Annotated in this window: 792 protein-coding genes, 14 tRNA genes, 3 rRNA genes, 1 other RNA gene, 11 pseudogenes and 2 riboswitches (1 of these 823 only partly in view); of the genes and pseudogenes, 357 read left to right on the top strand and 464 right to left on the bottom strand. The window is 71.6% G+C overall.

Annotated elements, in window-relative coordinates:
• Positions 1–64: 64 nt before the first annotated feature.
• Positions 65–925 (top strand): hypothetical protein, encoded by an 861-nt coding sequence (locus OIU81_RS24295; RefSeq protein WP_329151253.1) that lies wholly within the window; start codon positions 65–67, stop codon positions 923–925.
• Positions 926–988: 63 nt separating this feature from the next.
• Here OIU81_RS24295 and OIU81_RS24290 read toward each other — a convergent pair whose 3' ends face one another.
• The gene (locus tag OIU81_RS24290) at positions 989–1402 is read right to left on the bottom strand and encodes a GIY-YIG nuclease family protein (protein ID WP_329151251.1); all 414 of its coding nucleotides are present in this window, start codon (positions 1400–1402) and stop codon (positions 989–991) included.
• Between the two features lie 216 nt (positions 1403–1618).
• Between OIU81_RS24290 and OIU81_RS24285 the strand changes: the two genes are divergently transcribed.
• The 42 genes from OIU81_RS24285 (at position 1619) to OIU81_RS24080 (ending at position 36768) form a co-directional block, all read left to right on the top strand.
• A complete protein-coding gene (locus OIU81_RS24285) occupies positions 1619–3223 on the top strand; it encodes a pentapeptide repeat-containing protein (protein WP_329151249.1) in 1605 nt (534 codons plus the stop codon).
• A 260-nt stretch (positions 3224–3483) separates the two neighbouring features.
• A complete protein-coding gene (locus OIU81_RS24280) occupies positions 3484–3690 on the top strand; it encodes a hypothetical protein (RefSeq protein WP_329151247.1) in 207 nt (68 codons plus the stop codon).
• Positions 3691–4179: 489 nt separating this feature from the next.
• Positions 4180–4434 (top strand): hypothetical protein, encoded by a 255-nt coding sequence (locus OIU81_RS24275; RefSeq protein WP_329151245.1) that lies wholly within the window; start codon positions 4180–4182, stop codon positions 4432–4434.
• Positions 4431–4727, top strand: a complete 297-nt coding sequence (locus tag OIU81_RS24270; RefSeq protein ID WP_329151243.1) for an HNH endonuclease — start codon at positions 4431–4433, stop codon at positions 4725–4727. The genes OIU81_RS24275 and OIU81_RS24270 overlap by 4 nt, the downstream gene beginning before the upstream one ends.
• 86 nt (positions 4728–4813) lie before the next feature.
• Complete coding sequence (locus OIU81_RS24265; protein ID WP_329151241.1) at positions 4814–5368, top strand: hypothetical protein; 555 nt, start codon at positions 4814–4816, stop codon at positions 5366–5368.
• Positions 5369–5641: 273 nt separating this feature from the next.
• Positions 5642–6220 (top strand): bifunctional DNA primase/polymerase, encoded by a 579-nt coding sequence (locus OIU81_RS24260; protein ID WP_329151239.1) that lies wholly within the window; start codon positions 5642–5644, stop codon positions 6218–6220.
• A 107-nt stretch (positions 6221–6327) separates the two neighbouring features.
• On the top strand, positions 6328–6777 hold the full coding sequence (locus OIU81_RS24255) for a phage terminase small subunit (protein WP_329151237.1): 450 nt from the start codon (positions 6328–6330) through the stop codon (positions 6775–6777).
• On the top strand, positions 6767–8458 hold the full coding sequence (locus tag OIU81_RS24250) for a Terminase (protein ID WP_329151235.1): 1692 nt from the start codon (positions 6767–6769) through the stop codon (positions 8456–8458). The genes OIU81_RS24255 and OIU81_RS24250 overlap by 11 nt, the downstream gene beginning before the upstream one ends.
• 19 nt (positions 8459–8477) lie before the next feature.
• Complete coding sequence (locus OIU81_RS24245; protein WP_329151233.1) at positions 8478–9884, top strand: phage portal protein; 1407 nt, start codon at positions 8478–8480, stop codon at positions 9882–9884.
• Positions 9881–10702, top strand: coding sequence for a hypothetical protein (locus OIU81_RS24240; protein ID WP_329151231.1), 822 nt, complete (start codon positions 9881–9883; stop codon positions 10700–10702). Before OIU81_RS24245 ends, OIU81_RS24240 begins: the two co-directional genes overlap by 4 nt.
• A 52-nt stretch (positions 10703–10754) precedes the next feature.
• Positions 10755–11480 (top strand): hypothetical protein, encoded by a 726-nt coding sequence (locus tag OIU81_RS24235; RefSeq protein ID WP_329151229.1) that lies wholly within the window; start codon positions 10755–10757, stop codon positions 11478–11480.
• A 16-nt stretch (positions 11481–11496) separates the two neighbouring features.
• Positions 11497–11886, top strand: coding sequence for a head decoration protein (locus tag OIU81_RS24230; protein ID WP_129296346.1), 390 nt, complete (start codon positions 11497–11499; stop codon positions 11884–11886).
• 16 nt (positions 11887–11902) lie between these two features.
• Entirely contained in the window at positions 11903–12937 is a 1035-nt protein-coding gene (locus OIU81_RS24225; protein ID WP_329151226.1) for a major capsid protein, read from the top strand.
• Positions 12938–12951: 14 nt separating this feature from the next.
• Positions 12952–13290, top strand: coding sequence for a hypothetical protein (locus tag OIU81_RS24220; protein ID WP_329151223.1), 339 nt, complete (start codon positions 12952–12954; stop codon positions 13288–13290).
• Positions 13291–13293: 3 nt separating this feature from the next.
• The gene (locus tag OIU81_RS24215) at positions 13294–13701 is read left to right on the top strand and encodes a hypothetical protein (protein ID WP_329151222.1); all 408 of its coding nucleotides are present in this window, start codon (positions 13294–13296) and stop codon (positions 13699–13701) included.
• Positions 13698–14051: a hypothetical protein gene (locus OIU81_RS24210; RefSeq protein ID WP_329151220.1), complete on the top strand. Its 354-nt coding sequence runs from the start codon at positions 13698–13700 to the stop codon at positions 14049–14051. The genes OIU81_RS24215 and OIU81_RS24210 overlap by 4 nt, the downstream gene beginning before the upstream one ends.
• A 2-nt stretch (positions 14052–14053) precedes the next feature.
• Positions 14054–14332 (top strand): hypothetical protein, encoded by a 279-nt coding sequence (locus OIU81_RS24205; protein ID WP_129296341.1) that lies wholly within the window; start codon positions 14054–14056, stop codon positions 14330–14332.
• On the top strand, positions 14332–14736 hold the full coding sequence (locus tag OIU81_RS24200; protein WP_329151217.1) for a hypothetical protein: 405 nt from the start codon (positions 14332–14334) through the stop codon (positions 14734–14736). The genes OIU81_RS24205 and OIU81_RS24200 overlap by 1 nt, the downstream gene beginning before the upstream one ends.
• Positions 14737–14809: 73 nt before the next feature.
• Positions 14810–15469: a phage tail tube protein gene (locus tag OIU81_RS24195; protein WP_329151215.1), complete on the top strand. Its 660-nt coding sequence runs from the start codon at positions 14810–14812 to the stop codon at positions 15467–15469.
• Positions 15470–15573: 104 nt separating this feature from the next.
• The gene (locus tag OIU81_RS24190) at positions 15574–15897 is read left to right on the top strand and encodes a hypothetical protein (RefSeq protein WP_329151213.1); all 324 of its coding nucleotides are present in this window, start codon (positions 15574–15576) and stop codon (positions 15895–15897) included.
• A gap of 38 nt (positions 15898–15935) precedes the next feature.
• Positions 15936–16367 (top strand): hypothetical protein, encoded by a 432-nt coding sequence (locus OIU81_RS24185; RefSeq protein WP_329151211.1) that lies wholly within the window; start codon positions 15936–15938, stop codon positions 16365–16367.
• 6 nt (positions 16368–16373) lie between these two features.
• Positions 16374–20639: a phage tail tape measure protein gene (locus OIU81_RS24180; protein ID WP_329151209.1), complete on the top strand. Its 4266-nt coding sequence runs from the start codon at positions 16374–16376 to the stop codon at positions 20637–20639.
• Positions 20640–20643: 4 nt separating this feature from the next.
• A complete protein-coding gene (locus OIU81_RS24175; protein ID WP_329151207.1) occupies positions 20644–21537 on the top strand; it encodes a hypothetical protein in 894 nt (297 codons plus the stop codon).
• Complete coding sequence (locus OIU81_RS24170) at positions 21537–22685, top strand: phage tail protein (protein ID WP_329331161.1); 1149 nt, start codon at positions 21537–21539, stop codon at positions 22683–22685. The genes OIU81_RS24175 and OIU81_RS24170 overlap by 1 nt, the downstream gene beginning before the upstream one ends.
• Positions 22682–23611 (top strand): hypothetical protein, encoded by a 930-nt coding sequence (locus OIU81_RS24165; RefSeq protein WP_329151203.1) that lies wholly within the window; start codon positions 22682–22684, stop codon positions 23609–23611. Before OIU81_RS24170 ends, OIU81_RS24165 begins: the two co-directional genes overlap by 4 nt.
• 12 nt (positions 23612–23623) lie before the next feature.
• The gene (locus tag OIU81_RS24160) at positions 23624–24247 is read left to right on the top strand and encodes a hypothetical protein (protein ID WP_329151201.1); all 624 of its coding nucleotides are present in this window, start codon (positions 23624–23626) and stop codon (positions 24245–24247) included.
• Positions 24248–24262: 15 nt separating this feature from the next.
• A complete protein-coding gene (locus tag OIU81_RS24155; protein ID WP_329151199.1) occupies positions 24263–26698 on the top strand; it encodes a right-handed parallel beta-helix repeat-containing protein in 2436 nt (811 codons plus the stop codon).
• Between the two features lie 72 nt (positions 26699–26770).
• A complete protein-coding gene (locus tag OIU81_RS24150) occupies positions 26771–27010 on the top strand; it encodes a hypothetical protein (RefSeq protein ID WP_329151197.1) in 240 nt (79 codons plus the stop codon).
• On the top strand, positions 27007–27939 hold the full coding sequence (locus tag OIU81_RS24145) for a CHAP and LysM peptidoglycan-binding domain-containing protein (protein WP_329151195.1): 933 nt from the start codon (positions 27007–27009) through the stop codon (positions 27937–27939). The genes OIU81_RS24150 and OIU81_RS24145 overlap by 4 nt, the downstream gene beginning before the upstream one ends.
• A 22-nt stretch (positions 27940–27961) precedes the next feature.
• Positions 27962–28243, top strand: coding sequence for a hypothetical protein (locus OIU81_RS24140; protein WP_329151193.1), 282 nt, complete (start codon positions 27962–27964; stop codon positions 28241–28243).
• 40 nt (positions 28244–28283) lie between these two features.
• Positions 28284–28616 carry a hypothetical protein gene (locus OIU81_RS24135; RefSeq protein WP_329151191.1) on the top strand — a complete coding sequence of 111 codons (333 nt, stop codon included), beginning with the start codon at positions 28284–28286 and terminating at the stop codon, positions 28614–28616.
• Positions 28613–29287, top strand: a complete 675-nt coding sequence (locus tag OIU81_RS24130; RefSeq protein WP_329151189.1) for a collagen-like protein — start codon at positions 28613–28615, stop codon at positions 29285–29287. Before OIU81_RS24135 ends, OIU81_RS24130 begins: the two co-directional genes overlap by 4 nt.
• 226 nt (positions 29288–29513) lie before the next feature.
• On the top strand, positions 29514–30755 hold the full coding sequence (locus OIU81_RS24125; RefSeq protein ID WP_329331160.1) for a helix-turn-helix domain-containing protein: 1242 nt from the start codon (positions 29514–29516) through the stop codon (positions 30753–30755).
• Between the two features lie 120 nt (positions 30756–30875).
• Entirely contained in the window at positions 30876–31106 is a 231-nt protein-coding gene (locus tag OIU81_RS24120) for a hypothetical protein (protein WP_329151184.1), read from the top strand.
• Positions 31103–31645: a hypothetical protein gene (locus tag OIU81_RS24115; RefSeq protein WP_329151182.1), complete on the top strand. Its 543-nt coding sequence runs from the start codon at positions 31103–31105 to the stop codon at positions 31643–31645. The genes OIU81_RS24120 and OIU81_RS24115 overlap by 4 nt, the downstream gene beginning before the upstream one ends.
• A complete protein-coding gene (locus OIU81_RS24110; protein ID WP_329151181.1) occupies positions 31642–32199 on the top strand; it encodes a hypothetical protein in 558 nt (185 codons plus the stop codon). Before OIU81_RS24115 ends, OIU81_RS24110 begins: the two co-directional genes overlap by 4 nt.
• 26 nt (positions 32200–32225) lie before the next feature.
• Positions 32226–32801 carry a hypothetical protein gene (locus OIU81_RS24105; RefSeq protein ID WP_329151180.1) on the top strand — a complete coding sequence of 192 codons (576 nt, stop codon included), beginning with the start codon at positions 32226–32228 and terminating at the stop codon, positions 32799–32801.
• A 178-nt stretch (positions 32802–32979) separates the two neighbouring features.
• A complete protein-coding gene (locus tag OIU81_RS24100; RefSeq protein ID WP_329151179.1) occupies positions 32980–33441 on the top strand; it encodes a hypothetical protein in 462 nt (153 codons plus the stop codon).
• Between the two features lie 84 nt (positions 33442–33525).
• Positions 33526–33822, top strand: a complete 297-nt coding sequence (tgmA, locus tag OIU81_RS24095) for a putative ATP-grasp-modified RiPP (protein ID WP_329151178.1) — start codon at positions 33526–33528, stop codon at positions 33820–33822.
• The gene (gene tgmB, locus OIU81_RS24090; protein WP_329151177.1) at positions 33819–34790 is read left to right on the top strand and encodes an ATP-grasp ribosomal peptide maturase; all 972 of its coding nucleotides are present in this window, start codon (positions 33819–33821) and stop codon (positions 34788–34790) included. The genes tgmA and tgmB overlap by 4 nt, the downstream gene beginning before the upstream one ends.
• A complete protein-coding gene (locus OIU81_RS24085; RefSeq protein WP_329151176.1) occupies positions 34777–35967 on the top strand; it encodes a methyltransferase in 1191 nt (396 codons plus the stop codon). The genes tgmB and OIU81_RS24085 overlap by 14 nt, the downstream gene beginning before the upstream one ends.
• Positions 35968–36210: 243 nt before the next feature.
• Entirely contained in the window at positions 36211–36768 is a 558-nt protein-coding gene (locus tag OIU81_RS24080) for an NUDIX domain-containing protein (protein WP_329151175.1), read from the top strand.
• Between the two features lie 625 nt (positions 36769–37393).
• On the opposite strand, the gene OIU81_RS24075 is transcribed toward OIU81_RS24080, so the two are convergent.
• The 17 genes and pseudogenes from OIU81_RS24075 to OIU81_RS23995 all read right to left on the bottom strand — a co-directional run bounded on the left by OIU81_RS24075 (position 37394) and on the right by OIU81_RS23995 (position 49191).
• Entirely contained in the window at positions 37394–38629 is a 1236-nt protein-coding gene (locus tag OIU81_RS24075; RefSeq protein WP_329331158.1) for a tyrosine-type recombinase/integrase, read from the bottom strand.
• A gap of 152 nt (positions 38630–38781) precedes the next feature.
• Positions 38782–38985 (bottom strand): helix-turn-helix transcriptional regulator, encoded by a 204-nt coding sequence (locus tag OIU81_RS24070; protein WP_329151173.1) that lies wholly within the window; start codon positions 38983–38985, stop codon positions 38782–38784.
• Positions 38982–40133, bottom strand: coding sequence for an AAA family ATPase (locus OIU81_RS24065; protein ID WP_329151172.1), 1152 nt, complete (start codon positions 40131–40133; stop codon positions 38982–38984). The genes OIU81_RS24070 and OIU81_RS24065 overlap by 4 nt, the downstream gene beginning before the upstream one ends.
• Entirely contained in the window at positions 40130–41029 is a 900-nt protein-coding gene (locus OIU81_RS24060) for a bifunctional DNA primase/polymerase (protein ID WP_329151171.1), read from the bottom strand. Before OIU81_RS24060 ends, OIU81_RS24065 begins: the two co-directional genes overlap by 4 nt.
• 281 nt (positions 41030–41310) lie before the next feature.
• Positions 41311–41919 (bottom strand): hypothetical protein, encoded by a 609-nt coding sequence (locus OIU81_RS24055; RefSeq protein ID WP_329151170.1) that lies wholly within the window; start codon positions 41917–41919, stop codon positions 41311–41313.
• 10 nt (positions 41920–41929) lie between these two features.
• Positions 41930–42118 carry a hypothetical protein gene (locus tag OIU81_RS24050; protein ID WP_329151169.1) on the bottom strand — a complete coding sequence of 63 codons (189 nt, stop codon included), beginning with the start codon at positions 42116–42118 and terminating at the stop codon, positions 41930–41932.
• A gap of 21 nt (positions 42119–42139) precedes the next feature.
• Positions 42140–42382, bottom strand: a complete 243-nt coding sequence (locus OIU81_RS24045; protein WP_329151168.1) for a hypothetical protein — start codon at positions 42380–42382, stop codon at positions 42140–42142.
• An 11-nt stretch (positions 42383–42393) separates the two neighbouring features.
• The gene (locus OIU81_RS24040) at positions 42394–42645 is read right to left on the bottom strand and encodes a hypothetical protein (protein WP_329151167.1); all 252 of its coding nucleotides are present in this window, start codon (positions 42643–42645) and stop codon (positions 42394–42396) included.
• Positions 42646–42785: 140 nt separating this feature from the next.
• On the bottom strand, positions 42786–44984 hold the full coding sequence (locus OIU81_RS24035; protein WP_329151166.1) for a cell division protein FtsK: 2199 nt from the start codon (positions 44982–44984) through the stop codon (positions 42786–42788).
• A 91-nt stretch (positions 44985–45075) separates the two neighbouring features.
• Entirely contained in the window at positions 45076–45318 is a 243-nt protein-coding gene (locus tag OIU81_RS24030) for a hypothetical protein (RefSeq protein WP_329151165.1), read from the bottom strand.
• 95 nt (positions 45319–45413) lie between these two features.
• Positions 45414–45728, bottom strand: a pseudogene (locus tag OIU81_RS24025) (RRQRL motif-containing zinc-binding protein); the annotation flags it as partial.
• A complete protein-coding gene (locus OIU81_RS24020) occupies positions 45728–47044 on the bottom strand; it encodes a hypothetical protein (protein WP_329151164.1) in 1317 nt (438 codons plus the stop codon). The gene OIU81_RS24020 and the pseudogene OIU81_RS24025, both read right to left, overlap by 1 nt.
• On the bottom strand, positions 47041–47706 hold the full coding sequence (locus tag OIU81_RS24015; protein ID WP_329151163.1) for a GGDEF domain-containing protein: 666 nt from the start codon (positions 47704–47706) through the stop codon (positions 47041–47043). The genes OIU81_RS24020 and OIU81_RS24015 overlap by 4 nt, the downstream gene beginning before the upstream one ends.
• A complete protein-coding gene (locus OIU81_RS24010) occupies positions 47703–48017 on the bottom strand; it encodes a hypothetical protein (RefSeq protein WP_329151162.1) in 315 nt (104 codons plus the stop codon). The genes OIU81_RS24015 and OIU81_RS24010 overlap by 4 nt, the downstream gene beginning before the upstream one ends.
• 79 nt (positions 48018–48096) lie before the next feature.
• On the bottom strand, positions 48097–48567 hold the full coding sequence (locus tag OIU81_RS24005; protein WP_329151161.1) for a transcriptional regulator: 471 nt from the start codon (positions 48565–48567) through the stop codon (positions 48097–48099).
• A gap of 162 nt (positions 48568–48729) precedes the next feature.
• Entirely contained in the window at positions 48730–48888 is a 159-nt protein-coding gene (locus tag OIU81_RS24000; protein WP_329151160.1) for a hypothetical protein, read from the bottom strand.
• Between the two features lie 129 nt (positions 48889–49017).
• Complete coding sequence (locus tag OIU81_RS23995) at positions 49018–49191, bottom strand: hypothetical protein (protein WP_329151159.1); 174 nt, start codon at positions 49189–49191, stop codon at positions 49018–49020.
• Positions 49192–49647: 456 nt separating this feature from the next.
• Between OIU81_RS23995 and OIU81_RS23990 the strand changes: the two genes are divergently transcribed.
• From OIU81_RS23990 to OIU81_RS23970, 5 genes are all read left to right on the top strand, one after another.
• Entirely contained in the window at positions 49648–50013 is a 366-nt protein-coding gene (locus OIU81_RS23990; RefSeq protein ID WP_329151158.1) for a winged helix-turn-helix domain-containing protein, read from the top strand.
• 170 nt (positions 50014–50183) lie between these two features.
• On the top strand, positions 50184–51407 hold the full coding sequence (locus OIU81_RS23985) for a helix-turn-helix domain-containing protein (protein WP_329151157.1): 1224 nt from the start codon (positions 50184–50186) through the stop codon (positions 51405–51407).
• A gap of 19 nt (positions 51408–51426) precedes the next feature.
• Entirely contained in the window at positions 51427–51909 is a 483-nt protein-coding gene (locus OIU81_RS23980) for an NUDIX hydrolase (RefSeq protein WP_329151156.1), read from the top strand.
• Positions 51910–52501: 592 nt separating this feature from the next.
• Entirely contained in the window at positions 52502–53272 is a 771-nt protein-coding gene (locus OIU81_RS23975) for a DUF4231 domain-containing protein (RefSeq protein WP_329151155.1), read from the top strand.
• A gap of 656 nt (positions 53273–53928) precedes the next feature.
• Positions 53929–54894: a hypothetical protein gene (locus OIU81_RS23970; protein ID WP_329151154.1), complete on the top strand. Its 966-nt coding sequence runs from the start codon at positions 53929–53931 to the stop codon at positions 54892–54894.
• A 1444-nt stretch (positions 54895–56338) separates the two neighbouring features.
• Here the strand turns inward: OIU81_RS23970 and OIU81_RS23965 are convergent.
• The 7 genes from OIU81_RS23965 to OIU81_RS23935 form a co-directional block, all read right to left on the bottom strand.
• Positions 56339–57790, bottom strand: a complete 1452-nt coding sequence (locus tag OIU81_RS23965) for an HsdM family class I SAM-dependent methyltransferase (RefSeq protein ID WP_329151153.1) — start codon at positions 57788–57790, stop codon at positions 56339–56341.
• A gap of 53 nt (positions 57791–57843) precedes the next feature.
• The gene (locus tag OIU81_RS23960) at positions 57844–59073 is read right to left on the bottom strand and encodes a hypothetical protein (RefSeq protein WP_329151152.1); all 1230 of its coding nucleotides are present in this window, start codon (positions 59071–59073) and stop codon (positions 57844–57846) included.
• 354 nt (positions 59074–59427) lie between these two features.
• Positions 59428–61368, bottom strand: coding sequence for a DNA/RNA helicase domain-containing protein (locus OIU81_RS23955; RefSeq protein ID WP_329151149.1), 1941 nt, complete (start codon positions 61366–61368; stop codon positions 59428–59430).
• A gap of 625 nt (positions 61369–61993) precedes the next feature.
• The gene (locus tag OIU81_RS23950) at positions 61994–62545 is read right to left on the bottom strand and encodes a hypothetical protein (RefSeq protein WP_329151147.1); all 552 of its coding nucleotides are present in this window, start codon (positions 62543–62545) and stop codon (positions 61994–61996) included.
• Positions 62546–63125: 580 nt separating this feature from the next.
• Positions 63126–63377: a hypothetical protein gene (locus OIU81_RS23945; RefSeq protein WP_329151145.1), complete on the bottom strand. Its 252-nt coding sequence runs from the start codon at positions 63375–63377 to the stop codon at positions 63126–63128.
• A gap of 748 nt (positions 63378–64125) precedes the next feature.
• Complete coding sequence (locus tag OIU81_RS23940; protein WP_329151143.1) at positions 64126–64461, bottom strand: hypothetical protein; 336 nt, start codon at positions 64459–64461, stop codon at positions 64126–64128.
• A gap of 106 nt (positions 64462–64567) precedes the next feature.
• Complete coding sequence (locus OIU81_RS23935) at positions 64568–65545, bottom strand: helix-turn-helix domain-containing protein (protein ID WP_329151142.1); 978 nt, start codon at positions 65543–65545, stop codon at positions 64568–64570.
• A 652-nt stretch (positions 65546–66197) separates the two neighbouring features.
• Here OIU81_RS23935 and OIU81_RS23930 point away from each other — a divergent pair.
• Both OIU81_RS23930 and OIU81_RS23925 read left to right on the top strand, forming a co-directional pair.
• A pseudogene (locus tag OIU81_RS23930) lies at positions 66198–66427 on the top strand (transposase); the annotation flags it as partial.
• 530 nt (positions 66428–66957) lie between these two features.
• Positions 66958–68925, top strand: a complete 1968-nt coding sequence (locus OIU81_RS23925; protein ID WP_329151138.1) for a SpoIIE family protein phosphatase — start codon at positions 66958–66960, stop codon at positions 68923–68925.
• Positions 68926–69319: 394 nt separating this feature from the next.
• On the opposite strand, the pseudogene OIU81_RS23920 reads toward OIU81_RS23925, so the two are convergent.
• A pseudogene (locus tag OIU81_RS23920) lies at positions 69320–69844 on the bottom strand (MarR family winged helix-turn-helix transcriptional regulator); the annotation flags it as partial.
• Between the two features lie 250 nt (positions 69845–70094).
• Between OIU81_RS23920 and OIU81_RS23915 the strand changes: the two are divergent.
• The 6 genes from OIU81_RS23915 to OIU81_RS23890 all read left to right on the top strand — a co-directional run bounded on the left by OIU81_RS23915 (position 70095) and on the right by OIU81_RS23890 (position 78171).
• Complete coding sequence (locus tag OIU81_RS23915) at positions 70095–71165, top strand: alkene reductase (RefSeq protein ID WP_329151136.1); 1071 nt, start codon at positions 70095–70097, stop codon at positions 71163–71165.
• Positions 71166–71249: 84 nt separating this feature from the next.
• On the top strand, positions 71250–72155 hold the full coding sequence (locus tag OIU81_RS23910) for a quinone oxidoreductase family protein (protein ID WP_329151134.1): 906 nt from the start codon (positions 71250–71252) through the stop codon (positions 72153–72155).
• 124 nt (positions 72156–72279) lie between these two features.
• On the top strand, positions 72280–72867 hold the full coding sequence (locus OIU81_RS23905; RefSeq protein WP_329151132.1) for a helix-turn-helix domain-containing protein: 588 nt from the start codon (positions 72280–72282) through the stop codon (positions 72865–72867).
• 468 nt (positions 72868–73335) lie between these two features.
• On the top strand, positions 73336–75768 hold the full coding sequence (locus tag OIU81_RS23900; RefSeq protein WP_329151130.1) for an Orn/Lys/Arg decarboxylase N-terminal domain-containing protein: 2433 nt from the start codon (positions 73336–73338) through the stop codon (positions 75766–75768).
• Between the two features lie 199 nt (positions 75769–75967).
• Positions 75968–76414: a TerD family protein gene (locus OIU81_RS23895; protein ID WP_443074034.1), complete on the top strand. Its 447-nt coding sequence runs from the start codon at positions 75968–75970 to the stop codon at positions 76412–76414.
• 362 nt (positions 76415–76776) lie between these two features.
• A complete protein-coding gene (locus OIU81_RS23890; protein ID WP_329151128.1) occupies positions 76777–78171 on the top strand; it encodes a transcriptional regulator in 1395 nt (464 codons plus the stop codon).
• 277 nt (positions 78172–78448) lie between these two features.
• Here OIU81_RS23890 and OIU81_RS23885 read toward each other — a convergent pair whose 3' ends face one another.
• From OIU81_RS23885 to OIU81_RS23860, 6 genes are all read right to left on the bottom strand, one after another.
• Complete coding sequence (locus OIU81_RS23885; RefSeq protein WP_329151126.1) at positions 78449–78889, bottom strand: ATP-binding protein; 441 nt, start codon at positions 78887–78889, stop codon at positions 78449–78451.
• Positions 78890–79526: 637 nt separating this feature from the next.
• The gene (locus tag OIU81_RS23880) at positions 79527–85877 is read right to left on the bottom strand and encodes a type I polyketide synthase (protein WP_329151124.1); all 6351 of its coding nucleotides are present in this window, start codon (positions 85875–85877) and stop codon (positions 79527–79529) included.
• Positions 85878–85913: 36 nt separating this feature from the next.
• The gene (locus tag OIU81_RS23875; RefSeq protein ID WP_329151122.1) at positions 85914–87248 is read right to left on the bottom strand and encodes a beta-ketoacyl synthase N-terminal-like domain-containing protein; all 1335 of its coding nucleotides are present in this window, start codon (positions 87246–87248) and stop codon (positions 85914–85916) included.
• 79 nt (positions 87249–87327) lie between these two features.
• The gene (locus OIU81_RS23870; RefSeq protein ID WP_329151120.1) at positions 87328–87534 is read right to left on the bottom strand and encodes a DUF5988 family protein; all 207 of its coding nucleotides are present in this window, start codon (positions 87532–87534) and stop codon (positions 87328–87330) included.
• Between the two features lie 383 nt (positions 87535–87917).
• Positions 87918–88184 carry a hypothetical protein gene (locus OIU81_RS23865; RefSeq protein WP_329151118.1) on the bottom strand — a complete coding sequence of 89 codons (267 nt, stop codon included), beginning with the start codon at positions 88182–88184 and terminating at the stop codon, positions 87918–87920.
• A 137-nt stretch (positions 88185–88321) separates the two neighbouring features.
• The gene (locus OIU81_RS23860; protein ID WP_329151116.1) at positions 88322–89029 is read right to left on the bottom strand and encodes a hypothetical protein; all 708 of its coding nucleotides are present in this window, start codon (positions 89027–89029) and stop codon (positions 88322–88324) included.
• A gap of 844 nt (positions 89030–89873) precedes the next feature.
• Between OIU81_RS23860 and OIU81_RS23855 the strand changes: the two genes are divergently transcribed.
• A complete protein-coding gene (locus OIU81_RS23855) occupies positions 89874–90923 on the top strand; it encodes a tyrosine-type recombinase/integrase (RefSeq protein ID WP_329151114.1) in 1050 nt (349 codons plus the stop codon).
• A gap of 50 nt (positions 90924–90973) precedes the next feature.
• Here the strand turns inward: OIU81_RS23855 and OIU81_RS23850 are convergent, their stop codons facing one another.
• The gene (locus OIU81_RS23850; RefSeq protein WP_443074160.1) at positions 90974–92296 is read right to left on the bottom strand and encodes an FAD-dependent monooxygenase; all 1323 of its coding nucleotides are present in this window, start codon (positions 92294–92296) and stop codon (positions 90974–90976) included.
• A 127-nt stretch (positions 92297–92423) separates the two neighbouring features.
• Between OIU81_RS23850 and OIU81_RS23845 the strand changes: the two genes are divergently transcribed.
• A complete protein-coding gene (locus OIU81_RS23845; protein ID WP_329151110.1) occupies positions 92424–93215 on the top strand; it encodes a TetR/AcrR family transcriptional regulator in 792 nt (263 codons plus the stop codon).
• Here OIU81_RS23845 and OIU81_RS23840 read toward each other — a convergent pair.
• Entirely contained in the window at positions 93212–94333 is a 1122-nt protein-coding gene (locus OIU81_RS23840; RefSeq protein ID WP_329151108.1) for an alpha/beta fold hydrolase, read from the bottom strand. The genes OIU81_RS23845 and OIU81_RS23840 overlap by 4 nt on opposite strands.
• Before the next feature lie 397 nt (positions 94334–94730).
• Between OIU81_RS23840 and OIU81_RS23835 the strand changes: the two genes are divergently transcribed.
• The 3 genes from OIU81_RS23835 to OIU81_RS23825 all read left to right on the top strand — a co-directional run bounded on the left by OIU81_RS23835 (position 94731) and on the right by OIU81_RS23825 (position 96521).
• Entirely contained in the window at positions 94731–95108 is a 378-nt protein-coding gene (locus tag OIU81_RS23835; protein WP_329155319.1) for a PadR family transcriptional regulator, read from the top strand.
• A complete protein-coding gene (locus tag OIU81_RS23830) occupies positions 95105–96121 on the top strand; it encodes a hypothetical protein (RefSeq protein WP_329151106.1) in 1017 nt (338 codons plus the stop codon). Before OIU81_RS23835 ends, OIU81_RS23830 begins: the two co-directional genes overlap by 4 nt.
• Before the next feature lie 106 nt (positions 96122–96227).
• Positions 96228–96521 carry a hypothetical protein gene (locus tag OIU81_RS23825; protein WP_329151104.1) on the top strand — a complete coding sequence of 98 codons (294 nt, stop codon included), beginning with the start codon at positions 96228–96230 and terminating at the stop codon, positions 96519–96521.
• Between the two features lie 126 nt (positions 96522–96647).
• Here the strand turns inward: OIU81_RS23825 and OIU81_RS23820 are convergent, their stop codons facing one another.
• Both OIU81_RS23820 and OIU81_RS23815 read right to left on the bottom strand, forming a co-directional pair.
• Positions 96648–97727, bottom strand: coding sequence for a rod shape-determining protein (locus OIU81_RS23820; protein ID WP_329151103.1), 1080 nt, complete (start codon positions 97725–97727; stop codon positions 96648–96650).
• A gap of 148 nt (positions 97728–97875) precedes the next feature.
• Positions 97876–100038 (bottom strand): FUSC family protein, encoded by a 2163-nt coding sequence (locus OIU81_RS23815; protein WP_329151101.1) that lies wholly within the window; start codon positions 100036–100038, stop codon positions 97876–97878.
• Positions 100039–100306: 268 nt separating this feature from the next.
• On the opposite strand from OIU81_RS23815, the gene OIU81_RS23810 reads away from it, so the two are divergent.
• Positions 100307–101326 carry an alpha/beta hydrolase gene (locus OIU81_RS23810; RefSeq protein WP_329151099.1) on the top strand — a complete coding sequence of 340 codons (1020 nt, stop codon included), beginning with the start codon at positions 100307–100309 and terminating at the stop codon, positions 101324–101326.
• A gap of 69 nt (positions 101327–101395) precedes the next feature.
• Here the strand turns inward: OIU81_RS23810 and OIU81_RS23805 are convergent, their stop codons facing one another.
• The 8 genes from OIU81_RS23805 to iolC form a co-directional block, all read right to left on the bottom strand.
• On the bottom strand, positions 101396–102256 hold the full coding sequence (locus tag OIU81_RS23805; RefSeq protein WP_329151097.1) for an ABC transporter permease: 861 nt from the start codon (positions 102254–102256) through the stop codon (positions 101396–101398).
• The gene (locus OIU81_RS23800; RefSeq protein ID WP_329151095.1) at positions 102253–104949 is read right to left on the bottom strand and encodes an alpha/beta fold hydrolase; all 2697 of its coding nucleotides are present in this window, start codon (positions 104947–104949) and stop codon (positions 102253–102255) included. Before OIU81_RS23800 ends, OIU81_RS23805 begins: the two co-directional genes overlap by 4 nt.
• A gap of 122 nt (positions 104950–105071) precedes the next feature.
• Entirely contained in the window at positions 105072–105695 is a 624-nt protein-coding gene (locus OIU81_RS23795; RefSeq protein ID WP_329151093.1) for a GNAT family N-acetyltransferase, read from the bottom strand.
• A gap of 206 nt (positions 105696–105901) precedes the next feature.
• Positions 105902–107395, bottom strand: coding sequence for a CoA-acylating methylmalonate-semialdehyde dehydrogenase (locus OIU81_RS23790; RefSeq protein WP_329151091.1), 1494 nt, complete (start codon positions 107393–107395; stop codon positions 105902–105904).
• Between the two features lie 37 nt (positions 107396–107432).
• On the bottom strand, positions 107433–109316 hold the full coding sequence (gene iolD / locus OIU81_RS23785) for a 3D-(3,5/4)-trihydroxycyclohexane-1,2-dione acylhydrolase (decyclizing) (protein ID WP_329151089.1): 1884 nt from the start codon (positions 109314–109316) through the stop codon (positions 107433–107435).
• The gene (iolB, locus tag OIU81_RS23780) at positions 109313–110215 is read right to left on the bottom strand and encodes a 5-deoxy-glucuronate isomerase (protein ID WP_329151087.1); all 903 of its coding nucleotides are present in this window, start codon (positions 110213–110215) and stop codon (positions 109313–109315) included. Before iolB ends, iolD begins: the two co-directional genes overlap by 4 nt.
• A 30-nt stretch (positions 110216–110245) precedes the next feature.
• On the bottom strand, positions 110246–111133 hold the full coding sequence (locus tag OIU81_RS23775; protein WP_329151085.1) for a Cgl0159 family (beta/alpha)8-fold protein: 888 nt from the start codon (positions 111131–111133) through the stop codon (positions 110246–110248).
• A 68-nt stretch (positions 111134–111201) separates the two neighbouring features.
• Positions 111202–112203, bottom strand: a complete 1002-nt coding sequence (iolC, locus tag OIU81_RS23770; RefSeq protein ID WP_329151083.1) for a 5-dehydro-2-deoxygluconokinase — start codon at positions 112201–112203, stop codon at positions 111202–111204.
• 373 nt (positions 112204–112576) lie between these two features.
• On the opposite strand from iolC, the gene OIU81_RS23765 reads away from it, so the two are divergent.
• From OIU81_RS23765 to OIU81_RS23745, 5 genes are all read left to right on the top strand, one after another.
• Positions 112577–113497 carry a sugar phosphate isomerase/epimerase family protein gene (locus OIU81_RS23765; protein WP_329151081.1) on the top strand — a complete coding sequence of 307 codons (921 nt, stop codon included), beginning with the start codon at positions 112577–112579 and terminating at the stop codon, positions 113495–113497.
• Between the two features lie 326 nt (positions 113498–113823).
• Complete coding sequence (locus OIU81_RS23760) at positions 113824–114843, top strand: Gfo/Idh/MocA family protein (protein ID WP_329151079.1); 1020 nt, start codon at positions 113824–113826, stop codon at positions 114841–114843.
• A 317-nt stretch (positions 114844–115160) separates the two neighbouring features.
• On the top strand, positions 115161–116570 hold the full coding sequence (locus tag OIU81_RS23755) for a sugar porter family MFS transporter (RefSeq protein ID WP_329151077.1): 1410 nt from the start codon (positions 115161–115163) through the stop codon (positions 116568–116570).
• Between the two features lie 93 nt (positions 116571–116663).
• The gene (locus OIU81_RS23750) at positions 116664–117032 is read left to right on the top strand and encodes a peptidoglycan-binding domain-containing protein (RefSeq protein ID WP_329151074.1); all 369 of its coding nucleotides are present in this window, start codon (positions 116664–116666) and stop codon (positions 117030–117032) included.
• 372 nt (positions 117033–117404) lie between these two features.
• Entirely contained in the window at positions 117405–117599 is a 195-nt protein-coding gene (locus tag OIU81_RS23745; protein ID WP_329151072.1) for a helix-turn-helix transcriptional regulator, read from the top strand.
• Positions 117600–117672: 73 nt separating this feature from the next.
• Here the strand turns inward: OIU81_RS23745 and OIU81_RS23740 are convergent, their stop codons facing one another.
• Positions 117673–118767 carry a LacI family DNA-binding transcriptional regulator gene (locus tag OIU81_RS23740; protein ID WP_329151070.1) on the bottom strand — a complete coding sequence of 365 codons (1095 nt, stop codon included), beginning with the start codon at positions 118765–118767 and terminating at the stop codon, positions 117673–117675.
• A 233-nt stretch (positions 118768–119000) separates the two neighbouring features.
• Here OIU81_RS23740 and OIU81_RS23735 point away from each other — a divergent pair, with 233 nt between their 5' ends.
• On the top strand, positions 119001–120032 hold the full coding sequence (locus OIU81_RS23735) for a Gfo/Idh/MocA family protein (RefSeq protein WP_329151068.1): 1032 nt from the start codon (positions 119001–119003) through the stop codon (positions 120030–120032).
• 8 nt (positions 120033–120040) lie between these two features.
• Here the strand turns inward: OIU81_RS23735 and OIU81_RS23730 are convergent, their stop codons facing one another.
• Complete coding sequence (locus OIU81_RS23730; protein ID WP_329151067.1) at positions 120041–120694, bottom strand: DedA family protein; 654 nt, start codon at positions 120692–120694, stop codon at positions 120041–120043.
• A 259-nt stretch (positions 120695–120953) separates the two neighbouring features.
• On the opposite strand from OIU81_RS23730, the gene OIU81_RS23725 reads away from it, so the two are divergent.
• Entirely contained in the window at positions 120954–121241 is a 288-nt protein-coding gene (locus OIU81_RS23725; protein WP_329151065.1) for a heavy-metal-associated domain-containing protein, read from the top strand.
• A gap of 663 nt (positions 121242–121904) precedes the next feature.
• On the opposite strand, the gene OIU81_RS23720 is transcribed toward OIU81_RS23725, so the two are convergent.
• From OIU81_RS23720 to OIU81_RS23700, 5 genes are all read right to left on the bottom strand, one after another.
• Positions 121905–123194: a citrate synthase gene (locus tag OIU81_RS23720; RefSeq protein ID WP_085928007.1), complete on the bottom strand. Its 1290-nt coding sequence runs from the start codon at positions 123192–123194 to the stop codon at positions 121905–121907.
• Between the two features lie 177 nt (positions 123195–123371).
• Positions 123372–125663: an SF1B family DNA helicase RecD2 gene (gene recD2 / locus OIU81_RS23715; protein ID WP_329151061.1), complete on the bottom strand. Its 2292-nt coding sequence runs from the start codon at positions 125661–125663 to the stop codon at positions 123372–123374.
• Positions 125664–125899: 236 nt separating this feature from the next.
• Positions 125900–126757, bottom strand: coding sequence for a sugar phosphate isomerase/epimerase family protein (locus OIU81_RS23710; RefSeq protein WP_329151060.1), 858 nt, complete (start codon positions 126755–126757; stop codon positions 125900–125902).
• Positions 126754–127938 (bottom strand): dihydrodipicolinate synthase family protein, encoded by a 1185-nt coding sequence (locus OIU81_RS23705; RefSeq protein WP_329151057.1) that lies wholly within the window; start codon positions 127936–127938, stop codon positions 126754–126756. The genes OIU81_RS23710 and OIU81_RS23705 overlap by 4 nt, the downstream gene beginning before the upstream one ends.
• A complete protein-coding gene (locus OIU81_RS23700) occupies positions 127935–129101 on the bottom strand; it encodes a Gfo/Idh/MocA family protein (protein WP_329151054.1) in 1167 nt (388 codons plus the stop codon). Before OIU81_RS23700 ends, OIU81_RS23705 begins: the two co-directional genes overlap by 4 nt.
• A 243-nt stretch (positions 129102–129344) precedes the next feature.
• Here OIU81_RS23700 and OIU81_RS23695 point away from each other — a divergent pair, with 243 nt between their 5' ends.
• The 3 genes from OIU81_RS23695 to OIU81_RS23685 all read left to right on the top strand — a co-directional run bounded on the left by OIU81_RS23695 (position 129345) and on the right by OIU81_RS23685 (position 133587).
• A complete protein-coding gene (locus OIU81_RS23695; protein ID WP_329151052.1) occupies positions 129345–130325 on the top strand; it encodes a bifunctional helix-turn-helix transcriptional regulator/GNAT family N-acetyltransferase in 981 nt (326 codons plus the stop codon).
• Positions 130326–130685: 360 nt separating this feature from the next.
• On the top strand, positions 130686–131606 hold the full coding sequence (locus OIU81_RS23690) for a sugar phosphate isomerase/epimerase family protein (protein ID WP_329155317.1): 921 nt from the start codon (positions 130686–130688) through the stop codon (positions 131604–131606).
• 145 nt (positions 131607–131751) lie between these two features.
• Positions 131752–133587, top strand: a complete 1836-nt coding sequence (locus OIU81_RS23685) for a glycoside hydrolase family 3 protein (RefSeq protein ID WP_329151050.1) — start codon at positions 131752–131754, stop codon at positions 133585–133587.
• Positions 133588–133717: 130 nt separating this feature from the next.
• Here the strand turns inward: OIU81_RS23685 and OIU81_RS23680 are convergent, their stop codons facing one another.
• From OIU81_RS23680 to OIU81_RS23670, 3 genes are all read right to left on the bottom strand, one after another.
• On the bottom strand, positions 133718–135136 hold the full coding sequence (locus OIU81_RS23680) for a S28 family serine protease (protein ID WP_329151047.1): 1419 nt from the start codon (positions 135134–135136) through the stop codon (positions 133718–133720).
• Between the two features lie 215 nt (positions 135137–135351).
• Positions 135352–139302, bottom strand: a complete 3951-nt coding sequence (locus OIU81_RS23675; protein ID WP_329151045.1) for an ABC transporter ATP-binding protein — start codon at positions 139300–139302, stop codon at positions 135352–135354.
• A 154-nt stretch (positions 139303–139456) separates the two neighbouring features.
• Entirely contained in the window at positions 139457–142270 is a 2814-nt protein-coding gene (locus OIU81_RS23670; protein ID WP_329151043.1) for a discoidin domain-containing protein, read from the bottom strand.
• A gap of 246 nt (positions 142271–142516) precedes the next feature.
• On the opposite strand from OIU81_RS23670, the gene OIU81_RS23665 reads away from it, so the two are divergent.
• Genes OIU81_RS23665 through OIU81_RS23655 form a run of 3 tightly spaced genes read left to right on the top strand, consistent with a single transcriptional unit; the run spans position 142517 to position 146119 of the window.
• A complete protein-coding gene (locus OIU81_RS23665; RefSeq protein ID WP_329151041.1) occupies positions 142517–143365 on the top strand; it encodes an ATP-binding cassette domain-containing protein in 849 nt (282 codons plus the stop codon).
• Positions 143337–145457, top strand: a complete 2121-nt coding sequence (locus OIU81_RS23660) for a YhgE/Pip domain-containing protein (protein WP_329151039.1) — start codon at positions 143337–143339, stop codon at positions 145455–145457. The genes OIU81_RS23665 and OIU81_RS23660 overlap by 29 nt, the downstream gene beginning before the upstream one ends.
• On the top strand, positions 145454–146119 hold the full coding sequence (locus OIU81_RS23655) for a TetR/AcrR family transcriptional regulator (RefSeq protein WP_329151037.1): 666 nt from the start codon (positions 145454–145456) through the stop codon (positions 146117–146119). The genes OIU81_RS23660 and OIU81_RS23655 overlap by 4 nt, the downstream gene beginning before the upstream one ends.
• 46 nt (positions 146120–146165) lie before the next feature.
• Here OIU81_RS23655 and OIU81_RS23650 read toward each other — a convergent pair whose 3' ends face one another.
• The 3 genes from OIU81_RS23650 to OIU81_RS23640 all read right to left on the bottom strand — a co-directional run bounded on the left by OIU81_RS23650 (position 146166) and on the right by OIU81_RS23640 (position 151222).
• Positions 146166–147734, bottom strand: coding sequence for a YncE family protein (locus tag OIU81_RS23650; protein ID WP_329151035.1), 1569 nt, complete (start codon positions 147732–147734; stop codon positions 146166–146168).
• 226 nt (positions 147735–147960) lie between these two features.
• Positions 147961–149634 (bottom strand): thiamine pyrophosphate-binding protein, encoded by a 1674-nt coding sequence (locus tag OIU81_RS23645; protein WP_329151033.1) that lies wholly within the window; start codon positions 149632–149634, stop codon positions 147961–147963.
• A gap of 76 nt (positions 149635–149710) precedes the next feature.
• Entirely contained in the window at positions 149711–151222 is a 1512-nt protein-coding gene (locus OIU81_RS23640) for a sodium:solute symporter (protein WP_329151031.1), read from the bottom strand.
• Between the two features lie 199 nt (positions 151223–151421).
• Between OIU81_RS23640 and OIU81_RS23635 the strand changes: the two genes are divergently transcribed.
• Positions 151422–152984, top strand: a complete 1563-nt coding sequence (locus OIU81_RS23635) for a PucR family transcriptional regulator (protein ID WP_329151029.1) — start codon at positions 151422–151424, stop codon at positions 152982–152984.
• A 191-nt stretch (positions 152985–153175) separates the two neighbouring features.
• Positions 153176–153568 carry a WXG100 family type VII secretion target gene (locus OIU81_RS23630; protein WP_329151027.1) on the top strand — a complete coding sequence of 131 codons (393 nt, stop codon included), beginning with the start codon at positions 153176–153178 and terminating at the stop codon, positions 153566–153568.
• Positions 153569–153686: 118 nt separating this feature from the next.
• Here the strand turns inward: OIU81_RS23630 and speB are convergent, their stop codons facing one another.
• The gene (gene speB / locus OIU81_RS23625) at positions 153687–154664 is read right to left on the bottom strand and encodes an agmatinase (RefSeq protein ID WP_329151025.1); all 978 of its coding nucleotides are present in this window, start codon (positions 154662–154664) and stop codon (positions 153687–153689) included.
• Positions 154665–154890: 226 nt separating this feature from the next.
• Here speB and OIU81_RS23620 point away from each other — a divergent pair, with 226 nt between their 5' ends.
• Positions 154891–155691, top strand: a complete 801-nt coding sequence (locus OIU81_RS23620) for a phosphatase (protein ID WP_329151023.1) — start codon at positions 154891–154893, stop codon at positions 155689–155691.
• Positions 155692–155740: 49 nt separating this feature from the next.
• Here the strand turns inward: OIU81_RS23620 and OIU81_RS23615 are convergent, their stop codons facing one another.
• Positions 155741–156274, bottom strand: a complete 534-nt coding sequence (locus tag OIU81_RS23615) for a GNAT family N-acetyltransferase (RefSeq protein ID WP_443074033.1) — start codon at positions 156272–156274, stop codon at positions 155741–155743.
• Complete coding sequence (locus OIU81_RS23610; RefSeq protein WP_329151021.1) at positions 156271–157554, bottom strand: XRE family transcriptional regulator; 1284 nt, start codon at positions 157552–157554, stop codon at positions 156271–156273. Before OIU81_RS23610 ends, OIU81_RS23615 begins: the two co-directional genes overlap by 4 nt.
• A gap of 405 nt (positions 157555–157959) precedes the next feature.
• On the opposite strand from OIU81_RS23610, the gene OIU81_RS23605 reads away from it, so the two are divergent.
• The 6 genes from OIU81_RS23605 (at position 157960) to OIU81_RS23580 (ending at position 161228) form a co-directional block, all read left to right on the top strand.
• Entirely contained in the window at positions 157960–158157 is a 198-nt protein-coding gene (locus tag OIU81_RS23605) for a hypothetical protein (protein WP_329151019.1), read from the top strand.
• Positions 158158–158204: 47 nt separating this feature from the next.
• The gene (locus OIU81_RS23600) at positions 158205–158618 is read left to right on the top strand and encodes a hypothetical protein (protein ID WP_329151017.1); all 414 of its coding nucleotides are present in this window, start codon (positions 158205–158207) and stop codon (positions 158616–158618) included.
• Positions 158615–159307: a hypothetical protein gene (locus OIU81_RS23595; RefSeq protein ID WP_329151015.1), complete on the top strand. Its 693-nt coding sequence runs from the start codon at positions 158615–158617 to the stop codon at positions 159305–159307. The genes OIU81_RS23600 and OIU81_RS23595 overlap by 4 nt, the downstream gene beginning before the upstream one ends.
• Complete coding sequence (locus tag OIU81_RS23590; protein ID WP_329151013.1) at positions 159232–160086, top strand: hypothetical protein; 855 nt, start codon at positions 159232–159234, stop codon at positions 160084–160086. Before OIU81_RS23595 ends, OIU81_RS23590 begins: the two co-directional genes overlap by 76 nt.
• Positions 160083–160559, top strand: a complete 477-nt coding sequence (locus OIU81_RS23585) for a GNAT family N-acetyltransferase (RefSeq protein WP_329151012.1) — start codon at positions 160083–160085, stop codon at positions 160557–160559. The genes OIU81_RS23590 and OIU81_RS23585 overlap by 4 nt, the downstream gene beginning before the upstream one ends.
• Positions 160560–160670: 111 nt before the next feature.
• A complete protein-coding gene (locus tag OIU81_RS23580; RefSeq protein WP_329155315.1) occupies positions 160671–161228 on the top strand; it encodes a flavoprotein in 558 nt (185 codons plus the stop codon).
• 12 nt (positions 161229–161240) lie between these two features.
• Here the strand turns inward: OIU81_RS23580 and OIU81_RS23575 are convergent, their stop codons facing one another.
• Together OIU81_RS23575 and OIU81_RS23570 are read right to left on the bottom strand one after the other, a co-directional pair.
• Positions 161241–162155, bottom strand: coding sequence for an acyl-CoA thioesterase (locus OIU81_RS23575; RefSeq protein ID WP_329151010.1), 915 nt, complete (start codon positions 162153–162155; stop codon positions 161241–161243).
• A gap of 20 nt (positions 162156–162175) precedes the next feature.
• A complete protein-coding gene (locus tag OIU81_RS23570) occupies positions 162176–163333 on the bottom strand; it encodes an acyl-CoA dehydrogenase family protein (protein WP_329151008.1) in 1158 nt (385 codons plus the stop codon).
• Between the two features lie 242 nt (positions 163334–163575).
• On the opposite strand from OIU81_RS23570, the gene OIU81_RS23565 reads away from it, so the two are divergent.
• Positions 163576–163899: a hypothetical protein gene (locus OIU81_RS23565; RefSeq protein WP_329151006.1), complete on the top strand. Its 324-nt coding sequence runs from the start codon at positions 163576–163578 to the stop codon at positions 163897–163899.
• 71 nt (positions 163900–163970) lie between these two features.
• On the opposite strand, the gene OIU81_RS23560 is transcribed toward OIU81_RS23565, so the two are convergent.
• The 5 genes from OIU81_RS23560 to OIU81_RS23540 all read right to left on the bottom strand — a co-directional run bounded on the left by OIU81_RS23560 (position 163971) and on the right by OIU81_RS23540 (position 167937).
• Positions 163971–164975, bottom strand: coding sequence for a sporulation-delaying protein SdpB family protein (locus OIU81_RS23560; protein WP_329151005.1), 1005 nt, complete (start codon positions 164973–164975; stop codon positions 163971–163973).
• Positions 164975–165553: an SdpA family antimicrobial peptide system protein gene (locus OIU81_RS23555; RefSeq protein ID WP_329151003.1), complete on the bottom strand. Its 579-nt coding sequence runs from the start codon at positions 165551–165553 to the stop codon at positions 164975–164977. Before OIU81_RS23555 ends, OIU81_RS23560 begins: the two co-directional genes overlap by 1 nt.
• 137 nt (positions 165554–165690) lie before the next feature.
• Positions 165691–166293, bottom strand: coding sequence for a hypothetical protein (locus OIU81_RS23550; RefSeq protein WP_329151000.1), 603 nt, complete (start codon positions 166291–166293; stop codon positions 165691–165693).
• A 270-nt stretch (positions 166294–166563) separates the two neighbouring features.
• On the bottom strand, positions 166564–166944 hold the full coding sequence (locus OIU81_RS23545) for a hypothetical protein (RefSeq protein WP_329150998.1): 381 nt from the start codon (positions 166942–166944) through the stop codon (positions 166564–166566).
• A gap of 375 nt (positions 166945–167319) precedes the next feature.
• Positions 167320–167937: an SACE_7040 family transcriptional regulator gene (locus OIU81_RS23540; protein WP_329150996.1), complete on the bottom strand. Its 618-nt coding sequence runs from the start codon at positions 167935–167937 to the stop codon at positions 167320–167322.
• A 134-nt stretch (positions 167938–168071) separates the two neighbouring features.
• Here OIU81_RS23540 and OIU81_RS23535 point away from each other — a divergent pair, with 134 nt between their 5' ends.
• Genes OIU81_RS23535 through OIU81_RS23520 form a run of 4 tightly spaced genes read left to right on the top strand, consistent with a single transcriptional unit; the run spans position 168072 to position 173831 of the window.
• Complete coding sequence (locus tag OIU81_RS23535) at positions 168072–169703, top strand: carboxyl transferase domain-containing protein (RefSeq protein WP_329150994.1); 1632 nt, start codon at positions 168072–168074, stop codon at positions 169701–169703.
• A 17-nt stretch (positions 169704–169720) separates the two neighbouring features.
• Positions 169721–171733, top strand: a complete 2013-nt coding sequence (locus OIU81_RS23530; RefSeq protein ID WP_329150993.1) for an acetyl-CoA carboxylase biotin carboxylase subunit — start codon at positions 169721–169723, stop codon at positions 171731–171733.
• Entirely contained in the window at positions 171730–172671 is a 942-nt protein-coding gene (locus tag OIU81_RS23525) for a hydroxymethylglutaryl-CoA lyase (protein WP_329150991.1), read from the top strand. The genes OIU81_RS23530 and OIU81_RS23525 overlap by 4 nt, the downstream gene beginning before the upstream one ends.
• 5 nt (positions 172672–172676) lie before the next feature.
• Positions 172677–173831: an acyl-CoA dehydrogenase family protein gene (locus OIU81_RS23520; RefSeq protein ID WP_329150989.1), complete on the top strand. Its 1155-nt coding sequence runs from the start codon at positions 172677–172679 to the stop codon at positions 173829–173831.
• A 44-nt stretch (positions 173832–173875) separates the two neighbouring features.
• On the opposite strand, the gene OIU81_RS23515 is transcribed toward OIU81_RS23520, so the two are convergent.
• Complete coding sequence (locus OIU81_RS23515; RefSeq protein ID WP_329150987.1) at positions 173876–175477, bottom strand: beta-N-acetylhexosaminidase; 1602 nt, start codon at positions 175475–175477, stop codon at positions 173876–173878.
• 201 nt (positions 175478–175678) lie between these two features.
• On the opposite strand from OIU81_RS23515, the gene OIU81_RS23510 reads away from it, so the two are divergent.
• Together OIU81_RS23510 and glmS (OIU81_RS23505) are read left to right on the top strand one after the other, a co-directional pair.
• On the top strand, positions 175679–175969 hold the full coding sequence (locus OIU81_RS23510) for a hypothetical protein (RefSeq protein WP_329150985.1): 291 nt from the start codon (positions 175679–175681) through the stop codon (positions 175967–175969).
• Positions 175970–176030: 61 nt separating this feature from the next.
• On the top strand, positions 176031–177860 hold the full coding sequence (glmS, locus tag OIU81_RS23505) for a glutamine--fructose-6-phosphate transaminase (isomerizing) (RefSeq protein WP_329150983.1): 1830 nt from the start codon (positions 176031–176033) through the stop codon (positions 177858–177860).
• A 505-nt stretch (positions 177861–178365) separates the two neighbouring features.
• Here the strand turns inward: glmS (OIU81_RS23505) and OIU81_RS23500 are convergent.
• On the bottom strand, positions 178366–178887 hold the full coding sequence (locus tag OIU81_RS23500; protein WP_329150981.1) for a universal stress protein: 522 nt from the start codon (positions 178885–178887) through the stop codon (positions 178366–178368).
• 1021 nt (positions 178888–179908) lie between these two features.
• Between OIU81_RS23500 and OIU81_RS23495 the strand changes: the two genes are divergently transcribed.
• From OIU81_RS23495 to OIU81_RS23485, 3 genes are all read left to right on the top strand, one after another.
• Positions 179909–181195: a GlxA family transcriptional regulator gene (locus tag OIU81_RS23495; RefSeq protein ID WP_329150979.1), complete on the top strand. Its 1287-nt coding sequence runs from the start codon at positions 179909–179911 to the stop codon at positions 181193–181195.
• Between the two features lie 5 nt (positions 181196–181200).
• Positions 181201–181821 carry an oligoribonuclease gene (gene orn, locus OIU81_RS23490; RefSeq protein ID WP_329150977.1) on the top strand — a complete coding sequence of 207 codons (621 nt, stop codon included), beginning with the start codon at positions 181201–181203 and terminating at the stop codon, positions 181819–181821.
• A 159-nt stretch (positions 181822–181980) separates the two neighbouring features.
• Positions 181981–182056, top strand: a tRNA-His gene (locus OIU81_RS23485).
• A 393-nt stretch (positions 182057–182449) separates the two neighbouring features.
• Here the strand turns inward: OIU81_RS23485 and OIU81_RS23480 are convergent.
• The 3 genes and pseudogenes from OIU81_RS23480 to OIU81_RS23470 form a co-directional block, all read right to left on the bottom strand.
• A pseudogene (locus OIU81_RS23480) lies at positions 182450–183349 on the bottom strand (chitinase); the annotation flags it as partial.
• Positions 183350–183683: 334 nt separating this feature from the next.
• Positions 183684–185090 carry a sensor histidine kinase gene (locus OIU81_RS23475; RefSeq protein WP_329150976.1) on the bottom strand — a complete coding sequence of 469 codons (1407 nt, stop codon included), beginning with the start codon at positions 185088–185090 and terminating at the stop codon, positions 183684–183686.
• A complete protein-coding gene (locus tag OIU81_RS23470) occupies positions 185087–185779 on the bottom strand; it encodes a response regulator transcription factor (protein WP_329150975.1) in 693 nt (230 codons plus the stop codon). Before OIU81_RS23470 ends, OIU81_RS23475 begins: the two co-directional genes overlap by 4 nt.
• Positions 185780–185898: 119 nt before the next feature.
• Here OIU81_RS23470 and OIU81_RS23465 point away from each other — a divergent pair, with 119 nt between their 5' ends.
• Complete coding sequence (locus OIU81_RS23465; RefSeq protein WP_329150973.1) at positions 185899–186447, top strand: hypothetical protein; 549 nt, start codon at positions 185899–185901, stop codon at positions 186445–186447.
• 64 nt (positions 186448–186511) lie between these two features.
• Here the strand turns inward: OIU81_RS23465 and OIU81_RS23460 are convergent, their stop codons facing one another.
• On the bottom strand, positions 186512–187372 hold the full coding sequence (locus tag OIU81_RS23460) for a spermidine synthase (protein WP_329150970.1): 861 nt from the start codon (positions 187370–187372) through the stop codon (positions 186512–186514).
• Between the two features lie 193 nt (positions 187373–187565).
• Positions 187566–187916, bottom strand: a complete 351-nt coding sequence (locus OIU81_RS23455) for a chaplin (protein ID WP_329150968.1) — start codon at positions 187914–187916, stop codon at positions 187566–187568.
• Positions 187917–188475: 559 nt separating this feature from the next.
• On the opposite strand from OIU81_RS23455, the gene OIU81_RS23450 reads away from it, so the two are divergent.
• The 5 genes from OIU81_RS23450 (at position 188476) to OIU81_RS23430 (ending at position 194919) form a co-directional block, all read left to right on the top strand.
• Positions 188476–189105 (top strand): hypothetical protein, encoded by a 630-nt coding sequence (locus OIU81_RS23450; RefSeq protein WP_329331157.1) that lies wholly within the window; start codon positions 188476–188478, stop codon positions 189103–189105.
• Between the two features lie 173 nt (positions 189106–189278).
• Positions 189279–190814, top strand: coding sequence for a sugar transferase (locus tag OIU81_RS23445; protein WP_329150965.1), 1536 nt, complete (start codon positions 189279–189281; stop codon positions 190812–190814).
• Positions 190815–190962: 148 nt separating this feature from the next.
• Positions 190963–192237 carry a glycosyltransferase gene (locus OIU81_RS23440; protein WP_329150963.1) on the top strand — a complete coding sequence of 425 codons (1275 nt, stop codon included), beginning with the start codon at positions 190963–190965 and terminating at the stop codon, positions 192235–192237.
• A gap of 108 nt (positions 192238–192345) precedes the next feature.
• Entirely contained in the window at positions 192346–193518 is a 1173-nt protein-coding gene (locus OIU81_RS23435; protein WP_329150961.1) for an ATP-grasp domain-containing protein, read from the top strand.
• 147 nt (positions 193519–193665) lie between these two features.
• Positions 193666–194919, top strand: a complete 1254-nt coding sequence (locus tag OIU81_RS23430) for an NAD(P)-binding domain-containing protein (protein ID WP_329150958.1) — start codon at positions 193666–193668, stop codon at positions 194917–194919.
• A gap of 151 nt (positions 194920–195070) precedes the next feature.
• Here the strand turns inward: OIU81_RS23430 and OIU81_RS23425 are convergent, their stop codons facing one another.
• Positions 195071–195538 (bottom strand): hypothetical protein, encoded by a 468-nt coding sequence (locus OIU81_RS23425; RefSeq protein WP_329331156.1) that lies wholly within the window; start codon positions 195536–195538, stop codon positions 195071–195073.
• 245 nt (positions 195539–195783) lie between these two features.
• On the opposite strand from OIU81_RS23425, the gene OIU81_RS23420 reads away from it, so the two are divergent.
• Positions 195784–197244, top strand: coding sequence for a tetratricopeptide repeat protein (locus tag OIU81_RS23420; protein ID WP_329150955.1), 1461 nt, complete (start codon positions 195784–195786; stop codon positions 197242–197244).
• Positions 197245–197323: 79 nt separating this feature from the next.
• On the opposite strand, the gene OIU81_RS23415 is transcribed toward OIU81_RS23420, so the two are convergent.
• Entirely contained in the window at positions 197324–197917 is a 594-nt protein-coding gene (locus OIU81_RS23415; protein ID WP_329150953.1) for a histidine phosphatase family protein, read from the bottom strand.
• Between the two features lie 196 nt (positions 197918–198113).
• On the opposite strand from OIU81_RS23415, the gene OIU81_RS23410 reads away from it, so the two are divergent.
• The 6 genes from OIU81_RS23410 (at position 198114) to OIU81_RS23385 (ending at position 203809) form a co-directional block, all read left to right on the top strand.
• Positions 198114–199394, top strand: a complete 1281-nt coding sequence (locus OIU81_RS23410) for a hypothetical protein (RefSeq protein WP_443074032.1) — start codon at positions 198114–198116, stop codon at positions 199392–199394.
• On the top strand, positions 199385–200932 hold the full coding sequence (locus tag OIU81_RS23405) for a hypothetical protein (protein WP_329150951.1): 1548 nt from the start codon (positions 199385–199387) through the stop codon (positions 200930–200932). The genes OIU81_RS23410 and OIU81_RS23405 overlap by 10 nt, the downstream gene beginning before the upstream one ends.
• Positions 200933–200972: 40 nt before the next feature.
• Positions 200973–202355, top strand: a complete 1383-nt coding sequence (locus OIU81_RS23400; RefSeq protein WP_329150949.1) for an AAA domain-containing protein — start codon at positions 200973–200975, stop codon at positions 202353–202355.
• Between the two features lie 124 nt (positions 202356–202479).
• Positions 202480–202863 (top strand): hypothetical protein, encoded by a 384-nt coding sequence (locus OIU81_RS23395; protein ID WP_329150947.1) that lies wholly within the window; start codon positions 202480–202482, stop codon positions 202861–202863.
• A 195-nt stretch (positions 202864–203058) separates the two neighbouring features.
• Complete coding sequence (locus OIU81_RS23390) at positions 203059–203679, top strand: bifunctional DNA primase/polymerase (protein ID WP_329150946.1); 621 nt, start codon at positions 203059–203061, stop codon at positions 203677–203679.
• 56 nt (positions 203680–203735) lie between these two features.
• A tRNA-Lys gene (locus OIU81_RS23385) sits at positions 203736–203809 on the top strand.
• Positions 203810–203879: 70 nt separating this feature from the next.
• On the opposite strand, the gene OIU81_RS23380 is transcribed toward OIU81_RS23385, so the two are convergent.
• On the bottom strand, positions 203880–205121 hold the full coding sequence (locus OIU81_RS23380; RefSeq protein ID WP_329150944.1) for a M6 family metalloprotease domain-containing protein: 1242 nt from the start codon (positions 205119–205121) through the stop codon (positions 203880–203882).
• A 361-nt stretch (positions 205122–205482) separates the two neighbouring features.
• On the opposite strand from OIU81_RS23380, the gene OIU81_RS23375 reads away from it, so the two are divergent.
• The gene (locus tag OIU81_RS23375) at positions 205483–207297 is read left to right on the top strand and encodes a putative bifunctional diguanylate cyclase/phosphodiesterase (RefSeq protein WP_329150942.1); all 1815 of its coding nucleotides are present in this window, start codon (positions 205483–205485) and stop codon (positions 207295–207297) included.
• A 45-nt stretch (positions 207298–207342) separates the two neighbouring features.
• Here OIU81_RS23375 and OIU81_RS23370 read toward each other — a convergent pair whose 3' ends face one another.
• The 3 genes from OIU81_RS23370 to OIU81_RS23360 form a co-directional block, all read right to left on the bottom strand.
• Positions 207343–208482, bottom strand: coding sequence for an LLM class flavin-dependent oxidoreductase (locus OIU81_RS23370; protein ID WP_329150940.1), 1140 nt, complete (start codon positions 208480–208482; stop codon positions 207343–207345).
• Positions 208483–208604: 122 nt separating this feature from the next.
• Positions 208605–209330 (bottom strand): maleate cis-trans isomerase family protein, encoded by a 726-nt coding sequence (locus OIU81_RS23365; RefSeq protein ID WP_329150939.1) that lies wholly within the window; start codon positions 209328–209330, stop codon positions 208605–208607.
• Positions 209331–209496: 166 nt separating this feature from the next.
• Positions 209497–210402 (bottom strand): maleate cis-trans isomerase family protein, encoded by a 906-nt coding sequence (locus OIU81_RS23360; RefSeq protein WP_329150937.1) that lies wholly within the window; start codon positions 210400–210402, stop codon positions 209497–209499.
• A gap of 209 nt (positions 210403–210611) precedes the next feature.
• On the opposite strand from OIU81_RS23360, the gene OIU81_RS23355 reads away from it, so the two are divergent.
• Both OIU81_RS23355 and OIU81_RS23350 read left to right on the top strand, forming a co-directional pair.
• On the top strand, positions 210612–211577 hold the full coding sequence (locus tag OIU81_RS23355) for a D-2-hydroxyacid dehydrogenase (protein WP_329150935.1): 966 nt from the start codon (positions 210612–210614) through the stop codon (positions 211575–211577).
• Between the two features lie 85 nt (positions 211578–211662).
• Positions 211663–213087: an amidase gene (locus OIU81_RS23350; RefSeq protein WP_329150933.1), complete on the top strand. Its 1425-nt coding sequence runs from the start codon at positions 211663–211665 to the stop codon at positions 213085–213087.
• Here the strand turns inward: OIU81_RS23350 and OIU81_RS23345 are convergent.
• Complete coding sequence (locus tag OIU81_RS23345) at positions 213068–213568, bottom strand: DUF3830 family protein (RefSeq protein WP_329150931.1); 501 nt, start codon at positions 213566–213568, stop codon at positions 213068–213070. The two genes, OIU81_RS23350 and OIU81_RS23345, sit on opposite strands and share 20 nt — an antisense overlap.
• Positions 213569–213702: 134 nt before the next feature.
• Between OIU81_RS23345 and ehuB the strand changes: the two genes are divergently transcribed.
• The 6 genes from ehuB (at position 213703) to OIU81_RS23315 (ending at position 218205) form a co-directional block, all read left to right on the top strand.
• Positions 213703–214614 (top strand): ectoine/hydroxyectoine ABC transporter substrate-binding protein EhuB, encoded by a 912-nt coding sequence (ehuB, locus tag OIU81_RS23340; RefSeq protein WP_329150930.1) that lies wholly within the window; start codon positions 213703–213705, stop codon positions 214612–214614.
• Positions 214611–215342, top strand: coding sequence for an ectoine/hydroxyectoine ABC transporter permease subunit EhuC (gene ehuC / locus OIU81_RS23335; RefSeq protein ID WP_329150928.1), 732 nt, complete (start codon positions 214611–214613; stop codon positions 215340–215342). The genes ehuB and ehuC overlap by 4 nt, the downstream gene beginning before the upstream one ends.
• Before the next feature lie 32 nt (positions 215343–215374).
• On the top strand, positions 215375–215992 hold the full coding sequence (gene ehuD, locus OIU81_RS23330) for an ectoine/hydroxyectoine ABC transporter permease subunit EhuD (protein WP_329155311.1): 618 nt from the start codon (positions 215375–215377) through the stop codon (positions 215990–215992).
• Positions 215982–216815: an ectoine/hydroxyectoine ABC transporter ATP-binding protein EhuA gene (ehuA, locus tag OIU81_RS23325; RefSeq protein ID WP_443074031.1), complete on the top strand. Its 834-nt coding sequence runs from the start codon at positions 215982–215984 to the stop codon at positions 216813–216815. The genes ehuD and ehuA overlap by 11 nt, the downstream gene beginning before the upstream one ends.
• A 452-nt stretch (positions 216816–217267) precedes the next feature.
• Positions 217268–218026, top strand: a complete 759-nt coding sequence (locus tag OIU81_RS23320) for an IclR family transcriptional regulator (RefSeq protein WP_329150926.1) — start codon at positions 217268–217270, stop codon at positions 218024–218026.
• Between the two features lie 105 nt (positions 218027–218131).
• Positions 218132–218205: transfer RNA gene (locus OIU81_RS23315), tRNA-Lys, on the top strand.
• Positions 218206–218371: 166 nt separating this feature from the next.
• Here OIU81_RS23315 and OIU81_RS23310 read toward each other — a convergent pair.
• Together OIU81_RS23310 and OIU81_RS23305 are read right to left on the bottom strand one after the other, a co-directional pair.
• The gene (locus OIU81_RS23310; RefSeq protein WP_329150923.1) at positions 218372–219574 is read right to left on the bottom strand and encodes a hypothetical protein; all 1203 of its coding nucleotides are present in this window, start codon (positions 219572–219574) and stop codon (positions 218372–218374) included.
• A 59-nt stretch (positions 219575–219633) separates the two neighbouring features.
• A complete protein-coding gene (locus OIU81_RS23305; RefSeq protein ID WP_329150921.1) occupies positions 219634–220053 on the bottom strand; it encodes an SsgA family sporulation/cell division regulator in 420 nt (139 codons plus the stop codon).
• Between the two features lie 537 nt (positions 220054–220590).
• Here OIU81_RS23305 and OIU81_RS23300 point away from each other — a divergent pair.
• Positions 220591–220664 (top strand) — tRNA-Lys (locus tag OIU81_RS23300).
• Positions 220665–220952: 288 nt separating this feature from the next.
• On the opposite strand, the gene OIU81_RS23295 is transcribed toward OIU81_RS23300, so the two are convergent.
• Complete coding sequence (locus tag OIU81_RS23295) at positions 220953–221309, bottom strand: hypothetical protein (protein WP_329150919.1); 357 nt, start codon at positions 221307–221309, stop codon at positions 220953–220955.
• A gap of 637 nt (positions 221310–221946) precedes the next feature.
• Here OIU81_RS23295 and OIU81_RS23290 point away from each other — a divergent pair.
• Positions 221947–223758 (top strand): annotated as a pseudogene (locus OIU81_RS23290) (glycosyltransferase family 2 protein); the annotation flags it as partial.
• A gap of 503 nt (positions 223759–224261) precedes the next feature.
• Entirely contained in the window at positions 224262–226214 is a 1953-nt protein-coding gene (locus OIU81_RS23285; RefSeq protein WP_329150915.1) for a kelch motif-containing protein, read from the top strand.
• Between the two features lie 290 nt (positions 226215–226504).
• Here OIU81_RS23285 and OIU81_RS23280 read toward each other — a convergent pair whose 3' ends face one another.
• The 4 genes from OIU81_RS23280 to OIU81_RS23265 all read right to left on the bottom strand — a co-directional run bounded on the left by OIU81_RS23280 (position 226505) and on the right by OIU81_RS23265 (position 230228).
• Positions 226505–227575: a glycoside hydrolase family 6 protein gene (locus OIU81_RS23280; RefSeq protein WP_329150913.1), complete on the bottom strand. Its 1071-nt coding sequence runs from the start codon at positions 227573–227575 to the stop codon at positions 226505–226507.
• A 138-nt stretch (positions 227576–227713) separates the two neighbouring features.
• Positions 227714–228451 carry a class F sortase gene (locus OIU81_RS23275; protein WP_329150911.1) on the bottom strand — a complete coding sequence of 246 codons (738 nt, stop codon included), beginning with the start codon at positions 228449–228451 and terminating at the stop codon, positions 227714–227716.
• 361 nt (positions 228452–228812) lie between these two features.
• The gene (locus OIU81_RS23270; protein ID WP_329150909.1) at positions 228813–229313 is read right to left on the bottom strand and encodes a hypothetical protein; all 501 of its coding nucleotides are present in this window, start codon (positions 229311–229313) and stop codon (positions 228813–228815) included.
• A 135-nt stretch (positions 229314–229448) separates the two neighbouring features.
• The gene (locus OIU81_RS23265; RefSeq protein WP_329150907.1) at positions 229449–230228 is read right to left on the bottom strand and encodes an HAD-IIA family hydrolase; all 780 of its coding nucleotides are present in this window, start codon (positions 230226–230228) and stop codon (positions 229449–229451) included.
• 603 nt (positions 230229–230831) lie between these two features.
• Between OIU81_RS23265 and OIU81_RS23260 the strand changes: the two genes are divergently transcribed.
• Both OIU81_RS23260 and OIU81_RS23255 read left to right on the top strand, forming a co-directional pair.
• Complete coding sequence (locus OIU81_RS23260) at positions 230832–231374, top strand: UTRA domain-containing protein (RefSeq protein WP_329150905.1); 543 nt, start codon at positions 230832–230834, stop codon at positions 231372–231374.
• Positions 231375–231379: 5 nt separating this feature from the next.
• Entirely contained in the window at positions 231380–232153 is a 774-nt protein-coding gene (locus tag OIU81_RS23255; protein ID WP_329150903.1) for a GntR family transcriptional regulator, read from the top strand.
• A gap of 115 nt (positions 232154–232268) precedes the next feature.
• Here the strand turns inward: OIU81_RS23255 and OIU81_RS23250 are convergent, their stop codons facing one another.
• The 8 genes from OIU81_RS23250 to OIU81_RS23215 form a co-directional block, all read right to left on the bottom strand.
• Positions 232269–233348 carry a 2-aminoethylphosphonate ABC transporter substrate-binding protein gene (locus OIU81_RS23250; RefSeq protein ID WP_329150901.1) on the bottom strand — a complete coding sequence of 360 codons (1080 nt, stop codon included), beginning with the start codon at positions 233346–233348 and terminating at the stop codon, positions 232269–232271.
• 41 nt (positions 233349–233389) lie between these two features.
• A complete protein-coding gene (locus OIU81_RS23245) occupies positions 233390–234187 on the bottom strand; it encodes an ABC transporter permease (RefSeq protein ID WP_329150899.1) in 798 nt (265 codons plus the stop codon).
• Positions 234174–235154, bottom strand: a complete 981-nt coding sequence (locus OIU81_RS23240; RefSeq protein ID WP_329150897.1) for a 2-aminoethylphosphonate ABC transporter permease subunit — start codon at positions 235152–235154, stop codon at positions 234174–234176. The genes OIU81_RS23245 and OIU81_RS23240 overlap by 14 nt, the downstream gene beginning before the upstream one ends.
• Positions 235147–236310, bottom strand: a complete 1164-nt coding sequence (locus tag OIU81_RS23235; RefSeq protein WP_329150895.1) for an ABC transporter ATP-binding protein — start codon at positions 236308–236310, stop codon at positions 235147–235149. The genes OIU81_RS23240 and OIU81_RS23235 overlap by 8 nt, the downstream gene beginning before the upstream one ends.
• Before the next feature lies 1 nt (position 236311).
• Positions 236312–237034 carry a phosphonatase-like hydrolase gene (locus OIU81_RS23230; RefSeq protein WP_329150893.1) on the bottom strand — a complete coding sequence of 241 codons (723 nt, stop codon included), beginning with the start codon at positions 237032–237034 and terminating at the stop codon, positions 236312–236314.
• Entirely contained in the window at positions 237028–238149 is a 1122-nt protein-coding gene (locus tag OIU81_RS23225; protein ID WP_329150891.1) for a TIGR03364 family FAD-dependent oxidoreductase, read from the bottom strand. The genes OIU81_RS23230 and OIU81_RS23225 overlap by 7 nt, the downstream gene beginning before the upstream one ends.
• A 153-nt stretch (positions 238150–238302) precedes the next feature.
• Positions 238303–239073, bottom strand: a complete 771-nt coding sequence (locus tag OIU81_RS23220) for a GntR family transcriptional regulator (protein ID WP_329150888.1) — start codon at positions 239071–239073, stop codon at positions 238303–238305.
• Positions 239074–239160: 87 nt separating this feature from the next.
• Positions 239161–239427, bottom strand: coding sequence for a GntR family transcriptional regulator (locus OIU81_RS23215; RefSeq protein ID WP_329150886.1), 267 nt, complete (start codon positions 239425–239427; stop codon positions 239161–239163).
• 221 nt (positions 239428–239648) lie between these two features.
• Between OIU81_RS23215 and OIU81_RS23210 the strand changes: the two genes are divergently transcribed.
• Positions 239649–239972 (top strand): hypothetical protein, encoded by a 324-nt coding sequence (locus tag OIU81_RS23210; RefSeq protein ID WP_329150884.1) that lies wholly within the window; start codon positions 239649–239651, stop codon positions 239970–239972.
• Between the two features lie 7 nt (positions 239973–239979).
• Here OIU81_RS23210 and OIU81_RS23205 read toward each other — a convergent pair whose 3' ends face one another.
• Entirely contained in the window at positions 239980–241143 is a 1164-nt protein-coding gene (locus OIU81_RS23205; RefSeq protein WP_329150882.1) for an ROK family transcriptional regulator, read from the bottom strand.
• Between the two features lie 56 nt (positions 241144–241199).
• Here OIU81_RS23205 and OIU81_RS23200 point away from each other — a divergent pair, with 56 nt between their 5' ends.
• Positions 241200–242333 carry a Gfo/Idh/MocA family oxidoreductase gene (locus OIU81_RS23200; RefSeq protein ID WP_329150880.1) on the top strand — a complete coding sequence of 378 codons (1134 nt, stop codon included), beginning with the start codon at positions 241200–241202 and terminating at the stop codon, positions 242331–242333.
• Positions 242330–242845 (top strand): heme-degrading domain-containing protein, encoded by a 516-nt coding sequence (locus tag OIU81_RS23195; protein WP_329150878.1) that lies wholly within the window; start codon positions 242330–242332, stop codon positions 242843–242845. The genes OIU81_RS23200 and OIU81_RS23195 overlap by 4 nt, the downstream gene beginning before the upstream one ends.
• Positions 242846–242930: 85 nt before the next feature.
• On the opposite strand, the gene OIU81_RS23190 is transcribed toward OIU81_RS23195, so the two are convergent.
• A complete protein-coding gene (locus OIU81_RS23190) occupies positions 242931–243677 on the bottom strand; it encodes an AraC family transcriptional regulator (RefSeq protein ID WP_329150876.1) in 747 nt (248 codons plus the stop codon).
• A gap of 54 nt (positions 243678–243731) precedes the next feature.
• Between OIU81_RS23190 and OIU81_RS23185 the strand changes: the two genes are divergently transcribed.
• Positions 243732–244934, top strand: a complete 1203-nt coding sequence (locus OIU81_RS23185) for an MFS transporter (protein ID WP_329150874.1) — start codon at positions 243732–243734, stop codon at positions 244932–244934.
• A gap of 640 nt (positions 244935–245574) precedes the next feature.
• On the opposite strand, the gene OIU81_RS23180 is transcribed toward OIU81_RS23185, so the two are convergent.
• The 3 genes from OIU81_RS23180 to OIU81_RS23170 form a co-directional block, all read right to left on the bottom strand.
• Complete coding sequence (locus OIU81_RS23180; RefSeq protein WP_329150872.1) at positions 245575–246432, bottom strand: fumarylacetoacetate hydrolase family protein; 858 nt, start codon at positions 246430–246432, stop codon at positions 245575–245577.
• A 200-nt stretch (positions 246433–246632) separates the two neighbouring features.
• Entirely contained in the window at positions 246633–247565 is a 933-nt protein-coding gene (locus OIU81_RS23175; protein WP_329150870.1) for a YidC/Oxa1 family membrane protein insertase, read from the bottom strand.
• Between the two features lie 96 nt (positions 247566–247661).
• Complete coding sequence (locus OIU81_RS23170) at positions 247662–247967, bottom strand: DUF6412 domain-containing protein (protein ID WP_329150868.1); 306 nt, start codon at positions 247965–247967, stop codon at positions 247662–247664.
• Between the two features lie 162 nt (positions 247968–248129).
• Between OIU81_RS23170 and OIU81_RS23165 the strand changes: the two genes are divergently transcribed.
• The 3 genes from OIU81_RS23165 (at position 248130) to OIU81_RS23155 (ending at position 252489) form a co-directional block, all read left to right on the top strand.
• Positions 248130–250025 (top strand): AMP-dependent synthetase/ligase, encoded by a 1896-nt coding sequence (locus OIU81_RS23165; RefSeq protein WP_329150866.1) that lies wholly within the window; start codon positions 248130–248132, stop codon positions 250023–250025.
• Between the two features lie 213 nt (positions 250026–250238).
• Positions 250239–250886: a DUF4142 domain-containing protein gene (locus OIU81_RS23160; protein WP_329150864.1), complete on the top strand. Its 648-nt coding sequence runs from the start codon at positions 250239–250241 to the stop codon at positions 250884–250886.
• Positions 250887–251028: 142 nt separating this feature from the next.
• The gene (locus OIU81_RS23155) at positions 251029–252489 is read left to right on the top strand and encodes a DUF1996 domain-containing protein (RefSeq protein ID WP_329155308.1); all 1461 of its coding nucleotides are present in this window, start codon (positions 251029–251031) and stop codon (positions 252487–252489) included.
• A gap of 459 nt (positions 252490–252948) precedes the next feature.
• Here the strand turns inward: OIU81_RS23155 and OIU81_RS23150 are convergent, their stop codons facing one another.
• On the bottom strand, positions 252949–253749 hold the full coding sequence (locus tag OIU81_RS23150) for a PucR family transcriptional regulator (protein ID WP_329150863.1): 801 nt from the start codon (positions 253747–253749) through the stop codon (positions 252949–252951).
• Between the two features lie 576 nt (positions 253750–254325).
• On the opposite strand from OIU81_RS23150, the gene OIU81_RS23145 reads away from it, so the two are divergent.
• The 3 genes from OIU81_RS23145 (at position 254326) to OIU81_RS23135 (ending at position 257786) form a co-directional block, all read left to right on the top strand.
• Positions 254326–255081 carry a hypothetical protein gene (locus tag OIU81_RS23145; RefSeq protein ID WP_329150861.1) on the top strand — a complete coding sequence of 252 codons (756 nt, stop codon included), beginning with the start codon at positions 254326–254328 and terminating at the stop codon, positions 255079–255081.
• Entirely contained in the window at positions 255078–256625 is a 1548-nt protein-coding gene (locus OIU81_RS23140) for an NADH-ubiquinone oxidoreductase-F iron-sulfur binding region domain-containing protein (RefSeq protein WP_329150858.1), read from the top strand. The genes OIU81_RS23145 and OIU81_RS23140 overlap by 4 nt, the downstream gene beginning before the upstream one ends.
• Positions 256626–256817: 192 nt before the next feature.
• Positions 256818–257786: an SCO0930 family lipoprotein gene (locus tag OIU81_RS23135; RefSeq protein ID WP_329150856.1), complete on the top strand. Its 969-nt coding sequence runs from the start codon at positions 256818–256820 to the stop codon at positions 257784–257786.
• Here OIU81_RS23135 and OIU81_RS23130 read toward each other — a convergent pair.
• From OIU81_RS23130 to OIU81_RS23115, 4 genes are all read right to left on the bottom strand, one after another.
• Complete coding sequence (locus OIU81_RS23130; protein ID WP_329150854.1) at positions 257764–259395, bottom strand: sodium:solute symporter family protein; 1632 nt, start codon at positions 259393–259395, stop codon at positions 257764–257766. The genes OIU81_RS23135 and OIU81_RS23130 overlap by 23 nt on opposite strands.
• Complete coding sequence (locus OIU81_RS23125) at positions 259392–259625, bottom strand: DUF3311 domain-containing protein (RefSeq protein ID WP_329150853.1); 234 nt, start codon at positions 259623–259625, stop codon at positions 259392–259394. The genes OIU81_RS23130 and OIU81_RS23125 overlap by 4 nt, the downstream gene beginning before the upstream one ends.
• A gap of 32 nt (positions 259626–259657) precedes the next feature.
• Entirely contained in the window at positions 259658–260452 is a 795-nt protein-coding gene (locus OIU81_RS23120; protein ID WP_443074030.1) for a class E sortase, read from the bottom strand.
• A 69-nt stretch (positions 260453–260521) separates the two neighbouring features.
• Positions 260522–261859 carry a DUF445 domain-containing protein gene (locus OIU81_RS23115; protein ID WP_329150852.1) on the bottom strand — a complete coding sequence of 446 codons (1338 nt, stop codon included), beginning with the start codon at positions 261857–261859 and terminating at the stop codon, positions 260522–260524.
• 282 nt (positions 261860–262141) lie between these two features.
• Between OIU81_RS23115 and OIU81_RS23110 the strand changes: the two genes are divergently transcribed.
• Entirely contained in the window at positions 262142–263452 is a 1311-nt protein-coding gene (locus tag OIU81_RS23110; RefSeq protein WP_329150850.1) for an SGNH/GDSL hydrolase family protein, read from the top strand.
• A gap of 24 nt (positions 263453–263476) precedes the next feature.
• Here the strand turns inward: OIU81_RS23110 and OIU81_RS23105 are convergent, their stop codons facing one another.
• The 4 genes from OIU81_RS23105 to OIU81_RS23090 all read right to left on the bottom strand — a co-directional run bounded on the left by OIU81_RS23105 (position 263477) and on the right by OIU81_RS23090 (position 266887).
• Positions 263477–264157, bottom strand: coding sequence for a DUF1707 SHOCT-like domain-containing protein (locus OIU81_RS23105; RefSeq protein ID WP_329150848.1), 681 nt, complete (start codon positions 264155–264157; stop codon positions 263477–263479).
• A 9-nt stretch (positions 264158–264166) separates the two neighbouring features.
• Positions 264167–265231, bottom strand: a complete 1065-nt coding sequence (locus OIU81_RS23100) for an ABC transporter ATP-binding protein (protein ID WP_329150846.1) — start codon at positions 265229–265231, stop codon at positions 264167–264169.
• A gap of 11 nt (positions 265232–265242) precedes the next feature.
• Positions 265243–266007, bottom strand: a complete 765-nt coding sequence (locus OIU81_RS23095) for an ABC transporter permease (RefSeq protein WP_329155306.1) — start codon at positions 266005–266007, stop codon at positions 265243–265245.
• Between the two features lie 85 nt (positions 266008–266092).
• A complete protein-coding gene (locus OIU81_RS23090; RefSeq protein WP_329150843.1) occupies positions 266093–266887 on the bottom strand; it encodes an ABC transporter permease in 795 nt (264 codons plus the stop codon).
• 384 nt (positions 266888–267271) lie between these two features.
• Between OIU81_RS23090 and OIU81_RS23085 the strand changes: the two genes are divergently transcribed.
• Positions 267272–269470, top strand: a complete 2199-nt coding sequence (locus OIU81_RS23085; protein ID WP_329150841.1) for a transglycosylase domain-containing protein — start codon at positions 267272–267274, stop codon at positions 269468–269470.
• 41 nt (positions 269471–269511) lie between these two features.
• Here the strand turns inward: OIU81_RS23085 and OIU81_RS23080 are convergent, their stop codons facing one another.
• From OIU81_RS23080 to OIU81_RS23070, 3 genes are all read right to left on the bottom strand, one after another.
• Positions 269512–269832, bottom strand: a complete 321-nt coding sequence (locus OIU81_RS23080) for a DMT family transporter (protein WP_329150839.1) — start codon at positions 269830–269832, stop codon at positions 269512–269514.
• Positions 269833–269864: 32 nt separating this feature from the next.
• A riboswitch (guanidine-III (ykkC-III) riboswitch) is annotated at positions 269865–269925 on the bottom strand.
• 101 nt (positions 269926–270026) lie between these two features.
• Positions 270027–270329 (bottom strand): GroES family chaperonin, encoded by a 303-nt coding sequence (locus OIU81_RS23075; RefSeq protein WP_048828920.1) that lies wholly within the window; start codon positions 270327–270329, stop codon positions 270027–270029.
• A 169-nt stretch (positions 270330–270498) separates the two neighbouring features.
• Entirely contained in the window at positions 270499–270816 is a 318-nt protein-coding gene (locus OIU81_RS23070; protein ID WP_329150836.1) for a DUF3618 domain-containing protein, read from the bottom strand.
• Between the two features lie 227 nt (positions 270817–271043).
• Between OIU81_RS23070 and bcp the strand changes: the two genes are divergently transcribed.
• Entirely contained in the window at positions 271044–271511 is a 468-nt protein-coding gene (gene bcp / locus OIU81_RS23065; protein WP_329150835.1) for a thioredoxin-dependent thiol peroxidase, read from the top strand.
• A 27-nt stretch (positions 271512–271538) separates the two neighbouring features.
• Here the strand turns inward: bcp and OIU81_RS23060 are convergent, their stop codons facing one another.
• The gene (locus OIU81_RS23060; protein ID WP_329150834.1) at positions 271539–272813 is read right to left on the bottom strand and encodes a sensor histidine kinase; all 1275 of its coding nucleotides are present in this window, start codon (positions 272811–272813) and stop codon (positions 271539–271541) included.
• Entirely contained in the window at positions 272813–273319 is a 507-nt protein-coding gene (locus OIU81_RS23055) for a hypothetical protein (protein WP_329150832.1), read from the bottom strand. Before OIU81_RS23055 ends, OIU81_RS23060 begins: the two co-directional genes overlap by 1 nt.
• Positions 273320–273659: 340 nt before the next feature.
• Between OIU81_RS23055 and OIU81_RS23050 the strand changes: the two genes are divergently transcribed.
• The 4 genes from OIU81_RS23050 (at position 273660) to OIU81_RS23035 (ending at position 276932) form a co-directional block, all read left to right on the top strand.
• Positions 273660–275198 carry an MFS transporter gene (locus tag OIU81_RS23050; protein WP_329150831.1) on the top strand — a complete coding sequence of 513 codons (1539 nt, stop codon included), beginning with the start codon at positions 273660–273662 and terminating at the stop codon, positions 275196–275198.
• A gap of 148 nt (positions 275199–275346) precedes the next feature.
• Positions 275347–275973 (top strand): HNH endonuclease signature motif containing protein, encoded by a 627-nt coding sequence (locus tag OIU81_RS23045; protein WP_443074159.1) that lies wholly within the window; start codon positions 275347–275349, stop codon positions 275971–275973.
• Entirely contained in the window at positions 275970–276845 is an 876-nt protein-coding gene (locus OIU81_RS23040) for an HNH endonuclease signature motif containing protein (protein ID WP_443074890.1), read from the top strand. Before OIU81_RS23045 ends, OIU81_RS23040 begins: the two co-directional genes overlap by 4 nt.
• A 12-nt stretch (positions 276846–276857) precedes the next feature.
• Positions 276858–276932, top strand: a tRNA-Leu gene (locus OIU81_RS23035).
• Positions 276933–276994: 62 nt separating this feature from the next.
• On the opposite strand, the gene rdgB is transcribed toward OIU81_RS23035, so the two are convergent.
• The 5 genes from rdgB to OIU81_RS23010 form a co-directional block, all read right to left on the bottom strand.
• The gene (rdgB, locus tag OIU81_RS23030; RefSeq protein WP_329150826.1) at positions 276995–277627 is read right to left on the bottom strand and encodes an RdgB/HAM1 family non-canonical purine NTP pyrophosphatase; all 633 of its coding nucleotides are present in this window, start codon (positions 277625–277627) and stop codon (positions 276995–276997) included.
• A 9-nt stretch (positions 277628–277636) separates the two neighbouring features.
• A complete protein-coding gene (locus OIU81_RS23025; protein WP_329150824.1) occupies positions 277637–277930 on the bottom strand; it encodes a hypothetical protein in 294 nt (97 codons plus the stop codon).
• A gap of 109 nt (positions 277931–278039) precedes the next feature.
• A complete protein-coding gene (locus tag OIU81_RS23020; protein ID WP_329150822.1) occupies positions 278040–278177 on the bottom strand; it encodes an SCO1431 family membrane protein in 138 nt (45 codons plus the stop codon).
• 163 nt (positions 278178–278340) lie between these two features.
• Positions 278341–279072, bottom strand: a complete 732-nt coding sequence (gene rph, locus OIU81_RS23015) for a ribonuclease PH (protein WP_329150819.1) — start codon at positions 279070–279072, stop codon at positions 278341–278343.
• Between the two features lie 99 nt (positions 279073–279171).
• Positions 279172–279411 carry a glucose PTS transporter subunit EIIB gene (locus OIU81_RS23010; RefSeq protein ID WP_208683897.1) on the bottom strand — a complete coding sequence of 80 codons (240 nt, stop codon included), beginning with the start codon at positions 279409–279411 and terminating at the stop codon, positions 279172–279174.
• Between the two features lie 231 nt (positions 279412–279642).
• Between OIU81_RS23010 and OIU81_RS23005 the strand changes: the two genes are divergently transcribed.
• Both OIU81_RS23005 and OIU81_RS23000 read left to right on the top strand, forming a co-directional pair.
• Complete coding sequence (locus OIU81_RS23005; RefSeq protein ID WP_329150816.1) at positions 279643–280953, top strand: PTS transporter subunit EIIC; 1311 nt, start codon at positions 279643–279645, stop codon at positions 280951–280953.
• Positions 280954–281313: 360 nt separating this feature from the next.
• Positions 281314–282585: a PTS transporter subunit EIIC gene (locus OIU81_RS23000; RefSeq protein WP_329150814.1), complete on the top strand. Its 1272-nt coding sequence runs from the start codon at positions 281314–281316 to the stop codon at positions 282583–282585.
• Between the two features lie 97 nt (positions 282586–282682).
• Here OIU81_RS23000 and OIU81_RS22995 read toward each other — a convergent pair whose 3' ends face one another.
• The 8 genes from OIU81_RS22995 to clpS all read right to left on the bottom strand — a co-directional run bounded on the left by OIU81_RS22995 (position 282683) and on the right by clpS (position 288813).
• A complete protein-coding gene (locus tag OIU81_RS22995; RefSeq protein WP_329150812.1) occupies positions 282683–283435 on the bottom strand; it encodes an MBL fold metallo-hydrolase in 753 nt (250 codons plus the stop codon).
• 427 nt (positions 283436–283862) lie between these two features.
• Complete coding sequence (locus tag OIU81_RS22990; RefSeq protein WP_329150810.1) at positions 283863–284813, bottom strand: PLP-dependent cysteine synthase family protein; 951 nt, start codon at positions 284811–284813, stop codon at positions 283863–283865.
• A 1-nt stretch (position 284814) separates the two neighbouring features.
• Positions 284815–285123, bottom strand: a complete 309-nt coding sequence (locus OIU81_RS22985) for a MoaD/ThiS family protein (protein WP_329150808.1) — start codon at positions 285121–285123, stop codon at positions 284815–284817.
• Between the two features lie 140 nt (positions 285124–285263).
• Positions 285264–285437, bottom strand: a complete 174-nt coding sequence (locus OIU81_RS22980; protein WP_329150806.1) for a putative leader peptide — start codon at positions 285435–285437, stop codon at positions 285264–285266.
• Between the two features lie 84 nt (positions 285438–285521).
• Positions 285522–285947, bottom strand: a complete 426-nt coding sequence (locus tag OIU81_RS22975) for a M67 family metallopeptidase (protein ID WP_329150804.1) — start codon at positions 285945–285947, stop codon at positions 285522–285524.
• Between the two features lie 154 nt (positions 285948–286101).
• Entirely contained in the window at positions 286102–287571 is a 1470-nt protein-coding gene (locus tag OIU81_RS22970; RefSeq protein WP_329150802.1) for an amino acid permease, read from the bottom strand.
• Positions 287572–287890: 319 nt separating this feature from the next.
• On the bottom strand, positions 287891–288487 hold the full coding sequence (locus OIU81_RS22965) for a DUF2017 domain-containing protein (protein WP_329150800.1): 597 nt from the start codon (positions 288485–288487) through the stop codon (positions 287891–287893).
• Positions 288484–288813, bottom strand: a complete 330-nt coding sequence (clpS, locus tag OIU81_RS22960) for an ATP-dependent Clp protease adapter ClpS (protein WP_329155304.1) — start codon at positions 288811–288813, stop codon at positions 288484–288486. The genes OIU81_RS22965 and clpS overlap by 4 nt, the downstream gene beginning before the upstream one ends.
• A gap of 176 nt (positions 288814–288989) precedes the next feature.
• On the opposite strand from clpS, the gene OIU81_RS22955 reads away from it, so the two are divergent.
• Both OIU81_RS22955 and OIU81_RS22950 read left to right on the top strand, forming a co-directional pair.
• Entirely contained in the window at positions 288990–290318 is a 1329-nt protein-coding gene (locus tag OIU81_RS22955; RefSeq protein WP_329150798.1) for a nicotinate phosphoribosyltransferase, read from the top strand.
• A 160-nt stretch (positions 290319–290478) separates the two neighbouring features.
• Complete coding sequence (locus OIU81_RS22950) at positions 290479–291075, top strand: isochorismatase family protein (RefSeq protein WP_329150796.1); 597 nt, start codon at positions 290479–290481, stop codon at positions 291073–291075.
• Between the two features lie 61 nt (positions 291076–291136).
• Here the strand turns inward: OIU81_RS22950 and OIU81_RS22945 are convergent, their stop codons facing one another.
• Complete coding sequence (locus tag OIU81_RS22945; RefSeq protein ID WP_329155302.1) at positions 291137–291463, bottom strand: hypothetical protein; 327 nt, start codon at positions 291461–291463, stop codon at positions 291137–291139.
• 164 nt (positions 291464–291627) lie between these two features.
• Complete coding sequence (locus OIU81_RS22940; protein WP_329150794.1) at positions 291628–294018, bottom strand: immune inhibitor A domain-containing protein; 2391 nt, start codon at positions 294016–294018, stop codon at positions 291628–291630.
• Positions 294019–294414: 396 nt separating this feature from the next.
• Between OIU81_RS22940 and OIU81_RS22935 the strand changes: the two genes are divergently transcribed.
• The gene (locus OIU81_RS22935; protein WP_329150792.1) at positions 294415–294771 is read left to right on the top strand and encodes a hypothetical protein; all 357 of its coding nucleotides are present in this window, start codon (positions 294415–294417) and stop codon (positions 294769–294771) included.
• Here OIU81_RS22935 and OIU81_RS22930 read toward each other — a convergent pair.
• Positions 294763–295578 (bottom strand): RDD family protein, encoded by an 816-nt coding sequence (locus OIU81_RS22930; RefSeq protein WP_329150791.1) that lies wholly within the window; start codon positions 295576–295578, stop codon positions 294763–294765. The two genes, OIU81_RS22935 and OIU81_RS22930, sit on opposite strands and share 9 nt — an antisense overlap.
• 182 nt (positions 295579–295760) lie before the next feature.
• Positions 295761–297323 (bottom strand): RDD family protein, encoded by a 1563-nt coding sequence (locus OIU81_RS22925; RefSeq protein WP_329150789.1) that lies wholly within the window; start codon positions 297321–297323, stop codon positions 295761–295763.
• 237 nt (positions 297324–297560) lie between these two features.
• Between OIU81_RS22925 and OIU81_RS22920 the strand changes: the two genes are divergently transcribed.
• Positions 297561–298034: an SsgA family sporulation/cell division regulator gene (locus OIU81_RS22920; RefSeq protein WP_329150787.1), complete on the top strand. Its 474-nt coding sequence runs from the start codon at positions 297561–297563 to the stop codon at positions 298032–298034.
• A gap of 74 nt (positions 298035–298108) precedes the next feature.
• Here OIU81_RS22920 and OIU81_RS22915 read toward each other — a convergent pair whose 3' ends face one another.
• The 5 genes from OIU81_RS22915 to hppD all read right to left on the bottom strand — a co-directional run bounded on the left by OIU81_RS22915 (position 298109) and on the right by hppD (position 302934).
• Positions 298109–299554 carry a dihydrolipoyl dehydrogenase family protein gene (locus tag OIU81_RS22915; protein WP_329150785.1) on the bottom strand — a complete coding sequence of 482 codons (1446 nt, stop codon included), beginning with the start codon at positions 299552–299554 and terminating at the stop codon, positions 298109–298111.
• An 81-nt stretch (positions 299555–299635) separates the two neighbouring features.
• Positions 299636–299929, bottom strand: coding sequence for a hypothetical protein (locus OIU81_RS22910; protein ID WP_329150783.1), 294 nt, complete (start codon positions 299927–299929; stop codon positions 299636–299638).
• Positions 299930–299938: 9 nt separating this feature from the next.
• Positions 299939–300262, bottom strand: a complete 324-nt coding sequence (locus OIU81_RS22905) for a hypothetical protein (RefSeq protein WP_329150780.1) — start codon at positions 300260–300262, stop codon at positions 299939–299941.
• 74 nt (positions 300263–300336) lie between these two features.
• Positions 300337–301701, bottom strand: coding sequence for an FAD-binding oxidoreductase (locus tag OIU81_RS22900; protein WP_329150778.1), 1365 nt, complete (start codon positions 301699–301701; stop codon positions 300337–300339).
• Between the two features lie 66 nt (positions 301702–301767).
• Positions 301768–302934 carry a 4-hydroxyphenylpyruvate dioxygenase gene (gene hppD, locus OIU81_RS22895; RefSeq protein WP_329150776.1) on the bottom strand — a complete coding sequence of 389 codons (1167 nt, stop codon included), beginning with the start codon at positions 302932–302934 and terminating at the stop codon, positions 301768–301770.
• A 129-nt stretch (positions 302935–303063) separates the two neighbouring features.
• Here hppD and OIU81_RS22890 point away from each other — a divergent pair, with 129 nt between their 5' ends.
• The 5 genes from OIU81_RS22890 to OIU81_RS22870 are packed head-to-tail and all read left to right on the top strand — an operon-like array spanning position 303064 to position 307384.
• Positions 303064–303531 carry an Lrp/AsnC family transcriptional regulator gene (locus tag OIU81_RS22890; protein ID WP_189102208.1) on the top strand — a complete coding sequence of 156 codons (468 nt, stop codon included), beginning with the start codon at positions 303064–303066 and terminating at the stop codon, positions 303529–303531.
• 14 nt (positions 303532–303545) lie between these two features.
• Positions 303546–304193 (top strand): ABC transporter permease, encoded by a 648-nt coding sequence (locus OIU81_RS22885; RefSeq protein ID WP_329150773.1) that lies wholly within the window; start codon positions 303546–303548, stop codon positions 304191–304193.
• Positions 304186–305460, top strand: coding sequence for a betaine/proline/choline family ABC transporter ATP-binding protein (locus OIU81_RS22880; RefSeq protein ID WP_329150771.1), 1275 nt, complete (start codon positions 304186–304188; stop codon positions 305458–305460). The genes OIU81_RS22885 and OIU81_RS22880 overlap by 8 nt, the downstream gene beginning before the upstream one ends.
• A complete protein-coding gene (locus OIU81_RS22875) occupies positions 305457–306341 on the top strand; it encodes an ABC transporter permease (RefSeq protein ID WP_443074029.1) in 885 nt (294 codons plus the stop codon). The genes OIU81_RS22880 and OIU81_RS22875 overlap by 4 nt, the downstream gene beginning before the upstream one ends.
• A 2-nt stretch (positions 306342–306343) precedes the next feature.
• Positions 306344–307384, top strand: coding sequence for a glycine betaine ABC transporter substrate-binding protein (locus OIU81_RS22870; RefSeq protein ID WP_329150769.1), 1041 nt, complete (start codon positions 306344–306346; stop codon positions 307382–307384).
• A 67-nt stretch (positions 307385–307451) separates the two neighbouring features.
• Here OIU81_RS22870 and OIU81_RS22865 read toward each other — a convergent pair whose 3' ends face one another.
• From OIU81_RS22865 to OIU81_RS22850, 4 genes are all read right to left on the bottom strand, one after another.
• Positions 307452–308237: a S16 family serine protease gene (locus OIU81_RS22865; RefSeq protein ID WP_329150767.1), complete on the bottom strand. Its 786-nt coding sequence runs from the start codon at positions 308235–308237 to the stop codon at positions 307452–307454.
• A gap of 141 nt (positions 308238–308378) precedes the next feature.
• Positions 308379–309020 (bottom strand): IclR family transcriptional regulator, encoded by a 642-nt coding sequence (locus tag OIU81_RS22860; RefSeq protein WP_329150765.1) that lies wholly within the window; start codon positions 309018–309020, stop codon positions 308379–308381.
• Between the two features lie 337 nt (positions 309021–309357).
• Complete coding sequence (locus tag OIU81_RS22855; protein WP_329150763.1) at positions 309358–311154, bottom strand: DEAD/DEAH box helicase; 1797 nt, start codon at positions 311152–311154, stop codon at positions 309358–309360.
• Positions 311155–311405: 251 nt separating this feature from the next.
• Positions 311406–312923, bottom strand: a complete 1518-nt coding sequence (locus OIU81_RS22850) for an MFS transporter (protein WP_329150761.1) — start codon at positions 312921–312923, stop codon at positions 311406–311408.
• 141 nt (positions 312924–313064) lie between these two features.
• On the opposite strand from OIU81_RS22850, the gene OIU81_RS22845 reads away from it, so the two are divergent.
• On the top strand, positions 313065–313928 hold the full coding sequence (locus tag OIU81_RS22845) for an alpha/beta fold hydrolase (RefSeq protein WP_329150759.1): 864 nt from the start codon (positions 313065–313067) through the stop codon (positions 313926–313928).
• Positions 313929–314112: 184 nt separating this feature from the next.
• Positions 314113–314187 (top strand) — tRNA-Cys (locus OIU81_RS22840).
• Between the two features lie 91 nt (positions 314188–314278).
• Here the strand turns inward: OIU81_RS22840 and OIU81_RS22835 are convergent.
• From OIU81_RS22835 to OIU81_RS22795, 9 genes are all read right to left on the bottom strand, one after another.
• Positions 314279–315817 (bottom strand): hypothetical protein, encoded by a 1539-nt coding sequence (locus OIU81_RS22835; protein WP_329150757.1) that lies wholly within the window; start codon positions 315815–315817, stop codon positions 314279–314281.
• The gene (locus tag OIU81_RS22830; RefSeq protein WP_329150755.1) at positions 315814–317898 is read right to left on the bottom strand and encodes an ATP-binding protein; all 2085 of its coding nucleotides are present in this window, start codon (positions 317896–317898) and stop codon (positions 315814–315816) included. Before OIU81_RS22830 ends, OIU81_RS22835 begins: the two co-directional genes overlap by 4 nt.
• Before the next feature lie 502 nt (positions 317899–318400).
• Positions 318401–320728: a xanthine dehydrogenase family protein molybdopterin-binding subunit gene (locus tag OIU81_RS22825; protein ID WP_329150753.1), complete on the bottom strand. Its 2328-nt coding sequence runs from the start codon at positions 320726–320728 to the stop codon at positions 318401–318403.
• Positions 320725–322803, bottom strand: a complete 2079-nt coding sequence (locus tag OIU81_RS22820) for a 2Fe-2S iron-sulfur cluster-binding protein (RefSeq protein WP_329150751.1) — start codon at positions 322801–322803, stop codon at positions 320725–320727. Before OIU81_RS22820 ends, OIU81_RS22825 begins: the two co-directional genes overlap by 4 nt.
• 100 nt (positions 322804–322903) lie before the next feature.
• A complete protein-coding gene (locus OIU81_RS22815) occupies positions 322904–323800 on the bottom strand; it encodes an FAD binding domain-containing protein (protein ID WP_329150749.1) in 897 nt (298 codons plus the stop codon).
• 405 nt (positions 323801–324205) lie between these two features.
• Positions 324206–325858: a beta-N-acetylhexosaminidase gene (locus tag OIU81_RS22810; protein WP_329150747.1), complete on the bottom strand. Its 1653-nt coding sequence runs from the start codon at positions 325856–325858 to the stop codon at positions 324206–324208.
• 433 nt (positions 325859–326291) lie between these two features.
• Positions 326292–326585, bottom strand: coding sequence for a DUF3039 domain-containing protein (locus tag OIU81_RS22805; protein WP_078568732.1), 294 nt, complete (start codon positions 326583–326585; stop codon positions 326292–326294).
• Between the two features lie 92 nt (positions 326586–326677).
• Positions 326678–327358 carry a hypothetical protein gene (locus tag OIU81_RS22800; RefSeq protein ID WP_329150745.1) on the bottom strand — a complete coding sequence of 227 codons (681 nt, stop codon included), beginning with the start codon at positions 327356–327358 and terminating at the stop codon, positions 326678–326680.
• 204 nt (positions 327359–327562) lie between these two features.
• Positions 327563–328243 carry a YqgE/AlgH family protein gene (locus OIU81_RS22795; protein ID WP_329150742.1) on the bottom strand — a complete coding sequence of 227 codons (681 nt, stop codon included), beginning with the start codon at positions 328241–328243 and terminating at the stop codon, positions 327563–327565.
• A gap of 298 nt (positions 328244–328541) precedes the next feature.
• Between OIU81_RS22795 and murA the strand changes: the two genes are divergently transcribed.
• Positions 328542–329888 carry a UDP-N-acetylglucosamine 1-carboxyvinyltransferase gene (gene murA / locus OIU81_RS22790; RefSeq protein WP_329150740.1) on the top strand — a complete coding sequence of 449 codons (1347 nt, stop codon included), beginning with the start codon at positions 328542–328544 and terminating at the stop codon, positions 329886–329888.
• A gap of 568 nt (positions 329889–330456) precedes the next feature.
• On the opposite strand, the gene OIU81_RS22785 is transcribed toward murA, so the two are convergent.
• From OIU81_RS22785 to OIU81_RS22765, 5 genes are all read right to left on the bottom strand, one after another.
• Positions 330457–330738 (bottom strand): HU family DNA-binding protein, encoded by a 282-nt coding sequence (locus OIU81_RS22785; protein ID WP_006605312.1) that lies wholly within the window; start codon positions 330736–330738, stop codon positions 330457–330459.
• A gap of 306 nt (positions 330739–331044) precedes the next feature.
• Complete coding sequence (locus OIU81_RS22780) at positions 331045–332478, bottom strand: NAD-dependent malic enzyme (protein ID WP_329150738.1); 1434 nt, start codon at positions 332476–332478, stop codon at positions 331045–331047.
• A gap of 515 nt (positions 332479–332993) precedes the next feature.
• The gene (locus OIU81_RS22775) at positions 332994–335501 is read right to left on the bottom strand and encodes a HelD family protein (RefSeq protein ID WP_329150736.1); all 2508 of its coding nucleotides are present in this window, start codon (positions 335499–335501) and stop codon (positions 332994–332996) included.
• Between the two features lie 220 nt (positions 335502–335721).
• Complete coding sequence (locus OIU81_RS22770; protein ID WP_329150734.1) at positions 335722–336468, bottom strand: anti-sigma factor family protein; 747 nt, start codon at positions 336466–336468, stop codon at positions 335722–335724.
• Complete coding sequence (locus OIU81_RS22765; RefSeq protein ID WP_129278968.1) at positions 336465–337004, bottom strand: sigma-70 family RNA polymerase sigma factor; 540 nt, start codon at positions 337002–337004, stop codon at positions 336465–336467. The genes OIU81_RS22770 and OIU81_RS22765 overlap by 4 nt, the downstream gene beginning before the upstream one ends.
• A gap of 434 nt (positions 337005–337438) precedes the next feature.
• Here OIU81_RS22765 and OIU81_RS22760 point away from each other — a divergent pair, with 434 nt between their 5' ends.
• A complete protein-coding gene (locus OIU81_RS22760) occupies positions 337439–338593 on the top strand; it encodes a N(5)-(carboxyethyl)ornithine synthase (protein WP_329150728.1) in 1155 nt (384 codons plus the stop codon).
• Positions 338594–338651: 58 nt separating this feature from the next.
• Here OIU81_RS22760 and OIU81_RS22755 read toward each other — a convergent pair whose 3' ends face one another.
• The 3 genes from OIU81_RS22755 to OIU81_RS22745 form a co-directional block, all read right to left on the bottom strand.
• Positions 338652–339284, bottom strand: a complete 633-nt coding sequence (locus OIU81_RS22755; protein WP_329150726.1) for a CGNR zinc finger domain-containing protein — start codon at positions 339282–339284, stop codon at positions 338652–338654.
• 207 nt (positions 339285–339491) lie between these two features.
• Complete coding sequence (locus OIU81_RS22750; protein WP_329150724.1) at positions 339492–340676, bottom strand: uroporphyrinogen-III synthase; 1185 nt, start codon at positions 340674–340676, stop codon at positions 339492–339494.
• 203 nt (positions 340677–340879) lie between these two features.
• Positions 340880–342310, bottom strand: coding sequence for a nitrate/nitrite transporter (locus OIU81_RS22745; protein WP_329150723.1), 1431 nt, complete (start codon positions 342308–342310; stop codon positions 340880–340882).
• Positions 342311–342622: 312 nt separating this feature from the next.
• On the opposite strand from OIU81_RS22745, the gene OIU81_RS22740 reads away from it, so the two are divergent.
• Both OIU81_RS22740 and OIU81_RS22735 read left to right on the top strand, forming a co-directional pair.
• Positions 342623–343408 (top strand): helix-turn-helix domain-containing protein, encoded by a 786-nt coding sequence (locus OIU81_RS22740; protein ID WP_329150721.1) that lies wholly within the window; start codon positions 342623–342625, stop codon positions 343406–343408.
• Complete coding sequence (locus OIU81_RS22735) at positions 343405–343659, top strand: DUF397 domain-containing protein (RefSeq protein ID WP_329150719.1); 255 nt, start codon at positions 343405–343407, stop codon at positions 343657–343659. Before OIU81_RS22740 ends, OIU81_RS22735 begins: the two co-directional genes overlap by 4 nt.
• Before the next feature lie 6 nt (positions 343660–343665).
• Here the strand turns inward: OIU81_RS22735 and OIU81_RS22730 are convergent, their stop codons facing one another.
• On the bottom strand, positions 343666–344178 hold the full coding sequence (locus tag OIU81_RS22730) for a DUF4232 domain-containing protein (RefSeq protein WP_329331155.1): 513 nt from the start codon (positions 344176–344178) through the stop codon (positions 343666–343668).
• A 141-nt stretch (positions 344179–344319) separates the two neighbouring features.
• On the bottom strand, positions 344320–345294 hold the full coding sequence (locus tag OIU81_RS22725; protein ID WP_329150715.1) for a LysR family transcriptional regulator: 975 nt from the start codon (positions 345292–345294) through the stop codon (positions 344320–344322).
• A gap of 131 nt (positions 345295–345425) precedes the next feature.
• Between OIU81_RS22725 and OIU81_RS22720 the strand changes: the two genes are divergently transcribed.
• A complete protein-coding gene (locus tag OIU81_RS22720; protein WP_329150714.1) occupies positions 345426–346682 on the top strand; it encodes an MFS transporter in 1257 nt (418 codons plus the stop codon).
• Positions 346683–346744: 62 nt separating this feature from the next.
• On the opposite strand, the gene ssrA is transcribed toward OIU81_RS22720, so the two are convergent.
• From ssrA to ftsE, 5 genes are all read right to left on the bottom strand, one after another.
• Positions 346745–347114: a transfer-messenger RNA gene (ssrA, locus tag OIU81_RS22715) on the bottom strand.
• 123 nt (positions 347115–347237) lie between these two features.
• Positions 347238–347729: an SsrA-binding protein SmpB gene (gene smpB, locus OIU81_RS22710; protein WP_329150712.1), complete on the bottom strand. Its 492-nt coding sequence runs from the start codon at positions 347727–347729 to the stop codon at positions 347238–347240.
• 18 nt (positions 347730–347747) lie between these two features.
• Entirely contained in the window at positions 347748–348968 is a 1221-nt protein-coding gene (locus tag OIU81_RS22705; protein WP_329150710.1) for a S41 family peptidase, read from the bottom strand.
• A 68-nt stretch (positions 348969–349036) separates the two neighbouring features.
• Complete coding sequence (gene ftsX / locus OIU81_RS22700; protein ID WP_329150708.1) at positions 349037–349948, bottom strand: permease-like cell division protein FtsX; 912 nt, start codon at positions 349946–349948, stop codon at positions 349037–349039.
• A gap of 9 nt (positions 349949–349957) precedes the next feature.
• On the bottom strand, positions 349958–350647 hold the full coding sequence (gene ftsE, locus OIU81_RS22695; RefSeq protein WP_168479372.1) for a cell division ATP-binding protein FtsE: 690 nt from the start codon (positions 350645–350647) through the stop codon (positions 349958–349960).
• Between the two features lie 250 nt (positions 350648–350897).
• On the opposite strand from ftsE, the gene OIU81_RS22690 reads away from it, so the two are divergent.
• Positions 350898–351089 carry a hypothetical protein gene (locus OIU81_RS22690; protein WP_329150706.1) on the top strand — a complete coding sequence of 64 codons (192 nt, stop codon included), beginning with the start codon at positions 350898–350900 and terminating at the stop codon, positions 351087–351089.
• Positions 351090–351224: 135 nt separating this feature from the next.
• Here OIU81_RS22690 and OIU81_RS22685 read toward each other — a convergent pair whose 3' ends face one another.
• The 4 genes from OIU81_RS22685 to OIU81_RS22670 form a co-directional block, all read right to left on the bottom strand.
• The gene (locus OIU81_RS22685) at positions 351225–352097 is read right to left on the bottom strand and encodes a hypothetical protein (RefSeq protein ID WP_329150704.1); all 873 of its coding nucleotides are present in this window, start codon (positions 352095–352097) and stop codon (positions 351225–351227) included.
• A 320-nt stretch (positions 352098–352417) separates the two neighbouring features.
• Positions 352418–353524 (bottom strand): peptide chain release factor 2, encoded by a 1107-nt coding sequence (prfB, locus tag OIU81_RS22680; RefSeq protein WP_329150702.1) that lies wholly within the window; start codon positions 353522–353524, stop codon positions 352418–352420.
• 121 nt (positions 353525–353645) lie between these two features.
• Positions 353646–354977 (bottom strand): serine/threonine-protein kinase, encoded by a 1332-nt coding sequence (locus OIU81_RS22675; protein ID WP_329150700.1) that lies wholly within the window; start codon positions 354975–354977, stop codon positions 353646–353648.
• A gap of 196 nt (positions 354978–355173) precedes the next feature.
• Entirely contained in the window at positions 355174–356817 is a 1644-nt protein-coding gene (locus OIU81_RS22670; protein WP_329150699.1) for a serine/threonine-protein kinase, read from the bottom strand.
• Between the two features lie 489 nt (positions 356818–357306).
• On the opposite strand from OIU81_RS22670, the gene OIU81_RS22665 reads away from it, so the two are divergent.
• The 5 genes from OIU81_RS22665 to OIU81_RS22645 all read left to right on the top strand — a co-directional run bounded on the left by OIU81_RS22665 (position 357307) and on the right by OIU81_RS22645 (position 365916).
• Positions 357307–360621 carry an FHA domain-containing protein gene (locus tag OIU81_RS22665; RefSeq protein ID WP_329155298.1) on the top strand — a complete coding sequence of 1105 codons (3315 nt, stop codon included), beginning with the start codon at positions 357307–357309 and terminating at the stop codon, positions 360619–360621.
• 260 nt (positions 360622–360881) lie between these two features.
• Positions 360882–362261 (top strand): ABC transporter substrate-binding protein, encoded by a 1380-nt coding sequence (locus OIU81_RS22660; RefSeq protein ID WP_329150696.1) that lies wholly within the window; start codon positions 360882–360884, stop codon positions 362259–362261.
• Positions 362262–362306: 45 nt separating this feature from the next.
• Positions 362307–363665 (top strand): carbohydrate ABC transporter permease, encoded by a 1359-nt coding sequence (locus OIU81_RS22655; protein WP_329150695.1) that lies wholly within the window; start codon positions 362307–362309, stop codon positions 363663–363665.
• Positions 363662–364576 carry a carbohydrate ABC transporter permease gene (locus tag OIU81_RS22650; protein WP_329150693.1) on the top strand — a complete coding sequence of 305 codons (915 nt, stop codon included), beginning with the start codon at positions 363662–363664 and terminating at the stop codon, positions 364574–364576. The genes OIU81_RS22655 and OIU81_RS22650 overlap by 4 nt, the downstream gene beginning before the upstream one ends.
• 389 nt (positions 364577–364965) lie before the next feature.
• Complete coding sequence (locus OIU81_RS22645) at positions 364966–365916, top strand: class I SAM-dependent methyltransferase (protein WP_329150691.1); 951 nt, start codon at positions 364966–364968, stop codon at positions 365914–365916.
• A gap of 45 nt (positions 365917–365961) precedes the next feature.
• On the opposite strand, the gene OIU81_RS22640 is transcribed toward OIU81_RS22645, so the two are convergent.
• The gene (locus tag OIU81_RS22640) at positions 365962–366648 is read right to left on the bottom strand and encodes a class I SAM-dependent methyltransferase (protein WP_329150688.1); all 687 of its coding nucleotides are present in this window, start codon (positions 366646–366648) and stop codon (positions 365962–365964) included.
• Between the two features lie 255 nt (positions 366649–366903).
• On the opposite strand from OIU81_RS22640, the gene OIU81_RS22635 reads away from it, so the two are divergent.
• From OIU81_RS22635 to galE (OIU81_RS22625), 3 genes are all read left to right on the top strand, one after another.
• Complete coding sequence (locus OIU81_RS22635) at positions 366904–370527, top strand: bifunctional glycosyltransferase/CDP-glycerol:glycerophosphate glycerophosphotransferase (RefSeq protein WP_329150686.1); 3624 nt, start codon at positions 366904–366906, stop codon at positions 370525–370527.
• 265 nt (positions 370528–370792) lie between these two features.
• Positions 370793–372439 (top strand): glycosyltransferase family 2 protein, encoded by a 1647-nt coding sequence (locus tag OIU81_RS22630; RefSeq protein ID WP_329155297.1) that lies wholly within the window; start codon positions 370793–370795, stop codon positions 372437–372439.
• 53 nt (positions 372440–372492) lie between these two features.
• On the top strand, positions 372493–373470 hold the full coding sequence (gene galE / locus OIU81_RS22625) for a UDP-glucose 4-epimerase GalE (protein WP_329150684.1): 978 nt from the start codon (positions 372493–372495) through the stop codon (positions 373468–373470).
• A 57-nt stretch (positions 373471–373527) separates the two neighbouring features.
• On the opposite strand, the gene OIU81_RS22620 is transcribed toward galE (OIU81_RS22625), so the two are convergent.
• Both OIU81_RS22620 and OIU81_RS22615 read right to left on the bottom strand, forming a co-directional pair.
• Positions 373528–373800: a DUF1876 domain-containing protein gene (locus OIU81_RS22620; protein ID WP_329150682.1), complete on the bottom strand. Its 273-nt coding sequence runs from the start codon at positions 373798–373800 to the stop codon at positions 373528–373530.
• A gap of 99 nt (positions 373801–373899) precedes the next feature.
• The gene (locus tag OIU81_RS22615) at positions 373900–375867 is read right to left on the bottom strand and encodes a glycosyltransferase family 2 protein (protein ID WP_329150680.1); all 1968 of its coding nucleotides are present in this window, start codon (positions 375865–375867) and stop codon (positions 373900–373902) included.
• Positions 375868–375983: 116 nt separating this feature from the next.
• On the opposite strand from OIU81_RS22615, the gene OIU81_RS22610 reads away from it, so the two are divergent.
• From OIU81_RS22610 to OIU81_RS22600, 3 genes are read left to right on the top strand one after another with little or no spacing between them, the layout of a single operon-like run.
• Positions 375984–378629, top strand: coding sequence for a YfhO family protein (locus OIU81_RS22610; RefSeq protein ID WP_329150679.1), 2646 nt, complete (start codon positions 375984–375986; stop codon positions 378627–378629).
• A gap of 60 nt (positions 378630–378689) precedes the next feature.
• A complete protein-coding gene (locus tag OIU81_RS22605) occupies positions 378690–379664 on the top strand; it encodes a glycosyltransferase family 2 protein (protein ID WP_329150677.1) in 975 nt (324 codons plus the stop codon).
• Positions 379664–380092: a GtrA family protein gene (locus tag OIU81_RS22600; protein ID WP_329150674.1), complete on the top strand. Its 429-nt coding sequence runs from the start codon at positions 379664–379666 to the stop codon at positions 380090–380092. The genes OIU81_RS22605 and OIU81_RS22600 overlap by 1 nt, the downstream gene beginning before the upstream one ends.
• Here the strand turns inward: OIU81_RS22600 and OIU81_RS22595 are convergent.
• Positions 380059–382254 carry a PIG-L family deacetylase gene (locus OIU81_RS22595; protein ID WP_329150672.1) on the bottom strand — a complete coding sequence of 732 codons (2196 nt, stop codon included), beginning with the start codon at positions 382252–382254 and terminating at the stop codon, positions 380059–380061. The two genes, OIU81_RS22600 and OIU81_RS22595, sit on opposite strands and share 34 nt — an antisense overlap.
• A gap of 204 nt (positions 382255–382458) precedes the next feature.
• Between OIU81_RS22595 and OIU81_RS22590 the strand changes: the two genes are divergently transcribed.
• Positions 382459–384819, top strand: a complete 2361-nt coding sequence (locus OIU81_RS22590) for a bifunctional glycosyltransferase/CDP-glycerol:glycerophosphate glycerophosphotransferase (protein ID WP_329150670.1) — start codon at positions 382459–382461, stop codon at positions 384817–384819.
• Positions 384820–384906: 87 nt separating this feature from the next.
• Here OIU81_RS22590 and OIU81_RS22585 read toward each other — a convergent pair whose 3' ends face one another.
• A complete protein-coding gene (locus tag OIU81_RS22585; protein WP_329150668.1) occupies positions 384907–385530 on the bottom strand; it encodes a TetR/AcrR family transcriptional regulator in 624 nt (207 codons plus the stop codon).
• A gap of 147 nt (positions 385531–385677) precedes the next feature.
• Between OIU81_RS22585 and OIU81_RS22580 the strand changes: the two genes are divergently transcribed.
• Complete coding sequence (locus OIU81_RS22580; protein ID WP_329150666.1) at positions 385678–386613, top strand: ABC transporter permease; 936 nt, start codon at positions 385678–385680, stop codon at positions 386611–386613.
• Positions 386606–387409 (top strand): ABC transporter ATP-binding protein, encoded by an 804-nt coding sequence (locus tag OIU81_RS22575; RefSeq protein WP_329150664.1) that lies wholly within the window; start codon positions 386606–386608, stop codon positions 387407–387409. Before OIU81_RS22580 ends, OIU81_RS22575 begins: the two co-directional genes overlap by 8 nt.
• A gap of 88 nt (positions 387410–387497) precedes the next feature.
• Here OIU81_RS22575 and OIU81_RS22570 read toward each other — a convergent pair whose 3' ends face one another.
• From OIU81_RS22570 to OIU81_RS22560, 3 genes are all read right to left on the bottom strand, one after another.
• A complete protein-coding gene (locus tag OIU81_RS22570; RefSeq protein ID WP_329150662.1) occupies positions 387498–392459 on the bottom strand; it encodes an NAD-glutamate dehydrogenase in 4962 nt (1653 codons plus the stop codon).
• Between the two features lie 545 nt (positions 392460–393004).
• Positions 393005–393667 carry an HAD family hydrolase gene (locus tag OIU81_RS22565; RefSeq protein WP_329155296.1) on the bottom strand — a complete coding sequence of 221 codons (663 nt, stop codon included), beginning with the start codon at positions 393665–393667 and terminating at the stop codon, positions 393005–393007.
• A 93-nt stretch (positions 393668–393760) separates the two neighbouring features.
• The gene (locus OIU81_RS22560) at positions 393761–394267 is read right to left on the bottom strand and encodes a DUF6912 family protein (protein WP_329150660.1); all 507 of its coding nucleotides are present in this window, start codon (positions 394265–394267) and stop codon (positions 393761–393763) included.
• Between the two features lie 296 nt (positions 394268–394563).
• Here OIU81_RS22560 and OIU81_RS22555 point away from each other — a divergent pair, with 296 nt between their 5' ends.
• Positions 394564–395391, top strand: a complete 828-nt coding sequence (locus OIU81_RS22555; protein ID WP_329150658.1) for an Rv3235 family protein — start codon at positions 394564–394566, stop codon at positions 395389–395391.
• Positions 395392–395492: 101 nt separating this feature from the next.
• Here OIU81_RS22555 and secA read toward each other — a convergent pair whose 3' ends face one another.
• Complete coding sequence (gene secA / locus OIU81_RS22550; RefSeq protein ID WP_329150656.1) at positions 395493–398321, bottom strand: preprotein translocase subunit SecA; 2829 nt, start codon at positions 398319–398321, stop codon at positions 395493–395495.
• Positions 398322–398572: 251 nt separating this feature from the next.
• Here secA and OIU81_RS22545 point away from each other — a divergent pair, with 251 nt between their 5' ends.
• Positions 398573–399196 carry a GNAT family N-acetyltransferase gene (locus OIU81_RS22545; protein ID WP_329150654.1) on the top strand — a complete coding sequence of 208 codons (624 nt, stop codon included), beginning with the start codon at positions 398573–398575 and terminating at the stop codon, positions 399194–399196.
• Between the two features lie 180 nt (positions 399197–399376).
• Positions 399377–400609 (top strand): winged helix-turn-helix domain-containing protein, encoded by a 1233-nt coding sequence (locus tag OIU81_RS22540; RefSeq protein ID WP_329150652.1) that lies wholly within the window; start codon positions 399377–399379, stop codon positions 400607–400609.
• A gap of 77 nt (positions 400610–400686) precedes the next feature.
• Here OIU81_RS22540 and OIU81_RS22535 read toward each other — a convergent pair whose 3' ends face one another.
• From OIU81_RS22535 to mtnA, 7 genes and pseudogenes are all read right to left on the bottom strand, one after another.
• Positions 400687–401448, bottom strand: a complete 762-nt coding sequence (locus OIU81_RS22535) for a response regulator transcription factor (protein WP_329150650.1) — start codon at positions 401446–401448, stop codon at positions 400687–400689.
• Positions 401449–401680: 232 nt separating this feature from the next.
• Entirely contained in the window at positions 401681–402367 is a 687-nt protein-coding gene (gene hpf / locus OIU81_RS22530) for a ribosome hibernation-promoting factor, HPF/YfiA family (protein WP_329150648.1), read from the bottom strand.
• A 293-nt stretch (positions 402368–402660) separates the two neighbouring features.
• Positions 402661–403388 (bottom strand): annotated as a pseudogene (locus OIU81_RS22525) (ComF family protein).
• Positions 403389–403612: 224 nt separating this feature from the next.
• Positions 403613–405448, bottom strand: coding sequence for an LpqB family beta-propeller domain-containing protein (locus OIU81_RS22520; protein ID WP_329155295.1), 1836 nt, complete (start codon positions 405446–405448; stop codon positions 403613–403615).
• 28 nt (positions 405449–405476) lie between these two features.
• The gene (gene mtrB, locus OIU81_RS22515) at positions 405477–407594 is read right to left on the bottom strand and encodes an MtrAB system histidine kinase MtrB (RefSeq protein WP_443074028.1); all 2118 of its coding nucleotides are present in this window, start codon (positions 407592–407594) and stop codon (positions 405477–405479) included.
• A 1-nt stretch (position 407595) separates the two neighbouring features.
• Positions 407596–408273, bottom strand: coding sequence for a two-component system response regulator MtrA (gene mtrA, locus OIU81_RS22510; protein ID WP_128511972.1), 678 nt, complete (start codon positions 408271–408273; stop codon positions 407596–407598).
• On the bottom strand, positions 408270–409439 hold the full coding sequence (mtnA, locus tag OIU81_RS22505) for an S-methyl-5-thioribose-1-phosphate isomerase (RefSeq protein WP_329150645.1): 1170 nt from the start codon (positions 409437–409439) through the stop codon (positions 408270–408272). Before mtnA ends, mtrA begins: the two co-directional genes overlap by 4 nt.
• Before the next feature lie 152 nt (positions 409440–409591).
• Between mtnA and OIU81_RS22500 the strand changes: the two genes are divergently transcribed.
• Genes OIU81_RS22500 through OIU81_RS22480 form a run of 5 tightly spaced genes read left to right on the top strand, consistent with a single transcriptional unit; the run spans position 409592 to position 415376 of the window.
• Entirely contained in the window at positions 409592–411181 is a 1590-nt protein-coding gene (locus tag OIU81_RS22500) for a hypothetical protein (protein WP_329150643.1), read from the top strand.
• Between the two features lie 4 nt (positions 411182–411185).
• Entirely contained in the window at positions 411186–411887 is a 702-nt protein-coding gene (locus OIU81_RS22495; RefSeq protein WP_443074027.1) for a DUF4129 domain-containing protein, read from the top strand.
• A complete protein-coding gene (locus tag OIU81_RS22490) occupies positions 411884–413110 on the top strand; it encodes a DUF4350 domain-containing protein (RefSeq protein ID WP_329150640.1) in 1227 nt (408 codons plus the stop codon). Before OIU81_RS22495 ends, OIU81_RS22490 begins: the two co-directional genes overlap by 4 nt.
• Positions 413091–414056 carry an AAA family ATPase gene (locus OIU81_RS22485; protein WP_249638831.1) on the top strand — a complete coding sequence of 322 codons (966 nt, stop codon included), beginning with the start codon at positions 413091–413093 and terminating at the stop codon, positions 414054–414056. The genes OIU81_RS22490 and OIU81_RS22485 overlap by 20 nt, the downstream gene beginning before the upstream one ends.
• Positions 414057–414065: 9 nt before the next feature.
• On the top strand, positions 414066–415376 hold the full coding sequence (locus OIU81_RS22480) for a DUF58 domain-containing protein (protein WP_329150636.1): 1311 nt from the start codon (positions 414066–414068) through the stop codon (positions 415374–415376).
• A gap of 421 nt (positions 415377–415797) precedes the next feature.
• On the opposite strand, the gene rrf is transcribed toward OIU81_RS22480, so the two are convergent.
• From rrf to OIU81_RS22460, 4 genes are all read right to left on the bottom strand, one after another.
• Positions 415798–415914 (bottom strand): 5S ribosomal RNA (rrf, locus tag OIU81_RS22475).
• 74 nt (positions 415915–415988) lie between these two features.
• Positions 415989–419107 (bottom strand): 23S ribosomal RNA (locus tag OIU81_RS22470).
• Positions 419108–419409: 302 nt separating this feature from the next.
• Positions 419410–420938, bottom strand: a 16S ribosomal RNA gene (locus OIU81_RS22465).
• The 16S, 23S and 5S rRNA genes sit together here, the layout of an rRNA operon.
• Before the next feature lie 734 nt (positions 420939–421672).
• A complete protein-coding gene (locus tag OIU81_RS22460) occupies positions 421673–422680 on the bottom strand; it encodes a stage II sporulation protein M (RefSeq protein WP_329150633.1) in 1008 nt (335 codons plus the stop codon).
• 112 nt (positions 422681–422792) lie between these two features.
• Between OIU81_RS22460 and OIU81_RS22455 the strand changes: the two genes are divergently transcribed.
• Positions 422793–423908, top strand: coding sequence for an RDD family protein (locus tag OIU81_RS22455; RefSeq protein WP_329150631.1), 1116 nt, complete (start codon positions 422793–422795; stop codon positions 423906–423908).
• Positions 423909–424006: 98 nt separating this feature from the next.
• Here OIU81_RS22455 and OIU81_RS22450 read toward each other — a convergent pair whose 3' ends face one another.
• Together OIU81_RS22450 and ahcY are read right to left on the bottom strand one after the other, a co-directional pair.
• Positions 424007–424621, bottom strand: coding sequence for a hypothetical protein (locus tag OIU81_RS22450; RefSeq protein WP_329150629.1), 615 nt, complete (start codon positions 424619–424621; stop codon positions 424007–424009).
• 169 nt (positions 424622–424790) lie between these two features.
• Positions 424791–426248, bottom strand: a complete 1458-nt coding sequence (gene ahcY, locus OIU81_RS22445) for an adenosylhomocysteinase (RefSeq protein ID WP_329150628.1) — start codon at positions 426246–426248, stop codon at positions 424791–424793.
• A gap of 497 nt (positions 426249–426745) precedes the next feature.
• Here ahcY and OIU81_RS22440 point away from each other — a divergent pair, with 497 nt between their 5' ends.
• Positions 426746–428914, top strand: coding sequence for a fructose-specific PTS transporter subunit EIIC (locus OIU81_RS22440; protein ID WP_443074158.1), 2169 nt, complete (start codon positions 426746–426748; stop codon positions 428912–428914).
• Between the two features lie 288 nt (positions 428915–429202).
• On the opposite strand, the gene OIU81_RS22435 is transcribed toward OIU81_RS22440, so the two are convergent.
• The 6 genes from OIU81_RS22435 to OIU81_RS22410 form a co-directional block, all read right to left on the bottom strand.
• The gene (locus OIU81_RS22435) at positions 429203–430162 is read right to left on the bottom strand and encodes a cation diffusion facilitator family transporter (RefSeq protein ID WP_329150624.1); all 960 of its coding nucleotides are present in this window, start codon (positions 430160–430162) and stop codon (positions 429203–429205) included.
• A 167-nt stretch (positions 430163–430329) separates the two neighbouring features.
• Positions 430330–431535, bottom strand: coding sequence for a mannose-6-phosphate isomerase, class I (gene manA / locus OIU81_RS22430; RefSeq protein WP_329150622.1), 1206 nt, complete (start codon positions 431533–431535; stop codon positions 430330–430332).
• 79 nt (positions 431536–431614) lie between these two features.
• Positions 431615–432751: an SIS domain-containing protein gene (locus OIU81_RS22425; protein ID WP_329150620.1), complete on the bottom strand. Its 1137-nt coding sequence runs from the start codon at positions 432749–432751 to the stop codon at positions 431615–431617.
• Between the two features lie 73 nt (positions 432752–432824).
• Positions 432825–433022 (bottom strand): Trm112 family protein, encoded by a 198-nt coding sequence (locus tag OIU81_RS22420; RefSeq protein WP_329150618.1) that lies wholly within the window; start codon positions 433020–433022, stop codon positions 432825–432827.
• A gap of 205 nt (positions 433023–433227) precedes the next feature.
• Positions 433228–434586: a phosphomannomutase/phosphoglucomutase gene (locus tag OIU81_RS22415; RefSeq protein ID WP_329150616.1), complete on the bottom strand. Its 1359-nt coding sequence runs from the start codon at positions 434584–434586 to the stop codon at positions 433228–433230.
• 83 nt (positions 434587–434669) lie between these two features.
• The gene (locus OIU81_RS22410) at positions 434670–435116 is read right to left on the bottom strand and encodes a DUF3499 domain-containing protein (RefSeq protein WP_329150614.1); all 447 of its coding nucleotides are present in this window, start codon (positions 435114–435116) and stop codon (positions 434670–434672) included.
• Positions 435117–435375: 259 nt separating this feature from the next.
• Here OIU81_RS22410 and OIU81_RS22405 point away from each other — a divergent pair, with 259 nt between their 5' ends.
• Positions 435376–435834, top strand: coding sequence for a metallopeptidase family protein (locus OIU81_RS22405; protein WP_443074026.1), 459 nt, complete (start codon positions 435376–435378; stop codon positions 435832–435834).
• Positions 435835–435867: 33 nt separating this feature from the next.
• Here OIU81_RS22405 and OIU81_RS22400 read toward each other — a convergent pair whose 3' ends face one another.
• From OIU81_RS22400 to OIU81_RS22390, 3 genes are all read right to left on the bottom strand, one after another.
• Positions 435868–437469 carry a DUF5719 family protein gene (locus OIU81_RS22400; protein ID WP_329150610.1) on the bottom strand — a complete coding sequence of 534 codons (1602 nt, stop codon included), beginning with the start codon at positions 437467–437469 and terminating at the stop codon, positions 435868–435870.
• Positions 437466–441284 carry a glycosyltransferase family 2 protein gene (locus OIU81_RS22395; protein ID WP_329150609.1) on the bottom strand — a complete coding sequence of 1273 codons (3819 nt, stop codon included), beginning with the start codon at positions 441282–441284 and terminating at the stop codon, positions 437466–437468. Before OIU81_RS22395 ends, OIU81_RS22400 begins: the two co-directional genes overlap by 4 nt.
• A gap of 313 nt (positions 441285–441597) precedes the next feature.
• Positions 441598–441861, bottom strand: coding sequence for a WhiB family transcriptional regulator (locus OIU81_RS22390; RefSeq protein ID WP_003983763.1), 264 nt, complete (start codon positions 441859–441861; stop codon positions 441598–441600).
• 715 nt (positions 441862–442576) lie between these two features.
• On the opposite strand from OIU81_RS22390, the gene OIU81_RS22385 reads away from it, so the two are divergent.
• The 3 genes from OIU81_RS22385 to OIU81_RS22375 all read left to right on the top strand — a co-directional run bounded on the left by OIU81_RS22385 (position 442577) and on the right by OIU81_RS22375 (position 445487).
• Entirely contained in the window at positions 442577–443107 is a 531-nt protein-coding gene (locus tag OIU81_RS22385; RefSeq protein ID WP_329150607.1) for a cysteine dioxygenase, read from the top strand.
• Between the two features lie 80 nt (positions 443108–443187).
• Positions 443188–444162, top strand: coding sequence for a 2-phospho-L-lactate transferase (gene cofD / locus OIU81_RS22380; RefSeq protein WP_329150605.1), 975 nt, complete (start codon positions 443188–443190; stop codon positions 444160–444162).
• Positions 444159–445487 carry a coenzyme F420-0:L-glutamate ligase gene (locus OIU81_RS22375; protein ID WP_329150603.1) on the top strand — a complete coding sequence of 443 codons (1329 nt, stop codon included), beginning with the start codon at positions 444159–444161 and terminating at the stop codon, positions 445485–445487. Before cofD ends, OIU81_RS22375 begins: the two co-directional genes overlap by 4 nt.
• An 11-nt stretch (positions 445488–445498) precedes the next feature.
• On the opposite strand, the gene OIU81_RS22370 is transcribed toward OIU81_RS22375, so the two are convergent.
• The 3 genes from OIU81_RS22370 to OIU81_RS22360 all read right to left on the bottom strand — a co-directional run bounded on the left by OIU81_RS22370 (position 445499) and on the right by OIU81_RS22360 (position 449283).
• The gene (locus OIU81_RS22370) at positions 445499–446404 is read right to left on the bottom strand and encodes a DNA-3-methyladenine glycosylase family protein (RefSeq protein WP_329150601.1); all 906 of its coding nucleotides are present in this window, start codon (positions 446402–446404) and stop codon (positions 445499–445501) included.
• Between the two features lie 74 nt (positions 446405–446478).
• Positions 446479–447561, bottom strand: coding sequence for an NDP-sugar synthase (locus OIU81_RS22365; protein WP_329150599.1), 1083 nt, complete (start codon positions 447559–447561; stop codon positions 446479–446481).
• A gap of 378 nt (positions 447562–447939) precedes the next feature.
• Positions 447940–449283 carry a peptidoglycan recognition protein family protein gene (locus OIU81_RS22360; RefSeq protein ID WP_329150598.1) on the bottom strand — a complete coding sequence of 448 codons (1344 nt, stop codon included), beginning with the start codon at positions 449281–449283 and terminating at the stop codon, positions 447940–447942.
• 139 nt (positions 449284–449422) lie between these two features.
• On the opposite strand from OIU81_RS22360, the gene OIU81_RS22355 reads away from it, so the two are divergent.
• The 4 genes from OIU81_RS22355 (at position 449423) to OIU81_RS22340 (ending at position 455332) form a co-directional block, all read left to right on the top strand.
• The gene (locus OIU81_RS22355) at positions 449423–450184 is read left to right on the top strand and encodes a TIGR03089 family protein (protein WP_329150596.1); all 762 of its coding nucleotides are present in this window, start codon (positions 449423–449425) and stop codon (positions 450182–450184) included.
• A gap of 171 nt (positions 450185–450355) precedes the next feature.
• Entirely contained in the window at positions 450356–451582 is a 1227-nt protein-coding gene (locus OIU81_RS22350) for an LCP family protein (RefSeq protein WP_329150594.1), read from the top strand.
• A gap of 223 nt (positions 451583–451805) precedes the next feature.
• The gene (locus OIU81_RS22345) at positions 451806–453572 is read left to right on the top strand and encodes an LCP family protein (protein ID WP_329150592.1); all 1767 of its coding nucleotides are present in this window, start codon (positions 451806–451808) and stop codon (positions 453570–453572) included.
• Positions 453573–453643: 71 nt separating this feature from the next.
• Entirely contained in the window at positions 453644–455332 is a 1689-nt protein-coding gene (locus OIU81_RS22340) for an LCP family protein (RefSeq protein ID WP_329150591.1), read from the top strand.
• Positions 455333–455470: 138 nt separating this feature from the next.
• Here OIU81_RS22340 and OIU81_RS22335 read toward each other — a convergent pair whose 3' ends face one another.
• A complete protein-coding gene (locus tag OIU81_RS22335) occupies positions 455471–456502 on the bottom strand; it encodes a glycosyltransferase family 2 protein (protein ID WP_329150589.1) in 1032 nt (343 codons plus the stop codon).
• 320 nt (positions 456503–456822) lie between these two features.
• On the opposite strand from OIU81_RS22335, the gene OIU81_RS22330 reads away from it, so the two are divergent.
• Genes OIU81_RS22330 through OIU81_RS22320 form a run of 3 tightly spaced genes read left to right on the top strand, consistent with a single transcriptional unit; the run spans position 456823 to position 459408 of the window.
• Entirely contained in the window at positions 456823–458286 is a 1464-nt protein-coding gene (locus tag OIU81_RS22330; RefSeq protein WP_329150587.1) for an LCP family protein, read from the top strand.
• Between the two features lie 55 nt (positions 458287–458341).
• Complete coding sequence (locus tag OIU81_RS22325; RefSeq protein WP_329150584.1) at positions 458342–458797, top strand: hypothetical protein; 456 nt, start codon at positions 458342–458344, stop codon at positions 458795–458797.
• A 29-nt stretch (positions 458798–458826) separates the two neighbouring features.
• Complete coding sequence (locus tag OIU81_RS22320) at positions 458827–459408, top strand: VanZ family protein (protein WP_329150582.1); 582 nt, start codon at positions 458827–458829, stop codon at positions 459406–459408.
• Here the strand turns inward: OIU81_RS22320 and OIU81_RS22315 are convergent.
• The gene (locus tag OIU81_RS22315; RefSeq protein WP_329150580.1) at positions 459359–459913 is read right to left on the bottom strand and encodes an acyl-CoA thioesterase; all 555 of its coding nucleotides are present in this window, start codon (positions 459911–459913) and stop codon (positions 459359–459361) included. The two genes, OIU81_RS22320 and OIU81_RS22315, sit on opposite strands and share 50 nt — an antisense overlap.
• Before the next feature lie 271 nt (positions 459914–460184).
• Between OIU81_RS22315 and OIU81_RS22310 the strand changes: the two genes are divergently transcribed.
• Positions 460185–461480, top strand: a complete 1296-nt coding sequence (locus tag OIU81_RS22310; RefSeq protein WP_329150578.1) for an LCP family protein — start codon at positions 460185–460187, stop codon at positions 461478–461480.
• A 75-nt stretch (positions 461481–461555) separates the two neighbouring features.
• On the opposite strand, the gene OIU81_RS22305 is transcribed toward OIU81_RS22310, so the two are convergent.
• Complete coding sequence (locus tag OIU81_RS22305; RefSeq protein WP_329150576.1) at positions 461556–462731, bottom strand: acyl-CoA dehydrogenase family protein; 1176 nt, start codon at positions 462729–462731, stop codon at positions 461556–461558.
• Positions 462732–462989: 258 nt separating this feature from the next.
• Here OIU81_RS22305 and OIU81_RS22300 point away from each other — a divergent pair, with 258 nt between their 5' ends.
• Positions 462990–464330: a UDP-glucose dehydrogenase family protein gene (locus tag OIU81_RS22300; protein WP_329150574.1), complete on the top strand. Its 1341-nt coding sequence runs from the start codon at positions 462990–462992 to the stop codon at positions 464328–464330.
• Between the two features lie 914 nt (positions 464331–465244).
• On the opposite strand, the gene OIU81_RS22295 is transcribed toward OIU81_RS22300, so the two are convergent.
• Genes OIU81_RS22295 through OIU81_RS22285 form a run of 3 tightly spaced genes read right to left on the bottom strand, consistent with a single transcriptional unit; the run spans position 465245 to position 468164 of the window.
• Positions 465245–466417 (bottom strand): dipeptidase, encoded by a 1173-nt coding sequence (locus tag OIU81_RS22295; RefSeq protein WP_329150572.1) that lies wholly within the window; start codon positions 466415–466417, stop codon positions 465245–465247.
• Positions 466414–467010, bottom strand: coding sequence for a 5-(carboxyamino)imidazole ribonucleotide mutase (gene purE / locus OIU81_RS22290; RefSeq protein WP_329150570.1), 597 nt, complete (start codon positions 467008–467010; stop codon positions 466414–466416). Before purE ends, OIU81_RS22295 begins: the two co-directional genes overlap by 4 nt.
• Positions 467007–468164, bottom strand: a complete 1158-nt coding sequence (locus OIU81_RS22285; RefSeq protein ID WP_329150568.1) for a 5-(carboxyamino)imidazole ribonucleotide synthase — start codon at positions 468162–468164, stop codon at positions 467007–467009. The genes purE and OIU81_RS22285 overlap by 4 nt, the downstream gene beginning before the upstream one ends.
• 163 nt (positions 468165–468327) lie before the next feature.
• Here OIU81_RS22285 and OIU81_RS22280 point away from each other — a divergent pair, with 163 nt between their 5' ends.
• Both OIU81_RS22280 and OIU81_RS22275 read left to right on the top strand, forming a co-directional pair.
• Positions 468328–468756, top strand: a complete 429-nt coding sequence (locus tag OIU81_RS22280) for a protease inhibitor I42 family protein (protein WP_329150567.1) — start codon at positions 468328–468330, stop codon at positions 468754–468756.
• Positions 468757–468891: 135 nt separating this feature from the next.
• Complete coding sequence (locus tag OIU81_RS22275; RefSeq protein ID WP_329150565.1) at positions 468892–469401, top strand: GtrA family protein; 510 nt, start codon at positions 468892–468894, stop codon at positions 469399–469401.
• A 21-nt stretch (positions 469402–469422) separates the two neighbouring features.
• Here OIU81_RS22275 and OIU81_RS22270 read toward each other — a convergent pair whose 3' ends face one another.
• Together OIU81_RS22270 and OIU81_RS22265 are read right to left on the bottom strand one after the other, a co-directional pair.
• The gene (locus OIU81_RS22270) at positions 469423–470676 is read right to left on the bottom strand and encodes an ATP-binding protein (protein WP_329150563.1); all 1254 of its coding nucleotides are present in this window, start codon (positions 470674–470676) and stop codon (positions 469423–469425) included.
• Positions 470677–470682: 6 nt separating this feature from the next.
• Positions 470683–471363, bottom strand: coding sequence for a response regulator transcription factor (locus tag OIU81_RS22265; protein ID WP_006605209.1), 681 nt, complete (start codon positions 471361–471363; stop codon positions 470683–470685).
• Positions 471364–471875: 512 nt separating this feature from the next.
• On the opposite strand from OIU81_RS22265, the gene OIU81_RS22260 reads away from it, so the two are divergent.
• The gene (locus tag OIU81_RS22260) at positions 471876–473381 is read left to right on the top strand and encodes a peptide MFS transporter (protein WP_329150560.1); all 1506 of its coding nucleotides are present in this window, start codon (positions 471876–471878) and stop codon (positions 473379–473381) included.
• 83 nt (positions 473382–473464) lie between these two features.
• Here OIU81_RS22260 and OIU81_RS22255 read toward each other — a convergent pair whose 3' ends face one another.
• The 6 genes from OIU81_RS22255 to OIU81_RS22230 all read right to left on the bottom strand — a co-directional run bounded on the left by OIU81_RS22255 (position 473465) and on the right by OIU81_RS22230 (position 479089).
• Complete coding sequence (locus OIU81_RS22255; RefSeq protein ID WP_329150558.1) at positions 473465–474907, bottom strand: hypothetical protein; 1443 nt, start codon at positions 474905–474907, stop codon at positions 473465–473467.
• Positions 474907–475998: a hypothetical protein gene (locus OIU81_RS22250; protein ID WP_443074025.1), complete on the bottom strand. Its 1092-nt coding sequence runs from the start codon at positions 475996–475998 to the stop codon at positions 474907–474909. The genes OIU81_RS22255 and OIU81_RS22250 overlap by 1 nt, the downstream gene beginning before the upstream one ends.
• Positions 475999–476081: 83 nt before the next feature.
• Complete coding sequence (locus tag OIU81_RS22245) at positions 476082–476969, bottom strand: COG1470 family protein (RefSeq protein ID WP_329331154.1); 888 nt, start codon at positions 476967–476969, stop codon at positions 476082–476084.
• A 106-nt stretch (positions 476970–477075) separates the two neighbouring features.
• Complete coding sequence (locus OIU81_RS22240; RefSeq protein ID WP_329155289.1) at positions 477076–477798, bottom strand: LPXTG cell wall anchor domain-containing protein; 723 nt, start codon at positions 477796–477798, stop codon at positions 477076–477078.
• Between the two features lie 251 nt (positions 477799–478049).
• Positions 478050–478550: an ATP-binding protein gene (locus OIU81_RS22235; RefSeq protein ID WP_329150554.1), complete on the bottom strand. Its 501-nt coding sequence runs from the start codon at positions 478548–478550 to the stop codon at positions 478050–478052.
• 170 nt (positions 478551–478720) lie between these two features.
• On the bottom strand, positions 478721–479089 hold the full coding sequence (locus OIU81_RS22230) for an STAS domain-containing protein (protein ID WP_006605202.1): 369 nt from the start codon (positions 479087–479089) through the stop codon (positions 478721–478723).
• Positions 479090–479338: 249 nt separating this feature from the next.
• Between OIU81_RS22230 and OIU81_RS22225 the strand changes: the two genes are divergently transcribed.
• Positions 479339–480289, top strand: a complete 951-nt coding sequence (locus OIU81_RS22225) for an RNA polymerase sigma factor SigF (RefSeq protein ID WP_329150552.1) — start codon at positions 479339–479341, stop codon at positions 480287–480289.
• 145 nt (positions 480290–480434) lie between these two features.
• Here OIU81_RS22225 and hutI read toward each other — a convergent pair whose 3' ends face one another.
• From hutI to hutU, 4 genes are read right to left on the bottom strand one after another with little or no spacing between them, the layout of a single operon-like run.
• Positions 480435–481616, bottom strand: a complete 1182-nt coding sequence (gene hutI, locus OIU81_RS22220; protein ID WP_329150550.1) for an imidazolonepropionase — start codon at positions 481614–481616, stop codon at positions 480435–480437.
• 17 nt (positions 481617–481633) lie between these two features.
• Positions 481634–482992 (bottom strand): formimidoylglutamate deiminase, encoded by a 1359-nt coding sequence (locus tag OIU81_RS22215; protein ID WP_329150547.1) that lies wholly within the window; start codon positions 482990–482992, stop codon positions 481634–481636.
• On the bottom strand, positions 482983–484200 hold the full coding sequence (locus OIU81_RS22210) for an allantoate amidohydrolase (protein WP_329155287.1): 1218 nt from the start codon (positions 484198–484200) through the stop codon (positions 482983–482985). Before OIU81_RS22210 ends, OIU81_RS22215 begins: the two co-directional genes overlap by 10 nt.
• Positions 484201–484217: 17 nt before the next feature.
• A complete protein-coding gene (gene hutU / locus OIU81_RS22205) occupies positions 484218–485882 on the bottom strand; it encodes a urocanate hydratase (protein WP_329150545.1) in 1665 nt (554 codons plus the stop codon).
• Between the two features lie 219 nt (positions 485883–486101).
• Between hutU and OIU81_RS22200 the strand changes: the two genes are divergently transcribed.
• The 5 genes from OIU81_RS22200 to OIU81_RS22180 all read left to right on the top strand — a co-directional run bounded on the left by OIU81_RS22200 (position 486102) and on the right by OIU81_RS22180 (position 490881).
• Positions 486102–486608, top strand: coding sequence for a hypothetical protein (locus OIU81_RS22200; RefSeq protein ID WP_329150543.1), 507 nt, complete (start codon positions 486102–486104; stop codon positions 486606–486608).
• Positions 486605–486991 carry a transcriptional regulator gene (locus tag OIU81_RS22195; RefSeq protein WP_329150541.1) on the top strand — a complete coding sequence of 129 codons (387 nt, stop codon included), beginning with the start codon at positions 486605–486607 and terminating at the stop codon, positions 486989–486991. Before OIU81_RS22200 ends, OIU81_RS22195 begins: the two co-directional genes overlap by 4 nt.
• The gene (locus tag OIU81_RS22190; protein WP_329150539.1) at positions 486988–488019 is read left to right on the top strand and encodes an ABC transporter ATP-binding protein; all 1032 of its coding nucleotides are present in this window, start codon (positions 486988–486990) and stop codon (positions 488017–488019) included. Before OIU81_RS22195 ends, OIU81_RS22190 begins: the two co-directional genes overlap by 4 nt.
• 11 nt (positions 488020–488030) lie before the next feature.
• Complete coding sequence (locus OIU81_RS22185) at positions 488031–489050, top strand: ABC transporter permease (protein WP_329150537.1); 1020 nt, start codon at positions 488031–488033, stop codon at positions 489048–489050.
• Positions 489051–489546: 496 nt separating this feature from the next.
• Positions 489547–490881 carry a diaminopimelate decarboxylase gene (locus tag OIU81_RS22180; RefSeq protein WP_329150535.1) on the top strand — a complete coding sequence of 445 codons (1335 nt, stop codon included), beginning with the start codon at positions 489547–489549 and terminating at the stop codon, positions 490879–490881.
• Between the two features lie 68 nt (positions 490882–490949).
• Here OIU81_RS22180 and OIU81_RS22175 read toward each other — a convergent pair whose 3' ends face one another.
• From OIU81_RS22175 to OIU81_RS22165, 3 genes are all read right to left on the bottom strand, one after another.
• On the bottom strand, positions 490950–491579 hold the full coding sequence (locus tag OIU81_RS22175; RefSeq protein WP_329150533.1) for a hypothetical protein: 630 nt from the start codon (positions 491577–491579) through the stop codon (positions 490950–490952).
• 129 nt (positions 491580–491708) lie between these two features.
• The gene (locus OIU81_RS22170; RefSeq protein ID WP_329150531.1) at positions 491709–492659 is read right to left on the bottom strand and encodes a MurR/RpiR family transcriptional regulator; all 951 of its coding nucleotides are present in this window, start codon (positions 492657–492659) and stop codon (positions 491709–491711) included.
• A gap of 167 nt (positions 492660–492826) precedes the next feature.
• Positions 492827–494320, bottom strand: coding sequence for an aromatic amino acid ammonia-lyase (locus OIU81_RS22165; protein ID WP_329155285.1), 1494 nt, complete (start codon positions 494318–494320; stop codon positions 492827–492829).
• Positions 494321–494505: 185 nt separating this feature from the next.
• On the opposite strand from OIU81_RS22165, the gene OIU81_RS22160 reads away from it, so the two are divergent.
• From OIU81_RS22160 to OIU81_RS22145, 4 genes are read left to right on the top strand one after another with little or no spacing between them, the layout of a single operon-like run.
• Complete coding sequence (locus OIU81_RS22160; protein ID WP_329150529.1) at positions 494506–495681, top strand: ABC transporter ATP-binding protein; 1176 nt, start codon at positions 494506–494508, stop codon at positions 495679–495681.
• A complete protein-coding gene (locus OIU81_RS22155; protein ID WP_329150527.1) occupies positions 495678–496352 on the top strand; it encodes an ABC transporter permease in 675 nt (224 codons plus the stop codon). Before OIU81_RS22160 ends, OIU81_RS22155 begins: the two co-directional genes overlap by 4 nt.
• Positions 496353–496359: 7 nt before the next feature.
• A complete protein-coding gene (locus OIU81_RS22150; protein ID WP_329150525.1) occupies positions 496360–497031 on the top strand; it encodes an ABC transporter permease in 672 nt (223 codons plus the stop codon).
• Positions 497032–497075: 44 nt separating this feature from the next.
• Positions 497076–498002, top strand: coding sequence for an ABC transporter substrate-binding protein (locus OIU81_RS22145; RefSeq protein ID WP_329150523.1), 927 nt, complete (start codon positions 497076–497078; stop codon positions 498000–498002).
• 21 nt (positions 498003–498023) lie between these two features.
• Here OIU81_RS22145 and OIU81_RS22140 read toward each other — a convergent pair whose 3' ends face one another.
• Together OIU81_RS22140 and OIU81_RS22135 are read right to left on the bottom strand one after the other, a co-directional pair.
• Positions 498024–499055 (bottom strand): sigma-70 family RNA polymerase sigma factor, encoded by a 1032-nt coding sequence (locus tag OIU81_RS22140; protein ID WP_329150521.1) that lies wholly within the window; start codon positions 499053–499055, stop codon positions 498024–498026.
• A gap of 155 nt (positions 499056–499210) precedes the next feature.
• Positions 499211–500254 (bottom strand): LacI family DNA-binding transcriptional regulator, encoded by a 1044-nt coding sequence (locus OIU81_RS22135; protein WP_329150520.1) that lies wholly within the window; start codon positions 500252–500254, stop codon positions 499211–499213.
• Between the two features lie 217 nt (positions 500255–500471).
• Here OIU81_RS22135 and OIU81_RS22130 point away from each other — a divergent pair, with 217 nt between their 5' ends.
• The 4 genes from OIU81_RS22130 (at position 500472) to OIU81_RS22115 (ending at position 503968) form a co-directional block, all read left to right on the top strand.
• On the top strand, positions 500472–501386 hold the full coding sequence (locus tag OIU81_RS22130; RefSeq protein WP_329150518.1) for an amidohydrolase: 915 nt from the start codon (positions 500472–500474) through the stop codon (positions 501384–501386).
• Complete coding sequence (locus OIU81_RS22125; RefSeq protein ID WP_329150515.1) at positions 501383–501940, top strand: cysteine dioxygenase; 558 nt, start codon at positions 501383–501385, stop codon at positions 501938–501940. The genes OIU81_RS22130 and OIU81_RS22125 overlap by 4 nt, the downstream gene beginning before the upstream one ends.
• A 145-nt stretch (positions 501941–502085) precedes the next feature.
• Positions 502086–503501 (top strand): purine-cytosine permease family protein, encoded by a 1416-nt coding sequence (locus OIU81_RS22120; RefSeq protein WP_329150513.1) that lies wholly within the window; start codon positions 502086–502088, stop codon positions 503499–503501.
• A 41-nt stretch (positions 503502–503542) separates the two neighbouring features.
• On the top strand, positions 503543–503968 hold the full coding sequence (locus tag OIU81_RS22115; RefSeq protein ID WP_329150511.1) for a hypothetical protein: 426 nt from the start codon (positions 503543–503545) through the stop codon (positions 503966–503968).
• Positions 503969–504308: 340 nt separating this feature from the next.
• On the opposite strand, the gene OIU81_RS22110 is transcribed toward OIU81_RS22115, so the two are convergent.
• Positions 504309–505697 (bottom strand): cystathionine beta-synthase, encoded by a 1389-nt coding sequence (locus OIU81_RS22110; RefSeq protein ID WP_329150510.1) that lies wholly within the window; start codon positions 505695–505697, stop codon positions 504309–504311.
• A gap of 197 nt (positions 505698–505894) precedes the next feature.
• On the opposite strand from OIU81_RS22110, the gene OIU81_RS22105 reads away from it, so the two are divergent.
• The 3 genes from OIU81_RS22105 (at position 505895) to OIU81_RS22095 (ending at position 510000) form a co-directional block, all read left to right on the top strand.
• Positions 505895–506908, top strand: a complete 1014-nt coding sequence (locus tag OIU81_RS22105; RefSeq protein WP_329150508.1) for an SGNH/GDSL hydrolase family protein — start codon at positions 505895–505897, stop codon at positions 506906–506908.
• A 232-nt stretch (positions 506909–507140) separates the two neighbouring features.
• Positions 507141–508361, top strand: coding sequence for an acetyl-CoA C-acetyltransferase (locus tag OIU81_RS22100; protein WP_329150506.1), 1221 nt, complete (start codon positions 507141–507143; stop codon positions 508359–508361).
• 691 nt (positions 508362–509052) lie between these two features.
• A complete protein-coding gene (locus OIU81_RS22095; protein WP_329150504.1) occupies positions 509053–510000 on the top strand; it encodes a hypothetical protein in 948 nt (315 codons plus the stop codon).
• A 19-nt stretch (positions 510001–510019) separates the two neighbouring features.
• Here OIU81_RS22095 and OIU81_RS22090 read toward each other — a convergent pair whose 3' ends face one another.
• Entirely contained in the window at positions 510020–510379 is a 360-nt protein-coding gene (locus tag OIU81_RS22090; RefSeq protein ID WP_329150502.1) for a hypothetical protein, read from the bottom strand.
• Between the two features lie 98 nt (positions 510380–510477).
• Here OIU81_RS22090 and OIU81_RS22085 point away from each other — a divergent pair, with 98 nt between their 5' ends.
• Positions 510478–510705, top strand: coding sequence for a DUF4287 domain-containing protein (locus tag OIU81_RS22085; protein ID WP_006605171.1), 228 nt, complete (start codon positions 510478–510480; stop codon positions 510703–510705).
• Between the two features lie 116 nt (positions 510706–510821).
• On the opposite strand, the gene OIU81_RS22080 is transcribed toward OIU81_RS22085, so the two are convergent.
• Entirely contained in the window at positions 510822–511652 is an 831-nt protein-coding gene (locus OIU81_RS22080; protein WP_329150498.1) for a Bax inhibitor-1/YccA family protein, read from the bottom strand.
• A gap of 605 nt (positions 511653–512257) precedes the next feature.
• Here OIU81_RS22080 and OIU81_RS22075 point away from each other — a divergent pair.
• From OIU81_RS22075 to OIU81_RS22065, 3 genes are all read left to right on the top strand, one after another.
• The gene (locus OIU81_RS22075) at positions 512258–515104 is read left to right on the top strand and encodes a bifunctional glycosyltransferase/CDP-glycerol:glycerophosphate glycerophosphotransferase (RefSeq protein ID WP_329155283.1); all 2847 of its coding nucleotides are present in this window, start codon (positions 512258–512260) and stop codon (positions 515102–515104) included.
• The gene (locus OIU81_RS22070; protein WP_329150496.1) at positions 515104–516273 is read left to right on the top strand and encodes a glycosyltransferase; all 1170 of its coding nucleotides are present in this window, start codon (positions 515104–515106) and stop codon (positions 516271–516273) included. The genes OIU81_RS22075 and OIU81_RS22070 overlap by 1 nt, the downstream gene beginning before the upstream one ends.
• Before the next feature lie 207 nt (positions 516274–516480).
• Positions 516481–517203: a class I SAM-dependent methyltransferase gene (locus OIU81_RS22065; RefSeq protein ID WP_329150494.1), complete on the top strand. Its 723-nt coding sequence runs from the start codon at positions 516481–516483 to the stop codon at positions 517201–517203.
• 848 nt (positions 517204–518051) lie between these two features.
• On the opposite strand, the gene OIU81_RS22060 is transcribed toward OIU81_RS22065, so the two are convergent.
• Positions 518052–518136 (bottom strand) — tRNA-Leu (locus tag OIU81_RS22060).
• Positions 518137–518606: 470 nt separating this feature from the next.
• Between OIU81_RS22060 and OIU81_RS22055 the strand changes: the two genes are divergently transcribed.
• Together OIU81_RS22055 and OIU81_RS22050 are read left to right on the top strand one after the other, a co-directional pair.
• Complete coding sequence (locus tag OIU81_RS22055; protein ID WP_329150492.1) at positions 518607–519389, top strand: ABC transporter ATP-binding protein; 783 nt, start codon at positions 518607–518609, stop codon at positions 519387–519389.
• A 49-nt stretch (positions 519390–519438) separates the two neighbouring features.
• Positions 519439–522003: an ABC transporter permease gene (locus OIU81_RS22050; protein WP_329150490.1), complete on the top strand. Its 2565-nt coding sequence runs from the start codon at positions 519439–519441 to the stop codon at positions 522001–522003.
• Positions 522004–522072: 69 nt separating this feature from the next.
• On the opposite strand, the gene OIU81_RS22045 is transcribed toward OIU81_RS22050, so the two are convergent.
• Both OIU81_RS22045 and OIU81_RS22040 read right to left on the bottom strand, forming a co-directional pair.
• Positions 522073–523413, bottom strand: coding sequence for a cyclopropane-fatty-acyl-phospholipid synthase family protein (locus OIU81_RS22045; RefSeq protein ID WP_329150488.1), 1341 nt, complete (start codon positions 523411–523413; stop codon positions 522073–522075).
• 199 nt (positions 523414–523612) lie between these two features.
• A complete protein-coding gene (locus OIU81_RS22040; RefSeq protein WP_329150486.1) occupies positions 523613–525001 on the bottom strand; it encodes an NAD(P)/FAD-dependent oxidoreductase in 1389 nt (462 codons plus the stop codon).
• 710 nt (positions 525002–525711) lie between these two features.
• On the opposite strand from OIU81_RS22040, the gene OIU81_RS22035 reads away from it, so the two are divergent.
• A complete protein-coding gene (locus tag OIU81_RS22035) occupies positions 525712–526776 on the top strand; it encodes a peptidoglycan recognition protein family protein (RefSeq protein WP_329150484.1) in 1065 nt (354 codons plus the stop codon).
• Positions 526777–527038: 262 nt separating this feature from the next.
• Here OIU81_RS22035 and OIU81_RS22030 read toward each other — a convergent pair whose 3' ends face one another.
• From OIU81_RS22030 to OIU81_RS21995, 8 genes are all read right to left on the bottom strand, one after another.
• Entirely contained in the window at positions 527039–527983 is a 945-nt protein-coding gene (locus tag OIU81_RS22030; protein WP_329150482.1) for a Ppx/GppA phosphatase family protein, read from the bottom strand.
• Positions 527980–528552, bottom strand: a complete 573-nt coding sequence (locus OIU81_RS22025) for a DUF501 domain-containing protein (RefSeq protein WP_329150481.1) — start codon at positions 528550–528552, stop codon at positions 527980–527982. Before OIU81_RS22025 ends, OIU81_RS22030 begins: the two co-directional genes overlap by 4 nt.
• 95 nt (positions 528553–528647) lie before the next feature.
• Positions 528648–529100: an FtsB family cell division protein gene (locus tag OIU81_RS22020; RefSeq protein ID WP_329150479.1), complete on the bottom strand. Its 453-nt coding sequence runs from the start codon at positions 529098–529100 to the stop codon at positions 528648–528650.
• 158 nt (positions 529101–529258) lie between these two features.
• Positions 529259–530545: a phosphopyruvate hydratase gene (eno, locus tag OIU81_RS22015; protein ID WP_329150477.1), complete on the bottom strand. Its 1287-nt coding sequence runs from the start codon at positions 530543–530545 to the stop codon at positions 529259–529261.
• 339 nt (positions 530546–530884) lie between these two features.
• Positions 530885–531559: a transglycosylase family protein gene (locus tag OIU81_RS22010; RefSeq protein WP_329150475.1), complete on the bottom strand. Its 675-nt coding sequence runs from the start codon at positions 531557–531559 to the stop codon at positions 530885–530887.
• Positions 531560–531566: 7 nt separating this feature from the next.
• Positions 531567–531733: riboswitch (cyclic di-AMP (ydaO/yuaA leader) on the bottom strand.
• Positions 531734–531984: 251 nt separating this feature from the next.
• Complete coding sequence (locus tag OIU81_RS22005; protein ID WP_329150473.1) at positions 531985–533061, bottom strand: transglycosylase family protein; 1077 nt, start codon at positions 533059–533061, stop codon at positions 531985–531987.
• Between the two features lie 238 nt (positions 533062–533299).
• Positions 533300–534658, bottom strand: coding sequence for a cytochrome P450 family protein (locus OIU81_RS22000; protein ID WP_443074024.1), 1359 nt, complete (start codon positions 534656–534658; stop codon positions 533300–533302).
• A 70-nt stretch (positions 534659–534728) separates the two neighbouring features.
• Positions 534729–535604 carry a LysR family transcriptional regulator gene (locus OIU81_RS21995; protein WP_329150471.1) on the bottom strand — a complete coding sequence of 292 codons (876 nt, stop codon included), beginning with the start codon at positions 535602–535604 and terminating at the stop codon, positions 534729–534731.
• 140 nt (positions 535605–535744) lie between these two features.
• Between OIU81_RS21995 and OIU81_RS21990 the strand changes: the two genes are divergently transcribed.
• Positions 535745–536992, top strand: coding sequence for an MFS transporter (locus OIU81_RS21990; protein ID WP_329150469.1), 1248 nt, complete (start codon positions 535745–535747; stop codon positions 536990–536992).
• A gap of 6 nt (positions 536993–536998) precedes the next feature.
• Here the strand turns inward: OIU81_RS21990 and OIU81_RS21985 are convergent, their stop codons facing one another.
• Positions 536999–538012 (bottom strand): nucleoside triphosphate pyrophosphohydrolase, encoded by a 1014-nt coding sequence (locus tag OIU81_RS21985; RefSeq protein WP_329150467.1) that lies wholly within the window; start codon positions 538010–538012, stop codon positions 536999–537001.
• A gap of 91 nt (positions 538013–538103) precedes the next feature.
• On the bottom strand, positions 538104–538742 hold the full coding sequence (locus OIU81_RS21980; protein WP_329150465.1) for a SurA N-terminal domain-containing protein: 639 nt from the start codon (positions 538740–538742) through the stop codon (positions 538104–538106).
• 290 nt (positions 538743–539032) lie between these two features.
• Here OIU81_RS21980 and OIU81_RS21975 point away from each other — a divergent pair, with 290 nt between their 5' ends.
• On the top strand, positions 539033–540589 hold the full coding sequence (locus OIU81_RS21975) for a DUF2079 domain-containing protein (protein WP_329150463.1): 1557 nt from the start codon (positions 539033–539035) through the stop codon (positions 540587–540589).
• 17 nt (positions 540590–540606) lie between these two features.
• Positions 540607–541143: a chloramphenicol phosphotransferase CPT gene (gene cpt / locus OIU81_RS21970; RefSeq protein ID WP_329150461.1), complete on the top strand. Its 537-nt coding sequence runs from the start codon at positions 540607–540609 to the stop codon at positions 541141–541143.
• Between the two features lie 502 nt (positions 541144–541645).
• On the opposite strand, the gene mfd is transcribed toward cpt, so the two are convergent.
• Positions 541646–545188, bottom strand: coding sequence for a transcription-repair coupling factor (mfd, locus tag OIU81_RS21965; protein WP_329150459.1), 3543 nt, complete (start codon positions 545186–545188; stop codon positions 541646–541648).
• A 215-nt stretch (positions 545189–545403) separates the two neighbouring features.
• Here mfd and OIU81_RS21960 point away from each other — a divergent pair, with 215 nt between their 5' ends.
• The gene (locus OIU81_RS21960; protein ID WP_443074023.1) at positions 545404–547011 is read left to right on the top strand and encodes an MFS transporter; all 1608 of its coding nucleotides are present in this window, start codon (positions 545404–545406) and stop codon (positions 547009–547011) included.
• Between the two features lie 16 nt (positions 547012–547027).
• Here the strand turns inward: OIU81_RS21960 and OIU81_RS21955 are convergent, their stop codons facing one another.
• From OIU81_RS21955 to OIU81_RS21940, 4 genes are all read right to left on the bottom strand, one after another.
• Complete coding sequence (locus tag OIU81_RS21955; RefSeq protein WP_329150456.1) at positions 547028–548044, bottom strand: cellulose-binding protein; 1017 nt, start codon at positions 548042–548044, stop codon at positions 547028–547030.
• Between the two features lie 99 nt (positions 548045–548143).
• Positions 548144–549079, bottom strand: a complete 936-nt coding sequence (locus tag OIU81_RS21950) for an LCP family protein (protein ID WP_329155278.1) — start codon at positions 549077–549079, stop codon at positions 548144–548146.
• A 267-nt stretch (positions 549080–549346) separates the two neighbouring features.
• Positions 549347–552184 carry an SUKH-4 family immunity protein gene (locus tag OIU81_RS21945; protein WP_329150454.1) on the bottom strand — a complete coding sequence of 946 codons (2838 nt, stop codon included), beginning with the start codon at positions 552182–552184 and terminating at the stop codon, positions 549347–549349.
• Between the two features lie 5 nt (positions 552185–552189).
• Positions 552190–553197: an SMI1/KNR4 family protein gene (locus OIU81_RS21940; RefSeq protein WP_329150452.1), complete on the bottom strand. Its 1008-nt coding sequence runs from the start codon at positions 553195–553197 to the stop codon at positions 552190–552192.
• 320 nt (positions 553198–553517) lie between these two features.
• Between OIU81_RS21940 and OIU81_RS21935 the strand changes: the two genes are divergently transcribed.
• Together OIU81_RS21935 and OIU81_RS21930 are read left to right on the top strand one after the other, a co-directional pair.
• Entirely contained in the window at positions 553518–554030 is a 513-nt protein-coding gene (locus tag OIU81_RS21935) for a YwqJ-related putative deaminase (protein ID WP_329150450.1), read from the top strand.
• 8 nt (positions 554031–554038) lie between these two features.
• Entirely contained in the window at positions 554039–554593 is a 555-nt protein-coding gene (locus OIU81_RS21930) for an SUKH-3 domain-containing protein (RefSeq protein WP_329150448.1), read from the top strand.
• A gap of 10 nt (positions 554594–554603) precedes the next feature.
• Here the strand turns inward: OIU81_RS21930 and OIU81_RS21925 are convergent, their stop codons facing one another.
• A complete protein-coding gene (locus tag OIU81_RS21925) occupies positions 554604–556106 on the bottom strand; it encodes a sensor histidine kinase (protein ID WP_329150447.1) in 1503 nt (500 codons plus the stop codon).
• 314 nt (positions 556107–556420) lie between these two features.
• Here OIU81_RS21925 and OIU81_RS21920 point away from each other — a divergent pair.
• The 6 genes from OIU81_RS21920 to OIU81_RS21895 all read left to right on the top strand — a co-directional run bounded on the left by OIU81_RS21920 (position 556421) and on the right by OIU81_RS21895 (position 561245).
• Positions 556421–556492: transfer RNA gene (locus OIU81_RS21920), tRNA-Gln, on the top strand.
• 132 nt (positions 556493–556624) lie between these two features.
• Positions 556625–558082 carry a bifunctional UDP-N-acetylglucosamine diphosphorylase/glucosamine-1-phosphate N-acetyltransferase GlmU gene (gene glmU / locus OIU81_RS21915; RefSeq protein WP_329150445.1) on the top strand — a complete coding sequence of 486 codons (1458 nt, stop codon included), beginning with the start codon at positions 556625–556627 and terminating at the stop codon, positions 558080–558082.
• A 73-nt stretch (positions 558083–558155) separates the two neighbouring features.
• Complete coding sequence (locus OIU81_RS21910; RefSeq protein WP_329150443.1) at positions 558156–559130, top strand: ribose-phosphate diphosphokinase; 975 nt, start codon at positions 558156–558158, stop codon at positions 559128–559130.
• Between the two features lie 190 nt (positions 559131–559320).
• Positions 559321–559914, top strand: a complete 594-nt coding sequence (locus OIU81_RS21905; RefSeq protein WP_329150441.1) for a 50S ribosomal protein L25/general stress protein Ctc — start codon at positions 559321–559323, stop codon at positions 559912–559914.
• Between the two features lie 139 nt (positions 559915–560053).
• Positions 560054–560641 carry an aminoacyl-tRNA hydrolase gene (gene pth, locus OIU81_RS21900; RefSeq protein ID WP_329150439.1) on the top strand — a complete coding sequence of 196 codons (588 nt, stop codon included), beginning with the start codon at positions 560054–560056 and terminating at the stop codon, positions 560639–560641.
• Between the two features lie 79 nt (positions 560642–560720).
• The gene (locus OIU81_RS21895; protein ID WP_329150437.1) at positions 560721–561245 is read left to right on the top strand and encodes a hypothetical protein; all 525 of its coding nucleotides are present in this window, start codon (positions 560721–560723) and stop codon (positions 561243–561245) included.
• A gap of 70 nt (positions 561246–561315) precedes the next feature.
• On the opposite strand, the gene ppc is transcribed toward OIU81_RS21895, so the two are convergent.
• On the bottom strand, positions 561316–564078 hold the full coding sequence (gene ppc, locus OIU81_RS21890) for a phosphoenolpyruvate carboxylase (RefSeq protein WP_329150435.1): 2763 nt from the start codon (positions 564076–564078) through the stop codon (positions 561316–561318).
• A gap of 300 nt (positions 564079–564378) precedes the next feature.
• On the opposite strand from ppc, the gene OIU81_RS21885 reads away from it, so the two are divergent.
• The 6 genes from OIU81_RS21885 (at position 564379) to OIU81_RS21860 (ending at position 569793) form a co-directional block, all read left to right on the top strand.
• On the top strand, positions 564379–565383 hold the full coding sequence (locus tag OIU81_RS21885; protein ID WP_329150433.1) for an acyl-CoA desaturase: 1005 nt from the start codon (positions 564379–564381) through the stop codon (positions 565381–565383).
• A gap of 22 nt (positions 565384–565405) precedes the next feature.
• Positions 565406–566092 carry a TetR family transcriptional regulator gene (locus OIU81_RS21880; protein WP_443074022.1) on the top strand — a complete coding sequence of 229 codons (687 nt, stop codon included), beginning with the start codon at positions 565406–565408 and terminating at the stop codon, positions 566090–566092.
• A 346-nt stretch (positions 566093–566438) separates the two neighbouring features.
• Complete coding sequence (locus OIU81_RS21875; RefSeq protein ID WP_329150431.1) at positions 566439–566729, top strand: WXG100 family type VII secretion target; 291 nt, start codon at positions 566439–566441, stop codon at positions 566727–566729.
• Between the two features lie 44 nt (positions 566730–566773).
• Entirely contained in the window at positions 566774–567958 is a 1185-nt protein-coding gene (locus OIU81_RS21870; RefSeq protein ID WP_329150429.1) for a putative T7SS-secreted protein, read from the top strand.
• A gap of 61 nt (positions 567959–568019) precedes the next feature.
• Positions 568020–569147: a hypothetical protein gene (locus OIU81_RS21865; protein WP_329150427.1), complete on the top strand. Its 1128-nt coding sequence runs from the start codon at positions 568020–568022 to the stop codon at positions 569145–569147.
• A 13-nt stretch (positions 569148–569160) separates the two neighbouring features.
• Positions 569161–569793, top strand: coding sequence for a hypothetical protein (locus tag OIU81_RS21860; protein ID WP_329150425.1), 633 nt, complete (start codon positions 569161–569163; stop codon positions 569791–569793).
• Between the two features lie 21 nt (positions 569794–569814).
• Here OIU81_RS21860 and OIU81_RS21855 read toward each other — a convergent pair whose 3' ends face one another.
• Both OIU81_RS21855 and OIU81_RS21850 read right to left on the bottom strand, forming a co-directional pair.
• The gene (locus tag OIU81_RS21855) at positions 569815–570183 is read right to left on the bottom strand and encodes a VOC family protein (RefSeq protein ID WP_329150424.1); all 369 of its coding nucleotides are present in this window, start codon (positions 570181–570183) and stop codon (positions 569815–569817) included.
• 37 nt (positions 570184–570220) lie between these two features.
• Positions 570221–571045 carry a trans-aconitate 2-methyltransferase gene (locus tag OIU81_RS21850; RefSeq protein ID WP_329150422.1) on the bottom strand — a complete coding sequence of 275 codons (825 nt, stop codon included), beginning with the start codon at positions 571043–571045 and terminating at the stop codon, positions 570221–570223.
• Between the two features lie 163 nt (positions 571046–571208).
• Between OIU81_RS21850 and OIU81_RS21845 the strand changes: the two genes are divergently transcribed.
• The 3 genes from OIU81_RS21845 to OIU81_RS21835 all read left to right on the top strand — a co-directional run bounded on the left by OIU81_RS21845 (position 571209) and on the right by OIU81_RS21835 (position 575025).
• Complete coding sequence (locus OIU81_RS21845) at positions 571209–571706, top strand: MarR family winged helix-turn-helix transcriptional regulator (RefSeq protein ID WP_329150420.1); 498 nt, start codon at positions 571209–571211, stop codon at positions 571704–571706.
• Between the two features lie 403 nt (positions 571707–572109).
• Positions 572110–572904, top strand: coding sequence for an SDR family NAD(P)-dependent oxidoreductase (locus tag OIU81_RS21840; protein WP_329150418.1), 795 nt, complete (start codon positions 572110–572112; stop codon positions 572902–572904).
• Positions 572905–572955: 51 nt separating this feature from the next.
• Positions 572956–575025, top strand: a complete 2070-nt coding sequence (locus OIU81_RS21835) for a beta-galactosidase (protein ID WP_329150416.1) — start codon at positions 572956–572958, stop codon at positions 575023–575025.
• A 64-nt stretch (positions 575026–575089) separates the two neighbouring features.
• On the opposite strand, the gene OIU81_RS21830 is transcribed toward OIU81_RS21835, so the two are convergent.
• The 4 genes from OIU81_RS21830 to galT form a co-directional block, all read right to left on the bottom strand.
• A complete protein-coding gene (locus tag OIU81_RS21830; protein WP_329150413.1) occupies positions 575090–575857 on the bottom strand; it encodes a response regulator transcription factor in 768 nt (255 codons plus the stop codon).
• Positions 575858–576126: 269 nt separating this feature from the next.
• Positions 576127–577371, bottom strand: a complete 1245-nt coding sequence (galK, locus tag OIU81_RS21825) for a galactokinase (protein WP_329150411.1) — start codon at positions 577369–577371, stop codon at positions 576127–576129.
• Positions 577371–578345: a UDP-glucose 4-epimerase GalE gene (gene galE / locus OIU81_RS21820; protein WP_329150407.1), complete on the bottom strand. Its 975-nt coding sequence runs from the start codon at positions 578343–578345 to the stop codon at positions 577371–577373. Before galE (OIU81_RS21820) ends, galK begins: the two co-directional genes overlap by 1 nt.
• Entirely contained in the window at positions 578342–579406 is a 1065-nt protein-coding gene (galT, locus tag OIU81_RS21815; RefSeq protein ID WP_329150406.1) for a galactose-1-phosphate uridylyltransferase, read from the bottom strand. The genes galE (OIU81_RS21820) and galT overlap by 4 nt, the downstream gene beginning before the upstream one ends.
• Positions 579407–579655: 249 nt before the next feature.
• Here galT and OIU81_RS21810 point away from each other — a divergent pair, with 249 nt between their 5' ends.
• Positions 579656–581335, top strand: a complete 1680-nt coding sequence (locus tag OIU81_RS21810) for a sodium:solute symporter family protein (RefSeq protein WP_329150404.1) — start codon at positions 579656–579658, stop codon at positions 581333–581335.
• 30 nt (positions 581336–581365) lie between these two features.
• Positions 581366–581674: a hypothetical protein gene (locus OIU81_RS21805; RefSeq protein ID WP_329150402.1), complete on the top strand. Its 309-nt coding sequence runs from the start codon at positions 581366–581368 to the stop codon at positions 581672–581674.
• Positions 581675–581716: 42 nt separating this feature from the next.
• On the opposite strand, the gene OIU81_RS21800 is transcribed toward OIU81_RS21805, so the two are convergent.
• A complete protein-coding gene (locus tag OIU81_RS21800) occupies positions 581717–582439 on the bottom strand; it encodes a response regulator transcription factor (protein ID WP_329150400.1) in 723 nt (240 codons plus the stop codon).
• A 1381-nt stretch (positions 582440–583820) separates the two neighbouring features.
• Here OIU81_RS21800 and OIU81_RS21795 point away from each other — a divergent pair.
• Positions 583821–584312, top strand: a complete 492-nt coding sequence (locus tag OIU81_RS21795) for a hypothetical protein (protein WP_329331153.1) — start codon at positions 583821–583823, stop codon at positions 584310–584312.
• Positions 584313–584479: 167 nt separating this feature from the next.
• Here the strand turns inward: OIU81_RS21795 and OIU81_RS21790 are convergent, their stop codons facing one another.
• The gene (locus OIU81_RS21790) at positions 584480–586279 is read right to left on the bottom strand and encodes an ABC-F family ATP-binding cassette domain-containing protein (protein WP_329150397.1); all 1800 of its coding nucleotides are present in this window, start codon (positions 586277–586279) and stop codon (positions 584480–584482) included.
• A 121-nt stretch (positions 586280–586400) separates the two neighbouring features.
• Here OIU81_RS21790 and OIU81_RS21785 point away from each other — a divergent pair, with 121 nt between their 5' ends.
• Entirely contained in the window at positions 586401–587753 is a 1353-nt protein-coding gene (locus OIU81_RS21785) for a VOC family protein (protein ID WP_329155275.1), read from the top strand.
• A gap of 254 nt (positions 587754–588007) precedes the next feature.
• The gene (locus tag OIU81_RS21780; RefSeq protein ID WP_329150395.1) at positions 588008–588763 is read left to right on the top strand and encodes an alpha/beta hydrolase; all 756 of its coding nucleotides are present in this window, start codon (positions 588008–588010) and stop codon (positions 588761–588763) included.
• A 421-nt stretch (positions 588764–589184) separates the two neighbouring features.
• Here the strand turns inward: OIU81_RS21780 and OIU81_RS21775 are convergent, their stop codons facing one another.
• Positions 589185–589334 carry a hypothetical protein gene (locus OIU81_RS21775; RefSeq protein ID WP_329150393.1) on the bottom strand — a complete coding sequence of 50 codons (150 nt, stop codon included), beginning with the start codon at positions 589332–589334 and terminating at the stop codon, positions 589185–589187.
• 205 nt (positions 589335–589539) lie between these two features.
• On the opposite strand from OIU81_RS21775, the pseudogene OIU81_RS21770 reads away from it, so the two are divergent.
• Positions 589540–589737, top strand: a pseudogene (locus tag OIU81_RS21770) (helix-turn-helix domain-containing protein); the annotation flags it as partial.
• Between the two features lie 236 nt (positions 589738–589973).
• Entirely contained in the window at positions 589974–590831 is an 858-nt protein-coding gene (locus OIU81_RS21765; protein WP_329150391.1) for a maleylpyruvate isomerase family mycothiol-dependent enzyme, read from the top strand.
• 151 nt (positions 590832–590982) lie between these two features.
• Here OIU81_RS21765 and OIU81_RS21760 read toward each other — a convergent pair whose 3' ends face one another.
• The 7 genes from OIU81_RS21760 to rsmI form a co-directional block, all read right to left on the bottom strand.
• The gene (locus tag OIU81_RS21760) at positions 590983–591348 is read right to left on the bottom strand and encodes a hypothetical protein (RefSeq protein ID WP_329150389.1); all 366 of its coding nucleotides are present in this window, start codon (positions 591346–591348) and stop codon (positions 590983–590985) included.
• 226 nt (positions 591349–591574) lie between these two features.
• Complete coding sequence (locus tag OIU81_RS21755; RefSeq protein ID WP_329150388.1) at positions 591575–592513, bottom strand: 4-(cytidine 5'-diphospho)-2-C-methyl-D-erythritol kinase; 939 nt, start codon at positions 592511–592513, stop codon at positions 591575–591577.
• Entirely contained in the window at positions 592510–593424 is a 915-nt protein-coding gene (gene rsmA, locus OIU81_RS21750; protein ID WP_329150386.1) for a 16S rRNA (adenine(1518)-N(6)/adenine(1519)-N(6))-dimethyltransferase RsmA, read from the bottom strand. Before rsmA ends, OIU81_RS21755 begins: the two co-directional genes overlap by 4 nt.
• A 22-nt stretch (positions 593425–593446) precedes the next feature.
• Positions 593447–594601 carry a ubiquitin-like domain-containing protein gene (locus tag OIU81_RS21745; protein ID WP_329150384.1) on the bottom strand — a complete coding sequence of 385 codons (1155 nt, stop codon included), beginning with the start codon at positions 594599–594601 and terminating at the stop codon, positions 593447–593449.
• A gap of 157 nt (positions 594602–594758) precedes the next feature.
• Positions 594759–595664 carry a TatD family hydrolase gene (locus tag OIU81_RS21740; protein WP_329150382.1) on the bottom strand — a complete coding sequence of 302 codons (906 nt, stop codon included), beginning with the start codon at positions 595662–595664 and terminating at the stop codon, positions 594759–594761.
• A 33-nt stretch (positions 595665–595697) separates the two neighbouring features.
• Positions 595698–596150 (bottom strand): hypothetical protein, encoded by a 453-nt coding sequence (locus OIU81_RS21735; protein ID WP_329150380.1) that lies wholly within the window; start codon positions 596148–596150, stop codon positions 595698–595700.
• Positions 596151–596323: 173 nt separating this feature from the next.
• Complete coding sequence (gene rsmI, locus OIU81_RS21730) at positions 596324–597229, bottom strand: 16S rRNA (cytidine(1402)-2'-O)-methyltransferase (protein ID WP_329150379.1); 906 nt, start codon at positions 597227–597229, stop codon at positions 596324–596326.
• A 117-nt stretch (positions 597230–597346) separates the two neighbouring features.
• Between rsmI and OIU81_RS21725 the strand changes: the two genes are divergently transcribed.
• The 4 genes from OIU81_RS21725 to OIU81_RS21710 all read left to right on the top strand — a co-directional run bounded on the left by OIU81_RS21725 (position 597347) and on the right by OIU81_RS21710 (position 602388).
• Positions 597347–599092: a dolichyl-phosphate-mannose--protein mannosyltransferase gene (locus tag OIU81_RS21725; protein WP_329150376.1), complete on the top strand. Its 1746-nt coding sequence runs from the start codon at positions 597347–597349 to the stop codon at positions 599090–599092.
• 155 nt (positions 599093–599247) lie between these two features.
• Positions 599248–600903, top strand: a complete 1656-nt coding sequence (locus OIU81_RS21720) for a penicillin-binding transpeptidase domain-containing protein (RefSeq protein ID WP_329150374.1) — start codon at positions 599248–599250, stop codon at positions 600901–600903.
• An 88-nt stretch (positions 600904–600991) separates the two neighbouring features.
• The gene (locus OIU81_RS21715; protein ID WP_329150373.1) at positions 600992–601546 is read left to right on the top strand and encodes a YbaK/EbsC family protein; all 555 of its coding nucleotides are present in this window, start codon (positions 600992–600994) and stop codon (positions 601544–601546) included.
• On the top strand, positions 601543–602388 hold the full coding sequence (locus tag OIU81_RS21710) for an EamA family transporter (RefSeq protein WP_329150371.1): 846 nt from the start codon (positions 601543–601545) through the stop codon (positions 602386–602388). Before OIU81_RS21715 ends, OIU81_RS21710 begins: the two co-directional genes overlap by 4 nt.
• A 505-nt stretch (positions 602389–602893) precedes the next feature.
• Here the strand turns inward: OIU81_RS21710 and OIU81_RS21705 are convergent.
• From OIU81_RS21705 to OIU81_RS21680, 6 genes are all read right to left on the bottom strand, one after another.
• On the bottom strand, positions 602894–604093 hold the full coding sequence (locus OIU81_RS21705; RefSeq protein ID WP_329150369.1) for a serine hydrolase domain-containing protein: 1200 nt from the start codon (positions 604091–604093) through the stop codon (positions 602894–602896).
• Between the two features lie 103 nt (positions 604094–604196).
• Positions 604197–604976, bottom strand: a complete 780-nt coding sequence (locus OIU81_RS21700) for an energy-coupling factor ABC transporter ATP-binding protein (protein WP_329150367.1) — start codon at positions 604974–604976, stop codon at positions 604197–604199.
• Positions 604964–605725, bottom strand: coding sequence for a cobalt ECF transporter T component CbiQ (cbiQ, locus tag OIU81_RS21695; RefSeq protein ID WP_329150364.1), 762 nt, complete (start codon positions 605723–605725; stop codon positions 604964–604966). Before cbiQ ends, OIU81_RS21700 begins: the two co-directional genes overlap by 13 nt.
• Before the next feature lies 1 nt (position 605726).
• Entirely contained in the window at positions 605727–606857 is a 1131-nt protein-coding gene (locus OIU81_RS21690; RefSeq protein WP_329150362.1) for an energy-coupling factor ABC transporter permease, read from the bottom strand.
• Positions 606858–607249: 392 nt separating this feature from the next.
• Positions 607250–609481, bottom strand: coding sequence for an MMPL family transporter (locus OIU81_RS21685; protein ID WP_329150360.1), 2232 nt, complete (start codon positions 609479–609481; stop codon positions 607250–607252).
• A gap of 110 nt (positions 609482–609591) precedes the next feature.
• The gene (locus tag OIU81_RS21680; protein WP_329150358.1) at positions 609592–610167 is read right to left on the bottom strand and encodes a TetR/AcrR family transcriptional regulator; all 576 of its coding nucleotides are present in this window, start codon (positions 610165–610167) and stop codon (positions 609592–609594) included.
• A 248-nt stretch (positions 610168–610415) separates the two neighbouring features.
• Between OIU81_RS21680 and OIU81_RS21675 the strand changes: the two genes are divergently transcribed.
• Positions 610416–613802, top strand: coding sequence for a S41 family peptidase (locus tag OIU81_RS21675; protein ID WP_329155274.1), 3387 nt, complete (start codon positions 610416–610418; stop codon positions 613800–613802).
• A gap of 125 nt (positions 613803–613927) precedes the next feature.
• Here the strand turns inward: OIU81_RS21675 and OIU81_RS21670 are convergent, their stop codons facing one another.
• From OIU81_RS21670 to OIU81_RS21655, 4 genes are all read right to left on the bottom strand, one after another.
• Positions 613928–614170 carry a hypothetical protein gene (locus tag OIU81_RS21670; protein ID WP_329155273.1) on the bottom strand — a complete coding sequence of 81 codons (243 nt, stop codon included), beginning with the start codon at positions 614168–614170 and terminating at the stop codon, positions 613928–613930.
• A 136-nt stretch (positions 614171–614306) separates the two neighbouring features.
• Positions 614307–615188, bottom strand: coding sequence for an SDR family oxidoreductase (locus OIU81_RS21665; RefSeq protein WP_329150356.1), 882 nt, complete (start codon positions 615186–615188; stop codon positions 614307–614309).
• A complete protein-coding gene (locus OIU81_RS21660; RefSeq protein ID WP_329150354.1) occupies positions 615185–616162 on the bottom strand; it encodes an alpha/beta fold hydrolase in 978 nt (325 codons plus the stop codon). Before OIU81_RS21660 ends, OIU81_RS21665 begins: the two co-directional genes overlap by 4 nt.
• Positions 616159–617685, bottom strand: a complete 1527-nt coding sequence (locus OIU81_RS21655) for a flavin-containing monooxygenase (protein ID WP_329150352.1) — start codon at positions 617683–617685, stop codon at positions 616159–616161. Before OIU81_RS21655 ends, OIU81_RS21660 begins: the two co-directional genes overlap by 4 nt.
• Positions 617686–617918: 233 nt before the next feature.
• Here OIU81_RS21655 and OIU81_RS21650 point away from each other — a divergent pair, with 233 nt between their 5' ends.
• A complete protein-coding gene (locus OIU81_RS21650; protein WP_329150350.1) occupies positions 617919–618722 on the top strand; it encodes a MerR family transcriptional regulator in 804 nt (267 codons plus the stop codon).
• A gap of 73 nt (positions 618723–618795) precedes the next feature.
• On the opposite strand, the gene OIU81_RS21645 is transcribed toward OIU81_RS21650, so the two are convergent.
• The gene (locus tag OIU81_RS21645; protein WP_329150348.1) at positions 618796–619599 is read right to left on the bottom strand and encodes an exodeoxyribonuclease III; all 804 of its coding nucleotides are present in this window, start codon (positions 619597–619599) and stop codon (positions 618796–618798) included.
• Positions 619600–619666: 67 nt separating this feature from the next.
• On the opposite strand from OIU81_RS21645, the gene OIU81_RS21640 reads away from it, so the two are divergent.
• The 10 genes from OIU81_RS21640 to OIU81_RS21595 all read left to right on the top strand — a co-directional run bounded on the left by OIU81_RS21640 (position 619667) and on the right by OIU81_RS21595 (position 627077).
• Entirely contained in the window at positions 619667–620155 is a 489-nt protein-coding gene (locus tag OIU81_RS21640; protein ID WP_329150346.1) for a GNAT family N-acetyltransferase, read from the top strand.
• Between the two features lie 134 nt (positions 620156–620289).
• Entirely contained in the window at positions 620290–621219 is a 930-nt protein-coding gene (locus tag OIU81_RS21635; RefSeq protein ID WP_329150343.1) for an ABC transporter ATP-binding protein, read from the top strand.
• Positions 621216–622226, top strand: a complete 1011-nt coding sequence (locus OIU81_RS21630) for an ABC transporter permease (RefSeq protein WP_329150341.1) — start codon at positions 621216–621218, stop codon at positions 622224–622226. The genes OIU81_RS21635 and OIU81_RS21630 overlap by 4 nt, the downstream gene beginning before the upstream one ends.
• 152 nt (positions 622227–622378) lie before the next feature.
• On the top strand, positions 622379–622774 hold the full coding sequence (locus OIU81_RS21625; protein WP_329155271.1) for a GntR family transcriptional regulator: 396 nt from the start codon (positions 622379–622381) through the stop codon (positions 622772–622774).
• A 149-nt stretch (positions 622775–622923) separates the two neighbouring features.
• A complete protein-coding gene (locus tag OIU81_RS21620) occupies positions 622924–623703 on the top strand; it encodes a MerR family transcriptional regulator (RefSeq protein WP_329150339.1) in 780 nt (259 codons plus the stop codon).
• Positions 623704–623829: 126 nt separating this feature from the next.
• Complete coding sequence (locus OIU81_RS21615; protein ID WP_329150337.1) at positions 623830–625092, top strand: glycosyltransferase; 1263 nt, start codon at positions 623830–623832, stop codon at positions 625090–625092.
• A gap of 141 nt (positions 625093–625233) precedes the next feature.
• Complete coding sequence (locus OIU81_RS21610; protein ID WP_329150335.1) at positions 625234–625785, top strand: M23 family metallopeptidase; 552 nt, start codon at positions 625234–625236, stop codon at positions 625783–625785.
• 66 nt (positions 625786–625851) lie between these two features.
• Positions 625852–626427, top strand: a complete 576-nt coding sequence (locus OIU81_RS21605) for a TetR/AcrR family transcriptional regulator (RefSeq protein WP_329150333.1) — start codon at positions 625852–625854, stop codon at positions 626425–626427.
• Positions 626428–626505: 78 nt separating this feature from the next.
• Entirely contained in the window at positions 626506–626817 is a 312-nt protein-coding gene (locus OIU81_RS42385) for a hypothetical protein (RefSeq protein ID WP_443074021.1), read from the top strand.
• Positions 626814–627077: a hypothetical protein gene (locus OIU81_RS21595; RefSeq protein WP_329150331.1), complete on the top strand. Its 264-nt coding sequence runs from the start codon at positions 626814–626816 to the stop codon at positions 627075–627077. Before OIU81_RS42385 ends, OIU81_RS21595 begins: the two co-directional genes overlap by 4 nt.
• Positions 627078–627319: 242 nt before the next feature.
• Here OIU81_RS21595 and OIU81_RS21590 read toward each other — a convergent pair.
• The 7 genes from OIU81_RS21590 to galU form a co-directional block, all read right to left on the bottom strand.
• A tRNA-Ala gene (locus tag OIU81_RS21590) sits at positions 627320–627392 on the bottom strand.
• A gap of 75 nt (positions 627393–627467) precedes the next feature.
• Positions 627468–628511, bottom strand: a complete 1044-nt coding sequence (gene sepX / locus OIU81_RS21585; protein WP_329150329.1) for a divisome protein SepX/GlpR — start codon at positions 628509–628511, stop codon at positions 627468–627470.
• A gap of 151 nt (positions 628512–628662) precedes the next feature.
• Positions 628663–629277, bottom strand: a complete 615-nt coding sequence (locus OIU81_RS21580; protein ID WP_329150327.1) for a GNAT family N-acetyltransferase — start codon at positions 629275–629277, stop codon at positions 628663–628665.
• A 14-nt stretch (positions 629278–629291) separates the two neighbouring features.
• Positions 629292–629795 (bottom strand): MogA/MoaB family molybdenum cofactor biosynthesis protein, encoded by a 504-nt coding sequence (locus OIU81_RS21575; protein WP_329150325.1) that lies wholly within the window; start codon positions 629793–629795, stop codon positions 629292–629294.
• Entirely contained in the window at positions 629792–630274 is a 483-nt protein-coding gene (gene moaC / locus OIU81_RS21570) for a cyclic pyranopterin monophosphate synthase MoaC (RefSeq protein WP_329150323.1), read from the bottom strand. Before moaC ends, OIU81_RS21575 begins: the two co-directional genes overlap by 4 nt.
• 59 nt (positions 630275–630333) lie before the next feature.
• Positions 630334–631674: a molybdotransferase-like divisome protein Glp gene (gene glp, locus OIU81_RS21565; protein WP_329150321.1), complete on the bottom strand. Its 1341-nt coding sequence runs from the start codon at positions 631672–631674 to the stop codon at positions 630334–630336.
• A 4-nt stretch (positions 631675–631678) separates the two neighbouring features.
• Positions 631679–632581 carry a UTP--glucose-1-phosphate uridylyltransferase GalU gene (gene galU, locus OIU81_RS21560; protein ID WP_329150319.1) on the bottom strand — a complete coding sequence of 301 codons (903 nt, stop codon included), beginning with the start codon at positions 632579–632581 and terminating at the stop codon, positions 631679–631681.
• Between the two features lie 110 nt (positions 632582–632691).
• Between galU and OIU81_RS21555 the strand changes: the two genes are divergently transcribed.
• Positions 632692–633294: a 5-formyltetrahydrofolate cyclo-ligase gene (locus OIU81_RS21555; protein WP_329150317.1), complete on the top strand. Its 603-nt coding sequence runs from the start codon at positions 632692–632694 to the stop codon at positions 633292–633294.
• 93 nt (positions 633295–633387) lie between these two features.
• Here the strand turns inward: OIU81_RS21555 and OIU81_RS21550 are convergent, their stop codons facing one another.
• Positions 633388–636111, bottom strand: coding sequence for a penicillin acylase family protein (locus OIU81_RS21550; protein WP_329150315.1), 2724 nt, complete (start codon positions 636109–636111; stop codon positions 633388–633390).
• Positions 636112–636294: 183 nt separating this feature from the next.
• Here OIU81_RS21550 and OIU81_RS21545 point away from each other — a divergent pair, with 183 nt between their 5' ends.
• The 5 genes from OIU81_RS21545 to mscL all read left to right on the top strand — a co-directional run bounded on the left by OIU81_RS21545 (position 636295) and on the right by mscL (position 642087).
• Complete coding sequence (locus OIU81_RS21545) at positions 636295–637812, top strand: potassium/proton antiporter (protein ID WP_329155269.1); 1518 nt, start codon at positions 636295–636297, stop codon at positions 637810–637812.
• Positions 637813–638119: 307 nt separating this feature from the next.
• The gene (locus OIU81_RS21540; RefSeq protein WP_329150313.1) at positions 638120–639421 is read left to right on the top strand and encodes an MFS transporter; all 1302 of its coding nucleotides are present in this window, start codon (positions 638120–638122) and stop codon (positions 639419–639421) included.
• 114 nt (positions 639422–639535) lie between these two features.
• Complete coding sequence (locus OIU81_RS21535) at positions 639536–639886, top strand: FmdB family zinc ribbon protein (protein ID WP_329150311.1); 351 nt, start codon at positions 639536–639538, stop codon at positions 639884–639886.
• A 115-nt stretch (positions 639887–640001) separates the two neighbouring features.
• The gene (locus tag OIU81_RS21530) at positions 640002–640835 is read left to right on the top strand and encodes an S-methyl-5'-thioadenosine phosphorylase (RefSeq protein WP_329150309.1); all 834 of its coding nucleotides are present in this window, start codon (positions 640002–640004) and stop codon (positions 640833–640835) included.
• Between the two features lie 754 nt (positions 640836–641589).
• Positions 641590–642087 carry a large conductance mechanosensitive channel protein MscL gene (gene mscL / locus OIU81_RS21525; protein ID WP_329150307.1) on the top strand — a complete coding sequence of 166 codons (498 nt, stop codon included), beginning with the start codon at positions 641590–641592 and terminating at the stop codon, positions 642085–642087.
• Between the two features lie 41 nt (positions 642088–642128).
• On the opposite strand, the gene OIU81_RS21520 is transcribed toward mscL, so the two are convergent.
• From OIU81_RS21520 to OIU81_RS21505, 4 genes and pseudogenes are all read right to left on the bottom strand, one after another.
• Entirely contained in the window at positions 642129–642377 is a 249-nt protein-coding gene (locus OIU81_RS21520; RefSeq protein ID WP_329150305.1) for a hypothetical protein, read from the bottom strand.
• Between the two features lie 159 nt (positions 642378–642536).
• On the bottom strand, positions 642537–643106 hold the full coding sequence (locus OIU81_RS21515) for a MepB family protein (RefSeq protein ID WP_329150304.1): 570 nt from the start codon (positions 643104–643106) through the stop codon (positions 642537–642539).
• A gap of 435 nt (positions 643107–643541) precedes the next feature.
• Positions 643542–644093, bottom strand: a pseudogene (locus OIU81_RS42380) (MFS transporter); the annotation flags it as partial.
• A gap of 1151 nt (positions 644094–645244) precedes the next feature.
• The gene (locus OIU81_RS21505; RefSeq protein WP_329150303.1) at positions 645245–645778 is read right to left on the bottom strand and encodes an AMP-binding protein; all 534 of its coding nucleotides are present in this window, start codon (positions 645776–645778) and stop codon (positions 645245–645247) included.
• Positions 645779–646127: 349 nt separating this feature from the next.
• Between OIU81_RS21505 and OIU81_RS21500 the strand changes: the two genes are divergently transcribed.
• Positions 646128–647705 (top strand): MFS transporter, encoded by a 1578-nt coding sequence (locus tag OIU81_RS21500; protein WP_329150302.1) that lies wholly within the window; start codon positions 646128–646130, stop codon positions 647703–647705.
• A gap of 51 nt (positions 647706–647756) precedes the next feature.
• On the opposite strand, the gene OIU81_RS21495 is transcribed toward OIU81_RS21500, so the two are convergent.
• A complete protein-coding gene (locus OIU81_RS21495) occupies positions 647757–649238 on the bottom strand; it encodes a rhodanese-like domain-containing protein (RefSeq protein WP_329150301.1) in 1482 nt (493 codons plus the stop codon).
• 237 nt (positions 649239–649475) lie between these two features.
• Here OIU81_RS21495 and OIU81_RS21490 point away from each other — a divergent pair, with 237 nt between their 5' ends.
• The 3 genes from OIU81_RS21490 (at position 649476) to OIU81_RS21480 (ending at position 652464) form a co-directional block, all read left to right on the top strand.
• Positions 649476–650276 carry a GntR family transcriptional regulator gene (locus tag OIU81_RS21490; RefSeq protein WP_329150298.1) on the top strand — a complete coding sequence of 267 codons (801 nt, stop codon included), beginning with the start codon at positions 649476–649478 and terminating at the stop codon, positions 650274–650276.
• Entirely contained in the window at positions 650261–651154 is an 894-nt protein-coding gene (locus OIU81_RS21485; RefSeq protein WP_329150296.1) for a sulfite exporter TauE/SafE family protein, read from the top strand. The genes OIU81_RS21490 and OIU81_RS21485 overlap by 16 nt, the downstream gene beginning before the upstream one ends.
• Before the next feature lie 95 nt (positions 651155–651249).
• Positions 651250–652464 (top strand): NAD(P)/FAD-dependent oxidoreductase, encoded by a 1215-nt coding sequence (locus OIU81_RS21480; protein ID WP_329150294.1) that lies wholly within the window; start codon positions 651250–651252, stop codon positions 652462–652464.
• Positions 652465–652626: 162 nt separating this feature from the next.
• Here the strand turns inward: OIU81_RS21480 and OIU81_RS21475 are convergent, their stop codons facing one another.
• On the bottom strand, positions 652627–652881 hold the full coding sequence (locus tag OIU81_RS21475) for a hypothetical protein (RefSeq protein ID WP_329150292.1): 255 nt from the start codon (positions 652879–652881) through the stop codon (positions 652627–652629).
• A 686-nt stretch (positions 652882–653567) separates the two neighbouring features.
• Here OIU81_RS21475 and OIU81_RS21470 point away from each other — a divergent pair.
• Both OIU81_RS21470 and OIU81_RS21465 read left to right on the top strand, forming a co-directional pair.
• Positions 653568–653888, top strand: a complete 321-nt coding sequence (locus tag OIU81_RS21470; RefSeq protein WP_329150290.1) for a putative quinol monooxygenase — start codon at positions 653568–653570, stop codon at positions 653886–653888.
• Positions 653885–655120: a helix-turn-helix domain-containing protein gene (locus tag OIU81_RS21465; protein WP_329150288.1), complete on the top strand. Its 1236-nt coding sequence runs from the start codon at positions 653885–653887 to the stop codon at positions 655118–655120. Before OIU81_RS21470 ends, OIU81_RS21465 begins: the two co-directional genes overlap by 4 nt.
• A gap of 77 nt (positions 655121–655197) precedes the next feature.
• Here the strand turns inward: OIU81_RS21465 and OIU81_RS21460 are convergent, their stop codons facing one another.
• Together OIU81_RS21460 and OIU81_RS21455 are read right to left on the bottom strand one after the other, a co-directional pair.
• Entirely contained in the window at positions 655198–656274 is a 1077-nt protein-coding gene (locus OIU81_RS21460; RefSeq protein WP_329150286.1) for a MerR family transcriptional regulator, read from the bottom strand.
• Between the two features lie 95 nt (positions 656275–656369).
• Complete coding sequence (locus OIU81_RS21455; protein ID WP_329150284.1) at positions 656370–657731, bottom strand: amidohydrolase; 1362 nt, start codon at positions 657729–657731, stop codon at positions 656370–656372.
• A 244-nt stretch (positions 657732–657975) separates the two neighbouring features.
• On the opposite strand from OIU81_RS21455, the gene OIU81_RS21450 reads away from it, so the two are divergent.
• Positions 657976–659010, top strand: a complete 1035-nt coding sequence (locus tag OIU81_RS21450; protein ID WP_329150282.1) for a methyltransferase — start codon at positions 657976–657978, stop codon at positions 659008–659010.
• A gap of 375 nt (positions 659011–659385) precedes the next feature.
• On the opposite strand, the gene OIU81_RS21445 is transcribed toward OIU81_RS21450, so the two are convergent.
• From OIU81_RS21445 to OIU81_RS21435, 3 genes are all read right to left on the bottom strand, one after another.
• On the bottom strand, positions 659386–659586 hold the full coding sequence (locus tag OIU81_RS21445; protein ID WP_329150280.1) for a DUF397 domain-containing protein: 201 nt from the start codon (positions 659584–659586) through the stop codon (positions 659386–659388).
• A 193-nt stretch (positions 659587–659779) separates the two neighbouring features.
• A complete protein-coding gene (locus OIU81_RS21440) occupies positions 659780–660100 on the bottom strand; it encodes a hypothetical protein (RefSeq protein WP_329155266.1) in 321 nt (106 codons plus the stop codon).
• Between the two features lie 184 nt (positions 660101–660284).
• Positions 660285–661520, bottom strand: coding sequence for a helix-turn-helix domain-containing protein (locus tag OIU81_RS21435; protein ID WP_329150278.1), 1236 nt, complete (start codon positions 661518–661520; stop codon positions 660285–660287).
• Between the two features lie 191 nt (positions 661521–661711).
• Between OIU81_RS21435 and OIU81_RS21430 the strand changes: the two genes are divergently transcribed.
• The 3 genes from OIU81_RS21430 (at position 661712) to OIU81_RS21420 (ending at position 665268) form a co-directional block, all read left to right on the top strand.
• Positions 661712–662869 (top strand): low temperature requirement protein A, encoded by a 1158-nt coding sequence (locus OIU81_RS21430; protein WP_329150276.1) that lies wholly within the window; start codon positions 661712–661714, stop codon positions 662867–662869.
• A gap of 451 nt (positions 662870–663320) precedes the next feature.
• Positions 663321–664154 (top strand): L,D-transpeptidase family protein, encoded by an 834-nt coding sequence (locus OIU81_RS21425; protein WP_329150274.1) that lies wholly within the window; start codon positions 663321–663323, stop codon positions 664152–664154.
• Positions 664147–665268 carry a P1 family peptidase gene (locus OIU81_RS21420; protein WP_329155263.1) on the top strand — a complete coding sequence of 374 codons (1122 nt, stop codon included), beginning with the start codon at positions 664147–664149 and terminating at the stop codon, positions 665266–665268. Before OIU81_RS21425 ends, OIU81_RS21420 begins: the two co-directional genes overlap by 8 nt.
• A 91-nt stretch (positions 665269–665359) precedes the next feature.
• Here the strand turns inward: OIU81_RS21420 and OIU81_RS21415 are convergent, their stop codons facing one another.
• On the bottom strand, positions 665360–666076 hold the full coding sequence (locus OIU81_RS21415) for a VIT1/CCC1 transporter family protein (protein ID WP_329150273.1): 717 nt from the start codon (positions 666074–666076) through the stop codon (positions 665360–665362).
• Positions 666077–666161: 85 nt separating this feature from the next.
• Between OIU81_RS21415 and OIU81_RS21410 the strand changes: the two genes are divergently transcribed.
• Positions 666162–666785, top strand: a complete 624-nt coding sequence (locus OIU81_RS21410) for a hypothetical protein (protein WP_329150271.1) — start codon at positions 666162–666164, stop codon at positions 666783–666785.
• A gap of 30 nt (positions 666786–666815) precedes the next feature.
• Here the strand turns inward: OIU81_RS21410 and OIU81_RS21405 are convergent, their stop codons facing one another.
• Positions 666816–667145, bottom strand: a complete 330-nt coding sequence (locus OIU81_RS21405) for a hypothetical protein (protein WP_329150270.1) — start codon at positions 667143–667145, stop codon at positions 666816–666818.
• Between the two features lie 271 nt (positions 667146–667416).
• Between OIU81_RS21405 and OIU81_RS21400 the strand changes: the two genes are divergently transcribed.
• Positions 667417–668697: a CaiB/BaiF CoA transferase family protein gene (locus tag OIU81_RS21400; protein WP_329150268.1), complete on the top strand. Its 1281-nt coding sequence runs from the start codon at positions 667417–667419 to the stop codon at positions 668695–668697.
• An 82-nt stretch (positions 668698–668779) separates the two neighbouring features.
• Positions 668780–670123, top strand: a complete 1344-nt coding sequence (locus OIU81_RS21395; RefSeq protein WP_329150266.1) for a L,D-transpeptidase — start codon at positions 668780–668782, stop codon at positions 670121–670123.
• A 279-nt stretch (positions 670124–670402) separates the two neighbouring features.
• Here the strand turns inward: OIU81_RS21395 and OIU81_RS21390 are convergent, their stop codons facing one another.
• The 4 genes from OIU81_RS21390 to OIU81_RS21375 all read right to left on the bottom strand — a co-directional run bounded on the left by OIU81_RS21390 (position 670403) and on the right by OIU81_RS21375 (position 675669).
• The gene (locus OIU81_RS21390) at positions 670403–672502 is read right to left on the bottom strand and encodes a PTS fructose transporter subunit IIABC (RefSeq protein ID WP_329150264.1); all 2100 of its coding nucleotides are present in this window, start codon (positions 672500–672502) and stop codon (positions 670403–670405) included.
• 118 nt (positions 672503–672620) lie between these two features.
• The gene (gene pfkB / locus OIU81_RS21385) at positions 672621–673568 is read right to left on the bottom strand and encodes a 1-phosphofructokinase (protein ID WP_329150262.1); all 948 of its coding nucleotides are present in this window, start codon (positions 673566–673568) and stop codon (positions 672621–672623) included.
• Positions 673565–674347 carry a DeoR/GlpR family DNA-binding transcription regulator gene (locus tag OIU81_RS21380; protein WP_329155261.1) on the bottom strand — a complete coding sequence of 261 codons (783 nt, stop codon included), beginning with the start codon at positions 674345–674347 and terminating at the stop codon, positions 673565–673567. The genes pfkB and OIU81_RS21380 overlap by 4 nt, the downstream gene beginning before the upstream one ends.
• Before the next feature lie 320 nt (positions 674348–674667).
• Positions 674668–675669: a sigma-70 family RNA polymerase sigma factor gene (locus OIU81_RS21375; RefSeq protein WP_329150260.1), complete on the bottom strand. Its 1002-nt coding sequence runs from the start codon at positions 675667–675669 to the stop codon at positions 674668–674670.
• Positions 675670–675856: 187 nt separating this feature from the next.
• Here OIU81_RS21375 and OIU81_RS21370 point away from each other — a divergent pair, with 187 nt between their 5' ends.
• A complete protein-coding gene (locus tag OIU81_RS21370) occupies positions 675857–676456 on the top strand; it encodes a GNAT family N-acetyltransferase (protein WP_329150258.1) in 600 nt (199 codons plus the stop codon).
• Between the two features lie 157 nt (positions 676457–676613).
• On the top strand, positions 676614–677177 hold the full coding sequence (locus OIU81_RS21365; protein ID WP_329150256.1) for a hypothetical protein: 564 nt from the start codon (positions 676614–676616) through the stop codon (positions 677175–677177).
• A 102-nt stretch (positions 677178–677279) separates the two neighbouring features.
• Here OIU81_RS21365 and OIU81_RS21360 read toward each other — a convergent pair.
• Positions 677280–677381: pseudogene (locus OIU81_RS21360) on the bottom strand (pyridoxamine 5'-phosphate oxidase family protein); the annotation flags it as partial.
• Positions 677382–677843: 462 nt separating this feature from the next.
• On the opposite strand from OIU81_RS21360, the gene OIU81_RS21355 reads away from it, so the two are divergent.
• A complete protein-coding gene (locus OIU81_RS21355) occupies positions 677844–678341 on the top strand; it encodes a MarR family winged helix-turn-helix transcriptional regulator (protein ID WP_329150254.1) in 498 nt (165 codons plus the stop codon).
• Positions 678342–678644: 303 nt separating this feature from the next.
• Here OIU81_RS21355 and OIU81_RS21350 read toward each other — a convergent pair whose 3' ends face one another.
• The gene (locus tag OIU81_RS21350) at positions 678645–680171 is read right to left on the bottom strand and encodes an MFS transporter (protein WP_329150252.1); all 1527 of its coding nucleotides are present in this window, start codon (positions 680169–680171) and stop codon (positions 678645–678647) included.
• Positions 680172–680365: 194 nt separating this feature from the next.
• Complete coding sequence (locus OIU81_RS21345) at positions 680366–681028, bottom strand: TetR/AcrR family transcriptional regulator (RefSeq protein ID WP_329150249.1); 663 nt, start codon at positions 681026–681028, stop codon at positions 680366–680368.
• A gap of 464 nt (positions 681029–681492) precedes the next feature.
• On the opposite strand from OIU81_RS21345, the gene OIU81_RS21340 reads away from it, so the two are divergent.
• The gene (locus tag OIU81_RS21340; RefSeq protein ID WP_329150247.1) at positions 681493–682740 is read left to right on the top strand and encodes a M6 family metalloprotease domain-containing protein; all 1248 of its coding nucleotides are present in this window, start codon (positions 681493–681495) and stop codon (positions 682738–682740) included.
• 84 nt (positions 682741–682824) lie between these two features.
• Here OIU81_RS21340 and OIU81_RS21335 read toward each other — a convergent pair whose 3' ends face one another.
• Entirely contained in the window at positions 682825–683460 is a 636-nt protein-coding gene (locus OIU81_RS21335; RefSeq protein ID WP_329150245.1) for a TetR family transcriptional regulator, read from the bottom strand.
• A 67-nt stretch (positions 683461–683527) separates the two neighbouring features.
• Here OIU81_RS21335 and OIU81_RS21330 point away from each other — a divergent pair, with 67 nt between their 5' ends.
• From OIU81_RS21330 to OIU81_RS21320, 3 genes are all read left to right on the top strand, one after another.
• Complete coding sequence (locus OIU81_RS21330) at positions 683528–683728, top strand: hypothetical protein (RefSeq protein ID WP_329155620.1); 201 nt, start codon at positions 683528–683530, stop codon at positions 683726–683728.
• Positions 683725–684048, top strand: a complete 324-nt coding sequence (locus OIU81_RS21325; RefSeq protein ID WP_329150243.1) for a hypothetical protein — start codon at positions 683725–683727, stop codon at positions 684046–684048. The genes OIU81_RS21330 and OIU81_RS21325 overlap by 4 nt, the downstream gene beginning before the upstream one ends.
• Positions 684049–684333: 285 nt before the next feature.
• Positions 684334–684406, top strand: a tRNA-Arg gene (locus tag OIU81_RS21320).
• Positions 684407–684612: 206 nt separating this feature from the next.
• Here the strand turns inward: OIU81_RS21320 and OIU81_RS21315 are convergent.
• From OIU81_RS21315 to OIU81_RS21295, 5 genes are all read right to left on the bottom strand, one after another.
• Positions 684613–684822, bottom strand: coding sequence for a hypothetical protein (locus OIU81_RS21315; protein ID WP_329150241.1), 210 nt, complete (start codon positions 684820–684822; stop codon positions 684613–684615).
• A 401-nt stretch (positions 684823–685223) separates the two neighbouring features.
• Positions 685224–685556, bottom strand: coding sequence for an antibiotic biosynthesis monooxygenase family protein (locus tag OIU81_RS21310; RefSeq protein ID WP_329150239.1), 333 nt, complete (start codon positions 685554–685556; stop codon positions 685224–685226).
• Between the two features lie 150 nt (positions 685557–685706).
• Complete coding sequence (locus tag OIU81_RS21305) at positions 685707–687185, bottom strand: 3-deoxy-7-phosphoheptulonate synthase (RefSeq protein ID WP_443074889.1); 1479 nt, start codon at positions 687183–687185, stop codon at positions 685707–685709.
• A gap of 81 nt (positions 687186–687266) precedes the next feature.
• Positions 687267–687968 (bottom strand): O-methyltransferase, encoded by a 702-nt coding sequence (locus OIU81_RS21300; protein ID WP_329150235.1) that lies wholly within the window; start codon positions 687966–687968, stop codon positions 687267–687269.
• Between the two features lie 52 nt (positions 687969–688020).
• The gene (locus OIU81_RS21295; RefSeq protein ID WP_329331152.1) at positions 688021–688764 is read right to left on the bottom strand and encodes a hypothetical protein; all 744 of its coding nucleotides are present in this window, start codon (positions 688762–688764) and stop codon (positions 688021–688023) included.
• 657 nt (positions 688765–689421) lie between these two features.
• Between OIU81_RS21295 and OIU81_RS21290 the strand changes: the two genes are divergently transcribed.
• Entirely contained in the window at positions 689422–691113 is a 1692-nt protein-coding gene (locus OIU81_RS21290; protein WP_329150231.1) for a class I adenylate-forming enzyme family protein, read from the top strand.
• Positions 691114–691130: 17 nt separating this feature from the next.
• Here OIU81_RS21290 and OIU81_RS21285 read toward each other — a convergent pair whose 3' ends face one another.
• Positions 691131–692006 carry a LysR family transcriptional regulator gene (locus tag OIU81_RS21285; protein WP_329150229.1) on the bottom strand — a complete coding sequence of 292 codons (876 nt, stop codon included), beginning with the start codon at positions 692004–692006 and terminating at the stop codon, positions 691131–691133.
• Positions 692007–692173: 167 nt separating this feature from the next.
• On the opposite strand from OIU81_RS21285, the gene OIU81_RS21280 reads away from it, so the two are divergent.
• From OIU81_RS21280 to OIU81_RS21265, 4 genes are read left to right on the top strand one after another with little or no spacing between them, the layout of a single operon-like run.
• Positions 692174–693595, top strand: a complete 1422-nt coding sequence (locus tag OIU81_RS21280; RefSeq protein WP_329150227.1) for an MFS transporter — start codon at positions 692174–692176, stop codon at positions 693593–693595.
• A gap of 49 nt (positions 693596–693644) precedes the next feature.
• A complete protein-coding gene (locus tag OIU81_RS21275; RefSeq protein WP_329150225.1) occupies positions 693645–694271 on the top strand; it encodes a VOC family protein in 627 nt (208 codons plus the stop codon).
• Complete coding sequence (locus tag OIU81_RS21270) at positions 694268–694525, top strand: hypothetical protein (RefSeq protein ID WP_329150223.1); 258 nt, start codon at positions 694268–694270, stop codon at positions 694523–694525. The genes OIU81_RS21275 and OIU81_RS21270 overlap by 4 nt, the downstream gene beginning before the upstream one ends.
• Complete coding sequence (locus OIU81_RS21265; RefSeq protein WP_329150221.1) at positions 694522–695760, top strand: FAD-dependent monooxygenase; 1239 nt, start codon at positions 694522–694524, stop codon at positions 695758–695760. The genes OIU81_RS21270 and OIU81_RS21265 overlap by 4 nt, the downstream gene beginning before the upstream one ends.
• Before the next feature lie 85 nt (positions 695761–695845).
• On the opposite strand, the gene OIU81_RS21260 is transcribed toward OIU81_RS21265, so the two are convergent.
• Together OIU81_RS21260 and OIU81_RS42375 are read right to left on the bottom strand one after the other, a co-directional pair.
• Complete coding sequence (locus tag OIU81_RS21260) at positions 695846–696088, bottom strand: hypothetical protein (protein ID WP_329150219.1); 243 nt, start codon at positions 696086–696088, stop codon at positions 695846–695848.
• Positions 696079–696693, bottom strand: a pseudogene (locus OIU81_RS42375) (LysR family transcriptional regulator); the annotation flags it as partial. The gene OIU81_RS21260 and the pseudogene OIU81_RS42375, both read right to left, overlap by 10 nt.
• A gap of 474 nt (positions 696694–697167) precedes the next feature.
• Here OIU81_RS42375 and recQ point away from each other — a divergent pair.
• Entirely contained in the window at positions 697168–699210 is a 2043-nt protein-coding gene (gene recQ / locus OIU81_RS21255) for a DNA helicase RecQ (RefSeq protein ID WP_329150217.1), read from the top strand.
• Positions 699211–699249: 39 nt separating this feature from the next.
• Here recQ and OIU81_RS21250 read toward each other — a convergent pair whose 3' ends face one another.
• Positions 699250–700521, bottom strand: a complete 1272-nt coding sequence (locus OIU81_RS21250; protein ID WP_329150215.1) for a sensor histidine kinase — start codon at positions 700519–700521, stop codon at positions 699250–699252.
• Positions 700518–701189, bottom strand: coding sequence for a hypothetical protein (locus tag OIU81_RS21245; RefSeq protein WP_329150213.1), 672 nt, complete (start codon positions 701187–701189; stop codon positions 700518–700520). The genes OIU81_RS21250 and OIU81_RS21245 overlap by 4 nt, the downstream gene beginning before the upstream one ends.
• A gap of 352 nt (positions 701190–701541) precedes the next feature.
• Here OIU81_RS21245 and OIU81_RS21240 point away from each other — a divergent pair, with 352 nt between their 5' ends.
• Positions 701542–701826 (top strand): hypothetical protein, encoded by a 285-nt coding sequence (locus OIU81_RS21240; protein WP_329150211.1) that lies wholly within the window; start codon positions 701542–701544, stop codon positions 701824–701826.
• Positions 701827–701869: 43 nt separating this feature from the next.
• Here OIU81_RS21240 and OIU81_RS21235 read toward each other — a convergent pair whose 3' ends face one another.
• The 3 genes from OIU81_RS21235 to OIU81_RS21225 all read right to left on the bottom strand — a co-directional run bounded on the left by OIU81_RS21235 (position 701870) and on the right by OIU81_RS21225 (position 707780).
• Positions 701870–702697, bottom strand: a complete 828-nt coding sequence (locus OIU81_RS21235; RefSeq protein ID WP_329150209.1) for an isocitrate lyase/PEP mutase family protein — start codon at positions 702695–702697, stop codon at positions 701870–701872.
• A gap of 221 nt (positions 702698–702918) precedes the next feature.
• The gene (locus OIU81_RS21230) at positions 702919–704352 is read right to left on the bottom strand and encodes a glycosyltransferase family 39 protein (RefSeq protein ID WP_443074157.1); all 1434 of its coding nucleotides are present in this window, start codon (positions 704350–704352) and stop codon (positions 702919–702921) included.
• 356 nt (positions 704353–704708) lie between these two features.
• Positions 704709–707780 carry a D-alanyl-D-alanine carboxypeptidase gene (locus OIU81_RS21225; protein ID WP_329150205.1) on the bottom strand — a complete coding sequence of 1024 codons (3072 nt, stop codon included), beginning with the start codon at positions 707778–707780 and terminating at the stop codon, positions 704709–704711.
• A gap of 241 nt (positions 707781–708021) precedes the next feature.
• On the opposite strand from OIU81_RS21225, the gene OIU81_RS21220 reads away from it, so the two are divergent.
• The 3 genes from OIU81_RS21220 (at position 708022) to OIU81_RS21210 (ending at position 710340) form a co-directional block, all read left to right on the top strand.
• Positions 708022–708783, top strand: a complete 762-nt coding sequence (locus OIU81_RS21220) for a GOLPH3/VPS74 family protein (RefSeq protein WP_329150203.1) — start codon at positions 708022–708024, stop codon at positions 708781–708783.
• 315 nt (positions 708784–709098) lie between these two features.
• Positions 709099–709962, top strand: a complete 864-nt coding sequence (locus OIU81_RS21215) for a helix-turn-helix domain-containing protein (protein WP_329150201.1) — start codon at positions 709099–709101, stop codon at positions 709960–709962.
• Positions 709963–710130: 168 nt separating this feature from the next.
• Positions 710131–710340 (top strand): DUF397 domain-containing protein, encoded by a 210-nt coding sequence (locus OIU81_RS21210; RefSeq protein ID WP_329150198.1) that lies wholly within the window; start codon positions 710131–710133, stop codon positions 710338–710340.
• A 125-nt stretch (positions 710341–710465) separates the two neighbouring features.
• On the opposite strand, the gene OIU81_RS21205 is transcribed toward OIU81_RS21210, so the two are convergent.
• On the bottom strand, positions 710466–711305 hold the full coding sequence (locus tag OIU81_RS21205) for a hypothetical protein (protein WP_329150196.1): 840 nt from the start codon (positions 711303–711305) through the stop codon (positions 710466–710468).
• Between the two features lie 246 nt (positions 711306–711551).
• Between OIU81_RS21205 and OIU81_RS21200 the strand changes: the two genes are divergently transcribed.
• Both OIU81_RS21200 and OIU81_RS21195 read left to right on the top strand, forming a co-directional pair.
• Positions 711552–712775 (top strand): aminotransferase-like domain-containing protein, encoded by a 1224-nt coding sequence (locus OIU81_RS21200; RefSeq protein WP_329150194.1) that lies wholly within the window; start codon positions 711552–711554, stop codon positions 712773–712775.
• A 166-nt stretch (positions 712776–712941) separates the two neighbouring features.
• Positions 712942–713727: an SDR family oxidoreductase gene (locus OIU81_RS21195; RefSeq protein ID WP_329150192.1), complete on the top strand. Its 786-nt coding sequence runs from the start codon at positions 712942–712944 to the stop codon at positions 713725–713727.
• A gap of 48 nt (positions 713728–713775) precedes the next feature.
• Here the strand turns inward: OIU81_RS21195 and OIU81_RS21190 are convergent, their stop codons facing one another.
• Positions 713776–714894, bottom strand: coding sequence for an ADP-ribosylglycohydrolase family protein (locus OIU81_RS21190; RefSeq protein ID WP_329150190.1), 1119 nt, complete (start codon positions 714892–714894; stop codon positions 713776–713778).
• A gap of 209 nt (positions 714895–715103) precedes the next feature.
• Between OIU81_RS21190 and OIU81_RS21185 the strand changes: the two genes are divergently transcribed.
• Both OIU81_RS21185 and OIU81_RS21180 read left to right on the top strand, forming a co-directional pair.
• Entirely contained in the window at positions 715104–716063 is a 960-nt protein-coding gene (locus OIU81_RS21185; protein ID WP_329150188.1) for a D-2-hydroxyacid dehydrogenase family protein, read from the top strand.
• 114 nt (positions 716064–716177) lie between these two features.
• On the top strand, positions 716178–716435 hold the full coding sequence (locus tag OIU81_RS21180) for a hypothetical protein (RefSeq protein WP_040900550.1): 258 nt from the start codon (positions 716178–716180) through the stop codon (positions 716433–716435).
• 112 nt (positions 716436–716547) lie between these two features.
• On the opposite strand, the gene OIU81_RS21175 is transcribed toward OIU81_RS21180, so the two are convergent.
• From OIU81_RS21175 to OIU81_RS21165, 3 genes are all read right to left on the bottom strand, one after another.
• Positions 716548–719094: a bifunctional FO biosynthesis protein CofGH gene (locus OIU81_RS21175; RefSeq protein WP_443074156.1), complete on the bottom strand. Its 2547-nt coding sequence runs from the start codon at positions 719092–719094 to the stop codon at positions 716548–716550.
• 234 nt (positions 719095–719328) lie between these two features.
• On the bottom strand, positions 719329–719730 hold the full coding sequence (locus OIU81_RS21170; protein ID WP_329150180.1) for a VOC family protein: 402 nt from the start codon (positions 719728–719730) through the stop codon (positions 719329–719331).
• A gap of 341 nt (positions 719731–720071) precedes the next feature.
• Positions 720072–720896 carry a TIGR03619 family F420-dependent LLM class oxidoreductase gene (locus OIU81_RS21165; RefSeq protein ID WP_329150178.1) on the bottom strand — a complete coding sequence of 275 codons (825 nt, stop codon included), beginning with the start codon at positions 720894–720896 and terminating at the stop codon, positions 720072–720074.
• A 168-nt stretch (positions 720897–721064) separates the two neighbouring features.
• On the opposite strand from OIU81_RS21165, the gene OIU81_RS21160 reads away from it, so the two are divergent.
• From OIU81_RS21160 to OIU81_RS21130, 7 genes are all read left to right on the top strand, one after another.
• Entirely contained in the window at positions 721065–722585 is a 1521-nt protein-coding gene (locus OIU81_RS21160; RefSeq protein WP_329150176.1) for a CehA/McbA family metallohydrolase, read from the top strand.
• A 387-nt stretch (positions 722586–722972) separates the two neighbouring features.
• A complete protein-coding gene (locus OIU81_RS21155) occupies positions 722973–723662 on the top strand; it encodes a DUF3159 domain-containing protein (protein ID WP_329150174.1) in 690 nt (229 codons plus the stop codon).
• Positions 723659–724879 carry a cytochrome P450 gene (locus OIU81_RS21150; RefSeq protein WP_329150172.1) on the top strand — a complete coding sequence of 407 codons (1221 nt, stop codon included), beginning with the start codon at positions 723659–723661 and terminating at the stop codon, positions 724877–724879. Before OIU81_RS21155 ends, OIU81_RS21150 begins: the two co-directional genes overlap by 4 nt.
• A 52-nt stretch (positions 724880–724931) precedes the next feature.
• Positions 724932–725126, top strand: a complete 195-nt coding sequence (locus tag OIU81_RS21145; protein ID WP_329150170.1) for a ferredoxin — start codon at positions 724932–724934, stop codon at positions 725124–725126.
• Positions 725127–725134: 8 nt separating this feature from the next.
• Complete coding sequence (locus OIU81_RS21140) at positions 725135–726310, top strand: NAD(P)/FAD-dependent oxidoreductase (RefSeq protein ID WP_443074155.1); 1176 nt, start codon at positions 725135–725137, stop codon at positions 726308–726310.
• Between the two features lie 155 nt (positions 726311–726465).
• Positions 726466–727686, top strand: a complete 1221-nt coding sequence (locus tag OIU81_RS21135) for a sensor histidine kinase (RefSeq protein ID WP_329150166.1) — start codon at positions 726466–726468, stop codon at positions 727684–727686.
• Positions 727687–727688: 2 nt separating this feature from the next.
• Positions 727689–728360 (top strand): response regulator transcription factor, encoded by a 672-nt coding sequence (locus OIU81_RS21130; protein ID WP_329150164.1) that lies wholly within the window; start codon positions 727689–727691, stop codon positions 728358–728360.
• A gap of 35 nt (positions 728361–728395) precedes the next feature.
• Here the strand turns inward: OIU81_RS21130 and OIU81_RS21125 are convergent, their stop codons facing one another.
• The 9 genes from OIU81_RS21125 to OIU81_RS21085 form a co-directional block, all read right to left on the bottom strand.
• Positions 728396–729856 carry an aldehyde dehydrogenase family protein gene (locus OIU81_RS21125; protein ID WP_329150162.1) on the bottom strand — a complete coding sequence of 487 codons (1461 nt, stop codon included), beginning with the start codon at positions 729854–729856 and terminating at the stop codon, positions 728396–728398.
• Positions 729853–731592: an N-acyl-D-amino-acid deacylase family protein gene (locus OIU81_RS21120; RefSeq protein WP_329150160.1), complete on the bottom strand. Its 1740-nt coding sequence runs from the start codon at positions 731590–731592 to the stop codon at positions 729853–729855. Before OIU81_RS21120 ends, OIU81_RS21125 begins: the two co-directional genes overlap by 4 nt.
• Positions 731593–731752: 160 nt before the next feature.
• Entirely contained in the window at positions 731753–732877 is a 1125-nt protein-coding gene (locus OIU81_RS21115; RefSeq protein WP_329150158.1) for an LLM class flavin-dependent oxidoreductase, read from the bottom strand.
• A gap of 113 nt (positions 732878–732990) precedes the next feature.
• Positions 732991–733776: an SDR family NAD(P)-dependent oxidoreductase gene (locus OIU81_RS21110; RefSeq protein WP_329150156.1), complete on the bottom strand. Its 786-nt coding sequence runs from the start codon at positions 733774–733776 to the stop codon at positions 732991–732993.
• A gap of 69 nt (positions 733777–733845) precedes the next feature.
• Positions 733846–734814: a TIGR03619 family F420-dependent LLM class oxidoreductase gene (locus OIU81_RS21105; protein WP_329150154.1), complete on the bottom strand. Its 969-nt coding sequence runs from the start codon at positions 734812–734814 to the stop codon at positions 733846–733848.
• A gap of 105 nt (positions 734815–734919) precedes the next feature.
• Positions 734920–736044 (bottom strand): ATP-grasp peptide maturase system methyltransferase, encoded by a 1125-nt coding sequence (tgmC, locus tag OIU81_RS21100; RefSeq protein WP_329150152.1) that lies wholly within the window; start codon positions 736042–736044, stop codon positions 734920–734922.
• Positions 736037–736744: an MvdC/MvdD family ATP grasp protein gene (locus OIU81_RS21095; protein ID WP_329150150.1), complete on the bottom strand. Its 708-nt coding sequence runs from the start codon at positions 736742–736744 to the stop codon at positions 736037–736039. Before OIU81_RS21095 ends, tgmC begins: the two co-directional genes overlap by 8 nt.
• Positions 736745–736754: 10 nt before the next feature.
• On the bottom strand, positions 736755–736976 hold the full coding sequence (locus OIU81_RS21090; RefSeq protein ID WP_329150148.1) for a putative ATP-grasp-modified RiPP: 222 nt from the start codon (positions 736974–736976) through the stop codon (positions 736755–736757).
• A gap of 146 nt (positions 736977–737122) precedes the next feature.
• A complete protein-coding gene (locus tag OIU81_RS21085; RefSeq protein WP_329150146.1) occupies positions 737123–737455 on the bottom strand; it encodes a hypothetical protein in 333 nt (110 codons plus the stop codon).
• A gap of 490 nt (positions 737456–737945) precedes the next feature.
• Here OIU81_RS21085 and OIU81_RS21080 point away from each other — a divergent pair, with 490 nt between their 5' ends.
• On the top strand, positions 737946–739283 hold the full coding sequence (locus OIU81_RS21080; RefSeq protein ID WP_329150144.1) for an XRE family transcriptional regulator: 1338 nt from the start codon (positions 737946–737948) through the stop codon (positions 739281–739283).
• A 2-nt stretch (positions 739284–739285) separates the two neighbouring features.
• Here OIU81_RS21080 and cutA read toward each other — a convergent pair whose 3' ends face one another.
• Both cutA and OIU81_RS21070 read right to left on the bottom strand, forming a co-directional pair.
• Positions 739286–739609: a divalent-cation tolerance protein CutA gene (gene cutA / locus OIU81_RS21075; RefSeq protein WP_329150142.1), complete on the bottom strand. Its 324-nt coding sequence runs from the start codon at positions 739607–739609 to the stop codon at positions 739286–739288.
• 82 nt (positions 739610–739691) lie between these two features.
• Positions 739692–740918, bottom strand: coding sequence for an amidohydrolase family protein (locus OIU81_RS21070; protein ID WP_329150140.1), 1227 nt, complete (start codon positions 740916–740918; stop codon positions 739692–739694).
• Between the two features lie 255 nt (positions 740919–741173).
• Here OIU81_RS21070 and OIU81_RS21065 point away from each other — a divergent pair, with 255 nt between their 5' ends.
• The 5 genes from OIU81_RS21065 (at position 741174) to OIU81_RS21045 (ending at position 747214) form a co-directional block, all read left to right on the top strand.
• On the top strand, positions 741174–744110 hold the full coding sequence (locus tag OIU81_RS21065; RefSeq protein ID WP_329150138.1) for an AfsR/SARP family transcriptional regulator: 2937 nt from the start codon (positions 741174–741176) through the stop codon (positions 744108–744110).
• A 212-nt stretch (positions 744111–744322) separates the two neighbouring features.
• On the top strand, positions 744323–744493 hold the full coding sequence (locus tag OIU81_RS21060; RefSeq protein WP_329150136.1) for a hypothetical protein: 171 nt from the start codon (positions 744323–744325) through the stop codon (positions 744491–744493).
• Positions 744494–744630: 137 nt separating this feature from the next.
• A complete protein-coding gene (locus OIU81_RS21055; protein WP_329150134.1) occupies positions 744631–744783 on the top strand; it encodes a hypothetical protein in 153 nt (50 codons plus the stop codon).
• A gap of 126 nt (positions 744784–744909) precedes the next feature.
• Positions 744910–746484, top strand: a complete 1575-nt coding sequence (locus OIU81_RS21050) for a class I adenylate-forming enzyme family protein (protein ID WP_329150132.1) — start codon at positions 744910–744912, stop codon at positions 746482–746484.
• A 115-nt stretch (positions 746485–746599) separates the two neighbouring features.
• Positions 746600–747214 (top strand): TIGR03086 family metal-binding protein, encoded by a 615-nt coding sequence (locus OIU81_RS21045; protein WP_329150130.1) that lies wholly within the window; start codon positions 746600–746602, stop codon positions 747212–747214.
• Between the two features lie 39 nt (positions 747215–747253).
• On the opposite strand, the gene OIU81_RS21040 is transcribed toward OIU81_RS21045, so the two are convergent.
• Positions 747254–748891, bottom strand: coding sequence for a FadD3 family acyl-CoA ligase (locus OIU81_RS21040; protein WP_329150128.1), 1638 nt, complete (start codon positions 748889–748891; stop codon positions 747254–747256).
• Positions 748892–749003: 112 nt separating this feature from the next.
• Here OIU81_RS21040 and OIU81_RS21035 point away from each other — a divergent pair, with 112 nt between their 5' ends.
• Genes OIU81_RS21035 through OIU81_RS21025 form a run of 3 tightly spaced genes read left to right on the top strand, consistent with a single transcriptional unit; the run spans position 749004 to position 751486 of the window.
• Complete coding sequence (locus OIU81_RS21035; protein ID WP_329150126.1) at positions 749004–750152, top strand: lipid-transfer protein; 1149 nt, start codon at positions 749004–749006, stop codon at positions 750150–750152.
• A 60-nt stretch (positions 750153–750212) separates the two neighbouring features.
• Positions 750213–750695 (top strand): Zn-ribbon domain-containing OB-fold protein, encoded by a 483-nt coding sequence (locus tag OIU81_RS21030; RefSeq protein ID WP_329155260.1) that lies wholly within the window; start codon positions 750213–750215, stop codon positions 750693–750695.
• Positions 750692–751486: an enoyl-CoA hydratase/isomerase family protein gene (locus tag OIU81_RS21025; RefSeq protein WP_329150124.1), complete on the top strand. Its 795-nt coding sequence runs from the start codon at positions 750692–750694 to the stop codon at positions 751484–751486. Before OIU81_RS21030 ends, OIU81_RS21025 begins: the two co-directional genes overlap by 4 nt.
• 35 nt (positions 751487–751521) lie before the next feature.
• Here the strand turns inward: OIU81_RS21025 and OIU81_RS21020 are convergent, their stop codons facing one another.
• Positions 751522–752076, bottom strand: a complete 555-nt coding sequence (locus OIU81_RS21020) for a hypothetical protein (RefSeq protein WP_329150122.1) — start codon at positions 752074–752076, stop codon at positions 751522–751524.
• Between the two features lie 202 nt (positions 752077–752278).
• Between OIU81_RS21020 and OIU81_RS42370 the strand changes: the two genes are divergently transcribed.
• A complete protein-coding gene (locus tag OIU81_RS42370; protein ID WP_443074020.1) occupies positions 752279–753319 on the top strand; it encodes a hypothetical protein in 1041 nt (346 codons plus the stop codon).
• An 84-nt stretch (positions 753320–753403) separates the two neighbouring features.
• On the opposite strand, the gene OIU81_RS21010 is transcribed toward OIU81_RS42370, so the two are convergent.
• A complete protein-coding gene (locus OIU81_RS21010) occupies positions 753404–756025 on the bottom strand; it encodes an outer membrane protein assembly factor BamB family protein (RefSeq protein WP_329150120.1) in 2622 nt (873 codons plus the stop codon).
• A 946-nt stretch (positions 756026–756971) separates the two neighbouring features.
• Here OIU81_RS21010 and OIU81_RS21005 point away from each other — a divergent pair.
• Positions 756972–757619 carry a TetR family transcriptional regulator gene (locus OIU81_RS21005; protein WP_189100982.1) on the top strand — a complete coding sequence of 216 codons (648 nt, stop codon included), beginning with the start codon at positions 756972–756974 and terminating at the stop codon, positions 757617–757619.
• Positions 757620–757874: 255 nt separating this feature from the next.
• Here the strand turns inward: OIU81_RS21005 and OIU81_RS21000 are convergent, their stop codons facing one another.
• The 3 genes from OIU81_RS21000 to OIU81_RS20990 form a co-directional block, all read right to left on the bottom strand.
• Positions 757875–758345 carry a nitroreductase family deazaflavin-dependent oxidoreductase gene (locus tag OIU81_RS21000; RefSeq protein WP_329150115.1) on the bottom strand — a complete coding sequence of 157 codons (471 nt, stop codon included), beginning with the start codon at positions 758343–758345 and terminating at the stop codon, positions 757875–757877.
• Positions 758345–759748, bottom strand: coding sequence for an acyl-CoA dehydrogenase family protein (locus OIU81_RS20995; protein WP_329150114.1), 1404 nt, complete (start codon positions 759746–759748; stop codon positions 758345–758347). Before OIU81_RS20995 ends, OIU81_RS21000 begins: the two co-directional genes overlap by 1 nt.
• Before the next feature lie 191 nt (positions 759749–759939).
• Entirely contained in the window at positions 759940–760449 is a 510-nt protein-coding gene (locus OIU81_RS20990; protein ID WP_329150112.1) for an allene oxide cyclase barrel-like domain-containing protein, read from the bottom strand.
• A 613-nt stretch (positions 760450–761062) separates the two neighbouring features.
• Between OIU81_RS20990 and OIU81_RS20985 the strand changes: the two genes are divergently transcribed.
• Positions 761063–762247 carry a thiolase C-terminal domain-containing protein gene (locus tag OIU81_RS20985; RefSeq protein WP_329150110.1) on the top strand — a complete coding sequence of 395 codons (1185 nt, stop codon included), beginning with the start codon at positions 761063–761065 and terminating at the stop codon, positions 762245–762247.
• A 28-nt stretch (positions 762248–762275) separates the two neighbouring features.
• Here OIU81_RS20985 and OIU81_RS20980 read toward each other — a convergent pair whose 3' ends face one another.
• On the bottom strand, positions 762276–763049 hold the full coding sequence (locus OIU81_RS20980; RefSeq protein WP_329150108.1) for a VOC family protein: 774 nt from the start codon (positions 763047–763049) through the stop codon (positions 762276–762278).
• 224 nt (positions 763050–763273) lie between these two features.
• Between OIU81_RS20980 and OIU81_RS20975 the strand changes: the two genes are divergently transcribed.
• From OIU81_RS20975 to OIU81_RS20965, 3 genes and pseudogenes are all read left to right on the top strand, one after another.
• A complete protein-coding gene (locus OIU81_RS20975) occupies positions 763274–763891 on the top strand; it encodes a LysE family translocator (protein ID WP_329155258.1) in 618 nt (205 codons plus the stop codon).
• Positions 763892–764025: 134 nt separating this feature from the next.
• Positions 764026–764394 (top strand): annotated as a pseudogene (locus tag OIU81_RS20970) (MOSC domain-containing protein); the annotation flags it as partial.
• 129 nt (positions 764395–764523) lie between these two features.
• Entirely contained in the window at positions 764524–765261 is a 738-nt protein-coding gene (locus OIU81_RS20965; RefSeq protein ID WP_329150105.1) for a pyridoxine/pyridoxamine 5'-phosphate oxidase, read from the top strand.
• A gap of 18 nt (positions 765262–765279) precedes the next feature.
• On the opposite strand, the gene OIU81_RS20960 is transcribed toward OIU81_RS20965, so the two are convergent.
• Together OIU81_RS20960 and OIU81_RS20955 are read right to left on the bottom strand one after the other, a co-directional pair.
• On the bottom strand, positions 765280–765768 hold the full coding sequence (locus OIU81_RS20960; RefSeq protein WP_329150103.1) for a GNAT family N-acetyltransferase: 489 nt from the start codon (positions 765766–765768) through the stop codon (positions 765280–765282).
• Between the two features lie 62 nt (positions 765769–765830).
• Complete coding sequence (locus OIU81_RS20955; protein ID WP_329150101.1) at positions 765831–766304, bottom strand: Zn-ribbon domain-containing OB-fold protein; 474 nt, start codon at positions 766302–766304, stop codon at positions 765831–765833.
• 257 nt (positions 766305–766561) lie between these two features.
• Here OIU81_RS20955 and OIU81_RS20950 point away from each other — a divergent pair, with 257 nt between their 5' ends.
• Positions 766562–768817 carry an acetate--CoA ligase family protein gene (locus tag OIU81_RS20950; protein WP_329150099.1) on the top strand — a complete coding sequence of 752 codons (2256 nt, stop codon included), beginning with the start codon at positions 766562–766564 and terminating at the stop codon, positions 768815–768817.
• A 49-nt stretch (positions 768818–768866) separates the two neighbouring features.
• Positions 768867–769763, top strand: a complete 897-nt coding sequence (locus OIU81_RS20945) for an enoyl-CoA hydratase/isomerase family protein (RefSeq protein WP_329150097.1) — start codon at positions 768867–768869, stop codon at positions 769761–769763.
• A gap of 104 nt (positions 769764–769867) precedes the next feature.
• Here the strand turns inward: OIU81_RS20945 and OIU81_RS20940 are convergent, their stop codons facing one another.
• Both OIU81_RS20940 and OIU81_RS20935 read right to left on the bottom strand, forming a co-directional pair.
• The gene (locus OIU81_RS20940) at positions 769868–770497 is read right to left on the bottom strand and encodes a hypothetical protein (RefSeq protein ID WP_329150095.1); all 630 of its coding nucleotides are present in this window, start codon (positions 770495–770497) and stop codon (positions 769868–769870) included.
• A gap of 8 nt (positions 770498–770505) precedes the next feature.
• On the bottom strand, positions 770506–771081 hold the full coding sequence (locus tag OIU81_RS20935) for an RNA polymerase sigma factor (protein WP_329150093.1): 576 nt from the start codon (positions 771079–771081) through the stop codon (positions 770506–770508).
• A gap of 195 nt (positions 771082–771276) precedes the next feature.
• Between OIU81_RS20935 and OIU81_RS20930 the strand changes: the two genes are divergently transcribed.
• Positions 771277–771891 carry a flavin reductase family protein gene (locus tag OIU81_RS20930; protein WP_329150090.1) on the top strand — a complete coding sequence of 205 codons (615 nt, stop codon included), beginning with the start codon at positions 771277–771279 and terminating at the stop codon, positions 771889–771891.
• Positions 771892–772017: 126 nt separating this feature from the next.
• Here the strand turns inward: OIU81_RS20930 and OIU81_RS20925 are convergent, their stop codons facing one another.
• The 3 genes from OIU81_RS20925 to OIU81_RS20915 form a co-directional block, all read right to left on the bottom strand.
• The gene (locus tag OIU81_RS20925; RefSeq protein ID WP_329150088.1) at positions 772018–773088 is read right to left on the bottom strand and encodes a Zn-dependent alcohol dehydrogenase; all 1071 of its coding nucleotides are present in this window, start codon (positions 773086–773088) and stop codon (positions 772018–772020) included.
• Positions 773088–774278 (bottom strand): acyl-CoA dehydrogenase family protein, encoded by a 1191-nt coding sequence (locus OIU81_RS20920; protein WP_329150087.1) that lies wholly within the window; start codon positions 774276–774278, stop codon positions 773088–773090. The genes OIU81_RS20925 and OIU81_RS20920 overlap by 1 nt, the downstream gene beginning before the upstream one ends.
• 69 nt (positions 774279–774347) lie before the next feature.
• The gene (locus OIU81_RS20915) at positions 774348–775256 is read right to left on the bottom strand and encodes an SDR family oxidoreductase (RefSeq protein WP_329150085.1); all 909 of its coding nucleotides are present in this window, start codon (positions 775254–775256) and stop codon (positions 774348–774350) included.
• 106 nt (positions 775257–775362) lie between these two features.
• Here OIU81_RS20915 and OIU81_RS20910 point away from each other — a divergent pair, with 106 nt between their 5' ends.
• A complete protein-coding gene (locus OIU81_RS20910) occupies positions 775363–776289 on the top strand; it encodes a cyclase family protein (protein WP_329150083.1) in 927 nt (308 codons plus the stop codon).
• Between the two features lie 83 nt (positions 776290–776372).
• Here OIU81_RS20910 and OIU81_RS20905 read toward each other — a convergent pair whose 3' ends face one another.
• From OIU81_RS20905 to OIU81_RS20885, 5 genes are all read right to left on the bottom strand, one after another.
• A complete protein-coding gene (locus tag OIU81_RS20905; RefSeq protein WP_329150081.1) occupies positions 776373–776858 on the bottom strand; it encodes an ATP-binding protein in 486 nt (161 codons plus the stop codon).
• Between the two features lie 469 nt (positions 776859–777327).
• Positions 777328–778314, bottom strand: coding sequence for an acyl-CoA dehydrogenase family protein (locus OIU81_RS20900; RefSeq protein ID WP_329155256.1), 987 nt, complete (start codon positions 778312–778314; stop codon positions 777328–777330).
• Between the two features lie 8 nt (positions 778315–778322).
• Positions 778323–779507, bottom strand: coding sequence for an acyl-CoA dehydrogenase family protein (locus OIU81_RS20895; protein ID WP_329150079.1), 1185 nt, complete (start codon positions 779505–779507; stop codon positions 778323–778325).
• 282 nt (positions 779508–779789) lie between these two features.
• Positions 779790–782150, bottom strand: coding sequence for a protein kinase (locus OIU81_RS20890; protein ID WP_329331151.1), 2361 nt, complete (start codon positions 782148–782150; stop codon positions 779790–779792).
• A gap of 207 nt (positions 782151–782357) precedes the next feature.
• Positions 782358–784535: a serine/threonine-protein kinase gene (locus OIU81_RS20885; RefSeq protein ID WP_329150074.1), complete on the bottom strand. Its 2178-nt coding sequence runs from the start codon at positions 784533–784535 to the stop codon at positions 782358–782360.
• Positions 784536–784724: 189 nt separating this feature from the next.
• On the opposite strand from OIU81_RS20885, the gene OIU81_RS20880 reads away from it, so the two are divergent.
• The gene (locus OIU81_RS20880) at positions 784725–786044 is read left to right on the top strand and encodes a serine hydrolase domain-containing protein (protein WP_329150071.1); all 1320 of its coding nucleotides are present in this window, start codon (positions 784725–784727) and stop codon (positions 786042–786044) included.
• 46 nt (positions 786045–786090) lie between these two features.
• On the opposite strand, the gene OIU81_RS20875 is transcribed toward OIU81_RS20880, so the two are convergent.
• Positions 786091–787797: a glycerol-3-phosphate dehydrogenase/oxidase gene (locus OIU81_RS20875; RefSeq protein WP_329150069.1), complete on the bottom strand. Its 1707-nt coding sequence runs from the start codon at positions 787795–787797 to the stop codon at positions 786091–786093.
• A 217-nt stretch (positions 787798–788014) separates the two neighbouring features.
• On the opposite strand from OIU81_RS20875, the gene OIU81_RS20870 reads away from it, so the two are divergent.
• Positions 788015–789262: a nucleotide sugar dehydrogenase gene (locus OIU81_RS20870; protein ID WP_329150067.1), complete on the top strand. Its 1248-nt coding sequence runs from the start codon at positions 788015–788017 to the stop codon at positions 789260–789262.
• A gap of 473 nt (positions 789263–789735) precedes the next feature.
• Here OIU81_RS20870 and OIU81_RS20865 read toward each other — a convergent pair whose 3' ends face one another.
• From OIU81_RS20865 to OIU81_RS20850, 4 genes are all read right to left on the bottom strand, one after another.
• Positions 789736–790851: a GuaB3 family IMP dehydrogenase-related protein gene (locus OIU81_RS20865; protein ID WP_249633899.1), complete on the bottom strand. Its 1116-nt coding sequence runs from the start codon at positions 790849–790851 to the stop codon at positions 789736–789738.
• 115 nt (positions 790852–790966) lie between these two features.
• Positions 790967–792469: an IMP dehydrogenase gene (gene guaB, locus OIU81_RS20860; protein WP_329150060.1), complete on the bottom strand. Its 1503-nt coding sequence runs from the start codon at positions 792467–792469 to the stop codon at positions 790967–790969.
• Positions 792470–792608: 139 nt separating this feature from the next.
• On the bottom strand, positions 792609–793184 hold the full coding sequence (locus OIU81_RS20855; RefSeq protein ID WP_040899000.1) for a sigma-70 family RNA polymerase sigma factor: 576 nt from the start codon (positions 793182–793184) through the stop codon (positions 792609–792611).
• Between the two features lie 279 nt (positions 793185–793463).
• Positions 793464–794075, bottom strand: coding sequence for a response regulator transcription factor (locus tag OIU81_RS20850; protein ID WP_003948568.1), 612 nt, complete (start codon positions 794073–794075; stop codon positions 793464–793466).
• A 380-nt stretch (positions 794076–794455) separates the two neighbouring features.
• Between OIU81_RS20850 and OIU81_RS20845 the strand changes: the two genes are divergently transcribed.
• A complete protein-coding gene (locus OIU81_RS20845) occupies positions 794456–794788 on the top strand; it encodes a WhiB family transcriptional regulator (RefSeq protein WP_235450787.1) in 333 nt (110 codons plus the stop codon).
• A 193-nt stretch (positions 794789–794981) separates the two neighbouring features.
• Here OIU81_RS20845 and OIU81_RS20840 read toward each other — a convergent pair whose 3' ends face one another.
• Positions 794982–795893: a LysR family transcriptional regulator gene (locus tag OIU81_RS20840; protein WP_329150053.1), complete on the bottom strand. Its 912-nt coding sequence runs from the start codon at positions 795891–795893 to the stop codon at positions 794982–794984.
• A gap of 170 nt (positions 795894–796063) precedes the next feature.
• Between OIU81_RS20840 and OIU81_RS20835 the strand changes: the two genes are divergently transcribed.
• A complete protein-coding gene (locus tag OIU81_RS20835; protein WP_329150051.1) occupies positions 796064–796729 on the top strand; it encodes an MOSC domain-containing protein in 666 nt (221 codons plus the stop codon).
• A 180-nt stretch (positions 796730–796909) separates the two neighbouring features.
• Positions 796910–797683, top strand: coding sequence for an SDR family NAD(P)-dependent oxidoreductase (locus OIU81_RS20830; RefSeq protein ID WP_329150049.1), 774 nt, complete (start codon positions 796910–796912; stop codon positions 797681–797683).
• A gap of 143 nt (positions 797684–797826) precedes the next feature.
• Here the strand turns inward: OIU81_RS20830 and OIU81_RS20825 are convergent, their stop codons facing one another.
• Positions 797827–799791: a DUF2264 domain-containing protein gene (locus OIU81_RS20825; protein ID WP_329150047.1), complete on the bottom strand. Its 1965-nt coding sequence runs from the start codon at positions 799789–799791 to the stop codon at positions 797827–797829.
• 292 nt (positions 799792–800083) lie between these two features.
• Between OIU81_RS20825 and OIU81_RS20820 the strand changes: the two genes are divergently transcribed.
• Positions 800084–801142: a hydroxyacid dehydrogenase gene (locus OIU81_RS20820; RefSeq protein WP_329150045.1), complete on the top strand. Its 1059-nt coding sequence runs from the start codon at positions 800084–800086 to the stop codon at positions 801140–801142.
• A gap of 393 nt (positions 801143–801535) precedes the next feature.
• Here OIU81_RS20820 and groL read toward each other — a convergent pair whose 3' ends face one another.
• Both groL and groES read right to left on the bottom strand, forming a co-directional pair.
• The gene (gene groL / locus OIU81_RS20815) at positions 801536–803161 is read right to left on the bottom strand and encodes a chaperonin GroEL (RefSeq protein ID WP_329155255.1); all 1626 of its coding nucleotides are present in this window, start codon (positions 803159–803161) and stop codon (positions 801536–801538) included.
• Between the two features lie 134 nt (positions 803162–803295).
• Entirely contained in the window at positions 803296–803604 is a 309-nt protein-coding gene (gene groES, locus OIU81_RS20810; RefSeq protein ID WP_329150043.1) for a co-chaperone GroES, read from the bottom strand.
• Positions 803605–804106: 502 nt separating this feature from the next.
• Between groES and OIU81_RS20805 the strand changes: the two genes are divergently transcribed.
• Both OIU81_RS20805 and OIU81_RS20800 read left to right on the top strand, forming a co-directional pair.
• On the top strand, positions 804107–805465 hold the full coding sequence (locus tag OIU81_RS20805; protein ID WP_329155254.1) for an FtsW/RodA/SpoVE family cell cycle protein: 1359 nt from the start codon (positions 804107–804109) through the stop codon (positions 805463–805465).
• A gap of 590 nt (positions 805466–806055) precedes the next feature.
• A complete protein-coding gene (locus OIU81_RS20800) occupies positions 806056–807369 on the top strand; it encodes a class I SAM-dependent methyltransferase (RefSeq protein ID WP_329150042.1) in 1314 nt (437 codons plus the stop codon).
• Here OIU81_RS20800 and OIU81_RS20795 read toward each other — a convergent pair.
• From OIU81_RS20795 to tsaB, 4 genes are all read right to left on the bottom strand, one after another.
• Positions 807353–807718 (bottom strand): hypothetical protein, encoded by a 366-nt coding sequence (locus OIU81_RS20795; RefSeq protein WP_329150039.1) that lies wholly within the window; start codon positions 807716–807718, stop codon positions 807353–807355. The two genes, OIU81_RS20800 and OIU81_RS20795, sit on opposite strands and share 17 nt — an antisense overlap.
• Before the next feature lie 130 nt (positions 807719–807848).
• Positions 807849–809003, bottom strand: coding sequence for a tRNA (adenosine(37)-N6)-threonylcarbamoyltransferase complex transferase subunit TsaD (gene tsaD, locus OIU81_RS20790; protein ID WP_329150037.1), 1155 nt, complete (start codon positions 809001–809003; stop codon positions 807849–807851).
• A 5-nt stretch (positions 809004–809008) separates the two neighbouring features.
• Positions 809009–809566, bottom strand: a complete 558-nt coding sequence (rimI, locus tag OIU81_RS20785; protein ID WP_443074019.1) for a ribosomal protein S18-alanine N-acetyltransferase — start codon at positions 809564–809566, stop codon at positions 809009–809011.
• The gene (gene tsaB / locus OIU81_RS20780; RefSeq protein ID WP_329150035.1) at positions 809563–810237 is read right to left on the bottom strand and encodes a tRNA (adenosine(37)-N6)-threonylcarbamoyltransferase complex dimerization subunit type 1 TsaB; all 675 of its coding nucleotides are present in this window, start codon (positions 810235–810237) and stop codon (positions 809563–809565) included. Before tsaB ends, rimI begins: the two co-directional genes overlap by 4 nt.
• A 137-nt stretch (positions 810238–810374) precedes the next feature.
• Between tsaB and OIU81_RS20775 the strand changes: the two genes are divergently transcribed.
• Positions 810375–810941, top strand: a complete 567-nt coding sequence (locus OIU81_RS20775; RefSeq protein WP_329150033.1) for a hypothetical protein — start codon at positions 810375–810377, stop codon at positions 810939–810941.
• Between the two features lie 40 nt (positions 810942–810981).
• On the opposite strand, the gene OIU81_RS20770 is transcribed toward OIU81_RS20775, so the two are convergent.
• From OIU81_RS20770 to OIU81_RS20730, 9 genes are all read right to left on the bottom strand, one after another.
• Positions 810982–811266, bottom strand: a complete 285-nt coding sequence (locus tag OIU81_RS20770; protein WP_329150031.1) for a hypothetical protein — start codon at positions 811264–811266, stop codon at positions 810982–810984.
• A 186-nt stretch (positions 811267–811452) separates the two neighbouring features.
• The gene (gene tsaE / locus OIU81_RS20765; RefSeq protein ID WP_329150029.1) at positions 811453–811971 is read right to left on the bottom strand and encodes a tRNA (adenosine(37)-N6)-threonylcarbamoyltransferase complex ATPase subunit type 1 TsaE; all 519 of its coding nucleotides are present in this window, start codon (positions 811969–811971) and stop codon (positions 811453–811455) included.
• 136 nt (positions 811972–812107) lie between these two features.
• Entirely contained in the window at positions 812108–813445 is a 1338-nt protein-coding gene (locus tag OIU81_RS20760; protein ID WP_329150026.1) for an alpha/beta fold hydrolase, read from the bottom strand.
• The gene (alr, locus tag OIU81_RS20755; protein ID WP_329150025.1) at positions 813442–814629 is read right to left on the bottom strand and encodes an alanine racemase; all 1188 of its coding nucleotides are present in this window, start codon (positions 814627–814629) and stop codon (positions 813442–813444) included. Before alr ends, OIU81_RS20760 begins: the two co-directional genes overlap by 4 nt.
• 59 nt (positions 814630–814688) lie before the next feature.
• Complete coding sequence (locus OIU81_RS20750; protein WP_329150023.1) at positions 814689–815525, bottom strand: L,D-transpeptidase family protein; 837 nt, start codon at positions 815523–815525, stop codon at positions 814689–814691.
• A 109-nt stretch (positions 815526–815634) separates the two neighbouring features.
• Complete coding sequence (locus tag OIU81_RS20745; protein WP_329150021.1) at positions 815635–817059, bottom strand: NAD(P)H-hydrate dehydratase; 1425 nt, start codon at positions 817057–817059, stop codon at positions 815635–815637.
• 115 nt (positions 817060–817174) lie between these two features.
• On the bottom strand, positions 817175–817543 hold the full coding sequence (locus tag OIU81_RS20740; protein ID WP_329150019.1) for a holo-ACP synthase: 369 nt from the start codon (positions 817541–817543) through the stop codon (positions 817175–817177).
• A complete protein-coding gene (gene glmS, locus OIU81_RS20735; protein WP_329150017.1) occupies positions 817540–819387 on the bottom strand; it encodes a glutamine--fructose-6-phosphate transaminase (isomerizing) in 1848 nt (615 codons plus the stop codon). The genes OIU81_RS20740 and glmS (OIU81_RS20735) overlap by 4 nt, the downstream gene beginning before the upstream one ends.
• A gap of 80 nt (positions 819388–819467) precedes the next feature.
• The gene (locus tag OIU81_RS20730) at positions 819468–819746 is read right to left on the bottom strand and encodes a hypothetical protein (protein WP_329150015.1); all 279 of its coding nucleotides are present in this window, start codon (positions 819744–819746) and stop codon (positions 819468–819470) included.
• 195 nt (positions 819747–819941) lie between these two features.
• Here OIU81_RS20730 and coaA point away from each other — a divergent pair, with 195 nt between their 5' ends.
• Positions 819942–820925 carry a type I pantothenate kinase gene (gene coaA / locus OIU81_RS20725; RefSeq protein WP_329150013.1) on the top strand — a complete coding sequence of 328 codons (984 nt, stop codon included), beginning with the start codon at positions 819942–819944 and terminating at the stop codon, positions 820923–820925.
• 13 nt (positions 820926–820938) lie between these two features.
• A complete protein-coding gene (locus tag OIU81_RS20720) occupies positions 820939–821880 on the top strand; it encodes a DUF389 domain-containing protein (protein ID WP_329150011.1) in 942 nt (313 codons plus the stop codon).
• A 28-nt stretch (positions 821881–821908) separates the two neighbouring features.
• On the opposite strand, the gene glmM is transcribed toward OIU81_RS20720, so the two are convergent.
• The 4 genes from glmM to OIU81_RS20700 all read right to left on the bottom strand — a co-directional run bounded on the left by glmM (position 821909) and on the right by OIU81_RS20700 (position 826371).
• Complete coding sequence (gene glmM, locus OIU81_RS20715; protein ID WP_329150009.1) at positions 821909–823267, bottom strand: phosphoglucosamine mutase; 1359 nt, start codon at positions 823265–823267, stop codon at positions 821909–821911.
• Positions 823268–823405: 138 nt separating this feature from the next.
• Entirely contained in the window at positions 823406–823918 is a 513-nt protein-coding gene (rpsI, locus tag OIU81_RS20710; protein ID WP_018090882.1) for a 30S ribosomal protein S9, read from the bottom strand.
• Between the two features lie 42 nt (positions 823919–823960).
• Positions 823961–824404: a 50S ribosomal protein L13 gene (gene rplM, locus OIU81_RS20705; RefSeq protein ID WP_329150007.1), complete on the bottom strand. Its 444-nt coding sequence runs from the start codon at positions 824402–824404 to the stop codon at positions 823961–823963.
• 332 nt (positions 824405–824736) lie between these two features.
• On the bottom strand, positions 824737–826371 hold the full coding sequence (locus OIU81_RS20700) for an ABC-F family ATP-binding cassette domain-containing protein (RefSeq protein WP_329150006.1): 1635 nt from the start codon (positions 826369–826371) through the stop codon (positions 824737–824739).
• Positions 826372–826427: 56 nt separating this feature from the next.
• Here OIU81_RS20700 and OIU81_RS20695 point away from each other — a divergent pair, with 56 nt between their 5' ends.
• A complete protein-coding gene (locus OIU81_RS20695; RefSeq protein WP_329150004.1) occupies positions 826428–827297 on the top strand; it encodes a hypothetical protein in 870 nt (289 codons plus the stop codon).
• 64 nt (positions 827298–827361) lie between these two features.
• Here OIU81_RS20695 and truA read toward each other — a convergent pair whose 3' ends face one another.
• The 47 genes from truA to OIU81_RS20460 form a co-directional block, all read right to left on the bottom strand.
• A complete protein-coding gene (gene truA, locus OIU81_RS20690; protein ID WP_329150003.1) occupies positions 827362–828216 on the bottom strand; it encodes a tRNA pseudouridine(38-40) synthase TruA in 855 nt (284 codons plus the stop codon).
• A gap of 138 nt (positions 828217–828354) precedes the next feature.
• Positions 828355–828831 carry a 50S ribosomal protein L17 gene (gene rplQ / locus OIU81_RS20685; protein ID WP_329150002.1) on the bottom strand — a complete coding sequence of 159 codons (477 nt, stop codon included), beginning with the start codon at positions 828829–828831 and terminating at the stop codon, positions 828355–828357.
• A 188-nt stretch (positions 828832–829019) separates the two neighbouring features.
• Complete coding sequence (locus OIU81_RS20680; protein ID WP_003956430.1) at positions 829020–830042, bottom strand: DNA-directed RNA polymerase subunit alpha; 1023 nt, start codon at positions 830040–830042, stop codon at positions 829020–829022.
• Positions 830043–830151: 109 nt separating this feature from the next.
• Positions 830152–830778 carry a 30S ribosomal protein S4 gene (rpsD, locus tag OIU81_RS20675; protein WP_329150000.1) on the bottom strand — a complete coding sequence of 209 codons (627 nt, stop codon included), beginning with the start codon at positions 830776–830778 and terminating at the stop codon, positions 830152–830154.
• A 28-nt stretch (positions 830779–830806) separates the two neighbouring features.
• Positions 830807–831211 (bottom strand): 30S ribosomal protein S11, encoded by a 405-nt coding sequence (gene rpsK / locus OIU81_RS20670; RefSeq protein WP_004571845.1) that lies wholly within the window; start codon positions 831209–831211, stop codon positions 830807–830809.
• Between the two features lie 64 nt (positions 831212–831275).
• Positions 831276–831656, bottom strand: a complete 381-nt coding sequence (rpsM, locus tag OIU81_RS20665) for a 30S ribosomal protein S13 (RefSeq protein ID WP_129295752.1) — start codon at positions 831654–831656, stop codon at positions 831276–831278.
• 197 nt (positions 831657–831853) lie between these two features.
• Positions 831854–831967 (bottom strand): 50S ribosomal protein L36, encoded by a 114-nt coding sequence (rpmJ, locus tag OIU81_RS20660; protein WP_003956441.1) that lies wholly within the window; start codon positions 831965–831967, stop codon positions 831854–831856.
• A gap of 60 nt (positions 831968–832027) precedes the next feature.
• Positions 832028–832249 carry a translation initiation factor IF-1 gene (gene infA, locus OIU81_RS20655; protein WP_003956442.1) on the bottom strand — a complete coding sequence of 74 codons (222 nt, stop codon included), beginning with the start codon at positions 832247–832249 and terminating at the stop codon, positions 832028–832030.
• A gap of 216 nt (positions 832250–832465) precedes the next feature.
• The gene (gene map / locus OIU81_RS20650) at positions 832466–833308 is read right to left on the bottom strand and encodes a type I methionyl aminopeptidase (protein WP_329149995.1); all 843 of its coding nucleotides are present in this window, start codon (positions 833306–833308) and stop codon (positions 832466–832468) included.
• A gap of 178 nt (positions 833309–833486) precedes the next feature.
• Entirely contained in the window at positions 833487–834140 is a 654-nt protein-coding gene (locus OIU81_RS20645; RefSeq protein ID WP_329149992.1) for an adenylate kinase, read from the bottom strand.
• The gene (gene secY / locus OIU81_RS20640) at positions 834140–835453 is read right to left on the bottom strand and encodes a preprotein translocase subunit SecY (RefSeq protein ID WP_329149990.1); all 1314 of its coding nucleotides are present in this window, start codon (positions 835451–835453) and stop codon (positions 834140–834142) included. The genes OIU81_RS20645 and secY overlap by 1 nt, the downstream gene beginning before the upstream one ends.
• 226 nt (positions 835454–835679) lie before the next feature.
• Complete coding sequence (rplO, locus tag OIU81_RS20635) at positions 835680–836144, bottom strand: 50S ribosomal protein L15 (RefSeq protein WP_329149988.1); 465 nt, start codon at positions 836142–836144, stop codon at positions 835680–835682.
• A gap of 1 nt (position 836145) precedes the next feature.
• A complete protein-coding gene (gene rpmD, locus OIU81_RS20630) occupies positions 836146–836328 on the bottom strand; it encodes a 50S ribosomal protein L30 (RefSeq protein WP_329149986.1) in 183 nt (60 codons plus the stop codon).
• A complete protein-coding gene (rpsE, locus tag OIU81_RS20625) occupies positions 836328–836930 on the bottom strand; it encodes a 30S ribosomal protein S5 (RefSeq protein ID WP_006604888.1) in 603 nt (200 codons plus the stop codon). The genes rpmD and rpsE overlap by 1 nt, the downstream gene beginning before the upstream one ends.
• Before the next feature lie 46 nt (positions 836931–836976).
• On the bottom strand, positions 836977–837360 hold the full coding sequence (gene rplR / locus OIU81_RS20620; protein WP_189101098.1) for a 50S ribosomal protein L18: 384 nt from the start codon (positions 837358–837360) through the stop codon (positions 836977–836979).
• A gap of 3 nt (positions 837361–837363) precedes the next feature.
• Positions 837364–837903 (bottom strand): 50S ribosomal protein L6, encoded by a 540-nt coding sequence (gene rplF, locus OIU81_RS20615; protein ID WP_329149983.1) that lies wholly within the window; start codon positions 837901–837903, stop codon positions 837364–837366.
• Between the two features lie 22 nt (positions 837904–837925).
• On the bottom strand, positions 837926–838324 hold the full coding sequence (gene rpsH / locus OIU81_RS20610; RefSeq protein WP_189101102.1) for a 30S ribosomal protein S8: 399 nt from the start codon (positions 838322–838324) through the stop codon (positions 837926–837928).
• A gap of 239 nt (positions 838325–838563) precedes the next feature.
• The gene (locus OIU81_RS20605; protein WP_003956452.1) at positions 838564–838749 is read right to left on the bottom strand and encodes a type Z 30S ribosomal protein S14; all 186 of its coding nucleotides are present in this window, start codon (positions 838747–838749) and stop codon (positions 838564–838566) included.
• Between the two features lie 5 nt (positions 838750–838754).
• Positions 838755–839315 (bottom strand): 50S ribosomal protein L5, encoded by a 561-nt coding sequence (gene rplE / locus OIU81_RS20600; protein ID WP_046927447.1) that lies wholly within the window; start codon positions 839313–839315, stop codon positions 838755–838757.
• Positions 839315–839638: a 50S ribosomal protein L24 gene (gene rplX, locus OIU81_RS20595; protein WP_329149978.1), complete on the bottom strand. Its 324-nt coding sequence runs from the start codon at positions 839636–839638 to the stop codon at positions 839315–839317. The genes rplE and rplX overlap by 1 nt, the downstream gene beginning before the upstream one ends.
• A gap of 3 nt (positions 839639–839641) precedes the next feature.
• Positions 839642–840010: a 50S ribosomal protein L14 gene (gene rplN, locus OIU81_RS20590; RefSeq protein WP_003998823.1), complete on the bottom strand. Its 369-nt coding sequence runs from the start codon at positions 840008–840010 to the stop codon at positions 839642–839644.
• Between the two features lie 104 nt (positions 840011–840114).
• On the bottom strand, positions 840115–840396 hold the full coding sequence (gene rpsQ, locus OIU81_RS20585; protein ID WP_006604882.1) for a 30S ribosomal protein S17: 282 nt from the start codon (positions 840394–840396) through the stop codon (positions 840115–840117).
• Positions 840396–840620, bottom strand: coding sequence for a 50S ribosomal protein L29 (rpmC, locus tag OIU81_RS20580; RefSeq protein WP_030074787.1), 225 nt, complete (start codon positions 840618–840620; stop codon positions 840396–840398). Before rpmC ends, rpsQ begins: the two co-directional genes overlap by 1 nt.
• Complete coding sequence (gene rplP, locus OIU81_RS20575) at positions 840620–841039, bottom strand: 50S ribosomal protein L16 (protein WP_006604880.1); 420 nt, start codon at positions 841037–841039, stop codon at positions 840620–840622. Before rplP ends, rpmC begins: the two co-directional genes overlap by 1 nt.
• A 5-nt stretch (positions 841040–841044) precedes the next feature.
• Positions 841045–841872, bottom strand: coding sequence for a 30S ribosomal protein S3 (gene rpsC, locus OIU81_RS20570; RefSeq protein WP_329149974.1), 828 nt, complete (start codon positions 841870–841872; stop codon positions 841045–841047).
• A complete protein-coding gene (gene rplV, locus OIU81_RS20565) occupies positions 841872–842219 on the bottom strand; it encodes a 50S ribosomal protein L22 (protein WP_037839423.1) in 348 nt (115 codons plus the stop codon). Before rplV ends, rpsC begins: the two co-directional genes overlap by 1 nt.
• A gap of 43 nt (positions 842220–842262) precedes the next feature.
• Complete coding sequence (rpsS, locus tag OIU81_RS20560) at positions 842263–842544, bottom strand: 30S ribosomal protein S19 (protein WP_018090899.1); 282 nt, start codon at positions 842542–842544, stop codon at positions 842263–842265.
• A gap of 12 nt (positions 842545–842556) precedes the next feature.
• Positions 842557–843393: a 50S ribosomal protein L2 gene (gene rplB / locus OIU81_RS20555; protein ID WP_018090900.1), complete on the bottom strand. Its 837-nt coding sequence runs from the start codon at positions 843391–843393 to the stop codon at positions 842557–842559.
• A gap of 39 nt (positions 843394–843432) precedes the next feature.
• Positions 843433–843756, bottom strand: a complete 324-nt coding sequence (gene rplW / locus OIU81_RS20550; protein ID WP_069567068.1) for a 50S ribosomal protein L23 — start codon at positions 843754–843756, stop codon at positions 843433–843435.
• On the bottom strand, positions 843756–844409 hold the full coding sequence (gene rplD / locus OIU81_RS20545) for a 50S ribosomal protein L4 (protein ID WP_329149967.1): 654 nt from the start codon (positions 844407–844409) through the stop codon (positions 843756–843758). The genes rplW and rplD overlap by 1 nt, the downstream gene beginning before the upstream one ends.
• 8 nt (positions 844410–844417) lie before the next feature.
• Entirely contained in the window at positions 844418–845062 is a 645-nt protein-coding gene (rplC, locus tag OIU81_RS20540) for a 50S ribosomal protein L3 (protein WP_030986140.1), read from the bottom strand.
• Between the two features lie 14 nt (positions 845063–845076).
• Positions 845077–845385 carry a 30S ribosomal protein S10 gene (rpsJ, locus tag OIU81_RS20535; RefSeq protein WP_003948644.1) on the bottom strand — a complete coding sequence of 103 codons (309 nt, stop codon included), beginning with the start codon at positions 845383–845385 and terminating at the stop codon, positions 845077–845079.
• A gap of 763 nt (positions 845386–846148) precedes the next feature.
• Positions 846149–846571, bottom strand: coding sequence for an aspartate 1-decarboxylase (gene panD, locus OIU81_RS20530; RefSeq protein ID WP_329149965.1), 423 nt, complete (start codon positions 846569–846571; stop codon positions 846149–846151).
• 215 nt (positions 846572–846786) lie between these two features.
• Positions 846787–847980 carry an elongation factor Tu gene (gene tuf, locus OIU81_RS20525; RefSeq protein ID WP_189101110.1) on the bottom strand — a complete coding sequence of 398 codons (1194 nt, stop codon included), beginning with the start codon at positions 847978–847980 and terminating at the stop codon, positions 846787–846789.
• A 158-nt stretch (positions 847981–848138) separates the two neighbouring features.
• Complete coding sequence (gene fusA, locus OIU81_RS20520) at positions 848139–850259, bottom strand: elongation factor G (RefSeq protein WP_329149961.1); 2121 nt, start codon at positions 850257–850259, stop codon at positions 848139–848141.
• A 39-nt stretch (positions 850260–850298) separates the two neighbouring features.
• A complete protein-coding gene (gene rpsG, locus OIU81_RS20515; RefSeq protein WP_030986135.1) occupies positions 850299–850769 on the bottom strand; it encodes a 30S ribosomal protein S7 in 471 nt (156 codons plus the stop codon).
• A 2-nt stretch (positions 850770–850771) separates the two neighbouring features.
• Positions 850772–851143, bottom strand: a complete 372-nt coding sequence (gene rpsL / locus OIU81_RS20510; RefSeq protein ID WP_003948652.1) for a 30S ribosomal protein S12 — start codon at positions 851141–851143, stop codon at positions 850772–850774.
• Between the two features lie 391 nt (positions 851144–851534).
• Positions 851535–852014 carry a DUF1707 and DUF4190 domain-containing protein gene (locus OIU81_RS20505; RefSeq protein WP_329149958.1) on the bottom strand — a complete coding sequence of 160 codons (480 nt, stop codon included), beginning with the start codon at positions 852012–852014 and terminating at the stop codon, positions 851535–851537.
• A gap of 236 nt (positions 852015–852250) precedes the next feature.
• On the bottom strand, positions 852251–856150 hold the full coding sequence (locus OIU81_RS20500) for a DNA-directed RNA polymerase subunit beta' (protein WP_329149956.1): 3900 nt from the start codon (positions 856148–856150) through the stop codon (positions 852251–852253).
• 100 nt (positions 856151–856250) lie between these two features.
• Positions 856251–859736, bottom strand: a complete 3486-nt coding sequence (gene rpoB, locus OIU81_RS20495; protein WP_329149954.1) for a DNA-directed RNA polymerase subunit beta — start codon at positions 859734–859736, stop codon at positions 856251–856253.
• A 622-nt stretch (positions 859737–860358) separates the two neighbouring features.
• Complete coding sequence (rplL, locus tag OIU81_RS20490) at positions 860359–860745, bottom strand: 50S ribosomal protein L7/L12 (protein ID WP_189101118.1); 387 nt, start codon at positions 860743–860745, stop codon at positions 860359–860361.
• A gap of 81 nt (positions 860746–860826) precedes the next feature.
• Positions 860827–861378 carry a 50S ribosomal protein L10 gene (gene rplJ / locus OIU81_RS20485; protein WP_329149949.1) on the bottom strand — a complete coding sequence of 184 codons (552 nt, stop codon included), beginning with the start codon at positions 861376–861378 and terminating at the stop codon, positions 860827–860829.
• Positions 861379–863346: 1968 nt separating this feature from the next.
• The gene (gene rplA / locus OIU81_RS20480; protein WP_329149947.1) at positions 863347–864069 is read right to left on the bottom strand and encodes a 50S ribosomal protein L1; all 723 of its coding nucleotides are present in this window, start codon (positions 864067–864069) and stop codon (positions 863347–863349) included.
• Positions 864070–864151: 82 nt separating this feature from the next.
• Positions 864152–864586 carry a 50S ribosomal protein L11 gene (gene rplK / locus OIU81_RS20475; RefSeq protein ID WP_030074757.1) on the bottom strand — a complete coding sequence of 145 codons (435 nt, stop codon included), beginning with the start codon at positions 864584–864586 and terminating at the stop codon, positions 864152–864154.
• A gap of 166 nt (positions 864587–864752) precedes the next feature.
• The gene (gene nusG / locus OIU81_RS20470) at positions 864753–865652 is read right to left on the bottom strand and encodes a transcription termination/antitermination protein NusG (RefSeq protein WP_329149945.1); all 900 of its coding nucleotides are present in this window, start codon (positions 865650–865652) and stop codon (positions 864753–864755) included.
• A gap of 73 nt (positions 865653–865725) precedes the next feature.
• On the bottom strand, positions 865726–866022 hold the full coding sequence (gene secE, locus OIU81_RS20465) for a preprotein translocase subunit SecE (RefSeq protein ID WP_329149943.1): 297 nt from the start codon (positions 866020–866022) through the stop codon (positions 865726–865728).
• A 107-nt stretch (positions 866023–866129) separates the two neighbouring features.
• Positions 866130–866202: transfer RNA gene (locus OIU81_RS20460), tRNA-Trp, on the bottom strand.
• Positions 866203–866385: 183 nt separating this feature from the next.
• Between OIU81_RS20460 and OIU81_RS20455 the strand changes: the two genes are divergently transcribed.
• On the top strand, positions 866386–867621 hold the full coding sequence (locus OIU81_RS20455; RefSeq protein WP_329149941.1) for a pyridoxal phosphate-dependent aminotransferase: 1236 nt from the start codon (positions 866386–866388) through the stop codon (positions 867619–867621).
• 150 nt (positions 867622–867771) lie between these two features.
• A complete protein-coding gene (locus OIU81_RS20450; RefSeq protein WP_329149939.1) occupies positions 867772–868815 on the top strand; it encodes an adenosine deaminase in 1044 nt (347 codons plus the stop codon).
• A 42-nt stretch (positions 868816–868857) separates the two neighbouring features.
• Here the strand turns inward: OIU81_RS20450 and OIU81_RS20445 are convergent, their stop codons facing one another.
• From OIU81_RS20445 to OIU81_RS20420, 6 genes are all read right to left on the bottom strand, one after another.
• Positions 868858–869913: a UDP-N-acetylmuramate dehydrogenase gene (locus tag OIU81_RS20445; protein ID WP_329149937.1), complete on the bottom strand. Its 1056-nt coding sequence runs from the start codon at positions 869911–869913 to the stop codon at positions 868858–868860.
• A gap of 70 nt (positions 869914–869983) precedes the next feature.
• On the bottom strand, positions 869984–870418 hold the full coding sequence (locus OIU81_RS20440) for a MaoC family dehydratase (protein WP_329149934.1): 435 nt from the start codon (positions 870416–870418) through the stop codon (positions 869984–869986).
• A gap of 1 nt (position 870419) precedes the next feature.
• Positions 870420–870872, bottom strand: a complete 453-nt coding sequence (locus OIU81_RS20435; RefSeq protein WP_329149932.1) for a MaoC family dehydratase N-terminal domain-containing protein — start codon at positions 870870–870872, stop codon at positions 870420–870422.
• Positions 870873–870956: 84 nt separating this feature from the next.
• The gene (gene rpmG, locus OIU81_RS20430) at positions 870957–871121 is read right to left on the bottom strand and encodes a 50S ribosomal protein L33 (protein WP_006604855.1); all 165 of its coding nucleotides are present in this window, start codon (positions 871119–871121) and stop codon (positions 870957–870959) included.
• 86 nt (positions 871122–871207) lie between these two features.
• A tRNA-Met gene (locus tag OIU81_RS20425) sits at positions 871208–871280 on the bottom strand.
• A 46-nt stretch (positions 871281–871326) separates the two neighbouring features.
• Positions 871327–871399, bottom strand: a tRNA-Thr gene (locus OIU81_RS20420).
• Between the two features lie 182 nt (positions 871400–871581).
• Between OIU81_RS20420 and OIU81_RS20415 the strand changes: the two genes are divergently transcribed.
• Together OIU81_RS20415 and OIU81_RS20410 are read left to right on the top strand one after the other, a co-directional pair.
• Positions 871582–872844 carry an amidohydrolase family protein gene (locus tag OIU81_RS20415; RefSeq protein ID WP_329149930.1) on the top strand — a complete coding sequence of 421 codons (1263 nt, stop codon included), beginning with the start codon at positions 871582–871584 and terminating at the stop codon, positions 872842–872844.
• A gap of 90 nt (positions 872845–872934) precedes the next feature.
• Entirely contained in the window at positions 872935–873597 is a 663-nt protein-coding gene (locus OIU81_RS20410; protein WP_329149928.1) for an SDR family oxidoreductase, read from the top strand.
• 158 nt (positions 873598–873755) lie between these two features.
• Here OIU81_RS20410 and OIU81_RS20405 read toward each other — a convergent pair.
• Positions 873756–873837, bottom strand: a tRNA-Tyr gene (locus OIU81_RS20405).
• A gap of 189 nt (positions 873838–874026) precedes the next feature.
• Between OIU81_RS20405 and OIU81_RS20400 the strand changes: the two genes are divergently transcribed.
• Positions 874027–874515: a YajQ family cyclic di-GMP-binding protein gene (locus OIU81_RS20400; RefSeq protein WP_329149926.1), complete on the top strand. Its 489-nt coding sequence runs from the start codon at positions 874027–874029 to the stop codon at positions 874513–874515.
• 76 nt (positions 874516–874591) lie between these two features.
• Here OIU81_RS20400 and OIU81_RS20395 read toward each other — a convergent pair whose 3' ends face one another.
• The 14 genes from OIU81_RS20395 to OIU81_RS20330 all read right to left on the bottom strand — a co-directional run bounded on the left by OIU81_RS20395 (position 874592) and on the right by OIU81_RS20330 (position 889681).
• The gene (locus OIU81_RS20395; RefSeq protein WP_329149924.1) at positions 874592–874984 is read right to left on the bottom strand and encodes a YccF domain-containing protein; all 393 of its coding nucleotides are present in this window, start codon (positions 874982–874984) and stop codon (positions 874592–874594) included.
• 131 nt (positions 874985–875115) lie between these two features.
• Entirely contained in the window at positions 875116–875979 is an 864-nt protein-coding gene (gene htpX / locus OIU81_RS20390) for a zinc metalloprotease HtpX (protein ID WP_329149922.1), read from the bottom strand.
• Between the two features lie 239 nt (positions 875980–876218).
• A complete protein-coding gene (locus OIU81_RS20385) occupies positions 876219–877763 on the bottom strand; it encodes an NADH-quinone oxidoreductase subunit N (RefSeq protein ID WP_329149921.1) in 1545 nt (514 codons plus the stop codon).
• Positions 877763–879466: a complex I subunit 4 family protein gene (locus tag OIU81_RS20380; RefSeq protein ID WP_329155251.1), complete on the bottom strand. Its 1704-nt coding sequence runs from the start codon at positions 879464–879466 to the stop codon at positions 877763–877765. The genes OIU81_RS20385 and OIU81_RS20380 overlap by 1 nt, the downstream gene beginning before the upstream one ends.
• Positions 879467–879579: 113 nt before the next feature.
• Positions 879580–881577, bottom strand: coding sequence for an NADH-quinone oxidoreductase subunit 5 family protein (locus tag OIU81_RS20375; RefSeq protein ID WP_329149919.1), 1998 nt, complete (start codon positions 881575–881577; stop codon positions 879580–879582).
• Complete coding sequence (nuoK, locus tag OIU81_RS20370) at positions 881574–881936, bottom strand: NADH-quinone oxidoreductase subunit NuoK (protein ID WP_329149917.1); 363 nt, start codon at positions 881934–881936, stop codon at positions 881574–881576. The genes OIU81_RS20375 and nuoK (OIU81_RS20370) overlap by 4 nt, the downstream gene beginning before the upstream one ends.
• Positions 881936–882559: an NADH-quinone oxidoreductase subunit J family protein gene (locus tag OIU81_RS20365; protein ID WP_329149914.1), complete on the bottom strand. Its 624-nt coding sequence runs from the start codon at positions 882557–882559 to the stop codon at positions 881936–881938. Before OIU81_RS20365 ends, nuoK (OIU81_RS20370) begins: the two co-directional genes overlap by 1 nt.
• A complete protein-coding gene (locus tag OIU81_RS20360) occupies positions 882556–883146 on the bottom strand; it encodes a NuoI/complex I 23 kDa subunit family protein (protein ID WP_329149912.1) in 591 nt (196 codons plus the stop codon). The genes OIU81_RS20365 and OIU81_RS20360 overlap by 4 nt, the downstream gene beginning before the upstream one ends.
• The gene (locus tag OIU81_RS20355) at positions 883143–884111 is read right to left on the bottom strand and encodes a complex I subunit 1/NuoH family protein (RefSeq protein WP_329149910.1); all 969 of its coding nucleotides are present in this window, start codon (positions 884109–884111) and stop codon (positions 883143–883145) included. Before OIU81_RS20355 ends, OIU81_RS20360 begins: the two co-directional genes overlap by 4 nt.
• Positions 884108–885436, bottom strand: a complete 1329-nt coding sequence (locus tag OIU81_RS20350; RefSeq protein WP_329149909.1) for an NADH-quinone oxidoreductase subunit C — start codon at positions 885434–885436, stop codon at positions 884108–884110. The genes OIU81_RS20355 and OIU81_RS20350 overlap by 4 nt, the downstream gene beginning before the upstream one ends.
• Positions 885433–886071, bottom strand: coding sequence for an NADH-quinone oxidoreductase subunit B (locus OIU81_RS20345; RefSeq protein ID WP_329149907.1), 639 nt, complete (start codon positions 886069–886071; stop codon positions 885433–885435). Before OIU81_RS20345 ends, OIU81_RS20350 begins: the two co-directional genes overlap by 4 nt.
• Positions 886062–886463, bottom strand: a complete 402-nt coding sequence (locus tag OIU81_RS20340; RefSeq protein ID WP_329149905.1) for an NADH-quinone oxidoreductase subunit A — start codon at positions 886461–886463, stop codon at positions 886062–886064. The genes OIU81_RS20345 and OIU81_RS20340 overlap by 10 nt, the downstream gene beginning before the upstream one ends.
• Positions 886464–886695: 232 nt before the next feature.
• Positions 886696–887736 (bottom strand): hypothetical protein, encoded by a 1041-nt coding sequence (locus tag OIU81_RS20335; RefSeq protein ID WP_329149903.1) that lies wholly within the window; start codon positions 887734–887736, stop codon positions 886696–886698.
• Positions 887737–888337: 601 nt separating this feature from the next.
• A complete protein-coding gene (locus tag OIU81_RS20330; protein ID WP_329149902.1) occupies positions 888338–889681 on the bottom strand; it encodes an EsaB/YukD family protein in 1344 nt (447 codons plus the stop codon).
• Between the two features lie 236 nt (positions 889682–889917).
• On the opposite strand from OIU81_RS20330, the gene OIU81_RS20325 reads away from it, so the two are divergent.
• The 6 genes from OIU81_RS20325 (at position 889918) to rarD (ending at position 898106) form a co-directional block, all read left to right on the top strand.
• Positions 889918–891180 carry a sensor histidine kinase gene (locus OIU81_RS20325; RefSeq protein ID WP_329149900.1) on the top strand — a complete coding sequence of 421 codons (1263 nt, stop codon included), beginning with the start codon at positions 889918–889920 and terminating at the stop codon, positions 891178–891180.
• Between the two features lie 200 nt (positions 891181–891380).
• Positions 891381–892694 carry a sensor histidine kinase gene (locus OIU81_RS20320; RefSeq protein ID WP_329155250.1) on the top strand — a complete coding sequence of 438 codons (1314 nt, stop codon included), beginning with the start codon at positions 891381–891383 and terminating at the stop codon, positions 892692–892694.
• A gap of 151 nt (positions 892695–892845) precedes the next feature.
• Positions 892846–893505 (top strand): response regulator transcription factor, encoded by a 660-nt coding sequence (locus OIU81_RS20315; RefSeq protein ID WP_329155248.1) that lies wholly within the window; start codon positions 892846–892848, stop codon positions 893503–893505.
• A gap of 295 nt (positions 893506–893800) precedes the next feature.
• Positions 893801–895753 carry a 2-oxoacid:acceptor oxidoreductase subunit alpha gene (locus tag OIU81_RS20310; protein ID WP_329149898.1) on the top strand — a complete coding sequence of 651 codons (1953 nt, stop codon included), beginning with the start codon at positions 893801–893803 and terminating at the stop codon, positions 895751–895753.
• On the top strand, positions 895746–896840 hold the full coding sequence (locus tag OIU81_RS20305; protein ID WP_329149896.1) for a 2-oxoacid:ferredoxin oxidoreductase subunit beta: 1095 nt from the start codon (positions 895746–895748) through the stop codon (positions 896838–896840). Before OIU81_RS20310 ends, OIU81_RS20305 begins: the two co-directional genes overlap by 8 nt.
• Before the next feature lie 228 nt (positions 896841–897068).
• Complete coding sequence (rarD, locus tag OIU81_RS20300) at positions 897069–898106, top strand: EamA family transporter RarD (RefSeq protein ID WP_329149894.1); 1038 nt, start codon at positions 897069–897071, stop codon at positions 898104–898106.
• On the opposite strand, the gene OIU81_RS20295 is transcribed toward rarD, so the two are convergent.
• The 6 genes from OIU81_RS20295 to OIU81_RS20270 all read right to left on the bottom strand — a co-directional run bounded on the left by OIU81_RS20295 (position 898096) and on the right by OIU81_RS20270 (position 905469).
• A complete protein-coding gene (locus OIU81_RS20295) occupies positions 898096–898968 on the bottom strand; it encodes an ABC transporter permease (protein ID WP_329149892.1) in 873 nt (290 codons plus the stop codon). The genes rarD and OIU81_RS20295 overlap by 11 nt on opposite strands.
• On the bottom strand, positions 898955–900013 hold the full coding sequence (locus tag OIU81_RS20290; protein WP_329149891.1) for an ABC transporter ATP-binding protein: 1059 nt from the start codon (positions 900011–900013) through the stop codon (positions 898955–898957). The genes OIU81_RS20295 and OIU81_RS20290 overlap by 14 nt, the downstream gene beginning before the upstream one ends.
• Before the next feature lie 95 nt (positions 900014–900108).
• A complete protein-coding gene (locus tag OIU81_RS20285; protein WP_329149889.1) occupies positions 900109–901371 on the bottom strand; it encodes a LolA family protein in 1263 nt (420 codons plus the stop codon).
• 249 nt (positions 901372–901620) lie between these two features.
• A complete protein-coding gene (locus OIU81_RS20280) occupies positions 901621–902634 on the bottom strand; it encodes a polyprenyl synthetase family protein (RefSeq protein WP_329149887.1) in 1014 nt (337 codons plus the stop codon).
• Between the two features lie 355 nt (positions 902635–902989).
• Positions 902990–904192: an FAD-dependent oxidoreductase gene (locus tag OIU81_RS20275; protein ID WP_329149884.1), complete on the bottom strand. Its 1203-nt coding sequence runs from the start codon at positions 904190–904192 to the stop codon at positions 902990–902992.
• A complete protein-coding gene (locus OIU81_RS20270; RefSeq protein ID WP_329149882.1) occupies positions 904189–905469 on the bottom strand; it encodes a carboxylate--amine ligase in 1281 nt (426 codons plus the stop codon). The genes OIU81_RS20275 and OIU81_RS20270 overlap by 4 nt, the downstream gene beginning before the upstream one ends.
• A 273-nt stretch (positions 905470–905742) precedes the next feature.
• Here OIU81_RS20270 and fahA point away from each other — a divergent pair, with 273 nt between their 5' ends.
• The 3 genes from fahA (at position 905743) to OIU81_RS20255 (ending at position 908314) form a co-directional block, all read left to right on the top strand.
• A complete protein-coding gene (gene fahA, locus OIU81_RS20265) occupies positions 905743–906945 on the top strand; it encodes a fumarylacetoacetase (protein WP_329149881.1) in 1203 nt (400 codons plus the stop codon).
• On the top strand, positions 906942–907586 hold the full coding sequence (locus tag OIU81_RS20260) for a GOLPH3/VPS74 family protein (RefSeq protein ID WP_329149879.1): 645 nt from the start codon (positions 906942–906944) through the stop codon (positions 907584–907586). Before fahA ends, OIU81_RS20260 begins: the two co-directional genes overlap by 4 nt.
• 242 nt (positions 907587–907828) lie before the next feature.
• Positions 907829–908314 carry a hypothetical protein gene (locus OIU81_RS20255; RefSeq protein ID WP_329149877.1) on the top strand — a complete coding sequence of 162 codons (486 nt, stop codon included), beginning with the start codon at positions 907829–907831 and terminating at the stop codon, positions 908312–908314.
• 87 nt (positions 908315–908401) lie between these two features.
• Here OIU81_RS20255 and nuoN read toward each other — a convergent pair whose 3' ends face one another.
• The 11 genes in view from nuoN to OIU81_RS20200 are tightly spaced (at most 35 nt apart) and all read right to left on the bottom strand, a layout consistent with a single transcriptional unit that may run on beyond the window.
• The gene (gene nuoN / locus OIU81_RS20250) at positions 908402–910054 is read right to left on the bottom strand and encodes an NADH-quinone oxidoreductase subunit NuoN (RefSeq protein WP_329149875.1); all 1653 of its coding nucleotides are present in this window, start codon (positions 910052–910054) and stop codon (positions 908402–908404) included.
• Positions 910051–911709: an NADH-quinone oxidoreductase subunit M gene (locus tag OIU81_RS20245; protein ID WP_329149872.1), complete on the bottom strand. Its 1659-nt coding sequence runs from the start codon at positions 911707–911709 to the stop codon at positions 910051–910053. The genes nuoN and OIU81_RS20245 overlap by 4 nt, the downstream gene beginning before the upstream one ends.
• 3 nt (positions 911710–911712) lie before the next feature.
• Positions 911713–913596, bottom strand: coding sequence for an NADH-quinone oxidoreductase subunit L (nuoL, locus tag OIU81_RS20240; RefSeq protein WP_329149870.1), 1884 nt, complete (start codon positions 913594–913596; stop codon positions 911713–911715).
• 13 nt (positions 913597–913609) lie between these two features.
• Complete coding sequence (nuoK, locus tag OIU81_RS20235) at positions 913610–913909, bottom strand: NADH-quinone oxidoreductase subunit NuoK (protein ID WP_018090964.1); 300 nt, start codon at positions 913907–913909, stop codon at positions 913610–913612.
• Positions 913906–914778 (bottom strand): NADH-quinone oxidoreductase subunit J, encoded by an 873-nt coding sequence (locus tag OIU81_RS20230; RefSeq protein WP_329149868.1) that lies wholly within the window; start codon positions 914776–914778, stop codon positions 913906–913908. The genes nuoK (OIU81_RS20235) and OIU81_RS20230 overlap by 4 nt, the downstream gene beginning before the upstream one ends.
• Positions 914775–915359 (bottom strand): NADH-quinone oxidoreductase subunit NuoI, encoded by a 585-nt coding sequence (gene nuoI, locus OIU81_RS20225; RefSeq protein ID WP_329149866.1) that lies wholly within the window; start codon positions 915357–915359, stop codon positions 914775–914777. The genes OIU81_RS20230 and nuoI overlap by 4 nt, the downstream gene beginning before the upstream one ends.
• A complete protein-coding gene (gene nuoH / locus OIU81_RS20220) occupies positions 915352–916737 on the bottom strand; it encodes an NADH-quinone oxidoreductase subunit NuoH (RefSeq protein WP_443074154.1) in 1386 nt (461 codons plus the stop codon). Before nuoH ends, nuoI begins: the two co-directional genes overlap by 8 nt.
• Complete coding sequence (locus tag OIU81_RS20215; RefSeq protein WP_329149862.1) at positions 916737–919313, bottom strand: NADH-quinone oxidoreductase subunit G; 2577 nt, start codon at positions 919311–919313, stop codon at positions 916737–916739. The genes nuoH and OIU81_RS20215 overlap by 1 nt, the downstream gene beginning before the upstream one ends.
• Positions 919310–920692 (bottom strand): NADH-quinone oxidoreductase subunit NuoF, encoded by a 1383-nt coding sequence (gene nuoF / locus OIU81_RS20210; RefSeq protein ID WP_329149861.1) that lies wholly within the window; start codon positions 920690–920692, stop codon positions 919310–919312. Before nuoF ends, OIU81_RS20215 begins: the two co-directional genes overlap by 4 nt.
• On the bottom strand, positions 920692–921543 hold the full coding sequence (gene nuoE / locus OIU81_RS20205) for an NADH-quinone oxidoreductase subunit NuoE (protein WP_329155246.1): 852 nt from the start codon (positions 921541–921543) through the stop codon (positions 920692–920694). Before nuoE ends, nuoF begins: the two co-directional genes overlap by 1 nt.
• 35 nt (positions 921544–921578) lie before the next feature.
• Positions 921579–922746: the 3' portion of an NADH-quinone oxidoreductase subunit D gene (locus tag OIU81_RS20200; protein WP_329149858.1), read on the bottom strand. 209 nt of this gene lie beyond the right edge of the window; only the last 1168 of its 1377 coding nucleotides appear in the window; the start codon falls outside the window, past its right edge; its stop codon occupies positions 921579–921581.

Genomic DNA, 922746 nt, shown 5'->3' with positions numbered 1-922746 from the left:
CAATCCGGGGCCCCTCGCGGTGTTGATCACGATACGCCCTAACGCATCATCAGGAGCGCTCACCATGCAGAACACCGCCCGCCCCACCCGTGCCGCCGCGGACGACCTTCGGATCGTCCTCGACCACTGGCAGCACATGCGAGACCTGATCGACACCACCACGCCCGCCCCATGGCCGCCCGCCATGGGCACCGACTACCTTCGCGCCCTCGATGAGCACGACGCGGCCGAGGTCGCCGCCCCCGCGGCCGCGGCCGAGCGCGAGCACCTGGTGCTCGCCGAGCAGCCTGCCCCGCTGCGACTGCACGTCGTCGACGCCTGCCGAGCGGTCGAGGTCGCACTGTGCTCGGTCGCCGACGAGGTCGCCGCCGATGTGCAGCGCGCAAAGGTCGCCCCGCCGCGCCGACCGAACCCGACCGACCCGGTCGGTCGCGACCTCGCACTGCTCGCCGCTCGCGACGAAGCAGACCCGCAGCGCTGGCACTACAACGTCGGCGGCCGCAGCGCGCCGCGAGCGGCCGCGTGGCTGCTCGCACGGCTCACCGACAAGCCCGGCCCGTGCCTGCCCATCAACGGGGCGCACCGCGACCGCATCAGCCGTATCGCCTGCGAGGCGGCGCGGCGTATCGAGCGGACGGTCGGGATCGAGCAGCGCCGTGCCTTCCCCATGGACGACCGGCCGTGCCCGTGGTGCGGCGCCACGCTCACGATGCACCGCGGCGGCTCTGATGCGCCGGCTGTGACGTGCGAGAACGGTCTCGACTGCGGCGCCCCGGTGCAGGTGCTCGACGGTCGCCGCACGTGGGCGACGCCTCACGAGCTCGCCGCCCTCGAAGTGGCGCTCGATACCGCCACTCGCCGCCGCAAGCGGGCCGCGGACCGGCGCCGGCAGCGTACCGCCGAAAAAGCACGCGCCACGGCCTAGGTCGGATGCAACGAGCGCCCACCCGCTGCGCCCGGGTGGGCCTCGCGATTCGCGCCACTACGCCTACTCAGACCGCACGACGCGCGCCGCCGAAAAGAAAGCTGCCATAGCGATACCCACCTCGCTGCGCGGCGTCCCTAGGACGTTGTGGGCAGGCTTGTCATCATGAATCGTCTGTAATTCAACACTGAGCGCTGCCTCACGCGTCGGGTGCCACTCGACCGTGAACTGCGAGACCTGCGCCCACCAGTGCCTCTCTGCATGCTCGGCCCACCGAGCCATGGGGTTACGACTGATGCCGACGTATAGCAACTCATCACCTTCATTGAACAGCCGATAGACCGCCGTTTCAGTGCTGCCTTTACCTGCCACCCCTGGATGGGGCATCGACCCCTTCACTAGCCGTTGTAACACCCGAGCCCTCCTCTTGCTTCGTTTGTTGGGGCCGGCCGTCTCGCCCGCGAAGATCTGCCGCATACGCCCGACTCGCGGCTGCGCCGCACCGAGCAACTGCCTTGACCAGCATCTGTATAGAGCATGAGGCCGATGCCGACGCATCCATGGTGTGATCAGCCCATGACCACGTCGACACCTCCGGACTGGCCACACTGCGGACACGGAGCCAATCCCGACACCGACCCGGTTGGGTGCCGAGGCATCCATGTGCCCGGTCACACCCGGTGCTTCCTTCATATGACCGTGGGCGATCGGGACGGCTACCTGGACAGCCTGCATACGCGGGACGATATAGATCTTCGAGGAACTACATTCGGTCCAGAGTTGCTCGAATTGCTGCTTAGCAGCATGTGTGACGCGATCGATAACGTCTGCCGCATCGGGAATGCCGACTTCTCAGAGGCGTACTTCCTTGAGCAGTGCGACTTCAGTGATGTCATTTTCACGCAGTCGGTTAATTTCTCTCAGGCGTGGCTTGAAAATCCCAACTTCACTCGCACGGAGTTCTCAGGGGTGGCAAGCTTTATTGCTGCAACATTCCCCACGGGAGCATTCTTCGGCGAAGGGATTTTCAGGGATCGAGTGGAATTCAACAATGCAAAATTCACACAGGACATGCTATTCATCGAATGCGCCATCGCTGAGGGAGCCTCATTTTGGGATGCGACCTTCGGCGGCCAGGTGTCATTTGCCCGAACAGTAGCAAGGAGACTCGACTTCACTCGATCTCAATTCAATGCCCACACCGGGCAACTGGGTCCATTCTACTGCCCCGGCAGCGCAAGCTTCAGGCAAGCAGTATTTGCAAGGCCCGTCGAAATAGACGCCATGGCCACATACGTATACTTCCACGGAACCCGCTGGGAGTCAGCAGCTACGATTCGTCTGAGGCATGCCCAAGTGAGCCTGGATAACGCCACGCTAACTCAACCGGTTTCAATTAAGTCGCATCCGACTCACTTCGCAGATTTCGACGCTTCAATCGACTGGCCTGTGAAGAGAGCTCAGCTGACTTCACTCCGCGGAGTAGACTGCTCCTTCCTCTCACTGGGGGATGTGGATCTTTCGCAGTGTCAACTTTCGGGCGCCTTCCACCTCGATCTAATAAGACTGGAGGGCCACAGTACGTTTGCAATACCCCCAGCAGGATGGAAGCTTCGTATCGGGTTTCCGTTCAACTGGACTCGGCGTCAGGTCATCGATGAAGAACGCCAATGGCGTGCCCTGCCGAGTCACTCCGCCGCCCTTCGTCGCGGCTGGGGAGACCCTCCCGAAAACGAACACGATATCCCTGGCCTTGCCGCCCTGACAGTCATCTACCGCCAACTGCGAAAGGCACGCGAGGACGCAAAGGACGAACCGGGCGCTGCGGATTTCTACTACGGCGAGATGGAGATGCGCCGTCACAGCCACACATGGAGGCAGGCTGAACGCTGGCTGCTCCAGGCGTACTGGCTGTTGTCCGGCTATGGGCTGCGCGCCTCCCGGGCCCTCGGCTGGCTTGCCACCGCCATGCTCACAACGATCGTGCTAATGATGGGCTTCGGCCTACCCAACGACCCCCCGAAGCAGACGGCAACCGGCACCGTCCCGGCTGACGGCGGCAAGGTGGCGTTCAAATTCGACAAAGAAGACCCCCGCAACCCGACCGGCGACCGCTTCACGGGCAAACGCTTCGAGAAAGCACTGAACGTCACTCTCAACTCCGTCATATTCCGCGCCAGTGGCCAAGACCTCACCACCGCCGGCACCTACATCGAAATGGTCTCCCGCCTCGCCGAACCAGTACTCCTCGGTTTCGCCGGGCTCGCGGTCCGAGGGCGAGTCAAGCGAGGAAGCTGATCGCGCCGGCGGAGGAGGGGCGCCGCGGCCGGCGTACCCCCGGCAGCCCGAGCTAGACGACTCCCGTCGAACCGAGCGCATCGTCGACGAGGCGCTCGCCGGCGCCGGGCTCTCAAAGGCTGACGAGGTTGCGCACGCGTACGTGATGCGCTGCCCACGCTCAACGCCGTGCAAGCCGCCAGCCGCGCCGCGGTCGACGTCGACCGGCCCCTATCTCTAACCACTGCCGAGCGCGGCACCCGTACGAGAGGATTGATCGCATGTCGAAGAAGATCGAGCACGTACCCGCGGGCAAGTTCACGACCCTCGACGAGATCGCGGCGTTCGTGGCTGACGCGCTCGCCGCCGGCGCGAAAGGCAGCGACATCCCGCATGGGCGCCTGTCGTTCAGCGGGAAGTTGCAGCGGCTCGATATCGCCGTCGCTGACGCTGCCCCGGCCAAGGATGCGGACACGAAGAGCCAGTAATCGGCGGGCGTTTCGCGCACGATCCGACGACGAGTCGCAGTCGATTCGTGCGCGAAATGTTCGCGAGTCTCAGGCGAGTACGCACGTCAACGCGTTGTGTCCTCGGGGGACTCCCTCGGGACTCGCGCGCGTGCTCCACTCCAATCCACTCCTGTACGTGGGGGGTTACTGAGAGAGCAGTACGTACCGGTCGTACCGTGCCAGCGCACGACACGGCTCTCTCTTTCACCGCCCGTGACTTGACGCCCGACGATCACGTGTCGCACTCTTGTCGGCAAGTCCGCTATGCCCGGATGCAGAAGCCACGCCAACGCCCCTCGCACAGCGGGGGGCGTTCGCATTTCCCCCACGCGCCCCGCCCGGCGCCGCCATCACCGCGCAGCGCGGAGCCACACGAGACAAGTGCGGGTTGCTGGCTGCGACCCCGCGCTGCGCGGCGCCCCCACGTCCTACCCCACACACCGGACCCGCCGAGAGGGACTGTCACCCATGCGCGTACGGCTCACCGACGGGCAGCGCGAGGTAGAGATCAGAGCCGAGGGCGACGACCCGAGACTGCTGCGCCAGATCGAGCGCACCGCGCGCCGACTCCTCGTCGACCTCGCACCACAACCGAGCCCGAGCCCGAGTGTGTTCGGGTTCGGCAAGCAGCTCGACCTCGACCGCGTCGCCCTCGACTCGACGATCGAGCGAGCCGACCAGGACGACGAGCCTGATCTCGACGATGAGGACGACGAGACATGACCGGCCGGTGGGAAGGCAGCACACGGCACGACGAGCTGCCCGCGGACTGGCCGGCCATCCGTGCGGCAGTCCTCGCACGGGACGAGCACCGGTGCCGACAGATCAACGAGGGCAGGGTGTGCCGGCGCTGGGCGAATCAGGTCGACCACATCAGGCGCGGCAACGATCACCGGCCCGAGAACCTGCAATCGCTGTGTGCCGAGTGCCACGCGATCAAGAGCAGCCGCGAGGGCAACGCCGCCCCGCGCATCACCCGATGGCGGCCGACCGAACGACATCCTGGGCTGCTGTAGAGCCGATCACCCAATTGGACCACCCGGCGGGCAATGCTCACTCGGTCCGAGTTCCCTCGCAGTAGGAACTCGATCGGGAGAAGGCTATGGACAGCTCGGATGTACAAATCGACCTCGCGGCGCAAGGGTGGCTGTCCGCCGCGCTCGACGCGCTGACGGCGGACCACCTATGGACCCGGCAGCTAGAACGCCAACACCTGCCAGTGAACGAGATGAAGCAGGTGGCTAAAGTCGGCGAGCACCTACGTTCCCAGTGGGATCACCTGACGGAACCTGGCTCTCTGAAAGTGCACAGCGACTGGCTTCACGCACACTCCATTCTCGCCCGTGATGTCGCCTATAGATCAACAGGGTTCCGCAACGAAAAGCAACAACACGACTGGGCCGAAGGCAACCACGTCTTGCGGGGCGTGGAGACTCTCCATGAACGCCGGGACAGCGAGCTTGCGACGCTCCAACGCAAGATCGACGCCCTAAATGACGGCGAGTGGACGCCGGGTGACCTACCAGCTCCTGCCATTTGCGGAATGCTGGCCGTAGCTGCTGGCACCGCATTCGGTCTGCGACAGCCATATTTTGGAGGTTTCCTCACCAAGTGGTTCTACGACGTGGATTGCCCGACGATCATGATGACGATCTGAACCAGATGGTGGGCCGGGGGGGACTCCCCCTCCCGGCCCCGTCTGAGCCCCGGGAGGTGCTGCGGCTCTCCGCGCGTATGAATCCCCGGGATTCTGGGGCATGGCGCCCCCTGTGCTGCCCGTGGGCGGACGGGCAGGGGTCGGGGAGGGTGATTCGATGGCGCGGCGACTGGGCATCGCACAGCACCTCTCACCCCCTCACCCCCATCCTGCAGAACGCATAACCGCAGGCCAGAGCACATATTGCCGTTACATCTGCGGTATGATGGGGGCATGAAGACGCGCCGCTGTGAGCGCTGCGACGAGCAGCTCGGCGCCCGGCACGCGCATAACGCGCGGTACTGCTCGGGCCGCTGCCGCGTGGCGGCGCATCGTGCCCGTCGCACACTGCCCGACGAGCTCACGAGCCGGCCCCGTTGGGTGCGCCGCACCTCGCGGAAGCTGCCGATCACGGTCGACGGCGACACGGCGAGCAGCACCGACCCCGAGACGTGGTCGCGCTACCGCGACGCCGCCCGCTCGACGGCGGGCGCCGGGCTCGGGTTCGTCCTCGACGGCGACGGGCTCGTGTGCCTCGACCTCGATCACTGCCTGTACGGCGACCGGCTCGCCCCGTGGGCGCAGCGCATCGTCGACGCCGCCGGTCCGACATGGGTCGAGCGATCGGTGTCCGGCGACGGGCTGCACGTCTGGGGACTCGGCGAGCTGCCGCATGGCCGGCGCATCAGCGTCGGGACCGGGACGGTCGAGCTGTACGGGACCGGCCGGTATATCGCGGTCACGGGCGACACCTGGGGCGACACACCTCGGCGGCTCGGCGATCTGTCCGCCGTCATTCACGAACTGCTGTAGCGGTCCCCGACACGGGGCGCTGCTGCGTACCCGACACGGGAGGTAGACCGATGGCTGTCGCCGGGCGGAAGCCAAAGGGCGGACCGAAGCGGAACAGGGTCTCCGCGGTGCACGAGTGGACGACCGTCGCCGACGAACGGTACGAGGGACCGCGGCCCGAGCTGCCCGAAGCGCGGCGGGTCGAGTGGACCGATCGCGAGCTCGGGCGCTGCTCGGAAATGCAGCCGTTGCAGCAGCTCACCCGCGTGTGGTGGGAGCGCATCACCGGTATGCCGCACTGCGTTCTCTGGGATGACGGCGACTGGCAGTTCGCCATCACGACCGCCATGGTCGCCGACGCCGTGTTCTCCGGCGACGTCCGGCTCGCCGGCGAGCTGCGGCAGCGCGAGCGTGTGATCGGCACGACCCTCGACGCCCGGCGAGATCTCCGCATCCGGTACGTGCCGGTCGAGGACAACGACCAGGACGACGAGCAGCCGGCCGCCGCGGCCGCCGATGCGCGGCCGGTGACCCGGCTCGCCGACCGTCGGCGCCGGTTGACCGCCGATGCCCCGTGAGCTCGTTCGCGCCCGGGACCATGACCGCACCCTGTCGCTAGGTTGGCTCGCGCTCGCGTGGAAAGAGCATTTCTGCGTGCACGGGCCCGGCGATATTCAGGGCCGGCCGCTCGACCCCGACGACCCCGACGGCGTTCCGCTCGACGACGAGCTCGCGGCGCTCACGGTCGATGCCTACGCCCTCGACGGGTCCGGGCGCCGGCTGTACGACTCGACGTTCTTCTCTCGGGCGAAGGGGCGCGACAAGAGCGGCACCGCCGGGCGGTTCGTGCTCTTCGAGGCATTCGGGCCGTGCCGGTTCGCCGGCTGGGCCGAGGGCGGCGAGCGGTTCCGGTGGCGCGACTTCGAGTACGTCTACGAGCGCGGCGAACCCATGGGTCGCCCGGTCGTGTATCCGTTCATTCGCTGCCTGGCCACGGAGGAGGGGCAGGCAGGGAACACGTACGACAGCGTCCTCTTTAACCTCACCGACGGGCCGCTCGGCGAGGATCTGCCGGGCGACGCCGCGGGCGTGACCCGGGTCATCCTTCCGGACGGCGGCGAGATCGTCCCCTCGACGGCGTCCAACGCTGCGAAGGACGGCGGTAAAGAGACGTTCGTCGTGTTCGACGAGACGCACCTGTACGTGCTGCCCGAGCTGCGCCGCATGTACGCGACGGTCCGGCGCAACATGGCGAAGCGCAAAGAGGCTTCGCCATGGTCGCTGGAGACGTCGACGATGTACGCGCCGGGCGAGGGGTCCGTCGCCGAGGAGACGCACACGCTCGCGAAGCTCATCCGGGAAGGCAAGACCCGGCGCGAGCGGCTGCTCTTCGATCACCGGCAGGCGCCCGAGGGCGTCGACCTCACCGACGAGGCTGCGGTGCGCTCGGCGCTCGTCGAGTCGTACGGCGACTTCGCCGCGGTGATGGACCTCGATCGGATCGTCAACGAGATTTTCGACCCGCGGAACTCGCCGAGCGACAGCCGGCGGTACTTCTTCAACTTGGCGGAAGCGGCCGCCGATGCGTGGCTCGCCGAGCCCGAGCTGATCGCCGTAAGCGACCTCGACAAGGTGATCGCCGACGGCGACATGATCACGCTCGGATTCGACGGCTCACGCAAGCGCTCGCGGAAGGTCACGGACGCGACGGCTCTCATCGGCTGCCGCGTATCCGACGGGCACCTCTTCGAGATCGGCGTATGGGAGCAGCCGGCCGGCGCCGCGGGCGAGCAATGGGAGGTGCCGAAGGCCGAGGTTCTCGCGGCGATCGAGACGGCGTTCGAGCGGTACACCGTCGTCGGGTTCTTCGCGGACCCGGCGAAGTGGCAGGAACACGTGACCGGTTGGGAAGCGCGCTACGGCACGCGGCTCGCGGTCAAGGCGACCCGCGATCACCCCGTCGAGTGGTGGATGACCGGCGGCCGCGCGATTCACATCGTGCGGGCAACGCAACGCCTACTCGACGCGATCCTCGAACGCGAGGTGACCTACGACGGGTCGTACGCCATGACCCGGCACTTCCTCAACGCCCGCCGCCGAGAGGGGCGTACGGGCATCCAGATCATGAAGGAGAACCCCGACTCGCCGCGCAAGATCGATGCCGCGGTCGCGAGCATCCTCGCGTTCGAAGCGCGGTCGCAGGCGGTCGCAAAGGGGCTCGCCGAAGCGGCCGCCCCGATGGGCGGGTTCACGTTCTGAAAGCCCGAGAGGGGGCGACATGCTGAGTGACGAGGTCGACTCTCCCGACTGGTGGCTGCTGCGGCTCGGGCGTCAGATACGTGACCGGACGACCGAGCTTGATCTGTGGTGGGACTACTACCGCGGGCGGCACCCATTGCCCGAGCTGCCGCGGAACGTCGGCGACGCTTTCCGCGCGTTCCAGCGCAAGAGCCGTACCAACTTCATGGGCACGGTGGCGAACTCTCCCGTGCACCGGCTGCGGGCGCTCGGGATCACCGACGGCGACGGGAATCCGGACGACGACGCGGCCCGGTGGTGGCAGCTCAACCGACTCGACTCGCGGCAGAAGCAGGTGTACCGCACCGCGCTTACGCAGTCAGTCGGCTACATGATCGTCGGGCCGCACCCGACCCGGGTCGAGGAAAACAGTCGCCCCTCGCCGCTCATCACCGCCGAGACGCCGCGCGAGTGCATCGTCGAGCACGACCCGGCGACCGGCGAGCGCCGAGCCGGGCTCAAGGCTTGGTACGACGACGTCGAGCGGGTGGGCCGGGCAACGCTCTACCTGCCCAGCGTGATCGTGCGGTACAGGACGAAGGAGCGCGGGCCCGGCCGGCTGCCATGGGGCCGACAGGCGTGGGAGCAAGACGGCGACGAGCAAGAGCACGACCTCGGCGATCTGCCCATGGTCGACTTCCCGTGCCGGCCCGAGCTCGGCGAGGACCCCGAGCCCGAGTTCGCCGGCGTGATCGACATTCAGGACCGACTCAACCTCGGCGTGCTCAACCGCATGACCGCGGCGAGGTACTCAGCCTTCCGGCAGAAGTACGTCACCGGCCACAAGTTCCGCAAGCGGATCGACCCGCTCACCGGGCTCGAAGTCGTCGAGCAGCCGTTCGTACCCTCGCCGTCCGCAGTGTGGGCGAGCGAAGGCGAGGCGACGCGGTTCGGACAGCTCGACGCGACCGACTTGAGCGGGTTCCTGAAGGAGCACGAGGCCGATATCCGAAACCTTCTGCTGATCAGCAACACCCCCGCTTATTACTTCGCGACCGACCTCGTCAACATCAGCGCCGACACCGTGCAGGCGCTCGATGTGCTGCACCTCGCGAAGGTCGGCGAACACATGGCGGTCTTCGGCGAGGCGATCGAGGACGTCTTCACTCTGTGCGCGCGGCAGGCAGGTGTCGAGCGTGACTTCACCGAGGCTGAGGTGCGTTGGGAGGACCCGCGGCAGCTCAACCCGGCCGTGCTCGCCGACGCCGCGGTGAAGAAGAAGAGCGTCGGCTACCCCCTCAGCGTGCTCGCCGAAGACATGGGCGAGTCGCCGCAGCGCGTACGGCGCATCGCTTCGGGCGCAGCGGCTGATGCGCTGCTCGGCGCCTCACTGCTGCCGACGGCGCCGCAGCAGCCGGCCGGCACGGGCACCGGTGAGACAGCGTGAGTGAGGCGACTCAGACGGCGCTCGCGCAGCAGTACGACACGCTCACCGACCGACTTCGCGAGCGGCTGCTCACCTTCGTGACGGACGCCTTCGAGTCGCTCGGCAGCTATCGCGGCTCCGACGCCGCGATGTTCGTCGAGCACGTGCTGCCGGTCGTACTCGGCGCTCAGCAACAGATCGGATCGCTCACCGACGCCTACCTCGCGAGCATGGTGGCCGACATGTTCGGCGGCGCCGCGGCACCGGCCGGCGTTGTCCTCGACGACGCGCTGCGCGGCGTCCCGCCCGAGGTCGTCTACACCCGGCCGTTCGCGTCGGTGTGGTCGGCGCTCGGCGAAGGCCGGGACATGGTCGATGCGGTCGACGCCGGCCGGGTCCGGCTGTGGTCGATCACCGAGACCGACATGCAGCTCGCCCGTACTCAGGCGGCGCAGCAGACGATGCGGCGCGGCGGGGCGCGGTTCTATCGGCGTCGGCTGTCCGGGCCGCGGAACTGCGCGTTGTGCACGATCGCGTCGACGCAGCGGTACCGGGTCGAGAAGCTCATGCCGATTCATCCGGGCTGCCACTGCAAGCCCGAGCCCCTGCCCGGCGATCGCGACCCGGGCCAGATCCTCGACGAGGGGCTGCTACAAGAGGCACACGACGCGATCGCACGTGACCTTGGCGAGTCGGACCGCGGCGGCCGCAAGCCGGATTACCGGAACGTGATCATCACCCGCGAACACGGCGAGATCGGGCCCATGTTGGCCGTTCGCCGGCACGCTTTCACCGGCCCGAAGGACGTCCCGAAACCGGATGCCCCGGGCACGGACTGACGCCGACACGGCGCACCACTGCTCACCCTCACCCGACACGGGAGACACCACCATGCGCACGCGCACTCTGCCCGGGGTCGAGGCAGCCACCGGCTGGACTCACCCCTACCCGACCGGTCTGTTCTCCCCGTTCTTCTACAAGGACGGCGGGGACGGCGGCGGGGACGAGACGGACGACGGCAGCGACGACGACCAGGACGACGACGCCGGAAACGACAAGCCCGACAAGGGCGGCGACGACGGTAAGGACTGGAAGACCGAGGCCGAGAAGTGGAAGGCGCAGTCACGCAAGCACGAGGCCCGTGCCCGTGAGAACGCGAGCGCGGCGAAGGAACGCGATCAACTGCGGCGCGAGGGGCTGCCCGAGCAAGAGCGGAAGATCGAGGAAGCTGTCGGCAAAGCGCTCGCCGAAGAGCGGGCGAAGAACGGCGGGAAGCTCGCGCGGCAGGCTTTCCTCGCCGCGGCGAAGGGGCTGATCCCCAACGCCGGCGACGTCGCCGACGACGTGAACCTCTCTCGGTACGTCACCGACGAGGGCGAAGTCGACGAGGACGGTCTCGCCGATCTCGTGAAGCGCCTCGCTCCGTCGTCGTCCGGCACGGACGACGACGAGGACGACGACCGCGACGACGAGCGCGACACGCGCCGTGGCGGCCGCGACCGGCGCGGTTTCGATCAGGGCGCACGCGGCAGCCGCTCGAAGGACCGTCGCCGAACCAGCGTCGCAGCCGGTCGCGATCTGTGGGCCGAGAAGCACGGCAAGAAGACCAACACCTGATACCGGGAGTCTCCCGATGAACCTCACCACCACGACCGAGACCTTCGGTCAAGACGATCAGTCGTGGCTCGCGTCCGCGCACGGAACGAGCAACGCGAGGACGATCACCCTCGACACCTCGGCGTTCACTCCAGCCACGCACTACCCGAACGGCTACTTCCCGAGCGGTCTGCCCCTGGGGCGGATCACCGCGACCGGGCTGTTCGGACCGTATGACAACACCGCGGCCGACGGTCGCGAGACCCTCGTCGGTCACCTCTTCACCGCGGTGAAGTCGCCGACCGTCAACACCATCGACCCGCAGGGCGCTCTCTTCTGGCACGGCGGCGTCGTCGAGGCCAAGCTGCCGCGCCCCGTCGACGCTGCCGGGAAGACGGACGTCGCCGGCCGGATCACCTACTTCTGAGAGGGGTGAGTAACCCGTGCTGATCAACACCGACTACATCACCCCCGCCGAGCTCACCGGCTACGTGCGCGCCGGCGAGGCCGACCGCGCAGCGAATCAGTTCACACTCGCCCGGTGGCTGCCGAACAATCCGATCGATGACCTTGAGTACCGCTTCACCCGGGGCGGCGAGGGGCTGATCGAGGCGGCGTCGTTCCGGTCGTACGACACCGAGTCGCAGATCGCTGCGCGGCCCGGGATCGCCCGCGTCTCCGGTGAACTGCCGCCGATCTCCCGCAAGCTGCGGCTCGGCGAGTACGACCGGCTGCGGCAGCGTCGCCTCGACGGGCAGGTGCGCAACGCGCTCATGCGTGACGCACTGCGCATGACACGGGCGGTGTCCGCGCGTATGGAGCTCGCCCGCGGCGAGGTGCTCTACAAGGGCAAGCTCGAACTCGCCGAGAACGGCATCGTCGCGACCGTCGACTTCGGCAGGAAGGCGTCGCACACGGTCGTCGCTGCAACCGCGTGGACGAACCCGGCCGCCGAGATCCTCGCCGATCTCATGGCGTGGAAGGCGACTTACATCGCGACCAACGGCGAAGCGCCCGGCGCCATCGTCACGAGCGATCGAGTCGTCGCGCTGATGATGCGGAATGACGAACTGCGCGCCCTGGTGTACGCGGGCGGCGTCTCGCAGCCTTCGGTGATCAGTGTCGCCTCGATCAACTCGGTTCTACAGGCGTACTCGCTCCCGCCGATCTCGACGTACGAGGCACAGGTGCGGGTCAACGGCAGCGTTACCCGGATCATCCCCGACGACCGTGTGCTGCTGCTGCCGGCCGCCGGCGACGCCAACGACCCGGAGTCGACCGACCTCGGCGCCACGCTGTGGGGTACGACTGCCGAGTCTCTCGACGGCGATTACGGGATCGAGGACGGCGAAGAGCCGGGCATCGTCTCGGGCGTCTACGCGGAGAAGGACCCGCCGGCGCTGTGGACGAAGGCGGCGGCGATCGGGCTGCCCGTGCTCGCGAACCCCGACCTGACGTTCTGCGCCGACGTCGCCTGAGAGGGGTGAGCAGCATGAGCGAGCAGCAGCTCGTCGCGACCGTGCACGTCCGTGATCTTCAGGGTCGGACCGTCGTGCTCGAACCCGGCGACGACGTGCCAGCGTGGGCGGTCCGGCAGATCACCAACCCGAAGGCGTGGGTCGAGGTCGTCGACACGGTCGACGTTGCCCAAGCGCCCACGCCCCCGGGCGCGGGCGGCGTCGAGGCACCGCCGCGGTCCGGCAAGGGCTCGGGCGTCGAGGCATGGCGGTCGTTCGCCGACCGCAAGGGCGTCGACGTCGACCAGGACGCGACCCGCGAGGACGTCATCGCGGCGTGCGAGGCGGCCGGCGTCGTCGAGCGAGAGGAGTAGGGCATGGCGCCGTTCGCGACCGTCGAGGACTACGAGGCGCGTGCCGGCGTGACCCTCGTCGAGCCGAAGCGCTCGCAGGTCGAGGCGTACCTCGACGACGCTTCGGCGCTCATGCGGCGGCACATTCCGACCGGATACGAGCCGGCCCCGGGGACAACGACGGCGATCGCGGTCGCCGTCGCTCGCCGGGTCATGGCGAACCCGGGCGGCTACCGGCAGAGGAGCATCGGGCAGTACGCCGAGACGCTCGGCGAGGCCGGCGGGCTCTACCTCACCGAGGACGAGATCGCTCTGCTACAGCCCGAGACGCTCGACGACCCGGACGCCGACGCGGCGTACTCGGTAGGGCTGCGCGATGACGGGCTGCCCGGATGGCAGTACGACCCGCTGTGCAAAGGGCGGTTCCTGTGATCCCCGACGATCTGCTGCCGCACCTCGTCGACGTCGAGCAGCCGGGGACAACGACGGACCGGTACGGCAACGAGGTCGACGACTGGACGACGTCGACGCACGCCGCGGTGAACGCATGGATGCAGCAGAACACCGGGGCCGAGGACACCGACCAACGGAGCGCGCAGATCGGCGAATGGCTGATGCTGTGCAACTCGCGCGACACCAGCGGACAGCCGCTCACGGTGCGCGGCGAGGCACGCGTGCACTGGCTCGGGCTCGACTTCGAGGTGATCGGGCCCCCGGGGCCGGCGTACGAGCCGGCCGCGCTGCATCACTTCGAGATCAGGCTGAAGGTAGTGGAGGGGTGACCATGGCACGGTCAAGGTTTCGTCCCAACCGGCGCAACATCGCAGGTCTACTCAAGACGCCGGAGACGCACGCGCTGATCGAGCGGAAGACCCGGGCGGTCGAGGACGCCGCGGCCGCGGCCGCGCAGTCCGATGGTTGGGAAGGGCAGTTCCGGACGGACGTCGAGGCCGGCGACAAGCGGGCCCGTGGCGCCGTGATCGGGGACTACTCGACCCCGTACCCCGAGGTGTCGCGGCGGGCGCTGCTGCGCGGTTTGGACGCCGCGGGGGACACCGACTGATGACACCGCCGATCGTCTTCCCGGACGCCGCGGCGGTCGTCGCCGACTACCTGCGAGCGAGGCTCGCCGAGCACGGGCAGCCGGTGCACGTAGGCACGCGGGTGCCCTCACCGCGACCGACGTCGTTCGTCCGGGTCGAGCGAATCGGCGGGGCGCAGCGGGACGTCGTGACCGACCGGCCGCGGCTGGACGTCCACTGTTGGGGGTCGACCGAGGAAGCCGCGCACGACCTCATGCAGCTTGCGCGGGCGCTGCTCGGCGCAATCCCCGGATGGCGCGGAGCAACCGCGTACGACGTCGACGAGGTCGGCGGACCGAACCTGTTGCCGGACCCGGCGAGTTCTTCGCCGCGGTACGCGCTCGCCGTCGAGATCTCGCTGCGGGGCAAGAGCCTCGCCACCTGAACACGGGCTCACCCGCCCTGACAGCACACCCCCGGACCGCGTCGCGGCCGGGGGTTTTCCATTGGAGGGACGCATGTCCACACCGACCCCGCCGGTCCTCGAAGACGGGCTCAGGAACGACTACATCCGCAAGCAGCTCATGCAGGCTGTTTACGCCGCGGACTACTCGGCGGCTGTCGTCGCGACCCCGTTCAACTCGTCCGACGGCGCCCTTACGGCGATCCCTACCGGCTACGTCCCGGTCGGCTACACCACTGACGACGGCGTCACCTTCACCGGTGATCTGTCGATGGCCGACGTCACCTCGTCGCAGGCGGTCGAGCCGACCCGGTCCGACGTCGAGTCGGACGTGCTCAGCGCGCAGTACGCGGCACAGGAAACCAATCAGGCGACGGTCGCGCTCTTCGAGGGACTGCCACTGTCGGGCACAGGTGCACTGCCGACGATCGGCTCGGCGTGGCAGTGGGACCGCCCCGCGACGCCGAAGAACCCGTACCGCCGGCTGCTCTTCATCGGCCTCGACTACAGCGACAGCGGCGAAGAGATCTACGTGATCAAGTTCTTCCCGCGAGCCCGACTCACCTCGCGCGATGACGAGCAGTGGGCGCGCAGCACCGAGACGCAGCGACCGGTGACGTTCACCGCGTACCGCGATCCCGTGCTCAAGACCCCGTGCCGCAACTGGATCGATGGGCCCGGCTGGAGGTCGTTCGCTCCCCCGTCCGGCGGCTGACGCTGCCCCGTGATCGGGCGGGGGACGGCGGTTCTGGGTGAGCCCCTCCGTCCCTCGCCCTCGTGAGCTCACCCGCAGACTCACCCGAGGAAGAGAGCACGATCATGTCGAAGCCCAACAAGGCCCGGTTCAAGCTGTCGGCGGTCAAGGCGTCGTACGCCGAAGCGGTCGGCGGCGAGCTCGTCGAGGTCGAAACCGACGACGGGAAGATATGGACGTTCCCGCACCCGCTGTTCACGCCCGACGATCTCGCGAAGGAGATCGACGCGGCCGAAGGAGACGAAGCGAGGGCCCGCATTCTGCTCGGCGACCAGTGGGGCGAGTTCATCAAGTCGGGCGGCAACGCGAACGGGCTCATGCTCGTCTACGTCGCGGCACGTTCGGAGATGCAGGACACCCTCACTAAGCACCGCCCTACGAAGCGGTAGGCGACGACGGCGACGGGCCCGAAGCCTACGAGTTCAGCGTGCTCGACGTCCTCGGCGACGATCCCGAAGCCGTCGAGGCCGACCTACTCCACTACTACGGCGGCGAGCAGTACGGGGTCGGCGGGCCGCTCGCCGCATTCTGGCGGGGCGAGATCACGCTGCGGCTGCTGCGAATCATGGTCGAGCGCCTTCCGCCCGACTCGGCTACCGCACGCGCAGCAGCCGGCCATCACTGGCAGGTATCCGATTGGGCGGCCGCCGACACTCGCGATCTGCTCAATCTCTTGCTGACGGCGTTTCTCAACGCCAATCGCGACCCGAAGAAGCCGGCCCAACCGTGGCCCGAGCCGGGTTGGCGGCCGGGCGAACCGCTGCCCGAAGAGACCGAGGCGAAAGCCGAGCAGCAGCGGGCGCGAGCACGGGCTGCGTACGCACACATCAACTCTCAGGTGCTCCCCGGGAAGGGGTGATGCGGCGTGCCGGTCGAGATTGGCGTCGGCTACGTGTCGATCGTTCCCGAGGTGCGCGATTTCGGCCGGCTGCTGAGTCAGCAGTTCGGCAACGAGCCGCAGCGCGTCGGGCAGGCAGCCGGGCAGGAGACGGGGCAGGGGTTCCTCGGCGGCATCGGTGGCGCCTTGAAAAAGGGCGTTATCGGTGTCGCCGCCGGAGCCGGGGCGCTGTTCGCTGCCGGATTCGCCGAAGCGGTCGAACAGGACAAGAGCAATGCGAAGTTGGGGGCGCAGCTCGGGCTGTCCGAGAAGCAGTCGGCTCGGGCGGGCAAGATCGCCGGGTCGGTTTACGCCCGCGGATACGGCGAGTCGATCGATCAGGTCAACGACAGTTTGAAGGCGCTCGCCTCGAACGGCGTCGCCTCGATCAATGCGCCAAAGAAGGAGCTCGCCGGGCTATCTAAGGCAGCCCTCAATTTGGCCGACACGTTCGACGCCGACGTAGGCGACTCGGCGAAGGCTGCCGGACAGCTCATCAAAACCGGGCTCGCAGCGAACGGTAAGGAAGCGTTCGACCTCATCACCCGCGGGTTCCAAAGCGGCGCCGATAAAGCCGGCGATTTGTTGGACACTCTCAATGAATACGGGGTGCAGTTCAAAAAGGCCGGGCTCGACGGGTCGTCGTCGATCGGCCTGATTAATCAGGCGCTTCGGGCAGGTGCTCGCGATGGTGATCTCGCGGCCGACGCGATCAAGGAATTCGGTATCCGCGCGGTCGACGGCAGCACGACGACCGCCGGCGGGTTCAAGATGCTCGGGCTCAACGCGTCCGACATGGCGGCGAAGTTCGCGAAGGGCGGCAGCGCCGCGAACGGCGTTCTCGATCTCACCCTCGACCGGCTGCGCGGGATCAAGGACCCCGTTAAGCAGGCGCAAGCCGCGACCGCGTTGTTCGGTACGCAGGCGGAAGATCTTGGTAGCGCGCTTCTCGCGATGGCCCCCTCGAAGGCGGCCGCCGGGCTCGGCGAGGTCGGCGGGGCGGCCGACAAGATGGGCAAGAGTCTGCACGACACCGCGACCTCGAAGATCGAGGTGTTCAAGCGGCAGGCGTTGCAGGGGATCGCCAACTTCGCGAACCGGTACGCGATCCCGGCTGTCGAGAAGTTCGGCTCGTTCCTCAACCGGTACGTGCTGCCGCCCGCGCAGACGGTCGGTGGGGCGCTCGCCGGCACGCTCGTGCCCGCCGTCAAGGGCGTTGGCTCGGCGTTCGCCGGCGGCGTGCAGTGGGTCAAGGACTACGGGGCGTGGCTCATACCGCTCGGCGTCGCCGTCGGCGGCATCGCGCTCACGATGGGTGCTTCGGCGCTCGCGACCGGCGCGACGACCGCCGTGTTCGCGATCTATCGGGGCGTGATACTCGGGGCGGCCGCGGTCACCCGCGGGTTCGCGATCGCGCAAGGCGTGCTGAACGCCGTGATGAGCGCGAACCCGGTCGGGCTGATCATCACGGGGATTCTGGCGCTCGGCGCTGCCCTGGTCGTCGCCTACAACAAGAGTGCGACGTTCCGGGCGATCGTCCAAGGGGCGTGGGCGGGCATCCAGGCGGCCGCGTCGGTCGCGTGGAACTCGTTCCTGAAGCCGGCACTTTCGGGCATCTGGACGGCGCTACAGGCGGTCGGCTCGGCGGCGTCGTGGCTGTGGTCGGGCGTGCTCTCGCCCGTGTTTGGGTTCATCGGCACGGCGGCGCGCGTGCTGTTCACGATCGTCGCGGTCGCGGTGATCGCGCCGCTCGTGATCGCCTTCCGGGCGTTCGGCGCGGTCGCGTCATGGCTCTGGAATGTGGCGGTCGGGCCAGCGCTCCGAGGGATCGCGGCGGTCGGCTTGTGGCTGTACGGCACGATCTTGAAGCCGGTGATCGGTGCCACGATCGGCACCTTCCATGCGCTGGGCGCGGCCGGGTCGTGGCTGTACGCGAACGCCATCAAACCCGCGATGAACGGGATCGGTTCGGCGGTGTCGTGGCTCTATACCTCGATCATCAAACCGAATGTCGAGCTCGCGAAGGCGGCGTGGCGGGGACTGGGCGCTGTCGGCTCGTGGCTGTACCGCAGCGCGGTCAAACCTGCGTTCGACGGGATCGGGGCGGCCGCGTCGTGGCTGTGGACGAAGGCCCTCAAGCCGGCGCTCGACGCGGGGAAGCGGGGCGTCGCGCTCTTCGGTGACGCCTTCGAGCTCGCGAAGGACGCGATCGGCAAGGCGTGGGGCAAGGTGCAGTCGATCGCCGCGAAGCCGGTGAACTTCATCATTGAATGGGTCTATACACGGGGAATTAAGGCAGTTTGGGACAAGGTCGCCGGCGTGGTCGGGCTCGACCCGCTGCCGAAGGCTCCCAAGCTGCTCGCCGCGGGCGGCACGGTCGGTCCGTGGGGGCCGGCCGCACCGATGAAGGTCAACAAGCCGACCGCGATCGTCGGCGAGGGCCGGTCCCAGTACCCCGAGTTCGTGATCCCGACCGACCCGAAATACCGCGGTCGGGCCCGCGCGTTGCACGCTGCCGCCGGCGCTCAGCTGATGGCCGACGGCGGCGTGATCGGTTCGGCTGTCGACTGGCTCGGCGGGGCGGCGAAGAAGATCGGCGGCGTCGTGATGGACGGCGTCGACTTCCTGTCGGACCCCTCGAAGATGTGGGAGAAGGCAACCGGGTTCATTCGCGACAAGATCGGCGCGATCGGCTCGTCTCCCTGGGCGAAGATGCTCGGCGGGCTCAAAGACAAGATCGTCGACGCGGCGAAGGGTCTGTTCGGCGGCTCGTCGGCGGACGTCGGTGGGTCCGGCGTCAAGCGGTGGTCGAGCGTCGTCTTGCAGGCGCTCAAGCTCGTCGGGCAGCCGGCGAGTCTGCTGCCGGTCGTGCTGCGCCGGATGAATCAGGAGTCGGGCGGCAACGCAAAGTCCATCAACAATTGGGACATCAACGCCAAAAACGGCGTCGCATCGCGCGGGTTGATGCAGGTGATCCCGCCGACCTTCGCCGCCTATGCGGGCAAACTTGCCGGTCGGGGCATCTTCGACCCGCTCGCCAACATCTACGCCAGCATGCGGTACGCGCTGTCGAGGTACGGCTCGCTCTCGAAGGCGTACAACCGCGCTGGTGGATACGCCGATGGCGGGCGACCGCGGGCCGGCGAACTCGCGTGGGTTGGTGAGCGTGGGCCCGAGCTCGTCCGTTTCAAGGGCGGCGAGACGGTCTATGACAGCCCGACGTCGCTGCGCATGGCGGCCGGGCTCGGCGCCCGCGGGTTCGCGAGCGGCACGGCCAGGACGAAGGCTCGGAAGGCGGTTCCGGGCGATCTCACATCGTTCACGAAGTCGCTCAAGGGCAGCGCCTCGTCGATCTCGACCGCGGCGAAGAACCTCGCGGCCGATCTCAAGACGGCGGGCGGCGCCGGCCGGACGCTGTCGACGTCGGTCAACAAGGCGTCGACGAAGTTGCAGGCGCTCGCGAAGAGCCGCGACAGCGTCGGCAGCCGGCTCGACGCGGCGAAGCAGGCGTACACCGACCAGAAGAAGAGCGCTTCGGACTACCTCGGGTTGTCCAACGTCAGCGACCCGACGTCGGTCGGGAACCTGATCACCGGCATGCAGTCGCGGCAGTCCGCGCTCAAGGCGTTTCAGGGACAGATCAAGACGGCGTCGAAGAAGGGAGTCAGCCAAAACCTGATCTCGCAGCTCGTCGCGGCCGGTCCCGACAGCGACCTCGCCGGGCTCGTCTCGGGCGCGAACGCCGCGCAGATCAAGCAGCTCAACGCCCTCGCGAGGAGCGGCTCGGCGCTCTCGACGTCCTACGGCCGGACCATGGCCGACGCGATGTACGACGCCGGGTCGCAGGCTGGCCGCGGGTTCCTTACGGGTCTCCAGGCGCAAGAGGCCGAGCTGCAAACGCAGATGAATCGGCTCGGCTCCGGGATGGTCAAGGCGATCAAGCGTGAGCTCAAGATCAAGTCGCCGTCGAGGGTGACCGACGAGGTCGGTGCACAGGTTGGCGCCGGGCTCGTCGGCGGAATGATCCGCAGCCTGCCCGAGGTCGACCGGGCCGCGGTGCGCATGGCGGCGGCCGCCGTACCGGTGCCGGTCACCTCGGGGCAGTCCAGTGCACCGGCCGCCGGGCTGCAACGAGGCGACACGGTCGTGCTCAAGGTCGGCGAGCGTGAGTTCGTCGCCGTCGTCGATGACCGAGTCGATGCCGGGATGAGCGACGTCCGCAAGCGCAGCCGAGCCGGAGTGAAGGGGAGGTAACCCGATGCCGATGATCGTCGATCCGAGCGCGCCCGAGGTGACGCCGCCGGACCGGGTCACCTCGCCCGACGGATGGTTCGCCGCCATTGTCGACAAGCCGTCGGCGGGCGTCGTGCTGTCGGTGGACTACACCGCCGGCACGGCGCTCGCCGACGCCGTCGACGTCCGGCAGGTGCGCATCGTCCGCCAGGACCCGGGCGCGGCCGCGGCGGTCCCGGTGCGCAGCGGCGACGCCGCGTGGGCGATCGAGGGCGTCGGCACTGCCTACGATCACGAGGCGCCCCTCGGCGTCGCCGTGATCTACACCGCGACCGCGGTCTACGAGGACGGGAGCACCGGCCCGTCGTCGAGCCTCGCGGTCACGGTGCCGGCGCCCGAGGTCGGCGACGAGGATGATCTGTGGCTCAAGTCCCTCGACACGCCCGCGCTTTCGGCGCGGGTCATGATCGTGGATTGGCCCGGCATGTCGAGCGTCGGCCGGGTCGATGCGGTCGACGTCGCCGGCAGCCCATACCGGGCGACGGCGTACGACACGCACGGGGCACCGACGATCGCGGTCACCATCGACGTGACCGGGGCGACGAAGATCGAGCGGGTCCGGAAGCTGCTCGTCGACGGCGTGCTGCTCGCGCAGGTGCGGCCGGCGTATCTGTACACCGACCGGTATTTCGTCGTCGGTGACTGGTCGGAGAAGCCGACCGGGAAGCTCGGGATCGACGACCCGTCGATGCAGTACACATTCACGATCGAGCCGATCGAGCGACCGGCGACCACCGGGCAACCGATGCGCCTGCCCTCGTGGTCGTGGGACTCGCTCGCCGAGCTCTTTGCCGACTGGAATGCGGTCGCGTCGAGCTACAGCTCGTGGGCGTCGCTGTCGACGAATGGGGTCACCTGATGCTGCCGGTCTCTCCGGCGGCGTACGCGGCGCTGCTGCGCACGGCTCGGCGGCCGCGGCTAGCGGCATGGTCCAACGACGGCGGCCGCACCTGGGTCGAGGCGAAGTGCGGCGAGGCGAAGGTGACGCCAGATCGCAACGCCGAGTGCCGCTACAGCGGTTCGGCCGAGCTGCTCGGCGTCCCGGTCGGCCGCGACGGGATCAACACGGTCGCCACGCAGATACGTCTCTGGCAGGGGATCGCGGGCCCGCGCATGGATACCGAGTGGATTCCGGCCGGGGTCTACGTCGTTGACCGGGCCCGTCGCACGCGGCTCGGGGCAACGGTCGATCTGCTCGGGCTTGAAGACGCGATTCGCAGCGCCTCGTTTCCCACGACCCGCACGATCGGCCCGGACACCGCGGCCGGCGTCGTGCCGACGCTCGTCGGCGAGGCGCTGCCGAACGCCCCGATCTCATGGCGCCGCGGCGTCGACCGGGGCACGACCGTGCCGCGGTTCGTCGTCGACGAGGACCGATGGCAGGCACTCAGCACGGGCACGGACAGCTCGGGTACGAAGACCGGGATCGCCGCGGCGCTCGGCGGCGAGATCTTCGCCGACGCCCGCGGCGTGATCACCCTCGCCCCGGTGCCGACGCTGGCAGACGACGTCGTGTGGCAAATCCCGTACGGCGTCGCCATGGTCGAGCCGGCCGAGGAGCAGTCGGCCGAGGGGCTCGTGAACGTCTGGGCGATCTCGGGTGACGCCGGCGACGGCGCACCCGCCGTCGGCCCGGTCTACGTCTGGGACGACGACCCGAACTCGCTCACCTTCGCCGGCCCGGACCCGATCGGCGATCCGCTCGGCCCGCAGCGGCTCGGGCTCACCGGCGTACGACTTCGGGTGGCGCGCTACTCGTCGCCGCTGATCACCTCGACGGCGCAGGCGTACGCCGTCGGCCGCGCGAAGCTGGCCGACTCTCTCGGCGTACAGAGCTCGCTTTCGTTCACGGCTGTCTGTCACCCCGGGCTCGAACCGGGCGACGTCGTCGAGGTCGAGGTGCGGCCGGGCGAGTGGCAGCGACACATCATCGACTCGTGCCCGTACGAGCTCGGTTCGGCGTCGATGAGCTGCACCACCAGGACGACCGCACGGAGGCTCTCATGACGGGCGCGGCTCGGCAGCTCGGCGAGGATCTCGCCCGCGCGCTGTCGGCGAGCAGCGGCGGCGGCACGGTGTCGGCCGAGGTCGTCGACGTCACCGACGCCGGCACGGTCAACGTGATGGTGGGTGGCGCCCTCGTGACCGACGTCATGTGCGCCGACAGCTACCGCAATCGGAAAGCCGGCGACTGGGTCGCGGTCCGGCAGGGCGCCCGGCCGGTCGTGATGTGGCGACTCGGCGACGACCCGGGCGCCACGGACGAGGCAACGATCAGGCGACTCGCGACCGAGGTCGCCCTCGACGAGCAAGTACTGCGGGCGGCGACATGGGGCACCGCCGCGCCGTCCGGCGACGGGTGGCAACAGGTCAGCGCGCTGTACCTGCGGAAGAACACCGAGGGGAAAGTCGAGCTGTACGGACAGCTCGGGGCGCAGTCGGACACGTCGCCGGACGCGCCGGCCGGCCGGGCGCCGAAGCCCGTCACGGTCACAGCGAGCTCGTCCGGATCATGGCGCAACGGCAGGCGAGACGACTACCGGGATTACCCCTTTCAGGGCGACTACACCGGCGGCGGGAACCTGTCGGGCGCATGGTTCTACGGCAACAAGATCTCCGACGCGTGCGCGGGCAAGACCGTCGCGAAAATGACGGTCTCATTCACCCGCCGCCGCGGCTCGGGCGACAACGCCAAACGGCCGATGCACCTGTACTTGCACGACCACAACTCGCCGCCCTCGTCGCTGGACCTCGACGAGGGCCCCGAAGAGCTGCTCTCGCTCAGCGTCGGCGCACAAGGCACGGCAACGCTGCCCGCCGAATGGCGCTCGAAGCTCGCGAGCGGCGCGCGGAAGGGGCTCGCGATCTACGCCCGCGGAAGCCGCGATTACGCCGCATTCACCGGCGGCTCGATCACCATCACGTTCTCGTAGGGAGGCGCCGAAGTGGCAACAGTCGGCTATTCGAAGATCAGGATTCCCGGCGGGGGCGATGCGCCGGTCGGCCCCGGGGCGCTTATGGAAATGGGCGCCGATATCGACCCGCACCTCTTGCAGCACGTCGCCGACCGGGCCGAGCGCGACGCGCTGTACACCGACGCCCCGCTGCATACCGCGGTCACCGCCGAAGACGGGTCACTGTGGCTCAAGACGTCGGCGACCTCGAACGTATGGGCCACGGTCTACGAGCCCGACCCCGCATGGCGGCCGCTCGGGCTCGTCAGTGGCTACACCGGCGATACGTACACACCCGAGGTACGCCGTATCGGCTCGCGGGTGTGGTTGCGCGGCCGGATCGCCCGGACCGACGGGACCGTGATCCCGCAGAACGGCATCGGGATCGGGAAGGTCCCCGACGATTGCATTCCGCAGGAGCAGATCGGCGCTTACGCCGCAACGAGCTCGTTGCAGGGCGACGTCGTGATCGGCGTCGGAAAGCTCGAAGTCCTCGACGTGGGCACCGCCTCGTCGCTCGGCGACCCCGGCACGGTCCTTTGGTGGTCGCAGGACGGGCCGACCGCCGCCGGCACTCCCTGGGTGAACATCAGCGGCTCGTACTGGATCGACTGAAAGGCGGCTGCCCCCGTGGCGCTCTACACCTTCGGCGGGACGCCCGCCGACGTCCTCACGACCGCGGCCGGCGACGTCGTGCCCGACTATCCGGTGCTCGTCCGTGTGGCCGGCACGGGGCAGCTCGTGACCGCGCTCTACGAAGTCGACGGAACGACCCCGATCGGCGAGCTACGAACCAACGCGGCCGGCTCGTCGCAGCCGGGCGCACTGCGCCCGTTCAAGACGGACGTACCCGCGATCGAATTCGAGTACAACGACGCCGCCGGCGAGCCGATCCGTTGGTACGAGGCCGGCCGCGAGGTCGCACAGGAAGCACTTGCCGCGGCGCTCGATTCCCTCTCGAAGGCCGACGGCGGCACGGTCGAGGCACCACTGACCGCGGCCGCCGGTCTCGGTGTCGTGGGCGGGCTCGACGTCACCGGCGGCGCGAACGTCGACGAGCTCGACGTCGCCGGGAACATGACCGTCGGCGGAACGTTCACCCCCTCTTCGTTGTCCCTCGCGGGGATGCGCATCTACAACCCCCGTGTGCTCGGTGCCCTCGGCGACGGGACGCACGACGACGCCCCGGCCGTGCAGGCAGCGCTCGACGCCGCGTACGCAGCCGGCGGCGGGTGGGTCATCGTCCCTTCGGGGACGTACCGGCTCGCAACGCTGCCGTTGCGCATCCGGCGCAACACCCGCTTGACGCTCATGCCGGGCGCCCGCATGGTCCGGGCGGCCGCCGTGACGATGCTGCTGAACGGCGACAGCGACCAGACGTTCAGCGGGTACACCGGGCACGGGAACATCGTCGTCGAGGGCGGCGTGTGGGACATGGCCGGCACTGTCGTGACCCCGAGCAACATGTGCATGTCGTTTGGGCACGCGAGCAACGTCACCGTGCGCGATACCACCGTGCTCGACCTCCCCGGGTATCACGGGATCGAGTACAACTCGATCAAGACCGGGCGGGTCCTGAACTGCAACTTCCTCGGGTACATCGATCCGGGCGGCCGCGATTTCAGTGAGGCGATACAGCTCGACCTCGCCAAAGGAACTGCCTACTTCGGTGGTTTCGGGCCGGCGGACGACACACCGTGCATCGACATTCTGATCGACGGCTGCACGGTCGGCCCGTCCGGGACCGCAGGAACGGGCCCTTGGCCGCGCGGCATCGGCTCCCACAGCGCGAGCCCGAACAAGCCGCACCGCGACGTGCGGGTGAAGAACTGCCGCTTCGAGAGCTGCACGCAGTTCGCCATCGGTGTGTACACCTGGGAAGGTGTCGTGATCGAGGGCGTGCAGATGCGCGGCTGCGGGGCCGGTATCCGCGTGCGCACCCTTGACTCGTCGACCGCCTCGCACCGGACGCCGGCCGGGGGCAGCTCGCCGACGATCACCGGGTCGCAGCCGCTCACCGGGTTCGCCATCAACGACATGACGTTCGTCGGCGGCGGCTCGTACGACGCCGCGATTCGCGTCGAGGGCGAAGACACTGGGTACGTAGGGCTGCTCACCCTCGATCAGATCACGATCAAGGACGTCGCCGGGATCGGCGTCCGGCTCATGAACGTCGAGGACTACACCGCGCAGAAGGTGATCGTCGTCAACGCGGGCGGCACGGGCATCAGCCAATTCGGTACCCGCCGCGGCCGCGTCGCCGACTGCACGGTGAACGGGGCCGGTGGCGCCGGCATCACAGCCGACTCGCGCTCGACCCCGGCCGCGTCGGCGACTGACGTCGCGATCGCCGGCTGCACGGTCACCGGCGCCGCGGCGAACGGCGTGCACATCTGGGACGGTACCGACATCGTCATCGACGACTGCGACGTCTACGCGCTCACCGGCTACGGCGTGCAGATCTCGACGAACACGAACCGGCCGATCATCCGGAACGTGCGGACCCGGGCGACGACGCTCGCCGGCATCAATGTGACGAGCACGGTCACCGGCGCTGTGCGACGCGGCAACACGGCCGACGCTCCGTCGGCGTCCGCGCTCGCGACGGTCGCCTCGACGACCGCCGAGACCGTGCTCGCCTCATGGACGATTCCCGCGAACGACGCCGCGGCCGGCACGGCGTACCGCTTCACCGCACAGGGGACCGCCTCGACGACGGGGACGCCGACGTTGACGGTCCGGGTCCGGCTCGGCGGCACCGCCGGCGCGGTGATCGCTTCCTTCGCGGCCGTGACGACGTCGAGCGCGATCTCGGGCCGCGGATGGCGCGTGGACGGCGTGCTGCTGGCCATCGCGCCGGGCAGCTCGGGCACCTGGGCGGGCGGTGCATCGCTGTCGCATCACCTCGCGAGCACGACCGGCGCGGTACAGCACGAGCTCACCGACGCCGCGGTGACGCGCGACAGCACGGCCGATCAGCAGCTCGTCGTCACCGCGCAGTGGTCGACGTCGAGTGCCTCGAACACGGCGACCGCGACCGCCGGGCAGGCCACCCGCGCCGCGTAGCGCACCTCACCTCTACAGCTCGCCCCGTGCCGGTCGGCCGGGGCGTTTCTCATGCCCGAAGGAGGCTCACCCATGGGCCAGGAAGAACGGCCGGTCGAGGGCCGGCCCGACCAGGAAGAGCAAGCACGACTCATCAGGCGTACGGGCAACGGCCCGACCGTCGAGAACGAAGAGGCGTTGCTGCGCGAGCGGTTCGGACCGCCGGACATGGCCGGCGTGTTCCACACCTCGGACGCCGACACCGACCAGGACGACGAGCCGGCCGCCGACGAGGCGCCCGCCGCGGAACCCGAAGGGGGCGACGCGGCATGAGCCTCGAAGGGATGATCTCGCAGGCCGAGAAGTGGCTCGGCACCGGCGAGCCGAACGCGATACAGGCGTGGTACCGGGAGCGGAACGGCAACGCGTTCGCTGGCAACTTCGCATGGTGCGATGCCATGATCACGCGCTGCGCGGTCGACGCCGGCGAACGCGAATCGGTCTGCTTCGATACCGACTACGCGTACACCCCGTGGCACGCACAGCGGTTCAAGGACGCCGGACAGTGGCATGCCGACGTCAAGGGCATCAGACGCGGCGACATCGTGTTCTTCGACTGGGCCGGCTCGAACTCGATCGGTGCGATCGACCATGTCGGCATCGTCACCGGGGTGAGCGGCGGGAACGTCTTCACGATCGAGGGCAACTCGGCGAACGTCTGCGCGCGGCGTGTGCGCACGGCGGCGACGATCGTCGGCTACGGCCGGCCGAAGTACAAGGCGGCGAGCAGCACCCCGTCGACGTCCGGGGCGACCTACACGGTCAAGACGGGCGACACCCTGTCGGAGATCGCCGCGGCGCACCGGACGACCGCGAAGGCGCTCGCCGACCTCAACGGGCTCAAGGACCCGAACAAGATCAAGCCGGGGCAGAAACTCAAGCTGCCCGCGGGCACCGCGGCGAAGCGGGTCGTCAGCCTCTCGCGGCTCGTCAAGGCGTCCGAGGTCGACCCGCCGAAGAGCGGCTCGCCCGTGTCGTACGCCGGCGTCGAGATCGTCGAAGACGCCCTCGTAGCCGAGGGGCTGCTCGCGCCCGGATACGCCGACGGGCATTTCGGCACGGCCACCTGCAGCGCGTACTCACTGCTGCAACTCCGGTACGGCTACACCGGCACGGCGCCCGGCGGCGCAGCCGACGGCACCCCCGGCAAGACCTCGCTCGCCCGGCTCGGAAAGGCACACGGATTCACCGTCGTCGCCTGACACCCCGTAGGGAGAACACCCCATGTTCGGAAGCAAGTTGAAGTACGACGTCGTCGAGCGGGCGCTGTGGACTGGCACCGAGGTTGTCCTCGGCATCCTGGCAACCGCGCTCGCCGAAGTGTCCGTGTGGTGGGCGGCACCCGTCGCCCTCGTCCTGGCGGCCGGGAAGTCATGGGTCGCCGGTCGGATAGGCCGGCTCGGCACGGGCTCGACCCTGCCGAAGAGCAAGGACCCGGCGACCCCGCCCCGAACGGTCGGGCTCGGGCCGAACGCCGGCGCCGCCGAGGGTCCATTCGCCCCGTAAGGGTGCTCTCTGCTCACCCTGCACCACCGGAGGCACACGCGTGGAAGCTGCGACGCTCGGCGCCGTCGGGACCATCGTCGTCGGGCTCGCAGCGGCCGCGGCCGCCATCGTCGGACAGCGGGGCGCTAACCGTGCCTCGCAGTCCGGGGCCGTGCTCGGCGGGTACTCGGCGCTCGTCGACCAACTTCAAGAGGAACGCGACAAGGCGCAGGCGAAGCTCGCCGAGAACGAGACGCGGCTCGCCGCCGCGTACGCCGAGCTCGCCGGCGAGCGAGCCGATAAGGCGGCGCTACAGACACAGATCACGACGCTCACGGCCGAGAATGTGAGGCTGCGCGAGCGCATCGTCGAGCTAGGGGGACAACCGACGTGACACGCGCTCAGGCTGCCCTCGCACATCGGTGGCGGACGTTCGCCGTCGCCGCTGTGCTGCTCGTACTGTCCGGGGCGATCGTCCTTGTGTGGCTACGGATAGACGACGCCGACGGTCGCGCCGAGCAGCTCGCGAGCGAGGCGAACCGCCGCGGCGACGCGGTGACGACCCTCGCTGGCGACGTCCGTGTGCTGCGAGCACAGATCAAGGCGAAGGGCGGCACACCGGCCGCGCCGGACCCCGCGGCCGCGGTCGACAATCTGCCGGACCGCTCGAAGGTCCCTGTTCCGATTCCCGGGCCGACCGGACCGCGCGGCGCCCGGGGCGCGAAGGGCGACCAGGGCGAGCCCGGCAGGCCCGGGGCGACCCCGGCGCCGGTCCCCGGGCCGAGCGGCGCGAAGGGCGAGCCGGGCACCACGGTGACCGGTCCCCCGGGGCCGGCCGGCCCCGCAGGCGAGCCCGGTAAGGACGGACGCGATGGGGTCGCCGGCAAGGACGGAACCGACGGACGCGACGGGCAGACATGCCCCGACGGGTACAGCCTGCGACCGCCGCCGGATGATCCCGACGCACTCGTATGCCGTAGGGACGGTGCACCGCCCCCCGACGCCCCATCACCAACACCGAGCCCGAGCGTCCTCGGGCTACCGGCGGAACGCCGCCGCTCATGATGTCTGCGCCCTCGTCTGGCCTCACGGCCGGGCGGGGGCGCTTTCGTCGTGTCTGGATTGATGCTGATCTGTCCGGCCGGAAACGGGAGCGACCCCCGTCGAGAACGAGTTGACGGGGGTCGGTGAGTGCTCCCCAACGGGGTGGCATCACCAGTATGACCGACGCAGTCGACAACGGGCAGTCGTACTCTGGCTGATGAGTGCTCTCACCCATCAAGGGGAATCCATGATCAATCTATCTGTCATGACCACTGGGGAGCGGATCAAGTATTACCGGGGCCGCGCCCGCAACGGGGTCGGGCTGTCGCAGGCGGCGCTCGCTGGGCTCGTCGCCCGATCCGAAGATTGGCTCTCCAAGGTCGAGCGGAATGTGATCCGGATCGACTCGCTCGACATGATCACTCGACTCGCGCGCGAGCTCGGGCTCGACAACGTCGGCGACCTCGTCGGCCCATCGATCGACTTGAGCCTCGTCGGGCCCGAACACCCGTCGGTGCCCGGCATCCGTCGAGCGCTGAACACTCCGCCTTCACAGCACGGGCTCGGATTGCCGGGGGCAGCGCTCACCGGGCCGCAGCTCGCCGAGCGGGTCGTCGAGGCATGGGGAATCTACGAGACGCAGACCGAGCGGTACGGTCCCGTCGGCGAGATGCTGCCCGGATTGCTCGCCGAGTCGTACGCCACGCTGCGACAGGCGAGCGGCGACGAAGAGCTCGAAGCGACTCGCGCACTCGTGTCGTTGCTGCACCTGTATCAGGTGTTCTTGCGCCGAGTCGGTGAGCGCAAACTGTCGTTGCGCGCGGCCGACCGAGCGATGCAGATCGCCGACGACACCGGCGACCCGGCGCTGATGGCTGCGGCCGCGTGGAACGTGTGCGGCATCCTCTTGAGCTCGGGCGAAGTCGCCGACTCGCTCGACCTCGCGCGCAGCACGATCGCTCACTGCCGGCCGGGAGACGACGCGAGCCCCGAGCACCTCTCGGCGTACGGCGCATTGCACCTATCCGCCGTCATCGCAGCGGTACGCGACAGTAAGGCGCCTACCGCGTGGGATCTGCTGCGCGGGGCGTGCACTGTGGCCGACCGGCTCGGCGTCGACCGGAACGACTTTCACACGGCGTTCGGGCCCACCAACGTGAAGATGCACGGCGTACACCTTGCGGCCGAGGAAGGCGACATTCACGAGGCGCTGCGGCTCGCCGACGACGTCGACGTGCCCGAGCCGGGCGGCGTGCTGCCGCTGGAGCGAACGACGCGGTATCAGGTGGAGGTCATGCACGCTCATCGGCTCAACGGTGACGACTTCGGAACGCTGTACTTCCTCAAAAAGATCATGGAGGCATCACCCGAAGAGATCAGGTACTTCCCTCTCGTCAGGGAAGCGGTACAGGCGCTCTTGAAGCGGTCGCGCCCGCAGTTGCGATCTGAGGTGCACCGCATCGCTGAACACGTGGGCATTCTCGCGTAGTTGGCACCCGGAACCCGAGGCGACCCGGAAAAATCTTCCGGGTCGCCTCCGCATTTCCGCTCTACGTTCCGTCACATGACGACGACTCAGCGAGACCGAGTGCGACGGAAGGGGCTCCGCTTGACCGCCAACCCTCACCAGGGCGTACGGATCGAGCGCTCAGGAGTCTTACGGCTGACCTCGGCCGGCCGGATCGCGATCCGGCTCTCGGTGGACAACGACGGCACGCATGTCGGCGAGGGGAACCTCGTTCTGACGTACGACGCCGCCGCCGAACTGCACACCGAACTCGGGCTCTTGCTGGCCGAGTCGGTCGATCCGAACACGCCGGATGAGCGGAGCCTGAAGTGACCACGGACGAGCGGCTGCCACACGACAAGCAAACACGAACACCGCAGGATCGCATTCGCCGGGCGTCGATCGCTGACGGGGCATTCAACGACTTTCCCCCCGTCGACTGGGTCCGCATGGCGGGCGCGAGCGTCATTGAGACGCTCATGGTGTGGGAAAGCGGCGAGCTCGCCCGGCTGCCCGTCGGTATCGGGTGGGACGTCGTACGCATGCCCGCGCCTGCGGGATGGAAGGCTGTCCAGCAACTTCAGCACCTTCGCGTCGCCATCGGCCCCGTGCTGCTCGCTCAGGACAGTGTCGAGTTCCTCCTGCCGGTGCAGTCGGTAGAGGATTGGTACCTTCCCGAAGCACGCGTTCTCGCCCGCGGCGAGCACATCGAAGCGCCGCACCCGGCGATCGTCGCCCCGCGCACGCAGAACGCGCATTCGTGGATCACGCCGCCGCAGGTCGACCTCGTCCTGACCAACGACGCCGACCTCTACACCGCGCACGGTTACGCACTCGCGGTACTCGCCGAGACGAAGGAGGCGGACCGGTGACCCTCAGCGCCCCGACCCCACCACCGAGCACTGAGGTCGTTGCGGCCGCGCCGCCGATCCCGACCGCCGGTCTGATCGCATCGCTGAACGTCCGCACGTGGCTCGACCACACCGCCGACGACACCGTGTTTTCAGCGCTGCTGATCACACATCCCGTACCGCAGTTCGAAGCGGTCGACCCTTCTGAGGTCGAGCGCAGGATGCGCGGGGTCGCGCTGGCGATCGGTGCCGTGCCGCTCGGCACGCCGCCGCCCGAGATCGCCGCCCGGGTTACGTGCCAAGGCGAGACAGCACTCGTCCACTTTGAAGGCTGCCCCTACTCCATCAAGGTGCCCGCATACCGCCATTGGGCGAAAACCGTTACGGGATTTGGGCAGGTGCTTCTCGCGGTCGGGCTGGACGCGCTGCCCGCGGTAGCTTCACGGGCTCATGTGGACGAGTACCTACAGCTTGCCGGCGAATACGGCCGCATGCACTTCGCGCTAGCCACTCTCGGAGGGTCACCCGGCGACATCCGTGCGGCCGTCGCAGCCATTACCGGGGGCACCGAGTGACAGTGGCACCGGGTCGGCCGCCCATCGTGCCCTATATCTCCACATGGGGCGCTGAGCGAGATCTCAGCGGCCACATCATCGTGGGCCGCAGGGGCATCGTGTTTGCCGACGAGTCCCCCCTCGATCGTGATACCCAGGGGGCGCTGTGGCGGCGAATGTCGCTGCACCAGCGCGAGGGAAAGCCGCAGCACGGGGGCGTTCACCCGCAGCGGCAACGGCGCGCGATGCAGCGGCTCTTGTGTCAGGTGTGCGCCGGTCCGTCCGACCAGGACGACCGCGGGACGCTGTGGCTGCTCGAAACCGCCGAGGACGAGTGGGAAGGCTGGCCAAACGGTCTGGTCACGTCACACCCCCCGATGTGCCTCGCCTGCGCCCCGCAAGCCGTTCGGTACTGCCCGAACTTGCGCAACGGGTACGTCGCCCTGCGAGTCGCCAAATCCGACGTCTGTGGGGTGCACGGCCCGCTGTATCACCGAGGCCCCGGGATACAAGCCGTCCCTGGCGACCACGCGATCGTGCTTTACGACGAGCCCCAGATCCGATGGGTCCTCGCCGAGCAGTCGGTGCGCGAGCTCCAGTCGTGCACGATCGTCGACCTGTAGCACGAGCTCGACCTCGCCACAAAGACCGGTGCGCCCGGCGGTTGCCCCCTCCGCCGAATCCCGCCGAGCGGCCCGACCGCCCCGCCCGCCCAGGTCGGAAGATCGAGCCGCCGGGCGGGCGGGGTACCAACCAACCCGACTCACCCCACTAGACCCGCCCCGCTGCGGAGGTGCCACGGTGGCCAGACGCTACGCCTACCGGTGCGAACTGATCGCCCGCAACCTCGACGGCACGTACGAGGCGACCCTCACGACGTACCGGGCGACAACTCCCCGCCTCGCCGCCCGGTGGGCCCGGATGACGGCCGGCCGGTACGCCGAGCTGCTCGCCCCGGCGCCGACCGCGTCCTACCTCGCCGGGGTGCCCCTGGTCGAGATCGAGCCAGGCAACCCCCGGCCCGACGTCAGGCTGCAAGCATGGGCAGACAGCACCGAGCTATATGAGGACGTGCTGAGCACCCTGGCCGAAGGCCGCGCCTACGCCTTCACCGTCACCGACTACGGCGCCCGGTACGAGCTGCGCCTCGACCCGCTGCCTATCAGACGAGCCCCGGAGATGCCCGCGTTCACCATCCACACCCGCCCATCGACGGGCAGGGGCCGACACCGTCGGCCCCGCACTCTCCAACTCGTCCCCTGATCTCCGCCCCCGCTGCACACGGACAGCCGGCGGGGGCGGTGCTCCATCGCACGATCCGACCGAACCGCCAACGAGAGGAACGCGATGTTCAACTACGCGGAACGCATCCCGACGGGAACCCCGCTCCCGCAGGGCCACCGCACGCCCCGCCCGTGGGGCACCCGCCGGTTCGTGCCGTACCCGGCCGTCGAGGGTGAGCACACCCGCGTCGAGATCGACCCGGCGACGCAGACCGGCCGTTACTTCAACGCGGCCGGCGTCCCGGTCGCGTCGCCCGGTCACGGTACGAGCAGCGGCACCAACCCGACGACGGGCACCTCGCCCGACGGGCAGGGCGCCGGCAACACCGACTCGGACACGGGTAACGACACCGACCAGTGACACGAGACGACGCTCGCCCGGTCGCGGTCGTCACGAACGATGACGACCCGACCGCCGACTTCGTGATTGCCGAGCTGCACGGCCGGGGCGTCCCGGTCGTGCGGCTCGACAGCGGTCACTTCCCCGCCACCCTGTCGTGCTCCGCCCACATCGGCGGCGGCACGGCACGGTGGCGGGGCAGTCTCGCGACCCCGACCCGCGTCGCCGAACTCGACGGCGTGCGGGCGCTGTACTACCGGCGCCCGTCCGGGTTCGCTTTCCCCCACCTCGACGACCAGGACGCCCGCTTTGCCGCCGCGCAGGCCCGATACGGGCTCGGCGGCGTGCTCGTCTCGCTGCCCGACTGCCTGTACGTCAACCACCCGAACCGCATCGGAGACGCCGAGTACAAGCCGGCCGGGCTCGCCGCCGCGGCCGAGGCCGGGTTCGTCCTGCCGCCGACCCTGATCACGAACCGGCCCGACGACGCCCGCGCGTTCGTCAAGGAACACGGACCCGTGATCTACAAGCCGCTTGCGACCCCGCTGTACCTCGTCGACGGTCAGGCGCAGACCGTGCTCGTCGACGAAGTTACCGAGGACGAGATCGACGACGGTATCGCCGGGACCATGCACCTGTTGCAGGCCCGCGTCGACAAGGTCGCCGACGTCCGCGTGACCGTGATCGGCGAGCACGTGTTCGCGGTGCGGATCGACTCGGGGCTGCTCGACTGGCGCACCGACTACAGCACGCACACCTATACGCCGGTCGAGGCCCCGCCCGACGTCGAGCGCGCACTGTTCGCGTACCTGCGGCACTTCGGGCTCATCTTCGGCGCGTTCGACTTCACCCTGTCCGCCGACGGCACGTGGACGTTCATTGAATGCAACCCCTCGGGGCAGTGGGCATGGATGGAACCCCCGACGGGCCTGCCCATGACCGCCGCACTCGCCGATCTCTTGGAACGAGGCACCCATGACCGAACCTGATCTCGCGACCGAGCTGCGGCACGAGTTCGCCGGGCAGCTCGCCGCCGCGGACAAGCTGCCCGCAGAGTGGCGGGCCGCTGTCGAGGCCGTGCCCCGGCACGAGTGCACGCCCGCGTTCTACGTGCCCAACGACGCCCCGGGCATCACGACATACGTGCCGATCACGCCCGAGCTCGTCGGCGACGAGGCGTGGCTGCGCCGGGTCTACAGCGACGAGACCCTGATCACGCAGTTCGACGGGCGGGATATCGATTGGTCGGACCCGCAGCCGATCAGCGGCGCCGCCCCGACGTCGTCCTCGACGCTGCCCTCGCTCGTCGTGCAGATGCTCCAAGCCCTCGACGGCGACGACGAGTCGACCGTCACCGAGTACGGCACGGGCACCGGCTACTCGACCGCGCTCATGTGCCACCACTTCGGCCCGGACAAGATCACGTCGGTCGAGACCGACCCGGGGGTCGCTGGCCGGGCCCGTGCCGCCCTCGACCGCTGCGGCTACGCCCCTCGCCTGATCACAGGCAACGGGCTCGCCGGCGCCGACCGCACCGAGCCGGCCGATCGCACGATCGCCACCATGGGCGTACGCGGTATCCCGTGGGCGTGGGTCCGCGAGACCGTGCCGGGCGGGCTCGTCGTGGCGACGCTGCGCGGGTGGCTTCGCTCGCTCGGCCTCGTGCGCCTGGTCGTCGAGGACGGGCAGCACGCGACGGGCCGTTTCATCGCGGCCGATCCGGCGTTCATGATGGCGCGGCAGCAAGAGGCGCCGACGAATCTCGGCATGCTGCCGGCCGACGACGACGGCAAGACCCGCGAGACGCCGCACGGGCCCGGCGTGCTGCGCATGCCCGACAGCGGGTTCGTTGCTCAGCTTGCGATGCCGAACGCCCGAACGTTCGACATGGCGGGCGACGACGGGCGCATGCGTACGTTCGTCCTCGACGCGGCGAACGATTCCTTCGCGGTGCTGTCGCGGGACGGCGACGGCTGGTTGGTGCGCGAGGGTGGCCCGGTGTCGCTGTGGGGCGAGGTCGAGCAGTCTCTCGCGCTGTGGCACGCAGCGGGGTCGCCGGCCGCAACCCGGTTCGGGGTCAGCGTCGAGCCGGACCGTCAACGAATTTGGCTTGAAGACGCCGAGGACGGCCCCAGTTGGCGCCTGCCGGTCGTCCCGGGTTCATGACGGAACCGCAGGCTGCCCTCGCGTCATGTGCGAGCTGTAGAGGTGCTGCCGGATGTACGCGCGTCCGTCCGAGCCGAGGCACCGATCGCTCTGAGACAGAGCGAGCCGCTCCGCTCGGCGCCCTGGCGATCGAGATTGAACTGCTCAACACCTAAACCAGGCGGCGAGACCGGGCGGCCCGGCGGTGTTCTCTTCCGAACCCGTCGGGCGGCCCGAGCGAAGCCTGCACCGCGAAGGATCTCCATGCCGATCAAGGCGATGCACGTACTCGACACCCTCGACGCCTACCTGAGCCGCCACCCGGAGGACAAGGACGCGCTCGCCATCATCTCCGAGATGCTCGACGTCGTCGGCAACCGGATCACCTCACGGAACGAGTTCCGCGGGCATGTCACCGCCGGCGCGGTTCTACTCCGCCCCGACGGTCGCATGCTCACCCTCCATCACAAGGCGCTCGGTGGTAAGTGGCTGTGGCCCGGCGGACACGTCGAGCCGGACGACACGACACTGCTCGCCGCAGCTCTGCGTGACCTCGCCGATAGGACCGGCATCGACCCCTCGCAGGTCGAGCCTCACGACGAGGTGCCGCTGCACATCGACGTGCGCCCGATCCACGCGAACACTGCGGAAGCCGAGCCGACGCATCTCCACTTCGACTTTCGGTTCCTGTTCCGAACGAGCGCCGAGAGCCTCAAGGTTGAAGAGGAAGAGTTCACCGCGTACTCATGGCAATTCGCGGACACGTTGACCGCCGAGCCGCTGCGCAGCCGCGTACTGGCCTCCATCCGGCCATCTGACTGACGGTCCCGAGACAGGGTCGCCCGCGCTTGATCACCCCCGGATCGCACCGGGCGACCCGTTTACCGGCCGCTGTGGTCGTGCCTACACCGCCAGCAAATTCGTTCACCCGTTCGCGTGACCCTGGGCATATGCCATTGCGGACGCATGATCACTACGGCGACCCTGTACCCGCCCCCACCCCTGAACAGGGCGCGGCACGGTCCCTTGCGCGAGGTACGCCGGTCCGTCCAGATGGCGGAGTCGCGCCCTACCCGCCCCGGGCGTCCTACAGTGGCGCCCGGGGCGGTCTCCGTTGGGGGCGCGATCTGGCCAATATCCGCGGGAAGATGGGCCAAGCGCTTTTACTCAAATCGGTTGGGCGTGACCTGCAAAACCGCAGGTGAGCACATCGCTAAAGCTCGCACACCTTCTAAGCACTTGGCCGCAGGTTCGAGTCCTGCCGGGGGCGCTCTCCAAGACCCTTCCTTCGGGAGGGTCTTTTTGCTGGTCAGGGCAGGTTTAGCCGCACACGCAAAAGAGCCGGACCCACCCCTGATGATCATGGGAGGGTCCGGCTCTGTCCGGCTGTCACCGGGTTTCTGCGGGTGGCTGCGTCGAATACGTGTCGAAGTTTTGGCGGCGCCCCTCAGTCCGCCGCAGGGGCCTCCGACAGGTCCCCGCCCGCCTCGATCCGCTTCTTCAGGTCCGAGAGCTGACCCGAGATGCATCGTGCGTAGGTGGCGAGCAGGACCGGGACGCTGTTACCCGCCCACTCGGCGACCTGCGCAGGCGGAACACCATCGTTGAGCCAGTTGGTCAGGCAGGTGTGCCGCAGGTCGTAGACCCGCTTCCCGAGCGGCGAGGTGAACTCCTCGTCGCTGAGCACCTTCAGCCTCGCTGTCCGCCACGCCCGCCGGATGACCGACCCTGCGAGCATGCCGCCCCCCTCGCCTTGGAACAGCCGGTCGCCGGGCTTCAGCTCCTCCGCACCGATGTGCTCGCGGAGAATCTTCGTCAAGGCTGGCCGGCAGGGGACGACGCGGGTGTCGTCGGAGGCCCTTCCTTTGAGCCCCCGCTCGTCGTGTACTTCCCCGGTGTCAGTCCACTGCTTGCCGACCTCCGGGCGCGCAGTGTGGAGCAGGAGCTCGCCCCACTGATCCTCGTCGCTTTCTCGCGGCAGATGCACATCCAGCACGGACATCGCCACAGCCTCCTCCGGCCGGGCGCCGGCGTAGTACATCGTCGCGAAGAAGGCATGCAGCTTCCGGCCTCCACGGGGACGTTGCCGCACCCAGCCGAGAAGGCGCCACGCCTGCAAGCGGTTGAGGAGAGACCTCTTGTCCACCGCCGAGGAGGTCTTCGGGGCGGCGCCTCTCCCCTTGGGCAGTGGATTCGAGCGAAGGACGCTGTGCTTCACCGCGTGCTCCATGGCGACGTTCAGCACGCGTCTGCTGCGCTTGACCGAGGAGGCTGCGACCGCTGTGCCGTCCAACTTGGTCCCGACCGCGTGGAGTATCTCTTCGACCTTCGCCGGGTCCTCCCAGGCCGCCATGGACAGCGTGTTGCGCTCAACCCATTTCAGGATGGTGGCGACATGGGATGGGGCATCCTGCCGGCGCCTGGTGTTGAAAGCCCATTCCCGCAGCGCGGTGCGCACATCGACAGGCTTGAAGCCGTTCGGCGAGGTGCGCAGCAGCGCGATCGTAGTCGCCATGAGCACTTTGGCTACGGTCTTCCGGTTGTTGCCGGAGGTGCGCCGCCATTGGACGTCGCAGAACTGAATGGCGAAGTCGTACCAGTTCACTGCGCTGGCCCCGGACCGGTGGGAAATGGGCCGCCCGGTGGTGACGCTGAACGCCTCACCTCGGCGCGTCGCGCTCACCAGCTCCGAGCGGAACGCGTCCGCAAGTGCGTACGTCGCGTGGGGTTGGCGGTACGCCTTACCGCCAACGGCCCACCGCACGGTGTGTGTGGTCTTGCGCTTGCCCTTGTACGTGAGGATCTTCCAGACCCTGACGTCGTATGCGATGTCCATCAGGCCCTGTCCCCCCGGTCATCCAACCAGTGGTCGTAGTCGCTCCGTAGAATCCTCAGATCACCGTTCGGAAGCTTGATGCAACGAGGGGCGCGCCCTTTCTGTCGCCAGTCGTAGAAGGTCGAACGCGAAACCCCCAGGTCCGTGCAGATGTAGGTGATCGTGAGCTTTTCGTCCCGTGAGCTGGAAACCGCGGTCGTCACTGATCGCTCCTCTCACCGGAGTCGGACAGCTGGGACAGCTCCCATTCCTGCTGTCCGGGTAGTTCTTGCAGGTCAGATGGGTCAACCGGACAGTCGGACAGCTGGGACACCTCTGGTGTGCCCTGTGTCCGGGTCTCGGTGTCCGGGTAGTAGCGGCCGCTGCCGTCCTTGATGAGCTGGCCGTCCTCCGCCATCCGGGAGCAGGTCCGGCGCACTGTGTCTGCGCCGGCCTGCGGGAGGGCTTCCGCGATGTCCTTGGGCTTTGCCCCGGGGTTGGCGCGGACGTAGCGGAGGATGGCGGCGCGGGTGTCGCCGACGGTGTGGTCGGAGGCGGGCCCGTCGAGCAAGTGCCAGGCGCCGGAGGCTTCCTGGAAGGAGAGCGCGTATTCGGCTTCGTTCACGTCGCGGCCGGTGACGTGCAGGATGCCGTCCGCTTGCCCTCGGGCGCGCTTGAGCACGAGCGTGGCGTCAGCGGCTCCGGCGATGCCGTTGGTGCCGGAGACCTCCGTCAGGAAGTCTTCAGACCCGGCTTTGCGGACGTGGTGGACGAGGACTACGGCGATGCCGTAGTGGTCCGCGATGCGCTTGGCGTAGCCGACGGCGACGTAGTCCGCGTCGTACGCCGAGACGCCCTGGGGCGCCTGTCCGCGCATCTTGGCGAACACGTCGATGACGACCATGCGGGCGTCCGGGTTGCGGTCCAGCCATCCTGCGATGGCGTCGCTGCCGCCCTGTGGGAAGGGCGGGCATTCGGTGACCAGCGTCAGACCGGCCGGCGCCTTCTGTCCGCCGAGGAGCTTGCCCATGCGGGTCTGGAGGCGACGCGGGGTGTCCTCCAGCGCAAGGTAGAGGACCGGGCCACCTTTGACCGGGACGGAGTCGAACGCCATGCTGCCGGCCGCGACCGAGAGGCCAAGGCCGAGGGAGAGCCAGGACTTGCCGACCTTGGGCGGTCCGGCGAGCAGGCTGACGCCTTCGGCGAGGATGCCGGGGACGGCCCATTTCGGCTCGGGGAATTCCGCGGCCATGAGCTGATCGGCGGTCCATGCGGTCCGGGGCCGTTCCCGAGCCGGTGGTGCCTCGGGGGTGACCTGGGGGTCGCGGGGGACGGAGTAGAGGTGGAGCGGGGGAATCGGGTTGGCGCTCACGCGGCCACCGTCCTCGGGCGCGCCGCTCCGGCCCGCAGGCCGGAGGCGATGGTCCGGCGTGCTTCGCGGTCGCCCTGACCCACCTGGAGCGCGGCGGTCAGGAGCCAGCCGGTGACGTCGGTGTCGGTGAGCTCTCCCCCGGCGACGAGCTGTCCGAGGGCGACGGAGGCGATGTAGAGCGCGTTGTTGTGCTGGTCTTCGCCGGAGGTGGTGACGCGCTTCAACTCCCCATCAACCGCGGACCGCAGGAATGCGCTGCGCCGGTCGCGGGCTGCGAGTGCGACCGTGATGGGCTTCTGCGGGGGCAGCGGCGCCGGGCGCAGCAGCTCAGCCAGCCAGCCCGGCAGCGGCGCCACAGGGCCACTGTGAACGACCTCGTAGGGGCGTCCTGCGAAGGTGCTGCCCGCGCTGACCACAAGTCCGCCAACGGCGCGGGTGTCGACCTTCCAGCCCAGTCCCCGGCTGCTGTCCCCGGTGGTGTTGCGCAAGGCCTCGCCGCCGGGTGCGGCGAAGTAGAGGTGGGTACCCCCGCTCCAGGTACGCACCGTGTAGGTCTGGGCCGGGAAGGGCTGGCCATGACGCTCGCAGAGCACGGCGAGCACGTCAGCGCCGTCAGTGACGCCGTGCTCCGCCCAGTGCGCCGGCGGGGTGTCCTGCGGGTGCTTGGGCTTGTCGAGGTCGATGACCACCAGCGCGGAGGGCCCGGTGGCAACGCCGATGTTGTACGGGGCGTGCGTCCAGCAGCGGGTGATGCGCTGCCGGTCAGTGGTGGCACGCTCGGCCCAGTCGCTTACCGCCGGGCGCTTGTCGTCGGGGATGACGGGGAAAACGTTCCAGTCCCGGGCGGCGGCGTCCAGAGCTGCGGTCAGCAACGCGGTCTTGCGGTCATGCGTCATGCTGGAGGTCTCCTGTTTCTGTCGAAGGGACGGAGAACCGGTGCACTGGCCGAGAGGCCGGGGCGCCGGCCGGGGCGGTCGCGGTCTTTGGCGAGAGGCGACCGCCCCGGGCGTGTTCAGGTAGTGCTCTCCTCGTAGGCCGTTTCGGTTTCGTCGGCCATGTCGTCGAAGCGGAGGAGGAGTTCGCCGAGCTGGCGGCGGGTGAGAAGTCGGGAGTAGGAGTTCTCCCAGTCGTAGGTGTCGAGTGCACGGTCACGATCTCGTCGGGGTCGATGTCCATGTCAGTGCTCCTTGGTGATCTCGACGGTGGGGAGTTCGGGAAGTCCCGCGCGGGTGAGTTGGGCGGCGTTGAAGCCGGGCAGGGCGGAGCGTGCGGTGATGGCCTGGGCGAGGGCGGTGGCGTAGGCGGCGCCCTCGCGGGCTACCTCGATCTGCGCTCCGGCCCGCAGCGCTTCGACGCGTTCTACGTGGGCGTGCTCTTCGCGACGCTCGCCGATGCGCCGGTTGTGGGCAGCGGCTTCGCGGCGGTCTGTGCGCCAGTACCGCGCCGCCAGGCCGTAGGTCACTGCGGTGGACAGCGCCCACAGCAGCAGGGGCAGCGACAGGCCATCGGCGTACCCAGCCACCCCGGCCAGGGCCAGCGCCCCGGAAGTGGCGAACGCGGTTCCCGCGACGACGCCATCCCCGGCGCGGCCAACGGAGGCCAGAGCGCCGGCCACAGCAGCGCCGAGGGAGAGCGTGGTCATCAACACGGCGTCGCCGACGGAGTGTTCGGCGCCATTGGCGTTCCAGATCCTGGCGAGGATCAGCACGGTGGAGGTGGCGACGGCCGGGGCGGCTTTGGGGGCCGCCCCGGCGAGCCGGTGCCGGGAGGTGAGCTGTTGGTTCACGACCGGGCCCCTACAGTTTTGCGGCGGCGTCGATGACCGCGTGGGTGAGCTGGTTGATGGGGCCGGAGGCGCCGGTGGAGGCGAGGAAGAAGCCGAACATGATGGCGACGAAGGCGGAGCCGTAGCCGAGGCTCTTCGAGCGGAGCAGGAAGAACAGGACCAGGCCGAAGAGGGCAACGAGGGAGAGGGTGATGGCCACGGGGGCCTCCTTGGTCAGTGGTCAGCGGGTGCAGGCGGGATAGGACGAGCCCCGGCGGCAGGCGTCGTAGGCGCCGGGGCTGACGGTGAAGCGGGCCGTGTGTCCGTCGGCGGTGCGGACGGTCAGGGTCCAGTCACGTGTCTTGGTGGCCGGCCGGTAGGTGGTGGCCTTGTCGATGACGCGGCCGGCGGGACCAGGCGCCGGGGTGCAGGCGGCCAGTGCGAGCAGCGCGGCGGGGGCCAGGAGACAAAGGCGCAGGCGCATGGCGGGTCCTCTCATCGGGTGCCGTCGCGGTGCAGGCGCATGGCGACGTTGAACAGGTGGCGGCCCACCCGGATGCGCTTGCGGTCACCTCGGCAACGGCGGCAGGTCTTGCCAGGGCGCAGGCGTCCGCGGCGGTCGGTCTTGAGGGCGTAGCCGAAGCCCTTGCACTTGCGGCAGTTCCCGAACGGGCTGACCGCACACAGAGCGACGTAACAGAACGTAACTATGAGTGGCAAGGCGATAGCGAGGGCAGTGGGGGTCACGAACGACCTCCGGGGCGGTTTTTGAGGGTTTCCGCAGGTGGGCCGCTATCCGCTAGCGGCCTGATCAGATGCGGTGCGGGGCGCTAGCGGGGCCGCTAACGTTAGCGAGGGTTACTGCTAGCGATAGCGGCCCCGCAGGCTCATCCGGCGTCGCGGTTTCCGTCACGCTCCGCTACCGCGGCAGCGATGTGGGCGCGTTCGATGCCGCGCCGGTTGACGACCTTGTCCTTGTCCTTGAGGCGGCGCCCGATCTGGACGGTGGCGATGCCGTAGGGCTTGAGCGCCGCGGTGAGCTGTTCGGCGGCCCACTCGCCGTAGACCTCCGGCCGCAGCTCCGCCAGGCGGGCAACGACGGTTTCGTTCCAGACCTTGGCTTCTTCGACCGGGATCACGCCCAGCAGATCCCGCAGCAGGTCATACGCTGCCGCTTCGGTCTCCGGCTCCTCGCCCAGCGCATGGCCGGAGAGCAGGCCGGCGTCCTCGCGGGCCTTGCGGGCCCGCAGCGAGATGGCCTCCGCGCCGACACCATCGACGTAGACGGAGCCGACGATCCGCGCGTCGGAGCCTTCACCGACGAAGTAGTGAATGCCCTTGTCGCCCCAGGAGAACATCGTGGCCCGCACACCCCGCTTGTAGGCGGAGGTGCCAAGCACCATGTCGTTCTCCAGCTGGCCCATGACCTTCAGGCACCAGCGGGCGGAGGCGTTGGCGGAGATGCCGGTGGGCAGCGCCTTGGCGTCCGGCCGCTGAGTTGCCAGCAACAGCACGATCCCCGTGGCCGGCCCGCGCTTGACCAGGTCGGTGGCGATCTCCTCGAACTCGTCCTTGTACTTGGGGTGCTCGAACAGGACCTGGCACTCATCCACCCCGATCACGATCGGGTGCAGGCCCAGTTCCTTCTTGCTGGCCAGCTCCGAAGTCACCTTCGACTCCGGGCAGATGTCCCGCGGCAGGGAGCGGATCATCTTGGTCCGGCGCCGCAGCTCGGTGCGCAGGTCGCGGAAGTCGCGGATCGTGTACTCGATCGCCTCGTCATCGTCACCGGCGGCGTGCCGATGGGAAACCGCGTTGCCGACCGGGTCCAGGTCGCCGGTGCCCTTCATGTCGTAGGTGTGCAGCTCCGCCCGCGGATCCAGGGCGGCGATGAGCAGCAGCAGCCGCAGCAGGAAGGTCTTGCCCATGCGGGGGATGGCGCCGATGATGCCCGCGATGTACATCAGCGTGACGTTGACCCAACGTCCGCGCTGGTCGGTGCCGAACGGCACCGGCTTGAACAGGTCCACCGTCCCGGACTTGGCCAGCGGCCACGCCGGCTTCTTGGCCTTGGACATGTCCTGATCGCCGACCCACAGCACCAGGCGGCCGGTGTGCTCGTCCGGTACCGCCTCGGGCCACACGCAGCCCAGCGGCCGGCGCAGACCAGAGGCCAGCTTGTCGCGCCGCTCGATCACGTCAGTGACCGTTACGCCGTACGGGAGGTCGCCCTCTGCCCGCCAGCCGGGGCCGTCGCGGGTGATCGGAGCTGTGAAGGTGAATCCCTCGCGGCCCTTGGACTGGGCCTGGTTGATCGCCGGGATCCCCAGCGCGCCCAGCGCCCGAAGGACGATGTCCGAGGTCAGCTTCTGGGCCTTGGGCAGCTCCACAGCCCGGTTGATGACAGGGTCATCGGCCGCGTCCCCGGCCCACCCGAGGGCCAAGACGACCGTGCTCACCGACACCGCCGCCAGCCAGGCCGGGGCGAGCACGTACAGGGCGAGCGCGGCGCCCAGGCCGATGAACGTCGCCAGGATGACCACAAGCGTGCGCAGCCGTACCCGGCCGTCGCGCTGGCGGGAGAGCTTGAGGTAGGTGGCCGCGTCCTCCTTGACCACCATGGCCCGGCGCACCGGATCGCCCTCGGCGTCGGAGGCCCAACGCATCGTGCCGCCAAGGAACTTCGCAGCGCCCCGCGGCGCCTGGAGGGCCAGCCGCGTGGCGTAGACCGGAGAGCGAAGGGCGTGGTAGCCGGTCATGTGGCCGTAGTGGCCGGCCACCCAAGCGGCGGCGGTCTTCAGCTCATCAGCGGACCTCAGCCACTCCGGGACGATCGCCCGACGCTTTGCCCCGATGATCCGGCCGAGGTAGCCGGGGCCCTTGACGTCGGGACCGTCCACCAGCACACGGGCGGAAGGGTCGCCCGGTTCGGCGGCGGGGGTGCCGGGTTCCTCGGCGGACGGTTCCTTGCGGGCGGAGCGAGCCTTGTTTAGGTCCACCACCTCGGCGCCCTCCTGGGGGGCGGTGTCGGCGGCCATGTCGGCTTCGAGGCGGTTGAACAGGTCGTTTTCGTCGTCGTGATTCACTGCTGTTCCTTCCTGAAACGGGAGGGAAGGGGCCCGGACGGCGCTTTGGCCGGCAGACGTCCGGGCCCCGGCTGTGCGAAACCGGTGCAGGTCAGAGCTGGTTGGGCTCCAGCGAGAAGAAGACGACGTTCGCGCGCGCCATCTCCGGGCTCTGCTGAGCGATGTCGGCCTTGATGGCCATGAACACGTCGTGGCGCGTGGAGCCCTGCGGCGGCGTCCAGGTGCCGTAGAGGGTGTTCATCGCACGGCCGGGCAGCTCCACGGTCATGACCCAGTGGTGGGAGCCCTGCGGCTGGGCGGTGGGGCTGGCGGTCTGAGCGGGCTGGGTGGTCACAGCGGTTCTCCTGTTGTGTTGATGGGTGTTCAGGCAGCGAGGGAGGGCGCGTCGGCGCAGGTCACGCAGACGCCGAGCGAGGTAGGAATGAGTTATCCGGCATCCCGGTGGCACTGCAGGCACAGGCGTCGGGCGGCATTTGCCTTGGCAAGCGCTGCCCACTTCGCGGGGGTCATCGGCCGAACCGGTAGGGCCAGGTCGAGGCGGTAGAGATAGGCGGCGCGGACGCCGGCGTTGTAGCGGCGGGAGCGCCACAGGATCTGTGCGACGACCTGTTGCCCGCCCGGCCGCAGACCGCGGGCGCGGAGCTGGCGGCGGGTAGCCAGTCCCAAAGGCACCAGGCCCCAGGGGTAGGTCGGAGTGCCGAAGCGCTCCCCGCGCGGATCCCAGAAGCGCGGCTGCGCAGCCATCACTGCTGTCCGGCTGCGGTCACCAGGTGGAGCCCTTGACGGGCGGCGGTGGCGCGGCGTTCGTCCACTGCCTTGATGCGCTTGCGGGCCCATCCTTCAGAGAAACCGAACTCCCGGCCCAGCGCGGCCGGCCCGATCGGCGTTCCGGCATCCAGGGACTGCGCGTACGCCTCCTCAGCACGCTGGCGCGTACGCTCCAGCTCCGCTTCCTCGTACGCCTTGTCCGAGGCGGCCCGCGCGGCCGTACGGGCAGGCCGTACGGGCGCTGTACGGGTCGGCTTCGGAGGCTCGGGCGTACGGGGCTTGACCTGCTCGTACGGCACGTTCAGGGGCCCGTCCGTACGGTCTTGGGTACGCTCCCCGGCCCCGTCTTCGAAGTCCGTACGCTCCTGCTGCGGCGTGGCTGCGGGAGCGTCCGTACGGGGGCCGGTGAACAGCTCCAGTGAGGGCAGCGGTCCGGCGTCGGCGTGCTCGGTGACGAGCTGGGCGACTTTCCCGGCGCGCTTGGTGTGGCGCTTGAGCTCCCGGCGGGTGACGCCGGGCTCCGCGGCGTGGACCATCCGCCAGGCGGTCTCCCACGCCCGGGCCTCGTCCATCGGCGGGACGGTGGCCCACCGCAGCCGGGTCGCGGCGCGGTGCACCTTGCGGTGGTGGCGGCGCCGACGACGGTTGTGCCGGATCTCCTCCGGGCTGGCGCCGGTGTCGTCCTCCGAGACCGACAGGCGGTAGGTCTCATACGCCACCGGCGCGGCCAGCGACCCGACCGCGGCGACCACGCCGAAGCCCAAGCCCCACATCTGCGCACCGTGCGCGAGGTTGATCCCGGCAGCCACCAGCGCCGCCGACCAGGTCCCGGCACGGTGAACGCCAGCGGACAGCCCACGCTGTTCGCGACGCTGGCCCTGGATGGCGAACATCCACGTCAAGGACTCCAGCGAAACACCGCCGGCGACGGCCATCGGCCACGCCCAGCGGCTGCCCAGGAAGTCGATCTGTGCGGGCAGCGCCACCGACACGAACAGGGCAATGACCGCGATGGTCACCAGCGTCACGCGGTGCCTGTCCAACTGGCCGCCGATCCGGGCGCACGCGGCCCGTCGCCGCTCCCGGCGAGCCGCCGCGCTCTCCTCGCGCTCCTGGCGCCGCTCGCGGCGGGCTTGCGCTGCGGCTTCCCGGCGGACGCGTTCGACTTCGACGTTGGCCTTCCCCGCTGCTGCTGCGGTCTGGACTCGCAACAGCTCGGCTTCGGCATGGGCCTTGGCGACGGTGGCCGCATCCATCTGCCGCGCACCCCGCGCACTGTAGATCTGGCTCATCGCGTGCCCCTTTCCGTGCTCTGGTGCACGCTGGTGCCGCGGCGGCCGTCGCGGCGGCCGTTGACCGTCCGGTAAGCGGGGGTGGCGTTGCCGCCTGCAGCCATCCAGCCGCCACCGGTCTGCTTGGCGCCGTACATGACCTCATCCGCGCACCGCATCAACCGCGACAGATTTGCCGCGCGGCTGCACCGGTGCGTGCGGACCACGCCGGCAGAGAACCCGACCCACAGCACGTGGTCCTCGAACTCGACCGGTGCGCGCAGCTCTTCAGCCAACTGGTCCATGGCCCAGTGAAGGTCCGCCAGGCTGTAGACACTGACGACGGCAGCGAACTCGTCGCCCCCGAGCCGGGCAGCCACTCCGCCGTTGTTCAGGCTCCACCGCTCCAAGCGCTGGCCCGTCGCTGCGATCACCGCATCCCCGACCGCATGGCCGTAGGTGTCGTTGATCTGCTTAAAACCATCCAGGTCGATGACTACGACCGCCCGATGTCCGGACTCCAAGCTTCGCCGAGCGCGCTCCTCGAACGGCTCGCGCGTCCACAGCCCCGACAGCGGGTCGCGGCGCGCGGCCTCGATGCGGCGGCGCAGCCTCAGGCTATGGACAGTCCATCCGGCTGCAAGCGGCAGAGCCGCGGCCAGCATGGTCAGGGGCTCGCTCATGCCGCCTCCTCCGTCCCCGCGTTGCGGACTGCGCGGCGGGCGGGCCGCAGCGGCGCCACGGACGTGAGCGCGTCGGCGTAGATGGCGTCCCACGCGGCGATCTCGTCACCGCTCTCGCCGTGCTCCACCAGGTCCGCCAGGATGTCGGCGGCAGCGTCCAGGCGGGCCGCGCGCTCGTCGGCCGTCTCCGGCTCGAAGGGGCTGAGGAACAGTTCACGGTCGATGCCCAGCGGCCGTTCCTCGAAGCCGAAGGCCAGCTCCTCGAACTCGCCGGTGGACACGACCTGTTGGGCGCCGATGTACGTACGCATGTGGATCTCTCCTTGAGTCGAAGGGATGCCGGGGCGGTCGCGGTCTTTGGCGAGAGGCGACCGCCCCGGGGTGGGCTGTTCAGACGGTGGCGATGATCAGCGCGGCGACCAGCAGCCACAGGTGGTGGAAGGACTGGTCAAGTGCGTAGGCACCGGTGCCGAGGTGAGCGGCAGGCTTGCCGTCAGCGGTGACAGGGTGTGCGGGGTGGGCAGCAGTGCCGAGGCCGTAGAACTCGGTCTTGCCGGTGACCTTGGCCAGCCACGCCAGCGTGCTGCGGCGGTCCGCCCACCAGTGCGTGAACGCGTCTACGCCCATGCCGATCACCAGCCCGAGGACTGAAAGGTTCAGGCCCAGCAGGGCGGCGACCGGGAGGAGTAAGGCCAGCTTGGTGGCGGTCAGAGTGCCAACGTGGCGGGCGTCGGCCAGGCGGCCGGTCCAGCCCGGGCACCCCTTGGTGGCCGACTGGTGCGAGGTCTGAACCCAGTGGTCACCCACGCTGTGAGCGACGTACAGGGCGATGAAGACAGCGGCGAACGTAGCGGCATTCATGTACGACTCCTGGTCGTCGAAGGGACGTAGAGCCGGGGCTCTCGCGGTGATGTGGCGAGAGGTGAGAGCCCCGGGTGAAGCCGCTCGTACGGCCCCTCAACCCCGCCCGTACGGGAAGGGCGAGGGAGGCAACCGGCCGGTGCGGCTGATGAATTGCTGGTGTCAGTTGGTGTTGTCGTCCGGGACGATCTCCACCTGACCGCCGGTTACGGTGACGGCCTCGTTCGGGCCGGCAACCACGGTGAAGCTCTCGTCGGCCTGGTCCGCAATGTCGTTGCGGAACTCGCCGTCGCTGCCGAAGCCAATGACCAGACGGGACATGTGGGTGTGCTCCTTCATCAGAAGGAGCCGGACTGTCCGGCTCCCTGCCACCCCGCCCGTACGGCAGCGCGCCAGACGGACGGGGGAGGCAGCCGGCCGAAGCGCAAAGGCGCCCCGAGGAGCCGGGGGTTACTGGTGTCCCTGCCAGGCGCTGGCTGCGGCGTTGCCGTGCGAGTGGGCGTGCCCGGCCTGTTCACGAGCCGCAGCCTGGTTCTCCGGGCTGTTGTGGGTGCGGTAGTCCTCGCGGGCCTGAGCATGCAGCTGCTCGACCGTGCTGGACTGGGCGTCGCTGCGGGAGCGCAATATGCTCAGCTTCGATCCTTTCTGGGATCGCAGGGCGCGCCCGACAGCTGCCAGGCGGAGGGCGCGCCCTGCTTCGTGTTCTGACCTGGAGCCCAGGGCTCCCCACCGCTCCCGGCCGCGAACGGCCGGGAGCATCTGGGCAACACGGGGTTGCGAGGCACAGGCGCGGCTCGTAGCCGCGCGGCCGCCTTTTCAACTCGGGGAGGCGGGGCCCACCTATGCAGTTCTCAAGGAAGGTCCGCTTCCAGCCCGTTGGCGTGCGACTACGTCGCCTTCCCTGGTCTTCCGGCTGGTGCGGGGCACTGCGCGCTCACTCAGCTCCGTCGGCTCAGACGGGCATTTCCACTTAGGTAACCTAGGTCGCTTTGATGAGATCAAGTTACCTAGGTTGGTTTTGGGCTGTCAAGGGCTCGCACCCAACGACGCCAAGTGACCTAGGTTGGGTACGCTCTACTGATGGACTTGAAGCCCTCGAAGACGCCGAACGCCCGGGAGATCGCCGCCCAGATCCGTGACGACATCGCTGCCGGGACATACGGCCCTGGGGCTCGACTGCCCGGGGCCAAGGGGTACGCGAAGAAGCTCGGTGTGGCGCTCATGACGGTACAGAGGGCCTACGGGCAGCTCGCCGAAGAGGGGCTCGTCGAAGGGCGCCCGGGGAGCGGTACGTACGTGGTCGACCCTGTGCAGGGCGAGCCCACCGTGCAGCAGACCGCTGCGAATATCCGCGACGTTCACGCAGAGCTGGTGCGAGTCACGGCCCAGCTCGCCGACCTCGCGGAGCGGGTCGCGAAGCTGGAGGAGTCGAAGGGAGGGGACTGACAAGTCCCATGGAACGCCACTCCAGTTGATGGCCAAAGACATTCCTGCACCACCTTGTTGTCGCTTCAGAGCGTCTCGCTCTGGACGTCTACGACGCTATGGCGCGCTCCCCGTGCCACCCCGGAAAATCCTTCCGGGGTCCCTTCGCGAACCGAGGTGAAGCTGAAGCCATGCGAGGAATGACGCAGCACCTAACGACCGGCGAGCGCGTGGCCTGGTACCGGCACCGCCGTGGACTCTCTCAGGAGGTGCTGGCCGGTCTGATTGGCCGCACCGCAGACTGGCTCGGCAAAGCCGAGAACGGCCGCATCGAGCTTGACCGCCTGTCCGTAATCCGAGCGCTCGCCCACGCCTTGGATGTCTCCATTGGCGACCTGATCGGCGAGCCGACGCTCCTGGAGTGGACCGCAGAAAGCGGCCGGCGCACAGTCCCTGCACTCCGGGAAGCACTGATGGACTATCGCCTCCTCACCCCGCTGATCAGCCCCGCAGCCGACGGGGCGCCGCCCACCTTGACGGCGCTCCGGTCCGACGTTGGAGAAATCTGGGACACATACCAGGGCTCACGGTTCGGGCTCGCGGCTCGACAGCTGCCGCTCGTACTCTCCGACGCCCTGCTCTCCGCCCGCACTTACGCCGGTAGAGAGCGGGAGGAAGCAAACGGCCTGCTGGCACTGACGTACCAGGGGGCCGCCATGGTCCTTGGCAAACTGGGAGAGAACGAACTCGCCTGGATCGCTGCCGACCGCGGACTCGCCGCAGCCCAGCAGTGCGGGAGCGACGTCATTACGGGTTCCTTGTTCCGGTCCGTGACTCACTGCCTGTTGTCGACAGGCCGCTACGAGACCGCAGTGTCCCTCGTAAACGATGCCGCTGGCGTGCTAGAGCCAGGACTCGCCGCGGCCAGCCCCGCCTTCATGTCCGTCTACGGGACTCTCTTCCTCACGGGGTCGATGGCGGCAGCGCGAGCCGAAGACCGTGCCACAACCCAGGCGTTCCTCCGCGAGGCCCAAACAGTGGCAGATCGACTCGGTGACGATGCGAACCACATGTGGACCGCCTTCGGACCCACCAACGTCGCCATCCATCGTGTGGCGACGGCCGGCGAGCTGGGTGATGTCCAGGTCGCAGTCGAACTCGGACCGCAGGTCGACACGAGCGGACTACCGGTCGAGCGCCGTGTCCGTCACAGCTTGGAAGTGGCCCGCGCCCTGAGCTCGTGGAACCGCACCGATGACGCGCTCGCCATGGTGCTCGAAGCCGAGCGGATCTCGCCAGAGCAGGTCAAGCACCACTACATGAGCCGGGAACTCGTGCTCGGCTGGATCCGTGGAACCCGCGGCCGGCCGAGCCGTCCGATCGCCGATCTGGCCGACAGGCTCCGCGTGGTGTGAGCTGGTTAGGCTCGTTCGCATGAGCGAGAACGAGCACGAGGCGAAGATGGCGCGCCCGAGAATGGCTTCGGGCGCGCTGTTCTTTGACGACCAGGGCCGAGTCATGATGCTTGAGCCGACGTACAAGGACTACCAGGAGATCCCAGGGGGCTACGTCGAGACTGGCGAGTCGCCGCAACAAGCGTGCGTCCGCGAGGTGCGTGAGGAGCTGGGCATCGCGCCGGAGATTTGCCGCCTGCTCGCCATGGACTGGGCTCCCAGCCCCACAGAGGGCGACAAAGTCCTCTACATCTTCGACGGCGGCATCCTCTCACCGGAACTCCAAGGACAGATCCAGCTGCAAACTGCGGAGATCAGGGCGTACGCCTTCCATCCAGTCTCCGACGTAGCCGATCTCACGATCCCGCGGCTCGCCAGACGAGTCCAAGCAGCCGCCAGGGCTCGGGCCGAGGGGCGGACGGTCTATCTGGAGCATGGCAGAGAGGTAAACCACACCAGTTGACTGCACTTGCCGCCAGCCCCACGGGCCGCAGCTGAGACGCCAGGGCCCGCAGTCCCCCGTGAAACACGTTCGGGCCGACCGGTTCACGGGGCAGCTCCTTGGGTGTCCTACCTGTCCGACTGTCCGGTGAGAGCCCTGACCAGTGGGAAACGAGCGGGACAGCAGTGGCGGAAGCTGTCCGGGCTGTCCGGTCGAAGGCGGCTGCAACGCCTCCGGATGTTGCAGCCGTCAGCGGAACCGACCTGCTGTCGCAGCGCTCAAGGTGCGAGCAGGCGTGCCACTTCTGTCTTCACAGTGCCCAACGCCGTCGCCATAGCTCGGGTTGCCAACACCATCCAGCACAGATGAGGCAGGAGCAGCCCCCATGAGCACCACTCAAAACGATTCTCAGCATTAGGGACACAGCGAGTCGAATATGGATTCGACCGATTTCAGTCACTGCCACACCGATCAAGCCCGATATTCAGAAATCAGTGCACCTCATACAACGGCCCAATAGGATCCTTTGGTCGGATTTTGGATCACCGGGGGGTGAGGCATGACACGCTCAACTGGATCGGCAAGCGGCCCCACTGAGCAGCTACTTGATCACATGACTGCAATTCTAGAGTTGCAGTCAAAAATTCGAGTAAGGAAACTTCAGCTCCGCACTCTTTACGGTACTGGATTCGCGACACTCCTTTCGAGTCTCGCGATCTACATCGCCACGGTTTCCACATGGCGCACGGTCGACCTTGGAAAGGTAAACAAGGTTGCAATCCCTCTGACCCTTGCATGTGGAATCGCATTCTGGATCCTCGCCTACATGGAAAAAGAACGCTTACGCGATGAACGTAAGTCCGTCCGCGAACTCCAACTAGAGCTGCAAATCGCCGAAGAGAGGAGAATCCTCGAAGCATCGCAGCTCGGCGTCCCGGTAGAGCATCGTCAATATACTTATAAAGACTCGCTGCCCCGGGAGCTTGACCAGCTTCGGACCGAGGCACAGCATTACCGCAGGATTCACAACCTGTTTCAGTCGATCATTATCATCGGCTCGTTAGGTACCACCACTGCTGCTAGCCTGGCAGAAACCCCCTCATACCTTAAATGGGTAACCGTGGGGCTGAGTTTCTCGGTCGGAGTTTCTGCAGGTTTCACAGGGTACTTCAAGTACCGTGAACGAAGCTTCTACTTGCAGCAAACCGCAGACGATATCGACCAACATGCCACTGCATTTGAACTAGGCATCCCCCCTTACACAGGGGATGAGAACGAGAACCTCTTGAAGCTGACCAAAGAAGTTGAATCGCTTCGCGTAGAGCAGCGCAAGAGGCAGCAACAACTCGACCAGCCGCAAGAGGGTCGAGATGGCACCGTCTGAAGCGACTAGTCGATTGTGGGGCTCATTCTAGTGCGGCGCAGCACAAAACGATGGCTTCTATCCCCCATTACACAGATTCGCGCACACAAGTTGGTGGCTAGTCAGCGGACTACGCTCGACGCGGAAACCGCATGGGTTCTAGTGCGATTACGTAAAAATCCAGCCGAGGCAGACTACGCCCTCGCGGCCAGTGACCTTCCCAGGAGCTCCAATCCTGGCGTTCACTACGACAGGTGGGAGAGCCTGTCGCGCGAGGAGAGGAACCGCCGCACCAAGTGGCTGGAGCGTCGCGGGAAGTCACCCTTCCAACTACTCGATTTGAGTAGCCATTTCCTTACCATCGCTGGAATTGCAGTAGTGGATTGGGGACTACCCGAGGAGAGGCAACAGCGAGCGTGAGGGCTTCGAGAGGACGAGGTTGACCGCCTCCACCTGAGAGGGAGCAGCCTCGGCCACTGACGACCGAGAACCCTTCAGCGAAATTCTCTGCCCGAAGAGGCCAGTAGCAGCCACAACCAGGCCGCGCTCGCGAACGGCCGTAACTGGAACAGCTGCCCGTCCGCCGCTCGAAACACCATCTGCCTATAAAGTGGGATAGATCAGCTCACACAACACTACTGGAAATCAACCGTGAGCGAACGAATGAACGGTGAGATGTGAGTTCGAATTCCAACGAGAAGGGCGTCACGGCCCTGGGAGCAGCCGGAGTCGTGGCGGGGGTGCTCGCGGCTGCCAATCAAAACCTCGTGATCAGTTGGATTGGCATCGCACTGACGCTAGGGATTCTCGGTTGGCTCCTCCACTTCTTCATTACGCTGCTACCACCAACGAAGCAACGTTGGGCGAGCTGCTCGTTCGTGCTGCTCTTTATCGGCGCCATCACTGCTGCCTTAATTACTCGTTGCAACAAGCCAACGGCGGCAGAGCCGTGGTGCACAACACCCATTCCCATTCGGTCCAGCGAGTCTCCAACGCCCGTATCCCCGGCCTTTGCGAGGAGCGTCCAGGAAAGTAATTCCACACGGATCGACAAGGTGCTCGTCAGAGAGCAGGAGGGGAACGCGATTGGCGGCTGTGTAAAACTTGACGTCTCAGTCCGAGCTAAATCGGCGAACATGGTGTATATCGATCTCGTGCAGATGCATTTGCGCAAAATCTGGACTTTGCGCGAGACGTGCGCCTATGGAGGTAGGGGCGGTGGTGACGTTGAGATCTCTCATAATTACGACGTCTCGATGAGCCTCGACCGAGGCGTCAATGTGCCGTTCATGGACGTATCCCAAAGCATTGATGGCCATGATGTAGACAGATTCACCATCACCGCTCGCCTGGTTGCACCCCCTACGGTCAAAAGGGAGCTAAAGATTGTGGAAGCGGAACTTGAGATTTACAGCGATGGGGCTACGAAACCAGCAAAGTCTCAGCCGTTTCTCTTCATCTCCAATCCCGACCTGTGGCCCGAGAGCGTGCTTACTTACCGCGAGGCCAATGAGGCATCCACTGCAAAAGAGAATTCCAATGCGGTGCGAGAAGTCAGTAAGGAGCACGCTGAGAGAACGGAGCGAGTGGCCGATCTGATTGACCTCAATGCAAAGGCAGGGCGTAAGGTTTGCCCGCCGTGAGGCCACGAGGTCAGATGCAGCTAAATACTGTCCCGTTAATTACGCTTGCTCGGGGATGGCGCGGTGGTCTGCAACATCGTTTGATCGGCCAGAGCGTGTTTCACCGGGCGCGAGCGATCTTTGCAGGCAGCGCCCCTCAACAGTCAGGTCGAGCCTTCTCGAGCGACTGGTTCTTCCTCCTGCCGTGCGCGTGATGACCACAGGCCCCTCACATCCGAGCGCGTCCCTTATGTGTCCCAGCTGTCCGACTGTCCGGCTAAAGCTGTGACCTGCGGAAACCACCCGGACAGATCTGGGCGCGACTGTCCGGCTGTCCGGTTAGGGACAGCTGCAACATCCGGGGATGTTGCAGCCCGTCGGCAAAGCCGACCCTGATGGGCCGTAGGAACCGAAGGCAGATTCCTACCTGCTCATGGCCCACAAACTGCCGCCGCGTGGAAGCTCCCTGTCGAATACGTGTCGAAGTTGCTTCGGTTTTGGAGCATCCACCGGGACAAAGAGCCAGTTCAGATGGATGCGAACGACGAACTGAGCGTGTCTCTTCTAAGCAATTGGCGCCCGTTCGAGTGCTGCCAGGGGGGCTCGCAGAGGGCCTTTACAAGGGTGCGCTTCGGAGCTGAGCACTACCAAGAGATCCGTCACGGTCGCCTGCCGACGGCCGCTGACATGCGTCGGCCACCCGCTCGTCCGCACGCTGGAAGCATGACGAAGCCTCCCCCGTGGTGATGCACCCGCCCTCGCCATCCGGCGGCCGGCGGCCGGCGGACCCGATCATGCCCTCCGGAGCTGCTCGTTCGTCCGCACTCGGACCTACCGCCGAACTCTCGGTAAGGGCAAGGCGACGGTGATCGCTAAAGCGGCAGACGCAGGCCCGCGCGGACAGGTAGCGTTTCCAGCAGGCCCTTTCTCAAGCTTCATCCGCCTTACCCGATCTGCGGGTTTGGCCTCCTGGCGGGCGCCAGGAGGCACCCCCCGCGCAGGTTGAGGCGGGCCATTGCTGAGAGAGGAACCTCTTGGGCACGGAGAAGTACGCCAAGCGGCGGACCGTTCTGCGGCACGTCGGGCAGGTCTTGACCAAGGTCAGCGTCTACGTACTTGGGCAGCTGATCTGCTCCTGGTTCGGCCTGTAGGCAGGAAGGGCCTAGCGCTGGCCGGCGAGTGCGCGCCGGCCAGCGCACACTTCGCAAGGACTCGAGTACGAGTGGGGTCCTGTCATCGTGGGCCCCATCTCGCACGGCCAGCCTTGGGCTCTTGACCGCGAACATGTTCTAAGCAAGGCCAGCCTGGTTCGTTGTGGATCGCATCCTGCCGATCCCGACGTTGAGACCGTTACGGGACACCCCTTGACCACCTGATCATGCGACTTCCAGCCCGCCCGCTGCCGCACGCACCACCTGCGGAATTGCGTGACCGTCAACAGCCAGCGCCGCTGGCGATAAGCGGCTCATTCAGCGTCTTCGTGCAGCAGTTCCGCAGTCAGCTCCTCGAACTCCTGCAGGGCTATTTGTAGATCTTCAAGAACACCTTGTGCGATCTCTTCAGGAGCGGCCAGGGAGCTCTCCCTCGAGGCCTCGTTCGGCGGCGTGAGATCAAGGCTTGCGTGACCATGGTCAAGCACATCGTGGATGTCGAAGCATCGGAAGTTTTCTGTCTCTCGGCGATCCGCTCGGAATAGACCTGGACCGTACGAGGACACGAATGCGTTCAGGTCTCTTTGGCTAAGCGGATTGTCTCTAAGGGGGGATCGGTGTCTTGAGCGCAGGTCGTAGACCCAAATTCTGGATGTTTGAGGATACTCGCCCGCGCGATTGGGATGATGATCGAAGAAGATGACGCTCGCCCTGACGCCGCTGGCTGAGGGGAAGGTTCCCGCAGGCAGCCTGAGTAGGGTGTGGACGTCGAACCTGTTCAGCAGGTTTCGCCGCACGGCCTCTGCCGCGCCCAAGGCAAAGAGGATGTTGTCGGGAACGATAACCGCTGATCGCCCCTGCACGGCCGTCAGCGACATGGCGTGCTGCAGGAAATTGATCTGCTTGTCTGTCGAGACGACCAAGAAATCTGATCGCTCATACATGTCGCGGGAACTCTCCCCGGAGATCTCTGCATGCTTGCCGAACGGCGGATGCGTGAGCACCAGCGAGGCTTTGCGACAGGGCTGTTGAGCCAGTGCGTCCCTCACAGTGATCGGTGCCGGTTGCCCGGCAGAGACAGCTCCGTGCAGAAGCAGGTTCGCGGTCGCCAACCGGGCAGTACTAGGGACCAGCTCTTCTCCCCAGCGCTGTTGGTTGCGGTACTGACGCTGCTCATACGAGGTGCGGCTGGCCAGATCCCGTGCGAGATAGTCGTGCGCACCGAGGAGGAAGCCGCCCATGCCGCAGGCTGGATCACTGATGGTGTCAGTGATCTCTGGTTGGAGCACTTCGACGATGGCATCGATGAGCGGGCGGGGCGTGAAGAACTGACCGGCCCCGGATCTTCTTTCGTTCATCGTTCTTTGGAGAAGCTCGCCATATACCTCGCCCAGAAGACTCGTCCCGCGCGCACCCCATTGCTCGCAATCGAACAGATCGAGGACGAGCCGCTGCAGCAGTGCGTGATCGGGTACGTGGTTCTGTGCGCCGGCGAAGACAGCGTCCACGGCGGTACCGGAGGTACTGGACGAGCGCTGGGCGAGTATCTCGGTGTACTGGGCGACAAGCGGCTCTCCCGCCTTCCTTGTCAGCGCCACCCAATCGTGCTGTATGGATGGCGCAGGCGGCTCGCTGACTATTGTGGTATTCCGGTCTTCGTCCTCGACTTTGAGCACGAGTAGATATGTGAGCTGCTCGACGGCTTCCATGGCAGACAGCCCGCGGTCATGCAGCAGGTTGTAGTAGTTCAGGAGCCGCGCGGTCATGTGTGCCTTCGCGCCGTGCGATCCTCGGTCCCTCGTGAGGGCAGAGACATCGGTCATAGCTCAAGCTCCAGTTGTTCGGCGACGACGTACTTGCTGTGCTGATCAGCCACCGCCGATGGGGTATGTACTTGGCAGGCATTCCAGTCGCCGTCGTTGCGGATGAACGGCTCCGGCGGGAACTGCAGGGCGATCTCCTCCTGCGGCGAGCCGCTGCTCGCAGGACTCATGATCCGCCCGGCTGACGCCGCATCAGCCAGGGCCCGACGCAGTAGGGCCGATAACTCCAGCGCTTTCTGTACCCGCAGTTGCAGGTGGTCTGCTGCGTGTCTGCACTGAGTGGCTCGTCGGCCCAGCCGCACCTGCTCGTGGAGCGGGGCAATGGGTATCGGGATATTTTGCAGATTGGTTTGCGTGATATTGCGCATCGACGACAGACTGCCGTTGCTCCGTCGCGCGATCTCCGCACGCAGGTAGGAGGTTGACAACAGCGGCACCAGCCAGCGGTCATCGACATCGCTCTCGGGCACCAATCGCAGGCTTTTGTCGCTCAGATACAGACCAGGCCGACATTCCGTGACATGGACGGTCGCTCCGACGTGGTCGAGAGTGTTGGCACGGCACAGCAAGATGTCGCCAGCCTTGATCTCGTGCCGTGGCATGAGGGGCGTTCCAGCGGGCACCGCTTTGTTCTCGTCCTGGAGGAACCTCCCTCGGGTGATGGCACTGGTCTTGATCACTGCCTTCTCGTCACTTTCGGCGGGCCGCCCCAGGCACTGAGGTGAGCGCCCTGTCTCGATCTCCTTGATGACCTCGCCCAGACACCCCCAACGCCAGCCGTGGGGAAGCGTTTGGCCGGCAGCGTCACATTGCGCCGTCAGTGCATGATGGGCGGCTTCCTGCAACGCAGTGACTCCCGAAGCGGCCCGGCGAAGCGCCGCTTCGGCCTGATCCAGGCGCTTCAGCCGTGCCCGAAGCTGCGCCAGGATGCGTTCCTGTAGTGCAAGTGGTGGCAGGGAAAACTTAATGTTGAGCAGTGCCTCGATCGTGAGCGAGTGCGTGCGGCCGCTGCGTGCTGCGGCTTGAATCTGCGCTCGGACATCGGAGGACTGCCACAACTGCTCCAGGTACGCGGGATGCAGGAGCGTGGGGCGCACGCGGACTCGCGTCATGGTGCTCGGGAAGTCCAGCAGTTGCGTCCCTTCCTCGATCAGTACTCCCTGACCGAGGCGGTCCATTGATCCGGCGTTGCGACGGACGAGAAGGTCTCCTACACGAACGTCCACTGGAACTCCGTCGACGCATACCCTGTCTATTGCTGGATTCGGGCGCCCTCTTGTCGCCTCTGCCTCGAGCACTAGGGATTCAGGCGTGGGACGCCATCCGTCGTTTGCGACAGTGGCCTTGGAGCCTCCGCTCATCAATCGACTACTGAGGACCCTGGCGAGCCGGACTTCCGGCCAGCCTGACGCGGATTCCGTTGCCGACACGGGCCATCCCCCTTCATCCCGGCCGCACAGGCTGGGCACAATAATTCGTTTGCCAGCTCCACAGACGCCCAGTGCTGAGCCGACACAACGCCCCGCAGCTCTTCCTGTGCAGCGATCCCTCGGTTGCGAACCTTGGCGGCCCTCCTACGATCAGAGCTTCGGAACGCCAAGTTCCGCGAAGAGCTGTCTGGTGGCCGGATCCATGGAGTAGAGCACCGTGCCGCGGATGGATCGAGTCATCAGTACGCCGTAGGCATTACGAAGTCGCTGCGTCAAGATTTCGTCGGAGTCGATTCGGATGGCCTTGCTCTTCACCCAGTCACGGTCCAGGGCCCACGAGCCCTCGGCCCAGGTGAGGTCAGGGCCCATGATGACTCCGCCCCACTCGTATTCCAGGCCTTGGGCCGTGTGCACGCAGCCGACCTGACCGAAGCCGCCGTCGCCTGTAGCCCAGAACCGGCGCGATGGAACACCCGGCGTGTTATGCGTGTCCTCCGCGTTCCACGGGCGAGCCCACCCCGGTTCCGGGGCGACGTCCGGGTAGGTACCGGACGTGTCGGTCCACTCCCAGCACATGCCGGCAGTCATCCGGGCGCTGTGCCCTGCATCAAGCTTGGGCTGGAGGAACTCCTCCATCCGGGCCGCCCTGTCGGTGTAGTAGAGCTCGAAAAGCTCCGGATTCTCGTCGTCGCCCGCGTTCCACGGCACTGGTCGGCCCGCCAGGAGATGCCCCACCCATGTGTCGTAGGTGGAGCTCCCGACCGCTCGAAGAGACCTGTCAAGCCTGATGGGCACGACCTCTGCCTTGAGGTCTTGAATGGCCTCGATGAGATCCGCTTCGGACCAGGCATCCTCGGCGAAGAGTCGCTGGTCGCCGTCCACGAAGAAGACAGGGACTCTGGCCCGTGTCACGATCACCGAAACCGACGACTCGCCGGGCCGCATCGCGTACGAACCCGACTGGGGACGCTCGGTAAGCCGGTGCGCTTCGTCGCACACCAGCAAGTCGAGCCCGTTGGGCGCCACCTTGTTCGCGACCTGGTTCAAGGTCGTGAAGTACTTCTTCTTTCCCTTGGCTCCGCGCTGGAGGTTGTCGCGGGAGGCAATACCACCCGACACAAATCGCGCTTCGTAACCCTTGTTGAGTGCCTCTCCGAGCGCTGTCAGGGCCAGGAGCGACTTTCCGGTGCCCGCCCGCCCGCTGATGACGTACACCTTCTTTGCGCCAGGCAACGGTTTGCGGACCGATTCCATGACCTGGTCCACAGCTTCAAGCTGCTTCTCCGACAGGCTGAAATGCGTGTGACCGTTGACGATAGACCCGATCTCGTCCGTGAGCAGAGAGCTGGCACGGCGACGGCCCAGGAGTGCCTGCGCTGCCGCGGCATTCTTGACGGGACTGAAGCGCTTGGTGAGGAACTTACGGAGATCGTCTGGTTGCCGTGCCGTGAACGTCGGAACTCCCGGCGCCGGCCGCACCATGCTGATCCACTGGCAGTCAGGATCCTTCAGGTTATGTAAGTAGGCTGCGCCGGCGAGGTGTACGTACCGATCGTCGAACATGCTGTGATGCCGCTTCAGCGCCTCCAGATTGTCTTTCACCTGCACTGCAGGGTGCTTTCTGTGCTCCCGGTAGAACGGTGCGTAGACGCGGCCAATGGCGCAGTCTTCGCAGAGCTCTCCAGTGGTGGACTGCCTGCACTCAGCGCACAGCTTGGCCGTCCCCTTGGCCGGGTCGGGCCGCTCGATGGTGCCCCATTGCTTCATCTCAATGGCGGCGAAGCTCAGTCCGCCGTCAGGGTGCTCTCCGGCAAGAACCACATCGATTGGGCTCATATCGGCGTGAACTCTGTACTCGACGAAGACATAGACCTGCCCGAGGTCAACGTCCCTGAGGGCAGTCGCAACCTCGTAGAGGCTCTCGCGCCACGTCTTCTTGTCGGCAGCAGAGGCCTTGGCATGGTTTGGATGCGCGGCTTCATAGATCTCAGCAATCTTGTTGCTGAGCCGCTGCCTGTTGCGCACCAGCTCCTCAGCCGGCCAGAACGCCTCTAGATCCGACCACGTGCCCCCGCCAGCCACTTTGCTCACGCTCCCCATCTACGCACTGGAGACACCAGGGGTCCTACAAAACGACGCTGGTGTCAAAGAGTTGGACGAGTATCCCAGCGGCCCAAAGTGACGGGCAAGGGATCTTCGCCAGCCCGCCAACTGCTATCTTCAACGTCCCGGCGGCCGGACATGCGACCGAGCAGAAGCTCACCGACTCGCTTCCGCGCCGCCGCCCCTCGAAACGCCTACCGCGTCAGCCCCCCAGGATGGTGCGCCGACGTCCGCTCAGCATCGCCCCCATCACTCAGGGTCACCTCCTGGCCTGGACGCCAGGCGAGATGTGGCGCGTCGCGCCATGAATGCTGGAGCATGCGCCATGCCCCTGCTAACAGCCGGAGCCCAACGTCCCGCCCCGATCACTCCTTGGTTCCCGCGAACGCCCCTCCTCGCGTGAGCGGCGCGTGAACGAATGAGCGTTGTCCCGCCTACTGACGTTCTCCCAGATCAGATGGGTTTTCCGGGCTCAGTGGCGCCTGCCCTTCGGAGCCAGGTGCACAGGCTTGGACTCCGGGTGTCCCAGCTGTCCGACTGTCCGGTTGAGCTTGTGACCTGCAGAAAGTAACCGGACAGTCCCAAGCGCAACTGTCCGGGCTGTCCTGTCAGGTCAGGACCCTGGAGCTACGCCGAGGTCGGCGCGCATCACGTCACGCATCCCTTCCCAACGAAGCCAAAGTCGTTGAAAGTCCGCTCGGATCTCATCGAACGAGCCATCCGGGTCCGGACGCCCTTCCTCCAGGCACATCGTCCGGCGATACGTCTCAGAGAGGGCCGTAGTCATCCCGTCGAGCTCGATCAGGACCGGTGGAGAGGCAATCAACTGAGCTTCGGCAAAGGCAGCGTGATGGGTACGCCTGGCCTCCTCCACAACTTCACGAGCCTCTGGCGTCACCTCTCCCTTGTGTACGAGCCACAGGAAGTTCATGAGGTGGGTTCGGTACTTTCGGAAGACTGCGTTCACCGACGTGTAGCAGTCGCGCCTGCGGTCCAGCTCAGCGACTTGCTGCTCACGAATCCACTGGGCTTCCTCTACCTCCTGTTGGCGCTCGAACTGCTCTCTCTGAACGCGGCCCATCAGACGTTGCGATAAGACGGGCGCGCTGAGTGTGCCAGCGACACCGACTATCGCTGCAGTCAGCCCGATCAAAGCATCTCCCACGGATCCTCCAGAGTGGTCGAGCCTGTCAACCCAGCGGCATCCTGCCCCGCGGGATAGTGGTGCAGCCGTCTCCCCGTGTCCACGCCACGCGCCATCGCACGCCGCTTTCGTCACTTGTGGAGCGTCAGCGGCTGTCCGGACTGTCCGTACAGGCGGGCTGCAACACTCCAAGATGTTGCAGCCCTCGGCGAAGCCGGCCGATGGGTAGTAGGCGCCGAAGGCGACTTCTGATCTGCTCACGGCCCGAACTGCAGGCGTGGGAACACTCCCTGTCGAATACGAGTCGAAGTCGCTCTGCCATGGAGCGTCATTCACAAGAAAACGGCAGGTCAGACGGTTGCGAGCAGCGAACTGCACAAGTCTCTTCTAAGCACTTGGCCGCAGGTTCGAGTCCTGCCGGGGGCGCTCTCCAAGACCCTTCCTTCGGGAGGGTCTTTTTGCTGGTCAGGGCAGGTTAGCCGCACGCAGAAATGCGCCGGACCTTCCCCCGGTGATCGCGGGGAGGGTCCGGCGCTGTCCGGCTACCACCGGGTTTCTGCGGGTGGCTGCGGTGAATGCGCGGGGACGTTCCCCGGCGGCCTCAGCCGTCCGCAGGAACGTCCGACAGATCCCCTCCCGCCTCGATGCGCTTCTTGAGGTCCGAGAGCTGTCCGGAGATGCAGCGCGCGTACGTGGCGAGCAGCACAGGGACACTGTTGCCCGCCCACTCCGCTACTTGTGCCGGCGGCACTCCGTCGTTGAGCCAGTTGGTCAGGCAGGTGTGCCGCAGGTCGTAGAGCGGTTTGCCGAGCGGAGAGGCGAGCTCTTCGGTGGTGAGCACCTTGATTCGCACAGTCCGCCACGCCCTCCTGATGACCGGGCCTGCGAGGATGCCGCCGCCCTCGCCCTGGAAGAGTCGGTCGCCAGACTTGAGGTCGTCTCCTCGATCAGGCCGCGAAGGATCGCGACAAGGGCGGGATGCGCAGGAACGGGCCCGGTATCACCGTCCGCTCTCCCCTTGAGGTCACGGGTCTCATGGACCTCAAGGGCATCGGTCCAGTTACGGCCGGCATCGGGCTCGGCGGTGTGGACGAGAAGTTCTCCTCACCAGGGTGGCGAAGCACGCGGAGGCGGTAGCCGGTGCGGGGACGGTAAACAATCCAAGCAGCCGCTGTTCTCAAGCTCTTTGACGGCTTATGCGAGAGCGCAAACGCTGTATCTGGACTACGGCACTCCGGACCCGCGCCACCCACCAGTGGGCCGTCCTCGTCCTACTCCCCGCGCGTGCGGGGATTGGTCCCGACCGCGAGTAGCCCGGCGATCCCCCACCTGCTGTTCCCGTTCCCCATCTGCGGGGGATTTGGGCGGCACGCCCGCCCCCGGCTCACGGGAAGGAGGAACGATCGGATGGGGTCACGGTCCGCGATTGACCGGAAATTATAGAAACGAACGGGCCCCCTTTGAGGGCCCGTTCACAGCGTCTGGGGGCCAGTCGCCAATAGGCGACCGCCAACAGGAAGCCAGCCGCGCCACGACGAACGGTTCGCCGGCCCGGTCAGTACAACGGTGCCGCGCTTACGGCCGTGACCATGCGTCTTGGCTCAACACACCACCGTCTTGCGGTACGACCCAGTGGGGCCCCACGACCAAGAGAAGTTCGACCCGTTGTGCAGCGTATTGCACGGGCTGTCGAAATCCCCGTCAACGATGACCTTGACCCGCATGGTCTTGCCGCACCAGTTACTGATCCTGGCATAACGAAGGATCGTGTGGACCTGTCGATGAATGCAAGCGGGCGCGGTGCCGCCTGCCGCAGCAACGGCAGTCTTCGGTGCGGTGGTCGCGGCGGTCGCGGCGGGTGCCGTGATGCCGAAGGTGGTCAATCCTACGAGCGCTGTGGTGGCTGCGAGCGCGCTGATTCGCTTGCTGGTGCTCATGTTCCAATTCTCCGTTGCTGTCGGCGGCCATCCGACGTTGCTGTCGGCGGCCATCCGATCATCACAAGAGGCAATCCGCAGCGCCTTAGCCAGGTGCGCCAGGTACTTATCTTGGTGTGCCAGCCTGGGTGCTGTGGTGGTGTGCTTGGTTCCGGTAGTCGCTGGGGGTGATGCCGTGCAGAGTGCGGAAGGCGCGGGTGAAATCTGCGGCGTGGGGGAATCCCCAGCGGGCTGCGATGGCGTGGATTGGCACGTGACGCTTCAACGGGTCAGCCAGGTCTCGGCGGCAGTGTTCGAGGCGTTGGCCGCTTCTCCAGGAACGGACGGTCACGCCGTGCTGCTGGAAAAGCCTGTGCAGTGAGCGAACCGAGATGTGGTGGGCTGCTGCTATCTCACCCGCAGTGAGGGCGGTGTCGCCGAGGTGACGCTCGATGAACGAGGTGATGCGCAGGTACAGGACGCGTTGACGGGAGTCGGAGGGGATGTCAACCTCCCGCTCCAGGAAGTGCGCCAGCGTAGCGGTGACCAAGTCCAGGCCGACGGTGCCGAGTCGCACGGTGTCATGTGGCGTGTAGTGCGTGCTGTCTTCTGCCAGGTGGGTGAGAAAGGCTGTCAGCAGCCGTCCCATGCCCTGATCTCCGGGAAGGGCCCGGCAGATGAGCTGATTGATGTGGCGGGCAGGTAAGGGAAGCAGCGTACGGGGGAACTGGATGAGGAGGTTCCCGCCTTCGGCGTAGGTCTCGAAGGGGCGCGAGCTTTCGACGAGCAGGAGTTCACCCGGTCGGAGCGCAGCGCGATGGCGATTCTGCTCGATCACATGTGGGCCGGAGTTCGTGACGCAGAAGGCAAGGGTTTCCGGGTCCGAGGCGCGGATCAGCTTCGGGGTTCTCCGTGTGAGGTAGGACGAGTACGCCATCGCTGATACCTGGACCGCTCCCAGCGGCATCGTGCTGAGCCATCCACGGAAGGCATCCGTACCGATCTGCTTGAACGATGTCGGCATCACCTCATCCGTGGTGGCCTTCTCCCACCCTGAAAGAGCATCTCGCGCCGAGAAGTCGTTGCTGTCGAAAACTTTCTCCACGGATCTTCCCCCCAGCCCCGTGGCTTGGCACCGGCTCAGCTTCCTCGTGCCTGGCCCTAGCCGGTCGTCCCTTCGTTCGTTTCCACTCAGATGGTCCTCCCGGACCAGTTCAATCTGCTGGGCATACCGGTCACGTGGCTCGAAGACGTTCCTTCGGTGGCGCATTCCAGCCCACCGCAGTAAATGCCGGATCCTGGGCAGCACCTCTCTTGTATCGATCGTGCCGTTGCTAACGGCTGACGCTCAGGCAGCGCAAGTTGGCTTTCTCCACGAGAAACGGGTTCTGGCGCAACTTCTGTGAAGCCCACACGCTGAGTGATGAAAGCGGTGCCGAGGCCGTCAAGGCCGGCGAGGTGCAGCGATCAAGATTGGCTTGATCGAGAATGCACAGCGGACCCTCGACCTGACGGTCCCAGAGCGTTAGCCGAGGCGCATCTCGTCGGGAGCAGTCTGAAAGCCAACCTCTCTTCCCTCTCCCCCAATCCCTCTGACACAGCACAATCGAGCCCAAGCCCTGACCTGAGCAAAAGCCAACCAGGCAAACAGCATTGGGGTTAGGTGTGTTGTCCGGACAGGTTGGCGACGGGCCCAATGACGGGTCGTTCGGTCCGGTATGGGGCGGGGTGATCCGTCTGATCGAGAGTGAGCTCGGCTGGAGCCGCACCTTCCTGAGAACGCTGGTCGGGGTGGGCGTTGGAAGGATCACCGCACCGTCATCAACGGCATTCTCTCTCGGGTGCGGACCGGTGTTCCGTGGCGGGACCTACCCGCACGTTTCGGCAAGTGGAAGACCGTTCGTGATCGTCACCGACGATGGCCGGCGGACGGCACGTGGGACCGAATCCTGGTGCCGTCCTGGCCGATGCGGACGCAGAAGGCCGGGACCAACGAGCCCACCGTCAACGCCGCGGCAGCCGGGGCGGGGGCCCACCAGCTTTCGACCGAGCACGCTACGCCCGCAGGGATGGGACAGGCTTGCCCTGTGGGAGTGGCTCCGACCGAGGGCTGAGCCTCCGGCTACGCGGGTGCCTCGGGGCGAAGCGCACGGCTACCCCGTCGCCATGGCCCCCTCCTCTTGCCGAAGGTGCGTAAGCGCGCCGCGGCGGTCGCCGATGTGAGCCGAAGCGTGGACCTGCTGACCAACGAGGAAGGCTCGCAGCTTGGGCCGGCCTGCGGAGAAGTGGCAGCCGCGGCCCGCCGCATTGCCTGTCCGCCGCGCCCTGGACCAACAGCCGTTCACCAGGAAAATCTATACATCACCTCTTATCTTGGTGAAGATGGAAAGAAGTGAGTGATGGCGCGTGCCATCCTGTGCGCACGTGCCCGTCCACGCTGCTGGGACGGTGTGCAAGGTGGATTCTGCGCATGCGGGAGGTCGGCCCGGTAGGCGACCTGCGTCGCCACCTTTGGTAGTGGCCGAGCCACAATCCGGGACCCCGCTGGCCACAGTCCTCATCGATCCCGACGGGCGCGTCCAGCTCTGGAGCGACGGCGCACAGGCGCTGACCGGCTATCCGGATCAGGAGGTCATCGGCCGGGACGCGGCGCTGCTCGCCGACCGGACGAGGCTACGGGGAGGTGCCCTCGTCCAGGCACTGCTGCGCACCGCCGACAGCGTGCACACCGACTGGCTCCGCTGCCGCGACGGCACATGCCGCAGCGTCTCCTGGCACCCCGTGCCAGTTCCGCTGGCGGCCGGTACGGGCGTACTCGCCGTGGCGGTGCCCGAGACACAAGTGACCAGCCAGGGCCACGCGGTCACGCTCGACCGTCTTCTGCATTCCTCACCCGTCGGCCTGGCGGTAGTCGACACGGAACTGCGCTACGTGTATGTCAACGAGTCGTACGCCCGCGTGCATTGCATCCCCGTCGAACAGCATCTGGGCCGGTCCGCCCTCGAAATTCTGGACCTTCCTGATCCGGATGCGATGGAAAAGATGCTGCGCCGCGTTGTGGACAAAGGGGAGACCATCGAGAACCTCCGGGTGGCGGCCAACAGGCCGGACGGCGATGCGTACGAGGTCATCGGAAACCTGTTCCCGCTTCAAGGGCCCGACGGCAGGGTCATGGGCGTAGGAGGCGTCATCTACGAGTTGACGGACGGCGGAGGGGAACTCCTGGACACGGCCCACGTGCGGCGCAGGCTGGAACTGCTGGGCCGGGTCAGTGCCAGGCTCGGCCAGGGGTTGGACCCTCGAACCGTCGCGACCGAGCTTGTAGCAGCCTGCGTTCCGGGATTCGCCGATGCTGTCGAGGTCGATCTGCTGGAGAGCGCGGCGCAGCCGACCGCCGATTCCTTCGACGCCCGTGCGGCGGAATCCGGCGAGCAGCCCGCTGCCCCACGGGGGCCTCTTTTCCACCCCCTGAATCTCACGTCAGGCGCCAGCAGGCCACGTCCCGAGGACGCGCTGCCGCAGCCACGTCCGACGCTCCGGGCCGCCGCCCAGTGCGTCAGCTCAGCGCAGCCTGTGGCATTCGAGACCGCTAAGAAGGACGGGTCCGCACTGCACGGCATGGCGGTGCCGCTGGTCGCGGTCGGCAGGGTGATCGGAGCCGTGACCTTCCTGCGGCAGGCGGATGCCTTCAGTTCCGAGGACACGCTCCTGGCGCGCGAGATCACGGCCCGTACCGCCACCGCGATCGACAACGCGCTGCTCTATCGACGCGAACGGCTGGCCGCTCTCGCGCTCCAGCGCCACCTGCTCCCCACCCAGCTGCCATCGGCGAAGTGGTTCCAACTGACGTACCGCTACCGCCCGGCCGAAGACGACACCTTGGCCGGGGGCGACTGGTACGACGCGGTGCCCCTCCCGGGCGGCCGGATCGGGTTGGGGATCGGTGACGTGATCGGCCATGGCGTGGGCGCCGCCGCCGCGATGGGCTGCTACCGCTCCTCGGTGCACGCGCTGCTGGCCGTGGGACTGCCGCCAGGACAACTGCTCACCCGCTTGGACGGGTTGTTCACCGGAAACGACGGCGAACTCGCCGCGACCTGTACCTGCGTCGTGTACGACGGGGGTGTGGGACGCTGCCGCATCGCACTCGCCGGACACCCGCCCCCTCTGCTGATCAGGCCGGACGGATCAGTAGCCCTGCTGGAGTGCGAGCCAGGGCCGCCCGTGGGGATGGGCCTCCACGACGTGTACGCCGACCAGGAACACCCCGTCCCGCCCGGGAGCCTGATAGTCCTCTACACGGACGGGATGATCGAAGACCGCAATGCGGTTCTGGACCTCGACCAGGGAATCGCGCTCCTGAGCCGTGCCGTCCGCGACCCGAAGGCACCCCTGGACGAGATCTGTGACGCGATGACGGCGGTACGTCCGGCCAACTCCGCGGACGACGCCGCGCTCCTTGTCGCACGGCTGGGCCGGCTCTGAACGCTGCCCTTGTTCGGAACCACAGCGAAAGTGACGATCGCATCGGACCGAAGTGACGTGTCGACGTGAAGTGTCGAGGCGACGCGGTCGAACCACATTGCCGAGGTGCTGTGTGCGACGTTGCAGCAGAGAGCGCGGAGCACTGGTTCGGCGAGATCGCCGAGAGCTCCCGTGCCGTGGCAACCAGGTACGGCAACGGGGAAGATCCGGCGCTGTCGGGCTGCCGTCACCGGGCTTCCGTGAGTGGCTACGACGCGAACTCGGCGGCCCCCCCCCCGCAGAGGCGCTAACCCGCCCCGCTCGCACCCGCAGCATCAGCCGCATTGGCTGCACTGGCTGCACTGGCTGCACTGGCCGCCTCAGCCGCCTCCGCCGCCTCAGCCGCCTCAGCCGCCTCAGCCGCCTCAGCCGCCTCAGCCGCAGCCCGGACCAAATTCTGCTCCAGGCGTTCCAGGGTGTGCAGGGCCGCGGTCCGTTCGTCGTCGGAGAGGCCCGCCGTTGAGAGGTCCTCGAGCTGGCTCCAGACCTGCTCGACCTCGCGGCGCAGGGCGTGGCTGGCCGCCGTCGGCTCGATGAGTGAGGCGCGTTTGTCGGTGGGCGAGGGGCGGCGGCGGACGAAGCCGGCCTGTTCCAGGCGCCGGACGGTGCGGGTCATGGTGGCGGCGTCGGAGTCCATCAGGCGCACCAGGTCGGTCTGCCGCTGGGGGCCGAGTTCCCACAGGTGCATCATGACCAGCTCCTGACCCGGATGCAGGCCGATCCGGCGCAAGAGCTGTCCGGCGAACATGCGATGCAGACGGGCCAGGCGGAAGATCGCGTGACTGACCGGCCCGCCGCCGGCCGCGGCCGGTACCGGGACAGTGGCTTCCTGTCCCGTCGCTGTGGATCCCTTCCCGGCTTCCGGTGTGGACTGCGTCATCTGCCTCTCACTTTCCTGTTTGGGCAGCGTAACCCTACCTCTCAGCCCCGGGCCGTACAGCGCCCATGCCGACCTCAAGGGACATACGCGCAGGTAGCAACGTGTTACGTGCTTCACATCTGAAAGCAGGAATGGATTCGTGACCGTTACTTGTTCGGACAGGTGATTTACTTGTTCGGACAGGCATTCGCTGGCCCGGGCTCCCGAGCGCCGGTTCCGCGGCACCTCACATCTCCCGAGGAAAGAGACCATGACCACTGCTTTTGATCCGATCGCCCTGGGCGACAAGCACCTGGCGAACCGCCTCGTGATGGCACCGATGACCCGCAGCCGTGCCTACGGGCCGGGCGCCGAGCCGACCGAGCTGATGGCGACGTACTACGCGCAGCGCGCCGGCGCCGGGCTGATCGTCACCGAGGGCATCCAGCCCTCGCCGCTCGGCCAGGGCTACCCCGAGACCCCCGGTCTGCACTCGGCCGGGCAGGTGCGGGCATGGCGGACGGTGACCGATGCCGTGCACCGCGAGGGCGGTGCGATCTTCGCGCAGCTGATGCACACCGGCCGGATCGGCCACCCCAGCCTGCTGCCCGACGGCCTGGTGCCGGTGGGGCCGTCCGCGGTGGCCGCCAAGGGCCAGGTCTTCACCCACAAGGGGCCCAAGGAGTTCGTCACGCCGAAGGAGCTGACCGAGGCGGAGATCCGGCAGACCGTCGCCGACTTCGCCGACGCGGCGCGCAACGCGGTCGAGGCCGGGTTCGACGGCGTTGAGCTCCACGGCGCCAACGGCTACCTGATCCACCAGTTCCTCGCGCCCAACACCAACCACCGCACCGACGCCTGGGGCGGCGACACCGAGGGCCGCATCCGCTTCGCCGTCGAGGTCGTCACCGCCGTGGCCGAGGCGATCGGCAGCGACCGGGTCGGCCTGCGGATCTCGCCCGGGAACCAGTTCAACGACATCTCCGAGGACAACCCGGACGAGGTCTACCTCGCCCTGCTGGAGCGGCTCGCCGGCCTGGACCTGGCCTATCTGCACCTGATGGAGGGGCCGAACCGCGACCTGACCCCGCGGCTGCGCAAGGCCTGGCCGGGCACGTTCGTCCTCAACCCCTTCACCTACCCCGACGCCACCGGCCCCGACGCGCTCGGGCTGATCGAGGACGGCAGCGCGGACATGATCGCCTACGGCGCGCTGTTCCTGGCCAACCCCGACCTGCCCCGGCGCCTCGCCTCCGGCGGTCCGTTCAACACCGCCGACAAGGCCACGTTCTACGGCGGCGACCACCGCGGCTACACCGACTACCCCACCCTCCCCGCCTGAGCGGCGACCCCGCCGAGGCGGCCGCACAGTGCGTGACAGCGCGTGCGGTTCCCCACTCCACCCGTCCCTACCTGGGAGTCTGCGATGTCCACAGCAATCACCTTCTCCGAGTACGGCGCACCCGAGGTGCTGCGACTGTCGGAGGTCACCACACCGGAGCCGGGCCCGGGCCAGGTCCGGATCCGCGTGCGGGCCGCCTCCGTGAACCCTCTCGACATCAAGATCCGGTCCGGTCTGCTGGCCAAGGTCGCCCCGGCCCGCTTTCCCGTGACCCCCGGCCTGGATGCGGCCGGTGTCGTCGATGCCGTCGGCGAGGGGGCCGACGCGGCCGTGGGTGACGAGGTTCTCGGTGCCGCCGCCGGCGGCAGCTACGGCGAATTCGCCCTGCTCGACCGGCCGGTGGCCAAACCCCGGGACCTGTCGTGGGAGATTGCCGCCTCGCTGGTCACGGTCGGTCAGACCGCGTTCCGGGTCCTGCGGCAGCTGGCGGTGCGGGCGGGGCAGACCCTGCTCATCCACGGCGCCGCCGGCAGCGTGGGCACCGTCGCCGTGCAGCTGGCCGCCGCCCGCGGCATCACCGTCGTCGGGACGGTCGGCGAGCACGACATCGAGCGCGTCACCGCGCTCGGGGCCACCGCGGTCCGCTACGGCGACGGCTGGGTGGAGCGGGTGCGGGCCGCGGCTCCCCAGGGAGTCGACGCCGTCTTCGACGCCTCCGGCGCCAGCGTACTCGCCGAGTCCGTCGCCCTGACCGGTGACAGCGGACACGTCCTCACCATCGCCGACATGTCCGCCGCGCAGCACGGCGTCCGCTTCAGCGCCGGCAGCGCCGACCCGGCCGACGACTCGCTGTCGCAGCTGGTGCGACTGGCCGCCGCCGGCGAGCTCGATGTCCCCGTATGGCGCACCTATCCGCTCGACCAGGCCGCCACCGCACACGGTGACCTCGAGGCCCGCCGCAACCGGGGCAAGGTCGTTCTCCTTCCCTGACCCCCTGCCGCCGCCTCCCCTCGCCGGAGCGGGCGAGGCGGCCGGGCCGCAGTCGGCACCCCCGGCCGGCTGCGGCCCACCCACCCGTCGAACGCCCCACCAAGGACGGAGGACCGCGAGACTCATGGCAGCCCGGCCCATCCTCCCCGTGCCGCTGACGGCCGACGCGGACCTCATCGCCGCGTTCGAGGTCCTCGGCCAGAAGTGGACCGGCATCATCCTCCACACCCTGGCCACCCGACCCGCCCGCTACGGCGAACTGAGCACCGCCATCGAGCGCATCAGCACCAAGATGCTCGCCGACCGGCTACGCGAACTCGTCGAGACCGGGCTCGTCACCCACGCCCAACTCCCGCCCGGGCCCGCCACTTACACGCTCACCTCCGACGGGCGGGCCCTGCTACCCGCCCTGGAACAGATCCGCTGCTGGTCACAGCACCGCACCCGCACACCCCGCCACTCCCCCGGAAAGGCGCCCCCCGTGTCCGCACGCACCCTGCCCGAAGCCACCTTCGCCCGCACCGTCCTGGGCTCCGCCCCCGGCCTCGCCCTCGCCCACGGCGCCGGCAGCAGCGTGGCCGGCACCTACGGACCGATCCTGGACGGCCTGGCCGCCCACCACACCGTGGTCGGCGTCGACTACCCCGGCAGCGGCGACACTCCCCGCTCCACCATGCCGCTGTCGCTGTCGCTGGACGAGCCGAGTACCTGACGATGATGGCCCTGGGCGCCGACTCGCTGGAGGCGATGCCGGACCGGCATGCAGCCCCACTCCTGTCACCCACCCTGCGGCGCCCCCGCCTTGACGGCGCCTCACGTTCTCGGGGCGGTGGGGCGGGGCGCACGCAGCACATGCCCCACCAGTCCTACCAGTCCCACCAGCCCCAGCAAGTGCCTTCCGAGCACTTGACCGTAGGTGCGAGTCCTGCCGGGGGCGCCGGCGGAGACCCTCCCACCGGAGGGTCTTTTTGCTGGTCAGGGCATATGTAGCCGCGCACGCGGAGGAGCTGGACCCGACCCTTCGTGGATGTGGGTGGCGCGGGCAGTACGGGCCCGAGTCCGGTTCCCTCAAGGGTGTGGTTTGACAGGGGTTGGGAGGTGGTGAGGGGGGCTGTCGCGTTGGCTGGTGGGAGGTCGCGTGGTGCGGCGGGGCGAACGGCGAGGGATGTGGAGGGGCAGCATGGCGGACGGGGTGGTTCTGTTTGCGGTGGCGGAGGTTCCGGGGGGCGGGGGTGTCGGGGCCGAGCAGTTGCGGCGGATCAGCGGAGAGGTGGCGGCCTGCGGTTTCGAGGTGCGGTGGGCGTCGACGAGTGAGGATGCGCAGGCGGTGCTGCGCACCGAGGCGGGGCTGGCCGCGGCCGTGGTGGACTGGGGTCTTCCGCAGGGCGGCAAAAGCACCGGTGAGCCGGGCGGCGCCGATGTACTGCGCCGGATCGACCGGCGGTTCCAGAATCTGCCGGTCTTCCTGGTCACGGCCGGCGAGGACCTCGAACACCTGCCGCTGTGGGTGGCCGAGACAGTGATCGGCTACATCTGGCCGCTGGAGGACACCGCACGCTTCATCGCCGGACGGGTCACGAGTGCCGCCCGCAGTTACCAAAAGGAGCTGCTGCCGCCGTTCTTCACGGCGCTGCGCCGCTTCGACCACGCGCACGAATATTCCTGGCACACCCCTGCCCACTCCGGCGGCGTCGCCTTCCTCAAGTCACCGGTCGGCCGGGCCTTTCACGACTACTTCGGGGAACGGCTGCTGCGCAGCGACCTGTCGATCTCGGTCGGGGAACTCGGCTCACTGTTCGAGCACACCGGCCCGGTCGGCGCGGCGGAGCGCAACGCCGCCCGTGTGTTCGGCGCCGACCGCACCTATTTCGTCCTCCACGGCGACTCGACCTGCGACCGCATGGTCGGTCACTTCAGCGTCACCCGCGACGAGATCGCGCTGGTGGACCGCAACTGCCACAAGTCGGTCCTGCACGGTCTGGTGCTCTCCGGAGCCCGGCCGGTCTATCTGGTGCCCACCCGTAACGGCTACGGCCTGGCGGGCCCCCTGCCGCCCTCCGAGGTCCAGGCGCAGTCGATCGCTTCCCGGATCGCCCGCAACCCGCTCGCCCGGGGCGCGGTTTCCCCGGAGGCCCAGTACGCGGTGCTCACCAACTCGACGTACGACGGCCTGTGTTACGACGCGCTTCAGGTCGCCCGGGCCCTCGCACCCAGCACACCGCGGCTCCACTTCGACGAGGCCTGGTTCGCGTACGCCCGCTTCCATCCCCTGTACGCCGGGCGCTACGGCATGGCGGTGGGCCCCGACACCTTCCCCGGCCCCGAACGTCCGACCGTTTTCGCCACCCAGTCGACGCACAAGCTGCTGGCCGCGCTGTCGCAGAGCGCCATGGTCCACGTCAAGCCCGCTCCCCGGGCGCCGGTGGAGCACGACCGGTTCAACGAGGCGTTCATGATGCACGGCACCACCTCGCCGCTGTACCCGATGATCGCTTCCCTGGACGTGGCCACCGCGATGATGGACGGGCCGCAGGGCCGCTGGCTGATCGACGAGGCGGTGACCGAGGCCGTCCGCTTCCGCCAGGCCGTCGTACGCACCGGCCGGCGCATCGCGGCCGCCGGTGACCGGCCCGGCTGGTTCTTCGGTGTCTGGCAGCCCGACAGCGTGGTCGACCCCGCCTCCGGGGAGCGGCTGCCCTTTGCCGACGCCCCGGCGGAACTGCTGCGCACCGAACCCTCCTGCTGGCAGCTGGAACCCGGTGCCGATTGGCACGGCTTCCCCGGCCTGACCGAGGGCTACTGCCTGCTCGACCCGGTCAAGGTCACCCTCACCTGCCCGGGTATCGACGCCGGCGGGCGGATGGCCGACCGGGGCATCCCCGCACGCGTCCTCACCGCCTATCTGGCCACCAGGAACATCGTGGTGGAGAAGACCGACAGCTACACCACTCTCGTCCTGTTCTCCATGGGGATCACCAAGGGCAAGTGGGGAACCCTGATGGACGCCTTGATGGACTTCAAGACGCTCTACGACCAGGACACACCGCTGGAGCGCCTGCTGCCCGAGCTGGTCGCCGCCCACCCCCGGCGCTACACCGGCTCGACCCTGCGCGAACTGTGCCAGGAGATGCACGACCACCTGCGCGAGGCCCGCCTGGTCGAGCTGCTGGACACCGCCTTCCAGGAACTGCCCGAGCCCGTCACGCCGCCCCAGCACTGCTATCAGCGCCTCATCCGCGGCGGGACCGAGCGGGTACGGCTGGCCGACGCGGCCGACCGGGTCGCCGCCGCCATGGTCACCGTCACCCCGCCCGGCATCCCCGTCCTGATGCCCGGCGAGAACACCGGCACCCCCGACGGTCCGCTGCTGCGCTACCTGGCCGCCCTGGAATCCTTCGACCGGCGCTTCCCCGGCTTCCACAGCGAGACCCACGGCGTCACCCTCGACCCGGACACCGGCGACTACCTCATCGAATGCGTGCGCCGGATCCCGGCCCAGCAGGCCGGATGCCCCGCCGGAGAGGCAGGGAAGGTGCCGGCGCCGGCGTCGTCCTCGGAGGAGCCGGATCCGGCGTCGTCCTCGGGCGGCTCCCGGCAGGCCGCAGCAGGCTGATAGCGGGAGCAGGGCCCGGCGGTGTGGGCGCGGGGCGCTCACCCCGTCGGGCCGTTGTCGTCGGAGGGGGCGGCGCCCCCACGCCCGCTCCCCTGCCGCGCTGGGTCGCCGGGCGGCGGGGCCCGCTCGTGGTTCCGCGAGGGGGCGTCATCGACCTGCCGGACCAGCAGCTTTCGGCCGTCTGGCACCTCACGGCCTCATGGGCGCAGCGGACCACCTGCGAGGACCTGGTGCCCTTCCTCGTCGACGAGGACGAGCAGGTCTCCTGCGACGAGGACTTCCTCTTCCACGGCGCCCCGGAGAGCCCGGACGGATCCGTGCGCCTCCTGGCCGACGGGCCGAGCAGTCCCTCGCCGTCCGTCCCGGCGCGCTGCCGGCCGCCGGCCGCAAGGTCGTCATCGCGGCCGCCGTCGACGGCATCCGCACCTTCGGCGAGGTCGGCGCGCTCCAGATCACCGCGGGCTGCGGCAGCAGCGCCCTCCCCCTCGCGCAGTCCGCTCTCGACGCCGCCACCACCGAGCGCACCCTGCTCCTCACGGAGCTCTACCGCCGGGGTCCGCGCCGGCGGTTCCGGGCCGTGGGGCAGAGCTACGACCACGGGCTGGACGTGCTCGCACGGGGCTACGGGGTAGACGTCGAGGAGTGAGCGCGGGCCGCTCCCCGGCGCACCGGCGGGGGGTGCGCCGGGGGCGGAGGGTGGTGCCGGCGCATGGCCGGAATCTGCACGCGTGACGGGGGGTGCGGAGGCGGCGCCCGGGGGTGGGTGGTTGTGCGCGGTGTGGGGTGGTGTGCGGTGAGGGCTCGGCCGGAGCGCGCGGGACAGGCCGGCGTGAGTGGCACATGACTGAAGCCCCTTGATGCACCTGTGCTACTGCGCGCAACGCCCAGGCGGCGACTTGACTTTGGTCATCGCGATTCAGTCCTGGTTGTTGGGTAAAGACTGACCCATCCCGTTCTCTCTGGATATGCCAACGTGAACCGTTGGCGGCATGTGCTTGGAGGCGAACCATGGCCGCCCGACCACTCGTCGCGCGTCAGACCAACCAACGACTGCGGTCGCTCATCCAGGAAGCCTCACTGTCCAACTCCGCGCTGGCGCGCCAGGTGAACGTCCTGGGAGAAGCACAGGGCCTGGATCTGCGGTACGACAAGACCTCCGTGAGCCGGTGGCTCAGCGGTCAGCGGCCACGCGGCCGGGTGCCGGCCGTCATCGCCGAGGCACTGAGCGGCAAACTCGGCCGCACGGTCTCGACCGAAGAGATCGGCATGGCCAACGGCAACAGCGTGACCTGCGGGGTCGGTCTCCACTTCGCCGCCACGGTGGACGACGCACTGGAACAGGTCCGTGAACTATGGCACATGGACGCCGAATCAAGGGGGCTTTTGTCACGTTCGGCCATGACCGCGTCGGCGCTGGTGGAACCCAGCAGGGACTGGCTGATCAGCTCCCCCGATCCCCAGGTGGCGCGCCACCGGCCGCTGGGGCCGCGGGTGGGCATGACCGATGTGGAGCTGGTCCGGGCGACCACCCAGGCGCTGGCCGAACTCGACCACCGGGTGGGCAGCGGCTACGTCCGGCCCGTGGTGGTGTCCTGTCTGAGCAGTGTGCTGTCCGGGCTGATGGCCGGGAGCTACGGGGAGACCACCGGACGGCAGTTGTTCGCCGCGGCCGCCCGGCTGACGGAGCTGGCCGGGTACACGGCCCTGGACATCGGGCAACCGGGCCTGGCGCAGCGGTATTACATCCAGGCACTGCGGCTCGCGCAGGCCGCGGACGACCGGTGCTACGGCGGTTATGTGCTGGCCGCCGGGCTGAGTCACCTCGCCGTGGGCGCGGGCTGTTCCCGGGAGGCGGTGCAGCTCGCCCGGGCCGCGCAGGAGGGCACCCGGGGGCGGGCGCCGCTGGCCGCGCAGGCGATGTTCTACGCCACCGAGGCCCGCGGCTACGCCATGCTCGGGGACGCCAGGATGTGCAAAATACTGGCGGACAAGGCGATGGAGGCGATGACGCAGGTCGTCCCCGGGGACGGTCCCGAGTGGATCGCACATTTCGACCGGGCCTATCTGGCCGACGAACTCGCGCACTGCTACCGGGATCTCAAGCAGCCGCGGCCGGCCGCCCGGCGGGCCGAAGAGGCACTCGCCCGGCATCCGCGGACCCGGGTGCGCCGCCGGGCCATCGATCTGCTGCTGCTCGCCACGGTGCTGGCCCAGGCCGGCGACGTGGAGGAGGCCTGCCGGGCGGCGATGGAGGGGGTGGCCCTGCTCGGCAGGCTGAAGTCGGCGCTCGGGGAGCGGTATCTGCAGAGTTTCCAGGACGAGCTGAGGCCGTTCGGGGACACCGAGCCGGTGCGCGCGTTCGACACCCTCGTCCTGGAGAGCGGTATGCGGGTATCGCGGTGACAGCGGTGCGGTGGCACGGCGGAGAGAGTCCGGTAGTCCCGGCGCCGACGGCCGGGCGGCTCGTCCCGGCCCGCGGGGAGGCGGTGGGGTAGCCGGTGCCGGCCGGCCGTCGGCTGTAGGGAGTCACCCCGAGGGGTGCAGCGGCACGGTGTACGGATCGCCGGCCGGCGGTCCTGAGCGCCGCTTGTGGTGTTCGGTCGTGGGGTGCACGCCGGCCTCCGGCCACGGGAGCGGGCGCGTTGCGGGGTGAGGGCCGCCGGGGACGGCCTCAAGGGGCTTACGGCACCATGCGCCGGTGCACTCCGGCCGACAGCGGCACCGCGGCCCAGACCGTGCAGCCGCTGTCGGCCTCGATACTGCGGCCCCAGCACGCGGAGGACATGGCCACCAGCTCCAGACCGCGGCCGTGTTCCTGTTCCCCGCCCGGGTGGCGCACCCGGGGCACCGACGCCGAACCCCCGCGGTCGTGCACCTCGATGTGCAGCAGGTCCTTTGACCTCCATATCCGGCAGGTGACACGGGTGCCGGCGGAATACTGGATCGCGTTGGTGCACAGTTCCGACAGGACGAGCAGCATGAGGTAACGGGTGTCGTCGTCATGGATCCGTTGTCCGTCGAGCCAGGCGCGTGCCAGGCTGCGGCACACCGGCACCGCCCGCTTCAGCGCCGGCAGCCGGAAGGCCACACGTGGCGCGGAACTCCAGCAGTCGGCGGGCACGATCTCGCTTCTTTCCCGGGGCCAGTTCGCGATATGCCGGACGGCAACAGTGACTTCGGCGGAATGCATCGTGGTGGGTAACATGACTACCCCTTTCCTGTGTACCTCATGGACTTCGATGTCGCTTTCGCCTCATGAAGCACTGCCAGCGGCATCGCTCGGGCTGTCCTGGCGGCCTTCGAAGTGCGCCGCGCCGCCGGTGTGTACCGGCCCTCTTTTCAGCTTTGCTTTCCCTTGCAATTCAAGCAGTGCGTATGCCTGTCCGGAAGGCGCACAGTGCAGCGAAGGGAGCAGCCGGGGAGGGGGCGGAGTGAAATACTATGACCATAAAAAAACGGTTGCGCATTTCCGGCGATGCAGGTGACGGAAATGCGCAAGGTGGCACCGGTAAGGTGGCGGCGAGAATGTATCAGGAATTCCGACGGTTTTGCACCGGCCGGGCCGGAGTGCTTCGGCGGCGTGGGGGTGTCGGCGGGCCGGGCGCCCTGCGTGGGGGCCCGCTCCTGACGTCCAACGACGCTTCCAGGGCATGGAGTTCAGGGCGCCAGGAGCGCCGTGACCACACCCGTCACGGGGGCAGGGCGAACGCCCGGCGGGCAGGTGCCGCCCGCCGGGCGTTGCCGCGGAAACGCTGCGGCTAAGCCGCCGGCAAATCCAGTCCCAGCTGTTCCGCGATGCCGGCCGCGAGTGCGGCCAGCGTCGGGTGTTCCCAGACGAAGTTTCTCGGCAGGGCGAGGGAGAAAGAGCGGTCGAGGCGCACCCGCAATTCCATCGCCAACAGCGAGTCGAATCCCAGGGACTTCAGCGGGGTCTGCGGATCGAGAGAGCTTTTCCCCAGCCGGAGAACATCGCGGACATGGCCCGCGATATGGTCTTCCAGAGCGGACCGTCGCGCCAGGCCGGTGGGCAGGGCGGCGAGTTGGGCACGAATGTCCTCCGTGTTCTGTGACGCGGCCACATTCTGCTCCTCCGGCGGGACCTCACCGGACATCGCGCTGAAGAACGGGAGGTGCCGGCCGGCGGGCGGCACCCAGGTTTCCGGCGGGCCGGGAATCACCCCGGTCTGCACCCGCCGGTGGGACAACAGCGTGTGCAGGGCCGCCAGTCCCTGGTCGGTGGGAATGGTGCGGTATCCGCGGCGGCTGAAGTCGGTGGCGACACCGATCTCGCCCCACGGGCCCCAGTTGACCGCCACCGTGGGCATGCCCTGTGCGGAGCGCCAGGCGGCGAACCCGTCGAGCCAGGAGTTCGCCGCGGCATAGACGCCCTGCCCGGGGTTGCCCAGCAGCGAGGCCATGGAGGAGAACGCCGCGAACCAGTCCAGGGGATGGTTCGCGGTGGCGTGGTGGAGGTGCCAGGCACCGGCCACCTTCGGCAGCCACACCCGCTTCAGCTGGTCGTCGGCGACATTGGTGATCACGGCGTCGTCCAGCACCATGGCGCAGTGCACCACACCGTGCAGCCGGAAGCCGTCGGTCACCGCGGTGGACACCAGGCGCTCCGCGGTGCCCGGATCGGCGATGTCACCGAGGACCACCGACACCTTGGCGGTCCGGCCGACCGTCGTGGCCAGCGTCTGTGCGACATCGGGCGCCGGGGCGGAGCGGCCGTTGAGCACGACATGGCCGGCGCCGTGGCCCGCGAGCCACTTCGCCGTGGCCAGGCCGAGGCCGCCCAGTCCGCCGGTGACGATGTACGCCCCGCCCTCCTGCACCGGCATCTCCAGATCGGGCAGCACCGCCGGGGCGTCGCCGGTGCCGGGCACGGTCAGCACCAGCTTGCCGACGTGGTCGGCGGCCGCCATGGTGCGGAAGACCGTGGTGGCCTCGGACAGCGGATACTCCGTGCAGTGCAGGGGCTTGAGCCGGCCCTCCTCGAACGCGCCGAGCACCTCGCGCCACACCGACGCGAAGGTGTCGGGCCGGTTGCGCTGGAGCTCGATGAGGTCGACGGTGCTCAGGGTGACGTTGTGCCGCAGCGGCAGCATTCCGAGCGGGGCGTCCGCCATGATGTCGCGCACCCCCAGCTCCACGAAGCGGCCGAACGGGCGCAGTGTCTCCAGGCCGGTGCGGATGGCCGCCCCGGACAGCGAGTTGAGGACCACGTCGACGCCCTCGCCGTTGGTCGCCTCCCGGGTGCGTTCGCCGAACTCCAGGGTCCGGGAGTCCATGACGTGGCGGATGCCCATGCCGCGCAGATAGCGGCGCTTGTCCTCGCTGCCGGCCGTGGCCAGCACCTCGGCGCCCAGCAGGCGGGCCACCGCGATCGCCGCCAGACCCGTGCCGCCGGTGGCGGAGTGGATCAGCACCCGCTCCCCCGCGGTGAGCCTGGCGACCGTCCGCAGGGAGTACCAGGCGGTCAGGAAGGCGATCGGCAGTCCGGCCGCGGCCACCGGGCCGATGCCGAACGGGATGGGGGCGACCGTCTCGGCGGGCAGGGTCAGGAACGAACCGAAGGCCCCGCCGCGCAGATCGACCGCGATCACCTCGTCGCCGACCCGCACCCGCTCCACCCCCTCGCCGACCGCGCTGACCACACCGGAGCACTCGAAGCCGATCCGGTAGCGGACGTCCAGATCGCCGGGGAGCAGGCCCATGGCGGTGAGCACGTCACGGAAGTTGAGGCCGGCGGCGGTGACCTTGACCTCGACCTCGCCGGGCCGGGGGGCGCGCCGCGGGGTGGCCGCGTACTCCAGACTCGACAGATCGCCGAGCCGGGAGGCGCGCAGCCGGAACCCGTCCACCCCGTGCTGCACGGTGCAGGCGGTCGCGGCACGGTCCGGTGCGCCGGCGGTCGGGGCGTGTGCCAGCCGGGCCACGTACCGGCTGCCGGCCCGCAGCGCGACCTCGTCATCGGCCGCGTCGGCGAGCAGTTCCAGGGCCACCTCCTCGGGTGCGGCGTCCTGGGCGCCGGTGTCCACCGACACCGGCCGGACCTCGGGGTGTTCCAGCGCGCCGACCCGCAGCAGCCCGCGCAGCGCGCTCTGGCCGAGGTCGACCTCGTCCCCCGGTACGACGCCGCGGGCCCCGCGGGTGACGACGTACAGGCGGGGCGCGCCGGTGGTGGTGGCGGCGAGCGACTGCAGCGCGCCCAGCAGCCGGCGGGTGCGCCGCAGGGACCGTCCCGTCGGGTCCTCGCCGTCCGGGGGCCCGCAGAGCAGCACCACGCCGCGCGGGGCTTCCAGGGTCGCGGCCAGGCGGCCGGTGAGGGCGTCGCGGAACGAGGTGAGGGAGCCGTCGTCGAGCGCGCGGTCCCAGACCACCGTGCGGGCGCAGTGCTTGCGCAGCGCGGCGGCCAGGGTCTGGGCCGCGCCGTCCGCCTCGCCGACGACGACCCAACTGCCCGGTGCCCGGCCGCCGTCCGGCGTCACCCGGGGGGCCTGCTGCCAGCCGATCTCCAGCAGCCAGTCGTCGAACGCCGCCGCGGTCCGCGCCGCCCGCCGGGCGAACCGCAGCCCGTTGACGACGAGGACCACGGCGCCGCCGTCGTCCAGGAGGCGCACGTTCGCGACTATCGCCTCCGGGGTGATCTCGCTGACGTGTGCGTGGCAGTACACGGCGCTCGCGGGGTCGCCCAGGATGCGCAGCGCCTGCATCCGCACCGGCAGCACCAGCGCCGAGTCCTCCTCGTTGATCAGCGGCGCCACGGCGAGCTGGGCGCACAGGTCGAGCAGGACGGGGTGCAGCGGCAGCCCGGACGGCGGGGTGTCCGCCTGCGGCGGCACGGCGACCCTGGCCCAGAAGCTGTCGTTGTGGCGTCCGGTGTGCAGTTCGCGCACGCCGTTGAAGGCCGGGCCGTGTTCCAGACCGCGCCGGCGCAGGCTGTCGTAGAGCGCCGAGGGCTCCACCGCCAGCGGATGGCGCACGCTCATCGCCTCGACGGACCGCGGCCGCAGCTCGGGGCGCACGCTCAGCCGGTGCAGCACCGCCCGGGCCTGCCGTTCCCAGCCGCCGCTCTCGTTGCGGGCGAGGATCTCGCACGTCCCGCGGTCCGGTGCGGTCAGGGTGACGACGGTGGAGACCTCGGTCTGCGGGCCCAGCCGCAGCAGTTGCTCGAAGTGGACGTCGGTGACCTCCACCTCGTCGGGTGCCGCGCCGAACACCTCACAGGCGGCCGCCAGGGCCAGTCCGCAGTGCGCCGCTCCGGGGAAGACCGGGTTGTCGTGCACCTTGTGGTCGGCGAGCCAGGGCAGCGCCTCGGTACCGGCGTCGGCGCGCCAGCAGTGCCGCACGGGTTCGCCGGGGAACTCGCTGTGCCGGCCGGGCAGCGGGGCCCCGGGCGCCTCGGTGGCCGGCGCGGAGACCGGCGCGGCGTCGGCCCAGTGGTGGCGGCGGTCGAAGGTGACGGTGGGGGCGTCCACGAGGTTGCCGTCGTCGTACAGGTACCGCCAGTTCACCGGCACACCGGCGCAGTGGGCGGCGGCGAGCTGGGTGCGCAGCGTGGTCTGCTCGTCCTCGTCACGGCGCAGCGTGGGCAGGACGACGGGGTCGGTGGCGAGCCCGGCCAGGCTCCGTTCGACGGAGTGGGTGACGACGGGGTGCGGGGAGATCTCGGTGAAGACCACGTGCCGGTCGGCGGCCGCGGCGGCCACCGCCTCGGCGAACCGCACCGGGCGGCGCAGGTTGTCGCACCAGTAGTCGGCGTCGAAGGCGGGGGTGACACCGGCGTCGACGACCGTCGAGTACAACGGCACCTTGGGCGAGCGGGGTGCGAGTCCGGCCAGGGCCGTCCGCAGCGCCGGCAGGACCGGGTCCACCAGCGGGCAGTGCGAGGCGACATCCACGGCGATCGGGAACACCGGGATCTTGCGGGCCTCCCAGGCGGCGGCCAGCCGGCTCACCTCCGTGGTCCGCCCGGCCACGACGGTGGAGTCGGGCGAGGACAGCACCGCCACCGACACGGTCTCGGCCGCGCTGTCGGCGAGTTCCTGGCGCACCGTGGCGGCATCGAGCCCGACGCTCAGCATGCTGCCGCTGCCGGCGATGTCGCTCAGCAGCCCCGAGCGCCGGCAGATCACCCGGACGCCGTCGGCCAGGGACAGCGCACCGGCGACCACCGCCGCCGCGACCTCGCCCATGGAGTGGCCGATGACCGCGGCGGGTTCGACGCCGTGTGCGCGCCAGGTGGCGGCGAGGGCGATCTGGAGGGCGAAGAGGACCGGCTGCACCGTGCCGCAGCCCTGGACGGGCCTGCCGTGCCGGATCACGTCGAGGACGGAGACCTCGCTCTGCGCCGCGATGAACTCGTGGACCTCGGTCAGCGCGTCCAGGAAGGCCGGCTCGGCCTTCAGCAGTCCGCGCCCCATCCCGGGCCACTGGGAGCCCTGGCCGGAGAACACCCACACCGGCTGCCGCTCGACCGCGGCGCCCACGGCGCCGGTCACCACCGCCGGGTGGCGCTGCCCGGCAGCGAACGACCGCAGGGAGCCGATGAGTTCACGGCGTGCGGAGGTCACCACGCCCATCCGGCCGCGGCCCGCGCAGCGCCGCAGGGCCAGGGTGTGCGCGAGGTCGTGCAGCGGGAGGTTCGCGCCGTCGCCCTCCATCCAGTCCGCGAGCCGGGTGGCCGCGGCCGGCAGCACGTCCGGGGAGCCGGCCGAGAGGAGGAAGACCTCGGACGACGGCTGCGCGGGCCGCCCGGAGCTGCGGCGTTTGACGGCCGGGGCCTGCGGGGCCTGCTCCAGCAGGACGTGGGCGTTGGTGCCCGAGAAGCCGAAGGAGGACACCGCGGCCAGCCGGGTGGGGGTCCGCAGCGGCCAGGCGCTCAGCTCGGTGGGGACGAACAGCCGGGTGCCGATCGCCGAGATGGCCGGGTTCCAGCGCCGGAAGTGCAGATTCGCCGGAATGGTGCCGCGCTGCAGACACAGCACGCTCTTGATCAGTCCGGTGACGCCGGCGGCCGGTTCCAGATGCCCCACATTGGTCTTCACCGAGGTCAGGGCGCAGCGGCCGGGCCCGTTGCCGTAGACGTCGGAGAGGCTGGCGAACTCGATGGGGTCGCCCACCGGGGTGCCGGTGCCGTGGGTCTCCACCATCCCCACGTCCCGCGGGTCGACCCCGGACTGCGCCAGCGCGTCCAGATACAGGGCCCGTTGGGCCGTCACCGAGGGTGCCGCCAGCCCTTCGGAGGAGCCGTCCTGGTTCGTGGCCGAGCCGCGCAGCACCGCCAGTACCCGGTCCCCGTCCCGTACCGCGTCCGTGAGGCGTTTGAGCACCACCACACCACAGCCCTCACCCCTCACGAACCCGTCGGCGTCGGCGTCGAACGTCCGGCAGCGCCCGCTCGAGGACAGCATGCCCATCCTGGCGAACGACCGGGTGATGCGCGGCTGGAAGGTCAGGGTGACGCCGCCGGCGAGCGCGAGGTCGCACTCCCCGGCGCTCAGCGCCTGGCGTGCCATGTGCACGGCCACCAGGGAGGAGGAACACGCGGTGTCCAGCGCCACGCAGGGCCCCTGCAGCCCGAGCAGATAGGAGATCCGCCCGGCGGCCACACAGTGGCCGTTGGTCAGGATCGACCCCTCCAGTTCCTGGGGGTGCCCGGCGAGGTGATCCATGTAGTCGGTGTAACTGATGCCGGCGAAGACGCCCGTCGGGGTGCCGTTCATCCGGTCCGGCGGGAGGCCGGCGTGTTCCAGGGCCTCCCAGGTGACCTCCAACAGCAGGCGGTGCTGGGGGTCGAGGACATCGGCCTCGCGGCCCGAGACGCCGAAGAACGCGGCGTCGAAGCCCGTCACATCGCGCAGGAAGCCACCCTGCCGGGGGGTCGCTTCCCCCTCCACCGGCCCCGGGAGCCCCCCGGGGACCAGGCGCCTTCTCTCCGCGGGCAGTTCGCCCACCGCGTCGCGTTCATCGACCAGCAGCCGCCACAGGGCCGCGGGCGAATCGGTGTCGCCGGGAAGTCGGCATCCCATGCCGATCACGGCGATGTTCTCTGTTCCGGGTCCGGGTTGCGTCCCGGCTGTCGGGCCGTGCGTGTTGTTGCTCATCGGGGTCTCCGTACGTGGGAGGTGATCTGCCCTTCGTCACACGGCTTCCGGGCTGCCGAGAAGGATGGCGTTCTTCACGCCGCCGACCTGGTAGTTGAAGGACAGCGCGTAGTCGAAATCGAGCGCGCGGGTCCGGATGCCGGGGACGGGGTCGAAGGGCAGTCCCTCGGCGGGCTGTTCGCAGTTGGCCGTCGGGCACACCTGGCCCCGTTCGAGCATCATCAGCGTCATGGCGACGCCCAGGCAGCCGGCCGGTGCGCCGTTGTGGCCGAAGCAGCCTTCCTGGGACGTCATCAGCACCGTGCTGTCGGGCCCGTACAGCTCCTTGACGGCGTTCGCCTCGAAGGCGGTGACGACGACATTGCCGTCACTGCCGCCGTGGACGTAGGGCACGTCGTCGATGTGCCAGCGGTCGCCGAGGCAGCGGCGGACGGCGGTGACGAGTTCCGCGCCGGTCTCGTCGCACGCCAGCGGGTTGGCCAGCCCGTCGCGGGTCATGGCGGTGGACAGCACCTGTCCGTAGACGTGTGCACCGCGCCGGGCGGCGTGCTCCCGGCTCTCCATGATCACGGTGGCGGAGCCCTCGCCGTGGTTGATGCAGTCCGCCCGCCGGTCGTAGGGCCGCATCAGGGAGCGGAAGGACGGCAGCAGTTCGGGCATGCCGGTGGTGCGCAGCGAGTCATAGGTCTGCTGCGCCCCGCTCAGCAGCCGCTCGATGTTCTGGATGAGGTGGACGTTGAACACGTCGACCCCGGTCACGACCGCCACCTCGACCTCGCCCTGGGCGATCATCCGCCGGGCGTTGCCGATCTGCACGGCAGACGAGGCACAGCCGCACGAGACGGTGTAGCAGGGACCGTTGGAGCGGGTCAGTGCCGCCTGGACCAGTGCGACGTCCGAGGGCGTCACGGCTTGTTCGGCGGCGACGAACAGCTCCATGGCTTCGGCTGCGGTGGTCTTTCCGGGATCGGCGCTCAGCACCGAAAGATAACTTTCGACGTTCGCGTCCACGCCGCCGCGGCCCACCAGTATTGCCGCTTCGCTCAGCGCCCCGCCGTGAAATGTCAGCCCGGCATCCGCGGTGGCTTCCGCCATCGACACCAGACCGAAACGGTGGGCCGCTGTGTAATGCCGGGAGAAGAACGGGGGGACATCCGGGAGGCGTTCGTCGAACATCTCCTGGGTGAGCCCCACCGAGCCGTAGTACACCTCGTCACGCTTGAGGCAGGATTGGCCGTTGGAGACGACGGCCCACATGTCGTCGGCCGTGAAGACCGGCTCCGTGCGGCCGGGCAGACAGAATCCGACACCGGTCACGACCACATTCCGGCCGTCGCTTCCGCTTTCCGGGTTCCCTGACGCTCGCTTCATGACCGGACTCCTTCACTCCTGAGATTCCGCATGTTCCTTCTCCTCTTCACTTGGCTTTCTACTGCGGACCGCACGGCGCCTACTCGGCGATTTGCGTGCGGTAGCACCAGCGGTAGACGGGGACCGGCTCTCCGCCGACGTCCGCGTATTCGCCGTAGAATTCGAAACGCTCGTAGCCGTTGCCCCGCAGGATCCTTATCGGATCGTTCACGGCGTCGCGTGCGTGCTCCGGCAGGGAATTTCCCTCCGGCCCGTCGACGAGGATCACCATTGTTCTTTTCGCCATGTCGTTCTCCGCTTTTCTGTCGCAGTGGGTTTCTGGGGCGGGCGGGAGGTGCCGTGGGGGGACCCGGGGTGCAGTCACTGCGGGCTGCGGCCGAGGGGACGGCGGCGCCACCGGACCGGCCGTGTCCGGTGGAGCGACGGGGCGAGGGGCGATTCGCCGGAGGCGGTGGTGCGGTGATGCGGTGGTGCGGTGGTGCGCTGGAGCGGGCCGGCTGGTCACGGCGGCGTCCATGGGGGGGTGGAACGCCGCTTCGGGTGCCCGGATCCGCTGCGAGGCGGACGGCCCGGAGGCGACGGTGTGCGGGGCGGCGGCCGCGGGGCGGCGGTGCCGGAGGCCCGGTGCCGGGGAGCCGCTAACGGACCCGCGCCGGGCGCACGCCGGTCTCAGATGACCGGCCGTGTCACGTAGGTGAAGGCGCCCCGGTCGCGGGCGGAGGTCCCGTCGGCGTGGAGCACGGCGCCCACCGGGCCGGCCGTGCCACACGGCGGCGGGGTGGGCGCGGAGGCGTCGGAGGGGGCGGACGCGGGGGCGGCGGCCGTCTGCGGGTGCCCGCATGGCTCCGCGGTGGCCTCCGCGGGGCCGCTGCCGGTGGGGGGAGGGGGGACCGGGGCTCCACCACCGGTGGACCCCTGGTGCGGGGAAAGAGGCATCGCTGTTCCTTGGCGTCGAGGTTGTGGGACCTACCTGGAGGTGCCGTGGGGGCCGGCGGGAACCGGTCGTGGCGGCGGGCGGCGGAAGCCGGTCCGGCGGAAGGCACCGGCGGGGACGCCGGGCGGAGGGAGCGCCGTCAGTCGGTGCGGCCGGGGACGGAGCCCCGCGGGGCGCGGGGGTCCGGGGCGGTGTCCCGGGCCGCGGAAGCCGGCCGGGCGGCCGGGGTGTGGGGGGTGTGGGGGGTGTGGGGGGTGTGGCGGGGGCCGGCGTCGTGGCCGGCGGCCTTCGGCGCCCGTCCGGCGCCGGTGACGAGGGACTGGCCGCCTTCGCCGCCGGTCACGTAATTCATCTTCGGTAAAAGGGACATGGGGAAGACCGCGGCGACGGGAGCGGCGATATCGCGGCCCGGGGAAGGGAAGGGGGCGCGGTCACCGCGGACGGCGGTCCCGGGCGGTACGAGGCGTCCGCCGGCACCCGGGAGGGGCACCGTTCCGCGCGCCGCGCGGAGGCGGAGCCGCCCGCGGCGCCGGCCTCGGGCGGGGGCGGTGCGCGGTGCCGCCGGGCGCCACGTCGCGGTGGTGCGCCGGAGCCCCGTGACGCCCGAACGTGCGGCATTGCGGGGGACGTTGAGGGGGGAGGTGCCGTACGGCACCGGGGCCGGACCGCCGTCGACAGGCGGGTGGGCCGGGACGACCGGGGTGGTGGACGCCGTGTGCCGGGAAGGCGCCGGGGCCATGACACTCGTGTCGCTGACGGAGGCGCCGGGAGCCGGTGCCGCCGCGGTGAGGCTCAGGATCCCGGTGCGGGCACCGTCGATCCAGCGAAGGAAGGGAAGAGTTCGCATGAAGCCCCCTGACCGAATGTGGGGGCCGATCAGCCGGTGCCGAGGAATCGGCACCGGCTGACGGATCCAAAACCCTCTACCGGGGACGCCCATACGGCATCTCGGTCTGACCGCAACCAGGCGCTGGGGCCGGGCCAACGGGTAGGCCAGGTGCCGCTCCCCGGAGAGGATGGGCGGCCCACCGGTTGGATGGAACTAGTTATCCATGCGGCTCGTCGCGCTACAACAGTCAATCGATAAGGCCACCCGTTCGGAGCAGCGCGAAAAGTGGAAACTCGTACCAACTTGCGCAATGGCCTTAGTAGATGCCTTTATTCCAGACATGACTGATGAAGCGTTTGATTGCAGACCGCTCCCTCCCGGTCACCACCAGGAACCGCCTGCCCCGGCAAGGCGGCCGCTTGTCATTCTTGTGCGCGGAACGCATCAGGACCGGCTTGCCGCCATTAGGCGGCCGGCGTCGCCGGACCCCCACGACCATGACAACGGAAGTCATTACAGCATCGAAGACCCCTCCTCCGCAGCTACATCTCCCTTTGCGATTGGTCGAGTTGGCGCCGCGCCCACAATTCTCCCGTACCTGTGACTGATCCGCGGGAGGCCGCCGGGACGGACCGTCCGTGCTGTGGAGCTCGGACTTTCGCCGGCCTTGGGGCCGGCCTCGTCCCCCCTCCTCGGTGGAGAGCACGCCAAAGTGCTCTCCACCGGAGCGCACAGTTCACCGCACTGCCCCTGGGCGAGATGCGACCGGATTCCCCGATTCCGATTTCGCGCTCACGAGTGATTCGCGCCATCGGTACCGGCCGGCTGAATAACTCCCCGATCAGACAAGGGTGATTCGATAATGAACAACGATGCCGGGTATCCGTTTCCCCCCGAGGACGAGACCCATGCGATGTCACTCGCCGCCTACGGGGAGCGGCGGTGGCCGGCCGCGATGCACGGTCTGGAGACGCTGACCATGTCCCCGTACCAGGCCGGGTGGCGACTGCGGGTCGTTCCCAGCATCGGCCACGTCCCCGTCCGCGAGGTCACCCGCCGGGTGGTCAATCGCGCACTGCACTGCTGGATCGCCGACGAATGCGGCCTGTCGACGGTGAAGAACAGCCTGGCCGTGCTGGTCCGCGTCCTGGAACAGGCCGTCCGCGACGGGGCGCTGGACGCCAATCCGGCCCGGGTGGCCGGCTGGCAGCAGGAGTATCAGCGTGCGCAGCGCGAGCGCACCACGCCCAGGGCGCTGGCCCTGCCGGACGTGCGGACGCTGGAGCGGCTGGCGGCTTCGCTCGTGGAGCGGTCCTCCGACGGCTATCAGGGCTGGGGGGATGCCGTCCGGTTCGCCGCCTGGACCGGCACCCGTTTCAGCGAGGTGTCCGGCCTGCAGGCCCAGGACATCGACGTGAGCACCTGGACCTGGCACGTGCAGCGCTTCACCGTGTCCGAACCGGACGGCCCCGGCGACCGGGCCTGCCGGGGCCGGCACCAGCGGGTGGTGCCCCTGCGCCCCGCCGTGCGGGAACTGACGGCCGAGCGGCTGGAGGCGGCGCGCCACACCCCGCAGGCCCGGTTGTTCACCGGCCCGGACGGGAGCCGCTTCACCGCCGCCGTCCTGCGGGACAGCACCCGCTGGGACGACGTGGTGACCGAACTCGGTCACGAGTACCTCCGGCGCCAGGACCTTCGCCACACCGGACTGACCTGGATGGCGGACGCCGGGCTGCCGCTGCCCTTGCTGTGCGGCGCCGCCGGCCGGCCCCTGGAGGACGCCCGGCGGTATCTGCCCCCCGACCGGCTCCCCCTCCCTGCGCAGAGCCACGGCGAACCACCGGCAAGCCAGGCCCCCGTCCCCACCCAGGGCGGGGGCCGAACCCTTTTCCTCCCACGGCCCCATGGGTGACGACACGGTGCCGCCGGGGCGCCTGGGCCGGCCGCGCCCCGCGCGCCCCCTCACACGGTCCGTATCCCGCACCCCCTTCCCGTGGAACCCATCCCGCCGGCGGACGCCGCGGTGATCAGCGACGGGTAGTCGGGCAACTCGACGGCTGCGGAGAGGTCATGGCCCGCCCCCAGCATGGCGGCGCGCGCGGCCGGGTCGTTCAGGAGGGCGTTGCGGGCGTCCATGGCTTCCTGGGTGGGCGGTGCCAGGAATTCCCCCGCGCCGCGGCCGCCCTCCTGGCACCGGGTCACATAGGGGCGCAGCGTGCGTTCATAGCGGGCGAAGGCCGTGACGTGATCCCCGCCGGCGAGGGCGAGTTCACCGGCGAGGACATAGGCGCCGACGACCGCCGAGCCGGTGCCCATCCCCCCGACGGTGGCGCCGTGGGCGGCATCGCCCAGGAGACCGACGCGGCCCCTGGACCACGTCGGCACATCGACCCGGCTGATGGCGTCGAAGTACAGGTTCTCGGCGCCCCGGAGACTCTCGATCAGTTCCGCGGTCCGCCAGCCGGCCCCCTCGAACGCCTCGGCCACCGCCTTCTTCTGGGACCGCAGGTCGCGCCGGTCGTAGGAGAGTTCCTCCGCGGCGAAGACGCAGAAGGCTTCGCCGGTATAGCCCGGTTCCTGGGCGCGGCGGGCCACCCGGCCGACGGTCACCAGGCGGCCCGGCTCGCCGTAGCCGACCTGACGGGCACCGAGGTCCCCCGCGTTTGCGGGCAGATCCCAGGCGGCGACGTAGTAGCCGAGGTGGCTGACGTATGCGCTCTCGGGGCCGAAGGCGAGCCGGCGCACGGTGGAGTGCTGGCCGTCGGCGCCGATCACGAGGTCGAAGGTGCGCGGTGCGCCCCGTTCGAAGGTGACCCGCACGCCGTCGGCGGTCTCGGTGAGGCCGGTGAGGGAGTCGCCGAAGAGGTACTCGGGCGCGTCCCCGGGGGCGGCACCGGGCGGGGCCAGGCTGTGCTCGTAGAGGATGCGGGACAGCTGTGACCGGAGTATTTCGACGTCACCGCCGGCGAATTCAGCGGGCATGGCGGCGAGTTGCCGCCCCTGCTGGTCGATGAAGCTCAGCGGGGCGCCGCCGCACGTGCGGTGGCTCCTGATGTCCTCCAGGACGCCCATCCGCTCCAGGACCCCGAGGTGGGCCGCGCCGCGGAAGTCGACCGCGAAGCCGCCGTTCCGCAGGGCGGGGGCCAGCTCGACCACAGTGGTCCGGAAGCCGTAGCGCCCGAGCCAGTAGGCCAGGGCGGGCCCGGCGACACTGGCCCCCGAGATCAGAACGGTGCGCCCCGGCGGCACCGCCCCCCGCTCCCGGGCCCGTTCGGACCGCTCCATCCCGCCGTGCCCACATGCCGTGTCGTACGTCATCGCACGCTCCCCCGTCGATCGTCGGACTGACAGAAGAAACTGTATCCGATGGACGCAGTTCTGTGTACCCCAGACGCAGTTTTATGATGCGGGGGTGGCAGAAGACGACGAAAAGCGCGAAAAGCCCAGCGTGTTCGGAGATCAGGCAGGCAGCGTCGAGTTGCTGTGGGGCGGGCGCGAACGGCCCGGCCGGGGCCCCAAACCGGCCCTGAGCCTGGATCGGATCACGCGCACGGCGCTGGCCCTGGCCGACGCCGGCGGGCTCGGCGCGGTGTCCATGCAGCGGATCGCCGCCGCACTCGACTTCTCCAAGATGTCCTTGTACCGCTATGTGCCGGGGAAGACCGAGCTGGTCGCGCTGATGATCGACATGGCGATGGGGGAACCGCCGAACGCACCTGCGCCGGACACCCCGGACCTCCCCGGCCCGGCCCGCGCCGGGCGGTGGCGGGTGGCGCTGCGGGCCTGGGCGAAGGCGCTGGCGGAGGTCTACCACCGCCACCCCTGGCTGCTGGGCGCGGCCGTCGGCCCGCGCGTCATGGGCCCCAATGAACTCGGCTGGACCGAACGCGCCGTCGCCGCGCTCGCGGACACCGGCCTGAGCGGCGGCGAACAGTTCGACGCCGTGCTCGTGGTGAGCGGCCACATCCGGGCCCTCGCCCAGGTGTCGGCCTCGATGGGGCTGGGCAGCGCCCGGGCCAAGGAGCCCGAGCAGGTCATGAGCGCGGCGCTGAACGAACTGCTCGCCGGCCGCGCCGACCGCTTTCCCGCGATCGCCGCGGCCGTGGCCTCCACCGAGGCCGACCCCACTTCGCGTGACCAGGCCGGGGACTTCGGCCTGGAGCGGATCCTGGACGGCCTGGAGACCTATATGAGCGGGGCTTAGTCCGGGGTGCGGCCCGGGGCCTCGGGCAGTGTGTGCAGCCAGTCGGTCAGCAGGCGGTTGACCTCCTCGGGGCGTTCCTGCTGCACCCAGTGGCCACAGCCGTCGAGGATGTGGGAGGCGGACAGGCCCGGGAGGGTGTGGGGGAAGGCCTTGATGGCGTCGGCCATCCACTGGGTGGTGGCGTCGAGTTCCCCGCCGATGAAGAGCGCCGGCTGGGCGAGTGTGGCTCCCTTCCAGGCGGCGAGGTCCTCCCAGTCCCGGTCGACGTTGCGGTAGCGGTTGAGTCCGCCGGTCAGGCCGGTCCGCTCGAACTCTCCGGCGTAGAAGTCCAGGTCGGCCTCGGAGAGCCAGGGCAGGGGCAGCCGGATGTCCCCGGGGAAGCGGTCGGAGAGCTTCCCGCCCGGGGGGACGGAGAACAGGGCGGTGTCCCCCGGGTCGGACGACCGCTCGGCCTCGCCCGAGAGCCCGGCGTAGAAGCCGGTGAGCCAGCCGCGGACATCGGGCTCGATCTCCGCCTCCGCGCGCCCGGGCTCCTGGAAGTAGCTGATGTAGAACTCCCCGTCGCCGCCGAGCCGTGCGAAGGCCTCGGTGGGCCGGGAGCCGCCCCGGGGCGCGTAGGGAACGCTCAGCAGCGCGACGGCGGTGAAGACATCGGGCCTGAGCAGTGCGGTGTGGGCGGCGATCGGTGAGCCCCAGTCATGGCCCGCGATCACCGCGGTCTCCTCGCCGAGGGCGTGCACCACCGCGACGTTGTCGGCCACATGCGCCAGCATCCGGTAGGCGGCGACCTCACGGGGCTTGAAGGAACGTCCGTAGCCGCGTACGTCGATGGCGACCGCGCGATAGCCCGCCGCGGCGAGCGCGGGGAGCTGGTGGCGCCAGGAATACCAGGACTCGGGAAATCCGTGGACCAGCAGGACGAGCGGGCCGGTGCCCTGCTCGACGAGGTGGATGCGGCCGCCGGGGACCTCCACCGTGCGGTGCGTCGCCGCCGGCAGCGGGGCGGCGGACCGGTGCGGTCCCGGCGCCCCGCCGGCGGTGGACGCGGACGTCTCGGACGTCTCGGACGGCATGGACGACGCGGGTGGCGTGGACGGCGTCTTGGCGGGCTGCGGCATGCATTCCTCCTGGGGGTCGGCGGTGGAGCGGTGGAGTCGTGGAGTGTGGTGACTTCCGGTCGGGGCGGAGGACGGACGGCGGAGGGGGCGAAGGAATCGCGGCCGTCGCGGTCGGCAACTTCCGCTCGGACTCCCCGACTTGGTGTCCCCTCCGCCACGATCATGGCATTGCCGCGGGCGGGCGGACGGCGGGGGGCGACGCAGTGCGGACAGTGCCGGGGCGGTGTGGCCGGCAACGGGACGGGACGACCGGAGGCGGGGCGGCGTCGCGCCGGGCGATGGCGCCGGGCACCGTGTTCCCACGGCCCGCCCGACGGCGCATGGCCAGGTAGGCGACACTCCCCCTCTCCCCATATATCGGAAGGCAAGATATAGTGCCGGCATGGCTTCCAGGAGTATGACGCAAGCCGCCTTCTTCGTCCTCACCGCGCTGGTCGACGAACCGCGGCACGGCTACGGGATCGTGCAGGTGGTGGACGAGCTGTCCGAGGGCGATGTGCAGCTGCGGATCGGCACGTTGTACGGCGTGCTGGACCGGCTGACGGCCGACGGGCTCATCGAGCCGGACCGCGAGGAGGTGCAGCAGGGCCGACTGCGCAGGTACTACCGGCTCACCGACGCCGGCGGGGCGGCCCTGTCCGCCGAGGCGGAGCGGATGGCGGCCGGGGCGCGGGCAGCGACGGAGCGGATGGCCGCCCACCGCCCCACGCCTGCCGGGCCGGCCCCCGTGAGCCGCCCCGCGCGCCGCCCGGGCATCGCCGGAGGCACCGCATGACGACCGTGCTCGAACAGCGCTACCGCACCGTGCTGCGCCTGCTGCCCTCCTACTACCGCGCCGAGCGGGAGGAGGAGATGGTGGAGGCCTACCTGGAAGGGATCGACGAGCAGGACCGGGACGAGCTGCGCCCCGCCTGGGGCGAGGTGGCCAGCATCGCCGCCCTCGCCGTCCGCACCCGTATGGGCGCCGCCGGCGCCCCGGCCCGCTACGCCACACTCGGCGCGGTGGTGCGCCGGTTCGCGCTGCTGAGCGCGTTGCTGCAGGCGGCCTCCGCACTGACCGGACAGGCCCTCTTCCTGGCCTGGATGCGCGGTGCCCCTGCCCAAAACCGGGAGATGGCCCTGGACGGCTTCACCGGCCATGGCGCGCCGGCCGGGCTGTACGCGGTCGTGTGCTGGCTGCTTCCGCTCGCGTGGACGGTGGTCTACCTGGCGCTGCTGCGCGACCACCGGCGCACCGCCTTCACCTTCGCCGTCCTCGCGGCCCTTCCCCACCTGGCTTACGTGACGCAGCACCTGGGCGGCGGGCAGGACGCCCTGGTGTCCTCCTTCTCGCTCACGACTGCGGCGTTCGCCTGGCTGACCGTCCTCGCCCTGTGCTGCGGCTTCCACCGCGACGCCCCGCCCGCCCGGCTCCCGTTGGCGTCTCCCGGGCTCGTCCTCATGGGCACCTGCGTGCTCATGGGCGCGTCGAGCGTGGTGTGGCCCGGGAACGCGGACCAGGGGTGGGCCGGCGGTGCGGCGTTCATCGCCGCGGCCGCCGTGTGGCTGGTCGCCCGGCGCAGGTCGCCGCAGCACACGGGAGACCCCGCGCTGCCCCTCGCACTGGCCGCGCTCGGCCTCGTCGTGCTCGTGGAGCGGACGCTGAGCCTCGCGTTCCTGGCCCAGGACCACGCGCCCGGTTCCCTCATCACCGCCGCCACCGTGCAGGCAGGCGTCCTCGCCGCCCTGGCGGCAGCCCTGACCACGACCGGCACCCGCAGCCTGACCGCACGGTTCAAGGCCGGCTGACCTCTCCCGCCCCGTCGACGTCAGGCGGGAGAGGCTCCCGGCCGCACTTGGAGCCAAGTCCGCTCCGGATGCCCTCCGATGCAAGTCCCCGAGGGAGAATCACCGCATGACGACAACTGATCCCACACCGGACGCAGGGGCACCGCTCCACGTCGAAATCGTCCGCGACGGTGTCCCGACCCCCCTCGATGCCGAGGAGATCCGGGTCACCCTGCCGAACGGCATCGTCTTCCATCTGTCCCAGGGGCAGGACCCCGCCGGCTCCGTCGTGGCGAACATTCCGTCCGAGGGGCCGGACGCCGACGAGTTCTCCGTCTTCCTGCTGAGGCCGGGTGCCTCCAACACGCTCTTCCTCAACGCGGAACGGCACCGCCGCCGCACCGGGGAGGGGGGTGGCTGACCCGGGGTGCACCCCACCGGGAGGGGCCGCGACGCCGCGCCCCGGCGGACGGGCCGCCACTGCGAGCGGCCCCCGTACCGACGGCCCGTACCGACGGCCCGCGCCGGCGGCCGGCCGGCGCCACCCCTACAGCCGCACCGACTTCCTCGGCTGTTGCTTGGCGCCGGTCAGCAGGCCGTGCAGGCTGGCGAATTCGTCGACGCACTTGGCGGTGCCGTTGACCACGCAGTCCAGGGGCTCGTCGGCGACCATCACGGGGACACCCATCTCCTGGCGCAGCCGCTGGTCCAGGCCGCGCAGCAGGGCGCCGCCGCCGGTGAGGGCGATCCCGTGCTCGACGATGTCGCCGGAGAGCTCCGGGGGGCATTCGTCGAGGGTGCGGTGGACGGCCTGGACGATCGCGTCGACGGGTTCGGCGAGGGCGTCGCGGATCTCCTCCTCGGTGATCTCCTGGATCCGGGGTAGCCCGCTGACGTGGTCGCGGCCGCGGACCGTGTAGGAGGTGGGGCGGTCCTCGGCGCCGTCCTCGTCGGTGCCGACCGGGGTCCAGGCGGCCGAGCCGATCGCGATCTTGATGTCCTCGGCGGTGCGCTCGCCGATCGCCAGGGAGTGCTTCTTCTTGATGTAGGAGGTGACGGCGGCGTCCAGGGCGTCCCCGGCGACCCGTACGGACTGGGCGGTGACCAGGCCGCCCAGGGAGACGACGGCGACCTCGGTGGTGCCGCCGCCGATGTCCACCACCATGCAGCCCACCGGCTCGTCCACCGGCAGGCCGGCGCCGATCGCGGCGGCCATCGGCTCCTCGATGAGGTGCACCTCACGGGCGCCGGCGCCCTTGGCGGAGTCGACGACCGCGCGCCGCTCGACGCCCGTGATGCCGGACGGGACGCAGATGACCACCCGCGGCCGGGAGAAACGGCGGCTGGGCAGGGCCTTCTTCATCAGGGCCCGCAGCATCTGCTCGGCGGCGTCGAAATCGGCGATCACGCCCTCCCTGAGCGGGCGCATCGCGGTGATCCCGGACGGCGTGCGGCCGATGGTCCGCTTGGCCTCCTCGCCCACCGCGATCACCTCGCCGGCGGCGTTGACCGCGACGACGGACGGCTCGTTCAGCACCACGCCCTTGCCGCGGGCGTACACCAGGGTGTTGGCGGTGCCGAGGTCGATGCCTATGTCATACGTACCGGACGAAGTGCTGGACGCCATGGGGGGTTCGTGTGCTCTCTGGAGAGGGGAGGGAATACCGGGGCATTGCACCGCAGACAACCCCTTGGACTACCAATGGCGTTCATTGCGGGCAACTCATAAGACTACCGGGGGCTCGGATTGGTTCCCGTCGCCGCGGTCCGCCGCCTCATCCGCCACCGTTCCTTTCCGTGTCGCGTGACGTGTCGCGTGCCGTGTCGCGTGCCGTGTCCTGCGCCTCGTCCCCCGGGGCGCCGTCCGCTCCGGCCGGCTCCCGGGACAGTGCCTCGGCCAGGTCGTCGAGGGCGTCGACGAGCAGGTCCGCGGCGCGCAGTGCGACACCGCGGCTCTCGTCCTCCGCGTCCCATCTCTCCCATACGGCCCGCAGCTCGCTCCAGTTCACCTCGCCCCGTTCCCGGACCGCTTCGGTGGCCTCCTCCAGGGAGGCGCGCAGTTCGAAGGCGAAGGCGGTGGCGCCGGGCGAGGCGTCCGCGTCCCGTTCGGGGAGATGGACCTCCAGGATCATGGTGACCCGGCCCATGGTCGCCAGCGCGGCGCCGGCCGCCTTCGCCGAGGCGCGGGACAGTCCGCGGTGGCGCACGGGTTCCTTCTCGGCGCGGGCCTCGCTCTCCTCCCAGGCCGCGCGGGCCGCACGGGAGTCCAGCAGGGCGTCGCGGATCTGCCGGGGGCGGCGTTCGGCGGGCGTGGCGTAGAGATCGAACACAGCCAGGGCGTAGTGCCCGTTGGCCGCGAGCCAGTCGGCGAGGCCGTCGCGGAGCCTGGGCGTCTCCCAGGCCGGGAACAGCGCGTACGACAGCATCGCGAGCAGTCCGCCGACGAGGGTGAGCACGACGCGTTCCTGGACGGTCTGCTGCCAGCCCGCACCGGCGATGCCGAGCAGGAAGACCACATAGGCGGCCACGCACGCCGAGGTCACCGAGAAGCCCGTCCGCATCAGCAGATACATCAGCGCGACGCACACCACGGCCAGCGCGGCGCTGACGTACAGGCCGGGGTGGGCCAGGGCCATCAGCCCGCCCGCGACGCCGACGCCGACGAGGGTGCCGCTGAACCGGGCGACGCCCCGGGAGTACGTCTGGGCGAAGTCCGGGCGCATCACCATGACGGAGGCGAGCGGCGCCCAGTAGCTGTGGCCGAACGGGAGCACGGTGCCCAGCAGATAGCCGGCGACGGCGACGGCGGCGACCCGCAGCGCGTGCCGGAAGACATGGGATGTCCAGCGGGCCTCGCGGTGCAGGGAGCGCAGCGCGACCGGCACCAGCCGGGGGACGCTGGGGCGCAGCAGATGGCCGCGTTCGGCCTCGGTGGTGGGGCGGGTGGCCTCGACCGGCTCATCGGTGAGTTCGACGGCGTCGGCGAGCAGCGAGATCAGGCGGTAGGCGGAGCGGCGGGCGGCGCCGTGCAGCATCGGGCCGGTGGCGGGGACTTCGAGGACGGCCATCGCCTCGGGCGGCAGCCGCACCGGCCTGGCGTGCCGTACCGCGTGGGCGACGGCGTCCAGGACGGTGGCCGCGGCGCCCAGCAGATCGCGGGCGCGGTCCCGCTCGGGACCCTCCAGCGGGGCGCCGACGACCGGGTCGGCGAGAGAGGCGAGGACCGGGCGGACGCGTTCGGCGAGGCCGCGGGGGCCGTGCAGCTGTACGGGGCGCCGCCTGGCCTGACGCGGGGTCACGGCGGAGGCGATCCGGGCGTCCATCAGGGGCGCCGGGTCGAACGGGGCGACCGGGTCCTGCCGCAGCCGCCGCGCGTAGTCCGCCTCGGCGGCCAGCGCGTCGGCGAGCGCGTCGCGCTGGACGCCCCAGGGGCGGACCGGGAAGACCACGATGAGGGTAGCCTGCACGACGCCGCCGAAGAAGATCAGAGCGGCGTGCTGCAACGCGCCGAGGACGGACGTCGGCAGCGTGACGGTGACCAGCATGATCGCCACGGTCTGGGTGCCGGCCAGCCCCGCGACCGGGCCGATCGCCCACGCCATCCCGGCCAGGAAGGTCCAGCCGGCGAGGAGCAGCATGAACGCGAGGAGGTGGGCGGCGGCCAGATAGCCGAGGAAGGTGGAGACCGCGAGCGCGCCGGCGACGGCGAGCGCGAGCACCGGGCGCGGCCGCATGCTCCGCTGGAAGGTGACGATGCCGGAGGAGAACGCGCCGAAGGCGGAGGAGACCGCGAGGGTCGGATCGCCGCGCCACAGACACAGGCCGATGACCAGGGCGACGCCGACCGAGCCGCGGATCGCGATCAAGGGCGTGAGCTTGGTCCGCTCGATGGTCAGCCCCGAGCGGGCGGCGTCCTTGAGCGCACGCGACCAGGTCATGGCGACGAGGATACGGGCCTCGGACGGGGGTTCCCGGAGGGCGCCGGCGGACGGTGTGTGGGCCCGGCCCGACCCGCCGGCCGGGAAAATCCCGGTAAACCACCCTTCTGTTGAGCGTAAAACACCCCAGGTCAGGAAGGGGATGCTCGACTTCCGGACGGGTGGTGCGACAAAGCTGACACCCCGGAAGGGAAACCAGGCGCGGCTCCGGCCCCCTCTTGCTGGTCAGCCCGGACCATCCCCGGGTGTTCGACAAGGAGAAAGCCCCGTGCACAAAGCCCTGTTCCGTCCGGTGATCGCGTTGATCGCCCTGACCGTTCTCGCCGCCACGGCAGGCTGCGGCACCGGTGCCTCCCAGGCCTCCGCTCCCGTCAGCTTCGGCCCCAAGACGAGCGCCGCGCTGCACCGCACCCCTGCGGGGAAGCACTCGCTGGTGCAGTGGCCCACCCGGCCGATCAGCTTCACGGAGGAGAGCCGGGTCGGCGGGGCCGGCGGGAACACCCCGATCGGGGTGACCACCCTGCACGGCCCCAAGTCGGGCTTCACCGGCAAGGTGTGGGTGTGGGCACCGCCGGAGTACTACGAGAAGCGGAACGCCAACAAGGGCTTCCCGGTGATGGAGGCGCTGCCCGGCGCCTACGGCTATCCCGTCAACTACTGGATCGGCTCCGACCTCAAACTGGAGGAGAACCTCGCCCAGTGGTCCAAGAAGGGCACCAGCCTGCCGTTCATCGTCGTCATGCCGGTGCTCAACCCCAATGACAAGCAGTACTACGACGGCAGCGACATTCCGGGCCAGCCGAAGATCGGCACCTGGCTCAGCAAGGACGTGCCCGACCTCGTACGGCAGAACTTCCGCACCCTCAAGACCCGCGACGCCTGGGCGATCATGGGCTCCTCGTCGGGCGGGTTCGCGGCGCTGAAGAACGTGCTGCAGAACCCCGAGACGTTCAAGATGGCGATACCCAACGGGCCGGACATCGTGCCCGACTCGCCCCTGTGGAACGGCCACGCCAAGGAGGAGCGGGAGAACAATCCGGAGGTGCTGGCCCGCCGGCTGATCGCGCGCGGCGGACCGCCGGTCTATCTCGCCTTCCAGGACGGCTCCCGGGAGAACACGGTGCTGCCGAAGGTACGGAAGTTCATCTCCCAGTACGGGCACGGACCGGTGCACACCCGGCTGCAGATCGTGCCGGGCGGCACCCACAGCGCGGCGACCTACGTCCAGGGCTTGGGCGAGGGCACGATGCAGTGGGTCAGCGCGCGGATGACGGGGCCGACCGCCTGACCGGGCGGGACCGGGGGCGGGGCGCGGTGGCCGCCGCGTCCCGCCCCCGGTCCCGCCCCCGGCGCCCCGTCAGGACACCACGTCCTTCCGGGCGAAGCCGCGGAACGCCAGCGCGCACAGCACCAGCGCGCAGGACACCGAGACCGCCGAGCCCTGGATCATCCCGGACCACTCCGGCCGGGGCTGCAGGGCGTCCACCCAGGCGTACTGCCAGTGGGCGGGCAGCGCCTCGCGCCAGCTGCCGAGCGCGGTGACCTGATCGAGGACATTGCCGGCGATGGTCAGCCCGACGGCGCCGCCGACCGCGCCCAGCGGCGCGTCCGTCACCGTCGACAGCCAGAACGCCAGCCCCGCGGTCACCAGCTGGCTGACGAAGACATAGCCGGCGACCACCGCCAGCCGCGCCACCGCCTCCCCCGCGGGCAGCGCGCCGCCGGCGGGCAGTTGCAGCGGCCCCCAGCCGTAGGCGGCGGTGCCGACGCCCAGCGCGACCAGCGGCAGCAGCAGCATCGCGGCGGCGCTGAACAACAGCCCCACGGTGAGCTTGCTCAGCAGCAGCCGGGCCCGCGGGACCGGCGCGGCGAGCAGATAGCGCAGCGAGGCCCAGCTCGCCTCCGAGGCGACCGTGTCACCGCAGAACAGCGCCACCGGCACCACCAGCAGGAAACCCGCCGAGACGAACAGGGCGGTGGCCGTGAAGTTGGCCCCGGAGGCGGTGGCGGCGTCCATCAGGGTGATCCGGCCGTTGCCGCGGCCGCTCGGATCGCCGCCGACCGCGAACGCCACCAGCAGCACGAACGGCAGCAGCGTCAGGATCGCGGCGACCACCAGGGTGCGCCGGCGGCGCAGCTGGCGGCGGGCCTCGACGCGCAGCGGGAGGGTGCGGCGCGGGCGGTAGCCGGGCGCCCGCGCCGCCGGGGTCGCGGTCATCGGTCCCCTCCGATCAGGGTGAGGAAGGCGTCCTCCAGGCGGCGGTGCGGGCCGAGACGGTCCACGGCGATCTCCAACCGGAGCAGTTCGGTGAGCAGTTGGGTGGCGGTCGCGCCGTCCAGCCGGACCAGCAGCCCGTCGTCGGCGCGCACCGCCGAGGCGATCCCGGGCAGCGCTCCGACCTTCTCCACCACGGCGTCGGAGACCTCGTCCGCGACGCCGACCAGCACGGTGTCGCCGGATCCGGTGATCTCGGCGACCGGCCCGGCCGCCACCAGCCGCCCGCCGTCCATGACGACCAGATGCGTACAGCTCTGCTCGACCTCGGACAGCAGATGGCTGGAGACGATGACGGTGCGTCCGGCGGCCGCGTAGCGGATCATGACGTCCCGCATGGCCCGGATCTGCGGCGGGTCGAGCCCGTTGGTCGGCTCGTCGAGGATCAGCAGCTCCGGCAGCCCCAGCATGGCCTGGGCCAGCGCGAGCCGCTGCCGCATGCCCTGGGAGTAGGTGCGCACCGCGCGTGACAGGGCGTCGCCGAGCCCGGCGATCTCCAGTGCCTCGTCGACGTGGGCGTCGGCGGCGGGCCGGCCGGTGGCCTGCCAGTACAGATCGAGGTTGGCGCGGCCGGACAGATGCGGCAGGAATCCCGCCCCCTCGACGAACGCGCCGACCCGCGACAGCACCGCGGCGCCCGGCCGCACGGCCTGCCCGAAGATCCTGATCTCACCCTCGTCGGGCGTGATCAGCCCCATCAGCATCCGCAGGGTGGTGGTCTTGCCGGCCCCGTTGGGCCCCAGCAGGCCGAGCACCTGCCCCTTCTCCACCCGGAAGGAGAGGTCCCGCACGGCGTGGCCCGCGGCGGACTTCGCATACCGCTTGCTCAACCCGCTGATCAGCAGCGGGACTTCGGCCAGCGCCGGGTCGGGGGCCGGGGCCGTGCGCCGGCGGCGGCCGGTGAGCAGCAGCAGCCCGGCGATGACGGCGGCCCCGGCGGGCAGCGCCCAGGTCCAGGCGGGCAGTGCGGCGGGCGCGGTGCGCACCTGGGGAGCGGTGGGCACCTCGATGCCGCCGCCCCGCAACGAGACGGTGTAGGAGGCGGGTTCGGCCGGTGAGGCGTAGCCGAGGTCGGTGGCCGACAGCACCAGCCGCAGCCGGTGGCCGGCCGCGAACTCGTGGTCGACGGCGGGCAGTCGCAGCCGCACGGTCCGGCCGTCGCCGGTGCCCTTGAGGCGGTACGGCGTGACGAGCTGGGACGGCAGCACCTGGCGGCGGCCGTCCGGCGCGACGTCGTAGACCTTGGCGAACAGCACCGCGTCCGGGGTGTCGGACCGTACGTGCACGGTGGCGGTGGGGCTGCCGGTGAGCCGGACGGGGGTGCGCAGCGGCGCCGAGACGAAACGGGCGTACTGGCCGGCGAAGTCCAGGGACAGACCGCCCGCGCCGAGCGAGGAGAGGTTGCCGAGCGCGCCGACACCGGGCACCGCGGAGAGGGCGGGCGGCCCGGCGCCGGGCGGGTTGCCGAACGTCTGGGGGCGGCCGGCGAGGTGGATGCGCCGGGGGTCGTTGTCCAGGCCCGGATAGCGGTCCGCGCCGGCGCCGCGCAGCCGCACCGTGCCGTTGGTGGAGTCCACTCCCCCGGTGCGGCTGATCCGGAACGCGGGCCCGGTGTCCGCGTGCCGGTCGCCCTTCAGATAGCGGTCGAACCAGACCTTGGTCCGGCCCTCCAGCCGGGCCATCTCCCGGTCCCCGCCGTCGTGCCCGCCGGCGATCCAGTCGACGTCGACGGGCGCGCCGTTGTGGCGGACCGCCCGCCGGATGGCATCGGCCTGGTCCAGCGGGAACAGCGAGTCGGTCTGGCCCTGCATAAGCAGCGTCGGCACCTTGATGCGGTCGCCGACGGCCACCGGGCTGCGGCTCTCCAGCAGCTTGCGGGCCGCGGCGTCCGGGCGGCCGTGGACGGCCACCCGCTGATACATCCGGCACAGCTCGGGCTCGAACCTCCCGCAGCCAGGTTCGGCGGGCGGGCCGGTCGGCGTGCGGGTGGCGGTGCCCGCCGAGCCGGTGGTGAAGAAGATCCCGGCCCACAGCTTCTTGAACACGCCGTGCGGGAACAGTGCGTCGGCCAGGTTCCAGTACGTGATCTGCGGGGCGATGGCGTCCACCCGCCGGTCGTAGCCGGCCGCCAGCAGCGAGATCGCGCCACCGTAGGAGCCGCCGGCGACGCCCACCCGGGGGTCGCCCGCCTTGTCGAGCCGGACCTCGGGGCGCCGGACCAGCCAGTCGATCATCCGGCGCACATCGGCGACCTCGCCCCGTGGATCGTTCAGCCCGATCTTCCCGGTGGACTTGCCGAAGCCGCGCGCCGACCAGGTCAGTACGGCGTAGCCGTCCCGGGCCAGCCGCTCGGCCTGGGGGCGGAGGTTGGCCTTGCTGGCGCCGAAGCCGTGCGCGAGCAGCACCGCGGGGCGGCGCCCGGTGGTGCTGCTCGCGGTGAAAAAGGAGGTGTCGATCCGTACGTGCCGCGCGCTGCCGGGCCGGTCCGGCATCGTCAGGAACCGGTCCTCGCGGTGCACGGCGGGCGCGGCATCCGAGGAGGCGGACGCCCAGGTGCCGCCTCCTATGAGGACGGCCAGCGCGCCCACGGTGGCGTAGAGGCGCCGTCCACGCAGTCTGAGGGCTCGGAGTTCCATGCCCTGATCCTAGGGACGGGCCCCGGCGGGCACCCGGCCCCCCGGACCGTCCCCGGTGGCCTCCCCGGGGAGTAGGGTTCGCCGGCCCGGTACCGCGCAGGGGTACCGGGCCGGCGGGGACCTCACACCTGGGTGGGCGCCGTCAGGCGGAAGTACGCGTGGGTGTCGTCGCTCCTCCAGCGCTCCAGTCCGGCCTTCTCCAGGACGCGGCCGGACGCCGGGTTCGCCAGCTCGATGTCCGCGCACACCGTGTGCACGCCCGGTGCGGTGCGGGCGAACGCCACCATGGCCCGCGCGGCCTCGGAGGCGTAGCCGCGGCCCCTCCGGGACGGCACGATGCCGTAGCCGAACGCGACCGAGCCGTCGGCCGGCGGCCAGAACAGCCCGATGGCGCCGACCACCAGGCCGCTGTCCCGCTCCAGGATCTGCCGCTGGCCGTGGACGCCGCGCGCGGAGGGTGTTTCGGCGGTGAATCCGGCGATGACGCGGTCGCCGTCGGCGGGGAAGTCCGCGGCCCAGTGCGGCTGCCGCGACCCGTCGAGGACGGCGGCGAGTTCACCGTCGGACCAGGGCCGCAGCAGCAGCCGCGCGGTGCGCAGGTCCGCGTCCGCGTCCGCGGCTGCGGCTGCGTCTGCGTCTGCGTCTGCGTCTGCGTCTGCGTCTGCGTCCACGGACGGGGCGGCGGAGGCGAGGGAGGCGGCGGGATCGTGCGGGGCCCGGGACTGCGGCGACGGGGCGGCGGACATGGGTCACTCCTGGTCGTGGGACCCGGAGCCCGGGCGACGCCGCACCGTACCAACCGGCCCGCGCCCGGGCACAGTTGTTTTTCCCCGGGCCGGACAGAGCGGCCCCGGACGGCACGGACCCCCGGCCGGCGGGGAGCCGACCGGGGGTCCGTCACAAAACCGGGAACCCGTCAGGGCAGACGTCGGGGAACCCGTCCGGGCATCCCTCAGTGGTTGCTGGGGAAGCCCAGGTTGATGCCGCTGTCCGACGGGTCGGGCCAGCGGGTGGTGACGACCTTGCCGCGGGTGTAGAAGTGCACGCCGTCGTTGCCGTAGATGTGGTGGTCGCCGAAGAGCGAGTCCTTCCAGCCGCCGAAGGAGTGGTAGCCGACCGGCACCGGGATCGGCACGTTCACGCCGACCATCCCGGCCTCGACCTCCAGCTGGAAGCGGCGGGCCGCGCCGCCGTCCCGGGTGAAGATCGCGGTGCCGTTGCCCCACGGCGAGTTGTTCATCAGGGCGATGGCCTCGTCATAGGTCTCCACCCGCACCACGGCCAGCACCGGGCCGAAGATCTCGTCACGGTAGGCGTCCATCTCGGGCGTGACGTGGTCGAGGAGGGAGATCCCCAGCCAGTGGCCGTCCTCGTAGCCCTCCACGGTGAAGCCCGTGCCGTCGATGACGACATCGGCACCCTGGGCCGCGGCGCCGGTGACGTACGAGGCGACCTTGTCGCGGTGCACCTTGGTGATCAGCGGGCCCATCTCGGAGGCCGGGTCGTCGCCGGGGCCGATCCGCAGCCGGTCGGCACGCTCCTTGATCTTGCCGATCAGCGGGTCCGCGGTCTCCCCGACGGCCACGACGACGGAGATCGCCATGCAGCGCTCACCCGCCGAGCCGTAGGCGGCGTTGATCGCGGAGTCCGCGGCCAGGTCGAGGTCGGCGTCCGGCAGGACCAGCATGTGGTTCTTGGCGCCGCCCAGCGCCTGGACACGCTTGCCGTTGGCGGTGCCCGTGGTGTGGATGTAGCGGGCGATGGGCGTGGAGCCGACGAAGGAGACCGCGGCGACGTCCGGGTGCTCCAGGATCGCGTCGACCGCGACCTTGTCACCGTTGACGATGTTCAGCACACCGTCCGGCAGCCCCGCCTCGGCGGCCAGCTCGGCGAGCTTGAACGCGGCGCTGGGCACCTTCTCGCTCGGCTTGAGGACGAAGGTGTTACCGCAGGCGATGGCCAGCGGGAACATCCACATCGGCACCATCGCCGGGAAGTTGAACGGCGTGATGCCGGCGACCACACCGAGCGACTGGCGGATCGACGCCACATCGACGCGGGTGGAGACCTGCGTGGACAGCTCCCCCTTGAGCTTCTCGGGGATACCGCAGGCCAGCTCGACGATCTCCAGACCGCGGGCCACCTCGCCCAGCGCGTCGGAGTGCACCTTGCCGTGCTCGGCGGTGATCAGCCGCGCGATCTCCTCGCGGTGGGCGTCGATCAGCTCGCGGTAGCGGAACAGCACCGAGGTGCGCTTGGCCAGGGAGCTGGTGCCCCACGTCCGGAAGGCTTCCTTGGCTGCGCCGACCGCCGCGTCGACCTCGTCGACCGACGCGAAGGCGACCTGCTTCTCCTGGGCGCCGGTGGCCGGGTTGTAGACCGGACCGAAGTTGCCCGAGACGCCCTCGACGGGCTTGCCGCCGATCCAGTGGTTGATGGTCTTCATGCGGGGACCTTTCCGGGGTGACGACGTCGGGCAGTGATCAGAGGTGACGACGGCGACCGGCGGCCTGCCGGTCGTACGCCTGGCGGGCGGCGACCGCCGCCGGCCGAGTCGCGGTCTCGGCAACAGGTACATCCCACCAGGCCTGTGCCTCCGGCGCGCCCGGCACAGTGTCAGCCGTTTCGGTCTCGACATAGACACATGTGGGCCTCTTTGCGCCACGCGCCTCGGCGAGCGCGGCCCGCAGCTCGGCGACGGTCGCCGCCCGGAGGACGTGCATGCCGAGCGAGGCGGCGTTGGCGGCCAGATCGACCGGCAGCGGCGCGCCCGTGTACGTGCCGTCCCCGGCCCGGAAGCGGTACGCCGTCCCGAACCGCTCGCCGCCGGTCTGCTCGGAGAGGCCGCCGATGGAGGCGTAGCCGTGGTTCTGGAGCAGGACGAGGGTGAAGGGGAGGTTTTCCTGGACGGCGGTGACGATCTCGGTGGGGTTCATCAGATACGTACCGTCGCCGACCAGCGCCCACACCGGCCGGCCGGGGGCGGCCAGCCGGACCCCGATCGCCGCGGGGATCTCATAGCCCATGCAGGAGTAGCCGTACTCCAGGTGGTACTGCCTGCGGGACCGGGCGCGCCACAGTTTGTGCAGGTCACCGGGGAGCGAACCGGCGGCATTGATGACCACGTCGGTGTCGTCGACCAGGGCGTCCAGCACGCCGAGGACCTGCGTCTGGGACGGCCGTACGGACTCGTCCGCCGCGGCGTACGCGGCATCCACCCGGCGCTCCCACTCCTCCTTCGCCGCCGTGTAGCCCGCCTCGTACGCGGTCGCGACGCGGTGGCCGGACAGCTCCTTGCCGAGCGCCTCCAGTCCGGCGCGGGCATCGGCGACGAGGGAGGCGGCGCCGAGCTTGTGGGAGTCGAAGGAGGCGATGTTGAGGTTGACGAAGCGGACGCCGGGCGCGGCGAACAGGGTCGACGAGGCGGTGGTGAAGTCGGTGTAGCGGGTGCCGACGCCGATGACCAGGTCGGCCTCACGGGCCAGCGCGTCGGCGGTGGCGGTGCCGGTGTGGCCGATTCCGCCGACATCGGCGGGGTGGTCGTGGCGCAGCGAGCCCTTGCCGGCCTGGGTGGACGCGACCGGGATGCCGGTGGCGTCGGCGAGGTCGCGCAGCGCGTCCTCGGCCTCCGCGTGGTGGACTCCGCCGCCGGCGATCAGCAGCGGCCGGCGGGCGGCGCGGATGAGGCGGACCGCCTCGGCGAGGGCGTCCGCGTCGGGGGCGGGACGCGGGACCCGCCAGACCCGGTCGGCGAAGAACTCCTCGGGCCAGTCGTACGCCTCGGCCTGCACGTCCTGCGGCAGCGCGAGGGTGACGGCACCGGTGTCGACAGGGTCGGCGAGCACCCGCATGGCCTGCAGCGCGGCCGGGATCAGTGCCTCGGGGCGGGTGACCCGGTCGAAGTAGCGGGAGACCGGCCGCAGCGCGTCGTTGACCGACACATCGCCCGCGTGCGGCACCTCCAGCTGCTGGAGCACGGGGTCGGCCGGCCGGGTCGCGAAGACGTCGCCGGGCAGCAGCAGCACCGGCAGGCGGTTGACGGTGGCCAGCGCGGCGCCGGTGACCAGGTTGGTGGCGCCGGGACCGATGGAGGTGGTGACGGCTTGCGCGGAGAGCCGGTCGCACTGCCGGGCGTAGCCGACGGCGGCATGCACCATGGCCTGCTCGTTGCGGCCCTGGAGGTAGGGCAGCGCCTCGCCGGACTCCAGCAGGGCCTGGCCGAGACCGGCGACGTTGCCGTGGCCGAAGATGCCCCAGCAGGCGCCGATCAGGCGGTGCCGCCGGCCGTCCCGCTCGGTGTACTGGTGGGCGAGGAACTCGACCAGGGCCTGCGCGACGGTAAGACGGCGGGTCGTCGGGGCGTTCATCGGGCGTCTCCTGCGGGCGCTTCGTAGAGGGGGAGGCGGGGGTCGACCGGCTGATCGGGCCAGGTGCCGCGGATCCAGCCGTGGTCGGGGTGATCGCAGATCAGCCACTCCCGGGTCTCGCCCGGGCCGGCCATCACATTGAGGTAGTACATGGCGTGGCCGGGGGCGGCGATGGACGGTCCGTGCCAGCCGTCGGGAATCAGGACGGCGTCGCCGCTGCGGACCTCGGCGAGCACATCCGTGCCGCGGCCGTGCCCCGACGGGCTGACCCGCTGATAGCCGACGCCGTCCGTGCCGTGCGCCGGCTCGATCTCGAAGTAGTAGATCTCCTCCAGCTCGGACTCCTCCCCCGGGCGGCACTCGTCGTGCTTGTGCGGCGGGTAGGAGGACCAGTTGCCGCCGGGGGTGAGCACCTCCACCGCGATCAGCCGGTCGCACTCGAAGGTGCCGGCCGCACCGAAGTTGTTGACCTGGCGGGAGCAGCTGCCGGTGCCGCGCAGCTCCACGGGGACGCCGGAGGCCGGACCGTACCGGGCGGGCAGCCGCCGCTCACAGCGGGCACCGGTGAGCGCGAACCGGCCGCCGGCGCCGGTGGCGATCTGGACGTGCGCGTCGCGCGGTACGTACGCGAAGTCGGTGACACCGCTGAACACGCTCTCCCGCCCGGCGAGTTCGAAGACGTCGCCGTCATCGGTCAGCACCGTGCAGCCGCCGGACAGCGGCAGCACGATCCACTCGCTGTCGCCGGTGGCGAAGGAGTGATGGCCCCCGGACGGCAGTGCGAGGACGCGCAGCGAGGAGTGGCCCCAGCCGGCCCGCTCGGGGTCGATGTCCAGCACGTACGGGCCCGCAGCGGCGGTGTGGGCGTCGTCGGCCTTCAGATGGAATTCAGTACCCATGTGTCGAGTCTCCTGCCCGGGTCGCGGCGTTCACAGCAGGCCCACGGCGGTGTCCACGGCGGCGACGACGTCCCCGTCGGCGGGGTAGAGCAGCGAGCGGCCCACGACCAGCCCCTGCACCGTCGGCAGCCGCAGCGCCTTGCGCCACTTCTCGTAGACGGCTTCCTGGTCCCGGACGGTGCTGCCGATGTCGCCGCCGAGCAGCACGGTCGGCAGCGTGGTGGTCTCGCAGACCCGGGCCATCGCCTCGGGGTCGTCGGTGACCGGCAGCTTGAGCCAGGTGTAGGCGGAGGTGCCGCCGAGGCCGGAGGCGATGGCCACGGAGTGGGTGACGGCCTCGGCCCCGAGGTCGTTGCGGACCTTGCCCTCTATCCGGGAGGAGAGGAACGGCTCGACGAAGACGGGCAGTTGCCGCTCGGCCATCGCGTCGATGGCGCGGGCGGTGGTCTCCAGCGTGGTGAGCGAGCCGGGGTCGGCGTAGTCGATGCGCAGCAGCAGCTTGCCGGCGTCGAAGCGGAGCCGGGCGAGGTCCTGCGGCCGGTGGCCGGTGAAGCGGTCGTCCATCTCGAAGGAGGCGCCCGCGATGCCGCCGCGGTTCATCGAACCCATCACGACCTTGCCCTCCAGGGCGCCGATCAGCAGCAGGTCCTCCAGGATGTCGGCGGTGGCGAGCACCCCGTCCACGCCGGGCCGCGACAGCGCGAGCACCAGACGTTCCAGCAGGTCGAAGCGGTTGGCCATGGCGAGCTGCCGGTCACCGACGGCGAGCGCGCCGCGGGCCGGGTGGTCGGCGGCGACGATCATCAGCCGGCCTCGGTCGCCGAGGAGCGGGCGACGGGTGCGGCGCGCGGCGGCCTCCGCGACGGCTTCGGGGTGCCGGGCCCGCAGCGTCGCGAGGTCACTGATCCGAGGAGTCAAGGCTCAACTCACCTTCTTGAGTGCACAGGTGGGGCGGGCGGACCGCAGGACGCGCGCGGCCACGGGGGTCACCGGCTCGCGAGGAACGCGTCGACCTCGCCGGCCGTGGGCATCGCCGAGGAGCAGGCCAGCCGGCCGGCGACGAGGGCTCCGGCGGCGTTGGCGTAGCGCATCATCGGCTCCAGATCCCAGCCGGCCAGCAGGCCGTGACAGAGCGCGCCACCGAAGGCGTCACCGGCGCCGAGGCCGTTGACGACCTCGACGGGGGTGGGCGGGACCTCCGCGGTGCGCCCGTCGCGGTGGACGGCGAGGACGCCCTTGGGGCCCTGCTTGATGACGGCGAGTTCGACGCCCTTGTCCAGCAGCGCCTGGGCACAGGCCTTGGGTTCGCGCAGTCCGGTGGCGACCTCGGCCTCGTCGACATTGCCGACCGCCACGGTGGCGTGCCGCAGCGCGGCCTCGTAATACGGACGGGCGGCGGCCATCGCCGCGGCCCCGGTCGGCCCGCCGTCCCCGGAGGCGCCGCCCTCACCGCCCCAGAACATCGGCCGCCAGTCGAGGTCGAAGACCGTGGTGCCGCCCGCCGAAGCTCCGGCGCGGGCCTCCAGCGCGGCGAGCGTGGCGCCGCGGCTGGGCTCCTCGCACAGCCCGGTGCCGGTGATCCAGAAGATCCGGGCCGCCGCGATGGCCTCCCGGTCCAGCTCCTCCGGGTGGATGACCAGGTCGGGGGCCTTGGGACGGCGGTAGAAGTAGAGCGGGAAGTCATCCGGCGGGAAGATCTCGCAGAAGGTGACCGGCGTCGGGTGGGCGTCGACGGCGGTCACCCAGCGGTCGTCGACCCCGAAGTCGCGCAACGCCTGGTGGAGGTAGTCGCCGAACGGGTCACGCCCGGTACGGCTGATGACCGCGCTGCGGCGGCCGAGCCGGGCCGCGGCGACCGCGACATTGGTGGCGGATCCGCCGAGAAACTTCCCGAAGGTCTCGACCTGGGCCAGCGGCACACCGGTCTGCAGCGGATAGAGATCCACTCCGATGCGGCCCATGGTGATCAGGTCGTACGGCTCGGTCATGTGCGCCCCTTCGGGTCAGCCGGCGCGGCGGGTTCAGCGGGTTCGGCTCTGAGGAAAGGTCTAACGGGGAGAACCAGACCCTGTCAATACTTTGTCCTTACATACTGACGTCAAGGAGAGCAATGCCCGAAAGGCGTGGAGGGTGAACAGGAGCCACCCCGCACACCCCCGCCAGCCCCCGTCAGCCCCCCGTCAGTCCCCCGCCCGTCGCATACTCCGGCGCATACTCCGGCGCACCCCAGGCTACAAAGTCCTTAAGTCCTTATGTCAGGACGAAGTCTTGACACTCCCCGGGGCGGCAGAGAGGCTGTGCCCCACAACCCCACCCCAGCGCCTCCCGGTCACCGTCGACCGGCGAGAGGAGAGCCGCAGCATGTCCGCTTCCCATGCCGCCCCGCCCGTCCTGGACCGCCTCCGCATCGGCTCCGCACCCGACTCGTGGGGAGTCTGGTTCCCCGAGGATGACCAGCAGGTCCCCTGGCAGCGCTTCCTGGACGAGGTCACCGGGGCCGGCTACGAGTGGATCGAACTGGGCCCGTACGGCTACCTGCCCACCGATCCCGCCGTGCTGCGCGACGAGACCGCCCGCCGCGGCCTGAAGGTCTCGGCCGGCACGATCTTCACCTCCCTGCACCACGGCCCGGCCGTATGGGACAAGACCTGGGCGCACGTCTCCGAGGTCGCCACCCTCACCCGGGAGATGGGCGCGGGGCACCTCGTCGTCATCCCCTCCTTCTGGCGGGACGACAAGACGGCCGAGGAGATCGAGCCGCGCGAGCTGACCGCCGAGCAGTGGACGCATCTGACGACCGGCACGGAACGGCTGGCCGAGCGCGTGCGGGACGAGTTCGGGCTGGACATCGTCGTGCACCCGCACGCCGACACCCACATCGACACCGAGGAACACGTCGAGCGCTTCCTGCACGCCACCGACTCCGACCTGGTCAACCTCTGCCTGGACACCGGCCACTACGCCTACTGCGGCGGCGACAGCGTCAAGCTCATCCGCACCTACGGCGAGCGGATCGGCTACCTCCACCTCAAGCAGGTCGACCCGGACATCCTCGCCGACGTCGTCGCCAAGGGCACGCCCTTCGGGCCCGCCGTCAGGCAGGGCGTGATGTGCGAACCGCCGCTGGGCGTGCCCGCGCTGCCGCCCGTCCTGGAGGCCGCCCAGGAGCTGGACGTCGACCTCTTCGCCATCGTCGAGCAGGACATGTACCCCTGCCCGCCCGACCAGCCGCTCCCGATCGCCGAGCGGACCCGGCGCTTTCTGCGCTCCTGCGGCGCCTGAGCCGCCCCGAGGCCCCCCGGCCTCCAGGGCCCTCTGAGCCTCCCCGAGCCACCGAGCCCCCCAGCCCCCTGACTTCTCGGGCTCGTCGGGCCTCCTGGGGCGCTCTGGGCTCTCGGGCACGTCGGGCACGTCGGGCTTCAGGCTCGTCAGGCTTCAGGCTCGTCGAGCTTCAGGCTCGTCAGGCTCCTCCTGAGCCATCCTGGACCTCGTGCGCCTGCCTCGTGACGCCTCCTCATACCCCGGCAACGATTACAGAGAGTAATTAGTTTCCCGGGTGCAGCACACTCTCCGTAGTAGTTTGGGACACGTAAGGACGTGAGGACGACATGACTTCGCTCGGAACCCTCGGTGTGGCGGTCATCGGCACCGGCCGCATGGGCGCCGACCACGTACGCCGGATCGACGAGGTGATCAGCGGCGCCCGGGTGGCGGCCGTGGTCGACATCGACGCGGCCCGCGCCAAGCACCTCGCCGACGGCATCGAGGGGTGTACCGCCTACACCGACCCGTCCGCCGCCATGGACGACCCCGCCGTGGACGCCCTGCTGATCGCCTCGCCGGGGCCCGCGCACGAGGCGACGCTGCTGGACGCCTTCGCGCGCGATCTGCCGGTGCTGTGCGAGAAGCCGCTGACGCCGGACGCGGCCTCCGCGCTGCGCGTGCTGGAGGCCGAGCGGGCGCTGGGGCACCGCCGGGTGCAGGTGGGCTTCATGCGCCGCTACGACGCCGGCTACCGCAGCCTCAAGTCCCTGCTGGACCAGGGCGTTCACGGCCGCCCGCTGATGCTGCACAACAAGCACCGCAACGCCGACACCCCGCCCGGCTTCACCAACGCGATGATGATCAACGACTCGGTCGTGCACGAGATCGATGTGACCCGCTGGCTGCTGGACGACGAGATCACTGCCGTACGGGTGCTGCGCCCCGCGCCCACGGGGAACGCGCCCGAGGGCCTCAGTGACCCGCAGCTGATCCTCTTCGAGACCGCGGGGGGCCGGGTCGTGGACACCGAGCTCTTCGTCAACTGCGGCTTCGGCTACCAGGTCAGCTGTGAGGCGGTCTGCGAGGGCGGCACCGCCAGGATCGGCGACGACCACGGGGTGTTCAGCAACACCGCGGGCCGCTGGGGCGGTGCCATCCCGCCCGGCTTCGTGGAGCGCTTCGAGGAGGCCTACGACCGGCAGGTGCAGCGCTGGGTGCACGCCACCCTGCGCGGCGAGGTCGAGGGCCCCAGCTGCTGGGACGGCTATGCCGCGGCCGCGGTGTGCGAGGCGGGCGTGCGCGCCCAGTCCACCGGCGAGCGGGTGGCCGTCGAACTGATCGAACGGCCCGCCCTGTACCGCTGAGGCCCACCCACCGCCAAGACACACCCACCGCGCCAAGACACACCCACCGCGCTGAGGCACACCCACCACTGAGCCGGGACCGTCCCGCCGAGCCGAGCCGAGCCGAGCCGGCCGGCCGACGCCCTACCGCTGTGGCGCGCCACCGCCCCCGACGCGACCGCCGCTGCCGCCGCAGTCGCCGCCGCTGTCGATCCACCGAAAGGCCCCCGCACCGTGCACCTCGCTCATGGCGCCGCCCGGCGCCGTTCCACCGCACTGCCTGCACCCTCCACCACCCCGGCCGCCGGTTCGGCCGGCCCGGCGAGCCGGAGCTGACGATGGCCGCCCCGACCAGCCGGCTCGCGCCCGCCGGCCCGCCCGCTGCCGCGCGGGCCGCCCGTAACGCCAGGCGTTTCCTCGTCGCCATCGCCGCCGTCGCCGCCCTGGGCGGTGCCCTGTTCGGCTACGACACCGGAGTGATATCCGGCGCCCTGCCCTTCATGGAGGAGCACTTCGGCCTCACCTCCCTGGGTGAGGGCGTCATCACCAGCGCGCTGCTGATCGGCGCGGCCTTCGGTTCGCTGCTCGGCGGGCGGATGTCCGACGCGCTGGGGCGGCGCAACTCCCTGTTGTGGGCGGGCGCGGTGTTCATCGGCGGCGCCCTGGCCGTCGCGTTCTCGCCGGGCGTCGCGGCCATGACCGTGGCGCGGTTCGTGCTCGGTCTCGCCGTCGGCAGCGCCTCCGTGATCACTCCGCTCTATCTCTCCGAGATCGCGCCTCCGCACATCCGTGGCCGGCTGGTCTCCTTCAACTCGCTGATGATCGTCAGTGGTCAGCTGCTCGCCTATCTGATCAATGCGGTGCTGGCGCACTGGGCGGCCTGGCGCTGGATGCTGGGTCTGGCCGCGCTGCCGGCGGTGGCGCTGTTCGCCGGACTGTTCTTCCTGCCGGACACCCCGCGCTGGTACATCAGCAAGGGCCGTCGCGACGAGGCGGCCCGGGTGCTGCGCCGTACGCTGCCGGCCGAGGACGTGCCCGCCGAGCTGGCCCGTATCGATCAGGCCCGCACGCTGGAGGACGACGCCCGGCGCGGCACCTGGCAGCAGTTGCGGACCCCGTGGGTGCGGCGGCTGCTGCTGGTCGGCATCGGGCTGGCGGCCGTCCAGCAGATCACCGGCGTCAACGCGGTGGTGTATTTCGCGCCCAAGATCCTGGCGTCGACGGGACTGGGGACCGGTGACTCGATCACGGCCACCATCGCGGTCGGTGTCATCTCGGTCGTCGCCACCGCGGTCGGGATGTCGCTGATCGACCGGGTCGGCCGGCGGCCCATGCTGCTCACCGGCCTGGCCGGGATGACCGTCTCGCTCGCCCTGCTCGGCGCCGCCTTCCGCCTTCCGCACTCCACGGCGGTCAGTGCCCTGGTGCTCGGTCTGATGGTGCTCTACATGGCGTTCATGCAGGCCACGTTGAACACCGGGGTCTGGCTGCTGCTCGCGGAGATGTTCCCGCTCCAGGTCCGCGGGCTGGCCATGGGCGCCGCGGTGTTCGTGATGTGGCTGGTCAACTTCGGGGTGGCGCTGGCCTTCCCGCTGCTGCTCGACGCGGTGGGCGCCGGCACGACCTTCTGGTTCTTCGGCGTGATGTGTGTGTTGTCCCTGGTGTTCTGCCGCCGGTACGCGCCGGAGACCAAGGGCCTGGCGCTGGAGGACCTGGAGCACGAACTGCGCAAGGTGGCGGCCGGCTAAGGGAATTGACGGGATATCACCGGGAACCGTCCGATGTTGCCCCGACGTCCTCCCGGGTGGAATCACATCCAACCGGGGGAAACGGTGGAAATCGTGAATGCCCACACACTCAGTCACGCCCTCACCCGCACTGCCGTCCTGACCGCGACCGCGGGTCTGCTCACGGCCGGCCTGCTGACCGGTCCGGCGTCCGCCGCGGAGCGGACCGCCGGACGGCCCGACACGCTGGCGGCCTGCGCCTACTACAACGGAAGCGCCCTGACCGTCTACGGTCAGCGCGGCGACCGCGTCTCGCAGGTGCAGTGCCTGCTGGCGAACCGTCGCTATCTGCGCTGGGGAGAGGTGACCGGGTACTTCGGTCCCAAGACCCTGGCCGCGGTGAAGAAGTTCCAGTCCCGGCAGCATCTGACCGCCAACGGCAAGGTCGACAAGACGACCTGGCACGCGCTCTACCACGCCTGACCGGCGCCCGGCAGGTCCGCAGCTCACAGGTGGCGGGCCGGTTCCCCCTCCCGGGAACCGGCCCGCCACACGGCCGTTCGGGCACGGCTCCCCGGCCCCCCGGCCCGTGGCACACCGGCCGACGGGCCCGCCCGCCACCCGCCCCGCCCCGTCCCCTCGCGTCCCCTCCCGTCCCGTCCGCGTCACAGCCATCCGCCGCGCGTCACGGCTGTCACCGTTACGCGGGGCTTCCGTCACAGCCGTTCAACAGCCCCTCCCCGGCGGTTACTCCGTGTCGTTGTCCAGGCACAGGGTGAGTGATCACCAGGCCGTCGCGGCCCCTGCCGGCTCCCCCGGGCCGAGCCTGCGTACGGCGCTCAGGAGGTGGCAGAGATGACCGACCGCAAGCTCTGGTCGTACAAGGAGATCGCCGCGCACATCCAGGTGCAGCCGGACACCGTGCGCTCGTACCGCAAGCACGGGCTGCTGCCCGAACCGGATCTGGTGGAGGGCGGAAAACCGTTCTGGTTCGCCGATACCGTCAGAGCGTGGGTGGCCCAGCGACCGGGCCAACGCGGCCGACGCTGAGCGCCACCGGAACCGCACGACTGACGCTGAGCGCCACCCGACCGGCACCCCGGGAACAGGGCCGCGTGAAGGCTCAGACGGCCCCGGGCGGTGCCGTCGAGCCTCTGATCTCCAGTTCCGGGGCGACGAGTTGGTGTCCCGCCGGGGCGTCCGGGCGTTCCATGCGATCCAGGAGGCAGCGCGCCGCGCGCCGGCCGACCTCATGGCTGGCGTTGTTCACGGAGTTCAGCCAGAGGTGGCGGATGCGGGCGAGGTAGGTGTTGTCGTAGCCGACGAGGGAGAGGTCGGCGGGTACGTCCAGGCCCAGCTCCTGGGCGGCGGACAGCGCGCCGACGCAGGAGATGTCGTTGAACGCGAAGACAGCGGTGGGGCGTTCGGCGGTGGCCCCGCGGGTGGCGCGCGGGGGGCCGAGCAGTCGGACGGCGGCGCGGTAGCCGCCCTCCTCGGTGCCGTCGCCGCTCTCCACGACGGCGTCCGCCGCCAGGCCGTGGGAGCGCACGGCGGTCTCGAAGCCGCGCCGGCGCCGCTCGCCGACCGGCCCCTGTCCGGCGATATGGGCGAGCCGCCGGTGGCCGAGGCCGATGAGGTGTTCGGTGGCGAGCCGGGCGCCGTGCTCGTCGTCGTTGGCGACGAGGTCGGTGTGCGGCAGGCGGGGTTCGTGGTTGCCCGCGATGACGGTCGGCAGCCGCTCGGCGACCTCGGCGAGGCCCGCGGTGTCCGGGAGGGTGCCGACGACGACGAGACCGTCGACCCGTAGTTCCTGGAAGGTCCGGGCGAATCCGTGGCCGGCCCGCCGGTCCAGCCGTCCGTCAGCCATCAGCATCCGCAGGTCGTGCGCCTGCAGCAGGGAGTTGAGGCCGTCGAGCACCTCGACGAACCAGGGGTTACGCATGTCGTTGAGCAGGACGCCGACGGTCTGGGTGCGGCGTGCGACGAGGCTGCGGGCCGCGGCGTTGGGGCGGTAGCCCAGTTCGTCGATGGCCGCCAGCACGGCCTGCCGTTTGGCGTCGCTGACCCGTGGTGAACCCTGCAGCACGAGCGAGACGAGCGATTTGGAGACGCCCGCGCGCTCGGCGACGCCGCGGATCGTCGGGGCCCGGTCCGCGCCCGGCCGGGTGCCGGACCGTTCGCCGGGTGGCGCCTCGGCGCGCTTGTTGGACCGTTCCATGAACGGAAATCCTTCCACCGGTCCGGGCGGGCGTCAATGCAGCGCCCAACACCCCCTGCAGAACGATTGACATGCGGACATCAGGACATGCAGGGTGCCGGGGGAAGGGCGTTGGACCGTTCCAATGCGCCGTAGTGCGAGGAGTCCTTCGCTCCCTCCCTCCCCCCCTTCCTTCCTTCCTTCCTTCTTCCCTCCCTCCCTCCCTCCCTCCCTCCCCGGAAAGGATCCGCGGCATGAAGATCGGCCTGATCGGCACCGGGCGCATCGGCGCCTTCCACGCCCAGACTCTCCGCAGCGTCCCGGGCGTCACCGGCCTCGTGGTCGCGGACGTGGACACCGCGCGCGCCGCGTCGCTGGCGGACACCCTCGGCGTCCGCGCCGCGCCCGGCATCGAGGAGATGTACGCCGACGACCTGGACGGCGTGGTGATCACCGCCGCGACCGGCGCCCACGCCCCGCTGATCCATCAGGCCCTGGACGCCGGGGTGCCGGTGTTCTGCGAGAAGCCGGTGGCGCCGGACGTGCCGGGCACCGTCGGCGTGGTGGAACGGGCGCGGGCCTGCGGGGTTCCGGTGCAGATCGGTTTCCAGCGCCGCTTCGACGCGGGCTATCGCGCCGCCCGCGCGGCGCTGCGCTCCGGCGAGCTGGGCTGGCTGCACACCCTGCGCGCCTGCACCAGTGACCGGACGCCGCCGCCGGCCGCGTATATCCCCACCTCCGGGGGGCTGTTCCGGGACTGCAGCATCCATGACTTCGACATCCTGCGCTGGCTCACCGGCCGGGAGGTGGTCTCGGTCTATGCCCAGGGCGCCAACCGCGGTGCGTCCTTCTTCGCCGACGGCGACGATGTCGACACCTGCGCGGCGCTGCTGCGCTTCGACGACGACACGCTGGCCACGGTCACGGCGACCCGCTACAACGGCGCGGGCCACGATGTCCGGCTGGAGGTCTGCGGCTCCGAGGGCACCCGTGTCGTGGGCCTGGACGACCGGGCGCCGCTGCCGTCCGCCGAGGCAGGGCTGTCGTGGCGCCGGGCGGCCGACCCGTACGCCACGTTCATGGAGCGCTTCCATGACGCCTACGTCGCCGAGCTGGGCGTCTTCACGGAGGTCGCCGCGGGCCGGGTGCCGAGCCCCTGTGCGCCGGCGGAGGCACTCGAGGCGCTGTATGTCGCGGAGGCGTGTGAGCGCTCGCGCCGTACGGGTGCGCCGGTCGCCGTCGCGGAGGTCCGGGCCGGTGCGGGCGGGGCGATGTCGGGCGGGTGAGCGGGCCGTCAGTGCGCGGCCGCGGCGGACGGCCGTCCGCCGCCGCGCTCCTCCCCGTCACTCTTGCGGGCCCCGCCGCCCTCGCTCTCGCCGCTCTCCTGCGGCGGGGTGCGCAGGGTGCGGCGGCGGGCGGCCCACTGGATCGCGGCGCCCACGGCGGCGACGGCGCAGGAGACGCCGAAGCCGATGCCGGCGGCGTAGAGGGGGCGGCCGGCGGCGGCGCTGCCGAGGTAGCCGAGGCCGACGGAGTAGGTCACCCAGCTCGCTTCGGCGATGCCGGCGCCGAGGGCGTATTTGCGCAGCGGGTAGCGCAGCACTCCGGAGGCCAGCGCGCCGACGATCCGGCCGCTGGGCAGGAACCGCACGGCGATCACGAAGGGCAGGCCGTAGCGCTGGATCCGGCCGGAGGTCCATTCCAGCAGTGCGCGGCGGCGGGGGTTGCGGCGCATCCAGGAGCGTACGGGGCCGCCGAAGCGCCGTGCGGCCAGGTACATCAGCAGGTCGCCGACGAGTGCGCTGCCCGCGACGACGACGAGGACGAGGGGCAGGAACGCCTGGCCCCGGGAGGCGAGCACCCCGGCGGTGACGAGCAGGGCGGAGTTGGGGACCAGTGGCGGCAGGGTGGTGAGCACCAGCAGGCCGTAGAGGGCGAGTACGTCCATCCGGCCGCCTCCTCGGATCCGCCCCGAGTCCGTACCCCCAAGGCTGACGCGTGGTGGGGCGTGCGGCAACGCGGTGCGGTATGCCGTGCAGTACGTGTGCGGGACGGCGTGCGGGACGAAGGCTGGAATTGATACCCCCTAGGGGTATAAGGTGCATAGGGTCGGAGGGTACCGGCAGCCGCGTGGGCCGCTCATGACCCGCTCGACACTCCGGCACCTGGCACCACAGCACGCATCGGCACCACAAGGAGAGTCCCCCATGACCGAGAACAGCTCCTGCTGCACCCCGGAAGGCGCCGGCCACACCGGCGGCACCGACGGCCGCTCCGGCGAGGTGACCACCACGTACAAGGTCACCGGCATGACCTGCGGTCACTGCGAGGGCGCCGTCTCCTCCGAGCTCGGCGAGCTGGCCGGGGTCAGCTCGGTGCAGGCGGTCGCCGCCACCGGCCTGGTGACCGTCACCTCGAAGGCCCCCCTGGACGAGGAGGCCGTGCGTGCGGCCGTCGACGAGGCGGGGTACGAGCTGGTGGGGCAGGCGGCCTGACTCCGGCGCTGCTTCCTTGCGCGGGCGCAGATCGGCTCGCCACGGGCGGGAGGATCTGCGCCCCGCGCACCACGGGTGTCAAGGCGGAGCTCAAAAGCGTTCGGCCGCGCAAGGGCCGGGGCTCCGGGGGCCGCGGGCGGATCGCTTCGCACGGCGCGCGCGGGTGCCGGAGCGACCTCGGGCCCGTCTCCGTGGTGGTCGGCGGCTTGCGGCCGGGAAAATTCACCCGGCCCTTACAACTGACACAACACCCATACCTCATGGCCCCGATCTCCAGGTCGGGGCTCTTGACCGCATTCGCCCGCATATGGCAAGAGACCCAGATCACACTCATGGGAACGTAACCATTGAGGGGGGTCGTGAGTCTAACCGGGCAGTGCAGGCACCCCGGCGGGGCTTGCACTGCACCAGCCGTGCAGATCTTGGGGGATCGTGCCCGGCTACGCGTGGCCGGGGCGACGCGCCCGGGGAGCTTTGAGCGGCCCTCCCGAATGTGCGCGTCCCGGCAGATCGCGGTGCAACCCGAACGCCCGGACGGATCCCGTGGGGGGAATCCAACCGGGACAAGGGAAGCGCCCCGCGCTCTGGACCCGTGGGGGGATCCGGAGGCGGGGCGCTTTCTTCTGTCTCAGACCTTGGGGGCCTGTCGGCACAGGGCGGCCGTCAGCGCTCCTCGACCGGCACGAAGTCGCGCTCGACGACGCCGGTGTAGATCTGCCGCGGGCGGCCGATGCGGGAGCCGGGCTCCTTGATCATCTCGTGCCACTGGGCGATCCAGCCGGGCAGCCGGCCGAGCGCGAAGAGCACGGTGAACATCTCCGTCGGGAAGCCCATGGCCCGGTAGATCAGGCCGGTGTAGAAGTCGACGTTCGGGTAGAGCTTGCGCTCGACGAAGTAGTCGTCGGACAGCGCGTGCTCCTCCAGCTTGAGGGCAATGTCGAGCAGCTCGTCGGACTTGCCGAGCGCGGAGAGGACGTCGTGCGCCGCCGCCTTGATGATCTTCGCGCGGGGGTCGAAGTTCTTGTAGACGCGGTGCCCGAAGCCCATGAGCTTCACACCGTCTTCCTTGTTCTTCACCTTGCGGATGAAGGAGTCGACGTCGCCGCCGTCGCGCTGGATGCCCTCCAGCATCTCCAGCACGGACTGGTTGGCGCCGCCGTGCAGGGGGCCCCACAGGGCGTTGATGCCGGCCGAGATGGAGGCGAAGAGGTTCGCCTGCGAGGAGCCGACCAGCCGCACGGTGGAGGTGGAGCAGTTCTGCTCGTGGTCGGCGTGCAGGATCAGCAGCTTGTCGAGGGCGCTGACCACGACCGGGTCGAGGTCGTAGTCCGCGGCGGGCACCGAGAAGGTCATGCGGAGGAAGTTCTCGACGTACCCGAGGTCGTTGCTCGGGTAGACGACCGGGTGGCCGACCGACTTCTTGAACGCGTAGGCCGCGATCGTCGGGAGCTTGGCCAGCAGCCGGATCGTGGAGATGTGGCGCTGCTGCTCGTCGAACGGGTTGTGGCTGTCCTGGTAGAACGTCGACAGCGCGCTGACGACCGAGGACAGCATCGCCATCGGGTGGGCGTCCCGGGGGAAGCCGTCGTAGAAGCGCTTGACGTCCTCGTGCAGCAGGGTGTGGTAAGTGATGTCCTGCTTGAAGTTCGCCAGCTCATCGACGGTGGGCAGCTCGCCGTTGATGAGGAGGTACGCGGTCTCGACGAACGTGCTGCGCTCTGCGAGCTGCTCGATCGGGTAGCCGCGGTATCGGAGAATCCCGTTCTCACCGTCGAGATAGGTGATCGCGGATTTATACGCCGCGGTGTTGCCGTAACCGGAATCCAGGGTCACCAGACCGGTCTGGGCGCGCAGCTTCGAGATATCGAAGCCCTTGTCGCCAACGGTGCTGTCGACGACCGGGTAGCTGTATTCGCCGTCCCCGTAACGCAGTACTACAGAGTTGTCGCTCACGTCATCCCTCACCGACGTTGTGCCTCTTCTTCGAGGTGCCCTGACTGCCTATACCTTCCCCCATTTGAGACGTGGATGTGCACTCGGGGTCGGCCATAGGGCCTCTCAGCGGCACTCAGTGCCGCCTGAGTGCCCATCCTGCCCCCCTTCGCCCTGTATGGGAAAGAGGGGGGACCCTCACATCGCACCGGCGAGCCGGTGATCGAGCGCCGTGCACCGCCGACCGGCGGATACGGTGCGGACGGCTTGTCCGAGGGCCTTTCGGGAGCCGACCAGCACCACCAGACGCTTTGCCCGGGTCACGGCGGTATACAGCAGATTGCGCTGCAGCATCATCCAGGCACTGGTGGTGACCGGAATCACCACTGCTGGATATTCACTACCCTGCGAGCGATGGATCGTCACGGCATAGGCGTGGGCGAGTTCGTCGAGTTCGTCGAAGTCGTAGGGCACTTCTTCGTCCTCGTCGGTACGGACGGTCAGCCGCTGCTCGTCCGGGTCCAGCCCGGTGACCACGCCGACGGTGCCGTTGAAGACGCCGTTGAGGCCCTTTTCGTAGTTGTTTCTGATCTGGGTGACCTTGTCGCCGACACGGAAGACCCGGCCGCCGAAGCGGCGCTCGGGAAGGTCGGGGCGGCCGGGGGTGACGGCCTGCTGGAGCAGGCCGTTCAGGGCGCCCGCCCCGGCCGGACCGCGGTGCATCGGGGTGAGCACCTGCACGTCCCGGCGCGGGTCGAGGCCGAACTTCGCCGGGATCCGGCGGGCCACGACATCCACCGTCAGCCGGGCCGCCTCCTCGGCGTCCTCCTCGGCGAACAGGAAGAAGTCGGCCAGGCCGTTCGTCAGGGGCGGCACGCCGGAGTTGATGCGGTGGGCGTTGGTGACCACCCCGGACTGCTGGGCCTGGCGGAAGATCCTGGTCAGCCGCACGGCCGGCACCGGCCCGCCCGCCACCCGGCCACCGCCCCCGTCCGGCGCTCCCCCGGACTCCGCCGGGGAGGCCCCGGCCCCCTCTCGTGCGGCCCCTCCCCCGGCGAGCAGATCGCGCAGCACCTCGCCGGCGCCCACCGACGGCAGCTGGTCGACATCGCCCACCAGCAGCAGATGGGCGCCGGGCGGCACCGCCTTGACGAGCTTGTTGGCGAGCAGCAGGTCCAGCATGGAGGCCTCGTCGACGACCACCAGATCGGCGTCCAGCGGGCGGTCCGCGTCATAGGCGGCGTCCCCGCCGGGCTTCAGTTCCAGGAGGCGGTGGACGGTGGAAGCCTCCGCCCCCGTCAGCTCCGCGAGCCGCTTGGCGGCGCGGCCCGTGGGGGCCGCCAGCACCACCTTGGCCTTCTTGGCGCGGGCCAGCTCGACGACGGAACGGACCGTGAAGGATTTGCCGCAGCCGGGGCCGCCGGTGAGCACCGCGACCTTCTCGGTCAGCGCGAGGCGCACCGCCTGCTGCTGCTCGGGCGCCAGCTCGGCGCCCGTCCGCCGCGCCAGCCAGGCCAGCGCCTTGTCCCAGACCACGTCCCGGAACGCCGGCATCCGGTCCTCGTCCGTGCGCAGCAGCCGGGTCAGCCGGCCGGCCAGGGAGATCTCGGCGCGGTGGAACGGCACCAGATAGACGGCGGTGACCGGCACGCCGTCCGCGCCGCCCGGCACCTTCTCGCGGACCACGCCCTCCGGGTCCGCGGCCAGTTCGCCCAGGCAGTCGATGACCAGACCGGTGTCCACCCCGAGCAACTTCACCGCGTCGGCGATCAGTTGTTCCTCGGGCAGGAAGCAGTGGCCCTGGTCCGTGGACTGCGACAGCGCGTACTGCAGGCCCGCCTTGACGCGGTCCGGGCTGTCGTGCGGAATGCCCACGGACTGCGCGATGCGGTCAGCGGTCAGGAAGCCGATGCCCCAGACGTCGGCGGCCAGGCGGTAGGGCTGGTTGCGGACGACGGAGATCGAGGCGTCCCCGTACTTCTTGTAGATCCGCACGGCGATGGAGGTGGACACCCCGACGCCCTGGAGGAAGACCATGACCTCCTTGATGGCCTTCTGCTCCTCCCACGCCGCGCCGATCAGCTTCGTCCGCTTGGGGCCGAGGCCGGGCACCTCGACCAGGCGCGCGGGCTCGGTCTCGATGACGTCGAGGGTGTCGGTGCCGAAGTGTTCGACGATGCGGTCCGCGATCCGCGGGCCGATGCCCTTGATCAGGCCGGAGCCCAGATAGCGGCGGATGCCCTGGATCGTGGCGGGCAGGACGGTGGTGTAGTTCTCGACGGTGAACTGCTTGCCGTACTGAGGGTGGGAGCCCCAGCGGCCCTCCATGCGCAGCGACTCCCCCGGCTGCGCCCCGAGCAACGCGCCGACGACGGTCAGCAGATCGCCCGCGCCGCGGCCGGTGTCGACCCGCGCGACGGTGTAGCCGCTCTCCTCGTTGGCGTAGGTGATCCGCTCCAGGACCCCTTCGACGACGGCTGCGTTGACCATGGACCGACGGTACCGCCGGGCTCTGACAGCGCGCCGCCGGCCGGGGTGTCCGGCTCACCATCGAGGGGCCCGTCCGATGGTCGGGCCCCTCGATTCCCCCTCCACGCCGGCCCCGGATCCCCCCGGATCCCTCCCCTTTCGGGGCAGGCGTCAGCTTTGACTTCTGTGAACCGTCAACGGTTGTGCGCCTTCGCGGGGTTATTTCCCACCCGCCCGGGGTGCGCGGGCCGCCGGGCTCACCCGACGTGGCGGCGGAACCGGTCCACGATCTCCGCCAGCACCTCCGCGCCGTCCCGGGCCCACAGTGCCGGCTGGAAGATCTCCACCTCGATCGGGCCGCGGTAGCCGGCCGCCTCCACCCGCCGCCGGAACCACCGCAGGTCCACCACGCCGTCCCCGAGCTGCCCCCGCCCCAGCAGGACGCCCGCCGGCAGCGGGGTGACCCAGTCGGCGAGCTGGAAGGCGGCGATCCGCGACGCTGCGCCGCCGGCGCCGCCCGCGCGGCCGATCTGCGCGCCGACCGTGTCGTCCCACCACAGGTGGTAGGTGTCGATGACCACCCCCACCTGCGCGGCGGGGAAGCGTTCGGCGAGGTCCAGTGCCTGGGTGAGGGTCGAGACCACGCACCGGTCCGCCGCGTACATCGGGTGCAGCGGTTCGAGCGCCAGGCGCACGCCCCGCTCCGCCGCGTACGGCCCCAACTCACCCAGTGCGTCGGCGATCCGCTCCCGGGCCCCGGCCAGGTCCCGGCTGCCGGCCGGCAGCCCGCCGGAGACCAGCACCAGGGTGTCCGTCCCGAGGGCGGCCGCCTCGTCGACGGCCGCGCGGTTGTCGTCCAGGGCGGCGGCCCGCTCGCCCGGGTCCGCCGCCGTGAGGAATCCGCCCCGGCACAGGCTGGTGACGTGCAGCCCGGCGTCCCGTACGAGCCGGGCGGCCGCGGCCGGCCCGTACTCCTGGACGGGCGCCCGCCACAGGCCCACGCCCCGTACACCGGCCCGGGCGCAGCCGTCGGCCAGTTCGGGCAGCGACCACTGCCGGACGGTCTGCTGGTTGAGGCTGAGCCGGCTCAGGAGCGCGGACGGGGCGGCGCTCATGCGTCCTGCGCCCCGTGGACGGCGAGCAGGGCGCGCATCCGCGCGGCGGCGCGCTCCGGGTCCGGGAACAGGCCCAGCGCGTCGGCCAGTTGGTGGGCGCGTCGCAGATGCGGCAGCGAGCGCGCCGACTGCAGCCCGCCGACCATGGTGAAGTGCGACTGATGGCCCGCCAGCCAGGCGAGCAGGACGATGCCGGTCTTGTAGTAGCGGGTGGGCGCCTGGAAGAGGTGCCGGGAGAGCGCGACGGTCGGGTCCAGGGCGGCCCGGAACGCGGCCTCGCCCCCGGGGCCCCCGGCGTCGAGGTGGCATACGGCGTCGGCGGCCCGCTGGGCGAGCGGGTCGAAGATGCCCAGCAGGGCGTCGCTGAAGCCGTGTCCGTCGCCCGCGATCAGCTCCGGGTAGTGGAAGTCGTCGCCGGTGTAGCAGCGCACGCCCCGGGGCAGCCGGCGGCGCAGCCGTACTTCCCGGCCGGCGTCCAGGAGGGAGACCTTCACGCCGTCGACCCGGTCCGGGTGGTCGGCGACGATCCGCAGGAGCGTCCCGGTGGCCGCGTCGAGGTCCGCACCGCCCCAGTAGCCGGTCAGCGCCGGGTCGAACATCGGGCCGAGCCAGTGCAGGATCGCCGGCCGGGCCGATTGGCGCAGGAGGTGGCCGTACAGCTCCTGGTAGTCCTCGGGGCCGGTGGCGGCCGCGGCGAGCTGCCGGGACGCCATCAGGACGGGCCGGCCGCCGGCGTCCTCGACGACCGCGAGCTGTTCCTCGTAGGCGGCCCGCACCTGGGCCAACGACGCTCCATGGGCGGGCAGTTGATCGGTTCCCACGCCGCAGGCGAGGAGTCCGCCGACCGCCCGGGCCTCGGCGCCGGAGCGGCGGATCAGCTCGGCGGCGGCGGTCCAGTCCAGGCCCATGCCGCGCTGGGCGGTGTCCATCGCCTCGGCCACGCCCAGCCCCTGCGCCCACAGGTGGCGGCGGAAGGCGAGGGTGGCGTCCCAGTCGAGGGCGGCCGGGCCGTCCGGGGTGGTGTCGGCGCACGGATCGGCCACCACATGGGCGGCGGCGAAGACCGTACGGGAGCGCAGCGGGGGGTGCGCGGAAGAGGGGCGGGAGGGGGGCCGGGGCGGCGCTTCCTGGGGCGGTGCGGCATCCGGCCCGGAGGACGAGGGGTTCCCCGGGGCGTTCACGGGGTCGGCTCCGGCACCGTCAGCTGCGGCACCGTCAGGCGGCGGCCCTCCGCCGAGGAGCGCAGCGCGAGTGCGGCGAGCTGGACGCCGCGGGCGCCCGCCGCCAGGTCCCAGCGCCAGGGCTCGTCCCGTACGACATGCCGCAGGAACAGCTCCCACTGCGTCTTGAAGCCGTTGTCGAAGTCGGCGTTGTCGGGGACCTCCTGCCACTGGTCGCGGAACGCCCCGGAGGCCGGCAGGTCGGGGTTCCAGACCGGCCGCGGGGTGCCGGCGCGGTGCTGCACCCGGCAGTGGCGCAGCCCGGCGACGGCCGACCCCTCGGTGCCGTCCACCTGGAACTCCACCAGTTCGTTGCGGTGCACCCGCACCGCCCAGGAGGAGTTGATCTGCGCGACGATGCCGCCGGCCAGCTCGAAGATGCCGTACGCGGCGTCGTCGGCGGTGGCCTCGTACGGGGTGCCCGACTCGTCCCAGCGGCGCGGGATGTGCGTGGTGACGTGCGCCTGGACGCTGCGGACCGGCCCGAACAGCTCGTGCAGGACGTACTCCCAGTGCGGGAACATGTCGGCCGCGATGCCGCCGCCGTCCGCGGCCCGGTAGTTCCAGGAGGGGCGCTGTGCCGGCTGCCAGTCACCTTCGAAGACCCAGTAGCCGAACTCGCCCCGTACGGACAGGATGCGGCCGAAGAATCCGCCCTCGACGAGGCGGCGGAGCTTGCGGAGGCCGGGCAGGAAGAGCTTGTCCTGGACGACGCCGTTCTTGACGCCGGCGTCCCGGGCCAGCCGGGCCAGTCCCAGTGCGCCGGTGAGGCTGCTCGCGGTGGGCTTCTCGACGTACAGATGTTTCCCGGCGGCGATCGCCTTCGTCACCGCTTCCTCGCGGGCGGCGGTGACCTGCGCGTCGAAGTAGATGTCGATGCTGTCGTCGCCCAGTACGGCGTCGAGGTCGCAGGTCCAGTGCTCGAGCCCGTGGCGTGCGGCCAGGGCCCGGAGCTTGGGCGCGGAGCGGCCGACCAGCACCGGCTCCGGCCGGATCACCGTCCCGTCGGCCAGTTCGAGGCCGCCCTGGTCGCGCAGGGCCAGGAGGGAGCGCACCAGATGCTGGCGGTATCCCATGCGCCCGGTCACGCCGTTCATGGCGATGCGTACGGTCGTGCGTGTCACGGTCCGGCCCCTCTCGCTCACCGCAGGTAGGCATCCGGACCCAGTAAGCGCTTTCTCCCGCCGGGACGCCAGCACGCGTGGCGGGTCGGCGAGGGCCGGCGGGGCCGGAGCAGCGAGGGCCGGCGGGGCGCGGAAGCAGGCGGCGGAGCAAATGGGAGCAAACCGGGGCTGTGCAAATCGACCCGGGAGATTTATCCTTGACTCCGGCAAACAATGATGCAGTCAACGATGAGGCGCTCGCCGATGACCACACCACCCGATACGACGGCCGCCGCCACCCCGCCCGACGCCTCGGTCGACCTCCATGAGCTGCGCAGATTCAATCGCTTCTGGGTCAACCTGGTCTGCTCGCTCGATTTCGGGCGGCATCTCCACGTACCGTTCACCGACACCGAGGCCCGGGTCATGTACGAGCTCGCCCGCCGCCAGCGGGTGGACTCCGCGGACCTCCGGGTGACCCTCTCGCTGGATGCCGGCTATCTCAGCAGGCTGCTCAGGGGGTTCGAGGACCGCCTGCTGATCACCCGCGCCCGGTCCGAAGAGGACCGCCGCCGGCAGCGCATCATGCTGACCCCCCTCGGCTGGGAGGCGGCCGGGCTGCTGGAGGAGGGTTCCCAGGAAGCCGCGGCCTCCCTGCTGAAGGATTTCTCCACGGCGGACCGGGAGCGCCTGCTGCACTCGATGCGGGCCATCCGCGTCCTGCTCGGCAAGGACGCGGAGGATCTGGCCGACGCCCGGGCACCCCAGATCACGCTGCGCACCTCGCGCCCCGGGGACCTGGGCTGGATGGTGGAGCGCAACGCCGCCCTCTACGCCGCCGAGTACGGCTTCGATCTGCGCTACGAGGCGCTGGTGGCCAGGATCGTGGCGGAGTACGCCGAGGCCTTCGACCCGCAGTGGGACCGCACCTGGATAGCGGAGCTGGGCGGGGAGCGGGCGGGCGCCGTGATGTGCGTACGGGACGGCAGGCCGGGGGTCGCCCGGCTGCGGCTGCTGCTGGTGGAGCCCGGTGCACGCGGCCACGGCGTGGGCCGTCAACTCATCGACACCTGCGTGGAGTTCGCCCGGGAGGCCGGGTACGGCGAACTGGTGCTGTGGACCAACTCCCTGCTCGACGCGGCCCGCAGCCTCTACCAGCGCGCCGGATTCGAGCTGGTCGCCGAGTCGCCGCACCACAGCTTCGGCCAGGACCTGGTCGGACAGGACTGGCGGCTGGCGCTCTGACGGCACACGGGGGACGGGTCCGGGTGCCCACGGCCGGACAGAGCCGCGGGTGAGGGCCCCGGATGCCTCGCGGCCCAGGTCCGGGGACGCCCCGCCGGCGCGGCCCACCCACCCGCGGTCGTGCCGCGCCGGCGGCAGGCGCACCGGTGCGCCTGCCGCACGTGGTGCACATGGTGCACGTCCGGCACATGCCGCGCCGGACGACTCACCCGGCGCAATGCGGGCACGGACCACGGAACACGGGGAAGGACGGGGAGAACACCAGCAACCAGGAGGAGCGCAGGCATGGTCAACACGGGCGCCACGGACGGTACGGACGGTACGGACGGTACGGGCGGCACGAACGACTCCACTCCGGCGATGCGCTTCGCGTTCTCGACCCTCGGTGTGCCGGGGATGCCGGTGGCGGAGGTGCTCAGGCTGGCGGTCGACACCGGGTACCAGGGGGTGGAACTGCGGGCCCATCCGGAGGAGCCGGTGCATCCGCTGATCGGGACGCGGGAACGCGCCGCGGTGCGCGGCCGGTTCGCCGACGCCGGGGTCGAGGTCCTGGCGGTGGCCGGATACGCCGGGGTCGCCGCCGCCCGGGACACGGCGGGCGAGAAGGAACTGGCGCAGGAGCTGAGCGAACTGGTGCTGCTGGCGGCCGATCTGGGGGCGCCCTATGTCCGGGTCTTCCCCGGCGGCGGTGACCGCCCGGCGGCCGAGGCGGACGCGGACGCCGCCCGCCGGCTCGCCGCGGTGGCCCCGCTCGCCACCGAGCGGGGCGTCCGGGTCCTGCTGGAGACCCATGACTCCCACCGCACGGGCGCGGACGCCGCACGCGTGCTGGGTCCCGTGGGGCACCGTCAGATCGGTGCGGTCTGGGACGTGCTGCACAGCTGGCTCGGCGGCGAGGAGCCCGTCGACACCCATGCCGCGCTCGCCCCGCATCTGGGCTATGTGCAGGTCAAGGACGTCGCCTCGGCCGAGGACCGCACCCCGCTCCCGCTCGGCGCCGGCACCCTGCCGCTGGCTGCCGTCCTGGACACCCTCGCCCGGGACCCCGAGGACGCCCACGGTCCGGTGCCGGCCGCCGAGGGCAGCTACGACCAGGGGGCGGGCGGCTGGCTCTGCTGGGAATACGAGAAGCGCTGGTTCCCGCAGGCGGCGGACCTGTCCGGCCTGCTGGCCCCGGGCCGCGCGCACCTCCAGCGGCTGCTGTCCGGGGCCCACCGCCGGCTCCTGACCCCGCCCGGCCGCAAGGGGGAGCGGCGCCCCTCCGCTCCCCCTCTCCCCTGAGGCCCCATCACACATCCCCGGCCGCCCCGCAATCCCTGGGCGCCACCACGGAAGGAGTCATTGACCGACAATAGTTTTCCGGCTATCCGTGTCTCCTTGGAAGTTTCCTTCACAGAGCCGAGGAAGCCCTCCGGAAGGAGCGCAGATGCACTCCAGACGTACCGTCCTGACCACCGCTGCCGCCGCGGCCGCCGCCGCGTGCCCGACGGGGGTGGCCGCCCCCGCGCACGCCGCGGCGACCGCCCCCCGCGGGCACCGGCCCCCCTCCCCCGCCACCCGGGCCCGGCTGCGCCGCCTGATCTCCCGTATGACTCCGGAGGAAAAGGTCGGCCAGCTCTTCGTCATGCGGGTCTACGGGCATTCCGCCACCGACCCGGACCCGGCCGACGTCGCCGCGAACCAGAAGGAGATCGGGGTCGCCAACGCCGCGGAGCTGATCGCCAAGTACCACGTCGGCGGCATCATCTACTTCGGCTGGGCGCACAACACCCGTGAGCCGCATCAGATCGCCGACCTGTCCAACGGCATCCAGAAGGCCGCCGCCGCCCAGCGCGTGCCCGTGCCGGTGCTGATCTCCACCGACCAGGAACACGGCATAGTGGCCCGTGTCGGCGCGCCCGCCACGCTGTTCCCCGGGGCGATGGCGCTGGGCGCGGGCGGCTCCCGCGAGGATGCCGGCACGGCGGCCACGATCGCCGGCCAGGAGCTGCTGGCCATGGGCATCCGGCAGGACTACGCGCCGGACGCCGATGTCAACGTCAACCCCGCCAACCCCGTCATCGGCGTGCGGTCCTTCGGGGCGGACCCGCAGGCCGTGGCCCGGATGGTCGCCGCCGAGGTCAAGGGCTATCAGGGCGCCGGGATCGCCTCCTGCGCCAAGCACTTCCCCGGGCACGGCGACACGGACACCGACAGCCATGTCGGGCTGCCGTACATCCACCACACGGCCGAGGAGTGGGAGCGCCTGGACGCGCCGCCGTTCAAGGCCGCGATCGCCGCCGGCATCGATTCGATCATGACGGCGCACATCGTCGTGCCCGCCTTCGACAAGAGCGAGGACCCGGCCACCCTCTCCCGGCCGATCCTCACCGGCATCCTGCGCGAACGCCTCGGCTACGACGGTGTGGTGGTGACCGACTCCCTCGGCATGGAGGGCGTACGGGTGAAGTACGGGGACGCCCGGGTGCCGGTGCTCGCCCTCAAGGCCGGTGTCGACCAGCTGCTGAACCCCCCGGACCTGTCGCTCGCCCACGCCGCCGTGCTCAGGGCGCTCGCGGACGGCGAGCTGACCGAGCGGGACCTCGACACGAAGCTGATGCGCATCCTGCTGCTCAAGGAGCGGCGCGGGCTCTTCACGCACCCCTACACCACCCACCGGGCGGTGGACCGGGTCGTCGGCATCCGCAGCCATCTCGCCGCCGCGGACCGGATCGCGGACCGCACCACCACCCTGCTGCGCAACGACGCCGGGATCCTGCCGCTGTCCCGACGGCGGGAGCGCAGGGTGCTGGTGGTGGGCTTCGACGCGGCCGCGCCGACCGGCACCGGCGGCCCGCCCACCACGGCCTTGGCCAAGGCGTTCACGGAGCTGGGGTTCACCGCCACCGCGCTGTCCACGGGCCTGACGCCGGGCCGCCGGCAGATCGACGAGGCGGTGGCGGCGCTCGCCGCGCGGGACGCGGTGGTGGTGGCCACCTACAACGTGACCGCGGACTCCTCCCAGCGGCAGCTGGTCGCCGCGCTGCTGGCCACGGGCAAACCGGTGGTGCAGCTGGCGGTCCGCAATCCGTATGACATCGCCCAGCTGCCCGGGGTGAAGGCGGCGCTGGCGAGCTACTCCTGGACGGATGTGGAACTGCGGGCGGCGGCCCGGGTGATCGCCGGCCGGCGGGACCCGGCGGGCAAGCTGCCCGTCGCGATAATGCGCGCCGACACCCCGACCACGGCGCTCTACCGGATCGGGCACGGTCTGTCGTACTGACGCACGGCAGTCGACACGGACACGGCGCGCCCTCCCGTCCCCGGGGAGGGCGCGCCGCGTCCGCTGCCGGCAACCGGCGGCGGCCGGCGGCCGACGACGCACAGACCTACGGCCTTACGGCCTTACGGCCTTACGGCCGCAGCAGCGGCATCCGCCGGATCTCCTGCTTGTCCAGCTGCTTGTTGTACGGCGCCAGCGGCGCGGCCGTGCCGCTCGGGGCCTGGACACCGGCCCAGTCGAGAAGCTCGGCGGTGGCCTTGGTGCGGTCGGCGTCCTTCAGCTTGGCGATGTTCGAGCCGTGGTTGCCGCCGGGCACGGTGAAGACGTACGAGTTCCGGGCGCCCCTGCCGAGCTCGAAGTGCTCCGAACTCCACGGGTCGTACTGCCCGTTGACGAACATCATCCGGTTCGCGTGGTGGCGCACCCAGTGATCGACGTCGGGCATCGCGCGCTTGTCGAAGTGCATCGGGATGTCCTTGGGCACGAACGACCGCGAGTTGTTGATCCCGGGGTACTTCAGCAGGCCGGCGAGGTTCGGGTAGGCGTAGCCGGGCTCACCCAGCTGGGTGCCTGCCTGGTAGTAGTACGGCGTGTACGGCTCCATGCCCTGGTCGGTGTAGCTGTCGAAGCCGCCGACCTTGTCCATCCACGCCCACAGCCCGTCGGTGGAGACGGTCGGCTTGGGGACCTCGGCGCAGGCGGTCTCGGCCGGCTGGTACTGCCAGAACCCGAACACCAGGTCCGTGACCATGACTTCATAGGCCCGGTCGGCACCGCCGACGGTCTTGAAGGTCTGCTTCTTCTTGTCGGCCCAGGTCTGGAAGCGGCCGACCATCTCCTTGCGGCGCACCAGGGCCTCGCGCTCGATGGCGGCGAGGTCGGCGCGGCACTGCGCCGTCCCGACGGTCTTGAAGAACCGGTCGTAGGCGGAGTCCTCGTCGTTGCGTACGTCGTTGGGCGCGACGTAGGCGACGGTGCCGTTCATGTCGTGCGGGAAGAAGCGGCGGTAGTAGGTGGCGGTCATGCCGCCCTTGCTGCCGCCGGTGTCGATCCAGTTCTTGCCGTAGATGCGGTGCAGGGCCTGGAAGATGCGGTGCTGGTCATCGGCGGCCTGCCGGATGTTCAGCTTCTTCCAGTCCGTGGGAGTGGGCCGCGACGGGGTGAAGTAGCGGTACTCCAGGGAGACTTGATTGCCGTCGATGATCTTGGTGGGTTCGCTGCGGGACGGCGTGGTGCTGACGTTGTAGCCGGAGGTGAAGAACACCGTCGGGCGGTCGACCGACTTGTGCAGCAGGGTCAGCCGCTGCTGGAACGTCCCCTTGGACGGATGCCGGTGGTCAATCGGCTGGGTGTAGTTCAGGACGAAGTAGCGGTAGCCGTCGACCGGCTTCTCTTCGATGAGGCTCATGCCCGGGATCGCCAGGATCCGGTCCTTGATGTCCTCGGTCTTCGGCTCGGCGGCGGTGGCCGCTCCTGCCGACACGCTGCCGGCGCCCGCCGTGCCTATGAGCACGGCGAGTGACAGCAGCCATCTGGTGGCCTTGCGCATGCACCCTCCCCTTGGGATAGCAAAGGTCGGGCTGAACCTATCGGCGCGGTGCGGGTGCCACCAGCCCTCGGAGCCATCCGGTGGATCTTCCGAACGGCCGCGGGGGCGGACGGCGGACGGCCGGGCGGAGCGACCGGGCGGGCCCTCAGCCCCACGGCCCTCAGCCCCCGGGCTCTCAGACCCGGACCTCGGACCCGGATCCCGGCCCCGCCGTCTCAGGCCGCGAGTTCCTCCTCCTCGCCCGTGAAGGTGCGCCACAGCTCCGCGTAGCGGCCGTCGTGGGCCAGGAGCTGGGCGTGGGTGCCGTCCTCCGCTATCCGGCCGCGGTCGAGCACCACCACGCGGTCCGCGCGGGCCGCGGTGGTCAGGCGGTGGGCGACGATGAGGGTGGTGCGCCGGCGGGCGGGCGGCCCCGCGTCCGTGCGGGCGGGGTCGAGCGTGCGCAGACGGTCGGTGGCCTGGTTGACGACCGCTTCGGTGGCGAGGTCCAGCGCCGCGGTGGCCTCGTCGAGCAACAGCACGTCCGGGTCGACGAGTTCGGCACGGGCCAGTGCCAGCAGCTGGCGCTGGCCGGCGGAGAGGTTGCGGCCGCGCTCGGCGACCTCGTGGAGGTAGCCGCCGTCGAGGGTGGCGATCATGGCATGGGCGCCGACGGACCGGGCGGCGGCCTCCACCTCGGCGTCGGTGGCGTCCGGGCGGCCGTAGGCGATGGCGTCACGGACGGTGCCGGCGAAGAGGTAGGACTCCTGGGGGACCACGCCCAGGCGGCGGCGATAGCCCGTCAGATCCAGCTCGCGCAGGTCCGTGCCGTCGATCCGGACGGCTCCCCCGGACGGGTCGTAGAACCGCGCGACCAGCTTGACCAGCGTGGACTTGCCGGCGCCGGTCTCGCCGACGAAGGCCACGGTCTGGCCGGCCGGGATGGTGAGGTCGACGCCGGCCAGCGCCGGTTCCTCGCCGCTGCCGTAGTGGAAGTGGACGTCGTCGAAGGTGATGTCGCCGCGCAGCGCGGGCACCTCGCGGGGCCGCTCGGCGACGGGGGTGGTGGTCGGCTCGCGCAGCAGCTCCTGGATGCGGCCGAGCGAGACGGAGGCCTGCTGGTAGCCGTCGAAGACCTGGGAGAGCTGCTGGACGGGGGCGAAGAACAGGTCGATGTAGAGGAGGTAGGCGACCAGCGCACCGGCCGTCAGGGTGTGCGAACCGACCCGGTCGGCGCCGACGATCAGCACCAGCGCGGCCGCCACGGACGACAGCAGCTGGACGAACGGGAAGTAGACCGAGATCAGGAACTGACCGCGGACCCGGGCCCGGCGGTAGGCGTCGCTGCGGGCCGCGAACCGCTCCTCGCCGCTGCGCTCGCGCCGGAACGCCTGGACGATCCGCAGTCCGGCGACGCTCTCCTGGAGGTCGCCGTTGACGACGCTGATCCGCTCGCGGGCCAGCTCGTACGCCTTCACGCTCTGCTTGCGGAAGAAGTACGTGCCGATGATCAGCGGCGGGAGGGTGGCGAAGACGACCAGGGCCAGCTGGACGTCGATGGCCAGCAGCGCGACGAGGATGCCGAAGAAGGTGAGCACCGAGACCAGGGCGGTGACCAGGCCGGTCTGCAGGAAGGTCGACAGGGCGTCGACGTCGGTGGTCATCCTGGTCATGATCTTGCCGGTCAGCTCGCGCTCGTAGTAGTCGAGCCCGAGGCGCTGGAGCTGCGCGAAGATCTTGAGGCGGAGGGAGTAGAGGACCCGTTCGCCGGTGCGTCCGGTCATGCGGTTGCCGCCGATCTGCGCCGCCCACTGGGCGAGGACCACGAGCAGGGCGACCACGGCGGCCGTCCAGACGCCGATCAGCGCACCGCGCCGCACGCCCTCGTCGATGCCCTGCCGGATCAGCACCGGCAGCAGCAGCCCGGCGACCGCGTCCACGGCGACCAGCGCCAGCGCGCACCCCAGCGGCCTGCCGAAGCCGTGCAGCAGCCGGCGCAGGCCGTAGGAGCGCTCGGGGCGCAGGGCTTGGTCCTCGTCGACCTCGGGGGTGTCGGTGGCCGGCGGCAGGGCGGCGACCTGGGCGAGCAGCTCGGGCGTCGCCGTCAGCCCGGCCATGGCTCCGCCGATGCCGGGCCCGGCGCCGGCCGCCGCGCGGGCCGCCGTCCCGGCCGCGCCCGCCTCGGCCTCCTGCTCGCGGCGGACCCACAGCTCGGGGGTGATCGTGCCGGCGGCGTCCCGCTCCCCGTCGGGCTCGGCGGCCTCCGGCGTCCACTCCCGCGGCGCGCCCGCGGCGTACTCGGCGTACTCGGCGTACTCGGCGTCGAAGCCGCCCGCCGCTTCGCCCGCCGGGTCGTGCGCGACGTCGCCCAGCTCGTCCGGGTCGGTCAGCAGCCTGCGGTAGAGCGCGCAGCGGCTCTCCAGCTCCTCCTGGGTGCCGATGTCGACCAGCCGCCCGCCGTCGAGGACGGCCACCCGGTCGGCGAGCGCCAGGGTGGAGGCGCGGTGGGCGATCAGCAGGGTCGTGCGGCCCGCCATGACGCCGCGCAGCGCCTCGTGGATCTCGTGCTCGACCCGGGCGTCCACCGCCGAGGTGGCGTCGTCCAGGACCAGCAGCCGGGGGTCGGTGAGGATGGCGCGGGCCAGGGCGACGCGCTGGCGCTGGCCGCCGGACAGCGTCAGGCCCTGCTCGCCGACCTTGGTGTCATAGCCGTCGGGAAGCGCGGAGATGAAGCCGTCGGCGCGGGCGGCGCGGGCCGCGGCGCGCACCTGTGCGTCGGTGGCCTCCGGGTGGCCGTAGGCGATGTTGTCGCGTACGGAGTCGGAGAACAGGAAGCTGGTCTCGGGGACCAGCCCGATGGCGGCCCGCAGCGACTCCAGGGTCAGTTCGCGCACCTCGTGGCCGCCGATCAGGACGCGGCCCGCGGTGACGTCGTAGAAGCGGGGCAGCAGCAGCGAGACGGTGGACTTGCCGCTGCCGGACGTGCCGACCACGGCGACGGTCTCGCCGGCCTCGATGCGCAGTGAGAACCCTTCGAGGACGGGGCGGACCGGGCCGGCGGCGGCCGCGGGCTCCTCGCCGGCCTCGCGGTGCGGCGGCGCGTAGGCGAACGTGACGTCCTCGAAGGCGACGGTCGCGGGGGCGTCGGCGGGCAGCGGGTGGGCGTCCGCCCGCTCCTGGAGGGCCGGCTCGGTGTCGATCAGCTCGTAGACCCGCTCCACGCCGGCCCGTGCCTGCTGGCCGACGGTCAGCATCATCGCCAGCATCCGCACGGGTCCGACCAGCTGCGCGAGGTAGGTGGAGAAGGCGACGAAGGTGCCGAGGGTGACCTGGCCCTGGGTGGCCATCCAGCCGCCGAGGGCCAGCATCGCGACCTGGCCGAGGGCGGGGACGGCCTGCAGCGCGGGGGTGTAGCGGGCGTTGAACCGGACCGTGCGCAGACGTCCGGCGAACAGCCGGCGGCTGACCTCGCGCAGCTTCCCGGTCTCCTGCTCCTCCTGCCCGAAGCCCTTGACGACCCGGACGCCGGAGACCGCGCCGTCCACGACACCGGCCACGGCGGCCGCCTGCCCCTGGGCGTACCAGGTGGCGGGGAACAGCCGGGCGCGGCTGCGCCGGGCGATGAACCACAGGGCGGGGGCGACGGCCAGCGCGACGACGGTGAGCAGCGGGGACAGCACCATCATGACGACCAGCGAGATCACGAACAGCAGGACGTTCCCGATCATCATCGGGAGCATGAACAGCAGGCTCTGGATGAGCTGGAGGTCGCTGGTGGCGCGGCCGACGACCTGGCCGGTGCTCAGCTCGTCCTGCCGCCGGCCGTCGAGCCGGCCGATCGCGGAGAACATCCGGGTCCGCAGGTCGTGCTGGGCGTCCAGGGCGAGGCGGCCGCCGTAGAAGCGGCGTATGTAGGTGAGGACGTAGACCACGACGGCGGCGACGACCAGCAGGCCGGCCCAGGGGCCGAGCGGGCGGGCGTGCCGCACGATGACATCGTCGATGATCAGCTTCGGGACGAGCGGGACCAGGGCCAGCACCGCCATGCCGGCGAGTGAGGAGCCCAGGGCGAGCAGCACGTCCCTCTTGTACTGCCAGCAGTCGCGGATCAGCCGCCGCGCCCAGCCCACTCGTTGCCTGTCCGTCCCCGTCACCCGGTGCCTCCCGCTCCTCGACACGTACCGCATGGCACCAACACCGCCGGGGGCGGATTTCATCCCGCCGTGATCTGCCGGCGGCATTCCGGCGGGGGGCGCGAAGGAGCGCGGGCCGGCGCCGGCGGCGCGACGGCCCCGTCCCGGCGGGTGCGGGGCGGGGCCGTCGTCCGGTGCGGCGGGCGGGTTACTTCACGCGCCGCACGTCCAGCTCGGTGATTCCCGGATGCGGCTTGGGCTTGCCGCCCGCCGCCGGGGTCCGGTCGCCCTCGACGGTGACCCGGACGTACCGCGCCGGGCTCCGGCCCGCGTACCCGGTCCCCGTCCAGTGCTTTCCGTCCCGGGAGACCTGGACCCGGTAGGACTTCGGGCGGGTCGCGGTCCAGTGCGGGGTGATCTGTCCGACGAGGGTGGGCCGGCCGAGGTCGACGGTGAGGGTGCCGGTGGCGGCGTTGGGCACCCACGCGGTGGTGGTGTTGCCGTCCACGGCGGCGCCCGCGTACATGCCGGGCTCCTCCGAGGTCGCCGTGGCCGGGGTGCAGCGGGCCGCGTCCGACGTCGCCACCCGGTCCGGGCGGCGGGTCTTCAGGACGGCCGGCACACCGCGGCTGACGATCTTGTCGCCCTCGGGCGTCTCGATCCGCATCGGTGCCCCGGCGGTCAGCCGCACGGTGGTCTGGTGGGCGCCGATGGCGAGGTCATAGGTCCGGCCCTGCCAGTGCAGAGCGCGCAAGGTGACGCCCTGCGACAGCTGCGGCGGCAGCATCGGGTCGAGGTGCACCGCGTTCTCCCGCAGCCGCAGCCCGGTCAGCCCGTTGGTGAAGGTCTGCAGGAAGCCGCCCTTGCCGGTGAGGAAGTCCTGGGCGGGCTTGCCGGCGTGCGGGTCGTCGGCGCCGGCCTTGTCGCCGCGTGCCTCGGAGAACTCCTTGAACGGCCCGCGCACGAACGGCTTGATGGACCGCTGCAGATAGGTGTAGGTCGCGCAGCCGGGCTCGCCGATGGCGGCGGCGTCGATGGCGTGCACGGAGTCCGTCATGGCCGGGCCGTCCGGGTCGGTGTGCCCGGCGTAGAAGTCCAGCGTGCGGGCCGCCTGCGCCTGCGACATGGGCCATTCCAGCGGGTACATCAGCAGCACGGTGTCGGCCTGCTTGATGGTGGTGCCCTTGTACCCGGCGTACTGCTCGAAGATCTTCTTCTTGCTGTCGTAGGGGATCCGCAGCTTGTCGGCGATGGTCTTCCAGGAGGCCGGTGCCTTCTCGCCGAGGATCGTGGCGACGCGGGTGGCGTTGCGCAGGGCGGTGGCGGCGCCGGCGTTGGTGAACACCCCGTCGTTGACGCCGTTGCTGTACTCGTCGGGACCGGCGACGTTCTTGACGGAGTAGCTGCCGTCGGCGTTATGGGTGACCCGGGAGGCCCAGAATTCGGCGATGCCCTTGAGGACCGGCCAGCCGCGGGACCTCAGCCAGGCGGTGTCCTTGGTGGCGAGGTAGTACTGCCAGGTGGCCAGGGAGATGTCGCCCATGAGGTGGTTTTGGGTCTTGCAGTGCGGCGGGTCCCAGCTGTGGCACTCGTTCCACAGATCGCCCTTGCTGCCGCTGGTCCAGGGGTAGAACAGCCCGTCGTAGCCGAGCTTCTTGGCATTGGCGCGGGCCCCGGCGCGGGTCTTGTAGCGGTAGTCGACGATGGACCGGGCGAGCGTGGGATGGGTGGCCAGCAGGCCCGGGTACATCCAGGTCTCGGCGTCCCAGAAGACCTCACCGGCGTAGTTGTCGCTGGTCAGGCCGGTGGGGCCGATGCTGTTGTCGCTGCCGGCGCGGGTTGCGGAGAGCAGTCCGTACTGCGCCGAGCGCACCCAGGACTGCATCTCGCGCTGCCCCTTGACCTCGATGTCGCTGCGCCACATCCGCTGCCAGGCGGCGGTGTGCCGGGCGAACAGGGCGTCCCAGCCGCGGGCCGCGGCCCGGCGCGAGGCGGCGTCGGCGGCGGCCCGCGGCGAGCGGGAGGTGAGCGCGGTGTCCACGCCGACGTACTTGGTCAGCTCGTAGGAGCGGCCACTGCGGACCGGGAAGGACACCCGCTGGCGGTTGCTCAGTCTGTCCTTCTGCGGCTCCTGGCGGGGCTGGTGGGCCTGCACCCCGGGCCCGGTGCGCAGGGTGGAGGCCACCGCGCCGTCGGTCTTCGTCCCGTCCGTGCGGAATCCGACGTCCATGGTGCGGCCGTTCTGCGCGCCGGCGCCGGACGGTGCCATCCGGCGGGCGCCGCGGCCGTCGAGGCCGTCGGTGACGGTGGCCGCGCCGCTCCAGTGGGGCGTCATCCGCAGGCGGACCGCGCCGGTGTGGGCGTCGCTGCGGTCGGCGAGCACGTCGTAGACCAGGTCGGTGCGGCGCCCGTCGGCGGCCGTCCAGGTCAGTGAGGTACGGACGAAGCCGCAGCGCAGGGAGAGGGTCTGGCGGTAGTGCGAGATCCGGCCGGGTGCGGTGGCCGAGGAGAAGGTGTCGGGGCGGGCCCCGCCGGTGGCGACATCGAGCGTGGACCAGGTGGGGATCGCGGCGATGGCCTGCCGGCCCTGGACGTCCTTGGGGCCCTTGGCGTAGAGCCCGGAGACGAACGCGCCGTCGTAGGCGGGTGTCTTCAGCGGCCAGCCGGTGGTGCCGCCGGGCGCGGTGTAGCCGGCGCCGTTGGGCGCGACCCGTGCGCCGAGGTACCCGTTGCCGACGTAGGCGTGGTAGCTGTCCTTGGGGTCGATCTTGGTGGACGTGGACGTCCAGCCGGCGCTGTCGTCGCCCGGCACACAGGGCCCCTGGGCGCCGCCGGCGGACGGGCCTCCTTCGGGCGCCCGGACGGGTGCCGAGGCCGAGGCCGATACGGGTGCGAGGACCGCGACCAGGGCTCCCGCGAGCAGCGGGGCGACCAGCTTGCGCGGGCGGCGGGCAGCGCGGGGCCGCCGCTCCGCCTCGTCCCGCGGCGGCCGGTCAACGGGGGGCTGTGCCGAATGATCCATGGTTCTCCGTTGTACGGGCGCGTCCGTGCCGCGTCGTCCACGCGGCACGGACATCACCGTGAACATCATCAGGCCCCCGCCTGCACGGCACCCTAGGACGTATCCCCCGTCCGGGTCACGGGATCCGCCGCACCGAGTGACCACCGGCGCGTGGACGGGTGCCGGACACGTCACCCGATTGGTCAAAGAGCCCCTGATACGGCACACTTTTAGACTGACCAGTCAGATCAAAGGGGAGGGGTGTTCGTGAACACCACCCGCCAGGGGGCGGCGGTCGACGCCAGGGGCATAGGAGTGGAGGGCCCACGGGGTTGGGCGTTCCGGGGCATCGACATCTCCGCGGAGCCGGGCGCGCTGATCGCCGTCCAGGGCTCTTCCGGTTCCGGCCGTACCTGCCTGCTGCTGGCCCTCACCGGCCGGATGCGGATCACCGCGGGCGAGGCGACGGTCGCCGGACTTCCGCTTCCCCAGCGCATGGGGACGGTGCGCAGCCGGACCGCCATCGCCCATGTGCCGGGCGTCGTCGAACTCGAACCGGCCCTCACGGTCGGCGAACACCTCAAGGAGCAGGCCCTGCTGGGCCACCGCTTCCAGGGCCTGGGCGCCTCGCTCCCCTGGGGCAGGCGCCAGAAGGAAGCCACCCGGGCCCGGATCGACGCCGCGCTCGCGGCTGTCGGGCTCGACCCCGCCGCCCTCGTCAAGGGCCTGGGGACGGCCGTGCGGGACCTGGAGCGGATCGAGGCGCTGCGGCTCTCCGTCGCCCTCGGGATCATGCACGGCCCGCAGCTGCTGGCCGTCGACGATGTCGACCTCAAGCTGTCGGCGGCGGAACGCGCCGAGGCCTGGCAGCTGCTGCGGGACCTGACGCGGGCGGGCACCACCGTCGTGGCCGCCGGCAGCGAGGCCCCCGCGGACGCCGTGCTCGTGCGCACCACACCCGCCCCGGCCGCCGCCGACAAGACCGGCATACCGGCCGCCGAGGCGCCGGCCACCGACGGACCCGGCACGGCAGGCACCGACACCAACACCGACACCGACACCGACACCGACGAGGAGGAAGCAGCGGATGCGTTCGCCGAGACTGGCCGCGCTTGAGCTCAAGCGTTTCGGCAGGGGGAAGCTTCCCCGTCTGGGCCTGGTCGCCCTGATGCTGATCCCGCTGCTCTACGGGGCCCTGTACCTGTGCTCCTTCTGGGACCCCTACAGCCGCCTGGACAAGATCCCGGTGGCCCTCGTCAACGAGGACCAGGGCGCCACCACCGGCGGCAAGAAGTTCACCGCGGGCGACGACCTGTCCGAGAACCTCAAGGACAGCAAGAAGTTCCACTGGGAGGACGTCAGCTCCGCGGACGCCGCCAAGGGCGTCGAGAACGGCACGTACTACCTCTCGCTGACCGTCCCGAAGGACTTCAGCGAGCGGATCGCCTCCAGCTCCGGGGACACCCCGCAGACCGGCGCGCTCCAGGTCCGTACGAACGACGCCAACAACTACGTCGTCGGCTCGATCTCCAAGACGGTCTTCTCCGAGGTGCGCGCGAAGACCTCGGCCACCTCGGCGCGGGCCATGCTCGACAAGATCTTCATCTCGTTCTCCGATCTGCACGACAAGACCGCCCAGGCGGCGGACGGGGCCGGGAAGGTCGACAAGGGCGTGGGCTCGGCCAAGAAGGGCTCCGGTGACCTCGCGGACGGCCTCGGCAAGCTCAACGAGGGCGCCGGCAAGGTCAGTCAGGGCGCCGGTGACCTGAGCAAGGGCGCCTCGACGGCCGTCGCCAAGGCCCATGAGCTCAGCGCGGGCGCGGGCCGGGTCGCCGACGGCACCCAGCAGCTCGCCGAGAAGGTGCACGGCATCGCCAAGAAGGACCTGCCCTACCTCCGCGCGCACGGCAAGGAGATCGGCCAGGGCGCGCAGTTCGTCGCCGACGCCACCGAGACCATCGATGACGTCCTCGACACCCTGCCGGGCGACTCCGCCAAGGCCGCCACGCAGGCCCGCAAGAACGCCGACAACGCCGCGGAGATCTATCAGGACCGCTGCGGCGGGCTGCTGGACACCGACCCCGACTGCACCAAGCTGAAGGCGCTCGCGGACGGCAGCAAGGTGGCCGCCGACGCAGCGGAGAAGGTCCACGACGCCGTCGCCGGGGCGGACTTCGGGCCGCTCCGCAGCAAGCTGCACGAGGTGCACCAGGGCGCGGTGATGGTCGCCGAGCAGGCACCGGGCATCGGGCAGCGCGCGGACACCGCGATCCGTCAGATCAACCAGCTCAACGCCGGTGCCCACAAGGTCTCCCAGGGCGCGGGGCTGTTCGCGAACGGCATCGGCACCCTCGCCGACGGCGCGGGCAAGGTCGCCGACGGCGCCGGCAAGGTCCACAGCGGCGTCGGTGACGCCAAGGAGGGCGCCGTCAAGCTCACCGGCGGCCTCTTCAAGCTCAAGGACGGCACCAACCAGCTGGCCGACGGCCTGCACAGCGGTGTCGCCAAGATCCCGGACTACAACAAGAAGGACCGCGACGCCCGCACCGAGGTGATGGCCGACCCGGTCGAGCTGGCCGCCAAGTCGATGCACAAGGCGCCCAACTACGGCACCGGCCTGGCGCCGTACTTCATCCCGCTCTCCCTCTGGGTCGGCGCGATGGTCGCGTTCATGCTGCTCCCGGCGCTGAGCAAGCGGGCCCTGGCCGCGGGCGCCCCGGGCTGGCGGATCACCCTCGGCTCCTGGCTGCCCGCCTACGCCGTCGGCGTCGTACAGGTGCTGGCCCTGATGGCCGTCCTGCACTGGGGCCTGGGCCTGGAGATGGTCCGCTCGGCCGGCACCGTCGGCTTCCTGCTGCTGGCCACGGCCTGCTTCACCGCGATCATCCAGCTGCTGGGCGCGTTCTTCGGACCGGCCGGGCGGGTGCTGACCCTGGTCGTCCTGATGCTCCAGCTGACCTCGGCGGGCGGCACCTACCCGGTGCAGACCAGCCCCGGCTTCTTCGGTGCCATCCACCCGTTCCTGCCGATGAGTTACGTGGTCGACGGCCTGCGCCGGCTGATCACCGGCGGTGACCTCGGCATCGTCTGGCAGGGCTGCGGCGTCCTGGTGGCCTTCACCCTCGGCGCGCTGGCCCTGACCGCCCTCGCGGCGCGCAGCCGGCAGGTCGTACGGATGAAGGATCTGCACCCGGAACTCAGCCTGTGAGTGTGCTCCCGGTCTCCCGGGGCGAGGCCGGCGACGGCACCGCCCCGGGGGCCGCCCCGGCCCCCCGGCGTGCCTCCACGCGCCGCCGGCTCTTCGACGCCGCCGTGGTCCTCATCGCCGAACAGGGCTTCTCGGCCACCACCGTCGACGAGATCGCCGACCGCGCCGGTGTCGCCAAGGGGACCGTCTACTACAACTTCGCCAGCAAGAACGTCCTCTACGAGGAGCTGCTGCGCGACGGCATGGACCTGCTCGCCGGCTCGCTGCGCCGGGCCGCCGACGCCACGGTGGCCGCCGGCGGCAGCCGCGTCGACGCCCTGGACGCCATGATCCGCGCCGGCCTGGACTTCATCGCCGGCTCCCCCGCCCTGATGCAGCTCTACGTCGCCGAACTCTGGCGCACCAACCGCACCTGGCGCGCGACCCTCACCTCCGTGCGCGGCCGGGCGCTGACCGTCGTCGAGTCCGTGCTGCGCGACGCCGTGGCCACCGGCGAACTCTCCGCGGAACTCGACATCTCCCTGACCGCCTCCGCCCTCCTCGGCATGGTCCTGGTGGCCGCCCTGGACTGGCAGTCCTTCCAGCCGGACCGCTCGGTCGAGGACGTCCACGCGGCCCTCTCACGGCTGCTCCAGGGGCGGGTGGGGGCGGGCGGAGCATAGGGCCCCGCCCTGCCGCACGAAGGCCGGCCGGTGACCGGACGGGGGGTCAGGGTTCGATGACTCCCGCGTGCGCGCTGGACGGTGACAGGACGGCTGACGGGGTGGTCCCTCCGGCGAAGGAGGCGTCGTAGCCGCCGTTGGCGAGGATGTACACCAGGATGAGCGTCTCGTTGAACCGGGCGACGCCTTGGGCGTCGGTGACGGCGGTGCCCATGAGGTTGCCGCCGACGCTGAACACGATGGTCTGACCGGGCACCGGCAGGCCGGTGACCTGGTCGGTCAGCGTCGCGGTCAGGAACGGGAAGTACACGTGCGGCGGGAACAGCTTCGACAGCGCCGGGGTCGCGGTCAGCGTGGTGGCGTGGACGGGGAGGAGGTAGGTGAAGCCGTTCACCAGGGACGCCATGCCACCAGGAGTGGTGACGGTGACGGTGGCCGGACCGGCCGCCCCGGGCGGGGTGACGAAGGTGAGCTGGGTGCCGGTGGCGTTGACGGTGACCCCGGTGGCGGGGTTGCCGCCGACGGTGACGCTCGCACCGGTCAGGTTGGTGCCGGTGAGCGTCACGACCGTGCCGCCCGCGACGGGCCCTTGGGCGGGGTTGATGCTGGTCACCGTCGGGTCGAATTGGATGACGCTGACGTTGTTCCCGTTGATGTTGCTGACGTAGACCTTGTTGTTGGGGGCAACCGTCACGGCGATCGGTCCGGCGCCGACGGGGATCGGGGCGCCGACGACGGTGTTGGTGGCGGTGTCGAACACCGTCACGTTGTTCGCCGCCCGGTTGGCCGTGTAGGCCATCCCGTCGGCGCCGACCGCGATTCCCCACGGCTGGTTGCCGACGGCGATCGGGGCGCCGACGACGGTGTTGCTGATGGTGTTGATCACCGTCACGGTGTTCGACCCGATGTTGGCGACGTAGGCGTTGCCGTTGGGGGCGATCGCCACGAAGTTCGGCTGGGCGCCGACGGGGATCGGGGCGCCGATCACGGTGTTGGTGGCGGTGTTGATCACCGTCACGGTGTTCGATCCCCGGTTGGTGACGTAGGCGTTGCCGTTGGGGGCGACCGCGACCCCGACCGGCTGGGCGCCGACGGCGATCGGGGCGCCGATGACGGCGTTGGTGGTGGTGTCGATCACCGTCACGGTGTTCGCGGCGAAGTTGGTGACGTAGACGCGTCCACCGGGGACGGCCGCCACCACGGCCGGCTGGTTGCCGACGGCGATCGGGGCGCCGACGACGGTGTTGGTGGCGGTGTTGATCACCGACACGGTGTTCGACCCGCTGTTGGGGACGTAGGCGTTGCCGTTGGGGGCGACCGTCAGCCAGACCGGCGTACCGCCGACGCCGATCGGGCCGCCGATGACGGTGTCCGTGGTGGTGTTGATCGCCGACACGTTGGCCGATCCGGAGTTGGCGACGTAGAGGTCGCTGCTGGGGGCGATCGCCACCCCGACCGGGTTGTTGCCGACGGGGATCGAGGTGACGGCCAGGAAGAGCTGCGCCGGGGCTGCCGCCCGGCTCACCCCTCCCGTCCCGGCGGTCGGCGACACCTGGCCGGAGAGGAGGGGTGTCGCCAGCAGCGCCGGCTGCGGTGACTGAACGCTGGTACTCATGTGGACCCCTTCGGTGGGGGCCACCCTGGACCCGGCACGCTCCCCGCGCGGGGAGCAGCACACGTCCGTCGATCCCTGTCCGGGGCACCACAAACCGCCACGACAGACCGCAGTTCACCAAAAACACGACGGGCTGCGCACCCCGAGGAGGGATGGGCAGCCCGTTTGGTTCGGTAAGACCGTCTTCCCCGCCCGGTGAGGCGGTGAAACATCTCTCCGGGCGTCGTCAGGAGTCCAGATGTGTCGGCGCGAACATCCGCAGGACCGCCGGGAGCACGACGACCGAGGGGCCGGGGGCCGCGAGCGCCGCCGCCAGGTCCGCGCGCAGCCGCTCCGGGCTCGTACGGACCGCGGGGACGCCGAACGACTCGGCAAGTGCCACGAAGTCCGGGCGGGTGAGTTCGGTGCCGGTGGCCGCGCCGAAGGCGTCGGTCATGTACTCCCGCAGGATGCCGTAGCCGCCGTCGTCCACGATGAGCCAGGTCACCGGCGCGTCGTACTGCCGGGCGGTGGCGAGTTCGGCGATCGAGTACATGGCGCCGCCGTCGCCGGAGACCGCCAGCACCGGTCGCGCCGGGTGGGCGGCGGCCACCCCCAGGGCCGCCGGGAAGCCGTAGCCCAGCCCCCCGGCGCCCTGTGCCGAGTGCAGGGCGTTGGTGCCCCGCGGGTCGAAGGCGGACCAGGCCCAGTAGGCGAGGATCGTCATGTCCCAGCAGCTGACCGCGCCGTCGGGCAGCGCCTCCCGCACCGAGGCCAGGAGCTGCTGCTCCAGGTCGAGTTGCTGCCCGGAGAGCCGGCCGCGGACGCGCCCCAGGAGGTCGGACACGGCGTCCTCGGGGGCGGGCGCCCCGGCGGGACCGGCACCGCGTGGCGCGCGGTCCCCGACCTCCTTGCCCAGCGCGGCCAGCGCCGCCCGCGCGTCCGCGTGGATGCCCAGCGCGGCATGGTTCGCTTCGAGCTTGCCGAGGTCCGCCTCGATCTGCACGACCCGGCCCCGCGGCCGGAAGGTGTGGTAGTTCGAGGAGAGTTCGCCCAGCCCCGAGCCGACGACCAGCAGGGTGTCCGCGTCCTCCAGGAAGGTCGTGGTGTAGCGGTCCTCCAGCCAGGACCGGAGGGAGAGCGGGTGCTCCCAGGGGAAGGCGCCCTTGCCCCCGAAGGTGGTGGCCACCGGCGCCCGCAGCTGCTCGGCGAGCGCCAGCAGCTCCGCCTCGGCCCCGGCCCGGACGACTCCGCCACCGGCCAGGATCACCGGCCGCCGGGCCTCGGTCAGCCGGCTCGCCGCGGCCGCGATCAGCTCGGGGCGGGGCGGCAACTCCCCCGGGGCGGCATGCAGTTCGGTCACCGCGGGGACGTCCACCTCCGCCAGCAGCACGTCCTGCGGGATCTCCAGCCACACCGGCCCGTGCGGGGCGCTCAGCGCCGACTCCCAGGCGGCGGCCACCGCGGAGGGGATCTGGGAGGCCGTACGCGCCGTGTGGACGGACTTGACCACGCCACGGAACGAGGCGCTCTGGTCGCCGAGTTCGTGCAGATAGCCGTGGCGGCCGCCGCCGATCCCGGCCAGCGGCACCTGACTGCCGAGGGCCAGGACGGCCGCCGAGCCGGCCGCCGCCTCCTGGAGCGCGGGCAGCGTCATCAGCGCGCCGGGGCCGGTGGAGACCAGCAGCGGCGCGACCCCGTGCGTGGCCCTGGCGTACGCGTCGGCGGCGAAGCCCGCGTTGTTCTCCACCCGCAGACCCACATAGCGCAGCGCGGAGCGGCGCAGCGCGTCGAACACCCCGAGCGCGTGCTGACCCGGCAGCCCGAAGACGGTGTCCGCGCCCAGGGCCGTCAGCGACTCGACGACCAGATCGCCGCCGGTGCGCTTCGTCTGCTCCGGCACGGTTTCGGTGGTGCTCATCTGCGGTCGGCTCTCCGTCTCGTGGTGGGTGGGGAGGTGAGGGGGCGGGGGGACGTGGCCCGGCGGCCGTGCGTCCTCAGACGCGGGACAGCGGGGACGGGGCGTCCGCCCGGCCCGCCAGCCGCTCCCGCCAGACGGTCAGCACCGCCTGGTCCGTGGGCCGGGTGGCCAGGCTGACCACCACGTACGCCACGAGCGAGGCGAGCAGCCCGTAGTAGATCGGCTCATTGGCGAGGACCCCGAGCGAGGCCATCAGGCCGATGACGGTCAGCCCGCCGACGGCGACCGCGGCGAGCGCGCCGGCGGCGGTGCCGCGCTTCCACAGCAGGCCGCCGAGGATCGGCACCAGCAGGCCGCCGACCAGGACGTTGTAGGCGAGGGTGAGCGCCTCGACGACGTTGTTGAGCGCGCCGGCGATGACGATGACGGCCAGTCCCATCAGCAGGGTGAAGACGCGGTTGCCGCGCACCTCGTCGGGTGCCCCGGCCCGTTCGCCGTCCTGCGGGCCGCCGGCCGTCGCGGACGCGGCCCCGGCGGCCGGGTACGGCCGTGCCCGGACGGCGCCCCTGACCCGCGACCAGATGTCGTTGTGGGCGACCGTGGCGCAGGCGATCAGCGCGCCCGACGAGGTGGACATCACCGCGGACAGCGCCGCCGCCAGCACCAGTCCGCGCACGCCCACGGGCAGGGTGTCCTTGACGATGGTGGCGAAGGCGTCGTCCGGGCTGCCCAGATGCGGGTAGAGCACCTTGGCCGCGGTGCCGATGACCGCCCCGGCCAGCGCGTAGACCAGGCAGTACGTACCGGCCGCGGTGCCGCCCAGGCGCGCCACCCGGTCGCTGCGGGCGGTGAAGACCCGCTGCCAGATGTCCTGCCCGATGAGCATGCCGAAGGAGTAGATCAGCACGTAGGTGAAGACCGTCTGGCCGCCGATGCCGAGCGGCGCGAAGTAGTCGTGCGGCAGCCGGTCCGCCATCTCCCCGAAGCCGCCCGCCTTGATGACCGCGATGGGCAGCAGGAGCAGCAGCACACCGATCGTCTTGACGACGAACTGGACCATGTCGGTGAGGGTGATCGACCACATGCCGCCGAGCGTCGAGTACGCGACGACGATGGCTCCGCCGATGACGATCGAGAGCGTCCGGTCCAGGCCGAAGAGCACATCGAAGATCGTCGCGTAGGCGATCGTCGAGGTGACCGCCAGCATCAGCGTGTACGCCCACATGACGATGCCGGAGATGAGCCCGGCGGAGCCGCCGTAGCGCAGGTCCAGCATCTCGGAGACGGTGTAGACCTTCAGCCGGGCGATCCGGCCGGAGAAGAAGACGCTCAGCGCGAGCAGCCCGAGGCCGATGGCGAAGACCATCCACGCGCCGGAGAGCCCGTACTGGTAGCCGAGCCCCACCCCGCCGATGGTGGAGGCACCGCCGAGCACGATCGCCGCCATGGTGCCCGAGTACATCGCCGGGCCGAGGCGGCGGCCGGCGACGAGGAAGTCGCTCTTGGAGGTGGCGCGCCGCATCCCCCACCAGCCCACCGCGAGCATTCCGGCCAAATAGAGCACGATCACCGCATAGTCGACAGCCATGGGCCATCCCTTCCAGCTGCGCCGAGGGGGGAGAGAAGCAAGAGCAGAGGGGCAACGGGTGTGGGGGAGGTGGGGCGGGCGCCCGGTGAGCGGGGGTCCCGCCGGGCACCGCGCCTGGGGGTTGACCCTAGGAGGCGGCAAGGCGACGCTGAAGTGTACGTTTCCTCCATTCACCGCCCCCGAAGTGGAGGGTTCGCACATGCCGCGCCCGCTGCCCCCGCCGTCCACCCCGCCGGTGCCGCTCGCGGAGCTGCTCGCCCGGACGGATCTGGGCCTGCGCCAGCTGGCCGGGCCCCGCGAGGGCGTCGCCATCCACTGGGTGCACACCTCCGAGATGGCCGACCCGGTGCCGTACCTCCTGGGCGGCGAGATGCTGCTGACGGCGGGGGTGCATCTGGCGGAGGTGACCGGCGGCGCCCCCGCCGTGGACGCCTATCTCGACGGCTATGCCGCCCGTACCGTCGCGGCCGGTGCCGCCGCCCTCGGCTTCGGGATCGCGCCGGTGCACGCGAGTGTCCCGCCCGCCCTGGTGGCGGCCTGCGTCCGGCACGGCCTCCCGCTGGTCGAGGTCCCGGCGGGCACCCCGTTCACCGCGGTGGAGAGCGCCGTGTGGCAGGCCGTCACGCAGGCCAGGCACCGCGAGCTGACCCGGCTCAGCGAGGCGCAGCGCGCGCTGGCCGCGGCCGCCGCCCGCCCCGAGCCGGCCACGGCCGTGCTGCGCGCTCTGGCCCGCCATGTGCACGGCTGGACCGCGCTGCTCACCGGGGACGGCGCGGTGCGGAGCGCGGCCGGGCCCCCTCCCACCGCCGTCGTCCGGGCCGCGGCCGGGCGCCTCGCGCAGGTCGTCGGGGACGGCGGCCCGTCCTCGGCGACCGACACCCTCCCCGGCGCCTCACTGTCCGCCTACGCCCTGACGGGGCGCGGCCACGGCCCGCAGGCGCTCGCCCTGGCCGTGGCCGCGGAGGCGCACGACCGGCCCGCGCACACCATCGCCGGCGTCGCCGCCGTGCTCCTCTCCCTGATCACCGGCCCGGCCACCGAGCCCGATCCGGCCGCCGCCGGGCACGGCGCGGCCCTGGTCCGTCTGCTGCTCGGCGGCCACCCGGACGAGGTCGCCCCGCTGCTCGGACCGCGGCTGTGGGCCGTCGTCCACGCCGAACGCCGCCGGGACACCAACCGGCCGGCGGCCGCCCTGGCCGCCGCGCTCGGCACCCCGCTGCTCGACCCGGGCCCGGAGCGGCCGGCGGCCCCCGGCACCGGATCCGGGCCGCCGGCCGCCCCGGCCGCGGCCCCCGCCGTCCGCGCCCTGGTCCCCGCCGAGCGGGAGATCACCGCACAGCCCGGCTGGACGCTCGGCGTCAGCGCCCCCGTCCCGGTCGCCGAACTGCCCGCCGCCGACCGGCATGCCGCCGCCGCCCTGCGCCGCGCCCTCGCCACCCGTGCCGCCCTGGTACGCCCGCACTCCCCCGGCCCGCACGGCATCACCTCACTCGTCGCCGCCGACGACGCCCGCCGGCACGCCCGCGCCCTGCTCACCCCGCTGGACGGCGCCCCGCAGCTCCGCCTCACCCTCCACAACTGGCTCTCACTGCACGGCAGTTGGGACCGCACGGCGACCGCGCTCGGCATCCACCGCAACACCGTCCGCCAGCGCATCGCCCGCACCGCCAGCCTGCTCGACACCGACCTCGACGACCCCGACGTCCGCATGGAACTCTGGTTCGCCCTGCGCACCCTCGACCGGGACGCCCCGGCGGACTGAGGGAACGGCCGAGGACGGTCAACTCCCTTCCGCCGCCCCGCCCGTACCCGACTAGACTCGACTCCGCCGCAGGCTGCGCGGTGCCGGACGAGAGCCGTGCAGGACGCACCAGGACACCGCGGTGCGACACAGGACGACACCGGACGACACAGCGGCACACGGGACACCGCGGACGAGGAACGGGGACCGCCATGGCAGGGGACGGGCTGAAGGCCGACATTCCGTCACTGAAGACCGGTGGCAAGGACTTCACCGGCGTCGGGGAGCGCTACCAGTCCGCGGTCACCAAGCTGAAGAACGGGCTCACCGGCCTGGAGGGGCAGGACACCCCGCCCTGGGGCGATGACGAGATCGGCGAGAAGTTCGGCGTGGTCTACGAGGGCCTGCGCGACGGCATGTACGAGTCGATGGGGCATCTGGCCGCCAAGCTCCAGGAGATCGGCGGCGCCCTGAACACCATGGCCGACAACCACCAGGCCGACGAGGACTTCAACGAGTCCCTGATGAAGCAGCATGTCGCCAACGCCGAGGCGGAGGGGCAGCGGATCACCGCCATGAAGGCGCCCCAGACCCGGGAGACCTAGAAGCTCACGTACCGAAGGGTCCGGCCCGCGCACGGACGCCGGCCCGCCACGTCCTCCGTGGCGGGCCGGCGCATCGGCTACCGGGGCGCGCGGCCTCGCGGGGCCGCGCAGGGGTGACCTACTCCCCACCCCTCCCCGCGGCGATCTGCCGCGACATGATCGTCGTCAGCTCGTACGCGGTGTGCGAGGCGGCCACGCAGGTGATCTCCGCGTGGTCGTAGGCCGGGGCGACCTCCACCACGTCGGCCGAGACCAGGTTGCAGGAGGACAGCCCGCGCAGGATCTCCAGGAGTTCCCGGGAGGTGAGGCCGCCGGCCTCGGGGGTGCCGGTGCCGGGCGCGTGCGCCGGGTCCAGCACGTCGATGTCGATGGAGATGTACAGCGGACGGTCACCGATGCGCTGGCGCAGCTGGTCGGCGACCTCGTCGACGCCGCGGCGCATGACATCCGCCGAGGTGACGATGCCGAAGCCCATCTTCTCGTCGTCGTCGAGGTCCTTCTTGCCGTAGAGCGGGCCGCGGGTGCCGACGTGGGAGAGCGCGGAGGTGTCGAGGATGCCTTCCTCGACGGCCCGGCGGAAGGGGGTGCCGTGGGTGTACTCGGCCCCGAAGTAGGTGTCCCAGGTGTCCAGATGGGCGTCGAAGTGCAGCAGCGCGACCGGGCCGTGCTTCTTGGCGACCGACCGCAGCAGCGGCAGGGCGATGGTGTGGTCGCCGCCGAGGGTCATCATCCGGGCGCCGGTGGCGAGCAGGTCGTCGGCCGCGGCCTCGACCGTCTCCACGGCCTCGTTGATGTTGAACGGGTTCGCGGCGATGTCACCGGCGTCGGCGACCTGCGCGAGCGCGAAGGGCGAGGCGTCCTGGGCCGGGTTGTAGGGCCGCAGCAGACGGGACGCCTCACGGATGGCGTTGCCGCCGAAGCGGGCGCCGGGGCGGTAGGAGACGCCGCTGTCGAAGGGGACACCGACGACGGCCACGTCGGCCCGGCCGCCGACCTCGTCGAGGCGGGGCAGCCGCGCGAACGTCGCGGGCCCGGCGTAGCGCGGGACACGGGAGGAGTCGACGGGGCCCACGGGCCCGGTGGAGGTGGAGGTCATGAGGGTGAGGGTAGGCAGGGCCGGACGATTGCCCCATGGACATTTGCGGAGAGCGGGCCGGGGGCGTTGGACATTTTGGCCAGCCGTCCGCAGGGGCTGCGACGAGCCGGTGACCTGCTGCTCCTCCGAGTGCACACCGTGACGGCGCCGCACCGCTCCCCGCACCCCCGTGTCCGGGCTGCGGAACCGTCCGGCCCCGGATCATCCCTACGGGCACAATGGCGCTATGCCGATAGCCTCCGCAGCCACCGCCCCCACGCGCGCCCAACTCATCGATCATCTCGTACGGACCCGGATCGCCGGTGAGGTCGCCACCCCCCGCGAGAACAACCTCACCCACTACCGCCGGCTCGCCAACGGTGACCGCTACTACTGGTTCGGCCTGGAATTCGGCGACCGGTGGACGGACGAGCAGGACATCCTGGCCGTGATGGCGGAGCGCTGCGGCGTGAACGACGACCCGCACCACCGGCAGGGGCAGGACACCATCGACCCGGAACTGACGGTGGACGGGCTGGACCGGGCGGCCGCGGTGCTGCGCAAGGCGGCGGCCGGCAAGCAGCGGGTGCTGTTCGCGACCGGCCACCCGGGCGGGCTGCTGGATGTGCACCGCGCGACGGCCGAGGCGCTGCGCGCGGCGGGCTGCGAGATCGTCGTCATCCCGGAGGGGCTGCGGGCGGACGACGGCATGGTCTTCCAGTTCGGCGACGTCGCGATGCTGGAGCGCGGCGCGACGCTGTGGCACACCCACTCCCCCGAGCCGATGGCCGCGATCCTGGACGGCCTGGAACGGGAGGGCCGCCCACTGCCGGACCTGGTGATGGCCGACCACGGCTGGGCAGGCTGCGCCGCCCAACGCGGCCTGGACGCACTGGGCTTCGCCGACTCCAACGACCCGGCCCTCTTCCTCGCCGAGTCCGAGGGCACCCTACGCGTGACCATCCCCCTGGACGACCACGTCCTGAGCCCGCGGCACTACGACCCGCTGACGGCTTATCTGCTGGATGCGGCGGGGGTGTCGGGCTGAGGACCGGCCAGAGCCCGCCGGGAGGCAATACCGGTTCGGCGGCCCTGGCTCAGCGCACGGACCTGATCATCGCCATCAGAACCGGCGAGGCGGCCGACGGCTGGCTCTGCCCGAGGTCCTCGTACCCCCAGGACTCGTAGAGGCGGTGCACCTTCCCTTCTCCGGCGAGCGGGTTGACCATGAGCGAGACGTAGGGCTCGTTGCGGTCGGCAAGCAGGGTGTCGTGGATGCGCCGAGCGGTGCCGGTGCCGCGCCAGGGGATACGCACACCGATTTCCTTGAGGGCTACGGCATGCCGGGCGGTGTAATCAGCCGGTGGAGCGGGCGTCACGCGTTTCCACCAACGGTCGGCGGAGTCCACGGTGTTGGCGTAGGCGTAGCCGATGGGATCTTCCTGCGCATAGGCAAGGACAGCCACCCAACCCGGCTCCTGGGAATGGCGGTCGAGACGCTCAGCGAAAGCCGTGACCGCGTAGTTCGGAAGGTGCAAGAGGTCTGCGCGGACACCGGCGTACACGCTAAGGAGGTCTTGCCGGGCGGGTTCGAGCGAGTGGAACGTGCGCAGCTCGACGGTGGGCGTCATGGCAATTCCTTCCGGATGGTGTGTGCGTACTGATCCCACACGCGGGTGGTCGGGCTGTTCGGCGCCATCGCGTGAAGCTTGACGTGGAAGCTGCGGAGCATCCGGACGGCCCGGGGGTGATGCGCACCAGCATCACGGGGGACCGACATGGCGGTGGCGACGGCTGGACCTACCTCCTCCTGGCCGAGTTGGGCGCACGCCAGCCGGGTGGTGGCAATGGCTTTCGACCGTTGCATATGGGGCCGGAGGGCCGCCAGACATCGGTGCGCGTGCGCTTCCGCGGTCTCATAGTCTCCGAGGGCGAGGTATCCGGTGAGCGCGAGCGAATCCAACTCCGCCTGGTCGTAGAACGAGGTCATCCACACGGGGCGGTGGGCACGCGGATCGGCGCGGTCCATCGCTTCCTGGGCCTGGGCGAAACCGCGCCGGGTGGCTATGGCGTTTCCGGCCACACCGTGAATGGCTGCCTGCCTGGCAAGGCCGAGGGATGCGAACAGTGGATCACGACGCGTGAGGGAGAGACTGCGGGCAACGTCATTCGCAGCCAATGCTTCCATGGGCCGGCCCATATGCCGGTACAGCGTTCTGGCATGTGACCAAATACGGAATTTGATGGCGGGGTCGGCTGATAATTCGGCGAGTGCTTGAGCCTCCCGCATATGGACCATCGCCTCTTCGAAACGCCGCCCGTCGATAGCGGCCCACATCGCCGAGGACCGGAATGCCGCCGCGCAGGCGTAGACGTAGGCACGCACTCGCTGACTGGCGCTCCCGGAGCCTTGCAGGGCCAGGGCCTCGTCGGCGAGCGCTACGGCTTTCTGCTCGATACCGAGTCGGCCGCCGTGACGGTGATCGCTCACGATGATCTCGGTGAAACGCTGCTGGAGACGCTCCACATCGCTCCTCCCGATCCGACGGCCCGCGCCGGACGACGCCGTGGCCGCGGCAGCGGCCAAGCCCGTCCCGGCGGTGAGAAAGCGACGGCGTTCCACGGGGTCCTCCGGCGGTGGGGCGGCAGCGGACGACGGGGCGCGGCCCCGCGGTACGAACCCTAAGGCGGTCGCGGGCAGGCCGGTGATTTTCTCCAGCGCCACTCGGGTCGCCGACTTCGGCCACCGCACCCGGCCCGCTTTCCAGTCCCGGATCGATGAGCCGTCCAGCCCGCCGACTTTCCCGGTGAGGTCCCCGACTGCTGAATTCACCGCCTCGGCCAGCGAATTGGAGCTGTAGCCGTTTTCCGTCATCCATGCTTCAAGGGTCGCGTTTCGTGACGCACTCATGCTCGTACGGTAGCCCCGTAGTCGTCGCGTCGTCAGCTAAAGCGATCTCCAAATCGCCCTAGGGGTTGCGGAGAAGAGGTGGTCCGATCTCCCTCATCACCTTGCCCCGGCACCCCGTTAGCTGGTCATGAGCCGACTGAGTCGTGGCGGCTCGTTCCCACAGCGAATTGGAGGACTGACCACAGTGCCCACCGCATCCACCACGTCCCACCCCCTGACCACCGGGTGGGATGCGGTTCCCGCCCTCACGGCATGGACAGTCCACGAAATCACGGGCCAGGCGTGCCCTTGCTGCCACCGCGTCTACAGCCTGGCCAGGGAGAAGGCCACCGGCCCGGACGGTCGGCACGCATGCCGCCCCTGCAACGTCCTGCTCGGCGCCGCCACGGAAACGGAGGCCGCGCGGTGAGCCTCGGAAGGCTGCCGGAGATCGGCGATGAGGTCGAATACGCTCCCGGCCGACTCGCCATCCTGACCGACTTCCGGAAGGGCATCCCCTATCTGCGGCGTCCGGGGATCAAGGAATGGCCGGTGCAGGACCCGACCACGTTGACAGTGACGCGTACTCGGGACGAGCGGATCGCGGCCGACGACTTCCACTGAGGCCGGGAGAACTGGACCCCTGGCCTGTCCATCGAGAGGAGCACACCATGCATCCCGCACAAACCCCTGAGCGAGCAGAGCTGGGAAAGTTCTTTGCGGTCAGCGCCCGGGAATTCGAGGCGGGCAAAACCGCTCCGGAGATGTTCTCGACCGGTGTCGATGCCGTATGGCATCGGCTGATGAGCACTCCCGAGTACGCCCCGTTCTGCCATCGGCACGCCGGGCAGGTCTTCGGGCACGTCTCCACCTACGGTTCGGGAAAGATTTCCTGGATCCGGACGTACGAGGAATTGTTCGGCCCGCTGCCCGTCCTCTGGTTCACGGACGCGGACGGCATCGTCGACGAGAAAGCAGCGGACCGCTACCGGGCGACCGGCGAGGTGTGGGCCGAGTGGAACTGCTCGCCGGCGCCGGAAGACCCGGAAAGCGTCCCGAAGCGCCGGAAGCTCACCACTCGGTGAGCATCACCGGCATCGTCGGAGTGCCCCGGCCCGGCGCCGGGGCACTCCGCCTCGTCGAGGGCCGGACCTGCGAACCGCAGACGGTGGACGTCCACGGCCATATCCGCGCGGTGGCCTCCCACTGCCCGTTCCTGATGCCGTCGGTGGCTCGGGGACTGACGGGCTGGACGGTGTACGAGATCTCCGAGGGTGCCCGGCCCATTGATGTCGAGGCCGAGGTGTTCCACGCGGGAGTGCAGGCCGCGGAATGGATACGGCCGTTGACGACTCGGCCGCACGGCACGCTCGTATGCGAGAACATTGTGCTCCTGGGAGGCCGCGCCGCACCCCCTCGTGAAGTGATGGCGTGGCCGCACTGGGCGCTGAAGCACCTCTACGGACCGGTGGGGCTGATGTGCGGCAAGTTCTGGACCGGCGAGGACGCCACCGACCGACGGGGCGAGCGTGTTCCCGCGCCCCCTTTTTCGTTCCTCGCCGTGCGCTGTGCCGTCCGACCTGTCGACCCCCGGTTCCTCGCAGACACCCCGGACCTCGCGCGGTCGCTCTCCACAGCTGTGGACGACGGGCGCGAGGTGTTCCAGGGGCTCCCGTACGAGTGGAAGGCAGTGAAGAAATGGGCCAGTTCCCTGATTTTCCCCCAGCCGCCGTTGCCTCCACCGAAGCGGCCTGCGGCACGTCGACCGAACTGACGGAGGTCTCCTACCGGCGTGGCGCGGCGGTGTGGAAGGCGACCGGTCCGGAAGGAGCGGTCGCGGTCAAGGCCGGCGACGGCGACGGGGCGGCCGTCACCCGGCGGGAGGCGGCGGTCCTCAAGACGATCGGCTGGCCCGACTACCTCCTGGCGTCCGGCGGGGGCGAGGGAGACGCCTGGCTGGTGACCTCGTGGTTCGCGGGGCCGTCGACCTGGCAGGCGTTCGCTCCGGTGCGGGGTGGCGCGGACGGGAAGGACGGCGCCCGGTCAGCCGCCGTGGACCTGTGCCGGGCCGTGGCGGCGCTCCACTCCTCCGGCTGGATCCACTCCGACCTCCAGCCCTCCCACGGCATCCACACCGACCACGGGGTACGGCTGATCGACTGTTCCTGGTCCTGGCGCGAAGGCACGGAACCGGCCACCGCATTCCGTGGCGGCCTCACCCACCTGGTTGCGCCGGAACTGGCCGAGTCCGTCAATGCCGGTATCCAGCCGGCGGTCCCGAGTACCGCCGCCGACGTGTACGCCCTCGCCGGAACCTTATGGACCTGCGTGACCGGCCGCTGGCCACTGGACTACGCCGTGGCCGGGATCGAGCCCGGCCGGCTCACCCCGGCAGAACTCCGCGCGCACATCGCCGGCCGTCGCCTCCCCCTCGACACCGCAGCCCCCTGGCCGGCGTTCCAGGACACCCTGCGTCCGGCCCTCCTCGGCCGAGCGGGCGACCGGCCGACGGCCGCCGAACTCGCGGGAGTCCTGGCGCAGGTGGCCGAGTGATCGCACTCCGGGAACTCACCATGGCGGACGCGCCCGCGCTCCAACGGATCTACTGTGGCGCTTCCTTGACGTACCTCGAACGCCGGGCACTCACCCTCAACGAGGCCGTTGACCTGGTAGCGCAGACGCTCGCCCGCGCCCGCGCCGAGCCGCGTGACCGATGGGCCTTCGGCATCGCAGCCGACGGCGACCTGCTCGGGATGGTCCGGCTGCGCTGCCGCACCGAGCGCCACGGCACCCTCAGCTACCTGCTGCGCGAGGACTCCTGGGGCCGCGGATACGCGACTCGGGCCGTCGCCGGCATGCTGCGCCACGCGTTCACCGCCACCGGGGTGACGAGCATCGGCGCCCGGCACCACCCCGACAACACCGCCTCCGGCCGGGTCCTGGAGAAGAACGGGTTCCGCTACCGGGGCACTCGGGACGGGTGGCCCTCGTACGACATCCGCAGGCCCGGCAGCGGGAGGCCCTGAACCAGGCCCCGTGCAGTCATGCGGAACGTCAGTACCCCAACGACCGCCCCCGTGCCCGCTCTTGCCCCCGGCCCCCCGGTGCACACCGACCGTCTGTGGTGGGATGGCGTGATGAATCGTCGTCCCGTGCTGTACCTGTTCGGTTCCGCCGCGCCGCCCGTTCAGCAGTTCGCCGAAGTGGCGCGTGACGCCCGGGCGGCCGGATTCGAGGTCTGCGTCGGCTTGACACCCACGGCGGCTCGGTGGCTCGACGGTGAAGTGGCGCTGCTGGAAGAGCTGACGGGACACCCGGTCCGATCCGAGTACAAGCGACCGGCAGACCCTGATGTCTGGCCTCAGGCGAACGTGATCGTGTTCGCGCCGGTCACCTTCAATTCCCTCAATGCCTGGGCGCTCGGACTGACGCACCACTTCGTGATCGGGGTGGTGGCTGAGGGCATCGGCAAGGGCATTCCCACCGTCGCGATGCCGTGCGTGAACACCGCGTACGTCCAACACCCGCAGTTCGACCGGTCCGTGGCAACGCTGCGGCGAGTCGGCGTATCGGTGGTGTATGGGCCCGGTGGCTTCGAACCGAACGCGCCGGGCGAGCGGCGCCCGGGGGGGTATCCGTGGCATCTGGCGATGGCGGAAGCGGCGCGGGTGGCCCCCACCACGCACAACCCCTGAGCCGACCACCCCCTATCCCCGCGGCACCCGGATGACCCCCTCCTGGATCACCGAAGCCGCCAGGGAGCCGTCGGAGGTGAAGATGCGGCCCTTGCCGAGGCCGCGGCCGGCCTGGGCGGTGGGGGATTCCTGGTCGTAGAGGAGCCAGTCGTCGGCGCGCAGGGGGCGGTGGAACCACATGGCGTGGTCCAGGCTGGCGCCGACCACGTCGCCGACCGCCCAGCCGCCGCGGCCGTGCGCGAGCAGGATCGAGTCCAGCAGGGTCATGTCGGAGACGTAGGTGACCAGGCAGATGTCGAGCAGGGGGCGGGTGACCGTGTCGCCGCAGCCGGCGCCGTCGGCGAGGGCCTTGTCCAGGTCGCCGTTCGTGCGGAACCACACCTGTGAGCGGGGCTCGCGTACTTCGCCGACGGTGGCGTAGGGCGGCTCGTCGACGTAGCGCAGGTCGATCGCGGCGCGGGCCTCCAGCAGCCGGTCGGCGACGGCCGGGGTGAGGAAACGGCCGGCGTGCCGCGGCAGGATCTCGGCGGGGGTGGGCAGGGTCAGCGGGTCCGGCGCGGGCGGCATCGGTTCCTGGTGCTCCAGGCCCTCCTCGTGGGTCTGGAAGGAGGCCGAGAGGTGGAAGATCGGCTGGCCGTGCTGGACGGCGACGACCCGGCGGGTGGTGAAGGACCGGCCGTCGCGGATCCGGTCGACGGTGTAGACGATGGGCGCGCCGGGGTCGCCGGGGCGCAGGAAGTAGGCGTGCAGGGAGTGCGGGGGGCGGTCGTCCGGGACCGTCCGCCCGGCCGCGACCAGCGCCTGGGCGGCGACCTGGCCGCCGAAGACGCGGGGCACGACCGAGGCGCGGCTCTCGCCGCGGAAGATGTCCTGCTCGATCCGCTCCAGGGCGAGCAGATCGAGCAGGGACCGCAGTGCGTCGTTCACGTGCGCGGGGCCCTTACGGCCTAGAGGCCCATGGACTTGGCGATGATCATCTTCATGACCTCGCTGGTGCCGCCGTAGATGCGGTTGACGCGGTTGTCGGCGTACAGGCGGGCGATCGGGTACTCGTTCATGAAGCCGTAACCGCCGTGCAGCTGCAGGCACTTGTCGATCACGCGGTGCGCGACCTCGGTGCAGAACAGCTTGGCGGAGGCGGCCTCGGCCGGGCTCAGCTCACCGGCGTCCAGGGCCTCCAGCGCGCGGTCGGCGACGGCCTCGGCCGCGTCCACCTCGGCCTGGCAGGCGGCCAGTTCGAACTTGGTGTTCTGGAAGGCGGCGACGGGCTTGCCGAAGACGGTGCGCTCCTGCACGTACTCCTTGGCGAACCGGACGGCGGCCTTGGCCTGGGCGTAGGCGCCGAAGGCGATGCCCCAGCGCTCGGAGGCGAGGTTCAGACCCAGGTAGCCGAAGCCCTTGTTCTCCTCGCCCAGCAGGTCCTCGACCGGGACCTTGACGTCGACGAAGGCCAGCTCGGCGGTGTCGGAGACCTTCAGGCCGAGCTTGTCCAGCTTGCGGCCGACGGAGTAGCCCTCGGCCTTGGTGTCCACGGCGAAGAGCGAGATGCCGAAGCGGCGGTCGTCCTCGCGGGGCGCGGCGGTGCGGGCGCAGACGATGACACGGTCGGCGTGCACGCCGCCGGTGATGAAGGTCTTGGCGCCGTTGAGGACGTAGTGCGTGCCGTCGTCCGACAGCTTCGCGGTGGTCTTCATGCCCGCGAGGTCGGAGCCGGTGCCCGGCTCGGTCATCGCCAGCGCCCACATCTCCTCGCCGCTGACGAACTTCGGCAGGAAGCGCTTCTTCTGCTCGTCGGTGGCGAGCATCTCGATGTAGGGCAGACCGAGCAGCACATGCACGCCGGAGCCGCCGAAGGAGACGCCCGCGCGGGAGGTCTCCTCGTACATCACGGCCTCGAACTTGTGCGAGTCGATGCCGGCGCCGCCGTACTCCTCGGGAACCCGGATACCGAAGATCCCCAGTTCGCCGAGCTTGTAGTAGAAGTCGCGGGGGGCCTGGCCGGCGGCGAGCCACTCGTCGTGCACGGGCACGACCTCGGCCTCGATGAAGGCGCGTATGGTCTCGCGGAACGCCTCATGATCCTCGTTGAACACCGTCCGCTTCACTGGCGGCCTCCCTGCCCTGAGTAACTCTGAATCGCACTGGCTAAGCGCTTGCTCAGTCGCAGGTTACCCGCCAGTCACCACGAACGTCCAGAGTTCCCTGCGACGCTTTTGCGGCCGCCGTCACGACCGGTGGCCGCCACCCCCGTACCGTTCGCGCCGCGCGCGTAAACAATCCGCCATCCGGCGGCCATTCCCCCATGAAACCGTTGATCATTACCGGTAGGGCCATTTAGCATCAACACATGGCGGATCAAACGGCAGTTGTAGAAGTCCATGTCAAACCGTCACCCATCGCAGCATGGTTTCATCACCTGCTGACGAATCCGGTCATTGAGGTCGACGGCCAGGAATACGCCGCAAAATGGGGCACTACACGAGTCGCTGTGACTCCCGGCATACACCGCATCAGCGTCTCTTTCCGCTACCGCGGGCAAAAGAGCGCGCGGCTCGCCGAGGCGAGCAAGGAGTTCTCGACAGCCGAAGCGTCCTCCGTGCGCGTCACGGCGAGCCTCGGTCCGCGCAATGGAAGCAGGTTCCGGTTCGAAGAACCCGTGGCGCACGGGTAGGGACGGCCGCACGCCACGGAAAGAAGCCCGTCAGCGCTTTTCGGCGCCGACGGGCTTTCGCTTGCCCGGCGTCAGGCGGAAGCCGCGGCGGGGGCGGAGGAGGAAGGCGCACCGCACTCCGGGCACGGAACGGCGGACCGGCCCGTTTCCTGCGCGCAGACCTCGTCGGCACCGGATCCGGAACCGACGGCCACCGGTTGTGCCGGGCGGCGGTCCGGGGTCGCGCACACAATCGCCGAACCGATCATCGCCAGCGCGAAACTCCACAGGCCCATCGTGAGAATGATCGATCCGTGCAGCACGATGTCCATGACCATGCCGGCCTTGCGCCGGCGGCCCGAGGACAAGAGACATACCCCGATGGCGATTTCGATCAGCAGCGCGCCCCACGTCAGGGAAACCACGACCAGCGAGCTCTTGGACAGCCACAGCAGGAGACCGTCCCAGGGCCGGCTCGCACCGAACATGCCGTCGCGCAGGAAGTAATACTCGGCCGTTCCATTGGCCCAGTCGGCCACGCCGAACTTGCTGAGGGCGCTGTCGAGGTAGAGGTAGGCGATCTGTACCCGGATGGCCAGAAAGACGGCCAGCGAAACGGTACGCCACGACGGCGCCAGAGCGGATTCGGGCCGCTGCCAGTGCCAGGTGCGGTCGTCGGCCAGCCCGACCGGAATCATCAGGAAGCACATGATCATGCCGACCGACTCGCCGCCGTCGGGCACCGAAATGCTGACCGCGACGGAATACGCGGCCCAGGCATGCGGGATCACGGTCCACCGCGGCCGGTAACCACTGGCGGCCACGAGCAGCACCACGATCAGCAGCCACCGTCGCGTTTCCATGCCCCCCGCATCGCCGCCGAGACACAGTGCGGAAGCGGCGCGAACGGTGTCGCAGCGCGGGAACTCCCCCATCCCGACAACCGGGACGAGCAGGGCTTTGACGGGAGTCAGCAGGAGAACGCTCAGTTGGGCCACGGCAATGACGCTGCGCCCGGTGCCGAACCACCGGGAGCGGAGATCATGCCGTTCGGTGTGCTCGGCGAGACGGCCGGCGAGGGAATGTACAGCGGGCATTATCTGCATCGGATATCCAGATGTACGATCTTGACAACTCGCCTGGAGTACGGGACCAGTTCCCGATAACTCCAAGGCACCGTCTTCTCCTGGGTGAGATAGGCGTCACCGCACACCGTCGGCACCGGGCTCTCGTTCTCCACCCGCAATGTCCTGCCGCCGGACGACTCCCGCAGGCAGTCGGCGAGGCGACCGTCGCAGGCCTTCCAGTGCGCTGCCGCAGCCGCATGGAGAAAACCCAGCTCCGGTCCCTGAGCTCGTTGCGTACGGGACAGGCCGAACAGGTTCGACGGGGCACCCTGCGGCGTGCGCAGCAGATTCCGCCCCGCGCCGTCCTCCCCCAGGGCATAAACACCGATCTGCACGGTCTCGGGGTTTCGGGTGAAGAAGGCCCAGTTCTCCGGCGTCAGAGTGTTGAGGGCGTGCCTGGCGGCGCCTTTGGACTGACGGCTGCTCAGCGCGTTGCTCGGCAAGGTGTAGAAGAGGGACGCCGCAAGATAGCCGAAGACGCACAGGCATACTCCGGCGAACAGGGCCAGTTGACGTAGCGGAGCATGCTGTCCTTCCGCTGGTTTCACGGGGTGTGTGGTGGGCGTAGGGGCCATTCGGGCGCGACCTCGGCTGCGTGTGGTCCGACGGATCAGCGGGGTGTGCCGGCCGCGGCGTCACCACGGCCGGCGCACCCGTCATTCCTGCTGCTCGGCGAGCGGGTCGCCTACAGACTCCGAGCCACGTCCGAGACCAGGGTGTCGGCGTCCAGGCTGTTGGGCCGGCTCATGTCGAACCCGTAGCTCACCGCGGACGGGACCACCACCAGGGCGACGGCAACCTCGGTCGCGCCGGCCACATTCGCGTATCCGATGATGTTGATGGCACCGATCACGTTGATCTCGATCAGGCCGTTGACGTCGTGCCACAACCAGCCGTTGGCGCGGGCCGTGTCCGTGGTGGCGGCTTTCTGCTGTGCGATGTACTTCTTGACGTCGTCATTGAGCCGGAGCATGCCCTGCTTGGCCTGGAACGGGTCGTTGATCTGGACCGGAATCGTCACCTTCTCGTGGAAGGCGGAGTCGATCCGCTTGAGTGCTCCGGTGAATTCGGCTATCTGGGCCGCGGTCACCTTGTCCGCCCCGTCCGTGCGCCGGGCCCTGATCTGCTTGGCCAGAGCGGGGTGGTCGTGAGCGGCCCTGCCCTTGGCGAAGATGAGCAGGCCGACGACGTCCTCGTCGGAGTACTTGACGTGGTGTTTCGTGGCGCCGCCGGAAGTGGCATCGGCGTGCGCCGCCGGAGCGGCTGCCACCGCCGGCGGGGCAGCCACGGCCGACGCGCCACAGGCCACGATTCCGGCCAGTGCCGCTGCCGACGAGGCAAGTACGACAGATCTCTTGAAATGCATCGATGACCCTCACAAGTCGGTTGATGGTGGGTGTGGTTGGCCATGCCGGGGCGCGCGACGGCCGGCGCCCTGTCTGCAGGCATGACAAAGAGGGCATTCGCCGGCTGGAACACCTGCCCGGGCCGCCGACACGGCGGTCCGCCGCAGGGGCAGTGGGGCCAACGGGTGAGGAGAGAGAGGGAGGGGTGCGCCTCAGCCCGGGTGCCGACGCTGCTCGCGCACCGCGGCACGAGCGGCCGTGGTGGACGAGACGGCGATCACGGCATCTGCACAGCCGCTGGTCACGACGATCACCACGTAGACCCAGGAGGGCCCACCGGTGAAGGCGTTGACCCACGACGCGACGGCTGCGGCGACGAGCACCGGGATCAGCCGCACGTACTTCCACTGGGCCGCGTGCTGCCCGGCACGCCAGGCGGCGTCGCCGCTCCGGGTTTCCTTGCTCCGCACTCCGGCAAATGAATTCTTGCGCAGAGTGCCTTTCCGGCTCTTTCCGGCGATGACCGCAACAATGACGGTGGCGGCGGCGAAAATCCCACCCAAAAAAATACCCGCCATGAATTGGCTGGTCATGGACACATCATGCGGCCCGTGGACCGGGTTCCTCTTCTGTGCAGCTCAGGCACCGAAACGTCTCCCCCGTGAGTACGCAGCTTTCGGCTCTACGTGGTCCCCCGTCGGCCGGCCCTGCGGGCCACCCACCTAACGGGCGTAGCAACTGCGGTTCATCCTGGCACCACCGTTCACGGCAATCAACGGAAATGCGGGGCCTTCATGCCGTCCACACAGACACAGATCCTCCGGTTCAGCCCCGGCAATCCATTCCACACCGGGAAAGGGGTCGCCGGGCACATTCCCTTTGCCCTCCCGCAAAATCTGCCATGACCATTTCTTGAGCTTCTCGTGGTGATCCGGAGCCACCGGCCGGCCGGCACCCGCCGACCGGGATCACTCCACCGGCAGTCGGTCCCGGTCCGCCGCCGCCGCGAACGCCCCCAGGGCGAGCCGCTTGAGCAGGGACTCGGTGGCCGCACGGGGCGGCAGGCCGGCGCGCGCACTGAGGTGCGGCGTGGAGTTGAGCAGGCCGAAGACCGCGTGGACCGCGGACCGGGCCTCGGCCTCCACGTAAACGGGATAGACCTCCCGCACGACCTCCACCCACAGCTCCACATACTGCCGCTGGAGCTGGCGGACCCGCTTGCGGTCGGCCTCGCGCAGCCGGTCCAGCTCACGGTCGTGCAGGGTGATCAGCGGGCGGTCGTCCAGCGCGAAGTCGATATGGCCGTCGATCAGTGCGTGCAGCACCGCCTCGGGGCTCTCGCCGCCCTCCGCGACCCGCATCCGGCCCCCGGCGAGCAGCCGCTCGCTGATGCCGACCAGCAGCTCGGCGAGCATGGCGTCCTTGCCGGCGAAGTGCCGGTAGAGGCCGGGGCCCGAGATGCCCACGGCGGCCCCTATTTCATCCACGCCCACGCCGTGAAAACCGCGCTCCGCGAAGAGCCGGGCCGCCTCCCTGAGGATCTGCTCACGGCGGCTGATCGGGGCGGGGGCCTGCGCATTACTCATGCTGTCGATTGTAGACAGCCGGGTTAGTGCTCGTTAACCTGAAGGAGATGTGGTTAACGCCCATTAACCCGGATGGCCCGGCGGCCGCGGACCGCGGCACCGGGACAGGCGATCGAGCAAGGGGGCTCGTACTGATGGAGCAGGCACCGGTGCTGGGGAGTACCGCCGATCCGGCGTCCGACTCCTGGCGTGCCAACGAGGCCGCGCACCGCGAGCTGGCCGCACAGCTGCGCGAGAAGCTCGCGGCGGCCCGGCTGGGCGGCGGCGAGAAGGCCCGGGCGCGGCACACCGCGCGCGGCAAGCTGCTGCCGCGCGACCGGGTGGACGCCCTGCTGGACCCCGGCTCGCCGTTCCTGGAGCTGGCGCCGCTGGCCGCGGAGGGGATGTACGGCGGGGCCGCACCGGCCGCGGGGGTGATCGCCGGCATCGGCCGGGTCTCCGGCCGCGAGACGGTGATCGTCGCCAATGACGCCACGGTCAAGGGCGGCACGTACTACCCGATGACGGTCAAGAAGCATCTGCGGGCGCAGGAGATCGCCCTGGAGAACCGCCTGCCCTGTCTGTATCTCGTGGACTCCGGCGGCGCCTTCCTGCCGATGCAGGACGAGGTCTTCCCCGACCGGGAGCACTTCGGGCGGATCTTCTACAACCAGGCGCGGATGTCGGGCGCGGGGATTCCGCAGATCGCCGCGGTGCTGGGCTCGTGCACGGCCGGCGGCGCGTACGTCCCCGCCATGAGCGACGAGGCCGTGATCGTCCGCAACCAGGGCACGATCTTCCTCGGCGGGCCGCCGCTGGTGAAGGCCGCCACCGGCGAGGTCGTCACCGCCGAGGAGCTGGGCGGCGGCGAGGTGCACTCCAGGACCTCCGGCGTCACCGACCACCTCGCCGAGGACGACGCACATGCGCTGCGCCTGGTGCGCACCATCGTCGGAACCCTCGGCGAGCGCGCGCCGCTCCCCTGGACGGTGCGGACCGTCGAGGAGCCCAAGGCCGATCCGGCCGGGCTGTACGGCGTGGTGCCCGCGGACTCCCGTACGCCCTACGACGTCCGGGAGGTGATCGCCCGCCTCGTGGACGGCTCGCGCTTCGCGGAGTTCAAGGCGGAGTACGGCACGACGCTGGTCACCGGCTTCGCCCATCTCCACGGCCACCCGGTCGGCATCGTCGCCAACAACGGCATCCTGTTCTCCGAATCCGCCCAGAAGGGCGCCCACTTCATCGAGCTGTGCGACCAGCGCGGCATCCCGCTGCTGTTCCTGCAGAACATCTCCGGCTTCATGGTGGGGCGTTCGTACGAGGCCGGCGGCATCGCCAAGCACGGCGCGAAGATGGTGACGGCCGTGGCCTGCACCCGCGTGCCCAAGCTGACGGTCGTCATCGGCGGCTCCTACGGGGCAGGCAACTACTCCATGTGCGGCCGGGCCTACTCCCCCCGCTTCCTGTGGATGTGGCCGAACGCCAAGATCTCGGTGATGGGCGGCGAACAGGCCGCCTCCGTCCTCGCGACCGTCAAGCGTGACCAGCTGGAAGCGCGCGGCGAGGAGTGGAGCGCCGAGGAGGAGGACGCCTTCAAGGCGCCGGTCCGCGCGCAGTACGAGACCCAGGGCAACGCCTACTACGCGACCGCGCGGCTGTGGGACGACGGCGTGATCGACCCGCTGGAGACCCGGCAGGTGCTGGGTCTGGCGCTGACCGCCTGTGCCAACGCGCCGCTCCCCGAAAAGGACAGCACCGCGCCCGGCTACGGCGTCTTCCGGATGTGAGAGGGATGTCCCCAGGTATGGCCACCAATTTCGACACCGTGCTCATCGCCAACCGCGGCGAGATCGCGGTCCGTGTCATCCGCACCCTGCGCGCCCTCGGCATCCGCTCGGTCGCGGTCTTCAGCGACGCGGACGCCGATGCCCGGCACGTCCGTGAGGCCGATACGGCCGTGCGGATCGGCCCGGCCCCGGCCGCCGAGAGCTATCTGTCCGTGGAGCGGCTGCTGGACGCGGCCGCCCGGACGGGTGCGCAGGCCGTCCACCCCGGCTACGGCTTCCTCGCCGAGAACGCCGCGTTCGCCCGCGCCTGCGCGGACGCCGGGCTGGTCTTCATCGGCCCGTCCGCCGAGGCCATCGAGCTGATGGGCGACAAGATCCGGGCCAAGGAGACGGTGCGCCAGGCCGGGGTCCCGGTCGTCCCCGGCTCCTCGGGCAGCGGCCTGGACGACGGCCAACTGGCCGCCGCGGCCCGGGAGATCGGCATGCCGGTGCTGCTCAAGCCGTCCGCGGGCGGCGGCGGCAAGGGCATGCGGCTGGTCCGCGAGGAGACGCTGCTGGCCGACGAGATCGCGTCCGCGCGCCGGGAGGCCCGCTCCTCCTTCGGCGATGACACCCTGCTCGTCGAGCGCTGGATCGACCGGCCCCGGCACATCGAGATCCAGGTCCTGGCCGACGGCCACGGCAACGTCATCCACCTCGGCGAGCGCGAGTGCTCCCTCCAGCGCCGTCACCAGAAGGTCATCGAGGAGGCCCCCTCGGTACTGCTCGACGAGACCACCCGCGCCGCGATGGGCGAGGCGGCCGTCCAGGCGGCCCGCTCCTGCGGCTACCGCGGCGCCGGCACCGTCGAGTTCATCGTCCCGGGCAAGGACCCCGCCTCCTACTACTTCATGGAGATGAACACCCGTCTCCAGGTGGAGCACCCGGTCACCGAGCTGGTCACGGGCCTGGACCTGGTGGAGTGGCAGCTGCGGGTCGCGGCCGGCGAGCATCTCCCGTACGCCCAGGAGGACATCACCCTGACCGGGCACGCCATCGAGGCCCGGATCTGTGCCGAGGACCCGGCCCGCGACTTCCTGCCGACCGGCGGCACGGTCCTGGCGCTGCACGAGGTGCAGGGCGAGGGGACGCGTACCGACTCCGGTCTGCTGGCCGGCGTGGAGGTCGGCAGCCGCTACGACCCGATGCTGTCCAAGGTCATCGCCCACGGCCCGGACCGGGCGAGCGCCCTGCGCCGGCTGCGGGCCGCGCTGGCCGACACCGTGATCCTCGGGGTGACGACGAACGCCGGGTTCCTGCGCAGGCTGCTGGCCCACCCGGACGTGGTCTCCGGCGAGCTGGACACCGGGCTGGTGGAGCGGGAGGCGGCCGGGCTGGTCGGCGGCCCGGCGCCGGACGAGGTGTACGCGGCGGCCGCGGCGGTGCGGCAGGCCGCGCTGGAGCCGGCGGCGGACGGCGGCGGCTGGCGCGACCCGTTCGCCGCGCCCAGCGGCTTCCGGCTCGGCGGGGAGCCCGCCGCCGTCCGCCACTGGCTGCGGGTGCCGGGCCAGGACCCCGTCGCCCGTGACATCCGGCCGGACGCGCCGGCCGGGCAGGTCACCCCGGACCGGGTGCGCGTCACCGTCGACGGGGTGGTGCACAGCTTCCACCGCGCCGGTGACTGGCTCGGCAGGGACGGCGACTCCTGGCAGGTGACCGATCACGACCCGGTGGCGGCGGCGCTGCGCGGGGCGGCCGGGGCGCACGGCGCGGACACCCTGGCAGCTCCCATGCCGGGCACCGTCACCGTCGTCAAGGTCGCCGTCGGCGACGACGTGGCCGCCGGCCAGGGCCTGTTGGTCGTGGAGGCGATGAAGATGGAACACGTCATCTGCGCACCGCACGCCGGGACCGTCACCGAACTGGACGTCACCGCCGGGTCGACCGTCGCCATGGACCAGATCCTGGCCGTGATCGCCCCGCACGAGGACCCCGACGGGGCCACCGCGTCCGCGAGCGCCTCCGAGGGCGGGCAGGAGAGCGCCTCATGACCGCAGCCGGACTGCCGATGGAGGTCCCCGCGGAGGGACTGCCCACCCGCGTACGGATCCACGAGGTCGGCGCGCGCGACGGCCTGCAGAACGAGCGGACCGTCGTCCCCACCGAGATCAAGGCGGAGTTCATCCACCGTCTCGCCGGGGCGGGCCTGCCGCTGGTCGAGGCCACGAGCTTCGTGCACCCCAAGTGGGTGCCCCAGCTCGCCGACGCCGAGCGGCTGTTCCCGCTGCTGGACGACATCGATCCGCACCGCCTCCCGGTGCTGGTGCCCAACGAACGCGGCCTGGACCGCGCGCTGGACCTGGGCGCCCGCCGGATCGCGGTGTTCGGCAGCGCCACCGAGTCCTTCGCCAAGGCCAACCTCAACCGCACGGTCGACGCGGCGCTGGCGATGTTCGCGCCGGTCATCGCGCGGGCCAAGGACGCCGGGGTGCACGTCCGCGGCTATCTCTCGATGTGCTTCGGCGACCCCTGGGAGGGCCCGGTGCCCGTCGCGCAGACCGTCCGGGTCTGCCGGGAGCTGCTCGACCTGGGCTGTGACGAGCTGAGCCTGGGCGACACCATCGGCGTGGCCACCCCCGGCCATGTGCAGCATCTGCTCGCGGCCCTCAACGAGGCGGGCGTGGCCACCTCCCGCCTGGGCGTCCACTTCCACGACACCTACGGGCAGGCCCTCGCCAACACCTTCGCCGCGCTCCAGCACGGCATCACCACGATCGACGCCTCGGCGGGCGGCCTCGGCGGCTGCCCGTACGCCAAGAGCGCCACCGGCAACCTCGCCACCGAAGACCTGGTGTGGATGCTGCACGGCCTCGGCATCGAGACCGGCGTCGACCTCGGCCGGCTGACCGCCACCAGCGTGTGGATGGCCGAGGCCCTCGGGCGGCCGAGCCCCTCACGTACCCTCCGCGCCCTCTCCCACAAGGAGTGACCCCCATGTCCCTGGACCACCGTCTCCCCTCCGAGCTGGAAGAACTCCGGCGTACGGTCGAGGCGTTCGCGCACGACGTCGTCGCCCCGAAGATCGGCGAGTATTACGAGCAGCACGCGTTCCCGTACGAGATCGTGCAGGAGATGGGCCGGATGGGCCTGTTCGGCCTGCCGTTCCCCGAGGAGTACGGCGGGATGGGCGGCGACTACCTCGCGCTCGGCATCGCCCTGGAGGAGCTGGCCCGGGTCGACTCCTCGGTGGCCATCACCCTGGAGGCGGGCGTCTCCCTGGGCGCCATGCCGGTCTACCACTTCGGCACGGAGGAGCAGAAGCGCGAGTGGCTGCCCAAGCTGTGCAGCGGTGAGGTGCTGGGCGCCTTCGGCCTGACCGAGCCGGACGGCGGCTCGGACGCCGGCGCGACGCGGACGACCGCGGTGCGCGACGGCGGGGACTGGGTGATCAACGGCAGCAAGTGCTTCATCACCAACTCCGGTACGGACATCACCGGTCTGGTCACGGTCACCGCCGTCACCGGCCGTAAAGACGACGGCTCCCCCCTGATCTCCTCGATCATCGTCCCGTCCGGCACCCCGGGCTTCACCGTCGGCGCCCCGTACTCCAAGGTCGGCTGGAACGCCTCGGACACCCGCGAGCTCTCCTTCTCCGGCGTCCGGGTCCCGGCCGCCAACCTGCTGGGCCAGGAGGGCCGGGGCTACGCCCAGTTCCTGCGCATCCTCGACGAGGGCCGGATCGCCATCGCGGCGCTCGCCACCGGGCTCGCACAGGGCTGTGTGGACGAGTCGGTGCGCTACGCCAAGGAGCGGCGCGCCTTCGGCAAGCCGATCGGCAGCAACCAGGCGATCCAGTTCAAGCTCGCCGACATGGAGATGCGCGCCCACACCTCCCGGCTGTCCTGGCGCCATGCCGCCTCCCGGCTGGTGCACGGCGAGCCCTTCAAGAAGGAGGCCGCGCTCGCCAAGCTCTACTCGTCCGAGATCGCGGTGGACAACGCCCGGGAGGCGACCCAGATCCACGGCGGGTACGGCTTCATGAACGAGTACCCGGTCGCCCGGATGTGGCGGGACGCCAAGATCCTGGAGATCGGCGAGGGCACCAGCGAGGTCCAGCGGATGCTGATCGCCCGGGAGCTGGGCGTCTGACGGCGGGGGCCGGGCGTCCGCGGACGCCCGGCCGGCTCACCCGCTCACCGCGCGGGCCAGGGCACCTCCGGTGAACGGTAGTAGTGGATGCCCAGGGCGTCCCAGCGCGGCCCCTGGGCGGCCAGGCGCACCTTGTAGTCGTTCCAGTCGTGGGTAGCGGCCGGGGACCAGCCCAGCTCCGCGATGCCGGGCAGCCGCGGGAAGGCCATGTACTCGATGTGCGCGGAGGTGGAGAGGGTCTCGGACCACAGGGGCGCCTCGACGCCGAGGACGGAGTCCGCGGGCGCCCCGTCGAGATAGCGGCCCGGGTCCCAGTCGTAGGACCGCTGGACGCCGACATAGCCGGCCCAGGACAGGCCCAGCGGCGTGTCCTTGTCGTACTTCATGTCGAGGTAGGCGCGGTCGGCCGGCGAGAGGATCAGGCGGGTGCCGTTCCTGGCGGCGTCGGCGACCTGGGTGCGCTCCGCCGTGCCGGTCTTGTCATAGCCCCAGTACTGGGCGACGGCGCCCTTGGCCGGGTGCGCCCCGGTCAGCTGGTGCCAGCCGATCACGGTCTTGCCATATTTGGCGACCACCGGCTGCACCTTGTCCATGAAAGCGACGTAGTCCGCGTGGCTGGTGGAGTGCGCCTCGTCGCCGCCGATGTGGAGGGAGCGGCCGGGTGTCAGGGCCGCGAGTTCGCGGATCACGTCGTCCACGAAGTCGTAGGTCACCTTCTTCGGCACGCACAGCGAGCTGAAGCCGACGTTGGTGCCGGTGTAGAGCGGCGGGGCCTGGCCGTTGCAGTTGAGCTCGGCATAAGAGGCGAGCGCGGCATTGGTGTGGCCGGGCATGTCGATCTCGGGGACGACGGTCAGATAGCGGTCGGCGGCGTAGCGGACGATCTCGCGGTAGTCGTCCTTGGTGTAGTAGCCGCCCTTGCCGCCGCCGACCTGGGTGGAGCCGCCGTAGGTCGCCAGCCGCGGCCAGGACGTGAGGGCGATCCGCCAGCCCTGGTCGTCGGAGAGGTGCAGATGGAGCTTGTTGATCTTGTACATGGCGAGCTGGTCGATATAGCGCTTGACCTGCGCGACGGTGAAGAAGTGCCGGGAGACGTCGAGCATCGCCCCGCGGTAGGCGTAGCGCGGGGAGTCGGCGATGGTGCCCCCGGCGATCCGCCAGGGCCCGCTGCGGGCGCCCCGCTGCCCGTCCAGGGGCAGCAGCTGGCGCAGCGTCTGGACGGCGTGGAAGAGCCCGGCCGGGCGGGCGGCGCTGAGGGTGACCGTGCGGCCGCCGGAGGTCAGGCGGTAGCCCTCGGCGCCCAGTCCCCCGGTGCCGCTGCCGCCGAGCCGCAGCACGATGCCGTCCCGGCCGCTCTTGGTGGTCACCGGGAAGGCGAAGCCGGTGGCGGGCCGCAGCAGCCCGGCGAGATGGCCGGCGATCCGCCGGGCCTCGCCGGAGCCGCCCGGGACGCGGAGGGGGGTGTGCGCGCCGAGGGTGACGGCCGCGCCGCCGCCGTGCACGGACGCGGGGGCGGGGATCACGCGGTCCAGTGGGGTGGCCGCCCGGGCGGTGGCTCCGGTGGCGCCCTGCGGCGGTACGGCGGCGGTTCCCAGCCCCGCCGCGGCAACCAGCAGCAGCGAGAACAGCAGTCTGCGTCGTCTCATCGACGATCCCTTCGGCGAACGTCGTGCATGGCGTCGTACATGGCGTCGTACATGGCATGGAGCGACCGAACGGTGACCATGCGTACCGTGACCCTGCGATCCGGTCAAGGTCCAGACCACTTTCCGGCCGCCAAACCGGCGACGTGCCCGATAGCGGGCAGATTTCTTGCGATTCTCCGCGCCGCCCCGCAATATCGACGGGTGCCCGAACGCCGTAACCGCAGCGCTGACGCGCCGCACGACGACCTGGTGGACCACCTGGTGCGCAGCACACCGCTGCAGCGCGGTGAGGCCGCCCGGGTGGTGCTGGACGTGCTGGCGTACTTCGACGAGACCACGGAGGAGTTCGTCCGCCGCCGCCATCGGGAGCTGCAGTCCCAGGGACTGCGCAACGAGGAGATCTTCGAGCGGATCCGCCACGAGCTGCCGCACCGCGCCGTGACCCCGCCCGCTCTCTCGGCCCGCCAGCTGCGCCGCCTCGTCTACGGCTGACGCCCCCGCCACGGGCGCCGGGCACCACTGTTGTCACAACGTTTTCTCGGAGGGTCACTGTATGTGCGGGATCGTCGGCTACATCGGCAAACGTGAGGTCGCTCCGCTGCTCCTGGAGGGCCTGCAGCGCCTGGAGTACCGCGGCTACGACTCGGCGGGCATCGCCATCCACGCCAAGGGCACCGGCAAGGCCGCGGGCGGCCTGAAGACCGCCAAGGCCAAGGGCCGGGTCCGGGAGCTGGAATCCCGGCTGCCGAAGCGCTTCGCGGGCTCCACCGGCATCGCGCACACCCGCTGGGCCACCCATGGTGCCCCCACCGATGAGAACGCCCACCCGCACCTCGACACCGAGGGCAAGGTCGCCGTCGTCCACAACGGCATCATCGACAACGCCTCGGACCTGCGCGCCCGGCTGACCGCCGAGGGCGTCGTCTTCGCCTCCGAGACGGACACCGAGGTGCTGGCCCACCTGATCGGCCGCTCCACGGCCGAGAAGCTGGAGGAGCGGGTCCGCGAGGCACTGCGGCACATCGAGGGCACCTACGGCATCGCCGTGCTGCACGCCGACTTCCCCGACCGCATCGTGGTCGCCCGCAACGGCTCCCCGGTCGTCCTCGGCATCGGCGAGCACGAGATGTTCGTCTCCTCGGACGTCGCCGCGCTGGTCTCGCACACCCGCCAGGTCGTCACCCTCGACGACGGCGAGATGGCCACTCTCAAGGCCGACGACTACCGCACGTACACCACCGAGGGCTCGCGGACCACGTCCGCTCCGGAGACCGTCGAGTACGCGGCCGAGTCGTACGACCTGGGCGGCCACGACACGTACATGCACAAGGAGATCTCCGAGCAGGCGGAGGCGGTGGACCGTGCGCTGCGCGGACGGATCGACGACCGTTTCTCCACCGTGCACCTCGGCGGCCTGAACCTCGACGCCCGTGAGGCGCGCGGGGTGCGCCGGGTGAAGATCCTGGGCTGCGGCACCTCGTACCACGCGGGCCAGATCGGCGCCCAGATGATCGAGGAGCTGGCCCGGATCCCCTCGGACGCCGAGCCGGCCTCCGAGTTCCGCTACCGCGACCCGGTCGTGGACCCCGACACGCTGTACGTGGCGGTCTCCCAGTCCGGTGAGACCTACGACGTGCTGGCGGCCGTCCAGGAGCTCAAGCGCAAGGGCGCGCGGGTGCTGGGCCTGGTGAACGTGGTCGGCTCGGCGATCGCCCGGGAGACCGACGGCGGCATCTACGTGCACGCCGGCCCCGAGGTCTGCGTGGTCTCCACCAAGTGCTTCACCAACATGGTGGTCTCCTTCGCGCTGCTCGCCCTGCACCTGGGCCGGATCCGTGACCTCTCGGTCGCGGACGGCAAGCGGATCATCGACGGCCTGCGCAAGCTGCCCGGCCAGATCGACGAGATCCTCAAGGGCGAGGAAGAGATCAAGAAGCTGTCGGCCTCCTACGCGGACGCCAAGTCGATGATGTTCATCGGCCGGGTGCGCGGCTACCCAGTGGCCCGTGAGGCGTCCCTGAAGCTCAAGGAGGTCTCCTACATCCACGCGGAGGCCTACCCGGCCTCGGAGCTCAAGCACGGCCCGCTGGCCCTCATCGAGCCCGCGATGCCGACCGTCGCGATCGTCCCCGACGACGATCTGCTGGAGAAGAACCGCGCCGCGCTGGAGGAGATCAAGGCCCGCAGCGGCCGCATCCTGGCCGTCGCGCACCAGGAGCAGGAGAAGGCCGACCACACCATCGTCGTCCCGAAGAACGAGCCCGAGCTGGACCCGATCCTCATGGGCATCCCGCTCCAACTGCTCGCCTACCACACGGCCTTGGCCCTCGGCCGCGACATCGACAAGCCCCGCAACCTGGCCAAGTCCGTCACGGTGGAATAGTCCGGCCCCCGGGGGTCTCGCCGTCGGTAACCGTGGAGCGGAGTGGAGTGGTCCACCCCGCTCCACCCCGCTCCACAGAAGCGACAATTGAGCACCCCCACGGCGAGCAACCCCGTCCGCGAAAGCGGCGCCGGCTCAGGCGCAAAAGGCAGCGGCTCCGTGCGTGCCACCGGACGCACGGAGCCGCCGCCTCCCCTGTGCCGGCGTCGCCCATGCGCCGGCAGGATGCCGCCGTTCCGGGATCCGTCACCTCCCGGACAGCAGCGCGCAGTTGGCGTGTGCGCGGCCGCCGGGCCCGTGTCGCGGCGCGCTCACGTGACCGTTTTCTACCCGTCACAAGCGCACAATCCACCTCGGCGAGCCAGGGAAATGCGCCTGCGCACAATCCTCATGGCGCCCCCTCAACTGTGTGCACACGAAGGAGAGTCGGGCGACGACCCGAGCGGCCGCGGGCACTGGGCCCGCACCCGCTTCAGGGAGGCGCCAGGGGCATGTCAGGGCTGCGTCAGGGAATCACGATGACCGGGCGCCGGGCCCGGCGGGCCAGCCGTCCGGCGACCGAGCCGAAGATCCGGCCGACCAGACCGTGCGTGGAGCCGACCACGATCGCGTCGGCCTCGTACTCCTGGCCGACCTCCTCCAGCTCGTGACAGATGTCACCGCCGCGCTCGACGAGGATCCAGGGGACCTCGGCGAGATGGTCGGCGCAGGCCAGCTCCAGGCCGAGGACCTCGGTGCGGTGATCCGGCACATCCACGAAGACCGGGGGCTCACAGCCCGCCCAGACGGTCGTCGGCAGCCGGTTGGCCACATGGACGATGATCAACCCGGAGCCGAGGCGCCGGGCCATACCGATTGCATACGCCAACGCCCGCTCGCTCGACATGGAGCCGTCGAAGCCGACCACGACGCCGTGGCGGAAGGCGGGGTCGCAGGAGTGGCGTGTCTGTTCCGCCGCTTCGAGGTCCGCCATCGGATCGGCGACCTGCTTGCGGTCCGCGGGTTCGGGGATTTCGTGACCGGCCATTGATGTCTCGGCGAGGGCATCCTCTTGCGGAGGGGCGAACGGGGACGGCGATTGACTTGATCCGGCAGTTGACTGAGCTGGCCCGATCGAGGACCGGGAGCCATAGTTCAAAGAGGAACAACACGACTGGGAATCATCTTCCCAACCCGATACCCCAAGAGTACGGCGCCACTCCCCCGCTGCCCAGAGCACACCGGGGACGCGGAGCGCCCGCGCGAGCCGGGTGGGGCCTCGAACGTTCCCCGGAGCATGCCGGAGCGTGGCGCGGATGGCAATGCCCCGGCCTGCCCCCGTACGTACCCTCTGACGGTGACCCATGATCGCCGGCGGCGTTGTATCCAGCAGCCCGTCCGAGGGGAGCACACGGTGCCGTTGCCGTCCGACAGATCACCCGACCCGGTGAGCGATGTGGTGCGCTGGGGCGCCTTCAGCTGCGCCCTGGTGCCCTTCGTACTGATCCTCAGCGGTGCCTCCTGGACCGGCGCGGCCGGCGCCGCCGCCGGTCTGGGCGCGGTGACCTGCGTCTGTCGCGCACTCTTGCGGCAATCCGAACGGACCGCGGCGCGGGTCCGGGTGCGCGACTTCGGACGACACCGGGACAGAACGGGACGTCCGGGCCCGGCAGCGCACAGCGGCGGGCGGCATTCCGGAGGGCGTACGCCGGTCAATTGAGGCCGCCGCAAGTGCGCGCGCGACCGTTTTCAGCCAACTTCCGGCCGAGGTCCATACCTTCCCCTGAGCCCCCCTCAACCCGGGTGTGAGCAGGGAGGAAAGGACCGCTCGGCATGGTTGTGCCCTACTGCGAACGGGCAGAGCCGAGACGCGTACTTCCCATGTAGGCCCGACGAGTGGAACGCTTCGTGATCGAATGCTTCGCGCCAAGTTGCCATATCGACATACCAGCGGGTGGTGAACTTGGCACTCCATCCTCACGGAACACAGTAGATTCGATCTTGGTAGTGACGGCGGGGGAACTGTGCAGGACCGAGAGGGCGAGACGACCGAGGGGGGCTTAAGTGCCATGAGCCAGGACTCCGCTGCCGTACCAGATGCCGCACGCAAGCTCGCCGCCCGACGACGCCGCGAAATAGTCGCGGTGCTCCTCTTCAGCGGCGGCCCCATTTTCGAGAGCTCCATTCCGCTCTCGGTCTTCGGCATCGACCGCCAGGACGCAGGCGTCCCGCGGTACCGGCTACTTGTGTGCGCGGGCGAAGATGCGCCTTTGCGCACGACCGGGGGGCTCGAACTATCGGCCCCCTACGGGCTGGAGGCGATCTCCCGTGCCGGGACGGTCGTCGTACCGGCCTGGCGTTCCATCACCCAGGCCCCGCCGCCCGCCGCGCTCGACGCGCTGCGCCGCGCGCATGAAGAAGGGGCCAGAATCGTCGGGCTGTGCACGGGGGCGTTCGTCCTCGCCGCGGCCGGACTCCTCGACGGCCGGCCGGCCACGACCCACTGGATGTACGCGCCGACGCTCGCCAAGCGTTATCCGTCCGTCCATGTGGACCCCCGCGAGCTCTTCGTCGACGACGGCGATGTGCTCACCTCCGCGGGAACGGCGGCCGGCATCGACCTGTGCCTGCACATCGTGCGCACCGACCACGGCGCGGACGCCGCGAACGCGCTGGCCCGCCGGCTCGTCGTGCCGCCCCGCCGGACCGCGTCCGACATGGGGCACCAGCGCTACCTCGACAGGTCATTACCTGAAGAGATCGGCGCCGACCCGCTCGCCGAGGTCGTCGCCTGGGCGCTGGAGCACCTCCACGAGCAGTTCGACGTGGAGACGCTCGCCGCGCGCGCCTACATGAGCCGGCGCACCTTCGACCGGCGCTTCCGCTCGCTGACGGGAAGCGCTCCGCTCCAGTGGCTGATCACCCAGCGGGTCCTGCAGGCCCAGCGGCTGCTGGAGACCTCCGACTACTCGGTGGACGAGGTCGCGGGCCGCTGCGGCTTCCGCTCACCGGTGGCGCTGCGCGGACATTTCCGGCGGCAGCTGGGAGCCTCACCCGCGGCCTACCGTGCGGCCTACCGCGCGCGCCGGCCGCACGGGGCACCCGAACCCGCGCTCAGGCCGGAGCGGGCCGACCGTGCCGAGCGGCCGGAGCGCGAGCGGGCGGCGCTGGGTGCGGGCGGCCCGGAGCGGTTCGCCGCCGCCGCGCTGGCCGGCCACGGGCTGGCGACCGCGGAAGCGGGCGAAGCGGGCAAACCGCAGCCGGACGGCTATGCCTCCCGGCTGGCGGAGGCCGCGGTCGGGCGAGGACCGGCACGCCCCGTGCTGCCCGGACAGCGCGAGCGCCCCGTAGGGTGAGATGTATGAACGATCGCATGGTGTGGATCGACTGCGAGATGACCGGACTCTCGCTGGCGAATGACGCGCTCATCGAGGTGGCCGCGCTGGTCACCGACTCGGAGCTGAATGTGCTGGGCGACGGGGTGGATGTGGTGATCCGCCCCCCCGCCGAGTCGCTCGGCACCATGCCGGAGGTGGTGCGCCAGATGCACACCGCCTCCGGGCTGCTGGAGGAGCTGGACGGCGGGACCACGCTGGAAGCGGCCGAGGCGCAGGTGCTTGCGTACATCAAGCAGCATGTGCCGGAGCTGGGGAAGGCGCCGCTGTGCGGCAACTCCGTCGGTACCGACCGCGGCTTCCTGCTGCGCGACATGCCGACGCTGGAAAGCTATCTGCACTACCGGATCGTCGACGTCTCGTCCGTGAAGGAACTGGCCCGGCGCTGGTTCCCGCGGGCGTACTTCAACAGTCCGGACAAGAACGGAAACCACCGGGCGCTGGCGGACATCCGCGAATCCATCGCGGAACTGCGCTACTACCGCGAGGCGGTCTTCGTCCCGCAGCCCGGGCCCGACTCGGACACCGCGAAGGCGATCGCCGCCAAGCACGTCCTTCCTGCTGAGCCGCAGTCCGCATCGCAGTGAGCCGCGGGGTGCGTGTCGTGTGGATCTTTGCGGGTCCACCGTGACCCGCACGACACGCCCTCGGTCCCGGGACCGGAAACCTGGGCGCGAGCACCCCGCGGGACCCTGTACACTTTTTCTCAGCCGGTGGGGAAAAAGAACCACACAGCACCGGTCATGGTGGGTATAGCTCAGCTGGTAGAGCACCTGGTTGTGGTCCAGGATGTCGCGGGTTCAAGTCCCGTTACTCACCCCACTTCAAGGCCCCCGACCTCAGGTCGGGGGCCTTGGCGTTTACCGGGCCGGGCCGAGCAGCCGGTGGGGATGATCGGCCGGCCGGTGGCTGCGGCGACGGAGGCCGGGGCGGGGATCTTGCCCGTGATCACGGAGGTTCGGGACGGGTGATGGTGATCGTCACGGGGCGCGGACGGGCACGGTGATCAGGTCCGGCCCGGTGAGGACCTTGCGGGCCAGGGGACCCCGGAGGTGGCGTTCTCCGGGCCGGCGGGGCAGGTGCGTGCCCCGGCCAGGTCCGAGAAGACCGGGAAGACCGGGAAGACACGGCGGCGGGGCGCGGCGGTAGGGGGAGTCCGCCGCGCCCCGCCTCGGGGCGAGCGGCCCGGGCCGGCGCCCGGACCGCCGGTGGGGGTCAGCCGGTGAAGGCGCCGAACGCCTTGGTGAAGTCCAGCGGCTTCTGCTCGATCGAGCTGCAGGTCGGCTGGGCCGAGGAGACCGGGCCGCCCGGACAGGCCTGGTCGCGGGTCGAGGACCACATCGACAGCCCGCCCAGGTGCTTGTCCTTGGCGAACGCCACCAGCTGCTTGGCGTCGTCGAGCCGGAAGACCTCCTGCTGGACGTCGTTCACGCCGATCATCGGGGTCACGGCCACGGTCTTCCAGGCGGCCGCGTCGCTCAGCCCGAGCGCCTTCTTGAGCTGGCCCTGGGTGGCGGTGGCGGCCTGGGTGGCGTAGGTGCCCATGTCGCCGCTGTAGGAGGCGCCGTAGTCCATCGCCATGACGTTGACGGCGGAGATCTTGACGCCGTTCTTCTTGGCGTCGGCGACCAGGTTCACCCCGTCCTGGGTCAGGCCCTCGGGCATGACCGGCAGGGTGAAGGAGACGTCCAGACCCGGGTGCTTCTTCTGGAGCCGGTCGATGGCCTGGGCGCGGCGGGTGTTGGCGGCGGTGTCGGGCAGCGCGCCGCCCTCGATGTCGAAGTCGACCTTGGTGAGCTTGAACTGGTCGATGACCTTGCCGTACGCGGCGGCCAGCTGGTCCGCGGAGGTGCAGACCAGGCCGAGTTCGGAGCCGGTGGCGCCGCCGAAGGAGACCCGGACGTCGCCGCCGGCCTTGCGCAGCGCGGGTATCTGCCGGGCCACCGCGTCGTTGCCGAGCTCGCCGGTGCCGCCCCACTTGGGGTCGCACCCGCCGCCGGAGGTGACGAAGGCGAGGGTGAAGTTCTTCACGCCGGTCTTCCGCGCGGTGCCGGGCAGGTCGTAGGCGGGGGTGAGCGAGGTGTCGACGTACGGGGCGAAGCCGGCGGCGGCCCTGGCGGTGGGGGCGGCGGTCCGCGGGGCCTTCGCGGCCATGGCCCCGCCGGCGACGGCGAGGGCGCCGCCCGCCGCGACCACGGCGGCCGTGCCGGTCACGATCAGCTTGGTGGTGCGGCTCTTGCGCCGGCGGTGTGCCGAGGAAGTCATTGCGTGCCTGCCTGTCGTCACGTGGGGGGAGGGGTGGGGTGCACCGTGGTGCGTCCCGCACGCTAGCGCCAGGGAAACGGACAAATGTCGGTAATGGTGCGGAGGTTGGTGGACTTATGACCGCCTTAAGGAAGCGGAAGGGGGCGGTTAAGAGCCAGGGGCACATGCCCGGCGGGAGGGCCGGTCAGGAACCGGTGCGCGCGGACCGCCGCCGGCCGCCGAGGGTGCGGCGCAGCCGGTGGCCGCGCCGTCCGCCCTGGCGGGCGCGCCGGCCGTCCAGCGCCAGCCAGACCCGCACCTCGGTGCCGCCGAGGACGGAGCGGCCCAGGCGGACGTCGCCGCCGGTGGACTCGGCCAGCCGCCGCACGATGTCCAGGCCGAGGCCGGTGGAGCCCTCCCCGCCGCCGCCGTGGCCGCGGCGCAGTGCCTCGTCCGGGTCGTCGATGCCGGGGCCGGCGTCCGAGACCAGCACGATCACCGCCTCGTCCGCGTGGTGGACATCGACCGCGAAGGCGGTGCCCTCGGGGGTGTGCCGGAAGACGTTGCCGAGCATCGCGTCCAGGGCGGCGGCGAGTTCGGGGCGGGCGACCGGGACCCGTACGGGGCGGTCGGCGCCGGCGATGCGCACCGTGCGGCCCTCGTCCTCGGCGAGCGCGGACCAGAAGCCCATCCGCGCGCGGATCACCTCGGCGGCGTCACAGCCGGCCCCGGCGGCCGTCTGCTGGGTCTGGGCCTTCTGTTCGCGGACGGTGCGGATGATCTGGTCGACCTCCCGCTCCAGCTGGGCGACGGCGGCCCGGGTCTGCTCGGCGGCCGGGGTGTCGCCGAGCGAGGCGGTGTTGAGCCGGAGCACGGTCAGCGGGGTGCGCAGCCGGTGCGAGAGGTCGGCGGCCAGTTCGCGTTCGTTGGCCAGGAGTTGGACGACCTGGTCGGCCATGGAGTTGAAGGCGCTGGCCGCCAGCCGCAGTTCCTTGGGGCCGTCCTCGGGGACACGGACGCCCAGCTTGCCCCGGCCGAGGTCATGGGCGGCGCCGGCGAGCCGTTCCGCGGGGCGCACCATGCGGGTGCCGAGCCGGTCGGCGACCGCGACCGAGCCGATGACCAGGGCCAGGCCGACGCCGGCCAGCACCACCCAGGAGGTGGTGACGCCGTTGGTGAGCGCCGCGTCGGGCACGAAGACCTCGACGACGGCGATACCGGAGGCCACAGCGGTCGGCTGGAGGAGCGCGGAGCCGCCGCGGACCGGGGAGATGGAGGCCCGGCCGAGCTTCACGGCGGCCGCCACGTCCGCCTCCGCCGCGCGCCGGGCGCCGATCTCGGCGGGCTTGCCGTTCTTTCCGCTCGCCGGCACATGGACGCCGATCCGGCCGCCGGGGCCGGTCTCGGCGCTGGCGACGGCGCGTGCGAGCTGGGTGCGGTCGGTGGTGATGGCGAGGACCGGGCCGATGGTGGCGGCCTGGCGTTCGGCGTTGGAGTAGGCGCGGTCGCGGGCCAGTTCCTTGACGACGAGGCCGAGGGGGACGGCGAACGCGACCACGACCACGACCATGGTGGTGACCGCCAGCGCCACCTTGACCAGGGCCCATCTCACTGCGGCGGCTCCAGCTTCACGCCGACGCCCCGCAGGGTGTGCAGATAGCGGGGGCGCGCCGCGGTCTCCCCCAGCTTGCGGCGCAGCCAGGACAGATGGACGTCGATGGTCTGGTCGTCGCCGTAGGACTGCTGCCAGACCTCGGCGAGGAGTTCCCTGCGGGCGACGACGACCCCGGGGCGCCCGGCGAGGAAGGCCAGCAGATCGAACTCCCGGCGGGTCAGATCGAGTGCGACGCCGTCGAGTTGGGCCTGCCGGCGCAGCGGGTCGATGGACAGGCCGCCGACCCGGATCACCCGTGAGGGCGGTTCCGCGCCGGGGGCGGTGGCCCGGGAGCGGCGCAGGACGGCCGTCATCCGCGCCGAGAGGTGCTCGACGGAGAACGGCTTGGTGAGATAGTCGTCGGCGCCGTCGTTGAGCAGCCGGACGATCTCGGCTTCGTCGTCCCGCGCTGTGGCGATGATCACGGGCACATCGGTGATGCCGCGCAGCATCTTCAGCGCCTCGCCACCGTCCAGGTCGGGCAGGCCGAGGTCGAGGATGACCACGTCGAAGCCGACGTGTGCCACCTCGCGCAACGCCTCCAGAGCGGTGCCCACGCTGCGCACCGTATGGGCTGCCTCGGTCAGATGCCGGATCAGCGCCGAGCGTACGAACTGGTCGTCCTCGACCACGAGCACACGTGCCATGAGCGGCACCGTACGCCATTCGGGGCCGCTTCCCCGCCGGGTGTTGACACCGTGACAGAGCGGCCGGACGTGGTGCAGCGGGCTGCGTCCGCGCGGTCGGGTGGTGCAGTATGAGCCGGATGCGACGAGGACTGGTTCACGCGGTGGCCTGGACGCTGGCGACCGGCGCCGCGGTCACGCTGTCGTGGTTCGGCGTGCACACCGTGCTGTCCGGTACCGCGTACGACCCGCCGCGCGCGCTGCCCCTCTCCGGCGCGCAGCCGGAGGCCGGCGCCTCCCCGCGGGTCTCCTCCACGCACCGCCCCAAGCCGTCCCGTTCGCCGGAGGACAGCCCGGCGCCCACCGGCGGCAAGCCCTCGGGTCCGGCGAGTCCGTCCGCCACCGGCGGCGCCGGGCCGCACCCGGACGCCTCCCCGCAGGACAGCTATCCGTCGTCCTCCGACAGCCGGATCAAGAGCTACTCCACGGCGGGCGGCCGGGTGGTCTTCGATCTGGGCGGCCGGTCGGCCGAGTTGGTGTCGGCGACGCCCAACTCGGGCTGGCAGATGCAGGTGTGGAAGCAGGACGGGTGGATCCGGGTCGACTTCTCCGGCAGCGCCCACACCTCGGTGTTCTGCACCTGGAACGGCCACCCGCCGACCGTGCAGATCAGCACCACCGGGGCATAGCGCCGGGCGGCCCCGGCACCGGGCATCGGCCCCCCGGCCCCCGGCCCCCGGCACCGGCCCCGCCTCAGTCGAAGGCACCGGCCGGCGGGGCGGGCGAGGCGAGGGCGGTGGCGTCGGTGACCGGTGCCGCGCCGCCGGTGAAGTCCAGCAGCGCCCGCCCGTGTTCGACCCGTCCGGCCTGCGGATCGGTGGCCGCCCGCCGGGTCAGTTCGGCGACCGGCAGCTCCCCGTCGGCGGCCAGCAGGACGGCGTTGCCGAAGCGCCGGCCGCGCAGGACGGCCGGGTCGGCGGTCAGGCACAGCTCGGGGAAGACCGTACGGACCGTGGCGATCTGGCCGCGCAGAAACCGCAGCGGCGGCCCGTCGGTGAGGTTCGCCGCGTAGAACCCGCCGGGACGCAGCGCCCTGCGGGCCTCCGCCACGAACTCCGTGCTGGTCAGATGGGCAGGCGTGCGCGCACCGTCGAAGACGTCAGCGATGATCAGGTCCGCCCAGCCGTCCGGGATCTTCGCCAGGCCGGCGCGGGCGTCGCCGCCGCGCACCCGGATCCGCCAGCCGCTGTCCCACGGCAGCTGCCGGCGTATGAGCTGGACCAGCGGTGCGTCGATCTCCACGACCTGCTGGGTGGACCGCGGGCGGGTCGCCGCGACATAGCGGGCCAGCGTCAGGGCGCCGCCGCCGAGGTGGACGACGCGCAGCGGCTTGCCGGCCGGGCCGGCGAGGTCCGCCAGATGTCCGAGGCGCCGCTGATAGGAGAAGTCGAGAAAGGCCGGGTCGTCGAGGTCCACATGGGACTGCGGGGCCCCGTCGATCAGCAGCGTCCAGGCGCGCGGCCGGTCCCGGTCGGGCCGTAGCTCGGCGAGTCCGCCGTCCACCGTCTCCGTGACGGTCTCCGGGCTGCGACGCCCGCGCCTGCTCTGTGCCATGCCCTCCAGTATGGCTCGTGATCTGAAGACCGTATCCGCTGGTCAGCACGGGGGCCCGTCTCAAGTGACGCGGCCGGCCCCGGCGGTTGCGGGAGGAGAGTGGCGAACCACCCCACGACCGGAGCCGGAGGTGGTCCGCCAACTTCACATCACGACCCGAGCCGGCCCATGGATCTCCGGGCCGGCAACCGGATCACCTGGCCAGGCAGACGTTCCCGAAGGCCGGGTTCAGCAAGCCGGGCGCGTTGACGCTGTTGCCGCACACGTTGATCGGGACGTTGATCGGCACCTGGACGACGTTGCCGCTGAGGATGCCCGGGGAGCCCGCGGCAAACCCCGCAGCGTTGGCGCCACCACGGCCGAAGCCCCGGCCATCGCGACCGAAACGACCGTTGTCGTCACCGAAACGACCGTCGTCGCCGCGGCCATGGCGGCCATGTCCGCCATGGTGACCGTCCACGCTTGCAGATGCGATGCCGGCGCCGCTGAGCACAATGGCGCAGCTGGCGGTGGCCAGCGCGGCGGTCGTAACAAACCGCTTCATCCCATTCTCCTTTCAGTTCGTGAATGGGGCAACCGGTCACAACGAGCGAAATGAGTCAGGGATGCGGACGTTCCCTCTTCCGGGAAATCGTTAGCCCTTATGGCAGAAACGAGACACCCCGCCGAAGTCCGGTATTCCGCTGTTCGGGAATGCTGATCCGGATCCGGCGTGCCTGCCACGGTTTCCAGGATGATTTCTGTCAGAGTGCTCTCCTGTTTGACTGATTGAAGTCGGAGAGGAAGACATGCGGAAGTCGATGGACCGCACCGGGCGCGGCGTCGTATGCGCACCGGCTTCCTTGGCTTTGTCTGCCGCGCTCCCCTCGGCGGCTGCCGCGCCAACCCCCGGGGAATCCGCGCGAATTCCATTCACCGAGCGCTATCACGTCACCCAGCACGGCGGTATCGCCCGCGCGGCGAACTCCTCGGTCCGCTGCGCGGCGGGGGCCGGCCGCACGGGTGGCCCGTGCTCGGCGGCCCGGCAGGGCGTCGGATCCGACGCCCGCGCCGGGAACAGCGGGCGGGTACGCATCGCCGGGCCCGGCGGCCGGTACCGGACGGTGCGCGCCGACACCGTCGCCCGGCACCGCGGCAGGGCAGCGACCGACGGCTTCCAGGTGTCCGCGGACGTCACCGGGCCGGTGCGCAAAAGCGGTCCCGGCGTCTACAAGGTGGCGCGGTTCAAGGGCGCCAAAAGCCCGTCCACGGCCGGTACATGGGGCGGCTGGACACTGGTGGCCGTATACGAGAACAAAAAGGAGCCACTGCACAGAATCGCGATGTGGGACGGCTTCCAGCCGCTGGAAGCCGACCGCCGCACGTTTACCGTCCGGCTCAACGGACTGCACATCCCGGCGAATTCACACGGCCGCGCCGGCGTGGTCGCATATGACGGCTACCGGGGCCGCGGAAATGACGGACTCACCGTCCGGGCCGGCCGACACCGCCCACTGAAGGTGCACGATTCCGCCAACCCGGCGAATGATGTGATGAACTCGACCATCACCGACTTCGGCCAGGAGGCGGCGCGGCGGCCCGCTTACCCGGACACCCTCGGATTTGATTCCGACGTATTCGACATCACCCCCGCACTGCGGTCCGGCGCCGATCGGCTCACATTCCGTTTCACCACCCGAAACCCGGGATATCTGCTCGGCGCGCTCTTCGTCCAGGCCGATACCCGGCACTGAGCGCCCGGAATTTCCCGCAGAGAGTTCTGTCGGCTCGCTCATAGGGAGCAGTGCGTGCTGCCGCAAGACCCGCAGTACCGAGCGCGGCCCGTGGCTGCGGGTGCCGCCCGGCCCGTCGACGGCGGGGCGGTGCCCGGTGTGCCGGGCATCAGGAGCAGGGAGCCGATCAGGCGATGACGACGGACAGCGCGGACGCGCCCCCCTCCGCCCGGGTCCGGCTCCCGTCGGCGGCCCCCGCACCGGCCGGCGCCGCGGTCCGTCCGCCGCGCGGCCCGGCGCGGGAGACCCTGCCACCGCCCCGGCCGGGCCGCGGCGTACGACGGCGGGCCGCCGCCCCGCTGCTGGCCGGCGACGCGCTGGCCACCGCCGGGGCCGCACTGCCCGTCCTCGGCACCGGCACCGCGCCGCTCGTGCTCGGCCCCATGGTGCTGGGACTCCTGCTGCTCCACTCCCGGGCCGGCCTCTACCGTCCCGACCCGGCCCCGAGCCTGCTCGGCGCGCTGCCGGCGCTGCTCGGCCGGGCCGCCGTCTGCTGGTGCGCGGTGGCCGCGGTGCTCGCCGCCGTACATCCCGCGCAGGCGCTGCCGCCGGCCCTGCTGGCCGGCGCGGTGGCGTGGCACACCGCGCTGCTCTGCGGCGCCCGGGCGCTGGTCCACCGGGCGCGGCGGGCCGCCGCCCGCCGCTGCCCGCGCGCCACGCTGATCGTCGGCCCCGACCCGGCCGCCCGGCAGCTCGCCGCCGTGCTGCGCGCCCGCCCCGAGTACGGGATGCGCCCGGTCGGCCTGGTCACGGCGGGGGCACCGGCCCCCGCCGGTCCCGGGGCGCCGCCGGGTCACGGCGGACCGCCGCGGCTCACCTCCCCGCAGGACATCACCCGGGCCGTGATCCGTCACACCGTGCGGGACGCGGTGTTCACGGTGCCGCCGTACGGCGATCCGCACACCGCCGCGCTGCTGCGCCGCTTCATCGACCAGGGCTCGGCGATCTGGCTGGCCGGCGCGGCCGCCCTGGAGGGCCACCCACCGCCGTCGGCCGGCCATCTGTGGGGCTTCGCCTGCCGGCGGCTGGACACCGACCCGCCCCGGCACGGCGGCGCCGGCAAGCGGGCCCTGGATCTTGCCCTGGCGGCGGTGGCACTGGTGGTGACGGCCCCGGTGCTGCTGGGCTGCGCGCTGGCGGTCCGGCTCGCCGACGGCCCGGGGGTGCTCTGCCGGGAGGAACGTATCGGCCGGGGCGGCCGCGGCTTCCTGCTGCTGACGTTCCGCACCGTGCGCCCGTGCGAGCCGGACGAAGGAGTTGACGAGGACGAAGGGGTTGAAGGAGATGAAGGGGTTGGAGGGGTTGGAGCACACGAAGCGGCGGACGGCGGCCACCCGAGCCGCGTCGGCCGGCTGCTGCGGCGTACGGGTATGGCGGGGCTGCCGCGCTGGTGGAACGTTCTGCGCGGCGACCTGAGCCTGGTCGGGCCGTGCCCGGAACGACCCGCGGACGTCGAGCGGTGCGCCCGGAGCTGCCCGGAGTACGGCGCCCGGCACCGGATGGCGCCGGGCCTGACCGGACTGGCGCAGGTGCACGGGCTGCGCGGCGGCTCCCCCGTGGCGGACCGGGCCCGCTTCGACAACCTCTATATCGACACCTGGTCGTGGGGGCAGGACCTCCGGATCGTGCTGCGGGCCCTGGCCCGGCTGCCGCGACGGGAGGCCCGATGAGCGCCGGAGCCGCGGACACCCCCTGGCGGGCGCACCCCCCGCGCGCCCCGCATCCGCCGTGCCGCCGGGCACTGCCCGCGGACGGGCCGGCCGGCCCGGCGGCCCCCGGCCGGACCACCACCCCGGCCGCTATCCCTGGAGGCATCCGGTGAAGGTTCTGCATGTGATCACAGGCCTCGATGTGGGCGGCGCGGAACAGCAGTTGCGGCTGCTGTTGCGCCGGCTGCCCGCGTACTGCGAGGTCGTCACCCTGACCGGCCCGGGTCCGGTCGCCGAGGGCATCGAGGCGGACGGCACCCGCGTCACCCACCTCGGGATGACCGGCGAGCGGGACCTGACCGCCCTCCCCCGCCTCGCCGGGCTGATCCGCGACGGCGGCTACGACCTGGTGCACACCCACCTCTACCGGGCCTGCGTGTACGGCCGGATCGCCGCCCGGATGGCCGGCGTCCGGGCCGTGGTCGCCACCGAACACTCCCTGGGCGACGCGGTCATCGAGGGCCGTCGGCTGACCCGCGGTGTGCGGACGCTCTACCGGGCCACCGAGCGGCTGGGGGCGGCGACCGTCGCCGTCTCGGACACCGTCGCCGCCCGGCTGCGCCGCTGGGGCGTACCGGAGCAGCGCATCCATGTGGTGCCCAACGGGATCGAGGCGCACCGCTTCGCCTTCGATCCGGCCGCCCGGGCGCTGGTCCGTACCCGGCTGGGGCTGCCGCTGGACGCCTTCGTGGTCGGCGGGGCCGGCCGGCTGGTGCCCGGCAAGCGGTTCGACGTCCTGGTCCGGGCGGTGACCCAGCTGCCGGGCGTGCATCTGCTGCTGGCGGGCGAGGGGCCGGAGCGGGAGATGCTGCGGCGGATGGCGGAGCAGTTCGGCTCGGGCGACCGGATCCATCTGCTGGGCACGCGGGGCGGCGCGGTCGACACCGAGGCCGACGGCCCGCAGTCCGCCGGGCCCGATATCCCGGGGCTGCTCTCCGCGGTCGACGTCTTCGTCTCCCCCTCCCCGTCGGAGGCGTTCGGGCTGGCCGTCGTGGAGGCCCTCGCGTCCGGCCTGCACGTGCTGCACGGCAGCTGCCCGGCCGTCGACGAACTGCCCGCCGACCAGGCGCCCGGCGCCCGGCACTTCAGCCCGGTGGTCCATGAACTGGCCACCGCACTGCGGGAGTTGCGGCGCGAGGGGCCGGGCCGGCTGCCGGTCCCGCCGGTGGTGCGGCGCTATGACATCGCCCGCAGCGCCGAGGCGCTGACGGCGGTGTACGAGCAGGTCCTGGCGGCCGTACCGGCACGGCGGCGGAGCCCGGCGCGGACGGCCCCGGTGCCGGTGCCCCCGCCGCAGGGCCGGGCGGCGGCGCTCCCGGCGGCGAGTGTGTCGCTGCCCGACCCGGCCCGTTCGCCCGCCCCGTCCCCGCTCTCGAACAGATAGGCACCGTCATGGCCGAGTCCGTGCAGCAAGGGCCCCGGGGGGAAGGGACGGCGGGAGCCGGCGCCCCCGGGGGAGCCGGCGCCGCGCTCCTCGCCGCGGTCCGCCGTCGTGGGTGAGCAACCCCGCGCCGTGCCGCCGTTCGACACCGAGGTGCCCGTCCTGCTGGTCCGGCTCGATCCCGGCCCCTTCCACCGCGAGACCCTCGGCGTGGTCCGCTCCCTGGGCCGGGCGGGCATCGAGGTGCACGCGGTGGCCGCCTCCGCGGGCGGCCCGGTGGGCCGGTCGCGCTACCTGCACCGGATGCACACCCACCCGGCCGGGCCGCTCGCACATTGCGCGCTGCTGGACCTGCTGCGCGACCTCTCCGACGGCCTCGGCCGGCCCGCCGTGCTGCTCCCCGTGGACGACCGGGCCGCCCTCGCCGCGGCCCGGCTCGCCGGCCGGCTGCTGGGCCGCTATCTGCTCCCCGGCCTGCCCGAGCGGCTCACCGACCCGGCCGAACTCGCCCTGCTGTGCCGGGAGCTCGGCCTGCCGCACCCGGCGACCGCCGTCCCCGCCGGTCCGCAACAGGCCGCCGAGGCAGCAGCCGGGCTGGGGCTGCCGCTGGTCGCCACGTGGTGCCGCCCGTGGCTGCGGACACCGCCGGCCGGGCTGCCCGGCACCACCGTGGTGCGCACCCCCGACGACGCCCGCCGGCTGTACGAGCTGGCCGAAAGCGCCGGCAGCGCCCTGCTGTTGCGGCGCCCGCTGCCCGCCGGACGGGACACCGACTGGTTCTTCCACGGCTGCTTCACCCGCGGCGGCGGCTGTCTGATCGGCGGCGCGGGACGCGCGGGACGCGGCCGGCCGTGGACCGGACCGGCCACGGCCGGCCGCCGGCTGCCCCACCCCGAGGTCGAGCGGGCCGCACTGCGGCTGGCCGGGCACCTGGGCCACCGCGGCCTGCTCGACCTGGACTTCCGCCGGGACGCGGACGGCCGCCACCACCTCCTCGGTGCCGGCACACGGCCCGGCGCCCGCTTCCGGCTCTTCACCGACCCGTCCTCGGGACTCGACGCGGTCCGGGCGCTGCACCTGGACCTGACCGGCCGCACGGTGCCGCCCGCCCCCGGCGCCCCCGGGCCGCGGCCCCGCGCGGACACCTTCCGCGGGCGCCCCGCACCACCGGACGGCACCGCGCTCACGCCCCCGCCGCCGCCCGCGCGCCCCTCCGCGACGCCGCACGGAATGCCGCGCGGGGTGCCTCCCGCACCGACGCCCGGCCCACCTCCCCAGCCGTGAGCGGCGCGGCACCTGACGACCTGTGCCGGGGCGGGGCGCTCTCCGGGTCCGGAGGCGCGCCCCGCCGCCGGGGGCCGCCTCCGGCCCCGGGGCCCCGCCGGCTCGGGGTCCTCCACACCGCACCAAGAGAAAGAGCAGGGAACTTCCATGTACGACCTCGTGGTGGTGGGCGCCGGCCCCTACGGACTCTCGATCGCCGCACACGCGGCGGCGGCCGGACTGCGGCTGCGGGTCCTGGGCCGGCCGATGGCCTCATGGCGCGACCACATGCCCGACGGCATGTTCCTCACGTCCGAACCCTGGGCTTCCGACCTTTCCGCCCCGGCGGACGCCCATACCCTCGCCGACTACTGCGCCGCCCACGACCTGACCGCCGAGCACGGCGTCCCGCTGCCCCTCGACACCTACACCGCGTACGGCAGCTGGTTCGGCGAACGGGCCGTGCCCCAGGTCGACGAGGTCACCGTCACCGCCGTACGCCCCGACGGCGAGGGCTTCCACGTCGAGACGGACACCGGCGAGCAGATCGCGACGCGCACCGTGGTCCTCGCCGTCGGTCTGCTGCCGTTCGTCAACCGCCCCTGGCCGCTGCTCGACCTGCCCGCGGACCTGGCCTCCCACAGCAGCGACCACCGCGATCTGCGCCGCTTCGCCGACCGGGACGTCACCGTCGTCGGCTCCGGGCAGAGCGCGCTGGAGACCGCGACCCTGCTGGCCGAACAGGGCGCCCGGCCCCGCATCGTGGCCCGCGCCGACCGGCTGCGCTGGCACGCCCCGCCCCAGCCGCTCGACCGCGGCCGGCTGCGTGCGCTGCGCGATCCGCACTCCGCGCTGGGCACCGGCTGGCCGAACCGGGTGTGGTCCCAGATGCCCTGGGCGGTGCGCCGGCTGCCCGCGGCGACCCGGCTGCGGATCGCGGAACACGCCCTGGGCCCGGCCGGCGCCTGGTGGCTGCGGGAGCGCTTCGAGCCGCTGGTGCCGGTGCTCCTCGGCCACCGCATCCGGGCCGCGGCCGCCCGGGACGACGGGGTGCGGCTCCAACTCACCCACACGGAGGGCGGCACCGAGACGCTGGACACCCACCACGTGGTCGCGGCCACCGGTTTCACCCCGGACCTGGGGCGGCTGCGGATGCTCCCGCCCCAGGTGCGCACCTCGCTGTGGACGGTGGGCGGCAGCCGGGCGCCCGAGCTGAGTTCCGGCTTCGAATCGTCCTGGCCCGGGCTGTTCTTCGCGGGGCTGCTCACCGCGCCGTCGTTCGGCCCGTCGATGCGCTTCGTGTCCGGCGCGGGCTTCACCGCGACGCGGCTGGTGCGCGGCGTACAGCGCCGGCTCGGCGAGCGGCGCCGCGCCACCACGATCCCGCGCCCGGCCCGGGACAGCGAACCCGCCGCCCGCTGAGCGCTGTTCACACGGCTCACCGGGCAGCTCCCCGCACGCACCGAGGGCCGCCCGGCACCCGCCGGGCGGCCCTTCCTCTTCCTTCCGGACCAGGGCGTGCACCGGGCCGGCCGCCGCCGGCGAACCGGTGGCGCGTACGGCCCGGGCGCCGTCACTGGCAGCGGTCGACGGCCTCGATCGTGCGGGCGGCCTCGCCGAGCGCCGCGCGCAGCACGGCCGGGTCGGTGGCGTCGGCACCCGCGCCCTCCGGGGGCACCAGCCAGCCGGTGCCGGTCGCCGGCGGCTCCACCGGGGTCCCTTCGCCGCACAGCGCGGCCAGATTGATGCCCCGTCCGGAGGTCTGCGTACAGGCACTGCCCGGTACGTCCCAGCCCGCGGCGGTGCCCGCCGGGACCAGGAAGCCGAGGGTGTCGCAGGCGCCGTCGTGCAGCACCGGACCGACGCCGTCCCGCAGCCGGAGGATGTCCACGGCTTCCAGTCCCTGCCGGGCCGGCACCGTGACGAGGTCACACTGCCGCTCCGGTACGGACGGTGCGCCGCCCGGGACGACCTGCCCCCGCCGGCCCCCGGCCTGGCCCGCGGACCCGTTGCCGCCCCTGCTCACGCCGGTCTCCCACACGGAGAACCCCTCCTCCTGCACGCGGTGCGCCCTTTACACCGGGTTCAACGTCCGGACGTGTCAACAGCTACGGCGGCGTAACGCTGCAAAGGATGGCAGTTCATGGCAGATCGCGCGTGAGATATCCGATTTGCGGCCAAACTGTGCGTATCGAAGCCATCACAGCCGGTACGGTCGTCCCGCCGCACCGCCAGGAGGCGGCAACGCCGCAGGATGGCACGGAGAGGGCACGGAGAGGGTCCGCCATGGCGTCGCCAGAAGCACGATCAGCGTCGTCCCGCACCGTACCCGCCCGCCCGAATCTCGCCTTCCGACAGCTGCGCGGCCGGCTGTCACCAGGCGAGTTCGCGGCGGCGGTCCGACGGTCCGCCCGTGAGATCGGCGAGCAGGTCTCGTGTGACGCCCGCTATGTGGGGCGCGTCGAGTCCGGGGAAATCCGGTGTCCGAACTACGCCTACGAGCGAGTCTTCCGGCACATGTTCCCGGGGCTGACGCTGCCCGACATGGGGTTCGCGGCGCGCGAGGCGGTACGCGGACGGGGGGCGCGTGCCGCAGCGGCCGGCGCCGCGCCCCTGGCACCCGATCCCGACCACCGCGATACCTGTATCCAGATCTGCGAGGAGAGCGACGTGCTGCGTCGCGCGTTCATCACCGGCGGCCCGGCAGCAGCCCTGGGCTTCGCCACCCTGCATCCCGTCGAGGCCGCTGCCGCCGCCGTGTCCGCCCCGGTGCCGGGGCCCCGGACACCGCCCGTCGCACGGGCCGGTGCCGCCGAGGCCGCCGCCGTCGAGGAGGCGGTCCGTCACATCCGGCTGCTGGACGACCGGCACGGCTCGGAGGGCATCTACCGCCGCGCCGCCCCGCCGCTGCGCGCGGCCTACGAGCTGCTGGACGCGGATGTGCAGCGCCGCTCGGTGTCCGACCGGCTGCACGCCGGGGCGGGCGAACTCGCCATCACCGTCGGCTGGCTGGCGCACGACTCGGGCCGCTTCGACGACGCCCGCTCGCACTACGCGGAGGCCCTGGCCACCGCGCGGGTCTGCGGCGACGCCGCCCTGGAGGCACACGCCTTCTGCAATACGGCCTTCCTCGCCCGCGACGCCGGGCGGCCGCGCGAGGCGGTGCGCGCCGCGCAGGCCGCGCAGCAGGCCGCCAAGCATCTGGCCTCACCGCGGCTGCTGTCGCTGCTGGCGCTGCGGGAGGCGGGCGGCTGGGCCGGGCTCGCCGACCGCTCCGGCTGTGAGCAGGCGCTGGTCCGGGCCGAGCGGCTGTTCGCGGGCGGGCCGCGGGACGGCGACCCGGAGTGGATGACGTTCTACGGCGAGGCCGAGTTGGCGGGTCTGGAGGCGCAGTGCTGGTCGGCGCTGGGGGACGCGGAGCGCGCGGCGGACCACGCCCGCCGGGCGGTGGCGCTGCAGGACCCGCACTTCACCCGCAACATCGCCCTGTTCACCGCGGAGCTGGCGGGCAACCTCGCGGCGGGCGGGGCACACGAGGAGGCCGCCGCGGCCGGGGTGCGGGTGCTGACGCTGCTGAAGCAGGTCCGCTCGGCCCGTATCCGCACCATGCTCGACGGCACCGCCCGGAGGCTGCGGGCGCACCGCGACCGGGGCGCGGTCGACGACTTCCTGGCGCGGCACGCGGCCTCGGCGGCGGCGGAATCCGCATCGGGCGGTGGCGTGCCGGGTGCGAGGGCCGGCGACTGAACGGCCGCGCGGGCGGCGGACGGCGGGCGGCGGACGGGGGCGCGACTGACGTCCCGTCCGCCCCCGGGCCGCGGGCCGGTCAGCCGAGGTGGCCGGTGTCGTTCCAGCGCTCGATCGCCGGCTCCCCGTAGGCCCAGCCGAGCACGGACAGGGACGTCGGCTCCAGGCGGATCCGGGCGCCGAAGGAGATGTCCAGGCCCAGCCAGCGGGCGCCCAGGGCGCGCAGGATGTGGCCGTGCGCGAAGACCAGCACATCGCGTTCCGCCGACCGCGCCCAGCCGATGACCTCGTCCGCCCGGGCGGTGACCGCGGCGAGCGTCTCCCCTTGCGGCACCCCGTCGCGCCAGATCAGCCAGTCCGGCCGCCCGGCCTTGATCTCGTCCGGGGTCAGGCCCTCGTACGCGCCGTAGTCGATCTCCATCAGGGCGTCCCACGGCTGCGCCCGGCCGCCGAAGCCGGCCAGCTCGCAGGTCTCCTTCGCGCGCACCAGGGGGCTGGTGCGGACCTCGACGCCCGGCAGGCCGTCCCAGGGGGCGCGGTGCAGCCGCTCGCCCAGCAGCTCGGCGCCGCGCCGGCCCTCGTCCAGCAGCGGGACGTCGGTGCGGCCAGTGTGCCTGCCGGACAGGGACCACTCGGTCTGACCGTGCCGGGCCAGGAATATGCGCGCTGCCATCGTCGTACCTCTCGCCGACTTCTCGGCTGGTCGTTCTCGGTGCGGGCGGCGTCGACCGCGGGACTTCCATCATCGCGCACCGGGTCGTTTTGTCCCCGGGCGGGGAGGCCGGGGAGCCGCGCGGGGAGGGCCCGGTCCGGGGCGGGCGGGCGGCCGGAAGCGCCGATTGTCGGTGGCGGATGCGAGACTTCCGCGGGTGAACGTTTCGCGCGACAGCCGACCCGCGTCGGCGGCCCCTCCGGCGGGGCCGGCGGCGACACCGAGCCCGCGCCCGGGGGCACCGCCCGGCGCCGGGCGGGCACGGCTCACCGAGCTGCGCGGCCCCGGCGTCCGCCCGCGCTCCCTCGATGCCCGCGCGCTGGCCGCGCTGGCCGCCAACCCCGGCTGCCGGCGCCGCGCGCTGCTGGACGGCGCGGGCATCGACAAGGGCGCGCTGGCCCAGGCGCTGGGCTCGCCGGCGGCGTACGGCCGGTCCCAGTTCGCCATCGTCCGCGGCCATGCCTTCGAGGCCCGGGTGACGTCCGACGGCGGCACGGAGTTGCTGCGGCTGCTGCACGAGCGGCTGGCGCCCGGCACCCCGCCGCCCGTGCCCGGGGAGGCCGCCACCCCGGATCTGTCCGCGGCCGGACCCGAGGGCCGTACGGCGCGCACCGCGCTGGCACTGCGCGCGGCGACCGCGGCCGGCGGCTGGGCGCTGCTCACGCACCCGATGCTCGCGGTCGAGGTGGCCGGCGCGCCCGCCTATGTGGAGCCCGATGCGGTGGTGGTGCATCCGGACGGCAGCTGGACGGTCGTGGAGATCAAGTCCTTCCCGATGATCGACGGTTCGGCGGACGCCGCCAAGGTGGGCGCCGCCGCCCGGCAGGCCGCGGTGTACGTCCTCGCCCTGGAGGCGGTCGCCGGGCCCGCCGCCGCGTACACGGGCCGCGAGGTGACGGTCCGCGACCGGGTGCTGCTGGTGTGCCCGAAGGACTTCTCCAACCTCCCCACCGCCGCAGCCGTCGACGTCCGCAAGCAACTGGCCACCACCCGGCGGCAGCTGGCCCGCCTCACCCGCGTCGAGGACATCGCCGCCGCGCTCCCGGAGGGGACCACCTTCGACCTGCGCCTCGCGGACGACGGGAAGACCGCCACCCGCCCGCCCGAGGAGCTGACCGAGGCCGTCGAGGCAGTCGAGGCGGCCTACGCCCCGGAGTGCCTGGCCGCCTGCGAGCTGGCCTTCCACTGCCGCGGACGGTCCCGTGCACAGGGCGCGGTGGAGGCCCTGGGGCGCGGCGTACGGGGCGAGTTGGGCGGGCTGCGCACGGTCGGGGAGGTGCTGGCGGCGGCCGGTCCCGCCGGCCCCGGGACCGCGGCCGCCGCCGGCCCGGACGATCCGGCCGTCGTCGCGCTGCGCCGGGCCGCCGCGCTGCGCGCCGAGGCACTGGGCGCGGCCGCGCTGCCGGGCCCGCGAGCGGAGGAAGCGGAATGTCGCTGATCGATACGCTGGCCCGGATGGAGGCGGTGGCCGCGGGCCGGGCCCGGCCGCGGTGCACGGTCCGGCACCGCCATCTGTCGCAACGGCCGCTGGTCCTGGTCCCGTTGACGACCGCGGGCGAGGCCGGAGCCCCGCTGGGCGCCCTGGTCGGCACCGACCGCGAGAAGCCGGCGCTGCTGGCCGTCCCCCAGCCGCGCGACCGCGATCTGCGGTTCGCGTTCCTCGCCGAGCTGGCCGGGGAGGTGCTGCCGTATGTGGACGGCTTCGCCGACGCCGTCGGGTGGGAGGAACGCAAGGAGACCGACCCCGAGACCGGCAAGAAGGTCCCGGTGCAGGTCGAACTGTGCGCGGACGCACCGCAGGTGATCGTCCCCAGCGGCAGCGGGGTCGAGTACGTACGGCTGCTGGGCCGCTCGATGCGCTTCCGGCGCACGGCCGAGCAGGAGCCGGCCACGCCCCATCCCGCGCCGCCGCACGTCCCGCTGCTGGGCCGCTGGCTGACACATGTCGGCGAACGGGCCCGGGTCCCGGGCTCCGCCCTGCTGCTGTCCATGACGGACCTGCTGACCCGCCACTGGGCCAGCGGCCAGAGCGCGCTGGAGGACCAGCACCTGGGCGCGCTGCTGGCGTGGATCGACCCGCCGCCGGGGAGGACGGGCCAGGAGGCGGCCGGGTACGCGGAGTCGGCGCGGGACGCGCACGGGCAGCTGCGGTGTCCGCCGGCCGGCCCGGCCACCGACCCGGCGTTCGACAACCGCCTGCTCGCCCCCGCGACGGCCCGCTACGACGCCGGGCTGCCGGGCGCCGAGGAGGCGCTCCGCGCCCTGCTGGAGAGCCAGTTGCGGCCGGTGTGGGACGCGGTGTGGCACGGCATCGACCTGCTGCGGGAGCTGCCGGAGGGCACCCGGGTCGCCGACCGCTGGAAGCGGGACCGCTGGTCGTACACCGCGCACCGCGACCGGGTGCGCGCCGGCGAGCCCCCGCAGCCCCGGCAGGACGACGCGGTCACCGCCGCGCAGAAGCTGGCCGCCCGGGAGAGCGCGCAGGCCCAGCTCGATGCCCAGGAGGCCCTGGACGACCCGCTGGTGATGGCGGGGCGCCGGCTGGCCGGCGAGGCGTTCCGGGGCACGGTCACCGCCGTCGAGATGGCCTTCTCCGAGGGCAAGCGGCCGATGCCGCGCCCGCTGGTCACGGTGCGCACGGACGACCGCCCGCAGCTGTCATCGGGCACCAGGCTCTACCGTCCGCTGCCGGACGGCCGGACCCAGACCGCCGAATTCGTCGCCTTCGAGGACGGGGACCGGTCCGCGCCGGTGGTGCGGCTGACGGGCGGGATGGGACGCGGGAAGACCCCGGAGCCCGGTTCGGTGCCGGAACCGCGGGACACGCTGTGCTGGACGCTGTTCGAGCACTCCCCGCGCGGCGGCCCGGAGCTCCCCGACCCCGAGGACACCCCCTGGACCCACGGCGGCCCGCCGTCCGCCGCCGGGACGCCGCACGACGCCCCCGACCCCGTGACCACGGAGGACTTCCTGTGACCCGCCTCCGGCCCTCGACCGCCCCGGAGAGGACCGCCGCATGACGGCCGCTCAGGCTCACCGTCCCGGCCCCGACCGGTCCTTCGACCCCGCCGCCGCGGCCGCCGCGGCGACCGACCGGATCCTTGACGACACCCTGCACGGCACCCTGCGCGGGGTGGTCGTGGACTCCCCGCCCGGCGCCGGCAAGTCCACCCTCGTGGTGCGCGCGGCCCGCGAACTCGCCGCCGCCGGACGCCCGTTGATGGTGGTCGCCCAGACCAACGCGCAGGTCGACGATCTGGTGCTGCGGCTCGCCGAGAAGGATCCGCAGCTGCCGGTCGGCCGGCTGCACGGCAGCGAGCCGGGGTCCTTCGACCCGGCGCTGTCCGCACTCCCCGCGGTCCGTACGTCCGCGAAGGCCGCCGATCTGGCCGGGATGGACATCGTGGTCTCCACGGCCGCGAAGTGGGCCTACACCAAGGTCGACGAGCCCTGGCGGCACGCCATCGTGGACGAGGCCTATCAGATGCGCTCCGACGCGCTGCTGAGCGTCGCCGGACTCTTCGAACGGGCGCTGTTCGTCGGCGATCCGGGCCAGCTGGACCCCTTCAGCGTGGTCGGCGCGGAGCAGTGGGCGGGGCTGGCGTACGACCCGTCGTCGAGCGCGGTGTCCACGCTCCTGGCCCACAACCCCGGGCTGCCGCAGCACCGGCTGCCGGTCTCCTGGCGGCTGCCCGCCTCGGCCGCGCCGCTGGTCTCCCGCGCGTTCTATCCGTACACCCCCTTCCGCAGCGGCACCGGCCACGGCGACCGCCGGCTGGCGTTCGGGGTGCCGGGCGACGGCTCGGGCGTGGACCGCGTCCTGGACGAGGCCGCCGAGTCCGGCTGGGGCCTGCTGGAACTCCCCGCCCGCCACACCCCGCGCACGGACCCCGAGGCGGTGCGCGCGGTGGCCCGGGTCGTGCGCCGGCTCCTCGACCGCGGCGGCGCCACGACCGGCGAGGCCGGGCCGGGCGCGGCCGAGGCACCGGCCCCGGCGCCCCTGACGGCCGCGCGGATCGCGGTCGGCACGGCCCACCGGGACCAGGCGGCGGCCGTCCGGGCCGCGCTCGCCGAGCTGGGGGTGACGGGCGTCGCGGTGGACACCGCCAACCGCCTCCAGGGCCGGGAGTTCGAGGTCACGGTCGTGCTGCACCCGCTCTCCGGCCGCCCCGACGCCACCGCCTTCCACCTGGAGACCGGCCGGCTGTGCGTACTGGCCTCCCGCCACCGCCATGCCTGCATCGTGGTCTGCCGCGCGGGCGTCGCCGACCTGCTCGACGAACACCCCTCGACCGAACCGGTCCGCCTCGGCGTCACGGTCAAGTTCCCGGACGGCTGGGAGGCCCACCACGCCGTCCTCGCCCATCTGGCGGAACACCGCGTGGTGTGGCGCCCCTAGGGGCGCGGCCCCGTTCTCCCACCGCCGCGGCCGGTCCCGCACGGAGCCGGTGGACGGGCCCGGGCGGGGCGTACTTGCGCGGGGCGGGACAATGGAATGCGGCACACGATCTGGAGGTAGGTACATGTCCGAGCCGCAACCGGCTCCCGACCCGCGTGGTGCGGCACCCGGACCACGGCGGCTGAAGCCCGCGCAGCTGCTCTTCGAGCCGCCCGAGGCCACCGCCGACCCCGAGCACTTCTTCGACCTGGAGTCGATGGAGGACCCGCGCGAGCTGCTCAGCCGCGCCACGGAGCTGACCCTCGCCTTCCGCGCCGCGGCCGACCGCGCCACGGAGTTCCAGGCGCTGGCCGCGGCCCAGTTGGCCGACCCCAGCCGGTTCGACCGGATGCCGCTGGCCACGCTCGCCGAGCAGGCGGAGTGGACCGAGGACTACGCGCAGAAGATGATCGAGTTCGGCCGCAGCCTGATGCGCAGCAGCAGCGCGCTGCCCGGCGAGTCGGACTGACCGCCCCGCCTCCGCCCCGCCCCCGGCCGGCTCCCGGGGGCGCCGCCCGCCCCGGACGCCTCCGCCGGCTCATGGTCCATGATCATGAGCCGCTGGCATATGTGAGGAGCGCAAGATACCGGCTCCCGCCGCGCCCCGCCCCGATTTCCCCGAATCCGCGAAGACCGCGCGCGCCGGATGGGTAGACCTGTCCCCATGAGCGACTGGCTGCCTGACACCCCCCGCACCCTGGCCTTTCCCACCTCGGCATATGTCACGCTCGCCGGCGCCGACTGGCTCGCGTCCGCCGGCCCCGATCCGGACGCGGCGCACGCGGCGTGGGCCGCCCAGCCGGCCGCGCCGAGCGTGCTGCCGTGCGGCACCGCCTTCGACGTCATCAACGCCCCCGCGCTCTTCGGGCGGCGGATGGTCGACCACTTATGGTCCGCCGGCCCCGGCTCGGGGCCGGTGGCCGCGCACCGCGGCCGGATCCTGCTGTTCGCCGCCCCGGGCGCGGCCCAGCGGCTGCCCGCGCTGCTCGTCTGGGAGGAGTGGGCCGCCGCCGTCCCCCCGCTGCTGTGCCACGGCAGCGGCGACGCGGTGACCGTCCCCCCGCTGCACCCCCGCCACGGCGCGGCCGCGGTCACCGCCGCGCCCGCCGAGGACGCGTCCGGTCCGGCCGCCTCCCGCTGGCTGGTGGCACCGGATGTCCGCCACCCCTGGCTGCCGGGCCCGGACGTCCTGCTGTGGGCGTGCGTCCGGGCCGCCCGCTCGATGGCCGGGCGGGAGCGTGACACCGCAGCTCAGCACCGCGTTTCGGCGCTCACCGGGGGCTGAGACAAACCGATTTTTGCCCTCCCCGGACAGGATGCTAATGTTTTCCCCGTCAGCAGGCGCCGCTAGCTCAGTTGGTTAGAGCAGCTGACTCTTAATCAGCGGGTCCGGGGTTCGAGTCCCTGGCGGCGCACAGACAAACGAAGGCCCCCACCGCGGTGGGGGCCTTCGTCGTGTGCGCGCACGGCGCGCCGGGCAGGCCGTCAGCGGCGGCTGACCTTGACCGCCCAGTCCCCGTCGGTGGTCCGGCCCTCGACCTGGATGCGCAGGCCGTCCTGCGCATCGTCCATACTCTCCCCCACGCCCAGCGGCGCGTCCGCGAGCGGCGGATAGACCGAGGTGCCCCAGCAGGCCGAGGTGCCGGGGTGGCCGTCGAGGACCTGCACGGGCCCCGAGCCGGAGGCGGTGTCGCTGTGCACGCGGTAGGCCAGCACGCCCTCGGTGCACAGCGCCCGGTCGTTGCCCTGGGCACCGCGTGCCTCGATGGCGAGGGCGCTGTCCTGGCCCGTGCGCACCACCAGGAGCCGGGGCCGGCGCCGGCCGCCGGACTCCCCGGGGGCGGACAGCGTCCGCAGCGAGTGCATGACCGGGCCGGTCAGAGCGACACAGTCGACCTGCCGGTCGGTGATCCAGCCGAGCCGCCACTTGTGCCAGGCGAAGGGGTCGGGCGCCAGGCCGAACTGGCTGCCCATGAGGTCCCAGTCGCCGACATAGGTGTCCCAGTCGCCCTTGCCGCCCTCCGGCCGGTGGTAGAGGTCCGGCAGGTCGAAGACGTGGCCGGTCTCGTGGGCGAGGACATTGCGGTCCGGCGGGCTCTGCTCGAAGACGGTGACGAACCGGCGCAGATCGCGGTCGTCGGCGTGCATCGGCTGGTCGAGGTTGACGACCTTGGTGGCGTCCGAGTCGACGCCGGGGGCGTCCGGGTCGGCGACGAAATAGACCACGTCGTAGCGGCTGAAGTCCACGGACGGGTCCGCGGCGGCGACCGCGTCGCGCAGATAGGCCGAGCGCCGGCCGGCGTCCCAGTCGCGCCTTATCCCGTACGAGGCGGACGGGCGCGGCATCCGCACCCAGGAGCGGTGGATGTGCGACCGCAGCTGGAACCTGCCGTACGAGGCGCGGGCGAAGAAGCCGGACGTGGTCGGGAAGTAGTCGTGGGACAGCTCCTGCGGGGTGCTGCCGGGCCGAGCGTCCGGGAAGGACAGGAAGATCATGACGGCGTCGAGCCGGCGGTCCGGGCGCGGGTAGGAACCGTTCCAGCTGTCGACGCCCTCGGAGTGGTGCGCGTCGGTGCGTCCCAGGGCGCACGGGAGCGCGGCCTCGGAGGCGGTGGCGGGTCCGGCGACGATGGAGGTCGCGATGAGGGCGCTCAGGGACGTGGCGACGGCCGCGACGCGCCGCAGACGGCGGCCCGCTCCCCCGTCGGGTGTCCGGGCGCGCGGCACATATACCTCCAGGGATGGATTCGGAGACCTCATCTACCCTGTGGCGATTTAATGCTATTCGTCCCGTTTTGGAGACCCGGACGGGTGACCGGCGCGTCTTTGCTGACTCGTAACGGAAAGTCACAAACGACCAACCGGGCAATCGGCACGAACACAGACGGACAGAAATGGCTGAAGTTCCGTCATGCGGGCGGAGGATCCCGGCTGCGTCGCTGGATCGGCCGTCGCGCCAGCCTCTATGATCGCCACACTTTCCAGCGCGAGATCACCCCTCCATCACGAGACAAGCGCCATGCGGGAGCGAGCAGTGAGCGGACACCCCGACAGCCCGGGCCGCACGCCCGGGGCGACGCTCCCCTCAGTGACGGAGCGTAATGGTACGACCAAAGAATCCGCCGAAACCCGGCCCGCCCCCGCCGGCCGCCGCGACGACGCCGGGGCCTCCCTCGGCGACTACCGCGCGGCCTTCTACGCCGGCCGGCTGGCGATGGCCGTCCTCAACCGCGACGGTCTGGTCCTCGCCGCCAACCCCGCCTTCGGCGAACTGGTCGGCGCCGACCCGGACGAGCTGGTCGCCACCACCGCGGCCGACCACACCGACCTCGGCGCCGACCCCCGGGTGTGGACCGCCTACCGCGAGGTGCTGTGCGGGCGCAGCGAGCGGCTGCGCTGCACCCGCCGGCTCAAACACCCCGAGGGGCACTCCGTCTGGGTGGAGGTGACCGTCGAGCCGCTCACCCCGGAGCCGCTCAGCGGTGAGGAGCGGATGCTGCTGTCGGTGGCGGACATCAGCGACCGGCACGATCTGCTGGCCCGGCTGCGGCATCTGCAGATGCACGACCCGGTGACCCGGCTGCCCAACCGGGCGCTGTTCTTCGAGCGGCTCTCCACCGCGCTGGAGTCCGCCTCCTTCGAACCGTCCGGCACCGGCCGGATCGGGCTGTGCTACCTCGACCTGGACGGCTTCAAGGCCGTCAACGACACCCTCGGGCACCGCGTCGGCGACCGGCTGCTGAGCGCGGTGGCGCAGCGGCTGACCCGCTGCGCGGAGAGCGCCGAGGACCGCGGGCCGGACCGCGCCGGGCATCTGGTGGCACGACTCGGCGGTGACGAGTTCGCTCTTTTGGTGGAAGACTCCACCGGCACCGAACAGCTGGCCGAACTCGCCCAGAGTGTCCTGGACGCGCTGCAGCGCCCGTTCGATCTGGCCGGGCAGCGGCTGTCGGTCTCGGCGAGCATCGGCGTGGTGGAGCGGGCCGCCGGCGGCACCACCGCGACCGGTCTGATGCAGGCCGCGGACACCACGCTGTACTGGGCGAAGGAGGACGGCAAGGCCCGCTGGACGCTCTTCGACCCGGAGCGCAACGCCCACCGGATGACCCGGCAGGCGCTCTCCAGCACCCTGCGGCCGGCCGTCGACCGCGGCGAGTTCACCCTGGAGTACCAGCCGCTGGTCGGGCTGGGGGACGGGCGGGCGCAGGGCGTGGAGGCGCTGGTGCGCTGGCGGCACCCGCAGTTCGGGACGCTGTCGCCGAATCGGTTCATCGCGCTGGCGGAGGAGAACGGCGCGATCGTCGAGCTGGGCCGCTGGGTCCTGGAGCGGGCCTGCTACCAGGCGCGTGCCTGGCAGCTGGCGCATCCGGGCCGGCCGCTGTTCGTCAGCGTCAATGTGGCCGTACGTCAGGTGTGGGACTCCGACCTGGTCGCCGATGTCGCCGGGATCCTCGCCGAGACGGGGCTGCCGCCGCAGCTGCTCCAGCTGGAGCTGACCGAGTCGGCGGTGATGGGCTCGGCCGGCCGGCCGCTGCAGGCCCTGCAGGCGCTGAGCGACATGGGCGTCCGGATCGCCATCGACGACTTCGGCACCGGCTACTCCAACCTCGCCTACCTCAGCCGCCTGCCGGTGTCGGTGCTGAAGCTGGACGGGTCCTTCGTCCGCGGCTTCCGCTCGCAGGAGCACCCCAACCCCGCGGACGAGATGATCGTCGAGGCGCTGGTGGCGCTGGCGCACCGGCTCGGCCTCACGGTCACCGCCGAGTGCGTGGAGAGCGCCGAGCAGGCCGAGCGGCTCCGCCGGATCGGCTGCGACACCGGCCAGGGCTGGCTCTACTCCCGTCCGGTGGCGCCGGACCGGGTGGCGGCGCTGCTGGACGCCGGCGGGCGCCCGGGGATCTGAGCGCCCCCGCCCGCGGGGGCGCGGACGGAAGCGGCGGCCGGGTCCTCAGTCCTCGTGCGGCAGCCCGTAGGCGTCCGCGATCAGCTCGTACGAGCGCAGCCGGGCCGCGCCGCCGTGGGCGTTGGCCGTGATCATCAGCTCGTCGGCGCCGGTGCCCTTGGCGAGGTCGTCCAGGCCCTGGCGGACCGCGTCCGGGGTGCCGTGGACGACGTTGCCGAGCCAGCTGTCGACGAAGCGGCGCTCAGCCTCGTCGAAGGGGTACGCCGCGGCCTCCTCCGGGGTGGGAACCAGGCCGGGGCGGCCGGTGCGCAGCCGGAGCATGGACAGCGCGCCGGTCCTCACCTGGCGGCGGGCCTCCTGCTCCTCCTCGGCGGCCAGCGCCGCGACCCCGATCAGGGCGTACGGCTCCGCGAGCGTCTCGGAGGGGCGGAAGGAGGCGCGGTAGAGGTCCAGCGCGGGGAGGGTGTTGGCGGCGGAGAAGTGGTGCGCGAAGGCGAACGGCAGACCGAGCGAGCCGGCCAGCCGGGCACTGAAACCCGACGAGCCCAGCAGCCACAGGGGCGGCCGATGGGCGGACTGCACCCCGCCGGGCGAGGTGGCCTGGACCGGGCCGGGGACCGCGTGGATCGTGGCGTACGGATGCCCGTCGGGGAAGGAGTCGTCGAGGAAGCGGGTCAACTCGGCCAGCTGCTGCGGGAATTCGTCCCCGAGCTCTCGGCTCCGGTCGGTGCGGCGCAGCGCGGCGGCGGTGGCGCCGTCCGTGCCCGGCGCGCGGCCCAGCCCCAGGTCGATCCGGCCGGGGGCCATCGCCTCCAGGGTGCCGAACTGCTCGGCGATGACCAGCGGGGCGTGGTTGGGCAGCATCACGCCGCCCGAGCCGAGCCGGATGCGCCCGGTGTGGGCGGCGAGATGGGCGAGCAGCACCGCGGGCGAGGAGGACGCGACGCCGGGCATGGAGTGGTGCTCGGCGACCCAGTAGCGGTGGAAGCCGCGGCGTTCGGCCGTGCGGGCCAGCTCGACGGCGGTGCGTACCGCGCCGGACGCGGTGTGGCCGGCGCCGACCGTCACCAGGTCGAGCACCGACAGCGGTACGGGGGCGCTGCCCAGGGCGGTGCCCCGTATCCCCTCGCCGCCGTCGTGGAGCGTCTCGCCACTGTCCCGGGTCGTGTCCTCTTCGCCGCTCACGGTACGGGTCCTCCTCGCGTCGCCTGGTCTGCGGGGAGCACAACCGGAGAGGTTCTCCACTTATTCCCGGGAGTTCCCGGCGAGGAACGGGCTCGCGGGCCGCGGCGTCCGGCCGCCCGGGGTCAGACGTGCGCCGTCCGCGAGAAGAGGGTGCCGAGCACCGGGCAGGAGAGCGTGCGGTCGAGCAGCCGCAGGCCCTCCCAGGCCGTGACCTGGTTCGCGGTGAGCACCGGCTTGCGCAGCTCCGCCTCGAGGGCCGGCAGATGCTCGGCGGTGTGCAGCGCGGTGTCCGGGAGCAGCACCACCTCGGCATCGGGATGGTCGCCGGCCCGGGCCAGCGCCAGCACCTCCTCGCGGCCCCAGGTGCCGACCTCGGCGGCGGTGATGATGCCGCTGGCGCGGGTCGAGACCACCTCCGTCCCGGCGGACTTCAAGAACGCGTGGAAGCGCTCGGCGACGTCGTCGGGGTAGGTGGCCGCGATCGCGACCCGCCGGGCCCCGAGGGCCTGGACGGCATGGGCGAAGGCGAAGGAGGTACTGGAGGCGGGCAGGCCGGCGGTGGCGGACAGCTCCCGGACCTGTTCATGGGCGCCTTCCCAGCCGAAGACGAAGCTGGCGCTGGTACAGGCCCAGACGACGGCCTCGGCGCCGCGCTCCTTGAGCTCGTCGACGCCGGCGGCCAACCGCGCGGCGGAGCCCATCTCCAGCAGTGCGTCGACCCGGTGGGCGTCCTCGCCGATGTCGGTATGGACCAGCGGCAGGCGGACCGTGCCGCCCAGGAGCGATTCGAGCCGGGGGAAGTCGTCCTCCGCGGAGTGTCCGGGGTAGAGGAAGCCGACCGATGCCATGCAGGTCTCCCTTGCGTGTACGGCTGCGGGTGCAGGGGCGTTCGTGGGTGCGTTCACGGGTGGAGCGGTGGTGGAGCGGTGGTGAGCGGTGCGGGACGGAACACTGCCGGCGGGCGGGACCGCGCCGGCAGCTTCCGGGGGCCGGTCCGGAGGGTCCGGACCGGTCTCAGACCGGGGGCAGGCCTCCGGTGTCCTCGGGCGGGTAAGGCGGCGGATCGAGGCCGTCGGCCACCTCCCCCTCAGGTGGCACCGGAGAACCGGCGAAGGCGGCCTCGGGGGTCACCCGCGGTCCTCCTTCCACCGGTTCCGATCCGGTCATCGCGGCCGGACCGCGCCGTGCCACCGGATCGAGCAGCGCCTGGTAGGGGCCCACCGCCTCGACGCCGATGGCGCGCAGCGCGGCCCACATCGTGACCTGGTTGGCCGACAGCACGGGCATCCGCAGCTCGGCCTCCAGCTGCGGGATGACGTCGTAGGTCGGCAGGTTCGTGCAGCTGATGAAGAGGGCGTCGGTGGCACCGACCACGGCCGCGCGGGCCATGTCGACGACGTCCCGGTAGGGCACCTTCCAGATGTGCCGGGTCAGCCCGAGATAGGCGCGGCCGGTGACCGTGATGCCGGCCTCGCCGAGATAGTCCTCCAGTGAGTCGGTGACCGATTTCGTGTACGGCGTGACGACGGCGATGCGCCGGGCGCCGATCTCGCGCACCGCTTCGATCAGCGCGCCCGAGGTCGTGAGGGAGGGAACCTCCCCCGCCTGGACCATGGCGGCGCACATGGCCCGCTCGCCCGCCACACCGCCGACGAAGCTGCCGGAGGTGCAGGCATAGGAGATGACCTGCGGTGACACCGCGCACAGCGCCTGGACCGCGGCGTCCAGGGTTTCGTGCTCGCTGACCAGCCTGGCCAGGTCGAGGCTGACCTCGACCGGCACGAAAGGTGTTCGGGTGAGGTGGAGGGACACGTCGTCGGGCACCCATCGCCACAGCTCCCGGTCGAGAGCGAAGTCGAAGGGAGCGACAACACCCACGCCGAGCTGCGGCTGTGGGCCACCCAGAAAAGAGACGTCCATGAAGGCCCCTAGAACAAAAGCGAAGGGCTGGGATGGCCAGGCCAGTGGCCGAGGAGGAGGTGCAGCCGGATCAAGCCGGGACGTCGGGACAGAGCCGTTGTTGACACGGTAGATACGACTTCTTAGCGTGGTCAATCCTCGCATCTCAGGCATCTGTCGGCGCCCCCCTTTTCTTATAGGGGGCTCACGTTTCAGAACGGTTTCTGGCTATGTCCGAAAGCACCGTCCTCGTCCTCGGATCCGACCCGCCGCCGAAGCTCGACCGGCTCACCGGCCGGGCGCGGGTGATCTTCACCGACGAGGAGTCGCTCGCCGACCGACTCCCCTCCGCCGACGTGTTGTTGGCCTGGGATTTCACCTCCGACGCGATCCGCAGAGCCTGGCCGGAGCAGGGCCCCAAACCGGGGTGGGTGCACACCGCCAGCGCGGGAGTGGATCAGCTGCTGTGCCCGGCGCTGGTCGCGGACGACACCCTGGTGACCAACGCCCGCGGCGTCTTCGAGCAGCCGATCGCCGAATATGTCGCCGGGCTGGTGATCGCCATGGCGAAAGACTTCTACGGAAGCTGGGAGCTGCAGCGACAGCGGCGCTGGCGGCACCGCGAGACGCTGCGGCTGGCCGGGAGCCGGGCCGTCGTCGTGGGCTCCGGGCCGATCGGCCGGGCCATCGGCAGCACCCTGCTGGCACTGGGTGTCAAGGTCGATCTGGTCGGCCGCCGGGAGCGCCGGGACGATCCGCGCTTCGGCCTGGTGCACCCGAGTGAGGCGCTGAACGGGCTGCTCGCCCACGCGGACTGGGTGATCTGCGCGGCGCCGCTGACCGACGCCACCCGCGGGCTGTTCGACAGGGCGGCCTTCGACCGGATGCCCGAGCGGGCCCGCTTCATCAACGTCGGGCGCGGGCCGATGGTCGTCGAGCCGGACCTCGTCGCGGCGCTGCGCGAGTGGCGGATCGCGGCGGCCGCGCTGGACGTCTTCGAGCAGGAGCCGCTCACCCCGGACAGCCCGCTGTGGGACGTGCCGCACCTGATCGTCTCGCCCCACATGAGCGGCGACACCCTGGGCTGGCGGGACGCCCTCGCCGAGCAGTTCCAGGACAACTTCGACCGGTGGTCGGCGGGCGAGCCGCTGGACAACCTCGTCGACAAACGGCTCGGGTACGTACCGGTGCAGTGACGGGGCCGGCTGCCGGGCCCCGGCGCGGCAGTCCCGCTCCCCCCACCGCCGCCCCGCCCGGGGGCGGCCGACGCTCGGAGGACGCATGACCACCGAACCGACCCACCTCGCCGACCTCACCGCCGCCCGGCTCACCGCCGGGTACGCGACCGGCGAGTTCTCCCCCGTCGAGGCGGCCCGGGCGGTGCTGGAGCGCGCCGAGGCCGCCGGGGCCGCGACGAACTGCTTCACCCGGATCGACGCGGACGAGGCGCTGTCCGGCGCCAAGGAATCGGAGGAGCGCTGGCGGGCCGGCACCCCCGCCGGTCCGGTGGACGGGGTCCCGGTCACCGTCAAGGATCTGCTCCTCACCCGGGGCACCCCGACGCTGCGCGGCTCGCGCACGGTGCGGGCCGAGGGCCCCTGGGACGAGGACGCCCCATCGGTCGCCCGGCTGCGGGAGTCCGGTGCGGTGTTCGTCGGCAAGACCACCACCCCCGAGTTCGGCTGGAAGGGCGTCACCGACAGCCCACGGCACGGGGTGACGGGCAACCCCTACGATCCGGGGCGCACCGCGGGCGGCTCCAGCGGCGGCAGCGCGGCGGCGGTGGCGCTGGGCGCGGGCCCGCTGAGCCTGGGCACGGACGGCGGCGGCTCGGTGCGCATCCCGGCGTCGTTCTGCGGGATCTTCGCGCTCAAGGCGACCTACGGGCGGGTGCCGCTGTATCCGGCGAGCCCGTTCGGGACGCTGGCGCACGTCGGGCCGATGACCCGGGACGCGGCGGACGCGGCGCTGATGATGGACGTGATCTGCGGGCCGGACTGGCGCGACTGGTCCCAGCTCGGTCCGGCGGCCGGCGATTTCCGCACGGAGCTGGCCGGTCCGGTCTCCGGGCTGCGGGTGGCCTACAGCCCGTCGCTCGGCTGGGACGTCCCGGTCGCTCCCGAGGTCGCCGCGGCGGTCCGCGGCGCGGTCGACACCCTCGCCGGGCTCGGCGCGTCCGTCGAGGAGATCGACCCGGGCATCGCGGACCCCGTGGAGGCCTTTCACACGCTGTGGTTCAGCGGCGCGGCCCGGGTGGTGCAGCATCTCGGCGACGCGGACCGGGCGCTGCTCGATCCGGGGCTGCAGGAGATCTGCGCGCAGGGTGCCCGCTACAGCGCGCTGGACTATCTGGCGGCGGTCGACACGCGGATGGCGCTCGGTCAGGCGATGGGCCGCTTCCACAGCGCCTACGACCTGCTGGTGACCCCGACGGAACCGATCACCGCCTTCGAGGCGGGCGCCGAGGTGCCGTCCGGGTCGGGCCACACCCGCTGGACCGGCTGGACGCCGTTCACCTATCCCTTCAACCTCACCCAGCAGCCGGCCGCGACGCTGCCGTGCGGGGTGGACGGCGACGGGATGCCGATCGGCGTCCAGCTGGTCGGCGCGCGGCATGCGGACGCGCTGGTGCTGCGCGCCGCGCATGCCCTCTACGAGGCGGGGACCGCGCGGATCCCCGCGCCTCCTACGCCCGCCGGAAGCTGAGGGACTCCCCCAGCGCCCCGGCCCGCCACAGGTCCTGACAGGCGTCGGCCATCCGGTCCAGGCCGTCGACGATGCCGCCCCACACGATGCCCGGCACCCAGCCCGCGTCACCGTTGATCAGCAGATTGTTGCGCTCGTAGAACAGCGCGAGGTCGACGACGGTGGCGCGGCCCTGGTGTGCGGCCCGGCTCTCGTAACCGTAGGACTTCGTCCCCAGTTGTGTGTCGGAGAAGGTGAAGTAGCACAGATCGCCGGGGATCGGGGTGATCGTCGGATTCTCCAGCGGCGGCTCCTCGGGAGCGAACGGCGCGAGCAGGGTGTAGATCTCGTTGCGGGCGTATTTGGCGTGATAGACGTCGCCGCCGAGCGGGAGTGCATCCCACACGGCATTGCAGGTGATCGGCGCGCGGTCGTCGAGCAACTTGGCCGTGCAGCTCACGCCGCGCTTGTCCAGGGAGACTTCGATGAAGCGATCGGTCATGCCCCGATCGTAGGTGGGCAATACCGGCGTACGGAACAACTCCGAGCCGCTTGTATCAAGGGCCGGAAACGATCGGCATATATGCCGGGCGTCCGGGTAGTCGCGCGCCCATGGCTCCACCACAGGAGAACAGAATGATCAATAGAAAATTGGCCGGTGGCATCCGGCGACGGACGCTGCTCGCGGGGGTGGCGGCGCTCGGCGCGGCGGGTGCGACGGCAGCGGGCACGGGCTGCTCGCGGGTCGACGTCTCCGGAGCGACCGGCGGCGGACACCAGCTTGAGGATCTGCGGAAAAAGGGCACCGTCCGCATGGGAATCGCCAGCGAACCGCCCTATGCGTCCATCAACAACAAGGGCGAATTGACCGGCGAGGCCCCCGCGGTAGCCAAGACGATCTTCCGGCGGCTGGGCATCAAGAACTTCGAGCCGGTACCGGTCGAATTCGGCGCATTGGTGCCCGGTCTGCATTCCTTCCAGTACGACGTCATCGTCGCGGGCATGTTCATCAACAAGGCCCGCTGTGCGGCCGTCCTCTTCTCCGACCCGGATTACGAGAGCAAGGACGCCTTCCTCGTACTCAAGGGCAACCCGAAAAATATCCACTCCTATGCGGACATCGCCAAGGGGAATTACCGGATGGGTTCCGGTATCGGCTACGCCGAGATCGACTATGCGGTCGGCAACGGCGTCAAGAAGAGCTCCATCCAGACCTACGGCGACCAGATCGCCGGCATGGAGGCCCTGGAGGCCGGCCGTATCGATGTCTTCGCCGGCACCGCGCTGACCATGATCGAGGCGCTGAAGACCGGCGCCCACCCCAAGGTGTCGATGACCGCGCCGTTCACGCCGGAGGTCGACGGCAAGCCCCAGCGCGACGGCGGCGGCTACGGCTTCCGCATCGGCGAGACCAAGCTGCGCGACGCCTTCAACCACGAACTGCACAAGATGAAGAAGAGCGGCGAACTCCTGCGCATCGCCCGGCCGTACGGCTTCACCAAGGAGTTCCAGACCGACCTCACGGCGAAGGAGCTCTGTAAGAAGTGACCGGCGCCCTGTGGCAACTCTTCTTCGAGGGGCTGTGGATCACCATCCAGCTGATGGTCTACAGCGCCGCCCTGGCTGCGGCCGTGGCCTTCGGCATCGGCCTGGCCCGCACCTCACGGTTCTGGATCATCCGCTTCCTGTCCGGTGTCTATGTGGAGTTCTTCCGCGGCACCTCGGCACTGGTGCTGATGTTCTGGCTGTTCTTCGCGCTGCCGCTGCTGGGCTGGCAGCTGGTCGGCATCTGGGCGGGCACCCTGGCCCTGGGCCTGTCGTACGGCGCCTACGGCTCCGAGATCGTCCGCGGCGCCGTCCAGGCGGTGGCCCCCGCCCAGCGTGAGGCGGCCATCGCGCTGAGCTTCACGCCCTGGCAGCGGCTGCGGAAGGTGATCCTGCCGCAGGCCGTCCCCGAGATGATGCCGCCGTTCAACAACCTGCTGATCGAGCTGCTCAAGGGCACCGCGCTGGCCTCGCTGCTGTCCATCGGCGAACTCACCTTCCAGGCCAAGCTGGCCCGGCTGTCGACCGGCCAGAGCGCCCAGATCTACGGCATCATCCTCGTCCTCTACTTCCTGGTCGCGTTCGTCCTGACCCGGATCATGCGGGTCCTGGAGCGCCGCGCCAAGGCCTCGATCGGCCGGGCGGTGCCCAAGGGCGAGGGCTGGTTCTCCCGCAAGCTCCCCGTCGAACAGCAGGGCCCCGAGGCGCTGGCCACCGGAGGAAAGCCGTGAACAACTGGTCGTGGAGCTATGTCGGCGAGATCATGCCCGACATCCTCAGGGGGCTGTGGATCACCGTCCAGGCGACGATCTACGGCTCGCTGGTCTCGTTCGCGCTGGGCCTGGTCTGGGCGCTGGCGCTGCGCGCGCCGAGCCGCTGGGTGACCTGGCCGGTGAGCATCTTCGTCGAGTTCGTCCGCAACACCCCGCTGCTGGTGCAGCTGTTCTTCCTGTTCTTCGTCCTGCCGGGCTGGGGACTGACCTTCGCGCCGCTGACCACCGGTGTCATCGGCCTGGGCCTGCACTACTCGACGTACACCTCCGAGGTCTACCGCGCCGGTATCGACGGTGTCCCGCCCGGCCAGTGGGAGGCCGCGACGGCGCTGAGCCTGCCCCGCCGGCGCACCTGGATCGCGGTGATCCTGCCGCAGGCGTTCCGCCGGGTGGTGCCCGCGCTGGGCAACTACGTCATCGCGATGTTCAAGGACACGCCGCTGCTGGCCGGCATCACCGTCGCCGACATGCTCTTCCAGGCGAACAGCATCAGCGCGACCACCTTCGACTACCTGGAGCCGATCACCGTCGTCGGCGTCCTCTTCGTGGTCATCTCCTACCCCACCTCCCTCCTCCTGCGAGCCCTGGAGCGTCGCCTTGTCCGCTGACAGCAATCCCCCCGAGGACCACACACCGGAGCCGGCCCACCCCGCGGATGCCGCGGGAGGCACCGAGCTGATCCGCTTCGACAAGGTCACCAAGCGGTTCGGGACCCACACCGTCCTGGACTCCCTGGACTTCACCGTCTCGTCGGGCAAACACGTCACCCTCATCGGCCCCTCCGGCTCCGGCAAGACCACGATCCTGCGGCTGCTGATGACGCTGCTGACGCCGGACGAGGGCACGATCACGGTCGGCGGCGAGTATCTGACGCAGGAGGAGAAGGGCGGCAAGCTCGTACCGGCCGGGGAGAAGCACATCCGCGAGGTCCGCAAGAAGATCGGCATGGTCTTCCAGCAGTTCAACCTCTTCCCCAACATGAAGGTGCTGCGGAACATCACCGAGGCGCCGGTGCACGTCCTGGGCATGAGCAAGGACGCCGCCGAGGAACGGGCCCGCGACCTCCTCGAGCTGGTGGGCCTGACCGAGCACCTCGACAAGTACCCCACCCAGCTCTCCGGCGGCCAGCAGCAGCGGGTCGCCATCGCCCGGGCACTGGCGATGCGCCCGCAGGTGCTGCTGCTGGACGAGGTGACCTCGGCGCTCGACCCGGAGCTGGTGGCCGGGGTACTGGACGTGCTGCGGGACATCGCCCACACCACGGACATCACGATGCTGTGCGTCACCCACGAGATGAACTTCGCCCGGGACATCTCCGACGACGTCCTGATGTTCGACGCCGGACGGGTCATCGAATCCGGCTCCCCGGAGAAGATCTTCACCGAGCCGACCCACGAGCGCACCAGGGAGTTCCTGAGCGCCGTGCTGTGAACGGCGGGCCGTAGGCGATGGTTTCGGGTGGTGTGTCCCTGCCGGGGGCACACCACCCGGTGCCGTACCGCCCCGGCCAGGCGGCCGGAAAGCCGTCCGGGCCACCGGCCGAGAAGGCACCCTTGCGCGCCAACTCCCCGGCCCGGCCACGGCGATGGCCTGTTCCGCACGCTCCGCCGGCCACGGCCGCCCCCGGCGCGACGTGGCCGGATACCTTCGGGCCCGGAGACTCCCCGGCATCCGGCCTCGTGACCTTGGCATATGCCAACGGCTCTCGCCCCAGTACAGAAAACCCGGGCGCGCTTCTTTTCGGTCAAGACCCCCTCCGCCGAAGGCCGTTGGCCGCTATCGTGAGGGCAGCCCCCGTTGTCCGGGAGCGGCCGGGCATCCCTCGGCCGTGACCACCGGCGGAGGCCACGACGCAAGCGGTACCAACCTGCTAGGGGGAGACCGTGGCGCTGAAGCCCGAGCCGACCGCGCCGTTCCACTCGGTGCAGTACGCCCTGCGCGTACTCGAAACGATCTCCCGGCACGCCGGCGGCGTGACCGATGCGCAGATCGCCCGCGAGACCGGTCTGTCCCCCGGCCAGCTCGCCCACATGCTGTCGATGCTGCGGCGCGAGGGCTATGTCGAGCAGATCGCCGACGGCGCGTATGTCGTCGGCGAGTCGCTGCTGCTCCTGGGCTCGGGCAACGAACGCACCCAGGCGCTGCGCGACAAGCTGCAGCTCACCCTCGACCAGCTGCGCGACTCGGTCGGCGCGGCGGTCTACATCAGCCGGTACATCGACGGCGAGGTGAAGATCCTCCACTACGCCGACGGACCGCTGGCGCCCAAGGTCAACGAGTGGGCCGAATTCCATCGCACGGCGCACGCCAGCGCCGTCGGCAAATGCCTGCTCGCCCAGCTCGACCACGACGGCCGCAAGGACCACCTCTCCCGCCACAAGACCGCCCGGCTCACCTCCCGGACGATCACCAACGAGAAGGTGCTGTTCCACAAGCTCGACAGCCAGCCGCCCACGGTCCCCGTGCTCGACCTCCAGGAGTACGCCGTCGGCACGGTCTGTGCCGCCGTGCCGATCACCGCCGGTTCGACGGTCGGCTGTCTGGCGCTGTCCATGCCGCTGGAGCACGCCCACCGGCTGCGCCAGGCCGCCGACGCGCTCAACCGCAAGGCCGCTCCGGTGCTGCTGTCGCTGGCGATCTAGACCGGCCGGCCCGGACGGTCACCGGCGGGGCCCGGACGGTCACCACCCCCGTGGGCATGGTCAGGAGCACCCCTCTCGACCAGGTAGTATTTCTTTCGTCAGCGCGCGCCGCTAGCTCAGTTGGTTAGAGCAGCTGACTCTTAATCAGCGGGTCCGGGGTTCGAGTCCCTGGCGGCGCACGTATCGAGTGGGCGTTTCCGGTTCTCCGGGAACGCCCACTCTGCTGTGTGGTGGGCGGACGGGACGCACCCGCCGGCGGCCACCGGCCCGAGAGGGTCCGGCGGGCGCGCCTCCTGACCCGTCGGCCGCTGGGGCCGTAGGGCGGGCGGGGCCGGGCCGCGGGTGTCAGGCGGCCACCGTGAGGGGGGTCGTGTCGGGGCGGGCGGCCGCCTGCACCAGGGCCGTGTACGTGCGGCGGAGGGCGATCAGCGATTCCTGGGCCTCGCGGTAGACGGCGGCGTCCGGGCCGCCGCGGTGGGCGAGGGTCCGTACGGGTGCGCAGTGGCGGTCCATCGCGCTGAGCCAGGCCCGGTGCTGCGCGGGGAGGTGACGCCGCAGGAGCTGGCGCCGGCCGTCGCCCATCCGGCGGCCGCCGATGCCCAGCACCGCGTCGGCCGCCTGGAGGACCGGCGGCTCCAGGGCGCCCTGTTCGGCGAGCGCACCGAGGACGGCGCGCTGCTGCGGGGTGGCCGGGGCCGCCGCCAGTTCCACCGCCTCGGCGAGGAGCTGGGCGCGCAGGGCGTGCTGGACGCGTACCAGCCGGCGCAGCGCCGTCGGGGTGGAGGAGTCGTCGGGCGAGCGGCCCGCCAGGGTTTCGGCGAGGCGGAAGAGCCAGATCCCGTGGGCCTCCAGCCGGGTGGCGGCCAGCATCAGCCGGTCCAGCCGGCTGAGCGGCTGCCCCTCGGGGGCCCAGCGGACGATCGGTACCAGGGCTTCGGTGCGGGCCAGTTGGTCGATGGGGATATGGCGGCGCGGTTTGCGTTCGGGGGCCCAGTTGTGGAGCGCGAGGGTGGGCAGGGCGACGAACTGGTCGTGGTCGATGCGGTGCGCGATCGCCGCCCACAGGTCGAGAAAGGCCTGGTCGGCGACCTCACGTGCGGCGGGTGCCTGCGGGTCGAGTCCGCACCAGCCGCAGGACACCGCGATCACCGCGATCCGCATGGCGGCGGCCTCCGCGTTCCGCAGCGAGAGCCGGGAGACGCGTTGCCGCAGGGCTGCCAACTCACCGGCCCGGCGGGCCCGTTCCACCAGTGCGACGGCCGCTTCCCGGTCGGGTGCGGTCGCGGCCGCCCGCGCCATGGCGTCCAGCCGGGTCCAGGTCCCGATCATGGAACGGACGGGGGGCCGCTCGGGCAGGAAGCCGTGTGTGCGGGGGTCGTGCGGAGTGACCGCGACGGGGTCGCCGGCGGTGGCATCGGCGCCGCCGCCGGCTGTCGCATCGGTGCCGCCCCCGTCCGCCCGGCCCGGTGGCGCGGCCTGCCGCGCGGCGGGTATCGCGCAGTCGGCGGACTCGGCCGCTCCCGCCTCCGGAGTCGCAGACCCGTTCACAGTCACCCCCATGGACTCGGCCCCGGTCGGGGGCCCGGTCGTGATCGTCGTGTCCCCCATCAGCACTTCCCCGCGAACAGCCGGGCCAGGTGGGCGTCCAGGTCGAGGTAGCGGTCCTCGTGGCCGGGCGGGACGATCGCCGCGGTCTGCTCCAGCCAGGCGGTCAGCTCACTCGCCCGCACCGACAGCTCACAGATGCTGTCGTCGGTGGACAGCTCGATGTGCACCCGCCGCAGTTCGCCCGGCCGGCGGAACGGCCACACCCGTACGTCCCCCTCGCCCGCCTCGCCGTACAGCCCCGCCAGCAGCAGTTCACGGGCGAACAGCCAGGTGGCGACCGTCCGGCCGCGGCTGATGAAGGCGACCTCGACCTCGTAGGGGCGGTCACTGCGATAGCTGAACCGGCCGGCCACCGGAACTGCTTCGTCCGGCCCGAGGAGGAGCTGCATCTCAAGGGTGCGCTTGGCTGTCGACACCACGACGATCAACCTTTCCGACGGAGGGGCGAGTCCCGGGGACCCGGTCCGGGGCGCGCGTCCTGGCAGACGTTGCTGTGGAGGGTGGGGTTGCAACAGGTGGCGGAGGAGTGACGGACGCCATGGCCGGCGCCCCTCCGGGCGTATGCGGTTTTTCGTCCTGTCGGTCGCCACAGCCTCTCAACCATCGGGCGATATCGCATGTTGACGGAGCAACTGATGATCTACCGCCCATCTGCCCCCGCTCTCGATCCTCACAGAGCGATACGGGCGCACGAGCGGCCGAAGGTCCCGAGATCACGGGACTTTTGACCGCGGCGCGATGGACCACCGGCGAGGTACGGACGGTGGAGCACGGGCGACGGGGCGGGGCCTGCGGGACGGCGGGACCGGGCACCCGCGGGGAGGGGAGTGCGCGCCTGCGGGGTGCCGGCGGGGGCACTCGGGAGTGGCAGGGATCACAGGGCCGGGGTGCGTGAGCGTGACGGTCCGGGGTACGGAGCACCCCCCGAGTTCGTGTAAAGTTCTCCAGGTCAGCGCGCGCCGCTAGCTCAGTTGGTTAGAGCAGCTGACTCTTAATCAGCGGGTCCGGGGTTCGAGTCCCTGGCGGCGCACGTAAGACTGAGGCCCCTCGCCATGCGGGGGGCCTCAGTCATGCGCTCGGCCGGACGGACGACCCGCCGGCCCTCCGCCCCCTTGCTTCCGGCTCACTCCGGGACCCGCAAGCCGAACGGCTTAAGCGATCTTCGCGCCGCCCCGCGGGCACGCGGCATCACCGACGACCCGGACCTCCCCCGGCAGGTCATGATCCAGGCCCGGACGGCACCCTCTTTGCGACGCCCGGAAGGCGGCGGAGGGGAATTTGCACAGTCACAAACAGTAATTGTCCGATCGCACACGGATTAATCGGCGGCCGGGGCTGCCCTTTCTTTTTCCGCGAGCTCCCGCTTCGGCCAGCCCCGGCTTTCCTGATCTTCACTGGACCCGCCGTGGCCGATGGCGAGCCTTCCGGCACCGGGGAGACGCCCGCACCTCTCGCGGCAGCCGTCGAAATCATCGTGGCGGTGTCCACGGAGGGGACACTCCGGGTTCTTCTCCTGCCGTCCCGGCGCCAACCGGCCGAGAGTGGAGGGATTCCCCTGGAACCAGCCCATACCTTCAGCCAAATCGCTGTACGCGAGGGTAACTTCACCGGAACCGCCAAACAGACCGAACTCGTCATGGATCCGCCCGTCACCCGCTTTGCCGGTGAATTCCACCGACGGCCGCCACCTGGCGCGCACGGGGCGCCTCAACTCCCCTGAGCAGGCGGTTCTTTCGCCGAACGGCGGCATCCGCACCGTCCGCCGGGGCGCCCCGGAAACTCGCGACGGGGCGCTATTCTCGTCGGCTGACGGCCGATCGGCGGCACGGGCTTTACGGCCGCGGAGTATCCCTCTTCGGTCGCCGGGGGCGTTCCTGACCCATGAGCGGGGCAGGGCCCGGCCATTGCCCCGATATCCCTCGACAGCAGGAGAATTGGCGGCAGTCCCGGATCGCGTGATGTGCCCTGCGTCACATCGCGCCCAGTATTGCGCATTCTGTGCGCATATTCTTGAGTGACTCTTGCCATCACGACTGCAGTTGGGGAACCTGACCTGGTCACCCGGCAGAAATGGGGCCGGGTTCTGTGACGTTGGAACAGTGGGGTACGCCGGGTGGCGTGATGTGAACACGGGGAACTCTCCGCTTGGCAAGATCGCGGAGGTGTTGCACACGCAACCGGAAGATGGTCGTCACCGTCTGACGGTGCAGGTCGCCGACATTCAGAGCGCCCGGATCGACCGCGGGGGACCGCGGACCCGGGCCATCAGCAGACGGGCGCGCAGCCGACGTTGCGCGCGGGGGGATGGATTCATGACATCGCCGCCTGAGGGCGCCGGGACACAGCAGCCGTACGACCCCTCCGCCACGACACGCCTGCGCATGCCACGCCACCGCCGGCAGCGGCAGATGGCGCGCAAGCCGCTGCCGCGCTACGACTACGAGCACTACAGCAGGCTGGCCGGGCCGCTCACCCAGCCCGACCCGGACAAGCCCTACACGGTCCGCTACCGCTCGCTGCTCTCCGGCGAACCGCACCGCATCCGGGCCGCGCTGCTGCTCGGTGCCGCGCCGCTGGTCTCGTTCGGGCTGCTCATCTGGCTGATGCAGCCGGAGCACTGGACCGAACGCGACTACCCCGCCTACGACTTCCTGCCCGTGCTGGACGTCGTCATGCTGGTGTCGATCGGGCTGATCGAGTTCTTCCGGTGCATGAATGTGCTGTCCAACGCGCACGCCACCCTCGTCGCCCGCGACCCCATACCCGTCATACCCGAGAGCGGCACCCGCGTCGCCTTCCTCACGTCCTTCGTGCCCGGCAAGGAACCGCTGGACATGGTGACGAAGACGCTGGAGGCGGCGGTCAAGATCCGCCACCGCGGGCTGCTGCACATCTGGCTGCTGGACGAGGGTGACGACCCCGAGGTCAAGGAGGTCTGCCGGCGGCTGGGCGTCCACCACTTCACCCGTAAGGGCGTCCCGGAGTGGAACCTCCCCAAGGGCCCGCACCGCGCCAAGACCAAGCACGGCAACTACAACGCCTGGCTGCAGGCGCACGGCGACGCCTACGACTACTTCGCCTCCGTCGACACCGACCATGTCCCGCTGCCCAACTACCTGGAGCGGATGCTGGGCTTCTTCCGCGACCCGGACGTGGGGTTCGTCATCGGCCCCCAGGTGTACGGCAACTACGACACCTTCGTCACCAAGGCCGCCGAGTCCCAGCAGTTCCTCTTCCACGCGCTGGTCCAGCGGGCCGGCAACCGCTACGGCGCGCCGATGTTCGTCGGCACGTCCAACGCCGTCCGCATCAGCGCGCTCCAGCAGATCGGCGGGCTGTACGACTCGATCACCGAGGACATGGCGACCGGTTTCGAGATGCACCGGCACCGCAATCCGCAGACCGGGAAGAAGTGGCGCTCGGTCTACACGCCGGACGTGCTCGCGGTCGGCGAGGGGCCCACGGCCTGGACGGACTTCTTCACCCAGCAGCTGCGCTGGTCGCGCGGGACGTACGAGACGATCCTCAAGCAGTTCTGGAAGGCGCCGTTCACCCTGCCCGTGGGCCGGCTCTTCAACTACTCGATGATGGTCATCTTCTACCCGATGTCCGCCCTGAACTGGATTCTGGCGGCCCTGAGCTGTGCGTTGTTCCTGGGGCTCGGCGCCTCGGGTGTGGAGATCGATCCGGCCGTGTGGATGATGCTGTACGGCAACGCCTCGGCGCTGCAGATCGGGCTGTACATCTGGAACCGGCGGCACAACGTCTCGCCGCACGAGCCGGAGGGCTCCGGCGGTGTCGCGGGCATGGTGATGTCCGCGCTGTCGGCGCCGATCTACGCCCGGTCGCTGTTCGACGCCGTGCTGCGCCGCAAGAGCAAGTTCGTGGTGACGCCGAAGGGTGACTCGTCCAGCCCGGACACCCTGTTCGGCACCTTCCGGGTGCATCTGTTCTTCCTGGCCGTCTTCGGCGGCTCGCTGGTGGCCTCGTTCGTGCTGGGCCACAGCCATCCGGCGATGGTCACCTGGGCCGTGCTCGCCATGCTCATCACCGCCGCGCCGATCGCCGCCTGGCGCCATTCCCTGCGTACGGAGAAGCGGAAGCAGGCCACCGCCCCGGCTGGGGGCACCGCCGGCAACGCGGACGGCGCGAGCACCGGCACCCTCGTCGGCACCAGCGGCGCCGGCCTCGCCGACACCGTTGTCGGGGCCACGGTCACGGCTGCGGGAGGTGTCACGGCAGGTGACGCTGCCGGTGCCGTTTCCGGTGCCGTTTCCGGAGGCACTGCCGGGAGCGCCGGCGGCGGGCGGCGGGCGGCCGCGCATGCCAGGCGGCCCGCTGACCAGGCCGAGGAGCGAGCCCGGGACCGGGCCGAGGACGGGGACGGGGTCGGGGTCGGGGTCGGGGATCGAGACCCGGCAGAGGGCCGGGACGGGGACCGGGCAAAGGACGGGGATCAGGACGGGAACCGGTCCGAGGACCGGGGTTCCGATGAGGCCGGCGCCGCGGCCACCGACCGGGCAGGCGAGCGGGCCGACGAGCGGGCCACCGACCGGGCCGGCGACCGCACCGCCGCCCCGTCCGTCAGCGAACAGACCATGCAGATCGCCCTTGGGGGACGTCACACATGAAGTACCGTCCGAGCCGTCGCGCCCGCCGAGTGGCGATAGCGACGGCAGTGGTGGTTGCGCTGGCCGGGATGAACGGGCCGGCCCTCTACAGCTTCGCCTCGGAGCAGTACCACCAGTACAAGATCGACAAGCCGGAGTACAAGGCGGCGAACGGCAAGTGGGACGTCGTCAACGTCCCGCAGAAGTACCGCATCAACACCATCCACGCGGCCCTGCTGCACACGGGGAAGGTGCTGCTGGTCGCGGGCTCCGGCAACAACGCGGCGAACTTCAGGGCGAAATCGTTCCGTACGGTCCTGTGGGACCCGGAGAAGAACACCTTCAAGAACATCCCCACGCCCAAGGACCTCTTCTGCTCCGGGCACACCCAGCTCCCGGACGGCAAGCTCCTGGTGGCCGGCGGCACCCAGCGCTACGAGAAGCTGAACGGCGACGTGAAGAAGGCCGGCGGCCTCATGATCGTCTACAACGAGAACCCGGACGGCCCCAAGACGTTCCCGGCCGGCACGCTCTTCACGGGCAAGCAGAACGGCAAGACCTTCGCCTCCAAGGACCCGGTCGTGGTGCCGCGGGCGAAGAAGAAGACCGACCCGAAGACCGGCAAGGTCATGGTGGTGCACAGTGAGGCCCGGGTCTATGTCGAGGCGCTCAAGGACGGCCGCAGCCACTCCACCGGTTCCCAGGACAACTACCGCATCCACGGCCTGACCGGCGCGGACGCCCGTAACTTCTACGGCATCGCGCAGAAGCTGTCCTTCGACAAGAAGGACTTCCAGGGGATCAAGGACTCCTTCGAGTTCGACCCGGTGGCCGAGCGCTACCTCCCTCTCAGCCCGATGAACGAGGCCCGCTGGTACCCCACCCTCACGTCCCTGCAGGACGGCAAGGTGCTCTCGGTCTCCGGCCTCGACGAGATCGGGCAGGTCGTCCCCGGCAAGCAGGAGATCTACGACCCGAAGACGAAGAAGTGGCGCTATCTGCCCAAGCGGCGCTTCTTCCCGACCTACCCGGCGCTCTTCCTGACCGACAAGGGCCGGATCTTCTACACCGGCTCCAACGCCGGCTACGGGCCGGACAACATCGGCCGCAAGCCCGGCATCTGGGACCTCAAGTCCAACAAGTTCCAGCTGGTGCCAGGGATGAGCGACCCGAACATCCTGGAGACGTCGATGTCGGTGCTGTTGCCGCCGGCCCAGCAGCAGCGCTACATGGTGCTGGGCGGGGGCGGCGTCGGCGAGGACCCGAAGTCCACCGACAAGACCCGGATCGTGGACCTGCACTCCCCCTCACCGCGCTTCAAGGACGGGCCGCCGCTGTATGCGAAGGCCCGCTACCCGAGCAGCGTGATCATGCCGGACGACACCGTGCTGACCACCAACGGCTCCGGTGACTACCGCGGGCGCAGCGACTCCAACGTCCTCAAGGCGGAGCTGTACGACCCGGCGAGCAACTCGGCCCGGCAGGTGGCCGACCCGCTGGTGGGCCGCAACTACCACTCCGGCGCGCTGCTGCTGCCCGACGGCCGGGTGATGACCTTCGGCTCCGACTCCCTCTACGCCGACAAGGACAACACCAAGCCGGGCGTCTTCCAGCAGCAGATCGACCTCTACACCCCGCCCTACCTCTACCGCAGCTCCCGCCCCGAGCTGACGGACCGCGGCCCCACGACGGTCCCGCTCGGTGGCAGCGCGACGTTCGGCGCTCCGCACGCCTCCGCCATCAAGAAGATGCGGCTGATGCGCCCCGGGTCCTTCACCCATGTCACCAATGTCGAACAGCGCTCGATCGCGGTGGACTTCAAGGCGACCGAGGACGGGAACGGGGTACGGGTCACGCTGCCCAAGGACCCGTCCCTGGTACCGCCCGGGTGGTACATGCTGAACGCGGTCGACGGCAAGGGAACCCCGTCGAAGGCGGTATGGGTGAAGGTGCCGGTGGCGCAGGGGTAGCCCGCCCGCCCCGCCGGGCCCGTACGGTCCCGGGACTCCGGGGGCGAGGCATCAGCCCTCCCCCGGCGTCCGGGCCTTCGCCATCAGGGCTCAGGTGGCGAAGGCCGCAGCACCGAGCCGTCGGGCAGCGGGAGCGACATCAGGCCGACGCTGTAGCAGGCGACCCCTTGTCGGGCCCCGTGGTGGAGGTCGCCGGTCGTGGAGATCAAAGCCCTGACGATCAGCCTCCGCGGCAGCCCGCCCGGACGGCCCCGCCCGGCCCCCGTCCCCTACCGATTACCTCTTGCGCGCTACTTCGCGCCGCGCGCCAGCCCCAACGCGTACGAGGGCCACCAGGCGCCCGCCTTCGGGCCGCCCTTGCAGGTGCCGTCCGACTCACCCGGGCGCTTGATCCACAGGTAGTCGGCGATCAGGGGATCGGCGGTCTTGGTCGTCGGCGGAGTGCCCAGGGCGCGCCCCGGGGGGTTGCACCAGTTCTCCGGGTCGTCGCCGCCGGGCGCCGGACCGTTGCCGTTGCGGCTGGTGTCGATGACGAAGCGCTTGCCGCCGACCATGGCGGACAGCTGCTTGCCGTACTTCGTGTTCTCCGCGGTGGTCTGGTAGTTGGAGATGTTCAGCGCGAAGCCGTCGGCCCGGTCGATACCGGCCCGCTTGAGGGGTTCGACCATCTGGCCCGGGTCCTTGATCCAGTGCGGATTGCCGGCATCCAGATAAACCTTGGTGTGCGGCAGCGCCTTGAGCTTGCCGACCGCCTCCGTCAGCAGGGCGTACCGCTCCTCCTGGAACTTCTGCGGGGTGCACTTGTCCGCGATGTGCGGCAGCGCGTCGGGCTCCAGGATGACGGTGGTGGGGCGGTCGCCGATGCCCTTGAGCACACCGTCCAGCCACGCCCGGTAGGCGTTGCCGTCGGCGGCGCCTCCCTGGGAGTAGCTGCCGCAGTCGCGGTGCGGGATGTTGTAGAGGACCAGCAGCGCCTCACGGCCGGCCTTGGCGGCCGCCTCGGTGAAGCCCCGGGCCTCCCCTTGCGGGTCGTCGACGCCTATCCACTCGGCGACCGGCTGCGCCGCGATCTTGTTGACCAGGCGGGCGTCCGCGGACTTGTCGTCCTTGCGGTACGCGGACATCTGGCGGGCCGCCTTGCTGTCCGGGTTGACCCAGAACGGCGTGACGGACTTGGGGCGTTGGCCCGGCTCGGCCGGCAGGCCGTCGTCCTTGCCGCCGTCGGAGGAACAGCCGGCGAGCAGCAGCACAGCCATCGCTCCCGCCGCTGCCGCACCGGGATGCGCGAGACGCCGCCGTCCGGCACCGGAGCGGCCCGTCGGCGGCCCGGCCCCGGCCGTCCGCCGCAGATTGCCGTCCATCCACTCCCCCTCGGGCACGGAACACGACCGACTGAAGAACACCGGCCGCCCCCATCGTGGCACACGGCCCCCCTGCCGGGTCGGCCTGTGGACGCGCCCTGCACCGTCCTCGCTAAGGGACTTGACGGAGCGCGCCCGTCATGATGCGGGGCTCTCCCCCGCGTTCCCGGCCTGGAACGACGTCAGATACGCCGCGACCACGACCACCTTCGCAGGACCACCGTCACGCCCTGCCGCGGCACCGCCGCGAGCGCCGTCATCGACGATCAACCGCAGTTCGGAGCGGCCTCCTTCGTGCGGGGCGTAGGCCCGGTGGGGGTCGAAGCGGTCGTGGTCGTAGAGCTGGACGTCCTCGACGGTGAAGCGCGCGGTGCTGCCGTCGGCACGCCGGACCTCCACCCGCTGCCCCGGCTTGAGACCGGTCAGCCGCCGGACGGTGAGGGGCCCGGCACCGGAACCACGGTCGCCGCCGGCCCGGCCCACCAGCAGCGCCGCGCCCGCCTCGCCCGGTTGCGGCCCCGCGGCGTACCAGCTGACGGTGTCCGGCGAGGCGGGCGCGGGCGGGGCCGGCAGCCCGTTCTCGTCAAGATCTTGCGCGCCGATACCGGCCCCCCGTACACCGAGCGCTTCGATGGTGATCCCCATGGGCTCCGTGGTCGCCGAGGCCGGCACCGGGGCGTGCGCATGCGCGGGCCCCTGACGCCCCAACGGACGGCCGACCGCGGCCACATCACCCGTAGTGGCGAGCTGTGCGGCCACGCCCTCAGCCAGATCACGCCCCCACAACCACAGCCCCAGCAACAACACCGCCCACGCCACCCCCGCAAGAAGCTGGCCCGTGCGGTGGGGGTGGAGGTGGGCATTCCCCTTGTTCATGTGTGGCGCAGCGCCAGTATGTGGCGGCGGCGTACCCGGGCTTGTCGCCGCAGTTGTGGCCGAAGTTGTGGCCGAAGTTGTGGCCGTAGTTGTGGCCACAGTGGCTGCCGTAGCCGTAGCCGTACGTCCCCCTGCGGACTTCTCGCTCCCCGCATCCGCCCTGGTACCCGGAGGGGCCACGACGTCGCCCCCCGTACTGATTCCGGGGCCGGCGACGGGCAGTTTCAGGGGTTTGAGCGTCCCTGGGAGGCCATACGGACCGGAGGCGCGGTGCGCGGCCCGCTCAGGTCTGTCGACCACATCCGCCCCGCGCGCGCCGGACGGGGCAGCCACCCCGGCGGCGCCCGTCCGCCCTTCCTCGTCAGCGCTCATCGGCCCCGCCCCGTCGCGTGCGGCGCAACCTCAGCCGGAGCCGGAGCAGCTGTCCCGCGATGACGAGGACGGCGCCGCCGGCCAGCACCAGGCCGACGGCCGAGGTACTGCTCAGCTCGTGGCGCGGCCCGGCGTCGGCGGTGGGCCGGGGACCGGCGGGGGAAGCCTCATCGGCGGCGGCCAAGGGCTCGGCCTTCCGTACGGGCGGTACCGCGGTGGCGAAGGCCGACGGGCAGGCGGCTCCCCATACGGCATGACAGCCGGTGGCCTCCCGGGAAGCCGCGCGGCCCAGGGCGTACGGGGCGGTGCGCGGGGCGTACGGGGCGTACGGGGCGTACGGGGCCGATGCGACAAGGTTCCTGCCGGTACCGAAACCGGAACCGCTCCCGCTACCGGTGCCGGTGCCGTGTACGCCCACCCCGTAGGCGGGCGCCGCCATCACCGCGCACGCCGCGACCGCGGCACAGAGAGCAAGTTGCCGTGAGCGCATGGTGAACCTCCGATACCTCCGAAGGTCCGCCCGAGCGAGCCCGCCCGCATCCGGTGCGGTCCGATGCTGCGCCGTTCGGGTGGGGCAGGGCGCCGGCAGGCCACCGGCTCGGCCGCGGCGGCGGCCGGACGGCGGTCAGACCAGGTCGATGAGGTCCGCGATCGAGTCCACCACGCGGGAGGGGCGGAACGGATGCCGCTCGACCTCCTCGGGGCGGGTCAGCCCGGTCAGCACCAGGAAGGTCTCCATGCCCGCTTCCAGTCCGGCCACCACATCGGTGTCCATCCGGTCGCCGATCATCGCGGAGGTCTCGGAGTGGGCGCCGATGACGTTGAGGCCGTGCCGCATCATCAGCGGGTTGGGCTTGCCGACGAAGTACGGGTCGACGCCCGTCGCCTTGGTGATCAGCGCGGCCACCGACCCGGTAGCGGGCAGCGCGCCCTGCGGCGAGGGACCGGTCTCGTCGGGGTTGGTCGCGATGAACCGGGCCCCGTCGTTGATCAGCCGGATCGCCTTCGTCAGGGCCTCGAAGCTGTAGGTGCGGGTCTCGCCGAGGACCACGTAATCCGGGGAGTGGTCGGTCAGGACATAGCCGATGTCGTGCAGGGCGGTGGTCAGGCCCGCCTCCCCGATGACGTACGCGGTGCCGCCGGGCCGCTGGTCGTCGAGGAACTGGGCAGTGGCCAGCGCGGAGGTCCAGATGGACTCCCAGGGCACATCCAGCCCGATACGGCTCAGCCGGGCGTGGAGATCGCGCGGGGTGTAAATGGAGTTATTCGTCAGCACAAGAAAGGGTTTGCCCGATTCGCGCAGCCGCTTGATGAAGGCGTCCGCCCCGGGAACCGGAACGCCCTCGTGCATCAGGACGCCGTCCATGTCGGTGAGCCATGACTCGATCGGCTTGCGCTCTGCCACTGCCGGACTCCTGCCGTGCGTGAGGACCAGGGGCGCCGACCGCCTCCCGCACACGCCGCGAACCACGAGCGTGCCCCCGGGGCGTACGTACGGCCGACACACCCACCCTAAGTCAGCCCCTCACGCCCCCGACCCGGCGATGACCGGGGATCTTCGACGGCGTCCGGCACGTGCGCGCCCCGGATCTCGGCGATCCGCAGCCGTCACGGAGCGACTCGGTGCATCGCTCTCCGAGGAAACGCAGCTCGCCGTCCGACACCCGGCGGTCGTTGAGCATCGCTCGTGCATGCCCGAGTAATGCGACCGCCATCTCCAGCTGGGTCGCCTCCACCTCGTCGGCCAGGCGTGAGATCGGGCCGCTTCCCTCCCCTATGAGGTAGCAGGGTTTGCCCCCGGAGTCGGACCACGGCAGGAGTCGGGGCTGCTGTCACTGAGGCACATACACGGTGGACCACCGCCTGATATCGAGGCTGTTCACATCGAGGGCAGTATCGGTTTTCACGAATAGCAGCAAGGATTCACGGGAGTGGGCTGAGCTTGTCACTTGTTTCGTAAGGCAGCACAGTGGGATCGGGGAGAGGGTCGTCCGTGCCGGAGGGTGCCGTGAGCAGCGTCGAGTGGGTCACCACGTCAGTGCCGTACCTGAGCGCGCGGCAGCCCGGGCAGAGTGATGCCTGGAGCACCGAGACCGCGGCCAGGGGGCGGCGGGGAAGCCAGCGCATCGTGCAGGCGGGAGAGGTCACCGCGCCCGCCGCGATCGCGGAGGTACTGGGCCTGGAACAGGGCGCCGAAGTCGTCGTACGACGGCGCATCATGTATCTCGACGACCGGCCGTGCGAGTTGACGGACACCTACTACCCGCCGGTGATCGCCCGCGGCACCCGGCTCGCCGGGACGGCGAAGATCCCGGGCGGGGCGGTCACGCTGCTCGCCGAACTCGGATACGTCGGCGTCCGCTCCCGTGAGGACGTCAGTGCGCGGCTGCCCAGCGAGGAGGAGGCCGAGGCCCTGGAGTCGGAAATGACGCAGCCCGTACTCCAGTTGATCCGGCTGACGCTCGACGCCCGGGACCGGCCGATCCAGGCGGACAGGATGGTCATGCCGGCCCAGCTCCAGCAACTGCGCTACGACATGAGGATCGGGTGACTCCTGTGCCCAGCGAAGAGACCGGCGCCGTTGACCACCGTTCGCTGCACGAGAGGATCGCCGCCGATCTGCGCGACGAGATCATGAACGGCGACCTCGCGCCGGGCGCCAAGCTGCCCTCCACGGCACAGCTCAAGGAGCGGTTCGCCGCCTCGAACGCCACCGTGCAGAAGGCGCTGGGCCTGTTGAAGGACGAACGCCTGGTCGTCGGGCGGGCCGGGGCCGCCGTCACCGTGCGAGACCACCGGCAGCGGACCATGCGCCCGGCTTCGTACATGGCACCGGCAGCCGGTGGCGAACGCTACCGCTGGCTGACCGAGGCCGAGAAGCTGGGGACCCATGCCCGGAGCAGACTGCTGCGCGTGGCGGACGTCGTGCCGCCCGCCGATGTGGCTGCGGCGCTCGGGCTCCCGGAGGGCGGCACGGCCCTGCTCCGTCATCAACTGCTGCTGATCGATGACGAGCCGGTGGAGCTGGTCAGCTCCTACTACCCGCCGGAGATCGCCCGGGGCACGGCGATCGAGAAGCGCCGGAAGATCAGGGGCGGCACGCCCGCACTCCTTGCCGAGCTGGGGTATCCGCCCCGGCTCAGCGTGGACCGGGTCTCGGCGCGGGTGCCCACCCAGGAGCAGTTCACCGCGCTCCGGCTGCCGGGCGATCTCCCGGTGCTGCGCACCTTGCGTGTCGTCCACGGCGAGGGCGACCGCCCCCTCGAGGTCACGGTGATGGTCAAGGCGGGTCATCTCTACGAGATGCAGTACGAGTTCACGGCGGAGTGACGCGGCGGGCCCGGCCGCCACGTGCGCCGGAGCGACCAGGCCCGGCCGCCGCGTGAACAGGTACGGCCGGGCCCGGTGCGTGCCTACCGGGCCCGGTGCATCCGCACCCTTCCCGTCAGCTCCCCGTAGCCGTGCGCCACGCCTCGAGGTAGGTCTCAAGGTTCTTGTCGATGTCGTTCCAGTCCGGGTGGAAGATCTCGACGTCCTTCATGAGGGCGGCGAGGTGGGTGGCGTGGGAGTCGGTGGGCTTGATGTCCTTGCGGGAGGTGAAGCCGCCGCCGACGGCGGAGACCTGCTGCTGGACCTCGGGGGACAGCAGGTAGTCGAGGAACTTCTGGGCGTTGGCGCGGTGCGGGGCGTCCTTGACCAGGCCGGCGGCGTACGGGAGGGAGAAGGTGGTGGGCTTGGCGCCGGGCTCGGCGGCGGGGAAGAAGATGCCCTGGTCCGGCATCGACTTCTGGTTGGCGTAGTTCATCTGGACATCGCCGTTGGCGACGAGGAGTTCGCCCTTGTCCGTCTTGGGGGCGAGCTGGCCGGTGGAGGAGGACGGGCCGACGTTGTTGGCCTGGAGCTTCTTGAAGAATTCCATGGCCGGTTCCTGGCCGCCGAAGTCGTGCAGGGCCTTGATGAGCACGGCGGTGCCGTCGCCGGCGACGCCGGGCGTGGAGTACTGGAGCTTGTCCTTGAACTTCGGGTCCAGCAGGTCCTGCCAGGTGGCGGGGGCCTTCTTCAGCTGCTTCTTGTTGTAGATGAAGCAGAAGTAGTTGTTGACGATCGAGGTCCACTTGCCGGCCGGGTCCTTGTCGGCGGCGGCGACCTGGTCGGCGCCCTTGGGGCGGTAGGTGTCCAGCAGGCCCTTGCCCTCGGCCTGCTGGATGAACGGCGGAAGGGTGACGACGACGTCGGCCTTGGTGTTGGCCCGCTCGCGGGCCAGGCGCTGAACGGCCGCGCCGGAGCCGGACTCGACGTAGTTGACCTTGATGCCGGTCTTCTTCTCGAAGTCCTGGAAGACCTTGTCGTAGAAGCCGTCGCCCCGCTCGCTCTTGAGGCCGTCGGCGCTGTAGACGGTGATCTCCTTGGCGTGGGGGTCGGTGGTGGAGGCGCCGCCGCACGCGGTGAGCGAGGCGGCGAGGGTGAGGGCGCCGCAGCAGGCGGCGAGCGGCTTGCGGAAGGGGCGGATGCCGGAGAGGGACATGGCGGGGCAACTCCTGGTAAGCGCAAGGGGATTCGGGAGGGTCAGCGGTAGGAGGCCTTGGTGCGGATACGGGAGACACCGAGGAGGACGAGGAGGGTGGTGGCCATCAGGGCGACGGCGAGGGCGGCACCGGTGAAGAGGGAACCGCGGTCGGTGGCGGCGAAGATCTGCACCGGCAGCGGCAGCCAGTCCGGCGGATAGATCATCATCGTGGCGCTCAGCTCACCCATGGACAGGGCGAAGCAGAGGCCGGCGGCCGCGGTGAGGGACGGCAGGAGCAGGGGGAGCTTGACCCGCCACAGGACGTAGGCGGGGCGGGCGCCGAGGCCGGCCGCGCTCTGTTCGTACGCCGGGTCGAGGCGGGTCAGCGCGGCGGTCACGGACTGGTAGGCGAAGGCGGTGACCAGCACGGTGTGGGCGAGGATCACGATCTGCGGGGTGCCGTTGAGCAGGAGCGGGGGCCGGGAGAAGGCCACGAGGAGGGAGAGGCCGACGACCACGGAGGGGACGGCGACCGGGAGCAGGAACAGGGCGTCGATGATCCGGCGGGTGCGGCGGCTGCGCTTCTCGGCGGCCAGGGCCGCCCAGGTGCCGGCGGTGAGCGCGGCGAGGCTCGCCGCCAGTGCGGTCGCCAGGCTGGTGAGCAGGGCGTCGAGCGGCTCGCCGTGCGCGATGTCCCGGTAGTGCGCCAGGGTCGCGCCGGAGGGCAGGACGCCGCTCCAGCCCGTCGCGAAGGACGCGGCGACGATCACCAGCAGCGGCAGCGCGAAGACGGGGACGAAGAGGGCGAGGAAGAGGAGGTGGATGGCCCGGCGGGCGGACTTGCTAGGCACCAGCACGGTGAGCACCTCCGGTGCGGGGGGCCGCCCTGCCGCCCGTACGGGACGTCACCGTCCGGTAGAGGGCGTAGAGCGTCACGGACAGCGCGATGTTGACGACGGCGACGACGCAGGCTCCGGTGTAGTCGCCGTCGAGAAGTGCCTTGGTGTAGACGAGCATCGGGAGCGTGACGACGTCCTTGGCGCCGGTGAAGAGCACGATGCCGAATTCGTTGAGGCCGAGGACCAGGACGAGTGCGCCGCCGGCCGCCAGCGAGGGCAGCGCCTCCGGCAGGATCACCGTCCGTACGATCCGCCAGGGCCGGGCGCCCAGCGAGGCGGCGGCCTCCAGTTGGCCGGTCTCCACCTGGGAGAAAGCGGCGAGCAGCGGGCGCATCACGAACGGGGTGAAGTAGGTGACCTCGGCCAGCAGCACGCCCCAGGGGGTGTGGAGGAAGTTCAGCGGCCCGTGGGCGGCGCCGGTCACCTCCGTCCACAGGCCGTTGGCCATGCCGACGGTGCCGTAGAGGAACAGCAGCGCCAGCGTGATCAGGAACGAGGGGAAGGCCAGGAAGAGGTCGATGAAGCGGCTGAGGGCCCGGCCGCCGGGGAACGGGACGAAGGCGATGACGAGGGAGAGCACGAGGCCGAGGAGGAGCGCGCCGGCGGTGGCGCCGACCGCGAGGAGCACCGTGTTCGTCAGGGCCCCGCGGAAGGAGGCCTCGGCGAAGACCGTGGCATACGGGGCGGTGGAGTGGGCGCCGCCGTCCTCCGGGGTGAAGGACTGCCACACCACCAGGGCCAGGGGGTAGAGGAAGACCAGGGCGAGGGCGGCGATCGGGGGGAGGGTCCACAGGGCGGCGGCCCCCGTGCGGCGGGGGCGAGGGCGGGGGCGGGGGCTCGCCGCGGCCGGCACCGGCGCCGTCTCCGTCTCCGTCCCGGCCGCCGCCGTCTCCCTCCTCACGCCCGCCGATTGCGTCCTAGTCATGGTGCGCACCGTCCTCCGTGAGCCCCGCCGGGATGAGGACCGCGTCCTCGGGGGCGAAGTGCAGTGCGATCTCCTCGCCCAGCTCCGGTGTCGTGCGCAGTTCGCGCGGATCGGCCAGGACGCGATGGCCGTCGACCGTCACATACAGACGGTGCGTCGAGCCGCGCCACTGCACTTCGGTGACCGTGCCGCGCAGGGTGTTGACGGGGCCGCCGCCGTGCGGGCCCTCGCCGAGTCCGACGAGGTGCGGCCGCAGACAGAGGGTGGCGGCGGCGCCCCCGGCCACGCCCTCGCCGACCGGCACCGTCAGCTGCCGCCCGGCGAAGTCGACGCCGTCGCGGTCCGCGCGCACCGTCACCGGCAGCAGATTGGCGGTGCCGACGAAGGAGGCGGTGAACTCGGTGCGCGGGCGCCGGTAGAGGTCCTGCGGGGTGCCGCAGTCCCGCAGCCGGGCCCGGTCCAGGACGGCGATCCGGTCGGCCAGGGTCAGGGCCTCGATCTGGTCGTGGGTGACGTAGAGGATCGAGACGTCGGGCAGTTCGCGGTGCAGCCGGGCGAGTTCGGCGAGCATGCCGGAGCGCAGCTGGGCGTCGAGCGCGGACAGCGGCTCGTCCAGCAGCAGGACGCCGGGGCGGATGGCGAGGGCCCGCGCGAGGGCGACCCGCTGCTGCTGGCCGCCGGACAGCTCCCGGGGGTGCCGTCCGGCGTACGCGGCCATGCCCGTCATCTCCAGCGCCTCGGCGACCCGGCCGGGGATCTCGGCGCGCGGGGTCTTCTGCGCCCGGAGGCCGAAGGCGACGTTGTCGGCGACCTTCATGTGCGGGAACAGCGCGTACTGCTGGACGACCATGCCGATGCCGCGCTTGTGGGGTGGCAGCCCGGTCACGTCACGGTCGCCGATCAGCACCCGCCCGGCGGACGGCTGGACGAATCCGGCGACCGTCCGCAGCGCGGTGGTCTTCCCGGAGCCGGACGGGCCGAGCAGGGCCAGCACCTCGCCCGGGGCGACGGTCAGATCGAGGGCGTCCAGGACGGTGTGTTCGCCGTGCCGGCCGTAGGTGACGCTGACGCCGTCGAAGCGGATGCCCGAGGTGGGGCCGGGTGCCGCGGGGGCCGGGTGCCGGGCGGGTGCTGCCGTGGCGGCGGGGGCCGGCATCTCACACCACTCCCAGCAGCGCGGGCAGTTCGGCGACGGAACCCAGGACGTGGGTGGCGCCGGCCGACTCCAGCTGCGCCCGGTCGTGCGCCCCGGTGAGTACCCCGGCGACGACCCCGGCACCGGCCCGCCGCCCGGAGAGCATGTCGTACGAGGTGTCGCCGGCCACCGCGATCCGCCGGACGGAGTCGGTGGCGTGGGTGCGCAGCAGCGCGGTGAGGACCATGTCGGGGTAGGGGCGGCCGCGGCCGCCCGCGTCGGCCGGGCAGAGGGTGAGGTCGGCCAGGTCCTGCCAGCCGAGGGCGGCGAGCAGGGCGTCCTGGGTGACGCGGGCGAAGCCGGTGGACAGCACCACGGTGCGGCCGGCCGCCCGCAGTGCCTCGATCGCCTCGCGGGCTCCGGCGACCGGCGCGATCCGGCCACCGCCGACCAGCTCGCCATAGGCCGCCTCGAAGGCGGCGTTGGCGCGCCGGGCGGCCGGCTCGTCACCGAAGAGATGGCGGAAGACGGAGATCTTGGACTCGCCCATGGTGGCCCGGACGTAGGCGAGTTGCCGGGCGTGTTCGGCGCTGCCCGGCTCCACGCCCAGGCTGCGGGCGGCGGCGTCGAAGGCCTGCTCGACCAGGCCGCCGTCGGCCACGGTGGTGCCGGCCATGTCGAGGACGACCAGCTGGATGTCGTCGGGGGCCGGGGTGCGGTCGGGGTGCGTCAACGGGCTCACCATCCCAGTTCGTTCGCGGTGGTCTCGGCGATTGCCGGGGAACAGGTCATGCCGCGGCCGCCGGGCCCGGTGACCAGCCAGACGCCGTCACGGGCCTGCTGGCGGTGCACGACGCGGCCGGTGTCGGTGCACTGTGCGTAGACCCCGGCCCAGCGGCGGCGGATACGGGGCAGCGGACGGCCGAGAATCGACTCGACCACGCCGGTCAGGTGCTCGTAGGGCTCCTCGACGGTGTCGAAGGCGAACGGCGCCTCGTACTCGTGGGTGTCGCCGATGGTCAGCCCGCCGTCGGCGCGCTGGACCATCAGCAGCTGCATCTTGTGCGCGGCGGCGGTCGGGGTCTGGGCCTGGCCGGCGTTGAGCGCATCCAGGGCGTCGCCGCGGTAGGCCGGGTAGTAGCGGAAGCTGTCGGCGTCGGCGACGGAGGTGGTCAGCGGCTCGCCGAGCGGGTCGGTCTGCATCATCTGCAGCCGCACCCGGCGCACCGGCAGCTCGGGGATCAGCTCCCGGACCAGCCCGCCGAGCCAGGCACCGGTGCACAGGATCACGGCGTCGCCGTGGTGGGTCTCACCGTGATCGTCACGCACCGCCCGCTCCCCCACCACCGCACGGACCTCCCGGCCGCCGAGGTAGGTGTACCGCCCGGACGCCAACAGCTCTTCCTTCAGGGCCCGTTGAGCGATCCGCGGCTCCACGGCGGCGTCCCGCTCGCACCACAGCGCCCCGTCGAAGGTGCCGCGCAGGGCGGGGTTGATCTCCCGGGCCTGACCGGCGTCCAGCAGCCGGTAGCCGCGGGCGGCGGCGTCCGGGCGGCGGGCGGCGGCCTCGGCGACCGCCCGTTCGGCGGCGTTCTTGACGACGGTCAGCGAGCCGATGGCCCGGAAGCCCAGCCCGGGAACCCGGGCACCGATCCCCTCCCACAGCTCACGGGCGCGCAGCGCGGTCGCCAGCTCCGCTCCCCCGGCCCGCCCACTGACCCAGATCTGCCCGAAGTTCCGGACCGAGGCACCACGGGCCTCGGCCTCCCGCTCGATGTGCAGGACCTCATGACCCCGCTCGACCGCCTGCCAGGCATGCATGGTCCCCAGCACACCGGCTCCGACAACTATGACTCGCATGCCACCGACGCTCGCCGCGGCGGGTGGACCCCCGGGGACCCCTCGGCGACGCGACGGTGAACAGGGCGGCAAGGTTGGCCTAGACCCGTTACCTTCTCGTGACCTTGACGGGCGGGGTGAGACGGCTGTGAGGCGGCGCGGCGGCCGGGAGGCTCAGCCCCCCGCCCCCCTCCCCAGATGGGCCGTGAAGGAGAACCGGTCGCCCCGATAGAGCGAGCGGACGCGTTCCAGGGGGCGGCCGGCGGTGTCCCGGGAGAGGCGGTGGATCAGCAGCATGGGCAGGGCGCCGGGGGTGCCGATCAGGAGGGCCTCGCGGGGGGTGGCGAGGACGGTTTCCAGGCGTTCGTCGGCGTCGCCGAAGTCGATGCCGAGGTGGCGGCGGAGGTAGGCGTAGAAGGAGGAGTCCGGGGGGAAGTCGGTGGCCAGGTCCGGGACCCGTTCGACCGCGACGTAGGTGCTCTCCAGGCCGACCCGTTCGTCGTCGGCGAGCAGCACCCGTTCCATGTGCCATACGGCGTCGCCCACCGCCAGGCCCAGATCGGCGGCGAGCGCGGGCGGACAGCGGAAGCGGTCGAGGGAGACGAGGTGGCGGCCGGGTTCGCGGCCCTGGTCGCGTACGCCCTCGGTGTAGCTCGCCAGGGACAGCGGCTGCGCCATCTTGGGGCCCGCGACGACCGTGCCGCGTCCCGCCCGGCGCAGCCGCCCCTCCAGGATCAGCTCCCGCAGCGCCTGGCGCAGCGTCTCGCGGGAGACCTCGAAACGCTGCGCCAGCTCGCGCTCGGTGGGCAGCACCCCGCCCTCGCCCAACTCCTCGAGCAGCGCGGCGATGTCGACCTTGGCCGCGTAGTACTTGGGAATGCGTCCGTGCTCGGGGATGCCGGACCGGACGGGTGCGCCAGGATCCTGGCCGTACGGGAATTCCACGCGGTGATCCTCGCACCAGGGGCCGGGAGGCCCGGCGCGCGGGGGCGGGTTGGCTCCCGCGCGCCCGCCAGGACCGGACGACACACCCTAGGAGCCTCCGGCGTCCTCGGCGGGAGGCGTCGGCGGCTTCTTGGAGACGAAGGAGCCCAGGCCGGGCTCGGTGTAGATCAGACCTTCCGCCCGTAGCCCGCGGTGCACCTTCTGACCGGTGGACGTGGCGATGCCGAATTCCTCCAGCAGCTCGACGACCGAAGGGACGCGCGTCCCGGGCTGGTAGGTGCCGTCGTCGATGCGCTGGCGAATAATTCTGGCGACCTGGCGCCAGCGGGGCTCGTCGGGAGCAAATTCGATCACCTGACCAAAGTAAGCAGGGTGTCGCGTGCCAGGCGAGATGCAGCACGGGGTACCTTGGGGTACTACGGTGCACTAGACTCGGAGGAAATGACCCCGGCGGGTGGGCCAACACCCCCGGGGCGCGGCCAACACCTCCCAAGGAGTGTCGACATGATTCACCGTATCGCCCGCGCCATCACCCGGTTACGGGCACCGCTGCCCTGCCGCCCGGAGGTCGTCTCATGAGCGACCTCCTGCGACTCCTCCCCTGGTCGGGGCCGGAGGGCCGGCGCTGCTACGTGTCGGCGGACTCCGACGGAGGTCCGGTCTCGCGGCTCGCCGACCGGCTGGAAGAGCTTCAGCTCGACACCGGGGCGGAGCTGCTCGACCACACCGAGGAACTCCTCGGCGCGCACCGGACGACAGCGGATGAACTGCGCTTCTGTGTTCACAGGTTGGCCGAGGCCCTGCGGGACGCGCTCCGCGTCGCCGAGAGCCGGGGCGGGCGGATTCCCGTGCCGGGCGACGGCATGCAAGGGCACCCCGAGCAGCCGGGAGCGTGCTGAGACAGCCTCAGGACGCGGTGTGTCCGGCCGTCGTGAGGGCGGGCCGTCGCGTCCCGAAGAGTGGGGCCAGCACCAGTTCGGCCGCGCCGTCCGCGACCGCCCGCGCGCCGCCCCGGGCGAGGGTCACCGGGACCGCCACCGGGGCCGCGGTGCCGCCGCGGGCGCGGGCCAGGTCGGCCAGGGCCTCGGTCACGCCGTCGAGGAACGGTGCGGGGTGCGCCAGTACGGTGCGCCCGCCGAGCAGTACCCGGTCGATGTCGAGGAGTTCGACGAGGTTGGCGGCGCCCACGCCCAGGGCGCGGGCCGCGGCCGGCAGGTCGCTGCGGGCCACCGCCGCCAGGCACAGCGCCTCGATGCAGCCGCGCCGGCCGCAGCCGCAGCGCGGCCCGTCCCACTGGACCGTCTGGTGGCCGAATTCGCCGGCACCGGTGCGCGGGCCGCGGTAGAGGCTGCCGCCCAGGACGAGTCCGGCGCCGAGGCCGGTGCCCAGGTGGAGGTAGCCGAACGAGCCGGCGCCCTGCGGCAGGTCCCGGGCCAGGCCGAGCGCCGCCGCGTTGGTGTCCTTGTCGAGGACGACGGGCAGGCCGAGGCGTGCGGCGAGCGCGTCGCGCAGGGGGAAGCCGTCCCAGCGGGGGGCGCCGGTGACCCGGTGCAGCACCCCGGTGGTGTGGTCCAGCGGTCCGGGGCAGGCCGCCCCGACGCCCAGGACCGGGGTCCCGTCGGCTCCGGCGCGCAGCGCTGTGACCTCCCGCGCGGCGGTGGCGAGCAGCTGCTCGGCGCCCGCCTCGAAGGCCAGCGGGGCGTGGCGTACCGCGACCGCCTCGCCGGCCAGATCGGTGCGGACGGCGGTGAGTTCGTCGCGGTCCAGGTGCAGGCCGATGGCGTGCCGGGCGCCGGGGACCAGCCGCAGCGCGGTGGCGGGCTTGCCGCCCGTGGAGGCGCGGCGGCCCGCCTCGGCGGCCAGGCCCTCGGCCCGCAGCCGGGCGGTGATCTTGCTGACGGCCTGCGGGGTCAGGCCGGTGTGCGCGGCGAGCTCCGGCCGGCTAACCCCCTCCTCGCCGGCCGCACGCAGCAGCCCGAGCACCAGGGCGGCGTTGTGGCCGCGCAGTGCGGGGAGATTGGCGCCCGGACTGCCGGAGAAGGCGGCGAAGGAGAGATCGTGGCTGCTCACCCGTCCATTGTCCGCATCGCTTGCACTTTGGCAACAGCGTTGCTTAAGTGGGGTCCATGAGTGAGAAGCGCGAGATGAGCGAGAAGCGCGGCGGCGGCGCGGCCCAAGACCGTCCGCTCCGTGTCGGCCTCCTCGGCTACGGCCTGGCGGGGTCGGTCTTCCACGCCCCGCTGATCGCGGCGACCCAGGGCCTGCGGCTGGACGTCGTCTCGACCGCGAGCCCCGAGCGGCAGGCGCAGGCCCGCGCCGAGCATCCGCAGGTCCGTACGGCCGAGACCGCCGAGGCGGTGCTCGCCGGCGCCGACGACCTCGATCTGCTCGTGATCGCGACGCCGAACAAGACCCATGTGCCGCTCGCCACCGCCGCGCTGGAGGCCGGCCTGCCGGCGGTCGTCGACAAGCCGCTGGCCGCCACCGCCGCCGAGGCCGAGAAGCTCGCCGCGCTCGCCGAGGACCGCGGACTGCTGCTGTCCGTCTTCCAGAACCGCCGCTGGGACAACGACTTCCGCACCGTCCGCAAGCTGATCGAGGAGGGCGCGCTCGGCGACGTCCAGCGCTTCGAGTCACGCTTCGAGCGCTGGCGCCCGCAACCCAAGGGCGGCTGGCGGGAGTCCGGCGACCCGGCGGAGCTCGGCGGCCTCCTCTACGACCTCGGCAGCCACCTCGCCGACCAGGCGCTGACCCTCTTCGGCCCCGTCGACTCGGTCTACGCCGAGTCCGATGTCCGCCGCCCGGGCGCGGCGGCCGACGACGACACCTTCGTCGCCCTCACCCACGCCAACGGCGTCCGCTCCCATCTGTGGATGAGCGCCACCGCCGCCCTGCTCGGCCCGCGCTTCCGGGTACTGGGCAGCCGGGCCGGCTTCGTGAAGCACGGCCTGGACCCGCAGGAGGCCGCCCTGCGCGAGGGACGTCGCCCCGGCGCCGACGGCACGGCATGGGGCGTGGAGCCGGAGTCCCACTGGGGCCACCTCGGCGCCGGGACGTCCCCGCAGACCGGCGGCGGCGAACGGGTGCCGACGCTGCCGGGCGACTACCCCGCGTACTACGCCGCGATCGAGCGGGCGCTGCGCGCGGGCGAACAGCCGCCGGTGACGGCCCGGGAGGCCGCGGCCGCGCTGCGGGTCCTGGAGGCCGCGAGGCTCTCCGCCGCCGAGGGCCGAACGGTCCGGATCGGGGCGGACGCATGAACCCGGCGGATCCACGGGCGGCGGACGGCGAGGTGACCGAGTGCGCCGAGCCGGCCGAGGTGACCGAGCTGGCGGCGCAGGAGGAGCGGCTGGTCTTCGACACCTTCGGCAATGACGAGGCCTGGGAACTGGGCGCGCTGCTGGCGGAGTTGGCGCGCGAGCGCGGGGCCGCGGTGACGGTCGGGATCCGGCGCGGCGCCCAGCGGCTGTTCCACTGCGCGCTGGCGGGCACCAGTGCCGACAACGACGCCTGGATCGCCCGGAAATCCGCCGTCGTCGAGCGCTACGGCGAGTCCTCCTACCTGGTCGGCGCCCGGTTCCGTGCCAAGGGCCGGACCTTCGAGGAGTCCTCGCGGCTGGACGCGGACCGCTTCGCCGCGCACGGCGGAGCGTTCCCGGTGCGGCTGCGGGGGACGGGGGTGGTCGCAGTGGTCGCGGTGTCGGGGCTGCCCCAGGCCGACGATCACGCACTGGTGGTGGAGGGGCTGGAGCGGTTTCTCGCGACGGGCTGAGGGACGAGCCCGGGGGGCACGGCCCCCGGGCGAGGAAAGACCCGAGGGCGTCGGCCGGCAGAGCCGTGGCGGGGCGCTGCGGTGGTCAGGGACGGCGTTGGTGGGTGCCGGGTGTGTAGCCGAAAGCCCGGCGGAAGACGTCGATGAAGGCGCTGGTGGAAGCCCAGCCGCAGTGGCGGGCGACCGTGGTGACCGGCTCGCCCTCGGCCAGCATCCGCAGGGCGTGGTACAGGCGGAGTTGCGTGCGCCACTGCGGGAAGGTCATCCCCAGTTCACGGCGGAAGAGGCGGCTGAGGGTGCGTTCCCCGGCTCCCGCCTCGTTCCCCAGTGCGGCCAGGGTGCGCGGGTCGGCCGGGTTGCGGTACAGGAGGTCGCAGACCGTCCGCAGCCGGGAGTCGGTGGGGGCGGGCAGCTGAACGGGCTGCTGCGGGGAGGCCCGTAGCTGGTCGAGGAGGACGGCGCGCAGGCGTCGGCGCTCGGGGCTGTCGTCGTCCGGCTCACGGGTGCAGGCGAGGATCAGCTCGCGCAGAAGCGGGCTGACGGTCAGCACGGTGGGGGCGTCGAGGCCGAGCGGGTTGACGGTGGCGGGCAGGCCCAGCAGGTGAAGGTCGAGGCGCCCGTGGGCGCGGTGGGCGTGGACACATCCGGCCGGTACCCACAGGGCGCGGGTGCCGGGCGCGAACCAGGTGCCCGCGTCGGTGGTGACCGCCAGGACGCCCGATCCCGCATAGAGGATCTGATGGTCGTCGTGGCGGTGCGCGTCGATGCGCTCCCCCGCGGCCAGCGTCCGTGCGGTGGTCGCCGCCTCCGGGGTGTGGCGGATATTCGACATATGTCGGCAGTTTACCGGAAGCGCGACGTGGTGCCCCGAGGCGACGATCGAGGCATGTCAACCCACCAGACCCGGCGTACCGGACCTCTCACCCTGCTGTCCCTGGGACATGCCTGCGTGGACATCTACCAGGGCTCGGTGGCCGCCCTGGTGCCCTTCTTCGTCTCCGAACGGGCCTACACCTACGCCGCGGCCTCCGGGATCGTGCTGGCCGCCGCACTCCTGTCGTCGGTGGTGCAGCCGTTGTTCGGGGCACTCACCGACCGGTGGACCATGCCATGGCTCCTGCCCGTGAGTACCGTGCTGGGCGGGACCGGCGTCGCCCTGGCCGGGATCATGTCGTCCTACCCCCTCACGCTGCTGGTGGTGGCCGTGTCCGGGATCGGCGTCGCCGCCTACCACCCGGAGGCGGCGCGCGTGGCCCGCCGCGCGAGCGGAGGCAGCCACACCGCGATGGGCTGGTTCTCCCTGGGCGGCAACCTCGGCTTCGCCACCGCCCCCCTGATGGTCTCCGCCGTCATCGCCACGGGCGGCCTGCAAGCCTCTCCCCTACTGGTCGTCCCCGCCCTGGCCGGCGCCGCCCTGTGCCTCGCCGCCGTCCGGTCGGCCGGGATCGCCCGGCCACCGGCGCACCCGGCGGGGGCCGCCGCCCGGGCCGGCACGGATGACTGGCCTTCTTTCCTCCGGTTGACCGGGGCCATCGTCTGCCGGTCCGTCGTCTTCGTCGGCCTGAGCGCGTTCCTCTCGCTGTACGTGCGCCAGCGGACCGGGGGCGGCGAGGTCTCCGGGACGGCCGCCCTGTTCGTGCTCTACCTCGGCGGCGCGGTGGGCACCGTGGCCGGCGGCAGACTCGCCCGCCGCTTCGGCCGGCTCCCGGTCGCGCGGTGGTCCTACGCCCTGACCGTCCCGGCCGTCGCGGGGCTGGTGTTCGTACCCGGCCCGCTGCTCTACCTGTTCGTCGCGCTCGCCTCGGCCGGCCTGTACGTGCCCTTCTCCCTGCACGTCACCCTCGGCCAGGACTACCTGCCGCGGCGGGTGGGCACCGCCAGCGGCGTCACCCTCGGGCTCGCCGTCAGCATCGGCGGGGTCGCCAGCCCCCTTGTCGGCGCGCTCGCCGACGCCACCACCCTGCAGACCGCGCTCGCCCCGCTCATCGTCCTGCCCGCCCTGGGATGTCGCTTCCTTCGCCGCCTGCACGAGCCCGTCCCCCTCGAGCCGGGTCCGCTGCGCGGGGCTGATTCCCACGTTGTTGGCTGATCCGCCGTGGGGTTTCTCGCCGTGTTTCGCCCGCTTCGCGGTGCGCTCGCCGTTGCCTGTCCGCTGCGCTTTGCCTCGGCCCGATTTTGGCTTTCCCGCCGTTGCGCCTCTCCGCTGCGCGGGGCTGATTCCCGCGTTGTCGTCTGCGGCGTCGTGGTTCGTCTCGCCGTTGCGCCTGGCGGCGGGCGGGGTCCGCTGCGCGGGGCTGTCGGGTGCGGTGACGGGCCTCCGGGGCCGGTGTGTGGGACTGCTTCGCTTTACGTCCCACACACCGGCCCCTCCGGCCCGCCCCCTCCCGTTGTGGGAGAGGAACAGCCGGTGGGGGTGGCCCCAGCTGGTCCAGCGCGCCTGACAGGTCGTACCGAGACGGCCATCGGCGGCCCGCCCCCACACACGTTCACTCATCCCCCCACGGGAGGGGACGGGCCGGAGGGGGTGGGTGTTCGGACGTAAAGCGAAGCAGTCCGAACACCCACCCCCGGAGGCCCGTCACCGCACCCCACACCCACCCGCCCGCCGCAGGCGCAACGGCGAGACGAACCACGACGCCGCAGACGACAACGTGGGAAGTCAGCCAAGCGCAGCGGAGAGGCGAGCAACCACCACGGCGGGAAAGCCAAAAACGTGGGAAGGAGCCGCGCTACGCCCCGTGGAAGGGCTGCCGCTGCCGCCCCAGTCCGTCGATCTCCAGCTCCACGACGTCGCCGGACCGCAGATACGGCTTGGGGTCGGGGTGGCCCATGGCGACGCCGGCGGGGGTGCCGGTGTTGAGGATGTCGCCGGGGTGGAGGGTCATGAAATGGCTGACGTAGCGGACCACTTCGGCCACCGGGAAGATCTGCTCGGCGGTCGTGCCGTCCTGTTTCAGCTCGCCGTTGACCCACAGTCGCAGGCCGAGGGCCTGCGGGTCGGGTACCTCGTCGGCGGTCACCAGCCAGGGGCCCAGCGGGTTGAACGTCTCGCAGTTCTTGCCCTTGTCCCACTGGCCGCCGCGCTCGATCTGGAAGGCGCGCTCGGAGACGTCGTGCGCCACCGCGTAGCCGGCGACCGCCGCCAGCGCCTGCGCGTCGGTCTCCAGGTAGCGGGCCGTGCGGCCGATGACGACCGCCAGCTCCACCTCCCAGTCGGTCTTCACGCTGCCCCGCGGCACCAGCACGGTGTCGTCGGGGCCGACGACCGTGTCCGGGGCCTTCAGGAAGAGGATCGGCTCGTCGGGTGGCGTGGCCCCCGTCTCCCGGGCGTGATCGTGGTAGTTCAGGCCGATGCAGACGATCTTGCCGATCCGGGCCAGCGGCGGGCCGGTGCGCAGCCCGTCCGCGTCGAGCCGCGGCAGCTCACCGGACGCGGCGGCGGCGCGGACGGCCGCCAGCTTCCGCTCGTCCGCGAGCAGCGTTCCGTCGATGTCCGGGACCAGGCCCGACAGGTCCCGCAGGACCCCGGACCCGTCGAGCAGCGCCGGGCGTTCCGCCCCCACCGTGCCGACACGCAGCAGCTTCATCGAGTGCACTCCCGTGGTCATAGGTCGGCCGGGAAGGGCTCTTCCCGGCCGGCCGATGGGGGACGGCCATCGAGCGATTCGGACGATCGTCCAAGAATGGGGTGCGGTCCGCAAGACCCCGTTCACGGACTGGACCGCCGGACCGCCGGGCGGGCCGCGCGGGCCCGCCCGGCCCGCGGTGGGGACGGTGGCCCGGCGGCCTAGCCCGCGGTGGGGACGGTCGCCTCGACCGCCGGCGGCACGGTGTCGGGCGCCGGGCGGGCGCCGGCCCGGGAGTTGGCACGGGAGCGGGCCGCCCGCTGCCGGGCCGCGCGGGTCTTCGGGGCGCGCTGCGGGGCCGGGCGGCGGGCCGGGACGCGCGCGTCCGGGGTGGGCTCGGCGGCGGCGTCCCCCTCGGCCGCGGTCGTCTCCGCGGCCTTGCGGTCGCGGTGCAGCAGCGCCCGCTCGCACGCCGTCCAGGTCGTCGTCGTGACCATGTAGAGCCCGGCGGCCAGCGGCACCACGGCGATCGTGATCAGCGTGCCGAAGGACAGCAGCGGCATCAGCTTGGACAGGGACGCCATGCCGGGCAGTGCGGCGTTCGCCCCGCCCGCGGCCGGGGCGGGGGCCTTGGCCAGCGTGGCCCGGGCCCGCCGGAAGTTCCAGGTGGCCACCGCCGCGATCAGCGCGAACAGTGCGAGGTAGACCAGGCCCTGCGGCCCGAGGACACCACCGTCGGCGAGCGCCTGGGTCCAGTGGCCGCCGAGCGGCGCTCCCAGGAGTGTGTGGTTCAGCAGACCGCCGCCCCCGCGGGAGAACAGGTGGTACATCACGAAGAAGATGGGCAGCTGGAGCAGCATCGGCAGGCAGCCGGCCAGCGGCGAGGAGCCGGTGTCGGCGTACAGCTCGCTCATCGCCTTCTGCAGCCGCTCGGGGTTGCCCTTGTGCGTGCGCTGCAGTTCCGCCATGCGCGGGGCGAGCGCCGAGCGGGCCTTCTCGCCGCGGGCGGCCGCGCGGGCGAGGGGGTGCAGCGCGGCACGGACGCCCAGCGTGCACAGGACGATGGTGGCGGCCATGGCCGTCGTGCCGAAGAGCGGGGTGAGTGCGTCGGCGGCGTGGGTCAGTGCCTCGCCGAGGAAGCCGAACATGGACATGGGTGAGCCCTCCACGGGTCTCGTCGTGCCGGGATGAGGATTCGGCGTGACGAGCCGCGCGGACGCGGACAGCGGTGCGGTGACCGGTCCGGGCGCCTACGCGGCCGTCGGGAGGGGACGGCCCGGTGCCCGGGGACGCGGCCGGCCGGCCGCGTCGGGATCGCGCTGGGGCAGGAAGGCCGTACGCCGCTCGCGGTCGCGCAGGGCGGTACGGACCCGGCCCGGTGGCAGCGGCCGGGCGACGGCCGCGATCAGGAAGGCGCTGCACAGCAGCAGCATCGCCGCGGTGGCCGCGGCAGCGGTCAGGGCCGTGGTGAGGCCGGTCTGCGAGAGCAGGAGACCGGCCAGGAGGAAGAACAGTGCCGAGAGGCAGAGGCGCCAGGCATCGACGATGCGGTGCATCCGGCGTCCTCCTCTGGTTGTCCGGTCCTCAAGACTTGTCGTCTTCCGCTCAAGAGTAGCCATAGATCTGGGCAGCCGGGAGACCTGCCGGTAACTTGCCCTGCCTGCCGTCGGGACGTCGGCGGACCAGGGGGAATCAAGGGGGAACACCAAGGAGGTGCTGTGCGCGACATCAGCGTTCCGGCCCTGGCGGCTCCACTGCGGACCGGCGGTCTCGCCGACTCCGTCTTCGACACCGCCGCCCATCAGCCGGATTTCGCTCAGCTCGCCCGTCGCGATCCCCGGGCCGGCGGCGCCTGGCAGGAGGTGTCCGCGGCGGAATTCCGGGACGAGGTCATGGCCCTGGCCAGGGGGCTGCTGGCGGACGGGGTCCGGCCCGGTACCCGGGTCGCCCTGATGGCCCGTACCCGCTACGAGTGGACGCTGTTCAGCTATGCGTTGTGGGCGATCGGCGGGCAGCTGGTGCCGGTCTATCCGACCGCGTCGGCCGAGCAGCTGCGCTCGATCCTCACCGGCGCGCGGGTCACCGCGATCGTCGTGGAGAACGAGGCACACGCGATGACCGTGGCCGAGGCCTGTGACGAGCGGGCGCTGCGCCGGCTGTGGCAGCTGGACCTGGACTGTGTGCAGCGGCTGATGGAGGAGGGCACCCGGCTGACCGACGCGGACGTCCACCGGCTGCGGCACGCCGTCGACCCGGACGGCATCGCGGCCATCGTCTACACCTCGGGGACCACCGGCCGGCCGCGCGGCTGTGTGATCACCCACGCCAATCTCGCCGCCGAGTGCGACACCCTCTACGCGGGCTGGGGCGGGCTGCTGGCCGCGCCCGGCGAGCGCCCGTCACTGCTGGCGTTCTTGCCGTTCGCGCATGTCTACGGACTGATGGTGCAGGTCGCCTGCCTGCGCGGCGGGGTCAAGCTCGCCCATCAGCCCGAGGTGTCGTCCCGTGAACTGCTGCCGGCGCTGGCCTCGTTCCGGCCGACGTTCCTGTTCGCGGTGCCGTACGTCTTCGAGAAGATCTGCACCCGCGCCCGGCTGGCCGCGGAACAGGCGGGCCGGCAGCGGACGTTCGACGCGGCGATGACGGTGGCGGTGCGCTACGCGGAGGCGCTCGCGGAGCAGGAGGCGGGCACCGGGCGCGGTCCCGACCCGTTCCTGCGCGCCCGCCACGCGCTCTACGACCGGCTGGTGTACTCGCGCATCCGCGAGATGCTGGGCGGCCGGGTGCGCACGGCCGTCTCCGGCGGCTCGCCGCTGCTGCGGGAGCTGGGGCTGCTGTTCGCCGGCATCGGTGTCACCGTCTACGACGGCTACGGCCTGACCGAGACCAGCGGCGCGATCACCGTGCAGCCGCCCGGCCGGGTGCGGTTCGGGACGGTGGGCCTGCCGCTGCCGGGCAGTGCGGTGCATCTGGCGCTGGACGGCGAGGTGTGGGTCCGCGGTGCGGTGGTGTTCGCCGGCTATCTCGACGAGGGCGGCACCCCGGACGACGGGCTGTACGACGGCTGGCTGGCGACCGGTGACCTGGGGCATCTGGACGAGCAGGGCTATCTCGTCATCACCGGCCGCAAGAAGGACATCATCATCACCAGCAACGGCAAGAGCGTGGCGCCGCAGGGGCTGGAGCAGCGGCTGTGCGCCCATCCGCTGATCTCGCAGTGTGTGGTCGTCGGCGACAACCGGCCCTATGTGACCGCCCTGATCACCCTGGACCCGGATTCGCTGACGCACTGGCGCACCCTGCGCGACGAGCCGGGCCCGGACAGCGCGGCACCCTCACCCGAGGAGCAGTTGCAGGCGGAGGTGCGGCGGGCGGTGGCGCGGGCGAACGCCTCGGTGTCGCGGGCCGAGTCGATCCGCGCCTTCCGGGTGCTGCCGGGCGAGTTCAGCCAGGAGTCCGGGCTGGTGACGCCGTCGCTGAAGCTGCGGCGCGCGGCGATCGTCCGGGCGTACGCGGCGGAGATCGAGGCGTTGTACGCCGAGGGCCGCAGCGAGGAGCTCGAGTCCCGGCGGGAGCGCCGCCGTTGGGCGGCGGCGAGCCTGTACGCACGCTGAGCGCGCAGGGCCGAGCGCCTGGTGCGGGCCCGGCCGGGCATACGGCATCCGGCGCACGTCACCCGTTTCACCCGGCCGGGCCCGCACGCGGCACCGTAGCAGTGCCGCGGCGGGCCCGGCCGTTATTTGTCCAGGGGTGAGGACCCACCACCGCGGACCCCGCGCGGCCTTTAGCGTCCGGTGGCATTCCAGTAAGACGAACCGGGAGGCCGTGTGCGGTCGATCCTCAGCAACTCCGCAACATCCGGGCGGACCATCGCCACCGGACTGGTGGTGGCTGCGCTCGTGGCGACGCTCGCGGCTCTGCTGCTGCCCGTCCAGCTCTTCGGCGAGACCGCAGCCGCGGCGACCACCACTCTCACGTACGACGACGACGGCGGGGGCACGGTCAGCACCCGCTACGGTCCGCTCACCGCGATGGACCGGGACTTCGTACGCAAGGTGAAGCTGGCCGGGCTGTGGGAGCTGCCCTCGGGCCGGTTGGCGCAGCAGCGCGGGACGACTGCCGCCGTCCGCACGGCCGGCAACCATCTCGTGGCCGGACACACCGAGTTGGACCGGCGGTCGAACGAGGCCGGGCGGGCGCTGGGCGTCGCCCTGCCCACCGAGCCCAACGTCGCCCAGCAGGGCTGGCTCGGGCAGCTCAACGCCGCCCAGGGCAAGGACTTCGACCCGCTGTTCGCGGAGCTGCTGCGCCGGGCCCACGGCAAGGTCTTCGGGCTGGTGGCCCTGGTCCGTGACCAGACCAAGAACACGATGGTGCGCGCGCTGGCCGACCGCGCCAACGACGTTGTGCTGGACCACATCACGTTCCTGGAGAAGACCGGTCGGGTCGACTTCAACACCCTGCACTCCAGCTGACTTGCGCAGGCACCCGCCGGGAGGCGCCCATCACGCCCCTGTGTGAACCGAATCAGGACGACACCCCTCACATCGGACGAAGCGAAGTGATCTCATGAGGCAACGGCAACAAGCCCATAAACGCTCGCGTTTGACGAACAGAATGCTCGTGGGAGCCGCGGCGCTCCTGCTGGGCGGCGGCGGTCTGGCGGCGGTCGCCACGACCGCGCTGGCCGGCAACTCCCACCCGGAAACGGGCTCCTCCGCGGGCCATCAGCACACCGTGAGCGCCTTCACGATCTCCTGCCCCGATGTGGGCGAGCGACTGCGTCAGGTGCCGCACAGCGCCCAGCTCCCGGTCTCCAAGGGGCTGTCCTCGCTGGACCGGCAGGTGCACGACGCGTACCACAAGATGATGGGCGGCAGCGGCTCCAGCGTCCTCGGCGGGCTCAAGACGCAGCGCCAGAAGACGATCAAGATGATGGTCACGGCGATCTCCAAGAACGCCAAGCGGCCGGGCTATCTGCTCAAGATGAGCGGCTGCACCGTCAAGCCCGTCAACGAGGGCGCGGGCGCGGGCGGCAACGACTCCACCAAGACCGTGAAGGAAGGCTGGTACCAGGGACAGAGCCCGAACCAGACCACCGGCCAGACCCAGGGGCAGGACCCCAACCAGAGCGGCGGCCAGCAGCAGACCCAGGATCCGAACCAGAACGGCGGGCAGCAGCAGGGCCAGGCCGGCGGGCCCTCCCCCGACGACTTCGTCGACATCAACAACGTCCAGCCGAACGCGGACCAGCCGCCGTTCGCGGCCCCCCAGGGCGGCAACGCCACGACGGGTACCTTCACCACGGAGTGCGGCCGCAACGAGGAGGGCCACTTCAACTCCGACAACGTCATCGTGACGCCGGGCGTCAGCAACGGCGCCCACCACACGCACGACTACGTCGGCAACACCACCACCGACGGCAACTCCACCGACCAGTCCCTGGCCGCCTCCGACACGACCTGCACCAACGGCGACCAGTCGACCTACTACTGGCCGGTGCTGCGCAAGCTGGACGGGAACGCGGAGCAGAAGCCGGGCGCCGCGCAGGACGCCAACGTCGGCTCGGTGCTGACCCCGGCCACGGTGACCCTCACCTACCGCGGCAGCCAGGCCGGCCAGGTCGAGGCGATGCCGCGCTTCCTGCGGATCATCACCGGTGACGCCAAGGCGTTCACCAACGGCACCAAGAACGCCAACGCCTCCTGGAGCTGCACGGGCTTCGAGAACCGGCAGCTGAAGGACAAGTACCCGCTCTGCCCCAACGGCTCCCAGGTCGTGCGCAACTTCGCCTTCCAGAACTGCTGGGACGGCCGGGAGACCGACAGCGCGAACCATCGCGACCACATGGCGTTCTCGGACCAGAACGGCACCTGCCCCAACGGGTTCAAGGCCGTGCCGCAGCTGGTGGAGCGGATCACCTACGACGTCCCGCAGGGCAACAGCTTCGCGGTGGACAGCTTCCCCGAGCAGCTGCACAAACCCGTCACGGACCACGGTGACTTCATCAACGTGATGCCGGACAACCTGATGAGCAAGGCCGTGGACTGCATCAACAACGGCCAGAAGTGCACCTGACGGACATCGGCACCGCACGGACGTCCGCCGTCATCTGACGGACGTGGTGCCCCTCGGGGAGACGCTCCCCGAGGGGCACCCGGCATGCCGGGGACGGCGGGGCGGCGGGGCAAGGCAGCGGGGCGGCGGGACCGGCACAGCAACGGTGCCGGCCCCGCCGGTTCCGGGCTCCGGGCTCCGGCCCCCGCCACACCGCCACCCCCGAGGACACGACACAGCACCGGCCCCAGGGCCCTGACGAAGCGGTGGCCCCAGGACATGGCACAGCAGCAGCGACGGCGCGGCACGACCCCGCGGCGGCCCCTCGGCGCGGCACCGCGGTCACTCCGCCGGGTGGCACGGCGCGGTGACCGCGGGCACGGCACGGCAGCGGCCCCGACCCGGATGTTCCGGGGGTCGGGGCCGCTGCGCTGCGCCGGCGGTCAGCTCACGGGGCGCGGTGGTTCATCCGCCGATACGTCAAAGACCGTTGACGCGGGCCTCGCGGGCCACGCCCAGCGGGCGGATGGAGGAGGCGACGGCCCTGGCGCGGCGGCCGGCCCGTGCGCGGTAGCTGCGGACATGCGCCATCAGACGGCGGCTGCGCAGCGCCATCTCCAGCTCGAAGCGGGTACGCGGATCGCGCAGCACCGGACCGAAGAGCTTCTCTATCTGGCGCAGGCGGTAGCGGACCGTCTGGGGGTGCACATGCAACAGCTTGGCGGCCTCCGGGGCTCCGCCGCCCTCCAGCCACGCCAGCAGGGTGACTTCGAGCCGTTCGCTCTGCCGTGGCGTCAGCTCCTCCAGCGGTCCGAGCCAGCGGGACGTCAGCGCGTCCGCCAGCGACTCGTCCTGGAGCAGCAGCAGCGCCGAGAGATGGTCGTCGACGAAGGCGGGCCGCGACTCCGGGCCGACCCGGCTCGGTGCCAGCGTCAGCAGATAGCGGGCCCAACGCAGCGACGACGCGGTGTCGGTGGCCGGCACCACGTGCCCGACCGCTGCCGGCCGGCCCTTGAGCGCCGCCTCCAGGCGGGCCCGGGTCTGGGTGGCCGGGTCGGGGACGAACAGACAGGTGTAGCCCTCGACATTGCCGATGAGGGCGTGGCCCAGTGCCGCGGCGAGCTGCGGCGCCTCGGCAGGGGTGGCAAGCACGACGGCCTGCAGGGTGTCGGGGATGGGCCAGCCGGCCGCGCGGGACAGATCGCTCAATCCCTCCTCCGGCACCTCGCGTTGTCCGGCGAGCGCATCGAACAGATCCTGGCGAGCCCGTGCGACGGGCATCGGAGTCACCACTGAAGGTCCTGCCGGAGGTTTACTCTCCGACTCTTTTTGGTACCCAAGAACTGTCAGCAAGGCCTGTTCAAGCGCCCAATGTGCCTCTTCTACGGGAGTGTCCCCGAGAAGTGCGGACAATGCGGGAAATCCGCGTTGCAACTCCGCGACCAACTTCTCGGCGAGATCCGGTAGTTCATTTCTGACTACGCGGGTCCACTCACCTCGTGGACGCGACCAGATGCGGTTCAGGAGATCACACATCGCTACCTCGATCCTGGCGGGGATGCGGCTGTTACGGGGGGTGGCGCACCCCGTGCGCCTGAGTCGGCATCATCCGGAGTCGTGCCGCGCGCCCGCGATGCCACTGCAGGAATTTGTCACAGCGCGATAAAGCTTACGAAATCCTGAACACGTTCGTAGATGCTTTTGACATCCGGATTACGGCCCTGCGTATCCACCCGGTTACAGAATGTTTAGTGTTACCGGGGGTCACCCGAACAAAAGCCCCGGGGCAAATACCGCCGCCGGGAGATTTCATGGAAATTCGCATCCCGTACCCGTGCCCGAACACCGGGAGGATCGATGTCGACACCGCGTCTGCAGACCCGTCAGGGCCGCCGCGCACACCGTGCCCGGTCCTCGCCCCTCGTGCCACGCCCCCGGCGCCCTCCGAACGAACCCGGGCCGCCGGCCCGCCGACCGGCCGGCGGCTTCGCCGGAACCGCCGTACTCCGCCCGGCGCTTCCGGCCGCACTGCTGCTCTTCCTCGCCGTCCTGATGCGCTCCGGCGCGATGGACGGCCTGCTGAACTTCCTTGACTTCGGCGCCGGGGTGCTCGCGCTGGTCTCCCTCTCGGTCACGGTGCTGTGGGGCCTGGCCGCCACCGACCGGATGGTGCTGCACTCCGGTCACCGGCTGCTCGCCCAGGCCGTGCACCGCGGCACCGGCATCGCCGGCCTCGGCTTCCTGGGCCTGCACATCTGGGTCAAAGTCACCGAGGGCCACACCGATGCGACGGCCGCCGCGGTGCCGTTCACCGATGGCGCCCGCCCCGGACTCATCGGCCTCGGCACCCTCGCCGCCTACGTGTTCATCGCCGTGGCGGTGACCGGCGCGGTGCGCGGCGCCTTTACCGGTATCACCGCTTCCCGGTGGTGGCGGGGACTGCACATGAGCGCGTACGTCGCCTGGGGGCTGGCCCTGGTGCACGGCCTCAGGGCGGGACGCCCCGCGTCCGGCTATGCCCTCGTCGGCTACGCCATCTGCCTCACCGCGGTGGCCGTACGACTCGCGCTGCGGCTGCGCGACACCCGCAGGAACTCAGGAGAACTCCCATGACCGCCCCCGCCCCCACCCGCATGCTGCCGGCCCTCACCACCCCGGAGCCCGTCCCGACGCTGGCGTCCCTGGGCCCGCCGCGGCTGCTGGCCGGCCTGGACGAGATGCCCCGCATGGACCGGGTGGCGCATCTGGCCCGGCACGGCAGCCTGCCCCAGCTGACCGCTCAGGAGCTGGTGGCGCTGGCCGAGAACATCGACCTGCGCGGCCGCGGCGGCGCGGGCTTCCCGTTCGCCCGCAAGGTGACCGCGGTCCTGGACGGCATGCAGCGGGCCGACGGCAAGGGCGCGATCGTGGTCAACGGCAGCGAGGGCGAGCCCAGTTGCCTCAAGGACACCGCGATGCTGCTGCACGCCCCGCATCTGGTGATCGACGGCGCCCTGCTGGCCGCCGACTCCCTCGGCGCCCAGGAGGTCGCCATCGGCGTGACCCGCACGGACGTCCTGAACTCCGTGCAGCGGGCCATCGACGAACGCGGGCCGGTGCGGCCGACGTTACGGGTCACGCTGCTGACCGAACGGTTCGTCACCGGTGAGGGCTCCGCGATGACGAACGGCCTGGGCGGCGGCCCCGGCCTGCCCTCGGGCCGCAAGATCCGCTCCAGCGAGCGCGGGCTGAACGGTGTGCCGACCCTGCTGTCGAACACCGAGACCTACGCCCAGCTCGCCGTGGCCGCCCGGCTCGGGGCGCTCGGCTACCGCACCGCCGGCCTGCCCGCGGAGCCCGGCACGCTGCTGCTGACCGTGGCCGGCAGCCGGGTGGTCGAGGTCCCCTACGGTGTGCCGCTCAACCGGGTCCTCGCGCTGTGCGGCATGGACGCGGGCCAGGGCGTGCTGATCGGTGGTTACCACGGCACGTTCATCTCGCCCGTCGACGCCCAGACCGCGACGCTCTCCCGTGAGGCGCTGAAGACCTACCACGCGGTCCTGGGTGCCGGGGCGGTCCTGCCGCTGCCGTACGACACCTGCCCCGCCGGCGAGACCGTACGCGTCGCGAAGTGGATGGGCGCCGAATCGGCCGGTCAGTGCGGCCCCTGTGTGCTGGGGCTGCCCGCGCTCGCCGACCAGCTCGACCTCGCGGTCCGCGGCGGCGGGGACGCCGCGCTGGACGCCGTGCAGGCCCGGATGCGGGCCGTGGAGAAGCGCGGCGCCTGCAGCCACCCGGACGGCACCGCCCGCTTCGTGGCCTCGGCCCTCGCCGCCTTCCCCGAGGAGTTCGAGCGCCATGCGCGGGGGTTCGGGTGCGGCCGCCCGGTGACCGGGGCCCTGCCGGTCACCGGGCACCTGCCGCTGCTGCCGGCCGTCACGCCCGTCGCCACGCCGGCGGCGCCCGCCGCGCCGCAGCAGGAACGGCTGCTGGTGGACTGGACGCTGTGCCGCGGCCACGGCCTGTGTGCGGACGTGGTGCCCGGCATCGTGAAGCTCGGCCCGGACGGCTACCCGGAGAAGGCCAGCATGGCGCTGCCCGCCCGGATGCGGCGCCGCGCGCAGCTCGCGGTGCGCCGCTGCCCGGCGCTGGCGCTGCGGGTGCAGGTCGGCAACTGACGTGGCAGGCAGGGTTTTTGCGCGCGGGGAAAATTCTTCGCCGCCGTTGAACGCCCCGCCCCCCGTAGCGCGTATTCCCCCGGCGACGGCACCCCGCCGCCGGGGCCGGCCCGCAACGACACGGGCCACCGGACAGGCACCTCGGTTCCACCCCAGCAAGCGACACAGCCACCAACCGGCAGAGGAGACATCATGATCACTCGACGTCGAGCGGGACTCGCGGCCATGGCGGTCGCCACCTTGGCGCTGACCGCCGCCTGCGGCAGCAGCGACAACCAGAGCGCCGGCACCACCCCCACCACCGACACCGTGCAGCCGGCCGGCTCGGGCAGCGACTACAAGTACGGCTCCTCCGGCTCCGGCCAGGGCAGCGACGGCTACGGCGGCCAGGCCGGCGGCGACAGCGGCGCGGCACCCCAGGCCGCACCCAGCGCCGGGACGCTGGCACTGCACCAGGACGCCAAGCTCGGCCCGGTCGTCACCGACTCCAAGGGCATGACCCTCTACCGCTTCGACAAGGACACCGCCAAGCCGCCGAAGTCCAACTGCTCCGGCTCCTGCGCCACCACCTGGCCGGTGGTCCCCGCCGACGGCGCCCAGGCCCCCGCGGGCATCGCCAAGAGCGACCTGGGCTCGGTCACCCGCGCCGACGGCACCAAGCAGCTCACCATCGGCGGCTGGCCCGCCTACCGCTACGCCAAGGACACCAAGGCCGGCGACACCAACGGCCAGGGCGTGGGCGGCACCTGGAACGCGCTGGCCGCCGACGGCAAGAAGGCCGGCGCCCAGGAGCCCGGCGACGTCTCGGTGCTCAACCAGCCCGAGCTCGGCGACATCCTCGTCGACGGCAAGGGCATGACCCTCTACCGCTTCAACAAGGACAGTGCCTGGCCGATGAAGTTCGGCTGCAACGACGCCTGCCTGGACACCTGGAAGCCGGCCAAGCCCGCCGACCGCTCCAAGCTGAAGGGCATCCCCGCCAAGCTCATCTCCACCGTCACCCGCCCCGACGGCCTGCGTCAGCTGGCCGTCGACTGCTGGCCGGTCTACACCTTCACCGGTGACAAGCAGCCCGGCGACATCAACGGCCAGGGCAAGATGGGCCTGTGGTTCGCGGTCTCCAAGGAGGGCAAGAAGATCACGTCGACACCGGCGGGCTGACCGCACCGCCCCGCGGCGCCGTCTTCTCCTCCCGGGGGAACTCGTCCTCCAGCGCCAGCACTTCGGCGTCCGGCCGCTCATCCTTCGTACGCGGCCCCAGCCAGGTGACCACGAGCGCCACCGCCAGATTCACGACGAGCCCGACGAGCCCCGCGTTCACCCCCCGCACCGGGTCGTGTCCCCCGAACACCAGGACACAGACGAGCGCAAAGCCCACGACCAGGCCGCTCACCGCGGCGTGCACCGTCAGCCGCCGCCACACCAGCCCCAGCAGCAGCATCGGTACGAGCTGCGCCATGCCCTCATACGAGATCAGCGACAGCCGGACGAGGGTGTCCGGGGCGGTGTAGGTCAACAGCAGTGCCAGGGCTCCGGCCACCACCACGACCAGCTGCGAGAACAGCTTCTGCCGGCTGCCCGGCACCGCCCCCCGCTCTCCCCCCTCGGCCGCTCCCGTCGCCCCGGCGGACCCGCGCGCGAAGGCACCCAGCACGCTCCTCCCCCACATCGTGCCGATGACCAGCATGAACACGGCCATCGGCACGATGGAGGAGAGGGCGGCGGCCACCCCGATCAGCCCCACGGCCCAGGCCGGAAGGGAGTCCACCACCAGCTTGAACACCGCGAGGTTGGAGCCCGCACCGCTCAGGTGCGGCACCACGAACAGCGCGGCCATCCCCAGCAGCACCGGCACGAACAAGAGCACGTTGTAGAAGGGCAGATACATGGCATTGCGGCGCAGGACCCCGGCATCGCGGGCACCCAGATAGCCGGCCACGGTCGTCGGAAAGATCACCACCGTCAGGGAGTTGACGACGGTGGTGGTGAGGAACCAGACCTGGCCCAGACCGCCCGAGGCGTGCCCGGGGAAGGTCAGCCACTGCGGCTTCTCGGCGACGATCCGGTGCAGGAAGGGCCCGTAGCCGCCGAAGTAGTGCCACGGCACATAGACTGCGAGGAACCCGAGGGTCGCGATGACCAGAATGTCCTTGAGCACCGAGACCCAGGCACTGCCCCGCAGCCCGCTGACCGTGACGAAGGCGGTGGTGACCGCGAAGCTGAGGAAGTAGCCCCAGTTCAGGCTGATCGCCCCGTAGGAGATCGTGGAGACGACCACGCCCATGCCGGTGATCTGCAGCTGGATGTACGGCAGCAGGCAGACGGTGGCGAGCAGCGCGACGGCGGCGCCGAGCCAGGGCCGGCCGTAGCGGTGCGCCACGATGTCGGTGAGGCCGACCAGGCCGTGCCGGCGGGCGTAGGCCCACAGCATCGGGCCGACGACATACCCGAGCGCATAGCCGCAGGACATATAGGCCAGCACATAGAGCACCGGGGCGCCGAAGTTGTAGCCCCAGCCGGCCGCGCCGAGGTAGCTGAAGCTCGTATAGCTCTCGCCGGCCATCAGCACCCAGATGAAGACCGTGCCCAGGCTCCGGCCGCCCACCGACCACTCGGTGAGTCCGCCGGCCCGTCGCCCGCCACCGCCCTTCCCCGCAAGCCCGTCGGGCTGCCCCTCCGCTGTTCCGCGCCCCCGCACCGCGAGCAGTCCCAGCGCGACGGTGAGCACCATGAATCCGCCGAACACGGCGGTGGCGACGGTGGCGTTCACCCCCGGCCCCGCGCCCGGTCACCGCGGCGCGCCAGCCACACCGACAGCGGGGTCGCCAGCGTCGCCAGCAGCACCCAGAAGAACAGGAACGGCAGCCCGAGCACCGTCGGTGTCACCCGGTTCACCAGGGGCAGCGCCCCCAGGAACAGCACGTACGGCAGCAACAGCCACAGCAGCGCGGGACGTTTGCGGGAGCCTGGGGACCGCCCTTGGCGGATCTGGTGAAGCACGGGGCGAGAGCCTAGGCGACACCCGGCCGCGCTCACCGGGACTGTGTCGACCGCAACACTCCCCACACCACCAGGCGGTAGGTGGAGGTGTAGGCCGGCGTACAGGTCGTCAGGGTGAGATAGGCGCCGGGCGCGGTGAAGCCGTAGGAGGGGTGCACGCCACTGCGGGGCACCGCGGCGAGGACCGTACCGTCACCGGGTGTGGTGCGCGGCAGGATGCGCCGGATGGTGTAGGTGGCGCGGGTCCGGGCGGTGTCGAGGGTGACGGTGTCGCCGGTGCGCAGCCGGTCGAGGTGGCGGAACGGTTCGCCGTGGGTGTTGCGGTGCCCGGCCAGTGCGACGTTGCCCCACTCGCCGGGCTGCGCGCTGTGCGGATAGTGGCCCACGTAGCCCCTGTTGAGGACCGCGGCCTTGCTCGTGCCCTCGGCGACGGGGACGGTCAGGCCGAGCCTCGGGATGCGCAGCACGGCGTACGCCAGGTCCGCGCGGGGCCGCGGGGACGGGGCGGCGGCGCGCCCGCCGGGGGCTCCGGGCGACGCGAGACGCCCGGAGCCGCGTGCCCCGTCGGCTGCCCCGTCCCCCGGCTCCGGGGACGCGCCGGGTGACGGCAGGCGGGCGTCCCACTGCCGCTCCAGCCGGTCCACCTGGTCCCGGGCCGCCTCCTGCGCCTGACGGTTGGTCCACCACAGCTGGTGGACGACGAACAGCAGCAGGACGACGCCGACCGTCACGGCCAGCTCCGCGCCCGTCCACAGCACCCGCACGACAGCAGGGCGCGGTGGAGTCGGGCGCCGCCCCTGTACGACCACCGGTATCCGCTCGCGCACGCGGGCACCGTAAGCCCTGCGGACACAACCCACCAGAGGCGGTGCGCGGCCCGCGCCGCGAACGGGGCGTCAGCCGCCGAAGGCCTGCGAGACGGTGTAGATCGCCAGGCCCGCCAGGGCGCCGACGACGGTGCCGTTGATGCGGATGAACTGGAGGTCGCGGCCGATGTGCGCCTCGATCTTCTTGGAGGTGTGCTCGGCGTCCCAGCCGGCGACGGTGTCGGTGATCAGGGAGGTGATCTCGCTCTGATAGGTCGTCACCACATAGATCGCCGCGTTCTCCAGCCAGCCGTCCACCTTGCCCTGCAGCCGCTCCTCGGCGGCCAGCCGCCGGCCCAGGGACAGCAGCGCCGCCCGGACCCGCAGGCGCAGTTCGCTGCGCTCGTCCTCGGCGGCGGCGACGATCATCGCGCGGACCGAGCCCCAGGCCGAGGCGATCAGGTCCTGCACCTCGCCGCGCCCCAGCACCTCGGACTTCAGCCGCTCGACCCGGGCGCGGGTGTCGGGGTCGGACTGCAGGTCGTCCGCGAAGTCCCGCAGAAAGCGGTCGATCGCCCCGCGCGCCGGGTGTGCGGGCATGTCCCGCATTTCGGTGACGAAGCGCAGCAGCTCCTTGTAGACCCGGTCGCCCACCTTGCGGTCGACGAACCGCGGGGTCCATCCGGGCGCGCCGCCGGAGACCGCGGTCATCACGGAGTCGCCGTGCTCGACCAGCCAGTCGTGGGCGCGGGCGACGACCAGGTCCACCGTCCGGGTGTGGCCGCCCTCGGCGACGACCCGCTCCAGCAGCGTGCCGAGTCCGGGCGCGATCTCCTGGGCGGCGGCGCGGCGGGTGATCGCCTCGCCGACCACGGCCTGCACATCGGAGTCGCGCAGCACGGTCAGCGCGCCGCGCAGCGCCGTGGACACCTCGGCGGTGACCCGGTCGGCGTTCCGCGGGTCGGCGAGCCAGCCGCCGAGCCGCCGGCCGACGGCCACCGAGCGCAGCCGGCGGCGGACGACCTCGCCGGAGAGGAAGTTCTCCCCGACGAAATCCCCCAGGCTCTGACCCAGTTGGTCCTTCTTGGTGGGGATGATCGCGGTGTGCGGGATCGGCAGCCCCATCGGCCGCTTGAACAGCGCGGTGACCGCGAACCAGTCGGCCAGCGCACCGACCATCCCGGCCTCCGCGGCGGCCGCGACAAATCCGGTCCAGCCGCCCGCCCCGGCGGATCCGGCCCATTTCGCCAGGACGTAGACGAGTGCGACGGCCAGCAGCAGGCCGGTGGCCAGGGTTTTCATCCGGCGCACCGCGCGCCGGCGCTCCTCGTCGGCGGCGCCGTAGGCGAAGCCGGCCGCCCCGGGCGTGGCATGCGTCACCGGGGCGCGCGCCGCACCGGCCGCCGTGTCCGAATCTCTGCGTTCCATCCGCTCCACCGCTCCCACCGCGTTCCCCCGTCATCCCGACGGCCTATGCTGCTCCGCACCGGCCGCCGGGCCGGCCCTGTGTCCCACTGTGACCTACTCCTGGAACGAACCACGAGTTCCCCGCGTCCATGCCATGGCGGCACGGTCCGGGGCGCCGGGCGGTTCCCCGGAGGTCCGTGGGATCATGAAGGACCGATCGGACCGCAACGGTGCCGCTGCCCATCCGCTGCCCTTGCCCGCCCGGAGCGTGTTGCTCCGCTTTCCCCAGGAGACCCCTCCCGCATGACCAAAAGTGTGGGTTACGCCCTGTTCGCCGGACTGGCGGCAGTGGTCGTGCTGATCTCGACCGCGATATTCGTCGGCTTCGGCGGCGACGACGGCGGCCTGGGCAGTTCCCCCCACAAGCCCCGCGACCCGGCGGCCCCCGCGGTCTCCGGCCAGTGGGTCGGCACCTGGTCGGCGGCCGCCGCGGCGGCCGAGCCGGGCACCCTGAACGGCTACGCGGGGATGTCGATACGCAACGTCGTGCACACCAGCGTCGGCGGCTCCGGCGTGCGCATCCAGCTCTCCAACCTCTACGGCACCCGCCCGCTGGTGGTCAGCCATGCCTCGCTGGCGCTGGCCGCGGCTCCCAGCAACCCCACCGCCGCGACCGGCACCATGCGGCGGCTGTCCTTCGGCGGCAAGCCCGCGGTGACCATCCCGGCGGGCGGCGCGGTCACCAGCGACCCGACCCGGCTGAAGGTGCCGGGCGACGCGGACCTGCTGGTCACCACGTACTCCCCGTCGTCCTCGGGCCCCGCCACGTATCACCCGTACGCCCGGCAGACCTCCTACCTGGCGCGCGGCGACCGGGCGGAGGACGCCACCGGCGCCGCCTACACCGAGCAGAGCCCGTACTGGCGCTATCTGACCGGTGTGGACGTGTGGAGCACCCAGGCGCGCGGCGCGGTCGTCGCCATCGGCGACTCCATCACCGACGGCATCACCTCCACCGCCGGCGCCAACCACCGCTGGACGGACTTCCTCGCAGCAAGGCTGCGCAACGAGCCCGGCGCGCCCCGCTACGGCGTCCTCAACCAGGGCATCAGCGGCAACCGCCTGCTGGTCAACGGCAGCAGGTTCTCGCCGAACAACGGGCCCAGCGTGCTGTCCCGCCTGGACCGCGACGCGCTGTCGCGCACCGGGGTGAAGGCGGTGATCGTCGAGATCGGGCTGAACGACCTGTTCAAGTCACCGCGTCAGCTCGACCCGCAGAAGATCGTGGCGGGGATGCGGCAGATCGTCCGCGAGGCGCATGCCCGCGGGCTGCGCGTCACCGGCAGCACCCTTACGCCGTTCGGGGGACACCGCGGCTACTCCGATCTGCTGAATTCGGTCCGCCAGCAGGTCAACCGGATCATTCGCTCCGGCTCCGTCTACGACGAGGTCGTGGACTTCGACAAGGCGCTGCGCGACCCGTCGATGCCGGTGCGGCTGCGGCCCTCCTACGACTCCGGTGACCATCTCCACCCGAGCGACGAGGGCTTCAGGGCGATGGCCGACGCGGTGAACCTGGAGCACCTCAAGCAGGCCGCGCCCGCCGCGCTGTGACACCGGCGGGGCAGGCGCCACCGCTCAGTTCAGCTCCTTGCGCCCCTCGTCCTTCAGGCGCCGCTTCTCTTCCTTCAGGCGGCGCTTCTCCTCCTTGAGCAGCTTGCGCTCGACGCCGACGCCGCCCATCAGGGCCAGCCCCTTGACGATCACCCGGGGCGCACCGGGCTCGCCCGGCGTCCCGTCCTCCCGCGAGTCGAAGCCGCCCATGATGCCCAGTCCCCGCACATCGACCTCGACGCCGGGCGGCACCACGATGCTGACCCCGCCCATCAACGCCCAGCAGGTGATGACGACTTCGGGCCCGGCGAAGTTCGCCTCGCGCAGGTCGAGCTCGCCGCCGCCCATGAGGCACACCGCCGTGAAGCGGCGCCCGATGGTCCACCGGCCCTTGCGCTGGAAGCCGCCCAGGATGCCGATGCCCGCCCCGGAGCCCTCCGTGTGGTGCGCGATCCGCTCCGACCACGCCGTCACCGCCGCGGTGTCCTTGCGCAGCGACAGCGGCGCGGGGGCCGTCGCGACGGCCGGCAGATCGGCGGTGAGCGGCTCCAGCTCCCCGTAGGTGCGCGCCCGGTACGCCGCTTCCAGCCGCTCGTCGAACTCCTCCATCGCCAGCCGCCCCTCGGCGACGGCGTCCCGCAGGATCTCGGCGACCCGCTCACGGTCGGCGTCGGAGGCGCGCAGTTCCGGAAGGTCTTCAGTCATACGGACAGATTAGAGGGCGCGGCCGTCTTTTCCCCCGGCGCCGGCCGCATCCGCACGCATCCCGCCACCCGCGTACAACTCGGCGATCAAGGACTCGATGTCCGGCTCCCGCACCGACAGATCCACCAGCGGATAGCGCGCCGCGACCGCCGCGACCAGGGGCGCCGCGCTCTGCGACGCCGGGAAGGCCAGCCACTGCCGGGGGCCGGCCACCCGGACCGTGCGGGCGCCGGGGATGCCCTCGATCGGCGGGAGTTCGCGCGCCAGGTCCACCACCAGGGTGCGCTCCCCGCCGCCGGCCGTGCGCAGCCCGTCGAGACCGCCGTCGTAGACCAGCCGGCCGTGGTCGATCACCATCACCCGGCGGCACAGCTGCTCGATGTCGGTGAGGTCATGGGTGGTCAGCAGGACCGTGGTGCCGCGCTCGGCGTTCACCTCGCGCAGGAACCCGCGCACCTTCGCCTTGCTGATCACATCGAGGCCGATGGTCGGCTCGTCCAGATACAGCACCTCGGGGTCGGGCAGCAGCGCCGCCGCGATGTCGCCGCGCATCCGCTGCCCCAGCGACAGCTGCCGCACCGGTACGTCCAGCAGCGGGGCCAGGTCGAGGAGTTCCACGCAACGCTCAAGGTTGGCGCGGTAGACGGCGTCCGGGACCCGGTACATCCGCCGCACCAGCGCGTAGGAGTCCTTCAGCGGCAGGTCCCACCACAGGGTGGTGCGCTGCCCGAAGACCACACCGATCCGGCGGGCGAGGCGGGTGCGCTCGCGCGCCGGGTCGATGCCGGCGACCCGCAGCCGGCCGCCGCTGGGCACCAGGATGCCGGTCAGCATCTTGATCGTGGTGGACTTCCCCGCGCCGTTCGGCCCGATGTAGCCGACCATCTCGCCGCGCGGCACCCGGAAGGAGATCCCGTCCACGGCCCGGACCTCCTCGCGCACCCGGCGCAGCCGGCCCGCCTTGCGGCGCACCGAGAAGACCTTCTCGACGCCGTCCACCTCGATCAACTGCTCCGTCGCGGCAGCATCGCCCACCACACCCGCCCCCTCGTCGTCCCGTGCCCGGCCCGTCATATGGCCCTCCGTCAGCTCCCGGTGCTGCGGTACGACCGGAGCCCCAGCCGCCATGCCAGCCCCGCCCCCGTACACATCAGCGCCGCCACCACGGGCCCCAGGAAATCGACCCAGCCCGGCAGCCCCAGCGGATCGGGACGGCCCAGCAGCCGCAGCGCGGGCAGCCAGTTCACAAACGCCAGCGGGACCAGGAAGGTGACCCCGCGCACCAGTTCCTTCGCGAACACCGTCGGCGGGTACTGCAGCATCGCGTTGCCGCCGTAGGTGAAGGAGTTCTGCACCTCGGCCGCGTCCTGCGCCCAGAACTGGAAGGCGGCCCCGGCCGTGAAGACCGCCGCGAAGATGGCCGTGCCGCACACCGCCATCAGCGGCACCATCAGCACCCGGCCCACTGTCCAGTCCACCTCGATCCGCGGCAGCGACCAGCCCAGCACCAACAGCGCCTGGGTGATGCGGCCCAGCCGGCGCAGCGCGAAGCGGTCCGCGGCGATCTGCGCGAAGACCGGCGCGGGGCGCAGCAGCAGGGTGTCCAGGGTGCCGTCGCGCACCCGCCGGCCCAGCCCCTCGATGCTGCCCAGCAGCAGATCCGCCAGGCCCAGCGCGACGCCGGAGGTGCCGTACAAGAAGGCCACCTCCGGCAGCGAGAACCCGCCGAGCGCGTCGATCCGCGAGAACATCAGCATGATCGCGACGAAGTCCAGTGCGTTCGCCGCGAAGTTGCCGAAGGCCATCATCACGAACGAGGTCCGGTAGGCGAGGCTGGAACGCACCCACATCCGCACGATCAGCCCGTACGCCGACACCCCCTGCGCCACCGCCGCCGCCCGGCCGCGGAACGCCCCCGGCCAGGCCGGCCGCCCGCTACCCACCGTGCACCACCACCTTGCGGGTCGCCGCCGACTGCACCAGCCGCCCCAGCGCCAGCAGCCCCACGGCCCACGCCACCTGGAACACCAGTCCCCGCACCAGCGCGCCCCCGCGCAGCGCCCCGACCAGCACATCGGCCGGCGTCTGCAGCACCGCCGCCCACGGCAGCAGCTGGGCGACCTCCCCCAGACCGCCGGGGAAGACCCGCAGCGGCAGCAGCATCCCCGAGAAGAACATGCCGGCCAGGCCGCTGATCAGGGACAGTCCCGAGCCGTCGAGCAGCCAGAACGAGGCCAGCGCCACCAGATACCGCAGCGCGAAGCTGACCACCACCCCGCACAGCACCGACAGCAGAAAACAGCCCCAGGTCAGCGGGTCGCGGGGCAGCGCGAGCGGGAAGGCCAGGGCGCCCACCGCCATCGGCGCCACCCCGCGGCCCAGCAGCTGCAGCCCGGCCCGCCCCAGGTCCACGGACAGCCACCACAACTGCAGATCCGCGGGCCGGTAGAGGTCCACCGCGATGTCCCCGCTGCGGATCCGCTCCTGCAGCTCGTCCAGGCCGCCGCCCATCAGCGCCGCGACCGCCAGCAGCGCCTGCCCCGTCCACACGAAGGTCAGCGCCTGCGCCTGGTCGTAGCCGCCCAGATGCGGCCGCTCGTGCCACAGCGCGAGATAGGTGAAGGCGACGATGAATCCGAAGACGGTGTTGGTGAACACGCCCGCCACGGTGGCCATTTGATACGTGGCGTACCGCCGGAAGCTGCCGGCCGCCACGGCCGCGTACCACACGCCGCGCCCCCTCCCCCCTCGTCCTTCACATCGCTCTTCGCGTCGCTCTTCACGTCGCTCTTCACATCGCTCTTCGCGTCGCTCTTCACGTCGCTCTTCGCGTCGCTCTTCGCGTCGTTCGCGCCGGAGACGCAAAACACCGGAGCCTAGAGGGCGGGTCGGGCGGGCACCATCGAATTGTCACCGCTTCGGGTGAGCCCTGGGCGCCATTCAGCCGGTCAGGTGGCGGTCCGGGGTGCGCGCCACCCCTCCTGACCGGCACGGATGATGCGAGAGTTGCCCCGTGTGCGGCATTTGCTCGTCCCGCGTACCGCACACATCCCCGATATGACACCGACCCGCCGCAGGACAACCTCCGGCGGCGGCCGAGGAGTCCAACCGAATATGAGCGGACCACGTACGGGCTGGCGCCGTGCCCTCCCCACCTGGCGCACGGTGCTGGGCACCGTGCTGCTGTTCCTGCTGCTCATCGTCGGCGGGATGATCACCGGCTATCTGCTGGTCGGCATCCCGCCGGCGAACAGCGCCGCCAAGGCCCAGAGCAACGTCTACCTCTACTCCGACGGTTCGGAACTGGCCCGCGACGGCGAGGTCAACCGGCAGAACGTGACGCTCAGCCAGATCCCGAAGTCCGTCCAGCAGGCCGTCCTCGCCGCCGAGGACCGCGACTTCTACTCCGAGTCCGCGGTCGACCCCGCCGCGATGCTCCGGGCCGCCTGGAACACCGTGACCGGCAAGGGCAAACAGTCCGGCTCGACCATCACCCAGCAGTACGTGAAGAACTACTACCTCGGCCAGGAACAGACCGTCACCCGCAAGGCCAAGGAGTTCTTCATCGCCATCAAGCTGGACCGCGAGGTGAGCAAGGACAACATCCTGGAGGGCTACCTCAACTCCAGCTACTACGGCCGCAATGCCTACGGCATCCAGGCCGCCGCCCAGTCCTACTACGGCCGCGACGCCGAGGCGCTGACCACCGCCCAGGGCGCCTACCTCGCCACCCTCCTCAACGCCCCCAGCGCCTACGACATCACCGCCCACCCCGGCAACCGCCCGCGGGCGCTGGCGCGCTGGAACTACGTCGTGGACGGCATGGTGACCAAGAAGTGGCTCGGCCCCGCCGAGCGGGCCGCGCTGCGCTTCCCCGAACCGAAGCCCGCGAAGGCCTCCCCCGGACTCACCGGCCAGCGCGGCTACCTCGTCGAGGCCGTCAAGGACTACCTCACCGACCACCAGATCCTCGAGGAGGACACCCTGCGGGGCGGCGGCTACCGCATCACCACCACCATCAGCCGCAAGCGCCAGAACGCCTTCGTCAAGGCGGTCAACACCCGGGTGATGGACCGGCTCGACGACTCCCGGAAGGTCGACCGCTCCGTCCGGGCCGGCGGCGCCTCCATCGACCCCGCGACCGGCCGGGTCGTCGCCCTCTACGGCGGCATCGACTACGCCCAGCAGTACGTCAACGGCGCCACCCGCAGCGACTACCAGGTCGGCTCCACCTTCAAGCCGATCGTCTTCGCCTCCGCCGTGCAGAACGACTCCACCACCCAGGACGGCGCCCCGATCACCCCCCACACCGTCTACGACGGCACCAACAAACGCATGACGGTCAGTCATGGCCGCCCCACCGGCTTCGCCCCCGGCAACGAGGACGACCGCTCCTACGGCCCGATCACCGTTACCGAGGCCACCGACAAGTCCGTCAACGCCGTCTACGCCCAGATGGGCATCGACGTCGGCCCCGGCAAGGTCAAGGCCACCGCCGTCAGCCTGGGCATCCCCGCCGACACCCCGAGCCTCGCCGCGTCCCAGGGCGCCATCTCCCTGGGCACCGCCACCCCCAGCGTGCTGGCCATGACCCAGGTCTACGCCACCCTCGCCCACCACGGCACCCACCGGCCGTACACCCTCGTCGACAAGGTCACCAAGAACGAGGAGGACCTCGAGCTGCCGGAGCGCGAGGAGGCCACCGCCGTCCCGCGCACGGCCGCCGACACCACCACCTCGATCCTGCGCGGCGTCGTCGACGGCGGCACCGGCACCGCCGCCCAGGGCGCCGGACGCCCCGCGGCCGGCAAGACCGGCACCGCGGAGGACGACAAGGCCGCCTGGTTCGCGGGCTACACCCCCGACCTCGCCACCGTCGTCGCCGTCCTCGGCCAGAACCCGGAGAGCGCCGCGCAGGAGCCCCTGTACGGCGCGGGGGGCCTGTCGCGGGTCAACGGCGGCGACTACCCCGCCCAGATCTGGGCCGACTACACCGCGGCCGCGCTGCACGGGCAGCCCGTCCGCGACTTCGACCTCCAGCTGGAGAAGGGCGCCGAGTCGGCGTCCCCGGAGCCCTCCACCAGCGACTCCGCCTCGCCCGGCACGTCGGACTCGCCGTCCACCGGCCCGAGCGACTCCGCCACCCTCCCCGCACCGCCCACCGGCGCCCCGACCCGGCCCACCGCCGGCCCCCCCACCCCCACGGGGCCGGCCGAGCCCACCCCGACCACGGAACCCACGAACGACTTCCCGACGGTGGCCCCGCAGGCCTATGACCTGGACCAGCGCCTGCCGACGGAGTGGGGCGGCTAGCCGGCCGGAGGTGTCCGCCCGTCACCGGTACGGCTCCGCCGTCAGTGCCCCGACGTCGCCTTCAGCCCGACGACCGCCACCAGCAGCAGACCGATGAAGAAGATCCGGGCCGCGGTGGCCGGCTCGCCGAGCAGCACCATCCCGGCCACCGCCGCACCGGCCGCCCCGATGCCGACCCACACGCCGTAGGCGGTACCGATCGGCAGGGTCCGGGCCGCGTACGAGAGCAGCAGCATGCTGGCGACGATGCCCGCGCCGGTGAACACACTGGGCCACAGCCGGGTGAAGCCGTCGGTGAACTTCATGCCGACCGACCAGCCGACCTCCAGCAGACCGGCGGCCAGGAGCAGGATCCATGCCATGACGGCACCTCCGTGAAAAGAGCTTCAACAGGGGTGCGTCGTCTTGTCCTGCCCGGTACGGCGCGTCTCGTCGGGTACGTCCCGAGGCTAGCAAGGACCGGCGCGACGGGCATCGGCCCGGGTCAGGGGCCGTACGCCGGACGCCGCGGGAGTCACAGCCCGGGAGTCACAGCTCGGGAGTCACAGCTCGGGAGTCACAGATACAGTCCGGTCGCGTCCTCCGCGCCCTCCAGGCGCTCCGCCGCCACCGCGTGCAGATCGCGCTCGCGCATCAGCACATACGCCACGCCGCGCACCTCGACCTCGGCCCGGTCCTCCGGGTCGTACAGCACCCGGTCGCCCACCTCGACGGTCCGCACGTTCTGCCCGACCGCGACCACCTCGGCCCAGGCCAGGCGACGGCCGACCGCCGCGGTCGCGGGAATGACGATGCCCCCCGACGAGCGGCGCTCGCCCTCGGGGATGTCCGTCCGGACCAGCACGCGGTCGTGCAGCATCCGGATCGGCAGCTTGTCGTGGGTGTCCTTGGTGTTATTCGGGCTCACGGCATGACCGTACCTGTCCGGCGCGGCCCGGCCCGCACCGCGGGCGCCACAGGCGCTGCGGCCGGCTCCTGCCGGACGGGCCCCGGGCGGGCCCCGGGCGGGACACGGCCCAGGACACGTCTCAGCGGCGCCGCCGGGTGCGCAGGGTCAGCAGGCCGACCAGAGCCACCCCGATTACCGCCACCGGAACGATCCGCTCCAGCCGCGGCGTCCCGTCCTCCGACACCAGCTGCGCCCGCACGTCCGACACCGCCCGGTTGGCGGCCACATACGCCCGCCCCGCCGTACGGTCCACGGCGGCCGCGGCACTCGCCTTCGCATCGCCGATGATCGTCTTCGGGTGCAGCCGCACACCGATCTCGTCGAGCGTGACGGCGAGCTCCTGCCGCCTGCGGACGATGTCCGCCTCGATCTGCGCCGGGGTCCTGGCTTCCGCCACCGCGCTGCCTCCGTCGTCTCGCGCCGATGCGTACGGGGGCCGGACACTGGGCCCCGTACGGAACCGGCCACCTGGCTGACTGCCCGATTCGTGAGGGACAGTCTGTCAGCTCACACCCCCGCGCGCCCCACAGCACCCCCGTTTCGCGCCGCCCGGACTCCCGGGCCCGCACCGTCCGGCGGGGCTGGCTAATGTCGGAGCGTACGGATCCATGCCTGAGGAGAGACATGAGCGAGCGACTCCAGCCCGGCGACACCGCCCCCGCCTTCACCCTCCCCGACGCGGACGGCCGGCAGGTCTCGCTCGCCGACCGCCGGGGCCGCAAGGTCATCGTGTACTTCTACCCGGCCGCCCTGACCCCCGGCTGCACCAAGCAGGCCTGCGACTTCACCGACAACCTCGACTTCCTCGCCGGCCACGGCTACGACGTCATCGGCATCTCCCCCGACAAGCCGGAGAAGCTCGCCAAGTTCCGCGAGAAGGAGGACCTGAAGGTCACCCTGCTCGGCGACCCGGACAAGTCCGTCCTGACGGCCTACGGCGCCTTCGGCGAGAAGAAGCTCTACGGCAAGACCGTCACCGGCGTCATCCGCTCCACCGTCATCCTCGACGAGGACGGCAAGGTCGAGCGCGCCCTGTACAACGTCAAGGCCACCGGCCATGTCGCCAAGATCATCAAGGACCTGGGACTGTAAGGCCCCCCGCACGACCGGCCGGGCCGCTCACCCGCCGCCCGGATCGGTCGTGCACACCCGGCCCGCCCGCTCGGGCAGCTCCAGCACGGCCTCGGCGCCGCCCTCCGCGGCGGCGCCGAAGTCCAGCCGCGCGCCCAGCACTTCCGCCTGCCCGGCCGCGATGGTCAGCCCCAGACCGTGCCCCGTCCCGCGCTCCGGCGCCGCCGTACGGAACCGCCGCGGCCCCTCCACGCACAGCTCCGCCGGATAGCCCGGACCGTGATCGCGCACCACGATCCGCGCACCGGCCACCACCACCTCGATCGGCGGCTTGCCGTGCTTGGCCGCGTTCGCCAGCAGATTCACCAGCACCCGCTCCACCCGGCGCCGGTCCGTCTCCACGATCCGCGGCTCACCCTCCACGGTCACCGACACCTCGTCGACCCCGCGCTGCCGCGCCGCCCGCTTCACGATCCCGCGCACCAGCGACGGCAGCTCACAGGCGTCCAGATCCGCCCGCTCCACCCCCGCGTCCAGCCGGGACACCTCCAGCAGATCCTCCACCAGCCGCCGCATCGCCTGCGCCCGGTCCCGCACCAGCTCCACCGCCCGCGGCTGCGGCAGCAACTCCGCCGCCGCCACCAGCCCGGCCACCGGCGTGCGCAGCTCGTGCGCCACATCCGCGGTGAACTCCCGCTCCGCCTGCGCCTGGGCCGCCAGCGACATCGCCATGTGGTGCACGCTGCGGCCCAACTCGGCCACCTCGTCGCGACCGTGACTGTCCAGCGCGTCCGCGTCCGGCGCCTCCCCCGCCGCGATCCGCCGCGCCGCCGCCGCACTCAGCCGCAGCCGCCGCGACAGCCGCTGCGACACGAACCACGACACCACCGCCATCAGCACGACCGTGCCGCACCCCGCGATCAGCAGCGCCCGGTCCAGCGCCAACTGCGCCGGATCGTCGTCCGGATACGGCGCCGACACCGACAGCGACCGCATCGGGGTGCTCCCGCCGCCGTCACCGACCCCCGTCGCCGCCCACACCCGCGGGTCCTCACCGCCGCTGACATACGTCCCCGACCGCCGCTTGAACACCGCGTCACGCAACGGCGACGGCAGCGCCCCGTCGTCCAGCTGCGCGCCCAGCGCCAGCGTGCCGTCCCGCTCGAAGATCTGCAGCGCGGAACTGAGCCGGTCGTCCTGATACGCCCGCGCCGACCGCTCCCGCTCCGCATCCGCTATGTGGTGCACGGCGAACCCGAGCACCACCACGGCCAGTGCCGTCATACAGGAAATGGCCAGGGCGATCCGGCCTCGAATGCCCATCACGCGAGGTTGTACATCTCCGTCGTGTCCCCGAGCGGCGTCGAGCCCTCGTACGTCACCTCCAGGCCGGTGAAGGCCAGCCCACCGTGGACCGGCTTGGGCCCGTAGAGACGGAAGGTCGCCGGGAATCCGGCATCCGTCCCCCCGCCCGCCGCGGTCTTCTCCACCTGCACCACACCGACCCCCAACGCATCCTTCGCGCCGTATTTCTTCCACTTGATCCCGGTCGCCACCATCCCGACGTCCGAGCAGGTCAGCGTAATCACCCGCGGCTTGATCTCGGGAGCGCCGATCCCGCAGTCACGCACCACCGGCAGCCCCTGCGACGGCTGGCCGTCCTCCTTCACGTCCTGCACCGCGGACGTCTTGGGTGCGGCGTCCACCGCCGACGCCCGGTCCGAGGTCTGGGCGAGCCACACCCCGCCGGCCGCCAGCGCCGTCACCACGGCAAAGGCCACCAGCGCCACACGTCCCCGACCCCACCGGGACCCTCCGCGGTCCGTCATCACGTTCTCCTCCCGAGGACCAGGCCCCGTACCCCCACCAGCAAACACGACTGCCGAGCCCGGCGCTGCCACTCTTTCGTCCCCCGGACACAGGCTGGTTGCCCGCACACGGCGGTGACCGCGCGGGTGTGTACCAGTCCTGTAACAAGCCCTGCGCCACCCCTGGCGTGTCCCCGCCATGGCACTGCCCACCTCACGCCCCGCTGCTCCGTACGGCGCAGCCGCGCGTGACGTTTATCGCTTCGTGACAACACAGTGGTTTGATCCGCGCGCGATTGCGCAGGCGCACCTGTCGTATCCCGCGCGCATCCGCGCGCTGTCAGACCGAGAGGACTGCCTCGTGCCGACCGGCAGCACCGAAGCCGACGCCGCTCCCGCCCAGGACCGGGAAGCGCTCAAGCGCCACCGGGTGCTCTTCCGTGCCGTCGCCCGGCGCAAGAACCCCAGGCTGCGGCGCACCGACATCACCGTCACCGACGAACGCGTCGTCCGGCGCGCCGTGAAGGCGGCCGCGCTCGGCAACGCCATGGAATGGTTCGACTTCGGGATCTACAGCTATCTCGCGGTCACCATCGGCAAGGTCTTCTTCCCCGGCGGCAGCGACACCACCAGCCTGCTGTCGTCCTTCGCGACCTTCGCCGTGGCCTTCCTCGTACGCCCCCTCGGCGGCGCCTACTTCGGCCCCCTCGGCGACCGCATCGGCCGCAAGAAGGTCCTCGCCCTCACCATGATCATGATGGCGCTGGGCACCCTGTGCATCGGACTGATCCCGTCCTACGCCACCATCGGCTTCTGGTCCCCCGCCCTGCTCATCCTCTTCCGCCTCGTCCAGGGCTTCTCCACCGGCGGTGAATACGGCGGCGCCTCCACCTTCATCGCCGAGTACGCCCCCGACAAGAAGCGCGGCTACTTCGGCAGCTTCCTGGAGATGGGCACCCTCATCGGCTACACCGGCGCCGCCGGCATCGTGCTGCTGCTCAACACCACCCTCGGCGACGACGCCATGCTCCAGTGGGGCTGGCGGCTGCCCTTCCTGATCGCCGGTCCGCTCGGCCTGGTGGGCCTCTACCTCCGGGTCAGGCTCGACGAGACCCCCGCGTTCCAGAAGTTCGAGGCCGCGCACACCCACAGCGCCTCCGGCTCCGTCGTCGAGGCCGAGGCCGAGTTCTCCCATCTCTCCGAGAACGCCCCGAAGAAGAAGATCAGCGAGATCTTCGCCCAGCAGTGGCCCACCCTGATCCTCTGCATCGCCCTGGTCGGCGCCTACAACATCACCGACTACATGCTGCTGTCGTACATGCCGACCTACCTGACGGACACCCTCCACTACGAGGAGTCCCACGGCCTGCTGATCCTCCTGGGCACCATGGTCGCCCTGATGTGCGTCATCAGCACCGTCGGCAAGCTCAACGACCGCTACGGCCGCAAGCCCCTGCTGATGGCCGGCATGCTCGGCTTCTTCGTCCTGGCGATCCCGGCCTTCCTCCTGGTCAAGCAGGGCAGCATCCCCGCCGTCATCGGCGGCATGGCACTCCTGGGGCTCTCCCTGGTCTGCCTCCTGGGCACCATGTCCGCCGCCCTCCCGGCCCTCTTCCCCACCCACGTCCGCTACGGGTCCCTGTCCATCGGCTACAACCTGGCCGTCTCCCTCTTCGGCGGCACCACCCCCCTGGTGATCACCGCCCTCATGGACGTCTTCCACGAGAACGCCATGGTGCCCGCCTACTACACGATGGGCGCCGCCCTCGTGGGCGTCATCGCCGTCGCCTGCATGAAGGAGACCGCCCAACAGCCCCTCGACGGCTCCCCACCCTCGGTGGCCACCAAGGAAGAAGCCGTCGAACTCATCACGGCCCAGACGGCGGAACCGCGGTTCTGACCTGCGGATGCCAACCGAAGCGGGCCCGGGGGTTCTCCCCCGGGCCCGCTCCCCCTTCCGCCACCGCGCGTAACCGCCCTCACATTCGATCGTTGTTCAGTTCGAGAGGGCGCGGGCGGGGACCCTGCGCGCGGGACGGGGGACAGGGATAGTGGCGAACGTCTATACGCAGGAGCGGCTGGTCGAGGCCGCGCGTGAGTCGGCGTCGTATGACGAAGCCGTGCGGTGGTTCGGCAGTGCGCCCACACCGGGCCGCCGACGGTACGTACGCGCCAGGATGCGCGAAGCGGGCGTGGACACCACCCACTTCGCGCCAACGGGCGTACGGCACACCGAGGCCAGGCTCCGTGCGTTGGTGGCGCGCTCGCACAGCGTCGCAGAGGTCGTACGCCGCCTCGGCATCAGCCCGGTCGGCGGAAACCAGGCGCACATCGGCCGACGCATCGCCGAACTCCGTATTGACACCTCCCACTTCACGGCCGTGACCCGGCAGCGCCCCACGACCGGCACCCGGCGCCGGCTCGTTCTGGGGTCACCCGCAGACGGCCGTCTCCCAGGGGAGCGTCTGCGCCGCGAGCTACTGCGGCTAGGCGTTCCGGAGCGGTGCGCGAACTGCGGCACGGAGGCGCACTGGAACGGCAGACCGTTGCGACTGGAGGTCGACCACATCAATGGCCAATGGTGGGACAACCGGCCGGGCAACCTCCGCCTGCTGTGCCCCAACTGCCATGCGGTGACGGACACCTATCGCGGCCGCGCGCCGCGGCGGACGTGACCGCCGGGGCGCCCCGGCGCGCTTCGTATCCCCGCGAACTGCTCGTCCGCACGGCAGCCGAATCCACCGGTCCGGTCGACATGCTGCGGCGGCTCGGTGCTCCGTTGGGCAGCGAGCAACGCCGGTATCTGCGCAATCGGCTGCGACATTACGGCATCAGCACCGCGCACTTCGTCGACGAGCCGCTCCCCCGCCGGCCACGCCGTGTGTACACGGAGGCACTGCTGCGAGAAGCGGCCGTGCGGTCCCACAGCATCCGGGAGATGCTGGAGTACATGGAGGTGGTGCCGTACGCCAGCGCATATGGCCATCTCCGAACGAAACTGGACCAGTTCGGCATCGACACCTCCCACTTCGCTGTCCGAGGAAACGGCTCTCTCCTTCCACGAGCCGACCTGGCCAACGCTGTAGCCGCCTCCCAAAGCCTCGCCGGTGTCGCCAGACACCTGGCTCACGGCGGCAGCGCCCCGTCTCGCCGGACCGTCCAACGCAGCATCGAGGCATACGGCCTGTCGACCACCCACTTCACCGGCCAGGGGCACCTCCGTGGCCGCCCCTCGCCCACCCGCAGGCCGGCCGACGACATCCTGCGACGGCGTGAGCCGGGTTCCCGACGGGAGAAGACCACGCTCCTGCGCCGTGCCCTCGACGAGAAGCAGAGGCCCCGGCGCTGTGCGGCATGCGGCATCGGCGACACCTGGCAGGGCCGGCGACTGGTCCTGGAGATCGACCACATCAATGGCGACCGGCTCGACAACCGCCTGGAGAACCTCCGCTATCTGTGCCCGTCCTGCCACAGTCAGACCCGGAGCTTCTCCCGCGCGTCGGCGCACCCGGCCGTCCCTGTACGGGCGCCTGGCCGAGCACAGTAAGGTAGGCGCCGCGGGCCCGTACCCCAGCTGGCCAGAGGGCGCCGGTTTAGGTCCGGTGTGTCGTGGGTTCGAGTCCCACCGGGCCCATTTGCGCAGCGAAACGGCCTCCCCCGTCCGTGGACGGGGGAGGCCGTTTCGCTGCGCGGGCCTCAGCCCAACAACTCCCGCACCACCGGCGCCAGTGCCCGGAACGCCTTGCCGCGATGGCTGATGGCGTTCTTCTCGGCGGGGGTGAGTTCGGCGCAGGTGCGGGTGTCGCCGAGGGGCTGGAGGATCGGGTCGTAGCCGAAGCCGCCGGTGCCGGAGGGGGTGTGGCGCAGGGTGCCGTCGAGGGTGCCCTCGACGACGCGCTGGGTGCCGTCGGGCAGGGCCAGGGCCGCGGCGCAGGCGAAGTGGGCGGTGCGGTGGTCGTCGGCGATGTCGCCGAGCTGGGCGAGGAGCAGTTCGAGGTTGGCGCGGTCGTCGCCGTGCCGGCCGGCCCAGCGGGCGGAGAAGATGCCGGGGGCGCCACCGAGGACGTCGACGCAGAGGCCGGAGTCGTCGGCGACGGCGGGGTGGCCGGTGGCCTGGGCGAGGGCGTGGGCCTTGAGCAGGGCGTTCTCGGCGAAGGTGACGCCGGTTTCCTTGACGTCGGGGACGTCGGGGTAGGCGTCGGCGCCGACGAGTTCGACGTGCAGATCGGCCGCTTCGAGGATGGCGTGAAGCTCGTTGATCTTGCCGGTGTTGCGGGTGGCGAGGATGAGGCGCCGCGGTGCGGTGTCCGGGCCGGTGTGAGGCTGCATGGGCAGTGATTATCCCGGAGTGCAGATCTCGGTCATTTCACCGGCCCCGTCGACGATCGGCCGGATATCGGGGGTCTGATGGCGGTCGAGGGCCCGGCGGGCGTTCGTGAGGCCGGTGCGCACGGCGCCGAGGGCCTTGGCGAGGTCGGGGTCGCCGGTGTCGTTGCCGACCTCGCGCAGGTTCCGCTCGACGCCGTCGAGGGCCCGGCGGGTCTGTTGCGGGTCGTCGAGGGCGTGGCCGGCGGCCCGCTGGAGCTGGTCGGCGGCGTCGACGACGGAGCCGGCGGCCCGGGTGCAGTCCACGGCCTTCTGGACCGCTCCGCAGCCGGTGAGCGGGGGTAACGCGAGCAGGGCGGCGGCGGAGGCGGAGGCGGCGCGAACCGGTCAGGCCGTCGGACGAGGCCGGCAGCGGTCAGACGAGGCCGGTCTGGGTGAGCAGCATGGCGAGGACGAGGACGAGGGTCCAGCCGAGGAGGTGCTCCAGGAGCGGGTTGCCGTCCTGGGGCCCGCCGGTGCGGGCGCGGGGCGCGGTCGCGGCAGTGGTGGGCATGGGTCCACAGTGCCGCGGCCGGGGCGGCTTGCCCAGAGAGCGAGCTCCCATGAGAAAAGGGTCACAGGGGGAGGTGGCGGGTCCTCCCCCTGGGGCCGTGTGGTGGTGGCGTCGCGCGCGGCCGCCCGTGTGTCAGAGCGTGCGGGCCAGCGCCGCCCGTGTGTCAGAGCGTGCGGGCCAGCGCCGCCCGCTGGACCTCGTCGAGCGTGGCGCAGCCGGAGACGGCGAGGTCGAGGAGGGCGTTGAGCTCCTCGCGGGCGAAGGGCTCGGCCTCGGCGGTGCCCTGGACCTCGACGAAGCGGCCGTCGCCGGTGCAGACGACGTTCATGTCGGTCTCGGCGCGGACGTCCTCCTCGTAGCAGAGGTCGAGGAGGGGGGTGCCGTCGACGATGCCGACGCTGACGGCGGAGACGGTGCCGGTGAGGGGCTTGCGGCCGTGGCGGATGAGCTTCTTGCCCTGGGCCCAGGTGACGGCGTCGGCGAGGGCGACGTAGGCGCCGGTGATGGCGGCGGTGCGGGTGCCGCCGTCGGCCTGGAGGACGTCGCAGTCCAGGACGATGGTGTTCTCGCCGAGGGCCTTGTAGTCGATGACGGCGCGCAGCGAGCGGCCGATGAGGCGGCTGATCTCGTGGGTGCGGCCGCCGATCTTGCCGCGGACGGATTCGCGGTCGCCGCGGGTGTTGGTGGAGCGGGGCAGCATCGAGTATTCGGCGGTGACCCAGCCTTCGCCGGTGCCCTTGCGCCAGCGCGGGACGCCTTCGCTGACGGATGCGGTGCAGAAGACTTTGGTGTCGCCGAAGGAGATGAGGACGGAGCCTTCGGCGTGCTTGCTCCAGCCGCGTTCGATGGTGACCGGGCGGAGTTGTTCGGCGGTGCGGCCGTCGATGCGAGACATGGCGTAGACCCTATCGGCAACGCGAGGGCCCCACTCCGGGCGGTGGATCGTCCGGTGCGGGGCCGTCGGCAGGAGGCGCGCCGGGCGCGGCTCAAGTCCTCACATCATGTCTTCGATCTCGGCGGCGATGGGGTCGGCGTCGGTGCCGATGACGACCTGGATCGCGGTGCCCATCTTGACGACGCCGTGGGCGCCGGCGGCCTTGAGGGCGGCCTCGTCGACGAGGGAGGAGTCGACGACCTCGGTGCGGAGGCGGGTGATGCAGCCCTCGACCTCTTCGATGTTGTCGAGTCCGCCGAGCCCGGCGACGATCTTCTCTGCCTTGCTGGCCATGTCCACTCCTGCTTGTCTCGGCCGCCGGCGGTCCCGCCGGGCGGTTTCACACCGTAACGCACGTTCGGCCCAACTATGTGGGCGTTTGTCCGCTGTCTGGCGAAGGATGGCGATCACCGAAGTGCGCGCCGAACGGCCCGGACGGGACTGCCGGAACGCACCACAAGTGGTCTACACCACCAGTATGCGGCAAGCACCAGGGCGGTTGTCGACGGGCCGACCGCCGGGAGGACAGCGATGAGTGCGAACGCGGCGGCGGCACCGAGGCGGAACTGGGGAGCGAACCTCTTCCAGGGGCTGCAGAAGATGGGGCGCAGCCTGCAGTTGCCGATTGCCGTCCTGCCCGCTGCGGGCATTCTCAACCGCCTCGGCCAGCCGGATGTGTTCGGCGCGGACGGGCTGGGCTGGGACGCGGTCGGCAAGGTCTTCGCGGCCGCGGGCGGCGCCCTGCTGGATTCGGGGCTCGGCCTGCCGCTGCTGTTCTGCATCGGTGTGGCGATCGGCATGGCCAAGAAGTCGGACGGGTCGACGGCGCTGGCGGCGGTGGCCGGCTTCCTCGTCTACTTCTCGGTGATGCACGCGTTCCCGGCGGGCTGCGCCGCGGGGCAGACGTACACCCAGGCCGGCCTGTGGAGCGGGGTGTGCGTCGACAAGACGCTGACCGTGACGCAGGCCTCCTTCCAGAACCCGGGGGTCTTCGGCGGCATCGTCATGGGGTTCCTGTCCGCCTGGCTGTGGCAGCGCTTCCACCGGGTGAAGCTGGTGGACTGGCTGGGGTTCTTCAACGGCCGCCGGCTGGTCCCGATCATCATGGCCTTCGTCGGGCTGGTGTTCGCGGTGCTGTGCCTGTTCGTCTGGCAGCCGATCGGTGACGCGCTGACGAGCTTCAGTGAGTGGCTGACGGGGCTGGGGTCGTGGGGCGCCGGGCTCTTCGGCGTCGCCAACCGCGCGCTGCTGGTGATCGGCCTGCACCAGTTCCTGAACACCTTCGTCTGGTTCCAGTTCGGCAGCTTCACCAAGCCGGACGGCACGGTCGTGCACGGTGACATCAACCGGTTCCTGGCGGGCGACCCGACGGCGGGGCAGTTCACCACCGGGTTCTTCCCGATCATGATGTTCGCGCTGCCGGCCGCGGCGCTGGCCATCGCGCACTGCGCCAAGCCGCACCGCCGCAAGGAGATCGCCGGCATGATGCTGTCGGTCGGCCTGACCTCGTTCGTGACGGGCGTGACCGAGCCGATCGAGTATTCGTTCCTGTTCGTCGCGCCGGTGCTGTACGCGATCCACGCCGTGCTGACCGGTGTGTCGATGGCGGTGAGCTGGGCGCTGGGCGTGCACGACAGCTTCAGCTTCTCGGCCGGCCTGATCGACTACGTCATCAACTGGGGGCTGGCGACCAAGCCCTGGCTGATCATTCCCATCGGCCTGTGTTTCGCGGTGGTCTACTACGCCCTCTTCCGCTTCGTGATCACGAAGTTCAATCTGGCGACGCCCGGCCGGGAGCCGGACGAGGTGGGCGATGCGATGGAGCAGGAGAACGTGAAGTAGGGGCCGGCCAGGGGCTCCCAGCTCGCTCCGCCCCGCCTCGCCCCCCTCTCACGCCGACTCGCTCCGCCCCGCCCCGCCCGTCCGCGGTGATCTTGCCCGGGGTGAAGGCGATCCTGCCCGGGGCGAAGGCGATCTTGCCCGCGGCGAACTCCCCCGCGCACAGCGGGAGTTGCGGAGGCCCTCCCCCGCCCCCTTCGCACCCGCTCCGGCCGTCCGCCGGAGCCCGGTGAGCGCGGGCGTTCCGGGGCCTTCACGGGGATTCCTTTGCGGCGAACGACCGTGTAAGAATGGTCTAAACCACTGACCGGTATAGACCAGTGGTTTCCCCTATCGAGTCCCCGCCTCACCAGGAGGAATCCGATGAGTTCGGCCACCGCGACAGCGGCCCCCAAGAAGAAGGGCCGCGGCTCGGGCGCCATGGCAGTGGCCCAGCGCATCGGCCGCAGCCTGATGCTACCGATCGCCACACTGCCCGCGGCAGCACTGATGGTGCGGCTCGGCCAGCCGGACATGCTCGGCCGGGAGTCGTTCCCCGCGTTCCTGAACAAGATCGCCGAGTTCATGGCGGCCGGTGGCGGCGCGCTGCTCGACAACATGCCGATGCTCTTCGCCGTGGGCATCGCGATCGGCTTCGCCAAGAAGTCCGACGGCTCCACCGCCCTGGCCGCGGTCGTCGGCTACCTGGTCTTCAGCAAGGTCCTCGGCACCTTCTCGGACAGCAGCCTGCCCACCGTCCAGAAGATCGTCGACGGCAAGATAACCGACGCCGCCCCGCCGGTGGACGCGGGAGTGCTGGGCGGCGTCGTGATGGGCATCGTGGTCGCGCTGCTCTACCAGCGCTACAGCCGCAAGAAGCTGCCCGACTGGCTCGGCTTCTTCGGCGGCCGCCGCCTCGTGCCGATCCTCGCCGCCTTCGCCGGCCTCGCCATCGGCATCGTCTTCGGCTACATCTGGCCCGTGCTCGGCGCCGGTCTGCACAGCTTCGGCGCCTGGCTCGTCGGCTCGGGCGCGGTGGGCGCCGGTATCTTCGGTGTCGCCAACCGTGCGCTGATCCCGGTCGGCATGCACCACCTGCTGAACTCCTTCCCGTGGTTCCAGGCCGGTGACTACCACGGCAAGCACGGCGACATCGCCCGCTTCCTGGCCCACGACCCCTCGGCCGGACAGTTCATGACCGGCTTCTTCCCGATCATGATGTTCGCGCTGCCGGCCGCCTGCCTGGCGATCGTGCACTGCGCCCGGCCCGAGCGCCGCAAGGTCGTCGGCGGCATGATGCTCTCCATCGCGCTGACCGCCTTCGTCACCGGCGTCACCGAGCCGATCGAGTTCACCTTCATGTTCATCGCCCCGGTGCTGTACGCCATCCACGCGGTGCTGACCGGTGTCTCGATGGCGCTGACCTGGGCCCTGGGGATGAAGGACGGGTTCGGCTTCTCGGCCGGCGCGATCGACTTCCTGCTGAACCTCGGCATCGCCACCAAGCCGTGGCTGCTGGCCCTGATGGGTCTGGTCTTCGCGGCGCTGTACTACACGGTGTTCCGGTTCGCGATCGTCAAGTTCAACCTGCCGACCCCCGGACGCGAGTCCGAGGAGGAGATCGCCGCGGAGGACAAGGCCCAGTACAAGGCCTGACCCCCGCGGATCCGCGGCACACGGCGAGGGCCCCCGGAGACCGTTCGGTTTCCGGGGGCCCTCGCCGTGTGCCGCAGGACGCTTCCCGCGGCCCGCTTCAGATCTCGTAGACGGCGCCCGCCTTGGCGACCTCGACCGGCCCGTCATAGACCTTCTGGGCGTCACGGACGCTGATGTCCGGGTCGGTCCATGGCGGGATGTGGGTCAGCACCAGCCGCCCCGCGGCGGCCCGCCGGGCGGCCTCGCCGGCCTCGCGCCCGTTGAGGTGCAGGTCCGGGATGTCTTCCTTGCCGTAGGTGAAGGACGCCTCGCACAGGAAGAAGTCGGTGCCCGCCGCGAGGGTCTCCAGCGCGTCGCAGGGGCCGGTGTCCCCGGAGTACGTCAGCGACCGGCCGCCGTGCTCGACCCGGACGGCGAAGGCCTCCACGGGGTGCTTGACCCGCTCCGTACGGATCGTGAACGGCCCGAGGGTGAAGGTGCCCGGCGTCAGGGTGCGGAAGTCGAAGACCTCGCTCATCGCGCCGTCGTACGGCAGGTCGGCGTGCGCCACGGTCAGCCGGCGCTCGGTTCCGGCCGGCCCGTAGACCGGCATCGGCGCACACCGGCCGCCGTCCGGGCGGTAGTAGCGCACGACAAAATAGCCGCACAGGTCGATGCAGTGATCGGCGTGCAGGTGCGACAGGAGTACGGCATCCAGGTCATAGAGGCCGGTGTGGCGCTGCAGCTCACCCAGGGAGCCATTGCCCATGTCGAGGAGCAGCCTGAAGCCGTCGGCCTCCAGGAGGTAGCTCGAGCAGGCCGATTCCATCGAAGGGAACGACCCCGAGCATCCGACGACAGTGAGCTTCATACGGGCGTGAACCTCCGTGGGCGTGGGCGGCGGTCAGGCGCCTTCCCCGGCTCGCACGCGGTGGAGAGCTCGGGGAGGGTCCATGGGGGGTTTCCCGGCGGGCCCTGCCGGGGTGTTGCCGGATCCTTGGCGGTCGGTGCGGTGCCCACGAGCGTAAGGCGCAAAAGGTGCTGTGGCTCCTCCAGCGGGGCGAGCTGTGGGCGGAATCACCAGTCCGGGCTGACGCCCCGTACGCCCGTACGCAGTGGCCCCTTCCGCCACCCGTTCCGCCACCGTCCCGCCGCTGTTCCGCCGCTCCGTTCCACCGGCTTCCGCCCTCCGCGCCCCGGGGGCCCCGGAGGTGCCGGGGCGCCCCGGGGCGCTCGCCTCGTGCCGGCCCCGCCGGGGAGGGCCGCCGCCCGTCACCCCGTGTGCCGCCACCCCACGCCTACGCCCAGAGCTGCCCGTGCAGCGTGGCGATCGCCGCCTCGGTGGACTCGGCGGTGTACACGCCGGTGGAGAGGTACTTCCAGCCGCCGTCGGCGACGACGAAGACGACGTCGGCGCTCTCCCCCGCCTTGACGGCCTTGCGGGCGACGCCGATCGCGGCATGCAGCGCCGCGCCGGTGGAGATGCCCGCGAAGATGCCTTCCTCCGCGAGGAGTTCGCGGGTGCGGCGGACCGCGTCCTCGGAACCGACCGAGAAGCGGGTGGTGAGCTGGGACTCGTCGTAGAGCTCGGGGATGAAGCCCTCGTCGAGGTTGCGCAGCCCGTAGACCACGTCGTCGTAGCGCGGCTCGGCGGCGACGATCTGGACGCCGGGGACGTGCTCGCGCAGATAGCGTCCGACGCCCATCAGGGTGCCGGTGGTGCCGAGCCCGGCCACGAAATGGGTGACCGAGGGGAGGTCGGCGAGGATCTCGGGGCCGGTGGTGGCGTAGTGCGCACCGGCGTTGTCGGGGTTCCCGTACTGGTAGAGCATCACCCAGTCGGGATGCTCGGCGGCCAGTTCCTTGGCGACCCGTACGGCCGTATTGGAGCCGCCCGCCGCGGGCGAGGGGATGATCTCCGCGCCCCACATGGCGAGCAGCTCCCGCCGCTCGGACGAGGTGTTCTCCGGCATCACGCACACGATGCGGTAGCCCTTGAGCTTGGCCGCCATGGCGAGCGAGATGCCGGTGTTGCCGCTGGTCGGCTCCAGGATGGTGCAGCCGGGGGTGAGCCGGCCGTCCTTCTCGGCCTGCTCGACCATGTGCAGCGCGGGCCGGTCCTTGATCGAACCCGTGGGGTTGCGGTCCTCCAGCTTCGCCCAGATACGGACGTCGTCGGAGGGCGACAGGCGCGGGAGGCGGACGAGAGGAGTGTTCCCGACCGCCGCCAGCGGGGAGTCGTAACGCACGTCAGACCAGCCCGTCCCGGGGCGCCATCGCCGCGGCGGAGCCGCCCGCCACGGCCGGGAGGATCGTCACGTTGTCGCCGTCGGCGAGCTTGGTGGAGATGCCTTCCAGGAAGCGGACGTCCTCGTCGTTGAGGTAGACGTTCACGAAGCGGCGCAGCTGCTCGCCCTCGACGAGGCGCTCGCGGATGCCGGTGTGCCGGCTCTCCAGGTCGGTGAAGAGGTCGGCGAGGGTCTCTCCGCTGCCCTCGACGGCCTTCTGGCCGTCGGTGTAGGTGCGCAGGATGGTCGGGATTCGGACCTCGATGGCCATGGGGTGCTCCTGTGGGAGTGCGGGTCGGGGGCGGTGCGTCCCGGGGTGCACGGCCTACGGCGTGCCGGGAGGGCGTCGGGTGACGCGGGAAGTGCGGGGGGTTGCCGAAGACGCGCGCCGCGCGCCCGGGGCAGGCCGGGTCAGGCGGCGGCGCAGCGCGGACAGATGGCGCTGGAAAGCCGGCACAGATCGACGTGCAGCCGTGCGGCTCCGCAGCCGAACGCGCCCAGCAGGGCGGATGCGGAGCGACGCGTGGCGAGCGGAGCGAGCAGCAGCATGCCCGGCCTCTTTTCGCTCACGTCAGGGTCAACCATGCGGTCATCGTATCGATTCCCGGTCCGGGTTTTGGAACCACGTCCCATGATGCGGACGATTGCTGTACGCCAGGTGGGACGCGCTCAGGAGTACGCCGCCACGACCTCGACCTCTTCCTCGGTCACCGTGCCGTCGACGATACGGAACGAGCGGAACTGGAACGGCCCGGCGTCGTCGGCGTCAGCGGTGGATACCAGGACATAGTGGGCAGCCGGCTCGTTGGCGTAGGAGATGTCGGTGCGCGAGGGGTAGGCCTCGGTGGCGGTGTGCGAGTGGTAGATGATCACCGGCTCCTCGTCCCGGTCGTCCATCTCCCGGTAGAGCTTGAGCAGGTCGGCCGAGTCGAACTCGTAGAACGTGGGCGAGCGGGCGGCGTTCAGCATCGGGATGAACCGCTCGGGGCGGCCGCTGCCGGCCGGGCCCGCGACCACGCCGCAGGCCTCGTCGGGGTGGTCCTGGCGCGAGTGCTCGACGATCTGGTCGTGGAGGGCCTTGGTGAGGGTCAGCATGGCGCCAAGGATAAGAGGAGCGGGCGGAGCGCTGGGCTGAGGGTGGCGGTGAGCGACGGGGCGAGCACGCAGCGGGCCCGTACGTACCGAAAACTGGTACGTACGGGCCCGCATGCTGGACGTCAGGAGTGGCGCCCGGGGTGGTGCGTGGGTGCTAGGCGTCCTTGGCGTCCTTGGCGGGGGCCTGCCGGCCCGCCGCGGCGGACGTCAGGCCGTTCGCCGCGTCCCGGCGCTTGATGCACAGGTAGCCCACGCCCAGGATGAGCGCCCAGACGGGCGCCGCGTAGAGCGAGATCCGGGCGTCCGGGTCGACGCCCATCATCACGATCACCATGGCGATGAAGGCCAGCGCGAAGATCGAGGTGTAGGGGCTGCCGGGGGCCTTGAACTCGGACTCCGGCAGCTCGCCGCGGTTCGCCTTGGCGCGGTAGCGCAGCTGCGAGGCCAGGATGACGATCCACGCCCACATACCGGAGATGGTGGCGAAGGAGACGACGTAGTTGAACGCCTCGCCGGGCCACTGGTAGTTGATGTAGACGCCGAACAGCATCATCGCGACCGAGACGCCGGTGCCCCAGGTGGGCAGGCCGTTCTTGCTGAGCTTGGTGAAGAACTTCGGGCCATGGCCGTTGAGCGCGAGGTCGCGCAGCATCCGGCCGGTGGAGTACATGCCGGAGTTGGCCGAGGAGAGCGCGGCCGTCAGCACGACGAAGTTGACGATGCCCGCACCGGCCGGCAGGCCGATCTGCTGGAAGGCCTCCACGAAGGGGCTGACGCCCGGCTTGAAGACCGTCCAGCTGACGACGGACAGGATGATGATCAGCGCACCGATGTAGAAGAGGCCGATCCGCCACGGCACGGTGTTGATCGCCTGGGGCAGGACCTTCTTCGGGTTGGTCGCCTCGCCCGCGGTGACGCCGACGAGTTCGACGGCGAGGAAGGCGAACATCACGATCTGCAGCGTCATCAGCGTGCCGCCGATGCCCTTGGGGAAGAAGCCGCCGTGGGACCACAGGTTGGTGAAGGAGGCGGTGTCACCGGCGTTGGAGAAGCCGAGGGTGATCACGCCGAGGCCGATCAGGATCATGCCGACGATCGCGGTGACCTTGACCATCGAGAACCAGAATTCCAGCTCACCGAAGATCTTCACGGAGATCAGGTTGATACCGAAGAGCGCGACGGTGAAGACCAGCGCAGCCGCCCATTGCGGTATGCCCTTGTTCCAGTACTGCACATAGGTGGCCGCGGCGGTCACTTCGGTAATGCCGGTGACGACCCAGAACAGCCAGTACGTCCAGCCGGTCACAAAGCCGACGAAGGGGCCGAGGAACTCTCTCGCGTACTCCGAGAAGGAGCCGGAGACGGGCCGGTACATGAGCAGTTCGCCCAGGGCCCGCATGATGAAGAAGATGACCAGACCGACGATGGCGTAGGCGAGAATGATGCTCGGCCCGGCCATCGAGATCGCCTTACCGGCTCCGAGGAAGAGACCGGTACCGATGGCGCCACCAATGGCGATCATCTGGATCTGACGGTTTCCCAGACCGCGCTGATAGCCCTCTTCGGGGGCCTGCTCAGCTGCCTCGTTGCCGTCGTGTTGCTTGTCGACCTGCACAGAGGTCATGTGTGGTGCGCCTTTCTCCATACCGACCCGGTCTGTCCGGATCGGGTCCCGATCCCCCCGGATGGAGTCCTGCTGCCGACGGTCGGCCGGCCAAGCGCTCCCGCAGCGACAGGGGTGGCGTCACTCACGGCAGGTCGTGAACATCTATCACGCCCCCTCGAAGATCGCCTAGGGATGGCGTGAACAGCACCACGGGAAAAAGGGGCCAAACCGAGTAAGTGCCTACAACTTGCTTGGCGGCGGTAATGGGATCGTTATGCGGATTTGAGCATCCGCTGAGCGAACACCGTGTGAACAGCCGGGGCGATATGCCCGGCTTTCATCCCATCAGTGACTCGACCAGAGTCTCCTGAAGCCCACCGAGCCAGAGATATGCCATCACCATCGGCTTGCGGGGGTCGCTGTCCGGCAGCCGCAACAGCTCACCGCCGTCCTCTTCATCGGTCACTTCAAGCCGCGTCCCGATGGCCAGCCTGAGGTCGTTGAGGGCCCCCAGCCACTGCCGGCACTCCGCGGGCTTGAGCCGCAGCTCCGCGCTCCCGCCGCCGGACGGTGCCAGCGTGTCCAGCGCGCGGATCAGCGCGAGGGTGTCCTCGCGCTTGCGGGAGCGCAGATCGTTCTCGGTGTAGCGGCGGAATTCGGCGGAGGCCGCGCGGACGTCGTCGTCGGGGACGAGGTCGGGCCCGCCGTAGGCGTCGGGGAAGAGACGGGCCAGGACCGGGTCGGCGGGCGGCTCGCTGGGGCCGTCGTTGAAGATCGACGCCAGCAGGTCGTCGCCCTCGCGCTCCCCGGTCTCCTCGCCCGGGCCGATCAGCTCCATCAGCTGGACGGCGAGGCTGCGCAGGATGGAGATCTCGACCTCGTCGAGGGGGACCGAGGCGCCGCCGTCGGGCAGCGGTGCGAACTGCCCGGTCATCGGCGGTCCTGCTGGAGGGTCGCCCACAGGCCGAAGCCGTGCATGGCCTGCACGTCGCGCTCCATTTCCTCGCGGCTTCCGCTGGAGACCACCGCGCGGCCCTTGTGATGGACGTCGAGCATCAACTGGTGCGCCTTGTCCTTGGAATAGCCGAAGTACGTCTGGAAGACGTAGGAGACATAGCTCATGAGATTCACGGGGTCGTTGTGGACGATCGTGACCCACGGGACGTCGGGCTCGGGGACCTCGAAGGGAGCCTCGCTCGACTCGGGACGCTCGGTCTCGACCGGGACACTGAGGGTGCAGTGGTGCGGCCGGAGCGTGATGGTGGGTGACGGGTGGGCGCTCACAGGCCCCATGCTGCCACCCGGGGACCTGTGACGCACAAATGCCCCTCGCGCGGGCCGCGTCGGCGAGCCGCGCCCGCCCGCCGGCCGGGCCGCCGGGAGGCCCTCACCCCACTATCGTCAAAGTGACGAGTATTGGGGGTAGCATCATCCCCATGAACACAGCAGACCTGGGGCTGCCGGTGGCCGTGCCGTCAACTGCGCTCTTCACCGACCAGTACGAACTCACCATGCTGCAGGCCGCGTTGCGGTCCGGCACCGCGGACCGGCGCTCGGTCTTCGAGGTCTTCACCCGCCGGCTGCCCGAGGGCCGCCGCTACGGCGTGGTGGGCGGCACCGGCCGGGTGCTGGACGCGGTGGAGAACTTCCGCTTCGACGAGACGATCCTCGGCTTTCTGCGCGAGCGCGGCATCCTCGACGAGCCGACCCTCGACTGGCTGGCCGGCTTCCGCTTCCGCGGCGACATCTGGGGCTATCCGGAAGGCGAGGTCTACTTCCCCGGCTCCCCCGTCATGCGGGTCGAGGGCACCTTCGCCGAGGCGGTGCTGCTGGAGACGGTGATCCTCTCGATCCTCAACCACGATTCCGCGGTGGCCGCGGCCGCCTCCCGGATGTCGGTGGCGGCCGGCGACCGGCCGCTGATGGAGATGGGCGCCCGCCGCACCCACGAGCTGGCGGCGGTGGCCGCGGCCCGCGCCGCCTACGTCGGCGGCTTCCACACCACCTCCGACCTGGCGGCCGGCTTCCGCTACAACATCCCCACCGTCGGCACCAGCGCCCACGCCTTCACCCTGCTGCACGACACCGAGCGGGACGCCTTCACCGCCCAGGTCGACACCCTCGGCAGCGGCACGACCCTGCTCGTGGACACCTTCGACGTCGCCGAGGCGGTGCGCACCGCCGTGGAGGTGGCCGGGCCCGGCCTCGGTGCCGTACGGATCGACTCCGGTGATCTGCTGCTGATCGCCCACCGGGTGCGCCAGCAGCTGGACGAGCTGGGCGCCACCAAGACCAAGATCGTGGTCACCAGCGATCTCGACGAGTACGCCATCGCCTCGCTGGCCGCCGCGCCGGTGGACGCGTACGGCGTCGGCACCCAGCTGGTGACCGGCAGCGGGCACCCGACGTGCTCGATGGTCTACAAGCTGGTCGCCCGCGCCGACAGCGACGCGCCCGGCGCCCCGCTGCGGCCGGTCGCCAAGCGCTCGATGGGGGCCAAGACCTCGCTCGGCGGCCGCAAGTGGGCGGCGCGCCGGCCGGACGCGGACGGTGTCGCCGAGGCCGAGGTCATCGGCACCGGCCCGGTCCCGGCGGAGCTGGCCGACCGGCAGCTGCTGGTGCCGCTGGTGAGCGGCGGCACCGTGGTGGCGCGTGAGCCGCTGGACGCCGCCCGCGACCGGCACATCGCCGCCCGCGACCGGCTGCCGCTGTCGGCGACCCAGCTCTCCCGGGGCGAGGCCGTGCTGCCCACCGAATACGTCTGACGCGTCCCCGGCGGCCGGCGCGGGCAGCGGCGCGCCCGCCGCCCCGCGGCCGCCGGGCTCCGAAGCACTCCCGCAATCCCCCGCCAGTGGCTACCCTCGGTCACACCACCGCACCACATTCCGGGCCGGTCCCCCGATTCCCAGCCGGAAGGCACGCACCATGCACCGGGCATTGATCGTCGTTGATGTGCAGAACGACTTCTGCGAGGGCGGCAGCCTCGCGGTGGCGGGGGGCGCGGATGTCGCGGCGGCCATCACCGATCTGGTCGGCCAGACGGCCGGCGGCTGCTACCGCTACGTCGTGGCCACCCGGGATCACCACATCGACCCCGGTGACCACTTCTCCGAGCACCCCGACTACGAGCACTCCTGGCCGGTGCACTGCGTGGCCGGCACCGAGGGCAGCGGCTTCCACCCCAACTTCACCCCGGCGATCGCCTCCGGGGCCATCGACGCGGTCTTCGACAAGGGCACCCACTCCGGGGCGTACAGCGGCTTCGAGGGCACGGATGAGAACGGCACCCCGCTCGCGGACTGGCTGCGCGGCCACGGCGTCACCGAGGTCGACGTGGTCGGCCTGGCCACCGACCACTGCGTGCGCGCCACCGCCCTGGACGCGGTCCGGGCCGGGCTGCGCACCCATGTCCTGCTGGATCTGACGGCCGGCGTGGCCGCGCACACCACCGAGCGGGCGCTGGCGGAGCTGCGCGCGGCGGGCGCCGAGCTGACCGGGAAACCGGTGGTCCTCGGCGGCTGACGCCCCTCGCGGCGCATGCCCGGCCCGCGGCCTTCCGCGGGTGCCCTCGGGGCCCCGCGCGCTACCCCGCGGCCCGGTAGTCGGCGGCGGACGCCGGGGGGATCTGCGGTCGCATCAGCGCCCGTATCGGATGCCAGGACTCGGTGTCGTCCTCCGGCGTCTCGCGCCAGACCACCCCGTCCGGGTGGTGCAGTACGGCCGTGATCTCGTCGGGTGTGGGCGGCTCGGTGTTGCCGCGCAGGTAGACCCTGCGCAGCCCGAGGTTGCGCAGCCTGGTCAGGGCGCGCTGGCGGTTCACCGCATGGACCAGCACCCGGACCCGGCACCCGCAGTCGTACGGGCCGGGCCGCGGGCCGTGAGCCGGCCTGGGCAGTGAGAGGGCGACCACCACGCTCCCTCCAGGGAGCCTGATGTAACCGCCACCGGACTTGATCATTTCTCCCCCGTGAGACTTCGCGTCAACAAGGAACTGTAGAACGCATCTAAACGCGAATCGGCCGCCGCCCGCTAGGGGGCGACGACCGAATAGCCTCTGACCTGCGATTTTACCTTCTACTTACCGGCGGGGCCCACCTGGACCGTCACCGTGGAGCCGTCCCGGGCCTCCTTGAGGATCTTGATCCGGGTGTTGGTGTCAGGAACGATCACGCCACCGGTCGGGTTCGTCTTGTCGTAGTAGACGCCGTGCCGGTCGTCGAAGAGCGTGACGCCCTTCTTCGAGGTGATCTTGACCTCCTTGCCGTCCCGGTGGAGGGTCAGCGCGTCGGTCGGGAACCGCGTGAAGGTCGAGTCGTAGCTCTGGAAGCGGTTGCGCATCAGCTTGCCGTCGGCCCAGTGCTCGGCCTTGGGGTGCGCGTCGACCGGCAGGATCTGCCCGTAGCCGGGGTGCTGGCCGACGTTGTTGTCCGCCTGCGAGGTGTCCCACAGCCAGATCAGTACACCGTTCTGGTAGGGGAAGTGCTCCACCCAGGACGGCTTGGCCGTGGTCCAGCCGAAGTTGTACGGACCGACCTTGAGGGTCTTGTCGTACGACACGTACTGGCGGTTCTCGGCGATGTAGTACTGCGGGTAGGACTTGGTGAACGAGGCCCCGATCCGCGAGAAGCCCTTGCTGGTCCAGCCGTTGTCGCCGCTCTCGGCGTTGTCACTGAAAAGCGGCGTGCCGTCGGCGGTCACGCTGACGGTGTCGGCCGCGAAGCCCTTACCGGAGGTGCCGCCGTCGGTCTGGTAGCGGAAGCGCAGGTCGATCTTCTTGCCCGCGTAGGCGTCCAGCGGGTAGGCCAGGTCCTGGTAGGCGGCCACGGTGCCGGTCAGGGCGGGCTTGTCGCTGCCGTCGCGCGAAATGGGCTTGCCGCCCGCGGTGCCGTCCAGCGCGGTCCAGTTGTTGCCGCCGTCGGTCGAGACCTCGGCGTAGAGGTAGTCGTAGTCCTTCTCGATGTCCCACCAGCCCTTGAGGCCCAGGGACGCCTTGGACTTACCGGTGAGGTCCACCTGCCGGGTCAGGGTGTTCTTCAGGTCGTCGCCCCTGCCGCTCCACCACTGGTGCGAGCCCTCGGCGGGCTGGACGACCTCGGTCTTGACCTGCTTGGCGGGCAGCGTGACGACCACGGCCTGCTTGTTCTTGGTGTTGTACTCGGAGACGCCCAGCTTGTAGGAGGACTTGGCCGCGGCCTTCGCCTTGCCGTAGTTGAGCCAGCCCAGCTGCAGCTTGTCCCAGGCACTCATGTCACCGGGCAGGTTGCCGATGCTGTCCTTGCCGGTGCCGAGCCAGGAGCCGCCCGACATCAGCGACCAGAAGTCCACGGAGGATTCGCCGGTGCCGGAGGTGTCGTACTCGTCCGGCAGGCCCAGGTCGTGACCGTACTCATGGGCGAAGACGCCGAGTCCGCCGTTCTCCGGCTGCATCGTGTAGTCGCCGACCCAGATGCCGGTGTCGCCGATCTGGGTGCCACCCGCCTTGTTGGCACCCGGGCCGGTCTTGCCCGCGTCGGTGCCGTAGGCGTACCAGCGGTGTGCCCAGAGAGCGTCGGTCTTCTGGACGCCGCCACCGGCGGACTCGTCCTCGCCGGCGTGCACGATCTGGAAGTGGTCGATGTAGCCGTCGGGCTCGTTGAAGTTGCCGTCGCCGTCGTGGTCGTAGCGGTCCCACTGGTCGTACTTGGCGAGGTCGGCCTTGATCTGGGCGTCGGTACGACCCTTGGCCTTCTGGTCCTTGGCCCACTGGTTGACGCCGTCGCGGATCAGGTCCCAGACGTTGTTGCAGTTGTGCTGGCCGCAGTAGTTGGAGCCGTAACGGGCCTCGTTCGAATCGACCTTGACCCAGTCGGAGACCTCGCCGTTGACCGAGTAGCGGCCCGAGGACTGCTTCTCGTAGTACTTCGCCAGCGACTGCTTCTTCTTGTCGTGGGAGAAGTAGAGGTCCTGGAAGTGCTTCTGGTTGAAGTCCTTCTGCCAGGCCGTGCTGTTGTCCTTGGCACGGTCCGGCTGGGCTATCCGGTTGTGTGCCGGGCCGGGGTCGCCGCCGTACTTCTTCACCGGCGGCTTGGGACCGTCGCCGTCCGGGTCGTACATCGTGGTGTCGTCGACCTTGTCGCCGAAGTCCACCAGGATCGTGAAGATCTTGTCGGTCTTCTTCCGGGCCAGCTCGACGTACTTGCTCTTGCCGAGCTTGACGACCGCGGAACCGCCCCGCTCGGTCGGCTTGGCGTCACCGGCGAGGACCTGCTGGAGCGCTTCCTTGCGCTCGGCCGTCTGGCGGTCGCTGAACGGGCCCTTGAGGTCGTGGTCCACGGTCCGCTCAGGGGCCGGGTCCTGGCGCTTGGCGACGGGCGACGGACCCTGCGGGTCGGCCGAGGCCACCCCCGAAGACAAAGCGGCCGCCCCGATCGCAGCAATTGCCGTGGCCAGGGCGGCCGATCTGAACACCCTTCTCTGCTGTCTCACTTGGCGCTGTCCTCCCCTTAGACCGGTCACTGTTCGAGGGCATTCGACCGGAAGTACGGGGAAAAAGACAGATCTTGACTTGAGCACGACAGCGAAGTACGTTACTCGGTCCGCCAGTTGCGGCTATCGGACACCGCGCGGCGGTACGTGGGAGAGGTCACCGCACCCGGGCAGGGGCCGGGCGTATATGCCCGCTGGACATGCGCCCCCCGCTCCCAACTGGCATGACGCCACGGCGTCGAAGCTCAGCGCGCGGTTTCGTGCGCCCCCGTGCTCCACCACCGTGGGTTAGGTCACGCTTACCTGGCGTTCCGCACGGGCAAGGAGAACCGTAGGCTCCTTCGTTGGCGCGTGCTTGACCTACCCCCTGCCGACCCTCCGAGGACGGATTCCGCCATGCCTCGTCCGACCGCCGCACAGCTCGCCTACGGTTCGGCCACCGTCTTTTTCTCCACCCTCGCGATGCTGCTGCTGTCGCAGACGCAGACCGGGATCGGGGTCGCGGTCATCGCCATCGCCGGACTCGGACTCGGGCTGCTCGTCGCCATGACGGTGCCGATGCCCGCGGTGCCGCGGGTGGTCCGCCGGCGTGCCGGACGGGCCGAGTCGCCCGCCGCGTCCGCCTCTTCACCGGCCGTCCCGGCGCCGTCCGGGCGTATCCGGCCGGCGGGTTCCCCCTCCCGTGCCCGCCGGTGGCACCTCGCCGAGCCGGCCGCGGTCACCCGCGCCCGGATCGGCGAGCACTCACGCTGACGCGGGCCGGGCCGGCTCCGTGGACACCACCACGGTCTTCGCCGCCTTGTCGTGCAGACACTGCTGATACGGCTTGTCCCAGGTACACCACAAGACGTTGACCAGCCAGAAAATGAAGCCGCAGCACGGCACGATCTCCGGCAGCGAATAGACCGCGGCCCGGGTCCAGCCCGCCTGGGGGGTGGGGATCGAGCCGTTCGCCAGCATCGCCACCCGGATCTTCATCGCCATCTTGCCGAGGGTCTGGCCGCGACTGCTGAGCATCAGCCCCTCATAGATCAGATACACCAGCATGGTGACGCCCGAGACCGTCCACTGCCGGCCGGCCTGACCGCTGTCGGTGCTGAAGTAGTTCACCCCGCCGACGATCAGGGACATGATGATGCCCACCGGCACCCCGATGATGATCGCGTCGATGATGCGCGCGACGAGCCGGCGGCCGCGGTTGGCCAGCGGCGGCATCCCGGCCAGCGGATCGGCCGGCTGCCCGTACTGCCCGCCGTAGGGATCGCCGGCATACGGGCCGCCTGCGTACGGCCCCCCGCCGTACGCGCCGCCACCGGGGGGCGGGGTGCCGCCGGGAGGCGGCGGGGGCTGCTGACCGCCCGGAGGCTGCTGGCCGCCCGGGGGTGGTGCGGCGCCCTCGCCGCCGCCCGTCCCGTTGGCGTGATTGTTGCGCGGGGAGCCGTTCTCCCGGGACGAGCTGTTGCCGGGAGCGCCGCCCGCCGGGGGCTCCTGCGGCTTCTTCAGGAACGGCTCGTTCTCCGGCGGCTCACCGGGGCCGGGGCCGGGCTGGTCGGTACTCATGGCCCGAGTCGACCGCTTGTCGCGGCCCGCCGCATCCGGCGAAGTCCGTTCGGGGGACGGCCGTCCCCCGGGCGGGAGCGCCGGCGGGGCGTGCCGCCGGCGTCATCCGGGCCACGACGGGGCGGGCCCGCGCGCGAGGGGCGGGCCTCCCGGGCGGCGGGTGTCCGCCCGCGCGGGCGCGCTCAGTCGGCGGCGACGAACGTCCGCGCCACCTTGTCGTGCCAGCACTGTCGCCAGGGCCGGTCGAACAGGCACCAGGCGGCGTTCAGCACGCCGACGGCCAGGACGCCGAGCACGCCGTAGACGAACCAGCGCTTGAGGGCCGCGCCGAGGGTCGGGGTGTCGTGGCTCTCGATGTCGAGGACCCGGACGCCGCACAGCTTCTTGCCCAGGGTGCGGCCCCACTTGAGGGTCGGCAGCGCCTCGTAGAGCGCGCCGCCGAGCAGCAGGACGGCCAGGATCGTGGCGAAGACCGGGATGGTCGTGCCGTCGATGAGATAGACCGTCACCTGGCGGCCGGACTGCTTGGCCGCCTCGACCTTGGCGGCGAGGTGGTCCGTGACGGTGCCCCACAGGGGAACGGCCACCGCGGCGGTGATCGCGCCCAGCACCAGGGTGTCGATCAGCCGGGCCGCGAACCGGCGGCCTAGGCCCGCCGGGTGGCCCTGCGCCGCCTGGAGGGCCTCGTAGAACGGGTCGGCGGCGGCCGGGGGCTTCCAGGGGATGACACCGTCGGCGTCGCCGCCCTGCGGTGCGGGCCCGGCCTGCGCGGCGCCGCCCTGCGCCGGGAAGCCGGCCGAGGGTGCGGGTGTCTGCTGGGCCGGTGTCTGCGGGGCGGGCGTCTGCTGCGCCGGGGTCTGCGGGGCGGGCGTCCGGGAGGCCGGGTGCTGCGGGGGCTGTTGCCGCGGGACCGGGCGGTGGGGCTGCTGCGGTGTGCCGACGGACGGGAGCGCCTGCGGGGACCCGCCGCCGGGCGCGGCGGAGGTCGTGCCGCCGCCGGGCGCGGCGCGGAACGTCATCGTCTCGTGGGCTCTGGCGGGCTCACCGGCGTCCGGCCGGACCGCACGGATCGCGGTGGTGCCCTGGTCGCCGGAGCTCTTGCCGTGGCGGGCGGCCGGGTTCACGGCGCGGATGGCGACCGTCCCGTCGGACGGGGCCTCGGGTGCGGCGGGCCCGGACGCACCGGACGCCTCCGCGGTCTGCGCCCCGGCCGGTTCCTCGCGCTGCGGCGGCACCGCACCCCATCCGGGGGCGCCCGACGGCGTGCCGGGAGGTGCCTGGTCCGGCGAACCCCAGGAGACCCGGGGCTCGCTCTCGCCGGCGAACCCGCCCTGCCGGGAGGCGTCGGCCTGCCAGGCGGCGCCCGCTTCGAGGCCGGCGCCGTGCAGCCGGGTGGTGTCGTCCCAGTTCACCCCGGGCCGGGCCGCGACCTCGCCGGCGCGGCGCACGGCCGGCAGCGCGGAGCCCTGGGCCGCGTCCTCCTCGTCGAAGAAGACCGGGCCGGTCTCCTCGACGGCGGAGGGGAGTCCCCCCGGCCCGGGCGGAGCCGAGAGTTCGGGGGACGACGGCGGGGCCATGCCGGGCGGCGGGGCGGGCATGGCCTCGCCCTCGGCCGGGGCCGGCCGGCTGGTGCCCGGCACCCATGCGGCACCGTTCCAGTACCGGATGTAGCCGGGGATGGACGGGTCCGGGTAGAAGCCTGGCGTAGGGCTACCGCCGGCGGATCCTGAGGTAGGGGCGCTCATGTCCGAAGTCCCGTATCTGTACTCGGCCTGTGGGATGTGGGGTGCAGTCTGCCGCAACGCGGCGTCCACATCTATCAGACCCCGGGTTGCCACGGTGCCGATGCCCGCCGACGACCACCTGGAAGAGGCGCGGAAAAAAAGTTGTACGAAGTCGCGTAATGGTCCGGCTCCCGGCCGCTCTCCTCTCCCGCGGGCCTCGTTTCGGGCGTCCGCAGGGAGCGAGGAAAGGCGGACGTCATGTACACCGTGGTGGAGCGAGAGCTGGAGCTGGGCCTGGTCCTGTCGTCGGAGCGGAGCATTCCGGTGCCGGCCCGGCTGACGTACCGGACGGACGACCCCTATGCCGTCCATGTCACCTTCCACATCGGCTCGGACGCCCCGGTCCGGTGGACCTTCGCCCGCGAACTGCTCGTCGAGGGCGTGTTCCGGCCGTGCGGGGACGGCGATGTGCGGGCCTGGCCGACCCGGGTGGACGGGCGCAGCCTGGTCTGTCTGGCGCTGGGTTCGCCGGACGGCGAGGCGCTGCTGGAGGCGCCGGCCGCGGCGGTCTCGGCCTGGCTGGAGCGCACCCTGCGGGTGGTGCCGCCGGGGTCCGAGCAGCAGCATCTCGGCCTGGACAAAGGGCTGAGCGAGCTGCTGGCCCTGGCGTCGGGGGACGAACTGCGGCCGGGCGGCGCGGCGTCGGAGGAGTCCCCGGACCCCGGGGCGTGACGGGTGGGGTACGGGGACGCCCGCGGTGCGGGAGCGCGGACGGCGGGGCCGCCGCGCCTCCCGGCGCCCCGCGCTCAGCCGCGGTAGGCCTCCAGCAGCCGCAGCCACACCTCGCTGATCGTCGGGTAGGAGGGCACCGCGTGCCACAGCCGCTCGACGGGGACCTCGGCGGCCACCGCGATCGTCGCGGAGTGCAGCAGCTCCGCGACGCCGTGGCCGACGAAGGTGGCGCCGAGCAGCACCTCACGGTCCAGGTCGACGACCATCCGGGCCCGGCCGCGGTAGCCCTCCCCGTAGAGGTAGGCACCGGACACGGCCGCCAGGTCCTGGTCGACCACCCGGACGTGGTAGCCGGCCCGTTCCGCCTCGGCGGCGCTCAGCCCCACCGAGGCGGCTTCCGGGTCGCTGAAGACGACCTGGGGGACGGCACGGGTGTCCGCGGTGGCGGAGTGCGCGCCCCAGGGGTCGGACTCCAGGATCGGGACGCCCCGGGCCCGGGCGGAGATCGCGGCGCCGGCGATCCGGGCCTGGTACTTGCCCTGATGGGTCAGCAGGGCACGGTGGTTGACGTCGCCGACGCCGTAGAGCCAGCCGCCGGTCACCCCCGTCACCCGCAGGGTCTCGTCGACGTCCAGCCAGGAGCCGGGCGACAGACCGACCGTCTCCAGGCCGATGTCCTCGGTGCGCGGGGCCCGGCCGGTGGCGATCAGGAGTTCATCGGCGACGATCTCGTCGCCCGAGTCCAGCAGGACGGTGACCGGTCCGCCCGGGGCCTCCCGGCGCACCTCGCGCACCTCGACGCCGGTGCGCAGGAACACGCCCGCCTCGGCGAGCGACTCGGCGACCAGATGGCCGGCGAACGGCTCCATCCGGGGCAGCAGCCCGTCCCCGCGCACCAGCAGGGTCACCGAGGAGCCCAGGGCCCGCCAGGCGGTGGCCATTTCGACGCCCACCACGCCGCCGCCGACCACCACCAGCCGGCCCGGCACGGTCTTCGCGCCGGTCGCGTCGCGGCTGGTCCAGGGCCGGGCCTCGGCGAGGCCGGGCACGGGGGGCAGCGCCGCGCGGCTGCCGGTGCACACCGCGACCGCGTGGCGGGCGGTGAGCACCCGGCCGCCGTCGACGACGACCCGGCGGGGCCCGGCCAGCCGGCCCGGACCGCGGACGAGGTCGATGCCGGCCGAGTCCAGCCAGCGGACCTGGCCGTCGTCCTTCCAGTACGAGACGACGGCGTCACGGTGGGCGAGCACGGCGGGGGCGTCCAGGGGGCGGTCGGCGGCGGCCTGGAAGCCGGGGACCCGGCGGGCCTCGGAGCGGGCGGTGACCGGGCGCAGCAGGGCCTTGCTGGGCATACAGGCCCAGTAGGAGCATTCGCCGCCGACCAGCTCGCTCTCCACGATCACCGCGCTCAGTCCGGCGGCATGCGCCCGGTCGGCGACGTTCTCGCCGGTCGGCCCCGCCCCCAGCACGATGACGTCATACGCCTCATCAGCGGCGTTGGTCGCTTCGGTGGCTGCCATCGGCTCTCGCTTCCTGCGTGGGCATGCGGGGGCCCGGTGGGCCCGAGGAGTCCTTGCGCCCATCCTCTGCCCAACTGGCCGTCAGCGCATCCGGCGTTCGACCGCTTCCTTGGCCTCGACGAGGTCGGAGCCGGTCGCCTCGCGGTGCAGCTTGATGGCCTGGATCGTCTTGCCCTGTGCCAGCAGGGCATCCAGCTCGGCCATCCTGGGGTCCTCCGGCTCGGCGATCCCGGCGTGCGCGAGCAGCAGGTCCGTCTTGCGCTCCAGTCGCTTGAGCTGGAGGCTCAGCCGCTTGGCCTGGCGGTCGGCGGCCTGGGCATTCAGATAGACGCCGATCAGCAGGACGGCGGTGGCGAGGGTGAGGGCATATTCCATGGCGGCACTTTACGAGGCGGCGGCACGTGCCATGAACACGGCAGTCGCCGCGGGGCCGTGCACGGTGCCGCGGACGGCCGGTGCGCCGTCGGTGAGGATCTCGCACTCGGCGTAGGCGCCGGGCCCGTCGAGGGTGAGGGTGAGCATCGGCATGGCGCCCACGCCGCGCGCCTGGATCACCTCGAACCACGGCAACTCCGGCCGGATCACCTGGTGTTCGCCGTCGGACTCCCCCGGCGGCTGGACGGCGTAGGTCAGGTCGTCGACTCCGTGGCCGCTCACCCGGAAGGTGACCATGCCCTCGCCGGGCCGGTGCGGATCGCTCATCGTCATGGGGGCAGTCAACCGCCCTTCCCGCGGCGTGTACATCCGGGCCCCGGCTCCGGCGACACCCGCGGGCGCGCAGGTCAGAAGAGTTTGCCGGGGTTGAGGATGCCGAGCGGGTCGAAGACGTCCTTGATGCCGCGCTGCAACTCCAGCCCCACCGGTCCCAGTTCGCGGGCCAGCCACTCCTTCTTCAGGACGCCGACGCCGTGCTCACCGGTGATGGTGCCGCCCAGCTGCAGGCCGAGCGCCATGATGTCGTCGAAGGACGCGCGGGCCCGGCGCGACTCGTCCGGGTCGGCGGCGTCGAAGCAGACGGTGGGGTGGGTGTTGCCGTCGCCGGCGTGGGCGCAGACGCCGATGGTCAGGCCGTATTTCTCCGCGATGGCGGCGGTGCCGTCGAGCATCTCGGCGAGGCGGGAGCGCGGTACGCAGACGTCGTCGATCATGGTGGCGGACTTGACCCGTTCCAGCGCGGTCAGGGTCAGCCGGCGGGCCTGCAGCAGCAGATCGGACTCGGCGGCGGTCTCGGCGGGCACGACCTCGGTGGCGCCCGCCGCGGTGCACAGCGCGCCGACGGCGGCGAGGTCGGCGGCCGGCTCCGGGGTGTCGAAGGCGGCCAGCAGCAGCGCCTCGGTGCTGTCCGGGAGGCCCATCTGCGCCATGTCGTTGACCGCGCGGATGCTCGTACGGTCCATCAGTTCCAGCAGCGAGGGGGCGTGGCCGCGGGCCATGATCTCGCAGACCGCCTCACAGGCGGCCGCGGTGGAGGGGAACTCCGCGGCCAGCACGAGCTGCTCGGGCGGCGCGGGCTTGAGGGCGAGGACCGCGCGGACGACGACGCCCAGGCTCCCCTCGGAGCCGACGAACAGCCGGGTGAGGTCGTAGCCCGCCACCCCCTTGGCGGTACGGCGGCCGGTGGTCAGCAGCCGCCCGTCGGCGAGGACGACGTCCAGGCCGAGGACGTACTCGGCGGTGACGCCGTATTTGACGCAGCACAGGCCGCCGGAGGCGGTGGCGATGTTGCCGCCGAGGGAGCACTGTTCCCAACTGGACGGGTCGGGCGGGTAGCAGAGGCCGTGCGCGCCGGCCGCGCGGGACAGCGCGGCGTTGATGACGCCGGGTTCGACGACCGCGATCCGGTCGACGGGGTTGATCTCGAGGATCCGGTCCATCTTGACCAGGGAGAGCACGAGGCAGCCGTCGGAGGCGTTGGCGGCGCCGGACAGCCCCGTGCGCGCGCCCTGCGGGACGACCGGGACCCGCAGCTCGGTGGCCGTCCGCATGACGTGCTGGACCTGCTCGACGGTGCGCGGCAGGACGACCACGGCGGGCGTCCCGGCCGCGCAGAAGCTCGCCATGTCCGTGGCGTAGGCGCCGGTGACATCGGGGTCGGTGAGGATCGCTTCACCCGGGAGTCCGGCGCGCAGCCGTGCGATGAGGTCCATGTCCTCAGCCTCGCATCCGTGGGCCGTACACGGAAGATCGTGTACGGCCCGCCCCGTGGCCGGGACTCAGAGGTTGCCGCGGCGCTCCTGCTCGCGCTCGATCGCCTCGAAGAGTGCCTTGAAATTGCCCTTGCCGAAGCCCATGGAGCCGTGCCGCTCGATCATCTCGAAGAACACGGTCGGCCGGTCCTGGACCGGCTTGGTGAAGATCTGCAGCAGATAGCCGTCCTCGTCGCGGTCGACCAGGATCTTCAGCTCGCGCAGCGTCGCCACCGGCACCCGGGTCTCGCCGGCCCACTCGCCGAGGGTGTCGTAGTAGGAGTCGGGGGTGTCGAGGAACTCCACGCCGGCGGCGCGCATCGCCCGGACGCTGGCGACGATGTCGTTGGTGGCCAGCGCGATGTGCTGGACGCCGGGGCCGCCGTAGAACTCCAGGTACTCGTCGATCTGCGACTTCTTCTTCGCGATCGCCGGCTCGTTGATCGGGAACTTCACCTTGAGCGTGCCGTCGGCGACGACCTTCGACATCAGCGCGCTGTATTCGGTGGCGATGTCGTCGCCCACGAACTCCTTCATGTTGGTGAAGCCCATGACGTCGTTGTAGAACGCCACCCACTCGTTCATCTTGCCGAGTTCGACGTTGCCCACGCAGTGGTCGATGGCCTGGAAGCGCCGCGGGCCGGTCTCCACCAGGGGCTCGGTGGCCACGAAGCCGGGCAGGTAGGGACCGTGGTAGCCGGTGCGCTCGACGAGGGTGTGCCGGGTCTTCCCGTAGGTGGCGATGGCCGCCAGGACGACGGTGCCGTGCTCGTCCTCGACCTCATGGGGCTTCTCCAGCCCGGTGGCGCCGTGCGCGACGGCGTGCTCGTAGGCGGCGCGGGCGTCCGGGACCTCGATGGCGAGGTCGATGACGCCGTCGCCGTGCGCCGCGACGTGGTCGGCGAGGAAGCGGCCCCCTTCGGTCGTGGGCTTGATGACGGAGGTGAACACGAAACGGGCGCCGCCGGATTCGAGGACGTAACTCGCGGTCTCGCGGCTGCCGTTCTCCGGGCCGCGGTAGGCGACGCGCTTCATGCCGAAGGCGGTGGAGTAGTAGTGCGCGGCCTGCTTGGCGTTCCCGACGGCGAAGACGACCGCGTCCATCCCCTTGACCGGGAAGGGGTCCGCCTGCCGGGCCGCGTCGGGGGCAGTGGACTGGGTCTGGGTCTGGGTGTGCATCGTGGTGTCTGCCATGGTCGCAGAGTCTCGCCGATCCACAAGGTGCGCAATAGTTCGCGAATTTCCTGGGCATTATGCATAGCGAGGGGCCGGAATCTGCGGGCTATCTGTACATGATGACCATTGGAATCGAAGGAGCGGGCGATGGCGATCGATCATTTGGACGGGGAGCTGCTGGAGCTGCTCGCCCAGGAGCCGCGGATCGGTGTCCTGGAGGCGTCCCGGCGGCTGGGGGTGGCCCGCGGGACGGTGCAGGCCCGGCTCGACCGGCTTCAGTCGAATGGAGTGATCCGGGGCTTCGGGCCGGAGGTGGATCCGGCGGCGATCGGCTATCCGGTGACCGCTTTCGCCACTCTTGAGATCAAACAGGGCCAAGGTAATGACGTACGCGCCCACTTGACGACCGTTCCCGAGGTTCTGGAGCTGCATACAACGACGGGACATGGGGACATGCTCTGCAGGCTCGTCGCTCGGTCGAACGCCGATCTACAGCGGGTGATCGACCGGGTTGTGGGCTTTGATGGGATCGTGCGGGCGTCAACGGCAATCGTCATGGAAAATCCGGTTCCGTTGCGGATCATCCCGCTGGTGAAACAGGCATCGGGAGACTGAACCGAGGAGACCGAGTGAGCTTCTGGGAGTACGTCGGCACCCGGCACGCCCAACTGCTGACGGATACGTATCAGCACGCCAGCGCGGTCTTCCAGTGCATGGTGCTCGCCACCTTGCTGGGGGTCTTCATCGCCGTCGTGACCTACCGCAGCGAGTGGGCGGGCAACCTCGCCACCACCTCGACCGCCACCATCCTGACCATCCCGTCCCTGGCCATGATCGGTCTGCTGATCCCGATCGTCGGCCTGGGCGTCCCCCCGACGGTGATCGCGCTGACCCTGTACGGGCTGCTGCCGGTGGTCCGTAACGCCATCGTCGGACTGCGCGGGGTGGACCCGGACCTGGTCGACGCGGCCACCGGCATCGGGATGTCCCGCACCGCCCGGCTCTTCCGCGTCGAACTGCCCCTGGCCTGGCCGCCCATCCTCACCGGCATCCGGGTCGCCACCCAGATGCTGATGGGCATCGCGGCCATCGCCGCCTTCGCCTCCGGCCCCGGCCTGGGAAATGAGATCTTCCGCGGGATCGCCTCGCTGGGCAGCGCCAACTCCCTCAACCAGGTGCTCTCCGGCACGCTCGGGATCGCCGTCCTCGCCCTGCTCTTCGACGCCGCGTACGTCCTGATCGGACGCCTGACCATCTCCAGGGGGATCCGTGCCTGAGACGCCCGAGACCACCAGCACCTCCGGCGCGAGCATCCGGCTGGAGAATCTGACGAAGCTCTACCAGGGCAGCCCCGCCCCCGCGGTGGACAACGTCAACATGGAGATCAAGGCCGGCGAGACCGTGATCCTCGTGGGGCCCTCCGGCTGCGGCAAGTCCACCACGCTGAAGATGATCAACCGGCTGATCGAGCCGAGCTCGGGACGGATCCGGATCGGCGACGAAGACGTCACCGACATGGATCCGGTCAAGCTGCGCCGCACGATCGGCTACGCCATCCAGGCGTCCGGCCTCTTCCCGCACATGACGGTCGCCCAGAACATCGCGCTGGTCCCGAAGATGCTGGGCTGGCGCTCCTCGCGGGTCAAGAACCGGGTCGAGGAGATGCTCGACCTCGTCGGCCTGGATCCGGCCGAGTTCCACGGCCGCTATCCGCGCCAGCTCTCCGGCGGCCAGCAGCAGCGCGTCGGGGTGGCCCGTGCGCTCGCCGCCGACCCGCCCGTCCTGCTGATGGACGAGCCGTTCGGCGCGGTCGACCCGATCACCCGCGACCACCTCCAGGACGAGCTGATCCGGCTCCAGCACGAGCTGCACAAGACCATCTGCTTCGTCACCCACGACTTCGACGAGGCCATCAAGATCGGCGACCGCATCGCGGTGCTCCGTGAACGCTCGCACATCGCCCAGTTCGACACTCCCGAGGCCATCCTCACCAACCCGTCCGACGACTTCGTCTCCGGCTTCGTGGGCGCCGGGGCGGCGCTCAAGCGGCTGAATCTGACCCGCGTACGGGACGTGGGCGTGGTCGACTTCCCCACCGCGAGCATGGACGACCCGCTGGAGTCCATCTTCGAACGGCTGCGCTCGGGCCCCCACAACGAGCTGCTGCTGCTGGACCGCAACCGGCGCCCGTACAAGTGGCTGCGCCGCGGCGATCTCTCCCGTGCCAAGGGGTCGCTGGCCCGGGCCGGCACCCTGGTGGCCGACACGGTGACCCGGGACGCGACGCTGCGCGACGCCCTGGAGGCGGTGCTCACCGACAACGCGGGCCGGGTCGCGGTCACCGGGCGGCGCGGCGAGTACCTCGGCGTGGTCGACATGGAGACGCTGATGAACAACGTCCAGGAGCTGCTGGAGGCGGATCGCCTCGAAGCCATCGAACAGCAGCACCGGCTCCACGAGCAGCGGGCCCGGCAGACCCAGCTGGCCCAGGAGGGCCTGGACGACGCGGGCGGCACCGAAGGTGGCCGAGGGAGCAGGGCATGAGCCCCCGCGACGGGAGCGACCCGCGCGCGCACGCGCGGCGCCCCAGCGACCACGAGGCGCTGGCCTTCCGCGACGGGGTGGAGATGGAGGAGCGGGAGCTGGCGGCCGGTGAGGCGCCCGTCCCGTCCGCGCCGTCCGGTGCGCGCCGGATCAGCTGGCAGAAGTGGACCTTCATGCCGGCCTTCCTGGTCCTCGCGCTGCTCGCCACCTGGCTGTGGTTCCGCGGCGCCCGGCTGGACTCCATCGCCCACCAGGCGGTGGACAACGGCAAGGTGTGGCTGGCGCTGCGGCAGCACATCCAGCTCACCGCCGTCTCCACCTTCTTCGTACTGATCATCGCGATCCCGATGGGGATCGCGCTGACCCGGGCCAGGCTGCGCCGGGCCACCCCGGTCGCGATGGCCTTCGCCAACCTCGGGCAGGCGGTACCGGCCCTGGGTCTGCTGGTCCTGCTGGTCATCTGGCTGGGCATCGGGGCCCGTTCGGCGATCGTCGGCATGGTGATCTACGCCGTGCTGCCGGTCCTCGCCAACACCATCGCCGGGCTGCGCGGGATCGATCCGACGCTGACGGAGGCGGCCCGCGGCATCGGCATGTCCCCCACCGGGGTGCTGACCAAGGTCGAACTCCCGCTGGCCGTCCCGCTGATCCTGGCCGGCGTCCGCACCGCGCTGGTGCTGAACGTCGGCACCGCGACGCTGGCCACCTTCGGCGGGGGCGGCGGCCTGGGCGACCTGATCTCGGCGGGCATCGTCACCCAGCGGATGCCCGTCCTGATCCTCGGATCGGTCCTGACCGTGGCGCTCGCCCTGCTGGTCGAATGGCTGGCCTCGCTCGCCGAACTGCTCTTGCGCCCGCGTGGTCTGGAGGTGGGGGAATGAGGATGCATCACAGGCACCCGGTTCTGCGCCGTGACCCCCCGGCCCCGCGCCGTTCCGGGCGGCGCCGGGCCACCGCTCCGGCCGCCGCACTGCTCGCCCTCGTCACCCTCGCCGTCCTCGGCGGATGCGGCCTGGTCAGCGGCAGCGCGATGTCCGACCAGGTGGTGCCCGGCCCGAAGGCCGGCTACCCGGGCCGCCCGCTCACCGGGGCGCATCTGACCGTGACCTCGAAGGAGTTCACCGAACAGATCATCCTGGGCCAGATGATGGGGCTGGTCTTCGAGGCCGCCGGCGCCCTGGTCATCGACAAGACCAGCATCCAGGGGTCGATCGGCGCACGGGAGGCCGTGAAGTCCGGCACCGCGGACGCCGCGTACGAGTACACCGGCACCGGCTGGATCACCTACCTCGGCCACACCAAGCCCATCGTCAACCCCCAGCAGCAGTGGAAGGCCGTCCGCGACGAGGACCGGAAGAACGGCATCGTCTGGCTCCCGGCGTCGACCCTGAACAACACCTATGCGCTGGCGCTGAACAGCGCCAACCAGAAGAAGCTGGGCGTCCACAACCTCTCGGAGGTCGCCGCGCTGTCCCACAAGAACCCCGGGGCCGTGACGATGTGTGTGGAGAACGAGTTCGCCACCCGCAACGACGGGCTGCCGGGGATGGCGCGCGCGTACGGCATGCAGGTGCCCTCCGCCAACATCCGCAAGATGACCGGCGGCGTCGTCTACACCGAGACCCAGAAGGGCACCTGTGCGTTCGGCGAGGTGTTCACCACCGACGGCCGGATCAAGGCCATGCATCTGCACGTCATCGCCGACGACAAGCACTTCTTCCCCAACTACAACGTGGCCCCCGAGATCAACGCCAAGGCCCTGAAGAAGTACCCGGCCATGGCCGAGGTGCTGGCCCCGGTCACCAAGGCCCTCAACAACACCGTCGCCCAGGAGCTGAACCGCAAGGTCGACGTGAACGGCGAGGACCCGCACGAGGTCGCGAAGAACTGGCTGATCCAGGAGGGGTTCATCAAGGAGGGGTGACCGGCCGGCGGGGCCCCCGGGCGGGAGCGGACAGCACGTTCTTTTCGACCTGGCGACGGGGAACGGCTCAGCGGCCGCAGCTGGGGACCTTGCCGCCGGCCTGCAGCGCCTTCAGGGCCTTCACCGCACCGTCGAGCGTGGTGACCGGGATCAGCCGCATCCCCTTCGGCAGCTCCGCCCGGGCGTCCGTGCACTCCTTGCGCGGGACGAGGAAGACCGAGGCACCGTCGCGGTGGGCGGCCTGGGTCTTCAGCGGCACCCCGCCCACCGCGCCCACCGCGCCGCCGGCGGTGATCGTGCCGGTGCCGGCGATGGTGCGCCCGCCGGTGAGGTCCTTGCCCGCGCCGGCGCCGTTCAGCTTGTCGACGACGCCGAGCGCGAACATCAGCCCGGCGCTCGGACCGCCGACGTCCGCGAGGCTCAGCTTGACCTTGATGTCCTTGGCGGACTTGCCGAGCTCCCCGAGCGCCGCGCTGGTGGCACTGTTCTGGGACTCCCGCATCTGCTGGGCGTTGTGCTCGGCGATCTCCTCGGTGTTGTTACCCACCGGGTAGACCGCCTCCCGCGGCATCACGGCCTCGTCCGTACGGAACCAGCCCTTGATCATGTCCGGCAGATGGACGGAGGCGTCCGGGCCGGTGGCCACGATCGAGGTCATCCGCAGCTGCCCGCTGGTCTTCCGGGTGGCGGCGCCGGTGATGGTGATCACCGGTTTGCCCTTGTCGTCACCGAGGACATTGGCCGTCATGCCCGGGTAGGCGATGGAGTACGGCAACGGCGCGAGGGCCGCCGTGACGAGGAGGGCGAGAACGACGGCGGTGCAGACCGCCAGAGCGCGGGCACGTGAAGACACCCCGCCACCCTAATTGACACCCGCCTCACCTGGACGTTAAGGCGCTGCGGCCTCACCACACAGCCACGCCGCCTTCACACCCCGCAGTCACGGCGGCCGGGAGGCGGGCCTGCGCACCCGCCGCCCCGTCGCCCCGCCGCCTCAGCGCAGCGCCTCGGAGACCTCCCGGGCCGCGTCGACCACCCGCGGGCCGATCCGTTCGGAGACCGTGTCGGTGAGCATCACCACGCCCACGCTCCCCTCGATGCCGCTCACCCCGAGCAGCGGGGCCGCGGCGCCGCTCGCGCCGGCCTCCAACTCCCCGTGCGTCAGGGCGAGTCCGGCATCGTGGATCCGTCCCTGCCGGGCCTTGAGGATCGCCCGGCCGGCGGCCCCCCGGTCCAGCGGATGACGGAAACCGGCCCGGTAGGCCACGTGGTAGTCGGTCCAGGTCGGCTCCACCACGGCGACGGCCAGCGCCTCCGTACCGTCGACGAGGGTGAGATGTGCGGTGGCCCCCACGTCCTCCGCGAGCGCGCGCAGCGCGGGGAGGGCGGCCTCTCTGACCAGCGGATGGACCTGGCGGCCCAGGCGCAGCACGCCCAGCCCGACCCGGGCCCGGCCGCCGAGGTCACGGCGCACCAGCGCGTGCTGCTCCAGCGTGGCCAGCAGGCGGTAGACCACGGTGCGGTTGACGCCGAGCTTGTGGGACAGCTCGGTGACGGTCAGCCCGTGGTCGGTGTCGGCGAGAAGTTTGAGGACGCGCAGTCCTCGGTCGAGTGTCTGGGAGGTCTCTGCGGTCACGACGCCCCCTCCTGGGTGAGTGGCGGCGCTCCGGCGCGACGCGCTGCGAGTTCCGAGCAGCGCGCGCGGGAGGCCGCCGGCCGCATGGCACCGGCTGCGCTCCGCGGCGGCGCTGCCACGGGGCGTGTAGGTGAGCGGGACAGTAGCGAGCCGGTCCGGTGAGCGGAAGAGTCCGTCCAGAATCCGGTCCCGCCTGCCCGGAATATCCCGATAGGTCCGTCCAGAGTGCCCCGTGGTGTTTCAGCGAGCGCCACGGCGTCCTAAAAGGCGACGCGGAAAACGGCGTGGGCCGGCGCGCCGCCACTGCGGCACACCGGCCCACGGGCCACGGGCGGACTCAGCGCATCCGCGTGGCCCACTCCCGTACCTTCTTGATCCGCTCGCTCAGCTGCCCGGCGGTGGCCTCCGCGCTCGGCGGGCCGCCGCACACCCGCCGCAGCTCGGTGTGGATCACGCCGTGCGGCTTCCCGCTCTGGTGCACATACGCGCCGACCAGCGTGTTCAGCTGCTTCCTCAGCTCCAGCAGCTCCTTGTGCGTGACCACCGGCCGCCGCTCGGCCGGCAGCTCCAGCAGGTCGGCTTCCTCATCCGGCCGCTTCTTGCTGTGCGCGATCTGCCGGGCCTGCCGCTTTTGCAGCAGCATCTGCACCTGGTCGGGCTCCAGCAGCCCGGGGATGCCGAGGTAGTCCTGCTCCTCCTCGCTGCCGGCGTGGGCCTGCATCCCGAACTCGGCACCGTCGTAGAGCACCCGGTCGAAGACCGCCTCCGACTCCAGCGCCTCGAACGAGAACTGCTCCTGCTCACCGGTGTCCTCGTCCTGCTCCTTGTTCGCCTCGTCCATCTCCTTCTCGGACTCGGCGTAGGGGTCTTCCTCCCCGTCCTTCTTCGGCTTGTCGAGGACGTGGTCGCGCTCGACCTCCATCTCGTTGGCGAAGCCGAGCAGCATCGGGACGGTGGGCAGGAAGACCGAGGCGGTCTCGCCGCGTTTGCGGGAGCGCACGAACCGGCCGACGGCCTGCGCGAAGAACAGCGGGGTCGAGATGGTGGTGGCGTACACCCCGACCGCCAGCCGCGGCACGTCGACGCCCTCGGACACCATCCGGACCGCGACCATCCAGCGGTCCTGGGAGTACGCGAAGTCGTCGATGCGCTGGGAGGCGCCGGAATCGTCGGACAGCACCAGGGTGGCGCCCTCGCCGGTGATCTCCCGGATCAGCTTGGCGTAGGCCCGCGCCTGCTCCTGGTCGGAGGCGATCACCAGCGCCCCGGCGTCCGGGATGGACTTGCGGACCTCGCTCAGCCGGCGGTCGGCGGCGCGCAGCACATTGGGCATCCACTCGCCGCGCGGATCCAGTGCGGTGCGCCAGGCCTGCGAGACCGCGTCCTTGGTCATCGGCTCGCCGAGCCGGGCGGCGATCTCGTCGCCCGCCTTCGTCCGCCAGCGCATGTTGCCGCTGTAGGAGAGGAAGATGACCGGCCGGACGACGCCGTCGCCGAGCGCGTTGCCGTAGCCGTAGGTGTAGTCGGCGGAGGAGCGCCGGATGCCGTCGTTCCCCTCCTCGTACGTCACGAACGGAATCGGGTTGGTGTCGGACCGGAAGGGCGTACCGGTCAGCGTCAGCCGCCGGGTGGCGGGCTCGAACGCCTCCAGGCACGCCTCGCCCCACGACTTCGAGTCACCGGCGTGGTGGATCTCGTCGAGGATCACCAGCGTCTTGCGCTGCTCGATGCGGTTGCGGTGCAGCATCGGCCGCACGCCCACACCGGCGTAGGTGATCGCGACGCCGTGGTACTCACGGCTCAGTGGCCCCGCGCTGTACTCGGGGTCGAGCTTGATCCCTATCCGGGCCGCCGCCTCCGCCCACTGCTTCTTCAGATGCTCGGTCGGCGCGACGACCGTCACCTGCTGCACGACGTGGTGGTGCAGCAGCCACGACGCGAGCGTGAGCGCGAACGTCGTCTTGCCGGCTCCCGGCGTCGCGACGGCGAGGAAGTCTCTCGGCTGCGTCTCGAGGTAGCGGTCCATGGCCGCCTGCTGCCAGGCGCGCAGCTTGTTCGCGGTACCCCAAGGGGCCCGTCCCGGAAAGGCTGGGGACAGGTGATGGTTATTGGTGGCGCTGGTGGTGGTAGTCACGGTCTCCGTCGGCTGAGGTCGGCGATCGGCAACCGCGTCAGCCTACCGGTGCCTCGGTTCACGCTCCGGGGGTACCGCACCGGGTCACCCCGGGGTGGGACCGAGGTCACATTTGTGTGCGGGGTGGGGCGGTTGGCGGGTGGGCCGGTGGGCGGGCGGTTCGGGCGGCGGTGGTGGGGGCGGACGGTTCGGACGGCGGTGGTGGGGGGCGGGCGGTGCGGTCGGGGGCCGGTTCCTCGCCGGCCGCGCCGTCACCCCGGCTCGGGCCGCAGCCGGCGCGCCACCCCCGCACCGGCCAGGGCCACCACCGCCATCGCCGCGAACACGGCCGCGAAGGCCGCCGGATGGCTCGCCCCGCCGGCCGCGGCGGAGGCCGTGGACCCGTCCGCCGCGATCGAGCCGCCGCCGAAGGCCACGAACAGCACGCCACTGACCCCGACGAAGGTGACGTTGCCCAGCGCGTCCGACATCTGCAGGGAAGCGGAGTTGCTGCCCGCGTCCTGGGGACGGGACAGCTTCAGCAACAGCACCCCGCCGCTGGAGATGTTCAGGCCCATGCCGAAGCCGCCGACCGTCCACGCCGCGGCGACGATCCAGGACGGCACCCCGTCGAGCAGCGCCAGCGGCACCGTCGCGATGGCCGCCGCCAGCAGCACCATGCCCAGCCCCATCAGCCGCTCCCGGTGGGGCTCCAGCCGCGGCCGGCTCTGCGCGTACGAGCCGAGCGCCCAGGTCAGCCCGCCCCCGGTGAGCGAGAGCCCGGCCAGGGTGGCGGACAGTCCGCGCTGGGCGACCAGCATCAGCGGGACGAAACTCTCGGCGGCGACCAGCGCCCCGGCGGCCAGCCCGCGTATCAGCACCACGGTCGGCAGACCGCGCGCCGCCCGGAACGTGCCGCGGGGCAGCAGCCGCACCACGGCCGGTACCAGCAGCGCCAGTCCGGCGGCCGCGGACGGCAGCGCGAGCCGGGCCGGTTGCCGGCCCGCGTACTGCAGCAGGCAGGCGCCCACCGCGACGGCCAGCGCGAGCAGACTGCGCCGGCTGCCCAGGATCTGCCGCAGCCCGTCGTCCGGGCCCGGACGGGTCCGCGGCAGCGAGCGCAGCGCGGGCAGCATCACCGCGAGCGGCAGCAGAATCAGCACGGGGATGGAGAGGAACACCCAGCGCCAGCCGAACTGTTCGGTGACGGTCCCGGCGACCAGCGGACCGACGATCACCGGCAGCACCCAGGCCGCCGAGAACGCCGCCATGATCGAGGGGCGCAGCCGCTCGGGATAGGCGCGCCCGACGACCACATACAGCGAGACCACCACCAGTCCGCTGCCGATGCCCTGCACCCCGCGGCCCACGATGAACATCCACATGCTCCGCGCGCCGCCCGCGACCAGCAGCCCGGCCCCGAACGCGGCGATCCCGGCGAACAGCGGCACGAGCGGCCCGCGCCGGTCGCTCCACTCCCCCGCGAGCGCCATCGCGAACAGACTCGCCGTGAAACAGGACGAGAAGGCGAAGGCATACAGACCGATACCGTCCAGCGCGCGGGCGGCCACCGGCATCGCGGTGTTCACGGCGATCGCCTCGAAGGCGACCAGCGAGACGACGGAGATGATGCCGAGCGTCAACGCCCGGTGGGCCCGCCCGAGAACCCCACCCGCGGACGCCTCCCCGCCGCGCGGGGCCGCATCCTGGCGGCCACGGCCGGTCGCGGTGCCGGCGGTACCGGCATCGGCGCCGGTGGCGAAGTCGTGGGGGCGGCGGTCAGCGGTCATCGGGTCAGCGTAAGAGGCATCCGGCAGTTGCGCCCCTGTCGGGGGACGGGTATCGGCCCGGTCATCGGTCCTACGCCGCGCGGCCCGCGCGGGTGGTCCCGCTCCGTCCCCTCACCACCTCACGTGGGGCAAGCTGGGGGGATGCCGCACTTCCGTACGTATGACGAGGCAGAGCTCCACTACCGCCTGCTCGGCCCGGCCGACTCGTCGCTGCCGCCCCTGGTCTGCCTGGCCGGCGGGCCCGGTCGGGACGCCGCGTATCTGGGCGACCTCGGCGGGCTGGCCGCCCACCGGCAGCTGATCATCCCGGACAGCCGTGGCACCGGCGCCTCCCCCGCCGCCGACGACCCCTCCCGCTACGCCTTCCCGCAGCTCGCCCAGGACCTCGAGGCGCTCCGCGCGCATCTGGGCCTGGAGCGCTTCGCGCTGCTCGCGCACGACGCCGGGGCCGCGGTCGCACAGGCGTACGCGGCGGGACACCCCCGGCGGCTGACCCGGCTGGTACTGGTCTGCCCCGGCTCCCGGCTGCAGGGCGAACTCCCCGAGGACGCCCGGGAGATCTTCGAGGCACGCGCCCACGAGGACTGGTGGCCGGAGGCCTCGGTGGCCGTGCAACAACTCACCGCGGCCTCCGACATGGGCGAGGTACGCGAGCTGCTGTTCGCCGCGGCACCCCTCGCCTACGGCCGGTGGGACGAGCCCCAGCGGACCCATGCCGCCACGGAGGGCGCCCAGTTGGGCCCGGTCCCGCGCGCCGGCTTCTGGCAGGGCGTCGACGAGCAGCTCCGCCTGGCCCTGCTGGCCGGGCTGCGCGAGGTGACCTGCCCGGTGCTGGTGGTCACCGGCGACCGCGACGCGGTGGCCGGCATGCGCGCGGGCGAACTCGTCGCCGAGTCCTTCCCCGACGCCCGGGTACGCCCCCTGCACGAGGTCGGCCACTACCCCTGGGTCGACGAACCCGACCTGTTCGCCCCGGTGGTGGAGGAGTTCCTGCACACGACGTGAGGCCGGGCAGCGGAAAGACGGCGGTCGGATCCCTCTGCGCGGGGCGACCTCATGAACCCCGTGTTGCCGCGCGTTACCGCGCATTGCCCCACATTGCCCCGTATGGCAGCTCCATGACACCCCGCCCCACACCCTTGCCGACCGCCCCGCCCCGCCGCCTACAGTCGGGAACACACCGCAACCCGGCCGTGTGCCCGAGTGGTTCAGGGGCTCGCCTGCAAAGCGAGTTACGTGGGTTCGAATCCCGCCACGGCCTCCATGCACCGCATGGTCGCGTGCCGCGCACGGCGACCGTGCGCGATGCCCGGGGGCGGCCCCCACCGTCGTGGGGGCCGCCCCCGGGACGTGCGTCAGCGGCCGGTGCTCAAGGGCGCGACGAAGCGGTAGATGTCGCCGGCCTCGCCCTCGTCCGTGGGACGGCGGAGTTCTACCAGTGCCAGGGGGCGGTCCACCGGCTCGCCGGTGTCCGGGTCGAAGGCTATGTGGCCGCTGATGCCGCGGACCCGGGATCTGCCGTTGGTCTGCTCCAGCATGGCCAGGACCATCCGGGCGGTGACCTCGTGGGTTCCGTAGACCACGACGGCGTTCCGGGCGGCCTTGCCGATGGTGTACGTGGCGTCATGGCCGAGCATCGCCTGGCCGCTGGCGAGGGCGGTGGTGGGGCCGCCGACCTCCTCGCGGTAGGCGTGCGCGAAGTCGGCGAACGGGCCGCTCGGGCCGTTCCCGGTGCCGCCGTAGACCTCCCTGGAGATCGCGGGGTGGGTGAAGGCGGTGTAGTAAACCGTCAGTTGGCTGTACTTCCATCGTTCGGCGAGCATCGCGAGTTCGGCGCGGTGCGCGGCGCCCCCGGTGTCGAAATAGACGCCCAGCGCGCTGGAGCCGGAGAGCACCGTCGTACGGCAGTGCCGGCCGCCCTCGCCGGCCGCCTCGATGAACCGGCGCAGTTCCCGGCCCCGGCCGGCGAAATACACCGCGTCCGGTGGCTTCGGGGCACCGCAGACCTTGTCGGCGACCAGTGACAGCGCATTGCCCGCCGTCGCCTCCTCGCCCTCCCCGGAACGGAAGGGGACGACCTCGTCGTCCACCGCCAGGCCGGTGCGCCGCGCCGCCGCGGAGAAGTCCTCGTAGAGGGAGGTGTTGTAGCTGTCCTGCTCGTTGCCGTCCCTGATCACCTGGACGCGGTAGCCGGGGTGCCGGCGCTGCTGCTCCTTGAGGTAACCGGCGGCGGCCGCGGTCTGGTCACGGTTGGGGAAGGAGACCCGGTAGAAGCCGGCCGTACGGGAACTCAGTCCGTCGGCTGCCACGGTCGCCCCGACCATCGGCAGCCCGGCGGCACGCAGCCGCCCGACGGCACCGGCCGTGCGCTCATTGCTCTGCCCGAATCCCGCCACGGCGACGAGGTGTTCCTTGTCCCGCATCGCGATGAGCTGGTCGACGACTTGCCGCCAGTGGCGGTCACCGCGGCCGGTGTTGGCGAGCAGCAGCCGGATCTTGGGGATCGTCGACCGCTCGGCGTTCAGTGCGCGCTGGGCGAGGTAGGCGCCGCTGACAGCCTGCCGGGTGGCCTCCGGCCCCCGGTCGGCGGAGCCGCCCGCCATGGCCTCGATATAGGCGATGGCGACCGATTTCTCCCCGGACTTGGCCACCTTGGCGTTCTCATCATGGATCTTGCCGCTGAGCCCGGTCATGTTCTCGAAGGCGTACGCGCCGTCCGTGACGCCCACACACTCGCCACCGGCCACCTCACGGACGCCCTCGCCGCACCGGCCCGCCGTGTCGGCGATCCGCACCACGGTTACGGCCAGGAGTGCCGCCGCCACCAGCGCCGAGACGATCCACAGCCCCCAGCGCCGCGGCGGCCTGGGCGGTTCGAAGAGACGAGTGCTCACAGCCACGGCTCCTTTCCGTACTGCTTCGTCCTCCGCAGCAGCGCCGAGGTCCAGGGCACGCTGTCGGCGTGCACCGCCAGGGTGTGGAAGCGTGCCTGGATCTCGCCGTACAGCTCGGCCACGGGGTCGCCGAGCGGATCACGGTAGGGATCACCGATGCGGTCCGTACGGGGATCGTCCGGCGGCTCGGGGCTGATCCAGACCGCCGCCAGTAACCGGGTGATGGTCCGCAGCCGCTGGTCCACGGCCCCGTCGCCGAGGTGGTCCACCAGCCGTTCGTAGCGCTCCCACAGCGGCTGTTCGAGGGCCTCGCCGGTCTCGGCGAGCGGGGCCCGCCGCAGCCGGCAGAGCTCCGTGCACCACTCCTCCGGCGGGAGCCGGTCAAAGGCATCGTCCAGATAGGCGGCCGCCACCGCGAGTTCGCCGCCCGCCAGTGCGTGGTAGGCCGCGGCCGCCTCCTCTCCCGCGGCGGCCGCCCGGTCCCGCAGGGCGGCATGCACGGCACGCCGCCCGCGGCCGCCGCGCGTCCCCTCGGCGCCGTCGGCCGCGCCCGCCGTCACCGCGTCCGGCTCCGGGAGCGCGGCGAGCCGGCGCAGCAGCAGAAGGCGCAGCAGCGGGTGGGGAGTTTCCGTGGGGCCGTCGGACTCCTCGCTGCCGGTGTCGAGATGCATGGTGCGCAGCACGTCCGCACAGAAGTCGTTGAACTCCTCCTGGACACGGGCGCCCGACTCGTCCCACAGCGCCCGGCCCGCCTGTGCCTGGGCCAGGTCGGCGGCGGCCGCCGCACGGGCCAGCGCCTGCGCCAGTTCGCCGCTCGCCTCGATCGGCAACAGCCGCTCCAGCAGGGCGTCGACGAGTTCCGAGGAGGGCCGCAGCACCTGGCGCAGCCGCGCCTCCCAGCGGGTCTCCGCCGGGCACTCCAGCAGGGCGGCCAGCAGCTGTGCGGTGCCCGCCGGGTGACCGCGGGTGAGTTCGTGCACCACCCAGCCCAGCCATTGCACGCCGTTGTCGGCGGCCGGCGCCGGCGCCCTGCGGCCTGCCGACCGCAGCACCTCCTTGGCCTGCTGTTCGACCTCGTGCCGGGCAAGGTCGCGTAACCGGCCCACCACCAGCCCCTTGACGACCCGTTCGGGGACGAACCTCTCCTCCTCCGCCGGCCACCGGCCGGGCAGGGCCCCGGGGCGCCGCGGCCCGCCGAACGCGAAGCCCTCCAGCGCCGCCGGATAGCTGCCGGCCGTGGCGAGCACCAGCAGCGGATCGGGCGCCTGGGCCTTACGCCGGGCGTCCAGCAGCGCTTTGAGGAAGTCGTTGCCCAGCGGACTGTCCACGTTGTCCAGCAGCACCAGGCACTGCGTGGTCCGCCGCTTGTCGCCGCCGCGTGAGCCGTACGCCCGCTGCAGATCGTCCAGAAAGGCGTCGAAGAGCACCGCCTCGGCCCGCTGCCGCTCGGCCTCCTCGCGGTCGCCGTAGCGCTGGTTGAGGTCGATCAGAAAGCCGTCGACGGAGCCGGCGTCACGGCTGCGGCGCTGGATGCGCGCCAGCTGCCAGCGCACCCGCAGCCGCGCCCAGTGCCGCCGCCACTCCGGCAGCAGCGGCAGCGCGGCGGTCACCGCGGTCGGGGCGCCCAGGACCGTCGCGGCGTAGGTGGCGAGCTGGTTGATCACCTCCGAGCGGCCGCTCGGCGGCCCGACCAGCGCGGCTTCCATCTGCCGTACGGCGGCGTCCCGGTCGGCTGCTTCCATCCGTGCCGCGACCGCGATGGTCAGCAGCCCGAACGCCGGAAACCGCAGCCGGGCGAAGTCCTTCTTCTTCGCGTTGAGCTGGAAGACCAGCGCGGCCAGCACGTCGATCGGCTTACGGCCCTCCTGCCCCAGCGCCGCCAGATCGAGGCGGGCCACCGGGGCCCGCCGGGCCCAGTCCGCCAGATGCCGCAGCACGGTCGTCTTGCCGCTGCCCCGCGGCCCCAGCAACAGCGTGGCAGGTAACTCCGGCCGGCTGCCCGGCCTGCGCGCCAACAAGTCCTGGACGTAGCGCTCCACGGCCCGGTCCCGCCCGGACTCCCCCGCCCACTCCTGCGGCATTCCGCTCCCCTCGGCCTCGCGCTCCCCGTAAACCCTGCGATCCCGCGATTCCCGCGCCCGCACGGCCGGGCGGCGCGCTCTCCAGCCGCCCCAGGATCCTCCAATTCCCGTGCGCTGCAAGCGCTTTGGCCCCATCAGGCCGCTTCTCCCCCTCGTTCGACGCCACCTCGCGCACGGAAATCACTCTAAGTGACCCCACTGACAATTCCTGTAACGGAGGGTCCCCGCGCAGGTCAGCGGGCCGACGCGCGTTCGGAACGTGATGCGAGCCGAGGGGGTGCGCACGCGCCGGCCGCCAGCCGTCGGCCGGCGGCCGTCAGTCCCTGCCGTGCGCCACCCCGCGGCGTGAACCGAACCGCCTTACGCGGCAGCCGACATCCACCCGCCCCCCCCGAAGAGGGGCGGGGAAAAAACCCACGGCAGGGAGAACCCGAAACCCAGATCCCACCCATAAGACGGGAGAGGGAAGGAAGGCGGAACGGCCCCGGCCGGGGCCCCCGCCCTACTGCTGCACGGCCTGTGCCACCGCCGCCTGCGGGCGGATCGGGAGGCGGCCGATGGGGCGGCCGGTGGCGGCGCGGACCGCGGAGGCAACGGCGGCCGGTGAGGTGACGACCGGTACCGCGCTGGCGGGCTTGGCGCCGAAGGGGGCCACCACGTCCCGCTCCTCGACGAGCTTGACGATGCGGATGTCCGGGGCGTCCAGGGCCGTCGGCAGGGCGTAGCCGGTCAGGTCGGGATGGCGGACCTGGCCGCGGGCGGTCCGCAGGTTCTCCATCAGGGCCGCGCCCAGCCCCTGGGTGACGCCGGCCTCGATACGGGCCCGCAGCTGGCGGGGGTTGAGCACCCGGCCCACGTCCTGGGCGACGGTCATCTCCACGACCCGGATGGTGCCCAGTTCGATATCGACATCGGCGACGCAGCGGATGGCGCAGAAGGCGATCCCCACGAACGCGTCGCCCTGGCCGCTCTCGTCCAGCGGTTCGCTCGGATGCGGCCGGCACTGGGCGGTGGCCCACAGTTCCTTGCCGTCCAGCGCCTCGGCGACGGTGGTGCTGAGCACCCCGTCGTACGAGGTGATCTTGCCGTCGTTGATCTGCAGCAGCTCGGTGGACATGCCGAACTTGTGGGCCAGCGGCTGGAGAAGCTGCGTACGGACCATCTTCGCGGCGCGCTCGACGGCACCGCCGGAGACCCAGGTGTGGCGGCCGTGGCAGGCCGGGCCGGCCGGCGGCTGGTCGGTGTCGACAGGTGCGATGTGCACCTCCTGGATGCCGAGCGTCTCCTGCACGATCTGCCGCGCCAGGGTGGAGAACCCCGAACCGGTCTCGACGGCGGCGCAGATGACGGTGGCGACCGAGCCGCTGACCTTGACGGTGGCGGTGGAGACCTCGTCGGTGCCCTCCGCGCCGAGCATGTGCACCATGCCCAGCCCGTAGCCGACGCCGCGGCGCACCGCGCCCGGCTCCCCCGCGCCCTCGGGTCCGCCCGGCAGGAGCCACTCCGCTTCGGGCGCATCCTTGGGCAGCTCGGGAAGCGGCGCTTCCTTGACGGCACGCAGGAGTTCGGCCACCGGGGCCGGGCAGGTCACCGTCTGCCCCGTGGGCAGCAGATCGCCGGTGGCCATGACGTTGCGCAGCCGGATCTCGTCGGGCTCCAGGCCCAGCCGGGCGGCCAGCTTGTCCATCTGGCCCTCGTAGGCGGCGCAGACCTGCATCGCACCCTCGCCGCGGACATGGCCGGACGGCGGGTTGTTGGTGCGCACCGCCCAGCCGTCGACGACGGCGTGCGGGACGACGTACGGGCCGCAGGAGAAGGAGACGGCGGCGGCCAGGGCGTCGGCGGAGGTGTCCGCGTAGGCGCCGGCGTCCATCAGGATCTGCGCCTCCACCTTGACCAGTGTGCCGTCGGCGTCCGCGTGGTGGCGGTAGCGCAGCAGCGTGGGGTGGCGGTGGGCGTGCGTGAGGAAGGACTCCTCGCGGGTGGCGGCCAGCTTGACGGGGCAGCCGGTGCGCAGCGCCAGCAGGCCGAGCGCGAGCGAGACGCCGGGGTCCTCGCGGTCGGCGGTGGCGCCGGGGACGCCGGTGACCACGACCTTGACCTGTTCCGGTGCGAGACCGAAGGAGGCGGCGGCCAGGTCACGGTCGGTGTGCGGGTCCGTGGAGGCGGTGTAGATCTCCACGCCGCCGTCGGGGCGCGGCACCGCGAGCCCGGCCTCGGCCCCGATGGGCGCCGGGTCCTGGCGGCCGATCCGGTAGAGCCCCTCGACCATCACCTCACCCATGGCGTCGGCGTCGCCGAAGCGGAGCGGGATGTGCCGGATGAGGTTGCCGTCGGGGTGCAGCGGCTCGGCCTCGAAGGCCAGTTGGGGGTCGGTGACCGCGTCCTGGACCTCGTACTCGACGGCGATGGCGGCGGCGGCCAGCCGGGCGGTGTCGGGGTGGTCGGCGGCCACCGCGGCGATGGGCTCGCCGTGGTGGCGGACCTCGTCCTTGGCGAACACCGGGCGGTCGGCGGTGCCGCGGCCGTGCGCCGCGTCGCCGGGGACGTCCTCGTGCGTGACGATGACGCGGACGCCCGGCATCTCCACGGCGTGCTTGGTGTCGATGGACAGGATCCGTGCGCGCGGGTGCGGGGAGCGCAGCACCGCGGCCCACAGCAGCCCTTCGGCCCACAGGTCGGCGGCGTACGGGAAGGTGCCCTCGGTCTTCGCCCCCGCGTCCGCGGACGGCAGGGAGACGCCCAGGCCGTGCGGCGGCTCCTCGGGCATCTGGACGCCCGCCGCAGGGGTCGCGGTGACGGCACTCGCGCCATCGGACGTGCCACTCATGACGAGCCTCCCGAGTGCGGATCCTGGTGGTGCGGGGCGTGGCCCGTGGGGTCGGAGGGGCCCGCCTGGTGGGGAATGCGGGCGGTGTCCGCCGGTGCGTCCCCGTCCGTCTCGTCGTCCACGGCCTCGGCGCGGGCCTTGACGACCTCCTCGACGGCGTCCAGCACACCCCGGTAGCCCGAGCAGCGGCAGAGGTTGCCGCACAGCGCCTTGCGGGTCTCCAGCTCGCTGGGGGCGTGGTTGCCCTCCAGGAGGTCGTGGACGGTCATGGCCATCCCCGGTACGCAGAAGCCGCACTGGACCGCACCGGAGGCGGCGAGCGCGCGCTGGACGTCGGAGGGCACGCCGTTCACCGCGAGCCCCTCGACGGTACGGACCTCGCTGCCGGCCGTGGTGGCGGCCGGCACCAGGCAGGACGCCACCAGCCGGCCGTCCACCTGGACCGAGCACGCCCCGCACTCGCCCTGTGAGCAGCCGTCCTTGGCGCCGGCCAGGCCGAGGCGCTCACGCAGGACGTAGAGCAGCGACTCGCCGATCCAGGCGTCGGTGACCGGCCGGTCGATGCCGTTCACCCGCAGGACGAAGGAGGCGGCAGGGTGTTCGTCGTGGGCATCGTGGGCATCGTGTTCGTCGTGGGCATCGTGTTCGTCGTGGGCGTCGGGGCCGGGGTCCGGCACCGGGGCGGGGGCCACGGCGTTGGCGTCGTCGTCGGAGGCATCGCCGGCGAGGTGCTCGCCGACGGCGGTGGGAATCCCGTCGCCGTCGGTGGTGCGGTCGTCCGTCTCGGCACCGGCGCCGGCGTCGCCGCCCTCCGCGCCCGCGTCGCCGTCGGGCTGCGGGTGCGCGCCGGGCTCGGTGTGCGCGACGGCCTCGGCGGTCTCCGGCGGGGCGTCCCGCGTCGCGCCGTCGTCCTCGGGCGCGGCGGAACCGGCCGGGTCTCCGGCGGGTGCGAACTCGGCCGGATCCCGCGGCGGTTCACCGTCGGCCTCCGGGGCCGACCATCCGCCCGTACCGGCCATGTCGGGCATGTCGGCTGCCACGTCGGGCCGTTCGGCTGCCTCCTGCCGCTGCGGCGCCGCGTCAGGCAACGGCTCCGCAGCCTCCGGGGCCGGCGGCCACTGGGCCAGCGCGTCGGCGGGCAGCGACCAGTGTCCGGTCGCCTCGCCGGCCGCGGGGTGCAGACCGCCGCCCGTCGCGTACGGGTCGCCGCCGCCGGGCAGTTCGGGCTCGGCGCCGTGGCCGGAGAGGCCGCGCTCGCGGGCGTACGGGTCGCCCGCGGGGGCGCCGTAGGTGTCGTGCGCCTCCGCGCCGTGCGCGGCGTCCGGCCCGGTGGTGAAGTTCCAGTGGCCGGTGCGGGCGGCCTCCTCCGCGTCCGCCGGGTTGGCGGCCCCGTCGTACCCGCCCGGATAGCCGCCGCCCTGGTAGCCGGTGGCACCCCCGGCCCCCTGGAGGCCCGGATGCCCCGGATGCCCCGGGTGGCCGTGGACGCCCGGATAGCCGCCGGAAAGTCCCGTGTGCCCCGTGAAGTCGTCGTCGCCGACCAGGTACTCGCCGGACTCCTCCAGCCCGTCGTCCGCCGCCGCGGGGACCGACCAGGTCCCCGTGCCGCCGGCCTCGGGGCTGCCCGCGACGGGCCAGTCCACCCGCTCGCCCCACGGCGGGGCCGCCTCGGGGGCGCCGCTGTGGTACGACGCGGAGTGGCCCTGGTGGGCCGCCTGCTCGGCAGGGGCCGGGTACCCGGCGGACGGGTCGGCGTAGCCGGCCGAGGGGTCCGCGAAGGGCATCGTCCACTGGCCGGTGGCGGCCGGGTCGTCGCCCGCGTCCGGGGCCGAGGGCCGGCCGGCGTGCGGGGTGAAGGAGGACGGCGGGGTGTAGCCGTGGCCGGGGGCGGCCAGCGGTTCGGTGCCCGGGCTGCCGTAAGCGGGCGCCCTGCCTTGGTAGATCCCGCTGGTGAAGCCCTCCGGGAGCTGCACGAAGGCCGTCGCCTCCGACTCGTACTCGCCACCCTGGGGCAGCGGCTGCCAGCCCTGGTCGGGGTGCGGCTGGTACGGATGCCGGTTGTCGGCGTCACTCATGCCGAGCCCTCACTTCGCTCGGCCTCGCATGCGCGAGGCGCGCACCTCTCCATGACTCTCCCCCGGCCTTCGGCCGGACGGACCCCCATACTGCGCTCACTCATGAGAGCGCCCTCCCGAGTGCGCGGCGGGCCAGGGCCGCCACCGTACGGCGCAGGTGCAGTGCGGCCGGCGGCAGGCCGGCCGGTTCCGAACCGTCCTCGGGCGGCGCCGGGTCGGGGATGCAGGCGGCGGCGACATAGTCACCGAAAGCCGTCAGCGCCTCGGGCACCAGGCCGCGTTCGCCGTCCCAGTCGATGAGCGAGGCCACCCACTGTTCGGCCTCCAGGGGGCGCAGCGGCATGGCGGCGACCGCGCCCACCGCGCAGCGCACCCCGCGCCGGGCCGGGTCCAGGACGAGCGCCACCGAAGCGGTGGCGCGGCCGGGGCCGGTGCGGCCGGTGGCCTTGAGGAAGGTCTGCGGGGCGTGCAGCAGCGGCACCCGTACGAAGCCGACGAGTTCGCCCGGGCTGAGCATCTCGCGGCCGGCCAGCAGATGGCTGACCGGGATCTCCCGGCGGCTGCCCCCGGGGCCGGCGATGATCACCGTGGCTTCGAGGGCGGCGAGCACCGGGAGGGTGTCGCCCGTGGGCGCGGAGGTCACGATGTTGCCGCCGAGGGTGCCGGCGTTGCGGATCTGCGGCGGGCCGGCGGCGCGGGCGGCCGCGGCCAGGCCGGGGATCAGGGCGGCGAAGTCGGGGCGTCCCATGCGGGCGAGGGTCAGGCCGGCGCCGAGCAGGGCGTGGCCGTCCAGGTATTGCCAGCCGCGGATCTCGCTGATCCGGTTGAGGCCCACGAGGGCTGCGGGTCTGAGGTGTCCGGCGTTGACCGCCGCCATGAGATCGGTGCCGCCCGCGACGGGCACGGCGGTGGGCATGGCGGTGAGCGCCGCCACCGCCTCGTCGAGCGAGGCCGGCAACGTCACCGTGTGCGACGCGTGCGGTGCGTGCGTGGTCAAGCCAGCTGCCCCTTCCCCGGTGTCCCGGCAGTTCCGCTCCGCCGTACGGTACGTGCTCACAGCCCGGACGTGGCAACTCTGGCACATCTTCCCGGGCCCTCGGCGCGAGGGTCCACGAAGCGGCGGTCGGTCCCCGGACAGAGATCGCGTCGTTCTCGTCGTGCTGGTCGTTCTGGTCGTGCTGGTCGTGCTGGTCGTTCTCGTCGATCTCGTCGCGCTCATCCGGTTTCGTCCGCCACCGACGGTACGGGCACTGCGGTGTGGCGCGTCGAGGACGGCGTCCGGCCGGTACGGCGGGACGCGCCCGCCGGCTACAGCGGTGCTCGGCACGGCGTGCGGGGGGACCGCCGTACCGCACCACCGTCCCAGGGCCCGGCCGCCCGGGCGCCCTCCTTGCACCGGGGCTCACACGTTTGGGGGCGCCCCGTCGATCGGGCGTCCGAGGACTCCGGGGCGTTTCTGCCAGGGGAGGGGGCCGCCGGGCGGGCGGTAGCCGACACCGAGGGCGTCGAGCCGGGCGTAGTGGACGGCCATCCGCCGGGTGAAGTCCCCGTAGTCGCGGTCGGCCGGTGCGGGCAGTCGTGACCAGGCGACCTCGGCGAAGGCGGTCAGCCGCGGAAACACCTGGTAGTCGAGGCGCTGCTGACTGTCCATGACCTCGGTCCAGGCGTTGGCCTGGGTGCCCAGGACGTGCGCGGCCTGGTCGGGGGACAGCTCGGGCGGCACCGGCTCGAAGCGGTAGACGTCCTCCAGGGTGCGGACGTAGCCGATCGGTACCGGCTCGTCCGGGGAGGCGTGCTGACGGTGGTCCAGATACACCTGCTGTTCGGGGCACATCACCACGTCGTGGCCGGATTTGGCGGCGGCGACACCGCCCGCGCAGCCGCGCCAGGAGCTGACCGCGGCGCCCTCGGCGAGGCCGCCCTCCAGGATTTCGTCCCAGCCGATCAGCCGGCGGCCGCGGGCGGCGAGCCAGCGGTCGAAGTGCCTGGTGAACCAGCTCTGCAGCTCGTCCTCGGCAGCCAGCGACAGCTCGGCCATCCGCGCCCGGGCGGTGGCGGACGCCCGCCACTGGTCCTTGGGGCACTCGTCGCCGCCGAGGTGCACGAACGGCGAGGGGAAGAGCGCCAGGACCTCTTCCAGCACGTGCTCGTAAAACCGCAGGGTGGTGTCGGTGGGTGCCAGTACGTTGGGGTTGACGCCCCAGGTGTCCCAAACCTTCAGGGAGGCGGTGTCGATGACGTCGGTGTTGCCGAGTTCCGGGTATGCCGCGATGGCGGCCTGGGAGTGCCCGGGGATATCGATCTCGGGGACGACGGTGATGTGCCGCCGGGCGGCGTAGGCGACGATCTCGCGGATGTCGTCCTGGGTGTAGTAACCGCCGTGCGGGCGCTCGTCCCAGAGCGGGGAGGCCCGGTGGCCGATCTTGGTGCGTTCCCGCCAACCGCCGACCTCGGTCAGCTTCGGATAGCGCGCGATCTCGATCCGCCAGCCCTGGTCGTCGGTCAGGTGGAGGTGGAGGACGTTGAGCTTGTGGGCGGCGAGCAGGTCGAGGTAGCGCAGTACCCCGTCCTTGGGCAGGAAGTGCCGTGCGACGTCGAGCAGCATGCCGCGCCAGGCGAAGCGGGGGCCGTCCTCGATGGTCTGCTGCGGCAGCACCGCCGCTCCCCCGTGGCTGAGCGGGGCGCGGCGGAAGGCCTGCGGACCGAGCAGCTGCCGCAGCGTCTGCGCGCCCCAGAAGACGCCGGCCGGCCCGCCGCCGGTGATCCGTACGCCCCAACGGCTCACGGCCTCCAGCCGGTAGCCCTCCTCCGGGAGGGCCGGGTCGAGGGTGAGGGCGAGGGTGTCCGGCGCCTCGTGGGGGCCGGGCGGCAGGGGCAGACCGAAGGCCGCGCCGAGGGTGGTGCGCAGCCACTGCGCGGTGTCCTCGGTTCCGGGCGAGGCCGCCAGCGCGGTGTCCGCACCTAGCCGGACCGCGCAGCGGTGGGGGCCGTCGATGCTCAGCGGGGCCGGGACCAGGCCGCCGCCCGGGGCCGTGGGGGTGGGGGTGTGCGGCATGCCCTCAGTCCTTCACCGCGCCGCCGGGGCTACGGGCCCGCGGCGCTGTACGGGTACGAAGAAGACCGGCACGGGGCCGTCGTCACGGGCGATGCTGCCATGACCGGGGCCCTCGGGGGCCGTAACTGCCGTGGTGGCGGAGGAGATTCACGGCGAGGAGCCGGGCGGAGCGGCCGCGCGCGGGCCGGGAGCGCCGCCGGAAGCCCGCGGCCTCCTGCCTCCCGCCCCTGTACGCCGCCCGGTGCACGCGTTCCCGGCACGGGCCGGGAACGGCGAAGGGCCCGGTCCACGAGGGACCCGGGCCCGATTCCGAGGCGGGTTGGCGCCGCCGTACGACGCCCGGCCGGGCGGCGGTGTCCTCAGCGCGTCGGTCCGCCCGCACGCGCGCGGGCGAGACCGGCCGCCGCCGGCCGGGAGTTACGGTCCGCGGCGGCTACTTCTTGCCGCCGTCCTTGCCGCCCTTGTCCTTGTCGCCGCCGGCGCCCATGGACTCGAAGATCTCCTTGCACATGGGGCAGACCGGGTACTTCTTCGGGTCGCGGCCCGGGACCCAGACCTTCCCGCACAGCGCCACGACGGGCGTGCCGTCGAGCGCACTCGCCATGATCTTGTCCTTCTGGACATAGTGGGCGAAGCGCTCGTGGTCGCCGTCGCCGTGCGACACCTGTGGTGTCGGCTCTACGAGGGTGCCCGTACCTGCCCCGCGCTCGGGCTCAACAGTGCTCATAACAGCCAAGGGTACTCACGCGCGCCACAACCCGGGAGCCTCGGCCCGGCGACGGTGACGGGCCGGGCGCGCGGCCCGGGCGGACGGCCTCGCTACGAGGCGACCGGCATGCCGCCCCGGTCCCCGGCCGTCAGGCCGAGCTTCACCGCGAAGGCCAGCGCGGCATCCGGCCGGACGTCGTACCAGGAGTCCTTGTCGCAGACCGCGTCCAGCAGCGCCGCGACGTCCGGCGCCCCGACCGTGCGGGCCGCGGCGACGGTGAGGAAGGCGCGGACCGCCGCACCGGGGTCGACCTCCGTCTCCGTCCTGGCCACCAGGTCCTCGACGAGCTTGTCGACCGCGGCCTCACCGGGCGCCGCCCAGTTCATCGCCATCGCCAGGCCGTCGTCCGGCATCTTGGCGGGATACGGCGCACGGGACCAGGCGCCGTCCTGCCACCAGTAGACGAACCCGAAGAGATTGCCCTCGGCGTCCTCCCGCAGTCGCTCCCAGGGCAGCCACTCGGGGCCGCCGGCCAGGAAGTCGATCTGCCGGCCCCCGTCGTGCGTGTAACTGCCGTCCGAGTCCTGGCCGCACAGCAGTGCCTGGCCGCCCTCGAACAGCTGCAACCGCCACCAGTAGCTGCCGCCGTCGTTCCAGCACTGCAGGCCGTTGCGGCCCCAGCTGTACTCGTCCCCGTCATCCACACCGGCGGCCACCACGGCCAGCGTCGCGGCACGCGCCCACAGGCGCTCCGGATGGTCGAGGTCCTCGGGCACGCTCGGCCTGTGCATGGCGCTCTCCCCCGTTTTCCGGCGCGGCCCCGCCGACGTGGCCGCGCACCCTCGCCTGTCACGTCCGAACCCTAGCGACGGGGTCCGACAATTCCCCATGACGAAGCCGCCACAATAATCCAGTAGTCAACAAAATCCGATCCCACGCGCCGGACGCCGGCAGCCGCCCGCCGACGCGCACCCGCACCCGCACCCGCACGGAGTTCAGTTCAGCGACGGGTCGTCCGGATACGTGGCCACCATCGCCAGTTCGTTGCGCTGCCGGCGCAGCACCGCGCGCCACAGCTGCTCCGGGTCGGGCGAGGACACGTCGCCGGGCTCGGACTCGACGACGTACCAGGCACCCTCGACGAGTTCGTCCTCCAGCTGGCCCGGCCCCCAGCCCGCGTACCCGGCGAAGATCCGCAGACTGCCGAGGACCGCCGCGAGGAGCTCCGGCGGGGCCTCCAGATCGACCAGGCCGATCGCCCCGTGCACCCTGCGCCAGCCCAGCGGCTCATCACCCGATGGGACGTCCGCCCGGTCCGCGGCCGGGGCGGCCGGCGCACCGGCCGGCTCCGCGCCGTCCCCGCCCGCCGGAGTGGCCCCGTCCACGGAGTGGATGCCGCCCTCGCCGGAGAGCCCGCCAGGCACCACGGCCACCCCGAGCGCGGAGTCCAGCGACACCGGGCCGCCCTGGAAAACCACCCCCGGTTCACCGGCCAGCGCGGCCCAGGGTGCGAGGATGTCCGCGACACCTACCGGCGTGGGACGGTTGAGGACCACGCCGAGGGAGCCCTCCTCGTCGTGGTCGAGGAGCAGCACCACCGCGCGGTCGAAGTTCGGATCGGCGAGCGCGGGCGTCGCGACAAGTAGCCGCCCTGTGAGCGAGGACACCTCGGTCATGGCCACATGATCCCGCACTTCTGCCCGGAGCGGGGAGTCAACGCCCGGGCCCGTGCGAGAGCAGGGCAGGGCGTACGGCTGCAGCACCGGCGCACACCCTGCGACACCTAATAGCCCATTCAAGACATTCACCGACAGATTCAGCCAAAGGTCGATTACAGATCAAAGGCAGACCGTAGCGGAGCGTGCTGTGACAAAGCCATTACACGCATGAATCCTGCACGGGCCTTCGGACTCACCCCCGGCCGCCCTTACCATTTCAGCTTGGCCCCTGCCCGTCTCCAGGAACGCGAGATCCATGACCGTCTCTACTGACGACGTACTGCTTGTCCACGGCGGCACCCCGCTCGAGGGCGAGATCCGGGTTCGCGGTGCGAAGAACCTTGTGCCCAAGGCCATGGTCGCCGCCCTGCTCGGCAGCGGCCCCAGCCGGCTGCGCAATGTGCCCGACATCCGCGACGTACGCGTGGTGCGCGGGCTGCTGCAACTGCACGGCGTCACGGTGCGCCCGGGCGACGAGCCGGGGGAGCTGATCCTCGACCCGTCGCACGTGGAGAGCGCCAACGTCGCGGACATCGACGCGCACGCGGGCTCCTCGCGGATCCCGATCCTGTTCTGCGGCCCGCTGCTGCACCGCCTCGGCCACGCCTTCATCCCGGGCCTGGGCGGCTGCGACATCGGCGGCCGCCCGGTGGACTTCCACTTCGACGTGCTGCGCCAGTTCGGCGCGACGATCGAGAAGCGCGCCGACGGGCAGTATCTGGAGGCCCCGCACCGGCTGCGCGGCACCAAGATCCGGCTGCCGTACCCGTCGGTCGGCTCGACCGAACAGGTGCTGCTGACCGCCGTCCTGGCCGAGGGCGTCACCGAGCTGTCGAACGCCGCCGTGGAACCGGAGATCGAGGACCTCATCTGCGTGCTGCAGAAGATGGGCGCGATCATCTCCATGGACACCGACCGGACGATCCGGATCACCGGTGTCGACAAGCTCGACGGCTACACCCACCGCGCCCTCCCGGACCGCCTGGAGGCCGCCTCCTGGGCGTCCGCGGCGCTGGCCACCGAGGGCAACATCTTCGTCCGCGGCGCGCAGCAGCGGTCGATGATGACCTTCCTCAACACCTTCCGCCGGGTCGGTGGCGCCTTCGAGATCGGTGACGAGGGCATCCGCTTCTGGCACCCGGGCGGTTCGCTCAACGCCATCGCCCTGGAGACCGACGTCCACCCCGGCTTCCAGACCGACTGGCAGCAGCCGCTGGTCGTCGCGCTGACCCAGGCGTCGGGCCTGTCGATCGTGCACGAGACGGTGTACGAGTCCCGGCTCGGCTTCACCTCCGCGCTCAACCAGATGGGCGCGCACATCCAGCTCTACCGCGAGTGCCTGGGCGGTTCCGCCTGCCGTTTCGGCCAGCGCAACTTCCTGCACTCCGCGGTCGTCTCCGGACCGACCCGGCTGCAGGGCTCCGACCTGGTCATCCCCGACCTGCGCGGCGGCTTCTCGTATCTGATCGCGGCGCTGGCGGCGCAGGGCACCTCCCGGGTGCACGGCATCGACCTGATCAACCGCGGCTACGAGAACTTCATGGAGAAGCTCGTGGAGCTGGGCGCCAAGGTCGAGCTGCCGAACGGCGCACTGCGCAACTGACCGCGGCAGCGCGGACTCCCGACGGCTGACGACAGCGGGCCCCGGCGTACACCGCCGGGGCCCGCTGCCGTGCGCGCTCCCGCCCGTTGTCCCGGACGTACCGGGCAGCCGGCTCACGAGGCACGCGCGACACGCGGGCCTGCCGGGCACCCGCACAACTCGGCGGGCGCGGCACACGGTTCGGGCCGGCCGCCGCCGGCGCCCCGCCGGACGACACCGCAAGTCGCCCGGTGACGCACACGGAACGGGCCCGGCATCACCCGTACGGGCGCCCGTACGGACCGGGCGGGCCACCGCCGGGGCCGCGCGGACACGCCGGACGCCGATGACACCCCAGGGGCGCCCCGGTACCGCCTCACCGCGGTCGCCGCCGGTACCGATCGTGCCCAGCGCGCCCTTTCCGGCCCTGTACGCCCCTGGTGGCCTCTCTCGCGGGCGCGGGCCCGGAAGGCCTTCCCTTCCCCCGGCCGGCCGGTTGGGGCCGTCCACCGGCCGTCCTTGGCGTGGCATGCGTCAGGGCGGCCACCCCTGGAAGGGATGGCCGCCCTGGCGTGCCGTACGGAGAGGGTTACTTACCCTTGGCGGCTTCCTTGAGCTTGGAGCCCGCGGAGACCTTCACGCTGTAGCCGGCCGGGATCTGGATCGGGTCGCCGGTCTGCGGGTTGCGCGCGGTGCGAGCGGCACGGTGGGTGCGCTCGAAGGTCAGGAAGCCGGGGATGGTGACCTTCTCGTCGCCCTTGGCGACGACCTCGCCGGTCACCTCGGCGAGGGCGGCCAGAACGGCGTCGGCGTCCTTGCGGGTCACCTCGGCGCGATCGGCCAGAGCGGCCACCAGCTCACTGCGGTTCATGTTTGTACTCCCGTGTTCTTCTTGCCAATGAGGCGTGAGATCGAAGCCGATGCTGCCAGGGTCCTCGGACAGTCCCCGGACCCGGGTCTGATGCCAGACCCTCTCGCCCGATTACGCATCCTGCCCCTACCTGCGGCGGTAAAGCCAATCCGGCACCCAGGAGGGTCACACGAAAAGCGCCACTGCCTCGTTAGTGGTCACGCTCCGTATCAATCCCGCTCCGGGCCGGCCCCACAGGGCGGCGGTCGCTTGCTGCCCGCCACCCTATGGGCGCCCCAACGACGGCGTGTCCAGCGACGCGCCGTATCAGACCGTCGTGGCGGCCGTCACAGCCTGATCGCCGCTCTTCGCCGCGTTCCGTACCGCGTCGGCCACCGCGCCCGCGACCTTCTCGTTGAAGACGCTGGGGATGATGTAGTTCGGGTTGACCTCGTCCTCCAGGACGACGTTCGCGAGGGCGCCGGCCGCGGCCAGCATCATCTCGGTGTTCACCGTACGGGAGTGGGCGTCGAGGAGGCCGCGGAAGACACCGGGGAACACCAGGACGTTGTTGATCTGGTTGGGGAAGTCGGAGCGGCCGGTGGCCACCACGGCGGCGGTCTGCCGGGCGACGGTCGGGTCGACCTCCGGGTCGGGGTTGGCGAGCGCGAAGACGATCGCCCCCTCGGCCATCTTCGCGACGTCCGCGCCGTCCAGGACGTTGGGCGCGGAGACGCCGATGAAGACGTCCGCGCCGACCACGGCCTCCTTGAGGGTGCCGGTGACGCCCTCCGGGTTGGTGTTGTCGGCGATCCAGCGCAGCGGCGAATCCGGGTCGGCGTCGACCAGGTCCGGGCGGCCGGCGTGCACCACACCGTGGATGTCGGCCACGACGGCGTGCCGGACGCCGGCCGCGATCAGCAGCTTGAGGATGGCGGTACCGGCCGCGCCCGCGCCGGACATCACGACCCGGACGTCCTCGGTCTTCTTGCCGACGACGCGCAGCGCGTTGGTGAGCGCGGCGAGCACCACGATGGCGGTGCCGTGCTGGTCGTCGTGGAAGACCGGGATGTCCAGGGCCTCACGCAGCCGCGCCTCGATCTCGAAGCAGCGGGGAGCGGAGATGTCCTCCAGGTTGATGCCGGCGAAGCCGGGGGCGATGGCCTTGACGATCTCCACGATCGCGTCGGTGTCCTGGGTGTCCAGGCACAGCGGCCAGGCGTCGATGCCGGCGAAGCGCTTGAAGAGGGCCGCCTTGCCCTCCATGACGGGCAGCGCGGCCTTGGGGCCGATGTTGCCCAGGCCCAGCACCGCGGAGCCGTCCGTGACGACCGCGACGCTGTTGCGCTTGATCGTCAGCCGGCGGGCGTCCTCGGGGTTGTCGGCGATGGCCTGGCAGACGCGGGCGACGCCGGGGGTGTAGATCATCGAGAGGTCGTCACGGTTGCGGATGGGGTGCTTCGACGACATCTCGATCTTGCCGCCGAGGTGCATCAGGAAGGTACGGTCGGAGACCTTGCCGAGCGAGACGCCCTCGATGCCGCGCAGCTTGGAGACGATCTCGTCCGCGTGCGCGGTGGACGACGCGGCGATGGTGACGTCGATCCGGAGTTTCTCGTGGCCGGATGCCGTCACGTCGAGGCCGGTGACCGAGCCGCCGGAGGATTCCACGGCCGTGGTGAGCTGGCTGACGGCGGTGCCGCTCGCGGGTACTTCCAGTCGCACCGTCATCGAGTACGAGACGCTTGGCGCCGTTGCCATGGCCGACTTCCTCTGCTTTCCCTGGTTCTTTGTGCGGCTCCACGACCCGGGGTACCAGGTCCGGAGCAATGTTGACCGATCGTCGCACCTACCAGCCGGTACGCGGTAACCAGCCACGGCTTTCGGAATCGCGATTCCACCATACGAGAGGCTCTCGGGGATGCGGAACCCCCCCGGGGAGCGGTGGCGGGGAACGCCCGGCAACGGCCATCCGCCCGTCGCCCGCCGTTCACGCGACACCCAACGACCGCGGGCGCCCCTCCCGCAGGAGAGACGCCCGTAGTCGACGGTCTGAGCGGCACCGACCCGCCATGCTCGCCTCGCGGCAAGTGGTCGCTCGTAGCGACGATGGTTGGGCCCGGGGGCTTGGATCGAGCCGGTGCCGTCACCCAGGCTAACAAACCATCCCCGGAAGCGAATCCCGTCCCGGGGGGCCGATTCGAAGACCCCTCGTACGGCGGCGCCCGGCACCCGGCCGGGGCCGCCGTACGGGTGCCGGACAGGGCCGGCCGGGGTCAGTCCCGCAGCAGGTCGGGCACGTGGGCCGCATCCGGCTCGTCCCGTTCGGCCGACAGTACGGTCAGCTGCTGGGTGGCCCGGGTCAGCGCCACATACAGGACCCGCAGCCCGGCCGGGGACTCATCCGCGATCTCGGCGGGCGAGACCACGAGGGTCGCGTCGTACTCCAGACCCTTGGCCTCCAGGGAACCCAGCGCCACCACCCGCTCGCCCAGCGGGGCCAGCCAACTGCGGGCCTGCTCGCGTCGGTTCATGGCCACCACGACGCCGACCGTGCCGTCCACCTCGCCCAGCAGCCGCTCGGCCTCGGCGACCGTGGCCCGCGCCAGCGCCGTGTCACCGGCCGGCGCGCCACCGTCGCCGTCGGGGGCGGCGAGCGCGAAGCGGGGCTCCAGACCCGTGGAACGCACCGCCTTCGGCGACTCCATGCCGGGCATCGCCAGCGCCAGCACTTTGGACGCCAGGTCGGCGATCTCCGCGGGGTTGCGGTAGTTCACGGTGAGGGTGAAGCGACGGCGCGGGCGGGTGCCGAGTGCCTCGTCGCGGGCGGCGGCGGCCTCGTCCGGATCGGACCACGAGGACTGCGCCGGGTCGCCGACCACGGTCCAGGTCGCGTGCCGGCCGCGGCGGCCGACCATCCGCCACTGCATCGGCGTCAGGTCCTGGGCCTCGTCGACGATGACATGGGCGTAGTCGGTGCGCTCCTCCTCCAGCCGGTCGCGCCGGCGGCGGCCACCGCCGCTGCGGTCGGCGAAGGTCGTGAGCTCCTCCAGGCCCGTCAGATGGTCCAGCGGATCGGCCTCGCGGGGGCGGGGCGGGCGCATCGGGGCGCCGAGGATCAGCTGCAGTTCGTCCAGCAGGGCGATGTCGTGCACCGACAGCGGGCCCGCGCCGCGGTCGTCCAGCCGCTGGAGCGAGCGGGCCAGTTGGCGCACCTCGCGCTGGTTGAGGACCCGGCGCGCCCAGCGGCCCAGCAACCGCTCGTCGGCCATCGCGGCCAGCACCCCGCGCGGGGTCAGCTCGGGCCACCAGGCGTCCAGGAAGTCCTGGAAGTCCTGCTCGGTGGTGATGTCCTCGTCGAAGCCCTCGCGGGCCTCGGCGGCGAGTTCGGGGTCGGTGTAGCGGCGGGCGGCGCCGGAGCGGGCCCACAGCGCGTCCAGGATCAGCCGGCGGGCGCGCGGGCGCAGCAGGTTGACCGGTGCGGTGCCGCCCAGCGCGGACTGCCGGATGGCGTGGAGCTCGTCGGCGTCCAGCTCGATCCGGCCGCCGAAGGCGACGACCCGCAGCCGGGCGGGGGCGGCCGCGGCGGGCCGGGTGGGTCTGGAGCGGGTGCGGCGGCCGCGGCGGGCGCCCGGGGCGGGGCCGGGGTCCGGGGGCGGGGCGAAGAGGTCCTCCAGGGACAGCTGGGCGTCCCCGTCCGCGGTGGCCGCACCGGCGCCGTCCGGCGGCGCCGCAGGGCCCGCCAGCTCCAGCGCCCCGCGGGCCGCCCTGCGCAGCAGCTTCTGCATCCGCGCGGAGCCCTTGATCCGGGCCACGGCCGGCGGGTCGTACGCGGTCGTCTCGGCGCCGTCGACCAGCGAGCCCAGCGCCCGGATGGCGACCTGGCCCTCCTCGCCGAGGGAGGGCAGCACGCCTTCGGTGTACGCGACCAGCAGCGGGGTCGGGGAGACGATCAGGATGCCGCCCGCGTAGCGGCGGCGGTCCTGGTAGAGGAGGTAGGCGGCGCGGTGCAGGGCGACGGCGGTCTTGCCCGTCCCGGGCCCGCCCTCGACCTCGGTGACGGAGGCGGCGGGGGCCCGGATCACCATGTCCTGCTCGGCCTGGATGGAGGCGACGATGTCCCGCATGGTGTGGCTGCGGGCCCGGCCCAGCGCGGCCATCAGCGCGCCGTCGCCGATCGCCGGCAGCTCACGGCCGTCCAGCGTCGCGGTGACCTCCGGGCGCATCAGATCGTCCTCGACGCCGAGGACCTTGCGGCCCTTGGAGCGGACCACCCGCCGGCGGACGACCCGGCCGGGCGCGACGGGGGTGGCCCGGTAGAAGGGCGCGGCGGCCGGCGCCCGCCAGTCGATGACCAGCGGGGAGTAGTCCGCGTCGAGGACACCGAGGCGGCCGATGTGCAGCGTCTCGGCGATCTCGGCGCGGTTGTTCTCGATCGCGCCGTCGGCGGGTTCGACGGAGGTGAAGGCGCCGTCGGGGCCCTTCTTGCCGTCCTTGCCGAGGAGCAGGTCGATCCGGCCGAAGAGGAAGTCCTCGTACTCGGAATTCAGGCGGTGGAGATGGACTCCGGCCTGGAAGACCTGGGCGTCGCGTTCGGCGAGTGCGCCGGGCGTGCCGACCTGGCCGCGCCTGGCGGCGTCGTCCATCAGGAACTCAGCCTCGTGGATCTTCTCCTCGAGGCGCCGGTAGACGCGGTCCAGATGCGTCTGCTCGGACTCGATCTCACGGTCGCGTACGGAATCCGAAGCGTGATCCGGTGCGTGCGTGGCGTTGTGCGCGGCCACCCAGGCCCCCTTCTGCTGTGCGTAGGGCAGCCGTCAACCGTACGCGAACCGGGCATCATGCGCACCTGGCGAGAAGGACAAAGTCGGGCGAGTCCGGTCGGATGTTGATCTCAGAGGGTGACGCGGAGGTGTTCCGGGGTGATCGGCAGGGGGAGGGCCGGGCCGGGCCGTGGCGGGCGCCCCGGGCCGTACCCCGGACCGGGGCGCCCGAGGACGGGCCTCAGACGTTCACCTTCGCCAGCCGTTTGCCGTCCAGCGTGTTGATCTCGAAGTGGTCGATGTCGCCGCGGTTGAGGGCCGCGCCGCCCGCCGCGTACAGGGGCTCGCGGTTCCACTTCGCGGCGCTTCCCGGGATGCCGTAGCCGCCCTTGGGGACGGCCCAGGTCGTGACGGTCTGCCGCTTGCCGTCCTTGCCGACGGCGACCAGATCGCAGGCGAGCGGGCCCTTGACATTGGCCAGCTCAAGGACGACCTGGGTGCCCCAGGGCCGGGTGGCCATGGAGACGCCGGCCGACACCTTGGTGTCCGGGTCGACGGAGCTCACCTTCTCGCCCGCCGCGTACTGGGCCCGGACGGCGTTCGCCAGCGGCGGCGCCGGAGGGCTCTGCGGGGCCGCCGCCCCCTTCAGGGCGAAGGTGGCCAGCGGTCCGCCGACGATCAGTACGACGGCCGCGGCGACCAGGAACAGCCGGCGCCGGGCACGGCTGCGGCGGGTGACGGTCACCTCGCCGAGCAGCCCGTCGAGCATCGCCGGGCCGGGCACGGCGGTGATCGTCTGCGGGGTGGGGGCGGACTGCTTGAACTCGGCCAGCACCGGTGTGAGACGCATCAGTTGTTCGAGCTCGGCCGCGCACCGGTCGCAGCCGACGAGATGCGCCTCGAACCGGTCCGCGTCGGCGGCGTCCAGGACGCCCAGGGCGTAGGCGCCGACGTCGGTGTGCCGGTCCGGTGGCATGGGCGGGGTCACTCCGTTACTCCTCGTTCCTCGAGCGAGAGCTTCAGGGAGCGCAGCGCGTAGAACACCCGGGACCGTACGGTCCCGGCCGGCACCCGCAGCACTTGTGCCGCCTCGCTGACCGTACGCTCCTTGAAGTACGTCTCGACGAGGGCCTCTCGGTGGGCCTTGCTCAGATCGCTCAGCGCCTCGGAGATCGTCATCAGCCGCAGCGCCCGGTCGATCACATCGGCGGCGGGCATCGTCTCCAGCGGCGTCGCGTCGACCTCCTGCGGCCGCGCCTGGCGGCTGCGGTGCCCGTCGATCACGATCCGCCGGGCGACGGTCACCAGCCAGGGCCGGATGGATCCGGTCGCCCGCTGCAACTGATCGGCGTTGCGCCAAGCACGGACCAGCGTCTCCTGCACCACGTCCTCCGCGCGATGCCGGTCGCCCGCCACCAAGCGCAGGACGAAAGCGAGAAGCGGGCCCGCATGATCGTCATAGAGGGCTCGCATGAGCTCCTCGTCAGGTGTCGTCCTGTCTGCCACGACGGCATCCTTACGCACTCCAACTCCCGGGTCGATAGCTCAGATCGCCCAAGATCGCCGGGGACCGTGCCATGAATCGGACTTGCGGTGAGGAGTACGGACGGGACGGACGGGGTGTTCAGCGGCCGGCGGAATATTTTTCCGCAGTGCGCACCGTTCAACTGAAGTTGCAGGTCAGGGAGCTGACGTGAAGTGGGGGGCGAGGCCAGGGCCTCGGCAGGGTCTCGCGACGTCCGTTTGGGGGGGATGCTGGACGTTGGCCCTCCATCGCATCTTGCCCAAGCCCGTGGCGGCACCGGGTGACGACCGGCAGCCACCGGACCTGCCCAGACGCCAAAAACGTCAGCCCGAAACGGCATCGATGTCACCACATCACCGGCCCGGAGGAGAGCTGCCGGCCCAGGTCCCCACACTCCGGGATGTGTTACACAGGGCGTAATCAAAGGGGTATTTTGCAGCAGCTCAAGCTCGGAATCATGTCGCAGACCCGCAAAGAGAACGAGCACCGTCTGCCGATCCACCCAGCGCACTTCGCACGCATCGACGCCGATCTCCGGCCCAGCATCCATCTCCAGACCGGTTACGGAGAGCACTTCGGTGTCCCGGACAGTCAACTCGCACCGTGGGTCGCCGGTTTCCGCCGACGCCAGGAGCTGATCGCGGAGTGTGACGTCATCCTGCTGGCCAAACCGCTGCACGAGGATCTGGCGGAGCTGCGGGACGGGCAGGTGCTGTGGGGGTGGCCGCACTGCGTGCAGGACGCGAAGGTCACGCAGGCCGCCATCGACCGCAGGCTCACCGTGATCGCCTTCGAGGCGATGAACCACTGGACCCGGGAGGGTTCGTTCAACCTGCACGTCTTCCACAAGAACAACGAGCTGGCCGGCTACTCGTCGGTGCTGCACGCCATGCAGCTGACCGGTGCGACCGGTGACTACGGGCGCCGGCGGCGTGCGGTGGTGATCGGCTTCGGCGCCACCGCCCGCGGCGCGGTCACCGCGCTCAGCGCGCTGGGCGTTCACGAAGTGGACGTGCTGACTGCCCGCGGCGTCACCGCCGTCAGCTCACCGATCCACTCGGCGCGGATCGTGCACTTCGACCACGACGTGGCCGACGACACGCTCGACCCGCGTCGCAGCATCGTGCTCACCGAGGACGGCCCGGAGCCGCTGGCCGAGTTCCTCGCCCAGCACGACATCATCGTCAACTGCGTGCTCCAGGACACCGCGGCGCCGCTGATGTTCCTGATAAAGGAGGACTTGCCGAAGCTCGCGCCCGGCACCCTCGTTATCGACGTCTCCTGCGACGAGGGCATGGGCTTCGCCTGGGCCCGGCCGACCACCTTCAACGACCCGATGTTCACCGTCGGCGACCACGTCCACTACTACGGCGTGGACCACAGCCCCTCCTACCTGTGGGACGCGGCCACCTGGGAAAACAGCGAGGCGCTGATCCCGTTCCTGCGACCGGTCCTCGAAGGACCGGCCGGCTGGGACGGTGACGGCACGATCCGCCGGGCGATCGAAATCCGCGGCGGCACCGTCCAGAACCCCGCGGTCCTGGCCTTCCAGCACCGCGCCGAACAGTACCCGCACGCGCTGCTCTGAGCCGGTGCCGTCCGGTCGACGGCGTACCCGCACCACGCCAGCCCCGTGACCTGCAACTTCAGGTGGAAACTTGCTCAGTAGGCACGGGCCCCTGACCGGCGCTTCCGTCCTGCTGCCGGCGCACCGTCGTACGCCTGCGGTGCCGCGCCACCCGCTCCCGGTTGCCGCACACCTCGCTGGAGCACCAACGGCGGCGCCGGCCGCGGGAGGTGTCCAGGTAGACCAACGTGCAGCTCTCGCCCTCGCACTGGCGGAGCTGCCGGCGGGCCTCCACGTCGGTCAGCAGCCCGATCGCGTCCCGGGCCACCGCGGCCAGCAGCCCGGCGCAGTCGGGCGGGCCGGGGAGCGTGCGGGCCAGGGCACCGTCCGCGGCCCGTACGGCACATACGGCGGGCGGCACTCCGGCCCCGGCCGCAGAGTTGAGCAGCGCCAGATCGGCGTCGGCCGCCCGGCCCCGCAGCTCGTCGTGCACCACCCGGCGCAGCAGCTCCCGCAGCGCGCGGAAGCGGCCGAGCCAGCGGCCGTCGACACCGTCCAGCGGGGTGCCGGGCGGCACCAGGCCGGCGCCGACCAGCCAGGACCGCAACTCCTCGGGGCCGGCGAGCCGTTCGGCCGGGATGCCGCCGGCCGTGGCCGCCAGGTCCAGGCAGATCCGCCCGCAGTCGAACCGCAGGTCACCATGCGCCGCCATGTGCCTGTCACTCCTTAGGGACCACACACCTGTGCCCTCAGAGTGCCCGGCGCACGGTCCGGCCGGAACCCTCCGGGGTCGGCCACTCCGGGGAGGGGGTGCACGTAGCCGCGGTGAGTAGACCCTGCGTAGGGCCTGTCGTCCCGCTCCCGTCGTTCGCCCGAGGCCGGCCCCGATCCGCCGACCGGGCCCGGCCCCGCGCGGCCGCTACTCCCCGCCGTACTTGTCCGTGTCCGCATGCGGGTCCAGCGACAGCCGGTAGCCGCGCTTGACCACCGTCTGGATCAGCTTGGGCGCGCCCAGCGCCACCCGCAGCCGGGCCATCGCGGTCTCCACCGCGTGCTCGTCACTGCCCGCGCCCGGCAGCGCGCGCAGCAGCTCCGCGCGGGAGACCACCCAGCCGGGCCGGCGGGCCAGCGTGCGCAGCAGCGCCATCCCGGCCGGCGGCACCGGACGCAGGGCGCCGTCCACCACCGCGGCGTGCCCGCGGATCTCCAGCCGCTGCCCGGCCACCGGCAACGGCCGCACCCGGGACGGAAGTTCCCGGCACAGCAGCTGCACCAGCGGGCCGAGCCGAAAGCGCTCCGGCTGAAGGCTGGGGACGTCCTCCGCATGGAGCGGCATCGCCGTCACCGGTCCCACGCACACCGCCAGCACGTCCTGCCGCAGCGCGGCCAGCACGTCCTCGCGGATACCGCGCTCCGCCGCCCGGCGCAGCAGCGAAGCGGCGGCCGGCGCACTGGTGAAGGTCACCGCGTCCAGGCCCCGCGCGAGCACCGCATCCAGCAGCCGGTCGACCGGACCGATGTCCTCCGGCGGCATCCAGCGGTACACGGGGACGCCGATGACCTCCGCCCCGCCGGCCCGCAGCGCCTCGACGAACCCCGGCAGCGGCTCCCCGTGCAGTTGCAGGGCCACCCGGCGGCCGGAGACGCCCTCCGCCAGCAGCCGGTCCAGCACCTCGGCCATCGACTCGGAGGCCGGGGACCACTTCTCGGTCAGTCCGGCGGCCCGGATCGCGCCGCGCACCTTGGGCCCGCGCGCCAGCAGCTCCACCCCGGTCAGCCGGTCCAGCAGCGCCTCGCCCAGCCCCCACCCCTCCGCGGCCTCCACCCATCCGCGGAAGCCGATGGCGGTGGTGGCCACGACGACATCCGGTGGATGGCCGATGAGATCCCCGGTCACCGCGAGCAGCTCGGTGTCGTCCGGCAGCGGGACGATGCGCAGTGCGGGCGCGTGCAGCACCTGTGCGCCGCGCCGTTCCAGCAGGGCGCCCAGTTCCTCCGCCCGCCGGGCCGCGGTCACGCCGACGGTGAACCCGTCCAGCGGCCGGACGGCCGGTGCCGGCGCCGTCCCCTCCTGCTCACCGTGTTCCTGCTGCTGCTCGTACATGGTCGTCCCGCTTCGCCCAGAGTGGTGTGCTGCCGTGCGGCGCCCGTACCGCCGCGGCTCGGGCGGCACACGGTGCCGAGTGCCCAGCGTGCCAACGGCACGTGACAGCTCCGGTCCTCCAGTATTTCCCCGCGGTTACGGGGCGTCGCGCGGGGGCGGGCGCGGGGCCCTCCGTGTGGCCGCCCCCGCGCCCGGACCGTCGCTCACACCTCCGCGTACACCGGCCGCCGCTCCCCGTCCGCGGCCGGGGCCTGCGCCGTACGCCGTACGCGCGCCACGGGCCGCAGGTATACGGCCCAGGTCACCGCGCCGCACACCGCGTAGCAGACCAGGAACGACACGAACGCGGGCGTGCCCGAGCCGGTCGCCAGGAACGACTGCCGGAAGGCGAGGTTGATGGCCAACCCGCCGACCGCGCCCACCGCCCCGATCAGCCCCATCGCCGCGCCCGACAGCCGCCGCCCGTACGTCGCGGCCGCCTCCCCCGAAAGCCCCCGGCGCACCGCCAGGGCCTGGAAGATCCCCGGGATCATCTTGTACGTGGAGCCGTTGCCGAGCCCCGACAGCACGAACAGCGCGATGAACCCGACGAGGAACACCGGCAGCGACTTCATCTCCGACGCCCCGATCACCACCCCGGTGGCCAGGCTCATCGCCGCGAAGGTGCCGAGCGTGATCCGGGCGCCGCCGAACCGGTCCGCCAGCCGCCCGCCGACCGGCCGGATCAGCGAGCCCAGCAGCGGCCCGATGAAGGTCAGCGACGCCGCCTGGAGGGGCGTGCGCGCGAACTGGCTCTGCAGCACCAGACCGAAGGCGAAGCTGTAGCCGATGAACGATCCGAAGGTGCCGATGTAGAGCAGGGACATCACCCAGGTGTGCGGTTCCCGGGCGGCGTCGACGGCCGCGCCGGTGTCGTTCGTCACCGGGGCGAGATTGTCCATGAACAGCGCCGCAAGCACCGCCGCGACCACGATCAGCGGCACGTAGACGGCCAGCACCAGCCGTGGCTGCGCGGCCCCCGCCGTCCCGATCACCAGGAGCCCCAGCAGCTGGATCACCGGCACCCCGATGTTGCCGCCACCGGCGTTGAGCCCCAGCGCGTACCCCTTCTTTCGCAGCGGGAAGAAGGAGTTGATGTTCGTCATCGACGAGGCGAAGTTCCCGCCGCCGACCCCCGCAAGCGCCGCGACCAGCAGGAACGTGCTGTACGAGGTACCCGGTTCGATCACCAGCGCGGCCACCGAGGCCGGCACCAGCAGCAGCAGCGCGCTCAGCACCGTCCAGTTGCGGCCGCCGAACCGCGCCACCGCGAAGGTGTACGGCACCCGCAGCACCGCGCCCACCAGCGTCGGCATCGCCACCAGGAAGAACTTCCCGGCCGGGTCGATCCCGTACTCCGGCCCCATGAACAGCACCATCACCGACCACAGGCTCCAGATGGAGAACCCGATGTGCTCACAGAGCACGGAGAACACCAGGTTCCGCCGGGCGATCCGCTCCCCCGTCTCGGCCCAGAAGGTCTCGTCCTCGGGGTCCCAGTGCTCGATCCACCGGCCGCCGCGCCGCCGCACACGGCTGGCGGCGGGATTGTCATCGGGGTTGTCGGTACGGGTCTCCGCGGCCTCGGCCGTCATGGCGCCTCCCAGGGGTCAGGTCTTCTCCTTGACGCTAGGGATGGCGGATTTCCGTACCGTGCCGCCCGGTGACACGGACGAAACCTTGCGCTCACGGGGTGCGGCGCAGGGAGGTGAGGCAGCCAGACCGTCCTTGCGGGGGTGATCTGCGCATTCCCCCGGCGACGGTCGCGCTCCGTAACTATGCTGCCGCGCCATGCGGACCCGTACTCTTGGTGAGTACGGGCGCACAGACGGTCACAAGCGCCGATGTACGGGGAGTGGAACGCCATGCGACCGCGAAACAAGCCCAAGAACCGACACTCCGCAGCCATGGAAGTCATCGGCGCACAACTGGCGCTGTTCCGCATCAATGCCGGTTTCACCCAGCGCGGCCTCGCGGAGCGGACCACCGCCTCCGAGGAGACCATCGCCTCCGTCGAACAGGGCAGGCGCGTACTGATGCCGCACCTCGCCTCCGAATTCGACCAACTCCTGCGCACGGGCGGGGCACTGGCGGCGGGTGTCGCGAAGCTGCCGCGGAAGGAGAAGTATCCGATCTGGGCGGAGGATTTCATCGCCTTTGAACAGGAGGCCATCTCGCTCTGTGGGTACGAGAACGGTGTCATCCCCGGCCTGCTCCAGACCGGGGACTACGCACTCGCCACATTCCGCAGCAATATCCCGGGACTCAGCGAAGAGACAATCGAGCAACGCGTCACCGCACGCCTGGAGCGCCAGCAAATCCTGCACAGGAAAGACGCCGTCACCTCCAGCTTCGTCTTCTCCGAAGCCATCGTGCGGAGCAACCTCGGGGGGCGCGAGGTCATGCGGGCCCAGCTTGCCCACCTGCGGGCGTGCGCGGAACTCACCGGCGTCTCTCTTCAGATCCTGCCGCTGAACCGCGAGCACCACGCCGGTCTCAACGGACCCTTCGTCCTGCTGGAAACCGCCGACCACCAGCACTTCGCCTATACCGAGGCGCAGCGCAGCAGCGAGCTGACATCGGACCCCGATGAGGTCAGCATCCTCACCCAGAAATATGGAATGCTGCGAATGCAGGCCCTCAACGCCGAAGAGTCCATGGGTCTGCTGGACCGGCTGCTAGGAGAGCGATGACCCATCTGACGTGGTTCAAGTCCAGCTACAGCGGCGACGAAGGCGGCAACTGCCTCGAAGTGGCGTACAACTGGCGCAAGTCCAGCTACAGCGGCGACGAGGGCGGCGCCTGCGTAGAGGTAGCCGCCCACCCCACCACCATCCACGTCCGCGACTCCAAGGACCCCCAAGGCCCGCACCTCGACTTCTCGCCGCGCGCCTGGGCCGCGTTCACCGCATACTCTGCGGCCGGCGCCGCAACAGCCCCGTAACCGGCGCTACTCGGCCGCTTCGTACGGCGCGCCCATCCATATCGAGTCCGTGCAGACGTTCATCGCCTGGCGCTTGCCGGACTCGTCGCGGACCACGACGGCCCGCCGGCCCGGGTAGTCGCGCGGTGCGGACACCACGGCGACATCGTTGCTGATCATGAAGGGCTCCGACGCCGCGCCCTTGCGGCAGTCCTTGTAGCGCAGGCTGGTCACCACCGTGCCGCCGCGTCGCAGGTCTATCGGCATGATCCGGCCGTGCCCGCGGCCATCGGACTCCGGCCCCTTGCCGAGGTGGACCTCGAAGGCCGGGAACCCGCGGAACACACAGGGCTTGTCGCCCGTGTTGACGACGGACAGCCGGGCGTCGCGGTGCGGGGTGTGCGGCTTCTTCTTCAGGACCGTGAGCTTCCACCGCAGGCCCTTGGTCTGACAGTTGGCGTGCAGGGCCGCCATCCGCGGTGAGCCACAGCCGGTCAGGGCCAGGCCGGCCGTGACACTCAAGATCAGCGTGGCTGCCACCGTCGCAAGAAGTGAACGCCGTTGCACGGATTTCCCCTGTTCGTTGCTCACACACTTCCCTGCCGTTAAGGAAAGCTTCCGGGCGCCCGGGGTTGCCTGGGCCGCCGTACGTTTTCGGTCCCGCCGTCTCCTGACGGGGCGTCAGGCAGCTATGTCCATCGTCTGCGCGTCCGCCTCGGGGAGCCACCATGCGTCGCCGGGCGGCGCGAGCCAGCCGTGCCGCGAGGCCCGTTCGCGGGCGGCCGCCCGCAGGGCGTCGAGCCCCGGATGCCGCAGCCCCCGCCGCCACACCATCGAGACGGGCGACAGCGGTACCGGCTCCACGAGCGGCCGCAGCACCATCCCCGGCACCTCGATGAACTCCTCGCTCGCCAGCACCGACCAGCCCCGCTTGCGCACCACCCGGACGAATTCCTGCGAGCCCTCGATCTCCGGGAACGGCGCGGCCATCGCGATGCCGCGCCCCTCGAAGAGCCGCGCGGCCAGCTCCGTCCACTCTGCGGTGCGCGGATTGCCGGCACCCGCGTAGAGCGTCTCGCCGGCCAGCTGCGCGAGCGGGACCGCCGGCCGGGCGGCCAGCGGGTGCTCCTCGGGCAGCAGCACCGCCATCCGCTCCAGCCGGACCGGCTGATGGCTCAGCTGCGCCCGGACGGCGGCCGGCAGCGCGGCGATCCGGCCGAAGGAGACATCGAGCCGGCCGTCCGCCACCTCGGCCGCCGCCCCCGCCAGCCCGCTGTGGAAACGGGCGACCAGCTCCACGCTGTCCGCCACCCGCTCCCGGGCCGCCGCCAGCACCCGGTGCGCGGTGCCGACCGGGGCCCGCACGTCCACCAGCAGCGGCCGCTCGGGGGCCGGCCGGAACGCCGCGGCCAGCTCGTCGTGCGCGCTCAGCACCCGTCGCGCGTACGGCAACAGCCGCTGCCCGTCCGGGGTCAGCGCGACCTGCCGGGTGCTCCGGACGAACAGCGTGGCGCCCACCTCCCGCTCCAGCCGCCGGATATCGCGGCTGAGCGCCTGCTGGGCGACGTGCAGCCCGGCGGCGGCCCGGGTGAAGTGCAACTCCTCGGCGACGGCGGTGAACGCGCGGAGCAGACGCGGATCGATGTCGTACGGCATCGGGCCATCCTGGCAGTGCCACCGGGTGCCGCTTCCTCCGCCGCCGGCGTCGCCCGTTGACAACTCAGGTGCGTCAATGGGCGCCGATCAGGTGTTGGACGCACCGCGGGCGTGGCCGCGACCGTAGAGGCATGATCCTTTTCCTCGCCGCCCGGCCGGTGACGGCCCCTCCCGTACGCCCGGCCCCGCGGCGCCGCGGACTCCGCCTGCTGGCGCCCTACCGCCGGATCTTCGCCCACCCCGGCACCCGCGCCTTCACCGCCGCCAACCTCCTGGCCCGGCTGCCCATGGGGATGCTCGGCGTCAGCGCGGTGCTGATGATCGCCGGCGCCCGCGGCTCGTACGCGCTGGCCGGGGCGGTCACCGCGACCGGGCTGGCGGCGACGGCGCTGGCCGGACCGTGGACCGCGCGGCTGATCGACCGCCACGGCCAGGCCCGGGCCGCGGTCCCGGCCACCGCGCTCGCCGTCCTCGGCTCGCTCTCGCTGCTGCTCTGCGTCCACTACGGCGCACCCGACTGGACCCTCTTCGCCTCGTACGCCGCGACCGCCACCACCCCCAACACCGGCGGGATGTCCCGTGCCCGCTGGGCCCACCTCCTGCGGGACGACCCGGCCGCCCGGCACACCGCCCACTCCTTCGAACAGGCCGCGGACGAGCTGTGCTTCCTCCTCGGGCCGGTGCTCGCCACGCTGCTGTGCACCGGCCTCGCCCCGGAGGCGGGAACGGCGGTGGCCGCGGCCCTGCTGCTGACCGGGATGCTGCTCTTCGCAGCCCAGCGCGGCACCGAACCCCCGGTGGCCCCTCGGTCCGCGGCCCGCACCCGCTCACCGCTGCGGCTGCCCGGCATCCCGCCGCTGCTGCTCACCTTCGTCTGCACCGGCGCGGTCTTCGGCTCGATGGAGGTGGTCACCCTGGCCTACGCCGACGCCCACGGCATCCGTGCCGCCGGCGGCGCCCTGCTGGCCCTCCAGGCCGCCGGGTCCGCCGCCGCCGGGCTGCTCCACGGCCTGCTGCGGCCCGCCGCGGGCCGAGGCACCCGCCGCTTCCGCTGCTGCGTCGCCGCGATGGCCGCCCTGATGCTGCTGCCCCTGCTCGCCGCCCCGGCGGGCGGTCCGGCGGCGCTGGCCGTCGCACTGGCGGCGGCGGGAATGGCCACCGCCCCGGCGATGGTCACCGGCATGGGCCTGGTCCAGTCCCGCACCCCGGCGGGCCGGCTGAACGAGGGGATGACCCTCGCCGTGACGGCCCTGCTGACCGGTATCGCGGCCGGTTCGGCGACCGGCGGCTGGGCGGTGGGGCAGCTCAGCGGGCCCGGCCTCGGCTACGCGGTCCCGGCCGCGGCCGCCGCCCTGGCGCTGTGCACCTCGCTCCTGCACCCGGCGTGAACGGCCCGGCACACAAAGCAGCGGCCCGTGAGAATCTCACGGGCCGCTGCTTTACATGGGATGAGTGGAGATGGCGGGAATCGAACCCGCGTCCAACGGTGCGGAATCAGGGCTTCTCCGAGTGCAGTTCGCTGCGATTTTCTCGGCCCCGGAGATCACGCGAACAAGTCTCCGACGGGCCCAGCCACTGTTTGATTTCCTTCTACACCCCGTGACCGGGTCTAGAAGTTTAGTTCCCTAGCTGATGCCAGGATCCGGGTCGGGAACACCCCCGGGCTGACACTTCGCAAGTCGCTACTTAGGCAGCGAGGGCGAAGGAATCGCGCTTGGAATTGGCGATTATTGGTTGCGACATATGGTTAACGAGATCATTGCCGCTTCCTCGACTCGCTTCCCCTGCTTCGACATCCGCTGTCGAAACCGATCATCCCCATGTTGATTTATCAAGGTGGTGCCACACCCCTCGTGGGGTGCGCAGCCATCGTACGTGAACAACGCGTGCCGTCGCCAGCGTATTCCCCGGCAGGGCCTCCGGGGCCGTGCCGCACGGGCTCGTCAGGACCGCTGCCGCCGCCGTGCCGCCGAGACCGCCCGGTCCGTCTCCCGCCGGTCCTGCTGCTCGCGGAGCGTCTGGCGCTTGTCGTACTCCTTCTTGCCCTTGGCCAGCGCGATCTCGACCTTCGCCCGGCCGTCCTTGAAATAGAGGGCCAGCGGCACGATCGTGTGCCCCGACTCCTGGCTCTTGGACTCCAGCTTGTCGATCTCGGCGCGGTGCATCAGCAGCTTCCGCTTGCGCCGGGCCGCGTGGTTCGTCCAGGTGCCCTGCGTGTACTCGGGGATGTGTACGTTGTGCAGCCAGGCCTCGTTGCCGTCGATCTGGACGAATCCGTCCACCAGCGACGCCCGGCCCTGCCGCAGCGACTTCACCTCGGTGCCGCTGAGCACCAGGCCGCACTCATAGGTGTCCAGAATGTGGTAGTCGTGCCGCGCCTTCTTGTGCTGCGCCACGAGCTTGCGCCCGGGAATCTTGTCCTTGTCCTTAGCCATAGTGCGGCCATTTTCGCACTACGCACCGCCCCCGAGGCCACTCAATACTGTGCGGGCCCGTTTCTCGGCCCCGCGCCCGACGACCAGGTCGGGGGTGATCCCCGCCTCGTCGACGGTCCGGCCGGCCGGGGTGCGGTAGTGGCCGACGGTCAGCTCGGCGACCGAGCCGTCCGGCAGCGTGCTGGGCATCTGCACCGAACCCTTGCCGAAGGTCGGGGAGCCGATCACGACCGCGCGTCCGCGGTCCTGGAGCGCGCCGGCCAGCAGCTCGGCCGCGCTCATCGTGCCGCCGTCGACGAGGACGACCAGCGGCACCCGGGTGGTGCCCCCGCGCTCGGCGTACAGGGCCCGCTGGCTGCCGCGCACGTCGTAGGTCGCGACCAGCCCGCCGTCCAGGAAGGCGGAGGCGGTGGCGGTGGCCTCGGTGACCAGACCGCCGGTGTTGCCGCGCAGATCGAGCAGCAGACCCTGCTGCGGGGAGGCGTGGCGCACCGCACGGCGGACCGCCTTACCGGTGCCCTTGGCGAACGCGGCGACCTTGACGCGGGTCGGGCCGTGAGCGCCGTCGGGGTGGTCGACGACGACATTGCGGCAGCGCAGATGCGTGCGGCGCACGGTCGCGGTCCAGTGGCGGGCGCCGCGTTGCAGCGCCAGCGAGACGGGGGTGCCGGCCGCGGCGGCCGAGGCGCGGGAGCCGTCGGGGGCCACTCCGCGCAGCCGGCTGACGACCTCGGTGACCGGGGTGTGCTCGGTGGTGTGGCCGTCGACGGCGCGCAGCCGGTCGCCGGGGGCGACACCGGCCCGAGCGGCGGGAGAGCCGGGCTGGACCCGGGACACCTCGATCCGCCCGCCGTCCGTCTGCCGTACCCACAGCCCGACGCCGACATAGGCGCCGCCCAACTGCTCCTGGAAGTCCTCGAACTGGCCCGGGGTGTAGATCGTCGACCAGCGGTCGCCACTGCGGCTGACGACGTCGGCGGCGGCCTGCGCACCGGACTTGCCGTCCTCTTCGGCCTCGGAGGCGGCCCGTTCGACGGCCTCGCGGTCCGCGAAGGCGGAGGCCGGGGCGTGCGCCTTCGCGGCCATGCCGTCCGGGGCGGACCGCCCCGCGGCGCCGGCCGCCTCATCGCTCCAGGTGCCGGTCACGGCACCGGTGGCGAGCACACCGGCGAGGAACAACGTCAGGGCCGCCCCGCGGCGAATGCGGCGGGGCCGGTCGTACGCACACGGGCCCGACATGGCGGTGAGTCTAAGGGACAAAAGGGCGCCGTACGGTGAGTTGACCGTACGGCGCCCCTTGGCAAAGCTCACACCTTGAGGTACTTGCGCAACGCGAAGAACGCGGCGAGCGCGGGCATCAGCAGCCCGATCAGCAGGACCAGCGGAAGGACCGCGGCCACCGAGTCCCAGCCGATGAAGTTGATCACCTGGATCTTCTTCGCCAGCCAGTTGTTGATCAGGACGTACTTGCCGCCGACGATCAGCACACAGGCGAAGGCCGCGCCCAGCAGCCCCGCGATGGCGGCCTCCAGGATGAACGGCATCTGGATATAGAAGCTGGACGCTCCCACCAGGCGCATGATCCCGGTCTCCCGCCGACGGCTGAACGCCGACACCCGCACGGTGTTGACGATCAGCATCAGCGCAACGACCAGCATCAGCGCCATCACGACGAGTGCGGCGATGTTCATGCCGTTGAGGAGGTTGAAGAGCGGCTCGACGGTGTCCCGTTGGTCCTGGACCTCCTGGACACCGGGCCGCTCGGAGAACGCCGACTTGATGACCGCGAACTTCGTCGGGTCCTTGAGCTTGACCCGGAAGGACTCCGGCAGCTGGTCGGGCGTCACCAGCCCGGCGACGGGGGTGTCACCGAACTGCTCCTTGTAGTGCTTGTAGGCCTGGTCGCTGGACTCGTACTCCACCTTCTGCACGATCGGCAGCCGGCCGAGCTCGGCCTTGATGTCGTCCTTCTGCTGCTGGGTGGCCGCGCCCTTGGCGCAGTTGGCACCGGAGTCGGCGTCGTTCTTGTTGCAGAAGAAGATGGAGACGTTGACCTTGTCGTACCAGTAGCCCTTCATCGTGCTGACCTGGTCGCGCATCAGCAGCGAGGCGCCGAACAGGCCGAGCGAGAGGGCTACGGAGACGATGACGGCGAAGGTCATCGTGAGGTTTCGGCGGAGACCGACGCCGATCTCCGACAAGACGAACTGGGCGCGCATGGCGTCCTTTCAGTGCTGGTAGCCGTACACGCCGCGCGACTGGTCGCGTACGAGCCGGCCCTTCTCGAGTTCCATGACCCGCTTGCGCATCTGGTCGACGATCTGCTGGTCGTGGGTGGCCATGACCACCGTCGTACCGGTCCGGTTGATCCGGTCCAGCAGCTTCATGATGCCGACCGAGGTCTGCGGGTCGAGGTTGCCGGTGGGCTCGTCCGCGATGAGGAGCATCGGACGGTTGACGAAGGCCCGTGCGATGGCGACGCGCTGCTGCTCACCACCGGAGAGCTCGCCCGGCATACGGTCCTCTTTGCCGCCGAGGCCGACCAGTTCGAGGACCTCGGGCACCGTCTTGCGGATCTGGCCGCGCGGCTTGCCGATGACCTCGAGGGCGAAGGCGACATTTTCCCCGACGGTCTTGTTGGGGAGCAGCCGGAAGTCCTGGAAGACCGTCCCCACCTGGCGCCGCATCTGCGGAACCTTCCAGTTGGAGAGCTTGCCGAGGTCCTTACCGAGCACGTGGACGTGGCCATGGCTGGTCCGCTCCTCGCGCAGCAGCAGCCGCAGAAAGGTGGACTTTCCGGACCCCGAAGAGCCCACCAGGAAGACGAATTCGCCGCGCTCGATCTCGAGCGAGACATCCCTGAGTGCAGGGCGGTTCTGCTTCGGGTAGGTCTTGGAGACGTTGTCGAATCGGATCACTGATGCACCACGGTCGACCTGGATAGCGGCACGGGTTGCCGAGTTGCGGCTCCCGTCGGTGTGCGTGACCATACGCGAACCTCACGCGGCGGCGCAGTCGCCGTAGGCGGTTGGTGCATTTCCTCACGGCACCTACGGGACAAAAGGCGCACAAAACCGCGGGACGCGCCGTTCCGTCAACGACCTGGCACAGTGGAAGAGGGAACCAATGCGCCCCCCGGTGCGTTGGTGCAGTGGAGAAGGAGGTCGCATGACGTACGACCGACTGGTGTGCGCCAACTGCGCGGCCCCTGTCAGCGAGGGCCGCTGCCCCGTGTGCCGGGCGAACAGGGAACGACTGCAGCAGACGGGCGGTCTCTTCGCCCAGCTCAGCCCGGCGATGCTGGTGGCACTGATGATCTTGCTGATCGCGCTGGGCTTGCTGCTCCACCAGGTCACCTGAGAGTGGCGCACGGCTGCCGGACCGGCAGCCGCCCTGACCACCGCCCGGGTGGCGGCGGGATCACGAACGACGAGGGGCCCGGGACGCTGCTGCGTCCCGGGCCCCTCCAGCTGTTCCAGCTGTATCGCGCCGGCATCAGGCCGCCGCGGCACCGCCGCCGTTCTTGTTGATCAGGCGGGGCAGCAGACGGAAGCCCACACCGCCCGCGATCATCGTCGCCGCACCGATGAGCAGGACGGTCGTACCGGAGGAACCGGTCTCGGCCAGCTCGCCCTTGGCCTGCTGCTTGGCCTGGCCGGGCGTGTCGGCGATCTGCTCCTTGCCCTGGCCGGGCTGCTCGATCGGCTTGGAGCCCTCGTTGTCGGTGCCGGTACCGGTGGAGTCGCCGCCACCGCCGTTGCCGCCACCGCTGTGACCACCGGTGCCGCCACCGCTGTGACCACCGGTGCTGTCGCCGCCGGTGCTCTGGCCACCGGTGGACTGGCCACCGGTGGACTGGCCGCCCGTGCTGTGGCCACCCGTGGTGGAACCGGTGGTGTCACCGCCGGTCGTCTGCCCGCTCGTGCCGGTACCGCCCGTGGTGTCACCGCCGGTCGTGTCACCACCGGTGGTGGTGTCGCCACCCGTGGTGGAACCCGTGGTGTCGCCGCCGGTCGTGGTGTCACCACCGGTGGTCGTGTCACCGCCCGTGGTGGTGTCGCCACCGGTGGTGGTGTCGCCACCCGTGACGGAACCCGTGGTGTCGCCGCCGATCTCACCGCCGGTGGTCGTGTCACCGCCGATCTCGCCGCCGGTGGTGGTGGTGGTGTCACCGCCGCTGCTGTCGCCGCCGGAGTTGCCCCCGCCGATGACGCCACCGATGATGCCGCCGATAAAGCCGCCGTCCTGGCCCGGGGTCTCACCCGGGCTGGCCGCGGAAGCCGCGCCGGCCGCGGTGAGCGACGCACCGGCCGCGATCACCGCACCGGCCGCAATGCGCGCCACGCGCAGTCGCGTCTTCTTCGTCATGTACTGCTACCCCCAGTAGCTGAACTCGTCGTTGGAGCACCGTTGTACGGGGCGACGAGCCGAGGGGGTACGCGAGTCACGGCCGGAACAACTGCCGGCCCCTCATCTCCCCGTTGCGCCACACGCCCCATGACATACGCATGCCGCGCTCACCCTTCCCAGTTCGGCCATCATCGTCAAGGCCGAATAAAGGCCCCACGTCCGAATTGGCAAGATCTGGGCGGTACATGAACATACGACTGTGACCAATCCGCCACAGGAAAAACAACTGCCTCCCCGAGGGAGACAGTTGTCCGATGCTCAGATCCGGGCCGGGCCCGTCACTTCTCCTGCTGCTTGCGCCAGCGGATCCCGGCCTCCAGGAAGCCGTCGATGTCGCCGTCCAGCACCGCGGTGGGGTTGCCGACCTCGAACTCGGTCCGCAGGTCCTTGACCATCTGGTACGGGTGCAGGACGTACGAACGCATCTGGTTGCCCCAGGAGTTGCCGCCGTCGCCCTTGAGCGCGTCCATCTTCGCCTGCTCCTCCTGGCGGCGGCGCTCGAGGAGCTTGGCCTGGAGGACGTTCATCGCAGAGGCGCGGTTCTGGATCTGCGAGCGCTCGTTCTGGCAGGAGACGACGATGCCGGTCGGAAGGTGCGTCAGACGGACCGCGGAGTCGGTGGTGTTGACGCCCTGGCCGCCGGGGCCGGAGGAGCGGTAGACGTCCACCCGCAGCTCGGACTCGTCGATCTCGATGTGGTCGGTCTTCTCGACGACGGGCAGCACCTCGACACCGGCGAACGAGGTCTGGCGGCGGCCCTGGTTGTCGAACGGCGAGATGCGCACCAGGCGGTGCGTGCCCTGCTCGACGGAGAGCGTGCCGTAGGCGTACGGCACCTGGACGGCGAAGGTGGTCGACTTGATGCCGGCCTCTTCCGCGTACGAGGTCTCGTACAGCTCGGTCTTGTAGCCGTGGCGCTCGGCCCAGCGCAGATACATGCGCTGCAGCTTCTCGGCGAAGTCGGCGGCGTCCACACCACCGGCCTCGGCGCGGATGTTGACGAGCGCCTCACGGGCGTCGTACTCACCGGACAGGAGGGTGCGGACCTCCAGCTCGTCGACCGCCTTGCGGACGGCGGTCAGCTCGCTCTCGGCCTCGGCCCTGGCGTCCTCGTCGCCCTCGGCCTCGGCGAGCTCGAAGAGCACCTCGACGTCGTCGACCCGGCCGCGCAGCTCCTCGGCCCGGCGCAGCTGGCCCTGGAGGTAGGACAAGCGGCTGGTGACCTTCTGGGCACTGTCCGGGTCGTCCCACAGGGACGGCGCCGCGGCCTGCTCCTCGAGCACGGCGACATCGGCCCTCATCTTGTCGAGGTCCAGGACGGCCTCGATCGACCCCATGGTCGAGGAGAGGGACTTCAGCTCTTCGGATACATCGACGACTGCCACGCACCCAGCCTAACGGCTGCCACCGTCTGCGTGACCCGGCCCCGGCAGGACGAACCCGCCGGGCACCTCCCGCACCGGCCCGGAGAGGGACGCCGCGCCGCTCACCGCGGGGCCCGGTGGGTCACGGCGCGACCCCGGAGCCGTCCGGGGTGTCGGGTCCGGATCGGTGGACGCCCGGTGTGGCGTCGCCCGCCCCGTCGTCGCCGGAGGCGAGCCAGCCGCCCAGGCCGGCCGCCACGACCACCGCGGCGGCGGCCGCGCCCCACCTGATCCGGCGCCGGCGCACCGCCTCCGGCGAGGCGCGGTGGCGGGCCGAGCCCGCCCGGCGCTCACCGGCCGCGCGCGGGGTCCGGGCGGTGCCGTGGGCGCCGCCCGCCAGCTCGTCGGGGCCCGGGACCCGCATGCTGGTGTGGGTATCCCGGTTGGAGTCGGGGGCCGCGCCCTGGACCAGCGGGACCGCGCCCCGCGGCGGGGTGGTCCCGCCCGGTGCCGGCGAGGGGTGGAACGCCTCGTCACGGGCCCCGGCGGCACCCTCCGGCTCGTCGTCCGGCTGCTCGTCGTCCGGCTCGTCGATGTCCAGCGGCGGCATGCCTTCCAGGGAGGGCAGCAGCTCGCGCAGCCGGGCGGCGAGCTCCGGGGCGCGCAGCCGGGACGCCGGCGCCTTGGCCAGACACTGCAGCAGCAGCTGCCACAGCTCGTCGGGGATACCGGGCAGCGGCACCACGCTCTCGGTCACATGCCGGCGCAGCACCGCCCCGGGGTGCCCGCCGCCGAACGGCGTGAACCCGGCGAGCAGCTCGTACAGGACGGTCGCCAGGGCGTAGACGTCCACGGAGGCGCGGGGCGGCAGGCCCTCGATGATCTCCGGGGCGAGGTAGTCGGGGGTGCCGATGACCTTGGACGAGCGCAGCGGGACGGTGGTCCCCCCGGCCGGGGACTGGGAGAGGGTGCGGCGCGGGGAGTCGACGAGCCGGGCGATGCCGAAGTCGGTGAGCAGCGCGGGGTGCGCGCCGCCGGGTCCGAGCGGGCCCTGCATGTCCAGCAGGACGTTCTCGGGCTTGACGTCGCGGTGCACGATCCGGGCGGCGTGCGCGGCGGCGAGCCCGTCGGCGACGTCGGCGGCGATCGCGACGGCCGCCGCGGGGGCCAGCCGCCGTTCGCGCTCCAGACGGGTGCGCAGGTCGGTGCCGCGTACGAGTTCCATGACCAGGGCCAGGTCGTTGCCGTCGACGACGAGGTCGCGGACGCCGACGACATGGGGGTCCGCCAGGCCCAGCAGGGCCGCCCGCTCCTGGACGAAGCGGCCGACGAGCTCCTGGTCGGCCGCGAGCTCCTCACGCAACAGCTTGATGGCCACGGCCCCTTCGGGACCCTCGCCCAGCCATACCGTGCCGGCACTGCCGCGCCCCAGGATCTGGTGGGCGGTGTACCGGCTGCCGATCTTCCGTGCCAAGACTGCTCCGACGTGTCGGGCCCCCGAGCGTCCTGCGAGGGCTGAGGTTGGCGTCAAAGCTACGCGGATGCCAGGGGAGTTCGTGCCCCGTACGGCGGCAACCTTCACTTCTGTGGGCGAAATTGCCCTTCAGAAGTCGACAAATCCACACGGTGGGTTCGGTTCCGCCCGCAGGATCCCCCGCGGGCGGCCGGCGTCAGCCGCCGAGTTTCTGCACGAAGCGCTGCACGCTGTGGAAGACGTGACCGACCTGGGCGAAGAAGCCCCTGGTCGTGCCGATCCACTCCTGGAGCGGGGTCAGCTCCCAGACCAGCCAGGCCGCCACGAACAGCAGGATGATCGTGAACAGACAGCCCTTGAGACAGCCCAGGCCGGGGATCTTCATGGGGTTGGCGCTGCGCTGGCGGGGCTCGCGCCGGGGCCGGGGCTCCGGGGCGGGCGGCCGCTGCGGTTCGTAGCGCTGCGGCGGCGGCTCCTGGCGGCGCTGCGGGGCCTGCGGCTGCTGCTGGGCGTACGGCGCCGGCGGGGGCGCCTGGCGGTACTGGGGCTGCTGCGGGCGCTGCGGCGGCTGCTGGGGGGCGGCCTGGCGCTGCGGACGGCGGCGCAGCGGGTCCTCGGTGGGATCCAGATACTGCACCTGGGTCTGCTCGTTGCGGTCCCGGGCGGCCCGCATCTGGGACTCCCACGGATGGGGGCCCTCGGGGTTCTGCGGTCCGCCGGCCGGCGCTCCCATGGGCATGGGCGGCATCGCCCGGGTCGGGTCGCCCTGCCCGCCGGGGCCCCCCGGACCGCCCGGACCGCCGGTGGACGGCAGCACGCTGGTGGCCGCGGCCGGGTCGTAGGACCCGGCGCCGGAGGGAAGCACCTGGGTGGGGTCGGCGTCGCCGCCGCCGGTCCCGCCCGTCCCGGGGACGGTCGCGGGCGCGGGGTCGGGCGCGAGCAGCGCGGCGACGCCCAGCGCGGCCTCGGCCTGCGCCGGGGAGGCGTGCACCCCGATGCCGGACGCGACGGCGCGCAGGGCCCGCGCGAGGTTCTCGGCGGAGGGCCGCTCCTCGGGGCGCTTGCGCAGACAGCGCTCTATGACCGTCCACAGCGGCTCGGGGAGCGTGCTGGGGCGGCGCGGCTCCTCGCTGAGGTGGCGGTGCAGCACCTCCAGGGCGGTCGCCCCGGCGAACGGGGGCCGTCCGGTGACGAGTTCGTACAGCAGGATGCCGGCGCCGTAGATGTCCACGGCGGAGGTCTGCGGGCGGCCCTCGGCGGACTCCGGGGCCACATAGGCGGGGGTGCCGACGAACTCGTGGGTGCGGGTCAGGCCCGGGGAGTCGGCGAGGCGGGCGATGCCGAAGTCGGTCAGCATCGGGTGCATCTCGCCGCTGCCGTCCGACCCGGCGAGCAGGACGTTGGCGGGCTTGAGGTCGCGGTGCACCACACCGTCGGCGTGGCTGGCGGCCAGCGCGTCGGCGATCTGGGCGGTCAGCAGGGCGGCGGCGACGGGGCTGAAGGGGCCGTTGTCGCGGAGGTAGCGGTGCAGGTCGGGACCGTCGACCAGGTCCATGACCAGGGCCAGCAGATCGCCCTCGACGACGAGGTCGCGGGTGCGGACGATGTTGGGGTGGGCCAGGCGCAGCAGGACGGAGCGCTCCCGCAGGAAGCGCATCACCACATCCGCGTCGTGCGCCAGCTCCTCCTTGAGGACCTTGATCGCGACCGTCTCACCGGGCTCTCCTGCCACGGCGGCCTCGGCGCCCGCCGTCTCCCGCTGGCGGGCACGCCAGACGGTGCCCGTGGCACCGCGTCCCAGCGGTTCCTCGAGCAGGTACTTGCTGCCTACCGGCCGCACGTCATGCGCTCCCTGGTCGTGTGGTTCTCGTTGCCTGGCCCGCCGGGTCGACTGGTTCGCCTTCCGCACGGCCGTCCGACCCACTGTAGTGCCGTCGGACAATCTTTTCGGTCCGGCGGCCCGGTACAGGCTTGTGGGAAAGACGCACGTGCGCGGCGGATGGTTGCCCGTTCCGGCCGGACGGTGCGCACACCGCCCGCACGGCCGGTCCGGAACGGTTCCGAGCTGACCACGGCGGTCGAATTCCGGCCTGGCACGGCACGCAAGCAGGCACTTTTTCGCCCTTAGAAGACCAATCAAGATCACTGAACGGCGGTCGGCGGGCGTGTTGTCAGTGCCAGGTGCGAGGATGCTCCCAGCACGATGCGGTGGGGGCGGCGGTCCGTGTCGCGACGTGCACTTGGGACTTGTCCGTGCCGACGTGCCCGGGTGCGGTGGGGGGAGGAGCGGTCCCCCTGCGGATCCCGGCAGAAGGGACCGTTGACGGCGATGCAGATCCGGCTGACCGTCCTCGGGCCGCGCAGCGGCCACACCACCCGGGCCTGCGACGTGCTCGTGACGGCCCCCGCCGGAACCGCGCTGGCGGCGGTGGCCGGCTCGCTCGCGGCCTCCGTGGCGGGCTCGGGCGCCGATGTCGGCGGCGGCAGCAGCGCCCCGGTCGTGCTCTATGCCGGGTCCGAGCGGCTCGATCCGCAGCGCGCGGCGCTCGGCGAGCCCCCGCTGATCGACGGCGCGGTGCTCTCCCTCCAGAACCCGGGCCCCTCCCCGGCCCACGGCCTGCCGCACGGCTCGGCGCGGCTGCGCGTCGTCTCCGGCCCCGATGCCGGCGGGGTGCATCTGCTGCACGGCGGCCAGATCCGCATCGGCCGCTCCGCCGACGCCGATGTCCCGCTCGACGACCCCGATGTCTCCCGGCTGCACTGCGCCGTGACGGTCGGGCCCGACGGGGCGGTGACCGTGGCCGACCTGCGCTCCACCAACGGCACGGCCGTGGACGGCACCGGACTCGGCGAGCAGCCCGCGCCGCTGCGGCCCGGCGCGCTGCTGCGGATCGGCGAGTCCGCGCTGCGTCTGCAGTCCGCGCCCGGCGCCCCGGACCCGGCCCTGGCGACCGCGCCGGACGGCGAGGGACAGCTGCGGATCACCCCGGGAGCGGCCGGCGGGAGCGGTGCCGGCCACGGCGCGGCAGCGGGCCCGCACGGCGTCACCGCCGCGGCCGAGGGTGCGTACGAGGGAGCCGGGTACGGCCGCCCGGCCGCCCCCGTACACCCGTCCCGGCCGGCGGCGGACGCCACGGGGCGGCGGGACACCCCGCTGCGCGGCACCCCGACCGGCGCCGGCCAGTCGTGGCAGGGCGCCCCGGACCCGGGCCCGGCCCCCTGGCGCGCACCGGCCGACGCCCGCTTCCCGGACCTCTCCGGCGGCCATGTCTACGACCGCACCACCGACGGGACCGAAGGGGCCGCCGGCCTCGGCGCCCGGGAGCACACCGACGGCTTCCCCGGCGGCGCGCAGGACCCCACACACGGCGGGCAGCAGGCGCTCGCGCCGCCCGGGGAGGCGTCCCACAAGAGCGGGCGGCGGGGCGGTCTGGGCGCCTGGGCGCGGCGGCTGGCCGGCGGCCGGCCCGCCGTCGAGCGGCCCGAGACCCTCCCGGTGGTGTACCCGCCGGCCGGCGGGTACACCACCGAGGCGGTCCCCGCGGACGCCTTCGGGGAGGCCGGGACGGCGGAGGCGGTCTCCGGGCCGGCCGCGGACGAGCGCTGGCCGGATGCCGCCGCGGTCCTGCTCACCGCGCTGGGCCCGGGCCCCCGGCTCTGGGAGCGCGGCCCGGACCACCCCGATGCGCTGACGGTCCGGCTGGGGACGGCCGCCCGCAGCGGCGGCCGGGCCGCGGTGCCGGTGACCGTCGGGCTGCGCCGGGCCGGCTCGCTGGGCCTGGCCGGACCGCGGTCCCGGCTGACCGGGCTGGCCCGCTGCGCCCTCGCCCAGCTCGCCGCGCTGCACTCCCCGGGCACCCTCGACCTCGTGCTGATCAGCGCGGACCGTGCGCGCCCCACCGAGGAGCGGGTGGCCGAATGGTCCTGGCTCGGCTGGCTGCCGCAGGTCCGCCCGGCCCACGGCCAGGACTGCCGGCTGCTGCTGGCCTACGACAAGGAGCAGGCCGCGGCCCGTACGTCCGAGCTGGTGCGCCGGCTCGACGACAGCCCGCTGGGCCCCGGCTGGGCCGACGCCGGGCCGGCGGAGATCGCCGCCGCCGCGGCCCGCCATCAGGGTCCGTACACCCTGGTGATCGTGGACGGCGACCCCGGCTCCGCCGCGCTGCGCGAGACCACGGCCCGGCTCGCGTCGGGCGGCCCGGCGGCCGGTGTCCATCTGCTGTGCCTGGCCGAGACCCCGGCCTCCTCCCCTTCCTTCCCGCTGTCCGCGACGTACGAGGCGGCCCGGGCCGCGTCACCCGCCTTCGGGGAGTGCGGGGCGGTCGCGGTGCTCAGCGGCGATGTCGCCACGGCGCTGCGCGTCGTCCAGCCGGGCTCCGGCCCCCAGGGCACGGTCGCGACGGTGGACGCGGTCTCCGGCGCCTGGGCCGAGCGGTTCGCGCGGGCGCTGGCGCCGCTGCGCGAGGCCGATGCGCCGGCCGGCGGCGGCACGGCTCCCCGCCCGGCCGTCCCGCTGCCGGACGCGGCCCGGCTGCTGGACGAGCTGGGGCTGGCCCGCGCCACCCCGGCGTCCCTGATGGCCCGTTGGGCCGCCGCCCTGGACAGCGACCGGGCGGGCGCCGCCGCGGTGCTCGGCGCCGGTCCGCACGGTCCGCTGTGCGCCGATCTCGCCGCCGACGGCGCGCATCTCTTCCTGGAGGGCGCGGCGGCCACCGGCAAGACCGAGCTGCTGCGTGCGCTGGCCGCCTCGCTGGCCGCCGCCGACCGTCCCGATCTGCTGTCGCTGGTGCTGGTGGACGGCGGGGGCAGCGAGCGCGGCGAGGGCCTGCGGGTGTGCACGGACCTGCCGCATGTCACGACGTATCTCGCGGCCTCGGAGCCGCTGCGGATGCGGGAGTTCGCCCAGGCACTGTCCTCGGAGCTGAAGCGGCGCACGGAAATACTCGACGGCACCCCGTTCGCCGAGTGGCGCAGCAGGCATCTGCCGGCGCCGCGGATCATCGCCCCGCGGCGGACGACCGAGGGCGCCGGCGGGTCGGCGGCCGGTGACCCGGACCCGTCGACGACCGGGACGCTGCGGCTGCGGGCGCGCAGCGGGGCGGCCGCGGCCGACGAGGCGGCGGCGGTGCCGATGCCGCGGCTGTTCGTGCTGGTCGACGACTTCGATGCGCTGGTGGCGCCCGCGCTGGGCAGCATGGGCCGGCCGGCCGCCGGTTCCGTGGTGCGGGCCCTGGAGGCGGTGGCCCGGGAGGGGGCGGCGCTCGGCGTCCATCTGATAGCCGCGACCGGCCATCCGGACCGTACGGCTGAGACCGCCGCGAGTGAACGGGCCGGTCTGCGGGTGCGGTTGGGCGCCGCCGCCGGTGCGTCCGAGCCGGAGCCCCCGGGCCGCGGCCGGCTGTACCGCACGGCGGACGGCTCCTCGACCCCGTTCCAGGCGGGCCGGGTGACCGGGCGGATACCCCGGACGTCCACCCTGCGGCCGACGGTCGTCCCCCTGGAGTGGGCGCGGATGGGCGACCCGCCGGCCCGGCGGCCGCTGCGCGAGCTGGGCAACGGCCCGACGGACCTGGCACTGCTGGCCAGTGCGCTCCAGCGGGCCGCACAGTCCTCGGGCGCCACAGCCGCCCCACCCCTGCTGTGAGCCCCGGGTGCCGTCCGTAACAGCCCCATCACGAAAGGTCAGTTGACGCGGAAGGCGGTATTGCGGACCCCGTGGCCAGGGCGTAGGACTGTCGCACACCGACCCGCACGACGAAGCGCAGCGCGGCAGGCACCACCACACCACCGCACCGCACCACCGCACGGCACGACGCGAACGGCACGGCAGGGGCGCCGCGGCACGACGTGGCGGCTCTCCCTTCGCACCCGGCACGGCAGGCGCAGCGATAAGGGGCTACGGGGATGCGCAGACGACTCGACCGCACGGCGCTTCGCACCACGACCGCGGTGGCGGCCACCGCGGCGCTCGCCCTGGCGCTGGGCGCCTGCGGCGGCAGCGGCGGCAGTGGCGGCAAGGACCACGCCGACGGCGGCGGCAAGGGCGGCGGCACCGCCCCCACCGTGCGCCTGCCCCACCTCGCCGGCCAGAAGGTGCAGGTGACCGCCGTCTGGACGGGGCCGGAGCGGGAGAACTTCGTCAAGGTGCTGGACGAGTTCGAAAAGCGCACCGGCGCCACGGTCGACTTCGTGCCCAGCGGCGACGACATGGCCGGTTTCGTCGGCTCCAAGATCGCCGGTGGCGGGCCGCCGGACATCGCGATGCTCCAACAGGTCGGGGTGCTCCACGAGTTCGCGCGCAAGGGCTGGCTCAAGCCGCTCGGCGCGGACGCCAAGGCGCAGCTCGCCAAGAACTACTCCCAGGGCTGGCGGGACCTCGGCGCCCACCAGGGCACGCCGTACGGCGTCTACTTCAAGGCCAGCAACAAGTCGCTGGTCTGGTACAACGCCCGGGCGTTCGACAACGCCGGCGCCAAGGAGCCCAAGACCTGGCAGGAGTTCCTCAAGACGGCGCAGACGCTCTCCGAGTCGGGCGTCGAGCCGGTCTCGGTGGGCGGTGCGGACGGCTGGACGCTGACCGACTGGTTCGAGAACATCTACCTCTCCCAGGCGGGGCCGGAGAAGTACGACCGGCTGGCGCGGCACGACCTCAAGTGGACCGATCCCTCCGTCAAGCGGGCGCTGACCACGCTCGGCGGGCTCTTCGGCCGCAAGGATCTGCTCGCCGGCGGTAACTCCGGCGCCCTGCAGACGGACTTCCCGACCTCGGTGACCCAGACCTTCGGCGGCGGCGACGCCCCCAAGGCCGCGATGGTCTCCTCGGCCGACTTCGCCGCCGCCAACATCAGCCAGACCAAGGCGAAGATCGGCACGGACGCCAAGGTCTTCCCGTTCCCCGCGGTGGGCGCGAAGTCCCCGGTGGTGACCGGCGGCGATGTGGCGGTGGCCCTCAAGGACACCAAGGCCGCGCAGGCGCTGCTGACGTTCCTGGCGTCGACGGACGCCGCCAAGATCTGGGCGCAGGCCGGCGGGTTCCTCTCGCCCAACAAGGAGCTCGACCAGGCGGCGTACGCCAACGGCGTGCTGCGCACGATCGCCCGGGCGCTGATCGCGGCGGGTGACGACTTCCGCTTCGACATGTCCGACCAGGCGCCGGCCTCCTTCGGCGGCAAGCCCGGCCAGGGCGAGTGGAAGGACCTCCAGGACTTCCTGAAGAACCCCAAGGACGTCGCGGGCATCCAGGCCCGGCTGGAGAAGGACGCCGCCACGTCGTTCGGGCACTGAGCACCCGCCGCCGACCGCCTCGACCGGGACCGGGGGACCGTCACGATGAGCGCCGTACAGGTCAGCAAGGTCAGTGAGAGCGGCGGGCGCGGCCCGCGGGGCGACGGCGGCCGGCGCCGGGCCCCGGCCACCCACCGCCGGCTCGCCGCGGCGTTCCTGCTGCCGGCGCTGCTGCTGCTCGGGGCGCTGGTCGTCTACCCCATCGTCTTCTCCGTCCACCGCAGCCTGTTCGACGCCTCCGGCACGGGCTTCGTGGGACTGGACAACTACGGCGCGATGTTCTCGGACGACGGCATCCGTACCGCGCTGAAGAACACCGTCATCTGGGTCGCGGTGGCGCCGGCGGTCGCGACGGCGCTGGGGCTGATCTTCGCGGTGCTGACCGAGCGGATCCGCTGGGGCACCGCCTTCAAGCTGATCGTGTTCATGCCGATGGCGATCTCGATGCTGGCGGCCGGCATCATCTTCCGGCTGGTCTACGACCAGGATCCGCAGCGCGGCGTCGCCAACGCGGTGTGGGTGGCCGTCCATGACACGTTCGCCGGCCCGGCGCCCTTCCCCGGTGCCCGGCCGCGGCCCCGGGCCGCGCTCGCGCCGTCCGGCGGCGGGGCGTTCACCACGCGGGCGGCCGTACGGGCGGGGTCGCCGGTGAAGCTGCCGCTGATCGCCGTCCGGCCGGACGATCTGCGCGGCGCACGGCCCGCGGCCGAGGCCGGGTCCCGGCCGGGCACGGTCACCGGCACCGTGTGGCTGGACTTCACCCGCGGGGGCGGCGGCCGCCCGGACGTCCTCGACCGCGGCGAGAAGGCGCTGGCCGGGCTGCGGGTCGAGGCGGTCAGGGGAGGCCGGGTGGTCGCCTCGGCGACGACGGCGGCCGACGGCACCTTCGCGCTGCCCGGCGGGCCGGCCGCGGGCGCCCGGCTCCGGCTGCCCGCGGCCGACTTCGCCGAGACCTACCGCGGTGTCGACTGGCTCGGCCCGGCGCTGGTCACCCCCGCCATCATCGGCTCCTACGTCTGGATGTGGGCCGGTTTCGCGATGGTGCTGATCGCGGCGGGGCTGTCGGGCGTCCCCCGGGAGCTGCTGGAGGCGGCGCGGGTGGACGGCGCCGGGGAGTGGCAGGTCTTCCGCCGGATCACGGTGCCGCTGCTGGCCCCGGTCCTGGTGGTCGTGCTGGTCACCCTCATGATCAACGTGCTGAAGATCTTCGACCTGGTCTACATCATCGCGCCGGGCTCCAGCATCCGGTCCGCCAATGTGCTGGCGCTCCAGCTCTTCCAGTCGTCGTTCGGCACGGATGTCGACGAGGGGCTGGGCAGCGCGATCGCCGTCTTCCTGCTGCTGCTCGTGCTGCCGGTGATGTACGTCAATCTCCGGCGCATACGGAAGGAGCGTCGCCGATGACGACCGTGGACCACGCCGTACCGGCCGAGCGGCCCCGGGCGGCCGGTACGGTGCGCGTCCGGCAGCCGTTCACGGCCCGGATCGCGGCGCGGGCCGGCGGCGGTGCGCTGCGGATCTTCCTGGTCCTGGTCGCGCTGTTCTGGCTGATGCCCTCCGTGGGGCTGCTGCTGTCCTCGCTGCGCAGCCCGCAGCGGATCGCCTCGTCCGGCTGGTGGCAGGTCCTCACCGAGCCGGCCCAGATCACCTGGGACAACTACGGTCAGCTGCTGTCCAACGGCAAGGTGATGGGGTCGCTGCTGACCACGGCCGCGATCACGGTGCCGGCGACGGTGCTCGTGGTCGTCATCGGGTCGCTGGCCGGCTATGCCTTCGCCTGGATGGACTTCCCCGGCCGCGACGGCTGGTTCATGGTGGTCGTCGGGCTGCTGGTGGTGCCCGTGCAGGTGGCGCTGATCCCGGTGGCCAAGCTGTTCGGCGCGGTGGGGCTCTTCGAGACGACGGCCGGGGTCATCCTCTTCCACACGGCCTTCGGGCTGCCGTTCGCGGTGTTCCTGCTGCGCAACTTCTTCGCCGAGATCCCGCGCGAGCTGCTGGAGGCGGCCCGGCTGGACGGGGCGGGCGAGCTGCGGCTGTTCACCCGTGTGGTGCTGCCGCTGGGCGGACCGGCGATCGCCTCGCTGGGGATCTTCCAGTTCCTGTGGGTGTGGAACGACATGCTGATCGCGCTGATCTTCGCGGACAGCGGCCATCCGCCGATCACCGTGGCCCTGCAACAGGAGGTGCGGCAGTTCGGCAACAACATCGATGTGCTGGCGCCGGGTGCGTTCCTGTCGATGGTGGTGCCGCTGATCGTCTTCTTCGCCTTCCAGCGCCAGTTCGTCTCCGGGGTGATGGCCGGCGCGGTGAAGTGAGACCGCGCGGCGACGGAGCGCGGGGCCGCACGCCACCTGCTGTTCATTTTCCTCCCCCTACGATGCAGGTCCCGTGAAGCGCATGGTGCGACCCGGCTCCGTCATGGAGACTGCCTGAGCGGCGCTCGGAACGACTCTCGAACCGAGCAGTGGCGCCCCCCGGCCCGGCAGGGCCGCGCCCGTGCGCAGCGGCCACGACACCGGGTGCGCCCCGGGCCGCGGAGCTACCGACAACAACAGTCAGCACCGAACAACACCGAGCAGCACCGAGCAGCACCGGCACATCCACGGCCGACCGCGCCGGAACATACCGCTCAAACCCCCCAACCCCCCTCATCCACGTGTCGTATTTCGTCCTACGTTCCCGACCGTCTGGAGACGGACCGCACATGACTGCCCCCATCGCAGAGAGCGCCGCACTCCCCCGCCCCACCCGGCTGTCCGAGGTCAAGGGCTGGTTCTTCACCGCCGACCAGCTGATGTTCGACTGGTTCCTGGCGCAGCAGCAGGAACGGTCCGAACCGGGGGATCTGCTCGAACTGGGCGCGTACATGGGCAAGAGCGCGATCTTCCTGGGTGCGCGGCTGCGGGCCGGCGAGCGCTTCACGGTCTGCGATCTCTTCGACTCCCCCGCCGAGGACGCCTCCAACTCCCGGGAGATGAAGAAGTCCTACGCCACGCTGACGCGGCGCGCCTTCGAGGCGAACTACCTTGCGTTCCATGAGGAGTTGCCCACCATCGTGCAGGGCCTGAGCTCGGCCGTCACCGATCATGTCGACGAGGGCTCGGTGCGCTTCGCCCATATCGACGCCTCACATCACTACGCGCATGTGCACGGCGACATCCTCGCGGTGCGCACGCTGCTCACCGCGCACGGCGTCGTGGTGCTGGACGACTACCGCGCCGAGCACTGCCCCGGGGTGGCCGCCGCCACCTGGCAGGCCGTCGCGAACGAGGGGCTGCGCCCGATCTGCCTCACCGGCACCAAGTTCTACGGGACCTGGGGCGACCCCGAGCCGCTCCAGAAGGCGCTGCTGGCGTGGATCGCGGCCCGCGGCGACATCTGGCACGAGGTGCAGTACGTCAACGACGCTCCGCTGATCCGGCTGAGCGCCAAGGGCGCCGGGGAGCCCGCCCAGCCGGTCTCCCGGCACCGGTCGGCGGGCACGGGCGCCCCGCGGCGGCCGGCCGGACCGTCCCCGGCGGCCGCCACGGGCCGCCCGGCCCCGCGCCCGCCGTTCGCGATACGCGCCGCCGCGCGCCGGGTGGCCCGGGACGTGCTGCCGCCGGTCGTCACCCGCGCCCTGGTGAAGGCCCGCAGGCGGGCCCGCGGGCACTGAGGCGCCGGGCGCGGGCCGGGGCACCATGCTGTGCCCTGGCCCGCGCTACCGCGGTACCTGTCCGACCAGGACGAACACATTGGCGCGCAGCAGCATCCCGGCCGGGCGCGGCAGCGGATGGGAGTACGTCCGCCGCACCGCCAGGCCCGCCGAGGCGGCGAAGGCCCGCAGCAGCGCGAAGTCGGTGAAGCGCACCGGGGTGGGGCCGGCCCGGTGCCCGGCCTCCTGCGCGGTGATCAGCAGCACCCCGCCGCCCGGCCGTACATAGCGGACATAGGCCCGCAGCAGGCTCTCCACCTGCTCGTCGTCCAGATGCTCCAGGACGTGCGCGGTCAGCAGCGCGTCGAAGGCGCCGGGCCGGGCGTGCGGGCTCGCCAGGAACGCGTCGGCCGTATAGGCGGTCAGCCCGCGGGCCCGGCAGCGCTCCACGGACCGCGGGTCGTGATCCACGCCGACACTGCCGGGCGCGCAGCGGGCGAGGGTGGCGCCGTCCCCGCAGCCGATCTCCAGCACCCGCCCGCTGCCGATCCGCCGCAGCTGGGCGCGGAACGGGGACCGGGCGGGCAACAGCCGCGCCGGGCCGCCGCGCCCCGGGTCGGCCGGCAGCCGCGCGGTGGAGGCGGACGGCGCGGTACCGGCGGGGCGGACGGAGCGCGCGGGCCGGGTGTCACCACCGGGCGGCCCGGCGTCGAGGCTGTCGGTGGCGGCGGAGCTGTCGGTTCGGCCGGGCATCGGGTCGCGGTCACCTTCCCTGAAGGAGGAATCGGGGCGCACGGAGCGCCGGCAGGCTGTGCAACGGGTCTACGGCATCGGACCCGGCCCGGCACTACGGCGCGCCGACCGTCGCGCACCGAACGCCCGCCCGGGAGCAGGCACCGCCGGCGGCGGCTCTCACCCTTTCAGCGCAGATCCGGTGACCGTGCCGCCGCGGGCGAGTTGAACGGACCGGTCTTGTGCATCGCCAGTCCGGAAAGGCTTGGTCCACGTATGAAGCCTCGGCTCACCGTCGTCATCCCGGTCCCTCGCATCGAGGGGTCCGAGCGGAATCTGCAGGAGTGCCTGGAGTCGGTCGCGGCGCAGACGCTGACCGAGCTGGATGTGGTGATGGTGGACGGCCCGCCCGCACCGGGCGGCGGGGACGCCGCCGCACCGGGCACGCCCGCGGCCCTCGCCCGCCGCTTCGCCGAGCGGGACCCGCGGTTCCGGATCGTCCACCACCCCGGGAGCGACCCGGCCCCCGGCTGTGGCGCGGCCCGCAACACCGGCGCCCGGCACGCCTATCCGCACACCGCGTACCTGGCCTTCCTCGACGCCGACGATGTGCTGCTGCCGCGCGCCTACGAGGACCTCACCGGCCTGCTGGACAAGTCCGGCGCGGACCTGGCGACCGGCAACGTCTACCGGCTCGGCGCGGCGGGCCGCAGCCAGTGCGCACACCACGCGGCCGGCCGGGAGACCGCCCTGCGCACCCACATCAGCGAGGACCTCACGCTGCTGTCGGACCACTTCGCCGGCAACAAGGTCTTCCGCCGCACCTTCTGGGACGCCCACGAACTCGCCTTCCCCGAGGGCGAGTTCTGCCATGACGCGGCGGTGACGCTGCCCGCGCACTTCCTTGCCGAGGCGGTCGACGTGCTGCATGAGCACGTCTGCTACTGGCGGCTGCCGGAAGGGCCCGACCGCCACCGGCGGCCCGATGCCCGGGGCGTGCGGGAGCGGTTCGCGGTGGTGGCCGGCATCCGCCGGTTCCTCGACGACCCGGCGCACCCCCGGCTCGGCGCCCACCGGCGCGACTACGACCGCGCACAGCTCACCGACGGGCTGCTCGACCTCATCGACGCGCTGCCGGCGGCCACGCCCGAATTCCGCACCGCGTTCCTGGACTGCGCCCGTGACTTCCTCGCCGGCGTCGACCCGCGGCTGTTCCGCACGCTCCCCGTGGAGCTGCGGATGCGCTGGTATCTGATCCGCACCGGCCGGCTGACCGGTCTGCTCGCCCTGCTCGGTCACGAGGCCCGCAACCCGGCCGGGTTCACCGTCGCCGGACCGCCGCTGCGCAAGCGGGCGGTGCTGCCGCTGACGCCGCCGCTGGAGCTGCCGCCGGGCGTGACCCGGCTGGACCGCGCCGACTTCCCCGTTCGTGCCCGGGTCGTGGCGGCGTCGTGGCAGGACGGCGCGCTGGTGCTGCGCGGCTACGCCTACATCCGCAACCTGGACGCCGCGGCCCGGCACAGCTACCTCAAAACGGCGGTGCTCTCGTGCGGGCGGCGGCGGGTGCTGCTGCCGCTGCGGACGGTCCTGATGCCGGCGGCGACCGCCGAGTCCGGTCAGGAGCAGCACTGTTACGACTGGTCGGGCTTCGAGGTGCGGCTCGACCCGGCCCGGCTGCGCAGGGGCGGACGCTGGGAGGAGGGCGAATGGACGCTCGGGCTGCTGCTGGCCTCCGCGGGCGTGCTGCGGACCGCGTCGCTGGCCGCGCCCGAGACCGGCTCGGGCGCCGCACCGTGCGCCCATGAGGTGGCCGGGGACGGCGCGGGGGACGGCGTACGGATCACGCCCCGGTACGCGGACGGGCGGCTGCGGCTGTCGGTGACCCGCCGCACCCGGCGGCTGGCCGGCCGGCACGCGGCGGCGGCCGGGACCCTGGACCTGACCGTCACCGCGCCCGGCCCGCCGCCCGCCGCCCTGCGGGTGACCCACCAGGCGACCGGCACGGTGGTGTCGTTCCCGGTGGAGACGGAGCCGCCGGGTGGGCCGGGCCCCGGGCAGGCGGATGCGACGCCGCCCGCCGCCGCGCCCGCCGCCGCCCGGCTGACCTTCCGTATCCGTCTCGACGCCCTGGTCGCCGCGCGCCCCACCCGGGACGGGGCGCCGCGGGCCATCGCGCCGGCGCACACCGAGAGCTGGGTGCCCGAGCTGGTCCTGCCCGGCGGCGGCACCGACCCGATCGCCTGCGACCCCTGGCTCGCCCCCCTCTCCTGTCCGCTCCCGCACGGCCGCGAGCTGATCGTCGCAGCCACCCCCGCCGGCGACCTCGTGCTGCACGACCGCGTCCCGCAGCCGTACCTGGACCGGGCCCTGTGGCGCCCGGACGGCACCCTGCTGGTGGCGGGCCGGCTGCCGGACGCCGCGCCGCACGCCAGCGAACTGGTCCTCAAACACGGCGCCCACGCCACCGAGCTGGCCTTCCCCGCCACCCACGACGACGGCCGCTTCCACTGTGCGCTGCCGCTGGGCGCACTGCCCTCGCTCGCCGGGACGGTGCCGCTGCGCGAGGGCCGCTGGACGCTGCACCTGCGCGAACAGGGCGCGCCCGGCTCCCCGCTGGACGCCCCGGTGCGCTGCGCGCCGACCGTCCTGGACGGGCTGCCGGCCGCCCGCACGGTCCGCGGCAAGCCGCTCACCCTCGACCGGCACCGGCACGACGAGGCCCTCGTCACGGCGGGCCCCGCGCTGCCCGCCACCGACCGCGGCCCCTACCGGCGCCGGATGCTGCGCGAACAGCACTACGCGCTGCACCGCTCCCGTCCGCTGCGCGACACCGTCCTCTACAGCAGCTTCGGCGGCCGCGCGTACGGGGATTCACCGCGCGCGGTGCACGAGGAGCTGGTCCGCCGGGACATGGACGCGGAGCATCTGTGGGCGGTGCGCGACGCCCAGAGCGCGGTGCCGGAAACGGCCCGGGCGGTGCTCGTGGGCAGCGCCGAGTGGCACGGCGCGCTGGCGCACAGCCGTTGGGTGGTCACCAACACCCATCTGCCCCGCTGGTTCACCCGGCGCGGCGGCCAGCGCATCATCCAGACCTGGCACGGCACCCCGCTCAAGCGGATCGGCGCCGATCTGAGCGGCACCCTGTGCGGGGGGCTGGCCCATCTGGCGCCGCGGCCGCGGGTGAGCCGGCAGTGGAGCGTACTGCTGTCGCCCAACGCCCACAGCACCCCGGTGCTGCGCGCCGCGCTCGGCTACTCCGGCCGCCTGGTGGAGACCGGATTGCCGCGCACCGACGCCTTCTTCGCGCCCGACCGCGACCGGATCGCGGCCGCGGTGCGCGAGCGGCTGGGCATCGAGCCCGGCCGGAAGGTCGTGCTGTACGCGCCGACCCCGCGCGACGACCTGGCCTACGACGCCGGGCACCACCGGCTGCATCTGCCGCTCGACCTGGACCTGGCGCGGCGGGAGCTGGCGGACGACCACGTGCTGCTGGTCCGCGGCCATCCGCTGGTCGCCGACCGGCTGCCCGCCCACCACGCGCCCTTCGCCCTCGACGTCTGTGCCCACCCCGACGCCACCGAGCTGCTGCTGGCCGCGGACGTGCTGGTCACCGACTACTCCTCGCTGGCCGCCGACTTCGCCAACACCGGCCGCCCGATGCTCTTCCTCACCCCGGATCTGCCGCACTACCGCGACACCCTGCGCGGCTTCACCCTCGACTTCGAGGCGCGGGCACCGGGGCCGCTGCTCACCTGTACCGGTGAACTGATCGACGCGCTGGGCGACTTGACGGCGATCGCCGCGTCGGGGGCGGCGGCCTACGCGGATTTCCGGCAGACGTTCTGCCACCGGGACGACGGCGGGGCGGCGGGCCGGGTCGCGGATCTGATGGAGCGGTGAGCGCGGGCCGGTTCGCCGCAAGGTGGTGGCGTGCGGATCGGCATCGTGCGGCGCTCGCGTCGTTACAGCATGTGCAGGTGCTCTTACGGGCCTGCGCACCCCAAGCCCCGACTTCCTGCCGGGTAAGAAGACGGCAAGAGGGCGGGAAGAGCGGAGCGGCGGGTGCAACCGCTCGACGGGATTCGCCCTCTGAACCATCGGAAATGGGTTCGGACCCCGCTCGCGCCAAGAGATGCTGTCGACACGAAATGTAGATTCAGTGACTGTGAAAGAAGCCCTGGAGCCGCTGCCGGCGGGGCCCACCATCACGCCGTCCGCGCAGGTCAGCGTCGTCGTCATCGCCTTCAACGACGTCGCTCACGTCTGCGATGCGGTGCGCTCCGCACTCACGCAGGGCGACACGGTCACCGAAGTGATCGCGGTGAACGACGCCTCCACCGACGGAACCGGCGCCGCCCTGGACGACCTCGCCCGCAGCGCACCACGGCTGCGGGTCCTGCACCGCGAACGGAACAGCGGCGGCTGCGGCACCCCGCGCAACGACGGACTGCGCGCCGCCACCGGGCGCTACGTGATGTTCCTGGACAGCGACGACGTACTGCCGCCGGGCGCGGTCGGGGCGCTGCTGACCGCCGCGCTGGAGCACGACGCCCCGGTCGCGGCCGGCGCCTGCGTACGCCGTGAGCTGCCCGCGCACCGCGACGTCCCCTGGCAGCCCGGCCTCTACCGCGAACCGGCCGTGCACGAATCCGCCGAAGCCAGCCCCCAGCTGGTCCGCGACACGCTCTGCGTCAACAAGCTCTACGCGCGCTCGTTCCTGGACGGGCACAACATCACCTTCCCCGAGGGCCGCTTCACCTACGAGGACTTCGTCTTCACCGCGCGGGTGCTGGCCGCCGACCCGCGGATCGCGACCATCCCCGACAGCGTCTACATCTGGCATGTGCGCCGCTCGGCCGCCAAGCAGTCGATCTCGCTGGACCGCACCGACGTCGCCAACTGGCAGGCCCGGATCGCGGCCCACCGCGCCAGCGTGCAGATCTTCAAGGACGCCGGCCTCAAGGCGCTGGCGCACGCCGCGAGCACCAAGTTCCTCGACCACGACCTGCGGATGTACGTCCGCGAGCTGCACACCCGCAGCGCCGACTACCGCGCGGAGTGGTGGAGCCTGGCCCGCGACTACCTGGCCGGCTTCGAAGAGGCCGATCTGCGCGCGGCCCGCGCCCCGGCCCGCTGGCTGGCCCGCGTCGTGCTGGCCTCCCCGGCCCCGCAGGACCTGGACCGCCTGACCCAGCTGGCGGCCCGGCCCGGCCGACTGCTGCCGCCGTACACGGAGATCGACGGACGTGCGGTGTGGTCCCCGGACCTGCCCGACGTCGAGCTGGACGCGATCGGCAGCAAGCCGACGCACCGGCTGCCGGTGACCATCGACGCCGAGCCCTGCGTCACCGGCCGCGGGGTGCTGCGGCTGCGCATACACGATCTGTACGGGCGGCTGGCCGCGGCCGGGCCGCAGAGCATCGACATCGAGCTGTACCGCCGCCGGGACGAGCGGCGCGGCCCGGTCCACACCGCCGCGCTCACCCGCGCCGCCCCGGCCGCCGCCGGCTCCCACGCCTGCTGGACCGCCGAGGTCGCGCTGGATCTCGACGCGCTTGTCGAGCCGGGCGAACACTGCGCGGACCCCGAGCCCTGGGACCTGATGGCGCAGGTCAGCTGCGCGAACGGGGCCGGTTTCCGCGCCTCGCTGCGGGCCAAGGGCCCGGGGCTGCGGCGCCGGGTGCTGCTCAGCCGGCGGCATCTCGTCCTGCTGGTGCAGCCGTACGCGACCACCGGCGGGGCGCTGTCGCTCCGGGTCGCCTCGGGTGTGCGCAGCGTGTGGCGGATCGCCGCCCGGCGGCTGCGCCGCTGACCGCCGCGGCCCGCTCCTCCTCCCTGTCGGACCCCGAGCCTAGGATTGGCGCTATGTCTTACTTGATCACGGGTGGTGCCGGATACATCGGCTCCCATGTCGTACGGGCCCTGCGCCAGGCGGGCGAGACGGTCGTCGTGCTCGACGATCTGACGTCGGGCGTGGCCGCCCGGATCCCGGAGGGCGTCCCGCTGGTCGTGGGCTCCACCCTCGACCGCGCGCTGCTCGACGAGACCATCGCCGGGCACGGCATCACCGATGTCGTGCATCTGGCCGCCAAGAAGCAGGTCGGCGAGTCCGTCGAGATGCCGCTGCTCTACTACCGCGAGAACGTCCACGGTCTGCAGACGCTGCTGGAGGCGATGGCCGCGGGCGGCGTGGGCCGCCTCGTCTTCTCCTCCTCGGCCGCGGTCTACGGCATGCCCGACGTCGACCTGGTCACCGAGGACACCCCCTGCGTGCCGATCAACCCGTACGGCGAGACCAAGCTCGTCGGCGAGTGGATGGCCCGTGCGGTGGGCAAGGCACACGGCATCAGCACCGCCTGCCTGCGCTACTTCAACGTCGCCGGCGCGGCCGCCCCCGAGCTGGCCGACACGGGCGTCTTCAACATCGTCCCGATGGTCTTCGAGCGGCTCACCGAGGGCGCCGCGCCGCGCATCTTCGGCGACGACTACGACACCCCCGACGGCACCTGCATCCGCGACTACATCCATGTCGCCGACCTCGCCGAGGCCCATGTGGCGGCCGCCCGCAAGCTCGCCGAGCCCGGTCCGGTGCGCGATCTGACGCTCAACATCGGCCGCGGCGAGGGCGTCTCGGTGCGCGAGATGATCGACCTGATCACCGAGATCACCGGCCACGGCACCGTCACCGCCGAGGTCACCCCCCGCCGGGCGGGCGACCCGGCCCGGGTGATCGCGGCCGCCGACCGGATCACCGCCGAGCTGGGCTGGAAGGCCCGGCACGACGTACGCGACATGATCACCTCGGCCTGGACGGGCTGGCAGCACCACCACGCACAGGCCTGACCGGCGCCCGCCGCCCGCGGCCGGGTGGGGGCGTGCCGCCCCGCCCGGCCGCGCCGCTCAGCGCAGGGGGTGTGAGGTCCGGCCGGACACCTCGTCGATCTCGTCGTGGGCCTTGGTCAGCAGCTTCATCGCCAGCTCGTTGAGCGCTCTGGCCCCCGCGACCTCCTCGCCGACCCTCGGCTGGTTGGAGTCGGCGGGGTGGCGGCTGGTGTGGCCATGGGCCCGGACCTCGCTCCCGTCGGGGAGCCGGACCAGGGCCGCGGCGCGGGTGCGGTGGGCGTCCTCGTCGAATTCCAGCTCGACATGCCATCCGACAGCGGTCTGCAGCATCACGATCACCTCCGGAACCGCTGTTTCCAGCGTGCGCCTGTGGCTGCGCGCGTGCACGGCGTGCCGGTGCGACGCCGGCCGCCGCCCGCCCCTCCCCGGTCAGCGGCGGAAGCGCCGGATGCCGCGGACCACCCGTCGGAGCCTCGCCCGGGGGCCGGCCGCCGGCACGGTGAGGGTCAGCTGTCCCGGGGTGCCGGGCGGGGCGCCGGCCGGGCGGACCGGCAGTTCGCGGCGGAGGGGGCCCGCGGTCACCCGCAGGACCACCCGCCAGGTCCCCGGGGGGCCGCCGCGGAGCAGGGAGCGCACGGTGTAGTGGTCGCCGGTGTCGCGGACGGCTGTGGTGCGCAGGGTCACCGTGCGCACCCCGTCGACGAGGAGCAGCCGCAGCTCGGCGTCCACGGGGCAGCCGGGCAGGGTGAGGTGCGCGGTGAGGGTGGCGCGGCCGGAGCGGGTGGCGTCCGCGGTGCCGCGCAGGTCCGTGCCGAGCGGCCGGCTCGTCCCGTCGCGGCCCAGGTCGAGGTGGAGATGGCCGTGCGGCCGGGAGAGGAAGAGCGCGGCGACGGCGGGGCCCGCGGGGCCGCGGCCGGCGATCCGCGGGGCGAAGTCCGGGCCGCCGTCCCCGTCCTCGGGGACCAGCCAGGCCTCACGGCGCAGTGCGGGCCCGCCCGCGCCGCCCGTGCCGTACGCGGTGAGCGCCAGCTTGAAGCCCCAGGTGCCGTCGGGCAGCGGCCCGCCGTCCGCGGCGGTCGCCGGGTCGACGGCGGCCTGCCACCCGCCGTCCTCGTAGCGGGCCGGGACGCGGTGGGTGGTGGCGCCGCGGCGCAGGAGCAGCTCGGCGGTGTCGCCGCCGAGCGGGGGGAGCGTGGCGGTGCCCCGCAGGTGCAGGACGCCGCCCACCCAGTGCGGGTGGTCCAGCCGCTGGCGCAGCACCACGCGGTCGGTGAGGTCGTAGCAGGCATCGGGGACGTCGCGCCGCGGATCGCGGAAGAACGGGTAGCCGGCGTACAGGCGCCCGTCGTCGTCCAGGTGCGGCGGGCCCGGCCGGGACTCGGTGTCGGCCCGGACAACGGCGGTCAGCTCGTCGTCGAGCCCGGCGTGCAGACAGTGGGCGCGCAGCCGCAGGGCGGGCGGCAGGGCGGCGCGCACCCGGTCGGTGAGGTAGCGCGCGACGAGCGGGCGGGCGGCGGCGGCCATCGCCCGGCGGCCGGCCGCGTCGCGGCCGAGGTAGGAGGCCCCGAAGGGCATGAGTATCTCGCCGTGGAAGTGCCGGACCATCAGCTTGTCGCGGTCGGCGCCCGGCGGGACCTCGGCGGCGACCTGGTCGAGAACGGTGCCGATGTAGTCGAGGTACTCGCACCAGTCGATGTCCTGCCGGGTGGCGTTGCTGTTGTCCTCGCGTCCGTGCAGGTAGTAGCAGGTGCGCTCGGCGAAGACGGAGACGACCTCGGCGCGCAGCAGGGCGGTGATGCCGAACGGCAGGTCCTCGGCCAGCAGCCGGCCCTCGACGAAGCGCAGCCGGTGCCGTTCGACGAAGGAGCGACGGAAGAGCTTGTAGGCGGCCAGCGACCAGTAGACCGGGGAATCGAAGACGGAGACCTCTTCGCTGGTGGTGCGCAGGTCGACGGGGGCCGCGCGGCCGTCGGCGCCGGCTATCCGGCCGTAGACGACGTCCGAGCCGTTTTTCTGGGCCGTCCGGGTGAGCCAGTACAGCGCCTCGGTGTCGAGGCGGTCGTCGGAGTCGAGGAAGAAGACGTAGTCGCCGGTGGCCCGGGCCAGCCCGGCGTTGCGCGGCCGGCCGGCGCCGCCGGAGGCCTCCTGGCGCAGCACGGTCAGGTTGGGGTGGCTGCGGGCCTGCTCGGCCAGCCATTCCGCGCTGCCGTCGGTGGAACCGTCATCGACCGCGATCACCTCGATCTGCCGCTGCTCCAGCGTCTGTGCGAAGACGGAGCCCAGGCTGCGGTCGAGGTAGCGCCGGGTGTTGTGCACCGGCACGATCACGGAGACGGTCGGCGGCGAACCGTGGGGCCCGGTGGGGACCGTGGCCGCGAGGTCGTCAGAGACGGGCACCGTGTCCTCCGTTCCTTTCCGCAATCCCCCGAAAGACCCGGCGTCCCAGCCGAGCAAAAGGGACCATTAAGACATATAACGTGGAGTGAACGTTCGCCGATCGTGGAGGAGTGCCGGTGGCTCCGACGCCCGCCACCCCACAAGAGGCGGTCCGGCCCCTGGAGGTTGCCCGACCCCTTCCCGGAAGGGAACACCCGGCCGTGGTGCGCCGGACCCTCGCGCGGCTGACGGCACCCGGGCTCGCGGCGGCCCTGTCCATGGGCGCGTACTGCCTCGGGCTCGCCCTCTGCGGCAGCTACCCCTTCGGTCCGCGCTCCCGCGCCGTCAACGATCTGGGCAACCAGTTCGTGCCGTTCCACGTCCGGCTGTGGGACCTGCTGCACGGCGCCACCGGCGGCGATCTGTTCTTCAACTGGGGCAGCGGCTACGGCGTCCCGTTCCTCGCCGACTTCTTCACCTATCTGATGAACCCGTTCTCCTGGCTCGTCGGACTCTTCCCCCGGGCCCTGGCCGACCTCCCGGTCTTCCTGGTCACCCTGCTCAGCATCGGCCTGGGCACCGCGCTGATGACCGTCTCCCTCGGCCGGCTGCGGCCGGGCTCCGGCGTGCTGCGGGCGCTGCTGTCGACCGGCTACGGCCTGTGCGCCTGGGTGCTGAACGACGGGTTCGCCGACCCCATGTGGATGTGGGGCCTGGTCGCGCTGCCACTGACCGGGATCGCCGCGGACTGGTGTCTGCGCCGTACCCGCTGGGTGGCCGGCACCCTGCTGGTCGCGCTCGCCTGGGCGGGCAACTTCTACACGGCGGCGATGGCGACCCTGGCGACGGCGCTGGTGCTGGGCCTGCGGATGCTGACGGCCACCTCGATGCCGCGCGGCGACCGGCTGCGGGCGGCGGGCCGCGCCGTCTCGATGGCGCTGACCGGCATCCTGCTCGCCGCGCCCGTCCTGACCGTCACCTTCCAGGCCAGCCGTGCCGCCCAGCCGGCTCCCCCGGCGTCCTACCCCGGCCGGCCGCCCCTGCTCCTCCAGCTGTCGCAGCTGCTGCCCGGCGGCCACGACGCGGTACCGGCCCCGAACCTCTTCATCGGGGTGACCGGGCTGCTGCTGGTGGCCGCCTTCCCGTTCGTGCGCGCGGTGCCGCCGCGGGTGCGCCTGGGCTGGTACGCGCTGGCGGCGGGGGTCGCCTGGTCGTTCGTCCAGGAGCCGACGATCCTGCTGTGGCACGGCTTCGCGCTGCCCAACGGCAGCCCCTACCGCGCTGCCTTCGTGCTCAGCGGGATCCTCGTGATGATCTCCTGGCTCGCGCTGGCGCACCGCCCGCGGCCCGGCGAACTGGCCGCCGGCGCGGGGCTGGTCGCCGTACTGGCCTGGCTCTGCCGCCACCAGGGCGCGGTCGGCACCGCCACCTGGATCCTGGTGGCCGGCGGCGGCACCGCGGCCCTCGTGGCGCTGACCGCGCTCGGCGCGCTGCCCGGCGGCCGCGCCCGGCGGGCCGTCACCGCCGCACTGACCGGCACCGTCCTGCTCGGCTCGGCGTACACGGTGTTCTCGGTGACCGCGGCACGGGACCGGATCCCCTGGTTCCAGCCCAAGATCACGCTGACCGGGGCGTCGCTGGCGGCCCGGGACGCGCTGGCCGCCCGCACCGACTGGCCCCGCTCGCGCACCGATCCGGGTCCGCACGAGTTCGCCAACAACGACCCGCTGCTGCTCGGCGGCGAGGGCGGCGCCTACTACAGCAGCTATGTGCCCGCGGCCACCGCCCGCACCCTGCAACGCCTGGGCGCCGGGTGGTACATGAGGGGCCGCCACACGCTCAGCTTCGAGGACCCGGCGGGCCAGGCGATCATGGGCGTCGGCAGCTTCCTGTCCCCGGTGCCGCAGCGCCGCGCCCGCTTCGTCCCCCACCGCGCGCACCCGGCCCCGCTGCTGACCGTCCGCGGCACGCTCCCGCGCGCGGCCCCCGGGGAGACCGTGTTCGCCCGCCAGGAGCGGGTGCTGGGCGCGGCCGTCTACGAGGTGCCGGCGCTGACACCCAGCGCGGGCGCGGCCCCGGTGCCCGTCCGCGGCGGCTGGCTGCTGCGCCCGGCACGGCCGGCCGCCGCACGGCCGGCGGCGGACCCGAGCGGCCCGGGGACCACCTTCACCGCCCACTGCACCCCCGGCAGCACCGCCGTGTGGTCGGCGCCGTGGTTCGCCGGGCAGGTCAGCGGGCTGGGTGGGCACAGCACGGGGATCGGCAGCGCAGATGTCACCGCCAATCCGGTGCGGGCGCTGGGCCGGGTGCCCGCGGACGGCAGGGTCTCGGTGCGCTTCACCGGCCGGGGTCCGCAGCGCGTCCCCGGGCACGCCGTCGGCTGTCTGTCCCGGCGGCGGCTGACGGCGGCGGTGGCCGCGCTGCGCGCCCGGGGCCCGGTGGCGCTGTCCGCCGGCGGCCACCGGCTGACGGCCCGGCTGCGGCCGGGCAGCCGCGGCAGCGCGGTGCTGGCGCTCCCGGCGGTCGCGGGGTGGGGCTGTTCGGTGGACGGCGGCCCGCGCCGCGCGCCGCACCCGTTCGCCGGTCTGGCGGCCGTCCCGCTGGGCACGGGGGCCTCCCGGCTGTCGTGTTCCTACCGGCCACCGGGCCTCGGGGCGGGGCTGGCGGCGAGCGCCGCGGCGGCGCTGTTGCTCGCCGTGGTGGCCGCGGCCGGGGCGGTCCGCGGCCGACGGCGCGTCACACCACTACGCCGTTCAAATAGTGACATTCCCACAGATTTGTAGAATCAGCCTTCAGGGGACGGCGTCCGCGCCGTCCCCTGCCCCCGGCGAAAAGGCCTGCTCATGAAGCTCTCCATCGTCGTCCCCTGCTACAACGAAGAGGCCGTCCTGAGCCGCTTCGACGACACGATCCGCGCGGTCCTCGCCGGGCTCGCCGTCGAGTACGAACTCTGTTACGTCGACGACGGCAGCGCCGACGGCACCCTGGCCCGGCTGCGCAGCCTCGCCCAGCAGCACCGCGGCACCACCCGCTACCTCTCCTTCAGCCGTAACTTCGGCAAGGAGCCCGCCATACTGGCCGGCCTGCGGGCGGCCGACGGCGACGCCGTGATCCTCATGGACGCCGATCTGCAGCATCCGCCCGCGCTCATCGAGAAGATGCTCGACCTCTACCAGCTCGGCCACGACCAGGTCGTCGCCAAGCGCACCCGGCACGGCGACCGGCGGCTGCGGTCCGCGCTGAGCAGGCTTTACTACCGCGCCGTCAACAGTTGGGTGGACGTCGAACTCACCGACGGCGTGGGCGACTTCCGGCTGCTGTCCCGCACGGCCGTGGACGCCCTGCTCTCGCTGCCGGAGTACAACCGCTTCTCCAAGGGCCTGTTCTCCTGGATCGGCTTCGACACGGTCACCTTCGACTACCGCAACGCCGCCCGGGAGGCGGGCGAGACCAAATGGCACATCGGCTCGCTGGTCAACTACGGCATCGACGGCATGCTCTCCTTCAACTGCCGCCCGCTGCGGCTGGCCATCTACGCGGGGCTCGGACTGGCCTCGCTCGCCGCCCTCTACACCCTGTGGATCATCGGCGCGGCGCTCGTCGGCGGGGTCACCGCGCCGGGCTATGTGACGCTGGTGGCCATCATCGTCGGCCTGGGCGGGCTGCAGATGGTGATGCTCGGGCTGATCGGCGAGTACATCGGACGGATCTACTACGAGGCCAAGCGGCGGCCGCACTTCCTGGTCAAGGAGAGCAACACCACCGCCCCCGCGCCCGCCCCCGCCGACGCCGCCCCCGCCGGCTCGCGGGCCGGCTGATGCGCGCGCTGCCGGCACTCGCCCCCTGGGGCCAGATCGTGCGCTTCGCCGCCGTCGGCGGGGTCAACACCCTGACCTTCTACGCCTGTTACCTGCCGCTGCGCCGGATGCTGCCGTACTTCGCGGCCTACACCGGCGCCTTCGCGCTGAGCATGCTCGGCTCGTTCCTCCTGAACACCTACTTCACCTACCGCACCCGGCCGACCTGGAAGAAGTTCCTGCTCTTCCCGCTGACGCAGGTCACCAACTACGCGGCGCAGAGCGTGGGGCTGGTGGCGCTGGTGAGCTGGTGCGGGCTGAACACCGCGGTGGCGCCGCTGGCGGCGGCGCTGCTCGCCCTCCCGTTCACCTTTCTGGTCTCCCGGCGCATCCTGCGCCCGCCCGCCCGGACCGCTCAGCCGCCCCTCCGCTCGGGCGAACGGGTCTGAGCCCGCCAGCCCCCGAACAGCGCACGCGGCCCGAGCGAGGTCTGCCGGGCGGTGTACAGCCGGCCGTCGGTGCCCAGCGCGACCACCACCGCGCGCCCGGCGGCGTCCTGGGCGACACCGGCCGCCGCCGAATGCGCCACCCGGCCCCGCTGCCAGGGCCCGGGGCCGTCCTGCGCCATCGCCATCCGCACCTCGCCGGCGTCGTCGCGGGCCGCGAGCACCATCCGGTCCGCGCTGCCGACCGGCGCCGCCGCCACCCGCCCGTACCCGCCGACCGCCGCGCACCGCGCCGACACCCGCCAGCCGCCGATCCTGCGCGGCCGCTCGGCGATCAGCACCTGGGCGGTGCCCGACCGCCGGAAGACGGCCCGCACCACCCCGTCGGCCAGCGGGACGAGGCTGACCGGGCCGGCCGGCTGCGGCAGCCCGGTGGCCGCGGCCGGCCGCGGCAGCCCCCCGGCCTCCTTGGACACCCAGTGCGCCACGGTCCCGGCGCTCGGCGCGGCCAGATGGACCAGCCCGTCGGAGTCCACACAGGCGTCCAGCCCGTCGACGATCCGCGGTGACGCCTGCAGCGTGCTGACCGTGCCCTCCAGCCGCTGCCACGGCGAGAAGTCCCGGCCCGGCCGGCCGCCGCGGTGGGCGATGTTGCCGTCCCAGGTCCGTACGAAGACGTGCACCGTGCCGTCCGGGGCGGCCACCGCCGCCGGGAAGCCGGTCTCCAGCGACCGGACCGGGTCCGCGTCCGGGGCGCCCAGCGACTCCCAGCGCGCGAAGACGGGCACCCCGTCGCGGCCGGTGCCGGTCTGCGGTGCGGTCAACAGCTCCCGGTGGTGGCCGGTGTGACGGCCCGGCAGCACGGTGCGCGAGGCGAACAGCTGGAGCGTGCCGTCCGGGCGGCGCACCACATGGATCTGCCCCTGCAACCGCCCACCGCCGACCGGCGCCGGCACGCCGAAGCTGCCGCTGCCCGGCCGGGTCTCGGCCCAGCAGTAGGCCCTGCCGCCCAGGACCGCGAAGGCGGCGAGCCGGCCGTCCTGCGCCGGGCGGATCCAGGCGTTCGAGCCGGGCGCCCGCAGCCGGGTGCTGCGGGTCCAGTGGCGCGAGACGCCACTGAGCGCATCGCCGCCCACCTTGCGGTCGCCGCAACCGGCCGGGTCGCCGCAGGCGCGATGGTCGGCCCAGCCGTAGACCGACAGCAGCGCGGCCTTGCGGCGGGAGGTCCGCGGGTCGAGGTCGTCCGGCAGGACCCCGGCCTCGTAGCCGAGGTAGTTCTCCACGATCGGGGGCCGGCCGCGGTCGGCGTAGGCGGCCAGCGCGGCCTGCGCGAAGTAGGCGGAGGCGGTGTGGTCCTGATGGTCGTAGTAGCGCGGCCCGGCCAGCCGGGGGTCGTGGTCCGCGGTGGCCGGCGGCCGCCTGCGCGCATGCACCGCGTTGGGGTCCAGGGTCCGTACGACCGTGGGCCGGGCCCGGTCGAGCACCGCCACCAGGGTCCGGATGACCTGGTCGCGGGTGTAGTGGTACTGCCGCCGTACGGGGGTGCCGGCGGGGCGCAGCGTGGGGAGGGTGGCGGCGGCCCCGAGCCACAGGCCGCGCAGGCTGACCGTGCGGGCCTGCCAGACGGCCCGGGACTCCACCAGCTCCAGGAAGATCAGCTGGTGCTGCGGGGCGTCGTGCAGCGTCTGGATCTCCACTTCGAGGCCGGGGAGCAGGGAGCGGGCCGCGACGTCCCAGCGGGCGGCCGGGCTGCCGGTGACCATGACGGCGTGCGCGGCCCGCAGCCCGTTGGCCCGCGCCCGGGCGAAGGCGGCCCGGTCCACCGGGACCCGGCCGGGGTCGGGGGCGCGGCGGCTGACGTTGTGACCGTCGGCCTCGCCGCCCGTGAGGCAGACGGTGACCGAGCGGGCCCCGCTGCGCAGGGACTGCTCCAGGTCGGGGTTCATGAAGAACAGGCCGTCATCGGCGTGCGCGACGATGTGCACGAAGGACTGGTCGGCCGGGTCCACCAGGGAGCGTCCGGAGCCCGCCGGTCCGGCCGTGCGGGAGGCGTCGTCCGACAGCCGGGCCCAGACGCCGGCGCCCGCCGTCGCGGCGAGCAGCCCGCCGGCGGTGACCTGGAGGAGCCGGCGGCGGGAGACGGGGGGCGGGTGCGCGGGTGACACGCACTCAGTATTCGGCCACCCGGGAGTTCCTGCCCGCCCGGCAATGACCCGCTTCACCGGGTATGTGACGGGGCCCACGGAACTTTCAGATGACGAAGAACAACCTTTTTGAGTGAACAGGTGTCGTACGACTGACGACGCGAGAGACCCCTTTGGGGAGATTTCTGCTTTCTGTACTCAGTCCATTACGAGGAGTAGCACCGCATGTCCGAGACAGGCCTTGACGCCGTACCCCGGTTCAGCATCATCGTCCCCGTGTTCCGCGTGCAGGGCTTTCTGCGCGCGTGCCTGGACTCGGTGCTGGCACAGGAGTTCACGGACTTCGAGCTCATCGCCGTCGACGACTGCTCCCCCGACCACAGCGGCGCCATCCTGGACGAGTACGCCGCCCGCGACGCCCGCGTCCGGGTCCGCCACCTCCCGGAGAACGCCGGCCTGGGCCCGGCCCGCAACGCCGGCCTGGAGCGGGCCCGCGGCGACTACGTCCTCTTCCTCGACAGCGACGACACCCTCACCCCCGGCGCGCTCGGCGCCCTGGCGGACCGGCTGGCCGCCACCGACGACCCCGAGATCCTGATCTTCGACTACGCCCGGACCCACTGGGACGGCGCCACCCGGCGCAACACCCTGGCCGGGCTGCTCGCCGAGTCCGGCGCACCCGTCTTCTCGCTGGCCGAGCGCCCCCGGCTGCTCGATCTGCTGCAGATCGTCTGGAACAAGGCCTACCGCCGCGACTTCGTCGAGGAGCACGGCTTCACCTTCCCCGCGGGCTACTACGAGGACGCCCCCTGGACGTTCTGCACCCTGATCACCGCACGGCGGATCGCCGTCCTGGACCGGGTATGTCTGCACTACCGCCAGCGCCGGCAGGGCGGCAACATCCTGCGCACCACCAGCCGCAAGCACTTCGACGTCTTCGACCAGTACGCGCGGGTCTTCGCCCACCTGGACGCCCACCCCGAGCTGTCGCGCTGGCGCCCGCACATGTTCCGCAAGATGGTCGACCACTATCTGACCGTCCTGGACAAGCCCGGCCGGCTGCCGCGGGACGCCACCGCCGAGTTCTTCCACCGCGCCGCCCGCGACTACCGCCTGCGGATACCGGCCGGCTTTGTCCGCCCGGCAGGCCTGGCCGGCGGCAAGTACGCGCTGCTCGCCAAGGACGCCTACCCGGCACTGGCCGGCCTCAAGGCCGCCGGCAAGGTGCGGCGCACGGTGCGCAAGCACGCCGGCAAGCGGGTCCGGCAGGCCAAGCGCAAGGCCATGGACCTGCGTTACCAGGCGCTGCTGCGCCAGCCGCTGGACGAGAACCTCGCGGTCTACTCCGCCTACTGGAACCGGCTGCCGGCCTGCAACCCGCTGGCGGTCTACGAGAAGGCCAAGGAGCTGGCGCCCGGGGTGCACGGCGTCTGGGTCGTCAAGAAGCACCTCGCCGAGGCCGGCGCGGTCCCGGCCGGCATCGACCACGTCGTGCTGAACTCGCCGCGCTACTGGGAGGTGATGGCCCGCGCCAAGTACCTCGTCAACAACGTCAACTTCGCGGACGGCGTGATCAAGCGCGAGGGCCAGATCCACCTCCAGACCCACCACGGCACCCCGCTGAAGTCCATGGGCACCGACCAGAAGCGCTACCCGGCCGCCGCCAAGGGCATGAGCTTCCGCAAGCTGCTGGCCCGCGCCGACCGCTGGGACTTCTCGCTCTCCGCCAACCAGCACACCACCGAGCAGTGGGAGCGGGTCTACCCCTGCGGCTTCGAGTCGGTGAACGCGGGCTACCCCCGCAACGACGTCTACTACCGGGCCACCGACCGGGACGTCCTGGACATCCGCGCGCGGCTGGGCATCGCGCCCGGCAGGACGGCGGTCCTCTACGCCCCGACCATGCGCGACTACCAGGTCGGCTATGTCCCCCGGCTCGACCTGGAAAAGCTCTCCCGCGGGCTGGGCGAGGACTTCGTCCTGCTGGTGCGCACCCACTACTTCTACGACCGGGACGCCCGCCTCCAGGCGCTCCAGGAGCGCGGCGCGCTGATCGACGTCTCCGGCCACCCGGTCGTCGAGGAGCTGTGCCTGGCCGCCGACGCCCTGGTCACCGACTATTCGTCGATCATGTTCGACTACGCCAACCTCGACCGGCCGATCGTCACCTACGCCGACGACTGGGACACCTACGTCCGCTCCCGCGGCGTCACCTTCGACCTGCTCTCGGGCCGGCCGGGCGACACCCCGGGGGCCATCGCCACCAGCGAGGACGAGCTGATCGAGGCCTTCCGCAGCGGCCGCTGGGACGACGACGCGGCCGCCGGGCTGCGCGCCGCGTTCCGTGCGCGGTTCTGCCAGTGGGACGACGGGCACGCCGCCGAGCGGGTCGTGCGCCGGGTCTTCCTGGGCCAGGAGGCGGCCCCGGCCCCGCTGCCGCCGGCCGGGCGCACCGTCGCCCCGTCCCCGCGCGCCGCGGCCGGCGGGTCCGTCCCCGGCCGGCTGCCGCTCCCGGGCGGCCGGCTGCCCGCCCAGCGGGACAGCAGTCCGACCGACGAGGCCACGGACCTCGGACTCGCGGGCTGAACCACCTGAGAGGACACCTGCGGGGTGCCGCGGCGGGATTCCGCCGCGGCACCCCGCAGGTTCCGGATCCGGCCGGGGCCGGTCGTCTCAGCGTCCGCCGAGCGCGCTGACCACCGCCGTCGTCAGCTCGTCGAGATAGCCGGGCGGCACCGCGTCGCGGACCACCAGCAGCCGCCAGTACAGCGGCCCGGTCAGCAGGTCCAGGGCCAGCCGGCCGTCCGCACCCGCCGGGATCTCGCCGCGCTCGACGGCGCGCGCCACCATCGCCGTGGCGACGCCCTCCTGGCTGTCGTGCAGCGCGCCCTTCAGCGCGGCCGCCAGCTCGGGGCTGCGGGCCGCCTCCGCCAGCAGGTCCGGGATGATCTGCGAGGCCATGGGGTGCCGCAGCGCCCGGGCCGCGACCTCCAGCAGCACCCGGACATCGCCGGACAGCGACCCGGTGTCCGGCGTCGGCATGCCCGCCGCGGCCACCGCGGAGACCACGTCGAGGACCAGGTGCAGCTTGGAGCGCCACCGCCGGTAGACGGCGGTCTTGCCTACACCGGCCCGCCGCGCGATGCCCTCGATCGACATCCGGGCGAAGCCCGCCACGGCCAGCTCCTCGAAGACCGCGGCCCGGATCGCCTCGGTCTTGTCCTCGCGCAGTACGGCGGCGCCTGCCGGGCTCCGGCGCGCCGCCGCGGAGTCGTTCCCGCTGCCCTCTTTTGCCATGGCTTGAGCATAGCGTCACGACGCTACGGTTGCGTTTCGACGTGAACTCCCTTTAGTGTCGGCGTCGCGACGATACGGACCCGTCCCGTCGTAGGTCCCCCGTTCTCGTTCCACCGCCCCCGTACGCAAGCGAAAGCGGCCTCCTCGATGCCCCAGACCCTCGCGCCCCCGACCCCGGCGCCCGCCCGGGCGCCGGCACCCGGCACCGCCCCCGACCCCGAGCTGCGTGCGCTGGCCGAAGCCCATGGCCTCACGGTGAGCGGCATCCGCCCCTCGCTGCGGGAGTACACCCGCCAGCTGTGGCACCGGCGGCACTTCATCACCTCGTTCGCCAGCGCCAGGCTCACCGCGATGTACACCACCGCCAAGCTCGGCCAGTTCTGGCAGGTACTGACCCCGCTGCTCAACGCGGTCGTCTATTACTTGATCTTCGGCGTACTGATCAACACCCGGAAGGGCGTGCCGGACTACATCCCGTTCCTGGTGACCGGCGTCTTCGTCTTCACCTTCCTGCAGAACTCGGTGATGACCGGAACGCGGGCGATCTCCGGCAACCTCGGCCTGGTGCGGGCGCTGCACTTCCCGCGCGCCTGTCTGCCGATCTCGTTCTGCCTGGCCCAGCTGCAGCAGCTGCTGTACTCCATGGGCGTGCTCGTGATCATCCTGCTGTGCTTCGGGCAGGTGCCGACCTGGTCGTGGCTGCTGGTCGTGCCGGCCCTGACCCTGCAGTTCGTGTTCAACACCGGTCTGGCGATGGTGATGGCGCGGCTGGGGGCGAAGACCCCGGACCTGGCGCAGCTGATGCCGTTCATCATGCGGACCTGGATGTACGCCTCCGGCGTGATGTTCAGCATCAGCGTGATCCTCAAGGGCAAGCACCTCCCGCAGCTCGTGGTGATCCTGCTCAACGGGAACCCCGCCGCCGTCTACATCGACCTGATGCGCTTCGCGCTGATCGACAGCTTCACCCACAAGCAACTGCCGCCGCACGTGTGGGCGTTCGCCGCCGGCTGGGCGCTGCTCGCCGGTGTGGCCGGCTTTGTGTACTTCTGGAAGGCCGAGGAGCGGTACGGACGTGGCTGAGCACAAGACCGGCATCCAGCCGACCGAGGCCGCCCAGGCCCGCGTCCCCACCGTGATCGCGGACGATCTGCACATCGTCTACCGCGTCTACGGCACGGGCGCCGGCAAGGGCAGCGCCACCGCGGCGCTGAACCGCATCATCCGCCGCAAGCCCTCCACGGGTGTGCGGGAGGTGCACGCGGTCAAGGGTGTGTCCTTCACCGCCTACCGCGGCGAGTCGATCGGCCTGATCGGCTCCAACGGCTCGGGCAAGTCCACCCTGCTCAAGGCGGTCGCCGGCCTGCTGCCCGCCGAGAGCGGCAAGGTCTACACCCACGGCCAGCCCTCCCTGCTGGGCGTGAACGCGGCGCTGATGAACGACCTGACCGGCGAGAAGAACGTCCTGCTCGGCGGCCTGGCCATGGGCATGTCCCGCGAGCAGGTCCGCGAGCGCTACGACGGGATCGTCGACTTCTCCGGCATCAACGAGAAGGGCGACTTCATCTCGCTGCCGATGCGCACCTATTCGTCCGGCATGGCGGCCCGGCTGCGGTTCTCCATCGCCGCCGCCAAGGACCACGACGTGCTGATGATCGACGAGGCCCTGGCCACCGGCGACCGCAGCTTCCAAAAGCGCTCCGAGGCCCGCATCCGCGAACTGCGCAAGGAAGCCGGCACCGTCTTCCTGGTCAGCCACAACAACAAGTCCATCCGCGACACCTGCGACCGGGTCCTGTGGCTGGAGCGCGGCGAACTGCTGATGGACGGCCCCACCGACGAGGTCATCGAGGCGTACGAGAACGAGACGGGCAAGTAGCCCCCGCCCATGACGAAGGGGCGCACCCACGACGGGTGCGCCCCTCAGGCATGTGTGCGCCTGCCCGGCCGCGCGCGGCGGCCGCCGGTCAGCTGTGCGCGCGCAGCAGCGTACGCATCGTCCGCATGGCCACGGACAGGTTCGCCAGATCGAACCCCTCCGACCCGTGGATCTCCTCCAGCGTCGCCCGGGCGCGGCTCAGGATCGCCGCGTTGGCCTGCTCCCAGGCCTTGAACCGCTGCTCCGGCGTCGAGGAGCCGTTGCCCTCCGACAGCACATCGGCGGTCACCGCCGCATGGGCCGCGAAGAGGTCCTCACGGATCGAGGCACGGGCCATCGACTGCCAGCGGTCGTTGCGCGGCAGCTCCAGGATGCGGTCGAGGAGCTGGTTGATCCGCAGCCGCTCGCCCAGGTCGTAGTAGACCTCGGCGACATCCAGCGGCTGCTTGCCGGTGCGGTCGGCGATGGCGACGATGTCCAGCGCCGGGAAGACCGAGGAGAACCCGGACACCTGGACGGCCAGCGGCTCGGGCACGCCCGCCGCGGTCAGCTCGTCCAGGATCGTCTGGTACCACCCCTGGTCGGTGCCCTGGAGCAGCTTGGGCAGCTCCCCCCAGACCTCGGCGACCCGCTCCGCGAAGAAGTCGATGGTCTCCGACAGCTCCAGCGGCTGCGGGCGGTTGTTGAGCAGCCAGCGGGTGCCGCGCTCGACCAGCCGGCGCGAGTGCAGCCGGATCCGGGTCTGGACCTCGGCCGCGACGACATTGTCGAGCGCCTCGACGTCGTCCCAGACCTGGGCCAGCCGGAAGATCGCCCGGGCCGCGGTGTGCGCCCGCACGACCTCTTCGAGGGAGGCCCCGGTCTCCTCCCGCATCCGGTGCAGGAAGCTCGTACCGCCGGTGTTGACGGTGTCGTTGACCAGGACCGTGGTGACGATCTCGCGGCGCAGCGCATGCCCGTCGACCTGCTCGGCGAAGCGCTCGTGCAGCGCCGAGGGGAAGTAGGCGTGCAGCAGCCGCTGCAGATACGCGTCGTCCGGCAGGCCGGTCTGGATCAGCGACTCGGCGACCGTGATCTTGGTGTACGCCAGGAGCACCGCCGTCTCCGGCTGGGTCAGCCCGCGCCCGGCGTTCAGCCGCTCACGGATCTGCCGGTCGGTGGGCAGGAACTCCAGCGCCCGGTTGAGATCGCCGTCGCGCACCAGGCGGCGCATGAAGCGCTGTTGGGCGTTGAGCATGCTGGAGGACTGGGCGAGGGCCAGCGCCAGCGCGGTGTTCTGCGCGTAGTTGTTGCGCAGCACCAGCGCGCCGACCTCGTCGGTCATCTCGGCCAGCAGCTTGTTGCGCTGCTTGACCGTCATGTCGCCGTCCGCGACCACGGCGTTGAGCAGGATCTTGATGTTCACCTCGTGGTCGGAGGTGTCCACACCGGCGCTGTTGTCGATCGCATCGTTGTTGATCTTGCCGCCGGTCGAGGCGAACTCGATCCGTCCCAGCTGGGTCAGGCCCAGGTTGCCGCCCTCGCCGACGACCTTGACCCGCAGGTCCTCGCCGTTGACACGGATGGCGTCGTTGGACTTGTCGCCCACATCTGCGTGGGACTCCGCCGAGGACTTCACATACGTGCCGATGCCGCCGTTCCACAGCAGGTCGACCGGCGCCTTGAGGATGGCCTGCATCAGATCGGCGGGCGTCATCTTCTTGATGCCGGCCTCGATGCCGAGCGCGGCCCGCACCTGCGCGTTGATCGGGATGGACTTGGCGGAGCGGGGGTGGATGCCGCCGCCCTGCGAGAGCAGCTCGGTGCGGTAGTCGGCCCAGGACGAGCGGGGCAGCTCGAAGAGCCGGCGGCGCTCGGCGTAGGAGGTCGCCGCGTCCGGGGCGGGGTCGAGGAAGATGTGCCGGTGGTCGAACGCGGCCACCAGCCGGATGTGCTCGCTGAGCAGCATGCCGTTGCCGAAGACGTCACCGGACATGTCGCCGACGCCGACCGCGGTGAAGTCCTGGGTCTGGGTGTCGTGGCCCAGCTCGCGGAAGTGCCGCTTGACCGACTCCCAGGCGCCGCGGGCGGTGATGCCCATGCCCTTGTGGTCGTAGCCGGCGCTGCCGCCGGAGGCGAAGGCGTCACCGAGCCAGAAGCCGTAGGACTCGGCGACCTCGTTGGCGATGTCGGAGAACGTCGCGGTGCCCTTGTCGGCGGCGACGACCAGGTAGGTGTCGTCCTCGTCGTGCCGGACGACGTTCTGCGGGTGGACGACCTCGCCGCCGACGAGGTTGTCGGTGATGTCCAGCAGACCGGAGATGAAGGTCTTGTAGCAGGCGATGCCCTCGGCCAGCCAGGCGTCGCGGTCCTGCGACGGGTCGGGCAGCTGCTTGCCGACGAAGCCGCCCTTCGCGCCCACCGGCACGATGACGGTGTTCTTGACCATCTGCGCCTTGACCAGGCCGAGGATCTCCGTACGGAAGTCCTCCCGGCGGTCCGACCAGCGCAGACCACCGCGCGCGACCTTGCCGAACCGCAGGTGGACGCCCTCGACCTTCGGGGAGTACACCCAGATCTCGTACGCCGGGCGGGGCGCCGGCAGGTCCGGGATGGCCTGCGGGTCCAGCTTCATGGACAGATAGGCGTGCGGCCGGCCCTGACTGTCCTTCTGGTAGTGGTTGGTGCGCAGCGTCGCCTTGATGACGGTGAGGAAGGACCGCAGGATCCGGTCCTCGTCCAGGGAGGCGACCTGGTCGAGCGCGCCGTCCAGCTCCTCCAGCAGCCCGTCCGTCAGCTCCGTGCCGGCCCGCTGCCGGTCGGGGGACATCCGCGCCTCGAAGAGGGAGACCAGCAGCCGGGTGGTGTGGACGTTGTTGGAGAGGGTGTCCTCCATGTACGTCTGGCTGAAGGTCGAACCGGCCTGCCGCAGGTACTTGGCGTAGGCCCGCAGGACCATCGCCTGGCGCCAGTTGAGCCCGGCCTGGAGCACCAGGGTGTTGAAGTTGTCGCTCTCGGCCGCGCCCGTCCACACCGCCGTGAAGGCGTCCTGGAAACGCTCGCGGGCGTCGTCACCCTTGACGTGCTCCGGCATCCGCAGCCCGAAGTCGTAGACCCAGGCGATGGTGGCGTCGGCGCAGCGCAGCTCGTGCGGACGCTCGTCGACGACCTCGACGCCCAGGCGGTTCAGGCCGGGCAGCACCCGGGACAGCGAGACCGGCTCGCCCCGGCGGTAGATCTTGAAGCGGCGCTCGCCCGGGCCCGCGTCGACCGGCTCGTAGAGGCTGACCGCGAAGTCCTTGCCCGGCTCACCGGTGAGCTTCTCCAGATGCTGGAGGTCGGCGACGGCGCTGCGCGGGCTGTTGTCGGCCTTGTAGCCCTCGGGGAAGGCGTGGCCGTAGCGGCGCAGCAGCTCGGCGGCGCGCTCCTCGCCGACCTCGGCGGTCAGCGCCTCGGCGAAGCCGTCGGCCCACGAGCGGGCGGCCTCCACCAGCCGGCTCTCCAGGCGGTCCGCATCGGCGTCGGTGAGCTCGGGCAGGCTGGCGCCGGGCTCGACACGGATGACGAAGTGCAGCCGGGAGAGGATCGACTCGGTGTTCCAGGCGGTGAAGTCGACGCTGGTGCCGCCCAGCTCCTCCTTGAGGATGTCGATCAGGCGCAGCCGCACGCCGGTGGTGTAGCGGTCGCGCGGGAGGTAGACCAGCGCGGAGTAGTAGCGGCCGTATTCGTCCTGGCGGAGGTAGAGGCGCAGCCGGCGGCGCTCTTGCAGGTAGAGCACGCTGGTGGCGATGGACCGCAGCTCGTCGACCGGGGTCTGGAACAGCTCGTCGCGCGGGTAGGTCTCCAGGATCTGCAGCAGGTCGCGGCCGTCGTGGCTGTTCGGGGTGAAGCCCGCGCCCTCCAGCACCTCGGCGACCTTGCGGCGGATGACCGGCACCCGGCGGACGGACTCGGTGTACGCGGCCGAGGAGAACAGGCCCAGGAAGCGCCGCTCACCGATGACATTGCCCTTGGCGTCGAACTTCTTGACACCGACGTAGTCGAGGTAGGACGGGCGGTGCACGGTGGCGCGGCTGTTGGCCTTGGTCAGGACGAGCAGCTTGTGCTCACGGGCCTTGGCGCGGGCGTCCGCGGGCAGCCGGTTGAAGGACGGCGAGACGGGGTGGCCGTCGGCGGTCTCGCGGTGCGGCGGGTCGGCACGCAGGATGCCCAGGCCCGTACCGGGCACCGCGGTCAGCACGTCCTCCTCGGCGCCGCCCTCACCAGGGACGGAGGTCAGCTCGTACTCGCGGTATCCCAGGAAGGTGAAGTGGTCGGCGGCCAGCCACCGCAGCAGCTCCTGCGCCTCCTCGATCTCCTGGTCGCGCAGATCGTCGGCGGTCGGCTCGGTGCCCAGCTCGTCGGCGAGCCGGCCGGCGGCGCCGCGCATCTTCTCCCAGTCCTCGACGGCCTCACGGACGTCGGACAGCACCCGCAGCAGATCCGCGGTGATCTGCTTGAGGTCCTCGCGGTCGGTCTCTCGGTCCATCTCGACATGGATCCAGGACTCGGTCACCGCGTCGTGCGGCAGCTCGGTGGCCTTGCCCTTGCCGGTGCGGCCGTGGGCGTCGCAGTTGGAGTCGAAGACCTCGATGAGCTTGCCGGTGACATCACGGCGGACGATCACCTGCGGGTGGATCACGACATGGATGCCGCGCCCCTGCCGGGAAAGCTCGTTGGTGACCGAGTCGACCAGGAACGGCATGTCGTCGGTGACCACCTCGACGACGGAGTGGCTGCAGGTCCAGCCGTTCTCCTCGACGGTCGGGGTGTGTACCCGGACGTTCGCGGTGCCCTGAGGACGCACCTCCGCGAGGCGGTAGTGCGAGAGCGCGGCGCCGAAGACGTCCACCGGGTCGCGGTCGGCGAGGTCCTCGGGGGCGGTGTGCAGGTAGTAGCGCTGGAGGTATCCCGCCAGAGCTTCCGGGTCGAGACCCCGTACCGGGTGCTTGCTCCCGGCCGGGCTGCTTTCAACGACCCGGGCGGCCCTGGCGAGCAGCTCGGTTTTGGCTTCGTCCAGCTTGGTCTGCATGTCCTCTGGCTCCTGTCGCGCGCCGTTGCGTGACGTTGTGGAAGAACGTGATGGAAGCCGCACAACGCCGCCGTGACGCGAGGTGTTCTGTCGCTGTCGACGCTATGCCGCGATAAGAGAGGGCCGGGTCGCCATCGACTGTTTTTGACAAAGTCGACAGGGAATATTGGCCGCAACGACCAGCGATCGCCCGGTCACGGTCGTGTCCCGGGCGCAGGGCAGGGGCCTCGATGCCCCCGCGGAATATCGCGCTGATCACGGTGCAAGGCTATCGCTCCCCCCACGGGTGCCGTCATGGGCCTGGTAGGTACAAAACCTTGGCGTGAACTTAGACCTTCCGGACAACGCACGGCCGGGGTGGTGTGTGCGTGCTGCCCTACCCGCCCGGGCCCCGCCGGCCCCACCCGGGAGCGACACCTGGGCACCGCCACCCAGAGGGCCGGACGGGCCTACGGACCCCGGGACAGATCCTGGGAAAGGCCCTAGGTACATCGACCCAGGACGTGTCCGCAACGTCCCGCCCGGCTCGCGACGCCCGGCGCGCCCTAGAGGACGAGCGCTCCGGCCAGCTCGACGGCCTCGGCGAGCGTGTCCACCACCGGCACCCCGGCGGTCTCCAGGCTCCCGCGGCTGTGCGAACCACCCGTGTAGAGCACCGCGCGCGCACCCGCGTCCTGCGCGGCCACCGCGTCGTCCACGGCGTCACCGATCACGACCGTACGCGCCGGCTCGACGTGCTCCATCGCCGCCAGGTGCCGCACCATGTGGGCGCTCTTCGAGCCGCCGGACGGCCCGGTCCTGCCGTCCACCCGCACGAACCGTGACTCGATGCCGAAGCCGCGGACGATCGGTATCAGATCGTCGTGGCCGTACATGCTCAGGATCGACTGGCTGCGCCCGGCCGACTGCCAACCCTCCAGGAGCAGATCCACGCCCTCGGCGAGCTCGCAGCCCAGGCGGTGGGTGCTGTAGTGGCGGTGGAAGGCCTCGTCCATCACGAGCCACTCCGCGTCCGTGGGCAGCCGTCCCATCAGCCGCTCGTAGAACCGCGGCACGGGCACGCAGTACAGCTCGCGGTACGTCTCCAGGGTGATCGGCGCCAGCCCGATCTCCGCGAAGGCGGAGTTCGTCGCCCCGATGACGGCGTCGATGTCATGGAACAGGGTGCCGTTCCAGTCCCAGACGATGTGCGTCGCGTGCTTCCCCATGCGGTTCCCCAGGTCGTTCCCCGTGCGCTTCCCCATGAAGAAAAAATACCCGCACCCACTGACAGCGCGCCCGGACCTGCGGGAATCGGGCCACTATCCGATCAGGTGGGGGATCTCCTGCACCCCGAACCACATCAGGTCGTGGTCCTCGGCACCGTCGACCGTGAACTGCGCGTCGTCATCGCCCTGGTCCGCCGCGCCGAGCGCCGCCGCGGCCGCCGCGATGTCCGTCTCCGCGTCCGCGGCGTCCACGTGCACCGCCGCGGCCTTCGAGAGCGGCACCGGCCCGGCGACCCGCACCTCGCCCAGCGACGACTGCTCGAGGCCCAGGTCCGGGTCCGCCACGGCCGCGCCGTCCGGCACGTCCACGGCCACCACCACGCGCCGCCGGGCGTCCCCGGGGTGTCCGGCGAGCATCCGCAGCGACGCCTGGGCGGCCCGGTTGAGCGCCGCGTACTCCAGCTCCTCGATGTCGTCCGAGACGTACCACTCGCGCAGCGCGGGCGTGACGGCGTACGCGCCCAGGGAGCCGGGGTCCAGCTCACCGTTCTTGTGCGCCGCTGCGAGACCGGAAAGGGTCAGGGGGACATAGACGCGCATGGCAGCCGCTTCCGCTCGATTCGCTCGACTCTCAGGATGGTCCCGCCAGCATACGGGCGTGAGTCCCCCATCGTGCCGCCCCCACATCCCCCGTGCCGCCCGCCCGGAGCCCGCCCACCACCCCGTCCCCGGGGCCTGGTTCCGGGCCCGCGCCACGGACGGGTGAACTCCGTGCAGCGCCCGCCGCGCCCTCCGCGCGGCTTGCTGCCGCCGCGGTCCCGTCGATAGAAGATCCCCACGACAAAAGCTACCGCCCGGTAATTCACGGGCCCGGCACCACGGGGGCGATCACCAGCATGACCGGCACCAACAGCACCGCGGCGCACACCCCACCCACTACTGCCGGACGCACCGCGGCCGGGACCGCGGGACCCACGCCCCCGGCCGCCGCCCCCGCCGGGACCGCTCTCCCGCGGCCCGACGCCCCCGCTCCGCCCGCCGGTGCCGCGGCCGACCGCGTCCCTCGTCCGCGCACCGGCGGCACACCCCGGCCGGCCCGGGCCGTTCCCCGGCCCCGGCGCTCTCCCGCCGACCGCCGGCCCCTCGGCCGCGCCGGCAGCGGTCCGGGCGCCACCGGCCGGAGCTCCGGTCCGGGCGGGCGCGGCTCCGGCGCCGCCGGCCGGGGCCCCACCCGCACCGTGTCCGGCCCCGGCCCCGGCCGCCCCGCCGCCGTGGCCGCCGCGGTGAGCCGCCGCTCCGCCGCCGGCACCCCGGTCACCGCGGCCGGCGTCCCCCTGCCGACCGCCGCGGCGCGGCGCCGGGCCCAGGAGAGCCGGCCGCATCACTGGTTCGCCCAGCAGCTGCTGCTCGCCCTCAGCGGTCAGCGCCCCGTGCACGCCCTGCTGGGGCACGCGCTGCCGGCCGCCTACGACCGGCTGGCGGAGCTCGCCCCGCAGGCACCGCTGTGGCCGGCCCCGGTACCGGGCGGGCGCGGGCCCGTCCCCACGGTGCGCGACTGCGGGCTGTGCCGACCGCGCCGCGGCGTCATCGAGGCGTTCGCCCGGATCGCGGCGGGCGAACGGCTGCGGGCACTGGCCTTCCGGCTGGAGCTGGGCGCCGACTCACGGTGGCGCTGCGCCGCCCTCGACATCGGCCCGGCTCAGGGCGTGCCGGGCGCACTCTGATGCCGCCCGGCACGCGAAGGCGCCCCGGCCGGTCTCCGGCCGGGGCGCCCCGGTGCTGCTACGCGGTCCGGGCAGCCCCAGGGCCGCCGCACCGCTCACCGCTACTTCTTACGGCGGCGCCCGGCGCTCTTCTGGGCCTTGCGGCGCTCGGCACGGGTCAGCCCGTCCGCCTCGGAGCGGGCCGGTCCGCCCTCCTCGTCACTGATGAAGTCGCCCTCGATGACACTGCCGTCGCCGTCCACCTTGGGAGCGGAGAAGTGCAGGCGGTCCGGCCGCTGCGGCGCCTCCAGGCCCTTGGCGTGGATCTCCGGACGCCCCGCGCCGGCGGGCACGGCGTCCTGCAGGTCCTTGTCCAGCGAGGTCTGCGCCGCTTCCTCCACCGGGACCTCCTCGACCTGCTGCTCGACCTGGACCTCCAGGTTGAACAGGTAGCCGACGGACTCCTCCTTGATGCCCTCCATCATCGCGGTGAACATGTCGAAGCCCTCGCGCTGGTACTCGACCAGCGGGTCCTTCTGGGCCATCGCCCGCAGGCCGATGCCCTCCTGGAGGTAGTCCATCTCGTAGAGGTGCTCACGCCACTTGCGGTCCAGGACGGACAGCACGACCCGGCGCTCCAGCTCCCGCATGATGTCCGAGCCGAGCTGCTCCTCACGGGCGGCGTACTGCTCGTGGACGTCGTCCTTGACCGCGTCGCCGATGAACTCGGCGGTGATGCCCGCGCGGTCGCCGGCCTCGTCCTCCAGCTCCTCGACGGTCACCTTGACCGGGTAGAGCTGCTTGAACGCGCCCCACAGCCGGTCGAGGTCCCACTCCTCGGCGAAGCCCTCGACCGTCTCCGCCTGGATGTAGGCGTCGATGGTGTCGTCCATGAAGTGCTTGATCTGGTCCTGCAGGTCCTCGCCCTCCAGGACGCGGCGGCGCTCGCCGTAGATGACCTCGCGCTGCCGGTTGAGCACCTCGTCGTACTTCAGGACGTTCTTACGCGTCTCGAAGTTCTGCTGCTCGACCTGGGACTGGGCGGAGGCGATCGCCCGGGTCACCATCTTGTTCTCGATCGGGACGTCGTCGGGGACGTTGGCCATCGCCATCACGCGCTCGACCATCTGCGCCTTGAACAGCCGCATCAGGTCATCGCCCAGGGAGAGGTAGAACCGCGACTCGCCGGGGTCACCCTGACGGCCGGAGCGGCCGCGCAGCTGGTTGTCGATCCGCCGCGACTCGTGCCGCTCGGTGCCGAGCACATAGAGCCCGCCGAGCTCCTTGACCTCTTCGAACTCCGCCTTGACCGCGGCCTCGGCACGCTCCAGGGCGGCGGGCAGCGCGGCCGCCCACTCCTCGACGTGCTCGACCGGGTCCAGGCCCAGCTGGCGCAGCTCCGCCTCGGCGAGGTCGTCGGGGTTGCCGCCGAGCTTGATGTCGGTACCACGGCCGGCCATGTTCGTGGCGACCGTCACGGCGCCCTTGCGGCCGGCCTGGGCGATGATCGGCGCCTCACGGTCGTGCTGCTTGGCGTTGAGCACCTCGTGGGCGACACCGCGCTTGTTGAGCTGCTGGGAGAGGTACTCGGACTTCTCGACCGAGGTGGTGCCGACCAGGATCGGCTGGCCCTTGCCGTGCTTTTCGACGATGTCCTCGACGACCGCGTCGAACTTCGCGGTCTCGGTGCGGTAGATCAGGTCCGCCTGGTCCATCCGGACCATCGGGCGGTTCGTCGGGATCGGGACGACGCCGAGCTTGTAGATCTGGTGGAACTCGGCGGCCTCGGTCATGGCCGTACCGGTCATGCCGGAGAGCTTGTCGTAGAGGCGGAAGAAGTTCTGCAGGGTGATCGTGGCGAGCGTCTGGTTCTCGTCCTTGATCTCCACCCCTTCCTTCGCCTCGATGGCCTGGTGCATGCCCTCGTTGTAGCGGCGGCCGGCGAGGATACGGCCGGTGTGCTCGTCGACGATCATGACTTCGCCGTCGATGACGACGTAGTCCTTGTCGTTCTTGAAGAGCTCCTTGGCCTTGATCGCGTTGTTGAGGTAGCCGACGAGCGGGGTGTTCACCGACTCGTACAGATTGTCGATGCCCAGCCAGTCCTCGACCTTGCTGACACCGGACTCGTGGATGCCGACGGTGCGCTTCTTCTCGTCGACGTCGTAGTCGCCGGTCTCCTCGATGCCGCGCTGCGGGTTGGCGGCCTCGCCCCGCTTCAGGCGCCTGACCAACTTGGCGAAGTCGCCGTACCACTTGGTGGCGGAGTCGGCCGGGCCGGAGATGATCAGCGGCGTACGGGCCTCGTCGACGAGGATCGAGTCGACCTCGTCGACGACCGCGAAGTTGTGGCCACGCTGGACGAGTTCGTCCTGCGACCAGGCCATGTTGTCACGCAGATAGTCGAAGCCGAACTCGTTGTTCGTGCCGTAGGTGATGTCGCAGTTGTACTGCTCACGGCGCTGGGCCGGCGTCATGTCGGCGAGGATGCAACCGACCGTAAGGCCCAGGAATTTGTGGATCCGGCCCATCATCTCCGAGTCGCGTTCGGCCAGGTAGTCGTTCACCGTGATCAGGTGGACGCCCTTGCCGGAGAGCGCGTTGAGATACGTCGGAAGGGTGCCGACCAGGGTCTTGCCCTCACCGGTCTTCATCTCGGCGACGTACCCCATGTGAAGGGCCGCGCCGCCCATCAGCTGGACGTCGTAGGGGCGCTGGCCGAGCACCCGCCGGGCGGCCTCACGGACCGTGGCGAACGCCTCGGGCAGCAGATCATCGAGGCTCTCGCCGTCGGCGTAGCGCTCCTTGTACTCATCCGTGAGGGCGCGCAGCTCCGCGTCGGACAGCGCCGCGAAGTCCTCCTCGATGGAGTTGACCTGGCCCGCGATGCGGTGCAGTTTGCGCAGGATCTTTCCTTCGCCTGCACGCATGATCTTCGTCAAGACGGACACTAGGGCTGGTCTCCTTGCCGGTCGGGCCTGCACGGTCGAGTGCGCGGGCGCGGCATTTTTCCAAGGGGGCAGGCCCCGCCGCAACGGCCATCGTAAAGGAGGACGCAGCCGGGCCGGGAGGTCCGCCGCAGCGAACCCCGCTCTCCCCTCCTCCCATGAACGCACAGGGCCACGAGAAGGTGCCGGGCGGTTGCCGGGAATCACACCGAAAACCCTTGGTCAGGCTTTCCGCGACCTTGCAGACTCACGCCATGAAGCCCGTCACCCTCACCACCGAGCGCCTGGTGCTGCGCCCCTTCGAGCCCTCCGACGCGCCCGCGGTGCACGCCGCGTGCCAAGAGCCCGACATCCCGCGCTGGACGAGCGTCCCCGCACCGTACGGCGTCGACGATGCGGAGCAGTTCGTCGGCACGGTCGCCCCCGAGGGCTGGCGCGACGACACCACGTACAACTTCGCGGTCGCCTCCCGGGCGGACGGCTCGCTCGTGGGCGCGATGGGCCTGGTACGCCTCGCGCGGCTGCACACCCCCGAACGCCAGGCCGAGCTGGGCTACTGGACCGCCAAGGAGCACCGCGGCCGGGGGTACACGGTCGAGGCGGCCCGCGCGGTGCTGCGCTGGGCCTTCCGCGACCTGGGAGTGGAGCGCCTGGAGTGGCACGCGGAGGCCGGAAACGAGGGTTCCCGGGCGGTGGCCCGCAAAGTCGGCTTCCATATGGAGGGCACCCTGCGCGCTCAGCTGGTGCGCGAGGGCATCCGCCGGGATGTCTGGATCGGCTCGCTACTGCCGTCCGATCTGCCCGGGGAATCGGGAGCGTCCGGGTCGGTCGCGCCCGGCGCCCCCGACGCGACGCCGTATCTGCCCTACCCCGGCTGAGCGCCGGCCGCGCGGTCCGGGCGGGCGGCACGAATCCGGCACGGGGCCGGGGCGCGGGCCGGCGCGCCGCGACGGCTCCGCTCCGGCGGCCCGGAGGCCCGGAGGTCCGGGAGGCCGCCTGACCAGCGGCTCTTCCCGCGCCCGGGGCCGCTGTCAGTGCCCGCCCCTACTCTGATCCGCATGACCGCCGAGACGCAGCCGCTGCCTCCGCCCGTGACCGCGCTGTCCCGCGACGATGCCCGGCGCCTGGCGCTGCGGGCGCAGGGTCTGCTGGGCGCCCCGGACCGCCGGGCGGGCGTGCGCGGGGTGCTGCGGCATCTGGGCGCTGTGCAGCTGGACACGATCTCGGTGCTGGCCCGCTCCCATGAACTGGTGCCCTACGCCCGGCTCGGCCCGGTCAGCCGTCCCGCCGTCGAGGCCGCCTACTGGACCACGCCTCCTTCCGGCGCACCCGCGGCACGACCACACAGCTTCGAGTACTGGTCACACGCCGCCTGCATCCTGCCCATCGAGGAGTGGCCGCACTTCGCCTTCCGCCGCCGCGCCCGGCGGGCCAAGGGCCACCGCTGGCACGTCATGGAGGACTCCGAGCGCTCCTGCGCCGCCGTATTGGACCGGCTCCGGGCGGACGGCCCGCTGACCACCTCGGAGCTGGGCGGCGGGCGCAACGGCGGCGAGTGGTGGGACTGGTCCGAGACCAAGATCGCGGTGGAGTGGCTGCTGGACACCGGCGAGGTGGTCTGCACGGAACGCCGTGCCTGGAAGCGGGTGTACGACCTCGCCGAGCGCGCCGTCCCGGACGCCCTGCTGCACGACGATCTGGACGACGCCGCGTGCGTGCGCCGCCTGGTCGCCCAGGCCGGGGCCGCCATGGGCGTGGCCACCCGAGCCGACCTGGCGGATTACCACCGTCTCAAGGGCGAGCAGGTCGATGCCGTCGTCGCGGACTCCGGGCTGGTCCCGGTCGAGGTCGAGGGCTGGGGCAAGCCCGCCTGGGCCGACCCCGCCGCGCTCGCCGCCCCGCCCCGCGGCCGGCACCGCACGACCCTGCTCTCGCCCTTCGACTCCCTGATCTGGGACCGTCCGCGCACCGAGCGGATCTTCGGTTTCACGCACCGCCTGGAGGCCTACGTCCCGCGCCCCCAGCGGATACACGGCCATTTCGCGATGCCCCTGCTGGCCGGCGGCCGCCTGGTCGGGCGGGTGGACCCGGCCCGTGAGGGGAGCACCCTCGTCGCGCGCCAGGTGTCGATGCGGGGCCCCAAGGCCGTCGCGCCCATGGCCCGGGCCCTGTGGGAGGCCGCACGCTGGGTCGGCTGCGAGGCCGTGCGCGTGGACCGCTGCGACGACCCGGAACTGGCCGCCGCCCTGCACGCGGAACTCACTCACACGAGCGACCACACGACCGACTAGCCAGAGGCACCGGACGGCACGTACCGGGCCCCTTGGGCCCCCGCCCCACCGGCGCGTTCACGCTCCGGCCGGCCGGCTCACCGGATCTCGAGGATCTTCTCCCGCATCGCGTACACCACCGCCTCCATCCGGGAGTGCAGCTGCAGCTTCTCCAGGATGTTGCGGACGTGGTTCTTCACCGTGTTCTCGGAGATGAAGAGTTCCTTGGCGATATCGCGGTTGTTCATGCCTGTGGCGACGAGCTTGAGGACCTCCAGCTCACGGTCGGTGAGCCGGGGCGCGGGCACCAGCCTGCGCTCGTCCGTACGCTGGATCATCGACTTGAACTCCGTCAGGAGCTTGGACGCCATCGACGGGCTGATCTGCGACTGGCCGTCCGCGACGGCGCGGATCGCGGTCGCCACCTCATCGGTGGAGATCTCCTTGAGGAGGTAGCCGGTGGCGCCGGCCTTGATCGCGTCGTAGAGATCGGCCTCTTCATCGCTGATCGTCAGCATGATGATCTTTGCGCTGGGGGCGACCTCCTTGAGGGAGGTACATGCCTCGATCCCGCCGCGCTTGGGCATCCGTACGTCCATCAGCACGATGTCGGGCAGCAGATCCGCGGCCTTGTCGACCGCCTCCGCGCCGTCCCCCGCCTCGCCGACGACCTGGATGTCCTCTTCCTGGGCCAGCACGATCTCCAGCCCCCGCCGGAAGAGTGCGTGATCATCCACGACCAGGACCCGGATCGGCTCCTTGCGCGCCACGCTCACGGTCCGGTCGGCCTCGTCCTCGCCTCCGGCGCCGCAGTGGTCATCATCCGCGTCGCCGCGCACGGGCCCGAAACTGTCCCCCATCGATCCTCCCCGTCAACTACTCGGCCCACAGGCCGGAGCTTGGAAATAAGGCTGGTTGACAACAGCCCCCTGCGGCCAGCCCGATCAATGTCATTCGACCGTCTCCCCGGCATGTCGCCATGTCGTGTCCCCGTACTCCCTGGCCGGCACGAACACTATACGGCTTCAACTCCTGCTCTCTCCGGTCACGATGGTGCCCCCGGCGTGCGCCGGGGGCACCGAGCGATGGGGTTCAGCCGCCCAGGGCGCCACCTGCGCCGCCGGGCTCCTCCTCCCCGAACAGATCGGGGTTCAAGTGGATGACGCCGTAGTCGTATGCGTGCCGCCGGTAGACGACACTCGGCAGCTTGGTGTCGGCGTCGACGAAGAGGTAGAAGTCGTGCCCGACCAACTCCATCTCGTTGAGCGCCTGGTCGAGCGCCATCGGCGCGGCCGAGTGGGTCTTCTCGCGGACGATCAAGGGACCTTCGCCCTGGACGTCGATCGAACCCATCCTTGTGGTCGGCACCTTCTGGTCCGCCTCGGCGGCGAGTTCGCCGTTGGTGTTCAGGCTTGCGGCGTCGGGCACGCTGACGGCGACTTCGCTCGCCGGAATGCGGCCGTTGCCACGGCGCGAGAAGCGCTTGTCGTGCTGCTTGCGCAGACGCGCCTCGAGCTTGGCGGTTGCCAGATCCAGCGCGGCGTAGGGATCAGCGGCGGCGGCCTCGGCCCGGACCACCGGGCCACGGGAGCGGAGGGTGATCTCCACTCGGTCGGAACGGTCGGCCTGCCGCGGGTTGGGCTCCTTGGACACCTCGACGTCCAGGCTGATCACCTTGGCGTCGAGCTTCTGGACTTTGTCCAGCTTCAGCTTCTCGGCCACGTGCTTGCGGAACCGCTCGGGCACCTCGGTCTTGCGGCCCTTGACGACGATGTCCACGCAGAACTCCGTTCCCGGATCGCTCCGCTCATCCGGCGGGGCGATTCCTTCTTGCACCAGGCTCCGGTGGTTGCCGAAGCCTCGGACTTGGCGACTTTCACCTCCTCCTCCCCCGAGGACCCGCTCTCCACTCCCCCTATTTCAGGGTCGCCGAAAATATCCCTGAACGCATTCATCGCGACATCCAAGGCAAAACGTCCGCCAAGTCCTCACAACCGAACATAGCTCTCTCGGACTGATGTCGGCACCCCCTCGGAGCCTCCGGCTCCAATTGAGTGACTTTTCTTCCTCAATTACGTGCTCCGTGGTAAGGCGTGGACCCGCGCATCATCGGCTACGAAGGCGCCCACCGGCGCCGCCACCACCGCCGCCCCGACCACCCGGCCACCGGCCGCCGCGAGCGCGCGCGCCGCCTCCGCGAGCGTGGCTCCCGTGGTCACCAGGTCGTCCACCAGCACTGCTGGCGGGCCCACCAGCAGCCTCCGGGCCACGCCCGGCACTCCAGTGCACCGGCGACATTCGCCCGCCGCTGCCGGGCGCTGAGTCCCGCCTGGTCAGCCACCGCACGACGCTGCCGCAGCACCGCGAGCACCCGGGCCGCCGTCCCCGCCCGCCGCAGCTCACCGGCCGCCGCCCGGGCGACCCTGCACACCGGATCGTGCCCCCGGCCGGCCACCGATCTTCGAGCCGACGGCACGGGCACCAGCAGCAGCGGCCCACCACCGGTGCGCAGCCCCCGCACGGCCCCGGCCAGCACCGCGCCCAGCGGCCCGGCCAGCGGCAAGGCACCCCGCTCCTTGTGGGCCAGCAGCACCGCCCGCACCTCGTCGGCATACGGCGCCCCCGCCCACACCCGGGGCAGCCCGGCCGGCGCGGGCCACGGCCGTACCCGCCGCGCCCCTCGCCCGTCCCGTGCCAGCGCCCGGCGGCACCGTGCGCACAGCTCCGTACGCGGCCGACCGCACCCCGCACAGTCGACCGGCAGCACCAGACCGGCCAGTTCGCGCCATACCTCTCGCATGACTCCACTGTCCCGCCGAACACGCTCGGTCACCACCCCTGTGGATAACCTCGCCGGTGCGGCGCGACGGATGAGCCGTTCGGGCGATATCGCGGCCGGACGGACGCATTCCGGCACTCCGGACCGGCCGGGCCCGCAGCCGCCTGCGGCGGCGGGCCACGAACCACTGCCCGCGCCCTCCCGGCCACCGGGCACCCGCGTCACCGCGTCACCGCGTCACCGCGTCACCCGGGATAGACCGGCGCCGTCCCGTCCTTCGCCACGGTCTTCCAGTTCGCGTCCAGAGGCAGCCGCACTATCCCCTCCGTCGCGTCCGCGATCAGCGGTCGGGCCTCGTCCTCCGAGGCCGCCACCGCCTTGACACCATTGACGCCGGGCAGGGTCTGCGCTTTGGACGCCGAGCCGTCGGTCTCCATGAACTGCATCTGCTGGACCCCGCCGGACTCCCGCCCGACGACCACCAGCCGGCTGCCGCCCGCCCAGGAAGCGGCGACCACATCCTCCAACTGCGGCGCGATCGGCCGCAGTTCCTGCACGGTGAGCTCCGGATGCAGGGCGGTGCCGCCCCGTTCGACCCGGCCGAGCTGGAGCGTCGTACGCCCCTTGTCCTCCACCAGGATCGCGATCCGGATGCCGTCCGCGGCCACCTTGATCGCCTTGATCCGCCGCCCGTCGAGACCGGGCACCGCCACCCTTTCGGGGTCGCTCTTGCCCTCGCGGATCCGCAGCAGCCGTGAGCCGTGCGCATCGCGGTCGGCGATCCACAGATCGCCCAGCCCGTCCCAGCTCGGCGCGGTGAGCCCCGCGTTGGGGTCCTTGGCCGAGCCGGTGCTGGTCAGTAGTGGACCGCTGCGGGCGAGGCCGTCCTCCATGCCGGCCACGTACAGGGACCTGCCGTCACCGGACACCCCGGCCGCGGTGTTCTCGGCACGCGAGATGGCGACCGAGCGCAGCGGGGTCTTGCCGGTGCCGAACGGCCCGCGGACCGGCGTCGGTTCGGTAGCGGAGTCCGACATGGCGACGACCTTGTGGTCGGCGTCGATGAAGTACTCCTTGCCGGAGCGCCCGGCGCCCGGGGACGGGGCGAAGTCACGGTCGGCCTGCTCCTGGGACAGCGCACAGAGCGCATTGCCGCCGCTGTCCTGGAGTTCCACCTCACTGATCTTCGAAGCCCGCGTCATGTCCTGGACGGTGAAGAAGAGTTGCGCCGCCATCCGCTTGCACTGGGTGGAACTGGCACCCGCCGCCTGCTTGCTGAGCTTGACCCGCAGTGCGTTGGAGTCGTCCAGCGCCAGATCGTGGGCGGAGAGCCGGGTGCCGGGCGGGAACGCCGAGGACGTCACCTGGTTCAGCCAGTCCGTGGGCCCCGACAGCAGCGCCGCCACGCTGGCCGTGATCGGCTTTATCCGCTGCCGCAGATAGACCGGATCCGCGACGAGCACATTGCGGCTCGCCTTCGGTTCCTGTGCCTCCGACTTGTAGGACGCGAAGTAGTACTTGTTGTACGAGCGGTAGATGCGCTGGAAGTCGGACAGGCCGAGCACCAGCCCGTTGGGCAGCCGGTCGATGCGCCACTGCCCGTTCTCCTTGACGAGGTGAATCGTCCGGCGGTACGGCTTCTCCTCCGGGGTGTAGGCGTGGTTGTCGTCCACGGCCGCCACCTGACTGCCGGAGAGGGTGACCGTGTAGCCGTTGGCGTCCTCGCGGTTGGGCTGCGGCTTCGGCTCGGGCTTGGGACGCTCCTGGAGCACATCGGTGACCTGGAACGGCCGCCACGTCCGCTTCGCCGACTTCGCCAGATACTGCGTGGCCGTACGGAAATCCGCCTCGTCGCTGGTCGTCGCGTCGAGGAAGCTGCGCACGATGTTGGTCGGCTGGGCACCGTCCTGCGGGGGCACGCCGTAGACCCGCACCTGCGACTCGCCTTCGGAGCGCGGCGACTGGTCGACCGCCGTGAAGTCCCCGCTGTCCGGCATCGACGCACACCCGGCCAGCAGCGCCGCCGCACAGCCGAGCAGCACGGCCTTCCGCGCCCGCCGGGCTCCCCGGCGGGCGCGCATACGGGGCTCTCCGGTGCCCTCCCCGTGCTCAGTTCCCACGCAGCCCGCCTTCCCGCTCCACGCCCCGTCCGGCTTCCTGCCCGGCCCCGCTCTCGTGGACCGGCTCATCGATGTGCGCGCCCTCGCCACGCGCTGTCGCCTCGCTCCGCGCGCCCCCGCTCTGCGGCACCACGCGGGCGCCGTTGCCGGGCAGCGCCGTCGGTCCGGCCGCCGAGGCCCCGGCCACCTGCGGCTCCCGGGCGGCGGCGAGCGCCCCGTCGGCCGCCGCGGCACGCGGCTGCGCCGGGATCGTGGACGGCTTGCGGTCCACCCCGGCGCGCGGCCGGCCGTTCTCGTCCAGTCCGCGGTGCCGGCGTGAGTCCTCCGGCTCCAGGGGTATCGGGGACCCGCGCAGGGTCTCGCCGGCCGTACGCGGCAGCGTCAGCCGGAACTGCGAGCCACCGCCGGGCTCACCCCAGGCCTGCAGCCAGCCGCCGTGCAGCCGGGCGTCCTCGACGGCGATGGACAGGCCGAGCCCCGTGCCGCCGGTGGTACGGGCCCGGGCCGGGTCCGCGCGCCAGAAGCGGTTGAAGACCCGGGTGGCCTCGCCGGGCTTGAGGCCGACGCCGTAGTCGCGCACCGCTATGGCCACCGCGCCGCCGCTCCGGTCGCCCGCGGACGCCAGCCGCACCACCACGTCGCGGCCCTCGCCGTGCTCGACGGCGTTGACCACGAGGTTGCGCAGCACCCGCTCCACCCGGCGGGGATCGGCCTCGGCGATGACGGGCTGCTCGGCGCCGCGCACCACGATGCGGGTGCCCTTGGCGTCGGCGAGCGGCTCGGCACCCTCGATGACGCGGTGCACCACATCGCGCAGGTCGATCGGCTCGGCCTCCAGCGCGGCCGCCCCGGCGTCGAAACGGCTGATCTCCAGCAGCTCCGCGAGCAGCGATTCGAAGCGGTCGAGCTGCCCGCGCAGCAGCTCGGCGGAGCGCGCGGTGGCGGGATCGAACTCATCGCGCGCGTCATGGATGACGTCGGCCGCCATCCGTACGGTCGTCAGCGGCGTCCGCAGCTCGTGCGAGACGTCGGAGACGAAGCGGCGCTGCATCCGGGACAGCTCCTCCAGCTGCTGGATCTTGACCTGGAGGTTCTGCGCCATCTTGTTGAAGGATTCCCCGAGGCGGGCGATGTCGTCCTCGCCGGTGACCTTCATCCGCTCCTGGAGGAGGCCGGCGGCCAGCCGCTCGGAGATCCCCGCGGCCATCCGTACGGGCGTGACGACCTGCCGCACCACCAGCCAGGCGATCGCCCCGAGCAGGATCACGACGAAGACCCCGGCCGTCGCGAGCGTGCCCGTCACGAGCTTGAGCGACTCCTCCTCCTGACTGAACGGGAAGAGGTAGTAGAGCTGGTACTGATTGCTGTTGACGTCGTTCAGCCGCTTGCCGATGATCAGCGCCGGCACCCCGTCGTCCGACCCGATCCGCTTGATCTGGGTGTACTGGCTGAACGTCCCGGACTTGGTGTCCAGTTTCCGCCGCAGTTCGGCGGGCACGCTCCGCTCGGGATCGACATCGCCGGAGGCACGCGGACCGCGGGTGCCGGGGCTGGAGTCGCCGAACGGTTCGTCGGAGTCGGAGCTGAGCGCCACGACGGAGAAGACACCCTGCCCGCCACTGGCGAGCTGCTCGACCAGGCCGGTCAGCCAGGTCGCGGAGTCCTGGGTGCTGCGGTTTCCGGTGCGGGCGACGTCATCGGGCCGGGTGTCATCGGCGCCGTCGGCCATTTTCTGGGCGACGCTGAAGCCGCCCACGGCCTGACTCTGCGCGGCCTGGGTCTTGGCCGTGAGCAGGCCGTTACGGACCTGGCCCACGACCACCACACCGAGCAGCAGCACCACGGCGAGCGACATCAGGAGCGTGGTCGCCACCACGCGCAGCTGGATATTGCGCCGCCACAGCCGCAGGGCGGGCAGCAGGGGCCGCCGCACCCAGCGGCTGAAGAGCCGCAGCAGGGGGTGGACCGGGCCGCTCACCGCGCCGTCGGGCAGCAACTGCCCACCGCGCAGCAAACGGGCCACCAACTTGCCCGAAAAGGACATATCACCCGCCGGGTCGACGGTGCGCCCCCGTTTGCCCTCCGGGGTCGAACCGTCCCGGGTCATGTCAGCTTGGCCCGGCCTTGTAGCCGACCCCGCGCACGGTCACCACGATCTCCGGCCGCTCCGGGTCCCGCTCGACCTTGGAGCGCAGCCGCTGCACATGGACGTTGACCAGCCTGGTGTCGGCGGCGTGCCGGTAGCCCCAGACCTGCTCGAGCAGCACCTCACGCGTGAACACCTGCCACGGCTTGCGCGCCAGCGCCACCAGCAGATCGAACTCCAGCGGGGTCAGCGCGATCGACTGCCCGTCCCGCTTCACCGAGTGGCCCGCCACATCGATGACCAGGTCACCGATGGCGAGCTGCTCGGGCGTCGGCTCCTCCGAACGCCGCAGCCGCGCCCGGATCCGGGCCACCAGCTCCTTGGGCTTGAACGGCTTGACGATGTAGTCGTCCGCACCCGATTCGAGCCCGACGACCACATCCACCGTGTCACTCTTGGCGGTCAGCATGACGATCGGAACACCGGACTCACCGCGGATCAGCCGGCACACCTCGATGCCGTCCCGCCCCGGCAGCATCAGATCGAGCAGCACAAGATCGGGCTTGGTCTCGCGGAAGGCCGCAAGAGCCTTGTCGCCGTCCGACACGAACGACGGTTCAAAACCTTCGCCGCGCAGCACGATGCCGAGCATCTCTGCCAGTGCGGTGTCGTCGTCGACGACCAGGACGCGTCCCTTCATTCGGCCATCATCCCATTACCTGATCGTGACTTACTCCATCGTGACGTGGAACACACCTCTGCCAGCCTCTCCGAGGTCACCGGAGACACCACTCCGGCCTCCGTGACGATCGCCGTCACCAGCTCCGGCGGAGTGACATCGAAGGCCGGGTTGTAGGCCTGTGCGCCCAAAGGGGCCACCGGTATACCGGTGCCCGCCCCCGCCCCGGCACCCCGTACAGAGGGCAACGAGAACTCCGTCACTTCCTGCGCCGGACGCTGCTCCACTTCGATATCCGCCCCCTCCGCGGTGTCCAGATCCACCGTGCTGACCGGTGCCACGACCACGAACGGAACGTGGTGGTACCGCGCCAGCACGGCCAGTGGATAGCTGCCCACCTTGTTGGCGACCGAGCCGTCCGCCGCGATCCGGTCCGCGCCTATCAGCACCGCGTCCACCTCCCCCGCGGCGAACAGTGAGCCCGCCGCGCCGTCCGAGAGCACCGTGTACGCCATCCCTGTCCGCGCCGCCTCGTAGGCGGTCAGCCGGGCTCCCTGCAGCAGCGGACGTGTCTCGTCCACCCAGAGCCGGCGCAGCTCCCCGGCCCGGTGCGCCGCCAGCGCCACCGCCAGGGCGGTGCCCTCACCCCCGGACACCAGCGCCCCGGTGTTGCAGTGCGTGAGGATCCGGTGACCGCCGCCCGGCAGCAGCTCGCCCAGCAGCGCCAGCCCGTGCTCCGCCATGCGAGTGCTGGCCTCGATGTCCTCCGCATGCACGGCCCGCGCCTCGGCCAGCGCCGCCGCGGCCGCCTGGGCACCGGACCCGTCGACCGCCGCGGCCCGGTACGCGACCGCCGCCCGCCGTACCCCGTAGGCCAGGTTGACCGCGGTGGGCCGGGCCTGGGCCAGCACCTCGATCGCCTCTTCCACGTCGAAGCCCCGTGCCGCGGCCAGTGCCACGCCATACGCACCCGCGATGCCCAGCAGCGGCGCCCCCCGCACGGCCAGCGTCCGGATCGCCTGAACCAGCGCCGGTACGTCCGTGCAGACCAGCTCGATCTCCTCCGCGGGCAGCCGGGTCTGGTCGAGGAGGACCAAAACGGGCCCCTCGGGCGGCTCCTCCCAACGCAATGACGGAATGGCGAGCGCCCCGGCGCCCTTCTCGGATACCTCGTACTGATCGCCCATCCCCTCAGTCTGCCGCCGACCGGCCCTCGAACAGAAGGTTCTCCCGCACTCCGGGCGCCGGTACACAACGCCCGATGCCATGACACGATGACTGCCACCGCGGACCCCGGACCCCGGCCGCCCCGGCGGACGGGCAGCAAGAAGGAGCGACGATGAACAACTCTCCGGGCTGGGCCTCGCCCGGATCCAGTCCCTCCTCCGATGAGCCGGGCCGCGGCACACAGGAGCAGCCCACCCAGGACGACCGCACCGGCTCCGCCGAGCAGCCGTCCCCTCCGAACTGGTCCAAGGAACAGCCGCCTGCCGGACAGTGGTCGGCCCCCGCCGGTATCCCCGTCCAGGGCGGCCCGCGCGGCAGGGGCGGTCCGGGCGCGTCCGGTGACCGCACCCGTGCGGCGTCGTCCGGCGGCGTACCCGGCTGGGGCGGCCCACCCCAGCCCGGCCATCAGCCCCCTTGGGGCGGCGCCTGGGCCCCCGTGCCGCAGGCCGCCAAGCCCGGCGTCATTCCCCTGCGCCCGCTCGCCATCGGCGAGATCCTCGACGGTGCGGTCGCCACCATGCGCGCCCACTGGCGCACCGTCCTGGGCATATCGCTGATCGTCGCGGTCGTCTCGCAGACCGCCATCACCCTCGTCACCGGCCTGTTGCACAACGCCGGCCGCGCCGCGGGCCCGGCGGGCGACAACGCCCCGCCCCTCCGCGAGACCATGCGCCAACTCGGCAATGCGCTCGCCGGCACCGGGCTCACCTCGGCGATCGGACTGCTCGCCACGATCATCGCCACCGGCATGCTGACCATGGTCGTCAGCCGTGCCGTCCTGGGGCGTTCGGTGACCGCCGGGGAGGCCTGGCGCGATGCGCGTCCCCAGCTTCCGCGCCTGCTCGGCCTGCTCGTGCTGCTCCCGCTGCTCATCACGGCCGTCCTCACGGCCGGCGTGACCCCCGGCATCATCCTGGCCGTCACCGGTCATCTGGACACGGGCCTGCTCCTCATGCTCTTCGGCGGACTGGCCTCCGGCGCCGTGAGCCTCTGGCTGTGGGTCCGCTACAGCCTCGCCTCCCCCGCGCTGATGCTGGAGAAGCAGGGCGTCATCGCCGCGATGCGCCGCTCGGCAAAGCTCGTCCGGGGCGCCTGGTGGCGAGTGCTGGGAGCACAGCTTCTCGCCTATGTCCTCGTCGCCGTGGTCGAGTTCATCATTCAGATCCCGGCCACCCTCATCGCCTTCCTCATCGGCGGCGAGAGCCTCATGGACTGGGCGAACGGCACCAGCAACACCAGCTGGTCGTTCCTGATCGTGCTGGGCATCGGCGCCGTCATCAGCTCCGCCATCACCTTCCCGGTCAGCGCCGGCGTCACCGCGCTCCTCTACATGGACCAGCGCATCCGCCGTGAGGCACTCGACCTCGAACTCGCCCGCGCCGCCGGCCTCCCCGGCTACGGGGCCTACCCCCCGGCGGCAACCACTCCCCCGGCTCCCGCTACCGACGAAGCGCCGACAGCCCCCGCCCCGGCCGCCGCTGACACCCCCGCAGGCACGGAGAAGGCCACCACCCCCGCGACGGACAACAACACCAAGGCAGAGGGCTCCCGAGCCGAGGTCACCGACGCGAACGCCCCCGGAGCCGACTCCGCTCCCACGGGCATCGCCCCCTCGGACACCACCCCCACGCCCACGGATGGCACGTCCCCGCCCGCCGACAGCCCCGGGCAGCGCCCCGACGACACCGCACCGGGAAGTTGATGCGGTGACCTCTGGGGGGATCTTGGCTGCGCACGGACGACTCATCGCGCGCTCCGACGGCGACATACCGGTGCGGACTCCACGCGTCCCCGCCCGCGAGGCGGCCGAACGCGAACTGTCCGACCCCCGGTACCACCAGCACGACCCCAACCCGATCCAGCGCGCACTGGATTGGCTCTGGGACCACCTCGACGCGCTCTTCCGCACGGCCGCCGGCACCACTCCGGGCGGCTGGATCGGGCTCCTCGCCATCGCCGCATTCGTCCTGCTGCTGATCGTCGCCCTGCGGCTGCGGCTCGGTGCGGTGCGCCGTACTCCGACCACGAGCGGCGCACTCTTCGCCGACGCCCCCCGCACCGCCGCCGAACACCGGGCAGCCGCCGCCCGCCATGCCGCGGAGGGCCATTGGAGCGAGGCGATCCAGGACCGCATGCGCGCCCTCGTCCTCGCCCTCGAAGAGCGCGCTCTGCTCACCCCCGGCCCCGGCCGCACCGCCGACGAAGCCGCCACCGAAGCCGGCCTGACGCTGCCCGCGCATGCCGACCGGCTGCGCACCGCGGCCCGCACCTTCGACGACGTCACATACGGCGGCCGCCCCGGCACCGAACGGGCATACACCCTCCTGGCCGACCTCGACACCGATCTCCAGCAAGCCCGACCCGACTTGGCCACCAACCCGCCCACCCCGACTGGGAGCCAAGGATGACCACGGCCGCCCCGGAAGCCCCCGCGCTCTCGCCGACCCGTCGTAGCCTGTGGCTCCGGTCGCGCGGACCGCTGCTCGCGCTTCTCCTGCTCGTCGTCAGCGGTGTGGTCCTCGCCGCGCTGCAGTCCGGCGAGCAGTACGGCCGGCTCGACCCCCGGTCCACGGACCGGACCGGCAGCGCGGCCCTCGCCCGACTCCTCGCCTCCCGCGGCATCACCACCCACGTCGTGACCACGTCCGAGGAGGCCGCCGCGGCGGCAGGGCCGCACACCACACTGCTGGTCACCGAACCCGACATGCTGACGGACGCTCAGCTGACGGGCCTGCACACCGCGACCGCGCACACCCCCGGCCGCACCCTCCTGATCGGCCCCGGCCCCTCGGCACTGGAAACCTTCGCCCCCGGCGTCCGGACGGAACCTTCGGCCGTCAACTCGGTACGCCAGCCTGCCTGTTCCCTGCCGGAGGCCCGCCGTGCGGGCAGTGCCCTGCTGGGCGGCTTCCGCTACGCGACATCCGGCCACGCCGATCGCTGCTACCCCAGCGGCGGCCGGCCGACCCTGCTGCGCCTGCCGGCACCCCGCACCGGCCGCGACACCGTGCTGCTCGGCTCCCCCGACCTCCTCTACAACCACCGCCTCGCCGAGGACGGCAACGCCTCCCTGGCCCTTCAACTCCTCGGTACGCACAAGCATCTGGTCTGGTACCTCCCCTCCCTGAGCGACCCGTCGTCCGCTCAGGACGACCAGCGCAGTTTCTTCGAGCTCATCCCCTCCGGCTGGCGCTGGGGCCTGCTCCAACTCACCTTCGCCGCCCTCTGCGCGGCCCTGTGGCGCGCCCGCCGTCTCGGCCCCTTGGTGCCGGAGAAGCTCCCCGTCACCGTGCCGGCCACCGAGACCACCGAGGGCCACGCGCGTCTCTACGAACAGGCCGCTGCCCGCGACCGGGCATCCGACGTACTGCGCTCCGCGACCCGCACACGCATCGCCCCTCTCCTCGGCGTGCCCCTCGTGCACGCCCACACCCCCGATGTCCTCCTCTCCGCCGTTCACGCCCAGGTCGCGGGCTCCCCCGGCGCCGCAACAGACCTCCACGCCCTGCTCTTCGGCCCGGCCCCCGCGGATGACAAGGCCTTGGTGCACCTGGCCGACCAACTCGACGCATTCGAATCATCGATCGTTTCCCAAGAGAGGCACGCCCCCCGTGAGCACCCCGACCGCTGACAGCGCCCGAGCCTCCCTCGAGGACCTGCGCACCGAGATAGCCAAGGCCGTCGTAGGCCAGGACCCGGCCGTCACCGGCCTGGTCGTCGCACTCCTCTGCCGCGGTCATGTCCTTTTGGAAGGCGCCCCCGGCGTCGCCAAGACGCTGCTCGTCCGCGCGCTGTCGACCGCCCTCGAACTCGACACCAAGCGCGTCCAGTTCACCCCTGACCTGATGCCGAGCGACGTCACCGGTTCACTGGTCTACGACTCCCGCAACGCGGAGTTCTCGTTCCAGCCGGGCCCCGTCTTCACCAACCTGCTGCTGGCGGACGAGATCAACCGCACGCCTCCCAAGACCCAGGCGTCCCTGCTCGAAGCGATGGAGGAGCGTCAGGTGACCGTCGACGGCACACCCCGCCCGCTCCCCGAGCCCTTCCTGGTGGCCGCCACGCAGAACCCCGTGGAGTACGAGGGCACTTACCCTCTTCCCGAGGCTCAGCTCGACCGGTTCCTCCTGAAGTTGACGGTGCCGCTCCCCGCCCGCCACGACGAGATAGACATCCTCACGCGCCACGCGGCCGGATTCAGCCCCCGCGACCTCGGCGCCGCAGGGCTGCGCCCCGTCGCCTCCGCAGCCGACCTCGATGCTGCCCGGGACGCGGTCGCCAAGACCGCCGTCTCCCCCGAAGTCACCGGCTATATCGTCGATATCTGCCGTGCCACCCGCGAATCCCCCTCGCTCTCCCTCGGCGTCTCCCCCCGAGGTGCCACCGCCCTGCTTTCCACGTCACGAGCCTGGGCCTGGCTCACCGGCCGCGACTATGTCACCCCCGATGACGTGAAGGCCCTCGCCCTCCCCACGCTCCGACATCGCGTCCATCTCCGCCCTGAAGCGGAAATGGAAGGAGTCACCGCAGACTCCGTGATCAACGCCGTACTCGCTCATCTCCCCGTCCCCCGCTGAGACGACACCGTGGCCCTCACCGGACGCGCCGCCCTTGTCTCCGCATGCGGAGCCCTCTTCGTCGGCTTCGTACTGCCCAGCTGGCTCGGCATCCTCGTCGTCCAACTCGCCTTGCTGATAGCAATCTTGTGCGATCTCGCGCTGGCCGCGCCAGTGCGAAAGCTCCATTTCACCCGAACCGGTGACACAACCGTTCGACTCATGGGCGAGGCCCACACACACCTCACGCTCACCAACCCGAGCCGCCGCACCCTGCGCGCACAGATCCGTGACGCCTGGCCCCCGAGCTCCTTCCACCCCGGCACGGACATCTCCGCGTCCCGTCACACCGTGCGCATTCCCCCCGCCGAACGCCGCCGCCTCACCACGTCGCTCCACCCCACCCGCCGCGGTGACCATCGCGCCGTCCGCGTCACGGTCCGCTCCTACGGTCCGCTCGGCCTGGCTGCCCGGCAAGGGAGCCACCACGTCCCATGGACCCTGCGTGTCCTGCCGCCCTTCACCAGCCGCAAGCACCTCCCCGCCAAGCTCGCCCGGCTCCGCGAACTCGACGGACGCACCAGCATCCTGACCCGTGGTGAGGGCACCGAGTTCGACAGCCTCCGCGACTACACCCATGGCGACGACACCCGCTCCATCGACTGGCGTGCCACGGCCCGCCGCCAACACCTCGCGGTCCGCACCTGGCGCCCCGAACGCGACCGCCGCATCCTGCTCGTCCTGGAGACCGGACGTACCTCGGCCGGCCGTGTCGGTGACATCCCCCGCCTCGACGCTTCGATGGATGCCGCCCTGCTGCTCGGCGCCCTCGCCGCCCGCGCCGGCGACCGCGTGGACCTGCTCGCCTACGACCGCCGAGTACGCGCCTCCGTACAGGGCCGCACGGCACGCGACCTCCTCCCCGCGCTGACCGAGGCCCTGGCTCCTCTGGAGCCCGAACTGGTCGAGGCCGACGCCCGCGGGCTGGCCGCCACCATCCACCGCCACGCTTCGCGCCGGTCCCTCATCGTGCTCTTCACCGGCCTGGACGCAGCTCCTGTGGAGGAGGCTCTCCTGCCCGTGCTCTCCGGCCTCACCCAACGCAATGAACTCATCGTCGCGGCCGTGGCCGACCCCCGTATCGAGGACATGGCCAACGGCCGGCACACCCCCCAGGCCGTCTACGCGGCGGCCGCCGCCGAACAGGCCCGCGCCGCCCGCCGCCACACAGCAGACCGCCTCCGCCACCACGGCATCACCGTGATCGACTCCACCCCGGCCCACCTGGCCCCCGACCTGGCCGACGCCTACCTCACCCTGAAGGCCACCGGCCGCCTCTGAGCACCGGCCGCACACTCCCTCACTGTCTCTCCTGCTCAAACAGGCCCCCGGCTCGTGAGCCGGGGGCCTGTTTGAGCAGGAGAGACAAGCCAGCCCCTCATCAGGCAAGGGCCGTCATCCCACGGCAGTCTCCAGCTCCTGCACCCTTACCTCTCCAAGCCATGAGCTCTCTGCCTGTCACGCACCAGCAGCAGAGCTCAGGCACCAAATCCTCAGGGACGTCAGGCCATGACGTCGTGCCACGAGGAAAGTCCATCGAGCGGATACCTGGCCCAGTGGCACCGCCGGCCGACACCCAGCAGCAGCGGGCGCGAAGTAATCAACGCCCCGTCTCCAGCCCCGTCATACGTCCCACCACGCAAGCGCCCCGAAACGCAGAAAAGCCCCGCACCATAAGGTGCGGGGCTTTCCCACAATGATTGTTCGGCGGCGTCCTACTCTCCCACAGGGTCCCCCCTGCAGTACCATCGGCGCTGAAAGGCTTAGCTTCCGGGTTCGAAATGTAACCGGGCGTTTCCCTAACGCTATGACCACCGAAACACTATGAAGTTAACCAACCCGGCATGGACACAGGTCATTACTTCAGAACCTACACAGTGGACGCGAGCAACTGAGGACAAGCCCTCGGCCTATTAGTACCAGTCAACTCCACACCTTACGGTGCTTCCATATCTGGCCTATCAACCCAGTCGTCTACTGGGAGCCTTAACCCCTCAAGGGGGTGGGAGCCCTCATCTCGAAGCAGGCTTCCCGCTTAGATGCTTTCAGCGGTTATCCTTTCCGAACGTAGCCAACCAGCCATGCCCTTGGCAGGACAACTGGCACACCAGAGGTTCGTCCGTCCCGGTCCTCTCGTACTAGGGACAGCCCTTCTCAAGACTCCTACGCGCACAGCGGATAGGGACCGAACTGTCTCACGACGTTCTAAACCCAGCTCGCGTACCGCTTTAATGGGCGAACAGCCCAACCCTTGGGACCGACTCCAGCCCCAGGATGCGACGAGCCGACATCGAGGTGCCAAACCATCCCGTCGATATGGACTCTTGGGGAAGATCAGCCTGTTATCCCCGGGGTACCTTTTATCCGTTGAGCGACGGCGCTTCCACAAGCCACCGCCGGATCACTAGTCCCTACTTTCGTACCTGCTCGACCCGTCAGTCTCACAGTCAAGCTCCCTTGTGCACTTACACTCAACACCTGATTACCAACCAGGCTGAGGGAACCTTTGGGCGCCTCCGTTACTCTTTAGGAGGCAACCGCCCCAGTTAAACTACCCACCAGACACTGTCCCTGATCCGGATCACGGACCCAGGTTAGACATCCAGCACGACCAGAGTGGTATTTCAACAATGACTCCACAACCACTGGCGTGGCCGCTTCAAAGTCTCCCACCTATCCTACACAAGCCGAACCGAACACCAATATCAAGCTATAGTAAAGGTCCCGGGGTCTTTCCGTCCTGCTGCGCGAAACGAGCATCTTTACTCGTAATGCAATTTCACCGGGCCTATGGTTGAGACAGTCGAGAAGTCGTTACGCCATTCGTGCAGGTCGGAACTTACCCGACAAGGAATTTCGCTACCTTAGGATGGTTATAGTTACCACCGCCGTTTACTGGCGCTTAAGTTCTCAGCTTCGCCATGACGAATCATGACTAACCGGTCCCCTTAACGTTCCAGCACCGGGCAGGCGTCAGTCCGTATACATCGCCTTACGGCTTCGCACGGACCTGTGTTTTTAGTAAACAGTCGCTTCTCGCTGGTCTCTGCGGCCACCACCAGCTCACACTGCAAAAGTGATCACCAGCAATGGCCCCCCTTCTCCCGAAGTTACGGGGGCATTTTGCCGAGTTCCTTAACCATAGTTCACCCGAACGCCTCGGTATTCTCTACCTGACCACCTGAGTCGGTTTAGGGTACGGGCCGCCATGAAACTCGCTAGAGGCTTTTCTCGACAGCATAGGATCATCCACTTCACCACAATCGGCTCGGCATCAGGTCTCAGGCACATGCTGTCCGGATTTGCCTAGACAGCGCCCTACACCCTTACCCCGGGACAACCACCGCCCGGGCTGGACTACCTTCCTGCGTCACCCCATCGCTTACCTACTACCACCTTGGATCGGCGGCTCCACCACGTCCCTTTGTCCGAAGACTCCAGGCCGGCTTCACGGCCTTAGCATTAATGGATTCGATACTGGGCGTTTCAAAGCGGGTACCGGAATATCAACCGGTTGTCCATCGACTACGCCTGTCGGCCTCGCCTTAGGTCCCGACTTACCCTGGGCAGATCAGCTTGACCCAGGAACCCTTAGTCAATCGGCGCACACGTTTCCCACGTGTGTATCGCTACTCATGCCTGCATTCTCACTCGTGAACCGTCCACAACTCGTTTCCACGGCTGCTTCACCCGGCACACGACGCTCCCCTACCCATCACAACGGACGTTGGTCCACATGTTGCAATGACACGACTTCGGCGGTGTGCTTGAGCCCCGCTACATTGTCGGCGCGGAATCACTTGACCAGTGAGCTATTACGCACTCTTTCAAGGGTGGCTGCTTCTAAGCCAACCTCCTGGTTGTCTCTGCGACTCCACATCCTTTCCCACTTAGCACACGCTTAGGGGCCTTAGTCGATGCTCTGGGCTGTTTCCCTCTCGACCATGGAGCTTATCCCCCACAGTCTCACTGCCGCGCTCTCACTTACCGGCATTCGGAGTTTGGCTAAGGTCAGTAACCCGGTAGGGCCCATCGCCTATCCAGTGCTCTACCTCCGGCAAGAAACACACGACGCTGCACCTAAATGCATTTCGGGGAGAACCAGCTATCACGGAGTTTGATTGGCCTTTCACCCCTAACCACAGGTCATCCCCCAGGTTTTCAACCCTGGTGGGTTCGGTCCTCCACGAAGTCTTACCTCCGCTTCAACCTGCCCATGGCTAGATCACTCCGCTTCGGGTCTTGGGCACGCTACTCAACGCCCTATTCGGACTCGCTTTCGCTACGGCTTCCCCACACGGGTTAACCTCGCAACATACCGCAAACTCGCAGGCTCATTCTTCAAAAGGCACGCAGTCACGACACAGAGACAAGTCTCTGTGCGACGCTCCCACGGCTTGTAGGCACACGGTTTCAGGTACTATTTCACTCCGCTCCCGCGGTACTTTTCACCATTCCCTCACGGTACTATCCGCTATCGGTCACCAGGGAATATTTAGGCTTAACGGGTGGTCCCGCCAGATTCACACGGGATTTCTCGGGCCCCGTGCTACTTGGGTGGTTCTCAAACGAGCCGTTAATGTTTCAGCTACGGGGGTCTTACCCTCTACGCCGGACCTTTCGCATGTCCTTCGCCTACATCAACGGTTTCTGACTCGTCTCACAGCCGGCAGACTGCAAAAGAGAACTCCCACAACCCCAACCACGCAACCCCTGCCGGGTATCACACGTGACTGGTTTGGCCTCATCCGGTTTCGCTCGCCACTACTCCCGGAATCACGGTTGTTTTCTCTTCCTGCGGGTACTGAGATGTTTCACTTCCCCGCGTTCCCTCCACACTGCCTATGTGTTCAGCAGCGGGTGACAGCCCATGACGACTGCCGGGTTTCCCCATTCGGACACCCCCGGATCAAAGCTTGGTTGACAGCTCCCCGGGGCCTATCGTGGCCTCCCACGTCCTTCATCGGTTCCTGGTGCCAAGGCATCCACCGTGCGCCCTTAAAAACTTGGCCACAGATGCTCGCGTCCACTGTGCAGTTCTCAAGCAACGACCAGCCACCCACCACCCCAACCCGAAGGCTGAGTTCACTGGGGCCGGCATCGCGAAGGTCCAGACAACAGTCCGTACCCTCAGATACCCAACAGCGCGCCCGGCACGACCAGTCGAATCCTGTGTTCCACGCCGAAGCAGTACTAACAGTCCTCATCTGACCGTGCCGAATAGTCAACGTTCCACCCATGAGCAACCAGCATCAGACATTCGCTGATGTACTGGCCTCTGACCAACCAAAGGTTGGTAAGAAGTGCTCCTTAGAAAGGAGGTGATCCAGCCGCACCTTCCGGTACGGCTACCTTGTTACGACTTCGTCCCAATCGCCAGTCCCACCTTCGACGATTCCCTCCCACAAGGGGTTGGGCCACCGGCTTCGGGTGTTACCGACTTTCGTGACGTGACGGGCGGTGTGTACAAGGCCCGGGAACGTATTCACCGCAGCAATGCTGATCTGCGATTACTAGCAACTCCGACTTCATGGGGTCGAGTTGCAGACCCCAATCCGAACTGAGACCGGCTTTTTGAGATTCGCTCCACCTCGCGGTATCGCAGCTCATTGTACCGGCCATTGTAGCACGTGTGCAGCCCAAGACATAAGGGGCATGATGACTTGACGTCGTCCCCACCTTCCTCCGAGTTGACCCCGGCAGTCTCCTGTGAGTCCCCATCACCCCGAAGGGCATGCTGGCAACACAGAACAAGGGTTGCGCTCGTTGCGGGACTTAACCCAACATCTCACGACACGAGCTGACGACAGCCATGCACCACCTGTACACCGACCACAAGGGGGCGCCTGTCTCCAGACGTTTCCGGTGTATGTCAAGCCTTGGTAAGGTTCTTCGCGTTGCGTCGAATTAAGCCACATGCTCCGCTGCTTGTGCGGGCCCCCGTCAATTCCTTTGAGTTTTAGCCTTGCGGCCGTACTCCCCAGGCGGGGAACTTAATGCGTTAGCTGCGGCACGGACGACGTGGAATGTCGCCCACACCTAGTTCCCAACGTTTACGGCGTGGACTACCAGGGTATCTAATCCTGTTCGCTCCCCACGCTTTCGCTCCTCAGCGTCAGTATCGGCCCAGAGATCCGCCTTCGCCACCGGTGTTCCTCCTGATATCTGCGCATTTCACCGCTACACCAGGAATTCCGATCTCCCCTACCGAACTCTAGCCTGCCCGTATCGAATGCAGACCCAGGGTTAAGCCCCGGGCTTTCACATCCGACGTGACAAGCCGCCTACGAGCTCTTTACGCCCAATAATTCCGGACAACGCTTGCGCCCTACGTATTACCGCGGCTGCTGGCACGTAGTTAGCCGGCGCTTCTTCTGCAGGTACCGTCACTCTCGCTTCTTCCCTGCTGAAAGAGGTTTACAACCCGAAGGCCGTCATCCCTCACGCGGCGTCGCTGCATCAGGCTTTCGCCCATTGTGCAATATTCCCCACTGCTGCCTCCCGTAGGAGTCTGGGCCGTGTCTCAGTCCCAGTGTGGCCGGTCGCCCTCTCAGGCCGGCTACCCGTCGTCGCCTTGGTAGGCCATCACCCCACCAACAAGCTGATAGGCCGCGGGCTCATCCTTCACCGCCGGAGCTTTCCACACACAGACCATGCGGTCGTGTGTCATATCCGGTATTAGACCCCGTTTCCAGGGCTTGTCCCAGAGTGAAGGGCAGATTGCCCACGTGTTACTCACCCGTTCGCCACTAATCCCCTCCCGAAGGAGGTTCATCGTTCGACTTGCATGTGTTAAGCACGCCGCCAGCGTTCGTCCTGAGCCAGGATCAAACTCTCCGTGAATGTTTACCCGTAATCGAGTGAAACACACACGAGAGCGGAACGACCAGACGGAATAGGTCCGGTCGTTCACAGCGTCCTCGCTGTGTGTGCCATCCGCACCACATGGGCGCCGATGGACTTTCAAAGGAACCTCATCCACCGAGGTGGACGGGGTATCAACATATCTGGCGTTGACTTTTGGCACGCTGTTGAGTTCTCAAGGAACGGACGCTTCCTTTGTGCCTGTTTCAGCAGGCTCTCCGGGCGCTTCCCTTCGGTCTTGCGTTTCCGACTCTATCAGATCCTTGCGGGCCCGATTTTCGCCGGTGCGTTTCCGCCTTTCGGCTTCTTCGCGTTTCCAACCTTACCAGATCCGTTTCCGTGTCCGGCGCCCTGTTGGAGCGGGCTCGGCCGTTTGGCTTTCGCTTTTCGGCCTTTCCGACTCTATCAGATCCGTTTTCGTTCCGTTGCCGGTCCGAATTCGTTTCCGATTCCCCGTCGGAAGGGGGTTGCCTTTTGGCTTTTCCGACTTTATCAGAAGGGATTCGGTCGAATTCATCGACCGGGGCTTCCGGTAAGTGGTCGGTTGCGCCTCGCCGAATTGAGATTCCGGCCGAAGCGGAGAAGATGCTAACCGTCGCGGATGAACTTGTCCAGTTCGTTGCAACCGTTCGAATCTACCTCCCCCTGTCACCCGTGTCAACGGGTTTCTGGGGCGAGGAGGAGATTAGCAGGTCAGCGGGGCCGGATGCACATCACGCGGCCGTCGGGAGGACGGCCGCGCGGTCGCTGAGCTCGACGTCGCCGGTGGCCCCGGCCCGTACGGCACGGCCACCCAGTACGTAGACGTACAGGAGGAAGGCCGTCTCCGCGGTGATGCCGATGCCGATGCGGGCCCAGGCGGGCAGGCCGGATGGGGTGACGAAGCCTTCGAGGGCGCCGGAGACGAAGAGGACCGCCGCGAGTCCGAGGGCCACGCCCAGGGCGGAACGGCCTTCCTCGGCCAGGGCCGTACGGCGGGTGCGCGGGCCGGGGTCGATGAGGGTCCAGCCCAGGCGGAGGCCGATGCCGGCGGCGATGAAGACGGCGGTCAGTTCGAGGAGGCCGTGCGGAAGGATCAGGCCGAGGAAGGTGTCGAGGCGGCCCGCTGAGGACATCAGGCCGATGCCGACGCCCAGGTTGAGCATGTTCTGGAAGAGGATCCACAGGACCGGGAGGCCGGCGAAGGCGCCGAGGACGAGGCACATGGCGACGGCCTGGGCGTTGTTCGTCCATACCTGGGCGGCGAAGGAGGCGGCGGGGTGACTGGAGTAATACGTCTCGTACTCGCCACCGGGACGGGTCATGTCGCGGAGGTCGTCCGGGGCGCCGATCGCCGCCTGGACCTCCGGGTGGGCGGCTATCCACCAGCCCAGGAGGGCGGCGACCGCGGTGGAGAGGATCGCGGTGGGGATCCACCAGTGGCGCAGGCGGTAGACCGCTGCCGGGAACGCCGTGGTGAAGAAGCGGGCGGTGTCGCGCCAGGAGGCCTTGCGGGCGCCGGTGACCGTACTGCGGGCGCGCGCCACAAGAGAGGTGAGGCGGCCGGTGAGTGCGGGGTCGGGGGCGCTGGACAGGAGGAGGGAGAGGTGAGTGGTGGTGCGCTGGTAGAGGGCGACCAGTTCGTCGGCCTCGGCTCCCGTGAGGCGGTGCTTGCGGTGCAGCAGGGAGTCCAGGCGGTCCCAGTCGGCGCCATGGGCGGTGACGAAGACATCGAGGTCCATCTGGTGTCGCTCCTCGCAGCGCCGTGGGTAGGGGCCGGGTCAGCTTGGCAGACTGGCCGTGCCCGGCGTGGGGTGGGCGGGACTTCGGGGATCGAGAGGGAGTGGGCGCGGCGTGGGTGAGCTCGTGACGGGTGAAGCGGTGGTGCTCGGGCTGCGGCCGGCCCGGCTGCCGAGCCGGGGGCTGGCGGTGGCGGTCGATGTGGCGGTGGCGTGGGTCAGCTACATCGGTATGTCGCTGCTGCTGGTGAGCGCGACATCGTCGATGGACAGTGCGGCGGTGGCGGCCGTGTCCGTGGCGGCCTTCCTGCTGGTGCAGGTCGGGATACCGATCGTGGTCGAGACGCTGAGCCATGGCCGGTCCCTGGGGAAGGTGATCTGCGGGCTGCGGGTCGTACGGGAGGACGGCGGACCGATCCGGTTCCGGCACGCGTTGGTGCGCGGGGCCATGGGGGCCATCGAGATCGTGCTGACGATGGGGGTGGTGGCGGCCGTCGCGTCCTTGGTGTCGGCGCGCGGGCGGCGGCTGGGGGATGTGTTCGCGGGGACGCTGGTCATACGGGAGCGGATGCCGGTGGCGCGGGCCGGTGCGGCGCTGCCGCCTCCGCCCGCGTGGCTGGTGGCGGAAGTCGGGGCGCTCGATCTTTCGCGGGTGCCCGATGGGTGGTGGCTGACGGTTCGGCAGTATCTGGCGCGGCAGGAGCAGCTGGATCCGCAGGCGGGCGGGGCGATGGCCGGGCGGCTGGCGGAGGACCTGTGGGGGTTCACCGGGGTGCCGGGGCCAGCGGGGGTGCTTCCGGCGGCCTATCTGGCGGCGGTGGTCGGGGAACGGCAGGCACGGGAGTCGCAGCGGGCGTTCGGGGCGTCAGGGGTGGCGGCCGCGGTGCGTGTCGAGCCGGGCGGGGCTTCGGCGTCGGGGCCTTGGGCGGAGCCGTCGTCGCCGGGGGGAGCCGTGGGGGCGGCCGCCGGTGTGGGGGCAGAGCGTGGGGAGGTGGCGGCCGCCGCACCGGGTGGGGCCTGGGCGCCGCCGGGCGACGGCGCGGTGGCGCGTGGGACTGGCGGCGAAGCCACGGCCGGGCGTGGGCCGATGGTCTCCGGCGGGGGCGGGTCCCCGGGGGCGTCGGGGCGGGAGCGTGGCGGCCAGGGCCGTGACGGTGGTGAGGGCGGTGCCTCCCGTGAGGGCGGCGGGCCGGGGCGGCAGTCGCGTACCGGGTTCGCGCCGCCGGTGTGAGGCGGGCGGGGCGTTCGTCGCCGTATTCGTCGCCGTATTCGTCGCCGTAGGGGGCGCGGGTGCCGTGAGGGCGCCGTTCCGGCTGGTGCCCGGGTGAGTCAGGGGAAGGTCGACGGCGGGGACTCGAGGGATTCGAGTTCGATGCCGGGGGCGGAGAGGACCACGTCGCCGGCGAGGTGGATGGTGTGCTGCTCGCCGGTTTCCAGGTCGTTGACCTGGTACTCGTCCGCGATCAGGGGGGCGTTGTCAGTGGCGTGTGGTGTGCTCTTCAGCAGGGCCCAGGACTGGTCGAGAGTGCGCGGGGCGAGGACGGGGGGTGTGAAGGCGACGAGCCGGGTGCGGACGGCGCCGGCGCCGAGGGCGGGGCGCAGCAGCCGCGCGGTGGCGACGAGGAAGGCGGGGGACGCGCCGGTGAAGCCGTGGGCGGCGACGTTGCCTTCGGTGGCGTGTGCGCCGGTCGGGTCGGTGCGTACCCAGGTGACGCCCTCCAGGGCCGCGCCGCGGACCTGCCAGGCGGAGGCGTGGAGTTCGAGGCGCAGGGGGCGGCCGAGTTCGTCGAGGGTGAGGTCGACGGAGCCGGTGTGGTCGCCGGAGGGGCTGACGATCTGGGAGACATAGCGCCAGCCGGAGGGGCCGGTGGCGCAGTGGAAGTGCTCTTCACCCAGGGGGGTGTGATCGTGCGGGTCGTGGAGGGAGTAGTGGCCGCGAGGCATGAGGGGTGCAGTCCTTCGGGCGGCGACGGGCCGGTGCGTCGGGGCGGATGTGCGGGGTCCTTACGGGCCAGGCCCCCGCCGTGAGGGGCGAGGGCCTGGTGTCACCGGCTGCTGTGGGTGAGCACCAGCTGGTCGGGCGGCGCCGACCGGCCGGTGATCGCCGCGTGGATCAGTAGCGGTAGTGGTCGGGCTTGTACGGGCCCTCGACCTGGACGCCGATGTAGGCGGCCTGCTCCGGACGCAGCTCGGTGAGCTTGACGCCCAGCGCGTCGAGGTGGAGGCGGGCCACCTTCTCGTCGAGGTGCTTGGGCAGCACGTAGACGTCGGTGGGGTACTCCTCCGGCTTGGTGAACAGCTCGATCTGGGCCAGCGTCTGGTCCGCGAAGGAGTTGGACATCACGAAGGAGGGGTGACCGGTGGCGTTGCCCAGGTTGAGCAGACGGCCCTCGGACAGCACGATCAGCACCTTGCCGTCCGGGTGGGTCCAGGTGTGCACCTGCGGCTTGACCTCGTCCTTGACGATGCCCTCGAGCTTCGCCAGGCCGGCCATGTCGATCTCGTTGTCGAAGTGACCGATGTTGCCCACGATCGCCTGGTGCTTCATCCGCGCCATGTGCGAGGCCAGGATGATGTCCTTGTTGCCGGTCGTGGTGACGAAGATGTCGGCGGTCTCGACGACGTCTTCGAGCGTGGCGACCTGGTAGCCGTCCATCGCCGCCTGCAGCGCGCAGATCGGGTCGATCTCGGTGATGATCACCCGGGCGCCCTGGCCGCGCAGGGACTCCGCGCAGCCCTTGCCGACATCGCCGTAACCGCAGACCACGGCGGTCTTGCCGCCGATCAGGACGTCGGTGGCGCGGTTGATGCCGTCGATCAGGGAGTGCCGGCAGCCGTACTTGTTGTCGAACTTCGACTTCGTCACGGCGTCGTTCACGTTGATCGCCGGGAAGAGCAGGTCACCGTCGCGGTGCATCTCGTAGAGACGGTGCACACCGGTGGTGGTCTCCTCGGTCACCCCGCGGATCTCGGAGGCCAGGTTCGTCCACTTCTGCGGCGACTCGCCCAGCGTGCGGGTGAGCAGCTCCAGGATCGCGCGGTGCTCGTCGCTCTCCGCGGTCTCCACGGACGGGACCTTGCCGGCCTTCTCGTACTCGACGCCCTTGTGCACCAGCAGCGTCGCGTCGCCGCCGTCGTCGAGGATCATGTTCGGGCCGCCGGTGGGTGCGTCGGGCCAGGTCAGCGCCTGCTCCGTGCACCACCAGTACTCCTCCAGGCTCTCGCCCTTCCAGGCGAAGACCGGGATGCCTGCCGGGGCGTCCGGCGTGCCGTTCGGACCGACCGCGATGGCCGCGGCCGCGTGGTCCTGGGTGGAGAAGATGTTGCAGGACGCCCAGCGGACCTCGGCGCCGAGGGCGGCCAGGGTCTCGATCAGCACGGCGGTCTGCACGGTCATGTGCAGCGAGCCGGTGATCCGGGCGCCCGCCAGCGGCTGGGCGGCGGCGTATTCCTTGCGGATCGCCATCAGACCGGGCATCTCATGCTCGGCGAGGGTGATCTCCTTGCGGCCGAAGGCGGCGAGGGACAGGTCGGCGACCTTGAAGTCCTGGCCGGTGGCTGCTGTCGTCATGCGTGCTGCTCCTCGATGGTCGAGGTGGATGGGCTGGCAGTCTGCGGCGCGGGCAGGTACGAGCGTACGCGGTAGCGCACATACCTCTCCCCCTGGCCGCAGCGCAGTCCGTCGGAGGCCCTCTCTCCCTCGGCCGGTCCGCGGTACGGACCGCCCGACCGCCATCAGCAGCGACGTCTGGCACTGGTCACGAATCTACACCGATCGGCCCAGTGAACCCCAGCCCGGAGGGGCCGATTCGGTGCAGTCCCGGCCATCGGACGGCGAACGGACGGTTCGTGGTCCCCGGGGCCGGGGTTGCGGAGGCCGGGCTTTCCGGCCGGTGCGGGCCGGGCCCCGGGGGGTTTGCGCGTGCGGGGCCGTCGTGCAGGATGCGTGCAGCGCGGGAACATCCGCACGACCGCGCGCCCGTTCGTAAGGAGAGCCACGTGACCACGAGTCCAGCCGATCCCCCCAGGGACGCGGGGAGGGGCGGGCAGGGGTTGAAGCTGCTCGCAGTGACCGCCTGCCCGACCGGCATCGCCCACACGTACATGGCCGCGGAGAAGCTGACCCAGGCCGCCCGCGCCCTCGGCCATGAGATCAAGGTGGAGACCCAGGGCTCCATCGGGGCTGAGAACGTACTGTCTGACAACGATGTCAGGGACGCGGATGCCGTCATCATCGCCGCGGACAAGGACGTCGACCGCAGCCGCTTCGCCGGCAAGCGGGTCCTTGCGGTCGGTGTCGCCGAGGGCATCCGCCATCCCGAGCAGCTGATCGAGCGGGTGCAGAGCGCGCCGGTGTACGGGGGCGCGGAGAGCGGCGGGGCCTGTACGGGCGGCGGTGCGGCTCCGGCGTCCGGGGGCGGCAAGGAGCGCAGCGTCGGGTACAAGGCGCTGATGAACGGGGTCAGTTACATGATTCCGTTCGTGGTGGTCGGCGGGCTGCTGATCGCGATCTCGCTGGCGGTGGGCGGGCATCCGCAGGCCGACGGCGGTCTGGTCATTCCCGACGGGTCGTTCTGGAAGCACGTGAACGACATCGGTGTCATCGGCTTCACGCTGATGGTGCCGGTGCTCTCCGGCTATATCGCGTACGCGATCGGCGACCGGCCGGCGCTGGTGCCGGGCATGATCGGCGGCTGGATCGCCAACACCGGTGCGCTGTACGACTCCAAAGCGGGCGCGGGCTTCATCGGGGCGATCGTCACCGGGTTCCTGGCCGGTTATCTGGTGCAGTGGATCAAGAAGGTCGAGGTCCCCAAGTTCGTCCGGCCGATCATGCCGATCATCGTGATCCCGATCGTGGCGACCACGGCGCTGGGGCTCTTCTTCATCTACGTGATCGGCCGGCCCATCTCCTGGGTGTTCACCCATCTCACCGGCTGGCTCGGCGGCATGACCGGGTCGAGTGCGATCCTGCTCGGCGCGATCCTGGGCCTGATGATCGCCTTCGACATGGGCGGTCCGGTCAACAAGACCGCGTTCCTGTTCGGCGCGGGGCTGATCGCCACCGGCAACCAGACGGTGATGGGGATGTGTGCCGCGGCGATCCCGGTGATGCCGCTCGGGCAGGGGCTGGCCACGCTGATCCGCCGGCGCCTGTACTCCGAGCAGGAGCGGGAGACGGGGATGGCGGCGCTGTTCATGGGGCTCTTCGGCATCTCCGAGGGGGCGATCCCGTTCGCCGCCGCGCGGCCGGCGCAGGTCATTCCGGCGAACATGCTCGGTGGCGCGGTGGCCGGTGCGGTCGCGGGGACGGCCGGAGTGACGGACGCGGTGCCGCACGGCGGGCCGATCGTGGCGGTGCTGGGTGCGGTCGGCGGGGTGCCGGTGTTCTTCCTCGCCGTCGCCATCGGAGCGGCGGTCACCGCGCTGACCACGGTCACCTTGGTCGATGTCGCGGAGCGCAGGAAGGGCGATGCCGCGGCGGCTGCGGTGACCCCCGTGCCGGCACTGATCGGAGCCGGAGCCGGAGCCGGTGGAGCGGGTGCCGTCGCGAGCGCCGGTGCCAGTGCCGGTGCCGGGAGCGGGCCGGGGGCGGATGCCGGTGCGGGCGCTGCTGGCACTGCGGGCAGTACGGCGACGGCCACCTTGGCCAAGGCCCCGGCGGCGGAGGCCCGTACGGAGGAGAAGGCGCACGCCGGGGACGGGGGTCCCGCCAGAGACGGGGGTCCCGCCGGGGACGGGGCGCACGCCGGGGACGGGGCGCACGCCGGGGACGGGGATCAGGTGCTGTCCGGCTACCTGACCGAGCGGACCGTCAAGACGCAGCTCGCCGCCGGCGAGAAGGATGCGGCGATCCGTGAGATGGCCGAACTGGCGGCCGGCACCGGCAAGGTGGCCGACGTGGCGGAACTGGTACGGGTGGCGCTGGCGCGGGAAGCGCAGGGCACCACCGGTCTCGGTGAGGAGATCGCCATCCCGCACGCCAAGACGGACGCGGTGACGGCTCCGGTCGTCGGCTTCGCGCGGTCCGCGGACGGCATCGACTGGGGTTCGCCGGACGGCACGCCCGCCAAGCTGGTCTTCCTGATAGCGGTGCCGGAGGCGGCGGCCGGGGATGAGCATCTGCGCATCCTGGCGCTGCTGTCGCGCAAGCTGATGGACTCCGGCTTCCGGGCCCGGCTTCAGGGCGCGGAGGACAAGGCGGCGATTCTGCGCACCCTCGGCGAGATCCACTAGGGCAGGGGCGAACACATCCCGTAGGGGCTGCGAGCGCCCCCTCGGGGCCTCAACGCAGCGGTCCGGGGGCGGTATTCCCCGCAGCTCACCTTCCAGTGGCTCACCGCGTGACCCGGGCTCACCACCGACCGGTATTCCCCGGGGCTCTCCACGGACCGGTACGCCCCGTGGCTCGCCACATGATCGACGGCCCGTGACCGACGACCCGTGACCGGCAGGCTCGGCGCCGTACGGCGACGGCCCCCGCGCTCGCCAGGAGTGCGGGGGCCGTTCAGATGACGGGGCGGCTCAGTGAGCGCCCGGCGTCTCCGACGGGTCGGCGACCCCGGCGGCCGCGGCCTCGTTGTAGATGTCCGGCTCCAGGTAGATGACCCGGGCGATCGGCACGGCCTCGCGGATGCGGGCCTCGGCGGCGTCGATGGCGCGGGCGACCTGGGTGGCGGTGTCGTCGTGCTGAACCGCGATCTTGGCGGCGACCAGCAGTTCCTCGGGGCCGAGGTGGAGCGTGCGCATGTGGATGACCCTGGTGACGACCTCGCCGTCGACGACCGCCGCGCGGATCTTGGCGATCTGCTCGGGCCCGGCCGCCTCACCCAGCAGCAGGGACTTGGTCTCGGCCGCCAGGACCAGGGCGATCAGCACCAGCAGCGCACCGATGCACATGGTGCCGATGCCGTCCCAGATGCCGTCGCCGGTGGCCACGGTGAGGCCGACGCCGCCCAGCGCGAGGACCAGGCCGACGAGGGCACCGAAGTCCTCCAGCAGGACGACCGGCAGCTCGGGCGCCTTGGCGCGGCGGACGAACTGGGTCCAGGTCTGCTTGCCGCGCAGCTCGTTGGACTCCTTGATCGCCGTACGGAAGGAGAAGCCCTCGGCGATGACGGCGAAGACCAGGACGCCGACCGGCCAGAACCAGTTGTCCAGCGCGTGCGGCTCGTGGATCTTCTCGTAGCCCTCGTAGAGCGCGAAGACGCCACCGATGGTGAACAGGACGATGGAGACCAGGAAGCCGTAGATGTAGCGCTCGCGGCCGTATCCGAAGGGGTGCTCCGCGGTCGCCGCGCGCTTCGCCTTCTTGCCGCCGAGCAGCAGCAGGCCCTGGTTGCCGGAGTCCGCGAGGGAGTGCACACCTTCGGCCAGCATCGAGGACGAGCCGCTGAAGGCGAAGGCCACGAACTTCGCCGCGGCGATCGCCAGGTTGGCGCCCAGCGCCGCAACGATCGCCTTTGTCCCGCCTGATGCGCTCATAGGTGCCGCATGTCCCTTCCGTCGTCCGGCTTCTACCGCCGCTTTCCTGCCGTGCGGCGGTCATTGTCGCAGCCCGGTCCGGGACGCCCGCCATGAGGCCACCCGGCGGACGGATCCGCCGGGCGGCACGGCCGTCCGTGCGTGGCCGTCTGTGCGCGGCCGCCGTGTCAGGCGACCACCGTCGCGCGGAAGAGGGTGCCGTCCCCGGCGAGCGTGAGCGGTTCCCCGGCCGGGACGAAGGCGGACTCTCCGGGGCCGAGGGCCAGCTCGGCCGCCGGGTCGCGCCCGCCGTCCCGCAGCCGGACGGTGCCCGCCGTGCACAGCAGGATCTGCGGCGTACGGGAGACGAGCGGGCGCGGGGCGGCGCCGGGGGCCAGCACGAAGCGGGAGAGGCGGAACTCGTCGATGGGGGTCTCGTAGATCTCCTCGCCGCCGACGGCCTCGGGCCGCAGCACGCCCGCGTCGCCGGCCTCGAAGCGGACCACCCGCAGCAGCTCGGGCACATCGACGTGCTTGGGGGTCAGCCCGCAGCGCAGCACGTTGTCGGAGTTGGCCATCAGCTCGACGCCGAGGCCGCTGAGGTAGGCGTGCGGGATGCCGGCGCCGAGGAACAGGGCCTCGCCGGGCTGGAGTCGGACGTGGTTGAGCAGCATCGCGGCGAGGACGCCGGGGTCGCCCGGGTAGTGGTGGGCGATGGCGGCGTAGGCGGCGTAGTCGCCGGCGTGCGGTCCGTCCTCCTCCGCCAGGCGGCCGGCCGCGACGGCGGCCTGTTCGACGGTGCCGGCGAGGGCGTGGTGCTCGGCGCTCAGGACGGCGGTGAGCACCTCGCGCAGGGCGTCCTCCTCGGGGCTGGCCCGCAGGATGTCGACGTACGGCTTGAGGTCGTCGACGCCCAGGCCGGCCAGCAGGTCCGCGGACCGCGCCGGGTGCCGGAAGCCGCACAGGCCGTCGAAGGGGGTGAGCGCGACGAGGAGTTCGGGCTTGTGGTTGGCGTCCTTGTAGTTGCGGTGGCCGGCGTCGATCGGGACGCCGCGCCGCTCCTCGTCGGCGAAGCCCTCGCGGGCCTGGTCCAGGTCGGGGTGGACCTGGAGGGAGAGCGGTGAGCCGGCCGCGAGCAGCTTGAGCAGGAAGGGCAGCCGGGGGCCGAAGGCGCGGACGGCGTCGGCGCCCAGCTCGGCCTCGGGGGCGGCGTCGATCACCTCGGCCAGGGAGACCGGGCCCGCGCCGCGGTCGATGCGGGAGGGGGCGCCGGGGTGGGCGCCCATCCACATCTCGGCCTGCGGTTCGCCGGTCGGCGCGGTGCCGAGGAGCTCCGGAAGGGCGGTGGTGGAGCCCCAGGCGTAGGGGCGCACGGTATTGGCGAGGCGGTCCATGGGTCGGTTGCTTCCTGACAGTCGTACGTGGCTGCGGCGTGGCGCTCCGGGCCCACGGGTGCGGGCCGGCCGTCCATGGTCACTCGGTGCCGGCAAGCGCCAGGTAAACGGCGGCGAAATCCACGATGGCGAGAAGCTCCGCGGCCTTCTCCAGATCGCTGCCGGCGGCTGGTTCCAGCTCGCTGACGGCGGTGTCGCGCTCCTCGGCGAGGGCCTGGGCGGCGCGGGTGGCGGACAGCGGGCCCGGCTCCTCCTCCCGCAGCAGCACGACTCTGGCGTGCATCGCGGGGGGCTGATCGACCCGGTCGCGGAAGAAGTCGTCCGGGTCGGCACCGGCGGCCAGCGCCCCGGCCAGCAGGGTGCGGTGGGTGGCGAGCGCCTCGGGCAGCTCGGCGACGAGGGCGGGGCGGCCGGCCAGCCCGGCCAGCTCGGTGGCGAAGTGCCGGCCGACGGCGCCGGCGACGGTGCCCTCCGTCCAGATCAGCGGGAGCGCGTCGGCGAGCTCGGCGGCCAGCGTCTTGGCGGGGTTGGTGTACGTCGGAATGGCCGGACCGCAGCGCTCGGCGAGCTGGTCGAGGCGGTCGGCGAGCTTGCCCAGGGCCTCCGGCGGGGCGCTGAGCAGGCCGATCCGGTCGGCGAGCGAGAGCAGGGGGATGAGCACCGACCACAGGGTGCCGGGGGCGGCGGGCGGGGCGCCCTCGACGTCGAATTCGGCGTCGTAGGGGGTGGTCGCCAGCGGGACGGCGAGGCCGCGGGCCTGGCCGACGGCATCGGCGAGCGGGCCGCCCGCCGGGGTGACGGCGACGACGGCGCAGCCGCGGCGATAGGCCTGCTCGACCAGCTCGGCGAGGCCGGGGTCGGCCGCGTCCGGGCCGGGGAGCAGCAGCAGGTCCAGGGGTCCGGCCCAGCCGGGCAGCGTCCAGCGCAGTGCGCCGGGCAGCGGGGCGACGCCGGTGGGCGGGATGAGGGTGACCGGGCAGTTGCCGCCGCCGAGCGCCCTGAGCAGGTCGGCCACACCGGCCGCGGCCGGACCGGGGCCGGCGACGAGCACGGCGCGCGGCCGCCCGTCGGGGGTCAGCTCGGGGATGCCGGATTCGGCGGCGCTGCGGGCGGCGGTGCGGGCCCGGGCGCCGGATTCGGCGACGCCGCGCAGCAGACCGAAGCGGTCGGCGCCCGCCAGTGCGTCAGGGGTGTCGAGGAGTGACTCGTCGAGCATGGTGGGCGCGGCCTCCGATCGCCGGTACGGGCGGGGGAACGGGCGGTGCCGGGGCGGGCCCGGCAGCGGCCGGTCAGGCGGGGCGGCGGGCTTCGTCGACGAGGAGCACGGGGATGCCGTCCCGGACGGGGTAGGCGAGGCCGCAGTCGCCGGAGGTGCAGAGCAGCTCGGGGTCGGAAGCGGGATCCGAGGGGACGTCGGTCCGGTCCTCCAGCGGGGCGTGGCACGCCGGGCAGGCAAGGATCTGGATCAAGCTGGCTTCGACCGGCATGGAGGCTGCTCCTTCGGGGCGGTTGCGGCGTGGCCAGCGTACCGCCGGACGGGGGCCGGGGGCCTGCCCGGCGGAGATTCGGGGTGGTGGGCGGCGCGGATGCGGTTGCCGCCCGCCCTGGACGGAGAGATCCTCCGGTCCCTACGGGCGTACGGGCCGGACGGGCGGCCGCCCCGGTGGCGGACAGCCCGTCCGGGCGCCGGGCTCAGGCGCGGATGATCGCCAGGACCTCGTCGCGGACCCGGTCGGCGGTGGCGGCGTCCCTGGCCTCGACGTTCAGCCGCAGCAGCGGCTCGGTGTTCGAGGCGCGCACGTTGAACCACCAGTCGTCGGCGGTGACGGTCAGCCCGTCCAGCTCGTCGAGGGTGACGCCCTCGCGGTCCTGGTGGGCCGCCTTGAGCGCGGCGAGCCGGCCGGCCTGGTCGTCGACGGTGCTGTTGATCTCGCCGGAGGCCGCGTACCGGTCGTACTGCGCGACCAGCTCCGACAGCGGGCCCTGCTGGCCGCCGAGGGCCGCCAGGACGTGCATCGCGGCGAGCATGCCGGTGTCGGCGTTCCAGAAGTCGCGGAAGTAGTAGTGCGCGGAGTGCTCACCGCCGAAGATCGCGCCGCTCCTGGCCATCTCCTCCTTGATGAAGGAGTGCCCGACGCGGGTGCGGACCGGCTTGCCGCCGTTCTCCTTGACGACCTCCGGCACCGACCAGGAGGTGATCAGGTTGTGGATGACCGTGCCGCCGGGGTGCTTGGCCAGCTCGCGGGCGGCGACCAGGGCGGTGATCGCGGACGGGGGGACCGGGTCGCCGTGTTCGTCGACGACGAAGCAGCGGTCGGCGTCGCCGTCGAAGGCGAGGCCGAGGTCGGCGCCGGTCTCGCGCACCCTCGCCTGGAGGTCGACGATGTTCTTCGGATCCAGCGGGTTGGCCTCGTGGTTGGGGAACGAGCCGTCCAACTCGAAGTACAGAGCGTCCAGTTCGAGCGGCAGGCCCTCGAAGACGGTCGGTACGGTGTGCCCGCCCATGCCGTTGCCCGCGTCCACCACGACCTTCAGCGGACGGATGCCGCTCAGGTCCACCAGGCCGCGCAGGTGGGCGGCGTACTCGCCCAGGACATCGCGCCGGGTGACCGTGCCCGCCGTGGCGGCGGGCTGCGGAGCACCCTCGGCCGCCCATCGTTCGACCAGCGCGCGGATCTCGGCGAGACCGGTGTCCTGGCCGACCGGCGCGGCGCCCGCCCGGCACATCTTGATGCCGTTGTACCGGGCCGGGTTGTGCGAGGCGGTGAACATGGCGCCGGGCAGGCCCAGTGCGCCGCTGGCGAAGTACAGCTCGTCGGTGGAGCAGAGGCCGATCAGGGTGACGCCGGTGCCGCGGGCCGCCGCGCCCCGGGCGAAGGCACCCGACAGGCCGGGCGAGGAGGGCCGCATGTCGTGCCCGATCACGATCGCGTCCGCGCCGGTGATCTCGGCGAAGGCCGCGCCGAACAACTCCGCGAGCGATTCGTCCCACTGGTCGGGGACGACGCCGCGTACGTCGTACGCCTTCACGATCTGCGACAGATCAGCCACAAGCCTGCCCTCCTGGAGTCCTTGGGACTCCCAACCTACCCGGCGGGCCTGTGCGGAGGGCTGCCGCCGGCCGGAAGGGCGGCTCAGGAATCCGGCGAGCGCAGCACCCGCAGATGGCCGCGGCGGGCGACCTCCAAGGGGTGGGTGTCACGGTCGCCGTGGGCGGGCACGCCACCGGCGCCGGCGGCGCGCTCCTGGGGGCGGGCGGCCTCGCGTACGGCGTTCGCCAGGGCTTCGAGATCGTCGCCGCTGGGGCGGGGCGGGCCGGAGTCGAGGGCGAGGCGGACGACCTCCCAGCCGCGGGGCGCGGTCAGCCGCTCGGAGTGCTCGGCGCACAGGTCGTAGCAGTGCGGTTCGGCGTAGGTGGCGAGCGGTCCGAGCACGGCGGTCGAATCCGCATAGACGTACGTCAGCGTTGCGACGGCGGGGCGGCCGCACGCAGTGCGCGAACAGCGACGTACAGGGCTCACGACGTTGGACGGTACCGCACTCTTGAGCGGGCCGCGACGACTCTCCCCAGGCTCACCCAACCGTGTCGTCCCGCTTCGTCCGATGCGTCTGACCTGCACCCGCTCGACCTGACCTGGGCCGGGCGGGCGGGGGCGGACGGCCCGCGGAGAGGAATCCCGTCACGACTCAAGACATTTCCCGCCATTCCGATGACGATCTGCGATCTCATTCAGAGATGCAATCGAAATGGAGACGGACAGGTCCGGTCAGTCGACGACATGGCACGTCTTGTCGCGCTCCCCGGTGCCCGGGGGTCCCTGACGGCTACGCTCGATGCTGATGGACAGTCCCGTACCTCCCCGACCGGCACAGCCACGGCTCCGCCGCCGCGACCGCCACGGCCGCGGTATGCGCGGCCCGATCGCACCGCCGCAGGTGCCGCTCTCGGTGACCCGTGCCGACGCCTTCGTGGATCTTGTGTACGACTCCCGGGACCGGCTGGAGCGGCGCTGGCCGCAGCTCTCCCAGGTCGACTTCCTGATCCTCGACGTGCCCGGTTCCGCCCCGGACGACGGCCCGGATGCCGACGCCGACACCGAGACCGTGCCGCTGGGCCGGGTGGTGCCGGCCGCGGGCGGATATCGCGACCGGATCGTGATCTACCGCAGGCCGGTGGAGATCCGGACGAAGAGCCGTGACGAGCGGGCGTTCCTGGTCCACGAAGTGGTGGTCGAGCAGGTCGCCGAACTCCTGGGGCTGGCCCCGGAATCGGTGGACCCGCGCTACGGCCAGGACTGAGGCCGTCGCGCAGGTCCGGGGGCGCGGGTGCGGTTACTTCGTCAGGACCGACAGATCCTGGCCCGCGGTCGGCACGAGGACCGTGCCCCGGTCGTCGGGCAGCGTCTGGACGGTGAAGGCGGGCACCCCGCCCTGGGGCCGGGAGAGCGTGCGGGCCGCGTAGACGCGTCCGCTGCCGGCCGCCGGCTCCACGGTCAGCGCGTAGGTCCCCTTCAGCCCCTGCGGAACCGGCGGGGCGACATCGAGGCTGGTGCCGCCCTTGACCGTGTACGTCTTGGTGACCGGGGTGCCGCCGCCGCTGCCGGCCGACGCGGTGACCTTCACCTTGGCGTCCTTGCCCTTCTCGGGCGCGACCAGCGAGAGGGTGCTGCCCTTGTCATGGTTGTCGGCGGCGGTGGCGCGCTGCTCGACCGGCCGGGTCGCCGGGATGAAGGCCATCTCCTGCTTGGCACCCTTGCCGCGGGTCACCCGCAGCGCGGCCGCGACCGGGGCCTTGGAGCCGCCGTCGGCGGGGGTGAGCACCAGTGAACCGGCCTCGCCCTTGGTGAGGTCCTTGAGGTCCACCGCGGTGGTCATCCCGCTCTTGAGGTGCAGGCTCTCCAGACCGGCCGGAGTGATCAGCCCGGTCGGGGTGGCCAGCTGCACCTTGAGGTCGGCGTCGGACTCGCCGGGGGCGAGGGCGACCAGCCGGACGGAGGTGGCGTCCTTCGGGATGCCGGGCAGCACCACGCTCGGCGACGGGTCGGCGGCGGCCGGCAGCCAGTCGCTGCCGAGCTTGCCGTCGGTGGCCTGCACGGCCGCGCCGATCCGGCCCTCGCGGGCGACGACCTGCAAGGACGCGTTGGTGGCGGGGGTGGTGGCCAGGGTGGAGAGCAGGACGGGGACCGTGGCGTGCGGCGGGACGGTGATGTCCTCACCCGTCGATCCCCCCAACGACCCGTCCTTGCCGCGCAGTTGGAGGTCGACGACGGCCGGGGTCGGGTCGGGGTTGGTCAGGTGGACGTAGTCCTGGCGGTCCGTGGCGGTGCTGACGCCCGGGAACCAGAACGTGGTGTCGGGGGTGGTGCAGCTCAGCCCCATGAGGCCGCGGCCCGAGCCGGCGGCGACGGAGGTGGTCTGCTGGACGGTCCAGCCGGGGGCGAGGGTGCCGTCCGCCGCGCCGACGAGGGCCGGGGCGTCCGCGCTGTCCGTGGACGCGGTGGCCGGCTTGCCGGCCTCCTTCAGGGGCGCGACGGGCTTGGTGTCCCGGGGGGCGACGAGCTGCCCGGCGGCGGAGTCCGCGCCGCCGGCCGCCCCCTTGCCGCCCTTGCCCCCCTTTCCGGTTTTCTTGCCCTTGCCGTTGTCGGTGCTGCCGCCGGCCTCCTTGACGGTCCCGGCGGGCACCAGCGCGGCGGTGCCCTTCGTGCCGTCCCCGCCGGCCGCGGCGCCCTTGGGGGCGAAGGCGGTGTAGTCGGTCTGGCCGACCTCGGAGGAGGTCGGGGCCGGGCAGAGCAGCGCGGAGCGCTGGACGGGCAGCCGGGCGCTGCCGCGGGCCGCCTCCCGGGCGCCGCCGTCCGGGGCGGTCACGGCGGCGACGCCGGTGACGGCGCCCAGCGCGACGGCCACGCCGATCAGGGACATCATGGTGCGCTTCACTGCTGGTCGCTCCCGTCACGGCGCGGCTCGGGGTAGGAGCCGGGGTACCCGGGATGCGGGGCGCCGTCGTCGTAGGGGTGCCGGTGCTGCTGGCTGCCGTCGTCGTACTGCTGCGGCTGCTGCGGCGGCTGCTGCTGCCCGTACCCGTACGGGTCGTAGACGCCCGCCTGGTAGGGGTCCGCGGCGTACGGGTCGGTGGCCTGGTAGGGATCCGCCGGCGGGTAGGGCTGCTGCCCGTACTGCCCGGCCTGGTAGGGGTCGGCGGGCGGGTAGGGCTGGTGCCCGTCGGCCACCGGCTGTCCGGCGGCCGCCCACTCGTCGTACGACTGCTGCTGCGGCACCGCCCCGTGGGGGTACCCCGGGTCGAAGACCGGGGTCGGGTCGCCGGCGGCCGGGTCCGGGATGGGTACCGCGCCGGCCCCCGGGTCGGTGGCCGGGTCGAGGGGCGGCTCGCCCCCCGGCTCCCCGGGGAGACCGGCGCCCGCCGCATCGGGGGCGCCGGCGGCCTCGGCCTGGGCCCGCAGGCGCCGGGCGCGCCGGCCGTCGCCGGAGACCGCGGCGGCCTGCACGACGGCCGCGTCCTCGGGCAGGTCGTCGTCGATCTCCCGGCGGCGGCCCGGCAGCGCCAGCACCACCAGGGTGACGGCGAGCAGGCCCTGCGCCCACAGCCACAGGGTGTGGCCGAGCGGGTTCTCGTGGGTGAGGTCGAGGGTGCCGCCGCCGGCGGGGAGCGCGAAGCCCTGGGCCCAGCCGTCGACGGTCATGGGCTTGAGCGGGGTGCCGTTGAGGGTGGCCTGCCAGCCCTCGTCGGCGGCGTCGGCCAGCCGCAGTACCCGGCCGTCGACACCGTCGGGCACCTTGGTGTGCGCCTCGACGGGGCCGGCCGGTACGGCGATGGGTGCGACGGCCTCGCCGGCGCTGGTGCCGTCCTTGGCCTCGCCCGCGACGATCGAGAGCCGCGAGACCCGCCGGTCGACGCGCCACAGGGCGCTGCCGCCGTCCTGGCTGAGCCGGGTCAGGCCCGGTGTCGCGTCCAGCACCCGGCCCATTTCGCGCGGCGCCCCGTCCCGGACCAGGACGTAGCGGACCGCATAGCCGCCGAGCTGGTTGGTCTGGTCGGCGCCGGAGCCGGCCACGAGATGGGCGACGATGCCCCCGAGGCGCTTGTCCTCACCCACTTCGGCGGCCAGATCGGCATCGCCGAGCCGGGCACCGGAGCCGCGGACCAGCGAGTAGTCGACATGGCCCGGCGTGCCGTCGAGGACCAGGGTGCGGGCCCGGTCGGCGGTGCCGGACTCCTCGGCGACGAAGGCGGGGACCTGCTCGGGGTTGCGGCGCTCCAGCGGACCGTCCGCGCCGGTGATCATCCAGCTGACCGCGGCGTAGAGCGGGGCGAGCAGCGAGGCCAGCGCGATCAGCACGGCGACCGGCTGCTTCCAGCCGAAGCCGACGCTGGCCATGCGGGTGCGGATGCCCTCGGCGCCGATCGCCGCGGCGCACAGCAGCGCCAGCCCGTAGACGAGCATCGCGGGCCCGGTCCAGCCGGAGCCGTTGCCCAGCGCGGCGAACAGCAGTCCGGTCAGGGCCACCGCCCAGGCGGTACGGATCGCGAGCTGCCGCCCGTCGCGCAGGGTCGCGGCGAGCGCGGCCAGCACGATGCCGAACAGCAGCACCCCGCCCACGGCCTTGGGGCCGCCCGGGCTGAGGCCGATGAGGTCGAGCACGGAGGCGGAGCCGGCGCCGTAGCCCAGACCGGCCTCCTGGAAGAAGCGTCCGGGGTGGGTCAGCAGCGACAGCGACCAGGGGGCGAGCACGACCATCGGCGCGAGGAGCACGGCCAGGAAGCGCAGCCCGAGGGCGAGCAGCTGGTCGCCGCTGCCCTGGAGGACGCGCAGCGCCAGCAGGCCGACCCCGAGCAGCACGGCGATCGGCCAGACGATCGGGGTGAAGGCCGTGGTGAACGTGATCAGCAGGACATACGCCCAGGTCGCACGCCAGCTGGGCCGGGTGCCCGGCGGCAGTCGCAGCCCGCTCGCGGCGACGCCGGCGCGTGCCATCAGCGGCAGCAGGATGGCGAGCACGGCGGTGCCCAGCCGGCCGCCGGCCAGCGCTCCGGCGGCCGCCGGCAGGAAGGCGTAGGCGATGCTCGCCCAGGCCCGCAGCAGCCGGGAGGCGACCAGCGGGCGGGAGGCGAAGTAGGCGGTGAGACCGGCCAGCGGGACGGAGCAGACCAGCAGCAGGGTGACGGCGAAGCCGGTGGAGCCGAGGAAGATGCTCGACACCAGGGCGACGACCCCGAGGTAGGGCGGCGCGGAGCCGCCGGCGCCGACGCCGACCGCATGCCAGCTGTCGAGATACGCCGACCACAGGTCGGACACGCTGCCGGGCGCGGGCAGCATCGCGCCGCCGGTCAGCGCGCCGGAACCGAGCAGCCCGCGGCAGGCGACCAGCGAGACCAGCAGCAGGACGAGGAAGAGCACCGGTGCCGGCCTGCGGGCGATCCGCTTGAGCCGGGCGAACTGCTCGATCTCCAGGAAGTCGGCGTCATCCCCGCCGGGCCCGGACTCGACGGCGCCGTGCCGGCCGGCCGAGGCCACATCGGGGGCGGCCCGCCCGGCGAGGTTGCCGGCGACCTGTTCGGCGGTGGCGCGCACCGTCGCGCCGGAGGGCGGGAAGAGCGGCCGCAGGTCGCTCGCGTCGACCGCGGGCCGGCCTCTCTTCTTGCGTGCGGCGAGGATCTTGCCGGGCCGCAGCAGGGTGCCGAAGAGCCCGGCGAGTTCGTCGAGCGCCTGGCCCGGGACCTTGCCGACGAGGTAGGCGACGACCCGCAGGAAGGTGCCGATCAGCAGCCGCAGCAGGACGTACGGAAGGATCCGGCCGTGGGTGTTGGTGAGCAGCGTGTAGACGGCGCCGGCCTTGTCGACGCGGTGCGGGTTGGCGACCGAGCGGCCGACGCAGTCGATGGGGCGGCGCTCGCGGGCGGCGGCCTCGGCATGGCGCAGGACCGCGTCCGGCGCGACCAGGACCTGGTGGCCGGCGGCCTGGGCGCGCCAGCACAGATCGACGTCGTCGCGCATCAGCGGCAGCCGCCGGTCGAAGCCGCCCAACTCCTCGTAGACGTCCCGGCGGATGAGCATGCCCGCGGTGGACACGGACAGCACCGGACGCACCTGGTCGTGCTGGCCCTGGTCCTGTTCGCGGCGGTCCAGGCCGGTCCAACGGCGGCCGCTGCGGGCAATGCTGACACCGGCTTCGAGCAGCTGCCGGCGGTCGTACCAGCTGCGCAGCTTGGGTCCGACGATCACGGTGGAGGGGCTGGCGTCGGCGACCCGCAGCAGCTCGGCGAGCGCGTCCGGCTCGGGTGCGCAGTCGTCGTGCAGCAGCCACAGCCACTGGACCGGTTCGCCGTGCGGCAACTCCGGCATCTCGTACGCCTCGTCGTGCCAGGTGCGGCTGACCGGGTCCCAGCCGCTGGGCCGGCGCAGATACGGCAGCTCGTCGGGGGTGAGGACGGGGGCCGTGCGGACGGCCTCGTCGACGGCGGTGCCGAATCCGGAGCGGCGGGCGAGGTGCAGCACCCGCTGGTCCCCGATGGCCTCGGCGAGCAGCTGGGCGGAGTCGTCCGCGCTGCCGGTGTCGGCACCGATGGCGTTCTGCACGGGGCGCTCCTGGCCGAGCAGGCCGGTGAGCGCATCGGGCAGCCAGCGGGCACCGTCATGGGAGACGATCACGGCGGTGACCACGTGCCGCGGGAACTCTGGGGTGGCGGCTGCATATGAGGCGGCCTGGGCCGCCGACTGGCTGTGCACGGACATCGAGGTACGGGCCCTCCGGACCCGGGAGTTCGGGACCCGTTGCGCAGTCGCGCTGGGCACCCGCCCCCGGAAGACACTGCGACGGACTACGAGGCGACGCGAGCGCCCGGCAGGGCGGCGGCGCATCTCGGACGGGGCCCCACACTAATGCTTCGTGCCGGTGCCCCGACCGGCCCGTACAGCAGTCCGCCCCCGGCGAGAAGGTCGCTGGAGGCGGAGTGTTCGTTATAGGGGGATATGGGGAGTTGAGGCGGTACGGCGGCGTGGTCCGTGCGGCCGCGCGCCCTCGGTGCGGGTGGCTGAGCGGTCATCGTCAGACGGCGGCCTTCTTGAGCCGGCGCCGCTCGCGCTCGGACAGGCCGCCCCAAATACCGAAGCGCTCGTCGTTGGCGAGCGCGTACTCCAGGCATTCGGACCGGACTTCGCAGGCGAGACAGACCTTCTTGGCCTCGCGGGTGGAGCCACCCTTCTCCGGGAAGAAGGACTCGGGGTCGGTCTGGGCGCACAGGGCGCGCTCCTGCCAGCCGAGCTCCTCATCCGCCTCCTCGACCAGCAATTCCTGGAACAGCTCGGTCATGTGCGCCCCTCGTCTGTCTTTACGTCCCCGTGATCAAGCCGTGATCGATTTCGGCTGAACGACACGAGTGAAATTACAAGTGTGGTGATCCGGGCCAGTCAAGCCGAGATCTGCTATTGGGCCTCTTATTCACTCGGCGGAACCAAGCGTATGCGGAAAGTGTTCAAATCAGTAAAAACCAGGACACTTCCCCGGGCGTTGCCCCCCGGCGCATCCCCTTCACTCCACAAGACGCGTTCAGGCGGCATTCGCGTTGCACCCCTGCGCGCCGAAGCGGGGGAGATCACAGACGGATCACGGGACCGCAACGGCGTTTGAAGGTGCGGTTGCCGGTCGATGTCTCCGGGTCGCGGACTGCACAAACCTTTCGCCAGGCGGAGTAACCGGATGAGGTGAAAGATTTACGGCAAACCAGACGTCCAGTTGACATCGCGTCGCGAACCCGGTCTCCTTGACCGCATGCCAGCGACCGCCGCGCTCCGACTGACCCGTGCCTACGGGTCGCTCTGCGCTGCGCAGTCCCGCTGTCGCTGTTCCAGCTGTCGAAGCCACTGAGCTCCAGCCTTTCCGCTCGCACCACCCCGCAGCGCCCCTGCTCCGCGTCGCCGTGCCGCGCCCCCCACCGGGAAAGCCCGCACGTGCCGCCGCCCCTCCCCGCTCACGGCGGGTGATGCCCCGGCATCGCCCCAGCACCTCCGCCGAGGAACCCGGAACCATGAACAGCGACGTCCAGATCGCCGGCGATCCGCTCGCCATCCCCCACCTGCTGCCGCCCGTCCCCGCCCACCCGGCCACCGTCGCCGGCTTCGCGGGGCTGGCCCGCTCGATCGCCGCCGACCGCGCCGCCTGGGCACCGCTGGTCCGCTACGACACCACCAGCCGCTGGTACCACCGGCTGCGCACGGTTCCCCCAGCTCCCGGCCACGCGGGGCAGGCCCCCGTGGGCTACGAGGTGTGGCTGCTGAGCTGGGTGCCGGGCCAGGGCAGCGGCCGGCACGACCACGGGCCGTCCTCCGGTGTGCTGACCGTCCTGGAAGGCGAGTTGACCGAGCACGCCGGGTCCGGGCGCCGGACGCTCACGGCCGGTGCCCAGCGGGTGTTCGCCCCCGGCTACGTCCACGAGGTCGTCAACGACGCCCTGACCCCGGCCGTCAGCCTGCACATCTACTTCCCCGGCCTGACCGAGATGCCGATGCACGCCGCACCCCACTGCACCCCCGCCGCCCTGGAGACCGCCGCGTCCTGAGCACCCGCGCCCCGCAGCACCCGCCCGCTCCCCCGCGGACCGCGCCCCACCGTCCCCTCGGCGGCTGACACACTGTGCCCATGCGAATCGTGGTACTGGCCGGCGGTATCGGCGGCGCCCGCTTTCTGCGGGGACTGAAGGCAGCGGCTCCGGACGCGGACATCACCGTCATCGGCAACACCGGCGACGACATCCATCTGTTCGGGCTCAAGGTGTGCCCCGACCTCGACACCGTGATGTACACCCTCGGCGGCGGCATCAACGAGGAGCAGGGCTGGGGCCGTACCGACGAAACCTTCCGGGTGAAGGAGGAGTTGGCCGCCTACGGGGTGGGGCCCGAGTGGTTCGGGCTGGGCGACCGGGACTTCGCCACCCATATCGTGCGGACCCAGATGCTGAGCGCCGGCTATCCGCTCAGCGCCGTCACCGAGGCGCTGTGCGCACGCTGGAAGCCCGGGGTGCGGCTGCTGCCGATGTCCGACGACCGGATCGAGACCCATGTCGCCGTCACCGAACCCGGCTCCGCCGAGGGAGAGGGCGAGCGCAAGGCGATCCACTTCCAGGAGTACTGGGTGCGGCTGCGCGCCTCGGTGCCCGCGCACGCCGTGGTGCCGGTCGGCGCCGACCAGGCGAAGCCCGCGCCGGGCGTGCTGGAGGCCATCGCCGCGGCGGACGTGGTGCTGTTCCCGCCGTCCAACCCGGTGGTCAGCATCGGCACGATCCTGGCGGTGCCGGGCATCCGTGAGGCCATCGCGGACGCCGGGGTGCCGGTGGTCGGTCTCTCGCCGATCGTCGGTGACGCCCCGGTGCGCGGGATGGCCGACAAGGTGCTGGCCGCGGTGGGCGTGGAGTCGACCGCGGCGGCCGTCGCCCACCACTACGGGTCCGGGCTGCTGGACGGCTGGCTGGTCGACTCCACCGACGAGGGCGCGGTGGCCGAGGTCGAGGCGGCCGGTATCCGCTGCCGGGCCGTGCCGCTGATGATGACCGATACGGACGCCACGGCCGCGATGGTGCGCGAGGCGCTGGCGCTGGCCGAGGAGGTCCGGGCGTGAGCGAGGCCGCCGTGCCCGGGTACCGGGTGTGGGCGCTGCCGGGAATGCCCGAGGTGCGGCCCGGCGACGATCTCGTGAAGCTGATCGCCGCGGCGGCGACCGCCGACGGCATGCCGCACCTCGCCGACGGTGATGTGCTGTTGGTGACCTCGAAGATCGTCAGCAAGGCCGAGGGCCGGGTGGTCGAGGCCGACGACCGCGAGGCGGCGATCGACCGGGAGACGGTGCGGGTGGTGGCGCGCCGCGGCACCCTGCGGATCGTGCAGAACCGGCAGGGCCTGGTGATGGCCGCGGCCGGCGTGGATGCCTCCAACACCCCCTCGGGCACGGTGCTGTTGCTGCCCGAGGACCCGGACGCCTCGGCGCGCGCGCTGCGGGCGGGGCTGCGCACCACGCTCGGTGCCGACGTCGGGGTGGTCATCAGCGACACCTTCGGGCGGCCGTGGCGCAACGGGCTCACTGATGTCGCCATCGGCGCCGCCGGTGTGCGGGTGCTGGACGATCTGCGCGGCGGCACGGATGCCCACGGCAATCCGCTCAGCGCGACGGTGGTGGCCACCGCCGACGAACTGGCCGCCGCCGGTGACCTGGTGAAGGGCAAGGCCGCCGGGCTGCCGGTCGCGGTGGTGCGCGGGCTGGGGCACCTCGTGGCCGAGCCGGGCGACGGTCCCGGGGCGGGTGCCATGGTGCGGACCGCCGGGGACGACATGTTCCGGCTGGGCACCTCGGAGGCCGTACGGGAAGCGGTGACGGGGCGGCGTACGGTCCGTGCCTTCACCGGCGAGCCGGTCGATCCGGGGGCGGTGCGGCGCGCGGTGGCGGCGGCCCTCACCGCTCCGGCGCCGCACCACACCACGCCGTGGCGGTTCGTGCTCCTGGAGTCGGCGGCCGCGCGCGAGCAGCTCCTGGACGCGATGCGGGACGCCTGGACCGCGGATCTGCGCGCGGACGGCAAGTCGGCGGAGTCCATCGCCAAGCGGGTGCGGCGCGGTGAGGTGCTGCGTGCCGCGCCGTATCTGGCCGTGCCGTGCCTGGTCACGGACGGCGCGCACCCCTACCCGGACGCACGGCGCAGCACCGCCGAACGGGAGATGTTCCTGGTCGCCCATGGCGCGGGCATCCAGAACTTCCTGGTCGCGCTGGCCGGCGAACGGCTCGGCTCCGCCTGGGTGTCGTCGACGATGTTCTGCAAGGACGTGGTCCGCGAGGTGCTCGGGCTGCCCGCGGAGTGGGAGCCGATGGGAGCGGTGGCCATCGGGCATCCGGCCGGGGCGCCCCGGCCGCGGCCGCCGCGCGCCGCCGAGGACTTCGTCGTCGTGCGCTGACCGGCGCCCGCTCAGAGCCGGGCGATGTCCCCCACCGGGAAGCGTGGGGCGCGGCGCGGCGGGACGCGGCCGGACAGCAGGATCAGCCGGGCCGCGCGGTGCCGCTGGCCCTCGTAGGGGGCGAGGAGGTCGAGCATCTCCTCGTCGGTGGTGCCGCGGCGGCCGGTGAGGGCATAGCCGATGATCTTCGGCAGATGGAGATCGCCGACGGTGATCGCGTCCGGGGCGCCGAGGGCGCGCTGGAGGGTCTCGGCGGCGGTCCACGGGCCGATGCCCGGTATCGCCGTGAGCCGGCGGGTGGCCGCGGCGAGATCCATCCGCGCGGCCTCCTCCATCCGGCGGGCGGCCCGCACCGCGCACAGGATCGCGCCGGAGCGCTTGGCGTCGACGCCCGCGCGGTGCCACTCCCAGGAGGGGATCAGCGCCCAGCCGCGCGGCTCGGGCATCACCCGCATGCGCTCCCAGGGGCCGGGAGCCGGCTCGCCGTGCCGCTGCAGGAGCAGCCGCCAGGCGCGGTAGGCCTCGTCGCTGGTGACCTTCTGCTCCAGGACCGAGGGGATCAGCGACTCCAGGACCAGGCCGGTGCGCGCGAGCCGGACTCCGGGGTGGCGGCGTCGCGCCTCATGGACGATGCGGTGCCGGGCGGTCAGCGCCTCCGGGTCGTCGCCCTCCCCCAGCAGCTCGGGCAGCTGCTCCAGCAGCCACTCGGCGCCCGGGCCCCAGGCCTCGGCCTCCACCCGGCCGTCGGCAGCGCGGGCCGCCACGCGCAGGGTGCCGGGGCCCTGGGGCGTACGGGAGGCGCGCCACAGCTCGCCGCCGCGCACCGCGAACGCGGGGTCACCCGGACCGCGCTGCAGCACACCGAGCGTGCGGTGCAGGTCGAACGGGCCGGGCGGGACCCAGGTGCGGGCGGGCATGCGGCCAGGTTAGGCGATGGCGGCGGGGCGGCGCCCGGGCCTGTGGACAACCGTGCCCGGGCCCGGCGGGCGGCCTACTGGTCGGAGGAGAAGCGCACCGAGGCTGCCGGGATCTCGGCGTCGCACCAGATGCGGATGCCGTCGCGCAGCTCGTTGTCGGCGCCGACGCGCGCGCCGTCGCCGATGACCGCACCGTCGAGGACCGTACGGGCCCCGATGTGCGCCCCTACGCCGATCAGCGAGTCCCGGATCTGGGCGCCCTCCCCGATGACGGCGCCCTCGAGGACCGCGCTGCCGTCGATCCGGGCGCCGGGGCCGATGACGGTGCGCGGGCCGGCGACCGTGCCGCCGGTGAGCTTGGCGTCGCCGGCGACCTCGGCGGTCTCCATGACCAGGCGGTCACCGCGCCGGCCGGGGACCGCCGGGGACGGGGCGCGGCCGAGGACCAGGTCGGCGGAGCCGCGGACGAAGGCCTGCGGGGTGCCGAGGTCGAGCCAGTAGGTGGAGTCGACCATGCCCTGGAGGTGGGCGCCGGCGGCGAGCAGTCCGGGGAAGGTCTCGCGTTCGACGGAGACCGGGCGGCCGGCCGGGATGGTGTCGATGACCGACCGGTTGAAGACATAGGCCCCGGCGTTGATCTGGTCGGTGACGATCTCCTCGGGGGTCTGCGGCTTCTCCAGGAAGGCGGTGACCCGGCCGGTGTCGTCGGTGGGGACCAGACCGAAGGCGCGCGGGTCCTCGACCCGGGTGAGATGCAGCGAGACCTCGGCGCCGGAGGTGCGGTGGGTGTCGACGAGAGCGGTGATGTCCAGTCCGGTGAGGATGTCGCCGTTGAAGATGAGCACCGGGTCGTCCGGGCCGGAGTGCAGTCGCGAGGCGACGTTGCGGATGGCTCCGCCGGTGCCCAGCGGCTCCTGCTCGGTGACGTACTCCAGATGCAGGCCGAGTGCCGATCCGTCACCGAAGTAGGGCTCGAAGACCTCGGCGAGGTAGGAGGTGGCGAGGACGATGTGCTCGACGCCGGCGGCCCGGGCGCGGGCCAGCTGATGGGTCAGGAACGGCACACCGGCCGCCGGAACCATGGGCTTGGGCGTGTGCACCGTCAGCGGACGCAGCCGCGTGCCCTTGCCGCCGACAAGGAGGATCGCTTCAGTCACTGTGTCCTCTGTTCGCTTCTCCGCCCGTTGGGCCCCTCCTGCCCGATGGCGGGCAAGGATAGGGAGCAACGGTGCGGCTCTCGTCGTCGACCACAGCCCGGCGGCTGCACGTGCGACGCTCACGGTGTCTTCTCTGCTTCCTGCTGGGGTCGGCCGATCGGCCGACCAGTGTAGGCAGACGGGCGCGCGAAGGGCCTCGGCGGTGGGGGTCCCCCGGTGTCGTGCGGGTGACGGGGAGCGCGGGGCCGGCAGTGCAAACGTCGTGGCCGCTAAGACGTGTCGAGGGCGGGATCGGTTGACTGGTCCCTGCAACATGCGCCACGGGGAACTCCCGCAAACCCGCACCGCCCCCGGCCCGGCCCGGCCCGGAGGGAGCGGTCAGCGGCCCTGCAGGGTGGCAGCGGCGCCGCGGGCGGCGGCGAGCTTGTCGTAGAGGTGGGCGCCGGGGCAGTCGGTGGTGAAGCCGTCCCGATGGCCGGAGATGACGTGCAGGGAGACCTTCGTGCCCTTGGCGAAGCGGTTCCCGCCGCCGGACGTCAGCTTCACCATGGCCCGCGGATCGACGTGGTAGAGGCCGAGCTTCCAGGCCGTCAGACGGGCGATGGCATCGACGGCCGCCTGGGCCGGCTCGGTGTCGGTGAAGGTGCCGAGGACGGCGATTCCGGTGCTGTCCGTGTTGAAGCCGAGGGTGTGCGCGCCCATGACGGGCTTGGCGACGCCGCCCGCACGGCCCTCGTAGACCGTTCCGCACTTGTCGACCAGGAAGTTGTAGCCGATGTCGCGCCAGTGGTTGCTCTTGACGTGGAAGCGGTACATGGCGCGGATCAGTGAAGGGGCCTCTTCGCAGCTGTAGTTGTTGCCCGAGCCGCTGTGGTGGATGAAGGCCGCGCGCACGGTGGTGGTGTAGGTGAAGGCCTTTTCGCGCAGCTTCTCGTCGGCGCCCCAGCCGGCCCGGGTGACGATCCGGGGGCGCGGTCCGACGAAGGTCTGTTCCGGGCGCGTCCCGTCCACCGCGGCGATGTCGCCCTGGGACGCCGCCCGGTCGAGGGCGGGGATCTCGGTGGCGCCGAGCGGCGCGAACCCGGCGTTGGCGGCGGAGGCCGCGGTGGCCTCCGGGGAGAGCGGGGCCGGCGGGTCGAGGCGGGCGCCGCGCAGGCCCCGCGGCGGTGCGCCGGGATCGACGAGTTCCAGCCGCAGCCCGCCGGGGAGCGCGGCCGCCGCACGGTCGCTGCGCTCGGGGGTGATGCGCAGCTGGACGGCGTCGGAGTCACCGACCCACAACGGCGCGGTGCTGCCCCGTACGTCGCTGTCGTGCCGCTCGGCGGAGCCGAGGTCGGGGGCGTCGTCGTTGTGGACCTGGACGTCCTGCCAGCCGGACCAGTCGCCGCTGCCGCTCGCGCGGGTGCGGACCTTCACCCGGCCGTGCAGCTCGGCCGCGGCGTCGTCCCAGACGATCCCCAGCAGGGAGAACGGCCGTACCGTGCGGGCCGGCAGCCCCAGCTCCTGGGGCGCGGGCTCCGTGGTGGTGTCCCGGTCGGGGGTGTGCGGGGCGGCGGCGCCGAGCGCGCCGACCGGCAGGGACTGGGTGCTGCCCGGCAGGTCGTCGGTGCGCGCCGGGCGCGGGGCGGCGGGGGTGGCGCCCGCACCGCCCGCCGCGGCGAGGGGCAGGGCGAGGGCCGCGCTGCACACGGCGCCGAGACAGGTCGCGAGGAAGGGGCGCATGGACAAAATCCTGGACCCGGCCGGACCGAACGCGCCAACGGTGATCTGACGGGGCATCGGCCGATCCGGTGGCCCGGGCCCGCCGTGCCCGGCCCGCCGCCGCCCGCCGCCGCCCGCCGCCGCGCGTACCCTGGCCGCGATGAACGCCACCGATCGCACCCCCGCCGACCTGCTGAGTTCCGCGCTCGCCGCGGACCCGGCCCGCCCGCTGGTGACCTTCTACGACGACGCCACCGGCGAACGCGTGGAACTGTCCGTCGCGACCTTCGCCAATTGGGTGGCCAAGACCGCCAACTACCTCCAGGGCGATCTGGCCGCCGCACCGGGCGACCGGCTCGCGCTGCTGCTGCCCGCCCACTGGCAGACCGCCGTGTGGCTGCTGGCCTGCTCGGCGGTGGGCGTGGTCGCGGAGGTGGACGGCGATCCGGCCGCCGCCGATCTCGTGGTGGCCGGGCCCGACCGGCTCGACGCGGCGCGCGCCTGCTCCGGGGAGCGGGTGGCGCTGGCGCTGCGGCCGCTGGGCGGGCGGTTCCCGCAGCCGCCGCAGGGTTTCGCGGACTACGCCGTCGAGGTCCCGGGCCAGGGCGACCGGTTCGCGCCGTTCGCCCCGGTGGACGCGCAGGAGGCGGCGCTGGCCGTCGGCGGGGAGGAGCTGACCGGCGCCGGTATCGGGGCGCGTGCCCTGGCCGATGCGGAGGCGGCCGGGATGCCCGGGGCGCCGCGGGTGCTGTCGGGGCTGTCGTACGACACCTGGCAGGGCCTGTCGTACGGGCTGTACGCCCCGCTGGCCACCGGCGGCTCCGTGGTGCTGTGCCGCCACCTGGACCGGCTCGGCGCACCGGCCGCGGCCACCCGCGAGACCAGCGAGAAGATCACTTTCAGGGCGCCGCTGCCCCGCTGAGGCGCGTTCTCCCCCGTCCGGCGGACCGGAGGCGCCCGCGGCGGGCCGGTACGTCCGTTTCGGTCCAGGATTTTGAGTACGTACAACCATGCGCGGGTTTCGTCCGTCTCTGTTCCGTCCGGGCCCCCGCGTGCGGGCGCGACGCCGACTCCGTGAGGGATGGACGCACACGTGACCGATACCCCCGAGCCTCCCAGGTTCGCCGGCTGGGCCGAGCGCCCGGCCGGGGGGCCGGGGCCGGACCGGCCGGGGCCGCCACGCGTCCCGCCGCTCCGCCGGCACCGGTGGCGCTGGGCCGCGGTCGGGACCGTCGGCGTCCTCCTGGCCGGGGGCGCGGCCGGCTGGGCGGTGTACACCAAGCTCAACGGCAACATCCGCACCGACAGCGCCACCGAGCGCGAACTGCGCAAGTGGGAGTCCGAGCGGCCCCCCGCGGGCCCGCCGAACGCCGAGAACGTGCTGCTGATCGGCTCCGACAGCCGCACGGGCGACAACGGCAGATACGGCCGCGGCGGCGGCCAGCGCTCGGACACCACGATGCTGCTGCACCTGGCGGCGGACCGGAAGAGCGCCACCGTGGTGAGCATCCCGCGCGATCTGATGGTGGAGGTGCCGCACTGCGAGCGCGCCGACGGCACCGAGACCGGGCCCCGGGCGGCCCAGTTCAACTCGGCGTTCGCCCTCGGCGGGGCGGCCTGCACGATCCGTACCGTCGAGAAGCTCACCCGCATCCGCATCGCCCACTACATGATCCTCGACTTCGTGGGCTTCACGAGGATGGTGGACGCGGTGGGCGGTGTGGAGGTCTGTCCGGACCGTCCGATTCAGGACACCGAGGCACACCTCACGCTGCCCGCGGGCCGGCAGACGCTGCACGGGGAGGCCGCCCTCGGGTACGTACGGGCCCGCAAGAGCCTGGGCAACGGCAGCGACACCCAGCGCATGCAGCGCCAACAGCAGTTTCTGGGGGCTCTCGTGAAGAAAGTGCAGAGTAATGGTGTCCTGCTCAATCCGACCCGGCTGTATCCGGTCCTCGATGCCGCGACGAGTTCTCTGACCACCGACGCCGCGCTGGCATCCCTGAAGGGGCTGTACGAATTGGTCCGCAGCACCCGCGGTATTCCCACCGACCGTGTCCAGTTCCTGACGGTGCCGCGCCGGGAGTACCGCTTCGACCGCAACCGCGATGAGCTGGTGCAACCGGACGCCGAGCGGCTCTTCGGCCAGCTGCGCAGGGATCTTCGGGTGACGGTGACGCCCCCGTCGGGCGCCGCGCAGGAGCGGGTGCGCGGCGGCGGGGGTGCACCGTCCGTCCGGCCGGAAGGATCACCGTCACCGACACCGGGTTCGGGGCCGGTCTTTCCCGGAACGACCGCGGAACGCGGGAGCTGCGAATAAAGATGCCGCAAAGTACACGTGGCGACGCGAATGTATTGGGCGGAATGCCCAGTTGTAGGTAAGTGGAATTTGTCACGAGCGTCGCGGGGCGCTGAACTGGGCGGATAGTGTGAGCGATCCGGTCGGGCCACCACCCGGCCGATGACCATGCAATGCACGATCGACCGACCGAGCGCCTTGAGGGGATGGCGCCGCGTGGCACCGACGGAGGACTCAAGGCACCGTGGACGCGCAAGGCCGTGGGCGGGCGGGCGACAACAACGTCGATCCCGCCGATCAATGGGTGTTCGATCCGAACACCGGCAATTACGAGCTGCGACTTGACCATGCCGGTCAAGCCCCCGCTCAGCCCTCCGATCGCAAGGCCCCCGGCACCAGACGCGCCGCGCGCCGGCCGGGCGGCGAGGGCGGTGACACCGACACCCGTCCGCTGCCGACCCAGCGCGGGCGGCGGGACGAGGATGCGGCGCAGGACGACGAGCGCCCGGCCGGCGGCCGGGCGGCACGCCGGGCCGCCGGCAACCGGGCGGCGACCGCAACGGCGTCGGGCCCGGTCGGCCGCCGCAAGCCCAAGCCGAAGGCGTCCGGGAAGAAGAAGGCGCTGTACTGGACGGCCGGTGTGGTGAGCTTCGTGCTCGTCGCCGGCTGCGGTGCCGCGTACTTCGTCTACCAGCAGCTGGACGGCAACATCTCCAAGGTCGATGTCGGCGTGGAGAACGAAGCGGTCTCCAACGGCCCGGTCAACGTCCTCATCATCGGGACGGACGCCCGCTCCGGTAAGGGCAACGCCGGCTACGGCGATGCCGGCAGCGTCGGGCACGCGGACACCACGATCCTGATGCACATCTCCAAGGACCGGACGAACGCCACCGCGCTGAGCATCCCGCGCGACATGATCACCAACATCCCGAACTGCCCGACGAAGCAGAAGGACGGCTCGAGGAAGACCATCCCGGGCGAGAACCAGGTGCGGTTCAACACCAGCCTGGGCCAGGAGGGCCGGGACCCCGGCTGCACCTGGCGCACCGTCGAGCAGATGACCGGGCTGAAGATCGACCACTTCATGATGGCCGACTTCAACGCCGTCAAGGAGCTGTCCACCGCGGTGGACGGCGTCGAGGTGTGCGCGGGCAAGGACCTCAACGACCCCAAGTCGCACCTGAAGTTGAAGGCCGGCCGGCACATCGTCATGGGCGAGCAGGCGCTGGCGTTCGTCCGTACCCGGCACGCCATCGGATTCGGCAGCGACCTGGACCGGATCAAGATGCAGCAGCAGTTCCTCAGCTCGCTGATCCGCAAGCTGAAGTCCAGCGCGTTCAGCAGCCCGGGCAAGCTCTACGACGTCAGCCAGGCGGCGACCAAGGCGCTCACCGTCGACACCGGTATCGGCACGGCGGGGAAGCTGCTGGACTTCGGCAACGACCTCAAGAAGGTCGACATCGACAAGATCACCTTCGCCACGGTGCCGGTGCTGGACAACCCCAAGGACGCGGCGACCGTCATCCTCAACAAGACCGCGGCGGACCCGCTGTTCGCGATGGTGCGGGCGGACCACGCCCTGGCCAAGGGCAAGAAGGGCAAGGGCAAGAAATCCGCGCCGGTGAAGAAGGCCCCGCCCGAGCAGGTGCGGGTCGACGTCACCAACGGCGGCGGTCCGATCGGCTCGGCGCAGGAGACCGTGGACTGGCTGCAGAACTCCAAGGCCGCCAAGCTCTCCACCAACGCCGGCAACGCCCCCTCGAAGCTGGCCGCCACCCGCCTCGAGTACGCGCCCAACCAGGCCGACCAGGCAGCCACCCTGGCCGACTGGATGGGCCTGCCCAAGAGCGCGCTGAAGAAGTCGTCGCAGAACGCCGGTGCCCGTCAGCCGATGAAGCTCGTCCTCGGCAAGGACTTCAAGGCACCGGGCTCGCCGATCGAGGCGCCGACCGAAACCCCGGACGGGGTGCAGAACGTCAATGCAGATGACAAGAACATCTGCGCGAAGTGATCTGAGCGGGATACGGCCGCCCCGCCGAGGCGCCGAGCGCACCATCGGACGGAGAACGGGGAGAGGGCCAGATGCGGCAGAGCAGTGTGCGTGGTGACCGATCACGCCGGCGACGTGAGCCGGACGCACAGGAGTTGGGCTGGGACGACGGTCTCTACGCGGACGGCGGACTGCCGCCGGACGCCCCCGGTTGGACGCCCGCCGACGGCGGCGTGCCCCCCGAGGACGGGGACACGTCCGCCGACGGCGGCCACCGCAAAGGGGGGCGGCCGCGCCGAGGCAAGGGCCGCAAGGTGCTGCGCTGGACCGCCCTCACCCTCACCGTCCTGATAGTGGGCGGCGCGGGCGCCGGGTACTGGTACTACGAGCACCTCAATGCCAACCTCCGCAAGGCTCCGCGGTCCCTGGCCGGGGACGGCCTCAAGAAGCCGGACCCCAACGCCTTCGGGCAGAGCCCGCTGAACATCCTGCTGTTGGGCTCCGACGGCCGTAACAGCGCGGAGAACATCAAGCTCGGCGGCGCCCGGCAGGACGCGGACCGCAAGCCGCTGGCGGATGTGCAGATGCTGCTGCACGTCTCCGCGGACCGCAGCAACATGTCGGTGGTCTCCATCCCGCGCGACACCCGGGTGACGATCCCGCAGTGCAAGGACCCCAAGACGCACCAGGTCTATCCGCAGACCTCCGCGGCCATCAACCAGTCGCTCCAGCACGGCGGTCCGGGGTGCACCCTGGCCACCTGGCAGGAGCTGACCGGGGTCTACATCGACCACTTCATGATGGTCGACTTCTCCGGCGTGGTCTCCATGGCGGACGCCATCGGCGGCGTCCCGGTCTGTGTCGACAACAACGTCTACTCGCACGACCGCAGGGGCCACGGCAGCGGGCTGAAGCTCACCAAGGGCACCCACTCCGTCAAGGGCGTCCAGGCCCTGCAGTGGCTGCGCACCCGCTACGGCTTCGAGGACAACACCGACATCGGCCGGGCCAAGGCCCAGCACATGTACATGAACTCGATGGTCCGTCAGCTCAAGCAGGGCACCAAGCTCACCGACCCGGGCAAGCTGCGCGATCTGGCGGAGGCCGCGACCAAGTCGCTGACCGTCGACGACGGCCTGGACACCGTCAAGAAGCTCTACGACCTGGGCGGTGACCTCAACCGGGTCCCGACCAAGCGCATCACGATGGTGACCATGCCGTGGCAGTACGGCCCCGGCGAGCAGTACGTCGAGCCCAAGCCCGGCGACGCGGAGGCCACCTTCGCGCTGCTGCGCAACGACACCGCGCTGGACGGCAAGGACAAGAAGAAGAAGGCGGCGCCCGCGCCCAAGCCCTCGACGCCCAAGGGCGCGCTGAAGGTCGTGGTGCAAAACGGCACCAACAGCACGGTGAACGGCCCGGTCTCCGGCCGCGCGGCCGTCATCCAGCAGCGGCTCGCCGGCCTCGGCTACGGCGCGGCCGCCACCGACGCGGCGCTCACCACCCAGGCCGACACCACGATCACCTACCGGGACAAGGCGCTGCGGGGCGACGCCCTGGCGCTGGCGAAGGCGCTCGGCCTGCCCAAGGGCGCGGTACGGGAGTCCAGTTCGGCCACCGGGATGCGGCTGGTGGTCGGCAACGACTGGCGCACCGGCTCGGCGTACCCGAAGACGTCGGGCGACGACAAGAGCGCGGACAAGGCACCGGAGAGCGCCGACGCGCTCAACGGCGAGGACTCCAAGGCCTGCATGAAGGTGAACCCGCAGTACAGCTTCTGAGTCGCGGGACACCGCGGGCTCCGCCCGTCCTCACTTGCGCGTGCCAACCCCCGCTTCACTGTCGTGAGTTCACCAGCAGGGCCCTGCCCGAGCATGCGGCAGGGCCGGCTCGACGGCGACCGCCGCCGGGAAACGTCCCTACTCGGCCCCGGCCGTCGCGGTCGTCACGGCCGGACGGCGGCTGGCGATGACCTTCCGGGCGAGCGAGCGGGGGCTGGTCAGGAAGCCCACGCCCCAGGCCATGTGCATGGTGGCCAGGGCGAGGGGGATCTGGAGGCGCGCCTTCGGTGCGAGGCCCTTGCCGGCGGGCACCGAGCCCGCGACGATCGCGGCGAGATAGCCGCCCGGGACGATCAGCGCCCAGGGCGTGACCGCCGCGCCGGCCACCAGGCCCGCGGCGATGGCGCACACCGCGGCCGGCGGCGCGAGATAGCGCAGATTGATCGATCCGGCGTGGTAGCGGGCCACGACATGGCGCCACTTGCCGTAGTCCTTGTACTGCTTGGCCAGGGCCTTCACGCTCGGCCGCGGGCGGTACTGGACCTTCAGCTCGGGCGAGAACCAGACCGCGCCGCCGGCCTCCCGGATGCGGAAGTTCAGCTCCCAGTCCTGGGCGCGGATGAACTCCTCGTTGTAGCCGCCCTGCCGCTCCAGCGCCTCGCGCCGGAAGACGCCGAGGTAGACGGTCTCGGCGGGGCCCGCCTGCCCACCGGTGTGGAAGGCGGCGTTGCCCACGCCGATCCTGGAGGTCATCGCGGCGGCGACCGCGTCCTCCCAGGCGTTCTCCCCCTCGGCGTGCATGATGCCGCCGACGTTGGCCGCGCCGGTCTCCTCCAGGAGGCGCACGGCGGTGGCGATGTAGTTCCGCGAGAGCATGCCGTGACCGTCGACGCGGACCACGATGGGGTGCCGGGACGCCTTGATCGCGGCGTTCAGCGCGGCGGGGGTACGGCCGGTGGGGTTCGCCACCGTGTGCACCCGGGGGTCCTCGGCGACGAGTTCGGCGGCGATCTCGTCCGTACGGTCCTCGGACGGGCCGAGGGCGATCACCACCTCCATCTCTCCGGCGTACTCCTGCTCCAGGATGTGCCGGACCGAATTGCGCAGGTGACGTTCCTCATTGAGCACCGGCATGATCACGGAGACGGCCGGGGGCTGCTGCTGCGGCATGGTTCCTCAGGGGGTACGGCCCGCGGCGGCCGCCAGCGACGGCAGCGCCCGCCGGGAGACTGCAGTATCGCGCCTCACGTTACCGCGAATGGGGGACGCCCTCGGGCGCAGCCGGGTGGCCGGGCGCCGGATGCCCGGCGTGTGGTGCTTTGCAGCCGATCGTATGGGCCTACGGTGTCCTGGCCGGATTCGTCCCCGCCCTCTCCCCTTCTCCGTGTTCCCCGTGTTCCCCGTGTTCCCCGTGTTCCCCCGTGTTCCCCCGTCCTGCCCCGCTCCCCCGCCGGGCACCGCTCACGCCGTCCAGCCGCGGAGGTGTCCCCGTGACCGCGCCGTTCCGCTCCCCCCGTCCGGCCAGGCGCCGGGCCGCCCGGCCCGCACCGCGCCGGCGCCCGCCGGGGAAGCGCTGGGGGCTGCGGATCGGCGCCGCCGCGTCCGTCCTGGTGCTGGCCGCGAGCGGGATCGGGCACGCCATGGTCACGGGCGTGGAGAGCGGCATCGGCCGGGTGGACGCCTTCAAGGGCATGAGCAACCGCCCCGGCGGCGGCGACGGCCTGAACTTCCTGGTCGTCGGCACGGACGGGCGGGACAAGCTCACCGCCGAGGAGAAGCAGCGGTACCACCTGGGCGGCGCGCCCTGTCACTGCACGGACACGCTCATGCTGGTGCACCTCTCCGCCGACCGGGACCGCGCCAGCGTGATCAGCCTCCCCCGGGACTCCTACGCCGAGGTCCCCGCCCACACCGACGCCGTCACCGGCGCGCAGCGCCCCGTCCACGCCATCAAGCTGAACGCGGCCTATGCGGAGGGCGGCCCCAACCTCACCGTGCGGACCGTCGAGCACATGACGGGCGTGCACATCGACCACTATCTGGAGGTCGACTTCACCAGCTTCATGCGCAGCGTGGACGCGGTCGGCGGGGTGGAGATCTGCACCGTACGGCCGCTGCGGGACAGCTATACGGGCCTGGCCCTGCCGGTCGGCAAGTCGCAGCTCAACGGGGGGCGGGCGCTGCAGTACGTGCGCTCCCGGCATATCGACGGCTCCGCCGATCTCGGCCGGATGCAGCGCCAGCAGCGCTTCCTGGCCGCCCTCATCCACAAGATCACCTCCTCCGGAGTGCTGATGAACCCCATCCGCTTCAGGGACGTCGCCGACACGATGCTGCGGTCCGTACGGGCCGACTCGGGCTTCGGGGCGGGCGACCTGGTCGACCTCGGGCAGGCGATGCGCGGCTTCACCCCGTCGTCCTCGGAGTTCACCTCGGTGCCGCTGACCGGCACGGCCCGGACGGTGCCGGGCGTCGGCTCGACGGTGCGGTGGGATCCGGTGCAGGCGCCGAAGCTCTTCCAGGCGATCCGCGAGGACAAGCCGATCGCGGCACACCCGGACGGGACGGCGCCGCGGGGCAGGGTCGTGGACGTCCCGCCGGGCCAGATCCAGGTGCGGGTCGACAACGGCAGCGGCCAGGGCGGGGCGGGCAGCTCGGTGGCCGGGGAGCTGCGGGCCACCGGCTTCGCCACCACCGGCGCCCCCGCCACCTCCCCTCTCGGCGCGGTGCCCCGCACGGTCATCGCCTACGACCCGCGCTGGGACCGCTCGGCCCGCTCGCTGGCCGCCGCGCTGCCGGGCGCCGAGCTGCACCCGGCGGCCGGGCAGGGGCCGGTGATGCGGGTGACGGTCGGCCGTGACCACCGGGCCGTGCGGCGGGTGCGGGCGGAGGAGCCGCCGCAGCGGCCCGGCGGGATCGCCGCGATCACCGGCGACCAGGCGGTGTGCCCATGAGCGAGCGCGGCGCGTTCCCCGGCGAAAGCTGCGCGCCTGGCCGAAGCGAGGCGGCATGAGTGTCCCCGCGCCTCGCCGGACCGTGCCGGGGCCGCCGGCCCGGCGGCCGGGCGCACACCACCGTGCGCGCCGGGTCACGGTGACCCTCGCGGCCATGGGGCTGGTCGCGGCCACCGCCGCCGCGGCCCCGCCGGCGCCCGACGCACCGACCGGCTGCGGGGATCTGGTGCGCGGCCAGCTGTGCCTGCGCGGCCCGGTGGGGTCCGACGGGACGTACACCGCGAGCTACCGGCGGCACCCGCCCACCGGGCCCGGCGAGATCATCGTGCGGCTCGGCTACCAGCGCAAGAACGACCGGATCACGGCCTTCCCCGGCTGGTTCGGCACCCGGCGGACGCAGGGCGGTGCCGTCGGGCTGAGCGGCCGGGTGGAGATGCTCGCGGACGAGTGCATCCGGGGCGTCATGGAGCGGGCGCAGACGATCTACGTCACAAAATGGACCTGCAGTTGATGTCCCGGATGTCCTGAAAGGGGCGCATCGTGTGGCAGGTAGTGCTGGGCATCACGCCCGGCTCGGTGGTGCTCTTCCTGGCCCTGGCGCTGATGGTGGCGCTGGCGCTGGCCCTGTGGACGGCCCGCGCCCTGGGGGGCCGCGCACCGCGCACCACGGCCCGGATGCTGCTGGCCGGCTGGCTGCTGCTGCTCCTGGTGGCGACGCTCACGCCCAGCCAGCCGATCGGCTCCGGGGACGCCACGGTGTGGTGGCGGCCCGGTGAGGGACTGTTCGATCTGGGCGCCCAGCTGGAGCCCGGGGAGCTGGGGATGCTGGTGCGGCGGCAGATCGCCAATGCCGCGCTGTTCGTCCCCGCGCCGCTGCTGCTGCGGTTCGCCGCGCCGCGCGTCTCGGCCGCCGCGGCGTTCCTGCTGGGGGTGGGCCTGTGCCTGGTCATCGAGACCGCGCAGCTGCTGATGCGGGCCGGGCGGATCGCCGATGTCGACGATGTGATCTGCGCGGCGGCCGGCACCGTCATCGGTACAGGCCTGGCGCTGCTCGCGCAGCTGACGGTCGCCGCTATGCGTCGTCGAGGCCTTCCGCGGCACGTCGTTCGCGCAGCTCCTTGATGGCGCGCCGCCGGGCGAGGCGGTGCGTACGGCGGATCTGCGCCTCCTGGTAGCGGCGCTGGTCGCGCTCGGTCTCGGGGACCACCGGCGGCACCCGGCGCGGCTTGCCCTGCTCGTCGACGGCGGCGAAGACGAGGTAGGCGGAGCCGACCTGCTGGGCGGGGCTGGATTCGTTCCAGCGCTCGGCCAGGACCCGCACGCCGACCTCCATCGAGGAGCGGCCGGTCCAGTTGACCTGGGCGCGCACATGGACGAGGTCGCCGATCCGCACCGGCTCGAGGAAGACCATCTCGTCCATGGAGGCGGTCACGGCCGGCCCGCCGGAGTGGCGCCCGGCGACCGCACCCGCCGCGTCGTCCACGAGCTTCATGATCACGCCGCCGTGCACCGTTCCCAGCAGGTTGGTGTCGACCGCCGTCATGATGTGGCTGAGGGTGATGCGGGACACGGAGGTGGGCCTGCCCGCCTGTTCATCCTCGGGCTTTTCGGTGACGAGTTCGGTCATACGGCCAGCCTAAGTGGCCCGCGGACGGCCGGGCCCCGCGCGGTCCGTGAGACAGCTCTCGCCCCCGCGGCAGCTCCGTGACATTGCTCTCGCGGTGCCCGCCGGATACAAACCGGAATACAGGCTTCCGTTATCCCAGGTCGGAATGGTGACGTCCCCTTCCGGTATGCGGCCAAAGGCCGCCGTGGCTTTGCATCAGCTCTGCAACAGCCCTGGCCCGATCCGGCACCCGCTCTATGGAGCACCCCGCCGCGGCATGCACACTCCTCCTATGAATGAGTGGCCCAATGGGTGGTCCGGCGACCAGAGCGGCAACCGGTACGGATACGGCAGCGGCAGTGCCGAGCCGGAGGGTGCGCGTGCCATGCCCCAGGTACGGCGCGACGCAGGCTCCGGCTACCAGCGGCACGAGCCGCCGCTGCCGCAGTCGATGTCCCCGCGCAGGGGCGCGACCGTGCCGCCGCAGCAGTCCCAGGGCTACGACGACTCGTACGACAGCGGTTACAGCACCGGCCAGGTCTACGGCGGCGGGGGCGGCGGGGGCCGTCGCGGCGACGACCTCGGCGACGGACGGCCCGGGCGGCCGCGCCCGCGCTGGGGCCGGCGGATCAAGTGGACCGTGATCACCCTGGTCGCGGTGCTCGCGGTGGCCTCGGTCGCCACCTACTTCTGGGCCGACGGCAAGCTCCGCCGCCAGGTGGACCTGAGCAAGGTCATCGACCGGCCGGTGACGGGCGACGGCACCAACTACCTGATCGTCGGCTCGGACAGCCGCGAGGGCATGTCTGCCGCGGAGAAGCAGAAGCTGCACACCGGCTCCGCCGCGGGCAAGCGCACCGACTCGATGATGATCCTGCACGACGGCAGCAACGGCCCGACGCTGATATCCCTGCCGCGTGACTCGGACGTCGAGATACCGTCGTTCGTCGGCTCGGACTCCGGCAAGAAGTACCCGGACACCGGGCGGCACACCAAGCTCAACGCGGCCTACGCCGAGGACGGCCCGGAGCTGCTGGTGCGCACCGTCGAGTACAACACCAAGCTGCACATCGACCACTACGTCGAGATCGGCTTCGCGGGCTTCGCCAACATCGTGGACGCCATCGGCGGCGTCGAGATGGACATCCCCAAGGCGTTCAAGGACAAGAACTCCGGCGCCGACTTCCCGGCCGGCAAGCAGACGCTCAACGGCCAGCAGGCACTCGCCTTCGTCCGCACCCGGCACGCCTTCGCCGGCCAGGACCTGGACCGGACGAAGAACCAGCAGAAGTTCCTGGCGACGCTGGCCAGCCAGACGGCCACCCCGGGGACCGTGCTCAACCCCTTCAAGCTCTACCCGACGATGAGCGCCGGACTGGCCACCCTCATCGTCGACAAGGACATGAACCTGTTCGACCTCGGCAGCATGTTCTTCGCGATGAAGGGCGTCACCGGCGGCGAGGGCAAGTCGATGAACATGCCCATCTCCGGCTCCACCGGCGGCAACCTCGTCTGGGACAAGGCCAAGCTCCGCCAGCTGGTCCAGCAGCTGAACAACGACGAGAAGGTCACCGTCAGCGGCAACTGACCACGCCCGCACGACGCGAGGGGCCCCGGACCGCCACTGCGGTCCGGGGCCCTCGCCGTGTGCCGTATCTGCGGCCTACTGCGGGAGGTTGCGCGCCATCACGATCCGCTGGACCTGGTTCGTGCCCTCGTAGATCTGCGTGATCTTCGCGTCGCGCATCATCCGCTCGACCGGGTAGTCACGGGTGTAGCCGTAGCCGCCGAGCAGCTGGACGGCGTCCGTGGTGACCTCCATGGCGGCGTCGGAGGCGTAGCACTTGGCCGCGGCGCCGAAGAACGTCAGGTCCTCGCCCTTGCCGCCGGCGGATATCCGCTCCGAGCGGGCGGCCGCGGCGTAGGTGAGCTGACGGGCCGCCTCCACCTTCATGGCCATGTCGGCGAGCATGAACTGGACGCCCTGGAAGTCGCCGATCGGCTTGCCGAACTGCTTGCGCTCCTGGACGTAGCCCTTGGCGTAGTCCAGGGCGCCCTGGGCGATGCCGAGCGCCTGGGCCGCGATGGTGATGCGGGTGTGGTCCAGGGTCTTCATGGCGGTGGCGAAGCCGGTTCCCTCGGCGCCGATGATGCGGTCGGCGGGGATCCGGACGTTGTCGAGGTAGACCTCGCGGGTCGGGGAGCCCTTGATGCCGAGCTTCTTCTCCGGGGCGCCGAAGGAGACGCCCTCGTCGCCCTTCTCGACGACGAAGGCCGAGATGCCCTTGGAACGCTTCTCGGGGTCGGTGACGGCCATCACCGTGTAGAACTCGCTGACGCCGGCGTTGGTGATCCAGCGCTTGACGCCGTTGAGGACGTAGTGGTCGCCGTCACGGACGGCCTTGGTCTTCATCCCTGCCGCGTCGGAGCCGGCGTCCGGCTCGCTCAGGCAGTACGAGAACATCCCGTCGCCCTTGGCCAGCGGGCCCAGGTACTTCGCCTTCAGCTCCTCGGAGCCGGAGAGTACCACCGGCAGCGAGCCGAGCTTGTTGACCGCCGGGATGAGGGAGGACGACGCGCAGACGCGGGCGACCTCCTCGATGACGATGACGGTCGCCAGGGCATCGGCGCCGGCGCCCCCGTAGGCCTCCGGGACATGGACGGCGTGCAGGTCGTTGGCGACCAGCGCGTCGTGCGCCTCCTGCGGGAAGCGGGCCTCCTCGTCCACCGCGGCGGCGAACGGCGCGATCTTCGCCTCGGCGAGCGAGCGCACCGACTCGCGGAGCATGTCGTGCTCCTCCGACGGCCGGTACAGATCGAAATCAGCGGTTCCCGCCAAGGTTTCTCACTCCCCTGAGAGCTGACTGCAGTGCTAACTACCGTTAAGTAACCCGTTATCTCTCCGGATTCTAGGCGCCGGATCCGGCTGCGGATACGTGAGGTTGCCGACAGTGACCCGCGGGGCGGGGCGAGCGGCTGGAGTGACCCGTTCCGAGCCCGACTATGCTCGGTCAGCGCCAATTGCCCGCCCGCCCGTCACACCCGACCACCACCCTGTATGCCGGCGCCCGCGCCGCCCCGCTTGTTTGGAGCATCCATGGCCCTCAAGATCACAGTGATCGGCACCGGCTACCTCGGCGCCACCCACGCCGCGGCCATGGCCGAGCTGGGCTTCGAGGTGCTGGGGCTCGACGTGGTCCCCGAGAAGATCGAGATGCTGCAGCGGGGCGAGGTCCCGATGTACGAGCCCGGCCTGGAGGACCTGCTGCGCCGCCATGTCGCCGGGATCGAGGGGGCGAGCGGGCGGCTGCGCTTCACCACCTCCTATGAGGAGGCCGGCGCCTTCGGCGATGTCCACTTCGTCTGTGTGAACACCCCGCAGAAGCACGGGGAGTACGCCTGTGACATGTCCTACGTGGAGAGCGCCTTCGACGCGCTGGCTCCGCATCTGACCCGGCCCGCCCTGGTGGTCGGCAAGTCGACGGTGCCGGTGGGCAGCGCGGCCCGGCTCGCCGAGCGGCTGGCCGCGGCCGCCCCGGCCGGCGCGGAGGTGGAGCTGGCCTGGAACCCGGAGTTCCTGCGCGAGGGCTTCGCCGTCCAGGACACCCTGCACCCGGACCGGATCGTGGTGGGCGTGGCCGGCGAACGGGGCGAAGAGCTGCTGCGTGAGGTGTACGCCACGCCGATCGCCGAGGGCTCCCCCTTCATCGCCATGGACTACCCGACGTCCGAGCTGGTGAAGACCTCCGCCAACTCCTTCCTGGCCACGAAGATCTCCTTCATCAACGCGATGGCGGAGATCTGCGAGGCGGCCGACGGCGATGTGGTGAAGCTCGCCGAGGCCATCGGGCACGACGACCGGATCGGCAAGAAGTTCCTGCGGGCCGGTATCGGCTTCGGCGGCGGCTGTCTGCCCAAGGACCTGCGGGCCTTCATGGCGCGCGCCGGTGAACTGGGCGCCGACCAGGCGCTGACGTTCCTGCGCGAGATCGACTCGATCAACATGCGGCGCCGCGGCCACATGGTCGAGCTGACCCGCAACGCGGTCGGCGGCGGCTTCCTGGGCAAGCGGGTCGCCGTGCTGGGCGCGACCTTCAAGCCGGACTCGGACGACGTCCGCGACTCCCCCGCGCTCAACGTCGCCGGCCAGATCCACCTCCAGGGCGGCCAGGTGACGGTCTACGACCCGAAGGGCATGGAGAACGCCCGGCGTATCTTCCCGACGCTGGCGTACGCGGACAGCGCGCTGGAGGCGGTGCGCGGCGCGGACGTGGTGCTGCACCTCACGGAGTGGCGCGAGTTCCGTGAACTGGACCCCGCCACGTTGGGCGACGTCGTCGCCGAGCGCCGCATCTTGGACGGCCGCAATGCCTTGGACCCGGACCTCTGGCGCAAGGCGGGCTGGACCTACCGGGCGCTTGGGCGCCCGTCCGCGTAGCGGATTTCTTCCCACGTTTTCGGCTGTCCCGCCGTGGTGGGCTTCTCGCCGTGGCGCCTGCGGCGGGCGTGGGTGGTCGACTTCCCCGCCGTGCGGGTTGCGCTTGCGCTGCGCGCCGCGGTCGCATGTTTTCGGCTGTCCCGCCGTAGTGGCGTCTCGCCGTAGCGCCTGCGGCGGGCGTGCGTGGTCGACTTCCCCACCGTGGTGACGTCTCGCCGTAGCGCCTGCGGCGGGCGTGGGTGGTCGACTTCCCCACCGTGGTGACGTCTCGCCGTAGCGCCTGCGGCGGGCGTGGGTGGTCGACTTCCCCACCGTGGTGACGTCTCGCCGTAGCGCCTGCGGCGGGCGTGAGTGGTCGGGTGCGGTGCCGCTCCTCCGGACTCCGTCCTGCGGCGCGGCCCCTCCCGTGAGTGGGGGGGAAAGACTCGTGGGGGCAAGCGTGATGGCGTCGACCGCGGGCGCCTGACCACCTACCTGCACCCCCACCGGCCTCCACCACCCCCAACGGAAGGGGCCGGACCGCAGGACGAAGTCCGGAGAGCCGGACCCGCAGCCGAACAGCCAGCGCAGCGACAACAGCCCGCCGCAGGCGCAACGACGACAAGCCACCACGGCGGGACGGCCAACAACGTGGGCGCACGGCAAAGCGCGGCGGGACAGCCAACAACGTGAGCGCACGGCAAAGCGCAACGGCGGGCGCCTGACCACCCACCCACACCCCCACCGGCCTCCACCACCCCCAACGGAAGGGGCCGGACCGCAGGACGAAGTCCGGAGAGCCGGACCCGCAGCCGAACAGCCAGCGCAGCGACAACAGCCCGCCGCAGGCGCAACGACGACAAGCCACCACGGCGGGACAGCCAACAACGTGGGCGCACGGCAAAGCGCGGCGGGCCAGCCAACAACGTGCGGCGTCAGATCACTGCGTGCGACGGCCCCCGTAGCTGCCGCTCCGCGCGCGCCACGTCCTCCGCCGCGCGCAAAGCGCGCACCGCGTTGTGCCAGGTGAGTTTGGCCAGGTCGGACTCGGACCACTTGCGGTCCAGGAGTTCGGCGATCAGGTGCGGGTAGCCCGCGACATCGGCCAGGTCGTCGGGGGTGAAGGCGGTGCCGTCGAAGTCGCCGCCGATGCCGATGTGGTCGACGCCCGCGACCTCCCGCATGTGATCGAGGTGATCGGCGACGGTGGCCGCGGTGGCCCTCGGGCGGGGGTGGGCGGCCTCGAAGGCGCGATGGACGCGCATGGCGTCCTCGGTGGTGTCGAGGTGGTGCAGCCCGTGTGCCCGCATGTTCTCGTCGGCGCGCCGGGTCCACTCGACGGCCGCGGGCAGCACGAACTTCGGCACGAAGGTGGCCATCGCGACACCGCCGTTGGCGGGCAGCTGCGCCAGCACGTCGTCGGGGATGTTGCGCGGATGGTCGCAGACGGCGCGGGCGGAGGAGTGCGAGAAGATCACCGGCGCGGTGCTGACGCGCAGCGCGTCGCGCATGGTGTCGGCCGAGACGTGCGAGAGGTCGACCAGCATCCCGCAGCGGTTCATCTCCCGGACGACCTCCTCGCCGAAGGCCGACAGCCCGTTGTGGCGCGGCTCGTCGGTCGCGGAATCCGCCCAGTCGATGGTGTCGTTGTGGGTGAGCGTCATGTAGCGCACGCCCAGCCGGTGCAGCGCGCGCAGGGTGGCCAGCGAGTTGTTGATGGAGTGGCCGCCCTCGGCGCCCATGAGGGAGGCGATCCGGCCCTCGGCGCGGGCCGCCTCCATCTCGTCGGCGGTGTGCGCCGCACGCAGCTCGCCGGGATGACGGGCGAGCAGCTCGCGCACCACATCGATCTGTTCGAGGGTCGCGCTGACGGCCTGGTCGCCCGCGTAGTCGGCGCGTACGTACACCGACCAGAACTGCGCGCCGACGCCGCCGGCCCGCAGCCGCGGCAGATCGGTGTGCAGATGCGCGGACTGGTCGCTGGCGATGTCACGCCGGTCGAGGTCGTAGCGGACCTGCTCCCGCAGCGCCCAGGGCAGGTCGTTGTGGCCGTCGACGACGGGCCAGCGGGCGAGCAGATCCCGGGCGGCGTCCAGGGAGGAGCTCACCGGCCGCCCCCGAAGCCGAAGCCGTCGGGGGAAGCGACCTTGTTGCGCAGCCGCTTGCCCTTCTCGGTGGCCTGGTCGTTCAGCTCCTGCTGGAACTCCCGCATCCGGCCGAGGAGTTCGGCGTCCGCGGTGGCGAGGATCCGGGCGGCGAGCAGCCCGGCGTTGCGGGCGCCGCCGACCGAGACGGTGGCGACCGGGACACCGGCCGGCATCTGCACGATGGACAGCAGGGAGTCCATGCCGTCCAGGTACTTGAGCGGGACGGGGACGCCGATGACCGGGAGCGGCGTGACCGAGGCGAGCATCCCGGGGAGGTGGGCCGCACCGCCGGCGCCCGCGATGATCGCCTTCAGCCCGCGGCCGGCCGCCTCCTCGCCGTACGCGATCATCTCGCGCGGCATGCGGTGCGCCGAGACGACATCGACCTCGTAGGGGATCTCGAACTCGTCGAGGGCCTGGGCGGCGGCCTCCATGACGGGCCAGTCGGAGTCGGAGCCCATCACGATGCCGATGAGCGGGCCGCCGGGCGCCGCGGGCGAGGGGGCGTCGGTGGCCGGTGCGGGGCGGGTGTCGGGCGACGGGCTGGACGTCATTCGGTGATCGTTCCTCGCAGATAACCGGCGGCATGAGCGGCGCGCTCGCGCACGTCGGCCAGGTCGTCGCCGTAGGTGTTGACGTGTCCGACCTTACGGCCGGGCTTCACGTCCTTGCCGTACATATGGATCTTCAACTGCGGGTCCCGCGCCATGCAATGGAGGTACGCGTAGTACATGTCGGGGTAGTCGCCGCCGAGCACGTTGGCCATGACCGTCCAGCGGGCGCGCGGACGCGGATCGCCCAGCGGGAGGTCGAGCACGGCACGGACGTGGTTGGCGAACTGCGAGGTGATCGCGCCGTCCTGGGTCCAGTGGCCGGAATTGTGCGGGCGCATGGCCAGCTCGTTGACCAGGATCCGGCCGTCCGCGGTCTCGAAGAGCTCGACGGCCAGATGGCCGACGACGCCCAGTTCCTGGGCGATCCGCAGCGCCAGCTGCTGGGCCTGGCCGGCGAGTTCCTCGTCGAGGCCGGGCGCCGGGGCGATCACGGTGTCGCAGACGCCGTCGACCTGGACGGACTCCACGACCGGGTAGGCCACGGCCTGGCCGTGCGGGGAGCGGACGATGTTGGCCGCCAGTTCACGGACGAAATCGACCTTTTCCTCCGCGAGGACGGGCACCCCGGCACGGAACGGCTCGGCGGCCTCTTTGGAGGATCGCACCACCCAGACGCCCTTGCCGTCATAGCCGCCGCGGACGGTCTTGAGGACCACCGGGAAGCCGTCCGGCGCCTGCCCGCCGCCGAGCTCCGCGGCGAAGCGCTCGACGTCCGCGGGGTCGGAGACGAGGCGGTGGCGCGGGCAGGGCACGCCGATCGCCGCCAGCTTCGCCCGCATCACCCCCTTGTCCTGGGCGTGCACCAGCGCATCCGGGCCGGGCCGGACGGGGATCCCGTCGGCCTCCAGGGCCCGTAGATGTTCGGTGGGGACGTGCTCGTGATCGAAGGTGATCACATCGCAGCCACGCGCGAACGCCCGCAGGGTGTCCAGATCGCGGTAGTCGCCGATGACGACATCACCGACCACCTGAGCCGCCGAGTCCTGCGGAGTGTCACTGAGGAGCTTGAATCTGATGCCGAGGGGGATACCCGCCTCGTGGGTCATACGGGCGAGCTGACCGCCGCCGACCATGCCGACTACCGGGAACGTCACGTCCCCAGGGTATCCGCACGGCGCCGCGGCCCCGACCCCGGCTTGGATGATCCTCTGAGTTCGCACGTTCGAAGATCGCCGACAGAGGACCGGCGCCGGCCCCGACTCCCGGGCCGGCGGGCACAGCCGGCGCCCGGAGTGGGCCCGGCGAGGGGGAGGCCGGATGGAGAACAGCGGCATAGCCAGGGGCACGCGGACGCTGGTGATCGCGATCGCGCTCACCGCGCTGCTGATCGCCCTGCACTCCGTTTTCAGCCAGCTGTCCGCGCCGCGGATCTATGACGCGGACGACACCGAGATCATGGTCTCCCCCGGTGACCGCTTCAGCGTGCAGGTCGACGACGAGGGCGCCGGCGGCTACCGCTGGATCATCGCCGACCCCCGCCCCGACCCGGCCGTCCTGCGGGCCACCGGCTCCCGGGTGGTCCCCGGCGGCGCACGAGCCGGCTCGGGCCCCGTCCGCCGGCTCGGCTTCCGGGCCGTCCACCCGGGCCGTACGGACTTACGGCTGCTGCGCTGCCGGCGCTGCGGCACCGGCGCGGCCGACGAGGCGGGCGCCCGCAGCCTCAACTTCCGGGTGACCGTGGGCTGACCGCTACGGACGTGTGGCGTTGCCTACGGAGTGAACGGATGGCGGGCAGCGGCGTCGAGCCGTGGTTAGCATGAGGGAGCGAGCCAGCGTTGACGGCCGCGGACACCGCCCACGACGGGGAGCTGAACGAACACCATGAGTGAACGGAGCGCACTGCGGTCGAGGCTGGAGGCGCTCACCCGGGAACTGGTGAAGTTCGGTGCGGTCGGCGGCGTGGGTGTCGTGGTCAACTTCGCGGTGTTCAACCTCGTCCGGCATCTGACCGAGGTGCCCGTCGTGCGGGCCAGCATCGTGGCGACCGTCGTGGCGACCGGTACCAACTACCTGGGTTACCGCTACTTCACCTACCGCGACCGCGACAAGCAGGGCCGCACGAAGGAGCTGACGCTCTTCCTGCTGTTCAGCGTCGTCGGCCTGGTCATCGAGAACGGTGTGCTCTACATCGCGACCTACGGCTTCGACTGGGACTCCCCGCTCCAGAGCAACGTCTTCAAGTTCCTCGGCATCGCCGTCGCCACGCTCTTCCGCTTCTGGTCCTACCGCACCTGGGTCTTCCGTGCGCTGCCCGCGCGGGAGGCGGTGGAGACCGCCGAGTCCTTCCTCGCCGACGGCTCGCAGCGCCCGCGCAGCGCCTCCAGGAGGTAGCCCCGGGCCGCCGGGGACGCCTTACTCCTCGGCGGCGGTGGGCTCCTGCTCCCGGGCCAGGAACAGCGCGAAGACCGGCGGATGCTGCTGGAGCAGCTCCAGCCGCCCGCCGTCCGCCTCCGCCAGATCGCGCGCCACGGCCAGCCCCAGGCCCGTGGAGTTGCGGCCGGAGACGGTCCGCTCGAAGACCCGTGAGCCCAGGTCGGGCGGGACGCCGGGACCGGCGTCGGTGACCTCGACGACGGCCTGGTTGCCGGTGACGCGGGTACGCAGCGCGACCGTCCCGTCACCATGCATCAGCGAGTTCTCGATGAGGGTGGCCATCACCTGGGCGACCGCGCCCGGCGTGCCGACGGCCCGCAGGCCCTTCTTGCCGGAGCGCACGATGGCCCGCCCCGCGCTGCGGTAGGCCGGCCGCCACTCCTCGATCTGCTGCTTGACCACCTCGTCCAGATCGAAGGCGACCGCCGAGCCGCTGCGCGGGTCGCGGGAATTGGTCAGCAGCCGCTGGACGACGTCCGTCAGCCGCTCCACCTGCGCCAGCGCGATGGTGGCCTCTTCCTTCACGGTGTCCGGATCGTCGGTGAGAGTGATCTCCTCCAGCCGCATCGACAGCGCGGTCAGCGGGGTCCGCAGCTGGTGGGAGGCGTCCGCGGCCAGCCGCCGCTCGGCGGTCAGCATCCGGGCGATCCGCTCGGCGCTGGCGTCCAGCACATCGGCGACCCGGTCCAGTTCCTGCACGCCGTAGCGGCGGTGGCGCGGGCGGGGGTCGCCGGAGCCGAGCCGTTCGGCGGTCTCCGCGAGGTCGGTGAGCGGCGCAGTCAGCCGGCGGCCCTGGCGGATGGCCAGGATGACGGCGGCGATGATCGCCAGCAGCGCCACGGCCAGGATGATGAGCAGCGTCCGGCCGATCTCCGCACTGACCGTGGAGCGGGACTCCTGGACCGTGACGGACTCCCCGCGGTCGCCGCGCACCGACGAGGCGATCACGTCGCCCGAGGGACGGTGCCCGATCTCGATCGGCGCCTTGCCGGGCACCTTGATCTCGGCGTGCCGCTTCGCGGTGATCTGCTCGGAGAGGATGCCCGGGGTGATCTTCTCGCCGCTGCCCAGCCGGCTCTCCACTATGCCGACCAGCCGGACCGCCTCCGAGGCCACGCTCTCCTGCGCACCGGACTGGATGGTGCGGGTCTCGACGATCACCAAGGAGACGCCGAAGACAGCGATCACGACGAGTACCACGGCGAGCGTGGAGTTGATCAGGCGGCGGCGCACGGGCCCCTAGCTCTTCTCGAAGCGGAAGCCGACTCCGCGGACGGTGGCGATGTAGCGGGGGTTGGCGGCGTCGTCCCCGAGCTTCTTGCGCAGCCAGGAGATGTGCATGTCGAGCGTCTTGGTGGACGACCACCACGTGGTGTCCCAGACCTCGCGCATCAGCTGGTCACGGGTGACCACCCGGCCGGCGTCCCGCACCAGGACCCGCAGCAGGTCGAACTCCTTCGCCGTGAGCTGGAGTTCCTCCTCGCCCATCCAGGCACGGTGCGACTCGACATCGATGCGTACGCCGTGGGTGGCCGGCGGCTGCTGGGGCTCGGCGGTGGAGCCGCGGCGCAGCAGGGCCCGTACGCGGGCGAGGAGTTCGGCGAGCCGGAAGGGCTTGGTGACATAGTCGTCGGCGCCGGCGTCCAGGCCGACTACGGTGTCCACCTCGTCGGCGCGGGCGGTCAGCACCAGGACGGGGAAGGAATGGCCTTCGTTGCGCAGCCGGCGGGCGACCTCCAGGCCGTCCATGCCGGGCAGCCCCAGATCCAGGACGACGAGGTCGATATTTCCCTGGAGACCGGCGTCGAGCGCCGTCGGGCCGTCCTCGCGGACCTCGACTTCGTAACCCTCGCGGCGCAGTGCGCGGGCGAGCGGCTCCGAGATGGACGCGTCATCCTCGGCGAGCAGTACACGGGTCATGGGCCGATGGTAGTCCGATGTATCCGCACCGAGGGGCGGACCAGCGCGGATGGCCCACGGCGGACCCGTGACTGCGCCGTTGGCGCCGTGAGCTGCGCAAGCGCGGGCGCGCGCGAGGGCGCGCGGGCGCCCCGTGCGACGCCCATGGTTCCCGGTAGCGGTGTGAGCGTTGTCTCACCCCGCCCAACCGCGCCGGAAGCAGACGTATGGTGTTTCGACGTCCATGGCACCACCGCCGGGCCGATGACTCTCAACTGACGTCACCGGCCCCCCGTTGTGTGCCGGGCCGGTACCACCGGCCCTGAAACACAACGATCGACCTGCCGACCGGGTCCGCCGCGCGCTTGCTCTTCGGGGGGCGTGGATGCCGGGGTATCGACCGTCCTGCCGGCCCCTCGCGGGGAGCCGAACCTCCCGGACGTGGGGGCGGACGTCGCTCCACCGGTGCCGGTCATCCCCCACCCGGGCGCGTATCGCCTGCGAACGCGTCCCGTAGCAGCAAGGAAGCATCCATGGCGTCCAGCCTGACGAAGGACGCGGCCCAGCAGGGGAACCCTGCGAACGGCGGCAAAACCTTCTTCGGCCATCCGCGCGGACTGGCCACTCTCTTCATGACCGAGATGTGGGAGCGCTTCAGCTTCTACGGCATGAAGGCCCTTCTCCCGCTGTACCTGATCGCGCCCGGCGGCATGCACATGCAGGCCACCACGGCCACGGCGATCTACTCCGTGTACATGGCGATGGTCTACCTGCTCGCCCTGCCGGGCGGCTGGATGGCCGACCGCTTCTGGGGACCGCGCAAGACGGTCGCCATCGGCGCCGGTGTCGTCATCGCGGGGCACATCACGCTCGCCCTGCCCACCGCGGCGACCTTCTTCGCCGGCCTCATCCTGGTGGCGCTCGGCTCCGGCCTGCTGAAGGCGAACATCTCCACGATGGTCGGCCACCTCTACGACGGCCCGCAGGACCCGCGCCGCGACGGAGGCTTCACGCTCTTCTACATCGGCATCAACCTCGGTGCCTTCCTCGCCCCGCTGTCCATCGGCACCGTCGGCGAGAGCGTCAACTGGCACTTCGGCTTCACGCTCGCCGCCGTCGGCATGGCACTCGGCCTCGGCCAGTTCCTGCTCGGCACCCGCCACCTGAGCGCGGAGAGCAGCGTCGTCGCCCAGCCCGCGACGCCCGAGGAGAAGGCGTCCGCGCTGCGCAAGGGCCTGATCTGGCTGGCCGTCGCGGCCGTGTTCTACACCCTGCTCGGCGTGAGCGGGAACTTCGCCGACTGGGCGCTGATGCCGATCACCATCGCCGGCCTGGTCATCCCGATCGCCGTCCTGGTCCGCATGAAGCGCGACAAGGACGTCACGGAGCTCGAGCAGTCCAAGCTCTCGGGCTACATCTGGTTCTTCGTGGTCGCCGCCGTCTTCTGGATGATCTACGACCAGAACGGCTCGACGCTGTCGATCTTCGGCGAGAACTCCACGACGAACGACCTGCTGGGATTCCACTTCCCGACGTCCTGGTACCAGTCGCTGAACCCGGTCTTCATCATGGCGCTCGCCCCGGTGGTCGCCTCGGCGTGGCTGTGGCTGAACAAGCGCGGCAAGGAGCCCAGCACCGCGGTCAAGTTCGCGTCCAGCCTCGCGCTGATCGGCCTCTCGTTCGCGGTCTTCCTCGTCCCGCTGCTCGACACCGCCGCCAACGGCGGCAGGGTCAGCCCGATGTGGCTGGTGGCGATCTACTTCGTCCAGACCGTCGGTGAGCTGTGCCTCTCCCCGGTCGGCCTGTCGGTCACCACGAAGATGGCGCCCGCCAAGTACAGCTCCCAGATGATGGGTGTCTGGTTCCTCGCGGTCACCGCGGGCGACTCCGTCTCCGGTCTGCTGACGTCGCCGCAGCTGAACGTCGACCTGAACAACTCGGTCTCGGTCACCGTCGAGGCCGCCCTCGCGGTCATCGCCGGCATCGGCATCTGGATTTCCCGCAAGCGGATCAAGGAGCTGATGGGCAGCGTCAACTGACGCCCTGCCGGCCCCGGACAGCGGAAGGGGGCGTCGCACCGCCGGTGCGACGCCCCCTTCGTGCATCCCGTGGACGTGCCGCGTCAGCGGATGCGTGCCCGGCGCCGCGGCAGGAACGTGAAGACCGCCCCGCCCAGCAGGATGGCCGTCCCGGCGAGGAGGCCCAGCGCCGTCAGTCCGCCGTGATCATTCGCACCGGTCTCGGCGAGGCCGCCGCCGGAGCCGCTGCCGCCCGAGGCGCCGGCCGCTCCCGCCGTGCCGCCCCCGGAGGCCGCCGCACCGCCCGAGGCGGCACCGGAGGTGCCGCCCTGCTGCGCCGCGGTGTCCAGGATGAGCGAGGCCCCCGGGTCCTTCTCCGGGGTGCAGGTGGTGGTCGTCCCGAGGGCGTTGACGGTGAGCACACCCGGGGTCAGCGTGGCCTTGCCGGTGGCGCCCGGCTTGTAGCTGCCCGTCAGGTCGGGGATCGCGATCGGCTGACCCGACTTGATCGGGCCGGCGTTCGCCGGCCCCGCGACCTTCACCGATCCCTTGTCCGCGCCTGCGACCTTGACGTCCATGGACGGCTTGACCGAGCCCGCGGGAATGTCCGCCGGGCTGTCCATCACGGACTTGGCGAACTTCACCGTCAGGTCGTAACCGCCGCTCTTCTTCACGGCGTTGATCTGGACCGGCGAGGTCGCCTTCTTGTCCCCGATGGGCGTCTTGCAGGCGTACGGGACCTGCACCTCCTTGCCCTTGTACGCGGTGCCGTCGGGGTCGCCGCCGGAACCGCCGGACGTGCTGCCGCCGGAGCTCGTGCCGCCCGACGCCGCGCCGCCGGAGGTGCCGGCGCTGGTGCCGCCGCCCGAGGTGCCCGACGTCGTACCGGCCGTGGTCCCGCCAGACGTACCGGCTGTCGTCCCGCCCGAGGTGCCGGCCGTGGAGCCGCCCGTCGTGCCGGACGTGGAGCCGCCGGTCGTGCCGCCGGAACCGCCCCCGCCGTCGGTCACCTTGATGGTGACCGCGGGCTTGACGGTCTCCTTGGGCGAACACTTGGTGTCCGTCGAGATCGGCTTGTTGACGTTGATGTTGTAGAAGCCGGGCGCGAGGGTGACCTCACCGGCCTTGGTCAGCTTCAGCTTGCCCTTCATGTCGGACAGCTTCATCGCGCCGCCCTTGGGGATCGGCGGATTCTGCCGTGGCCCCTCCATCGCCAGATCGCCGGTCTGTGCCCCGGCCACCTTGACCGTGCCGGTCGGCTGGACGGTGTTCTCGCCCAGATCGAGGATGTCGGGGTTCTTGGAAGCACCCTCCACCGTCTTCCAGACCACCTCGATCTCGTCGCCGACCTTGGCCGTCTCCGGCGCGCTGACCGCGACCTTGGTGGTGCCCTCGATCGGCGGCAGCCCCGATATCGGTGGCGGCAGACACTCCGTTTTGTACGAGACCTCCGCCGCCTGGGCGGTCCCGGCCGCGGCCATGATGCCCGCCCCCGCGAGCACCAGCGCGGCCGCCGAGGCCACCGCCGCTCTCCTCCGTTGCCTCATCACGCAGAACCTTTCGACGTCGGGCGTTCGGTTGATGTGGTCGTGGACGGTGCGGTGTCCGGGGTGAACCACGGCAGCCCCCCGGAGTCACCCGGCGTGCCGGGGCCGTCCGTGGAGCCGTCGTGCGCGGTGCGGTCCGTGCGGTCCGTGCGGTTCGTGCGGTCCGTGCGGTTCGTGCGGTCCTTGGTGCGGATGCGGGCGCGGATGCCGGGCGGCCGGCCGGCGGCGTGCGTGCCGCCCCGGTCCGGCCGGTGCGGACGGACCCGGTCCACGAGCGCCATCCCGATGCGGAACACCGCCGTCGGGATCACCACGCAGAGCAGCGCCCAGAAGAGCGTCACGCCCCAAGGGCGGCCGACCCCCCATGGCTGCTCGACCAGGGTCCGGCCGCCGTAGGCGAGGGAGACCAGATAGTCCCCGTGCGCGCCGGCCGGCAGCTCGACCGGCAGCGTGATCCGCGCCTTCTTCCCGGCGGGGACGGTCCCCCGCCACTGCTGCTCCTCCCACTTGGGTGCGAAGACGCCGTGCGAGGTGCCGACCCGGAAGACCGGGTCCCGGGCCGGCGTCGTGCCGAGATTGCCGACGGTGAGGGTCAGTTCGCGCTGCGCCGGGGCGCCGAACCAGGTCAGCAGGCCGCTGCTGCCCGTCAGCCGCGGCTGGGCGAGCACCGCCAGCCGGCCGGCGGTGGCCTCCCGGGGCAGCGGCGCCACCGGGTGGCCCGCCACCGTGAAGGGCACATCCGCCGCTGCCGCCGCCCCGGTCACGGTCGCCACATGCACCACACAGGGGCAGGGCTTGGGCGGTTCGGCGACCGGAAGCTTTCTGCGGAAGGCGCCGTGGGCGTCGGTGGTGACGGCCCTGCCGTCGGCGTTGGCGCAGGAGTTGCTGCCGCCGATCATGTTCTGTCCGCAGATCAGCAGCGTGAGCAGCGCCCCGGGCCGCCAGCCGTGGCCGGTCACCGTGAGGCTGCCGCCCTTGCCGGCCTCCTTGGCGGAGAGCTGGACGACGGGCGTGCCGTCGGCGGCGGCCTCCGCCCCCGCGGCGGGCAGGAGACCCCACGCCAGCGCCGCGCACAGGACGAGCACGGTCACCGCGCGCCCCCGCGTGCGGCCTCGGCACGTACCGGCGCGGGCCGTGCCGGTGGCCGCACTCCGGCGCGTACCGGTCCGGCCGTTCACGCGCGCGCTCCCGGTCCGGCGCCCGCCAATACGCCGGCCGTGTCCGCCGGTTCGTCCCCGGAGGGCCGCGTCCCACCGCCCGGCCCCGGGGCGGACTCCTCGCCCCGCCTCCCGCCCGGCCCCGCGCCGCGGCGTCGCCGGCGCAGGACCAGCAACCCGCCCGCACCCGCCGCGAGCAGCGGCAGCGGCGCGGCGAGGACCAGATCGAGGGCCCGGCCGGGTGCCAGCGCAGACGGCTGTGTACGGGCGGCCCGCCGCAGCAGCGGGCCGAAGAGCCCGTCGGCCCGCACCCCGATCCGTGGCCTGAGCGCCGTGGTGCCGCGGTTGACCAGCGTGTACCGGATGAGGGCCGCACCGCCCGCGCGACGCACCGACACCTTCTCGACGGTCAGCGCGAACAACACCGGCCCCGTCACCCGCAGATGGAGCGGTACGGTTGCCCGCCGTCCCGCCCCGGTCCCCTTGCCCACGCCGGTGGCGAACAGCGTGCCGGAGCGGTCACCGGGGGCCGCGTCGCGCGGGACGGTCACCGTGAACGGGACGCCCGCCCGGGTGTGCGGCGGGATCCGCACCTCCTTGGAGGCGAGCGTGAGCCACGCTCCGGCCCCGGAGCCGGAGCCGCGCAGCCGTACGGCGACGGTGCGGCCGGTGGGGTTGCTCAGGGACAGCCGGTCGGCCAGGACGGTGCCCGGCGCGCCCTCCAGGTAGAAGAACGGGCGGTCCGGGGCGCCCGGGGCGGCGCCGGCACCCGGGGCGGGGGCGGCGGACCAGCCCGGTGCTGCCGGTGCGGCGGCCGGCCGGGCCGCGGCCGCGGCGGGACACAGCAGCACGGCGGCGGTGGCGAGCATCGCACCGCTGACCGCTGTGCGGAGACGGAACGGCATCGGCGGCTCCTGCGGGTGCGAGGGGGTGCCCCCGCGTGCCGGCCGGGCACGCGGGCGTACGGGGAACGGGGGTGCACCGCGCGGGTCCTGGCGCCCCGCGCGGCCGTCAGGCCCGCTGGTGGCGCCGGGTCAGCCAGAGCACACCGGCCGCACCGGCCAGCAACACCGTGCCGCCGAGGGTGCCCAGCGCCACGGCGGAGTCCGCGGGTCCGGTCTGCGGCAGCTGGGCGCCGGAGGACCCCCCGCCCGTGGCCGCACCGCCGGCGCCTGGTGCGGCACCGCCGGAACCGCCGGTTCCCTTCACGTCCAGGGTCAGCGAGGGCTTGGGGTGGTTGCTCGGGGTGCAGGTGGTGGTGGTGCCCAGCGCCTTGATGGTGAGCGTGGCCGCCGTGAGGGTGACCTTGCCGCTGCCCTTGGGCGTGTACGTGCCGCTCAAGTCACTGATCTTTATGGGGGTGTTGGCCGGAATGGCCTTGTCGTTGGGCGGCCCGGCGACCGGCACCGTCCCGCTCTCCGCGCCGCCGAGAGTGATCAGCGCGCTCGGCTTCATGGCGCCCTTGCCCAGCTCGACGGGGCTGGAGGAGACGCCCTTCTGGAAGGACATCACCAGCTTGTACCCCCCGCCGGCGGGGGTGCCCTTGATGTCGATGGGCGAGACCGCGCCCTTGTTTCCGATCGGCGTTTTGCACTGGTAGTTGACGTCGACGACCTCGGCGTGGGCGGCCGGGGCGGTGAGCATCACCGCGGTCCCCGCCGCGAGCGCAGCCGCCGCGGCGAGGCCGGCGGCCCGGCCCGGGCGCCTGCCGTGCTGTTCGTGGAAGCGGGCCACCTCGAGTTCCCCTTCTCCCGGTGAACGCACCGCCGGATGTTACTGACGGCACATCAGATTTGGCGCTCAAGGTACGCCGGGGACCTTGCCGAGGGAAGGCACAGCACAGCCCCGATCGGCTCCGGGCCCGTGGCGACGGGGAATTCCGGCCCCCTCGGTACGAACCGGGGACACCGGACGGCAGGTTCCGCACACGACGAAGCGCGGGCCCGCAGGCCCGCGCTCAGCACTTCCGGTAGCGACACCGGCGCCTAGGACGGCGCGGCGAGCTCCGCCCAGACGGTCTTGCCCGTGCCGTCGGCGTTGCGCACCACGCCCCAGTCCAGGCACAGTCGCTGCACGATGAACATGCCGTGCCCGCCGGGGCGGCCCGGACGGTGCGGGCTGCGCGGCGCCGGCGCGCCCGCACCGAGGTCGCTGACCTCGAGGTGCAGCACTTTGGCGGTGCAGCGCAGCCGCAGCTCCTCGGGTCCTTCGGCATGCAGGCAGGCGTTGGTGACCAGTTCGGAGACGACGAGCAGCACATCCTCGGCCGCGGCACGCTGATCGGCGCCGGCGGCCGGCAGCCAGCCCCAGTCGTGCAGGGCCTGCCGGGCGAAGTCACGGCCGCGCGCCACAGCGCCCCGGGTGCCCGCCAGACGCAGCCGGCGGACCTGGCCCGCCGGAGTGGCGGGAGCCGGGGCGGCGGAAGCGCCGGCGCTGCCCGGCTCCGGGCCGAGATCGCCCGGCGGATACGGCCGGGTGGTGCTCATCAGCGCTTCACCTCACCGATTCGCCTGTTCACGGAAAACAGATACTGACTGATTCAACGGATTCAGATGTCTCCTGCCCGACCGGACCGTGAGAACACCCACTTCTTGGGTACGGAAGTTGTGACACGGACTACGTGCCCGGAATGCATGGTTCCGGACACCGCGTCACGTCAGTCGGTCAGAGCCGCGTCGAGAGAGTCATGCACCGTGAAGACCGCCTCCGCGCCGGTGATCTCGAAGACCCGGGCCACCACCGGCTGCATCCCGGCCAGATGGACCGCGCCCCCCTCAGCCTCCGCCTTCAGGCGCGCGCCGAGCAGCACATTGAGACCGGTGGAGTCCATGAACTCAAGGGGTGAGCAGTCCACCACCAAGCGTGCATACCCGTCGTCCACACACCCCTCCAGTGATTCACGCAACAGATCCGCGGTGTGGTGATCGAGCTCACCCGCGACCGTCACCACCGCGCTGGCGCCGTGATGGCGGATCTCGACATGAAGCCGGCCCCGGCTTGCACTGCCGACCGTCCCGCGGTCCATGCGTGCGCACCCCTCATTGCTGTCTAGACGACTGTTTGCTTACGACTGCGCTGGTCGAACCCTACGCCTTCCCGACGCGGGCCGGTAGCCGGAACAATCCGCATATTGCCCAATATACGGACACCGCGCACTTGCCATCTTCACGTAAAGCCAGGTAGGCGTAGAAGCACACATCCAACACGGCCGGCTTTGGAGGCGCCGCACACCGCAGCTTCGTGTAGAGGCATCGGCAGCCATATGCCGAGAACGATGGAGGAGACCATGTCACCCCGGCTCGACGAATTGCGTACCGACGACCAACGGCAGCCCGCTTCGTCGACACCCCCGTCCGACCCGACCGGGCTTATCCCTTCCCAGCTGCTCCCTGCTGAATCAGAACTGGCAGAAGAGCCTGAGATCGATGGTCTGCCCGAGATCCCGCCGTTCGACGAGGTGGGCCCGGTGGACGCGAGGGCTCTGTCCAAGACCCTCTTCGAGCGGTTCGAGACCCTCGAAGAAGGCACCCACGAATTCGCGTACGTCCGTAACACGCTGGTCGAGCTCAACCTCGCCCTGGTGAAGTTCGCGGCCTCCCGGTTCCGTTCCCGCAGTGAGCCCATGGAGGACATCGTCCAGGTCGGCACGATCGGCCTGATCAAGGCGATCGACCGCTTCGAGCTGAGCCGTGGCGTCGAGTTCCCGACGTTCGCCATGCCGACCATCATCGGCGAGATCAAGCGTTTCTTCCGCGACACGAGCTGGTCGGTGCGCGTACCGAGGCGGCTGCAGGAGCTGCGGCTGGACCTCGCCAAGGCGGGCGACGAGCTGGCGCAGAAGCTGGACCGCGCGCCCACCGTGCAGGAGCTCGCCGAGCGCCTCGACATCAGCCGCGACGAGGTCGTCGAGGGCATGGCCGCGAGCAACGCGTACACCGCGAGCTCGCTGGACGCCCAGCCCGAGGAGGACGACAGCGAAGGCGCGCTGGCCGACCGCATCGGCTACGAGGACCACGGTCTCGAAGGCATCGAGTACGTGGAGTCCCTCAAGCCGCTGATCGCCGAACTCCCCTCGCGCGACCGGAAGATCCTCTCGCTGCGGTTCGTCGCCAACATGACGCAGTCCGAGATCGGCGAGGAGCTGGGCATCTCCCAGATGCACGTCTCCCGTCTGCTCTCGCGCACGCTGGGAAAGCTGCGCAAGGGCCTGATGATCGACGAGTGAGCCACCGCGGTCACTGCCGGTCGCCCACGACCGGCGGCCGCCCGCGCGAAGGAGGGCCCGCCCCGGGGTTGTTCGGGACGGGCCCTCCTTCGCGTGGCACGGGGCGCGGCCGGACGCCGTGTAACGGCCGCCCCGGCGGAGGCCGTCAGACGAGGACGCCCTTGTGCCACACGGCCGAGACGAGCGGGACGCCCGGCCGGTAGGCGAGGTGGACGTGCGAGGGCGCGTCCAGCAGGGCCAGGTCGGCGCGGGCGCCGGGGGCGATCCGGCCGATGTCCGTACGGCGCAGGGCACGGGCGCCGCCCGCGGTCGCCGCCCACACCGCCTCGTCGGGGGTCATCCCCATGTCACGGACGGCGAGCGCGATGCAGAACGGCATCGAACTCGTGAAGGACGAGCCGGGGTTGCAGTCCGTGGACAGCGCGACGGTGGCGCCCGCGTCGAGCAGCGGGCGGGCGTCGGGCCACCGGGCGCGGGTGGAGAACTCGGCGCCGGGGAGCAGGGTGGCGACCGTCTCGGACTGGGCGAGGGCGTCGATGTCGGCGGCGCTGAGGTGGGTGCAGTGGTCCGCGGAGGCCGCGCCGACTTCGACGGCGAGCTGGACGCCGGGGCCGTGGCCGAGCTGGTTGGCGTGCACCCGCGGCACCAGCCCCTTGGCCTTGCCCGCGGTGAGGACGGCACGGGCCTGGTCGCCGTCGAAGGCGCCCTTCTCGCAGAAGACGTCGACCCAGCGGGCGTGCGGGGCACAGGCGTCCAGCATCGGGCCCGTGACGAGGTCGACGTAGCCGGCCGGGTCGTCGGCGTAGTCGGGCGACACGATGTGGGCACCGAGGAAGGTGACCTCGTCGGTGTGCGCGGCGGCGATGCGCAGGGCGCGGGCCTCGTCCTCGACGGTCAGGCCGTAGCCGGACTTGGTCTCCTGGGTGGTGGTGCCCTGGCGGAGCGCCTCGGCGAGATAGCGGGCCACGTTGGCGTGCAAGGCCTCGTCGGAGGCGGCGCGGGTGGCGGCGACGGTGGTGCGGATGCCGCCGGCGGAGTAAGGGCGGCCGGACATCCGGGCGTTGAACTCCGCGGTGCGGTCGCCGGCGAAGACCAGGTGGGAGTGGGAGTCGACGAAGCCGGGGACGGCGGCCCGGCCGGCGGCGTCGACGGCGTTGTCAGTGGCGGGTGCTTTGCTGGAAGCACCGACCCAGGCGATGCGGTCGCCGTCGATGACGACCGCCGCGTCCTGGATCAGACCGAGGGGGCCTTCACCGAGGGAGGGGTCGTTGGTGACCAGCTGGGCGATGTGGGTGAGGGCGGTGGTCGGCGCGGAGGTCGTCGTCATCGCGGGGGTGTTCTCCTTCAGCCGCGTACGGCGGCGATGGACTCTGCCAGGGCGGTGGGTACGTCGGCGAGAAGAGTGTGCACGCCGTCGCGGACGATCTGCCGCCCGCCGACGATGGTGTGTCGCACATCCGCGGCGGAGGCGGCGAATACCGCCGTCTCGGCGCCCAGCCGGGGAAGTGGCCCGGCGGTGCGTACGGAGTCCAGTGCGATCGTGGTGAAGTCGGCCAGCGCGCCTGCCTGCAGGGCGCCGGCGTCTTCCCAGCCGAGGGCCGCATGACCGTCGGCGGTCGCGGCGCGCAGCAGGGCGGCGGCCGTCCAGTGCCCGCGGGTGCGGGTGCGCAGCCGTTCGTCGAGCTCCATGGCGCGGGCCTCTTCGAGCAGGTCGATGACGGCATGGCTGTCGCTGCCGAGGGACAGCGTGCTGCCGCGGCCCTGGAGGCGGGCGGCCGGGCCGATGCCGTCGGCCAGATCGCGTTCGGTGGTGGGGCACATGCACACGCCCGTGCCGGAGTCGCCGAGCAGCTCGACGTCCTCGCCGGTGAGATGGGTGGCGTGCACGGCCGTGGTCCGCGGGCCCAGCACCCCGTGCTCGGACAGCAGTTGGGTGGGGGTCCGGCCGTGGGCCTCGTGGCAGGCGTCGTTCTCGGCGGTCTGCTCCGAGAGGTGGACGTGCAGGGGGGCCTGCCGCCCGCGGGCCCACTCGGCGACGGTGGCGAGCTGGGCTGCGGGCACGGCGCGTACGGAGTGGAGGGCGGCGCCGATGCGGGCGTGCTCGTGGCCGTCCTTGAGGGCGTCGGCGCGCTGGGCCCAGCTCTCGGCGGTGCCGTCGGAGAAACGCAGCTGGTGGTGGTTGGGCGGGGCGCCGAAGCCGGCCGAGAGATAGGCGGTGTCGAGGAGGGTGATGCGGATACCGGCGTCGGCGGCGGCCGCGAGCAGCGCCTCGCCCATGGCGTTGGGGTCGCCGTAGCGGGTGCCGCCGGGCGCGTGGTGGAGGTAGTGGAATTCGCCGACGCAGGTGATGCCGGCCAGCGCCATCTCGGCGTAGACGGCGCAGGCGAGGGCGTAATAGGTGTCGGGGGTGAGCTTGTCGGCGACGCTGTACATGACCTCGCGCCAGGTCCAGAAGGTGCCGGTGCCGACCTGCACGGTGCCGCGCAGGGCGCGGTGGAAGGCGTGCGAGTGGGCGTTGGCGAGACCGGGCAGGGTCAGCCCGCGCAGCGTGGTGGCGCCGGGCGGCGGGGTGTCGACCCCGGTGCGGACGGCCGTGATCCGCCCGTCCGCGACGTCCACGGCCACGCCCGGCTCGACGTGCGTGTCGAGCCAGGCGTGTTCGAGCCAGTAGGTCGTCGGTGTGGCCTGCGTCGTCAGCGGCACGCCAGCCCCTCCAGTACGTCGGCGAGTGCGGTGACCCCGGCGGCGCAGTCGTCCTCCGCCGCCGCTTCGGCGGGTGAGTGCGACACCCCGGTGGGGTTGCGTACGAACAGCATGGCGGTGGGGACGGTCCCGGACAAAATACCGGCGTCGTGTCCGGCGCCGGTGCCCAGCACGGGCACGGTCCGCTCCCGCCCCTTGCCGAGGATCGCGCTCAGCTCGTCCCGCAGGGCGTGCTGGAACTCCACGACGGGGGTGAAGGATTCGCGCACGACGGTCAGGTCCACGCCGTCACGGGCGGCGCGCTCGGCGGCCGCCTGCTCGATCCCGGTGATCACGGTGTCCAGGGTGTCCTGGTCGGGCGCCCGGGAGTCCAGCCAGCCGCGCACGAGCGAGGGGATGGCGTTGACCCCGTTCGGCTCCACACTGATCTTCCCGAAGGTGGCCAGGGCGCCGGCCAGCCGGGCCTGTTCCCGCGCGGCGAGCACGGTCGCGGCGTAGCTGAGCATCGGGTCGCGGCGGTCCTCCAGGCGGGTGGTGCCGGCGTGGTTGGCCTCGCCCTGGAAGTCGAACCGCCAGCGGCCGTGCGGCCAGATGGCGGAGGCGATGCCGACCGGGTCGCCGGACAGGTCCAGGGCGCGCCCCTGCTCGACGTGGAGTTCGACGAACGCGCCGATCCTGGCGAGCCGTTCGGGGTCCGGCCCGATGGCTTCGGGGTCGTGGCCGGCGCTCTCCATGGCCTGCGGGAGGCTGATGCCGTCGCCGTCGCGCAGCCGGTGCGCGGCCTCGGTGGTCAGTGCCCCGGCGGCGAGCCGGGAGCCGACGCAGGCCAGGCCGAAGCGGGCGCCCTCCTCGTCGCCGAAGTTGACGATCGCCAGCGGCCTGTCGAGCTCCGCTCCCCTTTGGCGGAGTTCGTCCAGCGCGGCGAAGGAGGAGACGACGCCCAGCGGGCCGTCGAAGGCGCCGCCGTCCGGCACGGAGTCCAGGTGGGAGCCGGTGACGACGGCGTCGCCGGGGGCCACGTCCTGGTGACCGGTGGCGCCGAGCCAGGCCCACTGGTTGCCGTTGCGGTCCAGCTCGTAGGCGAGCCCGCGGGCCTCGGCCTGGGCCCGGAACCACGCGCGGCAGTCGGCGTCGGCCCCGGTCCACGCGTAGCGGCGGTAGCCCCCGGAGGAGGAGTCGCGGCCCAGCGGCCGCAACTCCTCCCACATCTCGTGGAACGAGGCGGTCACGCGCCCTCGCCCTCGCGCATCGGGATGCGGACACCGCGCTCGGCGGCCACCTCGTCGGCGCGCTCGTAGCCCGCGTCGACATGCCGGATGACGCCCATACCGGGGTCGTTGGTGAGCACCCGGCGGATCTTCTCGCCGGCCAGCGGGGTGCCGTCGGCGACGGTGACCTGGCCGGCGTGGATCGAGCGGCCCATGCCGACGCCGCCGCCGTGGTGCAGCGAGACCCAGGAGGCGCCCGAGGCGACATTGACCATGGCGTTGAGCAGCGGCCAGTCGGCGATCGCGTCCGAACCGTCCTTCATGGCCTCGGTCTCGCGGTAGGGCGAGGCGACGGAGCCGCAGTCGAGGTGGTCACGGCCGATGGCCAGCGGGGCCTTGAGCGTTCCGTCGGCGACCATCTCGTTGAAGCGCTCGCCGGCCTTGTCGCGCTCGCCGTAGCCGAGCCAGCAGATGCGGGCGGGCAGGCCCTGGAAGTGGACGCGCTCACCGGCCAGCTTGATCCAGCGGGCCAGCGACTCGTTCTCCGGGAAGAGGTCCAGCATCGCCTTGTCGGTGGCGGCGATGTCCCGGGCGTCGCCGGACAGCGCGGCCCAGCGGAACGGCCCCTTGCCCTCGGCGAACAGCGGGCGGATGTAGGCGGGGACGAAGCCGGGGAAGGCGAAGGCCCGCTCGTATCCGGCGAGTTGGGCCTCGCCGCGGATCGAGTTGCCGTAGTCGAAGACCTCGGCGCCGGCGTCCATGAAGCCGACCATGGCCTCGACGTGCCGGGCCATCGACTCGCGTGCCCGCTGGGTGAAGTCGGCGGGCTTCGCGGCGGCGTAGGCGGCCATGTCGTCGAAGTCGATGCCGACCGGAAGGTAGGCCAGCGGGTCGTGGGCGCTGGTCTGGTCGGTGACGATATCGATCGGCGCGCCCTCGGCGAGCATCTGCGGCAGCAGCTCGGCGGCGTTGCCGAGCAGGCCGATGGACAGCGGCTTGCGCTGGTCACGGGCCTCGACGGCGAGCTGGAGCGCATGCGCGAGGCTGTCCGCGCGCACGTCCAGGTAGCGGTGCTCGATGCGGCGCTCGATGGCGCGCGGGTCGACGTCGATGCAGATCGCGACGCCGTCGTTCATGGTGACGGCGAGCGGCTGGGCGCCGCCCATGCCGCCGAGGCCGGCGGTGAGCGTGATCGTCCCGGCCAGCGTGCCGCCGAACTTCTTCGCCGCGACGGCCGCGAAGGTCTCGTAGGTGCCCTGCAGGATCCCCTGGGTGCCGATGTAGATCCACGAACCGGCGGTCATCTGCCCGTACATGGTCAGACCGAGGGCCTCCAGGCGGCGGAACTCCTCCCAGTTGGCCCAGTCGCCGACGAGGTTGGAGTTGGCGATGAGCACCCGCGGCGCCCACTCGTGCGTCTGCATCACGCCGACCGGCCGGCCGGACTGGACGAGCATCGTCTCGTCCTGCTTGAGCGTGGTGAGCGTGCGCACCATCGCGTCGAAGGAGCGCCAGTCACGTGCGGCCTTGCCCGTCCCGCCGTAGACGACGAGCTGGTCCGGGTGTTCGGCCACCTCCGGATCGAGGTTGTTCTGCAGCATGCGCAGCGCGGCTTCCTGCTGCCATCCCCGAGCACTCAGCTCCGTACCGCGCGGTGCCCGCACGGGTCGCGGTCCCGACATGGGCCGTGCCTCCCTGACGTCGAATGGATTGAGCTATTCACATATTGATGTCGGTGAATAGCGTTAGTCAACAGGGTGCGGGGACGGCGCGCGCCGCATGGCACGGGATCCGGCCTACCGGCGGAGGATTTTTGACTTTCCCACCAGGAAAGTCTGTGCTAACTTTCCTGGTGGGAAAGTCAACGGGGAACGCATGAACGCCTTGGGGAGGCGATGGCCATGAGCACACCGGTGGATGCCGAACGGGCCTGGCAGGATCTGCAGCGCATCCGGGTACCGCAGGAGCGGGTCTACGACGAGGTCGAGAGAAGCGCCCGGAGCGACGCCGGGCCGACGTACGTCACGGCCGCCGTGATGTGGGTGTTCCTCGCCGTCACGGGCCTGGATCTGCCCATGTGGGCCTTCTGGCTGGTACTGACCGCCTACTTCGCCGTACTGAGCACCGTCGCGGTGATCCACAACCGCAGAAGCCGGATCCGGCTGCACCGCTCACGCCACAGCTGGCGGTCGTTCGCCACCTTCTTCGCGGGCATGGTGGTCACTCTCGCGACCATCCTGGCCTCCGGCTTCGTGGCCGACCGGCTGGCACTGCCGTGCGCCAGCCTGATCCAGGCCACCGTTTCGACCGGCGCCTTCGTGCTCTTCGTCGGCCCGGCGAACCGCTGGGCGGTCAGCGCACTGCGCGACCGCGGCACGAGAGCCATCCAGGAAGGGGTGGGCCGATGAGCACGCCGAGCGGCTTCGACGAACTGATCCACCCCTCCACCCGCCTGTCCGTGGTGGCCCTTCTCGCCGCCACGGAGTGGGCCGACTTCTCCTTCATCCGCGACAGCCTCTCGCTCAGCGACTCCGCACTGTCCAAGCAACTGCACACCCTGGGAGAGGCCGGATATCTGGAGCTCCACAAGGAGGGCGCCGGCCGCAAACGGCGCACCAAGGTCCGGCTGACCAGCCGCGGCCGCACCGCCTTCGAGGGACATGTGGCCGCACTCCGGGCCATCGTCGAGGGCGCGGGACCGGCAGCGGACACCACTGCGGCGACGGAGTCCGCCGCGGCGCCGGCCTCAGGGACACAGGACCAGCAACAGCGCGCGGAGGCGGGCCGATGACCACGACCGAGCACCCGATCACGACCCCGGCGGCGACCACGCCGGCGGCGGCCCCAGGATCCGGCACGGCCCATGAAGGCGTCGTCCAGGTACGGGACTTGCGGATGTCGTACGGCGGCACCACCGTCCTGCACGGCATCGACCTGGAGATCCACCGCGGCGAGATCTTCGCACTGCTCGGCCCCAACGGCGCCGGGAAGACCACCACGGTCGAGATCCTGGAGGGCTTCCGGCAGCGTTCCGCCGGGGAGGTCCGCGTCCTGGGGACGGACCCGGCGCGCGGTGACGACGCCTGGCGCGGCCGGGTCGGCCTGGTGCTCCAGTACTGGCGCGACCACCGCCGCTGGCAGGTCGCCGAGCTGCTCGCGCACTTCGCCACGTACTACCCGCACCCCCGCGACCCGTCCGAGCTGCTGGCCCTGGTCGGCCTCACGAAGCAGGCCGGCCGACAGGTCGGCCAGCTGTCCGGCGGTCAGCGCAGGCGCCTGGACGTGGCCCTGGCCATCGTCGGCCGCCCCGAAATCCTCTTCCTGGACGAGCCGACCACCGGCTTCGACCCCGAGGCCCGGCGCGACTTCCACGATCTGGTCGAACGTCTCGCCCGCGACGAGGGCGTGACGATCCTGCTCACCACGCACGATCTGGCGGAGGCCGAACGGCTGGCCGACCGGATAGCGATGCTGGTCAACGGCCGGATCCGGATCTCCGGCACGCCGGCGGAACTGGCCCGGCAGGCCGCCGCCCAGGCCGAGGTCCGCTGGACCGGGGCCGACGGCACGGCCCGCCAGGAACGCACCGCCGACCCGTCCCGGCTGGTCTGGGAACTCCACCACGAGACGGGCGGACCGATCGCCGATCTGGAGGTCCGCCGCCCGACGCTGGAGGACACCTATCTGCACATGGTGCACCAGGACGACGGACACGGGGACGGCAGCAGCGCCAGTGACGGGACCGGGGCCGGGACCGAGGCCGGGACCCGAGCCGGGGCCGGGGCCGACGCCCCGGAGGGGGAGGAACGAGCCGCATGAGGGGGACCGATATGACAGCCGCAGCGCAAGCAACAACGACAACGGGGACGGGAACGGGCACGGCCGAGGGGGCCGACACGACAGGCGCGACGGAGGCGCCGGGCACCGCCGGCGCGACCGGCCGGACCGGGCCTGGGCAGCCGCACGGCGCGGCCCCGGGGAAGACCGCACCACGCTCCCGCCGCCGTTCCTGGCGCTCCGGCTTCCTGCGCGGGCGGATCGAACTGCGCCACCTCCTGCGTAACCCCAAGGAGATGAGCGGCCATGTGATCAATGTCGTCGTGGCACTGCTGCTCGCGAGCTATATCCACGGCAAGGTGCCCGGCACCCATGTCCCCATGGCCCATCTGACGCTCGCGGGCTTCTCCGCCTATCTGCTGTTCCAGATCGGGCTGGTCAACCTCCCGCAGATTCTGGTGACCGAGCGCGAGGAGGGCACCCTGCTGCGGCTGCGCGCCACTCCCGGCGGCATACCCGCCTACCTCATCGCCAAGTCGCTGCTGGTGGTCGTGATGGCCTTCGGCACCCTGGCTCTGCTGCTGGGAGCCGCCGCCCTGCTGGTGGACGGGCCGCTGCCGCACGGGCCCGACGGCTGGCTGACGCTGCTGTGGGTCAGCGCGCTGGGACTGCTCGCCGTCGTACCGCTGGGCGCGGCCATCGGCGCCGTGCTGCCGAACCCGCGCGAGGCGCTCGCGCTGATCATGCTGCCCACGATGGCGCTGCTGTTCACCTCGGGAGCGATGTTCCCGCTCGGCTCGCTTCCCGCCCTGGTCCAGAAGATCGCCTCGGTCTTCCCCCTCAAGTGGATGGCCCAGGGCCTGCGCTCCGCCCTCCTGCCGGACGCCGCACGCGCCGCGGAAGCGGCCGGCTCCTGGGAGCTGCCGAAGGTGGCCCTGATACTCGGCGCCTGGGCCCTCGCCGGCTTCCTCCTCGCGGTCCCGCTGCTCCGCCGCGCCGCCCGCCGCGAGTCCGGCTCCCGTCTCTCCGAACGCCACCGCAAGGCGGGACTCAGCGGCAGCCAGGGGGCGTGACGGGCGTTGCGTGACCCGGGATTCGCGGGTCCCAGGGCGCACCGTGGTGTCGGGGCCGTGTGGCCCCGGGACCGTGTGGCCCGGGGCGTCGCGTGACCTTGGTGCCGCTCGCGCGGTCCGGACAGGTGTCGGACAGCGCGGGCGGCACACAGGGCGCGCCGCGGGCAGAGCCGGCCGGCGGGTCTGCGGGTCTGCGAGCCAGCGGGTCAGTGAGCCGGTGAGCCAGCCCCCGGCGGACCGGCGGACCGGCGGGCCGGTGGGTTGGTGAGCGTCGGACCGGTGCCGGTAGGGCGATGGCTCGGTGGGTCCGTATACAGGGCCTCCCCCCAGCGCCTGCCATCGCCGGAGGCCTGCCCCCGGCCCACGGCCCCGGCCCCCGGCCGCCGGACGGCTCCGGAGGCTCTCTCGGCGGGCCCCGTCGAAGGCCATCGGACGGCTTCCGGCGGCTTCCGGTATCAGTTGGCGTGCCGCCCCCACCCAATGATGAAGTTGTCTCATGAACTTCACGGACCGAGACCGGGCCGTACGGGCCGCCATTGCACAGGGACTGGTGGGGCCCGGGGAGCCCGTTGCCGGGCTGCTCGATATCGCCGGGATCCGGCGGTCGGCGGCCGAGCTGCGGGCCGCCTTCGAAGAGTTCACGGCCCCCGGTACCCCGGTGCTGCACGCCTTCGCGGTGAAGGCCGCCTCGCTCGTACCGGTCCTGCGGGTGCTGGCGCAGGAGGGCCTCGGGTGTGAGGTGGCCAGCCCCGGTGAGCTGGCGCTGACCCGTGCCGCCGGTGTGCCCGTGGCGCGGACGGTCCTGGACTCGCCGGCCAAGACCCGCGCCGAGCTGCGGGAGGCGCTGGCCCTCGGGATCGCCGTCAACGCGGACAACCCCGAGGAACTGGCCCGTATCGACTCCCTGATGGCCTCCGCGCCGAGCGGCGCCCCCCTCGGTCTGCGGGTCAACCCCCAGATCGGCGGCGGCAGCATCGGGGCGATGAGCACCGCCACCGACACCTCCAAGTTCGGTGTCGGGCTGCGGGACGAGGGCGCCCGGGAGTGGGTCGTTCGCGCCTTCCTCGCCCGCCCGTGGCTGACCCGGCTGCATGCCCATGTCGGTTCCCAGGGCATGCCGATGGAGCTGATGACCGCGGGTGTCCGGGCCCTGTACGTCCTCGCCGAGGAGATCAACGAGAGGGCCGGCCGGCGTCAGGTCGACACCCTCGACATCGGCGGCGGCCTGCCGGTCAACTTCTCCTCGGACGCCGTCACCCCGACCTACCGCGAGTACGTCGCACAGCTCCACGCCACCGTGCCCGGCCTGCTGTCCGGACGCTATGGGCTGGTCACCGAGTTCGGCCGCTCGCTGCTGGCCAAGCACGGTACGGTCCTCGCCCGCGTCGAGTACGCCAAGTCGGCGGGCGGCCGGCCGATCGCGGTCACCCATGCCGGTGCCCAGGTCGCCACCCGTACGGCCTTCGTCCCCGAGTCCTGGCCGATCCGGGTCGCGGCCTACGACGCCGAGGGCCGGCCCAAGACGGGTGCTCCGGTGGCACAGGACGTCGCGGGACCGTGCTGCTTCGCGGGTGATCTGGTCGCCGAGAACCGGCCGCTCCCCCTCCTGGAGTCCGGCGACCATGCCGCCCTCCTGGACACCGGCGCGTACTACTTCTCCACCCACTTCGCCTACAACTCCCTCCCCCGCCCCGGGATTTACGGCTATGCGGCGGAGCCGGACGGCACCGTCCGCTTCGCCACCGTCCGCACCCCGCAAACACTGGAGGAACTCACCGCGGAGAGCGGCGGCGCCCACGCGGAGTCACTGCACGACCTGGGCAGGCAGTAGGCCCCCAAGCCACGACGCCCCAAGGCCCCAAGGCCTCAAAGCCCCAAGGCCTCGGAGGCAGCGGCCCCTCAGCGACCGACCCGCGCTCCCCCGGCCCCGGCTCCCCCGGTCCGCGCCCCGGCCGTCCGCGCCCCGGCCGCCGTGCGTGCCCCGCCAGGGCGGGCGTCGCCGGCGGCCGTTCCGGTCAGCAGGTATGCGCGGACCTCCTTGCCCGCGGCGCCGCCCCGACGGGCGGATTCGGTCCGGACCCACAGCAGCGCCTCGTGCCGCCGCTCCCAGCGGCCCAGCCACCGCGCCTTGCCCCACAGGCCGAGCGCGGCCCCGGCCATCAGCAGCCCGCCGGCCGCCGGCAGCACGAACGACGAACCGACCGCCGCCAGGAAGGCGAGCAGCAGCCACCAGCGGTGGGCCCGCCGCCAGCTGCGGAGGGTGACCGAGCGGTCCTGGAGGATCACGGCCTTCCCGGCGCGCGAGGCGGCGCGGGCCAGCGCCGCATACCGTCCGCGCCGGGCCGCGCCCACCACCAGCGCCGCGCCCACGCCCAGCGCCGCCCCCGCCGCCAGCCCGATCGTCCGGCCGGTCAGCCCCGGTACCAGCGCTCCGATCCCCGCGGCCAGCAGTCCCGGCCACCACAGCCAGCCGGCCGGTGCCCGTACCAGCACCGCCACCCGGACCAGCCCATATGCCCCGCGTCCCACGACAGACCTCCTCGCCCCGAGACCGCTGTGCCCCCTTCTGTCCGCACAGCCGTACGGCGGCGGATCGTAGCCAGCCGGGATGAGGATTCCCTGAGACGGCGCGACGCCCGCTCCCGGGCTACCGGGCCCTCACTCGACGAACAGCCCGCGTTCCGCCGCCCTCGCGTCGAATTCCTCCAGGCGGGCCTGGGCGTCCGGGAGGGCGTCGCACATCGCCTCCAGCAGGACCCGGCCCAGCAGCATGGGGGCACACGCCGTGTCGAAGGACAGCCCGGTGCCGACGGGGGCGGGGAGGAGGAGGTCGGTGTGGTGGGCGACGGGGGCGAAAGCGCTGTCGGCGACGGTGACGACACGCAGCCCGGCGGTGCGGGCGTATTCCAGCGCCTCGACGACCTCGCGCGGGTGGCGGGGCAGGGCGAAGCAGAGCAGCGCGCTCGCGCCGGCGCGCGCGGCGGCGTCGATGCGGTCGGTGAGCATGGTGCCGCCCTCGTCCAGGAGCCGGACGTCGGGGTGGACCTTGCGGGCGAAGTAGGTGAAGCCCGCGGCCTGGGCGGTGGCGGCGCGCAGCCCGAGGACGAGCAGCGGGCGGGAGGCGGCGAAGAGGCGGCCCGCCTCGGCCACCGGCGCCGGGTCGGTGAGGGCGGCGGCGAGCTGACGGAGGTTGTCGATCTCCGCCTGGACGGCCTGCTGGTACTCGTTGGCGCTGCCGGCCTCGGCGGCTTCCCCGGTGGGGGCCACCTCGCGCAGATGACGGCGCAGCGCCGGGTAGCCGTCGAAGCCCAGGGCGACCGCGAAGCGGGTGACGGACGGCTGGCTGACGCCGGCGAGTTCGGCCAGTTCGACGCTGGAGAGGAAGGGGGCATCGGCGGCCCGGCGCACCATGCAGTGCGCGATCCGGCGCTGGGTGGGCGTCAGCCGGTGCCCCTCGAAGAGCTTCTGCAGACGGGCGGCGGTCCCGGTGCCCGTACCGGTCGCACGGCCCGCGACAGCCGCATCGCCCTCGACGCCGGCAGCGCTCGCACCGCCCGTCGCGACCCGCGCGCCCCGCGCCCCGCCGCCGTTGTCCCCGTCCCCGCTCATCGCCTCTTCTTCCCGGCCCGGTCGGGGGCCTTGTCCTGTGTCGACCGACTGTACGGAATTCCCGGCCCGCTCCGGTCCGGGACAGGCGTCGGGATCCGGCCGTACCCGGGGCCCCGGCCCCGATCCCGGCCACCCGGCCGGAAGCGGCCCGCCGCCCGCCGTGGCGCTCACAGCTCCGCCAGCTCTTCCAGCAGCCCCGCCGCCACCGCCACATCATCGGTCAGCGGGCGGTCCTCCATCCGCGGGTCGAGGGCCCCGGCCGCGCGCCGGAAGGCGGTGGCGAGGGGGAGGTCCGGTTCGGGTTCCAGGGAGCGCATCCGCAAGGCCCGTACGGCGGCGACGAGTTCGCAGGCGAGGATCTGGCGGTAGTAGGTGCAGGCACGCAGGGTCTGGCGGGCTCCCAGGGAGGCGAAGCTGGCCTGTTCCTCGACGCCGCGGGAGAGGACGGCATGGCCGAGCGAGGCCGGGTAGGAGACCTCGCGCATCTCGCCGAGCGCCGCGCCGGCCGCGTATTCGAGGATCATCACGCCGGAGCTGGCCGGCGCCGCGTCGCCCAGGAACGGCCGCAGCCGGGTGAAGTCCGGCTCGGAGAGCGCGGCGAGCCGGGCGGTGGAGAGCCGGGCGGTCTGCAGCACCGCCAGCCGGAAGGTGTCCAGGGCGAGCCCGGTGTGGGCGGCGTAGAAGTTGCCGTGGTGGTAGGCGGCCTGGTCCTCGATGCTGATCAGGGGGTTTTCGGCGGCGGCGTTCACCTCGATGGTCAGCACCCCGTCGAGGGTGTCGGCGGCGTCCAGTGCGGGCCCGTGGATCTGCGGGAGGCAGCGGAAGCCGTAGGGGTCCTGGATGCGGCCGAGCGGCGGCGCGGGACGGGGCGGGACGCCGGAGAGGGCGCGCAGCCGGGTGGCGGCGGCCGCGCAGCCGGGGTGCGGGCGGGCGCGCATCACCGGCTCGGCGAAGGGTTCGTAGGAACCGCCGACCGCGAGCAGGGAGAGCGCGGCGACGGGAAGGGAGGCGGCGAGCAGCCGCCGCAGTTCGTCGAGGGCGAGCGCGGACTGGCCGAGGGTGAGGGCGTTGCTGCTGATCAGGGCGAGGGCGTCGTTGTTGTCCAGGGCGATGGGGGCGGGGGCGCGGGCGCCGGGGGCGCAGTGCCAGGGGTGTTCGCCGACCAGCGCGAGGCCGGTCTGGGCGAGGGCGGCCAGATCGCCGGTGCCGACCGCGCCGTGCTCGTGGACGACCGGGTGCGCCCCGGTGTCCAGGGCGGTGAGCAGCGCGGTGATGACGGCGGGGTGCAGGCCGGCGCCGCCCGCCAGCAGCTGGTTGGCGCGCACGGCGAGCATCGCGCGGACCTCCCGGGCGGGCAGCGGGTCGCCGATCGCGCCGGCGTGGCTGCGCAGCAGCCGCAATCCGTGGTCGGCACCGGCGGCGCCGGCGGCCCCGACGTCCTCGGTGCGGTTGGCGCCGACGCCGGTGCTGCGCCCGTAGACCCGGCCGGTGGCGGTGAGGCGGCGGGCGGTCTCCCAGGACTCCTCGGCGCGGGCGAACGCCTTGGGGTCCGGCTCGGCGGGGTGGGCGGTGCGCTCCGCGAGGGCGGCGATGTCGGCCGTGTTCAGGGCGGTGCCGTCGAGCGTGATGCGCCGGTCGCCCCGTCGGTAGGTGTCCAGCATATGAGAAACCAAGGGGCTCAACTCCCTCTTATAGCGCCATTTGTAGACGTAAGTCCGACACCTCGTTCCGTACGGTGAAGCGAAGTAACAGGCGAGGTAACAGGCGATTTACTTCCACCTATTGACTTCTATTCACGTGCCTAAGACTCTGCATGACCATATGCAGGCCGGGCAAGGGGCAGCGGATGATCAAGTTCGACGCAGTCAGCAAGCGATACCCGAACGGCACGACCGCCGTGGACGAGCTGTCCCTTGACCTCCCCGAAGGCGGCGTCACCGTCCTCGTCGGATCCTCGGGGTGCGGCAAGACGACCACCCTGCGGATGGTCAACCGCATGGTGGAGCCGACCTCCGGCACCATCAGCGTCGGCGGCCGCGACATCCTGGAGACGGACGCCGCCGAGCTGCGCCGCGGCATCGGCTATGTCATCCAGCAGTCCGGCCTCTTCCCTCACCGTACGATCCTGGACAACATCGCGACCGTCCCGCTGCTGCTGGGCTGGGGCCGGCGCAAGGCCCGCGCCCGCGCCGGCGAGCTGCTGGAGCTGGTCGGCCTGCCCGCCGACGCCGGCAAGCGCTATCCGCACCAGCTCTCCGGCGGCCAGCAGCAGCGCGTCGGCGTGGCCCGCGCGCTCGCCGCCGACCCGCCGGTGCTGCTGATGGACGAGCCGTTCGGCGCCGTCGACCCCGTGGTGCGCACCCAGCTGCAGAACGAGCTGCTGCGGCTCCAGGAGGAGCTGCGCAAGACCGTCGTCTTCGTCACCCACGACATCGACGAGGCGGTCCGCCTGGGCGACCGGATCGCGGTCTTCCGCTCCGGCGGCCGGCTCGTCCAGTGCGCGGAGCCCGCCGAGCTGCTCGCGCGCCCCGCCGATGACTTCGTCGCCGGCTTCCTGGGCGCCGAGCGCGGCCTCAAGCTGCTCTCGCTCACCGACCTCGCGGACGTCCCCCACGCGCCCGGCGGGGAGATACGCACGGACGAACCGGTCGGCGGCATACCCCGCGACGGGGACCGCTGGCGCCTGGTGACCTCCCCGCGCCGCGAACCGCTGGGCTGGCTGGACACCGACGCCCTGCCCTCCGGCGGCACGGCCGGCGAGGCCCCCCTGGAGGCCGTCCGGCCGCTGCGCGACACCGACTCCCTGCTCTCCGCGCTCAACGAGGCGGTCTCCTCCCCCGCCGGCGCCGTCGCCCGGGTCACCGCCGACGGCGTGCTGAGGGGCCTCACCTCCCGCGACGCCATCCACGAACGGGCCGGCCGCAGCCATGCGGAGGCCGGCCGGGCGACGGCCGCCGGCGAACGGCCCCCCGAGGACGCCGCGCCCCGCCCGGCCGAGGACGCCGCGGAGCGCCCCGCATGACCATCGAGTGGGGCTGGTTCCCCGACCACACCGGCGAGATGGCCCGCCTCACCGCGGACCACCTCGCCACCGCCGTGCCCGCCGTCCTCTTCGGCCTGCTGATCGCGCTGCCGCTGGCGGTCCTCGCGCACCGCGTACGGCCGCTGCGCGGCTTCGTGCTCGGCGCGTCCAACATCCTCTACACCATCCCCTCCCTCGCCTTCTTCGTCCTCCTGCTGCCGGTCACCGGGCTGACCCGGACCACCGCGATCACCGGCCTGACCGCGTACACCTTGGTGGTACTGGTACGGAACACCGTCGAGGGGCTGGACGCGGTCCCGGCCCGGGCCCGGGAGGCCTCCCAGGCGATGGGGACCACGCCGCTGCGCACCCTGCTCACCGTCGAGCTGCCGCTCGCCCTCCCGGTGATCATGGCGGGCGTGCGGGTCGCCACCGTCATGTCCATCTCCCTGGTCAGCGTGGCGAGTTACATCGGATACGGCGGCCTCGGCCAGCTCTTCACCGACGGCTTCCAGCGCAACTTCCCCACCCCGGTCATCGCCGGGGTGGCCCTGACCCTGCTGCTCGCCCTGGTCGCCGACGCGGTGCTGGTGACCGTCCAGTGGCTGTGCACCCCCTGGCTGCGCGGCACCTCCGGGCCGCGTCGTCCCAAGCTGCGGAAGCGAGCGTGACGCCCCGATGCTCGAACTCCTGAAGAACCTCGCCGCCTGGCTGACCAGTTCCGCCCAGTGGTCCGGCCCCGAGGGCATCGCCACCCGCATCCTGGAGCACCTGGAATATTCGGTGCTCGCCACCCTCGCCGCGGCCCTGATCGCGCTGCCGGTGGGGCTGCTCATCGGGCACACCGGCCGTGGCGCCTTCCTCGCCGTCAACCTCGCCTCCTTCGGCCGGGCGCTGCCCACCGTCGGCCTGGTCACGCTGGTCTTCCTGGCCGGCGGACTGAGCGTGTGGCCGGTGTACGTGTCCCTGGTCGCGCTCGCCGTGCCGGTGATCATCACCAATACCTACGCGGGGATGGCGGCCGTCGACCCCGAGGTCAAGGACGCCGCCAAGGGCGTGGGGCTGCGCGGCCGCCAGATCCTGTGGCAGGTCGAGATCCCGCTCGCGCTGCCGCTGATCATGACCGGTGTGCGGCTGGCGACCGTGCAGGTCGTCGCCACCGCCACGATCGCCGCCTACGTCAGCTTCGGCGGGCTGGGCCGCTATGTCTTCGACGGCCTGGCGCAGCGCGACCTGGTGCAGGTCCTCGGCGGGGCGGTGCTGGTCGCCGCGCTCGCCGTCGTCGCCGATCTGGCCCTGGGCGGCCTGACGCGGCTGCTGTTCCGCGGCCGCCCGGCCGCCGCCCGCTGAGCATCCGCCGCCCCGCCCCCACGTACGCACCGAGGAGCCCGCCCATGAACCGTCGTACCGTCCTGACCACCCTCCTGGCCGGCGCCTCGGCCCCGCTGCTGGCCGCCTGCTCCTCCGGCATCACCTCCCTCAAGGGGGACGGCGCCGGCGGCGACGGCGGCAGCAGCGGTGGCGGACTGGTCATCGGCACCGCCAACTTCACCGAGAACCAGGTCCTCGGCTACCTCTACGCGGGGGTGCTGAACGCCGCCGGGGTCAAGACGACGGTCCGGCCCAACCTCGGCTCCCGCGAGATCGTGGTCCCGGCGCTGCGCTCCGGCGATATCGATCTGCTCCCCGAGTACCAGGGCAGCCTGCTGCTCTACCTCGACAAGAAGGCCACCGCGACCGAGGCCGGCGCGATGCAGAACGCGCTGACCACCGTGCTGCCCGACGGCCTGGAGGTCCTTCCGTACGCGTCCGCCGAGGACCGGGACAGCTTCGCCGTGACCCGGCGGACCGCCGACCGCTACGGCCTGAAGACGCTCGACGATCTCCGCAAGGTCAACGGCAAGCTGATCTTCGGCGCGGCCGCGGAGATGAAGAAGCGGGTCGTCGGGCTCGTCGGCCTGAAGGACCAATACGGCGTGGAGTTCAAGGAGTTCAAGGCGCTGGACTCGTCCGGTCCGCTGGTCAAGGGCGCCCTGAAGAAGGGCGACATCGACATCGCCAACGTCTTCACCACCGATGTCGACACCGCGGAGAACGGCTGGGTGCTGCTGGCGGACCCCAAGCATCTGATCCCCGCCCAGCACATCGTCCCGCTGATCGCCGCCCGCAAGGCCGACGCCAGGGTCCGCAAGGCCCTCGCCCGGCTGGGCAACGCCCTGACCACGCCCGACCTCACCGAGCTCAACCGCCTGGTCGACAAGGAGAAGCAGGACCCGGACCGGGTGGCGGCCGCCTGGCTGAAGAAGCACAAGCTGGGCTGAGGCGGGCGGCGGCCGCACGCCTCACGCGGGCGCCGGGCCGCCGTACTTGAGCGGCAGTCCGAACAGCGGGAAGAGCCGCTCGGTGTCCAGGAACGAGTGCAGCGCGGTGATCCGGCCGTCCGCGAGGTCGAGGACCTGGATCGCCCAGGGCAGGCCGTCCGCGCGGTACTGCCCGAACGCCGGGCGGCCGTTCGCCGCGACCGGCACCAGATGCGACCCCGCACAGCCGCAGCCCGGCCCGCGCAGCCACGCCAGGAAGTCCTCACGGCCGCGCAGCCACAGCTCGTACGGCGGCATGGACAGCGTGGAGTCCTCGTGCAGCAGGGCCGTGAGGGCGTCCAGGTCGAAGCGTTCGAAGGCGTCGACATAGCGCCGCAGCAGCGCCTGCTGGGTGTCGTCCAGCGGCCCCGGGGGTTCCTCGTCGGCGTCGGCGGACGCGGCGAGCGTGGCCCGGGCCCGCTGCAGCGCGCTGTTGACCGAGGCGACCGAGCTGCCCAGCAGCTCCGCGACCTCGCGCGCCGACCAGCTCAGCACCTCCCGCAGGATGAGCACCGCCCGCTGCCGGGGCGCCAGCCGCTGGAGCGCGGCGATGAACGCGAGCCGGACCGACTCCCGGGCGACTGCCCTCTCCGCGGGATCCCCGGCGGACGCCAGCACCCGCGTGTCGGGGACCGGTCCGATCCACGTCGCCTCGGGCAGTCCCGTGCCGATGGGGGTGTCCACGCTCGCGGGGGAGGCGAGATCCATCGGCCGCGCCCGGCGTTGGCTGCCCTTGAGCAGGTCCAGACAGACATTGGTGGCGATGCGGTAGAGCCAGGAGCGCAGCGAGGCCCGCCCCTCGAACCGGTCGTGGCCGCGCCAGGCCCGCACCATCGTCTCCTGCACGGCGTCCTCGGCCTCGAACGCCGACCCCAGCATCCGGTAGCAGTAGCCGGTCAGCTCCGTGCGGTGCGCCTCCAGGCGGTCCGCCAGCTCGCCGTGCGCGGCGTCCGGTGCGCCGCCGTCCCCGGCCGCGCTCTCCACCGTGATCTCACTCGTCGCGGAACGCTTCATCAAGAACCCGTCCATCCGCCTGTCGGTCGGCCACCGCCCCACACGCCCCGACCGTACCGGAGCACCCGGCACCAGTCTGCTCCCCGGCGCGGGGCCACGCAGCCGCAGGACGGGCCCGCCCGGCGGACCGCACACGCCCGCCGCGCCTCCCGTGCCTACCCCCGCACCTCCCCCGCCGACCCCCGCTCCGAGAGGCGCGGGGCGCACAGGATGCGCTTGCGGCGGACCCGGCGGCCCTCGATCGCGGCGACCGCGAGCCGGGCGGCCTCCTTGGCGATCTCGCCCAGGCCCCAGTCGACGGTGGTCAGCGGCGGGGTGAGGACCCGGGAGACGGGGTGGTCGTCGAAGCCGACGACGGAGAGGTCGCGGCCGACGGTCAGGGCGGCCTCGGCGGCGGCCGCGTAGACGCCGTAGGCGATGGAGTCGGAGAAGCAGAAGACGGCGGTGGGCGCGGTGAGTGCCGAGGTCCCGGCCGGGCGGCCGTCCGGGCTGTTGGTCAGGACCCGGCGGGCCATCGCGGTCGCCTCGCCCAACTCCTGGGCGCAGGGCAGGACTTCGACCTCGATGCCGAGCCGGTCGGCGGCCTCGCGCACATAGACGTCGGCCGGGCGGTCGGGGGTGGAGGGGCCGGTGGGCGTCAGCACGGTGATCCGGCGGTGGCCCAGACCGCGGAGGTAGTCCAGGACGGCGTCGATGCCGGCACGGTTGTCGAAGAGCACCTCGCCCGCCGTGCGGGCCCGGCTCAGGGCGTCGCCGATGGAGACCACCGGCACGGCGTCGGCGATCTTCGACCAGCCCTCGGCGGACGGGTCGACCGGGGAGACCAGGAGGCCGTCCACCCGCTGGTCGCGCAGCTGCTTGGCGAGGGACAGCTCGCGCTCGGGGTCGCCGCCGGCGTCCAGGATCAGCGCATAGCGGTCGCCGGCCAGCAGCTCGCGCCCTATGGCCGCCATCAGCTGCTGCTGCCACAGATCCTGCAGATCGCCGGCGAGCACGCCGACCGTGCTCGTCCTGCCGCTGACCAGCGCACGGGCGATCGGGTCCGCCTCGTAGCCGAGCTCCGCGGCGGCCTTGCGCACCCGCTCCTCGGTCTCCTTGGAGACGTGCTTGCCGCGCAGGGCGTAGGAGACGGCTGCGGTGGAGAGTCCGGTGGCCTCGGCCACCTCGCGGAGGGTGGTGCGCTTATTGGGCCTGGCCATGCCCGGAAGCCTACCCAAGGAGGAGGCGGCGGCCGCCCCGATGCGGGGGTGCGCGGGCAAGACCGTCGCCCGGCGGGTGCGCCCCGGCCTTGACAGCGCCCTCTGTTAACCGTTTCACTTAAACGCATCAGTTAAGCGGTTAAGTACCGCGCGCCCGGGACGGCGGAGCCGCCGCCCGGGGCCGCTCCGGACCATCGCCCGCAGCCGAGGGAGGCCCGTGCCCACCGATGTCCACCAGCACCTCTGGCCGCCCGAGTTCCTCGCGCTGCTGCGGGCCCGCAGTGCGCCCCCGCGGCTCGACGGCTGGACGCTCCACCTGCCCGGCGAGGCGCCGTACACCGTCGACCCCGCCGACCACGACATCGCCGCCCGCGCCCGGCTCGCCCGCGCCGACGGCCTCGATCTGGCCCTGGTGTCGCTCTCCAGCCCGCTCGGCATCGAAGATCTGCCGCCCGCGGAGGCCGCCCCGCTGCTGGCCGCGTTCCACGACGGCGCCCTGGACCTGCCGGCCCCCTTCGGCGTCTGGGCCTCGGTCTGCCTCTCGACGCCCGCCCCGGACCCCGGGGCGCTGCGGCACGAGCTGGCGCGCGGCTGCGTGGGGCTGCAACTCCCGGCCACCGCGCTGCTCGACGCCGCGGGCTGGGCCCGCTGCGCCCCGCTGCTGGACGCCGCCGACGCACTGGACAAGCCGCTGTTCGTCCACCCCGGGGCGGCCCCGCGCACCCCGGACGCACCCGCCTGGTGGCCCGCCCTGGTCCCGTACGTCCAGCAGCTGCACGCCGCCTGGTTCGCCTTCCGCGCCGTCGGCCGGCCGCGCCACCCGGACCTGCGGGTCTGCTTCGCGGCGCTGGCCGGTCTGGCACCGCTGCACGGGGAGCGGCTGGTCGCCCGCGGCGGCGGACGGGAGCGCGGGCGGGTCGACTGCGGCGTCTTCTACGAGACGTCCTCCTACGGGACCCGTGCGGTCGACGCCCTCGTCCGGACCGCCGGGATCGATGTCGTCGTCAGCGGCAGCGACCGGCCCTACGCCGCCCCCGTCCTCCCCGACCTCGGCGCGCGGGCCGCGATCCACGCCCTGCGCACCACCAACCCGGCCCGCCTTCTGGGCCCGACGAAAGGAGCCCGCCGATGACGTACCGCACCTCCCAGGCCGATGCCGCCCGCGAGGTCCCCGACGGCGCGCAGCCGTTCACCGCACTGCCCGAGCGCAACCTCGACAAACGTGAGCTGCGGGAGCTGGTCGACACGCTCGCCGCCCGCCCGGACCTGTGGCGCGAGCAGGTCGCCTTCTCCGACACCGAACGCCACTACGCCTCCCTGTACCGCGATGAGTTCGTCGACGTCTGGCTGCTGTGCTGGACCCGGCAGAACGACACCGGCTGGCACGACCACGATCTGTCCTCGGGGGCGGTGGGCGTCGTCCAGGGCATGCTGACCGAGTCCAACCCCCGGATCGGCGGCGAGCACCTGGCCACCGCCGTCGGCGCGGGCGCCTCGTTCTGCTTCGGCCCCGAGCACATCCACCGCCTCACCGGCGCGACCGACGACGCGGTGTCCGTGCACGCCTATTCGCCGCCGCTGTGGCGCCTGGGCCAGTACGACATCACCGACGACGGGCTGATGCGGCGGGTCTCGGTCTCGTACGCGGACGAGCTGCGGCCGATGGACGGGGCACGTGCGGCTTAGCGCCGCCTGACGGCCCGTCCGGTCCGCCGGCCCCGGTCCGCCGGGGCCGGCCGCCGGCCTTTCGACCGCCCCCACCTATTGACCTTCCATTCACCGCCATCGATCCTGCATGAATCCATACAGGCGCGCGACGCGAGGCGGATCCATGGCAGGTGTGGTCGAACAGCACTCCATCGACGTCGTTCCGGACGGCGAACGGCACGGCCGCGCGGTCAGCCAGTTCACGCTCTGGCTGGGCGCCAACCTCCAGATCACCGCCGTCGTCACCGGCGCGCTGGCCGTCGTCTTCGGGGCGAACGCCTGCTGGTCCCTGATCGGGCTGCTGCTCGGCAACCTCCTGGGCGGCGCGGTGATGGCGCTGCACTCCGCCCAGGGGCCGCGGCTGGGGCTCCCTCAGATGATCACCTCGCGGGCGCAGTTCGGGGTGCGCGGTGCGGCCGTCCCACTGGCGCTGGTCATCGTGATGTACATCGGCTTCTTCGCGGGCGGCAGTGTGCTGGCCGGGCAGGCGGTCGGCGAGCTGACGCACCTCGGCGAGACGCCCGGGATCGTGCTGTTCGCCGCGGTCACCGCCGTCGCCGCGGCCGTCGGCTACCGCCTCATCCACGCCCTGGGCAGGATCGCCGGCCTGGTCTGCGCGCTGACCTTCGTCTACCTGGGCATCCGGCTGCTGCAGCGCGCCGACCTCGGTGCGCTGCTGGCCGACCACCGCTTCGGGCTGCCGGTGTTCCTGCTGGCCGTCTCGCTCTCGGCCTCCTGGCAGCTGGCGTTCGGCCCGTACGTCGCCGACTACTCGCGCTATCTGCCGCGGCACACCTCGGCGCGCGCCACCTTCTGGTGGACGCTGTCCGGCACGGTGCTCGGCTCGCAGTGGTCGATGACGTTCGGCGCGCTGGCGGCGGCCGCGGCGCCCACCGCGTTCGTGGGGCACGAGGTCGGTTACGTCGTCGGCCTGGGCGGCGCCGGACTGACCGCCTCGCTCCTGTACTTCGTCATCGCCCTCGGCAAACTCACCATCAACGTCCTGAACACCTATGGCGGTTTCATGTCGCTGGTCACCGGCGTCAGCGGCTTCCGGGGGCAGCGCACCCTCTCCCCGCGCGGGCGGGCCGCGTACATCGCGGGAATCATGGCCGCCGGCACCGCCGTCGCCCTCCTGGGCAAGGACTCGTTCCTGACGGCCTTCAAGGACTTCCTGCTCTTCCTGCTGACCTTCTTCACGCCCTGGTCGGCGATCAATCTGGTCGACTACTACCTGATCTCCAAGGAGCGCTACGACATCCCGGCGCTGAGCGACCCCGGCGGCCGCTACGGTGCCTGGAACCTCCGGGCGCTGGCCGTCTACGCCTTCGGCGTGCTGGCCCAACTCCCCTTCCTGGCCACGCACTTCTACACCGGTCCGCTGGTGGCGCCGCTGGGCGGCGCCGATATCTCCTGGCTCGTCGGGCTCGCCGTGCCGGCCGTCGTCTACTGGGTGGTCGCCCGCCGCGACACCGCGCGCCTCCCGGAACCGGCGACGGCGCCGCCCGGTGAGCGCTCCCCCGCCGGATCCGGGGGCTAGCCCTACCGCGCCGCCCGCCCGGCGTGCGTACGCTCGGCCCCATGGCGACACACGACCCCGATCTGCGCAGAGAGCTCGACGCGACCCTCCAGACCCGCCGGGAGCTGGGGCCGGACTACGAGCCGGAGCTGCTGGAGTCCTTCCTGGAGAAGGTCGAGGAGAACGTCGACCGGCGGGTGCGCCGGCACCTCGCAGAACAGCAGGTCCAGGTCGCGCGCGGGGCCCGGCCGGCGCGCCCGGAGAGCGAGGTCCACGCCTTCTGGCAGCGCTTCGGGTTCGCCACCCTCTCGCTGGTGCTGGCCGTCCCGCTGTCCGCGATCGCGGTGGGCGAGGCCGGACTGGCGGGCCTGATCGTGTGCTGGGCGGGGATCGCCGGCGTCAACGCCGCCCACAGCGCGGGCCTGCGCAGCCCAGGGACGGGGACCCCGGGGGCGGGGACGGACCGCCGCGGCGGCGCGGCGCACTGAGGCCGCGACGGAGACCGGGCGGGAAGGCTGTGGCGGGGACCGCCGCACCCCGGAGTGAACCGGGGGCGGGACGACGGCGGTCCCCGCGAGGGACGCGCGCCGGGTCAGGGCCGGTCGTCGCATCCGGCGGCGAGCTGGAGGTCCGGGAGCCGCTCCGGAGGCCCTTGTCGCCGTGCACACCACTGTGCCGGAGGCGTGTTAAGCCCGTGCTGCGGACGCGTGACGCCTGCGTGCACGGTGCGGTGACGGCCCGTTTCCCGCCGGCGACTTCACGCCGTGCCGACTGCGGAAACGGGCTGCTTCCGGCGGCCGCCGCGCACGGCAGCCGCCGGAAGAACCGCTACTTGCCGGCCTCGCGGGCCAGATAGGCCAGCAGGTCCTGCCGGCTCACCACGCCCTTCGGCTTGCCCTCGACGAGGACGATCGCCGCGTCCGCGTTCTCCAGCACCGCCATCAGATCGGCGACCGGCTCGCCGGAGCCGACCTGCGGCAGCGGCGGGCACATGTGCTTCTCCAGCGGGTCGCTCAGCGAGGCGCGCTGGGTGAACAGCGCGTCCAGCAGCTCACGCTCGACCACCGAGCCGACGACCTCGGCGGCCATCACATCGGGGTGCCCGGCACCGGGCTTGACGATCGGCATCTGCGAGACGCCGTACTCGCGCAGCACCTCGATCGCCTCGCCGACGGTCTCCTCCGGGTGCATGTGCACCAGCGAGGGCAGTGCGCCCTCCTTGTGCTGGAGCACCTCGCCGACCCGCGCCGCGGGGCCGCCCTCCTCCAGGAAGCCGTAGTCGGCCATCCACTCATCGTTGAAGATCTTGGAGAGATAGCCACGGCCGCTGTCGGGCAGCAGCACGACCACCACATCGTCCGGGCCGAGCTTCGAGGCGACCTCCAGCGCACCCACCACGGCCATCCCGCAGGAGCCGCCGACGAGCAGGCCCTCCTCCTTGGCCAGCCGCCGGGTCATCTGGAAGGCGTCCTTGTCCGAGACCGCGACGATCTCGTCCGCGACGGTGCGGTCGTAGGCGGTCGGCCAGAAGTCCTCACCGACGCCCTCGATCAGATACGGGCGCCCGGAGCCGCCGCTGTAGACCGAGCCCTCCGGGTCGGCCCCGATGACCTTGACCCGGCCGTCGCTGGCGTCCTTCAGATAGCGGCCGGTGCCGCTGATCGTGCCGCCGGTGCCGACGCCCGTCACGAAGTGGGTGATCCGCCCCTCCGTCTGCGCCCACAGCTCGGGGCCGGTGCTCTCGTAGTGGGAGCGCGGGTTGTTCGGGTTGCTGTACTGGTCCGGCTTCCAGGCCCCGGGCGTCTCGCGCACCAGCCGGTCCGAGACGTTGTAGTACGAGTCCGGGTGCTCGGGGTCCACGGCGGTCGGGCACACCACCACCTCGGCGCCGTAGGCCCGCAGCACATTGATCTTGTCCGTGGACACCTTGTCCGGGCAGACGAAGATGCACTTGTATCCCTTTTGCTGGGCGACGATCGCCAGGCCCACACCGGTGTTGCCGGATGTCGGCTCGACGATGGTGCCGCCGGGCTGCAACTCACCCGACTGCTCGGCGGCCTCGATCATCCGCACGGCGATCCGGTCCTTCACCGACCCGCCGGGGTTGAAGTACTCGACCTTCGCCAGGACGGTGGCCTGGATCCCTCGAGTGACGCTGTTGAGCCGCACGAGCGGGGTGTTGCCGACTAGCTCAATCATCGAATCGTAAAACTGCACGGTGGTCTCCGCGGTCGGGGGCACGCTCTCCTGCGCCCGTGCGGCCAGCCTATTGCCCGGGTCCGTTAGAGGAAGGGTGCGTTGCGTTCCGTGCAGGAACGGGCAACACCCTGTTGTAGGAGTTCTTGCCGAACCGGAGCGCGTCCGGCCCCCCGGGGCCGCGGCGCGCCCGCACTGCGCGGGGAGGTGCCCGGCCCATGCCGATGACGATGTCCAGGGCGAGAGTGGCCCGGCGGATCGCCACCGCGGCCGCGTTCGGCGGCGGCGGGGTCGGGCTGCTCGGCGTCGCCACCGTCGGTGTGCTGCTGACCGAGGTCCGGCTGGCCCGCCGCACGGTCGGCGGCTCCAGCGACATCCCGCCGTGCGCCGACGGCCGCTACGGCGCCGCCTTCGGCCACCGCACCGACCGCCCGCCGCTGCGGCTGGGCTTCCTCGGCGACTCCACCGCCGCCGGCCAGGGAGTGCACCGCACGTCCCAGACCCCGGGCGCGCTGCTCGCCTCCGGACTGGCCGCACTGGCCGAGCTGCCCGTCGACCTCCGCAATGTGGCACTGCCCGGAGCGCAGTCGGACGACCTGGCGCGCCAGGTGGAGCTGATGCTGGCGGATGCCGCCACCACCCCGGACGTCTGCGTCATCATGATCGGCGCCAATGACGTCACCCACCGGATGCCGCTCGCCCGGTCCGTGCGCCATCTCTGCGAGGCGGTGCGCGCGCTGCGCGCGGCCGGCTGCGAGGTGATCGTCGGCACCTGCCCCGACCTGGGCACCATCGAACCGGTCTACCAGCCGCTGCGCTGGGTGGCCCGGCGGCTGTCGCGGCAGCTGGCCGCCGCCCAGACGATCGGCGCGGTCGAGAGCGGCGGCCGGACGGTCTCGCTGGGCGATCTGCTCGGGCCGGAGTTCGAGGCGCGTCCACGGGAGCTGTTCGGGCCCGACAACTACCACCCGTCCGCCGAGGGCTACGCCACCGCCGCGATGGCCATGCTGCCGACGCTGTGCGCCTCACTGGGCCTGTGGCCGGAGGAGGAGCGGCCGGAGCCCGCCCGTGGCGAGGGGCTGCTGCCGGTCGAGCAGGCGGCCGCCGAGGCGGCTTCCGAGGGCGGTACCGAGGTCACCGCCTCCCGCGCCCCCTGGGCGCTGCTCAAGCACCGCAGGCGGCGCCAGCTGCCGGCGGCGGAGCCGACGGATCCGTCCGCGGTCACGGGCTGACGCCGCGGCAGGCCGGCGGACGCGGCACCGGGGCGGGCCGTACGGGAATACCCGGCGGTCCCGCCCTGTTTCCATAAGCGCTCGCTTAGAAAAGAGGCCCGCATCACAGGGCGCACCCCGTGACCTCAGCAGTACGTGCAGGTAACTTCCCACACAGTCCTGCCCATTACGTCGCCCGACCACTTCGCAACGAGGCGCCCCGCGCCGTTCCTTCTCGCCCTCTGGAGCCGTGATGCCCGAAGCCGTGATCGTCTCAGCCGCCCGCTCCCCGATCGGCCGCGCCTTCAAGGGCTCGCTCAAGGAGGTGCGCCCGGACGATCTGACCGCGCAGATCATCCAGACCGCCCTGGCCAAGGTCCCCGAGCTGGACCCGAAGGACATCGACGACCTGATGCTCGGCTGCGGCCTGCCCGGCGGCGAGCAGGGCCACAACCTCGGCCGCATCGTGGCCGTCCAGATGGGGATGGACCACCTCCCGGGCTGCACCATCACCCGTTACTGTTCCTCCTCGCTCCAGACGACCCGCATGGCGCTGCACGCCATCAAGGCGGGCGAGGGCGACGTCTTCATCTCCGCCGGTGTGGAGACCGTCTCGCGCAGCGTCAAGGGCAGCTCCGACGGCCTGCCGGACACCCACAACCCGCTCTTCGCCGACGCCGAGGCCCGTACCGCGGCACGCGCCGAGGAGGCGGGCGCCGGCTGGCGCGACCCGCGCGAGGACGGCCTGATCCCGGACGCGTACATCTCCATGGGCCAGACCGCGGAGAACCTCGCCCGCCTCAAGGGCGTCACCCGCCAGGACATGGACGAGTTCGGCGTCCGGTCCCAGAACCTCGCCGAGAAGGCGATCAACAACGGGTTCTGGGAGCGGGAGATCACCCCGGTCACGCTGTCGGACGGCACGGTCGTCACCAAGGACGACGGCCCGCGCGCGGGCGTCACCGTCGAGGGCGTCTCCGGCCTCAAGCCGGTCTTCCGCCCCGACGGCCTGGTGACCGCCGGCAACTGCTGCCCGCTGAACGACGGTGCCGCGGCGCTGGTCATCATGTCCGACACCAAGGCGCGCGAGCTGGGCCTGACGCCGCTGGCCCGGATCGTCTCCACCGGCGTCTCGGGCCTGTCCCCCGAGATCATGGGCTACGGCCCGGTCGAGGCCAGCAAGCAGGCCCTGCGGCGGGCCGGCCTCTCGGTCTCCGACATCGACCTGGTCGAGATCAACGAGGCGTTCGCCGCCCAGGTCATCCCGTCCTACCGCGACTTGGGCATCGACCTGGACCGCCTGAACATCAACGGCGGCGCCATCGCCGTCGGCCACCCCTTCGGCATGACCGGCGCCCGGATCACCACCACCCTCATCAACTCCCTCCAGTGGCACGACAAGCAGTTCGGCCTGGAAACGATGTGCGTGGGCGGCGGCCAGGGCATGGCGATGGTCATCGAGCGGCTGAGCTGAGCCGTAGCGGAGGGTGGAGGTCGGGGTGCGAGGAACGAGTGCCCGGCATCCGCCCGCAGCGGAGGCGAAGCTCAGCGCGACCATGAACACGAGCGGCTGAGCTGAGCCGTAGCGGAGGGTAGGGGTCGGGTGCGAGGAACGAGTGCCCCGGCATCCACCCTCCGCAGAAGCGAAGAAAACCGCCCCGAAGCACACGCGGCCGAGCCGAGCCGTGGCGGAGGCGGGGTCCGGGCGCGGAACACGAGCGCCCGCCCCGCCCTCACTCGCAAAACGGACCAACTCCCGCCCGGCGCACACCCTTCGCTGTCATGTGCATACAGGCGGCGACACGGCGTGACCTGCGCCACTCGTTAACGAGATCGCGACCCAATCCCCCCCAGGATTGTGACCAACGCCCCCACGGGACGGCGTTCTTGCAGGTCAGCACGGGGGCGCTCGCACATATAAGTCCCTGACCCCCCTCCATTTCGGGACATAGTTCGCCCGGAGCGGTCGCCGACCACCGGCAGGCTGATGTAGGAAGTCGGAGAACATTCTGCTAACGGGGGTACGCCGGTGAGCGTGCCGCTACCAGGAGTGATCCCGTGAGCAAGCGCATCAAGGGGGTCACCACGGCCAACGGCCGGGGCAAGTCCATGTACCGATGCGCGGCCCGAGGGAACAGGGCCGCCGAGCGAAGTGGGGAGGACGCATGAGCGTCACCACCCTCGTCCTGCTACTGGCCGCGGCCACCGCCGTGGCGCTGGGCACCGTCGCCCTGCGCACCGCCCGTGCCCTGCGCCGTCAGATCGCCGAGCTGCACGCCGAGCTCGTCGCCGCCCGTCAGGACGCCGTCGCACGCACCGAGGTGGCACACCCGGCCGCCGCGGCCATCCCGGCCGCCCGCGCCACCCCGGCTGCCGAGACGCCGCTCGCGGACATACGTGCCGCCGTCGCGGACGCGCTGGCCGAGGAGCGGGAGCGCGAACTGGCCGAGGCCCGTGCGTTCTGGGCCGCGCAGGAGGCCAGGGACGCCGCCGACGCCCCGTCCCTGCTCGGCGGTCTCGTCGGCCTCGGCGACGACAGCCCGCTGGACGCCCGCGCCGACCAGCGCGAGCTGCCCGAGCGCCCCGAGTCCGACCGCTTCGACACCCACCCGTTCCTGCCGCGCCAGGCGGACTGGGCCGGCCTGGAGCCGCTGCTCGGCCCGGACGCCCTGGAGTCCGTCGAGGCCCTGGAGGCGATGGACGCCCCGGAGCTGGAGCCCGTCGAGGAGACCGAGTCCGCCGAACTGGCCGCCGCCCGCCGGCGTCACCCCTCGCACCCGGACTTCTCCCCGTCGCCGGTGATCAGTGATCACGAGCGCACGGTCGCGCGCCTGGAGGAGCTGGCGCAGGAGGGCGTCCCGCTGGCGGATGTGCGCCCCGGCCCGCTGGGCACCCTGGACGTCTATGTCTTCGCCGACGGCACCACGCTCTGCCTGACCCCCGGGCAGCGCGAGACCGCGGAGCGCGTGGCCGGCGCGCTGCAGGCGGGGCACTCCCCGGTGCTGCTCGGCGGCTCCGGCATCTCCGGCGCGTATGCGCTGACCTTCTCCTGGGGCGAGACGCGCGAGGAGAGCGTCTACATCCTCGCCGACCGCGTCATCGCCTCCCTCTGACCCGGCGCGGCGGCTCCCGCTAGCAGCGGTCCGCCACCGCCCGTACCCCTTGCACGGCCTCCGCCAGCGCGTCGGCGGGGGCTGCTTTTGCGTCAGATTCGGCCGGTTCGTCGGCCACCCGGGCCGCCTCGGCCCGCAGCGCCTCGACGAGATCGTGCCCGGCCACCGCCAGCTGGTCGCCGACCGCGAACATCCCGGCGTCCGGCATCTCGTACGGGGGCCGTCCCGGCTGCTCGATCCGCTGCGCACGGGTCGCCAACTGCCGCGCCAGGGCGAGCGCTTCGGCCGCGGCGCCCTGGCTGAGCGCGCTCTGCGGCAGCGATCTGAGGCGGTCGGCGAGGGCGTCCACGGCGGACTGCAAGGGGGTCACGTCAAGCACGTCGTGAGCCTATGCGCCACTCCCGGGTGGTTGCCAACGGCCGAACGCTCAGGCACGGTGTGCTGAAGTACCAGCATCGACCGCGTCCGGAGGCGCCGATGTCTCAGCTCTTCTCCGAAGAGACCCACCGGAACATGCTCTCCCGTATCCCGCACTGCACCGGCCGGGAAATCTCCGACTGGCTCCGCACCGTTGACGAAGGCCCCGCTCTCTTCCGCTTCGACGAAAAGGTCAGCTGGCTCCGCGGCGAGCACAACCTCGCCTACGGACACGCCAAGGCAATCGTCCATGAACACGACCTCAGGCGCGCTGCGCGGAAGTTCTGACCGCCGATGACGGGCTGATGGCCCCGCCGGCTCAGGACACGCGACATTCCTCATGCCAAGGGCCCGCAGGCAACAGCCTGCGGGCCCTTCGCCGTGCGCCCCGGGCGCCGGGCCGGTCAGTCGCCCCGGAGGATCGAGATCAGCCGGAGCATCTCCATGTAGATCCACACCAGCGTCAGCGTCAGACCGAACGCCGCCAGCCAGGACTCCTCGCGCGGCGCGCCGTAGGCGACGCCGTCCTCGACCTGCTTGAAGTCCAGCGCCAGGAACAGCGCGCCGAGGACCACACCCACGATGCCGAAGAGGATGCCCAGGCCGCCGCTGCGGAAGCCGAGGCCGTCACCGCCGCCGAACACCATGAACAGCACGTTGACCAGCGACAGCAGGACGAAGCCCATCGCGGCGATCATCACGAAGCGGGTGAAGCGCGCGGTGACCCGCACGATCCGCGTCTTGTAGGCGACCAGCATGGCGACGAACACCGCCATGGTGCCCAGCACCGCCTGCATGGGGGCGCCGCTCATCTTCGGCAGGTCGTTGATGAAGCCGCTGAGCGCGCCGAGGAAGAGCCCCTCCAGCGCCGCGTACGACAGGATCAGCGCAGGCGAGGGCTTGCGCTTGAAGGACTGGACGAGGGCCAGCACCATCGCGACGAGGCCGGCGCCGATCGCGAAGCCGAGGCTCCGGGTCAGGAAGAGCCAGCCGACGGTGGCGCCGACGATGACCGTGCCGAGCGTCATCGCGGTCCGCGCGACGACGTCGTCCATCGTCATCGGGCGGGTCTGCTGCGGTGTGTGGGTGACGTACTGCTGGCCCTGGGCGTACGGGTTCGCGCCGGCGTACGGCGGTGCGGCGGGGCCCCCGGCCTGCGGCGGTGCGTTGAAGCCCGCGTAGCCGGTGTCGCGGCTGAACCCCCGTCGCGAGAAGACCGGGTTGCTGCTCCTCATCTCACTCCTCCATGGCCGCCCTGCGCGGCCTTGACGGCAAGCGTAATGGCTTGGCAAAAGTGCGTCGCTCGTTCTTGAGCAGGATCTTTCCCTGATACCTGGCCGGCATCCGCCAAGAGGAGGACGTACGACGCGGCCCGGACGTGCCCGGATCCGGGCACGGACCCCGCCGCGCGGCCGTACCGGCACTCCCGCGCCCTTTCCGGCATTCCGGGTATTCACTCCGTTGTCACCGGCCTTGTGTCCCGCGCGTAGCCGCCGTGTGATGTTCTCGTGCTCGAACGGCTATTTCCCTCTCCTCCCTTCGGGGTTACCCGGGCTGCACTTCGCCACGGAATCCGATAAATCTCTGATCGCAACGGACGTCACATGACACGGCAGGCAACCCTTTCACCGGAGGACTCGTCTTCCCTGCCGGCCGGAGCATGCCCTGGTGGGTGGATCTGCAGGGCTGACGCATGATCAAGATCCGAACGCCGGAGTGCCCCTTCCCGAGGGCCCCAAGGCTCACGATTCGTACCGCTATGGGCGCTATGGGTTGCATTGCAAGGGTGCAGGTGGGGCTATTCTGGCGGGAACTGTAGTGAAAGAGGGTTGAGGTGCCTGTGCCTGACGTCTCAGTAGTCGTCATCGTCTACAACGACGCCGACCGGTTGCCGACCGCGGTCCAGTCCGTGCTGGACCAGACGCTCCGGGACGTCGAGGTGGTGATCGTCGACGACTGCAGCACCGACCGTTCTTTCGAAGTGGCGCAGCGCCTCGCGGCCGGCCATCCCGGCCGGGTCAGAGCCTTCCAGCTGCCGGAGAACAGCGGCGCCGGAGGCGAACCGCGCAACGCCGGAATCCAGCACACCCAGGGCCGGTACGTCATGTTCCTGGACAGCGACGACGTCCTGGAAGTCAACGCGTGCCGCAACATGCTGGAGGCCGCGGAGAAAACCGACTCGGACATCGTCTCCGGTCTGTGCGTACGGCTGCACAAGGACACCCGTAACCAGAAGCGCGACGAGTGGTATTCCTGGCTGTATTCCACGACCCGCACGCTGGAATCCGTTACGGAATTGCCGGACCTGTTCGTATGGGACACCCTGTCCACCAACAAGTGTTATCGCCGGGAATTCCTGATCGAGAACGATCTCCGATTCCCCAAGGGGATGTTCTACGAAGACCTGATGTTTATCGCCGATGCCTATCTCGCGGCGCGGCGCATCACCCTGATCCCCAATCAGGTCTACTTCTGGCACGTCCATGAGCAGGCCGCCGTGAAGTCGGTGACGAACCGGCGGCACGAAATGACCAACTATACGCACCGGCTGGAGATCCACCGGCGTATCGACGCCCTGCTGGCGGAGCGCGGACTGCGCGAGATGAAGCTCGCCAAGGACGTGAAATTCCTCAAGCACGACCTGGTGCTGCATCTGCGGGATCTGCCGTTCCGCGACGATTCCTATCGCCAGGAGTTCGCCGAGCTCTCCCGCGGATATCTCGAGGGCATCGCCCCCGAAGCGTACGAGCGGGTGCAGCCGATACAGGCCATCTGTGCGTATCTGCTCCAGCAGGGTGACTGGGACAATCTGATCCCCGCGGTGGACACGCTCATCAACCGCGACAAGGTCTCCTCCCCGCTCGCCGAGCACGACGGCCGGATCTACTGGTGCGACGGCCATTTCGACGACGCGTTCGGCCGCGACGTGCTGGACGTGACCGACATCGGCTACCACGAGAAGTCCGTCGGCCAGCTGTTCCTGCGCAATCAGCTCACCCGCTTCCGCTCCTCGGGCCGCTCCGTCGCCCTGACCGGGCGGATCACCAACCCGCTCGGCGTCATCCCGCCGGACGCCACCCTGAAGGGCGAGCTGGAGTTCAGCGCCCGCCGGCGCAGTCTGCAGTCCTTCCACTTCCCCGTGCGGGAACTGCGCCACGAGGGCGACACCCTCCACTGGGAGGCCGCCGCCGACCTCACCGCGAAGCTGCGCCCGCTGGGCATCGTCGACACCATCTGGGACGTACGGCTGCGCCTGGAGGTGGACGGGGTGCGCACCACCACCCGGCTCACCGTCGCCGACACCGAGCTGTCCGGCGGGCTGCCGGTCCGGCCGCGGCTGACGCGGATGGTCGCCGACCATCTCCAGCCGCATGTCTCGGCCAAGGGGCATCTGGCGTTCCGCCTGGTCAGCGAGGGCCGTAACGCCGAGCGGGTGCAGGAGCTGATCACCCGCGGGGTGCAGGGCACGCCGGGGACGCTGGCCAAGACCGGCTACCGCAAGGCGAAGGCGCTCCGGCAGAAGGTCACCTCGGGCGACAACAAGCTCCGCCTCTACCACGAGGTGTTCAGCCGGCTGCCGGTCAAGAAGCGCACGGTGGTCTTCGAGAGCCACCTGGGCAAGCAGTACAGCGACAGCCCGCGCGCCCTGTACGAGGAGATGCGCCGGCAGGGCCTGGACTTCGAGGCGATCTGGTCGTACGCCGGGTCCCCGAAGGATTTCCCCAAGGACGCCACCCTCGTCAAGCGCTGGTCGCTGCCCTACCTCAAGGCACTGGCGCAGGCCGAGTACTGGGTCGACAACCAGAGCTACCCGCTCAAGCTCACCAAGCGTCCGGAGACCACCTACCTCCAGACCTGGCACGGCTCGGCGCTGAAGAACATGGGCTTCGACCAGCCGTCGCTGAAGGCACAGACCCGCCAGCAGCAGGCCGAGCAGCAGCAGTCGCTGGACCGCTTCGACCGCTTCCTGGTCCGCTCCGAGCACGATGTGCACACCCTGGCCAAGGCCTTCCGGCTCAAGGAGAAGACCCTGCTGCGGGTGGGCTACCCGCGCAATGACGCACTGGTCCGCGCCCGGGAGCGGGAAGTGCGGCTCGGGCGGCGTGAACGCGGTCCGCTGGCCGCCGAGTTGGGCATTCCCGAGGACCGGACCGTGCTGCTGTACGCACCGACCTTCCGCAAGGCGGGCGGCCGGCACGGGCGCTTCGAATTGCCCTTTGACGTCGAGCGTTTCGCCGATCAGTTCGGCGACCGCTATGTCCTCCTGGTGCGCTCGCACTACCTCAATCACGTGGTGCTGCCGCCGACCGTCGAGGGCCGGGTCATCGACGTCTCCGCGCACCATGACGTGACGCCCCTGCTGGAGCTGGCCGACGGTCTGATCACGGACTACTCCTCGGTGATGTTCGACTACGCGCTGCTCGACCGGCCGCTGGTGTTCTTCACCTACGACTACGACGAGTACGTGCACGAGGGCCGCGGCACCTACTTCGATCTGCTGGAGCACGCGCCGGGCCCGGTGGTCCGTACCGAGGACGATTTCCACAAGGCGATCAAGTCGTTCGAGTCGCAGGCTCTGGAATATGCGACGAGCCGCCAGGAATTCGTCGCCAAGTTCGGTGAATACGACCGGGGCGACGCCGCCAAGAGCATCGTCGATCAGTTTTTCGCGCAGTGGAGCCGTTGATGACCAAGTCGCACGCAGCCGAGCCGCGGGACATCTTCTTCGTCTCCAACAGCGTCAACGAGATGGGCGGCATCACCAGCTGGTCGCACCAGATGGCCCGCCTGTTCAGCGAGCGCGGCCACCGGGTGCACCTCATCGGTGTGGTGCCGGCCCCCGAGGGCCGGGCGCATGAGCTCGCCGCCGACGTTCCGTTCCGGACGACCACGCTCTACACCGAGCACCCGCCCCTGGTGCGTCCCGTACGCGGCCTGAAGGACAAGCTCAACCTCGTCGAGCAGCGCCGCCGCGCCGCCCGCGAGGCGGGTATGCAGGAGCAGGCCGCCAAGATGAGCGCGCTGTTCCGGGCGGCGAAGCCCGACGGGGTGGTGATCGTCACCCAGGTGTGGGCGATGGAGTGGGTCGCGCTGGCCGACACCGCGGGGCTGACGGTGATCGGGATGAGCCATGAGTCGTTCGACACCTGCCGCAAGTCGTCCCGCTTCGGCCGGGTCAAGCGGTTTTATGAGGATGTCGACCGGATGCTGACGCTCACCCGCGAGGACGCGGACCGCTGGATCCGGCAGCGCATGGACAACGTCGGCTTCATGCCCAACCCGCTGCCGTTCTTCCCGGAGGTCCCCTCGGACCGCTCCCGCAAGTGCGTGGTCAGCATCGGCCGGCTCCACGAGGAGAAGGGCGTGGATCTGCTGCTGGAGGCCTGGGCGAGGGTCGCGCCGCAGCATCCGGACTGGACGCTGCGGATCTACGGCTCCGGCGAGGAGGCGGACGCCCTGCGCAAGCAGGCCGCGGAGCTGGGCATCGTGGACTCGGTCGAGTGGATGGGCCGCACCGCCGACGTTCCCGGGGCGCTGCGGGAGAGCGCGGTGTTCGCGCTCAGCTCGCGCGGCGAGGGCTTCCCGCTGGCTCCCATGGAGGCGATGGCGACCGCCGTCCCGTGTGTGGCGTTCGATGTGGCGCCGGGTGTCCACGAGATCATCTCGGACGGCGTCGACGGACTGCTCGCCCCTCCGGGCAACATCACCGAATTCGCCCGGCACCTGGACACCCTGATGTCCGACAAGGACCTCCGGGACACGATGGGCGAGACGGCCCGGAAGAACATCCAGCGGTTCTCCACCGAGGAGATCGTCGGCCGCTGGGAGAGTCTGTTCGCGCTCGTGGAGCGCTGAGCCGGGCGACTTCCGGTGTGAGAGAGGTCACTTGCTCCGGCGGGTGACCCCTCTCACGCCGGGGCCCCGACGGTGCTCTGGAGCCGCTGATTCCGCGGTATCAAGGGGCACAGCCGTGTCGGACCGCCCCTCCGGCCCCGGTCAGCGGCGTTCCCGGGAGTCGCTCCGACCATTGGCCGGAATTGATCTGCCCCCTAGCGTGTGCGCATGGATCTGACGCAGACCACGCACCGGCCCAGTGCGCCCTGGCGCCCGTCGGCAGGATGGGCGTTCCTCCAGGAGGCGACCCGCACCCAACGCCTCACCGGAGCGATCGCTCCCAGCAGCCGACGGCTGGCCTCCCGGCTCGCGGTCCCCCTCCAGGAGCGGAAGCTCAGCAGCCCCGCCGCGATATTGGAGGTCGGCGCCGGAACCGGCACGGTCACCCGTGCCCTGGCCCGGCTCGTCGGACCCGCGGACCAGCTGGACGTCGTCGAGGTCAACCCCAGTTTCGTCCGGATACTCACCGAATCCATGGAGCGGGACCCGGATCTGGCCGGGGCCGCTCCGCAGATACGGCTGGTGCCCGAGTCGATCACGGACATGCGGCTGGCCCCGCACAGCTACGACATCATCGTCTCCTGCCTGCCCTTCGCGAACTTCGAACCCGACGTGGTGCAGTCGATCTTCGAGCGGTACCTCTCCGCGCTCACCCCGGGCGGGCACCTGACGTACTTCCGCTATCTCGGCACCGAGATCGCCCGTACCGTCTTCAGCCGCCGCACGGAGGTGACCCGCCACCGTGCGGTCACCGCCGTCCTGGAGGACTTCGAGCACCGCTACGGCGTCCACCGCTCCACGGTGTGGGGCAACCTCCCTCCCGCACAGGTCCAGACACTGCGGGCACCCGCTCCGCGGACGGCCCCCACCACCCCGGTGGCCCCCGCCTGACCCACCCGCCGGGCTCCCGGCCACCGACTCCCCCCTCCCGGCTGCCGACTCCGGGTCCCCCTGAGACGTCCTCGGGGCGCCCCGGCATGCCCGCACCCCGGCGCGCATTCCCGCGCGAACGGAATTCGGAAGCGGCCCGGAATGGCGGCCGACGCCTCCCGAAGTGAGCGCGCGCGGGGCCCGGCAAGGCGAAGCGCAGGTATCAAACACATGCGCCAGAGAAGGAAGATCGGCCATCCCGGGAAGGCATCACAAGGCATTTGCCTTTGCCGCCCCGCACATGCCACGGCCCGTGCCGCCGAAAGGGCACGAAACCGCGGCGCCTGGAAATAGCGGAAACCCCGGTGCGGGCCGCCGGACGGGCACGGGTCCCGCCCGCGGCGCGCCGGCCACCGCGTCCGCCCGAACCTCCTCACCGGCGGTGGCGCCCGTCGCCCGCCCGGCATGCCCTCGTACGGACGGAGGAGGGGCCGGACACCCGACGGCGGCGGACAGCGGCGAACGGCAGCGGGACGGGGCGAAGCCCGCGTGGACGACCTCAACTGCCTCGACGCACCGTCAACTTCGGCTACGGGGCGGCCTGAAGGACTTCTGAGTGCCCCTCACACGGCGCCCGCGACCCGGCTCGGCACCGACGGCGGTGCACGGCGGCCCGGCGCAACGCACGGGAGCCCAGGCGCATCGCGGCGCCTCGGTCAACTGCCGTACGGCGCACCCGGCGTCCGCGCCCGGGAGCGCGAACCCGCTTGCCGTTGCCCCGGATACCCGGCCGCTTCCCGTGGTCGAACGGGGAAGGCGCACAGCAATTTGCGATGCAGTTGACGCTTCACCCAAAATCGCCTTTTGGGTGGTGCCCGGAGCCGGACTTGAACCGGCACGGCCCGTAGGCCAGCGAGGTTTAAGCTCGCCGTGTCTGCATTCCACCATCCGGGCCTGGGATCCCCCATGCCACCTCAAAGAGGGCAGCACGAGCGTAGCCCGCAGCGCACGGCACAGTTCGGCCGCTCTTCCCGAGGTTGTCTTATTTTATTGGCAACTGAGTGAGCATCAGCGCCCGGTACAGGCCCTCGGCACATGCCTGAAGCCTGCTTGCACCGGGAAGCCCCCGGGCGCAAATTCATGCCCGAATTGACGGAAACTCGACGCCCCCTCGGCGCCCCCGTCACGGCGCCGCTCCCGCTCCTCCGGCTGCTGCGGGCGCAGCAGCGTCCTCAGGGCCCGTCTCCTCCCCAGGGATGACCACGGTGCGCACGGCTACGCCCCAGGGGTTGGCCAGGACGGTCACCAGGGTTGACGTCCCGGAGCGGCTCCCTGACCCACGATGGAAATGCCCGCTTCCGCTTCGCGGCAGGCGCCCTCGTGGGCACCGTGCCAGGCACCTCCACCGACAGGAGCTCGTTCCCGTGACCACCACCCACTCCGGCGTATCCCGCGCCCAGCACGCCACCTCGGTGGCTGCCCGCGCCACGGATCTCAGCAAGGTCTACGGACAGGGCGAGACCCAGGTGGTCGCCCTGGACGCGGTCTCCGTCGACTTCCACCAGGCCCAGTTCACCGCGATCATGGGCCCCTCCGGGTCCGGCAAGTCAACGCTGATGCACTGCATGGCCGGGCTGGACTCGATCTCCGGCGGCTCCGCCCGCATCGGCGACACCGAACTGACCGGGCTGAAGGACAAGAAGCTCACCCAGCTCCGGCGCGACAAGATCGGCTTCATCTTCCAGGCGTTCAACCTGCTGCCGACCCTGACCGCCCTGGAGAACATCACGCTGCCCATGGACATCGCAGGCCGTAAGCCGGACCGCGCCTGGCTGAACCGGGTCGTGGAGACCGTCGGCCTCTCCGGCCGCCTCAAGCACCGCCCCAGCCAGCTCTCCGGCGGCCAGCAGCAGCGGGTCGCGGTCGCCCGGGCGCTCGCCTCCCGGCCCGAGATCATCTTCGCCGACGAGCCCACCGGAAACCTCGACTCGCGCTCCGGCGCCGAGGTCCTCGGCTTTCTGCGCAACTCGGTGCGCGAACTGGGCCAGACCGTGGTCATGGTGACCCACGACCCCGTCGCCGCCTCCTACGCGAACCGCGTGGTCTTCCTCGCCGACGGCAAGATCGTCGACGAGATGCCCGATCCGACCGCCGACCTGGTGCTGGAGCGGATGAAGGGCTTCGACAGCAAGCGCCGTACGAGCTGATCAGCAGCCGCCGCCCGCCCTCCGGACCTCTCCTCCAGGACTGAGCCCCATGTTCCGTACCGCCTTGCGCAATGTGCTCGCGCACAAGGCCCGGCTGCTGATGACCGTCCTCGCCGTGATGCTCGGCGTGGCCTTCGTCTCCGGCACCCTGGTCTACACCGACACCCTCTCCACCGCCTTCCGCAACAGCTCTCAGAAGAGCTTCGACGACATCGACGTCGCCCTCACCCCCCAGTCGTCCGACAAGGCCCCGGGCGTCCCGTCCAAGGACCCCCGGCTCGACGGCAAGCTGCTCGACACGGTCGGCCGGGTCCCCGGCGCCGCCTCCGCCACCGGCGTCGTCAACGGCTCCACCGCGGTCGCCGACAAGGACGGCAAGCTGGTCGGCCAGGGCGGCAGCGGCGGCAACTACTTCCCCGGCAAGGACGGCAAGGACGCCCGCTATCCGATGAAGGAAGGCGCCGCCCCCACCCGCGCCGACCAGTTCGCGCTGGACGAGGACACCGCCAAGAAGGCCGGCTACCACGTCGGTGACACCGTCCGGATAGCCGTCGCCGGACCGGTCCACGAGCAGAAGCTGACCGGCATCTTCACCACCGGCGGCGGCCAGGGCATGTCCGGTGGTTCCCTGGCCCTGTTCGACACCAAGACCGCTCAGAAGCTGTTCGGGGTGCCCGGCGGATTCAGCGAGATCGACGTCAAGGCCGCGCCGGGGACGTCCCAGGCCGCGCTGAAGCAGGCGATCGACAAGACGCTGCCCCGGGACGGTGCCACCCTCACCACCGGCAAGGAACTCGCCGACGAGCAGGCCGAGGCCGGCAAGAGCTCGATGGACGCCATGCGGACCGCCCTGCTGGGCTTCGCGGGCGTCGCACTCTTCGTCGGCATCTTCGTCATCGCCAACACCTTCACCATGCTGATCTCCCAGCGCACCAAGGAGCTGGCGCTGCTGCGGGCGGTCGGCGCGAGCCGCCGCCAGGTCACCCGCTCGGTGCTGCTCGAAGCGTTCATGGTCGGTGCGATCGCCGGTGCCTCGGGCATGGTCGCCGGCATCGGCATCGGCGCGGTACTGCGCACGCTGGGCAGTGGCAGCGGCACGGTCCCCGACGGGCCGTTGCAGGTCTCGGCCACCACGGTCCTGATCTCGCTGGGTGTCGGTATCGCCGTGACGGTGCTGTCCGCCTGGCTGCCGGGCCGGCGCGCCGCGAAGATCCCGCCGGTCGCCGCGATGAACAGCGTGCACGCCGCGGCCACCACCAAGTCGCTGGTGGTCCGCAACGTCATCGGCGCGCTCTTCGCCGGCGCCGGTACGGCCGCGGTCCTGGTCGCCGTCTCCCTGGACGACGGCAAGGACACCAGCCGGTACATGATGGGCCTCGGCGGGATGCTGCTGCTGATCGGCGTGTTCGTCCTGACGCCGCTGCTGTCCCGTCCGCTGATCGCGCTGGGCGGGCCGGTCCTGCGCGGCTTCGGTATCGCCGGCCTCCTCGCCCGGCAGAACGCCCTGCGCAATCCGCGCCGTACGGCCGCCACCGCCTCGGCCCTGATGATCGGGCTGACCCTGATCACCGGGATGACGGTGATCGCGGGCAGTGTGCAGCAGGGCATCAGCAAGGTGGCCGCCTCCGCGCTGAAGGCCGACTACTCCATCTCCATGGTCCAAGGACAGGGAGGGAGTCTGCCGCCCAGCGCGGAGAAGGCGGTCAAGGGCGCGGCGGGAGTCTCCGCGGTCACCCCGCTGCGCAAGGACATGGTCCGGGTCGGCACGGGAACGGGCGCGGACAGCAGGACGGTGACCGGCGTGACCGGCGTCGACGGCAAGACGTTCGGCTCGCTCGGCAAACTCGACTTCACCAAGGGATCGCTGGGCAGCCTGCACGGCGACCGGGTGGTCGTGGCCGACTCGACCGCCAAGGAGTACGGCCTGCGGAGCGGCTCACGCTTCCCCGTGACGTTCCCCGACGGCAAGAAGGCCGACCTGACCGTCTCGGGCATCTTCGAGGGCAACCAGATGTTCAACGGCATCATCCTCGACAACGGCACCCTGGCGCCGCACCAGAAGCGCATCACCACCGATCAGCTGCTGGTCAAGATGGACGGCGGCGCCACCGCGGCGCACAAGGACGAGCTGGTGAAGGCGCTCGGCAAGAACCCGGCCCTCACCATCTCGGATAAGCAGGACATCTCAGATGCCGTCTCCAAGCTGTTCACCATCCTGCTGAACATGCTCTACGGCCTGCTGGGCATGGCAGTGGTCGTCGCGGTGCTCGGGGTCGTCAACACCCTGGCGATGTCGGTCTTCGAGCGCTCGCAGGAGATCGGCATGCTGCGGGCGATCGGCCTGGACCGGCGCGGCATCAAGCAGATGGTGCGGCTGGAGTCGCTGATCATCTCGCTCTTCGGCGGGGTGCTCGGCACCGGGCTGGGGGTGTTCCTCGGCTGGGCGGTCGGCAAGCTGATCGAAGGCGGCCTGCCCACCTACGAACTGGTCCTGCCGTGGGGCGAGCTGGCCCTCTTCCTGGGCCTGGCCGGGCTGGTCGGCGTGCTGGCGGCCCTGTGGCCGGCGCTCCGGGCGGCGAGGCTGAACATGCTGGAAGCCATCAAGGCCGAATAGCCGGCCCGGCACGGCCTCCCGGTCCGCCCGCCCGCCCCCTTCCCGGGGAGCGGGCGGGCGGCCGCCGTTTCAGGCGCCGGGTGCGGCCGGGCGCCAGGTACGCGTCCGCAGCGGCTGCCCCGCGTCCCCGGTGTCCGGCGTGCGCACCGCCAGCACCTGGTTGACGCCCAGGCGGTTGCGCTCGAAGGACAGCGCGCACGCGGCCATGTACAGCCGCCACACCCGCGCCCGTCCCGGGGACGTCAGGCGCGCCGCCCGGTCCCAGTGCTCCTCCAGGTTGGCGACCCAGCGCCGCAGCGTCAGCGCGTAGTGCTCACGGATCGCCTCCACGTCCCGGACCTCGAAACCGGCGTCCTCCAGCTGGCCGACGGTCCGGCCGAGCGGGGCCAGTTCACCGTCCGGGAAGACATAGCGGTCGATGAACTCGTCGACCCGGTAGGCGTCCTCGTCCACGACCGGCCGCCGGGCGATCTGGTGGTTGAGCAGCCGCCCGCCGGGCTTGAGCAGGGAGTACAGGGCGTCGGCGTACTCCGCGTACTGCGTCCGGCCGACATGCTCGGCCATCCCGACCGAGGAGATCGCGTCGAACGGCTCGTCGTGGATCTCGCGGTAGTCCTGCACCCGGATCTCGATCCGGTCGGCCAGCCCGGCCTCGGCGATGCGCTTGCGGGCGAAGGTGGCCTGCTCCTCGGAGAGGGTGATGCCGACCGCCCGCACGCCGTACTCACGGGCCGCGTGCAGCACCATCGAGCCCCAGCCGCAGCCCACGTCCAGCAGCCGCTGGCCCTCGCGGAGACCGAGCTTGCGGCAGATCAGGTCGAGCTTGTCCCGCTGGACGTCCTCCAGGGTGGCGGCAGCGCCTCCGGCGGCCTCGCCGGTCTCCCAGTACGCGCAGGAGTAGACCATGGACGGGCCCAGCACCAGGGCGTAGAAGTCGTTGCCGACGTCGTAGTGGTGGCTGATGGCCTCCTTGTCGCGCCGCAGGGTGTGCAGCGGCCCGCGGCGGCGTCTGACCTCTTCCACCGGCGGGGCCGGCGGCACCGGGGCGCCGACCAGGGTCAGCAGCTCGCGGGCGGCGGCGCGGATCTCCGGGCGGGCCAGGGCGCGCAGCACGGCGGCGCGGCGCGATCCTCCGCCGCCGGGGCGTTCCCAGATCAGTCCGGCGAGCAGATCGAGCGCGGCGTAGAGGTCGCCCTCGATGTCGAGGTCACCGGCCACCCAGGCGCGGGCCAGGCCCAGCTCGCCCGGCTTGAACAGCAGCCGGCGCAGCGCGCGGCGATGGCGGATGACGACGGTGGGCGCCCCCGGCGGGCCGGACTCGCTACGGTCCCAGGCGCGGATGCGCACCGGCAGCGGTGCTCCCAGCACCTCCTCGGCGAGCTTGGTGAGCCGTCCAGCGGCGTCGGCCATGTCGCACACCTCCGTGTTGACGAGTCGGGCAAAAAAGTTTCACCCACCACGTAAACGCCAATGGGGCGCCCAGTTAGTCCCGTTCGCACGTAAGAGAACCGCACACTGCCCGCCTTTCGCCAGAGCGGACACGCCAAAGGGCGCCCGCCCCACGGATGGCGGACGCCCTTCGGGCTGGTCGGAGTACCCGACCGGGGATTCAGGAAGCCTTGGCCTTCGCCTTGTCGGCGTCGGCCGCGGCGGCCGGAGCGGGGGCCGGCTTGGCCGCCTCGTAGAACTCCTCGCGGGGGTTCTCCATGGCGCCGAGCGAGACGACCTCGCGCTTGAGGAACATGGCCAGCGTCCAGTCGGCGAAGACCCGGATCTTGCGGTTGTACGTCGGCATCGCCATGCCGTGGTACGCGCGGTGCATGTACCAGGCGAGACGGCCCTTGAGCTTGATCTTCACCTTGCCCATGACGATCATCGCGACGCCCTTGTGCAGGCCCAGACCGGCGACCGCACCCTTGTTGGCGTGGCTGTATTCCTTCTGCGGGAAGCCGCGCATCCCGGACACCACGTTGTCGCCGAGGATCTTGGCCTGCCGCAGCGCGTGCTGCGCGTTCGGCGGGCACCAGGCGTTCGGGTTGCCGGCCTTGCGGCCGACCAGGTCGGGCACCTGCGCGTTGTCGCCGGCGGCCCAGATGTAGTCGGTGCCCTGCACCTGGAGGGTGGCGGCGGCGTCGACGTGGCCGCGCGGGCCGAGCGGCAGACCGAAGCGGGACAGCGCCGGGTTCGGCTTGACGCCCGCGGTCCACACGATGGTGTTGGAGTCGACCTCGAGGCCGTTGTTGAGCTTCACGTGGCCGTCGACGCAGGAGTCCATGCCGGTCTTGAGGTAGACCTCGACGCCACGGCTCTCGAGGTGCTCCTTGCCGTACGCACCGAGCTTGGGACCGACCTCGGGGAGGATCTTGTCGGCGACGTCGACCAGCAGGAAGCGCATGTCCTCGCGCTTCACGTTGTTGTAGTACTTCGCGGCGTCGCGGGCCATGTCCTCGACCTCGCCGACGGTCTCCGCACCGGCGAAGCCGCCGCCGACGAAGACGAAGGTCAACGCCTTGCGGCGGACGTCTTCGTCGGTCGTGGAGTCGGCCTTGTCCAGCTGCTCCAGCACGTGGTTACGCAGGCCGATGGCCTCTTCCACGCCCTTCATACCGATGCCGTTCTCGGCCAGGCCGGGAATCGGGAAGGTACGGGAGACCGCGCCCATCGCGATGACCAGGTAGTCGAAGGGCAGCTCGTACGCCTCGCCGACCAGCGGGGCGATCGTGGCGACCTTGCGGTCCTGATCGATGGTGGTGACCCGACCGGTGAGCACCTCCGCCTTGGGCAGCACACGTCGTAGCGGCACCACGACATGGCGGGGGGAGATGCTGCCGGCTGCAGCTTCAGGGAGGAAGGGCTGGTACGTCATGTACGAGCGCGGGTCGACGACCGTGACGGTCGCCTCGCCGTACCGCATCTGCTTGAGGATGCGGCGTGCCGCGTACAGGCCTACGTACCCACCGCCTACAACGAGGATCCTGGGACGCTCCGTGGTGCTCATGCAATCGAGTATCCACCCCCACATGGGGGGTCGCTCGTGAGCCCCTTCACAAGCATCCGGAGGGCGTCTGCTACACTCCGCCGGCTTCGTGATCGACGCCATAGTTCAAGAGGGAACCACCTTGCCATGGCGGGCGTTGGAGACCCCTATTGATCAGGGATTGTGGGCCGCCGGACGACTGGACCACAGCCTTGGGGCACGCACCGCCAACTCCCCGGGAGCCGCGCATTCTCCGGGCCGCGAGAGCCCAGGACCTTCGAATCAGGGCCGGATGATCAGATTCTTCGCCCAAGGAGCGGTTTTTTCATGTGAAGGATTTCACGAACTTTCTCCGCAGACCCGCCTCCGAAGCCTCCCGGGACCCCGAAAACGCGCCCAGACGGGCAACATGCCCACCCAAAAGGCCCTTCGACGGGGGCCGCCTACCGAGCCTCGCCATCACCCTCAGCGCCGCGCACATCCGCCTGGCGACTCTTGGCTGCACGGCACACCCCCTGTACGGCCCAAGCGTGACTGACGAAGCGAATTTACTGAACATTAAACTAGTTTGGAGGGCCTTGGGAGGCCTGGGGCAGGAGTGACAACTACGGTCGATCCCGCTGCGCCAAGTGTGGCCAGCGCCCGTCAAGTGCATCTCCAGAAAGGACATTTACGTGTCCGAGTGCCCCAACCCCTCCCACCGCAGGAAGCTCCCATTGTCCCGTCGCGGCGTGATCGGCGCCGCTGGGGCGGTGGCCGCCGGTGCCGCGCTGACGCCGGCGGTGTTCGCCTCGACCGACTCCGGCGAGACGGACAACTCCACATCCGGCTCCGGTGATTCCGGTACGACGCCGGGGACGTTCCCGGCCACCCAGACTGCGGCCGCCAGCGGTGGCGTCGAGGCCGTCACAGCCTTCGCCGCCTCCTATGTCGCCGTGCGCTGGGCCGGAACGAAGGACGGCGCCGGTATCCGGTTCGCGGACGGTGACGCCTCCCCGGGCACCTGGCAGCAGGTGACCGGCGGCTGCGCGACCGTCGACGACGGCGGTACGGCACTGGTCGCAGCCGGGAAGGCCACCACGTACGAACTGAAGACCCCCGACGGGGCCAGTGGTTTGCGGTCCCTGGCGATCGACACCACCGACGGCCCGCACCGCACCTTCAAGGTGCCGAGCGACCCCACCCGCCTGCGTGGCGTGCATTACGTCTCCCGCCCCGGCTGGGGCGCCGACGAGTCCAAGCGCTACAAGGACGGAAAGGTCAATTCGCCGGAGAAGTATTACCCGCTGCAGGCGATTGCGGTACACCACACCGACACACCCAACGACGACCCGGACCCAGCGGCCACCATCCGGAGCATCTACGAGTACCACGCGGTCACCCTCGACTGGGGCGACATCGGCTACCACTTCCTCATCGACGAGGACGGCAACATCTACGAGGGCCGCTACTCCGGCGACGACGGCATCCCCGCCTTCCACACCGACGGCGACCTCGTCACCGCCTTCCACACCCTCGGCTACAACTCCGGCAACCTCGGCATCGCCCTCCTCGGCACGCTCGCCGAGAAGGCCCCGACAGACGCGGCGAAGACCTCGCTCATCCGCCTGATCAAGACGATCGCCCGCTTCAAGGGGCTCGATCCGCAGGCGAACATAACCTACGTCAACCCGGTGGACGGCACGAAAAAGGACGTGACGACAGTTACCGGCCACCGCGACTGGCTGACCACCGACTGCCCCGGCGATTCGATGTACGACCTCCTCACCCAGGTCCGCGCGGCCGCCGCACCCTGACCCACGCCAGGCCGCCCGTGCGCCGGGCGCACTTCGGCAGCCGCGCGCGCTGGGTTGCGGGCGCCGCCGTCGCAGCGTGTCGCGCAGGTTCTCTCTCCGAAACCGATGGCCGCGCCGCCGCGAAGCGACGCCGGAGCCGTGGCGTCTTGCCGCCGGGGGTTGCGACCTAGAGGATTACTCAGGCCACATTGCCGCAGGTCAGGGTACCTTCCTGTCCTCCTCGGCAGAGGCCGTTGCCGACCTCTGCCGCACCGTGCTCACCTCAGCCCGCGAGACTCCAGGCGATGCCGTCCAGGATGTCGTGCTCGCTGACGACGACCTCCGCGGCGCCGGTCCGCTCCATGATCGACAGCAGCACGAGCGCGCCCGCGGCGATCACGTCGACCCGGCCCGGGTGCATGACGGGGATCGCCGCGCGCTCGGCATGGGTGGAGGCCAGCATCCGGTCCGTGATCTCGCGGACCGTCGCCAGCGGGATCCGGGAGTGATGAATGGCCTCGGAGTCGTACTGGTCGAGGCCCAGCGCGATCGCGGCGACCGTGGTCACGGAGCCGGCCAGGCCCACGAGGGTGGCGGCCTCGCTCAGCGGGACGGTCTCCTCGGCCCGGTCCAGCGCCGCGGCGATATCGGTCTTGATGGCGCTGATCTGCCCCGGGGTCGGGGGGTCGCTGATGGCGCCCTCGTGCACCAGATGCCGCTCGGTCATCCGTACGCAGCCGACGTCTACCGAGCGCGCGGCGCGCACCGAGTCGCTGCCGAGGACGAACTCGGTCGAGCCGCCGCCGATGTCGACCACCAGGAAGGGCCGCTCCAGGTCCGCGCGGCCGGTGAGCTCCTTGGTGGCGCCGTCGAAGGAGAACTCGGCCTCCTGGTCGCCGGTGATCACCTCGGGCTCCACGCCCAGGATGTCCACCACGCCGCGGACGAAGTCCTCGCGGTTCTCCGCGTCCCGGGAGGCGGAGGTCGCCACGAAGCGGACCTGCTCGGCGCCCAGATCCTTGATCACCGCGGCGTACTCACGGCAGGCCGCGAAGGTGCGCTCCAGCGCCTCGGGCGCCAGCCGTCCGGTGCGGTCCACGCCCTGGCCGAGCCGGACGATCTGCATCCGGCGGTCGAGGTCCTTCAGCTCGCCGGTCGCCGGGTCGCAGTCCGCGACCAGCAGCCGGATGGAGTTCGTACCGCAGTCGATGGCGGCGACCCGCTTCACGTGGCGTCTCCTTCGGGGGCGTCCTGAGCTTCGGTGTCCTGGGCTCCGGTGTCCTGGCAGGGGGTCACGCACGGCCCCTTCTTCCACCACTCCGGGAGCATCGCGAGGGCCTCGTCACCGAGCGGGTTGACGCCCGGCCCGGCGGCCAGCGAGTGACCGACGAGGACATGCAGGCACTTGACCCGGTCGGGCATGCCGCCGGCGCTCGGGAAACCCTGGAGCACCTCGATCGCGTCCCGCCGCCGGATGTAGTCCTCGTGCGCCGCGCGGTAGGCGGCGGCAAGCTCCGGGTCGGCCGCCAGGCGCTCGGACATCTCCTTCATCACGCCGTTGGCCTCCAGCGTGCCGATCGCGGAGGCCGCGCGCGGGCAGGTGAGGTAGTAGAGCGTGGGGAAGGGCGTGCCGTCCTCCAGGCGCGGCGCCGTCTCGACGACATCGGGCCGGCCGCAGGGGCAGCGGTGCGCGATGGCGCGCAGCCCGCGCGGCGGGCGGCCCAGCTGCTCCTTGAAAGCGGCGATGTCCGCGGCGGTGGGCTCGGTGGGCTCGGTCTGGGGCGGGGGGGTGTCCATGTGCGCTTTCGGTGAGGTGAGTGGTGAGCGGGGCGGGCATGCCGTCCCGTATCCGACAGTACGGGGCGGCGCCCGCCGGCGGTACGGGCCCGGCCCTACCGCTTGTCGGCCGAGTCGACGGCGTCCCAGAGATTCTCGTACCAGGGGCGCTGCGCGGCCTGCGGCCCCTTCGGCGCGGAGCCGGTGCCGGAGCCGTCCTGGACGAGGTAGCCGGTCTCGCCCGGCATGACGTAGTGAAGGTGACGGCGGGCCTGCTGACGGACGTACTCCGGGTCCTGCCAGCGGGCCTGCTGCTCGCGCAGCCGCTCCAGGGCGGCGCCGGCGTCCTGCGCGCGGTGGCGCTGGTCGGCGATGTCGGAGCGCTGGGAGACGTACTGCCTTATCGGGTAGGCGAGGGCGACGACCAGCGAGCACATCACCAGGGCCAGCAGGGCGGCGCGGCCGGTGAGGCGGTTGCGGCGGGGCGGGCGGGCACGGTAGACGCGGGCTGCGGCCTGCTCGCCGAGGGCCTTGAGTCGGGTCGCGGTCGAGAACCGGTCCGCGGGCACGTCGTCTCCCCTTCACTGACGGACGCCTGACTGCTGAAGCAGACGCGTCCCCGGCAACGGTACGGGACCGTTGCCGGGGACGTACGGGGTGCTGGGCGGTTGTCTCGCCCGATTAGCCCTCGCCGCCCCGGTCCCCCGGGGCGGCGGGCCGCCGTGGGTCAGCTGCCGTGACGGAACCGCGGGAAGGCGGAGCGGCCGGCGTAGACCGCGGCGTCGTCGAGGATCTCCTCGATGCGCAGCAGCTGGTTGTACTTGGCGACGCGCTCGGAGCGGGCCGGGGCGCCGGTCTTGATCTGGCCGCAGTTGGTGGCGACGGCGAGGTCGGCGATGGTGACGTCCTCGGTCTCGCCGGAGCGGTGCGACATCATGCACTTGAAGCCGTTGCGCTGGGCCAGCTCGACGGCGTCCAGGGTCTCGGTCAGCGAGCCGATCTGGTTGACCTTCACCAGCAGCGCGTTGGCGGAGCCCTCCTCGATGCCGCGGGCGAGGCGCTCGGGGTTGGTGACGAACAGGTCGTCGCCGACGAGCTGCACCTTGGCGCCGAGCTTGTCGGTGATGACCTTCCAGCCGGCCCAGTCGTCCTCGAACAGCGGGTCCTCGATGGAGACCAGCGGGTAGGCCGCGACCAGCTCCTCGTAGTACTCGGTCATCTCGGCGGCCGAGCGGTCCTTGCCCTCGAACTGGTACTTGCCGTCCTTGCAGAACTCGGAGGCGGCGACGTCCAGCGCGAGCGCGATGTCCTGGCCGGGGGCATAGCCGGCCTGCTTGACGGCCTCGAGGATGAGGTCGAGGGCCTCGCGGTTGGAGCCCAGGTTGGGGGCGAAGCCGCCCTCGTCACCGAGGCCGGTGGACAGCCCGCGCTCCTTCAGGACCTTCTTGAGGGTGTGGTAGACCTCGGCGCCCCAGCGCAGCGCCTCGGAGAAGGACTCCGCGCCGATCGGGGCGATCATGAACTCCTGGATGTCCACGTTGGAGTCGGCGTGCGAGCCGCCGTTCAGGATGTTCATCATCGGCACGGGCAGGACGTGCGCGTTCGGGCCGCCGAGGTAGCGGAACAGCGGGAGGTCGCTGGCCTCGGAGGCGGCGTGCGCGACGGCGAGGGAGACGCCGAGGATGGCGTTGGCGCCGAGCGAGCCCTTGTTGTCGGTGGCGTCCAGGTCGAACATGGCCTGGTCGATCAGCCGCTGCTCGGTCGCGTCGTAGCCGACGAGCTCCGGGCCGATCTGCTCGATGACGGCCAGGACGGCCTTCTCCACGCCCTTGCCGAGGTAGCGGTTCGGGTCGCCGTCGCGGAGCTCGACGGCCTCGAAGGCGCCGGTGGAGGCACCGGAGGGCACGGCGGCACGGCCGGTGCTGCCGTCGTCGAGGCCGACCTCGACCTCGACCGTGGGATTACCTCGCGAGTCGAGAATTTCGCGGGCTACGACGACGTCGATGGACGGCACGTTGTCTCCTTCGTGGGTGTCTGGAGTTCTGCAGCACGAGCCTAACGGCCCCGGGCGCGTGAGCTTGCCCTTGGCCCGCTCCGTGGGACGGAATTACGGAAGGAAGAGCCCAAAGGCCCAGTTCACGGGACCTTTGACCGCATTGTTCGCGCACCGGCCAACGCCGCGGAACGGTGCCGGTCAGCGGCTTGCGCCGGCAGTGGATCTCCCCCGGTGCGACCCGAGGTGTGAGAAACCCCGCCGCGGCGCGCTGGGGGGAATGGCGCGCCGGGCGGGGCTGTCTCACGGAGGAAGCGGGCCCGCCGCTCGGGCCGGCAGGAGTTCCGGTGAGGAAACGGCTCAGACGTTGAGCTTCTGGCCCGGCAGGATCAGGTTCGGGTTGCCGCCGATGACCGACTTGTTGGCCTCGTAGACCGACTTCCAGTTGGTGCCGTGGGCCTTGGCGATCTTGGCGAGGGTGTCGCCCGCCTTCACGGTGTAGTTGCCGTGGCCCAGGGACTTGCGCTCGGTGGAGCGCGAGGCACGCTTCTCGGGCGCGGCCGGGGCCTTCTTGGCCTCGGTCTTGGCCTCGGTCTTGCCGGAGTCCTGCTGCGGGGCGGACTTGGTCTGGGAGCCGGAGGTGTCGACGTTCGCGGCGGGGCCGCCGGCGGTCAGGTTGCCGGCACCGGCGCAGGACCAGGCGCCCGGGCCCTGGATGGCGAGGAGCTTCTCGGCGGCGGCGATCTGCTGGCTCTTGGAGGCCTGGTCGGCGCGCGGTGCGTACTGGGTACCGCCGGCGGCGGCCCAGCTGGAGTTCGAGAACTGCAGGCCACCGTAGTAGCCGTTACCGGTGTTGATCGACCAGTTGCCGCCGGACTCGCACTGGGCGACCTTGTCCCAGGTGGAGACCGAGGCGGCGGAGGCGGAGGTGGCGCCCATCAGCGGGACGGCCACGGCCGCACCGGCTATGCCGGCGAGGGTGGCGACGCGGACGGCCTTGGAGGGACGACTGTGCTTGCCTTTGTTGATCAGCATGGTTCGTTCGTTTCCTCACCGACGCCTGCGAGGTGAGCTGTCGGGTTCGGGCTGTGAGTGGCCCGGCCGTGTGCGCATCGCACGTGGCTTCACCCCAAGCCGGTCGCCCGCTTTCACGGGCGGGGCCGGCACTTACCTTGGTTCCCCCGCTCCTGCCTACGGCGCTTGCGCGTCAACTGCCCCCGATCACCGGCAGGATTCGGCGTGTGACCGGAGGGCCCGCTTTGGCGAGCGGTCCTGACGTTAAGCAGCAACCCCCGTGGTGTTCAAACCCCACCATCTGCGCCAAGTTGACCGATTTCGATCACGACTGGGTCACATCTCCGCAGGTGGGGCGCGGTACGCCGGGGCCGGACGGTCCCGGGCCCCCTGAGGTCAACGAGACCCTTGTCTCACTTTCACCAAAGGGGGCAAAGGGGGACGAACTAGCCTGCGTTCTGCCCGAGATCGAGCACCTGGCCCGGCTGGATCAGGTCCGCGTCGGAGCCGATGACGCCCTCGTTGCGGTCGTAGAGGGCGGTCCAGCCGCCGGCCAGCCGGTGGGCCGTGGCGATGGCTGACAGGCTGTCACCCGGGCGCACGGTGTAGTCGCCGTCGGCCGCCGGGCCCGAACGGTGCGCGTCACCGCCGCGCGAGGCCCTGCCGCCGCCGTCACCCTGGCCGTCCCCACTGTTCCAGCTGTCCCCACTGTTCCGGCTGTCCTGACCGTTCCGGCCGTCCTGGCTGCCGTCGCCGCCCTTGTGGTCCGCACCTCCGCGGTGCCTGCCCTGGGCGGGCTTCTCCCGCGGCGTGCCGGTGGTGTCCGGGCGGCTGCCGGCGTCGGACGGGTCGGCGGACGGCGAGGGGTCCTTCTGTCCGTCGCCGGGCGTCGCGGAGCCGGACGGGTCGGGCGTGCCGGACGGGTCGCCGCCGCGGCCGGAGTCCGGGGCGTCGGGCGAGGGCGTCGACCGCGTCGGCTCGTCGGACGGTCCGGTGCCCGTGTCGCCGCCCGGCTCGTCCTGCCCGCCCGTGGCCTCCGAGCCGTCGTGCATGCCGGACGAGCCCCAGGGGTCGGTGGCGTCCCCGTCGTCGGACGGGTCGGGCGCCGGGGTGCCGGTGCTGCCGGGGTTGACCTCCGGCGCGCGGCCGTCCCGGGCCAGCCCGGCGTCCGCCGCACAGCTGGTCCACACCTCCGGGCCGCGGCGGTCGAGGATCGACTGGGCCACCACGATCTGCTGGGCGCGGCTGGCGAGGTCGGGGCGTGAGGCGTAGGCGGAGCCGCCGTAGTTGTCCCACATCTCCTGGGTCAGCTGCAGGCCGCCGTAGTAGCCGTTGCCCGCGGCCGCGCTCCACTCCCCGCCGCTCTCGCACTGGGCGACCTTGTCCCAGGTCGTGGTGTCGGCGGCGTGGGCACCGCTCGCGCCGAGCAGCGGCAGGGCGATGCCGGCGCCGGTCACTCCCGCGGTGACAAAGATGGCCGGTGCCTGACGGGGGCGACGGTGTCGGCCGTTCCCGGAACGCATGCGGATGCCTTTCGCGCGGTGGAGTTGTCGGACGAGCTGTCCGACGGACTTCCGGCCGGGGCGGGCAGGGCAGCACCAATACACCGGTTCACCGCTCCCCCGCTTCGGCCGATCGAATGAAGCCCGTCGATCGTCGGTCGAAAGGTAGCCGGGGTCACGGGTAGTCACAAGTCGGTGTAGCGCAGATCACGCAATGGTCACGCGGCTGACGCGCTGTCAAATATGGCCTTGCCGCTGGTCAGGGGCGCTCGGGTGTGAACTTCACCGGGAGCGACCGCAGTCCGCGCATGATGAGCCCGCCGCGCCAGCGCAGCGCGTCGGGTTCCGCGGCGAGACGGAGGTCCGGGAGCCGGGTCAGCAGTGTCGCCAGCGCGGTCTCTCCCTCCAGCCGGGCCAGCGGAGCGCCCAGGCAGTAATGGATGCCGTGCCCGTATCCCAGATGCTGGTTGTCCCGCCGGGTCAGGTCGAGCACGTCCGGCTCCTCGAAGCGCGCCGGGTCACGGTCGGCGGCGGCCAGCACCACCAGGACCGGGTCCCCCGCGGCGATCCGCTGCCCGCCCAGCGTCAGCTCCTGGGTCGCGAACCGCCAGGTCGCCAGCTCCACGGGGCCGTCGTAGCGGAGCAGTTCCTCGATGCCGGTGGTGAGCAGGTCGCGGTCGCCGGCCTCGACCGACTTCTGCAGCAGCTCGCGCTGGGCGGGGTGGCGCAGCAGCGCGTAGGTGCCGTTGCCGATGAGGTTGACGGTGGTCTCGAAGCCGGCGAAGAGCAGGATGAACGCCATCGCGGCGACCTCGTTCTCGGTGAGGTGCTCGCCGTGGTCGGAGGCCCGGATCAGGGCGGAGATCAGGTCCTCGCCGGGCTCGGCGGTGGCCCCGAGGGTCTCGCGCTTGCGGTGGATCAGCTCGGCGAGATAGCCGCGCATCTTCTTCACGGAACGGGCGACGCCGCCGCGCGGTCCCCCGCCGTGCCGGATCATCATGCCCGCCCAGTCGCGGAAGTCGTCCTGGTCCTCGCGCGGGACGCCCAGCAGATCGCAGATCGCGTAGATGGGCAGCGGGAACGCGAACTCATGGATCAGATCGGCCTCGCCGCGCCCCGCGAAGTCGTCGATGAGCCGGTCGGTCAGCTCCTGGACGCGCGGGGCGAAGGCGGCGACCCGGCGCGGGGTGAACGCCTTGGAGACCAGCCGGCGCAGCCGGGTGTGGTCCGGGGGGTCGATGTTGAGCAGATGCGTCATCAGGTTGGCGCTGCGCTCCCCCGGGATGCCGACCTTGCCCTTGCCGTGCGCGGTCTCGCTGTGGTGGACCGGGTTCTTGGACAGCCGGCCGTCCGCCAGCGCCTGGCGCGCCTCGGTATAGCGGGTCACCAGCCACGCCTCGACGCCGCTGGGCAGCCGGGTCCGGTGCACCGGCGCATGCTCCCGCAGCCAGGCGTACGCCGGGTACGGATCGGCGGCGAACTCCCAGGTGAACAGCTCGGGGGCGGTCTCGGCGGCCGTCCCGGCGGCCGCTGCGGCGGGGCAGCCGGCGGGGGCGTCACCGGGTGCGCCGGCGTGGGCGTCGGCGGTGGGATGGGGCTGGTGGGGCTCATGGGGCACCTTCCGACCGTAACCGGTGGGCGCACCACGGCGCGCCCGCGCACCCGCCGGGGCCCCGCGAGCCCGTCCGCTACGCCGGATCCACTCCCAGCGCCGACAGGAACGCCAGCGCCGCCGGCGAGGGCCCCCGGGCGCTCCACACCACCCGCTCGGTCCGCTCGGGCGCCGGCCGGACCCGCACGGTGCGGAGGCCGGGCAGCCCGGAGGCAGTGGGCTGGGGGACCATGCCGATGCCCAGGCCGGAGCGCACCAGCTGCGCCAGGAGCTCGACCGAGGTCACCTCGAACGCCACCTCGGAGTCCAGTCCCGCCGCACGGAACGCGTCGTCGCGCTGCCGGCGGGCCGCCGACCCCGCCATGTAGTCCACGAAGTTCTCCCGCGCCACCCGCGCCAGTGTGGTCCACTCCCGCCCGGCCAGCGGGTGATCCGGCGGCACCACCGCGACGAGTTCGCCGCGTGCCAGCTCCTTCTCCCGTACGCCGGTGGTGCGCGCGGTGGGCACCATCCCGATGAAGGCGACGTCCAGCGCACCCTCGCGCACCTTCTCCACGAGTGGTTCGGTCATGTCCATCAGTAGGCTGATCTGCACCTGTGGATACCGGGCATGGAAATCGCCCAGCTCACGGGCGAGGTCGACAGCCCCGACGGTGGAGATCGCCCCCACCGCCAGCCGGCCGCGTACCTCACCGGTGGCCGCCGCTACCTCGGCGCGGGCCCGCTCGGCCGACTGCAGTGTCTGCCGGGCGACGGGGAGGAAGGCCTCACCGGCGGCGGTCAGCCGGACGCTGCGGCTGGTCCGGTCGAAGAGCCGGGCGCCGAGCTCCTTCTCCAGCCGGGCGATCTGATGACTGAGCGCGGACTGCACCACACGGCAGCGCTCGGCGGCGCGGGTGAACCCGCCGGTCTCGGCCACGGCCACCACATAGCGCATCTGGTGCAGTTCCACGCTTACCGACTTTAAGCGACATCCATCTCATTTCACGATGGATCCCATGAAAACAATGTGTTGGACTCATTGATTTTCGTCACCGAGGGTGGAAGTGCCCGCAGCCGTCCCGGTGGCGGGCGACACAGGGGAGGTCAAGCGTGGAGACCGCGCACATCACAGAGCCGGTCGCCGGGGATGCCGCGGCGACCGGACCGGGGTTGGGGCGCGGCACGCTGCTGCTGATGTCGGTCGCCACCGGCCTGTCCGTCGCCGGCAACTACTTCGCCCAGCCGCTGCTGAACGTCATCGGCCAGGACCTCCAGCTGTCCGCATCCACCGCCGCGCTGGTGGTCACCGTCGCCCAGCTCGGCTTCGGGCTCGGGCTGTTGCTGCTCGTGCCCCTCGGCGATCTGCTGGAACGGCGCCGGCTGGCCGTCACCCTGACCGCGGCCACCGCCGTCTTCCTCACCGTCACGGCGAGCGCCCCGAACGCCGCCCTGCTGCTGACCGGTACCGCGCTGACCGGGCTGACCTCGGTCGCCGCCCAGGTCGTGGTGCCCTACGCGGCGACCCTCGCGGCCCCCGCCGACCGCGGCCGGACCGTCGGCACCGTCATGACCGGGCTGCTGCTGGGCATCCTGCTGGCCCGCACGGCCGCCGGGCTGCTGGCCGACGTGGGCGGCTGGCGCACCGTGTACTGGGTCAATGCGGCGCTGATGCTGATCATGGCGGTGCTGCTGCGGCTCAAGCTGCCCGCGCTGCGCACCCCCGTCGGGCTGCGGTATCCGGCGCTGCTGCGCTCCATGCTGGCGCTGTTCGCCCAGGAGCCGGTGCTGCGCCGGCGGGCGGCGCTCGGGGCGCTGACCTTCGCGGGGTTCAGCGTGCTGTGGACGGCGCTGGCGTTCTTGATGTCCGGTCCGTCGTACGGCTGGCAGGAGTCGGCCATCGGGCTGCTGGGGCTGGTGGGCGCGGCCGGTTCGCTGTCCGCGTCGGCCGCCGGGCGGCTGGCGGACCGCGGTCTGGTGCACCACGTCACCGGCGCCGGGGCGTTCTTGCTGCTCGGGTCCTGGGGCCTGCTGGCGGCCGGCGGGTCGGGCGGCGGCTGGTCACTGGCGGCGCTGCTGGCCGGGGTGATCGTGCTGGACCTGTCCGTCCAGGCGGTGCACATCAGCAACCAAAACCTCGTCTACGGGGTCCGGCCCGAGGCGCGCAACCGCCTCAACTCCGCCTACATGACCAGCTACTTCGCCGGCGGTGCGGCGGGCTCCGCGCTGACCTCGGTGGTCTGGGGCACGGCGGGCTGGAGCGGGGTGTGCGCCCTGGGCGCGTCGCTCGCGGCGGCGACGGTGCTGGTCTGGGCCGCGGATCTGCTGCGGCGCCGCGCCCCCCGGCTCAGCGGCGGCTGACGGTCCTCACGCGGTGCCGCCCTCCGCGGCCAGCACCGCGTCCCGGTAGGCCCGGGCGGCCGCCCGCAGCGCCGCCTCGGGGTCGACCCCGTCCGCCTCGGCCCGTATCGCCATCGCCAGCAGTTCGTAGCCGACGCCCCGGCCGGACGGCACGGCGACCTCGAGCCCCGCCGACCGCACCCGCGAGGCGAGCTTCGCCGCGAGGGCGAGACCGGGCTGGGCCAGCGGAATGCCCTCGGTCACCGACTCCCGCTGCTTCTCCTCGGCCTTCGTCCGCATCCAGTGCGCCCGCACGTCCTCCGGGGTCGCCGCGGCCTCCTCCCCGAAGACATGGGGGTGGCGGTGGATCAGCTTCTCCACGATGGTGCCCGCGACATCGTCGACGGAGAACGGCTCGTCGGGATCGTCCTGGGCGATCCGGGCGTGGAAGACGACTTGGAGGAGCACATCCCCCAGCTCCTCGCGCAGCTCCGCGCGGTCGCCCGACTCGATGGCCTCGACCATCTCGTACGCCTCCTCCAGGCCGTACTTGGCGAGGTCCTGGTGGGTACGGATGCTGCTCCACGGGCACTCGGCACGGATCCGGTCCATGACCTGGACGAGATCGAGGAGGCGGGCGCCCGGCAGGTCGTAGGAGCCGGGCAGCAGCTCCAGGTCGGGCATGGTCTCGCGGCCGGAACCGGCCAGCCGGGCCAGGCCGTCGGTCAGCGCGCTCTCGCCCTCCGCGGAGGTCAGGACGACGGCGGTACGCGCACCGTGCACGCAGTGGTCGACCAGCTCACGGGCGGTGGGGGACGCGATCTCCACCTCGATGCCGGCCTCCCGCAGATAGGGCAGCTGCGGATGGCCGGGGTCGGCGCACAGCACCCGCCCGGCCGCGCGCAGGATCTGCCACGCGGGCCAGGACAGCAGGCCGGGGGCGACCCGGTGGCTGGTGGTGAGCAGGACCAGGCGGCCGGTGCCGGAGCCCTCGGGGCGGGCGGCGGCGCCGGTGTCGGCGGCGGAGGCGTCAGCGTTCACGCCTCGAACGTAACGCACCCCACCGACAACGCCCGGCCCCGCCCGCCGAAGGCCCCGGCCACCGCCGCGGACCCCGCCGTACGCCCTCCGGTCAGGCCTGCTCCTTGGCGGACGCCGGGGTGATCCACGGGTCCTTGGTCTCACCGAGGATGACCTGCTGGTCGTCCCACTTGCCGAACCGCGGATTGACGTCGATCCCCATGGAGCGGGAGGTCTTGGCCAGCGCCCGGGCGAGCTGCTGCTGGCCCTGCGGCTTGCCCCGGTCCGCGCCGAGGTGCTTGGCGACGCCGTCGAGCAGCAGCTGGTTGCGGACCATGCCGTCGATCTCGTCGGGCGCGATGCCCTGCTGGAGCCACATCGCCCGCAGCCGCCCCGCACCACCGGCCTGCCGCTCGGCCCCGGCCCGCCACCGCTGGACGTCCCCGCGGCTGACCGTCACCCCGGCGTCCTTCGCGCTGCGCGCCAGCACCTCGTCGAAGATCATGCCGTTGAGGGTGGCCAGGCTCAGCCGGCCGGTGTTCATGACGAGCTGACCGCCCTGCGAGGTCTCGGCCTGGGCGGCGCGCACGTCCTTCACCTTCGCCTGCAACTGCGAGACGGTGATCCGCTTCCCGTCCACGATGGCCGCGGCACCCGGATGCGCGGCGTCACCACAAGCGGCGAGCAGCGGAGCCGCGACCAGCAGCGCGGCGGTGGCGGATACGGAGAGCGCTGTCCTACGGCGGAACACATGGCCTCCCGGCAGATCGTGCGACGAAGTCTCGACCTTGGTGGATCGATGCTATGGAGTCGGCGTGGCCTGAGCCACTGCTTCGGGCAACGATCTGGGGCGGGGTGGGTTTCTCGCCGCGCACCGCCCCCACCCCCTGCCGGGCACGGCCACCCCCGGGAACGGACCCGCCCACCCCCGCGTCTGAGTCACTGGCACCCGGGGCGGCGGTTGCGCAGGGGCTCACGGCCGGGCGGGGGCAGGGCGTGGGTTCGAGTATCTTTTCGAGCTGGGGGAGAGTGAGGGTCCGCATGAACACGGCCGCAGCAACGGCTGGGGATGCCCCGGGTCGGATTCCGGGGGGCGAGGCCCGGACCGGTGTCGTCGTACCGCCGCAGCGGGCGGAGTCGCCGGACGGGCCGCTGGTCGCGACCGCCGGTGACGGCGGCGGACCGCGGGGGCCGCGGGACCGGCTGCGGAGCGCCGCGCACCGGCTGCGCGCGCGGACCGCTCCGCTGCGCCGCCCGCGTCTCGACCCGTACTGGACCGCCGGCTTCTTCTTCCTCACCTACGCGGTACTGGCGTTCTGGCGCTTCCGCACCCTGTCCACCTCCTCCTGGGACGTGGGCATCTTCGAGCAGGCGATACGGGGCTACGCCCACTTCGGGGCGCCGATCGTCGACCTCAAGGGGCCGGGCACCAACATCCTCGGGGACCACTTCAGCCCCGTCCTGGTCGTACTCGCCCCCGTCTACCGGCTGTTCCCTTCGTCGCTGACCCTGCTGATCGCGCAGGCCGCGCTGTTCGCGCTGTCCGTGCTTCCGGTCACCCGCGCCGCCGCCCGTTCCCTGGGCCGCCTCCCGGGCCTGGCCATCGGCGTCGCGTACGGGCTGTCGTGGGGCATGCAGAAGGCCGTCGACTTCGACTTCCACGAGATCGCCTTCGCGCTGCCGCTGATCGCCTTCGCGCTCGAGGCGGTGCTGCGCGGGCGGTGGACCGCGGTGGTGTGCTGGGCCGCGCCGCTGGTGCTGGTCAAGGAGGACCTCGGGGTGACCGCGGCCACCATCGGCGCGCTCGCACTGCTACGGACCCGGCGGGCGAGCCCGCTGGCCATCGGGCTGGTCGCCTTCGGCCTCAGCGCCACCGCCGTCACCCTCGGCGTGCTGATACCCGGCTTCAACGGCTCCGGCTCCTACGACTACTGGAGCAAGTTCGGCGCCGAGGGCGGCGGCGCGACGATACCCCTGGCCACCGCCGTCCGCACCACCCTGTGGGTCCTGCTGCCCACCACGGGCCTGCTCGCGCTGCGCTCCCCGCTGCTGCTGGTCGCGCTGCCCACCCTGGGCTGGCGGTTCCTGTCGCACGAGCCGCACTACTGGGGCACCGACTGGCACTACAGCGCCGTGCTGATGCCGGTGGTCTTCCTGGCGCTGGTCGACGCGCTGCCGCGGATCCGGGTCTCCACCCGCCCCCGGCTGCGCTCCTACGCCCACCATCTGCCGGCCGCCGTACTGGCCGCGGCCCTGGCGCTCACCACCACTCTGCCGCTGGCCCGCCTCACCGAGGCCGCCACCTACCGCACCTCGCCGGACGCCGTCGCCGCCGAGAAGCTGCTGGCGCGGATACCCGACGGTGCGAGCGTGGAGTCCGACATCCGGCCGCTGAGCCGGCTCACCGGCCGCACCCGGGTCTTCTGGACCGGTGACACCGGTGGCCTGGCACCCGACTACGTCGCCGTCCAGCTGCCCGCCGACCGCACCCCGCACCAGGCCCTGGCGGACGCCATGGCCCGCCATCCCCGCTCCACCTACGTCCTGCTCGGCTCCGCCGGGGGCCTGCTCGTATTCCACAGGACATCCGCCCGCTGAGCGCGTACGGTGCCGCGATGACCACCGATGTGATCGTCCTGAACGGCGGCTCCAGCGCGGGCACTTCCACCCTGGCCCGGGCCCTCCAGGAGACCCTCCCCCGCCCCTGGCTGACCCTCGGCGTCGACACCTTCGTCGCCGCGCTGCCGCCCGCACTGATGACCTCCCCGGACGGGCTGGTGCTCGCGCCCGACGGCACGGTCTCGGTCGGGCCCGCGTTCCGCGCACTGGAGACCGGCTGGCTGCACGGCATCGCGGCGATGGCCCGCGCCGGCACCGGCATCATCCTCGACGAGGTCCTCCTGAGCGGCGGCGCGGGACAGGACCGCTGGCGCCGGGCACTGGACGGCCTGACGGTCCTGTGGGTCGGCGTGCACTGCGACCCCGCCACCGCGGCCGCCCGCGAACTCGCCCGCGGCGACCGGGTGGTGGGCATGGCCGCCACCCAGGCCGCACTGGTCCACCAGGGCGTCCACTACGACCTCGAGGTCGACACCAGCTGCGATGATCCGGCCCATTGCGCACGGCTGATTGCTTCCCACGTTGCCGGGTGATCCGCCGTTCTTGTTTCTGTGGGTTTTTTCCCGCCTTCGGCGGGAGCGGAAGGGGTGGGTTGTGGGGTGGGGCCCGGTGGCTGTGTTGGTGGTGGCGGGGGCAGGGGCTCCGGGGTGGGTGTGTGGACTGCTTCGCTTTACGTCCACACACCCACCCCTCCGCCCCTGCCCCCTCCCGTAGTTGTGGGGCCCCACCCCGGTGGGGGGAAGAGTCAAAGACAAAAGCCAGAAGCTCGGCCGGAGTGTGACGCGGCCGAGCTTCTGGCTTTTTGACCATTCCTCCCACCGGGCGGGGGTGCCGATCCGAGCGGGAGGTGGGGGGCCGGAGGGGCCTGTGTTGTGGACGTAAAGCGAAGCAGTCCACAACACAGGCCCCGGAGGTCCGCCACCGGCACCACCACAGAGCCACAGCCGCCCCCGCCCAAACACAACCCACCCCCGCCGAAGGCGAAAAACAACAGACGAGGCACGGCGCCGCACCCGAAAACGTGGGAAGCGGGGCCTACGCGCCCAACCCGGTGAGGAACTCACCCACCCACGCGAGTAGCTCGCGCCCAACCAACGGCTTGCCGCCGATCTTGCCCGTGGCCGGCCGCGGCACCAGAACCTGGCGGGTAGCCGGCTTGAGGACCGTCCTCGGATACAGCCGCTTCAGCCGCAGCTCCTGCGATTCGCGCAACTCCACGGGCCCGAAACGGACATTGGCACCCTGGAGCGTGATGTCGCAGACCCCGCACGCGCGGGCCAGCATCCGCAGACCGGCGACCAGCAGCAGGTTCTCGACGGGCTCGGGCAGCTTGCCGTAGCGGTCGGTGAGCTCCTCGCGGACGGCCGCGATGTCCTCCTCCGACGTGGCCGAGGCGATGGCGCGGTACGCCTGGAGGCGCAGCCGCTCGCCGGGCGCGTAGTCGTGCGGGACGTGGGCGTCCACCGGGAGTTCGATCTTGACCTCGAGCGGGGGCTCCTCCTCCACGCCGCCTTCCAGGGAGGCGCGGTAGTCGGCGACCGCCTCGCCCACCATCCGGACGTAGAGGTCGAAGCCGACACCGGCGATGTGGCCGGACTGCTCGCCGCCGAGGAGGTTGCCCGCGCCGCGGATCTCCAGGTCCTTCATGGCGACGTACATGCCCGCGCCCATCTCGGTGTGCTGGGCGATGGTCGCCAGCCGCTCGTGGGCGGTCTCGGTGAGCGGCTTCTCCGGCGGGTAGAGGAAGTAGGCGTAGCCGCGCTCGCGGCCGCGGCCCACCCGGCCGCGCAGCTGGTGGAGCTGGGAGAGGCCGAAGTTGTCGCCGCGCTCGACGATCAGGGTGTTGGCGTTGGAGATGTCGATGCCCGATTCGACGATCGTGGTCGAGACCAGGACGTCGAACTTCTTCTCCCAGAAGTCGACGACGACCTGCTCCAGCTGGGACTCGCCCATCTGGCCGTGGGCGGTCTGGATCCGGGCCTCGGGGACGATCTCGCGGAGCCGGGCGGCGGCGCGGTCGATCGACTCGACGCGGTTGTGGATGTAGAAGACCTGGCCCTCGCGCAGGAGTTCACGGCGGATGGCGGCGCCGATCTGCTTCTGCTCGTAGGGGCCGACGAAGGTCAGGACCGGGTGGCGCTCCTCGGGCGGGGTGGTGATCGTCGACATCTCGCGGATGCCGGTGACCGCCATCTCCAGGGTGCGCGGGATGGGGGTGGCGGACATCGTCAGGACGTCGACGTTGGCGCGCAGCTTCTTCAGCTGCTCCTTGTGCTCGACGCCGAAGCGCTGCTCCTCGTCGACGATGACCAGGCCGAGGTCCTTGAACTTGGTCTCGGAGGAGAACAGCCGGTGGGTGCCGATGACGAGGTCGACGGAGCCCTCGCGCAGCCCGTCGAGGACGGCCCTGGCCTCGCCGTCGGACTGGAAGCGGGAGAGCGCCTTGACGTTGACCGGGAACTGGCCGTAGCGCTCGGTGAAGGTGCCGTGGTGCTGCTGGACGAGCAGCGTGGTCGGGACCAGGACGGCGACCTGCTTGCCGTCCTGGACGGCCTTGAAGGCCGCTCGCACAGCGATTTCAGTTTTACCGTATCCAACATCGCCGCAGATCAGGCGGTCCATCGGGACCGACTTCTCCATGTCCTCCTTGACCTCGGCGATGGTGGTGAGCTGGTCGGGCGTCTCCGCGTACGGGAAGGCGTCCTCCAGCTCGCGCTGCCAGGGGGTGTCCGGGCCGAAGGTGTGGCCGGGCGCCGCCATCCGCGCGCTGTACAGCTTGATCAGGTCGGCGGCGATCTCCTTGACGGCCTTCTTGGCGCGCGCCTTGGTCTTGGTCCAGTCGGCGCCGCCGAGCCGGTGCAGGGTGGGGGCCTCGCCGCCGACGTACTTGGTGACCTGTTCCAGCTGGTCGGTGGGGATGTAGAGGCGGTCGCCCGGCTGGCCGCGCTTGGCGGGGGCGTACTCGACGAGGAGGTATTCGCGGGTGGCGCCCTGGACCGTGCGCTGCACCATCTCGATGTAGCGGCCCACACCGTGCTGTTCGTGCACGATGAAGTCGCCGGCCTGGAGGGTCAGCGGGTCGATGGTCTTGCGGCGGCGGGCCGGCATCCGGGCCGCGTCCTTGCCGGCCGCCTTCTGGCCGGAGAGGTCGGTCTCGGTCAGGACGGCGAGCTTCAGCCCCGGGTCGATGAGGCCGTTGTCGAGCGAGCCGCAGGAGACGTGGACGACGGAGGGGGAGATCCCGGGGAGGTCGGCGTCCAGGCGGGCGGGGATGCCCTCCCCGCCCAGGACCTCGACCGTACGGGCCGCGGGGCCGTGCGCCTCGGTGACGTAGAGGGTGCGCCAGCCGTCGGCGAGCCACTGCTTGGTGTCGGCGAGCGCGCGCTGGGTGTCGCCGCGGTAGGTGTCGGGGGCGTGCATGCCCAGCTTGAGGCTGTCGCCGTCCGCCGCCAGGTCCTCGTCGGCCGCGAAGGGGGAGACCGACCACCACATCATGCCCAGCTCGCGGGCCCGGTCGCGGACGTCCGCGATGCCCCACAGGGACGCCGCGCCCACATCGATCGGTGCCGCCCCGCCGCCCGCGCTGGCCGCCCACGACGCCTGCAGGAACTCCAGGCTCGTCGCCACCAGGTCGGCGGCCCGGGTCCGCACCCGCTCCGGGTCGCAGACCACCGCCATGCTCCCCTTCGGCAGCACGTCCAGCACCAGCTCCATCTCGTCGACGAGCACCGGGGCGAGCGACTCCATGCCCTCCACCGCGATGCCCTCGGCGATCTTGCCGAGGAGTTCGCCCAGCTCGGGGTGGTCCTCGGCGAGGGCGGCGGCGCGGGCGCGGACGTCCTCGGTCAGCAGCAGCTCGCGGCACGGCGGCGCCCACAGGCCGTGCTCGGCGACCTCCAGGGACCGCTGGTCGGCGACCTTGAAGTAGCGGATCTCCTCGACGTCGTCGCCCCAGAACTCCACCCGCAGCGGGTGCTCCTCGGTCGGCGGGAAGACGTCCAGGATCCCGCCGCGGACCGCGAACTCACCGCGCTTCTCGACCAGCTCGACGCGGGCGTAGGCGGCCGCCGCCAGCCCGTCGACGACCTCGGCGAGATCGGCGCTCTGCCCCGACCGCAGACTGACCGGCTCCAGCTCGCCCAGCCCCTTGACCTGCGGCTGGAGCACCGAGCGGACGGGGGCGACGACCACGGAGACCGGGCCGGCCGTCGGGTCGTCCGCGCGCGGGTGGGCCAGCCGGCGCAGCACCGCGAGGCGCCGGCCGACGGTGTCCGAGCGCGGCGAGAGCCGCTCGTGCGGCAGCGTCTCCCAGGACGGGAACTCGACGACGGAGTTGTCCTCGCCGGCCGGCATCAGGCTGCGCAGGGCGGCGGCGAGGTCCTCCGCCTCCCGGCCGGTGGCGGTCACCGCGAGCACCGGGCGGCCGGCCCGCCGGGCGAGCGCGGCGATGGCCAGCGGGCGGGCGGCCGGCGGCCCCACCAGGTCCACGTGCGGCCGGTTTCCGTCGGCCGCGGCCTGCACCGCTTCGGCGAGCGCCGGGTCCTGTGCGACGGCGTCGAGCAGACCAGTCAGGCTCATGAAAAGGGTTCCGTCCCAGCGAGGCGAACAACGCAGCAGCCCGACACGTCGCACGGGCCGGGGTTGCCAAGAGTACGCCCGCCCACCGCCCGGCCGGACCGGAACCCGGGACCGCCCGGCGCCCCGGCCGGGCCGGTCCCTGCGCGCGGGCGCGGTTCCCTCCCCCGGCACCCGCATGGAAGGGTGCACGGTACAACGACCTTGGAGGGGGAACGGTGAGCGGAAGCACCCGGCGTACCGGCCACGGCGGACCCGATGCGCTGCGCAGGGCGGGCCCGGCGCCCGGGGGAGCGCCGCCCCGCCCGGTCGTCGCCGGCCTCATGCTCGGGATGGCGCTGGCCGCGCTCGACTCGACGATCATCGCCACGGCCGTCCCGCAGATCGTCGGTGACCTCGGCGGCTTCGCGGTCTTCTCCTGGCTGTTCTCCGGCTATCTGCTGGCCGTCACCGTCACCCTGCCCGTCTACGGCAAGCTCTCCGACACCTTCGGCCGCAAGCCCGTCCTGATCACCGGGATCGTGCTCTTCCTCGCCGGCTCGCTGGCCTGCGCGGGCGCCTGGAACATGGCCGCGCTGATCGCCTTCCGGGTGGTGCAGGGGCTGGGCGGCGGCGCCCTCCAGGGCACCGTGCAGACCATCGCCGCCGACCTCTACCCGATGCGGGACCGCCCCAGGATCCAGGCCCGGCTCTCCAGCGTCTGGGCGGCCTCGTCGGTCGCCGGGCCCGCGCTGGGCGGGCTGCTGGCCGCCGGTGCCGGGTGGCGGTGGATCTTTCTGATCAATGTGCCGGTGGGGGCGGTGGCCCTCTGGCTGATCGTGCGGCACTTCGCCGAGCCGCAGCGCGGCCCGGAGCGCGCCGCGGTCCGCCGCTCCCGGGTGGACTGGCCCGGCGCACTGGCGATCTTCGCGGCCGGCGGGCTGCTGCTGACCGCCCTGGTCCAGGGCGGGGTGGCCTGGACCTGGCTCTCCGCGCCGTCGCTGCTGCTGTTCGCCGGCAGCGCGGGCTGCGCGGCGCTCACCGTCCTCATCGAACGGCGGGCCGCGGAACCGATCATTCCTGGCTGGGTGTGGCGCCGCCGCCCCCTGTGCGCCGTCAATCTCGCGCTGGGCGCCCTGGGTCTGCTGATGGTCGCGCCGACGGTGTTCCTGCCGACCTACGCCCAGGCGGTACTGGGCCTGGGCCCGACCGCGGCCGGCTTCGTGCTCTCCGTGATGACCCTGAGCTGGCCGGTCTCGGCCGCCCTGAGCAGCCGTGTCTACACCCGTCTCGGCATCCGCAACTGCGCGGTGCTCGGCATCGCCGCGGCCGGTGCGATCCTGCTCGCCTTCCCGCTGCTGCCCTACCCCGGCGCGGCCTGGCAGCCCGCCCTGATCATGCTGGCACTCGGCGCGGCCCTCGGCCTCTTCCAGCTCCCGCTGATCATCGGCATCCAGTCCTCCGTCGGCTACCGGGAACGCGGCACCGCCACCGCCTCCATACTCTTCTGCCGCCAGGTCGGGCAGTCGCTCGGCGCCGCGCTCTTCGGCGCGCTCGCCAACGCCACCCTCAACGACCGTCTCGCGCAGGCCCCTTCGGGCATCCGCCGCGGCCTGCCCGACGACCTCGACGCGGTCTCCCGCGCGCTGGCACACCCCGGCGCGCTCACCGCGCAGGCCACCGACTACCTCCGCCGCGCCGTCGACACCACCGTCGACCACGTCTACCTCGGCGCCGCCGCGGCCGCCGCGCTCGCGCTGACCGCGCTGCTGGTGCTGGCGCCGCGGCGCTTCCCGGTGCACGCCGACGTCCGCGCCGCGGGCGAGGGCGAGCCGGGCGGGAGCTGACGGCCGGACGCCGGTCTCAGGAGTCCGCGCTGCCGCGGCTGCGGGGCACCTGCGTCTCGACGGTGTCCTCCGCGTCGGAGCCCGTGAACCGGCCGGGGCGAGCGCCACGTCCGCTCTCCCCCGCCTCCTCCGTGCCCGCGTCGTGCTCCTCGGGCACCGGCGTCTTCCCGGTGAGCGCCGCCAGGCTGGTGCGGACGTGGGCCATGTGGACCCGGACCTCCGCCCGCTCCGCGTCATGGGCGGCCACGATCCGCTCCGAGGCCCGCTCGATGCGTTCCACCTCGGCGCGGGCCTGGGCCAGCATTCCGGCGGCGCGGCCGTCGGCGTCCTCCTGGCGGTGGCGGGCCTCCTCCTCCGCCTCCGCGTACCGCCGCTGGGCGTCGGCCCGGGCGGCCTTCCCCCGGGCGTCGAAGTCGATGAGGAGCCGGTCGGTCTCCGCCTCCCGCTCCGCCAGCTCCTGCCCGGCCGCGTCCCACTCCTGGGACTGCCGCTTCTCCTGGTCGCACAGCAGCTGCGCGGTCCGCGCGCGCACCTGCGCCAGCGCCTCGGCCGCGTCGTCCCGCAGCTCCGCGGCCTCCTGGGCCGCCGTGACCGCCAGCTCCGCGGCCTCACCGCGCGCCGCCTCCTCCGTGCGCCGGCCCCACGCCTCCGCCTCGGTGCGCAGGGCGTACGCCGCCCGCTCGGCGACGTCCCGGACCTCGTCCGCGTAGGCGGCGGCCTCGTCGCCGGCCTGCCGGGCCTCCCGCTCCGCCCCGGCCCGCAGCCGCGCCGCCTCGGACTGCGCGGTCGTGAAGATCAGCCGGGCCTCTCTGCCGAGGGACTCGAAGGTCTGCGGCGGCAGCTGCGCCACATAGGCGCGCAGCTCGGTGAGTTCGGCCTCCATCTCGTGGGACAGGACGGTGAGCCGTGCGGCGCGCTCCCAGCAGGAGTCGCGGTCGACCGAGATCCCCTCCACGCGACGGTCCACGTCCTCCGGCCGGTAGCCGCGCCCTCGTACGGTCTCGAACCCGTGAGGCGAAACCGATGCACTCATCCTTCAAGCCCCTCTCCGCGCAATGACCCGCACTTCTCGTGGGATCGGTGCGAAGCGCCCTCATCACGACACTCCGCCCAACCCACCCCACAGGATGCGTCATTTATCGGCAGAAGTCGGAATCCGATCATCGTCGCGCAGGGCCTGGAACAACCGGCTCGCCCCGTTCTCCTTCCACGGCAGGACCGAGCCGACACCACTGACCATCACTCCGGGCCGCATCACCGGCACCGTCGTCGCCGTCCCCGCGCCCGATGAGATCTGCCGCATCGACCTGCCCATACCCAGCAACTGCGCCACATCCGCGTCGTCGTCCACCCTCAGCGCCGCCAGCGAGGCATCCAGTACCCGCTTGGACCGGGACGGGTCGAGGTACACGTCCGAGGACGCCATCCCGTCCGCCACCGCGCCGATCAGCTGCCGCTGGCGCTTCACCCGTCCGAGGTCTCCGTCGGGGTCGGCATACCGGGCGCGGACGTACGCCAGTGCCTCGGTGCCGTTCATCCGCCGGCAGCCGGCCGGGAAGTCCGCCCCCGACTTCTCGTCCTTCAACGGCTTGTCCAGACACAGCCGCACCCCGTTCAGCGCGTCCACGATCTGCACGAAGCCCAGGAAGTTCACCTCGGCATAGCGGTCGATGCGCAGTCCGGTCGCCTGCTCCACCGTTCGGGTGAGCAGCTGCGGTCCGCCGTCGGCATAGGCCTCGTTGATCTTCCGGCTGCCGTGGCCCGGTATCGGTACGTAGCTGTCCCGCGGCAGGCTGACCAGCGTGGGGCCGTGCTCGCCGGAGTGCAGCACCATGATCGTGTCGGTGTTCTGCACCCGGTCGTTGCCGACGTGCAGGTCCTTGCGCTGCTGCGGGGTCAGCTCACTGCGGCTGTCGGAGCCGACCAGCAGCCAGTTCGTGCCCTTGCCCGCGGCCGGCCGCCCGGCGTAGCCGCCCAGCGCGGACACGTGCCGCAGATTGCCCTCGGCCCAGAGGTAGAGCCAGGCCCCGCCCGCGACCACCAGGAGCACCAGCACCAGCAGGGTCACCAGCGTCGTGGGGAGCCACGACCACCGGCGCCGGCGCGGCCCCGGCAGGCCCGGCGGCCTGCCCGCCCGTCGGCGGTGCCACCACCGCGCGCGCTCCGCCCGGTACGTCGTCGGCGACGACGAGGCGGAGAGCGGGGGTATCGGACGGCCCATATACGCATGGTCGGGGCACCCGGCCCGGACCGCAGTGCGAACGCGGTGGCCACGGCCCGCCGGCGCCGGTCACCCGGGGCGCCGGTCCGCGGTGTCCTGGGGGCCCGGCCGGCCCTACAGCAGCCCGTCCCACATCTGTTCCAGCAGCACCGACCACCAGGTCTCCGGCGAGCCCAGTGCGGGCGGGTCCAGCGCGACCAGCTGCGCCTGGAAGTCGACGGTCCAGCGGCCCGCCTGCTCCGGTGTCAGCCCGTACCGCAGCCGCCACATCCGCCCCAGCATCGCCAGGGCGCGCACGAACTCCGGCAGCCCGGAGTTGACGAACTGCGCAGTCGCGGGCGCACCGCCCGGCCCGGCCTCCATCGGCACCGCCACGATGTGCGCGCTCCCGTACTGCACACACAGCTGACGGCCGAAGTCGTTGCCCATCACCAGATACGAGCCGGCATCCGGGGCCGGCTGCACCATGCGCTCCGCCGCCAGCTCCGCCAGCGTCGGCACCGGGCGGCCCGGCTGCGCCTGCGCCCAGAAGAACGGCCCGAAGTCGACCGGCAGCCCGGCCCACACCAGCATCTGGGCCACCACGTCGGGCACCCCGTGCCGGGACACCGCCCGCTGCTCGAAACGGAAGATCCCCTGCGGCCCGAAGGCCTGCTCCAGCTCCTGCCCGATCATCTGCGGCGGCACCGGCGGTATCGGCTGCACCTGCGAGGGGTGCGGCAGCGGCACCCGTACCGGAGCCGGCCGCGCCGGGCCGTCCGCGACCTGGTGCAACTCACCCTGGTGCTCGACGAGGTGCCGTACGCCCTGCTGGCGCGAGGCGTGGTCGCGGCCGTACGCGGCGGTGTGGCTGATCCGCACCTGCGGCCAGTTGTCCCGGATCATCCGGGCGCAGTACCCGCCCGGCAGATCACAGCACTCCAGCTCGGTGTGCAGCTCCAGCACCTGCTGCGGCGGCACGTTCATCCCGCGCAGCTCGTGCAGCAGCTGCCACTCGGGGTGCGGCGTCCCGGGCGCCGAGCGGCGCACGATCTTCTGCTCGGAGCCGTCCGGCGCGCGGTAGCTCAGGACGGCCATGTAGCCGGGGCCGACGGTCGGCTGACCGCCGGGCGCCGGCGGGTAGCCGTACGCACCGGGGCCGCCGGCACCCTGGCCGGGGACCGGCGCACCCGCGCCCTGCGCCCCGTGCGGGGCCGGCGGGGGGCCGGGCGGAGCCGTGGGCACCCCCGGCGGGGGCACGCCGGGACCGGCCGCGTGCGGCACTCCGGGCACGCCCGGCGCACCGGAGCCGACCGGGCCGCCCGAGCCGGCGGCCAGCGCCGCGCCGTCGGCGAGCATCGTGGCGGCGGCGTGCACCCCGCCGCCCGTACCGCCCACGGCGGGCGGGGCCGGCGGCGGAGGCGGACCGCCCTGGCCGCCGGGGGGCTGAGCGCCCGCGGACGCCCCGGACTTCCCGGACGCGCCCGGCTTCCCGGGCGGCCCGGGCGGCTTGGGTGCGCCCGGCACCCCCGGAGGGCCGGGCGGCGGGGGCACACCAGGGCCGCCGGCCGCGCCCGGACCGCCCGCTGCGGGCGGCGGCACCTGGAGGGCCGCGCCGTCGGCGAGCATCGTCGCGGCGGCATGCACCCCGCCGGAGCGGGCACCGCCCGAGGCGGGGGCCCCCGTGTCAGGGGTGGTGCCGGCACCTTCGGAACCGCCGGTCTTCCCCGTCCCGTCCAGCCCGTCCACCGCGCTGAGATCCACGTCCGCGGCGTCCAGCTGCGACACCAGCTGGGTGGGGATGTAGCCACCGGCCGGTGCGGCCTGGTGGGCGTCGGCCTCCGGCGCCTCCTGCGGTGCGCCGCCCCGGCCGACGCCGGGGGGACCGGGAGGCGGCGGGCCCGCGGCGGCGTTGCCGGGCAGCGCCGAGCCGTCGGCGAGCATCGTCGCCGCGGCATGCACCCCGCCGCCCACAGGCGGTGCGGGCGGCGCAGGCGGAGGGGGAACGCCCGGTTCCGCCGCGGCGGATCCACCGGCACCCGGCGGGGGCGGCACGTCGGTGACCGGCGGTCCGGACGGCGGCGGCAGCGCGGACAGGCCGGCGGCGGCCGGCGGCGCGGACGGCACCGGCGGCGGCAGCACCCCGTCACCGGGCCCGCCGGCCGGACGCAGCCGCCCCGCCGGACCGCCCTCGGCGGCCGGCAGATCCAGCGCGGGCGCGATCTGCGTACGCGGCAACTGGCTGCCGCCCTGGAGCAGTTCGGTCTTGGCCTCCGGGCGCGCCCGCGGCGCCGACGGGGTGTCGTCCGCCTCGTCGAAACCGGCCAGCGGCGGGGCGAAGACGGTCTGGGGCAGCCCCACCGAGCGGTCCTCGCCGCCCGCGCCGTGCGTCGTGTCCGCGCCGTCCCACGAGGCCGGCGCGGCGGAATCCGGCGAGCCGGCACCGTCCCGGGCGGGCCCGCCGTCGGCGGCGTTGACGTTCACCCCGGCCCAGGCGTCCGCGGCCGGGGGCGCGGCAGCGGTCGCGGGCGGCGGTATCGGGGCCGGGGCCGGGGCCGGTCCTGCGGCTCCCGTGCCTTCCGCTGCCCGCCGCTCCGCTGCCCCTCGCGCGTCGGCCGCCTCCTGGAGCCATTCCGGCGGCGTCAGCAGGAACGAGGTGGCCTCCAGGTCGATCCGCTGCGGCGGCTCCGGCGCGGCGTACCCGCCGTCCGCGGGGGCGCCGTACGCCTCCTCGTAGCGCCGGATCACCTCGCCGACCGGCAGTCCCGGCCACAGCGTGGTCTCCCCGCTGTCCCGGGCGATCACCAGCCGGGCCCGGCCGCCGCCCGTCGACGGGCCTCCCGCCCGGTCCTCGGCCCAGGCCACGAAGCCCAGGTCGAACTCCCGCACCTGTACCTCACGGTGGAGCTGCGGCGGCACCTCGCCGTTCGCCCACAGCTCCGCGCGCTCCTGCGCCTGCGCGAATGTCACCACCGTGCTCAGCCCCCCACCGCAACCTGGTACGCGAAACCGCCGTCGACCATCAGGTCCGCCACGGTCTCCAGCTCCGGCGGATTGCCCGCCAGCCGGAGCAGAAAGTCGTCGAAGTCCGCGCCGCACGGCAACAGCAGCCGCTCCACGCGCTCCTGCACCGTCCAGCCGTCCTGGTCCCGCGCGTCGTCGTACGGGCAGAACCACACCGAACCGAGCGCCTCGCCGCGCACCTTCACCGCGACCACCCCGCCCTGCACGAACGCCACCCCCAGGTAGTCCTTGGTGAAGTGGTCCCGCAGGCACTTGTTCACATAGACCAGATCGTTGACCGCCGCGTCGTCGCGCACCGTGAAGAACGGCTGGTCGACCAGCAGCCCCAACTCCGCGTCGAGCGCCGCGCCCACCGGCGCGCACCCGCCCGCCGCCTTCAGGAACGCGCGATAGGCCTCCGGCAGCCGGTAGCCCAGCGACTCCTCGGCCTGTGCCAGCGCTTCCTCACCCACCGACAGATCGCGGTGCGGCAGCCCGAAGTGCGCCGGCCGGGTCTCCTGCAACGGCCGGGTGCCGCGCCGGTCGTGCGCCACCGCGGCCGTCGCCAGCCCGCCGTGATGCCGCAGCAGCGCCTTCACCTCGACCGGCACCAGCTCCATCCGCCGGGTACCGGCCACGTGATGCCAGGTCCAGCCGTGCGGGGTGGCCACCGCCGGCACATCTATCCACAGCTCGTGCCCCTGCGCGTGCAGCGCGGCGTTCGCCGACACATAGTCCGTCAGCCGCAGCTCGTCGACGCCGAAGCCCTCCGGCGGCTCGGCGATCTCCGCCGCGGCGCGCGCGTACGGCGTGAACTCCGGGAAGCCGTGGGCGTCCATCCGCACCCCGGCCGGGTAGCGCGCGGCACGCACCGGATCCGGAAAATGTACGACCTGCCCGGCATAGGCCGCGTTCGGTGGCGCGGCATGTCCCGCCGCGCGGGGGCCGGGGAGTGCCCCCAGCCCTTGCGGACCTGTCGTCATCGCGGTTGCCCCCTGGCTGAAGCTGGCTTTGGGGCACAGCCTAAGCCGTACCGTCGGACCGGCCGCCGCCCCGTCCCCCCGCACGTCAGCCCGGCGACACACCGATGTCACCCGCCGCCCCACCACCCACGAGCCCCCCGCGCACCACCCCGCCGACCAGCCGCGTTTCCCCGCGGCCGACGCCCCGTCAGCTCCCCGTGAGATCGCCGACAGGCCGCCCGACTACCGCAACACCCAGCACATTTGGCAGGCTGACCCTCCCCCACCTTCGGCGGGGGGACCCCCAGCACCACGGGGATTCGGGGAGGGAAAGCACCACAATGAGCACCACCGCACGCCACCACAACGCAGCCGGCGACCCCCGCATCGGCTGGAGCGGCACCGCCGACACCCATCGCGCGCCCGCCCTCCACCACCGCCGCGACGGCATCCTCCCCACCGTCGGCGCCGCCCTGTCAGTACGCGGACAAACCCTCACCTGCACCGCGAGCAAGGCGGAACAGCCGCCCACGCTCCACCCCCTGGTCCAGGATTTCCTCGACGCGCTCCCCACCGCACAGCGCGAACGTTTCACCGGACGCTGCCCCGAAGCCGTCCTGCTCTCCCGCCACCTCACCGCCGTCGAGGCCAACCGCGGCAAGCGCGCCTCCCGCAAGCCGCTGACCAATGGCGAAGCCCGCCGTTCCCTGAAACACTCCAAGATCACCGCACGCCATATCCGCGAGGACGGCGACCCCCGGCACGGCAGTTACGCCCCGCCGTGCCGCTCCTGCGACGCACTCCTCGCCCACTTCGGCGTCATGCCCGTCGGCGCGACGCCCACAGGAAGCTGACCGTCACCATGCCGACCACCCCCGGCCCCCGCACCGCCGCCCACGACCACGGCGACTCCACCCGGTTTCCCGCCGCCGTCGACGTCGCGCTCCAGGACGCCGGCTGGCACCCCGGCCGCTGGGACATAAAGCAGGCGGAACACTGGGCCGACACCCTGCGCGCCCACACCTCGCCCGCGGGCCACCGCCACACCGTCTTCCCGGCCGCCGTCGAGGTCTGGGCCGAATTCGGCGCCCTGCACATCACCGGCCCGGGTCCCGGCCGCCACATCGCCCCCGCCCCCTTCGTGCTCGACCCCCTGCACGGCCTCCACCTCGCCCGCACCCTCGGCGACCTCGGCCGCGCCCTGGAGACGGATGTGGCCCCGCTCGGCCGCGAGGAACTCACCGCCCCGGACGGCACCACGTACGGCCAGGCCGCCCTCGCCATCGACGCCGAGGGCCGGGTCTACAGCCTCGACCACACCGGCGACTGGTACCTGGGGCCCGACATCGACGCCGCGCTGGGGATGCTGGTGCTGGGCAGCCGGCCCACCCGGCTCGCGCCGCACGCGGCCGGCTGAGCCGGCGGGATCAGGCCGCCACCGAGGACACCGGCAGGACCGCCGACACCCGGAAGCCACCGGTCTCGGTCGGGCCGGAGACGAAGACGCCGCCCAGCGCCGTCACCCGCTCCCGCATCCCCACCAGGCCGTTGCCGCCGCTCGGCAGCCCGGCGCCGGCGGCGCCGCTCTCGCCGGGGCCGTTCTCCACCTGGACCGCGAGTTCGCCGTCCCGGTGCGCCAGCCGCACCCGCGCCTGCGCACCCGGCGCGTGCTTGTGCACATTGGTGAGCGCTTCCTGGACCACGCGGTAGACGGTCCGCTCCACGCGCGCCGCGTAGCGGCACCCGGCCTCGGCCGCCGCCTCGCCCCCGGCGTCCTCGTCGACCATCAGCTCGACCGCCATGCCGGCCGCCCGGGACTGCCCCACCAGATCCGCCAGCTCCGCGAGGTGCGGCCCCTCGGCCGCCGCCTCCCCGGCCCGCTGCTCCGGCACATGTGCCCCGGCGGACGCCAGGCCGGCGGCCAAGGACTCCGCCGCGGCTGCGGCCACGCCCCCGGACGGCTTCGCGGGCGGCTCCGCCGGCCGGTCCCGCTCCGTCACCTGCGCCCCCGCCCGGGAGGCCACCGCCGCCAGCCGCTCGGGCGCGGCCGGCGCCGAAGCGCCCCGCACCGCCGGCCCCTCGGCCGTCCGCAGCACCCCCAGCATCTCCCGCAGCTCGGTCAGCGCCTGGCGCCCCATGTCGCCGACCAGCCCCGCGTTCCGCGACGCCTTCTCCGGGTCCTTCAGCGCCACCGCCTGCAGTGCGGCCGCGTGCACCACCATCAGGCTCACCCGGTGCGCGACCACGTCGTGCATCTCGCGCGCGATGCGGGTGCGCTCCTCGTTACGGGCCCACTCGGCGCGCTCCTCGGCCCGGTCGGCCAGCAGCGACAGCTCCCGCTCCAGGCCGTCCGCCCGCTCCCGCAGGCTCTCCACCAGCCGCCGCCGGGCGCCGATGTACAGGCCCCACAGCACCGGCGGCGCCGTCAGCAGCAGCCCCATCGCCACCGAGGTCACCGGCGCGAACCACAGCGGCGGACGGAAATCCTGCTGCCCGGCCATCCCCTGCTGCACGTTGAGGTACGTCGTCACCCACGACCCCACCACCGACATCCCCGCCAGCAGCGCGGTGATCCGGCGCGGCAGGTCCGACGCGGCGAGCGTGTACAGCCCCACCACGCCCAGCAGCCCGCCCATCTCCGCGGGCATCACCGCGATCGAGACCAGCACCACCACCACCGGCCACCGCCGTCGCACCAGCAGTACCGACCCCGCCAGCAGACCGAGCAACAGCCCGACCAGCTCGGGCAGCTGCGACTCGTCCGCGAATTTCGCTCCCTCGAACACACACTCCAGCGCGGATGCCGCCGCCAGAAACACATCCAGTACGGCGCTCCGCCGCCGGGCCCACCACCACGGCCCGTTCACCGGTCCGTTCACCGGCGCACCCCGCGCGCCCACGCCTTCGTCACTTGCCCCCGTCGCGGTCATACCGCCCAGCCTACGGGCGCCCGTGCCGGATATCCCTAGGAGTTGCGCAGCCCAGTACCAGGCCTTATCCCCTGATTTCCCTCGAACTATAAATTCACGCACATTGTCGACATCCCCCAGCGCCCGCCCCGTACACTCGCGCGCGCCACCCCGCCCCACCGCTGCGGGGAACACGTCCGCCCCGCGACCCGGCCCGCGGCACTGCGGCGGCACAGCGCGGGCCCATACCGTCGCATCAACGGCTGGTGGTACGGCATAGTGTGGGTGGCCGAGCGGCCGGACCGGCATCTTGTCCGGGGCGGTTCGCCCTACCATCCCCTGTGGTGTAATTGGCAGCACTGAGGCTTTTGGTGCCTTATGTCCGGGTTCGAGTCCTGGCAGGGGAGCAGACGCACCACAGGCATATTTCCGGGTCCTGACCACCACGTCAGGACCCGCACGCGTTTCGGCTGCAATACGCACCGGTATCCTTCGGGTGACCACCACCCGAAGTAGCCAAGAAGCCGAAGGGCATCCCCGTGAGCGCCAACCGCCCGGCAGCCGTCGTCGTTCTCGCAGCGGGTGAGGGCACCCGCATGAAGTCGGCGACCCCCAAGGTCCTGCACGCCCTCTGCGGCCGCTCCCTCGTCGGACATGTCGTCGCCGCCTCCCGCGAGCTGGACCCCGAACACCTCGTCGTGGTCGTCGGCCACGCCCGTGAGCAGGTGCGGGCCCATCTCGCCGAGACCGACCCCGCCGTGCGCACCGCGGTGCAGCACGAACAGAAGGGCACCGGCCACGCGGTCCGCACGGCCCTGGAGGAGCTGAGCCAGAGCGGTGTCGCCCTCGACGGCACCGTGATCGTGGTCTGCGGCGACACCCCGCTGCTGACCGGCGCGACCCTCGAGCGGCTCAGCGCCACCCACGCCGCGGACGGCAACGCCGTCACGGTCCTGTCCGCCGAGGTCCCCGACGCCACCGGCTACGGCCGCATCGTGCGCGAGGCCGGCCACGGCGCGGTGACGGCGATCGTCGAGCACAAGGACGCCACCGACACCCAGCGCGCCATCCGGGAGATCAACTCCGGGGTGTTCGCCTTCGACGCCCAGCTGCTCGTGGACGCCCTGGGCAAGGTGCGCACGGACAACAGCCAGGGCGAGGAGTACCTCACCGACGTGCTGGGGATCGTGCGCGAGGCCGGGCACCGCGTGGGGGCCGCGGTGGCCGCCGATCACCGCGAGATCCTCGGGATCAACAACCGTGTCCAGCTGGCCCAGGCGCGTGTGCTGCTGAACGAGCGGCTGCTGGAGCGGGCCATGCTGGCCGGGGTGACGGTGGTGGACCCGGCGTCGACCTTGATCGACGTGTCGGTCACGTTCGAGCCGGACGCGACGGTGCACCCGGGGACCCAGCTGCTGGGCACCACGCACCTCGCCACCGGCGCCGAGGTGGGTCCGCACTCGCGGCTGACGGACACGTCGGTGGGCGAGGGCGCGGTGGCCTCGTTCACGGTCGCGGAGGGTGCGCGTATCGGTGCGGGCGCGAATGTCGGCCCCTACGCATATCTGCGGCCGGGTACGGATCTCGGTCCGAAGTCGAAGGCCGGCACCTACGTGGAGATGAAGAACGCCACGATCGGCGAGGGCACGAAGGTGCCGCATCTGTCCTATGTGGGAGACGCCACGATCGGTGAGTTCACCAATATCGGAGCGGCGAGCGTCTTTGTGAACTACGACGGTGAGGCGAAGCACCACACCACGGTCGGATCACATTGCAAGACGGGCTCGGACAACATGTTTGTGGCTCCGGTCACGATCGGGGACGGCGCTTATACGGCGGCCGGCTCGGTCATCACCAAGGATGTGCCCCCGGGTTCGCTGGCGGTCGCGCGAGGCCAGCAGCGGAATATCGAGGGCTGGGTCGCGCGCAAGCGGCCCGGAAGCGCCGCCGCGCAGGCGGCTTCGGCCGCTCGCCAGGAATCCGAGGGCGAGCGGTGATCGTGCAAGAGGTGTGCCGTGCGGGGCGTACCTTTGTTGAGCGCACGCAAACTGTGATTCGAGGAGATTTGCTGTGACCGGGATCAAGACGACCGGCGAGAAGAAGCTGATGCTCTTCTCCGGCCGCGCCCACCCCGAGCTTGCCGAGGAGGTCGCGCACCAGCTGGGTGTGGGCCTGGTCCCGACGAAGGCATTCGACTTCGCCAATGGCGAGATCTATGTGCGCTATCAGGAATCGGCGCGTGGCGCGGACTGCTTTTTGATTCAGAGCCACACGGCTCCGATCAATAAGTGGATCATGGAACAGCTGATCATGATTGATGCGCTGAAGCGGGCCTCGGCCCGGAGCATCACCGTGGTCGTGCCGTTCTACGGCTATGCGCGTCAGGACAAGAAGCACCGTGGCCGGGAGCCGATTTCGGCGCGGCTGATCGCGGATTTGATGGCGACCGCGGGCGCGGACCGTGTGGTGACCGTGGATCTGCACACGGACCAGATCATGGGCTTCTTCGACGGCCCGGTGGATCATCTTTTCGCGCTGCCGGTCCTCGCGGACTACGTGGGCGCCAAGGTGGACCGCGACAAGCTCACGGTGGTGTCGCCGGACGCCGGCCGGGTGCGGGTCGCGGACCGCTGGTGCGACCGCCTCGGCGCCCCGCTGGCGATCGTGCACAAGCGGCGCGACAAGGACGTGGCGAACCAGGTCACCGTTCATGAGGTCGTCGGCGATGTGAAGGACCGGGTGTGTGTCCTGGTCGACGACATGATCGACACGGGTGGCACGATCTGCGCCGCCGCCGACGCGCTGTTCGCGAACGGCGCCTCGGACGTGATCGTGACGGCGACGCACGGCGTGCTGTCCGGCCCGGCCGCGGACCGGCTGAAGAATTCGAAGGTCAGCGAGTTCGTCTTCACCAACACCCTGCCGACGCCGTCGGAGCTGGAGCTGGACAAGATCACGGTGCTGTCGATGGCGCCGACGATCGCCCGGGCGCTCCGTGAGGTGTTCGAGGACGGCTCGGTGACGAGCCTCTTCGAGGAGCAGTGAACGGGCCGGTGCGCTAGCCGGCACTGATCGACTTTGGGGCGGCCTCCCGGCCGGGTAGACTCATCGAGTTGCTCGGCGAGGGAGGCCGCCCTGTGTGGTGGCTGTCCGTTATCGACGCGCTCTTCGTAGCAGGTCTGTCGTGGGCCGGGTGACGCCCACCAGATGTTTCTGAGTTACGAGGAGTGCCGTTATGGCTGAGGTCAAGCTCACCGCCCAGGTCCGTACCGACTTCGGTAAGGGTGCCGCCCGCCGTGCGCGCCGCGCCGACCTGGTGCCGGCCGTCGTCTACGGCCACGGCGCGGAGCCGCAGCACGTGGCGATCCACAACCACGCGCTGATGATGGCGCTGAAGACGCCGAACGCCCTGCTCCGCCTGGAGTTCGACGGCAAGTCCGAGCTGGTCATCCCCAAGGCCGTGCAGCGTGAGGCCATCCGCCAGTTCCTGGTCCACGTGGACTTCCTCGCCGTGAAGAAGGGCGAGAAGGTCTCCGTCGAGATCCCGATCAACGTCGAGGGCGACCTCGCCCCGGGCCAGCTCGTGCTGGAGCACGTCCTGAACACGCTGCCGGTCGAGGCCGAGGCCACCCACATCCCGGAGTCGGTCACCATCTCCGTCGAGGGCCTGGACGCGGGCGCCTCGGTGCTGGCCAAGGACATCGTCCTGCCGTCCGGCTCCTCGCTGGCCGTCGAGGACGACGCCGTCGTGGTGCAGGTCATCGCCGCGCAGGCCGAGGCGCCGGCCGAGGAGGCCGCCGAGGGTGCGGGCGAGGCCACCGAGGCCTGAGTCGTTTCCGCTGGGTAGATTTCTCAGCGAGTCGTCCAACCGCCGCCGCGCGCCTTTGGGTGCGGGGTGGCGGTTGGGCTGTTTCATGGGCAATTGCGGTCGGGGCCGGCGGCGGTCGGCGGGATGTGGGAGTGACGGAATGTCGGACGCGGATCCGTGGCTGGTCGTGGGGCTGGGTAATCCGGGCCCGGAGTATGCCGGAAATCGCCACAACGTGGGCTTCATGGTGGCGGATTTGCTGGCGGGGCGAATGGGGGGCCGTTTCAAGGCGCACAAGGCGAGGGCCCAGGTGGTGGAGGGCCGCTGCGGTGCGCCGGGACCGGGCAGCCGGCGGGTGGTGGTGGCCAAGCCGTCCTCGTACATGAATGTATCGGGCGGGCCGACCACGGCACTTCGGGATTTCTACAAGGTGCCACTCGCCAACATCATTGCCATTCATGATGAGTTGGATATCGATTACGGTGCGCTGCGGCTCAAGCTGGGCGGCGGCGACAACGGCCACAACGGTCTGAAGTCGATCACGAAATCCCTGGGTGCGGAGTACCACCGGATCCGGTTCGGGATCGGGCGTCCGCCGGGCCGTATGCAGGTGGCGGATTTCGTGCTGAAGGACTTTTCCTCGGCCGAACGGCGCGAACTGGATTACTTCGTGGACCGCGCCGCGGATGCAGTGGAAACGCTGATCGTCGACGGTCTGGAACGGGCGCAGAGCACCTACAACTCCTGAATGGGACAGCGGGGGTCAGGGGCCCACGAACCGTTGTCGGAGGTTGACGGGCGCTGATGCATGGCCAAGGATCGCCGCCATGCCCAGAAGCAGTACGCGCACCCGTTCGGTCAAACGCAGTCGTACCCGCCGGGTCGGTGAGAGTGCTTACGGGGCGCTGCTCGTCGCCAGGGTCGCCGTGATGGGGCTGCTGGCCTTGCTGTTGCTGGTGGCGGGGGTGTGGACGTCATGGCACACGGCGCAGTACGCGATGCTCGTCAAGGCGCGGGAGCGCGGGCTGATGACGGTGTCGGCGTGTGCGGGTGAGCGGTGCACGGGACCCTACGAGCCGACGGGCGGTGACGGCCGGCGGCGGCCGAAGGTGACGATCGCGCAGGCGGCCGCGCCCGAGAAGGGCGAGCGGGTCGAGGTGGTGGTCGAGCCGGGGACGACGCATGCGGTGCGGGCCGGGACGGCCGGGATCCTGCATGCGTGGGTGCCGTTCGCCGGGGCGCTGCTGCTGGCGGCGCTGGTGGTGGCCGGAGGGATGCGGCTGCGGCGTACGGCGTGGGTGATGGGGCTGCTGGGGGCGGTGTTGCTGGGCGCGGCCTTCGCGGCGATGTAGGGCATGAACGGCGGCGGCCCGTCCTCTCCGGTGAGAGGACGGGCCGCCGTGCTGTTGCCGGGGTGCTAGGTCAGCCGGTGTTGCGCAGGCCGGCCGCGACACCGTTGACGGTGAGCAGCAGGGCACGGGCGAGGACCGGGTCCGGCTCCTCGCCGCGCTCGGCGGCGGTCCGCTGGCGGTGCAGCAGCGAGACCTGGAGGTAGGAGATCGGGTCGAGGTAGGCGTCGCGGATGTGGAAGGTCTGCTGGAGCACCTCGTTGGAGTCGAGGAGCTTCTTCTCACCGGTGACGCGCAGGACCTCGGAGACGGTGAGCTCGTGCTCGGCCTTGATGTGGTCGAAGACGTGCTTGAGGTTCTCCGGGACGAGGGTGTCGACGTAGTGCTGGGCGATCCGCAGGTCCGTCTTGGCCAGCGTCATGGTGACGTTGGACAGGAAGTTGCGGAAGAAGTGCCAGTGCTCGTGCATCTCGTCCAGGACGCTGTCGAGTCCGGCCTCGCGGGCGGCCTTGAGGCCGGTGCCGACGCCGTACCAGCCCGGGACGATCTGGCGGGACTGGGTCCAGCCGAAGACCCACGGGATGGCCCGCAGTCCGTCGAGGCCGGCGCCGGAGTCGGGGCGGCGGGACGGGCGCGAGCCGAGGTGCAGCTCGGCGAGCTGGTCGACGGGGGTGGCCGCGAAGAAGTACGCGGGCAGGTCGGGGTCCTCCACCAGGCGGCGGTAGGAGCCGTGGGCGGCCTCGGAGACCGTCTCCATGGCCGCGTCCCAGCGCGCCAGCGCCTCGTCGGACTGCCGGGGGGCGGTGTGCAGGGCGGAGGCCTGGAGGGTGGCCGCGACGGTCAGCTCCAGGTTTTCCCGGGCCAGCGACGGCACCAGGTACTTGTCGGAGATGACCTCGCCCTGCTCGGTGACCTTGATCTCGCCTTCGAGGGTGCCGTAGGGCTGGGCGAGGATCGCGTCGTGGGAGGGGCCGCCGCCGCGGCCGACCGTGCCGCCGCGGCCGTGGAAGAGGCGCAGCCGTACGCCGTGGCGGTGGGCGACGTCGCGCAGCAGGCGCTGGGCACGGTGGATCTCCCACTGGGAGGTGGTGATGCCGCCGAACTTGGAGGAGTCGGAGTAGCCGAGCATGACCTCCTGGACGTCGCCGCGCAGGGCGACCAGCCGCCGGTAGGAGGGGTCGGCGAGCATCTCTTCGAGCAGCTGGTCGGCGATCTTCAGCTCGTCGGTGGTCTCCAGCAGCGGCACGATGCCGATCTTGGCCCAGCCGGCGTGCAGGTCGATCAGACCGGCCTCACGGGCGAGGACGGCCGCCGCGAAGACGTCGTCGGAGCCCTGGCACATCGAGATGATGTAGGACTCGATGACCTCGGGGCCGAAGGTGTCCTTGGCCCGCAGGATGGTGCGGAAGACCCCGAGGGTCTTGGCGCCGGCCTCGTCGAGCGGGGCGGGGGTGGGAGCCAGCGGGCGGCGCGAGCGCAGCTCCTTGGCGAGGAGCTTGCGGCGGTAGTCGCGCGGCATGTCCACATAACGCCAGGACTCCTCGCCGAGCCGGTCGAAGAGCTGACCGAGGGCGTGGTGGTGGGCGTCGGCGTGCTCGCGGAGGTCCATGGTGGCGAGCTGCAGACCGAAGGCGGCGATGGTGCGCAGGGTGCGCTCCAGGCGGCCGTCGGCGACCAGACCGCCGCGGTGCTCACGCAGCGAGGTCTGGATCAGGGCGAGGTCGTCGAGGAGCTCCACGGTGCCGAGGTAGTCGCGGCCGGGAACGTGGGGGGTGTCGCCGGCCAGCCGCTCGCGGGTGTTGACGAGCTTCTGCCGGATGCAGGTGGCCTTGAGGCGGTAGGGCTCTTCGCTGTTCAGCCGCTTGTAGCGGGGGCTGATCTCGGGCAGCACGTCGAGGTCGCGCCGGAGGGACTCCAGCAGCTCCTCGGTGGCCCCGCAGTTGCGGATGGAGTTGGACAGCGCGCCGCGCAGCTCGTCGACGTGCTCCAGGGCGTCGGTGATGCCGTGCTCGTGCTGCAGGAGCAGAACGTCCCAGGTCACCTGCGGGGTGACGTTGGGGTTGCCGTCGCGGTCGCCGCCGATCCAGGTGCCGAAGGTGAGCGGGCGGGTGCCGGCGGGCAGCTCGGCGCCGGCCCGCTCCAGCTCGGCGGCGAGGTCTTCGAGGACGTCGCCGACGGCGCCGCGGCCCAGCTCGTCGAGGTAGTAGATCGCGTTGCGGGCCTCGTCGGTGGGCTCCGGGCGGGCGACGCGCAGCTCATCGGTCTGCCAGATGAGGTCGATGTTCTCGGCCAGGCGGAGGTCGGCGCGGCGGCGCTCGCCCTCGGGGCTGTCCAGCAGCTCGGCGACCTTGCGGAGCTTGGTCAGGACGGAGCGGCGGGCGGCCTCGGTGGGGTGCGCGGTGAAGACGGGGCGCACGCCGAGGTTGCGGGCGGTGTCCCGCAGATGCGCGGGGTCGGCGTCCTTCAGCATGTCGGCGGTGCGGGCCAGGATGCTGCCCTCGGCGGAGCGCCGGGCGGCGAGCTCGCGGCCGCGGTGGACCTGCTCGGTGACGTTCGCGAGGTGGAAGTAGGTGGAGAAGGCACGCACCAGCTTGGCGGCGGTGGCCAGATCGATGTCGCCCAGGAGCCGGGCAGCCGCTTCGCCGTCCTCGCGCGTCAGGGCGCGTACCCGCTCGACGAGGTCGAGCAGCTCCCGACCCTCCTGGCGGACAAGGGTTTCACCGAGGAGGTCGCCGAGGCGGCGGATGTCGGCACGCAGGGCGATGTTGTCGCTCGGGCCGGCGTCCGGGCTCTCGGCGGTCGCGGTCTCGGCCGGAGTGTGGTCGGCACTGCTCACAGGTGCGCTCCTTGCAGCGATCAGGGACGTCGCGCCGCGGCTCTGGCATGAGGGGTGACGGGCGACGGATGGGCTGGTCTGATGCGGGCGGGTGCGGACCGCGCTGTCCGACGTCCCCAGGATAGGTCTGCCCAGCGTCGGAGAATCACACCGTCCGCTTGGTGGGCATCTGCCGCGGCGCCGGCAGGTGTGGCGCCTGTCACGGCCTTGCCCGTGACGGCGGCACTGCCATACTTACGAAACCGTAGGTTACGGTTCCGTAGCCGTAGCCGTGCCCCCGAGCCCCCGACGAGGGACACCATGACCGCTGGTCCTGAAGCCGTAGAAGACCCCCCGATTCCTGCCGATTCCTCCGTCGCCGGCAGCGGCCTGCCGTCCGCGACGCTGGGCGGCGAGCAGCGCCGATCGATCGAGCAGATCACCCTGCTGTTCTTCATCATCGTCCCGTTCGTGGCGCTGGTGGCCGCGGTGCCACTGGCCTGGGGCTGGGGGGTGAGCTGGCTGGACCTGGCGCTGATGACAGCGATGTATTACATCGGCTGCCACGGCATCACGATCGGCTACCACCGCTACTTCACCCACGGCGCCTTCAAGGCGAAGCGCCCGCTGCGGATCGCGCTGGCGATCATGGGGTCGGTGGCCGTGGAGGGGCCGGTGGTGCGCTGGGTGGCCGACCACCGCAGGCATCACAAGTTCTCCGACGCCGAGGGCGACCCGCACTCCCCGTGGCGCTTCGGCGAGACGGTGCCCGCCCTGATGAAGGGGCTGTGGTGGGCGCACATCGGCTGGATGTTCGACGAGGAGCAGACCTCGCAGCAGAAGTACGCACCGGACCTGGTCAAGGACGAGGCGATCCGCTCGGTCTCCCGCCAGTTCGTCCTGTGGACGGCGGTGTCGCTGCTGATCCCGCCGCTGGTGGGCGGCCTGGCGACCTGGTCCTGGCAGGGTGCGCTGAGCGCGTTCTTCTGGGGTTCCCTCGTCCGGGTCGCGCTGCTGCATCACGTCACGTGGTCGATCAACTCCATCTGCCACGCCGTCGGCAAGCGCCCCTTCAAGTCCCGTGACCGCTCCGGGAACGTCTGGTGGCTGGCCGTCCTGTCCTGCGGCGAGTCCTGGCACAACCTGCACCACGCGGACCCCACCTGCGCCCGGCACGGCGTCCTGAAGGGGCAGCTGGATTCCAGCGCCCGGATCATCCGCTGGTTCGAGAAGGCGGGCTGGGCCTACGACGTCCGCTGGCCGGACGCGTCCCGGCTGGAGGCCCGCCGCACGGCGGCGGCCGCCGGGGGTAACTCCCGGCGGTAACCAGGGAAGGCATGATTGACGGGTGGCGATCGACGACAGCAGCGCGAGCAACAGCAAGGGCAAGCCGTCCCCGGCTCCGGGGACCCGGCGGGTCCGCAGGGTCCGGATGACCGGGGCGGAGCGCCGGGAGCAGCTGCTGGACATCGGTCGCACGCTCTTTGCCGAGCGGGGCTACGAGGGCACGTCGGTGGAGGAGATCGCGGCCAAGGCCGGGGTCTCCAAGCCGGTGGTCTACGAGCACTTCGGCGGCAAGGAGGGCCTGTACGCGGTGGTCGTGGACCGCGAGATGCGGCAGCTGCTGGACATGGTGACCGGCGCGCTGACCGCCGGCCACCCCCGCGAACTCCTCGAACAGGCGGCGTTCGCGCTGCTCGACTACATCGAGACCTTCACCGACGGTTTCCGCATCCTGGTCCGCGATTCCCCCGTGGCCCAGTCGACCGGCACCTTCGCCTCCCTGATCAGCGATATCGCCACCCAGGTCGAGGACATCCTGGGCCTGGAATTCAAGGCCCGCGGCTTCGACCCGAAGCTGGCACCGCTCTACGCCCAGGCCCTGGTCGGCATGGTCGCCCTGACCGGCCAGTGGTGGGTCGACACCCGCAAGCCGAAGAAGGCCGAGGTGGCGGCCCATCTGGTGAACCTCGCCTGGCACGGCCTGGGCAACCTGGAGGCCCGGCCACGATTGATAGGGCATCGCAAGAACTGAGCTGCGGCCCGGCTCGCCCCTCGCCTTCACTTCCCGCCCCTCCCACTTCTGGCACCGCCCTGCCCTCATTTCCGCCCGGCGGGCCACAATGCCGGATATTTCCGAGAAAAGCGCGAGCCCTCACCCGCCATTCCTCCCTGCCCCCATCGCCCCATCCCGGCCATTTTCGGTCACAGCGATTCCCCTCCTTCCAGCCGCGTCGCGATACGGTGATCCAAAGCGCGGGAGCACGTTTCGCAACATCGGCAGGAGCTTAAGCGTTCTTTTGCTGCCTCAATGATCCGATGCGAAAGATATACGGGCAAATAATTACAGCACCGACGGGACACGGAGGGGAAATTTCAATATGCCGTCAGACTTTAAAATCGATGTCGAACGCGTACAAGGAATGCTTAATAAGCTCTCAAGTGCCGATGACCGCATGCGGGACGCACAGAAGCGCCTCAACCAGGTTGGCCCGAAAGCTTTGGGGACCGAGGGACTCGACGATGCCTGCGATGAATTCCAGGACCAGTGGGGGGACGGCATCAAGCGGATCGCGGATGCCGCCAAGGATATTCACGACAGGCTCAAAGCAACCTTGGACGCCTACAAGGCAGGCGAAGAAGAGAACGCCAAAATGTTGGGCAAGCACTGATCATCGGATCGATATTCGAATACACCAATCAAGGGGGGAAACGCATGTCCTGGCGCAGCGTGTTTATCGACGATGATTCGGCTTGGCCCGGCGTGGGATTCAATCCGGCCAAGGGAGATCTGCATGCAATTCAGGCGCTCGCCTCGGATGTAAAGTCCGTGGGCGACGAGCTCGACGAGCTGGACCACCTGCTCAAGTCGGTCGGCAGAAGCGACGGCGCTTGGGAGGGGCAGGCAGCGCAGAACTTTGCGAAGAAGCTCGGCGAGCTCCCCAAGTACCTCCGCCAAGGCGGCGAATCCATGCACGATTGCGCGAAAGCTCTACGCGGCTGGCACAGTCACCTGCAGGAATTCCAGGACAAGGCCGGGAAGGTCGAAACCGAGGCGGCCACGGCCCGCAAGCAGGCTGAGTCCGACCTCGATCATTTCAACGATGTCTACCGGCAGTACGAGCCGTACTTCGGCCAGCCGATGGAACCGGCCCAAGCCAAGCGGATGGACAACGCGATGGACGCGGCCCGCAACAGGGCCGACTCCTCCAAGGACAAGCTGGAACATCTCATCCGTGAGGCCGAGCGGATCCATGCCCAGTGGAAGGACCGAGCAGGCGAAGCCGAGCGGGCAATCCTGAAAGCGTCGGAGAACCACCCGCCGGACATTCACTGGTGGAACCGCGCGGTGGACGGCCTCAAGAGCGCCTGGCGCGGGTTCAAAGACTGGCTGGTCGAGCATGCGGATCTGCTCTCGACGATCTCTGCAGGACTGGCTGCGGCGGCGCTGGCGTGTGAGTTCGTCCCAGTCGTCGGAACGGTCGCGGGCGGCGTGCTCGCCGGCGCCTCAGCCGTGTGTGCTGCCGGTGCCATGGCAGGCCATTGGATGGGGAACGCCCGCGGCAACGGAACGCCGGGCTGGAAGGTCGGGCTGGATGCCCTCGGAGTCATTCCGGGAGTGGGGGGCATCGCGAAAACGGCCGTCGCCGGGATCAAGACAGCCCGCGGCGCCGAGGCCGCAGGGGAGGGTATACAAGCCGCCGCGAAATTCTCTGAAGGTATTCGCCAACCCCTCACACAGAAGGGGATCAACTGGGCCCTTAACAAGAGATTTAATTTTCCGGAGGGCAAGATCCCGACCAAGATCGAGGCCGGAATCCAACTACCAATCAAGGCAGGATCCTTCATTCACGGCGCCGCGAAGGAAATGTCGAGCCAGTCCGCCGGAAACGACGACTAGACGCAGCTCGGATGCGTCGTGCCCATTTGTCCGCCCAGTTGGCTGAAGGATCGGAATTTTGATGAACATTACCGGAGACGAGGTGGCGAACCCGGCCGCAGCTGCGCGACGGCCGCTCAAACTCAATATTGGATGGATCATGCCGCCGTTCGTGCACGAACTTCCCGTAACGGCGGCAGATGACGAGACTGCAGCGGAACAACTGTACGCGCTGGTGACGGAAATTCTTCCGGAACACCCCGCGGAGTTCCAGTACCGCTTCGCCCTGGGGGTCTCGGCACAGCTCGAACCCATGGCTGCCGCCGACGTCATTTACGCCGGTCTCTGCCTGCTCGAGGTGGAAGAACGGCCAAGTCTCTCCACCATCGTTGTCAGCCAGGTGCGGCACGAGAGCGAAGACGACGCAGCGCTGCTCCGCACAACGCAAGGTGTTCTTGAACTGAAGTTCCCCGACGACGAATATCGAACCGTCGAGTTGGCATGTGGTCAAGCCCTCATACGTGCGGGCACATCCGAGTTCGTCATCGATGCGGACTGGTCGGTCTCAGGGCGTGAACTGACTGTGCAGCAGTCACAGATCCAGTCCTACATTCCCCTTCCCAGCACCAGCGAGATGCTGATATTCGAGCTCAGCTCTCCGGCAAGCTTGGACTGGGAATTGCATGCCGAGCTGTTCCACGAGATCCTCAACACGATCGATTGGGGAACCGACCAGGAAGTCGCGGACTATCGCTCTATGCGTCAGTCCGCTCCGGTAGCACTGGAGGCGGATGAATCAGTCAAGAAGGAACTGTATTGGTACTCCAGCCGACTCCTCGATGCTCTGGGTGTTCGAGGGCGCATGAGGGGCGGCGAGCGAGTCAGCCCGATCACCTGCCAGGAATGCTGGGACAAGGGCTTGCGGACTCCGTGCTCCGCCACGCATGACTGGCGTATGGAGTTTCCACAGCAGGTCGATATTTCTGCTGCCCTCTCGCGTGTTGCGGATTTGCCTGCCACCCTCGGATGGGAATCAGAAGTATTCAACGGAGACAATGCGATCCGCGGCTGGGAAGTAGGCGACGACGCGCGCGCGGGCTACCGGTTCACTCTCGTCGCAACCGAATGCACCGAGCAGGTCACAACGGAAGTCATCTCTCCTTGCAATCGTTCTCTCCGCGCTTCCGTGACCGAGTCCACTTTCGGATGAAATCGAGGGCCGAATGAAACGCTATGACATCGCCGACCGAGTGCGGGCGGTGCTGCCCGCCGATGAGCAGGGCGCCGGAATTTTTGTCGTCACCCATATCAACCACAGCGACGCCGGGGGCGGTGACGCCCCGAAAGCGGTGCGGCCAAAGGTGCTGGTCGGGCACCGTATGCCGGGGGACGGCTGGGCCCGGGCCCTTTCGTTCTTCGCGTTGATCCTGAAGGTGGTGATCAATGATTTGCCGAGCCCCGGGAAGGGCAGCGATGATCCCGCCTATCGGGTGACATCACAGAATCGGAACCATCGCTTCTTCGGTACCTGGGAAAGCCTGGCCGGGCGCCTCATGGCGGCCTCGCAGCCGCTTTGCACCGGTGGCGTGGTGACCGCGATCGCGGTCACCGGAAGCAACCTGCGATTCGTTTACTGGCAAAACCGTCGCTGGGGGGTGAAAATCGGTGACGCCTACGAAATGGGGCCCTGTTTCCGGCGGGACACCATCGCGTGGACGCGTCGCCGGGGACAGCGTGGCGGCGATGTGCAGATCGGCTTCGTCGACGGCTCGTGGGGGACGCTTCTGCTCCCCGCGGCCACCGAATTCCTTGCCGAGTTCCCGGGAAGCCTGACCGCCGACGATCCCATTCCGTAACGCGTAACCGCTCCGGCCCGCTCAGTCGTGAGCCACCGGCTCCAGGAACTCCAATCGATTGCCGACCGGGTCGAGGGAGTAGAAGCGGCGGTGGCCTGGGAGGTGGGTGTCCCAGGTGACGGGGGCGCCGGCGGTGGTCAGGCGGGTGGCGAAGGCGTCGATGTCGTGGACGCGGATTCCGGGGTGGGCCTTGCGGGCGGGCCGGAAGTCCGGCTCGATGCCCAGGTGGAGCCGGGCCGTGCCGGCCTCGAAAAAGCAGCCTCCGCGGGCCGCGAGCGCCGGTGGCTTGCGGACCTCGGTCATGCCGAGGAGGTCCGCGTAGTAGGCGCGCAGGGCGTCTTCGGTGCCGGGGGGTGCGGCGAGCTGGATGTGGTCGAGGCCGGTGATCACGGGCGGCTCCTCACGGGCGGGGGAAGGGCGTCGCGCGTCAGCCGTCCGCCGGTTTGCGGGCGACGGCGAAGATGCGGCGGAAGGGGAAGACGGTGCCGTGGGCGCCGGTGGGGTAGGCCTTGCGCAGCGCGTCGCGGTACTCGTCCAGGAAGGCCTCGCGGGTCTGTGGATCGTTCTCCAGCGCGGTCAGCACGGGGCGCAGGGCGGTGCCCTTGACCCAGTCGAGGACCGGGTCCTCGCCCGCCAGGAGCTGGACGTAGGTGGTCTCCCACACATCGGCGGCGCAGCCGAGGTCGGCGAGGCGTTCCAGGTAGTCGCCCGGTTCGAGGATGTGGATGTAGCGGCGGCCGTGGGTGGTGAGCCGCTCACGCCACTGCGGGGCGTCGCACAGCTCGCCGAGGAGGGCGTGGCTGGGCGAGGTGAAGTTGCCGGGGACCTGGAAGGCGAAGGTGCCGCCGGGGGTGAGGGCGTCGATCCAGCGGGCGAAGGAATCGGGGTGGTTGGGCACCCACTGCAGTGCCGCGTTGGACACGATCAGGTCGTAGGTCTCCTCGGGCGCCCAGTCGGCGGCGTCGGCGGGGGCGAAGTCGAGGTGACCGCCGCCCGGGGTGGGGCCGGCGTGCGCCTCGGCCTCCTTGAGCATCTCCGGGGAGTTGTCGTATCCGGTGATGTGCGCGTCGGGCCAGCGGGAGGCGAGCAAAGAGGTGACGTTTCCGGGGCCGCAGCCGAGGTCGGCGATGCGGGCGGGCCGGCCGGGCCGGGGCAGGTCCGATATCCGGGCGAGGAGGTCGAGGAAGGGACGGGTACGGTGCCCGGCGTGGCGGAGGTATTGCTGCGGATCCCAGGTTGGTGCGTCGTGCATGGTCGAACCCCTTTGCTGGTGCAGGGCAGGCACAAGGCTGGCACGGGCTGGTTCGGGCCGTCTCGGCCGGAAACCGAGCCCCCGCCGACGATGCCCATCGTCCAACGAAATATATCTCGACGTCAAGAGACTTCATGTCGACAGACCCTCTACACTGATCGTCATGGAGGACGAGGTCGACCGACTGGTCGCAGCATGGCGCCGCGAGCGCCCGGACCTCGACGTGGAACCGCTTGAGGTCCTCAGTCGCGTCTCCAGGCTGGCCAGACACCTCGACCGGGCCCGCCGTATCGCCTTTTCCGAGGTCGGCCTGGAGCCCTGGGAATTCGATGTGCTCACCGCGCTGCGGCGCGCCGGGGCGCCCTATCAGCTCTCCCCCGGCGCACTGTTGACGCAGACCCTGGTCACCTCGGGGACGATGACCAACCGCATCGACCGGCTCGCCAAGAAGGACCTGGTCGAGCGGCTGCCCGACCCCAGCGACCGGCGCGGAGTGCTGGTCAGACTGACCGCGGCGGGTCGCGACAAGGCCGACCGGTCGCTGGCCGGACTGCTGATCCAGGAGCGCGCCATCCTCGCCGAGCTCTCCCGTGACCAGCGCGGCGAACTGGCCGGGCTGCTGCGGCGGTTGACCGGCCCGTTCGACAACATTCCCGGGTAGCCGAGCGGTCCGTTCGACAACGTTCCTGGTAGCCGCCCGGTCCGTCCGGCCCCGTTCCGGTGAATGCTCGCCCCCCTCCCCGGCCCATCCCCGGCCCGTCCCGCGCTCGTTCCAGGCCCGGAACGGGCCCCTGTGGCCGGCTCTCCCCTCCCCCACGTGGCCGGATTCTTTCGCCGACGGGCGAGAGGCGCTTACTCCCGGCCAGCCAGGCGGGCGCGGCCACCCGGGCCGAGGAGCCGCCCGGCGGACTTCCGCGGAGGCCGCCCGGCACCGGCGCACGACGGGATGTCACTCTCGTACTTGACGAGGTGTCAGTAGTTCGTGCGCGCCCCCTGGTTCCGTGCACGCCCCCTCGCGCCGCGTCCCCTTGCCCGCCGCTCGGCTCGTGGGCTTGGATCGCGCCATGAGCCAGCAGCACGCACCGCCTCCGTCGAACGGCCCGTACGGCAAGCGGTTCGAGGGCCGTACGGTCCTGGTGACCGGCGCCGCCACCGGGATCGGGGCGGCCACCGCCGACCGGCTGGCGGCCGAGGGCGCCGGCGTCCTCCTGCTGGACATCGACGACGCCCGCGGCGAGCACACCGCCCGCCGCATCCGGGCGGCCGGCGGCCATGCCTCGTACGAGCACTGCGATGTGGCGGTCGAGGACGACTGGTGGCGGGCCGTCGAGGCGGCCCGGCGGCGCTACGGCCCGGTGGACGGGCTGGTCAGCAATGCCTTTCTGCCGTATGTGGCGACCGTCGGCGACACCCCGCTCCCCGACTGGGACCGGCAGCTCGCGGTCAATCTCACCGGCTCGTTCCTCGGCGTGCGCGCCGCCCTGGAGGATCTGCGGGCACACGACGGCGCGGTGGTGCTGACCTCGTCCGTCCATGCGCTGATCGGGCTCCCGGGACGGCCCGCGTACGCCGCGGCCAAGGCCGGGCTGACGGGGCTCGGGCGGCAGCTGGCCGTCGAGTACGGGCCCGGGATGCGGGTCAACTGCGTGCTGCCGGGCCCCGTCCTGACGGCGGCCTGGGACGGCATCGACGAGGAGGACCGGCAGGCCAGCGCCGCGCAGACGGCGGCCCGGCGGCTGGGGCGGCCGGAGGAGGTCGCCGCCGCCATCGCCTTTCTGCTCTCCCCCGAGGCTTCCTTCGTCACCGGTGCGAGCCTCGTCGTCGACGGCGGCTGGAGCGTGTACAAGAACTCTTCGTGAACCGGGCGGCGGGGCCGCGCGCCCCGCCCGAGCTTCGACGCAGGAGGTCCGATGAGCATCCGTTTCGGCGGCGACTACAACCCCGAGCAGTGGCCCGAGGAGGTGTGGGCCGAGGACCTGAAGCTGATGAAGGCGGCCCACGTCACCATGGTCACTGCCGGGATCTTCTCCTGGGCCAAGGTCGAACCCCGGCCCGGCGCCTGGGACTTCGGCTGGTTCGACCGCGTCATGGACGGCCTGGCGGGCGCCGGGATCGCCGTCTGCCTGGCGACCATGACCGCCTCACCACCGCCCTGGCTCTCCCGCGCGCACCCCGAGATCCTGCCCGAGGACGCCGACGGCCGGCGCCGCTGGCCCGGCGCCCGGCAGCACTACTGCCCCTCCAGCCCCGTCTACCGCGCCCACGCCGTACGCCTCGTCGAACAGCTCGCCACCCGCTACGCCGGCCATCCGGCACTCGCCCTGTGGCACCTCGGCAACGAATACGGGTGCCACACCCGGCAGTGCTACTGCGAGGTGTCGGCCGACGACTTCCGGCGCTGGCTGCGCGAACGCCACGGGAGCATCGACGCGCTCAACGCCGCCTGGTCCACGGCCTTCTGGTCGCAGGCCTACGGCGACTTCGACGAGGTGCTGCCGCCCCGCACCGCCCCCACCTTCCCCAACCCCGCACAGCAGCTGGACTATCTGCGCTTCGGCGACGAGGCGCTGCGCGCCTGTTATCTGGCCGAGAAGGAGGTACTGCGGCGGGTGACACCCGGGGTGCCGGTCACCACCAATCTGATGCCGCAGCACAAGCCCGTCGACGCGTTCGCCTGGGCGGCGCACATGGACACCATGGCGCTGGACTTCTACCAGGACCCGTATGTGCCCGACGACCACATCCGGGCGGGCTATGTCTTCGACCTGATGCGCGCGGCGCGCGACGGACAGCCCTGGATGCTGCTGGAACAGGCGCCGGGCGCGGTCAACTGGCGCCCCCGCAACGGCCCCAAGCCGCCCGGCGCGATGCGGCTGTGGAGCTGGCAGGCGGTCGCCCAGGGGGCGGACGCGGTGCTGTACTTCCAGTGGCGGCAGTCGCTGGGCGGGGCGGAGAAGTTCCACTCGGCGATGCTGCCGCACGGCGGAACCGACACCCGGATCTTCCGTGAAGTGGCGCAGCTGGGCGGTGAGTTGGCGTCCCTGCCGGACCTCGCGGGGACCCGGTCACGGGCCGAGGTGGCGCTGCTGGCGGACTGGCCCAGCTGGTGGGCCCTGGAGCTGGACTCCAAGCCGTCGACCGCGCTGGACCACTCCCGTATCGCGCTGGAGCACTACCGGCCGCTCTTCGAGGCGGGGGTGGCCTGCGATGTGGTGCCGCCGCAGCGCGAGCTGTCCGGCTACCGGCTCGTCGTGGCGCCCAACCTGTACCTCCTCACCGCGTCCGACGCCCGGCGGCTGGCCGCCTATGTGCGCGCCGGCGGGCGGCTGCTGGTGTCGTTCTTCTCCGGGATCGTCGACGAGTACGACCGGGTGCATCCGGGCGGATATCCGGCGCCGCTGCGGGAGCTGCTGGGGCTGCGGGTGGAGGAGTTCTGGCCGCTGGACGCGGGCCGGTCGGTGACCATCGGGGACGGCGCCTTCACGGGGCGGGCGGACCTGTGGTCGGAGGCCATCACTCTCGAGGGGGCCGAGACGCTGGCCCGCTTCACGGACGGCGACCTCGCCGGCCGGCCCGCGGTGACCCGGCACGCCTACGGGCAGGGCACGGCCTGGTACGTCGGCACTCGGCTCGACGCGGCGCTGATGCGGGCCCTGTTGGACGACGTCCGCGCGGCGGCCGGCGTGGCGCCCGTACTGCCGAACCTGCCGGAGGGTGTCCAGGCCACCGTCCGCGAGGGCCCCGGCGGGCGCTATGTCTTCCTGCTCAACCACGGGCCGCGGACCGTCGGGGTCGAGCTGCCGGCACCGATGCGCGACGCACTCGCGGCGGCGGACGGAACGGACGGAACGGACGGGACAGGGACAGGGACAGGGACAGGGGCAGGGACAGGAGCAGGGACAGGAGCAGGGGCACGGGCGGGGGCCGTCGGCCGGATCACGCTGGACGCCCGGGGAGTGGCCGTTCTGACCGGGGCCTAGAACGGGTCCGCAACGCCGGGTCGGGCGCACGCCGCCCCGGTGCGTCCCCGCGGGGCCCGGCCGCTCACGGCACCGGTACCGAGGCCGCTGCCTCCAGCTCGACCGGGCCGACGCCGGCCCGGCGGGCCAGTGCCACCGCGGCGAGGGTGGAGTGCACCCCGAGCTTGCCGAGCACGTTCTGCATATGGGTCCGGACCGTGTGCGGGGAGAGGAACAGTCGCTCGGCGACCGCTTTGCGGCCCAGGCCCGCCACCATGCAGCGCAGCACCTCGCGCTCGCGCGGGGTCAGCGACTCCACCAGCCGCTCGCTCTCCGAACGGTGCTTGCGGGCGGCCGTCAGCTCCCGCAGCACACCGGTCAGCAGCGCGGGCGGCAGATGCGTTTCGTCCCGCAGGACGCCGCGGATCACGGCCAGCAGCCGGGAGAGCGAACAGTCCTTGGCGACCCAGCCGGAGGCGCCGGCCTGCAGGGCGGCGGCCGCGCGGCGCGGGTCGTCGCGGTCGGCGAGGACGACGGTGCGCAGATACGGATGGCTGGTGCGCAGGCCGGAGACCAGCGCGATGCCGTCCCGCGGGCAGGCGCGCGGCACGCTCTCGCGCAGCGGCGCCGGCGACTGCGGCGGCACCGCGAGCAGCGGCGCGGTGAGGTCGGCGTCGGCGAGCAGCACGTCGAAGCGGCGGCCGTCGGTGGCCGCCCGGTCCAGATTGCGCAGCGCCGCGGGGGCGCTGCCCGCGGCCGCGACGTCCACGTCCTGCTCCGCGGCGAGCGCGGCCGCCAGGGATTCGGCGAAGATGCGGTGGTCGTCGACCACCAGAACCCGGATGCGTTGCACAGAGACCCCCTGTCCCGGTGAACGGACCATAGCGGGCACGACGCCCGGGTTGAAGATCGCCTCAGCCGCACGGCCGCCGCCGCGCCGAATTGCCACCCCACCCCGGGCGTCGTACCCGAACGGTCTCGCCCCCTGATCGGCACCGGCCCCCACCGGTGCAGGATCTCAGCGTACGGACGGCGTGCGGCGAGGGAAGGTGATTGACGAAACTGCTTGCCCGGCCGGGCCGTTCGGCCGCCGTCGGACGGCCGCACGCCGCCGGGCACGCCCTACGCGATGCGGTGCGCCCCCGCGCTGGGGACGGCCTCGAAGATCCGCGGCACGGCGTGGCCGGCCGCCGCGAACGCCTCGGTGACGGCCGCGCCGACGCCCGTCGCGTCCGCCTCCTCGACCAGCACGATCGCCGAGCCGCCGAAGCCGCCGCCGGTCATCCGGGCCCCGAGGGCGCCCGCCTCCAGGGCGGTGTCGACGGCGAGATCCAATTCGCGGCAGGAGATCGCGAAGTCGTCGCGGAGCGAGGCGTGACCGGCCGTCAGCAGGGGGCCGATGGCCCGGGGGCGGCCGGCGTCGAGGTGGGCGACGACCTCTTCGACGCGGTGGTTCTCGGTGACGATGTGCCGGACGAGGGCCTGGACGCCGGGGTCACCGGACAGTTCGGCGAGGGCCTTGGGCAGATGCGCATACGGCACCTCGCGCAGGGCCCGCACCCCGAGCGCCCGCGCGCCACGCTCACAGCCGGCGCGCCGCTCGGCGTACGCGCCGTCCCCCAGCTCGTGCTGCACCCGGGTGTCCACCACGAGGAGCCGCAGCCCCTCGTGCGCCAGGTCGAACGGGATCTGCCGCCGGGTGAGATCGCGGGTGTCCAGGAACAGGGCGTGGCCCTCGGTGCAGCAGGCCGCGGCGGTCTGGTCCATGATCCCGCAGGGCACCCCGACGAAGGCGTTCTCGGCCCGCTGGGCGAGCTGTGCCAGCTGCTGCGGCTGCTGCCCGAGCGCGTGGAGATCGTTGAGCGCGAGCGCGGTGGCGACCTCCAGGGCGGCGGAGGAGGAGAGTCCGGCTCCGGTGGGCACCGTGCTCTCGAAGTGCAGATCCGCACCGCCGACGGGCAGCCCGGCCTCCCGCATCGCCCAGACCACGCCCGCCGGATACGCGGCCCAGCCCCCGCTGCGCTGCGCCCCGCCCCGGCTCCGCTCCAGCGCCTCGGACGCCGGTCCGGGCGCCGGGCGCAGCTCGTCGGTGCGCAGTTCGACGATGCCGCCGCCGGCGCCGCCGGAGTGCAGCCGCAGCACCCCGTCGGTGCGGGCCGAGGCGGCGGCGATCGTGGTGTGCGGGAGGGCCAGCGGCATCACGAAACCGTCGTTGTAATCGGTGTGTTCACCGATCAGGTTGACCCGGCCGGGCGCGGCCCACAGGCCGGTGGGCGCGGTGCCGTACACGGCGGCGAACCGCTCCGCCGTGTGCCGGGCGCGGGGTGCGTGCCCGGTGGCCGGGGTGACGGCTCCGTGAGCGGTCATCAGGACTCCTTCGTCCGTTCGAGGTGCTGCGCGAACTGCCAGGCGTCGGCGACGATGCCGGCGAGGTCGGTGCGGCTGGGCCGCCAGCCGAGGCGGTCGACGGCCCTCTGCGCGGAGGCGACCAGGACGGCAGGGTCGCCGGCGCGGCGCGGGGCGGCGATCTCCGGGACCCGGTGGCCGGTGACCTTGCGGACGGTCTCGATGACCTCGCGGACGGAGAAGCCGTTGCCGTTGCCGAGGTTGCAGATCAGATGCTCTCCGGCACGGGCGGCGTCCAGGGCGAGGAGGTGGGCCTCGGCGAGGTCGGCGACGTGGATGTAGTCGCGTACGCAGGTGCCGTCGGGGGTGGGGTAGTCCTCGCCGTAGACGGAGATCGCCTCGCGCTTGCCCTGGGCGACCTGGAGGACGAGCGGGATGAGGTGCGACTCGGGGTCGTGGCGCTCGCCGCAGCTGCCGTAGGCGCCGGCGACGTTGAAGTAGCGCAGCGAGACGGCCGCCAGGCCGTGGGCGGCGGCCTCACCGCTGATCATGTGGTCGACGGCGAGCTTGCTGGCGCCGTAGGGGCTGGTGGGCGCGGTCTCGGCGGACTCGGTGAGCGGGGTGGACTTCGGCTCGCCGTAGGTGGCCGCCGTGGAGGAGAAGACGAGGGTGCGGACCCCGGCGTCGCGCATGGCGGCGAGCAGGTCCATGGTGCCGCCGACGTTGTTGCGCCAGTACTTCTCGGGGTCGGCCACGGACTCGCCGACCTGGGAGAAGGCGGCGAAGTGCAGCACCGCGTCGTAGGAGCGGTCGAGCCACTTCGCCGCGTCCTGGATGCGGCCCTCGACGAAGCGGGCTCCGGCGGGGATGCCCTCGCGGTGGCCGGTGGACAGGTCGTCCAGCACGGTGACCTCGTGGCCGGCCTGCATCAGATGCGCCGCGACGACGCTGCCGACGTATCCGGCACCGCCCGTGACCAGGTACTTCTTGCTCACTTGCTCGCTACCTCTCGCAGTCGCTCGGCCGCGGCCTCCGGCGGCACGTCATTGATGAACACGTTCATGCCGGATTCGGAACCCGCGAGAAACTTCAGCTTGCCGGAAGTGCGGCGAATGGTGAAAAGCTCGAGGTGGAGTGCGAAATCGCCGCGGTGCTCGGCGCGCAGCGGGGCCTGGTGCCAGGCGGCGATGTACGGCGTGCGGGCGGTGCGCTCCCCCTGGCCGTCCCCTTCGCCGAAGATCCGGTCGAACCGCCGCAAGACTTCCAGGTAAACCTGTGGGAATTCGGTGCGCGCCTCTTCGTCGAGGGCGAGCAGGTCGGGGACCCGCCGCTTGGGGTAGAGGTGCACCTCGTAGGGCCAGTGGGCGGCGTAGGGCACGAAGGCCACCCAGTGCTCACCGTCCAGGACGATACGGCGGCCGTCGGCCAGCTCCTCCCCGATCACCTCGTCGAAGAGGTTGCCCCCGCCGGTGGCCGTGCGGTGTTCCGCGAGTGAGCTGAGCATGCGCTCGGTACGCGGGGTGACGAAGGGATAGGCGTAGATCTGGCCGTGCGGATGGCCGAGGGTCACCCCGATCTCCGCGCCGCGGTTCTCGAAGCAGAAGACCTGTTCCACGCCCGGGAGTTGGGACAGTTCGGCGGTGCGGTCGGTCCAGGCCTCCAGGACCAGGGCGGCCTGCGCGTCGGTGAGGTCGGCGAAGGAGGCGTCGTGGTCGGAGGTGAAGCAGACCACCTCGCAGCGGCCGCGGTCGCCGGCGAGCGAGGGGAAGCGGTTCTCGAAGACGGCGACGTCGTAGTCCGGGGCGGGGATCTCGGAGTGCCGGCCCTCGCGGGAGGGGCACAGCGGGCACTCGTCGGCCGGCGGGTGGTAGGTGCGGGCCTGCCGGTGCGAGGCGATGGCGACCCGGTCACCGAGCAGGCGGTCGTGGCGGATCTCGGCGGCGGTGGCGACGGGGTCGAGGGGGCGGGGGTCCGGCTCGTCGCGTACGGCGTCGTCGCGCAGGTCGTAGTAGATGAGCTCCCGGCCGTCCGCGAGCCGGGTCGTCGTCTTCTTCACGGGAGCTCCTCAGCCACTCCGACCAAACACAAACAAACACAATGAAGCACAACTAAACAGCAGCGTCAACGTCGGCCGCCGGGACGGACATTCCCGACAAACCGTCTATCCCGATCACGAATCAACAACTGAAACGAACATAAGTGTTCAGTTTCTCAAGGACCGAGCGTAGCTTTTTGTGCGTTCAGCTCGCGCACACCGCTCTGTCTCCTGGGGGATGCCCCCCGGACCCCCGAAAAGAGTGCCCTCATGATCACGCTGGCCGAAGGGCTACGGCTCCCCACCAACGGGCTCGACTACACCATCCTGGCCATCTACTTCGCCGTCGTCCTCGGCATCGGATTCGCCGCCAGGCGCAGTGTGAAGACGAGCCTGGACTTCTTCCTCTCCGGGCGGTCACTGCCTGCCTGGGTCACCGGCCTCGCCTTCGTCGCCGCCAACCTCGGCGCCACCGAGATCCTCGGTATGGCCGCCAACGGCGCGCAGTACGGGGCCTACACCGTCCACTGGTACTGGATCGGCGCCATCCCGGCGATGGTCTTCCTCGGCCTGGTGATGATGCCGTTCTACTACGGCTCCAAGGTCCGCTCGGTGCCGGAGTTCCTGCTGCACCGCTTCGGCCCGTCCTCACACCTGCTGTCGTCGGTGATCTTCGCGGTCTCCTCGGTCCTGATCGCGGGCGTCAACCTCTACGCCATGGCGATCGTGCTGCAGGCGCTGCTCGGCTGGCCGCAGTGGCTCGCGATCGTGATCGCCGGGCTGTTCGTCCTCGTGTACATCACCATCGGCGGTCTGTCCTCGGCGATCTACAACGAGGTGCTCCAGTTCTTCGTCATCCTGGCCGCACTGATCCCGCTGACCGTCGTCGGCCTCAAGCGCGTCGGCGGCTGGGACGGGCTGACCCACTCGCTCACCTCCTCGCACGGTGACGCCTTCCTGACCGCCTGGAAGGGCACCGGCATCGGCGAGTCCAACCCGCTCGGCGCCAACTGGCTCACCCTCGTCCTGGGCCTGGGCTTCGTGATGAGCTTCGGCTACTGGACCACCAACTTCGCCGAGGTCCAGCGCGCGCTGTCCGCGAAGAACCTCTCCGCCGCCAAGCGCACCCCGCTGATCGCCGCCTTCCCCAAGATCTTCATCCCGCTGGTGGTGGTCGTTCCCGGCCTGATCGCGCTGGTCATGGAGCCGACGCTGGGCAAGACCGACCCCTCGAAGGGCGGGCTGCAGTACAACGACGCGATCCCGGTGCTGATGCGGGACCTGCTGCCCAACGGCGTGCTCGGCATCGCCGTGACCGGTCTGCTCGCCGCCTTCATGGCCGGTATGGCCGCCAACGTCTCGTCGTTCAACACGGTCTTCACCAACGACATCTGGGCCGCGTACCTCAAGAAGGGCCGCGAGGACCGCTACTACCTGGCGACCGGGCGGGTGGTCACCGCCGTCGGCGTGCTGATCGGCATGGGCACCGCCTTCATCGCCTCGTCCTTCAGCAACATCATGAACTACCTACAGACGCTCTTCTCCTTCTTCAACGTGCCGCTGTTCGTCGTCTTCATCATCGGCATGTTCTGGAAGCGGACCAGCGCCGCGGCCGGCTTCTGGGGGCTGCTCTCCGGAACCGTGGCCGCGATGGTCAACTACTTCTGGTTCTACAAGCAGGGCATCATCTCGATCCCCTCCGACCAGGGCGCCAACTTCGTCTCCGCGATCGTCGCCTTCGTCGTCGGCGCGGTCGTGATGTTCGTGGTCACCCTGGTCACCCGGCCCAAGCCCGCCGCCTCCCTCGCCGGCCTGGTCTACGGCACCCGCTCACCCGGCATGGAAGAGCTGCCGGCCGAGGGCGACGACGCCTGGTACCGCAAGCCGGCGCTGCTGGGCTGGGGCGCGATCGTCCTGGCCGCCGTCTGCTACATCCCGTTCTCCTTCTGAACCCGTCCGAACCAGCGGAGTTGACGCACCATGAGTGACTACCAGCACGAGGTCGAGGAGCTGGAGCGCGAATCGGCGACCGCCGCGCGGCTCTTCGACGTCCGGCGCATCATCGGCGGCCTGTTCGTCGTCTACGGCGTGATCGTCACCATCGCCGGGCTGACCGCCTCGGACGCGGACCTCAGGAAGGCACAGGACATCAACATCAACCTGTGGACGGGCGTGGGCATGCTCGCGCTCGGGCTGTTCTTCCTGGTCTGGCTGAAGCTGCGGCCGGCCGTCCCGCCGACGGCCGACGAACTGCGGGCCGCCGCCGAGGACGGTCCCGCGGAGGGCTGAGCACGGCGCCGGCCACCACGGCGGCGGTCACTGCGGCGGCGGTCACTGCGGCGGCGGCACCGGATCTCCCGGTTCCGCCGCCGCGGCGCGCACGGCCCGGCCGCCCGCCGCCCGGTCCAGCAGCCCGGTACGCGCCGCCAGTGCGGCGGCCTCCAGCCGGGAGCCCACCTCCAGCTTCATCAACACCCGCTGGACATGCGTACGCGCCGTACTCGGCGCAATATCCATCCCCGCCGCGATCAGCCGGGTGTCCTCGCCTTCCGCCACCCGCATCAGCACCTCGACCTCGCGCGGGGTGAGCAGCTCCAGCAGCCGCGCGCCCTCGTCGTCGGGCTGCGCGGCCGGGTGCAGCAACTCCTCGAAGGCCTGCTGCAACAGCTGCGGCGACACCGCCGACTCCCCCGCCCGCGCCTTCATCATGGCGCGTTCCACGCCCTCGATCCGCTCATCGTTGCGGACGTACCCCGAGGCCCCGGCCGCGAAAGCGGCGGCGATCCCGCGCGGGCTGGGGACCGGCCCCAGCACCACCACCGCGACCTGCGGCCGCTCCTTCTTGATCCGTACGACCGGGTCGAAGGCCCCCGGCTGGGCCGGCGCGGCAGTGCCCAGCAGACACACCTCGGGCGCCCGGCTCACCACCAGCTCCGCGGCCCCCGCACTCGGCGCGGCCGCCGCCAGAACGCGGTGCCCGCGCAGCTTCAACGCCGAGGCGAGCGCCTCCGCGAGCAGACGATGATCGTCGACCACCATGAGCCGCACGCCCATCGAGCAACCCCCTCCCACCACCGGCGGGCCCCTGCGCGGCCCCCCGGCCGGGCCGCTCGTCCCCGGGAAGCTACACGCTCGGCTGCGATAGTGCGCCCTCTACCGGGGAGAAGCCCCCGGAATGCTGGAATCCCGGCCAATCTGGGCCGGTTGCCGCTGTTTCGGGAGGCATCCGGGCCCAACTGGGCCCGCCCCGCGGGCCTTCGGGCCTTCGGCGGCAGGGCATCGGTCGGGCGTGCTGCACATCGGGGCGCGGCTGGCGTGTGGTGTGTGGTGTGTGGTGTGTGGTGTGCGGTGTGTGACTGCAGCACACCGCTTCCACCGGGCCGAACTGCACACACAACTCACCTGGTTGAAATCAAAAGAAACCAGCGGCCGGTTTTCACGTCGCAGCGTCACAGTGCCTTTGCGGGCCGTGTCAGTGCCGTATGCGAAAGTGGGTTCGGCAGTGGAGGAGAAAGCGGGGGAGGGCCGATCCGCCATGTCATTGGCCGACGAGGTAGCAGCCGCTCACGCACCCAAGGGGCGAGCACCCTGAAGACGGGGATCGAATACCAGGTATTGGAAATTTACACCCAATCCGACGACCCCAACTTTGTCCGCATCGAGAGTATCCCAGGAGAGCTTCCGGGACTTTTCGACTCCCGACTCTTCATGCAGCCTTATCTGAAAAGTAAGGCTGCAGAAGTGCGGGGCCCGGCGGCCCCGTCCCACCACGTCACCGGCTCAGCGCTACCCCGTAGCGCCAAGCACGGGCAGGCATCCCCTGGACTCTTCGGGCTCGGAGGAAGAGGAGTTCGTCGCCCTTCTCCGCGGAGGTCAGGATGACCGCAACTGTCGGGCATCATCGATGTGCCGTTGGAGGAGCGGCACATCGGGGGTGAAAATGGCGTGTCCAAGAAGCCCTTCTCGCGTCACGGTCGTGCCTCGGAAAAGAAAGAAGTAAATGACGACACCGCAACAGCCGCCGGGTGGTTTCGGGCAGGCGCCGGGGTTCGGTGCGCCGCAAGGGATGCCGCAGCCCGGTCAGCCGGTCGGGTATCCGGCGGGTGCCGCGCCCGGTGGGCCGGTGTCATACGGGCAGCAGCCTCATCCCGGTGGGCCGGTGCCGTACCCCGGGCAGCAGCCGCACCCCGGCGGGCCGGGTCCGTACGGGCAGCAGCCGGGGCCCTACGGCATGCCGCAGCAGGCCCACCAGTTCGGGTACGGCGGTGGGCCGGGCATGCCGCCTCCGATACCGCCCCGGCGGAAGGCCGGGAAGGTATGGGGGACCATCGGTGCCGTTGCCGGTGTGCTGGTGATCGGGACTCTGGCGTCGAGCGGGGCGTTCAGGGGTGGCGGGAGTTCGTCGGGCGGGTCGTCCGGCGGGCCGAAGTACCGGATGACCGTGCCGCAGACACTGGCAGGCGGGGAGTACAAGCTCGCCAAGGACATATCCCAGCAGGCCGCCCATGAGGTGCCGCAGGACGGGCCCAATGAGCACGACATCACGACCGTGGGCGGCCAGTACACGAGCGGTACCAAGTCGCTGGCGATGCTGGGGCTCTACGGCGTCATCGATGATCCCGAGACGGCCGTCGATCACACCATTCGCGGCATGACGCGCGACGGAAAGACCGAAGTCGCCGTGGCGGAGAAGGAGTTCACGCCCAGTGGGGGCGGGGACGCGCTCACCTGCGGTGTCGACGTGCGCACAGAGGTGGGGCAGAAGGTCACCCTGTCGTTCTGCGTCTGGGCCGATTCCAGTACGGGCGGGGAAGTCGCGGAAACCGATGCCAGGGATTTGGCGAAGGATCCGCAGTCAGTCGACCTCCAGGCGTTCGCGGACAAGGCCGACAAGATTCGCGGTGAGGTCACCAAGCCGGTGGGGTGATTCCCCACGTAATCACCTCCGGCTGTCGGGACCGCCCCTGCCCGGCCCCGCCAGTCCCGTCAGTCTCGTCAGTCCCGTCAGTCCCGCCGATCACCGTGTGGTCAGAAGACCCCTGTTCCCCGCGGTAAACGGCATCGCTCCAGGAGCCGCGCGCGCCCCCGAGCCGCCTACGCCTCCTCCGCCAGCTCCAGCCACCGCATTTCCAACTCGTCCTTCTCCGTGCTCAGTTCGCGGAGTTGGGCGTCGAGGCCGGCGACCTTTTCGAAGTCGGTGGCGTTTTCGGCGATTTGGGCGTGGAGCTTGGTCTCCTTGTCGACGAGCTTGTCCAACTGGCGCTCGATCTTCTGGAGTTCCTTCTGGGCGGCGCGGTTGACGGCCGCGGCCTTCTTGGGGGCGGCCGTCTGCTGGGCGGGCGCCGGCATCGCGGCATCGATGACCTGCTGGCGGCGCTCCAGGTACTCGTCCAGGCCGCGCGGCAGCATCCGCAGCGTGGCGTCGCCGAGGAGGGCGTGGACGCGGTCGGTGGTGCGCTCGATGAAGTAGCGGTCATGGCTGATGACGATGAGGGAGCCGGGCCAGCTGTCGAGCACGTCCTCCAGTTGCGTCAGCGTCTCGATGTCCAGGTCGTTCGTCGGCTCGTCGAGGAAGAGGACGTTGGGCTCGTCCATGAGGAGGCGCAGGATCTGCAGGCGGCGGCGCTCACCGCCGGAGAGGTCGCCGACCGGCGTCCACTGCTTCTCCTTCGTGAAGCCGAACTTCTCGCACAGCTGGCCGGCGGTCATCTCCCGCCCCTTGCCCAGGTCGACCCGCTCGCGCACCCGCTGGACGGCCTCCAGTACCCGCAGCGCCGGGTCGAGTTCGCCGACTTCCTGGGAGAGGTACGCCAGCTTCACGGTCTTGCCGACGATGACCCGGCCGGCCACCGGCTGGGTCTCGCCCTGCGTACGGGCGGCGTCGGCGAGCGCCCGCAGCAGCGAGGTCTTGCCGGCACCGTTGACGCCCACCAGGCCGATCCGGTCGCCCGGACCCAGCTGCCAGGTCAGGTGCTTGAGGAGGACCTTCGGCCCGGCCTGGACGCTGACGTCCTTCAGCTCGAAGACGGTCTTGCCCAGCCGGGAGCTGGCGAACTTCATCAGCTCGGCGTTGTCGCGCGGCGGCGGGACGTCCGCGATCAGTTCGTTGGCGGCCTCGATGCGGAAGCGGGGCTTGCTCGTGCGGGCCGGGGCGCCGCGCCGCAGCCACGCCAGCTCCTTGCGCATCAGGTTCTGCCGCTTGACCTCTTCGGTGGCGGCGATCCGCTCGCGCTCGGCCCGCGCGAAGACGTAGTCGCTGTAGCCGCCCTCGTACTCGTGGACGTCGCCACGCTGGACGTCCCACATCCGCGTACAGACCTGGTCGAGGAACCACCGGTCGTGGGTGACGACCACGAGGGCGGAGCGGCGGGCGCGCAGGTGCCCGGCCAGCCAGGAGATGCCCTCGACGTCGAGGTGGTTGGTGGGCTCGTCCAGGACGATCAGGTCCTGCTCGGCGATCAGCAGCTTGGCCAGCGCAATACGGCGGCGCTCACCACCGGACAGCGGGCCGATCACGGTGTCCAGGCCCTGGGTGAAGCCCGGCATGTGCAGATCGCCGAAGAGGCCGGTCAGCACGTCGCGGATCTTGGCGTTGCCGGCCCACTCGTGGTCCGCGAGGTCGCCGATGACCTCGTGCCGGATGGTCGCGGCCGGGTCGAGGGAGTCGTGCTGGGTGAGGACACCGAGGCGCAGCCCGCTGTTGTGGGTGACCCGGCCGTTGTCCGTTTCCTCCAGCTTGGCGAGGATCCGGATCAGGGTGGTCTTGCCGTCCCCGTTGCGTCCGACGACGCCGATCCGGTCCCCCTCGTTGACGCCGAGCGAGACACCGTCGAGCAGGGCACGGGTTCCGTACACCTTGCCGACGGCTTCCAGATTGACGAGGTTCGTGGCCATTCCGCTCCTGCACTTCAGATCGATCGACCTTCCCAGCCTAGTCGGCGTGGGGAGGAGGGCTGCCGGGAGATGAGTATCCGTACGGAAGGCCGGGGCGGCAGGCGGCTCCGGCGTGAGCCGCATGATCAACGACCAGGCACCGGCCGCCCCTCCCACGCGCGACGCCGCACCGCCGGTGACGGGCTCCGCCGCGGGCCGCTTCGCCGCCGGCCTGCTCCTGCTGGCGTTCGCCGGGCTGACCGGTCTGTTCGGGCCGCTGTTGGTGATGGCGAGCGACAACTGCTTCGAGGGTGACGCCCGCATCATCTGCTCCACGGGCGGACGGCAGATCGTCGGCACCCTGCCGGTCGCCGCCGCCTTCTCGGCCGCCCTCCTGGCGCTGGTGGGCATGAGCAGGAGGGGGCCTGCCGGCCGGGGCTGCCTCCTGGCGGCCGCCCGCAGGCTCGTCGAACGGCCGCTGGTCACCGAGGGTCCTCCGTACGCGATCTGGCCGACCACCTGCACGCCGCCATCCGCACCGCCCTGCGCACCGCCCTGCGCACCGCCGGCGACCATGCCGAGGACCGCTGGCCCCCCGCCGACCGGCACCAAGCCGCCGAACGCACGCTCGCCGCCCTCGGCCGGCAGTGGCAAGACGCCGCCGGCGCCCGCGCCACCGGCCGGGCCCTGCTGGTGGCGTGCCTGCGTCAGGGCCTGCGCCACCGCTCTGCACACCGAGAGCACCGCCGCCGGCCTCCCTTGGCTCACCCACTCATCGAAACCGCCACCGCCATGGGCGACCAGCCCCAGCCGGCGAACAGCACCACCCAGTGGCTGGACAACGCCCGCATCGTCCGACAACGGTGGGGCGCCCTGGTCACCGCCCGCCAAGACCACCTGCGCGGCGCTGCGGGCTGTTCCAGCCGAGGACCGGGCGGCCCCCGTCGCAGGTACGGCGGCCGCAGCCCGCCGGTGTGTGAGCCTGGCTGACTCAGCTTTGCGGAGATGCCGGTTGTCGTACGGTGACGCGATGGGCCTGAAGATGCGCAAGATCGAGCTGGAGTGTGCTGATCCCATCGGGCTGGGAGGGTTTTGGGAAGAAGCGCTGGGCGCTCCGATGGGGCCAGGCGCCGACGGTGTCCGCATCACGCCCGAGGGCGAGACGGGCTTTGCCCTCTACCTCGTGGAGCGGCCCGAGTCCCCTCGAAGCCAGCCGCGGCTGTGGCTGAACCCCGTTGAGGGGCGGCTGCAGGACGAGGTGGAGCGGCTTACGGCGCTGGGTGCGACGGTCGTCAGCCGGTACTGGACGAACACGAGCGCCGGGCTCGAAGTGGTGGTGTTCACCGACCCGGAGGGCAACGAGTTCTGCGTTGAGTCCAGTGACCATGAGGTCGCTGAGGCGGTGCGCCGCTTTGAGGACGAGTCGGACGACCTGACCGGTCTGGGGCCGGAGAGGCCGGAGACGTCGGCGGACATCCGCATCGACGCCCCGTAGGGCCTCGCTTCTTGACGATGCCGAACTCGCGATCGGTCGTCTGCGCGCTCTCCTCGAACCGGCGAGTCAGCGCAGCGAACTCGCTCTGAGCGAGAGGGCCTTCGGCCATGGCGTACTCCATGCCGGTGGCGAGCCGCTGACCGCCCTGATTACTCCAGAAGCCGGGCGGCCCCCTGTCTGCTGGTCCTTTCCTGGGTGGTGTCGTACACCCTCGCGGACGCCTGAGGCGCCACGCCCCGTTGTAACGTGCCGCCATGGCACCGGACATGGGCATGGCGGACACGGCAGTGGAGACGGCACGCGGGCTGGTCTACGGCCCGAGCGGCAAGCACCTGGATGTGTACCGGCCGGCGGGCGTCCCAGGGCCGGTGCCCGTCGTGCTGCTCTGGCACGGCATCGGCCCCGACGAGCGGGACATCATGGAACCGCTGGCGCGGACGGCTGCGGAGCGCGGCCTGCTGGTCCTGGTCCCGGACTGGCGCTCGGACGCCGCCGGCGGGGGCCGGGCGCACCTGCTGGAGTCGCTGGCCTTCGCCAGGAAGGAAGCGGGCGGGCTGGGCTGCGACGGGGAGTCGCTCGTCCTGGCCGGGTGGTCGGCGGGGGCCGGGGCCGCACTGGGGGTCGCGCTGCGGCCCGAGATCACGGACGGGTGGCGGCCGCGGGCCGTGGTGGGGATGGCGGGCCGCTACGACCTGCCGGCCCGGACCACCGGCACCGCGCCCCTGACCGATCTCACCGCGGGCCGGGAGCCGGGCGTCCCGGCCCACCTCGTCCACGGCAGCCGCGACACCGTCCTGGCGGCCCGGCACTCCCACGACCTGGTGGAGGTGCTGCGGGCCGCGGGTGCCGCGGTGACACTCCAGGAGCCGGAGACCGACCACGCAGGCGTGATCATGTCCGCGTACGACCCCGCGGCGGACCGCTGCGTGCCGACGGCTGCGGAACACGCGGTACGTGCGGGCCGGCTGGTGGCCGGAGTGCTGGCCGAGGCCGCCAGGCGTGCGTCCTGACCCTCGGCCCCTCACGGCGCCTCAGCGGCACCCTCCCCCCACCCGACGACCAGTGTTGAGCCTCCGCACGGACTCCTCCAGTTTCCGGCGCCGGGCCTCCTGAGCCGCACGCTGCCGGGCCTCCGAGACAGGGACGTACGGCCGGACGAGGTCACTGTCCGCACTGCACGGCGGCGGAAGAAGTCCGGGCGGTACCCGGCGGACACGTACGAGACGACGCCGCGCCGGAGCCGCCGGTGACCGGGCCGTGGCGGCGAGCACACCGGTACTGGTGAGCGCCCGATGGCCGCCCCGCCCCGGAAGTAACCAGCTCAGCAGCCTTCCGAGGGTCGTCCGGACGAGCCCCGGGGCACCGTTCGACGGGCCGCCGCCTTGCGCAGAACCTCGGCGAGCCGGCGGGCGGTGGCCGTATTGCAGTTATCTAGGCGACGAGCGAGACGCCGTAGACGCCCGCGGAGCCGGGCAGGTCGACGCCGAGCGACGGCAGCGTGGTGCCGTTCTCCTTCAGCGCGGTGCGCAGCTCTTCGGCGCTTTCGTGCACTTCGTCGGGGAGAGAGCGGTTGAGGGGCATGAACCCCGCCTTTCTGTACGCATGGCAACGAACCGCTTACAGAGTGACGTGACGCGGCGTAGCGTGAAAGGGGGTTGTGCTCCCGGTCGCGGCCCGGGGAATGCGCGGTGTGACGTGGTGGAGATGCGGGAACCGCCGGGGCTCGTCCGAAACGACTGGGAATCAGCTACACGTACGGCAGTGAACCGGGGCACGGCGCAAGGACATTGACGGCTCGGCGGGAGTCCCCACGTTCTACGGCAAGGAGCTGCGCTACCAGCGGGAATTGGCCGGACTCACGCGCCAGCAGCTGGTCGAGGGCAGCTTGTACGGACCGAGCCACCTAAGCGAGATCGAACGCGGCGAACGGCGGATGCCGGCGGAGCTGGCCGAGCATGTGGACAGGGTGCTCAAGACAGATGGCGATGAGGAGGTGGAGGAGAAGGTCAGCGCCCGCACGGCGAGGGCCAAGGGGCCATCGCCCGGCCGGCCCACTCTCCATCCCGGCCTATGGCGTGTCTGGCGAATCACGGCCGGACGGTGACGCGAGCCAGGGGGAGTGAGCCAGGGGGAGTGAGCCAGGGGGAGTGAGCCACGCCACCATCGCCCTGAAGGGGATATTCGTTAGCCAACCGGACGTCTGATGGGCAGGCTTTGGTCATGAGCTCCCAGTTCAGTGGCGCGCCGGCCCCTCAGTGGCTCGGTGTTCCGATCGAGGCCGGTCCGCTCTTCGCGCCTGAGCAGGCCGCACTGATGGCCATGCTGCGCGACCTGGCGCCCGCCGACTGGCGGAGGGAAGCGGTGCCCGGCTGGACCGTGCGCGATCTCGCCGCCCACGTCCTGGGGGACTTCTACGGACGCCTCGCCCGGGACCGCGACGGGCACCGGGAAGGGCCTGGGTTCGCGCCGGGCGAGTCACTGGAGCAGTTCATCCACCGCATCAATCAAGAATGGGTCGACGCCTGGTCCCGGGTGAGCCCGCGCGCGCTCATCGACACCCTGGATCTGGTCGGCAGGCAGGTGACCGGGTTCTACGAGACCACCGCCCCCCATGCCCCCTCGCTGGGGGTGTCCTGGGCCGGTGTCGACCCGGCGCCGATGTGGCTGGACAGCGCCCGGGACTTCACCGAGTTCTGGACCCATCGCCAGCAGATCCGCCATGCCACCGGCCAAGGGACCGACCCTGATCCGCAGTTCCTGTCCGTGGTCCTGGACACCTTCATGCGTGCCCTGCCGCATACCCTGCGGGAGGCCACCGCGCCCGTCGGCACCCAGATCCGGGTGCGCATCGCCGGCCCGGCAGGCGGCACCTGGACCGCTACCGCGACCGAGGACCGCTGGTCGCTTGCCGAGCCGGACGCCGGGCTCCCCGCCGCCGTTGTCCACCTGGACGCGGAGACTGCCTGGCGTCTGTGCACCCGCGGCATCCAGCCGGACACCGCCCTCACCCGCGCCGGCATCGAGGGCGACCGCGAACTGGCGGAAGCCGCCTGCCAGATCGTGTCCATCATCCATTGACCGGCAGCAAGCCGGTCCGCCGCCGATGACCAGGCGCGGCGGCGAGGGCACCCGGTACGACACACGAAGGGCGACGCAGGAAGCCCATGGCGTGTAGAGCCCGCTCCGAAGGTTTCCAGTCGGCTGACCGGCGAAGAGCGTTTCCGTGTGGTCAGCTCAGCGCCTTCTCGATGGCCTCGAAGATGTCGGCGTCGGTCCCCTGCTGCCAGGCCGGGAGGTCGGGCCAGTCCGCGACGTAGCCCGGCTTCGGGTCGTCGAAATGCTTGAACATCTGGGCCGTCCAGCAGATCGCGACGAAGCGGCCTTTCTGTTCCCGCGACAGCCTGGACGTGTGCCCGTCGCTGCTCTCGATGAAGTGACGCACCTGCGCGTGGACCGACCCGGCGGCCTCGCGCTCCCACTGCGGGGTGTCGTCCCACGGAGTGACGTAGCCGGCCTTCGGCTCCCCGGGGAAGTGCTGGTGCACTCCCGCAATCCAGGTTTCCCGGAACAGTCGTGCACCCTCGGCCTGCGACATGCGATCCCCTCTCGTCACGGCGTGCTCAGCGTGGCGATCTCCGCCCCGGCTCAGCCACGCGGTGATCACGGCGCAGGGGGCCGAACTCATCGCACAGGTCTCGGAGTCTACGGGCGATGCACCCGGAGGATGAGGCGCGAGCCAGTCCGGCGGCTTCCCTCCCATAGGAGATACCTGTCCGTTGAACTGGTCTGGCGGGTACGGGATTTGCCCCGCCGTGACATCGCTACCACGACGGTTTCGGAGAACCTTCCCCGCCCTGAAGGACCGTAGCCCCCGCCGCCGGCCCCTCCGCCACCCGCACCTGGCGGCACGTCCCCGACGCCAGCAGTGCCGCCGCCACCTCCCCGGCCGCCTCCGCGTCCTTGACCAGGAAGGCCGTGGTCGGCCCGGAGCCGGAGACCAACGCTGCCAACGCCCCGGCCCCGGTGCCGGCCGCCAAAGTCGCGCTCAGCGACGGCCGCAGGGACAGCGCCGCGGGCTGAAGGTCGTTGACGAGAGCCGCAGCGAGGGCGGTGGCGTCGCCGGCTTCCAGGGCGGCCAGCAGCTCGGGGGCCGCCTCCGGCTCCGGCACCTCGGTCCCCGCCGTCAGCCGGTCGAACTCGCCGTAGACGGCCGGGGTGGACAGGCCGCCGTCGGCGACCGCGAAGACCCAGTGGAAGGTGCCGCCGGCGGGGAGCGGGGTCAGCAGTTCGCCGCGGCCGCGGCCCAGTGCCGCGCCGCCGACCAGGCTGAACGGTACGTCGCTGCCCAACTCGGCGCAGAGGGACAGGAGTTCGTCCCGTGAGGCGCCGGTGGACCACAGGGTGTCGCAGGCCAGCAGGGCGGCGGCGGCGTCCGCGCTGCCGCCGGCCATGCCGCCCGCGACGGGGATGTCCTTGCGGATGTGGAGGTGGACGTGCGGCTCGATGCCGTGCCGGGCCGCGAGCAGTTCGGCGGCGCGGGCCGCCAGGTTCGTGCGGTCCAGCGGGATGCGGTCGACGTCATGGCCCTCGGCGGTGATCCGGAGGGTGTCGGCGGGGGTCGCGGTGACCTCGTCGAAGAGGCCGACGGCGAGGAAGACGTTCGCCAGGTCGTGGAAGCCGTCCGCGCGGGCGGCGCCCACCGCCAGCTGGACGTTGACCTTCGCCGGTACCCGGACGGTGACCGAGGTGGTGGCCGTCATGCCTGCTCTCCCCGTGACTGACGGATGCCGGGCGCGCCACCCGGTCCCTTGTGTTCGGCGATCCGCGCGAACTCCTCGACGGTCAGCCCTTCCCCGCGGGCCTGCGGGGAGACGCCCGCGGCGACGAGTGCGGCCTCCGCGGCGGCGGCCGAACCGGCCCAGCCCGACAGCGCGGCCCGCAGCGTCTTGCGGCGCTGGGCGAAGGCTGCGTCGACGACGGCGAAGACCTCGTCGCGGCTCGCCGAGGTCTCGACCGGCTTCTCGCGGCGTACGAGGGAGACCAGGCCGGAGTCGACGTTGGGCGCGGGCCAGAAGACATTGCGGCCGATCGCGCCGGCCCGCTTGACCTCGGCGTACCAGTTGGCCTTGACCGACGGCACGCCGTAGACCTTGTTGCCGGGGCGGGCGGCCAGCCGGTCGGCGACCTCGGACTGCACCATGACCAGGGTGCGGTCGATGGTGGGGAAGGTCGCGAGCATGTGCAGCAGCACCGGCACCGCGACGTTGTACGGGAGGTTGGCGACCAGCGCGGTGGGCGCGGGGCCGGGCAGCTCGGTGACGTGCATGGCGTCGCTGTGCACCAGCGCGAAGCGGTCGGCGCGCTCGGGCATCCGGGCCGCGATGGTGCCGGGCAGTGCGGCCGCCAGCACCTCGTCGATCTCGACGGCGGTGACCCGGTCGGCGGCCTCCAGCAGCCCCAGGGTCAGCGAGCCGAGGCCGGGGCCGATCTCGACGACGACATCGTCGGGCCGGACCTCGGCGGTCCGCACGATCCGGCGGACGGTGTTGGCGTCGATGACGAAGTTCTGGCCGCGCTGCTTGGTGGGGCGGACGCCCAGCGCGGCGGCCAGCTCGCGGATGTCGGCGGCGCCCAGCAGGGGACCGGAATCGTCGGTGGTGCTCTTGCTCATGCCAAAGCCTCGCTGCGCTCGTTCACCCGTGAAGCTTACGGCCGCAGAGCGGCCACGGGCTCGCCCCCCTTCTGATGTAGAGCTTCTTGGCCCGGTAGGTCTGTTCCCGGGGGGAGGCGTCCTGCGGCCGGCCGCGGCCGCCGAGGGCCCGCCAGGTGCCGGCATCGAACTGGTAGAGCCCGCCGTAGGTGCCCGACGCGTCGACGGCGTTCGGCCGCCCGCCCGCCTCGCACTGCGCCAGCGCATGCCAGGCGAGGTGGTCGGCGCCGCGCACGGAGGTGGGCAGCACCATGGTGCCGAGGTGGACGATCTGCGGGCGGGGGGCGTGCACGATCTCGCTGTGCAGCCGTTTGGGCTTCTGCCGGACGCCGTTGACGGTGCGCACCCGGTAGGTGACCCGCCGCACGCCGGGCCGCCCCTGCTGGACGACGGACTGGACGCCGCGGGCCAGCCGCGGGTCGGCCCGCAGGATCGTGCGGAAGGGGAGGCGCACCTCGCGGACCTCCTTGGAGCCGGTGATCCGCAGCACGGAAACGGTCTGGCCGTCGCGGGGGAAGCTGTCCGGCGGCACCGAGGTGGTGTCCTGGTCGCGCAGCGCGAGGCCGGCCTCGGCCAGGGCCTCGCGGACGGTCGCGGCGTTGGTGCGGACCCGGTGCTCCCGGCCGTCGGCGACGATGACCACCGAGCGTTCGGTGCGGACCGCCAGCTCCATGCCGTGCTGCTCGATGCGCCGGGAGCGGTCGGCGGACAGCACGGCGCCCTCGGCGCGCACGCCGAGCTGGTGGAGCGCGCCGGCGACGGTGTCCGCCGTGGTCCACACCGTGCGGCGCTGCCCGTCGATGGTCAGGACGACCGGGCGGCCGTGGCGGACGACGACCTCGTCACCGCTGCCGAGTGCGCTGCCGGGAGCGGGGGCGACGATGTCGTGGGCGCCGATGTCGAGATGCTCGTCGGCCAGCAGGTCATCGACGTCGTCGGCGAAGGTGTGCAGGGTGCGCGGGGTGCCGTCGACGGTGAGCCGGACGGCCTTGTCGTGCGCGATGAAGGCGGTGGTGCCGCCGGCGAGGAAGGCGACGACCAGCGCCCTGGGCAGCAGCCGGCGCAGCGCTTCGGGGGGTTCGGCGCGGCGTCTGCGACGTCCGCGCGTGACGCGGTGGCTGCTCTGCGAATGACTCACGGCGCGCTCCACATGCCCCGGATGCGGTTGACGGCCGGAATGTAGCGGAGTGTCCGGTAACTCTCCAAAGTCAGATCAGTACGGATAGTGGCCGTACGGGGGACCGAGGTTGCCGCGGCGGCCCGTCAGCGGCCCGCCGTGACGGGCCCCCGGCCGCTCAGTAGTCGAAGGCCCGTGCCGTGTTCGCCGCGACGGCGGTGGCCATGGCGTCTTCCGTCATCCCCTTGACCTCGGCCATCGCCCGCAGGGTGACCGGAATGAGGTACGGGGCGTTGGGCCTGCCGCGGTACGGGGCCGGGGTGAGGAAAGGGGCGTCGGTCTCGACGAGGACCAGCTCGGGCGGGGCGACGGCGAGGGCGTCCCGCAGCGGCTGGGCGTTCTTGAAGGTGACGTTGCCGGCGAAGGACATGTAGTAGCCGGCCGCGGCGCAGATCTCGGCCATCGCGGCGTCACCGGAGTAGCAGTGAAAGACGACCCGTTCGGGGGCGCCCTCCTCGCGCAGGATCCGCAGCACGTCGTCGTGCGCCTCCCGGTCGTGGATGACCAGGGCCTTGCCGTGCCGCTTGGCGATCTCGATATGGGCGCGGAAGGAGCGCTCCTGGGCGGCCATGCCCTCGGGGCCGGTGCGGAAGTGGTCCAGGCCGGTCTCGCCGACGCCCCGGACCTGCGGCAGCGCGGCCAGCTCGTCGATCCCGGCGAGCGCGGTGTCGAGCGCGGCGTCCCCGCCGGCTTCCCGGGCGCCCTGCCGCGACGATCCTCCCCCAGGGTCACCCAGCACGATCCGGGGTGCCTCATTGGGGTGCAGCGCCACCGTGGCATGAACGGCCTCGTGGGCGGCCGCGGTCTCGGCGGCCCAGCGGGAACCCGCCAGATCGCAGCCCACCTGGACGACGGTGGTCACCCCGACCGAGGCGGCCTTGGCGAGGGCCTCCTCGACGGAGGCCGTGGAGGCACCTCCCGGCGCCGGCTGGGGGAGCATGTCCAGGTGGGTGTGCGAATCCGCCACCGCCACCCGAAGCGGTTCGGGCAGCGGCGGCGGCGTGTTCTTGTCCTGCGGAGCCATGGCCGCGATCCTACGAGGGCCGCGGCAGGGGCCTCACTTGCGGTGGTGCTGGAAGGGGTGCAGCAGGTCGGAGAGGTGCCAGTGGTGGCGGCCGTCCTCCTCGGCGGTGCTGCCGCTGCGGCCGGCGTCCGCCACGGGCGACGGCTCCTTCCGCTTCGCACTGTCGGGCTGGCGCTGATGCATGCTCGCGATCGCGTCGGAGACCATCGAGACCTGACCGGACCGCATGATGCGGACCACATCGGAGCCGCAGTTCAGGCAGGAGGGGTGGGTCAGCGGGGACGGGACCCGCTCGCCGTCCGCGTAGTAGACGACGTGCAGCTCGCCCTTGCCGTCGACCTGGTGGACTATCTCGTACGCCTGCTCCCAGCCGTGCCCGCACCTCATGCAGGCGAACGAGTACGCCTCGTGCGCGGCGGCCTCGGGCCGGGGGGCAAGGTGGTCTCCGCTGGCCGTGACGCCAGTGGTGTTCGCAAACTCGCTCATGTGCGCTCCTCTTGTCCGCTGGACAAGGTCTTCGGGAAACCGTTCGTCCCCTGTCCCAGGGAACGCCTTTCCCGGCCATAGCGCAGTAGTGCTTCTATCGTATTGGCCCAGATTTGGCCGGTGGCAGGAAAAACACCCGATCGCGCAGCCCCGCCCTTTACCTTCGAGGCCAGTCATTTACCTTCTGATGAGTCGGTTTTCTCCGTGCTCTTGGCCACGGTCTTTTCTGCCGTCTTTGCCGCCGTCTTCGCGGCGACCACCGCATCGAAGACCTCGCGCTTGGGCAGCCCCGCGTCCGCGGCGACCGCGGCGATCGCCTCCTTGCGGCGCTCGCCGGCCTCCTCACGGACCCGCACCCGGCGCACCAGCTCCTCGGCGCCCAGGTCCTGCGGCCCGGTGTCCGGCGCGCCCTCGACCACGATCGTGATCTCGCCGCGCACGCCCTCCGCCGCCCAGGCCGCGAGGTCGCCCAGGGGCCCGCGCTTGACCTCCTCGTAGGTCTTCGTCAGCTCGCGGCACACGGCCGCCCGCCGGTCCGTGCCGAAGATCTCGGCCATCGCGGCCAGGGTGTCGTCCAGGCGGTGCGGCGCCTCGAAGTAGACCAGCGTGCGCCGCTCACCCTCGACCTCACGCAGCCGGGAGCGCCGCTCACCGCCCTTGCGCGGCAGGAACCCCTCGAAGCAGAAGCGGTCCACCGGCAGCCCGGAGACGGCCAGGGCGGTCAGCACCGCGCTGGGGCCCGGGACGGCCGTGACCGTGATGCCGCGCTCGACGGCGGCGGCCACCAGCCGGTAGCCCGGGTCGGAGACGGAGGGCATCCCCGCGTCGGTGACCAGCAGCACCCGCGCCCCGCCGGTCAGCGCCTCGGCCAGTTCGGGCGTCCGGGCCGCCTCGTTGCCCTCGAAATACGACACGACCCGCCCGGCCGGCTGGACGTCCAGCGCCTGGGTGAGCCGGCGCAGCCGCCGGGTGTCCTCGGCGGCGATCACGTCGGCGGCGGCCAGCTCGGTGGCGAGCCGCGGCGGCGCGTCCGCGATCTCACCGATGGGTGTCCCTGCAAGTACCAGCGTTCCAGTCACCCGCCCATCCTCCCAGGGCATCGCCGCCCGTCTCACAGGGCGCCGCCGCGCCCCGACCCGCCGGTTGCACGGTGGCGCTCCCCACGGGTCCACAGGCGGCTTCCCTACGATGGGCCGGTGACGAGTGACACCACCGCGACCGACGCCGCCGCGCAGCCTGCCCCGGAGCCGGCCGGGCGGCCCCCCGCGTGGCAGCGGCGGCTGCGCCGCTTCGGATACGCCGCCCGCCCGCAGGCCGATGTCCGGGCGCGGCTGGTGCCCGCCTTTCCCGAGCCGAGCGGGCGCCTGTGGGCGGTGTTCGGCGCGGGCCCCGGTGCGGCGGCCCGGCTGACGCGCTGGTCGGGCTGGGCCGGTCCGCTGCTGGTGACGGTCTTCGCGGGGGTGCTGCGGTTCTGGGACCTGGGCAGCCCGCGGAAGGTGATATTCGACGAGACGTACTACCCCAAGGACGCCTGGTCGCTGCTGCAGTACGGCTACGAGGGCACCTGGGCCAAGAACGCCAATGACGCGCTGGTCGGGCATCCGCCGCAGCTGCTGCTCTCCCCCGAGCACTCGTACGTCGTGCACCCGCCGATGGGCAAGTGGCTGATCGCGCTGGGTGAGTGGGCCTTCGGGATGAACCCCTTCGGCTGGCGGTTCATGGTGGCGCTGCTCGGCACGCTGTCCGTGCTCCTGGTCTGCCGGATCGGCCGCCGGCTGCTGCGGTCGACGGCGCTGGGCTGTCTGGCGGGGACCCTGCTGGCGGTCGACGGGCTGCACTTCGTCATGAGCCGCACCGCCCTCCTCGACCTGATCGTGATGTTCTGGGTGGTGGCCGCGTTCGGCTGTCTGCTGGTGGACCGGGACCGCACCCGGGCCCGGCTGGCGGCGGCACTGCCGCTCGCCGAGGACTCCGGGGGCGGGACGGGACCGGCCCGCCCGGACGAGGCGGTCGGCGACCGGCTGCGGCTGGGGTGGCGGCCCTGGCGGATCGCGGCGGGGCTGTGTCTGGGCCTGTCCGCCGCGACGAAGTGGAACGGCCTGTACTACCTCGCCGCGTTCGCCCTGATGTCGGTGCTGTGGGACGTCGCGGCCCGCCGTACGGCCGGTGCCCGGCGCCCCTTCCGGTCGGTGCTGCGCCGTGACGTGCTGCCCGCGTTCGGGTCCACGGTCGTCCTGGCCCTCGCCACCTATCTCGCGTCCTGGTCCGGCTGGATCGCCACCAAGGGCGGCTACTACCGCGACTGGGCGACCACCCCGGAGGGCCGTACCGGCGCCTGGACCTGGCTGCCGGACTGGCTGCGCAGCCTGTGGCACTACCAGACCGAGGTCTACGCCTTCCACACCGGACTGACCACCCCGCACGCCTATCAGTCCAACCCGTGGAGCTGGCTGGTCCTGGGGCGCCCGGTGTCGTACTTCTACGAGGACCCCAAGGCCGGCCAGGACGGCTGCACGGCGGCCGAGGGCTGTGCCCGCGAGGTGCTGGCGCTGGGCACCCCCCTGCTGTGGTGGGCGGCGTGCTTCGCGCTGGTCTACGTCCTGTACCGCTGGCTGTTCAGGCGGGACTGGCGGGCCGGGGCCGTCGCCTGCGGGGTCGCGGCCGGCTATCTGCCGTGGTTCCTCTACCAGGAACGGACCATCTTCCTCTTCTACGCGGTGGTGTTCGTCCCGTTCCTGTGTCTGGCGCTGGCGATGATGATCGGCGCGATCGTCGGACCCCCGGGCTCGACGGAGCGGCGCCGCACGATCGGTGCGGTGGGGGCCGGTGTCCTCGTCCTCCTCATCGTGTGGAATTTCATCTACTTCTATCCGCTCTATACGGGTATGCCGATCCCCAAGAGCGCCTGGCACCACCGGATGTGGTTCGACACCTGGGTGTGAGCCCGCCCAGTTCGACAGTTCCGTAACAGGCTTACAACAGCGCGTCACCGGACCGTGCCCCGATCGAGACTCACGGCCTCCCCGTGTCCCTTAGAGTGCGAAGGACGTTCTTGCGTGCGTATTCAAGGGCGAGGCTTCAGGAGGGAATCGGTGGCATGCGCCGTGAGGTGATGTACGGGCTGATCGGCGGATCGGTGGCCCTGGTGGCGGGCGTCGTGGGCGGTCTGACGCTGTTCGGCGGCTCGGACGACTCGTCGCATCAGGAGGTCAGGGCGGCGGATGGCAAGTCGGGCGACAAGGGGCCCAAGGTGCCGACCGGTCCCCTGTCGGCCAAGGAAGTGCAGACGACGTCCCGGCAGTTCCTGTCCGCCTGGCAGTCCGGCGACGCCGCCAAGGCGGCCGGGCTGACGGACAATCCGGCGACCTGCAAGAGCGCGATGGAGGCCTTCCGTACGCAGACGAAGTTCTCCGAGGTGACGGTCACCCCCGGTACCCCGGACGGCGACAAGGTCCCGTACAGCGTCTCCACCCAGATCGCCTACAAGGGCACCAAGGCGGCCTACTCGTACCGCACTTCCGCGACCCTGCAGCGGGACAAGACCACTGGAAAGCCGCAGATCGCCTGGCGGCCGACGGTATTGCACCCGGGCCTGGCCAAGGGCGACCAGCTGCGCACCGGCGAGGCCGAGGCACCGCCGATCAAGGCCGTGGACCGCCATGGCGCCGTGCTGACCCCGCAGGCGCACCCGGCGCTGGCCGGGGTGCTGGACAGCCTGCGCGACAAGTACGGCGACAAGACCGACGGCAAGCCCGGCGTGGAGCTGTTCATCCAGCGCGCCAAGAGCGCCAAGCCCGCCGACCAGCTGCCCGACAAGACGCTGAAGGTGCTCTCCAAGGGAACGCCGGGCACGCTCAAGACCACCCTGGACGCCGCGATGCAGTCGGCGGCCGAGCGGGCGGTCAAGGGCAAGAAGTCCGCCTCCGCGGCCGCGGTCAAGCCCAGCACCGGCGAGATCCTGGCGATCGCCAACGCCCCGGAGAAGGGCTTCAACATGGCCACCCAGGGGTCGTTGGCCCCCGGCTCCACGATGAAGATCGTCACCTCGGCGCTGCTCATGGACAAGGGCCTGACCTCGCCCGGCAAGAAGAACCCGTGCCCCAAGTACGTGACCGTGGGCGGCTGGAAGTTCCAGAACCTCAACAAGTCCGAGATCAAGGACGGCACCTTCGCACAGAGCTTCGCCGCGTCCTGCAACAACGCCTTCATCTCGCACGCCAAGGACCTCAGCGACGACGACCTGACCAATGAGGCCCGGGACGTCTTCGGCATCGGCCTGAACTGGCAGACCGGCATCCCCACCTTCGACGGCGCGGTGCCGGTGCAGCACGACGCCCAGATGGCGGCCTCGCTGATCGGCCAGGGCGGGGTGCGGATGAACCCGCTCAACGTCGCCACGCTCGCCGCGACGGTCCGGGCCGGCTCCTTCCACCAGCCGTACATCGTCGCGCCGTCGCTGGACAACCGGACGCTCGCCAAGGCCTCGCGCACGATGAAGCCGTCCACCCTCAGCGGTCTGCGGTCGCTGATGAAGCTGACCGCGACCTCCGGTACGGCCGCCGAGGCGATGGCCGGGGTCAGTGGTGACGTCGGCGCCAAGACCGGCTCGGCCGAGGTCGACAGCCAGAAGAAGCCCAACGCCTGGTTCACCGCCTACCGCGACGACCTCGCCGCGGCGGCCGTCGTCCCGGCGAGCGGCCACGGCGGCTCCAACGCGGGCCCGCTGGTCCGCGCCATCCTCACCGCCGGCTGAGGCGGCGGGGCGCCGCACCACGTGCCCCTCATCTCATCGGCCGGAAGACGGTCGCATGGCCCGTACAGCTTTCGCTAGCGTGCGGGCCATGAACGATTCCGCGTCCGACACCACCCCGGAGACCACCGGCTCACCCGCCCACCCCCGCTTCGCCGAGGCCCTCGCCGAGCTCGGCCTGACCGTCGAGGTCCGCCGCTTCCCCGAGGCCACCCGCACCGCCGCCGAGGCCGCCGCGGCCGTCGGCTGCGAGCTCGCCCAGATCGTCAAGTCGCTGATCTTCACGGCATGGGGGTCCCCCCTGGCCGAGGAAGGCCGAGCGCTGGGAGAAGGCGAGCCGGTGCTGGTCCTCATGGACGGCGCCGGGCGGGTCGACACGAAACGTCTGCGCGCGGAACTCGGCGCCGACCGGGTCGGCCGCGCCGACGCCGACCTCGTGCGCGCGACCACCGGCTACGCCATCGGCGGCGTACCGCCCTTCGGCCACCGCAGCCGCACCCGCGTCCTGGCCGATCGCGGACTGCTCGCCCACACGACGGTCTGGGCCGCCGCCGGCACCCCGCACACCGTCTTCCCGCTCGACCCCACCGCCCTGGTCGAATACGCCGGGGCCCGTGTCGTGGACGTGCGCGAGCGCACCTCGTGACCCCGCTCGTCGTCGCGGCCGTCCTGCTGGCCGCCGTCACCCACGCCAGCTGGAACGCCATCGCCCACGGCATCCGCGACCAGCTCCTGGCCTTCACCCTGGTCGGCGGCGGCGGTGCGCTCTGCGGCCTGGCCATGGCCGCCGTCACCCCGCTCCCCGCCCCCGACGCCTGGCCCTTCCTGCTGTCCTCCGCCGTGCTGCACATCGTCTACCAGGCCCTGCTCATGCGGTCGTTCCAGCTGGGCGACTTCGGCCAGATGTACCCCATCGCCCGCGGCACCGCGCCCCTGGTCGTCACGGTCCTGGCCGCCGTCTTCGTCCACGAGGTCCCCGACGGCTGGGCACTGGCCGGCGTGGCACTGGCCTCCGCGGGCCTGGTCGGCGTCGCCCTGTGGGGCATCCGCGGCTCGGGGAAGCGCCCCCACTGGCCGGCCATCATCGCCGCGCTCGCCACCGGCCTGGCCATCGCCTCGTACACCACCGTCGACGGCCTGGGCGTCCGCGCCTCCGGCACCCCCCTTGGCTACATCGCCTGGCTGATGATCCTCGAAGGCCTCGTGATCCCCGCCTACGCGCTGGCCACACGCCGCCGCCAACTCCTCACCGAGCTGCGCCCCTTCGCCCTGCGCGGACTGGCCGGCGGCGTGCTCTCCGTCTTCGCCTACGGCCTGGTCCTGTGGGCCCAGACCCGCGCCCCGCTCGCCCCCATCGCCGCCCTGCGCGAGTCCTCGATCATCGTCGGCGCCGCGATCGGTGCGGTCTTCTTCAAGGAACGGTTCGGCGCGCCGCGGATCGCGGCAGCCGGGTTGATGGTGATCGGGATCGGCCTCATGCTGACGTAGCCTGGCGGCCCGCTTCCCACGTTTTCGGCTGCGGCGCCGTGCCTCGTCTGTTTGTTTTTCGCCTTCGGCGGGGGTGGGTTGTGTTTGGGCGGGGGCGCCTGTGGCTCTGTGGTGGTGCCGGTGGTGGGCCTCCGGGGCCTGTGTTGTGGACTGCTTCGCTTTACGTCCACAACACAGGCCCCTCCGGCCCCCCACCTCCCGTCCGGGATGGCGCCCCCGTCCGGTGGGGGGATGGGTCAAAAAGCCAGAAGCTCGGCCGCGTCACACTCCGGCCGAGCTTCTGGCTTTTGTCTTTGACTCATCCCCCCACCGGGGTGGGGCCCGGCGAACTACGGGAGGGGGCAGGGGCGGAGGGGTGTGTTGTCGGACGTAAAGCGAAGCAGTCCGACAACACACCCCGGAGCCCCTGCCCCCGCCACCACCACACAGCTACCGGGACCCCACCCCACAACCCACCCCGCCCCCGCCGAAGGCGGGAAAAACTCACAGAAACAAGAACGGCGGATCACCCGGCAACGTGGGAAGCCGCCCGCGCCAGCGCCTGCGCACGGGCGTCCGCCATCACGTTCCGCTGCATCCCGTTCGTGACGTAGCCGAAGGCCAGCCCCGTCTCCGGGTCGGCGCAGGCCAGGGCGCCCCCGCGGCCGGGATGGCCGAACGAGCCCAGCCCCAGGAGAGGAGAGGCGGAGCCGTGAAGCATGAAGCCGAGGCCGAAGCGGGTGTGGACGAGGAGGGTGCGGTCCGGGCCGGCGGATTCCTCGGTGCGGGCGAGGGTGAGGGTCGCGGGGGCGAAGAGCCGGGGGTGACCGTCGACGGCGCCGATGAGGGCGGCGTAACAGCGGGCCAGGGAGCGGGCGGTGGCGATGCCCGCGGAGGCGGGGAGTTCGGCGGCCCGGTAGGCGGGGTCGTTCTCGTCGGGGCCCGGGGAGATCGCCGCGAAGGCGCGGCTGGTGAGCGAGTCGGGATCGGCGTAGGCGTCGGCGACGGACTGCTTCGGGCGGACCCGGAGCCCGGAAGCGGCGGGCCGCGGCGGTGTCTCGACGGTGGCGAGCCGGCCGACGCGGGACTGTGCGGCCTCGGGGAGGCCGAGCCACAGGTCGAGGCCGAGCGGCCCGGATATCTCCTCGGCGATCCAGGTGCCGATGGTGCGGCCGGTGACCCGCCGCACCAGCTCGCCGAGCAGCCAGCTGTAGGTCTGGGCGTGGTAGCCGTGGTCGGTGCCGGGCTCCCAGGCGGGTGCCTGGGCGGCGAGGGCGGCGGGGCCGCTGACGCCGTCGATGGCCTCGGCGGGGGTGAGCGGGGTGTCCAGCACCGGCAGCCCGGCGCGGTGCGAGAGCAGGTGGCGGACGAGGACCCGTTCCTTGCCGGCGGCCTTGAACTCGGGCCAGTACGTGCCGACCGGGGCATCGAGGTCGAGCTGTCCGCGCTGGTGCAGCAGCAGCGGGACGACGGCGGCGATGCCCTTGGAGGCGGAGCGGATCACCTGGGCCGTGCCGGCTTCCCAGGGCGCGGCCTCCCCCTGGGCGTCGCCGTCCTTCGTGCCGCCCCACAAGTCGACGACCTTGCGCCCGTGGTGGTAGACGGCGACCGCCGCACCCCGCTCGCCGCGGCGGTCGAAGTTGGCCATGAAAGCGTCCCGGACCGGCTCGAAGCCGTCCTCGACCGTGCCCTGGACGTCCACCACTGATTCCTGCTTCCCACTCATCCGTCGCCTTTGTGACCCATCCATGGTGCAACGCGCGGATCAGTGCTGATGACCAGGACGGTGGCGGGTGGCGTTCGTCACACGGCCCGGCCGCGGCGGTGGGTCACAGCGGCAGGTCGACCGACCGCGGGTCGAACCCGAAGGGGAGTTCCAGGCGGTGGGTGCGCATCAGTTCCTCGTCGCACAGCAGCTGCTGGGTGGTGCCGTCGGCGACGATCACTCCGCCGGAGAGCACCACGGAGCGCGGGCACAGCTCCAGCGCATAGGGCAGGTCGTGGGTGACCATCAGGACGGTGACGTCCAACGACCGAAGGATGTCAGCGAGTTCGCGGCGGGAGGCCGGGTCGAGGTTGGAGGAGGGCTCGTCGAGGACGAGGATCTCGGGGCGCATCGCCAGGACCGTGGCGACCGCGACCCGGCGGCGCTGGCCGAAGGAGAGGTGGTGCGGCGGGCGGTCGGCGAAGTCCGCCATGCCGACCCGGGTGAGGGCCTCGGTGACGCGGGCGTCGAGCTCCGCGCCGCGCAGGCCCGCGGCCGCCGGCCCGAAGGCGACGTCCTCGCGGACGGTGGGCATGAACAGCTGGTCGTCGGGGTCCTGGAAGACGATGCCGACGCGGCGGCGGATCTCCGCGAGGTTCTTCCTGGCGACCGGGAGGCCGGCGACCGCGACGGTGCCGGCGCCCGCTTCGAGGATGCCGTTGAGGTGGAGGACGAGGGTGGTCTTGCCGGCGCCGTTGGGCCCGAGCAGCGCGACCCGCTCGCCGCGGCCGACGGTCAGGTCGACGCCGAAGAGCGCCTGGTGGCCGTCGGGGTAGGCGTAGGCGAGCCGGGAGACGGCGAGGGAGGGGGCGGGTGCGGGCGTGGTGGTGCTCAAAGGGTCCATCCCAGGAGGCAGACGGCGAGCGCGGCGAGCGGGAGGGCGGCCGCGCGGGTCCATTGTGCGCGGGTGGCGCAGGCCGCGTCGACGACGGGCATGGTGCCGGTGTAGCCGCGGCTGACCATGGCGAGGTGGACGCGCTCGCCGCGCTCGTAGGAGCGGATGAACAGCGCGCCGGCGGACTTGGCGAGCACGCCCCAGTGCCGCACGCCGCGCGCCTCGAACCCGCGGGAGAGCCGGGCGATCCGCATCCGGCGCATCTCGTCGGTGATCACGTCGCCGTAGCGGATCATGAAGGAGGCGATCTGGACGAGCAGCGGCGGCATCCGCAGGCGCTGGAGGCCCTGCAGCAGTTCCCGCAGTTCGGTGGTGGCGGCGAGCAGCACGGACGCGGCGACGCCCAGCGTCCCCTTGGCGAGGATGTTCCAGGCGCCCCACAGGCCGGAGGTGCTCAGGCTCAGGCCGCCGACGTGCACCCGCGGGCCCTCGGCGACGAACGGCATCAGCAGGGCGAAGGCGACGAACGGCACCTCGATCAGCAGCCTGGTGAGCAGGAACCCGGCGGGGACGCGGGCGGCCGCGGCGGCGAGCGCGAGCAGCGCCGCGTAGAGCCCGAACGCCCAGAGCGCCTCGCGCGGGGTGGAGACGACGACGAGGACGAAGCAGAACACCGCCGCGATCTTGCAGTGCGCCGGCAGCGCGTGCACCGGCGAATGCCCGTGCCGGTAGAGCTTGTGGGCGTGTCCGGCGCCCATCTCAGGCGCGCTCCGGCGCCGGACGCTCGGCGCCCTGGCCGGCCGGCTCGACGGTGGCGGCGCCCTTGCGGCGGCGCAGGACGACGAACACGCCCGTGCCCACGGCCAGCGTCGCGCCGACCCCGATGACCCCGGCGAGGCCGCCGGACAGCCGCGCGTCGGTGATGTCCTTGACGCTGTAGTCGGCGAGCGGGGAGTCCTTGGTGGCGTGGACCCTGGCCTTGGCGTCGATGCCCTGATCGTGGGCGACCTTCTCCAGGCCGTCGGGGCTGGCGGAGGCGTAGTAGCTGATGCCGCCCGCGCACACCAGGGCGGCGGCGAGCCCGGCCAGCCAGACGCGGCGCACGGAGCGGCGGGGGGCGGCGGCCGCGGCGGCCGGGACGGGCTCGGCCTCCGGGGCGGCGGGTGCGTCGGCCGGGGCGGCGAGCGGTGAGGTGCGCAGTTCCAGCGGGGCGGTCAGGCCGCGCGCGCCGTGGACCAGGTCGGGGCGGACGGCGATGACGGCGCCGACCGTCAGCGCGGTGATCGCCGCCTCACCGATGCCGATCAGCACATGCACGCCGACCATGGCGGTGAAGACCTTGCCGATCGGCACGTCCGCGGTCCCGCCGAGCGCGTAAAGGGCGGTGAAGACCACCGCGGCGGCCGGCACCGACACCAGCGCGGCGACGAACGAGGCCACGGTGATCGAGCGGCGCCGGCGCGGCAGCACCTTCACCAGCCCGCGGAACAGGACGTAGGCGACCACGGTCGTCACGATCGCCATGTCGGTGATGTTCACGCCGAGCGCGGTCAGCCCGCCGTCGGCGAACAGCACGCCCTGCATGAGCAGTACGACGGAGACGCACAGCACACCCGTGTACGGGCCGACGAGGATCGCCGCCAGCGCACCGCCCAGGAGATGTCCGCTGGTGCCCGCCGCGACCGGGAAGTTCAGCATCTGCACGGCGAAGATGAACGCCGCGACCAGTCCGGCCAGCGGCGCCGTGCGCTCGGCGCCCGCGACGCCGCCCTGCCCCGCACCCGCCAACTCCCGCCGGGCGCCGCGCAGGCTGACCGCGACCGCGGCCGCGGCGACCGCGCCGGTCGCCAGCGACACCGGCGCATTGATGAATCCATCGGGTACGTGCATCTCAGGGTTCTCCGCTTCAGGTTCCGCAGCCCACCCATGGTGGTGCCTCCTGCAAACGTGTTGCAAGAGCGCCCATGATGCGAAACGGCCACGAGGGCCCCGCACGCGGGGTACCGACTGGCGGCTTCCCGAAGGACGGTACGTGTGTGCGAACGAGGCGGACGGGGAAGGTCGTGCCGTTTGTTACTGATTTCTGCCCGTATCACACGAATGGCCCGGCAACGGACCCCGTCCCCACGGGGAGGCCGTTGCCGGGCCCTCCTGGTACGCCGCTCCCGTCCCCACGGGAGGGGCGCCCGCTCCGGGGTGCCGCTCCGCTCATACAGCGGTCCCGGAGGTCTCGGTGCGCCGGCCGGCGGCGGGTGGCCGGCGGCCGGCGCGGTGACGGCTCGTCAGACGCGTTCCGGTGTGCGGGCGTCGCGCACGTCCGCTTCGCCGGCGGACCGCTCGCGCAGGCCCTCGCCCTCGACGTCCACGTTCGGCAGGATCCGCCCGAGCCACCGGGGCAGCCACCAGGCCGCGCGGCCCAGCAGGGCCAGGACGGCGGGGACGAGGGCCATCCGGATGAGGAAGGCGTCGAAGAAGACGGCGACGGCGAGGCCGAAGCCGATCATCTTGATCATCGAGTCGGAGGAGCCGATGAAGCCGGCGAAGACGCTGATCATGATGACCGCGGCGGCGGTGACCACCCGGGCGCCGTGCCGGAAGCCGGTGACGACGGCCTCGCCGGGGCGTTCGCCGTGGACGAAGGCCTCCCGCATCCGCGTCACGAGGAAGACCTCGTAGTCCATCGCCAGGCCGAAGACCACACCCACCAGGAAGATCGGCATCATGCTCATGATCGGCCCGGTCTGCTCGACCCCGAACAGGTCGGCCAGCCAGCCCCATTGGAAGACGGCGACGACCGCGCCGAGAGCCGCCACCACCGACAGCAGGAAGCCCAGGGCCGCCTTGAGCGGGACCAGCACTGAGCGGAAGACGACCATCAGCAGGAGGAAGGCCAGGCCGACGACCAGCGCGAGGTAGGGCACCAGGGCGTCGTTGAGCTTCTGCGAGACATCGACGTTCATCGCGGTGGCGCCGGTGACCAGGGTCCGCGCGCCGGTGTCCGTCGCGATGCCGGCGGTCTTCGACCGGATGTCGTGGACCAGGTCCTCGGTCGCGGCGCTGCTGGGCTTGGACTTCGGGACGACGGTGAGCCGCGCGGTGTCGCCGGCCTTGTTGAAGACGGGCGGGGTGAGGACGGCGACGTCGTCGAGGGCCTTCACCTTCGTGGCGACCCGCGCGGCGGCGGACTTGGCGCTCTGCCCCTTGTGCACGTCCCGCGCGTCGACGACCAGCATCAGCGGGCCGTTGAAGCCGGGGCCGAAGCCGTCCGACACCAGGTCGTACGCCTTGCGCTGGGTGGTGTGGGTGGGCTGCGCGCCGTCGTCGGGCAGGCCCAGCTCCAGGGAGGCGGCGGGGACCGCGACGGCGCCGAGGCCGAGCACCACGGCGAGGAGGACGAGGACGGGGCGGCGCAGCACGAACCGCGCCCAGCGGGTGCCCATGTTGGGCCGGCCGGCCACGCCCGTGGCGCCCTGCCCGCCGGTCTCCTCGGCGGCCCGTGTCTTGCGGGGCAGCACCCGCTTCCCCGCGAAGCCCAGCAGCGCCGGGATGAGGGTGAGCGCGATGAGGACGGCGATGACGACGGTGCCGGCCGCGGCCAGGCCCATCTTCGTCAGCATCGGGATGTGGACGACGGCGAGGCCGACCAGCGCGATCACCACGGTCAGTCCGGCGAAGACGACCGCGGAGCCCGCGGTGCCCACCGCTCGTCCGGCGGCCTCCTCCCGCTCCCGGCCCTCGGTGAGTTCGGCGCGGTAGCGGGAGACGATGAACAGGGCGTAGTCGATGCCGACGGCGAGACCGATCATCATCGCCAGCGTCGAGGTCGTCTTGGACAGGTCGAGCGCGCTGCTGAGCGCGGTGATGGTGCAGACGCCGATGCCGACGCCGATCAGCGCGGTCAGCAGCGGCAGTCCGGCCGCGATCAGCGCGCCGAAGGTGAGCACGAGGACCACCGCGGAGACGCCGATACCGATGACCTCGGTGGCTCCCGTCTCGGGGATGGCCTGCAGCGCGTTGCCGCCGACCTCGACGGTCAGCCCGGACGTCCGGCCGTCCTTGGCCGCGTCCTTGAGGGCGTCCTTGGAGTGGTCGGTCAGCTCGAAGCCGGTGACCTTGTAGGTGACCTGGGCGTAGGCGGTGCGGGCGTCCTTGCTGAGGGTCTTGGCGACGTAGGGGTCGGCGACCTGGTCGACCTGATCGGAGCCCGACTTCAGGGCGCGCACGGTGTGTTCGACGGCGGCCTTGTTCGCCGGGTCCTTCATGGTCTCGCCCTTGGGGGCCCGGAAGACCACCCGGGCCGTGGCCCCGTCGGCGTTCGCGCCGGGGAACCGCTGGTCGAGCAGGTCGAAGGCGCGCTGGGCCTCGGTGCCGGGGACCGAGAAGGAGTCGGCGGCCGGGGAGGCGGAGGTGGCGGCACCGACACCGGCGACGGCCAGCAGGGCCACCCATATGAGGGCGACGAAGCGGCGCCGCCGGAAGGCGAGGCGTCCGAGTTTGTAGAGGAAGGTGGCCACGAGACCGGGTGCTCCCGTCGTGAGAGGGGTATGGAGGCGTGCGCCATCGCCCCGGCGACGAGAGCGGCGTGCCGGGTACGGAGGCTTGGGTGAAGGGTCGGGCGGGTGGGTCAGACGCCGAGGGCGGGGAGGACCACGGCGTCGAGATAGGCGGACAGGAACGTGCCGTCGGCGGGACGGTCCTCGATGAGCTGACGGGCGATGAGCGCGCCCACGAGCATGTGCGGGGCGAACTGGAGCGCGGGGCAGTCGGCCGCGATCTCGCCCCGGTCGATGCCGCGTTGCAGCATGGCGTTCAGCCCGGTCACCTCGGGGTCGAGGAGCACTTCACGCAGGGCCTGGTGGAGATCGGGGTTGCCGTGGATGGCCATCCCCAGACCGCGCATCAGCGCGGCGTCCTTCTGCACCTGCCCGTGTTCCTCGGCCCGGCGCACCAGTTCGGCGAAGTCGCCGCGCAGCGTGCCGGTGTCGACATCGCCGGTGCTGACCGGTTTGCAGTGCCGCAGCGCCCTGGCCACCAGCTCCGGCTTGCCCTGCCACTGGCGGTAGAGGGTGGCCTTGCTGGAGCGGGTACGGGCGGCGACGGCGTCCATGGTCAACGCGTCGTAGCCGACCTCGCGCAACAGGTCGAGTACGGCGTCGTAGAGCTCGGCCTCCCGCTCGGGAGTCAGCCGGCTGCGTCCCATGGCACACACCTCCGTTCGGACCGTATCAGCGCCGCCACCCCCTCGATGGCGAACGAAACGGTTTCGTACACTTCGACCGTAGCGAGCGGCGTAGCGAAACGGAACCGTTTCGAAAGTGGTCTGCGTCACCCGATCGACTTGCCGCCGCTCCCCCGTCCCGAAACGATGGGGGCGTGAGCGATGCACCCGAGGCCGTCGGGCCGCGCCCGGAGCCGAACCCCGCCAAGCCTCGTGGACGGCTGCGCCGCATGCCCGCCACCCCGGGACCGCCCGTCGGCTCGTATCTGCGCTTTCCGCATCTGCACGGCGAACTGCTCTGCTTCGCCGCCGAGGACGATCTGTGGGTCGCCCCGCTCACCCCGGAGGGCCGCGAGCCCGGCCGTGCCTGGCGGCTGACCGTGGACCGCACCCGCGTCGGCCACCCCCGCTTCTCCCCCGACGGGCAGCACCTCGCCTTCACGACCTGGCGCAGCCTCGACCCGGAGGTCCATCTCGCGCCGGTCGAGGGCGGCCCGGCCCGCCGGCTGACGTACTGGGGCAGCACCGATGCCCGGGTCTGCGGCTGGACGCCGCCCGACCACGAGGGCAACGCCCACATCCTCGCGGTCTCCTCGCACGGCCAGCCGTTCTCCTACTACTCGTGGGCCTACAGCCTGCCCACCGACGGCGGCACGGGCGGCAAGCTGCCCTGGGGGCCGGTCTCCGACATCGCGGTCACCGACGTCGACGGCGAGCGCCGCACCCTGCTGCTCACCGGCAAGCCGCCGCACGAACCCGCCTCCTGGAAGCGCTACCGGGGCGGGGCGACGGGACGGATGTGGCTGCACGGCACCCGGCTGATGCCGGATCTGCGCGGGCATCTCGACTCGGTGATGTTCGTCGGCGGCCGGATCGCGTTCCTCTCCGACCATGAGGGCATCGCCAACGTCTACTCCTGCCTGCCCGACAGCACCGATCTGCGCCGGCACACCGACCACGCCGACTTCTACGCCCGGCACGCCTCGACCGACGGTTCGCGCATCGTCTACCAGTGCGCCGGCGACCTCTGGCTGATCGACGACCTGGGCCCGGACGCCGTGCCGCGCCGGCTGGACGTGCGCCTGGGCGGACCGCGGGCCGGCCGGCGGACCTACCAGGTCCCGGCCGCCTCACACGTCACCGCGCTCGCGGTGGACACCACCGGGCGGGCCAGCGCGGTCGGCGTCCGCGGCAGCCTGTACTGGCTCACCCACCGCGACGGCCCGGCCCGCACGATCCACGACACCCCGGGCGTCCGCGTCCGGCTGCCCGAGATGCTGGGTTCCACCGGCCGGATCGCCTACCTCACCGACGCCGAGGGCGAGGACGCGATCGAGATCACCGACCTGCCGCGGGCCAGCGAACCGGGCGGGCCCCGGCGGCTGGCCGCCGGTGAGCTGGGCCGGGTCCACGAGATGGCCGCCTCCCCCGACGGCGACCGCCTCGCGGTGGCCTCGCACGACGGCCGGCTGCTGCTGGTGGCGGTGGCCCGCCCCGAGGAGGAGGGCGGCACCGGCCCGGAGCCGGCCGACGGCACGGTCGCCGAGCTGGTCCGCTCCACCAACGGCCCGGTCCGCGACCTGGCGTTCTCCCCCGACTCGCGCTGGCTGACCTGGTCGCACCCCGGCATCGGCCGTACGCTGCGGCAGATCAGGATGGCCCGGCTGTCCGACGGGCACATCGTGGACGTCACCAACGGCCGCTTCGAGGACGAGCAGCCGGTGTTCACCCGCGACGGCCGCTATCTGGCGTTCCTGTCCTGGCGCGGCTTCGACCCGGTCTATGACGTGCACACCGGCGATCTGTCGTTCCCGCTGGGCTGCCGGCCCTATCTCGTCCCGCTGTCGTCGGCGACCCCCTCCCCCTTCGCGCTGTCCCCGGAGGGGCGGCCCGCGGCGGGCGGTCTGGACCCGGACGAGAATCCTCCGCTGCCCGGCGAGGGGCCGGTGCTGGTGGAGGTGGAGGGGCTGGCGAACCGTGTCACCCCGTTCCCGGTGGCGGCCTCCAAATACTCCTCCCTGGAGCCGGTCAGCGGCGGCGGACTGGTCTGGCTGCGCTGGCCGATCTCCGGCGCGCTGGGCGAGACCTTCGCCAACCCCGCCGACACCTCGGGCCGGCCCACCCTCGAACACTTCGATCTGACCAAGGCCCGGCGCACCGAACTCACCAGCTCCCTGGACGAGTTCGCGCTCAGCGGCGACGGCTCCCGGCTGGTCGTCAACGACGAGGGCGAGCTGCGCGCGGTGCCCGCGACCGAGCCGCCGGACAGCGACTCCACGGTCTTCCTGGATCTGCGGCGCATCCTGCACGACGTCGAACCGGCGGCCGAGTGGTACCAGGCGTTCGAGGAGGCGGGCCGGATCACCCGGGCCTATTTCTGGGACCCGGGGATGTGCGGCATCGACTGGGAGGGGGTGCTCGCGCAGTACCGGCCGCTGCTCGACCGGGTCGCCAGCCCGGACGAGTTCGCCGATCTGATGCGGGAGGTGCTCGGCGAACTGGGCACCTCGCACGCGTACGTCACCGGCGCCCGGCGCAACGAGGGCCCGCCGCACTACCAGCGTGCCATGGGTCTGCTCGGCGCCAACTTCGTGCACCGGGACGGCTGTTGGGTGGTGCAGCGGATCCTGCCGGGTGAGTCCTCGGACTCCAAGGCCCGCTCGCCGCTGGCCGGTACGGGCATTCGCGAGGGGGCGGCGCTGACCCATGTCGACGGCCGCCGGGTGAACCCGGGGGCCGGGCCGGCCCCGCTGCTGGCCGCGGCCGGCGGCACCACGGTGGAGCTCACCTTCTCCCCGCCCGACGGCGAGGGCCCGGCCCGCCGGGTCGCGGTGGTCCCGCTGGTCGACGAACGGCCGCTGCGCTACCAGGACTGGGTGGCCAAACGCCGGGCGGTGGTACGGGAGTTGAGCGGCGGACGATGCGGCTATCTGCACATCCCCGACATGGGCGGCTCCGGCTGGGCGCAGTTCAACCGCGATCTGCGGATGGAGGTCTCCCGGCCCGCGCTGATCGTGGACGTCCGGGGCAACGCGGGCGGCAACATCTCCGAGCTGGTCATCGAGAAACTCACCCGCACCATCATGGGCTGGGACCTGACCCGCGACGCCGAGCCCGTCTCGTACACCAGCAACGCCCCGCGCGGCCCGGTCGTGGCGGTCGCCGACGAGATGACCTCCTCCGACGGCGACATGATCACCGCGGCCTTCAAACTCCAGGGCATCGGCCCGGTGGTGGGCATGCGCACCTGGGGCGGGGTGGTCGGCATGACCGGCCGGCACCGGCTCGGCGACGGCACCACCATCACCGTCCCGATGAACGCCGCGTGGTTCCGGCTCTACGGCTGGGGCGTGGAGAACCACGGCGTCGAGGTCGACATCGAGGCGCTGCGGTCACCGCTGCACTGGGCCGAGGGCCGGCATCCGACCCTGGGTGTCGCGGTGCGCACGGCGCTGGAGTTGCTGGACCGGCATCCGGCGGCGACGCCTCCGGACCTGTCGGACGTCCCGGACCTGCGGCGCCCCCCGCTGCCGCCGCGCGAGGCGGGCCCCTCTGAGGTGACCGGAGAAGCCGGAGAAGCCGGAGAAGCCGGAGAAGTCGGAGAAGTCGGGGCCTGAACCGGCCGCGGGCCGACGGGGCGCAGGCCGGCGGAGGACACGCGGTGGGGCGCACCCGGTCGACCGGGTGCGCCCCTCACGCATGGCGCGTACGCCGCCCCGCGTGATGTTCAGGACGTGCCAACTCAGCTCTGGTGGCGACCCTCGGCCGCGTCCATCGCGTCCTGGGCGGGCTGACGGCCCTGCTGGCCGCGCTCACGCGGCTGGCCCTGACGCTGGCCGCGCTCCTGGTCCTGACGCTGACCGCCGCGCTCCTCGTCCTTGCGCTGGCCGCGCTCGTGACCCTGCTCGCGAGAGTCGCCCATGGCGCGCTGCGCCTGGTCCTTGCGCTCGTTGGCCTTGTCCTGGAACTGGTCCTTGATGCCCATGCTGTTCACTCCTAGTGGGGTGTAGGGGGGTTGTGACCCCGATTCAGCGTGACACGCCCGGACATTGCTCGCATTTCGATCACGAACCGACACTCTCCGTGACGCATGGCCGCTCACGGGCCGGGCGTACGCCCGCTCACCGGCCGGCCCGGGCCTTCTCGTCCGCCTCCCCGCCGGCGCCCACCAGCCCGACCCGCATCCCGTCCAGCCGCGCCCCGAACCGCCGCATCTCCCGCTGGCCCACGGTCCCGATGAGCGCGGGCAGGTAGCCGCGCACCGACTGCATCCCGCGCAGCCACCACTGCCCGTAGATGTGCGCCGAGCGGCGCTCGATGCCCGCCACGATCCGGTCGACGGCGGGGCCCAGCGGGTAGGTCTTGTTCGACGGCCAGGGCAGCCGGGAGCGCAGCTCGCGCATCACGACGTCCTGGTCCGCGCCGCGCACCATGTCGGTGTCCGTCCAGCTCAGATAGCCGACCCCCACCCGAACGCCGCGGTGCCCGACCTCGGCGCGCAGGCTGTGCGCGAACGCCTCCGCGCCCGACTTGGACGCGCAGTACGCGGTCATCATCGGCGCCGGGGTGATCGCGGCCAGCGAGGCGATCTGCAGGAAGTAGCCGCGGGACGCCGTGAGGAGGGGCAGGAAGGCGCGGCCGGTGACCGCGCCGCCGATGAGGTTGACCTCGATGACCCGCTTCCAGGCGACGGGGTCGGAGTCGGCGAACGGCCCGCCGGTCGCCACCCCGGCATTGGCGACGACCACATCGACCTTCCCGAAGCGGTCCTTGACCTCGCCCGCCACCCGCACCATCGCCTCGTGGTCGGTGACATCGGCGTGCCAGTGGTGCGCCGGGCCGTGCAGCGCGGCCGCGACCTCGCGCAGCGCGTCCGGCTCCAGCCCGACCAGTGCAAGCGTCGCCCCGCGTGCCGACAGCTTGCGGGCCAGCAGCGCGCCGACCCCGCGCGCCGCACCCGTGACGACGACGACCTGGCCCTCCAGGCTCCTGCGTGCGCTCATGCCGTGCTCTCCTTCGTCTGCGTGCCGCCCCCGGGAGCGGTGTCGGTGGGCTCGGTGCCGGTCGGGTGCAGATGGTCGCGGACGAGTGCGCGCAGCCGTCCCGTGACCGCGTCCGGGTCCTCGACCGGCGTCATGTGTCCCAGCCCGGGGAGTTCGGTCAGACCGCGGAAGTCGGGGAGGACGGACGCCAGCCGTCGGGCGTGCACCGGCGGGGTGAGCCGGTCGGCGGTGCCCACGAGGACCTCGGTGGGCAGCTCCAGGCCGCCGGCGCCGCCGGTCAGTTCGATCCCGGCCAGCACCGCGCCCCACCGGGCCCGGACGCCCGACGGGCAGCCGTGCACGATCCGGGCGCAGGCCGCCACCTGCGCGGCGGTGGCGCCGGGGCCCATGGTGGCGTACTTCAGCAGGCGCCTGGTGAGCGGCGACTGGGGGCCGAGCGGGACGCGCGAGCGCAGCAGCAGCCGGTGCGCTCGGCGGCGCCCCTGCGGGCTGCGCAGCGCGAACACCCGTGATTCGGCGGCGAGATCGGCGCTGCCGGTGCTGCACAGCAGCGCGGCCGCGGCTCGCGCGCGCAGCTGCGGCCGCCCGGCCGCTGCCATGATCGTCATCCCGCCCATCGAGTGGCCGCCCAGCACGGCGCGTTCGCCCGGCCGCAGGGCCGCTTCCAGGACGGCGACCAGGTCGTCGGCGAGCGCGTCGGTGCTGTGGCCCGCCGGCGGGGCGGCGGGGCTGCGGCCGTGGCCGCGCTGGTCGTAGACGACGACCTTGTGGTCACCGGCCAGCGCCCGGACGACCGGGGCCCAGAAGGCGGTCGAGCAGGTCCAGCCGTGTGCCAGGACGACGGCCGGGGCGTCCTCGGGGCCGTGGACCTCGGCGTACAGCCGGGCGCCGTCGGCCGAGGTGACGGTCAGCGTGGTGCGCGGCACCGGCGGGGCGTAGGGGCCGCTGGTGACGTGCGCGGGCCGGCGGCTCATGCGGCCACCTCCGCGGCCGTGCCGGACGTCCGTTCCGCGGGGGTGCGGGCGGGCCGCAGCACCTCGTACTCCGCGAGGTCGACCTGCCGGGTGGCCTTCTTGAACTCCCCGGTCGTTCCCGGCCAGACGGTGGTGTTGCGGCCGTTGGCGTCCAGATACCAGCTGTCGCAGCCGCCGGTGTTCCACACCGTGCGCGTCATCCGGCGCTGGATGGTGCGGTTCCACTCCTGTACGGCGGACGGCCGGGCGCTCAGCGCGATCTTCCCGCCGAGGACGTCCAGTTGGCGCAGGAAGTCGGCCAGGTAGGTCAGCTGCGCCTCGATCATCAGGATCATCGAGCTGTTCCCGAGGCCGGTGTTGGGCCCGACGATGGTGAGGAAGTTGGGGAAGCCGGCCGCGGTGGCGCCGCGCAGCGACTCCATGCCGTCCTTCCACTCCTCGGCCAGCGTCGTGCCGTGGGCACCAGTGACGCGCTGCGCGATCGGCATGTCCGTCACATGGAACCCGGTGCCGAAGACGATCGCGTCGGCCTCCGCCTCGCTCCCGTCGGACCCCACGAGGGTGCTGCCGCGCACTTCCTTCAGCCCCGCGGCGACCAGGTCCACATTCGGCCGTGCCAGGGCCGGGTAGTACGTGTTGGAGAGCAGGATCCGCTTGCAGCCGATGCGGTAGCCGGGGGTCAGCGCGGTCCGCAGCGCCGGGTCCTTGATGGCCTTCTTCATGTGGTTGCGGGCCAGCAGCTCCAGGAAGCCCAGCCGATCGGGGCGCTTGGTGAACGCGCTGACCTGCAACTCCCGGATGCTCCACAGCAGTTGACGGCGCGCGGCCCGGGTCGCCGGGACCTTGGTGTGCAGCCACTTCTCGGCCGCGCTGATCTCGCGGTCGGCGCGCGGCAGCACCCAGGGCGGGGTGCGCTGGAAGAGCGTGAGGCGCTCCACCTCCGGCTGGACGGCCGGTACGATCTGGATGGCCGAGGCGCCGGTGCCGACCACCGCGAGGCGCTTACCGCGCAGCGAGTGGTCGTGGTCCCAGCGCGCGGAGTGCATCACCGTGCCGGGGAAGGTGTCCAGCCCCGGTATGGCGGGGATCTTGGGGTCCGACAGCGGCCCGGTCGCCGACACCACGACATCGGCGGTCAGCGGCCCGCTCGCCGTCTCGATCTCCCAGTGCAGCTCCGCGCCGTCCCACCGCAGGCTCTCCACCTCCGAATGGAACCGCAGGTGCGGGCGCAGCCCGAAGGTGTCGGTGACCCGCTCCAGGTAGGCGCGGATGTGCGGCTGCCCGGAGAAGTTCCGCGGCCACTCGGGGTGCGGCGCGAAGGAGAACGAGTACAGATGCGAGGGCACGTCGCACGCGCACCCCGGATAGCTGTTGTCCCGCCAGGTGCCCCCCACCGAGCCGGCCCGCTCCAGGACCACGAAGTCGGTGATGCCCTGGCGCCGCAGCCGGACGGCCGCCCCCAGACCACCGAAGCCCGATCCGATCACCGCAACCCGCACATGCCTGCGCTCGCGCTCGGCCATCCCGCCGCCTCCCGAGTCCGACGTCCGTCCTGCCATCTTCGGTGCCGTGACATCCGCCCTCACAGCCGGCGTCACCGCCGCCCCGAAAACTGTGCCAGCAATCACTGGCACAATAGGAGCGTAGGGCAGCCGCGTACCGAGCGGTAGGGGGCGGATGGCAGGAAGTTACCGGCGGTCGTACCCACGCCCCGGTACCCCGGCCCGGCGCCGCACCCCCGGCATAGGCTGAACCCGTGGCAGCGAACGAGCACCCCCAGGACGAGCACACCGGGCAAGCGGACCCCCCGGCGCGCGAATTCCGCATGGCCGACCTGGCCAGGGAGGCCGGCATCACGGTCCGTACGCTGCGCTTCTACCGCGAGCGCAAGCTGTTGCCGGCGCCGCGCCGCGAGGGCCGGATCGCCTGGTACAACGAGCACCATCTCGCCCGGCTGCGCACCATCGGCGCCCTCCTGGAGCGCGGCCACACCCTCGGCGGTATCGCCGACCTCTTCTCGGCCTTCGAGTCCGGCCGCGACGTGGGCGAACTCCTGGGCCTGGAGAACCCCCTGGTCGCGCCCTGGTCGCAGGAGACGCCGGTCCGCCTGACCCCCGAGGAGCTCGCCGACCACTTCAGCGGGGACATCACCGCCGAGAACCTCAGCGCGTCCCTGGACATCGGCTATCTCGCCGTCGACGGCGACGAGTTCGTGCACATCAGCCGCCGCCTGCTGGACGCCTCCACCGAACTCGTCAGCCGGGGCGTCCCGCTGGCCGCCGTCCTCGAAGCGGGCCGCCAGGTCCGTGCGCACGCCGACGCCCTGGCCGGCATCTTCACCACCCTCATCCGCACCCACGTCCTCTCCGACGTGCTGGCACGGCCCTCCGCCGGCGACCACCCCGGCCCCGACGAGGTCGATCTCATCGCCGGGACCATCGACACGCTCCGCCCGCTGTCCAAGGGCGTGGTCGAGGCCGAACTCGCCATGGCCGTGGACCGCCGGGTCCGGGCCGAGGTGACGGAGTGGCTGCGCGAGCGCGGGTGCGAGGGGACGTGAGCCCGCCCGGTGCGCCCGGACGGCGCGGCGGGCGGGCTCACGTCCCCGACCGGGTCCGCGGCGGGCGCCCGGCTCAGCGCTCGAAGACGACCGTCACCGGCGCGTGGTCGGACCACCGCTCGTCATGGCTCGCCGCGCGCTCCACGTACGCCTTGACGGCCCGCGCGGCGAGGCCGGGCGTGGCCATCGCGTAGTCGATGCGCCAGCCCGCGTCGTTGTCGAAGGCCCGGCCCCGGTAGGACCACCACGAGTAGGGGCCCGCGGTGTCCGGGTGCAGGGCGCGGACGACGTCCACATAGCCGCCGCGGTTCTCGTCGAGGACGTCGGTCAGCCAGGCGCGCTCCTCGGGGAGGAAACCGGACTTCTTCTGGTTGGCCTTCCAGTTCTTCAGGTCGGCCTCCCGGTGCGCGATGTTCCAGTCGCCGCACACCGCCACCTCACGGCCGTCCGCGGCGGAACGCTTGCGCAGGTCGACGAGGTAGGGCAGGAACTCCGCCAGGAAGCGTTCCTTCTCGTCCTGCCGCTCGGTGCCGACCTCTCCGGAGGGCAGATAGAGGCTGGCGACCGTCACCCCGGGCAGGTCCGCCTCGACGTAGCGCCCGCTGCCGTCGAACTCCGCGGACCCGAAACCCACCCGGACCCGCTCCGGCTCCCGCCGGGTGAAGAGCGAGACACCGGCCCGCCCCTTGGCGGCCGCCGGGGCGTGCACGGTGTGCCAGCCCGCGGGCGCGCGCACCTCGTCCGGCAGCTGAGCGGTCTCGGCCCGCACCTCCTGCAGGCACAGCACATCGGCCGGGGTCTCCGCCAGCCACGGGACGAAGCCCTTCCTGGCCGCGGCGCGCAGCCCGTTCACATTCACAGAGGTCACGGTGAGCATCCGGGCACGATACCCATCCCCGGCACCTGATCGCGCCGCCCGCCCGCTCACCCGTACGATTTCTGGAATGGAGATACGCCCCGTCCGCTATGACCACCCCGACGCGGTCACCCTCGACGCCCTGGTGCAGCAGGAGTACGCCCGGCGCTACGGCGACGACGGTGACATCACCCCGCTCGCCCCGGAGATGTTCGCCCCGCCGCGCGGCACGTATCTGATCGCGTACGACGGCACCCGCCCGCTGGCCACCGGCGGATGGCGGCTGCAGGAGGACGCGGCCGAGGGGTACGAGGTCGGCGACGCCGAGATCAAGCGGATGTTCGTGCTCCAGGAGGCCCGTGGGCGGGGGCTGGCCCGGCGGATCCTGGCCGCCCTGGAAGCGGACGCACGGGCCGCGGGACGCTCCCGGATGGTGCTGGAGACCGGCACCAAGCAGCCCGAGGCGCTGGAGCTGTACGCCTCCAGCGGCTATGTGAGGGCCGAGAAGAAGTTCGGGCTGTACCGGACCTACGAGGACAGCCGCTGCATGACGAAATCGCTGGTGGAGCGCGTCTGAGGGACACCGGGCCGGCGCGCGCCGGCCTCCCCTTCCGCTCAGCCGCACGAGCGGCGCCCCGACTCTTGTTGACAGGCGTCCGGACCCCTCCCCATACTCATTCCACTAATGAACTAGCTAAAGGGGGGATCCGGGTGAGCGACCCGAGCCCGTGGGCCATCGAGGCCGAGGGACTGGGGAAGAAGTACCGCGGCGGCTGGGCCCTGCGGGACTGCTCCTTCCGGCTCCCCGCCGGCCACATCTGCGCGCTCGTCGGCCCGAACGGCGCGGGCAAGAGCACCTTCCTGGGCGCCGCGACCCGGCTGGTGGAGCCGACCACCGGCACGCTGAAGCTGTTCGGCGTCCCGGTGTCCGACCCGGCCGTCCTGTCCCGCATCGCCTTCCTCGCCCAGGACAAGCCGCTCTACCCCCGCTTCACGGTCGCCGAGACCCTGCGGCTCGGCCGTGAGCTGAACCCGCGCTGGGACCAGGCGGTGGCCGAGCGGATCGTCCGGTCCGGGAACGTGCCGTTCACCGCCCGGATCGGCACCCTCTCGGGCGGCCAGCGCACCCGCGTGGCCTTCGCCCTCGCCTTCGGCAAGCGGCCCGAGCTGCTGCTGCTCGACGAGCCGATGTCCGACCTGGACCCGCTCGCCCGGCACGAGCTGTCGGGGCTGCTGATGGCCGAGGCCGCCGAGCACGGCACGACGGTGCTGATGTCGTCCCACATGCTCTCCGAGCTGGAGGTCATGTGTGACTACCTCCTCGTGCTCGCCGAGGGCCGGCTGCGGATGGCCGGCCAGACCGAGGAGCTGGTACCGGCCCATCTGCTGGTGACGGGCGTGGCCGAGGGCGGCGACGGGGTGCCCGAGGAGCTGCGGCGCCGGCACACCGTGATCGAGTCCCGGATCACCGGGCGGCAGTTCAGCGCCCTGATCCGGCCCGGCGGGCCGGTCGGCGACGGCTGGGAGACGCTCTCGCCGAGCATGGAGGAGGTCCTGCTCGCCTATCTGCGCTCGCCCGACGCGCCCAGCCTGATCGCGGACGAGGCCCGCATCGACGGCCCCGAAGAGGCCGCGGCGTGACGAGCACCCGCACCGCCGGCGCCCGGCCGGCGGACGCCGCCCCGGTGCCCGGCGGCGCCACCCCCCGCCGCACCCTGCTGCACGGTCTGCCCTGGCTGGTCTGGCGCCGGCACCGCACCTTCCTGCTCCTGGTCCTGCTGACCACCGCCGTGGGCTGCGTGACCTTCGTCTGCCGGCGCGCCGGCCTGACGGACTTCCTGCACACCCACGGCACCGCCCCCGACGCCCACGGAAACCTGAACAACTCCTTCGAGCACGCCTACGGGCAGCTGTTCTCCGGCGGCCGCCAGCTGCTGACCTACCTGCCCGTCGTGGCCGGCGTGTTCCTCGGCGCCCCGCTGATCGCCGCGGAGCAGGAGCACCGCACCCTCACGCTGGTCAGCACCCAGTCGGTGAGCCGCGGCCGCTGGGCCGCCGCCACCATCGGCCTGCCGCTGGCCGTGATCGCGCTGTGCACCGCCCTGCTGTCGGCCGCCTTCACCTGGCTGTGGGCACCGGCGCACCTCCTCGCCATGGGCGGCGACTGGCTGGCCAGCGGGCTCTTCGAGAGCACCGGGCCCGTCCCGGTCGCCTGGGCCCTGTTCCTGACGGTCTGCGGTATCGCCCTGGGCATGCTGGTCAAGCGGACGGTGCCGGCCATGGCCGGCGCCTTCGTCCTCGCCATGGTCACCTCCGTGCTCTGGTCCGAACGGCTCCGCAGCCGGCTGGGCACCCTCCGCAGCATCAGCTACCCCTTCGACTCCGAGGGCCCGAGCCTGCCGTCCGGCGCCGTCCGCGTGGACGACTGGGTGTCCACCGCCGACGGCAGGCTCTACGGCTACGGCACCTGCACCACCGGCGACACCGAGGGCTGCCGGGCCAAGCTGGGCATCGTCCACCACGTGGCCCAGTACTTCGACTACGAACAGATGGCCGGGATGCAGTGGCGGGGCGCGGGGATCCTGCTGGCCCTGACCGCCCTCGTGCTCGCCTTCGTGGTGTGGCGCATCCGACGGCGGCCACTCTGAACGGGCGGGCGCGCGGCGGCCGGAGCGGGCGGCGGCCCGCCGGGACGGACGCCGCGCCGGCGCCCTGCCCCGAGCGGCGCTTTGACACCCGGCACGGGCAGCCCGATCATCAAGCGGTCGGGCAGCGCGGCACCGGCGGAAGCAGCGGAGAGGTGGTGAGCGTCGTCGAGTTCCGGATCGACCGCCGCAGTGGCGTCGCCACCTACCTCCAGATCGTGCAACAGGTCCAGCAGGCGCTGCGGTTGGGCATCCTGGTGGAGGGCGACCGCCTGCCGACCGCCGCACAGGTCGCCGCGACGACCAAGGTCAACCCCAATACGACCCTGAAGGCCTACCGCGAACTGGAACGCGAGGGCCTGGTCGAACCGCGCCCCGGCCTGGGCACCTTCGTCAGCCGTACGCTCGCCCGCCCCACGACCGCGGCGGACGCCCAGCTGCGCGAGGAACTCCGCGCCTGGATGTGCCGGGCCCACACCGAGGGCCTGGACCGGGAGGACGTCCGGGCACTGGTGAACTCGGTACTGCAGGAGCGCTATCCCGACGCCTGAACGGGCGTCCCACCGGGCGGCGAACGGGGGCGGGCCCCTGCCCGGTTGACCCTCACCCGGCGTCAGGCCCCATCCTGAGGCCCGGCCCGGCGGGCGGCACCGCCGCACCGCCCGGGCCGGCCGCACAGGACGGGACGAAGGGCGCTGCGATGGGCTACCCGGTCGGGCAGGTCTCCGGCTTCACGGGGATCACGGTGCGCACCCTGCACCACTACGACACCCTCGGCCTGCTCTCCCCCGGCGACCGCAGCCCGGCCGGCTACCGCCTCTACAGCGACGCCGACCTGGCCCGGCTGCAGCAGATCCTCTTCTACCGCGAACTCGGCTTCCCCCTCGACGAGATCGCCACCATCCTCGAGGACCCCCAGGCCAACGCCCTCGACCACCTCCGCGCCCGGCACCGCCTGCTCACCGGGCAGATCGCCACGCTGCGGCGGCTGGTCGAGGTCGCCGAGCACGCCATGGAGGTCCAGCAGACCGGGGTGGATCTGACGCCCGAGGAGCGGTTCGAGGTCTTCGGCGAAGTGACCTTCGACCTCACCTACGCCACCGAGGCCCATCTGAAGGGGCAGCACCGCGAGGGCCACCAGCGCGCGATGGCGCGGGCCGCCACGCACTCCAAGGAGGACTGGGCGACGCTCATGGCCGAGGCCGCCGACTGGCGCCTGCGGCTGAGAGCCGCCTTCGACGCCGGGGAGCCGGCGGACGGCGAGTGCGCCATGGACCTCGCGGAGGAACACCGCCGGCACCTCTCCCGCTGGTTCACCCCCTGCCCCACCGACATGCACGGCCGGATCGCCGACGACTTCGCCGCCGACCCCCGCGCCTTCGCCCTGGTCTTCCCGCCCTCCGCCCAACGCCCCGGCCTGGCCCCGTACCTGCGCACCGCCGTACACGCCAACGCCGTACGCCGGTCGCCACCGGCCTGAGCCCCGCACCGGCGCCACGCCACGCCATGCCACGCCGGACCACAGCACGCCCACGCCCCTCTCGCCCCTCCCCTCCCCTCCCCCTGCCCCTGCCCCTCTCTCCTTGACCCGAAGGCCGGCCCGCCCATGCCCAAAATCCTCCTCACGGCCGCCGGTTCGTACGGCGACGTCGCCCCGTACACCGGCGTGGGCGCCCGGCTGCGCGAAGCCGGCCACGAGGTCGCCCTCGCCACGCACGACAGCTACGCCCCCCTCGTCCGGGCCGCCGGACTGGAGTTCCGCCGGCTCCCGGCCGACCCCCGGCTCCCGGCCGACCCCCGGCGCCCCGACGCCACCGGGCCGGCCCGGAACACCGGCCCCCGCGCCCTCCTGAGCAGGGCCGCCGCCTTCCTGCGCGAACTGGGCGACGGGCTCGCCGACGCCGCCCAGCAGGGCACCGACCTCCTGCTGTTCTCCACCACCACGGCGCCGCTCGGCCACCACCTCGCCGAGGCGCTGCACCTCCCGTCCCTGGATCTGCCCCTCGTACCCGGCGCCCCCACCGGCGACTTCCCCCCGGTCGTCAGCGGCGACCGTTCCCTGGGCCGCTGGGGCAACCGCACCGCCGGCCGGCTCTCCCTGCGCGTCCTCGACCGCCTCTCCGCTGACGCGGCCCGCGACCTGCGCGCCCGCCTCGGACTGCCGCCCGCCACCGCCCGTACGGTCCGCCGCCGCACCGAGGCCGCCGGCCGCCCGGTCCTGCACGGCTTCAGCGAGGTCCTGCTGCCCCGCCCGGCGGACTGGTCCGCCCGCCTGGAGGTCGTGGGGAACTGGTGGCCCTGGCACGCCCCCGACGAGCGACTCCCGGCCGTCGTCGAGGACTTCCTCGCCGCGGGCCCGCCCCCGGTCTTCGTCGGCTTCGGCAGCATGGCGGCCGGCGACGGCGAGCGGCTCGGCGCCCTCGCGGCGGACGCCCTGCGCCGCGCCGGGCTGCGCGGCGTCCTGCAGTCCGGCTGGGCGGGCCTGGCCGCCCCGGAGCACCCCGACCTCCTCACCGTCGGCGCGATTCCGCACGCCCTGCTCTTCCCCCGGATGTCCGCGGTGGTCCACCACTGCGGGGCCGGCACCGCCGCCGCGGGGCTGCGCGCGGGCGTCCCCACCGTCCCGGTCCCGGTCACCGCCGACCAGCCCTTCTGGGCCGCCCGCCTGGCGGCCCTGGGCGTCGCCACCGCCCCGATCCCCTTCCGGGACCTGTCCACGGACCACGGCGCCGCCCGCCTCGCCCACGCCCTCACCCAGGCCACCGCCGCCCCCGCCCGCCGCGATCACGCCACCGCCGCCGCCCACCGTCTCGCCGCCGAGGACGGCGCCGGCGCGGTGGCCGGGGCGGTCGGCCGCCTGTGGGCATGAGGCGTCGCGGACACCCCACCTCACCCGGCCGGCGGCCCGTACCGCGAAACCCCCGGCCGGCGGAGCCTTGGCCACCCGTTCGGCCGCCGCGCGCCCCGCCCCGGGATGCGACCACCCGCCACTGGGCGTGGGCTCGCAGGTATGACGACGTTCCGCACCCGCACCCCGCTGCGCAGAATGCTGCTGCACGCCATAGCCCCGGCGGCCCTGGGTTCCGTCCTCGCCCTGGCGGCGGCCCCGGCGGCCCTCGCCGCCCCCGCCGGCAAGCACTGGACGCACCCCACGGCCGCCCGTTACCGCATCAGCGCGCCCTACGGCATCCGCGGCGCCTGGCGCGCCGGCCACCACACCGGCGTCGACCTCGCCGTCCGTGCCGGCACCCGGATCAGGTCCGTGGGCTCGGGCACCGTCGTCCTGGCCCGGCGGTCCGGCGCCTACGGCAAGGCCGTGACGATCCGCATGAACGACGGCCGCTACGTCCTCTTCGGCCACCTCTCCCGCATCACGGTCCGCCCCGGCCAGAAGGTCCGCGCCCGCACCCGCCTCGGCTACAGCGGCGCCACCGGCCGCGCCACCGGCCCCCACCTCCACTTCGAGGTCCGCACCAGCCGCCGCTACGGCTCGGACATCAACCCCCTCACCTACCTGGCCCGACACGGCGTACGCCTCACCTCCGGCCCCTTCCGCCGCTAACCGGGACCGCCGGCCCCAGGCAGACCGCCGCCCCTCACCACCACCCCCACCCGCGATACTGAGCACATGCCCGCCGCCACACGCACCCCCCGCACCAGCTGGATCGAGCAGGGCCTGCGGGCACTGGCCGCCGGCGGCCCGGACGCGGTCCGGATCGAGAGCCTCGCCCGCGCGCTCGGCGTCACCAAGGGGGGCTTCTACGGGCACTTCGCCAACCGCGGGACGCTGCTCGACGCCATGCTCGACACCTGGGAACGCGAGAGCGTCGACGAGGTACGCCACCGCGTCGAGCGCGAGGGCGGCGACGCCCGGACGAAAATCCAGCGGGCCGGCCGGCTCGTCTTCGCCAACGACCGCCTGCTGCCGATCGACCTCGCCGTCCGCGACTGGGCCCGGCGCGACGAGGCGGTCGCCGAGCGCCTGCGCCGCGTCGACAACCGCCGCATGGACTACATCCGCGAACTGTTCGGCAGCTTCTGCCCGGACCCCGACGAGGTCGAGGCCCGCAGCCTCCTCGCCTTCTGCCTGGCCATCGGCGCCCCCTTCCTCGCCTCCGACCACGGCCCCCGAACCCGCCCCGACGTCGTCTCCCACGCCTCCGACCTCCTCCTCAACCGCCCCCACGACCTCACTCAGCGCTGACCCACCCCGCGCGCGAGCACCAGCCGGTCCCTTGCACGAACTCCTGCGGCCCTGCTGGACGAGCGGCCGGACGTGGCCATGGTGGACATGCGCCTGCCGCCGAGCTTCACCGACGAGGAGATCCCGGTCGCACTGGAGGCGCGCCGCCGCATGCGGAACCTGCTGTGGGCACAGTGCGCGGTCAAGGGTCACGGTCACGATCACCGGCCTCCCTGCGTCGGACGGCACCTGGTACACGTTCGTCCCGCACGCAGCCAGGACACCGCCTGGATCGCCGCCGGTCTCGGCCTGATCGAGGCCCCGGTCGGCCTGCTGATCGCCCCGTACGTCCTGCGGCTGCACGCCCGGATCACTCACTCCCCGCCGGCGCCGACGGCCAAGGACGGATGAGCCTGCGGGTGGAGCACCTCGCCCGGACCCGTACGGACGTCATGGACTCCTCCGCCGCCGAAATCCGGCGCGTCGACCGCGACTTGCACGACGGCGCACAGGCCCGGCGGCCGGCCATGGGCATGGAGTCCGGCAGCGCTCTCCTCGGCATCCAGCACCAACTGGCCGCCTTCGACAGCACCCTCGGCATCAGCAGCCCGACCGGCGGCCCGACGACCGCGAGCCTCCAGATCCCCGGCACCCTGACGGTCCTGCCCTGACCACGGCCGCCCGCGCTCACGCCTGAGTTCCCGTCAGCCCTCCGTCACGGCGCAGGCACACCTCATGCCCCGGATGCGACGGGAGCCACCCTGGCAGACGTCTTCCTGAGCCCTGGCCCACCAGGCCGACTGACCCACACAGGGGCTCCCACGCAAAGATCCCGACCAGACGATGACCGTCTGACCGGGATCTCATGAACCGTTCGTGGACCAACCCGCGAACAGTTCTGCGTAATGCGCTGTGGACCTGAGGGGATTCGAACCCCTGACCCCCTCGTTGCGAACGAGGTGCGCTACCAGCTGCGCCACAGGCCCTTGCGACGAGTGAAACTCTAGCATCTCGGTCGCGGTGCTCGGAAATCGCTTCCGGTGCTGGTCAGCGGAGGGCTGTCACTCGTTCGCGGCGCGCGGGCGGTCCTCGTCCTCGTACTGGTCGAAGAGCGGGGTGCGGCCGCGGGTGCGGCGGCCGGGGTGGGTGGGGCGGTCCGGCTGGGGGGTGTCGGGCTGGGGGTGGTCGGGGGCGGCGCTGGAGCGGGCGGAGCTCCAGGCGTCCTCGGCGTCCAGGTCGACGTGGCTGGTGGCGCGCGGGGCCACGGGGGCGGTGACGTAGGTGGGGAGGGGGACCGGGACGGGCTCCCAGCTGCCGGCGGCGGGGCGCGGGCGCTCGCGTTCGCGCTGCTGGTCGACCCACTCGGCGTGGTCGGTCTCCTCCACCAGGGCGCGGCGGCCGGCGGTGTGGACGGGGGTGGCGGGCCGGGGCGGTTCCGGGGTGGCGTCCGGGGCGTCAGTGCGGACGTCGGCCGGGTGGTCGTCGGCGGGCGGCTGGTCGGCCGCCTGGTGAGGGCGTCGGCGGCCCTCCCGCAGTCGCTGTGCCGCCGCCTCCGCCTTGCGCTGGTCCATGGTGAAGGTGAAGCGGCGGCGCTCCTGGGTGCGCAGATAGACGATGTAGGCGGTCAGGAGCAGGGCGGGGAGGGCGGGGGCCCAGAGGAAGGGCACGCCGCCGACCGCGGCGACGACGGCGCCGACGGTGAAGGCGAGGAAGAGCAGGGTGGTGGTGCGCCGGCGGCGGGCCAGGACCTTCGCGCGCTTGGTCCGCTCGGCGGCGGAGGGGCGCGGAGAGGCGGCCTGCACCCGGGTGCGGGGGGCCTCGGGCGCGTCCGCCGGAGCGGGGTCGCCGAAGGACCGGGCGGCGGCCTCGTCGGCCGGAGCGTCCGGGTCCACTTCGTCGCCCGCATCGTCGGCGGGGTACCCACCACGCTCTTTGTCGTAGCGGCGCTGCATGGCCGCGCGTCCGGACAGCAGCCGGATGGCGGTGCTGAAGCGCTCGGTCGGACGGGCCTCGTTGAGCTCGTCCTGCCTACGGAGCCACATCGGCACCAAGTAGGCAGCCCAGGCCCCGACGATGACTGCGTAGATGAGGCCGCTGCTTCTCACGACTCACACGGTAGAGGGGTTTGCAGGGGGCCATCCGCCAATTGAGCCGGTGTGTCGCACGATCTGGCTGATATCTCGAACTTTTTTGTGATGGTAGAGATCGGCGCGGTCGCCTATCGGGTCGATCGGCGACACTATTCGAACATTTATTTTATTTACGAGGGGAGCCGGGAGTACCGGGTCTCTCCCGCCGCCAGCGGTTGAGCAGGCCCTCGGGCACCTCTTCCGCGGTGAGGGCGTATACCGCGTGGTCGCGCCAGGCGCCGTCGATGTGCAGATAGCGGGGGCGGATGCCCTCTTCGCGGAATCCGAGTTTCTCCACCACCCGCCGGCTGGGGGTGTTCTCGGGCCGAATGCAGACCTCGATGCGGTGCAGTCCCACGGCGCGGAAGCAGTGGTCGACGGCGAGCGCCACGGCGGTCGGCATGACGCCGCGGCCGGCGACTCCCTGGTCGACCCAGTAGCCGATATGGCCGGCACACATGGAGCCCCAGGTGATCCCGGCGACCGTGAGCTGTCCGGCGAGCCGACCGCGGTATTCGATGACGAACGGCAGCATCCGGCCGGCGTGCGCCTCGGCGCGCAGATGGCGGACCATCTGCCGGTAGGTGGGGCGGTGCGGCGGGACGAGGCCGGGCGGGGGCGGCGGGATGGTCGCTTCCCAGGGGCGCAGCCAGTCGCGGTTGCGGCGGTTGACCTCGCGCCAGGCCCGCTGGTCGCGCATCTTTATCGGGCGGAGGATGACCTCCCCGTCCGTGAGGACCACGGGCCAGGACGCGTTCAGTTCGGGCTCCCGGACGCTGCGGGGTGGTCGCCGCCGTGGATCTGGTCGACGGCGTGCGGCAGCAGGTCGGCGAGGACGGCGAGGCCGTCGCGGACCCCGCCGGTGGAGCCGGGGAGGTTGACGATCAGGGTCGTGCCGGCGACGCCCGCGAGGCCGCGGGAGAGGGCGGCGGTGGGAACCTTCGCCCGGCCGGCGGCGCGGATCGCCTCGGGGATGCCGGGGACCTCGTGGTCCAGGACCCGGCGGGTGGCCTCGGGGGTGCGGTCGGTGGGCGACAGGCCCGTGCCCCCGGTGGTCAGGACGACGGCGTAGCGGCCGGAGGCGACGGCCTCGCGCAGGGCGGCTTCCACCGGGTCGCCGTCGGGCACCACCTGCGGGCCGTCGACCTCGAAGCCCATGGCGGTCAGGCCCTCGGCGAGCAGCGGGCCGCCGCGGTCGGCGTAGACGCCGGCGGCGGCCCTGTTGGAGGCGGTGACGACCAGGGCGCGGGCGGGTGTCATGACCGGCTCCAGTCGCCGGACTTGCCGCCGGTCTTCTCCTCGACGCGGACGTCGGAGATGACGGCGGCCTTGTCGACGGCCTTGACCATGTCGACGACGGTGAGGGCGGCGACGGAGACCGCGGTCAGCGCCTCCATTTCGACGCCGGTGCGGTCGGTGGTCTTGACCGTGGCGGTGATCTCGACGGCGTCGTCGGTGACGGAGAGGTCGACCTTGACGCCGGAGACGGCCAGCGGGTGGCAGAGCGGAATCAGGTCGGGGGTGCGCTTGGCGCCCATGATGCCGGCGATCCGGGCGGTGGCCAGGGCATCGCCCTTAGGCATGCCCTCGCCCCGCAGCAACTCGATGACCTGCGGCGATACCAGGACCCGGCCACGGGCGCGGGCGGTGCGGTCGGTGACATCCTTGGCGGAGACGTCCACCATCCGGGCCGCGCCCGCCGCGTCGAGATGGGTGAGGTGGTGCTGGCCGCTGCTCATCGTTCTCCCGGTCAAAACTGCCGCCTGTGGGACGACACCGTACCTCCGGCGGCGACGGGTCAGCCGAGCAGGACGACGTCCACCTCGCTGTCCGCGGCGACCTCGGTGCTCTCCTCGGGGACGACGATCAGGGCGTTGGCATGGGCCATGGCCTTGATCAGGTGCGAGCCGGCGCCGCCGACGGGGGCGACCGTGCCGGCGTCGGCGTCGTACAGGCCGCGCAGGAACTGGCGGCGCCCCTGGGGCGAGGAGGCGATGCCGTCGGTGATCCGGGCGCGGAGGGTGGGCCGGTGGACGTCGGGCAGTCCCATGAGGACGCGGAGGGCGGGGCGGACGAACAGCTCGAAGGAGACGTACGAGCTGACGGGGTTGCCGGGCAGGGCCAGGAGCGGGATGCGGTCGGGGCCGATCAGGCCGAAGCCCTGGGGCTTGCCGGGCTGCATGGCCAGGGTGCGGAACTCGACCGTCCCCCCGGCGAGCGGCGAGCCGTCGTCCTCCGTCGCGGACAGCGCGGTCAGGGTCTCCTTGACCACGTCGTAGGCGCCGACGCTGACGCCGCCGCTGGTGACGAGGAGGTCGGCCCGGATGAGCTGGTCCTCCAGGGTGGAGCGGAGGGTGTCGGCGTCGTCGGCGACGGCGCCGACGCGGTAGGCGAGGGCTCCGGCGGCGCGGGCGGCGGCGGTGAGCTGGAAGCTGTTGGAGTCGTGGATCTCGCCGGGGCCCAACGCCTCGCCGGGCTGGACGAGTTCGCTGCCGGTGGACAGCACCACGACGCGGGGGCGGGGCCGTACCCGGACCGTGCCGCGGCCGATGGCGGCGAGCAGACCGATCTGCGAGGGGCCGAGGACCGTGCCCGCCTGCAGGGCCTGCTCGCCTTCGGTGACATCGCTGCCGCGGGTGCGGATGTGGGCGCCGGCCGCGGCCGGGCGGTGGACGCGGACCTCGCCGCCGGCATCCTCGGGGGCTGCGCTGTGGGCGCGCATCGCGGCGGCCGGGCCCTCGCCCGCTCCGCCGTCGGTCCACTCGACGGGGACGACGGCATCGGCGCCGGGCGGCACCGGGGCGCCGGTCATGATGCGGGCGGCCTGGCCGGGGCCGACGGCCGGCAGCTCGCCGTGGCCGGCTGCGATGTCCCCGATGACGGTGAGGGAGACCGGGGCGTCCCGGTCGGCGGCGGTGGTGTCGGCGGCGCGGACGGCATAGCCGTCCATGGAGCTGTTGTCGAACGGCGGCAGGGCGACCGGGACCGTGATGTCCTCGACCAGGACGCAGCCCTGGGCGTCGAGGAGTTGCAGCTCGATCGGGTCGAGGGGGGCGATCTTCGACAGGACGTCGTCGAGATGCTCGGCCACCGACCAGACGCGGTCCTGGTGGCGGGTCTGGCCGGTGGTGCCGTTCAACGTCTTACATCTCCTCGGTCACGTAACTGCGAAGCCAGGACCGGAAGTCCGGGCCGAGGTCTTCACGTTCGCATGCGAGTCGGACAATGGCACGCAGATAGTCGCCGCGGTCGCCGGTGTCATAGCGGCGGCCCTTGAAGACCACGCCGTGCACCGGGCCGCCGAGGGCGGGGTCGGCGGCCAGCGCCTGGAGGGCGTCGGTGAGCTGGATCTCGCCGCCGCGGCCCGGGGCGGTCTTGCGCAGCACCTCGAAGACGGCCGGGTCGAGGACATAGCGGCCGATGATGGCGAGGTTGCTGGGGGCCTCGGCCGGGTCGGGCTTCTCGACCAGGTCGGAGACGCTGACCACGTCGTCGTCGCCGGTGGGGGTGGCGGCCGCGCAGCCGTAGAGGTGGATCTGGGCCGGGTCGACCTCCATGAGGGCGATGACCGAGCCGCCGTACTGCTCCTGTATCTCGACCATGCGCGCCAGCAGCGGGTCGCGGGGGTCGATCAGGTCGTCACCGAGGAGGACGGCGAAGGGCTGGTCGCCGACGTGTGGTGCGGCGCACAGCACCGCGTGGCCCAGGCCCCTGGGGTCGCCCTGGCGGACGTAGTGCATGGTCGCCAGGTCGCTGGACTCCTGGACCTTGGCGAGGCGGGACTCGTCGCCCTTGCGGTGCAGGGCCTCTTCGAGTTCGTAGTTGCGGTCGAAGTGGTCCTCAAGGGGGCGCTTGTTCCGGCCGGTCACCATCAGGACGTCGGAGAGTCCGGCGGCGGCCGCCTCCTCCACCACGTACTGGATGGCGGGCTTGTCGACGACCGGGAGCATCTCCTTGGGCGTGGCCTTGGTGGCGGGGAGAAACCGGGTGCCGAGGCCGGCTGCGGGGATGACAGCCTTGCTGATCCGCGTGTGCGATGGGGTCATGCGCGCCACCATAACCGGCCCTATCGGAGTGATGATGAGGGTACGGCGAAAAGCCACAAGACCGGGAGCAAGGGCACACAGTGAGCGTCGATCACGATAGAAAGCGCAGGTTGCGGCGGGCCCTCCTGGAGGTGAGGAGTGCGTTGCCGCCGGATGTCCTCGCGTCGACGGGCGAGGCACTGGCCCGGCGCGCACTGGAGCTGGACGAGCTGGCCGACGCCGGCTCCCCCGGCACCGCGCCCACCGTCGCCGCGTATGTCTCGATCGGCGGTGAGCCCTCCACCCGCGCGCTGCTCGACCGGCTGCGGGCGGCCGGGGTGCGGGTGCTGCTGCCGGTCCTGCTGGCGGACAACGATCTGGACTGGGCGTGCTACGAGGGCGCCGGGCGGCTCGTCCGGGCGGGCCGCGGGCTGCTGGAGCCGGCCGGGCCGCTGCTGGGACCCGAGGCCGTCACCGAGGCGGACGTGGTGCTGCTGCCGGGGCTCGCGGTGGACCGCGGCGGGCTGCGGCTGGGGCGCGGCGGCGGCTCCTACGACCGGGTGCTGGCGCGGCTGGAGCGGGCCGGTGCGCGGGCGTCGCTGGTGGTGCTGCTCTATGACGCGGAGGTGCTGGCGGAGGTGCCGGCCGAGCCGCACGACCGGCGGGTCCATGCCGCGGTGACCCCGTCGGCGGTGCACCGGTTCGCCGCGCCGGGGACCCGCGCGGAGGGCTGAGGCGGGCCCGCCGGGGAAGCCGCAGGGGCGGACCGGAGTGTTCCGGCCCGCCCCTGCGGTGCGGTGTGCAGCGGCGGTTGAGGCCGCCCGCCCCTACGGCGACAGCGTCAGCGTGTCCTTGCCCGCCTTCTTGACGGCGTCCTCGCTGTAGGCCCAGGGCAGCAGTTCGCCCTTGGCCCACCTGTCGGTCTGGTCGTAGTAGTGGGCGTCATAGGCGTGCCCGGAGGCGCCGGTGAGGTTGATCCAGCGGGACTTGTCGAGGTCGGCGAGGTTGACCACCATCCGCATCGACGGGACCCAGGTGACCTTGTAGCCGCCGGCGGCGTTCCAGCCGGTGGCGTCGACCGCGGCCTCGCCGCCGCCGACGTTCCAGGGGCCGCGGTTGAACAGGCCCTGCAGGATGCCGGGTCCGTCGGTGCCCAGGGTCTGGTTCTTCAGGAACATCTGGTGGAGCCGTCCCCAGCTCCAGTTGTCGATGTTCTTGCCCAGCTTGGAGGTCAGCTCGTAGCGCGCGTCCGTCATGGCGTGGGCCAGGAGCTGGTCGCGGTTCTTGTCGCCGGCGCGGCCGGGGCGGTCCTCGGTCTTCCACCAGGAGTTGTTGGGGTCGTCCAGGATGCCGCGGACGACCTCGTACCAGCGGTCGCCGCCGTCGGGCTGGGCGGTGTCGCCGGCCCGCTCGCCGCACTCCCGCACGTACTTGTCGTTCTCGTCGGCGGGTCCGGTCTCGTCGGCCGGGCGGACGGTCAGGCACTGCCCTTCGGGGCGCAGCTCCTTGGGCATCTTGTTGCCGAAGGCGAGCTTGAGGGTGTTGCGCCAGACGGCGTTGAAGTAGGCGGCCGCGGCGGAGTCGGGCTCCTGGGTGAAGTCCCAGCCGTTCAGCAGCTGCTGGGCGTCGCGGACGTACTTGTCCTTGATGTCGATCTTCGTCAGATAGGGCGTCAGCAGCCGGGCGATCTCGCTGCTGTTGTCCTTCTGGAAGGCCTGCATGTCGTCGGTGGAGACCTTGCCGCCGTCCTTGATCTTCGACTGGATCAGGTCGTTGATCCGCTGGCTGCGGGAGCCGTAGCCCCAGTCCTTGGTGAGGAGGTAGGGGTACTTCTCGTCGGCGACGGCCTGGTTGGCGGTGACGATGTAGCCGCGCTTGGGGTTGTACTCGTAGGGCAGGGACTTCTGCGGGATGTAGCCGGTCCACCGGTACCTCGGGTCCCAGCCCGGCGCCGGGTAGGTGCCGTCGAAGCTGCCGTCGCCCTTGCCGCGGACGGGGATCTGGCCCGGGGCCTGGTAGCCGATGTTGCCCTTGGTGTCGGCGTAGATCAGGTTCTGGGACGGGACCTCGAAGTGCCCGGCGGCCTTGCGGAAGCCGGTCCAGTCCTTGGCGCGGTTCAGTTCGAAGACGGCGTCCATGGACTTGCCAGGGTTCAGCGCGGTCCAGCGCAGCGAGACGGCGTAGCCGTCGCCGCGGTCCGGTGCGGCGTTGCCGACCGGGGCGTCCTTGCCGACGCCCGCGAGTTCGCCGTCGCGGTCGGAGACGATCGGCCCGTTGGTGGTGGAGCGCACGGTGATCTCGCGGCTCTCACCGCCGGCGACCTTGATGGTCTCCTTGCGGGTCGCGAAGGGCCGCTGCCGTTTGTCGTAGAGATAGCCGCCGGCGCTGACCTTCTCCAGGTACAGGTCGGTGACGTCCGCGCCGAGGTTGGTCATGCCCCAGGAGATGTCCTGGTTGTGGCCGATGACGACGCCCGGCATACCGGAGAAGGTGAATCCGGAGACGTCGTAGTTGCACTTGGGACTCGTGGTGCGGCAGTGCAGGCCCATCTGATACCAGAGCGAGGGCATCTGCGGTGCCAGGTGCGGGTCGTTGGCGAGCAGCGGCTTGCCGGTGGTGGTGTGGGCGCCGGAGACGACCCAGGAGTTGGAGCCGATGCCGTTGCCGTTCGGGCCGAGCAGCGCGGGGACCTTGTCGAGTGTCTTGGACAGCGAGGACAGCTGCGACTGGAAGCCGGCCGCGGTCCCGGCGGCGCCCGCGGGGGCGGAGTTCGCCGCGGTACCGGGCTTGAACTGCTTGGTGGCGGGGTCGACCGCGCCACCCTCGACGATCGGCTTGTTCCGCTTGTACGGGTAGGCCGGGTAGAGCTGGGCGATCTGCGCCGGGGTGAAGCGGCTGGTCATCAGGGACCGGTCGATCTCTTCCTGCATGTTGCCGCGCAGGTCCCAGGCCATCGCCTTGAGCCAGGCCACCGAGTCGACCGGCGTCCACTTCTCGGGCTTGTAGTCGTTCTGGAAGTCCAGCGCCGCGTACTCCAGGGACAGCGCGGAGCCCTCGTGGTCCTTGAGGTAGGAGTTGACGCCCGCGGAGTAGGCCTGGAGGTACTTCTTGGTGCTCGGCGACAGCTTGGTGTCGTACTCCTTCTGCGCCACGCGGTGCCAGCCCAGGGTACGCAGGAAGGAGTCGGTCTTGACCTGGCTCTTGCCGAACATCTCCGAGAGCCGGCCGGAGGTCATGTGGCGCCGGACGTCCATCTCCCAGAAGCGGTCCTGCGCCTGGACGTATCCCTGGGCACGGAAGAGGTCTTCGTCGGTGTCCGCGTAGATCTGCGGGATCCCGTTGGCGTCGCGGGTGACGTCCACCGGGTTTGTCAGGCCCGGGACTTTGAGCGAACCGGTGGTCTGCGGGAACGAGGCACGGACGGTACTGACGCCCCAGAACGCGCCGAAGCCGATGCCCGCCACGAGCAGCAGCACGACCGTGATCGCGACGAGGCGGCCGCGCCGCCCCTTCTTTTTCCTGGGGACTGGGCCGGACTTGTTGGCGGGCATCTCTGTCCTTCGAGGGGCAGGGTGGGAGTGCTGGAGCAACCATAGGCGCACGGGTTCGGCGACCCCTACGCGGAGTCACCGCCAGCACATCCAACCTTCAAGTAATGGTAAATTGTTAGCCTCAGTAACTAGATACGTTAAGGAAAACCGTTCCCGGTAGCCCGTGCGAGGAAGGATCAGCTCCTGTCTGTCGATCACCTCAACGAACTCCTGCTGATCTGCTCACTCGTACTGCTCATCGCGGTCGCCGCGGTACGGGTCTCCTCGCGCAGCGGGCTGCCGAGCCTGCTCATCTATCTGGGGATAGGTGTCGCGATAGGGCAGGACGGCCCCGGCGGCGTCATCTTCGACAACGCCGAGCTGACCCAACTCCTCGGCTATGCCGCGCTGGTCGTGATCCTCGCCGAGGGCGGCCTGGGCACCAAGTGGAAAGAGATCAAGCCGGCGCTGCCACGGGCGGCGTCCCTGTCGACGGTCGGCGTCGCGCTGAGCGTGGGGGTCACCGCGGCCGGAGCGCACTATCTCGCCGGACTCGACTGGCGCCAGGCGCTGCTGATCGGCGCCGTGGTCTCCTCCACCGACGCCGCCGCCGTCTTCTCCGTGCTGCGCAGCGTGCCGCTGCCGGCCCGGCTGACCGGCATCCTGGAGGCCGAATCCGGCTTCAACGACGCCCCGGTGGTCATCCTCGTCGTCGCCTTCTCCACCGCGGGGCCGATCGAGCACTGGTATCTCCTGCTCGGCAAGATCGCCCTGGAGCTGGCGATCGGCGCCGCCATCGGCCTGGCCATCGGCTGGCTCGGCGCGTACGCCATGCGGCATGTGGCGCTGCCCGCGTCCGGTCTGTACCCCATCGCCGTCATGGCCATCGCGGTCTCCGCCTACGCGGCCGGTGCGCTGGCGCACGGGTCCGGTTTCCTCGCCGTCTATCTGGCCGCGGTGATCCTCGGCAACGCCAAGCTGCCGCACTCCCCCGCCACCCGCGGCTTCGCCGAGGGCCTCGGCTGGATCGGCCAGATCGGCATGTTCGTCCTGCTCGGTCTGCTGGTGACCCCGCACAACCTGCTCGACGACATCGTGCCCGCGCTGCTGATCGGCATGATCCTGACCATCGTGGCCCGGCCGGTGTCCGTGTTCGTGGCGCTGCTGCCGTGGCGGATGCCGTGGCAGGAGAAGACCCTGCTGTCCTGGGCCGGGCTGCGCGGCGCGGTCCCGATTGTGCTGGCCACCATCCCGATGGTGACCGAGGTGCCCGGCAGCGAACGGGTCTTCAACATCGTCTTCGTGCTGGTCGTCATCTACACCTTCGTCCAGGGGCCGACGCTGCCCTGGCTCGCCCGGCGGCTGCGGCTGGGCGACGGCGAGGAGGCCGCCGACCTGGGCATCGAGTCGGCGCCGCTGGAGCGGCTGCGCGGCCATCTGCTGTCGACCACCATCGGCCCGGCCTCCCGTATGCACGGCGTCGAGGTCGGCGAACTGCGGATGCCCTCGGGCGCCGCCGTCACCCTCGTCGTTCGGGACGGCACCAGCTTCGTCCCCGCGCCCACGACGGTGCTGCGCCGCGGCGACGAGCTGCTGGTGGTGGCCACCGACCCGGTGCGCGACGCGGCCGAGCGGCGGCTGCAGGCGGTCTCCCAGGGCGGCAAGCTGGCCGGCTGGCTGGGCATCCACGGCTCCCCGGGACGGCGGCCCGGCCCGCACTGAACACCGGCGGACCGGGAGTGTGCCGCATATCTCCATGGATTCGGAGGAAATACCTGGGAAGCCCTGTCCTGTCCCAGGGTTTCCCGCGCTGCGGCCTGTAGTATGAAGACGCAACATCGACGAACCAACTCTGCCTGATGCAGAGCTGGCGCGACCGCTCGGCGGCCGCGGTCCTCTGCCCCACGCAGCCACCTCTCCGGTGCGGACCACGCGGTATCACTCGGTCCTGCGCGAGAGGACAGCTCTCGGCGCGTATCCGTGACGACCTCGCGGGCGGCGCGCTACCAGGCGGCAGAAAGGCCCGGCCGTGGCATCCGCGGTCAAGGACTCCCGCTCCGGTTACGGAACACTCCTGCGCACCCCTGGTGCATGGACATTCCTGCTGCCCGGCTTTCTGGCCCGGCAGCCCTTCGCCATGCTGACGATCGGCATCGTGCTGCTCGTCCAGTCCACCACCGGCTCGTACGGCACCGCGGGCGCGGTGTCCGCGACCACCGGCGTCGCGATGGCACTGTTCGCCCCGCAGAGCGGCAAGCTCGCCGACCGCTTCGGCCAGCGCGCGGTGCTGCTCCCCGGCGTACTGGTGCATGCCGCCGGCGTCGCCGCGCTGATCACCCTCGCCCTGGCACACGCCCCGCTGTGGGCGCTGCTCGCGGTGGCCGTCCCCACGGGCGCCTCGACGCCGCAGGTCGGCCCCATGGTGCGGGCCCGCTGGGCGGCCCGGCTCGGCGCCGGCCCGCTGATGCCGACCGCCGCCGCCTTCGAGTCGGTGACCGACGAGTTCACCTTCGTGGTCGGCCCGGTGCTGGCGACCGCGCTGTGCACCGGCATCCACCCGGCGGCCGGACTGATCGCCGAGGCCGTGCTGACGCTGGCCGGCGGGCTGCTGTTCGCCGCGCAGAAGCGCAGCCAGCCGGCGGTGCACCGGCCCGGGGCGGGCGAGCGGCCGCGCGTCTCGGCGCTGTCGGTGCCCGGCGTGCGCGTCCTGATCGTGGCGTTCCTCGGCATCGGCGCCGTCTTCGGCGGGATGCAGGTCTCGCTGACCGCGTTCACCCAGCACATCGGGCAGCCCGGCATCAACGGCGTGCTCTACGGGATCTTCGCGGGCGGCAACATGCTCGCCGGGATCGCCTGCGGCGCGATCGCCTGGAAGATCGGCCCGCGGCGCCGGCTGCTGGTCGCCTACGGGCTGCTGGCGCTGGCCACCACCCCGCTGTGGACGGTGACCGCGGTGCCGCTGCTCGGCGCCGTCGGCCTGGTCGTCGGCCTGTGCATCGCCCCGGCCCTGATCACCGGCTACACCCTCGTGGAGACGCTGGTGCCGGCCGCCGCCCGGACCGAGGCCTTCACCTGGCTGACCGGCGCGGTGGCGCTGGGCCAGGCGGCCGCGGCCACCTCGGCCGGTCAGCTCGCGGACGGCTTCGGGCCGAGCACCGGATTCCTGGTGCCGCTGGCCGGTACGGCGCTGGCCTTCACCGTGCTGCTGGCGCTCCGCGCCCACCTGCTGCCCCGCGGCTCGGCGGCGAGCGCCGAAGTGGCCGCCGCGCGCCTTCCGGCCCCGGCTCCTGCCGGCGTGGAGGACCGCGAGCGGGAGCTGGCGCGCGCCTGAGCCGACGTGGAGTCGGTCACCGTTGGGCCGGTCACGGTGGACTGATGGCCGGGAATACTGCAAGATGGAGCGTCGTTAGCACTCATCGAGTGAGAGTGCCAGGAGGAAGACACAGTGCCGACCTACCAGTACCAGTGCACCGAGTGCGGCGAGGGCCTCGAGGCGGTGCAGAAGTTCAGCGACGACGCGCTCACGGAGTGCCCCAGCTGCAATGGACGCCTCAAGAAGGTGTTCTCCGCGGTCGGCATCGTCTTCAAGGGCTCCGGCTTCTACCGCAACGACAGCCGCGGCTCGTCGTCCAGCAGCAGCCCCGCGAAGACCGCGGCCGCGTCCGGTGCTTCGTCCTCCTCGGACTCCTCGGGCTCCTCGAGTTCTTCGTCCGGCAGCTCCGACAGCAAGGCCGCCGCTCCGGCCGCCGCCTCGTCGTCGTCCGGCAGCAGCTCGGGCAGCAGCTCCGCCGCCTGACCCACAGCGTTCCGGGCCCCGCCGTCACCGACGGCGGGGCCCGTTGTCTTACGGCTTGCTTTCGTCCGCGTCACTCTCCTGCCCCACGCCGCCGCGCCCCGATAGTGTGACCGGCATGGCTGACGCGGAGATTGGTGTAATCGGCGGCTCGGGGTTCTACTCGTTCCTCGACGACGTGTCCGAGGTCGCGGTGGACACCCCCTATGGGGCCCCCAGCGACTCGGTCTTCCTGGGGAAGATCGCCGGCCGCCAGGTGGCGTTCCTGCCCCGGCACGGCCGCGGCCACCATCTCCCGCCGCACCGCATCAACTACCGGGCCAACATGTGGGCGCTGCGCTCGCTCGGCGTGCGCCAGGTCCTCGGCCCGTGCGCGGTCGGCGGGCTGCGCCCCGAGTACGGCCCCGGCACGCTGCTGGTGCCCGACCAGCTCGTGGACCGCACCAAGGCCCGGACCCAGACCTACTTCGACGGGGAGACCCTGCCGGACGGCAGCACCCCCAATGTCGTCCATCTGACCTTCGCCGACCCGTACTGCCCCGCCGGGCGGGAGGCCGCCCTCGCGGCGGCCCGTGGCCGGGACTGGGAGCCGGTGGACGGCGGCACCCTCGTCGTCGTCGAGGGCCCCCGCTTCTCGACCCGCGCCGAATCGCGCTGGCACGCCGCGCAGGGCTGGTCGGTGGTGGGTATGACCGGGCACCCCGAGGCCGTACTGGCCCGCGAACTGAGCCTGTGTTACACGTCGTTGACGCTGGTCACCGACCTGGACGCGGGGACCGAGACCGGCCATGGCGTCTCCCACGAGGAGGTGTTCCGGGTCTTCGCGCAGAACGTCGACCGGCTGCGCGAGGTCCTCTTCGACGCGGTCGCCGCCCTCCCCGACAACGCCGCCCGCAGCTGCCTGTGCACCGACGCCCACGCGGGCTGGGATCTGGGCATCCAGCTGCCGTGATCCCGCGCGGCCTCACCCTTCGGGGTGGCCGAGTTGTCCACAGGGGCGGGGTCGTACACAGCCTGGAGCGGGCCGGCGCGGACTCCGGCACGGTGGTGATCGCCGGTTCTCCGAACCCCTCACCACAGGCGGTGCCCAGATGCCCCGTACCCCGTCCGCTTCCCCTCCCCTGACCGGGCCCGGACTCCTCTCCCCTCCCCTGACCGACCCGGGACTCCCTTCGCCGCCCCTGGCCGACCCCGGGCTCCTCTCTCCTCCGCTTCCCGCTCCCCCGCCGTGTGAGGTGCCGCACTTCCCGCCGGTGCGGGCCGGCGGCGGCCGGGCCCGGCTGGGCCGGACCGCGCGGCGGCGCGTGCTGGCCGCCGGCCTGGCGACGGCCGCGGCGTTACTGGCCGGCGGCGCGTCGTACGGCGCCGTACGAGCCGCTCCCGCCGCCGGCTGTCCTTCGGCGGCGGCCGTGGGAGGGCGGTGATCATGCTCCAAGATCGAGTGGCTTCGGCCCCCGGGTCACGTGACACTTCTGCGAGTGGCAGGGCAGCTGCTGCCTGCCCCTGTGGGCACGCCCACCGCACCGGTGGGGCGGCATCCGCCCACCGGGACGGCAGGAGCGAGACCCTCCGCCGGATCCGCGCCGACGCGGTCGCCGGTCACCGGCCGGCGCGGCAGGACTGGACACCTCCGCCCTGCCCTGACGTAAGTTGCGGTGCTGAGTGTTGGTGCACCGTGTGTAATGAGCAAGGAATGAGGCTGTCTGGTGAGCGAGAGCAAGGGCGTCCTGCAGGGATTCAAGGAATTCCTGATGCGCGGCAACGTCATCGAACTCGCGGTCGCGGTGGTCGTCGGTGCGGCCTTCACGAACATCGTCAACGCGGTGGTGAAGGGGATCATCAACCCCCTCGTGGGTGCGCTCGGATCGCAGAACCTCGATCATTACCAGTCCTGCCTGACCGCGACCTGCGCCAAGGATCCCAAGACGGGTGCCTTCAGCGACGGCATCTACATCCTGTGGGGCTCCGTACTCAGCGCCGCCCTGACGTTCGTGATCACCGCCGCGGTCGTCTACTTCCTCATGATCCTTCCGATCAACAAGTGGAAGGAGCGCCAGATGTTCAGGAAGCCGGTGGAGGACGCCCCGTTGGGCCCGACCGAGATCGAGCTGCTGACGGAGATCCGCGATGCGCTCATCGCGCAGCGCACCGGCGGGACGTCGATGTCCTCGGGCACCATCGGCACCCAGAAGACGCACGAGTAGCAGGCGCCGAACGGCCGGCCGATGCCGCCCCGTCGCCTCGCTCAGAGGTGGTGGGGCGGCTTTTCGTCGAGGAAGCGGGCGAGGTCGGCGGCGCCGTCCCCGCCGGTGGGGCGCTCGCCCCAGCCGCGGTCGGTGTCGTCCGAGGACTGCTGGGTCAGCGGATCGTCGAAGATCAGCCGCGCCGCGGGCTTGCGGGCCGGACGCGCGGCGGGCGCGGGTGCGGCGGCCTGTTCGGCGCCGGAGGCGTCCTGGGACTCGGTGGCCGGCTCATGGTCGGGGGTGCTGCTCACCCCTCCAGGGTACGGCCGGGCCGGGAGCTCCCGACCGGCGCGGGCCGCCCGCGATCCCCTCGGCGGAGGGTGCCCGCGGGCGAGGCCGCACTCAGCGCACCCGGGGCCGGCAGGCGGGCCGGCAGGATGTGCCTGGCCGCTCCCGGCCGGGGCCGGCGCTCACGGGTGATACAGCTCCCACGCACGGGCCGTATCGACGGAACCGTCCTCGGGAATCGGCAGAAAGTGCTTCACCTGCCACGCCTGCGTGCTCCGGGCCTGGCGGCTGGTCGTCTCCACCCACGGCGGATAGAGACGGAAAGCGCGCTTTCCACCGGAGCCGTTACGGGAAACGATGCCCCGCTCGCAGAGCGCCTCCCGCGGAAAGACGAAGTGCCCGAACCGCCCGTCGTCGCGAGTGCTGATCACGAAGAGATCGACCGGGTCCGTGGAATCGAAGGGCTGAATCGGCCCGCCGGGGCGCCGCTTCCACACCGTGACGAACTGTCCGACCTTCGTCGGAGTGGTTTTGCCCACCCGGAACCTGACGGACAAGCCGTCGAGAGTGAATTCATGCGCCGCATACTCGGCACTCTCGGCCTCGGGCACCGGCCGCGAGCAGACGAATCCGCACGGGTCATACACCGATGCCTTCGCCGCCAGCAGTTCGCCGTGCAGCGATTCCCCGTCCGGCCATGGTGCGGTAGGTGCGGGGCCGTGGTCCGACGGTCCCCCGGAATATGTCGCCATTCCGGCATCCTGCCATCGCCGGCCGCCGCACCTGTCGGCGGGATACCGGTGGCTGGGATGCGGGGGCGGGAACCGTCCGGGTAGTGGCCAGGTAGCTGTCTGGCGAGCGGCCGGGCCGCTGGCTACTGGCTACTGCAGGGAACCATCCGGGGCTGGTACCGGGCGATGTCGGGCGGTACCGCGGATGCCGTTCGGCTCAGCGGCCCTTGTCGTGGGTGGGGATGGGGTGTGGGCGATCGCCGTCGTGGGGCCGGGTCGGCGGGCCCTGTGTGGCATGGCTGCGTTTGTGGGGCCGGTTCCGGTCGGAGCCGGGAAGCGAATGGCGGGAAGGTGCGTCGTCATGACGAGCCATGGGGCAGCGGCCTTTCCGGTCGGGGAATGCGCGAGGTACGGGGCGAAGCCGAGGAGTTCGCCACGGCACTGGGGAGAGGGCTATTCGTCCTGCCGGGCGGCGGCGGCGAACGGCTTCCCGCCGGTCACGCCGGACCGCCGCACGGGAGGGAAGAACTTCCCGAACGGGAGGTAAACGAGGGTGAATACCACGGACACCATGTGCAGCAGCGAGAGCAACCGATAGCCGCCGCCGTGCAGAAAGAGCGCCGAGAACGTCAGCAGAAGTCCGGTGACGGAGATGACGAGGAGAGCGAGCAACGGAACCAGGTCATAGGCAACGCGGCCTCCCGGCGTGGCCGAACGGTCCCGCAGGCGCCGCCACAGGAAGTAACCCGCACCCGCGATAACGAGCAGGGCGGCGAGGTCGAGCCCGTGGAAGACAATCCAGCCGATGACATCGGAGGAGTCGAAACCGATGACCCTGAATCCCCAGATACGCATGTCATAACCGAGCCCGGGTCCAGTTGCCGCGGTGAAGGTGAACCACCCCCAGACAAGCGGGACGGTGATGAGCACAGCCAGAAGGCAACCCCAGAGGAGGAGTTGATGAGCGACCCAGCGGACGACTGAGTGGACGCCGACGAATCTCTGGAAGCTGGAGCCGGGGAGGTGAGCAAGAGCGGGATTGGGGCCGGGAGCGGGATCGGCGGTCGTCTCTCCGGTGGGCTCGGTGGTTGTCCGGCGGAGGCTCTCACCGCGGAGGCCCTCCTGGGAGCCGCCGGCCCTGGAGCCGCCGGCCCTGGCGGCCCCTCCTCTGGCGGCCCCTCCCCTGGCGGCCCCTCCCCTGGCGGCCCCTCCCCTGGCGCTGCTTTGCCCGAAGAGGTCCGGAGGTGAGCTGTCCGCAGGTGAGATGTCCACACGTGAAGCGTCCGCAGGTGAGGCGTCTGCAGTTGAGGCGTCTGCAGTTGAGATGTCGGCCGTGGATATGTGCCCCGAGAGGATGCGGCTGGTGGAGATGTCCGCCCTGGTAGTGCTGGGGATGTCTTCCCTGGAGGTGTCTTCCCTGGAGATCTCGCCCCTGGGGGTGTCTTCCCTGAGGAGCGTGTCCTTGGGGAAGACAGTGCGGAGGGTGCGGTGGTCTGGTCGGTGGAGACTGCGGGCGGGCGGATCGCTGCGACGGGCGGTGCAGCGGTAGGCGATGCCGAAGGCGAGGAAGACGGTGGCCACGGCGTAGGGAAGCAGCGCGGAGTCGAAGTCCCGCAGCATGCGGCTGCCCAGGACGATGGCGGCGCTCAGCAGGAGCGCGGCGATCGAGCCCACCAGCGTCGCACGGACCGCCGGGGACCTGGGCCGGGGCGGCTCCGCTATGTGCCCGGGATCCGCTCCCGGGGCTGCTGGGGCGTCTGATGGCTGTGGCACGGAGACCACGCTAGGGGGCCATGGGGCAACGGTCCTGTTTTGTGGCCTCAGGTGGGTGAGGCCGTCCGGTAGACGGGCGAAATCCGCGCGCCTCCTCGGAAGGCCAGGGCCAGGGCCGAGGGCCGAGTGGGGTGGGGTGGGTGGGGGCGGGGGGCGGGGCGGGGCCATGAGCCAGGGCCATCAGCGAGGGAGGCTCGGGCCCCCTCCCCGAGCCTCCCCCGGCCACGGTCGCCAGACCCGCCCCGTCCCCTCCCCCGTGCCCCTCGGCCCCGGCCCCCGCCCCCGTACCCCTCCCCCGTACCCCTCGGCCCCAGCCCCCCTCGGCCCCGGGCCACGCCCCCCGGGCCACCGCGCCACCCGCAACAAGCCCGCCCGTGCGCCCTTCGTCAGCGGAGAACGGCCGGCATGCCCAGGGCCTCGTGCCACCACAGGTCGCGGCCCGGCTTCCAGGAGACCGGGCGCGAGCACCGGTTCACCACCAGCACCTTCCGGTCCCGCAAACCGCCCGCGGCCGCACCCCGTGCCAGCGCATGGTCCAGCAGCGCCTTCACCGGACGTACGGCCCCGTCCCAGAACGCCGCATCGGCCGTGATCAGCACCCGGGCCGAGGACTCCTGGGTCCTCGCGGCCAGTTCGGGCACCGTCAGCGAGACCGGCAGCGTGGTGCGTATCGCGTCCAACCGCCCGCAGGCGAGCGTGGCGATCACGGATTCGGGGACCAGCGGCAGATGCACCGCGACCCGGTCGCCGGCCCGTACCCCGAGCCGGGTGAGCGCGGCCGCGGCCCGGTCCGCCTGGTCCAGGAGCATGCCGTGCGTCAGCTCCTCACGGCGTCCGGGCTCTCCGTTCCAGGTGAGGGCGATCCGCGACGCCTGCGGCTCTTGCCTTTCCCTGGCGTCATCTGCATGCTCTGAAGTCACACGGCGCAACATGCGGACCAGCCTGGAGATCGTCGATCAACGATCGCTGAACGTCCGTTGTACGGGGCCCGCGCCCGCCCCTTCCCGCACCCACGCGGCAGCACAGCGCGCCGGGCCTTCCCGGCTTTCTCCGCCGACTCCGCCGACTCCTCCGGCGCCTCGCCACGAACCCTCCGGCACCCGGCCCGCAGATTCCTGCGGCGCACAGCTCCGGATTCCTCCGGCCGTGCGCGTGGTTCGTCCCGGCATTCCTGCCCCTCTCCGGTCCACTCCATCCCCTCTCATCACCTTCTGTTTCTTCTTCCGATTCCCTCCCGCGTCTGCGGGAGGGCAGATGAGAGGCGGCTCGATGCCCGTCATGCCCCCGTCCGGACAACGCCCGCGCCTGGACCGGTCGGCCCGTTGGGCGTTGGCCGCCCTCACCACCGGCGCCTGCTGCGTCCAACTGGACGCCTTCGCACTGAATCCGGCGCTGCCCGTCGTCCGCGACGAGCTACACGGGTCCGCGTCCGCCACCCCCTGGATCGTCAGCGGCTATCTGCTCGCCACCGGCTCCCTGATGCCGGTGGCCGGCCGCCTCGGTGATCTCTACGGGCGGCGCCGGATGCTGACGTTCGGTGCGGCGCTCTTCGGGGTCGCCGCCGTGCTGTGCGCGCTCGCACCATCGCTGCCGGTGCTGGTGGCGGCGCGGGTACTGCAGGGTGCGGGTGGTGCGCTGCTCATGCCCGCCGGACTCGCGCTGCTGACCCATGCCTGTCCGCCGGAACACGGGCGCCGGGCGACGGGCCGGGCACTGGGGCTGGCCGGACTGGCGACCGTGGGCGGCCCGTTCATCGGCGGTGTGCTCGCCCGGTACGTCTCCTGGCGGGCCGTCTTCTGGCTGACCGTGCCGCTTGCCCTGGGCGCCGTGCTGTGCGCCCGCCGGGCGGCGGAGTCCCGTGAACCGGGGGCCCGGCAGCCCTTCGACACCGCGGGTGCGGCCGCCGCCACGGGCGCGCTGGTCTGCCTCGTCCGCTGGCTGGGGCATCCGGTGGCCTGGGGCTGGGCGATGGGTGCGGCGGTGCTCGGTGCACTGTTCCTACGGGCCGAGCGGCGCTCCGCCGCGCCGCTGGTGGACCTTGCGCTGTTCCGTAACCGCCCGTACGTGGCGCTGACCGCGGGCGGCGCGCTCGCCAACTCCGCGACCGTGGCGCTGTTGTACGTGGTGCCGTGGGTGCTCCAGCAGGACGAGGGGTGGTCGGTGCGGGACGCGGGGGTGGCGTTTCTTGCACCGGCCGCCGCGCTGGCGATGGGCGGCCCGGTAGCCGGCCGGGTGCGGCCCACGGCCGCCGTGCCGGTGATGGCCGGCTGCCTCACCGCAGCCGCGGCCGCGCTGGGGTGGGCCGCGCACGGTACGGGCGCCCCCACGCTGTTGATGGCGTCGACGGGGGCCGCGGTGGCCCTGGGCGTGGCCGGCGGGCTGGCGCTCACCGGCACACAGGCGGTCGTCCGCCGCGAGCGGGCGGGCGAGGCGTCCGGGGTGACGAAGGCGGTGCTGACCGCCACGGCGGGGATCTGGCTCGCCGTCACCGGCGCCGGGGCGGGTGCCGTCACCGGTGAGGACGGGACGGGGAGCGTCGCCGGTAACGGGCCGGGCGGCCTCACCGGTGCAGGTGCAGGTGCGGGCGCCGGTGCCCGCCTCGCCCTGGCACTCCCCGCTGCCGCCTGCCTGGGCGCCGCCGCCGTCCTCGTCCTCATCCTCGTCCTCGTCCTCATGCTGCCGCTTCACCGGCTGCACAAGGGCCGGTTCGGCGAGGGCGACAAGGACCGGAGCACCCACCGGGCAGACCCTGCCCCCGACGAGCCCAGGCCGGGAGCCCCCGCAGCACAAACCGGACCGGCTGACACACAGCCCCCAACGCCGGGCGCACGGACCGGAAACGGATAACGCCCGGGCCGGACCGGCTGAAGCCCTACCGCCCGCCAACCGGTGCACGGCTCACCCCGCGGCCGCCGCCACCGCTTCATAGCCGCCCACCACGTCGCACACGTCCCCGAAGCCGTGCGCCTCCAGCAGGGCCGCCGCGATCACCGACCGGTTGCCGCTGCGGCAGTACAGGACCACCGGGCGGTCCGGGTCCAGTGCCCCGATGTGGTGGCGGAGGCCGGCCAGCGGGATGTTGCGGGCTCCGGGGAGGGCCCCCGCCTCGTACTCGGCCGGATTGCGGACATCGATCAACTGGACACCGTCCGGCCGCGCACCGGCCACGCCACGGCGATCAGCCGGCTCCCCGCCCCTCAAAGCCCCGCCCTCCACGCTCTCCGCCACCCGGAGCCCCCCGCTCCACCGGCTCCGCTCCCCCGCCAGTTCCTCGTAGCGGATGCGATGGCTGCGGCGGGTGAGTGTGGGGCAGCGCTCCAATACGGCGGCGGGGTCGGGCAGATGGCCCAGGACGTGGTCGTAGCCGATGCGGGCGAGGCGGAGGCGGGCCTCCTGCTCCGCGCCGGGGTCGGCGAGCAGCACGATGGGGGTGCCCGGGGCGACCACGCTGCCGCTGTACTCCGCGAACCGCGTGTCCAGGCTCGTATGGAACGAACCGGCCAGGTGCGCCCGGGTGTAGGCGGCCAGCGGGCGGCAGTCGAGGAGGGCGGCGCCCTGCTCGTCGCGGGCCGTGAGTGCCTCGTCCAGGGTGAGGGCGGGCGGCGGGCCGGGCTCCAGGAGGGGATGACCGTCGCGGTTGAGGGCCGCGTCGTGCGCGAAGTAGCCGGGGGTGGCGGGCTGTCCGGCGGTGACCAGCCGGATGAAGTCGGCCTCCGGCATGGGCTGCAGGGCGTAGTTGAGGCGTCGCTGATCGCCGATCGTGGAGCTGGTCTCGGTGGACAGGCTGCGGCCGCACGCGGAGCCCGCGCCATGTGCGGGAAAGACCCGGGTCGCGTCCGGGAGGGTCAGCAGTTTCGTGTGCAGGGAGTGGTGCAGCCGGGCGGCCATGTCCTGCGGGGAGTGCCCCGCGGCGGACAGCAGATCGGGGCGGCCGACGTCGCCGACGAAGAGGGTGTCGCCGGTCAGCACGCCGAACGGCACCTCGTCGTCGGGGTGTTCGCGGATGACCAGACAGATGGATTCAAGGGTGTGGCCGGGGGTGGCGAGGACGGTGAGGGTGACCCCCTCGCCGTCGTCCCCGCCGAGCGAGAGGCGCTCGCCGTCCCTTAACCGCCGTATGGGGAAGCCGGTTTCGGCGGCCGCGCCGAAGCAGACGGTGGCGCCCGTGGCGCGGGCGAGTTCGAGGTGTCCGGAGAGGAAGTCGGCGTGGATGTGCGTCTCGACGACGAGTTCGATGCGCAGGCCGGCGGCTTCCGCGTCCCGCACGTATTCGTCGGTGTCGCGGCGCGGGTCGACGAGCACGGCCCGTCCGGTGGTCTCGTCGCCGATCAGATACGACGCCTGGGACAGACAGTCGAGGTAGTACTGCGCGAAGTGCACGGTCGGCCTCCAGAGGTGTGCGGGTCCGTCCGGCGGCCGGGACCCGTCCGGGCAGGGTGCGTTGTGCGGATGCACGGATGTACGTACATTAGGTACCCCGAGGGCGGGCGACAAGCCGGGGTCCCCTTCCCGGCGGGAGATATGACCCCGTATCAGCCGCTCAGGGCCCCGTACCCTCTCCCCCGCCCCATCCGACCCCACGCCACCCCACCTCGTCAGTCCGCGGAGGAATCGACCATGACGACCGAGCCGCCGGACGGCGCACACGAACCGCGCGCCCTGGACCGGCACTCGCCGCTGCCCCTGTGGGCACAGCTCTTCGCCGATCTGCGCCGCCGGATGGAAGCCGGCGCGTTCCACGCGGAGTTCCCCGCCGAGCACCGGCTCACCGGCGAGTACGGGGTCAGTCGGCACACCGTCCGCGAGGCGCTGCGCAAGCTGCGCGCCGACGGCCTGGTGATCGCCGAACGCGGCCGCGCCAGCCGGCTCGACACCCGCCGCATACAGCAGCCGCTGGGCTCGCTCTACAGCCTCTTCCGTGAGCTGGAGGGGCAGGGCGTGGAGCAGCGCAGCGAGGTGCTGCGGCTGGAGCGGACCGCGGACGGGACGATCGCCGGGCATCTGGGGCTGATCCCGGATGCGCCGCTGATCGTCCTGGAGCGGCTGCGGCTCGCGGACGGCGAACCGCTCGCCCACGACACCGCGTATCTGCCCGCCGAGGCCGCCGAGCCGCTGCTGGAGGCCGACTTCGGGCACACCTCGCTCTACGGGGAGCTGTCCCGGCGCTGCGGGGTGAAGGTCACCGGCGGCCGGGAGCGGATCCATCCGTTCCTGCCGGACATCCGGCAGGCGTGGCTGCTGGGGCTGGCCGACCGGGAGCCGGCGTTCGCCATCGAGCGGCTGGGGCGGGCCGGGGAGCGGCCCGTGGAGTGGCGCGAGACGGTGGTGCGCGGCGACCGGTTCACCTTCGTCGCGGAGTGGTCCGACAACAGCCGGGCCGTCGCCCTGGCGCCGCGGGCCTCGTGTCCGTCCTCATAGCCGTCACGGCGCTGCCGTGCGGGCTGGTGATCGGGCTGCTGCTGGGCGCGCTGGGCGGCGGCGGTTCGGTGCTGGCGGTGCCCGCGCTGGTCTATCTGCTGGGGCAGTCGCCGCACGAGGCGACCGCGGGCGCGCTGGTCGTCGTCACGGTCGGCGCGGTGACCGGGCTGATGTGCCATGCCCGCGCCGGGCGGGTCCGCTGGGCGGCCGGTGCGGCCTTCGGGGCGCTGGGTACGGCCGGCAGCTACCTCGGTTCCCGGTGGAGTGCGGCGCTGGATCCCACGGTGCTGATGGCGGCGTTCGCGGGTCTGATGCTCGTGGTGGCGGCGATGCTGCTGTTACGGGGGCTGCGCGCCTCGCGGGAGGCGGACGGTACGGAACCCCCGGGGGAGGCGCAGGGCGTGCCGGCATCGGATGCCGTGCGGGCCGAGCCCTCACGGGATCCCCGGAGAACGGCCGCCTCTCCCGTCTCTCCTGCCCCTCCTGTCTCTCCTGCGCCCATCCGCCCGGCCCGTGTCGCCGCGACCGCCTCCGCCGTCGGGCTGCTCACCGGCTTCTTCGGGGTCGGCGGCGGCTTCGTCGTCGTACCCGCCCTCACCCTGGTGCTGGGCCTGGAGATGCCGGTCGCCATAGGCACCTCGCTCCTGGTCATCCTCATCAACTCCCTGACCGCGCTGGGCACCCGGGCCGGCACCGGCACCCTGGACTGGCCGCTGCTGGCCGGCTTCGCGGCCTGCGCCGCGGTCGGCAGCAACCTCGGCAACCGCCTCACCACCCGCCTGCGCCCGCAGGCCCTGACCACGGCGTTCGCCGGTCTGGTCACCGTCCTCGCCGTCGCGATGGCGGCCGTCGCCCTCCCGCACCTCTGGGCCCCATGACCCCGGCGCACTCCGCACCGACCCGTCCTTTTCTACCCACTTCCACCCACTTCCACCCACTTCCACCCACTTCCACCCACTTCCAGGAGGTACACATGGCTCCGGCATCCGCCGCCCCGTCCCACCACCAGGTCCTGATCGTCGGCGGCGGCACCGCGGGCATCACCGTCGCCGCCCGGTTACGACGTGCCGGCATCCGCGGCATCACCCTGCTGGAGCCCTCCGAAACGCACTGGTACCAGCCGCTGTGGACGCTGGTCGGCGGCGGCCAGGCCCCGTTGCGCGCCTCGCTGCGCACCGAGGCGGACGTCATACCGCCGGGGGTGCGCTGGCTGCGCGAGCGTGCCACCGCCGTCGACCCCACCGCCCGTACGGTCACCACCGGCTCCGGCCGGGTCCTGTCCTACGGGCGGCTGATCCTCGCCCCCGGCCTGCAACTCGACTGGGACGGGGTGCCCGGGCTGTCCGCGGCCCTCGGGCACGGCGGGGTGAGCAGCAACTACCGGCCCGATCTCGCCCCGCTCACCTGGGAGTTGATCCGCCGGATGCGGAGCGGCACGGCGGTGTTCACCATGCCGTCCGGGCCGGTGAAGTGCGGTGGCGCCCCGCAGAAGATCGCGTATCTGGCGGCCGACCACTGGCGCAAGCGCGGCGTACTGGGCGCGATCCGCACCATCCTGGTGCTGCCGGAGCCGGCGATGTTCAAGGTGCCGGTCTTCGACCGCGCGCTGACGGAGACGGCCCGGCGGTACGGCATCGAGGTGCGGCTGAGCTCCGAGATGACCCGGCTGGACGGCGCCGCCCGCGAGGCGGAGATCACGGATCACGGCACCGGCAAGACCGAGACCGTGCACTACGACCTGCTGCACGCCGTACCGCCGCAGCGCGCCCCGGAATGGCTGGCGAACGGCCCGCTCGCCGACCCCGATTCCCCGCACGGCTACGTCAGGACCGACCGGGCGACCCTCCAGCACCCGGACTTCCCGAACGTGTTCGTCCTCGGCGACGTCGCCCATCTGCCGACGTCCAAGACGGGCGCCGCGATCCGCAAGCAGGCCCCGGTCGTCGTCGACAACCTCCTCGCGGGTCTGCGCGGCCGCCCCGCCACCGCCCGCTACAACGGCTACACCTCCTGCCCCCTGGTCACCGCCCGCCACAAGATGCTGCTCGCCGAGTTCGACTACGACCTGCAGCCCACCCCCTCGATCCCCTTCCTCGACACCACCCGCGAACGCACCGACATGTGGTTCCTCAAGCGCTACGGCCTGCCACAGCTCTACTTCAAGGGGATGCTGAAGGGGCTGGCTTAGGGGCGGGGCGGGCACTGCGTTCCAACCCACGCCCGGTGCCCCGAGGTGGGGCGGGCCCGGCCTGCCCACCGGCGCTCCGTCTGCCGAGAGTCTCGCCGTCAGGCCCGGAGACTTCGATTGCCGAAGCGGGCGGCCCCCTGTGAAGGGGACCGCCCGCCCTTCTCAGGGGGAGGCCAGGTCCTCGTATCCGGTATCGCCGGGCCGCTCCCGCGCGGTGCCGTCCTCGCCGCCGGCTGCCGGAAGTCGGTCGCCTCTGCTCTCAGCGACGCGCAGGGCGTCGCGCAGGGCGTCGCGCAGGGCTTCGGCCAGCCGGGCGGACAGGTAACGGAGTTCTGAGGCACAGACCTTGGCATCATCGATCAACTCGACTGCGTGTCCCAGCAGGTCGTGGCCCATCTCCAGCTGTACCGACTCCACCCTGTCGGCCGCTTGCGACAGGCGGCCATCCGAGCGGTCCGTGATGAGGTAGCAGGGTTTTCCTTCGGGGCCTGCCCACGGGAGAAGACGGCTGAACCGGCCCTCTCCGCCCCCGCCGTTCCTCACACGGCCACCTTCTGCCTGTGGAGGCAGCGGTGGCCGGTGCCGACGTCTCGGACGAGGGGCAGCAGGGTGCGGTGGCGTTGCTGCTGCGCGAGCCGATTCGGGTGGCGCCGTGCGGAGTGCACGAGGGCACGGGGGCCTACCGGGGCGCAGTCCCCACCTCGTGCGAAGGCGAGTTGATGGTGCGGCAGCCGGAGTGTGGTCGCGGCGTTCGCCGCGCGAAGGTCAGCCGTCGGGGCGGCGCGGTGCCGACCGTGTGGGGGCAATAACAGCCTCAGCAGCTGCGCACAGAGGCGAGCGATAAAGTGCGGCATGTCTACCTGCTTTCTCCAGGTGGGCCACGCCCCCGGGCCGTTTGCACACGGCCGCGGGGGTCTCTCGTTTCAGGGCAGCGAGGCGGCAGACCACACCCATGACCTCAACTTCCTTTGACGTCACCGGCGTCACGCTCAGCAATCTCGCCACTACGAGCATACTCGCAGAATCTCTGCGATTGAATAAATTCTGCGACTCGCAGTCCGACTGCACGACTGACAGACTGAGCGCGACCGGAAGGGGCACACATGAACGACGGATTCGGCCTGGTTGTTCGCTTCTCGTTGAGAGACCAGGAGGCGGCAACTGCCTTTGACCAGCTGTGCGCACGGACGCTGACCGGCATCAAGGCCCATGAGCCCGACACGCTGACGTACGTGAGCCATGTCCCGGAGGGCGATCCGCTGGTCCGCGTCTTCTACGAGCTGTACGCGGACCGTGCCGCATTCGAGGCGCACGAAGCACAGCCGCACACCAGGCGCTTCCTCGCCGAACGCGAGCAGCACCTGACGGGCGTCGAGGTGACCTTCCTCGATGTCGTCGACGGAAAGGTGGCCGTGCAACCGTGACGGCACAGAAGCGGCGGGAGTTCGGCGTGCGGGTCGCGGAACTACGACGCCGGCGCGGTCTCACACAGACCGAGTTGGGCGCAGCGCTCGGCCGTACGGCCAGCTGGGTGTCCCAGGTGGAACGGGGAATTCAGCCGGTCAACCGCCTCGATGTGCTGCGTCTGCTGGCGGACGGCCTGGGGGTGTCACTTCAGATTCTGCAGCCCGAGGCCCCGGTTGCAGCGGAGCCCGAGGCGACAGGTGAAGCGCCGCAGAATGATCTGGACCAGGCCCGCCTGGTGATTTCGGGGCACTCCGCGCTGGATGTACTACTCGACCCACGGGAGGAACCCCGCCCGGCTCTGCCTGAGCTGCGTGAGGAGGTCGAACGCGTCTGGGCACTGACACATGCGGGCCGGTTCGCCGAGCTGAGCGCGGCGCTCGGTCCGCTGGTGCCCCGTCTGGAGCAGGCCTCCCGCACGGCACCCGGTGCACACCGGGCAGAAGTACACCGGTTGACGGCACGTACCTATCAGGCGCTGGCTGCGGCTTTCGTGCGCCAGAACGAGGCCGACGCCGCATGGGTGGCCGCTGACCGCGCCATCCGCGCGGCAGAGCTCGCGGGCGATCAGCTCGGCGTCTTCGTCGGGGTCTTCCGTCTGGTCCACGCCTTCGTCCGGCTCAAGCATCTGGATCAGGCCGAACATGCGGCTGCCGCGGCCATCAACACGCTTGCGCAGCACGCCGAGCCGCGGTCCACCAGCCCGGAAGAACTGTCGGTTCTGGGCTCGCTCCATCTTGCCTTGGCGCTGGTGCACGCCCGGGCGGGAGACCGCGCGGCAGCCCGTGAGCAGATCGCGAAGGCCCGAGTCGTGGCCGAACGGGTCGGCGGAGGGCGGAGCGACTTCAATCTGGAGTTCGGTCCTACGAATGTCGAGGTCCAGGCGGTATCCACCGCGGTGGACCTCGGAGATGCCGGGGAAGCGCTCGACATCGCCAAGGGTGTGGACGCCGAGGAGCTGTCCGCCGAGCGGCGGGCCAGGCTTCTGATGGATGTGGGACGGGCCCATGCCCAGCGACGGCAGTTCGGTGACGCCCTCGATGCGCTGCTGAGAGCAGAGCAGGTGGCCCCCGACGTGGTGCGCAGTCACACCGCTGCGCGTGGAGTCATCCGTGAACTGGTGCTGATGGCCGGGCGCGCGGCGTCGCCCGAATTGCGCGGTCTGGCCGAACGCTCCGACGCCATGGCGTGACCGGCCCTCCCCGCCCGTCCGAGGTCAGCGCGGCGGCCGCCGGAATCGGCCGGCCGCCGCGCCCCCTCACGTCCGCGCTACGCCGCCGCCGATATCTCCGCCACCACACAGGCCACGTTGTCCGGCGCCCCCGCCTCGTGGGTCAGTTGGACGAGGTCGCGTACGGCCTGGTCGGGGGTGGTGGCGGTGGTGAGTGCGGCCTGGATCGTGTCGGGGGGCAGGACATTGGTCAGGCCGTCGGTGCACAGGAGATAGCGCTCCCCGGGGTGGGCTTCGAGCAGGTGCACGTCGGGGGTGAACTCGGTGTCCGCGTCGAGTGCGCGCAGCAGCAGGCCGTGCTGCGGGTGGGACGGGGCTTCCTCGGGGGTGAGCCGGCCCTCGTCGATCAGTGACTGGACCGGGCTGTGGTCGTGGGTGATGCGGAACAGGCCGGAGTCGCGCAGGACATAGGCCCGCGAGTCCCCGATGTGCAGCAGCGCCAGCCGGCTGCCGGAGCGGAGCAGCGCGGTGAGGGTGCTGCCGGTCGCCTCGTCCGCCGAGGGGGCGGCGCGGTGGGCGCGGCGGGCGGCCTCCTCCAGGGCGCCCGGGAGATCCGCCGAGGCCAGGTCCTGGTGCTCCAGGCCCTTGAGCGCGTCGATGGCGGCGGTGGCGGCCGGGCCGCCGCGCGGGCCGTAGCCGTCGGCCACGGCCAGCAGCCGGGGTCCCGCGTAGGCCGCGTCCTGCTGGGCCGGGCGCACCAGGCCCCGGTCGGTCAGGGCGGCGCAGCGCATCGTCAAGGGCGTACGGGATGCGGTCATACCGGTGTCCTTCCGCGTCAGTTGATCGACGAGGAAGGCGGCCAGGTCCCGGCGGGCCGCGGTGTCGGCCTCGACCTGCGCCCAGTACGCGGCGACCGCCCCGGCCGCCGCGGCCGGGGCCAGCTCGCCCACCTCGCGGATGCGGGCCAGCGGCATCCCGAGCCGGCGCAGCCAGGCCACCAGCCGGGCCTGCTCCAGCTGGGCCGGGGCGTAGTGGCGGTAGCCGCTGTGCGGATCGACACGGGCCGGGGTCAGCAGGCCGAGTTCGTCGTAGAGGCGCAGTGCCTTCGGCGAGAGCCGGCAGGCCCGTGCGAACGCCCCGATGGTCAGCAGTTGACCGTCCTCGTACGGCGTCATGCCGTGCCTCCATCCGCCCGTCCGCCCGTCCGTCTTCCTCGTGCCGGACGCCTCGCCCGGCACCGCCGATGCTGGGGCTTGCCCCAAGGACAAGGTCAAACGCCCGGTGCCGCCCCGCCCCGGGCGGCCTGCCCGGCCGGCTTCGCGCGGGCATCCGTCGCCGGTGGCGCCAGCTGGTTGAGCGCCGCGGCGGTCAGCGCCTCCACGCCCATGGTGAGGGTCGGGCGGACGACCGGTACGAAGTGCGGGGAGTGGTTGGACGGGATGTCCTGCGCCAGCCGTCCGGCGGCCAGCGCCGCCTGGAACTCCTCGGGATCCCAGCCGCCCAGCCACCAGTAGTAGAGCGGTGCCCCGGCGGCGGTCGCCAGCAGTCCGGCGTCCTCGCTGCCGGTGGCCGGTTCGTAGGGGAACACCCGCTGGTCGCCGAAGAGTTCGGTGAACGCCTCGTTGACCTGCCGCAGCGTCGCGGAGTCGTTGACGGTGACCGGGAAGGTGTCCAGGACCTCGGTCTCGGGGGCGCGCCCGGCACCGGAGGCGGCGGCCTCGGCCCGTGCGATGCGGTCGACGGCGGCCAGCACCGAGCTGCGCACCGCCTCGTCGAAGGTGCGGATGCTGAGCCGTACGACGGCCCGGTCGGGGATGACGTTGGCGGAGTCCCCGGCGTGGAAGGAGCCGACGGTGACCACCGCCCGGTCCTTCGGCGCGACCTCGCGGGCCACCACGGACTGCACCCGCTGCACGAAGGACGCGGCCATCAGGATCGGGTCGACGGTGGTCTCGGGCCGTGAGCCGTGGCCGCCGGAGCCGTGGAAGGTGATCTCCAGGCTGTCGGCGGCGGCCATGCAGGGTCCGGGGCAGTAGGCGATCAGCCCGGCGGCGAGCGGGGCGACATGCTGGGCCAGCACCACCTCGGGGGTGGGGACCAGGCCCTTGGTGTAGAGGCCGGCGTCGATCATGGCGCGGGCGCCGCCGCCGACCTCCTCGGCGGGCTGGAAGAGCGCGATCAGCGTGCCGGACCAGTGGCCGCGGCCCGCGGCGAGCAGAGCGGCGGCGCCCAGCAGACACGTCACATGGACGTCGTGCCCGCAGGCGTGCATCCGGCCGGGGACCGTGGAGGCGTGGTCCAGGCCGGAGTTCTCGGTGACGGGCAGTGCGTCCATGTCGGCGCGCAGCAGGACCACGGGCCCCGGTCCGTTGCGCAGGACGCCGACGACACCGGTCCCCGCGATGCCGGTGGTGACGTCATAGCCGGCCGCGGTCAGCCGGCGGGCGGCCTCGGCGGCGGTCCGGGTCTCCTGGAAGCCGAGCTCGGGATGCCGGTGCAAATCCTCGTAGAGGGCCACGAGGTCCGGGAGGCGGTCGTCCAGCGGGGCCAGGACGGCGGCCGGTGCGGAGTCGTTGCGGTGCTCGGCGTCATCGGTCGGGCTGGTCGTGCCTGTCGTGTCGCTGTCGCTCATACGCGCATTCGACCATGAACGGCCGCTCCGCATCGAGGGACGGCCCCCGGCATCCCCCGGAGCCGTCCCCTAGGGCCCGTGCCCGGCCGCCGCCGACGAGCCCTGCACGCCACCCCGCCCTTCCCTGGCCGGACTTCGCGGTTGACCCGGAGTCCGCCCGTGACACCGGAGCGCTCGGCTGCAACCGTGGATCACCCCCGGCGACCGGGACCAGCAAGCCCAAGCCGCTGACTGGAGGCTGACGTTGGCCACTTCCCCCGACCGATCGACCGGCGAGCCCCGCGACCTCATGGCTCACCTGATGGACCAGGCCATGGGCCACCTTTTCTCCGCCGCGCTGCGCACCGCGGCGCAGCACCGCATCGCCGACCATCTCGCCGGGGGCCCGCGCACCGCCGGGCAGCTGGCCGCCGCCACCGGCACCCACGCCCCGCATCTGCGCCGCGTGCTGCGCTATCTCGCCACCCGCGGCATCTTCCGGGAGGACACCGCGGGGGCCTTCCGGCTGACGCCGGCCGCCGCCCCGCTGCGCACCGGCGTCCCCGGCTCGCTGCACGACGCGGTCATGATGATGACCGACGACCTCTTCCGGCGGGTCTCGGCCGACCTGCCGGAGTCGGTGCGGGAGGGCGGCACCTCCTTCGAGCGGCTCCACGGGGCGCCCCTCTTCACCCATCTGCAGTCGGATCCGGACACCCGACGGCTCTTCGACGACGGGATGTCGTCGCTGTCCGCACCGGTCGACGAGGCGGTGGCGGCGATCTATCCGTTCCCCGCGACCGGCGGGACGGTCGTGGACGTCGGCGGCGGCCGCGGCGGGCTGCTGCACGCCGTGCTGCGCCGCCATCCGCAGCTGACCGGGGTGCTCTTCGACCAGGCGCCGCCGCTGGCCCACCACCTCCTGGACGGCGACGAGTTGAAGGGCCGCTGGCGCACCCAGGAGGGCGACTTCTTCGCGTCCGTACCGGAGGGCGGGGACGTCTATGTCCTCAAGCAGGTCCTGCACGACTGGCCGGACGAGGCCTGCCGGCGCATCCTGCGCAGCTGCCACGCGGCGATGGCGCCCGGCGGCCGGCTGCTGGTCATCGACTCCGTGCTGCCACCGGGCAACGCCCCGCACTTCGGCAAGACCCTGGACGTGGCGATGATGGCCGTGGTCGACGGGCAGGAGCGCACCGCACAGGAGTTCGCGACGCTGCTGTCGGCCGAGGGCTTCCGGCTGACCCGGGTGCTGCCGACCTCGGCCTTCCCCTCGATCGTGGAGGCGGTCGCCGAGTAGCCGCCGGCCCCGCACGACATCCACCGCCACCCCTCAGGAGCTCTTCCGCGCCATCTGGTGGGTGTGAACCACGGCGCCACTGGATGTCTCAGTGCCCTTGCACGAGCTACGAATTGGCCAAGTTGGACAGCGGGAAACCCGGCCGGCACACGGGGAACGTGCCGACCGGGCCTCTCTCAGGCGCTCAGCGGTTCAGGTCCCGGTGCTCATCCAGCACCCTCAGCGCAGGCATGCGCCGGGGCAATGAGCCCGTACAGCCGGATTCCTTCGGGGGCGTCCCCACGTGCCAGCACGACATACACCAGAGAGCGCGCGCATTCTCCGGGTCCGGTACCGCTTCGCTGCCACAGCGGGGGCACTCCTGCAAGGCATCTCCTAGGCCGAGATATCGAACTCTCCGAGCTTGGCACCGCTGAGGAAGTCGGTCCACTCGACGGCCGTGAACTCAACCACCTCACCGGACAGACTGCTGCGGACCACCACCTTGCCAGGCACGTTGGTTGCCACTTCGACACAGCGTGGATCCTTGTTGTTGTATTGGCATGCGCTGGACGTGCGGAACTCTAAAGCTTTCATCGTGGCTTTCCCCTCTTCTACGTGCCGGGGAAGCGGTCCCCGTGCCGTCTTGCGCCGCCCCTGCCGGGACTCCTGCGAGCCGCGGGAGCAGTTCTCCTCGTGCTGCGTCCGACAACGGCGGAGTTTCAGCGATTGCGGGCCGGCTGGATGGCCGCCTGAGGACTCACAGCCACCCCCTGCGGCCGTGTGCGGCTCATGCAGACGCCTCATCAGCGCCCTGTGCGGTGCTCTCCGCGGCTTCTTCGCTCGGGTGCTGGAGGCGCATGCCGCGCGACTCGGCGACCCTGAGAGCGTCCCTCAGGCACTCAGCGAGACGGAGCCCGGCATACCGCACCTCGGCATACGGAGACAGGGGGGCGTCCAGCACCTTTCGGGCTTCCCTGAGCACGTCCTCACCCATGGCAAGCTGTTCGGCTTCCATCTCGTCAGCCAGCCGGGACAGGTACCCGCCCGCATCATCTGTGCTCAGCAAGCACCGCTTGCCGTCCGTCGTCCAGGGCAGTAACCGGGGCACTTGCCCTGACGCCGCGTCGGCAAGGTCGCGCCGCCGCTGCCGGTCGCCGTCCGTTCTCTCCACCACTCCGGCCCCCTTCGCCACTTTCCATAGGGGGACCGTATGGGCGCTCAGGTGAGCAATCCACGTGCACAGGGGGTTAGTTCGGCGAGGGTTCACAGGGATGTACCACGTTACGCAACACCTACTCGGCAACCCCGAGATGAACAGCCAACTCGCGCATGTCCTGGGTCAGCGTTCGCTTACGGGACCGGAGAATGTCGCTCATCACGTAACGGGCCATGGCTTGATGCGTGATCCATTCACCGGACGTGCGCCGAATCGAGGTGAGGACGTCCATGGCGTCCTGGTGCGCCCCGAGCAGGCCGTGTGCCCGCGCCACGTCCAGCCGGTGGCGGTCCCAGTTGTTCGCGCTGGGCTTGCCGTAGTTGCGTACTGCCTTCTGACTCAACAGCCCGTCGTCAGCGCGCCGGAGCACCCCCCGCGCGTCGCCCATGATGGACAGGTCTTCGACGGCCTTGAGTTCCGCTGTGACGGGTCCGAACGTCGTCCAGTGGGACCGGTAGTCGGTGTGTTCCGCGTCCAGCGCGCTGGCAGCCGTCGCGGCCATTCTGCGGGCTTCCCGCGCTATGTCCGGACGGTTGTTCCGTACTGCTGCAGACGCGACCCTGAGGGAAAGCTCACCCCACACGGCGAGAGCACCCGGCGTGGCCACAGAGAATCGAGGTTCCAGCTCGGACGCTGTGACGGTGGCAAGCTGTTCGCTCTCATCGAAGCGGTCTTGCCTCAGCAGCAACCAGCACATGCCGACAACTCCCGTTGCGGCAAGTTGCGTCTTCCCCACCTCGCGAGCAAGGCGAATGGCCTCGGACAGCGCGTGGTACGCCATGTCATATTGCCGGACCTGCGTCAGGTACTTTCCTGCCAACCCGAGCGCCTGAGCGCGCACGATCAAGGCGTGCTGCCGCTCTTCGCCCTCAAAGGCGCACACGGCAGTCTCAGTGGAGCGCAGCAGTCCCGGAAGTCTCTTCGCCACGGAGCTGTACCGATCGGCGTGGTACAGCGCGTGCCCGTCTTCCATCTCTCGCCGCAAGACCGAAAGCTCGCCGGCCTCCCCGTGGTCCGTCAGCGGCGCCGAGAGGCCGATGGGGGGCATGAGCGCACGTCGAAGCCCAGCGAGATACCGGCGGTTCGCCTCGTCGCCCAGAACGGGCTTCGCTGCCTCCGTGACGATCAGCGCTGACGTGGACGCCCCCAGCGCGCGAGCAAGGGCGTGCAGCGTCTCCACCCGCGCGTCCCCGCCCTGCTCCACCTTGCGGACCGTACTCAGCGAGAGGTCTGCTGCTTCGGCCAAAGCCTCTTGGCTCAGTCCGGCTGTGCGCCGGTACTTCCGAACGTTGTCAGCCAACCCTGTGGACATGGGCTCACCGTCCCCTCAGCGACAAGCGTATGCCCGCTATAGCTGCACGACGCGCCTCAGTCAACCCTGGCCTTGCACCAGCGCGACGCAGCGGCCCCGCACGACACGCCGCCCCCCGCTCCCCTCGTTGGTGGCAGGGGCCGCCCGCGCTGTACTGAGGGCGGCCGCTCCGGCCGACGAGAGGAGCCGAGGTGCCGGTCCGCATGCGGGCGCGCCGGCGCGACGAGCAGCACCGCGCCGCCACCCCGCTGGAGCTCTTCTTCGACCTGTGTTTCGTCGTGGCGATCGCCCAGGCGGGCCGGCAGCTGGCGCATGCGCTGGCCGAGGGGGATCCGGGCCACGGCCTCTTCGGCTATCTGATGCTCTTCTTCGCCATCTGGTGGGCGTGGATGAACTTCAGCTGGTTCGCCTCGGCCTACGACACCGACGACCCGCTCTACCGCGTGGTGACGCTCGTCCAGATGGCGGGGGTGCTGATCCTGGCGGCCGGTGTGCCGCGGGCCTTCGCCGGGAGCGACTTCACCCTGGTGTGGTGCGGGTTCGTGGTGATGCGGCTGGCGATGGTCGCCCAGTGGCTGCGGGCCGCGCACGGCAGCCGGGGCGCGGAGCGGCGCACCGCGCTGTCCTACGCCCTGGGGGTGACGGTGTGCCAGGTCGGCTGGCTGGGGCTGCTGCTCCTGCCGGAGGGGGACGTGCCCTGGGTGTTCGTGAGCGTGGGAGCGCTGGAGCTGGCCGTCCCCGGGCTGGCCGAGCGGGCCTGGCAGACCAGCTGGCATGCCCATCACATCGCGGAACGCTACGGCCTGTTCACCATCATCGTGCTGGGCGAGACGATCGCGGCGGCCACCCTGGCCGTGCAGTCGGCGCTGGACGAGCACGACGAGCTGAGCGCGCTGCTGCCGCTCGCGGGCGGCGGGCTGCTGCTGGTCTTCGCCGCGTACTGGATCTATTTCGCCGTGCCCATCCACCGCCACCTGCGCGCGAACCGTCAGGCGTTCCTGTGGGGCTACGGCCACTACCTCGTGTTCGGCTCGGCGGCCGCGGTCGGCGCGGGCATCGAGGTCGTGGTGAGGGAGTCGTCCGGCCGGGCGCAGCTGTCGGCGTTCGGGGCGGCCGCGTGCGTCACGGTGCCCTATGCGCTGTTCCTGTGCACGGTGTGGCTGATCCACTCCCGGCACCACAAGCGCGGCGCGGCCCAGCAGCTGGTGCTGCCGGTGTCGGCGCTGCTGGTCCTGGCGTGCACCCTCGCCGGGCGCGCGGCGGTGCCGGTGGCGGGTTCGGTGGCCGCCGCGACCGTCGCGGCCGGCGTCCACCTCACGTCCCGTCAGGGCGCGGCACCGGTGGAGTAGCCGGAGCCCCGCGTCGTCACCCGTCTCGGGGATCGCCCCGTCACCGATCTCCGGGAGCGGCCCGGACACCCCCGGCGGCCGCCCTCCCCCGGGCGCGTCGCGCCGCTCCGCCATAAGCGTGCCGAACGGCCGTACAGCCCCGCCCCCGCCCTGATTCTGCATCAGATCGAGCCATCTTCGTCCCCCGGCCGGGCGAGGGCCCGCCACCAGCGCGGCCCGCGTACCGGCCCGGGCGCCCGGTCCGTCCACGGCCCGTCAATTACCCACCAATGGACCCCACTTCCCTGCGCTTCACACCCGTGTTCGCCGTGGGGCACAGGGGCCAGCGGAGGCGCACCGACGCCGACGCGGTAGGGTGCAGATTGCCCTTTTTATGACAGGGAGTGGCCCTGTGGGAGAACCACCGAAAGCCCCGGGCAGACCGCCGTCCGTACTGGAGGAGACGCCAGCCATGGCCCGCCATGCTCAGTCCCGCGCGCGGACGAGACTGTCCCGGCGCAGCAAGGCCGTGAGCGGTCTCGCCGTCTCCACCCTGGTCGGGACCGCCCTGTGGGCGTGGCCGGCCTCGGGGGACGATCACAACGGCGGGACCGACGCCAAGAGCACCACGTCCGCGACGGCTTCCGGCCCGGACACGCCACGTACTCCCGCGGCCGCGCCGAAAACCGCCCCGAACGCCGCACCGAACGGTCCCGCCGGCCGGCAGATCCCCGGCCTCAGCGACGCCGCCAGGAAGCGGATACCGGCCAACTCCCGGCAGGTTCTGGTCGTCACCGGCAAGGGCATGGACTCCTTCCAGTCCCGTGTCGTCCTCTACACCCGGGCGGAGGGTTCGCAGGACTGGGTGCCGGGCCCCGTCTGGGGCGCGCACAACGCCGCCCACGGCTGGACCGACGACCACCGCTACGGCGACCTGCGCTCCCCCATCGGGGTCTTCGCGCTCACCGACGCCGGCGGCCGGCTGGCCGCCCCCGCGGGCACCCGGCTGCCCTACGACCGCAACAACAGCTTCGTCGCCAACGGCACCGGGGTGGACGGCGAGCCGCTGGCCGGCGCCTTCGACTACGTCATCGCCATCAACTACAACCGGGAGCCCGGCACCTCCCCCCTGGACAAGCAGCGGCCATGGGGCGACGCCAAGGGCGGCGGGGTGTGGCTGCACGTCGACCACGACGGCCCCACCCAGGGCTGTGTGAGCCTCAAGCCCAAGGTGATGCGGGAACTGCTGCGCAGCCTCGACCCGAGCCTGCACCCGGTGATCGTGATGGGACCGGCCGATTACTGAGCAGCCACCGGGCGCGCCGCACCCCGCGGGGCCGCAGGACGCCCTGACCGACGTCCTCGGCCTCCGGGTCGGCCACGCCCAGCGGACCGGCGACGGGCACCTGAGCGGCACCACCGTCGTGCTGGCTCCCGACGGCGGCGCCGTCGCGGCCGTGGAGGTACGCGGCGGCGGGCCCGGCACCCGGGAGACCGACGCGCTGGACCCGCGCAACCTCGTCCAGCGCATCGAGGCGGTCGTCCTGACCGGCGGCAGCGCCTTCGGTCTTGACGCGGCGTCGGGTGTCGTCGCCTGGCTGGAGGAACAGGGCCGCGGCTTCCGCGTGGGGCCCGACCCCGCCCAGGTCGTCCCGGTCGTGCCGGCCGCGGCCCTGTTCGACCTCGGGCGCGGCGGCGACTGGCGGGCCCGTCCGGACGCCGCGCTGGGCCGGGCGGCGGTCACGGCCGCGGCGGTCACCGCGCCGGGCGGCCCGGTGGTCGAGGGCAACACGGGCGCCGGCACGGGCGCGGTGGCCGGCGGCCTCAAGGGCGGCATCGGCACCGCGAGCGCGGTCCTCCCGTCGGGCACCACCGTCGCCGCGCTGGCCGCCGTCAATGCCGCGGGCTCCGTCGCCGACCCCCGCACCGGCGCCCTCTACGGCCGGCTGTACGAGGGCGGCACCGCCCTGCCCGCCCCCGGGGTGCACGCGGCCGCGCTGCGCCGGCTGGCCGAGGCCACGGAGAGGTCCCGGGCCCGTTCGGCCGCGTCCGTCCGCCCGCCCCTCAACACCACCCTGGTGGTGGTCGCCACCGACGCCGCCCTCACCCGCGCCCAGGCACACAAACTCGCCGGCACCGCGCACGACGGGCTGGCCCGCGCCATCCGCCCCGTCCATCTGCTGTCCGACGGCGACACCGTCTTCACCCTGTCCACCGCCGCCCGCCCGCTCGTGCCCGAAGAGGCCCTCACCGACGCCGCCTTCGGCATCCACGCGGAGGCCGGGGCGCTGAACGAGATCCTCTCCGCCGGCGCGGACGTGGTCACCCGGGCCGTGGTCCGGGGCGCCCTGGCGGCGGAGACGGTGGACGGCCCCGGCGGCCTCTTCCCGTCCTACCGCGACCTCTACGGGGCGGACTGAGCCGGCCTCGCCCGCTCACTCGTACCGGTGAGGCGGACCGGCTCCGGGACCGTCCGCCGCGGACCGCGCCACCACGGCACACCGCGGCCGGTCACACGCCCACGGCCCCCAGCACCGACCCCGCCGCGTACGTCACACCCATCGCCAGCGCGCCGCCCGCGACGTTGCGCAGGATCGCGCGGCGCACCGGTGCGGCGCCCAGCCGGGCGCTGCTCCAGCCGCACAGTGCCAGCGCCGCCAGCACCGCGAGCACCGCGATCCACAGCCGTTGTCCGGTGGGCGGCAGCACGATCGCCAGCAGCGGCAGCAGCGCCCCCACCGTGAACGCGAGGAAGCTCGCCCCCGCCGCATGCCAGGGGTTGGTCAGCTCGTCGGGGTCGATGCCCAGCTCCACCTCGGCATGGGCCCGCAGCGCGTCGTGCTCGGTGAGCTGCTCGGCGACCTCCCGGGCCAGCCGGCCGTCCAGTCCCTTGTCCTCCAGCATCTCCGTCAGCTCGGTGAGTTCGGCCTGCGGCTCGGTCGCCAGCTCCCGCTTCTCCATCGCCAGCGCGGCCTTCTCCGAGTCCCGCTGGGTGGAGACCGAGACGTACTCGCCGGCCGCCATCGACATGGACCCGGCCAGCAGCCCCGCCAGCCCCGCCGTCAGCAGCGCGGCCCGTGCGTCGGTGGCGCCGGCGACCCCGACGACCAGTCCGGCGGTGGACACGATGCCGTCGTTGGCGCCGAGGACCGCGGCCCGCAGCCAGTTGAGCCGGCTGCCGAGTCCGCCGCCGTGCGCCTCGTCGTGCTCCGGTGTCTGCACAGTCACCGGCCGAGCCTCTCATCCGCACCGGCCGTGGTCGCGCCCGACGCCCCCGCGCCACCGCGAATTGGCCGGTGGTAGAAACGGCTTTATGCCCGCACCACCCCCCTCCCCCTCTCCCCAGCACCCGCCGCCCACGCTCGTCCAGCCGGCTCCCCGTGCACCCGCACCACGCCGCCGACTGTGGTGGCACCGGCTGATATTCGGGCTGTGGTACCGGCCGGTGGAGGTGCTGGACGAGGCACGGGACCGCAGCGCCTGGAGCGCGGCGGTGCTGCTGTCGCTGATCAGCGGCGGCATCGGGGTGGTGTCGATGGACGCCTTCCACACCCAGTGGGCCGCCGACCGGACCGCGGCGCTGCAACTCGTCGGGCTGGCCGAGGCGGGGGTGCTCACCGCCAGCCTCGCCCTGGGCGCGGTCGCCCACGCCATCGCCCGCACGCTCGGCGGCATAGGCCGCTTCGCGCCGACCGCGAGCCTGTTCATCGTCCTGTTCTGGGTGACGGATCTGCCGCGGCTGGCGATCGCCGCCTGGCTGCCGACCGACGCCACCTTCGTGCAGGCCGCGACCTGGACCACCTGGGGCTTCGGCTACCTTCTGGCGGTCCTGCTCATACGGGGCCAGCACCATCTGTCGACGTGGAAGTCGACGGCCGCCGTATCGGTGCAGATGCTGACCGCGCTGGCCCTGCTGAGGCTGGGCCCGGGCCGCTGAGCCGCCCGGTGCGCCCGGCCGGCCGCCGCCTCAACTGGGGCTGGTCAACTGCCGGACGAGCCCCTCGAACGCGGTGCGCTCGGCCTCGCTCAGCTCCACGCACTCCGACGGCGGACCGGCCGGACCGGTCTGCCGCGGCACCGCACCGAGCAGCTCCGGGCGGCCGGGCAGGGCGTCCGGTCCCGGCCACGCGGAACGCCCCCGCGGCGCGTAGCGGGTCCGCATCTCCTGCTGGTCGCGCCACATGGCCGCCTCGTACCGGCCCCGGCGCAGCATTCTGATCAGCCCGGCGGTCCAGACGACGGCCAGTGCGAAGAGCACGCCGAGGCCGATCTGCTGCACAATCGAGACGGGGAGCATGCGGTCCTCCCGGACGGATGAGGCGCTGGGCTCACGCCAGTAGACACCACGCCTCAGGACTTTCGACAGGGGATCTTGGGACTTAAGTCCTGAAGTGACGCATCTCCTATGGCATTTCGCTACATTTCCGGCTCGACACCTTCCTGCGGTGGCCCGGGTCGCCACCCTGGCAGGTGCCGTCCCACGCCGTTGGACAAGCCGGAGCCTTCCCCCCGGCGAAAATCGTCCCGGACGATGGCGGCACCCGTCCGCGACGTGAGGAGAACGCCCCGTGCCGCAGCCACCCCGGCCGCCCGCCGCCGCCTCGCCATCCCCTGCCGCCGGCCCGCCCGGTGAGCCGCCCGCCCGCGCCCTGGAGGGCATCCTCGTCGCGGACTTCAGCCGGGTGCTGGCCGGGCCGCTGGCCGCCGCGACGCTGGCCGACCTCGGCGCCGAGGTGATCAAGGTGGAGCGGCCGGGCACCGGCGACGACACCCGCGCCTGGGGCCCGCCGTTCGCCCCCGGCCCCGAGGGCCCGGAGCCGGACGGCAGCGGCCCGCGGCAGCACGGCACCGCGGCGTATTTCGACGCCGCGAACCGCTCCAAGCGCGGCCTGGCCCTGGACCTGGGCGATCCGGACGACGCGGCCGCGGCCCGCGAGTTGGCCCGGCGGGCCGACGTACTGATCGAGAACTTCCGCCCCGGCTCGCTCGCCCGTTACGGCCTGGACCACACCGCCACCCGGGCCGCCAACCCCGGCCTGGTGCACTGCACCATCACCGGCTTCGGCGCCGGCCCGGGTGCCCTGCTGCCCGGCTACGACTTCGTCGTCCAGGCCGTCGGCGGGCTGATGAGCCTCACCGGCGAGCCCGGCGGGACGCCCCTGAAGACCGGCGTCGCGCTGGTGGACGTGCTGACCGCGAAGGACGCCACCACCGGCATCCTGGCGGCGCTGCGGCACCGCGACCGCACCGGGGAGGGCCAGCTGCTGGAAGTGAATCTGCTCTCATCGCTGCTGGGTTCGCTGGTCAATCAGGCGTCCGGCCACCTGGCCACCGGCCGCGATCCGGGCCCCATGGGCAACCGCCATCCGAGCATCGCCCCGTACGAGACGCTGGCCTGCCGGGACGGGGAACCGCTCGCGGTGGCGGCGGGCAACGACCGGCAATTCCGGGCGCTGACGCAGACGCTGGGCGCACCGGAGCTGGCCGATGACATCCGGTTCGTCCGCAATCAAGATCGCGTACAAAACCGTACAGAACTCATCAAAGCACTCGAAAACCTACTGGCTGCCGACACGCCGCAGGGCTGGTCCGAGCGACTGTCCGCGGCGTCGGTCCCCTGCGGCCCGGTCAACACCCTCTCCGGGGCGCTGGCGTTGGCCACGCGGCTCGGGCTCGATCCGGTGACCCCGGTGGGCGAGGGCCGGATCCCCCAAGTCACCAGCCCTCTCCGCCTCTCGGGGACTCCGGTGACCCAACCCTTCGCTCCACCCCGCCTGGACGAACACGGCCCGGCGCTGCGAACCTGGCTCTCAGGGTCGGCCGACCACCCCCTACCGCCACGCACGTGATCTTCCTCACAAGCGGGCCGCACCCGCAACCGAATCCGCCCACTCGTGCTGTTTATCAGCACGGAACCACAACCCCCCCTGTATGGAGCAGCTCGTGACAACGCCGGACAACCCCGCGCCCGCTCGGTCCCGCACCCCGCACCAGCTGCTCCTGTCGGACGAGCAGCCGGCGCCCGGTACGCCGCACCGGCACCGCCGGATGCGCCGCACGCTCGCCGTGACGGCCCTGTTCGCGGCGGGTGCGCTGTCCCTGTCCGCCTGTGGTGGGGACGCCTCGGCCGGGGGCAATGACGACGGCAAGAACGGCCAGGCCGCCGCCGACGCCGCGGCCGCCAAGAACGCCTCCGACGCCAAGATCAAGGTCTCGTCGGACGACGGCGCCACCAACGCCAGCATCAACGACACCGGGGTGAAGGTCACCGGCGGCAAGTTGACCGAGGTGAAGCTCACCGACCCGGCCGGCAAGGACGTCGCCGGTGCCATATCGCCCGACGGCTCGTCCTGGAAGCCGGGCGTGCAGCTGGAGCGCGGCACCAAGTACCGGATCGTGGCGAAGGCCAAGGACTCCAAGGGCCGGGCCGCCACCGAGAACTCCTCCTTCACGACGGTCTCCAACGCCAACAGCTTCATCGGCTCCTACACCCCCGACGACGGCAAGACCGTCGGCGTCGGCATGCCGGTGTCGTTCAACTTCGACAAGGCGATCACCAACAAGAAGGACGTCCAGTCCCACATCACGGTGACCTCCAGCAGCGGCCAGAAGGTCGTCGGCCACTGGTTCGGCGCCCAGCGCCTGGACTTCCGGCCGCAGGACTACTGGAAGGCCGGCTCCAAGGTCACCATGAAGATCGACCTGGACGGGGTCAAGGGCGGCCAGGGCATCTCCGGCGTCCAGTCCAAGACGGTGTCCTTCACCATCGGGCGCTCGCAGGTCTCCACGGTCGACATGAACACCCAGCAGATGACGGTCAAGCGGGACGGCAAGACCTACAAGACCATCCCGATCTCCGGCGGCAGCCCCGAGCACCCGACCTACAACGGCCAGATGGTGATCTCGGAGAAGTTCGAGCAGACCCGGATGGACGGCTCGACCGTCGGCTTCAAGAACGACGACGGCAAGGGCGAGTACGACATCCCTGACGTCCCGCACGCCATGCGGCTGTCGGCCTCCGGCACCTTCATCCACGGCAACTACTGGGGCGCCTCGTCGGTGTTCGGCAACTCCGGCACCAGCCACGGCTGCGTCGGTCTGCGCGACCAGAAGGGCGGCGGCGGTGACACCCCGGGCAAGTGGTTCTTCAACGAGTCGCTGATCGGCGACGTCGTCATCGTCAAGAACTCGAAGGACCAGACCGTCAAGCCGGACAACGGCCTCAACGGCTGGAACATGTCGTGGTCCGAGTGGCAGGCGGGCAGCGCGGCCTGACGGCGGCGTCTGCGGCGGACAGCTGAAGGCGGTGGCCGGCTCCCCTGGGGGGGCCGGCCACCGCCTTTCGTCGTTCTCCCGCCCTTCGTCGTTCTTCGCACCCGTCAGAGCACATCCCGCAGGAGCAGACACAGGGCGACGGCCAGCGGATAACAGCCGACACCTGCCCAGGTGAGGGCCGGGCGCGAGACCCGCCGCCCGTACCGGACGCGGCATGCCGGGGCCCGCACCGTCCTGTCCTCGCGGTGCGGGCCCCGGCACGTTCCCGGGAAGCGGGGGTCAGGCGGTGACCGTCACGCCGGTGCCGTCGGGGGTGGGGGTGTCCGTCGGGCGGGTGTGCGGGCGTCGGAGGAGGCCCTTGAGGAGGATGACCAGGGCGGTGCCGGCGCACGTGCCCGCGGCGATGGCGAGCAGGTAGAGGAACGGCTGGCCGATCAGGGGGACGACGAAGATGCCGCCGTGCGGGGCACGGAGGGTGCAGCCGAAGGCCATCGAGAGGGCGCCGGTGATCGCGCCGCCGGCCATCGCCGAGGGGATGACCCGCAGCGGGTCGGCGGCGGCGAAGGGGATCGCGCCCTCGGTGATGAAGGAGGCGCCGAGCACCCAGGCCGCTTTGCCGTTCTCCCGCTCGGCCCTGGTGAAGAGCCGGCCGCGCACGGTCGTGGCCAGTGCCATCGCCAGCGGCGGGACCATTCCGGCCGCCATGACCGCGGCCATGACCTTCAGGCTGCCCTCGTTGGGGTTGGCGAGGCCGCCGACCGCGAAGGCGTAGGCGACCTTGTTCAGCGGGCCGCCGAGGTCGAAACACATCATCAGGCCGAGCAGCGCGCCCAGGATGACCGCGTTGGCGCCGGTGAGGCCGGACAGCCAGTCGGTCAGCCCCTTCTGCAGTGCGGCGATCGGCTTGCCGACCACCAGGAACATCAAAAAGCCCACGACCGCCGAGGAGATCAGCGGGATGACCACCACCGGCATGATGCCCCGCAACGGCGCCGGGATGCGGACCCGTTGGATCGCCGTCACCACCGCCCCCGCCAGCAGACCGGCTATCAGCCCGCCCAGGAAGCCCGCGTTGACGGTGAGCGCGATGGCCCCGCCGACGAAGCCCGGGACGAGGCCGGGGCGGTCGGCCATGCCGTAGGCGATGAAGCCGGCCAGGACGGGGACGAGGAAGCCGAAGGCGACGCTGCCGATCTGGAAGAGCAGGGCCGCCCAGCTGCCGGACTCGGTCCACAGGAAGTGGTCGGCGACGGACGGCGCCTTGTTGACCGTGTAGCCGCCGAGGGCGAAGGCGAGCGCGATGAGCAGCCCGCCCGCGGCGACGAACGGCACCATGTAACTGACGCCCGTCATGAGCCACTTACGGAGCCGGGTGGCGAAGCCGTCGCCCGCTTCGGCGTCCTTGTCCATGGGGGCGGCGGCTCGCGCCGGGGCGCTCGCCTCGCCGTGGGCGGCCTTCCGGCGCACCTCGGCGATGAGTTCGGCGGCACGGCCGATGCCCGCCTTCACCCCGACGTCGACGGTCGGCTTCCCGGCGAACCGCTCCTTGTCCCGTACCTCGACGTCATGCGCGAAGATCACGCCGTCCGCGGCCGCGACCAGCTGCGGGTCGAGCCGCTGGAACCCGGCCGAGCCCTGGGTCTCGACGGCCACCTCGACGCCGGCGGCCTTCCCGGCCTTCTCCAGCGACTCAGCGGCCATGTAGGTGTGCGCGATGCCGGTGGGGCAGGAGGTGACGGCGACGATCCGGAACGGGGCCGGGGCGGGGCGGCCGGCGGGCTCGCCGCTCGTCGACGCGGTCTCCGCCGCCGGTTCCGCTTCCGCCGGTTCCGCTTCTGCCGGTTCCACTTCTGCCGGTTCCACTTCCTCCTGATCCGCTGCTGCCTGATCTGCCGTCGGTGCCGCCTCCGCCTGCTCGGCCGCCGGTTCGGCCGTGGGCTCGTCCCCGCGGATGAGTGCCGCCGTACGCTCCGGTTCGGTGGCCGAGCGCAGCGCGCCGGTGAAGGTCTCGTCCATCAGCTGCCGGGCGAGGGCCGACAGGATCGACAGATGGTCCGCGTCGCCGCCCGCCGGGGCCGCGATCAGGAAGATCAGGTCGGCCGGGCCGTCCGGCGCACCGAAGTCGATACCGGCGGCGCTGCGCCCGAAGGCCAGCGTCGGCTCGGTGACGTGGGTACTGCGGCAGTGCGGAATGCCGATCCCGCCGTCCAGCCCCGTCGGCATCTGGGCCTCGCGTGTGGCCACATCGGCGAGGAAGCCCGCCAGGTCGGTGACCCGGCCGGCGGCGACCATCCGTTCGGCCAGGGACCGCGCGGCGGCGTCCTTCGTTTCGGCGGACAGGTCGAGGTCGACCAGTTCCCCGGTGATCAGCTCACTCATCGCGGGCTCCCTTGCGCGCGGCACCGCCGTGGGGGCGGTGGGGACGGAACGGGGGGTGGCTGGGGGCAGGCACCGGCGGGGCGAGCGGCGGTGATGCGCCCGGCTCCGCGGTCGGCGGTCATGGCGACGGCTCCGTCAGCAGCCGGTCGAGGGGGACGTCACCGGTGACCGTGACCGCCGCCGTCTCCAGATCGGCCGGCGTCGGCATCAGGCTGCCGGGCAGCTGGACGGCGGCCGCACCGTGCGCCACCGCGGCGGCCAGCGCGGCCGGTCCCCTGCCGCCCGCCGTGAGAAAGCCGGCCAGCGAGGCGTCGCCCGCGCCGACATTGCTGCGGACGGCGGCGACCGGGGCACTGCCGTAGTGGACGCCGTCCTCGTCGACCAGGAGCTGGCCGTCCGCCCCGAGGGAGGCCAGGACGGCGCGGGCACCCCGGGCGCGCAGCTCCTCGGCGGCCTTGACCGCGTCGCCGAGGGTCGCCAGCGGGCGGCCGACGGCCTGCGCCAGCTCCTCGGCGTTCGGCTTGACGACGTCCGGGCGTTCGCCCAGCGCCGCCACCAGCGACGGGCCCGAGGTGTCCAGGGCGATCCGGGCGCCGGCGCGGTGGGCGCGGGCGACCAGCTCCGCGTACCACTCGGGCGCCAGTCCGCGCGGCAGGCTGCCGCAGCAGGCGATCCAGTCGACTCCTGCCGAACGCTCGCCGGTCCTGCGCAGCAGCGCCTCCGACTCCTCGTGCGTGAGCTCCGGCCCGGGCGCATTGATCTTGGTGAGGGTGCCGTCGGGCTCGGCGACCGAGATGTTGGAGCGGGTCTGACCCGCCACCGGCACCCTCGCCACCTCGATGCCCTCGGCCCCCAGCAGCCCCGCCAGCGCCGCACCGGCGGGACCGCCCAGCGGCAGGACGGCCAGCGTGCGGTGTCCGGCCGCGGCGACCGCCCGCGAGACATTGACGCCCTTGCCGCCGGGGTCGATCCGGTCGGCGGTCGCCCGGAGCACGGCCCCGCGGTCCAGCGCCGGGATCTCGTACGTACGGTCCAGGCTGGGGTTGGGGGTGACGGTGAGGATCATGCGCGTACTACTTCCGTGCCCGCGCGCTCGATGGCGAGGGCGTCGTCGGGGCTCAGGCCGGTGTCGGTGATGAGCAGGTCCACGTCCGACAGCTCGCCGAAGCGGGCGAAGTGCGTCTGCCCGAATTTGGCGGAGTCGGCGAGGAGGACGACGCGGCGGGCGGCGGCGATCAGCGCCCGCTTCACGGCGGCCTCCGCGAGGTCGGGGGTGGTCAGTCCGCCGTCGGGGGAAAAGCCGTTGGCCGCCAGGAACAGCACATCGGCATTGATCTCGCGGTAGGCACGCAGCGCCCAGTCGTCGACCGCGGCCCGGGTACGGTGCCGGATCCGGCCGCCCACGAGATGGAGGGTGAGGCCGGGGTGGTCGGCCAGCCGCGCGGCGACCGGCAGGCCGTGCGTGACGACGGTCAGCTCGGCCTCCAGCGGGATCTCGGCGGCGAGCCGGGCAGCGGTCGTACCGGCGTCCAGGATCACGCTCCCGGAGCTGCCGATACCGCCCTCGCCCCCGGGGAGCTCGGCGAGTGCGGCCCGGGCGATGCGCTGCTTCTCGTCGGCGGCGACGGCGTCCCGCTCGGCGAGGTCGGGCTCGAAGTCCAGGCGGCCGGCCGGAATGGCCCCGCCGTGCACCCTGCGCACCAGACCGGCCCGGTCCAGCGCCTTCAGATCGCGCCGCACGGTCTCGGCGGTGACCTGGAACTCCTCCGCCAGGGAGAGCACATCGACCCGCCCGCCTTCACGGGCGAGCCGCAGGATCTCCTGCTGACGTTCCGGTGCGTACATCTGCGTCTGTGTCCGTTCCATGCCCGAACCTGTGGTTTCAGCTGGATGCTACGCCCGGAGTTCGAGAAAGTAAACGGAAGTGGGCTTCAGGCAGACTCAAACGGACATTGCGCGGGACGGCGGCGGGCGGGTTTGGTGAGCCCTGCGGCCTGGGGATGGCAGGGCGGCCGCCCGCTTTTGCCCCCGCCTCCCGACCTCTGGCCCCCGGCTCCCGGCTTCCGGCCGCCCGGCTCCCGGACACACAAGAGCCCCGACGCCGAAACGGCACCGGGGCTCATCCTCCACAGGTCCTGCCTCGGGCAGGCGCGCTCGCCCGCGGGCTATGCGGCCGCGTCGAATCCGGTGTCGCGCGCCATCCGCTTCAGCTCCAGCAGCGCGTGCTTCTCTATCTGGCGGATCCGCTCGCGGGTCAGGCCGTGCTGCTTGCCGACCTCGGTCAGGGTGCGCTCACGGCCGTCCTCGATGCCGTAGCGGGCCTTGATGATCGAGGCGGTGCGGTGGTCGAGCCGGTCTATCAGGTCCTCCAGCTCCTCGCTGCGCAGCAGCGTCAGGACGGACTGCTCGGGCGAGGCCGCGGAGGTGTCCTCCAGCAGGTCGCCGAACTGGGTGTCGCCGTCGTCGTCCACCGACATGTTGAGGCTGACCGGGTCGCGCGCCCAGTCGAGGACGTCGGTGACACGGGCGGGCGTGGAGCCCAGCTCGCCGGCGACCTCCGCCGGCTCCGGGTCACGGCCGTTCTCACGGTTGAACTCGCGCTGCACCCGGCGTATCCGGCCCAGCTCCTCCACGAGGTGCACGGGCAGCCGGATCGTGCGCGACTGGTCGGCGATGGAACGGGTGATGGCCTGGCGGATCCACCACGTCGCATACGTCGAGAACTTGAAGCCCTTGGCGTAGTCGAACTTCTCCACGGCACGCACCAGACCGGCGTTGCCCTCCTGGATCAGATCGAGCAGGGGCAGCCCGGCGCGCGGATAGCGGCGGGCGACCGCGACCACCAGCCGGAGGTTGGAGCGGATGAAGACGTCCTTGGCCCTGGCACTCTCCCCGGCCAGCGCCTCCAGCTCCTCGGGGCTGGCACCTGCGGCATTGCCGTCGGTGACCTCCCCGTCCAGGATCTGCTGGGCGTAGACGCCCGCCTCGATGGTCTGGGACAGCTCGACCTCCTTGGCGGCGTCGAGGAGTGGTGTACGCGCGATCTCGTCGAGGTACATGCCGACCAGGTCGCGGTCGGCGATCTCCCCGCCTATTGCGCGAACACTGTTGGCCCCGTCAGAAGCGCTGCTGCTGTCCTGACGCCGGGCGACGGCACGGGTTGCCATGCGTGTGCTCCCTTTGCGATGAGTCGGTCGCGGGACGGTGGAGCGGGCCCGATCGTCCATCGGAGGCCGATGCTTGCCGAGCGGCCCGTCCGAAGGAAACAACGGCTGGAATCCGGACAGAATTCCCGCGGCGCCCCGCTATTTTTCTGATCATGCAGTACCCTGCGACGCCATCCAGGGAGGGCTCATGCTGCAAGGACACGGGGAAGTGCAGGTCACAGCGGGCACCGAAGCGGACCTGCCGGCCCTTACCGATCTTTACAATCACTACATTCGCGAGACCTGCATCACGTTCGACACGGAACCCTTCACCCCCGAACAGCGCCGCCCGTGGTTGCTCTCCCACCCCCAAGACGGCCCGCACCGGCTTCTGGTTGCCCAGGAGGCGACAGACCGGACGAAAGACCCGCACAACGGGCCGACGGACGGCTCCCGCGGCACTCCCGCGGCCGCCGACGCCGGTCCCCCGGGAGGCGCCCTGCTCGGTTACGCGACCAGCAGCGCGTTCCGCCCGAAGGCCGCCTACGCCCCCTCCGTCGAGGTCACCGTCTACTGCGCGCCGCACGCCACCGGCCGGGGCGTCGGCACGCTGCTGTACAAGGCCCTGTTCGAGGCGCTGGCCGACGAGGACGTCCATCGCGCCTACGCCGGGATCACCCAGCCGAACGAGACCTCCACCCGCCTCCACACCCGTTTCGGCTTCCGGCACCTCGGCACGTACACGGAGGTGGGCCGCAAGTTCGGCCGCTACTGGGACGTGGCCTGGTACCAGAAGGACCTGGGCTGAACCGGCCCGCACCGTCCGGCACAAGTCGGGCACAAGCCGGGCGCAAGCGGACAGGGACGGACCGCCCGCCGGGCCCCTGCCGCCGCTCCGGTTGACGCGGACGGCCCCCGGGTGTCGCCTGGACAGGAGGCAGCGGGGCAACCGAGAGGAGCCCGTCATGGACCGGATCGCTCAGCGGCACGGCGCACGGGCCGCCCGCTCGCACGGCACCGTGGAGACCGAACACGGCGCGACGACCCAGGCCACCGACCGGGCCGGCTCCCCGCAGCGGGCCCCGGGAACGACCGGGATGGCGGGAATGCCCGGACGCATCCCGGCGAAGGTGTCGCTGCCGATCATCACCGCGCTCGCCTTCGGCCTCTTCACCATCTTCCGCACCCACACCGACGGCACCAAGGGCGGTCCGGCCATGCTGTACGGGCTGACCGCGTTCGTGGTCTCCGGGGCACTCGGGCTGGTGGTGGCCCACTTCCAGTCGTCCATGCTCACCGAGACCCGGGCGATCGCCTACGGGGTGGTCTTCGGCGGCTCGCTGGGCTGGTGCTACAGCCTCGGCGGGGAAGCCATCCTCAAGTCGTGCGCCTTCGGCTTCACCATGGGCGCCGTGATGTTCGTCGTCTCGCTCTACGTCTTCCGCACCCACCGCGTCCGCGAGCCGCACGGCGAACACCGCCCCCACAAGGCTCACCGGCCCCACGACCTCCCGGTCGCCACCCACTGAGACACCGGGAGCAGCCGCCCTCACCACTCATCCAACCCTCACCACTCATCCGTCATTGACGCTCCATCCGTCATTGACGGGACGACTCCGGCGCCGCCATGCCGCCTCCGCCGCATGGCGCGCGACCACCTCGGGGTCGGTCACCTCCACGGCCCGCCCGGCCACCCTGACGTCACCGTCAGGGTGTCCGGCGTCCCGCCCCGGCACGTGACACCGCCGGCCGGCGGACCCAACTTCCCACCCTGAACGGCAAGTTGAGAGCAGCCGTACCCGAACTCCCCCTCGACGACTCGGAGTTCAGCCACATCCCTCCCTCAGCCGACGCGGCCACATCGCACCGCGCCCACCCCGCACCACCGGGCTGCGCACGGCCACGAGGCGAACCGGCCCACCACGGTGCGTAGCCGAACGACGGCGTACGGTGCCCGAGATGGCGAGGCCAAGGCGGCGGGGTGAGAAAGCGAGCCGGCACTTCCGTCATCGCCACTCCCCGGCGTCACACTGGGCAGTAGACCGATACGCGTGAACATTCAGGCATCGGCAATGATCAGTCGTCGGGGATGATCAACATCGGGACGATGCCTGGCCGTTCCCTCGCCGCAGAAAGTCCTCATACGGCGTTGTTAAAACTTAAATAACTCTCCGAGTGGTGAGAGAGTGGATGGTATGAGCAGCGAAGCCGCAGCCGAGCCGCACTGGCTCAGCGACGAGGAGCAATACGCCTGGCAGTGCTACCTGCACGCCACCACGCTCCTGGAGGATCACCTCGACCGCCAGCTGCAGCGCGATGCCGGAATGCCGCACGTGTATTACGGCCTGCTCGTCCAGCTCTCCCGCGCTCCCCGCCGTCGGATGCGGATGACCGAGCTGGCCCAGAACGCCAAGATCACCCGCTCCCGCCTCTCCCACGCGATCGCGCGCCTGGAACGGAACGGCTGGGTGCAGCGGGAGAACTGCTCGTCCGACAAGCGGGGCCAGAACGCCCACCTCACGGACGAGGGGATGCGGGTCCTGGAGAAGGCCGCCCCCGGCCATGTCGCGGCCGTACGCGCCGCGATCTTCGACCGGCTCTCCCCGGAGCAGGTCGCTCAACTCGCCGAGATCTGCCAGGTCATGACCGAGGGGCTGCAACCGAAAGGTGCCGACCTCCCCTGGCTCCGCTGACGGTTCGGCGAAGCCGGAAGAAGCCCGGCACCTGTGGAGCGGTCGAGGCGGTGCGGCGGCGCGCCGGGCCGGAAAGCCCGGCACACGTACGGGACAGGCCCGGCGCACGTACGGGACAAGCCCGGCGCACGTACGGGGACAGGCCCAGCACACCTAAGGGACGACCCTGGCGCACGTAGGAGCGAGGTAGGAATGCGGTAAGAGTGGGCCGGAGACGTCGACGCTCCGAGCGCCCCCGACCGCACCACCCCTACGGGACCAGCGTCCCTCATGGGACCAGGTGGCCCCACCACCCCTACGGGATCAGTGCGCCATCACCGGGACCGGCACCTCGTCCTCGCCCAGCGCCGCGCCCTCGCCGTCCTGCGACGACGCCACCGGCGAACCGCCGCCGGGCCGCCCGGTGTTGATGAAGGTGAAGGCGATCACGCCCGCCAGGGCCAGGATGCCGACCGCCCACCAGATGGCGGTGGTGTAGCCGTGCACCATCGCCTGGAGCTTGAGCAGGTCGAGGGAGCGGGCACCGGCCGCGTGCGAGGTGGCGTACGCGGTGGTGGCACTGGCCGCGATGGTGTTCAGCAGGGCCGTACCGATCGCGCCGCCCACCTGCTGCGAGGTGTTGACCATCGCGGAGGCGACACCGGCGTCGCGCGGCTGGACACCGTGCGTGGCCAGCGACATGGCCGGCATGAACGCCGTACCCATGCCGAGACCCATCAGCAGGAAGCCGGGCAGGATCAGCGCGGGGTAGGACGTGTCCAGGTCGATCTGGGTCAGCACCAGCATGCCGAGCGCGGCGACCGTGAAACCGGGCGCCATCAGCAGCCGCGGCCGGACGCGGGTCATCAGCCGGGCGCCGATCTGCGTCGAGCCGGTGATCATGCCGACGATCATCGGCAGGAAGGCCAGACCGGTCGTCACCGGGGTGTAGCCCTTCACGATCTGCAGGTAGTAGGTCAGGAAGAGGAAGAGACCGAACATGCCGATCACGGCCAGACCCAGCGAGGCGTAGATGCCGGCGCGGTTGCGGTCCGCGACCACCCGCAGCGGCAGCAGCGGCGCCTTCACCTTGGACTCGACCAGCACGAACGTCAGCAGCAGCACGACGGCCGCGGCGAACAGGCCGAGCGTCGGGGCGGCCAGCCAGCCGTCGGACTCGGCGCGGGTGAAGCCGTAGACCAGCGAGACCAGGCCGAGGGTGGCCAGGATGACGCCGGGAACGTCCAGCCGGGAGGTGTTACGGCTCTCCGCGGGCTCGCGGATGACCAGCAGGGCACCGGTCGCGGCGACCACGGCGAACGGGATGTTCACGAAGAACGTCCAGCGCCAGTTCAGGTACTCGGTCAGCACCCCGCCGAGGATCAGGCCCACGGCGCCGCCGCCGCCCGCGATCGCACCGAAGATGCCGAACGCCTTGGCGCGCTCCTTGGCCTCGGTGAACGTCACGGCCAGCAGGGACAGCGCGGCCGGCGCCAGCAGTGCGCCGAAGACCCCCTGCAGCGCCCGCGCACCCATCAGCATGGCCTGGTCGGCCGCGGCCCCGCCGAGCGCGGAGGCGACCGCGAAGCCGATGAGTCCGGTGACGAAGGTCCGCTTGCGCCCCCACAGGTCGGCGATGCGCCCGCCGAAGAGCAACAGCCCGCCGAAGGCCAGTGCGTAGGCGGTGATCACCCACTGCCGGTTGGCGTCGGTGATACCGAGGTCCTGCTGGGCGGAGGGCAGCGCGATGTTCACGATGGTCGCGTCGAGCACGACCATCAGCTGGGCGAGAGCGATGAATATCAGCGCTTTCCAGCGCCGGGGGTCGACGTATGTGGGTGTTTCAGGCATGACGGGATCCACCTAGTGGTGCGGTGAGCGAACAAGAGCAAGAGCAAGGCCGGCGGACCGGGCGGCCGTCAGGACGCAGGAACGCACGAACGCAGGACGGGACGTAGGAGTGGACGGACGAGCGGGACGGTGGGGCGGGACGAGTCGGTGGGTCGGGCAGGAAGCGTGGGAGGTATGACGGCGTGGTGCCGGGGTTACGAGCGGCGCCGGAGATCTTCCAAGGTGGCCGGGGCCCCGGGAAGTTCGGAACGGGCGGGCGCCTGCAGGCCGTCCAGGAACAGCTGCAGATGACGGTGCACGAACTTGTCGAAATCCATACCGCCGCTGCTCGGCAACGGCCTGGTCAGCTGGGTGAGCGCGACCATCAGATCGCCGACGGCGATGTCGGTACGCAGCTGGCCGCTGTCGCGTGCGGCGCCCATGACGGCCTCGATGGCCGCCTCCAGACGATCACCCGCGGCGAGCAGGTCGGGGTGGTCGCGGTCGACGCCGTCGGAGAGCAGGGGGCACAGCGCCCCGATCCGCTCCTCCACCGCGGCGTGGACGAAGCGCCTCAGCGCTTGGAAAGCATCGGACTCCTCGGCAAGGGCGCTCTCCGCTCGGTCCGCGGTACGGGACATGACGGACAGGGTGACGTGGTGGATCAACTCCAGGCGATCCGCGAAGTGACGATAGAGCGTCGCATTACCGACACCCGCGCGTCGAGCGATTTCATCGAGCGGGACCTCGGCCCCGAACTCGACCATCGTCTCGCGGGCGGCCGCGATGATCCGCTCCCGGTTGCGCAGGGCATCGGCCCGCAGACGGGGCTGCTGCCCCTCTTTCCCGGACTTCGCACAAGCAGTGGTGGCGGCCACGGCGGCTCACTCCTCTCATCTCTCAGCACATCTCTGACCACACGGGTCTCCGGACGATCAGGCGGCCGGAGGGCCATCCGAACCGACGGGCCATACGGCCGGAGGCGCGACCGCCGGCCAGCCCGGCCGACCGGGTGACCACGGCTTGCACACCGGACCACCGGACCACCGGGCGACCGGACGACCGGGCGACCCGCCGGCTCGGCGACCCGACGACCGGCCCACCGAACCGGGGATTCGCCCCCCGTTTCATCCGGACGTCTGGTTAAACGGGGATCCCCTCCCCGGATATTTCACTCCCCGACGTGACCTGAACCACACCCCACCGGGACCGGTCCGGGTCCGCCCCACCCGAACCGCCCCACCCGAACCGCCTCTCCAGACCGACCCATCCGGCCCCGCCATGACTCCGGTTGACGTAACCCCGCGCGCGAGCGATCACCCGTCGACACAAGGTGATCGGTATGAAGCACAAGGTATCCGCGGTTCTGGCCGCAGGAGCGGCCACCGCGGCCGCGGCGATAGCCCTGGGCTCACCGCCCAGCGCCGTGGCCATACCCACCGGGCCCGGCGCCTCGCCGAGTGGCCCGTGTGCCCTGCGCGGCATCAGCGACGACGTCGCCGAATCCGCGGAGACCCCCACAGGTTTCGCCCGATCGTCCGGTCCCGTACGGGCGCTCACCCTCTTCATCGACTTCCCGGACGCGCACGCGACCCTCTCCCCCCGGGCCCGCTTCGCCGAGTTCTTCCCGGCCGCGACGGAGTATTTCCGCATCAGCTCCTACGGCAGGCTGACCTACCGCCCCATACCGCTGTTCCGGTGGATCCGGATGTCACGGCCGCTCGCGGCGTACGGCATCGGGCGGGGTGCCAGCTTCGACCCGACCTCGGACGGCGGCTATCACGCCCTGTCCCGGGAACTGGTCCGCGCCGTCGACCCGCTCGTCGACTTCCGCGACTACGACGTCATCAACGTCATCGCCACCCCCAACGCGGGTCCGCCCGCGACCCGTACGGTCCTGTCGGTCACCTTCAGCGGTGGCGACATGGGGCTGCGGACCGCCGACGGGGTGCCGTTCCGGAACGCGTCCTTCATCTGGAGCCGGCAAACCGGGTCGAGCGCCTTCCGCGTCCTCAACCACGAGAACGCCCACAGCTTCGGCCTGCCCGACCTCTACTTCACCGACGACCGCGACGACTCACCCCCCGTAGGCCACTGGGATCCGATGGACGAGGACTGGGGGCCGAGCAACGACTTCGTCGGCTGGCACAAGTGGAAGCTCGGCTGGCTCTCCGCCGAGCAGGTGCACTGCGCTCCACGCCACGGGACGCCCGGCGAACACACCCTCACCCCCCTCTCCACCCCCGGCGGCACCAAGATCGTCGTCGTCCCGACCTCCCACCGCACCGCCCTGGTCGTCGAGGCCCGCATCCGCGGCCTGCTCGACCCGGCCGTCTGCCAGCCGGGCGTCCTCATCTACCGCGTCGCCACCCACGTCCCCTCGGGCCGCGGCCCGCTCCGCATCGTGGACGCCACCCCGCACAGCGGAGGCTGCTACCGGGACAACAAATACGTCGACCCGGAACTGACGGACGCCACCTTCGGCCCCGGCGAGACCTTCACCGACCGCACCAGCGGCGCAGCCGTCACCGTCCTCACGGAAAACCCGGACGGCACCTACCGCGTACGGGTCACCCCGGCGCGCGATTGACGCCCCCACGTCACCACGCAAACGGGGAAACAAACCGGCGAGGCACCCCGAACGGCCCCCGCACTCCTCCCCCTACTCCTCCCCCTATTGCTCCTCCCGCCAGTGCCGCCGCCCGATGCTGATCAGCCGCAGCTGCCGGCGCGCGACCCGCACCACCTGCTCGGCCGCGCCCTCCATGCCGTCCGCCTCGGCGTCGAGCAGCGCCGCGGCCGTCGTCACCAGCCGGTCCACATACAGCTCCGCCAGCATCCGCACATCGTCATCGCGCCAGCCCTCCGACACCGGCTGCGTCTTCAGCGCCGCCGCGACCTCCTCCGCAAACCGGTCCAGCTCCCCCGCGATGGCCTGCCGGACGGCCCGTACGCCACCGTGCCGCTCACGCGCCACGAACCGGATGTGCAGCGGATACCGGCGTACGTGCTGCTCCACGACCGCGACCGTCCGGTCGATCCGCTCCTCGGCCCCGTCCTGCTCGGCGAGGATCGCGCGCACCATCACATGCAGGCTCCCCAGCGCCTCCTCGACCAGCGCGACACCCAGCTCCCCCATGTCGCGGAAGTGCCGGTAGAACGCGGTCGGGGCGATGCCCACCACCCGCGTCACTTCCCGCAGCCCCAGGCTGCTCAGGCTCTGCTCCTCCAGCAGCCCGAGCGCCCCGTCGAGCAACGCCTGACGGGTCTTCTGTTTCTGGGCCTGCCGCACTCCAAGACTGTGACTCATGTCATCTAGTAAACAACCGTTCTCCGAACTACTCCACTCGCGGACGGTCGTAGACTGAGGGAACTGAGTGAACAACTGTCCTCTGGAACTGGAAAGGAAGATCATGCTCTTCCTCGTCGCAGCCCTCCTCCTGATGGGGACCCTGCTGGGCACCGCGGCACACCTCCCCGTCCCCGTCACCCTCGTCGCGGCCGCCGTCATCGCCGGCTGGCTGCTCGTCTTCTTCCTCCGCGAACGCCGCCACCAGCACGAGGTGACCTCCCGATGACCACGCTCAGCGAAGCCGCCCGGACGATCTCGCCCGCCCCGGCCCCCGAGCTCCAGGCCCCGCACCGGCCCGCCTCCCACCTCCGCTCCCACGCGGACGGCATGGCTGTGGCCTCCTTCATCCTCGGCCTGCTCGGCACCCTGGTCCTCAACCTCCTCCTCGGCCCCTGCGCCCTGACCCTCGGCGGCCTGGCCCTGGCCCGCGGCACCAACCGCCGCGGCCGCGCCCTCCTGGGCATCGCCCTCGGCGCCGCCGACCTGCTCCTCCTCGCCCTCCTCACCACCACGGACGGCACGATCAGCTGGCACATCGGGGGCTGACACCGGACGCATGAGCCCGCGACCGCCGCCACCCCGACGGCGCGGCATCAGGCGTACACACCGATGGCGGTGACCGATTCATCGGCCACCGCCATCGGCACGCCATGGCTCAACCAGCCATCATTTCAGTGGCACTTACCCCCGACGAGGCGACGTGACCACACAGCCGGACCACCTCACCGCCTTGAGCCCCATGGCCACCCACGGCACGTCCAGGGGCCTCACCCCCAACACAAGCAACCTCCAGCGCACCCATCAGCTACCCTGTCAGGGGTCCAAACCCATGCCTCCGTAGCTCAGGGGATAGAGCACCGCTCTCCTAAAGCGGGTGTCGCAGGTTCGAATCCTGCCGGGGGCACAGAGAAGCACCAGCGCAGATGCCCTCCCGTCCAACAGACGGGAGGGCATCTGTGCTCGTAGCGCACATATGGCGCACATGCCTTCGCGGTCATTTCCGACGGCGCTGACCGCATCCTCACCGCCCCTGCCCGGGCCGCCCTGACCACCACCCTCGGCAGGCCCACGGTGCAAGAGGCCAGCTTCGCCAGGTCCTCGGGGGGCCGGCTACTCCTGCACGACCCGCCTCAGGAGTTCGTCCTCGACGGCACGGAGCTTCTCGCGCCAGTCGCGGGCAGCCTTGGGGTTGCGGCCCATGCGTCGTGCCACGGCGTCCTGAGCGCGCTGGGCGGCGAAGGCTCGGCGCTCACGGAGCTGCTCGATGGTGAGGCCGGAGAGATCGGCGTGCCAGTTGTCGGAAAGCTTCCAGCGACTCATGGCTTCAGGGTGCCGCCGACCACGATCCGGCCGCCAGGCGTTTTCGGCCCCCACCCACAGCATTGCCAGGGCCGGCACGGAACTTCGCCTCCGCGCGGCCGGAGAGAAACGCCGGCACCGCGAGCCGGGTGGGGTGATGAATCAGGTCGTTGAGTGGCGGGGGGGGGGGGGGGGGGCGTGGGTCGGTGCTCGTGTGGCACCTGAGGAAGGGGCCGGGCGGCCCGAAGACGGCGGACAGTGCGGCGGTGAGAGCGAGCAGAGCCAGGTACGCCGCCGTGAGTCGTCGCGCGCTCATGAAGCGGGGGACGGTCTGGATGATTCCGGGGCGGTAAAGCCAGGTCGGACCCATGCCCGACCTGGCTTCTCCGTTCTCGCTTCCGGTGCCAGGGGCTGCCCGTCCGTCAGTTCTCCGGGTGGTGGACGGAGAACACCGTGTAGGCGTGCGGGTCGGGCTTGGCGAGTTCGGCGGCCTTGTCGCGGTAGTACTGGACGTTGGGGTCGCCCATGGTCGCCTTGATGTCGGCCTTGCTGCGCCACTGGGCGTAGTAGACGAGGCGCTTGCCGTCGAGGCTGGTGAGGATGTTCACCGAGATGCATCCCTGACGGTGCCGGATGAAGCGGTCGGCGCCCTCGCTCATCACGTCGGCCAGTTCCTTCTGCCGGTCGGGCTCCACTTCGAAGACGTTGATCATGGCGAAGGTGCCGTCGTCGGTGCGGATCACGGTTTCACTCATGGTGTGTGGTGTTCCTTTCCTGGTCGGCCTGTGCGGGCTGCACGGCCGGTGCGACTTTCGGGGTCGGGGGAGGAGGCTTCGGGGAAGGAGGCGTCGGGGGTTGGTCGGGGTCGTCATGGGGGCCGGGGCCCCCGCGGCGGGCGGGGTCGGTCAGTGGAGGGCGGAGCCGGCCAGGCGGGGGGTGGGGCGTGGGGGTGGGGGTGTTGCCCAGGCGCGGGCCACCTCGAGGGCCTGGGCCGGGTTGAGGCGGGGGTCGCAGTGGGAGGCGGGGGCCGGGGTGCCGGCCTGCTCTTCGCCGGTGATGTCGCGTTCGGTGACGTCGCGTTCGGTGCTGCCGCTCTCGGCGAAGTCGCGTTCGGTGCTGCCGCTCTCGGCGAAGTCGCGTTCGGTGCTGCCGCTCTCGGCGAAGTCGCGTTCGGCGGGGTCGAGTTCCGCGGGGATGGGGCGCGCGGGAGCGCGTTCCGCCGGGTCGTCCCAGACGCATTCCGTCACGTCGTACGGGGTGGTTTCGAGGTGGAGGCCGGCGGGGGTGCCGCCGGCCTCGGTGACGGCGGTGAGGAAGGCGCGGACCTCGGTGAGGAGTGCGCGGACCGAGCGGATCTTCGTGCCCGTAGGGGACTTGAGGGTGTTGCCGTGCATCGGGTCGCACAGCCACACGACGGGGTGGCCGGCCCGGTGCACGGCGGCGACCAGGGGCGGGAGGGCGGTGGCGGCCGTCCGGGCGCCCATGCGGGCGATGAGGGTGAGCCGGCCGGGCTCGCGGCCCGGGTCGAGGCGGGCGCACAGGGCGAGGAGGTCCTCCGGCCGGGTCGTCGGCCCGACCTTGCAGGCGACGGGGTTGGCCACGTGCGCCAGCATCATGGCGTGCGGGCCGTCCGGGTGCCGGGTGCGCTCGCCGATCCAGGGGAGATGGGTGGAGGTCAGCAGGGTCTCGCCGGCAGGGGTGCGGCGCAGCAGCGGCAGCTCGTAGTCGAAGACGAGCGCCTCGTGGCTGGCCCACACCGGTGCGGCGGTGGCCGGTGTCCGGGGGCTGGTGCGCTGCCGCAGGCAGGTGAGGGCGTGAGACGCGGCGCGGTAGCAGTCCAGCATCCGCTGCGGGTCGGCCCGGCGCGCCGGCGGGGTGGGTTCTGGGGCGTTGACCAGGTGACCGCGGTAGACGGGCAGGGTCAGACCGGCGACGGCTTCGGTCGGGGCGCTGCGCGGCTTGGCGAACTGCCCGGCGATCCGTCCGATGCGCACCACCGGCTTGCCCGTGCCGGCCTCCATCACCCCGGCCAGGGCGTCGAGCAGCCCGGCCTTGCGGGTGACCGCCGACGGCGCGCACTCGGCCGGGTCCTCGGCGCAGTCGCCCGCCTGGATCACGTGCCGGTCACCGGCCGCGGCCTCGGCGAGCAGGGTCCGCAGCAGACGGACCTCCTCCCAGGTCACCAGGCCGGGCAGCCGGGCCAGTTCGCCGCCGATGGCCGCGGCGAGGACCGGGTCGGGCCAGTCCGGCTGCTGTGCGGCCGAGCCGATGCCCCAGGCGGCGCGCACGTCGGGCCCCGTGCCGGGTCCGTCGGGAAGGCGCAGCGGCGGGTGGCCGGGCGGTCGGGTCGTGTGAGTGGTCCTGCCGTGCGGTGCTGACTGCATACCGGCCCCCGTGTTGTGGTTCGCTGTGTGCTTGCTGGCTCCGGCCTGTCCTGGCCCTGGTTCCTGTCGTCCGGGCTCGCGTCACCGCAGCGGCGGCTCCCCGGCCGGCAGCCGGCGGGCCAGCGTCAGGCCGTCCGCGATCGGCAGCATGACCAGCTCGACGCGGGGGTCGCGGCGGGCGTGCGCGTTGAACTCACGGATGGCCGCGGCCTTTTCGCCGGGCTGTTCCGCGAGCACCTCGCCGTTGAAGAGGGTGTTGTCGGCGAGGAGCAGGGCGCCGGGGCGCAGGCGCGGCACCAGTTCCTCCCAGTAGCCGATGTAGCCGGGCTTGTCGGCGTCGATGAAGGCCAGGTCCAGGTGCGGCTCGGCGGGCAGGGCGCGCAGGGTGTCCAGTGCGGGGCCGAGGCGGAGCTCGATGCGGTCGCCGACGCCGTCGCGGTCCCAGAAGTCGCGGGCGAGCGAGGTCCATTCGGCGGAGACATCGCAGGTGATCAGCGAGCCGTCGGCGGGCAGGCCGCGGGCCAGGCAGAGCGCGGAGTAGCCGGTGAAGGTCCCGACCTCGACGATGCGGCGGGCGCCCAGGAGGCGCACCAGGAAGGTCAGCAGGGCGCCCTCCTCGGGCGCGACCACCATGTGTGCCTGGTCGGGGATCGCGGCGCCGGTGCAGGCGATCACCTCGGCCAGGAGCGGGTCGGGGGTCATCCGGCCCTGGTCGAGCAGGTAGTCGTGCAGCTCGGGGGTGAGCGGCAGATTCCTGGGGCTCAGCGTGTCGTTGCGCAGCATGGGGTCTCCGGTGTGGGTAGGGGCGGGGCGGCGTGCGGGCCGGGGGCGGGTCTCACGCGGGTACGTCCGGGCCGGTGTGCCGCCACTCCCGGTAGGCATGGCGTACGGCCTCGGTGTCCACGGGGACCCGGTCGAGGAAGGCCCGCAGATCGCCGGGGCAGTGCAGCTCGAAGCGGCGGCGCCGGGAGGGCTGCCCGTGCTCGCGGACGAAGTACAGGACGGTCGAACCCTGGGGGCCCTCGTGGGGGTTGTGTCCGCCGCCCTCCCACAGCAGGCCGGCCTCGGCACGCCAGGCCGTGACGAGGTTCTCCAGCAGCGGGAGGCTCGGCCGGCCCACCACGAACGCGGTGTGGTCCTCGAAGCCGTGCGCGACTTCGGACGCGGCCAGCCGCGGGTCGAACGCGGCGCAGTCGCGGGGGAAGAGGAACACCTCGACCGCCGGATGGCGTCGTCCGTCCGGCAGGTCCAGCCGGAGCCGGGTGAGGTGGACGTCGCAGCGCGCCGGGTCGAGACCGTGGCGTTCGCTCAGCCTGCGGCGCACCACCGTGCTCGGCACGGTGGGCAGCGGTGCCAGGCCGCACTGTTCCAGATGGTCCAACCCCGCGGCGAGGGTCTGCGGAAACAGCAGGACTGCGCAGTGGTCGAACCGGCAGTTCCGCTCGGTCAGGGACGTGGCCCCGCCCTGTGGCCCGGCCGGTTCGAGAAGCGACGACACCGGGGCGCTCGACGCGAGGCCGGCGTCGCGGATCGCGTCGGCAAGCCGCCGCAGATCGGTGCCGGAGAATGGACTGCCCACCGGCAATTCGCTGTCCACGGAGGGTAATTCGCCGACGGAACGCACACTTTCCTTTGTGGTGTGAGACGCGCGGACTACGGACATCGATACCTCCTGTATCGGGGCCGTCGGAATTCTGTGGTGGTTTTCCGGCGCCCGGCAAGCCCCTGGGCGCACGGGTACCGGAATGCGCCGGACCGCTCGTCCGGAACTCGGCTCGACATAGCGATTGACCAGGGGAAACGCGGCACGTTCGGCCTTCTCGATGGCATTCATCGGAGTCACCGAATGCTCCTGCCGAAACGTTTCGAGGTGACACTTTCAACCGGAGGCCAGGGCTTCGTTAGTGGGTTTTCTTATGGGTGCGCGGCGCGGCGGTCCGGCTCCCGGGCGCCGGTTGTGCAGCGGTGAACGGCTGCGCGTTGTCCGTGTGGGGGGCATCCATCGGCGCGGCCGAACGGCGGCGGGAGAATCAATCGACAGCGGGCGTCCGCGCCTATCTTCGGGCCCGCGCTCCGTCGCGACATCACGGGAGGGGGCTTTTGTTATCGCGGCCGGACCGGTGCAGCGGATCAGGGGTTCTTATCGGTTTTCCCCTGGACCATCCGCTCGATTTCCGCCCAGAATCCGTGCGGCAAGGCAAGGACTGTTGGTTCTGCCCGGAACGGAGGATTCTTCGTGAACGCTCTCCCCACGGAATCGACGACGACCGCTTTCACGTTCACCGGTGCTCTCGAGCGTGCCGCGGCCCGCCGTACGGATCCCGCCGTGTGGGACGACGGGATCGGCCGGACCTGGCAGGACTGTCTGCGCCAGGCCGAACGGACCGCCGGCGCGCTGTACGTGCGGGGACTGCGGTCCGGTGACGTACTGGCGGCGCAGCTGCCGAACTCCTGGGAACTGGTGGTGCTGCACGCGGCCACCGCCCGGCTCGGCGTGCTGCTGCTGCCGCTGCACTGCGCGTACGGCGCCCACGAGGTGCAGTCCCTGGTCGCCCAGGCCGGAGCCGCCGCGCTGGTGGCGCGGGGCTCCTACCGCGGCCGTGACCGCGTCGGGGAGATCCTCGCGGTGCGCGAGGGGTGCGGCTCGCTGCGGCACGCATGGGTGGTGGAGGGCGAGGGGCCCGCGCGGACGGGGCGCGGTGTGTCCGGCGCGGGGACGCTGCCGAGCGCGGCGGAGCTGCTGGACGAGGCACCCGACCCGGCCCCCGGGGCGCTTCCGGATCCGCCGCGGGACCCGGAGGCCCCGCTGATGCTGCTCGCCTCCTCCGGGACGACCTCCCGGCGCCCGAAACTGTGTGTGCACCGCCACGGTGGGCTGCTCGGCAACGCGGCGGCCGTCGCGGCGGACGGCGGCCTGGGCCCCGGGGACACACTGGTTTCCGCGAGCCCGCTCAGTCATGCCTTCGGGCTGCTCTCGGTCCATCTGGCCCTGGTCACCGGCGGCCGGGTCGGGCTGTTCGACGGATGGGACCCGCGGCGGTTCGCCGGCGCCCTGCGCGCTGTCTCGGCCACCACGGCGTTCCTGGTTCCGGCTCAACTGCGCGATCTCGTCACCCTGTTGGCAGAGGATGCGGAGGATGCGGAGGCCGGGGGTACGCCTCTGGCTCTGCGGGAGGTACGCACCGGCGGCGCTCCGGTGCCCCGTGAGCTGGCCGAGGGCGTGCGGCGGACGATGGGCGCGCGGCTCGTCGTGCAGTGGGGGATGACGGAGATCGGCGCGGGGACCTTCACCCGTCCCGGCGATCCGCCCGAGGCGGCGTCCACCATCGGGCGGCCGGTGTCCGGGGGCGAGGTCAGGGTGGTGGACCGCGAGGGCCGCCGCGCCGGGCCGGGCGCGACCGGAGAACTCCAGTACCGCAGCCCCTTCCTGTTCCGCGGCTATCACGGCGCGCCGGAGCTGACCCGCGCCGCGCTCACCGCCGACGGCTGGCTGCGCACCGGCGACCTGGCCGTGCTCCACCCGGACGGTTCGGTCGGCTACCGGGGCCGCGCCGACGAGCTGATCAACCGCGGCGGGCTGAAGTTCAGCGCGCTCGAGGTCGAAGAACTGCTCGGCGATCTGCCGCAGTTGGCGCAGCACGCGATCGTGGGGCGGCCCGATCCGCGGCTGGGCCAGCGCTCGTGTCTGCTGGCCGCGCTCCGCGACGGCACCGGCTTGACGCTGGACGAGGTGACCGGGCATCTGTCCCGCAAGGGACTGGCCACGTACAAGCTGCCCGAGGAGCTCGTGGTCGTGGACCGGTTGCCGACCACGGTCACCGGCAAGATCGCCCGGAACCGGCTGACGTCGATCCCGCTGCCGCCCCTTCCGCGGCCGCCGGCGCCCGCGTCACGCCCCGTGCCGGCGGCCGGCGAGGGCGACCGGTGACCGGCCGCCCGCCGCCGTCAGCCGCCCAGTTGCCGGCGCAGCACGGTCTGGAAGCCGATGAGGTTCGGGTTCGCGGAGTTGCGGTCCAGCCAGGTCATGGTCACCGTCGTGTGCAGGTCGCCGTCGCCGGCCTTCACGACGGCCACTTCGCCGCGGCTCGCCTGATCGCGCACCGCCGTCAACGGCAGCAGCGCGCAGCCCATCCCGGCCGCCACGCACGCGCCGAGGGTGCCGATGCTGGACACCTCCGCGACCGGCTCCTTCGCGGCCACCGCCCCGAAGGCGCTGTCGAACATCTCCCGGAAGCCGCAGCCCCGCTCGGTGGCCAGGAAGGGTTCCCTGGCGAGCTCCTCGAGACCGGCCTCGCCGCGCTCGGCGAGATGGTGCCCCGGCGGCACGATGACCGCCAGCGGCTCCTCGGCCAGCGTCTCGGCACGCAGGCTCGGGTCGGCCGGCGGGTCGCCGAAGGTCAGGCACAGGTCCAAGTCGCCGCGGCGCACGGCCTTGTAGAGCTCGCCGCGGTTGTCCTGCGCCACCCGCACCCGGGCCTGCGGATGCAGCGAGCGGTAGTGCGCGAGCACCTCCGGCAGCAGGTGCTGGCAGAGGGTTTCCAGGGCGCCGAAGGCGAGTTCTGCGCCGGGCCGGGAGACCGCCCAGCGCGCCTCCTCCATCAGCTTGAGGATCTTGTCCGTGTACTCCGAGAGCGCCACACCCTGCGGGGTCAGCCGCACCCGGCGCTGCGACCGGTCGAGCAGCTCGACCCCCAGATCACGCTCCAGCGCCTGAATTTGATCGCTGACGCTGGATTGTGCGTAGTGCAGTTCCTTGGCCGCTTGCGTGACGCTGAGTGTCCTGGCCACCGTTTCGAACGTCCGAAGATGCCGAAGCTCCACGACTGTGCCGCCCCCCTAGCTGACCTATCGGCTGGGCCGATGGTACCCATAGGCCATCCCCGTCGTCACCACCCTCAATTCCCCTTCCGATTCCGGTTGAATGGATTGTGCCGCCCCCAACAGCGCGGGCCGCGAAAGCAGAGATTCCGAAACGGAGGAGAATTCCTATGACGACACGGGCGGAACCTGAGCGGGATTCCGTTGCCGCACCGAAGCGAACCGGTAAGCCCTCGCGCACCTTATTGATCGGGCTTTCCCTCGGCTACTTCATGGTGCTGCTCGACATGACGATCGTCTCGGTGGCGCTGCCCGCCATCGCCGGTGATCTGCACACCGGCCTGAGCGGCCTCCAGTGGGTCACCAACGGCTACACCATCACCTTCGCCGCCCTGTTGCTCACCGCGGGCTGGCTCTCCGACCGCTTCGGCGGCCGCCGGGTCTTCCTCTGGGGCCTGGTGACGTTCGGCGTGCTGTCCGGCGTCTCGGCCGTCGCGACGACGCTCGGCATGCTGGTGGTGCTCCGGCTGGCCCTGGGCGTCGCCGGGGCGCTGCTGCTGCCGTCCTCCCTGGCCCTGATCGTCCACTCCTACACCGACCCCGCCGAGCGGGCCCGCGCGGTGGGGGCCTGGGCGGCGATCACGGGCGCGGCGCTCGCCGCCGGTCCGCTGGTGGGCGGGATGCTCACCGACACGGTCGGCTGGCGCGCCATCTTCCTGATCAACGTGCCGCTGGCGCTGGTCAGTCTGGTCATCACCGCACGGCTGGCCCCGGAGACCGCGCGCAAGCAGCGCAGCGGGCTGGACCTGACCGGGCAGCTCAGCGCCGTCGTCGCACTGGCCGCGCTGGTGTACGCGCTGATCGAGGGCCCGGACAAGGGCTGGACCGGCGGCGGGGTGCTCGGCGGCTTCGGGCTGGCGGCGGCCGCGGCGGTGGTCTTCCTCGTCGCGGAACTGCGCTCCGGCGACGCGGCGATGCTGCCGCTGCGGATGTTCCGCAGCCGCAGCTTCTCCTCCGCGCTGGTGGCCGGCCTGCTCGCCAACTTCGGTCTGTCCGGGCTGCTGTTCGCGCTGTCGCTGTTCTTCCAGGAAGGCCGCGGCTACTCGTCGTTCGCCGCGGGCCTCGCCTTCCTGCCGCTGACCCTGCCCACCGCCTTCAACCCGATCTACACCGGACGGCTGGTCGGCCGGATCGGGCCGCGGCGCCCGGCCACCATCGGCTTCGTCCTCATGGGTGCCGGGGCGCTGATCCAGGCGCCGTTCACCGGGAACTCCGCCGGGGCGCTCGTCGCCACCGTGGTGGGCCTGCTGGCCTTCGGCTTCGGTGTCTCCTTCGCCCTGCCCGCCCTGGTCGCCGGGGTCGCCGGCTCCGTACCGGCCGAGCTGGCCGGCATCGGCGCCGGAGCACTCAACTCCGCCCGCCAGGTGGGCGCCTCACTCGGTGTCGCCGTCCTCGGCGTGGTCCTCAACCTGTCCTCGTCCACGGCGGCCGGCACCCGCTGGGCGCTGGTCGTCGGCGGCCTGGGCCTGCTCGTCGGTGCGCTCGTCGCCGGCTCGGGGCTGCGCGGCCGGTCCCCGGCCGCGGCGCGCTGACCCCATTCCGACGGCGCGGCCCGCGGCCGCCCTGCTCTCTGGAGGAGCATTGACCCTCACCTCACCGTCCGCCCGTCCGCAGGCCGGCCCGCCGAGCCCGCGGGTGGACGGAGTCGACCACTTGGCCTTCGTCACCTGGAAGCCGCGTGCGACCTACGAGTTCTACACCCAGGTGCTGGGCATGCCGCTCGTGCACGCGATCACCGCGACCGGCTGGGTCACCGAGGACTACCCGGACTTCGTGCACTTCTTCTTCGACATGGGCAAGGGCAACCGGATCGCGTTCTTCTACTACTTCGGCCTGCCCGAGGAGGAGCAGCCGAGCGACCTCATGCACCGCTCCCGGCACCTCGCCTTCCATGTGGACACCGAGGAGGAGCTGCTGGCCTGGCGGGAGAGGCTCAAGGCGCACGGGGTGCGGGTCACCCCGCCGCTGCCGCACGAGCTGATCGAATCGATCTACTTCGACGACCCCAACGGACTCCAGCTGGAGATCACCAGGCCGCTGCGCGCGATGTCGGCACTCGACTCGCGGGACGCGGAGTTGACGCTGCGCGCGCTCGCCGACGTCGCCGAGTCGCCCCGCCCCTGCGCACAGACGCTGTGGCAGCGGAAGGCAGAGCTCGTGCGGAAGGCCGCGCCGGTCCGCAACGACAGGGAGGTGGCGGGGCCGTGACGCTCGCCGTGTACGTACTCGCCGTACCGGAGTTCGCGCCCGTGGTGCGGACCGCCGAGGCCGCCGGGATGGATGTCCGCGCGGTCGGCGACTATCTGGAGCTCGCCACCACGGAGCGCGAGGTGGTGCTGCGCCGGGAGGTGACCGGGATGCCCACGGCGGTCTGGCACGCCGCGCTGACCGGCGGCCTCGCGGGCCGCATCGTCTCCTTCACCTCCCGGACCCTGCACCTCGCGACGGAGGACGAAGCATGAGCGCCACTACTGCCGGCCGTAGCGACCGCCGTCCCGTACTCGTCGTCGGCGCCGGTCCGGCCGGGCTGAGCGCCGCGCTGGCCCTGCGCGCGGCCGGGCTGCCCGCGGTGGTCCTGGAGAAGCGCACCCGGGACGCGGTCCGTCCGGGCAGCCGCGCCGCCTACCTGCACGGCACGTCGCTGCGCGAGCTGGAGCAGGTCAGCCCCGGCCTGGGCCACGAGATCGCCGGCCGCGGTCTGATGTGGGCGACCAAGAGGTCGTACTGGGCGGGCGAGGAGATCTACACCCGGACCTACCCGCCGGCCGGCCGCGCCGGGCTGCCGCCGTTCACCAGCCTTCCGCAGGTGCACACCGAGGACCTGATGGCCGCCGCCTGCCGGGAGGGCGGGGTGGAGTTCCACTGGGGCGTGGAGGTGCGCTCCGCCGAGAGCACCCCGGACGGGGTGCGGCTCGTGGACTCCACGGGAGGCGAGTGGGCGGCCGACTACGTGATCGCGGCGGACGGCTCGCGCTCCGCGCTGCGCTCCGCCGCCGGCATCCCCCTGGAGGGGCCGCGCTCCCGCAACACCTTCGTGGTGGTGGACCTCGACGACGATCCCGCCCACCCGCTGCTCCTGGAACGCGTCTTCCACTACAAGCACCCGCGGGTCGGCGGCCGCAACGTCCTCCTGGTTCCGTTCGCGGGCGGCTGGCGGGTCGACCTCAACCTCCTGGTGCACGACGACCCGGACCGGTTCACCTCACCGGAGGGGCTGCGGCGCTGGATACCCCGGGTGCTGCCCGAGGCGTACGGCGAGCGGGTGCGCTGGGTGTCGACGTACCGGTTCGCCCAGCAGGTGGCCGCCGACTTCACCGACGCCCACCGCCGGGTGCTGCTCACGGGTGAGGCCTCACACCTGTTCGCGCCGTTCGGGGCCCGCGGCATGAACTCCAGCATCCCGGACGCGATCCGGGCGGTGCGGGCCGCGCAGGCGGCGCTGACGGCCGGTACGTCCGGGGCGGCCCAGGCGGAGATCCTCCGCTTCGCCCAGGAGCGGAAGGAGGCGGCCGCGTACAACCGCGCCTGCGCCGGCTCCGCCTTGGAGCACATGCTGGCCCACCGTCCGTCGGTCTGGCTGCGCCGGCGCGTCGCCGCGGCCGTGGCGGGCACCGGGCGCAGGGCGGGAGCCTGGCTGGACTCCGCGCCCTACGGCCCGAAGCTGGCGGCGCCCAGGGCCGCCCGGAGCTCCTACTGACCGGGCGGGGACGGCCGCGGGGACGACGGTCGTGGTGGTGACGGTCGTGGTGGTGACGGCCGGGGTGGCCGGGCCGGGGCGGCGATCAAGGAGGGGACAGCGGAACGTCCTTGAGCGTCGCACGGGCGGCCGCGCGCGCCGCGTCGACGACGGGCTCACGCACCGAGGGCGAGAACGCCAGATAGACGGGCAGCGGCTCCGGTGCGGGGCCGAGGGCACCGAGCGGCGCGGGGCGCAGCGAGGGGTGGTGGTGGTGGGCGTTGGCGGCAGCGCCGTATACGCCAGTCCCGCCTGGATGGAGGCCCGGACCGCCAGCGGGTCGGAGCACCGGGGGACGGAGTGCCAGGCGACCTTGCGCTCGGCGAGCGTCTCGATGATCCGGTTGCTCAGCGCCGAGCGTTCACTGACCAGCGCCACCGGCAGCCGCTCCCCCGGGGCGGGCAGGGCCTGTCCGTACCAGGCCAGGCGCAGCCGCCCCAGAATCTCGCTGCGCGGCGTCCGGGTCCCCAGGAGCACCGCCGCCTCCAGTTCCCCCTGGGCGAGCTGGTCGGCGAGCACGGCGCTGAGGCCGGTCGCCATGGCGCAGCGGAGGCGTGGCCGCTCCACCGCGAGCTGGGCGAGCATGGTCCGCAGCCCGTCGGCGAAATGCACCGAGCAGCCCATGCTGAACCATTCCTGGCTACTGAAGGCCGATATCTTGCTGAGCACCTCATTGTTGAGCAGGATGACGCGGCGGGCGTGCGCCATCACCTCGCGACCTGCGGGGGTGAGCTGTAACGGGCGCTTGGTGCGCTGGAACAGCGGCGCCTGGATAATGGTCTCCAAACGCTTGATCTGCTGGCTCACGGTCGGCTGGGTCACATGGAGTGCCTGAGCGGCGCGGGCGAATCCCTTCTCATCGACCACGGCGACAAAAGTGCGCAGGAGTTTCACTTCGATATCACGCTGCAAAATCAGCACGGTCTCACACCTGGTCCCGGTAGACGTGGCGATGGAAGGGGCTGCGGGTGTGGGGGGAGCGGATGCTTTGCGGGTGCGCGTGAATGTGCGGGGCGTATGCGGACCTCGGACGGCACAAACGGAAAGATCAATTCCGGAAGCCGAAGCCTTCACTCCGGTCGGTTGAGCGGCCCAATACTTGCACGTATTTGCCTCATCGGTCGGTTATGCAGAGGAGGGCGACACGAACGTGCGGGCGTAATGCCCTTTTTATTCGGCGGACTTGACCATTCCCATACCATCCTCGTGGTGCCGGCTCCCGTGGCCGTCCCGACCGGGGCCGACGGGCGCCCTGACGGCCGGGCACGGGCAGGACGACGGCGCGGGCCGGGCCGGCGGGCACGGCCGTCAGGGCCGGGTTGTCCACAGGGTCGACGGCGACCCCCGCGAAGCTCGTAGGCTTTCGGAATGGCTCTGGCGGACGTGGAAGTGGTCGTGGACATGGATGTGGAAGGCGCTTCGGAGGCAAGCGAGGCGGTGCAGGTGCTGCGCCGGGTGTTCGGCTATGAGGCGTTCCGCGGCAGTCAGCAGGAGATCATCGAGCACGTCATAGGGGGCAGGGACGCGGTCGTCCTGATGCCGACCGGCGGCGGCAAATCGCTGTGCTACCAGATCCCCTCGCTGGTCAGGGGCGGTGTGGGCGTGGTGATCTCGCCGCTGATCGCCTTGATGCAGGACCAGGTCGACGCCCTCCGGGCGCTCGGCGTGCGGGCCGGATTCCTCAATTCGACCCAGGATCTGGAGGAGCGGCGGCTCGTCGAGGCGGAGTTCCTGTCCGGGGAGCTGGATCTGCTCTATCTGGCGCCCGAGCGGCTGCGGGTCGAGCAGACGCTGAGGCTGCTCGACCGGGGAAAGATCTCGCTCTTCGCCATCGACGAGGCACACTGTGTCGCCCAGTGGGGCCATGACTTCCGGCCGGACTATCTGGCGCTGTCGATGCTGCACGAGCGCTGGCCCGAGGTGCCGCGGATCGCGCTGACCGCCACCGCCACCGAGGCCACCCATACGGAGATCAGCTCCCGGCTGCGGATGGAGAAGGCCCGCCATTTCGTGGCGAGCTTCGACCGGCCGAACATCCAGTACCGGATCGCGGCGAAGAGCGAGCCCAAGAAGCAGCTCCTGGAACTGCTGCGGAGCGAGCACGCGGGGGACGCGGGCATCATCTACTGCCTGTCGCGGGCCTCCGTGGAGAAGACCGCGCAGTTCCTGGTGGACAACGGCATCGCCGCGGTGCCGTATCACGCGGGCCTCGATGCCCGGACCCGTGCCGCGCATCAGTCCCGGTTCCTGCGCGAGGACGGGCTGATCGTGGTCGCCACGATCGCGTTCGGCATGGGCATCGACAAGCCGGACGTGCGGTTCGTGGCGCATCTGGATCTGCCCAAGTCGGTGGAGGGCTACTACCAGGAGACCGGGCGCGCCGGGCGCGACGGTCAGCCGTCGACGGCCTGGCTGGCCTACGGGCTGCAGGACGTGGTCCAGCAGCGGAAGATGATCGACGGGTCCGAGGGGGACGAGGCACACCGGCGGCGGCTGACGGCCCACCTCGACTCGATGCTGGCGCTGTGCGAGACGGTGGAGTGCCGGCGGGTGCGCCTCCTGGCCTACTTCGGGCAGGAGAGCACCGCGTGCGGCAACTGCGATACCTGCCTGGCCCCGCCGCAGACCTGGGACGGCACGGTGGCCGCGCAGAAGCTGCTGTCCACGATCGTCCGGCTGAAGCGGGAGCGCGGGCAGAAGTTCGGCGCGGGCCAGATCATCGACATCCTGCAGGGGAAGAAGACCGCCAAGGTCATCCAGTTCGACCACGACGGGCTGAGCGTGTTCGGTGTGGGGGACGACCTCAAGGAAGCCGAATGGCGGGGCGTCGTACGGCAGTTGCTGGCCCAGGGGCTGCTCGCCGTCGAGGGTGACTACGGCACGCTGGTGCTCACGGAAGCCAGCGGCGAGGTGCTGGGCGGCGGGCGCGAGGTGCCGATGCGCCGGGAGCCGGAGAAGCCGGCGCGGGCGGCCAGGGCGAAGGCGAAGGGCAAGCGCGCGGCGCCGGTGGATCTGCCGGCGGAGGCGCTGCCGGCCTTCGAGGCGCTGCGCGGCTGGCGGGGCGGCACGGCCAAGGAGCAGGGCGTCCCGGCGTATGTGATCTTCCACGATGCGACGCTGCGGGAGATCGCCACCCTCCGGCCCGCGACGACGGCCGAACTGGGCACGGTCAACGGAGTCGGCGAGAACAAGCTCGCGAAGTACGGCGCGCAGATCCTGGAGGTACTGGCGGGACGGGACCCGCACGAGAGCGCCGAGGCCACCGAGGGCGCACCCACCGGCTCCACGGCGGCAGCCGGGACATCCCGGGCCACCGCAGCCACCGCAGCCACCGGGCCCGGTGCCGGCCACCTGCCCCCGGAGCCCGAGGAGGAGGACCTCCCGGAACCGCCGGACGACATCGACTGGTGAGGCACGGAGATCAACGGGTGTGGCACCGGTGACGTGACCTCATCCGACGACGGCGCTCCGCGGCAGCCGCAGGAGGGTGCGGGCGCCGCCGTCGGGGGCGTTGGTGAAGCGGACGTCGATGCCCAGGACGGCGGACTGGCCGACGGCGATGGTCAGGCCCAGCCCATGGCCCCTGCCGCGGCCCGGGGCGTCGGTGCGGAAGCGCTGCGGGCCGTGGTGCAGCAGGTCGGCGGGGTAGCCAGGTCCGTGATCGCGCACCTCGATGGTCGGCCGCGGCCCGGCCGCGGCGTCGACGGTGACGACGACCGGGGCCCGGCCGTGCCGGTGCGCGTTGATGACGAGGTTGGCGAGGATGCGGTCCAGGCGACGCCGGTCGGTCTCCACGGCCGCGTCGGCGGCGATCCGTACCTCGGTGTCGAGGCCGGTGGCGGCGACGCAGCGCCGGACGAGGTCCCCGAGGTCGTACGCGGAGAGATCCGCGTGCTCGGCGCCCGAGTCGAGCCGGGAGATCTCCAGCAGGTCCTCGGTGAGACGGCGCAGCGCCCGCAGCCGGTCGTTGATCATCTCCTTGGGGCGGCCCTCCGGCAGCAGCTCGGCCGAGGCGAGGATGCCGGTCAGCGGCGTACGGAGCTCGTGCGCGACATCGGCGGTGAAGCGCTGCTCGGCCTGGAGGCGGCTCTGCAGCGAGCCGGCCACCGAGTCCAGCGCCGCGGCCACCGCCGCCACCTCGTCCTGCCCCGCCGCGCGGCCGCCCGGCCCCTGCGCGGCACCGTCGCCGACCCGGGCGTCCAGGTCTCCGGCGGTGATACGGCGGGCGACCGCCGCGGTGGTGCCCAGCCGGCGGCTGATGCGCTGCGCCAGGAACAGTCCGGCCAGGGCGACGGTCGTGGCGGCGAGCACGGCCGAACCGAGGATCGCGGTGTCGAATTTGTCCAGGGAGCGGTGGACGTTGCCGTAGGGCATCCAGACCGCCATGACCTGGCCGTCGGCCGGCGCCGCCGCCCACATGACGGAACGGCCGTGGTGGGTCCCGACCATGGTGCCGTGCCGGCCGGAGCGCGCCAACCGGCGCAGCGGCACGGGCAGTTCGGGCGGGTCGAGCAGGGAGTTGAGGCCCTCGCGGGAGGTGCCGTACTCGAACAGGTCCAGGGCGGTGTCCAGGTTCGCACGGGCCTCCTTGCGTACCTGACCGACCGTCTGACGGGCCACCGCGTTGTGCACGAGCACCCCGAGGACGGCGGCGACCGCGCAGCTCACCGCCATCACGGTCAGCGCGATCTTCCAGCGGAGGGAGACCGCCGGCGGGCTCACGGGCTGCCGCCGACGGCCTGCGGGGTCTGCGGGGTGCGGGCGTCGTCGAGGGTGAGGTTCCACAGGTCCATCGCGTGGCCGGCCCACACGTAGTCGGTGACGCTGACATAGCGCGGGTCCTTGGTGGGCTCGCGGATGGCGAGATGACCCGCCGCCAGCTCGACCCCGGCCAGCACCCCGCGCAGCACGAGCACCCGGGTCACCACCGTCTTCCGGACGGTGTAGACCCGCAGTTCGCTGCTGCGCGGGTCGAGGTTGACGGCCATGAGCAGATCCGGCTTGCCGTCGTCCGTGAGGTCGTGCAGCACGGGACGGCGTACCGCACTCGGGGCGGGCGGGGTCCGGCCCTGCGCGGCGATGTCCGCGTCGAGGACGGCGAGCGGGTTCGCGGCGGCCATGCTGCCCCCGGGGATCCGCGGGACGCCGGGTACCGGCACCAGCACCGCCGGATTCTCGTTCCGGCTCGGCGGCGCGGGCGAGTAGTCCGGCCACAGCACCCGCGGCGCGTCCACGTCCCTGGCACGCCCCTCGTTGTGCAGGCCCTCCAGGTTCGTGCATCCGGCCAGCAGGGCGAGTACGGCGGCGAGGGCGGCCGAGGTGACGGTGCGTGAGGTCAGGGCGGTCACGAGGCGGGAGGCCGGCGCCGTGCGTGGTCGCAGCCGTCGCATCTCCTCGCCACCGCCTTCGCCGTCTCGCCGCCTCGCCACACTGCCGCCCTGCCGTACAGGGCCGGGTGTCCGGACGATCGCCGCAGCGGCAATTCATCGGATATGCGGACGTAGCCCAGCATCACGCTATCCAAGGTGGCGACGAGCGGAATCTCCGGATCGGCCATTGCGTGGCCAGTCGGGGCTTTTGCGGCCTTCGACTGGGCCGAATGGGCGATGCCTTCACAGGACTGACCCCAGAGATCTTGACGACTGTTACACAACCTACGGATTGCCGTTAAGGACGCTCCGTACCGTGCCTCCTGTACCTGCCCCTAGGGTGGCCACGAGCCGCCCACGACGAGGAGTACCCATGCGGGCCCAGTACCGCTCCATGATCCGTGCCGCCACCGTCGCGACCGGCGCGCTGGCCGTCCTGCTGCTTCCCGCGGGCGCCGCCTTCGCCGCCGACTCCACCGCACCCACGGAGAGCCGGACCTCGATCATGCTGCCCGACAACGGGCTGGCCGGACTGGCCGAGAAGGCCGGCCATCTGCCCAAGGCGGGTCTGCTCGGCGGCGTGGGCGCGCTGGGCGTGGCCGGCGTCGCCACCGGCCTGCACCGCCGGCGCAACGGAAGCCGGGGCCGGCAGGCCTGAGCCGCCGCCCACCGAAGCCGGACGCCCCTCCCGCCACCGCGCGCTACTCCTCCCCCACCAGGCGCTGCACCTCCTGGTACCCCATCGCCTCGCCGCCCGCCGCGTCCGCCGGGCGCACGGCCGTCCGGATGGCGTCCGCCGCCGTGAGGGTGGCCTGCAGGGCCGTACGGAAGAGCAGCGAGCCGGTGCTGACGCGGCGCACACCGAGCTCCGCCAGACGGCTGACGGTGTGCCGCCCCGGCGCGAAGAGGATGTTCAGCGGGGCGGGGATCTCGGCGGCCAGCACCGACACCTCCTCGTCTGCGGTGACCCCCGGCACGAAAATGCCGTCGGCGCCCGCCGCCAGGTAGCTCTCAGCCCGTGAGAGCGTCACCGACAGCGGCGGCGGGGCGTCCGCCAGCCAGTGGGTGTCGACCCGGGCATTGAGGAACAGGCCCGGCGCACGTTCCTTCAGCGCGCTGATCAACTCTGCCTGGCGGACCGGATCCTGCAGCCCCTCGCCGCCGGGCAGCCCGTCCTCCAGATTCAGCCCCGCGGCCCCGGCCTCCGCCAACTCGGCCACCAGCTCACTCACTTGGCCGAGGTCACCGCCGAATCCCCCTTCGATGTCGACCGTGTACGGGCAGGGCAGCCGGCCCGAGAGCCGCCGCGCCAGGGCCACCGTCGCGTCCCGGACCTCGGGGCGGGCCTGCCCGTCCGGACAGCCCAGAGCCGCGGCGATGCCCAGGCTCGTCGTGCCGACCGCCGCGTACCCGGCCCCGGCGAGCGCGAGGGCCGAGGTGACATCCCAGGCGTTGGGCAGCAGCAGCGGCTGATCGGCGTGGTGCAGCGCGTGGAAGTGGAAGGTGGCGTACTCCGGGGAGGTGCTCATACGGGCACCGTAGGCCGGAGCCCCTTCGGTAGGCGCCGAAGACTCGCGGCGGACGCCGGAGTCATGACCACTCCGGCGTACAGCGCCGCGCCCGCCCGGGGGGCCACGCCGCTCGCGGCCCCCTCCGGGAGACCGGTGCGCCGGGGCCCGGACGGCAACCCGCCCGGCCCTCACGACGGACCCCGAGCCCCCCAAAAAACCGCCCTCTACCAGCGGCCCCCCTACCCGCCTCCCTGGCACGTCCCCGGCCGCCCGTACAGCGTGATCCGGGCGCCCCGGACCTCCGTGCTGCGGCAGATCGTGAACGCATCGTGCAGCGTGGCCCGTTTGGCGATCTCCTGGTCGTTGTCGTCGGCCGGCCCGCCGTCCGGGTCGCCGGCGACGACGATCCGGCGGGCGGCCAGCATCCGTTCGCGGATCGCGTCGCCGGACCGCTCGGTGCCGTAGAGGGTGTGGGAGGCCTGCGGGCTCTTCGCCAGCGCGAGATCGTGCAGCCCGCGGAAGTCGTGCGGCTGGGTCGCGCGCCAGATCCGCCGCCGGGCGGGCATGAACAGCAGCCCGTCGCCGGGCTCGGACATCGCCCGCACCGCCTGGGCGACCGCGGTGACATCGTCGACCCGGCTGTCCGGGCTGCGCAGATGGACGTCGACGGGCAGCAGCGCCGCCAGGATCAGCACCACCGCCAGCGTCCGGCGCAGCCGCCGGCCCCGGGTCTGGCCCTGCTCACCGGCCGGCCGCAGCAGCCGCGCCAGCGCGGCGCCCGCCAGCAGCGCGAACCCGACGACGTAGTAGAGGACATAGCGGTCCACATACGCCGGTTCGACGTGGGAGAGCAGCAGCAACAGGAGGGTGGGCAGCAGGAGCAGGGGGACGCCGAGGGCGCGCAGGCCGATCGGGCCGCGGGAGCGGAGGGGGACGCGGGCGCAGGCGATGCCGAGGACCGCCAGCACGGCGAACGTCAGCAGCTGGACGGGGTCGGGCCACATGAGCCAGCTGATCTGCGCCGACTGCCGGGTGCTGAAGACCGCGAGCGGCGCCAGGCAGGCGAGGACGGTCGCCGCGCAGAGCAGCCAGGCGCGCAGGACGCGGCGGGGCAGCCGCGCCAGGATCACCGCGGCGCCGTGCGCGGGCAGCGCCAGCGAGGCGAACTCGTGCAGCAGACAGGCGAGCAGCATCAGCGCCGTATAGCCGAGCCACAGCTGGCGGCGCGGGCGCGCGCCGGCCAGGACGAGCAGATAGCTGGCCCAGACGACCAGCGCACAGACGGTGGCGTACGAGCGTCCCTCCTGTGCGTACTGCTGCACGACGGGGATCAGCGCGAAGGTGAGGCCCGCCAGCAGGCCCGCCCGCCGGCCGACCAGGCGCTGCCCCAGCAGGGCGACACCCGCGGCGGCGGCCGTCATCGCGGCCACGGACGGCAGCCGCAGGCCGATGACCGCGCCGAGCGCATCGCCGAGGGTGGCGTCGTAGAGCAGGAACCAGCCGTGCATCAGCGCGTAGTACAGGCCGTGTACGACATCGACGTGCTGGAGCGTGGGCCACAGCTCGGCCAGGCTGCGGTGCGCCATGTCGTAGGTGACCGCCTCGTCCCGCCATACGGCGTCCTGCCGGCGGATCCCCCAGGCGCCCAGGAACAGCATCAGCCCGGAGGGCATCAGCACCACCGCGCCCTGTGCCACCCGCGCGCCGCGGGCGGCCACGGCGGACGCGTAGGTCTTCTGTGCTTGCGCTACGTCGATGACGGACTCCGGTCACGCACGGGACGGACGGACAGACAGTCAGAAAGACAGGCTCACGAGCAAAGGACGGGCCGGCGGGCGGCCGGTGGGGATGACCGGCTCGGGGGGGGGAGGACGGCCGGCCGGCGACGCGAGCGGCCGGCCGGATCGTCGGACGGCGGAAGAGGCGGTGGGGCCGGATGGCTTGCGCCCCCCCGGGGGGCCGGGGGGCCGGGGCTGCCGGGCGGTGGTCCGGGGGCTCCGGGCCGGCCGCCCGGAGCCCCCGGCACCGCTCACCCGATGCGGACCAGCTTCGAGCCGAAGCCCGGCTCGACGAGGTCCTTCTGCAGGGCGACCGGCACCTTCTGCATGCTCTGGCCGTTGCCGACGGTCAGCATGCCGACCTCGGTACCGGCCTTCGCGGTGTGCGGGATGGTCTTGCCCCCGTCACCGACGCTCAACTCCAGCTTCTGGCCCGGGACTCCGACCGCCTTCAGGTCCTTGGTGGCGACGACCGGCGTGAGCCCGTTCAGACCGTCGTCGACGTACCCGACGACCTGGCCCTTCTTCACCGCCGTGGCCGAGGTCAGCGCGTCGCGTACGGCCTGGATGACCTTCTGGCTGTTGTCCTTGACCAGGATGAGGCTGTTGGAGCCGTCGGGGTCCAGACCCTTGAAGTGCTGGTCCATCATCGTGCCCAGTATCAGCCTGTCCTTGCCGCCCACGGACTTGTAGGCCGCCCAGGACAGCGTGCCGCCGGCCGCCGTGCTGGAGCCGGTCTTGATGCCCTTGATGCTCAGCCCGGCCAGCAGCAAGTTGTCGATATTGCTGTTGATCCGCTTCGGCAGGCTCGGGATGTCGGCGTTGGGCATGGCGACGATCGGCCGGAAGGCGTCGAACTTCATCACGGCCTCGGCCAGCTTGAGCTGGTCGACCGCGGTGCTGACGGTCTTGGGGTCCAGGCCGCTGGGGTCGGTGTAGGTGGTGTTCTTCATGCCCAGTTCCTTGGCGGCCGCGTTCATCTTCTTGACGAACGCCGCCTCGTTGGCGGACTTGGTGTCCCAACGGGCCAGCAGCCGGGCGATGTTGTTGCCGGACGGGATCATCAGCATCTTGAGCATGTCCTGCTCGCTGAACTTCTGGTTCGCCTTGAGCCCCTCGATCCGGGACTCACTCGTGGAGCCGCCCTCGGCCACCGCCTTGGCGTCGACCTCGATCTGCGGGCCCTTCTCGTCCTTCTTGAGCGGGTGGTCCCGGAGGATGACATAGGCCGTCATGATCTTGGCCACGCTCGCGGTCGGCACCGGCTTCTGCGGGCCGAACGTCCCCAGGTCCCCGGAGCCCACTACCTTGATCGCGGCCTGCCCCTGCGCGGGCCACGGGACGGCGAGCTTGCCGCCCTCGAAGGTGAACGAGGACTTGGCGTCGCCGACCGTGAGCGTCGGGTTGGGCAGCGGGCGCACCGCCTGGGCGACCACGAAGACGATCGCCAGCAGCACCGCCAGCGGGGTCCAGATCTTGAAGCGGCGGACGACCGTGCGCAGCGGGGTCTGGGCCGGCGGCGGGGTGTTGGTGAGCTGCGCCAGGAGGTCGAGCGGCGGCAGCGGTTCCTGCTTGGTCCGCTCCGAGTCGGGCAGCGCGGCGGGAGCCGACGCGCCCGTGGCCTCCGCTGCGGACGGCGTCGCGCCCGTCCGGCCGGCCGGCTCGGTCGACGCGGCCGGCTTGGCGGGCTCGGCGGCGGGCAGCGCACCGGGAGCCTTGGCCGCCGGCTTCTCCGGCGACTTCTGCGCCGGCTTCTCGGCCACCTTGTCGGCCGTCGCGCCGGCGGACTTCGCGGCCGCCTCGTCCGCGGGCTTGTCCTCCGCCTTGTCCGAGGGCTTGTCGGGCGTACGGGCCGGTGTCCTGGGCGCCGTCTTGCCCAGCGACCTGCCCGCCGTACCGTCGTCCGCCGACTTCAGCGCCACGAACTGGCTGGTCCGCTCCGACTCCCGCTCGGGCGCACCCTTCGCCTTACCGCCGGCGTCCTTCTTGGCCTCGCCGTCCTTCTTGGCCTCGCCGTCCTTCTTGGCGTCGCCGTCCTTCTTGGCGTCGCCCTCCTTCTTGGCGTCGCCGTCCTTCTTGGCGTCGCCCTCCTTCTTGGCGTCGCCGTCCTTCTTGGCGTCGCCCTCCTTCTTGGCGTCGCCGTCCTTCGCGGAACCGGCCTCGCCGTCGCTGTCGGAGGTGTCCTTGGCGTCGGCCTTGGGGGTGGTTTTGGGGTCGTCCTTGGCATCGGCCTTGCCGGTGCCCTCGGGCTTGCCCTTGGCCGCGTCCTTGCCCCTGGCGGGCGGGTTGATCTTGAACGCGGTGGTCGCCTGGTCGACGGACTCGGCCGCCGCACCCTTCCCCTTCAGCTTCGCAATGGCAAACACCCGGGTCGCGTCATCGGCCGGCGCCTCCTCGGCGTCACCACCGTCGCCGTCGCCCGCGCCCTTGCCGTCACCCTTGGCGTCGCCCTTGCCCTTATCCGCGCCGCCGGCCGCCCCGGCGGGCTTGCCGTTCCGCGGCCCGGTGGTCTTGAACACGGCGGTCGGCTGATCGACGGGCCCGGCCTGCCGGGGCAGCGATGCGCCATCGGCAGCGGGCTCCCCCTCGGCCTCCGACTCACCCCCGGCCTTCGCCCCGGCCGTCACGTCCGACGCCGCGGCACCCTTCGACTTCGGCTTGGCCTCAGACTTCGCGTCCGGCTTTGCGTCCGGCTTGGCTTCAGACTTCGCATCCGGCTTCGCGTCCGGCTTTGCCTCTGGCTTCGCGTCCGGCTTTGCGTCGGCACCGGCGGCCGCCGGCTTCGACTCCGCCGTCGCGGTCGCGTCGCCGTCGTCGCCGTCGTCACCCTCGGCCCCGTCGCCGCCCTCGGCCTCCTCGTCGTCCGTCCCTGCGACCCAGGCGGCCACAGCGGCGCGGAGGCGGTCGTCGCCACCCTCCCCGCCCCCATCGCCCTCAGCGGCCCCCTGAGACGCCTCAGCGGCCTCGGAGGCATCGCTCCCTCCGGACGACGCCTCGAACGAGTCCGCAGCCTGCTCCTCGGACGGCTCCACGGCCTTCGCCCCGTCCGCGGCCTCCGGCTTCTCGGACTTCGGCTTCGGCTTCGGCTTCGGCTTCGATGTCGCCTTGGCCGCAGACTTCGTCCCGGTCGCGGCCTCCGCACCGCCCTCCGGACCGTCCTCCGGGCGCACGTCTTCCCCCGCCCCCGCCCCCGCTTCCTGCTTCTTCTTCGCCGGCTCGTCCGGCTCACGGCGGAAGGCGGACAGGCGCGGATCACGTTCGCTCCGCGCCGTCTCCCCCGACGACTGCTTCTTGTCCGACTTGTCGGGGGACTCGCCCGCCACCGATGTCTCCTTCATTTGTCGCACTGCCTGCCTCGGCCCAGTGTTTCCAAGTGTCCTGTGTATGCGCAGCACCATCTCGCCGCCACGCGTATCAGCACGCGTCACACCCCGCAGAAAGATGTCGCCGACGTGCAAGACGAGAACGACATACCTACCGGTTCCCTACCGAACCCCCCACGCACCCTCGACAGATGAATGTGAGAGGGGTCACCCTGTCATTCATCCACGCGGGGAGGCATGGATGGGCAGAAGCCGCAGAACAATTCCGGAGGAGCTTCTGCTGCTGGCTTTGGACCCGACCACGGGCACCACAGCACAGCCGCAGTCGCTCGACCTCGGCCTGGCCGGGGCCCAGCTAGTAGAGCTGGCTCTGGCAGGACGGATAGCCCCAGACGGGGATCGTATCGCCGTGGTGATGGCACGGCCGACAGGAGATCCAACACTGGACTCCGCGCTCGAATTGCTGCGCCGACGCGGCAGTCCGGTGCGCGCGGTCCACTGGATCGGCGGGCCCCGACTCGGGCTGCGCCAGACCTACCTCACGCATCTCGAACGGTGCGGCATGGTGCATGCCGTGGCGGGCCATATGTGCGGGGTACTGCCGACGACGCGCTACCAGGCGACGGAGACGGCCATCAGCCGGGAGATCAGGACCCGGCTGGACAACGCGATCCGCACCGGCGTACCCCCGGACCCGCGGACCGCGGCGCTGGCCGCGCTGGCCCATGCGGTCGGGCTCGGCAAGCATCTGTACCCCGGGAACGAAGGGCGGTCATCGCGCTCCCGTCTCCGGGATCTGATCCGCCACGACCCCATGGGCGGGCTGGTCGCTCACGCCGTCATGGATGTGCAGAACGGCGTCGGGGCCCAGCCCCGGAGGCCGCAGGCCGCCGCCGTGGCACCGGTACGGCAACCGGCGGCCCGGGCCGCCGCGGAACCGGCCGGCGCGCCGGGCCAGTCGCGGCACAGCCACGGCAGGATGGCCCGGGTGGGCGCCCGCTGACGCCGGCGGACGCCGTTCCGCACTACCGACAGCACCCCCACAGGTAGAGCGCGCACACAGGCACAGCACGCCGCACCGTCCCCACAGTCCCGTTCGGGAGCCGCAGCACACGGCGCGGGGTGGCGGGCCGACCGTTGTCCAAAACGGTCGACCCGCCACCCCGCGCCTCTGCATCTGCTCGGCCGCGCTTTACCGGTTCCGGCCCCAAATTTCCAGCCTGACCACCTTGTCCAGCCATTTGCCAGCGCGATGCGGACCGTTGGTGGCAGTCTGCTGAACAGAAAACAGCAGTACGGAGCCGGAGGTGCACTTAGCGTGGCGTCCAATGTCAACCCCACCGTCAGGCGACGCCGATTGGGCCAGGAGCTGCGCAGGCTTCGAGAGGCCAAAGGCATGACGGCAGAAGAGGTGGCGGACCGGCTGCTGGTCTCCCAGTCGAAGATCAGCCGCCTGGAGAACGGCCGCCGCAGCATCAGCCAACGGGATGTGCGCGATCTCTGCGGGGTCTACGAGGTGGCGGACCAGCACATGGTCGAATCTCTGATGCAAATGGCGAAGGAGTCCCGTCAGCAGGGCTGGTGGCACGCCTTCGGGAGCCTCTCCCCGAGCTACAGCGTCTACATCGGGCTCGAAGCCGACGCGCTCTCCGTGCGGAACTACGAGTCGCTCCTGGTGCCCGGCCTCCTGCAGACCCCGGAGTACGCGGAGGCCGTGATCCGCGGGATGTGGCCTGAGGCCACCCCGGAAGACGTCGAGAGCCGCGTCGGCGTGCGTCTCAAGCGGCAGCAGCGGCTGCACGCCACCGAGACCCCGCTCCGTTTCTGGGCCGTGATCGACGAGTCGGCCACCCGCCGGGTCGTCGGGGACCGCCGGACGATGCGTGAACAGCTCGAGCGTCTCGTCGAGTTGAGCCTGCTCCCCCACGTCACACTCCAGGTGGTGCCGTACTCCGTGGGGTCCCACCCCGGAATGACCGGGACGTTCTCCATCCTGGAGTTCGACGACCCCTCGGACTCCACCACGGTCTATTTGGAAGGCGTCACCAGCGACCTCTACCTGGAGAAGCACGGGGACGTCCACAAGTACGGGATCATGTACGAACATCTCCGGGCCCAAGCACTGAATGCGGACGAGACACGCAAATTCATCTCAGATGTGGCCAAGGAGTACGCCGCCTGATCCGGCGGGCCGGAAAGTACACCACCACCGCACCCCGAAGGAAGAGCCCTCCGGCATATGTCATCCGGTTGAGTGAGCGGCTCCTCCCGTTAGCGATGTTGGAGCGTAGCGTCATGAGCACCCCGAGAAGTCACCACTTCTCGCCCACCTGAACGCACGGGAGTGCAAATGACGAGGAATCTCAACACCGATCTGATGTGGTGGAAGTCGACATACTCAGGTAAGGACGGAAATTGCGTCGAGGTCGCCCGCGTGGACGACTCCGTTGTCGGCGTCCGTGACAGCAAGGCCCCCCGCGGACCGGTTCTCTCCTTCTCAGCGCAGGCATGGACGGCCCTGCTTTCGGATATCGACCACGGACGCCTTGGCAGCGCCTGACACAAAAGTCGCCCGCGTCACGATACGAGCCCTCTCGACTGGTCCGCCGTCCTGGCCGAGGGGGCTCAGCCTCGCCCGTCGCGCAGCCCCCGCCCACCGCCCCCCCGGAACGGAGCGGCCCCGCGTCAGCGGAGTTCGTCGACATAGCGATCGGTTCCCGGCACGGTGGGAATGAACGGCGCAACGAATTCGACGGAGCCCGGCGCACGTTCCGCCACCAGGGAATCGAGCCCCGTGAAGTGCTCCTCCCAGCACCCGCGCGGATCCTGCTCCAGGAACCAGAGAAGCGTCAGCCGGGTATCCACGCCGGCCACCTGCTCGACGTAGGACATTCGGTCGTCCGGCAATGGGTGGGGACGAAAGATCAGCACCATGGCTGCGGGAGATCCGGACAGTCGTGCCGGAAGGTGCTGCGAACACAGCCACTCCAGAAGATTTGCGCGCTGAACGGGGCCGGCGGCATCGATTACCTCCACGACCAAACCGGCGTAGGGGTAATTCAGCGCGTGAATGTCCCGGGGGCCGTCGCTTCCGTCGCGATACACCGTGGCCAGGTGTCTGTGGAACGCCGTAAAGACATGGGTCCGGTCATGATGGACGCGGCCGTCGCGATGGAGACGCTGATTGATTCCCACACTCCACTTCAGGTGCTCGGAATAGCGCCCCTCCGTGACCCAATATGTCGAGATATAACACCCACTGGCCACGGGTCGCGCGACCGCGGACTCCACCGGATACCGGAGGAGCTGGAGGTCGCGCGTCGCCACCCACCGGCGGCCCGCGTACATCCACGGCATGGCCATGGCCCCGGCGATGAAGTGATCGTCCTCGTACCAGCGGTTGTAGGCACGCTCCTGCCCGGCGTGTGGCTCCACCATCGTGATGAGCGCATGCCCCGGGCGCACGCCGTAAGGGCCCGCACCGGCCAGCCGGGCATAGGTCTCCAGATCACTGGCCTCGCTCATGGCGGCCCTCCCGGGGCGGAGTCGTGGACGGGAACCAAGTTTGACGCCCCGTCAGGTCACGCGCCAGGGGTGCGGCTGTCACAAGGCGTCCCGCGCAGGTCGCCCCCGGCACCATGCCTTCCGGCACCTCCTCCCGGGGCCGGGTTTCCCCCTGTGGAAAACCTGTGCACCCCCGGTCGCCCCGCCTAAGCTGCCTGTCGTCTGCCGCTCGAGCCGTCGCGCGGACCAGCAGCGAGGGGAGTCGCCATGCCGGACGCACCACTTGGCCGGGCGGGTGTCCCCGTGCCCGGGCTCGCCGCCCGGGCGGCGCGGACCGGCGGTTCGCCCGTGCGCGAGATTCTGGCGCTCACCGCCCGGCCCGAGGTCATCTCGTTCGCCGGCGGGCTGCCCGCGCCCGAGCTGTTCGACGCGAAGGGCATCGCGGCCGCCTTCGCCCAGGTGCTCGCCGAGGACCCGTCGCGCGCGCTGCAGTACTCCACCACGGAGGGAAATCCGGAGCTGCGCGCGGCCGTCGCGGCGCGCACCACCGCGCGCGGGCTGGCCACCGACGCCGACGACCTGCTCGTGACCACCGGCTCCCAACAGGGGCTGACGCTGCTGGCCACGGCCCTGCTGGAGCCGGGCGATGTGGTGCTGGTCGAGGACCCCTGTTACCTCGCGGCGCTGCAGATCTTCTCCTTCGCCGGCGCCCGGGTGGTGCCGGTGCCGACCGACGACGAGGGACTGGACCCGGTCGCGCTGGACGAGATCACCGCGCGCGAGCGGCCCAAGCTGCTGTACGTCGTACCGACGTTCCAGAATCCGACCGGCCGCACGCTGTCCGCCGGGCGCCGGGCCGCGGTGGCCGAGGTCGCCGCCCGGCGCGGGCTGTGGATAGCCGAGGACGATCCGTACGGCGAGCTGCGGTTCGAGGGCGAGCCGGTGCCGTGGGTCGCCTCCTTCCCCGGGGCCGAGGACCGGACGGCGCTGCTCGGCTCGTTCTCCAAGGTGATGGCGCCCGGGCTGCGACTGGGGACGCTGCGCGCACCGGCCGCGCTGCGGCGTGCCTGCGTGATCGCCAAGCAGGCCGCCGATCTGCACACCTCGACCGTCGACCAGGCCGCCGCGGCACGGTATCTGGCGGTCGCCGATCTGGACGCGCATCTGATGCGGGTGCGCTCGGCGTACCGCGCGCGGCGGGACGCGCTGGTCGACGGGCTGTCCGAGGCGCTGCCCGAGGGCTCGCGGTGGAACCGTCCGGCGGGCGGGATGTTCGTGTGGGCGACGCTGCCGGAGGGGTACGACGCCACGGCGCTGCTGCCGGAGGTGGTGCGGCACGATGTCGCCTACGTCCCCGGGGCACCGTTCTTCGCCGGGGCACCGGACGCCACCGCCGCCCGGCTGTCGTTCGTGACGCACTCCCCGGAGGAGATCCGCGAAGGTCTCGGCCGGCTGCGGAAGGCACTGGAGCACGCCCGCGGGGACGGATGAGTGCGGCGGGCGGCGGCTGCCGGGACGGATGAATGCCACGGCCGGCGGTCGACCGCCGCTACGTGCCCGTGCGCGGACGGGCTCTGGCCTTCCGCCGCCCCCGCACCTATTCTGACGCACCGTCAGGAACGCGGAACGTACGGGACGGCCCGGCCGGGAGGCGCGCATGCTGCTGCGGAACAAGACCGTCATCGTCTCGGGCGTAGGGGCCGGGCTCGGCCAGCAGGTCGTGGCGGCCTGCCTGCGGGACGGCGCCTCGGTGGTGCTGGGCGCCCGCACGGCGGCGAATCTCGCCACATCGGCCGACCGGCTGGACCCTTCGGGGGCGCGGACGGCCTGGCAGGCGACCGACATCGCCGACGAGGCGCAGTGCGCGGCGCTGGCCGCACTGGCCGTGGAGCGGTTCGGCGGGATCGACGCGGTGATCCATGTGGCCGCGCTGGACTCGCTCTTCGGGGGCCTTCGGGACGCCGACTTCGAGTCCTGGCGCAGCGTCGTGGACATCAATCTCTTCGGCACGCTGCGGATGACCCGCGCCTGTCTGCCCTCGCTCACGGCGCGCGGCGGCGGCTCGGTGGTGATGATCGGCACCCAGTCGTCCCTCGCCGCGCCCTCGCAGGTGCAGCAGGCGGCGTATGCGGCGTCCAAGGGCGGGCTGGTCTCGGCGATGTACTCACTGGCGCGCGAGCTGGGGCCGGACCGGATCCGGGTCAACACCGTGCAGCCGGGGTGGATGTGGGGCCCGCCGGTGGAGGCGTACGTACGCTTCCAGGCGCACACCGAGGGCGTCCCGGAGTCCGAGGTGCTCGACCGGCTCACCGCACGGATGGCGCTGCCCGAGCTGGCGACGGACGCGGATGTGGCCGAGACCGCGGTCTTTCTGGCCTCCGACCGGGCGCGCGCCATCACGGGCCAGTCGCTGCTGGTCAACGCGGGGGAGCTGATGCGGTAGCCGGGGCGGCCGGCTGGCCCGCGAGGGCCGGTCGCCGGCCGGCACGGGCTACGCCCTGGGGTACCGGGCCAGCCACCCCGGCGACGATCCGGCCGGGCCGTGCAGCGCGGCTCCCTGGGTCATCTCCATCGAGAAGTCGTCGGCCAGCTGCAGGATCGTGCCCCGGCCCTCCAGCTCGACCAGCCAGTCCGGCGGCAGCGCCGTCTCGCCGTGCAGGGTGCCCAGCAGATTGCCGCAGATGGCGCCGGTGGAGTCGCTGTCGCCGCCGTGGTTGACGGCGAGCAGCAGCCCGTGCCGGACGTCCTCGGCGACCAGTGCGCAGTACACCCCGATCGCCAGCGCCTCCTCGGCCGTCCAGCCCTCGCCCAGCGACTCCACCCGGGCGGGCGTCGGCATCCCCTGCCGTACGGCGCCGAGCGCGCGCTTGAGGGCGTCGGAGGTCTCCTCGTGGCCCGGGCGGGTGGCCAGATGCGCCAGTGCCTTCTGCACGGCGCCGTCGAGCACCTCACCGCGGGCCAGTGAGTGGCTGATGACCGCGAAGGCGCCGGCGGCCAGATAGCCGGTGGGGTGGCCGTGGGTCTGGGCGGCGCACTCGGCGGCGAGCTGGAAGACCAGCTGCGGCTCCCAGCCGACCAGCAGCCCGAACGGCGCGGAGCGCATCACCGCGCCGCAGCCCTTGGAGTCCGGGTTCTTGGGCGCCTCCAGGGTGCCCATCACCTCGTCGCCGAGTCCGCTCAGGCAGGCCCGGCCGGGCGCGCGGCGGGAGTAGAGCCACTCTTCCCGGGCGAGCCAGCCGTCGTCCTTCTTGCGCTCGTCCGGGCCCCAGTCGCGCTGGGTGGCGGCCCAGCGCAGATAGGCGCGGTGGACGTCGGTCGGCGGGTGCCAGGCCCCGGTGTCGCGGCGGACCTGCGCCCGGATCAGTCCGTCCACGGTGAACAGGGTCATCTGGGTGTCGTCGGTGACCGCGCCGCGCCGCCCGAAGGCGGGCACGAGTTCCGTGACGCCCTCCTGGCCGTGCGCCGTGCGGATCGCGTCGAGCGCGTCGAATTCGATGCCGGCGCCCAGTGCGTCGCCGAGGGCGCCGCCGAGCAGACAGCCGCGCACCCGGCTGCGGAAGTCCTGCTGTTCCGCGCGCCCCCAGATGGCGCCGCCTCCCGCTGCGCTCACTGCGCCTCCCGAAGCTCACGACGTTCGGGGGCCTAGCAGAGGCCCCCCGGGGCAGCACTGTAATCGTTCAGGATTGATCAATTTTTGCCCAGGAGGGTAATGCGAATAGTCACTCACAAGGAGGCTTTTGGCCGGTACGGTCCCGATCAGCACCATCCGGCCACCCCGGCCACCCCGGCCGTCCCCGTCGCCCTCCCGGGAGAATCCGCATGACGTTGCGCTGCGCCGTACTCGACGACTACCAGGACATCGCCCTCTCGATGGCCGACTGGTCCCTCCTGGCGGGCGCCGTGGACGTCCGTACGCTGCGGCGGCCCCTCGGCTCCGAGGACGAGGTGGTCGCGGCGATCGGCGACTGCGAGATCGTCGTCGCGATGCGCGAGCGCACCCCGTTCCCCGCCTCGCTCCTGGCCCGGCTGCCCCGGCTGCGGCTCCTGGTCACCTCCGGGATGCGCAATGCCGCCATCGATCTGACGGCCGCCGCCCGGCACGGCGTCACCGTCTGCGGCACCGCCAGTAACACCGAGCCGCCCGTCGAACTGACCTGGGCACTGATCCTGGGCCTCGCCCGCCACCTCGCCACCGAGAGCACCGCGATGCGCGCCGACGGGCCCTGGCAGACCACGCTCGGCGCGGATCTGCACGGCCGCACGCTCGGACTGCTCGGCCTCGGCAAGATCGGCACCCGGGTCGCCCGGATCGGCCGGGCCTTCGGCATGAACGTGACGGCCTGGAGCCGGAATCTGACCGCCGAGCGCGCCACGGAGGCGGGCGTCCGCCTCGCCGCCTCCAAGGAAGAGCTCCTGGAGACCGCCGACTTCGTCTCCGTGCACCTCGTGCTCGGCGACCGCACCCGCGGCCTGCTCGGCGCGGGAGAACTCCGGCGGATGCGGCCCACGGCGTACCTCGTCAACACCTCCCGCGCCGCCATCGTCGAGCAGTCCGCGCTGCTGCGGGCGCTGCGCGAGCACTGGATCGCCGGCGCCGGCCTGGACGTCTTCGACCAGGAGCCACTGCCCGCCGGCCACCCGCTGCGCACCCTCCCGAACGTGCTCGCCCTCCCCCACCTCGGCTATGTCACCCGCCGCAACTACGAGGGCTACTTCCAGCAGGCCGTCGAGGACATCACCGCCTTCCTGGCGGGCAGCCCGGTCCGCGAACTGGGCTGACGCGGGCGGGCGGCAGCGGCGCCGGTGACCGGCGGACGGCAGGGCCGCCCGGCCCCCGAACAGGGGGTCAACCGTTCGATCATGGCGGCGGTGCCCGCTGGGCATGCTGTCCCCATGTCCGAGTACGAGTGGGATCGCACCACCATGGCTGTCGTCGCCTCCGCGCTCTCCGGAGACAGCGACGGCGCGGTGGAACTCCTCCGTCCGCTCCCCCAGAGCGATGTCTGCCATATCGCCGTACGGCTTGCCGCGATGGCCGCCGACGCACTGATCGTCGCCGCCCAGGACAGCGGAGGCGACCGCGAGGAGGCACTGTCGCAGTGGCAGCAGTGCATCCTGCAGCACGAGGCCGAGTACGAGGGCGGCGAGTAACGGGGCCGCGCGGCCGGCCGGAGCGCCCGATCCGGGTGCGGCCCGTCAGGCAGCCGGCCTCGTGGCGCCGGCGGCGCCGCCTCCCGCGCCGGCGCCGGCCCGGCCGCCTCAGCTACTCCACAACCGGCAGCAGCTCCGGCAGATGGCCGTCCGAGGCGAGGGCGGCGGTGCGGCGTTCCTCGGGGACCGGGCCGTAGGTCGTGGTGCGCGGGCGGGCCGGGCGGCCGGCCAGGTCGGCGATGGCGATCAGGTCCTGGATGGAGCGGTAGGAGCCGTAACTCGAACCCGCCATCCGGGAGATGGTCTCCTCCATCAGGGTGCCGCCCAGGTCGTTGGCGCCGGAGCGGAGCATTTCGGCGGCGCCCTCCGTGCCGAGCTTGACCCAGCTGGTCTGGATGTTGGTGAGGTGGGGGTGGAGCAGCAGCCGGGCCATGGCCGTCACCGCGCGGTTGTCGCGCGTGGTGGGGCCGGGGCGGGCGATGCCGGCGAGGTAGACGGGGGCGTTGGTGTGGATGAAGGGGAGGGTGACGAACTCCGTGAAGCCGCCGGTCTCCTGCTGGATCTGTGCCAGCAGCCGCAGATGCCCCAGCCAGTGGCGCGGCTGGTCGACATGGCCGTACATCATCGTCGAGGACGAGCGGATGCCCAGCTCATGGGCGGTCTTGATGACCTCGACCCAGGTGGCGGTGGGCAGTTTGCCCTTGGTGAGGATCCAGCGGACCTCGTCGTCGAGGATCTCGGCGGCGGTGCCGGGGAGGGAGCCCAGGCCGGCGGCCCTGGCCTCGGTCAGCCACTCGCGGATCGACAGCCCGGTGCGCGTGGCGCCGTTGACGACCTCCATGGGCGAGAAGGCGTGCACATGCATCCCGGGGACGCGTTCCTTGACGGCCCGCGCGATGTCGAAGTACGCGGTGCCGGGCAGATCGGGGTGGATGCCGCCCTGCATACACACCTCCACCGCGCCCACGTCCCAGGCCTGCTCGGCACGGTCGGCGACCTGGGAGAGGGAGAGGGTGTAGGCGTCGGCGTCGGTGCGGCGCTGGGCGAACGCGCAGAAGCGGCAGCCGGTGTAGCAGACGTTGGTGAAGTTGATGTTCCTGGTGACGATGTAGGTGACGTCGTCGCCCACGGTGTCGCGGCGCAGCGTGTCGGCGATGGTGCAGAGGGCGTCCAGGGCCGGTCCGTCGGCGTGCAGCAGTGCCAGCGCCTCGGCGTCGGTGAGCCGGGTGGGGTCGTCCGCGGCCTGTGACAGCGCCTGTCGTACGTCGGCGTCGATGCGCTCGGGCACCATCCCGGGGGCGGCGGCCTCGCGCAGCGCCTCCCAGTCGCCGTAGACCTCGTCGAAGTCGTCGCGGCGGTCGGTCGTGCGGCCCTCGGTGTCGATGGTGTGGTGCAGGTCGGTGCGGCCCGAGGAGCTCATCGTGAAGCCCTCGTCGGGCTCCTGCCAGGGGCGGCCCACCACGGGAGCGTCCTCCACCGCCAGGCCCGTCTCCGGGTCGGCGAGCGCACGGACATGGGGCAGCAGGCGGGGGTCGAGCCAGGGCTCGCCGCGCTGGAGGAACTCCGGGTAGATGGGGAGCCGTTCGCGCAGCTCGAAGCCGGCCGCGGCGCAGCGCGCGGCGAGCTCCTCGATCTGCGGCCAGGGGCGCTCGGGGTTGACGTGGTCCAGGGTCAGCGGGGAGACGCCGCCCCAGTCGTCGATCCCCGCGTCGATGAGCAGGGCGTATGCGCCGTCGACGAGGTTGGGCGGCGCCTGGATGCGGGTCGAGGGGCCCATGAGGTGCCGGGCCACCGCGATCGTCGCGGCGAGTTCCTCCAGCTCGGCGTCCGGCATTCCGCGCATCGCCGTGTCCGGCTTGGCGCGGAAGTTCTGCATGATCAGTTCCTGGATGCCGTGGTACGCGCGCTGGATGCGGCGCAGCGCGAAGAGGGACTCCGCGCGCTCCTCGTACGTCTCACCGATGCCGATGAGCAGCCCCGTGGTGAAGGGCACGTTGGAACGGCCGGCGTCCTCCAGGACGCGCAGCCGGACGGCCGGTTCCTTGTCGGGCGATCCGTGGTGCGGGCCGCCGGGCTCGCTCCAGAGGCGCTCGGCGGTCGTCTCCAGCATCATCCCCAGGGAGGGCGCCACGGGCTTGAGCCGCTGGAAGTCCGTCCAGGACAGCACCCCGGGGTTGAGGTGCGGCAGCAGACCCGTCTCCTCCAGGACGCGGATGGCCATGGCACGTACATAGGAGAGCGTGTCGTCGTAGCCGTGCGCCTCCAGCCACTCGCGGGCCTCGGGCCAGCGCTCCTCCGGCTTGTCGCCGAGCGTGAACAGGGCTTCCTTGCAGCCCATTTCGGCGCCGCGGCGGGCGATGTCCAGCACCTCGTCGGGCGACATGAACATCCCGTGGCCGTCCCGGCGCAGCTTGCCGGGGACGGTGACGAAGGTGCAGTAGTGGCACGTGTCCCGGCACAGCCGCGTCAGGGGGAGGAAGACGCCACGCGAATAGGTGATGACTCCGGGGCGGCCCGCGGCCTCCAGGCCGGCGTCCCGCACCCGGGCCGCGGAGGCGCACAGGTCCCGCAGGTCCTCGCCGCGGGCCTGCAGCAGCACCGCGGCCTCGCCGGCGTCCAGCGCCACTCCGTCCCGGGCCCGCTTGAGCGCACGGCGCATGGCGTTGGCCGTGGGCCGGCTCCCGCGGGCGGGTCCAACGGTGAGGGCGCGGTCGGTCCCTTGGTCGGATGCCTGGTCAGGTCCCTGCGCGCTGGAAGTCATCCTCCGAGGATACGAGCGCCCACCGACAGCGCCGCCGCCGCAGAACCGGCGGTTGATGTGCCGCTGATCACTACGGACGGAGGTGTCGTCCGGGCCCGTGGGGGCACTTCCCGGCGGCGGCTCACCGCACGCCTACATACCGGCCAGCAACTCCTCGGAGTAGGTCCGGGTCAGGAACTCCATGTTGTGACCGTCGGGGTCGTTGAGGTAGAGACCCCGGCCGCCGTCCAGGGTGTTGATCTCCTGCGGCCTGCTGTGCAGGGGATCGGCCCAGTAGGACAGCTCACGCTCCTGTATGCGCGCGAAGATCGCGTCGAACTCCTCCTCGGTCACCAGGAACGCATAGTGCGTGGGGACGAACTCACGGCCGCCGGCGACATGCTCCGCGTAGTCGAGGGCCACCCCGTTGTCCAGCTTGAGGGCGGCGAAGGGGCCGTACGCCTTCGGTTCGGGCGCGCCGAGCAGATCGGCCAGGAACCTGGCGGAGGCGAACCGGTCGGTGCTGTGCACGATCGTGTGGTCGAGGCGGGGCATGGGATCTCCTTGCTCTCTCCGGGCCCGTGACCGGCGGCGCCGCCCCGGCTCCGCGGGGATCGGGCCGGCCGTCGCTCTTCCGGGGGCCGCTGACCGGACTCCTTCGGACCCCTGAGCCGCCGCGACGCCGGCCTGCGGGTCCTCACCTCCGACGCTACGTCCACGAGGCCGGCCCCGGAACAGCCTCCGGTCGCCCTCTGGGCCGGGGACGGTACGCCGATGGTCCTAGGGCTCGCCGGTGGAGCGCGGCCCGGGACGCGGGACGGGGGTGGTGCGGACGGCCGTGTCGCGCCCCCGGCCGCCCCGGCCGTCACCATTCCCTTACGGCCCGCTCCCCTGCGTCACAGATACTGCGCGAAGTCATCGAGCGTCCGCAGGACTTCCGCCTCGCCGGCCGCCGGCAACTGCAGGACCACTTCCTCGAGGCCCAGCTCGCGGTAGTACGCCAGCTTCCCGGGCGAGGGGCGGACCGCGTACGGCACCACGACCGGCTCGCCGGTGCGCCCGGCGTCCGTCCACGCCTGCCGGAGCGCCGGCACGGTCTCGGTCAGTCCCCGCCCGCCGATCGGCAGCCACCCGTCCGCGTAGGCCGCGATCTGCCCGAAGAGCTTGGGCCCGGCCGCGCCGCCGAGCAGGATGCGCGGCGCGCCGTGCACCGGCTTGGGGTGCGCGAGGGATGCCCGTACGGAGCCGAATGCGCCCTGGTACGCGGTCGGTTCCCCGGCCCACAGGGCGCGCATCAGCGCCACCCGGTCACGGGCCAGCTCCCGCCGGGTCGACCATTCCACCCCGTGGTCGGCGGCCTCCTCGACGTTCCATCCATAGCCGATGCCGAGGGTGAAGCGGCCCCCGGAGAGGAAGTCGAGGGTGGCGACCTGCTTGGCGAGGTCGACCGGATCGTGCTGGCCGACGAGGGTGATGCCGGTGCCCAGGGCGAGCCGCTCGGTGACCGCGGCGGCCTGGCCTAGCGCGATGAACGGGTCGAGGGTGCGGCCGTATTCGCGGGGCAGGGGTTCGCCCATGGGGGCGGGGGTGTCGCGGCTGACGGGGATGTGGGTGTGCTCGGGGAGGTAGAGCCCGGCGAATCCGCGCTGCTCCAGCTCGTGGCCCAGCCGGTCCGGCCGGATCGTCTCGTCCGTCAGGAAGATCGTGGTCGCGATCCGCATGTGGGAAACCTCCGTCAGACGTGTGGGTGACCGCATGGTGCCTCACCGGTCAACGGTTATCCACAGCCCTTTCGCTGCGTGTCCCGCCCGCGTACAACAGTTCACGCGGCGCAACGAGCCGACCGCACGGCGACACGGAACGGACACCACACGGCACAGGGGGCGGGGATGGAACGACGCGAGGTCCTGAGACTTTCGGCGGTTGCGGGCGCGACGGGCGCGCTTACGCTCGGACGTGTGAGCTTCGCCGACGCGGCACCCGCGGACGGGCGGCCCGGAGGCGGGCCCGGTGAGCAGACCCGTCGGGTCACCGGCCATCTGCCCACGGGCGCACCGGACTTCGTCCATCTGCCCGTCGAAGTCCCCCCTGGCGTCCGTGAGATCGCCGTCTCCTACACCTATGACCGGCCGGCCGTCCCCGAGGGCACGGCCGGCAACGCCTGCGACATCGGCATCTTCGACGAGCGGGGCACCGCCCTCGGTGGCGCCGGCTTCCGCGGCTGGTCGGGCGGGGCGCGTACGGAGTTCTTCCTGCGCGCCGACGAGGCCACCCCGGGCTATCTCCCGGGTCCCGTCAACGCCGGTATCTGGCACCTCGCCCTCGGCCCGTACACGGTCGCGCCGCAGGGGCTGTCCTACGACGTCACGGTCACCCTGCGGTACGGCCCCCGGGGCCACACCCCGGTTCCCGTTTATCCGCCCGAGCGCGCCCGGGGCCGCGGCCGCGCCTGGTACCGCGGCGACAGCCATCTGCACTCCGTGCACTCCGACGGCAAGCGCACGCCCGCCGAGATCGCCGCGCTGGCCCGCGCCGCCGGGCTGGACTTCCTCACCACCACCGAGCACAACACCACCTCCTCGCATCGCGCCTGGGAGGGCCTGTGGGGCGATGACCTGCTGATCCTCACCGGCGAGGAGATCACCACCCGCAACGGTCACGTGGTGGCGATGGGCACCGACCCCGGGGTCTTCATCGACTGGCGCTACCGTGCCCGCGACAACGCCTTCGGCAAGTACGCCCGTGCCGTACGGCGGGCCGGCGGCCTGGTCATCCCCGCGCATCCGCACGCCACCTGCATCGGCTGCAACTGGAAGTTCGGGCTGAACGACGCCGATGCGGTGGAGGTGTGGAACGGCCCGTACACCCCCGATGACGAGGTCACCCTCGCCGAGTGGGACAACACCCTGGTGGCTCACATCCAGGGCCGCGCCGACTGGCTGCCGGCCGTCGGTCACAGCGACGCCCACCGCGATCCGGATGTCGTCGGCCTGCCACAGACCGTGGTGCTCGCCGACGACCTCTCCCGCCGCGCCCTGCAGGACGGCATCCGGGCGGGCCGCGTCTGGATCGCCGAGTCCGCGAAGATCGACCTGGCCTTCTCCGTCACCGGCGCGCACGGCGAACACGCCGGGATCGGCGAGCGCCTGGACGTCCCGGGCACCTCCGAGGTCACCGCCCAGCTGAAGGTCACCGGCGCCCCGGGCTGCACGGCCTCCTTCATCACCGACCAGGGACGGCTGCACACGGCCCCCCTCCCGCCCTCGGGCGCCGGCACCCTCAGCTGGCGGACCACCCCCGACAACGCCGCCTACATACGCGCGGAGGTCCGCCACCCCGCCACCACCCCGGGCTTCCCGGGGCCGATGGCCGCGATGACCAACCCGGTGTTCGTGGGGCGCTGGGGCTGAGTCCTGGGCCGGGCCCCAGGCCCGGGGGGAGTCGGGGGAGCCGGCGGGCCCGGCGCCCCGCGGCCCGAGGATCCCGGCGGACCATCTCCCCGGCCGACCGAGGGCCCTGCGGACGGCCAAAGCCAGACGCCTCCCGCACCGCGACCCGGGAGGGCCGCACCCGCCGCAGTCCCGCCAAGCCCCGGCCGCCGTGCCGCCGTGCCGCCATGCCCCGTGCCGCCATGCCGAACCGTCTGCGTTCGTCGTAGCCGCCGCCGTCCCCGTACTGCGTCCGCGGCAGGCCAAGAGTCTGCGGACGGGCGACGACGGGACCCGGGGCGGGACGGCAAGTTGGGTGGTGCCGCAAACGGCGACAGCACACCGTAAGTCGAGGAATCTGGAGCAGCTGTGGCCCCTGAACCACACCACGCGGACGAGGACGCGGATGCCCTCCGGGCAGCCGCACGCGAGCGGCTGCGTGCGGCGGTGGTCGATGTCGCGCCCGTATTCGGATTCACCGTGAGCTTCGCCCTCACCCACCGGCTGGCCCTCGCGCTGACACTCGCCTTCACAGCGGGGGCCGGCGTCAGCATCTACCGCCTGGTGCGCAGGAAACCGGCGTGGCGCGCGCTGACGGTCCTGGGCCTGGTCTGTGTCCAGGGGGCGGTGGCCGCACGGACCGGGGAGGCCACCGACTTCTTCCTGCCGAGCCTGATCCTGCACGGCGCGACGGTCACCGCGAACGCCGTGATGCTGCTGCTCAGGTGGCCGCTGATGGGCGTGGCGGTGGGGCTGGTCACCAAGGAAGGAACCGGCTGGCGCCGCTGCACGGTGCGACGCCGGGCCTACGCCCACGGCAGCCTGGTCGTCCTCGGCAGCGGTCTCGTGACGCTGACGGTCCAGCTGTCGCTGTACCTGTCCGACCAGGCCATCGTGCTCGGCTTCTTCGACAGCGTCGGGCCGCTCGTCCTCGCCCTGTCCGTACTGCTCGGCTGGCGCGTCTACCGGCACTCGCTCGGTACGCACCGCTGCGACACCCACGACCCCATGAACGCCCCGTCCACGACATCCCTCCCGCTGGAAAGGACCCTCCCGTGACGCACACCCAGCCCCTCGACGAACAGCCTCTCACCGAGCAGCCCCTCAGCAGTCAACCCACCGCCCGCACCTGCCCGTTCAACCCTCCGGAGGAGTACCGGACGCTGCGTGCGGAGGACCCGATCAGCCGGGTGACCCTCCCGGACGGGGTGCCCGGCTGGCTGGTCACCCGGTACGAGGACGTACGGACGGTCCTCACCGACCCGCGGTTCAGCTCGAAGCGCGGCCGGGCCGGTGGCCCCCCGACGCTGGACGGGCCGCCGCCCGCGCCCCTCCCCGGGATGTTCATCGGGATGGACGCACCGGAGCACACCCGCTTCCGGCGGCTGCTCACCGGGCAGTTCACCGTGCGCCGGATGCGGCAGCTGACCCCGGCCGTGGAGCAGATCGTCGCCGATCAGCTGGACCTCATGGCCGAGGCCGAGGGCCCGGTCGATCTCGTCCAGGCCTTCGCGCTGCCGGTTCCTTCGCTGGTGATCTGCGAACTGCTCGGGGTGCCGTACGCCGACCGCGAGGAGTTCCAGCGGTACTCGGCCACGATCATCCGGATCGATGCGACCCCCGAGGAATTCCAGGAGGCCATGCAGGCACTGCGTGCGTACATCCGCCGGCTCGCGGTCGCCAAGCGCGAGAACCCCACCGACGACCTCCTCGGCTCACTGGTGCAGTCCGGCGACCTGACCGACGAGGAACTGGCCGGTGTCGGGGCGCTGTTGCTGCTCGCCGGGCACGAGACGACCGCGAACATGATCGCGCTGAGCACCATGTGCCTGCTGCGCAACCCCGAGCAGCTGGCCGCACTGCGCGCCGACCCGTCCCTCATGGACGGCGCGGTGGAGGAGCTGCTGCGCTTCCTGACCATCGTTCAGTTCGGCCCCCGGCGCACGGCGCTGGAGGACATCGAGCTGAACGGCCACCACATCAAGGCGGGCAGCCTGGTGGTCGCCTCCGTGATGTCCGGGAACCGGGACGCGGAGCATTTCACCGGCGACCCGGAAGAGCTGGACCTGGACCGGCCGTACAGCCCGCACCTGGCGTTCGGCCACGGCATCCACCAGTGCCTGGGCCAGCAGCTGGCCCGGGTGGAGGTGGGCGCGGCCCTGTCCGCACTGCTGCAGCGGTTCCCTGACCTGCGGCTGGCGGTCCCGGTGGAGGAGGTGCCCATGCGCGACAACATGATCGTCTACGGCGTCCGCGAACTGCCCGTCACCTGGTAGGGCCGGCCCCGCGCCGTACGACACCGAACACCACACCCCACGGAGAACCCCCATGAAGATCCTCATTGACGAGGACAAGTGCGTCGGCGCGGGCCAGTGCGTGCTGTCGGCCGCCGACGTCTTCGACCAGCGGGACGAGGACGGCATCGTCGTCCTGCTCGACGACCGCCCGCCGCACTCGTCGCTGGCTCAGGTCAAGGAGGCGGCCGCCCGTTGCCCCGCGCTGGCGATCGAGGTGGTGGAGTAGTGCCCGCCTTGGACCACATCGTCCTGGTGGGGGCCTCGGCCGCTGGTCTTGCCGCGGCCGACACCCTGCGGCGCGAGGGCTTCACCGGGAAGCTGACCATGATCGGCGAGGAGCTGCGGCCGCCCTACGACCGGCCGCCGCTGTCCAAACAGGTACTGGCCGGCGACTGGGAACCGCACCGGTCCACCCTGCGCCAGGAGGACGACCTCCAACGGCTGCGGCTCACCCTGCGGTTGGGCTGCCGGGCGACCGGTCTGGACCCGGCGGAACGCACCGTGCGCCTGGCGGACGGGGACCGGCTGGGCTACGACGGCCTGCTCATCACCACCGGGCTGCGCCCCCGCCGGCTGCCCTTCGGCCACGACCTGGCCGGGGTGCACGTCCTGCGCACCCTGGACGAGACCCTCACCCTGCGCGCCCAGCTGCTGACCGGGCCCCGCGTCGTGGTGATCGGTGCCGGCTTCCTCGGCAGCGAGATCGCCGCCACCACCCGCGGTCTCGGTCTGGACGTCGCCCTCGTCGACATCGGGCCGACGCCGCTGGCCGGCCAAGTCGGCAGCTGGGCGGGCGGTTTGCTGGGGGACATGCATCGTGACCACGGTGTCCGCCTGCACATGCGCCGCCAGGTCACCGGCCTGACCGGCGAGAACGGGCGGGTCAGCGCGGTGACGCTGGACGACGGCACCCGGCTGCCCGCCGACGTGGTCGTGGTGGCCATCGGATCGGTGCCGGCCACCGATTGGCTGGCCGGTTCCGGGCTCCCGCTGGGCGACGGGGTGCTCTGCGACAGCACCTGCCGGGCGGCGCCCGGGGTGTACGCGGCGGGGGACGTCGCCAACTGGCCGCACCCCGTGGCCGGCGGCCGGGTCCGCCTCGAACAGCGCACCAACGCCACCGAGCAGGCCATCGCCGCCGCCCGCAATCTCCTCGCCGGGCCGGGGGACGCGGTGCCCTACGCACCGATCCCGTTCGGCTGGACCGACCAGTACGACGCCAAGATACAAACCTACGGATGGTGTCCCCCGGACGCGACGGTCGAGGTCGTCGAAGGGGATCCGCGGGCAGGCAAGTTCGTCGCGCTCTACAAGACGGACGGCCGCACGGTGGGCGCGCTCGGCTGGAACAGCGCACGCGCCCTGCGCGGGTACCGCGGCCGGCTCGTCGAGGCCGGCGCCCCCGCCTGACACGCCGCCGGCCGGGAGGCACGGCTCCCGCCCGGCGGCTCACGGGACCCGGGCGGGGCCACACCGGCAGGCACCCGGAAGACACCCGGAAGGGCCGACCCGGCGGGCCCCCAGGCCCGGCCCCGCCCAGAACTGCGTACCGTGAGGGAGTGCACATGATCGACCGGTTCCGGCTGTGGCTGGCCGCCGCCTCGCCGCTCATGCGTGACCTGGTCGTCGCGGTGGGCTGCTTCGTCGTCGTCAGCCCGCTGGCCGCTGCCTCCGCCTCCTACAACCACACCTCGATCGCCCTGTCGCTCGCCGCGTTCGCGGTCTCGTGTGTGCCGCTGATCGCGCGGAGCCGCTGGCCGCTGGCCGTGCTCTCCGTGGTCGTGGCCGTGTATCTGGTCCAATTCGCGCTGCTCCCGCTCGCCCGGCCCACGCCCGCCGCCACGGCCGTCGCGCTGCACGCGCTGGCGATCCGCCGCCCGGGCCGTCTGGCCTGGTGGGCGGGCGGGTGCGCAGCCGCCGCCTTCATCACCGCGTCGCTGATCTTCCGGCCGGGTCAGGAGAACCTCCCGCAGTCGCTCGCCCTGATCACCTGGACGCTGATGGCGGTGGCCGTCGGCGACGCCGTCCGCAGCCGCCGCGAGGTGCTCGCCGCCACCGTGGAGCGGGCCGAGCGGGCCGAGCGCACCAAGGAGGAGGAGGCCCGCAGCCGGGTCACCGCGGAACGGCTGCGGGTCGCCCGGGAGCTGCACGACGTCGTGGCCCACCACATCACCCTGGTCAACGCCCAGGCGGGCGTCGCCCACCACCTCATGCACACCGACGCCGAGCACGCCTACCAGGCGCTCGAACGCATCCGGGACACCAGCCGGGCCGCGCTGGACGAACTGCGCGCCACCGTGGGGCTGCTCCGCTACGGCGAGGACACGGTCGAGCCCCGCGAACCCGCCCCCGGGCTCGCCGGCCTCGACGGCATGGTGGACTCCTTCCGCCACGTCGGCCTCACCATCACCCTGGAGCGCACCGGTGACCCCGGCGAGCTGCTGCCGATCACCGATCTGACGGCCTACCGGATCATCCAGGAGGCCCTGACCAACACCCGCAAGCACACCGGCCCGACATCGGTGCGGATCCGGCTGGCCTTCCGCACCGACGTCCTGCGGGTGACCGTCGAGGACGACGGGCCGGGCCCCCCGGGGGACGACGGCGGTCCCGGCCCCGCCACCCCGTTCCTCGACGCGGCCGAGGCCGCCGGCACCGGCCACGGAATGATCGGCATGCGGGAGCGGGTCAAGGCCGCCGGAGGTACCCTCACCGCCGGACCACGCCACGACGGGGGCTTCCGAATCGCCGCCGAGCTGCCGCTGCACGCCGGCCGAAAGGGCTGACCATGACCATCCGTGTGCTGCTCGCCGACGACCAGGCCCTGCTGCGCGGCACCTTCCGCATGCTTCTCGACTCCGCCCCCGACATGGAGGTCATCGCGGAGGCCGCCACCGGCCGCGAAGCCGTCGAACTGGCCCGCAGTCACCGCGCGGATCTGGTGCTGATGGACATCCGGATGCCCGACCTCGACGGCCTCGCCGCCACCCGGCTGATCAGCGAGAACGAGGATCTCGCGGGGGTGAAGGTGCTGGTGCTGACCACCTTCGAGAACGACGAGTACGTGGCGGAGGCGCTGCGCGCCGGGGCGAGCGGCTTCCTCGGCAAGGGCATCAACCCGGACGAACTCCTCGACGCGATCCGGGTGGTCGCCGCCGGCGACTCCCTGCTCTCGCCGATCGCGACCAAAGCGCTGATCGCCCGCTTCCTGGCCCAGCCCGCGGCGCCCTGCCGGGCCGCACCATCCCAACTGGCCGCCCTGACCCCGCGGGAGCGCGAGGTGGTCGCCCTGGTCGCCGCCGGCCTGTCCAACGACGAGATCGCCGAACGCCTCTTCGTCACCCCGCTGACCGCCAAGACCCACGCGAACCGCGCGATGACCAAACTGGGCGCCCGGGACCGGGCCCAACTCGTGGTCATCGCCTACCAGACGGGACTGGCCCGCCCGGACGGCTCATGACGGTGATCCGGCGCTGACGCCCTGGTCGGTCCGCCTCACCCCGGCCAGACGATCGCCTGCAGTTCGCTGTACGCGTGCAGGGCGTAGGAGCCCACGTCCCGCCCCACCCCGCTCTTCTTGAAGCCGCCGAACGGGGCCTCCATGTTCCGCCCGACGGTGTTCACGCCGACCCCGCCGGCCCGCAGCTGCCGGGCCACCCGGAAGGCGCGGGAGACATCGCCGGACCACACGTAGTCGATGAGGCCGTAGTCGCTGTCGTTGGCGAGGGCCACCGCCTCGTCCTCGTCGTCGAAGGGCAGGGTGACGACGACCGGGCCGAAGATCTCCTCGCGCACCACCCGCATCCCGGGGGTGCAGTCGGCCAGCAGCGTCGGCGCGACATAGAAGCCGCGCAGCGGCACGGACGGCCGTTCCCCGCCCGCGACGACCCGCGCGCCCTCCTTGCGCCCCAGCTCCACATACGACTCGACGCGATCGCGGTGCGCGGCCGAGATCACCGGCCCGACCACCGTCCCCCGCGCCCGGGGGTCGCCGACCGGCAGCCGCGCGACGTACCGCGCCAGCCGCTCCACCAGCGCCTCGTACACCCGGCGTTGCACGAGCACCCGGGTCGGCGCCGTGCAGATCTGGCCGCTGTAGAAGGAGTACGTCGTACCGATGCCGGCCACCGCCGCGTCCAGGTCCGCATCGTCGAAGACCACCGCGGCGCCCTTGCCGCCCAACTCCATGAGCTGGCGCTTCATCCCGCGTCCGCAGACCTCCGCGATGCGCTGCCCGACGGCCGTGGAGCCCGTGAAGCTCACCATGTCGACGTCGGGCGCGTCGACGGCCGCCGCGCCGACCTCCGCCGAGGCCCCGCCGACGACGTTCACGACTCCCGGTGGCACCCCCGCCTCCGCCAGCGCCGCCGCCATCCGGTACACCGACAACGGATCCTGCGGGGCCGGCTTCACCACGACGGTGTTGCCCATCGCCAGAGCCGGCGCGATCTTGCCCGCGGGGTTCGCCCAGGGGTTGTTGTACGAGGTGATGCAGGTGACGACGCCGACCGGCTGCCGTACGGCCAGCGCCCCCAGCACGCCCGCCTTCCCCATCGGCCCCGCCTCGTTGATCTGCGGCGGCAGCCCCTGCTCGACCGGCTCCAGCGCCCCCCGCGCATAGCGCCTGAAGCGCGCCACCCCCACCGCGACCTGCATCCCGCGCGCGGTGGCGGTCGTCGCGCCGCTCTCGGCCTGCGCGAGCTCGGCATGCGCGGCGAAGTCCCGCTGCATCAGCTCCGCGGCCCGGTCCAGGAGCGCGGCGCGGCGCTGCGGCGGTGTTCGGGACCAGGCCGGGAACGCCGCGCGCGCCGCGGACGCCGCCTCGTGCACCTGCGCCCGGCTCGCCTCCGGAGCGAGTCCGACGACGGCCTCCGTCGCCGGGTCGATGACCTCGTGGTGCCCGCCGTCCGGCTCGGTCCACTCCCCGCCGATGAACAGCCTCTCCGCGGCCCTCACTTGGTGCTCACCGTTCTCGTGTCGCGCCCCGAGCGCAGCACCGTCCCCGGCACCGCGCCGGTCACCACGTCCTCCCGGATCACCTCGACGCCGTTGACCCACACCGCGTTGACGCCGATCGCCCGGGAGTCCAGGCGCGGGCTGTCGCCGGGCAGATCGTGCACCAGCGTGGCCTTGCCCGCGTCGATCCGCTCGGGGTCGAAGAGGACCAGGTCCGCGTGCCAGCCCTCCTCGATGCGGCCCCGTTCCCGCAGGCCGAAGAGCTGCGCGGGGTCGTCGGTGAGCATCTTCACGGCCTGCTCCAGCCCCCTCAGCTTCCTGCCCCGCAGACAGTCGCCGAGGAAGCGCGTGGTGTACGGCGCCCCGCACATCCGGTCCAGGTGGGCGCCCGCGTCCGACCCGCCCAGCAGCACGTCCTCGTGCTGCCAGGTTTCGGCACGCAGCGCCCAGGAGGCCGGGTCGTTGTCGCTGGGCATCGGCCACAGCACCGTCCGCAGCCGGTCGTTGGCGCAGATCTCGACCAGGCAGGCGAGGGGCTCCTGGCCGCGTTCGGCCGCGATGTCCCCGACGACGCGGCCGGTCAGGCCCTCGTTCTCCGCGGAGTAGGTGTCCCCGATGACATAGCGGCCGAAGTGGGCGAGCCGCCGGAAGACGCCCGCCTCCTCGCTGTGCGCCCGCCGCAGCAGCTCGTCGCGGACGTCCGGGTCGCGCAGCCGCTCGATCCGCTCGGGCACCGGCAGGCCCAGGACCTCGCCCCACCCGGGTATCAGGTTCAGGGCGCAGAAGGTGCCGAGGGACATGTTCATGGGCGTCAGGATCGGCATCGTCAGGGCCACGATCCGGCCGCCGGCCTGCCGGGCCCGTTCGCTGGCGAGCAGCTGCCGCGGCACCCGCTCGGGCACGGCCGCGTCGATGGTCAGCACATTCCAGTTCAGCGGGCGTCCGGCGGTCGCGCTCAGCTCGACCAGCAGCTCGATCTCGGCGTCGCTGAACCGGTCCAGGCAGCCGGCCACGATCGCCTCGATCTGGGTGCCCTCGTGCGCGGCGACGGCCCGCGCCAGCGCGAGCAGTTCCGCCGGCTCGGCGTGCCGGGAGGCGACCGGCCGCCCGTCGCCGTCGGAGTGGGTGGCGGACCGGGTGGTGGAGAAGCCCCACGCCCCGGCGTCCATCGCCTCGTGGAAGAGCGTCAGCATCTGCTCCAGCTGTGCGGGTGTGGGCTGCCCGCCGACGGCGTCCTCCCCCATGACGTAGCGGCGCAGTGCGCAGTGCCCCACCATGAAGCCCGCGTTGACGGCGATCCGCCCCTCCAGCGCGTCCAGATACTCGCCGAAGGAGCTCCACGACCAGGGCGCGCCCTCCTCCAGCGCCACCAGGGACATGCCCTCGACCTTGGACATCATCCGGCGGGTGTAGTCGGCGTCGGCGGGCCGTGCGGGGTGGAGCGGGGCCAGGGTGAATCCGCAGTTGCCACCGGCCACGGTCGTCACCCCGTGGTTGAGCGAGGGCGTGGCGTACGGGTCCCAGAAGAGCTGGGCGTCGTAGTGGGTGTGCGGGTCGACGAAGCCGGGGGCGAGGACCAGCCCGGTGGCGTCCTCGCTGGTCGCCGCGGCCTGGGTGACGGTGCCGGCCGGCGCGATGACGGCGATCCGGCCGTCGAGGATGCCGACATCGGCGGTGCGGGCGGGCGCGCCCGTGCCGTCCACGACGGTCGCGCCCTTGATCAGGTGGTCGAGCACGGGCGATGCCCCCTTCTCGTTGGCTTCTTGTCGGCTTCTGCTCGGCTTCTCCTCGGCCTCTGCTCGGCCTCTGCTCGGCCTCTGCTCGGCGGAACCCGGCCCGTCCCCGGCGGACCGGGCCCTCTCCCCGGCGGAAGAGGGCGGGGCCGGCCGGCGGGCGTCAGCTGCTCGCGGTCTTACGGAACCGGGTGGTCCGGTGCACCGGATCCGTGTCGATCTTCGGGATCACGTGCTCGCCGATCAGCCGGATCGAGTGCATGGTGTCCTCGTACGAGATCCCGATCGGCAGCCCGAAGCTCAGCTGGTCGGCGCCCGCCCGCTCCCAGCGCCGGCACTGCCCGAGCACCTCGTCCGGGTCGCCGCAGATCATCAGCTCCTCGGCGATCAGCAGCTCGATGACCTCCGTGGTGTAGTCGGGCAGCAGCTCGGGCCACTCCGGGATGCCGTCGGGCCGCGGGAAGGTGTCGTGGTAGCGAAAGACCAGCGACTGGAGGTAGTTGAGCCCTCCGTTGACCGCGATCTCCACCGCCTTGTCGTGCGTCTCGGCGCAGATCGCGGTCGAGGTCACCATCACGTTGTCGTTGACGAAGTCACCGATCGGCTCGGCGTCCCGGATCGCCGTCTTGTACTGCTCCAGCACCCACTCCATGTCGGAGACCTTCTGCACGCTGAAGCCGAGGACGCCCAGGCCCTTCTTCGCGGCCATGGCGTACGAGGACGGCGAGCCGGCCGCGTACCACATCGCCGGGTGCGAGGCCCCGTACGGCTTGGGGAAGATCTTGCGCGGCGGCAGCTGCCAGTGGGTGCCCCGGAACCCGGGGTACTCCTCCTGGAGCCACATCTTCGGGAACTCGGCGATGGTCTCTTCCCAGATCTCCTTGGTGTGGTTCATGTCGGTGATACCCGGCAGGAACCCCAGGATCTCGTGGCTGCCGGCGCCCCGCCCGCTGCCGAATTCGAAGCGCCCTTCGCTGAGATGGTCGAGCATGGCGACCTTCTCGGCGACCTTCACCGGGTGGTTGACCTGGGCGAGAGGGTTGAAGATCCCGGACCCCAGGTGGATCCGCTCGGTCGCATGGGCCAGATAGCCCAGGAAGACGTCATTGGCGGAGAGGTGCGAGTACTCCTCCAGGAAGTGGTGCTCGGACGCCCAGGCGTATTTGAAGCCGGACTTGTCCGCCTGGATGACGTACTCGGTCTCCTCCATCAGCGCCTTGTGCTCCGCGAGCGGATCGGTCTCGGCCCGCTTGCCCACGTACCCCTGTACAAAGAGCCCGAATTCCACGGAGGTTCACCGTCCCCTGGACTGTTTCTGACGCATCGTCAGATTCGATGTGCCGACTGTTCCAGCGCACGCACGGAGCGTCAAGGGTCGCCACCGGACGACCTGACACCGCCTCAGATGAGGCTGACCCCCGCCAGCCAGCCCCCGTCGATGACGAACGGCTGCCCGGTGATGTACGACGAGTCCTCGCACGACAGGAAGAGCGCCAGCTTGGCGACCTCCACCGGCTGCCCGATCCGCCCCAGCGGCACCACCTTCCGGTAGAGCTCGTCGACGGCCCGTTTCGACTCGGCGGGGTCGGCGGCCGGGTCGAGCGCGGCCGGGTTGGTCATCGGGGTGTCCACCGCCCCCGGGCACACCGCGTTGACCCGGATCTTCCGGGCCGCCAGCTCCACCGCGGCGACCCGGGTCAGCCCGAGGACGGCGTGCTTGGTCGCGGCGTACGCCCCGACGAACGCCATGCCCGTCAGCGCCGTGTACGAGGCCGTGTTGACGATGGTCCCGCCGCCCGCCGCCTCGATCTCCGGCGCCACCGTACGGATCCCCAGGAAGCAGCCGACCTGGTTGACCTGCACCACCTGCTGGAACTCCGCCAGCGGCGTCGACACCAGCTCGTTGAAGCGCAGGATCCCGGCGTTGTTGACCAGCCCGTCGATCTTCCCGAAGGTGTCCTTGGCGGCGACGGCGGCGGCCTGCCAGTCGTCCTCCCGCGTCACATCCAGATGGACGTAGCGCGCGACGCCCTCCCCCAGCTCCGCGGCGAGCGTCTCCCCCTGCCCGTCGAGCACATCCCCCAGCAGCACCCGCGCCCCCTCCGCGACGAACAGCCGCGCCTCCTGCTCCCCCTGCCCACGCGCCGCCCCCGTCACGATGACGACCCGCCCGTCGAGCTTGCCCATGCCTGCACTCCTCCGGTTGATGAGCACGACCGTGCGTGACGTCGCCGGCCTCCGCCCGTGTCCGGGCCGTCAGTCGTTGAGCAGCGCCGCCACATCCGTCCCGAACGCCGCCATCTGATCCGTCAGTTCGTCCCGGCTGCGGCTGCGGAACCGCACCTGGACCTGATCCACCCCCATCGCCCGGTACTCCCGCAGCGAGTCCGCGATCCGCTCCGGCGCCCCCGACAGCGTCCACCGGCCGACCGCCCACCCCGGCTCGCCCACGTACAGCGGCTCGGCGAGGGCGCCGATCACGAGGGGCGCCTCGATCCCCGCCGCCTCGCGCAGCCGCCGCAGCCGCGCGATCTGCCCGGGCAGCGCGTCCCGCCGGTCCCCCTGCGGCAGCCAGCCGTCGCCACGCTCCGCGGCCCGGCGGACGGCGGCGGGCGAGGAGCCGCCCACCCAGAGGGGCGGCCGCGGCGTCTGCACGGGGCGCGGCGCCTGACCCAGCCCCTCGAACGCGAACCGCTCCCCCGCGAACTCGGGGAACTCCTCCGGCCCCAGCGCCGCCTTCAGCGCGTCGACCGTCTCGTCCAATACGGCCCCGCGCCGCGCGAAGTCCACCCCGAGCGCCTCGAACTCCTCCTGGACGTGCCCGGCCCCGACCCCGAGAATCAGCCGCCCCCCGGAGAGCCGGTCCAGCGTCGCGTACTGCTTGGCCGTGACCAGCGGATGCTTCAGCCCGACCACCGCCACATGGCTCAGCAGCCGCACCCGCTCGGTGACGGCGGCCAGATGCGCGAGGGTGGCGACCGGGTCGTACCAGACGGTGCTCATCGCCTCGGCCAGCCGCCGCGGGATCGCGATGTGCTCACAGCAGGCGAGATACGCGAACCCGTACCGGTCGGCGGCCCGCGCAACCGCCACCAGATCGGCCGGCCCCGCCGCCGGCTCCCACCCCTCCGCGAACAACGTGCTCTGCGCCTGCACCGGAAGCTGCATCCCATACGCCACCCGCCCCGAATCGGGCCGCCACACCGCCCCGTCCGCGCCGTCCATACGCCCTCCCGCTATATCTGACGCATCGTCATATAGCTTGCGCGGGACATCGTGGTGGCTGCGGGGGCATCAGGCAAGGGGTCCTGGAATGCGTGCCATCCTGATTCAGTCCCAGGAAAGCCACTGCCTCTCGGGACCTACCTGCACCCGCAAGCGCCCAGCACCAGGCGCGCCCGCCGCGCGCCACTCCTCGATCCGGTCCGTGATCCGGTCCCAGAGGCGCACAGGACCCCCCTGGCGCACCGTCCAGCCGCCGACTCCCGGAGCGAGACATGCCCACGCCCCGGCTTCCACATCGATCACGACGTGGTCCGTCCGGTCTGCCCGGGGGAGCGTGAAGCGCTGCGCTCGGGGCGCGGCGAACTGGGCGATGAACCGCGCAGTCCAGCCGTCCAGCACATCCGCACCCAACCGGGCAGGTTCCGCAGCGGCATCATCGAACCTGGGCAGGATGCCCAGAGGGGGCGGAGTGTGGGACCTGGCCGGCATGAAAGAGACCTGCCCGCCCAGAACAGGGCCGCCAGCTGTGCCGTCGTCGGTCACGGTGAGGCGGACGAGTTCGGACGCATTCATACGTCCGCCGATCGTGACGAGGATCTGGCCACCGGGCCGGACCTGTGAGAGCCACGCGGCCGGGACCGTCAACACCGCGCAGGTGGCGATCACGCGATCGTAGGGGCCCCCGCTCGGGTAACCGGCAAGGCCGTCGCCGACCACACACATCGGGTGACACCCGGCTGCCGCAAGTGCGATACCGGCACGCGTGGAGACCTCCGGATCCGTCTCGATCGTGACCACGTTGTCCTCGCCGACGACGTGGCAGAGCAACGCCGTGGAGTAACCGGTCCCGGTGCCGATCTCCAAGACGTTCGCCCCTGCTGTGACGTGCAGCTCCTCCAGCATCCGGACGACCAGGCCCGGCTTCGTGGCGGAGGAGGTGGGAGCCGCGGCGATTCGGCCCTCGATCTGATCAGGGAAGACCGCTCCCGCCAGCTGGGTCACCAGGGTGTCGTCCTCGTACACGCGGGAGAAACCGTCGCCGGAGCCGGCCGGGAAGGCGGACCGGTACCAGCCGCCCCCGTCGTGCTCGAACCAACCGCGCGAAAGAAATACCTCGCGCGGCACGGAAGCCACCGCCTGTTTCCACGTGTGACTGCGCAGCACTCCCGCCTTGCGGAGGCGCTGGACAAGTTCGTGGCGGAGGTGGTCGGCGGATGCAGAGTCAGGCATGGAGAGTTTCTCCGTTCTCAAGAAGGTCGGCGATGGCCGCCGTTAGGGGAAGGCCCGCCGCCGCCTCCAGCCATGCCCATTGGCCGTTGGGGTTGCACTCCAGAAACCACCATGCGCCGTCAGCGGTCAGGGCAAAGTCGAAAGCCCCGTAACGGAGGTCGAAGGCAGGTTCTCCCTCCACGCTGTAGGCCGCGGCGTGCAAGGGTTTGTAGATCGTGGGTTGTGCCGCGGTGAAGTTCCGTGCCTCCACCAAGTCATTGGTGATCACTGTCGCGGGGACGGTGAAACCGGCCACACGCGCCGTAGCCAGCTGTGCGGGCTTGTATTCGGCGCGGGCAATGGCTTGCGGATGGCTGAGGTACAGGCAACCCGGCAGAGAAGCGAGCACACCGCCTAACCCACGTCGGCTCTCCCGAGCCGCGAAGTTGCTGTCCTGGGAGTCGGCTTTCGCCGTGTACGCACTGGGGCGTCGGTGATAAAGGGCACGCACATTCCCCAGGTCAGCCGTGTGACCGCCGTTCGTGAACGTGCCACACCAGCCCGCCGGCCCCAGGCGAGCCGTCAACGCTGCCGAAACGGGGAAGTCCCGGCCCGGATCGAAGCGGACGACGGGCACCCGGCGCCGGTTGAGTTCCGCGATGACCAGATCAGCTGTTGCGTCTTCGTCTTGAGTGGAAACCAGCACCGGGCGTCCGTCCATGCCGCTCCCCCTAGTCCTGCTCCGCATCGTGGCCGGTGTCAGCGTCAAGCCGGCCGTCCTTGCTGACCTGCGTGGGTGGATACGTGTTGACTGATGTCCCGTGTTTGCCGAGTTCGGCAGGGGTCATCCGGCCGTCCCCACCGATCCACCGACCGGTTTGGGTGTGCGGGTCGATCCCCGCATAGGACCACGGGGTGGGGAACCCATTGCGCAGGGGTGCCATGCGACGCATGCCCCAAGGTGCCGCTGTCGGCTGTGTGGCGTGTTCTTGCACGATTCCTCCTCGATCAAAGAGCGCACTCTGCACTCCGGCACTGCCCCGACCGGCCGATGCCGGACTTCCTCACCAACCGGAGCCGGGCCTATCACTCGCGCCACCTACTCGCGCGTGGGCAAGTCCCTCCCGTGCCCTTCGGGCTCGCTGTCCGCGGGGGGCAGCCCGACGTTTCTGCTCTCCGCGACCCGCAATACGTGGCGGAGAGCGGCAGTCAACTCTGCCGAGAGGAAGCGGAGTTGATCTGTAGTGGCTTTGATGTCGCCCAGCATGTCGGCCGCGTGGCCGAGCAGGTCTTGGGCCATGTCGAGCTGGACGTTCTCGACGTCATCCGCGAGGCGGGAGACGTAACCCGTACCGTCGCCCAAAAGGAAGCACGGGTTGCCGTCCGGGGTCGCCCAAGGCAGCAGCCGGACGGTCGTGTGCGAGTCGCTCACCGTGCGGACGCCTCCCTCTGGCACATCAACGAGGGGTCGAGGTCCACGCCATGGACAGCCAGCCGGAGAGGCCGACGGCGGACGCATTGGCGTCGCGCCTGTTCCCGCCGTTCGTGCGCGACGAGGTATGGACGCACCATGACGGTGTCCTCACCCGGCAGCACCGGCGAGCGGGCCACGCAGCCGACCGGCGCTGCCGCGCAGCGTGCGATGGGAGGCGTGCCGGACACCTGGTGGCAGTCCGGCGATGGCAGTAAGTACTGCGGCAGAGCCTCGAAGATACGGGCGATACAGTGCGGCATGCCGACCTGCTTTCCTCAGGTTGTCCAGCCCCCCGGGCCGTCGAACCGCGGTCGCGGGGGTCTCATCACCGCAACTGTCCTGCCATGCACAACCTGCCGCCTTCCCATCCATGGGTATCCCCATCATGGGTAGGCTCCGACCAGGTCATTGCGACACACTGATACCAGCAGGCGCAACGGGGCGTGCCATGACTGCTTACCAACCGGCGACAGCATTACCGCGGGACTTCCTGAACCGCAAAGACGTGAGCACAGCGATTGCTGCACACGACTTCGGTGCAGTGTTCCATCTCGCACGCAGCAAGGCCGGTATCAGCTATTCGAAGATCGCGGCTGAGTGTGACATCAAGCCGGAACGTGTTGGCGCTTTGGCTCGTGGTCAGGGCAGCATCACGACATTTGAAAAAATCGCCAAGATCGCAGATGCCTTACGCATCCCCGGCCACATGCTCGGCCTTGCTCCCCGCACGTGGGAGTCCGAACCTTCTGGCCAAGTCCCTCGCGTGCCAGCAGGCACCATCACCGAGAGCCGGGACGGAGAAGACGCTGTGCGTCGTAGAGAGTTCTTCAAGGCATCGGCCAGTGCTGGACTGGCCGTCGGCCTGCCTGAGATCGATCAGCTCAAGGCTGGAGGCCGGATCGGCCGTGCAATTCCCGAGCAACTACGGAAGCGCACGGAACGTCTCCGACGTCTAGACGACGTACTGGGCGGGGGTGACACCTATCGCGTCTATCTCGGCGAGCACCTCGCCACCAAGAAACTGATCCGGGATGGTCACTACACCGAGACAACGGGGCGCGCGCTACTGTCCGTGCTGGCAGAGCAGGCGCAACAAGCGGGATGGGCAGCCTTCGACGGTGGTAGGCACACTGACGCGAGCAGTCTGTACGAAGACAGCTACCAAGCCGCAATCCAAGCTGGGGACAACTCCCTTGCCGGAAATGCTCTCGCATTCCTTGCCTACCAGAAGATCAGCGGCGACCGGAAAGCCGGGATCGAGATTGCCGTCACTGCGTGCCGCACGGCAGGCCCAGAAGCTCCTCCTGGTGTCCGGGCACTGCTGTATGAGCGCCTCGCGTGGGCATACGCCATAGCCAATCAGGCGAGTTCGGCAGAAGAGGCGCTCAGCGACGCAGAGACAGCTCTCGAGGAAAGCGCTGGGACTCCGCAACCCGACTGGGTAGCATGGGTTGACCGTAATGAACTGCAGATTATGACTGGCCGTTGCTGGGCGGAGCTGCGCCGTCCCCTCCGTGCAGTCCCCGCGTTGGAGAGCGCGCTAACCGAGTACGGCGACATCCACGCCCGCGACAAGAGCCTTTACTTGTCCTGGCTCGCCGACTCCTACATCTCCGCCGGAGAAATCGAGCAAGCCGCGAGTACAACCAGTCGCGCCTTGGAGTTATCGGCAGGAGTGGCGTCCGTCCGCCCGCGCCACCGCATCGCACCCACCCTGCGACGGCTCAGTTCCCACCGCGAGCTACCGGCAGTGGCCGAAGTCCTGGAGCAGGCCCAGGCATCCTGAAGTCAGCTCGATGCCGTAGTGGTCTCCACCCACCTCAGATATGCCTCGGCCCCCGCGACGATCCGCACGGCGGAGACCTCCGGGTTCTGCCACGGATGGTGCTCCAGCAGGTGCGATTCGACCTCGGCGTATCGATCGGCGCGGACCTTGAGCAGAAGCTGCCATTCCTCACCCGTGCCGAACTCGCCCTGATGCCAGAACACGGACACGACGGGTCCGACGATCTGTGCCCCGGCTGCGAGCCGCGCGGACACGACGGACTGGGCCAGCTTTACGGCCGCCTCGCGGTTCTCCGTGGCGGTGGACACCTGAAGAAAGTCGGTCATGCGGCGAGCCTATCCCCGGCGCGGAAGGCAGGCGACGGCCAAAGGCGGGAGGGCCGCAGCCACGCCACCGGCCCTCCCCCGGTCAGCCCCCAACCCCCGCCCACAGCCCCTCCCCCGTCAGCCCCAGCAGCTCAATCGCATTGCCGCGCACGATGCGTTCGACCACGTCGGGGGCCAGGTGGCCCATCTGGGACTCGCCGACCTCCTTCGACCTCGGCCAGGTGGAGTCCGAGTGCGGGTAGTCCGTCTCGTAGAGGACGTTGCCGACGCCGATCGCGTCGAGGTTGCGCAGGCCGAAGGCGTCGTCGAAGAAGCAGCCGTGGATGTGTTCGGCGAAGAGTTCGGCCGGCGGGCGCAGGACCTTGTCGGCGACGCCGCCCCAGGCGCGGTTCTCCTCCCACACCACATGGGCGCGCTCCAGGACATACGGAATCCAGCCGATCTGCCCCTCGGCGTACATGATCTTCAGCCGGGGAAAGCGGTCGAACTTTCCGCTCATCAGCCAGTCGACCATCGAGAAGCAGCAGTTGGCGAAGGTGATCGTCGAACCGACGGCGGCCGGGGCGTCGGGGGAGGTCGAGGGCATCTTCGACGAGGAGCCGATGTGCATGGCGATGACCGTGCCGGTCTCGTCGCAGGCGCGCAGGAACGGGTCCCAGTAGTCGGTGTGGATGCTGGGCAGCCCCAGATGTGGCGGGATCTCGCTGAAGCAGACCGCCCGGACCCCGCGGTCCGCGTTGCGCCGCACCTCCGCGGCGGCCAGTTCCGCGTCCCACAGCGGGACGAGGGTGAGCGGGATCAGCCGGCCCCGCGCCTGCGGGCCGCACCACTCCTCCACCGTCCAGTCGTTGTACGCCCGCACCCCCAGCAGCCCCAGCTCACGGTCCTTGGCCTCGGTGAAGGTCTGGCCGCAGAAGCGCGGGAAGGTGGGGAAGCACAGGGCGGACTGGACGTGGTTGACGTCCATGTCGGCCAGCCGCTCGGGCACGCTGAAGGAGCCGGGGCGCATCTGCTCGTAGGTGATCCCTTCGAGCCTGATGTCGTCCCGGGAGTAGCCGACGGCGGTGTCCAGGCGGGTCAGCGGACGGTGCAGGTCCTCGTAGACCCACCAGTCGGCTATCGGCCCTTCGTCGCCCGCGGCGCCCATCTTTGGAGCGAACTTTCCGCCGACGAAGGTCATTTCCTTCACGGGCGCCCGGACGACGCGCGGGCCGCTGTCGTGGTACTTCGACGGGAGCCGGTCCCGCCAGACGTGGGGTGGCTCCACCGTGTGGTCATCCACCGAAATGATCCTGGGGAAGGTCGCCATGCCGGATACCGTAGCGCCGATCTGACGATCCGTCAGCAACGAGGGTGACCGGGACGGGAATACGGAGCGCGCACGGAACGTTCGAATCCGTGGCCCCGGGGCACGCCGCCCCGGCCCCGGTCCCGATCAGGCGGGGAGGCTTTGTGCACGGACTGGACCCCTACTGACGGAAGCGGGCGCGACAAGGCAGACTGACCGTTGCGCACAGCGAGGTTGTGCGTACAGCGCGACAGAGGCACACAGCAGGGGGGCACCATGGACGACGGTCCGGGGCGGGAGCGGCTCCGCTTCACCGTGCTCGGTCCCGTACGGGCCTGGCGCGGCGCAACGCCGCTGGCAGCGGGCTCCCCGCAGCAGCGTGCGCTGCTCGCCGCACTACTGCTGCGCGGCGGGCGCACCGCCACCGCGCCCGAACTCGTCGACGCCCTCTGGGGCGACGAACCGCCGCACGCCGCGCTCGCCGCGCTGCGCACCTACGCCTCCCGGCTGCGCAAGGCCCTGGGCGACGACTCCGAGGCCCTGGTCAGCGAGTCCGGCGGCTATGCCCTGCGTCCGGTGGACGGCCGCCCGCTGGACCTCGACCACGACCACGCCGAGCAGTACGCCGCCGAGGCGGAGAAGGCCAAGGCCTCCGGCGACCGCACCCGCGCCCGGGAACTCCTCGACGCGGCCCTGGCGCTGTGGGACGGCGAACCCCTGGCCGGGCTGGCCGGGCCGTACGTGGACACCCAGCGCACCCGGCTGGAGGAGTGGCGGCTCTCCCTCACCGAGACCCGTCTCGAACTCGACCTGGAAGCCGGCTGCCACGCGGAGGTGGTGTCCGAGCTGACCGCGCTCACCGCCGCCCACCCGCTGCGCGAGCGGCTGCGCGAACTCCTCATGCTGGCCCTCTACCGCAGTGGACGGCAGGCCGAGGCGCTCGCCGTCTACGCCGACACCCGCCGGCTGCTCGCCGACGAACTCGGCGTCGACCCCTGCGCCTCGCTCTCCGACCTCCAGCAGCGAATCCTGCGCGCCGACACCGAACTGGACGCGCCGCCGGTCATCGACGACTGTCCCGACACCAGCGACCAGGTCTTCGTGCGCCCCCAGCAGCTCCCGGCCACCGTCGCCGACTTCACCGGCCGCAGCGCCTTCGTCGACGACCTCGGTCGGCAGCTGGCCACCGCCGAGGGCAGCGTGATGGCCGTCTCCGCGCTCACCGGCATCGGCGGCGTCGGCAAGACCACCCTCGCCGTCCATGTCGCGCACGCCGCCCGCGAGCACTTCCCCGACGGACAGCTCTATGTCGATCTACAGGGCGCCGGACAGGCCCCCTCCGAGCCGGAGGCGGTGCTCGGTGCCTTCCTGCGTGCGCTCGGAACCGCCGATTCCGCCATCCCGGACGGCCTGGAGGAACGCGCCGCGCTCTACCGCTCCACCCTCGCCGGACGCCGCGTCCTGGCCCTGCTGGACAACGCACGCGACGCCGCCCAGATCCGCCCGCTGCTGCCCGGCGCGGAAGGCTGCGCCGCGCTGATCACCAGCCGCGCCCGCATGATCGACCTGGCCGGGGCGCATCTGATCGACCTCGACGTGATGAGCCCCGAGGAGGCCCTGACCCTCTTCACCCGCATCGTCGGGGAGGAGCGCGTCACCTCCGAGCGGCAGGCCGCCATGGCCGTCGTCGGCGCCTGCGGCTTCCTGCCGCTGGCCATCCGGATCGCCGCCTCCCGGCTGGCCGCGCGCCGTACGTGGACGGTCTCCGTCCTGGCCAGCAAGCTCGCCGACGAACGCCGCCGGCTGGACGAGCTGCGCGCCGGCGACCTCGCCGTCAAGGCCACCTTCGAGCTGGGATACGGACAGCTGGAGCCCCACCAGGCACGGGCCTTTCGGCTGTTGGGGCTGGCCGACGGCCCGGACATCTCACTGGCCGCCGCGGCGGCCGTCCTCGACCTTGGCATCGATGCCGCGGAGGACCTCGTCGAGTCCCTGGTCGACGCCAGCCTCCTGGAGTCCGCCGCCCCGGGCCGCTACCGCTTCCACGATCTGGTCCGGCTCTATGCCCGGGCCTGTGCCGAGCGGGACGAACAGCCGCCCTCGGAGCGGGAGGCGGCCCTGTCGCGGCTGCTGGACTTCTATCTGGCGACGGCCGCCCGGATGTACGCCCTGGAGCGGCCCGGCGACCGGCTCATCGACCACATGGAGTCCACGAGCTATCCGGGGCTGGAGCTGACGGACCGGCAGCACGCGCTGGCCTGGCTGTTCAGCGAGGCCAGCTGCGTGCTCGCCTGCGCCCGGCACGCCACCGGCCCCGCCTTCCTGCGGCGCTCGGTCGACCTGCTGCTGCTGACCCTGGACCTCGCCGAGTCCGGCGCCGACGCCCGGCAGTACGAGCAGGCCAATGTGCGGCTGCTGGAAGCCGCCCGGGCCGCCGAGGACCAGCACGCCCAGGCCCGGCTGCACACCTCGCTCACCAACGTCCACACCCTCGCCGGACGGCTCGACGAGGCGGACGAGCACGCCAAGTCGGCCATGCTTCTCGGGGTGGCCGTGGGTGACCCCTTCTCGTCGTCCAACGCGCCCAACGACCGGGGCATCATCGCCGGTGAGCAGAAGCGGCACGCGGACGCGGAGGCCTATCTCAACCACGCGCTCACCGCCTTCCGCGCGGACAACAACGAGCAGTCCGAGGCCAGCGCGCTGTGCAACCTCTCCCGGGTCCATCTGGACACCGGGCGCACGGAGAGCGCCATCGAGCTCGCCGAACAGGGCATCGCCATCTATCGCCGGCTCGGCGCCGAACGGCGCCTGGCCAACGGCATGTACGCCCTCGCGCTGGCCTTCACCCTGGCCAACCGCCTGGACGACGCCACCGTTCAGCTGATGAAGGCGCTGACGATATTCCAGCAGAGCCGCCAGCGGTTCTGGGAGGGCATGACGTACTTCCGGCTCGCCGAGGTCGAACTGGCCGGGAACCGACCCGCGGACGCCGCCAACCACGCCGAGCAGGCGCTGACCACGCTGCGCGGCATCGGCGGCGAATGGTGGCGGGCCAACGCCCTGACGACGCTCGGCCGGGCCCTGCACGCCATCGGCCACCCCGGCCGGGCGCGGGTGTGCTGGCAGGAGGCGCTGGCCATCCATGACCGGCTCGGCTCGCCCGAGGCCATCACGGTGCGCTCGCTGCTGGCCCCCATGGCCGCCGCATAACCACAGGTCAGCGACGTAATCGCGGGCGTTTATCGATCGTTCATCGCCGGCGGCCATTCTCTTACCAACCGATCCGCCGCCTCGGGGGGCAAGCGGCTCGGTGACCCGGCCCCACCGTAAGGTGTTCGGCCCTGGTACACCTCTCCGGCGGCCCTCGGGGGAGTCGCCGGCGAGGCGTACTGTACAGCGCCCATACACAGGAGTTGGTCACCGTGAGCACAGAAGAGAGCAACATCCAGCCGACCCAGAAGCCCATCATCAAGCCGATGGACAAACACCGGCCGATCATCGGTGAGGGCACCGCGCCGGAGGCGTCTTCGGCGCCCGCGCCCGGTGTCCTGTCCGCCAAGGACAAGCACAGGCCGATCGTGGACCCGCAGTAAGTTCTGAGCGGGGCACGACGTTTCGGGGGATCGCAGGGGCTGGTTTCGATGGCACGGAGGGGAGCCATCGGGACCGGTCCCTGCGGCGTTTTTTCCTCTCCCCTCCGCCCACGGCACCTTTCACATCCGGAGTGCGAATGAACCGACTCAAGACGGCCCTGGTGACCCTGGCGGTGGCCGCCGCCATATCCGGCGGTGCCGCGGCACCGGCGCTGGCGGACAGCAGCCATCCCGCTCCCGGAGCGGGCCTGACCACCCTGGACCGGCACCGGCCCGTCGTCCCGCAGTAGGCCCCGCAAGAGGCTTCACGACTCTGACGCTCCGTCAGTTCCACTGCTACAGTCGCGCCATCCGGCCCCGGCGAGGTCGCCGGGGCCGGATCACGTTCCGTCCTGCTCACCCCCAGGAGGCGCGCCGTGTTCGAACCCGCCCGTATGCAGTCGCTGTGGGAACTGGTCGAATACCGGGCCAACGCCTCGCGCGGGGCACCGATGTTCTTCGACGAGGGCGGGCGGACGGTCACCTTCGGCGCGGTGCGGGACGAGGCGCTGCGGGTGGCGGCCGGCTTGCGGGACTTGGGCATCGGCCCCCGGACGCGGGTGGCCTGGCAGTTGCCGAGCCGGATCGGGACGGTGGTCCTCTCGTTGGCGCTGGCCCGGCTCGGGGCCGTGCAGATACCCGTCATACCCCTGCACCGGGAACGTGAAGTGGGCTTCATTCTGGCGGAGTCGGCGGCGGAGTGGGTGCTCGTGCCGGGCGTGTGGCGGGGGTTCGACCACACCGCGATGGTGCGCACGCTGGCCGGGGACGGGGTGCGGGTGCTGTCGGTGGACGAGCAACTGCCCGTGGGGGATCCGGCCGGGCTGCCCGGTGCGGTGCCCGGTGGCGACGGGGACACCACGTGGATCTACTACACCTCCGGCACCACGGCCGCCCCCAAGGGTGTCGAGCACACCGACGCCACGCTCATCGCCGGCGGCATCGGGCTGGCCACCGCACTGGGGATGTCCCCGGACGACATCGGCTCGATCGCCTTTCCCTACGCGCACATCGCCGGTCCGGACTACGTCATCGCCATGCTGGTCAGCGGGTTTCCGGCGGTCGTCCTGGACAGCTTCGAGCCGGGGCGGGCGGCCGACGTCTACCGGCGGCACGGGGTGACGATGGCCGGCGGCAGTACCGCCTTCTACCAGGCGTTCCTGGACGAGTCGCGGCGCCGGCGGCAGCGGCAGCCGCAGGCCGGCCGGCTGATCCCCTCGCTGCGGCTGCTGTCCGGCGGCGGGGCGCCGCTGCCGCCGGAGCTCTACCGGGAGGCCGGGCGGGAGCTGAGGTGCGCGATCGTGCACGGGTACGGGATGACCGAGTGCCCGATGATCGCGATGGGCACGCCGTACGACAGCGACGAGCAGCTCGCCCGGACGGTCGGCAGGCCGGTCGTGGGCGCGCGGGTGCGCATAGCCCGGCCGGACGGGTCCGAGGCCGCGGCCGGGGAGAGCGGTGAGGTCACACTCAAGGGCCCGATGCTGTTCCGGCGCTACACCGACCCGGCGCTGACCGCGGCGGCCTTCGATGCCGAGGGCTACTTCCACACCGGTGACCTGGGCGCCGTGCGCCCCGACGGGCACCTGGTGCTCACCGGGCGGCTCAAGGACATCATCATCCGCAAGGGCGAGAACATCTCCGCGCAGGAGATCGAGGATCTGGTGCACACCCATCCGGCGGTGGCCCAGGCGGCGGTGATCGGGCTGCCGGACCGGGAGCGCGGCGAGCGGGTGTGCGCGGTGGTCACCCCCGCCGATCCGGCCGCGCCGCCGCTCACCCTGGACGCGCTGACCGCGCATCTGCGGGCGGCCGGGCTGATGGTCCAGAAGCTGCCGGAGCAGCTGGAGATCACCGGGGAGCTGCCGCGCGGCGGGCCGCTGCACAAGGTGCTGAAGGCGGCGCTGCGGGCGCGGTACACGCAGCGGCATGCGCAGCGGTATACGGAGTAGCCGGGAGTTCCGGGCGGTGTGGCGATGAGTTCCGGGGCCGGGCGGAGTCTTCACTGGGAGTGCGGCGGCAGCTCTGCGCCGGCACGGTCTCTTTGGAACGGAAGGATCCCGGACGATGACCGAGATGACCGAGATGATCGACTTCGCGGCGCAGGCACGGCTGGTGGCGCGGCTCGCGGAAGACACCGACGAGGCGCTGCTGGACGCGCCCACACCCTGTGAGGACTACGCCGTGCGCCATCTCCTGGGGCATCTCGTCGGGCTGGCCGGTGCCTTCCAGGACGTGGCGCGCAAGAACCTCGGCCCGATGACCGGCACCTCCCCCGGTTCGGGGCCCCGGGCCGATGTGGCGCCCGGCTGGCGGGCCGAGCTGGACCGCAACCTCAGCGGGATGACCGAGGCCTGGCGCGACCCGCAGGCGTGGGAGGGGGAGACCCAGGCGGGCGGGGTGACGCTGCCGGGCGCGGTCGCGGGCCGGGTCGCGCTCAACGAGCTGGTCCTGCACGCCTGGGACCTGGCGCGCGCCACGGGCCAGGAGTACGCGCCCGGCCGGGCCGACCTGGACGTCTGCCATGCGCTGCTGTCCGCCTGGGCCGGGGACGGCGGGGCGGTCGAGGCGGGCGAAGGGCCCTTCGGGGCCGTGGTGCCCGTGCCCGAGGACGCGCCGCTGCTCGACCGGGTGGTGGCGCTCAGCGGCCGCCGGCCCGACTGGGCACCCCCGGGGGCGTAGGCCGCTGCGGCGCGCGGATCCGGCCCGGCGGCCGTCGCGTCACGCGGGCGCGGGTCCCTGGACAGCGGTGCGCAGCCGGGTCTTGAGGACCTTGCCGCTGGCGTTGCGCGGGAGCGTGGGGACGAAGGTGACCTCCCGCGGCACCTTGTAGTTGGCCATCTCGCGACGGGACCAGGCGATCAGATCGTCGGCGGTGAGCCGGGAGCCGGCCCGGCGGACCGCGTAGGCCCTGCCGACCTCGCCGAGCCGGGGGTCGGGGATGCCGATGACGGCGACCTCGGCGATGTCCGGGTGGCGGCCGAGGAGTTGTTCTATCTCGGCGGGATAGGCGTTGAAGCCCCCGACGATGAACATGTCCTTGAGGCGGTCGGTGATCCGCAGATTGCCCGCCGCGTCGAGGACGCCGATGTCGCCGGTGCGCAGCCAGCCGTCGTGGGTGAGGGCGCGGGCCGTGCCGGCCGGGTCCTCGAAGTAGCCGGACATCACGTGATAGCCGCGGACCAGGACCTCGCCCGCCTCTCCGGGGGCCGCCGGAGCGCCCGTGGCGTCGACGATCCGGATCTCGGTGCCGGGCAGGGCCCGGCCCGAGGTCGTGGCGATGACCTCGGGCGGATCGCTGCGGCGGCACATCGTGACGATGCCCGAGCTCTCCGACAGTCCGTACGCGGTCAGGACGGTGGAGATCTTCAGCTCGCCGCGCAGCCGCTCGACCAGCTCCAGCGGGACCACGGCGGCGCCGGTGACCACCAGGCGCAGCGCGGACAGGTCGTACCGGTCGCGGGCGGGGTGGTCGAGCATCTGCTGATGGAGGGTGGGCGGGCCGGGGAGTACGGAGATGTGCTCGGCGGCGATGTGGGCGAGCGCGGTCTCCACGCTGAAGACCGGCTGCGGGATCATCGTCGCGCCGCGCAGCAGGCAGGCGATGACCCCGGCCTTGTAGCCGAAGGTGTGGAAGAACGGGTTGACGATCAGATAGCGGTCGCCTTCCCGGAGGCCGGCGAGTTCGCTCCAGACGTCATAGGCGCGCAGCGTCTGCGCATGCGTGATCACGGCGCCCTTGGGGTGGCCGGTGGTACCGGAGGTGAAGATGATGTCCGAGGCGTCGTCGGGGCTCAGGGCATCGGCCCGGGCGCGGACCGTCCCCGCGGGCACCGCCGCACCGCCGGCGAGGAAGTCCGGCCAGCTGACGAAATCGGCGGGGGCGTCGTCGGCGAGCACCACGACCCGCTCCAGCTGCGGGAGTCCGGGCAGCGGGCCGCGGCCGGTGCCCTCCCGGGCGGCGCGTCGCAGCGAGGCGGCGTAGGACGTGCCGAGGAAGGTGCCGGTGACGAAGAGCAGCCGGGCGCGGGTGCGGCGCAGGACATAGGCGGCTTCGGTGCCCTTGAAGCGGGTGTTGACCGGGACGAGGACGGCGCCGGCGGTGACGGCCCCGAGGGCGGCGACGATCCAGTCGAGGGTGTTGGGCGCCCAGACGGCGACGCGGTCACCGGGGAGAACCCCGGAGGCGATACAGGCGGCCGCCGCCCGCTCCACCCGCTCCCCCAGCTCCGCGTACGACACCCGGGTACGGCCCTCGACGACGGCCTCCCGGGGGCCGTACCGCAGGGCGGCCGCGCGCACCAGCCGGGGAATGGCGCCGTACTCCAGGTCGGCCCGCACATCCAGGTCGTCACGCATCGCACTGCCTCCCGGTGAAGAGAGCGGCCCACACCACTAGCTGACTGGGCGTCAGATTAGCGGTAGCCTCCTCCGCTGTCAGCACTGACGACCGACCACGGAGGTGGCGACGGTGGCGACCCTCAAGGACGCGACGGCGATAGCCGGCATCGGGCAGACGCCGTTCGCGAAGCAACTCCCGGCATCCGAGAAGGCATTGGCCTGCCAGGCGATCATCGCGGCGCTGGACGACGCCGGGATCGCCCCCTCGGAGGTGGACGCCTTCGCCTCCTACACCATGGAGGAGACCGACGAGGTCGAGATAGCCAAGGCCATCGGCGCCGGGGACGTCACCCACTTCTCCAAGGTCGGCTACGGCGGCGGCGGTTCCTGTGCGACGGTGGCGCATCTGGCCGCCGCCATCGCCACCGGCCAGGCCAGCGTCGGCGTCGCCTGGCGCTCCCGCAAACGCGGCTCGGGACCGCGGCCCTGGAAGAACACCCGGGCCCAGCTGCCCACCCCGGCGCAGTGGACGCGCCCCTTCGGACTGCTGCGCCCCGCCGACGAGATCGGCCTGCTGGCCCGCCGCTACATGCACGAATACGGCGCCACCCGCGACCACTTCTTCCACGTCGCCCTCGCCTGTCGCAACCGCGCCAACCAGAACCCGGCCGCGATCATGTACGAGCGCCCGCTGACCCGCGAGATGTACATGACCGCCCGCTGGATCAGCGAGCCGCTGTGCCTGTTCGACAACTGCCTGGAGACCGACGGCGCACTGGCCTGTGTCGTGGTCGCGGCCGGGCGCGCCCGCGACTGCCGCCACCGGCCCGTCTACGTCCACGCCGCCGCCCAGGGCCTGCCCGCCCAGCACCACGGCATGGTCAACTACTGGAACGACGACCCGCTCACCGGCCCCGCCTGGACCGCCGCCCGGCAGCTGTGGAAGGGCGCCGACCTGGGCCCGCAGGACGTCGACGTGGCACAGATCTATGACGCCTTCACCCCCCTGATCCCCCTCTCACTGGAGGGCTACGGCTTCTGCGGGCGCGGCGAGGGCGCGGCCTTCACCGAGGGCGGCGCCCTGGAGACCGGCGGCCGGCTGCCGATCAACACCGGCGGCGGCGGCCTCTCGGAGGCGTATGTGCACGGCTTCAACCTCATCACCGAAGGCGTCCGGCAGCTGCGCGGCACCAGCACCGCGCAGGTCCCCGGCGCCGCCACCTGTCTGGTCACCGCGGGCGAGGGCGTCCCCACCTCGGCCCTGCTGCTGAGGAGTTGAGACGCCATGACCACTCGTGAGTCCGCCGGCGGGCCCGTGCGGGAGTCCGTGCGTGCTGCCATGACACCCAGCGTGGCACCCGCCACTGACAACCGGCCCGACGACGGCGCCGGCCTGCTGCTCCCCGTCCCCGACGAGGACGGCGCACCGTTCTGGGAGTACGCCGCCAGGGGCGAGCTGCGCGTCCAGGCCTGCGACGGCTGTGGCGCACTGCGCTTCCCGCCCCGGCCCTGCTGCCCGCACTGCCAGTCCTTCGCCGCCCGCTGGCAGAAGATGAGCGGCCGCGGCCGCATCTGGTCCTACGTGCTGCCGCACCCGCCGCTGCTGCCCGCGTACGCCGCCCTGCCCGGCTACAACGTGATCGTCGTGGAGCTGACGGAGGCCCCGCGCATCCGCCTCGTCGGCAACCTCGTCACCGCCGCCGACGCCCCGCTCAACTCCGTCGCTCCCGCCCGGCTGCGCATCGGCGCCCCGGTGAAGGCCGCCTTCCACACCCTCCCGGAGGGCATGACCGTGCCCCGCTGGCTCCTGGAGCGGCCATGACCCTGCACACCACCGTCAAGGACGGGGTCGCGCTGGTCACCCTCGACCGGCCCGACCGGCACAACGCCCTCGACCTGGACACCGCCGCCGCACTCGCCGCCACCTGGCGGGCGCTGCGCCACGACGACGCCGTACGCGCCGCGGTGCTCACCGGCGCCGGCAGCCGGGCCTTCTGCACCGGCCTCGACCGCTCCGCGCACGTTCCCCAGCCGCCCTCGCCCTACTCGCTGGACGACCCGCTGCTCCACATCGGCCCGAAGGCCAACGACCTGTGGAAGCCGGTGATCGCCGCGGTCGACGGAATGGCCTGCGGGGGCGCCTTCTACCTTCTGGGCGAGGCCGAGTTCCTCATCGCGTCGGAGAACTCCACCTTCTTCGACCCGCACACCACCTACGGGATGGTCAGCGCGTACGAGTCCATCTCCATGGCCCAGCGGATGCCCTACGGGGAGATCGCCCGGCTGGCCCTGATGGGGACGGCGGAGCGGCTGAGCGCACCTCGCGCCTACGCGATCGGCCTGGTCTCCGAGCTGACCGCGCCCGGCGCCGCGGCCGAGGTGGCGCTGCGCCGCGCGGCCGTGCTCGCCGCCCAGCCGACCGAGGCGGTCCAGGGCACCGTGCGCGCCCTGTGGGCGGCCCGGGAGGCGGCCGCGGCACCGGCCCTGGCCCACGCCCCCCAGCTGATCGCGCTGGGCAACCTGCCCCCGGACCGCCAGGCGGAGCTGTTCGCCGCCCGGAAACGGCCCGGCCACGGGGACGGCGGACCCGACGGCGGCCCCCCGGTGAGGTGACCACCGGACCACGGACCACCGCTACGGGGCGGCGCCTACATGCGCGTCTTTTGCGCCCGCGTGATCTGGCAGGTGTACCAGAACTGCCCGATGGAGGACTGGTTGACGGTGTACTTGGCGGTGTACGTCTCGGTGTCACCGGGCCCGACGACGATCGAGCGCTGGTGCAGCCCGTACGCCTTGCCGTCGGCCGGCTTGGCCTTCATCCAGTTGACGGCCATGTCGTAGGAGAAGGAGTCCGTCGTGGACGGATTGGTGATGGAGACCGTGTACGTGAACTGGCGCAGCGAATGGGAGAAGTCGCAGTTGCTGCCCGTGACGTCCGAGCGGCCGTCCGGGTCGTAGGTCTCCTCGGCCGGCGACGGCGAGTAGGTGGGGTCCTCCGACGGGGTCGCGTCCTGCGGGTCGTAGCTGTCGCTCGACGTGGGCGTCGGGGAGGGCGGCAGCACCACGGGGTGCGCCCGGGGGAGGAGACAGCCGCTGAGCGTGGTGGCCGCGACCAGGGTCATGGCGGCCGCGGCCACCGCTCTGCTCCGGGTGCGGGCGCCCCCGCGGCCGGCCGTGCCCGTGCGCATACGCTGCTGCTTCATGCTCCGCTCAATCCCCCGTGAAAACGTCCGATCTCGCCGCCAGACCGCGGCTTGACGCGTGCACGGCACCCTAGCAAGCGCCGGTGACACCCCTGCGAGGCACCGGCCACGCGGGCGGGCGTACTTGTCTCGCGGGCGCGCACACCCAGGCGTAGCGTCGGTCACGGAGGACGACCGGACGACCCGAAGCGAGGCGACGCCCGTGGTGCGCAACGTTCTCGGGTCGCTGATCGCCCTCATCGGAGCGACGGCCGCCGTCTGGAGCCCCTTCCGTCCCTGGTACGACGGCCGTCACGGAAGTGACGTCCGGATCGAGGACCTCTTCCACGGCCTCACCCGCAACGGTGCCGCGCTCTTCGGCTCCCTCCTCCTCCCCATGGCCTTCGCCGCGCTGCTGACCCTGATCGGTGTCGCCCTGCGCTCCCGGCTGCTGGTCACCCTCGCGGGCCTGGTGGTGCTCGGTTTCACGGTCCTGTGGATGGTCCGCCAGGGGCAGGCCGCCACCGAGCTGACGGCCGGCGCCCGCGGTCTGGGCGTGGGTGTGGCCAACGCCCTGGGCGGCGGCTTCCTGCTGCTGCTCGGCGCGCTGGTCATGCGGGGCCGCGGCCGCCGGGTCCTCGACCGCGACGAGGGCGGCCGGGGGTACGACGACCGCGGGTACGACGACCGCGGATATGACGACCGGCGGTATGACGACCGCGGTGATGACGTCGGGTACTACGGACGGCCGCCGTACGACGAGCGCTACGACGCCCCCACGCGCTACCACGAGGACACGCCCTATCCCCCGGGGACGCCCGAACCCTGGGACGCGGGCCGCCCGGGGGCCGAGGAGTGGAACCCGGAGCCGTACCCGACCGGCCCCACCCCCGCCGGACCGCCGGCGGGCCCCGCTCCCGGAGGCCACGGCGGCGGTGCCCACGGGCCGGGCGACGACACCCCCACCGCTCCCCAGCCGGTGCCCCCGCCACCCCCGCCCAACCGGCAGCAGACACCGCCGCCGCCCCAGCAGCCGCAGCAGCCGCAGCAGCCGCAGCAACCTCCGCCGCCACCGCCCACCATGCCGGCCCATCGCCAGCCCCCCACGCCTCCCGTGGAATGGGGCAGGGAACACCGGCAGCCGCGGCCTCACGAGCCCGAGCAGCCCGCGCCGCGGCAGGAACCGGACCGGCCGCCGCGCCGTCAGGAGCCGGGACAGCCTCCTCAGCAGGAACCCGAACAGCCGCCGGAGGACCGGCAGTAGCCGGCCGGGCAGCGGTGACGGCGCCGCGTGCGGCAGCGCCTCATGGCAAGGGCCGCCGGTGCACCGCCCGTCACGGCCGCCGCGTCACGGCCGCCGCGCCAGCCCCGTCCCCTTGGCCGCGTCCAGCGCGTACACGCAGCGGTCCTTGCTGCACGCGTACACCACTCCGCCGACCGCCACCGGGGAGCCGGTGATCTCGCCGCCGGTCTCCAGCTTCCAGCGCAGCTGGCCGCCCATCGCGTCGAGCGTGTAGAGGCAGTGGTCGGCCGAGCCGAAGTGCACCCGGCCCTCCGCGACGACCGGGGCGCCCACGACCTCGGCACCGGCCTGGAACCGCCAGCGCGGGGTGCCGGTGACCGCGTCCAGGGTGTAGAGCGCCTTGCCGCTGCCCAGATGGACCGCGCCGTGCGCCACCAGCACCGGTTCGGTGGACTGCCGCGCCTCGGTGGCGATCCGCCAGCGGTCGCGGCCGTCCGCCGCGTCCAGCGCGTAGACCGTGCCGAGGTAGTCCGCCAGATAGACCCCGCCGCCGGTGACGGCCGGGCCGGGGGCGAAGGCGGGCGGGCTCAGGAACACCGCGGGCGCCTCGAAGTGCCAGCGCACCTCGCCGCGTGCGAGGTCGATCGCCAGGACCCGGGTGCCGGCCACCACGTAGACCGCACCGTCCGGCGCCGGCAGCAGCCGCATCGGCACCCCGCCGCAGGCCGCCGCGTCGCCGACCGGATACGACCAGCGCTCGGCGCCGGTCCGCGCGTCCAGCGCCTTCAGCCGCGCGTCGGCCCAGACGAACACCGTGCCGTCGTGCACCACGGGCCCGGCCTCGGCGCTCTCGAAGTCGGTCTGGACGCCGCCGGTCTCCCACAGCAGTTCGCCGGTGCCGGCCTCCCACGCCTGGACGCCGCCGCCGCGGGTGCTGGTGACGACCGTCCCGTGGTCGACCTTGAGGGCGTAGACCCAGCCCTCGGTGTTCAGCCGCCAGCGGTCGCTGCCGTCCTCGGCGTCCAGCGCGTACAGGCTCGGGCCGTCCGAGGCGTGGATCCGGCCGTCCGCGACCGCCATCGCCCAGGCGACGTCACGGGTCTTGAACTTGCGGCGGCCGCTGGCCACATCGAGCGCGTGCACCTCGAAGGACGTGACGTACAGCAGGTCGTCGGCGACGGCGGGGGTGCCCCAGACGTCGTTCGACATCCGGAACCGCCAGGGGCGCCAGCGGCCCGGCTCGGCGGGCGGTGCCTCGGGCGGAGCGGGCGGCGCGGCCTCACCGCGGGCCGGGCCCTCCGTCGCGGCGCCGGCCGGACCCTGCGGCGGCACACCGGCCGTGGGGGCGCCGGGCGGGCGCACCCAGTTCGTGGCGGCACCGGCCTGAGCGCGCGGCTGCGGGCCCGGGGCGTCGGCGCGCGGACCGGGCCCTATCGGGGCGGGCGAGCCGCCGAGGCGTACGGGGCCGGCCGCGCCGTCCGCGGGGGCGGGCGGGGCGGCCAGGGCGCCGGCGGGCGGCGCCGCGGAGACCGGGGTCACCCGGGCCGTCGAGGCCTCCGGGCCGAGCACCGCGGCCTGCGGCATCGGGCCGGGGTGGGCACCGCGCGGATCGCCGCCGCGGTGCACGCCGGGGCCCGCGCCGAGCCGGCCGCCCCAGCCGGACTCCGCGCCGACGGGGGCGCTCTCGGGCCGCGGCGGCGCCTGGACGGGCTGTGCCGCGGGCATCGGCGGCGACGCGGGCGGGGCCGGCGGCGCGGCCGGTGCGGGACGGCCCGCGACGCGGCCGGAGCCGGCCCGCTGGCCGCCGGCGGGTACGGCGGAGCGCCCGCCCCGCCGGCCCTCGATCAGCGCCACCGCGCCGGCCGGCAGCCAGGCGGAGGCGGTGCCGCTGTCGTCGCTGCCGGAGCCGAAGAGATGCGGTGCGAGCTGGGACTGCAGATCGGCGGGGGACGGCCGCTGGCCGGCCTCCATCTGCATACAGGACTCCATCAGCGGACGCAGTTCGTCCGGCAGTCCGGCCAGGTCGGGGCCCTCCCGCAGCAGCATGAAGACCGTCTCGACCGGGTTGGCGCCGTGGAACGGGGCATGCCCGGTGGCGGCGAAGACCAGCGTGGAGCCGAGGGAGAAGACGTCGCTCGCGCCCGTCACGCTGCGCGAGTCACGCGCCTGCTCGGGCGACATGTAGGCGGGCGTGCCGACGGCCACGTTGGTCATCGTGAGCCGCGTGTTGGACACCCCGGAGGCGATACCGAAGTCGATCACCCGCGGGCCGTCCTCGACGACCAGCACGTTCGACGGCTTCAGGTCACGGTGCACCAGGCCCGCGCCGTGGATGGACTGCAGCGCCTCGGCGATGCCGGCCGCCAGCCAGCGCACCGCCTGGGCCGGGAGCGGCCCGCACTCATTGACTATTTCCTCCAGGGAGGGCGCGGGGACGTAGGCCGTCGCGAGCCAGGGCACCGCGGCGCGCGGGTCGGCGTCCACCACGGCCGCGGTGTAGAAACCGCTGACCGCGCGCGCCGCCTCGACCTCGCGTGTGAAGCGGACCCGGAACAGCTGGTCCTCGGCGAGCTCGGTGCGCACCGTTTTGATCGCCACGCGCCGCCCGGACGCCGAGCGCGCCAGATAGACCAGCCCCATGCCGCCGGCCCCGAGACGGCCGAGCACCTCGAACGGGCCGATCCGCCGGGGATCGTGCTGCGTCAGCTGCTTCAGCTGCTCCACCACTTGCCTGCCACCTCCCCGTGGGGCGTAAAAAAAGAGACTCTCAAGAGCCACGAGCCGCCGAGAGCCACTGCCCCGTGCAGCGTCTCACCGCCTGCGGCACGGACTGCCGAAACGGCCGTACGCGTGCTGATTCTTCCTGGCCGGGCCGACGGTTGCGAACCCGGGGCCTGTCCGCCGTGTCACTGCATACCCCCCGTAGCCCGCACCGAGTCCGTTACCCGAAGTCACCCAACCCCGCCTGACGTGCTCCGATACGTCCGCCGACGGGCGGTTGCCATAGGGGTTACCGGCCGGTTGCGGATGTTCATCGCGAGGTGCCGCCCGATATATGGACGTTCACCATTCCGTTTGACGGGCGTACCACGAAGCGGTTCACACTCTCCGGCACGTGAGGGCCGCGATGGCCGAAAGCACGCCCTTCCCGCGACCGCGCGCCTCTCCCCCACCGGCCATGCCCTCCCCGCCTCGCCCCGGACGTGCGACCCCACGGCCCAATTCTGCGCGGTCGAAAGCCATTTCGGCGCCACCCTCTCCCGATATCGCTCCGCGCGGCGGGTCAGGCAACACACAGTGACGACCGCCACCCCGGCCGTACGCCCACGCTAGCCCCGGTTCGATCGCCCCGCCCGCCGAGTATTCGAAAACCTGAGCGATATCCAGGGGCTGTGCCGGGTCCGGTGAGCGCGAGTGACGCGCGGGGCAGAAGTTCAACTGACAGCCATCGGGATGCACTTGCCGCACGGGCGGTGACCACTTATCCACCAAAGTTGTCCACAGCCTGTTGATAAGACTGTTCACCGGTTCGGACCAAGCCGGGCCGTGCCCGTTGCGGCCGCGGCCGGACCCGCCACCCGCCCCTACGGACGGGTTACGCAACTCGAACTCCCCCATCCCCATTTGCAGGCAGCCAAATCGCGCTCCGATCACCCCTCGGTAAGCTGACGGCATGACAGGACAAGTGCGAACCGTCGACGGCAGAGTTGCCGGCCGCCGCGGACAGGCGACGCGGCAAAAGCTTCTCGACTGCCTCAGCGAAATGCTCAGTTCGTCCCCCTATCGGGACGTCAAGGTCATCGATGTAGCCCGAAAAGCGGGGACTTCACCCGCTACGTTCTATCAGTACTTCCCGGACGTCGAGGGCGCTGTCCTCGAAATCGCCGAGGAGATGGCCAAAGAAGGCGCCACTCTGACCGATCTTGTCGCCGAACGCTCCTGGGTGGGCAAGTCCGGCTGGCAGACGGCGGAGGAGCTGGTCGAGGGGTTCCTCTCCTTCTGGCGCCGGCACGACGCGATTCTGCGCGTCGTCGACCTGGGCGCGGCCGAGGGCGACAAGCGGTTCTACAAGATCCGCATGAAGATCCTGAATGCCGTCACCAACTCTCTTACGGACTCCATCAAGGATCTCCAGAGCAAGAACAAGGTCGATAAGGACGTGAGCGCGCCCGCCATGGCCGGCTCGCTGGTCGCGATGCTGGCGGCGGTCGCCGGACACCAGAAGGGTTTCCAGAGCTGGGGTGTCAAGCAGACGGAACTCAAGCCGAACCTGGCACTGCTGGTGCACTTCGGCGTCACGGGAAAGAAGCCGACCAAATAGCGTCGTCTCTTGTGAGTTCCGCCGCCTGACGAAGCATCCGCGACAGCAGCCGGGGAAGCGGCCCGAGAAGCCGCCGTGCCCCGAAGTCCCGGTGTGCCCGGGACGGTTCGCCGTCGGTCCTGTATCCGTCCTGCCATAGCTGTATTACCCACGCAGCGGGCGCCGCGCGATCCCCAGGGGTCGCCGCGGCGCCCGCTGCCGTAGGGGCCCCGGGGTCAGCCGGCCATGACGCCACGACCCCGTCGGCCGGCTCGTTCAGCGCCGCTCCAGCAGGAACAGCCGGATCTCCCGCGCCACCCGCGCCTGGTACGCGGCGTACGGCGGCCAGAACGCCAGCGCCGCCCGCCACGCCCGCGCCCGTTCCCCGCCGGTCAGCAGCCGGGCCCGCACCGGAACGTCCAGGCCCCGCCAACTCACCTCGGCCTCCGGGTACTTGAGGAGGTTTCCGGTCCAGGCCGGATGCCCCGGCCGTCCGAAGTTGCTGCCGACCACTATCCAGCTGCCGTCCTCCTGCGGCAGGCACGCCAGCGGAGTGCGCCGCGGCTGCCCACTCCTCGCGCCGGTCGCGGTCAGCACCACCCCGGGCAGCATCCGGGCGCTGAGCAGCACCTTTCCCCGGGTCAGCCGGTGCAGGGCGCGGTCCAGTCCGGGGATGACGTGGGGCGCGATCCGGGCGAACGCACGGGTGGCGGAGATCTTCTGGAGCAGCCGCTCACCGGGCGGCATCAGACGTCCGCCGCCTCGGACGCGAGGGCCGCCGCCGGCCCGCCGACCGCCGCCCCGCCGCACTCCGGCCCGCCGCCGGCGCCCGCACCTCCCTCGCCGCCCGCGAACAGCCCCACCTCCTCGGCGGCCCGCGCCCGCAGCCGGTGCACGGGGCCCAGCAGCAGTTCGTCGCAGGCCGCACGCTTGAAGTACAGATGCGCCTCGTGCTCCCAGGTGAAGCCGATGCCGCCGTGCAGCTGCACCGCCTCGGCCGCCACCCTGCGCAGCGTCTCCAGCGCCTGGGCGAGGGCCAGCGCCGCCGCACCGGGCTCGGCCGCACCCTCCGGCCCCGCCGCGCCCGCACCGCCCGCCGACCAGGCCGCGTAGTACGCCGCCGAGCGCGCCGCCTGCAGCTGTACGTACAGATCGGCGAGACGGTGCTGCACCGCCTGGAAGGCGCCGATCGGCCGGCCGAACTGCTCGCGCTCCTTGACGTGGGCGACGGTACGGGCGAGCGCCGCGTCGGCCGCCCCGACGGCCTCGGCGGCCAGCGCCGCGGCCGCCACCACCCCGGTCGCGGCGAGCGCCGCGGTCACCTCGGCTTCCTCCGCGGGCCCCTCCCCCAGCAACTCGGCCGGCACGTCACGCAGTTCGAGGCGGGCCTGCGCACGGGTCTCGTCCAGCACGGTCTGCCGGGTCCGCAGCAGACCGGGCACCCCGGCCCCGCCGTCCCGCGGCCCGCAGGCCCCCTCCGTCGCTGCCGTCGCTGCCGTCGCTGCCGTCGCCTCCGTCGCTGCCGCCGCTGCCGCCGCTGCCGCCGCCCGGACGACGAAGAGCAGGGTGCGGCTGCGCGTGAACCCGCCGGCGTGGGCGGCCACCACCAGTACCTCCGCGGTGTGCCCGGCCAGCACCTGCCCGGCCTCGCCGTACAGCCGCCAGCCGCCGTCGGCCGGCCGCGCCTGGATCCCGCCGGCCCGGCCGCCGCCCGTCCAGTCGCCGTCGTTCGGGCCGGTCAGCGCCAGCGCGGTGGCCAGTTGCCCGCCCGGTACGACCAGCGTGCCGGTCAGCTCCCCGGTGGCCAGGGCCGGCAGCAGTCCGGCCCGCTGCCGCGCACTGCCCAGCGCGAGGATCAGCGGGGCGGCCAGCGCGGCGGTGGCGATCAGTGGCGAGGGAAGGACGACACGGCCGGTTTCCTCGCAGGCCAGGGCGAGTTCGGTGGGCCCGCAGCCGACGCCTCCGTACGCGGCGGGCAGTGCCAGCCCGGGCAGTCCGAGCCGGCCGGCGAGCTCCCCCCACAGCTCCCGGTCGTATCCCGGTGGGGTGCGCACCGCCGCCTTGACGCTGTCCGGGCCGCAGCGCTTGAGCAGCAGTTCGCGCAGCGTACGGCGGATTTCGTGCTGCTCCTCGGTGAACGCGGCATCCATCGGCGGGCTCCTCCCGACCGTGCGACAACACCCGTCCGGTCCGACGGGCCGCCGGCTTCCGATCTGACGGGCCGTCATAGTAGGGACGGGCGGTGCACTTTCCTAGGGCGAGCCCGCAGTCATCGGCGCCCGGACTCCGGTGGGCGGCCCCGGGTTCACCTGGGGCCGCCCTCGGACGCCTGCCGCCCGGCTCAGCGGATCAGATGCACCGTGAGCTGCGTTTCCGTGCTGCTGGTGTTGACACCGTGGATGGTGCCGCGCGCGGTGCGGTAGCGCCCCGTGCCTCCGGTGATCGCGAGGTCGATGTCGCCGGGGCCGGCGCTGGTGACGGTGAAACGGCCCTGGACGGTGAGCTGCCCCTGGGGAAGGGTGAGGTCGGCCGCGCACTGGAGGTCGAACTCATCGGCGGGGGCGGTGCGGGTCAGGGTGCAGATCTGGCCGTAGGTGCCGACCGTGGTACTGCCGCGCAGGAGATTCCCGCTGATGACGAATTCATCCCCCTGACTGGGGCCGGACGACCCGTCCACATCGACAAAAGTGCCCTGTGTCTGCTGCGCGGTCAGCTGGAATACTTCCTCTCCGGGAGGATACTGACCGCCGCCGGTACCTGCGGCGGCCGATGCCGGATGCGTGCAGAAAAGCAGGGCCGCGAATCCGGTGGCCGCACTCAGCGCGAGACGCTTGACGTTGAAGTGACGCACGATTTCTCCTGTGGGACTGGAAGGGAAATGCACTTGGCTATGTGCCTGAAGGTGCTCTCCTGAGAGAGCAGGGGAGAATGGTGGTGGAATCGATGGCACCGGTCCGGGACCAGGGATGAGTCGGTGGCGCTCCACGTGCTCAAGCTGCCGCCGGCCACACAGGAACCCGCCCCGACCGCGGCGGGGACAATTTCCTGGCGCGCGTCATCCGCGAAATGGCGGCACCTGCCATAAATGCGGAGGAATAATGGAACCGGGCGCTCGGGCGCGCTCCCAAGACCATGAAATCAAGGCGAACATGACACTCCCCAGGGCCGGCGGGAAAAGATGCATCCCGCACACGGAAATGTCTGCTCCGCCGCATGGGCAAACAGCGAGCAGTGAACCGGCCGTACACCTCGCCGGAAATTTCACACGCAAACGGAGAATACCCTCCCCGGGAAAGCATTTAAAGGTCGCGCGATATCTCCGATAATCGCTTTAAGGCGCACCCCGGGCGCACGCGACCCCCGTTCGCCCCGGCCGCCGGTCCGCCGCGGCGGACCGGCGGCCGCACTCCGCCCCCTGCCCGCCCCCTGCCCGGGCACCCCGCATCTGATGTACCGTCAGATTCATGACTTCAGGGACCCCTTACGGGAATCGCAAGGTCGCTGTCGCCGGAGTCGCCCTGTCCGACTGCGGACGCGTGGACGACGCCACCCCGTACGCCCTGCACGCCCAGGCCGCCCGCCGGGCGCTCGCCGACAGCGGCCTGGACCGCTCGGCGATCGACGGCTTCGCCTCGGCCGGGCTGGGCACCCTCGCGCCCATCGAGGTCGCCGAATATCTGGGACTGCGCCCCACCTGGGTCGACTCGACCTCGGTCGGCGGCGCCACCTGGGAGGTGCTGGCCGCGCACGCCGCCGAGGCGATCGCCGCCGGCCACGCCGACGCGGTGCTCCTCGTCTACGGCTCCACCGCCCGCGCCGACATCAAGGCGGGGCGCCGCACCTCGAACCTCTCCTTCGGCGCCCGCGGCCCCCTGCAGTTCGAGGTCCCTTACGGGCACACCCTGATCGCCAAATACGCCATGGCCGCCCGCCGCCATATGCACCAATACGGCACCACACTGGAGCAGTTGGCCCAGGTGGCGGTCCAGACACGGGCCAACGCGGCGGCCAATCCGGAGGCCATGTACCGCGATCCGATCACCGTCGACGAGGTCCTCGGCGGCCCGGTGATCGCCGACCCGTTCACCACACTGCACTGCTGCATCCGCTCCGACGGCGGCTGTGCGGTCCTGCTCGTCGCCGAGGACCGCGTCCAGGATCTGGCCAAGCCGCCCATATGGGTGCTCGGTTCGGGCACCGCGGTCTCCCACACCACCATGTCGGAGTGGGACGACTTCACCGTCTCGCCTGCGGCCGTCTCCGGCCGGCTGGCCTTCGCCCGTGCCGGGGTCCGCCCCGACGAGATCGATCTCGCCGAGCTGTACGACGCCTTCACCTATATGACCCTGGTAACGCTGGAGGACCTGGGGTTCTGCGCCAAGGGCGAGGGCGGTGCGTTCGTCGGGACGGGGCGGCTGCTGCGGGACGGGGAGTTGCCGGTCAACACCGACGGCGGCGGACTGTCCGCCTGCCACCCCGGTATGCGGGGGTTGTTCCTGCTGGTCGAGGCGGTACGCCAGCTGCGGGGTGAGGCCGGCCGGGACCGCCAGGTCCGTAAGGCCGACGGCGCGCCGCCCCGGCTCGCGGTCGCCTCGGGCACCGGTGGCTGGTTCTGTTCCTCGGGAACCGTGGTGCTGGGGCGGGACTGAGGGGCGGGAGCGCCGGCGGTGACCAGGCCTACGGGGCGGGCGGGCGGGTGATGACGCTGAGGGCCGTTCCGAAGGGGTCGGTGATCGCGGCCATCCGCCCGTAGGGGGCGTCCTCGGGGGCGGCCGCCGTGCCGCCCGCGTCGCGGGCGAGGGCGACCAGCTCATCGGTGTCCGCCACCTCGAACACGGTCTGCCAGCGGGACGCGGTGGCCGCCGGGGCCCCGAAGATGCCGCCGATCTCATGGCCGTCGGGGCGGCGCAGGAAGGTGAAGTCGAGATCGGGGACGGCGTCGTTGCCGTCGAGCGTGAAGTTGAAGACGCCGGCGTAGAAGTGGCGGGCCGGCTCGGGGGCCGGGGACGACAGGTCGTTGCGGACCAGCGTGCAGGGCTCGTTGACCAGCTCACAGCCCGGCAGCGCATATCCCTGCCAGAGGCCGAAGCGGGCGCCGACGGAGTCCGTCACGACGGCCGTACGGGCCAGATCCGCCAGGTCGGTCGGCGGCGCGAGCAGGGTCCCGCCGCTCTCGGTGATCCGCCGGACGGCACCGTCGCAGTCGTCGGTGGCGAGATATGGATGCCACCAGGACTCGCCCTCGGCATCGGTGGCGGCGACGGGCCGCAGCGCCGCCACCCGCCGTCCGCGCAGCAGACACAGGGTGAGCGGGCCGTTCGCCGTCGGCACCTGCGCGTACTCCCAGCCGAACAGCGCGCGGTAGAACTCCTGCGCACGGTCGAGGTCGGGGACCCCGAGATCGATCCATGTCGGCGTCCCGAACGGCTGGTTGCTGCTGATCTCGCTCATCGGATCCCCTTCACGAGTGACGCTGCCGGAGTCCACGCTAGTGAGCATCGAGGACGGAACGTGTCCTAGTTGGCACAGGACTTCCGGGACGTCCGCAGGGGCGGCGATGGTGACGACGGTGGGGCGATGGTGACGACGGTGGGGCGCCGGCCGCCCCGTCCGTGGTCGGTCTCACATCACGGCGGCGACCGATTCGCAGCAGACTGACTCCCATGTGGACTCCTCTGTGGACGCAGACCTTCGCGGCGGCCGGAGTGCTCGCCCTGCTGACCGTGGTCCCGGGCCCGGACATGGCCGTGGTCACCAAGCGCGCGATCACCGCAGGCCGGGCGGAGGCCCTGCGCGCCGCCGCCGGCATCACCACCGGGCTCCTGGTGTGGGGCGTGTTCACCGTTGTCGGGCTCGCGGCGGTTCTCGCGGCCTCGGCGGAGGCGTACTTCGTGGTCAAGATCCTGGGCGCCGGGTACCTGGTCGTCCTCGGCCTGCAGTCGCTGTGGCAGAGCCGCCGCTGCGCACCGCGGACCGCCGGGTCACAGACCACGGGTGCGGGGCGCGCCTATCTCACGGGCCTGACCACCAACGTCCTCAACCCGAAGATCGCCGTGTTCTACACCGGTCTGCTGCCGACGCTGGCCCCGCACCAACTGTCCATGACGGCCGGCATGGGACTGCTGGTCCTGCTGCACGCGGCACTGACCCTGACCTGGCTCGGGGCCTACGCCTACCTGGTCTCCCGGGCGCGCTCGTTCTTCGAACGGCCCAGGGTCCGCCGCCTGCTGGACCGCGTGACGGGCGTGGTGCTCCTCGGCTTCGGGGCGCGGGTCGCCATGGAAGCGAACTGAGAAGCCACGCACGGGGGGGGAGGAACGGAGAGGGGCAGGACGCTCGGCACGATCGAACGGATCTGGCGGTACCCCATCAAATCCACCGGCGGTGAAGAGCTGGACGAGGCCGCCACTTCGACCAGCTCCCCGTCAGCCTCCTGACCACCGCCACCCTCGACCGGGTCCGCGCCGCCATGCCCGGCGTGCCCGGCGTGCCCGGCGTGCCTGTCGACGAGTGCCGGTTCCGGCCGAATCTGCTGGTGCGGACGCCGCCGGGCACGCCCGCGTTCGTGAAGGACGAGTGGTTCGGCAGCACCGCCCGTATCGGCGGTGCCCTGCGCTTACGGTTCGAACGCTCCAGCGAGCGATGCGTGATGACCAACGAGGCCCAGCAGGACCTGCCGCACTCCCCGCGGATCCTGCGCGCCCTTGCGCAGGCACCCGACATGCGGCTGGACGCGCTGGCCACGGTCGCGCAGCCGGGACGGGTACGACGCGGGGACACCGTCGAACTGCTCTGATCCGCCTCCGACGTCATCGGCCGTCGTCGCCTGCCTTCGTCATCGGCCTTCGTCATCGGCCTTCGCTGCGATGCCCCGTACGCCGCCCGCTCCCCCGCCCCGTCCGCCCATCGCCGTACGCTGCCTGGCATGACCGATCACCCCGCGCACCGCGACAGCCCGGACACCGCCCCCGCCGGCAGCCCGGCGGCGCACCACGCCGAGGAGGCCGAGGCCCGCGCGTTCCGTGAGCTGCTGCGCGGGCTGCGGGTCTGGGACACCGAGCTGCCGTCGTTCGACCCGGCGGCGGCCCCCGCCGAGCCGCTGCCGCTGTTCCGGCAGTGGCTGCAGGAGGCCGCCGAGGCCGGTGTTCCCGAGCCGCACACCATGACGCTCGCCACGGCCGACGCGGCCGGCGCCCCCTCCGTACGGACCCTGATGCTGCACGACGCCGATGAGCACGGCTGGCACTTCGCCTCGCACCGCGGCAGCCGCAAGGCCCGCGAACTTCAGGCACGGCCGCGGGCGGCCCTCGGTTTCTACTGGCCGGCGGTCGGCCGCCAGGTACGGGTCCGCGGGCCGGTGACCGCGGCGGGCCCCGAGGAGAGCGCGGCCGATCTGCACCGCCGCTCCACGGGCGCGCTGGCGGCGGCGCTGGTCGGCCGGCAGAGCGAGGTGCTCGGCTCGGTCGAGGAGCTGGCGCGTGCCTCGGAGGCCGCGTGGGAGCGCGCCCGGCGCGAACCGGAGGCGCCGGTGCCGAGCTGGACGCTGTATGTGCTGCACCCCGAGGAGGTCGAGTTCTTCCAGGGCGATGCGCAACGCCGACACGTGCGCCTCAACTACCGCCGCGAAGACGGGCGCTGGGTGCGGGAACTGCTCTGGCCATAGGGAGAACGGCGGCCGGCCTCACAACTGCCGATACATGATGTGCAGCCCCACATAACCCTCCGTGGGATGCCGGAAACCCTCGGGGAGGGTCGTCATGATCTGGAAGCCCAGCGACTTCCAGAGCGCGACGGCGCCCGTGTTGGTCTCCACGACGGCGTTGAACTGCATCGCCCGGTAGCCCTCGGCGCGGGCCCAGTCCAGTACGTGCTCGCCCAGGGCCCGCCCGACGCCGCGGCCCCCGTACTGCGGGTCGATCATGAAGCTGGCACCGGCGATGTGCGAGGCGCCGCCCATGTGGTTGGGGTTCATCTTGGCCGTACCGAGCACCGTCCCGGCGTCGTCGACGGCGACGACCGTGCGGCCGGGCGGTGCGAGCAGCCACATCTCGCGGGCCGCCGCCTCATCGAGGTCCCGCGGATAGGTGTAGGTCTCCCCGGCCGCCACGATGGCGTGGAGAAAGGGCCAGATGGCGGGCCAGTCGGCCTCGGTCGCCGTACGGATCAGCACGGCCTCAGCATGCCGCGGGCGGGGACGGCCCGCCACCGGAAATCGCCGGGACCTGCCGCGTATCAAGCGGGCCGGAAGACGGGGAAGGCGAACCCGGCGTCGGCGTCCGCGGTGCCCGCCGCCCCCGCGCCGCGGAAGTGCACCCGCAGCGGCATCCCGATCCGCAGCTCGGGCTCGGGGCAGTCGGTGATCTCGGTCATCATCCGCGGGCCTTCGGCGAGATCGACCACGGCCGCGGTGTACGGGACCCGGTCGCCGAAGGGCGGGAGGTCATTGCGGTGCACGACGGACCAGGTGTAGAGCGTGGCGCGGCCGGTGGCCGGTTCCCAGCCGACGTTCTCGCTCCAGCAGTACGGGCAGAACTCGCGCGGATAGTGGTGGGCCGCACCGCACCCCTCGGCCCGGCACCGGCGCAGCAGCAGCCGCCCTTCGGCTGCCGCGTCCCAGTACGGACGGGTGAAGGCATCGCTCTCCGGCAGGTCGCAACGTGCCGCGGTCCGCGCCCGCTCGGCCCCACCGCGCCCGGTCTTCTGCATCCCGGCACCCCTCCCGCGCCCACCGGCCCGCGACCACCGGCAACCATGACTCCTGACGGTATGTCAGTTCAGCCGATCCGAGGCGGGTACGCAAGGGGAGGGACTCCACTCCCCTTGCGGAGCGGCCCCGCTCCCCACGCCCCCGCCTCACCCCGCCCAAGGTTTACCGTGCACCCATATTCCTGACGCAGCGTCAGTTCAGTAATCTGACTGAGTGTCAGGTAATCAGAGCCGTCTCACAGGAGCGGGCGTCTGCGATGCTTGGATCGACTCACGGCACCCTCACCACGCACTCCCGTTTGGCCCGCGTCGTGGCCTGTGGGGAGCAACGACCACACACCGTCCACGGCATCAGTGAACCGCAGTCCGGCGGCGGTGGACAGGGCACCGGCGCCGTCGACCGCGATGTCAGCGGGCGGCCACTGCAGGCTCCGGTGCCCGACCTGGACCGCTTCTTCCGGCCCGAGTCCGTGGCGGTGGTCGGCGCCTCGGACAGCGAGGGCCGGCCCAACACCGGCATCACCCGCCAGCTGATCGCCTGGGCGGAACGCGTCGGGGCCCGGCTCCACCCCGTCAACCCGGGACGCGCCCAGGTCTTCGGGCGGCCCTGCCGCGCCACCGTCGCCGATCTGCCGGAAGCCGTCGATCTCGCCGTCCTGCTGGTCGGCGACCCGCTGCCGGTCATCGAGCAACTCACCGAGGCCAAAGTGAAGTTCGCGGTGGCCTTCGCCTCCGGTTTCGCCGAGACCGGCGAGCAGGGCGCGGCCGCCCAGGCCCGGCTGGCCGAGGCCGTCGCACACTCCGGCCTGCGGCTGCTCGGCCCGAACACCAACCTCAACGCCTTCGAGAAGTTCCGCACGGACCTCGACGGCCCGGCCATCGCCCTCATCACGCAGTCAGGCCACCAGGGCCGGCCGGTCTTCAGCCTTCAGGAACTGGGCATCCGCCTCTCGCACTGGGCCCCCACCGGCAACGAGGCCGATCTGGAGACCGCCGACTTCCTCTCCTACTTCGCCACCCGCCCCGAGGTCGGCGCCATCGCCGCGTATGTGGAAGGGCTCAAGGACGGCCGCAGCTTTCTGCTCGCCGCCGACCGTGCCGCCCGCAACAAGGTGCCCGTCGTCGCCGTCAAGGTCGGCCGTACCGAGGCCGGTGCCCGGACCGCCGCCTCGCACACCGGCAAGCTGACCGGCGCCGACGAGGTCGTGGACGCCGCGATGCGGCAGTTCGGCGTGATCCGGGTGGACGGGCTGGACGAGCTGCAGGACACCGCGGCGCTGCTGGCCCGCGCCAGGAAGCCCACCGCCGAGGGCGTCGCCGTCTGTTCGATCTCCGGCGGCACCGGCGCCCACTTCGCCGATCTGGCGACCGCGGCGGGGCTGCGGCTGCCCACCCTGGGCGACGCCAAGCAGGCCGAACTGCACCAGTGGATACCGGACTATCTCAGCGTCGCCAATCCGGTCGACAACGGCGGGCACCCGGTCGGCGACTGGCGCGGACCGAAGATCATCGATGCGCTCCTGGCCGACCCGGCCATCGGCGTCCTGATCTGCCCGATCACCGGGCCCTTCCCACCGATGAGCGACAAGCTCGCGCAGGATCTGGTGGACGCGGCGGAGCGCACGGACAAGCTGGTGTGTGTGGTGTGGGGCTCGCCGGTCGGCACGGAGGACGCCTACCGCAGCACCCTCCTCGGCTCCTCGCGGGTGGCGACCTTCCGCACCTTCGCGAACTGCGTCACCGCCGTCCGCGCCTATCTCGACCACCACCGCTTCGCGGCCGGCTACCGCTCCCCCTTCGAGGACGCCCCGCGGGTCCTGTCCCCCTCCGCGCGCAAGGCACGGGCCCTGATGCGCCCGGGCCAGCAGCTCAGTGAGCACGCGGCCAAGCAGCTGCTGCGCGCCTACGGCATCCGCGTCCCGCGCGAACAGCTGGTGACCAGCGCGGCGGCGGCCGTACGGGCGGCGAGCCTGGTCGGCTACCCCGTGGTGATGAAAGCCTCCGGGCCGCAGCTGGCGCACAAGACCGAACTCGGCCTGGTCAAGGTCGGTCTGACCTCGGCCAGCCAGATCAGGGACGCCTATCGCGAACTCACCGACATCGCCCGTTACGAGGACGTCCCGCTGGACGGTGTGCTGGTCTGCCAGATGATCGAGCGGGGCGTCGAGATGGTCGTCGGCGTCACCCAGGACAGCCTCTTCGGGCCGACCGTGACCGTGGGTCTGGGCGGGGTGCTGGTGGAGGTCCTGCGGGACGTCGCGGTGGGTGTGCCGCCCTTCGGCGAGGACCAGGCGCGCGCGATGCTCGGCGAACTCCGCGGCCGCGCCCTCCTGGACGGCGTACGCGGCGCGCCGCCCGCGGATGTCGACGCCCTGGTCGAGGTCGTGCTCAGAGTGCAGCGGATGGCCCTGGAACTCGACGGTGAACTGGCCGAGCTGGACATCAATCCGCTGGTGGTCCTGCCGCGCGGAGAGGGCGCCGTGGCCCTCGACGCACTCGCCGTCTGCCCCTGACCGCACCGAACCGTGCGTCCCCCGCCGTCCCTTTTGGAGCCGCTCACCCATGACCCGCTCACCGTCCCCCTCGTCCCTTCCCCCCGAAGCGCCCGGCGAGCCCGCCGGGCCCGACGGCCGCACCGCCCGGGCCGGCTCTGCCGACCGTGCGGATCCCGTCGATTCCTTGATACTGCACACCACTGACAACGGCGTCCGCCGGCTCACCCTCAACCGGCCGGAGGTGCTGAACGCGGTCACCTGGGACCAGCGCGAACGCCTCATCGACCAGCTCGCCGAGGCCTCCGCCGACCCGGACGTACGCGTCGTCGTCCTGACCGCCACCGGCAAGGGCTTCTGCGCCGGCGCCGATCTGCGCGGCGCACCGTCCGCCGAGGAGCGGGTCGCCGGCGATGTCGCCCGGATGATCCGCCGTGGCGCCCAGCGCCTCATCACGGCCGTGCTGGACTGCGAGAAGCCGGTCATCGCCGCCGTCAACGGCACCGCGGCCGGGCTCGGCGCCCATCTCGCGCTCGCCTGCGATCTGGTGCTGGCCGCCGAATCGGCCCGTTTCATCGAGGTGTTCGTCCGCCGCGGCCTGGTCCCGGACGGCGCCGGCGCCTACCTTCTGCCGCGGCTGATCGGCCCGCAGCGCGCCAAGGAGCTGCTGTTCTTCGGCGACGCGGTACCGGCCGCGGAGGCGCAGTGGCTGGGGCTGGTCAACCGGGTCGTCCCGGACGGCGAACTCGCGGCGGTGGCACGGGAGTGGGCCGAGCGGCTGGCGGCCGGCCCGACCCGTGCACTGGCGCTGACCAAGCAGCTGGTCAACGCCTCCCTCGACAGCGACCGGGCCACGGCGCTGGCCGCCGAGGCCACCGCCCAGGAGATCAATATGACGACGGCCGACGCACAGGAGGGGGTCGCCTCCTTCGTGGCGCGCCGCGATCCGGTGTACCGGGGGCGCTGACCGGCCCCACGCCGCCGCACCGGGACGCCGCGCCCCCCGTCACCTCCAGACCCGCCGCCCTGGGGCACGTCGTCCTCGGGCACGTCGACTTCGGGCACTTCGTCCTAACACTCCGGCACCTCACGGGTGTTGCGCGTCCGCACCCCCGGGAGCCATCCCCGCACACCCTGCCCGCTGGTGACCAGATACCAGCGGGTGGAGGTGACGCCCTCCTCGTCGCGGACCATCAGGCCGTCCGTCACGACACAGCGCGCGGCCACCTCATCGCCGTGCCAGACCCGGCCGGCGGCATTGCCGCGGGCGGCGTACGCGGTGCGCGGGTCCCTGGCCAGCCGCAGCGCGCACTCCAGGGAACGGCCCGTGCGGCAGGCCCGTTCGCTGTTGTACACCGTGATCTTCACCGTCCGGAGCGGCCCGGCCGGCCGCAGGGACTCCGGCCCGGGACGCACCAGCCACCACACCCCCAGCAGCACCGCGGCGACCGCGGCCGCCACCGTGAGCACGACCGCATACGGCCACCTCCGGGGCAGCGTCACCGCGGAGGGCGCCGGCTCGATACCCGGTTCTCTGATGCGGTCCCACAGGCCGGGCGGTGTCTCGATCTGTTCGTCCGCGCGCCGCAGCCGTGCGCGCAGCAGCGCCCCGGCATCGTCCCCGGCGCCGTCCCCCCGGCCGCCGCCGGCGTCCCGCCCGCCGCCGCCCGCACCACCGTCGTGGCGTGACCCCACACCCACCGCGCCGCTCACCTCCCGGCCTGCCCGTGCTCGGATTCAACGAGGAAGGCACGCAGCCTGTCCAGCGCACGGGCGCGATGGCGGGCGGCGGTGCCACGATGCACCTTCATGATCTTTGCGGCCTGGTCGAGGGTGTAGCCGTCGAGGTCGACGAGGATGACGATGCCGGCCTGCCGGTGCGACAGCTTCCCCAGCAGGCGCACCGCCTCGATCTCGGCCTGCCGGCGCTCCACCCCGCCGTCCCAGCCGCCGGGCCCGGCGCCCGCGGCCGCCCCGCCCGCGCCGGTCTCCTCGACCTCCTCCATGCCGTCCACCAGCACCTGCCGCCGGTCCTTGCGGTGGGCGTCGCGGGCGACGTTGAGCACGGCGGTGAAGGCGTAGGCGTACGGCTCCGGGTGGGCGAGGAAACGCTGGGGGCGGCGGGCGAGTTTGAGGTAGGCCTCGTGCACCACGTCCTCCGCGGACTGTCTCGATCCCGCCAGCATCACCGCCCTGCGGTAGAGGCGGGGCAGCAGCCCGCAGAACACCTCGTCGAAGGTGGGTGACGCGGCGGGCGAAGCTGTCGTCGGTCTCGCATCGGCCATGTACCGGAACTCTCCCCCGTGTTCGGCTACGGTCGCGGCCGTGCAGGACGCTCTCCGTGCGGACGACACGCCATCAGGAATCCGCCGACCAATCTCGCGCGAATCCGCCGGGGCCGGGCCCGATCCACCGGTAAACCACACGTGCGGGTGGCCGCCGCCGCACCGGCCTTCACATCTGACACTGCATCAGATTCAATGAAGGACATGATGGGACATGCGGGAATGGCGGCCACGGCCGTGCGGTATCTGCGCTCCGTCGGCGCGCCCACCACGGCCGCACCACCGCGGCCCGCGCTGCGCGCCGTGCGCGACGACGAGCGCGCCCCGCTGGATCCGGCCGAATTCCGCGCCGTCCTGGGGCACTTCGCCAGCGGCGTCACGATCATCACGTCCCCCGGGGAGCCGGACCCGGCCGGCTTCGCCTGCCAGTCCTTCGCCTCGCTGTCCCTCGATCCGCCGCTGGTGGCGTTCATGGTGGGGCGTACGTCGACCACCTGGCCCCGGATCGCCCGCGCCGGCGTGTTCTGCGTCAACATCCTCGGCGCCGGGCAGGGCGCGCTCTGCCGTGGGTTCGCGGTCAGCGGTGGCGACAAGTTCGCCGGCATTACCTACGGGCCCGCGCCGGCGACCGGGTCACCGCGGCTGGCGGAGGTCCCCGCCTGGATCGACTGCACGGTCCAGGCCGTGCACACCGGCGGCGACCATCTGATCGTGGTCGGCCGGGTCGAAGCCCTCGGCACGGACCCGGCCGCCGCCGGCACCGGCCCGCTCCTCTTCCACCGGGGCGGCTTCGGCCACTTCCGTCCGTGAGCGCGGGCGTCGGGGCGGTTGAAAAATGACGGCGGCCCCGCGGCCCCCGCCCGGCCGCGAAAGACCCCCGGGCAGACACCGGGCCGGGCCCCGCAAACCCCTGAGCCGAGCCGCGACGCCCCCGCCCTAGCCGAACGTCAGCACCCCCCGCGCCACCCGCCCGTGGTGCGCGTCATCCGCCGCCTTCGCGAAGTCCTCCACCGGGTACGTCCGGGTCACCAGCTCGTCCAGCAGCAGGCGCCCCTCGCGGTACAGCCGGGCGTACAGCGCGATGTCCCGCTGCGGCCGCGCCGACCCGTAGCGGCAGCCCAGGATCGACTTGTCCAGATACATCGAGGACACCAGGAACGAGGCCTCGGCGGTGGCCGGCGGCACCCCGAGCAGCACCGCCTGGCCGTGCCGGTCCAGCAGATCGACGGCCTGCCGGATCAGCCGGGTGCTGCCCACACACTCGAAGGCATGGTCGGTGCCGGTCGGCAGGATCGCCTTCACCGCCTTGACGCTGTCCGCCACCGCCGACGCGTCGATGAAGTGCGTCGCCCCGAACTGCCGCGCCACCGGCTCCTTGGCGGGGTTGGCGTCCACCGCCACGATCGTCGACGCCCCGGCGATCCGCGCCCCCTGGAGCACATTGAGGCCGATGCCGCCGGCGCCGATCACCACGACCGAGTCCCCGCGGTCCACCTTCGCCCGGTTCAGCACCGACCCGACCCCGGTCAGCACCCCGCACCCGATCAGCGCGGCCGACGCCATCGGAATGTCCTGGGCGATCTTGACGGCCTGCACCGCCTTGACGACCGTACGCTCGGCGAACGCTGAGTTCGACGCGAAGTTGAACAGCTCGGTCTCCCCCCGCCGAAACGGCTTGCCGGGCATCCCGATCGCCTTGCGGCACATCGTCGGCCGCCCCCGGTCGCACTCCGCGCACGCCCCGCAGTTGGCCAGCGTCGACAGCGCGACATGGTCGCCGGGCACCACATGGCCGACGCCCGCGCCCACGGCCTCCACCACCCCCGCCCCCTCGTGCCCCAGCACCACCGGCACCGGGAACGGAATCGTCCCGTCGATCACCGACAGATCGCTGTGGCACAGTCCCGCGGCCCGGATACCGACCAGCACCTCGCCCGGCCCCGGATCCCGTACCTCCAGGTCGTCCACGACCCGCGGCCGCTCACCGTCGAAAATGACGCCTCTCATCACCGCTCCCCTCTGGGCAGGCCGAGCACGCGCTCGGCGATGATGTTGCGCTGGATCTCGTCCGAACCGCCGTAGAGGGTGTCGGCCCGGGTGAAGAGGAACAGCCGTTGCCACGCGTCGAGTGCGTACGGCTCCCGCGCGCTCCAGTCGACGGGCCCCAGCGCGGCCGCGGCGCCCCGCACCCGCATCGCCAGCTCCCCGAGCCGCTGGTGCCAGCCGCCCCACAGCAGCTTGGCGACGCTCGGCGCCCCGGCGTCCCCGGCCGCGCCCAGGGTCCGCAGCGCGTTCCAGCGCATGACCCGCAACTCGGCCCACTGGGCCAGGAGTTGCTCGCGCAGCACCGGATCGCGGAGCGTCCCGCCCCGGACCGCGGCGGCGAGCACCGCGGACAGCTCCGCGGCGAACCCGATCTGCTGCACCAGCGTGGACACCCCCCGCTCACACGCCAGCAGCCCCATGGCGACCCGCCAGCCGGCGCCTTCCCCGCCGACCACGTGCCCGGCCACCGCGCCGTCGAAGAACACCTCGTTGAACTCCGCCGTCCCGGACATCTGCCGGATCGGCCGCACCTCGATCCGCCCCGGCTGGTCCATCGCCACCAGCAGGAAGGAGAGCCCCCGGTGCCGCCGCTCGCCCGGATCCGTCCGGGCCAGCACGAAGCACCAGTCGGCCTCCCTGGCCAGTGAGGTCCAGATCTTCTGCCCGGTGACGCGGTACCCGGTGCCGTCGCGGACCGCCACCGTCCGCAGCGCCGCCAGGTCCGATCCCGCGTCCGGCTCGCTGTAGCCCTGGCACCACAGCTCCTCGCCCCGGGCGATGGCCGGCAGGAACCGCCGCCGCTGCGCCTCGTCCCCGTGGGCGAGCAGCGTCGGCGCCAGCAGGTTCTCCCCGATGTGCCCCACCCGCCCCGGCGCCCTGGCGCGCGCGTACTCCTCGGCCCAGACGACCTGCCGGGTCAGGCTCACCGGCCGGCTCCCGTACGCGCCCTCCGGGCAGTCCCACCCGAGCCCGATCCATCCGCCGGCCCCGAGCTCCCGCTCCCAGGCCCGGCGCACCGCGGCCCCCTCGTGCTCGCTGCCGGGGCCACCGCGTCCCGCCCACTCGGCGTACGGCCCCACCAGATGACTCCCGAGCCAGTCCCGGGCCTCCGCCCGGAACCGGTCGTCCGCACGCCCGAATCCAAAGTCCACGCCGACCTCCCACGCACGCGCCGCCGACCGCCCCCACACGGGCCCCGCCTGTCCCTTGGGCCCCGCCTCTTACCGGTTGGGCCGTTCCTTGGCCGCGGCCGCGGCGGCCATCTGGGACAGCTGCGCCAGCATCGGCATCGGATCGGTGCCCACCGACCCCGGCAGCACGTCCGCGACCCGTTCCGGCGTCCACCCGCCCTCGTCGGCATACACCGAGCGCAGTTCCCTCGGCTGCGCCCATACGGCGATCTTGGGCCCGGCCACGGTGTAGACCTGCCCGGTGATCTCCCGGGCCCGCTCGCTCAGCAGATAGACGACCAGCGCCGCCACGTCCTCCGGCTCGCCGATCTCCGTCAGCTCCATCGGCACGTTCGCCGACATCCGCGTCCGTGCGACGGGCGCCACCGCGTTGGCCGTCACCCCGTACTTGTGCATGCCCAGCGCGGCGCTGCGCACCAGCGAGATGATCCCGCCCTTCGCGGAGGCGTAGTTGGCCTGGGACACCGACCCCTGGTGGTTGCCGCTGGTGAAGCCCAGCAGGGTCCCCGCCCCCTGCCGGCGCATCACCGCCGACGCCGCCCGGAAGAGCGTGAACGTCCCCTTCAGATGGGTGGCGACGACCGGGTCCCACTCCTCCTCGGACATGTTGAACAGCATCCGCTCCCGCAGGATCCCGGCCACACAGACCACACCGTCGATCGCCCCGTACTGCGCCAGCGCGGTGTCCACGATCCGCTGGCCGCCGGCCATGGTGGACACGTCGTCGGCGACCGCGGTCGCCACTCCCCCCGCCGCCTGGATCTCCTTGACCACGGACTCGGCGACCTCGCTGCTCGGCTCACCGCCCGCTATGGAGACCCCGTAATCGTTGACGACCACCCGTGCGCCCTGTGCCGCGCAGGCCAGCGCCACCGCCCGGCCGATGCCGCGGCCCGCCCCCGTGACGGCGATCACCTTGCCGGCCAAGAAGTTCCCCATGTCCAGCCCCTCCCACAGTTTCTGACGGACCGTTAGATTTTTGAGCAGACCCGGTACGAACACAAGACCCCGGGCCGAACGGACCCCGCCGCCCCGAGGAGGGCCGATGCCCCTGCCGCAGGAGTTCCACGACATCGCCGCACGCGTGAACAACTGGGGGCGCTGGGGGGCGGACGACGAGATCGGCACCCTCAACCTGATCACCGGCCGGGTCGTACGGGAGGCCGCCGCCTGCGTCCGCAGCGGCCGCCGCATCCCGCTCGCCCTCCCGCTCCAGCAGGACGGCGTACAGACCGGCGTGATCCCCGGCCGGGTCAACCCGCTGCACACCATGACCGCCGTCAACCACGAGATTTTCGGCCCCGGCACGGTCGCGACCTCGGACGACGCGGTCACCATGGGCCTGCAGTGCGCCACCCACTGGGACGGCCTCGCCCATGTCTCGCACTCCGGGCGGCTCTACAACAACCGCCCCGCCCACACGGTCACCGCGCACCTCGGCGCCACCGCCCTCGGCATCGAGCGGGCCACGCCGATCGTCTCCCGCGGCGTCCTGCTGGACGTGGCCCGCGCCCACCGCACCGACCGGCTGCCCCCGGGCCATGCCGTCACCCCGGAGGACCTCGACGCCGCCGAGGAGCTGGCCCGCACCACGGTCCGGCCCGGCGACATCGTCCTCGTACGGACCGGGCAGCTGCGGCACTACCTCGCCGGCGACCGCCAGGCGTACGCCTTCCCGTCACCCGGCCTGTCGCTGCGCACCCCGGAATGGTTCCGGGCGCGCGATGTCGCGGCGGTCGCCAACGACACCCTGACCTTTGAGATCTTCCCGCCGGAGATCGAGGACCTGTGGATGCCGGTGCACGCCCTCGACCTGGTCGAGATGGGCATGCTGCAGGGCCAGAACTGGAATCTGGAGGAGCTGTCCGCGGCGTGCGCGGAGGAGAGGCGCGGTGCGTTCTTCCTGTCCGCGACGGCCGAGCCCTTCGTCGGCGGGACCGGCGCACCGGTCGCGCCCGTGGCGGTGCTCTGACGCGGCCACGCCGGGCCGCGCCACGATCCGCACGCACCGAGGAGGCCCCGGGTCGGCCTGCCGGCTCCGCCCACGGCCTCGGATTACGCCTGCTGCGACACGGCGCGCGGCGCCGCGCGACGGGGCTCGAAGGCCCCCAGATCGGCCCCCGCCGCCATCAGCAGCGGCTGGCCGCGGTCCACCTCGCACCAGATCCGCTTGCCGGCGCCCTCCTGCTGCCATCCCCAACGGTCGGCCAGACCGTCGACCAGCTCCAGGCCGCGGCCGTTGGTGTCGTCGCCCTCGGCGTGCCGCTGGCGCGGCGGGCGGCCGCTGGCGTCCGCGACCTCGACCCGGACCGTGCCCACCACGGCACCCGACCCGGAGAAGCACATCCGCAGCACGGCTGACGTGCCGGTGTGGACCACGGCATTGGTGACGAGCTCGGAGATCAGCAGGATCAGCGTCTCCGCCACCGGCTCATCGACCCCTATACCCGAGCCCACGAGCCGCGACCGGGCCCATCGCCGAGCCCGCCCCACCTCCGCGGGGTCGGGTCGTACGTCCAACTGCACCTGAAGCACCTGCACCGCTCACACCATCCGAACCGGCGGAAACATCGCCTCGCGCCTCCACGGAGTCACGGTGCGTGACCCCGGTGAAGCACAGCATGGTTGACGTTGAGTCACCCCAACAAGCGCTTCGGGCATATTCCAGCGCAAGGGAGTATGCGTCCTGCATACTGTGCGACGCACTTTGCGGGGAGTCGAACAAGGGGGGCGACCGGGCCCACGCCTTGGGCGGGCGGCGCGCAGTCCGTCACCCGGAGCCGTCGCCACGACGACACCGGGTTCGTTGCGCCTCAGAACCACTCGCACCCAACGGAGCGTACCCGAGCGGAACGCCGACTCCCCCCTGTGACGAGTCACGCCTAGGACACAACCCGATATCGACCCTCCGTGACCGCTTCTGCGTAGTGAGTCCGACATTTCGCACAGAGGTTGCCAGAGTCTGACTTCCTCCCCTCCAGGCACCGCCGTCACCGCCCCACCCCCGCCGTCAGACGATCAAGTCCGCGGCCAGCAGTTCTTCCGCCTCGCCGGCGACGCCCCAGCACTCCGCCCGCAGCCAGGCCCGCTTGAGATGCAGATGGACATCGGCCTCCCAGGTGAAGCCCATCCCGCCGTGGACCTGCACACAGTCCCGTGCGTTGCGCACCGCGGCCTCGTCGGCCAGCAACTTCGCTCCGGTGACGTCTAGATCACCGTCCGTGACCGATGCCGCATAGACCGCATACCGGGCCATTTCCGCCCGTACCAGCATCTGCGCGCACAGATGCTTGACCGCCTGGAAGGAGCCGACGGGGGCACCGAACTGCTCGCGCCGGCCGGCGTGGGTGACCGCCAGCTCGACCGTCCGGGCCGCACTGCCCAGCTGCTGGGCCGCGGTGAGCAGGGCGGCCTCGCGGCGCAGCCGCGGCACGTCCAGGGCGAGGGCTTCGGTGCGCGGCAGCTCCGTGACGCGGGCGAGCGGGGTGAGGGGATCGACGGAAGCAAAGGGGGCGCAGGACACCTGCTCCGCCGCGCTCCGGTACACACCGCATGTGCGCCCCTGTGCGCCCTCGCCGGGGCCGTCGCGGCACTCCGTGCCCGACTCCACCAAGATCAACTCTTCGCAGGCGGCCGGGTGTTCCCACAGCACCGGCTCCCGCCCGCCCTCGCACAGCCCGACGATCTTCTCGCCGGACGCGACCCCGTCCACCACCCCGGCCAGCAGCTGGCACGCCACCAGCGGTCCGGGCAGCAGCGCCCGCCCGGTCTCCTCCAGGACCAGCACCGCCTCCGGCAGTCCGAGCCCCACCCCGCCGGCCTCCTCCGGCAGCCGCAGCGCGAAGAACCCGGCCGCGCCCAGCTCCCGCCACAGCGCACGGTCCGGCGCCGGATCACCGACCGCGGCCCGCAGCCGGTCCGGCCCGAACCGCTTGGCCAGCAGCTCCCGGGTGGCCCGCTGCAACGCCCGTTGGTCCTCGGTGAGTTGGAAGTCCACCGGCCTGCTCACCGCCCCTTCGGCAGGCCGAGGATGCGCTCGGCGACGATGTTGCGCTGGATCTGCGAGGTGCCGGCGGCGATGGTGTACGAGAGGGACGAGAGCCGGCCGGCCACCCACTCGTGGTCCGCGTCCAGCGCACCGGCGCCCAGCACCTCGGCCGCCGTGTCGTACAGCTCCTGGCGGGCGTGCGAATAGCGCAGCTTGAAGACCGAGCCGCCGGTTCCCGGGACGCCTCCGCCTCCCGGCCGGCCGCCGCGCGGACGGGCGGCGGCGGCCGCCTCGCTCACATTCCACTGGGTCAGCCGCCACAGCGCCGCGAACTCCGCGTGCAGCCGACCCAGCCTGCGGCGCAGCACGGCGTCGTCCCAGCGGCCGTTGTCCCGGGCCGTGCGGGCGAGGGCACCGAGCATCCGGCGGCACGCCACCACCTCGCCGACGAAGGCGGTGCCACGCTCGAAGGACAGCGTCACCATCGTCACCCGCCAGCCGTCGTTCTCCGCGCCGACCCGGTGGCTGACCGGCACCCGGACCTCGTCGAGGAACAGCTCGGCGAACTCCGCCGAGCCGGCGAGGGTGCGCAGCGGCCGGACCGTCACCCCCGGGGCGTCCATGGGCATCGCCAGCCAGCTGATGCCGCGGTGCCGGGGCGCGTCCGGGTCGGTGCGGACGAGGAGTTCGCACCAGTCGGCGACCTCGGCGTGCGAGGTCCACAGCTTGGTGCCGCTGATGACGTAGTGGTCCCCGTCGCGCACCGCCGTGGTGCGCAGCGCGGCGAGGTCGGAGCCGGCGTCCGGTTCGCTGAAGCCCTGGCACCAGATCTCGTCGCCGCGCAGGATCGGCGGCAGCCAGCGGGCGCGCTGCGCCGCGGTGCCCTCGGTGGCGACGGTCGGCCCGGCGTGCAGCAGGCCGACGAAGTTCGCACCGACATAGGGGGCGCCGGCGCGCTCCGTCTCCTCCAGGAAGATCAGGTGCTGGGTGGGGGTGGCGCCCTGCCCGCCGGCGTCCTCGGGCCAGTGCAGGCCCGCGTATCCGGCGTCGTACAGCATCCGCTGCCAGGCCGCGTCATACGCCCGCCGGCCGGGCCAGTCGGCCACCGCGGGCTTCGCGGGGAGGGTGGGCAGCACCTCGCCGAGCCACCGCCGCAGCCGCGCCCGGAAGGCGTCCTCCTCCTCGGTACAGGTGAGGTCCATGGAGCGGCTACCGGCCGGGGCCCGGGCCGGGCGGGCGGGTCGCGAGCGGGCTCACCCGGTCATCGGCGCCGATGCTGCGCGGTGGCTCCATGGGGTTTCCCATCGTCGTCCCCTCACCCCGTGTCCGGCCGGGTCGACAGGCATCCGACAGATCTGATGCACCGTCAGAAATTAGGCTAGCCGCGGGCGGCGGGGACCGACAAGACGTCGACCACCACTCTCCACAAGGAATCTGACGGCCCGTCAGTCAGAGACCTCATGACGGCGCGCGCAGCACATGGCTCAGCCCGGGCGGTAGGCGCTGGTCGCCTGGGCGTACAGCTGGTCGATCTCGTGCCGGCCGCTGTCCGGGCCGATCACCAGGACGAGGTGGTAGCGACCGTTGTGGATCATCGCGAGGTTGCGGACGTAGACCACGCGGCCGCTGTTGTCGCGCCAGGAGAAGGTGCCCTCGGCCATCGCCGTCTTCCCGACGTCGATCCGCTGGAGACCGGAGGCCGAGGCCCAGCCCGAGGAGCGGTACGGCGCCAGCTCGGCTTCCTTGTTCTGCAGATACGCCATCGGGTCGGTGCCGAAGCGCGCCGTGGTGTCCCGGCCGGGCACGACCACCAGCTCGTAGTCCCCGCCGACGTACCGCACCTGGCGCCGGTCGTTGGCCCCGCGCCGCTGCCAGCCCTTGCGGACCGCGACCTGGAAACCCTCCGGATCGGTGCGTACCTCGAAGCCCTTGGCGACGCCCGCGGGCGCGGTGGTCTGCGACGCGCCGGTGCCGCCGCCCCGGTCGCCGCCGTCGGACGGCGCGGTGCTGTGGCCGGGCGCCGCACTCGCGGTGCCCGGACGGTCCGCGCCGTGCCCGCCGGCCTTGGAGTCCTGGCCGGAGTCCGGCAGGAAGGCCAGCGCGTAGAGGACCGCGCCGACGAGCAGCAGCACGACCGCGGCGAGCAGCAGCCGGCCGAGCGGGCGCGGGGCGCGGGCCGGGCGCGTCGACGGGGCTGCGGCGGCCGGGCCGGACCGGCTCCCGTACGGCTCGGCCGGTTCGCTCTCCGGCGTCCCGGTCCGCACCGGGGGCGCGGCCGGCCGGGCGGGGCGGGCCGGCTTGGGCGGCCGGAGCGGCTTGGGCTGCTTCGGGGGGCGGGGCGGACGGGGGGCGGGGGCGAGCGGGGCGGACTGCTCCGGGTCCGGCGCGGCCCGGCGGGGCGCCGGCGCGGCGGGCGGTGGGGCGGGCGGGGCGGCGGGCGGTGGGACGAGCGGTGCGGCGGGCGGTGCGGCGGACGCCGCCACGACGGCCGGCGCCGGCTGCGGCCGGGCCCGCCGGGACGTCCGGGTCTTCTTGTGGCGCCCCTTCCGCACCAGTTCACCGCGGCGCCGCACGATCGGCAGCCGCCGCGGATCGGCCTCCTGCTCCAGCGCCGGCACGGTCACCAGCCGGCTCTGGGCCACCGGCTCCGGCGCCGTACGGATCAGCGACCGCAGCCAGCCGTTCAGCTCCTCGAAGTCCGGACGGTCGGCGGGATCCTGACGCAGCAGCGACTCGACGACGGGACGCAGCGCCCCGCACTCCTCGGCCACCGCCGGCGGCCGGGAGCAGACCAGCTGCGCCAGCTCGACGGCGCTGTCCTCCGGGAACGGCGGCTCGCCCTGCACACACCGGTAGAGCAGCGCCCCGACCGCCCACAGATCGGTGGCCGGACCGACCGGCGGCGCCAACTGCCAGTTCGTGTGGACCGGTCCGGCCTGCTCCGGCGCCCAGCGCTCGGTGACCGGGCCGATCACCGTCAGCCGCGCCTGCCGCGCCCGCTCGGCGGCGAGCCCGGCGCTGGGGCGGCCGAAGGCGGTGGCGCCGTCCGCCGCGGGCCGCCGCTCGTCCGGCGCGGGCCGCTCGTCCGGCGCCGACTTGGTCAGTGAGGTCCTGGCAGCCGAGCCGCCCGGCGCGGCGCCCTTCGCCGCCGGACCGCCCGGTGCGGTGGCGCTCTCCACCGGCCCGTCCGGTGCCGCCGCGGCCCGCGGGGTCCCGGCCGCGGCGGGCGCCTCGTCCCCGCACAGCGCTTCCTGGGCCGCACCCGCCGCCAGGCCGGTCAGGATGGCCCGGCCGTCGTCGCAGACCAGGACCGTACGAGCGGTGATGTTGCGGTGCAGCCAGCCGTCCGCGTGCAGCACCCGCAGCGCGGTCAGCAGATCCGCGGCGATCTCCGCGGCGCGATGCGGGGACAGCGCCCGCTCGGCGAGCAGCGCGGACAGCGGGCGCGCGGCGAGGAGTTCCGCGACCACCCACAGGCTGCCGTCCTGCACGAAGACATCGAAGACCTGCTCCAGCCGGGGATGGTCGGCCAGCTGGGCCGCCGTCGTCGCGGCCTCGAGCGCGCGCCGCACGGCGGGATCCCGGGGACTGCGGTCGGCCGCGGACGTACCCGGCGAGCGTGCCCCGCCCGGACGGCCGGCGCCGTGCCCGGCTTCCGGCGGCCCCGCCGTCTCGGCCCCTACGACCTCCGCCTCGACGACCTCCGGCAGCGGCACCTGGCGGAGCAGGACCTCCTGCCCGCTGAAGGTGTCAAAGGCCCGGGTCTCGGCGAATTCGTCCTCGCCGAGGGGCCGCAACGGCAGGCGGTATCTCTCGGCGAGCACCCTTCCCGCGTACTCGTCCACGACGCCTCCCCGCAGCGCGCACTGTGTCTGCCGTCGCGCGCCGGAGCCGCCCATCGGCGCCGGCGCCTCCGGTCACTTCCGGTCGCATTCCCGCCGAATGCGGATGCGTACGGTCCTCGCCGTCTCACGATACGTGCCACCGCCGGAGCGCGCGGCCCGCTCGGCCCAACGACGCGCGCCCCGTCCGTTCTTCACCCGGACCGTCCCTCAGTCCTTCAGCGCGAAGGTCTTGAACGCGGTGCTGATCAGCTCCTGACACGCCTTGTCCGACCAGGCGTCCGCCTTGCAGGTGATCATGATCGCGTAGCCGTGCTGGTCGTCGGCCCGGAATCCGCGGTCGAGGACCCGGACCTTCTCCCCGCTCTGCCGGCGGGTGAACGACCAGTCGGCGACCGTCGGATAGTTCCGCCACTTCACCGACTTGATGCCGATGAGGTGGTAGTCCTCGCTGGAGCCGCGCACGGCCGGCTCCAGGCTGCGCCAGGAGGCCGCGGCGTCGGTACCGGGCTTGGCGTTGTAGTCGATCTGGACCCGCGGGAAACCGCCCGAGGCGCTGTAGATGACGCCGGAACCCTGGCCCGCGGTGCCCGTCTGCTTGAAGCCCTCGGGCATCGCCATACGGAAGTGGTATCCGCCGTTGGAGACTTCGGCGAAGCCGTCCGGCACCGCCTTGTCCCCCTTGCCGTCCTTGCCGTCCTTGTCTCCCCCGCCGCCCCCGGTGTCCGCACCGCTCGTGTCACCGGCCGGCGTGACCTCCGTCGACTGCGGAGCGGGGTCCCCCGGTGCGTCCTTCGTGGTGTCCCCGCCCGAGGTGGCCGACTCCGGCGAGGACTTCGCCCGGCCCGCGGACGACGCCTTGTCGTGCGTGCCGGCCGCCTTGCCGTTCGTCTGCGCGGAGTCGCCGCCGCTGAGCGCGAGGGCCAGCACCGTGCCCAGCACCGCCAGGGCGACGACCACGGCCACGATGATCAGCGTGCGGCGCGGGACGACATCGGTCACCGACGCGCGGGTGGACGGGCGGTTGCCGTCGCCGGGCCTGGCGGCCTCCACGCGGGCCTCCACACGGGCCTTCGCGGTGGCGGCAGCGGCGCGCACGGCCTGCAGGGCACCGCGCATCCGCTCCTTGGCGGCCTCGGCGTCGAACCCGGGGCGGGCGCTCGCCGGACGGTCCGCTTCCGCCGCGGCGGTGGCCTTGTCCGCCACCTTCGCCGGCGCGGACCCGCCGGCGTCCTGGGCGGACTTGGCGGCCGCCTTCTGCGGGCGTCCGGTCCGCTCCGGCGTGCGCGCCGCGGCGGCCTTGCCGGGTGCGGCCGGCTTCTTGTCCGCGGTGGCGGTGCCGGATCCGCTCGCGCTCCCGGCCGCCGGCTCGGTGACCGGCGCGGCGGCCGGCTTCGCCTTCGGCTTGCGCGCCGGCCGCGCCTTCGGGGCGAGCTTCGGGGCGGGCTTCGGGGCGGCCTGGGGCTTCGCCTCCGCCCGCTCCTTGGGCACCGTCGGCAGCACCATGGCCCGCGTCTCGTCCAGCGGGGGCTCGGGCTTCCGGGCCTCGGGGGCGTGCACCACGTCCAGCAGCAGCGCCCGCGCACCGGCGTCGTCCAGCCGGCCCGCCGGGTCCTTCACCAGCAGCCCGTAGATGACCTCTTCGAGGACGCCGGCGCTCTTCGGCGGCTCGATCGGCTCGGTCATCACCGCGGTCAGGGTGGCGATGGCCGAGCCCTTGTCGTACGGCGGCACGCCCTCGACACAGGCGTACAGCAGCCCGCCCAGCGACCACATGTCGGCCGGCGGGCCGGGCTTGTGGCCGCGGGCGCGCTCCGGGGAGATGTAGGAGGGGGCACCGACGAGCATGCCGGTCGAGGTCACGGAAGGGTCGCCCTCGACCTGGGCGATACCGAAGTCGGTCAGCACGACCCGGCCGTCGTCGGACATCAGGACGTTGGACGGCTTCACATCGCGGTGCAGGATGCCCTCGCTGTGCGCGGCACGCAGCACATCGAGCACGACCAGGCCCACCTCGGCGGCGCGGCGCGGGGTGAGCGGGCCGTCGTCCCGGACGACCTCGGCCAGCGAGCGGCCCTCGACCAGCTCCATCACGATCCACGGGCGGTCGTCCTCGTCGACCACGTCATAGACCGTCACGGCGCCGTTGTTCCGGATCCGGGCGATCGCCTTGGCCTCGCGGAGCGTACGGGTGATCAGACGACGCTTCTCGTCCTCCTCGACCCCGCCCGGGAAGCGCAGCTCCTTGACTGCGACCGTACGGCCCAGGACCTCGTCGCGTGCCCGCCATACGGTGCCCATACCGCCCCGGCCGAGAACATCGGCGAGCCGGTACCGGCCGGCGAGCAGCCTGCCCTCCTTGCCGTCCATCTCGACCTCGTCACCCACTGAATCCCCTCTGCAATCCAGTCGAGTTGGCAGCTTCGACATCCCATCGATCACCAAACTGACCCAACTCGGACAACCCACCCTGGCAGAGCCTTCATTCTCCCTCATCCGGAGCCATGCGGAAGGCCCGGGTCGGTGCCGGGCAACACCGCGTACCCGTCATGATGGCCCGGACGAACGGGAGTCCCGATGACGATGCGCCCGCCGCGCCCGGCCCCGGACGGTGGTCCGCGGCCGGCCCGGCACCCGGCCGGGCGCCGCCGCGCCGCGGTCCACGCGGGCGTGCTGGCCGCGCTGGCCCTGACGGCCTGCACCGCCCGGCCCGCCCTCTCCCCCGTCCCACCTGCGCAAGTCGTCCACCGGCCGCCGCCGGCGGCGGGGACGACGCGACCGGCCCCGCCCCGTCCGGCCGGCGACGGGGCGGGGCCGGTCGCGTCGTCACTGCACCGGCTGGTCGACGACGGGGCGCCGGGCGCCGCCTCGCTCACCACCCGCGACGGCGCCTCCGCCGCCGCGCGGTTCACCACGGCCGGGGTGGCCGATCTGCACAGCGGCCGCCGGATCGGGCAGCGGGACCACTTCCGGGCCGGCTCCATCACCAAAACCCTGGTCGCGACCGTGATCCTGCAGCTCGTCGCCGAGGGCCGGCTGACCCTCCACGACAGCGCCGCGGCCCACCTCCCGCCGGGCGTACCGACCGGGGGAGGGGGCGCGGGCAGCGCTCTGCGGCGGGTGACGATCCGCCAGCTGCTGGACCACACGAGTGGTTTGTTCAACTACACCGCGGACCCCCGGCTGTCCCGGCAGCTGAGCGGCACGGGATTCGGCACCCACCGCTACGACAGCCACACCCCGGGCGAGCTGCTGCGGATCGCGCTCGGCCACCCCCCGGTGGCCGCACCGGGCACCCGCTACGCCTACTCCAACACCAACTACCTCGTCCTCGGCCTGGTCATCGAGGCGGTCACCGGACACCCGTACGCCACGGAGATCCGCCGCCGCCTCCTCGTCCCCGCCGGCCTCGGCCACACCTCCTTCCCCGGCACCGACCCGGTGCTGCCCGAGCCGCACGGCCGGGCGTACTCCCGGATCGGCCACCGCCGCGTCGACACCACCTCCCTGGACCCCAGCCGGGCCGGCGCGGCCGGCGAGATGATCACCACCCTCGGCGATCTCAACCGCTTCTTCTCCGCGCTGCTCGGCGGGAAGTTCCTGGCGCCGCGCCAGATGGCCGAGATACGCAGCGAGAAGGGCACCGGCGGCGCCTACGGCCTCGGCCTGTACGCCACCGAGCTGCCCTGCGGCGTCACGGTCTGGGGCCACGACGGCGACATCAACGGCTCCTTCGCCCGGACCGCCGGCACCGCCGACGGCCGTCATGTCGTCAGCTACCGCGTCAACACCGACCACCTGGCGGACCCGGCGCACGGCACCGACGTCCTGACCGCGGAGTTCTGCCCGCGGCGGCCCGGGGCCCGGCCCGGCACCGGCCCGCCGGCCCGTCCGTAGGGCCCCGCTCGCTCCCGCCGCGCAGCCGCTGCCCCGTCCCCGCGGCCTACAACGGCACGATGTCCGGCGCTCCCAGCCGCGCCGCATCCGCCGTCAGATCGTCCGGCTGGCGCTGCGATTCACGTTCCGCCTCGACCCGCTTCCGGTAATGCGCGATCTCCTTCTCGACCTGGTCGCCGTCCCAGCCCAGCGCCGGTGCGATCAGCTCGGCCACCTCGCGGGCGCAGCGGTCGCCGCGGTCGAAGGTCTCGAAGGAGATCCGGGTGCGCCGGGTCAGGACGTCGTCGAGATGCCGGGCGCCCTCGTGCGTACAGGCATAGACCGCCTCGGCCCGCAGGTAGTCGTCCGCGGCCGCCAGCGGTTCGCCCAGCGAGGGGTCGGCCACCACCAGCTCCAGCAGTTCCTCGGCCAGCGAGCCGTAGCGGTTCAACAGATGCTCGATGCGCGCCACATGCAGCCCGGTGCGCGCCGCGATCCGGGCCCGCGCGTTCCACAGCGCCCGGTAGCCCTCGGCCCCGACCAGCGGCACGTCCTCGGTGACACACTCCGCCACCCTCTGGTCGAGAGCGTGCACCGCCTCGTCCACCGCGTCCTTCGCCATCACCCGGTACGTCGTGTACTTGCCGCCCGCGACCACGACCAGGCCCGGCACCGGATGGGCGACGGTGTGCTCCCGCGACAGCTTGCTGGTGGCGTCCGACTCCCCGGCCAGCAGCGGACGCAGCCCGGCGTAGACACCCTCCACGTCATCCCTGGTCAGCGGGGTCGCGAGCACCTCGTTCACATGCTCCAGCAGATAGTCGATGTCCGCGCTGGAGGCCGCCGGATGCGCCTTGTCGAGATCCCAGTCCGTGTCCGTGGTCCCCACGATCCAGTGCCGCCCCCACGGGATGACGAACAGCACGCTCTTCTCGGTCCGCAGGATCAGCCCGCTCGTCGAATGGATCCGGTCCTTCGGGACGACCAGATGGATCCCCTTCGACGCCCGGACGTGGAACTGCCCGCGCTCCCCGATCAGCGCCTGGGTGTCGTCCGTCCACACCCCGGTGGAATTGACGATCTGCCGCGCCCGGATCTCGTACTCACCGCCGCCTTCGACGTCCTCCACCCGCGCGCCGACCACCCGCTCGCCCTCGCGCAGGAAGCCCACCACCCGCGCCCGGTTGGCGACCGCCGCACCGTAGGACGCCGCGGTCCGCACCATCGTCGCCACATAGCGCGCGTCGTCCATCTGGGCGTCGTAGTACTGCAGCGCCCCGACCAGCGCGCCCTTCTTCAGACAGGGCGCCACCCGCAGGGCCCGCTTGTGCGAGAGATGCCGGTGCATGGGCAGACCGCGGCCGTGCCCCGACGAGACCGACATCGCGTCGTACAGCGCCACTCCCGCGCCCGCGTACCAGCGCTCCCAGCCCTTGTGCCGCAACGGGTAGAGAAACGGCACCGGCTTGACCAGATGGGGCGCCAGCCGCTCCAGCAGCAGCCCCCGCTCCTTCAACGCCTCTCTGACCAGCGCGAAGTCCAGCATTTCCAGATACCGCAGACCGCCGTGGATGAGCTTGCTCGACCTGCTGGACGTGCCCGAGGCCCAGTCCCGCGCCTCGACGAGTCCGGTGGACAGGCCGCGGGTCACCGCGTCCAGCGCGGTCCCCGCGCCGACGACTCCCCCGCCGACCACGAGGATGTCGAGCTCCCGCTCCGCCATTCGGGCGAGCGCCTCGGCCCGCTGCGCCGGTCCCAGTATCGCTGTCTGCACCGCTGCCTCCCGCTGTGATCGGGGCCACACCCCCCGTCCGTCGATTCTGTCCGCGCTGCGTTCCGGTATCCACCCTCCACTCACGACGGCAACACCCCGCCGCCTTGATCCACCAATCCCTATTCTGGGTCAAATATCCGCTTAGTCTACTTATGCGCCATCCGCATACGTCATGCGCACACGTCATTCGCAGTCGCTCGGGAAGGACGGCCGCAGCATGCCCGCAGACCTCGCCGTCATCGGACTCGGTCACCTCGGCCTCCCCCTCGCCCAGGCCGCCACCACCGCCGGCATCACCACCCTCGGCTACGACCCCGACCCGCACACCGCCGCCCTCTCGGGCGCCGACGGGCCGCTGTCCGCCACCGAACTCCGCCGCCTGCTCTCCGCCGGCTTCCGCACCACCACCGACCCCACCGCCCTCAGCCGGGTCCGCACGGCCGTCATCTGTGCGCCCACCCCCCTCGGCGAGGACCGCACCCTGGACCTGGGCGGCATCGCCGACGCCGCCCGCACCCTGGCCGCACAGTTGCGCCCGCACACCACGGTGATCCTCGAATCCACCGCGTACCCCGGCACCACCGAGGAATTCCTGCGCCCCCTCCTGGAGGAGGGCTCCGGCCTCACCGCCGGGCGCGACTTCCACCTCGCCTGCTCCCCCGGCCGCCACGACCCCGGCAACCGCACCCACCACTACGCCAACACCCCCAAGGTCATCGGCGGCCTCACCCCCGCCTGCACGGAGGCGGCCGCCGCGTTCTACAACCGCCTCACCGACAAGGTCGTCCGCGCCCGCGGCCTCCGCGAGGCCGAGACCACCAAGCTGCTGGAGACCAACTACCGCCACCTCAACATCGCGCTGATGAACGAGATGGCGGTCTTCTGCCATGACATCGGCGTCGACCTGTGGGACGTCATCCGCTGCGCCGAAACCAAACCGTTCGGCTTCCAGTCCTTCCGCCCCGGCCCCGGCGTAGGCGGCCACGCCGCCCCCATCGACCCCAACTACCTCGCCTACAAGGGGCGTTCACCGGGCCACCCGCTCCGCATGGTGGAACTCGCCCAGGAGGTCAACGGCCGGATGCCCCGCTACGTCATCCAGCGCTGCGCCACCCTCCTCAACCACCACGGCAAATCGGCCCGCGGCGCCCGCATCCTGCTGCTCGGCGTCACCTACAAGCCGGACATCGCCGACCTGACCGGCTCCCCGGCCCGCGAGATCGCCTCCCGCCTGATGGAACTGGGTGCCCACCTCACGTACCACGACCCGTACGTCCCCCAGTGGAACGTCCTGGACCGCCCCGTCCCCCGCGCCGACTCCCTCTACGAAGCGGCTGCCGCCGCCGACCTGACTGTCCTGCTCCAGGCCCACCGCACGTATGACCTCCAGGGGCTGTCGGTGAAGGCCCAGCTCCTCCTGGACACCAGGGGGGCTACGCCTGCCGGTGCGGCGCATCGGCTCTAGCCTTTCGCCTCCGGCGGGGGTGGGTTGTGTTTGGGCGGGGGCGCCTGTGGCTCTGTGGTGGTGCCGGTGGCTGACCTCCGGGGCCTGTGTTGTGGACTGCTTCGCTTTACGTCCACAACACAGGCCCCTCCGGCCCACCCCCTCCCGCTCGGATCGGCACCCCCGCCCGGTGGGAGGAATGGTCAAAAAGCCAGAAGCTCGGCCGCGTCACACTCCGGCCGAGCTTCTGGCTTTTGTCTTTGACTCTTCCCCCCACCGGGGTGGGGCCCCACAACTACGGGAGGGGGCAGGGGCGGAGGGGTGGGTGTGTGGACGTAAAGCGAAGCAGTCCACACACCCACCCCGGAGCCCCTGCCCCCGCCACCACCAACACAGCCACCGGGCCCCACCCCACAACCCACCCCTTCCGCTCCCGCCGAAGGCGGGAAAAAACCCACAGAAGAGGCACGGCGGGAAACCCGGCAACGTGGGAATCACCGCCGAGGCGCGACCGTGACCTCCACCCGCTGGAATTCCTTCAGCTCCGAGTACCCGGTCGTCGCCATCGCCCTTCGCAACGCCCCGAAGAAGTTCATCGAGCCATCGGGAACCGTGGACGGCCCCAACAGCACCTCCTCCGTCGTGCCGACCGCACCGAGGTCCATCCGCTTGCCGCGCGGCACGTCCTCGTGCACGGCTTCCATGCCCCAGTGGTGGCCGCGGCCGGGCGCATCGGTGGCGCGGGCCAGCGGGGAGCCCATCATCACGGCGTCGGCGCCGCAGGCGATCGCCTTGGGGAGGTCGCCGGACCAGCCCACGCCACCGTCGGCGATGACGTGGACGTAGCGGCCGCCGGACTCGTCCATGTAGTCACGGCGGGCGGCCGCGACATCGGCGACGGCGGTCGCCATCGGGACCTGGATGCCCAGGACGTTACGGGTGGTGTGCGCGGCGCCGCCGCCGAAGCCGACCAGCACACCGGCCGCGCCGGTCCGCATCAGGTGCAGCGCCGCGGTGTACGTGGCACAGCCGCCGACGATGACCGGGACGTCCAGCTCGTAGATGAACTGCTTGAGGTTCAGCGGCTCGGCCGCGGAGGAGACGTGCTCGGCGGAGACGGTCGTGCCGCGGATGACGAAGATGTCGACGCCGGCGTCCACGACGGCCTTGGAGAACTGGGCCGTGCGCTGCGGGGAGAGGGCCGCGGCGGTCACCACGCCCGCGTCCCGCACCTCCTTGATGCGCTGGCCGATCAGCTCTTCCCTGATCGGCGCGGCGTAGATCTCCTGGAGCCGCTTGGTGGCCGTGGGGCCGTCCAGCTCCGCGATCTCGGCGAGCAGCGGCTCCGGGTCCTCGTACCGGGTCCACAGGCCCTCGAGGTTGAGGACGCCCAGGCCGCCCAGCTCGCCGATGCGGATGGCGGTCTGCGGCGAGACCACCGAGTCCATGGGAGCGGCCAGGAAGGGCAGCTCGAAGCGGTAGGCGTCGATCTGCCAGGCGATCGAGACCTCCTTCGGGTCGCGGGTGCGGCGACTCGGTACGACGGCGATGTCGTCGAATGCGTATGCCCGGCGGCCGCGCTTGCCGCGCCCGATCTCGATCTCAGTCACGTGTGTGGCCTTTCCCTCTACGTCTGCCGTACCAGTATCCCCGACACGCCGAAGCCCGCGGCCGGGGTGCGGCCACGGGCTTGTGCACGCGTACGGGCGGTGCCGTACGCGCAGGTCAGCGCCGAGTGTAGTTCGGAGCCTCGGTGGTCATCTGGATGTCGTGCGGGTGACTCTCCTTGAGACCCGCGGAGGTGATGCGCACGAAGTGGCCCTTCTCCTTGAGCTCGGGGATGTCGGCGGAGCCGACGTAGCCCATGGAGGCCCGCAGACCGCCGACGAGCTGGTGGGCGACCGAGGAGAGCGGGCCGCGGTAGGGCACCTGGCCCTCGATGCCCTCGGGGACCAGCTTGTCCTCGGAGAGCACGTTGTCCTGGAAGTAGCGGTCCTTGGAGAAGGAGCGGCCCTGGCCGCGGGACTGCATCGCGCCCAGCGAGCCCATGCCGCGGTAGGACTTGAACTGCTTGCCGTTGATGAAGACCATCTCGCCGGGCGACTCCTCGCAGCCGGCCAGCAGCGAGCCCAGCATGACGGTGTCCGCGCCGGCCGCGATGGCCTTGGCGATGTCGCCGGAGAACTGGAGGCCGCCGTCACCGATCAGCGGTACGCCCGCGGCGTGCGCGGCCTGTGCCGCCTCGTAGATCGCGGTGACCTGCGGGACACCGACACCGGCGACCACGCGGGTGGTGCAGATGGAGCCGGGACCGACCCCGACCTTGATGCCGTCGGCGCCCGCGTCGATCAGCGCCTGCGCGCCGTCGCGGGTGGCGACGTTGCCGCCGACGACATCGACGCTGATGTTGGACTTGACCTTGGCGATCATGTCGAGGATGCCGCGGCTGTGGCCGTGCGCACTGTCGATGACGAGGAAGTCGGCACCGGCCTCGACCAGCGCCTGCGCCCGGTCGTACGCGGAGTCGCCGACGCCCACCGCGGCACCGACGACCAGCCGGCCCTCGGAGTCCTTGGCGGCGTTCGGGTACTTCTCCGCCTTGACGAAGTCCTTGACCGTGATCAGGCCCTTGAGCACGCCCGCGTCGTCGACCAGCGGCAGCTTCTCGATCTTGTGGCGGCGCAGCAGCTCGATGGCGTCCTCGCCGGAGATGCCGACCTTGCCGGTGACCAGCGGCATCGGCGTCATGACCTCGCGGACCTGACGGCTGCGGTCCATCTCGAAGGCCATGTCGCGGTTGGTGACGATGCCCAGCAGCTTGCCCGCGGCGTCGGTGACCGGCACCCCGCTGATGCGGAACTTGGCGCACAGCGCGTCGGCCTCGGCGAGCGCGGCGTCCGGGCGGACCGTGATGGGGTCGGTGACCATGCCGGACTCGGAGCGCTTGACCAGGTCGACCTGGTTGGCCTGGTCCTCGATGGACAGATTGCGGTGCAGTACGCCCGCGCCGCCCTGCCGTGCCATCGCGATGGCCATGCGCGCCTCGGTCACCTTGTCCATCGCCGCCGACAGCAGCGGGATGTTCACGTTGACATTGCGCGAGACCCGGGACGCGGTGCTCACCGCGTTCGGCAGCACCTCCGACGCACCGGGCAGCAGCAGCACGTCGTCGTATGTCAGCCCGAGCATGGCGAATTTGGCGGGCATACCGTCGACGTTGTCACTCATGACACCTTCCCCAATGCTCTTGCCTCAGCGCGGACTCCCATGCTAACGGCCTAAGGAAGTGTCCCAATCCACGAGCGATGAGGGCCTCGTCACTTGTGTATTTCTACGGCGAATCCCCGCCGCGGAGACCAGGAATCTGCTACTGCTCGGCGAGCGCCCGCAGCCTGCTCAGCGCACGGTGCTGGGCGACCCGGACGGCACCGGGCGACATCCCCAGCATCTGACCGGTCTCCTCCGCCGTCAGCCCGACGGCGACCCGCAGCAGGACCAGCTCGCGCTGGTTCTCCGGAAGGTTCGCCAGCAGCTTCTTGGCCCACTCCGCGTCGCTGCTCAGCAGCGCCCGCTCCTCGGGGCCGAGGGAGTCGTCCGGCTGCTCCGGCATCTCGTCGGACGGCACTGCCGTGCTGCCCGGATGCCGCATCGCCGCCCGCTGCAGATCGGCGACCTTGTGGCCGGCGATGGCGAAGACGAACGCCTCGAAGGGCTTGCCGGTGTCGCGGTAGCGCGGCAGCGCACAGAGCACCGCGACACACACTTCCTGTGCCAGATCCTCGACGAAGTGCCGGGCATCACCCGGCAGCCGCGACAGCCGGGTGCGGCAGTAGCGCAGGGCGAGGGGGTGCACATGGGCCAGCAGATCGTGGGTGGCCCGCTGGTCACCCTCGACGGCGCGGGCGACGAGATCGCCGATTTCCTGCTTCCCGTCCTCACGCATCGGACCATGGTGCCTTGGCGCCGCACGATCCGCGGCATCAGGTCCGTACTTGTGCACTGAAGCGTTATGCGCGGCAGGTGCGCCGGCTGTCATGTCCTGCGCCCTCCCCTCGTGCCCGACCGACCCGTCCCCGAGGAACTCCATACCTCAAGGATGCGGCACCGCGCGGCGAATCGAACCGCCGGCGGACGCGGCGGCCTGCGGGGCACCCTGCCACCCCGCCCGCCGCAGGGCGGGCGGGGATCTTCACTCCCCCGCATCGCTGCACGTCATCACGCCTTAGCGGACCAGTCCCCAGCGGAAGCCCAGGGCCACCGCATGCGCGCGGTCCGAGGCGCCGAGCTTCTTGAAGAGGCGCCGGGCATGGGTCTTGACGGTGTCCTCGGAGAGGAACAGCTCACGGCCGATCTCGGCGTTGGAGCGGCCGTGACTCATGCCCTCCAGCACCTGGATCTCCCGCGCGGTGAGCGTCGGTGCGGCGCCCATCTCGGCGGACCGCAGCCGCCGCGGGGCGAGCCGCCACGTCGGGTCGGCCAGCGCCTGGGTCACCGTCGCCCGCAGTTCGGCGCGCGAGGCGTCCTTGTGCAGATAGCCGCGGGCACCGGCGGCGACCGCGAGCGCGACACCGTCCAGATCCTCGGCCACCGTGAGCATGATGATCCGGGCGCCGGGATCGGCGGACAGCAGCCGGCGCACGGTCTCGACACCGCCGAGACCGGGCATCCGTACGTCCATCAAAATAAGGTCCGAGCGATCGGCGCCCCAGCGGCGGAGGACTTCCTCGCCGTTGGCCGCGGTCGTCACGCGCTCGACGCCGGGCACGGTCGCAACCGCCCGACGGAGCGCCTCTCGGGCAAGCGGGGAGTCGTCGCAGACGAGGACGGATGTCATGACCGTCCTCCGCAGCTGATGCGCGTCACCTTGAGCCTCCAGGCTGGTACGTATCGTCACCTGTTGCGATTGACGGCCTCGGACACCTGCCCTACGGCTAACTCTGCCAATCGCCTCCGCACACTCAACGACGGTCACTCGAAAGAGTTACGGCTTCGGCGACCGAGTTCAGCACGCTCCGTGAGGAGCCGGATACGCAGACGACTCAACGGGCGACCGGCATCCGCGCGTGCACCCTATGCCCTATTTGGCTCTCTTTCTTCCATTTTCGTGGTGACTGTGACTAGATTCGCAATGAGTCATATTTACATCTACTTCGACAGTAGATGTACCGTCGTGAGCACCGAGCCCGCATCAGCATCGCTTCGAGGGGACAAGCAATGGCAGATTTCTCCCGCCTCCCGGGCCCGAACGCCGACCTGTGGGACTGGCAGCTGCTGGCCGCCTGCCGTGGCGTGGACAGCTCCCTCTTCTTCCATCCGGAGGGTGAGCGCGGAGCGGCCCGCAGCGCGCGTGAGACATCGGCGAAGGAGGTCTGTATGCGCTGCCCGGTACGGGCCGAGTGCGCGGCGCATGCACTGGCCGTCCGCGAGCCCTACGGGGTCTGGGGCGGCCTGACGGAGGACGAACGCGAGGAGCTCATGGGCCGGGCCCGCCACCGGCTGATCCCCGCGTCCTCCATGACCGGTCACGCGGGTGCCTCGGGCGCCTGACCCACGGGAGCGGATCGTTCCTGAAGAAACGTTCCTGCAAGTGCCGTGCACCTGCGGGCTCGGGTGGGAGATTGCTGCGGTGAGCGGCGGGTCGGGTGCGGCCGGGCGCGGCGACGGAGGCAGGGCGGGCGGCGTCGGCGCGCCGGAAACCCGCAGAAGGGCGGAGCCGGAGCGGCCGTGTGCGCGGGTCCCCTCAGCGCCCCGCGGCGTCCGCCAGCTGGTCGAGCGTGGCCTCGACGGCGGGGACGTGCGCCAGATCCGGCAGCGTGAGCGCGACGATCTCACGATGGACGGCGGGCTCCATCCGTACGGCCGTGGCTCCCTTGAGGCGTACCGACGTCAGGGTCAGCTCGGGCAGCGCGGCGACCCCCAGGCCGACGCCGACCAGGCCGATCACCGCGGGATAGTCGTCCGTCGCGAAGTCGATGCGCGGGGTGAAGCCCGCGCTCTCACACACCTCCACGAGATGCCGACGGCAGCGCGGGCAGCCCGCGATCCAGGGCTCGTCGGCCAGCTCGGAGAAGTGCGCGCTCTTCGCCCTCGCCAGCCGGTGACCGTCCGGCACCAGGCCCACCAGCCGGTCCGCCAGGATCGGCCGGACCACCAGGTCGTCCCACTCGGCCGCGGCTGCCGGGTCCGCACCGCGCACTTCCGGATAGCGGAAGGCAAGGGCGATCTCACAGTCGCCGTTGCGCAGCATCTCGATCGAGCGCGGGGGCTCGGCCTCGACCAGCGAGACCCGGGTGCCCGGGTGCGCGGCGCGCATGGCCGCCAGGGCGGTCGGGACCAGCGTCGAGCTGCCGGAGGGGAAGGACACCAGCCGCACCCGTCCGGCGCGCAGGCCGGCGATGGCCGCGATCTCCTCCTCGGCGGCGGTGAGGCCGGCGAGGATGCCGACGGCGTGCCGCACGAGCGACTCGCCCGCCTGGGTCAGCCGCATCTCCCGGCCCGTGCGGACCAGCAGCGGGGTGCCGGCGGACTGTTCCAGCGCCTTCATCTGCTGGCTGACGGCCGGTTGGGTACAGCCCAGTTCGCGCGCGGCGGCGGAGAACGAACCGGTCCGGGCGACCGCACGCAGCACACGGAGATGACGGGCCTCGATCATGCCTCAAGCATAAGCGAGTCTTGGGTTGATCGGGAAAAAGTGCATCGATGCTTTTGGGCGGCTGCTCGGTACGGGGTATCCGCCCGCTCCCGTGACCATGACGGGCGGCGAACGGGGAAGAAGGTCAGGAGGCCCTCCGGGGTCACGCCGAGCGACCGACGGAGCGCCGCATGAAGCTGCTGACCGTGAATGTGGGGCGGCCCGCACCCTCCGGGCACACCGACGCGGTGGGTGGCACGGGTATCGACAAGCGGCCCGTGGACGGCCCGGTGGCGGTGACCGCCCCGGGACCCAAGGGCACCGGCGGCAGCGGGCTGGCCGGTGACGCGGTGGTCGACCTGCGCCATCACGGCGGCGACGACCAGGCCGTTTACGCCTACTCCCGGGAGGATCTGGACGACTGGGAGCGGGAGCTGGGCCGCGAGCTGGCCAACGGGTCGTTCGGCGAGAACCTCACCACGGCAGGGGTGGAGGTCACCGGAGCGCTGATCGGTGAGCGCTGGCGGGTCGGTCCGCGGCTGCTGCTGGAGGTGAGCTGTCCGCGCATTCCCTGCCGGACGTTCCAGGGGTGGCTGGGCGAGCACGGCTGGCTGAAGCGGTTCACCCAGGCTGCGGTGCCCGGTGCGTATCTGCGGGTGATCGAGCCGGGCGAGATCCGCGCCGGGGACGCCGTCGAGCTGGTGCACCGCCCGGCGCACGAGGTGAGCATCCAGCTGATGTTCCAGGCCCTGACCCTGCGTCGGGAGTTGCTGCCGCGGCTGCTGGAGGCGGGTGGGGCGCTCCCGGAGGAGGCGCGGCGGCGGGCGGTGGCGTACGGGGAGCGACGGAGCGGCTGAGTCCCGGGACCGGGCGGCCGGCACGCGCGGTGCGGGGCGCTCGGAGGGCAAGGGGCGTGCGGGCGAGGGGCGATGGGTTGCCGGCCCGGACGGCGGGCGGCGCGGCGGCGGCCGGACGGGGTGGCCGAGTCGGTGGGGTTGGGGCTCGGGCCCCGCGGCCGGGGCGGATAGCGTGCCCGTATGACGACTGCACTGATCACAGGAGCCACGGCGGGCATCGGGGCGGCGTTCGCCCGACGGCTCGCGAGCGACGGCCACAGCGTGGTGCTGGTGGCCCGTGACGAAAAGCGACTGCACGAGCAGGCCACCGAGTTGCACGACCGGCACGGCATCGAGGCGGAGGTGCTGAGCGCCGACCTGGCCACCGAGGAGGGCATCGCGGCCGTCGAGGCACGGCTCTCGGACACCAGGCACCCGGTGGATCTGCTGGTGAACAATGCCGGCTTCGGCAACAAGGGCGAATACCTCGAAGTCCCGATGGCCGACGAGCTGACGATGCTGAAGGTGCACTGCGAGGCCGTACTGCGGCTGACCACGGCCGGGGTGCGCGGGATGCGGGACCGCCGGCGGGGCGCGGTGGTCAATGTGGCGTCGGTGGCGGCGTTCGTACCGCGCGGCACCTATGGCGCGAGCAAGGCGTGGGTCGTGCAGTTCACCCAGGGCGCCGCGCGGGATCTGGCGGGCAGCGGGGTGCGGCTGATGGCGCTGTGCCCCGGGTTCGTACGAACCGAGTTCCATGAGCGGGCCGGGATGGGGACGGACAACATCCCCGGATGGATGTGGCTGGACGCGGACAAGCTCGTCGATGCCGCGATGAAGGACCTGACGCGGGGGAAGTCGCTGTCCATTCCGGATCCCCGGTACAAGGCGCTGATGGGCGCGGTGAAGCTGGCGCCCCGTGGGGTGCTGGGTGGGGTCACCTCGCGTACGGGCCGGAAGTTCGGGCCGCGCTGACGCACGGTCGCCTTCCGTGCCGGCGGGCGCGGCGCCGTGGGGGCGCGCCGGGCCTGAGTACGGGGGTACGGAGAGCCGTGACGGCAGGGAGTGGTGACGGCGGGCGGTGACGGGCCGGGGCCGGAGTCCGGGGATGCTGCGCCTCATGGCCGGGACACCTGCCCTGGCGTGCCGTCATCCTCCGTGCCCGGCAGGGGCAGATCCACAGGGGTGCGGGTGCCGTCCTGCCAGGTGACTTCCATGCCGTGACGGGTGAGGCGGGTGGTGGCCAGGGTGTGGACGGGGGCCGGGTCCGGCTCGTCGGTCAGCGATGCCAGGGCCACGAAGAGGGTGCCCCCGGGGTCGGCGGTGACGGTGCCCTCCACGGCGAGGGTTTCGGTACGGGGGCCGATGAGGGTGCTTCCCGTAGGAGCGCGGCGGGGTGGGGTGTCGTAGCCGTGGACGGGGTGGAGTTGGGCGGTGGGGCCGTCGGGGGTGGTGGCCCAGCCGGTCTGGCGGACGCGGGTGCCGGGGGCGGCGCCGGTGACCCGGTGGGCGCGGAGTTCGGCGCGGCCGTGGACGAGGGTGGCGGACAGGATCCGGATGCCGGTGAGTTCGGTGCCGTCGGCGTGACGCGGGGTGTGGACGGAGGAGGCCCGGTCGGGTCCGGCGGCGTGCGGGGTGGCGGGGCCGCGGGTGGTGGGGCGCCCGTCGAGGAGCAGCGCGAAGTGGTTGTCGGGCGGGGCCGGGTCCCCGGCGGTGGGCGCCGTGGGGCCGGTGCGGGTGGAGTAGGCGAAGCGGGCGTAATAGGGGTCGGGGGTGCTGCGGACGGAATTGCTGCCGTGGTTGTGGAGACGGACCAGGCCGTCGGAGACGGTGGACTGGAGCAGCAGGCCCGTGGTGCCGAAGGGCCCGGCGGCGTCGGCGGTTTCGGCCGGGAGCGCCTCCTCGGGGGCGGTCCAGGCGGGATGGCCTGCGGGGAGCAGCAGCCCGAGGAAGCCCTTGGCCGCCCAGTACGGCGAGGCCGGACCGGAGTAGCTCTGGAGCATCGGTGCGTACGGCCCGTACCAGCCGAGGGGTAACAGGCCGTCCCGGGTGAGGGCGCCGCGGTCGAGGAAGTGCCGCACGGCGCCGGAGGCGAGGCGGCGGGTGGCTCCGGGGGTGAGCGGGGTGTGGCCGGTGAGGGCGCCGAGCCACGGGGCGGCCGCGGCGGCGAAGCGGTAGGTGAGGGAGCGGCCGAAGGGCAGGGGTGCGCCATGGGTGTCGAAGAGGCGGGTGCAGGCGTCCAGTTGGGCGTGCAGTCGGGGCCCGTGGGTCGCCAGCAGGGTCCGGTCGGCCGCCAGATGGGCATGCAGGACCGGGTAGAAGTGCAGCGCCCAGCCGTTGTAGTGGTCGAAGGCGCGGTTGTCGCCGTCCGCGTACCAGCCGTCGCCCCGGTACCAGTCCTCGATGCGGGTCAGCGCACGGTCGATGGCCGTGCCGGCACGCTCGGTCTCGATGCCCGCGTCGCGGAGGAAGCCGCCGACGGTGAGGCCGAAGAGCCACCAGTTGTTGTCGACGGGGGACGGGCCCAGGGCCGGCAGCAGCCACTCGACGACGCGGGTGCGGACGTTCTCGTCGAGGGTGTCCCACAGCCATCGCCGGGTCAGGCGCAGCCCGAGGGCGAGCGAGGCGGCCTCGACACGGGCCTGGCGGACGGTGTCGATGCGGGGCCAGGAATCCGGATCGGCGGGGGTCAGTTCGCGTGCGCCGCCGGGCCTTCGGGTGCCCGCGGCGAGACCTTCGGCGTAACGGGGGAGGTGGCCGTGCGGGTCGTGGCCGTCGTCGCCGGCCACGCGGAGCGCGGCGAGCAGGAACGTACGGGCGAAGCCTTCGAGGCCGTCCGAGCGGGGACCGGAGGAGCTGGGGCGGGCTCCGGGGAGGACGATCAGGCCGTGGCGCGGGGAGGCATGGCGGGCGGTGGCCCGCAGCAGGGCGTCGGCCGTCGCCTCCCAGTGGGCCCGGGTCCAGCCGGTGTACGGACTGCGGCGGCGGTCCTCGGGCGGCAGCGCCCAGGGCGGGTGGCACGGAGGAGGCCGGCGGCGCGCGGCGGGAGGTTCGGGCTGCGGCTCGGGCTGCGGCTGGGTCATGGCTCCCCCTGACGCGGTGGGCGGTGGCCGGGTGCCGGCATCCTTCAGCCGCGACTGACCACACGTCAATCGGGCGTCCGGCCCTCGCTTTCCCTTCCTCCTGCGCCCTTCACTCCCCCACTCCCGCACTCCTCCACCCCCTCCCCTTCGGCACCGGTCCGCTCCTCGCCGTCCACTCCCGACGGTCGCCACCGCCGGCCCCGCGGCGACACACTGGAGGTGCCGCTCCCGCCACCGGTGGCGGCAGGTGACGCGCACTGACGGGCGACCGCGAAGGAGCACGTTCCTCACTATGCACCCGACCCCTGACCACGCCGCCGGACCTGTGGAAAACCCTCCTGCCCGGCCCGCCCTGCTGCTGTCGATGGAGCCCGGCGTCGCCGGCCGGCTGCTCGATACCCGCCATCGCACCCGCCTGACGGCCCTGGCCCGTACCGACCCGTCACTCGTCGCCCACGACCTGACCGGCCCCACCCCCGCGGTCGCCGCCGCCCTCGCCGAGGCCGAGGTCCTTCTCACCTGTTGGGGCGCCCCGCCGCTCACCCGCGCCGTCCTGGCCGCGGCGCCCCGGCTGCGCGCCGTCATCCACGCCGCCGGCTCGGTACGGCACCACCTCACCGACGCCTGCTGGGAGCGCGGTATCGCCGTCAGCTCGGCCGCCGCCGCCAACGCACTCCCGGTCGCCGAGTACACGCTCGCCGCGATCCTCTTCGCCAACAAGCGCGTGCTGCACTCCGCCCACCGCTACCGGGGCCTGCGCGCACCGCACGACTGGCCGCACGAACTCGACGGCGCCGGCAACCACCACCGCACCGTCGGCGTCATCGGCGCCTCCCGCATCGGACGCCGCGTCATCGCGCTGCTGCGCCCGTTCGACCTGCGCGTGCTGCTGTACGACCCGTACGTGGACGCCGACGAAGCCGCCCGGCTCGGCGTGACACCGGTCCCGCTCGACGCGCTCTGCGCCGGCAGCGACCTCGTCACCGTGCACGCCCCGCAGCTCCCCGCCACCCGCCATCTGCTCGGCGCACCCGAACTGGCCCGGATGCCCGACGGCGCCACGCTGATCAACACCGCCCGCGGCTCCCTGGTCGACCCGGACGCGCTGCTCCCCGAGCTGGTCAGCGGCCGTCTGCACGCCGTCCTCGACGTCACCGAGCCCGAACTCCCGCCGCCCGGCTCACCGTTGTGGGACCTCCCGAACGTCCTGCTGACCCCCCACGTGGCGGGCTCCCTGGGCACCGAACTCCACCGCCTGGCCGACCACGCCCTCGACGAACTCGAACGCTACGCACACGGCCGCCCCTTCAGCGACCCCGTACTGCCGGAGCATCTGCACCGCTCGGCATAGCGCAACGGGCCGCGTGCGCCGTTCGACATGAGCACGACGGGCCGTGGGGCTCCCCTCCAGACCCGCCCACCCCCCGAAGGGGGGTGGGCGGCGGGGAAACAACACGCCCAGGGGGTGGGCGGCGGGGAAACAACACACCCAGGGACGAGCGACGGAAGACACCACCCCCGGGACCGGACCCCCGAGATCCGAGGCCGCCCCCGGGAACAGAGCCACGGCCCCCTCCCCGAAGACCCCGAACACCCCCGGGAAGCCCGGAACGCCCCCGAAACCCCCGAAATAACGAAAAACCCGAAAAACACGAAGACCCAGCCCCCGCCAAAGCGGAAACCGGGTCTTCGGTGGACGGTCCACGGCAGGCCCGCAGGCCCACCGTCACCGTGTCAGCTCACGTCAGTGCGAGTGCCCGTGGCCGTGGCCGGCATCGGCCGAGTCGTCCTCGGCGGGCTTCTCGACGACCAGGGTCTCGGTCGTCAGCAGCAGCGACGCGATCGACGCGGCGTTCTCCAGGGCGGAGCGGGTGACCTTGACCGGGTCGATGACGCCGGCCTTGACCAGGTCGCCGTACTCGCCGGTGGCGGCGTTGAAGCCGTTGCCCTTGTCCAGCTCGGCGACCTTCGCGGTGATGACGTAGCCCTCGAGGCCGGCGTTCTCCGCGATCCAGCGCAGCGGCTCGACGACGGCGCGGCGGACTACGGCGACACCGGTGGCCTCGTCGCCCTCCTTGCCGAGGGAGCCTTCCAGCACCTTGGCGGCGTGGACCAGAGCGGAGCCACCACCGGAGACGATGCCCTCCTCGACCGCGGCGCGGGTCGCGGAGATGGCGTCCTCCAGACGGTGCTTCTTCTCCTTGAGCTCGACCTCGGTGGCCGCACCCACGCGGATGACGCAGACGCCACCGGCGAGCTTGGCGAGGCGCTCCTGGAGCTTCTCGCGGTCCCAGTCGGAGTCGGTGGACTCGATCTCGGCCTTGATCTGCGCGACGCGACCGGTGACGTCGTCGGACTTGCCGCCACCGTCGACGATGGTGGTGTCGTCCTTGGTGACGGTCACGCGGCGGGCGGTGCCGAGCACGTCCAGACCGGCCTGGTCGAGCTTGAGGCCGACCTCCTCGGCGATGACGGTGGCACCGGTGAGGGTGGCGATGTCGCCGAGCATGGCCTTGCGGCGGTCACCGAAGCCGGGGGCCTTGACGGCCACGGCGTTGAAGGTGCCACGAATCTTGTTGACGACGAGGGTCGACAGGGCCTCGCCCTCGACGTCCTCGGCGATGATCAGCAGCGGCTTGGAGGCGCCGGCCTGGATGACCTTCTCCAGCAGCGGCAGCAGGTCCTGGATCGAGGCGATCTTGCCCTGGTGGATCAGGATGTACGGGTCCTCGAGGACGGCCTCCATACGCTCCTGGTCGGTGACCATGTACGGCGAGAGGTAGCCCTTGTCGAAGGCCATGCCCTCGGTGAAGTCGAGCTCCAGGCCGAAGGTGTTGGACTCCTCGACGGTGATGACACCGTCCTTGCCGACCTTGTCCATCGCCTCGGCGATGAGCTCGCCGACCTGCTTGTCCTGGGCGGACAGGCCGGCCACGGCGGCGATGTCGGACTTGTCGTCGATCGGGCGGGCGGTCGCGAGGAGCTCGTCGGACACGGCCTTGACGGCGGCGTCGATGCCCTTCTTGAGCGCGGCCGGGGAGGCGCCCGCGGCGACGTTGCGCAGGCCCTCGCGGACCAGCGCCTGGGCCAGCACGGTGGCGGTGGTGGTGCCGTCACCCGCGATGTCGTTGGTCTTGGTCGCCACCTCCTTGACGAGCTGGGCGCCAAGGTTCTCGTACGGGTCGTCGACCTCGACCTCACGGGCGATGGTGACACCGTCGTTGGTGATGGTCGGGGCACCGAACTTCTTGTCGATGACGACGTTGCGGCCCTTGGGGCCGATCGTCACCTTGACGGTGTCGGCAAGCTTGTTGACGCCGCGCTCAAGGGCGCGACGGGCGTCCTCGTCGAACTTCAGGATCTTCGCCATGGGTTGCTTCAAGTCCTCTCATTGCGATCCTCGGCCACGCAGTGGGGACCGCTGTCGCTCAAACGAACTGCGCCCCTGCCCCGGGTTGTTTAGACGCGGGAACCAGGGGCGCAGATCACGGCAAATCTGGTGACTTACTTCTCGACGATCGCGAGAACGTCGCGAGCCGAGAGAACGAGGTACTCCTCGTTGTTGTACTTCACCTCGGTGCCGCCGTACTTGCTGTAGAGAACGACGTCGCCGACGGTGACGTCGAGCTCGACGCGCTTTCCGTCTTCGACACGGCCCGGGCCCACGGCCAGGACGACGCCCTCCTGGGGCTTCTCCTTGGCGGTGTCCGGAATAACCAGGCCTGAAGCCGTGGTCTGCTCGGCGTCGAGCGGCTGGACCACAATGCGGTCCTCGAGCGGCTTGATGGCAACCTTGGAGCTGGCGGTCGTCACGATCCGACCTCCCCCTTCGGAGATCTCACGGGGTTAACTGTCTGAGGTGGCGACCAGGTCGATCCGTCGTCGCGGGTGCCGGACCTGCCCGTCGCTGTATGTCTGGCACTCCCCACTGGAGAGTGCCAACGCCGAGACTATGACGCGGTTAGCACTCGGTCAAGCGGAGTGCCAGCGCGGCGGGGGGAGGTTCCGCCGTCACCGGTTGACCCGCCCCGCGAAGACGCGACTCCCGGCGCCCGTTTGCGGCCCATCTGGGGCGGGATCCGGGCGGGTTCGGGGCCTCGCTCCGACCGGTTTCCGTCAAATCGGACACACCTTCCCTTCCCTCGCAACCACGTCACCGGCTGCCTCGTCTACCTCCCCGGCTGCCGAACCGGCGAACCGGGCGCACTCCCGGACGGCCGGCGGCCTCGACGACCGATGGCGGAGGACTCCCGTGCGTGGACTGACCAGCGTTCCCCGGGCTGCCGGGCGGCCGGAGAGCGACGCCGAACGCACCATGACGTTCGCCGCGCTGGCCCAGGCACCGGACCGCCGGCGGACCGAGGCGTGGCTGCTCGTCCTCGTCGTCCTGATCGCGGACTTCGGCTACGCCTACACCGGACTGTCGATGACCGGCCGGCTGCCCGGCGGGCTGACCGGCTTCGCCGTCAGCATGTTGTTCGTGGCGCTGGTCCCGCACCTGGTGCTGCGCCGCTACGCGCCGCGCGCCGATCCGCTGATCCTGCCGCTGGCCACGCTGCTGACCGGGATCGGCCTGGTGCTGCTGCACCGTCTGGACGTCACCTATGCGCAAACGCCCCGGCTGAAGATCGCCGAGGCGGCGAGCGGTCAGCTGGTGTGGACGGTGATCGGGGTGGCGACCTGCATCGTCATCCTGCTGGTGCTGCGCGACCACCGCATTCTGCAGCGCTACATCTATCTGACGATGGTGGTCGCCCTGGTGCTGCTGATGGCGCCGGCCTTCTTCGGCGCCGACATGTACGGCGCCAAGCGCTGGATCCTGCTCGGCCCGCTGTCGCTGCAGCCCGGCGAGTTCGTGAAGATCATGATCTCGGTGTTCTTCGCGGGCTATCTCACCGTCAACCGCGATGCGCTGGCGCTGGCCGGACGGCGGGTCCTGGGCGTCCAGCTGCCCCCGGGACGGCAGCTCGCGCCGATCTTCACGATCTGGGTGATCAGTCTGCTGGTGCTGGTCTTCGAACGGGACCTGGGCACCTCGCTGATCTTCTTCGGGGTCTTCGTGATCATGCTCTACATGGCGACCGAGCGCACCAGTTGGGTGCTCTGCGGCCTCGCCATGGCCGTGGTCGGGGCCACCGTCGTCGGCTCGACGGAACCACACGTCAAGGGCCGGATCATGGCCTGGCTGCACCCGATGGACATCTTCCTGCCCAAGGGGCAGCGGCCGCCGGGGCTGATCTCCGACCAGGCCGCGCAGGCGCTGTTCAGCTTCGGCAGCGGCGGCATCTCGGGCAGCGGCCTGGGCCAGGGCCACCCCGAGCTGATCGGCTTCGCCGGCAACAGCGACTTCATCCTCACCACCGTCGGCGAGGAGCTGGGCCTGGCCGGGGTGATGGGCGTCCTGATGCTGTACGTGCTGCTGGCCCAGCGCGGGATGCGGGTCGCCCTGACCGCACGCGACCCGTTCGGCAAGCTGCTGGCGGTCGGGCTCTCCGGGGCGCTGCTGCTCCAGGTCTTCGTCGTCGCCGGCGGGGTCACCGGGCTGATCCCACTGACCGGCAAGGCCCTGCCGTTCCTGGCCAAGGGCGGCTCCTCACTCGTCGCGAACTGGGTGATGGTGGCACTGCTCCTGCGCATCAGCGACCATGCGCAGCGCCGGCGGGAGCCGGCGTAGTTCCCCCACGTTTTTGACTTTCCCGCCGTGGGGTTTCTCGCCGTGTTTCGCCCGCTTCGCGGTGCGCTCGCCGTTGCCTGTCCGCTGCGCTTTGCCTCGGCCCGATTTTGGCTTTCCCGCCGTTGCGCCTGCGGCGGGCGGGGGTCCGCTGCGCGGGGCTGTCGGGGTGCGGTGACGGACCTCCGGGGCCGGTGTGTGGGACTGCTTCGCTTTACGTCCCACACACCGGCCCCTCCGGCCCGCCCCCTCCCGTTGTGGGAAGGGGAAAAGGCCAGTGGGGGTGGCCCCAGCTGGTCCAGCGCGCCTGACAGGTCGTACCGAAACGAACATCCACGGCCCGCCCCCACCCACCTTCACGTACTCCCCCACGGGAGGGGACGGGCCGGAGGGGGTGGGTGTTCGGACGTAAAGCGAAGCAGTCCGAACACCCACCCCCGGAGGCCCGTCACCGCACCCCACACCCACCCGCCCGCCGCAGGCGCAACGGCGAGAAACCACCACGGCGGGACAGCCAACAACGCGGGAAGAAAGCAAAAGCGCAGCGGACCCCCACGGCGGGAAAGACAACAACGTGGGGAGACAATGACACCGTGAATGACCTCGACACTTTCGTCAGCCTGCTCGCCCCGGAGGGACAGGCTCTGCTTGCCGAGTTGCGGGATCACGACCCGGCGGACGAGCTGGCGGCAGCCACCCGGCTGCGCCGCGACCACCCCGCGCCGCTGGTCTCCGCCGCCCTCGGCCAGGCCCGGCTGCGCCAGCGCGCGGCGGCGAAGTTCGGGGCGGACGCGCGGCTGATGTACTTCACGCCGAACGGCGTCGAGCAGTCCACCCGCACCACCGTCGCCGCCCACCGCGCAGCCCGCTTCGCCGCGCTGGGCGTCCGTACGCTGGCCGATCTGTGCTGCGGCATCGGCGGTGACGCGCTGGCGCTGGCCCGGGCCGGGATCCGGGTGCTGGCCGTCGACCGCGATCCGCTGGCCTGCGCGGCGGCCCGGGCCAACGCCGAGGCACTGGGACTCGCCGGGCTGATCGAGGTGCGCTGCGCGGACGTGACCGAGGTGGACACCGCGGGATATGACGCGGTCTTCGTCGATCCGGCACGGCGCAGCAAGGCCCCGGCAAGAGGGGCGGCGCGCAGCGCCTCGGGCAGGGGTGGTGGCCGGGCGACGGGTGGGCGCATCTTCGACCCGGAGGCGTACGCGCCGCCGCTGTCGTGGGCCGTCGAGGCGGCCCGTGCGGCACCGTGCGCGGCGTTGAAGATCGCGCCCGGCGTCCCGCACGACGCCCTGCCCGGGGACGCCGAGACGGAGTGGATCTCGGACGGGGGCGACGTCAAGGAGGCCGTGGTGTGGTTCGGGCCGGCCTCGCAGGGCGCCGACGGCCCGGTCCCGGGCGGCCGCCGCGCCACCCTGCTGCCGGCCGGCCACTCACTGCTGGGCGCGGCGCGGCCGGACCCGCCCGCCTCAGACGAGGCGGACCGTGCCCCCGTGGGGCCGGTCGGGGACTGGCTGTACGAACCGGACGGCGCGGTGATCCGGGCCCACCTGGTCGCGGACGTCGCCCGGCAGCTCGACGGCCGGCTGATCGATCCGACCATCGCGTACATCACCGCGGACCGGCTGACGGCCACGCCGTACGCGACCGCCTACGCGCTCACCGATGTGCTGCCGTTCAACGTCAAGAAGCTCAAGGCCCTGTTGCGCGAGCGCGAGGTCGGGATCGCGGTGATCAAGAAGCGGGGTTCCGCGGTGGAGCCCGAGGAGCTGCGCAAGAAGCTGAAGCTGGGCGGCGGCCGCAACTCCTGCACGATCTTCCTCACCCGGGTCGGCGGCGCCCCCTCGATGCTGCTGGGCCGGCCGGCCGCGGAGGACCCCCGGGAGCCGGTCACGCCAGGTCGGTGAGGTCCTCGGCGTAGATCTGGGAGAGCGGCTGCGGGCCGATGTACTGCTGGCAGGTGCACTGCCCGGCTTCGTACTGCACCGGCCGGTGGTCCTCGTCCCAGACCACCGCCACCTCGACCCGCTCATGGCACTTGCCCCGCTTGTCGTGCTTGGCGAGGTGGTGGGTGCAACCGCACACCGGCTCCGGCTGTTTGTGGGCGGCGGCGAGTGCCTGGCGCTCCTGGCGCGCGGACTCCAGCCGCTCCATCTTCCGTTCGTGCCGGGTGCGCAGCGCCGTCCGGGCGGTGTCGGCGACCTTCGCGAATCCGCCCGCCATGAAGAAGATGAAGACCCACCAGAACCAGTCCACAGCCTGCCGCCTCCCCACGTGCGCGCCCGGTGCTGGTTGCCAGGGTAAGACCTCGGGCCACGCGCCGGGCGGGGGGAGGCAACAGCGCGCGAAGAACGACAAACGAAGTCCCGGCGGCGGCCGCGCCCTCTCAGGAGTAGAGGTTGTGCTTGCTCACCTCGTGGACATGGTCGTGATCGTGGCCATGGCCGGGCTCATGGCCGTGCTCGTGCGCTTCCGGGTCGGCGGACGCCTCGCCGGGGACGTGTGGCTCGGTGACCGGCAGCGACGAGTCCGCGGACAGGTCCCAGTCGGAGGCCGCGCGGCCGCGCGCCACCATCTCCGCGCCCAGGGCGGCGACCATCGCGCCGTTGTCGGTGCACAGCTTGGGCCGCGGCACCCGCAGGGTGATGCCGGCGTCCTCGCAGCGGCGCTGGGCCATCGCCCGCAGCCGGGAGTTGGCCGCCACCCCGCCGCCGATCATCAGGTGGTCCACGCCGTTGTCCTTGCAGGCCCGGACGGCCTTACGGGTCAGCACGTCCACCACGGCCTCCTGGAAGGACGCCGAGACGTCCGCCACCGGCACCTCCTCACCGGCCGCCCGCTTGGCCTCGATCCAGCGGGCGACCGCCGTCTTCAGGCCGGAGAAGGAGAAGTCGTAGACCGGGTCGCGGGGACCGGTCAGTCCGCGCGGGAAGCGGATCGCGTCGGGGTTGCCCTCGCGTGCGTAGCGGTCGATGACCGGGCCGCCGGGGAAGCCGAGGTGGAGGACCCGCGCGATCTTGTCGAAGGCCTCGCCGGCCGCGTCGTCGATCGTCGAGCCCAGGGGGCGTACGTCGGCGGTGATGTCGGGAGCGAGCAGCAGGGAGGAGTGGCCGCCGGACACCAGGAGCGCCATGGTCGGCTCCGGCAGCGGGCCGTGCTCCAGCTGGTCGACGCAGATGTGCGAGGCGAGGTGGTTGACGCCGTAGAGCGGCTTGCCGAGGGCGTAGGCGTACGCCTTGGCGGCCGAGACGCCGACCAGCAGCGCGCCGGCCAGGCCCGGTCCGGCGGTGACCGCGATCCCGTCCAGGTCGGAGGCGGCGACGCCGGCGTCCTTCAGGGCGCGCTGGATGGTGGGGACCATCGCCTCCAGGTGGGCGCGCGAGGCCACCTCCGGCACCACCCCTCCGAAGCGGGCGTGCTCGTCGACGCTGGAGGCGACCGCGTCCGCGAGGAGGGTGTGGCCGCGGACGATGCCGACACCGGTCTCGTCGCAGGAGGTCTCGATGCCGAGGACGAGCGGTCCGCCGCGTGAGTCAGCCATGAGTCTCAAGTTCCTTGTACGGGGGGTGCTTCGGAGGAGGTCTGGGTGGTGCGGCGCATCACCAGGGCGTCGACGTTGCCGGGCTGGTAGTAGCCGCGGCGGAAGCCGACCGGCTCGAAGCCGAAACGCTCGTAGAGGCGCTGGGCGCGGAGGTTGTCGACCCGTACCTCCAGCAGCACCTCGTGGCACTCGAAGTCGGTGGCGGCGCCGAGGAGTTCGGTCAGCATCCGGGAGCCGAGGCCGGAGCCCCACTGGTCGCGGGCGGTGGCGATGGTCTGGATGTCGCCGGTGCCGTCGACGGCGGCCAGTCCGCCGTAGCCGACCAGCCGCTGGGACCGCTCGGCGACGAGATAGCGGCGGTTGGCGTGCGGGCCGCGCGCGTGGGCCAGCTCGGACCAGAACATGCCGGGCGACCAGGCGTCCTCGGGGAACAGCTCCCGTTCCAGCTCCAGCACCGGCGCGAGGTCCCACCAGCGCATCTCGCGCAGCACCAGGCCGCGGTCGGCGGGGCCGTCCGGCGGCGGCGCCGGGGGGCGCGGGTCGGGCGAGGGGCGGACGCTCACCGGGGAGTGACCACCTTGTAGTTGGCCGGGACCTGGGCGTCCGGGCGGCGCAGGTACAGCGGCTGCGGGGGCAGCAGCTCCTCGCCCGCCGCCAGCTTCTGCACGGCCAGCGCGGCCAGCGCGGCGGCGGACTGGTGCTCGGGCCCGTCGCGCCGTACGCCGGTGAACACCTCGTCGTAGAGCAGCGCGCCCGCGCCCACGGCGGGGACGCCGGCCACCTCGGCGGCGATGTCGGCGGGGCGGTCGACGGCGGGCTCGGTCAGCCGGGTCGCCGGGCCGGGCGTCGTGCCGGGCTCGTAGCGCGCCCAGTAGACCTCCTTGCGGCGGGCGTCGGTGGCCACGACGAAGGGCTCGGTCAGCCCGGCGGCGTGGGCGAGGCCGTCCAGCGTGCACAGGCCGTGGACGGGGACGCCGAGCACCGCCCCGAAGGTCGCGGCGGTCACCAGGCCGACCCGCAGGCCGGTGTAGGGCCCCGGGCCCACGCCGACCACGATGTCGCTGACCGCGTCGAGCGTGTGGCCGGCCTCGGCCAGCACCCGGTCGACGGCGGGCAGCAGCAGTTCGCCGTGCCGGCGGGCGTCCACCTGACGGGACTCGGCGAGGACGCCGGATCCGTCGTGGAGCGCGACGGTGACGGCGGGGGTGGCGGTGTCAAGAGCTAGCAGCAGCACGCCCTCAAGACTACGGCTCGGCGGGCGGTCCCCGTTCCGGTGCTACCGTCGCCCCCGTAGTCAGCAGCACGCAGCCCGGCGTCCAGGACCGGGGCTCCCCGCCGGTGGCAGGGAGAGGGAGGAAAGGTGGCACAGCGGTGCCCGCTAAGAGCAGCACGATCGTCACCGCGCTGACGGCGGCGGCCCTGGTCGCGGTCGGGGTGCTCGGGTACCAGGCCTCGGCGTCCGCCCCGGACACCCTCAGCCAGGCCCGTCAGGGCAGCCACCAGGCCCCCAAGGACCACCGGGACCGGCACGACACGAAGGACAAGACCCCCGCCCCGGCCCCGGTTCCCGCGGCCTCCGGCGCGGGACGGCGGATCGTCTACTCGCTCGGCGCGAAGCGGGTCTGGCTGGTCGACGCGAAGGGCACGGCGCAGCGGACGTTCACGGTCACGCCCAGTACGGTCAACCCCCCGCGGGGCGCCTACGCGGTCGGCTCGCGGTCGGTGAGCGTCATGGGCTCCGACGGCATCGCGATCGAGCACGTCGTGCGGTTCGCCGGCGTCAGCGGCGTCACGATCGGCTTCAGCGCCGCCGTGGACGGCTCGCGGCCCGACCCGGGCGCGGGGAAGAAGACCGGCGGCATCCGTGAGTCGCGCGAGGACGGCAAGGCGATGTGGGACTTCGCGCTGCACGGCACCAAGGTCGTCGTCGTCCCCTGACCGCGCGGTACCCGGGCCGCCGTGGTGTCGCCCCTACGGGCTACGCCGCGTCGCGGCCGCCGGTGGACAACGGTCCGGTCCCGGACCCGTCCGCCCCCTCCGGCTCTCCCTGCTCCCGTGGCTCGCCGTCCGGCGCCGCGGTGTCGCTCCGGCGGGCTTCGTCCGCGGCGTCGGGGGGCGTGGAGACGGCGCTGGCCGCGGCGCAGGCCGCCAGCAGTTCATCCATGGTCGGCGTCTCGCGCGCCTCGTGCTCGGCGCGCCCGGCCGCCGCGAGGGCGGCACTCCCGCGCCCGCCGGGCGTGGGAGAGGGCTGGTGGGCGGACATGGACGCCTCCCGGGGCTCCTGGGGCAAAGCGACAGAAGCTAGGCTGGCTACTTAGGCTGACCTAACTAGGGGTCTCTCCCCATGTCACCACGCCCGGTACCGGGTACGCAACATCTTACCGACGGCTTGTCGGAAACTACCGGCCTGCGGCTCGTCCGACCCCCGCGGTATCCGGTCCGCCCGCGGTCAGCAGGTCTCCAGCGCGGGCAGCCCGGCCTCCGCCCAGCGCGCGCCGAGGCCGGTCACCGTCACCTCACGGACATCGTCCGCGTCGGACTCCGGCACCCCGTCGCTCCCCATGGCGCGCCCGATGACCACCTGGAGGCGGTTCTCGGAGAGCTCCTCGACCTTGCCCTCACCCCACTCCACGACCACCACCGACTCCGGCAGCGAGACATCGAGGTCGAGGTCCTCCATCTCGTCCAGGCCGCCGCCGAGCCGGTAGGCGTCGACATGCACCAGCGCGGGGCCGCCGGTCAGCGAGGGGTGGACCCGGGCGATGACGAACGTGGGGGAGGTGACGGCGCCGCGCACGCCCAGGCCCTCCCCCAGGCCGCGGGTCAGCGTGGTCTTGCCGGCCCCCAGCTCACCGGTGAGCAGCACCAGGTCGCCGGGGCGCAGCAGCGGGGCCAGCCGACGGCCCAACTCCTGCATCTGGTCGGGGGACTTGACGGTTACGTGCGCCATCGCGCCGGTGGTGCTCATGCCGCAAATGGTACGGCCCGGACGCGGGGGCGGTCCCGGACCGGGTCCCGGGCGGGCCCGGCGGGCGAGTGGATCATGCCTGGTCGGGGGCCCGGCGGCGGTGTGGAGCGGGCCGGCCGGGCCACCCGGGCGTGGCTCAGGCGCGGGCGTGCCGGGAGCTGCGGGCCGCCGCGCTCGCCCGCTCCACCAGCGACACCAGATGCTCGTTGACCAGCTCGGGCCGCTCCAGCATCACCAGGTGCCCGGCCTCCGGGACACACACCAGCTCGGCGTCGGGCAGCACCTCGGCGATCGTCCGGCTGTGGTCGGCCGGGGTGATCAGATCGCTCTCCCCGGCGAGCACCAGCGCGGGCACCGCGTCGTACGCCACCAGCGCCTCGGTCTTGTCGTGCACCGCGAAGGCCGGGAAGAACTCGGCGACCACATCGATCGGGGTCGCCTCGATCAGCCGCTCGCCGAACCGCGCGATGCTCGGGTCCACCTTCTCCGGCGTCCCGAACGAATAGCGCTTGATCAGCCCCGCGAAGAGATCGGCGGTGGCCCGCCGCCCGCGCTCGACGATCTCGCTCTGCCAGCCCAGCGCCTTGAGCACGCCCGGCGCGAGCCAGTGGAAGGCCTTCATGCCCATCGACGGCAGCCCGTAGGTGACCTCGCTCAGCCGTCCCGCGGACGTGCCGATCAGGGCCACCCCGACCACCCGCTCCGCGACGAACTCCGGGAACTGGTCGGCCAGCGCCATCACCGTCATCCCGCCCATGGAGTGCCCGACCAGCACGATCGGCCCCTCGGGGACCGCGGCGTCCAGCACCGCCTTCAGGTCCCGGCCGAGCAGGTCGATGGTGACCTCCTCGGTGCCGTCGATCTGGCCGTGGCCGCGCGAGGAGCGGCCGTGGCTGCGCTGGTCCCAGTGGACGGTGCGCACCGTGCCGCGCAGCGCCGAGCGCTGGAAGTGCCAGGAGTCCTGGCTGAGGCAGTAGCCATGGCTGAAAACGACCGTCGGGGCCATGGAGCGCCGGCCGAGCGCCGCGGTCAGCCGCTTGCGCAGACCGCTGTGGGCCTCCTGCGCGGCACGGGCCTCCTTGCCGCGGACGGGCTTGGCCGAACGGTCGCCCTTGCCGTTCCTGGCGTTCTTGGCGCCCTTGCCCGCCCGCTCGTCCTTCTCCGGCCGGCCGGGCTCCGGGCCCGGGTCGTCGACCTCGTAGTACAGCTCGGTGCCGTCCTCGGCGATCGCCGCGCCCGGTGTGCCGCGCAGCGTGCCGTACGGACCGGCGGCGTCCAGCGCGAGCCGGGCCCGGCGGCGCATCCCGCGGCCGACCGTCATCCGCTCTATCGCCACCCCGGCCGCGGCACCCGCCGCGACCACGCCGATGGCGGCGCCGGCGATACCGGCGTGCCGGCCCGCCCGCGCCCAGTTGCCGGCGGCCTCGGCCGCCGCCTCCACCGCCTGCGCGGCGGCCTCCTGCCCCTCGGTCATGCCGTACCCCCCGTGAGCGTGCGGTCTCCTCCGGCTTCGCTGCGTGTGGCGCTGTCCACATAGACGCGCGGGACCCGGGTTCCGATCCGGGTGACGATCTCATAGCCGATGGTTCCGGCCACCCGGGCCCAGTCCTCGGCGGTCGGCTCACCGCGGTCGCCGGGGCCGAACAGCACCGCCGGATCGCCCGGCTCGGCGCTGTCGCCGCCCAGGTCGACCACGAACTGGTCCATCGCGATACGCCCGGCGACCGTGCGCCACTTGCCGGCGACCAGCACCGGGCCGCCGTTGGAGGCGTGCCGCGGGATGCCGTCGGCGTAGCCGAGCGGGACCAGCGCCAGGGTCGTCTCGCCGGGGGTCGTGTACTGGTGCCCGTACGACACGCCGTGGCCGCCCGGGACGCGCTTGACCGACGCCAGCGCGGCCTCCAGCGTCATCGCCGGCCGCAGCCCCAGCTCCTGCGAGGTGCCGAGTTCGGGGCTGGGCGAGATGCCGTAGATACCGATACCGGTACGGACCAGGTCGAAGTGCGCCTCGGGGAGGGTCAGCAGCGCCGGGGTGTTGGCGAGGTGCCGGACCTCGGGGCGCAGCCCGGCCCGGCCGGCGATCGCCAACGCCTCGTGGAAGGCGGTCAGCTGGAGGGCGATCGAGGGGTGGCCGGGTTCGTCGGCGCAGGCGAAGTGCGACCAGACGCCGGTGACCCGCAGCGCGCCCGCGGCCTCGGCGGCGCGGGCCGCAGCGGTCAGCTCCGGCCAGTCGGCGGGCGCGCAGCCGTTGCGGCCGAGACCGGTGTCGATCTTGAGCTGGACGCGGGCGGTACGGCCGCACTCCCGCGCCGCCGCGGTCACCTCACGCAGCGCCCACAGCCCGCTCACCGAGATGTCGATGTCCTGCTCGACGGCCGTGCGCCAGGGGCCGCCCGGCGTCCACAGCCAGCACATCAGCCGCCCGGTGTCGCCGGCCGCGCGCAGCGCGAACGCCTCCTCGGGCAGCGCCGTGCCCAGCCAGCCCGCACCGGCCTCACGGGCGGCGCGCGCACAGCGCACCGCCCCGTGTCCATAGCCGTCGGACTTGACCACGGCCATCAGCTCTGCCCGGGGTGCGCGGTCCCTGAGGGCACGCACATTCGACCGCACGGCGGCGAGGTCGATGGTGGCGCGGGCGCGCTTTGCTGTCTCGTTCATCCCCCTCAGTGTCGCAGGCGGCGCCGTGACACCCCGGGGGACGGGCGGGGAAACCGTGCTCACACGCTGGGTTTCCGCCCCCAGACGTACACGACGTCGCCCTTCCTCAGCACTTCCCAGACCCTCCGCGCGTCCGTCATGGTGAGATTGACGCAGCCGTGCGAGCCCGGCCCGGAGTAGATGTCCTCGTAGACGCCGTGCAGCGCCTCCCCGCGGTCGAAGAACTGCGCGTAGGGCATGGACGTGTGGTAGAGGTTCGAGATGTGCCGCCGGTGCCGCAGATAGATCCGGTACGACCCGGTACGGGTCTCCATCGTCGGCGCGCCGGAGCGGATCGTGACCGGCTCGAGGATCACCCGCCCGTCCTGCTGCACCCACATCAGCTGCCGGTTCAGATCGACACAGGCCGTGCGCTCGGCCCGGTCGGGGCAGTGTCCGGCCCGGTTGGGGTCCTTCCTGGCCCGCATCAGCCGCACCATGGCACCGGTGACCGGTCCGGCGAACCCGGTGGCCGGCGCGATGCGGTGCGCCTGCTGGAAGCGCCGGATCGCCCGGCAGTCCCCCTGGCTCTGCCGTCCGTCCACGTCCCGCCGCAGATAGCGCTCCGCCTGCCGCTGGTAGGGCCCGGTGGTCCGGCTGCACGCCGCCGCCCGCAGGCCCTGGGGCGCCGCCTCGGACCGCGGCACGTACTCGAGGTGCGGCCGCCTCGCCCCGTCCGGGGAGACCGCGGGCGCCCGGCCCGGCCGGCCCGGCTCCTGCGGAATGCCGGGTACCAGTCCGGACACCTGCCACGGCGCGGACGACGGCACGGACGACGGGGCGACGGCCACCGCGGACGGTCCGGCGGCGACGAGCAGCGAGGCGCAGACCAGCAGCGCCGAAAAGGTGCGTTTCATGCCCTCACGCATGCCGTGGCCGCGCGGTCGTACAAGCCCGCCGCGCACCAGGTTCGCCCTGGTGCCCGCCCCTTTCCCCCGCGGGGCGTAACGCCTGGCGCGGCAGCTGTCAGCCCGTCACATCCCGCCAGGCCGCGTCCAGATGGGCGGCCACCTCGGAGGCGAGGATGGGGGCGCCCTCCCGTCCGGCCGCCCGGCGCGCGGCCAGCCCGTGCAGATACGCGCCGACGGATCCCGCGTCCCGGGCCGGCAGCCCCGCGGCGAGCAGGGAGCCGGTCACCCCCGACAGCACGTCCCCGCTCCCGGCCGTCGCCAGCCAGCCGGTCCCGGTGGGGTTCACCCGCACCGGACCGCCGGCCGCCGCGACCAGCGTCGTCGAGCCCTTGAGCAGCACCGTGGCACCGAAGGTCCGCGCCAACTCCCGTACGGACGCCAGCCGTGCCGCCTCGACCTCCGCGCGTCCGCACCCGAGCAGCGCCGCCGCTTCCCCGGCATGCGGCGTCAGCAGCGTCTCCGCGCCGCGTTCCCGCACCCGCCGCGGCGTCAGGAACCGCAGCCCGTCCGCGTCCACCAGCACCGGCACGTCCGACGCCAGCACATCCTCCAGCGCGTCCGACTCGTCCCCGATCCCGGGCCCGATCACCCACGACTGCACCCGCCCCGCCTTGTCCGGCGGCCCGGCGTGCACCAGCGTCTCCGGGAAGCGGGCCAGTACCGCGTCCGCGGCCGGGCCGACGTAGCGCACCGCGCCCGCGCCGCCCCGCAGCGCACCGGCCACCGCGAGCACCGCCGCCCCCGGATACCGCGCGGACCCGGCGACCACCCCCACCACGCCCCGCCGGTACTTGTCGCTCTCGGCCGACGGGCGCGGCAGCAGCTCCGCCACGTCCGCGTGCTGCAACGCCTCCATGGCGGCCTCCGCCGGCAGCGTGAGCCCGATGTCCACCAGCCGCAGCGCGCCGGCCCGCTCCCGCGCCGGGTCGGTCAGCAGCCCCGGCTTGTACGCGCCGAAGGTGACCGTGGCGTCGGCCCGTACCGCCTCCCCGCTCACCTCGCCGGTGTCCGCGTCCACCCCGCTCGGCAGATCGACGGCCACCACCGGCGCCGACTCCCGTGCCGCCCGCGCCAGTTGTGCCGCCTCGGGCCGCAGCCCGCCGCGTCCCCCGATCCCGACGATCCCGTCCACCACCAGATCGGCCCGGGCGAGGTCCCGCGGCGCGTCGTCCGACACCCTCCCCCCGGCCGACCGCAGCGCGGCGAGCCCGCCCCGGTGGGCCCGTTCGGGCGACAGCAGCACGGCCACCACCCCGGCCCCCCGGCGGGCCAGCCGGGCACCGGCGTACAGCGCGTCCCCGCCGTTGTCCCCGCTGCCCACCAGCAGCACCACCCGGGCGCCGTACACCCGCCCCAGCAACTCCGCACAGGCCACGGCCAGTCCGGCCGCGGCCCGCTGCATCAGGGCCCCTTCGGGCAGCCGGGCCATGAGCTCTTGCTCGGCGGCCCGCACGGTCTCCACGCTGTAGGCAGTCCTCATAACGCCAAGTCTCGCCCCTCGCCGACGGGGTGCGGCGGATTTCCCACCCCGCGCACAAGAACGGCGCCCGCCCGCCGCGAACGGGGGCGGGCGCCAGGAGGCTCCGGGGAGCGCCCTACCCCTCGGCGATCACCACGGCGGAGGCGACGCCCGCGTCATGGCTCAGCGAGACGTGCCAGGACCGGACGCCGAGTTCCGCGGCGCGCGCCTCGACCGTCCCGCGCACCCGCAGCCGCGGCTGCCCGCTGTCCTCGACGTACACCTCGGCATCGCTCCAGTGCAGCCCGCCCGGCGCCCCCAGCGCCTTGGCCAGCGCCTCCTTCGCGGCGAACCGGGCCGCCAGCGAGGCGGTACCGCGGCGCTCCCCGCTCGGCAGATGCAGCTCCGTGGGCAGGAACAGCCGCTGCGCCAGCTCCGGCGTACGGTCCAGCGCCGCCCCGAAGCGCTCGATCTCCGCCACGTCGATCCCGACCCCGATGATCATTCGACGGTCACCGACTTGGCGAGGTTGCGCGGCTGGTCGACCTCGTTGCCGCGGGCGGTGGCCAGCTCACAGGCGAAGACCTGCAGCGGCACCGTGGACACCAGCGGCTGCAGCAGCACCGGCGTCCGCGGGATCCGTACGAGGTGGTCGGCGTAGGGCACCACCGTCTCGTCGCCCTCCTCCGCGATCACGATGGTCCGCGCGCCCCGGGCCCGGATCTCCTGGATGTTGGAGACGATCTTGTCGTGCAGCACGGACCGTCCGCGCGGCGACGGCACGACCACCACCACCGGCAGATCCTGCTCGATCAGCGCGATCGGCCCGTGCTTCAGCTCGCCGGCCGCGAAGCCCTCCGCGTGCATGTACGCGAGTTCCTTGAGCTTCAGCGCGCCCTCCAGCGCCACCGGATAGCCCACGTGCCGGCCGAGGAAGAGCACCGTGTTCTTGTCGGCGAGGCTGCGCGCCAGCTCCCGTACCGGCTCCATCGTGCCGAGCACCTGCTCGACCTGGGTGCCGATGGCGGCGAGTTCGCGCACCACGGCCCGGATCTCGTCGCCCCACTTCGTACCCCGCACCTGCGCGACGTACAGCGCCACCAGGTAGCAGGCCACCAGCTGGGTCAGGAACGCCTTCGTGGACGCCACCGCGACCTCGGGCCCGGCATGGGTGTACAGCACCGCGTCCGACTCCCGCGGGATGGTCGACCCGTTGGTGTTGCAGATGGCGAGCACCTTCGCGCCCTGCTCACGGGCGTGCCGCAGCGCCATCAGGGTGTCCATGGTCTCGCCGGACTGGCTGATGGCGATGACCAGCGTGTGCCGGTCCAGGATCGGGTCGCGGTAGCGGAACTCGCTGGCCAGCTCGGTCTCGCAGGGGATCCGCGTCCAGTGCTCGATCGCGTACTTGGCGATCATCCCCGCGTGGTACGCCGTCCCGCACGCCACGATGACGACCTTGTCGACCTCGCGCAGCACCTCCGGCGGGATCCGCACCTCGTCCAGGGACAGCACCCCCGAGGCGTCGATCCGGCCCAGCAGGGTGTCCGCGACGGCCTTCGGCTGCTCGGCGATCTCCTTGAGCATGAAGTAGTCGTAGCCGCCCTTCTCGGCGGCCGAGGCGTCCCAGTCGACGTGGTACTCCCGCACCTGCGCGGGCGCCCCGTCGAAGTCGGTGACCGTCACCGCCTCCCGGCGCAGCTCCACGACCTGGTCCTGCCCCAGCTCGATCGCCTCGCGGGTGTGCGCGATGAACGCCGCGACGTCCGAGGCGAGGAACGCCTCGCCGTCCCCGACGCCCACCACCAGCGGGGAGTTGCGGCGGGCCCCCACGACCACGTCCGGCTCATCGGCATGCACCGCGACCAGCGTGAAGGCACCCTCCAGCCGCCGGCACACCTGCCGCATCGCCTCGGCCAGCTCCCCGCAGGACGAGTAGGCCTCGGCCAGCAGATGGGCCACCGCCTCGGTGTCCGTCTCGGACGTCAACTCGTGCCCGCGGTCGGTGAGTTCGGCGCGCAGGGCGGCGAAGTTCTCGATGATGCCGTTGTGCACGACGCAGACCCGGCCGGCGTTGTCCAGATGCGGATGGGCGTTGGCGTCGGTGGGCCCGCCGTGGGTCGCCCACCGGGTGTGCCCGATGCCGGCCGCACCGGCGGGCAGCGGACGGTCCGCCAGCTCCTTCTCCAGGTTGGCGAGTTTGCCGGCCTTCTTGGCCGCGGCCAGTCCGCCGTCGGCGAGCACGGCGACACCCGCCGAGTCGTAGCCGCGGTACTCCAGCCGCTTCAGCCCGGCCAGGACGACATCCAGGGCGCTCTGCCCGCCCACATATCCCACGATTCCGCACATGGAGGCAGCGTACGCTGCGGGCCTGTGCGGCCCGCAGTGGCACGTTGCGGCGGGTCACGGCCGGCTGAATGCGGCCCGTGTCAGTACCCGAGCGCTATCCGGTCGTGTGCCTCACGCACCGTCTCCAGGAACTCCTCGTCCGCCTCCGCGTCCACGCCGAGCCCGCTGACCGGCTCGTAGCGCTCCAGGAAATCGGCGAGGTCCTCGCCCAGATCCTCGTCCGGCAGATCCTCCGCCAGCTCGGCGTACACCCGCGCGGCGAAACAGTCCGACGCGGCCTTCGTACCCCGGCCCCGGACCACACCCGCGGTCCTCCCCCACGGTCGCTGCCCCAGCAGACCGGCCTTACGCGCTCCCACACGTGCCCCCTTGCGTCGTCCACGGCCCTGGGCGGGCGTGTCCCCGCCACCGACCGTACCGGGCAATATCCATTCGGGTACAGACAGCAAGGTGGAGAAGCACCCAAGCCCGTCCTGACGGGCACAACCCCACTCGCAGACGCCAGCGTGGCACCCGGAGGTGAACGGCACGTGACGCCTGCGCACAATGGGCGCGTGCCCTCGACGACCGATCCGCAGCAACGACGCCGCGCCGACAGCTCCCCGTACGTCGATCTGACGCGCGCGCAGTGGAGCGCCCTGCGGGAGAAAACCCCGCTGCCCCTGACGGCCGACGAGGTCGAACGGCTGCGGGGGCTCGGCGATGTCATCGACCTCGACGAGGTCCGCGACGTCTACCTCCCGCTGTCCCGGCTCCTCAACCTCTATGTCGGCGCCACCAGCAATCTGCGCGGCGCGCTGAACACCTTCCTCGGCGACGCGGGCGGCGGCCCCCAGACCGGCACCCCCTTCGTCATCGGGGTCGCGGGCAGCGTGGCGGTCGGGAAGTCCACCACCGCCCGGCTGTTGCAGGCGCTGCTGGCCCGCTGGCCCGAGCATCCGCGGGTGGAGCTGGTCACCACCGACGGCTTCCTCTTCCCCAACGCCGAGCTGCACCGGCGCGGTCTGATGTCCCGCAAGGGCTTCCCGGAGTCCTACGACCGGCGGGCGCTGACCCGCTTCGTCGCGGATGTGAAGTCCGGCCGGGCCGAGGTCTCCGCGCCCGTCTACTCCCACCTGATCTACGACATCGTGCCCGACGAGCGGCTGACCGTACGCCGCCCGGACATCCTCATCGTCGAGGGACTGAACGTCCTGCAGCCGGCGCTGCCCGGCAAGGACGGCCGCACCCGCCTCGGCCTCGCCGACTTCTTCGACTTCTCCGTCTACGTCGACGCCCGCACCGAGGACATCGAGAAGTGGTACCTCGGGCGCTTCCGCAAGCTGCGCGAGACCGCCTTCCAGAACCCGTTCTCGTACTTCCGCAAGTACACCCAGGTCTCCGAGGACGAGGCCCTCGACTACGCCCGGAAGATGTGGCGGACCATCAACAAACCCAACCTGCAACAGAATGTGGCCCCCACGCGCGGCCGCGCGAACCTGGTCCTGCGCAAGGGGCCGGACCACAAGGTGCAGCGGCTGTCGTTGCGCAAGCTCTGAGGAGTACGAACACGTGCTGCATCTGCGACTGATGGTGCCCGCCGACCGTACGGACGAGGTGGTCGAGCTGCTGGAGACGACCGTCGGAACGACCCACCTGGCGGTGCTCAGCGGTGCCGCCCGTGACCCGCAGGGCGATGTGGTGCTGTGCGATGTGGCCCGGGAGGCCGGGAACGGGCTGCTGGCCCGGCTGCGGGCGCTGGACCTGGACAAGACCGGTTCGATCGCGATCGAGCACATCGATCTGTCGCTGTCGCTGCGCGCGGACCGTGCGGAGGAAGAGGCCCCCGGTGAGGGCGCCGACGCCGTCCTGTGGGAGTCGCTGAGCGACGCGACGCACGAGGAGTCGACGCTCTCCGTCACCTACCTGGCGTTCCTGACGCTCGCCACGATGATCGCCGCCTGCGGCGTGGTCCTCGACAACGCGATCCTGATCGTCGGCGCGATGGCGGTGGGGCCGGAGTTCGGACCGCTGGCCGGCTTCTGCACCGCGCTCGTCCGGCGCGCGCCGCGGCTGGCCTGGCGCTCCCTGACGGCGCTGCTCGTCGGGTTCGCGGTGGCGATGGCGGTCACCGTCGGCTTCAGCCTGTTCATGGATGCGGTGGGGCTCTTCCACATCGAGGCCCTGGAGGCCGCGCGGCCGAACACCAACTTCATCTACCGGCCCGACTGGTTCTCGTTCGTCGTCGCCGTGCTCGCCGGCATCGCCGGAGTGCTCTCGCTGACCTCCGCGAAGTCGGGCGCGCTGGTGGGCGTGGCGATCTCCGTGACCACGGTCCCGGCCGCCGCCAACGCCGCGGTCGCCCTCGGCTACGGGGAGTACGGCCAGGCCTGGCACTCCATGGAGCAGCTGCTGCTGAACCTGGCGGGCATCGTGATCGCGGGCACGCTGACGCTGGCCACCCAGAAGCTGCTGTGGTCCCGGCACGACACGGGCCCGGCCCGACGCACCTAGGGCGGAGCCGGGACCGGGCCGTCAGCCGCTATCCGAGCGCGGACTTCACCGCGTCCGCCAGACGCTCCGCCACGGCCCGGGCCTGCTCGATGTCGGCCGCCTCCACCATCACGCGGACCAGCGGCTCCGTGCCGGAGGGCCGCAGCAGCACCCGCCCGGTCGCGCCGAGCTCGCGCTCCGCCTCGGTGACCGCCGCGGTCAGCTCGGGCGAGGTGGCCACCCGCGCCCTGTCGACGTCGCGGACGTTGATGAGGATCTGCGGCAGCCGCTCCATGACGCCCGCCAGCTCGGCCAGCGGCCGGCCGGTCGCGGCGACCCGCGCGGCCAGCATCAGACCGGTCAGCGTGCCGTCACCGGTGGTGGCGTGGTCCAGCACGATGACGTGCCCGGACTGCTCACCGCCCAGCGCGAAGCCGTGCGCCTTCATCTCCTCCAGGACGTAGCGGTCGCCGACCGCGGTCTGGACGAGCTCGATGCCCGCGCGCTCCATGGCCAGCTTGAAGCCCAGGTTGGACATGACGGTGGCGACCACGGTGTTCTTGCGCAGCGTGGCGGCCTCGCGCATCCCCAGCGCCAGCACCGCCAGGATCTGGTCCCCGTCGACCTCGTTGCCCTCGCGGTCCACGGCCAGGCAGCGGTCCGCGTCGCCGTCGTGGGCGACACCCAGGTCGGCGCCGTGCTCGACGACGGCCGCGCGCAGCAGCGCGAGGTGGGTGGAGCCACAGCCGTCGTTGATGTTCAGGCCGTCGGGCTCGGTGCCGAGGGTGATGACCTCGGCGCCGGCCCGGGCGAACGCCTCGGGCGAGACCCGCGACGCCGCGCCGTGCGCGCCGTCGATGACGATCTTCAGCCCGTCCAGGCGGTTGGGCAGGACACCGACGAGATGCGCGACATAGTTGTCGAAGCCCTCGTCGTAGACGGTGACCCGGCCCACGCCGGCGCCGGTCGGCCGCTCCCAGGGCTCACCGGAGCTGTGCGCCCGGTAGGTCCGCTCGATCCGGTTCTCCAGCTCGTCGGCGAGTTTGTGGCCGCCGCGGGCGAAGAACTTGATGCCGTTGTCGGGCATCGGGTTGTGGCTGGCGGAGAGCATCACGCCGAGGTCCGCACCGAGCGAGCCGGTCAGATACGCGACCGCCGGGGTCGGAAGTACACCCACCCGCAGCACGTCCACGCCGGCGCTGGCCAGGCCCGCGACGACCGCGGCCTCCAGGAACTCACCGGACGCGCGTGGATCACGCCCGACCACCGCCACCGGCCGGTGACCTTCGAAGGTGCCCGCTTCGGCGAGTACATGCGCCGCAGCGACCGACAGACCGAGCGCCAGCTCCGCCGTCAGGTCCGCATTGGCAACGCCGCGCACACCGTCCGTGCCGAAGAGTCGTCCCACTGGTGTCCTCCGAGTAGATGAGCTTGGACCAGAGATTTACGTCCAGGTATACGCGTCCGGTCCCGGATAGCCGAACGCCCCGGCAGCACGGAGATGCCACCGGGGCGTACGCCAAGGGCTGCATGGAGCAGCGCGCGGTTAGCGCTTGCTGTACTGCGGCGCCTTGCGGGCCTTCTTCAGACCGGCCTTCTTGCGCTCGACCGCACGGTCGTCACGCTTGAGGAATCCGGCCTTCTTCAGCGCGCCGCGGTTGTTGTCGACGTCCGCCTCGTTCAGCGCACGGGCGACGCCCAGACGCAGCGCACCGGCCTGGCCGGAGATGCCGCCGCCGGAGATGCGGGCGACGACGTCGTAGCGGTTGTCGAGCTCGAGCACCTTGAAGGGCTCGTTGACTTCCTGCTGGTGCACCTTGTTGGGGAAGTAGCCCTCAAGGGTACGACCGTTGATCTTCCACTGGCCGGTGCCCGGAACGATCCGGACGCGGGCGATGGCGTTCTTGCGACGGCCCAGGCCGGCGGCCGGCTGCGGGTCGCCGAAGCGGGACGCGAGGGACTCGGAGGTGTACTCCGACTCCACGACCTCGGTCTCGGTGGTGTATTCCTCGACGGCGTCGTCGTTCTCGATGACGGTCTCGGGAGTGGTCTCGGCCACGATGCTCCTCAGATTCTCTGTCGTCTTAGGGGGTGGCCGGACTTACTGCGCGACCTGGGTGATCTCGAACGGGACCGGCTGCTGCGCAGCGTGCGGGTGCTCGGCGCCCGCGTAGACCTTCAGCTTCGAGAGCATCTGACGGCCGAGGGTGTTCTTGGGGAGCATGCCCTTGATGGCCTTCTCGACGGCCTTCTCGGGGTTCTTGTCGAGCAGCTCGTCGTAACGGACGGAGCGCAGACCACCCGGGAAGCCGGAGTGACGGTAGGCCATCTTCTGGGTCCGCTTGTTGCCGGACAGGTGCACCTTGTCGGCGTTGACGATGATGACGAAGTCACCCATGTCAACGTGGGGCGCGTAGACCGGCTTGTGCTTACCCCGCAGGAGGGACGCGGCCTGGCTGGCCAGACGGCCCAGGACGATGTCCTGCGCGTCAATGATGTGCCACTGGCGCTGGACATCGCCGGGCTTGGGGCTGAACGTACGCACGTCTTAGCCTTCGCTTCTGAGTGAATGGGTCCTGTACTGGCCCCCATGGCTGACACACAGCAGGGCGGCACTACGGGTGACGCAACCCGATCGTCCGCCGCTGGTTGTCGGCCCAGGGACCGCGTAAGGGCCCCTCACGTGAGATAGAGCAAGCCAATACGCATAACGAACTGGCAGAATACCGGGCCGTCCCCAGTGGGGTCAAAACACGCCCCGAACCGGCGTACGGTTCCGGACCGCCGCTTTCCGCGCGGTCACCGTCGGTACCGCCCATCTTACGGCGGGCGGCCGCCGCCCGGTGCCGCCGTCCGCCGCCCGCCGGGCCGCTCCCGCTACCGCTTCCGCTCCACCCGGCGCTCGTCCCACACGGGCTCGGCGGTCTCCCGCACCAGCCCGTCCGACCCGAACACCAGGAACCGGTCGAAGGCCTTCGCGAACCACCGGTCGTGGGTCACCGCCACCACCGTGCCCTCGTACGCCTCCAGCCCCTCCTGCAGCGCCTCCGCGGACTCCAGGTCCAGGTTGTCCGTCGGCTCGTCGAGCAGGAGCGCGGTGGTGCCGGCCAGCTCCAGCAGCAGGATCTGGAAGCGGGCCTGCTGGCCGCCGGAGAGCCGCTCGAAGCGCTGCTCGGCCTGCTTCTCCAGCTCGTAGCGGCGCAGCGCCGACATGGCCTGGCCCTTGTCCCTGGCGTGCTCGGTCCACAGGATGTCGAGCAGCGGGCGGCCCATCAGCTCGGGGTGGGCGTGCGTCTGCGCGAAGTGGCCGGGGACCACCCGGGCGCCCAGCTTCCAGCTGCCGCTGTGCGTGACGGGCCGGTCGGTGTCCCCGGCCAGCAGCCGCAGGAAGTGGGACTTGCCGGAGCCGTTGGAGCCCAGGACCGCGACCCGCTCGCCGTAGAAGATCTCCAGGTCGAACGGGCGCATCAGACCGGTCAGCTCCAGGCCCTCGCAGGTCACCGCCCGGACACCGGTGCGCCCGCCGCGCAGCCGCATCGTGATGTCCTGCTCACGCGGCGGCTCCGGCGGCGGCCCGGCCTCCTCGAACTTCCGCAGCCGGGTCTGTGCCGCCGCATAGCGCGAGGCCAGCTCATGGCTGACCGAGGCCGCCTGCCGCAGCGAGATCACCAGCTTCTTCAGCTGCGCATGCTTCTCGTCCCAGCGCCGCCGCAGCTCCTCGAAGCGGGCGAAGCGCTCCTTGCGCGCGGCGTGGTAGGTGCCGAAGCCACCGCCGTGCACCCAGACGTCGGAGCCCGCCGGGCCCGGCTCGACGCTGACGATCTTCTCCGCGGCACGGGCCAGCAGCTCCCGGTCGTGGGAGACGAACAACACCGTCTTACGGGTGCTCCGCAGCTGCTCCTCCAGCCAGCGCTTGCCCGGGACGTCCAGATAGTTGTCCGGCTCGTCCAGCAGCAGCACCTCGTCGGTGCCGCGCAGCAGCGACTCCAGCACCAGCCGCTTCTGCTCGCCCCCGGACAGCGTGCGCACCTGCCGCCACTGCGCCTTCTCGTACGGCATCCCCAGCGCCGCCGTGGTGCACATGTCCCAGACCGTCTCGGCCTCGTAGCCGCGGGCCTCGGCCCAGTCGCTGAGCGCCTGGGCGTAGCTCATCTGCGCGGCCTCGTCGTCGCCCTCGGCGCTCATCATCGCCAGCTCGGCGGCGTCCACCGCCGCGGCCGCCTCCCTGATCCGCGGGTGGGCCACCGAAACCAGCAGGTCACGCACCGTACGGTCATCGCGTACGGAGCCCACGAACTGCGGCATCACCCCCAGTCCGCCGCTGACCGTCACCGCCCCGCCGTGCGGCTGCAGCTCCCCCGCGATCAGCCGCAGCAGCGTCGTCTTTCCGGCGCCGTTGGCTCCCACCAGTGCGACCGATGCGCCCTCCCCCACACGGAAGGACACGTCTCCCAGCAGGACCCTCCCGTCCGGCAGGTAGTACTCCAGATGCCCGGCCTCAAGATGTCCCATGGGCGCGATTGTCACCGGTCGTTCCGCGTTCCACCAACCCGATTAGGATGCGCGGCATGAGCTTTGGGCAAGGGGGGCCGTTCGACGGCCCCGGGGGTTCTTCGTCGTCCACTCCGGACTGGGGCGCACTCGCGGAGGAAAGCGAGGCACGGTCCCGCCGCAAACGCTGGATGTGGATCGGCGGCGGCGCACTGGCGACCCTCGCGGTGGCCGGCATCGTCACCGCGGCCGTCATGGCGAGCGGCGGCTCCCCGGGCGGCGGCCCGACGGCGGCGCCCACGGCGTCCGACCGGGCCGCGGCGCAGGACGACAAGCCGTCCTTCCCCGAGGTGTCGGTGCCGCCCCCGCCGAACCCGCAGGACTACATCACCGACCCCAAGAAGGACACCGCGCCGCTCACCCCGGCCACCCTCTTCCCGCAGAAGAGCATGGTCGTCGGCGAGCACAGCTACCCGCGCACGGCCACCGCCACCACCAAGGACTGCACCGCCGCCGCCCAGGGCGCGCTGGTCTCCTCGCTGTCCCACAACGGCTGCAAGCAGCTGCTGCGGGCCACGTACTCCAAGGGCGGCGTCGCGGTCACCATCGGCGTCGCGGTCTTCGACTCGCCCGCCAGGGCCACCAAGGTCATGAACGAGGGCAAGCCCAACCTGATGCCGCTGGCCGGCGGCGGGGTCCCCTCGGACTTCTGCCAGGGCACCAAGTGCCGGATGGCGACCAATGCCACCGGCCGCTACGCCTACTTCACGATCGCCGGCTACCTCAACGGCAAGGACGTCACCGGCTCCGAGACCAAGGCCCAGCAGATCGCCCGGGACGGCGGGTCCTATGCCTTCGCCCAGATCACCCAGCGCGGCAAGGACCAGGCCGCGAAGGCCGCCGAGCGGCAGCTGAAGGAAGCCCAGCGCAAGGCCGGCCGCTCCTGACGCCGGCCGGTGGCGCCGCCCGCGAAGCCGGCGGCGCCACCGCAGGGCGCGGCGCGCCGCCGCCTCAGCAGCAGCCGGCCCCGGGCAGCGTCCGCTTGTTCCGCGCCTCCTGGTTGCGCGCCATCAGCAGCTCGTCGGCCGGATAGCCGACCTCCTCCAGCGTCAGCCCGTGCGGCCGTACGACATGCACCGCGGAGTCCCGTACCCCGGCCGCCAGCACCTTGCCGGGCCAGTCCGGCGGCCGGTGCCCGTCCCCGACGAACAGCATCGCGCCCACCAGCGAGCGCACCATGTTGTGGCAGAAGGCATCGGCCCGCACGGTCGCCGTGATGATCCCGTCCGCGCCCCGCTCCCAGCTGAGCTGCTGCAGGGTGCGGATGGTCGTCGCGCCCTCCCGCCGCTTGCAGTACGCCGCGAAGTCGTGCTCCCCCAGCAGCGGCCGCGAGGCCTCGTTCATGGCGTCGACGTCCAGCTCCCAGTCGTGCCACAGCACATGGCTGCGCAGCAGCGGATCCACGCCCCCGTGGTGATCGGTCACCCGGTAGGCATAGCGCCGCCAGACCGCCGAGAACCGCGCGTTGAAGCCGTACGGCGCCTCACCGGCCCGCCATACCCGCACGTCCTTCGGCAGCCGCCCGGCCAGCCGCCGCAGCAGCTTGTCCGCGTGCGCGGCCCACACCTCCGCCGGCAGGTCCACATGCGCCACCTGGCCCCGCGCGTGCACCCCCGCGTCCGTCCGCCCGGCGACGGTGAGCTCATAGGTCTCGTTGGACCGCGTCACCGTCCGCAGCGCGTCCTCGATCTCTCCCTGAACCGTCCGCCGGCCGCCGGCCTGCTTGGCCCAGCCGGAAAACTCCGCTCCGTCGTACGACAGGTCCAGCCGCACCCGTACGAACCCGGGCTCCACTTCGTCACTCACGTCAGCAATCCTCCCTCACGCCACGTGCGGCCCCGCCGCGCGGGCGCACCACGCCCCCGCCGCGGGGGCCTGCCCGGCCCGCACACACGAAAGCGGGCCCGCCCCGAAGGGCGGACCCGCTCATCGCGAGACGGTGCCTCAGGCGTCCTTGGACTCCTCGGCCGGAGCCTCGGTGGACTCCGCCGCGGTGGCCTCGGCGTCCTTGGCCGCACGCTTGGTCGCGGCCTCGGCCTCACCGGTGGCCTGCTGGGCCACGGTCAGGGCCTCCACCAGCTCGATGACGGCCATGGGCGCGTTGTCGCCACGGCGGTTACCGATCTTGGTGATGCGGGTGTAGCCACCCGGACGGTTCTCGAACCGCGGGGCGATCTCGGTGAAGAGCGTGTGGACGACGCTCTTGTCCGAGATCAGCTGCATGACCTGGCGGCGGTTGTGCAGGTCCGCCTTCTTCGCCTTGGTCACCAGACGCTCGGCGTACGGACGCAGACGACGGGCCTTGGCCTCGGTCGTCGTGATGCGGCCGTGCTCGAAGAGCGCGGTGGCCAGGTTGCGCAGCATGAGACGCTCATGCGCCGCGCTGCCGCCCAGACGGGCACCCTTGGCGGGCTTCGGCATGGTGTTTCTCCTTCTTTGCTGCACCGGCCGTATCAGGTACCGGTGTCAGTTCCCACGAGGCGGCCGCCCCGCGGAAGATCAGCTGCATTCCCCGGGGGATGACCCCGGGGGCCCCCAGCCGGAAACGCCAGCCGGTGGTCAGCGCGACAGGGGCCCGGGAATCGCTCCCGGACCCTTGCCGGAAAAACTCAGTACTGCTCGGTCTCCACGAACCCGGCGTCCGCGTCGTCGTCGGCGCCGAAGGCGTCAGCGGCGGCGGTCGGGTCGAATCCGGGCGGGCTGTCCTTGAGGGCCAGGCCCATGCCGGCCAGCTTCGCCTTGACCTCGTCGATCGACTTCGCACCGAAGTTGCGGATGTCGAGCAGGTCGGCCTCGGAGCGCGCCACGAGCTCACCCACGGAGTGGATGCCCTCACGCTTGAGGCAGTTGTAGGAGCGGACCGTGAGCTCCAGCTCCTCGATCGGCAGCGCCAGGTCGGCGGCGAGGGCGGCGTCCGTCGGGGACGGGCCCATGTCGATGCCCTCGGCGTCGATGTTGAGCTCGCGCGCCAGACCGAACAGCTCGACCAGGGTCTTGCCGGCCGACGCCATGGCGTCACGCGGACGCATGGCCTGCTTGGTCTCGACGTCGACGATCAGCTTGTCGAAGTCGGTGCGCTGCTCGACACGGGTCGCCTCGACCTTGTAGGTGACCTTGAGCACCGGCGAGTAGATGGAGTCGACCGGGATACGGCCGATCTCCTGGCCCACCTGCTTGTTCTGGACGGCGGAGACGTAGCCGCGACCGCGCTCGACGGTCAGCTCCATCTCCAGCTTGCCCTTGCCGTTGAGCGTGGCGAGGACCAGGTCGGGGTTGTGCACCTCGACACCGGCCGGCGGGGCGATGTCCGCGGCGGTGACCAGACCCGGGCCCTGCTTGCGCAGGTACATCACGACGGGCTCGTCGTGCTCCGAGGAGACGACCAGCTGCTTGATGTTGAGGATCAGGTCGGTGACGTCCTCCTTGACGCCCGGCACGGTGGTGAACTCGTGCAGGACACCGTCGATCCGGATGCTGGTCACGGCAGCACCGGGGATCGAGGAGAGGAGGGTACGACGCAGGGAGTTGCCGAGGGTGTAGCCGAAGCCCGGCTCCAGCGGCTCGATCACGAACCGGGAGCGGTATTCGTCGACGACCTCTTCGGTCAACGAGGGACGCTGAGCAATCAGCATGGTGTTCGATCCTTCAGTCGTGGACGCCCGCTATTTGACGCCCGCTGTACTGACAAGGGTACGGGCGGCACGGCGCTTGGCGCGCCGTACCGCCCCCACCGGTCAGCTCCTACTTGGAGTAGAGCTCAACGATCAGCTGCTCCTGCACCTGGGTGTCGATCACCTGGCGCTCGGGCATGCTGTGCACAAGAATCCGCAGGTTCGACGGAATCGCTTCCAGCCAGGCCGGAACCGTCTTGTCGCCGGCCTCGGCCTGCGCCACCGCGAACGGGGTCAGGTTCCGAGAGCCCTCGCGGACCTCGACGATGTCGTTCACGGACACACGAGCCGACGGAATGTCGGTCTTGCGGCCGTTCACGGTGATGTGTCCGTGACGCACCAGCTGACGGGCGTGGTCACGGGACTTGGCAAAGCCGCCCCGGTAGACCACGTTGTCGAGGCGGGTCTCAAGGATGCGCAGAAGGTTCTCACCGGTCTTGCCGGTCTTCTGGTTCGCTTCCTTGTAGTAGTTCACGAACTGCTTCTCAAGGACACCGTAGATACGGCTGCACTTCTGCTTCTCACGAAGCTGGAGCAGGTACTCGCTGTCCTTGGTGCGCCCGCGACCATGCTCACCCGGGGGGTAAGGACGGATCTCGATCGGGCACTTTGCGCTCTCGCACTTGCTCCCCTTGAGGAAGAGCTTCTGCTTCTCCCGACGGCAACGCTTGCAGTCGGCCCCGGTATAACGCGCCATTGTCTAGTTGTCTCCTACTTCAGGGTGGTCAGACGCGGCGACGCTTGGGCGGGCGGCATCCGTTGTGCGGGGTGGGGGTGACGTCCTGGATCGAACCCACCTCGAGGCCGGTGGCCTGGAGGGAGCGGATCGCGGTCTCACGGCCGGAGCCGGGACCCTTGACGAAGACGTCGACCTTGCGCATGCCGTGCTCCTGCGCGCGACGGGCGGCCGACTCAGCGGCCATCTGTGCGGCGAAGGGGGTGGACTTGCGCGAGCCCTTGAAGCCGACGTGGCCGGCAGAGGCCCAAGAGATCACGTTGCCCGTGGGGTCCGTGATCGAAACGATCGTGTTGTTGAACGTGCTCTTGATGTGAGCGTGCCCGTGGGCAACGTTCTTCTTCTCCTTGCGGCGCACCTTCTTGGCGCCGGCCGTACGGCCCTTCGGAGGCATTCATTACTCCCGTGGAGGTGGTCGGTCCTACAGCGAAGACCGCTGATAAGCGTCCTGCTGAGGACTACTTCTTGCCCGGCTTCTTCTTGCCGGCGATCGCGCGACGCGGACCCTTGCGGGTACGGGCGTTCGTGCTGGTGCGCTGACCGTGCACCGGCAGACCGCGACGGTGACGCAGACCCTGGTAGCAGCCGATCTCGACCTTGCGGCGGATGTCGGCCTGGATCTCGCGACGGAGGTCACCCTCGGTCTTGAGGTTGTTGTCCACGAATTCGCGGATCTTGATCAGGTCTTCCTCGGCCAGGTCGCGAACCCGGGTGTTCGGGTCCACGCCGGTGGCGGCAAGGGTCTGCTGCGAGAGCGTCCGCCCGATACCGAAGACGTAGGTGAGGGCGACCTCCACGCGCTTTTCGCGCGGGAGATCAACGCCTGCGAGGCGTGCCATTGATGTGGCTCCTGATGGCTATTCGGAGGTCTTCCGCAGCACCGTTCCCGTAAGACTCTGGAGAATTACGAGCCGGGTCCCCGGCCTCCGAGCCGGGGGTGTCGTCCCACGCGAGAGATGCGGGGGTCGGGTGACTGCGTATGTACGTATCTGCTTGCGTCGCGCGAAAACTGCGAAATGCAGGTGGTCGGCGTGCGTCAGCCCTGGCGCTGCTTGTGGCGCAGGTTGTCGCAGATGACCATGACCCGGCCGTGGCGGCGGATCACCTTGCACTTGTCGCAGATCTTCTTGACGCTCGGCTTGACCTTCATGGGATGTGAGGTTCTCCGGGTCAGTGCCGTCACCCCACGGGAGCGGGGCGGCGACAAGATCTACTTGTAGCGGTAGACGATCCGGCCACGCGTCAGGTCGTAGGGAGAGAGCTCCACGACGACCCGGTCATCCGGGAGGATGCGGATGTAGTGCATCCGCATCTTGCCACTGATGTGCGCGAGGACCTTGTGACCGTTCTGGAGCTCCACCTTGAACATGGCGTTCGGGAGGGACTCGATCACGGTGCCCTCGATCTCGATGGCACCTTGCTTCTTGGCCACGCTTCGCCCTTCGAATCGGCTACCTTGATCGACTCTCTCGCCTCACACCCTCAACCAAGAGGGCATACGGATGCACGAGAGCCGACGCGTCAGTCTACGTCAGTGCCTAGGAAAAGACGAATCCCGCATTATTGCCCACTGCGAGTGATCCTTACGCGCCAAGGGCGCCGCGCGCCCCCGGTACCTGCTCACCCGCGGGGGCGTCCCCCCGGGTCCTTACGACCGTGCGGCGGGGTCGGGCGCCGCCGTGATGCCCAGCTCGGCCAGCTTGGCCTTGCCGCCATCCGGGGCGGTGAGCACCAGCGGACCCTCCTCGGTCAGCGCGACCGAGTGCTCCCAGTGCGAGGACCAGCTGCCGTCGTTCGACTTGACCGTCCAGTCGTCGTCGAGGACGTGGGTCTTGGCCGTGCCGAGATTGACCATCGGCTCGATCGCGATGCAGAAGCCGGGCACCAGCTTGGGTCCGCGGCCGCGCTTGCGGTCGACGTAGTTCAGCAGATGCGGGTCCATGTGCATCTGCGAGCCGATGCCGTGGCCGCCGTAGTCCTCGACGATGCCGTACTTACCGCTCGCCGGCCGCGGCTGCCGGCGGATGTAGCCCTCGATCGCCTTGGAGATGTCGACCAGCCGGTTGCCCTTGGCGACCGCCGCGATGCCCGCCCACATCGACTCCTCGGTGACCCTGCTGAGCTCGATCAGCTCGTCGGAGTGACCGGTCCCGACGAAGGCGGTGTAGGCCGCGTCGCCGTGCCAGCCGTCGATGATCGCGCCGCAGTCGATGGAGATGAGATCGCCGTCCTGCAGCACCGTGTCGCTGTCGGGGATGCCGTGGACCACGACGTCGTTGACCGAGGTGCAGATCGTCGCGGGGAAGCCGCCGTACCCGAGGAAGTTCGACTTCGCGCCGTGGTCGGCGAGGACCGTGCGTGCCGCGTCGTCCAGGTCCTTGGTCGTGGCGCCCGGCACCGCGGCCTTCCGGGTCGCCGCGTGGATGGCGGCGACCACCAGCCCCGCCTCGCGCATCTTCGCGATCTGCTCGGGGGTCTTGATCTCCACCATTACGGCCTTCCTTCGCGGCTGGTCCGCCGCCGCTCCCGCGGGGCCGGCCGACCGCCGCTGTGGTCTCTCACTCGATGGTCGCTGCCTACGGTAACCGTTCGGGAGCCGGACCGGCTCACCCCGGATACACCGCGGCCGCGGTACCCGCCAGGGGCACCGCGGCCGTGCGGTCTGCTGCTTATGCGCCGCGCTGAAGGGCGTCCATCGCGCGCTTGGTGACCTCTTCGACCTTGCCGAGGGCCGGGATCGTGACGACCAGATCCTGGTCCTTGTAGTAGTCGATGATCGGCTCGGTCTCCGTGTGGTAGACCTCCAGCCGCTTGCGGACGGTCGCCTCGCGGTCGTCGTCGCGCTGGTACAGCTCGCCGCCGCAGACGTCGCAGACACCCTCGGCCTTCGGCTTGTTGTACTCCGCGTGGAAGACGTGGCCGGAGTCGTTGCGGCAGATGCGCCGGCCGGCGATCCGCTTGACGACCTCCTCCTCAGGGACCTCCAGGTCCAGAACGGCGTCCAGCTTGAGGCCGTTGTTCTTGAGGTACTCGTCCAGCGCCTCGGCCTGGCCGAGGTTGCGCGGGAAGCCGTCCAGGAGGAAACCCTCGGCGGCGTCGGCCTGCTCCATACGGTCCTCGGCCATCCCGATGGTCACCGAGTCGGGAACCAGGTTGCCGGCGTCCATGTATGACTTCGCCTCAACACCCAGGGGCGTGCCCTGACTGATGTTGGCGCGGAACAGGTCCCCCGTGGAGATGTGCGGGATCGCGAGGTTCTTGGCAAGGTACGCAGCCTGCGTACCCTTGCCGGCCCCCGGGGGTCCGACGAGGACGATTCGCATCAGCGGAGGAACCCTTCGTAGTTGCGCTGCTGAAGCTGGCTCTCGATCTGCTTCACGGTCTCCAGGCCCACACCCACGATGATGAGGATGCTCGTCCCGCCGAACGGGAAGTTCTGGTTCGCGTTGAAAAGCACCAACGCCACTGTTGGTACGAGCGCGATCAGCCCCAGGTACAGCGAGCCCGGCCACGTGATCCGGTTGAGCACGTAGCTGAGGTACTCGGCCGTCGGGCGACCAGCCCGGATACCCGGGATGAAGCCACCATACTTCTTCATGTTGTCGGCAACTTCTTCGGGGTTGAAGCTGATGGCCACGTAGAAGAAGGCGAAGAACACGATCAGCAGGAAGTACGTAACGATGTAAACCGGGTGATTTCCCTTGGTGAAGTTGGTGGCGATCCACGTCGCCCATTCCGCCTTCGACCCGCTGAACTGTGCAACGAGGGCTGGAATGTAGAGCAGCGATGACGCGAAGATGACGGGAATCACACCCGCCTGATTCACCTTGAGCGGGATGTACGTGGACGTACCGCCATAGGACCGGCGGCCGATCATCCGCTTCGCGTACTGCACCGGAATGCGCCGCTGGGCCTGCTCGACGAAGACCACCAGGGCGACCATCGCGAGGCCGACCGCGATGACGGCGAAGAACTCGATCCAGCCGTCGGCCAGCTTGCCCTGGAGCTTGATCTGCCAGAGCGCGCCCGGGAAGCCGGCGGCGATCGAGATGAACATCAGGATCGACATGCCGTTGCCGATGCCGCGGTCGGTCACGAGCTCACCGAGCCACATGATCAGGCCGGTGCCGGCGGTCATCGTGATGACCATGGTGATCGTGGTGAAGATCGAGTCGTTGGGCACGATCTCACGGGCGACCGGGCAGCTCTGGAAGAGCGCACCGCTGCGGGCGGTGGCCACCAGGCCGGTGCCCTGCAGGATGGCGAGCGCCACGGTCAGATAGCGGGTGTACTGGGTGATCTTCCCCTGACCGGACTGCCCCTCTTTCTTGAGGGCCTCCAGCCGCGGGATCACCACGGTCAGCAGCTGGAGGATGATGCTTGCCGTGATGTACGGCATGATCCCCAGCGCGAAGATCGTGATCTGCAGCAGCGCACCACCGCTGAACATGTTCACCAGGGCGAACAACCCGCTGTTGCCGCCGGCCTGCTTCATGCAGGTCTCGACGTTCGCGTAATTCACCCCGGGGACCGGGACATGTGCGCCGATCCGGTAGAGCACAACGATGCCCAACGTGAACAGCAGCTTCTTGCGCAGGTCGGGCGTCTTGAACGCTCGGGCGAACGCGGTGAGCACGGTGCCTCCTGCGCCTCCCGCCTTGAATGCGAGAGGTGACGGTCTTGAGGATCGACGAATACTTGGCGGCCACAACCACGCGGAAAACGGTCCACGCGGCGGGGGCCGGGGCCGGAGCCCCGGAAATTACGGTCCATGCCACCTTACCGGCGACGGAACCCCCGTGGAACGACCAACCGGGGATGCCCCAATCGATGGGCATCCCCGGTCAGTTGAACCGAACAGCTCAGATGAGCTCGGTCACGCTGCCGCCGGCAGCGGCGATCTTCTCCTTGGCGGAGCCGGAAACGGCGTCAACCGAGACCTGCAGCGCCACGGAGACCTCGCCGGCGCCAAGCACCTTGACGAGCTCGTTCTTGCGCACCGCGCCCTTGGCGACCAGATCGGCCACCGTGACCTCGCCACCCTGCGGGTAGAGCGCGGCCAGCTTGTCCAGGTTCACGACCTGGAACTGCTTGTGAGCGGGGTTCTTGAAGCCCTTCAGCTTCGGGAGGCGCATGTGGAGGGGCATCTGCCCGCCCTCGAAGCGCTCCGGAACCTGGTAACGGGCCTTCGTGCCCTTGGTACCACGACCAGCGGTCTTACCCTTGGACGCCTCACCACGACCGACACGGGTCTTGGCGGTCTTGGCGCCCGGGGCGGGCCGGAGGTTGTGGACCTTCAGCGGGTTATTCGCCGAGGAATCAGCCATGTCAGTCGACCTCCTCAACCGTCACGAGGTGGCGGACGGTGTGCACCATGCCGCGGAACTCGGGACGGTCCTCCTTGACAACCACGTCGTGGAGCCGCTTGAGGCCCAGCGAACGAAGGGTGTCGCGGTGATTCTGCTTGCTACCGATGAAGGACTTCGTCTGCGTGATCTTGAGGTGCGCCATTACGCGGTCACCCCTGCACGCGCCCGCAGCAGAGCGGCGGGAGCAACGTCCTCCAGCGGCAGGCCACGACGGGCCGCGATCTCCTCGGGGCGCTGAAGGCCCTGAAGCGCGGTCACCGTGGCGTGCACGATGTTGATCGGGTTCGACGAGCCGAGCGACTTGCTCAGCACGTCGTGGATGCCCGCGCACTCCAGAACGGCACGCACGGGGCCACCGGCGATCACACCGGTACCGGGGGAAGCCGGCTTGAGCAGGACAACGCCCGCAGCCTTCTCGCCCTGGATGGGGTGAGGGATGGTGCCCTGGATACGGGGGACCTTGAAGAAGTTCTTCTTGGCCTCTTCCACGCCCTTGGCGATGGCAGCCGGAACTTCCTTGGCCTTGCCGTAACCGACACCTACGGTGCCGTCACCGTCGCCCACCACGACCAGCGCGGTGAAGCTGAAGCGACGGCCACCCTTGACAACCTTGGCGACGCGGTTGATCGCGACAACGCGCTCAACGTACGCGGTCTTCTCGGCGGCAGCGCCACCGTCGCGACCCTTCCGGTCCCGCCGCTCGCCGCCACCGGCACCGCTCCCGCGGCGCTGGGGTCCAGCCATTGGATTTACCTCTCTCTGTTACGTCCGCTAGCTCCGGAACCGGGGCTTAGAACTTCAGCCCGGCTTCGCGGGCGGCGTCGGCCAGAGCGGCAATCCGCCCGGCGTACTGCTTGCCACCACGGTCGAACACGACGGCCTCGACACCGGCGGCCTTGGCACGCTCAGCGACCAGGGAGCCGACCTTCTGGGCCTGGGCGCTCTTGTCGCCCTCGCCACCACGGATCGACGCGTCCAGGCTCGACGCCGAGGCCAGCGTGTGGCCCTGGATGTCGTCGATGACCTGTGCGGTGATGCCACGGTTGGACCGCGTCACCACCAGACGCGGGCGCTCCGGGGTACCCGAAATCCGCTTACGGATGCGGATGTGGCGCCGCTTCGCAGCGGCCCGCTTGTAAGCGTCGCCCTTGGCGATCTTCACACCGTATGCCATGGCTTACTTACCAGCCTTTCCGACCTTGCGGCGGATGACCTCGCCGGCGTACTTGACGCCCTTGGCCTTGTACGGGTCAGGCTTGCGCAGCTTGCGGATGTTCGCCGCAACCTCGCCGACCTTCTGCTTGTCGATGCCCTCGACGCTGAGCTTGGTCGGGGACTCGACCTTGAAGGAGATGCCCTCGGGGGCCTCGATCAGGATGGGGTGGCTGTAGCCCAGCGAGAACTCCAGGTTGGAGCCCTTCGCCTGGACGCGGTAGCCGACACCGCTGATCTCGAGCGCCTTGGTGTACCCCTGGGTCACGCCGGTGATCATGTTCGCCACCAGCGTGCGGGACAGGCCGTGCAGGGCCTTGTTCTGACGCTCGTCGTTCGGGCGGGAGACGTTGATCACGCCGTCCTCACCCTTGGCGACCTCGATGGGCGCCACGACGGTGTGCGAGAGGGAACCCTTGGGGCCCTTCACCGCGACCGTACGGCCCTCGATGGTGACGTCCACACCAGCGGGAACCTGGATGGGCAGCTTGCCAATACGCGACATTAGCTATTCCTCCGTTCCCTGGTTACCAGACGTAGGCGAGGACTTCCCCACCCACGCCCTTCTTGCTGGCCTGCTGGCCGGTCAGGAGACCGTGGGACGTGGAGATGATCGCCACGCCCAGGCCGCCGAGGACCTTCGGCAGGTTGGTGGACTTTGCGTAGACCCGGAGGCCCGGCTTCGAGATCCGCTTGATGCCTGCGATCGAGCGCTCGCGGTTCGGGCCGAACTTCAGCTCGAGGACGAGGTTCTTGCCGACCTCGGCGTCCTCGACCTTCCAGCCGGTGATGTAACCCTCCTGCTGGAGGATCTCCGCGATGTGCGACTTGATCTTGCTGTGCGGCATCCCGACGGTGTCGTGGTACGCCGAGTTCGCGTTCCGCAGACGGGTCAGCATGTCTGCGATGGGATCAGTCATGGTCATGAATTGGCCTTCGGCCTCTCTCGCCGGGGTTTCCTATGTGCGCCATCCCTCTCCCCGATCAGAGTCGGGACGGGTGCGGCGCGGGGACCTACGGCGTAGTAAGCGACGTTATGCGGGCTCGGCCCGCGGTCGGTCTCGGCGGCGGTGCGCCCAAACCCTTCCACCCTACGGGAAAGAAGGGCCCGGGCGCCCACCGACCGAATGCTTACCGAGAGCTTCTGGTCATCCCAACTAAGGGATTACCAGGAGCTCTTGGTCACGCCCGGCAGCTCGCCACGGTGAGCCATCTCACGAAGGCACACGCGGCACAGGCCGAACTTACGGTAAACGGAGTGCGGGCGGCCGCAGCGCTGGCAGCGCGTGTACGCACGCACACCGAACTTCGGCTTGCGAGCAGCCTTGGCAATCAGAGCCTTCTTCGCCATCTCGCTCACGCCTCCTTGAACGGGAAGCCGAGGTGACGAAGGAGGGCACGGCCCTCGTCGTCGTTGGTCGCCGTGGTGACCACGGTGATGTCCATACCCCGGGTACGGTCGATCTTGTCCTGGTCGATCTCGTGGAACATGACCTGCTCCGTGAGACCGAAGGTGTAGTTGCCCCGGCCGTCGAACTGCTTCGGGGACAGACCACGGAAGTCGCGGATGCGCGGCAGCGCGAGCGACAGCAGACGGTCCAGGAACTCCCACATGCGGTCACCGCGGAGGGTGACGTGGGCGCCGATCGGCTGACCCTCACGCAGCTTGAACTGCGCGATGGACTTCCGGGCCTTGGTGACGGCCGGCTTCTGGCCGGTGATCGTGGTGAGGTCCTTGATGGCACCCTCGATCAGCTTGGAGTCGCGGGCGGCGTCGCCCACACCCATGTTGACCACGATCTTGGTCAGACCGGGGATCTGCATGACGTTCTCGTACGAGAACTCGTCCTTCAGCTTCCCGGCAATTTCTTCGCGGTAGCGCAGCTTGAGACGCGGCGCGTTGGTGGTGGCAGTCATCAGATGTCCTCACCGGTCCGCTTGGCAACGCGGATCTTGTTGCCTTCGTCGTCGAAGCGGTATCCGACGCGGGTGACAACCTTGTTGCCGTCCTTCTCCACGACCAGCTGAACGTTGCTGATGTGGACAGGGGCCTCGGTCGTCACGATGCCGCCGGTCTTCGAACCACGAGCCGTCTGACCGGCCTTGGTGTGCTTCTTGACCCGGTTGACACCCTCGACCAGGACACGGTCCTCGCGGGGGAAGGCCTGAATGACCTTGCCCTGCTTGCCCTTGTCCTTACCGGTGATGACCTGGACCAGGTCGCCCTTCTTGATCTTCATCGGTTACAGCACCTCCGGCGCGAGCGAGATGATCTTCATGAACTTCTTCTCGCGCAGCTCACGGCCCACGGGGCCGAAGATACGGGTGCCGCGGGGGTCGCCATCGTTCTTGAGGATGACGGCCGCGTTCTCATCGAAGCGGATGTACGAGCCGTCCGGACGGCGGCGCTCCTTGACGGTGCGAACGATGACGGCCTTGACGACGTCACCCTTCTTCACGTTGCCACCGGGGATCGCGTCCTTGACGGTGGCGACGATGACGTCACCGATGCCCGCGTAGCGGCGACCCGAGCCACCGAGAACACGGATGCAAAGGATTTCCTTCGCACCAGTGTTGTCGGCGACGCGCAGTCGCGACTCCTGCTGGATCACGTCTATCTCCTGAATGTCTGCCGGTTCCCGGTGAGAAGCGCGAGTGTTTCGCGCTTCTCACCGAGCCTGGCGGAACTGTTCCTAGGGGGTCCCCCCAGGAGGGATTACTTGGCCTTCTCGAGGATCTCGACGATGCGCCAGCGCTTGGTGGCGGACAGCGGCCGGGTCTCCATCAGGAGGACGCGGTCGCCGACACCGGCAGCGTTCTGCTCGTCGTGCGCCTTGAGCTTGTTGGTACGGCGGATGACCTTGCCGTACAGCGCGTGCTTGACGCGGTCCTCGACAGCGACGACGACGGTCTTGTCCATCTTGTCGCTGACGACGAGACCCTCACGGGTCTTGCGGAAACCGCGCTCGTTCGTCTCAGTCACATTCTTCTCGCTCATCAGGCGCTCTCCACCGTCTCGATGCCCAGCTCGCGCTCACGCATCAGGGTGTAGATCCGGGCGATGTCCTTACGGACGGACTTGAGCCGACCGTGGTTCTCGAGCTGTCCGGTCGCCGCCTGGAAGCGGAGGTTGAACAGCTCCTCCTTGGCCTCACGAAGCTTGCCGACGAGGTCCTCGTCATTCAGCTCGCGCAGCTCGGTCGCCTTGATACCGGCCGCCATCACGACTCACCTGCCTCGCGCCGCACAATGCGGCACTTCATCGGAAGCTTGTGGGCGGCGCGGGTCAGCGCCTCCTTGGCAACCTTTTCGTTCGGGAAGGACAGCTCGAACATCACCCGACCGGGCTTGACGTTCGCGACCCACCACTCCGGAGAACCCTTACCGGAACCCATGCGGGTTTCGGCCGGCTTCTTCGTGAGCGGGCGGTCCGGGTAAATGTTGATCCAGACCTTGCCGCCACGCTTGATGTGACGGGTCATCGCGATACGAGCGGACTCGATCTGACGGTTCGTCACGTAAGCCGGGGTGACGGCCTGAATGCCGTACTCACCGAAGGCCAGCTCGGTGCCACCCTTGGCCATACCACTGCGCTTCGGGTGGTGCTGCTTGCGGTGCTTGACCCTGCGAGGGATCAGCATGTCGGTCAGGCCTCCGTTCCGGGGGTCTCCGCCGGAGCAGCGGCAGCAGCCTCGGCCTTGGGGGCCTCGGCAGCGCCGGTCTGCTGCTGCGGCTTGCGGCCACCACGGCCGCCACGCTCGCCACCGCGGCGCGGGCGGTCGTTGCCGCCACCGCGAGCCGGGCGGTTACCCGCACGGGCGGCGGCGTTGTCGGCACGCACCTCGGCGATGTTCTTGACGTCGCCCTTGTAGATCCAGACCTTCACACCGATACGGCCGAAGGTGGTCTTGGCCTCGAAGAAGCCGTAGTCGACGTTCGCGCGGAGCGTGTGCAGGGGCACACGGCCCTCGCGGTAGAACTCCGAGCGGGACATCTCGGCGCCGCCGAGACGGCCACCGCACTGGATCTTGATGCCCTTGGCGCCGGCCTTCATCGTCGACTGCATGCTCTTACGCATGGCGCGACGGAAGGAGACGCGGGAGGACAGCTGCTCGGCGACGGCCTGGGCCACCAGCTGAGCGTCGGTCTCGGGGTTCTTGACCTCGAGGATGTTCAGCTGGACCTGCTTGCCGGTCAGCTTCTCCAGCTCGCCGCGGATGCGGTCCGCCTCGGCGCCGCGGCGGCCGATGACGATGCCCGGACGAGCGGTGTGGATGTCAACGCGGACGCGCTCACGGGTGCGCTCGATCTCCACCTTGGAGATACCGGCGCGCTCCATGCCCTTCGTCATCATGCGACGAATGGCGACGTCTTCCTTGACGTAGTCCTTGTACAGCTTGTCGGCGTACCAGCGCGACTTGAAGTCGGTGGTGATGCCGAGCCGGAACCCGTGCGGGTTAACCTTCTGGCCCATTACCGGGTTCCTTCCTTGCTGCTGACGACCACGGTGATGTGGCTGGTCCGCTTGCGGATCCGGTAGGCACGGCCCTGAGCACGCGGACGGAACCGCTTCAGGGTCGGGCCCTCGTCGACATACGCCTCGGAGATGACGAGGCTGCCGGCGTCGGTGTGGTCGTAGTTGTGCGCGGCGTTGGCAATGGCGCTGTCGAGCACCTTGCCCACCGGCACGCTCGCGGCCTGCGGGGCGAAACGCAGGACCGCCTGAGCCTCCGTGGCATTCATGCCACGGATAAGGTCCACCACGCGGCGGGCCTTCATGGGCGTGACGCGGATGTACCGCGCCTGGGCCCTGGCTTCCATGGTTGTCCCTTCGGTGTCAGTCATAGTCTTCGCACTCCGCCGATCAACGACGCCGCGACTTGCGGTCGTCCTTCTCGTGGCCGCGGAAGGTGCGGGTCGGCGCAAACTCGCCGAGCTTGTGGCCGACCATCGACTCGGTGACGAACACCGGGACGTGCTTGCGGCCGTCGTGCACCGCGATCGTGTGGCCGAGCATGGCCGGGACGATCATGGAGCGGCGGGACCAGGTCTTGATGACGTTCTTGGTGCCGGCATCGTTCTGAACATCCACCTTCTTGGAAAGGTGGTCGTCGACGAAGGGCCCCTTCTTGAGACTGCGCGGCATCTAAACCCGCTCCTAGCGCTTCTTGTTCGTCTTGCGGCGGCGGACGATGTACTTGTTGCTCGCCTTCTTCGGCGAACGAGTACGACCCTCCTTCTGACCCCAGGGCGAGACCGGGTGGCGACCACCGGAAGTCTTGCCCTCACCACCACCGTGCGGGTGGTCAACCGGGTTCATGACGACACCACGCACGGTCGGGCGGACGCCCTTCCAGCGCATACGGCCGGCCTTGCCCCAGTTGATGTTCGACTGCTCGGCGTTGCCGACCTCGCCCACAGTGGCGCGGCAGCGGACGTCGACCAGGCGGATCTCACCCGACGGCATACGAAGGTGAGCCATGCGGCCCTCCTTCGCCAGCAGCTGCACGGAGGCACCGGCCGAGCGGGCGAACTTCGCACCGCCGCCCGGACGCAGCTCGATCGCGTGGATCGTCGTACCCACGGGGATGTGACGCAGCGGCAGGTTGTTGCCCGGCTTGATGTCGGCGCCAGGGCCGTTCTCAATCCGAGCACCCTGGGCCAGGCCACGGGGCGCGATGATGTAGCGCTTCTCGCCGTCTGCGTAGTGCAGGAGCGCGATGCGCGCGGTGCGGTTCGGGTCGTACTCGATGTGCGCGACCTTGGCCGGCACGCCGTCCTTGTCGTGACGACGGAAGTCGATCACTCGGTAGGCGCGCTTGTGGCCACCGCCCTGGTGGCGAACGGTCACACGACCGGCGTTGTTACGGCCGCCCTTGCTGTGCAGGGGGCGGACCAGCGACTTCTCCGGCGTGGACCGCGTGATCTCGACAAAGTCGGCGACGCTGGAGCCACGACGGCCCGGGGTCGTCGGCTTGTACTTGCGGATACCCATTTCTCAGTCCTCGTCCGATTCCGGACGACTCGGACTCCGTTAGGAGACCGGGCCGCCGAAGATGTCGATACGGTCGCCCTCGGCGAGGGTCACGATGGCGCGCTTGGTGTCCGCGCGCTTGCCGTAACCGGTGCGGGTGCGCTTGCGCTTGCCCTGCCGGTTGATCGTGTTGACCCCGGTGACCTTGACCGAGAAGACCGCCTCGACGGCCTGCTTGATCTGGGTCTTGTTCGAGCCGGGCGCGACGATGAACGTGTACTTGTTCTCGTCCAGCAGCGCGTAGCTCTTCTCGGAAACCACCGGCTTGACGAGAACGTCACGCGGGTCCGTGAAGGTCTTGCTGGTGACGACGGCCTCAGTCATCAGGCGTCGCTCCCTTCGGTCTCAGCGTTGGCCTTGGGGCCAGACACGAAGGACTCGAAGGCGGCCTTGGTGAAGACCACGTCGTCGGAGACGAGCACGTCATACGTGTTCAGCTGGCCCGGCTCCAGGATGTGCACCTGGGGCAGGTTGCGGGCGGACAGCCACGCGGCCTCGTCGCTGCGCTCGACGACCAGGAGCACGTTCTTGCGCTCGCTGACCTTGCCGAGGAGAGTCTTGGCGGCCTTGGTGGAGATGTCGCCCTCGATCACGCCGGAAACGACGTGGATACGGCTGTTGCGGGCCCGATCGGTGAGGGCACCGCGCAGGGCGGCAACCTTCATCTTCTTCGGGGTCCGCTGGCTGTAGTCACGCGGCACGGGGCCGTGGACGACGCCACCGCCGGCGAACTGCGGCGCACGGGTCGAACCCTGACGCGCCCGGCCGGTGCCCTTCTGGCGGTACGGCTTCCTGCCACCGCCGCGGACCTCGCCGCGAGTCTTGGTCTTGTGCGTGCCCTGACGGGCCGCGGCCAGCTGTGCGACAACGACCTGGTGGATCAGCGGAATGCTGACCTTGGCGTCGAAGATCTCCGTGGGGAGTTCGACGCTACCGGCCTTGTCGCCTGCCGGCGAAAGGATGTCAATGGTGCTCATCGGTTACCTCAGGCCCCCTTGGCCGCGGTACGGACCAGGACGAGGCCGCCGTTCGGACCAGGAACTGCGCCCTTGATGAGCAGCAGGCCCTTCTCCGCGTCAACGGCATGGACGGTCAGGTTCTGGGTGGTGACCCGCTCATTGCCCATACGGCCGGCCATCCGCATGCCCTTGAACACGCGGCCCGGGGTGGCACAGCCACCGATGGAGCCAGGCTTACGGTGCACGCGGTGGGCACCGTGGGAGGCCTTGCCGCCATGGAAGCCGTGACGCTTCATGACACCGGCGAAGCCCTTGCCCTTGCTCTTGCCGGTCACGTCCACCTTGACGCCGGACTCGAAGGTCTCAGCGGTCACTTCCTGGCCGAGGGTGTACTCACCGGCATCGGTGGTACGGACCTCGACGAGGTGGCGACGGGGGGTGACGTCGGCCTTGGCGAAGTGGCCCTTGAGGGGCTTGTTCACCTTGCGCGGGTCGATCTCGCCGAAGGCGATCTGGACGGAGTCGTAACCGTCCTGGTCATTGGTGCGCACCTGGGTAACGACACAGGGGCCGGCCTTGACCACAGTGACCGGGACGACACGGTTGTTCTCGTCCCAGACCTGGGTCATGCCGAGCTTCTCGCCCAGGATGCCCTTGATCTGCTTAGCCATCTCTTCCGCGCCTCTCAGAGCTTGATCTCGATGTCAACGCCGGCCGGAAGGTCCAGGCGCATCAGCGAGTCAACGGTCTTGGGCGTCGGGTCGAGGATGTCGATCAGGCGCTTGTGCGTGCGCATCTCGAAGTGCTCGCGCGAGTCCTTGTACTTGTGCGGCGACTTGATGACGCAGTACACGTTCTTTTCAGTGGGCAGCGGCACCGGGCCCGCGACCGACGCACCAGTACGGGTCACCGTCTCGACGATCTTCTTCGCCGAAGAGTCGATGACCTCGTGGTCGTAGGCCTTGAGCCGGATGCGGATCTTCTGTCCCGCCATGGCTACTTCGTAGTCCTGTCTCTCGTAACGCTCTGGGACCCGGTGCGCTGCGCCTCCTGAGAAGCGCCGTTCTTCTCCGACCCACGCGGTCGGGCGTGTCGCACCCCTTCTCGTAAATCCCCGCACAGGAGATCCTTCAAGAAGGAGATGGCAGGGGAAGAACACCCACCGGACGCCTGGCCGAGGCACCCCGCTGACGCTTCCCGGAAGATTCCCGTATTTCCGGCCCTGAGAAGGGACGACGAATACCTGGGACTCGCTTCCAGTCCTCCCGGCGAGAGGCGCGCAGCATCGGCACTCAACCGAGCAACCTGGACAGTGTGCCACACGGGCTACACCACTGGCCAACCGAAGCCGGAGACACTACCCGACCGCCGCCCCAACCGGCGCCCCTGGTACGGGGAACGCGCGGGAAAATCGTCGATTTCCCTCCGCGCCACGCGGCGAGAACCCACCTGCCGGCCGGTCCGGATCCGGTCACCACGCGGCACGGTGGACATGCCGTCCATCCGCTGCGCGAGGTCTCCTCCCGCGCCGGCCACCCGGCCGGCGCCTCTCTCGTCAGAGGCACCGTGGCGGATGCCCCAGGAGGACGGCTCATCCTCCCGCTCCGCCCCTCCGACGAGAGAGGTGCCGCCCGGGACCCCTGCGCCGCGTCGCGCCGCGAGGGCGCCTTCCTCGCCTTTCTCAGGGAAGACCGTCCGGCCGCGCCGGAGAAACGGCCCGGCGGCCTCGCGCGACTCCCCGACCGCCGCCCGGCCCCCTACGGCCGCGCCACCGCCCCCGGCCCCCGCACCGTCCCGCTGCCCGGGGCCGGCTCCGAGGGGTCCGCGCCGAGCTCGACGATGCGGTTCCCGGCGTCGACGTGAAGCACCCGCGGCCGCAGCGTCCGCGCCTCCGCGTCGTCCACCTGCGCGTAGCTGATCAGAATGACCAGGTCCCCGGGGTGCACCAGATGTGCGGCCGCCCCGTTGATGCCGACCACCCCGGAGCCGCGCTCCCCCTCGATCGTGTAAGTCTCCAGCCGGGCACCGTTCGTGACGTCGACGATGTGGACGAGTTCGCCGGGCAGCAGATCGGCGGCGTCCAGCAGGTCGGCATCGACGGTGACCGAACCGACGTAGTGCAGATCGGCCTGGGTCACGGTGGCACGGTGGATCTTGGACTTGACCATGGTGCGCAGCACGGTGTCACTCCTGTGGCAAAGGGTCGCGTCTCCGCACAGGAGTACGCGCCGACTCCCCCATGGTCGGCGAGCCATGCCCGTCTGACAAGGTCCGCGGACCGCCGCCGCTCCTCCCCCGCCACACACAGAAGTGCCCGTACGACCGAAGTCGTACGGGCACTTCTCACGAGCACACGGCTCGCACGCTCCGAGGAGCTACCGGGTCAGCTCACCAGTTACTTGATGACCTTGGTGACCTGGCCGGCGCCGACGGTACGGCCACCCTCACGGATGGTGAACCGCAGGCCCTCCTCCATGGCGACCGGCTGAATCAGCGAGACGTTCATGGTGGCGTTGTCGCCCGGCATGACCATCTCGGTGCCCTCCTGGAGGGTCACCACGCCGGTCACGTCAGTCGTACGGAAGTAGAACTGCGGGCGGTAGTTGTTGAAGAACGGGGTGTGACGGCCACCCTCGTCCTTCGACAGGATGTAGGCCGTGGCCTCGAACTCGGTGTGCGGGGTGACCGAGCCCGGCTTGATGATGCACTGGCCGCGCTCGACGTCCTCGCGCTTGATGCCGCGGAGCAGCAGACCGACGTTCTCACCGGCCTGGCCCTCGTCGAGCAGCTTGCGGAACATCTCGATACCGGTGACCGTGGTGGTGGTCTTCTCGGTCTTGATGCCGATGATGTCGACGGTCTCGTTGACCTTGAGGACACCGCGCTCGATGCGGCCGGTGACGACGGTGCCACGACCGGTGATCGTGAAGACGTCCTCGATCGGCATCAGGAACGGCTGGTCGACGTCACGCTTCGGCTCGGGGACGTTCTCGTCCACGGCCTTCATCAGCTCGACGACGGTCTTGGTCCACTCCGGGTCGCCCTCGAGCGCCTTGAGAGCGGAGACCTTGACGACCGGCAGGTCGTCGCCCGGGAACTCGTACTCGGACAGGAGCTCACGAACCTCGAGCTCGACGAGCTCCATGATCTCCTCGTCGTCCACCATGTCGGCCTTGTTCAGGGCGACAACGATGTACGGAACACCGGACTGGCGGGCCAGGAGCACGTGCTCCTTGGTCTGCGGCATGGGACCATCGGTCGCGGCGACCACGAGGATCGCGCCGTCCATCTGGGCGGCACCGGTGATCATGTTCTTGATGTAGTCCGCGTGACCCGGGCAGTCAACGTGGGCGTAGTGACGGTTGGCCGTCTGGTACTCCACGTGCGCGATCGAAATGGTGATACCGCGCTGCCGCTCCTCCGGCGCCTTGTCGATGTCCTCGAAAGGCGTGAAGGGGTTCAGGTCAGGGAACTCGTCATGCAGCACCTTGGTGATCGCCGCGGTAAGAGTCGTCTTACCGTGGTCGACGTGACCGATGGTGCCGATGTTGACGTGCGGCTTAGTCCGCTCGAACTTCGCCTTCGCCACGGGGGTCCTCCTGAAGAGTGGTTCTGTACGCCTTACTCATCGGCGCCAGGTGATCTTTGCTGGGGTGCCGGCTGACGGGGCATTCCTCACGGATTGCGGGGATTGCCCCATCAGACGGTGTCAAGCCTAAAGCGTGTTCCGGCTCTCGGGAGACGGAGCTACTCGCCCTTGGCCTTCGCGATGATCTCCTCGGCGACGTTCCGGGGAACCTCGGCGTAGGAGTCGAACTGCATCGAGTAGCTTGCGCGACCCGACGTCTTGCTGCGGAGGTCTCCGACGTAGCCGAACATCTCCGAGAGGGGAACCAGGCCCGTGACGAGCTTGGCGCCGCTGCGCTCCTCCATGGACTGGATCTGACCACGGCGGGAGTTGATGTCGCCGATCACGTCGCCCATGTAGTCCTCGGGCGTGGTGACCTCGACCTTCATCATCGGCTCGAGCAGGGCCGGGGAGGCCTTGCGGGCGGCCTCCTTGAAGGCCATCGAACCGGCGATCTTGAAGGCCATTTCCGACGAGTCGACCTCGTGGAAGGCACCGTCGAGGAGGGTGACCTTGACACCGGTCAGCGGGTAGCCGGCGAGAACACCGAACTCCATGGCCTCCTGGCAGCCCGCGTCCACGGACGGGATGTACTCCCGCGGGATACGGCCACCGGTGACCTTGTTCTCGAACTCGTACCCGTCGCCCTCGAGCGGCGCGATCGCGATCTGCACCTTAGCGAACTGGCCGGAACCACCAGTCTGCTTCTTGTGCGTGTAGTCGAGACGCTCGACCGGCTTGCGCAGGGTCTCGCGGTACGCGACCTGCGGCTTGCCGACGTTGGCCTCGACCCGGAACTCACGCTTCATACGGTCGACCAGCACGTCGAGGTGCAGTTCGCCCATACCCGCGATGATGGTCTGGCCGGTCTCCTCGTCGGTGTGCACCTGGAACGAGGGGTCCTCTTCGGCGAGGCGCTGGATGGCGACACCCAGCTTCTCCTGGTCGCCCTTGGACTTGGGCTCAATGGCGACCTGGATGACCGGGGCCGGGAACTCCATCGACTCCAGGATGACCGGATTGGCGGAGTCACAGAGGGTCTCGCCGGTGGTGGTCTGCTTCAGACCCATGACGGCGACGATGTCACCGGCACCCACCGACTCGATCTCCTCACGCTTGTTCGCGTGCATCCGGTAGATCTTGCCGATGCGCTCCTTCTTGCCCTTCACCGAGTTCTGCACCTGCGAGCCGGCCTCAAGGCGGCCCGAGTAGATGCGGATGAAGGTGAGCTTGCCCAGGTGGGGGTCGCTCGCAATCTTGAAGGCAAGGGCGGACAGCGGCTCGTCCGCGGACGGCTGGCGCTTGATGACCTCTTCCGGGTCGTTGACCGCGTGGCCCTCAATGGCCTCGACGTCCAACGGGGAGGGGAGGTAGCGCACGACCGCGTCGAGCAGGGGCTGCACACCCTTGTTCTTGAACGCGGTACCGCAGAACACCGGGGTGACGGTGGTGTTCTCGGCCTTGCCCGAAGCGATGGTGATCCGGCGGATCGCCGCGTAGAGCTGCTCCACGGTGGGCTCCTGGCCCTCCAGGTACAGCTCCATGACCTCTTCATCGTTCTCGGCAACGGCCTCGAGCAGCTTGCCGCGCCACTCGTCGGCAGCCTCGATGTGGGTGTCCGGGATGTCGACGGTGTCGTACATCTCGCCCTTGGCGGCCTCGGCCGACCAGACCAGGGCCTTCATCGTCACGAGGTCGACGATGCCCTTGAAGTCGGCCTCGGTGCCGATCGGCAGCTGCATCACGATCGGGGTCGCGCCCAGGCGGTCGACGATCATGTCGACACAGCGGTGGAACTCGGCACCCGTACGGTCGAGCTTGTTGACGAAGCAGATACGCGGCACGCCGTAGCGGTCCGCCTGACGCCAGACGGTCTCGGACTGGGGCTCGACACCGGCAACGCCGTCGAACACCGTCACCGCACCGTCCAGGACGCGCAGCGAGCGCTCCACCTCGACCGTGAAGTCGACGTGGCCCGGGGTGTCGATGATGTTGATGGTGTTGTCGACGTCTTCCAGCGGCCAGTGGCAGGTCGTCGCGGCAGACGTGATGGTGATGCCGCGCTCCTGCTCCTGCTCCATCCAGTCCATCGTGGCAGCGCCGTCGTGGACCTCACCGATCTTGTACGAAACGCCGGTGTAGAACAGGATCCGCTCGGTGGTGGTCGTCTTGCCCGCGTCGATGTGGGCCATGATCCCGATATTGCGGACCTTGGCCAGGTCAAGCGAAGTGGTGGCCATAGTGGCTCAATCTTCTCTCGGTCTCGATGTGGGTTGCGACTACCAGCGGTAGTGCGCGAAGGCCTTGTTGGACTCGGCCATCTTGTGCGTGTCCTCACGCTTCTTGACCGAAGCGCCGAGGCCGTTGGAGGCGTCGAGCAGTTCGTTCATGAGGCGCTCGGTCATGGTCTTCTCGCGGCGGGCGCGGGAGTAGCCCACGAGCCAGCGGAGCGAGAGGGTGGCGGCACGGCCGGGCTTGACCTCAATCGGGACCTGGTAGGTCGCGCCACCGACACGGCGGGACTTGACCTCAAGGGTCGGCTTGATGTTCTCGAGCGCGCGCTTGAGCGTGATGACCGGGTCGTTGCCGGTCTTCTCGCGCAGACCCTCCATGGCGCCGTAAACGATGCGCTCAGCGGTGGAGCGCTTGCCGTTCAGCAGCACCTTGTTGATGAGGGAGGTCACCAGAGGAGAACCGTAGACCGGGTCGATGATGACCGGGCGCTTCGGGGCGGGGCCCTTACGAGGCATTCTTACTTCTCCTTCTTGGCGCCGTAGCGGCTGCGAGCCTGCTTGCGGTTCTTGACGCCCTGCGTGTCGAGGGAGCCGCGGATGATCTTGTACCGAACACCCGGCAGGTCCTTCACACGACCACCACGCACGAGCACGATCGAGTGCTCCTGCAGGTTGTGGCCCTCACCCGGAATGTAAGCGGTGACCTCGATCCCGCTGGTCAGACGCACACGCGCGACCTTACGCAGGGCCGAGTTCGGCTTCTTCGGGGTGGTCGTGAAAACACGCGTGCAGACGCCACGGCGCTGGGGAGAACCCTCGAGCGCGGGCGTCTTGTTCTTCTCGACCTTGTCCTGCCGGCCCTTGCGGACCAGCTGCTGGATCGTAGGCACCGTTTCTCCGGTTTCTGTGTGCCAGTCTCGGTAAAGCTAACCTGGAACTTCCCCGACCCACGCGGTCGGGTGTGTCGAATACTGCAGTCCGATGACTCGCTGGAACGAGCGTGGCGGCAGATTGCGGTGTCAAAACCTGGCCGCCGCAGTGAGGGCACTCCCGGCAGAAGCTCGGGAGATTGCGCATGCAGCAGCCCAGGGACACCCCAGGCACAAGGTCAGAGCGTACCTACCGCATTGGCTGCGGTCAAAACAAATGCACACGCGAAGGACACGCCGGACTCCACACGGCGTTGCGGCCACCGTAGTGCGCTCCACGGCCGTACGGAAGAAGGCACCGCGCCCCCGCCCCAGGGCCCGGCCGGCAGGGCCCTGGGGCCCCGGAGACGCCCTAGAGGTGGGACACGGTCAGCAGGACCGAGAGCAGGAAGAACAGCGACCAGCCGCCGATGCCCAGCCAGCCGAGCACCAGGCCCGCGAGGGCCTGACCGTCCCCGCGCTCGCCGGTGCGGCGGATCTCGGCGCGCGCCTTGTGTCCCAGGATCACGGCCGGGATCGCCGTCAGTCCCCATGTCACCGGTGTCATGATCCCGCAGACCAGGGCGCCCGTCGCCGAGCCGTTCGTCGCCACCGGCGGAGGCATCTGCATCGGCATGAAGGTGGCCGGCATCGGCCGCTGCGGCAGAAACTGCGCCTGCGGCACCGGCCCCTGCGGCAGATCCGCCACCAGCATCTGCAGCTCGGCGTGGGTCTGTGCCTGGTAGGCCCGTGCGATCCGCTGCTCGTACTCCGGCTGTTGCATCCGCCCCTCGGCGAATCCTGCCTTGAGCACATCGACCGCCCGCTCACGATCGGCGTGCGAAGCACGCATGACAGGCACCTGATTCGACGGCTGAGCGGGCTGCCCACCCTGCCACGGCTGGAATGCCACTTTGCGAACCTCCCCCCGCTCGACAGTTCCCCCATCTTCTCATCACAGACGCAGAGATGGGAGGACAAGTTCCCCCGCGCGGCCACCTACCACGGGGAGGGGGAGGGCCGCCCGCACGCCGCAGGGCGGCCACCCCCCAAGGGATGACCGCCCTGTTGCTGTCGTACGGGCCAGGATTACTGGTTGTACGGACCGTAGTCGTAGTCCTCCAGCGGGACCGCCTGGCCGGAGCCGGTGCCGAAGGGCGAGTAGTCGATGTCGTCGTAACCGACGGCCGAGTACATCGCGGCCTTCGCCTCCTCGGTGGGCTCGACCCGGATGTTGCGGTAGCGGGACAGGCCCGTACCGGCCGGGATGAGCTTACCGATGATGACGTTCTCCTTGAGGCCGATCAGGGAGTCCGACTTGGCGTTGATCGCCGCGTCGGTCAGGACCCTGGTCGTCTCCTGGAAGGACGCCGCCGACAGCCACGACTCGGTGGCCAGCGACGCCTTGGTGATACCCATCAGCTGCGGACGGCCGGAGGCCGGGTGGCCACCCTCCGCCACGACCCGACGGTTCTCACCCTCGAACTTCGTGCGCTCCACGAGCTCGCCCGGCAGCAGCTCCGCGTCGCCGGACTCGATGATCGTCACACGGCGCAGCATCTGCCGGATGATGATCTCGATGTGCTTGTCGTGGATCGCCACGCCCTGGCTGTTGTAGACCTTCTGGACCTCGCCGACCAGGTGGACCTGGACGGCACGCTGGCCGAGGATCCGCAGCACGTCGTGCGGGTTGACGGCACCCACGGTCATCGGCTGGCCAACCGTGACGTGGTCGCCCTCGCCCACCAGGAGACGGGCACGCTTGGAGACGCCGTACGCCATCTCGTCGCTGCCGTCGTCCGGGGTGACCACGACCTTCTTGGTCTTCTCGGTCTCCTCGATCCGGACGCGGCCGGCCGCCTCCGAGATCGGCGCGACGCCCTTGGGCGTACGGGCCTCGAAGAGCTCGACGACACGCGGCAGACCCAGGGTGATGTCGTCACCGGCCACACCACCGGTGTGGAAGGTACGCATCGTCAGCTGGGTGCCGGGCTCACCGATGGACTGGGCGGCGATGATGCCGACCGCCTCACCGATGTCGACCAGCTTGCCGGTGGCCAGCGAACGGCCGTAGCAGAAGGCACAGGTGCCGACCGCGGACTCACAGGTCAGGACCGAGCGGGTCTTGACCTCCTCGACGCCCGCGTTGACCAGCGCGTCGATGAGCACGTCACCGAGGTCGACGTTCGCCGGGGCGACGACCTTGCCGTCGACGACGACATCCTCGGCCAGCATGCGTGCGTAGACGCTGGACTCGACGTCGTCCGCCTTGCGCAGGACACCGGCGGCGTCCTTCGAGGCGATCCGCAGCTTGAGGCCGCGCTCGGTGCCGCAGTCCTCCTCGCGAATGATGACGTCCTGGGAGACGTCGACCAGACGACGGGTGAGGTAACCGGAGTCGGCGGTACGCAGAGCGGTGTCCGCCAGACCCTTACGGGCACCGTGCGTGGAGATGAAGTACTCCAGCACGGACAGACCCTCGCGGAACGAGGCCTTGATCGGACGCGGGATGGTCTCGTTCTTGGCGTTCGACACCAGACCACGCATACCCGCGATCTGCCGCATCTGCATCATGTTTCCTCGGGCACCCGAGTCAACCATCATGAAGATGGGGTTCGTCTTGGGGAAGTTCTCATTCATCGCCTCGGAGACCTCATTGGTCGCCTTGGTCCAGATGTTGATGAGTTCCTGCGTGCGCTCGTCCTTGGTGATCAGACCGCGCTCGTACTGCTTCTGGACCTTCTCGTCCTGGGCCTCGTAGCCCGCGACGATGGCCTTCTTGGCCTCCGGCACGACGATGTCCGAGACGGCGACGGTGACGCCGGACCGGGTCGCCCAGTGGAAGCCGGCCGCCTTCAGGTTGTCGAGCGTCGCCGCCACGATGACCTTGGGGTAGCGCTCGGCCAGGTCGTTGACGATCGCGGAGAGCTGCTTCTTGCCCACCGAGTAGTCGACGAACGGGTAGTCCTCGGGCAGCAGCTCGTTGAAGAGCGCGCGGCCCAGGGTCGTCCGCAGGCGGAAGCTGTCACCCTGCTGCCACTCGGGCTCGCCCTCCTCCGGAACCGGCGGGGTCCAGCCGCGGGGCGGGACGGTGCCGATCGGGAAGCGGATGTCGACCTTCGCCTGGAGCGAGAGCCCCTTGGCGTCGAACGCCATGATCGCCTCGGCGGTCGAGCCGAACGCCCGGCCCTCACCGATGACCTTGCGCTCCTCTTCATCCGTGGTGAGGAAGAAGAGACCGAGCACCATGTCCTGGGTCGGCATGGTGACCGGACGGCCGTCGGCCGGCTTGAGGATGTTGTTCGAGGACAGCATCAGGATGCGGGCCTCGGCCTGGGCCTCCGCGGACAGCGGGAGGTGGACGGCCATCTGGTCACCGTCGAAGTCCGCGTTGAACGCGGTGCAGACGAGCGGGTGAATCTGAATGGCCTTGCCCTCGACCAGCTGCGGCTCGAAGGCCTGGATGCCCAGACGGTGCAGGGTGGGTGCACGGTTCAGCAGCACCGGGTGCTCGGCGATGACCTCTTCGAGGACGTCGTACACGACGGTGCGGCCACGCTCGACCATGCGCTTCGCGCTCTTGATGTTCTGCGCGTGGTTGAGGTCCACCAGGCGCTTCATCACGAATGGCTTGAAGAGCTCCAGCGCCATGGCCTTGGGCAGACCGCACTGGTGCAGCTTGAGCTGCGGGCCGACGACGATGACGGAACGCGCCGAGTAGTCGACTCGCTTACCGAGCAGGTTCTGACGGAAACGGCCCTGCTTACCCTTCAGCATGTCGCTGAGGGACTTCAGCGGGCGGTTACCGGGACCGGTGACCGGACGGCCGCGGCGGCCGTTGTCGAACAGCGCGTCGACGGCCTCCTGCAGCATCCGCTTCTCGTTGTTCACGATGATCTCGGGCGCGCCGAGGTCGAGAAGCCGCTTGAGGCGGTTGTTGCGGTTGATCACACGGCGGTACAGGTCGTTCAGGTCGGAGGTCGCGAAGCGGCCACCGTCCAGCTGCACCATCGGACGCAGGTCCGGCGGGATCACCGGGATGCAGTCCAGCACCATGCCCTTGGGGCTGTTGCGGGTCTGCAGGAAGGCGGAGACGACCTTGAGGCGCTTGAGCGCACGGGTCTTCTTCTGGCCCTTGCCGGTACGGATGATCTCGCGGAGGCGCTCGGCCTCCTCGTCGAGGTCGAAGGTCTCCAGGCGCTTCTGCAGGGCAGCGGCACCCATGGAGCCGTCGAAGTACGTGCCGAAGCGGTCCCGCAGCTCGCGGTAGAGCAGCTCGTCGCCCTCGAGGTCCTGGACCTTGAGGTTCTTGAAGCGGTTCCAGACCTCGTCGAGACGGTCGATCTCGCGCTGCGCACGGTCACGCAGCTGCTTCATCTCACGCTCGGCGCCCTCGCGCACCTTGCGGCGCACGTCCGCCTTGGCGCCCTCGGCCTCGAGCTCGGCCAGGTCGATCTCGAGCTTCTTGGCGCGGGCCTCCAGGTCGGAGTCGCGGCGCTGCTCGATCTGCTGACGCTCGACGGAGACATGCGCCTCCAGCGAGGGCAGGTCGCGCGTACGGCGCTCCTCGTCCACCCACGTGATCATGTAGGCGGCGAAGTAGATGACCTTCTCGAGGTCCTTGGGCGCGAGGTCCAGCAGGTAGCCCAGCCGGCTCGGCACGCCCTTGAAGTACCAGATGTGGGTCACGGGAGCGGCAAGCTCGATGTGGCCCATCCGCTCACGTCGCACCTTGGCGCGAGTGACCTCGACGCCGCAGCGCTCGCAGATGATGCCCTTGAAGCGGACACGCTTGTACTTACCGCAGTAGCACTCCCAGTCCCGGGTCGGACCGAAGATCTTCTCGCAGAAGAGTCCGTCCTTTTCGGGCTTGAGCGTGCGGTAGTTGATGGTCTCGGGCTTCTTGACCTCGCCGTGGCTCCACTGACGGATGTCGTCAGCGGTGGCCAGACCGATCCGGAGCTCATCGAAGAAGTTGACGTCGAGCACTATGCGTCAATCCCTCTCAGGGTTGTAAGTCTTAGGGGTCTGAAACGGGGGTCCTGGGGCCGGCCGGGGAACCATCACTGGGTCCCCGGCCGGACTCCCGTCAGACCTCTTCGACGCTGCTCGGCTCGCGCCGGGACAGGTCGATGCCGAGCTCCTCCGCAGCGCGGAAGACGTCCTCGTCGGTGTCGCGCATCTCGATGGACATGCCGTCCGAGGACAGCACCTCCACGTTGAGGCACAGGGACTGCATTTCCTTGATGAGCACCTTGAAGGACTCGGGAATGCCGGGCTCGGGGATGTTCTCGCCCTTGACGATGGCCTCGTAGACCTTCACGCGGCCGGTCACGTCGTCGGACTTGATCGTCAGCAGCTCCTGGAGGGCGTATGCGGCGCCGTATGCCTCCAGCGCCCACACCTCCATCTCGCCGAACCGCTGGCCACCGAACTGAGCCTTACCACCCAGCGGCTGCTGGGTGATCATCGAGTACGGACCGGTCGAACGCGCGTGGAGCTTGTCGTCGACCAGGTGGTGCAGCTTGAGGATGTACATGTACCCGATCGAGATCGGGTCCGGGAACGGCTCACCGGAGCGGCCGTCGAACAGCCGGGCCTTACCGGAGCCCTTGACCATCCGCTCGCCGTCACGGTTGGGGATCGTCGACTCGAAGAGACCGGAGATCTCGTCCTCGCGCGCACCGTCGAACACCGGGGTGGCGACGTTGGAGCCGGGGGCGACCTCGTCGGCGGAGATCGAGTGGAGACGCTTCTTCCACTCCTCCTCGACGCCCTCGACCTTCCAGCCCTGGCTGGCGAGCCAGCCGAGGTGGATCTCCAGGACCTGTCCCGGGTTCATTCGGGACGGGACACCCAGCGGGTTGAGGATGATGTCGACCGGGGTGCCGTCTTCGAGGAACGGCATGTCCTCGACCGGCAGGATCTTCGAGATGACGCCCTTGTTGCCGTGGCGGCCGGCGAGCTTGTCGCCGTCGGTGATCTTGCGCTTCTGGGCGACGTAGACGCGGACCAGCTGGTTCACGCCCGGGGGCAGCTCGTCGCCCTCTTCGCGGTCGAAGACGCGGACGCCGATGACCTTGCCGATCTCACCGTGCGGCACCTTCAGCGAGGTGTCGCGCACCTCGCGCGCCTTCTCACCGAAGATCGCGCGGAGCAGGCGCTCCTCGGGGGTCAGCTCGGTCTCGCCCTTGGGCGTGACCTTGCCGACGAGGATGTCGCCGGCGACGACCTCGGCACCGATACGGATGATGCCGCGCTCGTCGAGGTCGGAGAGGACCTCCTCGGAGACGTTCGGGATGTCCCGGGTGATCTCCTCGGGGCCCAGCTTGGTGTCACGGGCGTCGACCTCGTGCTCCTCGATGTGGATCGAGGAGAGGACGTCGTCCTGCACGAGGCGCTGCGACAGGATGATCGCGTCCTCGTAGTTGTGACCCTCCCACGGCATGAACGCGACGAGCAGGTTCTTGCCGAGGGCCATCTCGCCCTCTTCGGTGGACGGACCGTCGGCGAGGACCTGGCCCTCGATGACGCGCGCGCCCTCGTCGACGACGACCTTCTGGTTGAAGGAGGTGCCCTGGTTGGAGCGGGTGAACTTGGCGACGCGGTACGTGGTGTACGTGCCGTCGTCGTTGGCGACGGTGATGTAGTCCGCGGAGACCTCCTGGACCACACCGTCCTTCTCCGCCTTGATGACGTCACCGGCGTCGACCGCACAGCGGTACTCCATGCCGGTGCCGACCAGCGGCGACTCCGCCTTGATCAGCGGAACGGCCTGGCGCATCATGTTCGATCCCATGAGCGCGCGGTTGGCGTCGTCGTGCTCGAGGAACGGGATCATGGCGGTCGCGGCCGACACCATCTGGCGCGGCGAGACGTCCATGAAGTCGACCTCGTCGGCCGGGACCAGGTCGACCTCGCCACCACGGCGGCGGACCAGGACACGCTGCTCGGAGAACCGCATGTCCTCGGAGAGCTTCGCGTTGGCCTGGGCGATCAGGAAGCGGTCCTCCTCATCAGCGGTGAGGTAGTCCACCTCCTCCGTGACCTGGCCGTCGACGACCTTGCGGTACGGCGTCTCGATGAAGCCGAAGACGTTGACCCGGCCGTAGGAGGCCAGCGAGCCGATGAGACCGATGTTGGGACCTTCAGGGGTCTCAATCGGGCACATGCGGCCGTAGTGCGAGGGGTGCACGTCACGGACGTCCAGGCCGGCCCGCTCACGGGAGAGACCACCCGGGCCCAGCGCCGACAGACGGCGCTTGTGGGTCAGACCCGACAGCGGGTTGGTCTGGTCCATGAACTGCGACAGCTGGCTGGTGCCGAAGAACTCCTTGATGGAGGCGACGACCGGCCGGATGTTGATCAGGGTCTGCGGCGTGATCGCCTCGACGTCCTGGGTCGTCATGCGCTCACGCACGACGCGCTCCATACGAGCCAGACCCGTGCGGACCTGGTTCTGGATGAGCTCGCCGACGTTGCGCAGACGACGGTTGCCGAAGTGGTCGATGTCGTCGGTCTCGACGACGATCGTCCGGCCGGACTCGCCGGTCGTCTCGGTCTCGCCGGCGTGCAGCTTGACCAGGTACTTGATCGTGGCGATGACGTCATCGGTGGTCAGCACGCCGGCGTCGAGCGGCTCGTCGCCGCCGAGCTTCTTGTTGACCTTGTAGCGGCCGACCTTCGCGAGGTCGTAGCGCTTGGGGTTGAAGTAGAGGTTCTCGAGCAGCGTCTGCGCGGCCTCGCGGGTCGGCGGCTCACCCGGACGCAGCTTGCGGTAGATGTCGAGCAGCGCGTCGTCCTGGCCCTGGGTGTGGTCCTTCTCCAGGGTGGCGCGCATGGACTCGTACTCGCCGAACTCCTCGAGGATCTGCTCGGTGGTCCACCCGAGCGCCTTGAGCAGGACGGTGACGGACTGCTTGCGCTTGCGGTCGATGCGCACACCGACCATGTCGCGCTTGTCGATCTCCATCTCCAGCCAGGCACCCCGGGACGGGATGATCTTGGCGGAGAAGATGTCCTTGTCGGACGTCTTGTCGATGGAGCTGTCGAAGTACACGCCCGGCGAGCGGACCAGCTGCGAGACGACGACACGCTCGGTGCCGTTGATGCAGAAGGTTCCCTTGTTGGTCATGAGCGGGAAGTCGCCCATGAAGACCGTCTGGGACTTGATCTCGCCGGTCTCGTTGTTCGTGAACTCAGCGGTGACGAAGAGCGGAGCGGCGTACGTGAAGTCGCGCTCCTTGCACTCGTCGATGGAGTTCTTCGGGGGCTCGAAGCGGTGGTCGCGGAACGTCAGCGACATCGACCCGGAGAAGTCCTCGATCGGGGAGATCTCTTCGAAGATCTCTTCCAGACCGGACTTGGTGGGGACTTCCTGCCCACTCTCCAGCGCAGCCTCGACGCGACCCTTCCATGCGGCATTGCCGAGCAGCCAGTCGAAGCTTTCGGTCTGCAGCGCAAGGAGGTTCGGAACCCCGAGGGGCTCCTTGATCTTCGCAAAAGAGATGCGCAGCGGGGCGGTGCTGTCGCCGTTGTTCGTATTGGCAGTCGAGGCGTTGCGCGAGGCGGCCAAGAGGGGGTCCTTCCGAGGGCTCGGACTCACTACGCGCGTACCGGTCCCGAACCGAACAGACTGAGGGAAAGCCCAGGTCAGGGCGGATCATTCAGCTTTGCTCGGGCTCGGGTATGCCCCTGGTGACGGGCAGGGAGCAGCTAACAGGCAGCGCAAAGGGTCAGTGTAGCCACTCGGCCCACTGATGTCCAGAGCGAGTTTCCGGAGACCGGTTCAGCACCGTGATACCGATCTTCTCCCTCCGGGAGGTCGTGTCCTCCGCACCGGAGGAAGCCCTCGTTTGTTCTTCTCAATGCCCTGCGCCTGCCGAAAGCCCTGCGCCAGTGGCGCACACCGATGCTTCCCTCTTCGTCGGCGATCCATGCCTCGAACCCTGGATCGCTTCTGCGTCGCGTCCCGAGAATTGCGCGCCGCGTCCGGTTCGTCAAGGCCCCCCACCTCTGGGAGATCGTCACATGGGGGCAGGTCCGGGCAACGAAGATCACCATACTCGCACGCAGGCGCGAGACAATGCAGCCGTGACAAGCACGCCGAAGGGCGACCACCCGCATGGGTGATCGCCCTTGGCACGTGCCCCTGACGCCTCAGGCGCCCAGGACGTGAGTCGGAAGACTCAGTGAAGTCACTTGACCTCGACGGAGGCGCCGGCGCCCTTGAGGGACTCGGCGGCCTTCTCGGCGGCGTCCTTGGCGACCTTCTCGAGGACGGGCTTCGGGGTGCCGTCGACGAGGTCCTTGGCCTCCTTCAGACCCAGGGAGGTCAGCTCACGCACGACCTTGATGACCTGGATCTTCTTGTCGCCCGCACCGGTGAGGATGACGTCGAACTCGTCCTTCTCCTCCTCGGCGGCGGCGGCCGGGGCGCCCGGGGCACCGGCGGCGGCAACGGCGACCGGGGCGGCAGCCTCGACGTCGAACTTGTCCTCGAAGAGCTTCACGAACTCGGAGAGCTCGATGAGGGTCATCTCCTCGAACTGCGCGAGCAGGTCTTCCTGGCTGAGCTTCGCCATGGTGGCGGTCCTTCCACTAATTCGGCTGGTGCCGGATGTACATGAATGGCGGGCGTACGGGCCCGCTGGGCGGACGAGTGATTACTCGGCAGCCTCGGCGGGAGCCGGCGTACCGGCACCGCCCTGCTCGACCTTGCTGCGAAGCGCGTCCGCGGTGCGGACGAACTTCGTGAGCGGGGCCTGGAAGGTCGCCGCGGCCTTGGCCATGGACGCCTTCATGCCACCCGCCAGCTTGGCGAGCAGAACCTCACGGGACTCGAGGTCCGCAAGCTTCTTGATCTCGTCGGCGGACAGCGCCTTGCCGTCAAGGACACCGCCCTTGATGACGAGAGCGGGGTTCTCCTTGGCGAAGTCACGAAGACCCTTCGCCGCCGTGACCGGGTCACCGGTCACGAAGGCGACAGCGGTCGAGCCCTTGAGGTGCTCGTCCAGCTGAATCCCGGCCTCCTTGGCCGCGATCTTGGTCAGCGTGTTCTTCACCACACGGTACTGAGCGTTCTCGCCGAGAGAACGACGCAGCTCCTTGAGCTGCGCCACACTCAGTCCGGTGTAAGAAGTCACAACAGCTGCGGTGGAGTCGCGGAGCTTCTCCGTGATCTCCGCAACGGCTGCGTTCTTGTCAGACGTCGCCATGAGCCTCGGCCTCCTTCCGGGTGATGAGGACCGCGCAGAAGGGGCTGGGCAAAACAAACGCCCCGGCGCAGGCGCACGGGGCGGACTCGACCGCACGGAATTCCGTCCGGGAGTTCATCCATACACACCTGCGCAGGCCGTCCGCAGCTAGCGGATCCTTCGGCCACCACACGCCCGGAGTCCGGACGCGTAGAGACAACCAGCGGTCTTTGGCTTCCCGCATACGTTACGGGAACAGGGTCCACGCAGCAAGTCGCCTTGGTGAGCCGCCTCAACTCCTACCGTTTGACACGTCACCGGAGTCTGCGACCCGCCCGCCGCAGACCGTCAGGGCCAGTGCGACGCCCGCCACCACGGCGCTCTCACACGTCCGACAGCCCCCGATGTTCCAAAGCCATAGCTCTGGAGTGGTCGCCGCCTCCTGGTGGCCTCTACACAGAATCAATCTCGAGGGACAACGTAAAGCCGACTACATAGCGGTAGCAGCCCTCGCGATCAACTCGACGAGGGTGACGCACGCAGCCGTGGACCTGGACCTACCCCATGCAAGATCGGCGAGCCCCGCCCCGCCCCACTCGAGAACGGCCTCTTGGAGTCGTGGGCAGCGCGCGGGGACCACACCAGCACCCGAGTAGCCCGTGCTGGCCATGAAGCATGCCGTCAGGCCGAGGGTGCTCGTATGGCCCCCATGACGCCAGGCCCACCTACCGATGCGGGTGAGCAGCCCATCTAAGTCAAGAGGTGCGCGACTTAGCTACGGCTTCGCTGCTGCTATGCAGGCGTTCTGGGCTGCGCCCACGCTGATGCCAATGGCCAGCAGATCCCGGTTGCAGAAAAGGAAGGCGGTCGCGTTCGCTGCCTCCCCCTCGATGCACGCCGCCCGCACCTTCGGCCCAACCGTGTAGCCAGCCTTATAGACGGCACCGCGACAGGCCCCCCTATCGGCCTGCGCGGGAGTGGCTGTAACGAAAGGAAGAGCAGTAGTAGCCACCAGTACCCCGATGCCACCTGACAGGTGGCGCAATGACTTGCGCATAGAATCCCCCTCTTATCTTTGGTCGAACACCAGCCCTTGGCCAGCATTTCGGTGATATTAACACTGCAGCCATCGCGCTCGGCAGATATCAGGTACCGAAATCTGCTTGATTCGCCAGCAAGTTGACGCCCCGTTGCAATCTTTTGCAGCGCGGACCGCAGTGCTCCTGGTTTGAGTTCGGGGTGAGTAAATGAGGAACCTCTTGAGCGACATGCCGGTGCCCATGGGTCCGTTGCCAGGGGCATTCGGATGCCCCTGGCAACGACAATGGCAGAGCAAGCGCTGTATCCAAGGCTGCCCGGCGCATGGACAGGACCGACAAAGAGGAAGCGGCCGAGTACTTCCGACAGGCCGAGAGCACTCTGGAACTGCAGGTGATTCGCGAATGCCGACGCACATGGCAGTGCTCGCAACGATGGGCGTGGATTGCCCGTACATCTGCCTCGGAGCCCCGTTTTCGCCTCCGTGTTAGCCACTGCGGGGGTGATGGCATGTCCCCGAGGAACTGACCACACCGATATCGGCCGCGAGTACCGCTCTGCTGCGAGTGCTGCCGGTTCCGACGCCCCGCCTAGTCCAATGGCTACAGAGGCACCTGTGGCCGGGAGCCGTGCCTCACGGCTTGTCCTAGGCAAGCCGTAAAGGCGAGGGGGGCCCGGAGGACGTGATCCTCACCCCGCCAAGCGCACGAGCCCCGCCCCATGCAGCCATTACTCCGGGCGGGGCTCTCTCAAGCCCGTGATAGACGTACCCGTTACGGGGCATCGGGAGGCGTTGGTCGTGGACGTCTGATTCTCGGGTGTGGATAGTCCTCCGCGCAGCCTGTGACCCTAGTGAGGATCGAACATACCGCGAACGGAACGGGCGCTTCGCCTCCTCATATCGACGAGGGGGCGAAGCGCCCGTTCAGCTACTCAGAGCTCCATTGGGGCTCAGACCGCGGCCGGGTCCTCCTCGACGAGGAGGTTGCGGGTGCGGTTGGCGTCCAGCGGGATGCCGGGGCCCATCGTGGTGGTGATGGTCGCCTTCTTGATGTAGCGGCCCTTGGCAGCGGACGGCTTGAGGCGGTTGATCTCCTCGAGTGCCGCGGCGTAGTTCTCCACCAGCTTGGTCTCGTCGAAGGAGACCTTGCCGATGATGAAGTGGAGGTTCGCGTGCTTGTCCACGCGGAACTCGATCTTGCCGCCCTTGATGTCGGTGACAGCCTTGGCGACATCCGGGGTGACGGTGCCGGTCTTCGGGTTCGGCATCAGACCACGCGGACCGAGCACGCGGCCGAGGCGGCCGACCTTGCCCATGAGGTCCGGGGTGGCGACGACGGCGTCGAAGTCCAGACGGCCCTTGGAGACCTCGTCGATCAGTTCGTCCGAGCCGACGATGTCGGCGCCGGCGGCTTCCGCGGCCGCAGCACGGTCACCGGTCGCGAAGACCAGGACCCGGGCGGTCTTACCGGTGCCGTGCGGGAGGTTCACGGTGCCACGGACCATCTGGTCGGCCTTGCGCGGGTCGACACCCAGACGCATGGCGACCTCGACGGTCGCGTCGAACTTGACGGAGGTGGTCTCCTTGGCGAGACGGACGGCCTCGAGGGGGGCGTACACACGCTCCCGGTCGATCTTCGCGTCCGCGGTGCGAAGAGTCTTGCTGCGCTTCACTTCTGCTCCTGATGCAGTGGGGTGGAGTCGTGGTGCGGACCAGCGCCTGGTCCTGCCACGGGTGGTGCCTGAAGGGCTGGGATCAGCCCTCGACCGTGATGCCCATGGAACGGGCGGTGCCGGCGATGATCTTCTCGGCGGCGTCCAGGTCGTTGGCGTTCAGGTCGGGCATCTTGGTGGTGGCGATGTCACGGACCTGGTCGCGGGTGATCTTGGCGACCTTGGTCTTGTGCGGCTCGCCGGAGCCCTTCTCCACGCCCGCGGCCTTCAGGATGAGCTTCGCGGCCGGCGGGGTCTTGGTGATGAAGGTGAAGGAACGGTCCTCGTAGACCGTGATCTCCACCGGCACGACCATGCCACGCTGCGACTCGGTCGCGGCGTTGTAGGCCTTGCAGAACTCCATGATGTTGACGCCGTGCTGGCCCAGCGCGGGGCCGACCGGCGGAGCCGGGTTAGCGGCGCCGGCACTGATCTGGAGCTTGATAAGCCCCGTGACCTTCTTCTTCTTGGGAGGCATGCTCTCTCCGGGTCCTAGTGAGAGGTTTCGCCGATCCATCCGGTCATCCGGATGGAGGCATACCGCACCACGATAACGGGTATCGTCGCGCGGCCAAAAACCGAGCAGGTCAGACCGGCTGTGAGCCCGTCTGACCTGGTGGGTTTGGCTGGTGGTCCGGAAGAACCTAGTTCTTCTGGATCTGGTCGAAGCTGAGCTCGACCGGGGTCTCGCGGCCGAAGATCTCGACGAGGCCCTTGACCTTCTTCGAGTCGGCGTTGATCTCGTTGATCGTCGCCTGCAGCGTCGCGAACGGGCCGTCGGTGACGGTGACGGAGTCGCCCACCTCGAAGTCCAGCACCTGGACCTCGACCTTGCGGGACGGCGCCGGCCTGCCCTCGGCCGCGGCGGCCTCCTTGGCGGCCTTCTCCTCGGCCTCCGGGGCGAGCATCTTGACGATCTCGTCCAGCGTCAGCGGGTAGGGGTCGTAGGCGTTGCCGACGAAGCCGGTGACACCCGGGGTGTTGCGGACGACGCCCCAGGACTCGTTCGTCAGGTCCATCCGCACCAGCACATAGCCCGGGAGCTTGTTCTGGCGGATGGTCTTGCGCTCGCCGTTCTTGATCTGGGCGACCTCTTCCTGCGGCACCTCGGCCTGGAAGATGAAGTCTTCGACGTTCAGCGAGACGGCACGCTGTTCGAGGTTGGTCTTCACGCGGTTCTCGTAACCCGCGTAGGTGTGGATGACGTACCACTCGCCGGGCAGGCCACGGAGTTCCTCGCGGAGGGCGGCGACCGGGTCGACCGGCTCCTGCTCCTCGTCCTCGGCGACCTCGGTGGTGGCCTCGGCCTCGTCCTCGGCGACCTCGACGGTGGCCTCGGCGTCCTCCTCGACGTGCACCGCGGCCTCTTCGGCGGGCTCACCGGCGGCGGCGTCCTCGGCGTCGACCTCGTCGACCGCGTCGGCGTTCTCGACGATGTCACGCGCGGTGTCGTCGCCCTCGACCTCGGCCGAGGCGGCCGCGTCCACGTCGGCCGCTGCCGTTTCGGCGGAGTCGGCGGCGTCGTTCAGGTTCGGGTCAGACACGGTGGCTGCTTCTTCCTGGCTTCAAGGGGTTGAACATGCGAAACAGGCGCCCGCTGAGGCGCCCTCCGCGGGATCAGCCGAAGACGTACCCGACGACTCGGTTGATTCCCAAGTCAATCACGGTTACGAGACCGATGATGATGACAACGAAGACGATCACCACACTGGTGTACGTCGACAGCTGGTTGCGCGTGGGCCAGACGACCTTGCGGAGCTCCGCCACGATCTGGCGGTAGAAAAGCGCGAGCCGCGCGAAAGGGCCCTTCTTGCCGCGCTTGCCGCCGCGACGGGGCTTCTTCTGGGAATCCGCGGTGTCGTCCTCGGAATGACCGCGCTCAGGCATGTCGATGGAGCCCAGGGCGTCCGTCACTCGTCCTCACCTGAATCCGGATCGTGGCCGTGCCGCGCCCTGCCCTGCCGCACGGCGGTGCATTTCCTACGTACGCGTGCACGCACCGTGGTGGAGAGTGCGTGTAGCAGGGCCGGAGGGACTTGAACCCCCAACCGCTGGTTTTGGAGACCAGTGCTCTACCAATTGAGCTACGACCCTTTGTGGTTCCCCCAACCTACCGCATACGGGCGACTGCACTTGGTGCATGTCCCGCGGCGACCTGTTGGGAGCCAACGGTCAGCGAGTGTACGTGCTTCGGGGCCGGGCGTCGAACACGATCCATGCGGGTGGTGCCCGCAAACCCGTGTGCCGGGCTCGTCGGGGGTCTGCAACGATGCATGTATGAGCGCTGCAACCCCTTCCGCATCGTCCCCCACCGAACGCCGGGTCTCGGCCCGCATCGGTTCGATCTCCGAGTCGGCGACCCTCGCCGTCGACGCCAAGGCGAAGGCCCTCAAGGCCGCCGGACGCCCGGTGATCGGCTTCGGCGCCGGTGAGCCCGACTTCCCCACGCCCGGCTACATCGTCGAGGCCGCCGTCGAGGCCTGCCGCAACCCGAAGTACCACCGCTACACCCCGGCCGGCGGCCTGCCCGAGCTGCGGACCGCGATCGCCGCGAAGACGCTGCGCGACTCCGGCTACGAGATCGAGGCCGCGAACGTCCTGGTGACGAACGGCGGCAAGCAGGCGATCTACGAGGCGTTCGCAGCGATCCTCGACCCGGGTGACGAGGTCATCGTCCCGGCGCCGTACTGGACCACCTACCCCGAGTCGATCCGTCTCGCCGGCGGCGTGCCGGTCGACGTGGTCGCCGACGAGACCACCGGCTACCGCGTGACCGTGGAGCAGCTGGAGGCGGCCCGCACGGACCGCACCAAGGTGCTGCTGTTCGTCTCGCCGTCGAACCCGACCGGCGCGGTCTACACCCGCGAGCAGGTCGAGGCGGTCGGCCGCTGGGCCGCCGAGCACGGCCTGTGGGTGCTGACCGACGAGATCTACGAGCACCTGGTCTACGGCGACGCCCAGTTCTCGTCGCTGCCGGTGGTCGTGCCCGAGCTGCGCGACAAGTGCATCATCGTCAACGGTGTGGCGAAGACGTACGCGATGACCGGCTGGCGGGTGGGCTGGGCGATCGGCCCCAAGGACGTCATCAAGGCCGCCGCGAACCTCCAGTCGCACGCCACGTCCAACGTCTCCAATGTCGCCCAGGCCGCGGCCATCGCGGCGGTCTCCGGCGATCTGACGGCCGTCGAGGAGATGAAGGTCGCCTTCGACCGCCGCCGTCGCACCATCGTGCGGATGCTCAACGAGATCGACGGGGTGCTGTGCCCGGAGCCGGAGGGCGCGTTCTACGCGTACCCGTCGGTCAAGGAGCTCCTGGGCAAGGAGATCCGCGGCAAGCGTCCGCAGACCAGCGTCGAGCTGGCCGGGCTGATCCTGGAGGAGGCGGAGGTCGCCGTCGTCCCGGGTGAGGCCTTCGGCACCCCCGGTTACCTGCGGCTTTCCTACGCGCTGGGCGACGAGGACCTGGTCGAGGGCGTGTCGCGCCTGCAGAAGCTGCTGGCGGAGGCCAAGTAGACCTCCGAGAACAGTCGCCACCTCCGAAAATCCGGAGGTGCCACGAGCGGGCGCCGGGACACCTTCCCGGCGCCCGCTCGTCCGTTCTCCCGGACACCCCTTCGGGAAAGGCCCTACCGGCGCGCCGGTCCCATGCGGCAAGATCTTGGGATGGAGAGCGTTCGTGCCTGCGGCGAAGCCGCCATTCGAGACCTGCGCCACCTGCCGAAGGCCCATCTGCACCTGCATTTCACCGGTTCGATGCGGCCCACCACCCTGCTGGAGCTCGCCGACAAATACGGCGTCCATCTCCCGGAGGCGCTGCGCGGCGGTGAGCCGCCCCGGCTGCGGGCCACGGACGAGCGCGGCTGGTTCCGCTTCCAGCGGCTGTACGACCTCGCGCGGTCCTGTCTGCGGACGCCCGAGGACATCCAGCGGCTGGTGCGCGAGGCCGCCGAGGAGGACGTCCGCGACGGGTCGCGGTGGCTGGAGATCCAGGTCGACCCGACCTCGTACGCGCCGCGGCTGGGCGGGCTGATCCCGGCCCTGGAGATCATCCTGGACGCGGTGCGGAGCGCGTCGCGGGACACCGGGCTCGGCATCCGCGTGCTGGTCGCCGCGAACCGTATGAAGCACCCGCTGGACGCCCGCACGCTGGCCCGGCTCGCGGTGCGCTACGCCGACCACGGAGTGATCGGCTTCGGGCTGTCCAACGACGAACGCCGGGGATTCGCCCGGGACTTCGACCGTGCCTTCGCCATCGCGCGCGAGGGCGGTCTGCTGGCGGCGCCGCACGGCGGGGAGCTGTCAGGGCCGGCCAGCGTCCGCGACTGCCTGGACGATCTGCACGCCGGCCGGGTGGGGCACGGCGTCCGGGCCGCGGAGGACCCCGGGCTGCTGCGCCGGCTGGCCGCGCGGGGGGTGACCTGCGAGGTGTGCCCGTCGTCGAATGTGGCGCTGGGGGTCTACGAGAAGCCGGAGGACGTGCCGCTGCGGACGCTGTTCGACGCGGGCGTGCCGATGGCGCTGGGCGCGGACGACCCGCTGCTGTTCGGGGCGCGGCTGGCCGCGCAGTACGAGATCGCCCGCGGCGTGCACGGCTTCACCGATGCCGAACTGGCCGAGCTGGCCCGGCAGTCGGTCCGCGGCTCGTGCGCCCCGCGGGACGAGCAGCAGCGGCTGCTGGCGGGCATCGACGACTGGCTGGCGGGGTGAGGCCGACCGGCAGGACCGGCCGGACAGTCGGCGGGGCGCCCGCTAGAGGCTGACGCCGACCGTGACCGGTTCGTTGACGAGCGTGATGCCGAAGGCCGCGTGGACGCCGTCGCGGACCTCGCGGGCCAGGGCGAGCAGGTCCTCGGTGGTGGCCTTCCCCCGGTTGGTGAGCGCGAGGGTGTGCTTGGTGGAGATGCGGGCCGGGCCGCTGCCGTAGCCCTTGGTGAAGCCGGCCCGGTCGATGAGCCAGGCGGCGGAGGTCTTGACCAGGCCCTCACCGGCCGGGAAGGCGGGCGGGGCGACCTCGGGGCCGAGCCTCTCCCGGACCCGCTGGTGGAAGGCGGCGTGCTCGGCCTCGGTGAGGATCGGGTTGGTGAAGAAGGAGCCGGCCGACCAGGTGTCGTGGTCCTCGGGGTCCAGCACCATGCCCTTGCCGGCGCGCAGCGCCAGAACGGTCTCCCGCGCGGCGGCGGCCGGGACCCGGTCACCGGCCCCGACACCGAGGGCGCGGGCGGTCTCGGGGTACTTCAGGGGCGCGGACAGGCCCCCGGCGTCCTCCAGGGCGAAGCGCACGCGCAGCACCACGAACCGGTCGGGGTGCTCCTTGAAGCGGCTGTGGCGGTAGGAGAAGCCGCACTCCGCGCCGGGGATCGTGACGGTCTCGCCGGCCCGGCGGTCGTAGGCGACGACCTCGGTGATCGTGGTGGAGACCTCCTGGCCGTACGCGCCCACGTTCTGGATCGGGGTGGCGCCCGCCGAGCCGGGGATGCCGGCCAGGCACTCCACGCCGGCCAGTCCGGCCTCGACCGTACGGGCGACCGCGTCGGACCAGTTCTCGCCGGCGGCGAGCGTGAGGGTCGTGCCGTCGAGTGCGAAGCCACGGGTGGCGATGCGCAGGGCCGTGCCGTCGAAGCCCTTGTCGCCGATGACGAGGTTGCTGCCGCCGCCGATGATCAGCAGTGGGTCCCCGGTCCCGTCGGCCGCGCGGACGGCCGCGATCACCTCGTCGTCGGTGGTGGCCGTGACGAGGCGGGTGGCCGGTCCGCCGAGGCGGAAGGTGGTCAGCGGGGCGAGGGGCGCGTCATGGAGTTCCTGCACGCGCCCAAGGGTACGGGGGCGGTCCGGCGTCGTGGTCCGCCTCGCCTGAGCCGCCCCGGACGGCGGCGGCTCAGGCGAGGCGGACCACGGCGCGGGCCATGCCCAGCACCTTCTGGCCGGCGCTCATCGCGGTGAGATCGACCCGGACCGTGCGGTCGTCGTCGTCCAGCTTGGCGGCGACCTTGGCACTGACCTCGATCAGCGCGCCGGTCTCGTCGTTGGGGACGACGACGGGCTTGGTGAAGCGCACGCCGTACTCGGCGACCGCGCCCGGGTCGCCGGCCCAGTCGGTGACCACGCGGATCGCCTCGGCCATGGTGAACATGCCATGGGCGATGACGTCCGGCAGCCCGACCTCCTTGGCGAACTTCTCGTTCCAGTGGATCGGGTTGAAGTCACCGGAGGCGCCCGCGTAGCGCACGAGCGTGGCGCGGCTCACGGGGAAGGTCTGCGCCGGGAGTTCGCCACCGACCTCGACCTCGTCGTAAGAAATCTTGGCGGTCATCTCAGGCCTCCCGGTCGGCGCGGGCCACCAGCTTGGTGAACGCGGTCACGACGTGCTCGCCGGCCTCGTCGTGCACCTCACCGCGGATGTCGATGATGTCGTTGCCCGCCATGGACTTGATGGCCTCGATGGTGGAGGTGACGCTCAGCCGGTCCCCGCTGCGCACCGGCCGGGTGTAGGCGAACTTCTGGTCGCCGTGCACCACCCGGCTGTAGTCCAGACCGAGTTGCGGGTCCTCGATGACCTGTCCCGCGGCCTTGAAGGTGATCGCGAACACAAAGGTCGGCGGCGCGATCACATCGGAGTACCCGAGCGCCTTGGCTGCATCGGCGTCGGTGTAGGCGGGGTTGGTGTCACCGATGGCCTCGGCGAATTCGCGGATCTTCTCCCGGCCGACCTCGTACGGGTCGGTGGGCGGGTACGTGCGTCCCACAAATGACTGGTCGAGCGCCATGGGCTCGCAACCTCCCTGTACTCATGGTGATAACGCCGTGAGGCCGCCCCCACGAATGGGGACGGCCTCACGAACGAGCCTGTGTTATCGCGTCTCGCGGTGCGCGGTGTGCGAGTTGCAACGGGGGCAGTGCTTCTTCATCTCAAGACGGTCCGGGTCGTTGCGCCGGTTCTTCTTGGTGATGTAGTTCCGCTCCTTGCACTCCACGCAGGCCAGCGTGATCTTCGGGCGGACGTCGGTGGCAGCCACGTGAGTGCTCCTTGACGGAAATGGACGGATGAACGCATAAAAGAGTAGCCGATCGGAGGACCGACCCCACAATCGGCTACTGTCAGTAGCGGTGACCGGACTTGAACCGGTGACACAGCGATTATGAGCCGCTTGCTCTACCGACTGAGCTACACCGCTGTGATGCGAGGGGACCCCGCCCGAAGACGGGAACCTCACACATCAGAGCCCCAATACGGAATCGAACCGTAGACCTTCTCCTTACCATGGAGACGCTCTGCCGACTGAGCTATTGGGGCGAGCGATGAAGACATTACACGGCCCGCCGCCAAACGTGAAATCCGTATCCGGGCCGCGCCCCAAGGGCCCCGGGCACCACACCGGTACGACTATTTCGCGCCTGCGCAACGCTCTCCCGGCGGCGTCCTAGGCTCGGAAGAACGCTGCGTGATCTTGCACGCCGGTGCTTTCGAGGAGCGCGATGTCCGACAGCAGTTCGCCGCAGCCCCAGCCGGGAAAGCCCGGCGGCGCCGGCCGGTACGCCAGGCCGGAAAGCGGTGCGCTGGTGCTGTGCGGTGCCCGGCTCGCCGACGGCCGGACGGTGGACGTACGGCTCGGCGGCGGTCGCATCGAGGCCGTCGGGACGGCCGGCAGCCTCGCCCCGCAGGGCGCCCGCGTCGACCTCGCCGGGTACCTCCTGCTCCCCGCCCCCGTCGAACCCCACGCGCACTGCGACACCGCGCTGACGGCGGACTCCGACGGCCCCGTGTCCGGCTCCCCCGAGGACGTCCAGCGGCGGACGACCGAGGCCGCGCTGCTGCAACTGGGGCACGGCGCCACCGCCTCGCGCAGCCACGTCAGGATCGGCGACGTCCAGGGACTGCGCTCGCTGGAGGCGGTGCTGCAGGCCCGCAGGTCGCTGCGCGGGCTGGCCGATCTGGCGGCGGTGGCGGTGCCGCGGGTGCTGACCGGGGCGGCCGGTGCGGACGGGCTGGCGATGCTGCGGGACGCGGTGAAGATGGGCGCCTCGGTCATCGGCGGCTGCCCCGATCTCGACCCCGACCCCGCCGGGTACGTCGAGACGGTCCTGGAACTGGCGGGCGAGCACGGCTGTCCGGTGGATCTGCACACCGACGGTGACGATCCGGCGCGGCTGGCGCGGTTCGCGGCGATGGCCGGCGGGCTGCGGCCGGGCGTCGCGCTCGGGCCGTGTGCGGGCATGGCGCGGATGCCGCGGAGCGTGGCGGCGCGGGTCGCCGAGCAGTTGGCGGCCGCCGGAGTCGCCGTCGTGTGTCTGCCACAGGGCGACTGCGCGGGCCTGGAACGCTACGGCTCGCGGGTGTCGCGGCCGGCGCCGGTGCGGCTGCTGCGGGCGGCCGGGGTGCGGGTGGCGGCGGGCAGCGGGGCGCTGCGGGACGTGGCGAACCCGGTGGGGCGGGGCGACCCCCTGGAGGCCGCGTATCTCCTGGCGTCCCTGGGGGAGGCCACGCCCGAGGCGGCCTACGAGACGGTGAGTTCGGCGGCGCGGGCGACGCTGAGCCTGCCGGAGGTGCGGGTCGAGGCGGGCTTCCCGGCGGAGCTGCTGGCGGTGCGCGGGGAGCGGATCGCCGGGGTGCTCTCGCTGGCGTACAGCCGGATCGTGATCCACCGCGGGCGGGTGGTCGCCCGTACCAGCGCGGTGCGGGAGTACTGCGACTCGGCGGCGGAGGTGGCGCTGGAGCTGCCGCGGCAGTCGCAGCGCTGAGCCGCGGCGCTGCGCCGCGGGGGCGGGAAGGCGGCGGCCACCCGGCCGGTCCCGCACCACGCGGCGGCCCTTCGGCGTACGGTCGGGATCATGCGCATTGTCATCGCAGGTGGACATGGTCAGATCGCGCTGCGGCTGGAGCGGTTGCTCGCCAAGCGCGGGGACGAGGTCGCGGGCATCATCCGCAGGCCGGAACAGGCCGGCGACGTGCTGGCCGCCGGAGCCGAACCGGTGGTCTGCGACCTGGAGTCGGCGTCGGTGGAGGATGTCGCCCGGCACATGGAGGGGGTCGACGCGGCCGTCTTCGCGGCGGGCGCGGGCCCGGGCAGCGGCGTCGGGCGCAAGGACACGGTGGACCGGGGCGCGGCGGCGCTCTTCGCGGACGCGGCCGAGGCGGCGGGCGTACGGCGCTTCCTCGTCGTGTCCTCGATGGGCGCGGACCGTGAGCCCCCGGAGGGCACCGATCCGGGCTTCGCGGCGTATCTGCGGGCGAAGGGCGCCGCGGACGCGGACGTACGAGCCCGCGCCGGACTGGACTGGACGATCCTGCGGCCCGGCCGGCTGACGGACGACCCCGGGACGGACCTCGTGCGGCTCGCCGAGTCGACCGGCCGCGACGAGGTGTCCCGGGACGATGTGGCCGCCGTCCTGGCGGCACTGCTCGACGAGCCGGGCACCGCCGGGCTGACGCTGGAGCTGATCGGCGGGGAGGTGCCCGTGAAGGACGCGGTGCGGGCGGTGGCCGGGGGGTGAGGAGCGGCGTTCGCCGGGTACGGCCGGGACGACTCCCCGCTTCCGCCGCGCGGGGAGCCGTGCGGAGGCGGGGTGTTACCGGTCGATGAGTTCGGCGCACACCACAAAGGGCCCCTGGCTTGCGCATTACGCAAACCAGGGACCCTTTGTATTCCCTGTGGCGGCGCCAGGATTCGAACCTGGGAAGGCTGAGCCGGCAGATTTACAGTCTGCTCCCTTTGGCCGCTCGGGCACACCGCCTGGGTTTGCTGCCGGGAGACCTCCGCCGGGGCGGCGCTCCGTGGCAACGTCGTAAACCATACCCGATGACCGGGGGTGGTCCGCCACTCGATTCGGGAGCGCTGGATCTTGGTCGGGTGGCTAGGCTTGGCAGGCGGTCCGGGTCGGACCGTACCCCTGACGGATCTACGTACGAGGAGCCAACTCAACATGGCCGACTCCAGTTTCGACATCGTCTCGAAGGTAGAGCGGCAGGAGGTCGACAACGCGCTCAACCAGGCCGCCAAGGAGATCTCGCAGCGCTACGACTTCAAGGGCGTGGGCGCGTCGATCGAGTGGTCGGGCGAGAAGATCGAGATGCGGGCCAACGCCGAGGAGCGGGTGAAGGCCGTGCTCGACATCTTCCAGTCCAAGCTGGTCAAGCGCGGGATCTCGCTGAAGGCGCTGGACGCCGGGGAGCCGCAGGCCTCGGGCAAGGAGTACAAGATCTTCGCCTCGCTGGAGGAGGGGATCTCGCAGGACAACGCGAAGAAGGTCGCCAAGATCATCCGCGATGAGGGCCCGAAGGGCGTCAAGGCGCAGGTGCAGGGCGACGAACTGCGTGTCAGCTCGAAGAGCCGGGACGACCTGCAGGCGGTGCAGCAGCTGCTGAAGGGCAAGGACCTGGACTTCGCCCTCCAGTTCGTGAACTACCGCTAGGAGCCCGGTTCCGGGTGCCACAGGATGGGGCGGCGCGCTTCGGCGTGCCGCCCCACCTGTGTGTTCGGGCGGCGGGTCAGCGCGCCGCGAACGGCTCTTCCGTCGAGACGATGTCGCGGCCCAGCGGCATGAGGGAGATCGGGATCATCTTGAAGTTGGCGATGCCGAACGGGATGCCGATGATCGTCACGCACAGGGCGATGCCGGTGACGATGTGCCCGAGGGCCAGCCACCAGCCCGCGAAGATGATCCAGATGACATTGCCGATCGCCGAGCCGACGCCGGCGTCATGGCGCTGGACGGTCGTCCGGCCGAAGGGCCACAGGGCGTAGCCGGCGATCCGGAAGGACGCGATGCCGAACGGGATGGTGATGATCAGGATGCAGCAGACGATGCCTGCGACGACGTAGCCGATCGCCAGCCAGAAACCGCTGAGGACCAGCCAGAGGACGTTGAGGATGAGCTTCATGATCAGCAGCCTTCCGAGGCACGGTGGAGAGTGTGTCTGCCGTGCTAGACGCGCTGAGCCGGGTGAATCGTTGCATTCATGATGCGACGGCTGCGTGGTGACGGCCACCGCTCCCGGCGTCGGCCGGGCCCTCAGAGGTGGGGGCCCGCCTGCTGTTCGAGGCGGGCGATGCGCTCGCGCATCGGGGGGTGGGTGGAGAACAGCCGGGTCATGCCCTCGCCCGCCCGGAAGGGGTTGGCGATCATCATGTGGCCGGCGGTCTCCAGGCGGGGCTCGGGCGGCAGCGGCAGCTGCTGGGTGCCGGCCTCCAGCTTGCGCAGGGCGGAGGCCAGGGCCAGCGGGTCGCCGGTGAGCCGGGCGCCCGAGGCGTCGGCCTCGTACTCGCGGGAGCGGCTGACGGCGAGCTGGATGAGGGAGGCCGCGACCGGGCCGAGGATCATGATCAGCAGCATGCCGAGGAGGCCGGGGCCCTCGTCGTCGTCGGACCGGCCCAGCGGGATCAGCCAGGCGAAGTTGACGAGGAACATCACCACGGAGGCCAGCGCGCCCGCGACGGAGGAGATGAGGATGTCGCGGTTGTAGACGTGGCTGAGCTCATGGCCGAGGACGCCGCGCAGCTCGCGTTCGTCGAGGAGCTGGAGGATGCCGTCGGTGCAGCAGACCGCGGCGTTGCGGGGGTTGCGGCCGGTGGCGAAGGCGTTGGGCGCCTGGGTCGGGGAGATGTACAGGCGCGGCATCGGCTGGCGGGCGGTGGTGGAGAGCTCGCGGACCATGCGGTACAGCTGCGGGGCCTCGAACTCGCTGACGGGGCGGGCGCGCATGGCCCGCAGCGCCAGTTTGTCGCTGTTCCAGTACGCATAGGCGTTGGTGCCCAGGGCGACGAGAACGGCGATGATCAGCCCCGTACGGCCGAAGAAGCCACCGATGACGAGGAGGAGGGCGGAGAGCCCCCCGAGGAGTACGGCGGTCCTGAGCCCGTTGTGCCGGCGGTGCACGGTACGCCCTCCAAGCGGTGCGGCAGGGGAACCCTGTGCTGTGTTCTCCACTCACCAGTGGATCCTTACTCACTGGTCAACGCGGGATGAACGAGCCTGGTTCCCCGGTGTGCGCACGGCGGGCCGGGCAGGGCGCCCGGATGCGCCCCGTGGGGCCGATGGCTCCGTACGGGTGGGCAGGCGGCCGTGCGGCCGTCAGGGGCGCCGGGTGCGCGGTGTGCGGCGGGCCGGCCGGCGGCTCAGAGCAGCGCGCCGGAGGCGAAGCGCAGCACGAGCTGCGGGGCGCCGGAGAGGGCGATGCCGAGGACGGCGGCGAGCGCGATGGCGGTGGCGAGCGGGGCCGGGATCCCGGCACGGTGCGGGGCCTGCGCGGGCGCCGCCCCGGAAGCCTCTGCCGGCGCGCTCTCCTCGGCTCCCCGGAAGAGGACCGTGGTCCACTGCAGGTAGTAGTAGAGCGCGATCACGACATTGACCGCCATGACCACCGCGAGCCAGGCCAGGCCCGCGTCGACGGCCGCGGAGAAGACCGTGACCTTGGCGAACAGGCCGATGATGCCCGGCGGCAGGCCGGCCAGGCACAGCAGGAAGAAGCCGAGGGCGAGCGCCACCAGGGGCCGCCGGTGGTACAGGCCCCGGTAGTCGGTGATCCGGTTGGCGGGGCGGGTACGGGCCACCACGGCGGCGACGGCGAAGGCACCGAGGTTCACGGCCGCGTACATCAGGGCGTAGGCGACGGTGGAGCCGATGGCGTGCGCCGGGTCGTGGACGTAGCCGGCCGCCGCGATCGGGACCAGGAGGTAGCCGGCCTGGCCGACCGAGGACCAGGCGAGCAGCCGGACGGCGCTGTGTGCGCGCCGGGGGTCCTGGCGCAGGGCCGCGACATTGCCGACGGTCATGGTCAGCGCGGCGAGGACGGCCAGCGCCGGGCCCCAGACAGCGGCGTACGAGGGGAAGCCCTCGACCGTGACGAGGATCAGGCCGGAGAAGCCGACGGCCTTGCCGACCACGGAGAGGTAACCGGCGATGGGGAGCGGCGCGCCGACGTAGGTGTCCGGCACCCAGAAGTGGAACGGGGCGGCGGCGGTCTTGAAGGCGAAGCCGACGAGGGTGAGGGCGACTCCGGCGCTCGCCAGGGTGGCCAGCCGCGGGTCGGGCAGGGCGGTGAGGGCGTGCGCCACCCGGGAGAGGTGCAGGCTGCCGGTGGCCGCGTACAGGAAGCTCACGCCGAGCAGCATCACGGCGGTGGCGGCCACCGAGGACAGGAAGAACTTGAGGGCGGCCTCGGAGGAGAGCCGGTCCCCGCGGCGCAGTCCGACCAGGGCGAAGGCGGGCAGCGAGGCGACCTCGAGGGCGATGACGAGGGTGGCCAGGTCCCTGGAGGCGGGCAGCAGGGCGGCGCCGGCCGCCGAGGACAGCAGCAGGAACCAGTACTCGCCGGCGGGGAGCTCCCCGTCCTTGACGGCCTCGAGGGACAGCAGCGCGGTCAGCAGCGCCCCGCCGAGCACCAGGAACTGGATGACCAGGGTGAACGGGTCGGCCACATAGCTGCAGACCGCGGGGTGGCCGGACAGGCAGAAGGTGCGGCGGTCGCCGCCCAGGAGCGGCAGCAGCGAGAGCGCGGCGAGCACGAGGCCCGCCGTCGCGAGCAGGCCCAGCAGCGGCTTACGGGCCGCGGGGAGGAAGAGGTCGGCGACCAGTACCACCAGGGCGACGGCCGCGGTGAGGGTGGGCGGCGCGAGGGCGAGCCAGTCGACGGACTGGACCAGCGAGGGGACCGAGCTCATCACTTACCGCCTCCGAGGAGCTGCTGGACGGCCGGGTCGGTGAGGCCGAGGAGGGCCGCGGGCCACAGTCCGGCGAGGACGGTGAGGGCGGCCAGGGGGGTCCAGGCCGCGTATTCGTAGCGCGCGAGGTCGGGAAGGGCGGGGGCCGGAGCGGGCGTGCCGTCCGGGTCCGAGCCGCTCTTGCCCGTCGGGCCGTCACCGCTCTTGCCGGCCGGGTCCGTGGCGCCGAGCACGGCGGCCCCGGCCAGGTCGAAGGTGCCGCCCATGCAGACGCGGCGGACGACGAGCAGCAGATAGGCGGCGGTCAGCAGGGTGCCGAGGCCGGCCATGACCATGAACGTCAGGAAGGCGGGGCGGCTGAGGCCGGCGGCCGGCCGGAAGGCGCCGAACATCGCCAGCATCTCGCCCCAGAAACCGGCCAGTCCGGGGATGCCCAACGAGGCGACGGCCCCGAAGGCGAGCAGTCCGCCGAAGCGGGGTGCCCGGGCGTAGAGGGCGGCGCCGGACGGCGCGGGCAGCAGCGCGGCGGCGCCGGACCCCGCGGGCCGGAAACCGGCGGAGCGGGAGAGGGTGTCGAGGTCGGTGCTGCCGGTGCGGTCCTTGAGCGCGCCGACCAGGAAGAAGAGCAGGCCGGTGATCAGGCCGTGCGCGATGTTGGCGAACAGCGCGCCGTTCACGCCGGTGGGCGTCATGGTGGCGATGCCGAGCAGGACGAAGCCCATGTGGCCGACGGAGCTGTAGGCGATCAGACGCTTGAGGTCGCCCCCCGCGCCCTTGCGCACGAGGGCCAGGCAGGCGAGCGAGCCGTAGATGATGCCGACGGCGGCCAGCGCGGCGAGGTACGGCGCGAAGGTGTGCATGCCCTCGGGCGTGATGGGCAGCGCGATCCGTACGAAGCCGTAGGTGCCCATCTTCAGCAGCACGCCGGCCAGCAGCACCGAGCCGACGGTGGGGGCGGCGGTGTGCGCGTCGGGCAGCCAGCTGTGCAGCGGCCACATCGGGGACTTGACGGCCAGACCGATGCCGATCGCGAGCACCGCGAGCAGCTGAACCGTGTGGCTGAGCTGGGCTTTCGGGCCGTTGTCAGTGGCCAGTGCCACCATGTCGAAGGTGCCGGATTTCACGCCGATGAGAAGGAGGCCGAGCAGCATCACGACGGAGCCGAGCAGCGTGTAGAGGATGAACTTCCAGGCCGCCGCCTGCTTTTGCGCACCGCCCCAGCGGGCGATGAGGAAGTACATCGGGATGAGGACCATCTCGAAGGCGAGGAAGAAGAGCATCAGGTCGAGGACGGCGAAGGTGGCGAGGGTGCCGGCCTCAAGGGTGAGCAGTAGCGCCACAAATGCCTTGGGAGACGGGCCCGTTGGCATGTGGAAGTAGCTGTAGAGCGCGCAGAGGAAGGTCAGCAGCGCGGTCAGGACGACGAGGGGGAGCGAGATGCCGTCGACGCCGAGGTGGATACGGATGTCGAGCGCCGGGATCCAGCTGAGGTCGGTGGTGGCCTGCATACGGGCCGGCCGGCCGTGGTCGAAGCCGACGGCCAGGACGATGGCCGCGGCGAGCACGGCACCGGTGACGGTCACGCCGTGGCGCAGTACGGCCTGGTCGGGGTTCTTGCCCCGCAGGCCGGGCGGCGCCGGGAGCAGGGCGGCGAGCGCGCCGACGAGGGGGAGGACGACGATGCCCGCGAGGAGAAGCTGCATGGCGGTGTGATTCACGGGTCAGGCCCTCCTCAGGGTTTCGGCTCCGGCGAGGCAGACCACGAGGGCTGTCGGCTGGGGGTGCGGGGGTCGGCCCCCGGGGGATGGCGGCACGGTCAGGCTCCCGTGCCCGTGGCGACGAGGACGGCGGCGACGGCCAGCACGAGCGAGCCGGCGAGCAGTGCGCCGAGGTAGGTCTGCACGTTTCCGGTCTGGGCCCGTCGGACGGCGGCCCCCAGCCAGCGCGGTGCGGTGCCCGCGGCGCGGACGTAGGTGTCGACGACCTCGCGGTCCAGGAAGCGGACGAGGGTGGCGGCGGCGCGTACGGGCCGCACGAACAGCGCCGTGTAGACGGCGTCGAGATGGAAGCCGACGGCCGCGTGCGGCTGGAGCGGGCCGAGGAGGAGGCGGCCGGGGTCGGCCGGGTCCGCAGCGCCGGCGTTGTCGCCGTAGACCGGGGCGTGGGTGGCGATGGCCGTCTCCTCGGCGGCCTCGGGGCCGGCGTCCGGGTCGGCCACGACCGCACCGATGGGGGTGCGGGCGGCCAGGGCGGTGGTGTGGCGCCAGGCGGCGTAGGTGACCAGGCCGCCGACGAGGGCGACGCCGGTGCCCAGGACGGAGGTGGTCAGGGTCGGCGCGAGCGAGCGTCCGTCGAACCACCGCGGCAGCAGCGGGGCGGCCAGGCCCAGCGCGGCGGTCGGCAGGAAGAGCACCCACAGCACGGCGTTCATCACGACCGGCTGGCGGCCGTGGTCGGGGGCTTCGGCGCCCTTGCCGCGGAAGGCCCGCAGCCACAGGCGCATGGCGTAGGCCGCGGTGAGGAGGGCGGTGAGCAGTCCGGAGACCAGGACCGTCCAGCCGGCCGCGCCGGGGATGCCGTGCGCGTCGCCGGTGGCGGCGTGCTCGGCGGCGCCCAGGACGGCTTCCTTGGAGAAGAAGCCGGCGAACGGCGGGATGGCGGCGAGCGCGAGCAGCGCGACCGTCATGGTCCAGTAGGCGTCCGGGATGCGCCGGGCCAGGCCGCCCATCCGGGACATGGCGGCCAGCGAGTTGGTGCCCGCGGCGTGGATGATCACGCCCGCGCCGAGGAAGAGGAGGGCCTTGAACGCACCGTGCGAGATGAGGTGGAAGACGGCGGCGCCGCGGTCGCCGACGGCCAGCGCGCCGAGCATGTAGCCGAGCTGGCCGACCGTCGAATAGGCCAGGACCCGCTTGATGTCGTCCTGGGCCAGCGCGGCCAGAGCGGAGCCGACCATGGTGATCGCGGCCATGACGGCGAGCACCACCAGCGCCGCCGCGGAGGCGGCGAAGACGGGGAGGAGACGGGCCACGACATAGACACCGGCCGCCACCATCGTCGCGGCGTGGATCAGCGCGGAGACCGGTGTCGGGCCGGCCATCGCGTCCGGGAGCCAGGTGTGCAGCGGGAACTGCGCCGACTTGCCCGCGACACCGGCCAGCAGCAGCAGCGCGACCAGCGTCGGGTGGTGCAGCCCGCCGCCGGCGACGGAGCCGAGGATGCCGGTGATGCGGAAGGTTCCGGCGTCGGTGGCCAGCGCGAAGATGCCGAAGAGGAAGGGGACGTCGCCGAGCTTGGTGACGAGGAAGGCCTTGAGGGAGGCGGCCCGGGCGGCCTCGGTCTCCCAGTAGTGGCCGACGAGGAAGTAGGAGCAGATGCCCATGACTTCCCAGCCGACCAGCAGCACCATCAGGTCGCCGGTGTAGACGACCAGCAGCATCGCGGAGGTGAAGAGGGAGACCAGCGCGGCGTAGGAGGCGTAGCGCCGGTCGTCGCGCAGATAGCCGGTGGAGTAGACCTGCACACAGGTCGCCACGACACCGACCAGGACGGCGATCAGCACCGCGAAGCCGTCGAGGTGCAGGGACAGGTCGATGGGGATCGAGCCGGTCGGGGTGAGCTCGGTGGCCACGTCGGTGGCCGGGCCGGTGCCCTGCCCGACGGCGACGACCACCGTCAGGGCGGCGGCGGCCAGGGTCGGCAGCACCGCCAGCGGCCGCACGAACCCGGGTGCCCGGCGGCCCAGAAGAAAGCCGGCGACGGCCCCGAGGAAGGGCAGGAGAGGAACGAGAACGGCAGTGGTCGTGAGCGTCACGCGGCGGCCTCCGCCGTGGTGTCCGGCTGCGGTTCCCCGTCCGCGGCACCCGTCTTCTCGGCGAGGTCACGGAGCCGGTCGATGTCGGAGCTGCCGCGGTTGCGGTAGACGAGCAGCACGATCGCCAGTCCGATGCCGATCTCGGCGGCGGCGATGGCGATGGTGAAGAGGGTGAGCGCCTGGCCGGCGTGCAGGGTGTCGCGCAGCCAGACGTCGAAGGCGACGAGGTTGAGGTTGACGGCGTTGAGCATCAGCTCGACGGACATCAGCACCAGGATCGCGTTGCGGCGCGCGAGGACGCCGTACAGCCCGGTGCAGAAGAGGAGGACGGCGAGGACCGCCGGATAGGCGAGATGCATCAGCGCTGCTCCTCCCGTGGAGCGGGGGCGGCGGGGGCGCGGGCGGCACCGTTGTCGAGGGCCGCCGCCGGGGCCTTGCCCTCGCCGGTCCTGCGGGACAGCACGATCGCGCCGACGAGCGCGGCCAGCAGCAGCACGGACAGGGCCTCGAAGGGCAGCACCCAGTACTGGAAGAGGCTGCGCCCGGTGACCTCGGTGGAGCCCTGGGCGGCGCCGTCGAGGGTGATCCAGGTGGCGCGGAAGGCGTCCACGACGACCCAGACCAGCGTGACCGCCGAGGCGAGGGCCACCGTGAGGGCGGCCCAGCGGTTGCCCGAATCGGCGTCCGGGGAACGGCCGATGGGCGCCTTGGTGAGCATCAGCCCGAAGAGCAGGAGGACGACGACCGAGCCGACGTAGATCAGTACCTGCACCCAGGCGATGAACTCGGCCGTCAGGAGCAGGTATTCCACGGCGATCCCGCCGAGGGCGACGACCAGCCAGAGGGCGGCGTGGACCAGCTGCCGGGTGGTGACGGTCAGCAGGGCCGCGCCGAGGGTGGCGATCCCGACGAGGACGAAGGCGATCTCGACGCCGCTGGGCGAGAGGAACCCGTGGCCGGCTGCGGTGGCGGCGAGCGTCACGTTGCCTCCCCTGGGCGCTCCGGCCGGTCCTGCTGCGGTTCTTCCCGGTCCTCGGCTTCCGCCGCCTGCTGCGCGGCGAGCTTGTCCGCCGTCTTGCGGGCGGCGGTGAGTTCCTTGGGGTCCTCGGCCGCCGGGTCGAGCGCCGGCGGCTCGGGCACGGTCCACATCCATTCGCGGAGCTTGTCGCGCTCGTGGGTCAGCTCGCGGATGTCCGTCTCGGCGTACTCGAACTCCGGTGACCAGAAGAGCGCGTCGAAGGGGCAGACCTCGATGCAGATCCCGCAGTACATGCACAGCGCGAAGTCGATGGCGAAGCGGTCCAGCACATTGCGGCTGCGCTCGCGGCCTCCGGGGGCGGCCGGCGGCACCGTCTCCTTGTGGGAGTCGATGTAGATGCACCAGTCCGGGCACTCGCGGGCGCAGAGCATGCAGACCGTGCAGTTCTCCTCGAACAGCCCGATGACGCCGCGGGTGCGGGGCGGGAGGTCGGGCTGGACGTCCGGGTACTGCGCGGTGACCGATCGTTTCGTCATCGTCCGCAGGGTGACGGCCAGCCCCTTGGCGAGGCCGGAACCGGGGAAGCTCATGACGAGATCACCACCTTGACGACGCCGGTGAGGGCGATCTGGGCGAGCGAGAGCGGGATGAGGACCGTCCAGGCGAGCTTTTGCAGCTGGTCCTCGCGCAGCCGCGGGTAGGTCACCCGCAGCCAGATGACGCCGAAGGCGAGGATCACGGTCTTCACCAGCGTCCACAGCCAGCCCAGGCCGTCGGCGCCGAACGGGCCGTGCCAGCCACCGAGGAAGAGGACGGCGGTCAGGGCGGAGAGGACGACGATGCCCGCGTATTCGGCGAGGAGGAAGAGCGCGAAGCGCAGTCCGGTGTACTCGGTGTAGGCACCGAAGATGATCTCCGAGTCGGCGACCGGCATGTCGAACGGCGGCCGTTGCAGCTCGGCGAGTCCCGCGGTGAAGAAGACGACGCCGCCGACGATCTGCCAGGGCACCCACCACCAGTGGAAGGCTTCGAGGATGCCGGGCAGGGAGAGGGTGCCGGCCGCCATCGCGACCGAGGCCGCGGCGAGCAGCATCGGCAGCTCGTAGGCGAGCAGCTGGGCGGCCGTGCGCAGCCCGCCGAGCAATGAGAACTTGTTCGCCGAGGCCCAGCCCGCCATCAGCGAGCCGAGCACGCCGACGCCCATGACGGCGAGCACGAAGAAGATCCCCGCGTCCAGCGCCTGTCCGACGGCATTGTGCGGGCCGATCGGGATGGCGACCAGGACCAGGAGGTAGGGCAGCAGGGCGACGGCGGGCGCGAGCTGGAAGATCCGCCGGTCGGCGCCGGCCGGGACGATGTCCTCCTTCTGCGCGAACTTCACCCCGTCGGCGACCAGTTGCGCCCAGCCGTGGAACCCGCCCGCGTACATGGGGCCGAGGCGGCCCTGCATATGGGCCATGACCTTGTGCTCGGTCTGCCCGATGACCAGCGGGAACACCAGGAAGACGACGAAGACGGCGACGAGGCGCAGCGCGATGTCGAGCGCGTCGCTCATGGGGTGTCGCCTCCTTCCGGTTCCTGGGACTCGTCCGCCGCGTGGCCGGGCGGCTCAGGCGGTTCGCTCTCCGGCCCGGGCTGCGCGGACTCCTCCAGCTTCCCCGGCTCCCCCGGCTTCCCCGGCTTCCCCGGCTTCCCCGGCTCCCCCGACTCGTCGAAGGCCGGACGGGCGTGGTGCCACGGTGCATCGGCGGAGCGCGGGGGCGCCGCCTTCGGGGCGGCCGCCGGGGTCGTCTCCGGGGTCTCCGGGGTCTCCGGGGTCTCCGGGGTCTCCGGGGTCTCCGGGGTCGTCTCCGGGGGCTCCGCGGCCGGGGCCGGGGCCGCTTCCGCCGGCTGCTGCTGGCTGGCCGAGCCGGCGCTCGCGGACCGCGTACGTCGGGCCGGGCGCTCCGGCCGTTCGGTCCCCGGCGCGGTGGCCGGCGTGGCCGGGGCCGCCGGAGCCTCCGGCGTCCCCGCGGCCTCGCCCGCCGCCTGCTGACCGGCCGAGCCCGCGCCGGCGGTCCGGGTCCGCCGGGCCGGGCGCTCGCCCGCGGTACCACCGGCCGCACCGGCACCGCCCGCGGCCCGCGCACCCCGCGCCGGACGCGCCGGTGCCGGCGGCAGCTGGCCCTTCAGCGGGCCCCATTCGTTCGGGTCCGGGACGCCCGGGGGCAGCATCTGACGGCGCTTGGGCCCGCCGTGCGCCGCACCCGCCGCAGGCTCCCCGGGCTCCTTGGCCCCCGGCCACGCCTTCGCGACCCGCGCCGCCAGCACGAAGTCCTTGCGCAGCGGGTGGCCTTCGAAGCTGTCGGGGAGCAGCAGCGGTACCAGGTGCGGATGGCCGGTGAAGTCGACGCCGAACATCTCGTGGGTCTCGCGCTCGTGCCAGCCGGCGCCCGGGTAGACCGCGAGGGCGGTGGGCAGCGCGGCCGCCTCGTGCGGCACGGTCGTCCGTACGATCAGCCGGCGGACCGTGCCGGGGCGCGCCACCCGCACGAGATGGGCGCAGACCCGGAAGCCGGTGCCGGGTTCGTCGACGGCGCTCAGCCAGTCGAAATAGCTGCAGCCGAGGTCGTCGCGGGCGGCCGTCAGCGCGGTGAGCCAGCCGTCCGCCGGGACGTCGACGGTCAGCAGGTCATAGGCCAGCTCCGCCGTGGCCCCGGTGCCGAAGATCTCGCTCGCGGGCCGCGGGAGCCAGCCGACGACGGGCTCGGGTGCGGGCCGCTCGGGGGCTACCGGCTGCTCCTGGGCTTCCGCCTGCTCGGCACCCGCCGGCTGCTGCTCGGGCTTCCCCGGCTGCTCGGGATTCGCGGGCTGCTCGGGATTCGCGGGCTGCTCGCTCATCGGGGTTCCTCCCCCGCCGGCGCGGGCGGCGTGACAAGTCCGCTGCGCAGCGCGGCCGCCGAGGGCCGGGCGGTGCCGCCCTGCGCGTACCGCTCCCCCAGCGACTCACGGGCGATCTTCTCCTGGAGCTTGAGGATGCCCTGGAGCAGCGCCTCCGGCCGCGGCGGGCAGCCCGGGACGTACACGTCCACCGGAATGATCTGGTCGACGCCCTTGGTGACCGAGTACGAATCCCAGTAGGGGCCGCCGCAGTTGGAGCAGGCCCCGAAGGAGATGACGTACTTCGGCTCGGGCATCTGCTCGTAGAGCCGCTTGACCGCCGGCGCCATCTTGTCGGTGACCGTGCCGGAGACGACCATCAGGTCGGCCTGGCGCGGGCCGGGCGCGAACGGGATCACGCCGAGCCGGATGAAGTCGTGCCGCGCCATGGACGCGGCGATGAACTCGATGGCGCAGCAGGCCAGACCGAAGTTGAAGACCCACAGGCTGTAGCGGCGGCCCCAGTTGAGGACCACCTTCATCGGTTCGGGCGCGAGCCGGGCGAGGGTGCCCAGGCGCCGCGGCTCCGGCAGGAACTCGGGGCCGGCGCCCTCGGACGCGGCTGCGGGCCCGTGGGGTGCGGGGTTCACGTCCATTCCAGGACGCCCTTCTTCCATGCGTAGAGCAGGCCGATGGTGAGGAAGCCGAGGAAGATGAACATCTCCACCAGCGTCACACCACCGAAGCCGGGAGCGGCGAAGACCGTCGCCCAGGGGAACAGGAAGATCGAGTCGACGGCGAAGACGACGTAGAGGAACGCGTAGACGTAGTAGCGGACCTGGGTGTGCGCCCAGCCCTCGCCGACCGGGTCCACGCCGCATTCATACGTCAGCAGTTTCTCGGGGGTCGGTACCACCGGTCGTAGCAGCCGCCCGGCACCGAAGGCCACGGCCACGAAGAGCACCCCGATCACGGCGATGATCCCGACGACCGAGTAACCCTGGAAATACTCCGTGGCGACGGTGGTGCGTCCGGTCGCGTCCACCACGTCCGCCCCTCGCTCCCTGACTGCGCTTGTTCAACGACTTCGACGATCTGTACGGACGGGAGTCTAGGCCCTGGCCGGGCTGCTCCGAGAAGCCGCGTCGTCGCCGACGGTGAGCTTGTCCCCACTTCGCCCTACCTGGGCGGCAGGGAGCGTAGACCGCGCGTCCGGTGGTCTCAGCAGCTGTCTCACAGAGCGGACGAACCAGGGGGTGCGACGGCCGTCGGCCACCCCGTCACCGGGCCGGCGGCGGGGCGTCCTGACCCGTCCCCGGCCGGCCGTTCTCAGCCCGTGAAACCGCCCGGTTCATCGCCTCGGCGGCGATCCGCGCCGCCGCCTGCAGCGTCCGCTCGCCCAGCAGCTCCGTACGGATCGCCCCGCCCGCCGCGAGATGGCGGTCGTAGGGAAGCGGAAGCACCACCGCGCCGCCGACGCCGAGGTGCTCGGCGGCCTTGCGGACATCGAGCCCGGTGTCCGGCGCGGCATGGCTGAGCACCACGACCGTCGTCGGCAGCATCCGGGGGTGCAGGCCACCGACCCAGTCCAGGACGGAGCGGGTGGCGGCCACGCCCTCCGGGGTCGCCGGGCAGACCAGGATCCGGGCCTGCGTCGTCACCAGCGCGGTGCGCGCCACCTCGGCGGGCAGCGTCTCGCAGTCGACGACCGTGGTCGCGAAGTACCGGCGCAGCGAGGTCATCACGACCCGGTAGGTGTCGATGTCCAGGCGGGTGCCGATGGCGCCCTGGCTGCCGGGCAGCAGCCAGCCGCCGCCCGGAAACGGAATCAGGTACCCGGTCAGGTCCGTGATCAGCATCGACGGATCGACTATCTGCGCCAGGTCGGTGCCGGACCAGCGCACCTCCGTCGCGCCCAGCCGGTGCGGGAGCGTGCCGAGCGCCGGATCGGCCTCGACGGCCAGCACCGGATCGGCGCGGTAGTGCGCGTAGGTGAGGGCCAGCAGCGCGGACACCGTGGATTTGCCCGCACCGCCCCGGATGCTGGTCACCGAGATCTGCCGGCCGGTGGTGACCGGCTGCTGGATGGCGTACCCGGCCTGCGTGACGGCGGTGGTCTCCGCCGCGGGCGAGGAGGCGATCGCCCGCCGGACGACCCGCCCCGCGCGCTGGGTGACGGACTCCCCGTGCCGCGGCTTGCTCCGCAGCGCGTCCAGCTCGGGCGGCATCAGCGGTACGGAGACGGGGGTGGGCCCGGACCTCCGCACCGGGGAGGTCCCGCGGACGGGAGCGGGTGCGTGCACGGGAGTGGGTGCGTGCACGGGAGTCGGCGTGTGCACGGGAGTCGGCGTGTGCACGGGGGCTGCACCGGGCGCGGCGGCCTCCGGGGGCGGCGCCGGGTGGGGAGCCGCCCCGGGGGCAACGGGGGCAACGGGGACAGCGGGGGCAGCGGCCGCGGGCGCCTGCGGCGGGACGGAAGGCACGGGCGGATACGCGGAGGGAGCCGGCGGATACGCGAAAGGCGCGGGCGGATACGCGGAAGGGCCCGGCGCATGGGAGGAAGAGGAGGAAGCGGAGGGAAAGGAGGGAAAGGAGGGAGGAACCGGTGGGTGCGGCGCGCTGCCGGGTCGGGGCGCGGCCGCATGGGCGGTCGGCGGCATGGCCCCCGCGGGCGGCCCGGCCGTCCCCCCGGTCGCGGCCGGCTCCGCCATCGAGGTCGTGGGGATGTCCCACACATTCGCCTCGACGAAGGCGGCTCCGGATACGGGTCCGGCTCCGGGTCCGGATCCGGCATCGCCCGCGTGCCCCGGCGTCATCGCTCCCCCACCCTGCTCACGCAGCAGCTCGTACTGCGCGTCGTTCCCCGCCGGCCCGTCCGCCGCCACTGGTCCCTCCGCTGCCATGTCCGTCTCCGCCTCCGGCTCAGAACGTGTGCAGCAGCCCGCTGTAGACCCCGAACGCCCCGAGGGCCACCGGGATCAGCGCCACCACACCGACCGACTCGACGAGATTCAACAGCCGGCGCAGCCGGGCCCGTACGTGCTCCGGCAACCGCGGCGCGAGCGCCCCGAGCGGCAGTACCGCCAGCACGCACAACACGGCCAGCGCGCCCGCCGGATCCCCCGAACCGGCCGCCCACCGCAGCGTCAGGCACACCCCGATCGCCGTACCGGCCGCCAGCAGGGCGAGGACCTCGACCGCCAGGGGATAGGCCCGCGCACGCGACAGCGTGACCCCGCACAACAGGGCCGCGGCGGCGGCCGACCAGCCGTCCCCCGCACCCGCGGCCAGCACGCCCGCCGCTCCCGCGCAGACCGCCACGGCGACGGTGGCCGGCGCGAGCCCGCGATGGGTCGCGCCCAGGGCGGTCGCCACCTGGTGACGGCTCACCGGCGCACCGCCGGAGTGCCGGTCGTCGAGCCGGGTCAGCCCCGCCGCCCGCAGCGCCAGCCGGGGCAGATACCCCAGCACGAGCACCGAGAGCGCGCCGAGCACAACTCCCGTACGTGCCACACCGGTCAGCGCCAGCCCGGCCTCCCAGGCGCCCACCGCGCAGGCGACCGCCGCCGCGCCGACGAGTCCGCCGCGGCCCAGCCCCGTGCAGACCCCGAGCAGCGCGAGCACGGCCGCGACGGTCAGTCCGACGGCCGCCAGCCGTGCCGCGCCGGCCGGGGAGGCCTGCCACGAGGCGAGCACGCCGAGCGCGCCGCCCAGCAGCAGGAGCGCGGTGTGCAGCGGCCGCCGGCCGAGCCCCGCGCAGCAGGCGCCGAGGGCCGCGGCCAGTGCGCCGGCGATCCCGAGCCAGAGCGCGGCGGCACCGGGTCCGTACCAACTCGCCGCCGCCGTACCGGCGATGACGGCCAGCAGCACACTCGCGGCACCGGCCGTCCACGTCCGGCTCCACGCGCCCCAGCGCCGGCCGCGCACCCGCAGTTCGTCGGCGACCTCGTCCGTCGCGTCGTGTGCGGCCGCCGGTGTCCCGTGTTCCGGTACGAGCCGCAGCTCGGCCCCGTCGGGCACCTTCGCCGAGGCGAGGGAGTCGTCGTGCGACAGCACCGACCCGTCCGCGGCCATCAGCCGCCGCGCCGGCGGTTCTTGGCCCGGCCGGTCGCCGAGCAGCCGCAGGACCTCCGGCAACAGCACGCCGAGGGACTCCTGGGCGGGGAGCACGAGATCGACCCGCCGCCGCTCGCCCACCAGGGTCACCCGGCTGAGGGAGGTACCCGACACGGCCCCCGAACCCCTCCCCGTACTCACACTCACCATGCCGACGCGGTCCCTGTGTTGCTGTCAGTGGGGCTCACTCCGGGCGCACGCGCACCGCCCGTCATCCTGCCACGATACGGCCCGGCCGGGACGGCCCGGCCGGCACGGAATACGGCGGACCGGCCCGCCCCGCACGACGGGCTGCCGACGAACCGGGACAGGGTGCGGAAAACCCCACCACCGGCCACCCCCTGCACCCCATGGCACCGGGCGGCGCGGCCGGGCAGGCTGGGCCCATGACGGAAAGATCCCGGTCCCGTGCCGCTGCTGACGCCCCCGACGGCGCCCCGCCTCCACCGCCCCGCACGCTGCTCAGTGGCCTGATGTGGCGGGAGATCGCCTTTCTCCTGGCCAACTTCCCGCTGGGGCTGGCGGCGTTCGTGGTGGTGCTGGTGTGGCTCACGCTGGGCATCGGGCTGTCCGTCACCGTGATCGGGCTGCCACTGCTGGCGACGGGGCTGCTGGCGTGCCGGCAGTACGGGCGGCTGGAGCGCGCCCGGGCGGCGGCCCTGCTGGGGCTACGGGTCGCGGAGCCGAGCCGGCTGCGGCCACGGGAGCCGGGGTTCTTCCCGTGGCTGTGGACGTGTCTGACGGATCCGGTCGCCTGGCGGCACGCGCTGTTCGCCTTCGTCCGGCTGCCGTGGGTCCTGCTCACCTTCACGGTCGTCCTCGTGCTGCTCGTCGTGGGGTGGCCGGTGCTGCCGTGGGTGGTGCGGTGGCTGTCCGACGTGGACCGGGCGATGGTGCGCGGGCTGCTCTCGCCCTCCGACGAGCTGGAGCGGCGGATCGCCGAGCTGGAGTCGGACCGGGTGACGGTCACCGACACCGCGGCCGCCGATCTGCGGCGCATCGAACGGGATCTGCACGACGGCGCGCAGGCCCGGCTGGTGGCCCTCGCGATGGGGCTCGGGCTGGCCAAGGAGAAGCTGCTGGAGGACCCGCGCGCGGCGGCGGCGATGGTGGACGAGGCGCACGGCGAGGTGAAGCTCGCCCTCCAGGAGCTGCGGGACCTGGCCCGCGGCATCCACCCGGCGATCCTCACCGACCGCGGGCTGGGGCCCGCGCTGACCTCGCTGGCCGGGCGCTGCACGGTGCCGGTGACCACCTCGGTGGACCTGGCCGAGCGGCCCGCGCCCGCCATCGAGGGCATCGCCTACTTCACCGTCTCGGAGCTGCTGCAGAACGTCTCCAAGCACAGTGCGGCGCGGCGGGCGTCGGTCGAGGTGTGGCGGGTCGAGGGGGGCGGGCCCGCAGGGCCCTCGGACCGGGGCGGTGGCGGGCGAGGGGCGGGCGACCGGCTGCTGATCCTGGTGTCGGACGACGGGCGGGGCGGGGCGCGGCTGGACGGCGGCAGCGGGATGGCCGGGCTCGCCGGGCGGCTGGGGTCGGTGGACGGGCTGCTCGTACTGGACTCGCCGGTGGGCGGTCCCACGCGGGTGACGGCGGAGCTGCCGTGGCGGGCGCGGACGGAACCCGGGGCGGCCTCGACGGACCGCTGAGGGCGGTCTTCCGGACGCCTCCCGGGGTGGGGAAAACCCCCGGCGAAGACTGCGAAGGCCCTCATGGTGCGGCGGGCGCCGGGCGCGGACCCTTGGGGGGACGGAGAAGGACGCACGGCCGGTGAGCGGGCACGGCGTCGACAGGGCAGCGGCCGCGGCCGCGGGCAGCACCGCAACCGGCAGAAATGGACGACGAGACGATGGATTCCGCATACGCACCGCAGCACCGCGGCTCCCGTGTGCCCGTGGGGCTGCGCGCCCTGTTCTCCGGGCGCACCTGGCGGGAGACCCTGTACCTCTTCCTCAACCTCCCGATGGCCATGGTGATGTTCACCTACACGGTGACGGTGGTCTCCCTGGGCGCCGGGCTGCTGGTGACGTTCCTGGGCATCCCGGTGCTGGCCGGGGGTCTCGCCGGCGCCCGCGGTCTCGGCGCCCTGGAGCGTGCCCGGGCCCGTGCCCTGCTGGGGCTGGACGTCGCCGATCCGGGTCCCGTCCGGGCCGCCAAGCCAGGGCTGCTGGGGTGGGTCGGGGCGGTGCTGAAGAGCGGGGCGTCCTGGCGGCACGTCGTCTACGGCCTGGTGCACTTCCCGTGGGCGGTGTTCTCCTTCGCCTGCTCGCTGACGTTCTGGTCCGTCGGGTGGGCGCTGCTGGCCTACCCGCTGCTGCGGTGGGCCTTCCCCGCGTACGTCGACCAGCCGGACATCCGGCTGTGGGGGGACGGCAGCGGCCCGGGCTTCACTCTGGACGGCCCGGCGGAGATCGTCGTCACCGGCGGGATCGGGCTGCTGATGGTGCTGGCCGGGCCGTGGGTGATCCGCGGGCTGACCCAGGTGGACCGGGTCATGGTGCAGGGCCTGCTGGGGCCCTCCTCCCTCGCCACCCGGGTCGTGGAGCTGGAGTCGGACCGCGGGGTGGTGGTGGACACCGCGGCGGCCGACCTGCGCCGCATCGAGCGTGATCTGCACGACGGCGCCCAGGCCCGGCTGGTCTCGCTCGCCATGGACCTGGGCCTGGCCAGGGAGAAGCTGGCCGAGGACCCGCAGGCCGCCGCGAAGATGGTGGACGAGGCGCACGGCGAGGTGAAGATCGCGCTCCAGGAGCTGCGGGACCTGGCCCGCGGCATCCACCCGGCGATCCTCACCGACCGCGGGCTCGGGCCGGCGCTGTCGGCGCTCGCCGCGCGCTGCACGGTGCCGGTCACGGTGGGCGTCGAGCCCATGCGCCGGCCGGCCGCGGCGATCGAGGGCATCGCCTACTTCACCGCCTCCGAGCTGCTGCAGAACGTCTCCAAGCACTCCCGGGCCGACCGCGCGACGCTGGACGTCTGGCGCACCGAGGACCGGCTGATGGTGCTGGTCGCGGACGACGGCCGGGGCGGTGCGCACACGGGTGCCGGCACGGGTCTGGCGGGCCTCGCCGAGCGCCTGGAGTCCGTCGACGGCGTGCTGATCGTGGACTCCCCGGACGGCGGCCCGACCCGGATCACCGCCGAGCTGCCGTGGCGCGGGTGACCCCCGGGCCGGCGGCTCCCGGGCCGGTGCCCCGCCGTCGCCGCCGCTGATCCCCCTTCCCCGCCACGCCCCCGTCCGGATGCTGGGATGCTGGAGGCGGCAGAGCGGGATGCGCTGAGGGCATGGGGGAATCTGAGCCGTGGAGGACAAGGTGCGGGTGGTCATCGCCGAGGATTCGGTGCTGCTGCGGGAGGGCCTGACCCGGCTGCTCACCGACCGGGGGCACGAGGTCGTGGCGGGCGTGGCGGACGCCGAGGCGCTGATCGAGGTGATCGGGGAGCTGGCGGACGGGGGCGCGCTGCCGGACGTGGTGGTGGCGGACGTCCGGATGCCGCCGACGCACACCGACGAAGGGGTGCGGGCCGCGATCCGGCTGCGCCGGGACCACCCCGGCCTGGGGGTGCTGGTGCTCTCGCAGTACGTCGAGGAGCAGTACGCCACGGAGCTGCTGGCCGGCTCCAGCCGGGGCATCGGCTATCTGCTCAAGGACCGGGTGGCCGACGTGCGGGAGTTCGTCGACGCGGTGGTCCGGGTCGCCGGGGGCGGGACCGCGCTGGACCCGGAGGTGGTGGCGCAGCTGCTGGGCCGCAGCCGCAAGCAGGACGTGCTGGCGCATCTGACGCCCCGGGAGCGGGAGGTCCTGGGCCTGATGGCCGAGGGGCGGACGAACTCCGCGGTCGCCCGGCAGCTGGTGGTCAGCGCGGGCGCGGTCGAGAAGCACGTCAGCAACATCTTCCTGAAGCTGGGCCTGTCGCAGAGTGACGGGGATCACCGTCGGGTGCTCGCGGTGCTCACCTACCTCAACTCCTGACCGTCTGACACCCTGTCAGAGAGGTGGCCCGAGGCGTTTTCCGCCGGGATCCAGGACTTTGGTAGTAGAACCAATGGCGGAGTCCGGAGCGTCATGGGCGAGGGGGTCGCGGGGGCGGTGATTTCATGACAAAACACACCAGATCGGTGTCTCACGCCGACGTCCAGCATGCGATCGCCCTAAGGAAGGCCACCCTTACCCCCGTACGATGGTGAGGGGACAACCGGTCGGTACGACACGTCCCGAGCCCTGCCTCCGGCGGGGACGCCGCACCCCTCGAGGGAGGTCCGAAGCAGTGACCAGCCAGGTCAGTAGCCCAGCAGAGCAGACCGATGCAGCGCTTGTCGGGGAACAGCGCGCATCCGGCGCCGGCGGGGAAGGCAAGGAAGTCCGGCGCCTGGACCGGGTGATCATCCGGTTCGCGGGTGACTCCGGTGACGGTATGCAGCTCACCGGCGACCGGTTCACCTCCGAGACGGCGTCGTTCGGCAACGACCTGTCGACGCTGCCGAATTTCCCCGCCGAGATCCGGGCCCCTGCCGGGACCCTGCCGGGCGTCTCCAGCTTTCAGCTGCACTTCGCCGACCATGACATCCTCACGCCCGGTGACGCGCCGAATGTCCTGGTCGCGATGAATCCGGCGGCGCTGAAGGCGAATATCGGGGATGTGCCGCGGGGTGCGGACATCATCGTGAACACCGATGAATTCACCAAGCGCCCGATGGCGAAGGTCGGCTATGCGACCAGTCCGCTGGAGGACGGCTCGCTGGAGGCCTACAACGTCCATCCGGTGCCGCTGACCACGCTGACGATCGAGGCGCTCAAGGAGTTCGGGCTCTCCCGCAAGGAGGCCGAGCGCAGCAAGAACATGTTCGCGCTGGGTCTGCTGTCGTGGATGTATCACCGGCCGACCGAGGGGACCGAGAAGTTCCTGCGGGCGAAGTTCGCGAAGAAGCCGGATATCGCGGAGGCGAATGTCACCGCGTTCCGGGCCGGCTGGAATTTCGGTGAGACGACGGAGGACTTCGCCGTCTCCTACGAGGTCGCACCGGCGACGAAGGCCTTTCCCACCGGCACCTACCGCAATATCTCCGGCAATCTCGCGCTGTCCTACGGGCTGATCGCGGCGGGCCGGCAGGCGGACCTGCCGCTGTATCTGGGCTCGTACCCCATCACCCCGGCCTCGGACATCCTGCACGAGCTGTCCAAGCACAAGAACTTCGGTGTGCGCACGTTCCAGGCGGAGGACGAGATCGCCGGGATCGGCGCGGCGCTGGGCGCGGCGTTCGGCGGTGCGCTGGCGGTGACGACCACCTCCGGCCCCGGTGTGGCGCTGAAGTCGGAGACCATCGGTCTGGCGGTCAGTCTGGAGCTGCCGCTGCTGATCGTGGACATCCAGCGCGGCGGGCCCTCGACGGGCCTGCCCACCAAGACCGAGCAGGCCGATCTGCTCCAGGCGATGTACGGCCGCAACGGCGAGGCGCCGGTGCCGATCGTGGCGCCCAGGACTCCCGCCGACTGCTTCGACGCGGCGCTGGACGCGGCCCGCATCGCGCTGACCTACCGCACCCCCGTCTTCCTGCTCTCCGACGGCTATCTGGCCAACGGTTCCGAGCCGTGGCGGATCCCCGATGTCGACGAACTTCCCGATCTGCGCGTGCAGTTCGCGTCCGGCCCCAACCATCAGCTGGCGGACGGCACCGAGGTCTTCTGGCCGTTCAAGCGCGACGAGCAGACGCTGGCCCGCCCCTGGGCCGTGCCGGGCACGCCGGGCCTGGAACACCGCATCGGCGGCATCGAGAAGCAGGACGGCACCGGCAACATCTCCTACGACCCCGCCAACCACGACTTCATGGTGCGCACCCGTCAGGCGAAGGTCGACGGCGTCGAGGTCCCGGACCTGGCGGTCGACGACCCCGCCGACGACAGCGGCCGGGGCGCGCGGACCCTGGTCCTGGGCTGGGGTTCGACCTACGGCCCGATCACCGCGGCGGTCCGCCGCGTCCGGGGCGCCGGAGAGCGCATCGCGCAGGCCCATCTGCGCCACCTCAACCCCTTCCCGCGGAATCTGGGCGAGGTCCTGGCGCGTTACGACAAGGTGATCGTGCCGGAGATGAACCTCGGACAGCTCGCCACCCTGTTGCGCGCCAAGTACCTCGTGGACGCGCGCTCGCACACCCAGGTCAGCGGAATGCCGTTCAAGGCCGAGCAGCTTGCGGAGGTCTTTAAGGAGGCCATCAATGACTGAGGCGATCTCGGAGCGGCCCTCGCAGATCGAGGCGCTGTCCCTGGTGCCCAAGGCCGAGGCCAAGCAATCCATGAAGGACTTCAAGTCCGATCAGGAAGTGCGCTGGTGCCCCGGCTGCGGTGACTACGCCGTCCTCGCCGCCGTGCAGGGCTTCATGCCCGAGCTCGGCCTGGCGAAGGAGAACATCGTCTTCGTCTCCGGCATCGGCTGCTCCTCCCGCTTCCCGTACTACATGAACACCTACGGGATGCACTCCATCCACGGCCGCGCCCCGGCCATCGCCACCGGCCTGGCCTCCTCCCGGCGCGACCTGTCCGTCTGGGTCGTCACGGGCGACGGCGACGCGCTGTCCATCGGCGGCAACCACCTCATCCACGCCCTGCGACGCAACGTCAACCTCAAGATCCTGCTGTTCAACAACCGGATCTACGGCCTGACCAAGGGCCAGTACAGCCCCACCTCCGAGGTCGGCAAGATCACCAAGTCGACGCCGATGGGCTCGCTGGACGCGCCGTTCAACCCCGTCTCACTGGCCCTGGGCGCCGAAGCCTCCTTCGTGGCCCGCACGGTCGACTCCGACCGCAAGCACCTCACCTCGGTGCTGCGCGAGGCCGCCGCCCACCCCGGCACGGCACTGGTGGAGATCTACCAGAACTGCAACATCTTCAACGACGGGGCCTTCGAGGTCCTCAAGGACAAGGAGCAGGCCCAGGAAGCCGTCATCCGCCTGGAACACGGCCAGCCCATCCGCTTCGGCGCGCTGGCCCCCGACGGCTTCGGCTCCAAGGGCGTGGTCCGCGACCCCGCCACCGGCGACCTCAAGGTCATCGACGTCCGGGAGGAGGGCCTGGGCGGGGTGCTGGTGCACGACTCCCACAACCCCTCGCCCACCACAGCCTTCGCCCTCTCCCGGCTCGCCGACGCCGACACCCTCCACCACACCCCCATCGGTGTGCTGCGCAGCGTCGACCGCCCGGTCTACGACACCCTGATGTCCGACCAGCTGGACGCCGCCATCGAGCAGAAGGGCAAGGGCGACCTGGGCGACCTGCTGACCGGCAACGACACCTGGACGGTCGTCGGCTGACGGCCGGTTCACCAAGGGTTCCGGGGCCGAACCGCCCACCGGAACCCGCGAAGGCACCCGCGGGGTGCCCGTGGCGGAACGTCCTCGGACGTCCCCTGCGGGCACCCCGCTCGCCGTTCGGCCACCGCACTCCGCGGCCTGTCATGACCGTATATCGGAACACACATGACAGACGGGGCGCGTGGCGCTACCTTCGCAGCATCGACGATGCGCCACCAGGAGGGTCCCTTGCCGACTCGAAGCGACCAGCGTGCCGGACTCGCCTACGGCGTCGCCGCCTACACCATGTGGGGCCTGCTGCCCCTCTACTGGCATCTCCTGGACGCCGCCGCGCCGTCCGAGATCCTGGCCCACCGCATGGCGTGGTCGCTGCCCGTCGCGCTCGTCATCCTGGCGGTGCTCCGCCGCTGGTCCTGGATAGGGCCGCTGCTGCGGCAGCCCCGGAAGCTCGCGCTGATCCTGCTCAGCGCCGTGGTCATCTCGGCGAACTGGTTCCTCTACATCTGGTCGGTCAACTCCGGGCATGTCCTGGAGGCGTCGCTGGGCTACTTCATCAATCCGCTGGTCAGCATCGCTTTCGGCGTGCTGTTTCTGCGCGAGCGGCTCCGGCCGCTCCAGTGGACGGCGGTGGGGGTCGGCGTCGTGTCCGTGGTCGTGATGACCGTCGCCTACGGCAAGATGCCCTGGATCGCGCTCGGGCTGGCCTTCTCGTTCGCCACGTACGGGCTGGTCAAGAAGGGCGTCAAGCTCGACGGCATCGAGGGCTTCAGCGCCGAGACGGCCATGCAGCTGCTGCCCGCCCTGGGCTTCCTGGTCTACCTCGGCCTCCATGGCCGGGCCGGCTTCCTCACCGGCGGGGTGGGCCAGGCGCTGCTGCTCGCGGGCTGCGGCATCGCCACCGCCGTGCCGCTGATCTGCTTCGGCGCCTCGGCCATGCGGCTGCCGCTGACCATGATCGGGATGTTGCAGTATCTGGCGCCGACCTTTCAGTTCCTGCTGGGGCTCACCGTCTTCCACGAGGCGATGCCGCCGGAGCGCTGGGCCGGCTTCGCGCTGGTGTGGGCGGCCCTGACCCTGCTGACCTGGGACGCGCTGCGGACCGCACGGCGGGGGCGGGCGGCGCTGGCCGACGCCGCGGCCCGCTCGGGCGAGGCGGCCGCGGCCGGGGCGATCCAGGCGGCGGAGGCCGCCCGGGCGGCGTCGGCGGCAGAGACGGCCGCGGCACACACGGCGGCGCCACGGCCCCCCGACGGCCTCACGCGGTGATGTCCCGGCCGGCGAACCGCGCCCAGGCCGCCGAGCCGAACACCAGGGCGTACAGCGCCTGCAGACCGGCATTCTTCTGCAACTGGTCCCAGTAAACGGGGTCGCGGAGCAGGTCCGCGAAGGACAGCCAGTAGTGGGGGAAGAGGTAGGGCTGGACGGCCTGCAACTGCGGAACGGTGTCCAGGATCTGCACGGTGATCAGCAGGCCGACCGTGGTCGCCATGGCCGCGATCCCGCTGCTGGTGAGCGTCGAGACGAACAGGCCGACGGCGGCCACCCCGACGAGGGACAGCGCCACCGCCCCGGCGACGGCCAGCGCCCGCAGCAGCCCCTCGCCGACGGATATGGACGTGCCCGACAGCAGGGTGACCTCCCCCAGCGGGAAGAGCAGCGCACCGGTCGCCAGCGCGGAGAGCGCCACGACCAGGGTGGCCACCAGACAGAACGTCAGGGTCGTGGCGTACTTGACCAGCAGCAGACGGGTGCGGCCGGCGGGCGCGACCAGGAGATAGCGCAGCGTCCCGCCGTGCGCCTCGCCGGCGATCGCGTCGCCCGCGAGCACGCCGACGGCCATCGGCAGGAAAAACGGCAGCGTCACCGCCAGCGAGGCGAAGACCAGGAAGAGGCCGTTGTGGGTGACCTGGGAGAGGAACGCCGGACCGGCGTCGCCGCCCCCGCCGTCCCCCGCTCCGCCGCCGGTCTCGATCCGTACGGCGACGCCGACCAGGACCGGTACGCCCGCGAGCACGGCCAGCAGCGCCAGGGTGCGCCAGCGCCGGAAGGTCACGGCGATCTCGTTGCGCAGCAGGCCCAGCGTCCACAGCGGCCGGGGCGTGCGCGGCGCCGCCTCAGCCCGCGACATCGAAGCCCTCCCCGGTCAGCTGGACGAAGATGTCCTCCAGGGAGGCGCGTTCGGTGCCGAAGGCGCGGACCCGCACCCCGGCGCACACGAGGGCGGCATTGAGGTCCGCCAGCTCCGGCGGCGCCCCGCCGTCGCCCGTGCCCAGGGGCGCGTCCAGGGGCGGCAGTTCGCCCGTCACCCGGTCGCCGGTGGCCCGCAGGGCGGTCAGGCCGTGCGCGTTGAGGACCCGGACCGCGTCCGCCGGATCAGGGGTGGTCACCGTCAGCCGGCCGGTGCCGCGCGCGTCGAGGACCGTGGCGGTGAGCCCGGCGACCGTGCCCTGGGTGAGCAGCCGGCCGCGGGTCATCACCGCGGCGTGGGTGCAGATCTGCTCGATCTCGTCGAGCAGATGGGAGGAGAGGAAGACGGTGGTACCGTCCGCCGCCAGCTCGCGGACCAGGGCGCGGATCTCCCGCATGCCCTGGGGGTCCAGGCCGTTGGTCGGCTCGTCGAGCACCAGCAGGTCACGGGGCTGGAGCAGGGCGGCGGCCAGCCCGAGGCGCTGTTTCATGCCGAGGGAGTAGGCACGGGCCTTCTTGCCGGCCGCGGCGGCCAGGCCCACCCGCTCCAGCGCCCGGCCGACGCGCTCGGTACGGGTAGCGGGATCGGCGGCCGGATCGGCGGCGTCGAACCGCCGGAGATTGTCCTGCCCGCTGAGGAAGCCGTAGAGCGCCGGCCCCTCGATGAGGGCGCCGACCCGGGGCAGCACCCGGCGGCCGGCCGACGGCATCGGCGCGCCCAGCACCCGTGCGCTGCCGGCCGTCGCCCCGATCAGGCCCATCAGCATGCGGATGGTGGTGGTCTTGCCGCAGCCGTTGGGGCCGAGGAAGCCGAAGACGCTGCCGCGCGGCACGACCAGATCGAGGCCGTCGACGGCGAGCCGCCCGCCGCGGTAGGCCTTGGTCAGCCCCCGGGTCTCGATCGCCGGCTCCCCGTCCGGCGCACACCCCGGGCGGGGCCCTTCGGCACGCGGACCGTTCGGCCGTGGTGCGGGCGGCGGTGGCATCGGCTGGCTCCCCCACGTCGTACGAATGAGCCTGCGGGCCCGCCGCGCCGCCCCCGGGGGACGGCGCGGCGGGCCCGCGAGGGCTGCGGAGCCTGTTACTTGGCGGCGTTGGCCGCGTCGATCAGGGCCTGCTTGTCGACGGCGCCGACGTAGAGCGTGCCGTTGTCCGTGACCAGCGCGTTGACCAGGCGGGTGCTGAAGACCCGGCCGGAGCCGAAGGAGCCGTGCACCGTGTCGCCGATGCTGTCCAGGAACGCCGCGGCGCCGCCGGCAGCTCCCTTGTCCTTGCCCTTGTCCTTGCCGGAGGGCAGGCCGGAGCCCTCACCCTTGACCGTGGCGATGGACGTCCAGCCCTTGCCGAGGACGTTCATCCCGCCCATGTCCTTGGTGGCGGCCTTCATGTCCTTGGGGGCCGCGCCGTCCTTGCCGTGCGGGCGGTGCGCCTTCGCGTCCGCCGCGCCGCCGTCGACGACCTTGGCGCCCTTGGGCGGGGTGAAGGAGAACGTGCTCGCGGCGGGCTTGGCGAAGTCGACGCTGGTGTAACCGACGTCGATGGCGGCCGCGCCACCGCTCTTGGGGGTCAGGGTGAACTTCAGCGGCACACCCTTGGCCGCGTCGACCGCGACCCGGATCGAGCCGACCGTGGAGGCCGACTGCTTGGGCTTGATGAGCAGCTGGTAGGCGTCCCGCCCGGCGACCTTGGCGGTGCCGTCGACGGTGACCGAGGTCGTGTCGCCGGCCGCCTGGAGGGCCTGCTTCGCGAGGTCCTGCGGCGTGGCGTTCTTCGGGCCCGGGGGAAGCCCTTCGGGGGCCTGCCGCTTGCCGTGCCGGCCGGCCTCGGGCGCGGTGTGGTGGAAGGCGGTGTTGCTGGCGCTGTCGTACCCCCACACCTCGTTGCCGTTGTGCACGAGGCTGTACTCGGCGGCCTTGTCGATGATCGACACCCGCTGCTTCTCGGGGCCGTCGGCGGCCACACGGAGGGTGTGCGTCCCGGACGCCAGCTCCATCAGCTTGCTCTGCGGTGCGGCGGATCCGCCGTCCCCGCCCTTCTGGCCGCCGAAGGCGCCCGCTCCGCCGGCCCCGCCCGGCAGGGACGGCAGACCGAGGTCTGTGCTGACCCGGACCGTGCCGGAGAGCTGCTGGACATCCGACTTGGCCATCTTGGCTATCAGGTCCTGTGCCGAGATCTTCGGCAGATCCGGCGAACCCGAGCCGGCGAACGCCGGGACCAGTCCGATCGTGGCCGCCGCCACTGCCGCCACTGTGACCGGCACGGCGTACCGCGCCGCCTTACGACGCCTGGCGGAGCCCTCCCCGTCCCAGCCGTCGGTGCCCTCTGTCGGTTCGTTGCGTGGCATCTGCCCTACCTCCGTCGTGTGCGGCGGTTGTTGCGCTGTCCACTCGTCCACCCCTGGGCTCATTGTGGCCCGTCCGCCGCGCTCTGGTGGTTTCCATCTCACCAAATCCCCGGGCGCCACGCGTCAGCCCGCGGGAGCAACTTGTCGTACTGCTGAGGTATGACACACGGTCATCTCAGGCAGGAACTCCGTACGCCGGGAGTCTGATCACTCCCTAGGGGATGGCGGAACGGGCCTCGGGGACGGGGCTCAGCCCGCCCGGTGCACGACCGCGTCGCAGAGGCCCTCGAGGGCCGCCTTGGCCGTGCAGGCCGGCAGCGGTGCCAGCGAGGCGCGCGCCTCCTCGGCGTGGCGGACGGTGTCCCGCCGGGCCTCTTCGAGCGCCGGGTGGGCGCGCAGCCCGGCCAGCGCCTCCGCGTGCCGTGCGTCGTCGGTGAGGTCACCGGCCAGCAGCTCGGCCAGCGCACGGTCCTCGGGCGTGCCGGAGCTGCTCTCGGCCCGCGCCCGCAGGCGCAGTACGGGCAGCGTCGGGATGCCCTCGCGCAGGTCCGTGCCGGGCGTCTTGCCCGATTCATGGGAGTCGCTGGCGATGTCCAGGACGTCGTCGGCCAACTGGAAGGCGGTGCCCAGCCGCTCGCCGTACTGGGTGAGGATGTTGACGGTCGACTCGTCGGCGCCCGACATCATCGCGCCGAAGCGCCCCGCGACCGCGACCAGCGAGCCGGTCTTGCCCGCGAGGACGTCCAGGTAGTGGTCGATGGGGTCGCGGCCGTCGCGCGGTCCGGCGGTCTCCAGGATCTGGCCGGTCACCAGGCGCTCGAACGCCTCGGCCTGGATCCGGACCGCGTCCGGTCCGAGGTCGGCGAGGATGTGCGAGGCGCGGGCGAACAGGAAGTCGCCGGTCAGCACGGCGACGGAGTTGCCCCAGCGGGCGTTGGCGCTGGCCACGCCGCGGCGCACGTCCGCCTCGTCCATCACGTCGTCGTGGTAGAGCGTCGCCAGGTGCGTCAGCTCCACCACGACCGCGGAGGGCACCACGCCGGGGCTGTAGGGGTCACCGAATTGCGCGGCCAGCATCACCAGCAGCGGCCGGAACCGCTTGCCACCCGCGCGCACGAGATGCTGCGCGGATCCGGTGATGAACGGCACGTCGCTCTTGGTGGCCTCCAGCAGGCCCTCCTCGACAGCCGCCAACCCGGCCTGGACATCGGCCTCAAGAGCCTGGTCCCGCACGCTCAGCCCGAAGGGCCCGACGACGGTCACGAGGGGTACTCCTGTCTGCTGACGATCAAACTGAATGTCGATCTGTCGCTGTCTCCACCGTTGGCCAGCGTATCCGGTCGCAGTTCGATCACCGTGAGCGCCCGCCCCCGAACCGCCCGGGAAGCACCGCACCCCCCTGGCAGGTGCGTGGGGCCTCGCGCGTTGACGTGCGCGCGGGGCGGGAGCACGGGAGGCGGCGAGGCCCGCGCGTTCCCCTGGGCCGCGGTCGTCACCGCGGTGACGGGAGAGCCGAATACCGGCGAGGAGCATGCCGTTTTCGGCCATCCCGGGGCCGCCCGCCCCGTCGCCGCCGAGGCCCCGGGCCGCCGTCCGCCCGGGGCCCGGGGCCCGGGGCTCACCCGTACGCCCGCGCCAGGGCCCGTGCCAGCCGCGGCGAGGCGAATTCCGTGCCGCACACGAAGCGCATCACCGGCCCGAACGAGGCGGCCGCCGGCAGCCCCGTGAAGTACAGCCCCGGTACGGACGAGCACAAGCCGGCATTCAGCAGCGGTCCGCCGGCCCGCGTCACGATCTCGGTGCGCAGCCCCTGGCCCAGGAAGTCCAGCGCCGCCAGGTCCATCCGGTAGCCGGTCGCGGCCAGCACATGGTCGGCGACCAGCTCCCCGCCCTGCCCGTCGGCGCCGCGCAGCGCCAGGACGGGACGGCCGTCGCGGACCGTGGCCCGCACGATCCGCCGCCCCTGCGTCACCTGCACCCGGCCGGTGAAGCGGTCCCGCAGCCACCACGCCCCCAGCGGGCCGAGCACCCGGCGCACCAGATAGCGCCGGGCGGGCACCGGCAGCCGGCGGAAGGCGCCGGCGTGGTACGACAGCGCGTGCAGCGACCAGGCGTTGCCGAACGGCGAGGACGGCCGCAGGCGGGGCTGCCGGTCCGGCGGCGCACCGAAGCCCACCGCGGCCGGGCCGCGCGCCACCACCCGCACCGACTCCGCCCCCGCCTCGGCCAGCAGCACCGCGCTCTCCAGCGCCGACTGCCCGGCGCCGATCACGACCACCGACCGGCCGGCCAGCGCGGCCAGGTCGTGGTGCTGCGAGCTGTGCGAGACCGGACCGGTGGCGGACGGGCCGTCGGGGATCGCGGCGGCCAGCTCCGGCGGCAGGTGCGCCAGCCCGCTCAGCCCCGTGGCGACGACCACCGCCCGCGCGCCGACCTGCTCCCCGCTGTCCAGCTTCAGCTCGAAGCCGTCGGCCCGCCGGTCGGCCGAGACCACCCGCACCTGCTCCAGATCGGGGACCAGCCGCCGCTGCACCCACTGCCCGTATCGGACGAAGGCCTCGACGGGGATGAGGTCCCAGTCCGACGCGAACGGCCCCTCCCCCGTCGCCGCGCAGAAGTCCGCGAGGCCGTGCCCGGGCTGCGGGGCGTCGATGCCGGACGCCGCCGGCGTCGACTTGAGCAGCATGCCCGCGGGCATCTGCGCCCGCCAGCTCACCATCGGCTGCCCGAAGACCCGCACCGGCAGGCCGCGCGCCCGTAAGTGCGCGGCCGTCGACAGGCCGTACGGCCCGGCCCCGATCACCGCTACCGGAGTGCTCAATTCGGTCCCTCCCCTTGCTCGATCGGTGCCTGGGCACCCGCCCGGCGGCCCGCCCGCCGCAGCTGCATCAGATGTCTGGCGCCCGGCCCGACGGACCGCGCGAGCATCGTCAGGAACGGCAGCGGGTCATCGCCGGCGAACCACGCGAGCTCGGTGCCGGCGGCCCGTGCCGGGGTGTGCGGGGTGCGGCGGCCGCTGCGCCGGTACGCCCATCGCGCGGGCAGATCGACGTTCTCGACGACGAAGCGGTGCCCGGCGCGCTGGGCGCCCTCGGGGACGGTGCGCCCGGTGAGCGCCAGATGCTGGGCGCGGACCACGTCCACCCCCGCCGTGTTCTCGAAGAGCCGGAACTGCGCGCCCATCCGCGGATTGAAGTCCAGCAGTTTGTACCGGCCGTCGCGGCGGTCGAAGCGCCAGTCCAGATCGGCGATGCCGGTGAAGCCGATGCGGCGGATGAACCGCGCGCTCATCCGGGCGAGTTCGGGGTTGTCGGCGACATGGGCGCAGGCCGTCATGCCGGCGTGCGGGGGCCAGGAGCGCACCTTGACGCCGGTGAACAGTGCCAGCGGCGCACCGTCCGCGGCGAAGCAGCCGTGCACGACCCAGTCCTCGGCGTGCTCCCGCGGCAGATACTCCTGGAGTATCACCCCGGGCCGCGGGCCCCAGTCGCGCGCCAGGTCCAGCAGCTGCTCCGGCCCGGCGATGCGGGTCGTCCCGATGACGGCGGGCCGCGCGCGGCGGACGAACGCCTCGCGGTTCTTGGCCACCACCGGGAAGCGCGCCCGTCCCGCGTACGCCTCGATGTCCGCGTACGAGCGGGGGAAGACGGCGGCCGGCGAGGGCACCCCGTGCGCGGTGCACAGCTCGTGCAGCCCCTGCTTGCTGGCCAGCCGCCGCGGCAGGCCGGGGGCCGGGCGGGGAAAGAGAAACGATCCGGCGAGCGCCTCGGCATGTTCGGCCGTCAGCACCGCCGCCTCTTCGTCGGTGGGGAGCAGCAGCGCCGGCCGGCCGATCCGCCGGCCGATCCGCAGCAGCCCGGCCACCAGCCGCTCCGGCTCCTCGCGTCCGGTGGTGGGCCACACGAAGCGGCCGCGGAGGTAGCGGGAGGCGGCCGCGGGCGTCCAGCGGTCCTCCGTCACGGCGTACATGGGCACCCCGAGCCGCCCCAGCGTGCGGATCGCCCCCACACCGCCGTGGTGCAGGGGGTAGGAGCCGATCTTCACGATCAGCCCCGGAACGCTCCGGTCGACCGCGAGCCGTGCGCCACTGCGAGCCACGTGTCCCCCCAACGGCACGGTCCCTCCCCGGCCCGCGCCAGGAAAGGAAGCTAGGCCCGAATTGCGTAGTGCAGCAAGGCTTTTCCGGACATTGCCGAGGCGCGAGGCGCAGCGAACGGCGCGATGGCCCCCTCTCTTCCTACGCATCCGCGCCGTCGCGCCCCAACCTCCCCGACGGCCGGCGCCCGGTCGTACTCTGATCAACAGGCCCCACGGCCTGCGGGCCACCGGGCCCGGCCGCCCACCGGCGACGACGAACGCGAGGAGCTGTCCATGCCCGAGCAGAGCCCGTTCGACCTGGCCGAAGGCGATCCCTTCGGCCCGCACAACCTCCCCTACGGCGTCTTCAGCACGGCCGACGCACCCAGCCGGCGCCGCATCGGCGTCCGCTACGGCGACCGGGTCCTCGATCTGAGCGCGCTGCCCAGCGCCCTGCCCGCCGCCATCCGTCCGCACGCCGAACTGCTCGCGGCACCGACCCTCAACCCGCTGCTCGCGGCCGGCCGACCCGTCTGGCAGCAGATCCGCGCGGCCGTGCGCAGCGCCGTGACCGACCCCGCGCACCGTGGCGAAGTGGCGCCGCTGTTCCACCCGTTGGACGAGGTCACCCTGCACCTGCCCTTCGAGGTCGCCGACTACGTCGACTTCTACTCCAGCGAGCACCACGCCACCAACGTCGGCCGGATCTTCCGCCCCGACAGCGCGGCACTGCCCCCCAACTGGAAGCATCTGCCGATCGGCTACCACGGCCGGGCGGGCACCGTCGTCGCCACCGGCACCCCGGTCGTACGGCCGCAGGGCCAGCGCAAGGCCCCCGAGGAGGAGCTGCCGTCCTTCGGCCCGTCCCTCCGCCTCGACATCGAGGCCGAGGTCGGCTTCGTCGTCGGCACGCCCTCCACGCTCCACGAGCCGGTCGGCCTCGGCTCCTTCCGCGAGCACGTCTTCGGCGTCTGCCTGGTCAACGACTGGTCCGCCCGCGACATCCAGGCCTGGGAGTACATGCCGCTCGGCCCGTTCCTCGGCAAGTCCTTCGCCACCTCCGTCTCCGCCTGGATCACCCCGCTCGACGCCCTCGACGAGGCCCGTACGCCGCCGCCCGCCCGGGACTTCCCGCTGCTGCCCTACCTCGACGACGCGGCGGCGGAGCCGGGCGGCCTCGACCTGCGGATCGAGGTGCGGATCAACGGCGAGACCGTCTCCCGGCCGCCCTTCTCCGCCATGTACTGGACGGCCGCCCAGCAGCTCGCCCACATGACGGTCAACGGCGCCTCGCTGCGCACCGGTGATCTGTTCGCCTCCGGCACGGTCTCCGGGCCCGACCCCGACCAGCTCGGCTGCCTGCTCGAACTCACTCGCGGCAAGGGCCCCTACCTCCAGGACGGCGACGAGGTCACCCTCACCGCCTGGGCGCCCGGTCCCGACGGCGCCCGGATCGGACTGGGCGAGGTCACCGGCCGCATCCTGCCCGCGGGATGACCGCGGCGCCGCTCACCCTCGCCGAGGAGCTGCTGCTGCTCGCCCATGACCCGGCCCGCGGCCGGCCCCTGAACAACGCCCGGTATCTGCGGTGGGGGCTGGCCGGCGCGGCGCTGGCCGAGCTGGAGGAGGCGGGGCGGATCGCCATGGAGCGCGGCGGCCGGATCGCGGTGGTCAATCCGCTGCCGCCGGGCGATCCGGTGCTGGACGGCGCGCTGGCGGCCCTGCCGGCGCCGGCCAAGCAGCGCCGGGGCGTCGCCGCACAGCGCTGGGTGCAGCGCGCCGGCCGGCCGGTCCAGGAACTGTGCCTGCGGCGGCTGGTGGAGCGCGGCGCACTGCGCAGGGAGCCCCGGCGGGCGCTGGGCCTCTTCCCGTACGAGCGTTTCCCGGCCGGGGCGGTGGATCTTCTCGGCCCGGCCCGGGAACGCTTCATAGCCGCGGCAACCGCGGGATTCCCGGACCGCCGCAGCCGGGTGCTCGGCGCGCTGGTCTCGGCGGCCGGCCTGGACCGTACCGTCCTGGCCGGCCGCGACCATCGCACCGCACGCCGTGCGATGAAGGGGTTCACACAGGAGATCTGGACTGCGCGGGCGGTCGAGCGCGCGGTACGGGCGGACAAGTCGGCAGGAGACGGGGGCTGACCCGCCTCGGGGGCACCTTATTCCCGTTATCGCCCTCTTCCGCATCTTCCTTGCCTTCCTTACCTTCCTTGCCTTCCTTACCTTTCTCCACTTTCTCCACTTTCTCCACTTTCTGTCCGTCCGCACGTCACAGCCCCACACCAACTCCGTACCGGCGCCGCCGCAATCGTGCGGACGACTCGAAGGGCTGCCGGGGGCGCTGTTAGCCTCACGTCACCTGACCCACGACCTAGGAGACGCACGTGCGCAAGGCAGCGCAGATCGCCGGGGCGGCAGCCATCGCCGCGATGCTGCTCAGCGGCTGCGGAAGCAGCGGCGACACCGGCAGCGACAGCAAGCCGAGCAAGGCGCCGCAGGATGCGCCGTCGACTCCGGGAGGCACCGGCAAGTCCGCGGGCACCGGCGCGGTCGAGGGGGCCTGGAAGTCCGGCTCGGCCGGCAAGCCGCTGATCCTCGTGATCAGCCAGGGCACCGTCGCCTTCAGCAACGGGCACCAGGCCGCCTGCCTGGGCAAGGTCCAGGAGATGGGCGGGATGGCCATGGCCGTCCTCAAGTGCACCGACGGGGACACCACCCGCACCATGGGCACCCTCAAGCCCGGCGCGGACGGCAAGACCCTGACGGTCGACTGGAAGAACGGCCCCACCGAGAAGTTCACCAAGTCCAGCGACGGCAGCGTGAAGATCCCGGACATGCCGCAGCTGCCGAGCCAGATGCCCAAGAGCTGACCTCTGCGCCGTACGGCGACGGCCGCCGCCCGGAGCCCCCCGAGGGTTCCGGGCGGCGGCCGTCGCCGTGCCGCCGGGCCGCCGTGCTCAGCGCACGAAGACCGAGGCCTGGCCGGCCAGATCGAGGAAATACTGCGGCGCCAGGCCGAGCACCAGGGTGGCGGTCACGCCGATGGCGATGGCGGTGGTCGTCAGCGGGCTGGGCACCGCGACGGTCGGGCCGTCCGCCTTCGGCTCGTTGAAGAACATCAGCACGATGACGCGGATGTAGAAGAACGCGGCGATGGCGGAGGAGAGCACACCGACCACCACCAGCCAGCCCGCGCCGCTCTGTGCCGCCGCCTTGAAGACCGCGAACTTCCCGGCGAACCCGGAGGTCAGCGGGATGCCCGCGAAGGCCAGCAGGAACACCGCGAAGACCGCGGCCACCAGCGGCGAACGCCGCCCGAGCCCGGCCCACTTGGACAGTGCGGTGGCCTCGCCGCCCGCGTCCCGCACCAGGGTGATCACGGCGAAGGCGCCGAGCGTCACGAAGGAGTAGGCGCCGAGGTAGAAGAGCACCGAGGAGACGCCGTCCTCGCTGGTGGCGACGACACCGGCGAGGAGGAAGCCGGCATGCGCGATGGAGGAGTAGGCCAGTAGCCGCTTGATGTCGGTCTGGGTGATGGCGACGATCGCCCCGCCCAGCATCGTGAGGATCGCGACGCCCCACATCACCGGCCGCCAGTCCCAGCGCAGGCCCGGCAGCACGACGTACAGCAGGCGCAGCAGCGCGCCGAAGGCCGCGACCTTGGTGGCGGCCGCCATGAAGCCGGTGACCGGGGTCGGGGCGCCCTGGTAGACGTCCGGGGTCCACATGTGGAACGGGACCGCGCCGACCTTGAACAGCAGCCCCATCAGCACCAGCGCCGCGCCGATCAGCAGCAGGGCGTCATTGCCCATCGTGCCGGCCAGCGCCGGATCGATCTGCTTGGCGCCGTCCGAGACCACCTCGGCGATCCCGGCGTAGGTGACCGTGCCCGCGTAGCCGTAGAGCAGGGCCACGCCGAACAGCAGGAAGGCCGAGGAGAAGGCGCCGAGGAGGAAGTACTTCACCGCGGCCTCCTGCGACAGCAGCCGCTGGCGGCGGGCCAGCGCACACAGGATGTACAGCGGGAGGGAGAAGACCTCCAGCGCGATGAAGAGCGTCAGCAGGTCGTTGGCCGCCGGGAAGATCAGCATGCCGCCGACCGCGAAGAGCAGGATCGGGAAGACTTCGGTGGTGGTGAACCCGGCCTTGGTCGCGGCCTGTTCGGCCGCGCCGCCGGGGACGGCCGCGGGCTGTGCGGCGAAGGAGTCCACACGGTTGCCGTGCGCCGCGGGGTCGAGCCGGCGCTCGGCGAAGGTGAAGACGGCGATCAGGGACACCAGCAGGATCGTGCCCTGGAGGAACAGCGCGGGACCGTCGACGGCGACGGCGCCCATCGCGGCGATGTGCGCCTTGGACGAGCCGAAGCCGCCGGCCGCCAGGCCGATCACCGCGGCGAACGCGGCGGCCAGCGCCACCAGCGACAGCAGCAGCTGGGAGTAGTAGCGGTTGCGGCGCGGGACCAGCGCCTCGATCAGGATGCCGATCACCGCCGCGCCGAGGACGATCAGCGTCGGTGACAGCTCGGTGTACTCGATGTGCGGCGCCGGGATCTTGCCCGGTGCGCCGGACGCCACCGTCCACAGGCTGTGGACACTTGCCACGGAACTCACTTCGCGGCCTCCGCGTCTTGTTCACGCACGGCGTGGCCGTGCCGGCCTCCGCCGGGCACGGCGTCCACCTGCACAGTGGGCTTGGGATCCTTCTTGTCCACGACGGACAGGGTGTGGTCGACCGCCGGATTGACCAGGTCGGTCAGCGGCTTGGGGTACACCCCGAGGAAGAGCAGCAGCGCGATCAGCGGCGCCACCACGACCAGCTCCCGCACCCGGAGGTCGGGCAGGCCGCTCACCTGGGGCTTCACCGGCCCGGTCATCGTCCGCTGGTAGAGGACGAGGACGTACAGGGCGGCGAGCACGATGCCGAGGGTGGCGATGATGCCGATCACCGGATAGCGGCTGAACGTGCCGACCAGGACCAGGAATTCACTGACGAACGGCGCCAGACCGGGCAGCGAGAGGGTGGCCAGACCGCCGATGAGGAAGGTGCCGGCGAGGATCGGGGCGACCTTCTGGACGCCGCCGTAGTCCGCGATGAGCCGGGAGCCGCGGCGGCTGATCAGGAAGCCGGCCACCAGCATCAGCGCGGCGGTCGAGATGCCGTGGTTGACCATGTAGAGCGTCGCGCCGCCCTGGCCCTGGGAGGTCATCGCGAAGATGCCCAGGATGATGAAGCCGAAGTGGGAGATCGAGGCGTAGGCGATCAGACGCTTGATGTCGCGCTGGGCGACCGCCAGCAGCGCGCCGTAGAGCACGCTGATCAGCGCGAGCACCAGGATGACGGGCGTCGCCCAGCTGCTGGCCTCGGGGAAGAGCTGGAGGCAGAAGCGGAGCATCGCGAAGGTGCCGACCTTGTCGACCACCGCGGTGATGAGCACCGCGACCGGTGAGGTGGACTCGCCCATGGCACCCGGCAGCCAGGTGTGCAGCGGCCACAGCGGCGCCTTCACCGCGAAGGCGAAGAAGAAGCCGAGGAAGAGCAGCCGCTCGGTGCCGGTGCCGATGTGCAGCCGGCCGGCCGCCCGGGCCTCGACGATCTGCTGGAGCGAGAAGGTGCCGTTGCCGAGCTGGTCGGCGGTGACGGCGTAGAGCCCGATCACCGCGGCCAGCATGATCAGTCCGCCGGCGAGGTTGTAGAGCAGGAACTTCACCGCGGCGTAGGACCGCCGGCGCGCGGCCTCGTCCTCGTCGTCGCCGCCGGCCCGGTCCCCGAAGCCGCCGATGAGGAAGTACATCGGGATCAGCATGGCTTCGAAGAAGAGGTAGAAGACGAAGACGTCGGTGGCCTCGAAGGAGATGACCACCATCGCCTCGACGGCCAGGATCAGCGCGAAGAAGCCCTGGGTGGGCCGCCAGCGCCGGTTGGGCGTGGCCTCCTCCAGGGGGTCGGCGTCATGCCAGCCGGCCAGGATGATGAAGGGGATCAGCAGGGTGGTCAGGGCGATCAGGGCGACCGCGATGCCGTCCACGCCGAGTTCGTAGCGGACACCGAAGTCGCTGATCCAGGCGTGCGATTCGGTGAACTGATAGGGGCTCTTGGAGCCGGGGTCGAAGCGGAACGCGACCACCAGCGCCAGCGCGAAGGTGACCACCGAGACCAGCAGCGCGAGCCACTTGGCCGCGGTGCGCTTGGCGGCGGGCAGCGCGGCGGTGGCGATCGCACCGGCCGCCGGCACCGCGGCCACCACCGTCAGCAGGGGAAACGACATGGCTCAGACACCCCTCATCAGCAGGGTCGCGGCGACGAGAACGGCGGCGCCGCCCAGCATCTGGACCGCGTAGGAACGCACGAACCCGGTCTGCAACTGCCGCAGCAGGCCGGAGAGTCCGCCCATCGCGGCCGCCGTGCCGTTGACCGCGCCGTCCACCACGGAGCGGTCGAGCTGGACGAGGGTGCCGGTGACCTGCTCACCGCCGCGGACGAAGACGACGTGGTTGAAGTCGTCCTGGAGCAGATCGCGGCGGGCGGCCCGGGTCAGCAGCGAACCACGCGGGGCGAGCGCCGGGACGGGCTTGCGGCCGTACATCCCCCAGGCGATGCCGACCCCGATGACCAGCACCACCATGGTGGCGGCGGTGACCGTGGTGGCACTGACCGGGGAGTGGCCGTGCGCGAACGAGGTGACCGGCTCCAGCCACTTCACAAACACCTCGTTGATGCTGAACAGCCCGCCGGCGAAGACCGATCCGAAGGCGAGCACGATCATCGGGAGCGTCATGACCTTGGGCGACTCGTGCGGATGCACCTCGGCGGGGTCCCAGCGCTTCTCGCCGAAGAAGGTCATCAGCATCACCCGCGTCATGTAGAAGGCGGTGATCGCGGCGCCGAGGAGGGCCGCGCCGCCGAGGATCCAGCCCTCGGTGCCGCCCCTGGCGAACGCCGCCTCGATGATCTTGTCCTTGGAGAAGAAGCCGGACAGCCCGGGGAAGCCGATGATCGCCAGATAGCCGAGGCCGAAGGTGACGAAGGTGACCGGCATGTACCTCCGCAGACCGCCGTAACGGCGCATGTCCACCTCGTCGTTCATGCCGTGCATCACGGAACCGGCGCCGAGGAAGAGGCCCGCCTTGAAGAAGCCGTGGGTGACCAGATGCATGATCGCGAAGGCATAGCCGATCGGGCCGAGCCCGGCGGCCAGGATCATGTACCCGATCTGCGACATCGTCGAGCCGGCCAGCGCCTTCTTGATGTCGTCCTTGGCACAACCGACGATCGCACCGAAGAGAAGGGTGACCGCGCCCACCACGACGACCGCCAGCTGGGCGGTCGGCGCGGCATTGAAGATCGCCCCGGAGCGGGTGATCAGATACACGCCGGCGGTGACCATCGTGGCGGCGTGGATCAGGGCCGAGACCGGGGTCGGGCCCTCCATCGCGTCACCGAGCCAGGACTGCAGGGGCACCTGTGCCGACTTGCCGCAGGCCGCCAGCAGCAGCAACAGCCCGAGGGCGGTCAGTGTGCCCTGGCCGGTGCGGCCGGTGGCGGCGAACACCGGGCCGAAGGCGAAGGTCCCGAACGTCGTGAACATCAGCATGATCGCGATGGACAGGCCCATGTCGCCGACGCGGTTGACCAGGAACGCCTTCTTGGCGGCGGTGGCCGCGCTGGGCTTGTGCTGCCAGAAGCCGATGAGGAGGTACGAGGCGAGGCCGACGCCCTCCCAGCCGGCGTACAGCAGGAGGTAGTTGTCGGCGAGGACGAGCAGCAGCATCGCCGCGAGGAAGAGGTTGAGATAGCCGAAGAAGCGGCGGCGCCGCTCGTCGTGCTCCATATAGCCGATCGAGTAGATGTGGATCAGCGATCCGACACCCGTGATCAGCAGGACGAAGGTCATCGACAGCTGGTCGAGCTGGAAGGCGACGTCGGCGCGGAAGCCGCCGACCGGGATCCAGCTGAACAGCTGCTGATGCAGGGCGCGGTCCCCGGCTCCCTTGCCGAGCATGTCGGCGAAGAGCACCACCCCGATGGCGAACGACGCCACCGAGAACAGCGTGCCGATCAGATGGCCGGTGCGGTCGAATCGTGTGCCGCCGCACAACAGCAGGGCCGCACCGACCAGCGGTGCCGCGACAAGCAGCGCGATCAAGTTCTCCACTTTGTGCGACCCCTTACAGCTTCATCAGGCTGGCGTCGTCGACCGAGGCCGTATGACGGGTGCGGAAGATCGACACGATGATGGCCAGGCCGACCACGACCTCGGCCGCCGCGACGACCATGGTGAAGAAGGCGATGATCTGGCCGTCCAGATTCCCGTGCATCCGCGAGAAGGTGACGAAGGCGAGGTTGCAGGCGTTGAGCATCAGCTCGATGCACATGAACACCACGATGGCGTTCCGCCTGATCAGCACCCCGGCCGCGCCGATGGTGAACAACAGGGCGGCGAGATAGAGGTAGTAGACCGGATTCATTTCTTGGCCCCCTCCTTGTGCTCCCTGGGCGCCGGCCCACCGGACGGCGGCTCCGCCGGCTCGTCCCCGGTGCTCCGGCCCAGCCAGTCCTCGGAGCGCCGCTCCAGTGCCTTGAGCTCGGCGAGCGACTCACCGGAGACATCGCGGACCTGGCCCCGCTCACGCAGCGTCGGACTGACGCTCAGCTCGGACGTGGTGCCGTCCGGCAACAGGCCCGGGATGTCGACGGCGTTGTGCCGGGCGTAGACACCCGGGGCGGGCAGCGGCGGCACCTGCTTGCCCTCGCGCACCCGCGCCTCGGACTGCTCACGCTGCGTCCTGGCGCGCTCCGTGCGCTCCCGGTGGGTGAGCACCATCGCGCCGACGGCCGCCGTGATCAGCAGTGCGCCGGTGATTTCGAAGGCGAAGACGTACTTGGTGAAGATGAGCGCCGCCAGGCCCTGCACATTGCCGCCGGCGTTGGCCTCGCCCAGGCCGTTGAACTCCTTGAGCGAGGCATTGCCGATACCGGCGATCAGCAGGATGCCGAAGCCGATGCCCAGACCGGCGGCGAGCCACCGCTGGCCCTTGAGCGTCTCCTTGAGGGAGTCCGCGGCCGTGACACCGACGAGCATGACGACGAACAGGAACAGCATCATGATCGCGCCCGTGTAGACCACGATCTGGACGACGCCGAGGAAGTACGCGCCGTTGGCGAGGTAGAAGATCGCCAGGACGATCATGGTCCCGGCGAGCGAGAGGGCGCTGTGCACCGCCCGCTTCATCAGGATCGTGCACAGCGCGCCGGCGACGGCGACGATGCCCAGGACCCAGAACTGCACGGCCTCTCCCGTGGAGGTCATGGAGGCCGCGGCGGCCAGAGCGGTCATGCCGTCGCCCCCTTGCCCTCGGACTCCGGCCTCTCGCCCTGGGAGTGGGCGACCTGACGGACCGCCCCCGGCGCGGCCTCGGTCACCAGGCCCTTGTAGTAGTCCTTCTCCGTCATGCCGGGGTAGATCGCATGCGGGGTGTCGACCATCGTGTCCTCCAGGCCCGCGAGCAGCTCCTCCTTGGTGTAGATGAGCGAGGCGCGGGTCCGGTCGGCGAGTTCGTACTCGTTGGTCATGGTCAGTGCGCGGGTCGGGCAGGCCTCCACGCACAGGCCGCACAGGATGCAGCGCAGATAGTTGATCTGGTAGACGCGGCCGTAGCGCTCGCCCGGGGAGTAGCGCTCCTCGTCGGTGTTGTCCGCGCCCTCGACATAGATCGCGTCCGCCGGGCAGGCCCAGGCGCACAGCTCGCAGCCGATGCACTTCTCCAGCCCGTCCGGATGGCGGTTGAGCTGGTGGCGGCCGTGGAAGCGCGGCGCCGTCGGCTTCTTCTCCTCCGGATACTGCTCGGTCAGCCGCTTCTTGAACATGGCCTTGAAGGTCACGCCGAAGCCGGCCACGGGGTTCTGGAACTCAGGCACCGTCGCCCCCCTTTCCGTCGTGTGCGTTTCCGTCACTGACAGTGTCCACCCCGCCACTGACAATCAACTCTCTGTCGCCGCGCGGCCGTCGGCGGGGCACCGGTGGCAGCTGCTGCCCCGGCAGCGGCGGGACCGGGAAACCGCCGGCCATCGGGTCGAAGGCCCCGTCGCCGTCGGTCTCCTCCGCCGCCTCACCGCGCCGGAAGAAGTCGACGAGCAGGGAGATCAGCAGCAGCGCGATGGCGCCGCCGGCGACGTACAGCACGATCTGGGAGAAGTTGTAGCCCTCGTTCTTCAGCGCCCGGACGGTGGCGACCAGCATCAGCCAGACCAGCGAGACCGGGATGAGGACCTTCCAGCCCAGCTTCATGAACTGGTCGTAGCGCACCCGGGGAAGGGTGCCGCGCAGCCAGATGAAGAAGAACAGCAGCAGCTGCACCTTGAGGGTGAACCAGAGCAGCGGCCACCAGCCGTGGTTGGCGCCCTCCCAGAAGGTGGAGAGGGGCCAGGGAGCCCGCCAGCCGCCCAGGAAGAGGGTGATCGCGACCGCCGAGACGGTGACCATGTTGACGTACTCGGCGAGCATGAACATCGCGAACTTGATCGACGAGTACTCGGTGTTGAAGCCGCCGACGAGGTCGCCCTCGGACTCCGGCATGTCGAACGGCGCGCGGTTGGTCTCGCCCACCATCGCGACGATGTAGATGATGAAGGACACCGGCAGCAGCAGGACGTACCACCGGTTGTGCTGCGACTCCACGATGGTCGACGTCGACATCGACCCGGAGTAGAGGAACACCGCCGCGAACGACATCCCCATCGCGATCTCGTACGAGATCATCTGCGCGCACGAGCGCAGCCCGCCCAGCAGCGGATAGGTCGAGCCGGAGGACCAGCCGGCCAGCACGATGCCGTAGATGCCGACCGAGGCCGTGGCCAGGATGTAGAGGATGCCGATCGGCAGGTCGGTCAGCTGCATCGGGGTGCGGACCCCGAAGATCGAGATCTCGTTGCCCGCCGGGCCGAAGGGGATCACCGCGATCGCCATGAAGGCCGGGATGGCCGCCACGACCGGCGCGAGAACATAGACCACCTTGTCGGCCCGCTTGACGACCAGGTCCTCCTTCAGCATCAGCTTGATGCCGTCGGCGAGGGACTGGAGCATGCCCCAGGGACCGTGCCGGTTGGGGCCGATGCGCAGCTGCATCCAGGCGACGACCTTGCGTTCCCAGACGATCGAGAACAGCACCGTCAGCATCAGGAAGGCGAAGCAGAAGACCGCCTTGATGACGACGAGCCACCACGGGTCGTGGCCGAACATCGACAGGTCTTCCCGGGCCAGCGCGCTGCCGGCGGCGAGTTGATCGAGCTGCTGCATCATGCGTCCACCTCCTCGGCCGGCTCCGGCAGGCCCGGGGCCGCGGAGATCTTCACCAGGTCACCGGGGAGCGCCCCGATATCGGCGGCGACGCCACCGCCCGTGGAATTCAGCGGCAGCCACACCACCCGGTCGGGCATCGGCGTGACCTGGAGCGGCAGCCACACCGAACCGGCCGGTCCGGTCACCGCCAGCAGGTCACCGTCCTTGACCCCGGTCTCCTGCGCGGTGGCCCGCGACAGCCGGGCGAGGGCGGCATGGCGGGTACCGGCCAGCGCCTCGTCGCCTTCCTGGAGCAGCCCCTGGTCCAGCAGGAGCCGGTGGCCGGCGAGGACGGCCTCGCCGCTGTCCGGCCGGGGCAGCGCCCGCCCGGTCTCCGCCGGCTCCCCGGCATACGGGCCGTCCCAGCCGCCGAGCCGGTCCAGTTCGCGCCGCACGGAGCGGATGTCCGGCAGCCCGAGATGGACGTCCATGGCGTCGGCGAGCATGTCCAGCACCCGGGAGTCGGGCTGCGACTGCCGTCGGGTCATCTGGTCCGGCTTGAGCGCCGCCTCGAACAGCCGGGCCCGGCCCTCCCAGTTGAGGAACGTGCCGGACTTCTCCACGACGGCCGCCACCGGCAGGACCACATCCGCCCGCTCGGTGACCTGCGAGGGCCGCAGCTCCAGGCTGACCAGGAAGCCGACGGCCTCCAGGGCGGTCAGCGCACGGGCCGGGTCCGGCAGGTCCGCCACCTCGACGCCGCCGACCAGCAGCGCACCGAGCTCCCCGGTCGCCGCGGCCTCGATGATCTGGCCGGTGTCCCGGCCGTGCCGGTGCGGCAGCGCGGCCACGCCCCAGGCGGCGGCGACCTCGTCGCGGGCCCGCGGGTCGGTGGCCGGCCGGCCGCCGGGCAGCAGACCGGGCAGCGCACCGGCCTCGACGGCGCCGCGTTCACCGGCCCGCCGCGGGATCCACACCAGCTGGGCGCCGGTGGCGGTGGCGGCGCGGACCGCGGCGGTCAGCGCGCCGGGCACCGCCGCCAGCCGTTCGCCGACGACGATCACCGCGCCGTCCGCGCGCAGCGCCTCGGCCGCGGCCCGCCCCTCGCCGTCCAGACCGGCCCCGCCCGCGAGCCCCTCCTGGGAGAGCGCCGTCAGCCACTCGGTCTCGGTGCCGGGCGCGGCCGGCAGCAGCGTGCCGCCGGCCTTGATCAGGCCGCGGGAGGCGTAACTCGCCAGCCCGAAGGTGCGCTGTCCGCTCTTGCGGTGGGCCTTGCGCAGCCGCAGGAAGACACCGGGCGCCTCCTCCTCGGCCTCGATGCCGGCCAGCAGGACGGCCGGTGCCTTCTCCAGCGCGGTGTAGGTGACGACTGCCCCGCCGCCCGGCCCACGGGTGGTGCGCCCGTCGTCCAGGTCGCGGCCGCGGCCGGCGACCCGGGCGGCCAGGAAGTCCGCCTCCTCGGCGCTGTGCGCCCGGGCCCGGAAGTCGATGTCGTGGGTGTCCAGCGCGACCCGGGCGAACTTGGCGTAGGCGTAGGCGTCCTCGACGGTCAGCCGGCCGCCGGTCAGCACGCCGGTACGGCCCCTGGCCGCCGACAGCCCGCGGGCCGCCGCCTCCAGGGCGGCCGGCCAGCTCGCCGGCTCCAGTTCACCGGACTCCCGGTTGCGCACCAGGGGGTGCTCCAGCCGGTCGCGCTGCTGGGCGTACCGGAAGGCGAACCGCCCCTTGTCGCAGATCCACTCCTCGTTGACCTCGGGGTCGTTGGCCGCCAGCCGCCGCAGGACCTTGCCGCGCCGGTGGTCCGTACGCGTCGCGCAGCCGCCCGCGCAGTGCTCGCACACCGACGGCGAGGAGACCAGGTCGAAGGGGCGGGAACGGAAGCGGTACGCGGCGGAGGTGAGCGCGCCGACCGGGCAGATCTGGATGGTGTTGCCGGAGAAGTACGACTCGAAGGGGTCGCCCTCCCCCGTACCTACCTGCTGAAGGGCGCCGCGCTCGAGCAGCTCGATCATCGGGTCGCCGGCGATCTGGTTGCTGAAGCGGGTGCAGCGCGCGCACAGCACGCACCGCTCGCGGTCCAGCAGCACCTGCGTGGAGATCGGCACCGGCTTGGCGAAGGTGCGTTTCTTGCCCTCGAAGCGCGACTCCGGGTCGCCGACCTGCATCGCCTGGTTCTGCAGCGGGCACTCGCCGCCCTTGTCGCAGACCGGGCAGTCCAGCGGGTGGTTGATCAGCAGCAGCTCCATCACGCCGCGCTGGGCCTTCTCCGCCACCGGCGAGGTGAGCTGCGACTTGACGACCATGCCGTCGGTGCAGGTGATGGTGCAGGAGGCCATCGGCTTGCGCTGGCCCTCGACCTCGACGATGCACTGCCGGCAGGCGCCCGCCGGGTCCAGCAGCGGGTGGTCGCAGAAGCGCGGGATCTCGATGCCGAGGAGCTCGGCGGCACGGATGACCAGCGTCCCCTTGGGGACGGAGATCTCGATGCCGTCGATCGTCAGGGTGACGAGGTCCTCCGGCGGGATCGCCGCCTCGCCGCCTCCGGTGGGGCCCGCGGCCGAGCCGCTGTTCGGTCCCGGTGTGGTGACGGTCATGCATTCACCCCCAGGTGAGCGTCGTTGTCGCCCCAGAGGGTCGACTTGGCGGGGTCGAAGGGGCAGCCCTTGCCGGTGATGTGCTGCTCGTACTCCTCGCGGAAGAACTTCAGCGAGGAGAAGATCGGCGAGGCGGCGCCGTCGCCGAGCGCGCAGAAGGACTTGCCGTTGATGTTGTCGGCGATGTCGTCGATCTTGTCGAGATCATCGAGCCCGCCGCGCCCTTCTTCGATGGCTCGCAGCAACTGCACCAGCCAGTACGTGCCTTCGCGGCAGGGCGTGCACTTGCCGCAGGACTCGTGCGCGTAGAACTCGGTCCAGCGGGTGACCGCCCGGACCACGCAGGTGGTCTCGTCGAAGCACTGCAGCGCCTTGGTGCCGAGCATCGAGCCGGCCGCGCCGACGCCCTCGTAGTCGAGCGGGACGTCGAGGTGTTCGTCGGTGAACATCGGGGTCGAGGAGCCGCCCGGCGTCCAGAACTTCAGACGGTGGCCGCGGCGCATCCCGCCGCTCATGTCCAGCAGCTGGCGCAGCGTGATGCCCAGCGGGGCCTCGTACTGGCCGGGGCGGGCGACATGGCCGCTGAGCGAGTAGAGCGTGAAGCCCGGGGACTTCTCGCTGCCCATCGAGCGGAACCAGTCCTTGCCCTGGTGCAGGATCGCGGGAACCGAGGCGATGGACTCGACGTTGTTCACGACGGTGGGGCAGGCGTAGAGGCCCGCCACCGCCGGGAAGGGGGGACGCAGCCGGGGCTGTCCGCGACGGCCCTCCAGGGAGTCCAGCAGCGCGGTTTCCTCACCGCAGATGTACGCGCCGGCGCCCGCGTGCACGATCACATCCAGGTCGAGCCCCGAGCCGAGGATGTTCTTCCCGAGGAAGCCCGCCGCATAGGCCTCGCGCACGGCTTCGTGCAGCCGGCGCAGGACGGGGACGACCTCACCGCGCAGATAGATGAAGGCATGGTTCGACCGGATCGCATGGCAGGCGATCACGATGCCCTCGATGAGGGAGTGCGGGTTGGCGAAGAGGAGCGGGATGTCCTTGCAGGTCCCCGGCTCCGACTCGTCGGCGTTGACCACGAGATAGTGTGGTTTGCCGTCGCCCTGCGGGATGAACTGCCACTTCATCCCGGTGGGGAAGCCGGCGCCGCCGCGGCCGCGCAGCCCGGAGTCCTTGACGTAGGCGATGACGTCGTCCGGGGGCATCGCGAGCGCCTTGCGCAGGCCCTCGTAGCCCTCGTGCCGGCGGTAGGTCTCCAGCGTCCAGGATTCGGGCTGGTCCCAGAAGGCGGACAGGACCGGTGTCAGGAGCTTTTCGGGGCCGGCCTCACCGCCGGCCTCGGACCGGGAGGCGCCCCCGTGCTCGGCTGCCACTGTCATCACTCCCCCTCCTCTGCTGCGGGCCCCGCCGGATGGTGGTCGTCGGAGGCCGAGGTCTCGTGCGGTGCGTCGTGCGAACTGGGGTGGCCCGGGGGCGCCTGGCCGTCGCCGTGGCCGGCGGCGGGCGCCTCGTCGGTGCCGGTCCGCGCGGTGCGGGGCGCGATGACGGTGTCGCCGCCGTGGCCCGGGGCGACCTCTCCCTTGGCCAGGCGCAGCCCGATCAGGGAGGCGGGCCCGGCGCCGCCGGTGGCCTGGACGGCTCCGGGGCGCTCGTCGGGGAATCCCGCGAGCATCCGGGCGGTCTGTTGGAAGGTGCACAGCGGGGCGCCGCGGGTGGGCTCGACGGTCCGGCCGGCCCGCAGGTCGTCGACGAGCTGCCGGGCCGACTGCGGGGTCTGGTTGTCGAAGAACTCCCAGTTGACCATCACGACCGGGGCGAAGTCGCAGGCCGCGTTGCACTCGATGTGTTCGAGGGTGACGGCGCCGTCCTCGGTGGTCTCGCCGTTGCCGACGCCGAGATGCTCCTTGAGGTCCTCGAAGATGGCGTCGCCGCCCATCACCGCGCACAGGGTGTTGGTGCAGACCCCGACCTGGTAGTCACCGCTCGCCTTGCGGCGGTACATGGAGTAGAAGGTCGAGACCGCGGTGACCTCGGCGGTGGTCAGGTCGAGCAGCTCGGCGCAGAAGCGGATGCCGGTGCGGGTGACGTGCCCCTCCTCGGCCTGGACGAGGTGCAGCAGCGGCAGCAGCGCCGAGCGCGCGCCGGGGTAGCGGGCGATCACCTCCTTGGCGTCCGCTTCGAGCCGGGCCCGGACGTCCGCCGGGTAGTCGGGGGCGGGGAGCGCGGGCATTCCCAGCTGCACGTCGTGGTTCGCCTCGGTGGGGTTCACCGGTCGACGCCTCCCATCACGGGGTCGATGGACGCGACGGCGACGATGACGTCGGCGACCTGGCCGCCCTCGCACATCGCCGCCATGGCCTGGAGATTGGTGAAGGACGGGTCGCGGAAGTGCACCCGGTAGGGGCGGGTGCCGCCGTCGCTGACCGCATGCACGCCCAGCTCGCCCTTGGGTGACTCGACGGCCGCGTACGTCTGTCCCGGCGGGACCCGGAAGCCCTCGGTCACCAGCTTGAAGTGGTGGATCAGGGCCTCCATCGAGGTGCCCATGATCTTCTTGATGTGGTCGAGGGAGTTGCCGAGGCCGTCCGGGCCGAGGGCCAGCTGGGCGGGCCAGGCGATCTTCTTGTCCGCGACCATCACCGGGCCGGGCGCCAGCCGGTCCAGGCACTGCTCGACGATCCGCAGCGACTGGCGCATCTCCTCCAGCCGGATGAGGAACCGGCCGTAGGAGTCGCAGGTGTCGGCGGTCGGCACCTCGAAGTCGTAGTCCTCGTAACCGCAGTACGGCTGCGTCTTGCGCAGATCGTGCGGCAGTCCGGCCGCGCGGACGATGGGCCCGGTGGCGCCGGTGGCCATGCAGCCGGCCAGGTCGAGATAGCCGATGCCTTCCATCCGGCCCTTGAAGACGGGGTTGCCGGTGGCGAGCTTGTCGTACTCGCCGATGTTCTTCCGCATCTTCTTGACGAACTCGCGTACCTGGTCGACCGCCCCGGGGGGCAGGTCCTGGGCGAGGCCGCCGGGGCGGATGTAGGCGTGGTTCATCCGCAGGCCGGTGATCAGCTCGTAGATGTCGAGGATGAGCTCACGGTCGCGGAAGCCGTAGATCATGATCGTGGTGGCGCCCAGCTCCATCCCGCCGGTGGCAATCGCCACGAGGTGGGAGGAGATCCGGTTGAGCTCCATCAGCATGACGCGGATGACCGTGGCCCGGTCGGGGATGTCGCCGGTGATGCCGAGCAGCTTCTCCACGGCCAGGCAGTAGGCCGTCTCGTTGAAGAAGGGGGTGAGGTAATCCATCCGCGTGACGAAGGTGGTGCCCTGCGTCCAGGTCCGGAATTCGAGGTTCTTCTCGATGCCGGTGTGCAGATAGCCGATGCCGCATCGGGCCTCGGTGACGGTCTCGCCGTCGATCTCCAGGATCAGCCGGAGCACG

This window comes from Streptomyces sp. NBC_01454 (assembly GCF_036227565.1).
Lineage (GTDB): Bacteria > Actinomycetota > Actinomycetes > Streptomycetales > Streptomycetaceae > Streptomyces.
The sequence above is the reverse complement of the archived record's forward strand: the minus strand, read 5'-3'. Positions and strand labels throughout refer to the sequence as shown.

Excerpts from the sequence above, each read along its gene's own strand:
- OIU81_RS24295 (WP_329151253.1), top strand. The coding sequence starts at position 65 with ATGCAGAACACCGCCCGCCCCACCCGTGCCGCCGCGGACGACCTTCGG.
- OIU81_RS24290 (WP_329151251.1), bottom strand. The coding sequence starts at position 1,402 with ATGCGGCAGATCTTCGCGGGCGAGACGGCCGGCCCCAACAAACGAAGC.
- OIU81_RS24285 (WP_329151249.1), top strand. The coding sequence starts at position 1,619 with ATGACCGTGGGCGATCGGGACGGCTACCTGGACAGCCTGCATACGCGG.
- OIU81_RS24280 (WP_329151247.1), top strand. The coding sequence starts at position 3,484 with ATGTCGAAGAAGATCGAGCACGTACCCGCGGGCAAGTTCACGACCCTC.
- OIU81_RS24275 (WP_329151245.1), top strand. The coding sequence starts at position 4,180 with ATGCGCGTACGGCTCACCGACGGGCAGCGCGAGGTAGAGATCAGAGCC.
- OIU81_RS24270 (WP_329151243.1), top strand. The coding sequence starts at position 4,431 with ATGACCGGCCGGTGGGAAGGCAGCACACGGCACGACGAGCTGCCCGCG.
- OIU81_RS24265 (WP_329151241.1), top strand. The coding sequence starts at position 4,814 with ATGGACAGCTCGGATGTACAAATCGACCTCGCGGCGCAAGGGTGGCTG.
- OIU81_RS24260 (WP_329151239.1), top strand. The coding sequence starts at position 5,642 with ATGAAGACGCGCCGCTGTGAGCGCTGCGACGAGCAGCTCGGCGCCCGG.
- OIU81_RS24250 (WP_329151235.1), top strand. The coding sequence starts at position 6,767 with ATGCCCCGTGAGCTCGTTCGCGCCCGGGACCATGACCGCACCCTGTCG.
- OIU81_RS24245 (WP_329151233.1), top strand. The coding sequence starts at position 8,478 with ATGCTGAGTGACGAGGTCGACTCTCCCGACTGGTGGCTGCTGCGGCTC.
- OIU81_RS24235 (WP_329151229.1), top strand. The coding sequence starts at position 10,755 with ATGCGCACGCGCACTCTGCCCGGGGTCGAGGCAGCCACCGGCTGGACT.
- OIU81_RS24230 (WP_129296346.1), top strand. The coding sequence starts at position 11,497 with ATGAACCTCACCACCACGACCGAGACCTTCGGTCAAGACGATCAGTCG.
- OIU81_RS24220 (WP_329151223.1), top strand. The coding sequence starts at position 12,952 with ATGAGCGAGCAGCAGCTCGTCGCGACCGTGCACGTCCGTGATCTTCAG.
- OIU81_RS24215 (WP_329151222.1), top strand. The coding sequence starts at position 13,294 with ATGGCGCCGTTCGCGACCGTCGAGGACTACGAGGCGCGTGCCGGCGTG.
- OIU81_RS24205 (WP_129296341.1), top strand. The coding sequence starts at position 14,054 with ATGGCACGGTCAAGGTTTCGTCCCAACCGGCGCAACATCGCAGGTCTA.
- OIU81_RS24200 (WP_329151217.1), top strand. The coding sequence starts at position 14,332 with ATGACACCGCCGATCGTCTTCCCGGACGCCGCGGCGGTCGTCGCCGAC.
- OIU81_RS24195 (WP_329151215.1), top strand. The coding sequence starts at position 14,810 with ATGTCCACACCGACCCCGCCGGTCCTCGAAGACGGGCTCAGGAACGAC.
- OIU81_RS24190 (WP_329151213.1), top strand. The coding sequence starts at position 15,574 with ATGTCGAAGCCCAACAAGGCCCGGTTCAAGCTGTCGGCGGTCAAGGCG.
- OIU81_RS24175 (WP_329151207.1), top strand. The coding sequence starts at position 20,644 with ATGCCGATGATCGTCGATCCGAGCGCGCCCGAGGTGACGCCGCCGGAC.
- OIU81_RS24170 (WP_329331161.1), top strand. The coding sequence starts at position 21,537 with ATGCTGCCGGTCTCTCCGGCGGCGTACGCGGCGCTGCTGCGCACGGCT.
- OIU81_RS24165 (WP_329151203.1), top strand. The coding sequence starts at position 22,682 with ATGACGGGCGCGGCTCGGCAGCTCGGCGAGGATCTCGCCCGCGCGCTG.
- OIU81_RS24150 (WP_329151197.1), top strand. The coding sequence starts at position 26,771 with ATGGGCCAGGAAGAACGGCCGGTCGAGGGCCGGCCCGACCAGGAAGAG.
- OIU81_RS24145 (WP_329151195.1), top strand. The coding sequence starts at position 27,007 with ATGAGCCTCGAAGGGATGATCTCGCAGGCCGAGAAGTGGCTCGGCACC.
- OIU81_RS24140 (WP_329151193.1), top strand. The coding sequence starts at position 27,962 with ATGTTCGGAAGCAAGTTGAAGTACGACGTCGTCGAGCGGGCGCTGTGG.
- OIU81_RS24125 (WP_329331160.1), top strand. The coding sequence starts at position 29,514 with ATGATCAATCTATCTGTCATGACCACTGGGGAGCGGATCAAGTATTAC.
- tgmA (WP_329151178.1), top strand. The coding sequence starts at position 33,526 with ATGTTCAACTACGCGGAACGCATCCCGACGGGAACCCCGCTCCCGCAG.
- OIU81_RS24085 (WP_329151176.1), top strand. The coding sequence starts at position 34,777 with ATGACCGAACCTGATCTCGCGACCGAGCTGCGGCACGAGTTCGCCGGG.
- OIU81_RS24080 (WP_329151175.1), top strand. The coding sequence starts at position 36,211 with ATGCCGATCAAGGCGATGCACGTACTCGACACCCTCGACGCCTACCTG.
- OIU81_RS24060 (WP_329151171.1), bottom strand. The coding sequence starts at position 41,029 with ATGACGCATGACCGCAAGACCGCGTTGCTGACCGCAGCTCTGGACGCC.
- OIU81_RS24045 (WP_329151168.1), bottom strand. The coding sequence starts at position 42,382 with ATGCGCCTGCGCCTTTGTCTCCTGGCCCCCGCCGCGCTGCTCGCACTG.
- OIU81_RS24020 (WP_329151164.1), bottom strand. The coding sequence starts at position 47,044 with ATGAGCCAGATCTACAGTGCGCGGGGTGCGCGGCAGATGGATGCGGCC.
- OIU81_RS24015 (WP_329151163.1), bottom strand. The coding sequence starts at position 47,706 with ATGAGCGAGCCCCTGACCATGCTGGCCGCGGCTCTGCCGCTTGCAGCC.
- OIU81_RS24010 (WP_329151162.1), bottom strand. The coding sequence starts at position 48,017 with ATGCGTACGTACATCGGCGCCCAACAGGTCGTGTCCACCGGCGAGTTC.
- OIU81_RS24005 (WP_329151161.1), bottom strand. The coding sequence starts at position 48,567 with ATGAATGCCGCTACGTTCGCCGCTGTCTTCATCGCCCTGTACGTCGCT.
- OIU81_RS24000 (WP_329151160.1), bottom strand. The coding sequence starts at position 48,888 with ATGTCCCGTCTGGTCATTGGCTTCGGCAGCGACGGCGAGTTCCGCAAC.
- OIU81_RS23990 (WP_329151158.1), top strand. The coding sequence starts at position 49,648 with ATGGACTTGAAGCCCTCGAAGACGCCGAACGCCCGGGAGATCGCCGCC.
- OIU81_RS23985 (WP_329151157.1), top strand. The coding sequence starts at position 50,184 with ATGCGAGGAATGACGCAGCACCTAACGACCGGCGAGCGCGTGGCCTGG.
- OIU81_RS23980 (WP_329151156.1), top strand. The coding sequence starts at position 51,427 with ATGAGCGAGAACGAGCACGAGGCGAAGATGGCGCGCCCGAGAATGGCT.
- OIU81_RS23975 (WP_329151155.1), top strand. The coding sequence starts at position 52,502 with ATGACTGCAATTCTAGAGTTGCAGTCAAAAATTCGAGTAAGGAAACTT.
- OIU81_RS23965 (WP_329151153.1), bottom strand. The coding sequence starts at position 57,790 with ATGACCGCGCGGCTCCTGAACTACTACAACCTGCTGCATGACCGCGGG.
- OIU81_RS23940 (WP_329151143.1), bottom strand. The coding sequence starts at position 64,461 with ATGAGCACCAGCAAGCGAATCAGCGCGCTCGCAGCCACCACAGCGCTC.
- OIU81_RS23915 (WP_329151136.1), top strand. The coding sequence starts at position 70,095 with ATGACCACTGCTTTTGATCCGATCGCCCTGGGCGACAAGCACCTGGCG.
- OIU81_RS23910 (WP_329151134.1), top strand. The coding sequence starts at position 71,250 with ATGTCCACAGCAATCACCTTCTCCGAGTACGGCGCACCCGAGGTGCTG.
- OIU81_RS23905 (WP_329151132.1), top strand. The coding sequence starts at position 72,280 with ATGGCAGCCCGGCCCATCCTCCCCGTGCCGCTGACGGCCGACGCGGAC.
- OIU81_RS23900 (WP_329151130.1), top strand. The coding sequence starts at position 73,336 with ATGGCGGACGGGGTGGTTCTGTTTGCGGTGGCGGAGGTTCCGGGGGGC.
- OIU81_RS23895 (WP_443074034.1), top strand. The coding sequence starts at position 75,968 with ATGGGCGCAGCGGACCACCTGCGAGGACCTGGTGCCCTTCCTCGTCGA.
- OIU81_RS23890 (WP_329151128.1), top strand. The coding sequence starts at position 76,777 with ATGGCCGCCCGACCACTCGTCGCGCGTCAGACCAACCAACGACTGCGG.
- OIU81_RS23880 (WP_329151124.1), bottom strand. The coding sequence starts at position 85,877 with ATGAGCAACAACACGCACGGCCCGACAGCCGGGACGCAACCCGGACCC.
- OIU81_RS23875 (WP_329151122.1), bottom strand. The coding sequence starts at position 87,248 with ATGAAGCGAGCGTCAGGGAACCCGGAAAGCGGAAGCGACGGCCGGAAT.
- OIU81_RS23870 (WP_329151120.1), bottom strand. The coding sequence starts at position 87,534 with ATGGCGAAAAGAACAATGGTGATCCTCGTCGACGGGCCGGAGGGAAAT.
- OIU81_RS23865 (WP_329151118.1), bottom strand. The coding sequence starts at position 88,184 with ATGCCTCTTTCCCCGCACCAGGGGTCCACCGGTGGTGGAGCCCCGGTC.
- OIU81_RS23860 (WP_329151116.1), bottom strand. The coding sequence starts at position 89,029 with ATGCGAACTCTTCCCTTCCTTCGCTGGATCGACGGTGCCCGCACCGGG.
- OIU81_RS23855 (WP_329151114.1), top strand. The coding sequence starts at position 89,874 with ATGAACAACGATGCCGGGTATCCGTTTCCCCCCGAGGACGAGACCCAT.
- OIU81_RS23850 (WP_443074160.1), bottom strand. The coding sequence starts at position 92,296 with ATGGAGCGGTCCGAACGGGCCCGGGAGCGGGGGGCGGTGCCGCCGGGG.
- OIU81_RS23840 (WP_329151108.1), bottom strand. The coding sequence starts at position 94,333 with ATGCCGCAGCCCGCCAAGACGCCGTCCACGCCACCCGCGTCGTCCATG.
- OIU81_RS23835 (WP_329155319.1), top strand. The coding sequence starts at position 94,731 with ATGACGCAAGCCGCCTTCTTCGTCCTCACCGCGCTGGTCGACGAACCG.
- OIU81_RS23830 (WP_329151106.1), top strand. The coding sequence starts at position 95,105 with ATGACGACCGTGCTCGAACAGCGCTACCGCACCGTGCTGCGCCTGCTG.
- OIU81_RS23825 (WP_329151104.1), top strand. The coding sequence starts at position 96,228 with ATGACGACAACTGATCCCACACCGGACGCAGGGGCACCGCTCCACGTC.
- OIU81_RS23820 (WP_329151103.1), bottom strand. The coding sequence starts at position 97,727 with ATGGCGTCCAGCACTTCGTCCGGTACGTATGACATAGGCATCGACCTC.
- OIU81_RS23815 (WP_329151101.1), bottom strand. The coding sequence starts at position 100,038 with ATGACCTGGTCGCGTGCGCTCAAGGACGCCGCCCGCTCGGGGCTGACC.
- OIU81_RS23805 (WP_329151097.1), bottom strand. The coding sequence starts at position 102,256 with ATGACCGCGACCCCGGCGGCGCGGGCGCCCGGCTACCGCCCGCGCCGC.
- OIU81_RS23800 (WP_329151095.1), bottom strand. The coding sequence starts at position 104,949 with ATGGAACTCCGAGCCCTCAGACTGCGTGGACGGCGCCTCTACGCCACC.
- OIU81_RS23795 (WP_329151093.1), bottom strand. The coding sequence starts at position 105,695 with ATGTCCGCCGCCCCGTCGCCGCAGTCCCGGGCCCCGCACGATCCCGCC.
- OIU81_RS23790 (WP_329151091.1), bottom strand. The coding sequence starts at position 107,395 with ATGAAGACCATCAACCACTGGATCGGCGGCAAGCCCGTCGAGGGCGTC.
- iolD (WP_329151089.1), bottom strand. The coding sequence starts at position 109,316 with ATGAACGCCCCGACGACCCGCCGTCTTACCGTCGCGCAGGCCCTGGTC.
- iolB (WP_329151087.1), bottom strand. The coding sequence starts at position 110,215 with ATGGGTACTGAATTCCATCTGAAGGCCGACGACGCCCACACCGCCGCT.
- iolC (WP_329151083.1), bottom strand. The coding sequence starts at position 112,203 with ATGACCGAGCCGTACGACCTGATCACCATGGGCCGCATCGGAGTGGAT.
- OIU81_RS23765 (WP_329151081.1), top strand. The coding sequence starts at position 112,577 with ATGTCCGCTTCCCATGCCGCCCCGCCCGTCCTGGACCGCCTCCGCATC.
- OIU81_RS23760 (WP_329151079.1), top strand. The coding sequence starts at position 113,824 with ATGACTTCGCTCGGAACCCTCGGTGTGGCGGTCATCGGCACCGGCCGC.
- OIU81_RS23755 (WP_329151077.1), top strand. The coding sequence starts at position 115,161 with ATGGCCGCCCCGACCAGCCGGCTCGCGCCCGCCGGCCCGCCCGCTGCC.
- OIU81_RS23745 (WP_329151072.1), top strand. The coding sequence starts at position 117,405 with ATGACCGACCGCAAGCTCTGGTCGTACAAGGAGATCGCCGCGCACATC.
- OIU81_RS23740 (WP_329151070.1), bottom strand. The coding sequence starts at position 118,767 with ATGGAACGGTCCAACAAGCGCGCCGAGGCGCCACCCGGCGAACGGTCC.
- OIU81_RS23735 (WP_329151068.1), top strand. The coding sequence starts at position 119,001 with ATGAAGATCGGCCTGATCGGCACCGGGCGCATCGGCGCCTTCCACGCC.
- OIU81_RS23730 (WP_329151067.1), bottom strand. The coding sequence starts at position 120,694 with ATGGACGTACTCGCCCTCTACGGCCTGCTGGTGCTCACCACCCTGCCG.
- OIU81_RS23725 (WP_329151065.1), top strand. The coding sequence starts at position 120,954 with ATGACCGAGAACAGCTCCTGCTGCACCCCGGAAGGCGCCGGCCACACC.
- recD2 (WP_329151061.1), bottom strand. The coding sequence starts at position 125,663 with ATGGTCAACGCAGCCGTCGTCGAAGGGGTCCTGGAGCGGATCACCTAC.
- OIU81_RS23710 (WP_329151060.1), bottom strand. The coding sequence starts at position 126,757 with ATGAGCGCCGCCCCGTCCGCGCTCCTGAGCCGGCTCAGCCTCAACCAG.
- OIU81_RS23695 (WP_329151052.1), top strand. The coding sequence starts at position 129,345 with ATGACCACACCACCCGATACGACGGCCGCCGCCACCCCGCCCGACGCC.
- OIU81_RS23690 (WP_329155317.1), top strand. The coding sequence starts at position 130,686 with ATGCGCTTCGCGTTCTCGACCCTCGGTGTGCCGGGGATGCCGGTGGCG.
- OIU81_RS23685 (WP_329151050.1), top strand. The coding sequence starts at position 131,752 with ATGCACTCCAGACGTACCGTCCTGACCACCGCTGCCGCCGCGGCCGCC.
- OIU81_RS23680 (WP_329151047.1), bottom strand. The coding sequence starts at position 135,136 with ATGCGCAAGGCCACCAGATGGCTGCTGTCACTCGCCGTGCTCATAGGC.
- OIU81_RS23675 (WP_329151045.1), bottom strand. The coding sequence starts at position 139,302 with ATGCGGTACGTGTCGAGGAGCGGGAGGCACCGGGTGACGGGGACGGAC.
- OIU81_RS23670 (WP_329151043.1), bottom strand. The coding sequence starts at position 142,270 with ATGGATCATTCGGCACAGCCCCCCGTTGACCGGCCGCCGCGGGACGAG.
- OIU81_RS23660 (WP_329151039.1), top strand. The coding sequence starts at position 143,337 with ATGCGTTCGCCGAGACTGGCCGCGCTTGAGCTCAAGCGTTTCGGCAGG.
- OIU81_RS23650 (WP_329151035.1), bottom strand. The coding sequence starts at position 147,734 with ATGAGTACCAGCGTTCAGTCACCGCAGCCGGCGCTGCTGGCGACACCC.
- OIU81_RS23645 (WP_329151033.1), bottom strand. The coding sequence starts at position 149,634 with ATGAGCACCACCGAAACCGTGCCGGAGCAGACGAAGCGCACCGGCGGC.
- OIU81_RS23640 (WP_329151031.1), bottom strand. The coding sequence starts at position 151,222 with ATGGCTGTCGACTATGCGGTGATCGTGCTCTATTTGGCCGGAATGCTC.
- OIU81_RS23635 (WP_329151029.1), top strand. The coding sequence starts at position 151,422 with ATGCCGCGCCCGCTGCCCCCGCCGTCCACCCCGCCGGTGCCGCTCGCG.
- OIU81_RS23630 (WP_329151027.1), top strand. The coding sequence starts at position 153,176 with ATGGCAGGGGACGGGCTGAAGGCCGACATTCCGTCACTGAAGACCGGT.
- speB (WP_329151025.1), bottom strand. The coding sequence starts at position 154,664 with ATGACCTCCACCTCCACCGGGCCCGTGGGCCCCGTCGACTCCTCCCGT.
- OIU81_RS23620 (WP_329151023.1), top strand. The coding sequence starts at position 154,891 with ATGCCGATAGCCTCCGCAGCCACCGCCCCCACGCGCGCCCAACTCATC.
- OIU81_RS23615 (WP_443074033.1), bottom strand. The coding sequence starts at position 156,274 with ATGACGCCCACCGTCGAGCTGCGCACGTTCCACTCGCTCGAACCCGCC.
- OIU81_RS23610 (WP_329151021.1), bottom strand. The coding sequence starts at position 157,554 with ATGAGTGCGTCACGAAACGCGACCCTTGAAGCATGGATGACGGAAAAC.
- OIU81_RS23600 (WP_329151017.1), top strand. The coding sequence starts at position 158,205 with ATGCATCCCGCACAAACCCCTGAGCGAGCAGAGCTGGGAAAGTTCTTT.
- OIU81_RS23590 (WP_329151013.1), top strand. The coding sequence starts at position 159,232 with ATGGGCCAGTTCCCTGATTTTCCCCCAGCCGCCGTTGCCTCCACCGAA.
- OIU81_RS23580 (WP_329155315.1), top strand. The coding sequence starts at position 160,671 with ATGAATCGTCGTCCCGTGCTGTACCTGTTCGGTTCCGCCGCGCCGCCC.
- OIU81_RS23565 (WP_329151006.1), top strand. The coding sequence starts at position 163,576 with ATGGCGGATCAAACGGCAGTTGTAGAAGTCCATGTCAAACCGTCACCC.
- OIU81_RS23560 (WP_329151005.1), bottom strand. The coding sequence starts at position 164,975 with ATGCCCGCTGTACATTCCCTCGCCGGCCGTCTCGCCGAGCACACCGAA.
- OIU81_RS23545 (WP_329150998.1), bottom strand. The coding sequence starts at position 166,944 with ATGACCAGCCAATTCATGGCGGGTATTTTTTTGGGTGGGATTTTCGCC.
- OIU81_RS23540 (WP_329150996.1), bottom strand. The coding sequence starts at position 167,937 with ATGAGTAATGCGCAGGCCCCCGCCCCGATCAGCCGCCGTGAGCAGATC.
- OIU81_RS23535 (WP_329150994.1), top strand. The coding sequence starts at position 168,072 with ATGGAGCAGGCACCGGTGCTGGGGAGTACCGCCGATCCGGCGTCCGAC.
- OIU81_RS23530 (WP_329150993.1), top strand. The coding sequence starts at position 169,721 with ATGGCCACCAATTTCGACACCGTGCTCATCGCCAACCGCGGCGAGATC.
- OIU81_RS23525 (WP_329150991.1), top strand. The coding sequence starts at position 171,730 with ATGACCGCAGCCGGACTGCCGATGGAGGTCCCCGCGGAGGGACTGCCC.
- OIU81_RS23520 (WP_329150989.1), top strand. The coding sequence starts at position 172,677 with ATGTCCCTGGACCACCGTCTCCCCTCCGAGCTGGAAGAACTCCGGCGT.
- OIU81_RS23515 (WP_329150987.1), bottom strand. The coding sequence starts at position 175,477 with ATGAGACGACGCAGACTGCTGTTCTCGCTGCTGCTGGTTGCCGCGGCG.
- glmS (WP_329150983.1), top strand. The coding sequence starts at position 176,031 with ATGTGCGGGATCGTCGGCTACATCGGCAAACGTGAGGTCGCTCCGCTG.
- OIU81_RS23500 (WP_329150981.1), bottom strand. The coding sequence starts at position 178,887 with ATGGCCGGTCACGAAATCCCCGAACCCGCGGACCGCAAGCAGGTCGCC.
- OIU81_RS23495 (WP_329150979.1), top strand. The coding sequence starts at position 179,909 with ATGAGCCAGGACTCCGCTGCCGTACCAGATGCCGCACGCAAGCTCGCC.
- orn (WP_329150977.1), top strand. The coding sequence starts at position 181,201 with ATGAACGATCGCATGGTGTGGATCGACTGCGAGATGACCGGACTCTCG.
- OIU81_RS23470 (WP_329150975.1), bottom strand. The coding sequence starts at position 185,779 with ATGGCACGTGTGCTCGTGGTCGAGGACGACCAGTTCGTACGCTCGGCG.
- OIU81_RS23465 (WP_329150973.1), top strand. The coding sequence starts at position 185,899 with ATGCGACGAGGACTGGTTCACGCGGTGGCCTGGACGCTGGCGACCGGC.
- OIU81_RS23460 (WP_329150970.1), bottom strand. The coding sequence starts at position 187,372 with ATGGCACAGAGCAGGCGCGGGCGTCGCAGCCCGGAGACCGTCACGGAG.
- OIU81_RS23455 (WP_329150968.1), bottom strand. The coding sequence starts at position 187,916 with ATGAAGCGGTTTGTTACGACCGCCGCGCTGGCCACCGCCAGCTGCGCC.
- OIU81_RS23445 (WP_329150965.1), top strand. The coding sequence starts at position 189,279 with ATGACGACGGACAGCGCGGACGCGCCCCCCTCCGCCCGGGTCCGGCTC.
- OIU81_RS23430 (WP_329150958.1), top strand. The coding sequence starts at position 193,666 with ATGTACGACCTCGTGGTGGTGGGCGCCGGCCCCTACGGACTCTCGATC.
- OIU81_RS23420 (WP_329150955.1), top strand. The coding sequence starts at position 195,784 with ATGGCGTCGCCAGAAGCACGATCAGCGTCGTCCCGCACCGTACCCGCC.
- OIU81_RS23415 (WP_329150953.1), bottom strand. The coding sequence starts at position 197,917 with ATGGCAGCGCGCATATTCCTGGCCCGGCACGGTCAGACCGAGTGGTCC.
- OIU81_RS23405 (WP_329150951.1), top strand. The coding sequence starts at position 199,385 with ATGTCGCTGATCGATACGCTGGCCCGGATGGAGGCGGTGGCCGCGGGC.
- OIU81_RS23400 (WP_329150949.1), top strand. The coding sequence starts at position 200,973 with ATGACGGCCGCTCAGGCTCACCGTCCCGGCCCCGACCGGTCCTTCGAC.
- OIU81_RS23395 (WP_329150947.1), top strand. The coding sequence starts at position 202,480 with ATGTCCGAGCCGCAACCGGCTCCCGACCCGCGTGGTGCGGCACCCGGA.
- OIU81_RS23390 (WP_329150946.1), top strand. The coding sequence starts at position 203,059 with ATGAGCGACTGGCTGCCTGACACCCCCCGCACCCTGGCCTTTCCCACC.
- OIU81_RS23365 (WP_329150939.1), bottom strand. The coding sequence starts at position 209,330 with ATGGCATCGGTCGGCTTCCTCTACCCCGGACACTCCGCGGAGGACGAC.
- OIU81_RS23360 (WP_329150937.1), bottom strand. The coding sequence starts at position 210,402 with ATGGACGTCTCTTTTCTGGGTGGCCCACAGCCGCAGCTCGGCGTGGGT.
- OIU81_RS23355 (WP_329150935.1), top strand. The coding sequence starts at position 210,612 with ATGTCCGAAAGCACCGTCCTCGTCCTCGGATCCGACCCGCCGCCGAAG.
- OIU81_RS23350 (WP_329150933.1), top strand. The coding sequence starts at position 211,663 with ATGACCACCGAACCGACCCACCTCGCCGACCTCACCGCCGCCCGGCTC.
- OIU81_RS23345 (WP_329150931.1), bottom strand. The coding sequence starts at position 213,568 with ATGACCGATCGCTTCATCGAAGTCTCCCTGGACAAGCGCGGCGTGAGC.
- ehuB (WP_329150930.1), top strand. The coding sequence starts at position 213,703 with ATGATCAATAGAAAATTGGCCGGTGGCATCCGGCGACGGACGCTGCTC.
- ehuD (WP_329155311.1), top strand. The coding sequence starts at position 215,375 with ATGCCCGACATCCTCAGGGGGCTGTGGATCACCGTCCAGGCGACGATC.
- OIU81_RS23285 (WP_329150915.1), top strand. The coding sequence starts at position 224,262 with ATGAAGTACCGTCCGAGCCGTCGCGCCCGCCGAGTGGCGATAGCGACG.
- OIU81_RS23280 (WP_329150913.1), bottom strand. The coding sequence starts at position 227,575 with ATGGACGGCAATCTGCGGCGGACGGCCGGGGCCGGGCCGCCGACGGGC.
- OIU81_RS23275 (WP_329150911.1), bottom strand. The coding sequence starts at position 228,451 with ATGAACAAGGGGAATGCCCACCTCCACCCCCACCGCACGGGCCAGCTT.
- OIU81_RS23270 (WP_329150909.1), bottom strand. The coding sequence starts at position 229,313 with ATGCGCTCACGGCAACTTGCTCTCTGTGCCGCGGTCGCGGCGTGCGCG.
- OIU81_RS23250 (WP_329150901.1), bottom strand. The coding sequence starts at position 233,348 with ATGTCCCTCTCCGGCATCCGCCCCTTCCGCAAGCCGCTCGCCGCCTGC.
- OIU81_RS23240 (WP_329150897.1), bottom strand. The coding sequence starts at position 235,154 with ATGACTAGGACGCAATCGGCGGGCGTGAGGAGGGAGACGGCGGCGGCC.
- OIU81_RS23235 (WP_329150895.1), bottom strand. The coding sequence starts at position 236,310 with ATGCCGGCCCCCGCCGCCACGGCAGCACCCGCCCGGCACCCGGCCCCC.
- OIU81_RS23230 (WP_329150893.1), bottom strand. The coding sequence starts at position 237,034 with ATGGTGAGCCCGTTGACGCACCCCGACCGCACCCCGGCCCCCGACGAC.
- OIU81_RS23225 (WP_329150891.1), bottom strand. The coding sequence starts at position 238,149 with ATGCGAGTCATAGTTGTCGGAGCCGGTGTGCTGGGGACCATGCATGCC.
- OIU81_RS23210 (WP_329150884.1), top strand. The coding sequence starts at position 239,649 with ATGAGCGACCTCCTGCGACTCCTCCCCTGGTCGGGGCCGGAGGGCCGG.
- OIU81_RS23200 (WP_329150880.1), top strand. The coding sequence starts at position 241,200 with ATGAGTGAGAAGCGCGAGATGAGCGAGAAGCGCGGCGGCGGCGCGGCC.
- OIU81_RS23195 (WP_329150878.1), top strand. The coding sequence starts at position 242,330 with ATGAACCCGGCGGATCCACGGGCGGCGGACGGCGAGGTGACCGAGTGC.
- OIU81_RS23190 (WP_329150876.1), bottom strand. The coding sequence starts at position 243,677 with ATGTCGAATATCCGCCACACCCCGGAGGCGGCGACCACCGCACGGACG.
- OIU81_RS23185 (WP_329150874.1), top strand. The coding sequence starts at position 243,732 with ATGTCAACCCACCAGACCCGGCGTACCGGACCTCTCACCCTGCTGTCC.
- OIU81_RS23180 (WP_329150872.1), bottom strand. The coding sequence starts at position 246,432 with ATGAAGCTGCTGCGTGTCGGCACGGTGGGGGCGGAACGCCCGGCGCTG.
- OIU81_RS23175 (WP_329150870.1), bottom strand. The coding sequence starts at position 247,565 with ATGTCCATGTTCGGCTTCCTCGGCGAGGCACTGACCCACGCCGCCGAC.
- OIU81_RS23170 (WP_329150868.1), bottom strand. The coding sequence starts at position 247,967 with ATGCACCGCATCGTCGATGCCTGGCGCCTCTGCCTCTCGGCACTGTTC.
- OIU81_RS23155 (WP_329155308.1), top strand. The coding sequence starts at position 251,029 with ATGCTCGTGGGAGCCGCGGCGCTCCTGCTGGGCGGCGGCGGTCTGGCG.
- OIU81_RS23150 (WP_329150863.1), bottom strand. The coding sequence starts at position 253,749 with ATGCCCGTCGCACGGGCTCGCCAGGATCTGTTCGATGCGCTCGCCGGA.
- OIU81_RS23145 (WP_329150861.1), top strand. The coding sequence starts at position 254,326 with ATGTCGACACCGCGTCTGCAGACCCGTCAGGGCCGCCGCGCACACCGT.
- OIU81_RS23140 (WP_329150858.1), top strand. The coding sequence starts at position 255,078 with ATGACCGCCCCCGCCCCCACCCGCATGCTGCCGGCCCTCACCACCCCG.
- OIU81_RS23135 (WP_329150856.1), top strand. The coding sequence starts at position 256,818 with ATGATCACTCGACGTCGAGCGGGACTCGCGGCCATGGCGGTCGCCACC.
- OIU81_RS23115 (WP_329150852.1), bottom strand. The coding sequence starts at position 261,859 with ATGGAACGCAGAGATTCGGACACGGCGGCCGGTGCGGCGCGCGCCCCG.
- OIU81_RS23110 (WP_329150850.1), top strand. The coding sequence starts at position 262,142 with ATGACCAAAAGTGTGGGTTACGCCCTGTTCGCCGGACTGGCGGCAGTG.
- OIU81_RS23105 (WP_329150848.1), bottom strand. The coding sequence starts at position 264,157 with ATGACTGAAGACCTTCCGGAACTGCGCGCCTCCGACGCCGACCGTGAG.
- OIU81_RS23100 (WP_329150846.1), bottom strand. The coding sequence starts at position 265,231 with ATGACGGGCCGGGCACGGGACGACGAGGGGGCGGGTGTGGTGGGCGAT.
- OIU81_RS23095 (WP_329155306.1), bottom strand. The coding sequence starts at position 266,007 with ATGTGGGTGCGTTCCAGCCTCGCCTACCGGACCTCGTTCGTGATGATG.
- OIU81_RS23085 (WP_329150841.1), top strand. The coding sequence starts at position 267,272 with ATGAGCGGACCACGTACGGGCTGGCGCCGTGCCCTCCCCACCTGGCGC.
- OIU81_RS23080 (WP_329150839.1), bottom strand. The coding sequence starts at position 269,832 with ATGGCATGGATCCTGCTCCTGGCCGCCGGTCTGCTGGAGGTCGGCTGG.
- OIU81_RS23075 (WP_048828920.1), bottom strand. The coding sequence starts at position 270,329 with ATGCTGCACGACCGCGTGCTGGTCCGGACGGACATCCCCGAGGGCGAG.
- bcp (WP_329150835.1), top strand. The coding sequence starts at position 271,044 with ATGAGCGAGCGACTCCAGCCCGGCGACACCGCCCCCGCCTTCACCCTC.
- OIU81_RS23060 (WP_329150834.1), bottom strand. The coding sequence starts at position 272,813 with ATGGGCATTCGAGGCCGGATCGCCCTGGCCATTTCCTGTATGACGGCA.
- OIU81_RS23055 (WP_329150832.1), bottom strand. The coding sequence starts at position 273,319 with ATGACGGACCGCGGAGGGTCCCGGTGGGGTCGGGGACGTGTGGCGCTG.
- rdgB (WP_329150826.1), bottom strand. The coding sequence starts at position 277,627 with ATGCAGCCTCACACCGGCCCGGACACCGCACCGCGGCGCCTCATCCTC.
- OIU81_RS23020 (WP_329150822.1), bottom strand. The coding sequence starts at position 278,177 with ATGCCCACCACTGCCGCGACCGCGCCCCGCGCCCGCACCGGCGGGCCC.
- rph (WP_329150819.1), bottom strand. The coding sequence starts at position 279,072 with ATGTCTCGCATCGACGGCCGCACCGCCGAACAACTCCGCCCGGTCACC.
- OIU81_RS23005 (WP_329150816.1), top strand. The coding sequence starts at position 279,643 with ATGAGTGCGAACGCGGCGGCGGCACCGAGGCGGAACTGGGGAGCGAAC.
- OIU81_RS23000 (WP_329150814.1), top strand. The coding sequence starts at position 281,314 with ATGAGTTCGGCCACCGCGACAGCGGCCCCCAAGAAGAAGGGCCGCGGC.
- OIU81_RS22995 (WP_329150812.1), bottom strand. The coding sequence starts at position 283,435 with ATGAAGCTCACTGTCGTCGGATGCTCGGGGTCGTTCCCTTCGATGGAA.
- OIU81_RS22985 (WP_329150808.1), bottom strand. The coding sequence starts at position 285,123 with ATGGCCATCGAGGTCCGAATCCCGACCATCCTGCGCACCTACACCGAC.
- OIU81_RS22980 (WP_329150806.1), bottom strand. The coding sequence starts at position 285,437 with ATGGTTGACCCTGACGTGAGCGAAAAGAGGCCGGGCATGCTGCTGCTC.
- OIU81_RS22975 (WP_329150804.1), bottom strand. The coding sequence starts at position 285,947 with ATGCTGACCCTCACCAAGGCCCTCCACGACCAGATCGTCGAGCACTCG.
- OIU81_RS22970 (WP_329150802.1), bottom strand. The coding sequence starts at position 287,571 with ATGACCTCTGTGCAGGTCGACAAGCAACACGACGGCAACGAGGCAGCT.
- OIU81_RS22965 (WP_329150800.1), bottom strand. The coding sequence starts at position 288,487 with ATGACCGGGCAGTTCGCACCGCTGCCCGACGGCGGCGCCTCGGTCCCC.
- OIU81_RS22955 (WP_329150798.1), top strand. The coding sequence starts at position 288,990 with ATGAACACAGCAGACCTGGGGCTGCCGGTGGCCGTGCCGTCAACTGCG.
- OIU81_RS22950 (WP_329150796.1), top strand. The coding sequence starts at position 290,479 with ATGCACCGGGCATTGATCGTCGTTGATGTGCAGAACGACTTCTGCGAG.
- OIU81_RS22935 (WP_329150792.1), top strand. The coding sequence starts at position 294,415 with ATGCCTCGTCCGACCGCCGCACAGCTCGCCTACGGTTCGGCCACCGTC.
- OIU81_RS22930 (WP_329150791.1), bottom strand. The coding sequence starts at position 295,578 with ATGAGTACCGACCAGCCCGGCCCCGGCCCCGGTGAGCCGCCGGAGAAC.
- OIU81_RS22925 (WP_329150789.1), bottom strand. The coding sequence starts at position 297,323 with ATGAGCGCCCCTACCTCAGGATCCGCCGGCGGTAGCCCTACGCCAGGC.
- OIU81_RS22920 (WP_329150787.1), top strand. The coding sequence starts at position 297,561 with ATGTACACCGTGGTGGAGCGAGAGCTGGAGCTGGGCCTGGTCCTGTCG.
- OIU81_RS22915 (WP_329150785.1), bottom strand. The coding sequence starts at position 299,554 with ATGGCAGCCACCGAAGCGACCAACGCCGCTGATGAGGCGTATGACGTC.
- OIU81_RS22910 (WP_329150783.1), bottom strand. The coding sequence starts at position 299,929 with ATGGAATATGCCCTCACCCTCGCCACCGCCGTCCTGCTGATCGGCGTC.
- OIU81_RS22905 (WP_329150780.1), bottom strand. The coding sequence starts at position 300,262 with ATGACGATGAGCGATCCGCACCGGCCCGGCGAGGGCATGGTCACCTTC.
- OIU81_RS22900 (WP_329150778.1), bottom strand. The coding sequence starts at position 301,701 with ATGGACCTCATCGCACGGCTGCGCGCCGGACTCCCGGGTGAAGCGATC.
- hppD (WP_329150776.1), bottom strand. The coding sequence starts at position 302,934 with ATGGCAGACACCACGATGCACACCCAGACCCAGACCCAGTCCACTGCC.
- OIU81_RS22890 (WP_189102208.1), top strand. The coding sequence starts at position 303,064 with ATGGCGATCGATCATTTGGACGGGGAGCTGCTGGAGCTGCTCGCCCAG.
- OIU81_RS22875 (WP_443074029.1), top strand. The coding sequence starts at position 305,457 with ATGAGCCCCCGCGACGGGAGCGACCCGCGCGCGCACGCGCGGCGCCCC.
- OIU81_RS22870 (WP_329150769.1), top strand. The coding sequence starts at position 306,344 with ATGCATCACAGGCACCCGGTTCTGCGCCGTGACCCCCCGGCCCCGCGC.
- OIU81_RS22850 (WP_329150761.1), bottom strand. The coding sequence starts at position 312,923 with ATGACCGCTGACCGCCGCCCCCACGACTTCGCCACCGGCGCCGATGCC.
- OIU81_RS22845 (WP_329150759.1), top strand. The coding sequence starts at position 313,065 with ATGCCGCACTTCCGTACGTATGACGAGGCAGAGCTCCACTACCGCCTG.
- OIU81_RS22830 (WP_329150755.1), bottom strand. The coding sequence starts at position 317,898 with ATGCCGCAGGAGTGGGCGGGGGAGTCCGGGCGGGACCGGGCCGTGGAG.
- OIU81_RS22825 (WP_329150753.1), bottom strand. The coding sequence starts at position 320,728 with ATGAGTGGCACGTCCGATGGCGCGAGTGCCGTCACCGCGACCCCTGCG.
- OIU81_RS22820 (WP_329150751.1), bottom strand. The coding sequence starts at position 322,803 with ATGAGTGACGCCGACAACCGGCATCCGTACCAGCCGCACCCCGACCAG.
- OIU81_RS22810 (WP_329150747.1), bottom strand. The coding sequence starts at position 325,858 with ATGCCGCACACCCCCACCCCCACGGCCCCGGGCGGCGGCCTGGTCCCG.
- OIU81_RS22805 (WP_078568732.1), bottom strand. The coding sequence starts at position 326,585 with ATGAGCACTGTTGAGCCCGAGCGCGGGGCAGGTACGGGCACCCTCGTA.
- OIU81_RS22800 (WP_329150745.1), bottom strand. The coding sequence starts at position 327,358 with ATGCACAGGCCGAGCGTGCCCGAGGACCTCGACCATCCGGAGCGCCTG.
- OIU81_RS22795 (WP_329150742.1), bottom strand. The coding sequence starts at position 328,243 with ATGACCGAGGTGTCCTCGCTCACAGGGCGGCTACTTGTCGCGACGCCC.
- murA (WP_329150740.1), top strand. The coding sequence starts at position 328,542 with ATGACCGTCTCTACTGACGACGTACTGCTTGTCCACGGCGGCACCCCG.
- OIU81_RS22785 (WP_006605312.1), bottom strand. The coding sequence starts at position 330,738 with ATGAACCGCAGTGAGCTGGTGGCCGCTCTGGCCGATCGCGCCGAGGTG.
- OIU81_RS22780 (WP_329150738.1), bottom strand. The coding sequence starts at position 332,478 with ATGGCAACGGCGCCAAGCGTCTCGTACTCGATGACGGTGCGACTGGAA.
- OIU81_RS22755 (WP_329150726.1), bottom strand. The coding sequence starts at position 339,284 with ATGGCGGCGCATGGTGACCTGCGGTTCGACTGCGGGCGGATCTGCCTG.
- OIU81_RS22750 (WP_329150724.1), bottom strand. The coding sequence starts at position 340,676 with ATGTACGAGCAGCAGCAGGAACACGGTGAGCAGGAGGGGACGGCGCCG.
- OIU81_RS22745 (WP_329150723.1), bottom strand. The coding sequence starts at position 342,310 with ATGACGGCCGAGGCCGCGGAGACCCGTACCGACAACCCCGATGACAAT.
- OIU81_RS22740 (WP_329150721.1), top strand. The coding sequence starts at position 342,623 with ATGGAAGTCATCGGCGCACAACTGGCGCTGTTCCGCATCAATGCCGGT.
- OIU81_RS22735 (WP_329150719.1), top strand. The coding sequence starts at position 343,405 with ATGACCCATCTGACGTGGTTCAAGTCCAGCTACAGCGGCGACGAAGGC.
- OIU81_RS22725 (WP_329150715.1), bottom strand. The coding sequence starts at position 345,294 with ATGCCGTACGACATCGATCCGCGTCTGCTCCGCGCGTTCACCGCCGTC.
- OIU81_RS22720 (WP_329150714.1), top strand. The coding sequence starts at position 345,426 with ATGATCCTTTTCCTCGCCGCCCGGCCGGTGACGGCCCCTCCCGTACGC.
- smpB (WP_329150712.1), bottom strand. The coding sequence starts at position 347,729 with ATGGCTAAGGACAAGGACAAGATTCCCGGGCGCAAGCTCGTGGCGCAG.
- OIU81_RS22705 (WP_329150710.1), bottom strand. The coding sequence starts at position 348,968 with ATGTCGGGCCCGTGTGCGTACGACCGGCCCCGCCGCATTCGCCGCGGG.
- ftsX (WP_329150708.1), bottom strand. The coding sequence starts at position 349,948 with ATGCGCGCCCAGTTCGTCTTGTCGGAGATCGGCGTCGGTCTCCGCCGA.
- OIU81_RS22690 (WP_329150706.1), top strand. The coding sequence starts at position 350,898 with ATGACGTACGACCGACTGGTGTGCGCCAACTGCGCGGCCCCTGTCAGC.
- OIU81_RS22685 (WP_329150704.1), bottom strand. The coding sequence starts at position 352,097 with ATGACGAAGAAGACGCGACTGCGCGTGGCGCGCATTGCGGCCGGTGCG.
- OIU81_RS22665 (WP_329155298.1), top strand. The coding sequence starts at position 357,307 with ATGCAGATCCGGCTGACCGTCCTCGGGCCGCGCAGCGGCCACACCACC.
- OIU81_RS22660 (WP_329150696.1), top strand. The coding sequence starts at position 360,882 with ATGCGCAGACGACTCGACCGCACGGCGCTTCGCACCACGACCGCGGTG.
- OIU81_RS22655 (WP_329150695.1), top strand. The coding sequence starts at position 362,307 with ATGAGCGCCGTACAGGTCAGCAAGGTCAGTGAGAGCGGCGGGCGCGGC.
- OIU81_RS22650 (WP_329150693.1), top strand. The coding sequence starts at position 363,662 with ATGACGACCGTGGACCACGCCGTACCGGCCGAGCGGCCCCGGGCGGCC.
- OIU81_RS22645 (WP_329150691.1), top strand. The coding sequence starts at position 364,966 with ATGACTGCCCCCATCGCAGAGAGCGCCGCACTCCCCCGCCCCACCCGG.
- OIU81_RS22640 (WP_329150688.1), bottom strand. The coding sequence starts at position 366,648 with ATGCCCGGCCGAACCGACAGCTCCGCCGCCACCGACAGCCTCGACGCC.
- OIU81_RS22635 (WP_329150686.1), top strand. The coding sequence starts at position 366,904 with ATGAAGCCTCGGCTCACCGTCGTCATCCCGGTCCCTCGCATCGAGGGG.
- galE (WP_329150684.1), top strand. The coding sequence starts at position 372,493 with ATGTCTTACTTGATCACGGGTGGTGCCGGATACATCGGCTCCCATGTC.
- OIU81_RS22620 (WP_329150682.1), bottom strand. The coding sequence starts at position 373,800 with ATGCTGCAGACCGCTGTCGGATGGCATGTCGAGCTGGAATTCGACGAG.
- OIU81_RS22605 (WP_329150677.1), top strand. The coding sequence starts at position 378,690 with ATGAAGCTCTCCATCGTCGTCCCCTGCTACAACGAAGAGGCCGTCCTG.
- OIU81_RS22600 (WP_329150674.1), top strand. The coding sequence starts at position 379,664 with ATGCGCGCGCTGCCGGCACTCGCCCCCTGGGGCCAGATCGTGCGCTTC.
- OIU81_RS22590 (WP_329150670.1), top strand. The coding sequence starts at position 382,459 with ATGTCCGAGACAGGCCTTGACGCCGTACCCCGGTTCAGCATCATCGTC.
- OIU81_RS22585 (WP_329150668.1), bottom strand. The coding sequence starts at position 385,530 with ATGGCAAAAGAGGGCAGCGGGAACGACTCCGCGGCGGCGCGCCGGAGC.
- OIU81_RS22580 (WP_329150666.1), top strand. The coding sequence starts at position 385,678 with ATGCCCCAGACCCTCGCGCCCCCGACCCCGGCGCCCGCCCGGGCGCCG.
- OIU81_RS22570 (WP_329150662.1), bottom strand. The coding sequence starts at position 392,459 with ATGCAGACCAAGCTGGACGAAGCCAAAACCGAGCTGCTCGCCAGGGCC.
- OIU81_RS22565 (WP_329155296.1), bottom strand. The coding sequence starts at position 393,667 with ATGGGGAAGCACGCGACGCACATCGTCTGGGACTGGAACGGCACCCTG.
- OIU81_RS22560 (WP_329150660.1), bottom strand. The coding sequence starts at position 394,267 with ATGCGCGTCTATGTCCCCCTGACCCTTTCCGGTCTCGCAGCGGCGCAC.
- OIU81_RS22555 (WP_329150658.1), top strand. The coding sequence starts at position 394,564 with ATGACCGGCACCAACAGCACCGCGGCGCACACCCCACCCACTACTGCC.
- OIU81_RS22545 (WP_329150654.1), top strand. The coding sequence starts at position 398,573 with ATGAAGCCCGTCACCCTCACCACCGAGCGCCTGGTGCTGCGCCCCTTC.
- OIU81_RS22540 (WP_329150652.1), top strand. The coding sequence starts at position 399,377 with ATGACCGCCGAGACGCAGCCGCTGCCTCCGCCCGTGACCGCGCTGTCC.
- OIU81_RS22535 (WP_329150650.1), bottom strand. The coding sequence starts at position 401,448 with ATGGGGGACAGTTTCGGGCCCGTGCGCGGCGACGCGGATGATGACCAC.
- OIU81_RS22520 (WP_329155295.1), bottom strand. The coding sequence starts at position 405,448 with ATGCGCGCCCGCCGGGGAGCCCGGCGGGCGCGGAAGGCCGTGCTGCTC.
- mtrB (WP_443074028.1), bottom strand. The coding sequence starts at position 407,594 with ATGACCCGGGACGGTTCGACCCCGGAGGGCAAACGGGGGCGCACCGTC.
- mtrA (WP_128511972.1), bottom strand. The coding sequence starts at position 408,273 with ATGAAGGGACGCGTCCTGGTCGTCGACGACGACACCGCACTGGCAGAG.
- mtnA (WP_329150645.1), bottom strand. The coding sequence starts at position 409,439 with ATGGGCGATCAGTACGAGGTATCCGAGAAGGGCGCCGGGGCGCTCGCC.
- OIU81_RS22500 (WP_329150643.1), top strand. The coding sequence starts at position 409,592 with ATGAACAACTCTCCGGGCTGGGCCTCGCCCGGATCCAGTCCCTCCTCC.
- OIU81_RS22490 (WP_329150640.1), top strand. The coding sequence starts at position 411,884 with ATGACCACGGCCGCCCCGGAAGCCCCCGCGCTCTCGCCGACCCGTCGT.
- OIU81_RS22460 (WP_329150633.1), bottom strand. The coding sequence starts at position 422,680 with ATGGACCTCGATGTCTTCGTCACCGCCCATGGCGCCGACTGGGACCGC.
- OIU81_RS22450 (WP_329150629.1), bottom strand. The coding sequence starts at position 424,621 with ATGCCTCGCGGCCACTACTCCCTCCACGACCCGCACGATCACACCCCC.
- ahcY (WP_329150628.1), bottom strand. The coding sequence starts at position 426,248 with ATGACGACAGCAGCCACCGGCCAGGACTTCAAGGTCGCCGACCTGTCC.
- OIU81_RS22435 (WP_329150624.1), bottom strand. The coding sequence starts at position 430,162 with ATGAGCGCATCAGGCGGGACAAAGGCGATCGTTGCGGCGCTGGGCGCC.
- manA (WP_329150622.1), bottom strand. The coding sequence starts at position 431,535 with ATGGACCGCCTCGCCAATACCGTGCGCCCCTACGCCTGGGGCTCCACC.
- OIU81_RS22425 (WP_329150620.1), bottom strand. The coding sequence starts at position 432,751 with ATGCTCGACGAGTCACTCCTCGACACCCCTGACGCACTGGCGGGCGCC.
- OIU81_RS22420 (WP_329150618.1), bottom strand. The coding sequence starts at position 433,022 with ATGCCGGTCGAAGCCAGCTTGATCCAGATCCTTGCCTGCCCGGCGTGC.
- OIU81_RS22405 (WP_443074026.1), top strand. The coding sequence starts at position 435,376 with ATGGACAGTCCCGTACCTCCCCGACCGGCACAGCCACGGCTCCGCCGC.
- OIU81_RS22395 (WP_329150609.1), bottom strand. The coding sequence starts at position 441,284 with ATGTCCGTGCACAGCCAGTCGGCGGCCCAGGCCGCCTCATATGCAGCC.
- OIU81_RS22390 (WP_003983763.1), bottom strand. The coding sequence starts at position 441,861 with ATGACCGAGCTGTTCCAGGAATTGCTGGTCGAGGAGGCGGATGAGGAG.
- OIU81_RS22385 (WP_329150607.1), top strand. The coding sequence starts at position 442,577 with ATGAACAGCGACGTCCAGATCGCCGGCGATCCGCTCGCCATCCCCCAC.
- cofD (WP_329150605.1), top strand. The coding sequence starts at position 443,188 with ATGCGAATCGTGGTACTGGCCGGCGGTATCGGCGGCGCCCGCTTTCTG.
- OIU81_RS22370 (WP_329150601.1), bottom strand. The coding sequence starts at position 446,404 with ATGCCCGCCCGCACCTGGGTCCCGCCCGGCCCGTTCGACCTGCACCGC.
- OIU81_RS22360 (WP_329150598.1), bottom strand. The coding sequence starts at position 449,283 with ATGCGCCCCTTCCTCGCGACCTGTCTCGGCGCCGTGTGCAGCGCGGCC.
- OIU81_RS22355 (WP_329150596.1), top strand. The coding sequence starts at position 449,423 with ATGAACGCCACCGATCGCACCCCCGCCGACCTGCTGAGTTCCGCGCTC.
- OIU81_RS22340 (WP_329150591.1), top strand. The coding sequence starts at position 453,644 with ATGCGGCAGAGCAGTGTGCGTGGTGACCGATCACGCCGGCGACGTGAG.
- OIU81_RS22335 (WP_329150589.1), bottom strand. The coding sequence starts at position 456,502 with ATGCCGCAGCAGCAGCCCCCGGCCGTCTCCGTGATCATGCCGGTGCTC.
- OIU81_RS22325 (WP_329150584.1), top strand. The coding sequence starts at position 458,342 with ATGAGTGTCCCCGCGCCTCGCCGGACCGTGCCGGGGCCGCCGGCCCGG.
- OIU81_RS22315 (WP_329150580.1), bottom strand. The coding sequence starts at position 459,913 with ATGACCGAACTCGTCACCGAAAAGCCCGAGGATGAACAGGCGGGCAGG.
- OIU81_RS22310 (WP_329150578.1), top strand. The coding sequence starts at position 460,185 with ATGAATGAGTGGCCCAATGGGTGGTCCGGCGACCAGAGCGGCAACCGG.
- OIU81_RS22300 (WP_329150574.1), top strand. The coding sequence starts at position 462,990 with ATGGCCCTCAAGATCACAGTGATCGGCACCGGCTACCTCGGCGCCACC.
- purE (WP_329150570.1), bottom strand. The coding sequence starts at position 467,010 with ATGACGTCCAGCCCGTCGCCCGACACCCGCCCCGCACCGGCCACCGAC.
- OIU81_RS22280 (WP_329150567.1), top strand. The coding sequence starts at position 468,328 with ATGGAGAACAGCGGCATAGCCAGGGGCACGCGGACGCTGGTGATCGCG.
- OIU81_RS22275 (WP_329150565.1), top strand. The coding sequence starts at position 468,892 with ATGAGTGAACGGAGCGCACTGCGGTCGAGGCTGGAGGCGCTCACCCGG.
- OIU81_RS22265 (WP_006605209.1), bottom strand. The coding sequence starts at position 471,363 with ATGACCCGTGTACTGCTCGCCGAGGATGACGCGTCCATCTCGGAGCCG.
- OIU81_RS22260 (WP_329150560.1), top strand. The coding sequence starts at position 471,876 with ATGGCGTCCAGCCTGACGAAGGACGCGGCCCAGCAGGGGAACCCTGCG.
- OIU81_RS22255 (WP_329150558.1), bottom strand. The coding sequence starts at position 474,907 with ATGAGGCAACGGAGGAGAGCGGCGGTGGCCTCGGCGGCCGCGCTGGTG.
- OIU81_RS22245 (WP_329331154.1), bottom strand. The coding sequence starts at position 476,969 with ATGCCGTTCCGTCTCCGCACAGCGGTCAGCGGTGCGATGCTCGCCACC.
- OIU81_RS22235 (WP_329150554.1), bottom strand. The coding sequence starts at position 478,550 with ATGAGCACCACCCGGCCGTATCCGCCGGGCGATCTCGGCCCGGAGCCG.
- OIU81_RS22230 (WP_006605202.1), bottom strand. The coding sequence starts at position 479,089 with ATGGACCGCGGGACGGTCGGCAGTGCAAGCCGGGGCCGGCTTCATGTC.
- OIU81_RS22225 (WP_329150552.1), top strand. The coding sequence starts at position 479,339 with ATGGAGGAGACCATGTCACCCCGGCTCGACGAATTGCGTACCGACGAC.
- hutI (WP_329150550.1), bottom strand. The coding sequence starts at position 481,616 with ATGACGACGACCTCCGCGCCGACCACCGCCCTCACCCACATCGCCCAG.
- OIU81_RS22210 (WP_329155287.1), bottom strand. The coding sequence starts at position 484,200 with ATGTGGGAGGAGTTGCGGCCGCTGGGCCGCGACTCCTCCTCCGGGGGC.
- hutU (WP_329150545.1), bottom strand. The coding sequence starts at position 485,882 with ATGTCGGGACCGCGACCCGTGCGGGCACCGCGCGGTACGGAGCTGAGT.
- OIU81_RS22200 (WP_329150543.1), top strand. The coding sequence starts at position 486,102 with ATGAGCACACCGGTGGATGCCGAACGGGCCTGGCAGGATCTGCAGCGC.
- OIU81_RS22195 (WP_329150541.1), top strand. The coding sequence starts at position 486,605 with ATGAGCACGCCGAGCGGCTTCGACGAACTGATCCACCCCTCCACCCGC.
- OIU81_RS22190 (WP_329150539.1), top strand. The coding sequence starts at position 486,988 with ATGACCACGACCGAGCACCCGATCACGACCCCGGCGGCGACCACGCCG.
- OIU81_RS22185 (WP_329150537.1), top strand. The coding sequence starts at position 488,031 with ATGACAGCCGCAGCGCAAGCAACAACGACAACGGGGACGGGAACGGGC.
- OIU81_RS22180 (WP_329150535.1), top strand. The coding sequence starts at position 489,547 with ATGAACTTCACGGACCGAGACCGGGCCGTACGGGCCGCCATTGCACAG.
- OIU81_RS22170 (WP_329150531.1), bottom strand. The coding sequence starts at position 492,659 with ATGAGCGGGGACGGGGACAACGGCGGCGGGGCGCGGGGCGCGCGGGTC.
- OIU81_RS22165 (WP_329155285.1), bottom strand. The coding sequence starts at position 494,320 with ATGCTGGACACCTACCGACGGGGCGACCGGCGCATCACGCTCGACGGC.
- OIU81_RS22160 (WP_329150529.1), top strand. The coding sequence starts at position 494,506 with ATGATCAAGTTCGACGCAGTCAGCAAGCGATACCCGAACGGCACGACC.
- OIU81_RS22155 (WP_329150527.1), top strand. The coding sequence starts at position 495,678 with ATGACCATCGAGTGGGGCTGGTTCCCCGACCACACCGGCGAGATGGCC.
- OIU81_RS22150 (WP_329150525.1), top strand. The coding sequence starts at position 496,360 with ATGCTCGAACTCCTGAAGAACCTCGCCGCCTGGCTGACCAGTTCCGCC.
- OIU81_RS22145 (WP_329150523.1), top strand. The coding sequence starts at position 497,076 with ATGAACCGTCGTACCGTCCTGACCACCCTCCTGGCCGGCGCCTCGGCC.
- OIU81_RS22140 (WP_329150521.1), bottom strand. The coding sequence starts at position 499,055 with ATGAAGCGTTCCGCGACGAGTGAGATCACGGTGGAGAGCGCGGCCGGG.
- OIU81_RS22135 (WP_329150520.1), bottom strand. The coding sequence starts at position 500,254 with ATGGCCAGGCCCAATAAGCGCACCACCCTCCGCGAGGTGGCCGAGGCC.
- OIU81_RS22125 (WP_329150515.1), top strand. The coding sequence starts at position 501,383 with ATGACGTACCGCACCTCCCAGGCCGATGCCGCCCGCGAGGTCCCCGAC.
- OIU81_RS22120 (WP_329150513.1), top strand. The coding sequence starts at position 502,086 with ATGGCAGGTGTGGTCGAACAGCACTCCATCGACGTCGTTCCGGACGGC.
- OIU81_RS22115 (WP_329150511.1), top strand. The coding sequence starts at position 503,543 with ATGGCGACACACGACCCCGATCTGCGCAGAGAGCTCGACGCGACCCTC.
- OIU81_RS22105 (WP_329150508.1), top strand. The coding sequence starts at position 505,895 with ATGCCGATGACGATGTCCAGGGCGAGAGTGGCCCGGCGGATCGCCACC.
- OIU81_RS22100 (WP_329150506.1), top strand. The coding sequence starts at position 507,141 with ATGCCCGAAGCCGTGATCGTCTCAGCCGCCCGCTCCCCGATCGGCCGC.
- OIU81_RS22095 (WP_329150504.1), top strand. The coding sequence starts at position 509,053 with ATGAGCGTCACCACCCTCGTCCTGCTACTGGCCGCGGCCACCGCCGTG.
- OIU81_RS22085 (WP_006605171.1), top strand. The coding sequence starts at position 510,478 with ATGTCTCAGCTCTTCTCCGAAGAGACCCACCGGAACATGCTCTCCCGT.
- OIU81_RS22080 (WP_329150498.1), bottom strand. The coding sequence starts at position 511,652 with ATGAGGAGCAGCAACCCGGTCTTCTCGCGACGGGGGTTCAGCCGCGAC.
- OIU81_RS22070 (WP_329150496.1), top strand. The coding sequence starts at position 515,104 with ATGACCAAGTCGCACGCAGCCGAGCCGCGGGACATCTTCTTCGTCTCC.
- OIU81_RS22065 (WP_329150494.1), top strand. The coding sequence starts at position 516,481 with ATGGATCTGACGCAGACCACGCACCGGCCCAGTGCGCCCTGGCGCCCG.
- OIU81_RS22050 (WP_329150490.1), top strand. The coding sequence starts at position 519,439 with ATGTTCCGTACCGCCTTGCGCAATGTGCTCGCGCACAAGGCCCGGCTG.
- OIU81_RS22045 (WP_329150488.1), bottom strand. The coding sequence starts at position 523,413 with ATGGCCGACGCCGCTGGACGGCTCACCAAGCTCGCCGAGGAGGTGCTG.
- OIU81_RS22040 (WP_329150486.1), bottom strand. The coding sequence starts at position 525,001 with ATGAGCACCACGGAGCGTCCCAGGATCCTCGTTGTAGGCGGTGGGTAC.
- OIU81_RS22025 (WP_329150481.1), bottom strand. The coding sequence starts at position 528,552 with ATGGACACCCCCCCGCCCCAGACCGAGCCCACCGAGCCCACCGCCGCG.
- OIU81_RS22010 (WP_329150475.1), bottom strand. The coding sequence starts at position 531,559 with ATGCTGATCAACAAAGGCAAGCACAGTCGTCCCTCCAAGGCCGTCCGC.
- OIU81_RS22005 (WP_329150473.1), bottom strand. The coding sequence starts at position 533,061 with ATGCGTTCCGGGAACGGCCGACACCGTCGCCCCCGTCAGGCACCGGCC.
- OIU81_RS21975 (WP_329150463.1), top strand. The coding sequence starts at position 539,033 with ATGAACACGGCCGCAGCAACGGCTGGGGATGCCCCGGGTCGGATTCCG.
- cpt (WP_329150461.1), top strand. The coding sequence starts at position 540,607 with ATGACCACCGATGTGATCGTCCTGAACGGCGGCTCCAGCGCGGGCACT.
- mfd (WP_329150459.1), bottom strand. The coding sequence starts at position 545,188 with ATGAGCCTGACTGGTCTGCTCGACGCCGTCGCACAGGACCCGGCGCTC.
- OIU81_RS21955 (WP_329150456.1), bottom strand. The coding sequence starts at position 548,044 with ATGAGTGCATCGGTTTCGCCTCACGGGTTCGAGACCGTACGAGGGCGC.
- OIU81_RS21940 (WP_329150452.1), bottom strand. The coding sequence starts at position 553,197 with ATGACGACAGGTCCGCAAGGGCTGGGGGCACTCCCCGGCCCCCGCGCG.
- OIU81_RS21935 (WP_329150450.1), top strand. The coding sequence starts at position 553,518 with ATGAGCACCACCGCACGCCACCACAACGCAGCCGGCGACCCCCGCATC.
- OIU81_RS21930 (WP_329150448.1), top strand. The coding sequence starts at position 554,039 with ATGCCGACCACCCCCGGCCCCCGCACCGCCGCCCACGACCACGGCGAC.
- OIU81_RS21925 (WP_329150447.1), bottom strand. The coding sequence starts at position 556,106 with ATGACCGCGACGGGGGCAAGTGACGAAGGCGTGGGCGCGCGGGGTGCG.
- OIU81_RS21905 (WP_329150441.1), top strand. The coding sequence starts at position 559,321 with ATGGCTGAGGTCAAGCTCACCGCCCAGGTCCGTACCGACTTCGGTAAG.
- pth (WP_329150439.1), top strand. The coding sequence starts at position 560,054 with ATGTCGGACGCGGATCCGTGGCTGGTCGTGGGGCTGGGTAATCCGGGC.
- OIU81_RS21895 (WP_329150437.1), top strand. The coding sequence starts at position 560,721 with ATGCCCAGAAGCAGTACGCGCACCCGTTCGGTCAAACGCAGTCGTACC.
- OIU81_RS21885 (WP_329150433.1), top strand. The coding sequence starts at position 564,379 with ATGACCGCTGGTCCTGAAGCCGTAGAAGACCCCCCGATTCCTGCCGAT.
- OIU81_RS21875 (WP_329150431.1), top strand. The coding sequence starts at position 566,439 with ATGCCGTCAGACTTTAAAATCGATGTCGAACGCGTACAAGGAATGCTT.
- OIU81_RS21870 (WP_329150429.1), top strand. The coding sequence starts at position 566,774 with ATGTCCTGGCGCAGCGTGTTTATCGACGATGATTCGGCTTGGCCCGGC.
- OIU81_RS21865 (WP_329150427.1), top strand. The coding sequence starts at position 568,020 with ATGAACATTACCGGAGACGAGGTGGCGAACCCGGCCGCAGCTGCGCGA.
- OIU81_RS21860 (WP_329150425.1), top strand. The coding sequence starts at position 569,161 with ATGAAACGCTATGACATCGCCGACCGAGTGCGGGCGGTGCTGCCCGCC.
- OIU81_RS21850 (WP_329150422.1), bottom strand. The coding sequence starts at position 571,045 with ATGCACGACGCACCAACCTGGGATCCGCAGCAATACCTCCGCCACGCC.
- OIU81_RS21845 (WP_329150420.1), top strand. The coding sequence starts at position 571,209 with ATGGAGGACGAGGTCGACCGACTGGTCGCAGCATGGCGCCGCGAGCGC.
- OIU81_RS21840 (WP_329150418.1), top strand. The coding sequence starts at position 572,110 with ATGAGCCAGCAGCACGCACCGCCTCCGTCGAACGGCCCGTACGGCAAG.
- OIU81_RS21835 (WP_329150416.1), top strand. The coding sequence starts at position 572,956 with ATGAGCATCCGTTTCGGCGGCGACTACAACCCCGAGCAGTGGCCCGAG.
- galK (WP_329150411.1), bottom strand. The coding sequence starts at position 577,371 with ATGACCGCTCACGGAGCCGTCACCCCGGCCACCGGGCACGCACCCCGC.
- OIU81_RS21810 (WP_329150404.1), top strand. The coding sequence starts at position 579,656 with ATGATCACGCTGGCCGAAGGGCTACGGCTCCCCACCAACGGGCTCGAC.
- OIU81_RS21805 (WP_329150402.1), top strand. The coding sequence starts at position 581,366 with ATGAGTGACTACCAGCACGAGGTCGAGGAGCTGGAGCGCGAATCGGCG.
- OIU81_RS21800 (WP_329150400.1), bottom strand. The coding sequence starts at position 582,439 with ATGGGCGTGCGGCTCATGGTGGTCGACGATCATCGTCTGCTCGCGGAG.
- OIU81_RS21795 (WP_329331153.1), top strand. The coding sequence starts at position 583,821 with ATGACCGTGCCGCAGACACTGGCAGGCGGGGAGTACAAGCTCGCCAAG.
- OIU81_RS21790 (WP_329150397.1), bottom strand. The coding sequence starts at position 586,279 with ATGGCCACGAACCTCGTCAATCTGGAAGCCGTCGGCAAGGTGTACGGA.
- OIU81_RS21785 (WP_329155275.1), top strand. The coding sequence starts at position 586,401 with ATGATCAACGACCAGGCACCGGCCGCCCCTCCCACGCGCGACGCCGCA.
- OIU81_RS21780 (WP_329150395.1), top strand. The coding sequence starts at position 588,008 with ATGGCACCGGACATGGGCATGGCGGACACGGCAGTGGAGACGGCACGC.
- OIU81_RS21775 (WP_329150393.1), bottom strand. The coding sequence starts at position 589,334 with ATGCCCCTCAACCGCTCTCTCCCCGACGAAGTGCACGAAAGCGCCGAA.
- OIU81_RS21765 (WP_329150391.1), top strand. The coding sequence starts at position 589,974 with ATGAGCTCCCAGTTCAGTGGCGCGCCGGCCCCTCAGTGGCTCGGTGTT.
- OIU81_RS21760 (WP_329150389.1), bottom strand. The coding sequence starts at position 591,348 with ATGTCGCAGGCCGAGGGTGCACGACTGTTCCGGGAAACCTGGATTGCG.
- OIU81_RS21755 (WP_329150388.1), bottom strand. The coding sequence starts at position 592,513 with ATGACGGCCACCACCTCGGTCACCGTCCGGGTACCGGCGAAGGTCAAC.
- rsmA (WP_329150386.1), bottom strand. The coding sequence starts at position 593,424 with ATGAGCAAGAGCACCACCGACGATTCCGGTCCCCTGCTGGGCGCCGCC.
- OIU81_RS21740 (WP_329150382.1), bottom strand. The coding sequence starts at position 595,664 with ATGGCTCCGCAGGACAAGAACACGCCGCCGCCGCTGCCCGAACCGCTT.
- OIU81_RS21735 (WP_329150380.1), bottom strand. The coding sequence starts at position 596,150 with ATGAGCGAGTTTGCGAACACCACTGGCGTCACGGCCAGCGGAGACCAC.
- OIU81_RS21720 (WP_329150374.1), top strand. The coding sequence starts at position 599,248 with ATGCGCCGTGAGGTGATGTACGGGCTGATCGGCGGATCGGTGGCCCTG.
- OIU81_RS21715 (WP_329150373.1), top strand. The coding sequence starts at position 600,992 with ATGAACGATTCCGCGTCCGACACCACCCCGGAGACCACCGGCTCACCC.
- OIU81_RS21705 (WP_329150369.1), bottom strand. The coding sequence starts at position 604,093 with ATGAGTGGGAAGCAGGAATCAGTGGTGGACGTCCAGGGCACGGTCGAG.
- OIU81_RS21700 (WP_329150367.1), bottom strand. The coding sequence starts at position 604,976 with ATGGACCCTTTGAGCACCACCACGCCCGCACCCGCCCCCTCCCTCGCC.
- cbiQ (WP_329150364.1), bottom strand. The coding sequence starts at position 605,725 with ATGGGCGCCGGACACGCCCACAAGCTCTACCGGCACGGGCATTCGCCG.
- OIU81_RS21690 (WP_329150362.1), bottom strand. The coding sequence starts at position 606,857 with ATGCACGTACCCGATGGATTCATCAATGCGCCGGTGTCGCTGGCGACC.
- OIU81_RS21680 (WP_329150358.1), bottom strand. The coding sequence starts at position 610,167 with ATGGGACGCAGCCGGCTGACTCCCGAGCGGGAGGCCGAGCTCTACGAC.
- OIU81_RS21675 (WP_329155274.1), top strand. The coding sequence starts at position 610,416 with ATGCCCGCCACCCCGGGACCGCCCGTCGGCTCGTATCTGCGCTTTCCG.
- OIU81_RS21670 (WP_329155273.1), bottom strand. The coding sequence starts at position 614,170 with ATGGGCATCAAGGACCAGTTCCAGGACAAGGCCAACGAGCGCAAGGAC.
- OIU81_RS21665 (WP_329150356.1), bottom strand. The coding sequence starts at position 615,188 with ATGAGCGCACGCAGGAGCCTGGAGGGCCAGGTCGTCGTCGTCACGGGT.
- OIU81_RS21660 (WP_329150354.1), bottom strand. The coding sequence starts at position 616,162 with ATGAGCCGCCGGCCCGCGCACGTCACCAGCGGCCCCTACGCCCCGCCG.
- OIU81_RS21655 (WP_329150352.1), bottom strand. The coding sequence starts at position 617,685 with ATGGCCGAGCGCGAGCGCAGGCATGTGCGGGTTGCGGTGATCGGATCG.
- OIU81_RS21645 (WP_329150348.1), bottom strand. The coding sequence starts at position 619,599 with ATGCTCACCGTGACCTCTGTGAATGTGAACGGGCTGCGCGCCGCGGCC.
- OIU81_RS21640 (WP_329150346.1), top strand. The coding sequence starts at position 619,667 with ATGGAGATACGCCCCGTCCGCTATGACCACCCCGACGCGGTCACCCTC.
- OIU81_RS21620 (WP_329150339.1), top strand. The coding sequence starts at position 622,924 with ATGGGCTACCCGGTCGGGCAGGTCTCCGGCTTCACGGGGATCACGGTG.
- OIU81_RS21615 (WP_329150337.1), top strand. The coding sequence starts at position 623,830 with ATGCCCAAAATCCTCCTCACGGCCGCCGGTTCGTACGGCGACGTCGCC.
- OIU81_RS21610 (WP_329150335.1), top strand. The coding sequence starts at position 625,234 with ATGACGACGTTCCGCACCCGCACCCCGCTGCGCAGAATGCTGCTGCAC.
- OIU81_RS21605 (WP_329150333.1), top strand. The coding sequence starts at position 625,852 with ATGCCCGCCGCCACACGCACCCCCCGCACCAGCTGGATCGAGCAGGGC.
- OIU81_RS42385 (WP_443074021.1), top strand. The coding sequence starts at position 626,506 with ATGGTGGACATGCGCCTGCCGCCGAGCTTCACCGACGAGGAGATCCCG.
- OIU81_RS21595 (WP_329150331.1), top strand. The coding sequence starts at position 626,814 with ATGAGCCTGCGGGTGGAGCACCTCGCCCGGACCCGTACGGACGTCATG.
- OIU81_RS21575 (WP_329150325.1), bottom strand. The coding sequence starts at position 629,795 with ATGACACCCGCCCGCGCCCTGGTCGTCACCGCCTCCAACAGGGCCGCC.
- moaC (WP_329150323.1), bottom strand. The coding sequence starts at position 630,274 with ATGAGCAGCGGCCAGCACCACCTCACCCATCTCGACGCGGCGGGCGCG.
- galU (WP_329150319.1), bottom strand. The coding sequence starts at position 632,581 with ATGACCCCATCGCACACGCGGATCAGCAAGGCTGTCATCCCCGCAGCC.
- OIU81_RS21550 (WP_329150315.1), bottom strand. The coding sequence starts at position 636,111 with ATGCCCGCCAACAAGTCCGGCCCAGTCCCCAGGAAAAAGAAGGGGCGG.
- OIU81_RS21530 (WP_329150309.1), top strand. The coding sequence starts at position 640,002 with ATGGCTGACGCGGAGATTGGTGTAATCGGCGGCTCGGGGTTCTACTCG.
- OIU81_RS21515 (WP_329150304.1), bottom strand. The coding sequence starts at position 643,106 with ATGGCGACATATTCCGGGGGACCGTCGGACCACGGCCCCGCACCTACC.
- OIU81_RS21500 (WP_329150302.1), top strand. The coding sequence starts at position 646,128 with ATGCCCGTCATGCCCCCGTCCGGACAACGCCCGCGCCTGGACCGGTCG.
- OIU81_RS21490 (WP_329150298.1), top strand. The coding sequence starts at position 649,476 with ATGACGACCGAGCCGCCGGACGGCGCACACGAACCGCGCGCCCTGGAC.
- OIU81_RS21480 (WP_329150294.1), top strand. The coding sequence starts at position 651,250 with ATGGCTCCGGCATCCGCCGCCCCGTCCCACCACCAGGTCCTGATCGTC.
- OIU81_RS21470 (WP_329150290.1), top strand. The coding sequence starts at position 653,568 with ATGAACGACGGATTCGGCCTGGTTGTTCGCTTCTCGTTGAGAGACCAG.
- OIU81_RS21460 (WP_329150286.1), bottom strand. The coding sequence starts at position 656,274 with ATGACGCCGTACGAGGACGGTCAACTGCTGACCATCGGGGCGTTCGCA.
- OIU81_RS21455 (WP_329150284.1), bottom strand. The coding sequence starts at position 657,731 with ATGAGCGACAGCGACACGACAGGCACGACCAGCCCGACCGATGACGCC.
- OIU81_RS21445 (WP_329150280.1), bottom strand. The coding sequence starts at position 659,586 with ATGAAAGCTTTAGAGTTCCGCACGTCCAGCGCATGCCAATACAACAAC.
- OIU81_RS21435 (WP_329150278.1), bottom strand. The coding sequence starts at position 661,520 with ATGTCCACAGGGTTGGCTGACAACGTTCGGAAGTACCGGCGCACAGCC.
- OIU81_RS21425 (WP_329150274.1), top strand. The coding sequence starts at position 663,321 with ATGGCCCGCCATGCTCAGTCCCGCGCGCGGACGAGACTGTCCCGGCGC.
- OIU81_RS21410 (WP_329150271.1), top strand. The coding sequence starts at position 666,162 with ATGCCCGCACCACCCCCCTCCCCCTCTCCCCAGCACCCGCCGCCCACG.
- OIU81_RS21405 (WP_329150270.1), bottom strand. The coding sequence starts at position 667,145 with ATGCTCCCCGTCTCGATTGTGCAGCAGATCGGCCTCGGCGTGCTCTTC.
- OIU81_RS21395 (WP_329150266.1), top strand. The coding sequence starts at position 668,780 with ATGGAGCAGCTCGTGACAACGCCGGACAACCCCGCGCCCGCTCGGTCC.
- OIU81_RS21390 (WP_329150264.1), bottom strand. The coding sequence starts at position 672,502 with ATGAGTGAGCTGATCACCGGGGAACTGGTCGACCTCGACCTGTCCGCC.
- pfkB (WP_329150262.1), bottom strand. The coding sequence starts at position 673,568 with ATGATCCTCACCGTCACCCCCAACCCCAGCCTGGACCGTACGTACGAG.
- OIU81_RS21380 (WP_329155261.1), bottom strand. The coding sequence starts at position 674,347 with ATGTACGCACCGGAACGTCAGCAGGAGATCCTGCGGCTCGCCCGTGAA.
- OIU81_RS21375 (WP_329150260.1), bottom strand. The coding sequence starts at position 675,669 with ATGGCAACCCGTGCCGTCGCCCGGCGTCAGGACAGCAGCAGCGCTTCT.
- OIU81_RS21370 (WP_329150258.1), top strand. The coding sequence starts at position 675,857 with ATGCTGCAAGGACACGGGGAAGTGCAGGTCACAGCGGGCACCGAAGCG.
- OIU81_RS21365 (WP_329150256.1), top strand. The coding sequence starts at position 676,614 with ATGGACCGGATCGCTCAGCGGCACGGCGCACGGGCCGCCCGCTCGCAC.
- OIU81_RS21355 (WP_329150254.1), top strand. The coding sequence starts at position 677,844 with ATGAGCAGCGAAGCCGCAGCCGAGCCGCACTGGCTCAGCGACGAGGAG.
- OIU81_RS21350 (WP_329150252.1), bottom strand. The coding sequence starts at position 680,171 with ATGCCTGAAACACCCACATACGTCGACCCCCGGCGCTGGAAAGCGCTG.
- OIU81_RS21340 (WP_329150247.1), top strand. The coding sequence starts at position 681,493 with ATGAAGCACAAGGTATCCGCGGTTCTGGCCGCAGGAGCGGCCACCGCG.
- OIU81_RS21335 (WP_329150245.1), bottom strand. The coding sequence starts at position 683,460 with ATGAGTCACAGTCTTGGAGTGCGGCAGGCCCAGAAACAGAAGACCCGT.
- OIU81_RS21325 (WP_329150243.1), top strand. The coding sequence starts at position 683,725 with ATGACCACGCTCAGCGAAGCCGCCCGGACGATCTCGCCCGCCCCGGCC.
- OIU81_RS21315 (WP_329150241.1), bottom strand. The coding sequence starts at position 684,822 with ATGAGTCGCTGGAAGCTTTCCGACAACTGGCACGCCGATCTCTCCGGC.
- OIU81_RS21310 (WP_329150239.1), bottom strand. The coding sequence starts at position 685,556 with ATGAGTGAAACCGTGATCCGCACCGACGACGGCACCTTCGCCATGATC.
- OIU81_RS21305 (WP_443074889.1), bottom strand. The coding sequence starts at position 687,185 with ATGCAGTCAGCACCGCACGGCAGGACCACTCACACGACCCGACCGCCC.
- OIU81_RS21300 (WP_329150235.1), bottom strand. The coding sequence starts at position 687,968 with ATGCTGCGCAACGACACGCTGAGCCCCAGGAATCTGCCGCTCACCCCC.
- OIU81_RS21280 (WP_329150227.1), top strand. The coding sequence starts at position 692,174 with ATGACGACACGGGCGGAACCTGAGCGGGATTCCGTTGCCGCACCGAAG.
- OIU81_RS21265 (WP_329150221.1), top strand. The coding sequence starts at position 694,522 with ATGAGCGCCACTACTGCCGGCCGTAGCGACCGCCGTCCCGTACTCGTC.
- recQ (WP_329150217.1), top strand. The coding sequence starts at position 697,168 with ATGGCTCTGGCGGACGTGGAAGTGGTCGTGGACATGGATGTGGAAGGC.
- OIU81_RS21245 (WP_329150213.1), bottom strand. The coding sequence starts at position 701,189 with ATGCGACGGCTGCGACCACGCACGGCGCCGGCCTCCCGCCTCGTGACC.
- OIU81_RS21240 (WP_329150211.1), top strand. The coding sequence starts at position 701,542 with ATGCGGGCCCAGTACCGCTCCATGATCCGTGCCGCCACCGTCGCGACC.
- OIU81_RS21235 (WP_329150209.1), bottom strand. The coding sequence starts at position 702,697 with ATGAGCACCTCCCCGGAGTACGCCACCTTCCACTTCCACGCGCTGCAC.
- OIU81_RS21230 (WP_443074157.1), bottom strand. The coding sequence starts at position 704,352 with ATGCCCTCCGGGCTGATGCTGTTCCTGGGCGCCTGGGGGATCCGCCGG.
- OIU81_RS21220 (WP_329150203.1), top strand. The coding sequence starts at position 708,022 with ATGGGCAGAAGCCGCAGAACAATTCCGGAGGAGCTTCTGCTGCTGGCT.
- OIU81_RS21210 (WP_329150198.1), top strand. The coding sequence starts at position 710,131 with ATGACGAGGAATCTCAACACCGATCTGATGTGGTGGAAGTCGACATAC.
- OIU81_RS21205 (WP_329150196.1), bottom strand. The coding sequence starts at position 711,305 with ATGAGCGAGGCCAGTGATCTGGAGACCTATGCCCGGCTGGCCGGTGCG.
- OIU81_RS21200 (WP_329150194.1), top strand. The coding sequence starts at position 711,552 with ATGCCGGACGCACCACTTGGCCGGGCGGGTGTCCCCGTGCCCGGGCTC.
- OIU81_RS21195 (WP_329150192.1), top strand. The coding sequence starts at position 712,942 with ATGCTGCTGCGGAACAAGACCGTCATCGTCTCGGGCGTAGGGGCCGGG.
- OIU81_RS21185 (WP_329150188.1), top strand. The coding sequence starts at position 715,104 with ATGACGTTGCGCTGCGCCGTACTCGACGACTACCAGGACATCGCCCTC.
- OIU81_RS21180 (WP_040900550.1), top strand. The coding sequence starts at position 716,178 with ATGTCCGAGTACGAGTGGGATCGCACCACCATGGCTGTCGTCGCCTCC.
- OIU81_RS21175 (WP_443074156.1), bottom strand. The coding sequence starts at position 719,094 with ATGCGCCGTGCGCTCAAGCGGGCCCGGGACGGAGTGGCGCTGGACGCC.
- OIU81_RS21170 (WP_329150180.1), bottom strand. The coding sequence starts at position 719,730 with ATGCCCCGCCTCGACCACACGATCGTGCACAGCACCGACCGGTTCGCC.
- OIU81_RS21165 (WP_329150178.1), bottom strand. The coding sequence starts at position 720,896 with ATGCGGATCGCGACCACGATCTTCCTGACGGACGAGACGATCCGGCCG.
- OIU81_RS21160 (WP_329150176.1), top strand. The coding sequence starts at position 721,065 with ATGGAACGACGCGAGGTCCTGAGACTTTCGGCGGTTGCGGGCGCGACG.
- OIU81_RS21145 (WP_329150170.1), top strand. The coding sequence starts at position 724,932 with ATGAAGATCCTCATTGACGAGGACAAGTGCGTCGGCGCGGGCCAGTGC.
- OIU81_RS21135 (WP_329150166.1), top strand. The coding sequence starts at position 726,466 with ATGATCGACCGGTTCCGGCTGTGGCTGGCCGCCGCCTCGCCGCTCATG.
- OIU81_RS21130 (WP_329150164.1), top strand. The coding sequence starts at position 727,689 with ATGACCATCCGTGTGCTGCTCGCCGACGACCAGGCCCTGCTGCGCGGC.
- OIU81_RS21110 (WP_329150156.1), bottom strand. The coding sequence starts at position 733,776 with ATGGGCAAGCTCGACGGGCGGGTCGTCATCGTGACGGGGGCGGCGCGT.
- OIU81_RS21105 (WP_329150154.1), bottom strand. The coding sequence starts at position 734,814 with ATGGACGGCGCGGACGGGGCGGTGTGGCGGCCCGATTCGGGGCGGGTG.
- tgmC (WP_329150152.1), bottom strand. The coding sequence starts at position 736,044 with ATGCCTGACTCTGCATCCGCCGACCACCTCCGCCACGAACTTGTCCAG.
- OIU81_RS21095 (WP_329150150.1), bottom strand. The coding sequence starts at position 736,744 with ATGGACGGACGCCCGGTGCTGGTTTCCACTCAAGACGAAGACGCAACA.
- OIU81_RS21090 (WP_329150148.1), bottom strand. The coding sequence starts at position 736,976 with ATGCGTCGCATGGCACCCCTGCGCAATGGGTTCCCCACCCCGTGGTCC.
- OIU81_RS21080 (WP_329150144.1), top strand. The coding sequence starts at position 737,946 with ATGACTGCTTACCAACCGGCGACAGCATTACCGCGGGACTTCCTGAAC.
- cutA (WP_329150142.1), bottom strand. The coding sequence starts at position 739,609 with ATGACCGACTTTCTTCAGGTGTCCACCGCCACGGAGAACCGCGAGGCG.
- OIU81_RS21070 (WP_329150140.1), bottom strand. The coding sequence starts at position 740,918 with ATGGCGACCTTCCCCAGGATCATTTCGGTGGATGACCACACGGTGGAG.
- OIU81_RS21065 (WP_329150138.1), top strand. The coding sequence starts at position 741,174 with ATGGACGACGGTCCGGGGCGGGAGCGGCTCCGCTTCACCGTGCTCGGT.
- OIU81_RS21055 (WP_329150134.1), top strand. The coding sequence starts at position 744,631 with ATGAACCGACTCAAGACGGCCCTGGTGACCCTGGCGGTGGCCGCCGCC.
- OIU81_RS21045 (WP_329150130.1), top strand. The coding sequence starts at position 746,600 with ATGACCGAGATGACCGAGATGATCGACTTCGCGGCGCAGGCACGGCTG.
- OIU81_RS21040 (WP_329150128.1), bottom strand. The coding sequence starts at position 748,891 with ATGCGTGACGACCTGGATGTGCGGGCCGACCTGGAGTACGGCGCCATT.
- OIU81_RS21030 (WP_329155260.1), top strand. The coding sequence starts at position 750,213 with ATGACACCCAGCGTGGCACCCGCCACTGACAACCGGCCCGACGACGGC.
- OIU81_RS21025 (WP_329150124.1), top strand. The coding sequence starts at position 750,692 with ATGACCCTGCACACCACCGTCAAGGACGGGGTCGCGCTGGTCACCCTC.
- OIU81_RS21020 (WP_329150122.1), bottom strand. The coding sequence starts at position 752,076 with ATGAAGCAGCAGCGTATGCGCACGGGCACGGCCGGCCGCGGGGGCGCC.
- OIU81_RS21005 (WP_189100982.1), top strand. The coding sequence starts at position 756,972 with ATGACAGGACAAGTGCGAACCGTCGACGGCAGAGTTGCCGGCCGCCGC.
- OIU81_RS21000 (WP_329150115.1), bottom strand. The coding sequence starts at position 758,345 with ATGCCGCCCGGTGAGCGGCTGCTCCAGAAGATCTCCGCCACCCGTGCG.
- OIU81_RS20995 (WP_329150114.1), bottom strand. The coding sequence starts at position 759,748 with ATGGATGCCGCGTTCACCGAGGAGCAGCACGAAATCCGCCGTACGCTG.
- OIU81_RS20985 (WP_329150110.1), top strand. The coding sequence starts at position 761,063 with ATGACTTCAGGGACCCCTTACGGGAATCGCAAGGTCGCTGTCGCCGGA.
- OIU81_RS20980 (WP_329150108.1), bottom strand. The coding sequence starts at position 763,049 with ATGAGCGAGATCAGCAGCAACCAGCCGTTCGGGACGCCGACATGGATC.
- OIU81_RS20965 (WP_329150105.1), top strand. The coding sequence starts at position 764,524 with ATGACCGATCACCCCGCGCACCGCGACAGCCCGGACACCGCCCCCGCC.
- OIU81_RS20955 (WP_329150101.1), bottom strand. The coding sequence starts at position 766,304 with ATGCAGAAGACCGGGCGCGGTGGGGCCGAGCGGGCGCGGACCGCGGCA.
- OIU81_RS20950 (WP_329150099.1), top strand. The coding sequence starts at position 766,562 with ATGCTTGGATCGACTCACGGCACCCTCACCACGCACTCCCGTTTGGCC.
- OIU81_RS20945 (WP_329150097.1), top strand. The coding sequence starts at position 768,867 with ATGACCCGCTCACCGTCCCCCTCGTCCCTTCCCCCCGAAGCGCCCGGC.
- OIU81_RS20935 (WP_329150093.1), bottom strand. The coding sequence starts at position 771,081 with ATGGCCGATGCGAGACCGACGACAGCTTCGCCCGCCGCGTCACCCACC.
- OIU81_RS20930 (WP_329150090.1), top strand. The coding sequence starts at position 771,277 with ATGAAGGACATGATGGGACATGCGGGAATGGCGGCCACGGCCGTGCGG.
- OIU81_RS20925 (WP_329150088.1), bottom strand. The coding sequence starts at position 773,088 with ATGAGAGGCGTCATTTTCGACGGTGAGCGGCCGCGGGTCGTGGACGAC.
- OIU81_RS20915 (WP_329150085.1), bottom strand. The coding sequence starts at position 775,256 with ATGGGGAACTTCTTGGCCGGCAAGGTGATCGCCGTCACGGGGGCGGGC.
- OIU81_RS20910 (WP_329150083.1), top strand. The coding sequence starts at position 775,363 with ATGCCCCTGCCGCAGGAGTTCCACGACATCGCCGCACGCGTGAACAAC.
- OIU81_RS20895 (WP_329150079.1), bottom strand. The coding sequence starts at position 779,507 with ATGGACCTCACCTGTACCGAGGAGGAGGACGCCTTCCGGGCGCGGCTG.
- OIU81_RS20880 (WP_329150071.1), top strand. The coding sequence starts at position 784,725 with ATGACGATGCGCCCGCCGCGCCCGGCCCCGGACGGTGGTCCGCGGCCG.
- OIU81_RS20870 (WP_329150067.1), top strand. The coding sequence starts at position 788,015 with ATGCCCGCAGACCTCGCCGTCATCGGACTCGGTCACCTCGGCCTCCCC.
- guaB (WP_329150060.1), bottom strand. The coding sequence starts at position 792,469 with ATGAGTGACAACGTCGACGGTATGCCCGCCAAATTCGCCATGCTCGGG.
- OIU81_RS20855 (WP_040899000.1), bottom strand. The coding sequence starts at position 793,184 with ATGCGTGAGGACGGGAAGCAGGAAATCGGCGATCTCGTCGCCCGCGCC.
- OIU81_RS20850 (WP_003948568.1), bottom strand. The coding sequence starts at position 794,075 with ATGACATCCGTCCTCGTCTGCGACGACTCCCCGCTTGCCCGAGAGGCG.
- OIU81_RS20845 (WP_235450787.1), top strand. The coding sequence starts at position 794,456 with ATGGCAGATTTCTCCCGCCTCCCGGGCCCGAACGCCGACCTGTGGGAC.
- OIU81_RS20840 (WP_329150053.1), bottom strand. The coding sequence starts at position 795,893 with ATGATCGAGGCCCGTCATCTCCGTGTGCTGCGTGCGGTCGCCCGGACC.
- OIU81_RS20835 (WP_329150051.1), top strand. The coding sequence starts at position 796,064 with ATGAAGCTGCTGACCGTGAATGTGGGGCGGCCCGCACCCTCCGGGCAC.
- OIU81_RS20830 (WP_329150049.1), top strand. The coding sequence starts at position 796,910 with ATGACGACTGCACTGATCACAGGAGCCACGGCGGGCATCGGGGCGGCG.
- OIU81_RS20825 (WP_329150047.1), bottom strand. The coding sequence starts at position 799,791 with ATGACCCAGCCGCAGCCCGAGCCGCAGCCCGAACCTCCCGCCGCGCGC.
- OIU81_RS20820 (WP_329150045.1), top strand. The coding sequence starts at position 800,084 with ATGCACCCGACCCCTGACCACGCCGCCGGACCTGTGGAAAACCCTCCT.
- groL (WP_329155255.1), bottom strand. The coding sequence starts at position 803,161 with ATGGCGAAGATCCTGAAGTTCGACGAGGACGCCCGTCGCGCCCTTGAG.
- OIU81_RS20805 (WP_329155254.1), top strand. The coding sequence starts at position 804,107 with ATGACGTTCGCCGCGCTGGCCCAGGCACCGGACCGCCGGCGGACCGAG.
- tsaD (WP_329150037.1), bottom strand. The coding sequence starts at position 809,003 with ATGGCTGACTCACGCGGCGGACCGCTCGTCCTCGGCATCGAGACCTCC.
- OIU81_RS20770 (WP_329150031.1), bottom strand. The coding sequence starts at position 811,266 with ATGTCCGCCCACCAGCCCTCTCCCACGCCCGGCGGGCGCGGGAGTGCC.
- tsaE (WP_329150029.1), bottom strand. The coding sequence starts at position 811,971 with ATGAGCACCACCGGCGCGATGGCGCACGTAACCGTCAAGTCCCCCGAC.
- OIU81_RS20760 (WP_329150026.1), bottom strand. The coding sequence starts at position 813,445 with ATGACCGAGGGGCAGGAGGCCGCCGCGCAGGCGGTGGAGGCGGCGGCC.
- alr (WP_329150025.1), bottom strand. The coding sequence starts at position 814,629 with ATGAACGAGACAGCAAAGCGCGCCCGCGCCACCATCGACCTCGCCGCC.
- OIU81_RS20750 (WP_329150023.1), bottom strand. The coding sequence starts at position 815,525 with ATGAAACGCACCTTTTCGGCGCTGCTGGTCTGCGCCTCGCTGCTCGTC.
- OIU81_RS20745 (WP_329150021.1), bottom strand. The coding sequence starts at position 817,059 with ATGAGGACTGCCTACAGCGTGGAGACCGTGCGGGCCGCCGAGCAAGAG.
- OIU81_RS20740 (WP_329150019.1), bottom strand. The coding sequence starts at position 817,543 with ATGATCATCGGGGTCGGGATCGACGTGGCGGAGATCGAGCGCTTCGGG.
- glmS (WP_329150017.1), bottom strand. The coding sequence starts at position 819,387 with ATGTGCGGAATCGTGGGATATGTGGGCGGGCAGAGCGCCCTGGATGTC.
- OIU81_RS20700 (WP_329150006.1), bottom strand. The coding sequence starts at position 826,371 with ATGGGACATCTTGAGGCCGGGCATCTGGAGTACTACCTGCCGGACGGG.
- OIU81_RS20695 (WP_329150004.1), top strand. The coding sequence starts at position 826,428 with ATGAGCTTTGGGCAAGGGGGGCCGTTCGACGGCCCCGGGGGTTCTTCG.
- rplQ (WP_329150002.1), bottom strand. The coding sequence starts at position 828,831 with ATGCCGAAGCCCGCCAAGGGTGCCCGTCTGGGCGGCAGCGCGGCGCAT.
- OIU81_RS20680 (WP_003956430.1), bottom strand. The coding sequence starts at position 830,042 with ATGCTGATTGCTCAGCGTCCCTCGTTGACCGAAGAGGTCGTCGACGAA.
- rpsD (WP_329150000.1), bottom strand. The coding sequence starts at position 830,778 with ATGGCGCGTTATACCGGGGCCGACTGCAAGCGTTGCCGTCGGGAGAAG.
- rpsK (WP_004571845.1), bottom strand. The coding sequence starts at position 831,211 with ATGCCTCCGAAGGGCCGTACGGCCGGCGCCAAGAAGGTGCGCCGCAAG.
- rpsM (WP_129295752.1), bottom strand. The coding sequence starts at position 831,656 with ATGGCACGCCTCGCAGGCGTTGATCTCCCGCGCGAAAAGCGCGTGGAG.
- rpmJ (WP_003956441.1), bottom strand. The coding sequence starts at position 831,967 with ATGAAGGTCAAGCCGAGCGTCAAGAAGATCTGCGACAAGTGCAAGGTG.
- map (WP_329149995.1), bottom strand. The coding sequence starts at position 833,308 with ATGGTGGAGATCAAGACCCCCGAGCAGATCGCGAAGATGCGCGAGGCG.
- OIU81_RS20645 (WP_329149992.1), bottom strand. The coding sequence starts at position 834,140 with ATGCGAATCGTCCTCGTCGGACCCCCGGGGGCCGGCAAGGGTACGCAG.
- rplO (WP_329149988.1), bottom strand. The coding sequence starts at position 836,144 with ATGGCTGATTCCTCGGCGAATAACCCGCTGAAGGTCCACAACCTCCGG.
- rpmD (WP_329149986.1), bottom strand. The coding sequence starts at position 836,328 with ATGGCGCACCTCAAGATCACGCAGACGAAGTCCTTCATCGGTAGCAAG.
- rpsE (WP_006604888.1), bottom strand. The coding sequence starts at position 836,930 with ATGGCTGGACCCCAGCGCCGCGGGAGCGGTGCCGGTGGCGGCGAGCGG.
- rplR (WP_189101098.1), bottom strand. The coding sequence starts at position 837,360 with ATGGCATACGGTGTGAAGATCGCCAAGGGCGACGCTTACAAGCGGGCC.
- rplF (WP_329149983.1), bottom strand. The coding sequence starts at position 837,903 with ATGTCGCGTATTGGCAAGCTGCCCATCCAGGTTCCCGCTGGTGTGGAC.
- rpsH (WP_189101102.1), bottom strand. The coding sequence starts at position 838,324 with ATGACCATGACTGATCCCATCGCAGACATGCTGACCCGTCTGCGGAAC.
- OIU81_RS20605 (WP_003956452.1), bottom strand. The coding sequence starts at position 838,749 with ATGGCGAAGAAGGCTCTGATTGCCAAGGCTGCTCGCAAGCCGAAGTTC.
- rplE (WP_046927447.1), bottom strand. The coding sequence starts at position 839,315 with ATGACTGCCACCACCAACGCGCCGCGTCTCAAGCTGCGCTACCGCGAA.
- rplX (WP_329149978.1), bottom strand. The coding sequence starts at position 839,638 with ATGAAGATCAAGAAGGGCGACCTGGTCCAGGTCATCACCGGTAAGGAC.
- rpsQ (WP_006604882.1), bottom strand. The coding sequence starts at position 840,396 with ATGAGCGAGAAGAATGTGACTGAGACGAACGAGCGCGGTTTCCGCAAG.
- rpmC (WP_030074787.1), bottom strand. The coding sequence starts at position 840,620 with ATGGCGGCCGGTATCAAGGCGACCGAGCTGCGCGAGCTGAATGACGAG.
- rplP (WP_006604880.1), bottom strand. The coding sequence starts at position 841,039 with ATGCTGATCCCTCGCAGGGTCAAGCACCGCAAGCAGCACCACCCGAAG.
- rpsC (WP_329149974.1), bottom strand. The coding sequence starts at position 841,872 with ATGGGCCAGAAGGTTAACCCGCACGGGTTCCGGCTCGGCATCACCACC.
- rplV (WP_037839423.1), bottom strand. The coding sequence starts at position 842,219 with ATGGAAGCCAGGGCCCAGGCGCGGTACATCCGCGTCACGCCCATGAAG.
- rpsS (WP_018090899.1), bottom strand. The coding sequence starts at position 842,544 with ATGCCGCGCAGTCTCAAGAAGGGGCCCTTCGTCGACGACCACCTTTCC.
- rplB (WP_018090900.1), bottom strand. The coding sequence starts at position 843,393 with ATGGGTATCCGCAAGTACAAGCCGACGACCCCGGGCCGTCGTGGCTCC.
- rplW (WP_069567068.1), bottom strand. The coding sequence starts at position 843,756 with ATGACTGAGGCCGTCGTCACCAGCAAGACCTTCACGGACCCGCGTGAC.
- rplD (WP_329149967.1), bottom strand. The coding sequence starts at position 844,409 with ATGAGCACCATTGACATCCTTTCGCCGGCAGGCGACAAGGCCGGTAGC.
- rplC (WP_030986140.1), bottom strand. The coding sequence starts at position 845,062 with ATGGCTAAGCAGATCAAGGGCATCCTGGGCGAGAAGCTCGGCATGACC.
- rpsJ (WP_003948644.1), bottom strand. The coding sequence starts at position 845,385 with ATGGCGGGACAGAAGATCCGCATCCGGCTCAAGGCCTACGACCACGAG.
- fusA (WP_329149961.1), bottom strand. The coding sequence starts at position 850,259 with ATGGCCACCACTTCGCTTGACCTGGCCAAGGTCCGCAATATCGGGATC.
- rpsG (WP_030986135.1), bottom strand. The coding sequence starts at position 850,769 with ATGCCTCGTAAGGGCCCCGCCCCGAAGCGCCCGGTCATCATCGACCCG.
- OIU81_RS20505 (WP_329149958.1), bottom strand. The coding sequence starts at position 852,014 with ATGCGTGCTTCGCACGCCGATCGTGAGCGGGCGGTCGATGTGCTCAAG.
- rplL (WP_189101118.1), bottom strand. The coding sequence starts at position 860,745 with ATGGCGAAGCTCAGCCAGGAAGACCTGCTCGCGCAGTTCGAGGAGATG.
- rplJ (WP_329149949.1), bottom strand. The coding sequence starts at position 861,378 with ATGGCGACGTCTGACAAGAACGCAGCCGTTGCGGAGATCACGGAGAAG.
- rplK (WP_030074757.1), bottom strand. The coding sequence starts at position 864,586 with ATGCCTCCCAAGAAGAAGAAGGTCACGGGGCTTATCAAGCTCCAGATC.
- OIU81_RS20455 (WP_329149941.1), top strand. The coding sequence starts at position 866,386 with ATGAGCGCTGCAACCCCTTCCGCATCGTCCCCCACCGAACGCCGGGTC.
- OIU81_RS20450 (WP_329149939.1), top strand. The coding sequence starts at position 867,772 with ATGGAGAGCGTTCGTGCCTGCGGCGAAGCCGCCATTCGAGACCTGCGC.
- OIU81_RS20440 (WP_329149934.1), bottom strand. The coding sequence starts at position 870,418 with ATGACCGCCAAGATTTCTTACGACGAGGTCGAGGTCGGTGGCGAACTC.
- OIU81_RS20435 (WP_329149932.1), bottom strand. The coding sequence starts at position 870,872 with ATGGCGCTCGACCAGTCATTTGTGGGACGCACGTACCCGCCCACCGAC.
- OIU81_RS20415 (WP_329149930.1), top strand. The coding sequence starts at position 871,582 with ATGTCCGACAGCAGTTCGCCGCAGCCCCAGCCGGGAAAGCCCGGCGGC.
- OIU81_RS20410 (WP_329149928.1), top strand. The coding sequence starts at position 872,935 with ATGCGCATTGTCATCGCAGGTGGACATGGTCAGATCGCGCTGCGGCTG.
- OIU81_RS20400 (WP_329149926.1), top strand. The coding sequence starts at position 874,027 with ATGGCCGACTCCAGTTTCGACATCGTCTCGAAGGTAGAGCGGCAGGAG.
- OIU81_RS20395 (WP_329149924.1), bottom strand. The coding sequence starts at position 874,984 with ATGAAGCTCATCCTCAACGTCCTCTGGCTGGTCCTCAGCGGTTTCTGG.
- OIU81_RS20385 (WP_329149921.1), bottom strand. The coding sequence starts at position 877,763 with ATGAGCTCGGTCCCCTCGCTGGTCCAGTCCGTCGACTGGCTCGCCCTC.
- OIU81_RS20380 (WP_329155251.1), bottom strand. The coding sequence starts at position 879,466 with ATGCAGCTTCTCCTCGCGGGCATCGTCGTCCTCCCCCTCGTCGGCGCG.
- nuoK (WP_329149917.1), bottom strand. The coding sequence starts at position 881,936 with ATGCATCTCGCCTATCCGGCGGTCCTCGCCGTCCTCCTCTTCTGCACC.
- OIU81_RS20360 (WP_329149912.1), bottom strand. The coding sequence starts at position 883,146 with ATGAGCTTCCCCGGTTCCGGCCTCGCCAAGGGGCTGGCCGTCACCCTG.
- OIU81_RS20355 (WP_329149910.1), bottom strand. The coding sequence starts at position 884,111 with ATGAGCGACGCGCTCGACATCGCGCTGCGCCTCGTCGCCGTCTTCGTC.
- OIU81_RS20350 (WP_329149909.1), bottom strand. The coding sequence starts at position 885,436 with ATGAGCGAGCAGCCCGCGAATCCCGAGCAGCCCGCGAATCCCGAGCAG.
- OIU81_RS20345 (WP_329149907.1), bottom strand. The coding sequence starts at position 886,071 with ATGGACGTGAACCCCGCACCCCACGGGCCCGCAGCCGCGTCCGAGGGC.
- OIU81_RS20330 (WP_329149902.1), bottom strand. The coding sequence starts at position 889,681 with ATGGTGAGTGTGAGTACGGGGAGGGGTTCGGGGGCCGTGTCGGGTACC.
- OIU81_RS20325 (WP_329149900.1), top strand. The coding sequence starts at position 889,918 with ATGACGGAAAGATCCCGGTCCCGTGCCGCTGCTGACGCCCCCGACGGC.
- OIU81_RS20320 (WP_329155250.1), top strand. The coding sequence starts at position 891,381 with ATGGATTCCGCATACGCACCGCAGCACCGCGGCTCCCGTGTGCCCGTG.
- OIU81_RS20305 (WP_329149896.1), top strand. The coding sequence starts at position 895,746 with ATGACTGAGGCGATCTCGGAGCGGCCCTCGCAGATCGAGGCGCTGTCC.
- OIU81_RS20295 (WP_329149892.1), bottom strand. The coding sequence starts at position 898,968 with ATGTCGCGGGCTGAGGCGGCGCCGCGCACGCCCCGGCCGCTGTGGACG.
- OIU81_RS20290 (WP_329149891.1), bottom strand. The coding sequence starts at position 900,013 with ATGCCACCGCCGCCCGCACCACGGCCGAACGGTCCGCGTGCCGAAGGG.
- OIU81_RS20285 (WP_329149889.1), bottom strand. The coding sequence starts at position 901,371 with ATGCCACGCAACGAACCGACAGAGGGCACCGACGGCTGGGACGGGGAG.
- fahA (WP_329149881.1), top strand. The coding sequence starts at position 905,743 with ATGCCCGAGCAGAGCCCGTTCGACCTGGCCGAAGGCGATCCCTTCGGC.
- OIU81_RS20260 (WP_329149879.1), top strand. The coding sequence starts at position 906,942 with ATGACCGCGGCGCCGCTCACCCTCGCCGAGGAGCTGCTGCTGCTCGCC.
- OIU81_RS20245 (WP_329149872.1), bottom strand. The coding sequence starts at position 911,709 with ATGTCGTTTCCCCTGCTGACGGTGGTGGCCGCGGTGCCGGCGGCCGGT.
- nuoK (WP_018090964.1), bottom strand. The coding sequence starts at position 913,909 with ATGAATCCGGTCTACTACCTCTATCTCGCCGCCCTGTTGTTCACCATC.
- OIU81_RS20230 (WP_329149868.1), bottom strand. The coding sequence starts at position 914,778 with ATGACCGCTCTGGCCGCCGCGGCCTCCATGACCTCCACGGGAGAGGCC.
- nuoH (WP_443074154.1), bottom strand. The coding sequence starts at position 916,737 with ATGCAGCAGCTCGATCAACTCGCCGCCGGCAGCGCGCTGGCCCGGGAA.
- OIU81_RS20215 (WP_329149862.1), bottom strand. The coding sequence starts at position 919,313 with ATGACCGTCACCACACCGGGACCGAACAGCGGCTCGGCCGCGGGCCCC.
- nuoF (WP_329149861.1), bottom strand. The coding sequence starts at position 920,692 with ATGACAGTGGCAGCCGAGCACGGGGGCGCCTCCCGGTCCGAGGCCGGC.
- nuoE (WP_329155246.1), bottom strand. The coding sequence starts at position 921,543 with ATGCCCGCGCTCCCCGCCCCCGACTACCCGGCGGACGTCCGGGCCCGG.